Origin of the sequence: Devosia oryziradicis (assembly GCF_016698645.1) — a bacterium.
Lineage (GTDB): Bacteria > Pseudomonadota > Alphaproteobacteria > Rhizobiales > Devosiaceae > Devosia > Devosia oryziradicis.
This window is the reverse complement of the sequence record NZ_CP068047.1, coordinates 115344-960000: the sequence shown is the minus strand read 5'-3', so window position 1 is coordinate 960000 and position 844657 is coordinate 115344. Positions and strand designations below refer to the sequence as shown.

Here is an 844657-nt window from a genome sequence, read left to right as displayed (position 1 = left end):
TCGCGCCTCCGCCCGATCACGGCCACGCGCTCCGACCTCCAGGTCATCGAAGCCTCGATCCGCGAAACGGTCGATGGTCGGGACATGATCCGCAACCAGCCTTTCCTGCGCATAAGCGCCACGCTTGCCACCGCGCCGACATCGCTGTCCGAGGGAATCCCCGACTACGATCCGGTGGCCATCCTCAATGCCACCCAGCCAATTGCCGCGACGGCGGGTATGGATATCAATACCGATGTCTATGGCGCCGAGGTCGAGGGCGAAGTAGCGGTGAAGCTCGCCGAAATGCCGATGACCTTCGTGCCGCCGCGCGCCATTTCCGATCAGTCGGCCGCCGAATATGTGCGCAGCGTAGTCGAGGCCACCTTCTTCAGCGATGATCCGGCCGCTCCCACCCTGGCCTATGCGGCGCTGGCGCCGTCCGTGGGAGACCTGGGACTGTTGCCCGGTTCGGGGACGCTGGGCGGTATCGTCGAAAACGTCACCGTCATGCCTCAGACCACCCAGGCTGCCGATGCGGCGCTTGGCCGGTCCGAACGCATCCTCACCATCAGGGAGCGGACCCCGCTGGAAGACATTATGCGGCGCAACGGTTTCACCGGGCCGATGATCGAAGCCATCGAGGACACCCTGGCCAATGTCTTCCCCTCGACCGAGCTACCTGCGCGCGCCCGCCTGCGCATCCTGTTCGGCCCGTCGCGCACCTCCAATACGCTTATTCCCTATCGGCTGAGCATCTACTTCCACGATGACGGCAGCAATCTCGATGTCCATCGCGCCACCGTCGCCCTGACCGACAAGGGTCAGTACGTGCTCGGCCTGGCGCCGGCGGAAATCACCTTCCCCGACGAGGACACCGAGGAAGTCAACGTCGCCAACCTCCCCAGCATTTATCGCTCCATCTGGGAGACGGGCCGCAAGCATGACCTGGACGATGCCACCATCGAGCGCATCATCGGCATGTTCGCCTACGACGTGGACATGACCAAGAAGATCGCTGCCGGCGATTCGATCGAAATCCTCGAGACGGCACCCGATGCCGAGGGTCGCACCGAACTGCTCTATGTTGGCCTCACTCTGGGGACGACCAAGCGCCAGCTTTACCGCTTCGCGACGGCCGATGGGGTGGTGGATTTCTACGACCCCGACGGCGAAACCGGCAAACGCTTCCTGACCCGCCGCCCGCTGGAAGGCGGCGGCACGCTGCGCTCGCGCTTCGGCTACCGCATCCACCCCATCTTCCACACCCGCAAGCTCCACACCGGCGTCGACCTGGCGGCCCGCTCGGGAACGCCGATCTATGCGGCCGGCGATGGCATCATCAAGTACTACAAGTGGCAGTCCGGCTACGGCAACAAGGTGGAGATCGAGCACGTCAACGGCTACGAAACCGCCTATGGCCACATGTCGCGGTATGTCGATGGACTGGGGGTCGGCAGCCATGTGCGCCAGGGCCAGATCATCGGCTATGTCGGCTCGACCGGCCAGTCCACCGGCCCGCACCTGCATTTCGAGATCAAGATCAACGGCAACCTGGTCGATCCGCTCAGCGTCAAGCTCCCCAAGGACAACGTGCTGCCCCAGCAATATGAGGCGCAGTTCGAGCAGACCATGGCCCAGATCAACGATCTGATGGCGCGCGAGCCCGCGCCCGTCACGGTCGCCCAGGCCAACCCCTAGCGCGACTTGCGTTCGAGGGTCAGCCAGGCAATGGCGGCCGAGACCAGGCTCAATGCCGCCGTGACATAGGCCACGGTAGCAAAGGCGGCATCTGTCGCGGCCAGGCGCAATGCCTCTTCCTGCGCGCTCAGCCCTTCCGCCGCCATGCCGAAGAAAATCGGCAGTTCGGCCGCCGGTCCCAGCGCTGCGTCGAACACCGGGGCAACGATGGCACCCAGCAGGGCGACAGCGACCAGCCCAGCCACTCGCGCCACCGCATTGTTGACGCCCGAAGCCACGCCGGTATCGCCGTCTTCCACCGAGGTCATCACCGCCGTCGAAAGCGGAGAAACCACCAGGCCCATGCCCAGCCCGAGCAGGACCATGCATGGTAATACGGCCAGCCACACCGAGTGCATCGGCGCGGTGAGGCCCAGGCCGGCAAAGGCACCGGCCACGATCAGCGAACCCAGCGCGATCAGCGGTCCCGGTCCGAACCGGTCCGCCCACTTGCCGCTGAACGAGGAGAGTGCCGTCAGCGCCAGGCCCAATGGCAGCAGTGCGATCGATACGGTCGCCGGCGACACGCCCCAGCCACCAATCATCGTCATGGGCAGGAAGAATATGGTGCCGCCCAAGGCAAAATAGAGGGCGAAGGTCAGCCCGTTGGCGCCGGAAAAACCGAGATTGCCGAAAAGCCTGAGGGGTAGCATCGGGGCCGCAATCCGGGCCTCCCAGATGAGGAAGGCCACGGCCGATACGAGCCCGGCGCCGCACCAGACGATTGAGTGCGACGGCGGCGGGGCCCCTTCGCTGCCATCGCCGGTCAGGCCGTAGGCGATCAGCATCAAGGCCAGCGTGGCCAAAATCGCACCCACCACATCGAGCCGCCGCCCGGCTTCCGGACGATCCGGCGCCACGCGGAACCACAACAATGCCAGTGCCACGAGGCCCAGCGGCAGGTTGATGGCAAAGACCAGCCGCCAACTCCACTCACCCAGAGCCGTCAACATGAAGCCGCCAATAATCGGCCCACCGATTGTGGTGAGCGAGGAAGCGGCGGCCCAGATGCCGATCGCCCGACCCCGCTCTTCGCGCGGATAGGCCTTGGCAATGATGGCGAGACTCCCCGGCACCATGAAAGCGGCGCCGGCCCCCTGCACGGCCCGCGCGATGATCAGGACCAGCGGGGTTGGCGCCATTGCGCAGATGAGCGAGGCCGCGACGAACACGGCGATGCCCAGACCAAAGGTGTTGCGCAGGCCGAACCTGTCCCCCGCCGCGCCGCCCAGCAGGATCAGCGAGGACAGGAACAGCAGATAGCCATTGCTGACCCACTGCGCGTCGGGCAGCGTCGCCCCCAGATTGGCGCGGATGGCAGGAATGGCGATCGAAATCACCGAGCCGTCGATGAAACCCATGCTCGATGCCAGGATAGCCGCGACCAATACGAAACGGCGGCTCTGCGGCGCGGCGATATCCTGGCTCATGATACGTCCGGTGCTGATTCCTGCCCGAGCCTATTCGGTGGCGATGTAGACCGCCATCTCGTTGCCGCCCGGCTCGCGGAAATGGAAGCGCCGTCCGCCGGGAAAGTCGAACTGCGGACGGGTGATCAGGCCGCCGGCAGCGATCACCCGCCGCTCCGCGGCGTCGAGATCGTCGGTCCGTACCACGGCCATGGTCGAGGACACCTTTTCCGCTGCCTGGTCGATGCCGCCATCGATGCCGGCATTGTTGATGCCATCATAGTCTGGACCATAGCTGGTGATGCCCCAGCCGAAGGCGGCCTGGAAAAAGGCGCTGGTCACGGCGCGGTTGCTGGAAGGGAACTCGATATAGTCGATTTGGTCTGCCACTGGACTGCTCCGTAGTTCTCTTTTTGTTCTACATTGTTACGGTTGCCGAGGCAATGAAAAAGGCCGGTCCTGCGACCGGCCTCGTCCGTCTTGTTTATGCGGCAGCGTCGGCTGCGCCGGCCCCGCCGGGCAGCAGGACAATGCCATCGTCATTGGCATCGACCACTACGCGCGAGCCATCGCTGACCCTGCCACCCAGGATTTCCTCGGCCAGTCCATCCTGCACCGCGCGCTGGATGACACGCTTGAGCGGTCGCGCTCCATAGGCGGGGTCATAGCCCTCATTGGCCAGCCACTCGCGGGCCCGCGGCGTCAGCTCGAGACTGATGTCACGATCCTTCAGCAGCGACAGCAGGCGGCCGAACTGGATGTCGACGATCGACCCCATATGCTCGCGCCCGAGGCGGTGGAACAGCAGGATCTCGTCGATGCGGTTGAGGAATTCCGGCCGGAAGGCCGCCTTGACCATATCGAGCACCTTGCCCCGTACCAGTTCCACCGAATCCCCGTCCTTGAGGTCGACGAGATATTCGGCGCCCAAGTTGGAGGTGAGGATGATCACCGTGTTGCGGAAATCCACCGTCCGACCCTGCCCGTCGGTCAGCCGCCCGTCATCGAGCACCTGGAGGAGCACGTTGAACACATCGGGATGGGCCTTCTCGATCTCGTCGAACAGCACCACCTGATAGGGCCGGCGCCGCACGGCTTCGGTGAGGACGCCGCCCTCGTCATAGCCGACATAGCCCGGAGGCGCGCCGATCAGTCGGGCCACCGAGTGCTTTTCCATGAACTCGCTCATGTCGAGGCGCACCATGGCGGTCTCGTCATCGAACAGGAACTGGGCCAGCGACTTGGTCAGCTCGGTCTTGCCCACCCCGGTTGGCCCCAGGAACATGAACGAGCCGATCGGCCGGTTCGGATCCTGCAGACCGGCGCGCGAGCGGCGCACCGCCTTGGCGACAGCCGCAACCGCTTCGGCCTGCCCGATGACGCGGGCACCGAGCGAGGCCTCCATATGCAGGAGCTTCTCGCGCTCGCCTTCCATCATCCGGTCGACCGGGATACCGGTCCAGCGGCTGACCACCTGGGCGATGTCGCTTGACGTGACCACTTCGGCGGCCATGACCGGGTCGGCCTTGCCGTCGCCATCGGCGTCCTCGGCTGCCCTGATCTTCTTCTCCAGCTCGGGAATGACGCCATAGGCCAGCTCACCCGCCTTGGCCAAGTCACCCTGGCGCTGGGCGATTTCGAGCTGCGACCGTGCCGCATCGAGCTCCTCCTTGAGCTTCTGTGACCCCTGCAACCGCTCCTTCTCAGCCAGCCACTTGGCCGAAAGGCCCTGTGCCTGTTCCTCGAGATCGGCCAGCTCGGTTTCGAGCCGCAGCAGGCGCGTCTTGGAGCCCTCGTCGTCTTCCTTCTTGAGCGCCTCACGCTCGATCTTGAGCTGCATGATGCGGCGATCGAGTTCGTCCAGCGCCTCGGGCTTGGAATCAACGGCCATGCGCAATCGCGCCGCCGCCTCGTCCATCAGGTCGATGGCCTTGTCGGGCAGGAAGCGGTCGGTGATGTAGCGGTTGCTGAGGGTCGCCGCGCTCACCAGCGCCGAATCCGAAATCCGGATGCCGTGATGCAGCTCGTACTTTTCCTTGAGCCCGCGCAGGATCGAGATCGTGTCTTCCACGGTCGGCTCGTCGATAAAGACAGGTTGGAAACGACGGGCCAGCGCCGGGTCCTTCTCCACATGCTTGCGGTATTCGTCCAGCGTCGTCGCACCTACGCAGTGGAGTTCACCCCGCGCCAAAGCGGGCTTCAGCAGATTGGACGCATCCATCGCGCCATCGGCCTTGCCGGCGCCGACCAGGGTATGCATCTCGTCGATGAACAGGATGATCTGCCCGTCCGAAGAGGTCACCTCGCTCAGCACGGACTTGAGGCGCTCCTCGAATTCGCCGCGATACTTCGCGCCGGCAATCAGCGCACCCATGTCGAGCGACAGCAGGCTCTTGTTCTTGAGCGATTCGGGCACATCGCCATTGACGATGCGGATGGCGAGGCCCTCGGCGATGGCGGTCTTGCCGACGCCGGGTTCACCGATCAGCACCGGATTGTTCTTGGTGCGGCGGCTCAGCACCTGGATGGTGCGGCGGATTTCCTCGTCGCGACCGATCACCGGGTCGAGCTTGCCCTCGCGCACATCAGCCGTGAGGTCGCGCGCATATTTCTTGAGTGCGTCATAGCTGTTCTCGGCGGTGGCCGAGTCGGCATTGCGGCCCTTGCGGATTTCGTTGATCGCCTCGTTCAGCGTCTGCGGGGTGAGGCCTGCCGTGGCAAGGATCTTGCCCGCATCGGTGTCCTTTTCCACCACCAGGGCCAGCAGCAGACGCTCGACGGTGACGTAGGAGTCGCCCGCCTTTTGCGCCGCGCTTTCGGCGGTGTCGAATACGCGCGCCAGTTCGCGCCCGAGATAGAGCTGGCCGGCATCGCCGGATACGGTGGGGATCTTGGCAATGGCCGCTTCCACGCCCGCCCGCGCCGCCTTGGGGTCACCCCCGGCGCGCTCGATCAGCCCATTGGCCATGCCCTGGTCGTCATCGAGCAGGACCTTGAGCAGGTGGATTGGCGCAAACTGCTGGTGGCCCTTGCCCAGCGCCAGCGCCTGGGCGCTCTGGATGAAGCCACGGGCCCGCTCGGTATATTTCTCGATATTCAAAGCAACTCTCCTTGTCTCGCCCGCTGCCCGGCCCCGGAGGCACCTGAACACGCGGCGGAAGCGTCGTCTGATGAAACGCCCGACATTCGGCACTGCTCCATCACGGGATCATATATGGGGAGCGTTTGGCGAGGGAAAAGAGGGCGAGCGCACGTGCCGCCTGGATCGCGGTTGTCGAATAGATGGCGAGCCGTATGCCAGGATGGCAACGGGCGAACCCCGAGACGGCTTTCGCCTCGTAGGGATAAAAAAGTGAGACGGAAGCCGCCTCGGGGTGCCGGTTTTTGGAGCAGCACCGGGCCGGTCGCGCACACGCTTCCGTCCGGGCTCGAACCTGTGGGAGAGGCAAAACCCCCACCCGGCCCGCCCCGCCACTGTTCGCCTGCAGGCCGCCCATGCGGGGTGATGGAGGGAGGATACCGGAGGTTTTCGGGAGGGGGATAAGTCCGGCAGGAAGGAAGAGTATCCCCTCCTAGCCTCCCCCTGAAGAGGGGGAGGAATACGCCCGGTGGTTGTCGGAGATAGCGCCTTAAACTCGATCGGTCCCTCCCCCTATCAGGGGGAAGTTAGGAGGGGTACCGCTCCTTTCCGAGAATGCCCAGCAAACGAAAAGGCCGGGCGTTTGGCCCGGCCTTTCAATCTTACTCGGCGGCTCCGCCGCCTGCCGTGAGGAATGCCGGCAGTTCACCGACATCGGGCTGCTCGGCCCCGGCCAGATCATCGCCACCGGCGGGACGGCGGCGGCGCGGACGGCGCTCCCGCGGCTTGCGCCCCTCGCCTTCGGCTTCCGCCGGCTGCTCTGCTGCCGGGGCCGCTGCCACTTCAGTGGTCGCAGGCTGGGCCGACTCGCCAATGGGCATAGACTGCTGCACTTCGCCTTCGGGGCGGAACCGGTCACGATTGCGGTTGCGGTCACGACGGTCGCCGCGCGACTGGCGCTCACCATCCTGGCCGTCACGCTGCTGGCGCTGCTCGCCCTGGTGCTGGCGCGGCTGCTCGCCTTCGCCGGGCTGCTCGTCGCCATCCTGCTGCACATATTGCTGCTGCGGCGGCTGCTGCGGCTGGGGCGAGGCGAAACGCGAATTCATGTCGGGCATGTCATCGTCGTAATCGTCGTCCTGCCCTTCGGGGCGCTGACCGTTCTGCGCCTGCTGGGCGCTCGAAACGATGCGGAAATAGTGCTCGGCGTGCTGCAGGTAGTTCTCCGCCATTACCGAGTCGCCTGACGACTGCGCGTCACGCGCCAGCTGCAGGTACTTCTCGGCGATATGGGAGGCGTTGCCGCGCACCTTCACGTCCGGACCATTGCTCTCGAAATTGCGGGACAATGGATTGACGTGCTTGCGTCCGCCGTTCCGGCTCCGCTGCCGGTTCTTGTTCTGATTGTTGGGTCTCATCTGGTCGCTTTATCTAACTCTAGAAAAATAAGCGTCACACTACTGGCGGACCGGCTTCGTGCCTGGTCTGGCCAACCCGGAAGAAGCCCGCTGGCTTCAGTATCCGGCTCTTGTCTGGCTTCATGAAGACCTAAAACCGTCGGACGGCGCTCCGAACCTATCCTGCGTCGTTCCAGCCTCTGCCGGAACCGCGCTGCGCTCGCCGCAGCCAATGGATTTGTCGGGTGGCTAGTCGCCGTGGCGCTCATGATGCGCCGTTGACAGCGAGGTCAAACTATATCGTTCGCCACCGCTTTTCCAGCACTAATTGCTGAACACACGGCTCCGTGCTGTTGCTTGACCTAGATGTGGTGCGCGCCGACCACGCGATCAACCCCGTTGAGATCGGTGTGCACCGTCACATCCTCAAAGCCCGCTTCGAGAAACAGCGCACTGACGGCGGCGCCCTGGTCATGCCCGATCTCGACCAGCACCCAGCCGCCAGGCTTGAGCCAACCCGCCGCCTCCGCGGCAATGACCCGATAGGGCGCAAGGCCGTCCGGCCCGCCATCCAGCGCCAGGCGGGGATCGAATTCCTTGACCTCGGGGGCGAGCGTCTCGACGACGGCTGACGCGATATAGGGCGGGTTGGAGACGATGAGGTCGAATTTGCCTTCACCTCTCCCGCCGGAGGAGGTGAGGAACGGTTCAAACCAGCTCCCCTGCCGGAACTCAATCCGCCCGCTTACCCCATGCCGCGCCGCATTCTCCCGCGCCGCTTCCAGCGCCAGCGCGCTCAGGTCCACGGCCACGGCACTGGCATCGGGCTGGTTGGCCAGCACGGCAATGGGAATGCATCCCGTCCCCGTCCCCAGGTCGAGCAGAAGCCCACCTGCCGGCAATGCCCCCAGCGCCAGGTCGACCAGCAATTCGGTATCGGGCCGCGGCTCCAATGTCGCGGTATTGAGCGTGAAGGCCAGGCCATAGAATTCCCGCTCGCCGATGATGCGGGCCACCGACTCGCCGGTCATCCGCCGCCGCACCAGCTCGGCCAGAACAGTGGCGGCGTCTTCGCCTGCAAGATCGTTCTCGCGCGTCGCCAGTTGCAGGGCGTCGAGCCCCAGCGCATGCTGGGCCAGTAGCTTGGCGTCGAGCGCCGCCGTCTCGAAACCCATCCGGCCCAGCACGTCGCGCCAGCCGCGCCACAATGCGCCGATGGTCGGCGCTGCACTCAGTTCGCCGTCTCCAGCGCTGCCAACTGCTCGGCCTGCGACGTGGTGATCAGCGCCTCGATCACCTCCCCCAGCGCTTCGCCGGTAATGACCTTGTCGAGCTTATAGAGCGTCAGGCCGATGCGGTGGTCGGTCACCCGGTTTTCGGGGAAGTTGTAGGTGCGGATGCGCTCGGAGCGATCGCCCGATCCCACCTGCCCCTTGCGCTCGGCAGACCGCGCAGAATCCCGTTCCTCGCGCTGCATCTCGTAAAGCCGCGAGCGCAGCACGATCATGGCCTGGGCTCGGTTCTGGTGCTGTGACTTCATCGCCGAGGTCACCACCAGGCCCGTGGGCAGGTGGGTAATGCGCACGGCCGAGTCGGTGGTGTTGACGTGCTGCCCGCCGGCGCCCGAGGCGCGCATGGTATCGATGCGGATGTCCTCGTTGCGGATTTCGATGTCGATGTCTTCCACTTCGGGCAGCACCGCGACGGTGGCGGCCGAGGTATGGATGCGGCCCTGCCGTTCGGTCGCCGGCACGCGCTGCACGCGGTGCACGCCCGATTCGAACTTCATCAGCGCATAGACGCCCTTGCCGTTCACATTGGCGATGATTTCCTTGAAGCCCCCCATTTCGCCCGGGCTCTCTTCCATGACCGTCACCTTCCAGCCGCGGCCGGAAGCGTAGCGCTCATACATGCGGAACAGGTCGCCGGCGAACAGGGCCGCCTCGTCGCCGCCGGTGCCGCCGCGAATTTCGAGGATGATCGACTTTTCATCGGCCTCGTCCTTGGGCAGCAGCAGGATGCGGATCGCCTGGAACAGCGTCTCGATCTTCTCGTCGAGCTCGGCGATCTCCGCCTCGGCCATTTCGGCCATGTCCTTGTCGCCGCCCTTGAGCAGCTCCTCGGCCTCGGCGCGGTCGCTCAGGGCCTTCTTGTAGGCGCGGATTTCTTCCACGATCGGCGCCAGCTCGGCGTGCTCGCGCGAAAACTTGACGAACTCATCCGGCCCCGCGCCGCCCGAAAGCGCCGCCTCGACATACTGGAACCGCGTCTCGAGCGCGTCGAGCTTGTCCTGGGGAAGAGAGGCCATCGGGGAATGCTTTCAAGTCTGGAACAGCCACGCTTTAGGGACAACGCAGCGGGATCGCAAGGGTTGGGCACCATTTGCCCCACCCACCGCGCGTCACCCTCGGGCTTGACCCGAGGGCTCTATACTTGCTGAGCGTTCGTCAAGTGCAGTGCCCTCGGGTCGAGCCCGAGGGTGACGATCGAGCATGAGGCAACGACTGCCAAAGAGCCCCTAAACAGGCAGGTTCTGCTTTTCGATCCATTCCTGCAGCAGCGCGCGGATGGTCACGCCATCGGCGCCGTCGCTCAGCGCCGCCCCCACCGCCATCTGGATCGGCTTGAGATCGAGGTTGAGCACCAGCTCCTTGATTGGCCCGATCGACGCGGGGCCCATGGAAAGCCGCGTCATGCCTACGGCCATCAGCGCCAGTGCCTCGAGCGGCTTGCCCGCCAGCTCGCCGCACATGGTGATGGGAATATTGTAGCGCCGCGCGGCATCGACCACCATGCGAATGGCCCGCAGGCGCGGCATGCCGATCGGGTCATAGTTCTTGGCCACGCGCGGATTGGCCCGGTCCGAAGCGGTCAGGAACTGCACCAGGTCGTTGCTGCCGATGGAAACGAAGTCGGCCTCGGGCAGCAGCTGGTCGAGCTCGAACAGCAGGCTTGGCACCTCCACCATCACGCCCAGCTCGAGCCGGCTCGGAATCGCCTTGCCCTGGCGCCGCAGCCGGTCGATTTCCTTTTGCACCACCAGCTTGGTCTGGGTGAATTCGAAGGTCTCGGTGACCATCGGCACCAGGATCTTGAGCGGACGCCCGTCGGCGGCCAGCAGCAGGGCCCTGATCTGGGTGCGCAGCAGGCCCGGCCGCTCCAGCCCCAGCCGGATCGAGCGGAAGCCCATTGCCGGGTTTTCCTCGGCCATCGAGCGCTGATAGGGCAGCACCTTGTCGCCGCCGATATCGAGCAGGCGGAACACCACCGGGCGTTCCCCGGCAATGGCCATGGCCTCGGCATAAAGCTCCTGCTGCTCATGCAGCCGGGGCAGCTTGGACGCGATCATGAACTGCAATTCGGTGCGGAACAGGCCGACACCCGCGGCCCCGGTATCGTCGAGCATGGGCAAGTCGGCCACCAGGCCCGAATTGTGCAGCAGGGTGATATGCGTCCCGTCCCTGGTGACGCTCGGCTTGTCCCGGAGGGCCGCATAGTGCGCCCGCCGCTTGGCCGAAACCCGCACCTTGTCGATATAGGCCTGCTCGATATCGGGCGTCGGGCGCAGGTGGACGATCCCGGCCGGACCATCGAGGATGATGTCGTCGCCCGTCTCGCACATCGAAACGATCGACTGTGCCTGCCCCACCGCCACGATGCCCAGCGAACGCGCGACAATGGCCACATGCGCCGTGGCGCCGCCCTCTTCGAGCACCACGCCGCGCAGCTTCTTGCGGTCATATTCGAGCAGCTCGGCCGGCCCCATATTGCGGGCCACCAGGATCGCATTGTCGGGCAGTTCCTTGCGGCCCAGCGTCAGGCCATCGCCGGTGAGGACCCGTAGCAGGCGGTTGGCCAGGTCGTCCAGGTCATGCAGCCGATCGCGGATATAGGGATCGGTCTGGCGCAGCATGCGCGCGCGGGTATCGTTCTGCACCCGCTCGACCGCCGCTTCTGCCGAAAGCCCATTTTCGATCGCCTCGGTCAGCCGCTGCACCCAGCCCCGGTCATTGGCGAACATGCGATAGGTTTCGAGGATCTCGCGATGGTCGGTGGCGCCGACCATGTCGCCATGGTCGAGCATGGCATCGATCGAGACGCGCATCTTCTCGAGCGCCGTCTCCAGCCGCACCTTTTCGGCATCCGTGTCTTCGGCGATAAAATTGGAGACCACGACGCGCGGATCGTGCAGCACCACGGTGCCCAGCGCGATGCCGTCGGTAAAGCTCACGCCCGAATACATGCGTGGCCGCCGCAGGTCGATATCGGAACCCGGCTTGATGAGATTGTCGAAATCGGAGGTCGCGATCATCTCGGCGAGGATCGTGGCCGTGGTCAGCATCGCCTCGGTTTCGTCCTCGCCATAGTGGCGCCGCTCGGCATTCTGCACCACCAGCACGCCCAGCGTCTGTCCGGCGCGCAGGACCGGCACGCCAAGGAAGGCGTTGTACCGCTCCTCGCCGGTTTCGGGCCGATAGGCAAAGGACGGATGGCTGGGGGCGTCGTCGAGGCTGAGCGGCTCGGCTTCGGCGGCGATCAGGCCCACCAGCCCTTCTCCGAGGCGCAGCGTTGTCAGGTGAACCGATTCGGCGGCCAGGCCTTTGGTGGCGAACAGCTCGAGCGCGCCGTCGTCGCGCAGGACGTAGAACGAGCAGACGTCGGCCCGCATGTTGTCGGCGATCAGGCCCACGATCTTGTCGAGGCGCTCCTGGGAAGCCAGGGGCTCCGCCATCGTCTCGCGCAATTGCCGCAGCAGCACCCTCGGGCCGCCGATGGTCGTGACCATAACCCCTTTAGACGGCCCGCAAAGCCGCCCCCCTATCGGACGCGGCTCGCTCCCTCCGACGGAGCTTATGCGTCCTTCTTATCCAACCCGTAATAAGTATGGAGCGCGCGAACCGCAAGCTCGGCATACTGCTCGTCGATCAGAACCGATGTCTTGATTTCCGAGGTGGTGATCAGCTGGATATTGATGCCCTTGTCGGCCAGCGCCTTGAACATCGAGGATGCAACGCCTGCATGGCTGCGCATGCCCACCCCCACGACCGAGACCTTTGCCCCGCCCTTGGAGCCGGAAAGACGGCCATATTCGATCTTGTCGCCGGCATTCTGCAGCGTCTTGATGGCCTTGTCATATTCGCTGTCGGGCACCGTGAAGGTGATGTCGGTGGTCGCACCGTCATCGGCGATGTTCTGCACGATCATGTCGACGATAATGCCCTGGTCGGCCAGCGTGCCGAAGATGGCCGCGGCCACGCCCGGATTGTCCTTGACGTCGCGCAGGGTGATCTTGGCTTCCGCCTTGGCGAGCGTCACGCCCGAAACGATCTGCTTTTCCATGATCTCATCCTCATCGCAAACGAGCGTGCCGGGAACGCCCGGCGTACCATCGGGCGCCAGCTGGGGCGCATCCGGGTCGTCAAAAGTAGAGCGTACGAGCAGGCGCACCTTATGCGCCATGGCCATCTCGACCGAGCGGATCATCAGCACCTTGGCGCCGAGCGAAGCCATTTCCAGCATTTCCTCGAAGGAAATCTTGGTGAGCCTCTGCGCCTTGGGCACGATGCGCGGATCGGTGGTATAGACGCCATCGACGTCGGTGTAGATGTCGCAGCGATCGGCCTTGACCGCCGCCGCTACCGCCACCGCCGAGGTGTCCGAGCCGCCACGGCCCAGCGTGGTGATGCGGCCATGCGATGATACGCCCTGGAAGCCGGTGATCACGGGTACCCAGCCATCCGTCATCCGCCGGTCGAGCTCGGTCGGGTCGATCTCGGTGATGCGGGCCGCGCCATGGGCGTCGTCGGTCCTGATCGGCACCTGCCAGCCGGCGAACGAGCGCGACTGGATGCCCATTTCCGAGAGCACGATGGCCATCAGCCCCGCGGTCACCTGTTCGCCCGAAGCCACGACGGCATCATATTCGCGGGCGTCATGCAGCGGGCTGGCTTCGTTGACCCAGCCGACCAGTTCATTGGTCTTGCCGCTCATGGCCGAAACCACGACGGCCACTTCATGGCCGGCATCGACCTCGCGCTTCACGTGGCGCGCGGCCTGGCGGATACGTTCGACACTGGCCACCGAAGTGCCACCGAACTTGACGACGATACGGGCCAATTGATTCCCCGAAACCCCGCCGAACCCGGCGGTACGCTAGTGTTGGCGCGGACATACGACAAAGCGGGGTGTGGATCAACGGTGATGATCGCGCGGCGCACGCGCACTCACGCGCCGGTCGACCTACAGACAGGCCCCGGCAAAACTGGTAGCTTGTCCGTCTGGAGCCCCAATGAACAACGCGCCCATTCAAGAATACGAGGTGGAGTCTTACAACACCGACCCGGAGGGGCGGCCGCAGCAATCTGACGTCTGCATGGTGTTTGCCCACAGCGCCAAGGCAGCGGCCATGAAGGTGCTCAATGAGGATCTGCACGAAATCGGCAATGTTCGCCGGCTTCGCGCCCGGGTTACCGCAGTGGATGGCGTGGGCCGCAAGCGAGTGACCAAGCTTTATAGCCAGCTTTGACGCCAGACCTCCTGCCGGATCGCCTCTCGCACCTCGACAAGGCGATTGCAGCACCTGCATGGCCCAAGCGCCGCCTAGATCGCACAATCGAGCTGCGCCGCGACCATCTCAGGCTCGCAATTGGGAAATTGCCGCCTCACGCCATGTCCCGAGACAAGCCCGCAGCTATTCGGCCGGCGGGGTGCTGTCCTGGTCACTGAACTCATGATCGAAGGCCTGGCGGTGTAGCTGTTGGCGGTGACGCCGCAGCAGCACGCCGAGGACGAACACCACCGCCAGGCCGCTGCACAGCAGGACGGGAAAGGCAAAGACCTCCAGCCCGTAGAACATGCCGATGACCACAATCGTCAGGATCGCCAGAACCACTGCGATCACCCCGTAAGTGAATGCCGATCCTTCCGGGCGAGGTGCGTACTTGTTGGCGGCGGCCGTCGCTTTGGCGCGTCGATGATGCTCGGGCACTCGCAGTCTCCATGAGATACAGTTCGGTGCGCGCGGGGGGCTTGGTGGTGGATCACGCGTTGCGACCGACCCTAGTCCCGGTCAGGAAAGACCTGTGCGGGCGGAAAGTTGGCGATCGGCCAGGAGCGCAGTTTCGACATCGGCCATCGTAACGGGAAGCGCACTTGTGGTGCCGCCATCGACCAGCATCAACCTGCAGGAGGTGCGATAGGCTTCCCACGTAACGTCCAGTGGGATTTCTTCGACCACCAGATCAAACGTACCTGGCGCGTGGGACATGCCGGAGAGCGCAAAGGCATGAACGAAGGTGACGCGGCGCGTAGTGGTCCTGGTTGTCATGCTGTCTTGCCCCTGAGGGCCTGACCGCCGTCGACGAAGGCGCGGCGCAGAGGATAGTCCTCGGAAAAGTAGAGGCTGCGGATCTGGTCACCGCCATAGCGGACCTCGTCGACCTCGATCAGGGAACTGGCCTGCAGGCGGACCGGCAGCTCTTCCACCGCATACTGGATCGCCTCGGCCAACGAAGGAAAGCGCTGATAGCGTGAACCGCGGGCCGAACCGTGCTGGCGGCCAGGATAGAGTTCAGCTGGAGAATTGTAGTTTATCATTGATACGGTCCTTGAAAATGCGCGAGGTCGAGCGCCGCGGGGCACAACGTTCACGATCCAAGGGTGCGGCAGGGAGCCGGAGGCCGAAGGGATATGAGCCGCATACCCCAATGTGGTGTGGAATAGCCGCTTTTGTAAGGCGTCGGCGACCGGAAGCTAATGCGAGGGTGCTTTGAGCCTCGCGAGCCCCGCATTCGGCATAGCCAGGCACATCCCAAACGTGACCGCCTGACTTACATTCCACGCAACAATTTATGGACAATTCGGGCTGCTTGGACCACAGTTGGTGGCCACACGCTTTTTTGGCATGAGTTCAAGTGCAATGCCCATCAGCGCTCGTGTTTTCGTCCGGTCCCAGCTCGCCTTCCTCGCCATCGGCCTGCTTGCCCTTGCCGCGATCGTTTCGGTCGCGTTCTGGCTGGGCGAACGCTCCGAGGAGATCGCCAACGAAATCCTGGCCGCGCGCGATTTCAAGACTGCCGCGGTCACCCTGGGCGCATCGGTCGGGCAGGCGGAGTCGAGCCAGCGCGGGTTCCTCTACACCGGCAACGAGGTGTATCTCGCCCCCTACGACATCGCCAAGGCTGCGGCCCTGCGCGGCATCGAGGGCCTGCCCGCGCGCCTGGTCACCTATCCCGAAATGGCACCTGCCGCCGAGCGCCTGACGCAGGTGCTGACGGACAAGTTCGCCGAGATGGACCAGACCATCGCCGCCATCCGCGCCCGCGACCCGCAGGCCGCCCTCGAGCTGACGCTCACCAATCGCGGCAAGCAGTTGATGGACGAAGCCAACGTCTTCATTACCGGCCTGGCCCTGGCGGCCGACGACCGCCTGGCCAACCTGGCCACCGAGCAGAACGAGAACGCCCTCTGGCAGCGCCTGATCTCGATCGTGGGCGCCCTGGTCGCCGTGGCCGCGGCGGTGGCCGCACTGATCACCATCATGCGCTATGCCGGCGAGGTGGCGCAGGCGCGCGACCAGCTGGCCCGGGCCAATGCCGATCTCGAAATCAAGGTCGCCGCCCGTACGGCAGACCTGGCACGCAGCAACGAGGAAATGCGGGCTGCGCGCGACCGGGCCGAGATGCTGGTGCACGAAGTCAACCATCGCGTGGCCAACAGCCTGTCGATGGTATCTTCCCTTGTGGGGCTCCAGGCCAAGGCAGGCGACGCAGCGGTCAAGGCCGCGCTGGCCGAAACCCAGTCGCGCATCCAGGCCATCGCGCTGGTCCATCAGCGGCTCTACAGCTCCGGCGACGTCGCCGAAGTTGCGCTCGACCAGTATCTGCGCAGCCTGCTCGACCAGTTCCAATCCACGGTGGGCGGCGCCGAGCGTATCAGGCTGAGCTATGAGCTCGAACCGATTTCGCTGCGGACAGACGCCAGCATCAACCTGGGCGTCATTGCCGCCGAATGGGTGATGAACGCCACCAAATATGCCTATCCCGATGGCGTGGGGGCCGTCCGGGTCGCACTCAACCGGCAGGTCGATGGCCACGCCGTGCTGACCGTGGAGGATGACGGGGTCGGCCGAGGCAGCGGCCCCAGCAAGGGCACGGGCCTGGGTACGCGCATCGTCAAGGCCATGGCCACCTCGCTGCGCGGCACGGTCGACTATATCGATCGCCAGCCCGGCCTCTCGGCGCGGCTGGCATTTCCCTTGCTCGCAGCATGAAGTGATTGGCATTCCGGCCGCTCGCCGCTATCACTCCATGGACTGGGAGTGACGGCGCTGAACACGAGATCGATTATCACTGCCGGCATGATGGCGATGGGGCTGCTCGGCGCCGGCGCGAGCCTGGCCCAGGATGCCGTTCCGCCCGGGCTGACCGACCCCGTGCAATTGCCGCCCTTCGTCGAGAACAGCAAGGCCTGCGCTCCGCCGGAGGGGCGTGAGGCAAGCCTCACTTTCGTGCAGGACAATCGCCGGGACTTCATGGAGGGCGTCGGTTTCGGCCTCGCCCGGGCCGCCGCGGATCGGGGCCTGGCCTATGCCAATGTGCTTGCCGACAACGATGGAGCCAGGATGATCGAGCAGGTCGACGCATTGCGCGCCCAGGCCGCGGGTGCCATCGTGGTAGCGCCGGTCGACCCGCGTTCGCTCGCGCCCAGCCTCCAGGCGCTGATTGCCGATGGCAGCTATGTCGGCGCCGTGGTGCCGCCGCCCGCCGTCACAATTCTCAACGCGCCGCAATATCTCACCGGCCAGGTGCTGGCCGAGGAAGCGGCACGCTATATCGAAGAGGAACTCGACGGCCGGGCCAAGGTGGTGCTGCTGACGCATGACAGCCTGCAGTTCCTGGCGCCGCGCTTTCGGGCCATGCGGGACGTGCTGAGCCGGCTGCCCGGCGTCAGTATCGTGGCCGACATCTCGCCCAGCCCGGTCAGCGAGGAAGGTGGCTATGCCACCATGAAGACCATCCTGCTTGCCCAGCCCGACATCGACGTCGTGCTCGGCGCCGATACGGTCGTCCTGGGCGCCTTGCGCGCGCTGGAGGAAACCGGGCGCGCCGACCCCCGCCAGTTCCTGGGCGGCATCGACGGAGAACCCGAGGCCGTAGCGGCGATCGTCGCCAGCGACGGCCCCTACAAGGCCACCGTCAGCCTTGCCTCGCCCATCTTCGGCTATGCGCTGGGCCAGTATGCCGCCGATTGGCTCAAGGGCAAGGTGGTGCCGCAGGCCATGGACGTGCTGCCATCCCTGCTGACCCCCGACCTGATCGACCAGTATCGCATCGATCTCGCCGATCCCGGGGCAGTCTGGCGGGACCAGAAGCGTCGCGACGGCTACCTGCGCATGTATGGCGGCATCTGCGCCCAGACCCGGGAAAACTACCTCAACTTTCCATGGTCGTCGGAGAACCAGCCGGACTGACCACGGTGTCGCCTGCGACCACCCGCGCCTTGCCTCCGCCATGCGGGCGGCGTCATATGCCGCAAACGGAGCCGCACCATGACCGACACCACCATCAACGACGCCGAGATCGCCAAATTCACCGCGATGGCCGAGGAGTGGTGGGACCCCAAGGGCAAGTTCAAGCCCCTGCACAAGTTCAACCCGGTGCGCCTGACCTATATCCGCGAGCATCTGCTGAGCCATTTCGGCCGGGATGGGACGGCCATGCGCCCCTTCGAGGGCCTCAGCATCCTCGATGTCGGCTGTGGCGGCGGACTGCTCTGCGAACCGCTTGCCCGGCTGGGCGCCACGGTCACCGGCATCGACGCCGCCGAGCGCAATATCGCCATCGCCCGCCTCCATGCCGAGAAATCCGGCCTGGGCATCGACTATCGCGCGACCACCAGCGAGGCACTGGCAGCCGAGGGTGCCCGCTATGACATGGTGCTCAACATGGAGGTGGTCGAGCATGTCGACAACGTGCCGCTCTACATGAAGAGCTGCGCCGACCTGGTAAAGCCGGGCGGCCTGACGCTGACCGCCACGCTCAACCGGACGCTGCGGGCCCGCGCCCTGGCCGTGTTCGCCGCCGAAAACATCCTGCGCTGGCTGCCGCGGGGTACGCATGACTGGAACAAGTTCCTCACGCCCGACGAGATCAGGACCCTGCTGACCCGCAATGGCCTACGGGTCATCGCAGAGACCGGCGTGGTGTTTCATCCGCTGGCCGATGAGTGGCGCAAGTCGCCTGACATGGCCATCAACTATATGATCATGGCGGAGCGTCCGGCCGGCTGATTTCCCGATACGGAATACTGCCGATGCGCTAGACTTGGCCCAGTCAATCCTGGAGCCGCCATGCGCCTGACCGTTCTTGCTGCCGCCTTTGTCCTGACCCTGGCCGCCGTCCCGGCCTTTGCCCAGAGCGAGGAGGACGTCATGGCGCAGATCGAGAACATCCATGGCGACTCGGTCGGCTTCGGCGAAGCCTTCGGCCGGCTGCAGGATGCGTTCCTGTTCGGCGACCCGACGACCATTGCCGATCTGGGCGCCTATCCGCTGACCGTCAACGCCAATGGCGAAGTCTATGACATTCTCGAACCGCAGGATCTGGTCGACAACTTCGACGCCCTGCTGACGCAGGAAACCCAGGACGCACTGGGCAGCCAGGATTTCGCCGACCTGATCGTCACCAGCGAAGGCGTCGGCTTCGCCAATGGCGCGCTGTGGATGAGCAACATCTGCTACGACGACGGCTGCAACAAGACCGCCTGGGCGATCATCAGCATCAACAACTAGCCGGCGGGACCATTTCCCCGCCATTGCGGGCCGTTTGGTGCGATTGCGATCCCAAGTCTAGGGAACGATTAATCTGCCTGTGACAATAACATGGAGGGGCGAGAGTTCTTCCATGTTTGCTGCCGATAACAAAAGCGCGATCTTTGAGGACTTTGTCGCCGCCAGCGAAGCGTCGCGCCTCAAGGGCGATTATCATGAAGGCGTGCAATGGGCGCGCCGCGCCATCGACCATGCCAGGCTGAATGGAGAGGCCGGGCAGGAAGCCGAAGCGCTGCGCCTGCTTGCCAACCAGTTGCTGCGCACCGGCGACATGGAAGAAGCCGCCGAAGCCTGCGGCCGCGCCGCCGCGCTCGATGAAGCAACAGGCAACGAAGCCGGTCGCGCGCAGGCCCTGACCCTGCAGGCCCTGGCCTACCTCAATCTGGGCCTGCAGGAGGAAGCCCTGCAGGTGCTCGCGGTCAGCCTGGAGATTGCCCAGCGCCTGCGAGATCCCAACCTGCTGTTCTGGGCCTATAACCGCATCGGTGGCGCCCATGACAATATGGGCAATCACCTCGAGTCACGCGCCTTCATGCAGCGCGCCCTGCCGCTCGCGACGGGCCTTGGTGCCGAAGCCAAGTTCTGCATTCTCAACAACCTCGCCGCCAATGGCGTCGACCTCGCAGGCGATGCCCTGGAAAAGGGTGACGCGGCCCTCGCCGCCGAAGCCGTGGCGACGGGGCTGGGCCATGCCCGGGACGCCATCGAGCTGGCCCGCGCTGCCGACCACCCCTATCGCGAGGCCATCGGCCTGGGCAATTACGGCATGCTGCTCGCCTTCAGCGGCGACGAGCAGGCTGCCAGCCAGGCCACGACCCGCTCACATGCCATTGCCAGCCAGAAGGGCTATGTTTCGCTCCAGCTCGATGCCAGCTTCAACCTGGCGCGCATCGCCATGCATTTCGACCAGCCCGAGACGGCGATCACCCGCTTCGAGGCGGTGCTGCCGCCCCTGATCGAGCATGACGAGAAGCCCATGGTCCTGCGGGCCCATCGCCTGCTTTCGGATCTCTACCAGCGCGTCGGCCGGACACCCGAAGCCTTCGACCACTACAAGCGCTACCACGCCATCGAAAGCGCCATTCGCAGTTCGGTGGCCGATACAAGAGCGCGCATGGTCACCGGCATGGCCGAACTCAGTGCCGCCCTGCTCGATGTCGAACGCGCCAAACTGGAAACACGGCTGCACCAGCTCCGCCTGGCTGAGCTCGAGACCGAGCGTCGCGACCTGCTCACCCGCACCCAGGATCTCGATCGCCAGGCCCACGAGGATGACCTGACCGGTCTCAAGAACCGGCGCTACGCCCTGAGCGCGCTGGGCGAACGGCTGGCCGACTGCCCGCCCGACGCGGCCATCCCGGTCGCCATCGTCGATGCCGACCATTTCAAGAAGGTCAATGACGGCTACGGCCATTCGACGGGCGATGCAGTGCTGCGCCGCCTTGCGGCGCTCCTGTCATCCGGCATGGAAGGCCACGGCTTTGTCGCCCGGCTCGGCGGCGAAGAGTTTCTGCTGGTGTTCGACGCCCGCGCCGTCGTCGCCGCCCTCGCCGATTGCCAGCGCATCCGTATGCTCGTCGAGGCCGAGCCCTGGAGCAACCTGGCGCCAGAACTGGCCATGACCGTAAGCATCGGCATCACCAGCGCGGGACGCGGCGAGGACGTCGCCAAGGTGTTGTCCCGCGCCGATGCGGCGCTCTACCGCTCCAAGAGCGGCGGCCGCAACCGCGTCACCGCCAACCTCCTGGATTAACAATCCCTATTGTGCCACCGGCACCCAGAGCTCAATCTTGACATTGCGTTGCGCCGGCGAGAAGCCCGGCGGAAACACCAGGAGGTCAGGCGCATCCGCGGCGACAAGGCCGGCATGGGTCAGTTTCACCTGGTAGATCAGCGCGTGTGCGGCGCTGATATCGGTAGCCTGGCCGGTCAGTGTGAAAACGGCATAGCTGTTGGCCGTCAGGTCGATCGTCGCGAACGCTTCGGGCAGGTTTTCCGCCGGCCCGCCCAGCACCTGTCCGGCAAAATAGTCGAAGCCGCCTGCGCCACCGTTGAAGCAAACTCCGGTGCGATTGTCGGATTCCGCGTTGACGATCCACTGGTTGCGCTGCTCGAACCGGGTCCACAGCACGTCGATCTGCCTGTCCGTCGTCTCCGCCGATATCGGCTCCTCGAGCCCGGCCAGCAGCAGCGGCCCGCGTTGTTCGAGGCGCGGAGCGGAAAGCGCAAAGCCCGGGTTCGCCGGGACCGGGTCGGCCTCATAGATGCTGGCGCAACCCGTCAATTCCTCCGCCAAGGCTGGCGCCACCATCAGGCCCAGCAGTCCGACCACCAGATACTGTTTCATGCGATCACTCCCGTTGTCCGGATACAGTAGCCCAAACCGTGGCACCGACTTGATCCGTCTTGCCAACGTACCGTACGGTACGGTACGCATTTGTGTTGCTGCCTGCCTGGAATGGGTCTAAACAGGAACCCCAAGAACGCGGCCCGTTCGCCGCCAGACCTGTTCGTCGAGGACCTGCCATGCCAGCCTATCGTTCCCGCACCACCACCCATGGCCGCAACATGGCCGGCGCGCGTGGCCTCTGGCGCGCCACCGGCATGAAGGACTCCGATTTCGGCAAACCCATCATCGCGGTTGTGAACTCCTTCACCCAGTTCGTACCGGGGCACGTTCACCTCAAGGATCTCGGCCAGCTGGTGGCCCGGGAGATCGAGGCTGCCGGCGGCGTGGCCAAGGAATTCAATACCATCGCGGTCGATGACGGCATCGCCATGGGCCACGACGGCATGCTTTATTCGCTGCCCTCGCGCGACATCATCGCCGACAGCGTCGAATACATGGTCAACGCCCATACTGCCGACGCCATGGTCTGCATCTCCAATTGCGACAAGATCACGCCCGGCATGCTGAACGCCGCCATGCGGCTCAACATCCCCGTCGTCTTCGTCTCCGGCGGCCCTATGGAAGCCGGCAAGGCGCTGGTCAAGGGCAAGCTGCAGGCGCTCGACCTGGTCGACGCCATGGTGATGGCAGCCGACGACCACTATACCGATGCCGAAGTGCAGGCCGTCGAAGAGGCCGCCTGCCCCACCTGCGGCTCATGCTCGGGCATGTTCACCGCCAATTCGATGAACTGCCTGACCGAAGCGCTTGGCCTGAGCCTGCCCGGCAACGGCTCGACGCTGGCCACCCACTCCGACCGCAAGCGCCTGTTCCAGGAAGCCGGCCACCTGATCGTCGACCTCGCCCGCCGCTGGTACGAGCAGGAAGACGCATCCGTGCTGCCGCGCTCGATTGCCACCAAGGCTGCCTTCGAAAACGCCATGAGCCTCGACATCGCCATGGGCGGCTCGACCAACACGGTGCTCCACATCCTTGCCGCCGCACATGAAGGCGGAGTGGATTTCACCATGGACGATATCGACCGCCTGTCGCGCAAGGTGCCGGTGCTGAGCAAGGTCGCGCCTGCCAAGGCCGACGTTCACATGGAAGACGTCCATCGCGCTGGCGGCATCTTCGCCATCCTTGGCCAGATGGATCGCGCTGGCCTCATCAACCGCGCCGAGCCGACCGTGCATGCCGCCACCATGGGCGACGCCATCGACAAGTGGGACATTTCCCGCACCAATTCGGAATCGGTGCGCAATTTCTACATGGCCGCCCCCGGCGGGGTGCGCACCACACAAGCCTTTTCGCAGTCCAACCGCTGGGCCGAACTCGACCTCGACCGACAGAATGGCGTGATCCGCTCGGCGGAAACGCCGTTCAGCAAGGATGGCGGGCTGGCCGTACTCAAGGGCAATATCGCCATCGATGGCTGCATCGTTAAGACGGCAGGCGTCGACGAGTCGATCCTCAAATTCACCGGGCCCGCCCGCGTGTTCGAGTCGCAGGAGGATACCGTCAAGGCGATCCTCTCCAACCAGATCAAGGAAGGCGACGTCCTCGTGATTCGCTACGAAGGCCCACGTGGCGGCCCGGGCATGCAGGAAATGCTCTACCCGACGAGCTACCTCAAGTCCAAGGGCCTGGGCAAAGCCTGCGCCCTCCTCACCGACGGCCGCTTCTCCGGCGGCACCTCAGGCCTCTCCATCGGCCACGTCTCGCCAGAGGCGGCCGAAGGCGGCACGATCGGGCTGGTGCGCGAGGGCGACACGATCGAGATCGACATCCCCAACCGCACCATCACCCTGCTGGTGAGCGATGACGAACTGACCCAGCGCCGCCACGACCAGGACAAGCTCGGCTGGAAGCCGGCCCATCCGCGCAAGCGCAACGTGACGACTGCACTCAAGGCCTATGCCGCCTTCGCGACATCAGCCGCCCGCGGCGCCGTGCGTGACACGCAGGCGATCGACAAGCTCTGGAATTGACCCCCGCCGACGCCTCAACCACAAGGCGTCACCCTCGGGCTTGACCCGAGGGCTCTGCACTGACCGGATGCTCTGAAAGTGTAACGTCCTCGGGTCAAGCCCGAGGATGACGCGCAGTGGTTGGGCGCATCGCCGCCATTCACGACAATCGCGTGACAACCACCGCGCGCGGTGCTAGACCCCCGCCCAGCCACCCAGCGGTCTGCCAAGACAGCTGGACTGGTCAGGTTCGATAGCGGGGATTCCACCCTCCCTATCGAACCGACCCTGATCCCTTCAGCACGGATTGAGCAGGAACACCCGGTCATCGCTTTCGGCGAGATTGGGTGAGAAGTCCCTATCGCCTTCGACGGCGAGGAAGTCGCCCACGCTCATCCTGATCTGCGGACCCGTTCGCCGCAGCGTGAACGATCCGCCATCCCCCTCGATGCCGCATCGGTCATCGCGCGTGCAGGAGGCCAGTGCACTGTAATGCGTGCCCTGCCGGGTCGTGAATTCGAGATCGAGGATGACATGCTCGCGATCCAGCTGGGTGCGCGAGGTCTCAAGCGAGATCTGCGTCACGACCTGATCCGGGTGGGCCCGCAGATGCGCTGGGTCATACTTGCGCACGAAGCACCCGCCCTCGATCTCGAACATGCCCTCGACCACGCCGGCACTGGCCGGCAGGACGGTAGCGGCAAGTAAGACAGCAACTCCGGCTAGCCTGCGCATAAAAGCCTCCCTCCGAACGGAGGGAGGCTGGCATGGCTTCCAATGCTATTCAAGCGTCGGCGTTCAGGCCTTGCGCCCGATTCGATCGAGCGTCGTGAACTCGTCGTCGCTGAGCTGGATTGCAGCCGCGGCCACGTTTTCTTCCAGGTGCTTGACCTTGCCGGTGCCCGGAATGGGCAGCATGACCGGCGAGCGCTTCAGCATCCAGGCCAAAGCCAGCTGGCTGGCGGATGCCCCGTGCTTGTCCATGATGGCCTTGAACTCGGCGCTCGTGGATTCGAGATTCCCGCCGTCGATCGGCCGCCACGGAATGAAGCCGATGCCATTGGCTTCGCAATAGTCCAGCACATCCTCGGCATTGCGGCTGACTAGGTTGTACATGTTCTGGACGGTCGTCACCTTGAAGTATTGGCTGGCTTCCTTGATGTCGGCGACGCTGACTTCGCTCAGGCCCACATGGCGGATGATCCCGTCCTTCTGCAGCTGGGCAATGGCACCGAACTGATCGGCCCGCGGCGTGCCGCTTTCGATGCGATGCAGCTGCCAGAGGTCGATCACCTCGACCTTGAGCCGGCGCAGCGACTGGATAGCACCCTGGCGCAGGAATTCCGGGCGACCCAGCTGATGCCACTGGTCCGGGCCGGTGCGGGTAAGGCCGCTCTTGGTGGCGACGATCGTGCCCCTGCTATAAGGCGCCAGTACCTCGCCGATCAGTTCTTCGCTGATATAGGGACCATAGCTTTCCGCCGTGTCCACGAAGTTGACGTTGAGGTCGGGCAGGCGGCGCAGCGTCGCCTTGGCCTCTTCTGGGTCTTCGGGCGGACCCCAAATGCCCCGCCCGGTAATGCGCATGGCGCCGAAACCGAGGCGATTGACCGTCAGGTCGCCGCCAATGGCAAACGTGCCCGAAAGGGCTGCGTCCAGTGTCGTCATCGTGATGTCTCCGTATCATTGCGCCGGGAGTGGCGCCGGAACTTGGGCCAGTAGACCCCATCGCCGCAGGACGAGGTCGTGGCAATGTCGGTATGGCGGCCTCGTGGTTTGCCAAGGCTCACCCTGAGGTCTATCGGAAAATCGCGTCGTCTAGTTGTCGTCGGCGATGTCGGGCAGCGGGAGGAAGTCGACGCCATCCTCGATCAGCCCGGCGACCTCGTCGCGGGTCGCTTCGCCATAGATGCCGCGGGCTTCCGCTTCCTCGAAATGGATCTTGCGGGCTTCGTCGGCGAAGCGGTCGCCGACATAGTCGGCTTCGCTCATTACCTTCTGCCGATAGGCGCGCAGCAAATCTCGGAACTTCGGCGCATCCGGATGCGCCGCACTCAGCGACACCTTCTGGTTGTCGGTTCGCGCCACCGCCGGCGCCATCGGGGCTTTGGCGATCGCGCCATCGCCGCAGACTGCGCAGGTCACGATACCCCGCGCCTGCTGTTCATCGAATGCCGCGGCATTCTTGAACCAGGCGTCGTAGTGATGACCTTTGGAGCAGTGAAGCGAGTATTGGATCAAGGCGGTCGTCTCGTGAGCCGATGCGGCCCGGTTGCTTGCAGGAAGATATAGGCCGGCGCCTTAGGGCTGCAACGCCTCGGGAAGAGCAAAGTTTCGCGCATTGGCCAGAGCCGGGATACGGCCGCGTGCGTCGGCAACCGCCTCCGGAGCAATCTCTGCCAACAGCACACCGGGCTCGTCGTGATCGAGCTCGGCAATGACCCGGCCCCATGGATCGATCACCAGCGAATGGCCATAGGTAGCGCGGCCATTGTCATGCGTGCCGCCCTGTGCCGCCGCAATGACATAGGACCCCGTCTCGATGGCCCGCGCCCGCAGCAGCACGTGCCAATGCGCCTGACCGGTGGGCACGGTAAAGGCGGCGGGCACGGCTATCAGCGTCGCGCCGGCATTGGCCAGCGCGTTGTAGAGCTTGGGGAAGCGCATATCGTAGCAGATGCTCATGCCCAGGGTGAATTCGCCCAGGTCAGCCGTCACCGCGCGTTCGCCGCCCGCATAGGTCGCGCTTTCGCGATAGGCATTGAGGCCGGCAATGTCGGCGTCGAACAGGTGGATCTTGTCATAGGTCGCCACCTGCCGGCCATCGGGTCCGAACAGCACCGAGCGGTTGGCAAACCGGCCATCGGGCAACGGCACGGCCAGCGAACCGATCTGGATATACATCCCGTGCTGCTGGGCCAGCTCGCCGATGCGGAGCAGTTGCGGATGCCCCTCGAACGGCGCTGCCACGCTCCGCAGCTGGTCCCGGTTCTCCGGGAAGATCATGGTGACCTCGGGCGTCAGCGCATAGCGCGCGCCGGCGGCCGCCGCCTCGGCCAGCATGGGTTCGAGCGCGGCGAGGTTGGCCTGGGGATCGAGCCCCGACCGCATTTGGATGGCGGCGATCTTCATAAGGTAGCCTCGGTCGGTCGTTTACGCCTGCAGCAGCGGATCGAGCCCACCGCGGCGGTCGAGCGCCGCCATGTCGTCATAGCCCCCGACATGGGTGTCATCGATGAAAATCTGCGGCACGGTGCGGCGGCCATGCGCACGTTCGGTCATGGCTTCGCGCAATGCAGGATCGAGCACCGTGATTTCGGTGTATTGTGCGCCCTTGTCGGCCAGCAGCGCCTTGGCGGCATGACAATAGGGGCAGGTCGGGGTGGTGTAGATTTCGATCTTGGCCATCAGGCTTTCTCCAATGGAGCAAGGGGTTTGTTTCTTATATGGGCAAGTCCGCGCCAATGACAACGCGGGCGAAGGTCACGACGTCGACAGTGTCGATCCCTGCCTTGCGCAAGCTGCGCGTGACCGCCTTGACCGTCGCGCCGGTGGTATAGACATCATCGACCAGCACCACCCGACGGCTCCGCACCCGCATCAGCGCATCGGGGTGTACGGCAAAGGCGCCCGAGACGTTGCGCTGCCGCCCATCGCTGCTGAGGCCCACCTGCTGGCGCGTCTTGCGGATGCGTTGCACCAGGTCGGCGTCGACCGCGAGCCCAGTCAGCCGGCCGATCGCCCGCGCCAGTTCCGCCGACTGGTTGTAGCGCCGCTCGCGCTGCCGCGCCCGATGCAGCGGCACCGGCACCAGCAACGGCGCATCGGCCCATAACTGGTGCCCGGCCCCAGCCATCAGCCGCGCACAGAAGCGCGCCAGCTCAGGCCGATCGCCATATTTGAGGCGCGAAACGATGGTGGAGGCCACTTCGCCATAGATCACGGCCGCCCGGGCCCGCCCGAAGGGTGGCGGGTCGGCCAGCGCTTCGGCAGACAGGGCGTCGGGGCCCAGTGAGACGCTGAAAGGCAGGCCAAGCACCGGGCAGAGCGGCGCCGTGATCGGGCGCAGGGCGGTAAAGCATTTGGGGCAGAGCGTATCGGCGTTGGCGGTCGGCGCATCGCAGTTGAGGCACACCGGGGGATAGGCCAGGTCGAGCAATCGACCGCCGGCCAGCCGCGCGGCCCGCGCCATGGCATGGCCCCATCCGGTTTTGACAAGCCCTGCTCCACTCTTCATAAGGCCATACTGCCACGTCGCCGCCAGGCCGCAAGACCATCATGACCCAGCCACCCGCCATTTTCGATACTGCGCTGATTGCCCGCCACCTGGCGCGCCGGCCGCAGCCCAGTGATTTCGTCACCGACCTGGTGCTGGCCGACCTCGAAGACCGCTTGGGCGCGCTGATCCGCGACTTTCCCCGGGCCGCCATCATCGGCCCCGATCTCGAGCGGCTCCCGGCATCCGGCCAGACGGCGAGCAGCCGCTTCACCTTCGAACGCCACGCGGCCTTCGCCGGAGCGGACGAGGTGCCCCAATTGACGGGCGAGGACTACAATCTCATCGTCTCCGTGCTGCACCTGCAGGCCGTCAATGACGTGCCCGGCTACCTCGCCCGGCTGCGGGCCCGGCTGTTGCCGGACGGCCTGCTGATGATTGCCGCGCTGGGCGGCGAGACCCTGACCGAACTGCGCGAAGCCTTCCTCGCCGCTGACGCCCTGGTATTGGGCGGCGCATCCGCCCGCGTGGCGCCGATGATCCAGGTGCGTGATGGCGGCGCTCTGCTACAGCGCGCCGGCCTTGCCTTGCCGGTGGCCGACGTCGAGACCCATATCGTGCGCTATCCGACCCCCTTCGCGCTGATGGCCGAACTCAAGGCGCTGGGCGCCGCCAATCCGCTGGTCGATCGGCCGCGTCATCCGGCCAGCCCGGCGCTGCTGGCCGCTGCGGCCAATGCCTACCAGGCCCGGGATGCCGATCCGGACGGACGGATCCGCGCCACGCTCGAAATCGTCTGGCTGTCGGGCTGGGTGCCGCATGAAAGCCAGCAGAAGCCGCTCAAGCCGGGCAGCGCTACCACGCGTCTCGGCGATATCCTGGGGAAGGCGTGACATGCTGGACGAGCTTGCCGGCCACGTCATCATCCTCTCGGGCTCGCCCGGCTCGGGCAAGACCACCACGGCCGAAATGCTGGCCCGCCTGCCGGGCTGTCCCAAGGTGCATCTCCATAGCGACGACTTCTGGGGCTATATCAAGCACGGCCATATCGACCCCTGGCTGCCGGAATCCCACGCCCAGAACACCATGATCAGCCAGATCGCGGCCAGCGTGGCCGGCCAATATGCCCGCCACGGCTACCTGGTGGCGCTTGATGGCGTCGTGCGGCCCTGGTGGCTGCCGGCCTTCGCAAATCTTGGCGTCCCGGTGCACTACCTGGTGCTGAGAACCTCGGTCGAGGAGGCAGTTGCGCGCTGCCAGGCGCGCGGCGGCGACAGCCTGACCGACCCGGCGGTGGTGGCCGAACTCCATGCCCAGTTTGCCGATCTCGGCGACCATGAGAAGCACGTCATTTCGGTCGACGGCCTGGGCCGCGACGCGACCCTCGCGGCGGTGGTCGCAGGCCTCCCGACCCATGCCTACCGCCTCGGCTGAGCTATTCCGCTGGCCCGTTCCTGCGCTAAGGTGCCCAGAACATTTGGAGGCGGAAATTGGCTCAGTGCAGGGTGATCCGGGGGGGGGCGGCTTTTCACGGCAAGCAGGGCATGGATTATTTCGCCGGCGTTTCGGCGGAGAGCACGGGCGCGACCGGCATCTGCATGCACATGCTGGTGCTGCCGCCCGGCGGCAAGGCCAAGCCGCATTTTCACGAGAGCCACGAAACCGCGATCTTCCAGCTCGAGGGCTCGACCTCGTTCTACCATGGGCCCAACCTCGAATTTCTCGACCATGTGGAACAGGGCGACTACGTCTATATTCCCGCCGGCGTGCCGCATCAGCCGTTCAACCCCACCGACAAGACCGCCCGCGCCCTCATCGCCCGCACCGACCCCAATGAACAGGAAAGCGTCGTCCTGCTGCCTGAGAGCATGGGGCGGGCCTAAGCTGCGGCCGGGCCTTGGGCATGGCCCTGGTCAACCCACCAGCCGTCACCCTCGGGCTTGACCCGAGGGCTCTGTACTTGGCCATAATTCCGCAAGTGTAGTGCCCTCGGGTCGGGCCCGAGGGTGACGATCGACGTTGTGGCTTACTTCGCCGCCCCCCACAAACAAGAAGGGCCGGTGGTTTCCCACCGGCCCCTTCAATTCACAAAGCCAACCGGCCTTAAGCGGCAGCTTCCTCGTCGCTTTCGGCGGCGTCGGCCTTGCTGCGCTTGGGCGACTTGGCCAGGTTCTTTTCGATCAGCTGCACTGCTTCGGTCAGGGTCAGCTTGTTGACCGCGCCGATTTCACGGCTCATGCGATCCATCGCCTGCTCGAACAGCTGGCGTTCCGAATAGGACTGCTCGGGCTGCTCTTCGGAGCGGTAGAGGTCGCGCACGACTTCCGAGATGGCGATCAGGTCGCCCGAATTGATCTTGGCTTCATATTCCTGGGCACGACGCGACCACATGGTGCGCTTGACGCGGGCGCGGCCAGTCACGGTGGTCAGCGCCTGGGCGACCATGTCTTCCTCAGCCAGCTTGCGCATGCCCACGGACTTGATCTTGGCCACCGGCACACGAAGGGTCAGCTTGTCCTGTTCGAAGCTGATGACGAACAACTCAAGGGTCAGGCCGGCGACTTCTTGTTCCTCGATCGAGACGATCATGCCGACGCCATGCGCCGGATAGACGACATGCTCGCCGGTCTTGAACCCAAGCCGTGTCTGTACCTTCTTGGCTACCATATTCATGGAACTCCTTGTTGACGCCCCAAATGGACAGTTCCCTGCGGGAAGGACCGTCCACTCCTACTCTTACCCTGGCGTCCAAACGGGACGCCGCGCGCAGAAAATACCCCATGGGCTTCCGGGTCCGCTTTCCCCGGAGCACATGCATCCAACGATGTTGTCAAAAAAATCGTGCCTTAAGGCACGGGCTGGGTGACGGGCTCAACTGCATTAGTTGGGACCATAGCACAAAAAATCAGCAAAATCAAAAACTACGAATCAGGCGTGGATTCGCGCTCGCCGCAATGGGGCGAGGGTGTGACTGGCGGCCTTGTCACAGCTTGCGCACAAGCTATTCCACAGCCCCCGCGGGACCGTCAGTCTCCTTCGCCGGGGGCTTCCGAGAAATACTTGGCCAGCTTGCCCTCTTCGCCATCCTTCTCCTTGGCCTCGGGCAGCGGATCGCGGCGTTCGGTCAAGTTGGGCCAGATCGAGGCGAACTTGGTATTGAGCGCCAGCCACTCGTCCAGCCCGCTTTCGGTATCGGGCTTGATGGCTTCGGCGGGACATTCGGGCTCGCACACGCCGCAGTCGATACATTCGTCGGGGTGGATCACCAGCATGTTCTCGCCTTCGTAGAAACAATCCACGGGGCAGACTTCCACGCAGTCGGTGTATTTGCAGGCGATGCAGTTATCGGTGACGATATAGGTCATATCGGGCGGCAGTCCGGCAGGGTCTCAACGGGTCCGGTGCTAAACCGTTTTCGGCGGCGGGGCAAGGCTGGGGAGGCGCACCTTTTGGCGCAGTCAGGACCGGTCACGAAACCTTTTGCCGCACGATGCCGTCCGGCACGGAACGCTATCGCCTGCCGGGGGGTTGGGTCTGCCTAAGCAAAAGGAGACCTGTCATGGATCATTCCAATCACGTTCGCCTCTCGCCGACCGAATTGACCCCATCGCTGCTGGAAGGGGCGACCATCTTCGGCGCCGATGACCATAAGGTGGGCCATGTGTCCCACGTGCATGGCTCGGGCGCTGCGAGCCAGATCGTCGTCGATGTCGGCGGTTTCCTGGGCCTGGGCGCAAAGCCCGTTGCAGTGCCCGCCTCCGACCTCGAATTCATGCGCGACGAGGACGGCGACGTCCATGCCGTGACCAGCTGGACCAAGGATCAGCTCGAGCGCATGCCCGAGCACAAGCACCACTGACGCAAGTGGGGCCCGGCGCCAGCCGGGCCCCCTCTAGACATGCACCTGGTCGCCGCCCCGGTCCTTACCGCGTAGCGACGCCACGGCAAGGGCGGCGAAGAATAGCACCACAAGCCCCAGCACCAGCCACCCCGGAACAGGGCCGATGGCGGCATGGGCAACCGCCAGTTCAATTGGCCGGCCGGGATCGAGCGCGGCTCCGTCTTGCAGGTCGGGCGACATGATTTTCAGCATCCAGGCCAGCCCCAGGATAAGGAACATCCATATATAGTTGCGGCGCAGCCGCCGGCGCAGCGCGCGCTGGAACGTGATGCGAAAACGCGGATGCCGCAGGTCCTGGGCCAACATCAGCAGCCACGGCTCGACGCCGCCCTGCGTCTCCGGACCGAACAACTGGCCGAAATAATGCCGTTCGAACTGGCGGACCCGCATGCGATAGACGTCGTAGAACCGGTAGCGGCGCGCCTCGACGCACAGGAGCAGCAGCACGATCAGCATGGCAAAGAGGACCAGGCCGTGATGGGCGGCCGGCGTCGACAGCGATACCGACAGCAGCGCGGCCACCACGGTGATCGCCCAGTTGCTGGTCAGGTCCAGCCGGCCTCGCCAAGAGTTCATCCGGCCCATCTCGGCGCGGTAATAGTGGATCATGGCATTGGTCGCCTCGGCCGAATTGCTCGGCAGGGCGGCTGTCGCGATGGGCGGGGGCAGCGGTTCAGGTGCTGGGGCAGTCACAGGCATACTCCTCGGGTCCTTGCAAAACCCTCGACATGCCAACCCGGTTGCCCCGGCTGAGCCGACGCCCGCCTAATGCCGATGGCGGAACACCAGGTCTTCGGGATCCTGACGCGGCGCGTCGGGGTCCAGCACCGCCCCAAGCTTTTGGGCAACCGCGATCGAACGCACATTGGCCGCGTCGCAATAGCTGACCAGTGTCGGCAGCTTGCGGTCTTTGAAGGCCCAGTCACGCAGGGCCCCGGCCGCCTCGGTGGCGTAACCCTGCCCTTCATGACCGGCATAGAGCAGCCAGCCCAGCTCCTTTTCCTGGAACAGCGGGCCATCGTTGATCCCCACCTGGCCAACGCATTCGCCGTTGGACTTGAGCTCAATCATCAGCGCGCCATGGCCGAACAAGTGCCAGAGCGCTATGTCGTGGCAGAACCAGCCCCAGGCGCGCGTCCGCTCATGCGGCCCGCCCATATAGGCCGAGCGCGGCGACGCCCACAGCGCCGCATAAGCTTCGAAATCGGCATAGACCGGAGGCCGGAGGACCAGCCGGGCCGTCGTGAGCGTGGGGATGGTCATGCAGCACTCCGCCTGCCAAGCGAAAGGCACGTCCGGAGTTCATTCATCATCCCCGCCCCGCAGCTTGTCCGTCTCCCGCCGCTCTTTCTTGGTCGGCCGCCCGGCCCCTTCCGCGCGCGGTGCGATGGCCGCCTGGTAGGGCGACAGATCCGCTTTGGGCAAAGCGGGCGGCGACAGATCTTCGTAGAGTGACTGCGCTTCGGTCGCAGGGCCGCGCCGGGTCCCACAGTCGCGGATCCGCCAGACCACGATCCGGCCATGGAGGCTCATGGTGAGCACGTCGCCCGCCCCCACCTTGTGGTCGGAGCGCTCGGTGCGTTCGGAATTGACGCGGATGGCGCCGGTCTCGATGACCTTTTGCGCCAGCGTGCGCGACTTGAGGGCGCGCGAAAAGAACAGGAACTTGTCGAGCCGCTCCTTGCGGACGGGTTCGACCGTTCCTGCCAATTACTGGCCCTTCGGCGCCTTGAGCGCCATCAGCTTGGCGAAGGGGCTGTCCGGATCGAACGCCTTTTCGCGCTTGTCCTCGCGGGCGGGCTGCTGGAACTTGGCGCGCTCGCCCTTCTGGTCATCGGGGCGGCGGTTGTCATTGCGCGGCCGGCCTTCCGGCTTGGGCTGCAGATGGCGCGCCTTGCTCAGGTCCTGCACTTCGCCCTCGGGACGGCGCGGACCAGGCGTACGGTGGCGCTCCGGCCGCTTGTGCTGCACCTCGCCTTCGGGACGACGGCGATTTTCGTGCCGCTTGTTGTCCGGGCGCTTGCCGGCAGGCGACCAGATCTCGTCGAATTCGGGTTCGCTCGACACGGCGGGGGCCGCCTGGGCGCTTTCGGCAGCAGCTTCGACAACGGTGGTTGCCGGAATATCAGCATCCAGCGCGGGCGCGACATCGGCAGGCACGGCCTCGACCGGGGCTTCGGCCACGGCATCGGTGCTGACGGGATTTTCGGACAGCACTTCCTCCAGCGCGGGCGCTTCGGCCGTCGCTTCGGAGGCCGCGGCGGGCGCCGGCACCTTGGGGATGCGCTTTACGCGATAGCCCAGCGAGTTGAGGATGGATGCAAAATCCTCGCCCGAGCAACCCAGCAGCGACGTCATTTCCACCGTAACGCGGAAGCCGTTGCCTTCGGCAGCACCGGCCGGCAACTCGCCGGCATAAGGCCGGCTGGCATCCAGCGCGATCAGCGGGCGGATGATATCGGCGAGGCGCTCAAGGATGTCGACACGCACGGCGCGCCGACCGGCCACCTTGAAACCGGCAATCTCGTAGAGCCGCGTATCGACTTCCGGATCGACCACGAAGCTGGTGCGGCCGCTGAGCACGATGTGCGGAATATCCGTCACGCCGGGCTGGCGCACGCCGCCATGCTTGAGCGCGAACAGGATCAGCGCCAGTTCGCGCGGCGCGGGCTTGAGCGAGAGCGGCAGGTAGATGTGATAGGCACCGAACTTGATGCCCAGCTTGCGCATCTTGCCGCGCACGTCCTGGTCCAGGTTTTTGACGTCGTCGGCGACCTGGCTGCGCGGAATGAGCCCCAGGTGTTCGAACAGCTGGTAGGCGATACCGCGGGCCGTGCCTTCCAGATCGGCCGGCGCTTCCAGCGACATGACGCTTTCGAGCACGGTGTTGATGTGGTGGCGCAGCCAGAGGCTGAGGCGCTCCTGCACGCGTTCGAGATCGGTGCCGGTGAGCGTTTCGTCGGCCAGCATCAGGATACGGGGGCGATAGAGCGCGTCGCCCTCGATCAGTTCGGCGACGATATCGCCCTTCCAGCGCAGGCGGCCATCGGTGGCCAGCACGAATTCTTCGTTCGGCGCCCCGGCCAGGCGGTCGGCGCGATTGTGAATTTCGGGCGCCACCACCTGATCGGCTGCCGCGCGCAACCCCTTGATGTCAGCGTCGCCGTCATTGCGCGCCAGGGTGAAGCGGAAGCCTTCGAGCGTGCCGATGAGATGGCCTTCCAGCCGCACTTCGCCACGTTCATTGATCTCGGGAGATGCCATACGTTTGTCTTTCAGATGACGCAGCAAGACGCTGGTGCGCCGGTCGACGAACCGCTGGGTTAGGCGCTCGTGCAGCGCATCGCTCAGCCGATCTTCAATATCCCGGGTCTTTTCGCGCCAATGTGATGGGTCTGCAAGCCAGTTTTTGCGATTGGCGACAAAGGTCCAGGTCCTGACCTGCTTGATCCGGTTACTAAGCGTATCGATATCGCCGCTCACATTGTCGCAAAAGCGCACCTGCTCGGCAATCCAGTCCGCATTGACCTTGCCGCGCTTGACTAAGTCCGAGTAAATCCGGGTGACGATTTCGCCGTGATTGGCCGGAGAAATCCCCTGATAATCAGGGATTTGGCAGCAATCCCACAGCAGCCGCGCTCCATCGAGACCGCGCGCCAGTTGCCCCGCCTCGTTGCGCGACACGAATTCGAGCGCCTGCTGGTCCTTGGCCATGGGCACGCGCGTGAGGCTGCGGTGTTCGGGCACGGCATCAAGGCTGTTTTGCAGCGCCGCGATGGAGCTGAAATCGAGCTGGCTGTTGCGCCATTGCAGCACTTTGACGGGATCGAAGTCGTGCGTTTCGAGCTGAACGACCAGTTCTTCGTCAAATGCCTCGGTGCCGCCGGTCACGCCAAAAGTGCCGTTGCGCGCATGGCGGCCGGCGCGCCCGGCTATCTGGCCGATTTCGGCTGGCGTGAGGTCGCGGGTGATCTTGCCGTCGAACTTGCTGTCATCGGCAAAAGCCACATGGTGAATATCAAGGTTGAGCCCCATGCCGATGGCATCGGTGGCGACCAGGAAGTCGACATCGCCGTTCTGGTAGAGTTCGACCTGGGCATTGCGCGTGCGCGGGCTGAGCGCCCCCATCACCACCGCCGCGCCGCCGCGCTCGCGCCGGATCAATTCGGCGATGGCATAAACCTGCCGCGCCGAGAAGGCTACGATCGCCGAGCGCGCCGGCTGGCGTGAGATCTTCTTGGACCCGGCATAGGTCAATTGGGAGAAGCGCGGCCGGTCGATGATATCGGCATGCGGCAGCAGCTTCCTGATGATCGGGGCCATGGTGGCCGAGCCGAGCAGCAGCGTTTCCATGCTGCCGCGGGCGTTGAGGATGCGGTCGGTAAACACATGGCCGCGGTCGAAATCCACCGCCACCTGGATTTCGTCTATGGCCACGCAATCGACACGGATATCCATGGGCATGGCTTCGACCGTGCACACCCAGAAGCGCGGCTTGGGCGGAACGATCCGTTCCTCGCCCGTCACCAGAGCCACCGCCCCCTCGCCCACCCGCTCGACGCAGCGATGGTAGACCTCACGCGCCAGCAGCCGCAGCGGCAGGCCGATCATCCCGGTGGGATGGGCCAGCATGCGCTCGATGGCAAAGTAGGTCTTGCCGGTATTGGTAGGGCCAAGAATCGCCTTGACCGACTGGGGGGGCGCGAAAGTCATTGCCGGCAATGTAGGGGTTCGGAGCGCAGGTTGCGAGGGTCACAACGCCGGTGTCCCGGGAAAGGACGCATTGTGGCGGTTTTGCCATCCAGCTTAACACATGGAACAGGATGGGAACGAAACGGCACCGAATCGGCGCGACTCAGCAAATCCCGCTTCGTTCACCACTATGGCTGGTGGTGCATTCGCGGAAAGAACACCAGCCTGGCGCCGAACCACTTGCCGGGACGAGCTTTCGGCCTCAACTCCGTTCAACTTCCTTGCCATTCCGTGAATTCCGCTGGGAATCAGCGACATGTAAACGGGTGGTAAAGGCGCCCAAGACCCGATTTTTCGTGCGGTTTACGGGCCACCGGGCGGCTCGCCGGAGATTGGCGCCGGTCGGTTGACGAAGTTTGCCATTGACCGTTCCAGAATGAAACGCCCGCTCGGGCGATAGCGGACTTCTGTTCCGGCCTCTATTCCCCGTTCGCATGACACGCCATTGCCCCAGGACGTCCTGATGGCACGCGCGGTGGCTGACAGCGGTTGCTGTCCAGTTTTGGTGCAGTTTCAGTGCGTCGCTACCTTGGGCGTTAAGCCAGGGATCAAAACCGGAACGAACCGGGTAGGAATCGGGCGACCCTGCCGATTGTGGCTTTGTTCACCGCTGCATCTGGTGGCCACACCCAGCTGGACCTACAAGGCCTCTTGATCCGAATGTCTTCCCGGCACGGATTGGGCAAATCCGGTTCATCTTGGTTGGCAACGCGTAAACTTGATCGCGATTCCAGCGATTGTGACCGGAGCCTTGCGTGAAATTTATGCGGGCCTTGGCACCCGTTAACACCTAGCTACCCGCCAGTTGCGGCTTTGCCCGGACGACGTTGGCAAAAAACCCGTTGACCGTGCCATCACGGCACAGTGCCGGAACTTTGCCACGCCGCCGCCATTGCCCGACGACGGAGACACCCATGCAACAGCCCGAAGTCCTGACCGCGCCCGAGCCCCGAAAGGGCATGCCCGATCCCACCCTCGCCAAAGATGAGTTCAAGGCCCGCTTCCTCAGCCAGTATGTCGACCCGGCCTTTGCCGGACTCGCCGGCGAACTCGACCGCATTGCCGAGGTCGCTTGGGACGCCTATGACAATTCCCGCAAGGCCCCGCTCACACAAAAGGCCGGCCCCGGCTACGCCGATCCCGACTATGACCTGGCCGAGGACTGGATCGCGGCCAAGGCCGCCATCGACCGCGCCCAGGCCGATTACGAGAGCGGCGACCGGCCGCAGCGCGTCCTGCTGGTCAACGGTTCCTCGCGCAGCGAGCACACCTGCCCGGGTGAGATGAGCAAGTCATATCGCCTGATCCAGATGGCGTCGGAGGTGCTCGAGGAAGGTGGTCTCGACACCGAGATCCTCGACCTCAGCCGCACCACGTCCGAATATGGCCGCAACATCCATCCCTGCAAGTCCTGCTTCTCGACGGCGGCCCCGCTCTGCCACTGGCCGTGCTCCTGCTATCCCAACTATTCGCTCGGCCAGACCCAGGACTGGATGAACGACATCTACCCCATGTGGGTGCGGGCGGACGCCGTGATGATCATCAGCCCGGTCAACTGGTACCAGGTCGCCTCCCCGCTCAAGGCGATGATGGACCGGCTGGTCTGCGCCGATGGCGGCAATCCCGACCCCACCCTCACCCAGGGCAAGAAAGCCGCACTCGCCAAGCAGGTCGAGCTCGATGGCTGGGACTATCCACGCCATCTCAAGGGAAGGTTGTTCTCCGTGGTCGTCCACGGCGATGTCGAAGGCACCAAGGACGTTCGCCGTTCGATTTCGGACTGGCTCAAGTTCATGGAACTGGCGCCGGCCGGCCCGCTGGCCGAACTCGATCGCTACATAGGATATTGGGAGCCCTACGCCACCAGCCATCAGGCCTTGGACAAGGACCTGGCCATGCAGGGGGAGGTGCGCAATGCGGCCAAGACGCTGCTCGATGCCGTGCTGTCGCATCGTGACAAAGCGCAGATTCCAGGCAGTGAACTGCACCCGCCGCGGCAGAAATAGGCCTAGAAGTCCATCTTGGTCAGCACCATGCTGAGGTCACCCATATTGGTGCCCAGCAGGACGCGATAGGGGATGAAATAGCCGGTCTCGCCCAAGGGCGCATACCAGATGACGATGCGGTCGCTGTCGGCAAGGTAGTTGGTGATCTCGGAGCTGGTGAAATGCCCCGAGACGGGGTCGTAGTCGACCGTGCACAGCACCACCGGCCCCTGGTAGCCGGTGCGCGCCGAGGTCGCTTCGTCGTCGCCGGCATAGCTCATGGCGATGTTGAAGCGCTCGACCCCGGTGAAGATCTTGGCCTGGCGCTGGCAAAGGCTCTTGTCGAGCCCGTTGCCCTTGAGCACGAAGGCCGAGAGGAAGTCGCCCACTCCCGTCAGGTGGCGGCGCTCGATTGGCACGCGATCGTAGTTGTCGATGATCGGCGGATCGACCTTGAAGGCCGACACATCCCGCCCCGCAAAGGAGACGTCGACCGTAAAGGTCTCGCCATTGGCCCGGGTGGTGAGGTCGAACTCGTCGGCAACCAATGCCGTGCCCGACGAGCGCCCCACTGAGCTGGCCTTGGCGGTGCCGCTCGCCACCAGTGAGCCGAGCCCGGCGACATTGGCGGAAAGATCGAGCGCGTAGCGGCTGCCGGTATCGCTCAGGTCAACCGTCATGGCCGCAACATTGATGCCGCCCAGCGTCAGGACATAGCTGGCCGAGGCGTCCACCTCGGCGGCGCCTGCGGGGTGGCTCAGGAACAGGGCCAGCGCGGCCAGGGGAGCAAGACGGAACGGGGTCAAGACGACAGCTTCTCTGCATGATGCGAATCAACGCTTGGCTCGAAATTGCCTGCGCGACAGGGCCCATGCAAGGCGCTCGCGGGCGTTTGAGTCCCGCTTGCCTTGACGCGGACGCCCATTTTCTCTAAAGACGCGCCAGATTTCACAACAATCGAGGCCCGTCGCGGACTTCTCCGCCACGCAGGACCTTTACACAAAGTAGGATATCTCAAGATGGCACGTCGCTGCGAACTCACCGGTAAGGGTGTGATGATGGGCAACAATGTTTCCCACGCCCTCAACCGTACCCGTCGCCGGTTCCTTCCGAACCTGGTCAACGTCACCCTGATTTCGGATGCCCTGAACCGCCCGGTCAAGCTGCGCATCACCGCTGCCGCCTTGCGTTCGGTCGAGCACCGTGGTGGCCTGGACGCTTTCCTGCTCAAGCAGGACGATGCCGATCTGTCGCCGCTGGCGCAGGGCATCAAGAAGGAAATTCGCGCCGCTCTGGCCGCGTAATTCCCGACTGAATTCGATAGTGAACCGCGTGGAGTACGCTCCGCGCGGTTTTGTTTTTTGGGGGGGCGATTTCTCACCCACCCACCGGCCGTCACCCTCGGGCTTGACCCGAGGGGGTTACACTTGCCAGGGCCGGTAAGTGCAGAGCCCTCGGGTCGAGCCCGAGGGTGACGATCGAGTCGGTGGCACTTCCGCTGCCAACTCTCTAGATGCTAGCGCCCCGGTCTCATGCCGGACCGCGCATACATTGAGGTGCATTCTGATGCTTGCTCGTCTCCTGGCGGCAATTGCCGCCATGGTCGTGGTCGTTGCCGCGTCCAATATTCTGGTCCTCTACCCCTTCCAGTTCCAGCTTGGCGGCGTCAATCTCGCCGACCTGCTGACCTGGGGCGCCTTCACCTTCCCCTTCGCTTTCCTGATCACCGATCTCACCAACCGCTATGACGGCGCCCGCAACGCCCGTCTCGTTGTGCTGGTGGGCTTCCTGGTTGGCCTGGGCTGCTCATTCTACCTCAGCTACAATCCTCTGCCCTGGAATGCCGGTGGCGCCGCCGCCACCACGCAACGCATCGCACTGGCTTCCGCCACTGCATTCGCCGTCGGCCAATTGCTCGATATCGCGGTCTTCTCCCGCCTGCGGGCCAGCTCGGCCTGGTTCCTGCCGCCGCTGGCCGGCTCGCTATTCGGCTCCATCATCGACACGACGATCTTCTTCACCATCGCCTTTGCCCCGGCTCTGGCAGGCATCGATGCCCTGTTCGGCATGAGCGACAATTCGCTCGGCTTCCCAGCCCCCTGGCTGGGCGTTGGCCCCGAAGTCCCGCTCTGGATTTCGCTCGCTTCGGGCGATTTCCTGGTCAAGTTCCTCGCCGCCCTGGTGCTCCTGGCACCCTACCGCGCGCTGATGGGCAAGCTGATGCCGCTGCCGCCCGTCGGCGTGCGGGCCTAGCCCCAATCTTACCCATCCACTGCGTTCCCTCGGGCTTGACCCGAGGGCCACTCGCCGCTTGTACCGGATTGACCGCGTTGCCCTCGGTTAAGCCGAAGGAACTCGCCTCACAGCGCTGGAAGTGCAAATTCCAGCAGCAGCGTCCGCTGCCAGTCGTTGAAGTTGTTGTCCGAGCCGATCAGGATCCGCAGCTCGCCATCGGGCGTGGTGTGCACCGCCAGCGATTCCATGTTGTCGATGGTTCCACCGGCAGCCGACAGCAGCAATTCGCCGACCATCAGGTGGTCGGGGCGCACCTCGGCGGCCGGCACCCGGCGCAGGTTCATCACGAAGTTCAGCATGGAAACGCCGCGCTCGAGCACCAGCAGGTCGCCATTGGGCAGGAAGGCGCAGTCGGTCGGGCTGACCACCGGGCTGTCCTGGTAGGACATCGGGCCCTTGTCGTTCTGCCCCAGCAGCCAGCCACGATGATTGCCCGCCTCGTCCAGCGCTTCCTCCGCCAGCAGCAGGGTCGATCCGGCCACCGGCGAGGCGGCCGGCGCAATGCACAGCGCTTCGAGCGATTCGTTGGTCCTGAGGTCGCTGAGCCAATCCGGGATCGTCACCTCGCGCGCCGCGCCCCCGGGCACGGCGTCGGTCAGCGCGAAATCGGCGACCCGCGTCAGGTGCTCGAAGCCGACCCGCACCGCCGCCGGTACGCCGTCGCGATAGACGGTATCGACGGCTTCCGCATCCTTGGCATATTGGCGCGGCAGCACGTCGCCCTTGGAATTGCGCATCGGCTCGACCCGCGTCCCGATAAAGCCGAACAGGCGCCCCGCATCGTCATAGGCCAGCCGGCCGCTGACGAAATTGCCGCGGTCGCTGACAAACACAGCCTGCTGGTCCGGTCCGGTCATGGTGAGGCTCGATAGCCCGCCGAACGTGTCGTCCTGGCTGACCAGCGCGATGCCGCCGCGAAAAATCAGGCTGCCGGCCGGCTCGTCGATATGGCTGTCGCCGAACTGGGTGATCGGGCTGGCGCTGACCGTCACCTCGACGGCGGCGGCGGCGGCGGGGAGGCTCCCTGCCAGTGCCGCCACGACGATGGCAGCCCGGCTCCAGTTCATCCGCGGCTCCGCCTGCGGGACTGGGCCGGCATTTCCTCGTCGAACAGCGCCGCCAGCTCGTCGGTCAGCGCCCCGGCCAGTTCCTCGGCATCGAGCAGCGTCACGGCGCGGCGGTAATAGCGCGTCACGTCGTGGCCGATGCCGACCGCAACCAGCTGGATGGGCGAGCGCGTTTCGATGTCCTCGATCACCTGCCGGAGATGGGCCTCGAGATAGTTGCCGGCATTGACCGACTGCGTCGAGTCATCCACCGGCGCGCCATCGGAAATCACCATCAGGATGCGGCGGGCCTCGGGGCGGGCCATCAGGCGCTTGCGTGCCCATTCCAGCGCCTCGCCGTCGATATTCTCCTTGAGCAGGCCTTCGCGCATCATCAGGCCCAGGTTGCGCCGCGCATGGCGCCATGGCTCGTCGGCCGCCTTGTAGATGATGTGGCGGATGTCGTTGACGCGACCAGGATTGGGCGGACGGTTGGCTTCAAGCCAGGCTTCACGCGACTTGCCGCCCTTCCAGGCGCGGGTGGTGAAGCCCAGGATCTCTACCTTGACGCCGCAGCGCTCCAGCGTGCGGGCGAGAATATCGCCGCAGATGGCCGCAATGGTGATCGGTCTGCCCCGCATCGAGCCCGAATTGTCGATCAGCAGCGTCACCACGGTGTCGCGGAAGTCGGTGTCGTTCTCGACCTTGAAGCTCAGCGCCTGCATCGGGTCGGTGACCACGCGGGTGAGGCGCGCCGTGTCCAGCAGGCCCTCTTCGAGATCGAACTGCCAGCTGCGATTCTGCTTGGCCATGAGGCGCCGCTGCAGCTTGTTGGCCAGCCGTGCCACGGCGCCGGCCAGGTTTTCCAGCTGCTTGTCGAGCAGGCTTCTCAGCTGGTCGAGTTCGTCGGGCGGGCACAGCTCCGCCGCCTTGACGATCTCGTCGAACTTGGTGGTGAACACCTTGTAGTTGAACTGGTTGGTCAGCTGGGTGCCGCCATCCTTGGCCGGCGGCGGCATGGGCGCGTCTTCGCCGGCTTCGGCGGCCGCATCCTCGTCGGTATCGGCCATGTCCGATTCGAGGCCCTCGACATCGCCGGTTTCCTCCGACTCGCCGGCCTGTTCGTCCTGCTCGCTGTCCTGGCTGTCGTTCTCGCCTTCGCCCTGCTCGGGCGCCTGGTCGGAGCTGTCGCCCTGTTCGGGCTCCTGGTCCTCGCCCTCTTCCTGGTCGGACGAGTCGGGGTCATCGAGCTCGCTTTCCGGCACGAGGTTGAGATCGCGCAGCAGCATCTTGGCGGCGCGCGAGAACTCCTCCTGGTTCTCGTAGCGGGTCAAAAGCTCATCGAGCGATTTGCCGCCCTTGTCCTCGATTTCCTTGCGCCACAGGTCGACCAGGGCGTGTCCCGAAGGGGGCACCGGGACGCCCGCCAGCTTCTCGCGGAGCAACAGGCCCAGGGCCTCGGCAATAGGCGCATCGGTCTTGTTGTCGACCTCGGCGAAATTGGCGCGAAACAGCCTGTCTTCCAGCATCTCGCCGATATTGCCGACCATGCCGGGCATGCGGACGCAGCCAAGGGCCTCGACCCGCGCCTGTTCCAGCGCATCGAAGGCCGCGCGGGCCACCGGATCCATGGGCGAGCGCTTGCGATGGGTTTCGGGGTCGTGGCTGGCCAGCCGCATCGCCATGGCGTCGCCCTGCCCGCGGGCAATGGCGATGTCGCGCCGCGTCGGCAGCCGCGGCAGGTTGGCCAACCGCGCCTTGTCGCTGGTGAGCAGCGGCCGGTCGGAGGTGAAGGTCACCTCCAGGTCAGCCTTGGCGCCGATCGCGCGCACCGTCGCGCCCATGGCGGATTTGAACACCTGGGTCTGGTCGGGCTTGTTGGCTTTGCTGCGCGGTGGTTGTGCCATGCTGAATGCTCGTCGGTTGGGGGAAGGCCCCCTCACCCGCCGCTGCGCGGCGACCTCTCCCCCAAGGGAGAGGTGAGAAACGCCGAACCCCCTGCACCTCGCCCTTGGGGGAGAGGTCGGCCCAAAGGGCCGGGTGAGGGGGCCTTTAACTTACGCCGTGACCGCCAAGTTCGCGGACGACTCCGGCAGGTCTTCGCCGAACACGCGCTGGTAGAATTCGGCCACCACGGGGCGTTCGAGCTCGTCGCACTTGTTGAGGAAGGTCAGGCGGAACGCAAAGCCGACATCGCCGCCGAAGATCTGGGCGTTTTCGGCCCAGGTGATCACCGCGCGCGGCGACATGACGGTCGAAAGATCGCCATTGATGAAGGCCGAACGCGTCAAGTCTGCCAGCCGCACCATGTTGGCGATGAGCTTCTTGCCCTTTTCGGTCTCGCCATAGGCTTTGTTCTTGGCGAGCACGATGCCCACTTCCTTGTCATGCGGCAGGTAGTTGAGCGTGGTCACCAGGCTCCAGCGGTCCATCTGACCCTGGTTGATCTGCTGGGTGCCATGATAGAGGCCCGACGTATCGCCCAGGCCGATGGTGTTGGTGGTCGAGAACAGGCGGAAGGCCGGGTGGGGCGTGATCACGCGGTTCTGGTCGAGCAGCGTCAGACGACCGGCCACCTCGAGCACGCGCTGGATCACGAACATCACGTCCGGCCGGCCGGCGTCGTATTCGTCGAACACCAGCGCCACATTGTTCTGCACGGCCCAGGGCAGGATGCCGTCGCGGAATTCGGTGACCTGCTTGCCATCCTTGAGCACGATCGCGTCCTTGCCGACCAGGTCGATACGCGACACATGCGAATCGAGGTTGACGCGGACCAGCGGCCAGTTGAGGCGCGCCGCAACCTGCTCGATATGGGTGGACTTGCCGGTGCCATGGTAGCCCTGGACCATGACGCGGCGGTTGAAGGCAAAGCCTGCCAGGATCGCCAGCGTGGTATTGCGGTCGAACAGGTAATCCGGATCGACCGGCGGCACGTGGCTATTGGCTTCCTTGTAGCCCATCACCTTCATGTCCGTGTCGATACCGAACAGCTCCCGGGCCGAGTATTCGGTGTCGGGCAGATTGGTGTACTCAGTCATGGCATGGCTCTTGGCGGAAATATCGAGGCGGGAGGGCAGTAAAGTCGCGGGCTCTATAGCAGCATTGTGGCGGTCGGGGTAGCGGGCGCGGCGCATAAGTCTCCTACGAGCCCCTTGCGGGAGAAGGTCAGCGCAACAGCCGCCAAATCCACCGGCCGTCATCCTCGGGCTTGACCCGAGGACACTACACTTGCCGAGCGCCCTGGAAGTATAGTGCTCTCGGGTCAAGCCCGAGGGTGACGATCGCTCATGGGCAATTGCGGAGGCTGCAAAGCGCACGCTATTTCGTCACGAAACCCGTTTTCTTGAGATGGCTATAGGCCGCGATGATGGTGCGCAGCCGCTCTTCGGAGGCCTTGTCGCCGCCATTGGCGTCGGGGTGGTGGATTTTGACCAGGGTCTTGTAGGCCCGCTTGATATCCTCGGATTTGGCGTGGCCGATCAGCCCCAGCGTTTCGAGCGCCCGCCGGTCCTGTTCATGCAGCGGCTTGACGCGTTCGGCGGCCGGCTTCTGCGACTGGCGGTGACGGTAGCGCGCGAAGACGCCGAACGGGTCGCCGAATTTATCGCCCGGCCGCAGGTTTTCCCGCGCCACGCGGGCGCCGCGCATGTTGGGGTTGCCGGTGGCAAAGCTTGAACGCGACTCCGCCTTGGGCGAGGCATGCAGCGCTTCCTCCAGCTCGTCCTTGTCCATGCCGGCAAAGAAGTTGAACGCGGTATTGTAGTGGCGAACATGCTCGAGGCAGAAATGGTGATACTGGCCCTCGCTGCGATGACCTTTGGGGGCCCGATATTCACCGGCCAGCTCGCAGCCTTCCCAGTCACAGCCGTGCTCGACCGGCGCCGGCTTTTCTTCCCGGCGCGGCTTGACGCGAATGGAGTCAAATATCTTGGAATGCAAATTCATTGCGCCTAGTTACATGCCTCGAACCACGGAGAACTCGACGCGATGAGTGTAAAAGACACCTTAACCGCCAAGCTCACCAGCAATTTTGCGCCCGCTTTCCTCGATGTGATCGATGAATCCAACAAGCATCATGGGCATGCCGGATGGCGGGAGGGTGGTGAAACCCATTTTCGTGTCAGAATCGCGACCCCGCATTTTGACGGGATGAGCCGCGTGGCGCAACACCGCGCCGTCATGAACGTTCTCGATGCCCAACTGAAGGACCGCGTCCATGCCTTGGCTATCGAGGTCCTGCCCTCATCGGGCCCTTTCGAAGGGTGACGCGAACGTGATGTCTTGCATCCTCGTCCGATCCATCTGATCCTCCCTGCGATCGCAGAGGAGACACCCATGTATCCAACGTCCGCCCGTATGCTGGTGCTTTTGCTGACCGGCCTCTCCGCCACGGCTGCACTGGCACAGGAGCACACGCTCTCAATTGGTGTTGCCGGCGAAAAGTTCAAGCTTGATCCAGCGTTTACCGTTTCCATCGACGACAAGGTCATTGGCGAGGGCACCGTGGCCAACGCCCTGGATACCGCCGCCGGCGAGCGGCTGAAGGGGCATCCCGACCCAGCCTCCCTGGTCAGTGTCAGCACATTCGAAGTGCCCGACGGGTTGCTGACGCCGGCATCGCAGATCACCGTCCGCTTTTCCGCCGGCGACAGCTATGACGCCGCCTTGGGTGCCGATACCAACTTCTATATCGCGAGCCTGGCCATCGACGACGCGGCGATCGCGCTCGACAGCGCCACGATCAGCGATCCTGCCAACCCCGCGGGCACCGTTAATCTGGAGGCTGGCCTGCTGGGCCTCTACGCCACCGGCGCCACCGCCAGCTTTGCCGTTCCATCGATGGAGGCAGCAACCAACGAACCGGCCGCCGCCGAGCCCGCCGCAGAACAAGCACCCGATGAGCCGAAGGTAGCCGCCGCCCCTGAGCCGGCGCCGGCGCCAGAGCCGGTTTGCAACGCCGCGGCCACGCTCGAGGTCACCGGCTTTGGCAACAATGGGCTCACGCTTGCTGCCGATGCCAAGGCCGATCTCGACGCCCTGGCTGCCACTTTGACCGGACAGGACTGCGCCATCACGGTGGTGGGCTATGCCAGCACGTCGGGCAGCGAGGCCGCCAACCAGCGCATCTCTCTGGCACGGGCCGAGCTGGTCCGCGATCAACTGGTGGCAGCCGGCGTCAACGGCGGAGCCATCACCACAACCGGCGCCGGGGAAACCAACCAGTTCGGCGACAGCCAGGAGAGCAATCGCCGCGTCGTCGTTACGGTCGCTGCGACTCGATAAAGCCGGCCACCGCCTGGGCATCGACATTGCGTTCGATGAACGCCTTGCCGATGCCGCGTGTCAGGATGAAGGTCAGCGCCCCGCGGGATACCTTCTTGTCCTGCGCGATGGCGGCCATCAGCGTCTCGGTCGACCCCAATATGCCCGGAATATCGGCCATTGTCGTGGGCAGGCCCGATGCCTTGAGATGCGCGGCGATCCGCCCGGTATCCTGGCTGGGTGCCAGCCCCAGCCGCGCCGAAAAACCATGCGCCAGCACCATGCCGATGGCGACGCCCTCGCCATGCAGCAGGCGGTCGGAATAGCCGGTATCTTTTTCCAGCGCATGCCCGAAGGTGTGGCCCAGGTTGAGCAGGGCCCGGACCCCGAGCTCCTTCTCGTCTTCGATCACCACGCGCGCCTTGTGCGCGCAGCAGCGGGCAATGGCCTCGCCACGGGCCGGCCCACCGGCAAAGATTTCCGCCCGGTTCTCCTCGAGCCAGAAAAAAAAGTCCTCGTCATCGATGAGGCCGTATTTGACCACCTCGGCATAGCCGGCGGCGAACTGGCGCGGGCTGAGCGTATCGAGCGTGCTGAGGTCGGCCATCACCAGCCTGGGCTGATGGAAGGCGCCGATGAGATTCTTGCCGTGCGGGGAATTGATGCCGGTTTTGCCGCCGACCGAGCTATCGACCTGCGCCAGCAGCGAGGTCGGCATCTGCACGAAATCCATGCCGCGCCGGGCGATCGAGGCCGCAAAGCCCGCCAGGTCGCCGATGACCCCGCCACCCAGCGCAATTACCAGGTCCCCCCGTTCCAGCCGCGCCGCGAGGATCCCCTCCACGGCCTGACCCAGATAGCTCCACGACTTGGTCGCCTCACCGGCCGGCAGCACGATCTCGGTGTGGCCGAGCCCGGCGGCATCGAGCGACGCCACCAGCCGCGGCAGCTGCGCCTTGGCCACGGTTTCGTCGGTGATGATGCCGTAGCGCCGGCCGGCAAACCGCTCGGCCAGGATGGTACCGGCCTCGTCGAGCAGTCGGGGTCCGATCAGGATGTCATAGGCACGCTCGCCCAGGGCGACATGAACGGTGTGGTCGATTTCGGGCATGTCGGGATCAGTCCTGGCGCTTGAGATAGCCGAGCACGGCATCGATCACATGGCCCGCCACCACGTCCTGCGGAACATCGCGCGAGATTACGGTGACGTCCGCCTCGGCATAGATCGGGTAGCGCTCCTCGATCAGTTTTTCGAGCGTGGCGCGCGGGTTGGCCGTCTTGAGCAGGGGGCGGTTGCTGCGCCGCGAAACCCGCTCGAACAGGATGTCGGCTTCCGCCTTGAGCCAGACCGAAACCGCCTCGGCCTTGACCAGCGCGCGCGTCTCGCCATTGACGAAGGCCCCGCCACCGGTCGCCAGCACCACGCCTTGTTCCTTGAGCACCCGGGCAATCACCCGTGTTTCCCCGGCGCGGAATTCGGGCTCGCCGCGCTGCTCGAAAATCTCCGGGATAGTCATCTGCGCCGCTTTTTCGATTTCCTCGTCGCTGTCGAGAAAGTGCCGGCTGAGGCGGGCGGCGAGCCTTCGGCCGACGGTGGTCTTGCCGGCGCCCATCATGCCGACCAGCACCAGCGGCCGACCAGCGAGCCGCTCGGAAAGTTCTTCGGCGCGGGCCTGTCGCGATGCCGGGTCCGGTCGGTTCAAGAGGCGCTCCCCAGGCGTTTTCGGGCGAAGTGGACACCGCCTGGTCAGCCCCGAAACGCGACAAACCATGCTGCCGCTATCAAGCCGCCCACACCTCGCCTGTCAAGAACTTGCAGACAACGGCGCGACACCCCGCTATGCCTACGGAAACGAAACCTTTTGCTGGCAAATTGCGCGCAAACTGCAAGCAAACTGCCAGCAGGACTGCTGCATGCCCACTCTGATCCGCCTCATCATTACGCTGCTTTTCCTGGCTGGCCTGGTCTATGCCGGCATGTTTGCCCTGGTCGCCTTCGTTGAGCCGACGCAGAAGGAACAGACCATTCGCATCCCGCAGCGCGACCTGCTTGCGGGCGGCCAACCGGCGCTGCCGGGGTCTCAGCCGGCGGCCGAAGCGCCCGAAACCGAGGCCGAACCACAGCCCGCGCCGGCACCGGAGCCCGCGGGCGAGCCGGCCACCGCGCCGGAGCCGTTGACAGATTGAGCGGCGCTCACCTGATCGGCGCCTTCCTTGAAATGATGAGCGCCGAGCGCGGTGCCGCCAGGAACACCATCGAGGCCTATCGCCGCGACCTCTCCGACTATGCGGGCTTTGTCGCCGGGCGGAAGTCGAGCCTGCTCACCGTCGACCGCGACATCGTCAACGCCTATCTCGACCAGCTCAAGCGCGATGGTCTTTCGGCCTCGTCATCGGCCCGGCGGCTCTCGGCGATCCGCCAGTTCCACAAATTCCTCTGTGCCGACGGGATGCGCGGCGACGACCCTACCCGCATTGTCGCCAGCCCCAAAAGCCGCCGGGCACTGCCCAAGGTTCTGTCGGTCGCCGAAGTCGATCTCCTGCTGTCCACCGCGGAAGCGGAGGCCAATGCCGATGCCTCCCCGCAGAAACAAGCCTCGGCCCTCCGCCTCTATGTGCTGCTCGAGCTGCTCTATGCGACGGGCCTGCGCGTCAGCGAGTTGGTGAGCCTGCGCCGCTCGGCGGTAATGCGCGATGCCAGCTTTCTGACCGTCGTCGGCAAGGGCAACAAGGAACGCGTCGTGCCGGTCAACGACCGGGCCCGCGATGCCATCAAGGCCTATCTGGCGACCCTGGAGCCCGGGCTTTACCTGTTTCCCGCCGCCGGGGCCGAGGGCTATCTCAGCCGCCAGGTCTTCGCACGCGATCTCAAGGGCCTGGCGGGGCGCGCCGGCATCAGTTCGGCCCGTGTCGCACCCCACGTGCTGCGGCACGCCTTTGCCAGCCACCTGCTGGCCGGTGGCGCCGACCTGCGCGTCGTGCAGATGCTGCTCGGTCATGCCGACATCTCGACCACGCAGATCTATACCCACGTCCTGGACGAGAAGCTGCGTACCCTCGTCGAGACCCATCACCCGCTGGCCGAGCAGTAACAAGCCTTGACTTGCCATTGCACCATCGCCACTTTCCGGCCACTTTAGGGCGCAAGAGCAGCGGCCCATATTCCAGGGTCTACAGATAGACCCACAACGGGCAGGTGGAATGCAGTCCTATCTCGATTTCGAAAAGCCGGTTGCCGATCTCGAGGGCAAGATCGCCGAACTCAAGGCCATGGCCGCGACCGACCAGGCGGTAAGCATTGACGAAGAGGTCAATCGGCTCAGCGCCCGGGCCGACGAGGCCCTGGTCGAGATCTATCGACGCCTCACCCCCTGGCAGAAGACGCAGGTAGCGCGCCACCCGCAGCGGCCGCACTTTTCCGACTATGTCGGCAAGCTCATCACCGAATGGACGCCCCTGGCCGGGGACCGCAAATACCGCGAAGACGCCGCCCTGCAGGCCGGGTTCGGCCGCTTCAACGGCCAGTCGGTCGCCATTCTCGGCCAGGAAAAGGGCAATTCCACCGAGACGCGCCTCAAGCACAATTTCGGCATGGCCAGCCCCGAAGGCTATCGCAAGGCCGTGCGCATCATGGAAATGGCGGATCGCTTCAACATTCCGCTGATTTCCTTCGTCGATACCGCCGGCGCCTATCCCGGCATCGGCGCGGAGGAGCGCGGCCAGGCCGAGGCCATTGCCCGCTCCACTGAGAAATGCCTTGAGCTGGGCGTGCCCAATATCGCCATCGTCATCGGCGAGGGCGGTTCGGGCGGTGCCATCGCCATCGCCGTGGCCAACCGCGTGCTGATGCTCGAAAATGCCATCTATTCGGTGATTTCCCCCGAAGCCGGCGCCTCGATCCTGTTCCGCGACGCCGCCAAGGCGCAGGACATGGCCACCGCCCAGAAGATCACCGCGCAGGACCTGCTCGGTTTCGGCGTCATCGACGGCATCATTCCCGAGCCCGCTGGCGGGGCCCATCGCCACCACGAAGCGATCATGGACTCCACGCGCAGCGCCATAGCCGCCTTCCTGGGGGATTTCGCCGGCCGCGGGCGCCTCGAAACCCGCGAGCATCGCCGCGAAAAGTTCCTGGCCATTGGGTCGGCGCTCTAGCGCCGTCACTTCGCCATGGGCGAGGTGACGTTCCACACGCTTGCGTGAACTGGTCCCGCTTCCCGGCAAATTTGCCGCGTGCTAACGCTTCGTTCACCAGCAAAACTCATGCTGCGGTAACCAACGGCCCCCTAAGGGTCATCGCTCCATTTTCGACCACCGGGCCGCCGACGTGACCGCCACTGTTTTTCGCAAACTCTCCTCGGTGCTGATTTTGCTGTGGGTCGCCTTCGGGCTGGTCGCCTGTGGCGGCTTCCTGCCCAAGTCCAGTGACAACCGGCACAACCAGCCCCTGTCGAGCAGCATCCAGTCCGGCTTGCGCAATATGGGCTCCTCGCCCGGCGAAGCCATGGTTATCCGCATCTTCAAGGAGGAGAAGGTCCTCGAGGTCTGGAAGCGGACGACCAGCGGCCAGTTCAAGATGTTCAAGACCTACGAGATCTGCGCCTTTTCCGGCGAGCTCGGCCCCAAGATCAAGGAAGGCGATCGCCAGAGCCCCGAAGGCTTCTATACGATCACCCCTGGCCTGATGAATCCGCGGTCCAATTATTACCTCGCCTTCAATACCGGCTTCCCCAACAAGTTCGACCGGGCCTGGGGCCGCACTGGCAGCGACCTGATGGTGCATGGCGATTGTTCGTCGCGCGGCTGCTACGCCATGACCGACGACGGCATTGCCGAAATCTATGCCCTGGCCCGCGAGACCTTCAAGGGTGGAAATCCCAGTTTCCAGCTGCAGATCTTCCCGTTCCGGATGACCGCCGCCAAGCTTGCGCAGAAGGCATCCAGCCCGCATATCGGCTTCTGGCGTGACATCAAGGAAGGCTATGACCTGTTCGAACTAACCAAGGCCCCACCGGCCTGGGACGTCTGCGAGCGGCAGTATATCTTCAACGCCGCGGGAGGCGGTGCCCTCAACCCCATGGGCCCCTGCCCGGCCGTGGTGCAGAATGCTGCGCTGACCGCAAAGCAGCAGGCCGACGAGATCGCCTTCGCCGCCGCCGTCGAGAGCGAGGCGCAGAAAGCGGCGCGCGAAGCCGCCGAGGCAGAGCGTCAGGCCGCCGAGGAAGCGGCCGCCCGGGCGCGCGGCGAGGCCATTGGCGGCTTCTTCAGCGGCATCGGCAACATGTTTGGCGGTGGCAATGCCGGCCAGGATCCAAACGTGGTGCCGGTCATGTCGGGCAAGCCGGCGCCCAAGCCGATGCCCCGCTTGCAGCGCTAGCCACCCGCCACCATATCAGGGCCGCAATCGGGGCCGATCTGAACGCGGCAGCCAGCGCCGGAGACATTCGCTTTGGAAGAGACGGTATCAGTCAGTGTCCAGGGCGAAGACCGTGCGGCGACGGGGCAACCGGCCCGCCCCCGCATCGCTGTTGCCAACATCCTCAGTTTCGTGGTCGGCCTGGTCGGCATTGCCTCGCTGGGCGCCAGCGCCTGGGTCTATGGCGACACGCAGCGCGAGATCGTCCGGCTGTCCACCGACATCGCCCAGTTGCGCCTCAGCATGGAGCTGTTCGGCCGCCAGCAGGGCACCCCCACCAATACCGACAACGCCGCGCTGACCGATCTTGGCAACCGCCTCGCCATACTGGAACAAAGCTGGCGCAGCGGTGCCCCGTCGACGCCCGCAGCCACCCTCCCAGCCATCACCAACACCCCGTCCGCCGCACCTGCCGCGGCCACGGGCGCAGCCGACGACTGCCTTCCGTCGGGCACCCGATTCATGGTGGCTGCCGGCGACCGCTATGCCGTGTGCGGCACCGGCGCCGTGGTCGAGATCGGTTCGGTCGACGACGGCTACATCTCGCTGTCCGACGGCACCGTCATTGCCCAGGGCGGCAATATCGCTCTGCCCAACAGCGCCTGCATGATCGGCGTCGTGCCTTCCGACGGCGCCGCCATCAGCGGCTATGCCGAGATCAAGGTCACCTGCTGACTTCCCCCGGGTGGACGTAAGGCTTCGGCCGTCTCTCGAAACAAAAAGGCCCGGATCGCTCCGGGCCTTTTCCATTTAATACGCACCGTGGCAGTGCTTGAACTTCTTTCCCGACCCGCACGGGCATGGCGCATTGCGCGACACGCCTTCAAGCAGCTTGGGGTCGATTGGCTTGAGCGAGGGATCGCTGCCGGTCGCGCCCAGGGCACCGGCAATGGTGTCCGAGCCCTCTTCCGCGTCGTTTTCTCCCGTCAGCGGGTCGATATGCGTCTCGCGCAACTGGCTGAGATCGGGCGCCGGCGGCGCCACCGGACGCGGCTGCAGCTCGACATGGCTGAGTTGGGTCGTCACCAGTTCGCGCAGGTTCGCCAGCAGCGACTGGAACAGCTCATAGGCTTCCTGCTTGTATTCGTTGAGCGGATCGCGCTGGGCGATACCGCGCCACCCCACGACCTTGCTGAGATGATCGAGCGTCACCAGGTGCTCGCGCCACAGGCCATCGATGGACTGCAGCAGGATCGACTTTTCCACCTGGCGCATGATGGTTGGGTTGGGTGAGCCGGCCGCCGCCATGTTGGCGATGGTGCGCTCTTCCTTGGCCGCGGCATGGGCGTCGGCCGCCGCGATCAGCCGCTCAGTGATGACCTCGGCGTCGATGCCTTCCTCGGCCGCCCATTCCTTCACCGGAACGTCGATATTGAGATAGGTCTTGGCGGCCGCCTCAAGCTGCTCGACATTCCACTGTTCGGGATAGGAGCGCGGCGGGATGGCCTTGGCGACGATGTTGTCGACCACGTCATGCCGCATCTCGATGACGGTCTCGCTGACATCCTCGGCATCCATCAGTTCGATACGCTGTTCGAAGATCACCTTGCGCTGATCGTTCATCACGTCGTCGTATTTGAGGATGTTCTTGCGGATGTCGAAGTTGCGCGCCTCGACCTTGCCTTGCGCCCGCTCGATGGCCTTGCTGACCCAGGGATGGGTGATGCTCTCGCCCTGTTCCAGGCCCAGCTTGCCCAGCATGGAATCCATGCTGTCCACCGGGAAGATGCGCATCAGGTCGTCCTGAAGGCTGAGGAAGAAGGCCGAGTGACCAGGATCGCCCTGGCGGCCGGAACGGCCACGCAGCTGGTTGTCGATACGGCGCGATTCATGGCGCTCGGTGCCGATGACCATCAGGCCACCCGCCGCCAGCGCCTTGGCCTTGTCGGCGGCAATGTTCTGCTTGATCTCGGCGATCTTGGCTTCGCGTTCGGCACCCTCGAGGCCCTCGGCCTCCTTCTGGATGCGCATTTCGAGATTGCCGCCCAGCTGGATGTCCGTACCGCGACCAGCCATGTTGGTGGCGATAGTGATGGCGCCGGGCAGGCCGGCATCGGCGACGATGAAGGCTTCCTGCTCGTGATGGCGGGCATTGAGCACATTCATGCTGCCCACATTCTTCTTGCGCAGTAGGTCGGCGAGCATTTCCGACTTTTCGATCGAAGTCGTGCCGACCAGCACCGGTTGCCCGCGCTCCTGGCATTCCTTGATCAATTGGGCAATGGCCTCGAACTTTTCGGCGGCCGTGCGGAAGATGGCGTCTTCGTCGTCCTTGCGCTGCACCGGCAGATTGGTCGGTACGGTAACGACATCGAGCTTGTAGATGTCGGCGAATTCCTCGGCTTCCGTCGCCGCCGTACCGGTCATGCCGGCCAGCTTCTTGTAGAGACGGAAATAGTTCTGGAAGGTAATCGAGGCCAGCGTCTGGTTTTCCGGCTGGATCTTGACGCGTTCCTTGGCTTCCAGCGCCTGGTGCAGGCCTTCCGAGTAGCGGCGGCCCGGCATCATGCGGCCAGAGAACTCGTCGATGATCACCACTTCGTCGTTGCGGACGATGTAGTCCTTGTCCTTGCGGAACAGCTTGTGGGCGCGCAGCGCCGAATTGGCGTGGTGCACCAGCGCGACGTTTTCCACGTCATAGAGCGAACCGGACTTGAGCAGGCCGTCCTCGGACAGCCGGGCCTCGAGCTTTTCGATGCCCTGGTCGGTGAAGGTGGCGGCGCGATGCTTCTCGTCGAGTTCGAAGTCGCCCTCTTCGATGATCGGCATCACCGAGTCGATCTTGATATAGAGGTCGCTCCGGTCATCGGACGGACCTGAAATGATCAGCGGCGTACGCGCCTCGTCGATCAGGATGGAGTCCACTTCGTCCACGATCGCGAATTCATGGCCGCGCTGCACCATCTGGGCGCGCGTGTATTTCATGTTGTCGCGGAGGTAGTCGAAGCCCAGCTCGTTATTGGTGCCGTAGGTGATGTCGGCGGCGTAGGCGGCCTTGCGCTCGGCGTCGCTCATGCCATGGACGATGATGCCGGTGGTGAGGCCCAGGAAATTGTAGATCTGGCCCATCCAGGCCGCGTCGCGCTTGACCAGGTAGTCATTGACCGTAACCAGGTGCGCGCCCTTGCCGGGCAGGGCATTGAGATACATCGGCAGCGTCGCCACCAGCGTCTTGCCTTCACCGGTGCGCATTTCGGCAATGCTGTGCTCGTTCATCGCCATGCCGCCGATGAGCTGCACGTCGAAGTGGCGCATGCCCAGCACGCGCTTGGAGGCCTCGCGCACGGTGGCAAAGGCGGGGACGATCAAATCATTGAGATCGGCGCCCTGCTCGAGCTGCGCGCGGAACTCGGCGGTCTTGCCGCGCAGCTCGTCGTCGGTGAGCTTCTCGAACTGGGCTTCGAGCGCATTGATCTGCGCCACCTTGCCCTGGAACCGCTTGACGTGCCTGTCGGACGGAGACCCGAAGATCCGCCGGGCGAGCGCAGCAAGTGCCATATGTCAGGTCCTTTTATGACTCATCGGGGCGGGCTGGGGAGGTGCGGGATAGGACCGTTCGGCCGCGTCAACGCGATGAGAAAGCCTTTCCGGCTTTGAATTTCTGGTATCCGCCACGTGGCGGAAAAGCGGGTGAGATGTAAGAGCGGCCCCCTGTCTTGTCAACGCTGCCGAAATGGGCGACACCTGCTTGCCTCTGCCGGAAAGGCCCCGCAAGAACGGGATTTTGGCACCTGGTTGCTCACAAGGCGCGGCGCGGCACATTTTGGCCCTGTTGACGTGTGAGGGGCAGACCCAGGACCCGACATGAACGAGCCAGCCGCATGATACATGCCGGCAAGGAGACCGACCTGATGATTTTTTCCCCCTCCCGCCTCGCCCGCACCGCGAGTGTTCTGGCGCTGATGCTTGCTGCCGGCACGCTGGCCCCTGCCTTGGCGCAGGACGCTGCTGCACCGGCCGCCGAAGCGCCGGCGGAAGCCGCGCCGACGGCCCCAGCCGCGCCGGTCTCGCCTGACACGGTCGTGGCCACGGTGGGCGGCGAGCCGATTACCGAGGCCGACCTCAGCTTCGCTGCCGAGGACCTGACGCAGGAACTCAGCCAGATGCCGGCCGAGCAGCGCAAGCCGTTCCTGCTGCGCGTGCTGATCGACATGAAGGTCATGGCCAAGGCCGGTCAGGATGCCGGCATGGCCGATACGCCGCTTTTCCAGCAGCGTCTCAATTATCTCAAGGAGCGCGCCCTGCGCCGCGCCTTCTTCGCCGAAACCATCGCCAATGCGGTGACCGAGGACGCCGTGCGCGCGCAATACGACAAGTTCGTCGCCGACTTCGTGCCGGCCGAAGAGATCCGCGCCAGCCATATCCTGGTCGCCGATGAGGCCGAAGCCAATGCCATCAAGGCAGAACTCGATGGCGGCGCCGATTTCGCCACCATCGCCAAGGAGAAGTCGATCGATCCTGGTGCAGCCAATGGCGGCGACCTCGGCTTTTTCGGCAAGGGCATGATGGTCGCGCCCTTCGAGGCCGCCGCATTCGCGCTGACCGATATTGGCCAGATCTCGGCTCCGGTGAAGTCCCAGTTCGGCTGGCACATCATCAAGCTCGAGGAAAAGCGCCAGTCGACGCCGCCCGCCTTCGAGCAGGTCGCCGGCCAGCTCCAGCAGCAGCTGCTGATGCAGACCTTCGACGACACCGTCGCCCGGCTGATGGATGGCGTCACCATCGACATTCCCGACGCCGCCCTCAAGGCTGCCGTCGACGCCCAGAGCGAAACGCAGCCTGCCGAGGAAGCACCGGCCCAGTAGGGTCTGTGGGGGTATCCCACACCCACAGAGCGTCACCCCCGGGCTTGACCCGAGGGTGACGGTCGAGTTTGCTTGGATGCCTGATCTAAGCCAGCAGCCCGCGCACCATCTGCCGCGCCGTCTGGCGCAGTTGCGCGGGGTCACGCTCGATCCGTCCCGTCAGCAGGCGCTGCCAGATGAAGCCCGCCAGCATGTCGGCACACAGCCCCACATTGACATCTGCAGCCAGCTCGCCGCGATCGATACCGCGCTGGAAAATCTGTCCGCTCTGTAGCCGTCGCTCGGCCGAATAGGCCCGCAGCGATTCCGCGGCTGCCTCGTCGCGCTGCGCCTCGGCCACCACGAAGCGAAACACCTGCCCCGCGCCGGTATCGCCCCAATGGGCAAACACGCCGGTGAGAAATGCGAACACGTCCCCCTCGACCGTGCCGGTATCCATATGCACCGATGCCGGTTTTTGCCGATGATAGACATCGAGCAGCAGCTTGGTCTTGTCCGGCCACCATTTGTAGATGGTGGGCTTGCCGGCCCGGGCGCGTTTGGCCACCGCCTCGATGGAGAAGCGGGCGATACCCTCTTCGGCCATGATGGCTTCGGCCGCGTCCAAAATCGCCCGCTCGGTGTCGGGGTTCCGGCGGGCGCCGATGGACCGGCGGCGATCGTCGACATCGTCTGCTGCTTGCTCGCTCATGCCGACAATATGGTTCAAAAAGATTCCGAAGCAAAGCACTTGAACGAAACGTGTCGTTCAGTTACGTAACGAAACGTACCGTTTCATAGGAGATTGCAGATGCAACCCTCACTCGCCGCCCGCCTGCGCATGACCCTGATCATGACCGTCTTCGTTTATCCCGTCGTGACCGTCTATCTCTACATCCTGATGCCGCTTACGGTGGGTTGGGAAATGTGGCAGCGCAGTTTCCTGCTCGTGCCGATGATGGCGACTACCATCGTCATGCTCATCGTGCCCTTCATCACCAAGCGCTTCGGCGCCTTCATCGCCGGCAAGAAGCCGATCGGCGCCGCTGCCTGACGGCCGGCATCGCATCACCAAATGATGGGTGAGCCCGGCGAGCCGGGCCACCGCCGCCCCAGATCTTCACGCCTTCGCGATCGTTCATCATTTTTTGCCGCATTTGGGTGCATGGTGAATGAAATCTTTCTGGGGCACTCCTTGTTCAAGACCAGTCTCGTCCATCTCGCCACGCTGGCGGCGCTCAACACCGTCACGGTGGCCGCGCTTGCCTGCGAGCAGTTGCGCATGGAGCCGGGCGGGATCGTGACCTCGGTCACCGATGGCGACACGGTGATCCTCGACGATGGCCGTGTCGTCCGGATGATCGGCACCCAGGCGCCAAAGCTGCCGCTCGATCGCCCCGACTTCCCCACCTGGCCATTGGCGCCCGAGGCCAAGGCGGCGCTCGAAGCCATCGCCCTCAACCAGCCCGTACGGCTCGGCTTTGGCGGCGAAACCATGGACCGCTATGGCCGGGTGCTGGCCCATGTCTTCGTCGAAGCACCGGACGGGGAAATCTGGGCGCAGCAGGCCATGATCGCCAGGGGCCTGGCGCGGGTTTATTCCTTTCCCGACAATCGTGCCTGTCTCGACCTTCTCTTTGCGGCGGAAGGGCGCGCGCGTCTGGCCGGGCTTGGCATCTGGGCCGATCCCTATTACAGCACTCGTGCGGCAAACGCGCCGGGCGACCTCCTCGCCCGGGCCGGCCACTATGAACTTGTCGAAGGCAGGGTCCTTCTCGCCGAACAAAGCGGTGGGCGGGTCTATCTCAATTTCGGCCGGTTCTGGAAAGAGGACTTCACCGCCGTGATCGAGGCACCGGCCCTGCGGCTGTTCGCCGAAGACGGCCTGGATCCGCTGGTGCTGGAAAATGCGTTGGTGCGTATTCGCGGATGGGTGGATGACCGGGATGGTCCACGCATCGAAGTGACCCATCCCGAGCAGATCGAGGTTCTGGCGACACGATGATCGGGTTGGGGCATATCGCCAAGGGTTTGCAGACCGGGACACGCAATGGCCTGCTGGCCGTATCGCTGCTGGCGCTGAGCGCCTGCACCACGCTGACCGGCGCCAATAACGTGGCCGTCACCCAGACTGGCGACAATCCTGCGCCTACCGTAGTGCCGGAGGGGACCGAGCCAGATGACGTCGTCATCGGCCGCCGCGAGCATCCCCGCATCATCGCTGCCTATGGTGGCGTCTATTCCGACCGCCCTGCCGAAATCATGGTGGCGCGCATCGTCGGCCGCCTGCTCGCCGCCGCCAACCAGCCCAATGCCCAGTTCCAGGTGACCATCCTCGACAGTTCCGAGGTCAATGCCTTTGCCTTGCCGGGCGGCTATATCTATGTGACGCGCGGCATCCTGGCCCTGGCCAGCGACACCAGCGAATTGGCTGCCGTACTGGCGCACGAAATCGCCCACGTCACCCTGCGCCACGCCCGCGCACGCACCGACCGCACCCGCACCACCGAAATTGTCGACCGCGTCATTACCGGTGTCTTCGGCGGAGACACCTCGACCGACGCCACGGCCAATCGCACGCGCCAGTCCATGGCCGCCTTCGGCCAGAACCAGGAACTCGAGGCGGACCGTGAGGGCATCAAGTTCGCCGGCAAGGCCGGCTATGACCCCCAGGCCGCGGCCCGGTTCCTCGGCGTCATGAGCCGCTTTGCCAGCTTCTCGGCCGGCGAGGACGGCGGCGCCGGCTTCCTGTCGTCCCACCCATCGACGCCAGCCCGCATCGAGAAGGCCATGGAAACCGCCCGGACCATGTTCGGCCAGAGCGGCATGGGCGAGGTCGACCGCGACGGCTACCTGGCCTCCATTACCGGCCTCACCTTTGGCGACAGCCCGGCCCAGGGCTCCATCGTCGGCCGGCGGTTTATCCATACCGCCTCCAAATTCACCTTCACCGTGCCCGAAGGCTATACCCTGCAGAATTCGCAGAGCGCCGTGGTTGGCGTCGCGGGTGATGGCGAGGCGGTGCGCTTCGACAGCGCCGATGTCCAGGCCAATGTGCCGCTAGCCGACTACCTGCGCTCGGGCTGGATTGCTGGGCTCAAGGCCGACAGCGTGACTACCCAGACCCTGAACGGCATCGAGATGGCGTCGGGCCTCGCCCAGACCGACCAGTGGTTCTTCCGCGTTTCGGTCATGCGCCTCGACGGCCAGGTCTACCGCTTCATCTTCGCCGCCAAGGCCGACAGCGCCCGCTTTGCGCAGGGCGCCGAGGCGACGCTCAAGAGCTTCCGGCGGGCCGAGAGTTCCGACCTCAACCAGGTCCGCAAGGTGGCGGTGCGCATCGTGACGGCCAAGGCCGGCGACAGCGCCGACTCGCTGGCCCGCCAGATGGCCGGCCTCAGCCGCGGCACGGAACTGTTCTACATCATCAACGACCTCTATCCCGGCGACCCGGTGGTGCCCGGCGAGAAGTACAAGGTCGTGGTGTTGCAGTAGGCCCTGCGGGCTAGTCCATCTTGTCGGTCTGGGCGCCGATGACGTCGGAAGCACTGCCGGTGCCGGCACTCATCAGATTGACCAGCGAATTGCCCAGAATCGCGAAGCTGGCCAGCAGGGCAACCGCGATCAGGGCGGCGATCAGGCCATATTCGATGGCCGTGGCGCCGTTTTCGTCCTTGCGGAACCTGTTGATCATCTCAGCCCACATACTTGCCCCTGACCCGCGCTTAGAGCAGATCGCACAGCGCTGCGATCAGCGGTTCGTCCGCTGGTGGCATGGGATAATCCCGCAACTGCTGCGGGCGAACCCATTTGAGGGCGACATGCTCCCGCGGCTCGGGCGTTCCCTGCCACTTCCGACAGGCATAGAGTGGCATCAACAGGTGAAAATTATCGTAAGAGTGGCTGGCGAACGATAGGGGCGCAAGACAGGCCGTCTTGGTGGAAATGCCCAATTCTTCCTCCAGTTCGCGGATGAGCGCCGCCTCTGGCGTCTCCCCCGGCTCGACCTTGCCGCCGGGAAATTCCCACAGGCTTGCCATGGCCTTGCCCGGCGGGCGCTGGGCGATGAGCACGCGCCGGTCGGCATCCACCAGCGCCACCGCCACGACGAGGAGCAGCGACTGGCTCATGCCTGCCCTCGCACGCGATAGGTGTAGTCATACTGATGGGTATAGCCCAGGCTGCCATAGAGCGCCTGCCCGGCCGCATTGTCAGCCTGCACGTTGAGGGCGGCTGTCGTGGCGCCCTGCGCCTTGGCCCAGGCCAGCCCCGTGCGCATCATGGCCGAGCCCAGCCCCTGCCGGCGCCGGTTGCGGTCGGCGATGACGCTGGTTGCCACCGCGATGCCATCGGCGATCGCCATCAACCCCGAGGCGACGGCGGCGCCGTCCCGCTCGACGACGATCCCCATGGCGGGGACCGCCAAGACCGCCAGCACGTTCCGCATTTGGTCGACCTTGGCGTCCGAATAACCCTGCAATGCCTGCTGTGCCGCGAGGAACCGGGGGTCGAGCGGCTCGACCAGTTGGCCCTGCGCATCGGCTTCGTGCTCGGCCAGCGGCATGGCGAAGAGATAGCTCCGATCGATGGTCGCCCAACCGGCCTCGTCGAGAACGGCATTGAGTCTGTGGCTGGCCAAGGGCGTCGTGCGCACCACCGGGGGAAGGCCCCGCGCCGTGAACCAGTCGACGCCGGCCGCCAGGCGATCCTCGGCATTATCGCCATCATCGGGATCGAAACACTGCAGGGAATTGGCGCGCTTGGTAAAGCCGCCCGCCGCCCGCCGCACCCAGGAGCCGTCCCATTCCACCTCGATGCCCGGCCAGGTCTTGAGGCACGCCCGCTCCATGGTCAGCGTATCGGGCAGCGCCATGTCAGCTCCGATAGTCGCCATTGATGGTGATGTAGCCATGCGTGAGGTCGCAGGTATAGACCGTGGCGCGCCCCTCGCCGAGCCCCAGGCTCACGGTCAGCTCCAGTTCCTCGCCCTTCATATAGGCCGAGGTCGCGGCCTCGTCATAGCCAGGGGCACGCTCGCCATCCTTGGCCACCAGCAGGTCGCCGAAGCGGATAGCCAGCTTGTCGCGATCGGCCGGCTCGCCCGCCTTGCCCACGGCCATGACCACGCGGCCCCAATTGGCATCCTCGCCGGCAATGGCGGTCTTGACCAGCGGCGAGTCGGCAATCGACTTGGCGATGCGGAACGCGCTGGCGTCCGAGGTTGCACCCTCGACATGCACCGAAACCTGCTTGGTCGCGCCTTCGCCGTCGCGCACCACCTGGATGGCGAGGTCAAGCAGCACGTCGCGCAGCGCTTCGCCGAAGGTCTCGGCGCGTGGATCGTCCACGCTCTGGATCGGCTCGACACCCGCCTTGCCGGTGGCAAAGGCCAGCAGCGTATCTGATGTCGAGGTGTCGCTGTCGACGGTAATGGCGTTGAAGCTGGTATCGACATGGCGGGCCAGCAGCGCCTGCAAAACTGGCGCGGCAATAGGCATGTCGGTGACCACGAAGCTCAGCATCGTGGCCATGTCGGGGGCGATCATGCCCGACCCCTTGGCGATGCCGTTGATCTTGACCTCAACCCCGTCGATCTCGAGGATCGCCCCCGAAAGCTTGGGGAAGGTATCGGTGGTCATGATGGCCTTGGCCGGCTCGATCCATGGCGTTTCCGCCATGCGCGTCGCGGCCTCATCCAGCACGCCGGCAAACTTGTCTGCCGACAGCGGCTCGCCGATGACCCCTGTCGAGGCGAGAAAGACTTCGCTGGGGCTGCAGCCCAGCGCCTTGGCGGCGTAGTCGGCCGTCATGGCCACGCTCTGCTTGCCCTTGGCGCCGGTAAAGGCATTGGCATTGCCCGAATTGACCACCAGGCCCCGCGCGACCCCACCGGGCAGGTTGGCCCGGCACCAGTCCACCGCCGCGGACGAGCATTTCGAACGCGTCAGCACGCCGGCCGCCGTGGTGCCCTCGTCGAAGGCCATCAGCAGCACATCGGTGCGGTTCTTGTACTTGATGCCGGCTTCGGCCGTGGCAAAGCGCACGCCCGCAATTTCCGGCAGGTCCGGATAGGATTTGGGAGCGAGCGGGGAAACCGGGTGGGCAGCCATGGCAAAATCCTCATGCGAAGTGGGCATGGGTTTGCCCGAAACATGCGGCAACCGCAAGACATGCGGAAGCGCCGCCTGGGCCCGGAGGCGTCGCGGGGTCGGAGCGCAAGAGCGCCCGAGGACACGGTGCGAAGCGGCTTTCGCCCCGACGGCTTGCGCCGCCTGTTTGGTAGTTGAAGAGGCGAAAGCCGCTTCACACGAATGGGGTTTTGGGCAGGTTCGGGCCAGGTACGCTGTGTCGCAAGCGCAGCTGCCGGGTTTCCCCTGCCTGGACCAGGCGACCCCGGTCCACCCATCTCCCCGCCCGATGCTTCGTCGGCACCGCGTGAGCGGCGGGAACGGGAGCATGATGCCAGAGGAAAAATGGGCGGGGATAAGTTATTTTTACGAGGATCGTGGTCGTGGCCCACCCCCTCCTACCTCCCCCATCAAGGGGGAGGTTTTCGCTCCACTCACGTGCACGATCCAGTCACGAATACCGAACGGCACCTCCCCCTTGATGAGGGAGGCTGGAAGGGGTGTGTTTGGCACCGGCACTCGGGCTCTCCTCCCTACTCTGCCTTCGCAGCAAACGGGGTTTCGCCGTTCCTCCGCATTTGCTATCCACCCTATCGTGGTCTCGTAGCTCAGCAGGATAGAGCACCGGATTCCTAATCCGGGGGTCATGGGTTCGAATCCCGTCGAGATCACCACCCCATCTTGCCCCTATGCATCGTCCTGCCAGCCGCTAAGCTATGGCTGTTTGGAGGACATCAATGGCAAGACGACCGCTCCTGGTGATCGACGGCGATTCCTTCGCCCATCGCGCCTATCACGGCCTGCCCAAGACCATCCGCCGCAAGGGCGATCGGGCGGGTGGCGCCATTGTCGGCTTTGCCAATTACCTATTGCGCCTCTGGCAGGAGGAGCAGCCGCGCGCCGTTGTGGTGGGCTGGGATACCCTGGCCGAGCCCAACTGGCGGGCGCTGGAATTTCCGGACTATCAGGGTGGCCGCGAATATGACGACGATATCGTCGATCAGCTCGATATCCTGCCCGAATTCGTCGCCGCCTGCGGTTTTCTCAGCGGCAAGTCGGCGCGGTTCGAGGCCGATGACTTCCTGGCCACCGCGGCCGCGATGGAGGTCAAGGCCGGCGGCACCGCGCTGGTCGCCAGCGGCGATCGCGACGCGTTCCAACTCGCCTCCGACAAGGTGACCATCCTCCACCCGGTCAAGATGGGTGAGATTGCCCGCATCGGACCCGCGCAGGTGCGCGAGCGCTATGATGTGGAACCTGCACAGGTGCCCGATTTCATCGCCCTGCGCGGCGATCCGTCCGACAAGATCCCCGGGGCCCGCGGCATCGGCGAGAAGACCGCGGCCAGCCTGCTCAAGCGCTATCCGGACCTTGAAGCCATGCTCGCCGATGGCAAGTTCGAGGCGCAGGCCGATGACCTGCATCTCTATCGGCGGCTGGCGACGATGGTCACCGATGCGCCGCTGCCTGAAATACCCGACATGGTGCCGAGCTGGGACAAGGCCGCGGCGCTGGCGCGCGATTGGGAACTCAAGGCGCTGTCGGAGCGCCTCGAGCAGTTGGCGGCGGGCTGACGCTTACCGCGCCGCCCAGTTGATGCCGCGGCGCAGGATGGTTGCCATTTCCGGCACCTGGAACTCCGAGGAGACATGGCCCAGCGCCGAGTAGAACACCCTTCCCTTGCCGTGCTTGCGCTTCCACACCACGGGCATGGTGACGCCATCGATCCAGCTGGCGTGATCGCCATTGAAGGTGGTGGTGGCGAGGACCTCGTTGGAGGGGTCCACATGCATGTAATACTGCTCGGAATGGTAGGGGAAACTCTTGACCCCGGCCATGATCGGATCGTCCGGCCGGGTCACGTCGACGCGATAGTCGATGATATTGCCCGGATGGGCCACCCACTGGCCGCCCACCATGAACTGGTAGTCGACCGCCTCGCGGAAGGCATCGCCCATGCCGCCATGATGGCCGGCCAGGCCAACGCCCGACTCCACCGCGGCGGTGAGGTTGGAGAGCTCCTCCTTCTCGATCTTGCTCATGGTGAAGATCGGGATGATGAGGCTCAGGTCATGGATCGAGGGGTCGGCGAAAGCCTCGGTGGTGTCCTCGACATAGACCTTGAAGCCATCCTGCTCGAGCCAGTCCTTGTAGATCCTGGCGCATTGCTCGGGCTCGTGGCCGCTCCAGCCACCCCAGACGATCAGTGCTTCCCGCATTCTCTTCTCCTCACGCGATAAAATGGGCCGGCGCCATGAGGGCGGCCGGCATGAACTATTGCAGGGCGTGGCGGGCCGGTCCGGTCGTACCCCAGGGCGAACCGTAGAGCTCGCCCAGAGCCACCGCGGCGGCACCGCGCGCCCAGAATTCGTCGCCGGCATCGTCGATGACGATTTCGGCCAGGTCGGTCAGCGACGCCGGAATGGCGTTGGCAAAGGCGACCCGCAACGGCTCCAGCAGATGCTGGCCCAGCGCCAGCGTGGTGCCCACCAGGATCACCCGTGGCGGGGCGAACAGGGCCACCAGGTTGGCGATGGCGATGCCCAGGGCCGCCCCGGCCCGCGCCGCCGCATCGCGCAATCCGGGGTCACCCGCCGCCAAGAGGCCTTCGACCTGTGCCATGCCCTGCCCCAGGCGCACCGCTTCGCTCATGCGCTGGTCGGGCTGGCCAAGGGCCAGGATCGCGCCCTCGCTGGCGAGATCCGCCAGCCGCACGGCGTTGTCGCCGCCCGCGCCCATGACCATGTCGCCCAGCGTCAGGCTGAGCCCATGCGCGCCGCGGAACAGCTGCCCGCCATGCATGACGCCCAGTCCGAGCGTGTCCTCGATGGCGACCAGCACGAAATCGTCGCGGTCGCGCGCCTGGCCGAACCAGTGCTGCGCCATGGTGATGGCATTGGCATCGCTCTCGATGATGGTGTCGATGCCCAGCCGGGCCGCGATGGCCTGATGCAGCGATACGTCGAGATCGCTGAGCACGCTCGAGGCCAGCACCTTGCCGGTGCCATGCTCGATGATACCGGGGAGGCTGAGCGCAATGGTCTTGATCTGGTTGAGCCCGAGGCCCGCATCGCGCACGCAGCGCCGCACGCCGTCTTCGACCAGGTCGGCAATGACAGGGGTGGGGATGCGGTCGACGCGCACCGGCAGGACCAGGCTCGCCAGCACGTCGCCCTGGAAATTGGTGGCGACGAAGACAATGCGGTTGGCGGCGAGCTTCGCCCCCACGACCCAGGCTGCGTCCGGGTTGAGCGCCAGCATGACGCGCGGCCGGCCGCGCAGGGTCTGGCTGCGGATATCGCCCTCGTGCCGCACGGTGATCAGCCCGTCATCGAGCAGAGAGGCGGTGATGGCCGAGACCGTGGTCGCCGACAGGTCCGTGCGCTCGCCGATCTCGACACGGGCAATGGCGCCATGCCGGCGGATCGTGTCGAGCACATGGAAGCGGTTGATGGCCCGCATCAATTCGGGATCGGCGGTCTTCATGAAGGCGCGGCTCGCTGCGGGCTCCCGATTTAAATCGGGATGCAAATTAACTGGCAGGTGTTGTAGTCGGCTGCCATACAAGTGCGCAAGGCCAAATCGGCTGGCGTTAAGCGGATGGCAGGGCTCTGCGGCTATGACGGCTAAAACCATCATTTGGCCTTGCTGCCCGCCTAAGCGGGCCGTCGATCATTTCAGCCCGGGATTTTCCATGACCGCCTTGCGCCGCCTCAAGCTTGCCATCCTGCCCGTCGCCGCCATCGTTGCCGGTGCTGCCATCGCCGCCTGCAGCATGGGCGGGGGTACCGGCGCCGGCATTGCGCTGGCTCCGGGCCTGTCGGCGCGCATGGACCAGCCCGGCGCCAACCTTGACCGGGCCCAGGCCATTTCGATGATCAACGCCTACCGCGCCACCAACGGCCTGCCCGCGCTCACGCCCGATCCGGCCCTCGACGGCACCGCCCAGGCGCTGGCGGCCCAATATGCGCAGACGGGCACACCACCCCGGGCGCCGCAGGATCTGACGGTGATGAAGCTCAGCGCCGGCTACGCTACCTTTGCCGAAACCTTCTCGGGCTGGCGCAACAGCCCGTCCGATGCCGTGGCCCTCAAGGCGACCGCCACCAGGGCCGGCGTCGCTGCCGTGTTCAATGCCGCCTCCACCTATGGCGTCCATTGGGTCCTGGTCCTTGACGACTGACCCGGAAACCATCGACGCCCGCGGCCTCAAATGCCCGCTGCCCGTGCTCAAGATGGAAAAGCGCCTGGTGTCCCTGCCCGCCGGCGCGCAGCTGATCGTGCTGGCCACCGACCCGATGGCGAAGGTGGATATTCCGCTTTACTGCCGCCAGCACGGGCATGACTGCGCCGCCGATACGCAGAATGGCGTCCTGCGCTTCGTGATCACAAGGGCTTAGAGCCCTATTCGGCCGCCGCAGGCGATGAAGCGGTCGCCGCCGCCTCGCTCCGGCGCCGCATCCAGCGCGCCGCGAGGAACATGATCGTGGGCCAGAACATGGTGTTGACGACGTCCTTGGGGCTGTCGCCCAGGTCGACGCCGATACCGTTGCCGTTCCAGTAGAGAATATCCATCGCCTCGTTGGCGAGCTCGAACGCCAACAGCGCCAGCCAGGGCAGCCAGCTGGCCAGCGAGCGCCGGAACACCAGGGCCACGCCCACGAAGATCGCCAGCCCGATATGGACATGCAGGGCGTCCTTGGTGATGTCGAGCGTCTCGGACAGCAGCGTCTTGATGGCGTCGTACATGGCAGGTCCCGCGTTCACCGCAAGGTGTCAGCCAATCCTTAACGATTGACTGCGGGGACGACGCGAATGGATGAAGTTGGTGCCCCCCGCCGGACTCGAACCGGCACGTCTTGCGACGGAGGATTTTGAGTCCTCTGCGTCTACCATTCCGCCAGAGGGGCACGGGCATGGTCTCTAACCCAGCTCGGGTTAGCCGACAAGCCACAACCGGGCGAAGTAGACCACGATGACGCCCGCGGCCATGGCGGCGAAGAGATTGCGGGTGACGAAATAGACCAGCGTGGTGGCCGCGGCGGCGATCACCTCGGCAGGGCTTCCCGTCACCAGGGCCGGAGCGACCAGCGCAGCCAGCACGGCGCCCGGGATATGCTTGAGCCAGCTAGCGGCAAAACCATCGCGCGGCAGGCGGTTGGCCAGCAGCAGGCCGCCGGCCTTCACCGCGAAGGTGACCAGCGCCATGCCGATGATGGCGATGAGGGCTTCCGGGCTAGTGAGCATGGCGTAGTCTGTCGAAGAGGGCGCCGGCAAAGCTGCCGACCAGGCCGCCGATCAGGATATACCAGCTGCCGGGCACCAGGCGCGCAGAGACAATGGCGGCCAATGCGCCCACGATCCAGGGCACGAGGTCCGCCCTGCCCTTCCACATGCCGAGCAGGAGGGCGAGGAACGTCGCGGTGAAGGCGAAGTCGAGCCCGTACTTCGTCGGGTCGTCGATGGCCGAACCCAGCACGTGGCCGGTGACGGTGCTGGCCATCCAGACCGAATAGGCCACGATGCCGGCGCCGACCAGGAAGCCCACCGTGCCGCGCTTGCCCCTGTTCATTTCGCCCACGGTCAGCGCCCAGGTTTCGTCCGAAACCATGAACATGGTCAGGGCGCCGCGCAGCTGCTGGCCGGGGCCGAAGAGCGGGCGCAGCGTGGCGGTCAGCAGCAGGTAGCGCAGGTTGATGACCAGTGCGGCGACGATCAGCGGCCCGATGGGCCGGCTCGATGGCGTCACGGTCCAGAGATCGAGCGCCACGAACTGGGCCGACCCCGCAAAGACCAGCCCGCTCATCAGCACGACTTCGAGCAGGCTCAGCCCGGCTCCGCGCGCCAGCACGCCCCAGACGACGCCATAGGCCGCGATGGAAATGGCCACCGGCACGAAGGTGCGGGCGCCGACAAAGACATGCTCGGCAAAGGAGTGGTGGCTCGGGGCAGCGACGGACATGCCGTTGTGTAGCTGGCGGCCACGGGCGACGCACGGAGAAATCGTCATTGGCACGATGACAAGTGATGATGGCCGCCATTTGCGCCGGTTATGCCGCATACCCTAGACCTGCCACATTGACGCACCCTGACCTCAGGCGTACACAACCCGCCGTGTCATTTCCAAGCCTCCAGCGCCCGTCCAGCCGGCGCCCCGTCTTCGGGGCGTGAATAGGTCCCCGCAACGGCCCTGAACATTTCTTAGGCCTGCCGCTGCCTTCGGGGCCGTGACGTGACGCTGCGTTTTTTCGAGGTTCAGGAGCGTTCAGATGAACTCCCATTCCAGGCCGCTTTGGCAGCGGTTTGCTTTCTTTCTCGTGCCGTTGATGGCGTCCAATATCCTGCAGGCGCTGTCGGGCACCATCAACTCGATCTATATCGGCCAACTGATCGGCGTTGAGGCCCTGGCGGCCACGGCCACGTTCTTTCCCATCATGTTTTTTCTGATGAGCTTCATCATCGGCCTTTCGGCCGGTTCGACGATCCTGATCGGGCAGGCCTGGGGCGCCCGCAATGTCGACAAGGTCAAGCAGGTGGCCGGCACCACGCTGGCGGCGACGCTGGTGCTCGGCGTGCTTGTCGCCATTGCCGGCGGCATCTGGACCGAACAGATCATGACCGTGCTCGGCGCGCCGGAGAACATCCGCGCGATCTCGGTGGGCTATGCCCGCATCGTCCTTATCGGCATGCCCGGCTTCTTCCTCTTCCTCGTGGTTACCTCGGTGCTGCGCGGGGTAGGTGACACCATCACGCCGCTCTTCTCGCTGATCCTGTCGATGGTGGTGTCCATGCTGGTGACGCCGGCGCTGATCCTAGGCTGGTTCGGCCTGCCGCAACTGGGCGTCAACGCGGCGGCCTGGGCCTTTATTGCCGGCTTCCTGACCGTGCTGAGCTTCCTGTTCTTCTACATGCGCGCCCGCAGGATGCCGCTGGCACCAGACAGCGTGCTGCTTGGCGCCATGCTCAGGCCGGACTTCAGGCTGCTTGGCCTGATCCTCAAGCTGGGTGTGCCGGCGGGCCTGCAGATGGTGATCTCTTCAATTGCCGGCATCGTGGTGGTCGGCCTGGTCAATCGCTTCGGTTCCGATGCCACTGCAGCCTATGGCGCGCTCGGCCAGGTGATGAGCTATGTCCAGTTTCCTGCCATGTCGATCGGCATCGCCGCCTCGATCTTTGCTGCCCAGGCCATCGGCGCCAGGCAGTTGGAGCAACTGGGGGCCATCACCCGCACGGCACTGCTGCTCAACCTGGTGATAACAGGAGGCCTGGTCGGCCTGGCCTATCTCTTCAGCCAGCATCTGGTCGCGCTGTTCATCACCGACCCCGCGGTGATCGATCTCACCGAGACGCTGCTGCATGTGGTGCTGTGGAGCATCCTCTGCTTTGGCTGGAGCGTGGTGTTCTCTGGAATCATGCGCGCCAGCGGCACGGTCTATGCGCCCATGCTGCTGTCGCTGGCCTGCATCCTGTGCATCGAGCTGCCGGGCGCCATCGTGCTCAGCCAGACCAGCCTGGGCCTGACGGGCATCTGGGTTGCCTATGCGACCAGCTTCACCATGATGCTGGTGCTGCAGGCGAGCTGGTACCAGTTCGTCTGGAAGAAAAAGCAGATCGTGGCTTTGGTCTAGGACCAGCACAAACCGTGTCATTCCGGCGTCGGCCGGGATGACACGAGGTTGCGGTCAACTGCGCACGTAGGCGACCTTGCGCGGTTCTTCGGCCGCAACCGCGCTTTCGCGCGCATCATAGACGGCACGCGCCTCGATGATCGCGCCATGGTGTTCCGCCGACCAGTCCCAGAGCTTGCTGATCGGCACTTCGAGCGTCTTGCCCATTTCGGTCAGGCCATATTCCACCCGTGGCGGCACTTCGGGATAGATGGTGCGCGTGACCAGGCCATCGCGCTCGAGGTTGCGCAGCGTCAGGGTCAGCATGCGCTGGCTGACGCCATTGATCATGCGCTTGAGTTCGTTGAAGCGCAGCGTGCCATTGCGGCCCAACATGCCCACGACCATGACGCTCCACTTGTCGCCAATGCGGTTCAGCACATCGGACATGGCCGTGCAATTGGCGGATTTGGAGGTGTCGTGCAGTGACATCGCTATGCCTTCTCGTGTGTAACTCAGGCACAAATATAGATGTAGTTCTCTTCTGTGCCTAGGGCGCAGATGTCGCATGAGCCCGGGTAAGGGACGCCGCCGCCGCGCTGACCTTTCGACCGATCATGATGTCCAAGTGAATTGACAGCTTCGGCGCCGGCGCTGTCTTTGTCTGCCCACACAACCACGTGCCGAGGAGACCACCATGGCCGACCGCATCGCCGAGCTTGCCGATCAGATGACCCTGGATGAAAAGGTCTCGATCCTGTCCGGGGAGGATTTCTGGTCGGTCCCCGCAGTCCCCCGTCTCGGCATCGGCAAGCTGCGGGTGACCGACGGTCCCAATGGCGCACGCGGCGGCGGTTCGCTGATCGGAGGCGTCAAATCGGCCAGCTTCCCGGTCGGCATCGCCCTGGGCGCCACCTGGAATGTCGACCTGGTCAAGGAAATCGGCGCGGCCCTGGCCGACGAGGTCAAGTCCAAGGGCGCGCATATGCTGCTGGCGCCAACGGTCAACATCCACCGCTCGGTGACCAATGGCCGCAACTTCGAATGCTATTCGGAAGACCCGATTCTGTCCGGCGAGCTGGCCGTGGCCTATATCGTGGGTCTTCAGGGCCAGGGCATCGGCGCCACCGTCAAGCATTTCGTCGGCAATGAATCCGAGATCGAACGCACCACCATTTCGAGCGAGATCGACGAACGATCCCTGCGCGAAATCTACCTCATCCCCTTCGAATGGGCGGTCAAGAAGGCCGATACCTGGGGCGTCATGAGCTCCTACAACCGCCTCAACGGCACCTTTACGTCCGAGCATAATTGGCTGCTGACCTCAGTGCTGCGCCAGGAATGGGGCTATGACGGCATCGTCATGTCCGACTGGTTCGGGTCGCACTCGACAGCCGAGACAGTCAACGCCGGGCTCGACCTCGAAATGCCCGGGCCCCCGCGCGATCGCGGCCAGAAGCTGATCGATGCCGTCAATTCCGGCGCCGTCAGTCAAGACACCCTGCACGAGCGGGTGATCAACATGCTGCGGTTGATGGAGCGCGTCGGTTCGCTCGATGATCACAGCGAGTGGCAGGAAAGGGCTCATGACCGCCCTGAACACAGCGCGCTGATCCGCCGGGCCGGCGCCGAAGCGGCCGTGCTGCTCAAGAACAACGGCGCCCTGCCGCTGAACGGTGATGGCAGCATTGCGGTCATCGGACCCAATGCCAAAATCGCTCAGATCATGGGTGGCGGCAGCGCCCAGCTCAACGCGCATTACCGCATCTCGCCCTGGCAGGGCCTGGTTTCAGCGCTCGGCGAGGACCGGCTGCGCTATGCGCCTGGCTGCACCAACCACCGCTTCGAGCCGGTGCTGCGCGGACAGTTCAAGGTCGAGTATTTCGCCAACGAGACGCTGGCCGGCGAGCCGGCGCACGTCGCCAGCCAGGACGAAGCACAGGCGTTCTGGATCGGCCACATCGCCGACGGCAAGGTCGATCCGCTGCATTTCTCCGCCCGCCTTACGGGCAGCTATACGCCGGAAACATCGGGCACCCACCGCGTCGGCATCTATTCGGCCGGCTTTGCCAAGGTCTTTGTCGACGGCAAGCTGATCGCCGATGCCTGGACCAACTGGCAGAAGGGCCGCACCTTTTTCGAGGAAGGCTGCGACGAGGTGGTCGGCACGGTCGAGCTCCAAGCCGGTCGTGCCCATGAGGTGGTGATCGAATTCGCCACCAAGGCTTTTGCCACGCTGGGTCTGGCGGCTTTTGCCGCCGGCATCGGCAAGCCTTTGGGCGACGACGCCATTGCCGAGGCCGTGCGTGTTGCGCGCAATGCCGACACCGCCATCGTCTTCATCGGCCGCAATGGCGAATGGGACACCGAGGGCTCCGACTTGCCCTCCATCGACCTGCCGGGGCGGCAGAACGAACTGGTGGCCGCCATCGCCAATGCCAATCCCAATACGATTGTGGTCCTGCAGACCGGTGGCCCGGTGGAAATGCCATGGATCGGATCCGTCGCGGCGCTCATCCAGGCGTGGTATCCGGGCCAGGAGGCGGGCAATGCCATTGCCGACGTCCTGACCGGCGTCGCCGAACCGTCCGGCCGCCTGCCGCAGACCTTCCCGGTGCGCTGGGCCGACAACCCCGCCCATTCGCAGGACCGCGAAGTCTATCCCGGTGTCGAGGGCAAGGTGCGCTACGAGGAAGGCATCTTTGTCGGCTATCGCCACTATGACCGGCTCGGCATGACGCCGCTGTTTCCGTTCGGCTTCGGACTGGGCTATGCCCGCTTCGCCGTCAGCGATCTCACGGTCGACGATACCGAATTCGAAGCCGAAGGCAGCGTCATGGTGGGCCTGTCGGTGACCAATACGTCCGATCGGGACGGCGCCGCCGTGGTGCAGCTTTATGTATCCGACGATATTGCGTCCGATCCACGCCCGGCCAAGGAGCTCAAGGCCTTCCGCAAGGTGCAGCTCAAGGCCGGCGAGAGCCGGCAGATAACTATGACCCTCGATGCCCGCGCCTTCGCTTTCTATCGGGTGCAGGCCAAGCATTGGCTGGTGGAAGACGGCCGCTTTACCCTGCGGGTTGGCCTCTCCTCAGTCGACCTGCCGCTCACCGCCACGGTCGAACGCAAAACCACACTGATGCTGCCGGTCTAGTTCCGGCAACGAAACAGTCTCGCGGCGCAAGCCGCGAGAACCGCACAGCCTCTAGATTGGGTCAGACAAGCCGGTCGACGACCGCGCCTGAATCGATCAGAACGGGCTCGGCCTGTCCGGTCGGGCTCAGTAGGGCCGCCTTGGCCTGCTCGGCATCGGCCGCAGCCATCAGGTCGGCGCGCAATTTGGCGACCTTGGCCAGGTGGGGAGTCGAGGTGTCGCCTTCACGCAGGACGATGCGATTGACCATGACGGAAGGGCTGATACCAAGGCCGCTCATCGCGCACTCCTTGTACTAGGCCGTCTTGTCGACCCGAATGCCCTGTCCGGGCGGCGGGGCCGACTGGGAAACCTGGATCAACGTATTGACCAGGTCCTGCTGCATTTCATGCGCCTTCTTGAACACAGCAATCTGCACGCTGTTCTGCAGCTTGTTGCTGTTCATCTGCATGATCTGGGTCGAGAGGTCGGTATTCATGACGGACCTCCTTTGCTGATGATCCAGCCTCGACTCTAGGGTTGGGGCGTAAACAAAACCTTGGGCAATCGTGGCGATTTAGTGAAACTTGCGCCGGCCTCAGCGTCCGCCCAGCAACGCCACTTCATGTCGCCTGAAGCCGGCGGCCAGGATGAGCCCGGCTGCAAAGCCACCCAGATGCGCCCACCAGGCGACGGGCTCGTCCGAGCCGATCACCACATAGAACAGCTGCGTCGCCACCCAGAAGCCGAGCATCCAGAAGGCCGGTACCGGCAAGGGTATGAGCACCACCAGCCGCGCCAGTACGAAGACCCGCGCATGCGGATAGAGCAGGATATAGGCCCCCATCACCCCCGCTACCGCACCCGAGGCGCCGATCAGCGGACCGTTGTCGGCCATGTTGAAGACCAGATGCGCGAGCGCCGCGCACACCGCACAGGCGAGGTAAAACACCAGGTATTTGAGGTGCCCCATGGCATCCTCGATATTGTCCCCGAACACCCAGAGGAACAGCATGTTGCTCAGCAGATGCAGCCAGTCTGCATGCAGGAAGGCATAGGTGAACAGGGTGCCCCAATCGGGCAGCCACGGCACAGGCTGCGGATAGACGTTGCGCACCACGATCGGGATCATGCCGAAGTCGATGGTCGCCTGGTCGAACGCCGCCTGCGGCAATACCGACTGCACCAGGAAGCACAGGATGGTGACGCCGATCAGCCCGTAATTGACGTAAGGAAAGCTGATATGGCGGATGCGATTGGCATCATGCAGCGGCAGGAACACGGTCAGCCCCTTCTTGTTTCCACTGTCCCCTGAGGAGTGACGGCGGTTATCCGCCCTTGCTCACGTCGCCATAATTGCCCGGCACCCACAGCACGTCCTTGCTGCCATTGTTGTTGGCGACGCGGGCGAGGACGAACAGCAGGTCCGACAGCCGGTTGAGGTAGCGCACGGCTTCCGGGCTGGTATCGGTTTCGGTCGCTGCCAGTTCGACCGTGATGCGCTCGGCCCGCCGCGTCACGGTGCGCGCAATGTGCAATGCCGCCGCCAGCGGCGAGCCGCCGGGCAGGATGAAGCTCTTGAGCGGCTCGATATCGCGATTGTAGTGGTCGATCTGCTTTTCGAGGAACGCGGTCTGCACCGGCCGGATGCGCAGGGTGGGATATTCCGCCGCCGGGTCATCGGCGCCGGGCGTCGCCAGGTCCGAACCGACATCGAACAGGTCATTCTGGATGCGCGCCAGCAGCATGTCGATCTTGGGCATGGAACTGGTATGGAGCCGGGCCATGCCGACGCTGGCATTGGCTTCGTCCACCGTGCCATAGGCCTCGACGCGCAGGTCATACTTGGCCCGGCGCGGACCACGCACCAGGCCCGTCGTGCCGTCGTCGCCGGTCTTGGTATAGATGCGGTTGAGCTTGACCATGAACTAGCCGCGCCCGCCAAACAGGAACAGGGCGCCCAGCAGCAGGACAAGTGCCACGGCCTGGCCGATGACGCGCAGGCGCATCAACCGCTGGCTGGTATTGCCCGGCCCGCCCTTGAGCATGTTCCACAGCCCCATGCCGAGCACGATGACGACGAAAAGCAGCGCGAGGGCAATGGCGATGTTGAGAGCGGTCTGCATGGTATCCTGCCGAAAGAGTTGCTAGGCACTGATATAGGTGATGAGACCCTCGGCCAGCGCGTCATAGATGGCACGAATCCGATGCGACGTGAACAATTCCCTGTGTGTGGTCAGCCACACTTGAAGGGGCGGGATGGCAAGGTGGAGCGGCAGGGCGACCATGCCGGGCGTCGACTGCACCAGGCTTGCCTGGGCAAAGCCGATGCCCAAGCCGGCCTTGAGCAATTCCCACATCTGCGTCTGGTCATCCGTACGCACGACAAACTGCTCGCGCGTCAGCGGCACTCCGATCGAGCGGGCATGGGCGATGATCAGGTCCGAGCGGTCCAGCCCGATCATGTCGTGCCCATACAACTCGGCAATGCTGCCCGGCATGCCGCGCCGGCGGAGATAGTTCTCATGCGCGGCAGGAATGATCGGCAGATTGCCCAGATGCCGCGTGACCAGTTCAAGCTGGGTCGGACGGAACATGCGAATGGCGATATCGGCCTCCCGCAACAGCAGGTTTTCGGCTGAGTCGGACGGCACGGTCTCGATGGCTATGCGCGGATAGAGCTGGCGGATCGGCCCCAGCAAGGCCGGGAGAACGTAGTTGGACATGACCGCACTGGCGGTGATGCGCACGGTGCCGCCCAGATCGTCCTGCGCACCTTCGGCCATGATCGCCGCTTCGGCCAGCGACGCCTGCGCCTGCGCCACCGGCTCATAGATGCGCAGGGCAGTGACGTTGGGTTTGAGGCCGGTGAGGCTCCGTTCGAACAGTGTCAGACCCAGATCCGCTTCCAGCGTCTCGATATGTCGGCCCACTGTCGGCTGGCTGATGCCCAATTCGCGCGCCGCCGCCGATAGCGAGCCATTGGCCACTACGGCGGAAAAGCTGCGCCACAGCGCCCAGTCCGGCTCCCTATTCATAATTGAATGCGCAACCCACACAAACAGCCGATGTCAGAACGATATTGAATGGGCCACCTTGTGTCCATCGACAACGGAGTTTTTTCGATGAGCAAGGGCAAGGTCACCATCCTGGGTATCAACGGCCATATTGGCCATCACGCCGCCAAGGCCTTTCACGCCGCGGGCTTCGCCGTCACCGGCTTCGGCCGCGCCAACCGGCACCCCATCGCAGGCGTCGACTTCATCAAGGGCGATGCCGGAAGCCTGGCCGACCTCAGGGCCGCCATCGCCAATGCCGACATCGTCGTCAACGCCCTCAACCTGCCCTACGACAGGTGGGACAAGGGTCGCGCCGAAGCACAACTGGCCACCGTGATCACCGCGATGGGTGATAGTGGCAAGACCCTGATGTTCCCCGGCAATGTCTACAACTATGCCGCCAGCGACCGCCGCATGAGCCCGCCGACGCCCCAGCGCCCCCAGACGCCACGCGGCGCCATCCGGGTGCGGCAGGAGGAAATGCTCGCCGCCGCCAGCAAGGCGGGCAAGTTCCGGACCATCATTGTCAGGGCCGGCGATTTCTACGCGCCGGGCAATACCGGGGACTGGTATGACCAGGCCATGCTAATGGAAGTGAGGAAGGGCAAGATCTACCATATGGCAGATCGCAAGCTGGGCCATGCCTGGGCCTACCTGCCCGATCTGGGCCGTGCCTTTGCCGTGCTGGGCGAGAAACGCGCAGAGTTCGGCGCCTTCGAGAATTTCCACTTCGCCGGCCACTATGTGACCCACGGCGCTTTGATGGATGCTATCGTCAAGGCCGCGCCGGTCCCGCTCAAGGTCGCTCCGCTGCCCTGGATCATTCTCCAGGCCATGGGGCTGGCCAATGGCGTGATCCGCGAAGTGGTCAAGATGCGCTATCTGTGGAACAACCCGATGGAACTTGTCGACCCGCGGCTCGAGGCCATACTCGGGCCAGATTTCAATACGCCGTTCGAGGTGGCCGTGGCCGAGACGGTGAAGCCGTTTTTCGCGCAGCAGGCGGCCGCGTGATGGGCGAGTTCATCCTCTGGCAGCGCGCCGAGGCGGTCCTGGTTTTTCTCGCAGGCCTGCTGCTGTTCTGGCAGGCCGACAGCGGGCTGACCTGGTGGCTGGCGGCGATCCTGTTCTTTGCCCCCGATCTCGGCTTCGCGGCCTATTTGGCGGGCAATCGCATCGGCGCGGTCATCTACAACCTGGTCCACCTCTATGCCTTCGGCCTTGGGCTCTTCGCGATCGGCATCGTCCTGGCCATGCCAGTGGTCGCTGCGCTTGGCGCCCTATGGCTGGCGCATGCGGGTTTCGACCGGCTGTTCGGCTATGGCCTCAAATCCACCCGCGGCTTCGACATCACGCATCTGGGGATGATCGGCAAGCATGGAACCGACCCCTCGGCCTAAAGCCCTACCGCCCGGCGCACATCTGCGGGTGTCCATCCGATGGCTCGCAAATCCGCCAGGCTCTGCGAGCCTTTTGATTTGCTCAGCTTCTTGCCCTCGTCATCCAGGATCAGCCGATGGAAGTGGTAGATCGGCGACGGCAGTCCCAGCAGCATCTGCAGCAGCACATGGATATCGGTTGCCGCCTCCATGTCCCTGCCGCGCGTCACATGCGTCACGCCCTGCGCCGCATCGTCGACCACGACGCTGAGGTGGTAGCTGGTGGGCGTGCCCTTGCGCTGCAGCACCACGTCGCCCCAGCGCTCCGGCCGCGCATAGCGGACCTGCGGGCGATCCGTCACCAGAGGCCCGACCGCGGTAAAGGTCAGCATGCCGGTGCGGGCCGTCGCGGCTTCGGCATCGAGGCGAAACTGCACCGGATCGCCCCGTTCGAGCCGCTCGATCTGCGTGCCACGATCCAGGTGGCGGCAGGTCCCGGGATAGAGCGGCGCGCCATCCGGGTCGGTTGCCATGGCCGCTGCCGCGATCTCGCTGCGCGAGCAGAAGCAGGGATAGAGCAGCCCCTGGGCGCGTAAATGGTTGCCGGCATCGGCATAGACTGCCATGCGGTGCGACTGCTGCATCACGGGCTCGGGCCAGTCGAGGCCCAGCCAGGTCAAATCCTCTGCAATAGCTGTGACAAATTCGGGTTTACTGCGTTCCGCATCAATGTCTTCGATCCGCAGCAGCGCGGTGCCGCCCAGCAGGCGGGCGGCGTTCCAGGTAACGAGCGCGGAATAGGCATGGCCAAGATGCAGCCGCCCGTTGGGGCTGGGGGCGAAGCGAAGGACAGGACTGGATGACGGCTTTGACACCGGGGTTTTCTACATGAGCGCCTTGCCGCCGTCACCGCGTCTCGACAGTGCCGAGGCGGTTGCTGCCCATATCGAGATGCTCGTGGCCATCGATCCGCGCTTGGCGGCGGTGCGCGACTTTGCCGGCCCGGTGCAGCCGCGCATCTCGCCGCCGGGCTTTCCCGGCATTGCCAAGGTCATCACTGGCCAGCAGGTTTCGGTGGCCAGCGCCGGCGCCATCTGGAGCCGGTTCGCGCAACTGCCCGGCGCGCTCGACCCGGTGACCTACCTGAGCTTGAGCGAAGAGCAGGTGCGCGGCGCTGGCTTTTCCGGCAGCAAGTACCGGACGGTGCTGGCGATCGCCGAGGCCATGGTGGCCGGTACGCTCGATTTCGACCATCTCGAGACCCTGCCCGCCGACGAAGCCGTCCGCTACCTGGTTGCCCACAAGGGCATCGGTCCATGGACCGCCGAAGTCTATCTCATGTTCTGCGCCCAGCACCCCGACGTCTTCCCCGCTGGCGACCTGGCCCTGCTCAAGGCGGTGAAGCAGGGGCTCGGGCTTGACGCTCGGCCCACCATCAAGGACATGATCGGCATCGCCGCGGGCTGGACCCCGCATCGTTCGGCCGCCGCCCTGCTGTTCTGGCGCTATTTCGCGGTCATGCGCGACCGGGAAGGAATTCTTCTGTGACCAAGCTCTCCGGCCCCATGCTGCCCCCAGCCTCCGGCGGCGCTCCAAAACAGGCCGTTGTGCTGCTGCATGGCTATGGCAGCGACGGCAATGACCTGATCGGCCTGGCGCCGCATTGGCAAGGCGTATTACCCGACGCCGTCTTCATCTCGCCCAATGCGCCCGAACCCTGCCGGCAGTTCGCCTTCGGCTTCCAGTGGTTCGACGTCAGCTTCGACGGTGACCGCCTGGCCAGGCGGCAGGAAGGCGTCGTCCGCGCGCGGCCGGTGCTGCTCGAATTCTTGAACGATCTCTGGAGCCAGTCGGGCATCGGTCCGGAAAACACCATCCTGGCCGGCTTCAGCCAGGGTGCGATGATGGCGCTGCATACCGGCCTGTCCCTGGAGGGGCCGCTGATGGGGATCATCGCCTTCTCCGGCGCTTTCCTGCCGCCTGACGGTTTCGGCGATGCGTCCCGGGCCAAAACGCCGGTATGCCTTGTCCATGGCGATGCCGACGATGTCGTCGATCCCGAGCACAGTGCCGATGCCGACGTGGCCCTCAGGCTGGCTGGGTACGACGTGAGCTACCATGTGAGCCCTGGCGCCGCCCATGGCATCGCCCCCGATGGCCTGGCCTTTGCCACGGACTTCATCTCCCGCCTGTCGACAAAATAAAGCGCGCCTGCCCCGCTTCACAGCCCTGACACAAACGGCTTAGTATAAGGGGGCTATGGACTTACTCGATTCCCGTTTCGGGAGACTCAAGTGACCATCCACGTGTCGCCTGAGGCCTGTCCCGCTCTGGTGTTGAACGCCGATTTCCGGCCGCTCAGCTATTATCCACTTTCGCTCTGGTCGTGGCAGGATGCCATCAAGGCGGTGTGCCTGGATCGGGTCAATATCGTTTCGCACTACGATACCGTCATCCATTCGCCCAGCTTCGAGATGCGACTGCCCAGCGTGGTTTCGCTGCGCGACTACGTCAAGCCGGCGCGCCATCCGGCCTTCACCCGCTTCAACGTCTTCCTGCGCGATCGCTTCCAGTGCCAATATTGTGGCAGCAAGGACGACCTGACCTTCGATCACGTCATTCCCCGCTCCAAGGGCGGCCAGACCACCTGGGAAAATGTCGTTGCCGCCTGCGCGCCGTGCAACCTGCGCAAGGCCAACCGCATGCCCAGCGAAATCCACATGTTCCCGCACCAGAAGCCGTATCATCCTACGGTGCACGACCTGCACAATAACGGCCGCGCCTTCCCGCCCAACCATCTGCACCAGAGCTGGCTGGACTACCTGTACTGGGATATCGAGCTCGAGCCGTAGCCGCCAATCTCTTGCCGGCGGGTTCGCCAATAACTATTATTGGTTCGATCCGGCATGGAGATCTGACGATGGCGATCAGCGCTGAACTGGGCGAGACCCTCGAAAAGGTGGTGGCGGACCTAGTCGAAAACGGTCGCTACAACTCCAAGAGCGAAGTGCTGCGCGAAGGCGTGCGGCTGGTGCAGGAGCGCGAGGTGCGGCTGCGCGAACTTGATGCTAAAATCCAGGCTGGCATGGCTGATATAGCGGCGGGGCGCGTGACGCCCGCCGACGAGGTATTCGCGGAGCTCTATGAGCATATTGACCGGATTGCGCGCAAGGTGTCGTGATGAGGATCGTCTTTTCAGACGAGTCCAGGCGCGATTTGCGCGGCATAACCGGTTTCATTGCTGCCGACAGCCGTTCGCGTGCGCGTAGCTATGTGGCGGAACTCGCCAGCGCCTGCACGTCGCTCGCAGATCAGCCGCTGCGCTATCCACTCATACCGAACTATGAATCGCTAGCTCTGCGTCGCCGGCCGTATGGCAACTAAGAGATCATCTATTTCGCCGAAGGCGACGTGGTAACCATCGTGCGTGTGCTACACGCAGCCATGGACCTTTCGTCGGCACTCGGCGACTAGCCCCGCTTGCTGCGGCGGGCCTGGGCCCACATCGAGACGCCCAGTAGCGCCACGATCGCCAGCGAAATCAGCGCGTTGTACCCGGCCAGCGAAATGCCCAGGAAACGGAACTGCACCACGTCGCAGCCGATGACGGGGGTGAGGTTGTTGAGCGCGTCGAAATCCATCGGCCCGCCCACGCCCGTGCAGGCAGTCGGACCCGGCCAGAAACCCCATTCGACACCGGCATGAAAGGCGCCCATATAGGCGCCCCAGATGAAGATGGCGGTGACCACCGCCATGGCGACATACCAAACCGCCAGCGGCAGCCGGTTCCAGGTGATCAGCACCGCCAACAGGATCGGCAGGCCGTAGTAATAGGCCATGCGCTGTTCTAGGCAGAGCTCGCAGGGCTGCAAGCCGCCGATCAGCTGCGATCCCCAGGCGGCGAGGATAGTCACCAGCCCCAGGACAAAGGCTAGGCCCGCCGATTTCTTGTCGAGCGGGTGGATAATCGATGCGGCCATGCTGCGGGATCTCTTGGGGTGACGCTTGTGGCGGTTGGATAGACCGCTATTGCGGCGAATTCCAGCCGGAAACGGGCTTGTGATGGTCTCGGACTCAATCGCCATCCAGGCGGATCCCGGCCGCCTGGCGCAGGGCGATGGCGTTGGCCGGGGCGTGGAGCTTGTCCTCGTGGACGAAATAGGCGAACACGTCTTTGCCCACTGCGGCCCATGCCTTCGCAGTCGCTGCCCATTCCGCGATGTCGGCTGCCTGATAGCCATTGCCGCGCGGCGGCCCCTGCAACCGGCAATAGGCGAAGTCGGCGGTCAGCTCGCGCGATGGATTTTCCGCCGTGTCGGCGATGACGCGAGCGACATTGTATTGGCCCAGCAGGGCATCGACCTCGGGCACCGTGAAACTGGCATTGCGCATCTCGATGGCATGCCGGATCGGGCCGACGCCTTCGGTGGCAAGAAAGGGCGTTGACTTGAGCCGATCATCGGCCTTGCCGGCGAGGGCCACGTAGTCGCTCGTCGTGCGGGGCAGCAATTGGAGGAAGGTTTCCAGCACCTCCCTACTGTAAGTGATATTGGGCGGCAGCTGCCACACGAACGGTCCCAGTTTGGACCCCAATGCCAGGGGCCCCGAGGCAAAGAAATTGGCCAGCTCCTGCTCGCAGTTCTTGAGCCGCTTGATGTGGGTCACCAGCTGCGGCCCCTTGATCGAGAAGATGAAGCCGTCACGCGCCTCGCCAGCCCATTTGGCAAAGCTCTCCGGCTTCTGGTTGGCGCGGAACGTGGCGTTGATCTCGATCGTGCCGAGCCGGGAGCTGGCATAGGCGAGCTCCTTTTTCTGCACCAGACCTTCGGGAAAAAACGTGCCGCGCCAGGGTTCGAACACCCAGCCAGCCGTTCCTGTGCGTATCGCGCCAGTCGTCATGCTTGATCCTTTCCAGCCGGATGATGCAAACCATCGTGCCCGCATCGAAATAAGCCCGACCTGTCGCAGCGGGCAAGGCTCATGCGTCATTGACACGAACCGGCATCGACAGGGCGGTTCAAGTCATGACATGAGCAAGGCACTTGGAGGCCGCATCCAGATGAGCCAACCCGCCCGCCTGCCGTTTGGCCAATCGCAAAGGACGGCCCTGCTGCTGGCTGCCAGCAGTGCCATTGCCGGATCGGTCGGTCCGATCGCCATCGGCTCGGGGGGCCTGGCGGGCGCCTCGGTCCTGCCGGCCGATGCACTGAGCCTCTCCACCATGCCGGTCACCACCTTCGTGATCGGCTCGGCCATCGCAGCCATCCCGGCGGCCCTGCTGATGCGGCGCGTCGGCCGGCGCGCCGGCTTCATCACCGGCGCCCTGGTCGGCGCCAGCGGGGCGGGCCTCGCCAGCCTGGCGCTGGGCCTGGGCTCGTTCTGGTTGTTTGCCATGGGCATGATGGTGCTGGGCGGGGCCGCCGCCTTTCTCCAGCAATATCGGTTCGCCGCGGCGGACGCATCCGAGCCCGCCTTCAAGGATCAGGCGATCGCCTGGGTCATGGCCGGTGGGATCGTCTCGGGCATAGCAGGCCCGCAACTGGCCATCCACGGCCGCAGCATCTGGCCGGATGCCCCCTATGCCGGCCCGTTCTTCCTGCTGGCGCTGCTGTTCCTCTGCGCCGTTCCGCTGCTGGCACGGCTTCGCGTCCCCATGCCCAAGCAACTTGCCACCGGGCAAAATGGCCGGCCGCTCAGCCGGATCATCAGCCAGCCCCGCTACCTCTTGGCCATGCTGATCACTGTTTCGGCCTATGCGATGATGAGCCTGATCATGACGGCAACGCCGCTGGCCATGGTCAAGCTGTGCGGGCATTCGGTCTCCGACGCGCAGATCGGCATCATCTTCCATGTCCTGGCCATGTTCGGTCCGAGCTTCTTTACCGGCCGTCTCATCGCCCGCTTTGGCCGCTCGACCATCGCCGCTGCCGGTTTCCTCCTGATCGCTGCCGCCGCCGGCGTAGCGCTGACCGGCACCAGCGTCGCCCAGTTCTGGCTGTTGCTGACCCTGCTCGGTGTCGGTTGGAATTTCGGCTTTATCGCCGGCACCGCCATGATCACCGATCTCTATCGTCCTGAGGAAGCCGCCAAGACCCAGGCCTTCAGCGAATTTGCCCTGTTCTCCATCATCGCGCTGGTAACCTTTGCCTCGGGCGGACTGATCGCCGCCGTCGGCTGGTGGGTACTTAACCTGCTGGTTTTTCCGCTCGTGGTCCTGGGCATTGCCCTGATCGTGGTCGAGGAGCTTGCCGACCGGCGTCGTGCCGCCGTCTAATCGAACGGCGCATGCCGGACAAGCAGATGCCGGCGACAGAACTGCCGCCGGCATCGGCCGACTTTGGAGGAGGATATCGAGAGCTGGCTAGAACTTGTAGTTGAGGCCCGCACGCACCACGCTGAAGCGCTGCGTCGCGTCGATATTGCCGACCGGCAGCCCGCTATAGCTCTGGGTACCCAGGTCGACGTAGAGGTATTCCGCCTTGATCGAGATATTCTGCGTCGCCTGCGCTTCAAGGCCGACGCCGGCGGTCCAGCCCGTGTGGGTGGCCGACTGCGAGGTGGTGACCCCGCCCGGATTGGTCAGGCTCGCCGAACCGCGGCCCGCCGCCACACCGCCGGTGACATAGGGCATCACCTGGCCGAAGGCCATGCCCGCACGACCGCGCAGCGTGCCATAGAAGTCGATGCCGGTCTTGAATGAGCCGACGCCGGCAATATCCTCGGTATAGCCGATATTGGACCATTGCAGGTCTGCTTCCGCACCCAGGATGAAGCCGCCCATATCCACGTTATAGCCAGCCTGGCCGCCCAGGTTCCAGCCGCCGGTGCTGTTGGTGGCCTGCGCCCCGGGGGCTGGCGACACGGTTGCCGTGCCGAAGCCATAGCCGCCGCTGACGCCGGCATAGAAGCCGGACCAGCCTGTGGCCGGGGTGGGTGAATAGATCGGGCTGGCGCCGCTGTTCCAGCCCAGATCGGCGGCCTGGCTGGCGGAAGTCAGCAGAAGGATCGCGGAAAGCATGATGCCAAGGCGCTTCATGGATGTCCTCGTTCTCAGAAAAAGGGAGTGGCTTTCCGCAAAATGCGACGGAAAAAATTAACACCCCGGTAAGGAACAAGGTTAACGCCATGCGGGAGCGCCATGGCTGGGCGCGGCATTTTGCGCCCGGCGCATGGAACCGGCGCTAGGACCTAGAAATTCGGGCGGGGCCGAGGAAACGGCACGGCATCCGAAGCGGTGGCCGGCATCCCAGGACGCAGCGCGCCATCGAGCGAGGCTTCTGCGGTCGGCGTGGTGAAGACCGGCAGGTGCACCGGGCGCGGGCGTGGCAAGTTGACCCCAACCGCGATGCGCCCGAGATCGGTCGCCACATAGGAGGTTGCCGCCACCGTGTCGGTCAGAAAGCTCGGCTGGCCCTTCAGACCCATGGGAAAGGCCGCTTCCTGGGCCGCGACATAGGTCTTGGCATCCTTGCCGCAGATCAGCGGACGCATGTCGACTGGTGCGGCGCCCGGATTGTTGCCCAGTGTCAGCACCGTCTGTCCATTGGGCTGGGCCGAACCCGATAGGCCACGCAGGATCAGTTCGGCGGCATGCTCGTTGCGGTCGCGGGCCGATGAACCGCCCAGGATCACCGCCAGCAGCCGCCGTCCGTTTCGATCAACCGTCGCCACCATGTTGAGACCCGAGGCGCAGACGAAGCCGGTCTTCATGCCGGTGGTGCCGGCAAAGCTCTGCAGCAGCTTGTTTTCCGATTCCAGCGTCTTGCCGTTGAGCACGACATTGGCGGTGCCGAAGATGGGCATATATTGCGGAAAGCTCTGGCGGATATAGAGCGACAGCACCGCCAGGTCGCGCGCCGAGGTCATCTGCGCGGGGTCATGCAGCCCGTTGGGGTTGGTGTAGTGGGTTGCCGTCAGCCCCATGCGCCGGGCTGCATCGTTCATCAGCGCCACATAGCCGGCCTCGTCGCCGGCAAGGGTTTCGGCAATGGCCATGGCCACGTCATTGGCCGACTTGACCAGCATGACGTAGAGCGCGTCCTGGAGCGTCAGGGCGCTCCCCACGGCCAGGCCGGACTTGGATGGCGCCTGGTTGAAGGCCTTCTTGGAAATCACCACGGGCGTATCGAGCGTGGCCTTGCCCAGCGCAATCTGCTCGAAGGCGACATAGGCCGTCATCAGCTTGGTCAACGATGCCGGATGCCAGGGCTGGCCGGCCTCCTGGGCGTAGAGCACGTCAAACGTATCCATATCCACCAGCAGCATCGGATTGGCACGGGCAGGCATCAGGCTGAGCAGGGCCAGCATGAGGACAAGGACAAGGCGACGGGCAAACAGCACGGTAAAACGGCTCCGGAACGGCGGAAGACCGGCCCCTCTTAGCAGCGCGGGCGGCTCACCTCAATGCGACCCGCCAACGCTGACGGGCTTTTGGACCTGCTGACACGCTCTGTCGCATGGGCGGACCAGTTTTGGCGCCATCAACAGGGAGAAGCCAGATGACCTCTATCGTGACCATTCTGACCGACGGCTACGCCGACTGGGAAACCGCCCTGCTCAACGCGGCGGCCCGATCCTATTTCCAGATCGACACCCGCTTCGCTACACCGGGCGGCAAGCCGGTGACGTCGTCGGGCGGCCTCAAGGTGACACCCGATCTGGCGGTGGAGGATATCGACGTCGACGCCATCGATGCACTGGTGGTCAATGGCGGCACGGCCTGGAGCCAGCCCGATGCGCCCGATATCGCCAAGGTGCTGCTGGCCGCGCGCGACGCCGGCAAGACGGTGGCGGCCATTTGCGACGCGACGCTGGCCATGGCCAGGGCTGGATTGCTCGACACGGTCGAACACACGTCCAACTCGACCGACAATCTCAGGCCGACTGGCTACAAGGGTGCGGCCCACTACCGGGATCAGCCCGACGCGGTCGTATCAGGCAAGATCGTCACCGCTCCCGGCACGGCGCCTGTGAGCTTCATGGGTGGGGTCCTGCAGACCCTGGGCCTGCGCGACGACAACCTCGACTACTACCTCGGCATGTATGCCGCCGAGCACAAGGCGGCGTAAGCCGAAGGCTCGCATCGGGCGCCGGCTGACCTCCTCAGGCGCCCAATGCGAGCAGCCTTTCGATCACCGCTTCGCCATCGGGCGTGTCCCAATGCGCGGGCCCCTGCAGCACCGCCAGCTCGCACCCATTCTCGTCGAGCACCAGCGTCGCCGGCAGGCCGACGGCGACCGCCTGCTGCTTGAGCCGCTCGAAAGCCGCGAAACTGTTGTCGGCAAAAAGTGGCAGGTTGGCGAAGCCATTCTCCTCGAGAAAGGCCTTGGCCTTGTCGAGCCCGCCTTCGCCGATATCGAGATTGATGGGCAGCACCATGAACGCGTCCGAATTGTACTTGGTCGCCAGCGCATCAAGGGCCGGCATTTCCTCGCGGCACGGTACGCACCAGCTGGCCCAGAAATTGACCAGCAGGGCCTTGCCCTTGAAGTCGGCGATGGTCATGTCGGCGCCATCGGCGTCCTTGAAGGCCATGGTGGCGTAGCCGCGTCCTTCGCCCGTGCCATTGAGCGCCGCCAGTTCCCCCACTGCAGCATCGCCAATGGCCGCCGCCTCCTCGGCCTGAACCGGGCATTCCTTTGCCCCGGCGGCATTGCCGAGCCAGAACCACGCCGCTATAGCTACGGCCAATCCCGCCAAGCCCAGGACGACCCACAGCCGGACCCGGCTCGTTGCTCCCGGGCGAGGCGCTTGCGTGTCGGTCATAGAGGTCTCCGGAAATGAGCAACAAGATGTGGGGCGGACGGTTTGCCACCGGCCCCGACGCCATCATGGAGGAAATCAACGCCTCGATCGGCTTCGACCAGCGCCTGTTCCGCCAGGATATTGCCGGATCGATCGCCCACGCGACAATGCTCGCCGAGACGGGCATTCTGACGCAGGAAGACCGCGACGCCATCATTGCCGGTCTAAACGAGGTGCTGGCTGAAATCGAGGGCGGCTCTTTCACGTTCTCGCGGGCGCTCGAAGACATTCACATGAATGTCGAAAGCAAGCTGCGCGAAAAAATCGGCGACGCCGCCGGCCGGCTGCACACCGCCCGCTCGCGCAACGACCAGGTGGCGACCGATTTCAAGCTCTATGTCCGCGACACCATCGACACGCTGGTAGTGCAGGTCCACACCCTGCAGCTGGCTCTCGTCACCCGCGCCGAGGAAGAAGCCGAGACCATCATGCCCGGCTTCACCCACCTGCAGAGCGCCCAGCCGGTGACCTTCGGCCATCACCTGCTCGCCTATGTCGAAATGCTCGGCCGCGACGCCGGCCGCCTGCTCGACGCACGCAAGCGCCTCAACGAGTCGCCCCTCGGCTCAGCGGCTTTGGCCGGCACGCCCTACCCGATCGACCGGCACATGACGGCCGAAAAGCTCGGCTTCGACCGCCCCACCGCCAATTCGCTCGATGCCGTCTCGGACCGCGATTTCATCCTCGAGACCCTGGCCGCGGCCTCGATCTGCGCCATGCACCTGTCCCGCTTCGCCGAGGAAATGGTGATCTGGAGCTCGGCCCAGTTCGGCTTCGTCCGGCTCAGCGACAAGTTCACCACCGGCTCATCCATTATGCCGCAAAAGCGCAATCCGGATGCCGCCGAACTGGTGCGCGCCAAGATCGGCCGCATCCTTGGCGCGCTCACATCGCTGCTCGTCGTGATGAAGGGCCTGCCGCTCGCCTATTCCAAGGACATGCAGGAAGACAAGGAAGTCGCCTTCGACGCCCTGGATTCGCTGTCGCTGTCGCTGGCCGCCATGACCGGCATGGTCGGCGACATGACGGCCAATCGCGAGCGCATGCGCGCTTCCGCGTCCGCCGGTTTTTCGACCGCCACCGACATTGCCGACTGGCTGGTGCGCCAGCTCAACATCCCCTTCCGCGATGCCCATCACATTACCGGGCAGATCGTCGCCCTGGCCGAGCAGAAGAATTGCGGCCTCGAGGGCCTCACCATCGAGGACTTCAAGTTCATCGACCAGCGCATCGACAGCCGCATCCACAAGGTGCTGACCGTCGAAGCCTCGGTCGCCGCGCGCCAGAGCTATGGCGGCACGGCACCGGCCAATGTGCTGATCCAGGCGGCACGCTGGAAGACCGAACTCACCGGCGTGGCCCATGAGCCACGCCCGCTGGGCAAGAAAAAGCATGGCGGCGGCGGTGATGGCGGGGTTGAATAGGACGGCAAATCCCACGATCCTGTTCCATCACGATGTCAGTGGGAAATGGAGCGCCGAGTGCCTAAACTTCCCCGGCAGATGCGGCTCACCGAGCGCCATGTCGGCTACCTCACGCCCGAGGCTCCGTCCGAGGACATGCCGCCGCCGCCATCAGGCATGCGCGCGGCAACGCCGGACGACCACCAGCGCACCATCGCCGAGTTGCTCGGGCCGCGCCCCGAGCATGACGAGGTCTGGATCTTCGCCTATGGCTCGCTGATCTGGAAGCCGGCCTGCGACTTCGTCGAAATGCGCACCGGGCTGGTGCGGGGCTGGCACCGCGCCTTTTGTCTGGGCTGGAACAACCGCTTCCGCGGCTCGGACAAGACGCCCGGCCTGATGCTGGCGCTGGATCGCGGTGGCGCCTGCAAGGGCGTACTCTACCGCCTGCCTCCGGGGCAGATCGACGATTGCATGACCAAGCTGCTCGAACGCGAGATGGGCTGGCTGCCCTCGCCCTTTCCGCCGCGCTGGGTCAATGTCCGCAGCGGCGATCGCACCATCCGGGCCATCACCTTCTGCATCGACCGCAACTCGGGCCGCTATGTCTCGGGCCTCTCCGTCGATGCCATTGCCGATGTCCTGGCCACCGCGGTTGGCACGCGCGGCTCGATGGCCGAGTATCTCTTTGCTACGGTGCAGCACCTCGAGGAAATCGGCATCCACGACCCCCATCTCTGGCAGCTGCAGTCGATGGTCGCCGATCGCATCGAAACCGCTTATGAGCCGGATCGCTAAGTCTTGCTTTCGTTTTCGGTGGCGGTGAACTAGGGATTGCCGCGAAACATTTGACACTCGATGTCATTCCGGCGAAGGCCGGAATCCATGTCCGGAACGACCCGCACGTCGGATGTGTGGGGATGAATGCGGACCTGGACCCCGGCCTGCGCCGGGGTGACCTGGTGTTTGCACAACGATCGGGGCAAGCATGGTCCACCACTTCAACCACCGCGACGACACCCTCTATGCCGAGGACGTCAATCTCAACGATCTCGCTGTCAAGGTAGGAACGCCTTTCTACGTTTATTCGAGCGCCACGCTGCGGCGCCACGTCCGGGTGGTGAAGGCCGCCTTTGAGGGCATTCCGACGCTCATGGCCTATGCCATGAAGGCCAATTCCAATCAGGCCGTGCTCAAGCTCATGGCCTCCGAAGGCGCGGGCGCCGACGTGGTCTCGCTGGGCGAGCTCGAGCGCGCCCTGGCCGCCGGCATCAAGCCGGAGATGATCGTCTTTTCCGGCGTGGCCAAGACCGTGGGCGAAATGCGCCGCGGCCTCGAGGCCGGCATCAAGTGCTTCAACGTCGAGAGCGAGCCCGAGCTCGAGCGCCTGTCGATGATCGCCGCCGACATGGGCCCCACCGCGCGCGTGTCCGTCCGCGTCAACCCCGACGTCGATGCCCGCACCCACGCCAAGATCTCGACCGGCAAGGCGGAGAACAAGTTCGGCATTCCCTATGCCCGCGCCCGCGATGTCTATCGCCGCATCGCCGAGCTGCCCAATGTCGAGGCCGTCGGCGTCGACATGCATATCGGCAGCCAGCTGACCGATCTCGAACCCTTCGGCACCGCCTTTGGCCTGATGGCCGAACTGGTCAAGGCCCTGCGCGCCGATGGCCACGATATCAAGCATGTCGATGTCGGCGGCGGCCTGGGCATTCCCTACAATGTCGACGAGACCGCCCCGCCGCTCCCCAGCGCCTACGCCGCCGTCGTGCGCGACAAGATCGGTCAGCTCGGCTGCACCCTGGTCATCGAGCCGGGGCGCCTGCTGGTCGGCAATGCCGGTATCCTGGTGACCAAGGTCGAATATGTGAAGGAAGGCGGCACCAATTTCGTCATCGTCGATGCGGCGATGAACGACCTGATCCGCCCCACGCTCTACGAAGCTCACCACGACATCGTGCCGGTCAACCATTCCAACCTGGCGCCCATTACCGCCGACATCGTCGGCCCGGTCTGCGAGACCGGCGACTACCTCGCCAAGGCCCGCACCATGCCCGGCGTCAAGGAAGGCGACCTCCTGGCCGTGATGAGCGCCGGCGCCTATGGCGCCGTCATGGCCTCGACCTACAATTCCCGCGCCCTGATCCCCGAAGTGCTGGTCGATGGCGACCGCTGGCACGTCATCCGTCCGCGCAAGAGCCTGGACGAACTGATCGCGCTCGATAGCGTCCCGGACTGGGTTTGAACTTACTCCCACCCACCGGACGTCACCCTCGGGCTTGACCCGAGGGGGCTGCACTTACTGAGATATCGTCAGTGAAGAGCCCTCGGCTCAAGGCCGAGGGTGACGATTGAGGGGGTGGAAGGCTTGGCGGGCATCAGACCCACTGCTGTCACCCCTTGTCAGCGCCACTGCCGCATAGTCTCCTATCCCGAGGAGACCGCCATGCCGCAGACGCTGACCGATCGCCAGCTCAACCGCGCCACGCTGGCGCGCCAGTGGATGCTCGAACGCGCCGATGTCGCCATCCCCGACGCCATCGCCTTCCTGCTCGGGCTCCAGGCCCAGACCAGCGGCGGTCCCTACCAGGGCCTGTGGAACCGGCTGCGCGACTTTCGCCACGCGGACCTGACGACGCTTATCCACGACAAGTCGGTATTGCGTGCCACCACCATGCGCACGACGCTTCATCTGCACACCGCCGACGACATGCGGTCCATCCGGCCCGTCATGCAGCCGGTGCTCGACCGCACCTGGCAATCGACCTTCCGCAAGCGGGTCGGCAGTGCCGAACGTGCCGCGGTGCACCAGCGCGGTGTCGAACTGCTCGACCAGTCGCCCCTGACCAGCGGCGATCTGGGCAAGCGCCTGGCCGAAAGCTGGCCCGATGCTGAGCCGTTGGCGCTGGCGCAGGTGCTGCATTGCAGCGAGACGCTGATCCAGGTCCCGCCGACCCGTGTCTGGGGCCATGGCGGCCCGCCCCTGCTGAGCCGCATCGAGAACTGGGCCGGCGCGCCCGTGGGGCCCGCCATGGCCCTTCCCGACCTGGTGCGCCGCTATCTGGCCGCCTATGGCCCGGCCAGCATCATGGACATGCAGAGCTGGTCCGGCCTCACCAAGCTGGCCCCGGCCTTCGAGGCGCTGCGGGGTGAACTGGTCGAGTTCACCGGCGAGGACGGCCGCACGCTCTACGACATTCCCGACGGGTTGTTGCCCGATCCGGACACCCCGGCTCCGGTGCGCTTCATGCCCGAATACGACAATGTCTGGCTCGGCTTTGCCGACCGCTATCGCATCCAGCCCGAGCTGGCGCGCAATCGCATGGTACTGGTGAACGGCTATATCGCCGCCTACACGGTCGATGGCTTCATATCAGGCAATTGGACGCTCAAGCGCAGCAAGGACGACATCGCCATCACCATTCTCCCCTTCCGTGAGTTGACCAAGGCGGAGACAGCCGATGTCGAGGCAGAGGCGCACGCCCATGGGGCGTTCCTGGCCGATGGCAAGGGCGTGGTGACGGTCGCTTGGGAGAAGGTGGTGGCGTGACCAGCGCCTATTCCCGTTGCGCTTGACGACCGAGCGACACCACTTCCACCGGCTTGCCGGCCAGCGCGTCGTCGACCTTCTGCAGCAGGTCCGCCAGGGTGAACGGCTTGGTGATGACGTCGTAGATCAGCGCCTCGAGCCCATGCGCCCGCTCGCGCTGGTCGGCAAAGCCGGTCATCAGCACAATGATCACATCGGGAAACTTGGCGGCAACATGCAGGGCCAGCCCGATGCCATCCATGATCGGCATCTTGATATCCGAGAGCAGCAGGTCGAAGCGGCCATTCTCGGCATCGACGGTCTCCGCGGCGAGCCCGCCATCTTCCTCGGCGACGACTTCGTGCCCCTTCATGGTGAGGGCGCTGACCACGAAGGCGCGCACCGATGGATCGTCTTCGGCAACCAGGATGCGGGCCATCAGTGATGCTCCGGAGTAGGCGTGTGTTCGGGTGCGGCGGGAGCCGCATGATCGGTTTGGGCTGGCGCGGCATGGCCGGCATCGTGATCTGGACCGGCATGTCCGGCGGCCGTTTCCTGCGGCTCGGCCGAGTCGCCTGCCTGCGCCTCGTCCATGCCGGCATGGGCCTCGGCGGAAATGATGGGCATGCCCTGCCCGCCGGCAAAGGTAAGGCGCACGCGCTCCGCCTCGCCAGGCGGCAAGGTCAGTTGCGTGTTGAAGGTCGCGCGCTCCCCGGCCATCAGGTCGCGCACCCCCGGCGTGACGCTCCATTCGTAGATGGCGTGCCCGTGCACGTCGATCAGGGTGACCACGACATCTGGCACCGCGGCCGGCTCAGGCTCGAGCCCCACGATCTGCGCCGAGACCATCAGCACATCCTTGCCGTCGCGCGTCGTCCTCAGGCTCGACATATCGGAGAAGTCCAGCCCCACCACGTTGACGCCCAGGCCGACCGCCTCATAGACGCCGGCCATCGCTGGAAACCGCTCCACCACCTGCAGGCGACCGAAATAGGCCGTGGCTGCAGTGGCGGCCAGCAGCACTAAACCCGCCACGCGCACCGAGCGGCGCAGCCGGGCCAGCGGCAGTTCGGCCGCAATCGCCGTCTGCCGACGCGTGAAGGCCTTCTGTCGCTTTCGCACCAAGGCGGGGTCGACCTTGCCGGCTGCCGCGCGGCTTTCGACTTCGAGCCGCGCCGCCACCTCGGCGGCAACCTCGCGCTCTTCGGCCTGCATGGCCTCATCGAGGCTATCCTCGGCAATCGCCTCGAAGGCCTGCTTCTGCTCGTCGGTGTCGTCATCCTTGGTCAGCGGCCGCTGTTGCCAGGCCTGCTGGCAATGGGCGCACTGTACCTTGCGCCCGGCCGACCCGATGGCCTCATAGGTCACCTGGTACTTGGTCTGGCAATGTGGACAGGTGATGATCATCGCGCCAGACGGTGGAGAGGACGAAATATGCCACGTCCGACCCTAGAGGCTGGGGGTTAAAACTCCCCAAACCATTCAAACAGCAGCAGCAATCCACCACATTCGTGCCGCTTTCGTGCCGCCAAGGACACGACCATGCGCATCGGCTCCGCTGGGCTGTTATGATGCGCTCGACACCTGATTCGCGTTGGCGCGGACCATTCGGGGAGCCGCCGTTCTTGATCGAGTTTTCCAATGTCGGGCTGCGTTACGGCAACGGGCCGGAAATCCTGCGCGATCTGACCTTTTCGGTCGAGCCGGGCTCGTTCCATTTCCTGACCGGCCCCTCAGGCGCCGGCAAGACCAGCCTCCTCCGCTTGCTGCTGCTCTCGCTCAAGCCCTCGCGCGGCCGCGTCACCATGTTTGGCGAGGATGTGAGCAATCTCAGCCAGGATCGCCTGCTGCAGATGCGGCGCCATATCGGCATCGTGTTCCAAGAATTCCGCCTGCTCGACCACCTGACCACGTTCGAGAACGTCGCGCTGCCACTGCGCGTCCTGGGACAGGCCGAGAGCGAATACCGCCCCAACGTTACCGAACTGCTCGAATGGGTGGGTCTGGGCGAACGCATGAACGCCCTGCCCTCGCTGCTTTCGGGCGGTGAGAAACAGCGCGCTGCCATTGCCCGCGCCGTCATTGCCCGGCCCAAGATCCTGCTGGCCGACGAGCCGACCGGCAATGTCGACCCTGATCTCTCCAGCCGCCTCGTGCACCTGTTCGCCGAACTCAACCGCACCCTGGGCATGACCATCATCCTGGCCACGCATGAATTGCCGCTGCTCGACAAGTTCAATTACCCGCGCATGCTGCTCAGTAAGGGCGAGTTGGTGATCCATGATTGAGCGCGTCCTGGGCCTCCTGCCTTCTCGCAAGGGCGCTGCCCCCATCGTTCCCGAAAAAAGCGTTGCCGGCCGCACCCTGCTGCTGCTGATCACCATCATGAGCTTTCTCTCCGCGGTGACGCTGGGCGGGGTGGTGCTGGTGCAGAAGTCGGCCATCGCCTGGTCGGCCGATGTGGGTCGCGAGGTCACGATCCAGCTCCGCCCGGTCGAGGGCGAGGTGATGGACAGCAATTTGCGCACCGCCGTGTCGTTGGCCGAGGCCACCCCGGGCGTCGCTTCGGCACGGGCCCTCACCATCGAGGAAAGCCAGCAGTTGCTCGAGCCTTGGCTGGGCACCGGCCTGGATCTCACCGCCATTGAAATTCCGCGCCTGGTCGTCGTCCAGTTGGCCGATCCGGTCGAGGCCGATATCGAGGGCCTCGGGCGCAACCTTGCTGCCGTCAAGGGTGCCAGCCTGGACACGCACGCCGCCTGGCGCCAGCAGCTCAACACCATGGCCGGAACCATCGTCCTGTCGGGCCTGCTCGTCCTGGTGCTGATCGGGGCCGCCACGGTTCTGGCCATCGTCTTTGCCACCCGCGGCGCCATGGCGACCAATCGCGAGATTGTTGACGTCCTGCACTATATCGGCGCGTCCAACCGCTTCATTGCCGGCGAATTCCAGGGCCGGTTCCTCTCCATCGGCCTCCAGGGCGGGCTGCTCGGCACGGTCGCGTCGCTGCTCTTCTTCACCCTCATCGGCACCGCCGCCGGCAACATGCTCTCGAGCGAGGCGGGGGCGCAGGTCGGCGTCCTCTTCGGCCGCTTTGCCCTGGGGATCGATGGCATCGTCGGCATCCTGGCCGTCGTTCCCGTCATCGCCGCCCTCACGGCCATAACCTCGCGCGTCACCGTCCGGCGCTTTCTCAACGAGACCTCCTAGCCCGGAGTGTCGGGGCTCGCGTCAAGGCGAGCCGAGAAGGGCGGGGCTTCCAGAACCGGAGCGGAGCGTACAGGGGTACGTGAGCACCTCCATTCCGGGGAACGCCCTCGCCAAGCCGGCGTTAGCCCGCTATGACGCTTCAAAACGGTGGCAGGCCGTGGGAGAGGTTCATGGCAATCGTCCAGGCAGTGCGCACCGCACTGTTTTATCTGGTCTTCATCGGGCAGACGGCCGTGGTGGCGATCATCGTCGGCATCATTGCCATGATCGCCGGTCGCACCCCGGCAAGCTGGGCCCTCGCCAAATTCTGGTGCCGGTCCAACCTGGTCTACCTGCGCGTCCTGGCGGGCGTCAAAACCGACGTGACCGGCGAGGAGAACATCCCCGCGGGCGGCTGCATCATCGCGGCCAAGCACCAGAGCGACTGGGACGTCTTCGCCATTTTCCCCCATACCGGTCGCCCCGCCTATATCGTCAAGAAGGAGCTGATGGACATCCCCTTCTTCGGCCCGGCGGCACGGTCGCTGGACTGCATCGAGGTCGACCGCAAGAAGGGCGCCGAGGCGATCCCGCTGCTGATGGAGCAGGCGCACGCCGCCATCGATCGCGGCTGCCGCATCGTCATCTTCCCCGAGGGCACCCGCAAGGCGCCCTTGGCCCCAGCCGACTACCGCCAGGGCATTGCGCGGCTTTATCTTGAGCTCAACGTCCCCGTCGTGCCGGTCGCGCTCAATTCCGGCCTGTTCTGGGGCCGCAACAGCCTGATCATCTGGCCCGGCACGGCGCAGGCCAGGTTCCTCGCCCCCATCGAAGCCGGTCTTCCCGCCGACGTATTCATGGAGCGACTCAAAAAAGCCATCGAATCGGAGTCCGATGCCCTCATTCTCCAAGCTGAGGATCATGGTCTTTCGCGCCCCGTCGATACCAAGCTGCGCGCCCGCCTCGACGCTCTCCGTCAGGCACGGAATAGTGCTTGAATACTATATATTGACCCAAAGCGCGAAAAGGCCCATACATCTAGAGGTCAGGCAGGGGACGGCTTGACGCCTTCTGCATTTTGTTCTATTTTTGTTCTTGTTTGACGAACGCTATGGGGATGGCGCGATGGCTGGCATTACCGAGAACAAGATCCTGACGCATGGCTTCGGCCGGATCAGCAAATGGCTCGGACGCTCCGGACAGGCCTATGGCCTGGTCAGCGAAAGCCTCGAGCGCTTCGCCATGGCCGACGCCGATCTCTACCTCATTGCCAAGGGCAACCACGTGCTCTGGGTTGGCTCGACCGGTGAGCTGGTTGGGGATGCCATGAGCCGCAGCCGGTTCCGCCTGGCGCTTGATTGCGCCGACCGCGTCTTCCGCCTGCTCACCCCCAGCGCCGCCGCCGAACGCCTCACCACTATCTGGGATCTTGAAGGCGCCGAACCGGCCCAGTCCATGCAGGCGGCTTAGGGACTGCCGTTTGCGGCATATGTAGCCCCATACACCGGACGTCACCCTCGGGCTTGACCCGAAGGCTCTTCACTTGCCGGATCAAGAAGGTGCAACACCCTGGGGTCGAGCCCGAGGGTGACGTCAAGTGAGAGGACCACCGATTGTGGGCGAGGCGGCACTTGCGCTTGTCGACTCCGCGCACAACCCCCTTCACAACCCCGCGCTCTTCCTCTATAGAGCCCACCAATCCCTTCAGAGATGAAGTCTCTGGGCCGCTCTGGCGGCGCAACGATATTGAATTCGGAGTACCGACCATGGCAGTGCCAAAACGAAAGACCTCGCCGATGAAGCGCGGCTTCCGCCGCTCGGCCGACGCTCTTGCCAGCGCATCCTATGTTGAAGACAAGGATTCGGGCGAGCTGCGCCGCCCGCATCACGTCGACCTCAAGACCGGCATGTATCGCGGTCGCCAGGTTCTCGACGTCAAGAAATAAGCCGAAAGGCTGTTTGGCGCGCCTGCGTCGATCTGATATTGGACGGCCGGTCTCGCTTGGGACCGGCCGTTTTGTTTTGTTCGCCGCGGCAGCGGCGCCGCACCGGAGAATGCAATGAGCACGCGCGTCGAATCGGACACCATGGGCACCATCGAGGTCCCCTCCGACAAGTATTACGGCGCGCAGACGGCCCGCAGCCTGATGAATTTCGATATCGGCGGCGAGAAGATGCCGACCGAGATCGTCACCGCCTTCGGCGTCCTCAAGAAGGCCGCGGCTTTGGCCAATCACAAGCTGGGCCTGCTCGACGAAACGACCCGCGACCTGATCGTCGCCGCGGCTGACGAGGTGATCTCGGGCAAGCTGGCCGATCACTTCCCTCTCGTGGTCTGGCAGACCGGCTCGGGCACCCAGTCCAACATGAATGTCAACGAGGTCATCTCCAACCGGGCCATCGAGATGGCGGGCGGCACCATGGGCTCCAAGAAACCCGTGCATCCCAATGACCACGTCAATATGAGCCAGTCGTCCAACGACACCTATCCCACGGCCATGCATATCGCCGCCGTCGAGGCGCTGGAGAACTACCTCTTCCCGCGCGTCCAGCTGCTGCGCGATACGCTCAACGCCAAGGCCGAGGAATTCATGGATGTGGTCAAGATCGGCCGCACCCACCTGCAGGACGCCACGCCGCTGACCCTGGGCCAGGAAATGAGCGGCTGGGTCGCCCAGATCGATTTGGCGGTCAAGGCCATCAAGGCCACCCTGCCCCAGCTCAAGGAACTGGCGCTGGGCGGCACGGCCGTCGGCACGGGCCTCAATGCCCACCCTGATTATGCCGTGGCCGTGGCCAAGGAGATCGCCACCCTCAGCGGCCACGACTTCGTCACCGCCCCCAACAAATATGCCGTCATGGCTGGCCACGACGCCTTTGTGGGCACCTCGGGCGCGCTGAAGCAACTCGCCGCCGCCTTCATGAAGATCGCCAACGACGTGCGCTGGCTGGCCTCGGGCCCCCGCTCGGGCCTTGGCGAAATCACCATTCCGGAAAACGAGCCCGGCTCCTCGATCATGCCGGGCAAGGTCAACCCGACCCAGTCCGAAGCCATGACCATGGTGGTCGCCCATGTCATGGGCAATGACGCCGCCATCGGCTTTGCCGCATCGCAGGGCAATTTCGAGCTCAACGTCTTCAAGCCCGTCATCGCCTACAACTTCCTGCAGTCGGTGCGGCTCCTCGCGGACAGCGCCAAGAGCTTCAACGACAACTGCGCGGTCGGTATCGAGCCCGATCGCAAGCGCATCAAGCAGCTGGTCGACCAGTCGCTGATGCTGGTCACCGCGCTCAACCGCAAGATCGGCTATGACAACGCCGCCAAGATCGCCAAGACCGCCCACAAGAACGGCTCGACGCTGCGCGAAACCGCCATCGAACTGGGGCTTCTCACCGGCGAGGAATTCGACGCCGAGGTGAAACCCGAACAGATGGTCGGTCCGCTCAAGCTCAAGAAGTAGTCTTTCCGTCGACACCATCCCCGCAGTCTGCGCCCCTCGCCCCTCTGGGGAGAGGGGTAGCGCCGCCGGGAGCGCAGCGACCTGGCAAAGCTAGGGTGAGGGGTGCGATGCTCGGGCATTCTCCCCGTTGTTGGACCGCACCCCTCACCCGGCTGCGCGCCGACCTCTCCCCGGAGGGGCGAGGTAAGAACGCCGCTCAGCCCCTGTTCATCCGGACGCGCCTAGACCTTTGCGCCGCCGCGCCAATCTGGCATGGTCCACGCATCAGGGAACAGGAGAGCTCACCTTGGTCGAACACGTCTATGTGCCACCCGTCGGGGCCACGCCGCGCCGCAGCGGGCCGTTCATTCCGCCGCTGCTGATCATCCCGTTCCTGATCTACAACGTGGTGGTTTTCCTGTTCCTGGGCGGCAACCCGGCCGGCTGGAACAATACCGTGCTCAACATCGCCATGGTGTCGGGCGTGCCATGGGCCGTCTCGGTGGGCGACCTCTTGATCATCGGCTCGCTCATCCTGCTGTTCTTCGAACTGCTGAAGTCGACCCGCATCGGCTCGGTTTCGATCGTCGAGCACATGCTCTCGATGATCGTCTTCGTGGTGATCCTGGTGGAATTCCTGCTGCTCGGCGCTGCCTCGAGCACGGTGTTCTTCATCCTCTTGGTCATGGCGCTGATCGACGTGGTCGCCGGCTTCACCATGTCCATCACCTCAGCCACCCGCGATATGACTGCGGGCCACTAGCGGCTAGGCCTCGATACTGGTGCGATAACCGGCCGGCATGCGTTTGACCGCAACCCTGGCGCCATCGGCATAAGCCCCGATGGCGCCTTCTGCACTGCCGCGCCGGCGGGCGCGCTGCGGCGCCAGGTTGTGGCGCTCGGCCAGCAACTGGCTGACGAAAGCCGCGGCGGTCGGATTGCGCAACAGCGAAGGACGCGGACGCGGCGTCCCGACCAGGACGGGCAGACCTGCGGAGGGTGTTTCAGAACTGGCCAATTGCGCCTCGCTTGTCTCGAAGCGGGCCAGTCTGTCTCGAAATGAGACAACCCATCTGGCCCTATGCCCCATTAGGGGCAATCCGTGTGCCAGATGCTAACGTTTTGTTAACGCTTTCCGCTCCCAAAGCGGGTGATGGTTAAAGTGCCAGGTGCATGATGTGCCGCCGCGTGCCTTCGCGGCCCGCCGGTGTGAAGCCTTCGCGCTTGAAGGCGGGCACGAATCCCATATGGCGGTAACTGGGAGAATCGGGATCCACGGGATAGGCTTCAAGGATCTCGGCCTTGTGCTTTTTGGCGTGTCTGGCGGCGGCCGCGATCAGCTGCGCGGTCAGGCCCTGTTTTCGGTGATCGCGATCGATGTACAGGCAGGTCAGCGACCACACCTTGCCATTATCCTCGATCCCGCCCAGGCCTTTCTGGAACGTCTCCTTGGGTGCCACCGACACCCAGGCCACGGGCGTGCCGCTACTATAGCCGATCAGGCCCACCGGCACGCCACCGTTGATCCGGTCCAGCATCTGCTGCTTGCGGGCCGGGCCCTTGGCGTCCTTGAGTTCTGCCGATGTAGCGCGAAATGCCATGCACCAGCACCAGTTGGGGCCGCCCCTGGCCCCGAACAGGTCTTCGAAATCGCCGACAGTTTTCGCCGTTACCGGTTTGAATGTCAGCTTTTTGGACATGGTTAGAAGTTGTCCTTGCCCTTCCGGATGGCCGCGAAGACTTCGGCCGGGTCGGCGCCCTCGAGCCCATAATGCCGCGCCAGGCCCGGATCGTCGGCCCGCAGGAACGGATTGGCCGCCTTGTCCTCGCCCAGCAGGAACGGGATCGTCGGCCGCCCGGCCTCGCGCAGGGCCGTCACCTCGGCCGACCGCTTCTGCAACGCGGCATTGTCGGGGTCGATGGATAGCGCGAACCTGGCATTGCTCTGGGTATATTCGTGCCCGCAATAGACCAGCGTATCATCAGGCAGCGCGCGCAGCGCCTTGACCCCCTCCCACATCGGGCCTGGCGTACCCTCGAACATGCGGCCCACGCCCAGGGAGAACAGCGCATCGGCGGTGAACAGGTGCTTGCCTGCGCGGTCGTGGAAGACGATGTGGCCCAGCGTATGGCCCGGCGCGTCATAGACGTCGAATGTGGTCTCACCCAGGCTCACCGTGTCGCCACCGGCCACCAGCTCGTCGAGATCGGCGATCTTGTCGGCCTCGCCGCGCGGCCCGACCACCCGCGCGCCAAACTCGGCCTTGAGCTCGGGAATGGCCTCCACATGGTCGATATGATGGTGGGTGATGAAAATATCGGTCAGGGTCCAGCCACGGTGCACCAGGGCATTTTTGATCGCGGCCGTCTCGGGCGCGTCGATGGCGGCCGTGCGCCCCGTGGCGGTGTCATGCACCAGGTAGCCGAAATTATCGCTCCGGGCGGGAAACACATCGACGATCAGACTCACGAGCGGCACTCCTTTGACAACTGCGCTTGAAAGCTAGGCATGCCCGTTCCACATGACAACCGGCTGTTGGACAAGTCCTTGGGAAAGCGGCAAAGTTGCGCACATGACCGCCGATGTCACCCGCCTGATTGCCTATTACAAGTCGCCGCTCGGCCGCATTTCGCGCGCTTTGGTGCGCGAACAGGTCATTGGCCTGGCCGAAGACGTGACGGGCAAGCGCGTGCTGGGCCTCGGCTTCGCCACCCCCTATCTGCGCTTCACGCTCGACAAGGCCGAGCGGGTGCTGGCTTTCATGCCGGCCCGACAGGGCGCCTCGGCCTGGCCGCGCGAGGGTCCGTCGCACACGGTGTTGTGCGACCCGCTCGAAATGCCGCTGACCGACGCCGCCATCGACCTCACCATCGCCATCCACGCCATCGAGCATGTCGCCGATGCCGAGGAGCTGATGCGCGAACTCTGGCGCGTCACCGCCCCCAATGGCCAGCTGATCCTGGTCGTGCCCCGCCGCCGGGGCATCTGGGCCCAGCGCGACAATACCCCCTTCGGCTCGGGCAACCCCTATTCGGGCGGCCAGCTCGACAAGCTGCTGCGCGACCACAGCTTCGTCCCCGAAGCCTGGCGCGACGGCCTGTTCCTGCCGCCCTTCCAGAGCTCGCTTGTGCTCAAATCGACCCGCCTCTTCGAGCGGGTCGGCCGCCTCTTCGGACCCGCCATGAGCGGCGTCATCTGCGTGCGTGCCCGCAAGGAAACCTTCCCTGCCGTGCCCCGCCGCAAGCGCGAGGAGCGCTTCGTCCGCGTTCCGGGCCTGAGCACGGCGACGGCCCGGCAGGGCTGAAGCACTCAACTCCCTTTGCCTTCCGCCCCCGCTTTGACTATGGTCCGCGCGGTTTTTCCGCCCTGGCGTCCCTTCATGTCCGACGACGATCTCCGCCCCGTTCCGCAGCCCGGCATTCTCGACATCGCGCCCTACCTGCCCGGCAAGTCCGGTGCCCCGGGCAGCAATGCGGTCAAGCTCTCGGCCAATGAAAGCCCGCTTGGCGCCAGCCCCAAGGCCATGGAAGCCTTCCGCGCCGCTGCCGATCATCTCGAAATCTATCCCGAAGGGTCCTCCAAGCTCCTGCGCACCGCTTTGGGCGATGTGCATGGCATCGACCCTGACGCTATCGTCTGCGGCAACGGCTCGGACGACCTGCTGCACCTGCTGGCTCAGGTCTATCTGGGCGAGGGCGACGAGGCGGTGATGAACCGCTATGGCTTTTCGGTCTATCCGATCATCACCAAGGCGGCCGGCGCCAGGATCGTCATGGTCGAGGAAACCGACTACACCGCCGATGTCGACCTGCTGCTGGCGGCGGTGACCGATCGGACCAAGGTGGTCTGGCTCGCCAATCCAAACAATCCAACCGGCACTTATCTGAGCGATGCCGAAGTGCGGCGCCTCCATGCCGGCTTGCGGCCCGATATCCTGCTGGTCATCGACAGCGCCTATGCCGAATATGTCACCGCCGCCGATTATTCGGTCGGGCTCGACCTCGTTCGCGAGGCGCAGAACGTCGTCATGGTCCGTACCTTCTCCAAGATGGGCCTCGCCGCGGCGCGCATCGGCTGGATGGTGGGCCCGCCCCATGTGGTCGACGCCATCAATCGCATCCGCGGCCCGTTCAATGTCAACCTGCCGGCCCAGCTGGCCGGCGCCGCCGCGACCCGAGATGTCGAGTTCACGGCGCGGCTGCGCGAGCACAATGCCAAATGGCGCGACTGGCTCACAGCCGAACTCCAGTCCAACTACATGCGCGTCGTGCCCAGCCAGGCCAATTTCGTCATGGTGCTGTTTGCCGACGCAGCCTCGGCCGCCATGGCTTTCGAGACACTGCGCGAGCGCGGTCTCATCGTCCGCGAAATCGGCGCCTCCTATGGTATCGACAACGGACTGCGCATTTCCATCGGATCCGAACAGGCCATGGTCGGCGTCGCCGGCATCCTCAAAGCATTGAGCAAGATTTCATGAGCGTCCACTTCCGCAAGCTTGCCCTGATCGGCATCGGTCTCATCGGCTCGTCCATCGCCCTCGCCGCGCGGCGGCAGGGCCTGGTCGAGGTCATCTCCATCGCTACCCGCAAGCAGGAGACTCTGGACCAGGCCCGCGACCTCGAACTGGGCGACATCTATACGCTCGATGCCGCCGAAGCCGTGCGCGGTGCCGATCTCGTCATCCTCTGCGCGCCGGTCGGCGCCTACGAGGAGATTGCCAAGGCCATTGCCCCCGCTTTGTCGCCCGGCGCCATCGTCTCCGATGTCGGCTCGGTCAAGGCGCATGTGGTCAAGGTCGTGGCGCCGCACCTGCCCGACACGGTCAGCTTCATCCCCGGCCACCCCATTGCCGGCACCGAGCATTCCGGCCCCGCCGCCGGTTTTGCCGAACTCTTTGCCGGCCGCTGGTGCATCCTGACGCCGCAGCCCGGCGCCTCGACCGCCGACGCCGAAAAACTCGCGGCCTTCTGGGAAGGCATGGGCAGCAATGTGGAAATCATGGAGGCGGCGCACCATGACATGGTGCTCGCCATCACCAGCCACATCCCGCACCTCATCGCCTACAATATCGTGGGCACCGCCGATGACCTGGAATCGGTCACCAAGTCGGAAGTGATCAAGTTCTCCGCCGGCGGCTTCCGCGACTTTACCCGCATCGCCGCCTCCGACCCTGTGATGTGGCGCGACGTGTTCCTCACCAATCGCGATGCCGTCCTTGAAATGCTGGGACGATTCCTGGGCGATCTCTCGGTGCTGCAGAAGGCTGTCGAAACCGGCGATGGACCGGCGCTCGAATCGATCTTCACCCGCACCCGCGCCATCCGCCGTTCGATCATCTCGGCCGGCCAGGAAACCGCCGCTGCCGACTTCGGCCGCCCGCACGAAGCCCCGCCCGCGCCCGCCATTCCCTTCGTGCGCGAACATGGCGGCGGAGACGACGCCTAGAACAGCGGCGGTACCGCCGCAATCGGCACCAGGCCCGAAAACACCCCGCCCGCGCGGAAATTGAGCTGGTTGGCATGGGCGCCATCGGCCGTCGGCGTACCCAGCACCAGCGTGCGCCACGGCTCTTCGAGCAGCGGCCCGATCCGCTCGGCAACCCCGGTCGAGGTGATGCCGATCGAGCCATCCAGCAGACCTTGCGCATCCAGCTGCAACTGGCCCTGCGCATCCAGCGTCGAAGCCGCATCGGTGCCGTGTACGGCAACCACCTTCAGCGTCCCGCCCGACTGCTGCAGGTTGCGCAGCAGCGCCGGGTCGCCCCAGTTCCGGACGTCATCGGGCAGGCCCGTCAACTCGAGCTGGATCTCGGCATTGGTGTCGGTCAGCGTCAGCCCTGGCCAGGCCAGGCTCTTGATCGGTGCGTAGAGCGCCAGCGCCGCCAGATGCCGCTCCGGGTCGTGCTGCTCGGGAATATCGAGCAGGTGCAGTTCGATCTGCGGGCTCTGCGCGATGACGGCATTGCCGAACAGCGTGTCGCTCCACACCAGGTCATTGCCCACCACCGAGGCGCGCGCAATGCGCCAGTTGTCGAGCCGCACGCTGGCTTCCAGCCCCGACCAGGCCACCGCATTGCGCGTGCCGGTAAAGTTGTCGCTCAGCTGCAGCGGACCCAGCGCCGAAAGGCGGAGCTGGAACGGCCGGTAGACCAGCACGCTGGCACGGATACCGGGAACATCGACCACGATATCGCCGCTGACGATGCGCGCCGCCTCGCAATCGACGTCGAAGCGGAACGGGAAGCCGCCTACGTTGAGCGTTTCGCATGCCACATTCGGCGTCGTGACACCATCGGCGGTGGCCAGCGCCGCAATGTTCTGCTTGATCACGCCCGACAGGGCCAGCCAGGCGGCGCTCCACAGCACGATGACCGCCACCACCACACCGCCAAGAATAATGATTCGCTTTGTCATGGTCGGCACTCTTACCTGCGACGGCGCGCCGGCGCCATCGCCGCCACCCGTCGGCTCCTCCGGCAAATCCGGGTCGCCTGAAACGCGCATGGCCGGTATCGACACGGCGGCAATTGCCTTGGCCGGCAAGCTTGCCTAGGTTTCTGTTCAGGTTATGGCGATGACTGATTTGGCGAATACCGCGACGCACTGGGTCTTTGGCTACGGGTCCCTCATCTGGAATCCGGGCTTTCCGCATGTCTCGGCACAACAGGGACTGCTGCGCGGCGCCCACCGCAGCCTCTCCATCGTTTCCCACCACCATCGCGGCACGGTGGAGCGGCCCGGCCTGGTCTTCGGCCTGACGCGCGGCGGCTCCTGCCGCGGCATGGTGTTCGAAGTCGCCGCTGCCGAATGGCCCGCCGTTTACGCCTATCTGCAGGAGCGCGAGCAGGTCACTTCGGTCTATCGCGATGTCATGCGCCCGGTACGGCTGGCTGACGGGCGGACGGTCAGCGCCCTGGCATTCCTCGTCGATGAACGGCACGAGCAGTTCGCCGGCCATCTCGAGCTCGACCAGCAGCTGGCCATGGTGCGCGCAGGCGTGGGCCTTTCGGGCCGCAATGTCGACTATGTGCTCAACACCGCCAGGCACCTGCACGAGCTGGGGATTCGCGACCGCCAGCTGATGGCGCTGGCCGCCTTGCTGGCCGACGACGACGCGGCCGCCGCCTAGAGCGACAAGCTGCCACCCTCGCCGACGCAACTGGCCCGCTCGCCATATTCTGCCACGCGATCCCTCAGGATGGCGGCGATGCGCAGCATGCCGTCCGAGGGCCTTCCCGGCTGGCGCAGCATGGGGTTGGGCAAGGCGGTGACCAGCAATGTCGCGGTAGACCAGTCGAGATTGTCCGGCACGATGCCGAAGGCACGCCGCGCTCCGGCATCGACGCCGAACTGCCCTTCCGGGCCCCATTCGGCGATATTGAGATAGATCTCCATGATCCGCCGCTTGGGCAGCACCAGGTCGATATAGAGCGCCAGCGGCACTTCGAGTGCCTTGCGGACAAGGCTCTGGCCGTTCCACAGGAAGAGGTTCCGCGCCACCTGCATGGTGATGGTGGACGCGCCGCGCGCCTCCTTGCCATCGATGAAATTCTGCGCCTCCTCGCGCAACGCGCCGAAGTCGACGCCCCAGTGCCGGCAGAACTGACCGTCCTCCGACAGGATCACCGCCGCCTTCAGCCGATCGGAAATATCGCCGATGTCACGCCATGTGCGATCCACCGGCCGCCCGGTGAGATAGCGCTCCAGCATCGGCACGGAAACGGGATCGACGAACAGATAGACCGGCGTCAGCAGCACGGGAATGGCGACGAGGACGGCAAGGGCAAAGGCGATGGGCCGGAGAATCCGCCAGATGCCCTTTGTTTTGCGCCGTCGTGCCATGTGCCTTCATTATCCACCGCGTCATGCCCGCGAAAGCATGAAACTTCATCGGGGTTAAGTGCCACGGTGCCGCATCACCCACCGCGGCGTCACGCATGCCCTTGCCCGTGCTCCATCAAACCGGCTAGCAACGTCGCATGTACGATTTCTCCACCGACATCGCCGATTGCGCCGCGGCCGTCGAAGCGGCGCTGGCGCAGCAGCTTGACAGCAACACGCTTTCCGGCCCCGGTCCGTCGCCGTCACGCCTGGTCGACGCCATGCGCCATGGGAGCCTCGCCGGCGGAAAGCGGCTGCGGCCCCTGCTGGTCCGCCAGGCGGCAGCGATCTTCGGCATACCGGCGCCGCAAGCCCTGGCGGCCGGGCTCGCGGTCGAGATGGTCCACTGTTATTCGCTGGTGCATGACGACCTGCCCGCCATGGATGACGACGACCTGCGCCGCGGCCGCCCCACCGTGCACAAGGCCTATGACGAGGCCACCGCGATTCTAGCCGGTGATGCGCTTCTGACCCATGCCTTTGCCCTCCTGGCCGACCCCGCCTGCCATCCCGATCCATCAGTGCGCATCCGCTTGGTGAGCGAGCTCGCCGCCGGCTCGGGCGCCGGCGGCATGGTGGGCGGGCAGATGCGGGACATCGAGGGCGAACAGGCGGGCCTATCCCCCGAAGATATCTCGACCATGCAGGCCATGAAGACCGGCGCCCTGATCCGCGCCAGTGTGCGCCTTGGCGCCATTCTCGGTGGTGCCGATGCCAGGGCCCTGTCGGTGCTGACCCACTATGCCGAAGCGGCCGGCCGCGCGTTCCAGCTTGCCGATGACATCCTCGATGTAACCGCAACCTCGGAGGCGATGGGCAAGGCGACCGGCAAGGACGCCGCCCATGGCAAGCAGACGCTGGTGGCCACACTTGGTCTCGAAGGCGCCCGTGCCCGCCTGGCCCAGACCGTCAACGACGCGCTCTCGTCCCTGCGCACCTTTGGCCCCAAGGCCGATGGCCTGCGCGCCACGGTGCGCTACTTTGCCAGCCGGGAGCACTGACCATGGCTCGCCTGCTCAGCGTCAATCTCGGCACGGCCCAGCATATAGCCGGCTACAAGCCGCTGACCGGCATCGTCAAGACGCCGGTGGACAGCGCCCGGATCGACCGGCTCGGCATGGCGGGCGACGCCATCTGCGATCGCAAGCATCACGGCGGCGCCGACCAGGCGATCTACCTCTACTTCGCCGACGACTACCTGTGGTGGGCCACCGAGCTTAGCCGCGCCATCGAACCGGGCACCTTCGGCGAGAACCTGACCATATCGGGCGTCGAAGGCCGCAATATCGCCATCGGCGATCGGTTCGAACTTGGCGAGACGGTTCTCGAAGTCACCTATCACCGCACGCCCTGCATGACCTTTGCCGCCCGCATGGGCGATCCGATGTGGGTGCGCAAATTCCACCGCGCCAACCGCCCGGGCGCCTATTGCCGCGTGCTGACACCCGGCACCGTCCAGGCCGGTATGGACGTGGACTATCGACCCTATGAGGGCGAACGCGTCACCGTTAGTGACCTGATGGCGCTCGACGGGGTCAAGGATATCGACCCGGCCTTCATGCGCCGGGCCCTGACCACGCCCATCCGTGAAAAGACTCGCTTCAAATACGAAACCCGCCTCGCCGATCTGTTCTGAGAGCCCGATGAGCCTTCAATCCGTGCAAGCCGACCTTGCTGCCCGCGCCCCTGATCTGCTGGTGGAAGTCACCCAAGCCTCGACCGCCACCGTCCAACTCGCCGCTGCCGTCCACGGGGTCGAACCGGGCCAGATCGCCAAGACGCTGTGCATTCGCGTGCGCGACGAGGAATTCCTGCTGGTGACGCGTGGCGATGCCCGGCTCGACAACCAGAAATCCAAGATCGCCTTCGGCGGCCGCCCGCGCATGCTGGGCGCCGAGGACGTCCTGCGCCTGACCAGCCACCCGGTGGGCGGCGTCTGCCCCTTCGGCCTGCCGGCGCCGTTACCGATCTTTCTCGATGTATCCATCAAGGTCTATGACGTGATGATACCGGCCGGTGGGGACACCCATGCTTCGGTGCGCCTGCCGGTCGACCGCCTGGCCCAGCTCTGCGGCAACAAATGGGTCGACGCCTGCCTGCCGCCTGGAGACGCCGGGTAAGCCTTGCCCCTGCCGCCCGCCTGGCCTATATCCAGCCCGCGAGGACGGCCTCCCCCATATCGGGCATCGTTCGGGACGGCCCGGTGAGTATGGGGATTTCCATGCGCAAGACCGCCGACCGCATTCGCCACGCCATCAGCTTTGAACTCATCGGTATCATGCTGGCGACGCCGCTGGGTGCCTTCGTGTTTCATCTGCAAGCCGGCGACAGCGCCGTCATCGTCATCGGCAGTGCCACCGTCGCCATGGCCTGGAACTACGTGTTCAACCTGGGCTTCGACCATGCCATGACGCGACTGTCAGGCACGACGCTGAAGTCGCTGCCGCTGCGCATTGCCCATGCCGTGCTGTTCGAGCTGGGCCTGTTGGCCATGCTGATGCCACTGATCGCCCTCTATCTGGGCATTTCGCTGTGGCAGGCGTTCCTGATGGATATCGCCTTTGCCCTTTTCTACATGGGCTATGCACTGGTCTTCAACTGGGCCTATGACCGTGTCTTTCCATTGCCCGAATGGAAGGCTAGCAAAGCCTGATACGGCACGATTCGCCGCAATAAATCAGGAGCTGACATGCTGAAAGCGCTCACAGTCACCGCGATCACTCTGGCCGGCATCGGGGGTGCCATGGCCTCCTCCGGCGATGCATGGGAGGAGTTTGCGGCCGAAGTCGAGCAGGGCTGCCTTGCCGCAACCGAGGGTGTCTTCACCGAGCCATCGGCGGTGGTCGATCCGTTCGGCAGCGAGAGCTTCGGCCTTGCCATCGTCTCGGGTGAATTTCCCAGCGGCGGCCAAGGCAGCATCATCTGCGTGTTCAACAAGCAGACCGGCGCGGTCGAGGTGGGCGGTGAACTCCCGGTCGCCGTGACGCCGGCCGAATAAACCTATTCGGCGGCGGTCTTCTGGCCGCTGCCGAACTTGCGCTCGATGTAGTCTGCCACCATGACCTTGAACTGGTCGGCCACGTCGGCGCCGCGCAGGGTCGCTACCTTCTCGCCATCGACGAATACCGGCGCGGCGGGGGTTTCGCCCGTGCCGGGCAAGGATATGCCGATATTGGCGTGCTTGCTTTCGCCAGGCCCGTTGACGATGCAGCCCATCACCGCCACCGACAGGGTCTCGACCCCGGGATAGCGCTCGCGCCATTCCGGCATGGAGGTCGAAAGGTGATCCTGGATTTCCTTGGCCAGCGTCTGGAACGTGGTCGAGGTGGTGCGCCCGCAGCCCGGGCAGGCCGCCACGACCGGCAGGAACTGGCGGAAGCCCATGGTCTGCAGCAGCTCCTGCGCCACCTTGACCTCGGTGGTGCGATCCCCGCCCGGTTCCGGCGTCAGCGAGATGCGGATCGTGTCGCCGATGCCCTGCTGCAAGAGGATGCCGAGCGCCGCCGAGGAGGCGACCACGCCCTTGGTGCCCATGCCCGCCTCGGTCAGCCCCAGATGCAGCGCATAATCGCAGCGCGCGGCCAGATCCTGGTAGACGGCGATCAGGTGCTGGACGTCGCTCACCTTGGTGGAAAGGATGATCTTGTCCCGGTTCATGCCGAGCTCTTCGGCGCGGCGCGCCGATAGCAGGGCCGACTGGATGATGGCCTCGCGCTGCACGGCCGCGGCCGAGATCGGTTCGGCGGACGCCGCATTCTCGTCCATCAGCCGGGTCAGCAATTCTTCGTCGAGCGATCCCCAGTTCACCCCGATCCGCACCGGCTTGTCATAGCGGTTGGCAATGTCGATCAGCGTCGAAAACTGCGTGTCGCGCTTGGCCTTGAAACCCACATTGCCCGGATTGATGCGATACTTGGCCAGCGCCTCGGCACAGGCCGGGTGATCGGTGAGCAGCTTGTGGCCGATATAGTGGAAGTCCCCCACCAGCGGCACGTCATAGCCCATGAAGGCCAGCCGGTCGCGGATGATGGGCACGGCCGCCGCGCTCTCGTCGCGGTCGACCGTGATGCGCACGATTTCCGACCCGGCCCGCGCCAGCTGCATCACCTGCTTGACCGTGGCGTCGATATCGGCCGTATCGGTATTGGTCATCGATTGCACGACGACCGGGGCGCCACCGCCCACCATGACGCCGCCGACATTCACACCAACCGATTGCCTGCGCATTGCCGGGCCAGCCATCAACAAATCCTCTGGTTCTGAGGGAGAAATAAGCCTGCTATCCTAGCGACGCAATGTTTCTCGATTGTGTCGAACCGACGCGGCGTGGCTCGTCGTCTGGGCGACATCACCAGGAGCCGTACCAATTGTCCTTCCAGGCCTATCTCGACAACATCGAAAAGCAGACTGGCGTCACGCCTGACGGCTTCATCAAGCTCGCCACCGAGAAGGGGTTCACCAAGCCCGGCACCAAGGCCACGCCGATCACCGACTGGCTCAAGGCCGAATATGGTCTGGGCCATGGTCACGCCATGGCAATCGTCAAACTGCTGCGCGACCGGGGCGTGCTCACGTGATGCCCATGTGATCGCCACGGCCTTGAACCAGGCCGCGTGAGGACCATGTATCACGCATGATGAAAATGCTCCTCCCTCGCCTCGTCCTCTTCCGCAAGGAAGTCGTCCAGCTCTGGAAGGCTTTCTTCGCGCCCGAGACCCCGCTTTACCTCAAGGCCGCGACCCTGTTCGTCGCCTTCTATCTGGTCAATCCGATCGATATCATCCCCGACCTCATCCCGTTTGCGGGTTGGGTTGATGACATCGTCCTGGTGCCCATGATGGTCAGCTGGATCGTCAGCCGCCTGCCGGTGCCGGCCCGTGCCTATGCCGGCAAGTATGGCAAGACCGTCGACGGCAAGGCGCGGCGGCTCTAGCGCCCCGCCCGGACGCTGATCCAGACCAGATACGCTTCGACGCCGCCGAATATCGCCAGTGGCGTGATCGCGCCTGCCGGTCCCGCCAGGTCGTAGCCGAAGCGTGCCACGCCGATGGCAAGCACCATCATGGCCAGCGCCGCGCCGATCAGTCCCGGCGTGCGCAGTTCGGGCGCCCGATGGTAGCCGATCCAGAACACCATCCTCAGGGCAATCCAGACGACCGCCGTTGCCGTCACGGCGCGGAGTTCGGTCCCGTCGCTCGCCTGCCACGCCTGCAGCAGCAGCGCCGGAACGAAGACGGCCAGTTGCTCGAGCGTATTCTGCAGGTAGCGCAGATTGATCCGCATGCGCGGGGATTCCTGGCCGGCCAGGGGATTGATCGCTGGGGTGAACAGCCGCTCATGCGCCACCGCCTCTACACCCAGCACCAGGGTCAGCAGGGTCGCCATGCCGATCCAACCGAGCGCAAAACCCAGTCGGTCGATTGGCTGTTCCGCGCCCGGCACGGCGGGCGTCAGGGCATAGAGTGCGTACCAGGCGAGCCCGGCCACCGGCACGACGGCTGCGGCGGTCAGCAGCATGCGACGGCGGGTGGCGGCTACGTCGATGCTGTCACCCTCCCCCGCCATGACGCCCCTATTCCAGCCGGACCAGCAGATCCTTGGCGTCGATCTGGTCGCCGGGCTTGATCAGCAGTTCCGCCACCACGCCGTCGATTTCGGCGTGAATGGCGGTTTCCATCTTCATCGCCTCGATCGAACAGAGCACGTCGCCGGCCGTTACCTGCTGGCCGACCTTGACCGCAAGCGTCGAAATCACGCCCGGCATCGGCGCGCCGACCTGCTTGGCATCGCCGGGCGCCGCCTTGGCACGCACCTTGACCTCGCCGGCTTTGAGCCGGTCGGGCACGGTAATGGTGCGCGGCTGGCCGTTGAGGTCGAAGAACACCCGTACTTCGCCCTTCTCGTTGGTCGGGGCACGGCCGAGATAGTTGACGACCAGCGTCTTGCCCTTCTCGATATCGACCAGCAGTTCTTCGCCTTCTTCCAGGCCATAGAAATAGACCGGCGTCGGCAGCGCCTCGGTCGGGCCGTAGCGATCCTGGGTCTTTTCGAAGTCGGAATAGACCTTTGGATACATCAGGTAGGACGCGAGGCGGAAATCGTCGATCGGATGCCCGACCTCATCGGCGATCTTCTTGCGCTCGGCTTCGAGATCAACGGGCTTGAGATAGGACCCGGGCCGATCGGTCAGCGCCGGCTTGCCCTTGAGCACCTTCTTCTGCAGCGCCTGCGGGAAGCCGCCGGGCGGCTGGCCCAGGTCACCGGCAAAGAAGCCGACCACCGAATCGGGGAAGGCGATGTCGCGCTTGGGGTCTTCCACGTCGGCGCGGGTCAGCCCGGCCGACACCATGGCCAAAGCCATGTCGCCCACCACCTTGGACGATGGCGTGACCTTGACGATATCGCCGAACATCTGGTTGACGTCTGCATAGGTCTGGGCGACCTCATGCCAGCGCGTTTCAAGGCCCAACGAACGCGCCTGCTCCTTGAGATTGGTGAACTGGCCACCCGGCATTTCATGCAGGTAGACTTCCGAAGCGCCGCCCTTGAGATCACTCTCGAAGGCGCGGTACTGCGTGCGCACCGCTTCCCAATAGAACGAAATCTGCCGGATCGCCTTGGCGTCGAGCCCGGGATCACGTTCGCCACCGGCCAGGGCCGCGACGATCGAACCCAGCGTCGGCTGGCTCGTGGTACCCGAAAGGGCATCCATGGCGGCGTCGACCGCATCGACGCCCGCGTCCACCGCCGCCAGAACGGTGGCCGCCGCTGCGCCCGACGTGTCGTGGGTATGGAGGTGGATGGGCAGGTTGGTCTCGTTGCGCAGCGTCGCGATCAGCGTCTTGGCCGCGGCAGGCTTGAGCAACCCGGCCATGTCCTTCAGGCCCAGCACATGCGCGCCGGCCTTTTCCAGCTCCTGTGCCAGCCCGACATAGTATTTTAGGTCATACTTGGCCCTGTTGGGGTCGAGCACGTCGCCGGTATAGCAGATGACGCCCTCGGCGACCTTGCCCTCCTCGATGACGGCATCGAGCGACACGCGCATATTCTCGACCCAGTTGAGGCAATCGAACACGCGGAAGATGTCCACCCCGCCGGCCGCCGCCTGCTTGACGAAGAACCTGACCACATTGTCGGCATAGTTGGTGTAGCCCACGCCATTGCTGCCGCGCAGCAGCATCTGCGTCAGGATGTTAGGGGCACCCTCGCGCACCTTGGCCAGCCGCTCCCACGGATCCTCGTTGAGGAAGCGCATGGCAACGTCGAAGGTCGCGCCGCCCCAGCATTCGAGCGAGAAAAGCCCCGGCATGCCGCGAGAATATGCTTGGGCGATGCGGGTAATGTCGAACGAGCGCATGCGCGTGGCGAGGAGGCTCTGATGCGCGTCGCGCATCGTGGTGTCGGTGAAGAGCACCCGGCTCTGCTGCTTCATCCACCGGGCCAGGGCCGCCGGGCCTTCGCGATCCAGTATCTGCCGGCTGCCCTCGACCACGGCAAGCGCCGGGAATTCGGGCACGACGGGCGCCGCCGCCTCTGCCGGCGGCCGCGGCCGGTCGCGCACCTCGGGATGGCCATTGACCGTCACGTCGGCAATGTAGCTCAGGAGCTTGGTCGCGCGATCCTTGCGCGGCTTGAAGTTGAACAGCTCGGGCGTCGTATCGATGAAGCGCGTCGTATAGCGGTTCTCGACGAAATCAGGGTGCGTGATGATGTTTTCGAGGAAGGCCAGGTTGGTCGAGACGCCGCGAATGCGGAACTCGCGCAGGGCGCGGTGCATGCGCGCAATGGCTTCCTCGGCCGAGGGCGCCCAGCAAGTGACCTTTTCGAGCAGCGGATCGTAGTAGCGGGTGATGACCGCGCCAGAATACGCCGTGCCGCCGTCAAGCCGCACGCCGAAGCCGGTGGCACCGCGATAGGCGGTGATGCGGCCATAGTCGGGAATGAAGTTCTGTTCGGGGTCTTCCGTCGTCACGCGGCACTGGATGGCATTGCCGTTGAGCCGGATATCGGCCTGTAGCGGCACACCCGATTCCGGCGTCCCGATCACGGCGCCGTCGAGCAGGTGGATCTGCGCCTTGACGATGTCGATGCCGGTCACTTCCTCGGTGACGGTATGCTCCACCTGGATGCGCGGGTTCACCTCGATGAAGTAGAACTTGTCGGTATCGGCATCCATCAGGAATTCAACGGTGCCGGCGCCGCGATAGTTGGCAGCATTGCCCAGCCGCACGGCGGCATCGGTCAGTTCCTTGCGCACGGCGTCGCTGAGATAGGGCGCGGGCGCCCGCTCCACCACCTTCTGGTTGCGGCGCTGCACCGAACAATCGCGCTCGAACAGATGCACCAGGTTGCCGTGGTCGTCGCCGATCAGCTGCACTTCGACGTGGCGGGCGCGCTCGATCAGCTTTTCGAGATACATCTCGTCCTTGCCGAAGGCCGCCTTGGCCTCGCGCTTGCCCTCCGACACCTCGCTGAGCAGCGTCTTCTCGTCCATGATGCGGCGCATGCCGCGGCCACCTCCGCCCCATGATGCCTTGAGCATCAGCGGGTAGCCGATCTCGGCGGCCAGGCGCTTGATCTCTTCTGGGTCGTCGGGCAGCGCCTCGGTTGCAGGCACCACCGGGACGTTGGAGGCGATCGCCATGTTGCGCGCGGCGACCTTGTTGCCGAGGTCGCGCATGGTCTGGGCGCGCGGGCCGATAAAGGTGATGCCGGCATCCTCGCAGGCATCGACGAATTCCGGCGATTCCGACAGCAGGCCATAGCCGGGATGGATGGCATCGGCGCCCGAGATGCGGGCAATGCGGATATATTCGTCGATCTGCAGGTAAGCTTCGACCGGGCCCTTGCCCCTGCCGATCAGGTAGGCCTCGTCGGCCTTGAAGCGGTGCAGCGCCAGCTTGTCCTCTTCGGCATAGGCCGCCACCGTCTTGAGCCCGAGCTCATTGGCGGCGCGGAACACGCGGATGGCGATTTCGCTTCTGTTGGCGACGAGGATTTTCTTGATGGGCATGGATGTCCGTCCGAGCAGGAGGGGTTTGGGACCTCGGAAGGTCCGGCTCAGGTATTGGACGGTAGAGACGGTTGCCCGTCCAACCGTCGGAAGCAGATCTAGTCGCGGCTGAGATGGCCGGCGAGGTGGCTCATGTCGTAGCCGGCCTCGGCCGCCTCACGAATGATCTCGCCAGCGTCCATTTCTCCCGCCTGGCTCAGCGCCCACAGCGTGGTCGAGCGCGTTCCCGAACGGCAGAAGCAGAAGACCGGACCCGCGCTCCCCTCGAGCACGGATTTGGTCTTTTCGACCATGTCGGGTGAAACCCCTTCACGGCCCAGGGGAATGGCATAATAGGCAAGGCCTGCTGCCTTGGCTGCCGCTTCGATCTCGGCGCCGGCGGGCTGGTCGGGCGATTCCCCATCGGGGCGATTGTTGACGATGGCGACGAAACCGGCGGCTTTGAGCGCTGCGACGTCCTCGGGCTGAATCTGTCCCGAAACGCTGACCTGATCGTTGATCCGCTTCAAATCCAAGTCACTACTCCCGCTGCCAAGCCAGCTTTCCCCGCCTCCTTATATCCGCGCGTTTGCTCGGGATGCAACAAGACGAAGGGCCGAGCTGTCATGCAGCTGTCGTAGATCAGGCGGCTACCGCATTCCCCGGCTTGCCCAGCGGCTGCGGCCGGCCAAGCAGATATCCCTGAAAGCCGCTGCATCCCGCCAGCCGCAACTGGTTGAACTGCTCCTGCGTTTCGATGCCCTCAGCCACCACCTCCACCGGCAGGGCGCGGGCAATTTCGCACACGGCCGAAACGATCATCCCATCGATGCGGCTCGATCCCATATTGGCGACATAGCTCCGGTCAATCTTGATGATGTCGAAGGCAAAGCCGCGCAGATATTGCAGGCTCGCATGGCCCGCGCCGAAATCGTCGATGGCGATCCGGACACCCAGCCTGCGCAAGGCGGCCAGGTTGGCCATCGCGATCTCCCCGGCATCGAGCGGCACCGTTTCGGTCACCTCCACGATGATGGCGCGCGGATCGGTGCCCGTATCCTGGAGGATCGCGGCGAAGCTGCGGGCGAAATCGGCCTGCCGCAACTGCACTGGCGAAACGTTGACCGCCACCGGAAGGCCGCCCAGTTCCGCCAGGTCCCCGCAGGCCCGGCGCAGCACCCATTCACCCAGCTTGACGATGAGGTCACTCTCTTCGGCGATCGGAATGAACTGCGCCGGTGGGATCATGCCACGCACCTGGTGTCGCCAACGAACCAGTGCTTCATGCGAGCGAATGGCCATGTCGGTACCCAGGACCGGCTGGTAATGCAGCTCGAGCTCTTCCATGAGGAGCGCAGCGCGCAATTCGCGTTCGATGAAGCGCCGGTGCCGTTCATCGCCCAGCATGTCGGGGTCAAAGGCCACCACGGCATGGCGCCCGCCCTTCTTGGCCTTGTAGAGTGCAAGATCGGCCTTGCTGACGAGGTCGGTCACATCAACCGCGTCCTGCGGCGCGAGCGCCACGCCGATCGATGCGGAGAGACGCACTGCCCGGCCTGAAATGTTGACCGGGCGCTCGAGCGCGCGCAGCAGCGCTTCGCCAACACGGCGCAACGCCGCCTTGTTGTCGTGACCGGCTATCATGATGCCGAATTCGTCGCCGCCCAATCGCCCCACCAGTGCACCGGGGACCACCTGGTCGATCACGCGGCTCAGATGCACCAGAGCCGCGTCGCCGGCGGCATGGCCGGCGCTGTCGTTGAGGATCTTCAGATTATCCATGTCCAGCTGCAGGTAGCCCACCGCCGTCTGCGAGCCGTGAAAAACATGGGCCCCCAGCGCCTCGAGAAAATAGGCTCGCGTGAAGACCCCTGTCAGCGCATCGCGATTGGTCCGCGCCTGGGCCTCATGCACCTGCCGCTGGATGCCGCCCAGCCGGCGCGACAGCCAGCGATAACCATAGCCGAGGATGGCCAGGAGCAGCAGTGCGGCCAGAAGGCCCGCACCAGGCAGGGCATTGACGAAGGTCGGCCCGGCCAGTCCGAAGAATACCGCGATGCGTGCCGTGACGATGCCCACGACAACCACGGCGGCTGCAAGGGCAATACGGCGGTAGCCAGCGAGGATGACGGAGAAATCAGGGTTCATGGCAACGATGGTCCAGCAGGGCTGCCCATCTAACGGCAGTAAATCTGAACGCCAGGTTAAATCCCTGAAAACCTCTATATGGTTCAATTGGTTAGATAAAAGCCAAGCTCCGGATGCGCGCTACCGCACCCGCTATGGCGCCGGGGTTCCCACCCAGCCCTGCCACAGGTCCTGCCGCTCGGCCACGAAACGATCGGCAACGCCTTCCACCGTCGCACCCGGCTCGTTCAGCTGCGCCAGCAGCGTGTTCATTTCGGCAAGGTCGAGGCTCGAGCGCTGGAAGTAGCCGGCAATGGCCGGAATATCGGTAAACACCCACTCGGCCAGCGCCACCACCACCGTCTCGGCGGCAAAGGCGCTGGGCACCGGGTTGGGGCAGGCCGCGCGCGCCAGGCACTTGGCCGCCTCTTCGTCATAGACACCCATGTCGAGCGGCACGAAATTGAACTGGCTGAGCACCGCATTGGGCTGCCAGTAGTAAAACAGGATCGGCTCGCTGCGGCTCACCGCTTCGGCGATCAGGGTATCCATTTCGAAGCGGGTGGCAGGCTCGACCACCTCCAACAGGCCCGTCAGGCCAAGGGCCTTGACCAGGTTGCGGTTAATCAGCGCACAGGCCCAGTCGGGCGGGCAGGAGATGAAGCGCACCGGCGCGCCTGCGTTCCAGGTCGGCAACGCCGCGGCCAACCCGGCAGCGGCGGTCAGATCGGGATGGGCCAGTGCCACATAGTCGGGCAGGTACCACCCCTCGAACTGCGTTGCCTCATAGGTCGGCGCAGCGGGCCGCAACATCTGTGCCTCGACCCCCGCATTCCACACGTCGGCGACGCGCGTCACCCACATTTCTGGCGCCACCGCGGGCTGGCCGGTCGAGCCCATTGACGAGGCCGTGGCACCCAGATCGCCTGGCGCGACCTGGACCGTACAGTCGAAAGCGCGCTGAAGCACCCGGGCATGGATTTCCGCCAGCAGTTCGGCCGATGGCCAGGTCATGCGGGCAATGCTCACCGGTTGCATGCCACAGGGCGGTGGCGGGGCCGCGGGTTCGGCAGTCTCGGGCGCCGCCTGGGCATCCTGGGCCTGGTCGAGCACGGTGATCTGCGCCAAGGCCGGTTGAACGGCGAGCGCCGCCACCAGCATCAGCACTGCCTGCAATAGCCTCGCCTTCATGCCAGCCACAGCCTCCTCAGGGGCCTCACTCTATGCAAAAACCACCCCCGTTAAGCAACAGTGGCGGCATGTAGATTTCCCCATCAATACCCGGTGACTCCGGCTTAGCAAATGTGCAACAGTCCCTGCCAGCGGGGCGCGGGTTGCGCCCCCTTTATCGCGTCGTTCCGCACGCAAGGACTGGCTCGAGCAAGAGCCTCCCGGCGGATCGACCCAGCAGAGGGACGTACATGCTCAATCTCAAGAACACCCTGACTTTGGCCGTTGCCGCATCGACGCTTGCAGTCGCCGCGCCCGCCATCGCCCAGGATACCGGCGCAACCATCGGCTTCATCGGTGGCTTCACCGGCCCGATCGAATCCCTGACCCCGCCGATCTTTGCCGGCGCCGAGCTGGTCGTGAAGGAAGTCAACGAACAGGGCGGCATCCTGGGTGGCGAGCTCAAGCTCATCTCGGCCGACGGCGCCTGCGATGCGACCGCTGCTGCCGCTGCCGCCGACAAGGTGATCAACACCGACAACGTGACCGCCGTGGTGGGCGCACTGTGCACCGGTGAAACCATCGGCGCCTTCAACGGCTCGGGCCTGTCGGGCAACGTGGTTTTCATCTCCCCCGCGTCCTCGGCTCCGGCCCTGACCACGCTGGAAGACAACGACCTCGTCTACCGCACCACCCCGTCCGATGCCCTGCAGGGCGTCAAGATGGCCGAACTCCTCCTCGCCAAGGGCGTCAAGGACATCGCCATCACCTACGTGAACAATGACTACGGCAAGGGCTTTGCGGACTCGCTGAGCGCCGCCTACACCGCCGGTGGCGGCACCGTGGCAGCCAATGTCGCCCACGAAGAAGGCAAGGCCGACTACCGCGCCGAGCTGGGCAACCTGGTCGCTTCGCAGAACCTGGTGATCCTCGCCTACGCCAACGCCTCGGGCAACACCATCCTGCGCCAGGCCGTCGAGTCGGGCAACTTCACGCTCTATGTCGGCGGTGACGGCATGGTCGGTGACGACCTGCTCTCGGGCATCGACGCCGCTGCCGTCGAAGGCCTGATCGCCACCCGCGCCGGTGCCCCGGCCGGCACCGCGACCACCACCTATAACGACCTGGCCACCGCGGCCGGCATCGAAGCCAACGCGACCTATGCGCCGCAGGCCTACGACGCCGCGTTCCTCCTGGCCCTGGCCATCGAGAAGAACGGCTCGGCTTCGCGTGACGGTCTCTCGGCCGCCCTGCGCGAGGTTGCCTCGGCTCCCGGCGAGAAGATCCTGCCCGGCGAGTGGAAGAAGGCCGTCGAGCTGATCAAGGCCGGTACCGACATCGACTATGACGGCGCCGGCGGTGCTCTCGACTTCGACGAAGCCGGCGACGTTGACGGCATTATCGTCGAACTCGCCGTCGAAGGCGGCGCGTTCGTGGAAAAAGGCGAGATCCAGTAATCCTGGTCCGCCCGAACGTCCAAGGCCCGGGAGCGATCCCGGGCCTTTTTCATTGGAGCCCCGATGCCCGATTCAGAAACGCTCAAATTCTATGCCGACAATGCCGCCGCCTATGTCGAACACGCCAAGGCACCGACGCCGCAACTGGAGGCCTTCATGGCCCGGTTGCCTCCCGGCGGCAGCGTGCTCGAGCTGGGCATCGGCAATGGTCGGGACGCCGCAGCCATGCTGGCCGCCGGCCTTGTGGTCACGCCTTCGGACGCATCGCCAGAATTGGCGGCCGAGGCCCAGGCGCGGCTGGGTGTGCCAGTGCGCCTCATGGCATTCCACGAGCTCGACGACGTCGCCGTCTATGACGGCGTCTGGGCCTGCGCCTGCCTCCTGCACGCGCCGCGCGATGAATTGACCGACGATCTCGCGCGCATCCACCGCGCCCTGCGCCCCGGCGGTTTGTTTGTCGCAAGCTTCAAGGCGGGCAGTGGGGAAGGTCGCGATGGCCTGGGTCGCTACTACAATTACCCGGATCGGAACGGGCTGCTTGCCCACTACGCGGCCGCCGCCGATTGGAGCGCAATGTCGGTCACCGAGCAGGATGGCACCGGCTACGACAATGCCCCAACCCGCTGGCTCTGGGCGGAAGCCAGAAAGCCCGGCTGACAAGCTTGACAAAAGACCGTCGTTCTCCTAATTAGAGACCATTGGTTTCTTATTGAGGACGCATGCGATGGCCTATTCCGAACGCGACATCCCTGATCTCACCGGCAAGACGGCCGTCGTAACCGGCGCCACCGGCGGCCTGGGCTACGAAACGGCCCGGATGCTGGCCGAGCACGGTGCCCATGTCATCCTCGCCGGCCGCAATGCCGGCAAGGGTGCCGATGCACTTGCTGCCATCAGGGCGAGCGCACCCGGAGCCAGGATAGCTTTCGAACAGGTCGATCTGGGGAGCCTTGCTTCGGTTGCCGCCTTCGCCGGCCGCCTCCATGCCGCCGGCACGCCGCTCGACATTCTCGTCAACAATGCCGGCGTCATGACCCCTCCGAGGCGCCAAACCACCAGCGATGGTTTCGAGTTGCAGTTCGGCACCAACTACCTCAGCCATTTCGCCCTGACCGCGCGCCTGATGCCGCTGCTGACGGCGGCCCCCGCCGCCCGCGTCGTCTCGCTGTCCAGCGTCGCGGCGCGTCAGGGACGGATCGACTTGTCCGACCTGCAGTCGGAAACCTATCGGCCCATGGTGGCCTATAGCCAGAGCAAGCTGGCCTGCCTGATGTTCGCCTTCGAGCTGCAGCGGCGCAGCGAGGCCCATGGCTGGGGGATTGCGAGCACGGCCGCCCATCCGGGCATTGCGCGCACCGACCTCATCGTCAACGGCATGGGCGAGCGGAGCCCCGCCGCCTTCGTGCGCCGCTATCTTTCGTTCGTCTTCGCGCCCGTGCCGCAGGCGGCCCTGCCAACGCTGTTCGCGGCGACCGCTCCCCAAGCGGTCCCGGGTGGCTATTATGGACCCAAGGGTTTCCAGGAAATTCGCGGCCGGGTCGGGGTGGCGGCTACGCCGCCAGCGGCCCTCGATACCGACATGGCGCGACGGCTTTGGGATATCTCCGAGGAACTGACCGGCATCCGCTTTCCCGTTGCCGCCGTCCCGGCATAGAATGGCTTCATGACCGCCGCCCAATCATTCCAGCGCGCCCGCAAGCCCCAAGAAATCAGCCAGCGCCGCGAGCAACTGCTCGCGGCCGCGGCGGAACTGTTTGACGAGCAGGGCCCGCAGGGGGCCGGCCTCAATGCCATCGCGGCCAAAGCCGGCTTCACCAAGTCCAACGTCTACCGCTATTTCGAGAGCCGCGAGCAGGTGCTGCTCGAACTCTTCCACGACGAGTTCACGGACTTGATCGATGCGGCGATCGAGGCAATGCAGTCGGTTCCCCTCGGCGATATCGAGGCGCTGGCCGACGCCATCACCCACTGTTTCCTGGCGCGCCCGCGCTGTTGCGCGTTGATTTCCATTCTCGCCAGCACGCTTGAGCAGAACGTGTCGGAAGCCACCATTGCCGAGACCAAGACGCATATGGGGACGCAGAATGCCCGCATCGTCGCGGCGCTGTCGGCGCGCCTGCCCACCGCCAGCCCCGCGGACTGCGCCTGGGCCATCGCCATGATCGGTTCGCTGGTGGCCGGCATGTGGCCTGGGGCACATCCGCCACCCGCCGGGGTAGCGGTGCTGGCTCGACCCGAATTTGCCCATATGCGCATCGATGTCGGCCGCGACCTCCGGCGCGCAGCGGCGGCATTGCTGACCAGTATCGTCTAGTCCGCCGACGCGGCCACTCGAATAGGACGTTGCCCACTGGCACACGTTTGCTATCGTCTCGCCCAGCTCGGACGCTGGGGACAAACCAATGGCGCGACTACAGTATTCTATCAACGTGACGCTGGATGGCTGCTGCGACCATCAGGCCATTGTGCCTTATCCCGAAATGCACCAGTTCTGGGCGGACGTGGTGGCCAATGCCAGTGTGCTGCTTTATGGCCGCATCACCTACCAGATGATGGAGCCGGCGTGGCGGCCGATTGCCGAGACAGGTGTGGTGCCGGAAGGCACGGCGGACTGGGTCGTCCCTTTCGCTCAATCCATCCACCGGGCGCGCAAGGTCGTGGCATCGACCACGCTGGCCCATGTCGACTGGAATGCCCAATTGCTGCAAGGCGACCTCAAGGGCGCCATCGAGCGGCTCAAGCGGGAACAACACGGAATCATTTCGCTGGGCGGTGTCAACCTCGCCAGGGCAATCGCAGCCCTGGGCCTGATCGACGAGTTCGTCTTCCTCGTTCACCCACGCATTGCCGGCCACGGCCCGACGCTGTTTTCCGGCCTGCCCTTCCCGCTCGACCTGAAGCTGACAAACCAGCAGACCTTCGCCTCTGGCGCCATCGCCCTGACCTATGAGGCCAGGCGCTAGGCGTCCCGGCGGACCGCTTCGGGGATCAGCCCCTTGGGGGCATAGCGCAGCGCGATGGTGATCACCAGGCCCAGCACGAAAACGCGCATCTGTGCCGAGCGTGACTCGATTTCCGGAATGGCACCCCAACCGAGATTGGTCGACCAGTAGCTGACATTGTCGAAGATGACCTTGGCCAGCGGCTCGCTGACGACCCACACCAGCCAGATCAGCACCGCGCCGAACACCGCGCCCCAATTGTTGCCGGCGCCGCCCACGATGATCATCACCCAGATCAGGAAGGTGTGGTTGATCGGCTGGTAGCTCGACGGGTCGAAAATCTGGGTGAAGCTGACCAGCATGGCGCCGCCAATACCCATCAGTACCGAGCCGAAGACGAATATCTCGAGCTGCCGCGCCGTCACGTTCTTGCCCATCGAGGCCGCAGCGATGTGGTTGTCGCGGATGGCGCGCATCATGCGGCCCCAAGGGCCGGAATAAGCGCGCGAGATCAGCCAGATGGCAATCCCGACAACCACAAGCGCCAGCAACAGGAAGCCGCCGCGGGCCATCAGCAGCGACGAATAGGTGTCGCTGCCCCCGGCCTGGTAGTCTTGCGGCAGCGGCGTCGGCCACGGGATCGGCGACACGGTCAGCGTGCCGCGCGTCAGCCAGTCCATGTTCTTGATCAGCGCGCGGATGATCTCGGAAATGCCGATGGTTGCAATGGCCAGGTAGTCGGTTCTGAGGCCCAGCGCGATCTTGCCGACGATAAAGGCAATGACCGCCGCCAGCACGCCACCAAACAGCCAGCCCAGCACCGGATGGGCGCCCAGGCCACCCACGAAGCCCGCATTGGCCTCGATATAGGCCGCAGCCGGATCGATCTGGCTGCGATAGATGCAATAGGCCACGAACCACGCCACCACCGTGACAAAGGTTTTCCAGCTGCCCTTGATTCCCAGGCGATCGCTCTTGCGCGCGCCATAGACGAGCAGCGCACCCGCCGCGAAGGCGATCAGGGCCCGTCCAAGCATCCACGGACCGTCAGACCCCCAGAACTGGGGATTGACAGGGTATGAGATGAAGGTGACGGCAAAGCCGCCCAGCATCAGGAAGCCCATGATGCCGAAATTGAACAGCCCGCCATAACCCCACTGGATGTTGAGACCCAGCGCTATCAGCGAATAGGCGGTCGCCTCGACCAGGCGTGACGAGGTGAAGGGCAGGCCCATCGCCCAGCCGATCACCAGGATCAGCACGAACAGGCCGGCAAACAGGGTCAGCGAGCGCCGGATCATGACGATGCTCCCTTGAAAATACCCGTCGGTCGCACGAGCAGCACCACGACCAGGATGACGAAAGCCACGGTCAGCTTGTATTCGGTCGGCACCAGCGCCAGCGTCGCAGGCAACTGCGCCCATTCGGGCAAGACGGCATTGAGAGGCCTCAGCACCATCGTCCAGTTGAACACGGCCAGCGATTCCGCCATGCCGATGAGGAGGCCACCCGCAATCGCGCCATAGGCCTGGCCGAGACCGCCCACGATGGCGGCCGCGAAGATCGGGATGATGATGTTGAAGGCCAGGTCCGGCTTCAGGGTCACGTCCAGCGCCAGCATGGTGCCGGCCATGCAGGCCAGCGCCCCAGCCACCACCCAGGTGACCCGCACCACCAGCGCCGTATTGATGCCCGACACCTGCGCCAGGTCGGCATTGTCCGCCATGGCGCGCATCGCCTTGCCCAGCCGCGATCGGGTGAGGAAGAAGTGCAGCGCCAGCACCGAGACAACGGTCACCACGATCATCAGCAGCTGCGGCTCGGTGATGACCAGCGGCCGGGTCGAGCCCAGGAAGGCGGTATCGATACGGAACACGTCCTTGGTTTCGGTCTCGAAGAACGAGTAGGAGCCCGCGCCGAAAAACAGGCGGATCAACCCCTGCACCATCAGCGTCACGCCGATCGAGGCGATCAGCAGGATCACCGGCTTGGCCCCGCGCTTGCGCAGCGGGGCGTAAAAGCCCTTGTCGATGCCCAGCGCGAAAATGGCGGACAACACCATGGCGATGGGCAGCACCACGAACCCGGTCGGGATTGGCGTGGTGATACCCCAGCTCGCAAACAGCATGGCCAGCAGGAACGCGAAGAAGGCGCCCGACGTCATCAGTTCGGAATGGGCGAAATGGGCAAACCGCAGGATGCCGAAGATCAGCGTGATGCCCACGGCGCCCAGCGCATAGATGCAGCCCAGCACGGCGCCGGCAATGACCACCTGGTTGATGAAGAAAATCAGTTCGGTCACGGCTCAGCCCCCGAGAAAACTTTTGGCGACTTCGGGATCGGCGATGAGCTCGGGCCCCGTACCGGTGAAGCGGTTCTGACCGCCGGCGAGGACGAAGCCCTTGGAGGCGAACGCCAGGGCCTGGCGGGCATTCTGCTCGACCATGAGGATGCCGACGCCTTCCTTGTTGACGCGCACGATGGTCTCGAAGATCTCGATCACATAGCGGGGTGAGAGGCCCGCCGAGGGTTCGTCCAGCATCAACAGCTTGGGCTTGCTCATCAGCGCGCGGCCCATGGCCACCATCTGGCGTTGTCCGCCGGACAGTTCGCCGGCCGGTTGGCGGCGCTTTTCGGCCAGCACCGGGAACATCTGGTAGACCCAGTCCATGGTCGGCTTGAAATCGTCGCGCCGGGTGAAGGCGCCCATTTCAAGGTTTTCCTCGACACTCATCGAGGTGAAGACGTTCTTTTCCTGCGGCACGAAACTGAGGCCCATCGGGACCAGCGCATCGGGCAGTGAATTGGCGACATTCCTGCCGCCGAACTCGATCGTGCCGCCGGTGACCTTGAGCAGGCCGAAAATGGCCTTGAGCGTCGTCGACTTGCCGGCCCCGTTCGGGCCGACGATGACACCGATGTCGGATTGCTCGATGGCCATATTGACGCCATTGAGGATGGGTGCGCCGCCATAGCCGCCAACGACGTTCCTCAGTTCGATCAAAGCCATCACGCCACCTCGACCGGAGTGCCGAAATAGGCTTCGACGATCTGGGGATTGGCGCGGATTTCGGCCATCGGGCCCTCGGCGATCTTCTCGCCCTGCGCCATGACGATGACCGGGTCGCACAGCCGCCCGATCAGGTCCATGTCATGCTCGATGACGAAGAAGGTATAGCCCAGCTCGCGGTTCATGCGCTCGATATTGCCGGCCAGGTCGTTGAGCAGCGTCTTGTTGACGCCCGCCGCCACCTCGTCGAGCAGCACCACCTTGGCATCCACCATCATGGTGCGGCCCAACTCAAGCAGCTTTTTCTGCCCGCCGCTGAGATTGCCGGCCAGCTCGTTGCGCACATGGCCAAGCTTGAGGAAATCGATGACGTCGAGCGCTTTCTTCCGCACTTCGGTCTCGCGCGACTTGCTGAGGCCGGGGCGGAACCAGGCATTGCCCAGATACTCGCCCGGCTGGTCGCCCGGCACCATCATCAGGTTTTCCAGCGCCGTCATGTTGGAGAATTCATGCGCGATCTGGAAGGTCCGCAGCATTCCGGTGCGAAACAGCTGGTGCGGCTTGAGGCCGGTGACATCGGCGCCGTCAAAGATCACCGAGCCTTCATCGGGCACGATATTGCCGGCCACGATGTTGAACAGCGTGGATTTGCCCGCCCCATTGGGCCCGATCAGGCCCGTCACCGAACCACGCCGAACCGAGAGCGAGCAGTTGTTGACGGCCTTGAGGCCGCCAAAACGTTTGCTGACGTTGCGCACGTCAATAACTAGATCAGTGGACACCCAGACCGTCCGATTCCCAAAGCCGAAGGCGCCCGGTTAATCCGGGCGATTTTGCGGCATCTGCTCATAAGGTGACGCAAGGGTCAACCTTGACCCTTCGATCCGGCGTGAAAACGCAAAACCGCTCCAGTGGAGCGGTTTTAGGTGAGAAGGCCATGAGAGCTGCGCTCGAATGGCAGTCAAAGGTAGGCGAGCACCGCGTCAGCTGTGGATTTGTTGTTGGCGCAGGGCACGTCGTAGAGCGTGGCGAGCCGCGTCAGCGCCTTCACGTCGACATCATGCGGCTGCGCCGACAGCGGATCGATGAAGAAGATCAGCACGTCCAGCTTTCCCTCCGCGATCATGGCGCCGAGCTGCTGGTCCCCACCCAGCGGACCGGATTTGAGCAGGGTCACCTGGAGACCCGTCGCCGCCATCACTCTGCTGCCCGTGGTGCCGGTGCCCCACAGCTCGTGCTCGCCAAGTTTATGCTTGTGATGCTCGGCCCAGACGCACAGGTCGTCCTTCTTGTCGTCATGTGCCACCAGGCCAATGCGCGCCATGCTGCCCTCCGGATGCAAGATTTCTTCAAGCATGCTTCAGGCGAAAAGAGCAATGGCCTCGCTAAGCAGGATGCCGATGCGGTCCACCGGAATGTCGTCGCCGGGCACGAGCCGCAGGTACCGTCCTTTCTTGAGCCCGTCGCCCGCCAGGAGGCCCTCGCCATGCTCGAGCAGCCGCCCATGCTCGAAATAGAGTGACACACGGTCCACCTGCGGAAAGACCGAACAGACATGGCCGGCCCCGGCATGGCGGAAATTGACCGACTTCCAGCCATTCATCACCTTGCCGGTGAGCCCCGGATGCGCCGCCACCAGCGCGACCAGTCGCGCCGTCAATTCGGCTACCGGCGCCGGCAATGGCGCGATCAAGGTTGCGAAATCGCGGGAATAGACAGGATCGATCGCAGAAGTGAGCATGGCTGGCTCCGGGTTGACGCCCGGTGCTTGTGCCATTGGCTGCTGACAACGCGAGTCAGCAGCCCCTTGCTAGAACTCGTTCCAGTCCTGAGCGACCGCCGTGTTGCCCGCGCTGCGCAGCGCCGGCGCCCGGCGCGGCGGCTTGCGTACGAGCCGGGTCGCCCGCGCGCCATCGTCCACCTTGAACACCTCGACGATACGGTCGAGCTCGCTGGCCTGGGCCTCGGTCTGCTCAATGGCCGCATTGGTCTGTTCGACCAGCGCGGCGTTGTGCTGGGTCATCTCGTCCATCTGCCGCACGGCGACCGCAACCTCGTCCAGCGCACCGGCCTGCTGGCCATTGGCCTGGGCGATGGAGTCGATCAGCGCCGAACTCTCCCTGGCACCCTCGAGGATGTCCAGCAGCTTCTCGGCGGCCTGGCCCACCAGCCGCGAGCCATTCTTGACCTCTCCGGCACTCGCCTCGATCAATTGCTTGATCTCGGCCGATGCCCCAGCCGCCGACTGCGCGAGCCGCCGCACTTCCACCGCCACCACGGCAAAGCCCTTGCCGGCATCGCCGGCGCGCGCCGCCTCGACCGAGGCGTTGAGCGCCAGGAGGTTGGTCTGGAAGGCGATGTCGTCGATGAGGCCGATGATGTTGGAAATCTTGCCCGAGCTGACCTCGATGGCGGCCATGGCGGCGTTGGCGTCGTTCATCACCACGCCACCCTCGGTCGCGCCGGCCGAAACGGCCTTGGCCTTCTGGCTGGCCGTGGCGGCGCGTGTGGCATTCTCCTGCACCGCGTTGGAAAGCTGCTCGACAGAGGCCGAAGTCTCTTCGATCGTCGCGGCCTGCCGGGTGGTGCGCTCGCTGAGGTCATTGGCGCCGGTAAGGATTTCGCTGGTCGCCGTCTTGAGCGAGCGCGACGTCTGCTGCAGCCCGTCCACGATGTCCAGCAGCCGGCCCAGCGACTGGTTGAACGACAGGCGCAACTGCTCGTACTGGCCGGTAAACTGGGTATCGATGTGACCGGTCAGGTCGCCCTCGGCCATCTTGGCAAGGCTCGTCGTGAGATGATCGATGATGCCCTCGGCCCGCTTTCGCTCGGTAATGTCGGTGGCGAACTTGACCACCTTGACCGGCTTGCCATTGGCATCGAGGACCGGGTTGTAGGATGCCTGAATCCAGATTTCCTTGCCGCCCTTGCCGAAACGCTGGAATTCGGCGGCGACATATTCGCCTGCCCGCAGGCGCTCCCAGAACCTGGTATAGTCGGCGCTGTTGGCATAGGCCGGGTCGCAGAACATGCGGTGATGCCTGCCCACGATTTCGTCCTTGTCATAGCCGACAGTGGCCAGGAAATTGTCGTTGGCATCGCGCACCGTGCCATCGAGGTTGAACTCTATCACGGCCTGTACCCGCGAAATGGCGGCAATCTGTGCCTCGTGATCGGCCGCCTGGTTCTTCTGGTCGGTGATATCGGTGGCGAACTTGATGACCTTAGTGGGCTTGCCTGCTTTGTCCAAGACCGGGTTGTAGGTCGCCTGGATCCAGATTTCGCGGCCATCCTTGGCGATGCGCCGATAGGCCGCCGACTGGAACTTGCCCAGAGCGAGGTCAGCCCAGAACTGCTTGTATTCAGCCGAGTTGGCGTCAACCGGATCGACGAACAGACGGTGATGCTTGCCGACGATTTCATGCAGCTCGTAGCCTAGCGCCTTGAGGAAATTCTCATTGGCATCCAGGATCGTGCCGTCCAGCTTGAACTCGATCACCGCCTGGCTGCGCATAATGGCGTCGACCTTGGCGCGGTCATCGTTCCTGCCGCCGAAAAAACCAGTCATTGGAAATAGGCCCCCAGCCTGCCCGCGCAAATTCTTGGCGTCCGCGAGAAGAGTAAAAAAGCAATGGCTAAGCGGGGCTTGCGACGCGCATTGCGGGTTCTGCGTACCAGCAGGTGTCCCACGGCGATACCATGCCATCGCCCGCCGGCCACCAGGCCGGTCGTCGGTGGTCTTCGCAATGAAAAATATCTGGGCATGGTCGATCGTTTGCGTGTCACGGCGATCCCCACCACCGTGTCTAAACATGATCTGCGTCCGACCATGAAGCTACCCGCCCATGGTTAAATGAGCGTGAAGAAGCGTCTCGTAACTGGGCAGGAACAGCGAAGTAACCGGCGCCTGACGCCAGTTACCCGGTACAGCGCCTCAGACGCGCTCTCCGGCGGCAACCTTCGGTCTTGGCGCATTCCAGTCCTGCGCCGCCAGCGTGAACACCCCGATCACGCGATCCAGTTCATGGGCCTGGGCTTCGGTCTGCTCGATGGCGGCATTGGTCTCCTCCACCAAAGCGGCATTGTGCTGGGTCATTTCGTCGAGCTGGCGCACCGCCACATTGACCTCGTCGATGGCGCCGGCCTGCTCGCGGCTGGCCCTGGCAATGCCATCGAGCAGCGCCGCATTGGCACGAATGGCGTCCTGCACCATGGTCAGCCGCTCGGCGGCGCTGGCCACAAGGCGGGTCCCGCCCTGCACCTCGGCAGCAGACTGCTCGATCAGCGCCTTGACATCGGCCGACGCACTGGCGGCAGATTGAGCCAGGCGCCGCACCTCCACCGCCACCACCGCAAAGCCTTTGCCGGCATCACCGGCGCGCGCCGCCTCGACCGACGCATTAAGGGCCAGGAGATTGGTCTGGAACGCGATGTCGTCGATCAGCCCGATGATGTTGGAAATTTTGCCCGAAGAGGCGGTGATGCGTTCCATGGCGCCAGTAGCCTGTCCCATCACCTCGCCGCTGGCCTCGGCCTGGTCGGACACAGCCCGTACTTCGCGACTGGCCTGCTCGGCCTGCGCGGCATTGTCGACCACGGTGCGGCTGAGCTGCTCGATGGCGGCGCTGGTTTCCTCGATCGTCGCCGCCTGCCGCGTGGTGCGCTCACTGAGGTCATTGGCGCCAGTGAGGATTTCTCCTGTCGCCGTCTTGAGCGAACCCGACGTGCTGCGCAGCTGGGTGATGATGTCGCCCAGTTGCTCGGCCACGCCGTTGGTATCGGACTTGAGACGGGCAAAGGCGCCCCTGTAGTCGCCATTCATGCGGCGGGTCAGATCGGCGCGCGCCAGCGCTGCCAGCACACTCCCCGTCTCGGCCAGCCCGCGATCGACAGTCGCCAGCAGGTCGTTGACATCGAGCGCCAGCTGCCGCAATTCCGGATCCTGCTGATCGGTGCCGACGCGGCGCGAGAAATCGCCATCGATAGCCGCGCCAACGACCGCGCTGATCTCCTGTTGCAAACCCTGGATGACGCTGACCTGGGCGGCCCGTTCGTCGCTCATGTCGAGTTCGGCGGCCCGCAGGTCGCGCATCTTGAGCCCGTTGCTGCGGAAGACTTCCACCGCTTCGGCCATTGCCCCCAGTTCGTCGGCGCGGTCCAGCCCCGGCACCGCGATGTCCAGCCTGTCGCCGGCTATGCCGGCCATGGCACCGGTCAGACGCGAAATGGGCCGGGTAATCGTGCGGGCGATCGCCAGGCTGCTGGCAGCAGCCAGGGCCAGCAGCACCAGGCCGATGATCAGCAGTGAATTGCGCAGCCCTGTCGATGGCGCGGCGATGTCGGCCTGGCTTTCCAGTGCCACGACGGCCCAGTCCACGCCACCAAAGGTCAACGGCTCGCTGGCCGCCACAAAGGCTGCCCCATCGTGATGAATCAAGGTGCCGAGGCCGGATTCCCCAGCCAGCGCCGCCGTGACGGCATCGCCCTGCAGCGCCAGCGTCATCACGTCATTGCCCTCGGTCTTGGCGGAGTCGTTGCGGACCAGTCCGTCCTGGCCCACCAGATAGGTCTCACCACTGGCGCCCAGGCCCTGGGTGCGCACCAGCACGTCGCCGATCAGTGCCGTGGGCATCTGGAAGGCAAGCACGCCGATCAGGAATCCCTGGTCGAAGACCGGAGTGGCGATGAAACTGGCGGGCGCGCCGGCGCTGGGTCCATAGGGGGCGAAGTCGCTGAGGAAAACCTGCCCTTCCTCGCCCGCCATTGCCGACCGCACGACCTTGCCCAGGTCCGTATCGGCCCAGGGCCCGCCGCCTTCGGCGAAATTGGTGGCGAAATCGGCCTCCTTGAAGACCGTATAGACGTTGTTGAAGTCGGTATCGAACAGGAAGATGTCGTAGTAGCCGCGCTTTTCCAGCAGGTCGCGGAAATCGGCATGGAGCGCGCGGTGATGCAGATCATAGACCGGTAGCTTGTCGGACGTGTCCAGCAGCAACTTCTGGCCGGCCGGGTTCGGATTTTGCGTGATATAGGCGTCCTGCAGTAGTTCGGTGGGATCGCCCTGCCCGGCTAGCGATCGCATCGCACCCGAGAACAGGTCGATGTCGGCGGCGATTTCCGCCCGGCCGGCAAACAGCGTCAGGTCCTCGGCAACCTCGTTCAGATAGGCCTCGAGCATCGAGCGCGCATTGGCGGCGGCGGCGCTCAGCCGCTGTTCGGCCTGGATGGTGACGATGGCGTTGCTGGTGAAGTACCCCGCCAAGGCCAGACTGGCGCCGGTGACCAGGGCAATGGCCACAACCATCGCCGGCAGCTTGAAGGCAAGTTTGAGCTGCGCGCTCATGTGTAGGTACTTCCGGAGCTATGGGAACTGCATGCCCGCGGCCGCCCTTGGCAGCCACGGGACAAATAGATCATATCCCTCATATGGTTAAGGAAGCACTCCAGCCGCCAGGCAATGAGTGCCGGCTCCCGCGCCATGCAGTCGGGAGCCGGCTTTTTTCCCTTAGAACTCGTTCCAGTCCGCGGAGATAGCGGCGTTTCCCTGGCTGAGATAGGTCTGCGCCGCCTTGCGGACATTGGCTGGCCTGGACGGCGCCTCGGCGGATCGTGCCTTGGTCGCTACCGGCTGACCGCCCGTGTTGAATACCGCCACGATGGCATCGAGCGCCGTGGCCTGGGACTCGGTCTGCTCGATGGCAGCATTGGTCTGTTCCACCAGGGCTGCATTGTGCTGGGTCATCTCGTCCATGGTGCGGACGGCGATGTTGACCTCCTCGATCGCTGAAGCCTGTTCCCGGCTTTCCCGCGCAATGCCTTCCATGAGCTGGTTGTTGGCGCGAGCCGCATCCAGCATCGCCGACAGGCGCGCCGCAGCATCCGAAACCAGGCGCGAGCCCATGCTCACCTCGCCGGCCGACTGCTCGATCAGCACCTTGACGTCGGCCGAGGCACTGGCCGCCGACTGCGCCAGGCGCCGCACTTCCACCGCCACCACGGCAAAGCCCTTGCCGGCATCGCCGGCGCGCGCCGCCTCGACCGAGGCGTTGAGGGCCAGGAGATTGGTCTGGAAGGCGATGTCGTCGATCAATCCGATGATGTTGGAAATCTTGCCCGAACTGGCCTCGATGGCGCTCATCGCCTCGTTGGCCTGCTGCATGACCTTTCCGCCCTCTTCGGCGGTGCGGGTAACCTCGCCGGCATTGACGCTGGCTTCCCTGGCGCGCTCGGCATTGTGCAGCACTGTCGCGGCCAGTTGTTCCATCGCTGCGGACGTCTCTTCGATGGTCGCGGCCTGCTTGGTGGTCCGTTCGCTCAGGTCGTTGGCGCCCGAGAGAATTTCCCCTGTTGCGGTCTTGAGCGTGCTGGAGGTCGCGCGCAACTGCGTCACCACCTCGCTGAGGCGGTCCGCCACGGCATTGGTGTTGGTCTTGAGCACCGCGAAAGCGCCGTGGTAATCGCCCTCCATGCGATGCGTGAGGTCGGTATTGGCCAGCGCGGTCAGCACCCGCCCGGTTTCGTCCAGCCCACGATCCACCGTGGTCACCAGCGAGTTGACGCTGCCGGCAAGTCCATTGAGCTCCGGGTCGGGGAATTCGGTGTCGACCCGCTTGCTGAAATCACCGGCAATCGCGGAATCCACCACCTGCCCGAAGGCCGCCTGCAGGTCGGCCATCATGGCGCGCCGGCTCTGCTCCTCGGCAATGATGCGCGCTGCTTCCGCCTCGGTCATCTGGCTGACCTTGAGGCCATTCTCGCGGAATACGGCAACCGCGCGCGCCATGTCGCCGATCTCGTCGCTGCGATCCTGGCCGTCCAGCGCCACGTCGAAATCATTGTTGGCGAGGCGCACCATGTCGGTCGTCAAGGCCGCGATCGGCCGGCGAATGGCCCGTGCGATCAAGGCGCCCAAGGCCAGAACCACTGCCATCACGCCCAGCGTAATGGCCGCGCTGGTGATCGCGGCCTGCCAGAATATAGCCTGCACGGTTGTCATCAGGACGCCGCTGGCAATGGTCCAGCCCCATGGCTGGAAGGCCTGCGCATAGGTAACCTTGTCCTTGGAGAGCCCGTCCTTGTCCTTGAAGGCATAGGAAACGAAGTAGGAGCCATTGGCCTTTGCGCCGTCGATCATCTCGGCCATGTAAAGCTTGCCATTGGCGTCCTTGGTCTCGCGACGGTTGGTGCCTTCCTTTTCCGGCTGGTAGGTGTGAAGCACGTTCACATAGTCGAAATTGTCGACAAACAGATATTCTTCGCCCTGGTAGCGCATGGCGCGCAGGGTATCGAGCGCCGCGGTCTGCGCCGCTTCCGTCGTCAAGGTGCCCGCTTCTGTCAGGTCGTAGTAATGCTGCACGACACCCACAGCGGCCTGCACGACGCTCTGGATTTCGGTGCGCTTGAAGGCATCCAGGTTTTGCCGCAGGGCATAGAGCTGGTAGGCTACGACGCCGGCAAAACCCAGGGCAAAGACGAACAGCAGGCTATAGAGGCGCCGGGCGATGCTGCCGGCAAACAAGCGGGACAATTGAAGGACTCCTGAAGGGGCGCGACTGCGATCCGCGCGATTGGGATTGGCAAGCCAAAGTTAAGTGCGTCCGCGGAAGAAATTGGCAGATGCGCGTTAAGGGGCGGTAAACCATACGTTCCACGAGGCGAAAAAATGGAATGGGCGCCCCGCGGCGCCCATTTGTCGACCTCACGCCTTCAGCCCTCAGAACTCGGCCCAGTCCTTGGCAAGGGCGGCATTTCCGTCGCTGAGATAGACTTGCGCAGCCGAACGGACCCGGTCCGCCGACCCGCGCTCGGGTGGAGCCTGGACCCGCCTGGGTGCCACTGCTCGACCCTCCTCAATGGTGAAGATGTCCACCACACGATCCAGTTCGGTCGCCTGCGCTTCGGTCTGCTCGATGGCGGCATTGGTTTCTTCCACCAGCGCCGCATTGTGCTGGGTCATCTCGTCCATGGTGCGGACGGCCACCGAAACTTCGTCGATCGCGGCAGCCTGCTCGCGGCTGGCGCGGGCGATCGACTGCATGAGCCTGGCATTGGCATCGACGGCCTCGAGCATCGCCATCAGCTGTTCGGAGGCGGTGGAGACAAGCTTGCTGCCGCCTCTCACCTCATTGGCGCTCTGCTCGATCAGCGACTTCACGTCGGCCGAGGCGCTGGCAGCCGACTGCGCCAGACGTCGCACTTCGACCGCCACCACGGCAAAACCCTTGCCCGCATCGCCCGCCCTGGCTGCCTCCACCGAGGCATTGAGCGCCAGCAGGTTTGTCTGGAAGGCGATGTCGTCGATCAGCCCGATGATGTTGGATATCTTGGCCGAGGAAGCGGTGATGCGCTCCATGGCCTGGTTGGCCTCGCTCATGGTCGCGCCGCTATGGGCGGCACTGTCGGACACCGACTGTGCCTTGCCGCTGGCATCTTCCGCCATGCGCGCATTTTCGGCGACGGTGCCGGCCAGCTTTTCCATCGCTGCCGAAGTCTGCTCGATGGTTGCGGCCTGCTTGGTGGTGCGCTCGGACAGGTCATTGGCGCCGCTGAGGATTTCACCGGTGGCGGTCTTGAGCGTGCGCGAGGTCGAACGGAGCTGGGTCACCACCTCGGTCAGTTTGTCGGCCACCGCATTGGTGTCGCCCTTGAGCTTGGCGAACGACCCCTGGTAGTCGCCCTCCATCCGCTTGGTGAGGTTGGTATCGGCCAGCGCGGCCAGGACCTGGCCGGTTTCGGCAATGCCACGGTCCACCGTCTCGACCAGGTTGTTGATGCTGCCAGCCAGCGAGTTGAGCTCCGGGTCGGCGAACTGCACATGCACGCGCTTGGAAAAGTCGCCGGCTATGGCGGCATCCACCACTTCGCCGAAGGCCGCCTGCAGGGCCACCATCATGTCGGTGCGCTCCACCCGGCGACGCACCGAGGCGGCACGCTCTTCCTCGGTCATCTGGCTCATGGTGAGCCCGTTCTCGCGGAACACTTCGACCGCGCGAGCCATCTCGCCCACTTCGTTGCCCCGGTCGACATAGGGAACTTCGGCCTGGTAGTTGCCTTCGGCCACCGTCTTCATGGTCTGCGCCAGGCGCGGCACCGGTCCCATCATCATCCGCGACAGGAGGTAGCCCAGGCTGCCCAGCACGGCCAGTGTCACCAGGCCGACCACCAGCAGCATCTTGAGCGCATCATAGACGACGGTCTCGATAGCCGCCTTGTCGATGCCCACAAAGACGATGCCGACAGGCTTGTTGGTCTGGTCGAAAATGGGCTGGTAGGCCGTGTAATACGGCTTGCCCGCGATATTGGCCTCGCCGAAATAAGGTTGGCCTTCCAGGATCCGGGCGTAGGCGGGGCTGGTCTGGCCCAGCGGCGTACCCACGATGCGCTCGCCGTCTTCCCCCACAATGGTGGTGGTCATGCGCACGAAGTCCTGGCTGGCCTCGTCCCATCCGAAGATGGTGGCCGCCTCGCCGGTGATGCGGGCGATCGAATCGACGATGTCGTGGTTGAGAAACTGGCGTGGCATGGCCCAGGTGCGAATCTCGGCAATGTCGCCGGTTTCGCTCCAGGTCACCTCGGCGCCGGGCAGGCTGCCCTGCACGATAGTCGCCGCCGTCTTCAGATTGGTGTTCTGTTCGCTGAACGCGGTGGCCCGGGTAGACGCACTCAGATTGAGATAGATCGCGGCCGTCACCACCAGAACCGAGACGATGATTGCCGAGATCACCAACATGGCGATCATTGTCGTCAGCTTGATATTGCCGACAAAGTGGCCAGCGCGCTTGAACATGCCAGTCTGCCCCAAAAACTATGCGCGCCCGAGACCCGGTTGCACCGACCCGATAAATATCAGCACAGGCTTAAGCGAGTGTTTATTGCCGGGAATCCGGGCCTTTCGGGCCACTTTCCGCCCAGAGCCGAGACACACCCACAAAACAAAACCGCGCGGGCTGAGCCGCGCGGTTTGACGTGGGTGGCAGATGCCCTGGACTAGAATTCGTTCCAGTCCGGCGCCACGGCGGCGTTGCCGTGGGTCATGAGGTTGCTCGAAGCCGCGGCCAGCCGCTGCTGCAGGTCGCGGGCGCCGCTCGCCGCGGGCGCGGCCGGACGACGTTCGCTGCGACTTGCGGGGTTCTCGTGGTCGTCGATGCGGAACACGTCCACGATCCGGTCGAGTTCGGTCGCCTGCGCCTCGGTCTGCTCGATGGCCGCATTGGTCTGTTCCACCAGCGCCGCATTGTGCTGGGTCATCTCGTCCATGGTGCGGACGGCCGTCGTCACCTCGTCAATGGCCGAAGCCTGTTCGCGGCTGTCATTGGCGATCGATTCGAGCAGGCCGTTGTTGCCGCGTGCCGCATCCAGCATGGCCTTCAGCTTGCCGGCGGCATCGCCGACCAGCTTGGAACCCGCATTGACCTCGCCGGCCGACTGCTCGATCAGCACCTTGACCTCGCTGGATGCCTGCGCTGCCGACTGCGCCAGACGGCGCACTTCCACAGCCACCACGGCAAAGCCCTTGCCGGCATCGCCAGCGCGGGCGGCTTCCACCGACGCGTTCAGCGCCAGGAGATTGGTCTGGAAGGCAATATCGTCGATCATGCCGATGATGTTGGAGATCTTGGCCGAGGACTGGGTGATCCGCTCCATGGCCGCGGTCGCCGCATCCATCACCTGGCCGCCTTCTTCGGCGGTGCGGGTGACCTGCGCGGCATTGGCGCTCGCATCCTTGGCGCGCTGTGCATTCTTGAGCACGGTGCCGGCCAGCTGCTCCATCGCCGCCGAAGTCTCTTCGATCGTCGCCGCCTGCTTGGTAGTCCGTTCGCTGAGATCGTTGGCGCCGCTGAGGATTTCGCCTGTCGCGGTCTTGAGCGAGCCCGAGGTATGGCGCAGCTGGCCCACCACTTCGGTCAGCTTGTCGGCGACCGCGTTGATGTCGCTCTTGAGCGTGGCGAAGGCGCCTTCATAGTCGCCTTCCATGCGCTGGGTAAGGTCCGTATCGGCCATGGCGCCCAGCACCTGGCCCATCTCGCTGACGCCGCGGTTGAAGGTTCGAACCAGATTGTTGACGCCCGCGGCCAGCGCATTGAGCTCGGGATCAGGAAATTCCGCTGCCACCTGGCGCGAGAAATCGCCCGCCACCGCGGCATCGACGACTTCGCCGAAGGCGGACTGAAGCTCGCTCATCATCTTCTGCCGGTTTTCCTGGTCGGCGATGATGCGCGCGGCCTCGGCTTCGGTCATCTGGCTGACGCGCAACCCGTTCTGGCGGAACACCTCGACGGCGCGAGCCATGGCGCCCACCTCGTTGCCCTGCTGCGTATAGGGCACGTCGGCCTCGTAATTGCCCTCGGCAATGGCTTCCATGGAGGCGGCAAGCTTGGGAATGGGCTTGGTGATCAGGCGCGACAGCAGCAGCCCGAGCAGGCCCAGGCCCACGGTCACCAGGCCACCCACCATCAGGATTAGACCCAGAACGCCGGTGGCCGCTGCTTCGACATTGGTCATCGGCGTACCAACAAAGATGGCGCCCATGACTTCGCCGCCCATCTTCTCGATGGGCTGGAGGGCCGCAAAATAGCTGACGCCGTTGACCGGCAGCTCGCCCACATAGGCCTCGCCCGCGGTGACGGCGGCATAGGCCGGGCTCGTCGGTTCCAGCACGAGGTCGGCGACGCGCGTACCGTCGGCGGCGGCCAGGCTGGTCGTCTTGCCGACCAGGTTCTGGGTGTCGCCGTCCAGCACGTAGATGGTGGCATCCTGCCGGGTGACGCGGGTGACCGAGTCGATGATCTCGGTGTCATAGAATGGGGGGATGGCCCAGCTCTGGAAAGCATCCATCGTCCCTTCGTCGGTCCAGTTCAGCACCGAGCCGGAAATGCGGCGCTCCAGGATGGTCGCGGCCACTGCCAGATTGGCTTCCTGCTGCGCCTTGCTGTTGGTGATCGATTGGGCGTGCAGGCTCATGTAGATCGCGCCCGACACGGCGGCGATCGAGCCGATAATCGACACCAGTACCAGCGCCGCGATGGCCGTGGTCATCCTGATGTTGCCAAAGACCCCAAAGAACTTGCGCATGTTCGTTTCCCCCCGAACGCCTGCGCGAGCGAATTCATCGCGCGCCAGCTGATCCATTGATGGAGAAAATTACGGGACAGCGGTTAATTGAAAGTTGTCCAAGCCGGGGCCGGTATCGTTTTCGATGACGATTTGATCAAACCCGGTTCGATTTATTTGTCACCGGCAGCTAACTGCGCCCCGCGACCAAAGAAAACGGGGCCAAGCTGGCCCCGCTTCATCGATCCAGACCTCGGCGCGCCTAGCGCCTAGAATTCGTTCCAGTCCTTGTCCACGGCGGCATTGCCATGGCTGAGATAGGACTTGGCGACGGTCTTGAGCTTGTCCTGCAACTCGCGGGCGCCGTGGGCCAGTGCCTTGACCGGGGAGGCCGGCATCGGCGCGGCGCGACGGTGCGCCGCGGCGCTGTCATTGATGGCAAAGATATCCACGATGCGGTCGAGCTCGGTAGCCTGCGCCTCCGTCTGCTCGATGGCGGCATTGATCTCTTCCACCAGCGCCGCATTGTGCTGGGTCATCTCGTCCATGGTGCGGACGGCCGAATTGACTTCTTCGATGGCGCCGGCCTGTTCGCGGCTTTCCTTGGCAATGCCGCTCATCAACTCGTTCGACGAGCGTGCTGCGGCCACCATGGCCTCGAGCTTGGCGGCGGCATCGAGCACCAGGCGCGAACCGCCCTTCACCTCCCCGGCCGACTGTTCGATCAGCACCTTGACCTCGCTCGACGCATTGGCGGCCGACTGGGCCAGGCGCCGCACTTCCACGGCCACGACGGCAAAGCCCTTGCCGGCATCACCGGCGCGCGCCGCTTCGACCGAGGCATTGAGCGCCAGAAGGTTGGTCTGGAAGGCAATGTCGTCGATCAGCCCGATGATGTTGGAAATCTTGCCCGAGGAAGCGGTGATGCGCTCCATGGCTTCGGTCGCCTGGTGCATCACCTGCCCGCCTTCTTCGGCTGTGCGGGTCACCGTCGAGGCGACCGAGCTGGCCTCCTTGGCGCGGTCGGCATTTTGCAGCACCGTTGCCGCCAGCTGCTCCATGGCCGCCGAGGTTTCTTCGATCGTCGCCGCCTGCTTGGTGGTGCGCTCGCTCAGGTCATTGGCGCCGCTGAGGATTTCGCCCGTCGCATTCTTGAGGGTGCGCGAGGTGTCCTTGAGCTGTCCGACAATATCGGTGAGCTTCTCGGCCACCGCATTGGTATCGGCCTTGAGGCGGGCAAAGGCGCCCTGATAGTCGCCCTGCATGCGCTGGGTGAGATCGGTATGGGCGAGCGAAGCCAGCACGGTGCCGGTTTCGCTCAACCCGCGATCGACCGTCGCCACGAGGTTGTTGACCGAACGGGCCAGCGTATTGAGCTCGTCGTCGGGGAATTCGGCATCGACGCGTTTGGTGAAGTCCCCTGCGATCGCGGCGTCGACCACCGCGCCGAAGGCGCGCTGCAGATCCTGCATCATCGCCGCACGTTCCGCCTGGCTCCGGATGATCTGGGCGGCCTCCGCCTCGGTCATCTGCGCCATCTTGAGCCCGTTTTCGCGGAACACTTCGACCGCACGGGCCATGGCGCCCAGTTCGTCCCGGCCGTCGGCGCCGCGCACCTCGACATCGAGGTCGCCATCGGCCAGGGCCTCCATAGTCGTGGTGAGGCGGCTGATCGGACGGCTGACCGAGCGGGCAAAGAAGTAGCCGGCGATCGCCGCGATGGCGAGCAGTCCGCCGCCAATGGCCAGCATCATGTTGCGCATGTCGGTGATCGGGGCATAGGCCTCGTCCTCACCAACGGCGGTCACCACGGCCCAGTTCGCCCCGCCAAATCTCAGCGGCTGCGCGGTCAGGATCATGTCCATGCCGCGATAATCCGAGGAAATGCCGACCGCTTCGGTGCCGGCCAGGGCCGCTTCGACGACCGGGTTGCGGAACGTGGTCGTCAGGGAGTCGTCGCCCTCCGAGAATCGCGAATCCGACCGCATCAGGAAATCCGGCCCGACAAAGAAGCTCTCGCCGGTCTCGCCCAGGCCTTCGCTGCTGCTCATGATGGCGTTGATCGGCGCGGTCGAGATCGCGGCAGCCAGCACACCCACCAGCTTCTGGCGGTTGTCGAAGACCGGCGTCGCCATGAAACCTTCCGGCATTCCGCCTGCTGGGGCATAGGCGGTGAAGTCCTGGAACGCCACCTGTCCGCCCTCGGTCATTGCGGCAGCAGCCTGGAAGGCTTTGCCCAGGCCAGTTTCGGCGCCGGGGCCACCGGCGGCAAAATTTGTCGCCAGGTCGTCGCGCTTCTTGACCGAATAGACCAGGTCGCCGGTCGGATTGAACACGATCAGGTCTGCATAGCCGCGCGCCTGCAACTGCCGGCGGAAGGCCGGGTGGATTTTGGAATGGGTGAAATCGTAGTTGGTGCGCTTGTCGGCGGTCGAAACGTCGAGCAGCTCACGATTGGCCGGATCGGGATTGTTGGTAATATAGGCCGTCTGCAGCGCAGCGACCGGGTCCGTCGCCAGCGAACCGGTCTGGAACTGGCCCCAGTTGATGTTGAGATCGCGCAGAACGGTTTGGGTGGATTCTGTTGCCGCCGTGATCGTCAGGTCCTTGGCAATGCCGTCGAGATACGAACCAAGTTCGGCCGAGGTCTGCGTGGCGATCGTTTCGATCTGCCGCCGTGACAATTGATCCACGGTTGCCGAGCCGATCAGGTAGCTGGCAATGCCCACGCCCGCGCTCACCAGCAGCGCCGATCCGACCAGCGCCAATGGCAGCTTCTGGGCGATCTTGAGTTGCGGCAAAAATCCCATCGAATGCTCCAGCTTTCCTACCGGACTGCCCCGCCATCGCGCCAAGGCGATAAACCAGCGCCCTTCTTGGCCCGGTTTGCGTGGAAGTCGTCCCCCTCGTCATTGGCTTGGTGCCAATCTGTGCAAACGATACACACGACGAATTAATCACTTGTTACGGATAAATACGGTCGGGCCAGCGACTTGGCTTTTGTCGATCAGCGTTTGCAATTGCTCCGGGTAGGGCGGCGACCAAAACGACAAAGGCCACCCTATGGGTGGCCCGTCCTAGAGGAGCGTGCTGCGTGCTCGGTCAGCTCAGCGCGCCGATTACCGCCTCGATGCGCTTCTTCATGGTCGAAGCGTCAAACGGCTTGATGATGTAGTTGTTGACGCCAAAGGAAATGGCTTCCTTGACCTGCTCCTTGTCGGAGCGGCCGGTCGCCATGATGAATGGCATGCCCTGGGTGCGCGGATGCTTGCGGATGACCTTGAGCAGGGTCAGCCCGTCAATGTCTTCCATGTTCCAGTCCGAGATGATCAGGTCGACATTGGATTTTTCGAGCTTGCCCAGGGCATCGCGACCGCTCTTGGCTTCGATGATGTCCTTGAAGCCGAGCTGGGTGAGGATGTACTTGCAGATACCGCGCATGGACTGCTGGTCGTCGACGATGAGGACGCTGACTGCGCTGGCTTTAGGCATGGTCGTATTTCACCTTCTGGCGCGTGGGGCCGCAAACCCCAATTCTTCTGCCGAAACACTAGGCAAGAAGCGTTACAAATCTCTCAATCCGGGTGTTGGCATTGTGCCCGACGCCACTCAGGCGGCCGACTTCAGCCGCACCAGAGCATTGGCCAGGCGGGCCGCGATCGCCTCGACCGGCGCCTGCTCGACAACCGCGCCTTCCTCGAAGGCGACGCGCGGCATGCCATAGACCAGGGCCGACGCCTGGCTCTGGCCCACGGTATAGGCGCCCGCGTCGCGCATCAATTTGAGGCCCCGCGCGCCATCGCGGCCCATCCCGGTCAGGATGGCGCCGACCGCCATCGGCCCCACCGTCTTGGCCACAGATTCGAACAGCACATCGACGCTCGGGCGGTGCCCGCTTTCGAGGTTGTCCTGGGTAAGCCGCGCCTTGAGCTGGCCCGAGGACCGTTCCACCCGCAGGTGATAGTCGCCTCGCGCCACATAAGCGTGGCCCGCCAGCAGCGGCATGCGGTCTTCGGCCTCCACCACCTTGAGGTCGCAGATTTCGTCGAGGCGTGCGGCAAACCGGCTGGTAAAGCCTGCCGGCATGTGCTGGGCGATGACGATGGGCGGGCAGTCGACAGGCATATGGGCGAGAACAGCACGGATCGCCTCGACGCCGCCGGTGGACGCCCCGATGGCGATCAAGGCGCCCGACGGCGCCGCGGCGGTCTTGATCGCCACCTTGGGCGCTTCGGCCCGGCCGCTGGAACGTCCGCGCACGTCGGACTTGGCGGCCGCGCGGATCTTGTCGCGCAGGTTGGCGCCAAAGGCTTCGATCCCGCCCTCGGCTTCGGCGCTCGGCTTGGCCACGAAATCGACCGCACCCAGTTCGAGGGCCAAGAGCGTTTCGCTGGCCCCCTTCTTGGTCAGCGTCGAAACCATCACCACCGGCGTTGGCCGCAGGCGCATCAGCTTGTCGAGGAATTGCAACCCGTTCATGCCGGGCATTTCGATGTCGAGCGTCACCACGTCGGGGTTGAACTGCTTGATCTTCTCGCGCGCGTCGTTCGGATCGACCGCCGTGCCGACCACATTGATGTCGCCGTCGCGCGTCAGCATGCGGGCCAGCACTTCGCGGATCAGCGCCGAATCGTCGACGACCAGGACCTTGATGCTCATGCTGCTTCTCGTTTGCTCTGTTTCAACTTGGATTGGTAGATGGTCTTGCCGACCAGGCGGAAGCCTTCGCCGCCCGATCCCAGATTTTCGGAATGGCCGATATAGAGGAAACCTTCGGGCGCCAGCAGCTTGCCCAGCCGGCCGAAGACTTCACCCTGCGTTGGCTTGTCGAAATAGATCGCCACGTTGCGACAGAAGATGGCGTCGAACGGCCCCTTCATCGGCCAGTTCGGCCCGATCAGGTTGAGCGGCTTGAACGAGACGAGCTCGCGTACCGCCGAAGGTATCCGGATCTGTCCATCGCCGGTTTTCTCGAACAGCCGAGCCCGTTCGGCGCTGAGCCCATTGAGTTCGTTCTCGGGGTAAACGCCGCGGGCCGCCTTGGCGATGACGGCCGTGTCGATGTCGGTGGCCAGAATCTTGAAGTCCCAGCGCTTGAGTTCGGGGTAGGCCGCCAACAGGTCCATGCCCAGCGTATAGGGCTCCTGCCCCGTCGAGCAGCCGGCCGACCACAGCCGCAGGCGCGACCCGCGCGGCTTGTCCGCGATCAGCCCCCCCACATAGGAGCGCAGATGTTCGAAGTGGTGGTCCTCGCGATAGAACCGCGTGAGGTTGGTGGTCAGCGCGTTGACGAAATCCTGCCCATCCTGGGCTGACCCGCTGCGCTCGAGATAGTCGACATAGGCGTCGAAGCCCGCCAGGCCCAACGCCCGCACGATCTTGCTCAAACGCGAGATGACCAGCGTTCGCTTGGCATCGCTGAGCGAAATGCCGGCGACCTGATAGACCCGGCTCTTGATGCGCGAAAACTCGCGATCGCTGAGGGAGATTTCTCCCTGTTCCATGCGGCATACCCCAATTGCCAACCGGCTCGTCGGCCCGGTTTCAGGCCGTCGCCCGCCGCGTTGGAGGTACCGCGCTGGTCTCCCCGGTCTCGCCGAACGACGCCATCCGCCCGGTGAGGCGCCTGAGCGCCGCGTCACCTTCGTCCAGTGTCGCAGCGACCATATCGGTTTCATTGCTTAGATTGCGTAAATGCAAATCGAGCGCAGCGATCATTTTTTGCAGCGCCTGCGCCTCGTTCACGCCAGTCTCGGACTGCTCCCGACCGCGCTTGACCACCCCGCGGATGTCGCGAGCCGAGCGGTTCGTCAGTTGCGCAAGCTGGCGGACCTCGTCGGCCACCACGGCAAAGCCCGCCCCCTTTTCGCCGGCACGCGCCGCTTCTACCGCAGCATTGAGTGCCAGCAGGTTGGTGCGGAACGAAACATCCTCGATGGCCTGCACCATCTTGTCGATATCGGAGGTCATCTGGTCGATTTCCCCGACCAGGGTATGGGTGCGCCGCGCCGCGAGTTCGGCCTGGCCCACCAGGTCCTGTGCCTCACGACCAATCGTCAGCGCCTGGCGCAGCCGTCCGCCACCCGCGGTCAGCGCCTTGCCCGTCTCTCCCACATCGTCGCGGCCGGCAGCGGCCAGCGCATCGTATTGGGCGGCTTTCCGTTCGAAGCCATCAAGCAATTTTGCGACGGCAGCCAGCCGCTGTTCGAGCCGGTTCCGCGCATCCCGCTCTTCGACAAGCTGTTCCGCCATTGCGTTCGAGAAATCGTGCAGCCGCGTCGCCAGCGAGCCAAGCGGACCGTCCAGAGCGTCCGGCATTTCCTGCTGGCCGGCGGCAAGCCCTTCGAGTTGGCGCAGCCCGGTATCGAGGCGAGCCAGCCCGCTGTTGAGCGCCGCCAGGGCGGTATGCGGCTTGGCCTCGAAGCGGAAGCCGGTCTGCCCGCTCGCCAGCGCCGCCGCAAACGCGTCCAGGTCATCATCCTCGATATAGCTCCCGGCCGGAACCAGTTCGAGCAGGTAGCGGCCGTTGGCGATCGGCAGCCGCCGGACCGTGAAGCGACCATCGCCCAGCGCCACCATGGTTTCCTCGGGCGCCCCGCCGCCCGCGGCGAGGTAACCCGCGCCGAACAGCGAATCGAGCGTTGCCCCTTCTACAGTGCCCTTGACCAAGCCAGACGCACCCGCGCTGGCGGCAAGGATGACCCCATTGTCGTCCACCACCACCACGGGTTGGTGCAGTGCAGCTATGGCGCTCTTGAAATGATAGGCGCGCTCCAGCCGCTTGCCCAACCGGCCCACGATGCCGGCAATGCTGAGCGGCTCACCCGGCTTGTCGCTGAGTCCCGCCGCCAGGGCCACGGAGGCCAGCATGGCGCTTTCGCGCTGGTCCAGTCGGGTCGCGACCAGCAGGGTTGCGGCAAAGGCGACCAGGACCAGTCCGGCGATGGAGCCTTGCCCCGTCAGGCCACCGCCCGCAACAGCCAGGACCAGGCCGCTCAGCACCATGGTGCCCAGCCACAATGCGGCGATGGTCAGCGACAGGCGTAGATTGGCCATGGCGCGTCCGATCGACAAATCAGCAGAGGCAATTCCCACATGGCCGGACTTTACCCAGCAATGGTTAATCAACTCTATAAGCTGTTGCCGCCGCGTAAGACTTCGGTAAGTCTGATTGTCACGCGATGAATACCTGTGCCACTTCGGGACGAGCCAGAACGGCAGGATCCGAAAAGCTGGCGGCGTCGGCCGCAGGCGCATACTGGCTCGTTGGCCGGCAGCATGCTTTGCTTAGAACAGTTCGATATCGTCCACCGGCGCAGGCACCACCACCCGGCGCTTGGCGATCGCGATTTCTTCGCGCGCCACGTTGTCGCCGGCGTCACTGTCGAGCCGCTTGACAAAGGCACGTCCCGAATGCGGCTTGAATAGGACCCGCCGCGCGTAGTTGCCGCCCAAATCCTCGCTCATGGCGACATAGCCTTCATCGGCAAGGAACTGGCGGATGAACTCGATATTCTTCTTGCCGACATCGTCGAGCGAGGAGTTGATCTTGCCGCCGCCGAACACCTTGATCTCGAGGTTGGATTTCTTGCCGGTGCCCTTGGTCAGCACCTTGTTGATCAGCTGTTCCATGGCAAAGGCGCCGTAGCGGGCCGAGGCACCATAGCGATCCTTGGCCGAACCTGATTGTTCTGCCAGCAGAAAATGGTTCATGCCGCCCACATTGGCGACCCGATCCCGGACACAGGCCGAAATGCAGGAGCCCAGGACCGTCGAATAGGTCAGGTCCGCGGCATCGGACACATGGCAGTCACCTTGATGCACGGTCGTCACTACACCACGGTCGAATTCGGGTGGAAGAGAATTCGGCAGAGCCATTTGTCGTCAAGTTACCCTAGAATGCCAGTATCGCGATCCTAACGGGAAACTCGTTAGCCAATCGCTAACCACGCCGACACAGTGTCCTGGCCACCCCGATATCGGCAAGAAGAGCTTTAGAAATACTGGGATAGGGTGCGATGAACGGGGCTAGGATCTATCTTTATGTCACTGCAGAAACTCGCGAGAGAACTCGATGAGACGGCGCGCCAGACGGCGTCGATGCTAGAAGGCATCACTGAAGCGCTCGAACTGCTCGCCGACAAGAACCTGGCCAAGGATGCATCAATCCGCGAGGCCATGCAGATGATTGTCACGGCCCTGCAGGGTCAGGACCGTATCGAGCAGCGCTGCCACAACATGGCCCTGGCCGTCCGCCAGTTTGCACTCCTGCCTGCCAACGCCCCCGACAGCGTCTACGACGAAATCTGGTCCAGCCTCACCCTCGACGAGCTGCGGGTCCCCGCGCTCAGTGGTATTGCCGCTCACCAGAGCCACGGCGACGCCGAGCTGTTCTGATCGCCCGATTTCCGGGGAGATGGTCGGCCGCATCGTCGCAGCCCGGAACGCCGTTGGGACATGTACGTTGCTCCGCGCGAGGAGTGATCCATGTTACAGCGCCTGACCGAGACCCTTCATCCCCGCAACGTCGTCTCCTTCGTCGTCAAGGAGGCGCCATTGCTCGTGGTTCTGGCCATCATCAGCGGGTTGACGCTCGGGTTCCTGCAACTGGCCGACGAGATGGTCGAGGGCGAGATGGAAGCCTTCGACCGCAGTATCCTTATGCTGTTCCGCGACCCCGCCAACCCGGACACGGTAATCGGCCCGTCATGGGTGCATGAAATGGTGCGCGACATTACGGCCCTGGGCAGTTTCTCCCTGCTCGGCCTGCTTGTCCTGGGTGTTTGCGCCTACCTCTACCTTTCCCGGCTGCACTCGGCTGCCGTTTTTGTGCTTGTCTCGGTACTTGGCGGCACCCTGCTCAGCACGGTGCTCAAGATGGGTTACAACCGGCCCCGCCCCGACCTCACCACCATGTCCGAGCAGTTCACCGCCAGCTTTCCGAGCGGCCACGCCATGCTGTCCGCCGTCACCTTTCTGACGCTCGGCGCGCTGCTGGCCCGCTTCGCCCCGACGCGTCCCCTGCAGATTCTCAGCCTTGTCGGCGCCCTGCTGCTCACGCTGCTCGTTGGATTCAGCCGGCTCTACATGGGCGTGCATTATCCCAGCGATATCCTGGCCGGATGGTGCCTGGGCTCGGCCTGGGCCCTGCTCTGCAGCAGCGTCGCCTTCATCCTGCAGCGCCGGGGCACCGTGGATCAGCCCACGGGACAGAACGAACAGGGCACCAGCACCACGCCCTGACGCCTGGAACGGACGGCAATGCCCGGCGTTGCCGTGCTCCAGGAGACACTATTCATGCAGCACAACCGCTTCGAGAACCTCGCCCGCGCGGGCTACGCCGCGCGCGGCATCGTCTATCTTCTGCTCGGCGCCTTCTCCCTGACATCGGCCCTGTGGGGCGGCAACTCCGAGGACACCTCGGGCGCTCTTTCGGGCTTGCTCGGTCTGCCTTTTGGTCGGGTGTTGGTCGGCCTGATTGCCGTTGGCCTTCTGGGCTACGTCCTTTGGAAGCTGGCCCAGGGCCTGCTCAATGCCGACGACGTGGACGACGACGCCAAGGGCTTCCTTAGCCGCGCCGGCCAGTTGGTCAGCGCCGCCGTCAATCTTTTCCTGATGCTCACCGCCGCCAGGCTGGCCCTTGGCGCTGGCGGGTCGGGTGGCGACGGCGGCGAGGAAACCGCGTCTGCCTGGCTGCTGCAGCAGCCATTTGGGCCGTTTCTGCTTGGTCTTGCCGCCTGCGGCGTGCTCGCTGCGGCCGGCGTGCAGATCTGGTACGGCGCATCGGGCGGCTATCGCAAGCGGCTTTCCCTGCCGGCGCAGCATAAGGCTTGGATGGATCAGGTTTGCCGATTTGGCCTGATCGCCCGCGGTATCGTGCTGCTGGTTATTGGCGGCTTCCTGTTCTACGCCGCCCTGACGGTCTCGCCCGAACAGGCTGCAGGCACCGCGGAAGCGCTCGACTATGTCCATAGTCTGCCGTTCGGACGCTGGCTCTATGGCCTGATTGCCCTGGGACTCGTTGCCTTCGGCGCCTATGGTCTGATCGAGGCGCGCTACCGCTCCATCGACGCGACGAAGGTGGCCGACGCCACGCCATAGCAGGGAGGGGCGCCCGAGGGCGCCCCTTGTCTACGCGCCGAAGCGATCAATCACCTCGGCCAGTGGCACCTGCCCCAGCATAGCGCCTGATCCGGCAGGCGTGTCGCCGTTTTCGATGGCCGTGGCAAAGATGACGGCCGGCTCCGCCTCGATGCGCCGTCGCACCGCTTCAAGTTTCGGCCAGCGCTTTGGTTCGGCCACTTGGTGATAATCCAGCCAGCGGGCAATGCCGATCAAAATGCCATCGGCCAGGCTCGGCCGGTTGCCGACCAGAAAAGGCGTGTCGCCGATCATTGCCTCGAGCTTGTCGTGTCGCTCGATGACCCGCTCCCGGCCCCATTGGCGCAAGGCTTGCTGGAGTGTCGTATCCGGCGTCTCCATTTCGAGCGCCGCCCAAAGGGGCGAGAACGCGCCGGTGAAGCCGCTATTGATGAAGCCCATCAGCTGGTGCATCCGGTCCGCTTCGGCCGACATGGGCGCAAAACTGACTCGACGCTCGGCATCCCGCGCCTCGATCCAGGCGGCGATCGCCATCGTCTCGGTCAGGGTCCTGCCGTCCTCGGTAATGAATGCTGGTGTCTCATGCCGAGCATTGATGCGGGCATAGGAGGGGTCGCGCATGTCGCCCAGCATGTCGACGCGACACAGGCGATAGGGCTGCCCCAGCCATTCCAGGGCAGCGACAAGACCCATCGAGCTTCCCGCCGGGAAGCCATAAACAAGGATCGGTTCCATTTCAGTCTCCGTGATTCAAGGGATCACGCCGCGCAGCGAGACTGGAACTTAGGTGCTCTCGTCCCTAAGTAAATTACGCATGTTTTTGTAACCACGATGGAGCGGCGCCATGAAACACCTGGTCTCGCGGTGTCCGATCGAAGAGGTGATGCAGGTGCTCAGCGGCCGCTGGCCCACCCTGTTGCTCTACTATCTCAAGGATGGCACCAAGCGCTTCAGCGACCTGCAGCGGGATAATCCAACCGTCTCCCACCGCATGCTGACCTTCGAGCTGCGCAAGCTGGAAACCGCCGGCATCGTGCGACGGACCGCGTTTGCCGGCTATCCATTGCGGGTCGAGTATGACCTCACCGAAACCGGCCTCAAGCTGCTTCCGCTGATCGACGCGCTGGGCGACGTCTGGGCGCAAAGCAATCCGGAAAAACAAAAGGGCGCCGAAGCGCCCTTGAGAGCCAGCGAAACGACGCTGTCCTAGCCGTCCATCTTGGCGCCGCTGACCACGGCATGCAGGTCGATCAGCCCGACCATGCGGCTCTCGTGGGTCACGATGCCATTGAGCAGCTCGGTGTCGATGGAATTGCCTTCCGGCACATTGTGGATGTCGTCGCGCGAGACGGTGAGAATGTCGCTGACCGCGTCCACCAGGATGCCGACCCACTTGTCGCCCACGCTCATCACCACCACGACGTGATTCTTGGTGGGCGAGGTCTGGCCATCGCCGAACCGGGCGCGCAGGTCGAAGATCGGCACGATCGTACCGCGCAGGTTGATCACCCCACGGACGAATTCGCGCGTATTGGGGAGCGGCGTCGCACCGTTCCAGGCGCGGATTTCGCGCACCGTGGTGATCTCCACGCCATAGGTCTGTTCGCCGATGGAAAAGGCGATCAGCTGGAGCGAGTTGGCACCGGCAACGCCGGCCTTTTCGCCCATGTCGTCACGCAAACCGAGCGCTTCCATTTCTATCTGCCTTTCTGCCGACCTTCTGGCCGGCTACGCAAAACTACAGGCCGCCAGGCGGCATTCTCTTGACGCCGCCTCAAGCGGCGTTCTTATGGACAATCGAGGTTTTGAGGCCCTGGACGTCCACGATCAGCGCGACATTGCCGTCGCCCAGGATCGTGCCGCCGGCAATGCCGTCCACCCGTTCGAAATTTTCTTCCAGCGATTTGATCACGACCTGCTGCTGGCCGATGATGTCATCGACGATCAGCGCCACCTTGGCCGAGCCTTCGGCCTCGCAGAGCACCACGAAGCGGTTTTCCGGATCGGTCTCGGTGACCATGTCGAAGCGCTTGGCCAGGTCGATGACCTGCACGTATTCGCCGCGCACCTGCAGCACCTGGCCGCCCGATGGCACACGCTCGAAGCTGGCGCGAGAGCACTGAATGGTTTCAACGATCGAGCTCAGCGGCACCACATAGGGGCTCTCGCCGACCTTGACCAGCATCACGTCGAGCACGGCCAGCGTCAGCGGCAGGCGCAGCGTCATTCGGCAACCCTTGCCGGTCCAGCTGCGCACATGCACCGAGCCGCCGATCTTCTTGATGTTGCTCAGCACCACGTCCATGCCGACGCCACGGCCGGAAATGTCGCTGACTTCCGAAGCGGTCGAGAAGCCCGGCGCGAAGATAAGCTGGTCGATCTGCTCGTCCGTCGGCTGCACATCGGCGGCAACGATGCCCTTGTCCCGCGCCACCTGCAGCACGCGCTCGCGGTTGATTCCGCCGCCATCGTCCTCGACGACGATCAGGATATTGCCGCCGGCCTGTTCGGCCGAGAGGCGGATCGTGCCGGTTTCGCTCTTGCCGCGGCCAGTGCGCTTGTCCGGCGTCTCGATGCCATGGTCGGCCGAGTTGCGGATCATATGCGTCAGCGGGTCGCTCAGCTGCTCGATGACGGTCTTGTCGATTTCGGTGTTCTCGCCGATCGTCTCGAGCTTGATCTTCTTGCCGGTCTTGGTCGCCAGTTCGCGCACCAGGCGCGGCATCCTGGAGAAGACCGACTTCACCGGCTGGGCGCGGATCGCCATCACCGAATCCTGCAGGCCGCGCGTCGTCTGCGCCAGCACCTCGAGCCCGCGCACCAGTTCGGTGTAGCGCGCCCGCAGCGTCTCATCCATCTGCTGGGTGAGCATGGACTGGGTAATCACCAGCTCGCCCACCATGTTGACCACGCGGTCGACCTTGTCGAGATCGACGCGGATCGACTGCACGCCGACGCTGCGATTGCCGCCATTGCCCTCTTCGCTCTCGCCCGATGCCGCCGGGGCGGACGACGCTGGCGGGACCGGCGTGGCACTCGCCCGCGCCGGTGCAGGCGCCGGGGCCGATGGCCGCGCCACCGGGCTGGGTTCGATGCTGGCGGCCAGTTCGGCAAAGCTCAGGCCCGGCGCTTCCTCGAAGCTGTCCTGGGCGGTGACCGGCGCCGGTGCGGGCTCGGGCACAAATGTCGGCTCGGGCGCTGCAACCGCCGTGGCAGCGGTTGGCGCGGTGGCGTCGAAATCTAGCAGGCTTGCCACTTCGTCGTCGGCCAGCGCCAGCAGGTCGGCCGGATCGGGCTCCTGGTTGATTTCGAGCAAGGCCTTCTTGGCCTGTTTGGCTTCGACCGGCTCCGGCGCCGCCGCAGGCGTCACGGCCGCCGGGGCAGAGCCGCCCACCTGCGCCACGCTGATGTCGCAGTCCCCCTCGACGAACTCGAAGACCTCGCGGATCATGGCCTCGGTGAGGTCCGGGGAGATCATGGTGATCTCCCACGAGCAGTAAACCGCAAACGGCTCGAAGTCGCTGAGCGGCGGGATTTCGCTGACGATCGCCCGGACATGCATTTCGCCCAGCGCCGACAGTTCGCGGAACAGCAGCAGCGGATCGTTGGCGCGGGCATAAAGCGCCCGGTGCGGCGTGAAGCGCACTTCCCAATGGCCCGCCTCGGTCTGCATCGGAGCGGCGTCGAACGCGTCGTCCAGGGCCGCTTCGTCATCCACCAGGGCAGCAGGCGCCGCCGGAGCATCCAGGTTCACCATGACCGGGGTGAAGTCGATATCGAATTCTTCCAGCGGCTCGCCGCCCTCGTCGTCCTCGCCGGGCGCTGCGTCGCCGCGCGCCAGGGCGTCGAAACGTTCCTTCTCGTCCATGCCGTAATCGGCCGGCAGGGCGTCGCCGGTCTGCGCCGCCTTGACGTGATCGGCCACGATGTCATTTGCCCGGATGCACAGAGCCACGACGTCGTCGCTCATCTCGATACGGCCATCGCGCACATAATCGAGCAGCGTTTCATAGGCATGGGCAAAGCCGACCAGCGCCGAAAAACCGAAAGCTCCGGCGCCGCCCTTGATCGAGTGGATGGCACGGAACACCGCGTTGAGCCGGTCCGCGTCGCGCTCGCCCGCCTCGATCGCCGCGAACTGTTCCTCGAGCTCGGTCAGGAGCTCGGAACACTCGTCGAAATATGTGGCCTTGAAATCGTCGAGATCGCTCATGCGAACACGTCCAACCCTTCTGGGTGAAGTCTAGTGCACGACCCGGTGGATGACCGAGATCAGCTTCTCGGGGTCGAACGGCTTGACGATCCAGCCCGTGCCGCCCGCCGCCTTGCCCTGGTCGCGCTTGTCCTGGCTCGTTTCGGTGGTGAGGATCAGGATCGGCAGGCTCTGGTGGTTGCCCGTCGCCCGCACGTTCTTGATGAACTCGATGCCATCCATGACGGGCATGTTGATGTCGGTAATGACCACATCCACCGTCTCGTTCTTGAGCACGTCCAGGCCCTGCTTGCCATCCTCGGCCTGCAGCACCTCGAAGCCGGCATTGGAGAGGGTGTGGTGCAGCATGGCGAGGATCGTCCTCGAATCGTCCACTGTCAGTACCCGCAAAGTCGTCATCCTCTCATCATCCCTGAAAACTGGGCGCCCAGGCCCAGGCGCTCGATCGCGGTCACCAGGGCCGCGCTTGGCTGCTCAATAGCAAAGTCGAAATGGTTTCTCCGGGCGGCCTCTGCCGCGCTGATGAGCATGAACAAGGCATTGGTCGATACGCGCTCGACTGCGGCGGCGGTAACCGTGACCGGCCCCTCCTCGATCGCGTCAATCAGGCCGTCACGAATGTCATCCAGCGAGTCAAGGTCGATGACTGCTGGCAACGCGACGGATTTCTTGGCCTGGCTGACCATGGCGAATGCATGCCCCCCGGAGTTCTCTCCACGCCCCACTTTCCATGGGAACGGTTTAAGAAGCCTAAACGGCGCCCGGGTCGGCAGGGCTAAATCACACCAGTGGCGCAACTGTGCATTGCTCGCGGGCCACGGCCCTGCCCCCCCGCATGGGAGCTTCGCTGCAACTGCCGCACTTTCGCTTGCCTGCCGGTGGGCAGGGCGGTAACCCAAGCGCGCCTATTCGCGTTGGACCTGACATGACCACCAAGATTGCCCTGACCGGACTTGCCCGCGACCTTGCCGACCGCGCCGAAACGGGCCGGCCCATTCGCGTTGGCGTGATCGGCTCGGGCGAAATGGGCACCGACCTGGTGACCCAGATGAGCCTGATGCAGGGCATCGAGATGGCGGCCATTGCCACCCGCCGGCCGCATACGGCCCTGGATGCCATGACCATTGCCTATGGCGATGACAGCAAGGGCAGGGTTGCCGATAGTCCGGCCCAGGCCCTCGCGACCATCGAGGCTGGCAAGATCGCCATTACCTCGGCCGAGACGCTGGTCACCACGGACAATATCGACGTGGTCATCGATGCCACCGGCAAGCCTGGTGTGGCAGCCGACTACGACCTGATGGCCATGGAGCACGGCAAGCATCTGGTGATGATGAATGTCGAGGCAGACGTCACCATAGGCCCCTACCTCAAGGCCCAGGCGGACAAGCTGGGGGTCGTCTATTCTGTCGGCGCCGGGGATGAGCCCAGCTCCTGCATGGAACTGATCGAATTCGTCTCGGCGCTGGGCCTGCCCATCGTCGCGGCCGGCAAGGGCAAGAACAATCCGCTCCGCCACGACGCCGTGCCCGACGACTATCGGGAGGAAGCCACCCGCCGCAACATGAACCCCCGCATGCTGGTTGAGTTCGTCGATGGCAGCAAGACAATGGTGGAAATGTGTGCCATCGCCAATGCCACGGGCCTGGTGCCTGATGTGCCCGGCATGCATGGACCCAAGGCCGATCGCGATGACATGGCCAGGGTGCTGATCCCCAAGGCAGACGGCGGCATCCTCAACACGACGGGGGTCGTCGATTTCACCATCGGCAAGGGCGTCGCACCGGGCGTCTTCGTCATCGTCAAGGCCGAGCATCCGCGCATCATCGAGCGGATGGACGACCTCCATATCGGCCACGGCCCCTATTACAGCTTCTTCCGGCCCTATCACCTAACGAGCCTGGAAGTCCCGCTGACCTGCGCGCGCATCATGCTGTCGGGCAAGCCCGACATGGTGCCGCTGCCCAATCCGGTCGCCGAAGTCTGCGCCGTCGCCAAGCGCGATCTCAAACCGGGCGAAACCTTCGATGCCATCGGCGAGACCTGCTATCGCAGCTACACCATGACCATAGGAGACAGCCGCGCCGCCCAGGCTGTACCGGTCGGTCTGCTCGAAGGCGGCAAGGTGGTTGCGCCCGTGAAAAAGGGCGAGTTGCTGACCTCGGCCAACAGCCAGCCCGATACCTCGACGCGCCTGTGGGCGCTGCGCCGGGAGCAGGACAGGATGCTGGGCCTGCTCTAGCCTTCGGCGCGTCGACCAGGACTGCCCCCAAGCACTCAGCCGCGCAGCGCGACCTTGCCCTTGCGGCCAGGTTCGGCGCTTGCCTTGGCGGCCTGGGCTGCCTGATCGAGGCCATAGACGGCCTCGACGGGGAGTTTGAGCGCGCCGCTTGACGCGGCCGTCACCAATTCCCCGATCATGCGGGCAATATCGGCGGGCTTGGTGTTGGTACGCGCGCCCCAGAAACCCCGCACGGTGGCCTGCTTGAACAGCAGCATGTCCGACGACAACTCGATCTTGCGCCCGCTCAGATTACCGAACGAAATGATCTGGGCGCGCTCCGCCGCAACGCTGAGCAAGGCTTCGGGGCCATCGCCCCCTATCGAATCCAGGCCGCGCACGATGGGTGCGCCGCCGGTCAAGCTCGTCACCTGTTCGCGCCAGTCCGCCGCCTCGGTGGAAACCGTGTTGCCGATCCCCAATGCGGCAAGCTCGGCCACACCGGCATTGCGCCGCACGAGGTTGATCACCTTTACCCCAGCGTCGCCGGCGAACTGATTGAGCAGCTTGCCCACCGCACCATTGGCGGCATTCTGGATAATCCAGTCACCCGCTGTTACGTCCAGGTCGGCCAGCAGCATCTTGGCACTGAGCGGCATGGAAATCAGTTGGCCCGCCGTCGCGTCGTCGACGCTGTCGGGAACCGGGATGGCCCGGGCCGCATCGGCCAGATAGAATTCCGCCCAGGCCTGGCTGACGCCCCCCATCACGCGCTGGCCGACGCGCAAATTACCGACCCCCTCCCCCAGTGCATCCACCACGCCGACCGCCTCTGTGCCGGGCACGGCGGGCAGGGGCGGCTTTACGCCGTATACCCCCGCAATTGTCGCCAGGTCGTGATTATGGATTGGGGACAGCAGTAGCCGAACGCGGACCTGGCCCGGTCCGGGCTGCGGCGTGTCACGCTCCACCAGCCGAAGAACCTGGGCTGGATCGCCGAATTGGGCGTAGCTGACACTGCGCATTGAATTCACCTGAACGTTGTTGAAGGCAGCATGTGGGGACTGCCCAGACAGTTTCAACCGGTCTCGTCCAGCCGCGTGCATCGCCCGCATCTTCCATACTAGCCAAGCGCGGCCCGCGCCGCTAAAGCTTGCCCACCATTTGGGGGGACCAGACAATGAGCGACAAGAAGGTACGCTGGGGCATCCTGTCCACGGCCAATATCGGCATGCAGAAAGTCACGCCGGCGATTCAGAAATCGGCCCACTCCGAAGTGGTGGCCATTGCCTCCCGCGACTTGGCCAAGGCACAGGCCGCAGCAGCCGAGCTGGGTATTGCCAAGGCCTATGGTTCCTACGAAGACCTGTTTGCAGACCCCGACATCGACGCCATCTACAACCCGCTGCCCAACCACCTCCATGTTCCCATGACGGTGGCCGCCGCCAAGGCCGGCAAGCATGTGCTCTGCGAAAAGCCGATCGCGCTCAACGCCGCCGAAGCGGAAACTCTGCGCCAGTGTCCGCCCGATCGTATCGTGCTCGAAGCCTTCATGGTCCGCTTCCACCCGCAGTGGCAGCGTACACGCGAGATCATCCGCTCGGGCGAACTGGGCGAGGTCCGCGCCATCAATGCGGTTTTCACTTATTTCAACGCCGACCCCGCCAATGTCCGCAACCAGGCCGATATTGGCGGCGGCGGCATCATGGATATCGGCTGCTATCCGATCACCGCCGCCCGCTACCTGTTCAACAGCGAACCCAAGCGCGTGGTCTCGCTGGTCGATCGCGACGAAAGCTTCGGCACCGACCGCCTCGCCAGCGTCATTGCCGATTTTGGCGGTGGGAAGCAGCTCAATTTCATCTGCTCCACCCAGGCCGCCGGCCACCAGCGCGTTCAGGTCCTGGGCAGCAAGGCCAAGCTCGAGATCATCATTCCCTTCAACGCCCCGGCCGACGAGCGCACCGCCATCACCATCGACACAGGTGCCCCCTTTGACGGCTCGCTGGCCCGTCGGGAAATCCTGCCTTCCGTCGATCAGTATACCGAACAGGCGGAAGCCTTCGCGCTGGCCGTCCTGGGCAAGGCGCCCCTGCCCTGGGGCATCGAAGATGCCATCGCTTCCATGAAGGTCATCGACGCGGTTTTCGCCAGCGAAAAATCCGGCGGGTGGGCCAAGGTCTAGCCAGGTCAGCGTCGCCAACCGCCTTGGCGGCGGCCTGGATTGGGTTCGACCGCCACGGCGGGGCTTGTCGTCCACGCGCTGGTCTGCCCCGCTGCGGCGGCCTAATTCCCCTTGCCCCCAAGCGGAATTTTGTCCATATCAACACCCGTCGGAACGGGGCTGTAGCTCAGTTGGGAGAGCGCGTCGTTCGCAATGACGAGGTCAGCGGTTCGATCCCGCTCAGCTCCACCATTCCGACCACCCGGCCATTGTCTGCAGGCGAGACTGCCGTTCCGGCATCCGCAAAGGCCCCAATATTCAAGCGATGCGCGCCGGCCATAGAGTCGCCTCCGGGTAAATGACCCGGGGGGGGCAGGCGAAATTGACAATGCGGTTCGGCGACACGGGTCCTGGCGTTTCCAAGCTCGGACGCGACCTCAAGCAACTGGGATATTTCCCCGGCAGTCCGGCCAGCACTTTCGACGACGCGCTGCGCCGGGCGGTCAGGGCCTTCCAGATGCAGAACGTGGACAGCCAGGGGCGACCACTGGTTGTCGATGGCGTCGTGGGACCGGTGACCGAGTGGGCCATCACCAACCGGCTGGGGCAGACAACGACACCTGCCTCCGCCGCCGCATCGGCGCCCAATGTACCCGCCGGTGGCTCGGCAACGGCCAGGGCTGCGCTTGCCGTGGCGATCGCTGAAATGAATGCCGGCCATGGGGAAGTTGGCGGCAACAATATGGGTCCGCACGTCACGCGCTATCTCAACGGTATCGTCGGCACGCCCAACGACTGGTGCGCCGGTTTCGTCAGCTTCTGCTTTTCGACGTCCGGCCAGCCCATGCCGTTCAAGTACTCGGTCGGCGCCCGCGATATTCTCGATCAGCTCAAGGCCAAGGGCTGGGCAGTCAAGCCAGACAATACCCATCCACCGCTTCCCGGGGACATCATTGTCTGGTGGCGGCAGGCACCCTCGAGCTGGAAGGGCCATATCGGCATCGTCCACAGCTACGACAACGGCATCGTCCGCACCATCGAGGGCAACAAGACCTCCAAGGTCGGCTCGTTCGTCTACACGCTGGGCGCCATCGACAAGCTGCTCGGCTTTGCCCGCGTGCCCTGACGGCAGCAATTCAATCCAGGTGATTTCCCATGCTCAGCACCGATCTGCTCGCCCAGCTCTATCCTTCGGCCAGCCAGCAAAGCATCGACGCGTTTGCCGCGCAGGCGCCCGCACTCCTGGCGGCTTTCGAGATATCCAAGACGCAGAACCGCCTGCACTTCTTCCTGGCGCAGATCGGCCATGAATCGGGCGGCCTCAAGATCCGGGAGGAGAACCTCAACTATACCGGCCCACGCATGATGGTGGTCTGGCCGTCGCGGTTCAAGAAACTGTCCGACACCAATGGCTTGGCCGGCAATCCCCGCGCGCTGGCCAACAATGTCTATGGCGGGCGCATGGGCAATACCAAGCCGGACGATGGCTGGACCTACCGGGGACGCGGCTACATCCAGATCACCGGGCGTGACGGCTATCGGCAGGTAGGCGCCATTGCTCAGCTGCCGCTCGAAACCCAGCCTGACCTGGCGCTGGATCCCGAGCATGCCTTGCGGGTGGCCTGCGCGTTCTGGACCTGGAAGAAGCTTAATCCCAAATGCGATGCCGGGGACTTCACCGGCGTGACCAAGGGCATCAATGGCGGCACGACGGGGTTGCAGGATCGCTTCAACTGGCTGGCCAAGGTACAGAGCCTCGTCGCATGGCCGCTTTCGGCTGCCGATGCTGCGACCGCGCCAATGTCGCTTTCCATCGCCCGCCTCAAGTCCGTTCAGATCAAGCTGGCGGGCCTTGGCTATTACGCTGGCTCGATCAACGGGATTTTCGGCAGTAAAAGTCGCGCGGCGTTGAAGGCCTACCAGGCCGATAACGGTCTGCCGCCCAACGGGCAGTTTACAGCGGCGACCTTGCAGCATCTCGGCGCATAGCAGGCCCGCAGATCAGGTCTCGACCGGGTCGTTCAGCGCCATACGGCCGGCGGCGCGACCAAAGCCCTCGGTGATGACCGCCTTCATGGCGACCCGGGCTTCGTCGGCATCGCCCGCCATGATCGCTTCGGCGATACGGCCATGGGCGCGTACGGTGGCCCGCATGGCCGCTTCGTCCTCGACGGGCGAACTGATGGTGAAGGCTGCGGTGAGTGCGAGTTCCACGAGCGCGCTGATCGAGGCCATGAAGGGGTTTCCCGAAGCTTCGGCCACCGTGCGATGGAATTGCAGGTCGGTGCGGGCAAATTCCTCAGCCGTCTTGGCTTCGCCCATGCGGTCGGCGCAGGCGAGCAGCGCCGCAGCCTGTTCCTCGTTGCGGCGGACGGCGGCCAGCGCGGCCGATTCCACTTCGACCCCGATGCGGATTTCAGCAAGGCTGCGCAGCAGCGCCACGTCGGGCCCGGCCTCGAAATGCCAGGACAGCACATCGGAATCAAACAGGTTCCAGCGCTGACGTGGCAGGACCCGGGTGCCGATGCGGGCCCGCGCCTCGATCATACCTTTGGCGGCCAGGGTCTTGAGCGCCTCGCGCAACACGGTGCGCGATACCGAAAAGCGCGCCAGCAGGTCGGAATCGGATGGAAGGATGGCCCCCTCCGGATAGTCGCCGCGCACGATGGCAACGCCAAGCTGCCATAGCACTTGCGAGTGGAGGTTGCGCATCGGCACGCGGCCGGCGATGGAGGCGATCAGATCGCCCGTCGTCCTTTCCGGCACCTCGCGTGTAACCATCAGCGGCCCCCCTGCCGTTCGGCGTGACCGGTTCCCCGCGCCTCATTAGTGTTACTATATGAAGTATCCGACCCGGAGCCGCACGGCAACCGGTGCTGGACAGGGGGACGCACGGCGGCGAGTGTAGCGGCAAACAGGGAATCAGCCGCATGACCACGACCACCAGCCAACTCGATGCCGTCCTTGCCAGCGTGGATGCCGGGCTCGACCAGAGCCTCGAGCGCCTCTACGAGCTGCTGCGCATCAAGTCCATTTCGACCGACCCGGCCTATGCCGCCGAATGCCGGCGCGCCGCCGACTGGATAGCCACCGAACTGACCGGTCTGGGCTTCGACGCGGCAGCGCGCCCGACGCCGGGCCACCCGGTCGTTGTGGCGCACGGCCCCGATCAGGCCGGCCCGCACGTGCTGTTCTATGCCCACTACGACGTGCAGCCGGTCGACCCGATCGAACTCTGGCATTCCGATCCGTTCGAGCCCGAACTCAAGACCGACGCCAATGGTCGCAAGATCATCGTGGCGCGTGGCGCCTCCGACGACAAAGGCCAGATGCTGACCTTTATCGAGGCGTGCCGCGCCTGGAAGACGGTGACAGGCGGCCTGCCGGTCAAGGTATCCCTGATGCTGGAGGGTGAGGAGGAGAGCGGTGGCAAGAACCTGCCGCCCTTCATGGAAGCCAATCGCGAAGAATTGGCCGCCGCCGATATTGCCCTGGTCTGCGACACCGACATGTGGGACCGCCAGACCCCGTCCATCACCACCATGCTGAGGGGCCTGGTGGCCGAGGAAATCACCATCACCTGCGCCAACAAGGACCTCCATTCCGGCATGTTCGGCAATGCGGCGCGCAACCCCAACCAGGTGCTGGCAGAGGTCATCGCCAGCTTGCGGGCACCCGACGGCTCGGTGACGCTGCCCGGCTTCTACGACGACGTTGCCGAAATCAGCCCCGAGCTCAAGGCGCAATGGGCGGGGCTGGGTTTCGACCAGGCGGCATTCCTGGGCGAAGCCGGGCTCTCCATCCCTGCCGGCGAACAGTCCCGCTCGGTGCTCGAAATGCTGTGGGCGCGGCCGACCTGCGAAATCAACGGCATGACCGGCGGCTATACCGGCGACGGCTTCAAGACGGTGATCCCGGCCAAGGCCAGCGCCAAAATCAGCTTCCGCCTCGTCTCGGGCATGCAGCCCGACAAGATCCGCGCCGCCTTCCGCCAGCACGTCGAGGCCATGATCCCCGCCGACTGCTCGGTGAGCTTCCACGCTCATGGTGGCTCACCGGCCATCACCGTGCCATCGGATGGCGTGCACCTGCGCCAGGCGCTGGCGGGGCTGTCGGGCGAATGGGGCAAGCAGGCGGTCATCACCGGTTCGGGCGGTTCGATCCCGGTCGCCGGCGATTTCAAGCGCATCCTCGGCCTCGACACGCTGCTGATCGGCTTCGCCCATGTCGATGACCAGATTCACTCGCCCAACGAGAAGTACGATCTCGACAGCTTCCACCGCGGCATCCGCTCCTGGGTACGGGTGCTCGCGAGCCTGGCGGGCTAGGGCGCAGCCTTCCCCACACTCGATCGTCACCCTCGGGCTTGACCCGAGGGCACTGCACTTACCGAACTCGACGAAAGTAAAGAGCCCTTGGGTCAAGCCCGAGGGTGACGCGCGGTGGTGGATTGAAATGTCCAGCCCTACAGATACATCACCGCCAGCATGGCGATGACCGCCGGGACGGTCTGGATGAGGATGATCTTCCGGCTGGCCGTCGCTGCCCCATAAATGCCGGCCACCGCCACGCAGGCGAGGAAGAACATGGCGATCTGCCAGGCGAATTCGGGTTGCGGATGCACCAGCGACCAGATCAGCCCTGCCGCCAGGAAGCCGTTATAGAGCCCCTGATTGGCCGCCAGTGCCTTGGTCTGCTCGGCCAATTCGGGCGTCAGCCCGAAGGCCTTGCGGCCCTGTGGCGCCGTCCACAGGAACATCTCGAGCACGAGGATGTAGATGTGCAGCAGCGCCACGAGGGCGACGATGACGATGGCGACGACGCTCATTTTGTCTTGGTCTTTCCTGGTGAGAGGGCCATGGCATCCCACCCCAGCTGGCGGGCCTGCTCGGCCTGGTAGGCGGCTTCCTGGTCTGGCAGCGCTTCACGCGAGCCACCCAGCGCGACCAGCTTGTCGATAACCGGTTGCACTTGCGGCCCGTGCTTGTCGCAGGCGCCCGGCTCGTCCAGCGTCTCGAATGCCGGATCGTAGAACAGGTTGTCGAAGTCGTTGACGCCGATCCCCAGCTGTCCGTGGGCGAGGATATCGGCCGAGTCGGTCAGCAGCGACCATTCCTCGTCGGTAACGGCAAAATCGGCGCAGTTGGACGAAATGACATTGGCCAGCACCACCTCGCTCAGGAATGTCTCGGCCTCTTCACCGCTGAAGCCGCTGAGATCGGGCAGTTGCACATAGATCTTGCCATCGGCCGATGCGGTGGCGGTCAAGGCAAGGCTGGTGGCGAAAATGGCAAGCAGGCGCTTCATGTCGTGTCTCCGCGATTATGGTGTGCCACGCCGTGGCTAGGGCGGGCAAGCTGGCTGGCGTATGGGTTGGAATTGCGGCGGCGTGCGCAAGGGATACTCCGATGTCGGCGCTTCACCTGCCGCTCGATCAGCTCGGCTGGCCGCCAATCGATTGCACGGCTTTCGCCCCGGCCGCGATGCCCCTGGCCAAGGCCGTCGCTTCGTCATCCCCGGCCAGATGGGCGGCGATGAAGCCGGCGGCGAAGGCATCGCCGGCGCCTGTGGAATCGAGGACCGTTACCGATGGTGCCGGCAGCAGCACACGAACGCCCTCGCGACCCCCCAGGGCCGCGCCAAGCCTTCCGCGCTTGATAAGCACGGTGCCGAAACGTTCGCCCAGGGCCCGCGTCTGCGCCTCGTAGCCGACGGCGCCGGTCAATGCCTCGGCTTCGCTCTCATTGGCGAAAATCCAGTCGGCACCCGCGGTCCAGTCGAGGAACTGCGCGACGCCCACTTCGACCAGGAACCCGACCGACGCCGGATCGACCGCGACGGCAATGCCGCGCGCCCGGGCCGCGGCAAAGAGGGCCTGCACCGCTGCCCGCGGGCCGGGAGCGAAGAAGCTGTAGCCCGAGACCATGACCATGCCGATATCGTCCAGCCGGCTCGAGGGCAGGTCATCGGGCGACAGATTGAGATTGGCGCCGCGATCGGTGAGAAAGCTGCGCTCGCCATCCGGATCGACGATGGTCACCAGGACGCCTGAGGGCTGTTCCCGGTCGCCGGCCAGCACGGGCACCACGCCCAGGCCGCGGAAGTAGTTCTCGTACATGGCCTTGTCGGCGTGGCCGACCCGCGCCGCGAACACCACATCGGCGCCCATGGCGCCCAGCCACACCGCCTGGTTGGCACCCGAGCCGCCCGGCCGGCTTCGCACCGTCGCACGACGATCGCTGCCTTTGACGATGGGACCTTCGGGGACGACGATGACATCGGTCATCACGTCGCCAACGACGAGGACTTTGCCGCTCATGCGCGGCGGACGGCCGGCTTGGGCGTGGCGCGGGCTGCCATGGCCACGGCAATCTGCGCGGCGACCTTGGCATTGTTCTCGACCAGCGCAATGTTGGACACCAGCGACTTGCCGTCGGTCAGCTCGAAGATGCGCTTGAGCAGGAACGGCGTCAGGTCCTTGCGCGAGACCCCTTCCTGTTCGGCGCCCCGGATCGCTTCGGCGATGCGCGCCTCGATGGCATCAGGGTCGAGTGCGTCAGCCTCAGGGATCGGATTGGCGATCAGGACGCCGCCCAGCCCCAGGTCGATCTGCATGGCCACGACCTTGGCGATGTCGGCGACGTCGTCGAAGCGGTGATCGACCTTGTGGCCGCTCTGGCGCGCCCAGAAGGCCGGGAAGTCCTCGGTGCCATAGCCCAGCACAGGCACTCCATTGGTCTCGAGCACTTCGAGCGTCTTGCCGATATCGAGGATCGACTTGGCGCCGGCGCAAACCACCGCCACGGGCGTGCGGCCCAGTTCCTCGAGGTCGGCCGAGATATCGAAGGTCTCCTCGGCGCCGCGATGCACCCCGCCAATGCCGCCGGTGGCAAAGACGTGGATACCGGCTAACGCCGCGATCTGCATGGTGGTGGCGACCGTGGTGCCGGCGATGGCGCCCTTGACCAGCAAGGCGCTGACGTCCCGGCGCGAGGCCTTGGCCGCCTTGCCGCCCTCGAGCGCCAGCCGCTCCAGGTCCTCACCCGCAACACCCACGCAGAAGCGACCATCCATCATGGCGATCGTGGCCGGCACGGCACCATGCTTGCGGATCACAGCCTCGACATTGTTGGCCATCTCCAGGTTCTGCGGATAGGGCATGCCATGGGTGATGATGGTCGATTCCAGCGCCACGACCGGCTTGCCGTCGGCCAGGGCCTTCTTCACTTCGGGACTGACGGAAAGATAGGCCTTGGCACTCATCGGATCACTCGCTGGTCTTGTGTCTGTCATGGGCCGCGTGGCCCTGCTGGCGCGGGTTTTGCGCCTTGTTGGCAGATGGCGTCAATAGCTGCGAAAACTTCGCTGCTCGGCGCTTGTCGCCCCTGCTTTTTGGTTCTAGGTTGCCCTCATAAACGCCAGCGTGGAAAGGGCACTTCGCTGCAGACCGCCATTGTTGATCGCGCCTGCGGCGCCGATCGATACGCGCCCGGCTCCGGGCCCAGTCCAGCCGATAGGCCCAGCGCTTCCGAGCGCTCTTTTTCCGTACCAGCAGACAAGGCCGGATCGACCAATCCGGGCACTCCGAGATAAGCGCCCGAGGCTGATCTCGCGCCCCGGCGCCCCAATCGGCCGCCACCGTGGCCGCAACGACAAAAACCAGAACCGCGAACAGGAGCTCAATCCAGATGAACAAGTCGCTCGCACTTGCCCTTGGCGCCCTCATGGTGGCCAGCCCGGCGCTGGCCCAGGAAGAGGCCGTGCTCAATGTCTATAACTGGTCCGACTATATTGCCGAGGACACCATCGCCAATTTCGAGGCGGAGACCGGCATCAAGGTCAACTACGACGTCTATGACAACAACGAGATCGTCGACGCCAAGCTCCTGGCCGGCAATTCCGGCTACGACATCGTTGTGCCCTCGGGCAATTTCCTCGAACGGCAGATCCAGGCCGGCCTCATCCTGCCGCTCGACAAGTCCAAGCTGACCAACCTGGGCAATCTCGACCCGGCCGTGATGGCGACTGCCGCCGCGCAGGACCCCGACAATGCCCATGCCGTGCCCTACATGATCAACACCATCGGCTTCGGCTATAATGTCGCCAAGGTCACCGAGGCGCTCGGCGCCGACGTGCCGGTCGATAGCTGGGACCTGATCTTCAAGCCCGAACTGGCCGCCAAGGTCGCCGATTGCGGCATCAGCCTGCTCGACAGCCCGTCCGAAGTCACCGGCATCGCGCTCAACTATCTGGGTCTAGACCCCAATTCGGAGAGCGAGGAAGACCTTGCCAAGGCCGAAGCCCTGCTCAACTCGGTCAAGCCCTATATCCGCTACTTCAATTCGAGCCAGTATATCGACGACCTGGGTAACGGCGAGATCTGCGTCGCCCTGGGCTATTCGGGCGACATCTTCATCGCCGCCGATGCCGGCGCCGCCGCCGCTACTCCGGTCGAGATCAAGTATGTGATCCCCAAGGAAGGCGCTGCGACCCTGTTCGATTTCCTCGCCATTCCGGTGGATGCGCCCCATCCGGACAACGCCCACAAGTTCATCAACTACATCCTCGAGCCCCAGGTCGTGGCCGCGATCACCAACTACGTGTTCTATGCCAACCCCAACCTGCCGGCCCTGGAATTCGTGGACGAGGAAGTCAAGTCCAACCCCGGCATCTACCCGCCGGCCGAGACCATCGCCAAGGCCTTCGTCATGAAGGCGCATGACCCGGCCTTCGAAGAGGTCTTGACCCGCACCTGGACCCGCATCAAAACCGGCCAGTAAGACGATCACTCAAGGGGCGGCACCCCACGCGTTTCCAGGAAAAGTGGATACCGGTTTTCCGGTTCGGAAACGCGACAGAAGTGCCGCCCCTTCAGCCTTTCAAGAGTCCGCCAATGGCCAAGAAGCCGCAGCTCGCATTCGAAACCCGTCCGTGGCGCGACCCGAAGGCAAAGCCGTTCGTGCGCATCAAGAACGTCACCAAGAAATTCGGTGACGTTTCGGCCGTGCATGACGTGTCGCTCGATATCTACAAGTCCGAGCTGTTCTGCCTGCTCGGCGGCTCGGGTTCGGGCAAGTCCACCCTGCTGCGCATGCTGGCCGGCTTCGAGCAGCCAACCTCGGGCACCATCGAGATCGATGGCCAGGACATGACGCATGTGGCGCCCTATAACCGCCCCGTCAACATGATGTTCCAGAGCTATGCCCTGTTCCCCCACATGAATGTGGAGCAGAACATCGCCTATGGCCTGAAACGCGACCACATGCCCAAGGGTGAGATATCGGACCGCGTCGCCGAGCTCTTGAGCCTGGTCAAGCTGCAGGATTATGGCAAGCGCAAACCGAACCAGCTGTCAGGCGGCCAGCGCCAGCGTGTGGCCCTGGCCCGTGCCCTGGCCAAGCGCCCCAAGCTGCTGCTGCTGGACGAGCCGCTGGGCGCGCTCGACAAGAAGCTGCGCGAGGAAACCCAGTTCGAGCTGGTCAAGATCCAGGAATCGCTCGGCGTCACCTTCATCGTGGTCACGCACGACCAGGAAGAGGCCATGACCCTGGCCACCCGCATCGGGGTGATGAACCAGGGCGAGATCGCCATGATCGGCGAGCCGACCGACATCTACGAATTCCCCAATTCCAAGTTCGTTGCCGGCTTCATCGGCTCGGTCAATATGGTCGAGGGCGTGGTCACCGAGGACGAGCCCGATCACGTCCGCATACGCTCGGTCGAACTGGGCTGCGACATCTATGTCGGACACGGCGTCGACTGCGCCCCCGACCAGATCCTGTGGTGGGCCATCCGCCCCGAAAAGATGCATGTGAGCCGGGACAAGCCCGAGGGCCAGTTCGGCGCCAATGTCACCACCGGCATGGTCGAAGACATTGCCTATCTGGGCGACATGAGCCTCTACCAGATCGTGCTGCCGAGCGGCAAACGCCTGCGCGTCAGCCAGACCAATTCGGTGCGCGGCAATCCCGACGCCATCACCTGGGACGAGACGGTGTATGTATCCTGGGCGCCCGATGCCGGCTCGGTGCTGACGGTATGACCACGACGCACGAACCCACCATTCCGCCTCCTCGCCGCCTGCGTCCCTGGAATGCCGTGGAGCGACGGCTTGCCCGGGTCGGCATTACCGGCCGCATGCTGGTGCTGGCCGCGCCGGTGCTGTGGCTGCTGGTCTTTTTCCTTATTCCGCTGGCCGTGGTGTTCGGTATATCGCTGGCCACCAAGCAGTTCGGCCGCCCGCCCTATTCGGCACTGCTCTCGACCGAGGAAGGCACCGTGCAGTTGACGCTGCACCTGTCCAATTACATCCGGCTCTTCACCGACAATCTCTATGTCGCGGCCTATCTGAGCTCGATCCGCATCGCCGCCATCGCCACTGTCATCACGCTCTTCATCGGCTACCCCATGGCCTATGCCATCGCGCGCGCGCCCGATCGCTGGCGCAACATCATGCTGATGCTAGTGGTGCTGCCTTTCTTCACCTCGTTCCTGCTGCGCGTCTATGCGCTGACCGGGTTCATGCGCGGCAATGGCGTGATCAACCAGTTCCTGGGCCTGTTCGGCATCGAGCCGCTGGTGATGATGCAGACCGACTTCGCCGTCTATGTCGGCATCGTCTATACCTACCTGCCCTTCATGATCCTGCCGCTCTATACGACGCTGGTGAAGCTCGACGTCTCGCTGTTCGAGGCCTCGGCCGACCTTGGCGCCCGCCCGCTGCGCACCTTCCTCTCGGTGACCCTGCCGCTTTCCATGCCCGGCATCATCGCCGGCTCCATGCTGGTCTTCATCCCGGCCATCGGCGAATTCGTCATCCCCTCGCTGCTGGGCGGGCCAGGCACGCTGATGATCGGTCGCGTGCTGTGGGACGAATTCTTCACCAATACCAACTGGCCGCGCGCGGCCGCCGTGGCCATGGCCATGCTGGTGGTGGTCGTCGTCCCCATCATGCTGCTGCAACGCGCCCAGAGCGCCGTGGTGGAGAAGTAACATGCGCAAAGGCTGGTTCCTGCCTATTGCCGCCGCGCTCGGCTTCTCGTTCCTCTACGCGCCCATCGTCTCGCTGGTCATCTTCTCGTTCAACGAGAGCCAGCTGGTGACCGTCTGGTCGGGCTTTTCCACCAAGTGGTACGGTGCCCTGTTCAGCGACCCGCAACTGCTGGGCGCGGCCTGGCTCAGCCTCCAGATCGCGGCGCTGAGCGCCTCGATCGCCCTGGTGCTGGGCACGCTGGCTGCCGTGGCCCTGGTCCGCTTCCGCCGCTTCAAAGGTCGCACCCTTTTTTCCGGCATGGTTTCGGCCCCGCTGGTCATGCCCGACGTCATCACGGGCCTGGCGCTGCTGCTGCTGTTCGTGGCCATGGAATCCACGCTCGGCTGGCCGCGCGGCCGCGGCATGCTGACCATCGTCATCGCCCACGCGACCTTCTGCACTGCCTATGTCTGCGTCGTCGTGCAGTCGCGGCTTTCCGATTTCGATCGCAGCCTCGAAGAAGCGGCCATGGATCTGGGCGCAACGCCGCTGCGCACCTTCTTCGACATCACCCTGCCCATCATCGCCCCGGCCCTGGTCTCGGGCTGGCTGCTCGGCTTTACCCTCTCGCTCGACGACCTGGTGATCGCCAGCTTCGTCTCGGGCCCGGGCTCGTCGACCCTTCCCATGGTGATCTTCAGCAAGGTCAAGCTGGGCGTCTCGCCCGATGTCAACGCGCTCGCCACCATCATCATCGGCATCGTGGCATTGGGCGTGCTGGCCGCCACCATCCTGCAGCTGCGCAGCAAGCCGAAAAAGGCCCGGGCCTAGGCCCGGTCCCAGATTTCGGCGAGCGGAGACGGCAAGACCGAGCGGATTGCCGCTGCGTCGAAGGGCTCGCTCTCAGTCTTGATCAGCCAGAGCACATCGGCGGCGATGCCCTCCGGCATATGCACATGGGGCAGCAGGCGGGCCGCGAGCGCTGCTTCGAATGTCGCCAAGTCCGGCGTCGGCAGCAGCGCGTCGGGCGTCCAGTCCTGGTAGAACACACCGCGTTGCACCGCCGGCAGGTGGTTGCCCACCGTGGCGATCGCTGCCAGGGGGAGCCGGGCGCGCAATTCATGCAGGAAGCCCCGCAGGCAGGCAAAGGTGATGTTGTTGGTTTCCAGCATCGCCCGCTGCTTGAGCGCATCCTGCCAGCGGGCAATGCTCTCATTGGCATATTTGACGTCGCGCGGATTGGTCACGGCAATGAACTCCCCGAGGTGCCGACCCGTTAGGCATTCGCCAGGGTCACGCTTAGAACACTTTCGGCTACAAGACTTTCGCGTCACAGCAGGAGACAGCCCGATGAGCGACACGCCTTCCGACTATATCCGCACCAACCAGCTTGGGCGCAAATACGGCGCTGGCCTGGTGATCCTGGCCTTGTTCGCCTTGAGCAGTGTGCTCAATGGCGGCGGAGCGGCGCTGGTGACGCTCAAGGTGCTGTCCGCAATTCCCTTTGCCGTGGCCTGGATCTGCCTGCCACACCTGTTCGACCCGGTTCGCTCGCGTACCCCGCTGACGCCCAGCTTCCTGGAGCGGCGGGGGCTCGAGGGTGTGCTGCTGTCGTCAGCACTCGCCGTTGCCGGCTGGCAGCCGGACAGCAATCCCCTCGCCCTGGCATCGATCGTGGCCATCGCGACCGTCGTCTATGTCGCTGCCATGGCTATCCTATACCGCACTCTGGTACGGCAGCGCTGAACTGCATCGTGACTGGACATCTCCGAAAAACCTGTCATCCTGACGTCATGTTCAACCAACGTGAAGGAGGTGATCCAGTGTCTTATGAGATTTTGGCGCTCGAAGAAGGTCTTGGATTTCGTGTGCTGATCGGGAGTGATCTCGGCTAACACACGCCTCCTCGGCTTTCGAGGCCGATAGACTCAGGAAGGGCCGTCCCCCCAGGGGCGGCCCTTTTTATTGCCACTCCCCCGGGGCGGCCTTTGCACCGCCGCTCCCCAGGGGGCCCTTTTTATTGCCGCTTGACGGATGCGGCCAAGCCATTGATACCGCTGGACGGAATTCCTGGAGACACTGACCTTGTCGGCCAATTTCGTCCTGACCCTGTCCTGCGCCGATCGTCCCGGCATTGTCGCCGCCATCACTACCGAACTGGCGGCATTGGGCGCCAATATCGCCGAATCCAACCAGTTCTGGGATCGCGAGACCGATCGCTTCTTCATGCGCCTGGCCTTTACCGCGCCCGATGGCATTGGCCGCGAGGTCATCGAGCGCGCGCTCAAATCGCCGATCGAACGCTTTTCGATGAAGACGGCGCTGAGCGACGAGAGCCGACGCAAGCGCATCGTCATCATGGTGAGCAAGTTCGACCATACGTTGCTGCATTTGCTCTACCAGATCCGTGTCGGCTGGCTGGATGCCGAGGTCGCCGCCATTATCTCCAACCACGACGATGCGAGAAAGATCGCCGAAGATGCCGGCATCCCCTTCCATCTCCTGCCGGTGACCAAGGACAGCAAGGCCGCCCAGGAGGAACAGGTGCTGGCACTGGTCAAGCAGAGCGGCGCCGACCTGGTTGTGCTGGCTCGCTACATGCAGGTGCTGTCAGATAACCTCTCGACCCGCCTCTTCGGGCAGGTCATCAACATCCACCACTCGTTTTTGCCCAGTTTCAAGGGGGCCAAGCCCTATCACCAGGCCCATGAGCGGGGCGTCAAGATCATCGGCGCCACCGCCCATTACGTGACGCCCGACCTCGACGAAGGCCCGATCATCGAGCAGGAAACCGCCCGCGTCACCCATGCCATGAGCGCCGACGACCTGGTCGCCGCCGGCCGCGACATCGAAAGCCGCGTCCTGGCAAGAGCGGTAAAGCTGCACCTCGAAAACCGGGTGATGCTGAACGGCAAGAAGACGGTGGTTTTCGGGTAGCTCTTCACCTTCCCAAAAGGGAGAGGTAAGGTATCCTGCCCGTGGCGCATCTGGGCCATTCGGGCATACCCCTCATGGCCTTCTCACCTAAAATCGCTCCACCGGAGCTATTTTGCCCTGTGGGCCGGTTCTCAGACCGGCAGATCTTCCAGCCGCAGGGAGTCCGCCAGCGTGGTCTTGTCGAGCACTTCGCGGGTGGCCAGCGTGACGCGTTCGAAGACGTGGCGGATTTCGCAGCTCGCCTCTTCGCGGCAGTCTTCGCAGCGGCGATAGGCAATCTTGCTCAGGCAGGGGAGCGGCGCGATGGGGCCGTCGATCAGGCGCAGCACTTCGCCGAACATGATCTGCTCGGGCGCGCGCAAGAGCTCATAGCCACCCGAGCGGCCGCGCCGGCTGGCAACCAGGCCGGCCCGCTTGAGCTCGAGCAGAATTTGCTCGAGGAACTTCTTGGGGATCGCCTGCTCCTTGGAGATTTCGCCGATCATCATGGTCTGGCCGCGGCCCGCCCGGGCCAGGGAAACCAGGGCACGCAAGGCATACTTGGCTTTTTGCGAGATCATCGGCCCAACTTACTCCCGACGCGCCCATCGGGCGCGCCGCACGCGATCGGGGCGGCCCAGCCGCCCTCAAACTCTATGCGCCAGCGCCCAAGCCTTTGACAAGGGCCTAGCTTTTTGGCTCCGGCACGACCGGCGGGACAACAGTCCGGTCGATGCCTTCGTCTTCGCCCTCCGGCGGCGCAATGCCGCCTTCGTTGGTCTCGGCCTCGGCTTCCGCCTCGGTCTGCGCCTCGACATCTGCTTCTGGGTCAGGCAGTGCCGGTGCCGCTTCTTCGGCCCCGGCGGGCGCGGCAGTTTCCTCGGGCGGCGGTGCAGCCGCCGCTTCCGGCTCGGCTGCCGACTGCGTCTCGGCCGGTTGCGCCACCACCTCGTCGATCGCAGCCGGGGCTTCCCCGACGGTGGGGGTAGCCGCCACCGATTCCAGTTCGGCGGCCGGCGGCTCTTCATCGGGGCCCGGCAGGGCAATTACGCTTTCGGTATCGGCGGCTTCGACCGCATCGAGAACGACGGGGTCATCTATGGCGACCTCCAACGTCGGCTCCGGCGTCACTGGTTCGCCGGCATCCGCAGCCTCGACCGCCGGACCGGGCAGTTCGATCACGGTGTCCGCCGCGACGGTTGCAGCACCCTCCGCTGGCACGTCGGCAGCGGATTCCTCGGGAGCGGCTTGGGCAGCCGTCGGGGGCTCGGCTGGCGCGGCAGCGTCGACCGCCGGGACGACTGCCACGGGCACCACCGCCGCCGCCTTTTCGAGGAGATTTTCGGCCACCGGCAGCTTGGGCTCTTCCGGCACCGGCACCGCCACGCTGCCGTCGCCGCGCAGGAAGGCGAGGATGCCCTTGCCGATTTCGCGTTCGCCGCGGATGACCGTGGTGGCGCCCAGCCCGCGCAGGAACGTCTCTTCCTCTTCCGAATAGGCGCGCGCGATGATGGAAATACCCGGATTGAGCTTGCGCCCGGACTCGCAGACCGAGCCCGCCTCGAAGCCATTGGAGATGGCGACCAGGAGGTTCCGCGCCTGGGGCAGATTGGCCAGCCTGAGCACGTCCGCGCTCGCCGCATTGCCAAAGACGACTTCCAGGTTCTCCGCGCGGGCCGCAGCCACGTCATGATCGGAATCCTCGATCACCACGAGCCCGCCGCCATCCGCCTTGATGCCGGCTGCGACGATACGGCCGACCTGGCCATAGCCCACCAGCACCGTGTGACCGACCTGGTGCGACGGTTCGCCGGTATCGTCGTCGGCGCCTGGGGCGCCACGATCGACGGCGCCCTCGCTGGGCGCATCCGTCGTGATCGGGCCTTCGGCGGCCCTGCTGGTTTCGGTGGGTTCGATGCGCACGCCCTCGCGTTCGGACTTCTCCGCCTTGCGCTGCGCCACCCTGGCTTCAAAGCGCGGCTTGAGCAGGTCGAGCACCCAGAACACGACCGGGTTGAGCACGATCGAAATCAGCGCGCCGGCCAGGATCAGGTCCTGCCCCTCGGGCGGCAGGATGGCGAGGCTCACGCCCATGCTGGCCAGGATGAACGAGAATTCGCCGATCTGCGCCAGCGACGCGGAAATGGTCAGCGCCGTCGCCACCGGCCGGCGGAACAGCAGCACGATCGCAAACGCCGCCAGCGACTTGCCGATGATGATGATGAACACCGTGGCAATGACCGGAAGCGGATTGGTGATGATGATGCTGGGGTCGAACAGCATGCCCACCGACACGAAGAACAGCACGGCAAAGGCGTCGCGCAGCGGCAGCGTTTCCTGCGCGGCGCGATGGGACAGCTCGCTTTCCGAAAGGATCATGCCGGCAAAGAAGGCACCCAGCGCCAGCGACACGCCGAACAGCACGGCCGAGCCCAAGGCCACGCCGAGGGCGATGGCCAGCACCGCCAGCCGGAACAGTTCGCGCGAGCCGGTGTGGGCCGTGCCGTGCAGAGCCCACGGGATGACGCGGCGGCCGACGACCAGCATGAAGCCGACAAAGGCGGCGACCTTGACGATGGTGAGGCCCAATACGCCCCAGATGCCCACCGAGCCGCCCATGATGCGCTCGACGAAGGACACGAAGGGATCGTGCACGCCGGTATCGGCGCCATTTAGGCCGGCAATGGCGGGGATCAGCACCAAGGCCAACACCATTGCCAGGTCTTCCACGATCAACCAGCCCACCGCGATGCGGCCACGCTCGGATTCGATCAGGCGCCTGTCCTGCAGAGCCTTGAGCAGCACCACGGTGGATGCGACGGACAGGGCGAGGCCGAACAGCAGGCCGGCGCCGATGTCCCAGCCGAGCAGCAGCGCCAGGCCAAGGCCGAGCAGCGTGGCAAAGCCGATCTGCACGATGGCGCCCGGAATGGCGAGCGCCCGCACGCTCATTAGGTCCTTGAGCGAGAAATGCAGCCCGACGCCGAACATGAGGAGGATGACGCCCAGCTCCGCCAGTTCCGCCCCCAGCGCCTGGTCGGCGACGAAGCCGGGGGTATAGGGGCCCGCCAGAATGCCGGCAAACAGGTAGCCCACCAAAGGCGGCATTTTCAGCCGATTGGCGATCATCCCGAAGATATAGGCAAGCACCAGACCCGCGACGATCGTTGTGATCAGGGGGGTATCGTGCTGCATATTGCCTCCGTGGCGGGTTATCGACCTGATGCTGTCCGGAAATCTCTACGGCCAAGATGGGGTATTGGCCCGCGATCCGCAAGCAGAGCCGACACAAGAAGTGTCAGCAATTTGGCCTACTTGGCGAGAATGCTCCCACCGACTCATGCAGAGGCGCAAGTTTGGCATTGTTATGACGCCGGCCTGAACGGAACCTCCCGGCGGGCGACACGGTTGAGGGGCAACACGACACGGGGGCTTGCGGTGCGCTTTTCGGTGGGATGCGAGATTGGCTACGACGTCGCCGAGAGCGCGACGCTGATCTTCAATATCGAGGCCATGCATGGCGGCCGTCAGCGCGTCCTGAGCGAGACGCTCACCATCACCCCCAAAATCGCCGCCGACGAGAAGACCTCGGAGGAAAGCGGCAATCGCTACCTGCGGCTGACGGCGCCCAAGGGACTGGTCCAGCTGCGCTATGCCGCAGAAATCGAGCTCGACCCGCTGCACCAGGCGCCGGCCAAGCTCGACGAGGTGCCCATTGCCACCCTGCCGCTCGAAACGCTGCCCTTCCTCAATCCCTCGCGCTATTGCCCCTCCGACCAGTTGGCCCGCTTTGCCACTCGTCAGTTCGGCAGCATCGAGCCGGGCTTCGGCCGGGTGGTCGAAATCTGCAACTGGATCAATGCCGAGGTCGATTATCTCTCGGGCACCAGCGACACGACGACAACGGCCGCCGATACCTTTTCCCTGCGCGCCGGTGTCTGCCGTGACTTCGCCCATCTGGGCATCACCTTCTGCCGCGCCCTCGGCATTCCGGCGCGCTTTGTCTCCTGCTACGCCTGGCAACTGGAACCGCAGGATTTCCACGCCGTGTTCGAAGCCTATCTGGGCGATCGATGGTACCTGTTCGATCCCACCCGCATGGCCGCGCTTGATGGCATGGTGCGCATCGGCTGCGGCCGCGACGCCGCCGACACGGCCTTCGCCACAATCTACGGCCAGGTGCTGCCCCAACCCATCAAGGTGTGGAGCGAGGCGATCGATGGCGACAAGAACGAGGAATGGACGACGGATGCGGTCAGCGTGGTGCGGGAATAGTAGAGTGGAGTTTCGCCCTACCCCATGCCGTCCTGCAGACTGGTGACCCGCTCGACGACCACCTCGACCTCCATGCCGAGATAATCCTCCTTGCTGCCCATGAAGGTGCCGGCAATGGGAATGGCCTGGCGCGGTTCGCGGGCGACACCGACGCGGATCAGGTCGCGGGTACCGATAATGCCATTGGTGGGGTCGAACTCGACCCAGCCGGCGCCGGGCAGGTAGACCTGGCACCAGGCATGGGTGGCGCCGCCGCCGCGATGGTTGCCGTCGCGCGCCGGCGAATAGAGGTAGCCGGTGACGAAGCGTGCCGCCAGGCCCAGGGAGCGCACGGCCTCGATCATCAGGAGGGCAAAGTCCCGGCAGGTACCCTGACGCGTTGCCAGGGTCTTCGACGGTCGCTGCGTGCCCGGATCGTAGCGGCGCAGGTAGCGGAAGCTCTCCTTGATGCCCATGGTGATATTGGCCAGCAGATGCCCCGTATTGGTGACGCCGCGCGGGTCGAGGAAACGCCGCGCCCAGGCATCGACCTCGGTCTCCTCGGGGAACTGCCGGCGCAGGTTCGGCGACAGGTCGATGGCGTCGACGTCCCCATAGTCGAACGGATAGCTCTTGGCGCGCTGGTCGATCTCGAAGGCCGGGGTCAGCTCCGGCTTATGCTCGAGCACCATGGTGGCGACGATGCGCAGCTCCTCGGCCGGCTCGTCGAAACCGACAATGGCAATGCCGTTGCCGAACACGTCGTGGATCCAGCGCAGCGTGGCCGGCTTAGGGCGGATGGCGAGGCCGAAGCTTTCCAGCGTCTGCTCCATGCTGTCGCGCGGCCGCAGCAGCATGCGATGCTCGCCGAAGCGCACGGGTCGCCCATAGCGATAGACGGTCTCATGCCGCACCTGGAGCAGGGTCACGAGACGACCGTGATCTTTTCGGCGGCGCGGGTGATGCCTGTATAGAGCCAGCGCGCCCGCTCCTCGCGGAACACGAAGCTCTCGTCGAACAGGTAGACATTGTCCCACTGGCTGCCCTGCGCCTTGTGGACAGTCAGGCAGTAGCCGAAGGTGAATTCGTCGAACTGGCGCCGCTCCGGCCAGCTCATGGCATCCTCCTCGCCCGAGAAGAACGCCTTGTGGGTCAGGACGCGGGCCTCGCCCTTGCCCTCGTCGGCCCCCAGCAACAGGCTCCACTTGCCGTTGCTGCGCTTGGTGGTTTCCGTGACGATCCAGATCTGCCCGTTGAGCAGCTTCTTGCGCGGATTGTTCCTCAGGCACACCATGCGATCGCCCTCGACCGGCTCGTGGAAGGGCAGCCCCTTCAGCTCGCGCAGGCGGTCATTGTATTGTAGGCGGGTCTTGTTGCGGCCCACCAGCACCTGGTCGGCCTCCAGCACCGCGTTGCGATCGACATTGTCGCGCCCGACCACGATGGAATCCCCATACGAGCCGCGCTCCAGGTAGCCGCCCTCGCGCACCTGCATGGACAGGTGGATGATCGGATTGTCGGCCGCCTGGCGATGGATTTCGGTCAGCATGACATCAGGCTCGTCGGCGGTGAAGAAGCCAGCGCCCTGCACCGGCGGCAGCTGGAACGGGTCGCCCAGCACCAGCACCTTCACGCCGAAACTCAGGAGGTCCTTGCCCAGTTGCTCATCCACCATCGACACTTCATCGATGACGATGAGATCGGCGTCGGCGGCCGGGCTCTCGTCGTCCAGCACGAAGCGCGGCTCGCCCTCCTTCTCGCTTACCAGCGTATAGATGAGGCTGTGGATGGTCTGCGCCCCCTTGCAGCCGCGCTTGCGCATCACCAAAGCGGCCTTGCCGGTGAAGGCGGCATACTTGACGTTGCGCACATCCTGCGCCAGGTGCACCGCCAGCGTCGACTTGCCCGTGCCGGCCCAGCCGAACAGCCGGAACACCTGCGGCCCGTTCTTGTCCTTGAGCCAATTGGACACCGCAACCAGTGCGGCGTCCTGCTGGGGTGACCAGACCGGCATCAGCTAATCCTGGTCCTGACCGTGCCGACGCCTTCGATGCTGCCCTCGAGCACATCCCCCCGCACCACCGCGCCCACGCCGGCCGGCGTCCCGGTCATGACGATATCGCCGGCCTTGAGCGTCACGAAACGGCTGAGAAAGGCAATGGTATCGCTCACATTCCAGATCTGGTCGCCCAGGTCGCCGCGCTGGCGCTCGACGCCGTTGACCGCAAGCGTGATCGCCCCCTTGGCGGGATGGCCTATGGCACTGGCCGGCTCGATCGTGCCGATCGGCGCGGAATAGTCGAACCCCTTGGCCATGTCCCAGGGCCGCCCCGCCTTCTTGGCCACCGCCTGCAGGTCGCGCCGCGTCATGTCGAGCCCGGCGGCATAGCCATAGACATGGTCCAGTGCATCGGCGGCAGCGATATCGGCGCCATCCTTGCCGATGGCGACCACCAGTTCGATCTCGTGGTGCAGGTCACTGGTCTGCGGCGGATAGGGGATAGCCGCACCGCCAACCACGATGGCGTCAGCCGGCTTGCCGAAGAAGAACGGCGGCTCGCGCGTGTCATTGCCCATCTCGAGGATGTGCTCGGCATAGTTGCGCCCGACGCAATAGACCCGGCGCACCGCGAACAGGCCGCCCCGCGCGATCGGGATGGTCACGGGCGCATGGGGCTCGAACAGGACATCAGCCACGCTTGAATTCCTCGGCATAGGGGCCGATCAGGTCGAGGTCGATCCTGCCCAGCCGATCCTGCGCCGTGAAGCTCTGGTGCCAATAGGGATAGAGCAGTGGCGGCTGGCTGACCGCATCGAGCCGAGCCCGCTCCTCGGCGCCCAGCTTGAGCTCGGCGGCGAGCAGGTTGTCCTGGAACTGCTCCTCGCTGCGCCCGCCAATGATCACCGAGGTTACCCCGGGCCGGCCCAGCAGCCAGGCCAGCGCGACCTGCGCGCCGGAAACGCCACGTTCCTCGGCCACCGCAACCAGCACGTCGATGATGTCGTAGAGCTTGTCCCAGTCATAGACCGGCGGCTCGCGGAAACCGCCGACATGCCGGCCCGACTTCGGCCCGCCGTCGCGGCGATACTTGCCGCTCAGCAGCCCGCCAGCCAGCGGCGACCAGATCAGGATGCCAAGCCCCTGGTCCTGCGAAATCGGCACCAGCTCATACTCGGCTTCGCGCGAATGGAGGGTGTAGTGGATCTGCTGGGAGATAAAGCGCTCGCCCTGCCGCGCTCCGGCTGCGGCCAGAGCCTTGCTGATATGCCAGCCCGAATAGTTCGAGCACCCGATGTAACGCACATGGCCATGGCGTACGAGCGTGTCGAGCGCCTCCATCGTTTCCTCGATCGGTGTGATGCCGTCCCATTCGTGCACCTGGTAGAGGTCAATGACATCGGTCTTGAGGCGCTTGAGGCTGGCCTTGCACTGCTCGATGATGTGGTGGCGGGAGAGACCGATCTGGTTGGGACCGTCGCCCATCTTGAACCGCACCTTGGTCGCGACCAGCGTCCTTTCCCTGCGCCCGTTCTCGCTGAGCGCATGGCCGATCATCTCCTCGGAGACGCCGGCATTATAGACATTGGCGGTGTCGAGCAGGTTGATCCCGGCATCCAGGCACAGGTCGATCTGGCGCGTAGCATCGTCCTGCTCGGTATGGCCGACCTTCTCGGACCCGCCGAAGGTCATGGTGCCCATGGTAAGGGTCGACACCTTGAGGCCGGACCGGCCGAGATAACGGTATTCCATCGCCATTCCTCGTTTGTTCTACCGCGGTAGCGGTAAGGGGTGACGAGAGTCTGGTCAATGGCGCTGCCGCATGCTCTCGCAGAATCGAAAGATTTGCGGCAGTTTCGCGCCATCGGGAGAGGGAAAACCATGCGTCACAGTATCTTGCTCGCCGTGCTGCTGCTGGTGTCGATCCAGGCCGGGTTCGCGCAGGACAGCACGAAGCGCTACGCCGGCCAATGGCAGGCCACGTCGGGCGATGGCGGCACCGGCATGTGCCGCATCGACCTTGCCACCAATAGCGGCACCTTTGGTCTCTGGGCGACCAGCCTCGGATGCCTGGGTCCGCTGGCCATGGTCAATGGCTGGAAAAGCGATGCGGGCAATGTCCACCTGCTCGGCTTTGACGGCAATGTCGTCGCCACCTTCTCCCCCGATGGCCGCGCCCTCGATGGGCGCTTTGCCGACGGCGCGCCGGTCGTCCTGGCGCCGCTGAACGGCCAGAATGTCGCCAGCCTCGACAGCCCCGCCGCGCAGAACTGCATCCGCCTGCCCGATAGCGGCTATTGTGCATCGGGCAGCGACATTGCCGTGCCGACGGCCTTCCCGCTTTGGGTCAAGGGCCTGCATCCGCTGGTCATCCGGGCCCGGCCCAGCATGGCCAGCGACAAGCTTGGCGAAACCACGGCCGGCCAATGCTTCATGATCGATTCCTGCCAGGACACGCCGGAGGGCACGCGCTGCCACATCGCGCCGGGCCAGAACAGCCCGGCCGGCTACGTGCTCAAGCACTTCACCGACGACAAGGGCACATTCGTCGGTTTTCGGAACTTCTGCTGAAGCCATCGGTGACGGAGCCGGCGCGGCCTGCTAGGAGGGCCGCATCCATTCGAAAGCCTTCCCTTGCGGCCGCAATCCGTCGTCTTTTCCGTCGCCCTGGTAGCGCTTGGCATGGTCTTCACCCAGACCGGTGCCTCCTTTGCCAAGGGCCTGTTCCCCTTTGTCGGCGCCGCCGGCGCCACGACGCTGCGGCTGACGCTGGCGGCGACGGTGTTGCTGCTGGTCTTCCGGCCATGGCGCCAGAAAATCACCGCGCAGCAGTGGCGCGCCGTACTGCTCTATGGCGCCGTCATGGGCGCCATGAACCTCTTCTTCTACGCCGCATTGCAGACCATTCCCCTGGGCGTCGCGGTCGCCCTCGAATTCACCGGCCCACTGGCCGTTGCCCTGGCCGGCTCGCGCAAACCGCTCGACTTCGGCTGGATCGTGCTGGCCGTGGCGGGCCTCCTGGCCCTGCTGCCCCTGGGCCAGGGGTCCGGTGACATTGGCCTTGCCGGCGTGGGGCTGGCCCTTGCGGCGGGTGCCTGCTGGGCCGGCTACATCATCTTCGGCCAGCGCGCCGGCACCGGCGGCGGGCCGCACGTTACCGCGCTGGGCGTAACGGTGGCCGCGGTTATCGCATTGCCCTTCGGCATCGGCACGGCAGGCCCGGCTCTGCTTGATCCCGCCATCCTGCCCATCGCCCTTGGCGTGGCGCTGCTCTCGAGCGCCATCCCCTATGCCCTGGACATGGTGGCGCTGCCCCACATGCCCACGCGCCTGTTCGGCATTCTGATGAGCGGGCAGCCGGCGCTCGGCGCCCTGTCAGGCTTCGTCATCCTGCATGAAGCGCTGAGCCCGCTCCAGCTGGCGGGTATCGCCGCTGTCATCATAGCCTCGCTGGGGGCGACGCTGACGATTGCCAGGGATTCGCCGCCACCCGTGGCTTAGGTGGAGTCGGCGCGAGGCACGAAAACCTCTTCACCCGCTGTCTGTTTTGGGCATAGTCGCTCGTCATGTTTCAGACGAGGGATCCTCGAAATGCTCTACGCCGTGCTTTGCTACAATGACGAGAATGCCGTCGGCGCCTGGTCCAAGGAAGAAGACGACGCCGTGATGGCGCGCCTGGCCAAGGTCGAGGAGTCCATGAAGGCCAAGGGCAAGCTCGGCCCGGTCGCGCGGCTGCTGCCGACCACCTCCGCCACCACCCTGCGCAAGAATTCGGGCGAGCCGCTGATCATCGACGGACCCTTTGCCGAGACTAAGGAGCAGTTTTTGGGCTTCTACACGGTCGATTGCGACACGCTCGAGGAAGCCATCCAGTTCGCCAAGGATCTGGCGGTGGCCAATCCAGGCCTGGGCTCCTACGAAATCCGTCCGGTCGCGGTATTCCACCCCAGTGAGATTGGCTGATGGTCGACAATGCCTGGATAGCCGCGGCCCTGATGGCCGCCCGACCCCAGGCGTTGAGCGCCCTGCTGCGCTATTTCCGCAATCTCGACACGGCCGAGGAGGCCTTCCAGGAGGCAAGCCTCCGCGCCGTCAGGACCTGGCCGGACAAGGGCCCGCCGCGCGACACCGTGGCCTGGCTGGTGTTTGTCGGCCGCAATTGCGGCATCGATGCCGTCCGCAAGACCAGGAACAATGTCGCGCTGCCGCCGGAGGAGCGGCTGTCCGACCTCGAGGATGCCGAGACCGATATCGCCGCTCGGCTCGATGGCGCCCACTATCGCGATGATATCCTGCGGCTGCTGTTCATCTGCTGCCATCCCGACCTGCCGTCCAACCAGCAGATTGCCCTGGCGCTTCGGATCGTCGCCGGGCTGCCCCTGCGCCAGATCGCCCGGGCCTTCCTCATCAGCGAAGCCGCCATGGAGCAGCGCATCACCCGCGCCAAGGCCCGCATCGCGGCCAATCCGGTATCCTTCGATCCGCCCGATGCAGAAGACCGGCTGCAGCGGCTCGGCATTGTCGCCATGATGCTCTATCTGGTGTTCAACGAAGGCTATTCGCGCGGCCATTCCGACCCCGACGCGGCCCAGCTCTGCGACGAAGCCATCCGGCTGGCCCGCCTGCTGCTGCGCCTCTTCCCGTCCGAGCCCGAGGTCATGGGCCTGCTGGCCCTGATGCTGCTGCAGCATGCCCGCAATGGCGCACGGGTCGATGCTGCCGGGCAGATCGTGCTGCTCGAGGATCAGGATCGTGGGCTCTGGAATGCGGAGATGCTGACCGAAGGCCGTGCCCTGGTGGAAAAGGCACTGCGCCACCAGGAGCCCGGCATCTACCAGGTCCAGGCGGCCATTGCCGCCCAGCATGCCCGCGCCAGGCACGCGGCCGATACCGATTGGGGCGCCATCGACCGGCTCTACCAGACGCTTGAAGTTCTGCAGCCTTCGCCGGTGGTGACACTCAATCGCGCTGTGGCGGTGAACAAGGTGCGCGGTCCCGCGGCCGCCCTGGCACTGGTGACCCCGCTGGAGGAAAAGCTCGGGGGCTATTTCTACTACCACGGCGTGCGCGGCGGCCTGCTGCTGCAACTGGGCGACAAGGCTGGCGCCCGCGAAGCCTTCAAACGGGCCATCGCCCTGGCTAACTCGCCCGCCGAAGCCGCCCATATCCGGCTCCATCTCGACCGGCTCGGGACCCCACCGGCGCTGCCGCCCGCGCTATCGGCAAAATAGTCGCGAGGCTGTCGAATTGCCGCCACGGCACTCGTCGTGCTTGCATGAACCAACCAAGGGAGAGCTAACCAATGTCTGATTTTCGTCCCAAGGGCGGCGTTACGCCCTATCTGAACGTCGATGGCGCCCGCAAGGCGCTCGAATTCTACAAGGCCGCCTTCGGCGGCATCGAGCGCGAAACCATACCTGCCGAAAACAGCGACAAGCTGATGCACAGCCAGATCGACATCAATGGCAGCCCGGTCTTCGTCTGCGACTTCTTTCCCGACTATGGCTTTGCCCCCGTCGCCCCGCAGGGCTTCAACATGCACATTCATGTCGACGACGCCCAGAAGTGGTGGGACCGCGCCGTCGCCGCCGGCTGCGAAATCACCTCGCCGCTCAAGACCGAATTCTGGGGCGACATCTACGGCCAGGTGCGTGATCCATTCGGCGTGACCTGGGCCATCGGGCAGAGCGTGAAGCAGGGCTAGGGACACGGCCGTTCTTCTCAAACATGGTGTCATCCCGACCTTGAGCCGGGATCCATCTTGAGATCCCAGGATGAGCCCGGGCTTTCGCCGGGGTGACATCGCGTTTGAGGCAGCAGGTGTGCGCCGCCCTAAGCCCTCATTCACCCCTTCGCGCTATCCTGCCCGCCATGGCCGACAAGCTCAGCACCTACCGCGCCAAGCGCGACTTTGCCCGCACCAGTGAACCGGCAGGCGCCATTGGCAGCGGCAGCAATCGCTTCGTCATCCACAAGCATCACGCCACGGCCGACCATTACGACCTGCGCCTCGAGCTCGATGGCGTGCTCAAGAGCTGGGCCGTGCCCAAGGGGCCCTCGCTCAATCCGGCCGACAAGCGCTTCGCCGCTCGCACGGAAGACCATCCTATCGAATATATCGACTTCGAGGCCGTGATCCCCGAGGGCGAATATGGCGGCGGACCGATGATCGTCTGGGACACCGGCACCTGGGCGCCGATGGAAGACCCGCATGAAGGCCTCGCCAAGGGCGCTTTCAAGTTTCGCCTGGTCGGGGAAAAACTCCGCGGCGGCTGGATGCTCGCCCGCCTCAAGGGCAAGCCGGAGGATAAAGGCAAGGAGAGCTGGATCCTGTTCAAGGAACGGGACACGTTCATGTCGACCACCGAGGATATCCTCCAGACCCGGCCCGAAAGCGTCAAGACCGGCCGGCTGATCGAGGAGCTGGTCGCCCCACCGCCACCACCGACCGCGCCGCTCAAGAAGACGACGAAGCCCCAGCCGGCCAAGCTGGCCGGCGCGATCAAGGCACCATTGCCCGCAACCGCGGAGCTGCAGCTCGCCTCGCCAGCCGACAAGGTGCCGCGTGCCGATGGCGGCTATCTGCACGAGATCAAGTTCGACGGCTATCGCACACTGGCCTTCGTTGAGGGCACAACGACCCGCCTGATCACCCGCGGCGGGCTCGACTGGACCAGGCGCTACGGCGACCTGCCGGAGGCCTTCGCGGCGCTCGGGGTCAAGGATGCCATTATCGACGGCGAGATCGTCGTGCTCGACAACAAGGGCATCAGCCGCTTCGGCATGCTCCAGGACGCGCTATCATCAGGCGCTGGCAACAGGCTGGTCTTCTATGCCTTCGACCTGCTCCATCTCGACGGCTGGGATCTTCGCGCCGCGCCGCTGGTCAAGCGCAAGGCCCTGCTGGCGCAACTGTTGTCCGGCCACGTAACACCTCGCTCGGCCATTCAGTATTCCGACCATGTCGAAGGCGACGGCCAGCCGCTCCTCGACATGGCGTCCGAGCAGGGTCTCGAGGGCATTGTCAGCAAGCGCAGCGATGCCCGGTATAGCGCCGGCCGTTCCTCCACCTGGCTCAAGGTCAAGGCGCTCAAGCTCGGCGATTTCGTCATCGCCGGTTATAGCGAGAGCGCGGCCAACGGCGGCATCGGCGCCCTGGCCATGGGCGAATGGGTCGAGGGCGAGCTGGTCTACCGCGGCAAGGTCGGCACCGGCTTTGATGCAGCGACGATGAAGTCCATGGTCGACCGCCTCGCCCAGTTGCGCATCGATGACAAGCTCGAAGGCGCACCCAAGGAAATCATCGCGGTACGGCCCATCCTCACCGGCCGCGTGCAGTATGCCACCATGACGTCAGACGGCATGCTGCGCCACGCCGTATTCAAGGGCCTGCGCCAGGCCGAGCTGACGACGCCGATTTCAGCACCGGTCAAGCGCATCATTTCCGATGCCGACCTGGCCGGCATCTGGGTCACCAACCCGACCCGCCGGCTGTTCGGCAAGTCCGGCCCGACCAAGCTCGATATCGCGGTCTATTACGCCGCGGTGGGCGACTACATGCTGCCGCACCTGTTCAACCGGCCGGTCTCGCTGTTCCGCTGCCCCACCGGCAAGCCGGGTGACTGCTTCTTCCAGCGCCACCCCTTTACCGGCATGCCGACGACCCTCAAGAGCTTCGAGACGCAGAATTCGGAAGGCGAAAGCCAGGTCTATATCTCGGTCGAAGACGCTAAGGGTTATCTGGCGCTGGCCCAGTTCGGTGTCATCGAATTCCACGCCTGGGGCACCCATGCCAGCCATATCGACAAGCCGGACCGGGTGATCTTCGACCTCGATCCGGGCGAGGGCATCGCCTGGCGCGACGTGGTCAACGCGGCCGTGCACCTGCGTGGCGAACTCGAGGGCATGGGGCTCAAGCCTTTCGTCAAGACGTCGGGCGGCAAGGGCGTCCACATCGTCGTGCCGACCACGAAAAAGCTGACCTGGAAGCAGGCCCACGCCGCCTGTGCGACGATCGCGGTGGCCTTGGCCAAGACGGGCAAGGACACCTTCACCACCACGATGGGCGAACAGAACCGCAAGGGCCGCATCTTCATCGACTATCACCGCAATGCCAGGAGCGCGACCGCCGTCGCCGCCTATTCGTTGCGGGCCCGGCCGCACTTGCCGGCATCGACCCCAATAGACTGGCGCGATCTGGAGTCCATCGACTCTCCGGAGGACCTGAATTACTCTACTCTTCCGGGTTTATTAACCACGGCAGGTGACCCCTGGGCCGACATTAACGAGTCAGCACGGGATCTGGCGCCATGAGTATTTGTTTTTCGTCGATAGTATTTGCGTAGGAGGCGACAATGGCACCAAGGGCAAGTTGGAAAGGCCATATTCGACTGAGCCTGGTCAGCTGCGCGGTCAAGATGTTCCCGGCGACATCGACGTCCGAGCGCATCAGCTTCAACCAGCTGCACAAGGACACCCATAATCGCATCAACATGAAGCCGGTCGACCCCGAACTGGGCCTGGTCGAGCGATCCGACCTGGTGCGTGGCTACGAATACGAAGACAAGCAATACATCATCATCGAGGACTCCGACCTCGACGCCGTCCGCATCGAATCCAACCACACGCTCAACATCGAGGCCTTTGTCGACGAGAGCGAAGTGGACGTGATCTACCAGGACGCCCCCTATTACCTGGCCCCTGACGGCGCCATGGCCGAGGAAACCTTCGTGGTGTTGCGCGAAGCCATGCGCAAGGCCGGCAAGGTCGCCATTGCCCGCCTGGTGCTGTCGAGCCGCGAACGCGTCGTCACCATCGGCGCCCGCGAAAACGGCATGTTCGTCACCACCCTGCGCAACCCCAATGAGGTGCGCGGCACGGCCGAATATTTCGGCAATGTCCCAGTGGGCAAGCCGGATCCCGAAATGCTCGACCTGGCGCAGAAGCTGATCGAGCAGAAGGTCACCCACTTCGATCCCAAGGCCTATGAGGACCGCTATGAAGTGGCGCTGATGGCCATGATCAAGGAAAAGCTCAAGGGTCACAAACCAATCATTGCAGCGGCGCCCGAACGCGGCAATGTTATCAACCTGATGGATGCGCTCAAGGCCAGCCTCGGCGAAGCCAAGCCGGCGGCTCCCAGCAAGGCCAAGGCCCCGGCTGCACCCAAGGAATCGGCCGCAAAGGCATCGCTCAAGGCCGCCCTCGAGGCATCCAAGGCCGCAGCACCAAAGGCGGCATCGAAGAAGAAGGCCTAAACCATGCGAGCAAGCGGGGAGAGCTACGGCGTTATCGGCGCCCTGCAGGCCTTCCCGCTCCGCCTTGCCACCCGCCGTGTCCAGGCGCTGGGCGGACGTCTCCACCGCAACATCACCCGCGGCACCACCGCGGCGGTGCTGGGTCGCAAGCTGCTGGCCAGCAAGACGCAGGCAAACATCGAGCAAGCAGTCAGCAATGCGCGAGAAAAAGCCGTGCCATTGCTGAGCGAAAACGGCTTCCTGCGCCTGCTGCGCAGCCTGTCGCCCGTCCCGACGGCGAACATTACCCGCCAGTCCATGCTCGACCAGTCCCGCCTCGATGGCGATACGCTGGACCTGCTGGCCCTGTTCGACGCCTTCGAACATCACGCCGAGCCCTTTTCGTTTCGCGACGTGATCCTCGCCAAGAAATATGCCGGGCTGGTCGCGTCGGGCGCCAGCTGGAGCGCCATTGCCCGCTCGGTGCACCAGATCGGCCCGGTCGGTTCACTGACCGCGTTGACGCTCCAGGCTGATGGTCCGGCCCGCATCGTGACCAAGGATGCCCATTCCCTCGCCGAGCTTGATGGCCAGCGCCTCCTGCCGCTGCCCGAAGTGGACGAGGATGCCGAGGACTATTTCGGCGCTGCCGAAGCCGCGGAGGCCGCACAGCTTTTCGCTGAGGCCGCCACGCTTTACCAACATTGCGCCACCATGGACCCGACCGACGCGGTGGCTGCATTCAATTTCGGCAACTGCCTGCGCGCGCTGGGTCATCTGCCCGAAGCCGCCACGGCCTATATTACCGCCATCAAGCGCGACCCCGAATTCGTCGAGGCCTGGTTCAACCATGGCGGCGTGCTGCGCGACATGGGCCGCATCCAGGCCGCCCGCGAGCATCTGGGGCGGGCCGTCGCCATCGATCCCAGCTATGCCGACGCCATCTACAACCTGGCGGCGCTTGAATATGACGCACATGACCTCGGCGCTGCGCGGCAATGGTGGCTTCGGTACCTGGAACTGGATGGCACCAGCGACTGGGCCCGGCGCGCGCGGGCAGGCGTGGGGCTCGCCAACCGGATGCTGAACAAGGCGGGCTGATGCTTGAACGTCGCCTCAAGCCCGAGGGTGACGACCGGTAAGTCGGCGGCTAGAGTGGGCAAAACCACGGACTCTTTCATGCCCACCAACTTCCTCTTCGACGGCCCCGAAGACGCGCGGGTGACGATCCTCCTCGCGCATGGCGCCGGGGCACCGATGGATTCGGCGTCCATGAACGCCACGACCAAGGCCCTGGCGGCGCAAGGTTTCCGCGTGGCGCGCTTCGAGTTCGGCTACATGGCCGGCCGCCGCACCGAAATTGGCAAAAAGCCGCCGCCGCGGGCCGACAAGGTCATGCCCGAATTCATCGCCGCGGTGGATGATCTGGGGCCTACGAACGGCCCCCTGGTGATCGGCGGCAAATCCATGGGCGGCCGCGTCGCCAGCATGGTGGCCGATGCACTGTTCGATGCAGGCCGCATCGCGGGCCTTGTTTGCCTGGGCTATCCGTTCCATCCACCGGGCAAGCCGGAAACCCTGCGCACCGCCCATCTGGCGGCGCTCAGGACTCCAACCATGATCTTCCATGGCACCCGCGACGAATTCGGCTCACCTGAGGAAATCGCCAGCTACACCCTGTCGCCGGCGATCACGGTGCAGTTCCTCGAAGACGGCGACCATGATCTCAAGCCGCGCAAGGCGTTGAGCGGCTTCTCCACCGGCGACCATCTCAAGACCATCGCCCAGTCGATCGACGACTGGATGCAGCGTCCCGCCAAGTGAATTGAAGCGACGTGAAGATCGCCACCTACAATATCAACGGCATCAACAAGCGCCTGCCCAACCTGATGGCCTGGCTGGCCGATGCAGCGCCGGACGTAGTGTGCCTGCAGGAACTCAAGGCTACCGACCGGCAGTTTCCGGCCACGGCATTGGCCGATGCCGGCTATGGCGCGGTGTGGCGCGGGGAATCGAGCTGGAATGGCGTTGCCATCCTCGCCAAGGGCAGCGAGCCGGTGCTGACGCAGGCCGAATTGCCTGGCGACCCGGACGACAAACAGGCCCGCTACATCGAGGCAGCGGTCAATGGCGTACTCGTCGCCTGCCTCTATGCCCCCAATGGCAATCCGCAGCCCGGGCCAAAATTCGCCTATAAGCTGAGCTGGATGGAGCGCTTTCTCGACCATGCCCAAGGGCTGTGGGACACCGGACTGCCCGTCGTCCTGGCGGGAGACTACAATATCGTGCCAACCCAGGCCGACATGTACGAAACCACATCCTACCGCGACAATGCGCTCGTCCAGCCGGAGAGCCGCGCGCTCTATACGCGGCTGTTGGCACAGGGCTGGACCGATGCGATCCGCAAGAAGCATCCCGACGAAACCGTCTACACATTCTGGGACTACATGCGGAACCGCTGGCCCCGCAATGCCGGCCTCCGTCTCGACCACCTGCTGCTCAGCAAGGCACTGGCGCGCAAGCTGACTGCCGCCGGGGTCGATCGCGATGTGCGGGGCGAGGAAGGGGCCAGCGATCACGCGCCCGCCTGGATCACGCTGCGCGGATAGCAGGCCGCAAGGACAAAAGCCCGGCACGCGCCGGGCTTCTGCGAATTCTGGCAGCGGCCCTTACGGGGCCATCTGGAAATCCTTGGGGCCATCGAAGTTCGGCTTCGGATCGGGGTTGTTATCGGGCGCCATCTGGAAATCCTTCGGGCCGTCGAAGTTCGGCTTGGGGTCATTGGGCGCGTCCTGGATATCCTTGGGGCCGTCGAAGTTTGGCTTCGGATCAGGATTGTTGTTCGGGGCATCCTTGATGTCCTTGGGACCCTGCAGGCCACCGCCGCCATTGCCACCACCATTGCCGCCGCCATTGCCGGAATTGCCGCTGCTGGAGGGCTCATAGCCGGCCTGCAGGGTGCCGATGACGCGGATCACGTCGATCTGGCGCTCGATGCCGGGCCACTGGCAAACGGCTTGGCGGTCGTCGAAATATTCGCAGGCCACCGGCACGCTCGGGGTCTGGCAGCTGACAACCGCACCCTCCAGCGCGAAGGCGCCGCCATGGTTCTCGCAGCGATACTGGAAGCCTTCGAGCGAGCTGCTCATCAGGCGGGTTGCAGCCTGGCTCGGTGCGGTCGATGCGGCGATCGACAGCAGGGCGGCGGCAAGCGAAATGGTCAGTGAAACAGTCTTGGTCATAATCATTTTCCTCTTCTGGCATCCGTTGGGGACGCGCTGGTTCTTGATGAGGCGGTAATAGCCAGCCCGGTTTCACGCTGGCGTGAACCCCGCGTTTAGGTCGCGTTCATCTCGCCTGCGCCACCGGGCCAGCTGACACGACGCTGACAGGCAACGTTATCCCTTTGACATATAATGAAAAAATCGCGACGAACGGGAACGAGCTAGGCGGCCGATCATTTTGGTCTCACCCATTCGACATGGAGAAATCAAAAATGAAAAAACTGCTGATTTGTGTTTCCGCCCTGGCTCTGCTGGGCACGCCCGCCATCTCTTATGCCCAGTCGACCAATGCTGACGCCGATGCCGGCGCCGTTGTCGGCGGCACCGCCGGCGGCGCGACTGGCGCAGTGGTTGGTGGACTGATCTTCGGGCCGATCGGCGCGGTGATCGGTGGCTTTACCGGCGCCACGATCGGCGCTTCGGCAGGCGTCGAGGCGTCCTCGGTCGAGTATGTCCGGCTCAATCCCACCACTCCGGTGGTGATCGATGGTGACATCGACGTCGGCTACGTAGTCCCCGCCGAGATCGAACTCCATGCCATCGAGGGCGATGCGACCTACGGTTACTTCTACACCAATGATCGCGTGTATTTCGTCAACCTGAGCGACCGCACGGTCGTCTATTCGCCCGGTATCGTGGTGGCTGCCACCAACTGATCCGCCAGCGGCCGCCCTCCGGGGCGGCCGTTTCTATTGCGGGGGCGCGCCAGAAACGAGGAATGTCATGCTAAAATCCCGCCTTCTCGCCGGCGTGGCGCTTGCCACGCTCTGCCTGCCCATTGCCGCCCTGTCACCCGGCCTGCCCCTGGGCAGCGTCGCGGCCCAGGCCCAATCCGCCAGTGTCAGCTTCAACCTGTTCTTCGATCAGTTGGAGCCGCATGGCGTATGGGTGCGGCATGCCCGCTACAATTATGTGTTCTGCCCCACCGGCGTCGACGCCAGCTGGCGCCCTTACAGTCACGGCCGCTGGCTCTACCTGCAGGATCGCGGCTGGTATTTCGCTTCCGATGAACCCTTTGCGTGGGCGACCTATCACTATGGCCGCTGGTTTGCCGACCGCACCCTGGGCTGGTGCTGGGTCCCTGGTACCAAGTGGGCTCCGGCCTGGGTCAGCTGGCGCCGCAGCGACTCGGTGATCGGCTGGGCGCCGCTGCCGCCAGAAAACGATGGCTACGCCATTTCGATCGAGGTTTCGCGCCGCGACCTACCCGAAGGCTACTGGGTCTTCGTACCGACCGAGCGTTTTGTCGAGCCGGACCTGTCGGTCAACATCGTCATCGGCAGCCAGCAGCCCGACTATTTCGCCCAGACCCAGTTCCTGGGTCCGGTCGTCGTCCAGGGTGACCTCGTCATCAACAACGTGATCGAGGTCAATTATATCGAGCAGGCCACGGGCCAGCAGGTCATCGCCTACCAGCCCGAAGCCGCAGATGCCCCCGGAGCGCAGGCCGTCGATGTCGATGCCCAGGCCATCGTGGTTTTCGACCAGGACCTGGCCGAACCGACCGACGAAGTTGCACCACCTGAAGCCGTGGAAGAGGCGGACGCCGCCGCAACCATCGAGTCCGAGGGCGGCACTGCCGGCGCGACGGCCGAATTGCCGGCCGAGACCGATGCATCTGTAGAAGCCCCGCCGGCCGAGGCGACTCCGACCAGCGACGCTTCGGCAGAGCAGCCGGCAGCCGGTTCTGATGCCCCTGCCGCAGGGGAAGAGGCCGCTCCCGCCACGCCTGCCGAGCCGGAGGCTGAAGATGCCGAGACACCGGACAGCGCAGAACCGGCGACCGAGGCAGAACCCGCCGATGCGGAGGCGACGCCCGCCGAGGACGACCTGCTTTGCGCTCCCGAAGTCATGGTGGACGGCAAGTGCCCGCCGCTTGCCGAGGATGAGGCGACGCAGCCCGAGGCAGCACCTGCCCAGCCCGAAGAGGCAGCGCCTGCCGAGCAGCCCGAGGCAGCTCCAGCACCTGAAGCTGAGGCACCCGCCGAACCAGCCGCTGAACCGGCTGCCGAGCCTGCACCCGCCGCCGAGCCTGAAGCGGCGCCTGAGCCTGAGCCGGAGGCCGCCCCCGCGGCCGAGCCTGCCCCCGAAGCGGAAGCAGCCCCTGCCGAACCCGAGGCCGCTCCCGGCAAGAAACCACCCTGCCCACCCGAGGTGATGGTGGACGGCCAGTGCCCGCCGCTCCCCGACGCGCAACCCGCACAGCAGTAAGCCAGAAGGGGCGGCCCCAGAGCCGCCCCTTTCATTGCCCGTCTATTCCCGACCCAAGCTTACGGTTCGATAACAACTCGCAACGGCAGATTTTAACTTTAAATTTCAAAGCCTTACGCAACCCAACTGCGGCAAATGGCGTTGTTTGGGCAAAGCAAATACGGAGGCACAAATGCCAGTCGAACGCGAAACAATCATCGAACGTAGCCCCAGCGAAACCGTCGTTGTCGGCGGCGGCAATCCCTTCGGCATCATCGGGGCCATCGTGGCAGCCGTGATTGCTGTGTTGCTGATCCTCTGGCTGGCCAATGGCGGCATCTCCAGCAATGGCGACAACGTCAATGTCGACCTGCCCAACGTTACCGTGACCCAGTAGGCCACGGCTTCCCCCTAACGATCGCGTGGCCCGCCGGGTGCGCATTGAGGTCAGAGAAAATGATTACGCTCATCATGTTCGCCATCTCAATTTCGGCTTGCTGCGCCGCCGCCGCCGGGCTTATCGCCAGCGCGCAAAACCAGGCCGAAGACATCCGGTCGATGGCCGGCCTGGATACCCAGCAGCCCCAGGGCTAGCTGCCCTGGGCGGGTGGCGATTGGTAAGCCAATGGCAGGCGCAACGTCACGATCAACCCGCCGATCTGGGCGCGGCTAAAGCTCATGCTGCCGTGGTTGATGTCGAGAATTTCCCCCGCAATAGCTAGGCCAAGCCCGGAGCCGGGCAGTGTCTCGTCAAGACGCCGCCCCCGCACCCCCAGCAGTTGCAACTGCTCCTGGGGTATGCCCGGGCCATCATCGCAGATTTCGATCACGGCCTCGCCGGCCTCACGCGCGGTCCGCACCGTTACCCGGCTGGAGGCCCACTTTGCAGCATTCTCGAGAGTGACGCCCACCAGTTCCATCAGGTCCTGCCGGTGGATATCGACCCAGCAATCGTCGGCAAGTTCGGCGATCCAGTGCAGGCCCTCCCCCCGACCGGTTTTCTTGAGGACCGTCAGCGTTCGGATCACCGCCGTGTTGAGCGAGGACCGCGCGGCATGCGCCGACGTGCGTACCCGCAGGGCCGCCAGCCGCAGCTGATAGTCGATGCGCTCGGACATTTCCAAGGTGAGGTCCTGCAGCAGGTCCGCATCGGCATCGCCGCCTTTTTCCCGCAACCTGTCGGCAATGCCGTCGACCGCCGCCAGCGGCGTCTTGAGGCCATGCGCCAGATCGGCCGCGCGGGCCCGCGCCCGTTCCATCATGGTGTCGCGGGCCTCCAGCAGGCCGTTTACCTCCTGCACGAGCGGATCGAGCTCGGACGCAAACCGCCCCTCGAGCCGGCCGGTATCACCGCGCCTGACCGATTCGATGGCTGTCCGGACGCCCCGGATCGGCGCCAGGCCCAGCTTGATCTGCAGCCACGCGGCCAGGATGATGAGGCCACCCAACAACAGCAATACGCGTGACAGATCGCGGCCGAACCGCAGCGTCGTCTCGTGCAGGGGGCCGTGGTCCTGCCCGACCGTCACCAGGTAGGCGCGTTTTCCTTCATTGCCCTGGATTTCGAGCCGGCGCGAAAGCAAGAGAAGATGCTGGCCATCGGGGCCATTTTCATAGTGCACGCTGGACTCACTGGGCTTGGCATCCAGCACCACGTCCCACAGGGATCGCGAACGGGCGATCTCGCCATTATCGAGGGCCTCGATCTGCCAGTAGCGCCCGCCGAAGGGGGTCGCATAACGCGGATCGGGCAGCGGCACGCTGACGCTCGGCACCGGCGTTTCCGGCACGATGACCGCGGCGAGCCTGGACATGGCAGCTTCCATGTCCTCCCGGCTCATCCGCTCGATATTGACGCTGAACAGATACTGCAAGGCCAGGCCGGCTGCGATCAGGGAGGCCACCACCCAGACGACGGCCAGCGCCATCATGCGCAGGCGCAACGAGCGGAGTTTCAAAATCCGTCACCCAGCGCATAGCCAAAGCCACGGCGGGTCTTGATGACATCGGCCCCGAGGCGCTTGCGGACGCGCGCCACCAGCACTTCGACCGCATTGGAATCGCGCTCATAGTCCTGGTTGTAGATGTGCTCGGTAATCTCGAGCTGCGACACCACCTGTCCCCGCCGATGCACCAGGTAGGAGATCAGCTTGAACTCCTGGGGCGTGAGGTCCATCGGAACACCATCCTCGGTAACCTCCATGGTGCGCAGGTCGAGCAGATATTTGCCGAAGGGGATCCTTGAGGTGGCCAGGCCATTGGCCCGCCGCACCAGCGCCCGCAGCCGCGCCACGATTTCCTGCACGTGGAAGGGTTTGACGACATAGTCGTCGGCCCCCGCTTCGATGCCGTCGACGCGCTCTTCCCACTGCCCCCGCGCGGTCAGGATCAGCACCGGGGTGGTTCGTCCGGCACTGCGCCAGCGCTTGAGGATTGTTAGGCCGTCGATCTGCGGCAGGCCCAGATCGAGCACGATGGCGTCAAAGGGTTCGGTATCGCCGCGAAACCAGGCGATCTCCCCATCCCGTTCGCGCTCCACGCCAAAGCCGGCCTTGCTGAGCGAGGTCTCGAGAGTCTCGGCAATCCGGTTGTCGTCTTCGGCAATCAGCACCCGCATCGCGCGCCTTGCTCCATGTGAGGCTATCGGGACGCCATGTGGCTCGGCGAGCCATCAAGCGAGCATTCTCTCCTGCCTCAATAGTCTCCCCTCGCTTACAGAACGCTGACGGGACCCGTCACGGTTCCCTCACCCCATGGCTGTTAATGGTAGGCGCGTTGACGTCCGTGATCCCATGCCGTTCCCGACCGTCACAGCCCCGTGTGCCCGGCATCGGCAGCCACCGCCCCCCGCGTTGCCGATGCCGGCATAACGCCATCCCGACCAAGGTCAGGCTGGCGGCAGCTGATATCCCGGGGTCGACATCGACAAGGCCAATTCCTCCGCATCCATATCGGCTTGGATGGCTTCGAACAGCGGCGTCGTCATGTAGCGCTCGCCGGTATCGGGCAGCATGCAGAGGATAACCGAGCCCGGCGCGGCGCGCTCGGCTACCTGCTGCGCCACCGCAAAGGTCGATCCACCCGAAATGCCGGTGAGAATGCCTTCCTTCTGCGCCAGGCGCCTGGCCCATTCCATCCCATCCGGCCCGGCGACCGGAATCAGTTCGTCATATCCGCCGCCGTCGACAGCTTCCTGCAGCACCAGGGGAATGAAGTCCGGCGTCCAGCCCTGGATCGGGTGTGGCGTGAAAGCCGGATGGCTGGCCGTCGGCGTACCCTCGGCGCTGCGTTCCTGCGCCTGGCCGCTGCCCAGCAGTTGCGCATTGGCCGGCTCGCTGAGAATGATCCTGGTTTCCGGACGCTCCCGGCGCAGTACGCGCGACAGGCCCGTCACCGTGCCGCCCGTGCCATAGCCGGTCACGACATAGTCGAGCCGCGACCCGGCAAAGTCGTTGATGATCTCGCGCGCCGTGGTGGCCTCATGAATATCGGCATTGGCACTGGTCTCGAACTGGCGCGCCAGGAACCAGCCATTGGCCTCAGCCAATTCGACAGCCTTGTTATACATGCCCAGGCCCTTTTGCGCCCGCGGGGTCAGCACCACCTTGGCGCCCAGCATGCGCATCAGCTTGCGCCGCTCGATGGAAAAGCTGTCGGCCATGGTCACGACGAGCGGATAGCCCTTCTGCGCACACACCATGGCCAGGCCAATGCCGGTATTGCCGCTGGTGGCCTCCACCACGGTCTGTCCCGGCTTGAGCGCGCCGCTGCGCTCGGCCGCCTCGATGATATTGAGCGCCAGCCGGTCCTTGACCGAACTCGCCGGGTTGAAGAACTCTGCCTTCACATAGATCGTGACACCCGGCACGCTCAGATTGTTGATGCGGATCGTCGGCGTATCGCCCACCGTCTCGACGATGCTCTCGTAAAGCCGTCCCCGTCCCTTGGTCGTTCTTGTCTCTGACGCCATCTTGCCTCTCCCTTGCAACTGGAAACCCATCCTACATCCAACCGACCCAGGCGGAAGTACGTAAACGCGACGGCGATGCAGCATCCACATCTACCCAAGTCCGCGGTTGCTCACCGCGAGGACGCGAACTTCGTGCTTTTTGCCGTCGCGGTCCGTCCACGTCATCGACTGACCGGCACGGAGGCCCAGAAGCAAGATTCCGGGTGGAGAGAGGATGGAGAGGCCATTGGGTCCGACGTCGTCCGGATATGATAGCGAGACGTATCGGACGTCTCCGCCGTCGATGCGCGCGACCACTTCGGAGCCCATGCGCACCACATCGGTCGGCAAGGCGTCGTCGGGCACTACCGCGGCGCGACCCAGCTCGTAGAGCAGGTCGTCCGCCTGGTCCGCGGTGTGGCCGATGCCACCCAAGGCAAGGACCACCAGCGCATGGCGGTCCGCTTCTCCTACCATGATGGGCGGGAGAACTGGTCCGAACAATCCCATTTCAACCTCCAACTAGGCCGCGCTTGGCCCCGGGTCATCGTCATCGCCGAAGCGGGACGCAGTGCCCACGAAGGCGGCGGATGCAACGACCTGTGGCCGATGGACCCACTCCTGGAGCGACACGATCTTGAGCCCGCCTGCGGCGCGCGGTCGTCCCGCCTGGTACGGCACGGCGTCGATCACGATGAGTTCGGACGAGCCGTCAGGACGAAGAGCCCGCACAGCTTGCCCGACCGCAGCACCGATCAGGGCCACGCCCCTGGGGGACGCCAAGGTCAGGGTCATGCCGTAGACGGCCTCGCTCGGGCCTCCGACGATCGTTCGTTCTTCCGCCAGTCCGGTCCCCACGCGAAAGCGGACGCGGCTATGGAGCGCCACCACTCCTGCTGGCAGGTCCTCGGGGAACACCACCGTCGCATCGGCGAGCTTGCGCCTTATCTGCTCGTAGCCACCCGGAAACGGCTCCCCCCAATCGTGGACGAGGCTCTCGAGCAGGGTGAGATCTCGAGCTGTGAGTATGACGGCATTGCCATCGGTCATGATGATCTCCGAAACAGAAGGTAAGGGCTGGCTACCCCTGGTCCGGATGCTTGTGCTTAGCGGACCAGGGGCGCCGACCGGTATTGGCGGAGCCTGCTTTGACTGTGCGGCATCGCTATTGGACCTCGACCGGTGCCTGATGAGGCTGGTGGACTGCCAGGACCGTGAGCGCGTGCCGTCGCCCGTCGCGGGCCTCCCAGGTGATGGACTGACCGGTCCGCAAGCCGATCAGGGCAGCGCCGACGGGTGTCAGCACCGAGATCCTGCCCTCGGAAATGTCGGCAGCAACCGGAAACACCAGCGTCACCTCGATTTCGTCATCCCTTTCGGTTCGGTACCGGACCCTGGAGCCCATCCGCACGACGTCGCCAGGAACCTTGACGTCGGCCACCACATGGGCGCGATCCATTTCGGCCCACAGGCTTTCCGCCGCGCTTCCGTTACCGGAAACGGCCAGCGCAAGAAGCTGCTGGTGCTCGGACCGGCCAACCGTGATCCGGGGTCTAAGCGTGTGAGTGCGCATGGTCTGCCTCCGCATGTACTGGCGCGGGCGAGCCGATGAAGCCCGCCTGATGGTGGTGATGATGTGATGTGGAATGATCCCTAACCCTAAGCCTGGCGTGCGATTACGCACGCAAGCCTAGGGGCAACTATCCTTCGACCGGTGTCGCCCGGCGAGCAATCGCGTGGAGGATGTTGAAAAACGGGTTCATGCGCTCAAGATAGGCGGGGAAAAAATTAAGTCAAGCAGACGTGCCGCGGAGCAAGCCAGCCGGTCCTTGTCCGTAAGAGATTTCAGGTATCGAATTTCCCTTCGTAGAACATTTCGCTTGCTTGGTTCGAAATGAAATGCCGTGCGCGGGCGAAGCGATCTATACTTCAGACTACAGTCTGAGCCGCGACATTACTTGCCAATCTAGCAAAACGCCTGCCGGTAGGCACGGACGGCCGCCATGACGAAAGTGCGTTCGCGCAACTTGCGGGGCGTCACATCGACGCCTTGTCTAGCGCAGTCGCGTGTTCCAGAGTGCCATTTTCCCAAAAGAGGAACGATCGCTGCTGTCCGTTGCTATCCCCCTGGCCCTGTCCGCGCTGTGCTTGCTGCCGATCTTGTCGTGCGTGGTGGTCATTGCGCTGCCGCGGGCAGATACGAATATCTCGGCCTGGATCGCGGGCAGCGTGGCAGCGGTCCTTGCCATCGTTACGATCGCCCTGTTTCCCCAGGTCGCGGGTGGTGGCGCGGTGGTGCACCGCATCGAATGGATCCCCCAGCTGGGCCTCAACCTGACGCTGCGCATGGATGGCCTGGCATGGCTGTTCTCCATCCTCATCACGGTGATCGGCCTGCTGGTCGTGGCCTATGCCCGCTACTACATGTCGCCCAAGGATCCGATCGCCCGGTTCTTCTCGCTACTGCTGGCCTTCATGGGTGCCATGCTTGGGTTGGTCCTGTCGGGCAATATCATCCAGCTGGCCATCTATTGGGAGCTGACCAGCCTCGTCTCGTTCCTGCTCATCGGCTACTGGTACCACCGCAGCGACGCCCGCGACGGCGCTCGCATGGCGCTGATCCTGACCGGGGCAGGCGGACTGGCGCTGCTGGTGGCCATGATGCTGATTGGCCACATAGTGGGTAGCTACGAACTGGATGTCGTGTTGGCATCGGGCGACCGCATCGTCGAGAGTCCGCTCTATCCGCTGACACTGATGCTGTTCCTGTTCGCGGCTTTCACCAAGAGCGCGCAGTTTCCGTTCCAGTTCTGGCTGCCCAATGCCATGGCGGCCCCGACCCCGGTGTCCGCCTACCTCCATTCGGCCACCATGGTGAAGGCCGGCGTTTTCCTGATGACCCGTTTCTGGCCCGTCATGTCCGATTCGGACCTTTGGTTCTGGGTCGTGACCTATACGGGGCTGGTGACCCTCATCTTCGGTGCCTATAGCGCGTTGTTCCAACGCGACCTCAAGGGACTGCTGGCCTATTCGACCATCTCCCATCTGGGATTGATCACGACGCTGCTGGGCATGGGAACGCCCCTGGCGGCCGTAGCCGCCATCTTCCACATCGCCAACCACGCTACATTCAAGGCCTCGCTGTTCATGGCCGTCGGCATCATCGACCATGAGGCCGGCACCCGCGACATTCGTAAGCTCAGCGGCTTGCGCAAATACCTGCCGTTCACGGGAGCCCTCGCCATTATCGCCAGCGGCGCCATGGCGGGCGTTCCGTTGCTCAACGGGTTCCTCTCCAAGGAGATGTTCTTCACCGAGACGGCCGAGTTCGACCCCAACGGCTTCGTCAACCTTTCGCTGCCCATCGGCGCCACCATCGCCGGCATGCTGGCCGTCGCTTATTCCATCAAGTTCGTGCATGGCGTGTTCTTCGGCCCGCCGCCCACCGAACTCGACCGGGTACCGCACGAGCCCCCTGCCCTGATGCGCCGGCCCATCGAGATTTTGGTGCTGGCATGCCTTGCGGTCGGCATGATCCCGGGTCTGACGATCGGTCCCTATCTGGCGGCAGCGGTCCAATCGGTGCTGGGCGAGGAAACGCCCTATTACAGTCTCGCCGTGTGGCATGGGTTTAACCTGCCGCTCGTGATGAGCGTGGTCGCCCTGGTGGGCGGCGCGGTCATCTACGTCCCTTATTTTCGGCGGCTGAGAGACATCGAGGGGGTGCCGTTTTTCCGTCGGTTGAAGGGCCAGCGCGTCTTCGAGCGATTGCTGGTGACCGCAACGGGACGATGGGCCGCCAAGGTCGTGAAGGTGTTCGGGACCGCAAGGCTCCAGCCCCAGATCCTGATCGTGATCCTGGTGGCCCTGGCGGCCGGCGTCGGTGCCGGCTGGGCGCGCCTGGGCAGCCTGCCGCTGCCGGACAGTCTCGATCCGGTACTGGGCCTGGTCTGGCTGCTGGGCGGCCTCAGCGCAATCGGGGCGGCTCACCAGGCCAAGTTTCACCGGCTTGCTGCCATGATCCTGATGGGGGGAGCGGGCCTGGCGACATGCTTGACCTTCGCGTGGTTCTCCGCGCCGGACCTGGCCCTGACACAGTTGCTGGTCGAGATCGCGACCACCGTCCTTATCCTGCTCGGCCTGCGCTGGCTGCCAAAGCGACTGCCCAAGGCCGAGGATGCCGGCTGGCGCATTCGTCTCCGCCGGGTGCGGGACGTCGGCCTTGCACTGCTCGCCGGCACCGGCGCTGCAATAGCCAGCTACGCGATCATGACCCGCCCCGCGCCCTCTGGCATCTCGGATTTCTTTGTGGCCAATGCCTATAGCCAGGGGGGTGGCACCAATGTCGTCAACGTGATGCTCGTCGACTTTCGCGGTTTCGATACCATGGGCGAAATCACGGTGCTGGGGGTCGTGGCGCTGACCGTGTTCGGGCTGCTGCGCCGCTTCCGGCCGGCGGTCGACAGCGCCGAGCCACCCGAGCAGCAGCGCGCGCTGGATGAGCGTCCCGACCGACATGCGGTCGATGATTTCCTCAGGATCCCTGCCGTCATCATGAACTGGATTTTCCCGGCCGTGGTGGTCATGGCCATCTACATGTTCCTGCGCGGCCATGACCTGCCGGGGGGTGGCTTCATCGCGGGCATCATCATGTCGCTCGCCTTCGTGATGCAATACATGGCCGGCGGCACGCGTTGGGTGGAGGACCGTCTGCGGGTGCGGCCGCTGGCGTGGATCGCTCTGGGCCTGTCGCTGGCCATGCTGACGGGAATGGGCGCCATGTTGTTCGGTGCCCCCTTCCTGACCTCGGCTTTCGCCTATGCCGACATCCCCCTCATCGGCAAGGTGCCGATGGCCAGCGCCCTGCTGTTTGACCTGGGCGTATTTGCGCTGGTGGTGGGCGCCACCGTCCTGATGTTGATCGCCCTGGCACACCAATCCATCCGCAAGCCCAAGCCGGCCGCCAAAGTCCGGCCGCTGGTCCGCGAGGGGGCAGGCAAATGGAGTTGACCCTGTCCCTCGCCATCGGGGTGCTCATGGCTTCGGGCGTTTACCTGATCCTGCGTCCACGAACGTTCCAGGTCATCATCGGCCTGTCCATGATGTCCTATGCGGTCAATCTGTTCCTGCTCGCCATGGGCCGGCTCCGCATGGACGCCGCTCCGATCCTCACCACGCCGGCTGGCGCGGTGACCGACTATGCCGATCCGGTGCCGCAGGCCCTTGTGCTTACCGCAATCGTCATCGGTTTTGCCATGACCGCCCTTTTCCTGGTGGTGCTCCTGGCGGCGCGCGGTCTCAGCGGCAGCGACCATGTCGACGGCCGGGAGAATTGACATGGATGGGGTAAACCACCTGCCAATCCTGCCCATCCTGATCAGCCTGGCCGGCGTGATCGTCAACCTGGTGCTGGGCGACCATCGTCGCGGGCGCCATACATTTGCGGTCAACCTCGTCATCAGCTCGCTGGGCCTTTGCGCCGCCATCGTTCTGTTCTCGGCGCTGGCCCGGGGTGGCGCCATCGCAGCCTGGAGCTATCCGCTGGGCGCCTGGCCGGTGCCCTTCGGCATCGTCCTGGTGGCCGATCGGCTGGCTGCGACAATGGTGCTGACCACCGCCATCCTCTCACTGGCCGCGCTGCTTTATGCATCGGCACGCTGGCACAGCCGCGGTAGCCACTTCTTCACGCTCTTTCACGCGCTCACCATGGGGCTCAACGGGGCATTCCTGACCGGCGACCTGTTCAACCTGTTCGTCTTCTTCGAATTGCTCTTGGCGGCGTCCTACGGACTGGCGCTCTACGGCGCCGGACGCAATCGCGTTCGTGCGGCGATGCACTATATCGTGGTCAACCTGGTGGCTTCCTCGCTTTTCCTGATCGGCATGGCGCTGATTTACGGCACTATCGGCACGCTGAACATGGCCGACATTGCCAGGGCGGTGCCCCTGATGCGGGAAGGCGATCGAGGCCTGTTCGAGGCCGGGGCGGCAGTGCTCGGCGTGGCTTTTCTCATCAAGGCCGGGTCCTGGCCGCTCCATTTCTGGCTACCCAACACCTATTCCTCGGCGGCTCCGCCAGTGGCGGCCCTGTTCGCCATCATGACCAAGGTCGGCTTCTACGCCATTCTCAGGCTGTGGACCCTTGTATTCGGCCAAGGCGCCGCCGAGGGCGCCGTGTTTGGGCAAGACGTGATGATGGCGCTGGGGGTGGCGACGATTGCCTATGGCAGTATCGGCGCACTGTCCTGCAAGGCGCTTGATCGCCTGGCCAGCTATCTCATCATCGTGTCGGCCGGCACCCTGCTGTTGGCCGTGGCCTATAACGAGCCGGCCGTAACGGCGGGGGCGCTGCTCTATGTGGTCGTGGCGACCCTGGCGGCCGGCGCGCTGTTCCTGCTGAAGGACGTCATCGACCAAATGCTGCCCTCGGAGGCACAGGTGCTCGCCGTCTCGCTCGAACTCTATGGCGATGAAGAGGAGGAGGCAGACGACGACCAGGAAGTGGGCCCGACCATCCCGGCCGGGACGGCCATTGTGGGCTGGTGCTTCGCTATTGCCGCCATCGTTATGGCCGGCCTGCCGCCGTTGCCCGGCTTCATTGCCAAGTTCGCCATGATATCGGGCGCCTTCCAGGCCACCCCGGCGCCTACCGCAATGACGTGGTGGTTCACCGGGGCCCTGATGCTGTCGGGTCTTTTGGTGCTCGTGGCAATGGTGCGCAACGGCATCAACATATTCTGGGCCTCCTTGCCTGACGGCGAGGTGGTGCAACTGCGTCGGCAGGAACTGGCGCCCATCATTGGCCTGCTGGCCCTGTGCGTGGTCATCAGCCTCCTGGCGGGGCCCCTGATGGGGTTCTTCCTTGACGCGGTCAATGTCATCCATGGCCCCGGCGTCTATGCAGGCGCCATATTGCCGGGGGAAGCCCAACCGTGAGACGCCTGCTCCCCCATCCCTTCGTCGCTGCACTGCTTCTGGCTTTCTGGCTGGGCATGCAGCAGTCGGCCGGCCTCGGGCATATCCTGCTGGGCGGGGCAATTGCCATAGCGGCATCGCATCTGGTGAGCCTGGTGGCCACCGATCGCGTCAAGATCCGCAATCCGCATCGCCTCGTTCAGTTGGTGGCCGTGGCGGGACTGGATATCGTCCGATCCAACCTTGCCGTGCTGCTCGTCCTGCTCACCCCCCGCCCCAGTCCCAAGGCGGGCTTCGTCAGGATGAAGCTCGAGCTCACCAGTCCGACCGGGCTGGCGGTTCTGGCCTGCATCATCACGGCCACGCCGGGCAGCGCCTGGCTCGAATATGACAGGGTGTACAATACCGTACTCATCCACGTCTTTGATCTCGTCGATGAGACCGAATGGGTCGAGACGATCCGGGCACGCTACGAAAACCTGCTGCTGGAGATATTCCAATGAGCGTTGCCATCCTGCAATGGAGCCTGCTCGCGGCCCAGACCATGCTGGCCATCGGCATGCTTTGCACGCTATTCCGCATGATCGTGGGGCCACGGGCGCAGGATCGAATCCTGGCGCTCGATGCGCTCTATGTGGTTGCCCTGCTGCTCCTGGTGACCCTGGGCATCCGCACCAATTCCCAGGTCTATTTCGAGCTGGCCTTGCTGATGGGACTGCTCGGCTTCGTCGGCACTGTTGCACTGGCCAAATTCCTGATGCGAGGCGAGGTGATCGAATGATCGACGACCTTCCACTGTGGCTCTCCATCCTGGTGTCGCTGCTGGTCGTTCTGGGCAGCCTGGTGACGATGATGGGTTGCCTCGGCCTTGTTCGACTCGACAGCTTCTATTTGCGCATCCACGCGCCGACCATGGGCACCAGCATGGGTGGGGGATTGGTCCTGCTCGCCTCGGCACTCTATTTCAGCCTCACCCGCGAACGCCTTGTTGTCCACGAACTGGCCATTTTCGCCTTCGTCTCGGTCACCACGCCCGTGACCCTCATGCTGCTGGCAAGAGCCACCCTGTTCCGGGACCGCGTCGAAGGCAACGATGTGCCCGGCCACGGCGACTGATCGCGCTGCGCAAATGGGCGAGGCAGCGTTGGTTCAGGCCGGTGTTTTGCCCGCGGCAAGGGCGTCGCGCAGGGGGAGGTTGGCGGTGGCCCGGAGGTCCAGATCGGCTTCGATGTGGTCGATGTGGACCAATAGCAGTCGGGCTGCTTGTTCGCCGTCCCCCCGCTCCAACGCCGCAAGAATTTCGGCGTGGTCGCCGTGGCCGCAGCTGGACGCGCCCGAGCGCCCGTAGAGGGCAATGACCAGTGATGAGCGCGCCACCAGCTCTTCCATGAACCGCAGCAGGATGGCGTTGCCAGCGACCTCGGCCATGAGCAGGTGGAAATCGCCGGACGCATGAATTTCGGCACGCCGCGCGGTGGGACCACGCTGGTGCAGCAGGCCGCTTTCTATTTCCAGGCGCTCCCGGAACGACGCGATTTCGTTTGGCGTGATGCGCTCTGCTGCTGCCAAGGCCAATCCTGGCTCGATCAACCGGCGTGAGGCGAAAACCTGACGGGCTTCTTCCGGCGTCGGATTGGCGACGAAGGCACCACGGTTGCGCTCCGTCTTGACCAGGCCCTCGAAAGCGAGCGCCTGGAGAGCCGCGCGAACAACCGTGCGGCTCACGTCGAAGAGGGACCCGACTTCTGCTTCATTAAGCTTGGTGCCCGGTGACAGCCGGCGATCGACGATGGCGTCGCGCAGCTGGTCGCGCACCATGGTGGCGCGATCCTCGACATCGGTGGGCACGTCAAACGGGGTGGATATGCGGGACATGTGCCAGTCATAGAAAATATCGCGACCCCGCGATAGCCAGAACTCGCATACACTAAACCGAATGATTGCATACAATCTTGGCAAGTTTCCCAGCCACTGCCTACAATGAAGGCATTTTGTAAACATGCTTACAAATCGACCATCTGCTTAGTGGAGAAAATTCTTAGCCCAAACAATGCGTTACTTGTTTTCGGACGAATTGGCACGAGCGATGCATAGACAACCCCGACGAACGGGGGACGCGGGATGTCAAAAGCTGCCGAAATCGACATCGCATCGGTGTCCAAGATTTATGGCAAGACCACCGCCGTTGATTCCATCAGCTTGAAGATCCCCGCTGGGAGCTATTGCTGCCTGCTTGGACCGTCCGGCTGCGGCAAGACCTCGACGCTGCGCATGATCGCCGGGCACGAAAGCGTGTCCGTGGGCGACATCGTCCTGGGCAAGAGCGTCGTCACGCATCTGCCGCCGGCCAGGCGTGGCACGGCCATGATGTTTCAGTCCTATGCGCTCTTTCCCCATCTCGACCTGGTCGACAACGTGGCCTTCAGCCTCAAGATGGCGGGTATCGAGAAGGCGGAGCGACGGGCGCGGGCGCTCGACATGCTCAAGCTGATGCAGATGGAAGCCTATGCCACGCGCAAGCCCGCGCAACTGTCGGGCGGCCAGCAGCAGCGCGTTGCCCTGGCCCGTGCGCTGATCACGGACCCCGAGGCCCTGCTGCTCGACGAACCCCTGTCGGCGCTCGATCCCTTTCTCAAGATCCGGATGCGCGCCGAGCTCAAGAAGCTCCACAAGCAGTTGGGCATCACCTTCGTGCATGTGACCCATAGCCAGGAAGAGGCCATGGCGCTGGCCGATATCATCGTGGTGATGAGCAATGGCCGCATCGAGCAGGCGGCCAGCCCGCGCGATGTGTTCGAGCGTCCGGCCACGGCTTTCGTCGCGCGCTTCATGGGCGACCACAACGTCATTTCGGGCAAGGTCGTGGGCTGCCCGGACGGGCTGGTCACGTTCGATGTTGTCGGCGGGGGAACCTTCTCGGCCTCGGGCGCTTCGCGGCCGGTCGGTGCCGATATCGATGCCGCCATTCGCACAGACCACGTCCGGATCGGCGAGAGCCCGGTCAAGGGGCTCGGCTTTACCGGGATCGTCTCCAATCTCGAATATCGCGGCGCCACCGTGAAGCTCACCATCGAAGGCGCCGGCATAACCGAATTCACCGCCATCATCACCGATACCGCCTTCTACGCGACCCCGGTCGCGGTCGGCGATGCGGTGCCCCTCCATTGGGATGCCCAGGACGCCATCATCCTGGGCACGCCCAATTCATGATCAAGCCAGCAAACAGGGACATCAGGCTATGACAGAGACGACCAAGAAATCCGGCATTTCCCGCCGTAATGTACTCAAGGGCGGAGTCGCGGCAGCCGCCGGCGCCGCGATCGGCTCGGGCGCCATCACCGGCTTCCCGACCATCTGGGCCCAGAACCCCATCACCCTGCGCCAGTTCGGTACGGGCGTCAGCAACCTCAACGCCATTGCCGAAAAGTGCAAAGAAGACCTCGGCATTACCCTCGAGATGACGGCCACGGACTCCGACGCCGCCGCCCAGCGCGCGGTCACCCAGCCCGACAGCTACGACATTGCCGATATTGAATACTGGATCCTCAAGAAGGTCTTTCCCACCGGCGTGATCCAGCCCATGGATACGTCCAAGCTCACCTACTACGACAAGATCGTGCCGCTGTTCAAAACCGGCAAGCTCTTGCCAGACAGCGTGATTGCCCAGGGCACCGCGCCGCACACCGTTGGCTTTGTCGACTCGCCCGACAGCAAGGAATTCGCCAAGGGCGAAACCGGCTGGTTCACCATGGTGCCCACCATCTACAACGCCGATACCCTGGGCATTCGCCCCGACCTGGTCGGCCGCGAGATCTCGACCTGGGCCGATATCATGGACCCGGCCTTCAAGGGCAAGACCGCCATCATCAACGTGCCGTCCATCGGCATCATGGATGCTGCCATGATCATGGAAGCCATGGGCAACATCACCTATGGCGACAAGGGCAACATGACCACCGAGGAGATCGACAAGACCATCGATTTCCTGATCAAGGCCAAGCAGGACGGACAATTCCGCGCCTTCTGGAAGAGCTTCGACGAGTCGGTGAACCTGATGAGTTCGGGCGAAGTGGTGATCCAGTCGATGTGGTCGCCCGCCGTCGCCGCCGTGCGCTCCAAGGGCATCGAATGCAAGTACCAGCCGCTCAAGGAAGGCTACCGCTCCTGGGGCGGTGGCCTCGGGCTGGCGGCGCACCTGTCGGGCGCCCAGCTCGACGCGGCCTACGAATACATCAACTGGTACACATCCGGCTGGGTCGGCGGCTACCTCAACCGCCAGGGCTACTATTCCGCCGCCATGGAAACGGCCAAGCAGTACATGTCCGAAGACGAATGGGGCTTCTGGATCGAGGGCAAGCCGGCCCAGGGCGACATCGTTGCGCCGGATGGCACCGTAATGGAAAAGGCCGGCGCCGTACGTGACGGCGGCTCGTTCGAAGAGCGCATGGGCAAGGTCGCCTGCTGGAACTCGGTGATGGACGAAGACCGCTACATGGTCCGCCGCTGGAACGAGTTCATCGCGGCCTAAACCCAGCGGGTGGGTGGGCTCAGAGCGAGCGCCACCCACCCGCGATGCTTCCGATGCCCGGGATATTGCCATGAACAACCTCATCGCCCGCGCCACGCCCTACATCCAGGCCACGCCGCTGCTGCTCGTTCTGGGCTTCTTCCTGGCCATTCCCATCCTGATGCTGCTGGTCGTCAGCTTCTGGGACTACGACTTTGCGGGGATGTATCCCGATTTCGTCACCTTCAACTACGGCGAGACGCTGGGCAGCTGGGTTACCTGGAAGACCTATGGCAACACGCTGAAGTTTGCCGTCATCGTCTGGGCGATCACCGCCTTTGTCGGCTTCTGGGTGGCCTATTTCCTGGCCTTCCACGTCCGCAGCGCCACCACGCAGATGATCCTGTTTCTCGTCTGCACCGTGCCGTTCCTGACGTCCAACATCATTCGCATGATCAGCTGGATCCCGGTGCTCGGCCGTAATGGCCTCATCAATTCGAGCCTGGTGGGTGCCGGCGTGATCGACCAGCCCATTGAATGGCTGCTCTATTCCGATTTCGCGGTGATCCTGGCTATGGTGCATCTCTACACCCTGTTCATGGTGACCCCGATCTTCAACACCATGATGCGCATCGACAAATCGCTGGTCGAGGCGGCGCGCGACGCCGGTGCCAGGGACTGGCAGATCATCTGGAACGTCATCCTGCCGCTGAGCAAGCCGGGCATCGCCATCGGCACCATCTTCGTGGTGACGCTGGTGATGGCCGATTTCTCGACCGTACAGGTGATGAGTGGAGGGCAATCCGCGTCGGTGGCGCTGATGATGCGCAACCAGATGTCGCTGCTGCAGTATCCGGCTGCCGCGGCCAACGCCATTGTCCTCCTGGCACTGGTGCTGCTGATGGTCGCGGGAATTCTCCGACTCGTCGATATCCGCAAGGAGCTTTGATATGACCGAGGGAAAACGCAGCCCAGGCTTCTACATCCTGGCCGCCTTCTTCGTGGTCTTTGTCCTGTTTCTCTACGGTCCGCTCTCGGCGGTGTTCATCCTGAGCTTCCAGGGGCCGCAGGGCGGATTGACCTTTCCGCTCAATGGCGTCTCCATCCGCTGGTTCCAGAACCTGTTCGAGACCCAGGCCGTGGGCAATTTCGGCGCCAGCTTTGGCCGCTCGCTTGCGCTGGGACTGATGGTGATGGCGGCGACGGTGCTGGTGTCGCTGCTGGCAGGCCTGGCTTTCCGCCGCCGGTTCGTCGGCGCCTCGCCGCTCTTCTACCTCACCGTGGCCAGCCTGGTCGTACCCTCGATCATCGTCTCGCTCGGCATCGGCGTGCTGTTCCAGCAGATCGGAGTCCAGCCCAACTGGTTCAGTTCCGGCTTCGGTGCGCACCTGACCTGGACATTGCCCTTCGGCGTGCTGATCATGTTCGCGGTGTTCAACCGCTTCTCGCCCGCCTATGAGGAGGCCGCCCGCGATCTGGGCGCCAGTTCATGGCAGACCTTCTACCATGTGCTGCTCCCCATGATCGCCCCCAGCCTGATCGGGGTAGGCCTGTTCGGCTTCTCGCTGAGCTATGACGAATTCGCCCGGACGCTGATGACCTCGGGCAGTTCCAACACACTGCCGCTCGAAATTTACGGCATGACCACCAATGTCACGACGCCCGTTCTCTATGCCCTGGGCACGGTTACGACGGTCTTCTCGTTCCTGGTCATTCTCGTGACGCTAGGCGCCATCCTCTGGGTCAATCGCCGCAGGGCCAATGCATGACCCGCATCGCCGTCATCAATCCCAATACGACACCGAGCATGACTGCCACCATCGCCCACGCGGCGCGGCTGGTGGCGGCGCCGACCACCGAGATCGTCGCGGTGACATCGAGCATGGGGCCGGTATCCATCGAGGGCTATTACGACGAAGCCTTTGCCCTGCCCGGCCTGCTGCGCGAAATCGGCCATGCGGAACGCGAGGGCGCAGCGGCGGCGGTGATCGCCTGTTTCGATGATACCGGGCTGGACGCCGCCCGGGCCATGGTGCGTATGCCGGTTGTCGGCATCTGCGAGGCCGCCCTTGCGACAGCCGCCTTCATTGCCAAGCGGTTCACCGTCGTCACGACCATGGAACGCTCGCGGGTGCCGATCGAAGAACTGGCGCAGCGCTATGGCATGGCCGGACGCGCCCGCATCCGGGCGGCGGATATTGCCGTACTGTCGCTGGAGGATCCCAATTCCGGCGCCCGTGACCGGCTGCGCAGCCAGATCGTTGCCGCCATCGCCCAGGACAATGCCGAGGCGATTGTCCTCGGCTGTGCCGGCATGGCCGACCTCGCCCACACGCTTCAGGCCGAGTTCGGCATGCCGGTCATCGATGGCGTGGGCGCAGCGGTGAAGCAGGCGGAGGCTTTGGTGTCGCTTGGGCTGAAGACCAGCAAGCGCGGCGCTTATGCCGCCCCACTGGCCAAGCGGTACCACGGTGCGCTATCCGAGTTCGCGCCAGCATGAACCGAATTATCCGAAGGCTGCAACTGTCAGAGATCCAGGAACTGCTCAATTGGGCGGCCACCGAAGGGTGGAATCCGGGCCTTGATGACGCTGTTGCTTTCCAGGCGGCCGATCCGAACGGCTTCATCGGCGCATTCGTCGACGACGTCATGGTCGCCGGCATATCTGCTGTGGCCTACGATGCACATTTCGGCTTCATCGGGCTCTACATCTGCCATCCGCGCTGGCGGGGACAGGGACACGCCAGGGCGGTATGGGACGCGGCCATGGCCTATCTTGGCGACCGCACCATCGGTCTTGATGGCGTTCCCCAACAGCAGGCCAACTACGCCAGAATGGGTTTTGCCGGTGCCTACCGGACAATTCGCATGAGCGGGATGCTGACCACGCCAGATCGCCCGTTGCCTTCCGTGCAGCTCGAGGAGATTGGTGCGGTCGACCGGCAATGCTTTCCAGCACGCCGGGACGAATTTCTGCGTCGCTGGGTTGCCGCGCCGCGAATGTGCAGCAGCCGCCGAACGGATGGTGTCTTGGATGGCTATGCCGTGTCCAGAGCCTGCCAGGAAGGTCACAAGATCGGTCCGCTGTTTGCACAGAGCGTCGAGGCGGCGCTCGAACTGCTCGCGATCCGCTCGGGGCCCATCCATATCGACGTTCCCGCCTACCAGACCGGCTGGATCAGGGAATTGTCGCGCCTTGGCCTCGAGCGGGGCTTCGAGACGCAAAGGATGTACCGCGGTCGCGCCCCATCCATCCGCGCCGACAGCGTGTTCGGCGTTTCGACCTTGGAGCTGGGCTGACGGAGCCGGAGCTCAATTGCCGGTGGGGACGAGACGGAAATCATTGCCTTCGGGCAGAAGCTGGCCGCCATCCACGACGATCGTCGTGCCGGTGATGTAGCTTGCCTCGTCGGAGGCGAGGAACAGGAAGGCATTGGCCACGTCGCGCACGCTGCCCAGCCGCCCGAGGGGAATCGCTGCCAGCATCGAGGCGATGTGGGCGTCTCCGCGCCCTTCCTGGATACCCTCGGTCATGATGTTTCCCGGCTCGACGCCGTTGACGGTGATGCCGAAGCTGGAAAATTCCAAGGCCGCAGACCGAATGAAGCCGTTGATGCCGGCTTTGGTGGCCCCATAGTGACCATGACCCGGGCTGGTCACGTACGGACCGGTGATCGAAGACGTGAACAGGATGCGGCCCGACCTCTGCGCTTTCATGACCTTGAAGGCGGCCTTGGCAGCATGGAAGCTGCCGCGCAGGTTGACCCCCATGACGCGGTCCCAGTCGGCGGACGACGTGTCCTCGATCAGTTGCCAGGGATAGATGCCGGCATTCTGCACGATGATATCGAGGCGACCGAATTTGGAGACCGCAAGGGCCACCGCAGCCTCGGCGTCCGCATATTTGGATATGTCGGTTTGGATGAATGTGGCGCCGATTTCGTCGGCCGTCGCCTGACCGGCTTCAGGCTCCCAGTCGGCGAGAACGACATTGGCGCCTTCTTCGATGAAGCGGATCGCCGTACCTTTGCCGATGCCGCGCGACGCGCCGACGACGATTGCGGTCTTGCCTGCCAGCCGTCCGGTCATGCCAGTTTCTTTCTGATCGTCTGCTTAAGCGTATCGAGCAGCACGGCGGCAAGCACCAGCAGGCCATGGATGACCTGGGTATAATGCGCCGGCAGGCCCATGAGGTTGATCGCGGTGTTGATCGAACTGAGCAAGAGCACGCCCGCATAGACCCCGGGCAAGGCACCAAGGCCACCCTTGAGGCTGACGCCGCCGATCACCACTGCCGCAAAGGCATTGAACAGCATGCCGGCGCCCAGGTTCGCCGTTGCGCCGGAAGTCCGGATGGCCAGCAGCCAGCCGGCCAGGGCCGCGATGGTGCCCGACAGGATGAAGGCAATCATCAGCACCTTGTCGACCTTGATGCCGGCACGAAAGGCTGCCGCCTCGTTGCCGCCGATCATGATCAGGTGCCGGCCGAAACGCGTCTTGGCCATCATGAAGGAGAAGCCGATGAAACAGGCAATGGCGATATAGGCGGTGAGCGGAATGCCGAGGAACCGCTGAATGGCGAGCCAGCGCAACTCATCCGCCAGGTTCTGCGCCGAGCGCCCGCCGGATGCCGCAACGACGAGCCCGCGTACCCAGATGAAGCTCGACAGCGTCACGATGAAGGCATTCATCTTGACCTTGATGACGAGAAAGCCATTGAGGGCCCCGACAACCGCGCCAACGCCCAGCCCCACCAGCAGCGAGGCCGGAACGACCAGCCAGCCGGGCGTAAACGTGATGCCCATGCCAATGCCGGAGGAGGCAAAGAGGATGCCCGCCGCCATGGCGCTAAGCGCTGCCACCGACTCCACCGACAGGTCCATGTGCCCGGCAATGATGACCAGGGCCAGGCCGATCGACATCACCCCCAGCACAGAGGATTGCTCGATGATGTTGGCGAAGATGCCGAGCTGGAAATAGTTGGGCACGGTCGCCGAGAAGATGGCGAGAACGGCGAGCAGCATGAACCAGACGAGATTGTCGAGCACGAATTCAAGGCTGCGGCGTTGGCTGGGCTGCATCGCGATCTCTCGGGATATTATGGGTGCCGGGGAGGCTCCTCCCGCGGGGCGGAAGGAGCCGTTGCGGATTACTCGACCGACGTCACCGGTGCGGCCGGCGGCTTGAGATTGCCCCAAAAGGACGGGTCGTCGACATTCTCGGGCGTAATCGCGGCGCCCGGAATCTTGATCGTCGGTCCCCAGGCTTCGTCCGTTACCACCGAGGGCAGGCCGAGCACGTCATATTCGCCGGGTTCGATCGGCTCCTTGGCGACCAGCTTGTCCATGAACATGGCGACGGCAGCCGCCTGGGCATAGAGCGGCTGTTCGACTTCGACCTGCATCCAGCCATCGCGGATCATCTGCAGGGCCACCGGCGCGCCGTTCGAGCTCATGACATAGACGTCGCCCGGCTGCTTGCCGGCCGCTTCAAGCGAGGCGACCGCCGCAACCGAGAGATGGGCGGCATGGCTGAAGACGATGTCGATGTCGGGATTGGCCAGAAGCTGGTCGGACACGATCGTGCCGGCATTGCTGGCTTCCCACATCATCGCGGGCTGGCTGATGATGGTGACTTCCGGGAAGGCCGCCATGCGCTCCTCGAAGCCCTTCTGGATGTCCAGGGTATAGGGGTCGCCGGGGTCGCCCAGCACTTGGAGCACCTTGCCCTTGACCGAGCCGTTCTTCTCGGTGAGCAGGCGTTCGACCTGCTCGGCGGCGACATAGCCGATCTCGACCGTGCCGGCGACGGAGGTGAAGTCCGAGACGGTGGACGAAATCTGGCGGTCGAACTCGATCACCGGAATGCCGGCGGCGCGGGCGGCATCGACCGATGGGGCCAGGGCGTTGAAGTCGACGGCGGCAAGGATGATCGCCTTTGGCGCCAAGGCGATGACGTCGTTCATCTGCGATTGCTGCAGGTCGGTCTTGTTGTCGGCGTTGAGCGTGGTGAGGTCATAGCCGACCTGCTCGAGGAACATTTCGAGCGCGCTGACCGAGCCGGTCTGGAACTCATCGAGCAGGGTGGGGACCATGTAATAGACCATGCCCTTGTCCTGGGCGTAGGCGGGGTGCAGCAAGGCGGCCGTACCGGCCAGAAGAACCATGCCGTGTTTCAACAACTGCTTCATTCGTCGCTCCCTGTAGCCGGATGGCTATTCCCCCGCGCCCGCGACCGGTCCGGCACCGGCCAGGGTTTCGCCGGTGATCATGCCGATCACTGCGTCCGCGTTTGTCTGCTTGGTCGGCACGTCGCCTGCGACCACGCCCTGGCGAATGACCACCATCCGGTCGGCGACCTGGAAGGCCTGCTGCATGATGTGGGTGATGATGACCACGCCAATGCCCTGTGCTGCCACCTGGCGGATCATTTCGAGCCCGCGCTTGGTCTGCTCCACCCCCAGCGCCGCGAAGGGCTCGTCGAGCAGCACCAGCTTGCCGCCCCAATGGACAAAGCGATTGAGTTCGATCGCCTGCCGCTGCCCGCCCGAGAGGTGTTCCACCTTGGTGCGAAGCGAGGGGATACGCGTGCCCGCACTCGCCAGGGCCTTGGCCACCTGTTCTTCCATGCGCGCCTCGTCGAGCACCTTGATGCCCATGACCGGGCGGGTCAGCTCGCGGCCCATGAAGAAATTGGCGACAACATCGACGTTGGTGCAGAGCGACAGGTCCTGGTAGACGGTCTCGATACCCGCCGCCTTGGCTTCGGACGGTGATTTGGGACGGAAGTCCCGACCCTCGAAGCGCATGCTGCCGGAGCTGGCCTCCAGACCTCCCGAGATGATCTTGACCAGCGTCGACTTGCCGGCACCATTGTCGCCGAGCAGGGCGATGACCTCGCCCTTGGCAATGGAAAACGAAACGCCCCGCAGGGCCTGTACGGCGCCGTAGCTCTTGGTGATGTTGTCGAGCGTGAGCAGTTCTTCGGTCATGCGGCCATTCCGTTCGAGAACGGATCGCGCTTGCGGGCGCGACCGGGTGAAGACGTGGGTTCCTGGCGTGGCGACAGCACTCCGGAAACAGCGAGGGCAGCAGCGCCCCGCAGCACTGACTGGTTGGCCAACGAGGCAATGACCCGGGGCGTGGTCCGATCGTAGCGACTGGAAATGGACGTCTGCAGCTGCTCTGTCGTCGCCACCAGGGCAGCAATCAGCTCGCTATGTGCGATCCCGCCCAACACAATCGTCTGGGGGTCGAAGAGGTTTTCGATAGTGCGGATGGCGCTGTGAAAGATCGGCGTCACCTCTTTCACCCAATCGGCTTCGCTCTGGCCCTGCCGACGGTTGCTGAAGCTGTCAAGCGAGAGGTAGCGCTCGAGGCATCCCGTATTGCCACAAGGACAGGGCAGTCCGCCGGGAATGGCCTGGATGTGCCCGATCTCACCGGCATTGCCCCAGGCGCCGCGCAGCGGCACGCCGTCCTGCATCATGGTGCCACCCAGTCCGGCGCCCAGATGGAGATAATAGAACTGGCGCACCGAGGCACCCTCTCCGTAGAGGCGAACGCCCAGTGCAGCCGCTACCGTATCGACCGCAATGAAGGTGGGGAGTTTTGTCACTTCCTCGAGCCGCGCCCGTACCGGCACCCCCGCCCAGCCGTCCAGCGTCGTGGGACCCACAAAGCTCATGGCCTGCACGTCGAACGGACCAGGCATGGCGAACCCGACGCCCAGGATGCGGCCCGCTGGCCGAAAGGCACGAACCTCGGCCACCAATTCCTCGATCAATTCAAACGCCTGCTTGGGCGTGGGATGCGGGCAAGCACGACCTGCGCTTCCCAGCAGGTCCCCGGCCAGGTTCATCAGCGCCGCCTCGACCCCGAGCGGGGTGACGGTCAGGCCAATGGCGTAGCCGCCATCTGGATTGATGTTGAGAATGGTTGCAGGCAGGCCGCGGCCTTTCGGAGCGCGGCGGGAGGACAGCAAATAGCCCTGCTCTTCCAGTTCGCGGACGATGGTGGAAACCGTCTGCACGGTCAGGCCCACGCGCTCGGCAATCTCACCACGCGTCTGCGGCCCGTCATTGCGGATGCACTCGAGCACGATGCGCCGGTTGTAAGGCCGCGCCTGCTCCTGATTTGTCCCCCGCAACACCATGGCGTCACCCTTCACCCAGCGCTCACACTGACACCGAGGATTTATTATGTCAAATGGAGTTCAAAAATCGATGGGGCGTCGACCGTGATGTCGAAAGGAGGAGATTGGATTGTCGGATCGCTCAGTCCATGCCCGTTCGTCCCGGCCCCATTCCTGCAAGCCGGGGATCCCAGTCGCGCTAGGCGGTGTTACTGGAGCAGGTTCACAACGGTCTCCTGCAATGATCCAGCCGTGAATGGCTTAGTCAGCACTCGGGTACGCACATCCAGATCACCGTGCCCCAGGACAGCCTTTTCCGCGTAGCCGGTGATAAACAGGACAGGCAGCGTCGGCGCCCAGGCGCGCAGGGCATCGGCAAGCTGCCTGCCGTTGATGCCGTTGGGCAAGCCCACATCGGTCACCAGCAACCCGATATTGGCGCCACCTTCGAAAATGCGTAGCGCCGAGGGGCCGTCCGGCGCCTCCAGCACCGCAAAACCGAGCTCGCGCAACTGTTCGGCCACGGCCATGCGAATAAGGTTTTCGTCATCAACCAACAGCACTGTCGTGTCGGTCTTGCGCGTCTCGACCGTTGCGCCCGGTGACTCTGGCCTGGGCGTCTCCAATTCTCCGGCAAAGCGCGGCAGGTAAAGCGTGATCCTTGTACCAGCGCCGAGATCGGTCTCGATTTCCACGTTGCCGCCGGACTGTCCTGCAAAACCGTAGACCATGCTGAGGCCCAGACCTGTGCCACGGCCGATCGGCTTGGTCGTAAAGAACGGATCGAAGGCGCGCGCCACGACTTCCGGCGTCATTCCGGTCCCGGTATCTGCGACGGTCAGGCAAACATAGTCGCCCTCCGGCAAGCCCAGTTTGCTGGCCTTGGCGCCATGCGCGTGCATGTTCTCGCCGCTGATGGTGAGCGAGCCGCCCTCTGGCATGGCGTCGCGCGCATTGATGCAGAGGTTGAGGAGGGCGTTTTCCAGCTGGCTGACATCCACAAAGGTGGGCCAGAGCCGCTCATCCATTTCGGTGGAAACGGCAACCGCTGGCCCCACGCTTCGGGTGATCAGTTCAATCATGCCCTCGACCAATGTGGCTACATTGGTGGGGGTCGGATCGAGCGTCTGACGGCGAGAGAAAGCCAGCATGCGCTGGGTGATCGCCGCTGCGCGTTTTATCGCCTCAGAAGCCCCGGTAATGTAGCGCCCGATTTCCGCGATGCGCCCCTGTTCCAGGCGACGGGCCATAATATCGAGGCTGCCGCCCACGCCGGCCAGGATATTGTTGAAATCGTGGGCCAGGCCGCCTGTGAGTTGCCCCACCGCTTCCATCTTCTGGGATTGGCGAAGGGTTGCCTCTGCCGCCATGAGATCAGCCGTCCGTTCGGCCACCATGGCCTCCAGATCGCGGTTGATCTCGGCCAGTTTCGCGATCACGCCAACCCGTTCGATATGCGACCAGGAACGCTCGGTCACTGCCAGCAGCAGCGTCAGCTCGCGGTCGGTCCAGCGTCGGGGGAGTCGGTCATGGATGGCCATCAACGCGGTCAGCTTGCCGTTTTTGACAAGCGGCATGCAGATGGTTGCGCGGATGCCGATGGCCTGAAAGGTCGCGGCTTCGTGGGGCGCGATGTCGACTTCATTGTCGTTGATGATCAGGGGCTGTCCCGCCCCCAAGCGTTCCACCGCCAGTTCGCCGAAATCGGCGAGGCGATAGTGACCCACGATGGTTGAACCATTGTCCGACCAATCACCACGAATGGTAAACCCGTCGCTATCCTGATCCATGTCTGCATAGGCGCAACTGGTGACCCCCAGATGTTCCCCGACCAGCTTGGTGGTGATCGCCAGGACTTCGTTGGCGTCGGTGAGCGCGATCGTCGCCTGACCAAGCTCATCGAGAAACCGGAGCCTCTCCTCGCTGCTGCGCAGCAATAGCTCGGCGCGAGCGCGTTCCACCGCGTCCCAGGTCCGCATCAGCGTTTCCTCGGCGAGGGCTATGTCTTCTGCCGACCACTGGCGCGGGGAATGATGATGAATGAAGAGCATGGCGCGGAACGAGCCGAAGCGATGGAGTGGCACCGCCATGACCGAGCGCGTTGAAATGGCGGCGAAGGCTTGAGCACCCTCGTTGACCCTGGGATCGATGTTGACGTCATCGACGGTCATGGTCTGGTTGGCCCGCAATTCAGCGATAATGGCCGGCCCGAAGGCCTCCATCCGGTGAGCCCCAGCCACAGTTGGGATCGTGCCATCAGTCCAGTCGCGCTCGACCAGGACAAATTCGCCTGATGCGTCTATGTCGCCGTAGCCCACGCGGGCCGCACCCAACCTCGATCCGAGCAGCTCGGAAGCCCGAAACATCGCCTCGGCAGGGTCCGCCGCCCTTCTGAGTTCGCTATCGAGAGCCAGGCGGAAATCGGCAAGCCGCTGCGCTAGCACTTCAGCTGTGGTTTCGATGCAGGAACAGACCATTCCCCCGATGGCGCCGGTGTCGTCAAAGAGGGGCGAATAGGAGAAAGTGTACCAGGTGTTTTCCGGCGCGCCGTGCCGCTCCATCACCAGGTGCATGTTTTCCATCCAGGTGGCCTGGCCGGACAGGGCCTTTTCAATCAGGGGCCAGATTTCGTGCCAGATCTCTGGCCACACATCCTTGAACGGCCTGCCCATCGCCTTGGGATGACGGCCGCCAAGTATGGGCGCATAGCCGTCATTGTAGATAAAATTGAGCTCGGGCCCCCAGGCGACGAACATGGGTTGGCTGGAATTCAACATGAGGTTGATTGCTGCGGTCAGCGACTGGGGCCACGCGGCAATAGCGCCGAGGGAGTTTCCGGACCAATCCAGCGATCGGACCAAAGCGCCGCATTGGCCACCCTCGATCAGTCGGCTCATGCCTGCATGTCCCCCAGAATCAAGCAACTAGACCTCCAAACCAGATTACCCGTCCAATTGCATTGTTGACTACGCCGAGGGCGACCATCCCGTTCGACGACCGTTCCAGGCCCGAACTCGCTCGTTGCACGGAGGTCGAAGTCCACCATTGCGACTTTTTCTCCCGGCGCGCGGAGATCAAGATTGGAAACGAGGAGGGTGGGGTTGAAAGTTCCCGACATGGGGGGTGTTGCTCTGCAATAATTGTCCCTGCCTCCGAGCCCAGTTCTGGCAAGGCTCAGCCGGATCTTGGGTGGAGATACCGAAGCGACCGCCTCTGTTGGTTGTCCAAACGACTGGTCGGGCGCCGGTTGCGGGGAAATGTCTGGCGGGACGCAGGAACGCTTCTTGCGCCTGCCCATTCTGCGCGTGCGAGCAGGACACGCAGGTGAATGGATGGACAAGCTCAATCGCTTCTTTCGGGACAACGGGCTGACGCTAGCCTTAATGGCAATCTTCTGCCTGTGCATTTTGGGCATGGTGTGGTCCGGATGGCTTGAGGAAAACGCCACGCTTGCCGAGCACGGAAGGCCGGCGATTGATGTGCTCGACTATTTCTTGAGCGCTTCCTTTCAGTCGGCGCTGTTCGAGAACTGGGAGAGCGAGTTTCTGCAGATGTCGGCCTACGTCATCATGACAGCCATGCTTTTCCAGCGCGGCTCCGCTGAATCCAAGGACCCGGACAAGGTCAATCCGGAAGATGCTGACCCGCAACAAAAGCGCCGCAACAAGCATGCGCCATGGCCGATCAAAGCCGGCGGACTTTGGTCCGCGCTCTACTCATATTCGCTGGGGATCGCCTTGCTGGCTCTTTTCGCGGCGTCGTTCATCCTGCACTGGCTGCAGAGCGCGGCAGCTGCGAACGAGGAAGCGTTGCTGCATGGCCAGCCCGCGCATTCCGCCATCGAGCACCTCGCCGACCCGCTTCTATGGTTTGAATCATTTCAGAACTGGCAGTCGGAGTTCCTCTCTACCGCCGTTCTGGTCGTGCTGTCGGTGATCCTGCGATACCGAGGCTCGCCGGAATCCAAACCGGTGGCGGAGCCTCACTCAAAAACGGGCCACTAGAGATATCGTAAATTGTCTGGAGCCGAAGACGGCCGCATAGCCACAGGACACTAACGAAGCCGACCGCCCGGCGCCTGCGGATGCCAGCCGCTTTGCGAGCCATAGCCGTGCCATTGCCGACGACAGGGCGACTCCGTCGTGACGGTATTCTGCGTTTTTCTGTGGTGGAAGCGGCTGTACCGTCAAAACAGGGAAATAACCGGGAACTCCCCAAAGTGTTTCTTTCTAAGCGGCACCTAGATTGAGGTTAAGGTGGCTGTTGCGTTGAGAAGGGCTGAAGACCAATTCACCATCATTTGCGGACATCAAACGTTCTCGAATACTTCCCGATAACTGCCGCAGACTATTGTGATAAGGTGTCATGCATGAGCACGATAGTACCAAAGCAGTCGGACGCGCCCAGATTCGAGCGTATCGTCACGCGCGAGGATGAGAGCTTCCTGTGGCGGCGCGACGATTATCCTTGGGAACGCAATGTCTGGAACTATCATCCGGAGGTGGAGATCCACCTCATCAATGATGCCAGTGGGATCGCGTTTGTCGGCGACCACATCGGCGAATTCGGGCCAGGGCATCTGACTGTCGTCGGTGGCGGCCTGCCGCATGACTGGGTCACGACGCTCAATCCCGGCCAGCGCATCGAGGGGCGCGACACCATCCTGCAATTCGACGCCGGCCGCATTCTTCGCTTTCGGGAGCAGATTCCCGAGCTCGCCGAGTTGGACGGCTTCATGCAGCGCATCCAGCGCGGGGTTGCCTTCACCGGACCGACGGCGCGCGATGGCGCTGCGCTGCTGACGCACATCGGCGAGTTGACCGGCCTGCAGCGGCTGGTGGCGTTTCTCGAGCTGTTGCAGATGATGGCCAGCGCTCAGGACTATGTGCTGCTGTCATCGGCCCATTTCATGCCCGACCAGGATGGCGAGACGCTGGCCCTGCTGCAGCGGGCGCTGATCTACATTTCGGAGAATTTCACCAATGAACTGCCGCTGGGCGAAGTGGCCGATTTCATGGACATGACCGAGAGCGGCTTCTCGCGCTTCTTCAAGAAAAATACCGGCAACACCTTCACCGACTACCTGACAGCGATGCGCCTGCACAAGGCATGCAGCCTATTGGCCGAAGACCAGCACTCGATCACCGACATCTGCTTTCTGGCCGGCTATACCAATATTTCCAACTTCAATCGCCGGTTCCGGGAACGCTACGGCATGACGCCGCGAGACTATCGCAACCGGTCGGAGGAACGGCGGCGACTAGAGGGCGCGCGCCAGACGGAGCTGGCCGTGCGGCACTGACGCCGCACGCAGTTCGCCTACTGGTAAATCTGATGCACCTGGGCTGGTTCGGTGCCTGGGGCCACGTCCTCAATGCGCAGCGAACGCTCACTGGTCACGTCGAACAGGTGTAAGTGGTCGCTGGCGATCGCGAAGCGGACCATGTCCCCTTGGGTAACCCGCTGCTGCGACGGGATTAGTGCGGCTATCCCCTGACCCTGGAAATTCATCGACACCAGCGTATCGTGGCCGTGATATTCGATCAGCCCGGCGGTCGCACCGAACGTGCCGCGCGTATCCTTCTCGCCGGCTGTGAGCGTGACATCGCCTGGACGGAAGCCAAGCACCACCTCCTGCTTGTCGGCCACGGCAAAGCGGCCAGCCTGAAGTGGGATAACGTCACTGCCGACCGCAACCACTGCTCCCAACCCATTCAGATGCACGGTTCCCTTGAGGAAATTCATGTTGGGCGTGCCGATGAAGCCCGCCACGAAGAGGCTGCGTGGGTTCTCGTAGATTTCCTGGGGCGTGCCGACCTGTTCGATGTTGCCCGCCCGCATCAGCACGATGCGATCGGCCAGGGTCATGGCCTCGAGCTGGTCATGGGTGACATACACGGTGGTGGTCTTGAGCGTCTGGTGCAGTCGAGCGATTTCGACGCGCATATGATGCCTAAGCTTGGCGTCGAGATTGGACAGCGGCTCGTCAAACAGGAAAACCTTGGGCGTCTTGATCATGGCGCGGGCGATGGCCACGCGCTGCTGCTGGCCGCCGGACAAAGCCGCCGGCTTGCGCTCGAGGAAGGGTTCGAGCCCCAGCACGCCGGCGACGGCCTCGACACGCTGCTTGATTTCATGGGCCGGCACGCGCTGCCGGCGCAGGCCGAAGGCGATGTTCTCGAATATGCTCATATGTGGATAGAGCGCATAGTTCTGGAACACCATGGCGACGCCGCGGTCGCGTGGCGGCAGCTCGTTGACCACCGCCTCGCCGATCGCAACCGTGCCGCCGCTGATATCTTCGAGCCCCGCAAGCATGCGCAGCAGGGTGGACTTGCCGCATCCCGAGGGACCCAGGAACACCACGAATTCATGGTCCGATATGGCCAGGTTGAAGTCCCGGATAACGGGAACGTCGCCATAGGACTTGCTGACATTGGTGCAGACGATGGTGGACATTGCTGCGCTCCCTAAAGGGTAATCTGGAGTTTGACGTCGCTGGGCAGGCCCTGCGCGGCGCGCTCGAAGGCCTCGATGCTCCGTGCAAAGGGGAAAGTCGCCGAAATCAGCGGCTTGAGATCGACCTTGCCCGAAGCGATGAGTGCCAAGGCGCGGTCGAACACATTGGCGTAGCGGAACACCGTCTCGATGCGGATTTCCTTGCCGATCGCCGCATTGACGTTGATCTGCACGTCGTCCACCGGCAGCCCAACCAGTACGATGGCGCCACCGGGCCGCACTACGTCGGTCAGCTGCGGGAAGGCCCTGGCGCTGCCACTGGCCTCGAACACGATATCTGCGCCCCAGCTCCGCGTGTCGCGCTCAATCGTGTCGGCCAGTGTCGTCGTGTTGAGATCGACCGGAACGATGCCGTCATAGCCGCCGGCGATGGCCAGCTTGCCGGCAGAGAAATCCGAGACATATACCCGGGAGCAACCGCCCGCGAGAGCGGCCAGCGCGATCATGATGCCAATCGTTCCCGAGCCAATCACGGCCGCCACATCGCCGGGCTTGATCCGTGCCTTTACGGCGGCTTGCATACCGACCGCGAAGGGCTCCACCATCGCGGCTTCGGCAAACGAGACGTTGTCAGGCAGCCGGTAGGTGAATGCCGCCGGATGGACGACTTCGGGTCGCAGTACGCCGTCGACGGGCGGCGTCGCCCAGAAGCGCACGGCGGGATCGACATTGTACATGCCCTCGCGCACGGCGCGGGAATTGAGGTCGGGGATGCCGGGCTCCATGCAGACCCTGTCCCCGACCGTGAGGTGACGCACCGCTTCGCCCACCTCGATGACCGTGCCGGACGCCTCATGGCCGAGCACCATGGGCGCCTTGACGACGAAGGGACCGATAGCCCCATGCGTGTAATAGTGCACGTCGCTGCCGCACACGCCCACGGTGTGGATGGCGATGCGGACATCACTGGGTCCGAGCGTTTCGGTGATGGTGACGTCGCGGAGCGAAAGCTCGCCCTTGCGTTCGAGCACCAGTGCTTGCATCGGCTTGGTCATGTCAGGTCCGTCGGGTAAAAGCTGAACTCAGGAAGCCGCTGAGTACGCCCAGGAACAGCAGGGGCGGCAGCGACAGCAGGACCACCGAGGCATTGAGGATGCCCCAGGGCACGTTCATGCCCTGCTGCGACAACTCGGAAGCCACGATGGGAAGGGTCTTGGCATTGGTGCTCGACAGCATCAGTGCCATCAGGAACTCGTTCCAGATCAGCACGAAGCTGAAGGCGATGGCCCCGACCAGCGAGCGCAGCGCAACCGGCAGGGCGACTTTCCAGAACACCGCATAGGCGCCATAGCCGTCGACGAATCCGGCCTCCTCGACCTCCTTGGGCACGCGCTGGAAGGCCGGGATGGACAGCCAGACGGTGACCGAGATGGTGATCAGGGAATAGGTGACGATCAGGGCGACAAGGCTGTCATAGAGCCCGATCTGCAACCAGATCACCATCAGCGGGATGGCCACGGCCACCGGTGGGAGGAAGCGGATGGAAAGGACGAAGAACTGGATGTCCGCCGACCATTTGTTCGGATAACGGGCGATGGCATAGGCCAGCGGCAGGCCAAGCACGACACCGACAAGCACGGATGTGCCACAGGCGATGATGGAATTGGTCAGTCCCGCCATGACGCTGTGGCGGCCCAGCACGTAAGTGACGTTCTCCAGGGTCGGGGTGAAGAAGAACTTGGGCACCTTGGAGATGATATCGACATTCTTCTTGAAGGCGTTGAGCGCCGTCCAGACCAGGGGGAACAGGGCGATGAAGCCGAAAATGGCGAGCACGAGATTGCCCAGGATGCGATCGAGTTTCATGACTGCACCCGCTTCCACAGAATGGTGAAAATGACCACGGTGGCGACCATCATCAGCACCGCCATGGAACTGGCATAGGAAACCTTGCCGGCTTCGATGAAGCCCTGCGAGAAGGCGTACATGTCGAGCGTTTCTGTGGCGACGCCGGGGCCGCCGCGGGTCATTACGTAGATGAGGTCGAAGGAGCGTAGTGACTCGATCATCTTGACGAAGGTCAAGCTGATCAGCGGCGCGCGCAGCATGGGCAGCGTGATGAAATAGTGGATCTGCCAGCCCTTGGCATGGTCGAGCTGCGCGGCTTCCAGCGGCTGCGGCGGCAGCGTTTCGAGCAGCTTGAGCACGATGACCGCGAACAGCAGGCCCCATTGCCAGACGTCGACCGTGGCCACGACGTAGAGTGCGGCATTGGCGTTGCCCAGGAGGTCCACCGGTTTGCCGGTGATGGCGCGGATCGGATAGGTCACGATGCCGTAGAGCGGATGGAAGGCGAATTTCCAAACGAAGGCCGCCGATACGCGCGGCAGCAGCACCGGCACGATGAACAGCAGGCAGTAGAAATTGCGCATGCGCGGGGACGCGTATTGGAACATCAGCACGCCCAGCACGATGGCCACCGTCATTGTCGCGATAACGGTGACGAACTCCCACTTTACCGACACCCAGACCGCATTGAGAAAGCGCCGATCGGAAAACAGGTCGATGAAGTTGCTCAGCCAGACAAAGTCCATCTCGGGCTGGCCGAGGACCCGGTTCTGCAGCGCGATAATCACCGCAAAGATCGTGGGCACCATCGACAGCACGAGCAATATGCCCATGGTCGGGATGGTGAACACCTTGGGCAGGCTGGTCTTGCTCAGCATGGCGGGCTCCTCCAATGCGATGGCGCCCGTCCGCTCCCGTCGGGAGATCGGAACGGGCGGGCGCTTGATCGCGAGCGTTACTGGGTCAGCAGCTCGTTCGCGTAGGCTTCGAGTTCGTCCAGGCTCGCCTTGACGTCGGTGCGGGTGCCGTTGATCAGCTCTTCGAGAATGATGCCCCAACGGTCGCCCAGGTCAGGCCAGCGGGCGTCTTGCCAGAAGTTCACCGCGGTGACCTTGCCGGTATCGGCCAGCGCCTGGCCTAGAGCCGGCCCGTAGATGTCGCTGAACATCTGGCTGGTGATGACGCTGGTGCGGTTCAGCTCGCCGAACTGGTAGGCCTCCAGGCGCCGCTGTTCCTGTTCCTTGGACGTTGCCCAGGCGATGAACAGGCCCGCACATTGCTTGGCGGTCTCGTCGGCATTGGCCTTGGTCGCGATGGCGAGGCCGTGGCCATAACCCCCGCCGGGCAGTGGCGCAGGCGGCGGCAGGAAGCCGACGTTTTCGACGACGAGTGAATTGTTGGGATCCACCGCCATGCCCGAGAGCGGTGTGGATTCCACCAGAAGAGCCACCTGGCCAGAAAGGAAAGAACCGACCGACTCGTCCCAGCTGCCGGTTTGGGTGCCGGGCGGAGAGTATTTGAACAGCTCGAGATAGGTCTCGGTCGCCTTGACGGCGGCATCGGAGTTGAAGGCTGGCTTGCCGTCGACAAACCACTCGCCCCCATTGGCCTTGAAGTAGGGCATCCAGCGCCAGACATTGGCGCCCGAACCACGGGCACCTCGTAGGGCGATGCCATAGATGCCGGCATCGGTATCGGTCAGCGCCGGCACGGCGGCGAGCAGTTCCTCCAGGGTCGTGGGCGGCGCCACGCCAGCCGCCTCGAGCAGGTCCTTGCGGTACACCATCAGGTCGCCGCCGCCGGTCAGCGGAGCAAACCACACCTTGCCATCATAGGTCGCCACCTTCTGGCGGCCGGGATCGAAGTCGGCATAGTCGTATTCGGCCGGAAAGTAGTCGGCCAGCGGTACGATCCAGTCCGACGAGGCGAACAGAGCCACGTTGGCTTCGTCCACATAGTACACATTGTAGTTGCCGACCGTCGAAGCGTCAGCGCGCGATTTGGCGCGGCGATCGTTCTCATTGAGATAGTCGATCTGAAATGTGGTGCCGCTCAGCGCCTTGAATTCGTCCTGGTATGTCTCCAGCAAAGTCAAACCATCACGCGGCTGGGCCAGCACCTTGATGGGCTGGGTACAGGTCAATCCCTGAGCAAACGCCATCGTCAAATGGCTGGTAGACAGCAGGCAAGTCAGAGCAAGGCCCGAAGCGAGCCCGAAAGTCTTGATCATGATTTCCTCCCATTAGGACAACCTGACAGCGACGTCAGTCGCGCCTTTGCCACCAGGCTACCGGGACGGCATGTGCGCGTCCTTGGTGGGAGGATATTGTCGGGTTGGCTTTGCCATCACTAGAGGTGTGCATGCGAAGAAATGATACTTTCTTGCGCGCAGCGGAATGAGTGCCTCAGTGCGATGTCTCACGAAACGTGGCTTCGCTCGAGGGTCTAACAAGCTTGCGACCTGGCAACCCTATCCACTAGCCTACTTTTCCAGTTGGCCATCGCCAATTTTGCACGGCACGGTCGGACCAAACCAGACATGGGCGTGTCGGAACAGGCTTTGCTCTAGCTATCGCTGCCCCCCGGGGTTAGCCTTGTCGGCGGGGAAGAGACAGATGGTCGAAACCAGGGATCGGCGGCAGCGCGGAATCAGAGGACGGCTACGGCGTGCGCTGACAATTATCACGTCGCTCACCGTGATGGCGGCTGTCCTGGCATGGATTGGGCTTACCATCGCGGAATCGCGGCTCGAGCGCCATCAGGCGCAGAGCCTGTCTGACCTGGGGCAGATCACATCGCTAGTGGGCCGCAGTGTCTCGCTGGCGGCAGATTCGGCCAGGATCAGCTATTTCGAGACGTTGCCCGAATTGGAGGCAGCGCGTGCCGCACTCGCCGTCCAGATGACCGAGTTCAAGGCACTTGCCGAAGCGCTGCCCAGCCCCGCCTCGACAGATATTTTCGATTTGTCCGAAGTGCCTTCGATCGTCCGGCTGGTGCGACGCCTGGACGCGACGACGCAGAGCCTGTTTTCGATCACCGCGGAAGCGATCGCCTTACGCGAGAGCCCAGACCCCGGTGACAAGGGGCTTGCCCAGCTGAAGCAATCGGCGATCGAACAGCGCACAGCCGCAACCGCGGCGATGGTGGAGACCTCGTTCGCACAACTGACCAAATTGATAGAAGGCCTATCGGTACTGGTCCAAAAGGCAGCCCTCGATCGTGGCAACGAGTTGCTGGGGCTTATCGGCATGTTCAAGACTGCGTTGATCGCAGGCGCGTTGGCCAGTCTGGTCGCAGGCCTGCTGATCTCTGCGTTTCTCACGCGCGCTATCGTTCGCAGCCTGGTCGGCGCCACCCACGCCATCAGCCGTCTTGCGGAGGGGGACAGCTCTGCCGAACTACCCGGCGACGACCGCGACGACGAAATCGGTGACCTTGCCAGGGCCTACAAGGTCTTCAAGGCAAACGCGCTGGAGCGGGACCACCTGGAAAGACGCCTGCGTCATGTCCAGCAGATGGAAGCCTTGGGGCAACTGACCGGCGGCATCGCACATGACTTCAACAACCTGCTTGCGGCAGTCAGCAGCAACCTGCAATTGATCCAGGACCAGTCGAGCGCCGGGTCGCCAACGCATAGGCGCGTGGACCGTGCGCTCGGAGCAGTAGAGAGCGGCAGTGCCATGATTCAGCGGCTGCTGCTGTTCGCACGTCGGCAAGCATTGCAACCGGAAGTGGTTGATCTCAATCAACTGGTGACGGGACTGGTCGATCTTATCGAACTGAGTATCGACCCTGCCATTACCCTCAAGACTGAGTTAGCCCGTGAGCTACCCGCAGTGACGGTCGATCCGGGTCAGATGGAAAGCGCCGTCCTTAACCTCGTCTTCAACGCCCGCGATGCCATTGCCGGACCTGGTACAATCACGCTGGCCACCAGGGTGATCGGCGCCGATCGGGTCGAGCTTTCAGTGCGGGATACAGGTGTCGGCATGCCGCCAGAGGTTCTGGCGCAGGCCTTCGATCCCTTCTTCACGACCAAGCCCTTCGGGGCCGGGAGCGGACTTGGTCTGTCCACGGTGTTCGGCTTCATCCAGCAATCGGAGGGCAACGTGACCATCGACAGCGACGAAGGTCGCGGGACGATCGTGCGGCTGGAACTCCCCGGCACGATCGGCCGCAAGAAGCCAAGGGCGCGACGCCGCATGCCCGGGCGTCCGTTGCCATCGGGCAATGCTGGCAAGCGTGTACTGCTCGTCGAAGACGACGAAATCCTCCGGGCGACAACGGCCGACATGCTGGAAAGCCTGGGTTATGTCGCTGTCCCGGTAGCGTCGGCTGAGGCGGCACTGCGACAACTTCGTAAGCACCCCTTCGATATTCTGTTCTCTGATATCGTGTTGACCGGGGGAGAGGACGGCTGGTCCCTCGCGAAAAAGGCGCGCCAAGTACAGCCCGATCTCGCCCTACTGCTCTCCACCGGCTACGGCAACCAGACGGATGGTCCGTCAGAGATCGATGTGCTCACCAAGCCGTATTCTCGTACCGACCTAGCCCATCGTCTGAATGCGGCGCTCGTCGAGGCGAGGCAGGCTCAACCGGAAACTGCTTCGACGTCGCCCGCAAATATGTAGCCCAGGCCGCGCTCGGTGCGGATGAAGCGTGGTTGACTGGGCACCGGCTCGATCTTGCGACGCAGACGCAGGATCAACACGTCGATGGTGCGATCAAAAACGTCGGCTTCGGTGTGATGGGTCATGTCCAGCAGCTGATCTCTGCTCAGCACGCGGCCGCGGGAGCGGAGAAGCGCGTGCAGGAGGTCGAATTCGGCCACCGTCAGTTGCACCGATGACCCATCTGGCGCATCCAGCCTGCGGGCCTGCAGGTCAAGAAAAAAGCCTTCGAAGCGGAAGCCTTCTCGCCGCTGCACCGCTGCTTGCACCGCCTTGGATCGCCGCAGGATGGCTTTGACCCGGGCCAGGAGCTCCAGGTTACTGAACGGCTTGACCACATAATCGTCCGCCCCGATTTCGAGGCCAACGATACGGTCAATCTCACCCGATCGTCCGGTCAGCATGATGATGGGAACATTGCTGGTCGTCCGGATACTCGTCGCCAGGGCAATACCGTCCTGATCGGGCAGCTGCAGATCGAGCAAGATGAGATCGGGCGGCCTGCCTGACCGCATCAACGCGAGCAGCGCTTCCGCGGTGTGGCAGGCGATGGCGGTGAATCCCGCCGTCTGCAAAATATCGACGACCGTCGAGCTGACGATCTGATCGTCCTCGACGACAGCTATGCGGAACTGCACGGCCGGCCTCCTCCGAAGTCGGTCATTCCCGCCACGTCCGAGTTCGTTGCCGACCGAAGCGGAATGCACACGGACTATAACGCGTCAGCCCTCCGGCATTGTGAACAATGTTACAAGCGCCCGGTTAAGCGTGAAATCACCGGTTCACAACGCCCCGGCACACTACCTCCATCAAGATCGGCAAGACCTGAATACAGGCGCCGATCCGGGGGAGCAGGCGTCGCCGGCCGGACCGGCCATCGCACATTCGTATTCCCTGATCGATGCAGATTTCTGTCCACACTGGGAGGTGTGGCCAGCAAGCCAGTGGACTTCTAACATCATCCCGGGAGGATTGAATGCGACTACTCAATGCACTGACGGCCATGACCATGCTCGGCGTTGCCGCGACGCCTGCCATGGCGCTGGAAGGCAACCTCAACGTCTATTGCTCGGTTCAAGTCGAATGGTGCGAGGCCATCGCCACCGAATTCCAGAAGGCCACCGGCGTCAACGTCAACATGACCCAGAAGGGCTCGGGTGAAGTACTGGCCCAGATCATCGCCGAAGGCGAGAACCCGAAGGGCGACGTCTGGTTCGGCGGCACCGGCGACCCCCACCTTATCGCTGCGGCCAGCGAGCTGACGGAAATCTATGAGTCGCCCAACCTGGCCAACCTGCACGAATGGGCCCACCAGCAATACGGCGCCGCCAGCGGACGCTCGGTGGGCATCTATTCGGGAGCGATCGGCTTCGGGTACAATACCGAACTGCTGGCAGACAAGGGCGTTGAGCCGCCCCAGTGCTGGGCTGACCTGCTTAAGCCGGAATATGCCGGCGAAATCCAGATGGCGAACCCCAATTCTTCCGGTACCGCCTATGTCGTCATCGCCACGCTCGTGCAGTTGATGGGCGAGGAAGAAGCCTTCGCCTATCTCAAGGCGCTGCACAGCAGCATCAACACCTACCAGCGGTCGGGCACGGGCCCGATCAAGGCGGTCGGTCGCGGCGAGACCTCGGTATCGATCTCGTTCGTGCATGACGCGGTCACGGAGGCCAACGCCGGCTTCCCGGTCGGTTACTCCATCCCCTGCGAAGGGACGGGCTATGAAGTGGGCTCGATGTCGATCATTTCAGGCGCACCCAATGAAGAAAATGCCCGCGCCTTCTACGACTATGCCCTGACCGCCGAGGCGCAACGCCTGGGCTACGAAGTGGCCAAGCAGTTGCAGATGCCGTCCAACAAGGATGCGCCGCTGCCGCCCAACGCGCCCGATCTCAGCAAGATCACCCTGATCGACTACGACTTCCGCACCTTCGGCGCAGAAGCCGCGCGGACCCACCTGATTTCCCGCTGGGACAGTGAAATCGGCGCCATGCCGCAGTAGGCGTCCTCCCTGCGAGACGGGGCGGCGATATCGGCCGTCCCGTCTCGATTTCCCGGTTCAAGCACGGACAATCCAACATGACCCGCCTCGACCTGACACCTCTGTGGTGGCTGCTGATCCTGCTTGGCGTCGCCGTCCTGCCCTGGCATGCCCAGGGCCACGGCTTCGCGGCCTCGGATCTGCTGGCCCTGTTCAGCACCGATGTCGCGAACGGCTCGGCGCTCAACCAGGCGCTGATGCATCACCGCTGGTGGCTCTGGCCGGTGCTGGTGGCAGCTATGCTGCCGGCCCTGGGCCTGGCCCGGCAAAACTGGCTGGGCTATGCCGGTGTCGTGGGGCTCGCCGCGATCGTACTCCAGGCCGCCACGATAGGACTGAGGGGCTGGACCATGCCCTGGCTCAACGCGCTGTTCGGCGAGCTTGCCGATCGCCAGCCTGGGATCGGACTTGGCGCGGTCGCAACCTTCATCGGCTTTCTGTTCTTGTTCACCGGCGACCTGGCGCGACGTGGCCTTTTCGGCGGCGACCGCTTCATCGCCGGGACAGTCGGGTTCCTGGCCACCTCCATTGCCCTGTTCACCGCGTGGCCCGTGCTGACCCTGCTCGGTCGAGGCTTTGCGGCACCGCGGGACGGCAGCCTGGTCGATGCCATCCTCGTTCGCATGTTTGCTCCCAAGATATGGAGCCTGGCCTGCGTCACCGGCGGTGGCAATTGCGGCGTGGCCTGGAATTCGATCCTGCTCGCGGTCGCCACCGCCAGTGCCTGTACGCTGCTCGGCCTCGCCTTTGCGCTGATCGTCACCCGCACCGGCTTCCGCTATCGCAAGGCGCTTCGCCTGCTGACGATCCTCCCCATCATCACGCCGTCCTTTGTCGTCGGCCTGGGACTGATCCTGATCTTCGGCCGTTCCGGCGTCATCAACCAGGCGCTGGAATTCCTGTTCGGCATTGAACCCGGGCGCTGGATCTACGGCTTCAACGGCGTCTGGCTGGCGCAGACCTTCAGCTTCACGCCAACGGCGTTCCTCGTGCTGATCGGCGTGGTCGCCGGGGTGTCGCCCAGCATGGAAGAGGCGTCCGAGACCCTGCGCGCTGCGCCGATGCGGACCTTCCTCAAAGTGTCGCTGCCGCTGATGCTGCCGGGCATCGTCAACGCTTTCCTCGTGACCTTCATCGAGAGCCTGGCCGATTTCGGCAATCCGATCCTCCTGGCAGGCTCCTTCGGCGTGCTCTCGACGGAAATCTTCTTCGCCGTGGTCGGTGCTCAGGCTGATTTCGGCCGCGCGGCTTCTCTGGCACTGATCCTCCTGGTTTTCGCCGTCGCTGTCTTCCTGCTGCAACGTGCAGTCGTGGGTCGCAAATCCTATGTGTCGATGACCGGCAAGGGCGATTCCGGCCGTCCTGCAGCACTGCCCCGGCCTATGCTGTGGCTCGCCTCTGCCGTCGTGGGCATCTGGGCGACGTTGACCATCGCTATTTATCTACTGGCTCTTGCGGGCGGCTTCGTCACCATCTGGGGACGGGACTGGACCTTCACACTGGGCCACTTCGCCAAGGCCTTCGCCATCGACTGGGGCATTAACGGACAGTTGATCTGGTCGGGCGGCGCCTGGGATTCGCTTTTCACGACGGTGACCTTGGCTGCGATCGCAGCGCCCCTGACCGCCGCGATTGGTATCCTGGCGGCCTGGGTGGTCTCCCGGCAGCGCTTTGTCGGGCGCCAATTGCTCGAATTTGCCCTCATGCTCAGCTTTTGCGTGCCGGGCACGGTGATCGGCGTCGCCTATATCCTCACCTTCAACGTGCCACCGCTCGAAGTGACCGGGACGGCGATTATCCTCATCCTTTGCTTCGTGTTCCGTAACCTGCCGGTAGGCGTGCGGGCAGGCATTGCCGCGCTCAGCCAGGTCGACAAGAGCCTCGACGAGGCCTCCTCGACACTGCGTGCTTCCACTGGCCGCACCATGTTCCGCGTCGTGCTGCCGCTGATCCGCCCCGCCATTTTCACCGCCCTGGTCTACTCGTTCGTGCGGGCCATCACCACGGTCAGCGCCGTCATCTTCCTGGTCTCCGCCGAGCACGAACTGGCGACGGTCTACATCATCAATCGCGCCATCAACGGCGATTACGGCCTGGCCATCGCCTACTGCACCGTCCTGGTTGCGGTAATGATGACGGCCGTCGGCTGCATCCACCTGCTGGTCGGCGAACGCAAGCTGGGACGCCGCGACCAGCCCCAACCAATCCTCACACCATCCATGGAAAAGCTCGCATGAATACCTCACGCCCATCCGGTGGTGCAGCGCTCAACCTCAGCGGCGTTTGCAAGAACTACGGTCAAGTCAGCGCAGTGAAGCCGCTCGACCTGGATATTGCACCCGGTTCACTTGTCACCCTGCTCGGCCCCTCGGGTTGTGGCAAGACAACCCTGCTGCGCATGATCGCCGGCCTGGAGCGGGTCTCCGGCGGCCGCATTACTATCGGCGGGCGAGACGTTACCCAGGCCTCGGCCGGTGAACGCAACGTCACCATGGTGTTCCAGTCCTACGCGCTGTTTCCTCATATGTCGGTGCTCGACAACGTTTCCTACGGCTTGATCTCGAGCGGCGTCCGCAAGGCCGATGCATATCGCCAGGCCGAAGCGGCGCTCGAAACGGTCGGCCTCAAAGGCTTTGGCGGACGCCTGCCGTCGGAGATGTCGGGTGGCCAGCAGCAGCGCGTGGCGGTGGCCCGCGCGCTCGTACTCAATCCGGACGTGCTGCTGTTCGACGAGCCACTCTCTAACCTGGATGCCAAGCTGCGGCGCAACATGCGCGAGGAAATCCGGGCATTGCAGCAGCGGCTGGGCGTCACGGTGGTCTATGTCACCCACGACCAGAGCGAAGCGCTGGCCGTATCGGATCAGATCGTGGTGATGCGCAATGCAGAAATCGCCCAGCTCGGCACGCCGCGTGAACTCTATAAGCATCCGGAGAGCGTCTTTGTCGCCACCTTCATGGGCGACGCCAATCATGTGCGCGGCACACTGAGCAATAAAGCCGGCGACAGCGCAACAGTCGAACTCGGAACCATCGCCTTGAGCCTACCGCACCGCGACCTGCCGGAGGGGCCGGTGGACGTCATCATCCGCCCCGAATGCATCAGGTTCAGTGTCGGCGTGGACCAAGCCACGCTGGAAGCCACCGTGCTGACAGCGACCTATATGGGGTCGCACGCCGAATATAATCTTGAGACCCCCATAGGCAGGCTATTCGTCGTCGATCAGGAAGGACCATCCCGGTTGCATGCCATCGGTGAGCGGGTACGGGTCTCTCTCGCCGAGCACGGTGTGCTCGTGGTACGTCCCTAAGCGCAAGCTGAGCGATTGGCGCGACAGCTACGCGCCCCATTTTAGTCTGGCCAAAGTCGACGGCGCCAGAAAGCCGACATGCGCCTTCGCTGCGGGCTACTTGCTGCATATTCAGACCACCGACTCGATGTCCGCGAGTTTCGTCTGTCGAGCTGTATCCTCCAAAAGCGCAAAGCCGGTTTCCGTGAGCGTTGCCTCGCGCGCAGATTGTGCGGCCTGGGCCAGAGCCTGGTAGCCCAAGGTGTAGGCGGCGCCCTTGAGCGTATGTAGGATATCGTCCACTTTTCGGTCGTCATTGACGTTGCGGGCATGTCGGATCTGGTCGAACTGGGCATGAGCGTCCAACCAGAATCCTGCCTTGAGCGTGCTCATGGTATCGACCCCGAGTTCTGCTTCGAGCGAACGCTGCTGAAGCAAGTCGATCAGGTCCGGGGTGTCGCCTTCCTCGGGCTTCGGCAATGCATCAGCGGGTTCCGACGCCAGCCACTTCACGAGCATGGTGTGAAGTTTATCCCGATTGACCGGTTTCGTCATGAAGTCGTTCATGCCGGCGGCAAGACAGGCTTCCCGGTCGGACACGAAGGCGTTGGCGGTGAGGCCGACGATGGGAACGGCACACCCGGCCGAGCGCAACTGTCGGGTTGCGGCCAAGCCGTCCATCACCGGCATCTGCATGTCCATGAGCACAAGGTCGAACCCACCGCCTGGAACCATCTCGACCGCTTGCTGGCCGTTCTCAGCCAGTTCCACGACGACGCCAAGCTTGGCTAGCAAACCGGTTGCGACCTGACGATTGACCGCGTTGTCCTCGACCAGGAGTACCTTGCGGCCAGGCTCGAGGCGAGCTGCGGCAGGAGGGATGTCCTCGGCTTGAACCGCAGCGGAGCCTGCGGCGTATGGCAGAGTGATACTGAAGGTGCTGCCAACGCCGAGTGTGCTCGTCACTTCGATGGCACCACCCATCGCTTCCACCAGGCGACCGCAGATCGCAAGACCCAGCCCGCTGCCTCCGAAACGCCTGTTGATGGACGAGTCTACCTGGCTGAATTCCTTGAACAGCCGAATGCGGGCCTCGTCAGCTATGCCGATTCCGGTGTCGGTCACGCTGAAATGCAGTTCTCCGGTCTCATGGTCCAGCGTGCATGACACAACAACGGAACCGACTTCCGTGAACTTCACGGCGTTGCCGACCAGGTTCAGCAGGACCTGGCGCAGTCTTGCCTGGTCGCCGCGCAGCGTGAGGTCCGGATAGCGGAAATCCAAAGCGACCATCTTGTTGGCTGCCCGCGATCCAATGACTGACCTGACGGACGACATGACGTCCTCCAGGCGGTAGTCGACGGTTTCAAGTTCCACGTCGCCTGCCTCGAGCTTGGAAAAGTCGAGCACGTCGTTGATGATCTCGAGCAGCACGTCTCCGGACTGCCGGATGATTCCGAGCTTGGACAGCTTTGCCGCGCTGGCTTCCTCGTCGACGAGCAAATCCACCATCCCGATGATGCCGTTGAGCGGAGTTCGGATCTCATGGCTCATGGTGGCAAGGAATGTCGATTTCGTGCGATTGCCCGCCTCTGCCTGGGCAGCAGCCAGTGCATGCTGCTGGCTGAGCTTCTCGAACTGGCGGCAAGGGCGGCAGGCAGTTCGGTCACCTCATCGCTTCGTTGCACGCGATGGAGCAGCACCTGATGGCGAACAAGCAGGCAGTGCTCGATGAGGCGGTATAGTCGGTCTTTCGGTGACGAGGTCACCGTCTAGATCAGCGATGCCAGAGCCTGCTTGTCGTCGTCTCCCAACATTACGGACAAGATCCTTCTTGGTCCGCGTTGTCATTCTAGGCGCCGGCAATCTGAGGTCCGCTCTTGGCGAACTGAAAGCTGCCGGTCCGATGTTGGCCCTAGAGCCGCTGTATGCAGCGAAGCAGGCTCAACTAAGTGGGCGAAGACCAGAGATCGTCGGCGTCAATTGCGACAAATGAAGTATTTATGTGGAGGAAGCTGGCGGAGAGAGAGGGATTCGAACCCCCGATAGAGTTGCCCCTATGCCGCATTTCGAGTGCGGTGCATTCAACCACTCTGCCATCTCTCCGCGAGATCGATTGGGACACCCGGGCGGGTGCCGGCTGGTCGACACGGCCGGGCTTATGACATAGCAATAACCGGCTCGCAACACCCCTTATGGCCTTTCTCCAGCTTGGAGGCGTTTGGCATGCTCTTCGTCTATGGCACGCTGCAGGATGCCGACATCCTGGGTGCCGTGCTTGGCCGTGCGGTTGATACGACCCGCCTGCGTCCGGCCATGGCGCCCGGCTATCGGGCCGTGACCTATCCCGGCCGGGTCTATCCGGCCCTGGTGATATCGGCCCCGGATCACGCACCCGGCCTGCTGCTCGAAGGTCTTTCCCGGGACGACCTCGCCATGCTCGACGCTTTCGAGGGCCTGGAATATCGACGCCAAAGCATTGCGGTAACCTTTTGGGAGGAACGGCACCAGGCCGACGCCTATTTGCCAGTCGCGGCCATACCATTAGGCGCTCCCGCCTGGTCGCTGGCTGATTGGACATCCCTGCACAAGCCAGCTGTTCTGGGGGAGGAGCGGGCCACGGCCGTCGCCTTGCGACAGCGCCTGTCGTCGCGTCCGCCATCGTGACGGCCGCCACTTGCTGAACCAATACGCCGGCCCGGCGTTCGGGAGACACAGCCTGAAGGGAGAACCGAGATGCTGAGGCGCCGTGAAGTAATAGCCGGCATGGCAACGCTGCCACTGGCGACGCTGGCAGGTGGAAGCCTGGCCTGGGCCCAGGCCAATGTGAAGCTCGAGGGCGACATCGTGGCGACTGATGACGGTGACATCACCGTTCATCCGGTTGAACATGCCAGCCTGGTGCTCGGCTTTGGCGGTGAAGCCATCTATGTCGACCCGGTGGGAGGCGCTTCACGCTATGCCGGACTGCCGTCCCCGACCGCCATCCTGGTGACCCATGGTCATGGCGATCATTTCGACATTCCCACGCTTGAGGCGATCGCCGGAGCAGCCCCCATCCTGACCAGCCAGGAAGTCTTCGATCAACTGCCCGAGGCGCTCAGGGCCAATGCCAGCGCCATCGCCAATGGCGACGACGTCAGCCTCAACGGCATGATCGTTCGGGCCGTGCCGGCGCACAACATGACGGCGGATCGGATGCGTTACCATCCGGTGGGGGTGGGCAACGGCTATGTCGTCACGCTGGGCCAGAAGCTGGTCTATATAGCGGGTGACACCGAGCCGACCGACGCCATGCTCGCCCTGCGTGGCATCGACATTGCCTTCCTGCCCATGAACCTGCCCTATACCATGTCACCCGACCAGGCCGTCGAGGCGCTCAACGTCTTCAAGCCGCGCATTGCCTATCCCTACCATTACGGCGACAGCGACCTCTCGATCCTCGAAAAGCGCCTTGGGCCAGATACCGAACTGCGCCTGCTCGACTGGTATCCAGGCGGCTCCCAATCCTAGCGAAAGTCTTGACTCCGGCGGCATTTGCCGCGATAAGCCCGACCGGAAACGTGCGCCGGGCCTCCTGGCGCGCTTTTCTTTGTTTGAAAACGCTGTTCGAGGCTGCCCGCCGGATTGATATCAGGCGCATGCAAGAAGACCGCAGGATATGGGCATTGTGCCTGCGGCGCCACAGAGCGCGACACAATGGGACCGGGCGTTTGACGCTCCCGGTTAAGCAATGACTTTCGCCGTGATCAAGACCGGTGGCAAGCAGTACAAGGTTGCCGCCAACGACGTTCTCAAGATTGAAAAGCTCGATGCCGAAGCTGGCACCATCGTCACCTTCGACCAGGTACTGATGGTTGGTGACACCGTCGGTGCTCCGCTCGTCGAAGGCGCGCTTGTCGCTGCCGAACTGCTCGACACCAAGAAGCAGAAGACGGTCATCATTCTCAAGAAGAACCGTCGCCACAATTACCGCCGCCGCAATGGCCACCGCCAGCTGCTGTCGACCGTACGCATCACCGAGATCCTGACCGGCGGCGCCAAGCCGACGATCAAGGCTGCCGGCGTTGCCGCCTCGACCGAGAGCGTGAGCGAAGCCGCGCCCAAGGCCAAGAAGGCTGCTGCCCCCAAGGCTGAAGCCGCCACCGAAGCCAAGGCTCCGGCAAAGAAGGCCGCGCCCAAGAAGGCTGAAACCAAGGCCGCTGCCGAAACCACCGAAGACACCGCTGCTGAAAAGCCGGCGAAGAAGGCCCCCGCTGCCAAGAAGGCCGCGCCCAAGGCCGACAAGGAATAAGGAGCCCTAGAGATGGCACACAAAAAAGCAGGCGGTTCATCCCGCAACGGTCGTGATACCGCTGGCCGTCGTCTCGGCGTCAAGAAGTTCGGTGGCGAAGCTGTCGTTGGCGGCAACATCATCATCCGCCAGCGCGGCACCAAGTGGCATCCCGGTACCGGCGTCGGCCTGGGCAAGGATCACACCATCTATGCACTGATCGACGGCACCGTCGCGTTCCGAACCCGTGCGAATTCGCAGGTGTTCGTTTCCGTCGTCCCGGCAGAGGCCGCCGAATAACCCGGCAGGTCAAGAACCCAGCCGGTGACCAGTTCCCCGGCTCGTGTTCATGCAATGCGAGAATTGTAAAGGGGAACCGGTCTGCCGGTTCCCCTTTTCGCATTCTCGGCAGAGCTCAAAATGGACAGCATCAAGGATCGCCTCCCGGCCTCGATCACGACGGACCGCCTGGTGCTGACTACCCCCACCCTGGCGCATGTGCCCGACATCGCCCGCCTCGCCAACAACCAGCGCATCTACGAGGTCATGGCGCGGCTGCCCTTCCCCTATACGGAGGCCGACGCGCGGTTCTTCGTCGAGGAGATCGTCCCCAGCCAGGACGAGACCTGCTACGCCATCACGCGCGACGGCGTCTTCATGGGCATTGTCGGGCTGACCTATCACGGCGACAGCGCGCCCCAGCTGGGCTACTGGCTGGGCGAGGAATATTGGGGCCGTGGCTTTGCCACGGAGGCGGCATGCGCTGTGGTCGCGGCAGCGAAAGCCGCGGGCGTTCCAGCACTGCGTTCACGGGCGCTGGTCGGCAATGCCGGGTCGCGCAATGTGCTTCGCAAGACCGGCTTCGCAGAAATCGCCCACGAGACTGAAACCATCAATAACCTGGCCGGCCGGCAACTAGTGCTGATGCATCTGGAGCTGGACAGATGATATCCATTCGTACCGAACGGCTGATCCTGCGCCAACCCTGCCTGGACGATGCCCCCTGTTATGCCCTCGGCATCGGCGAGTATGAAGTGGCGCGGTTCCTCACGCCCGTGCCCTATCCCTATTCGCTGGCCATGGCGGTCGACTGGCTTCGCCAAGCGCGTCCGGCCACACCGCAGCAGTCGACCCTGATCATCGACTTGCCCGGCAAGGGCGTTATCGGCTGCGTCTCGCTGCTATCTGAACTCGGCTTCTGGATCGCCCGGCCGCACTGGAACAAGGGCTATGTGACCGAAGCAGCCACGGCCTTGCTCGACTGGCACTTTGCCGGCTGCGACCGGGACGTGGTCATGTCCAGCGCCCATCACGATAATCTGGCCTCCCTGGCGGTGCAGAAGAAGCTCGGCTTCGTGCCGGCGCGCCGCGAAATACGGTTCAGCCAGACGCTGCAACACAATGTCGACCATGTCGTTACCACCCTGTCGCGGCAGGATTGGCAATTGCGGAGGCGCGCATGAATGTCACTTTGCGGACACCCCGCTTCATGCTGCGCCCCGCCCAAGTTGGCGACGCCGAGCCGATCGCCCGCTACCTCAACAATATCGCCGTGTCGGGCAACCTGGCGCGGGTGCCCTTTCCCTATCACCTGAGCGACGCCAAGGCATGGCTCAAGACGCGGCTGCCCAACCTGCCGGCCGAGGCGACCAACTTCGCCATCGACCTGCCGGGCGAGGGGCTGGTTGGCCAGGTCGGTTTCCATCGCGGACCGGCCGGGCCGATCATCGGCTATTGGCTGGGCCAGCCCTATTGGGGTCGTGGCATCATGACCGAAGCGGTGATCGCCAGCCTCGACTGGCTTTTTTCGGTCTCCGATGAACCGGCGGTCTATTCCGGCGTGTTCCATTTCAATGCCGCCTCGCTGGCGATCCAGACCAAGCTCGGATTCACCCAAACCGGACGCTCAACCCTGCTCTGCCTTGCGCGGGGCGCCGAGGTGGAGCATATCGACACAATCATGACGCGTAGCGTCTGGAAGGCCCGAAACAAATGAAGTTCCTCGACCAGGCCAAGGTCTATATCCGCTCCGGCGACGGCGGGGCCGGCGCGGTCTCGTTCCTGCGCGAAAAGTTCGTCGAATTCGGCGGACCCAACGGCGGCAATGGCGGCCGTGGTGGCGACATCGTGCTCGAATGCGTTGATGGCCTCAACACGCTGATCGACTATCGCTACCAGCAACATTTCAAGGCCAAGACCGGCACCCATGGCATGGGCAAGCAGCGCACCGGTGCCGATGGTGCCGACGTGGTACTGCGTGTTCCCGTGGGTACGCAGGTCTTCGAGGACGACAACGAGACGCTGATCGCCGACATGACCGAGGTTGGCCAGCGCGTGGTGCTGCTCTCGGGCGGCAATGGCGGCTTTGGCAATGCCCATTTCAAGACCAGCTCCAACCAGGCCCCGCGCCACGCCAATCCCGGCCAGCAGGGCGTCGAGAAGTGGGTCTGGCTGCGGCTCAAGCTGATCGCCGACGCAGGCCTGGTTGGCCTTCCCAATGCCGGCAAATCGACCTTCCTGGCCGCCGTTTCGGCCGCCAAGCCCAAGATCGCCGACTATCCCTTCACCACGCTCCACCCCAATCTGGGCGTGGTGTCGATCGGCGAGCGCGATTTCGTCCTGGCCGATATTCCGGGCCTGATCGAAGGCGCCAGCGAAGGCGCCGGCATCGGTGACCGGTTCTTGGGCCATATCGAGCGCTGCGGCGTTTTGATCCACCTGATCGATGGTACGCAGGACGACGTGAAGCAGGCCTACCAGACCATTCGTTCCGAACTTGCCGCCTATGACGAGCGGCTGGCCGAAAAGCCCGAAATCGTGGTGCTCAACAAGGTCGACGCCATCGAGCCGGACGACCTCAAGGAAAAGCTCAAGGTGCTCAAGAAGGTCAGCAAGCAGGATGTGCTGCTGGTTTCGGGCGTGACGGGCAAGGGTGTCGAGCAGGTACTCTACGACGTGATCGGCGTGCTTGACGAAGAGAAGGCCGCCAAGGCCGAAGCCGAACGCCGGAAGGCAGAGCCGAACTGGGCCCCCTGATGAGCGCCAATGCCCTCGCGCCTTATAGGCGCCTGACCATCAAGATCGGCTCCGCCCTGCTTGTCGACAAGGCCGGCAAGCTACGCGGCCAATGGCTGGCTGACCTGGCTTCCGATATCGCGGCGATCAAGTCCGCCGGCAGCGACGTGGTCATCGTCTCCTCGGGCGCGATTGCGCTCGGTCGGGGCCTGCTCGGGCTATCGGCTGTGACACTGACCCTGGAGCAAAGCCAGGCTGCCGCCAGCGCCGGGCAGATTGCCCTGAGCCAGGCCTGGGCAGAGGCCCTTGGGCGGCACCAGATCGTCACCGGACAGATCCTGATCACCCCCAACATCACCGAGGAACGGCGCTACTATCTCAATGCCCGCACCACGATCCAGACGCTGCTGGGCCTGGGCGCCATTCCCATCATCAACGAGAATGACAGCGTCGCCACCGCCGAAATCCGTTATGGCGACAATGACCGGCTGTCGGCCCGCGTCGCCACCATGATCGAGGCCGATTGCCTGGTGCTGCTCTCCGATGTCGATGGGCTCTATACCGCTCCCCCGGCCAAGGATCCCGACGCCGAGCACCTGCCGGTCGTCAAGGCCATCACCGCCGGCATCGAGGCCATGGCAGGCGGCGCGGCCAGCCACCTGTCGCGCGGCGGCATGACCACCAAGGTCGAGGCCGGCAAGATCGCGACCCTGGCCGGCACCGCCATGATCATCGCCAAGGGCACCGAGGCCCATCCCCTCAGGTCGCTGACCGAAGGTGGGCGGCATACCTTGTTCCTCCCCGCGCAGAGCCGCGCCCAGGCGCGCAAGCGCTGGATCATGGGCACCCTGGCCGTAGCGGGCACCATCCAGGTCGATGCCGGTGCGGCGCGCGCGCTGCTGACGGGCAAGTCGCTCCTGCCCATTGGGGTCACCAAGGTGACCGGTGACTTCGAACGCGGCGACGCCATTGCGGTCGTCAACCCGGATGGGGTCGAGATCGCCCGGGCCCTGGTGGGCCTCGACAGCGACGAGGCGCGCCTCGTGATGGGCAAGCGCAGCGACGCCGTGATCGAATTGCTTGGTACCGGCAACCGCGCAGCCCTGGTGCATCGCGACAACATGGTGCTGGTTGGAGCCAAGGAGGACGCAAATGAGCTTAGCTGAGGCCAGCCTGCCCTCGATTGCCACTGTCATGGCCGAGATCGGCCGCAACGCACGCCTGGGGGCCAAGGCCCTGGCCATTGCGACCCCTGAGCAGAAGCGTCGCGCGCTGACCGTGGCCGCCGGCGCCATCAACGCCCATCGCAAGGCCATCCTGGCCGCCAATGCCCAGGACATGGCGGCGGCCGAAGCCAAGGGCATTTCCAAGGCTTTCCTTGACCGCCTGTTGCTGACAGATGCGCGCATCGACGGCATCGTCGAGGCCGTCAGGACCATTGCCGAACTGCCCGACCCCGTCGGCGCCACGATTGACGAATGGGATCGGCCCAATGGCCTGCATATCGAGCGCGTACGCACGCCGCTCGGGGTCATCGGCGTCATCTTCGAGTCGCGGCCCAATGTCACCGCCGATGCCGGCGCGCTCTGCATCAAGTCGGGCAATGCCGTCATCCTGCGCGGCGGCAGCGACAGCTTCCATTCGAGCAAGGCCATCGTCGAATGCATGCTCGACGGCCTGCATGCTGCCGGATTGCCGGTAGAATGCTTGCAGCTTGTTCCCACGACGGATCGGGCTGCAGTCGGCGAGATGCTCAAGGGGCTCGACGGCAATATCGACGTCATCGTCCCCCGTGGCGGCAAGACCCTGGTGGCTCGCGTCCAGAACGAGGCACGCGTACCGGTCTTCGCCCATCTCGAAGGCCTGGTGCACGTCTATATCGACAAATCGGCAGACCTCGCCAAAGCCGTCAGCGTCACGCTCAACGCCAAGATGCGCCGCACCGGCGTCTGCGGCGCCGCCGAGACGCTGCTGGTGCACAAGGATGTCGTCGCCACCCATCTCAAGCCCATCATCGAGGCGTTGATCGCAAAGGGCTGCGAAATCCGCGGCGATGCGCAGGTCATGGCGCTTATCCCCACCGCCAAGCCGGCAACGGAAGAAGATTGGCGCACCGAATACGAGGACGCCATCATCTCGGTGAAGGTGGTCGATAGCCTCGAAGCGGCGATTGCCCATATCGAGCACTATTCCAGCCACCACACCGAGGCGATCATCTCGGAAGACCCCGCTTCGGTCGAAAAATTCTTCAACGAGATCGACTCGGCCATCCTGCTGCACAATGCCTCGACCCAGTTCGCCGATGGCGGCGAATTCGGTTTTGGCGGCGAGATCGGCATCGCCACCGGCAAGATGCATGCGCGCGGGCCGGTCGGCGTCGAGCAGCTGACCAGCTTCAAATACCGCATCCGCGGCAACGGCCAGACGAGGCCCTGACCGCCTTTGACCCTGCGCCATCCCTTTCGCATCCCGGGCATAACCGAGCTGCCGCCCTCCGGGCGCGGCATGCGCATCGGCCTGTTTGGCGGCAGCTTCAATCCCATCCATGACGGCCACCGCCTCGTCGTCGAAGAGACGCTGCGCCGGCTCGAACTGGATGCACTCTGGGTTCTGGTGACGCCGGGTAACCCTCTCAAGAGCCACAAGGAGCTGGCCCCGCTCGCCGACCGGGTCATTGCGGCGCGACACCTGCTCGACGACCCCCGGGTCAAGGTGACCGGCTTCGAAGCCGCGCACGGCTTCACCTATTCGTGGCAGACCGTGCGCTTCCTCACCCAGGCCATGCCCGACCGGCGGTTCGTCTGGATCATGGGCGCCGACAATCTGGTGGATTTCCAGCGCTGGGAGCGCTGGCGCGACATAGCCGCCATGGTGCCGATGGCCGTCTATGTCCGGCCCGGCTCGAGCCGGCGCGCGCCAGTCTCGATGGCCGCCAGCTACCTGGCCCGCTGGCGGGTCGACGAGGACGATGCGCCCCGGCTGGCCAGTCTGAGAGCGCCGGCCTGGGTCTATCTGCACGGCCGGCAATCAACATTGTCGTCTTCGGCAATAAGGGCAGGGCGGCAACAGGTTAAGCCAAAATGAAGGCCCAATCTTGCGAAACTGTCATCGAACGCGCATATTGTCGGCGTGTGATACGTCACCGGAACAGGAACTGACTGCTTGCCGTTTGCAAAGACGCCTGCACATTCCGATCAACAACCAAGGATGCTGACCCCACGCATGACCCATGCACTGGCATGGGCGGAAGGCCGTTGCTGATGGCCCCGCTGCCCGAGAATACCATCACCCAGTCCGAAGTGCCCGTAGCGGCCCCGGAACGCCCCATGATCGATGTGATCCTCGATTGCCTTGACGATGCCAAGGCCGAGGAGATCGTTGCCGTGGACATCACCGGCAAGTCGTCGCTCGCCGACCATATGGTCGTGGCGTCCGGCCGCTCGCAGCGCCATGTCGGCGCCGTGGCCGATCAGATGATCTCGGCCCTGCGCGACGCCGGCTATGGCAAGCCACGGGTCGAGGGCCTGCCGCATTGCGACTGGGTCCTGGTCGATGCCGGCGATGTCATCGTCCACATCTTCCGCCCCGAAGTGCGCGAATTCTACAATATCGAAAAGATGTGGCAGGCCGACTTCGCGGCCGACGCACACTGACAGGGACACGACCTCGTCCTTCGACAAGCTCAGGATGAGGTCTACTGTTCGCGCGGTGTCTAGAGTAGACCTCATGGTGAGCCTGTCGAACCACGAGGTCGTGGCACTATGCGCATAGCCATTGCAGCCGTCGGCCGCATGAAGGCCGGGCCCGAGCGGGAACTGGTCGCCCGCTATCTCGATCGCGCCGCCGGTGGCGGCAAGCCGCTGGCGCTTGTTGGATTCGACGTCATCGAGCTCGGCGAATCCCGTGCCTCCTCCGCGGCGAGCCGCAAGACTGACGAGGCCAAGGCGCTGCGGGCAGCCTTGCCGGACGGCATCGTGGTCGCGCTCGACGAACGCGGCAAATCCATCGGTTCCCAGGCCTTTGCCAACCAGGTTGCGCGCTGGCGCGACGATGGCCGGCCCGCCACCAGCTTCATCATCGGCGGCGCCGACGGCATCGACCCTGACCTGGTCAAATCCGCCGACCTAGTGCTGAGCTTTTCGCCCATGGTCTGGCCGCACCAGCTGGTGCGCATCATGCTCGCCGAGCAGCTTTACCGGACCACGACGATCCTGAGCGGGCATCCCTATCACCGCGGCGATTGATCGCTGGGCAATCGCTTTATGGTTAAGCAACGTTAACCTGCGGTTTTCCGGCTGTTTGCTATGGTGCCGGCATTGATTCGGGCGCCAGGCGCCCTTGCGGGAGATTTTATGGCGCTCGGGCCGGTCAGGAGATTGGGACTGCTGCTCGCCGGCACGCTGCTGGCCGGCGCCGCGTCCCTGCCTCTCCACGCCCAGACCGACACCGTCGCGCCGCCGGCGGTGACCCCTGCCCCAGCCGCAGAACCGCCTGCTGCGACGACACCAGCCGCCGAGAGCGCGACGCCGTCGGCGGCCACACCAGTTGCCGAGCCACCGGTCGATGGAGTGCTGAGAGGCACGATCACCGACGCGGAAGCGCCAGCCGCGGAACCAGCGCCCACTGCTGCCGACCTCGAGGCGGTCGAAGCATCGATCACGCTCAGCCAGGAGCGGATCGACGCGCTCAAGGCCGAGATCGCCGAGATGGAAGGCGATCGCACGCGGCAGAACGCGGCGCTGATCGCCGCCGCACAGCGGGTCAAGCTGGCCGAGATCGAGGTCGCCGATGTCGAGGACCGGTTGAGCGACCTGATCGTCCGCGAACTGGATGTGCGCGGCCGGCTCGACGGCTCCAATGCCGAAATCGCCAACGTGCTGGCGGCGCTCGAACGCATCACGCTCAATCCCCCGCCCGCGCTGATCGTCGACCCGGACGACGCGCTGGGTTCGGCGCGCAGCGCCATCCTCATCTCGGCCATAGTGCCGCAATTGCGCGCCAAGGCCGATGCCGTCACGGCCGACCTCAAGACGCTCACCGAAATCAAGGCTCAGGCGCTGGCGGAAGAGGCCACGCTCAAGGCCAACTATGCCGTGCTCGAAGAGGAGCGCCTGCGCATCGCCACGCTGATCGCCGCGCGAAAGCAGGGCATCGCCGTACGGAGCGAGGAACTGGCGGCCGAGGAGGCCGAAGCGGTGGCCCTGGCGGCCCGCGCCACCACGCTGCAGGAGCTGATCGGCAACCTGTCCGAACGCGCCAATTCCGTCTCAACGGCGCAGGACGCAAGCAGCAGCGCCGACGATCCCGACGCACCGGCGCTCACGCGCGAGCAGATTCAGGTGGCCCTGGCCAACAGTGCCCGAACCGAACCTGCGATCCCCTTCGGCGCTGCCAAGGGTTACCTGACCATGCCCACCAATGGCGTCAATGTGGTCGACTATGGCGCCGGCGACGGCTTTGGCGGCATCAGCCAGGGAATATCGGTTGTGACCCGTGCCGAGGCGCAGGTGGTAGCGCCTGCCGATGGCTGGGTGCTCTACAAGGGTCCCTACCTCAATTACGGCCAAATCGTCATTCTCAATACCGGGCAGAACTACACCGTGCTGCTCGCCGGCCTTGAAACCGTGACCGTGGATATCGGGCAGTTCGTGCAGATGGGCATGCCCGTCGGCACCATGGGATCACGCACAATTGGGCGCTCCGTAACCACCAATGCTGGCGCGACCCAGCCGACCCTCTATATTGAACTCCGACAAAACAACGAGCCCGTCGATCCGACCGGATGGTGGGCAAACCCGACACAGAGTGGATAGAACCCTCATGCGCCTCACTCCCCTTCGCGTTGCCGCCATCGTCATGGCGCTGTCGCTGCCTGCCGGCCACCTGGTTGCCCAGGAACCTGCCCCGGCGCCGGTCGAAGAGCCCGCGCCGCCCGCCGACGATCAGGCGCCGCCCGCCGAGCCCGCCCCCAGTGGCGAAGAGCCCGAACCGACGGCCGCGGAGAATGCCGCCGCGCCACGCGATCCACTTGAAATCTACGCCGACCTCAACTTGTTCGGCGAAATCTTCGACCGCATCCGCGCCGAATATGTCGATCCACCCGATGAGCAGGAGCTGATCCGCGCCGCCATCCAGGGCATGCTGACCTCGCTCGATCCCCATTCGGGCTACCTGCCCCCGGCCGACTATGACGACATGCGCGAGGATACCTCGGGTGAGTTCGGCGGCCTGGGCATCGAAGTCACCATGGAAGAGGGTGTCATCAAGGTGGTGTCGCCCATCGATGACACGCCGGCCGCCAAGGCCGGCATCATGGCCAATGACTTCATCATCGAGCTCGATGGCATGCAGGTGCAGGGGATGACCCTGGACGAGGCCGTCGCCAAGATGCGCGGACCGATCGGCACCTCGATCAAGGTCACCGTGTTCCGCGAAGGGGTCGAAAAACCGCTCGACTTCGAATTGACCCGCGCCGTCATCGCCATGCGCGCCGTGCGCTGGACCATGGAAGGCGGCGAGGCCGAGGGCGAAGGCGACGTCGCCGTGCTGCGTTTGAGCCGCTTCTCCGAACAGGCCTTTGTCGGTATCGAAAAGGCGCTGCAGGACATCTTCGCCCAGCGCGACGGTGTCGCGCCCAAGGGTATCATCCTGGATCTGCGCAACAATCCGGGTGGCCTGGTCGACCAGTCCGTCTATGTCGCCGATGCCTTCCTCAAGCAGGGCGCCGTGGTGCTGACCCGCGGCCGTATCCCCGAGGAAAGCGCCCGCTACGACGCCCAGCCCGATGCACTCGACGCGATGATCGCAGACGTGCCACTGGTAGTGCTGATCAATGGCGGCTCCGCCTCGGCTTCCGAAATCGTGGCCGGCGCCTTGCAGGACCACAAGCGCGCCACCGTGGTGGGCACGCGCTCCTTCGGCAAGGGCTCGGTGCAGTCGATCATCTCGCTTGGACCGGACGGCGCGATGCGCCTCACCACGGCGCGCTACTACACGCCCAACAACCGCTCGATCCAGGCGCTGGGCATCAGCCCCGACATCGAGATCAAGCAGGTCGTGCCCGAGGAGTTCCAGGGCCGGGACGAGATCATCGGCGAAGCCGGCCTCGCCGGTCACATCACCATCGAGGGGCAGGAAGAAACCAGTGTCGGCTCGTCGGTCTATGTGCCCGCCGACAAGGCGGAGGATACGCAGCTGCAGTATGCCATCCGTCTGGTCGACGGCAAGGAGACCAACGCCGCCTTCCCGCCCAAGGCCGAATAACGGCGGCGGCGCCGCTGTGTTATCAAGCCATATGGGGCGAGGCCGCTGATTCGCTGCCTCGCCCCATCGTCTTTGCATCGTGCGGAACTGATCAACGATGGCCAATGACCTGACGACCCCCCTGACAGGGCGCAAGCGCAAGGCCGGCGGCCCCCGTCCGCAATTGCCGATCGCCCGAACCCTGTTTGTGGTGCTGGCGCTGATTGCCGTTGCTTTCGTGCTGCGTCTGGTCCTGACCGACGATCCCAATGGTGGCCGCCCCAGCCAGGAAGTGGCCATCACCTCGACGCAAAACAGCAACGCGCTGGCCAACGAGGTCAGCACCGGCGCCGCAACGATCACGGCAGATCCCCAGCAGTTCCCCGCCGGCGGTTCGATCACGCCGGTGCCCACGGGCACGGCCAATGGCAATTCGATCGCCGGCATTCCCGACATTTTCGGCGCTCTGCCCGATCTCAGCGAGGAAACGTCCGACGGGCCGATCCCCCGCATTTCGGCCACGGGGCAAACCCCATTTGCCACCTATGCCCGTCCGGTCGACCCAGCCGCAGCCGCCGGCCTGCCCCGGATCGCCATTGTCGTGACCGGGCTGGGTATCAACGAGCAGGGTTCGCTCGACGCCATCGATGCCTTGCCCGATGAGACGACGCTGGCCTTTGCGCCCTATGGCAAGACCCTCACCACCACGGTGGCCGCCGCACGCGCCGCCGGCCACGAAGTGCTGCTCGAAATTCCCCTCGAGCCTTTCGACTTCCCGCAGAATGACCCCGGCCCGCAGACTCTTTTGACCGGCGAGCCACCGCGGTCGAACCTGGACAAGCTGTTCTGGCTGATGGCACGCTTCGGTGGCTATGTCGGCGTCATCAACAATATGGGCGCCCGCTTCACCGCCTCGGCCGTCGACTTTTCGCCTGTAATGGAGGAATTGGGCACGCGGGGCCTGGGCTATTTGGACGACGGTTCGTCCAATCGCTCCCTCGCCCAGCAGCTGGCCGAGGGCAACAAAGTGCCCTTCTCCCGCGCCGACCTCACCATCGATGCCAACCCCTCGCGCCAATCCATTCTTGCAGCGCTTGCCAGCCTTGAAGCCAAGGCGCTGGAGAATGGCCAGGCAATCGGTATTGTCAGCGCCCTGCCCATCTCGGTCGCCGCCATTGCCGAATGGGCCCGCGAACTGGAGACCAAGGGCATCATGCTGGTGCCTGCCAGCGCGCTGATGAAATAGGTTTTGCCATGTCCGCCCGTCCTGACCGTGAATCCCTGCCCTACCGCGACTGCGTGGGCGTTGCCGTGTTCAACCAGGAAGGCAATGTCTTCATCGGCCGGCGCAAGCCCGACGAGGGTACCGAGGACCGCACCGAAGTCGAGGCGCCCTGGCAGATGCCGCAGGGCGGTATCGATAAGGGCGAGGACCCCCTGCGCGCCGCGCTGCGCGAACTCTACGAGGAAACCAATATTTCGGCGGTGAGCCTCCTGGCCGAGGCGCCCGAGTGGATCTATTACGACCTGCCCGACGAGGCGCTCGGCATCGCGCTCAAGGGCAAGTATCGGGGCCAGCGCCAGCGCTGGTTCGCCTTTGCCTTTACCGGCGGGGACAGCGAGATCGATGTGCTCTCCCCGGGCGGTGGCAAGCATCCCCCCGAATTCGATGCCTGGCGCTGGGAACGCCTGACCCGCACGCCCGGCCTCATCGTGCCGTTCAAGAAGCAGGCCTATGAAAAGGTCGTCGAGGCCTTCGCCGACATCCCGCAGCGCTTCACCCATGTTTAGCCGATGAAAACCATCGGCCTGATCGGCGGCATGAGCTGGGAATCAACCGCCCACTACTACCGCGTCATCAACCAGGAAACGGCGGCACGGCGCGGCGGCCTCCATTCGGCGCCGCTGATCGTCCATTCCGTGGATTTTGCGCCCATAGCCGCCATGCAGTCGTCCGGCGACTGGGACGGTGCAGGCCGGCAGCTGGCGGCGATCGCGCGCGACCTCGAGGTGGCCGGCGCCGGCGTGATCGGCCTTGCCACCAACACCATGCATGTCGTCGCCGAACAGATCGTCAGCGCCATCAATGTCCCCTTTGTTCATATCGCCGATCCGACCAGCGACGCGCTGCTGGCGGATGGGTTCGAAACGGTGGGACTGCTGGGCACGCGCTTCACCATGGAAATGAGCTTCTACCGCGACCGCCTGGCCAGCCGCGGCCTGCAATCGCTGATTCCCGAAGTGGGTCGCACCAACCTCAACGGCATCATCTATGAGGAACTGTGCCTTGGTATCGTGCGCGACGAGTCACGACGCGTCTATGTCGACGCGATCAACCAGCTCAAGGCGCGCGGCGCCGAGGCGGTGATCCTCGGCTGCACCGAAATCACCATGCTGATCGACGATTCCAGCAGTCCGCTGCCGGTCTATGACACGACCGACCTTCATGCCAAGGCGCTGGTCGCGGCGGCACTGGGCTAAGCGTCACGGCGGGATGCCACGCCGCGATCATCCCCAGGCCGAAGCATGCTCAGGCCGCGCGGCGCGAAGCCGGGCTCGCACCGCTTTCCTCAAGCGTGAAGACGTCGATGATGCGGTCAAGCTCGCTGGCTTGCGCCTCGGTCTGTTCTATGGCGGCATTGGTTTCTTCCACCAGCGCCGCATTGTGCTGCGTCATCTCGTCGAGCTGCCGCACGGCGATGTTGACCTCCTCGATGGCCGACGCCTGCTGGCGGCTGGCCTGGGCAATGCCCTCGAGCAGCGCGGTGTTTTCCCGCACCGCCTCGCGTACGCCTGACAGACGCTCGGCAGCCTGCTCGACCAGGCGCGACCCCTGCGCAACCTCGCCGACCGACCGGTCGATCAGTTGCTTGATCTCGGCCGAGGCGCCCGCCGCCGACTGGGCGAGCCGCCGCACTTCAACGGCCACCACGGCAAAGCCCTTGCCGGCATCACCGGCGCGCGCCGCTTCCACCGAAGCGTTCAGTGCCAGGAGGTTGGTCTGGAAGGCGATATCGTCGATCAGCCCGATGATGCTGGAAATCTTGCCCGACGACTCGGTAATGCGGGTCATGGCCTCGGTGGCCTCGGCCATGACGACGCTGCCATCCTCGGCCGAGCGGGACACGGCATCGGCCTTGCTGCTGGCTTCGGCGGCGTGGGTCGCATTCTGCCCCACCGTATCGGCCAGCTGTTCGACGGCAGCCGAGGTTTCCTCGATGGTAGCGGCCTGCCGGGTGGTGCGCTGGCTGAGATCGTTGGCGCCGGCGAGAATTTCACCGGTCGCCACCTTGAGCGAGCGCGACGTGTGCCGCAGCTGGCCAACGATGCGCGTCAGCTGCTCGCCCACCTGGTTTGTGCTGTCGCGCAAGGCACCGAACGCGCCGCGATAATCGCCCGTCATGCGCACGGCAAGATTGGTATCGGCAAGCGCCGCCAGCACCCGCTGGGTTTCGCTCAACCCATTGTCGACCGTGGTCACCAGGTTGTTGACGCTGTTGGCGAGCTGGTTGAGCTCCTCATCGGGAAAATTGGCATCGACGCGGCGGCTGAAGTCGCCGGCCACGGCGGCGTCGACCACCTGGCCGAAGGCAGCACGCAGTGATTCCATCATGGCCGTGCGCTCGCGCTGTGCCCGGGCCCGCTGCGCGGCCTCGTCAGCGCTCATCGCACCAACCTTGACGCCATTGTCGCGGAACACGGCAATGGCGCGGGCCATCTCGCCCAGTTCGTCCGAGCGGGCGGTGCCGGCAACCGTATCGACGGCGTTGGGATCCTCGGCGATGCGGCTTGCCGTGCGCACCAGGCCCAGGAGCGGACCCGTCACCGACCGCCGGATGAAGAACGACAGGGCCGCGATCAGCACCGCGATTACCCCGACCCCGGCCAATGCAGCCATCACGATGGTCTGGCTCTGGCGGGCTAGACTATCGGTCATGTCCCAGGCAAAGGCGGCGGTGCCGACCACGGCCTTGTCCGGCCCGAACCGGGCCGGTACCGCCACATAGGCGATTGCTCCCTGCGCGCTGCTTTCCACGGCGCCGCTGGCCAGCGACCGGGCTGCAACCTCGGCCAGGGCGGCCGAATTGTCCTCGGCCTCGGCAGTGCTGGCAATGAGCTTGCCCTGGAGATCGAAGCTGGCTCCGGCGGCAAACTGATTGCCAAGCGACGCCTTGAGTCCTTCATAGGCGGTCAGCACGGCGTCGGCCTTGCCGAAGCGGATGCCGCCCGCCAGTTGCTCGGTGCTGGCTGTCGAGACGGTTGTATTGGCGCGCTCAAGCTCGCTGCGCAACAGGGCCGCATTCTGGCCGATGCCGACATAGCTGATGGCGGAAGCACCTGCTATCAGGGCTAGCAGCACCAGGCCAACGATCTTGCGGGTAAGGGTGAGCTTGAACATGGAAGTCTTCTCGCCAGAAGGAAACGGCCGCCTGGGTGGCGACCGTGAGGAAATCAGAGCATCGAAACGTCGACACCGACGGTAATGGCGCCGATGACATCGCCGGTCGCCGGATCGGTGATCGGCACCGATACCTGGCTCTGGAAAACCTGCGTGCTTTCGTCCTGCTCGATGTCGCCGATATGGACAGCGCCGGCGCCCGCACCATAGCTCATGGTGAACTTGTCCTCGTCGCCCTGCCAGTAGTCGGAAGTCAGCGTGCTCTGGGCCACGTTGAGACCCTTGGCATCCATGGCGAAGATTTCGGTGTACTTGCCGGCGGACGCCTCCTGCACGCCGGCCAGATACTGCGAGGCGGCATTGCCCAGGGTGGCATCGATCAGCGGCTTGCTGGCGGCGCCCACTTCGGCGCGCCATTGGGTGTCCAATGCATCGATCTTGGCCTGGTCGTAGCCGGCCGTCACCGCGTTCTGCGCCTGGATGGCGCTGATCAGCACGGGATCGCTGGCAAAGGCGGCAATTTCGCCCTTGCCCAGTTCGGTGAGCGGGGCGGTGAATTCATCCTGCGCCTGTGGCGATGCCGCAAGCAGGGCGGATGCGCCGATGACCAGCGCGGCTAGACCGGTACGAAGCATGGTAACACGCATGACAAGCATCTCCTTGACGGCAGCAGCCGGGTTGGAGCCAAGCATGGACATGCATGGTAAAGACTCGGTGAATTCCCCTACTGCTACGCCGCTTGGGCCCGCGCCTCCGCCGGTCTTGCCGCCTGCAAGCCCTCCCCGAGCACGAAGATGTCCACGATCTGGTCGAGCGCCTGGGCCTGCGCTTCGGTCTGCTCGAGCGCCGCATTGGTTTCTTCCACCAGGGCGGCGTTGTGCTGGGTCATCTCGTCCAGCGTACGCACGGCCATGTTAACTTCGTCGATGGCAACGGCCTGGTCGCCGCTGGCCCGGGCTATGGCTTCGACCAGCGCACTGTTCTGCCGCACCGCCTCGAGCATGTCGGCAAGCCGCGTCGCCGCATCGGAGACCAGCTGGGAACCGCCCTTGACCTCGTCGGCCGATTGCTCGACCAGCGCCTTGACGTCCGCCGAGGCACTGGCCGCCGACTGGGCGAGGCGCCGCACTTCGACCGCCACCACGGCAAAGCCCTTGCCGGCGTCGCCCGCCCGGGCAGCTTCGACCGACGCGTTGAGGGCCAGCAGGTTGGTCTGGAAGGCGATATCGTCAATCATGCCGATAATGTTGGAGATCTTGGCCGACGACGCGGTGATGCGTTCCATGGCCTGGTTCGCCCGGGCCATGACACTGCCGCTTTCGGCGGCGGCATGTGACACCGCACCGGCCTTGCCGGCCGCGTCCCGTGCCATTTTGGCATTGGTGGCAACCGTGCCTGCCAAGGCTTCCATGGCGGCGCTGGTTTCCTCGATCGTTGCCGCCTGGCGCGTCGTGCGCTGGCTGAGATCGTTGGCGCCGGAGAGAATTTCCCCGGTGGCCGACTTGATCGACCGCGACGTGGTACGCAGGCGCCCTACCACTTCGGCAAAGCGCGTCACCGTGCCATTGAGCGCATGGCGGAGATCCTCGAATTGCGGCTCGAAGGGCGTGTCGACAGTGCCGGTCAGGTCCCCGCCGGCCAGTTGCTTGAGACCGGCACCCACCGCGGCCACCGCCTGCTTGCGCGCGGTCACGTCGATGGCGAACTGCACGACCTTATAGGGCACCCCATCCAACCCCAGGATGGGATTGAACGTGCTTTGAATCCAGACTTCCTGCCCGTCGCGGGTGCGGCGACGATATTCCCCGCTCTTGAACTGCCCGGCGGCCAGGTCGAGCCAGAACTGGCGGTAGCTCAGGGACGCCGGATCGGCATCAGACAGAAAGGCCGCGTTTGGCCGGCCCAGCACCTCGGCGCGGTCATAACCGAGCAAATGGAGGAAGTTGTCGTTGGCGCTGAGGACCTCGCCGGTCGTACTAAACTCGACAACGATCTGCGACATGGAAATGGCGGCGAGCTGGCCCGTGTGGTCGGCGGCCACCAGCAGATGCCGGTTAGTCTCTTCACCCAGTTGCGCCACGCGTTCGGCATTGGCGCGGAAGACTTCCACCGCGCGGGCCATGGCGCCGATTTCGTTGCGGCGCTCGGTATAGGGTACGGCAATGCCTAGGTCGCCCCCAGCGACCGCACTCATGACGTCGGAGAGCCGCGGAATGGGGCGGGTCAGAAGCCGCGAGAGCAGCAATGCCATCACCCCGATCAGCAGCAGGGCCGCGCCGCCCACCGCCAGCAGCATGGTAAGATTCTGTCCCACCACCGCCTCGATCGGGCCCCGCGCCACCGCGACCAACAAGGCGCCGATAACGGTGCCATCAGCCATAGCGATGGGCAGATAACGGGTGAAATAGCCGGTGCCGTTGATGATTTCCTCAGCTTGAACCGGCTGATTGGCCAGCATGGCGTCAAAGAGCGGCGTTCCCGCCACGATCGGCGCGTCAAGCAGCCGCTCGCCGTCTGGCTTGAGCAGGCTTGAGGTCCCCACCACCATGTCTGGGCCAACCTCGGAGTCGTAGACATAGATTGCGGCATTCTCGCCCGCCACCAGAGCGATGGTGTCGATCACGTCATGGGTGCGGAAGCGCGGCATGGAGCGCATGGTGAGCGCTGCGACATTGCCGGCGTGGTCCCAGCCGATCTCCAGGTTCGGCAGGTTGACCTGCAGGATCTCGGCGGTGATGCGCGTGGCGCTGGCCACTTCGTGCCGCGCGTCGTTGCTGGCTGTGTTGGAAAGGCTGACGAACAGGCCCAGCAAGACGGCGCCGATGGCGACGGCGATCGAACAGATCGCCATGGCCGCAATGGCAAAGGTGAGGCGGATATTGCCCAGCAGCGAACCCATTCAATTCTCCAGCATCTGCGCATCCTTCTGGACGCGGCACGAAACCTCTTCCCCGCTGGCGAGACTGACGCTGTTTGATTAAGCGAATGTTGATGTCATGCAACTTTCATAGACAAATCAATAGCATGCCTATTATTTGTGCACATGAGGGCCATGTCGTTCACGGTCCAAAACAAAACGCCCGCGGGGCGACCCGCGGGCGTTGGAAAAGGTAAGCCGACGATCCTTAGTGGACGTGACCACCATTGATCTGCCCAGCCTCGATGGCCAGGTTCAGCAGGGCCGAGACGATTTCCTGGGCGTAGGACTTGTCTTCCGGCGTGGCGGCCGCGGCCAGCTCGGTCTCTGCGGCCTTGATCTGGGCCTGGAGGTCGGCGTGGTCGAATTCGCTGAACGGCGCCGAGCGCTCGGCCAGGATCGTGAGGCCTTCCGGAGAAACGTCCGCAAAGCCGCCCTTGACGAAATAGATGGCGTCCTGGCCGTTGAGACCATTGACGGTGATGAAGCCGGGACGCAGCGTCGTCATGAACGGCGCGTGGTCGTGCATCACGGTGAAATAGCCTTCACTGCCCGGAACGGTGACCGAAGTCACGACTTCCGACAGCACCAGCCGCTCGGGCGACACGATCTCGATCTTGAGGCCTTCAGCCATTGTTTTGGTCCCTTAGCGGAAAGAGGGGCACGCCGCGTGCGGCGCGCCCAACAAGCAATTAGGCAGCCTGTGCGGCCAGCTTCTGCGCCTTCTTGACGGCGTCGTCGATGGTGCCGACCATGTAGAAGGCAGCTTCGGGCAGGTGGTCGTATTCGCCGTTCACCAGGCCCTTGAAGCCCTTGATGGTGTCTTCGAGCTGCACGAACACGCCGGGCGAACCGGTGAAAACTTCGGCCACGTCGAACGGCTGGCTCATGAAGCGCTCGATCTTGCGCGCGCGCGCCACGGTCAGCTTGTCTTCTTCGCTGAGCTCGTCCATGCCCAGGATGGCGATGATGTCCTGCAGCGCCTTGTACTTCTGCAGCACTTCCTGGACCTTACGGGCGGTGTCGTAGTGTTCCTGGCCAACGACGTTGGCATCCAGGATGCGCGAGTTGGATGCCAGCGGATCCACGGCCGGGTAGATGCCCTTTTCCGAGATCGAGCGGTTGAGCACGGTCGTCGCGTCAAGGTGGGCGAACGAGGTGGCCGGGGCCGGGTCGGTCAAGTCGTCGGCGGGCACGTAAACGGCCTGCACCGAGGTGATCGAACCCTTGTTGGTGGTGGTGATGCGTTCCTGCATCGCGCCCATGTCGGTCGCCAGCGTCGGCTGGTAACCCACGGCGGACGGGATACGACCCAGCAGAGCCGACATTTCGGCGCCGGCCTGGGTGAAGCGGAAGATGTTGTCCACGAAAAACAGCACGTCCTGGCCCTGGTCGCGGAAGTTCTCGGCGACGGTGAGGCCGGTCAGGGCAACGCGGGCACGGGCACCAGGGGGCTCGTTCATCTGGCCGAACACCAGGGCGCACTTGGAGCCGGCGGCGGAGCCACCGTTCTCGTGCGGGTCCTTGTTCACGCCCGACTCGATCATTTCGTGGTAGAGGTCGTTACCTTCGCGGGTGCGTTCACCGACGCCCGCGAACACCGAATAACCACCATGGGCCTTGGCGACGTTGTTGATCAGTTCCTGGATCAGCACGGTCTTGCCCACGCCGGCGCCGCCGAACAGGCCAATCTTGCCGCCGCGGGCATAGGGGGCGATCAGGTCCACCACCTTGATGCCGGTGACCAGAACCTGGCTTTCCGGGGACTGCTCGACGAAGGCCGGAGCGTCCTGGTGGATTTCGCGCTTGGCGGTCTCGCCGATCGGGCCGGCTTCGTCGATCGGCTCGCCGATGACGTTCATGATGCGGCCCAGGGTGGCGTCGCCGACCGGCACGGCGATAGCAGCGCCGGTATCGACAACTTCAGCACCGCGAACCAGGCCTTCGGTCGTATCCATGGCGATGGTGCGCACGGCGTTCTCGCCCAGGTGCTGCGCCACTTCCAGGACCAGACGCTGGCCATTGTTGGTGGTTTCAAGCGCGTTCAGGATCGCGGGCAGGTGGCCGTCGAACGTGACGTCCACGACGGCGCCGATGATCTGCGATACGCGACCGGCCTTTTTGTCTGCCATTTGTTTGGTCCTTCGCTGAGAGGCTTAGAGCGCTTCCGCGCCCGAAATGATTTCGATGAGTTCTTTGGTGATCTGGGCCTGGCGCTGGCGGTTGTAGCTCAGCTGCAGCTTGCCGATCATTTCGCCGGCATTGCGGGTGGCATTGTCCATCGCGGACATCTGCGCACCGTAGAACGAGGCGGAGTTTTCGAGCAACGCGCGCAGGATCTGCACTGCGATATTGCGCGGCAGCAGGTCTTCCACGATCGCTTCTTCGCTCGGCTCATATTCGTAGGGCACGGCCGATGCTTCGGCGACGCCTTCGCCGGCGGGCTTTTCGAGCTTGGCCGGAATGATCTGCTGGGCGGTCGGCACCTGGCTGATCACCGAACCGAACTTGGCAAAGAACAGGGTAGCCACGTCGAATTCGCCGGCGTTAAACATGGCCAGCACCTTCTCGGCGACCTGGCTGGCCTGGGTGAACCCGACCTGCTTGACGTCACGGAAGTTGAAGGTGTCGACGATCAGGTCCGGATACTGGCGGCGCAGGATGTCGTGGCCCTTGCGGCCCACGGTCAGGATCTTGACCGTCTTGCCCTGACTGATCAGCTTGGCGGCATGCTCGCGCGCCAGACGGGCGATCGAGGAGTTGAAACCGCCGGCCAGGCCACGCTCGCCAGTGGCGACCACCAGCAGATGCACCTGGTCCTTGCCCGTGCCGCCCAGCAGCACGGGTGCATTTTCCTGGCCATCATAGACGGCGCCAAGTGCAGCCAGCACCTTGCCCATGCGTTCGGCATAGGGACGGGCAGCTTCGGCAGCTTCCTGGGCGCGACGGAGCTTTGCCGCCGCCACCATCTGCATGGCCTTGGTGATCTTCTGGGTCGATTTGACCGAGTCGATCCGGTTCTTCAGGTCCTTTAGCGACGGCATAGTGCTGTGCGCTCCTTATTGGGCCTTAGGCCTTAAGCCGCGTAGGTCTTCTTGATCTCGTCCAGAGCCGACTTCAGCTTGGCGCGGGTGTCGTCGCTGAGCTGCTTTTCGGTGGCGATGGTCTTGAGCAGATCGGCAAACTTGCCACGCAGGGCCGAGAGCACGGTCTTTTCGAAGTCGCCGACCTTGGAAACCGGGATCGAGTCCAGGTAGCCATTGGCGCCGGCAAAGATCACCGCAACCTGTTCTTCCGTCTTGAGCGGGGAGAACTGGGGCTGCTTGAGCAGTTCGGTCAGGCGGGCACCACGGTTCAGCAGGCGCTGGGTCGAGGCGTCGAGATCCGAACCGAACTGGGCGAAGGCGGCCATTTCGCGATACTGGCTGAGTTCGCCCTTGAGCGAGCCGGCAACCTGCTTCATCGCCTTGATCTGGGCCGAACCACCCACGCGCGACACCGAGAGACCCACGTTCACGGCCGGGCGAATACCCTGGAAGAACAGGTTGGTCTCGAGGAAGATCTGGCCGTCGGTGATCGAGATCACGTTGGTCGGAATATAGGCCGACACGTCGTTGGCTTGGGTTTCGATAACCGGCAGCGCGGTCAGCGAACCAAGACCGTGGTCTTCGTTCAGCTTGGCGGCGCGCTCGAGCAGGCGGCTGTGCAGGTAGAACACGTCGCCCGGATAAGCTTCGCGGCCCGGCGGACGACGCAGCAGCAGCGACATCTGGCGGTAGGCAACGGCCTGCTTGGTCAGATCGTCATAGGCGATAACGGCATGCTGGCCGTTGTCACGGAACCACTCGCCGATGGCGCAGCCGGTGAACGGCGCGATGTACTGCAGCGGAGCCGGGTCCGAAGCAGTCGCAGCGATGACGATCGAGTACGGCAGAGCGCCCGATTCTTCGAGCTGCTTGACGAACTGGGCAACGGTCGAGCGCTTCTGACCGACGGCCACGTAGATGCAGTAGAGCTTGTCGGTATCCGACGCGCCTGCGTCGTGGGCGGGCTTCTGGTTGAGGAAGGTGTCGAGAATGATGGCGGACTTCCCGGTCTGGCGGTCGCCAATGATCAGCTCGCGCTGGCCACGGCCGATCGGGATCAGCGCATCGATGGCCTTGAGTCCGGTCGACATCGGCTCATGCACCGACTTGCGCGGCAGGATGCCGGGGGCCTTGACGTCGACGCGGCGGCGTTCGGTGTGCTCGATCGGGCCCTTGCCGTCGATCGGGTTGCCCAGGCCATCGACCACGCGGCCGAGCAGGCCACGGCCAACCGGGGTGTCCACGATGGCGCCGGTGCGCTTGACGACGTCGCCTTCCTTGATGGCGCGGTCGTTGCCGAAGATCACGACGCCGACATTGTCGGATTCGAGATTGAGGGCCATGCCCTTGACGCCGCCCGGGAACTCGACGAGCTCACCGGCCTGCACGTTGTCCAGGCCATAGACGCGGGCAATGCCGTCACCGACGCTCAGCACCTGGCCGACTTCGGAAACCTGGGCTTCCTGGCCGAAATTCTTGATCTGGTCCTTGAGGATCGCAGAGATTTCCGCGGCTTTGATGTCCATTTATCCGACCTCTTTCATGGCGATCTTCATCGCGGCGAGTTTTGTCTTGAGGGAAGAGTCGATCATCTGGCTGCCGACCTTAACCTGAAGGCCGCCAATGAGCGATGCATCGACGAATTGATTGAGCGTCACGGTCTTGCCGAGCTTGGCCTTGAGCGTCTCGCTGAGTGCCTTGACCTGATCGGCGCTGAGCGGCGCGGCCGAAGTCACATCGGCAGTTACCTCGCCGCGGGCCTTGGCGGCCAGTTCGCGGAAGGTCGCGATGATGGCGTCCAGCGCGAAGAGACGACCGTTCTTGGCGATCAGCTTGAGGAAGTTGGCGACCAGTGCATTGGTCTTGCCCTTGGCGAGCAGGGCGTCGAGCGCCTGGGCCTTGCTATCGGCAGTGATGACCGGCGAACGCAGGAAACGCGAGAAGTCAGCGCTTTCCCCGATGAGGCGGGAGACGTCGGACAGCGACGTCTCGACCGATGCCAACTGGTTCTCGCTGGAAGCGAGATCGAACAGAGCCGACGCATATGGCCGGGCGATCTGGGTAAGCACTGAATTCTGCGCTGCCAATGCCGCTACACCCTCTTGGTTGCCTGCCCGCTTGCCACCATGATTTCTCTGGGAAACCCGGGCGGTTGCCGAAGCTTGTTCTTGTCTGGAAAAGGGGACGTCCGGAGACCCCTTCAAAGTCGGGCCCGCTCTAGCACAAGGCCCGCGCGGCTTGCAAGGCTTGGGCGGGCGATTCAAATGCGGCGAAAGTGTCGCAGGCTCAGCAGCGGCCGCATCGCGGCAAAATCCTTCCGGGGGAAGGATTTTAGCTGCTGAGGCCATGAGAGCTACGCTCGAATGGCCGGCAGGGTCAAAGACGGTACTGCACCTTACATGAAACTCATCGGGTCGATGTCGACCTGCACGCGCAGGTTGCCGGTGACCTTCTCGGCCTGGCCCAGCCAGAACCGAACATAGCCGGAGAGATCGAAGTCCTTGCCCGACTGCGCCAGCAGCCTTACGCGGTGGCGACCGCGCACCATGGCAATGGGCGCATCGGCCGGCCCGAACAGCTTGACCCCATCGGCCATCGGGGCGGCCGAGAGGAGCTTTTTGGCAAAGCCCATCGCCACATCATGCTCGTTGGCCGAAACGATGAGCGCCGCCAGCCGGCCGAAAGGGGGCAGGCCGCCCGCCTCTCGTGCCAGCAATTCGTGGGCATAGAAGGCTTCGCGGTCGCCGGTCACCATGGCCCGCATCACCGCATGGTCAGGATGATAGGTCTGGAGAAAGGCCTTGCCGGTCCGTGATGCCCGGCCGGCGCGGCCCGCAACCTGGGTGAGAATCTGGAAGGTCTTTTCCGCGGCGCGCGGATCGCCATGCGCGAGGCCCAGATCGGCATCGAGCACGCCCACCACCGAGAGCTTTTCGAAGTGGTGGCCCTTGCTCACCAGCTGCGTGCCGATGATGAGGTCGAACTCGCCGCGCTCGATTTCGGCAAAGCGTTCGCGCAACTGGGCGTTGCTGCCCATGTCGGAAGAGAGAATGACCCGCCGTGCGTCGGGGAAGCGCGCCGCGGCTTCCTCCGCAACGCGCTCGATGCCGGGACCGACCGCCGTCAGGCTTTCGGTATCGCCGCAGGCGCCACAGACCTTGGGCGTGCGCACCTCATGCCCGCAATGATGGCACATGAGGACGCCGCGGAACCGATGCTCGACCATCCAGGCCGAGCAATCGGGACATTGATATTGGTGACCGCAGGAGCGGCACAGCGTCAACGGGGCATAGCCGCGCCGATTGAGGAACAGCAAGGCCTGCTCGCCGCGATCGAGCGCCGCGAAAACCTCCCGCGCCAGGAGCGGGGCGATCCACTGACCCTTTTCCGGACCATCCACGCGCATGTCGATGGCCGTGATATTGGGCAGCGCGGCCTCGGCGAAGCGCGAGGTCAACAAGACATGGGCGTAGCGCCCTGCATTGGCATTGTTGCGCGTTTCGACCGATGGCGTCGCCGAGGAGAGAATGACGCGGGCATTGGCCAGGTGCGCCCGCACCACCGCCATGTCGCGGGCATGGTAGGTGATGCCGTCAGCCTGCTTGTAGGCGCCGTCATGCTCCTCATCGAGCACCAGCATGCCCAGTTCGCGAAACGGCAGGAACAGGGCCGAGCGGGCGCCGACCACGGCGCGGACCGTGCCATCGAGCACCCCGCGCCACACCCGCGCCCGCTGCGCCGGTGTCATGTCCGAATGCCATTCGGCGGGCCGGGTGCCGAAGCGCTTGGTGAAGCGGGCGATAAAGGTGTTGGTGAGCGCAATTTCGGGCAAGAGGATCAACGCCTGCCGCCCGGCGCGCAACGTATCGGCTACCGCCTCGAAGAAAACTTCGGTTTTGCCGCCGCCGGTCACGCCGTCGAGCAGCGCGACGCCGAACTGGTGCGGGTCGAGTGCGGTGATCTCGGCCAGTGCCTGTTGCTGGGCCGTGGACAGCGACGCGACGGCACCATCCGGGTCGGGTGGCAGCACGACCGGCGGAGGCGGCATTTCGAGCCGTTCGACCGCCCCGGCCCGCTCCAGTCCCTCGATCACCGAGGCCGAGACCCCCGTAGCGCCGACCAGCGCGGCCTTCGGCCAGGCCATGTCATCCATCAACGTGTCGAGCACGCGCAGGCGGGCCGGCGTCAGCTTTTCCGGCTCGTGGCCGGTGCGGCGAAAGGCAATCACAGGCTTGGGCGTATCGAGCGCCTCGGTGGAGCGCAAAACGGCGCGCAGCACCTGGCCGGGCGCCGCCAGCGTATAGCGCGCCACCCAGTCCACCAGCTTGAGCAATTCCTCGCTGAGCGGCGGAATATCGTAGGCCTGGGCGATGTCCCGCAGCCGATTATGCGCCACCATATCCTTGGGCGGTCCCCAGACCACGCCCAGGGTGAGCCGGGGCCCCAGCGGCACGGCCACGATCGAGCCACGCGTCACCACCATGCCTGGCGGGATACGGTAGCTGTAGGGTCCCTCGACGGCGACCCCCACCATAACGGCGACGATGTCTGGATGGTCTTCCATTTGTGCCCGTTCTGTTCGCATCGGAACATAGGGAGCGCAAGTGATTCTGCCAAAGGCGGCGGCTGCTGACAGACCCTGTCAGCGGGCAGGCGCAGGGTGTTTCTCCAAGCTCAGGAGGACAACATGACCCAGATGATCGACCAATCGCCCGCCAGCCGTTCCCTGCTCGACATGGTGGAACGCGCGAGCCTCTTCGCGCTGCTGCAGCAGGCGCTCGACCATCAGAAGCGGCCGCAGGAATTGCCGAGCCGACTCTACGCCGATCTGGGCCTGGCGCCGAGCCAGCAACCCAATTTCCTCCCGCATGGCCGCTGATCGGAGGGGGTCAGAACGAGCCCTTGAGCGCGGCTGTGAGTTCGGCGCTCCTCAGCGCGCCTGCCGCCGCGTTCGTGGCGCCGCCGATCTGCACACCGGTGGGGATATCGTAGTAGCGCGTGTCGCCCCGCTGCTCGAAGATGTGGTCATAGCGGGCGGCGAGGATGAACTCGGCATTGCGCCCGATATCAAAGCCGATATCCACGCCCGCCGTGAAGGTCGGCGCCATATAGAGGCTATCGACGAAGCGCAGGTTGCGCAGCCAGTGGTCGTCGGTAGCGGTGGAGAAAAACGTGACGCCACCGCGCAGCAGGCCGCCAACACGGAAGCTGCCGTAATCCTCCTCGCCATCGAAGCCGAGAAACAGTTCCGGCAATTGCTGGCGATAGGTAATGCCCGGCACGCCGTCGGCAAAACTGCCCGTCGTGTCGCGGAAGCCAAGGCCCGAATAGACGAAGGTGCCGCCATGGGCGGTCCACTTGACGTCGGTATATTTGAAACCGCCATGGACGCGGACCACGGCATTGTCGTGGTTGACCAGCTCATATCCCAGGGCCGCCGCGCCGGTGAAATAGTGGTTGAGCCGGGTGTCGGGATGCTGGCTGCGATCCGACCAGTTGTCGAAGGCGTAGTTGCCGCGCAGCCAGTCATAGTCTTCCATGTAGCTGGTGCCGAACCCCGCCGTGCTGCCTTCAAGGCTGGCGCTGAGCCCGCCGCCGAAATCGACCGCAATGCTGCCGCGCAGGACCGGCGTCTTGGTCTGCCAGATCAGGTGGCTGATCGTGTTGTTGCCGCTGACGACTTTCTCGTCGCCCTGCAGGTACATGGCGCCGATGCCCGCCTGGATGCGCACCGTGTCATCGGGCGCATAGCTGACTGCATTCTGGCCGACGAAAAAGCCATCGGGAGCCCAATAGTCGGCAGCCTGGGCAGAACCCGGGGCGCCGAGCGCCATCACCACCGTGACCAGACCGTACGAAACCATTGAAACACGCATGGCTTTGACTCCCTTGCGCAAAACCATGGCCGGTGTGGGTTAAGGATGGGTTTACCACGTCCGTTGACACTGTGTTCATGGTCGATTCCGCCTTTGCCACCGACGAATTCGTGCGCGGCCAGCTCGCCGCCTGGCAGCGCGAGCTGGGCTCGGTGCGCCGCCTTGCCGGCGCTACCCTCGCCGCCTATGAGCGCGACGTCGGCCAGTTCCTGAGTTTTCTCGCCGGCCATGCCGGGGGGCCGGTGACGCTGGCGACGCTGCGGGAACTCCGTGGCGCCGATATCCGCGCCTTCATGGCGCAGCGGCGCAGCGAGAGCCTGGGTTCGCGCTCGCTGGCGCGGGTCTTGTCGGCGCTCAAGAGCTTCTTCCGCTATCTCGAGCGCGAGGGCGTTGTGGCGACCGAGGCCCTCAACGTCATCCGCACGCCCAAGCTGCCCAAGAGCCTGCCCAAGGCACTGACCATGGTCGAGGCACGCCAGGCCATTGCCACGACCAACGAGATGGAGGAGCGCCCCTGGGTCGCCGCCCGCGATATGGCCGTGCTGTCCCTCTGCTACGGCGCGGGCCTGCGCATCTCCGAGGCCCTGGCGCTGACGGCGGGGGACCTCGAAAGCCAGGTCCTTCGGGTCACCGGCAAGGGCGGCAAGGTTCGGCTTGTGCCCCTGATCGAAGCGGTGCGCAAATCCATCGACCTCTATCTCGAGCTATGCCCGTTCAAGTCCTGGCCGGAGGAGCCGCTCTTCCGCGGCGTCAAGGGCGGCGTGCTGTCGCCACGCCTGATCCAGCTGCGCATGGCGCAGCTGCGCGGCGCGCTGGGCCTGCCGCCCTCGGCGACACCCCATGCCCTGCGCCATTCCTTTGCCACCCATCTCCTGGGCCGGGGCGGCGATCTGCGCGCTATCCAGGAGCTGCTGGGCCATGCCAGCCTCTCGACGACGCAGATCTATACCGCGGTCGATACCGACCGGCTGCTGGAGAGCTATCGCAAGGCCCATCCGCGCGGCTGACGTCGTGGCGCGGCGAGCCCAACCATGATTGCTTGATCACCGAACGGATTTCGGCGAACTGGCCTTGTCAGGGCGGGCCGCCCGGCAGTACCAAACCGGCATGTTCGCGCCCGCCACGATTCTCCGTTCGATTTGGCTTTCTGGCTCCCCAAGGGACCGGAACGAGCGCTGACGTCCAGCCTTTCGTCTCACCGGCCCGCCATCTGGCGCTCCGGTGACTGGCATGGCGGGTTCCTCAGGATCCGCCCATGACCCCGACCTCGCAAACCCCCGCGCCTTCCAGCAACGATCCCGTCGGCTATGCCTATGCCGTCGGCGGGGCGATCCTGTTTTCCACCAAGGGCATTTTCATCAAGCTCGCCTATGGGATGGGTGCCTCTGCCGAAATGCTGCTCAGCCTGCGCATGCTGGTGGCCCTGCCGGTCTATCTGGTGATCCTGGCCACCATCATCCGGCGCGGGGACAAGTCGGTGGCGGCGCTGAGCGGCAAGGTGGTCCTGGCCAGCATGGCCGTTGGCATCCTGGGCTATTATGTCTCGAGCTATCTCGATTTCCTGGGCCTCGGCTTCGTCAGCGCGCAATATGAGCGGCTGGTGCTCTTTACCTATCCCTTCTTCGTCCTGTTGCTCGGCATAGCCTTTTTCGGCGACCGCATGGTGTGGGGCGTCGTGCCCTCCATGCTGGTGAGCTATGCCGGTCTGCTGGTGATTTTCGGCTGGAACCTGGCGGTCAATCCCGACGGGCTGGTCGTGGGCACCCTGCTGGTACTCGGCTCGGCCATCACCTTCGCCCTCTACCAGCACCTGGCCAAGCGGCAGATGGTGGTCATCGGCGCGGGCCTTTTCACCTGCATCGCCATGTCGACGGCGGCCGTCTGCGCCATCACGCAGAACCTGGTGTTGTCGGGCCCGGCGAGCTACCTCGCATTGCCACCCCCGATCTGGGCCTGCGGCCTGGCGCTGGGTGTGCTGGGTACCGTGCTGCCCAGCTTCCTGATGAATGCCGGCATGGCGCGTATCGGGGCGCGGGCAACGTCGTCCACTGCCGCCTTCGGGCCGGTCGTGACCATCGTCATAGCCGTCATCGTGTTGGGCGAGGCCTTCACGATCTGGCATGCCATCGGCACCGGGTTGGTCCTCTTGGGCTCGATATTCTTTACCCAGGCTGAACGGCGCGCTCGGAATGCATTCAAATGATTCCCTCTAAATCGCTTTTGAGTGCCGCAAACCCGCTATAATGTCGGGCGATGACTTGCGGCTTGCATCTGGGAAGGGACAACCGATGAACGCATTCCATAAGCTTCTGGGAGGGGCCGTCCTGGCCCTGGTGCTGGGCGGAGGGCTTGCCGCGCCGGCCATGGCGCAGAAGCTCGACAACAGCAAGAACGGACCAGCCACCACGGTCAGCACCGCCACCGACATCGACTTCGGTGACGACAGCAGTGAATGGGCCAAGGATGGCGAGTGCGACGATCCGCGCTTCACCGGTACAGGCTCAGCAGCCGAGACGCTCGACGCCGATATCCGCAAGGACGCCACCGACTGCAAGGCCGCCTTCGAGGCGGGCACCGTGACCCTTAAGGACGCTGGCTCGACCACCACAACCGCGACGACCACGACCACGACCACAACCGCGGCCATCGACTTCGGCGACGACAGCAGTGAATGGGCCAAGGACGGCGAATGCGACGACCCGCGCTTCATCGGTACCGGTTCGGCCGCCGAGACGCTCGATGCCGATATCCGCAAGGACGCCACAGACTGCAAGGCCGCTTTCGATGCGGGTACCGTAACCCTCAAGGACGCTGGTGCGGCCACCCCCACCGCGACCACCACGACCACGACTGCCGCCATCGACTTCGGTGACGACAGCAGCGAATGGGCCAAGGACGGCGAATGCGACGATCCGCGCTTCACCGGCACCGGTTCGGCCGCCGAACTGCTCGATGCCGACATTGGCAAGGATGCCACCGACTGCAAGGCTGCCTATGACGCTGGAACCGTCACCTTCGCCGGTGACGACGCGCCGGCCGTGGCCACTGCCGAGATCGACTTTGGCGACAATTCCAGCGAATGGGCCAATGATGGCGAGTGCGACGACCCGCGCTTCTCAGGCACCGGTTCGGCCAGCGAGACCTTCGACGTCGATATCCGCAAGGATGCCGCCGACTGCAAGGCCGCCTATGACGCCGGCACGGTCACCTTCAATGGTGGTACCAGCGTGGCCGATATCGACTATGGCGACGACACCAGCCAGTGGGCCAAGGACGGCGAATGCGACGATCCGCGCTTCTCGGGTACCGGCGTTGCCGACGAACTGCTCGATGTCGATACGGCTCATGACGCGACCGATTGCCGTGCCGCCGTCGCAGCGGGCACCGCAACCTTCAATGGCAGCGCTTCGACCACCCCGGTTGCCGCCTTCGACTATGGCTCGGACTGGAGCAAGTGGGCCAATGACGGCGAATGCGACGACCTGCGCTTCACCGGCGAAGGCACCGACAAGAAGCTGCTGACCGACGATCTCTATGGCGATGCCACCGACTGCAAGACGCTGGAGGCCGCGGGCAAGGTGACGATCCGCAAGGTCTACACGCCCGAATATGTCGCTGGCGCGCCCTATGACAGCAGCCATATCGACTTCGGCGACAACACGTCCGACTATGCCAATGACGAGCGCTGCGACGACCCGCGCTTCGAAGGCCCGGCCGCCGCATCGGTGCTGCTGGAAAGCGACGAAATGCACGACAGCGCCGACTGCAAGGCCGCCTACGAGGCCGGCACGCTGATCCTCAGCAGCGAAAGCTGAGTAATTCGTCGGCATTCGCGAATTCAGCGGCGGGGCGAAAGTTCCGCCGTCTTTGTTTTGAACGTGAGTAACCCCCGCAAACTCGATCGTCACCCTCGGGCTTGACCCGAGGGCTCTGCACTTGCGGAGCGTATGGTAAGTATAGCGCCCTCGGGTCAAGCCCGAGGGTGACGCGCGGTGGGTTTGGGGAAATCTGGTGCCCCCAAAACTCAAGCCGCCTTGCGTTCCACCATCATCTTCTTGATTTCGGCGATGGCCTTGGCCGGGTTCAGGCCCTTGGGGCAGACCTTGGCGCAGTTCATGATGGTGTGGCAGCGATAAAGCTTGAACGGGTCTTCGAGGTCGTCGAGGCGTTCCTGCGTGGTCTCGTCGCGCGAGTCGATCAGCCAGCGATAGGCCTGCAACAAGGCCGCCGGCCCCAGATACTTCTCGCCATTCCACCAATAGCTCGGGCACGAGGTCGAGCAGCAGGCGCACAGGATGCATTCATAGAGCCCGTCGAGCTTGGCACGCTCAGGCACCGACTGTGTCCACTCCTTGGCCGGGGTCGGCGACGTCGTCTTGAGCCAGGGCTCGATGGCGCGGTGCTGGGCATAGAAGGTGGTGAGATCGGGCACCAGATCCTTGACTACGGGCATGTGCGGCAGCGGGTAGATCTTGATCGGACCCGTCGAGTCATCCATGCCCTTGGTGCAGGCCAGGGTATTGAGCCCGTTGATATTCATCGAGCACGAGCCGCAAATGCCCTCGCGGCAGGAGCGGCGCAGCGTCAGGGTGGGGTCGACCTTGTTCTTGATCCAGAGCAGGCCATCCAGGATCATCGGACCGCAATCGTCCAGATCGACGAAATAGGTGTCGATGCGCGGATTGGCGCTCTGGTCGGGGTCATAGCGATAGATGTGATACTCGCGCAGCCGCTTGGCGCCGGCGGGCTTGGGCCAGGTCTTGCCCTTGGTCGGCCGATCGGCCTTGGGGAGCATCAGTTCGACCATTGGTCGGTTCCTTCTCAACGCAGGCCGGTTAGGCCTAAAGTATCAACATCCACCGGGTCATTCCGGCGCAGGCCGGAATCCATGTCCGGCACAATCCGCTAGCGCTGTATTCCGGGAAATCTCAGCGCATGGATCCCGGCCTTCGCCGGGATGACATCGCGAGTGTGGGAAGGGCAGCGCAGCATCAATAGTTCGGCTTGCAGATCTGGTTGGATTTGGCGACGTAGGCATTGTAGGCCGAGTACTCGTCCTGCGGCACCGAGCCGCCCTGCATGGCCGAAATCACCATGGCCATGAAATCCGCATCGATCAGCGTCATCGCCGCGTCGGCCTTGCACGAGCACAGCGTCTCGTCTTGGGCGATACCCATGCAGACCGCGTAGAACTCGGCCTTCTGCTCGGTCGTGGGGGCCCCGAGCGCGGGTAGCGTCAGCAGGCCGAAAGCAGCGGCAATGGCGAATATTCTCATCTCAGCTCCTTGCGGATGACCAGCTTGAGGCCCGACCAGGTTTCATCGACGGCGCAAACCTTCACGTCCACCAGTCCGATGGGCAGCACCACGTCGCGAATGACATCCTCGGTAATATCGGTGGCGACCTTCGCCGCCTTCTTGGGCCAGCTGACCCAGATCATTCCGTCACGCGCAATGAGGTTCATCAGCGGCTGGGCGAGGGATTCGAGCACGGACCGGGCGGCGGTGACGAGGTGGATGAAGTGATAGCCCGGCACAGCATTGCCGAGCTGGGCGACGGTGATGCAGCTCGACTCGACGAACCGCCGCGATGCCGCGAGTTCGGCCAGCGATGCGGGCAGGTCGATGAACAGCGCCCGCTGCCCATCTTTCAGCCCCAGCTTCTGCGCCAGGGGCGTGCCCGAATATCCGGCCGGATCGCTCATCAATAGACGCGTGCCTTGGGCGCGATTTTCTTGAGGTTGATGCCGCCTTCGCTTTCGGGCGTCAGCGGGTCGATATGCACAGGCCTGTAGCCCAGGCGCACGGCGCCCGTATCGGTGTCGATCCAGCTCAGCGTGTGCTTGCGCCAGTTTTCGTCGTCGCGGCTGGGATAATCTTCATGCGCATGGGCGCCGCGCGACTCGTGGCGGGCTTCCGCCGAGACCACGGTCATCATGGCATTGGCCATGAGGTTTTCGAGCTCGAGTGTCTCGACCAGGTCCGAATTCCAGATCAGGCTCCGGTCGGTGACAGCCACATCCTTGAGCCGCCCATAGATCTCGCTCATGCCCTTGACGCCGTTCTTGAGCGATTCCGACGTGCGGAACACTGCGGCATCGGCCTGCATGGTGCGCTGCATCTCGTCGCGCAGCTTGGCGGTGGGCTGGCTGCCGGCCGCATTGCGCAGGCGGTCGAAGCGGGCGAGGATTTTCGCGTCCTGCGCCGCATTGATCCCGGGGATCGGCGCCGACTTGTCGATGACTTGTCCGGCCCGGATGGCGGCAGCGCGGCCGAACACCACCAGGTCCGTAAGCGAATTGGAGCCCAGCCGGTTGGCGCCATGCACTGAGGCGCAGGCGGCTTCGCCCACGGCCATCAGGCCCGGCACGACGCGATCGGGATTGTCCGGCGTGGGGTCCAGCACTTCGCCATGGTAGTTCGCGGGAATGCCGCCCATATTGTAGTGCACCGTCGGCAGCACCGGGATCGGCTCACGGGTCAGGTCGACGCCCGCAAAGATCTTCGCCGATTCGGTGATACCCGGCAGGCGCTCATGCAGCACCTTGGGGTCGAGATGATCTAGGTGGAGATAGATGTGGTCCTTCTTGGGACCCACGCCCCTGCCCTCGCGGATTTCGAGCGTCATGCAGCGCGAAACAACGTCGCGCGATGCCAGGTCCTTGGCGTTCGGGGCATAGCGCTCCATGAAGCGCTCGCCCTCCGAATTGGTGAGGTACCCGCCCTCGCCGCGCGCGCCCTCGGTGATGAGGACGCCGGCGCCATAGATGCCGGTGGGATGGAACTGGACGAATTCCATATCTTGCAGCGGCAGGCCGGCGCGCGCCACCATGCCATTGCCGTCACCGGTGCAGGTATGGGCCGACGTCGCCGAGAAATAGGAGCGGCCATAGCCGCCGGTCGCCAGCACCACCAGCTTGGCGCGGAACCGGTGCAGCGTGCCGTCGTCGAGCTTCCAGGCAATGACGCCCTGGCAGGCGCCGTCATCGCCCATGATCAGGTCGAGCGCAAAATATTCGATATAGAACTGCGCATTGTTGCGCAGCGACTGGCCGTAGAGCGTGTGCAAAATGGCGTGGCCGGTGCGGTCGGCCGCTGCGCAGGTGCGCTGCACCGGTGGGCCTTCGCCGAATTCGGTCATGTGGCCGCCGAACGGTCGCTGGTAGATCTTGCCATCCTGCGTGCGCGAGAAGGGCACGCCGTAATGCTCGAGCTCGTAGATGGCGGCCGGCGCTTCGCGCGCCAGATATTCCATGGCGTCGTTGTCGCCCAGCCAGTCCGACCCCTTGACGGTGTCGTACATGTGCCACTGCCAGCTGTCGGGACCCATATTCTGCAGCGAAGCCGCAATGCCACCCTGTGCCGCCACGGTATGCGAGCGGGTGGGGAAGACCTTGGTGATGCAGGCGGTGTTGAAGCCTTGCTCGGCCATGCCCAGCGTCGCGCGCAGGCCCGCGCCACCGGCGCCAACCACCACCACGTCGAATTCGTGGTCGATGAGTTCGTAAGTGGCCATGGCGGTTAACCCCAGAAGACGAGCTTGAGCAGCGCGGCAACCCCGGTCGCCGCGATGAGAATGCAGAACAGCGTGTTGAGAAGCATGAGCAGGCGATAGAGCTCGCCGTGGAAATAGTCTTCCAGCGTATCGCGCATGCCGTTGCGCATATGGATGGCGACGATCACCAGCAGGGCCGCCAGCGGCAGGCCCACCAGGGCATTGCCCAGCACGGCCACCATGTCGGGCCTGTCCTGCCCGGCCAGTCGCAGCACGACGAACAGCAGGAAGCCCAGGAAGACGATATTGCTCGCCCCAGTCAGCCGCTGGGTGAGGAAATGCCGGGTCGAAGCCTTGGCCCGGCCATACTTGGTCTTGGGATTGGCGATCATGTCGCGGGTAATTGGTGTTTCGCGCATCATGCCATCCAGACGAAAACGGTCCAGACCAGGAGGGTCAGGACGATGGAAGCCACCAGGTTTGCCCAGGCCAGCGCCTCGCGCTGCCCCGGCTCCATGCCCAGGATGAAATCCCAGACGAAATGGCGGAGGCCGCCCAGCATGTGGTGGATCAGGCTCCAGGTGAACCCGAACAGCACGAGCTGCCCGAACCAGCTGCCATAGATTTCGTTGACCACATTGAGCGGCCCCTGTCCCCAGGCGGCGGCCGCCAGCCAGATGACCAGCAGGACCGTCCCGGCATAGTTGGCAATGCCGGTGGCGCGATGGGCGATCGACATGGCCATGGTAATGGTCCAGCGGTAGATCTGCAGATGTGGAGAAAGCGGGCGGGAGCGAACCGTCATGAAGCCTCGCTGGTGCACGGCTGAGCGTACGCAGTTTGGAATGGTTCGAGACTTCTAGCTGGCAAAAGTTACAAAATCAAAGCGGGACGTTTGGGATTTTGGCGCATTCCGCACTTTGTTCGTACACCGCACGCCGTGTGCGAGGGGCGCAGTGCTGTACCCACGTGGCGCGGAACCGCAAGATCGGTCGAGCAAACCATGCGTGGGGTCGGCTAGATGGCGTCACCACCAGGGCAGGGAAGATGACGGCGGCAGCAGCGGAAAATTATCGAGGCCGGATGCAGCGGGTGCTCGATCATATCGATCAGCATCTGGATGGCGATCTCGACCTAGAAACGACAAGCCGGGTCGCCGCCTTTTCCAAGTTCCATTTCCACCGGCAGTTCGCGGCGACGTTCGAGCTCTCCCTGCATCGCTATGTCCAATTGGCGCGCCTCAAGCGGGCCGCCGGCCGACTGACCGCGACAGCGGGCATGAGCGTCACCGACATAGCCATGGAGGCTGGCTACGACGCACCCGATGCCTTTGCCCGCGCCTTTCGGCAGCGGGTCGGGCAGTCGCCGTCGGCCTTCCGGAAGTCGCCCGATTGGGCGGGGTGGCTCGTGGCCTTCGGGCCGCTCGATAAAGCCAAGAGCAGGTTGATGCAGATTATTTTTGAGCCCAGTGACGTGACCATATGCGAGGTATCGCCCACCCCGGTGGCGATGATCGAACATCGCGGCGAGCGCGCCACGATTCCCGATACAAGGCAGCGTTTCATGGCCTGGCGCCAGGCCGCCGGCCAGGGACCTGAAACTGCCCCCAGCTACATGGTCTTCCGGTCGGAAAGGGAACCCGCCATCGCCGCCGACTATGCGATGGATCTCTGCGTGGAGGCGCCCCATCCGGTGGTGCCAAACCCGCAGCAGGTCGTCGCCGGCATGATACCCGGCGGCCGCTGCGCGGTGCTGCGCTATCCTGGCAATACCAATAACCTGGAGCCCGCCGGTCTGTACCTTTATCGCGACTGGCTGCCGGCCAGCGGCGAAGAGGCGCGCGACTTCCCGCTCTATTGCCGCCGCCGTCTCGCGCCCATTCCCGGCCTGGCGGCCCATGAGGTGGTCGTTGAGCTCTTTCTGCCGCTCAAATAGGGCACAGCTGGGCCGGTCGCCATGGATGCAATTTGCGCCGACGCATCGCCGCCTAGCTGGCATTCGCTTTTGCCAGTGGCTGCCGGCGCGGCTTTGGGGCAGAAGACGGGCTCGACAAGGAGCCGAGATGAGCGACCCCGTTTCCGTCAAGACATCGACCCCGCTGGCCCGCTTCTGGGGCCGGCTAGACCGCTACGAGGTCGAGCATATCAGGCGGGACGGCGCGCGGCAGACCGTGACCCGCGAGGTCTATGACCATGGCGGCGCCGCCGCGGTGCTCATGTTCACACCCGCCCAGCGCACCGTCATCCTGACCCGGCAGTTCCGCTTGCCGCCCCACCTCAATGGCGACCCCGCCTGGCTCGTCGAGGCACCAGCCGGGCTGCTCGATGCCGGTGAAGCACCCGAAGTTGCGGCGCGGCGCGAGGCGCTGGAGGAAACCGGCTATGCGCCCGAGGCGATGGAACTGCTGTTCAATGCCTATATGAGCCCGGGTTCGCTGACCGAGAAATGCGCATGCTTCCTTGGTCGCTATACCCCGGGCCGGCAGCAGGGCGCAGGCGGCGGCCTCCACCATGAGGGCGAGGACATCGAGGTGTTCGAGCTGGGCTTCGACGAAGCCATGGCCATGGTGGCAGGAGGCGCCATCGTCGACGCCAAGACCATCCTGATGTTGCAGGCCCTGGCGCTGAAGCTGGCCAGCGGCGAAGCGGCCTAGAAGTCTACCAGCTTCTTGTTCGGATCATAGGGCTGGTCGCGGGCGACGCGGGTCACCGCCTGGCCGCATTTCATCTTCTTGGCCACCGCATCATAGGCATAGGTAGGCGAACCATGCAGTTGCCACCCCTCGCTGAGGGCCTTGGTGACCTTGTGACAAAAGCTGGCATCGTCCTCGCCGGTGAGGAAGCGGTAGATAAGCATGCATAGCCCCAATGCGCGGCCCGTGTGCAGCCGCAGTTGATCTTGGCGCAGCTTACCGCTAATCGAATGCCCATGCATCGGTTTCCTGACCATCTGCTGAAAGGCCACGCCAATTTCATGGCCGGCCGCTATGCCCGCGAGAAGGACCGGATTCGGGACCTCGCCAGCGAGGGCCAGAAGCCCTCCACCATGATCATCGCCTGCTGCGACAGCCGTGCTGCGCCCGAAATGATCTTCGATGCCGGCCCGGGCGAACTGTTCGTGCTGCGCAACGTCGCCAACCTTGTCCCCACCTATCAGCCCGATGCCGGCCAGCACGGCACCTCGGCAGCCATCGAATTTGCCGTCAAGGCGCTGGGCATAGCCAATATCGTGGTGATGGGCCATGGCCGCTGCGGTGGCATCAAGGCAGCGCTGGACGCGAAATTCTCGCCGCTCGACGAAGGTGACTTCATCGGCAAGTGGATGAGCATGCTGGGCGACCTGCCCGAACAGCTCGGCCAGAACACCCTGCTGACCGATGGCGAGCGGCAACGGGCCATGGAACGCATCTCGATTCGCAACTCCATCCGCAACCTGCGCACCTTCCCCTATGTCGCCGAGCTAGAGGCGGCCGGAAACCTGCAGGTGCATGGCGCCTGGTTCGACATTTCCACGGGGGAGCTGTGGGTCATGGACAGCGACAGCGGCGATTTCGTCCGTCCCGAAATCTGATCTTCGCCATTGCTAGACTTGCGATAACGCTGCCGTGAAGTGCTCGTAACGCCGATCACGACCGCGTTACCCCTAAATCATCACCCAATATTCTGCGTTTTTGGCCACCGCGCACCAAGTGTCGCAGGGCGCATAAGTTGTCGAACGGAACAATTCTTTGTGCTTTGCAAAAGGACGCCAATAAATCTTGACGGATACATTGACTTAGGGCGGCAGACATACTGCCCGGATTTCGCCCAATAATTTCCCATCGCGCGCCGATTTTCGGGCCCGGACGAGACACATTGGCAAACCATTGTCCTTCTCACGGGCCGCAGGAGAGTGGCTCGTCGGAGGCCGGCAAACCGGTCACCGCTTTTCTCCCCAACATTGGAGCTAACCTCCCATGAAGAAGATGATCCTGTCGTCCCTCGTCGTTCTCGGCCTTTCGACCGCTGCGTTCGCCCAGGCTGCTGCACCAGATTTCGCGACCGTCGATGCCGACGCCAGCGGCGGTGTTTCGCTGGCTGAAGCACAGGTCGTGCTGCCTGATCTGACCGAAGAGGCGTTCACGGCTGCGGATATCGACGCCAATGGCGAGCTGTCGGCTGAAGAATTCGCGACGCTGGCCGTGCCTGCGCCCGCCATGTAAGCCCGAGGCCCTCAGCATGGCCACCTGGCCATCCCGGGGTGGCCATCTGGCCATCCCTGACCCGGGCGTTCAAGAAGCCACCCCATACCTCCTGGGGTGGCTTTTCTGTTCCAGGCCGCACGGTGCGGCCCCCATCTTTCCGGAGTATCCGATGCATAAACTTGCCTTTAGCCTGGCCGTCCTTGGCCTGTCGGCCACCGCCGCCTTCGCCCAGTCGCCCACCAGCTTCGCCGATGTCGATACCGACGGAAATGGCGAACTCAGCTTTGCCGAACTGCAACTGGTCTGGCCCGACCTGCAACAGGCCGAATTCGATGGTGCCGACGCCGATGGCAGCGGCGGGCTCAGCGCAGACGAACTCAACACGCTCCAGCCCGCGGCCGTACCGACAACGCCCGAAGCGCCGGCACAGTAGCCGATTTCAGTGGATGGCCGGTTCGGCCGGCCGTCCGCGCCACACGGTGACCAGCAACCCCGAAATGACCAGCACCGCGCCGCCGATTTCGATCGGCGTGATGGTCTCGCCCAGCACCAGATAGCCCGAGAGCAGGCCCGTGATCGGCACCAGCAGCGTGAACGGCGCCACGGTCGAGGCCGGATGCCGGCCGAGCAGCCAGCTCCAGATGCCACCGCCCAGCAGGGTCGCCGGATAGGCCAGGAAAGCAATGAGCCCGGCATCGCGCCAGCCGAACCCGGCCAGCGCGTCCAGGACCACATCGGGCCCCTCCACCAGCAGCGACAGTGCGATCAGCGGCACGGGCGCCGCCAGCGAGCCCCAGACGGTGAAAGCAAGGGCATTGACGCGGCCTGCCATCTTGGTCAGCACATTGGCCAGCCCCCAGCTGAGGGCCGCCATCAGCGTCATGCCGAGCGGCAGCAGCGCCGTCGCGGCAAGGCGCTCGATGGCAATGACGCCGATGCCGGCAAAGGCCACCAGCGCGCCCACGACCTGGAAGCGGCTCGGCCGCTCGCCCAGGAGCATGAAGGCCAGCGCCATGGTGAAGAAGGCCTGGGTCTGCAGCACCAGCGAGCTCAATCCCGCCGACATGCCCCAGGCCAGCGCCAGGTTGAGGAAGCCATAGAGCGCAAAACCCAGGCTGAGTCCAAAACCGACAACCAGCCACCATGGCGCCTTGGGCGGCCGAATGAAGAACACCGCCGGCAGCGCCGCCGCCACGAAGCGCAAACCCGCCGCCAGGATCGGCGGCAGCGCTTCGACGCTGAGCTTGATGATCACGAAGTTGAAGCCCCAGATGGCAACCACCAGCAAGGCGAGCAGAATGTGGCGGACCGGCATCAGGCGGATCGCATCTGCGTCAGGAGGCGTGGTCCGAACACGTTGAGGACAAGGCCGGCAAAGATCAGCAGGCTCCCTGCGATCTCAAGGCCACTGACCTGCTCGCCCAGGAAGACAAAGGCGGCGGCAAAGCCCACCACCGGCACCAGCAGCGAAAACGGGGCGATCAGGCTCGCCGGATGCCGGCCCAGCAGGACAGCCCAGGCGCCATAGCCCACCAGCGTCGACCCATAGGCGATGAAAAGCACGGAGAATATCGCCTGCGCGCTGATCCCGGGCAGGCTCATCAGCGCCTGCGGCCCATCGACCAGCAGCGATAGCGCCAGCATCGGCAGCGGCGGCACGAGGCTCCCCCACACCACGAAGGCCAGCATGTCGATCTTGCCGGCGCGCTTGGTGACGATATTGGAAATCGCCCAGAAAAACGCCGCCACCAGCGTCAGCAGCAGCGGCACCAGCACGGCGCCACCCACATGCTCGGCCCCGATCGTGCCGAGCCCGGCCAGGGCAATGGCCGCTCCGACCAGCTGCAGTGGCGTCGGGCGATCGCCCAGCAGGATCACGGCCAGCGCCATGGTGAAGAACACCTGCATCTGCATGACCAGGCTCGCCAGCCCTGCCGGCATGCCGAGCCGCATGGCGGTGAACAGGAAACTGAACTGCAGCACGCCGACAGTGAAGCCATAGGCGATCAGGATCTGCCAGCCGACATCGGGCTTGCGGATGAAGAATACGGCCGGCAGGGCGCAGCCCAGATAGCGCAGGGCCGTCAGCAGGAAGGGCGATATTTCGTCGACGCCCCATTTGATGGCGACGAAATTGAGCCCCCAGATGAGGACGACGCCGAGGGCCAGGGCTATGTCGCGGAGGGGCATGGGGTGGTCCGGTTGGGGCGAAGCTCCTTCACCTCTCCCTTCGGGGGAGAGGTCGGCGACGAAGTCGACGGGTGAGGGGGCCTTTTCTGGATCGGATGCGGGAAAGGCCCCCTCACCCGACCCAAGAGGGTCGACCTCTCCCCCGAAAGGAGAGGTGAGAAGAGAATTAAGCCGCCTTGCGCGACTCCAGGCCGCGTTCGATCAGCGCTTCGGCGATCTGGATGGTGTTGAGCGCGGCGCCCTTGCGCAGATTGTCCGAGACCACCCAGATATTGAGGCCGTTCTCGACCGTCGCATCCTCGCGGATGCGGCTGACAAAGGTGTCGTACTCGCCCACGCTCTCGACCGGTGTCGCGTAGCCGCCCGCTTCGCGCTTGTCGATCACCGCCACGCCCGGCGCCTCGCGCAGGACGTCGCGAGCCTCGTCTGCCGTGATCGGACTCTCGAATTCGAGATTGACAGCTTCCGAATGGCCCACGAACACCGGCACGCGGACGGCGGTGCAGGTGACCTTGATCTTGGGATCGAGGATCTTCTTGGTCTCGGCCATCACCTTCCACTCTTCCTTGGTCGAGCCGTCTTCCATGAAGACGTCGATATGGGGGATGACGTTGAAGGCGATCTGCTTGGTGAACTTGCCGGGGGTCGCCGTGTCGTTGACGAAAATGCCCTTGGTCTGGTTCCACAGCTCGTCGACGCCTTCCTTGCCGGCGCCGGAAACCGACTGGTAGGTGGCAACGACGACGCGCTTGATCTTGGCGAAGTCATGCAGCGGCTTGAGCGCCACGACCAGCTGGGCCGTCGAGCAATTGGGATTGGCGATGATGTTGAGCCGGTTCGGATTGGCCAGCCAGCCATCGAGCACGTGGCCGTTCACTTCCGGAACGATCAACGGCACGTTGCTGTCATAGCGCCAGGCACTCGAATTATCGATGACGATGCAGCCGCTGGCAGCGATGCGCGGCGCCCATTCCTTGGAGATGGACCCGCCGGCCGACATGATGGCGAAGTCGACGCCCTTGAAGTCGAAATCGTCGAGGTTCTTGGCCTTGAGGATCTTGTCGCCATAGGAGATTTCGCGGCCGATCGAGCGCGAGGAGGCAAGCGCGATCACCTCGTCGGCGGGGAACTTGCGCTCCGCCAGAATATTGAGAACTTCACGGCCCACATTGCCCGTGGCACCCACGACTGCGACGCGATAACCCATAATTTGGAACTCCAGTCCCTTACCAGTTTCCGCCCCCGCGCGATGGTATCCATCGCGGCCAGTGCTTTGAGCCTCTCCCCGTCGGGAGACGACCCGGGGAAAAGCGTCAGGCGGTTTTGGTGGTTTTGGTCATCGACGCAGCGACGCCAGCGGCCTTGAGTCGGCTGGTTGCGCGGTCCGCAATGTCGAAAAAGCTGCACATCGGATGACTGCTTGATTGAAAGCAGGCGAAGTCATACTCCCAAATAGGAAATAGTCAATGAAATTGCCGCGCTCCCCGCTCAGTGATGCACCGCTGCAACAAGGGACTATGTTAAGACGCCATTAACGGTCTAAATTAGCGCGCCGTGAACGCCTCGCGCGCGCAATGGCAGATGGGCTCGGGGGACTTGTTATGCGCAATTGGGCGGGAGCGGGAGTGGTGCTGGCGGCAGCACTGGGCGTGACGGGCGCCAGCGCCCAGGACAACGCGCTTTATTTCAGCCCGGACCTGGTTGCCGAATTCACCGCGCCCAGTGCCTTCGAAGGCCTCTATGCCGGCGTGCTGATCGGCCCCATCTCGGCCCGCAAGAACAACTTCAACACGGTTGGCGCCGATATCCGCGGTGAACTGGGCGGCGTTGTCGGCTGGAACCAGCCGATTGCGCCGGGGGTCATCATCGGCGGCGAATTGCAGGGCACCGTCGCGACGGACTTCTCCTCGGCCTATCTCCGCCTGATGGCGCTGGCGCGCCTGGGCTTTGCGGCCGGCGACAATACGCTGGTCTACCTGCTCGGCGGCGCCGGGCGCATGGGTGAAAGCTGGGCCTTCGAGGCCGGTATCGGCACCGAGGTCATGGTGACGCCGAACATGGCCCTGCGGCTCGAGGCGGCCGGTATCGGCCAGCTTGGTCCTGTGCCCAATGGCAACAATATTCCCGCCGTTTCGGCCATGCGCATCACCTCGGGCGCCATCTGGCAGTTCGATGGTGCCCCCGCCGCCACCAGTTTCAACACCGGCCCCGTCACTGACTTCACTGGCTTCCATGCCGGCATCAATATTGGCGGGCTGACCGACCCGCAGTTCAACTTCTTCGACGATTACGGCTGGGGCTGGCACCTCAGCCGCTTCGAGATGGGCGGCTTTGCCGGCTACGATCATGCGCTCAACAACATGTTCCGCGCCGGGGTCGAAGTCCAGCTCGGGGTCAACTATGACACGTCAGGCGATGCGGGCTTCGACGTCCTGGCCCTGGGCCGCCTCGGCGTGGTGCCCACGCAGGGCGTGCATGCCTATGCCGCGGGCGGGCTGGGGCTGGTGGAAGGCCAGGGCGCCTATGCCTTTGGCGGCGGCGTCGAATATGCGCTCTGGGGCAATGCGTCGGTACGCGGCGAGGCCCTGATTCTGGGTCGCCTCGACGGCGCGCCGGGCCTGACTGGGGTCACTGGCCCCAGCACGTCCAAGGTCACCATTGGCACGGTGTGGCACTTCGACTAAGAGGCGGGCTCCAGCCAAGGAGCCAGCATGCCCCATTATGATGTCGTAGTACTGGGCGCTGGTGCCGCCGGCATGATGGCGGCCATCGAGGCCGGCAAGCGCGGGCGGCAGGTGCTGGTGGTCGACCACGCCAAATATGCCGGCGAGAAGATCCGCATCTCCGGTGGCGGCCGTTGCAACTTCACCAATATCAATGCGACGGCGGACAAGGGCCGCGACAGGTTCCTCAGCCAGAATCCGCGCTTCGCGCTCTCCGCCCTGTCCCGCTATACGCCCGACATGTTCATCGCGCTGGTCGAGGCGCATGGCATCGCCTACCACGAAAAGACGCTGGGCCAGCTGTTCTGCGACGGGCCGGCCACGCAGATCAACACCATGCTGCTAGACGAAATGCGACGGGCCGGCGTGACCCTGGTGCTCGAAACCGGGGTGGAGGCGGTGGGTCGCGACGAGAGCGGCGACGGTTTTGAACTGCGGCTGACGACGAGTTCGATCACCTGCGACAGCCTGGTCGTCGCCACCGGCGGCAAGTCCATCCCCAAGATGGGCGCCACCGGCCTGGGCTACCAGCTCGCCACCCAGTTCGGCCTGCGGCTCACCGAAACCCGGCCGGGCCTCGTGCCGCTGACCTTTGAGACCGGCGCACTCGAAAGGCTCAAGGACCTCAGCGGCATCGCCACCGATGCCATTGTCAGCCACGGCAGGACGGCATTCGAGGAGGCGCTGCTCTTCACCCATCGCGGCCTCAGCGGTCCGGCCATCCTGCAGATTTCATCCTATTGGCGCGAAGGCGACCCCATTGCGGTCGACCTGCTGCCGCACCAGGACGCCGGCGAGGCGATCCGCGCAGTCCGCAAGGCCAATCCCAAGCTGCAGCTGCAGACGGTGCTGGGCGGCCTGCTGCCCAAGAAACTGGCGCAGCTGTTGGCCGACGAGCTCGCCCTTCCGGGCATGATCGGCGATTTTTCCGACAAGAAGCTGGCGGCCGTGGAGGCGATGCTCAAGGCCTGGACGCTCAAGCCCGTCGGTTCGGAGGGCTACCGCACCGCCGAAGTCACGTTGGGGGGCGTCGACACCCGCGACCTCGATGCCAAGACCCTGGCCGCACGCAATGTGCCCGGCCTGTTCTTTGTCGGTGAAGTGGTCGACGTCACCGGCTGGCTGGGCGGCTACAATTTCCAGTGGGCCTGGGCCAGCGGCTGGGCGGCAGGTCAGGCGGCTTAGCTTTCGTGCCCCCCTTCGGCGAGAGATGAAGAACTAGAATCGCCACCCCAGCCGCAGCCCCACATTCGTGTTCGCCCTTGCCACGCCACAGGTGCCGAAATCGGGCAGGTGCTCGACGGTTGCCATGAGCGTGGTCGCGAGCGGCAGGTTGACGCCCACGCTGCCCGCGAGCCTGAGGCCGACGCCGCAACCGAAATTGCGCGCCGGCGCATTCTGCGGGGCGCTGAACATGGACGAGCGGACCACGCCGCCTGCACTGGCCTCGACGAATACCGGCAGCACCGGCGCCTGGAAGGTCCAGCTCAGCCCCGCATAGCCGTAGCTATCCTGGCCGCGGAAGCTCATGGTGGCCCCCAGATGCGGCCGCAGCTCGCCGATGACGGTCCAGGCATTGAGGTCGGGCACGGCAAACAGCAGTTCGACATTGGCATCGCCGATCCTGTTGGGATCGAGCAGGTTGCCCCCCGCCTCGATGCCGCGGACACCCACCCCCGCACGGACTTCGGGCAGGAGGTTGAACTGCGCCTGCGCCGGGGCAGCGAGCAGCAGCAGGGCCAGAACGAGAGCGAGGCGTGAAAGAATGCTGCGCATGGGACTGCTCCTGGCCATCAATCTCCGATTGAGCGGTCAGGACGCCTGATCGGCAAGATTTAGCTAAAATTGCAATGAACGAGTTGCTAACGAGGGCACGGGACGTCTCGCTTTCATCGCAATTTGCCGATAGAAGGCGGCAATTGCAAAGCAACGCTGTGATTGCCAAACAAGGACTTTGCCCATGGCCGCTCCCTTCGCCCTGTCGCTGCAGGATCTTGCCCCCATTGCCGAGGGCACCAGTACGGCTGAGGCCATGGCCGAAACCATCCGCCTGGCGCAGGAGGCCGACCGGCTGGGCTATACGCGCCTTTGGTATGCCGAGCATCACGGCATGCCCTCGATCGCCTCGTCGGTGCCCGAAATCCTCATCGGCAGTGCCGCGGCGCACACCAAGTCCATCCGCGTCGGCTCGGGCGGCGTCATGCTGCTCAACCATGCGCCACTGCGCATCGCGGAAGCCTATCGCACGCTCGAGGGCCTGTTTCCGGGTCGTATCGACCTGGGCATCGGCCGCGCACCGGGTGGCGACGGCTATGCCATGCGCGCATTGCGCAGCGGCGGCGGCGAGGAGTTTTCGACCTATCTCGCCGAGCTGATGGCCTTCGACGAGGACAGCTTCCCACCAGACCACCCGTTTTCGCGCGTCCCGGTTTCGCCCGGCGGCATCCGCTTGCCGCCGATGTGGCTGCTCGGCTCATCGGGCGCCAGCGCCCAGGCGGCCGGCCAACTGGGCATCGGCTATGCCTTTGCCGCCCATTTCAGCCACACGCCCCCTGCCCCGGCCTTCGAGGCCTACCGCTATGCCTTCCGGGCGACCGAAGCCTTCAGCAAGCCACGCACCATGCTCTGCGTCTCCGCCATCTGCGCCCCGACGGACGAGGAGGCCCAATACCTCTCGCGCTCGCAGGCGGTCAGCTGGGCCCTCTTCACCACGGGAGAGCAGCGCAAGCTCATGGCGCCCGAAGACGCCCATGCCCGCATACTGACCGCGCAGCAGCAGAGCGTCATCGACCACCAATCGACTCTGTGGATCGTCGGCTCGCCGCAGACGGTGCGCGACGCCACCGCCGAAAAAGCCGAGAGCTGTGGCGCCGACGAGGTGATGATCACCACCACAGTACACAGCTACGCGCTGCGGCGGCGTAGTTACGCGCTGATCGCCCAGGCGTTTGACGTCGAGCCGCGCGGGTGACACGCAGGACGGCGAGCACGTCGATGGCCGCACAAACTTCGCATCCGGTTAACCTCTCGTTCTGCCCCTGTCGCTATCATTCGCGGAATTGACGTTTCGGATCGTGCCATGAGCGCTGCCGCCTTCGTTCTGGCAATCAACCTGTTCATTGCGTTCATTTTCGCCACCTCCTTTGGCGTGGTGGCGGCCTATGCCCGCTCAGCCCTGGGCGCCCGCTGGTTGGCCATGGCCTATGGCGTCGGCCTGCTCAATCCGGCCCTGGAATTCGTGCTGCCATCGCAGGCCGAGCCGCGGCCCGTGCAGGTCGCGATTTTCGCAGCGGTCCTGCTGGCCCTGGCCTTGTGCGTGATCGGCCTGGCCCGGCATTACCGCATCAACCCGCCTTGGCGCACGCTGGCCGCCGTCCTGGTCGCCTCGCTCGTGGTCAACATCCTTATCCTGGACATGCCGCGCGCGTCGCTGCTGCGCAACGTGCTCTACCAGGCGCCCTATGCCCTGGTGCAGGCAGTCGGGGTGGCAACCATCCTGCGCTACCGCCACCGCAAGTCGCTGGACCTGGCGCTATTGCTGCTGTTTGCCGCCAGCAGTTTCTATTTCCTGCTCAAGCCGTTCCTCGCCACCATGCTGGGGTCAGGTGCTACGCCACAAGCCTATATGGGCTCGACCTACGCCGCCATTTCCCAGAGCGCCGGCGCCATGCTGCTGATGGCCAATGGCCTGGTGATGCTGCTGATCATCGTGCGCGACGCCATGGCCGAAATGTCGGCGCGTTCCGAGACCGACAAGCTGTCCGGTCTGCTCAACCGACGCGGCTTCGAGGAACGGGCGGGCAAACTGCTGACCACGACGCTGCGGGCCGGCGTGCCCGGCACCATGGTGGTGGCCGACCTCGATCATTTCAAGGTCATCAACGACACCTATGGTCACGCCGCGGGCGACCAGGTGATCATGGCCTTTGCGACCGTTCTGAGCGCGACCGCCAGCGAGCGTGCCGTGGTCGGCCGGCTCGGCGGCGAGGAGTTCGGCGTGTTCATTCCCGGCGCCAACCTGTCCGCCGCCCGGCTCTATGCCGAGGGCGTGCGCGCCGGCTTTTCTGGACTATCCATCGCCAGCCTCGGGCCGGACCTGCGCGTCAGCGCCAGTTTCGGTGTTGCGCAGTTGCAGGAGGGCGATAGCCTCTCGGACCTGCTGCGCCGCAGCGACGCAGCACTGTACGAGGCCAAGAAAGGCGGGCGGGACCGCGTCTGCGTCGCCAGCCCGGATCTGCTCACCCGGCGCGAGGCGGAGCCGACAGTCAGCCAGCGCCGTCGCGGTTCGCGTCGTACCGGCTGATCAGGAACTGGCCGCGCCGATCCGGGCGGTGACTTCGATCTCGATCTTCATGCCCGGCTCGATCATCTGCACGATGAGCATCGAGGCAGCCGGGCGGATGTCCTTGAACACGGGACCGACCGCCTTGACCACGGCATCGACATCGTTGCGGTCGCCCACATAATAGACCACGCGCACCGTGTCCTGGATCGACGAGCCGGCTTCCTTGAGCGCCTTGTCGATGGTCGCCAGTGCATTGGCCGCCTGCTGGCCGACATCATCGGGCATGGTCATGGTGGCATAGTCGTAGCCCGTCGTCCCCGAAACATAGACGGTGTCCTGGTGCCGGACCGCACGGGAATAGCCGAAGGTGGCCTCGAAGGGGGAGCCGGTGGAGACGCGCTGGACCATGGTCAACTCAATCGCTTGGAGAGAAAGAACCGGCTCGCGCCGGGGGGATAATCGGGGATTTCGCCGAACACGGCATAGCCCAGCTTCCGGTAGAAGCCCGGCGCCTGAAAGGTGAAGGTATCGAGCCAGATGCCAGCGCAGCCATGCTCGCGCGCAACGGCTTCGGCCCGCTCCATCAACTGCCGGCCAACCCCCTGCCCGCGCAGTCGCTCGGGCACGAAGAGCAGCTCGACAAACAGCCAGCCGAAGCTGATCCGGCCGGTGAGGCCGCCATCGGCCTCCCCGGTTTCCGGATGCTTGAGCAAGAGCCCGATATTGGCAAACGGACCCGCAAACCCCGGCGTCTGGGCGCGATTGAACGCCACCAGACCGTCGACCACGGCCTGGCGGCTTTCGGGCTTCAGCTCAGGCTCATAGACGATCTCGACCATTCGGCTCAGAGCCAGGGGCGGTCAGCCGCCATCTTGCTTTCGAAGCTGGTGATCGAGGGGTCGGACTTGAGCGTGCCGGCGATGTCGTCGAGGCCTTCGAGCAGGATCTGCTTGCGGGCGGGGTCGATGTCGAAATGCAGCGTGCCGCCATCGGGGCCCTTGATGGTCTGCGATTCCAGGTCCACCGTCAGCGTCGCATTGGAGCCGCGCTCGGCATCGTCGAGCAGCAGCTTGAGCTGCTCGGGGCTCACCACCACGGGCAGGATGCCGTTCTTGAAGCAGTTATTGTAGAAGATATCGGCAAAGCTGGTTGAGATGACGCAGCGGATGCCGAAATCGAGCAGCGCCCACGGCGCGTGTTCGCGCGACGAGCCACAGCCGAAATTGTCGCCCGCCACGATGATGCTGGCCTGGCGGTAACCCGGCTTGTTGAGGACGAAATCCGGGTTCTCGCTGCCATCCTCGTTGTAGCGCATCTCGCTGAACAGAGCGGTGCCCAGGCCGGTCCGCTTGATGGTCTTGAGATACTGCTTAGGGATGATCATGTCGGTGTCGATATTGATGATCGGCAGGGGCGCCGCGACACCGGTCAGGCTGATGAACTTGTCCATGAGGAAACCTCGCTTTGCCAACGGTCTTTGCGCAAAGCGAGGTTCGGGTCAAGTCGGAACCGTACTCTTGGGTACGGTAAGGTCACAAATTCTCTCTCACGTGCGGCCTGAGCGCCTGGGCGGTCTTAAGCCGCCAGGCTTTCGCGGGCACTGACGCCCAGCATCAGGTTGAGATTCTGCACCGCGGCGCCCGAGGCGCCCTTGCCCAGATTGTCGTAGACCGCCACCAGCACGGCCTGGGCGCGCGCGTCATTGGCAAAGACATGCAGGGTCATGGTGTTGGTATCGTTATGCACCTGCGGGTCGAGCACCGGGGTCTTGGCGATCTCCTGGTAGGGCGCGACCGTGACGAAGCTGTCCTTGATACCGGCATAGTGGTCGGCAATGGCCGCATGGAGCTCCTTGCCTGAGGGCACCTTGCCGAGCTGACCGAGCTGCAGCGGCACGAAAGTGGTCATGCCCTGGGCAAAGTCGCCCACGCTGGGAACAAAGAGCGGCGCACTGTCCAGCTTGGTGTAGCGCGTCATTTCCGGCACGTGCTTGTGCTGGAAGGTGAGGCCATAGGGCATGAAATGGCTGGCGCCCTCGCTCGCTGCCTCATACTCAGCGATCATCTGCTTGCCACCGCCGGTATAGCCGGAAATGCCGTTATAGCTCACCGGATGGCTGGTCGGCAGGATGCCGGCATCGATCAGCGGCCGCACCGTGCCGATCAGGCCCTGCGGCCAGCAGCCCGGATTGGCGACGAACCGCGCATTGGCGATGGCATCGGACTGGCCCTTGTCCATTTCGGCAAAGCCATAGACCCAGTTCGGATCGACCCGGAAGGCCGTCGACGCGTCGATGACGCGCGTGCTGTCGTTCTCGATCAGCGACACGCTTTGCTTTGCCGCATCGTCGGGCAGGCAGAGGATCGCCACGTCGGCAGCGTTGAGCAGCCGCTTGCGCTCGTCCTGGTCCTTGCGCTTGTCAGCTGCAATCGAGAGCACTTCGAGGTCGCGACGGCCGGCCAAGCGCTCGCGGATCTGCAGACCCGTGGTTCCGGCTTCTCCGTCGATGAAAATCTTGGCGACCATGGCATTTCTCCAGTGCGGCAGCGTAAATGGACCTCAGATATGTCGAGGTCAAGACGTTGCACCGCTCATGGTTGCAGTGCGCGCCGCGCAATGGCATTGGTTTGACCAATCGGACAAAATTTCAAGGACCAGACCATGACCCCTCACAACCATGCCAAGGCCGGCGATTATGCCGAGGCCGTGCTGCTGCCGGGCGATCCGCTTCGCGCCAAGTGGATTGCCGAAAACTTCCTCGAGGATGCGCGGCTGGTCAATTCGGTGCGCAACTGCCTGGGTTTTACGGGCACCTGGAAGGGCAAGCCCGTTTCGGTGCAGGCCACGGGCATGGGCCAGCCCTCGCTCGCCATCTATGTGCATGAGCTGATCAACGTTTATGGCCTAAAGACCCTGATCCGCGTCGGCACCTGCGGCGGCCTCAACACCAAGGTCAGGGTACGCGACCTGGTGCTGGCGCAGGCCGCCTCGACCGACAGCGCCATCGTGCGCGACCGCTTCGGCGCCTATAATTTCGCGCCCATCGCCGATTTCGGCCTGCTGCGATCAGCCGCCGAAAAGGCCGAAGCGGCCGGGATGCGCTTTCACGCCGGCAATATGCTGAGCTCGGACATCTTCTATCATGCCGATGGCTTTGCCGGTTACGACAAGCTGCCCGACCACGGCGTCATCGGCGTCGAGATGGAGGCCGCCGCCCTCTATACCCTGGCCGCCCGTTTCGGTGTTCGCGCGCTGACCATCTGCACCATGACCGATTGTCTCATCACCAAGGAAGAGATCGACGCCAACGAGCGCCAGACCTCGCTCCGCGAAATGGTGAGCCTGGCGCTTGACGTGGCGGTGGAGACTTGAGCCTGCCAAAAACTCCAGTAGACCTCATCCTGAGCTTGTCGAAGGACGAGGTCGTGGCAATATGAGTGGGCCCGACCTTGTGGTTCGACGGGCTCACCATGAGGTCTCACCCAGAGGCCACCAATGACCGTTCTCGACAAGCTCGCCGGCGCACTCGACCGGCGGGACGAACAGCCCAATGTCGACCTGGCGGAAGACATTGCGGCGCGCAACGATCTTGCCGCGGTCAACGAGCTTGCCAATGCCGTGCGCTCGGGCCCGACGCGGCAGGCCAATGACGCGATCAAGGTGCTCTACGAGATCGGCGCCCGCCGGCCCGAGTTGATTGCCGAGCAATGCCCCGTTTTCGTGGAAGCCCTGCGCAGCGGCAACAATCGCAAGGTCTGGGGCGCCATGACGGCGATCGACACGGTGGCCGAGCGCCGCGCCGCCAACCTGGTGGCCGAACTGCCGGCCATCATCGCGGCGGCAGACAGGGGCTCGGTCATCGCCAAGGATCACTGCAACTCCATCCTGGTGAAGCTGGCGCGAGCGGGTTATGGCGACCTGGCCGTGCCCATCCTGGTCGAGCGCCTGCGCACCGCCGCCCCCAACCAGTTTCCCACCTATGCCGAAGCCATCGCCCCCGTCCTGACGCCGGAGTCCCGGCCAGGCTTCCTTGCCGTGCTCAGGGAACGCGTCGGCTCCATGCTGCAGGAGAGCAAGCGCAGGCGGGTCGAGAAGGTCATGGCCAAGCTCAACGGCTGAGGCTGCCTCACGCGACCGTCATCGTTCCCGCCGAACGCGCCAACATTCCGCCGCCATCGCTGTGTTAACGTCTTGCTGACATCGGGGCCCGACACATGCAGCTCAAGCCGAACGCCTACCGCCTCAACGAGACCGTCAAGGGCGTCGAGACGATGACCCGCTTTGCCCTGGCCGTGCTGGCTTTGGCCTCGGGTGTCTATACCTATCTGGGCGTGCGCGGCATCCTCGATGGCTCGGCCACTTTCGTGTTCTTCGCCGCCATCATCTATTCGGCGGCCGTGTCGGTCGCCATCTACGCCTTCTGGAGCTTCATGCTCCGTTTCGTGCCGCTGGTGACATCGGGTGTGCAGCGCATGGCCCTGTTCGCCACCATGGCCATCGGCTGCGCCATGATCATGGCCATGAGCTCCTGGCTCAATGCCGCGGCCCTGGCCGGTTCGGCCGCCACCGAACAGCATATGGCCGTGACCCTCCAGGGCTATGCCGAGGATCTCGACCAGGCCCATGCCAACGCCCTGGCCAGCCAGAGCCTCCTGCCGGACGTGCAGCGCGCCGCCGAGCGCTTTACCGGCCTTGCCAACGACGAGCGGGAATCGGGCGCCCTGACCGGCACCACCGGCTCGGGCAGCGTGGTGCAGCTGCTCACCCAGATGGGCACGCAGATGAACCAGCTGGCCACGACCATTACCGGCAGCCGTGAAGAGGTCGCCCTGCTCTTCGACCAGGGCTCGGCGCGCCTCGCCACCATGCGCGAACTGGTCTCGACCCCCGGCGCCATCGAACCGCGCGCCGATAGCTTCCAGGCCGAGGCCGTACAGCTCTCCGCGGTGATCGCGGCCCTGCAACAGACCGGCGTCGCCGCCTCCGTCAAGCGCGCTTCCGCCGATCTCAGCGCCGGTTTCATCGCGCCGGTTGCCGATGGCGGCTCGGCCGATCTGGCGAACCGCCAGGATCGCGTCATGGAAACCGTGCGCGCCTCGGTGGCGGCACAATCGGCCGCGCTGACCGCCGCGGCCGACGAGATCCTCGCAACCCCTGCCGTGGAGCAGCGCCGCTATGTGCCCCTGTCGAGCGCCGAGGCCGTACTGCGCTACTGGCAGGATTTCATTCCCAGCTGGGCCGGCGCCATTTCCATCGACCTGCTGCCCGTCGTGCTGGTGCTGGTGCTGATGATCGTCAACGACGCCATGCGCCGCGATTCCGAGTCGCTCGAAGAAGCCGAAAACATCACCGCCGCCGAAATGCTGCGCGCCATGGCGCTCTACCGCCAGATGGAAGCCGCGGGCATCGACGTCGCGAGCGGCAAGCCACTCGCTGCGCCCGCCGCACCCGAACCAGCCGAAGCGCCGCCCGATGTCGAGACCGCGGCAGAGGACGCCACCGTGACACCGATCGACGCCGCGCAGCGCAAGCGCACCGACGGTCCGCGTCCGGCATGAAGACTGAAGCCAATGCCCGCGCCGATACCAGGGACGGGCCGTTTTATCGCGGCTGGATCGAGCGCATTGCCGCCTTGGAGGATGGCAACATCCTGCGCGTCGCCTTCTTCGCTTTGCTGATCGGCACCGCCTCGGTGCTCTATGTCGATTTTCGCGAGCTGACCGCCAATGAAGGCGCCGCACTGGCGACGCCCATGCGACCTATCCTGCCGCCCTTCGACCCGGAAGGACCGGCAGACGGCACCGCGCCAAATGTAACGACCAGCCCGCAAATACTTGAACAGCCGCTCGAAATCACCCTCGGGACCGGTGGACAACTGCTGCTCGAAGGCTCCATCGACCTCGGCTCCGCCGACCGTTTTGCCGCCGAGATTGAAGCACGGGGCGAATATGTGGACACTGTAGTCCTCGATTCGCCCGGAGGATCGGTCGTGGATGCACTCGCCATCGGCAGTCTGATCCATGAAAAGGGCCTTGCCACCAAGGTCGCTGCCGGTTCGCTATGCGCCTCGTCCTGCCCGATCGTCTTCGCCTCCGGCGCCGAGCGCATCGCCAGTCCGGAAGCGGCCATCGGGGTACACCAGATCTACGCCGCCGCTCTTTCGGGCGATCCGCAGAACGCCTTGCGCGTTGCCGGGACGGCCATGAGCGACGCTCAATCCACCACTGCCGAGATCATCGGCCACCTGACAAAAGTGGGCGTAGACCCAGCATTGTGGCTGCATGCGCTCCAGACCCCGCCGGACCGGCTCTATTACTTCAGTCCAGAGGAGATGACGCGTCTCAAGCTTGTTACGCAGTTAGCCGACAATTGATCGCTGGACGGGGAACCCGGTGGAGGACCGGACCGTTCACGGAGGTTAGAAAAAACATAAACTTGGAGGGGAGGCCACATGACCCAGCTACACACCTTGACGCGCCATCGCGATATCCAGAATTGGGTAAGCGACCGGCATGGCATTCCGGCCATAGCGCGGGTGCGAAACCAGTTCGGCGAGGAACGCGCCCAGCTCAAGCTCAGCTTTCAGAAGCGCAAGAAGCACATCGAAAGCCAGGATGACGGCATGAGCCCATGCTCGTGGACGGCCTGGCTGGCCGAGCTCGATCGCCAGCAGCTCGCCCTCAAGGTCGATCCGGCGGCGGACGATTTCGAATTGGTCGAGCGGCGCGACGCCAACTGACACCACTGCCTCGCGCGGCGCCGCGATGCGAAATAATCCCCGGCGTCCTAGCGACACCGGGGATTTTCCTATGCTAGGCCTATTGGCATCTGCAACCCATAGGTACTCCGCGCCATGCTGAGCCGGCCCCAGACCCTTCTCGTCGCTCATGCCCTGGCGCTGATCGCCATCCTGTTCTGGCTGGTTCCATACCTGACCGGCACCTATGGCACCAACGGCTACCTTTTCACCTTCGTGTTCTACTGGCTGGCCTTCTGCGTCCCGGTCACGCTGATCCATGTACTGCCCAACCGCGGCCCGCGCCTCTTTTCCGAAAAGCTCGAGCGCCGCGACTGGTTCGTGCCGCTGCTCGTGCTGGCGCAGGTGCTGCTGATCGCGGTAGCCGCCCTGGCGCCCACAACCGAGATCTTGACGACGCAAGGCGCCATGCTGGCGTTAGTCTTCGCCGTCATCAACGGACCGCTCGAGGAAATAGCCTGGCGCGGCGGCTTCATGACCCGGTTCGCCGACCGGCCCCGGCTCGGCTTCTGGCTGGGCTGGCTGCTGTTCAGCGCCTGGCACATCCCGTTGAGCCTCAGCCAAGGCGTGCTTTTCGACGGCGGCAGTGTTGGTCTCGTCGCCAGCGCGGCGGTGCTGGGCCTATTCTGGAACTGGATCGCCTGGCGCACCGGCTCGGTCTTCTGGGTGGCTTTGGCGCATGCCCTGACCAACCTTGCCGCCTTCTGGGCCCTGTTCGAGCGCAGCGGCTTCATCTAACCGCGGTCTGCCGGTCATTGGCTCTACCCCCGGCCTTGCGTGGCAGGCCGAAATGACGCTATGTGCCGGCCGAGCGTAACCATCAGTACGGCGAGGACCTCCATGGCCACCCATTCCCTATTCCTGCTGCCGGGCGACGGCATCGGCACCGAGATCATGGTCGAGGTGGAAAAGCTGATCGCCTGGACCAACAGCGAGCAGCTCACCGATTTCTCGACCGATACGGGTCTGGCTGGCGGGTCGGCTTATGACAGGCATCAGGTGGCCATCACCGACGAGGACGTCGCCAAGGCCAAGGCATCCGATGCGGTGATCTTTGGCGCCGTGGGTGGTCCCAAGTGGGACAATGTGCCCTATGAGCACCGTCCCGAAGCGGCCCTGCTGCGCCTGCGCAAGGAAATGGCGGTCTTTGCCAACCTGCGCCCCGCCATCTGCTACCCAGCTCTGGCCGACGCCTCCTCGCTCAAGCGCGAACTGGTCGAGGGCCTGGACATCCTGATCGTGCGCGAATTGACCGGCGGCGTCTATTTTGGCGAGCCCAAGACCATCACCGATCTCGAAAACGGCCAGAAGCGCGCCATCGATACCCAGGTCTACGAAACCTACGAGATCGACCGCATTGCCCGCGTCGCCTTCGACCTCGCCCGCACCCGCAACAACAAGGTGCATTCCGCCGACAAGAAGAACGTCATGAAGTCGGGCGTCCTGTGGGACGAAGTGGTCAAGGGCGTCGGTAAGGACTTTTCGGACGTCGAGCTGCACCACATCCTGGCCGACAACGCCGCCATGCAGCTGGTTCGCAATCCCAAGCAGTTCGACGTGATGGTCACCGACAACCTCTTCGGTGACATTCTCTCGGACGTCGCCGCCATGCTGACCGGCTCGCTCGGCATGCTGCCCTCGGCTTCGCTGGGCGCGCCCGATCCGGTGACTGGCAAGCGCAAGGCCTTCTACGAGCCCGTGCACGGCTCGGCCCCTGATATTGCCGGCAAGGGCATTGCCAACCCCATCGCCATGATTGCCTCGGTCGCCATGGCCCTGCGCTACAGCTTCGGCATGATCGAACTGGCTACCCGGATCGAGAATGCCATCTCGGCCGTGCTCAGCGATGGCCTGCGCACGGGCGACATTGCCCAGGACAACCGCAAGACGGTCGGCACCGAGGAGATGGGCGCGGCGATCCTGAGCAAGCTCAAGGCCTGAGTTAGCGCCTGGGGCGAGAGAAAATATTGACGATGGCCCCGTCGGGATCGCGCAGCAGCATGGAGTCATTGCCCCAGGGCATCGCGGTTGGCGGTTGCACGATCTCGGCCAGGGCGCCATCGGCCACTCTTGCCCGCACCGCCTCCACGTCATCGACTTCCAGCTCGATCATCGCCGAGCGGTTTGAGCGTGGCACGATCGCGCCGCCATTGAGCTTGTTGATGATGTCCTCGCTCGAAATGGCAAGCGTACAGCCATCGAGGCGGATTTCGGCGAAGCCGGGCGCCAGGTCGGTAGGCTCAACGCCGGTCAATGCGGCATAGAAGACCTTGAGTGCGGTGACGTCGCCGGTGACGACGCGGATCGATACGAATTTCATTGCTGTGCCTCGGTTTTTGGGTCGCGGCACACCTAGAATTGCCCACTGCCAGAACGTGGCAGCAGCCAAGACAAAGCCCCGGTCTTTCGACCGGGGCTTTCTCATTCCAAAAACCGCACCGATTACTCGGCAGCAGCTTCTTCCTTGGGCGCGTTCTTGGCTTCTTCGATGGCGGCAGCCTTGGCAGCGCGATCTTCAGCGCGCTGGGTGGCCTTCTCGCCCGGCTTGGCCTTGTTGGGGTTGTTGCGCGCATCGCGCTTCACCAGGCCCGCGGCGTCGAGGAAACGCAGCACGCGGTCGGTCGGCTGGGCGCCAACCGAAACCCAGTGCTTGGCGCGTTCGGTGTCGAGCACGACGCGGTTCTCGGCATCCTTGGCCAGCAGCGGGTTGAAGGTGCCCAGCTTCTCGATGAAGCGGCCATCGCGCGGCGAACGGGCATCGGCAACGACGATATGGTAGAACGGGCGCTTCTTGGTGCCAGCGCGGGCGAGACGGAGCTTGAGGGCCATTTTGGTATCCTAGAGGTTGGTTGAAACGACTATTTCTTCTTGCCCAGGCCGGGAAGGCCGGGGAAACGGGGGGCGCCACCGCCGCCCAGGCCGGGCAGCAGCGGTGAACCGGAACTTTTGAGCAGCGCGCCGACATCGGACGGCAGCGCCTTGGGCGCGGGCAGGTCGGCCGAGGGCAGGCCCTTGAGCGCGGATGGATCGATGCCCGCCTGGCGTGCCATCTGTTCGAGCTGAGCCGGATCCATCTTGGAAAGGTCGGGCATGCCACCCAGCATATTGCCCATCTTGCCGCCGAACATGCCACCAAGGGCACCCATGCCACCCTTGCCGACCTTCTTCATCATGTCGGCCATCTGGCGGTGTTGCTTGGCCAGCTTATTGATCTCGCTGACCTCGACACCTGCGCCGGCGGCAATGCGCTTGCGGCGCGATGCATTGAGCAGGTCCGGATTGGCCCGCTCCTTCTTGGTCATCGAATTGATGATGGCGATCTGCCGATCGAACACCTTCTCGTCGACATTGGCCCCGGCCATCGCCTTCTTCAGCTGGCCGACACCGGGCATCATCGCCATCAGCCCGCCCATGCCGCCCATCTTCTTCATCTGGATGAGCTGGGCGCGCAGGTCTTCGAGGTCGAAGGAGCCCTTCTTGAGCTTCTTGGCCATCTTCTGCGCGTCTTCGGCAGAGACGTGCTCGGCGGCCTTCTCGACGAGCGAAACGATGTCGCCCATGCCCAGGATACGGTCGGCAATGCGGCTGGGATGGAAATCCTCGAGCGCATCCATCTTTTCACCGACGCCGATCAGCTTGATCGGCTTGCCGGTCGCGGCGCGCATGGACAGCGCGGCGCCGCCACGGCCATCGCCATCGACGCGGGTCATCACGATGCCGGTGACATCGAGGCGACTGTCGAAGCTGCGGGCGACATTGATTGCGTCCTGGCCGGTCAGTGCATCGACCACCAGGAGGATTTCATGCGGATTGGCGATCGACTTGATCTCGGCCGTTTCGGCCATCAGCTCTTCGTCGATATGGGTACGGCCGGCCGTATCCAGGATCAGCACGTCATAGCCGCCCAGGCGCCCCTCGCGCTCGGCGCGGCGCGCGATCTGGACCGGATTTTCCGAGGCGACAATCGGCAGGGTATCGACGCCAACCTGCTCGCCCAGCACCCGCAACTGCTCCATGGCCGCCGGACGGCGGGTATCGAGCGAGGCCAGCAGAACCTTTTTCTTCTGCCGGTCCTTGAGCCGTTTGGCGATCTTGGCGGTAGTTGTCGTCTTGCCCGAACCCTGCAGGCCCACCATCAGGAGGGTCACGGGCGCCTTGGCATTGAGGTCGATCGGCGAGGCCGTATCGCCGAGAACGGCAACCAGCTCGTCATGGACGATCTTGACCACCTGCTGGCCAGGCGTCACCGAGCGGGTGACCTCGGCGCCGACGGCGCGCTCCTTGACCTGCTCGACAAAGGCCCGAACCACTTCGAGCGACACGTCGGCTTCGATCAGCGCGCGGCGAATTTCGCGCATCGCTGCATCGACGTCGGCCGCATTGAGCGCGCCGCGACCGCGGAGTCCGTCGAAGATTTTGCCAAGCCGGTCTGAAAGGCTCTCGAACATTTCTGGTCCTTCTCTGCGGGAAATCCCACGAGACATAGGATCCATCAGTCCAAACGCCAAACCCACCCGCGGGCGCAACGCGCTGGCGGATGGTGGCCTCCGGGATCGGTTTATACCACGAGGGGTCCCGGTCGGCTGGTCAGGAACAAGGCCTGATGAATGCGCGCGGTGTATGGGAAACCGTCGATGGAGTCAAGGAAAGCTGGGCTGATCGTCCAGGCGATCAGGCAGGGGGGACAAGACTGCCCCGGATCAGCGTCACCCTGCCATGCGCCGGCAGGAGGTCGGCGTGAAACCCTGCTGCCTTGAGCCGATCCAGTGATTTGCCCAGGAAGGCATGCCCCTTGCTGGTGTCGGGCGGTGGGTCGAAGGCGAGCACAATGCGGCCACCGGGCTTGAGCAGCGCCTTGAGCATGGCCGGCCAGCGGGTCCCGAGGCGCAGGTTGAGATCGAGGTTGATGGCAAAGATGGCGTCGAAGGTCTCGCCGGCGAAATCGGCATCTTCCAGGGCCTCGGCGCGCAACCGCAACCTGCCCTGGGCCAAGGCGTCGGGAGCGGCAGCGGCGACCATGCCGACCATCTTGTGCGAGCGGTCGAGCGCGGTGATCGTGCCCGTCGTCAGCTCGTCGAGCACCAGCCGTACCGCCACGCCGTGGCCGCAGCCGATTTCCAGCACGGATTCGTCGCCCTTGAGGGCGAGGGCCGAGACGGCCGCTTTATGTCTTGGGGCAATCGCCATCATTGACCTCATGGCAGCCAGCGCGACCCGCTACTGGCAATTTTGCGTCACTTCCGCCATATAGAGCCCGACACCACCCAATGGGCGAGGCGGATTGTGAGCGGCGTGCCGTTTCTCAAGATGAACGGGCTGGGCAACCAGATCATCGTGGCCGATATGCGCGGCCGCGCCGACCGCGTCACACCCGCGGCGGCCATTGCCATCAACGCCACCGATGGCACCAAGTTCGACCAGATCATGGCCATCCATGACAGCCGCACGCCCGGCACCGCCAACTATATCGAGATCATCAACTCCGATGGCTCGCTGGCGCAGGCCTGCGGCAATGGCATGCGCTGCGTCGTCCAGGTGCTGACCTCGGAGCAGGGACGGCAGGCTTTCACCTTCGAAACCATGGCCGGGATTCTCTTCGGCGAGCAGCGCGACGATGGCCTCTTCACCGTCGACATGGGCACGCCCAAATTCGCCTGGTATGACATTCCTCTCGCCGAGGAATTTGCCGATACGCGCAAGATCGAGCTGCAGATCGGGCCGATCGACGCACCGGTGCTGCATTCGCCTTCGGTTGCTTCGATGGGCAATCCGCACGCGACCTTCTGGGTCAACCAGGACGTGTGGTCCTATGCGCTCGATCGCTTCGGACCGATGCTGGAAAACCACCCGATTTTCCCCGAGCGCGCCAACATCTCGATCGCCCAGGTCGTGGCGCAAGACAAGATCATCCTGCGCACCTGGGAGCGGGGCGCCGGCCTCACCGAGGCCTGCGGCACTGCCGCCTGCGCTGCCGTGGTCAATGGCGCGCGCACGCGCCGCACCGCCCGGGCCGCGACCGTCACCCTGCCGGGCGGCGATCTCTTCGTCCAATGGCGCGACGACGACCACGTGGTCATGACCGGTCCGGCCGAACTCGAATGGACCGGTACGCTGGATCCCGCCACCGGCGCCTGGACCCGCGCCGAGGCCGCGGCCTGATGGCCGTCCAGACGCTGACATTCGGCTGCCGGCTCAACGCCTATGAAGCCGAGGTGATGAAGTCGGAGGCCCAACGGGCCGGGCTCGACAATGCCGTCATCATCAACACCTGCGCGGTGACATCAGAGGCTGTGCGACAGGGCAAGCGCGCCATCCGCAAAGCCCGCCGCGACAACCCGGCCGCCCGCATCATCGTCACCGGTTGCGCCGCCCAGACCGAACCGCGCAGCTTTGGCGACATGGCGGAAGTCGACCTCGTCATCGGCAATGCCGACAAGATGAAGGCATCGAGCTACGCGCCCATGGCCTTCGGCCTGCCCCTCAACGACAAGGTGCAGGTCAACGACATCATGAGCGTGCGGGAAACTGCCGGCCACCTGATCGACGGGATGGATGGGCATACCCGCGCTTTCGTGCAGGTGCAGAATGGCTGCGACCACCGCTGCACATTCTGCATCATCCCTTTCGGCCGTGGCCCGTCGCGCTCGGTGCCGATGGGAACTGTGGTCGAGCAGATCAAGCGGCTCGTCGGCAGTGGCTGCCGCGAGGTGGTGCTGACCGGCGTCGATATCACCTCCTACGGGCCCGATCTGCCGGGCAGCCCAACCTTGGGCAAGCTGGTCCAGTCCATCCTGCGCCATGTGCCCGACCTGCCGCGATTGCGCATTTCGTCGATCGACTCGATCGAAGCCGACGAGGCGCTCTATGACGCCATCGGGTCGGACAACAGGCTGATGCCGCACCTGCATCTGTCCCTGCAATCGGGCGATGACCTGATTTTGAAGCGCATGAAGCGCCGGCATTCCCGCGACGATGCCCTGGCCATCGTGGCCAAGCTCCGCCGCCTGCGCCCCGACATCGTCCTGGGCGCCGATATCATCGCCGGCTTCCCCACCGAGGACGATGCGATGTTCGAGAACACCCTCGCCATCGTGACCGAGGCGGACCTCACCTACCTGCACGTCTTTCCCTATTCGCCGCGCCAGGGCACCCCTGCCGCCCGCATGCCGCAGGTGAGCAAGCAAGCAGCAAGAAAGCGGGCAGAAATCTTGCGGCATGCTGGCGATATGCAGGTCCAAAGGCTCATGGCCAGTCGCGTCGGCAGAATCGAAAACGTGCTCACCGAGCGCAACGGCATCGCTCGCACCGAACAGTTCCTGCCGGTCGCCATGCCGGGATCGGAACCGGGCAAACTGCTTGCCGTTCACATCACCGGCGTCGCCGCCGACGGCCTGGTGGGCGAAACAGTCCGCGAAGCGGCCTAAACGAAAGCTCCTCATGACCGACAAGAAGCCGGGATTTTTCAAGCGCCTGTTTGGTGGCGAGCAGCCGGTCCAACCGCCCGCGCCGCCCGAGACGCAGCCCGTTTCCGCGCCCGTCCCCCAGCCGGTCGGGCCCACCCCGGCGCCGCCCCCGGACATCGTTCCCGAGCCTGAACCGGCGCCGCTGCCCGGCCCGCCGGAAACCACCCCCGATTATGTCGAGGACATCGAGGCGCAACGGGCCGTGCCGGAGCCCGAGGCGACCGCCTTTGTCCCGCTCGATCCGCCTGCCGTGGTCGAAGTGCCGGTCGAAACGCCGCGCCAGGGCTGGTTCGCGCGCCTGGCCACCGGCCTCAAGCGATCGTCCGACCAGCTCACCGGGTCGATCACCTCGGTCTTCACCAAGCGCAAGCTCGACGCGGCCACGCTCGACGAGCTGGAAGACGTCCTGATCCAGGCCGACCTGGGTCTGGAAACCGCCACCGCCATCACCGAAACGCTGCGCCGCGACCGTTTTGATCGCGACGTATCGGGCGAAGACGTGCGCGCCGTCCTGGCCAGCGAGGTCGAAAAGGTGCTTGGACCGGTAGCGCGGCCGCTGGTCATCGACAGCACGCGAAAGCCCTTTGTCATCCTGATGATCGGGGTCAACGGTTCGGGCAAGACCACCACGATCGGCAAGCTGGCGCAGAAGTTCGCCGCCGAGGGCAAGTCCGTGATGCTGGCGGCCGGCGATACCTTCCGCGCGGCCGCGATCGAACAGCTGCAGGTCTGGGGCCAGCGCACCAATGCCCCGGTCATCAGCCGCCCTGCGGGCGCCGACGCCTCGGGCCTTGCCTTCGACGCGGTGACCGAGGCCCGCGCCCAGGGTCGCGATGTCTTGATCATCGACACGGCCGGCCGTCTGCAAAACCGCGACGAGCTGATGAACGAGCTCGAAAAGGTCATCCGCGTCATCAAGAAGGTCGAGCCGTCCGCGCCCCATGCCACCCTGCTGACGCTCGACGCCACGACCGGGCAGAACGCATTGCGCCAGGTGGAGATCTTCGGCCAGCGCGCCGGCGTGACGGGCCTGGTGATGACCAAGCTCGACGGCACGGCGCGCGGCGGCATTCTCGTCGCCATTGCCCGGCGCTTTGGCCTGCCGGTACATTTCATCGGCGTCGGCGAAGGCGTGGGCGATCTCGAACCGTTTACCGCCAGCGACTTTGCCCGGGCCATCGCCGGCACCGACTAGCCCCAATCTGACCATGGTTGCGGCCTATCTCGGCCTTGCATGCCGGGGCGCTTGCGCTCACATTGCCCTCACTGCGTTCGAGATTTGCCGATGACCCAAAAAGCCGAAGCCGAGATCAACTGGGATGAACTGCGCCCGCAGCTGATCAAGATGGCGCTCGAACTGGGTCCGCTGGTGGTCTTCTTCATCGCCAATGCGCGGGCGGACATCTTCGTGGCGACAGCCTGGTTCATGGGCGCCATGACGCTCTCGCTGGCCTTGTCCTGGCTGATCTTGCGCAAGATCGCCATCATGCCGCTGGTTACGGGCGTGGTGGTGCTGGTGTTTGGCGGCCTGACCCTGTGGCTGCAGGACGATACCTTCATCAAGATCAAGCCCACCATCACCAACACGCTTTTCGCCTCGGTGCTGCTGGGCGGCCTGCTGTTTGGCCACTCGCTGCTCAAATACGTGTTCGGCGACGTCTACAAGCTCCGGCCCGAGGGGTGGAGCAAGCTCACGCTCAACTGGGGCCTGTTCTTCGTCGCGCTCGCCATCATCAACGAAGTGCTTTGGCGCAATTTCTCGACCGATATCTGGGTCGCGTTCAAGGTCTGGGGCGTCATGCCGCTGACGGTGATCTTCTCGATCAGCCAGGTCAGCCTGCTCAACAAATATGCCCCCGCCGCCGAGCCCCACCACGTGCCGCCCATCGTGGTGGAGAGCTGAGTGTCGCCTCTCCCTCCGCGGGGAGAGGCAAACAAGATCACGCTGACGGTACGGCGCCGCCGCCGAACAGGCCGATGACCACGCCCTGGACCACCAGTACGCCCAGCAGGTGCAGGCCATCGATGATGGTCAGCGACCACTTCATCCCCTCGTAGCGGTGGTTCATGATCAGGCTGGTGACGACGAAGCCCAGCCACATATGCGCGCCGACGATTGCGCCCCCCGCCACGGTGACCTCACCCATCAGTGCCGGCGTCAGCAGCGCCAGGAAATAGGCCATGACCAGTTCGACCAAGACCGACCAGATGAACGGCGTATAGCCAACGTTGAGTTGCTCGCGGGTCTTGCCCAGCGCGTTCAGCCACTGCCTGGATAGGCCCATATACCAGGCCGCCCCGAAGGCGAAGCTGGCGACCGTGGCCAGCACGACGGCCAGCCAGTTTACGGCGAAATGCGAAATCATGATGTGTCCCCCGCGCGACTGCGCCAGGGCAGATTAGCTGTGCCTGGCTCGGCCGGGAAGGTGCCAAAACGCGGTATGGATTGGCCAGGAACGGGCCGTCAGAGGCCGCCCATCTTGCAGATGAGGTCCCATTCTGCCGGGCTGACCTTGGAGACCGACAGCCGCGAATATTTGACCAGCTCGAGTTCGGCCAGCTCCGGCGTCGCCTTGACGGTGGCCAGGGTCACCGGCTTGGGCAAGGGCCTGACCGCTTCGACATCGACGCATTGCCAGATGATCTTGCCATTTTCATTGGGCTCGGCGGTGGTATCGGGATGGGCCAGGGCCACCACCTTCATGATGCCCACGATCTCCTTGCCGATATTGGAATGGTAGAAGAAGGCCAGGTCTCCCAGCTGCATGGCCACCATGTTGTTGCGCGCCGTGTAGTTGCGCACGCCGTGCCATTGCTCGACTTCGCCACGCTTGTTCTTGGCCACCAGATCGTCGAACGAGAAAACGTCCGGTTCCGATTTCATCAGCCAATAGGCCATGGATCAGAACTCCCGGCTGGTGTGGTTGAAGGCGACCCGCCAGGGCTTCACCTCCACCGAGCCGAAAATGCCCGCCGCGATGAAGGGATCTGCCAGCAGCGTCGCCTTGGCCGCATCGATATTTTCCGCCTCGAGCACCAGCAGCGACCCCTCGGGATTGCCGTCTTCACCCATCAGGGCGCCGGCCAGCACGAGTTTGTCGCCCATGGCCTTGAGATGCTCCAGATGCACCGGCCGGGTCGCGGTACGCTGTTCGCCGGTGCCCGGCTTGTCCTTGGCGATCATCACAAAGAGCGGCATTGGTCTAGTCCTCCCGTTTCAGCGGGCGGGACATCAGGCCCGCAACCACTGTGGTAATATCGGCTTGGCCGCTGAGCACGGCCTGCACGGCAGCGATCAGCGGCGCCTCGACGTCGAGGCTTTTGGCCAGCGCGTCCGCGACCGGCGTGGTGGCCACACCTTCGGCCAGTTTGGCGCCGCCCGAAATGATCGCCTCGACCGACTGGCCGCGGCCCAGCGCCATGCCGAACTGGTAGTTGCGCGATTGCACCGACGTGCAGGTGAGCGTCAGGTCGCCCAGCCCGGCCAGGCCGGTCAGCGTCGCCGCCGAGCCGCCCATGGCCGAGACCATACGGGCCATTTCGGCAAAGGCCCGGGCGATCAGCGCCGAGCGCGCCGAGGCGCCCAGCCCCGCGCCCTCCACCGCGCCGCAGGCCAGCGCATAGACGTTCTTGAGCGCCCCGGCGATCTCGACACCGATACGGTCATCAGCGGCATAGGGGCGGAAGCTGGGTCCGGCCAGCGCCGCGGCCAGGAGGGAAGTCTGGCTGGCATCGTCGCCGGCCAGTGTCACCGCCGTCGGCCGGCCAGCCGCCACGTCCGCGGCAAAGCTCGGCCCCGACAGCACGAAGGGAATGGCATCGGGCGCCATGTCGAGCAGGATTTCGCTCTGCCGGTCCAGCGTGCCGGTTTCGAGGCCCTTGGCCGACAGCACCACGGGCTTACTCGCCAGCAGGTCAGGATCGAGCGCCGCCAGGGCCGCGCGGCTCGACTGGGCAGGCACGGCCAGGATGACGATATCGGCAGGCGCCGCCACGGTCGTGGCCGAGATGGCCCCGTGCAGCGGCTGCGTTCCAAGGGCGCGGCTGTTGGTGTGGTTCGAATTGATCTCGTCGACCTGCGCCGCATCGCGCGTCACCAGCGAGACGGCGCGGCCGGCCATGGCGCAGGCCTGCGCCAGGGCCGTGCCCCAGGCGCCGCCGCCGATGACACTGACGCTGTCAAGCCGCATCGGACCTGACCTTCATGTCGTCCAGGTCCAGCGGCCAGCGCGGGCGGGCGACGAATTCCAGTCCGTCATGCACGCCCAGCGCGAAGCGCTCGGCTCCCGCCCAGGCCACCATGGCGCCATTGTCGGTACAAAGCGCGATGGGCGGTACGATGAGCGTAGCTCCGGCCTCGGCACAGACCGCACGCAGCGCTGTGCCGATCGTCTGGTTGGCCGCGACGCCGCCGGCAACCACCAGCCGCATGTCCTGCCCCGGAAACCGGCTGGCAAACTGCTCCAGCGCCTGGCGCGAGCGCGTGGCGACGATCTCGGCCACGGCGGTCTGGAAGCTCGCGGCAATATCGGCGACGTCCTGATCGGCCAGCGGCGCCAGCGCCTCGGCCTGCAGCCGAACCGCCGTCTTGAGGCCGGAAAATGAAAAATCCATCCGCGCCTCGCGCAGCAGCGGACGTGGGAACTTGAAGCGATGGGAATCACCGGCCTTGGCAATCCGCTCGACCGCCGGCCCGCCCGGATGACCCAGGCTCAGGAGCTTGGCCACCTTGTCGAAGGCCTCGCCCAGCGCATCGTCGATCGTGGTGCCCCAGCGCTCGTAGTCGCCGACGCCGCGCACGAGCACGAACTGCGAATGTCCTCCGCTGACCAGCAGCATCAGGTAGGGAAACGGCACTCCGTCGGTCAGCCGCGCCGTCAGCGCGTGGGCTTCGAGGTGATTGATCCCGAGCAGCGGCTTGTCGAGCGCTGCAGCCAGGGCCTTGGCCGTGGTCAGTCCCACCAGCACGCCCCCGATCAGTCCAGGGCCAGCGGTGGCTGCAATGGCGTCGACTTGCGCAAGCGGAATGCCCGCTTCGCGGCAGGCCTGGGCGATGATGTGGTCGAGATAGGTCACATGCGCCCGCGCCGCCAGCTCCGGTACCACGCCGCCGAATGCCGCATGTTCGTCGAGCTGGCTGCGCACCACATTGGAACGAATAGTGCCCCTGCCGAATTCGTCGCGCACGACCAAAGCTGCCGCGGTTTCGTCGCAGCTGGTCTCTATGCCCAGGATGGTGGCTGGCGCTTGCCCGGTCACGACGAACTGGTTACTCCACGGTGGTAGCCCGCACTGCCTACTATAGGACGAAAACAGATTGCAATCGCCGACACCCTTCGCCCGGATCGGAACACGCGGCAGCCCGCTGGCCCTGGCCCAGGCGCGACTGGTGCGGCGCCTGTTGGCCCAGGCGCATGGGGTCGGCGAAGATGATATTGCCATCGAGGTGATCTCGACCGGCGGCGACCGTTCGCAGGCCAGCAATGCCAGCCTGGTCGAGTTAGGCGGCAAGGGTCTGTTCACCAAGGAAATCGACGAGGCCATGTTGGCGGGCCGGGTCGATATCGGCGTCCATTCGAGCAAGGACGTGGCCACCCGCCTGCCCGACGGCATCACGCTGGTGGCCTTTCTCGAACGCGAGGACGTGCGCGACGCCTTCATGTCGGTCAAGGTGCAGAGCCTTGATCACCTGGCCGAGGGCGCCAAGTTCGGCACCTCCTCGATCCGCCGCGCCGCGCAGGTCCTGCGGGTCCGGCCGGACCTCCAGATCGTCCCCTTCCGCGGCAATGTCGGCACGAGGCTGCAGAAGCTGCTCGACGGCGTTGCCGACGCCACCATGCTGGCCGTGGCCGGGCTCAACCGGCTGGGTGAGGGCCACCGCGCCACCGCCCTGCTCGACCCCGAAATCTTCATGCCCGCGCCGGCCCAGGGTGCCATAGGCATTGCCGTACGCAGCGACGACAGCCGCATGGCCGGGATCGTCGCAGCTCTCGACCACGCCCCGACCCACCGGGCGATAACCGCCGAGCGCGCCATGCTCGCGGTGCTCGACGGCTCCTGCCGCACGCCAGTGGGCGCGCTGACACGCCTGGATGGTCAGGCCCTTGTGCTCAAGGGGCAAATCCTCAGCCTGGATGGCAAGACCGCCTTTGATGCCGCGGCATCCGGCACCGATCCGGTATCCCTTGGCCGCCAGGTGGGCGAGGACCTGATCGCCCAGGCCGGCACGGAGTGGCTGGCCCAATGGGCGGCCGCGTCGTGAAGATGCTGGTGACACGTCCCGAGCCGGACGCCCAGGCGACGCTGGCACGGCTCGACGCGCTCGGCATCGCCGCGACGGCTGCCCCGCTCATGGTGCGCCAGACGCTCGATGCCAGCCTCCCACCCCCAGATGGCTTTACCGCCATGGTGCTGACATCGGCCAATGCCGTCCGCTCGCTGCTCGATCGCGGTGTCCTCGATCACTATCGGCACCTGCCGGTCTTCGCCGTGGGCGATCGCACGGCGCGAGAGGCCAGCGAGGCCGGGTTCGAGCGGGTCAGCAGTGCCGCCGGGGCATTCCAGGACCTGGTCAATGCCATGACCATTGCCCGCGTCCCGGGCCCGATCTTTTATCCCACCGGCAGGCACCAAAGTGCCGATCTTGCCAAGGCCCTGGCGCCGCTGGGCGTGATGGTCGTGACGGCCAAGATCTACGATATGGTCGCCGCCGATGCACTGCCCGAAGCCATTCTCGATGAGCTCGGTGACTCCATCGGAGCGGTGCTGGCCTATTCGCGCCGTTCCGCAGAAATCTTTGCCCATCTGGCCGCGAGCCTATCTCCAACGAAGCGGCGCAGCCTGGCCATGCTCTGCCTGTCCGAAGCCGTTGCCGAGCCCCTGCTGGAGGCGCGTTTCAGCCGCATAAGCCTGGCGGACCGGCCGGACGAAGACGCCATGATGACCCTCGCGCTGGCTTTTGCCCGCGAGCAAACTGGGCCATGATCGGCACCCAATAAGAGGACACCTTGCAATGGCGGATACCAAGGGCAACGATTCCAAGCCGAACGAGACCAGGACCGGCCCCGTAAAGCCGCCAGTGCTCGATCTCAAGGCCCGCGAGTCGGCCACCGACAAACCCGAGACCAAGGGTGATGCCAAGGCCGAACCCAAGCCGGAACCCAAGCCGGCTTCGGTCAAGGACGCGCCCGCGCGGACCAAGCCGCCCGAACCGGCGGCGGGTGGCTTCGGCTTTGGCGCGGCCTTGCTCGGTGGCGTACTGGGCCTGGCCGCCGCCTATGGCCTGGCCTGGTTTGGCCTCTGGCCTGCCGCGCCGGCCCCGGCACCCGCCGCCGATCCACGCGTCGCGCAATTGGCCACGGCTGTACCCGAACTCGAAACCGTGACCCAGACCACCCAGGCGGAGCTGGCGACGCTGAACCAGCGCATCGGCGCCCTCGAGACTGCGACACCAGCCGCTCCGGCAGCTGCCGCACCGGCTGCCGCCCCGGCTGATCTCAGCGGCGTCGAAACCGACCTTGCCGCACTGGCCGCGCGTGTCGATACCCTCGCCGCCACCCCTGCGCCGGCCGCCGATACCGGCGCCACCGATGCCCTGCGCACCGAGCTTGCCGCCCTCGCCACGCGACTCGACGAGGTTGCGGCGCGCCTGGGCACCGCCGAGGCTGGCCTGCGGACGCTGGACACCACCGTGAGCGAAACGACGGCGACCCTGGCCGACCAGCCCAGCGATATCGGTGCCGTGCTGCAACTGCCGCTGATCCTGTCCGGGTTTGAAACCGCCTTCGCCACCGGCCGCCCCTATGCCACCGAGCTTGGCGCCCTGCGCGCCGCCGCGCCTGACGCTTCGATCCCCACGGCCATCGCCAACAAGGCGGAAACCGGCCTCACCCGGCCCGATCTGATTGCCAGCCGCTTCGCCGCGGTGCTGCCGGCCATGCTTGCCGGCCGACCGGTGGCCGAGGATGCGTCCTGGCAGGATGGCGCCCTCGACTGGTTCCGCTCGGCCATCGCCCTGCGCCCGACCGGGGAGATCGAGGGCGACACGCCAGAAGCCGTCATGTCGCGACTCGAAGGCGCCATTGCGCGGCGAGACTTCCTGACCGCCGAGACCTTGTTGGCAAGCCTGCCCGCGCCCATGCTTGCGGCCGGCGAAGATGTGCCCGCGCTGGTTGCCGAGCAGGCCGAGGCCGCCCGCTTCCTCGATGAGTTGCGCGCCAGCGCCCTCTCCGGCGAGGTCGCGCAATGATCCGCCTCGCCTCCTGGATCACCGGCAGCCTCGTCATCGCCGCGCTTGCCGCCTGGCTGATCTCGCTGCCCGGTACGCTCAAGCTCACGGTCGCCAACTACACCATGGAGCCGCGGCTTGGCGCTGCGGTCTTCTTGTTCATCCTGGTCGCCATCGTCGTCATCGCCCTCTGGGCCATCGTCCGGCGCATTCTTTCGGCGCCGCGCAACATGGCGCGGCGCAGCCGGGAGCGCCGTCGCGAACAGGGCGTTGAAGCGCTGTCCGATGCCATCGTGGCGCTGCAGGCCGGCGATCCGGCCCGCGCCCGCCTGCTGGCGCGCGAAGCCCAGGCCCGGCTGCCATCAAATGCCGCGGCCCGCCTGCTGGAGGCCCGTGCCGACCTCGCCCTGGGCGACATGCCGGCCGCCCGCGAGCACTACCGCGCCCTCATCGCCAGCGAAAAGACCGCCGTCGCAGCGCTGACCGGGCTCTATGACCAGGCGCGCGCCCAACACCGGCCCGAAGCCGCCCTCACCTTTGCGCGCAAGGCGCTGGCGCTGGCGCCCCAAAGCGGCTGGGCCGCCGACGCCGTGTTCGACGACCTGACGCGACGCGGGCAGTGGGCCGAGGCTGTGGCCATGGTCAATGCCGAGCAGGCCAATAGCCGCGAGGAACGGGCCCGCAAGCGGCGCCGCCAGGCGGTGATCGAGACCGCCCGGGCCCGCGAGGCCGAAACCAGCGATCCGCTGGCCGCACTCGACCACGCCACCACCGCGCTCAAGCTCCTCCCCGACTTCGTACCCGCCGCGCTGATCGCGGCTCGCATCCACATCAACCGTGGCGAAGCCCGCAAGGCCATGAGCCTGTTGCGTCGCATCTGGCGCGCCACGGGCCACCCCGATATCGCCGCGCTTTATGCGCATGCCCAGCCCGGCGCCTCGGCCATAGAGCGGCTGAAGCGGATGGGCGAAATCATCGAAACGCCGCCGCCGCATCGGGCCGCCGGGATGGCCCTGGCGCGATCGGCCATCGACGCCTATGACTGGCCGCTGGCGCGCAGCGCGCTGGCGCCCTTTGCCGGCCCCGATGCGACCCAGGGCGTCGCCAGCCTGATGGCCGAAATCGAGGAAGGCCAGAGCGGGGACCAGGGCAAGGCCCGCGAATGGCTGGCCCGTGCCGTGCGCGCGCCGCGCGACCCGGCCTGGACCGCCGATGGCCTGGTCAGCGACGAATGGGAACCGATGTCGCCGGTATCAGGCAAACTCGATGCCTTCGAGTGGAAAGTGCCGGTCACCATAGCGGCGCGCAGCCAGGCCGAACCGACCGTCCCGCAATTGCCGGCGGAAGCCCCCTTGCCTCTTGCACCGGCCGCCAACCCAACGTAAAAGGCCACCCGTTGCCGCTTTAGCTCAGTTGGTAGAGCACATCATTCGTAATGATGGGGTCACGTGTTCGAGTCACGTAAGCGGCACCATTCCCCCTTTATCGTCACTCCCTTCGGGCGCGCGGGTCACATCTTGTAGCGCTTGGGCGGTATGACCGTGTCGTGGTTGAGATGCACGATCAGTTCGGGGATGTCGCGCGCCGGCAGCGGACGGCTGAACAGGTAGCCCTGCACCTGCTGGATCTGCGTCTTGGCCAGCAGCAGGTCGAACTGTCCTGAGGTCTCAACGCCTTCCGCCACCACCGTCAGGTCCAGGTCCCGACCCAGGCTCGCCACATTGGTCAGCAGGCGCAGCGAACGCTCGTTGGCTTCGATATCCTGCACGAAGGAACGGTCGATCTTGAGCTTGGAGAACGGCAGGGCCGAGAGATAGCTGAGCGAGGAATAGCCGGTGCCGAAATCGTCCAGGGCGATTTCAACCCCTTTTGCCGCGAGCGCCTCCAGCACCGACTTGGCAATCTCGGGCTCTTCGATCAATGCCGTTTCGGTCACTTCGATCTCAAGCCTGGTCGGTGGCAGGCCGGCGGCGCTCAAGGCGGCATCCACCACCTTTTCGACATCCATGCCGCGGAAGTCGCGCGTCGAGACATTGACCGCGACGCCGACCTCGCCCGGCCAGCTGCGGCATTGGCTGATGGCTTCGGCGATCACCCATGCGGTGATGTCGGATATGAGGCCCGTTTCTTCGGCCAGCGGGATAAAGACGGAGGGCGCGATCATCCCCAGTTCGGGATGGTTCCAGCGCGCCAGGGCCTCGCAGGCCACCACCTTGCGCGTGGCCACGTCCAGCAGCGGCTGGAAGGCCAGGGTCAGCCCGCCCTCCTGAATTGCCAGCCGCAGGTCGGCCTTGAGGCGCTGCTTATAGTGATAGTCGATGTCCATCTGGGCATGAAAGACGTGGCTTTTGGCCTTGCCGTCGCCCTTGGCCGAGTAGAGCGCCAGATCCGCCTTGGTCATCAGGTCATCCACCAGATCAATGGGGTTGGCGCTGATGACCAGACCGATGCTGACATTGACCTGGAGATTGAGTCCTTCGAGCAGGAACGGCGCCTGGAACGCCTCGAGCAGCGGCTGGGCATCCGCTTCGGCGGCGAAGCGATCGACATTGCGCCGATAGGCCACAAATTCATCGCCACCCAGGCGGGCGAGAACGGCATCCTCGGGCAGCGCCTTGCGCAGCCGGCGCGCCACCTGCATCAGCAACTCGTCGCCCACCAGGTGTCCAAAGCTGTCATTGACGTGCTTGAAGTCGTCGACGTCGATGATCATCAACGATACGACACGCCCACCGTCGCTCCGCTCGGCACGCCGCTGATCGAGATCCTCGCTGGTCAGTTCGCCGAAATAGGTCCTGTTGGGCAGGCCGGTCAGCACGTCATGGCGCGCCATGTAGCTGATGCGCTCCTCGGTGGCGACGCGGTCGCTGATATCCTCGAACAGCAGGACGCTGCGGCCCTGCCGTGTACTGACGGTGACCTCGAAGTAGCGGGCATTGGCCAGGCACAGCAGCACCTTGCCCGACTGGCCCTGCCCGACGATATTGAGCAAGCGGCCGGTCGCGGTGCGCGGTACGCCCCGCTGCGCCATGGTTTCGAGTACGCCCTGCAACGGCAAGCCGACGAGCGGCCCAACGCCGATCGCCGCGAACAGCCGCTCGGCGCGATCATTGACCACCGAAATCGTGCCATGCTCGTCGAGCAGGCACAGACCATGTTCGAGCGTCGCCATGGCCATGTCGAGTTCGGCCGCCAGCCGCGAGGCCTCCACCCGGCCATGCACGGCACTGAGCAGGATGGTGCGCACATTGGCGGCGAGCCGGCGGAAACTGGTGAGAATGAGTCCCACCAGCGCCGCCAGGATCACGTGATAGACATCGCCATGCAGGGCAACGCCGACCGATAGCGGCACGATGATCAGCAGCATCTGGATCGCCACCAGCCTGTCGAGGCCGAAATTGCGCGCGACCACGCCCACCATGATGGCAATCGAGATCGACACGCTGGCCAGCTCGGCAAAGGAGTCCTTGACCACCGCCATGGAAATCAGGCACCAGGCGCCATAGGTCGCCGCCAGAAAGCCGCCATGGATCAGGGCGCGCGTTTCCCACACCTCGGCGGGCGCGGCGTTTTCGTCCTGCCCCGTCGCGCGCCAGAATGCCCGCATGTTGGCATAGCGCGCCAGGCCGATGACGACAAAGGCCAATGTCACCAGATAGAGCGCAAGCGAGCCTGTCCTGTAGGCCGTCAGCCAGGCTGCAGCGGCGCTTGCCACCGAGCCGGCCAGCGACGTGCGGGGGTCGCCATAGACCGAGCGGAGCACGGACGCATAGTCATGCGATGGCATGGTTTTTCGCGCTGAGGTAAACACGGATTCTCTCTGGTTGGCCGATACACAAGCCACCCAAAGGCCTTAAGAACGCCTTGCCACTTCTCCTCCCGTCAGGAAAATTGCGGAGCGCAGGGTGAATGTCTCTTTAATGGATTGATAGGCATTGTCGGCGGTGTGCCCGCTAGAGCGCGACCTGCGCCACCTTGAGCGCGGCAATGGCATCGGCCGGCGTCATCGCCGCATCGTTCCAGAAGGCATTGGCGACCGCCCACACCGCGGCGATCCAGGCCGGGGAGGCGGTCAGGTGCGGTGTCGGCAGTGCGAAATCGGCCCGCTCCAGGGCGCCCAACGCCATTTTCGAACAGCTGTCGATTTCGCCGCGCGCGTCGAGCCGGACCGGGGTCGACCCCTTGGCGGCAGCAAAGCGGGCTTGCACGACCGGATCGAGCACCACATCGGCAAAGGCGCGCTCCGCCGATTCCATGTCCGGCGACGTCCCGCCCAGCAGACCCCAGCTATCGACCGTGACCGGAACATGGACGGCGCCGGGCACGAAGCGGCAGCCGAAGTCATCGATGTCGTTCTTGCCGGCGGCCCGCCATTCGCCTTTCATCCAGTCGCCCTGTAGCTGCAGCAGCGCCTGGCCGTTGATCACCATATTGGTGGCCATGTTCCAGTCGCGGTTCACCGCCTCGGCATCGGCTTCCTGCTGGAAGCGCCGCAGCCAGTCAAACACCTCCAGCAGACTGGCATCGTAAAGCACCTGCGGATCGGGGGTTTGCCCATAGAGCCCCTCATAGACCCCTGGCGCGCCCAGGCTGGCCACCAGGGCATGGGTCAGGTAGCCCACCTGCCAGGGCTGCGCACCCACGGCAATGGGTTGAAAGCCGGCGGCACGCACCGCGGCGAAATCGGCCCACATATCCTCGAGCGAGTTCCAGCGCTCCGGGTCGATGCCCGCGGCCTGGGCGACGCGGCGATTGTAGTAGAGCATGGCATCGGTGTGGATGGTCGCCGGAATCTTGACGATGGCGCCATCGATGGTGATGGCGTCGCGTACCACCTGCGGCAGCTGGGCCAGCACGCCATTGCCGGCGAACTGATCCTCCAGATGCAGGACCTTTCCCTCCCGCTCGAGCGCCCGGTAGATTTCCGGCTGCATCTGCAGGAATGCATTGGGCGAGGTGCCGCCTTCGATCAGCTGCACCACGTCGAAATTGCCATTGGCATCGTGCGGGATGGCCAACGGCATCCAGCGGTGTCCATGCGCCTCCAGCTCGTCGCGCAGCACGTTGAGCGCGGAGAGTTCAGCCGGCGACGCCCAGTTGTGATAGATCACGAGATCGGCCGCCCGGGCGGGGACGCTCAGAGCAATGGCGCAGGCTAGCCCAGTCAGCCGTCGGATCCAAACCACGCGCATGCCTCTCCCGCTCGCGAACCGATGGGGCAGGTGGCCGTTCCGGCCTTGTTTGCCATAGCAATTCGAGCCTGTTGAAGGCTGCGACCAAACTGCTTGCAAAGGCGTTAAGATCGGCCGTGACGCTGTATTGCGGTGTCACCGGCCAGGGCGCGAAAGGTGAACCATGGTTGAAAAGCTGAGCGACGGCCAACGCGAGACGGCGCTGCGCGGTCTGGATGGCTGGGTTTATGACGCCACGAGCGGCGCCATTGCCCGGGCCTTCAAGTTCAAGGATTTTTCCGAAGCCTTTGCTTTCATGACCCGGGTTGCGCTGGCGGCCGAGAAGGCTGGCCATCATCCCGATTGGTCCAACACCTACAACAGCGTGACCATAAGCCTGTCCACCCACGACGCCGGCGGACTCAGCGCCAGGGACATCGCACTGGCCCAGGCGATCGACAAGCTACTCGCCTAGTGGAAATTGCGCCCGCCCGGCAGCGCCGCATAAGCCTGCCGCCGCGCACGTTCGATTTCGCGAAGGGCGTCGCGATTGCGGCTGTCACTGGCGGGTGGTCCCGACTTGCCTTCGTCGGCCCGCGCAACAACGCTGTCGCCAATATCCAGGCCATGCGACAGATCAAGCAGATGTGGCGTCAGATCGACCATGTCTTCGGCAATGACGTGGATGACCAGGCCCTCCCGCTGCACTTTGCCCCGCACGGCGAGCATGCGGCTCGACAGAAGCGTCTTGCGCAACTGGTCATTCTCGAAAAGCTTCGGCCAGACCACAAGATTGGCAACCCCGGTCTCATCTTCGAGTGTCACGAAGATCACCCCGCTTGCCGTTCCGGGCCGCTGGCGCACCAGTACCAGTCCGGCGACTTCGATACGCACATCTGGTGGCACCATGGCGAGATTTACCGCTCGCGTGGTGCCCCGCTCATCCAGCATCGGTCGCAGGAACTGCACAGGGTGGCCCTTGAGCGATAGCGACAGCGTGGCATAGTCGTGGATAACCTCCTCTCCCGGAGACATCAGCGGCAGGTTGGCTGGCTGGTCCATTTGCGTTTCCACCGCACCGGAGGCCCGAAACAGCGGCAAAGTATCGGCTCCATAGGTGCCAACCAGCCCGCGCACCGCCCAGAGAGCTTCTCGTCTGTTGAGCTTGAAGCACTCTAAAAAGGCATCCGCCCGGGCCAGCTTTTCAAGGCTGGCGATGGGCACGCCAGTCCGGAGCCAGACATCGCGAATAGACTCGAAGCGTCCCTTGATACGTTCTTCGACGATGCGATCAATATCCTTGCTTGCAAGGCCTTCAACCTGTCGCAGTCCGAGGCGGATGGCCTTCGTGGAGCGGATGTCTGCCTTCATCATGCTATGACGCGACCAGATATGTTCCACGACTGCCCACCCGTCTTCCTCAAGGGAAGAATCGTTGTTGGAGGTGTTGATATCGGGCGGGCGGACTTCGACGCCGTGCTCGATTGCGTCCCGCACAAGCTGGCTGGGCGCATAAAAGCCCATGGGCTGCGAATTGAGCAAGGCGCAAAGGAAAACATCCGGATAATGGCATTTCAGCCAGCACGAGGCATAGACCAGCAAGGCAAATGACGCGGCATGGCTTTCTGGAAAACCATATTCGGCAAATCCTTCGATCTGTGAGAAGCAGCGCCTTGCAAATTCCTCGCTATATTGCCTGTCGGGATTGTTCATCATCCCTTGGATGAACTTGTCCTTGAAGATGCCGATCTTGCCCGTGCGGCGCCAGGCGGCCATGGCACGACGCAGTTGATCGGCCTCCCCAGCCGTGAAACCCGCCCCCTTGATGGCCATCTGCATCGCTTGCTCCTGGAACAGGGGGATACCGAGGGTCTTTTTGAGGACCTGATCCAGTGGATCTGCGGGATCCGGTGTCCAGACCTCCTTACCCTCGCGCCGCTTGAGATAGGGATGAACCATGCCCCCCTGGATCGGCCCCGGGCGCACGATGGCCACTTCGATGACCAGATCATAAAACTCCTTTGGCTTGAGGCGTGGCAGCATGGTCATCTGCGCCCGGCTTTCGATCTGAAACACGCCGATCGTATCCGCCCTGTGGGTCATTTCATAAACGGGCACCGCACGTTGCGGGTGCCGGTATTCCTCGTTCTGCAGCTCGGCCAGCTCGACCTTTCGACCGTAGTGCTTTTCAAGCAGGCCGAAAGCGCGCTGCAGGCAGGTCAGCATGCCCAGCGCCAAGATATCAACCTTGAGAATCTTCAAGGCGTCGATGTCATCCTTGTTCCATTCGATGATGGTACGGCTGTCCATGGCCGACTTGCTGATCGGCACCAGGCTTTCAAGACTATCGCGCGTGATGACAAAGCCACCCACATGCTGGGACAGGTGGCGCGGAAAGCCGCGCAACACCTTCACCACTTCGAACATTTGCGCCAGCACGGCATCATCGGGGTTCAGGCCCAGGGTCTTGACCTTGGCCAGATCGAGTTTCGACCCCCAGCCCCAATGCAGCTGGTTGAAGGCAGCGACCGTGTCATCCGAGACACCGAAGACCTTGGCTGCTTCCCTTATGGCGCTTTTCGATCGATAGGAAATGACATTGGCCGTCAGGCCAGTGCGCTTGCCACCATATTTCTTGTAGACGTACTGCATCACCTCCTCGCGCCGCTCGTGCTCGAAATCCACGTCTATGTCGGGAGGCTCGTCCCGTTCGGTAGAGATGAAGCGGCCAAAGACGAGCGTCGCCTTCCGAGGATCGACTTCGGTTATTTCCAGGCAATAGCAGACCGTGGAATTGGCGGCCGAACCGCGCCCCTGGCAGAGAATGCCAAGGTCGTATCTGGCGTAGCGCACGATATCCTGAACCGTCAGAAAATAGGCGGCATAGCCTTTTTTATCGATGAGCCTGAGTTCGTTGTGGATCTGCTCTTCCGTGCCGGGGGGCAAGCCTTCGGGAAAGCGCTTTCTGGCGCCGTCCCAAGTCAATCGTTCCAGCGTTTGCTGGGCCGTTTCGCCATTGCCTATGGTTTCTTCTGGGTAGTTGTATTCAAGGTCGCTGAGTGCGAACCCGATCTGCCCGATGAACCTCTGCGTCTCCAGAATGGCCTGAGGGTGATCGGAGAAAAGGCGAGCCATTTCCTCGGGCAGCTTTAGGTGCCGCTCCGCATTGGCCGACAGCAGCCAACCGGCCTCATCGAGCGTCTTATGCTCACGGATGCAGGTCACGACGTCAGCAATGATGCGCCGATCAGGCTCGTGATAGAGCACGTCATTGCTGGCAATCATGCTGGCCTGATATTGCCTCGAGAGCGCTGCTACACGATTGAGCCTGGCGCGATCATCGCCATCAAAACGCGGCGTACCGGCAACCCAGACCCGCTTTGGCGCTGCCTGGCTCAACTGCGCCAATGTCCTTTCGGTCAGCGCCCAGTCGGTTTCATCCGGCAACAGAATGAACAATTGGCCCTGGGCAAAATTCTCCTGCGGGCCCTGCTCCTCGGGAGCCGGATTGCCTGATCCGAACAGGTCGGCGAACAGGAGAACTGGTTTGCCCTTTTCACCGCGCTGATTGCCAACGGTCAGCAGCTTGCACAAGCGCCCATAGGCGAGCCGATCACGGGGATAGGCAATTATATCAGGCGTCCCGTCGGCAAAGCAAAGCCGTACGCCGACCAGATAGCGAAAATGCTCCGGACGATCATCGTGGTCACGCGCAGCCACATAGCCGCGAACCACGCCGGCAAAACTGTTGCGGTCGCAAAGCCCGAAAGCGGTCATGCCCAGATAGATGGCAGCCGAAACGAGCTCCTCCGGATGAGAAGCGCCGCGCAGGAAAGAAAAATTGCTGGTTCCGATCAGCTCTGCATAGGCGGGTACCGATTTGGGTGGAGCCAGCCTGGCCGGGCTCCTGGGCAGTTCGACCACATTGCTCATGCAAAAAAGCCCTGCAGATACCAGGTTGGCATGCGAGGACCGCCGTAAAATCCCAGGCGGAAGACCCAAAAACGGCGTCCTTCCTCGTCTTCAACCCGGTAATAGTCTCGGGTCTGCGCCTCGGCTTCGTGAACGGGCAAGTCAGGCATATAGGGGGCAATGCCGGGCTTTTCGGCTTGTGAGGGATCCTCGGGTTCTGATGGAGGCACAAGCAGAAGCCGTTCTTCCTTTCGCCACCATTCTGCACCCAGCCGCTCCGGACCGGCGCCCCTCACCAGCCGGTAGGATTGACGACGCCAGATCATGGACGCCGGTAGGCCATCGGGAACTTCGGCACTGATCAATACCGGTTCGGGCGCCGGCAGGAGACGCAGTGGCCGGTTGAGGCCTGGCTGGGGTAACGTAGCGATTTCGGCCATTGCCTGGCTGGGCACCAGCCTGGCTGCTCGTTCGGGGAGGTGACTGGCTATCAACTGTGTGCGCAACACAGCCATCGCACCCAGGCGACTCGCCATGCGATCATTGAGCTGGGCGAGGTCCTCGGTTCCGTCTTCCGCACTGAATACGCCGAGCTGGTTCGGCTCGAGTGTGTCCAGAGAACTGGCGGCCAACCGGATCATGTCGATGCCGAAACCGGCGTCGTATTCTCCCTGGAGCCGCTCTGACCTGTGCTCGAATAGCTGGCAAATATGCTGCGGGTTTCGCGTAACGCGGGCGGAATTGACCGAGAGCGTCATAACCTTGTGGTCGACACGATACAGAAACAGGTGAAAGGCTTGTGCCCCCTGCCCTGTGGCTTCCAGTTGATGAGCAAGCCTGATGGCAAGATCGTGGGCACAGGCCAGCACATCGTCCATCAACCCGATCGGCTCGGCGAAGCGCCGCTCGACATGCTGCTCGGCGAGCGGCAAACGAGGCGTCATTCGTTCTTCGATTAAGCCATAGGCCTGATCGATCCGGGTCAGTAGGGATTGGCCAAACCTGGCCTGTAACGGCTTGCGCGGGCGCTGTCGTAATTGCCCTATTGTTGTAAGGCCCATCTGCGTGAGTGACGCAATCTGAGCCTCACTCAGCCGCAATGCCGCAACTGGCAAGGCATCGACAAGCCCGGCCAGGGCCTCGTCCTCGACCACCTGGCTTCGAGCAAAATGGCTGATGCCCCAGGCCGCCCCTATGGTGGGAGCGATAGCACCCGCCACCGTATAACCCAGCATGCGCAATCTTGTGAGCAACTCGCGCAGCATGGCACGCTCGTCACCAAACAGATGGGCAACCCCGGTAATGTCGAGCACCAGGTCACCGAAGCGGCTGATATCCTCCATGACGGCGACAAGGGGACTGGCATTGGAATGCCAGTCCGCGAAATCGGCAAAGCCGGCTTCCAGCAGCGGGCGGTTCATTTCCTGCACGACCAGACTGGGCACCAATGCTCGCGCATCGGCTACGCTTTGTCCCATCCTAATGCCAGCCCGTCCGGCTTCGCTGTCGAGGGCCGAAATTCTCAGCCCGCCTTTGATTCTTTCGTAAAGCGCCAATGGCGAAGCTAGACCGCGATCAACCCGCTTGAGGTAGTCGGTCGGCCAGGTTGGAAGAAACAGCACCAGAAAGCGTCGTCGACTGGCGGGGGTGATCGTCGTTGCGAGGAGTGAAGCTTGAAATTCCATTTTCGGTCCATCCCAACACCCATTCGGCGTGCTGTCTGACGAGAGATCCCCGCTCGAGCCGGACATGCCAGCGCAGCCCGCCAGGCGCCCTTTCGTCATATTTCTTCCGCTCGCTTCGACTCGGCAGCAGATGCCATCGCAAATGCGCTGCACTTGCCTCTCGCCATTGCCCGTAGCGCAGGAGAAACATCGAGCTCCCCGCTTCTGCCGCCCGCAGGCTGAGACGCCGGCTCGACGTGAAATCGAGCAGCTTCTGCCGGCTGGAAATATCGGCAACAACGCCTGCCACCGCCCGGCAGGCCAACGCCTCTTCTGCCGCCCAGAGCAGTTCGGCAGCGCTCCCCGGACGCACCATGACCAGTGCAGCAGGATCAAGGCCGAAGTGGATCAGCCCGGGACCATAGGGCATGCCAAGTTTCTGGGCCTCGGCAGCCAACTGGATATAGACGATGGCAACGCGCCGCGAAGTCAGCAATCCCCGAGCCTGCGCCAAGGCAAAACCAAGGCTTGCCCCCGCATTGCGAAGATCATCGGTGAACACTTCCTGCAACAATCCGCCCGCCAGATTGGGGAACTGCCCTTCCTGGGTTTCAACCCGGGCCCGCGCCTCGGCCAGAGCCGGCTTGCGTTCGATATCGGCAATGGTCTCCCGCAGCGCGCGGAGGCGCTGTTGCTGGTCGGGCGAAGACATCGCGCCAATCCCCAAGTGAACAAAACAGGAACATTTAGACTCCGAATCTTTCCAGAGTCGAGTCCCTTTTCATCACCCAATCGGATCGAGTGTGGCCCTGCCGCATCAAGCCTGCCCAAGAGCGCCTGGCAGCCGAACTGACCCATTGAGGAAATCTACCGGACTGTTAACTCTGGTTTGCCTGCCTCCCGGCGTGCAAACCCTTTTCGCTGATCCTGCCACTCCCCGGAGGCTTGCCGCCATGTTCGAGGCCATTACCCGCCTGTTCAACAAGCCGGAAACGGCGCTGGCCAGCAACGACCCCAAGCTGTCCGTCGCAGTCCTGCTCGTGCATCTGGCCGCTGTCGACGGGCAGATGAAGGACGAGGAGCGCAGCGCCATCAAGGGCGCCCTGATCGATCACTATGACATGGACGAAGCGTCCGTGGACAAGCTGATCAAGGAGGCCGCCCTGCGCGATGCCGAAGCGGTCGACTTCTTCCGCTTTACCCAATCCATCACCCAGCTCGACATGGAAGACCGCATCGAGATCATCCGCATGATGTGGATGGTGGTCTTTGCCGACAAGAAGAACCACGAGCTGGAAGACAACATGGTTTGGCGCATCGCCGAGCTGATCGGCGTCTCCTCGCGCGACCGCACGATCCTCCGCAACCAAGTCAGCAAGGCCGAAAAGGCTTGAGAACGCCTGATCAATAGGCCTCGAACTTGCCGATGATCTCCACCTCGTCGCTGGCGCAGTCGAAGTCACCCGACGCATCGGCCGCCTGGCGCGCCAGTTCATTGGCATCCTTGTTGGCCAGCGCATCGATATAAGCGACGTGGCAGCTATTGCCTTCGACGAGCTGCGTCACGACCAGCACCTGCCCTTTGTCCTCACCGGTTTCGGGATCGGCCGTAAAGTAGCGCACGATGGTGGCGATGGGCATCCAGCGTCCCGAATCGTTGCTGAGACGCCATTCGAGCTTCCCACCCAGATGGTTGAACGGCGGCAGCGTCTGGCCATCGGCCATCTTGGCCCCGAAGCCATAGATCAGCGAAAAGCGCAGGTCGCCCTCGGTCACCATCAGCGGATAGCCCTTATAGCCCGGGCAGGACCAGCTGGCGCCGAAATCGTCGGCCTCGAGCACCAGGCATTCGTCGAGGTCGATATCGGTATAGGCGCTGTTGAAGCCGGCATAGGCGGGGCCGGCCAGCGCGGCAACGGCAAGAGTGGCGGCGAGGAGCTGTTTCATCGGAGTCCTTTTGGGCAACGGGACGGGCAGGTTTGCGCCAAACTGGCTTGCCTTTGCGGCCTGTGTTGGGCACAACCCAGCCACTTTGTCGCCTCCCCGATGAACCAGAGCTGAAGCCAAAATGAACATCGACGCCATCCCGACCGGCAAGAATCCCCCCGACGACCTCAACGTCATCATCGAAGTGCCCATGGGCGGCGAGCCGATCAAGTACGAAATCGACAAGGCCAGCGGTGCCCTGTTCGTCGATCGCTTCCTCTATACGCCGATGCGTTACCCGGGCAATTACGGCTTCGTGCCTCATACCCTGTGCGGCGATGGCGACCCGCTCGACGTCATCGTGATGAATTCGCGCCCCCTGGTGCCCGGCGCCGTCGTGCGCTGCCGCCCGATCGGCGTGCTGTTCATGGAAGACGATGGCGGCCAGGACGAGAAAATCCTCGCCGTGCCCGTGCAGAAGCTCACCCGCATGTATGACGCCATCAAGGATATCGGCGACATGCAGGAAATCCAGGTCGAGCGCGTGAAGCACTTCTTCACCCACTACAAGGATCTCGAGCCCGGCAAGTGGGCCAAGATCAGCCATGTCGGCGGCTACGAGGACGCCAGGAAGGTGATCCTGGATTCCATCGAAATGGCCAGGAACGCCAAGTAGTCCTACCCATCCCATGCCGGACGCTCAGGGGTATCCGGCATGGGGCACGCTGACGCGGGTGGAAAAGACCCGGCCGGTGGGCCTGGTCACGTCCACCGAACCGGTCCATTCGTTGACGACCATGTAAAGCGTCCGCCCATCTGCGCCGCCGAGCATCACCGCAAAACACATGCGGTCGAGCTCGAATTTCTCCACCACCTCGCCGCCATCGCGCATGCGCAATACCGTTGGGCCGGTGGACGTCCAGATGGCGCCTTCGGCATCGGCGCAGATGCCGTCATTGCCATATTCGCCCACATTGCCCCAGAGCCGCCGGCCCGAGAGGCTGCCATCCGCGGCAATGTCGAAGGCCGTCAGATTGCCGGTAAAGCTCTCGGCGCAGACCAGGGTCCTGCCATCGGCCAGGATCGCCATCCCATTGGGGAAGGAAAGGCCGTCGGCCACCTTGCGGGCGCTGCCATCGGGCCCCACCAAGGCGATGAAGCCGGGCTGGAACGTGCCGCCGGGAAACTCGAAATTGATGTTGTTGACATAGATATGCCCGGCCGGATGCACCGTGATTTCGTTGCAGCCAAAAGGCGAGAGAGCTGACAGATCGGCGAAGCGGGTGAAGCTGCCATCGGGCTGCCGGACCTTGAGGTCATTGTCGGCGGCGTGGACCAGCAGCATGCGGCCATCGGGCAGCCAGTCGAAAGAAAAGGGCAGCGAGGCGATAGAGGCTTCCACTGCAGGATGGCCTTGGGCGTCGATGGTATGCAGTTTCTGGCCCACCCAGTCGGCGAACCACAGCTTCCCGTCGTGCCAGCGCGGGCATTCGCCAAGCAGGATGCCATCCATCAGCTGGGTTATTTCGGTCATTGTCTTGCTCCATCCTGGGTTCACGACAATGTCGCGGCAGATCGGCCGATTTCGACATCGGCAGCAAAAAAGGAGCCGCCATGACCGGCCGCATCGTCATTCTCAACGGCGCGCCGCGCTCGGGCAAATCGTCGATCGCCGCCGCGATGCAGCAGAGCCTGCCCGGCCGCTGGATCAACCTGGGCGTCGATGCGCAGAACCGCATGCTGCCGCCGTCCCTGTTGCCGGGGATCGGCCTGCGGCCCGGCGGCGAGCGGCCCGACCTCGAGCCCTCGGTCGTGGCGCTCTTTTCGGCCCTCTATGATTCCATCGCCGCCCATGCCGACCAGGGCTTCGATGTGGTGGCAGACCTGGGTCACCACGACGTCTATTCGACGCCGCTGGGCATCCTGCCCGCCTGCGCCCGGCGCATGACGGGTTATGGCGTGCTGTTTGTCGGCGTCCACTGCCCCATAGAGGTCATCATGGCGCGCCGCAATGCCGATCCGCAGGGCCTCTATCTAGGCGGCGACACTGTCCCCGAACCGGTGCGGCGCTGGCAGGAAGCGGTGCATGCGCACGCAGATTACGACATCACGGTCGATACGGGGACAAGTTCACCCCAGGACTGCGTCCACACCATCGCGGCGGAGCTGGCCGACCCGCCCCGCCCCAGCGCCTTCCAGCGGCTGGCTATGATCCCGCCCCCATCCGCGCCAGCAGCCGGTCGCGCTTGATGAACTGGTGCCACAGGGCGGCCCCGATATGGCCGACCAGCAGCACCATCAGCAGGCGGGCGAGAAGGCCATGCACGGTGAAGGGCGGCACCGCGGCAAAATCGGGCAGCGGCAGGGCGGCCGCCCCGGTCAGTTGCGCCGCTGCGCCGCTGAGCACAACCGTGCCGATACCGCTCGACACCATCACCAGAATGACCGCGTAGAGGCCGTAATGCACGATATGGGCGGCCCTCGCCTGGCCGCGCGACAGGCCCGCGGCATCAGCCGGCCTGCGGTCGAGGAACAGCCACCAGATGATGCGCAGCAGCGTCAGTATACCCACCAGCGTGCCCATGATGGCATGCGCCCGCAGCAGGTTGAACTCGATGGCGGCATCGGCCGTGTTGGCGGCGCCCAGGCCGCTGACCAGCATCAGCAGGATGGCAAGGGCGGTCAGCCAATGGATGGTTATGGCGACTGCGCCGTAGCGGGTTGGACTGCTCTTGAGCGCCATGGCCGGCTCCTTGCCTCACATCCGTTTCAGGCTTATACATAGCATACTATATATTTACATAGCAAGCTATATAAATGACGCTGATTCGCGAGACCTCAGCCGGCTACATGACCAACTGGGCTGCCCGCCTGTTTGCCCGCGAGCTGGAGCGGCAGCTGGCGCCCACGGGCATCGCCCCCGCCTATATGCCCGTGCTGTTCGCCCTGGCCGATGGCAGCACGCTGACACAAAAGGAACTCGCTCGCCGCGCCGCCGTCGAGCAGCCCACCATGGCGGCCACGCTCAACCGCATGGAACGCGACGCCATGATAGACCGCCATCCCGACCCCGGGGATAAGCGCAGCGCCCTGGTCTCCTTGACCCCGCTGGCTTTGGGCAAGGTGGAAACGGTGGAGCGGGTGGTGAGCGCCATCAACACGCTGGCGCTCGAGCAGCTGACGCCGGCCGAACGCAGCCAGTTTCTCAGCCTCCTGGCACGCATCATCGGCGTGCTCGAAGCCCAGGATGCGACGCTGGGCGATTGAGTGGTCGCGTCGATATTTCGGCAGAGGTGTTTCCCAACTGGCCTTGGCCGGACGGCCGCCGGGCCTCCGGTTTGGACTGCTCGGATGGCGAGGCCATTGCCCCGGTGCGGGTAGTCCGCAAACAAATGAGGCAAAGGCCTCGCCATCGCGCCGGGATTTGAGACGGGTTCGGGCCAGGTACGCTGTGTCGCAAGCGCAGCTGCCGGGTTTCCCCCGCCGGGCCGGACGACTCCAACCCCACCGACATCCCGCACACGACCGTTCGTCGCGACCGCGCAGTTTATGTGCGGGAATGGGATGAGTATGCGGGCGGGTGGAGCGAGGGGGATAAGTTATTTTGGGGACCACCTAAGCCCACGCACGGCGACAAAGTCCTCGCCCCATCGGTGAGAGGGCGGGGTGAGGGGGCTGCCCCGGCCTAGCGCGGGGTGCGAGATTCCCCCTCACCCGGCGCTGCGCGCCGACCTCTCCCCGATGGGGCGAGGTAAAAGGCCTCACACCTCGTCGAGAAACGCCAGCACGCGGCTCATCACCAAAGCCGCCTGTTCGGCGTCGTAATCGGCGACCGAATTGTCGGTGAAGAGGTGCCCATTGCCGGGATAGAGGAACAGGTCGCCATTGTCGGACTGGCCGACCAGTTCCATGGCCGCATCGGTATCGCCGCTATCGACGAATTCCGGATCGGCATCCATGGCATGGACCTGCACCGGCACCTGCTTTGGCCAAACTGGCGAAAACTCGGTCACATCAACCGCACCATGCAGCAGCACCACCCCGCACACATCACCCCGCGTCTGCGCAATCGCCTGCGCCGGCAACACGCCGAGCGACATGCCGATGACCACGATCGGGCCAGCCACCGCGTCCGCCGCCGCCTTGCCGCGCGCGATAACCTCGCCAAAGCCGATGGTCTTCACATAGGCGATGCCCTCGGGGATGGAGCCGAAGGTCTTGCCATCGAGCAGGTCGGGAACATGGACCGTGTGGCCAGCGGCACGGAACGTGTCGGCAATGGCGGCTACGCCAGGGGTGAGGCCTTGCACGTGGTGGAAGAGGAGGATGGTGGTCATTTGGTGGCTCCGGGAGCATGCCCACTCCAATGCCCATCAAGCGCAGCAAGAGTGGGCTCCGCATTGCAAACAAGGTATTGTAGAGACGGAATATTTCGGGGGTGGCTAAATGGGTGAAAAATTAGATGAAGCTAAGGCTGCTGCGACAACGCAGATAGCCAAAACAGCAGAGAAAGGCTTAGATCTACTGAGTGGTGCCGGAAAATTCTTCGATCAAGTATTGGGTGAGGGCCTCCGACATGTAGGAGGAAGTTTCACAGATTGGGCCGCAGTGTTTCGGTATGAGAATGCTTTCAAACTTGCTGACAAGATTGAAGCCATTCACGCCGCGCGCGGAATAACGTCAGCGAAGCGATCAATTGAACCACGCTTAGCAATACCCCTCATCCAGGCGTCCACTATGGAGAGCGACGAGGAGCTGCAAACGCTGTGGGCGGGTATGATTGCAAATGCCACTGACCCAAACCTCACAACTAATGCCAGACGCGATTTTGTCACACTCCTTTCGGCTCTCGAGCCTATAGACCTGAGGTGTCTGCTGGCAATTAGCGAACACATGACCACCACGGCAGGTAAGAGTGTTGTCCAAACCTGGTCGGCCGTTCCAAATGAAAGTGAGCGGCCCAAGAGAAACATAACCTGGCTTTGCTCAGTGCTGGGTAAAGACCCTGATCTCATCAAGATCAGCGTCGAAAGTCTTGAACGGCAAGGGTTAATAGTAGATCGAACTGACGATCCCGATGATGATTTTGCCGGGCAAATAATCGTTCCGGTTACCCACAAAGAGGCCGACTTGTGGCTATCTTATACAGGCGAGGCATTGCTTAGCGCCTGCAAGGCGTAGCAGAAAGGCCCGGGGTCACCCCCGGGCCTTCTTCATTCCAGTCCAGACTGCGTCTGGCGCCTCACCCCAGATGCGCCAGCACCGCGAGCAGCAATAGCGCCACGATATTCGTGATCTTGATCATCGGGTTGACGGCCGGGCCGGCCGTGTCCTTGTAGGGGTCGCCGACGGTGTCGCCGGTGACGGAGGCCTTGTGCGCGTCGCCGCCCTTGTGGTGGGTGACGCCGTGGCTATCGGTGAAGCCGTCTTCAAAGCTCTTCTTGGCATTGTCCCAGGCGCCGCCGCCGGCGGTCATGGAAATGGCGACAAAGAGGCCGGTGACGATGACGCCCATGAGCATGGCGCCCAGGGCCGAGAAGCCGGCAGCGGGGCCCGCGATCCAGTTGATCACGAAGAACACCACGATCGGCGACAGCACGGGGAGCAAGCTCGGCACGATCATTTCGCGGATCGCCGCCTTGGTCAGCATGTCGACGGCCTTGGCATAGTCAGGCTTGGACGTGCCGGCCATGATGCCCGGATCGGCCTTGAACTGGCGGCGCACTTCCACCACCACCGACTGGGCGGCGCGGCCCACGGCAGTCATGCTCATGCCGCCGAAGAGGAAGGGCAGGAGGCCACCGAACAGGAGCCCGACCACCACATAGGGGTCGGCCAGCGAGAAGGTGAGCTGGCCCATGCCCTGGAAGATGGCAGGGGCGTCGGGCAGCGAGGCGAAGTAGTTCAGGTCCTGCGTATAGGCGGCAAAGAGCACCAGGGCACCCAAGCCCGCCGAGCCGATGGCATAGCCCTTGGTCACGGCCTTGGTCGTATTGCCCACCGCGTCGAGCGCATCGGTATTGTGGCGCACTTCCTTGTCGAGGCCGGCCATCTCAGCGATACCGCCGGCATTGTCCGTCACCGGGCCGAAGGCGTCGAGGGCCACCACGATGCCGGCCAGGGCCAGCATGGTCGCGGCGGCAAAGGCGATGCCGAACAGGCCCGCCAGCTTGAAGGTGATGATGATGCCGGCGATGATGACGAGAGCCGGCAGCGCCGTCGATTCCAGCGAGACCGCGAGGCCCTGGATGACGTTGGTGCCGTGGCCGGTGACCGAGGCCTCGGCGATCGAGTTCACCGGGCGGCGGCCCGTGCCGGTATAATATTCGGTGATGACAATGATCAGCGCCGTGATGACCAGGCCCACCACGCCGCACCAGAACAGCGACATGGGGGTGAAGCCGCCCAGATCGGCGCCCATGTCGCCGTTGAAGACGAAGGCCAGCACCGGATAGAGCACGATCAGCGACAGTACGCCTGTGGCGATGATGCCCTTGTAGAGCGCGCCCATGATGTTGTTGCTGGCGCCCAGCTTGACGAAATAGGTGCCCGCGATCGAGGTGATGACGCAGGCGCCGCCGATGGCCAGCGGCAGGACCATGCCAGCCAGCTTGAAGGCATCGGGCAGCACGATGGCGGCCAGCACCATGGTGGCCACGATGGTCACCACATAGGTTTCGAACAGGTCCGCGGCCATGCCGGCGCAGTCGCCGACATTGTCACCCACATTGTCGGCAATGGTGGCCGGGTTGCGCGGATCGTCTTCGGGAATGCCCGCCTCGACCTTGCCCACCATGTCGCCGCCCACGTCGGCACCCTTGGTGAAGATGCCCCCGCCCAGACGGGCGAAGATGGAGATCAGCGACGCGCCGAACGAGAGTGCAACCAGCGCATCGATGACGGTGCGGCTGGTGGCCTCGAAACCGGCGCTGGTGAGGAACATGAAATAGAGGGTGACGCCGAGGAGGCCGAGGCCCGCCACCAGCATGCCGGTCACGGCGCCGGACTTGAAGGCCAGGTCGAGACCCTTGGCCAGCGAGCCGACCGCCGCCTGGGCCACGCGCACATTGGCGCGCACGGAGACGTTCATGCCGATGAAGCCGGCCACGCCGCTCAGCACGGCGCCGATCAGGAAGCCGATGGCGGCATAGATGCCGAGCAGGAAGTAGGCCGCGATCAGGATGACCACGCCCACGATGGCGATGGTGGTATATTGCCGCTTGAGATAGGCCGATGCACCTTCCCGGACGGCTGCCGAGATTTCCTGCATGCGGGCGCTGCCACTATCGGCGGCGAGCAATTGCTGCGTGGTGATCACGCCATAGACGATGGACAGAGCGCCACACAGGACGATCAGCCAGAGTGCCAAAGTCATCGAAACAGTCCCTCTAGATTTACCTCCGGGGACTCAACGCAATGGCAGTGCCGGTCCTCCAACCCGCACGCCCTGCCCTCCTAGAGCCCCTTCCGCAGGCGAGATTAGCCGGATTGAGGGGTTAAGCAATGGAAAATGCGTTGATTTGTCGCGGTGGGGGAATGGCCTGGAGGGTATTGGCTCTATCGCCTCCCTCCCCCTTGAGGGGAGGGATTGAGGGTGGGGGTCGTTTGGATGACCCCTGAAGGACCCCCTCCCCGGCCCTCCCCTCAAGGGGGAGGGAGGGCAAGAGCCGTGAGCTTCTCAATCAGCGCCGCGCCATCCCCTGCCACATCAAGCGTCTTCATCCGCGCCGTCTCTCCACTCACGACGCTCACCGCCGATTTCGGCACACCGAGCGCCCGGGCCAGCGACGCCACGACGGCTGCATTGGCCTTGCCCTTGTCGGGCACCGCGCTGACCCGGACCCGCAGCACGGCCGTGCCATCATCCCTGGTCTCGACGCCCTCGATTGCGTCGCGCCCGCCATTGGGGGTGACACGAACGAAAAGGCTCAGCCCGCCTGGGCTGAGCCGATAGCATTTGGGCGGCTGCGACAGGGCTAGATGCCGGCGCGGATGACGGCCGGATAGACGTAGTAGAAGATGATCTGCTGGATGAAGAAGATCGCGATGAAGGCGATGATCGGGCTGATATCGAGGCCCGAGAAATTCGGCATCACCCGGCGGATGGGGCGCAGCACCGGCTCGGTCAGCTGATTGAGCACCCGCCACACGCCGTCGACGAAGGCATTGCGCGTGTTGATCACGTTGAACGAGATCAACCAGCTCATGATGATCATGGCGATCAGCACCCAGCGATAAAGATCGAGGAGCACGAGAATGACATCGAGCACGGCGCGCATGGGCGTCTCCGGAAAACAGGTCTGGGATTATCTAGTGGGTGAAAGACCTTGCGGCAAGGGCGGGCGCCAAAGCATGAGCCTCGCTCCGGTCGCACGGAACGAGGCTCGATGACTTTGGATCCGGTACGCAGAACTACACTCTCCGGACAGCCGCTCCATTGCACGAAGCGTGCCAACACCTGCCCTGCGGCGAACCGGCGGGCAGAGATTAAGGGGTCGTGAACAATCGCATTCTGCGACAGGCAGCTGCCTTGCAGAATGCAAGGCGGATCGCAAATTGCGATCAGGCGCGCGAGACGCTCGGCTTCCAGGTGGCGACCTTGAACAGGTAGAGCAGCACCACCAGGCCGAGCACCAGGTAGCTCAGCGGATCGAGCACCACCTCGATGCTCTCATAGTGCTCGTGCAGGATATAGCCGGCCAGTGTCAGGAAGGTGTTCCAAATCAGCGCCCCGGCGGTCGAGGCCAGCAGGAACACCGGCAGGCTCATGCGGGCGAGGCCGGCCGGAATGGAAATCAGCGTGCGGATGATCGGCATCAGCCTGCCGAACAGCACGATGATGGGCCCGAAGCGGTTGAACCAGCTTACCGCAGTGTCGATCTCGTCGGCGTTGAAGGCCATCAGCCGCCCGAAGCGGTCGGCCAGCCAGCGCACGCGATCGAGGCCGAACAGCCGCCCGGCAAAATACCAGGGCAGCATGCCCACCACGGCGCCAAAGGTTGCCGTGGCGATGACGCCATAGAGGTTGAGATCGCCATTGGCGGCGGCAAAGCCGGCAAAGGGGATGATCAGTTCAGACGGGATGGGCGGAAAGATCGATTCCGCCAGCATGACGAGGAAAATGCCGAGATAGCCCAGATCGGAAATGGTCTGGATGATCCAGTCGGTCATGCCTTGCGTCCTCATGGTCTCGTCGTCGTCACCACCGGACCTGTCCCGGTGGTCCATGGCTGCCAAGAAATGGATTGCCCGGACAAAGCCGGGCAATGACGTGGTGTAAACTAGGTGCGAGAGCCCAACAGGCGGCTAAGCCGACTTGGCGGCGCGGCTCATGCGCTTGCGGTCGTTGGGGTCGAGCCAGATCTTGCGCAGGCGGATCGACTTGGGGGTCACTTCCACATACTCGTCTTCGGCAATGTAGCCGAGCGACTGTTCCAGCGTCAGCTTCTTGGGCGTGGTCAGGCGCACCGCTTCGTCCTTGGACGTGGTGCGGATATTGGTCAGCTGCTTGCCCTTGAGCGGGTTCACTTCGAGATCGTTGTCCCTGCTGTGCTCGCCGATGATCATGCCTTCATAGACGTCGACGCCGGCGTCGATCATCATCGGGCCACGCTCTTCGAGGTTCCACAGGGCGAAGGCCACGGACTGTCCGGTGGCGTTCGAGATCAGCACGCCCGTGCGACGGCCCGGCAGGTCGCCCTTGAACGGCACGAAGGAGTGGAACAGGCGGTTGAAGATGGCGGTGCCGCGGGTGTCGGAGAGCAGCTCCGGCTGGTAGCCGATCAGCGAGCGGGTGGGCACCAGCAGCTGGATGCGGGTGCGGCCGACGCCGGAGGGACGCATGTCGGTGAGCTCGCCCTTGCGCTCGGTGAGCTTCTGCACGACCGTGCCGGTGAATTCGTCATCGACGTCGATGATGACTTCCTCGACCGGCTCGAGCTTTTGGCCGTTCTCTTCCTTGAACAGCACCTTGGGGCGGCCGATGGTGAGCTCGAAGCCTTCGCGGCGCATGTTTTCGATCAAGACGGCGAGCTGGAGTTCGCCGCGGCCGGCCACGTCGTAGGAGTCGTTGTCATCGCCGGGGGTGACGCGAATGGCCACATTGCCTTCGGCTTCGCGGAACAGGCGCTCGCGGATGACGCGCGACTGCACCTTGTCGCCTTCGCGACCGGCCAGCGGGCCGTCATTGATGCGGAAGGTCACCGACAGCGTCGGCGGATCGATCGGCTTGGATTCGATGGCCTTGGTGACCGAGGTGGCGCAGAGCGTATCGGCCACGGTCGAGGTCACAAGACCGGCAATGGCGACGATGTCGCCGGCCTGGCCGACTTCGATCGGGGTGCGCTCGAGGCCACGGAAAGCCAGGACCTTGGAGACGCGGCCCTTCTCGACTTCCTTGCCTTCACGGTTGAGCGTGTGGATGGCGTCGTTGGCCTTGACCGAACCGGAGGTGATGCGACCGGTGAGGATACGGCCCAGGAACGGGTTGCGCTCGATGGTGGTGACCAGCATGCGGAAGGCGCCTTCTTCCACGGCCGGCTCCGGCACGTGTTCGATGACCTTGTCGAGCAGCGGGCCCAGGTCGTTCTTGGGACCCTCGGGTTCCATGGCCATCCAGCCCTGCTTGGCCGAGCCATAGAGCACCGGGAAGTCGAGCTGCTCGGGGGTTGCATCGAGGGCGATGAAGAGGTCGAAGATCTCCTCGAGCACTTCGAGGTGCCGCTCGTCGGCCTTGTCGATCTTGTTGATGGCGACGATCGGCCGGAGGCCCTGCTTGAGCGCCTTGCCCAGCACGAACTTGGTCTGCGGCATCGGGCCTTCGGCGGCGTCCACCAGGATGACCACGCCATCGACCATGGAGAGGATGCGCTCGACTTCGCCGCCGAAGTCGGCGTGGCCGGGCGTGTCCACGATATTGATGCGGGTGTCCTTCCAGAGGAGGGACGTCACCTTGGCCAGGATGGTGATGCCGCGCTCGCGCTCGATGTCGTTGCTGTCCATGGCGCGTTCTTCGACGCGCTCGTTTTCGCGGAATGAGCCGGACTGCTTGAGCAGCACGTCGATCAGCGTGGTCTTGCCGTGGTCAACGTGGGCGATGATGGCGATGTTGCGCAGCGACATATGGGATCAGCCTCTTTGGCATGATCCCAAAACCTTGGGCCGCGAAGGGGCGGCGGCAAACGGCTGGACCATGCAGGAATTACAGGGCGCCCACCCCGCAAGAACACGAGAACCGGCGCATTTGGCGCTGCCTTACAGGAAGAAGGGGTTTTCCACAAGCGCAGGCCGCGCAGAGGTGGGTTGCGGCGCCTCGAAACCCGTCCGCAGGGTAAATCGGGCCGGCCAAATGAAAGAGCGGCAACCCTTTCGGATTGCCGCTCTCAAGATGACGACGCTGAGGTTTGACTACGGTCGCGCGGTCATCTCCCGTTGATGACGTCCATAGAAGCGGTGAGTGCCCCCAGCTCCCGACATCTACAACGTATGCGAGATTAGAAGTGGTAGCTGACGCCGACGGTTGCCTTGGCGCCGTCGAAGAAGTTGTTGTTGCCGTCGTTGTAGAAGCCAACGCCAACCAGCTGGCCACGAACCGAGATCGAGTCGGTCACGGCAAATTCCACGCCACCACCGAGCTGGTAGGTGCCGAAGGTGTTGCCTGCATTGTTGACTTCAACACCCGTACCGGCCAGCGCGTAGATCAGCACTTCGTCGGTGACGACAGCGCCCAGGCGGCCATTGATGAAGAATTCGCCGAAGCTGGCAGTGTTGTTGAAGATCCACTCAGCCGAACCTTCGAGGCCGATCAGCACGGGATCGGCAACGATGAAGTTCACGCCGACATGGGCGCCCAGCAGGCCATAGGTCGTGCCCGGGTAGAACTGGCCACCGCCCTGGACGCCGGCATAGAGGCCGTCCCAGGAGAAACCAGCCGATTCCATGATAGGCTCGGGCGAGGTCGGGATGATCAGGTCGGCAGCATAAGCAGCGGTGGTGGAGAGCAGAGCGACGGCGGCAACGGCCAACGAACGGATGATCATAAAGTTGTTCCCATAAAGAAGTTCGCTGTTATCTGCACTGCTAAGCCCATGGCCGCAACACAAAAAAGTCATCTTGCCGCCACGAAATGGCTGGTGCCATTTGGTTGTGGCAGAAAAGCCTCACCCCCCACAGGCCACATCGTGGCGCTACGACGCCTTCTTGCGTTCCGGCTGCTGCTTGGCGGCCTCGGTATGAAGCAGGCTGGCGAGCGCGGCGGGCGGCAGAGGGGGCGAGAAGAGGAAGCCCTGAACTTCCGAGGCTCCCAGTGCGCGCACCATTTCGAGCTGTTCCTCGGTTTCCACCCCCTCGGCGGCAGTCGACATGCCCAGCGACTGCCCCAGCCCGATCACCGCCCGGATAATGGCCTGGCTGTCGCTGCGGCTGGTGAGGTCGCGCATGAAGGAGCGGTCGATCTTGATCTTGTCGAAGGGGAAGCTGCGCAGGTAGCTCAATGAAGAATAGCCGGTGCCGAAATCGTCCATCGAGATCCGCACGCCCATGGCGCGCAGGTCGTGCAGCACCTTGAGGTTGGTGTCGTTCTCCGCCAGCAGCAGCGACTCGGTGATTTCGAGCTCGAGCCGGGTGGCGGGGATGCGCGCTTCCTGGAGCGCCGACTTGACGATGCTCAAGAGGTCCCGGCTCTTGAACTGCACCGGCGAGAGATTGACCGCAACGCGCACGTCCCCCGGCCAGGTCGCCGCGATCTTGCATGCTTCGCGCAGTACCCATTCGCCGATCGGCGCGATGAGGCCGGTTTCCTCGGCAATGGGGATGAACTCCACCGGCGAGATGGTTCGCCCCTCGTGATCCCAGCGCAGCAGCGCCTCGACGCAGGTGACCCGGTTCTCCCCCAGCCCGAGCAGGGGCTGGAACACCAGGCGCAGTTCGGCCCGCTGCAAGGCCAGGCGCAGGCCGGCTTCGATGGAGCGCCGCGACTGGAGGTCCGCATCCATGCCGGCCTCGAAGAAGTGATAGGTCGAACGGCCCTCACTCTTGGCCTTGTAGAGCGCAAGGTCGGCATTCTTGACCAGAGTGTCGGTCTTGACCCCGTCGCCCGGACCCACCGCAATGCCCACGCTGGCGCCGATCTCCACCTGCTGGCCGCCGATCAGCATGGGCTGGCCGATGGCCTTGATGATGCGGTCGGCCACCTTGGCGGCATCGGCCGCGCTATCGATGGGGCGCATCAGCAGGGCAAATTCGTCGCCACCCAGGCGCGCCAGAACATCGGTTTCGCGCGTCGTGCCCCAGAGCCGCGCCGAGGCCTGCTTGATGACTTCGTCGCCCACTGCGTGTCCCAGCGTATCGTTGACCGCCTTGAAGTGATCGAGATCGATATAGAGGACGGCCGCCATTTCGCCGCGGCTGAGGCCGGCCTCGGTCTTGGCCATCTGTTCGAGGAATTCGATGCGGTTGGGCAGGTCGGTCAGCGCGTCATGGCGCGCCAGGTGGCGGATGCGCGCCTCGTTCTGCCGCTGCTCGGTAATATCCTCGTGGGTCGACACCCAGCCGCCATCCTTCATCGGATGATGCTGCATCATGATGGTGCGGCCATTGAGCTCGTGGATGTTCTTGCCATATTCGCGACGGGCGATCACCTCGCGCCGCCAGGCGATATATTCCTCGCGCGTGCTGCCCGCCTCCATGCCCGTATCGAACAGGTGGCTGAGAATGTCCTCGAGCATGGTGCCCGGCTTGATCAGGTTCGGCGGCAGATTGTAGATGCGCGCATAGGGCTCGTTGCAGATGACCAGACGCCCCTTGGCGTCCATCATGCACAGGCCCTGCGAGATGTTGTTGACGGCGGCGTCCAGGCGGATGTTCTGCCGCTCGAGCTCCAGCTTGCGCTTGGCGACCACTTCGGTGCGGGCGAGCTCGTCGGTGATGTCCTCATGCGTCACCACCCAGCCCAGGGCCGGCGAATAGATATGGGCCGTCTCGATGGTGCGGCCCCCATGCACGACTTCCTGGCTCTTGGTGCGCGCCCCGCTCCTGTTGGCCAGCAGTTCGGCGGTATAGGCCTCGTAGAAGTCATCGGGACGCTGGTCGGGATGGTTGCCCAGCTGGCCGCTGAGCTGGACCACTTCCTCCAGCGTCATGCCGCGATAAAGGGCATCCGCGGAAAAACCATAGATGTCGCGATAGTTCTTGTTCCACATCACCAGCCGGAACTGGGGGGACCAGACGCAGAAGCCATAGGGGATGTTCTCGAGCGCGGCGTCGAGCAGCAAAGCCTCAGCCATTTCGCTCAAGCTGCCAGCGTCTTCTGCTCGCACCCGCCGACCCCCCGTCTCAATGCTTCTGCACGACGCTGGAAGGGAAGCTAGTTTGATCTCGTTAACGATGGTTTAAGCCGGCGCCTGGGCCCGGACGCATTGGGGCGCAATCCGGGCCATTCATGAGTGCCGGCGATCAGCCGCGCGCCTTCTTGTTGCGAGCCGCATAGGTTTTGAGCCGCAATCCGTTGAGGCGGATGAAACCGGCCGCATCCTTGTGATCATAGGCCACGGCACCCTCTTCGAAGGTCACCAGGTCCATCGAATAGAGCGAATGCGGCGAGGTGCGGGCGATAACCGTTGCCGAGCCCTTGTAGAGCTTCACCGTGACTTCGCCGGTCACATAATGCTGGCTCTTGTCGATCAGGGCCTGCAGCATCTCGCGCTCGGGGGCGAACCAGAAGCCGTTATAGATCAGCTCGGCATATTTGGGCATCAGCTCGTCCTTGAGGTGAGCCTCGCCACGGTCGAGCGTGATCGATTCAATGCCGCGATGCGCCACCAGCATGATGGTGCCGCCGGGGGTTTCGTAGAGCCCGCGCGACTTCATGCCGACGAAGCGGTTTTCGACCAGGTCCAGCCGGCCCACGCCATGCTTGCCGCCCAGCTCGTTGAGCTTGGTGAGCAGGGCCGCCGGCGAGAGGCGCACGCCATTGACCGAGACCGGGTCACCCTTCTCATATCCGATGGTGATGATCTCGGCCTGGTCGGGCGCCTGTTCCGGATCGACGGTGCGCTGGGCCACATAGTCGGGCGCCGGGATCGCCGGATCTTCCAGCACCATGCCTTCGGACGAGGTGTGAAGCAGGTTGGCATCGACCGAGAACGGGGCTTCGCCGCGCTTGTCCTTGGCGATCGGGATCTGGTTGCGCTCGGCATAGTCAAGCAGCTGGGTGCGGCTCCTGAGGTCCCATTCGCGCCAGGGGGCGATCACCTTGATCGAGGGATCGAGCGCATTGGCAGTCAGTTCGAACCGCACCTGGTCATTGCCCTTGCCGGTGGCACCATGGGAAATGGCGTCGGCCCCGGTTTCCTGGGCGATCTCGACCAGCCGCTTGGCGATCAGCGGGCGGGCGATCGAGGTACCCAGCAGATAGACGCCCTCATAGACCGCATTGGCGCGGAACATGGGGAAAACGAAGTCACGGACAAATTCCTCGCGCAGGTCCTCGATGCGGATATCCCTGATGCCGAACATCTCGGCCTTCTTGCGCGCCGGCTCGAGCTCTTCGCCCTGGCCGAGGTCGGCGGTGAAGGTCACCACCTCGCACTGGTAGGTCTCCTGCAACCACTTGAGGATGATGGAGGTGTCCAGGCCCCCCGAATAGGCCAGCACGACCTTTTTGATGTCTTTCGCCATTGGCAACCGCTCCTGTTCAGATTGGCGACACAATAGTCCAGCTCTTGCGCAATGAACTTGCGATTATCGCAGCCTTGGCACATAAATTGGCATAATCTGCCATGAAATCACATGCAGGACGCACGACATGCCAGAAACGCTGGACGCCATCGATCGCCGCATCCTCCGAGCATTGCAGCGCAACGCCCGCATGTCCAATGTCGAACTGGCCAACGAAGTGGGTCTTTCCCCCTCCCCCTGCCTGCGCCGGGTCAAGCTGCTCGAGGACCGCGGCATCATCGACCAGTATACCGCCGTGCTCAACGGCCCCGCCATCGGGCTGGGCCTCACCGTCTTTGCCCGCATCTGGTTCAAGACCCAGGATGCCGAGACCACCAACCAGTTTGCCGAGACGGTACGCAAATTCCCCGAAGTCGCCGAATGCTACCTGACGACGGGCGAATGCGACGCCATCATGCGCATCGTGACGGCGGACCTCCATGCTTATTGGCGCTTCCAGTCCGATTATCTGATGCGTATTCCGTCCGTGCAGTCGGTCAAGACCGATGTGCCCATGGAGACCATCAAGCGGAGTTATGAACTGCCGCTGGGTTGATGTTGGCTCGATACGCGACCACGCCAATGTCTTTCCGGCGAAGGCCGGAATTCATGCAGTGAGTTCTCCCGTCGCTGGATCTGTCGGCGCGCCACGGATATGGATCCCGGCCTCCGCCGGGATGACGCGGTGGTTGTGGCCGCACGGCGATCGAACGCGTCGCTCAAAGAGTGGATTCCCGCTTTCGCGGCAATGACCCGGTGATAGAAGGGAGCATCCGCATCGGAGCCAGCCATGCCCAGCTTCATTCCCGATCTCTCCGTCATCCTTGCATTCGCACTGGCCGGCTTCGTGCTGGCGGTGACGCCCGGACCGGACATGGCGCTCTTCGTGTCGCGTACCATCAACTGGGGCCGCAGCCATGGCTTTGCCACCGTGCTCGGCGCCACGACGGGCATCGCCGTTCATACCATGCTGGTCGCCTTCGGTATTTCGGTGCTGATCGTCACCGCGCCGGCCGCCTTCTGGGCGCTCAAGATCGTAGGCGCCGTCTACCTCATCTGGCTGGCCATCCAGGCGGTGCGGTCGGGTGGTGGTATTCTGGTCGTGCGACAGGCCGGCAGGCAGCCCAACTGGTGGCAAAGCTACATGACGGGGCTCGGCATCAACCTCACCAACCCCAAGGTGGCCCTGTTCTTCGTGACCTTCCTGCCGCAATTCGTCTCGGCCGAGGACCCCGCCGCCGTCGGCAAGCTCCTGTTCCTGGGCGTCGAATTCGTCGTGGTGTCGCTGCCCGTCGTCATCGCCATCGTGCTGTTTGCCGAATGGCTGACCAAGACGCTGCGCGAAAAGCAATGGGTCGGCAAGGCCCTCAACTGGAGCTTTGCCGCCGTTTTCATGGCCTTCGCCGCGACGATCCTGCTGGCTGAAGGCCGGAAATGAACTATCGCCACGCCTTCCATGCCGGCAATTTTGCCGATGTGGTCAAGCACGTCATCCTCGTGCGCATCGTCGAATATCTCAAGCGCAAAGACGCCGCCTTCCGCGTGCTCGATACCCATGCCGGGATTGGGCTCTATGATCTCGAAGGTAACGAAGCCGGGCGGACCGGCGAATGGGTCGAGGGCATCGGCAAGCTGGTCGAACAGGGTATGTCCGGGCCTACCGCCGAGCTGGCGGCGCCCTATCTCGCGGCAGTCAGGGCACAAAACCCCGATGGCGGCCTGCGCTTCTATCCCGGCTCGCCGCTGATCGTCCGCCATCTGCTGCGTGAGCAGGATCGCCTCTTCGCCCTCGAATTGCACCCCGACGACGCCGAAAAGCTGCGCGAGAATTTTGCCGGCGACATCCAGGTGCGCGCCACCCATCTCGATGGCTGGGCGGCCATGGGCACCCACCTCCCGCCTAAGGAGAAGCGCGGCCTGGTGCTCGTTGATCCGCCCTTCGAGCAGAAGGGCGAATTCGACCGTATGGTCGCCGCACTGGTCAAGGCGCACCAGCGTTGGCCCGGCGGCATCTACGCCTTCTGGTACCCGATCAAGGACCCGCACGAGATCGCCGAGTTCGTCGACGGCCTCGAACACACCGGCATTCGCAAGATCCTGCGCATCGAACTCAACATCCGCCCCTTCACCAACCCGCCGCGCCTGCACGGGACCGGCATGATCGTGGTCAACCCGCCATACGCGCTGGAAGCCGAGCTGAAGGTGGTGCTGCCGGAACTGGCAAAGCTTCTGGCGGAGGACGGCAAGGGTCGGGTGCGGATGGAATGGGTGGCGGGGGAGTAGCGCTCAGCGCTCCCGCTTCGCCTCTCGCCTGTCCCGCGTCATCCGCGTCGGCGCATGAAAGGCCGGTGGCTTGGTCTTTACCCAAGCCACAAACGCCGCAATCTCGGGGTCGGCGCGGAGCGCCTCCACATCCGCCAGCTTGGTCGCCAACTCCGTCTCGCTGAACCGCGCATGGATGGCGCTGTGGCAGATCTGGTGCAGCCGCACGGTGCCCAGGTGCGTCCCGCCCTTGAGGCGGGGCGTCAGGTGATGGCGGCTTGACTTGGCATCGGGCGGGATGGGCCGATCGCAGAGCGGGCAGATGGCAGGCGCGCGATGGGCAGCGGCGGTTTCTGACGCCGCTATGGCCGCCTCGATCCGCCGCGCCGAAGGCTTTATACCCCGGCCAGCGCCTCGCGGTCCTTCTTGCTCAGGCGTTCGCTTTCGCTCTTGAGCTGGCCGCAGGCGGCGAAGATATCGCGGCCGCGCGGCGTGCGGACGGGGCTGGCATAGCCGGCCTTGTTGACGATGTCGGCGAAGCGCTCGATGCGCGACGAGGGCGAGGTGCCGTAGTTGGCGCCCGGCCAAGGGTTGAACGGGATGAGGTTGATCTTGGCCGGAATGCCGGCCAGCAGCCGCACCAGTTCGCGGGCTTCGGCGTCGCTGTCATTGATGCCGTCGAGCATCACATATTCGAAGGTGATGCGGCGGGCATTGGACAGGCCCGGATAGTTGCGGCAGGCCTCGAGCAGTTCCTCGAGCGGCCACTTCTTGTTGATCGGCACCAGCACGTCGCGCAGGTCGTTGTTGGTGGCATGGAGCGAAATCGCCAGTTGCACGTCGATCTCGCGCCCGGTCGGCTCGATGAACGGCACGACACCAGAGGTCGAGAGCGTGATGCGGCGCTTGGAAATGCTCATGCCATCACCGGCCGAGGCGATCAGCAATGCCTGCTTGACGTTGTCGTAATTGTAGAGGGGCTCGCCCATGCCCATCATCACGATATTGGTGATGGCGCGGGTCTCGCCCGAGGGCACCAGGCCCCCATCGTCGGGGCGCGAACCGCCCGGGAAATCGCCCAGGCGCTCGCGCGCCATCAGGATCTGGCCGAGGATTTCGCCCGCCGTCAGGTTGCGCACCAGCTTCTGCGTGCCGGTATGGCAGAACGAACAGGTCAGCGTGCAGCCCACCTGTGAAGAGACGCACAGCGTCCCGCGATCCTGCTCGGGGATGTAGACGGTTTCCACTTCCACCGGCGGGAAGTTCGGATTGGCCGGGTCGCGGAAGCGGAACAGCCACTTGCGGGTGCCGTCGGTCGAAACCTGCTCGGTGACGATTTCGGGGCGATCGAGCAGGAAGCTGTCGGCCAGCTTCTGCCGTACGGGCTTGGCCACATTGGTCATGCGGTCGAAATCGGTCACGCCGTTGACATAGAGCCAGTTCCACAACTGGCTGGCGCGCATGCGCGCTTCCTTGTCGGACGCGATACCCGATGTGGTCAGTGCCTCGGCCAGCTGCGGTTTGCTGAGACCGATCAGCGACGGCCTGCTGGTGGCAGCAGGGCGCACGGCAGTCGAATGGTCAAGGTTCAGCGCGATGCTCATGGCGTGGCGAAAGGTCCGGAAGATGCGGGATTGGCGCGGCCAATAGCATATGGGGACGGATTTCGCAAAGTCACCGTGGTGCGAGGGAGGATTGCATTGAGCGCTCCCGCATCTGCGATCGTCACCCTCGGGCCTGACCCGAGGGCTCTACACTTGCTGAACCAGCGTTAAGTGCAGTGTCCTCGTGTCAAGCCCGAGGATGACGCGCCGTGGTTGCGGCTGGCCTCAGGAGCAGTTCCCGATCGATTGCTGGGCGGCTGTCGCGCCGCTCAGCGAATAGTTCTGCGTCACCTTGATGCCGGCGGCGGTGGTGCCTTCCACCGTCATGGAGGAGCCGGCGCGGATGGCGCTCGCCAGTGCACTCGACTGGCCGGCATCGTCGAGCCAGGCGGCGTCGTTCTGGGTGAAAAGGTTGAAGACCTGGCCGCTGACATCGACCGTGGCCTTGCTGTCGGGCTGGAAAGCGAAGCCCGCGACCAGGTTAAACTCGGTCACGACATTCTCGGCAGGGCGATTGGTGATGTAGATATAGGCTTGGCTGTAACCATCGGGCGTCGGCGTCACCCGTTCGGGCTTGGTCATGGCGAAACAGACCGGACCCGTCGCATCATTGGCGGCATAGCTCGACCAGGCGCGATGTTCGCCCAGCAGCCTTACCTGCTGGGCGCTGGCAGTGGCCGTGAGGATCAGGCTGGCGCTCAGGGCAAGCGCCACGGCGGACTTGGACATCAGGACCTCGCGGAAGCAAAACGGGCGACGGGCCGGACCAGCCCACCGCCCAGATAGGGTTGATTGCCCTTGTGGGGCAACTCAAAAATCATGCGCAGGCAGCGTCGATCGCGTTCATCGCCGCGGTCGCGCCCGACAGCGAATAGGTATCGACGGTATTGGTGCCACGCTGGCTGGTCCCCTTGACCACCAGGTTGCTGCCGGCCTTGAACGCCTGCACGAACCCACCTTCGTCACCCGTCGAGGCGAGCCAGGCTGCCGAGCCTTCCGTCACCATGGGATAGGACTTGCCATCGACGCTGGCGCTGGCCTTGGCGTCGGAGGTGTTGAACGGGTAGCCGATAATGGTCTGGACCTCGTTCTTGGTCCCCATGCCCTTGCGGTGGATGATCATGAAGTGGATCGGATCGCGGTTGGCGCCGGCCGGCTCGCTCTTTTGCGGGGTGGCCGAAACGTAGCAGATCACCCCGGACGCGTCGGTTGCCTGCCAGGCCGTCCAGGCATTGAAAGTGCCGAGCTCGGTCGCCTGCTGCGCCTGCGCGGCAGGAACCAGAGCCATGATCGCGCCGACCGCGAGCCCCATGACCAGGCCACCGGTTTTCGTCGTCATCGCCAATTCATCCTTTGTCTCGAAGGTCCCATGCTGGGAGCAATGCCCGCGAACTGTCGCCCAACATGGTTACCAAGGTGTCAAACGCCGCCACGTTTGCGCGTATTTGCTTCAACTGCGAGTCAATCGCGGCGGCATTTTGGCGGGCCGCGCCCGCCCATGCCGGTTTGCGCCGCGCCGGTTAACAATGTGTTGATGCCCGAGCAGCAGCGGCCCTAGGCGGCCAGGGTGTAGCTCTGTTCGACGACATAGGGGCCACCGCCCACCGAATCCTTGCTGGAAAACAGGACGAAGCGGCCGACCGGAAAGCTCAGCGGCTCGAAGCGCCCCGCTTCCGCCATGAACCGCGCCAGTTCCCCCGCACTGGTGCCGCGCAGCCGCGCCAGGGACACATGGGGCACGAATTTGCGGCCATCGGGCGGCAGGCCGGCCCGCTGCAGCACGCGTTCCTGGGCGGCCTGCAGACGGTTCAGCGACTCGCTGGGCTCGACCCCGGCATAAAGCGCCCGCGGCTTGTCACCACCAAACGACCCCAGATGGGTGAGCCGCACCGAAAAGCGCAGCGAATTGACCAGCCGGTCCAGGCTGTCGGCCACCTCGTTGGCCGTCTGGTGGTCGACGTCACCGATGAATCTCAAGGTAATGTGATAGTTTTCTGCGTCGATCCAGCGGGCGCCCGTCAATCCGCCCCGCTTGAGAGAAAGCGCAAATCCAACATCGGCCGGAATTTCAAGGCCGGTAAAGAGCCGGGGCATGGGGCCCTCCTCTTCATAAGGACACGCGATTCGACCCCGACCGTAGCACAGAGCGACCGTCGGGCCAGTCGATTCGTCGCAGCAGGCCAAGATCACTTGTAAACAACTGGGGTCACATCCATATTGTTTCATCAAGTGGCAAACCAATGCCCACCGGCGGTGCAAGAGACCGCGACAATTGGGAAAGGAAACCGACTATGGCTGAATATGACCGTCAGACCCTCGGTGCGCGGGCCGGCTCGGCCTTGGCCATCGACGAGGGCCTGCGCAGCTACATGCTGCGCGTCTACAATTACATGGGTATCGGGCTTGTCGTGACCGGGCTCGCCGCCTGGTTCGCCGCCGCCGCCGCCATCACCACCGATCCGAACGCCGCCGTGGGCCAGCTGGCCAACGGCCAGCTCGTCACCCAGTGGGGCTATCTGCTCTATGCCAGCCCGCTGCAGTGGGTCGTGATGCTGGCTCCCCTGGCCTTCGTGCTGGTGCTGAGCTTCGGCATCAACAAGCTGTCCGTGCCGGCTGCACAGGCCACCTTCTGGGCCTTCGCCGCCATCATGGGCGTGTCGCTGAGCTCGATCTTCCTGGTCTATACCGACGCCTCGATCGCCAAGGTGTTCTTCATCACCGCCGCGACCTTCGGTGCCATGAGCCTTTACGGCTACACCACCAAGCGTGATCTGACCCAGATGGGCAGCTTCCTGATGATGGGCCTGATCGGCCTGATCATCGCCTCGGTGGTCAACATCTTCATGCAGTCGTCCATGCTCGAATTCGCCATCTCGGCGGTCGGCGTGCTGATCTTCGTGGGCCTGACCGCCTACGACACGCAGAAGATCAAGGAAGGCTACTCGGAGTCCTATGGCGCCGACGTGCTGGCCAAGGGTGCCATCATGGGCGCGCTGAACCTCTACCTCGACTTCATCAACCTGTTCCTGATGCTGCTCCGCCTGTTCGGCAACCGCGAGTAAGCAACAGGTGGCTTGATCGACCGATCAAGCAATTTGGTTGGACTGACATCGGGACCGCATCCTACAAGGGATGCGGTCCCTTTGTTTTGCCGAGCCGACGCCGTGTCCGACTTCATCCTGCGCCCGTTTTCCTGGTCCGACGTCCCGGCCATCACGGCCATCTACAGCCACTATGTCCGCAACACCGCCATCACCTTCGACACCGAGGTGCCCGGGGAAGAGGCCATTGCCGAGAAATATGCGGGCCTCAAGCGCCTGGGACATCCGCTGATCGTGGCCGAGGGAGACGCCAAGGTGCTGGGCTATGCCTATGCCAGCTTCTACCGCCCGCGCGCCGCCTATCGCTTCACCTGCGAGGACTCGATCTATCTCGATCCCGCGGCAACCGGGCGCGGCCTGGGCAAGGCGCTGCTGACCGAGCTCCTGGCCCAGTCCAGCGCCTTCGGCTTCAAGCAGATGCTGGCCGTGATCACCGCCAACACCGCCAACTCCATCGCCATCCACGAGAAATTCGGCTTCGAGCGCGTCGGCTACTACAAATCGGTCGGCTACAAGTTCGACCGCTGGCACGACATCGTGCACCTGCAAAAGGCGCTCTAACCCAATCGCTTTCGCATGCGGTGACCTTCGCCGCCCATGCAGGCGACTGGTGTCGCGTCCTCGCTCCAGCCCGCCGCGTGATAGAAGGCGCGGGCCGTGGTCGTGCTGGTGAGCTGGGCCTCGACCACGCCGTGGACGCGCAACTCGGCTTCGAGCGCCGAAAGAAGTGCCTTGCTGACGCCGCGAAACCGGGCGGCGGGGTCGACATAGTTGAGCGATACCTCGCCCTTATCGGGCACCACCGCGCCAACGGCCGCCACCTGACCATCCAGCTCCGCCACCAGCATGCGCAGCCCCGGACTGGCCAGCATATGGGCCACGCCCTCGGGCGTTTTGTTCGCCGTCCAGGTCACCAGCCGCTCGGGCGCGCCGCCATGGTCGGGACCACAGAGTTCGGTTATGGAAGCGATAAGCACCCGGCTCATCGCCGGAACGTCGGCTGCGGTCGCAGGGCGAACCGCGATCATCCCACGATGGCCAGTTGCGGATCGAGCACGCGCAGCACCAAAGCCAGGTCATGCCCGCGCTTGAGGATGCGGCCCTGCTGGTTGGTGACGGCATATTGTCCCTGCCGGTTGCGCAGGCGGGGCGTCTTTTCGATGATGAACAGCGGTCGCTCCGAAACCCGGGCATAGACCGAGAACACGGCCCTGTCGCGCAGGAAGTCCATGGCGTAGTCGCGCCATTCCCCCTGCCCTACCTTGCGACCATAGACATTGAGGATGAGCTGGAGTTCCTTGCGATCGAAGGCGGTGACGCCAGGAAGCCTGCTGGAAACCGGACGCGCTGGAGCCTCGCCTGCGGCATGGACCAGCGACAGGCTGACCGTCTTGTCCTGTGGTGGGCTACCCTGCGCCAGTGGATCGACTCCGGGACATTTCAATCGTCAACGCGCTGTCATGATTGCGGCATTCGCCTTCGGATGCAAGGGGCCAGCTACGCGGGCGAAATACCCCATTTTGGTCACAGTTTGTCCCTGCCCCCGCCCGAAAGGGGGATCAGCCTACAACCATTGCCTCCAGTGGCTGGCATCCGGGCCGACCGAGCCCCCAAACCCAGACGCCCGGGTGTCAGCCGCCCCTATTTTGAGTTGACCAGTCAGAACCTTGCCCATCCCTGCCCCCAGGGATGGGTTTTTCTTTAGCACTCAGGGCTCGTAGGTCGCAGCCCCCAGGATCGGGCCAGGCAGGCCGCCCTTTTCCTGCTGCACGATGACGGCAATGCCGCTGCTGCCCTGGCCGAGAATTTCGGGGAGCGGCAGCTTGAGGCTGGCGCCCGTCGCCCCTTCCCACATGCCCAACACCTGCCGGTCGGTCACCACCTGGGTATAGACCATGGCCTTGCCGGCATTCTCGCCCTTGTCGATCGCCACATCAGCCCGATCAAGATAGGTCACCATCCAGACCACGGCATCATCCAGGCTGGTATTGGGCGGAATGGTCACGTCGAGCGTATCGCCATCGCGCGCGAGTTCCACGCCCAGCGGCAGTGCGGCACCATCGAGCGCGCCATGCACCTCGCCCCGCCGCGAGCCAACGACGCCCTTGGCGCCATTGACCACCATCTGCGGCGTATAGATGCGCGACGAGCCCCAGCTCTTGGCATAGGCGCGCTGGCGATCGGAAAATTCCGGACTGCCGAACGTGTCTTCCCAGCCCACATAGTCCCAGTAGTCGACATGGTAGGCCAGCGCCACGACGTCGCCTTCTTCGGCCAGGCCGGTGAGCAGCGCATCGGCCGGCGGGCACTGGGCGCAGCCCTGGCTGGTGAAGAGTTCCACCACCGCCTTGGGACGCGTGCGCGTGCTTTCCGCGCTGGTCGATTGAACCAGGGCAAGCAGCGTCACGATGCTGAGGGCAGCGCCAAGGATGGGTCTTGCAATCATGGGCAAGGTTGTAAGCCGGGCCCGCCAGACCTCGCCAGTCAAAAGAGGGTGAGAGGGGGAGAATCTACCTACACGGTGCGATCTCGAGATGAGCTAAAACAAAATGGCGGCCCTGAGGCCGCCATTTGCATTCCAGTTGGCAAGGCCGCTTACGCGGCGACGAGGCTGCGCAGCACGTAGTGCAGGATGCCGCCATTTTTGTAGTAGTCGAGCTCGTTTGCCGTATCGATGCGGCAACGGGTTTCGACATTGACCACGCTTCCATCGGCACGAGTGATCTTGACGGTGACCATGGCGCGCGGCGCGATCGAGGTGACGCCTTCGATGTCGATGGTTTCGCTACCGTCGAGGCCCAGCGTCTGCCAGCTCTCGCCGTCCTTGAACTGCAGCGGGATGACGCCCATGCCGACCAGGTTGGAGCGGTGGATACGCTCGAAGGACTGGGCGATCACGGCGCGCACGCCGAGGAGGTTCGTGCCCTTGGCGGCCCAGTCACGCGACGAGCCGGTGCCATATTCCTTGCCGGCAAAGATCACCAGCGGCGTGCCCTGGGCCTGGTAGGCCATGGCAGCATCGTAGATCGCCATCTGCGAGCCATCCGGACCCTTGGTGTAGCCACCCTCGACGCCCGAGAGCATCTGGTTCTTGATGCGGATATTGGCGAAGGTGCCACGCATCATCACTTCGTGGTTGCCGCGGCGGGCGCCGTAGGAATTGAAGTCCCGCGGCGCCACCTGGCGTTCCTCGAGATACTTGCCGGCGGGCGTCGTCGCCTTGAACGAACCGGCCGGAGAGATATGGTCGGTGGTGATGGAGTCGAGGAACAGCGCCAGCACCTTGGCGCCGGTGACATTGGTGACCGGCTTGGGCTCCATGGTCAGGCCCTCGAAATAGGGCGGGTTCTGCACATAGGTCGAGCTGGAGTTCCAGCCATAGGTCTCGCCGCCCTCGATCTGAATGCCCTGCCAGTTGGTGTCGCCCTTGAAGACGTCCGAATAGCGGCCCTGGAACATCTCCTTGGTCACGTGCTTGCGCACGATCTCGGCGACCTCGTGGTTGGAGGGCCAGATATCCCTCAGGTAAACCGGCTTGCCGTCCTTGGAGGTGCCGATGGCATCCTTGGTGATGTCGATCTTCATCGAGCCGGCCAGCGCATAGGCCACCACCAGCGGCGGCGAGGCGAGGAAGTTCGCCTTGACGTCCGGGTTCACGCGGCCTTCGAAATTGCGATTGCCTGACAGCACCGAGGCAGCGACCAGGTCGCCCGCCTGCACGGCCTTTGAAATCTCCACAGGCAGCGGACCGGAATTGCCGATGCAGGTGGTGCAGCCGTACCCGACCAGGTTGAAGCCGATGGCATCCAGATCGTCCTGGAGGCCCGCCGAGGTCAGGTAGTCGGTGACCACCTGCGAGCCGGGCGCCAGCGAGGTCTTGACCCAGGGCTTGCTGTTGAGGCCGAGTTCACGCGCCTTGCGGGCGACGAGGCCGGCAGCCACCAGCACGGATGGGTTGGACGTATTTGTGCAGGAGGTGATGGCGGCGATGACGACGTCGCCATGGCCGATCGAGAAATCCTTGCCTTCGACCGGGATGGCCGGATCGTCCGTCTTGCCGAATTCCTTAGGCAGGGCGGCGGCGAAGGCCGACTTGGCATTGTCCAGCGCGATACGGTCCTGCGGGCGCTTGGGGCCGGAGATGGATGGCACGACGGTGGAAAGGTCGAGTTCCAGCGTCGAGGTGAAGACCGGGTCGGGCGAGTTGGTCTCGTGGAACATGCCCTGGGCGCGCGAATAGGCTTCCACCAGCGCCACGCGCTGCGGATCGCGACCCGAGGTGGTCAGGTATTTGAGCGTATCGGCATCGACAGGGAAATAGCCGCAGGTGGCGCCGTATTCAGGAGCCATGTTGGCGATGGTCGCCTGGTCTTCGAGGCTCAGGTAATCGAGGCCCGGGCCGTAGAATTCGACGAACTTGCCGACCACGCCCTTCTTGCGCAGCATTTCGGTAACGGTCAGCACGAGGTCCGTGGCGGTGATGCCTTCATTGATCTTGCCGGTCAGCTTGAAGCCGACGACTTCGGGGATCAGCATGGTGATGGGCTGGCCAAGCATGGCAGCCTCGGCCTCGATGCCGCCGACGCCCCAGCCGAGCACGGCCATGCCGTTGACCATGGTGGTGTGCGAGTCGGTGCCGACAAGCGTATCCGGGTAGGCGACGGTCTCGCCATTCTCGTCCTTGGTCCACACGGTCTGGGCCAGGTATTCGAGGTTCACCTGGTGGCAGATGCCGGTGCCCGGGGGGACGACGCGGAAATTGTCGAAGGCCGACTGGCCCCAGCGCAGGAATTCGTAGCGCTCGCCATTGCGCTCATATTCGAGTTCGACATTCTGCTCGAAGGCCAGCGGGGTACCGAAGCTGTCGACCATCACCGAGTGATCGATGACAAGGTCGACGGGGACCAGCGGATTGATCTTCTGCGGATCGGCGCCGAGCTTGGCGGTGGCGTCGCGCATCGCGGCCAGGTCCACCACGGCGGGGACGCCGGTAAAGTCCTGCATCAGCACGCGGGCCGGGCGGTAGGAAATCTCGTGCTCACTGGTGCGGGAAACGAGCCAGGTCGCGACGGCCTCGATATCAGCCTTGGTCACCGTGCGGTTGTCTTCGAAGCGCAGCAGGTTTTCCAGCACCACCTTCATCGAATGCGGCAGGGCCGACACGCCCTTGAGCCCGTTCTTCTCGGCTTCGGTGATGGAATAATAGGTGTAGGTCTTGCCGCCGACCGTGAGGGTCGATTTCGACTTGAAGCTGTTTACCGAGGTCATGGTTTCCGCCCTAATCTTGTCTTTGCGGCAGGCACGCCGGTCCGGGCGAAAAGGCCTCGGAAACCGCTCAACAGCGCCGCCTTTGCTGGAATGACTCCAAACTATAGGGGCTTATAGAGAATTGCGATTGCCCTTGCCAGTGTCGGCTTGGCTCCAATACGAGAAGGGGTCATGACGCAAAGGCAAGTCTTTCCCCCGCTGACCCTTGTTGCCACCGGCCTGGTCTGCGGGCGGGGTGGCATCGGATTGACCGCTGCGCTGAGCTTTTCGGTCGGGCCGGGACAGTGCCTGCTGTTGCGCGGCCCCAATGGCTCGGGCAAGACGACACTGCTGCTGACGCTGGCCAACACGGTGGCGCCACTGGCCGGCGCTTTCGCCCTGGAGGGACAAGACCCCGACGCCGGGCCGCAGCTCCATCATTGCGGCCATCGCAACGCCATCAAGCCGCGGCTGAGCGTGCTGGAAAATCTCGATTTCTGGCGCGCGGTCAATGGCGCAACCGGTATTGCCACGAGGGCCGCGCTGGACGAAGTGGGGCTCGGCCCCTTGGCCGATCTCGATGCCGGCTACCTGTCGGCCGGGCAATCGCGCCGGCTGGCGCTGGCCCGGTTGCTGGTCAGCCACCGCTCCCTCTGGCTGCTCGACGAGCCGACCGCGGCGCTCGATCTCGATGGCCACGCCCTGCTGACCCGCCTGATCGACCGGCACCTGGACATGGGCGGCCTGGCCATTGCCGCGACGCATGACCCGATCACCCTGCCCGATCCGGCGCGCATGGAAACCCTGGTCCTGGGGGCACGACCATGACGGCTTTCTGGGCGATGCTGGCACGCGAACTGCGCCTGGCCCTGCGCGGCGGGGGCGACATGCTGACGCTGATCCTGTTCTTCGTCATCGTGGGGGCCATCGTCCCGTTTGCCGTCGGCCCCGATCGCGTGTTGCTGGCCCGCATCGCCCCCGGCATGGTGTGGATCGCGGCCTTCCTGGCCATGCTGCTCGGGCTCGACCGCCTGTTTCGTCCTGATCATGAGGACGGCTCGCTGATCCTGCTCCGGCAGGCCGATTTGCCGCTGAGCGGGGTCGTCGCGGCAAAGCTGGCCGCACACTGGCTGGTCTCGGCCCTGCCGCTGATCGTGGCGTCGCCATTCCTGGCCCTGTTGCTCGCCATGGAACTCGATACGTTCTGGCGCGTGCTGCTCTCGTTGCTGCTGGGCACCCCCGCCTTGGCCGCCTTTGGCGCCGTGGGTGCGGCCGTCACCGTGTCGATCCGGCGGGGCGGGCTGATCGCGCCCATCCTCATCGCGCCACTGTCGATCCCCGTGCTGATCTTCGGCACCGGCAGCATCACCGCCAGTCAATCAGGCGCGGCAATGCTGTTTCTTGCGGCATTGAGCCTCATGGCCGTGGCGCTGGCTCCCTTTGCCGCCGCCCTTGCGATAAGTTCGGGCGAGGACTAGAGCCCATGAGCATGGAAACCACACCCAAGCAGAGCTGGTGGAATCGGATTGCCCATCCGGGGCAGTTCGTCGCCTGGACGCGGCCATTGCTCTGGCCATTGACCATCCTGACGGCTGTGCTGTTCGTGGCCGGACTCTGGTTTGCCTTTTTCAATTCGCCCGAGGACTACCAGATGGGCGATACCGTGCGCATCATGTATGTCCACGTCCCCAATGCCTGGCTGTCGCAGTTCGTCTATGGCGTGATGACGGTCTCGGCGCTGGGCACCCTGGTCTGGCGCCACCCCATGGCCGATGTCTCGATGAAAGCCGCGGCGCCACTGGGTGCCCTCTTCACCGCCTTGGCCCTGTTCACCGGCGCGCTCTGGGGGCGCCCGACCTGGGGGACCTTCTGGGAATGGGATGGGCGCATGACCTCGACGCTCGTGCTGCTCTTCATCTATCTGGGCATCATCGCGCTGTGGCGCGCCTTCGACGATCAGCTGCGCGCCGCCCGGGTCATTGCCGTCTTCACCCTGGTCGGGGCGGTCAATATCCCCATCATCAAGTTCTCGGTGGATTGGTGGAGCACGCTGCACCAGCCCGCATCGGTGTTCCGCGCCGATGGCCCGCGCATGCCCGGCTCGATCCTGACCCCGCTCTTCGTGATGTTTTTCGCGTTTACATTCCTGTTCCTGACGCTGCACCTCAAGGCCATGCATACCGAGGTCAAGCGCCGGCGGGTGATGACGTTGCAGCGCAAGGCCGCGCAGGGAGCCGGCGCATGATCGACCTGGGACCGCATGCCGTCTTCATCGTCTGGGCCTATATTGGCGTTGCCCTGGGCGTCGCGGGGCTGATCGGCTGGACGCTTGTCGATGCCCGGGCCACGGCAAAAAGGCTCGCCGCTCTGGAAACGCGCCGCTGATGCGCTACCTGCTCTTCGGCTTGCCGCTCATCGCCCTCGTTGCCCTGGTGGCCGTGTTTGCCGCCTCGATCAACCGCGATCCGGGTCTCGTGCGATCGGTGCTGATCGACAAGCCGGCGCCGGCCTTTGCCCTTGCCGCAGTCCCCGAGCTGGGCGTGCCGGGCTTTGATACCGCGGCGCTCAAGGGCGAGGTGACCGTCGTCAACGTCTTTGCCTCCTGGTGCATTCCCTGCCGCGACGAGCATCCGCTGCTGATGGCCCTGCGCGACGTGGAGGGCCTGCGCCTTTTCGGCATCAACCAGGCAGACGCGACGGAAAATGCCCGGGCCTTCCTGGCAGAACTGGGCAATCCCTACGACGCCGTCGGCGCCGACCGCGATCGCCGCGTCTCCATCGACTGGGGCGTCTATGGCGTGCCGGAGACCTTCGTGGTTGATGCCCAGGGCATCATCACCTTCAAGCATGTCGGACCGCTGACCCCGGAATCAATCGAGACCGAGCTGTTGCCGGCCATCGAGAAGGCGCGGAGCTAGGCCTGGCGCCGTGCGTTCTCCTCCCTGGAGGACAAAATGAGCCGCACCGACACCGCCTTCCGCAATATCCGCGCCACCCCGTCCGCGCTTTATCAGGCGCTGGTGACCGCCAGGGCGCTCGAGCAATGGCTGCCACCATCCGGGATGACCGGCGAAATGGTAGAATTCGACCCTCGGCCAGGCGGCCGCTACCGCATGATCCTGCGCTATGACGACGCTGCCATAGCGGGCAAGAGCGGCAGCAACGAGGATATTGCCGAGGCGCGCTTCATTGAGTTGGTGCCCGACCAGCGCATCGTGCAGGAAGTCGACTTCGTCAGCGACGACCCAGCCTTTCAGGGCACCATGCGCATGTCAACGCTGCTCACATCACTGGGCGACGAAACCGAAGTGCGCTTCGTCGCGGAGAATGTGCCCGAAGGGATATCGGCGGCAGACCATGCCGAAGGCATGAATTCATCGCTGGTGAATCTGGCCAAGTTCGTGGGGGGCACGCTGTAGCCCACGGCGTCATTCCGGCAAAGGCCGGAAAGACATGGAGGGTGGGGGGCCAGTGCCAAGCCTCAAAAATCGCTAGTGAGCCCCTTGATCTCCCAGTCACCATACCGCCCGGGCTCCAACCCGCCGCGACCGCCCTGCTCCTTGGGTGCGAAGGCACCCTTGGCGTCGATCGCGGCGCGGCGCGCCTTGGCTTCATCAAGCGCCCGCTTGGCTGCTTCGCTCAGCGGGGCGCGGGGCGCCTCTTCGGATGTTTCTTCGTCGCTCATGGCACAAGTCCGCATTACGATTTGGTCATGCCGCTTGCATGGAACCACTGGCTACCCAACATAATTGCCCAGAGAACAGAACCCAAGGGCTCACTGATGTTCAATGCGTTTCGTACCACCGTCCTGCTGGCCGCGCTGACGGCCTTGTTCATGGTCGTGGGTTACTTCATCGGCGGCGCTTCGGGCATGATGATCGCCTTCGCCTTCGCGCTGGTGACAAACCTCTTCGGCTACTGGAATTCCGACAAGCTGGTGCTGCGCATGCAGAATGCCGTGCCGGTGGAGCGCAGCCGCGTGCCCGAGCTCTACAACATGGTCGATATCCTGTCGCGCAAGGCCGGCATCCCGACCCCGAAGGTCTATGTCATCCAGTCCGAGCAGCCCAACGCCTTTGCTACTGGCCGCAATCCGCAAAACGCCGCGGTTGCCGTCTCGGCGGGGCTGCTGAAGCACCTCGAAACCCGCGAAGTCGCCGCCGTCGTCGCCCACGAGCTGGCCCATATCCGCAGCCGCGATACCCTGACCATGACCATTACGGCCACCTTTGCCGGCGCCATTTCGGCCCTGGCCCAGTTCGGCCTGTTCTTTGGCGGCGGCAATAATCGCGACAACCCGCTGGGCGGCATCGGCACGCTGTTGATGGTGTTTCTCGCGCCCGTTGCTGCCATGCTGGTGCAGATGGCGGTGAGCCGCACCCGCGAATACGAGGCCGACCGCGATGGCGCAGAGATCTCGGGTGACCCGCTGGCCTTGGCCTCTGCCCTGCAGAAGATCGCCACCCTGGCCGGTCGCCAGGTCAACGTTGCCGCCGAGCGCAACCCGGCCATGGCCCATATGTACATCATCAATCCCCTCTCCGGGCAGCGCATGGACAATCTCTTTGCCACGCACCCCGATACCGGCAATCGCATCGAGGCCCTGCGCAGGCTTGCGGCGGAGATGCGTGTGGACGATAAGGGCCGCAGGCCTCAGCCTCGCCCCGCGCCGGTTTCGACCGGTCGCGATATCGGCGGCGGCTGGCGCGTGCCGACCGTCGGACGGACCGACGAGGACGGCGGACAACGCGGTCCCTGGGGATAAAGAACAAGCGTGGCGCAGAACAAACCTGATCCGGCGGGGCTCAAGCTCCGCCTCGTTGCCGCTCAACGGCTGAAATCCGTGCTGGGAGGCGACAATTTCTCGCCACTGACTGCGGCCGATCTGGCCGATGGGCGCGACCGCGCGCTGGCCAACCGGCTGATCACCACCGCTTTGCGCCGGCAGGGTCAGCTCAATTTCATTATCCATGCCCTGCTCGAAAAGGGCATGCCGGGCAAGTCCGGGACCTTCGAAGCCGTGCTGCGCCTCAGCCTGGCGCAGCTGGTTTTCCTGCCCGATCTCGGCGCCCATTCGGCCCTGTTCCTCGCCGTCGAAGCCACCAAGCGCGATCCCAAAGCGCGGCACCTGAGCGGCCTGATGAATGCCGTGCTCCGCAATGCCCAGGCCAATTCGGCCAAGTTCGGCATGCTCGATGATGACCTGGTGATCCCCGACACCTTCGGCGATACCTGGCTCGAGGCTTATGGAGAAGAGGCCATCGACGCCTTCTCGTCAGCCCTGCTGGCAGGCGCGCCACTCGACCTCACGCTCAAAACCGAAGACCCCGACCTGATCGACCAGCTCGGCGCTGAGCCGGTGATGGTAGATACCGTGCGCATCGATCAGCGCGACCGGCCCGTCGAAGCCCTGCCCGGCTATGCCGAGGGCCAGTGGTGGGTGCAGGATGCCGCCTCGGCCATTCCCGCCCGCATGCTCGGGGCGAAGGCCGGTGGCCGCGTCCTCGATCTGTGCGCCGCCCCCGGCGGCAAGACCGCCCAGCTGATCAAGGCCGGGTACCGCGTCACCGCACTCGACAGCGATGCGACCCGGATGGAACGGCTCAAGCAGAACCTCACCCGGCTCGATTATACCGCCGAAACCGTGGTCGCCGATGCCGGCACCTATGCGCCGGCCTCGCTGTTCGATGGCGTGCTGCTTGATGCGCCCTGTTCGGCCACCGGCACGTTCCGCCGCCACCCCGAAGTGATCTGGCATCGCTCGGTGGGTGACGTCGCCGGCCGCGTGCGGCTGCAGCGCGCCCTGCTCACCAATGCTTTCCGTTGCCTTGATGCGGGCGGCGTGCTCGTCTATTGCGTCTGCTCGCTGGAGCCCGACGAAGGCGAGCGCCAGGTCGATTGGGCGCTCGATGCCCTGCCGGGGCTCGAGTTGTGGCCGGTGACGGCAGCCGAACTGCCGGGGCTTGCAGGCGCCGTGACCGAACGTGGTCTGGTGCGCACGCATCCGGGGATGGACCCCGGTGGCCGCGCGGGCGGCATGGACGGGTTTTTCGTGGCGCGTTTCCGCCGCCGCTGAAAAAACAAGGTTATGGTGCCGTTGGGGAAGGGCGCCGAACGAGGATTGGGTCGTTGACGGGCAGTATCGGGACCACGCTGGCGGATGACGCATGGCGGGAGCGGGCGCATTGATGGCGCCATCGCTGCCCCATTCGCTGCGCCGTGCCGCTTTCGGCTTTGCCGATACGGTGGTCACGCTGCCGATCCTGCGCTGGACCTGGCGCGGGCTGGCCGACGACGCCTTTGCCGGCGAATTGCCCGAATTCCGCCCAGCCGACCGCGATGCGGTGCGCGACATGATGGCCGGGCGCTACCTGCTGGCGTCCAAGCTGGTCGAGACCGGCGGCGCCTCGCCCTTCAGCCTCGATGTCGACCATCTCGACTGGTGGCTCAACCTGCATGGCTTTTCCTGGCTGCGCCATTTCCACGACGTCCGGGACCCCGGCGAACGACGCTTTGCCCGCATGCTGGTGCTCGACTGGATCGGTCGCGAGGGCAATTTCCAGCACGATACCTGGGCCCCCTCCCTGACCGCGCAGCGGGTGCTCAACTGGCTGCGCCACCTGCCGCTGCTGCTTGATGGGGCGACGGCGGCAGAGGCCACCACGGTCCAGCGCGTGCTGGGCGCGCAGATCCAGAGCCTCAAGGTGCGCGGGCCGCTGTCGAGCGATCCGGCCGACGCGCTCTTTGCAGCCATAGCCCTGTTGGGCGCCGAATATTGCGAGCAGGGCGACAAGACCGACGTGCCCGGAAAGGTCGAAAGGCTCAACGCCATCCTCGCCAGCCAGCTTGACGCCGAGGGCCTGCACAAATCGCGCAATGCCCGGCTGCAGCTGCAACTGCTGGTCGACCTGGTGAGCATTCGCCGCATCGCCGCCGGGGTGAAGTCGGAGGCCGGCAATGAACTGGGCGCCCAGATCGACCGCATGCACGAGGCCCTCGACGCGCTGACGCTGTCGAGCGGCGAACCGGCCTATTTCAACGGCTGCGGACATCTGCCGCATGACGTGCTTATCGCCATCCAAGCCAACGGACCAGGGCGAAAGCGGCGCTCCATGCTGCTAGGTGGCTATGGCATCCTGCGCGATGGGGACGCCGTGGTGATCGCCGATTCCGGGCTCCTCCCGCCTGCCGGCCTCGACGGGGACCTGCATGCCAGCACCCTCGCCTTCGAATTTTCCCATGGCAGCGAGCTGATCCTGGGCTCCTGCGGTCCGGCCCCGGCCGATCTGCCGGACAGCAAGGGGCTGTTTCGCCAGGGCGTGGCCCATTCGGGCCCCACCATCGACGCCGAGGACCTGGTCGGCAGCGGCAATCCCAGCCTCGTGCTCGATACCGCCGACCACTCGCTGACCCTGGCCTCCGATGGTTATGCCAAGCGCTTCGGGGTGACCCTGGAGCGTCACATGACGCTGCTCTCGGGGGGTACGACGCTGGTCGGCCAGGACCGCATGGTAGCCAAGGGCAATCCCTCGGGGCTCCTGGCCATCCGGTTCCACCTGGCGCCTGGGGTCATGGTGCGCCGCAACAAGGGCGAGGGCATCGTGCGCCTCGTACTGCCCAATGGCGCGGTCTGGAGCTTCCTCTGGGAAGGCGCGCATTTCCGCGAGGAGGAAAGCGTCCGCCAATCGGCCTATGTCGGCTTCCACAAGACGCGCCAACTTGTGCTCGAAGCCGACGTGGCCGCCGATGCGGAAGTGGCCTGGATCTTCACCCTCGAGCAGGGGTGAGTGAACCACCGCGAGTGACCTTGCGCCTCCCTCCCCCCTTGAGGGGAGGGACCGAGGGTGGGGGTGCTGCGGCTTCCACTAATGCCCAGATCGCGAAACGCGCAGCACCCCCACCCCTACCCCTCCCCTCAAGGGGGAGGGGACGGCACCGCAGCGGTCCGCAATCAGCGATTGGCACCATCCCCGCTTCGTGCTAGCGAGCGCCCGAAATCACATCACAGGCGAAAAAATCCTCATGGGCAAGACGGTCAAGGTCGGGCGGGCGCTGCTTTCGGTATTCGACAAAACAGGCATGGCCGAATTTGCCAGGGGATTGTCGGCCGCGGGTGTCGAGCTCGTGTCGACCGGCGGCACGCATAAGCTGATCAAGGATGCCGGCCTTCCCGTCCGCGAGATCGCCGACCTCACCGGCTTCCCCGAAATGATGGATGGCCGGGTCAAGACCCTCCATCCCAAGGTCCATGGTGGGCTGCTTGCCGTGCGCGACAAGGCCGACCACGCCGCCTCCATGTCCGAGCACGAGATCGGCGCCATCGACCTGGTGGCGGTCAACCTCTACCCCTTCGAAAAGACCGTTGCCTCCGGCGCCGGCTATGACGACATCATAGAGAATATCGACATCGGCGGCCCGGCCATGGTCCGCTCCGCCGCCAAGAACCACGCCTATGTGACGGTTGTCGTCGACCCAGCCGACTATCCCGCCATCCTGACGGCGATCGCCGAGACCGGCGGTGTGCCCTTCGAGCTGCGCCAGCGCCTGGCCGCCAAGGCCTATGCCCGCACCGCGGCCTATGACAGCGCCATCTCCAGCTGGTTCGCCAAGGCGATCGACTATCCCGAAATCCGCTATCGCGGCTTCGCCGGCACCCTGCGCGAAGTCATGCGCTATGGCGAAAACCCGCATCAGTGGGCAGGCTTCTACGCCAATGGCGAGGACCGCCCCGGCGTCGCGACGGCAAGCCAGGTGCAGGGCAAGACCCTCTCCTACAACAACATCAACGATACCGACGCCGCCTTCGAACTGGTCAGCGAATTCGATCCGGCGGAAGTCGCTGCCGTTGCCATCATCAAGCATGCCAATCCCTGCGGCGTTGCCGTGGCCGGCGATCTCGTCACCGCCTACAAGGACGCGCTGCGCACCGATCCCGTCTCGGCCTTTGGCGGCATCGTCGCCACCAACCGCGAGATCGATGCCCAGACGGCGACCGAGATCGTCAAGGTCTTCACCGAGGTGATCGTGGCCCCCTCCGCGACCCAGGAAGCCCAGGACATCATCGCCGCCAAGAAGAACCTGCGCCTGCTGCTGACCGGCGGCATTGCCGACCCGAAGGCCGATGGCCTGGTCGTCAAGTCGGTCGCCGGCGGCCTGCTGGTCCAGTCGCGCGACAACCGCAATGTTGATGATTGCGACCTCAAGGTCGTCACCAAGCGCCAGCCTACTGCGGCCGAAATGGCCGACCTGCGCCTCGCGGCCAAGGTGGCCAAGCACGTCAAGTCCAACGCCATCGTCTACGTGAAATCAGGCGCGACTGTCGGCATCGGCGCCGGCCAGATGTCGCGCGTCGACTCGGCCCTGACGGGCCACCGCAAGTCGATGGATGCTGCCAAGGCCGCGGGTCTTGACGGCGCCTTGACGCAGGGTTCGGTCGTCGCCTCGGATGCCTTCTTTCCCTTTGCCGATGGCCTTGAAGCCCTCGTCGCCGCGGGTGCCACCGCGGTGATCCAGCCGGGCGGCTCCATGCGCGACGACGAAGTCATCGCCGCGGCCGACGCCGCCGGCATCGCCATGGTGATGACCGGGATGCGTCACTTCCGGCACTGAGGTCTCACATCTCCCCGACGGGGAGAGGCGGAGTGCCCTGGTCTCACCATTCGGTGATCCCGCTGGGTAAGAGCTTCCTAAGACTGGCATGGCAGATTGCCGGCGTCGTGGTGGTGCAGCCACGATCCGAGGCCCATCCATGCGTCTAGCCATTCCCGCCGATCTCAGCGCCCTGCTTCGGACCGGCCTCTGGCGCTCGGTCGGATCGCTCGGCATCAAGGTGGCGACGGCGGGCCTCACCTACCTCACCTATGTCGTGCTCTCGCGCACGATGAGCCCGAGCGAATATGGCCGCTTCGCCTTTGGCCTGGCTCTGGCCACCGTGCTGGCCATCGGTGCCGGCATCGGCCAGCCGCTGGCCATCCTGCGCCTGTGGTCGCAGGAGACGGTCGCCGGCAAGCCCGATGCCGCCAAGCTGGCGGTCCGCGCCGGCTCGACCCTGACCATCGGCGCCAGCATCGTCACTGCCCTGCTGCTCTGCGTCGTCGCCTTTGCCACCGTTCAGGTCATCAGTTTCGATCAAACGGCCAACCACGTCTATGGTGCGGCCTTCCTGGTCCTGCCCATGGCACTGGCGGAATACAATTCCTCCGCATTGCGCGCCCAGGGCTCGCTGTGGACGGCGCTGGTGCCGCGCGACATCTTCTGGCGCCTGGCCTTGCCGGCCGTGGTGCTCGGCCTCTTTGCCTTGGGCGTGGTGCTCAGCGGCGCCGATGCGCTGGTGCTGTCAGCGGCGCTGCTGGCCGGCATGCTCGCCCTGCAGTTCTGGCAGGCGCGGCGCACCGGCTATGTGCTGGCGCCCACCCGGGAGGGCGTCAGCGGCTACTGGACGAGCTGGGGCGGCATCAGCCGCTGGCTGATGCTGGGCGCGCTGATCGAGACCTTCGCGCTCAATGCGGACGTGATCCTGGTCGGCCTGATGCTCGATCTTGAAAGCTCGGGCCTCTACTTCAACGCTTTCCGCACCGCGGGCCTCATGACGCTCTTCACCTTCGCCATCGAACTGGTCATCGCACCCATGGTGGCGCGCCATTTCCATGCCGGCGAAATGCGCCAGGCCCAGGCCATCACTGCCCTGGGAGCGGGCGCCGGCTTCGCCTTCTCGCTGGTGGTCTTTGCCGCCTTTGTCCTCGGTGGCGAGTGGATCCTCAGCCTCTTCGGCCCGGCCTATGCCGAGGCGACGCTGGTGCTGGTGCTGCTCTCGCTGGGCCTCCTGTTCGACGCTGCCACCGGCCCGTCCAAGATCGTCATGATGATGACCGGCCACGAGCGCGCCTATGTCGCTATTTTCGGCGTCATCATGGGCCTGGGCTTCCTGGTGCAGATCGCGGTTATCCCGGTCTTCGGCATTGTCGGCGCCGCGGCCGCCAATATGGGCGCGCGCATCCTGGCCCAGGTGGCCATCGCGCTCTGGTGCCGCTTCCGCATCGGTCTTGACACCAGCTTGCTGGGCATTTTTGCCATTCGCCGCGCCGGTTAAACGAACCGTACCCGTGAGTACGGTTCTGCTTGACCGCCACGCCCTTCCCGGCTTAGAACCACTCCAAACTTTCCCTGCCGGAATAGAGCTATGACCAAGGCCCGCACGCTTTACGACAAGATCTGGGACGACCATCTGGTCCAGAACAACGAGGACGGCACCTCGCTGCTCTATATCGACCGGCACCTGGTGCATGAAGTCACCAGCCCCCAGGCCTTCGAAGGCCTCCGCATGAACAACCGCAAGGTGCGCCACCCCGAGCGCACCCTGGCCGTTGTCGACCACAACGTGCCCACCACCGATCGGTCGCTGCCCAATCCCGATCCGGAAAGCGCCATCCAGATCGCGGCTCTCGCCGAGAATACCCGCGATTTCGGCATCGAATATTTCGACCCCTTCGACAAGCGCCAGGGCATCGTCCACATCGTCGGCCCCGAGCAGGGCTTCACCCTCCCCGGCATGACCATTGTCTGCGGCGACTCGCATACCTCGACCCATGGCGCCTTCGGCGCGCTGGCCCACGGCATTGGCACCTCGGAAGTCGAGCATGTGCTGGCCACCCAGACGCTGATCCAGCAGAAGGCCAAGAATATGCTGGTGCGCGTGGACGGCAAGCTGCCGCCGCATGTCACCGCCAAGGACATCATCCTTGCCATCATCGGCGAGATCGGCACCGCCGGCGGCAACGGCCACGTCATCGAATTTGCTGGCGAAGCCATCGAGTCGCTGTCCATGGAAGGCCGCATGACGGTCTGCAACATGACCATCGAGGGCGGCGCCCGCGCTGGCCTGATCGCCCCGGACGAAAAGACCTTCGAATACGTGAAGGGCCGCAACCGCGCGCCCAAGGGCAAGGCCTGGGACATGGCGCTCGACTATTGGAAGACGCTGAAGTCCGACGAAGGCGCCCATTACGACAAGGTCGTCATCCTCGACGCCGCCAAGCTCCCGCCCATCGTCTCCTGGGGCTCCTCGCCCGAGGACGTGATCTCGGTCACCGGCGTCGTGCCCAACCCCGATGACATACAGGACGAGAACAAGCGCGCCTCCAAGTGGCGGGCCCTCGACTATATGGGCCTCAAGCCCGGCACCAAGATCACCGATATCCCGGTCGAGCGCATCTTCATCGGCTCCTGCACCAATGGCCGCATCGAAGACCTGCGCGCTGCCGCGGCCGTCATCGGCGACCGCAAGGTGGCCTCGGGCGTCAACGCCATGGTCGTGCCGGGCTCGGGCCTGGTCAAGGATCAGGCCGAAGCCGAGGGGCTCCATACCGTGTTCATCAATGCCGGCTTTGAATGGCGTGAGCCGGGCTGCTCGATGTGCCTGGCCATGAACCCGGACAAGCTCAAGCCGCAGGAACGCTGCGCCTCGACCTCCAACCGCAATTTCGAGGGCCGCCAGGGCTTCAAGGGCCGCACCCACCTGGTGTCGCCCGCCATGGCCGCCGCCGCCGCGATTGCCGGCCACTTCGTCGATATCCGCGAGTGGCAGTAAGTCACGCCGACTGGGGGGCGCGCTTCGCGCCCACCCTCGATGACATCGAAGCTCTCGCGAGCCAAGCCTTGCGCGAGCTGCCCGAACCCTTCAAGTCGCTCGCGGCGGAGGTGACCTGCTCGGTCGCCGAATTCGCCGAGGATGACGTGCTTGAGGGCTTCGGCATGGAGAGCCCGTTCGAGCTGATGGGCCTGTTTTCCGGCATCGGCATGACCGAGGACGGCGCCATGCCGCAAACCGGCCAACTGCCCAATACCGTCTACCTCTACCGCCGCGCCATTCTCGACTACTGGGCCGAGAACGACGACAACACCTTGGGCGAAGTCGTCACCCACGTGCTGATCCACGAGCTGGGCCACCATTTCGGCTTCTCCGACGAGGATATGGAAGCCATCGAAGCGGCCGCCGACGCGGAATAGCGGGCGCTATGCGCGGCCCTCCGATCAGCCGCGCGGCACGAATTCGAACTCGGCCTCGTTGCCACCCGCCGGATCATCCGAGACGCGCAAGGCCAGGTTGGCCTCGTCGAGCGCGTCAAACCATTCTTCCCAGCTCACCAGGTGGAAGCCCCCGATCCGGTCGGGTCCCTCATTGCCATCGGTATTGATGGCGTGCTGGCCAAAGGTCAGCTGCAGCAGGGTATGGGTGCCGGTCCCGTCTGGCGTGTCCATCAGCATCGGATTGCCGCCCCTGGCCTCGGCCCACTGGCGGATATCGTCGCGATTGGTGAGTGTCTTGGCCATGGGGCGTTGCTCCTGCTGATCTTGATCCACAAATGCCGCCTGCCACGCTTGGTTCCCGCGACATTCCCAACATGCCCGGCGCCTGCTAAGACGCTGTCAAAGCTGGCGGAGCGAGCATGAACGACAAACCCAACAAGATTTTCCTGGGCCAGATCGGCGCCGCCCATGGCATCAAGGGCCAGGTGCGCATCGCCACCCATACTCAGGATCCCGAGGCGATCGGCAGCTATGGTCCGCTCGACACCGACCGACCGGGCCTCACGGTCACCCTGACCTCGGTGCGCCTGCAGAAAAATGTGGTCATCGCTCACATCAAGGGCGTTTCCGACCGCAATGCCGCCGAACAGCTCAATGGCGTCAGCCTGTTCGTTGACCGCCATAAGCTGCCCGAGACCGAGGACGAGGACGACTTCTACCATGCCGACCTGATCGGGCTCGAGGCGCGGCTCGAAAGCGGGGTGGTGATCGGCAAGGTATCGGCCGTCCCCAATTTTGGCGCTGGCGACCTTATTGAAATTCGCGATCCGCAAAGCGGTGACACCTACCTCTATCCCTTCACCAAGGCCGTGGTGCCGCATGTCAGCGTCGCCGATGGCTTTTTGACCATTGTGGTGCCGCTCGATGCCGAAGAGGGTGAGGAAGAGCCCGATTGAGCTTTTCGGCCGCCATTATCACCCTCTTTCCCGAGCTTTTTCCCGGTACGCTCGGCGCCTCGGTCCTCGGGCGCGGGCTGGCCGAAGGCCTGTGGTCGCTCCAGGTCACTCAGCTGCGCGACTTCGCCACCGACCGCCACCGCACGGTTGACGATACGCCCTCGGGCGGCGGCGCCGGCATGGTGCTCAAGCCCGATATCCTGGCCAGGGCCATCGACACCGTCTCACCCCTGGGCGACGCGCGGCCCCGCATCCTGATGTCGCCGCGCGGCACGACGCTGACCCAGGCGCGTGCCCGCGAACTGGCCCTGGGACCGGGGGCCGTCATCATTTGCGGGCGCTTCGAAGGCATCGACCAGCGCGTCATCGATACCCGCGGGCTCGAGGAAATCTCCATCGGCGACTATGTGTTGGCGGGCGGCGAAGTGGCCGCCATGGTGCTGCTGGAAGCGGTGGTGCGATTGATCCCGGGCGTCCTGGGCAAGGCGGAGAGCCATGCCGACGAGAGCTTCGAAAACGGGCTCCTGGAATATCCGCAATATACCCGCCCGCAGAGCTTTGAGGGCGTCGACATCCCCGGTGTGCTGACCTCGGGTGACCACGGCAGGATCGCCAGCTGGCGCCAGGAGCAGAGCCAGGCGCTGACCGCGGCGCGACGGCCGGACCTGCTCAAGAAGTAGCGGCAAAACCCTAGACTCTGGGGCAAAATTCCCCTATAGCCGCGCCACTATCCGCGTCGCCGGGCTAATCGGACCCGCTTCGCATCAATAAAAAGACGACCAACCTCCGTTACCAACCAAGACCGGGCGACGAGCCGAGAGGCCCGATAAACGCTCCTTCGAAAAGATTCAGAACGGAATCGACATGTCCAATATCATCCAGCAGATCGAGGCCGAGCAGGTTGCCGCCCTCGCCGCCAAGCGCGAACTCCCCGAATTCACCCATGGCGACACCATCAAGGTGTGGGTCAAGATCCGTGAAGGCGACAAGGAACGCCTGCAGGCCTATGAAGGCGTCGTGATCGCCGTCACCGGCGGTGGCATCACCTCTTCGTTCACCGTCCGCAAGATTTCGTACGGCGAAGGCGTGGAACGCGTATTCCCGCTCTATTCCCCGAACGTGGCGTCCATCGAAGTCCTCAAGCGCGGTAAGGTCCGTCGCGCCAAGCTCTACTACCTGCGCGATCGTCGCGGTAAGTCGGCGCGTATTTTCGAATCGACCAATTCGCGCACCAAGAAGATCGAGGCAGGCGAACGCGAAGCGGCCCAAGCTGCTCGCGAAGCCCGTGAAGCCGAGAAGATCGCTGCTGCCGAGGCTTTTGCCGCCGAGCAGGCCGCCAAGGATGCGGAAGCCGCAGCCGCTGCTGCCGCCGCCGAGCAGGCTGCCGCTGCAGAAGAAGCCCCCAAGGCAGAATAATCCCGGGTTCCATACCCGCCCTTGCCTGAAGCAAATTCAGAGCCCGGCCCCGCAAGGTGGCCGGGCTTTTTCGTTGGAGGAGACCGATGGATTCACGTGAAACTTCGAGCTGGCCGAAGGACAAATCGCTCCACTGGAGCGATTTGAAGCGAGAAGGCCATGAGGGCTACGCCCGAATGGCAGATCAGTTGCGCCAGCGCGCCGAAACGATCCTGGCGGCAACAGGCTGGCGCGAGCTGTTCTCCGGGCGCTTCGGCACCTGTGCGCTGACCGGCAGCGCCCGCTATGACCTGATGGTCTGGCCTGATATCGACATCCACATGCCGGTGGACCCGGGCTATCGTATCGAATGGGCCGCCATGCTGGCGGACCTCAATGCCGGGCTCGAACGCGCTGGCCTCCGCCTCCACAAGGCGCAGATGTGGGACGACTATGTCGACCCTCATCCGCTGGGCGCCGGGCTCTACTGGGGCATCCAGTTCGTCGAACCCGACGGCACGGCCTGGAAATCCGACATCTGGGGTTGGGAGCCGAAGGACTACGGCATCCGCCAGACCAAGGACGCCGCGCTGATCGCCCAGCTTGCCAGGGCCGATCGGGGCGTGATCCTTCGTCTCAAGGCCCAGGCCTTAGCCCGGCCGGACTACTATGGACCGCTGGTTGGCAGCTGGCACATTTATCAGGCCGTACTGGCGGGCGCGACGAGCCTTGATGAGGTGGAACGATGGAAGGCGGAAAACCCGCAGTGGTGAAGGCGCCTTGTCGGCACGTGGCTGCCCTGCCACGGGACTGACTCAGATCCTTACGCCATTTCCGGCTTGTCCGACTCCGCCCGCTTGGCGATAAGGAGGCCCCGCTCGCCGAGACTGAAAATGCCCGTTTCCATCGTCACCTGGAACATCAACTCGATCCGCCTGCGCCTGCCCATGGTGCTTGATTTCATCGCCCGGCACGCGCCCGACGTGATCATGTTCCAGGAGATCAAGTGCCTGGATGACCAGTTCCCGCGCAATGCCTTCCGCGATGCGGGTTACCCGCACATGGCCGTCCACGGCCAGAAGGGCTACCACGGCGTGGCGATCGTCTCGAAGTTCCCGCTGACCGACGTCTCCAGCCGCATGTTCTGCGACATCCCCGAATCGCGCCACATCTCGGCGCTGACCGACTTCGGCCACGGCCCGGTGACGCTGCATGATTTCTACATACCCGCCGGCGGCGACGAGCCCGACCCCGAGATCAACCCCAAGTTCAGGCACAAGCTGGGTTTCCTGAGCGAACTGACGAGCTGGTTCACCGAACCGATCTTCCAGCGCGGCCATCTCATCGCCGGCGACTTCAACATCGCGCCGCACGAAAACGACGTCTGGAGCCACAAGCAGCTGCTCAAGATCGTCAGCCACACCCCCGTCGAGACCGAGGCGCTTAACGCCATCCTCAATGGCGGCCATGGCTGGATCGACCTGGTGCGCAAGCATGTTCCCTATGACCAGAAGCTCTATTCGTGGTGGAGCTATCGCAGCGCCAACTGGGAGCTGGCCAACAAGGGCCGTCGCCTCGACCATATCTGGGCGACATCGGACGTGGCCGAACACTGCATCGGCACCGAAATCGTCAAGGCCTACCGCGGCTACGCCCCCCAGCCCAGCGACCACGTGCCCGTCATTGCGCGGTTTTCAGGGGTTTAGGGATACTTCTCCTTTCCTCTCGGGGGAGAGGTGACGAGGGCTCTGGTCCTACTCCCCGCTCTTCATCTTGCGGCGAACGGGCTCCAGCGCCCCCAGATAGTTGCCCAGGTCGCGCTCGACCCGGGCCACGGCGCGCTGCGCCAGGTCGGGGGATTGCTGCACCAGCTTGAGGAAGGCGTTGCGCGGCACGAAGAGCGCCTGGCTGTCGGTGACGGCGGTAATGGTCACGGGACGCGGTTTGCTCAGGATCAGCGCCATGGCCGAGACCACGCTGCCCGGCTCGGAAATGGCGTAGGGCTTGCCCGCGCCATCGCCTTCCGGCTTGGCCTTGAGTGTCCCCTCGATCAGGATGAAGGCGCCCATCGGCACGTCGCCGGCCTGGTAAAGCACCGCGTCGGGATCGAAATGCCTGATGTCGCCGGCAAAGGCCAGCATGCGCCGCTGCTCGTCGTCGCAGATATCGAAGAATTCGGCCTGGGCCAGCGCCTCGGCCGCATCGTCCCTGATCATGAACCCATCCGGATGCGCCAACGGCCCCGCCACGGCGGGGCCGCCTCATCCTATAGGGCATTTTAACCGGCTTTGTACTCGATTTTGTGGTGGTCCACGAGTTTACGGCACCAGCCGGTAACCGCCTTCTTCGGTCACCAGCAACCGGGCGTGGGAGGGGTCCCGCTCGATCTTCTGTCGGAGGCGGTAGATGTGGGTTTCCAGCGTATGCGTGGTGACCCGGTTGTTGTAGCCCCAGACTTCCTTGAGCAGCACGTCGCGCGTGATGGTCTTGGGGCCCTGGCGATAGAGGTATTTGAGGATCGAGGTTTCCTTGTCGGTGAGCCGCACCTTGTTGCCGTCATTGGCTTCCAGCAGCTTGGCCGACGGCTGGAAGCTGTAGGGCCCGATCGTGAACACCACGTCTTCGCTCTGGTCATGCTGCCGCAAGGCTGCGTTGATGCGCGCCAGCAGCACGGGGAAGCGGAAGGGTTTGGTGAGGTAATCATTGGCGCCCGAATCGAGGCCACGGATCTGGTCGGCATCGGTATCGTGGCCGGTCAGCATCAGGATCGGGCTCTTGTAGCCCTCGCTGCGCAGCACCTTGACCGCCTCGCGCCCGTCCATGTCGGGAAGGCCGACATCCAGGATCATCAGGTCGACATTGCTTTCGCGCGTTGCCTTCAGCGCATCATTGGCGGTACCGGCCTGCATGATCTCGAATTCGCGATGCGTCTCGAGTTGCTCGACCAGGGTTTGGCGTAGATCAGCGTCGTCGTCCACCAGCAGGATGCGTCGCTTGTTCATTGTTTTCTCCGGATTTTTTATCTCGGACCCGCCACAGCTCACAATATTGCGACGGGTTTTCGGCCAGCCAATCACATCGGCGTTACAGTCAGAAGCAACGGGCGATAGGCTGAGAAGTTGCAGGTCGCGCCGAACGACATTGCCGATGTTTGCGCGGAGGACGCCTAGACTATCGCCGGCCGGTGGCCGAACAGGGCCGAACCAACCCGGACATGGGTAGCCCCCATGGCGATGCCGACTTCGAAATCGCCGCTCATGCCCATGGAAAGCTGCGCGACATCGGCGGCCCGGGCAAGTTCCGCCATCTGGGCAAAATAGGGCCCCGGTGGCACGCCCTCGGGCGGAATGCACATGAGGCCGACGATATCGAGCCCGTGTTCGGTGCGGCAGCGCTGGACGAAGGCGATCGTCTCGGCCGGCGCAATGCCGGCCTTCTGCTCCTCAAGCCCGATATTGACCTGCACGAAACAGGGCAGCTTGCGCCCGGCACGCTGCATTTCTGCTGCAAGAATGCTTGCCAGTTTCTCGCGATCGACCGTTTCGATAACGTCGAACAAGGCTACGGCTTCGCGCACCTTGTTGGTCTGCAGCGGTCCGATCAGATGCAGTTCGACATCGGGATAGGCCTGACGCAAAGCCGGCCACTTGTCCTTGGCCTCCTGCACGCGGTTTTCGCCAAAAACCCGCTGCCCGGCCTCCAGGAACGGCTCGATCGCTTCGGCCGCAAAGGTCTTGGACACCGCAACCAGCGTGACACTCTCGGCCGGCGGGCCGAAGCGGTCATGCGCCCTGGCAATCCGCTCATTGATGGCGGCGAGACGGCTGGCGGCACCCGAGTCCATGCTTTCGCCCTGTTGCTGTTGACCTTGATGGGGATTTCTGGTGATGGTCCGGTAGCCAAAATCCCCCATAAACGCAAGCTGCGCCGGACTTTCCCAGCGCTTTGCGGCAAATCACCCAAGGACGACAGAAGTGAGCGGCGAACGCTACAATCCGCGCGAAATGGAACCCCGCTGGCAGAAGGTGTGGGACGACGCCAAGAGCTTCGTCAGCTCCAATGACGATCCGCGCGAGCCCTATTACGTCCTCGAGATGTTCCCCTATCCGTCGGGCCGCATCCATATGGGCCACGTGCGCAACTATTCCATGGGCGACGTGGTAGCGCGCTACTACCGCGCCAAGGGCCGGAACGTGCTGCATCCCATGGGCTGGGACGCCTTCGGCCTGCCGGCGGAAAATGCCGCCATCGAGCGCAAGACCCATCCCGGCACGTGGACGCGGCAGAATATCGGCGCGATGAAGGCGCAACTGAAGTCGATGGGCCTGGCCATCGACTGGACGCGCGAAATCGCCACCTGCGAACCCGAATACTACAAGCACCAGCAGGCCATGTTCATCGACATGATGGCGGCGGGCCTGGTCACCCGCAAGCAATCCAAGGTCAACTGGGATCCGGTTGACATGACCGTGCTGGCCAATGAACAGGTCATCGACGGGCGCGGCTGGCGTTCGGGTGCCGTGGTCGAGCAGCGCGAGCTGACCCAGTGGTTCTTCAAGATTTCCGACATGGCCGAGGAGCTGCTGGAAGCCCTGGACGGCCTGACCGAGTGGCCCGAGAAGGTGCGCATCATGCAGCGCAACTGGATCGGCAAGTCCGAGGGCCTGCGCCTGCTGTTCGAGCGGACCGATGGCGGCGCCATTGAGGTCTTCACCACCCGCCCCGATACCATCTTCGGCGCCTCCTTCATTGCCCTGTCGCCCGATCATCCGCTGACCACCCGGCTGGCTGCCGACAATTCTGCGCTGACCGAGTTCGTGGCCGAATGCCACCGCCAGGGCACGGCCACCGAAACGCTGGAAAAGGCCGAGAAGAAGGGCGTTTTCACCGGGCTTCACGTGAAGCACCCGGTCATCGACGGCGCCACCTTGCCTGTCTATGTCGCCAATTTCGTGCTGATGGACTATGGCACCGGCGCCATTTTCGGCTGCCCGGCGCATGACCAGCGCGACCTCGACTTCGCCCGCAAGTACGACCTGCCGGTCGTGCCGGTCGTGCTGCCGCCCGATGCCGACGCCGCCAGTTTTGCGGTGGCCGAAGTCGCCTATACCGATGCCGGCACCATCTTCAATTCCGGTTTCCTAGACGGCAAGTCGATCGAGGAGGCCAAAAAGGCCGCCGCCGAGCACTTCGCGGCGCGTGTCGTCGATGGCCGTCCCCAGGGCACGGTGGAGGTCAACTACCGCCTGCGCGACTGGGGCGTATCGCGCCAGCGCTATTGGGGCTGCCCGATCCCGGTGATCCATTGCGAGGTCTGTGGCACCCTGCCCGTGCCCAAGAAGGACCTGCCGGTCGTCCTGCCCGAGGACGTGACCTTCGACAAGCCGGGCAATGCGCTGGACCATCACCCGACCTGGAAGCACGTCAACTGTCCGCAATGCGGTGCGTCGGCGCGACGCGAAACCGATACGATGGATACCTTCGTCGACTCGTCCTGGTATTTCGCCCGCTTCACGGCGCCCGACGCAGAGACGCCGACCATTCCCGCCGTCGCCAATCGCTGGCTGCCGGTCGACCAGTATATCGGCGGCGTCGAGCACGCGATCCTGCACCTGCTCTATTCGCGCTATTTTACCCGCGCCATGAAGGCCACCGGCCATGTCGGGCTGGACGAGCCGTTCAAGGGCCTGTTCACCCAAGGCATGGTGACGCACGAAACCTACAAATCCCCCACGGGTGAGTGGGTAGCACCGGTCGATGTCGTGCTCGAGACCTTCGGCGAAGGGCGCCGCGCCAAGCATTTGCAGTCCGGCGAACCCATCTCGATCGGCTCGATAGAAAAGATGAGCAAGTCCAAGAAGAACGTCATCGACCCCGACGAGATCGTCGCCACCTATGGGGCCGATACGGCGCGCTGGTTCATGCTGTCGGACTCCCCGCCCGAGCGCGACGTGCAGTGGACCGAAGCCGGCGTCGAAGGCGCCAGCCGCTTCCAGCAGCGGGTCTGGCGTCTGGTCGGCGAAACGATCGAGCTCATCAAACAGTCTTCCGACATTGTTGTCACTTCTGACGACAGTGAAGCGCTGTCCTTGCGCAAGATTGTCCATCGTGCCGTCCACAATGTGGGTAGCGATATTGAAGGACTGCGCTTCAACCGCGCAGTGGCGCAGATCTATGAACTCACCAACGCCCTGGTCCGCTCGGCTGGACTGGTTTCGGCGGCTCCCGCAGCCCGTATGGGCGCCTTGCGCGAAGGGGTGGAGCGCTTGGTGCAACTGCTGGCGCCGATGATGCCCCACCTGGCCGAAACCTGTTGGGAAGCCCTGGGCAAGACTGGCCTGGTGGCCGATGCGCCATGGCCTGCGGTCGATGCGGCCTTGCTGGTCGATGACACCGTGACCATGCCTATCCAGGTCAATGGCAAGCGCCGCGGCGAAATTACCGTCGCCAAGGGGACACCGGCCGCCGAAGTGGAGCGGCTGGTCTTGTCATTGGACGAGATTGTCCGCATTCTGGACGGCAAGGCACCCAAGAAGATCGTTATCGTCCCGGACAGGATCGTCAATGTCGTGGTCTGAAGCCGCATGCAAGCTGGCGCGTAGCTTCGCCCTCGCGGGTTTCCTGGCCGCCGCCGCGGCCTTGGCGGGTTGCAGCTTCTCGCCCGTCTATAGCGGCACCCTCGCCAGCCAGCCCATGCTGAACCTGGCTTTCGCCAAGCCGAACTCCCGGTTGGAACAGGTGGTCTACCAGGAACTGGCCCTTCGTTTTGGCTCGTCCGAAGCTGCCACCGCGCCGCTGGTTACGGTCAGCATAGCCTCGACATCGTCGGCAGTTGCCATGTCGGTGACCGATAACCCCAATAAGCTGCAACGCAGTGTGGTCAACGCGACGCTGACGCTGACCTATCGCGATGGCAGCGCCGCCAAGCCGCAGAGCTTTACCCGCCAGGCTACCGCCGAATATACGACCAGCGGCCAGGTACTGGCCGACACCGCAGCCGCAAACGAGGCGGCGGAGCGTGCCGCCAAGGCCGCCGCCGAATCGCTGAGGCTGGCATTGCTGGCATCGCTCAGCCGCTGATGACCGCACTCAAGGCCCACGAGGTCGCCCGTTTCCTGGCGAGACCCGACCTGAGCGAGGGCATTTTCCTGGCCTATGGCCCTGACGCCGGCCTGGTGCGCGAGACGGCGCAACGCCTGATTCGACAACTGAGCGGCAATGATCCGGAATCGGCGAGTGTGGTGACGCTCGATGGCGCCGAAGTCGATGCCGACCCGTCCATCCTCGCGGTAGAAGCCCGCACCATGTCCCTGTTCGGCGGCAAGCGCATCGTGCGGGTGCGGGGCGCCGGCAAGTCCCTGGTGATGACACTCACCGAATTGCGCGACGACCCCGCTGGCGCTGCGATCGTGCTGGAAGCCGGCAATCTGGCACCCAAGGATGCCTTGCGCGCGCTGGTGGAAGCCGCCAGGCTCGGCCGTGCCCTGCCCTGCTACCCCGACAGCGACGAAACCCTGCAGGCCTTGATACGGGAAACCTTCAACCAGCATGGGATCCGCATCGACGCCGATGTCGTCGCCACATTGCGCGAAATTCTGGGGAACGACCGCGAGATCACCCGGCGCGAGCTGGAAAAGCTGTGTCTTTATGCGGCGGACAGCAAGAGCCTGACGCGTGAGGACGTGCTGCTCCTTTGCGCCGACAATGGCATGCTGGTGATCGACGCCATTCTGGATGCCGCTGGTGGCGGTCATGCCGAGAAGCTGGAACTGGCGCTCAACCGGGCGCTGTCATCGGCCGTCGACCCACAGCGGCTGCTGGTCATGTGCACGCAGCACTTCGCCAACCTGCGGCGTTGGCGTACCGAGGTCGACGCTGGCAAGTCGCCGCGCATGGTGCTGGAGAACCTGCGGCCCAAGCCGCATTTTTCGCGCATTGGCGCGCTCGAGCAGCAACTCCGGCTATGGTCCGATAGCGCCCTCGCCACGGCAACGGATCGTATCCTTCAGGCTACGGCGGACAGTCGGCGCCGCCCGGCCCTGGCCGAAGCCAGCCTACGCCGCGCCTTGCTCGCCATTTGCATGATGGCGGCCGCGCACTAGCGGCGGCGTTTCACGTGAAACTAGTTCGTATTAGCCGGTCAGTTTGAGGCAGATGCCGTCGAGCTGCTCCAGCGTCTTGTAGCGGATCTCGAGCTTGCCCCCGCGCTCGCTATGCGCCAGGGAAACCGAAAGACCCAGGGCGTCGGATAGGCGGCGCTCCAGCGCCACGGTATCGGCGTCGCGCTCCGGCGGTTCGCCCGATTTTTTCTTTCCGGCGACATCACGCTGCTGGCTCAGGGCCTCGGCTTCACGTACCGACAGACCGCCGGCCACAATCTGGCGGGCGAGCGTCGCAGGGTCTTCGGCAGTGATCAGCGTGCGCGCATGGCCAGCGGTCAACGTGCCTGAAGCCACCATGCCACGCACATCCTCGGGCAGGCGCAACAGCCGCAACGTGTTGGCCACATGGGACCGGCTCTTGCCGATCACCTGCGCAAGATCCTGCTGGGTATAATCGAACTGCTCGATGAGTTGCCCGTAACCCATTGCTTCTTCGAGCGGATTGAGATCGGCGCGTTGCACGTTCTCGATGATCGCCAGCTCGAGCGCTTCCTTGTCACCGACCTCGCGGACGATGACCGGGACCTCGTGCAATCCCGCCTTCTGGGCGGCGCGCCAGCGGCGCTCGCCGGCGATGATCTCGAAGATATGCGGATCGTCACTCGGCCGCACGAGCAGAGGCTGCATCACGCCCTTCTCGCGAATCGAGTTGGTCAACTCTTCGAGCTGCTCGCTATCGAAGGTACGGCGTGGATTGGCGCGGTTGGCGATAATGAATTCGACCGGCAGCTTCTTGACGCCGCCCGATTCGGTAACGCGCGCGCCTTCCACGGTGGCCATATCGCCGATCAGTGCCGCGAGCCCGCGACCAAGACGAGTGGGTTTGTCGTTCATCGTGGGCTCCTATGCCGCGTTGAGCTGCCGCTCGCGGCGGATCACTTCGGTGGCCAGCCGCAGATAGGCCTGGCTGCCGGCACATTTTAGGTCGTAGAGGAGAGCGGGCTTGCCATAGGACGGCGCCTCGCTGAGCCGGACATTGCGGGGAATGACGGTATCATAGACCAAGTCGCCCATTTCCTGGCGCACATCCTGCAACACCTGTTCGCTGAGGTTGTTGCGCTTGTCGAACATGGTCATGACTACGCCCTGAATCGACAGGCGCGGATTGAGCGTCGACCGAATTTGCTCAATGGTTTGAAGGAGTTGGCTGAGGCCCTCCAGCGCGAAGAACTCGCATTGCAGCGGCACCAGTACTGCATCGGCCGCGACTAGCGAATTGACCGTCAGCAGATTGAGGGACGGTGGGCAATCGATGAGAATGTAGCTCACCGGCTTGTCGTTGATGGTGAGTTCACCCAGCTGCTTGAAGGCGTTGCGCAGCTTGAACGCGCGATCGGCTTGGCCGGCAATGGTGAGTTCGACGCCCAGCAGGTCCATGGTCGAGGGCACGATGGCTACATTGGGCACCGTGGTCATGATCGCGGCCTGGGCGACCGTCGCTTCCCCCACCAGCAGGTCGTAGGAGGAAACCTCACGATCGGTGCGCGAAATCCCGAGCCCGGTGGATGCGTTGCCCTGGGGATCGAGGTCGATGATCAGCACGCGTTCGCCAACGGCAGCCAAGGCCGTGGCGAGATTGATGGCGGTCGTAGTCTTGCCGACGCCGCCTTTTTGGTTTGCCAGTGTCAGGATACGGGGCGCCACAACAGGCCTCCAGCTCGTTCGCCGCTAACTAACTGATTTAACACGCAAATTTGACAGCGTGAGCATGACGCCGCTTTGATCGATGTCACTGGCACTTACTACCACGTCGAAGTCCCAATGCGTAGCGGCATCCGTCAGTTCTTCACCATGTTCCCGTCCTTTGTGCAGGATAGCGCGCGTCGAAGGGGCGAAGAAGGGCGCCATCCAGCCGCACAGCGTGGGCAAAGCCGCCAAGGCGCGGGATGTTAGGATATCGGGCGCAGGTGTTTCACGTGAATCAACCTGGTCGCTGCGCCGGCCTTCCACGGTAACGACCAACCCCAACTCACGCGCAACCGTGCGCAGGAAGCTGACCTTTCGGCCATTTGGTTCGATCAGGGTGAAATGGTGATTCGGGCTCTTGAGCGCAATGGCCAGGGGCAGTGCCGGCAAGCCACCGCCGCTGCCGAAGTCGAGGAAGGCGTGATCACCGGCCTTGAGGAGTTTTAGAACCTGCAAGCTGTCCGCAAAGTGACGCGACCAGATATCAGGTAGTGTTTCACGTGAAACAAGATTCTGTACCGACTGCCACTTGACCATCAGTTGAGCATAGGATTCCAGATCGTCTGCGACCTCACGGAAGGGCCGCGTGAAGTAAGGTTCGTATGGCCTGATATCCTCGGGGCCGGCCATCAACCCGCCTTGCGGAATTCACCGCGCCGGATGACCGCCAGAAGCAGTGTGACGGCAGCCGGCGTCATGCCATCCATGGCTTGTGCCTGTGCGATGGTCTGCGGCCGGAACTGCTGCAGTTTCTGCCGGATCTCCATCGAAAGACCGGGAATGGCTGTAAAGTCCATATCTTCCGGAATGGGTTTTTGCTCGTCCCGCCGCACGGCGTCGATATCGTCGCGCTGGCGATCGAGATAGACGGCATACTGGGCGTCGACGACGAGTTGTTCGATAATATCAGGGGCTATCGCGGCAATCTCCGGCCATAGCCGTATCGCGTCGTCGGGCATGACATCCGGATAGGACAGCAAATCGAAGGCCGAGCGCAGCTTGCCATCCTCATTGACCGGTATGCCGGCTTTACGCGCGACATTCGGCGTGGCGGTCAGCGTCGTCAGCAACGAGCGTCCCTTCGACAAGGCGTCGATCTTGGTGGAGAAGAGGTCACGACGTTGTTCGCCCACCAGGCCGCGGGCCGTACCAAGCGGGGTCAGGCGCTGGTCGGCATTATCGGCCCGCAGATGCAGCCGGAATTCGGCGCGCGAGGTGAACATCCTATAGGGCTCGGAGACGCCGCGCGTGACCAGGTCATCAACCATCACGCCAAGATAGCTCTCGGTGCGCGACAGGATCATGGGCTCTTGGCCGGATGCTGCCAGCGCCGCATTTGCGCCGGCCAGCAAGCCCTGGGCGCCGGCCTCTTCGTAGCCGGTTGTTCCGTTGATCTGCCCGGCAAGATAGAGGCCAGGCTGCCGCTTGACTTCGAGCGTGGACCTCAGTTCCCGCGGATCGACATAGTCATATTCGATGGCGTAGCCCGGCCGGACGATGCGGACGTTTTCGAGGCCGGGCATGGAGCGCAGGAAAGCTTCCTGGACATCCGCCGGCAGAGACGTGGAGAGCCCGTTGGGATAGACGGTGGGATCGTCAAGTCCTTCTGGTTCCAGGAAAATCTGGTGGCTATCGCGATCGGCAAAGCGCACCACCTTATCCTCTATGGAGGGGCAATAGCGCGGTCCGCGGCTCTGGATTCGGCCGGAATACATCGCCGAGCGATGCAGGTTTTCCGAGATGATGCGATGGGTCTCTGCCGTGGTGCGCGTAATATGGCATGAGATCTGTGGGATAGTGATAGCCCGGGTGAGCGCGGAGAAGGCCTCCGGCGGATTATCAGCCGGCTGCTCCTCGAGCCCGGAATAGTCGATGCTGGTGGCGTCGAGGCGCGCGGGCGTACCGGTCTTAAGCCGGCCCAATTGCAGCCCCAGGGCTTCGAGCCGGGTCGATAGGCCCAGCACCGGTCGTTCACCCAGACGGCCGGCAGGCGTCGTCTCCTCACCCCGATGAATGAGACCACGCAGGAACGTGCCCGTGGTCAGGACTACGGCCTTGGCACCCAGGCGACGACCGTCCAGCAGCACGACTCCGCTCACCGCGCCATCGCTCATTTCGATGTCGTCGACTTCGCCCTCGATGACATCGAGATTGGGCTGAGCCGTTATGGCCGCCTGCATCGCCTGCCGATAGAGCTTGCGATCGGCCTGCGCGCGCGGTCCACGCACGGCGGGCCCCTTGCGACGGTTCAGTACGCGGAACTGGATACCGGCCTGGTCGGCCACGCGGCCCATCAGACCATCCAGCGCATCGATCTCACGCACCAGGTGACCCTTGCCCAGCCCGCCAATGGCCGGGTTGCAGCTCATTTCGCCGATGGTGGCGAACTTGTGCGTCACCAGCGCCGTGGGAACGCCCAGGCGAGCAGAGGCGGCCGCAGCTTCGCAGCCGGCGTGACCCCCTCCAACGATGATGACGGCATAGTCTGTCATGGCGTAACTCCGAGGCTCGCCTCAATAGGCCAATGTTTCACGTGAATCAATTCACAGGATCGCTGCTGCTGCCCACCAATGTTTCACGTGAATCATTTGCCGATACAGAAGCTGGCAAAGAGCCTGTCCAGCACCCGCTCTGCATCAAGTCGCCCGACCAGGCGCTCCAGCGCCTGAGAGGCTTGTCGCAGACTTTCGGCCGCCAATTCGGGCATGGGCAATTGTCGCATCGCCGCTTGCAGTGCTTCGACTGCACCGGCCAGCGCCAACCGATCGCGTTCGCGACTGAGCAAGGACGGTTCCCCGGTCGCCAGAGTCTGCCCCATCCTTTCGATGCAAATCAGCAGTTCCGCTAGACCGTCGCCGCTCCGGGCAGACACGGAAATGTCTGCGCCGGGCACCTCGCCCAGATCGCGCTTAGTTGCCACGCGAAGGTGGCGCGGATCATGGTTTGGGGAAGTGTCGGCAGGGAGATCGGGGGCACTCAGCCATAGCACGATGTCGGCTTGGTCGATGGCCAACCGCGCCCGGCGTACGCCCTCGGCCTCAGCCTTGCTGTCGGTCTCGCGCAGGCCAGCCAGGTCGAGCAAGATGTAGAGTTGGCCATTGATATCAAGCGGCACTTCGCGCACGTCGCGCGTCGTGCCGGCCTCGTCCGTTACGATGGCAATATCGGATTTGGCCAAGGCATTGAGCAGGCTGGATTTCCCGGCATTTGGCGGACCGGCAAGTGCGACGCGGATACCCTCGCGCACGATGCGCCCATGCTCGACCGAGGCCAGCGCTCCGCCAATATCGTCCTGCAAGGTCGCGATGCTGGCGCCGAAATTCGCAGGCAGGTCGGAGACGTCGCCTTCGTCGGAGAAATCCAGCCGCGCTTCGATCTCGGCGCGTAGATCGAGCAACTGGTCGCGCCAGGCATCAATGCGCTGTGACAGGCCGCCTTCGAACCGCGCCAGGGCCTGCCGCCGCTGCTTCTCGGTTTCGGCCTCCAGCAGATCGCCAAGCCCCTCGATCTCCACCAGGTCCAGCTTGCCGTTCTCGAAAGCCCGGCGGGTGAATTCGCCGGCTTCGGCCAAGCGCGCACCCTTGCTGGTGACGAGTTTGAGAATAGCGCGGACGCCGGCGGGCGAGCCATGCACCTGAAGTTCGGCGCAGTCCTCGCCGGTAAAGCTGTGGGGCGCAGGAAACCAGGCGACGAGGCCGCGATCGAGCAGCGAGTCTTGCCCGATCGGCCGCAGGGTCAGTCGCCGCGGCGCCGGCACGCTGCCCGCTACGGCCTCGACAATTGCGTGCGTGGCCGGTCCCGAAAGACGGATGACCGCCACGCCGGAGGGCGTTGCTCCGGACGACAGCGCAACAATGGTATCGCCAGCTCTCATTGCAGCGTCCCTAAAGCAAGAAGCGACACGCTAAATGCATGTCGCTCCAAGAAGTCAGCGATCGCTAGGGCGATCAGGTATTCATCGAGTCGAAGAAGTCGGAATTGGTCTTGGTCTGGCGGACCTTGTCGACCAGGAATTCCATCGCGTCGATCGTTCCCATCGGGTTGAGGATACGGCGGAGCACATACATCTTCTTGAGGATGTCGCCTTCGACCAGCAGCTCTTCCTTGCGGGTACCGGACTTGGTGATGTCGAGTGCCGGGAAGATACGCTTGTCGGCGACCTTGCGGTCAAGGATGATTTCCGAGTTACCGGTGCCCTTGAACTCTTCGAAGATCACCTCGTCCATGCGCGAACCGGTATCGATCAGCGCAGTCGAGATAATGGTCAGCGACCCGCCGTCTTCGATGTTGCGGGCGGCGCCGAAGAAGCGCTTGGGGCGCTGCAGGGCATTGGCGTCCACACCACCGGTCAGGACCTTGCCCGAGCTCGGCACGACGGTGTTATAGGCGCGGCCCAGGCGGGTGATGGAATCGAGCAGGATGACCACATCGCGCTTGTGTTCGACCAGGCGCTTGGCCTTTTCGATCACCATTTCGGCGACCTGGACGTGGCGCGAAGCCGGCTCGTCGAAGGTCGAGGAAATGACTTCGCCGCGCACCGAACGCTGCATGTCGGTCACTTCTTCCGGACGCTCGTCGATCAGCAGCACGATCAGATAGCATTCGGGATGATTGGTGGCGATTGACTGTGCGATATTCTGCAACAGTACGGTTTTACCGGTACGCGGCGGAGCAACAATCAGCGCACGTTGCCCCTTGCCAAGTGGCGCAACCAGATCGAGCAGGCGGGCCGAACGATCCTTCACCGTCGGGTCGGGCAGCTCCATGCGAAGGCGTTCTTCGGGATAGAGCGGGGTAAGGTTGTCGAAGTTGACCTTGTGGCGAACCGCCTCGGGGTCTTCGAAATTGATGGTATTGACCTTGAGCAGCGCGAAATAGCGCTCGCCATCCTTGGGAGACCGGATCTGGCCTTCGACCGTGTCGCCGGTCCGCAGACCAAAGCGGCGAATCTGGGATGGGCTGACATAGATGTCATCGGGGCCCGGAAGATAGTTGGCGTCCGGGGAACGCAGGAAACCGAAACCGTCAGGCAGGACTTCGACGACGCCTTCGCCGGTAATGTCGACTTCCTGGGCCGCCAGTTCCTTGAGGATGGCAAACATCAATTCCTGTTTGCGCATGGTCGAGGCGTTCTCGACCTCGTGTTCTTCAGCGAACACCAGGAGTTCGGCCGGAGATTTGGCCTTGAGCTCGCTGAGCTTCATATTCTGCATGTAGCGGGAGACCCTATTGGGAAGCGTGATCGTCGTGTCGGCGATATTGGGAGGGTGTAGGCACCGCGCAGCGACCGGAGCCGGTCAGCTATGATTTGGGATGCGTTGGATAGGCATGTAGCGCGATCCGGGCCCGGTTTCAAGGTTGAAACCGCCGCGGCGGAACCGATTCACGTGAAACAGCCAGCGGCAGGGCATGTCCCGTCAAAACGGCTTCACGATGACGGCGATGACGATGACGATGGCCAGGACAAAGGGAATTTCGTTGATCGCGCGATAGAAGGTATGCGGCCTGGTGTTCTGATCGTTCTGGAACCTGCGCAGCAACCCGCCATACCAGCCATGAACGCCCGACAGCGCCAGCACCATCGCCGCCTTGAGCCACATCCAGCCCATGGAGAAATCGACGATGCCAAAGCCGAAAGCGAGCCACAGCCCGAAGATCCAGGTCGCGATCATCGCCGGGGTAATGATGCCACGATAAAGCTTGCGCTCCATGACCTTGAAAGTCTCGGACTTCTCCGACCCGGCGGCAGATTCGGCGTGATAAACAAAGAGGCGCGGCAGATACATCATCCCGGCCATCCAGGCGATCACCGAGATCACATGCAGCGCCTTGACCCATTCATACATGCCCCACTCCTCTAGAATTCGCGTCGATCAGCCGTTCTTGACCCGGTCGACCAGGCGCTCCACATGCTTGATCGGGGTTTCCGGCACGATGCCATGACCCAGGTTGAAGATATGCGGCCGATCGGCAAAGGCGGCGATAATGGCGTCAACCCGCTGGTCAAGCTGCTCGCCACCGGCCACCAGCCGCAACGGGTCCAGGTTGCCCTGCACCGGCAGCGAAGGGGGTAAGGTCCGTGCAAAATCGAGCGGCGTGGCGTAGTCGAGCCCCAGCGCATTGACACCGGTCTCTGCGGCGTACCGCGCCAGGTTGCCCGCAGCGCCCCGGGGAAAACCGATGATCGGCGCATTGGGCACGCGGGCCCGCACACCAGCCACGACGCGCCGGTTGGGTTCGATCACATGGCTGGCAAAGGCCGCGTCATCCAGATTGAGCGCCCAGCTTTCGAACAGCTGCACGACGTTGGCGCCGGCCTCGAACTGCGCCACCAGATAATCAATGCTGGTTTCGACCAGGACATTGAGCAGTGTGGCAAAGGCTTGCGGGTAGCGCAGGGCAAATAGCCTTGCTGCGGCTTGGTCGGACGAGCCCTTGCCACCGATCATATAGGTCGCCACCGTCCAGGGAGAGCCACAGAAGCCAATCAAGGTCTTTTCCGGGGCGATAGCAGCGCGCAGGCGCCGCAAGGTCTCCAGGACCGGCGCCAGATGGTCCAGCGGATTCTTTTCCTTCCCCAGCCTGTCGATGCCGGCAACATCCACCGGATCAAGGACAGGACCTTCTCCGGCTTCGAAGCGCACCGACTGACCGAGCGCATCGGGGATGACCAGAATGTCCGAGAACAGGATCGCTGCATCGAGGTCGAACCGCCGCAAGGGCTGCAGCGTGACCTCGGTGGCGAGGTCGGGCGAATAGCAGAGCTCGAGGAAGTTCTTGGCCCTGGTCCGGATCTCCCGATATTCGGGCAGATAGCGGCCCGCCTGGCGCATGATCCAGATCGGTGGCCGTTCCTGGCGCTGGCCGAGCACGGTGGCGAGGAGAGGCTTGTGGGTCACGCCTTGCTTCCCTTCCAAACCCCTAAAGAGTCTTTCTGTCTTCGTATCAGTATTATCATGGCCGTGTTTTGAGCCAATTCAGCGCCATCCACAATCGCCCTCATGGCGGCACAACGGCGCAGCCCATGGTAAACCGACCGTTAACAGCGGCTGTGAATCATTGGCAGCGCCAGCCGCGCCAAAATGATTAACGACGTCTTAACGAGGCGCCTGCCGAGTCAATGATTCGAATCGGCATGTGCAAAACCGCTGGATCACGCGTGTTGACCGGAGCGGACTTTTCCCCAGACCTATCCCACCGGCTCTGACAGGGCGCGGCCGAGTCCAATTGTTAATCCTTTGGTAACCAAGTCGAACAAATCGCCGCCTCTGGCAAAACCATGAGTCATTGTCACAGGCCGGGTCTTGAGCTGGGGATGACAGTGTGGAAAACATCGGTGCATGCTGATCCTCGCCTCCCAGAGCGCTGCCCGAAAAACCCTGCTGCAACAGGCTGGTTTGGCCTTTTCGACGATGCCCGCCAGTATCGACGAACGATCGCTGGAAGCCTCGGTTTTGGCGGCGGGCGGGGATGGTCGCGACGTGGCTTTGCGCCTCGCTGAAGGCAAGGCCGCATCGGTCGCCGCCGCCCATCCGGGTGCCATTGTCATTGGCGCCGACCAGACCTTGAGCCTGGGCACGGAACTTTTGCACAAGCCGGCTAACCGCGCCCAAGCGGCCGACCAGCTGGATTACCTGCGCGGCAAGACCCATCGCCTCAACGCAGCGGTTGCCCTGGTCCGCGATGGCATCCTGTTGTGGTCGGGGGTTGAAACCGCCGAACTGACGCTGCGCGAATTCTCGCAAGCCGAACGCGATGACGTGCTCGAGCGCGAAGGCGACGCTATCCTCGCCTCGGTGGGCGGCTACCGGCTCGAAGGTCCTTCCATCCGCCTGTTCGAGACGGTGAACGGCGACTATTTCACCATTCTGGGCCTGCCGCTGCTGCCGCTCTTGGCCGCTTTGCGGGCCGTTGCTCCCGAGACCCTCACGTGACCACCAAAGCTTTCGTCATCGGCCACCCCATCAACCATTCCCGCTCGCCGCTGATCCATGGGACCTGGCTGGAAGAGCGCGGGATCGATGGCAGTTACCAAGCCATCGATGTCACGCCCGAAGCGCTGCCAGCTTTCTTCGAGCGCCTGCGTCGCGGCGAATTTGCCGGCGGCAATGTCACCATTCCGCACAAGGAAGCCGTGTTCGCCCTGTGCGACAGCGTCGACCCGCTGGCGACCCGCATTGGGGCGGTCAACACGTTGGTGGTGCGGGACGGAAAGGTGCACGGCACCAACACCGACTATCTCGGCTTTCTGGGCAATCTCGATGCCGGTGCGCCAGGCTGGTCGGATGGGTTGGAGAGCGCCATCGTGCTGGGCGCCGGCGGCGCGGCCAGGGCAATCCTGGTGGCTCTGCAAAGCCGTGGCATCGGAACGATCCACCTCCTCAACCGGACCTTGGCAACTGCCGAGGCCTTGAGCCGGGAATTGGGGCCAGGCATCGCGCCCCATCCGCTGGATTGGTTCAACCAGGGCGCGCCCGGGGTGGGCCTGGTGGTCAACACCACAGCGATCGGCATGCATGGCAGCCGCTTCGACAACCTCGATCTGTCGTTGCTGCCGCATCGGTCGCTGGTCACCGACATCGTCTATGTGCCGCTCGAGACGCCGCTCCTGGCCGAGGCCCGGACCCGCGGCCTGAAGACGGTGGATGGCCTGGGCATGCTGTTGCACCAGGCCGTGCCCGGCTTTGAGGCCTGGTTCGGCACGCGGCCGGCGGTGACGCCACAGCTGCGTGGCCGTATCGAAGCGACGCTGGGTCACTGACCATGTGGCGCATCGGCATGACGGGGTCGATCGCCACGGGCAAGTCCACCGTGCTCAAGGCCTTCGCCGATCTGGGCGTGCCGGTCTTTTCCGCCGACGAGGCTGTGGCCGAGCTCTATAGGGGCGAAGCGGTGGCGCCGGTCGAGGCGCTTTTCCCCGGAGTTACCACTAAGGGGCGCATCGACAAAGCTCTGCTGTCGCAACGGCTTGCTGCCGATCCTGATGGCTTCAAGCGCCTGGAGGCCGTCGTGCATCCACTGGTCCGCGCCCGCATAGCGCGGTTCATGGACGAGGCGGAGGCCGCAGGGCATGCGCTGGCCGTCGTGGAAGTGCCCCTGCTGTTCGAAAGCGGCTATGACTATGGCTTCGACGCCGTCGGGGTAACCTGGGTCGATCCCGCCATTCAGCGTCAGCGCGCGCTGGCCCGTCCCGGAATGAGCGGGGAAAAGCTCGACACCATCCTTGCCCGCCAGCTGCCGCAGGACGAAAAGAAAGCGCGGGCAACCTATCTGTTCGATACCGGCATGCCGATCGACAAGACGGTGGAAATGGTCGCCGCGCTGGTGGCCAGCATCCGAGCCCAAGGGCCAAGAAAATGAATCGCGAGATCGTCCTCGATACCGAAACCACCGGCCTTTCGCCCGCCATGGGCGACCGGCTGGTCGAAATCGGCTGCGTCGAGCTGATCAACCACATTCCCTCGGGCCGGCACTACCACGTCTATATCAACCCGCAGCGCCCGATGCCGGAAGAGGCATTCCGCGTGCACGGGCTGGGTGACGAATTCCTCGCCGACAAGCCGCTGTTCAAGGCCGTCGTCGGCGACTTCCTCGACTTCATCGGCGACGCCAAGCTGATCATCCACAACGCCGCGTTCGATATCGGCTTTCTCAATGCCGAACTGGAACGCGCTGGTCACCGCCCGCTGGCCAATGAAGTGATCGATACGGTCATGCTGGCTCGCGACAAGCATCCCGGCGCCAGGGTCAGCCTGGATGCGCTGTGCAAGCATTACGGCATCGACAATTCCCGCCGTACCCTGCATGGCGCGCTGCTCGACAGCGAGATCCTGGCGGAGGTCTATCTCGAGCTGATCGGCGGCAAGCAGGTCAGCCTGGCGCTGATCGCCGAAACCCGGATTTCAGGCGCCGATGCCATTGCCACCCGCATCGTTGCAGCCCGGCGGCCGGTCCCGCTTCCCCCGCGCCTGTTGGCCGATGAATTCGCCGCCCATGAAAAATTGGTGGCCTCGCTCGGTCCTGATTCCATCTGGGCCAAGTATGCCGACATGGCCGGCGGTGGCGACAACGTCGCTGCAGAATGAAAAAGCCCCGCTCTTGGCGGGGCTTTGATGCATTCAATCCTGAGGCCTCAGTTGGGCTTGTCGGTCTCTGCCGCAGACGCGGTCAGGGGCGCCGCGCCCTGCTGGGCAGCCAGCTTGGCCAGGTTCTGCCGATAGATGGCGGCGAAATCGACCGGTTCCATCATCAGCGGCGGGAAACCGCCCTGCTGGGTGACGCTGGCCAGCACCTGCCGCGCAAATGGGAAGATCAGCCGCGGGCATTCGATCATCAACAGCTGGCTGAGCTGGTTTTCCGGTACGTTGCGCAGGCGGAACACGCCGCCATAGACGAGTTCGACATTGAACAGCACCACGGCTTCTCTGTTAGCCTTGGCATTGAGCGTGAGCTCGACGGCATACATGTCGTCGGCCTGCTTCTTGACGCCGACCGAGATCGAGACGTTGAAGGCCGGGTTACCGCCACCCGCCATGATCGAGCCGGGCGCACCCGGATTCTCGAAGCTGAGATCGCGGATATACTGGCCCACCAGGTTCATCGAGGGCAGGTTTGCGGGGTTCTGGGCCGCGCCGCCCTGGGTATCGTCAGCCATGTGCTGCTAGTCCTTCACGAGGAATATTGTTGGCCGGGTGGCTATCATCTTTGCCGCCAAGCGACAAGGCTCGCCGGTCAGCGGGGCCGATAGTCGTCTTCGTCGAGATCTATCGTGCCCTCGCGGCCCAGCCGTGAACCATCGCGGCCGGGCGCATGGCGGAAGCCCGCGCTGTCGACCACGGTGACGCGGCTGGCCAAGGCTCCGTAGATCCAGCCGCGCACCGGCGGCAGCAACAGCGCCAGGGCAACGACATCGCTGAGAAAACCCGGCAGGACCAGAAACAGCGCGGCCACCCCGATCATCATGGCATCGGCAATGGTCCGGCCCGGCATCTGCCCCCGACCGACATTGTTGCGCAGCTGCCCGAGGACCGACAGGCCCTGCTGGCGCAGCAGGAGCCCGCCCAGCAAGGCCGCGCCGATGACCAGCGCCAGGGTGGGCAGCAGCCCGATCGTCTGGCCCACCTTGATGAAAATGGCGATCTCGACGATGGGGAGGAGAATAAGGCCAAGGGCGAAATATCGGGCCAAGGGCTGGGTTTCCTTCTCTGCGCGGGTGCGGCAAAACGCATTCTCGCCCCAGTGTGAACTGGTTTTGGGGTGAGGCATTGCTATATATAGGCAAAATCTTGCGCTCAACGAGCGCTGACGCGTCGATTTTCTCGGGCGCGACCAGGTAAGGTGCATTGCTCCATGGATGAATTCTTCGACCTGCCCACGCTTATCGTGATTGCCGTGGCGGTCTTCGTGCTGTTCCGGCTGCGCTCGGTTCTGGGCACCAGGACCGGCAATGAACGTCCGCCGGTGGAGCGCCGCAAGCCGGCATCGGCCGAAGTGTCCGAGGAAACCGTGGTGCCCCTCCGTCCGCGCGGCACGGGCACGCCCGACCTCGACGACGAGCGCCGCGCCCGCAAGACCGAGGCCGAGATCGAGCAGTTCTCGCGCGGCAATGCCGAGCTGGCTGCCGGTTTCCGCGCCGTGGTCGAAGCCGATCCGACCTTTACGCCCAAGAGCTTCCTCGATGGCGCCAAGCAGGCCTACGAGATGATCGTCACCGCCTATGCTGCGGGCGATCGCCAGACGCTCAAGAACCTTCTCGAAAAGGACGTGTTCGAAGGCTTCCAGCGCGCCATTGCCGAGCGGGAAGCGGCTGGCCAGACCGTCGATTTCACCTTCGTCGGCCTGCCCAAGGTCGAGATCTCCGAAGCCGAATACGACCGCAAGAATGTCCTGATCACCGTGCGTTTCCACGCCGAGGTGGTTTCGGCCACCCGCGACAAGGATGGCAACCTGGTCGAGGGCAATGCCGACCAGGTGCAGACCATTGCCGACGAATGGACCTTCGCGCGCAATCCCAAGTCGCGCGACCCCAATTGGAAGGTCGTGACGACCAGCCAGCTGGACTGATCCCCGAAGGCGGCCGGGCGGCACAGTCCAACCATGTCCAAGCGTGATCCCAGGCGCCTGCCGCACGACTTCCACCTGTGGACAGCGGTAGCTGCAACGGTCGATCCCCTGCGCCGCAAGGGTCTGCTGAAATTCAACGCCGCACCACTCCCCCTTCCGCCGGAGGAACCGGCGCCCGTCGCGGTTGCCAAGGCACCCCCGACCCGGCAGCAGCCTCGCAAGCCCTTCCTGCCTCCCTACCAGGCGCCGCTTCCGCCAACGTCCTTGCCCGACAAGGCGGTCGATCCGTCCATTCGCCGGAAAGTCAGCCGCGGCCGCATCGACATTGACGGGCGCATCGACCTCCACGGCATGACCCAGAACGAGGCGCGCGCGGCGCTGCATGGCTTCATCCATGCCCGCTTCAACCGTGGCGACCGCACGGTGCTGGTCATTACCGGCAAGGGCGCCAAGACCGACAATGACTATATCGCTGCCATGACCGAGCGCGGCGTGTTGCGCACCATGCTGCCGATCTGGCTCAATGAACCGAGCCTTTCGCCCATGGTTTCGGGCTGGAGCGTGGCGGCGCGCGGTCATGGGGGGGAGGGGGCGTGGTATGTGCGCCTGCGCCGCGCATGACCCCGTTGGGCGCCAGGATGAGGCAGTTGCGCGAGGAGCGTGGCATTTCCCTCAAGGACATGGCGGCGGCGCTCAACGTCTCGAGCGCCTATCTCTCGGCGCTCGAGCATGGCCGCCGGGGCCGTCCCACGGGGTTCCTGCTGCATCGCATCATTGCCTTCTTCAACGTGATATGGGACGAGGCGGAAGAGCTCCAGCGCCTCGCCGAGATGAGCGATCCCAAGGTCACGATCGATACGGGTGGCCTCGTGCCCGAGGCGACCGAGCTGACCAACCGGCTCGCAGCCGATATCGGCAAGCTCGAGGCCGAGGATCTGAGATTCCTCAGGGATGAGTTGATCCGGCGGTCGGGGAAGAAACGATAGGTCAGCCGCCCACGATGTCATCCCGGCCTTGAGCCGGGATCCATCTTGAGATTGAGCCACGGCCGCAAGGTGTTTGATCTGCATCCGATCGCCGCGCATATCAAGATGGACCCCGGCTCAAGGCCGGGGTGACACAGAGTATGTTGAAGCGGCAGTGTCCTACAGCACGAACTTGCTCAAATCCTGATCGGCTGCCAGCACGCCCACCTTGTCGGCGACGAAGGTGGCGTCGATGGTGATGGTCTGGCCCTGCTTGTCGGGGGCTTCGAAGCTGATGTCTTCCACCAGCCGCTCCATCACCGTCTGCAAGCGCCGCGCGCCGATATTTTCGACCGAGTTGTTGACCTTGACCGCCGCGTCGGCAATCGCCTCGATGGCAGTGTCGGTGAAGTCGAGCACCACACCTTCGGTGCCCATCAGCGCCACATACTGCTTGATCAGGCTATTGTCGGTATCGCTGAGGATGCGGATGAAATCCTGGCGCGTCAGCGCCTTGAGCTCTACCCGGATCGGCAGGCGGCCCTGCAGTTCCGGAAGCAGGTCGCTCGGCTTGCTGACATGGAAGGCACCCGAGGCGATGAACAGGATATGGTCGGTATTAACGGGGCCGTACTTGGTCGAAACCGTCGTGCCCTCGATCAGCGGCAACAAATCGCGCTGCACGCCCTCGCGCGACGGACCGCCGGTAACGCCGCCTTCGCGGGCCGCCACCTTGTCGATCTCGTCGATGAAGACGATGCCGTGGTTTTCCACCAGCTCGATGGCTTCGCTCTTGAGCTGTTCCTGATCGAGCAGCTTGTCGGCTTCCTCGGCGATCAGCGGCTCATAGGCGTCTTTCACCTTGATCTTGCGCTTCACCCCGCGGCCGCCCATGGCCGACTTGAACATGTCACTGAGATTGATCATGCCGATGCCGCCATTTGGCATGCCGGGAATCTCGAACCCCCCGGTATTGGGCGAGGGCTGCATCTCGATCTCGATCTCGTTGTCGTCGAGCTCATTGTTGCGCAGCTTCTTGCGGAAGGAATCGCGGGTCGAGGGCGCGGCCGAACTGCCGACCAGCGCGTCAAGCACGCGGTTTTCGGCATTGGCATGGGCCTGCGCCTGCACATCGGCGCGGCGCTTGTCGCGCAAAACCGCGATGCCGGCTTCCACCAGGTCGCGCACGATCTGCTCGACATCGCGGCCGACATAGCCCACCTCGGTGAACTTGGTGGCCTCGACCTTGATGAAGGGCGCTTGAGCCAAACGCGCCAGCCTACGGCTGATCTCGGTCTTGCCGACGCCGGTCGGCCCGATCATCAGGATATTCTTGGGCGTCACCTCGCGGCGCAGCTCGGGGCTGAGCTGCTGCCGGCGCCAGCGATTGCGCAGGGCGACGGCCACGGCGCGCTTGGCATCGTTCTGGCCGACGATATTGCGATCGAGTTCGCTGACGATCTCGCGCGGGGAAAAATTGGTTTCACTCATTTGTCGTCGTCTTTCCTGGCGCCTTCGTCGAGGAAGCGCACCATCATGTGTTCGTCGATATAGCGACCGTTCACTTGGAGGCAGCGGGGGTCGGTGCCGTAAATGGCAAACCCCGCCTTCTGGTAGAGCCGGATGGCCGGCGCATTATGCGTCCCGACCATCAGGTGCAGCTGGATGACTTCGGTCCGCGCATGCGCAACCGCAGCTTCGATCATCGCCAGCGATGCGCCGCTGCCGCGCAGCTCAGGCCTGGTATAGACCTGGAGCAACCAGCCGCGATGCGTCTCGCGCTCGCCGTCGTCGCGGGCATAGGCGACAATGCCGGAGAGCTCGCCCGCTGCATTGAAGGCGCCGAAAAAGGCCATCTGCGCCAGCTGTGTGCGAAGCGATTCCACCGTGCGCCGGCTGAAGCTCTCAGCCGAGGTGCCGTAGGACTCCGGCGAAACGGTCAGCGCTTCAAGCCGGATGGCCCGATAGGCTTCGACATCGTCGGCGGTCAGCTGGCGGATCGAAAAGCTCACGCGTCGAGCTCGATGGTTTCGAGCGTGACGTTGCCATTGGTATAGACGCAGATCTCCTCGGCGATCTTCATAGCACTGCGGGCGATGGCCTCGGCATCCATTTCGGTATTCTGGTGCAGGGCCAGCGCGGCGCTGAGCGCATAATTGCCGCCCGAGCCGATGGCGGTGACGCCATGGTCCGGCGTCAGCACATCGCCCGTGCCGGTCAAGACCAGGGTTTCGCGCTTGTCGGCCACGATCATCATGGCTTCGAGCTTGCGCAGGTAGCGATCGGTGCGCCAATCCTTGGCCAGTTCGACCGCGGCGCGCATCAGCTGGTCAGGATATTGCTCGAGCCGCGCCTCGAGGCGCTCGAACAGAGTAAAGGCATCGGCGGTGGAGCCGGCAAAGCCGCCGATCACCTTGCCGCCGGCCAGGCGCCGGACCTTCCTGGCGCCATGCTTCATCACGGTCTGGCCCATGGACACCTGGCCATCGCCAGCCACCACGACCTTGCTGCCCTTGCGCACGGAGACGATCGTCGTCCCATGCCACCCGGGGAAATTGCTGTCACTCATTTGGGGAGATACTCCGAACTGTTGAGTGATATTTAGGAGGCTCGGACGGGAATGCAATGCGTGCCAAGGCACCGGACTGCCTGCCGGCCTCCGGATGTCCTGCAGTGATGGCGAGACTTTGCCCCGAGCGGGTAGTCCGCAGATAAAAGAGGCAAAGCCTCGCCGTCACGCCGGGGTTTGAGACGGGTCCGGGCCAGGCACGCTGTGTCGCAAGCGTAGCTGCCGATTTTCCTCCGCCGGGCCGAACGACTCCGGCCCCACCGGCATCCCCACACACGACCGTTCGTCGCGACCGCGCAGTTCTTGTGCGGGAACCGGATCAGTATGCGGGGGCCACAAGGGGCGGGGATAAGTTGAGCTTCAACCCGATCTTCACGCATCCGTGGCTATCTGCTAGTGAGCCGCCGTATCCCCGGAGACCGCCATGCGCAAAGCCACCGTCGCCCGCAAGACCAACGAGACCGAGATCAATGTCTCGGTGAACCTCGATGGTACGGGCGCGCATCGCATGGCCACCGGCATCGGCTTTCTCGACCATATGCTGGACCAGCTCAGCCGCCACTCGCTGATCGACATGGACGTGTCCTGCAAGGGTGACCTGCACATCGATTTCCACCACACGGCGGAAGATGTCGGCATTGCGCTGGGCCAGGCCATATCGAAGGCGCTCGGCGACAAGAAGGGTATCCGTCGCTATGCCTCGGCCGACCTGCCGATGGATGGCACGCTGACCCGCGCGGCGCTCGACGTGTCGGGCCGGCCCTTCCTGGTGTTCCGGGCCGAGTTCTCGCGCGACAAGGTCGGCGAGATGGATACCGAGCTGTTCCGCGAATTCTTCCAGGCCTTCGCCATGAATGCCGGCATCACGCTCCATATCGAGAACTTCTATACCGACAACAACCACCATCTGGCCGAGTCGATGTTCAAGGCGGTGGCGCGCGCCCTGCGTGAGGCGGTGGAGATCGATCCGCGCGTCGGTGACCGGGTGCCGAGCACCAAGGGTACGCTCTAGGCTTTACCTCGCCCCTCCGGGGAGAGGTCGGCGCGCAGCGCCTGGTGAGGGGTCTCTCCTCCCCGCGGCACCCAGTAAAGGCCCCTCACCCCACCCCTCTCCCCAAAGGGGCGAGGGAGCCCGTCTGGTGCTCGACCCTTCCACCGGCGTCAAATTTCATCTAAGTGCAGCCCATCCACGGTGTCACCCCGGCCCTGAGCCAGGGTCCATCCTGCGATCTCGAGATGGATCCCGGCTCAAGGCCGGGATGACATCGGGATATTGGAGAGAGTTGTGACCCTCTACGCCATTTTCGACCCCAGACCCGGCAGGCCCGACCTTCCGGCCGTCGTGCCGGAGACATTCTCCTGGCTCGCCGCCATCCTGCCGCCGGTTTTCCTAGCTGCGCATGGGCTCTGGCTCGAGCTGGTTGCCTTTATACTGGGCGCTGTTGCGCTGGCTGCCCTGGCCGCAATCATCGGTGGCGACGCGGCGTTTCTGCTTTATCTGCTCGGCGCCGCGTGGCTCGGCTTTGCTGCCCCGGGCCTGCGCCGGCACGCCCTGCTCCGGCGCGGCTGGCGCCAACGCGGCGAACGCGTGGCCCTCAATGCCGAACTGGCACAACTGGAGGCCCTGCGGTGAGCCTTGTTACCATCATCGATTATGGCGCCGGCAACCTCCACTCGGCGGCCAAGGCCTTCGAGCGCATGGCGACCCCGCTTGGCATCACCGTGCAAGTAACCGCCGATCCCGACCGTGTCCGCGCGGCTGACCGCATCATGCTGCCGGGCGTCGGCGCCTTTGCCGATTGCAAGGCCGGGCTCGATGCTGTCCAGGGCATGGTCGATGTGCTCGAGGAGCGCGTCATCCGCCGTGGAGTGCCGTTCCTGGGCGTCTGCGTCGGCATGCAGCTGATGGCCTCCGAAGGCCGCGAAAAGGTGGTGACGCCGGGTCTGGGCTGGATCCCGGGCGCGGTGCAGAAGATCACGCCATCCGACCCCTCGCTCAAGATCCCGCATATGGGCTGGAACACCATTTCCATCCAGCAGCAGCATCCGCTCTTTGCCGGCATCCCCGACGGTCCCGATGGGCTGCACGCCTATTTCGTGCACTCCTACCACCTGGTCACCGAAAGCCCGGCGAGCCTGATGGCGACCACCGACTATGGCGGTGCCGTTACCGCCTGTGTCGGCCGCGACAACATGTTCGGCACCCAGTTCCACCCGGAAAAATCGCAGGCGCTGGGATTGCAGCTGATCGAGAATTTCCTGAGGTGGACGCCGTGATCCTTTTCCCCGCCATCGACCTCAAGGACGGCCAGTGCGTGCGCCTCAAGCTGGGCGACATGGACCAGGCCACCGTGTTCAACGACGACCCGGCCGCGCAGGCCAAGTCATTCGAGGACCAGGGGTTTGAGTACCTCCACGTCGTCGACCTCAACGGCGCCTTTGCCGGCGAGAGCGTCAATGGGGCGGCGGTGGAAGCCATTCTCAAGACGGTGAAGTTTCCGGTGCAGCTGGGCGGCGGCATCCGTACGCTGGCCCATATCGAAAGCTGGCTCGACAAGGGGCTGAGCCGGGTGATCCTCGGCACCGTCGCCGTGCGCGATCCCGAGCTGGTCAAGGAAGCGGCAAAAAAGTGGCCGGGCCAGGTCGCCGTCGGCACCGATGCCAAGGGCGGTATGGTTGCGGTGGAAGGCTGGGCCGAGACGTCGGAGCTGTCCATCATCGAGCTGGCCAAGCGTTTCGAAGGCGTCGGCGTGGCGGCCATCATCTATACCGATATCGACCGCGACGGCATCCTCGCCGGCATCAACTGGCCCTCGACGCTGGAGCTGGCGCGTTCGACCTCGATCCCGGTCATCGCTTCGGGCGGGCTGGCCTCGATGGATGACATCGAGCGCATGACGCGGCCCGAATATCAGATCCTCGAGGGCGCCATTTCCGGCCGCGCGCTCTACGATGGGCGGATTGATTCACGTGAAGCACTGGCTTTGCTCAAGGCGGCTGCATGAAAGCCGCGCCGCGCCATGTGATGATCGAGCGGGTGAACTGGTGGTGGTATCTCGCCCCCATCATCCCCATCTTGGCCGTCGGTTATGCCGCACTGATGAGCTGGCTGCCCTCGTGGGCGCTGCTGATCGCTCTCTTCGCCTTCTTCATGTGGCTGATGTCGCTGGTCTTCACCCTGTTCCGAACCGTGATGCAGCGGTTCAAGACGTCCAAGGAACCTCGTCAATGACGCTCAAGACCCGTCTCATTCCCTGTCTCGACGTGATGGGCGGCCGCGTGGTCAAGGGTGTCAACTTCGTCGACCTGCGCGATGCCGGCGATCCGGTGGAAGCCGCCATGGCCTATGACGCGGCAGGCGCGGACGAACTGACCTTCCTTGACATCACCGCCAGCCATGAAGGCCGCGACACGATTTTCGACGTGGTGGCCCGCACCGCCGAACACTGCTTCATGCCGGTGACGGTTGGCGGCGGCGTGCGGACGATCGAGGATATCCGCAAGCTCCTCCTGGCCGGTGCCGACAAGGTGGCGATCAACTCGGCGGCGGTGAATGACCCTGATTTCATCGCCCGCGCCGCCGACAAGTTCGGCAATCAATGCATCGTCGTCTCGGTCGATGCCAAGCAGCGGCTGAGCGAGCGGGTCGGTGGCGATAACAGAAGCGAGTGGGAAATTTTCACCCATGGCGGCCGCAAGCCATCGGGCCTCGATGCGGTGGAGTTTGCCGCCCGCATGGTCGAACGCGGCGCCGGCGAACTGCTGGTGACCTCGATGGACCGCGACGGCACCAAATCGGGTTTCGACCTCAAGCTGACACGCGCCATTGCCGACGAAGTGGAAGTGCCGGTGATCGCCTCGGGTGGGGTCGGTTCGCTGCAGGACCTGGTCGATGGCGTGGTCGAGGGCCATGCCAGCGCGGTGCTTGCCGCCTCGATCTTCCACTTCGGCACGTTCACCATCCCCCAGGCCAAGCAGTATCTGCGCGACCACGGCGTGGCGGTGCGGATGGACTTGCCTGCGACCGATAGGGCAAATCGCTCCAGTGGAGCGATTTGAGCAGGCAAGGCCATGAGAGCTACGCTCGAATGGCGGTGAGCTTAGGTCGTAGTGACGGCGGGGCAAAAGTTTGCTTTAAGCCATCAAAATCCACCATGTCACCCCGGCGAAGGCCGGGGTCCATGTCCGTAGCCGTGGACGCCGGCGGCGTTGCAGGTTCGGCGCATGGATTCCGGCCTTCGCCGGAATGACTCCCGCAACGATCGGGAGATCGCAGCATGACCCTCGATGACCTCCAAGCCCGTATTGCGACACGGGCCGCCGCTTCGCCCGATGAAAGCTACACGGCCAAGCTGATCGGCCGCGGCATGGAAAAATGCGCGCAGAAGCTGGGCGAGGAAGCCACCGAAGCCGTCATCGCGGCTGTCACCGGCAACCGCGTTGAACTGGTCAAGGAAAGCGCTGATGTCCTTTACCACCTGCTGGTGGTGCTGAAGGCAGCCAATATTCCGCTGGCCGAGGTGATGGCCGAACTCGATGCCCGCACGGCCCAGTCGGGCCTCGCCGAGAAAGCGTCGCGAGGTCCGCAATAATGGCAAAGCGTCCGCCGGTCCTGGCGCCCTATCATCACTTCACCAAGGCCCAGTGGAGCGCCCTGCGCGCCGACGAGCCGATGACGCTGACGCGCGAGGACATCCAGCGGCTGCGTACGCTGAGCGATCCGATCTCGCTCGAAGAGGCCGAAGAGGTCTACCTGCCCCTGACGCGCCTCCTGAGTTTCTACGTCGAGGCCGTACAGAGCCTGCACAATGTCTCGACCCGCTTCCTCGAAACGCCCGACCAGAAGGTGCCCTTCATCATCGGCGTCGCCGGTTCGGTGGCGGTGGGCAAGTCGACCACCGCGCGTATCCTCCAGGCGCTGCTGCAGCGCTGGAAGTCGAGCCCCAAGGTCGACCTGGTCACCACCGACGGGTTCCTGCAGCCCAATAAGGTCTTGGCCGAGCGCGGCATCATGGAGCGCAAGGGCTTCCCCGAAAGCTACGACCGCACCCGCTTCGTGCAGTTCCTCAGCGATATCAAGTCCGGCAAGGCCAATGTGAAGGCGCCGGTCTATTCGCACCTGGTCTATGACGTGATCGAGGGCAGCGAGATCACCGTCGATCGGCCCGATATCCTCATCGTCGAAGGGCTTAACATCCTCCAGCCGGGCGAACTCCCCAAGGATGGCAAGCCCATCCTATTCGCTTCCGACTTCATCGACTTCTCGGTCTATATCGACGCGGACAATGATGATCTCGAAGCCTGGTTCATGGAGCGCTTCTTCCGGTTGCGCGAAACCGCGTTCAAGGATCCGACCTCGTTCTTCCGTCGCTTCGCCGAGATGAGCGAGGCCGAGGCCGGGGAGTTCGGCCGCATGGTCTGGCGCACCATCAACCTGCCCAACCTGGTCGAGAACGTGCTGCCCACCCGCGGACGCGCCGACCTGGTGCTCAAGAAGGGCAAGAGCCATCTGATCGAGACGGTGCAGTTGCGAAGGGTTTGAAGGGGCGCTAGCGCAGGACCGTTGCTCTTGCGGCTGATCTTGCAGCCGACACCCTCCCCCTTGTGGGGAGGGATCAAGGGTGGGGGTGGGCCACAACCACCGAGTCTGCGGAGGGCATACCCCCACCCTGCTCGATTTAACGGACGTAGCCTAAGCTAAGTCTATCTCGCTTCCCTCCCCACAAGGGGGAGGGTGACCGACTGACAGTTCGCGGCTGGTCGACCTCAATACGTCCCCGGCTGCGGCTGGCTGAGAACGATCTGGTTGCCATCGGGGTCGCGAAACTTGGCCGTCTTGAAGAAGCCGCCGATCGCCTTGGAGGCAGGTGTCAGCCCCTGCAGGGACAATCGCCCCAATTCCTCGCTGAGGTCGTCGACGACCAAGGTCAATGTCGAGGCCCCGGCCCGGTCGGCATCGGTATGCACCTGGACCCAGGCGCCGCCGGGCAGTTTCCACTCGGCCTGGTCGTTCATCGGTCTGGCATCGGCCTCCCGTCCGAACAGGCGTTCGTAGAAGTCGAGGGCTTCGGCAATGTCCTCCACCGCGATACCGGCCAGCGCGTTGGTGATGGTCAAATCAGCGTCCTTGGTTTTGCTTCAAGCTCAACTCTAGCATGGTGACCACATTGGGGCACCGCTGTTGGCGTTTTCCCAAGGCGCTGCTATAGCCGGGACCGGATTTGTGGAGGGCGCGATGGCGGAACTCAAGGTCGTGGTGGCGGGTGCCGGCGGACGCATGGGCGCGGCCAATATCCGCGCTGTTGCCGCGCTCGGGGGACTGGACCTGCATGGTGCAGTGGCCCGGCTGCATGGCGCCGTCGATCGCCCCGGCACGCCGGCCATCGGCCAGGATGCGGGGCTCTATGCCGGAATTGGCGCCCTTGGGGTGACCATCACCGACGATATCGACGCGGCCCTGGTGGGCGCCGACGCCATCATCGATTTCACGGCGCCGAGCGCCAGCGTTGCCCTGGCCGGCAAGGCGGCCGAGCGGGGTCTGATCCACGTCATCGGCACGACCGGCTGCTCGGAGGCCGACGACGCGGCTATTGCCCAGGCGGCGCAGCATGGCGCGCGCATCGTCAAATCCGGGAATTTCTCGCTCGGCGTCAACGTGCTGGCGAGCCTGGTGCGCAAGGCCGCGTCCATGCTTGCCGATTACGACATCGAAATCCTCGAAATGCACCATAACCGAAAGGTCGATGCGCCCTCGGGCACGGCCCTGCTGCTCGGCGAGGCTGCGGCCAGGGGGCGGGACATTGCGTTGAAGGATCATTCCGTCCGGGTTCGTGACGGCCATACCGGCCCGCGCGAGACCGGCACGATCGGCTTTGCCACCCTGCGCGGCGGCACCGTGGTCGGGGACCATTCCGTCATCATGGCGGGCCCTGCCGAGCGGATCGAACTCAACCATCGCGCCGAGGATCGTTCCATGTTCGCCGGCGGCGCCGCGCGCGCCGCGCTCTGGGCGGCCAGCCAACCGCCCGGCCTTTATTCCATGGCCGACGTACTCGGCCTCGACTGACACACCTCGACAACAGGACAAGCAAATGACCGGTACCCTGATCCTCGTGCGCCATGGCGAAAGCGAGTGGAACCTCCAGAACCTTTTCACCGGCTGGCGCAATCCCAACCTGACTGAAAAGGGCATCGGCGAAGCCCGCGCCACCGGCAAGGCGCTCAAGGCCAAGGGCATCGTTCCCGATCTCTTCTACACCTCCGCGCTGCGGCGGGCCCAGCACACCCTGGACCTGATGCTCGAGGAGATGGGCATCCTCAACGTCACCATTACCAGGAATACCGCGCTCAACGAGCGCGACTATGGCGATCTCTCCGGCCTCAACAAGGATGATGCCCGCGCCAAGTGGGGCGAGGAACAGGTGCTGATCTGGCGCCGCTCCTATGACGTGCCCCCGCCGGGCGGCGAAAGCCTCAAGGACACCGCGGCCCGCACCCTGCCCTATTACGATGCCGAGATCGTGCCCCAGCTGAAGGCCGGCAAGACCGTGCTGGTCGCCGCCCATGGCAATTCGCTGCGCGCCATGGTCATGGCTATCGAGGGCTTGACCCCCGAACAGATCCTCAAGCGGGAAATCGCCACCGGGCAGCCCACGGTGTACAAGATCGGGCCGGACGGGAAGCTGGTGGAGCGGGTAGAGATCTAGGGGTCTGATCCACAAAGAGCGCCCCAAACTCGATCGTCACCCTCGGGCCTGACCCGAGGGCGCTGTACTTGCCGGACGCTCATTTAAGTGAAGAGCCCTCGGGTCAAGCCCGAGGGTGACGGCCGGTGGGTGGTGGAGTGTGTGCTCCATCGCGATTCACGTGAAACGGCGCGCGCTAATGCGCCCCGGAGATGACCCCGGCTTCCCAGCCCAGTATGGCGCGCTTGCGCGGCACGCCCCAGTGATAGCCGGTCAGCGCCCCTGACGTGCCGACCACGCGGTGGCAGGGCACGACGAAGCTGATCGGGTTCTTGCCCACGGCGGCGCCAACGGCCCGTGCGGCGGTGGGCCGGCCGATATGGTTGGCGACGCTTTGATACGTCGTTGCCCTGCCGCAGGGTATCTTGAGCAGCGTCTCCCACACCTTGACCTCGAAATCGGTGCCGATCAGCACGATGCGCACCGGATGATCCGGCGACCAGCGTGCCGGATCGAACGCCAGGGCGATCATCGGCGCCACCTTGGCATCGTCGCGGGTAAAGCGGGCATTGGGCCAGCGATTGGCCAGGTCCTCGAAGGCCTGCTGGATGCTGGTATCGGCGTCGGCGAAGCCCAGCCCCGACATGCCATAGTCGGTGGCCGTGGCAACCGCCATGCCGAAGGGTGATGGCGCCGCGCCCCACACCATGTCCATCCCCTCCCCGCCGGCGCGGAAAATGCCGGGCGGCATGGCTTCATAGGCAACGAACAGGTCGTGCAGTCGCGAGGTCGAGCTCAGGCCCACTTGGTAGGTGGTGTCGAGCACGCTCTGGTTGGCGCGCAGCAGGCTCTTGGCATGATCGAGCGCCACCGCCTGCGAAAAGCTCTTGGGCGACAGGCCGCACCAGCGGCGGAAGAGGTCCGTCAGCTGCCGCTCGGAGAGGCCGAGCGTCGCGGCAAAGCGCGGAAGGTCGGCGACATCGGGGCCGTTCTCGCTGAGATAGCGGATGGCGGCGCGAATGGTGTCGTAATCCGACGCGGGGGTCATGTGTGTGATCTGGTTCATGCTGGCACCCGTTGGCTATATCGGGTGTCTATCTAGGCATCGCGGCTAGGCGACGCGACCCGTTTTTGACCGCTCAGCTCGCCTGCCGAGCCCGGCGCAGCGCGGTGCCGAAGGCCTTGGCGAGGCTCGACCGGTCTTCCGGCTTGAGGAAGGCCCCCAACTCGAACTCGTCCTTGCCCGAGCGCAGGCGCATCCGCACGGCCTTCTCATTGTCGTCGCGGTCGAGCACCAGCCGCACCGTCTTGGGATCGAAGCGGCGCAGCAGCCGCGCCCCCTGCGCATCGATGGTGACGACTTCGAGCTGGTCGGCCCATAGCGTCACCTGCTGGGCGACCCGGCGCTGCCGCGAGGCGCGCACCGAAAGCGCCGTCAGGCTGGCGCCGCCAATGGCAAAGGCCGCCGCTGCGGGCACCAGCACTTCGGCGACCAGGATGGCGAGCGGTGCGGTGGCGATCCCGGCCAGGGCGAACGCGACCCAGCCGCCCATCAGGCGCGGCGAGCGGTCCGGCTTGAGCGCCGCTGCGAAAAGCGGCGTGGTGGTTGTGGCTTGCATTGGCATGGCGAACTCTTCGACACTGACTATAGGCGCAGAATCAGGGGCGAGAGAATGGCCGCTACGAAAAAAGTGAAGAGCCTGCCCAAGGCCGATGTCGAGGCTATCTTTGCGCGATTCAGTGAAATCGAACCGGAGCCCAAGGGGGAGCTCGACTACGTCAACGCCTTTACCCTGCTGGTTGCAGTGGTGCTGTCGGCCCAGGCAACCGACGTCGGGGTGAACAAGGCCACCAAGCGGCTGTTCGAACTGGCGCCCACGCCATCAGCCATGGTGGCGCTTGGGGTCGACCAGATCACCGAATTGGTCAAGACCATCGGCCTTTACCGCGGCAAGGCCAAGAATGTGTTTGCCCTTAGTCAGCTGCTGATCGAACGGCATGGCGGCGAAGTGCCGGCTGACCGCGAGGCGCTCGAGGCGCTGCCCGGGGTCGGTCGCAAGACCGCTAATGTGGTGCTCAACATCTTCTTCAAGCAGCCCACCATTGCGGTGGACACCCACCTGTTCCGCGTCAGCAACCGCACGGGCTTGGCGCCCGCTGCCACCCCGCTTGCCGTGGAGTTGCAACTGCTCAAGGTCATCCCGCCGCAATACCTGCTGCATGCCCATCACTGGCTGATCCTGCACGGCCGCTACGTCTGCAAGGCGCGCAAGCCCGAATGCTGGCGCTGCGCCATCCGCGAATGGTGCCGCTTCGAGCCCAAGACGCCGGCGCCGAAGGGCGCCTAGGCGACGCCGTAGCCCCGCGCCATGGCGGCGGCAAAGATCGGAATAAGCACTGCCACGCCCACCTGCAGGTGGATATAGCGCCGGCTGGCGGCGATCTCGGCGGGCGGAATGGCATAGCTGGCATCGCCCTGGCTCGCCTTGAGCCAGCGGCGGATAGCCAGTGTCGGCTGGATGGTAAGGAGGCCCATCACCAAGAACGCCACCATCTTGGCCCAGAAGGCATAGTTGGCGACGTAATATTCCCAGCCACTGGAACCGAAAATGACGCGCAACACGCCCACCACAATCACTAGCGCGGCCACTGCGCCGTAGGCGGCGTCGATGCGCGCCAGCTGGCCGATACCAGCACCGTTGAGGCCCGGCCGCAGCAGGGCGAATTCGGCGGCGAGAATAGCCACGAGCAGGAACACCACCAGGTGATGGCTGATTGCGAGAAGCAGATCGATATCCATTTGCGGGGCCTCGGCGGGTTATGTTATCGCTGCTTACATATATCCGCGACGAAGTAATCAATGTCAACATCCCGCCAGAATGCCCCCTATCACCATGGCGACCTGCGCAACGCCTTGCTCGAAGCGGCGCTGATCATCCTGGAGCGCGACGGCGAGGCAGGACTCGGCCTGCGTGACCTGGCGCGGGCGGTGGGCGTGTCGCCGGCGGCACCCTACCGGCATTTCGACGGCCGGGCGGCCCTGCTCGAGGCGCTGGCCGTCACCGGCTTCCAGCGCTTCACCCGCGCCATGGACGACGTTGCGGCAACCGAACCCGCCGACCTGCTCGCCGCCATGGGCAAGACCTATGTGCTCTTTGCCCTCCACAATGCCGCTTTGTTTCGCCTGATGTTCTCGCCCCAACTGCGCCGGGATAACCGGCCGGGCCTGCGCATGGCGGCCGATGCCGCCTTTGCCACCCTGCGTCGCATCAGTGGTGGCGACACGCGGGCCGGCCGGGTGGCAGCACTGGCTGCCTGGGCGCGGGTGCATGGTCTGGCCGTTCTGCTGCTCGACGGCCAGATCGCCATCGAGGCAGGCGAGGAGATCGAAGCGCTGATCAGCGCCATCATCGACCGGCACTGAGGTTGCCGAGCCAGCCGTCATCCTCTAAACCGGCTGACGGCTTTTCCTTGCGCCGGAACCTCCGATGACCCAGACCCGCTTCGACGTCCTCACCATCGGCAATGCGATCGTCGACATCATCGCACCGGTCGAGCCCGGCTTCCTCGAGCGGGAGGGCATGAAAGAGGGCATAATGCACCTGATCGACACCGATCGGGCCGAAGACCTCTATGGCAAGATGCCGCTGACCCGGCAGCAGATTTCGGGCGGCAGCGCCGCCAATACCGCGGCCGGTGTCGCGTCGCTGGGCGGCCGAGCCGCCTTTGTCGGCAAGGTGGCGGACGATCCGCTCGGTGATGTTTTCGAGGCAGACCTCGACGCCATCGGCGTCCACTACAGCACCAGCCGCCTTAAGAACGGCGCCCTGACCGCCCGCTCGATGATCTTCCTCAGCGAGGATGGCGAGCGCACCATGAATACCTATCTGGGTGCCTGCCATCAGCTGACCGAGCAGGACATCAAGCCCGACGAGATCGGCGGCGCCGCCATCACCTATATGGAGGGCTTTCTGTGGGATCCGGTGGAGGCCAAGAAGGCTTTCGTCCTGGCCGCCCACTATGCCCACAAGAACGAGCGCGCCGCCGCCTTCACGCTCAGCGATCCCTTCTGCGTCGACCGCTATCGCGCCGAATTCCTCGACCTGATCCGCAGCAAGACCATCGACTACGTCTTTGCCAATGTGCACGAGCTCAAGTCGCTCTATCAGACCGACGACCTGGGCGTGGCCGTGCGCGAGATCGCCAAGGATGCCGAACTGGCCGCCATCACCATGGGCGCCGATGGCGCCATGGCGGTCCACAATGGCGAAGTGACCTCGGTCCCCGCCTTCCACATCGACAAGGTGGTCGATGCCACCGGCGCCGGCGACCTCTTCGCCTCGGGCTTCCTGCTCGGCATGGCCCGCGGCCAGACCCTGGAATCGGCGCTCAAGACCGGGTGTCTCGCCGCATCCGAAGTGATCAGCCACATCGGCGCCCGGCCACAGCTGGACCTGCAGGATCTGAGCAAGCAGCACGGGCTGGCGGGCTAGCTGCCACCGTCGGACAGGTCCCACTTATCCCCATCGCATCACACTATGAGACCTTTCCCCGGACGAAATCCGGGGCAAGGCATGGGCCGTTCTGAACATAAGCAGCAATTGATCACCCTGGCTCGTCGTCGGGCCTTCGAAACCTATCTTCGCTTCGGTCATATGCCGCGTGAGGACGAGCCTCCGACCGAGCGCAAGGCCATCAATCCGGCGATCCCTCTTCCCATCGCCCTGCCGCGCCGCGCCACCAGGTTCTATGTATGGCGCTCCAATGGGGACAACCGCGTTCGCCAAAGCCATGCCGCCCGACATGGCGAGGTCTTCGCGTGGGACACGCCACCATCCGGCGGCCATCCCGGCACCGAACCCAATTGCCGCTGCTGGCCGGATCCGTATTACGGCGACCCAACCGTGCCGGACGCCCTGGAACCGCTGGCTCACCACCAGCAGGTCAGCACTGATCCTACCACCGATTGGGCCAGCATCGAGACCCTCACTCGGTCGGACGGTAGCATGGCGCAGAGCCTCGTCGTTATGGGTGATGGCACCACGATACGATCACGCTTCCAGACAACGAGCGTTCTGCGGGAAGTGACGCTTGCCGACGGGCAGGTGGTTCGCGTCGATACGGAATCGGGCCTGCAGAGCATCTATCTCGGCGACGACAGCGTGCCACAGTTCCAGTCGCGCTGGACTCCTGACGGACCGGAGGTCGTCCGTGCGCGTCGGCACACGGCGTTTTTGCTGACTGGAGACCCGTTCAATGACACGCCGGTCAGGCGACCGGAGCATATCCTTACCGGACCCGGTGGTGGGGGTGGCGACATCGGCCTCAGAGCGATTGCGTTCGCTCTTGTTTCGATCTTCAGGACGCAGAATGCCTCACCCGCTAGCCAAGGCCTCGGCGAACGCGACGAGCCGGTCCTTGCGGTCAAAAGTTGGACCGCCGACCCACAAGCGCGACCGGCCCCCATCCTGGTAGGCAGTCTTACCGAAGAACAACAGCGCAACGCCTGTCGGTTTCTGCCCGACGTCCAGAAGTGGACGGACGAAGCCGCCGCGCTGCTGGCTGAGCAAAAGCCGATCCTTCCGGCGCGAACGTGGGGATCTTTGGTTCATGGGACAATCAAACGGTCAATAGACGCGCTGAAGGCGTCGATGCCGTTCGTCTACGATAATCTGAGGGCAGAAATTTCTTTCGCGCCTGACGCACCGGGAGAGGTATCCTACGGTCAAAAGGGCAGTACGCGCCTCGATGTCGTCGAGGACCGTCGCAAAGATATGAGCGCTGTCTGCAATTACGACGTGAAAACTGGCCGAAATGGGCTAACTCTCAAGAGGCTGCGTGAAATTGCTGAACGCCTCGCAGGCAACTATCCTGGCGCGGTTATCTACATCATAGAGGTTCGGCCAAGGCTATGACGACTGTCGCGGAAGTCAAGAAATGGACACGGGCAATTCTAGCCGAACACCCGGATCTCGCTCTAAAGCCACGCAAGTTATACCTGCGCCCCGTTCGCCACATCTATCGGTATATCCATTTCTTGGGATCATCGGACCGCACCCATTCCAAACCCACAGCTGGATTCATGATCATGTTTGGCCCACCTACGGGCCGCTTGAGCGACAATTGGAGTCGAGAACTCATTGTTGGGTGGTCCACCGATGTCGACTTTCACGAAAGGTTGGCCATACACATCAGGCAGACCTTGGCCTATCCCTTTCGCCCTCTGGCGGAAATCGAAGATCTCTACTGCCTAATGCAGGAAGGTAGGCTGCACTGGCAGCACGAAGAGTTGCTGCCTCTGTCAAGCGATGCGTTCCTGCACGCCTCTGTCCTCGCCGCCCTAGGGCGTCTCGCCGAGGTTTGTGTCGTCGCGCAGGCCTATATCGACAAGGAAGAAGCGCGATACTTGGCAATCAAGGCAAGCGGCGAAGCGCTGCTGGACACGCCCAGAAAGCGGTCCGAGGGAGTATCGCGTATCCAATTGGCCAATCAATTCCTGAAGCCGATGAACGATATGCGGGAGCTGATTGCGCTCGCCAATGCCGATGACAGGCGTGGCGTCGCCGCTGTTCTCCATCGCTGGGAAGAAACCAATGCGCAACGTCTCGGGATAGAGGACGCCTGGGAACCGACATGCTTCCCGCTTGAGAGGGACCTCTAGCGGGCGTCCAGCCTTGCCCAGGTCTGTTTCAATGCGTCCGTCGTGCTGCCGGTGGGCCTGAACTCCATGCCGACAAATCCGTCGTAGCCCGCTTGTTCAAGCCAATCGAGTTGTGCCTTGAGGTCGAGCCTGCCCGTGCCCGGCTGGTTGCGGCCGGGGTGGTCGGCGATGTGGACGTGGACGATGCGGTCGAGATGGCCGCCCGCCACGGCCTGCGGGTCTTCGTCCATGACCATGGAATGGTAGAGGTCGTAGGTGACGCCGATTTCTGGGCGGTTGACCGCATCGACAACGGCGAACGCTTCCTCCGAGCTGGTGAGGTAATAGCCGGGGTGATCGACCCGGTCATTGAGCGGCTCGAGACCGAGGCGCACGCCTGAGCCCGCCAGGACACCGGCCGAGCGGGCCATGGCGGTGGTCAACGCGTCGTGCTGGCGGCTGCGATCGATGCCGGCGAGCAGCGGGCCGGACTGGCAGATCAGCACCGGCGCACCCAGGCGCATGGCGACGTCGCGGCTTTTCTCGAGCCCGGCGAGGAAGCGGTCGTGATCGGTCTCACGCGTCAGCTCGGCAAAAGGCTCGGCGACGATGCCGGCCAGGGTGACACCGGTCTCGTCCAGCGCCCGTTCGATGGCGTCGAGGTCCTTGTTGGACCAGAGCCAGAATTCCACAGCGTCCAGACCGGCCGCTTTGGCCAGGTGGATACGCTGCGCCGGATCCGCCGTCTCGGGCACGAACAGCATTTCGATGCAGGCGGAAAATCGGGTCATGCGAACCTCGTGCCGGTGTTCATTTCGCTCAGGATCGCCTTCGCTGCCGCAGCAGGGTTGGCGGCCTCGATGATCGGCCGCGCCACCACCAGATGGCTGGCGCCGGCGGCCAGGGCATCGGCGGGGCCCATGACGCGTTTCTGGTCGCCCGTAGCGCTGCCGGCGGGCCGGATGCCCGGGGTCACGATCGCCATATGCGAGCCGATGATGGTACGCACCATCTCCGCCTCATGCGGCGAACTCACCAGCCCGCCAATCCCGGCATCACGCGCCTGTTGCGCGCGCAGGGCGACCAGGCCCGCCGTATCGCGCGCAAAGCCGGCTTCGGCGACGTCGGCATCGTCCATCGAGGTCAATACGGAGACGCCCAGCACGCAAAGATCGGAGCCCGCCGCGCCGCGTACCGCGGCACGCATGCATTGTGGATAGGCATGGACGGTCAGCATGGTGGCGCCGGTCTCGGCAATGGCAGCGACACCCTTTTCGACGGTGTTGTCGATATCGAGCAGCTTGAGGTCGAAGAACACCTTCTTGCCGGCCCTGAGGAGGTCTTTGCCCAGCGCAAAGCCATCGGCGCCGTAGAAGCATTGGTAGCCGATCTTGAAGAAGTCCACCTGTCCATCGAGCAGCGCCACGATCTCTTCGGCGCGAGCGCGTGACGAAACGTCGAGGCCCACGATCAACTGGCCAGCCATGAGTCTTCCTCCGATGTCGATGATTTGGGGTGGGGTAGAGCAAATCGGTAAGGGGTGCAAGCAAAGGGAGCAATCAGACCCACCAGCCGTCACCCTCGGGCTTGACCCGAGGGCACTGTACTTGCGGTCGCGTGGTCAAGTGAAGAGCCCTCGGGTCAAGCCCGAGGGTGACGATCCGTGCTCGTGGGCTCTCCCTATCCAAACCACCCCGGTGCGAAATTTTCCATGGCGGTCCATTCGCAACCCAGTTGCATGGCGCCCAGATCGAAGCTGAAGCAGTTGCCGCCACCCGGGTCGGCAAGTCCGCGCTGGTCCTCGCTGCGGGCGATCGGACGGCGCCGACATGGCATTTGAGCAGCGTACCCACCGCGCCATGGCCGCAAAAGACGGCGGGTATGCCTGGGGGCACACTGGCCAGCGCGGTTGCCACGGTGTCGACGATGCGCCGCTGCGCGTCGGTGGCGCGCTCCCAGCCGTCGATGCTGGTTTCCGGCTCGGCAAAGAAGCGGTCGGCCGTCTGCTCGAACAGCGCGGGCGGCAGGAAGCCGGTGGCGCTGCGATCATTTTCGCCCATCAGGTGATCGCCCAGCACCAGTGCGCCCAGCGGCGCGGCGAGGATTTCGGCCAGCTCCATCGCCTTGGTTTCGCGGCTCGAAAAGATCATGGCGTCGGCCGGAACGACGCCGCGCGCCGCAAAAGCCCGGGCGCGTTCCCGCCCGAGCGGCGACAGGCCCCAGAGCGGCACCGGCACATTGGCATCCATCGTAACCTGCGGGTGGGTGACGTAGAGCGCCCGCATTCCCGCTTACCCGCGCTTGATATTGATCAGGTCTTGCACCAGCGTGTCGACCTTGCGGACAATGGCTGGCTCGACCGGGTTGCCGCTGGCGTCGAAGGCCGCTTCGTCCGGCCCGATACCCAGCAGGCCCGGCGCGACCAGGCCGCCTACCTTGCTCAGGCTGTCACGCAGGTGGCTGAGCGCCCAGATGGTGCCATACTTTCCCGAGCTTACCCCGCCGATGCCGAAGACGGCGTGGCGGAAAGGGCTCGGCTTTTGCCGGCTGAGCCAGGCCAGTGTGTTGACCAGCAGCGGCGTCAGCCCGCCATTATATTCGGGCGTGGCGATGAAGATGATGTCGTGGCTGCGCCAGAGTTCAGCCAGCCTCCCCGCCGCTTCGGGCACATGGTCGGGCTCCAGGTCCTCGTTGAAGATGGGCATCTCGAAATCGCCCAGGTCGATGGCGTTGACCGTGACCCCGGCTGCCTCGAGCTTGCGGCCGACATGGGCCTGCAGCATGCGATTGACGGAACCCTTGCGAATGGAGCCGGACAGGGTAAGGGCGGTGGTCATGGGCGGAACGTCCTGATTTGGTTGGGCCGACTGTGCGACGGCGCTTCGTCCCGCGCAAGTTGCAACCCTGGCGGGTTGATCGCTCCATGCAGGCCGCCTAGCTTGGTCGAAGGGGAGAATGACCATGCCAACCAGACTGATCGTTACCCATCTCAGCCATGACCTGCAGGCCAGGAAGTCCTTCGTGTCCTTCGTCTGGTCGGACGATCCGGGCAAGCGCCTGGGTCTGGAAGTTCCCTACGGCACGGCCCTCGAGCAGGTCGAAGCAGAGGCACGCAAGGCGGTCACGGCCCTCGCGCGTGAACTCGATGGGTGCGAGCTGGCTTTGTCCTGAGGCGCGGCCGAAGGCGACAGGCGGCGAGGCCTGGCACGCTCTCAGGCGTCGAACATCTTCTTGAGTTTGTCGAAGAAGCCGCCCGAGGTGGGGCTGGTTTCCTCGGTTTCGAGCCGGGCGAATTCCTCGAGCAGTTCGCGCTGCCGCCGGCTCAGGGCCTGCGGCGTTTCGATATCGAGCTGCACATAGAGGTCGCCGACATCCTTGCTGCGCAGCACCGGCATGCCCTTGCCCTTGAGGCGCACGCGCTGGCCGGGCTGCGTGCCGGCCGCCACCTTGATCTTGGCCCGGGCATTGTCGAGCGTCGGCACCTCGAATTCGCCGCCCAAAGCGGCCGTCGTCATGGCAATGGGTACGCGGGCGAAGAGGTCGGCGCCATCGCGCTGGAACAGGTCATGCGGCCGGATGGAGATGAAGATATAGAGATCGCCCGGCGGGCCACCGCGCAAGCCGGCTTCGCCCTCATTGGCCAGGCGGATGCGCGTGCCGTCCTCGATGCCCTTGGGGATATCGACTGAAAGCTTGCGGTTTTCCTGGCGGCGACCTTGGCCACCGCAATCGGTGCAGGGCTGGTCCATCATCTGGCCGCGACCCTGGCAGACCGGGCAGGTGCGCTCGATGGTGAAGAAGCCCTGGGCGGCGCGGACCTTGCCATGGCCGTTGCACTGCCGGCAGGTATGGGTGCCGGTGCCCGGCTTGGCACCCGAGCCGTCGCAGGTGGTGCAGCCCACCAGCGTCGGCACGTCGATCTCAACCGTGCGGCCTTCGAAGCTTTCTTCAAGGCTGATCTCGAGATTGTAGCGCAGGTCGCTGCCGCGCAGCTTGGCTGCACCGCCGCCACCACGGCCGCGCCCGCCCATGAAGTCGCCGAAAATGTCGTCGAAGATGTCGGACATGGAGGAGGTGAATTCTGGGCCGAACCCGCCGGCGCCGGGGCGGCCGCCGCCATTCTCGAACGCGGCATGGCCAAACCGGTCATAGGCCGCCCGCTTCTGGCCGTCCTTGAGTGTGTCGTAGGCCTCGTTGATTTCCTTGAACTTGCCTTCCGCCTCGGCATTGCCGGGGTTCCGATCGGGGTGGAACTGCATGGCAAGCTTGCGATAGGCACTCTTGAGTGCCGCTTCGTCGGCGCCTTTCTGTACGCCGAGTACCTCGTAGAAATCCCGTTTGGCCAAAAAACCGTTCTCCATATGGCCGGTCGCGACACGCGCGCCCCACCTGAAACCTAGCCCCTAGATGGCAATCGACCCCACGCCCCGCAAGGGGCCGGGGTCGCGATAGCCGCATTGGAGGCAAAACCCGTTGGCCGCTCCTGTAGCAAGAGCGGCCGTGAGCTTCAATGATGGTGATTCGGCCGTTCTAGCTGCGGCGACCCGGCGCGAAGGCCTTGCCCAGCGCGTCTGCTGCATCGGACTGGGCGAACAGCGCCTTGGTGACGACCAGGCCCAGTCCGAAAAAGCCCTGGGTCACGCCCTCATAGGTCCAGCAATTGACGGGAACGCCAGCCTGGTCGAGCGCCTCGGCCAGGGCCTCGCCTTCCGAGCGCAGCGGGTCGATTCCAGCCAGGATGACGGTTGCCGGCGCCACGCCTGCCAGATCCTCGCGCGTCGCCAGGTCGATGCGCATATCCTGTGCGGCGGCCTCCTCGGCGAATGCGTGGCGGAAGCGCCAGCGCATCGCCGGCAGTCCGATCGGCTGCGCGCGCAGCGTTTCGCCATAGGAAGCCGTTTCCATGTCGTGTCCGGCAACGGGATGGACCAACACCTGGTGTACCGGCCGGATCGCACCTTCGTCGCGGGCCCGCAGGGCGATGTGGGCGGCCAGGTTCGCCCCGGCATCCTCGCCGGCTACAGCCAGTCGCCGCGGATCGCCGGCAAGGTCCCGGACCTTGCCGGTCAGCCAGCGCCAGGCGGCCAAGGCGTCGTCATGCGCCGCCGGGAAGGGATGCTCCGGCGCCAATCGATAGGCAACGGAAACCACGATCGCGCCTGTGCGCCGTGCCAAGGCCCGGGCCGAGGCGTCATGGCTGTCGAGATCGCCGGTTACGAAGCCGCCGCCATGGAAATAGAGCACCATAGGATTGAGCCGGCTGAGGAGGCCGATCGGGCGGTAAATCCGTCCCGGCAGCTCGCCCTCGGCGCCGTCCACGGCGATGTCCTCGACCTCGACTCCATCTTCGGGGCGTTCGCGGCCCTGCCGGCCCAGCACGGCGCTGATGGCTTCGGCCGGCCGCGGCTGGCGTCGTGCCATCTCGGGCGTCAGCAGTTCGAGTGGCCGGGCACCCAGCTCGGCAAGCCGGTCCAGCACATGTTTCATGTCGGCATCGAGCCGGGTCATCGGGTCCCCGGCGATCAGCTCGGCCAACCGGCCGATTGAATCGCTGGATGGACCCTGCTCGGCGGTGGCGCGGGAATCGGTCATGGCTGCCTCGCGGATCGTGAACCACCCTTGGACCGCGAAAAGCGGGAGGCAGTTGGGCGCGAATGAGCCCATTTCGGGGCAGCGATTCACGTGAAACGTCGGCCAAAACAAAAGGGCCCGGCTCGCGCCGGACCCTGATTGAATAGGCCGTAAGGGCTTAGGCAGACTTCTTGTCGTCGTCGTCCTTGACCTCTTCGAAGTCGGCGTCGACCACGTCGTCGTCGCCTTCATCGGCCGTGCCATTGGCCTTGGCTTCGGCTTCGGCCTGCGATGCCTTATACATGGCCTCGCCCAGCTTCATGGAGGCCTGCGCCAAGGCGTCGGTCTTTTCCTTGATGGCTTCGCCATCTTCGCCATCGATCACGCCCTTGAGGTCCGAGATCGCGGTTTCGATGGCCGCCTTGTCCTCGGCCGAAACCTTGTCGCCATATTCCTTGAGCGACTTCTCGGTCGAGTGGATCAGCGATTCCCCCTGGTTCTTGGCTTCGACGGCTTCGCGCTTGCGCTTGTCGGCTTCAGCGTTCTGCTCGGCTTCCTTGACCATCTTCTCGATGTCGGCGTCGCTCAGACCACCCGAGGCCTGGATGCGGATCTGCTGCTCCTTGCCGGTGCCCTTGTCCTTGGCCGAAACCTGCACGATGCCGTTGGCGTCGATGTCGAAGGTCACCTCGATCTGCGGCACGCCGCGCGGGGCGGGCGGAATGCCGGCCAGGTCAAAATTGCCCAGGAGCTTGTTGTTGGCAGCCATTTCGCGCTCGCCCTGGAACACGCGGATGGTCACCGCGCTCTGGTTGTCCTCGGCGGTCGAGAAGGTCTGCGACTTCTTGGTCGGGATGGTCGTGTTGCGGTCGATCAGGCGGGTGAAGACGCCGCCCAGCGTCTCGATGCCCAGCGACAGCGGGGTCACGTCGAGCAGCAGCACGTCCTTGACGTCGCCCTGCAGCACGCCGGCCTGAATGGCCGCGCCCAGCGCCACGACTTCGTCCGGGTTGACGCCCTTGTGCGGCTCCTTGCCGAAGAGCTGCTTGACCACTTCCTGGACCTTGGGCATGCGGCTCATGCCGCCGACCAGCACCACTTCGTCGATCTGGGCGGCCGTCACGCCGGCATCCTTCATCGCCAGCTTGCACGGGTCGATGGTCTTCTGGATCAGGTCATCGACCAGCGATTCCAGCTTGGAGCGGCTGAGCTTGAGTGTCAGGTGCTTGGGGCCCGAGGCGTCGGCGGTGATGAAGGGCAGGTTGATCTCGGTCTGGGTCGAGCTCGAGAGTTCGATCTTGGCCTTTTCGGCAGCTTCCTTGAGGCGCTGCAGAGCCAGCTTGTCGTTGCGCAGGTCGATGCCCTGCTCCTTCTTGAACTCGTCTGCCAAGTAGTCGACCAGGCGCATGTCGAAGTCTTCGCCGCCCAGGAAGGTGTCGCCATTGGTCGACTTCACCTCGAAGACGCCGTCGCCGATTTCCAGGATCGACACGTCGAAGGTACCGCCGCCAAGGTCATAGACCGCGATGGTGCCGCTGTTCTTCTTGTCCAGGCCATAGGCCAGCGCAGCCGCGGTCGGCTCGTTGATGATGCGCAGCACTTCCAGGCCCGCAATCTTGCCGGCATCCTTGGTGGCCTGGCGCTGCGAGTCGTTGAAGTAGGCCGGAACGGTGATGACGGCCTGCGTGACGTTCTCGCCGAGATAGGATTCGGCGGTTTCCTTCATCTTCTGCAGGACCATGGCCGAGACCTGGCTCGGCGAATACTTGTCGCCCGAAGCTTCGACCCAGGCGTCGCCATTGTCCGCCTTGACGATCTTGAAGGGCACAAGGTTCTTGTCCTTGGCCACCACGGCGTCGTCGAAGCGGCGTCCGATCAGGCGCTTGACGGCAAACAGGGTATTTTCGGGATTGGTGACCGCCTGGCGCTTGGCCGGCTGGCCGACGAGACGTTCGCCATCCTTGGAGAAGGCGACCATCGAGGGGGTGGTACGCGCACCCTCAGCGTTTTCGATGACCTTGGGATTGGAGCCGTCCATAACCGCGACGCAGCTATTGGTGGTGCCCAGGTCGATACCGATGACTTTAGCCATTACTCTAGCCTCTCTTTCAGCAAACCCATGATGAAACCCCTCTCGCGAGGCAGTCCCGTGGCCGCTTGGGCCGGGTTCCTTGCAACTGGAATGCGCCCATTGCTGGGCTTGAGGGCTATATAGGGGGGTGGCCCCGGCGCTTCAAGCACTCACGGGGCGGTTTTGAGGCCGATTTGGCACTGCGGGAAGACCGGCGCCGGGCCGGGCTTCCCGGGTTGGGGTCAGTCGGTCAGCGTATAGCTGTCGAGCGAGCAGATATCGACCTCGGGCACTTCGAGCAGGGCGCCTTCGCCGGTCTCGAAGCGGAAGTCGTAGAGGCACTGGTCGGAGCCGTCGCCGATCGTCACGGTGCCTTGGTAACCCGATTCCAGCGTGCCATCGGGGCCTAGCAGGTCCTCGCCCCAGCTGTTTTCATTGCTGGGCGTGGTGTAGAAGTAATGCAGCGACTGCGAGCTGTTGTTGATCAGCGTGAATTCGACGGTCTGCGCGGCAGCAGGCAGGACGCCGGCCAGCAGCGCCAGGGCGACCAGGCCGCCCTTAACGGTGAAGCTCATGAAAATTCTCCCAAACCGGCGACCCATCGTCGCCAGCCGGAAGTTTTCTTACCACGCCGAGACTTAATCAGCGATGACTTTGAGCGCCGTCAGTCGTAGATCGTGTAGCTACCCAGTTCGCAGATATTGATCTCTTCGACGACCGTCTCGCTTCGGTCGCCCATAACGAACTTGAAGTCGTAATAGCATTCGGTCGAGCCGTCGGCGATCGTCACCGTGCCGTTGTAGCCGGCGCTGAGCGTGTGCCCGCCGCGCAGGAGGTCGGGTCCCCAGTTCGATGACACGGAGGGGCTCGCATAGAAATAATGCAGCGAGCGGCTGCTCTCGTTGTAAAGCGTGAAATAGATGTCTTCGGCCAGAGCCGGCGCGGTGCTGCCCAGCAGCACGAGGGCGGCCATGCCGCACTTGATCGAATTCATGATGCGTCCCCAGATGATCGGCCATGCCTCCTCGGCCGACGCGCGAAATCTGACTCCGGGCGCGCCGCGCTCCAACCCCTGTTCATGGGGGCAAAACCCGGTGACGCCAGCCGCGAAAAGCAATAGAAGGCGCGCCATGTTTGCTTCCGGCACAGTGCTGCTGCACGACACGCTCGATCCGGGCGGCGAGAACCTGCTGTTCTCCGCGCCGCGCGAGGTGCTGGTTGCCCATGACGAAGCCGGCGCCCGTGCCGCGCTGGCACGGCTCGATGCCTTGGTGGCTGAGGGCCTGCACGCGGCGGGATTTCTGGCCTATGAACTGGGCTTCGTCTTCGAGGAACGCCTGCGTGATCGCCTGCCCCCGCCCGGCCCGACGCCGCTGCTCTGGCTCGGCCTCTACGAGGCGCCGGAGCGCCTGACGGCCCTCGAGGTCGACCGGCGGCTGGCTGCCATAGCGGACGGCCGCACCGGCAAGGCGATCGACATCGCGCCCCGCGTCGACGCGGCCAGCTATGGTCGCGCCTTCGACACCGTCAAAAAGCTGATCGCTGCTGGCGACACCTACCAAGTCAACCTGACCTTCAAGGCCGGTTTCCGTCTCGAGGGCGACCCGGTGGCGCTCTACCGCGAACTGGTGCGCAAGCAACCCGTCGCCTATGGCGCGCTCATCAATACCGGCACCCAATGGATCCTCTCGCGCTCGCCCGAACTGTTCGTGTCGAGCCGGGACGACATGCTGACCGCCCGGCCGATGAAGGGCACGCTCAAGCGTGGCCGCACCCAGACGGAGGACGACGCTGGCCGCGCCGCCCTGGCGGCCGACGAAAAGAACCGCGCCGAAAACCTGATGATTGTTGACCTCTTGCGCAACGATCTCGGCCGCATTGCGGAGATCGGCTCGGTCAAGGTCACCGACCTCTTCACCGTCGAAACCTATTCGACCCTCCACACCATGACCTCCGGCATCGTGGCCCGCCGGAGGCCTGGCGTCGGCACTACCAAGCTGCTGGAAAACCTCTTCCCTTGTGGCTCGATCACCGGCGCGCCCAAGCTGCGTGCCATGGAAATCATTCACCAGGTCGAAGCCGGGCCGCGCGGCCTCTATACCGGTTCGATCGGCCATTTCGCGCCCAACGGCGACCTGACCCTCAATGTCGCCATCCGAACCGCGGTGATCGGCGCCGACGGCACCGGTGAAATCGGCATTGGCGGCGGCATCGTGGCCGACAGCGTGGCCGAGGACGAATATCGTGAGGCTCTGCTCAAGATGGCGTTTTTCACCGATCCGGCCCGGCCGGTCACCCTGATCGAAACCATGCTCTGGGAGCGGACCGAAGGGTTCGCCCTGCTTGAGCGGCATCTGGATCGCCTGGCAGCTTCAGCTGGCTATTTTGGCCTGCCCTTCGATCGGGCCGCCATCGTGACCCAGCTCCACACCCAGTCCTTCCCTGCTGAGCGCATGCGCGTGCGGCTGACGCTCGACGCATCGGGGCCGGCGGTGGCGGCGGTGGAGCTGCCGCCCAATCCCGCGGTGTTCCGCTTCGCCATCGCGCCGGAGCGGCTCGATTCGCAGAGCCTGTGGCTGATGCACAAGACGACCAATCGGGCCTTCTACGACGAGCCGCGGATTTCCGCCCACGCGGCCCATGGCGTTGACGAGGTGGTCTTTATCAACGAGCGCTCTGAGCTGACCGAAGGGTCGATCACCAATCTCTTCATCGAGCGTGGCGGTATACTGCTCACCCCGCCTTTATCCTCGGGCCTGCTGCCCGGCACCCTGCGCGCCGAGCTGATTGCATCAGGCAAGGCTGTCGAGCAGGTTTTGCGGCTGGACGATCTCGCAACCGCCGAGGCAATCTGGCTGGGCAATTCCGTACGCGGCCTCATGCGCGCCCAATGGATACACATTCCAGGAGAACCAGCATGACGATCGAGATCAAACCCACCGACGTGCTGGTCATCGTGGACGTGCAATACGATTTCCTGCCCGGTGGCAGCCTTGCGGTAGCGGGCGGTGATGAAATCGTGCCGCTGATCAACACGTTGGCGCGCAAGTTCACCAATGTGGTCTTCACCCAGGACTGGCATCCCGCCGATCACATCTCCTTTGCCAGCCAGCACTACGGCAAGGAGCCATTCGAGACGGTGGAACTGCCCTATGGCACGCAGGTGCTGTGGCCGGACCACTGCGTGTGGAATACACGCGGCGCAGAACTTTCGCACGATCTCGACGTGCCGCACGGCCAGCTGATCATTCGCAAGGGCTACAACCGGCTGATCGACAGCTACTCCGGCTTCCAGGAAGCCGATCGGCAGACGCTGACCGGGCTCGCCGGCTATCTCAACGAACGCGATGTCGACCGGCTCTACATCGTCGGTCTCGCCACCGATTTCTGCGTCGGCTGGACGGCCATCGATGCGGCGGCGGGTGGCTTCGACGTGACAGTGATCGAGGACGCGACACGGGCGATCGACAATGCGGGCAGCCTCGCCAAGGCATGGGCCGATATGGCCGAGGCCGGGGTCGAGCGGGTAATGAGTAAGGATATTTTGGGCTGACCTGCAAGGGACGTGCAGTCGGTTACCCCCCCAACCACCGCGTCACCCTCGGGCTTGACCCGAGGGGTCTTCACTTGCCGGGCGCTGGTTAAGTGCAATGCCCTCGGGTCAAGCCCGAGGGTGACGATCCAGTTTGGGGATCCACCGACGACCCAAAACAAAAATCCCCGCTCGCGCGGGGATTCACGTGAAACTTCGAGCCGTGTCGTAGGTAAAATCGCTCCGGTGGAGCGATTTTAGGCGAGGCGGAAGCCCTAGGCGCTCTTGTCCACCGCTTCATCGGCCGGAGCATGGCTCGGGCCGCCCTTGGCGACGCCGACCATGGCGGGACGCAGCACTCGGTCGCCGATGGCAAAGCCGGCCTGCACCACCTGCACCACAGTGCCTTCCGGCTTGCTGGGATCGGGCACTTCGAACATGGCCTGGTGCTTGTGCGGGTCGAACTTCTGGCCCTCGGCTTCGATGGGCTTGACGCCATGCTTGGCCAGAAGCCGCTGCATTTCGCGCTCGGTCATCTCGATGCCTTCGATCAGGCTCTTGGTGGTGGCGTCGCCATTCTCGCGTGCTTCGGCCGGCAGCACCATGAGCGCGCGGCTCAGCGCATCGGTGGCCGAGAGCATGTCGCGGGCAAAGCCGGCAATGGCATAGCTGCGCGTGTCGTTTACATCGCGCTCGGTACGCTTCCTGAGGTTTTCCATCTCAGCAATGGTCCGCAGCAGCCGATCCTTGAGCTCGCTGTTTTCCGCACGGAGTGCCTCTACCGGGTCGACGGCATTCTCGACCGGGGTTTCGACTTCAGGCGTCTCGCCTGAGGCGGCGTTCTCGTCGCTCATCATTGTTCTGTTCCGCAAGTTTCGATTTTGTCCCGCATATCGGCCAAACGGGGTGGGTTTTCAAGTGTTCCTTGAGCAGTCCCTCCCGCCCGACATGCCTAGCGCTTCCGTGCCATCATCGCGCTGATCACGTTCGCGGTATAATCGACGACGGGCACGATGCGGGCATAGTTGAGGCGCGTAGGCCCGATCACGCCCAATACGCCCACCACCTTGTCATTGGCATCCTTGTAGGGCGAGAGGATGACCGAGGAGCCCGAGAGCGAGAAGAGCTTGTTTTCCGAGCCGATGAAGATGCGCACGCCCTGCGCCTTCTCGGCGTCGCCGAGCAATTCGAGCAGCCCGTCCTTGCTTTCGAGCTCGTCGAACAGCTGCCGCATGCGCAGCAACTCGTCGCTGGCCATGGCGTCGTTGATGAGGTTGGCGCGTCCGCGCACGATGACGGTCGGCTGGCTGGTGGGCGACGATTGCGTCAGGGTCGCGATGCCGGCATCGACCAGCTTCTGCGTCAGTTCGTCGAGCTCCGCCCGCTGCTCGGCCCGCAATTCGGCAAGCGCCTTGCGCGCCTCGGGGATGGTGCGGCCCACCACATGGTGAGCGAGGTAATTGCCGGCCTGGGTCAATGCCGACGCGGTCAGGCCCGGCGGAATATCCATGATGCGGTTTTCCACCTGCCCGTCCTGCCCCACCAGGATGGCCATGGCGCGTGTCGCATCGAGCCGCACGAATTCGATATGGCGCAGCACGATGTCCGACTTGGTGGCAATCACGACGCCGGCGCCCTGGCTGAGACCACTCAGCAACTGGCTGGCTTCGGTGAGCACATCCTCGACCTGGCCACGATGCTGGCCCTCGATCTGCTTGGCGATCTGGCTGCGCTCGCGCTCGTCGACGGCGCCCACTTCGAGCATGGCATCAACGAAAAAGCGCAGACCCTCCTGCGTCGGCGCTCGCCCTGCCGAGGTATGCGGCGCTGCAATCAGTCCGAGATCTTCGAGGTCGGCCATCACATTGCGCACCGAGGCGGGCGACAGGCCCACCTGCAGCATGCGCGACAGGTCGCGCGAGCCGACGGGGGAACCGGTATCGAGATAGCGCTCGACGATCTTGCGGAAAATGTCCTGGCTGCGGGCGTTGAGCACGCTGAGGAAGTCTTCGGGTGGTCTGACCATTCGTGTTCGATAAAATCGTCCGCTTTAACCCTGCCCCCTCATTTAAGCGCATTGCTGCCATCAGCCAAGCGCCCGCCGCTTGTGAGCGGGGCGCTCTAGGGTTAAGAGGCGGTTAACAGCAATTTCTGACGGATGCCCGATGCGCCCTTCCGGACGTGAGCCCAACCAGATGCGCGCGGTGACGATCGAGCGCAACGTCTCCCAGAAGGCGGAGGGCTCTTGCCTCGTTTCCTTCGGCAATACCAAGGTCCTGGTGACGGCTTCGGTTGAAACCAGCCTGCCCGGCTGGCTGCGCGGCAAGGGCCAGGGCTGGGTCACCGCCGAATATGGCATGCTGCCCCGGGCCACTGGTTCGCGCACCCGCCGCGAGGCGACGGCCGGCAAGCAGTCCGGCCGCACCCAGGAAATCCAGCGCCTCATCGGCCGCTCGCTGCGTGCTGTGGTCGATATGCAGCTGCTTGGTGAAGCGCAGATCACGCTCGATTGCGACGTACTCGAAGCCGATGGCGGCACCCGCACCGCCTCGATCACGGGCGCCTATGTGGCCTTGGCCGATGCCATCGCCTGGATGGACGAGCGCAAGCTCACCAAGGGCAAGGCCCTGCGCGATTCGGTTGCTGCCGTGTCCTGCGGCATCTACCGCGGTACGCCGGTGCTCGATCTCGACTATCTCGAGGACGTCGAAGCCCATACCGACGCCAATTTCGTCATGACCGGTTCGGGCAAGTTCGTCGAAATCCAGGGTACCGCCGAACAGGCGCCCTTCTCGCGCGATGAACTCGATGCGCTGATGGGGCTGGCGGAACAAGGCATCGGCGAACTCACTCTGCTGCAGCAGGCGGCGCTCGCATGATCGGCTGGCTGCTCAAGAAGGTTGCGAACATCAATCCCAAGCCGGTGGAAACGCCGCGCCAGGCGTCACCGGAAAACTGTGCTTTGTGGCACGACGTGGCACGGGCGCTCGATGCCAAGCCCAAGGGCGCGGTCAAATGAGCCCGATTCCTAGGCTCCGCGAAGGCGATCGCCTGGTGCTGGCCACGCATAATGCGGGCAAGCTCAGGGAATTTCAGGAGCTGTTCGAGCCCTTCGGCCTCGAACTGGTCTCGGCTGGCGAACTGGGCCTGCCCGAGCCGGAAGAAACCGGCACCACCTTCGCCGAAAATGCCCGCCTCAAGGCGCATGCCGCGGCGCAGGCGTCCGGCATGCTGGCACTGAGCGACGATTCAGGCCTCTGCGTCGACGCCCTCAATGGCGATCCCGGCGTCTATACCGCCGACTGGGCCGGCGTGCCGCGCGATTTCAATCGCGCCATGAAACGGGTCGAGGATGCCCTGCAGGCCGCCAATGCCACCTCGCCCGGCCAGCGCCGGGGCTCGTTCAACGCCACGCTCTGCCTGGCCCACCCAGATGGTCGCGATGTCATCTATCACGGCCAGTGCTTCGGCACCCTGGTCTGGCCGCCTCGCGGCGACTACGGCCATGGCTATGATCCGGTCTTCATGCCCGATGGCTATGACATCACCTTCGGCCAGATGCTGCCCGAGGTGAAGCACTCCTGGTCTCCCGGCCAGCAGGGCCTGAGCCACCGCGCCCGCTCCTTCGCCAAGTTCGTGGAGAACCAGATTGAGCAATAAGCCGAACGACATGTTTGGCGTCTACGTGCATTGGCCGTTCTGCGCGTCCAAGTGCCCCTATTGCGATTTCAATTCCCACGTTCATCGCGGTCCGTTCGACGAGATCGACTATGTCGCCGCCTATGAGCGCGAGATCGCCACGGCTGCCCAGCTGGCGCCGGGCCGCGTCGTGCAGTCGGTATTCTTTGGCGGCGGCACGCCATCGCTGATGAACCCGCAATCGACCGGCCGCATTCTCGATGCCATCGCCAGGCACTGGACGGTAGATGCCCAGGCCGAGATCACCCTCGAAGCCAACCCGACCAGCGTCGAGGTCGATCGCTTCAAGGGCTATCGCTCCGCCGGCGTCAATCGCGTCTCGCTCGGTGTCCAGTCGCTGCGCGAGGGCCCGCTTGCCGAGCTTGGCCGCCGACACACGGTGGACGAGGCCATCGCGGCGGTCCGCATCGCGCAATCGGTCTTCGAGCGCTCGAGCTTCGACCTCATCTATGGCCGCCCCAAGCAGACGCTCGAGGACTGGGAGGATGAGCTCAAGGAGGGCCTGTGGCTCGCCCGGGGCCATATCAGCCTCTACATGCTGACCATCGAGCAGGGCACGCGCTATTTCGATCTGCACCAGGCCGGCAAGCTCCAGATGCCCAACGAGGACCTTGCTGCCGATTTCTACGAACTGACGCAGGAATTGACCGCGGCGGCCGGCCTGCCCGCCTACGAGATTTCCAACCATGCCCGGCCCGGCCAGGAATCGCGCCACAACATGCTCTATTGGCGCTATGGCGAATATGCCGGCATCGGGCCCGGCGCGCATGGCCGGCTGATGATCAACAACCAGCGCCACGCCACCGCCGCCGAGAAACTGCCCTTCGATTGGCAGAAGAAGGTCAAGGCACAGGGCCATGGCTGGGTGGTGGACGATGTGCTGACCTGGGAAGAGCAGGGCGACGAATTCCTCGTCATGGGCCTGCGGCTCAAGGAAGGCATTTCCCCGGCCCGCTTCACCGCCATATCCGGCCGGCAGATTTCGCGCACCCAGATCGACGCTCTCAAGGGCTATGGCTTCCTCGAAACCCTGCCCAACGGCAATCTGCGTGTGACCGACAAGGGCTTCCCGGTGCTGGACGCAGTGGTGGCGGACCTGGCGGCTTAATCTTTCTCACCTCTCCCTTTGGGGGAGAGGTCGACCCGTCTTCGGGTCGGGTGAGGGGGCCTTTCTTGATACGGTGCTGGGGCAAGGCCCCCTCACCCGTCGGCTTCGCCGCCGACCTCTCCCCCAGAGGGAGAGGTGTCTAGGCTAAAGCCCCGCGGGCTCGACGATTTGCGTTCCGCCCGGCGCTACCTTCTTGATGACCAGCGCATATTCCGCCTTGCCGTTGCCAAGGAACCGGAACACGCCGTCGCGCCCGTTGAAGCCCTGTGCCGAGGTCAGCAGCACCGGACTATAGGGCGGGTTGGCCATCGACAGCGTGTTCACATTGGCCAGGATCGTCGCCGTATAGGCGATTGTCGCCAGTGCGTGTGGCGGTCCGCCGAACTGGCGCTGGTAGTCAGCCGAGATCGCGGCCATGCCCGCCGGATCGACAGCGGGGTAGACGGCCCCGGCCAGCTGCGCCGATGCCGCAATGGTCGGGTCACCCTCCCAGTCTGCAGAACCCACGATCTGAACCGTGCCGGGCGTCGCGCCGGCCTGCGCCAGAAGGGCACCGAAGCTGGGGGCCGTTGGGCGATCGGGCAGATAGAGCGTATCGATAGCGCCCTTCCTGATCTGGTCCATCGCCTGGTTGACGATCTGCTGCGCCTCCCCGGCCGAAGAGAAAGTATAGACGGCGACGGGCGAGAAGCCGGCCAGAGTTGCCTGCTGGCGGAACGCGGTTTCCTGCGCCTGGCCATAGGGCGTGGCAGGAAAGGCCCCGGCAATCCCACGCCGCCCCTGCGCCTTGATCCAGTTGAGCGAACGCTTCATCTCCATGTCGGGCAGCACGCTCAGCAGATAAACCCCCGGTCCGGCCGCGCTGGGATTGTTGGAAAACCCGATCACCGGAATGCCGCTCGATCGGCCCACCGCGCCCACGGCGGTGACCTCCTCGGCCTTGAGCGGGCCCAGGATCAGCTTGGCGCCACCGGTAATGGCCGCGCTCGCCGCAGCCGTTGCCCCGGCCACCGTTCCCCCGGTATCGCGCAGGGTGATGGTGATATTCTCGGCAATATTGGGATTGGCCTCGATGAAGCCGATGGCGAGCCGGCTGGCATTGGCCAGTGATTGGCCCACTCCGGCCATGCCGGGGTCGCCCGTCAGCGGCAGCAGCAGTGCCACCGGCACCGGGCCGCTCCCGAAGCTCTGGCTGGGTCCGCTGGGTAAAACAGGTGCAGTCTGGCTTGGAAAGGTTGGTGCAGTCTGGCCGCCGCCATCGCCGAAATCGAGGGTGCGCGAGCCGATCTGGATGGGGGAGCAGGCGGCCAGGGCGAGCATGGCCATGGCCAGCAGACCCCGACCTATGCCATGACATGACAGTCGCCGCATCGTCACATCCCGCCCCGCATTGCTGGCAGAGTGTTAACACTTTGGACGCCATTTCTTAACCAAGTCTCAACCGGCCGGACCCCGCATGACCGAACCCCATCCAGGCTATTTCATCGCCGGGACCGCTTTTGAAGCCCCGCCCCTGGCGCCGGGCCTTTATGTCGTGGCCACCCCGATCGGCAACCTGCGCGACATCACCCTGCGCGCGCTCGAAACGCTGGCTGCGGCCGCGGTGATCCTGTGCGAGGACACCCGCATGTCGGCCCGCCTGCTCGACCACTACGGCATCAAGGGTCGGCGCATTGCACTGCACGAACACAATGAGCGGGCGAAGGCCGATGACATCGTCCGCCGCGTCACCGCCGGCGAAGCCATCGCGCTGATTTCCGATGCCGGCACGCCGCTCTTGTCCGATCCGGGCTTTCCCCTGATCCGGGCTATGGCCGAAGCGGGGCAGCCGGTCTATCCCATTCCCGGCGCGTCGGCACTTCTGTCGGCCCTGGTCGTTGCCGGGCTGCCGACCGATGCCTTTGCCTTCCATGGCTTCCTGCCGCCCAAGGCCGGTGCACGCGCCAATGCGCTCAGGGCGCTGAACGATTCACGTGAAACGGTGGTCTTCTACGAGAGCCCGCGCCGGCTCGACGATACGCTGGCCGCCATGGCCGAAATCTGGGGCGAGCGTCAGGCAACAGTGGCCCTGGAGTTGACCAAGCGTTTCGAGCGGGTGCACCGCGGCACCCTGCCCGCGCTTGCGGCGGAATTTGCCGGGGCCGAGACCAAGGGCGAGGCGGTGATTGTCGTGGCCGGCGCGGCCGAGGCCTCGGCACCGGATGAGGCCGGCTGGCAAGCCGAACTTGTGGCAGCCATGGCAGACAAGCCGCTGCGCGCCGCCGTCGATGCGGTGACCGAAAAATTCGGCCTCAAGCGCAAGGAGGTCTATGATGCCGCCCTCGCCCTCAAAGCCGAAAAGTAAGGCCCGCATTGCCGCCTATCACGGTGGCCATCGCGGCGAGGCACTGGCGGCCCTGTTCCTTCGCTGCAAGCTCTACCGCATCGTCCAGCGCCGCTACAAAACGCCCGTTGGCGAGATCGACCTCATCGCCGAGCGCTTCGGGACCACGGTGTTTGTCGAGGTGAAGGCGCGCCGCAAGGCGGCGAGCGAGGCCGAGACACTGGAAAGCGTCAACCAGGCGCGCATCATCCGCGCCGCGCAATATTGGCTGGCGCGTCACCCGGCCAAGGCGGAGACGCCGCTGCGCTTCGACATCATTTTCGTGACGCCCGGCCGCTTGCCGCATCACCTTGTCAACGCCTTCGGCCTTTAACGCCTTTCTCCAGAGCGGCCATGGGAAACCCCCTTGCGTCCCGGCCTCTGCCGCGCCATGTCATGATGCCTTCGAAGGCGGCCATGAGGCCAACTAAAGCAGTCGGGTGAAGCCAGCATGAAACTCAAGGTCGCGGTCCAGATGGACCATGTCGCATCCATCAATCCGCGCGGCGATTCCACCTTCGCCATGATGCTTGAGGCGCAGGCCCGCGGCCATGAGCTGCTGCATTACACGCCCGACACGCTGGCTCTGCGCGGCCACGTGGTCTCGGCCCTGGCCCAGCCCATCGAGGTGTTCGACAAGCCCAAGGGCGAGCATTTCGCGCTGGGCGAAGCGCGCCGGGTCGATCTGTCGACCCAGGACGTGATCCACATGCGCCAGGATCCGCCCTTTGACATGAACTACATCACGCTGACGCATCTGCTCGAAAAGCTGCATCCCAAGACCCTGGTGGTGAACCCGCCCGCCGCCGTCCGCAATGCGCCCGAAAAAATCCTCGTCACCGATTTCCCCGAGCTGATGCCGCCCACTCTGGTGACGCGCGACCGCACCATGATCCAGGAGTTCCGCAAGGAGCATGGCAACATCATCGTCAAGCCGCTCTACGGCAATGGCGGCGCTGGCGTCTTCTTCATCCAGGAAGGCGACCATAACCTGGCGAGCCTGCTCGAGCTGTTCGAGAGCAACTATCGCGAACCGTTCATGATCCAGAAATACCTGCCGGATGTGCGCAAGGGCGACAAGCGGATCATCATCATCGACGGCGAGCCGGTGGCCGGCCTCAATCGCATTCCCGCCGATGGCGAAGCGCGTAGCAACATGCATGTCGGCGGCCGCCCGGAACTGAGCGAACTCACCGCCCGCGAGCGTGAAATCTGCGCCACCATCGCCCCGGCGCTGAAGGAACGCGGCATGATCTTCGTGGGCATCGACGTCATCGGCGACTACCTCACCGAGATCAACGTCACCTCGCCCACCGGCATCCGCGAGATCAAGCGCTTCGGCGGCCCGGACATCGCCGTGATGATCTGGGACGCCATCGAGAAGCGCCGCGGCTGATGTTTCTGCTCGTCGCGCTGGTTCTGGCCGGCATCGGCTATTTCGTCTTTCGCCGCTGGCGCCGGAACCGGCCTGTCGACCCGCGACTGACCGCCGTCTACTGGCGCAATTCTGCCCTCGTGCTGGGCGCCTACCTGCTCTCGATCCTGCTCGGCGCCGGCATTACCCGTATCATGGTCGGCTTCAACCGCTCCGGCTACGCTGACCTGGTCATGGTGGCCTTCTTCATCGTCTGGATACTCTATGGGGCGGTGTGGCTGCTGCGCTTCCTGCCAACCGACCGGCCTCGCTCACATTGGCTGACGCGCAGCCGCGGCTGGATCGACGGCGCCGCCTTGCTGTTGCTGGCTGGCCTCGCCACCGGCGCACGCATGCTCTAGCCCTTGCGCCCAAACAGCGCCGGCAGGTCGGCAACGCTGTCGACGATGACATGGGCGCGGTTAGACAGTTCGGCACGCGTACTGTTGCCGGAGAGCACGCCGATGGCGAGGCCCGCCCCGGCGGCATGGGCCATGTCGAGGTCGTGGTTGTTGTCGCCGACCATGGCAATGGCGCTGGGCGCAAGGCCGGTCCGCTGGGCGAACAGGTGCAACTGGTCCGGCCACGGCTTGGGCTGCGCCACTGAATCGTAACCTATAATGCTGTGAAACTGGTCGCCCAGGCCTAGGGCAGTGGCCGTAGCGCGGGCGCCCGCCTCGGAATCATTGGTGGCAATGCCCAGCAGCATACCCCCGGAGGACAATTGCCTGATGGCCGCGGCAAGCCCGTTGATCGCCACCGCGCGCCTCGCGCCTTCCTGGGTGGTGATGGCATTGAAGGCTGCAATCTTGGCTTCTCGCTCCTCGCCCGCAAGCTCCGGATGAAACAGGTCGACAATGTCGGCGTTTGTCCCGGCTGCCACGGCCGAGCCGCTGCGAAAGCGCTGCTCCGTCCAATCATAGCCACCCCGTTCGACCAGGGCGCGGGCCTCATCTTCATCGCCGGACCGGGCCTCCCTGGCCAGCGCCATCACCACGGGGAACCAGGTCCGATTGAAATCGACCAGCGTGCCATCCTTGTCGAACAGGACGCCGCGAATAGCGGAAAAATCTGGCATGCGGCGCGCTCCTGGCTGGCACCGCGACCCTAGGGGGCGCCTGCGGCGCTGGCAAGGTTGGCCTCAGGCGGCAAATGCCGTAATGCTGGGCGCAACGGAGCCCGCAGCCATGCCCACCACGACCTTTCTCGTCGCCTTCGCGACCCTCTTCGCCACGGTGGGCGTGGCCGACATCGCCTTCATCTTCGCGGCGCTGACCAAGCACAATACCGCCAAGCAGCGCTTCGCCTTTGCCACCCGCGGCGTCATCATCGCCGGGGTGATCCTGCTGCTCTTTGCCGTCCTGGGTAACCCGATCCTCGAAGTGTTCGGCATCACCATTCCCGCCCTGCGTACGGCCGGCGGCCTGCTGCTGTTCCTGATCGCCATCGACATGGTTTTCGCCCGCCATTCCGGCGGCACCGACATTACCGATCAGGAAGAGGTGGAGGCCCGTTCGCGCGAGGATATTGCGGTGTTTCCGCTTGCCATGCCGCTGCTGGCCGGACCGGGCGCCATCAGCGCGGTGATCCTCCTCACCACGGGCACGCATAACCCCGCCGAGTTCTGGGCGGTGCTGGTCGCCATCGTGGTGATCCTGTTCCTGGCCTGGCTGACTTTGCTGGTCGCCATTCCCATCCAGCGCCTGCTGGGCGTGACCGGCCTTGCCGTGGTGTCGCGCGTGGTGGGCATTCTCCTGGCCGCGCTAGCGGTGCAGTTCGTCTTCGACGGCGTCAAGGCCAGTGGCCTGCTGGCCGGCGCCGCAGCCTAGCCTAAAGCAAAGCGGCCGGCTTGCGCCGACCGCTCGCATAGTTGAACTGGCCCGAAGCTTACTTCTTGGCGGTGTTGCCAGCGCTGCCGGCACCCAGGCCGGTGACCGGCTTGGCGGCCGCCAGCTTGTCCTTTTTCGGCTTCTTGGCTTCCTTGTTGCTGCGCATCTGACCTTTGGCCATGCCGGTTCTCCTCGCTCACGGGCCCGCGGCCCGGTTCAATTATGGGGCAAGGCTAGACCCGCGCCGAATCGGTGACAAGTCCCCGGATTTGCTTGGCGATTGGCTATTTCGCCGATTGGCAGCGGCCGCTCGGCCCCAGCGAGGCGATGGCGCGCGGATCGCAGCCGGTCAGCAGGAACTGGATCCACTCATTCTGGCCGCCATAGAAGGCGTTGCGGTCGACCTCGCCACGCACGCCGCGCACGACACCCGTCTGCGTCCACTGCCAGAACGTCCAGGTGCGGTTGCCATAGCGCTCACGCGGTTCTGCGGCAGTCGAGCGCAGCCAGAAGGCGTTGGGGAAATACTCGCCCTCGAGCACGTCGCGATGGAAGTTCATGTCGGTATAGATGATGGGAAGCTTGCCGGTATGGCGCTCCATGGCGTCGAGCATGTAGCGCACCTTTTCGAGCGCATCGGCACGGCTTGGCTTGGTCTTGCAGCTCGAATGGTTGTTCCATTCCAGATCCAGCACCGGCGGCAGCGCATCGGGATCGTTGGGCACCTGGCTGATGAACCAGGCCGCCTGTTCCGAGGCCAGCGAACACCAGGTCATGAAGTGATAGGCGCCGCGCGGCATGCCCGCATCCCGCGCCCGCACCCAGTTGGTGCGGAAGTTAGGATCGAGATAGTCCTTGCCCTCGGTCGCCTTCATGAAGACGAAATGCATGCCCGAGGCGAAGGCCTGGCGGAAGTCGATGTTTTCCTGGTAGCGCGCCACGTCGATGCCCTGGATGGGCATGTTGCGCGCGCGGTCGACGCCGGAATGGGGACGGTTGTCGCCCTGGATCGGGCCATAGAGCCCGCCGCCGGACGAGCAGGCGACCAGCAAAGCGGCCAGCATGGCTGCGACGGTGCCCTTGGCGAAAGCGGACATCGAGGGAAGCGGCCAGCTGGCGATCATCGGGCAGAACTCTACGCAGTACAAACTAAGCCTTTGATTCAACATGCGGCGGTTAACGCCGGATTAGGTTTACCTTTGTGGCAAGCGGCGTGGTTAACGAGCCGTAATTTGTTCGCTTTACGTTCTTGTTCCTCTGCAACTGCTTTGCTAGATTGCCCCGCAATTGGGGCGTTTGAGCGATGGTTACCCGCGTAGCGACAGTGGCGTTTCAGGGCATCGAGGCGGTGCCTGTTGATGTTCAGGTGCAGATCGCGCCGGGCATGGCGCAATTCATCCTGGTCGGGCTACCCGACAAGGCTGTCAAGGAATCCGGGGAGCGCGTGCGCGCTGCCTTGGTGGCATCCGGTCTCGGCCTGCCGCCCAAGCGCATCACGGTCAACCTGGCGCCGGCCGACCTGCCCAAGGAGGGCAGCCACTACGACCTGCCCATCGCGCTGGGCATCATGGCCGCTATCGGCGCCATTCCACAGGATGCGCTCGATGGCTATCTGGCGCTGGGCGAGCTGGGGCTCGACGGGCGCCTTGCCCATGTCGGCGGCATCCTGCCTGCCGCCATTGCTGCCCAGGGGCGCGACCTTGGCCTCATCTGCGCCGAACCTTCGGGCCCTGAAGCCGCCTGGGCCGGAGATGGACTCGACATCGTCGCAGCCGAGAGCCTGCTCGCGCTGGCCAATCACCTGACCGGCCATCAGCTGGCCGCCCGCCCCGTGCCACGCAAATATCTGCCACAGGGCGCCCTGCCCGACCTCGGCGATGTGCGCGGCCAGCAGGTGGCCCGGCGGGCCCTGGAAGTGGCGGCGGCTGGCGGCCACAACATGCTGATGGTGGGGCCGCCAGGCGCGGGCAAGTCGATGCTCGCGGCGCGGCTGCCCTCCATCCTGCCGCCGCTCGATCCGCGTGAACTGCTCGATATCTCGATGATCCAGTCCATTGCCGGCGAACTGGCGGGCGGGGCGATTTCCGACCGCCGGCCGTTCCGCGCGCCACACCACTCCGCGTCCATGGCAGCCCTGGTCGGTGGCGGCCTGCGGGTGCGTCCGGGCGAGGTGAGCCTGGCGCATAACGGCGTGCTGTTTCTCGACGAACTGCCCGAATTTGCCCCCAGCGTGCTCGACAGCCTGCGCCAGCCGCTGGAATTGGGCGAAACCGTCATTGCCCGGGCCAATGCCCGCGTCAGCTATCCCAGCCGGGTGCAGCTGATCGCGGCGATGAATCCCTGCAAATGCGGCATGGCGGGCACGCCCGGCCATACCTGCCGCCGCGGCAAGGCCTGCGCCGACGACTACCAGAGCCGGGTCTCGGGGCCCTTCCTCGACCGCATCGACATCCGCATCGACGTGCCGGCGGTAACCGCCGCCGACATGATTGCTCCCGCCAGCGCTGCGGAGAGCTCGGCTACCGTGGCGGAACGGGTAGCGCGCGCCCGGGCGCGGCAGCGCCAGCGCTTCGCCGAGCATGGTGCGCCGGACGTCTTTACCAATGCCGGCGCCAGTGCGACTTTGATCGAGGCGGTGGTCAACCCCGACAAGGAGAGCCAGACCCTCCTGCTTCAGGCCGCCGAACGCTTCAACCTCTCGGCGCGCGCCTATCACCGCGTGCTCAAGGTGGCGCGGACCCTGGCCGATCTGGCCGGCGTGGACAAGGTGGATCGCCCGCACATCGCCGAGGCGCTAAGCTACCGCCTCAACCTCGGAGCGGCCTGACCATGATCCACCGTATTTCCTGTGGCGCGCTGGTAGTGCGCGATGGAAAGATTCTGCTCGTTCGCCACCAGCAGCCCGGCCTGCACGATTTCTGGGTGGCGCCGGGCGGGGGCGTCGAGGGCACTGAGGAACTGGCCCGCGCCGCCGAACGCGAGACCTTGGAGGAAGCAGGTATTCACGTCGTGGCGACCCGGCTTGCCTATATCGACGAGGGTTGGAACGAAGCGCAGCGCATTCTCAAATTCTGGTTCCTCGCCGACTACGTCTCGGGCGAACTCGACACGTCAGCCAACCCGGGTGAAGGCGAATTCATCACCGAGGCTGGTTGGTTCCCGCTCGATGCCCTGCCGGAAGGGCATGTGTTTCCCGAACCGCTGCGGACGCGCTTTCCGCGCGATCTGGCCGCCGGTTTCCCCGGCGCGATCAAGCTGCCGCTGCGCAAGCTGCTGTTCTAGCCAGGTGCGCTGTGCATAAGCCTGTGGATAAGTGTTTCACGTGAATCCGCCTCAACGGATGCTTGAATAGCCCCCAGCGACGCCCTCGGGTGAGAGCACCACTTGCCAGAGGCTGATATTGCGGGCGCGGAACAGCGCGGCAAAGCTGCTGAGATAGTAGCGCCACATGCGCCTGAACCGCTCGTCGTACTTTTCGCCCGCCAACCGCGGCCAGGCAGCATCGAAATTGTCTCGCCAGGCCATCAGGGTGCGGTCGTAATCGGCGCCGAAATTGTGCCAGTCCTCCATGACGAACAGCCCCTCGATGGCCCTGCCGATCTGGGCGATGGAGGGCAGCATGCCGTTTGGGAAGATGTACTTTTCGCTCCACGGATCGCCATGCGTGGTCGAGGTGTGGCCGCCGATCGTGTGCAGCAGGAACAGCCCGCCTGGAGCCAGCAAGCTGGCCGCTTTCTCGAAATAGCTGCGATAATTCTTGTAGCCGACATGCTCGAACATGCCGATCGAAACGATGCGGTCGAACTGTCCCTCGAGCGCCTGGTAGTCGAGCAGCCGCGTTTCGACCGGCAGCCCCGCATTGCGCTCATTGGCCAGTGCCGCCTGCTCTTTGCTGACGGTGACCCCAATGCCCGATATCCCGTAGCGCTCGGCGGCGAATTTGAGGAACCCGCCCCAGCCCGAGCCGATGTCGAGAACGTGCATGCCGGGCTTGAGCCCAAGCTTGCGGCAGACCAGGTCGAGCTTGGCCTCTTGCGCCTCATCCAGCGTCCGGGCATCCTTCCAGTAGCCACAGGGATAGATCAGCCGCTGGTCCAGCATGGCGGCGTAGAGATCGTTGCCGATATCGTAATGCTTCTCGCCCACCTCGGTAACGCGCAGACGTTGCAGGTTGAGCAGCCGCCCGCGCGCCACGCTCCACATCTCGGCAAGGTCGCGGGGAAAGGCATCCTGGATATGGCTGCTCACCAGTCGAAACAGGAACTGGTCAAGCCCGGCTGCGTCCCACCAGCCATCCATGTAGCTCTCGCCCAGGCCCAGTGTTCCGTCGCGCAACAGACGAGCCCACAGGCGCTCATCATGCACCTGCGGATCCCATGCAGCGGGGCCATTGAGCGCAACGCCGCTGCGCTCCAGTTGGCGGAGGACAAAACGCTTGGCAGATTCAGACATGGCGGCAGCAATGATCTGTTCGGCAACCCATGGAGCCTAATCCATCGGCAATTGCCGATCAATCACCCGTTGGCCACGCCGTCATTCCCCGTTAACCGGCGCCTCATATTTGTCATGGTGCGCTGTCAGCGGATGAACGATGCGGCACTCGGGCGAACTGATCCAGTGGAACAACAAGGGCGGCTACGGCTTCGTGCGCGACGACACGGGCCGGGATTACTACGTCCACATTTCCAATATCACGGGTGGTCGTCCGCATCTGGGTGACCGGCTCGCCTTCGACACGGCCCTGGGCCGCAAGGGACGACCCTCGGCGGTGGCCGTCACCATAACCGACACCACGCCCGCGCCACGTCCGGCCACCCTGCGCGAGATCAAGCAACCCGCCCCCGGGGTCTCGCGCTACAAGCTCGGCTTGCGCACCGCAGCGGCAACCTTGATGACGCTGCTGATCCTGTGGGCCATCGCCAGCGACCGCGCGCCGCAATGGCTTGGCCTGCTCTATGCTGGCATGGGCGCCGGCTCGGCCCTGCTCTACCGCTTCGACAAGCTCTATGCGCTGACCGGCAAGTACCGCGTCAGCGAAACCAACCTGCATGTCGTCGATCTCAGCTTCGGTATCATCGGTGGACTGGCGGCGCAGGAAGTCTATCGCCACAAGACGGTCAAGCCGCGCTTCGTCGCCACCACCTGGGGCATTGCCCTGCTGCATACGCTGGGCCTGGCTGCCCTGGCATTTGGCTGGCTGGCTGCCTTCGCCGGACAATTGGGCTGGTAGGATCAGGCCTGGGCCTGGTCGCCGCCCTGCCAGCGCGGATCCTGCTGCCAGCTGTCGCGCCACTCACGTTCAAGCACTGCGCGGCGCTTGCCGTAGCGCTCCTCGGTCACTTCGAGTTCAACGATGCGATCGGTGCGGAAATTGCGGAAAGCCGCGCGCAGGCAGCACCAGGCGGCGATCACCTGCTTGCCCTCGTAATAAGCCAGCTGGACCGGCCAGATAACGCGTTCGGACGGGTTGCCGCCTTCGTCCTCGTAGGCGATCCGCAGGGCCTTTTCCGTACGCATGGCCTGGCGCACCTGGCCCAGTATGGGCATGGGCCGGCGAGAATCGGCGCTCCACACCGCCACCGGCCAGAGCCCGGTGTCGTTGATGCGGTCACGCAGGTCTTCGGGCGAGGCCGTGGCAATCTTGGCCAGCGCGTTCCGTGCAGCCGCACCCAGTCCGTCATCGGGCTGCGCCCCCACCCAGCGGGCACCCAGCACCAGGGCCTCGAGTTCCTCGGGCGTGAACATCAGGGGCGGCATGAAGAAGCCTGGCTTAAGCATGTAGCCGACCCCGGCTTCACCATCGATAGGCGCGCCCAGCCCGATAAGGGTTTGCACGTCGCGATACATGGTGCGCACCGAGACGCCCTGCTCTTCGGCCATGGCTGCTGCCGTGACGGGCCGGCGATGGCGGCGCAGTGCGTCCATGACGGCAAAGAGACGCTCGGTCTTGTCCATGCTTTGTTCTCCCGCGGGAGCACTTGATGCCAGATTCTGCAAGCCGAGCCAAGCACCGGAAGATGGCCTTCGTGCCCCTCAATGGGGCGGCTCGGATAGGCGAGTGTCACGAAATCTGGCCATGGAAAGCCCGGATGTCATGCGCCATCGCCTCGGGGATTTCGAGCGCCGGGAAATGCCCGCCTTCGCGAGGTTCGGTCCAGCGCACGATATTCCACAGATTGCGCTCCCCCCAGGCGCGCGGCGCTGGATTGTCATTCGGCGGTAGCAGGACGGCGTGCGGGACGGCATGGCGTGACGGCTTGCGGATGAGGTCAGGGTCGGCAAAGGCTTCCTTGTAGAGCCGTACCGAGGAGCCGATGGTCTGGGTAAACCAATAGACCGACAGGATCGTCGCCAGATCCTCCAGCTCGAAGGCATGCAGGATGTCACCGCCCGTATCGCCCCACTTCCAGTATTTCTCGAGGATCCAGCTGGCCAGCCCCGCCGGGGAATCGTTGAGCCCGACCGCCAGCGTCGCCGGCTTGGTGCCCTGGATCATGGCATAGGCGCCTTCGGTGAACCCCCATTGGTCCACGATCTTGAAATAGGCCTCTTCCTCGGGAGTTGGATCGTCCGGCCGCGGGAAGCCATAGTAGACACCGACATAATGGGCGCCGATCACCCGCTCGGGGAAATCCCGCACCAGGCCCATCTCGATCCCGGCGCCCATATCGGAGCCCGAGATCATGAACCGCTCGTAGCCCAGCCGCGTCATCAGCTTCGCCCAGAGCGGTGCCACGGCACTCAGATGCATGCCGGGCCGGGTCGGCTGGCTCGAGAAGCCATAGCCGGGCAGCGAGGGGATGACGACATCGAAGGCCACCCCATCCACCGCCCTGGTCAGCAGCGGCACCAGCGGCAGCAATTCGACGAAGTTGGACGGCCAGCCATTGGTCAGCAGGATCGGCACATTGGTCTGACCCTCGCCGCGCACATGCACGAAATGGATCGTCTCGCCGTCCACCACCTCGGTGAACTGGGCAAAGCCATTGAGCTGCGCCTCGGCGGCACGCCAGTCATACTGGTTGGCCCAGTAGTCGACGAAACGGCGCAGGAAGGCGCCTTCGGTGCCATAGTCCCACCCCACCCCCTCAAGCGTCTTGGGGAAGCGGGTGGCGGTCAGGCGGGCCTTGAGGTCGGCGACATCGGCCTCGGGAACCGCAATGGTAAAGGGCGTGGCCATGGGTCTCTCCAATGTGCATTGGAAAGACAATGCGCCAATGCCCTGACAGGTCGCGTCAGGAGGCTGGCTTCAGGCGATCTCGAATTCACACCAGTGGCTGTAGGGCCGCTCGGGGGAATGGATCACGTTGGGGAAATGCGGATTGTGCACCGCATCGGCAAAGGCCTGGTCTTCCAGGCAGAAGCCGGCATGCTTCTTGTAGCTCTTGCCGTTGAGACCGGGCACCGGAATGTCGGTCCAGACGCCATTATAGACCTGGACGCCCGGCCGGTCGCTCCAGAGCTTGAGCGTCAGCGCCCTGTCGGGCCCGGCCACCGTGGCGATCGGGTCGGCATGGCTGCGGCCGGTATCGAGCGCCACGCCGATGTCGTAGTCGACCGGCTGCCCGGCAGCGTCCCGCATCGTCCGCGGCTGACGCAGGTCGTAGATCGTGCCCGCCGAGGGCAGGATGGCGCCGGTCGGCGCCAGGTCGGCGCCGAGCTCGGTATAGGCGGAGGAATTGACCTGGATCGTGTGGTCCAGGACGTCATCCGTGGTGCCCAGGTTGAAATACTGATGCTGCACCAGGCTGATCGGGGTTGGCTGGTCGGTCGTGGCGGTCAATTCCAGCCGCAGGCGATTGCCGCGCAGCGTATAGGTCGCGGCGAAGTTGACATTGCCGGGATAGCCCATGGCGCCGTCGGGCGAGAAGTGGGTGAAGCGCACCGCATTGTTGGCCTCGTCAACCTGTCCATCCCAGACCTGGCGGCCCAGGCCCTCGTCACCGCCATGCAGCTGCAGGTCGCCTGCATTGGCTGATAGCTTGTAGGTCTTGCCATTGAGGTCGAACGAAGCGCCCTTGATGCGGTTCGCCACGCGCCCGGCCAGCGACCCGAAATGCGGGCTGTGCAGCGGATAGGGTTCGAATGTGTCAAAGCCCAGCACCACCGAGCGCTCGCCGCCGGCCACCGGCACGCGCCAGTCGCGCACCGCCACGCCATAGGAAATCAGATCGACCGTGACCCCGGTGTCGCTGACCAGCCGGAACTGATCGACCCGCTTGTCTCCAAAGGTCCCGAACGTCGAAACTGCAATGGCCATGCTCGCCCCCGTAATCTTGCGGGGAACGTGTAGCCTGCTTCGTCGCCTGCCCGCAACGATGCACTTGACCTTTCGGCGGGGCCTGCCAAAGCTCTGCGCAAACGCGCGGGGAGACAGTGTGAACGAAATCGGTCTGAGACGCCGGGCCACGGTGCATGATGTGGCGCGGGCCGCCGGCGTGTCGCTGGCCACGGTCGATCGCGTGCTCAACGGCCGCCCGGGCGTGCGCGCCGCCACGGCCGAAAGGGTCGAGGCCGCCATTGCCGAGATCGGTTTCCAGCGCGATCTGGGCGCATCGCTGCTGGCGCGGGCCCGCGACCTGCGGCTCGTCTTCGTCATCCCGGGTGGCACCAACGAATTCATGGCCAGCCTCGCCGACGCCATCGAGCGTCGCAGTGGCCCGGCCCTGGCCGATCGCATGCATATCGAGACGCGCCGCATCCGCGCGCTCGATGCCGATGCGCTGGCCGAGAGCCTGGATGCCCTCGACGCCCGCCAATGCGACTGCGCCATCATCGTGGCCAGCCAGGAGCCCTCGGTACAGGCCGCGGTCGACAGCGCCACGCGCCGCGGCATTGCGATCATGACCCTGGTCTCGGACCTGCCGGGTACGCTGCGCCGCCACTTCATCGGCATCGACAATGTCGCCGCCGGCCGCACCGCCGCTTCGCTGATGGGGCGCTTCCTGCCCCAGGGCGGCAAGGTGGCCGTCATTGCCGGCTCCCTGCACCTGCGTGACCATTCCGACCGCCTGGCCGGATTTCGCACCACCCTTGAAGCCGATTTTCCCGCTGTCGAAATCATCGGCCCCATCGAGGGCCACGATGAGCGCAGCGAGACTGAAGCCATCGTCGCCGATCTGCTGGCGCGGCATGGCGATCTCGCCGGGCTCTACAATCTGGGCGCCGGCAATGCCGGTCTCGTGGTGGCGCTCGAGGGTTCACGGCGCGCTGGCGCCATCCGGGTCATCGCCCATGAACTGACCGATTCGACCCGTCGCGGGCTGAAATCGGGCGCCATCGATGTGGTGCTGGACCAAAATCCCGATGGCGAAATCCGCGAGGCGATCGCGGCGGCGCGCAGCCTGGCGCTGGGGAGCAATGGCAGCGTTACCACCGACCCCATTGAAATCGGGATTTTCCTGCGCGACAATCTGCGCTAAGAAGCCGACCAATCACTAAACCGGCGGGCCCCAAACCGGGCTGGGAGGACGTTCAGATGTTGTTGTTTTTCGCTCATGAGGTACGTGCCTCATGACTTATCTGGGCATTGATATCGGCACGTCCGGCGTCAAGGCGTTGCTGATCGACGAGCGTGGCCGCGCCTTGGGCGAAGCCTCGGCCGCCGCCGTCGAGCCGGTCCGGCCCCATCCCGGCTGGTCCGAGCAGAACCCCTCCGACTGGTGGACTGCAACCCTGGCTGCTGTCGACAAGCTTAGGGCATCGCACCCATCCGAACTGGCTTCGGTGCGCGGCATCGGCCTTTCCGGCCATATGCACGGCGCGACCTTGCTGGGGAAGAATGACGAGGTTTTGCGCCCGGCTATTCTGTGGAACGACGGCCGTTCGGCCGCCGAATGCAAGGAAATGGAAGCCGCGCTCCCCAATCTGCGCCAGCTGGCCGGCAATATTGCCATGCCCGGCTTTACCGCTCCCAAGATCGCCTGGGTGTGCAAGCATGAGCCCGTCATCTTCGACAAGATCGAGAAGGTCCTGCTGCCCAAGGCCTATGTGCGCCTGCTGCTGACCGGCGACTATGTCGAGGACATGTCCGACGCTGCCGGCACCCTCTGGCTCGATGTCGCCAAGCGCGACTGGTCGGACGAACTGCTGGCCGTCACCGGCCTCAACCGCTCGCATATGCCGCGCCTCGTCGAGGGCTCGGCGCCATCGGGCTCGCTCAGGCGCGAGCTGGCGCAGCGCTGGGGCATGGATGCCAATGTCGTGGTGGCCGGTGGTGCCGGCGACAATGCCGCTTCCGCCGCCGGCATCGGCGCGATCCGTCCGGGCGAAGGCTTCGTCTCGCTCGGTACCTCGGGCGTGCTCTTTGTCTCCAACGAGCGCTTCAGCCCCAATACCGAGGGCGCGGTGCATGCCTTCTGCCATGCCATCCCCGATACCTGGCACCAGATGGGCGTGATCCTTTCGGCCACCGATTCGCTCAACTGGCTGAGCAGGATCACCGGCCAGAAGCAGGCCGAGCTCTCGGGCGTCGCCGAGGCGCAGTTCACCGGGCCGGGCGAGGAAATCTTCCTGCCCTATCTCTCCGGCGAGCGCACACCGCACAACAATGCCGGCGCCCGTGGATCCTTCGTCGGCCTCTCCCACTCCACCGACACCGCCAAGCTGGCCCAGGCCGTCATGGAGGGCGTCACCTTCGCCTTCCGCGACAGCCAGCGCGTGCTCAGCGATGCCGGCACCAAAATCGACCGGCTGCTGGCCGTCGGCGGCGGGTCCAAGTCTGCCCTGTGGCTCAAGCTGATCGCCACCAATCTCGACATGGAAATCGCCCTTCCGGAGGACGGCGATTTCGGCGGTGCGCTTGGCGCCGCCCGGCTGGGCCTGTGTGCCGCCGAGGGCGCTTCGCCCCAGACGGTCATGACCATGCCGCCCATCAAAACCGTCATCGCGCCCGACAGGAGCCTGTCGGCCGCCTATTCCGACCAATATGCGCGCTATCGCGCGCTCTACCCCGCCATCGAGGAGGCACGTTCGTGAGTGATTTTTTCAAGGGCCTGAGCAAGGTCAAGTTTGAGGGTCCGCAGAGCAAGAACGCTCTGGCCTATCGGCACTACAACAAAGACGAAATCGTCCTGGGCAAGCGGATGGAAGACCATATCCGCCCGGCCATCGCCTATTGGCACACCTTTGCCCAGGAAGGCGGCGACCCCTTTGGCGGGCGCACCTTCGACCGTCCCTGGTTCGACAAGGGCATCGAGGGCGCCAAGCTCAAGACCGAAGTGGCCTTCGAATTCTTCGACCTGATCGACGTGCCCTTCTTCGCCTTCCACGACGTTGACGTGGCGCCCGAAGGCGCGACGCTGGCCGAAAGCAACAAGAACCTGCGCATCATCGGCGATCTCATCGGCCAGAAGATGCAGCAGAGCGGCAAGAAGCTGCTCTGGGGCACGGCCAACCTGTTCTCCAACCGCCGTTACATGGCCGGCGCCGCCACCAATCCCGATCCGGAAATCTTTGCCTATGCCGCCGGGCAGGTGAAGGCCGTGCTGGAGCTGACCAATGAACTGGGCGGCGCCAACTACGTGCTCTGGGGCGGCCGCGAAGGCTACGAAACCCTGCTCAACACCAAGATCGGCCAGGAACAGGACCAGATGGCCCGCTTCCTGACGCTGGTCATCGAGCATGCCGAAAAGATCGGCTTCAAGGGCCAGATCCTGATCGAGCCCAAGCCGCAGGAGCCCAGCAAGCACCAGTACGACTTCGACGTCGCGACCGTTTATGGCTTCCTGCAGAAATACGGCCTTGAAAAGAAGGTGAAGTGCAACATCGAGGTGGGCCATGCCTTCCTCGCCGGTCACTCCTTCGAGCACGAACTGGCCGTCGCCTCCTCGCTGGGCATGCTCGGCTCGGTCGACGCCAACCGCAATGACCTGCAGTCCGGCTGGGATACCGACCACTTCCCCAACAATGCCGGGGAAATGGCGCTGGCCTTCTACTACATCCTCAAGCAGGGCGGCCTGGGCAATGGCGGCTTCAACTTCGACGCCAAGGTGCGCCGGCAGTCGCTCGATGCAGCCGACCTGCTGCATGGCCACGTCCTGGGGCTCGACACGCTGGCCCGCGGCCTCAAAGGCGCTGCCGCGCTCATTGAGGATGGCGAGTTCGACAAGCTGCTCGACGATCGCTATGCCGGCTGGCATTCCGGCCTGGGCAAGGACATTCTCGGCGGCAAGCTGAGCCTGGCTCAGATCGCCGACAAGGTCGCGGCCGATGGCATCAATCCGCAGCCGCGTTCGGGCCGCCAGGAATATCTCGAAAACCTGGTCAACCGGTTCGTGTGATCGCCATGGTGACGGTTGCACTCCACCACGTCGCCGTCATCGTCACCGATCTCGATCGTTCGGCGCGCTTCTACCAGGACCTGTTCGGTCTGGCGCCGATCGAGCGTCCGCCCTTCACCATCCCGGGCCTTTGGCTCGGGGTGGGATCCCTCCAGGTGCACCTGACGGTCTATGCCGCCGGCAATTTCCGCCAGGGGCCGGTGGATAATGACGACATCCACTTTGCTTTTCGCACCGATGACTTTGAGGCCTTCGTGGCGAGGGCCGAAGCCATGGGCTTCCGCGCCGATGCGGCACAGGACGACCCCAAGCGTATGATTCTGAAGCGACAGGGCATGGCGGGCTTCCCCCAGCTCTACCTGATGGATCCCGACCGCAATGTCATCGAGGTCAACGGTGCAGCCTGATCATCTCTGGGGAATCCCCTGATGCCCCCAGCGATCAGACCCCTTGTCACTGGCGACAGGCAGGCTTGGGCCGACTTATGGCGCGCATACCTGGCCTTCTACGAGACCGTGTTGCCCGACGAGGTCTATGTCTCGACCTGGTCGCGCCTGCTCGACGTCGATGAACCGACCTGGGGTGCCCTGGCCCTGCGGGACGGCCAGCCCGTAGGATTGGTCCACTGGATCTATCACCGCACCAACTGGGCGATAGCCGACACCTGCTACCTGCAGGACCTGTTCGTCGCTCCGGATGGTCGCAGCCAGGGCCATGGCCGGGCACTGATCGAGCATGTTGCCGCCCATGCCAGGGCGCATGGCTCGGCCAGGGTCTATTGGACCACCCACCGAACCAACTACGCCGCGATGCAGCTTTATGACCGTTTGGCCAGCGAATCCGGTTTCCTGCAATACCGCATGCCGCTGACACCTTAGGATTTTGCCATGCCCCAGATTACCAATCCCATCCTGCCCGGCTTCAATCCGGATCCCTCGATCCTGCGGGTCGGCGAGGATTACTACATCGCCACCTCGACCTTCGAATGGTTCCCCGGCGTGCAGATCCACCACTCCAAGGATCTCGCCAACTGGGACCTGATAACCCGGCCGCTCAGCCGCAAGAGCCAGCTCGACATGCGTGGCGACCCCGACAGCTGCGGCGTCTGGGCCCCCTGCCTCAGCCATGACGGCGAAAAGTTCTGGCTGGTCTATACCGACGTCAAGCGCAAGGACGGCTCGTTCAAGGACGCGCACAACTACATCGTCTGGGCCGACAAGATCGAGGGGCCGTGGTCCGACCCGATCTACGTCAATTCCTCGGGCTTCGATCCCAGCCTTTTCCACGATGACGACGGCCGCAAATGGTTCGTCAACATGATGTGGGACCATCGCCGCCGGCCACTGCTGTTTGCCGGCATCGCGCTGCAGGAGTTCGATCCCGTCGCTGGCAAGCTGGTCGGCCCGCGCACCAATATCTACCAGGGCACCGACCTCAAGCTCGTCGAGGGCCCGCATCTCTATAAGCGGAACGGCTGGTACTATCTGCTGACCGCCGAAGGCGGCACGGCCTACGACCATGCCTGTACCTTTGCCCGCTCGCGCACCATCGACGGGCAATATGAGACCCATCCCGACAAGCACATCCTCACCTCCAAGGACGCGCCGTTTGCCGCCATCCAGCGGGGCGGTCACGGCGACCTGGTCGAGACGCCTGACGGCAAGACCTATCTGGTGCATCTGGGCGGTCGCCCGACGACGCAGGAGCGTCGCTGCGTGCTGGGCCGCGAAACCTCGATCCAGGAAGCCTATTGGGGCGACGACGACTGGCTCTATGTCAAGAACGGCCCGGTGCCCTCGCTGCATGTCGAGGTGCCCGGCAGCCGCAATGACAACGCCTATTGGACCGAGCAGCGCTATACGTTCGAACGCGGCCTGCCCATCGACTTCCAGTGGCTGCGCACGCCCGAAACCGAACGCATCTTTTCCACCGATGGCGGCAAGCTGCGGCTCTTCGGCCGCGAATCGATCGGCTCGTGGTTCGAGCAGGCGCTGGTGGCGCGGCGGCAGACGCATTTCTCCTATGACGCCGAGACGGTGATCGATTTCGCGCCCACCGACGAGCGCCAGTTTGCCGGCCTCACCGCCTATTACAGCCGCTACAACTTCTTCTACCTCACCGTCACCGCCCATGCCGATGGCCAGCGCGAACTGTTGCTGATGAGCTCGGAAATCAGCTGGCCCGATGGCAACCTCAAATTCCCGGCGGCCCCGGTGACCATTCCCAACCAGGGCAAGGTCAAGCTGGCGCTGGAAATCCGCGGACCCAAGCTGCAGTTCTTCTATGCGCTCGAGGGCCAGGACCGCCAGCCGATCGGGCCGGTGCTTGACGCATCAATCCTCTCGGACGAATGCGGTGGACACCAGGCCCATGGCAGCTTCACCGGTGCCTTCGTCGGCGTGGCCGCCAGCGATCTCAACGGCACGGCCCTGCCGGCCGATTTCGATTATTTCGTCTACCGGCCAGTGCGGCACGAGACGGATCGCTACGAGATCTGAGGGGCTCGCCCACTCCATACGCGATCGTCATCCTCGGACTCGACCCGAGGGTGACGGCTGCCCGCAGCGTTGGCGACCACCACCGCGCCTAGCGACAATCCGCCGCATCCATGCTATGGTCTCTCCGTTACGGTCGCGAAATTCGCGCCGAACGCCTGGGGCAGCGCTCGCTCGGACTTCGGGACCTCCTGCAACGGAGACCCAGGGCCATGTCCAATTTTCACGTCATCGCGGGCGCCGGCAGCAAGCTCGATATGCCCATCATCCGCACCATCCGCGTGTCGGACCTGTTTGACGCCTTGCGCCAGGGCGCCGCCGACTTCTGGGAGAAGCCCAGTCACTACGTCATGCTGGTGCTGATCTATCCCATTGTCGGCATCGTGCTGACGGTATGGATGAACGGCTATCACACCTGGCCCCTGCTCTATCCGCTGGTGGGCGGCTTTGCGCTGGTGGGGCCGTTCGCCGCCCTGGGCCTCTATGAAATCTCGCGCCGGCGCGAACAGGGGCTCGATACCTCCTGGTCGCATGCCTTCGAGGTCCTGCGTTCCCCCGCTATTGGGTCGATTGCGGCGCTGGGGGTGATGCTGCTGGCCCTGTTCACGCTCTGGCTCACGGCCGCTCAGACGCTTTATGAAAGCCTCTTCGGCTCGTCCACCCCCCAGACCCTGGACGGGCTCTTGAGCCAGGTCTTCAACGAACCGGGCGGCATGACGCTGCTGATCGTGGGCACGATGCTGGGCGCCCTGTTCGCCCTGGTGACGCTGTGCAGCACGGTCATCGCCTTCCCGCTGCTGCTCGATCGCGACGTGGGCGCCTTCGTCGCCGTCGAAACGTCGTTTCGGGCGGTGATGGCCAATCCGGCGCCCATGTTGGCATGGGGCATCATCGTCGGCCTCGGTCTGTTCCTGGCCTCGCTGCCGCTGTTTGTCGGCCTCGCCGTGGTCATTCCCATCTTGGGCCACGCGACCTGGCACCTTTATCGCAAGGTGGTGGAGCCGGCTTCGACGATCCGGGGCATGTAGCTCCGCAACGGCCATCCCACCCACCGCGCGTCACCCTCGGGCCTGACCCGAGGGCCCTTCACTTGCTGAGCATCCATTAGGTACAGAGCCCTCGGGTCAAGCCCGAGGGTGACGATCTGTGAATGTCGCCGCATCGTGGTCCGCAGCGGTTGGAATCGCCGGCCAAACGCCCTAAACTTGCGGCTTTCCCGACGAGATCCAGCCGCCTCATGGACCAGACGCCGATCCAGCCTCAGCTGACGCCGATGATGGCGCAGTATTTCGAGATCAAGGCGGCCAATCCGGGCTACCTGCTGTTCTATCGCATGGGCGACTTCTACGAGCTGTTCTTCGAGGATGCCGAGATCGCCAGCGCGGCCCTGGGCATCGTGCTGACCAAGCGCGGCAAGCATCTGGGACAGGATATCGGCATGTGCGGCGTGCCCATCCACGCTGCCAACGACTATCTCAACAAGCTGATCCGCCAGGGGCACCGCGTCGCCATCTGCGAGCAGGTCGAAGACCCCAAGGAAGCCAAGAAGCGCGGCGCCAAATCAGTGGTGAAGCGCGACGTGGTGCGTCTCATCACATCAGGCACGCTGACCGAGGATGATCACCTCGATGCGCGCGCCAGCAATTTCCTGGCGGCGCTGGCGATGGTCCGGCATGGCGACACCGATTTCGCGCTAGCTTGGGCCGATGTCTCGACCGGCGAAACCTTTACCGCCGACCTCACCGCCGAACAGCTGCAGGACGAACTGGCCCGCATCGATCCGGCCGAACTGCTGCTGACCGAGCCGACGCGCACGCACCTGCTCGAGCACCGCCTGCTGCCGCCGGCCTGGGCCGCCATTGCCCACCTTGCTCCAGCCGAGAGCTTCGACAGCGAAGCGGCGACATCAAGCCTGCGCGCCGCATTGCCCGGCGGGGCCTTCGACCCGACCGCGCTCTCCCGTGCCGCCCGTGCCGCCCTGGGCGCGGTGTTTGGCTATGTCCGTGAGTCTCAGAAGGGCGTTGGGGTTGCCCTGCGTGCCCCGGTCGCCGATGGCGCCATCCGGCACATGGCCATCGACCAGGCCACCCGCGCCAGCCTTGAACTGCACCAGACCCAACGCGGCCAGACCAGGGGGTCGCTGCGTCAGGTGATCGACCTGACGGTCACCGCATCCGGCTCCCGCCTGCTCTCGGCGCGCCTCGCTGCGCCCCTCGCCGATGCCCCGGCAATCAACCAGCGCCTCGACGCGGTTGGCCATCTCGCCAACGACACCCTGCTGACCTCGAGGCTGCGCGCCGATCTCAAGGCCGTGCCGGATCTGGCCCGCGCCCTGACCCGCTTGGCGCTCGATCGTGGCGGCCCGCGCGACCTGGCCGCCATTGGCAAGGCCGTAGGTGCTGCCGCCGCCCTTGCCCGGCATTTAGAGCAGCGCGAAGAGGTGCCCGATGTGCTGGCGCGCATCGCGCGTATCCTGTCCGCGGCACCCTTGCCGCTGGCCTCCGAGCTCGCCTTGGCGCTCGATGACGAACTCCCACTGCTTGCCCGCGACGGCGGCTTCGTGCGCAAGGGCTACGATCGGGCGCTGGACGACGAAAGGGCGCTGGCCAGCGAAACCCGCGCCGTGGTTGCTGCCCTGCAGGCGCGGCTGATCGAGGAAACCGACGTCCGCTCGCTCAAGATCCGGCACAATGGCGTGCTCGGCTATTTCGTCGAAGTGCCGGCGGGGCATGGCACCAAGCTGCTCGAGGAGCCACACCGGCAGACCTTCATCCACCGCATGACCATGGCCAATGCCATGCGCTTCACCACGACGGAGCTGGCCGATCTGGAAGGCCGCATCGCCCGGGCGCATGAGGCGGCGCTCGAGATCGAGCTCAAGACCTTTGCCAGCCTGCGCTACGACGTCCTCAGCCGTACTGACGCCCTGCGCGAACTGGCCGATGCGCTGGCGGAACTCGACGTCACCTCGGCCCTGGCCCATTTGGCGGCAACGCGCGGCTATACCAGGCCCGACATCGACGATTCCCTTGCCTTCAGGATCGAAGGCGGGCGGCACCCTGTCGTCGAAGACATGGTGATGGCCCAGGGCCAGAGCTTTGTCGCCAACGATGCCGACCTCAGCGGCGACGATGCCGTTGGCGGCGGCCGGCTCTGGCTGGTCACCGGTCCCAATATGGGTGGCAAATCGACCTTCCTCCGCCAGAACGCGCTGATAGCCATCCTGGCGCAGATGGGCAGCTTCGTGCCGGCCACATCGGCCCATATCGGCGTCGTCGACCGGCTCTTCTCCCGCGTCGGGGCCAGCGACGACATCGCCCATGGCCGCTCCACCTTCATGGTCGAAATGGTCGAGACCTCGGCCATCCTCAATCGCGCCACGCGCCGCAGCCTGGTCGTGCTCGACGAGATCGGCCGCGGCACGGCAACGTTCGATGGCCTCTCCATCGCCTGGGCGGCGGTCGAGGCGCTGCACGACACCACCGGATGCCGGGCGCTGTTCGCCACCCATTTCCACGAGCTCACCAGCCTCGCCAAGACCCTGACCCGGGTTAGCAACGTCACCATGAAGGTGCGCGAGTGGGAGGGCGAGGTGGTCTTCCTGCATGAAGTGGGTCCGGGCGCTGCCGACCGCTCCTATGGCATCCAGGTGGCGCGGCTGGCTGGCCTGCCCGAACCGGTACTGGCGCGCGCTCGCCAGGTTTTGACCGTGCTCGAACAGCGTTCGGCCGGAACCGCCTCTTCCAGCCAGAAAGCCAGCGTGCTAGACGATCTGCCACTTTTCGCCCATCAACCGGCTTCACGCCCCGTTGAGAAAGACCCGGTACATATTGCGCTCGACGCCGCCAGACCGGACGAAATGACCCCCAAGCAAGCGATCGACCTGCTCTACGAGTTGAAGAAAATCCGCGATGATGCTCGCCGAAGCTGAGGCAAAGCCGCGAAAATCGCTGTTCACGCTCAAGTCCGCCGAAACCATTTTCGGTGAACTCGAAGCGGTGATCGGCGAGGACGCGCCCAAATCCTCCACGGCGCGCGCGGCCGTGTTGGCGCATATCCGCAAGACCCTGGCCGAGGCACGCCAGCAGGCCGAAGCTGAATTGCTCGCCACCGGCAAGGGCACGCGCTGCGCCCAGAACCTGAGCGCGGCGCAGGACGAGATCATCGCCGCCCTCCATATGTTCGCGACCCGTCGCGTCTATCCGGTGGACAATCCCAGTGGCGCCGAAGCCATCGCGCTCTCCGCTGTCGGCGGCTATGGGCGGGGCACCCTGGCACCGGGTTCCGACATCGACCTGCTGTTCATCCTGCCCTACAAGCAGACCCCCTGGGGTGAGCAGGTCACCGAATATATCCTCTACATGCTCTGGGACCTCGGCCAGAAGGTTGGTCACGCCGTCCGCTCGGTCGATGAATGCCTGCGCATGGCCCGCGCCGACATGACCGTGCGCACCGCCACGCTCGAAGCCCGCTTCGTCACTGGCGACCGCACGCTGTTCGACAACCTCGTCTCGCGTTTCGAGACCGAGATCATGCCCAAGACAGGCCCCGAATTCATCGCCGCCAAGATGGCCGAGCGCGACGAGCGCCACAAGCAGATGGGCAATACCCGCTATGTGGTCGAACCCAACATCAAGGACGGCAAGGGCGGGTTGCGCGACCTCAACACGTTGTTCTGGATCGGCAAATACTTCTACCAGGTCAAGACGTCGCACGAACTGGTCGGCAAGGGCGTGCTGTCTGCCGCCGAATACCGGCTGTTCTACCGCGCCGAGGATTTCCTCTGGGCCGTGCGCTGCCACCTCCATTTCGTCACCGGCCGGGCCGAGGAAAAGCTGACCTTCGACGTGCAGCCCGAACTGGCGCAGCGCATGGGCTATGCCCAGCGTATCGGCATGCTGGGCGTCGAGCGCTTCATGAAGCGCTACTTTCTCGTCGCCAAGGATGTGGGCGATCTCACCCGCATCATCTGCGCCAGCCTCGAATTCAACCATGCCAAGGACATGGACCTGGTCGGCCGCGTGCTGGCGCCGTTCCGCTCGGGCAAATCCAGGATCAAGGGCGAAACCGATTTCGTGCTCGATACCGGCCGGCTCAACATCGCCAGCCCGGATGTGTTCGAAAAGGAACCGCGCAACCTGATCAAGATGTTCCTGGTCGCCGGGCGTGAGGAACTGCTGTTCCACCCTGATGCCATCAAGCATATCGCCCGCTCGCTGCGCCTGATCGACAATCGGCTGCGGCACGATCCCCAAGCCAACGACTATTTCCTGACCATCCTAACGGCGCCGCAATCGGTCGAGCGCATCCTGCGGCAGATGAACGAAAGCGGCGTGCTCGGGCGCTTCGTGCCCGATTTCGGCAAGATCGTCGCGCTGATGCAGTTCAACATGTACCACCACTACACGGTGGACGAGCACCTGATCCGCTCGGTCGGCGTCATGGCCGATATTGCCAATGGCGGTCTGCGGGACCAGTTGCCGCTGACCCATGAGTTGCTGCCGCAACTCAACGATACCCGCCTGCTCTATGTCGCGCTGTTCCTGCATGACATTGCCAAGGGCCGGCCCGAGGACCACTCCATTGCCGGCGCCCGCATCGCCCGCAAGCTCTGCCCGCGCTTTGGCCTCTCCCCCGCCGAAACCGACACGGTCTCCTGGCTCATCGAATATCACCTGCTGATGAGCGAGATCGCCCAGGCCCGCGACATCCAGGACCCCGAGACCGCCCGCGCCTTTGCCGATGTGGTGCAATCGCCCCAGCGCCTGGCGCTGCTGATGATCCTGACCGCCTGCGATATCCGCGCGGTTGGCCCGGGCGTCTGGACCGGCTGGAAGGGGAGCCTCTTGCGCGCCCTCTACTACGCCACCGAGCCGCTGCTGTCGGGTGGCCACTCGCAGGTCACCCAGTCCGACCGCATCAATCACGCCCGCCATCAGCTTGCCCAGTCGCTCGAGGCCTGGCCTTCAGCCGATGTCGACGCCTATGTGGCGCGCCACTACGACCATTACTGGCTGCGGGCCGAGCCCGAACTGCAGCTCGAACACGCCCGCATGATCCGCCAGGCCGACATGGCCGGTGACGGCTTCGCCGGCTCGATCCGCATCAAGGCCTTCGAGGGTATCACCGAGGTTTCGTTCTACACGCCCGACCACCCGCGCCTGCTGTCGCTGATCGCCGGAGCCTGCACCATGCAGGATGCGTCCATCATAGGCGCTCAAATCTTCTCGACCCGCGACGGCCACGCCATCGATACCTTCCGGCTGCGCCGCTCCTTCACCTCCGACGAGGACGAGAAGGTCCGTGCCACCCGCATCATCGATACGGTCAAGCAACTGCTCCAGGGCAAGCGGCAGATCCTGATCGATCTGGGCAAGGAATCGCGCCACAACAAGCGCCTCAAGCCCTTCGCCCTGCCGGCGCAGGTTTCGGTCAGCAACGCGCTGTCGGAAAAGTTCACCGTCATCGAGGTTTCCGGCCTCGACCGCATGGGGCTGCTCCATTCGCTGACCCACGAGATTTCCGACCTCAACCTTACCATCGGTTCGGCCCATATCGGCACCTATGGCGAAAAGGCCGTCGACGTCTTCTACGTCACCGACCTGACCGGCCAGAAGATCATGGCCAAGCCGCGCCAGCGCAAAATCCACGACGCGCTGATGGGGGTGTTCCACCCGCGCGAGAAGGTGGCGCATGGATAGCGTGGCTGCCCGGCCATGAGCCTCTACCGCAATTTTCTCTCCGTCGGCGGCCTCACCCTGGTCTCCCGCGTTGCCGGCTTTGCGCGCGATGCGCTGATGGCAGCGGTATTGGGCACCGGGCCGGCGGCCGACGCCTTTTTTGCCGCTTTCCGCTTTCCCAACCTGTTCCGGCGCTTGTTCGCCGAGGGCGCCTTCAACACCGCCTTCGTGCCCATGTTCTCCGGCGCGCTCGAACGCAACGGGCCCGATGCGGCGCTCGACCTGGCCGCCCGCATCATGGCCTGGCTGGTCGCCGCGCTGGTGGTGGTGACCATCCTCGCCGAAATCTTCATGCCGCAGCTGATGGTTGCCTTTGTCCCCGGCTTCGTCGACGACCGGGAGAAGTTCGACCTGACGGTGCTGCTCACTCGCATCATGTTCCCCTACCTCGCCTGCATGTCGCTGATGGCGGCCTATGGGGCGATCCTCAATTCCCTGGGCCGCTTCTTCGCGGCGGCGTTTGCCCCCGTGATCCTCAACATCGTCAATATCGCCGCGATGATCCCGCTGGTAACCTTCTGGGTGCAGGATCCGGCCGGCTCGGCTATCTGGGTGGGCGTGGCGACCATGGCCGGCGGCATCGCCCAGCTCTGGCTGGTCTGGTCGGCGATCCGCCGCGCCGATTTCGTGCCCGAATTCCGCCTGCCCCGACTCGATCCGGAGGTGCGCCGCTTCTGGGTGCTCGCCATTCCCGCCATCCTCACCGGCGGCATTACCCAGATCAACATCTTCGTGGGCACCATCATCGCCTCGGGCGCCGATAACGCCATTTCCATCCTCAACTATGCCGATCGCCTCTATCAGCTGCCGCTCGGCATCATCGGCATCGCCATCGGCACCGTGCTGCTGCCTGAGCTCAGCCGGCACCTCAAGGGCGGGCGCGATGCCGAGGCGCGCCAGACACAGGACCAGTCGCTGCTCGCCGCCATGCTGCTATCCATGCCCGCCGCCACCGCACTGATCGCCCTGGCCGAACCCATCGTACGCGTGCTGTTCGAGCGCGGTGCCTTCGACGGCCTAGCGACCGTCCAGACGGCTGAGGCACTGATCGCCTTTTCCACCGGCCTGCCCGCCTATGTGCTGATCCGCGTGCTGCAGCCGGGCTATTTCGCCCGCGAGGATACGGTCACGCCAACCGTCTTTGCCGGCATTTCCGTGGTCGCCAATATCGGCCTATCGCTGTTGCTTTTTCCCAGCCTCGTCCATGTCGGCATCGCCATCGCCACCTCAGTCTCGGCCTGGCTGAATGCCGCCCTGCTGGCCGTGTTTTTGGCGCGGCGCGGCCATTTCCAGCTCAGCGCCGCCGAATGGGGCCGGCACGGGCTGATCCTTTTGGTCAGCACCATCATGGGCGGTGCGCTCTACATCCTGGCCCAGCGCGGTGCCCCCTATTTCGCCGCCGGCGCCCCGCTCTGGCATCAGGCCGGCCTGCTTGCCGTGCTGGTCGGCTTCGGCATGGTCACCTATTTTACCCTGGTGCATGTCTCGGGCGCGCAGAAGCTGGGCCTGTTGTTGCGCCGCTTGCGGCGGCGAGGCTGAAACGCGATCGCTGCCACACCCACGATGTCACCCCGGCCTTGAGATGCTTCGCCCAACCATCTCAGGATGGATCCCGGCTCAGGGCCGGGATGACAGTGTGGATGGGAGACGGCCAGTTCCCAATATGCCCTCACGCATATAGAACGGGGCAACCCACACTCATAAGTTCGTATCCATGACCTTCACTCCCCGCGTCTTTTCCGGCATCAAGCCTTCCGGCGATCTGCATCTGGGCAATTATCTGGGCGCCATCCGGCGCTTCGTGCCGCTGCAGGACACGCATGAGACCATCTATTGCGTGGTCGACATGCATGCCATCACCGTGTGGCAGGAGCCCGAAGACCTCAAGCGCTGGACCTATGAGATCGCCGCGGCCTATATCGCCGCCGGTGTCGATCCCAAGCGCTCGATCATCTTCAACCAGTCCCAGGTCATGGAACACGCGGAGCTGAGCTGGATCTTCAACTGCGTGGCGCGCATGGGCTGGATGGCCCGCATGACCCAGTTCAAGGACAAGGCCGGCGAGAACAGCGAAAATGTCTCGCTGGGTCTGTTCGCCTATCCTAGCCTGATGGCCGCCGATATCCTGCTCTACAAGGCCACCGGCGTGCCCGTAGGCGAGGACCAGAAGCAACATCTGGAGCTGACGCGCGACATCGCCAAGAAATTCAACCACGATTTCAAGAAGCAGATCAAAGCGCTCGGCCACAAGGGCGACTTCTTCCCCATCACCGAAACCCTGGCGACCGGCCCGGCCATGCGGGTCAAGTCGCTCAAGGATGGCAGCAAGAAGATGAGCAAGTCCGATGCCTCGGACCTTTCGACCATCTACATGATGGACGATGCTGACCTGATCGCCAAAAAGATCAAGCGCGCCACGACAGACGCCGACGCGCTGCCCAGCGAAGCCGCCGGCCTCGCGGGGCGCCTCGAGGCAGAAAACCTGGTTGGCATCTACGCGGCTCTTTCCAATCGCTCGGTCGATGACGTGCTGGGCGAATTCGGCGGCCAGGGCTGGGGAAAGTTCAAGCCGGCGCTGGGCGATCTCGCCGTTGCCGTGCTGTCGCCCATCGCCGAAGAGATGAAGCGGCTGGTGGCTGATCGCGGCGAGATGGATGCCATCCTGCGCGGCGGCGCCGAGCGGGCGCGGGCCATCGCCCAGCCCATCATGGCCGATATCCGCAATATCGTCGGGTTCATCCGCTAACAAGACCAGGGGGCGGTCGTGGTTTCTCAGACCGAATACAAGCGCAAATTCCTCGTCGTCATCGACGAGACGCCCGAATGCGAGCGGGCACTGACCTTTGCCGCCTATCGCGTGAAGCGAACCGGCGGCACGGTGGTGTTGATGAGTGTCATCCAGAAGCCCGAATTCATCGGCCTGGGCGTCGAGGACGTACTGCGCGCCGAAGCCGTCGAGGAAGCCGAGCGCAACCTCGATACCCGCCTCGCGCGCCTCCGCGACATCGGGGACGTCAAGGTGGAGTCGGTGGTTCGCGAAGGCGAGGCCGCGGAAGAAATCGAACGCGTGATCGACCTGGATCGCGATATCGCCATCCTGGTGCTGGCAGCGTCGACTTCCGGCGAGGGACCCGGTCCGCTCGTCATGCACTTCGCCAACCGTGCCAACGCCCTGCCCATTCCCCTGACCATCGTGCCAGGCAGAATGAGCGACGAAGAGATTATTGCTATCTGCTGACGCCTAGTGAGACCTCATAGTGAGCTTGTCGAACCACGAGGTCGGGCACATCCATCCCGCCACGACCTCGTCCTTCGACAGGCTCAGGATGAGGTCTACTGGAGATGCGGCATGCATACCTGCCCCCGCACCAAGCCCCTTGCATCCTGACTGCAAAAGTCTATTTTAGAAGCGTTCTAATCGCAAATCGCAGGCGTCCCGATGTTCATCCAGACCGAAGCCACGCCCAATCCGGCGACCCTGAAGTTCCTGCCGGGTCGTGAGGTGCTGGTTGGCGAGCCGCGCGATTTCCGTAGCGCCGAGGCGACGGCCAATTCGCCCCTGGCGCAGGGCCTGTTCGGCATTTCCGGCGTTACCGGCGTGTTCCTCGGTTCCGACTTCATCTCGGTGACCAAGGACGACACCAACTGGGCCCATATCAAGCCGGCCATTCTCGGCGTCATCATGGACCACTTCCTGTCGGGCAAGCCCGTCATCGTCGAGGGCGGCGTCGACGTTGCCAATTTCGACGAGGTCGATGAATTCTTCGAAGAAGAAGACAGCGAGACCGTGGAAGTCATCAAGGAATTGTTGGCGACCCGCGTACGCCCGGCCGTGGCCATGGATGGCGGCGACATCACCTTCAAGGGCTTCAAGGAGGGCACCGTATTCCTCCACATGCAGGGCGCCTGCTCGGGTTGCCCGTCCTCGACCGCCACGCTCAAGAGCGGCATCGAAAACCTGCTCCGCCACTTCGTGCCCGGCGTTGAAGCCGTGCAGCAGGTTTGAGAGCGGCCATAGGCAAAATCGCTCCAGTGGAGCCATTTTAGCGAGCAAAGCCATGAGGGCTATGCCCGAATGGCCGGTGAGCTTCCAGTTTAGCAGCAAGCCAGAGGCCCGGAGCGATCCGGGCCTTTCGTTATCTGGGGAGCCACTTCTTGTCGATCTTGCAGACCATCGTATAGGCGGGGTCGAAGACGTTGCCCACTTCGTAACGCACAACCTGACCCATCAGGTGGCTCGCGGCCACGGCGGAAAGCCCATAGCCTGAGGTCAGCCAGTCGAGCATTTCGGTGGTGGCATGCTGCAAGGCCTGGTCCAGTGGACGGGCATTGCCGACCGTGAAGATGGCGTCGCCGGTTTCCCCGCGCGGCCAGGTCTGGTGCCGGCGCTTGACCACCGAAAGCCGCACTTCGACTTCCATGGCCGTTTCGACGCCGGTGCCGACGATTTCGCCATCGCCCTGGATGGCATGGCAGTCGCCCAGGAAGAACAGCGCGCCTGGAACCGAAACGGGAAACCACACGCGGCAGCCCGGGCCGAAGCCGCGATAGTCCATGTTGCCGCCATTTTCGGCGCTGGTCGCGGTCGAAAAGGCCTGGCCGAGCGCCGGCGCCACGCCGAAGCAGCCGATCATCGGCTCGAGTGGCAGGACCAGATGCTCCAGTCCCGGCACGGGCTCCCGGAGCCGCACGGTGCCGGCTTTGCCATCGATTACCCAGTCCGTCCGCTCGCGGGGTGGCAGGTCGCGGACACGCTCGGGGTCGACGACGTTGCCGGCAAGGGCTGCGCGCGTCCAGCCGCGCTCGCGGATCGGGGTCATCCTGACGATGTCGACCTGCAGGGCATCGCCCGGCTCGGCGCCCGCCACGAAGATTGGCCCGTTCGTCGGATTGGGCCCTGGCCAGCGCTGCACCTCGTCCTTGTCGATGCCGGCGGCGTCGATGGTTTGCGTCACCACGCTGTCGCCATCGGCAATGTTCAGAACCGGTGGCACCGTGCCCAGCACATTGTGCCAGGTCGTCGCAATGAGGGTATGGGTGGCCATGTTTATTCCGCCGCGGCCGCCTTTTCTTCCGGCGAGCGCTGGTCGGTGATGGCCAGCGGCTCGACTTCTTCGCGCTTGCGGCGAATGCGAAGGCGCTTGATGCGGCGGCTGTCGGCGGCCAGGATCTCGAATTCGAAGCCATCGAGCTTGGTGACCCGCTCTCCGCGCTTGGGCACGTGTCCGGCCAGGTCGAACACCAGCCCGCCGATGGTCTCGACATCCTCGGCATAGTCGCCCGGATCGAAATCGGGTCCGATCAGCTTCTGCACGTCGCTGAGCTCGGCACGGGCATCGGCAATGAAGGTATCCGCACCGACCTTGCGGATCAGCGAGGCGGCCATTTCGTCATGCTCGTCCTCGATGTCCCCGACCACGGCCTCCAGCAGGTCTTCGATGGTCACAAGACCATCGGTGCCGCCATACTCGTCGATGACGATGGCCATGTGCACGCGCGAGGCGCGCATCGATTGCAGCAGGTCTCCAACCGGCATGAAGGTGGGGACGAACATCGCGTCGCGCATCAGGTCGAGCCGGATGATCTTCTGCTTGAGCACCGTGGACACGAGCTTGACCGGCACGTCCTTGCTCGGGTCGGTCACCGGGTCGGTGATCTTGGATAGGGCATCCTTGACGTGGATGAAGCCCAGGATGTTGTCCAGATTGTCGTCGAAGACCGGCAGGCGCGAATGGCGCACCTGGCGGAACTTGGCAATCAGCGTGCCCAGGTTCACATCGGCCTCGATGGCCTGGATGTCGGAGCGTTCCACCATCACGTCGGCGACCGAGACGTTGGACAGCTTGAGCACGTTCTGCAGGATCGTGCGCTCGCTCTCGGAGAAGTCGGCCGCTTCGGCGCTGCCCTGCTCGTCAAGCGCCACCTGCAGGTCGTCGCGCAAGGAAACAGTCCCGCGGGCCAGCATGGCCTTGATGCGGTTCCAGATCGTGGGCCCCCGTGCGGACACGAGGGCGGGACTAGAAGGAGGCTGCTCGGGATTGGTGGGCGCCTGAGGGCCCGGACTGTCGCTATCGTTCATGGTCTCTCGCCGCCAAAGACGCGGCTTATCTGTCCTCAAATGGAAATGACGCGCGGACTATAGGGGTTCCGGCCTCGTCAGGCATAGGGGTCTTCTACCCCCAATGTCGCCAATATCTGGGTCTCCAGGCTCTCCATTTGAAGAGCCTCGGCGTCATCGAGGTGATCATAGCCTAAAATGTGCAGAAAGCCATGCACCACGAGATGGGTGAAGTGGTCGGCAAAGCTGACGCCCTGCTCGTCGGCCTCGCGAACCAAGGTTTCGCGCGCCAAGGTGATGTCGCCGAGGATTCCCACGACCGGCCCGAATGGCTCGATCTGCGGAAAGCTGAGAACGTTGGTCGAGCTGTCCTTGCTGCGCCATTGCCGGTTGAGCTCGTGCTGTTCTTCGTCATTGGTGAGCAGGATCGAGAGCTCCGCCGCGCCCTTCACCTTCGGCTTGGCAAGCTTGATCGCGGCGAGAACCGCTTGCTCGGCCCGCGCCTCCAGGTTGTCGGGCCAGGCGTCATCGTTGACGATGACGGCGATATCGAGCGGTGGGAGGATTTTGGGCATATCACTTGCTGTCGGTCAGGTTGGCGTTGGCTTTAAGCCGTCCCACCCGCAATGTCATCCCGGCCTCGAGCCGGGATCCATCTTGAGATCTCAGGATGGGCCCCGGCCTTCGCCGGGGTGACTTCGAGGCGTTGCGGACCTACGGGGTCAAGCCCGCGGTGGCGCCACACCCAGTGTGCGGGCAAGTCCTTCGGTATCGCCGGCCTTTTCGGCCAGGCGCCGCTGCGCATCGGCCTCATAGGCGCGGACGATGCGGCCCACAAGCGCGTGGCGGACCACATCCTTGTCGTTGAACCGGGAAATATGGACCCCCTCGACGCCATCGAGCAGGTTCACCGCCTCGACCAGCCCCGATTTCTCGCCGCGCGGCAGGTCGACCTGGGTCGGATCGCCCGTGACGATCATCTTGGAGTTCTCGCCCAGGCGGGTGAGGAACATCTTCATCTGCATCGAGGTGGTGTTCTGCGCTTCGTCGAGGATGACCACGGCGTTGGCCAGCGTCCGGCCGCGCATGAAGGCGAGCGGGGCCACTTCGATGATGCCCGAGGTGATGCAGCGCTCGACATTTTCCGGCTTCATCATGTCGTAGAGCGCGTCGTAGAGCGGGCGGAGATAGGGATCGACCTTCTCCTTCATGTCGCCGGGCAGGAAGCCCAGGCGCTCGCCCGCCTCCACGGCAGGGCGGGAGAGGATGATGCGGTTGATGTCCCCGCGTTCGAGCAGGCTCGCGGCATGCGCCACCGCCAGGTAGGTCTTGCCGGTACCGGCCGGGCCGACGCCGAACACCAGTTCGCTGCGCTCCATGGCGCGCATATAGGCGTCCTGCGCCGGGGTGCGGGCGACGATGGTGGATTTGCGCGTGGCGATCTGGGCCATGCGCACCTTGCCCTTCTTTTCCAGCGTCGGCAGGATCAGCTGGCTGTCCTCGGTTTCGATCATGCGGATGACGCCATCGACATCGGAAATGTCGATCGTGCGCCCCTCTTCGAGCGAGCCATAGAGCGATTCCAGCACGCGCCGGGCCTGGTCGACCGAAGAGGCTGCGCCTTTGAGCAGGACATGATTGCCGCGGGGAGTGGCCGAAACCTTGAGCCGCTGTTCGATCAGCGCCAGGTTCTGGTCGAAATCGCCATAAAGCTGGGCAGCGAGGCGATTGTCTTCAAAAGCGAGTTCGAGTTGCGATGCGAGTGCGTTGTCTGCGGTCGGTGACAAATGCCTGCTCAAACTGGTGTGGCTCCCGGAGGGGACGGCGCGGGCTTGCGCCTGTCGCTGGACAACGAGGCTAGGATGATTTGGGTGCCTTGTCTCTAGCAATATTGTGGCGGACCACAGGGGCGACAAGGTCGCAGGCGATTGTCTCCGGCGCCACTCCGAATTGCAATGTCTACGGAAATCCCGTATATACCGATCATGCCGAGCCGGTTCGACCCAGCCAAGGATGCCATCAACATCCAGAAGCACAAGCTGCCTCTGGCCTTTGGCGATCGGATATTCGAGGACCGCGCCCACCTCATCATTCCCTCCATCAGGGAGATGGATGGCGAAGAGAGGTTCAAGGTGGTCGGCCTGGTTGAAGACAAGTTGTTCACTGGCGTTTTCGTATGGCGGGAAGACCTGCCGCGTTTCATGTCGGTGCGAAGGAGCAACAGAAATGAAGAAAGAGAATATGGTGATTCCCGCTGATCCGTCCGACGCCGAAGACTTCGACGTCACGGCGGAAGCCCTCGATCGCGGCCAGCGCGCGCGATTGATCCGAATGACACGGACCGGTCTTGGCCTGTCACAGGCCGAGTTTGCCAGTCGTTTCCAGGTTCCGGTCGGTACGCTGCGCGACTGGGAGCAGGCAAGGGTGACTGCGCCCGACTTTGCCGTCGCCTATGTGCGAGTAATCGGCCAGCATCCCGACCTCGTGGCAAAGGCCGTAGCTTAGGCCGCCACAGCCACCTTGAGCCGGCCCACCAGCGAATTGACGCTGGTGCCGATAATCTCCACCTGGTGGATCGCGCCGATCAGGTCGGTGCTGCCCTCCAGATGCACGGCCTGCAGATAGGGCGACCGCCCACCCACCTGGCCAACCTGTCGGCCTGGCCGTTCGATCAGCACGGGCAGGGTCCTGCCGACACAGCTTTGGTGGAACGCGGTGGTCTGGGCGTTGACCAGTTCCTGCAGCCGGTAGAGCCGCTCGGTCTTGACCTCCTCGGCCACCTGGTCGGGCAGGTTCGCGCCGGGCGTACCGGGGCGGGTGGAGTATTTGAACGAATAGGCCGAGGCATAGCCGACATCGGCGATGATCTTGAGCGTGTCCTCGAAATCCAGGTCGGTCTCGCCGGGGAAGCCGACGATGAAATCGCCCGACAGCGCCATGTCCGGCCGCGCCGCCTTGATGCGGTCGATCACGGCCATGTATTCCGCCGCGGTGTGGCGCCGGTTCATGGCCTTGAGGATGCGGTCGCTGCCCGATTGCACCGGCAGGTGCAGGTAAGGCATCAGGATATCGAGGTCGCGGTGGGCGGCCATCAGGCTGTCGTCCATGTCGCGCGGATGGCTGGTCGTATAGCGAAGGCGCTCGAGGCCCGGAATTTCGGCCAGCAGATAAGCCAATTCCCCCAGCCCAACGGGGCGGCCCGTGGCGTCGAGCCCGTGATAGGCGTTCACGTTCTGGCCGAGCAGGGTGAGTTCCTTGACGCCGGCGTCCACCAGCCCGCGCGCCTCGGCGATGACCTGCGCCACCGGGCGGCTGACTTCGGCGCCCCGGGTATAGGGCACCACGCAGAAGCTGCAGAACTTGTCGCAGCCTTCCTGCACGGTAAGAAAGGCGGTGAGCCCCCGCTTGATGGTCACTTCCTTCCTGGCCGCCGGCAGGTGCTCGAACTTGTCTTCTTCGGGGAAGTCGGTGTCGACGACCGCTTTCTTGAGGCTGGGATGCAGGTGGCGCTGGCTTTCGGCCTGCGCCAGCATGTCGGGCAGCTTGTGATAGGCCTGCGGCCCGAACACCATGTCGACCACCGGCGCGCGGCGGGCGATTTCCTCGCCCTCGGCCTGCGCCACGCAACCGGCAACCCCGATCATCATGTCGCCGCCCATCGCCCGGCGCTCGTTCTGCAGTTCCTTGAGCCGGCCCAGTTCGGAAAACACCTTTTCCGAAGCCTTCTCGCGGATGTGGCAGGTATTGAGCAGCACCAAGTCCGCCTGGGCAGGGTCCAGCGTGGTCTCATAGCCGTGCGGCGCCAGCGCATCCATCATGCGGTCGCTGTCATAGACGTTCATCTGGCACCCATAGGTCTTGATGAACAGCTTCTTGGTATTGGCGCGCGTCTCGGTCATGCCGGCTCTTTACCAGCTAACGCGGCAAGACTCAAAACCAGACTCGAAGCCCCTGCAACCTTGCGCGGTCATAAGGGGTTTGTCTGCTGAAGGGAGTTTCAGATGACCCAAGCTCAGACCAGCAAAACCGACACTGCCGCCGCAATGAAGGACGGCAAGAAGCCCGGCCCCAAGGATTCTCCGGTCCAGGTGCGTCCGGCCGGCAAGGATGCGCATGCCGACAAGCCCAAGGACTGGGACAAGCATGACGAAGCCGTCGACGAGAGCTTCCCGGCCAGCGACGCCAGCGCCAAATACTGACCGTGGCATTTGTGCAAGCCCGCAAATGATCTGAAGGCACAAGCACATCAGTCACCCTTGCCATGCCGCGCTCCGACGCTAAGGTCGGGTCGCGGCCATCGGTATTGCGTCAGATTCGGCCGCGGGAAAGTGCGGTATGGGGGTCGAGCGCGAGGCCGAAATCGATAGTCCGCCACGGATCGAGCGGCGCTCCTGGGCGCGCTCGCAGTCCGTCGTCGTCTATCTTTTTGCGCTTGTGCTGGTCATCCTCATCCCGGCGCTGGTCGTGTCGCTGGTCCTGCTCAACCGCAACAATCGCGCGCAGGAAGATGTCGTCCGGGCCCTCACCAATGCCACTGTCCAGGCCATGGGGCAGTCCGTCGAGCGCGAAATCGAGGGCATGATCACCACGCTCAAGGTGCTCTCGACCAGCAGTGCCCTGCGCGATGGTGACTTTGAACAGTTTCACGCCCGGGCTTCGATCGCGCTCAAAGGCAGCGGGTCTTACCTGCTGGCCATCGATCGCGATCTCAACCAGTTGCTCAATACCAGGGTCGCCTTCGGCACCGCGCTGGGGCCGACATCGGATCCCAACACGGCCCGGGCCGCGCTCGAAAGCGGCACGACGCTGGTCTCGGGGCTGTTCTTTGGCCGCACGGCGCAGCGCTGGGTCTTCAACGTCATGCTGCCGCTCAGCGACAACCCCACCACGGCGCTTCTGGCCCTCACGCAGGATGCGGCCAATCTGACCCGAGCCCTGCAGTCGCGCCAACTGCCCGGCGGGTGGCATGCCGCCCTGGTGGATACCGACAACCTGGTCATTGCCGCCACGCCCGACGCGGCGCTCGAAGCGGGCACCGTGCTGCCCATGCGGCAGGCCCAACAGCAAAGCCCCGACGAATGGCAGCGTGAAAGGTTCGGCAGCGACATCGTCGTCACCTCCGAATGGCGCTCACGTCTTTCGGGCTGGCGGGTGATCGCCTGGGCCACTGTCGATACCGTGGAGCGTCCGCTGGGCGATTCCCTGCTCTGGCTGGCCGCCTGGGGCGTCATCATTGCCGGGGTTGCGGGCGGGCTGGCTCTCGTCCTCGCCCAGCGCGTCGGGCGTTCGGTGCGCGGGCTTCGCCGCGATGCGCAGCGGCTGGGCTTGGGTGACCCGGTACGGGCCAAGGCCTATCCGGTCGCCGAAATCGCCGAAGTGTCCCGCGCCCTGGCCGACGCCTCGGCCTTGCGCCAAAAGGCCGAACGCGAAGTGCACTTTCTCATGCGCGAGCTGGCGCATCGCTCGAAGAACCAGATGACGGTCATTGCCGCCATGGCCAAGCAGACCGCGCGCGGCGCCACCAGCGTCGAGGCCTATGTGGAGGCGTTCGAGCGCCGCATCCATGGGCTGTCGCGCTCAACCGACCTGCTGTTGGTTCATGGCCGGGCGGGCGTCTTGCTCGACGAGCTGTTCGATAGCCATATCGCGCCTTTCAGCCCGCCCGATCCCGAACGCGTCAGCCTGATGGGCCCGACGGTGCGCCTCAATGTGCAGGCCGCGCAGATCCTGGGCATGGCCGCCCACGAGCTCTCCACCAATGCCGTCAAATACGGCGCCTTTGCCGGTGACAGCGGCAGCCTCGTCGTGCGCTGGAGCATCGTCGACGACCGGCTAGACCTGGTCTGGCGGGAAACCGTGCCCGCTGGCATCGCGACCTCGGAGCGCGTGGGTTTCGGCACGACGGTATTGCAGAACATGGTGGCGCGAACATTGGGCGCACAGGTGGAGCGCCTCTGCCGGGCCGACGGCATCGAGTGGCACTTCGTCATTCCGCTGGCCGCCATTGACCCATCCCACTCGCCCGGCCCGGCCGCCGAGCCTTCGCCGGAATAAATTCTGGCATTGCGGCCCTCTTTGCACTATAGGGACGCCAGTCTTGGGCCTTTGGGCCCGGGCATCAGCGGCCCCGCCTGGACGACATCCCGGCCGGGGCGACCCAATCCTCCTACCTAAAGGATATGTCCGATGTCGATTACTGCAGAACGCAAGAGCGAGCTGATCCAGGAATACGCAACCAAGCCGAACGACACCGGTTCGCCGGAAGTCCAGGTCGCGATCCTGTCGGAACGCATTGCCAACCTGACCGAGCACTTCAAGGACCACAGCAAGGATAACCATTCCCGCCGTGGCCTGCTGAAGCTGGTTTCGACCCGCCGTCGCCTGCTCGACTACGTCAAGACCGTCGACGACGCGCGTTACAAGGCGCTGATCGAAAAGCTCGGCCTGCGCCGCTAACAGGCGCAAGAAAATTGCGGATGCGGGGCTGAGCTCCGCCTCCGCTTTCGCTGCCCGTTGGCGGCGAAAAGCGTAGACCGGCATTGCCGGAGCATGGCAGGATTATTGGCCGCTCCCTTCGCCTCACGCTCGCAAAATCAGCTCTTGGTTTTGGTCTCGTGAGGCGCCCGACTATTCGGGAGCTGCTTGTTGTCTTGCCCATGTTTCGTCTCTGCCAAGGACGTGAACCGCGCCTGATTTTGAGCTTGGCCTGCACATGGGGTGCAGTCGCAAGTGCGGGCGCACCGGATGAGTTCGTGGGGAGCTACGCCCCCGCGTTCCCGCTCAGCCGGCACAAATGGAAAGACCAGACACATGACGATCAATTTTGATCACCACAAGGTCGAGCTCAACTGGGGCGGCCAGCCGCTGACCCTGGAAACCGGCAAGATCGCCCGCCAGGCCGATGGCGCCGTGCTCGCCACCCTGGGCGAGACCGTGCTGCTCGCCACCGTCGTCAGCGCCAAGTCCGCCAAGCCCGGCCAGGACTTCTTCCCGCTGACCGTCAACTACCAGGAAAAGTACTTCGCCGCCGGCAAGATCCCGGGTGGCTACTTCAAGCGCGAAGGTCGCCCGACCGAGAACGAGACCCTGGTGTCGCGCCTCATCGACCGTCCGATCCGCCCGCTCTTCCCCGAAGGCTACAAGAACGAGACCCAGGTGGTCGTCACCGTTCTGCAGCACGACATGGAAAACAACCCCGACGTGCTCGCCATGGTCGCGGCTTCCGCCGCCCTGACCATTTCGGGCGTGCCCTTCATGGGCCCGATCGGCGCGGCCCGCGTCGGCTATGTCGATGGTCAGTATGTGCTGAACCTGGCCGTCGATCGTCGTAGCGAATCCAAGCTGGACCTCGTCATGGCCGGCACCGAAGACGCCGTCCTGATGGTGGAATCGGAAGCCAAGGAGCTGAGCGAAGAAATCATGCTCGGCGCCGTGATGTTCGGCCATGCCGAGTCGCGCAAGGTCATCCAGGCCATCATCAAGCTGGCCGAGCTGGCGGCCAAGGAGCCGCGCGATTTCGTCGCCCCGGACTATTCCGCCCTCGAAGCCGAAGTGCTCAAGGTCGCCGAGGCCGACCTGCGCGCCGCTTACAAGATCACCAAGAAGGAAGATCGCTACGCTGCGGTCGACGCCGTCAAGAAGTCGGTCAAGGAAGCCTTTGCCGCCAAGGTCGAAGCAGGCGAAGTCTCCGCCGAAGACCTGGGCGAGGTCATCCACAACCTCCAGGCCAAGATCGTTCGCTGGAACGTGCTCGATACCGGCCTGCGCATCGACGGCCGCGATCTCAAGACCGTCCGCCCGATCGTTGCCGAAGTCGGCGTCCTGCCCCGCACCCACGGTTCGGCGCTGTTCACCCGCGGTGAAACCCAGGCGCTGGTTGTTGCCACGCTCGGCACCGGCGAAGACGAGCAGTTCATCGACTCGCTCGAAGGCACCCAGAAGCAGAACTTCCTGCTGCACTACAACTTCCCTCCCTATTCGGTGGGTGAAGCTGGCCGCATGGGCTCCCCGGGCCGTCGCGAAATCGGCCATGGCAAGCTGGCCTGGCGCGCCGTCAACCCGATCCGTCCGTCGGTCGAAGAGTTCCCCTATACGATCCGCATCGTGTCCGAGATCACCGAATCAAACGGCTCGTCCTCGATGGCGACCGTCTGCGGCACCTCCCTGGCCCTGATGGATGCCGGCGTGCCTCTGGCGCGTCCGGTTGCGGGCATCGCCATGGGCCTGATCCTGGAAGGCGAAAAGTTCGCCGTGCTCTCCGATATCCTGGGTGACGAAGACCACCTGGGCGACATGGACTTCAAGGTGGCCGGTACCGAAGCTGGCGTCACCTCGCTGCAGATGGACATCAAGATTGCCGGCATCACCGAGGAGATCATGAAGATCGCCCTCGAGCAGGCCAAGGGCGGTCGTATCCACATCCTGGGCGAGATGGCCAAGGCGATCTCGGCTTCGCGCGGCGAAGTCGGCGAATTCGCGCCGCGCATCGAAACCATGAAGATCCCGACCGACAAGATCCGTGAAGTGATCGGTACCGGCGGCAAGGTGATCCGCGAGATCGTCGAGAAGACCGGCGCCAAGATCAACATCGAGGATGACGGCACCATCAAGATCGCCTCCTCCGACGGTTCGCAGATCGAAGCCGCCATCAAGTGGATCCGCTCGATCACTGACGAAGCCGAAGTGGGCGCCATCTACCAGGGCACCGTCGTCAAGACCGCCGATTTCGGCGCCTTCGTGAACTTCTTCGGCGCCAAGGATGGCCTGGTGCACATCTCCCAGCTGGCCGAGCAGCGCGTTGCCAAGACCACCGACGTGGTCAAGGAAGGCGACAAGGTCTGGGTCAAGCTCCTGGGCTTTGACGAGCGCGGCAAGGTCCGCCTGTCCATGAAGGTCGTCGACCAGGCGACCGGCAAGGAAATCGTCAAGGGCGAGGAAGCCGCCGAGTAATCGGCCCGCCCCGTGAAAAAACCGAAGGCCCGGAGCGATCCGGGCCTTTTTACATTGTAGCGCGAGTGGAGGGTTCGCCATGGTCAACATCCTGTTCATTCAGGGCGCCGGTACTGGCGCAAGCGATGCGCTTGTTGCCGACATGCGCCGACACCTGGCGCAAGGTGACACGCTGGACGCGCCCGAAATGGCCTTGGCAGACGATCCGACGGCGGAGCGCTGGCTCCCTGCAATCGGCGTGGCACTTGCGCGTCAGACTGCCCCGTTTGTGGCGGTGGGACACTCGCTGGGCGGTTCGACCTTGCTGCAATGGCTGGGCACCAATCCCCGTCCCCAAGGCCTCCGAGCCGTGGTCACGGCAGCAGCGCCGTTCTGGGGCGAGGGTGGCTGGAACATGGCCGACTTCGCCTTGCCACCAGGTGCAGCGGCGAGCCTGGCGGAAACACCCTGCCTTCTTCTCAATGGCGACGCGGACGACACTGTTGAGGTGGAACACCTTTCGCTTTATTCGCGCGCCTTGCCCGGGATCGAGACCCGCATCGTTGCGGGTATGGATCACCAATGGGCAAACGGCGGTGCCATCCTTCTCGATGCCGTCCGCCGGTTCGCCTGAACCAGGCCCGCTACTCGATCAGCATCGCGCCCAGCACCATAAGCACCAGGAACACCGCGATGGCGACATGCACCCAGCGCCGGTTGAAGACGATGCCACCCACCAGGACGCCCACGACGACCAGGTTCATCACGATATAGGAGGGATCCAGGAAGATGTCGTCCCAGCCGGTCTTGACCAGTTCATTCCCGATCCCGAGCAGGTAGCTCAGGATCAGCGAGCCGTAGAACCAGGCGCGCCGGCCCACCAGATAGTCGTAATGCGTCTCGTAGCCGTCGATGGTGTCCGGCAGCAGCATCGCCGCCATGAACAGGAACGTGGCGCAATAGGCGGTCTGGAACAGGTACAGTGGGAAGGTCCATTCCACATTGGCGAAGGTCAGCCCCTCCTGCCACCAGAAGATCAGGATGGCGCCCAGGATGAAGACGATCCACAGCCCGTGCAGGATATTGAACTGGTGCGTCTTGGGCTGCTGGATGAACTTGGCCGCGCCGCCCAGCACATTGGCCAGCGCCACGCCCAGGATCGTACCGGAGATCAGCTGCACATAGATCGGGATTTCGTTGGTCTGTTCCATGGTGCCTCGGGGTTGCCCCACCGTTACGGCACCGGCCACGGGCTTTGTCGATAACCCCGAATGCGCACTGCCGATCAATCCACGGCTTTCTTCATGTGCCGTTCATGCAACAGGCTATAAACATCACTTCTATGCGAGGAACCCGCCAGTTAACCGCCCGTTTGGCGAGTGAGGCTTTCCTGCACTAGCGAAGCTTTCTGCCACGCCTTACCCACTGCCTACCTCAACAGATCCGCGTCACCGATTACCCTAGGAATTGCCTTGCTCTCCCGTCGCTTGTTCCTGATCGGCGTTTCCGCCGTCGCGCTTTCCGCCTGCTCCTCCACCCGCACGCCGGTGGTGCAGGAGCCTGTCATCGATCCCTATTACCAGCGGATGTATGGCGAGGTGATCGGCGAGCCCTATCGTGTCGCCGCCATGGACCTGCGCCGCGTCGATCCGAAATGGTGGCGCCAGGAAGTGCCCTACAGCACCACGGAGCGCCCTGGCACGCTGGTCGTCGATACCCCGCAGCGTTTCCTATACCTCGTCCTCGAAGGCGGCCGCGCCCTGCGCTATGGCGTTGGCGTGGGCAAGACCGAAGCCCTGGTGTTCCGCGGCAATGCCACGATCGGACGCAAGGCCGAATGGCCGCGCTGGACGCCGACCAAGGCGATGATCGCCCGTGAACCGGACCGCTACGGCCCCTATGCCAACGGCCTGCCCGGCGGCGAGACCAACCCGCTTGGCCCGCGCGCGCTCTACCTCTACAAGAACGGCGCCGACACCCTGTTCCGCCTGCATGGCACCACCGAGCCCTACACGATCGGCACCAATGTCTCGTCGGGCTGCATCCGCCTGATGAACCAGGACATCATCGATCTCTATGCCCGCGTGCCTGTTGGCGCCAAGGTCGTGGTGATCAACTAGTATTCTGGTCGCTACCCCGGGTCGCTGCCGCGGCAGCGGGACGCCTTGTTTCGGAATCCGTAGTCACCGAAGCAAAGTTTTCCGCTGCCGCGACAAAGGCCCGGGGCATCGCCAGGAAACAAAAGCCCGTTCAGTGAACGGGCTTTTTGTTTGGGCGTTGTAGCTGCACTCAAGTGTGGAGCCCCATCGTGACCCAGCCTGAAATGCGCCTGTTATGGTCCGATGAGTTCGACCAGCCGTCCGGCACGCCGCCGGACCCGCGCTGGTGGTCATACGAGGTCGGTGGCGGCGGCTGGGGCAATGGCGAGCTTCAGGTCTATTCGGATGCGATTGCCAATGCCTGTCATGACGGGCAGGGAAATCTGGTGATCCGGGCGCTTGCCGGGGACGCAGGCTACTCGTCCGCCCGCCTGATCACCAAGGGTCTTGTGGCGTTCCAATACGGCCGGCTCGAAGCCAGGATACTGCTGCCGCGCGGCGCGGGGCTGTGGCCGGCGCTTTGGTTGCTCGGCAGCACGATCGATACCCAGCCCTGGCCGGCCTGTGGCGAGATCGACGTCATGGAGTATGTGGGCAGCGAACCGCGCCGCGTCTTCGGCACCGTGCATTGCCCGCAGCATTCTGGGCGGGACGGGATCAGCGGAGCCCTGGTCGCAACCGAGGACCTGGCGGATCGCTACCACGTCTTTGCGGTCGATTGGAGCGCCCGCCGCATCACCTGGAGCATGGACGGGGTCGACTACTTCTCCCTCTCGCCAGACGAGCTCGGCAAGTCATGGGTCTTCGACCACCCCTTCTACATCCTCCTCAATCTGGCTGTCGGCGGCTGGCTGGGGGGCGAAGTGCCGGCAGCCACACACGTTCCGGCAGAACTCAAGGTCGACTACGTCAGGATATTCGCCCCGCCGGCCTGACCCTCGTCTGACAGTGCCGCGCCGTTTGCCGGGAAGGCAAACAAAAAAGGGCGCAACCTCGCGGCTGCGCCCTTCGATTGCAGGGAATTGCTCCTACAGCGTGCGCTGCACCGTCTCGACGCGGAAGCATTCGATGACGTCGCCGGGGCGCATGTCTTCGTAGTTTTCGAAGGCCATGCCGCATTCCTGGCCCATCTGCACTTCCTTGACCTCGTCCTTGAAACGCTTGAGCGTCTTGAGCTTGCCTTCGTGGATAACGACGTTGTCGCGGATGAGGCGCACGCCCGAACCACGCTCGACCATGCCTTCGGTGATGCGGCAGCCGGCGACCTTGCCGACCTTGGTGATCGAGAAGACTTCCAGGATTTCCGCATTGCCGATGAAGGTTTCGCGACGCTCCGGCTTGAGCAGGCCGCTCATGGCGTTCTTCACGTCATCCACCAGGTCGTAGATGATGTTGTAGTAGCGGATTTCGATGCCGTCGCGCGTGGCCAGGTCCGTCGCCTGCTTGTTGGCGCGGACGTTGAAGCCGATGACGATGGCGTTCGAAGCCGAAGCTAGGGTGACGTCCGACTCGGTGATGCCGCCCACTGCGCTCATCAGGATCTGCGCCGACACTTCGTCGGTCGACAGCTTGTTGAGCGAAGCCACGATGGCTTCCACCGAACCCTGCACGTCGCCCTTGATGATCAGCGGGAACTTGGCGATGCCCGCCACCTTGAGCTGGTTCATCATCTGCTCGAGGCTGGTAGCGCCGCCGCCGGCCGTCTTTTCGCGGATGGCGCGCTGGCGGTACTCGGTCACTTCGCGGGCACGAGCTTCGGTCTCGACCACCGAGAAGCGGTCGCCGGCATCGGGCACGCCGGTAAAGCCCAGCACTTCCACCGGAATGGAGGGACCGGCTTCCTTGACCTGCTCGCCCTTGTCGTTGATCAGGGCGCGCACGCGGGCAAACTCGGTGCCGGCAACCAGGATGTCGCCAACCCGCAGCGTACCGCGCTGCACCAGCACGGTCGCCACCGCGCCGCGGCCGCGATCGAGCTTGGCTTCGATGACCAGGCCCTCGGCGCGGCCGTCGCGGGCCACCTTGAGCTCGAGCACTTCGGCCTGCAGCAGGATGGTCTCGAGCAGCTTGTCGAGGCCCTTCTGCGTCTTGGCTGACACTTCAACGTCGAGCACTTCGCCGCCCATCGACTCCACGAACACTTCGTGCTGCAGCAGCTCGGTGCGGACGCGGGTCGGGTTGGCTTCCGGCTTGTCCATCTTGTTGATGGCCACGATGATCGGAACACCGGCCGCCTTGGCGTGCTTGATGGATTCGATCGTCTGCGGCATCACGCCATCATCGGCCGCCACCACCAGAACGGCGATGTCGGTCGCCTGGGCGCCGCGGGCACGCATGGCGGTGAACGCCTCGTGGCCCGGGGTGTCGAGGAAGGTAATCTTGCTGCCGTTCTTTTCGACCTGATAGGCGCCGATATGCTGGGTAATGCCACCGGCTTCACCGGAAACCACATTGGCTTCGCGGATCGCGTCGAGCAGCGAGGTCTTGCCGTGGTCGACGTGGCCCATGATGGTCACCACGGGTGCACGATCGGTCAGGTCCTCGGCCTTGTCGTCCGAAGCAATGTCGAACAGGCCCTCTTCGACGTCCGCCTCCGACACGCGCTTGACCGTGTGTCCAAGCTCGCTGGCGATCAGCTCGGCCGTATCGGCGTCGAGCACGTCGTTGATGGTGGCCATCTGGCCCTGCTGCATCAGCATCTTGATGACGGTGACCGAGCGCTCGGCCATGCGGTTGGCCAGTTCCTGCACCGTGATGGCTTCCGGAATGGTCACTTCGCGGCTGAGCTTTGGCGCATCCTGCTGGTTGCGGCCCATCTTCTTGTCGCGACGGCGGCGCATGGCGGCCAGGGACGGACCCCGGTCGCGATCGCTTTCGGTCGTGGCGCTGGCCACGGTCAGCCGGCCGCGGGCGCCTGAGTCATCGCCGCGGCGGGTCGGCCGCTCCGGCGTGGCGCGCGAAGCACGACGCGCATTTTCGAGTTCGGCTTCACTGGTCGGCCGCGTCTGCGGTGCGCCGGTACGGACCTTGCGGCCGTCGGCTTCGCTGGGCGGGGCGGGCGGCACGTTGCCGATCGGCGCCATGCCCGAACCAGGCGGACGACGTTCACCGGCCGGGCGGCCGGCCGTGCCCGAGGGACGGGCGCCGGGCGCGCCGGGGCGAGCGCCAGCAGTGCCCGGACGAATCAGGGCATTGGCGCCGCGTTCGTTTTCCGGACGCGTATTGCCGCTTGGACGCGATTCCCCCGCCGGGCGCACCGGACGTGGGGGCTGGCCGGGACGGCCGGCAACCACGCGCACGCTGGACGGGCCAGGATTGCGCTGTGATGCAGGTGTATAAGGCGCGCGCGGTTCCTCGCGCGGGGCCGGTGCGGCTTCGGCGGCCGCCGGCGCTTCGCTCTGGGCAGGCGCCGCAGCGGGGGCCTCGGCTACGCCGGCTTCATCGGCACGACGGGCAGCTTCGGCGCGCTCGGCTTCCTCGCGGATCTGGCGACGGCGCACATCTTCTTCCACGCGCCGGGCTTCTTCTGCGGCAAAGCGTTCGCGGTCCTCGGCCTGGCGGGCACCGGCCAGCGCCAGCGCCTGACGGCGGGCCTCCGCTTCGGCGGCGCTCAGGCCCAGGGGAGCGCGCGGCGCTGCTGCCGGACGACCGGCTGGCGGGCGCTGGCTCTGCGACGGTGCGCCAGCAGCCGGAGCCGGCCGATGCGGAGCACTCGGAGCATTGGGCTTGGGCACCAGTCGCGTGCGCTTTTCGACGACAACCGTCGAGCGCGAAGGACCACGCGACATCCCCGGACGGTTGCCCAGGCTTGGGCCGCCCTTGAGTGTCAGCGTCTTCTTGGCGCCAGAGTCGTCGGTGCGCTTGTCGTCGTTATCAGCCATGTATCTCGCGTCTTTCGTCGGTGGCCTCGGGCAAAAGGTCACCGTCAACCGCAAGGCTGCCGGTGTCCGTTTCCGTCGGTTTGGCGATGTAAAGGGCCAGTCTACGGGCCTTTTCCACCGCCGCTTGGGCTGCTGCCCCTCTCGTGAGGGCAGCATGTATCACATTTTCCAGCCCGAGTGCCAAACCCATTTGCTCTGAGGAGAGCAATTCGAAATGGGGCACTTCGAACCCGTCGATTTCTTCTTCTGCCGCTGCGTAATGCAGGGCCTTGAGCGGTCCGACCATCTTGCTGCGCCCGTCCTGGGCAGCATCGGTCGCGGTGATCAGCGCGATCAGCTCTCCCGCCCGGATCAGGCCCTGCACCTTGGTGGCACCGAACGTCAGCTGGCCGGCCTTGCGCGCCATGCCAAGCGCGTTGAGATAACGCTGCTCGAGCCTGGTCTGGGTCAGGCCCGGCAGGTCGTCCGGCAGCTTGACCTCGGTCTTGAGGCTGCGCGCGAAGACCTTCTTGCGGACCGCTTCGGCCACCGCCTCGCGGCTCAGGCTGATCCAGACGCCGCGGCCTACGGCCTTGGCTTCCGTATCGGGCACCAGCACCCCGTCCGGTCCGAGCACGAAGCGAATGAGCTCGGCCACGGGTTTTTCAACCCGTGTCAGAGCGCACATCCGCGTCGTTTCTTCGCGCCGGGCCATGTCCTGGTCCCCCGCCGGCCTTCGGCCCTTAGGCCGATGCCTCTTCGCTGGCGGCTTCCTCATCGGTGGCCGCTACGTCTGCCTCGTCGATCCAGCCGGCCTTGATGCGCGCCTGCATGATCATGTCTTCAGCCTCTTCCCGCGAAATCGGGAAGTCCTTGAACGTGCCTTCGAACCGCTTGGTCTCGCCGTCCTTGCGCTCGCTCCAGCCGATCAGGTCGTCCGCGGCGCAGCCGGCAAAGTCTTCGACGGTCTTGACGCCGTCCTTGCCCAGGGCCACCAGCATGGCGGCGTTGAGCCCGGCGATCTCGTAGAGGTCGTCATCCACGCCGAGCTTCTTGCGCTCTTCGTCGTGGGCCCGATCGATCGCCGCTAGGTATTCGGTGGCTCGGTTCTGGATTTCGCCGGCGGTTTCTTCGTCGAAGCCATCGATCGAGGCGATTTCGTTGGCGTCGATATAGGCCAGTTCCTCGACCGAGGAGAAGCCTTCCGAAGCCAATAGCTGGGCAACCATCTCGTCGACGTCAAGGGCTGCCATGAACAGGCTCGAGCGTTCGGTGAATTCCTTCTGGCGGCGCTCGCTCTCTTCCTGCTCGGTCAGGATGTCGATATCCCAGCCGATCAGCTGCGATGCCAGGCGCACATTCTGGCCGCGGCGGCCGATGGCAAGCGAGAGCTGCTCGTCGGGGACCACAACTTCGATGCGCTCTGCCTGCTCGTCGAGCACCACCTTGGCGACATCGGCCGGCTGCAGCGCCGAAACCACCAGGTCGGCAATCGTGTCGGTCCAGGGGATGATGTCGATCTTTTCGCCCTGCAGTTCGGCAACCACGGCCTGGACGCGCGAACCGCGCATACCCACGCACGCGCCCACCGGGTCGATCGACGAATCCGAGGAGGTCACGGCGATCTTGGCACGCGAACCCGGATCGCGCGCGATCGAGCGGATCGTGATGACGCCGTCGTAGATCTCGGGCACTTCCTGCATGAAGAGCTTGGCCATGAACTGCGGATGCGTGCGGCTGAGGAAGATCTGCGGGCCGCGCTGTTCGCGGCGCACGTCATAGACATAGGCGCGGACGCGGTCGCCATAGCGGAACATTTCGCGCGGGATCAGCTCGTCGCGGCGGATGATGGCTTCGCCACGACCCAGGTCGACGATCACGTTGCCGTATTCGACGCGCTTGACGGTGCCGTTGACGATCTCGCCGATGCGGTTGAAGTACTCGTCATACATGCGCTCGCGCTCGGCATCGCGCACCTTCTGCACGATGACCTGCTTGGCAGACTGGGCGGCGATGCGGCCGAATTCCATGGGCGGCAGCGGTTCGGTGAGGAAATCGCCGATCTTGGCTTCCGGCGACTTGGCCTGGGCGCGCTTGAGGTCGATCTGGCGGCTGGGCTCCTCGACATCCTCGACGATCTCGAGCAGGCGCCACATGCGGGTTTCGCCCGAGCGCGGGTTGATCTCGACCTTGATCTCGGTCTCGGCGCCGTAGCGGCCCTTGGCCGCCTTTTCCATGGCGTCCTGCATCGCCTCGATCACGACCATGCGGTCGATCGACTTTTCGCGGGCAACGGCATCTGCGATCTGCAGCAGCTCGAGACGGTTCGCGCTAACGGCCATTTAGTGGATCTCCTGGGAGTCTTCGTCGTCATTGTCATTGTCGGCAAACTCGACCGTTTCGGTCTCGTCGTCGTCGATGGGGTGGGCTTCCTGGTCGAGCCGCGCCTTTTCCATCAGGGCATCGGTCATCACCAGCTTGGCTTCGGCAAGCGTGGTGAACAGCAGCCGATGGTCGGGGTCCGTGCCGCCGGGCGCGTCGGGCAGGGTGATGATGACTGCGTCATCGTCGACCGCCTTGATGAAGCCGCGAAAGCGCTTGCGGCCATTGATCATGTCGCTGAGCTCGATCTTGGCCTCGTGCCCCACATAGGCGGCGAAATCGCGCCGGCGCACCAGCGGCCGGTCGATGCCGGGCGAGGAAACTTCGAGGTGATACTCGCGGTCGATCGGGTCTTCCACGTCGAGCACCGGCGAGAGGTCTTTGCTCAGCGTCTCGCAGTTGACGATGGTGAAGCGAGCATTCTCGTCTTCGGCCATGATCTGCAGCGTCATGCCGTTTTCCTGGGTGATCTTCACCCGAACCAGGGAAAAGCCCAGGCCGTTGGCGACCGGCTCGACGATCCGGGCGATACGGGCTTCCAGGCCCGTTTCCTTGATGTAGCGCTTTTCGGTGAGATCGAAGCTCATCGGTCCCTTCGGAGGTAATAAAAAAGAGCGGGGCCGGGCGGCTCCCACTCTGCAAACTTGCTGAGATGTTGGCGTCTATATAGCGCTGTTGCCGCCGAGCCGCAAGATGTCGGTCGTGGTCGCGGCGGCCGCTACCTTTCCCAGGTGACAGCCGACACGTCCGCGCCAAGTTCTTCCAGCGCGCCGCGCAGGTCCGCGACCATCGCATCGGGGCCGCAGAGATAGAAGTTATGCTTGAAATCCCCGACGTGCTGGCGGAGGAAGTCGGCGTCGATCCGCTCCTGCAGGAGGTTTGACTTCGGATCCCCCGTGACCGTCCACAGCGTTTCGAGTCCATCCATCGCTTCGAACTCGTCGCGCAGGATGATGTCCCGCTCGGTCTGGTTGGAAACGATCAGCCGATTGCCCTCGAGGCCTCCCTTGGCCTGGAGATGGCGGAGAATGGCGATGAACGGCGTGACCCCGGCGCCACCGGCGATGAAGGTGCCCGGCCCCTTGTATTGAATGGTGCCCCACACGTCGCGCAACAAGAGGTAGTCGCCCGCCTCGCAACCCCAGAGCGCATTGGTGACGCCGGGATGATCGCGATAGCTCTTGATGGTGAATTCGAGATCGGGCTCGTCCTGTCGCGACGTAAAGGTGAACGGCCGCTTCTGGTCGGCCCAATCGGGCTTGTCGATGCTGACTTCCGTGGCCTGTCCGGGCCCAAAATGAAAATTCTTCGGTTTTTCGACGCGATAGTGACGGACATTGTGGGTGACCATTTCGGTCTTCAGAATCTGGACGCGGGTGGGCATTTGGGGGCTCCTTTCTAGCTTAGACGCGCCCGCGGGCGGAACGTTCCCCAGCCGCAGGCACCTGCCCTGCCTGAGGGTCGCCTGGAGGTCACCCAGTGTCATCAGCGAAACCAGGGCACCCGAGAACCCCTTGATTTCCTTGATAAAACTCTAGCAACGATGCGCCGGACTTCAAGGGATGGAATCTGCAAAATGTGGTCTTGAGGGTCAGGCGGGCCACGATCATTTCCAGGGTGTTCAAACGAAAGGAACACTTCAAATGATCAAGAACACCATTATCGCCCTCGTCGCCACCGCCGCTTTTGCCGGCGCTGCCGCCCCTGCCTTTGCCGACGTGTTCGGTGACAATGTCACGAGCGAGATGCGCGACTTTACCGCCAACTCGATCCTGGCCCAGCTGCAGCAGAAGGGCGTCAACGCCACCGCCGTCGAAGACTGGAGCGGCCTGATCCGCGCCTATGTCACCCTCGAAGACGGTTCCCAGACCATGCAGTTCTTCACGCCTGGTTCGCTTGAGCAGGTTACCCTTTAACCAGCCTGCCCACGGCGCCGCCGGTATGCCGGCGGCGCCCGTGCCTCACAGCGAGTGCACCAGCTTGATGACAGGCTCGCCGCCGCTGGCATCGAACCGCGCCCGGGCCTCCTGGATCAAGGCGCCATTGCGGTCGGCAAAGCTCTTCAGGCTGTCCGCCAATTCCAGCAATTCACGGCCGAGCGCCGTCAGTTCGTAATCCACCCGCGGTGGAATCGTCGCGAACATGGTGCGGGTGACGAAGCCGTCGCGCTCCAGTTCGCGCAAGGTCAGCGTCAGCGTCTTCTGCGAAATCCCACCGGCGCGCTTCAGGTCGTTGAAGCGCCGCGGCTCGACCCGCAGCATGGTGATGATGGTCAGCGTCCACTTGCCCGGTCTCGACATCAACACGTCGTTGTCGTGTGGATTGGTCGTGGACTGACGCGACATGGCGAACCTCGATGAACTGGTCGAGGTCCGGATATGGTTCGCGTTTGCGTGACTACCAGAGCCCCCGCACATTAAACTTTGACATATCTGATATCACAGGGGCAGCGAAGCTGCTCCCGCCGCTGGAGGCTAAACCCGCGTGAAGCTGAAATAAAAGCTGACCAGCCGCCCTTCGCGCCGGGCCTTCTGTTCGTAGCGCGTGGCTTCCCAGCCCGGATAGGGCTGGTGCCAGCTGCCAGGGCTCTTTGGCGCGAAGCTGAATTGTGGCGCCCTGACGATATGGGCCAGCGTCCAGTTGGCATAGTCCTCGATATCGGTGGCGAAGTGGAACGCGCCACCCGGCCGGATGACCCGCGCCAGTTCGGCCAGCGTGGTCGGCGAAACGAACCGGCGCTTGTGGTGGCGCGTCTTGGGCCAGGGATCGGGATAGAGCAGGTAGACCTCGTCGACCGAGGCGTCGGGCAGCTGTACCAGGAGCTTGAACGCGTCGTCGGTGAAAAGTCTTATATTGCCCAGCCCCTGGGCCGCGATGGTCTGCACCATCTTGCCGATGCCGCCAGTAAAGACCTCGCAACCGATATAGCCCGTATCGGGGTTTCGTCCGGCCTCCAGGGCCAGGTGCTCGCCCCCGCCATAGCCGATCTCGATGATGATGCGCCCGGCATCGGGAAAAAGGCTGCGCGGGTCGAGCTGGCCCTCCAGCTTGATCTCCAGCGCGGGCAGGGTGGCATCGAACACGGCCTGCTGGCCGTCATGCAGCCGCTTGCCCGAGCGCCGTCCAAAGAAGGCGCGCGGCTCGCCAGAACGGGTCTTGGGCAGCTGGTGGTCTGGCTTGGTCATGATGGCTTAAAAATAAGAATGAGGAGCAGACCAATAATCGCCAGTCCAACGACAATGCCCACGACGTCCCAGTTGAGAGACCGTCGCGGAGCAGGCGATTCCGTCTGCCCAAGCATATTGAGTATTGTCTCTGGATCGCCCCACTTCAGGCGACGAAACTTGTAGATATTGTCCGGCATCGAAATCTCCGGTGCACCGAACCGAAGATACTGGAAACCCGGCATGGGAAGCCCCGCTCGGGCTGAGCATGCTGAACAAGGCGTTACTTCACCGCGGCCTTCAGCGCACCGACGAGATCGGTCTTTTCCCAGCTGAAGCTGCCGTCGCGACCGGGCTTGCGGCCGAAATGGCCATAGGCCGACGTACGGGCATAGATGGGCTTGTTAAGATCGAGATGCGTGCGGATGCCCCGTGGCGTCAGGTCCATCACCTTGGCCAGGGCGGTCTCGACCACCGATTCCTCGACCTTGCCCGTGCCGTGCAGGTCAACATAGATCGAGAGCGGCTGCGCAACGCCGATGGCGTAGCTGAGCTGGATGGTGGCGCGATCGGCAAGGCCAGCCGCAACCACGTTCTTGGCCAGATATCGTGCGGCATAGGCCGCCGAACGGTCGACCTTGGTCGGGTCCTTGCCCGAGAACGCGCCGCCGCCATGCGGCGCGGCGCCGCCATATGTGTCGACGATGATCTTGCGGCCCGTCAGCCCCGCGTCGCCGTCGGGGCCGCCGACCACGAACTTGCCGGTCGGATTGACGTGCCAGACCGTATCCTTGCCGATCCAGCCCTCGGGCAGCGCTTCGCGGATATAGGGCTCGACGATGCGGCGGACATCGGCCGAGGTGAGGCTCTCGTCCAGGTGCTGGGTCGAGAGCACGATCTGGGTGACGCCGACCGGCTTGCCCTCCTCGTAGCGCACGGTGACCTGGCTCTTGGCATCGGGCCCCAGCTTGCCGGCCGGGCCGTTATTGGCCTTGCGCGCCGTCGTCAGCGTATCGAGGATCTTGTGGGCGTAATAGATCGGCGCCGGCAGCAGCTCGGGCGTCTCGCGGCTGGCATAGCCGAACATGATGCCCTGGTCGCCCGCGCCGACATCCTTGTTGCCGGTCGCATCCACACCCTGGGCGATATCGGCCGACTGGCCATGCAGCAGCACGTCGATCTTGACGGTCTTCCAGTGGAAGCCGGCCTGCTCATAGCCGATGGCGCGGATGGCCTTGCGGGCGGTGGACTTGAACTTGGACGGATTGACCACCGGGTGGCCGGCGGCATCGAGCAGCACCTTGCCGTCCTTGCCCTTCTTGAGCAGGGATTCGGGAACACGCACCTCCCCCGCAATCACGACGCGGTTAGTGGTCGCCAGCGTCTCGCAGGCAATGCGGACCTGGGAGGGGTCCATGCCGGTCTTCTTGGCTTCGCGGAATACCAGGTCGACGATTTCGTCCGAAATCCGGTCGCAAACCTTGTCCGGATGCCCTTCGGAGACGGATTCGGAGGTGAAAAGATAGGAAGACCGTGCCAACCAAAATCCCCTTAACATGCCGAAAATCGCTCAAATCGAGCAATTCTGCGAGGTTTGTGGCATTGGCTCGGGTCGGGGTCAAGCCGGATATAAAGAAAGCTTTATGCCTGCCGGGCGATTCCGGAGCATGGATTGGTGGATGGCGCTCGGGTCCTGCAAAGCGGCAAAGAAAAACCCCGGTCGCGACATCAGTCACGACCGGGGTCAAACTTGGTGCCCAGAAAAGGACTCGAACCTTCACACCTTGCGGTACACGGACCTGAACCGTGCGCGTCTACCAATTCCGCCATCTGGGCAAGCGGTGGTGTAACTAGGGGCAGCGCCTGAGGATGTCAACCGACATTCTTGCCGTCATTACCAGTTAGCCCCATCCCAGTGTTTGATGGCGTTGCGATCGACCTGCATGGGTGGCTCGAGGCAGTTGACGTTGATCATCACCATCTCGTTGCCCTTGCCATCGCTGCCGCGGGAAAACGACTCGATGCCGCAGGTCTTGCAGAACAGGTGATCGATCGTCTCGGTGCTGAAGTGGTAGACGCTCAGATTGTCCTCGCCGCTTTCGAGCGTGAAGTCGGCCGCCGGCAGCGATTGCATCACCCAGCCCAGGCGCCGGCAGCGCGAGCAGTTGCAGTCGCCCAGCGTGCTCATGTCGGTGGTCGCGGTATAGCGTACGGCGCCGCAATGGCATTGGCCGCGATAGGTTTGCTTGTCAGCCATCGGCTCTCTCCTTGCTTGATGGAACATAACAAGAACAAAGCCGGGTGAGAGTCAAGCGTCAAACCCGGACTCGCTGCCCTCGACAGCGGCGGCGGCTATGCGCTAGAAGCGGGAAGAAACCAAAGCCTTTGCCGGAGCCCACGATGGACACGATCGCCCCCAAACTCGTCACGATTTTCGGCGGTTCGGGCTTTGTCGGCACCCAGATCGTCCAGCTTCTGGCCAAGCGCGGCCACCGCATTCGCGTCGCGGTGCGCCGCCCCGATCTGGCTGGACACACCAGGATGTTCGGCAGCGTCGGCCAGATCGTGCCGATCCAGGCCAATGTGCGCAACGTCGCCTCCGTGCGTCGCGCCATTGCCGGCGCCGATATCGTGATCAACCTCGCTGGCGTCGGCCATTCGCGCGGCGCCCAGACCTTCCAGGCCGTGCATGTCGATGGAGCCGGTAATATCGCCACCGCCGCCAAGGCCGCGGGCGTTTCGACCCTGTTGCATATGTCCGCGCTCGGCGTCGACCAGGCCGCCGAGGTCAGCCAATACGCCAAGAGCAAGCTCCTGGGCGAGGAAGCCGTGCTCAAGGCGTTCCCCAATGCCATCATCATGCGCCCCTCGCTCCTGTTCGGCCAGGGCGACGGCTTCTTCAACCTGATGGGCGCCCTCTCGCGCATGCTGCCCGTGATGCCCCTGATCGGTGGCGCCACCCGCTTCCAGCCTGCATTCGTTGGCGATGTCGCCGAGGCATTTGCCAAGGCCGCCGAGGGCCAGGTCAAGCCGGGCCGCATCTATGAACTGGGTGGTCCGCAGATCGAGACCCATAAGGACCTGCTGGCCCGCATCCAGCGCGAAGCGGGCCGCAACCGGCTGATGCTGCCCCTGCCATCGGGCATCGCCAAGCTCCTGGCGCTGCCCTTTGCCATCCTGCCCATGCCGCCGCTGCTGACCGGCGACCAGGTCGAGCTGCTGGGTGTCGACAATGTCGTTTCCGATGCCGCCATCAAGGACAAGCGGACCTTCGCGGCCTTCGGCATCACGCCGACCGCCATGGATGCCATCCTGCCCACCTATATGTATCGCTACCGCAAGCACGGCCAGTTCGACCGCGATAACGCGCCGTCGCCCGTTCTCTAGGCGGCGCGCCTTCAGCGACAAGACCAATCCCCGTCCGGCCCAGCCGGGCGGGATTTTTGTTTTTCGGGACCGGGTAATCTATCCCGGATCGTCACCCTCGGGCTTGACCCGAGGGCTCTTCACTTGCGGAAGCGCACAGTGGCTACGCCAAACGGCACTGCAAAACAATCGTAAGATATATCTTGAAAACGCCATGAACCGCGCCAATCTTCTGCGTCAGTGCAACGCAAGATATATCGGAGACCCATCATGAGTGGATATTGGAGGAATGGCGAACCCAATTGGCGCCGCATGGAGGCCATGGCACGTCGCGGCTGGGGGCGGTTTGCTTCCGGCATCGAGAGCGGCGAAGGCTGGGGCAATATGGGCGGCAATTTCCGCATCGGCCGCATGCTTGCCTCCGGCGACCTGCGCCTCGTCGCCCTCTATCTGATCGAGCAGCAGCCGCGGCACGGCTATGACCTGATCAAGGCCATCGAGGAGAAATCGGCCGGCTTCTATACGCCCAGCCCCGGCATCGTCTATCCGGCGCTCACCTTCCTTGAAGAGGCCGGCTATGTCACGTCGCAGGCCGATGGCAACAAGAAGCTCTATACCATCACCGATGAGGGCAGGGCGCACCTCAGCGACAACCGCGAGGCCATCGAGTCGACCCTGGCCTTCCTGGCCAAGGCTGGCGAGCAGATGAACCGCTTCCGCGAATTCGCCAAGGCCGACTGGCCGTTTGGCCGCGGCGAGGACGGGCAGGGGCCCGATTTCGGCAATCGCCCGCCCCATCGCGGCCATGGTCCGGGCTGGGGTCCTGGTCCGGACGCCGATCGCGATCTCAAGGATGTCGTGCCCGAACTCAACGACGCCCGCCGCGAGCTCAAGGCCGCCATCAAGAAGGCGCGCCGTGCTTCCGAGGACCAGCAGCGCCACGCCGCCGAAATCCTCAAGCGCGCCGCCGCCGAGATCGAGGCGCTTGGCGAGGACGACATCGATATCTGACCTTCGGGGCGGCGGGATACCGCCGCCCTGCTCCCCTGGACAGGGGTCTTCGCAGGTGAGGGCTGACATGTTAGCTCTTGCCTATGCAGCAAGCCACCATCGATCCCAAGACCACCCAGCCGCCGGCCCCTGACCGGCAAGCGGCGGGCGAACGCGTTGCGAACAGGCTCAAGGGCAAGCTGCGCGGCCGCATCCACACCGATCCGCTGATGACCTATGCCTGGAGCGGCGATGCCAGCTCCTACCGGTTGGTTCCCGCCGTAGTAGTCTTCATCAACTCGGAGGACGAGGTCCGCGCCGTCATGGCCGCCGCCCGCGCCGAGGGACTGCCCATCACCTTCCGCGCGGCGGGAACGTCGCTCTCCGGCCAGGCCGTGACCGATGGCGTGCTGGCCGTATTGGGCGATGGCTGGCGCAAGCTCGATATCCATCCGGGTGCCGAGCAGATCACGCTGGGGCCGGCCATCATCGTGGCCAATGCCAACAAGGCGCTCAAGCCCTTCAACCGGAAGATCGGGCCCGATCCGGCGTCGCAGGCCACCTGCAAGATCGGCGGGGTGGTCAACAACAACTCATCCGGCATGTGCTGCGGCGTTGCGCAGAACACCTACCATACGATGGCGCGGCTGAGGATCGTGCTGACCGACGGCACCGTGCTCGATTCCGGCGACCCGGCAAGTTGCGAGCAATTTCGCCAGCATCATGCCGGCATGCTTGCGGCAATTGCCGGTCTGCACGCCGAGGTCATGGCCGATGCCGAACTCGTTGCCCTGATCCGCCGGAAGTACCGGATCAAGAACACCGTCGGCTATTCACTCAATGCTCTGGTCGACTACCACGACCCGCTCGATATCCTTATCCACCTCATGGTGGGTTCGGAGGGCACGCTCGGCTTCGTGTCCGAGGTGACCTACAACACCGTGCCCGAGCATCCCTTCAAGGCCACCGCGCTCGTGCCTTTCCCCGATCCGCAATCGGCCGGCCGGGCCATCATCGAGATGGCCAATGGCGGCGTACAGGTGACGACCGGGGTCACCGCCGCCGAATATATCGAGCGCCGGGCGCTGGCGACGGTCGAGCACCTGGCCCCCATGGCGCCGCTGCTGCCCTGGCTGACCGGCAATTCGCCCGCCGTGCTGATCGACGTGACCGCGCCTGACGCGACGACGCTGGCGGCCGAAACGGCCAAGGCGGTGGACCTGCTGGCCCGACATGGCGCGGCCCATGTCGACTTTTCCACCGACGAAGCCCGCAGCCATGCGCTGTGGGATATTCGCAAGGGCTTTTTCGCCTCCGGCGGCGCGGCGCGGCCCAAGGGTACCTCGATGCTCACCGAGGACGTGGCGGCCCCGATCGAACGGCTGGCCGAATTCGTCACCGACATGCGCCAACTGCTCGACCATCACGGCTACGAGGACGCCATCATTTTCGGCCACGCGCTGGCGGGCAACCTCCATTTCCAGATGAGCGACGACTTCTCCCAGCCCGGTTCGGCGGAGAAGTTCGATACCTTTTCCAAGGCGCTGAGCGACCTGGTTTCGGTGCAGTATGGCGGCTCGCTCAAGGCCGAGCACGGTACCGGCCGCGCCATCGCACCGTTCGTCGAGGCCGAGTGGGGCAGCAAGGCCTATGAATTGATGTGGCGCATCAAGGACCTCTTTGATCCCGAAGGCCTGCTCAATCCCGGCGTGCTGCTCAACGCCGACGACAAGATCCACATCAAGCATCTCAAGGTCATGCCGCTGGCCGACGAGCTGGTCGATCTGTGCATCGAATGCGGCTTCTGCGAGCCGGCCTGCCCCAGCCACCAAATGACGCTGTCACCGCGCCAGCGCATCGCCGTAACCAGGGAGCGCGAACGGCTGCGCCGCAGCGGGGAGGACCCGGCGCGGCTCAGGAAGCTGGACGATGACTTCCAATATGCCGGCCTCGACACCTGCGCGGCCTGCAACCTCTGCTCGCTGCGTTGCCCCGTCGGCATCGAGACCGGCACGATGATTATCGGCCAGCGCGCCCAACGCCGCGGCGCTACGGCCCGTTCGGTTGCCGGTTTCGCCGCCGATCACCGCGGTGCCGTTGAAACAATGATGCGCGGTGGCGTGGCGCTGGCCGATGCCGCGCGAACGGTCATCCCCGCGCCCGCGATCGAAGCGATCACCGACACGGCCCGCCGGCTGACCGGCGAGCGGGTGCCGCGGGTGTCGCGCGCCCTCCGTCACGGGCCGGGCGCGCCCAAATCCGCGCCGACCGCCCGGGCAGGGCGACCGTCCATCGTCTATTTCCCCAGCTGCGCCACCCGCATGTTCGGCGCACCCAAGACCGAGCACGGCCTGCTTGATGTGCCCGATGCCATGCTGGCTTTGCTCGAGCGGGCCGGCTTCGACGTTGTTATGCCGGACCATCTGGCCGGCCGGTGCTGCGGCCAGCCGTTCCAGTCCAAGGGCTTCCCCGAACAGGCAGCGACCGTCGGTGGCGAGCTCAAGCGCGAGCTCTCGGCCCTATCCGATGCCGGACGCCTCAGCGTCGTCACCGACGCCTCCACCTGCGCCAAGCACCTGCGCGAATTTCCCGGTGACGCTCCCGTTCTCGATTCCAGCCAGTTCCTGATGGCCCAGTTGCTGCCGCGGCTGACCATTACGCGCAAACTGCCCGTCGTCGCGGTGCATCACAACTGCTCGGCCCAGCGCCTCGCCGAACAGCCGATGACCGAGACAATCGCCCGCGCCTGCGCCGACCAGGTCGCCGTGCTGAGCTCTGTGACCTGCTGCGGCTATGCCGGCGACAAGGGCCTGTTCTTCCCCGAGCTCAATGCCCACGCGACCCGCTTTGCCAAGGGGGACATTCCGGGGGGCTGCACGCTGGGCGTATCGACCGTCTCGACCTGTGCCTCAGGCCTGTCGGAACATGCCGGCATTCCCTTTGTCGGATTGGCGAGTTTGCTGGAATGGGCGAGCCGGCCTTAGCTCCCCAACCACCAGCCGTCACCCCCGGGCTTGACCCGAGGGCTCTTCACTTGTTGAGTGTTGGGTAAGTGCAGGGCCCTCGGGTCGAGCCCGAGGGTGACGATCGGGGATGGGGTGACCTTTCAGTGCAAACCGGCTACTGAACCCCCAGCAAGCCTCGGATATCAATGCCAACCACCACCACCATCACCAGCCTCGGCCACAAGGGCGAGGGCGTTGCCGAGATCGATGGCCGCAAGGTCTTCGTGCCCCTGGCGCTGCCGGGCGAGGTCGTGGAAATCGAGGCCGATGGCGAGCGCGGCACGCTTTTGCGGGTCATCAACCCGGCGCCCGGTCGCATCGCGCCCTTCTGTCCCCATTTTGGCGCCTGCGGCGGCTGCCAGTTGCAGCACATGGATCGGGCCAGCTACGAGGCCTTCAAGATCGGTCTGGTGGAAACGCCATTGCGTTTTGCCGGCATCGAACAGCGGGTGACACGCTTCATCGATGCCGCCGGCGATGGCCGCCGTCGCGCCACCCTCCATGCGCGCCATGAGGGCGCCGGTTACATGCGGCTGCGCAGCCACCAGGTGCACGATATCGATGCCTGCCCCATTCTGGTACCCGGTCTCGCCCGGGCGCCCGACATCGCCCGATCGCTCATGCAGGCGATCGGGGAAGCCGATGTGAGCTTTACTGCGACCCTGACCGGTCTCGATGTCGCCGTGCGCACCGAAAAGAAGCAGGCGCGCGCTGACCGCCTGGCGCCACTGGCCGGTCGGTTCAAGCTGGCGCGACTGGCCCTCAACGGCGAAATGGTGCTGCAGGCCCAGGCGCCCGTCATCGAAATGGGCCGCGCCCGGGTGGAATTGCCGATCGGCAGCTTTCTCCAGGCCACCGAAGCAGCCGAGGCGGCGCTGGCCGATTATGTTCTGGGCGCGGTGGGCAAGGCCAGGACGGTTGCCGATCTCTTCTGCGGCATCGGCCCCTTCGCGCTCCGGCTGGCCGAGCAAAGGCCTGTCATCGCCTTCGACAGCGATAAACCGGCGGTTGCGGCCCTCGACAAGGCATGGCGCTTCGCCAAGGGCATCCGCGAGGTGACGGCGAGGCCCCGCGACCTCTTCCGCGATCCGCTGACGCAATTCGAACTCAATTACGAGGCCGTGGTGCTCGATCCGCCGCGCGCCGGGGCCGAGGCGCAGGTCCGCGAACTGGCCAAATCCAAGGTCAAGACCATCGTCATGGTCGCCTGCGACGCACGCACTTTCGCCCGCGATGCGGCCATCCTGGTGGCGGGTGGTTATGGCGTGGGCGAAATTGTCGCAGTCGATCAATTCACCCAATCTGCCCATGTCGAAATTGCTGCCACATTTCGCCGGTAGATTGTGAACTCATAAGCGCGCAACCGTAGTCGTGGTGCAGCGTTAGCTATCCATCAACCCAATTTTGACGGCGACTGCGTGGGGCGGCGTTGTCGCATGGAGAAACAACCATGCATATGATCAAGAAGACTTTTGCCATTGGTGCACTTTGCGCGGCGGCCATCGTTCCGAGCCTGGCTCAGGACGCCTCGACTCTTCCGAGCGGCACCTATGTCGACAAGTACGGCACCTCGTTTGAATTCACGCCTTGCGGCGAGGACAAGACCGACCTTTGCGGCGTGCTGACTAATCTGGAAGGCAAGTCCGCAACCCCGGAAAACCTTGCCTTTGTCGGCAAGCAGGTGATGCGCGCCGAGCGCGTTGCACCCAATGCCTGGAAGGGCTCGCTTTCGGCTGGCGGCATCAGCGCTGAAGCCACCGTGACCCAAGTGAGTTCTGATACCATCGAGATCCAGGGTTGCCGTGGCGGCATCCTCTGCCAGACGCTGGAATATAGCCGCGCCTGATCGGCACTCCCAGCCGAACAAAACCCCCGGAGCCCTGCTTCGGGGGTTTTGCTTTATCTAGCACACGCTGGCGACCCGTTCCTTGATAACGGCGAGCACGTCGTCGCCGGGGCGCTTCCACCAGTTATCCTGGCTGAAGATCTCAACTTCCTGCGGGCCATTATATCCCGCAGCCTCGATCATCCCGCGGATGGACTTGAGGTCGATGACCCCGTCACCCATCATGCCGCGATCCAGCAACATATCCTTGGTGGGGACCAGCCAGTCACAGATGTGATGGGCGAAGATGCGCTTCATCCGGCCGGCGCGCGCAATGGCGCGGGCAAGGTAGGGGTCCCACCACACATGATAGACGTCGACGGCGACGCCCACCGTCTCGCCCAGCGACTCGCAGATATCGAGCGCCTGGTCGATCGTGTTCACGCAGGCGCGATCGGCCGCATACATGGGATGCAGCGGCTCGATGGCGATGCGCACGCCCGAGGCCTTGGCATGGGGCAACATGGCGGCAATGCCATCGCTGACCATCTGGCGGGCACCCACGATGTCCTTGCTTGAACCGGGCAAGCCGCCCACCACCAGCACCAGGCAATCGGCATTGAGCGCCGCCGCTTCATCGATGGCGCGCAGGTTGTCGTCGATATTGGCCTGTCTTCCGGCCGCGGTTTCGGCGGGGAACATGCCGCCGCGGCAAACGCCGGTCACCCGGATATTGTTGGCCTTGACGATCCGCGCCGCCTCATCGAGCCCAATGGCCGCGATCTGGTCGCGCCAGGGCGAAATGGCGGTGATGCCGGCGCGCAGACACCCATCCACCGCCTCGGCAAAGCCCCAGACCTGGCGGGTGGTGGCGAGATTGAGCGAGATGCTATTGGTCATTTTCAGGTGCCTCAGTCTGGGCTCCCCTCCCCCTTGAGGGGAGGGGTTGGGGGTGGGGGTCCGTCAGTTGACCACCGGTCGACCCCCTCCCTCGGTCCCTCCCCTCAAGGGGGAGGGAGGCGCTGACGGCTGCGTCCGTGGCCGTGGTCATCGCGCAGCTACCCCATTCACCGCCAGCACGGCCTGCATGCGCTTCGCTGCCAATTCCGGATCGGCCAGCACGCGCGCCTTGTCGGCAAGGCGGAACAGTTCGGTCAGATGCTGCACTGAACGGGTCGATTGCTGCCCCCCGATCATAGCGAAATGGTCCTGCAATCCGTTGAGATAGGCGAGGAACACAACCCCGGTCTTGTAGAACCGCGTCGGCGCCGCAAAGATATGGCGGCTGAGCGGTACCGTCGGTTCGAGCAGGTCAAAGAACTCGTTATTGTTGCCCTTGCCCAGCGCCGCGAGACCCGCCGAAGCGGCCGGCGCGATGGCGTCGAAGATGCCGAGCAGCGCATGCGAATAGCCCTGGTCGTCGCCAGCAATGAGTTCGGCATAGTTGAAGTCGTCGCCGGTATACATCTTGACCGAGGCTGGTAGCCGCCGGCGCATGGCGATTTCCTTCTCGGCCGACAGCAGCGAAATCTTGATGCCGTCAACGTTCTTCGCATTGGCGGCGATGACGTCGAGGCAGACATCCATCGCCCTGTCGTGGTCGACATCAGCCCAGTAACCCTGCAAGGCCGGGTCGAACATCTCCCCCAGCCAATGCATGATGACCGGTTGCTTCACCTGGCTGAGGATGCGGCCATAGACGCGGGCATAGTCATCGGGCGATTTGGCGGCCGCGGCCAGCGCGCGAGAAGCCATCAGGATCACGCGGCCGCCCTGGCCCTCGACAAACCCCACCTGTTCTTCATAGGCGGCGATGATCTGGTCGATGGTGACGTCGGGGCCGGGCATCAGGTGATCCGTACCGGCGCCATAGGCGATGAGGCTGTCATCGCGCGTCCGCGCCTCGGCCTGGGCGCGGCGGATCAGCTCCTGCGCATCGGTCCAGGTCAGGCCCATGCCGCGCTGCGCCGTGTCCATGGCTTCGGCGACACCGAGGCCGAGATCCCACAGGCGATGGCGGAACTTGAGCGTCGTGTCCCAGTCGATGGCAGGGGTAAGCCAGGGATCATTATTGGCCAGCGGGTCGGCCACCACATGAGCCGCAGCATAGGCGATACGCGAAAAGTCCGTCGCCTTGTGACGCACGAAGGGAATGGGCGTGCCTGTGAGGGTATAGGGGGAAATGGAGCGGTCGGCATTGGGCAGGTTGAGGGTGGGCATGGCGAACTCCGAAAGGCCCCCTCACCCGGCGCTGCGCGCCGACCTCTCCCCCAGAGGGAGAGGTGAAGAGGGCACTGTGGCTGGTCTTGCGACACCTCTCCCTTTGGGGGAGAGGTCGGCCCAACGGGCCGGGTGAGGGGGCCTTCGCCCGCGACTAGAATTCCAGCTTCGGCACGTCCAGCCAGCGGCGTTCGGCCCAGCTCTTGAGGCCGAGTTCGGCGAGCTGAACGCCCTTGGCGCCGGCTTCGAGCCCGTATTGCCACGGCGCATCCTCGGCGACATGCTTGAGGAACATTTCCCACTGCGCCTTGAAGCCGTTCTGCGCCGGCCAGTTGTCCGGCACTTCCTCCCAGTCGGCAAAGAAGTTCATGGTCTGCGGCTGGTCCGGGTTCCACACCGGCTTGGGCGTATTGACGCGATGCTGGCTCCAGCACTTGTGCAGCCCCGCCACGGCCGAGCCATGCGTACCGTCGACATGGAAGGTGACGAGGTCGTCGCGGCGCACGCGCGTGGTCCAGCTCGAATTGATCTGGGCGACCACGCCGCCTTCGAGTTCGAACGTGGCATAGGCCGCGTCGTCCGTATCTGCCTTGAAGCGGTTGCCCTTCTCGTCGACGCGTTCCGGAATATGGGTGGCGCCCAGGCACGACACCGCCTGCACTTCGCCGAACAGGTTATCGAGCACATAGCGCCAGTGGCACAGCATATCCAGGATAATGCCGCCGCCATCGGCCTTGCGGTAATTCCAGCTCGGCCGTTGCGCCGGCTGCCAGTCACCCTCGAACACCCAGTAACCGAACTCGCCGCGCACCGACAGGATCTTGCCGAAAAAGCCGCTGTCGCGCAGCATCTTGAGCTTCATCAGGCCCGGCAGGAACAGCTTGTCCTGCACCACGCCATGCTTGAGCCCGGAGGCACGCGCGGTCTTGGCGAGGTTGACGGCGACATCGAGGGAATCGCTGGTCGGCTTTTCGCAATAGACATGCTTGCCCGCGGCGAGCGCCTTCTCGATCAGCGAGGCGCGCATCAGCGTGGTGCCGGCGTCGAAAAACACCGTGTCGTCGGGGTTGGCAAGCGCGGCATCGAGGTCGCTGCCCCAGCGCTTGATGTCGTGCTTTTTCGCCAGGCGTTCGATCTTGTCGGCATCGCGGCCCACGATGATCGGGTCCACCACCAGGCGGTCGCCGTTGCTAAGGGCAATGCCGCCCTGGTCGCGGATCGCCAGGATCGAGCGCACCAGATGCTGGTTATACCCCATGCGCCCGGTAACCCCGTGCATGATCAGTCCGAGCCGTCTGTCTGCCATCCAATCCTCCCTGCCGCCTGCGCGTGTAACTGATTAGTTACTTAGCTACACGCGACACTGGGGATCGTCAAGCTGGTCGTTGCACTCGGTCCGCCGCGTGCTTTACCGCTGGTGCCGGCGCTGTTACTGGAGTGACATGCGCGGCAATGGCCGGTTCGCAGGGGAGCGGATATGGACGAGCGGCTCGCGGCAAGGGCAGCGCCGGCAAAGCGCGAGAGAAATTCGGAAAAGACCAAGGCGGCGATCCTGGTCGCGGCGCGAGCCGAATTTGCCGAGCGCGGTTTCGAGGGCGCGCGCGTCGACGCCATCGCAGCCCTGGCGGGGGCCAACAAGCGACTGCTCTACCACTATTTCGGCAACAAGGAAGATCTCTACCGGGCCGTGCTGCTCGATGCCTACGGGGAGATCCGACGCGGCGAACGGGCCTTGTCGCTCGACCAGTTCGGGCCGGTCGATGCCATGGACCGCCTGGTGCGCTTCACCTTCCGCCACTTCCTCGCCAATCCATGGTTTCCGCGTCTGCTGGGCACGGAGAACATCGAGAATGCGCGGTTCCTCAAGACGCTTCCCGATATCCAGGCGCTGCATTCCCCGCTGGTGGGTCAGATCAGGACCATCGTCGAACGCGGTGCGGAACTGGGCATCTTCCGGCGCGACGTCGATCCGGTGCAGCTCTACATCTCCATTGCCGCCCTCGGCTTTTTCTATGTCTCCAACATGGCAACGCTGTCGGTGATCTTTTCTCGAGACCTCAGCGCCATCGACATGGTGCAGGAGCGCGAAGCCCAGGCGGTGCAGATGGTGCTCGACTACCTCAGGACCAAGCCGGCTTAGCGGGTGCTCATTCCAGCGGCGGCAGCACAGCCGTTGCCGCCGCCTTGAAGCGATCGATGAGTTCGGCCACGCGCGGCTCGGTGGCCCGCTCCTGCAGCACATAGATGCCGATCAGGTCCTTGGGCGTGGCTTCGGTGATCTCGATGCGGCGCAAACCCCGTCTGATGAACTCGTCGGCCATCACCTCGGTATGGCTGATAACCGCGTCGCTGCGCTCGACATAGTCGAGGCAGGCAGCGAGCGAATTGGAGGCAAAAACATATTTGCCCTGGTCGAACGGCACGCTGGACGCGGTGGTCCGGCTCCATGCCTCGAAGAACCGCTGGTGCCGGACTTCGGGCATCGAACTGGTCACCGCCGGATAGGCCTCGATTTCGGCGATGGTGCGCGGCCGGCTGAGGAGGGCGTGGCCCTCGCGGACGAAAAAGCCCTGTCCAACCCGAGTGAGCGGAATGAGGCGCGCCCCGGTGCTGCGGCTCAGACCCTCGATTTCATGGGCCACGAACAGCGAAATGTCGCCGCTCAGCAGTTGGTCCATGCAGCGCAGTTGGTTGCCCAGGCTCACATGGATGCGGGCATTGGGAAAGCTGCGGGAATAGTCGACCACCAGGTCGCGCACGAAAAGGGTCCACCATGAATAGCCGGTGCCGATGCGCAAACCCTGCTCGGTGCGGCCCCGCTGGTGGGCGATGGCGCTGAGCGTGTTGTCGTAGAGCCGCCGCATCAGCCGCCCATTCTGGTACAGCGTCTCGCCATATTCGGTCAGCTCCACCCCGCGCGGCGTGCGGATGAGGAGGGGCACGCCCATGGTCTCTTCGAGCTTGCGCATGTTGAAGGTCAGGGTCGGCTGGGTGACGAACAACGCCGTCGCAGCCGCGCTGATGGTCCCCGCCTCGGCCACTGCCAGGAACTGATTGAGCAGCTTGTCCATCGCCGATCCTCATAGAAGAAATCTATATCGGGCAGGATATTTCGTATTTTTCTTTTGGTCGAGACTGCGCCAGTGTGAGCTCAACAAAACGAGAAGGGCCAGCTCAATCGCCCTCGACCGCTGCGGCTTCGGCCGTCCTGGACAAGCAAAGGCAGGCAGCATGCCGGGCGCATGCTTGTGGTTTGCATGAGGTTGATTGTCGCCCTGCATCTTCCATACAAGCGATTGCCTTGCCGCAAAGCTGTGTGCTATGCCAAGGCGAAGTAACCGATCAGTGATTTAGCGGCGGGAGGCCGCGACATTGCTCAGTTCCTGGAAATTGGAACAACCAGACTTCAAAGGGAGGAAAGCATATGACTATTCGTATCGACCGCCGTCAGTTCCTGATGGGCAGCTCCGCGCTCGTCGCGGCTGGCGCCGCCGGGGTCATGCCGGCATGGGCCCAGGCCGACAGCCTGCGCCTGACATTCTGGGGTGGCCAGGCCCGTGCCGACCGCACCTATGCCGTGACCGACCTCTACAAGGCCGCCAAGGGCACCGATATCGAGGGTGAATTCCTCGCCTGGAACGACTACTGGCCCAAGCTGGCCACGCAGACCGCCGGCGGCAATGCCCCCGACATCATCCAGATGGATTATCGCTACATCGTCGAATACGCCAAGCGTAACGCCATCGCTCCGCTCGACGAATTCGTCGGCGGCGTGCTCGATCTGTCCAGCTTCGACGAAGATCAGCTCGAAGGCGGCAAGGTCGACGGCAAGCTTTACGGTATCTCGCTGGGCGCCAATTCGGTGGCAACGCTGGTCAACGTCTCTGCCTTCGAAGAGGCAGGCGTCGAAGTGCCGACCAACGACTGGACGCTGGATGACCTGATGGCCATCGGCGAGGCGTTCAAGTCGGCCAATATTCGCGGCGGCATGAAAGCGATCCAGGACGGCTCCTATTCCGAGCCCATGCTCGACAACTGGCTGCGCCAGCGCGGCAAGGCGCTCTATACGGCCGAGGGCAAGCTGGGCTTTGACGAAGCCGACGCGGTTGAATGGTACCAGCTGTGGGCCAAGCTCCGTGAAGCCGGTGTCTGCGTCTCGGCCGAAGACCAGGCCCTCGATACCGGGCCGCTGGAATCCACCATGCTGGTTCTGGGCAAGGCGGCGCTGATGCCCTCCAACTCCAACCAGCTGGTCGCCTTCCAGGCCATCGTCCAGGACAAGCTGGGCATGGTCGGCTATCCCCGCATCGCCCCCGGCGTTGGCGGCGGTCACTATCGCAAGCCCTCGATGTTCTTCTCGGTCGGCGGCTCGTCCGCCAACAAGGAAGCCGCTGCCGATTTCCTCAACTTCTTCATCTCCGATGCGGAAGCGGTCAAGGCACTGGGCGTCGAGCGCGGCATTCCCTGTGTGGCCGCGTCGCGCGACATCGTCGCCCCGACTCTGGACGAACAGAGCCAGATCGCGCTCAACTTCGTGTCCAACCTGGGTGACCTGCTCGGGCCGCTGCCGCCGCCACCCCCGGCCGCTGCCGGTGAAGTGGATTCCTCGCTGATCCGCACGCTGGGCCAGGAAGTCGGCTTCGGCGCCAAGACGCCGGAACAGGCTGGTGCCGAACTCGTGACCGGCGCCACCGAAATCCTCAACCGGGCCGTCTAAAGCATGACCGCGCGCTCCCTTGAATCGGTCGCTCCGGCAAAGGAGCGCGCGGCCACCGGCCTCTGGTCACGGCTTTGGCAGAACGATGCCCCCGGCTACCTGTTTCTGCTGCCCTGGCTGGTCGGCTTTTTCGGGCTGACGATCGGGCCGATCGTCACTTCGTTCTATCTCAGCTTCACCGACTTCGACCTGTTGACCTCCCCCGAATGGGTCGGCGCCAGCAACTATATCCGCATGTTCACCGCCGACCCCAAATTCTGGGCCTCGATGCGCGTGACCATGGTCTTCGTCATCTTCTCGGTGCCGCTCAAGCTCGCCTTCGCGTTGGCCGTGGCCATGCTGCTCAACCGCGGCATGCGCGGCCTGCCCCTCTATCGCGCCCTGTTCTACCTGCCCAGCCTGCTCGGCGCCTCCGTCGCCATCGCCATCCTGTGGCGGCAAATCTTCGCCCGCGACGGGCTGGTCAACGATTTCCTCTCCCTGTTCGGCATTGTCGGGCCGAGCTGGATTTCGAGCCCGCAATATTCGCTCTGGACCATCATCATCCTGGCCGTCTGGCAGTTCGGCTCGCCGATGATCATTTTCCTTGCCGGCCTCAGGCAGATCCCGACCGACATGTACGAGGCGGCGAGCCTGGATGGCGCCAGCAAGTGGCGGCAATTCGTCAAGATCACCCTGCCGCTGCTGACCCCGGTGGTGTTCTTCAACGCCATCATCCAGACCATCGAGGCCTTCAAGAGCTTCACGCCCGCCTTTATCATCTCGGGCGGTACGGGCAATCCGATCAATTCGACACTGTTTTATACCCTCTACCTTTATCAGGAGGCGTTCGGCTTCTTCCGCATGGGCTATGCCTCGGCGCTGGCCTGGATCCTGCTTGCCCTGGTGGGCCTGTTCACCGCCTTCTCGTTCCTGACCAGCAAATACTGGGTGCATTACGATGAGTGACACCACTGCCAAGCTCACCGTCGTCGGCGCCCGCAAGCTGACCCCTACCCAGCGCAAGATCGTCTCGGTGCTGACCCATGCGGCGCTGCTCGCCGTCTCGGTGCTGATGCTCTATCCGCTGCTGTGGCTGCTGGCTGCATCCTTCCGTCCGGAGAACGAGATCTTCACCTCGGCCAGCATCTGGCCCTCGTCCTGGAGCCTGGATGCCTATATCCGGGGCTGGAACGGCCTGCGGACCAGCTTTTCGACCTTCTACCTCAACAGCTTCATCATTTCGGGCCTGTCGGTCATCGGCAATGTCATGGCCTGCTCGATGGCGGCCTTCGCCTTTGCCCGGCTGAACTTCAAGTTCAAGAACTTCTGGTTCGCCATGATGCTGATGACGCTCATGCTGCCCTACCAGGTGACGTTGATCCCGCAATATGTGCTGTTCCGCCAGCTCGGCTGGGTGAACACCTTCCTGCCCCTGGTGGTGCCCAAGTTCCTGGCCGCCGACGGCTTCTTCATCTTCCTCATGGTCCAGTTCTTCCGGGGTCTCCCCAAGGAGCTCGACGAGGCGGCGCAGATGGACGGCTGCTCCCCTTGGCGCATCTATTGGAAGATCATCCTGCCGCTCTCCATGCCGGTGCTGGCGACCGCCGCCATCTTCACCTTCATCTGGACGTGGGACGATTTCTTCGGACCGCTGATCTACCTGAGCGAAATGAAGACCTACACCGTCATGCTGGGCCTGCGCACCTTCACCGACTCCACCGGCGAAAGCGACTATGGCGGGCTGTTTGCCATGAGCGTGTTGTCCATCGTGCCCATCTTCCTGTTCTTCCTGTTCTTCCAGCGGCTGCTCATCGAGGGCATCGCGACCACCGGTATGAAGCGTTAAATCTATGACTGACATCAAATTCGCCGCCATCGGGATCAACCACGCCCATATCTACGGCCAGGTTGACTGTCTGCTCGATGCCGGCGCGCAGTTCACGGCCTTCCATGCCATCGAGGATGACCTTGCGGCCGCCTTCGGCGCCAAGTATCCGCAGGCCCGGCGCGTCACCGATCCGCGCGCCATCCTCGAGGATCCCGCGATATCGGTGGTGCTGACCTCGGCCATTCCGGCCGATCGCGCCGCCATCTCCATCGCCGCCATGCAGCATGGCAAGGATGTGCTGACCGACAAGCCGGGCATGACTACCTTTGCCCAGCTCGACGAGATCAAGCGCGTGCAGAAGGAGACGGGCCGCATCTACAGCGTGCTTTATTCCGAGCATTTCGAGGTGCGTGCGACCGTGGAGGCCGGCAACCTGATCCGGCAGGGCGCCATCGGCAAGGTGATCAACACGGTCGGCCTTGGCCCTCACGCCATCCGCAACAACCAACGGCCGGACTGGTTCTTCGATCGCCAGCGCTATGGCGGCATTCTGTGCGACATCGGCAGCCACCAGTTCGAGCAGTTCCTGTTCTTCTCGGACGCGATGGATGCCGAAGTGGTTTCCGCCACCGTGGCCAACCGCAACAATCCGGCGAGGCCTGGCCTGCAGGATGTGGGCGACGTGCACCTGCGGACGGCCAACACGTCGGGCTATATCCGGGTGGACTGGTTCACGCCCGATGGGTTGCCGACCTGGGGGGACGGGCGCCTGACCATCCTGGGCACCGAAGGCTATATCGAGCTGCGCAAATATATCGACATTGCCGGCCGCCCCGGCGAAAATCACCTGTTCCTGGTCAACAAGCAGGGTCCGCGCCATATCGACTGTTCACAGGTCGAGCGGCCCTTCGGCAGGCAGTTCCTCGATGACGTCAGAAACCGCACCGAGACATCAATGCCGCAGGAGCGGTGCTTCAACGCCATGAAGCTGGCCCTGACGGCCCAGCAGCTGGCCGAACGCGGGACGGAGTGGGCGCAATGAGCAGGATTTTCAACGTCGGCGTCGTCGGTTGCGGCATCGGTCGCAGCCATATCGTGGAGGGCTATGTGCCCAATGCGGCCAAGTTCAAGGTCCTGGCCCTGTGCGACCTCAACGCCGAGCGCCTGAACGCGGTCGCCGATGAATTCGGCGTCGAGCGCCGCATTGCCAGCTTCGACGATCTCCTGGCCATGGACGATATCGACGTCATCGACATCTGCACCCCGCCGGGGCTGCATTTCTCCATGGTCATGGCCGCGCTCAAGGCGGGCAAGCACGTCATCTGCGAAAAGCCACTGGTGGGTTCGCTCGCCCAGGTCGACGCCGTCATGGAAGAGGAGAAGCGCTCCACGGGCATGCTGATGCCGGTCTTCCAGTACCGCTTCGGCAATGGCATCGAACAGGCCAAGGCCATCATCGATGCCGGCATTTCCGGCAAGCCCTTCATGGGCACGGTCGAGACGCTCTGGCGGCGCGACGCGCCCTATTATGCGGTGCCCTGGCGCGGCAAGTGGGCCACCGAGCTCGGTGGCGTCCTGATGGGCCACGCCATCCACCCGCATGACCTCTTCACCTACCTGATGGGCGATATCGAGCGCGTCTTCGGCCGCGTGGCCACCCGCGTCAATCCCATCGAGGTGGAAGACACCATTTCGGCCTCGCTGGTGATGAAGAATGGCGCCCTGGCCAGCCTCACCGCTACGCTCGGCTCGGCCGACGACACCACGCGCATTCGCCTCGCCTTCGAGAACGTCACGTTCGAGAGCGATCACGCCGCCTACAATCCGGGCGAAAAACCCTGGAAGATCCAGCCACGCAATCCCGAAACGGCCGCCAGGATCGAGGCGCTGCTCAAGGACTGGAAGCACGTGCCCTCGCGCTTCGAGACGCAGATGGCGCGCTTCCACGACGCCCTGGTCGGCGCCGGCCCCCTGCCGGTCACCTCGGCCGACTCGCGCCGCTCGCTTGAATTGGTCACCGCTTTCTACCATTCCTCGGCCACCAACGAGGATGTGGTTCTCCCCATCGGCCCCGGCCATCCGCTTTACGAGAGCTGGGTCCCGGCCCAGTTCCGCGCGGCCTAGGAGATACGCATGTCGACACCCATTCAGCTGCGCAAACTGGTCAAGGCCTATGGCGATGTCGAGGTCGTCCACGGCATTGACCTCGACATCGATCCGGGCGAGTTCACGGTCTTTGTCGGCCCATCCGGCTGCGGCAAGTCGACCCTGCTGCGCATGATCGCCGGCCTTGAGCCGATTACCGGTGGCGACCTGCTGATCGATGGCGAGCGGATGAATGACGTGCCGGCATCCCGTCGCGGCATCGCCATGGTGTTCCAGTCCTATGCGCTCTATCCGCATATGAACGTCTACCAGAACCTCGCCTTTGGCCTGGAAACCGCCAAGACGCCCAAGGACGAGATCAAGGCCCGCGTGCAGCGCGCTGCCGAGATTTTGCAAATCGTGCCGCTGCTCAACCGCAAGCCCAAGCAGCTCTCGGGCGGCCAGCGCCAGCGCGTCGCCATCGGCCGGGCCATCGTGCGCGAGCCGCGCATCTTCCTGTTCGACGAGCCGCTCTCGAACCTCGATGCCGAGCTGCGCGTGCAGATGCGCGTCGAGATCGCCAAGCTGCACAATGATCTGGGGAACACCATGATCTACGTGACCCACGACCAGGTCGAGGCCATGACCATGGCCGACAAGATCGTGGTGCTGCGCTCGGGCGTCATCGAGCAGGCCGGCGCGCCGCTCGAGCTCTACAACAACCCGCGGAACCTGTTCGTCGCCGGCTTCATCGGCTCGCCCAAGATGAACTTCCTCCAGGCCAGTGCCGAAGGTGCCGGCATCAAGGTGGCCGGCAACAGCCTGGCGCTGTCGCGGTCGGTCGCCGGCGCCACCACGCTGGGTGTCCGGCCCGAGCACATCACCATCGCCGATGGCAGCGGCATCAAGCTGGCCGACATCACCGTCGACCTGGTGGAAAATCTGGGCGGCCAGACGGTGGTCTATGCCACCACGTCCGATGGCCAGCCGCTCAATATCGTGCTTGAGGGCCAGCGCAAGGTAGAGCTGGGCGCGCAGGTCAGCGCCTATATCGATCCGGCGCGGCTGCACCTGTTCAACGCCGAAGGCAACGCCATCTAGCGGGCCCCCGCCGGTCGTCGCCGACGCGCTTGCCAAATTCATACCTGTTCGGCTATATGTCAATCCATAGCCAACGAGGCATGAATTATGGCGACCAGCACAGACATGCTCTTCAAAACGCTTGCCGATCCGACGCGGCGCGCCCTCTATGAGCGCCTTTGCCGGGAGGGCGAAACGACGGTGGGTGCGCTGACCGACGGCTCGGGCGTGTCCCAACCGGTGGTTTCACGCCACCTGGCCATGCTCAAGCAGGCCGGCCTGGTGCAGGATCGCCCCGCGGGACGGCAAACCCACTATCGGGCCCTGCCGGGTGCCCTTACGCCATTGACCGATTGGACCAGCGAAATGGCCAGCTTCTGGGACGCGCGCTTCAACGACCTCGAAAACCTGCTCGGGAGGATGGATCAGTGATCGACATGCCCGAGGTCCGTACCGTCGTCATCGAGCGGACGCTGGCCCATCCGCCCGAGAAAATCTGGCGGGCCCTGACCCAGCCGCACCTGATCGGGGAGTGGCTGATGCAGACCGATTTCCAGCCGGTCAAGGGCCAGACATTCACCCTGCGCCGGCAGCCAAGGCCAGACGTCAATGTCGTGGTCGATTGCCGGGTACTCGAGCTCGAGCCGAACCGTTCCCTGTCCTACACCTGGGATGCCTTCGGGCTCCAAAGCATCGTCACCTTCACCCTCGAACCATCTGCGGCCGGAACCGTGCTGCGCATGGAGCAGAGTGGTTTCCGGCCCGATCAGGACGCCGCCTATAAGGGCGCCCGAGCCTCGTGGCCCCAATTCATCGCGGCGCTCGACAAGCTCGTGGCCACGCTCGACTGACCAATGGAGAACAGGATGGCCACCAAGAAGACCTTTTCCGATGCCGAACTGGAGGCGATGCAGGATGCCAAGGTCGAGCGCAAGAAGGGCAAGAAGGCCGACGGCCTGGGCGACCTGCTTGCCAAGATCGCCGAGCTCAATCCGAGCGACAAGGCCATTGCCGAGACCATCCACCGGCTGGTGACGGAGAACGCCCCTAGCCTCGCCGCCAAGACCTGGTACGGCATGCCGGCCTGGGCCAATGCCGATGGCAAGGTGGTCTGCTTCCTCACGCCGGCCGGCAAGTTCGACTCGCGCTATGCCAGCTTCGGCTTCAACGACGCCGCGCGGCTCGATGACGGCACGGTGTGGCCGACCGCCTTTGCCCTGACCAAGCTCACCAAGGCGGACGAGGACATGCTTGCCGCGCTGATCCGAAAAGCCGCTGGCTAGGCACCCAAATTCGGGCTGTCTGTCGAATCCGGGCTTGCTGACGCGTCATGTCAGCAGGCTTCATGATATTTGCCTCATGGCCAGCAGATGAGGGAGCGTCAATTGCAGCACGAGATCTATGGTTCGATCACCATCCGCGGCGCCCGCGAGAACAATCTCAAGAATGTCTCGCTCGACATTCCCAAGCGCCAGATCACCGTGTTCACCGGCGTGTCGGGCTCGGGCAAGTCGTCACTGGTCTTCGGCACCATCGCAGCGGAATCGCAGCGGCTGATCAACGAGACCTATCCCGCTTTCGTGCAGCAATTCATGCCGCGCTACGGCCAGCCCGATGCCGACCAGCTCGAGAATATCTCGGCCGCCATCATCGTCGACCAGCAAAGGCTTGGCGGCAATTCGCGCTCGACGGTGGCAACGGTGACCGACGCCGCGCAGATGCTGCGCGTGCTGTTCAGCCGGCTGGCCGAGCCCCGGCTGGGGCCGCCCAGCCTTTATTCCTACAACGATCCGCGCGGCATGTGCCCGGACTGCGAAGGCATCGGCCAGGTGGCGGCGATGGACATGTCGGCGGTGGTCGATGAGTCCAAGTCGCTCAACCAGGGCGCCCTGCTGCCCAAGGACTTTGCCGTCGACACCTGGTGGTGGGAAATCTTCAAGAATTCGGGCCTCTTCGACATGGACAAGCCCATCAAGGACTATTCCGAGGAGGAACGCCACAACCTCTTCCACCTCAACGACGGCCGCAAGATCAAGGTGGGCAAGATCGGCCTCACCTATGAGGGTGTCGTCTCCAAGCTCAAGAGCGGCCTGGGCTCTAAGGATCCCGAAAGCCTGCAGCCGCATGTGCTGCGCGAATACGAGAAGATCTTCACCCGGGCGACCTGCCCGGCCTGCCACGGCGCCCGGCTCAACCAGGCGGCCCTGGCGAGCAAGGTGGATGGCCACAACATCGCCGAGTTCTCGGCCATGCAGGTGAGCGAGCTGGCCGAAAAGGTGCGCAAGATCAAGGCGCCGCAGGTGGGCCCCATGCTCGAGGCCCTGGCGCTGCGGCTCGAAAATCTGGTGACGATCGGCCTGGGTTATCTCAGCCTCGACCGCGAAAGCTCGACCCTGTCGGGTGGCGAGAGCCAGCGCGTCAAGATGGTGCGCCACCTCGGCTCGTCACTGACAGACATCACCTATGTGTTCGATGAGCCCTCGGTCGGCCTCCACCCCCACGATGTCGGGCGTCTGGCCGGCCTGATGCAGCAGTTGCGCGACAAGGGCAACACGGTACTGATCGTGGAGCACAAGCCCGACATGATTGCCATCGCCGACCATGTCGTCGACATGGGGCCCCTGGCGGGCAGCAGAGGCGGCGAGGTGGTCTACCAGGGCGACTATGCCGGCCTGCTGCGCTCGGGCACGCTGACCGGCAACCACATCAGCAAGCACCAGCCGATCAAGGACAAGGTGCGCAAGCCGACCGGGGAGCTGAAGATTGCCCATGCCCGGCTGAACAATCTCAAAGACGTGTCGGTGACCATTCCCAAAGGCGTGCTGACCGCCGTGTCGGGCGTCGCCGGTTCGGGAAAATCCAGTCTCATCCAGGGCTGCCTGCCCCAGGCTTATCCCGACACCATCATCATCGACCAGAACCTGGCGCGCGGATCGCGGCGGTCCAACACGGCCACCTATACCGGCATCCTCGACAGCGTGCGAAAAGCCTTCGCCAAGGCCAATGGCGTCGACGCCGCCTTGTTCTCGGCCAATTCCAAGGGCGCCTGCCCCGATTGCAACGGCCTGGGTGTCATCTATACCGATCTCGCCCATCTCGATCCGATGGTCACCACTTGCGAGACCTGCGAAGGCAAGCGCTTCCTGCCCGAAGTGCTCGAGCATCAGCTGCGCGGCAAGTCGATCAGCGACGTCTACCTGATGAGCATTGCCGAAGCGGTCGAGTTCTTCACCGAGCCGGCCATAGCGCGCATCCTCAAGGGGCTCGACGATGTGGGCCTTGGCTACCTGACGCTGGGCCAGCCGCTTTCGACCCTGTCCGGCGGCGAGCGCCAACGGCTCAAGCTGGCGGCCGAACTGGGCAAGGAGGGCAATATCTACGTGCTGGACGAACCCACCACCGGGCTCCACATGAACGACGTCGATACGCTGATCGGGCTCTTCGACCGCCTGGTCGATGCCGGCTCATCAGTCATCGTCATCGAGCACAACCTGGATGTGATCTCGCGGGCCGACTGGGTCATCGACCTCGGGCCCGGCGCGGGGCAGGGCGGTGGCACGGTGCAGTTCGAAGGCGTGCCAGCCGATCTTGCCAAGGCCAAGGGTTCCTTGACCGGGCAGCATCTGGCTTCAAGAGCGTAAGGCCCGCTCACCTCTCCCCCAAAAGGGAGAGGTTTAGGCCCTAGTCCTTCAGCTCATCCTCGACTTCGGTCTCAGGCCGGTCGCCGCCATCGGCCTGCTCCTCGTGCCATTGGCCCTTGCTGTCCTGGTAGAGGATGGCTTCGTCGGCCCCCTCCAGCTGTTGCCGCTGCGCGGCAGCAACCGCGGCATCATGCGCTGCCTGGTGGGTCGGAAAGGTTTCGGAAAACACGTCGCCGACCTTGTAGGCGAAGCCGCCGTCATGCTCGACGATGTCGTAGGTAACATGTGCCATATCTGATCTCCTGACGCAGACAACCCGCGCGGTGGCTGGAGGTTGCCGATGCAGATTCGCCATCCTACATGGGTTGGGTTGTTTCGGGGGCCAGACGTGCCGGACCAGGATCAGAGCGCCCGGGTGGCCCTCAAGCTCAATATCGTCGTCATCGGGGCCGGCCAGGCCGGGCTGAGTTCGGCCTATCATCTCAAGCAGCTTGGGCTCGAGCCCGGGCGCGACTTCCTGGTGCTCGACCGCGCGCCGCAACCGGGTGGCGCCTGGCAATATCGCTGGCCGTCGCTCACCCTTTCCACGGTCAACCGCGTGCATGACCTGCCCGGCATGAGCTTTGCCGACAGTGCTGGCGGCGATGACAGCGTACGCGCCTCGGTGGCCGTGCCGCATTACTTCGCCGCCTATGAGGAGCGGTTCGGCCTCAACGTCTTGCGGCCCGCCAGTGTCAGCGTGGTCTGCGATCGGGGCGAGCGCCTGCGCGTCGAGACTGATCGGGGCCTGTTCTCGGCCCGCGGCATCATCAACGCCACCGGGACCTGGGAAAAGCCCTTCATCCCCGACTATCCCGGGCGCGACAGCTTTCGCGGCCGGCAATTGCACACCCAGCAGTTCCACGCGGCAGAGGATTTTGCCGGCCAGCATGTCCTGGTGGTGGGCGGCGGCATTTCGGCCATCCAACTGCTCGACCAGATTTCGCAGGTGACGCGCACCAGCTGGGTCACGCGCACGCCACCCCGTTTCCGCGAGGGTCCCTTCGACCAGGAGGCCGGGCGCGCGGCCGTCAAGCTGGTAGAGGATCGGGTACGCGCCGGCCTCCCGCCCAATTCCGTGGTCTCGGTCACCGGCCTGCCGCTCTCGCCGGCCATCCTTGCCATGCGCGAACGCGGCGTCTTGGAGCGGCAGGAGATGTTTACCGAGATCACCCCGTCGGGGGTGCGCTGGGCCGATGGCCGGACGCTCGATGTCGACGTGATTCTGTGGTGCACCGGCTTCCGTTCCGCGCTCGACCACCTGGCGCCGCTGCAACTGCGTGAGGAAGGCGGAGGCATCACCATGACCGGGCGGCTCGCGACGCAGGTTGGTCGCGATCCCCGCGTGCACCTGGTGGGTTACGGCCCTTCCGCCTCGACCATTGGCGCCAACCGGGCGGGAGCCGCCGCGGCCAGGGAACTCAGCACCTTCCTCGGGCTCACGACGAAATAAATGCCGCCGCACCGACAGCCCGGCGGCGTTGGGCGCTACGGCTGGGCTGCCGGATCGACCAGGCCATGCGGATGCTCGGCATTGGGGACATGGGTCAGCAGCTCGCCCTGGGCATCGACCACTGCCGGCGGATGCGCCGCTTCGTCGTAGAACAGGCCATGCAGGCCCCAATAGGCCCCGCCGATCACCACCAGGGCAGCCAGCAAGCCGGCCGGCACGCTGCCCATCCTTGGCACAAAGCCCCCCAGCTTCAGCCCCGACGGCGAGGGATCGGCGGCGATCAGGAACAGCGTTCCCATGATCATGGCGTGCCCGACCAGGTCGATGCGACCGAACGGATAGACCGCGGCGGTGAAGATGACGATGAGGGCGATCGCCGACAGCCGCCGGATGAGCGGCGTCCACAGCAGGCCGAAGCCCATGGTGAATTCGGCCACGCCCGCCATGGGAATGAAGGTGTCGCGCGGCATGCCGAACGTTAGGAAGGGACGTTCCTCGACCAGCGGGTAGAACCATTCGGCATAGGCGAACTTTTCAAGGCTCGACCACATCAGTGCAATGGCGACGCCCCAGCGCAACACGGCAAAGCGTTGCCCGTAGAACCGGCCATTGGGATTGGCGGCCAGCACCAGGTAGCCGGCCACACCAACGCCCAGCGCCAGATAATCCAGCAGGTGGAAGAAGTCATAGTCGCGCAGCGCGATGACCCAGAGGCCGATAATGCCGGCGGCCGCCAGCGGCATGGTGCGCCGCGAGAACACCAGCATGGCGATGAGCAGCTGCAGCCACGATACCCACTCGTTGGGTGTCTGCAGATCGGGCGTGAGATAGACCCCGCCCACGGCGAAGATCGCGACGAAAAAGCCGCCGATGACCACCCGCATGAAGTCGTCTGCCCGGTTCCACAGCGGTAGGCTGATGCGGTCGAGCGCGGCGCTTGCGCCTTGGCCGACCGGACCTTTTTCGAGCACCACCGTGGCCACGAAGAAGGCCAGCACCAGCACGATGCCCAGCCAGAACCAGCCATTGGCCAACGTCTGGGTTATGGGGGCCGGCGCCGAACCCACGACATAAGGTGCGAACCATTTCACATGCGCATAGGCGGGCGTCCCCAGGGTCAGCAGGAGGCCCAGGGCCGACCCCGCTGCGACCGCGGTACGCCCCAAAGCGGCGGGGGGAAAACTCCCGACAGGTTTCAACATTTCAAAAACTCCAGGCAGCATTGCTTTGTCCCGCCATCCATAGCGCGACACGCGCCGCCATTATTGACGTGGGTCAATCGATCGGTGTGTGTGCCGCTCGCCGTGGTGCGGCCGCCCCATATTTGGCGGCGCCAGTGGCGCAAGCAGCCGCTATTGTTGGCGGCAAGATTCGCCCGCGAGACCCAAGTCCATGAAGACCTATACGCTCCCCCATGCCGGCCGCACCGTATCGAGCGTCGTGCTCGGCCTGATGCGCATTCCCAAAATGAGCAATGCCGAAATCGCGACCCTGGTGGGTACGGCGCGTGACGCCGGCATCAATGTCTTCGACCATGCCGACATCTATGGCGGCGAACGCCACCTCTGCGAGAAGCGCTTCGGCGAAGCGGTGACGCTGACCGCGGCCGAGCGCGAGGCGGTGGTGATCCAGTCCAAGGTCGGCATCCGCAAGGGCTATTTCGATTTCTCCAAGGAGCACATCCTGGCGACCGTCGATGGCTCGCTGGCGGCGCTCAAAACCGATTATCTCGATCTGCTGCTGCTGCACCGCCCCGATACCCTGGTGGAGCCCGAGGAGATGGCCGAGGCCTTCGAACAGCTCGTCGCAGCAGGCAAGGTGCGCCATTTCGGCGTCTCCAACCATACGCCCGGGCAGATCGAACTGCTCAAGAGCGCGGTCAAGCAACCGCTGGTCGCCAACCAGGTGCAGCTCTCGATCACCCATGCGCCGCTTATCGCGCAGGGCATCGCCGCCAACATGGCCGGGCTCGATCAGTCGATTTCGCGCGATATCGGCCTGCTCGACTATTCCCGGCTCAAGGGCATGATGCTGCAGGCCTGGTCGCCGTTCCAGAAGGGCTTTTTCGACGGCATCTTCCTCGGCGACCAGGCCTATCCCGAACTCAACGCCGCCATCGACGAACTGGCCGCCAAATATGGCGTGACGCCCACCGGCATCGCCGTGGCCTGGATCGTGAGGCACCCCGCCAATATCCAGGTCGTGCTCGGCACCACCAATCCGGGCCGCGTCAAGGAATCGGCGGCCGGTTCGGATGTGCAGCTGACCCGCGAGGAATGGTACCGCCTGTTCCGCACCGCCGGCCACACCTTGCCCTGAGGCGAAAAAACGAAAGGCCGGACGCTAGGTCCGGCCTTTTGATCGTTTCTTCCTTTGGGAAGATTGGAGCGGGCGATGGGATTCGAACCCACGACCCTAACCTTGGCAAGGTTATGCTCTACCCCTGAGCTACACCCGCGCTCCGTTGTCTCCGGCTTGCCTTGGCAGTCCGGCGACGCGCGCCTATATGCCCAATCACTTGTCCGATTGCAACCCACAATTTGGCGCCGCCGTCATCTTGTCGTCGTCTTGTGGATTGAGGGGCTTGTCACATCACCATTTGCGGGCGCAAGAAGGTCCGCGAATATCCCAGTTTGCCAGTGTCTGAAGGGCCTTGTTTCCGTCATGTCCACTCCGTTCAACGGCGTCGCCGCTGCCCCCCAGTCCACCATCCCGGCCGGAGCGCTGATCAAGGATTCGAGCGATCAGGCCTTCAAGGCCGATGTGATCGACGCGTCCCTCGAGCAGCCCGTGCTGGTCGATTTCTGGGCGCCCTGGTGCGGCCCCTGCCGCCAGCTGACGCCGTCGCTGGAAAAGGTCGTCAACGAGAAGGCCGGGGCGATCAAGCTGATCAAGATCAATATCGACGAGCATCCCCAGATTGCCGGGCAGCTCGGCGTCCAGTCGATCCCGGCCGTGTTCGCCTTTGCCGGCGGCCGGCCCGTGGATGGCTTCATGGGCGCCATGCCCGAGGGCGAAGTGCGCCGCTTTGCCGAGCGCGTCATCTCGGGCGCCCCGGCCCCCCAGCCTGCCGAAGGCTCGATGGAAGCCCAGATCGCCGAAGCCGTCGCCGCCGCCGAGGAATCGCTGAAGGCCGGCGATCTTGCCCGCGCCGCGCAGATCTTCGGCATGGTGCTGCAGCACCAGCCCGACCATGCCGCTTCGCTGATTGGCCTCGCGCGCGTCTATATGGCGGCCGGCGAGGCCGAGCAGGCCCAGGCGACACTCGACATGCTTCCGGAAGCCGAGCGCAAGGGCGAGGCCTATACGGCTTTGGTCAATTCGATTCGCCTCCTGGGTGAGGCCGCCAACCTCAGCGAGACCGCGGCGCTCGAAGCTGCCGTGGCCGCCAACCCCGATGACCATCAGGCGCGCTACGACCTGGCGCTGGCGCTCAATGCCGAAGGCAAGCGGGTCGAGGCCGCCGAGGCGCTGGTCGCCATCTTCAAGCGCGACCGCACCTGGAACGAGGACGGCGCCCGCAAGAAGCTGCTCGAATTCTTCGACGCCTGGGGCCCGCGCGACCCGGCCACGGCAAAAGGCCGCCGCCTGCTCTCGGCCGCCCTGTTCTCCTGAGGCGACCATGCTCAAGCGACCCGCATCCCCGGCCGATCTGCCCAAATCGGTGCCGATCTTTCCGCTGAGCGGGGCCTTGCTGCTGCCCTTCTCGCACCGGCCGCTCAATATCTTCGAGCCGCGCTACATCGAAATGGTCGACGCCGCCCTGCGCGGCGACCGGCTGATCGGGCTGATCCAGCCCGAGGATACGTCCGAGGAAAGCCCCAAGGGCCGCTCCCCGCTCCAGTCCGTCGGCTGCCTGGGACGCCTGACCCATTTCGAGGAAAGTGGCGAAGGACGCTATTTCATTATTCTGGAAGGCGTTGCCCGCTTCCGCCTGGTGAACGAGCTGACCGTCATGACGCCCTATCGCCAGGGCGTGATCGCCGCGGACGATTTCGCGACCGATTTCACCCGCGATTTCGGCGAAGAGGCGGTCGACCGGGAACGCTTCGTCAAGATGATGCGCGACTATGCCGAATTCGCCAGCATCGAACTCAACTGGGAAGAGATCGAGCGGACCGGCACCGCGGACCTCGTCAATTTCTGCTGCATGGTCGGACCCTACGGTCCGGCCGAAAAGCAGGTGCTGCTGGAAGCGCAAACCCTCGAACAGCGCGCCGAAACCCTGATCGCCATGACCGAATATGAAATCGCCCGCGGCGGCAGCGGTGGCGCCGCGCCGCTCAACTGACCATGAGCCAGACGCCAGCCATCAACCCGCGGCATGTGCTCGACGTCAAGACGCTCGAAATGCTGGTCTGCCCGCTGACCAAGACGCGTCTCACGCTTTCGGCGGATCGGGCCGAGCTGATTTCGGTTGCGGCCCGCCTGGCCTTTCCCATCGTCAACGGCGTACCGCTGCTCAGCCTGGAAGAGGCCCGCACGGTCGAGCCCGAGGCCATCAGGCAACTGCCCGAACTTGGGGACGGCGACCGCTAGGGCGGGGGAATGACCTCGTAGCGGTCGCGGATATGGGCGGCAAAATACCGGCCCGGCGAGTCGGCGGAGCATAGGCCGTCGAACACGTCCTCGGACACGTCCCGATAGCCGTAGGGCCTGTCGTCACCGGTAAACCAGATGCGCAGGCAGCGCTCGTCCGCGTCATACTCCGCCCGCCACATGGCGCTGGAGTCCAGGAGAACCATGGCTCAGATCGGCAATCCGCTGAGCAGCCGCGGACCACTGGCTGAGACGCCGGAGGCCGTGCGGATCAGCGCCGACTTGATCGGGCCGGCCCGATCGACCAGGCCCAGGCCGAAATCGCGCAAGGCCCGCACCGGCGCGACGTCGTTGGAAAAGAGCCGGTTGAGGCCGTCGGTCATTGCAGCCATGCTTGCCGTGTCGAGACGCCGCCAGCGCTGGTAGCGCTCCAGCACGTCCTGGCTGCCATGGTCGAGGCCCAGGCGCACGGCCTCGATAACCACCTCGGCCAGCGCCGCCACATCCTTGAGCCCGAGATTGAGGCCCTGCCCGGCAATGGGATGCACCACATGGGCCGCATCGCCCACCAGCGCCAGTCGTGGGGCAATGAAGTCGTGCGCAATCTGCAGCTTGAGCGGGAAACCCATCAGCTGTTCTTCCACCGTCACCGAACCCAGCGTCGAACCCATCGCTGCCTCGATTTCGCCCGCCAGTTCGGCCGGCTCCATGGCGAGGAAGCGTGGCGCGGTCTCGCGGCGCTCGGTCCAGACCAGCGAAGATCGATTGCCCGGCAGCGGCAGGCTGGCAAAGGGTCCGGCTGGGCGGAAATGTTCATAGGCCACCCCGTCATGCGGCAGTTCATGGCCGATGGTGGTGACCAGGCCCACCTGGCCATAGTCATGCCCGATGACGCCGATGCCGGCCATGCCGCGCAGGGCCGACTGGCCGCCATCGGCCGCGACCAGCAGCGGCGCACTGAGCACCCGGCCATCCTCCAGCGCCAGTCGGGCGGCGCCACCCTCGACGCTGTAGCCGGTGACCACGGCAGGGGCGACGACGGAAATCTGGTCGGCCACGGCATTGAGCAGCACCCGCCCACTGACGCCGTTGGGCACCATATGGGCAAAGGCCTCGCCCGGCGCGATATCGCCGTCGAACGTCAGGAACAGCGGCCGGGCAATATCACCCTGGCCCGAATCGGTGATGCGCATGCTGGTGATGGGCTGCGACGCCGCAGCCATTTCCGGCCACACGCCGAGCGCCTCGAACACGCGTCGTACACCGGCAGCAATGGCCGATGCCCGCGCGTCGCGCGGCACCGAAAGTGGCCGTCGGTCGACCAGGCCGACGCGAATGCCCCTGGCCGATTGCACCAGCGCCAGGGCGAGCGTGAGCCCCACCGGGCCGCCGCCTACGATCAGGACGTCATAAGTTTGCTGGCTCATCTGCGTCTCCTTGGAGCCATTGTGGACCTGCAGTTATTTTGCGCAAGCGCGCGGATCGCCGCGGCCTGCTGCAAATTTGTTCAATCCCGTCCAGAAATGCCCAACGATTGTGCAGTTTGTCTGGCTCGCCCAACGCTTATTGCCTGCCAAATCGTTAACTCTTTGAATTCATGTGCATTTTCGCGCCATGGCACAATTGGCACGGCGCTTGAGTCTATCTGGCCATTCCAGACAAGCGCCAAGCGCAAAGGGGCTCACATGAAACTGGTGATCGCAATTATCAAGCCATCACGCCTCGAAGAGGTTCGCCAGGCTCTCAACTCCCTCGATGTCCACGGCATGACCGTGACCGAGGTGAAGGGTTATGGCCGCCAGAAGGGGCATTCGGAAATTTACCGCGGCACGGAATATGCCGTGCACTTCCTGCCCAAGCTCAAGATCGAGATCGCCGTCGACGACGCGCTCGCCGATGCCGTGAGCACCGCCATCCGCGACAGCGCCCAGACTGGCCGCATCGGCGATGGCAAGATTTTCGTGCTCGATCTGCTCGCCGTCACCCGTATCCGCACCGGTGAAACCGGCGCGGCTGCCCTCTAAGCGTCCTCGGGAGAAAACAGATGAAGACGTCAAAGATTTTGGGGAGCGCCGCACTGGCTTCCCTCCTGCTGGCCCTGCCGGCATTTGCGCAGGACGCTGCTGCGCCTGTGGTTGAAGAAGCCGCCGCGGTCGTCGACAAGGGCGACGTGGCCTGGATGCTGGTTTCCACCATGGTCGTGATCGTCATGACCATCCCGGGCCTGGCTCTGTTCTATGGCGGCCTGGTTCGCTCCAAGAACATCCTGTCGGTTCTCACCCAGGTGTTCCTCGGCTTCTCCATGATTGCCATTCTCTGGGTCGCATACGGCTATTCGCTGGCCTTTGCCGGCCCGACCGAGGGCGGCCTCTCCGCCTTTGTGGGTGACTTCTCCAAGTTCTTCCTCAGCGGCGTCACGCTCGACAGCCGCGCTGCCACCTTCTCGGCCGGCTTCGAACTGCCTGAAATGGTCTTCGTGGTCTTCCAGCTGACTTTCGCCTGTATCACCTCGACCCTCATCGTCGGCGGCATTGCCGAGCGCATGAAGTTCGGCGCGCTGATGGCATTCCTGGCCATCTGGTTCACCTTCTCCTACATCCCCATGGCCCACATGGTCTGGTCGGGTCCGGGCCTGCTGTTCGGCCTGGGTGCCTATGACTTTGCCGGTGGTACCGTGGTTCACATCAATTCGGGTGTGGCCGCTCTCGTCGCCGCCATCGTGCTTGGCCCGCGTCTGGGCTACATGAAGGAGCCCATTGCCCCGCACAACCTGGTCTGGACCTATGTCGGTGCGGGCCTGCTGTGGTTCGGCTGGTTTGGCTTCAACGCCGGCTCCAACCTCGAAGCCAACGCGCTCACCGCCGTTGCCCTGATCAACACCGTGCTGGCTCCGGCCGCCGCGGCGCTGGCCTGGGCCCTCGGTGAAAAGATCACCCGGGGTCACGCTTCGGCACTGGGCGCAGTCTCGGGCGCCGTTGCCGGCCTGGTTGCCATCACCCCGGCTGCCGGCTTTGCCGGTGTGGGCGGCGCTATCGTGCTGGGTGCCATTGCCGGCATCGTCTGCCTCTGGGCCGTCGTCAACCTCAAGCCCATGCTCAAGTATGACGACTCGCTCGACGTGTTCGGCATCCACGGTATCGGCGGCATCGTCGGCGCGCTGGGTACGGCCATCGTCGCCAGCCCGGGCCTGGGCGGCTATCCGCTGGGCGTGGCCGAGGAATATTCGGTCACCGGCCAGTTCATGATCCAGCTGACCGGCGTGGCCATCGCCATCGTCTGGTCGGGTGTGGTTGCCCTGGTTGCCATGCTGATCGTCAAGGCCATCTTCGGCGGTGCCCGTGTCGCCGAATCGAGCGAAAGCGACGGCCTCGACCTCTCGAGCCATGGCGAGCGCGCCTACAACTAAGTCCGACTTCCCGGGCGGCGTTCGCGCCGCCCGGTCTCGCCATTCGAGCATAGCTCTCATGGCCTTCTCGTCTCAAATCGCTTCACGGAAGCGATTTGTCCTTCGGAACGCCTCGAAGTTGATCGTGGCGTGCGGCTCGTGTCCCTCTTGGCCCGCCACAGAGGCTTCCCACTCGCAAAACTGCACGGGCCGCACTCCACGATCAACCCGCTTACCCTGGCCCGCCCTCCCTCGCGCTGCCAGTGGTCCTCTGGCCCGCTTCCCCGAAGCGGGCCATTTTCTTTGGTCGGGGAGTTTCAGTCGTCTCCCTCCCATCGAGGGGGGAGGCCAATCGAGTTCGCGTCGCCAACAGCGCCCTGACGTCCCCATGGTTAGCCTTGGGTTAACCCGATCGATCTAGCATGGCGGCATATTGGGCCCGGTCAGTTCCGGGCAGTATTGAGTTCGCCCATGCCCAGTTCTCCCTCGCCCGTGCTTGACGAAATCCGGTCCGTGCCGCAGCGCTCGCGCGCCGGTACCTCGAGGAGCGCGCCCGTGCCGCCCCCGGCCCTGGCGATTCGCATTCCGGTGCGGGTGGTCGGCCTGGTGCTCCTGGGGCTCGTGGCCGTGTGCCTGGCGGCGCTGACCTCCTGGTCGGTGGATGATCCGAGCTTTTCCTATGCCACGGCGAAGGCGCCGGCCAATTGGCTGGGGTTTCCCGGCGCCGCCATAGCCGATGTGCTGTTCCAGGTGTTCGGGCTTGCCGCCCTGGCCCTGCTGGTGCCGCCCGCTCTCTGGGGCTGGGCTTTCGCCCGCCGCCGCATGCCTAGCCATATGGGCCTGCGCTTGCTCGCCTGGATTGCCGCGACCTTGCTGCTGGCCGGCACCCTGGCCTTTGTTGCCATGCCCGCCAGTTGGCCGCTGCCCACCGGCCTGGGTGGCCTGGTCGGTTCGGGCTCCGTCGCCCTCGCGGCCCTGGTGACCGGCGAAGCGCCCCAGGCGATAACCTCGGCATTGTTCGCCATCCTCATCGCCATTCCCGCGCTGGTCGCGTTCTGGATCGCCATGGGCCTGGGCACGTCCGTGCCATCCGGTCCGCGCAAGGCCGCCCCGGCCGCGGCAGGACGCAAGGGCGTGGCCGCCGACCCGGTCGAGACCGACGACCCCGAAACCAATCCCATCCTCGATATCGTCCTGGGCGCGATGGTTCATACCGGCTATTCGCTTCGCACCGCCTTCCGCCGTGCCCGGGCCAGCCATGCCGAGCGCCGGGCCGCCGAAGCCGCCACCTGGCGCGATGACGAACTCGAACCGAGCCTTGATGGGCATGCCCCCGTTGCCGAGCGGCGCGAGCCCTCGGTCGCCCCCGCCCAGCCGCGCCGCATCCATGCGCCAGGGGTGCGCGGCGCCGGCCATGAGCCCGCCTTCGACGACGAACCCGCTTTCGACGCCGAGCCGGAAATGTCGCCGCGCATCAATGCGCGCCCCAGCTATGACGATACCGAGCTCGACTACCCCGACGAGGCCGAGGACGACATGCCCTTCGTGCCTGACGTCCCGGCGGCGGCGCCGGTCAATCATCACCAGCGCGGCGATTCGCGTTTCCATCCGGTCGACCCGGCCAAGCCGCGTGTCACCGCGCCGGCACCGCGACCGGCCCAGGGCCAGCGCGTCATGCGCGAGGCGCAGGCTTCGTTCCTCGACGAGCCCGGTGGCTTCGAACTGCCGCCGCTGAGCCTGCTCTCCGAACCCAGACATAACGGGCCTTCGCCCGAGCACGCGCCCGAACGGCTCGAAGCCATGGCGCGCCGCCTCGAGGAAGTGCTGAGCGACTTCGGCGTCAAGGGCGACATCATCAATGTCCGCCCCGGCCCGGTCGTGACCCTGTTCGAACTCGAACCGGCCCCCGGCATCAAATCGAGCCGCGTCATTTCGCTGGCGGACGATATCGCTCGCTCGATGTCGGCGATCTCCGCCCGCGTCGCCGTGGTACCCGGTCGCAATGCCATCGGCATCGAGCTGCCCAACCAGAACCGCGAAACCGTCTATTTCCGCGAGATGCTGGCCAGCTCCGATTTCGAGAAGATGAAGGGCAAGCTCCCCATCTGCCTGGGCAAGACCATCGGTGGCGAACCCGTCATCGCCGACCTGGCGCGCATGCCGCACCTGCTCATCGCCGGCACCACCGGCTCGGGCAAGTCGGTGGGTATCAATACCTTCATCCTCAGCCTGCTCTACCAGATGACGCCAGAGCAGTGCCGCATGATCATGATCGATCCCAAGATGCTCGAACTCAGCATCTATGACGGCATCCCCCATCTGCTCACCCCGGTCGTCACCGACCCGCAAAAGGCGGTGGTGGCGCTCAAATGGGCGGTGCGCGAGATGGAAGATCGCTATCGCAAGATGAGCAAGATCGGCGTCCGCAATATCGACGGCTTCAACCAGCGCGTCAGCGAATCCAAGGCCAAGGGCGAGATCATCACCCGCACGGTGCAGACCGGCTTCGACCGCGAAACCGGCGAGGCGATCTTCGAGAGCGAGGAATTCGACCTCGAGCCATTGCCCTATATCGTAGTCATCGTCGACGAAATGGCCGACCTGATGATGGTGGCCGGCAAGGATATCGAAGGCGCCATCCAGCGCCTGGCGCAGATGGCCCGCGCCGCCGGCATCCACATCATCACCGCCACCCAGCGCCCCTCGGTCGACGTCATCACCGGCACGATCAAGGCCAACTTCCCCACGCGCATCTCGTTCATGGTCACGTCCAAGATCGACTCCCGCACCATTTTGGGCGAGCAGGGCGCCGAACAGCTGCTGGGCAATGGCGACATGCTCTACATGGCCTCGGGCGGCCGCACCAAGCGCCTGCACGGCCCCTTCGTGGCCGACAGCGAAGTCGAGGCCGTGGTCAACCATCTCAAGGCACAGGGCGCCCCCGATTACCTCGATTCCATCACCGAGGAAGAGGACGAGGGCGGCAGCTTCGGCGAGGACAGCTTTGGCGAGACCTCCAATGGCGGTTCGGGCGACGAGCTCTACGACAAGGCCGTCCATATCGTGCTGACCGACAAGAAGGCTTCGACCTCCTATGTGCAGCGCCGTCTCGGCGTCGGCTACAACAAGGCGGCGACGCTGATCGAACGCATGGAGCGCGAAGGCGTCATCAGCCAGGCCAACCATGCCGGCAAGCGCGAAATCCTGGTCGGCAACAACGCAGACGGCTACTGAGCCGTACAAGAACGCCTTAGAAGCCCCGGCCCGTTGCCGGGGCTTTTTGTTGGCGGGACGATGGACTCTATTTCAGTCTGAGCTTATATAAGCCACAACCGAAAAAGGAGCGAACCGATGACCTTCGATATCGCGGCCCATCTGGGTGCCATGACCCGCGAGGTGCGCAATCTGGAGAAAGACGGCCAGCCGGCCAAGGCGGTGATTGCCTCCCGCGTCTATGACACCACGCCCGCCGATCTCTGGGACGCCCTGACCCGGCCCGAACGGCTCAAGCGCTGGTTCGCACCCGTCACCGGCGATCTCACCTTGTCAGGTCGCTATCAGGTCGAAGGCAATGCCGGCGGCACGGTGCTTGAATGCGTGCCCGAGCGAAAACTGGCGCTCACCTGGGAATTTGCCGGCACGGTCAGCTGGGTCAACCTTGTCCTGACGAAGGAGGGTGGGGGGACCAGGCTCGAGCTCGAGCATATCGCGCCACTCAGTCCGCATTGGGACACTTATGGGCCGGGCGCCGTCGGCGTCGGCTGGGACCTGAGCTTTCTCGGCCTCTCCGCCCATTTCGAGCGCCCCAACGACGACGTGCGGGCCGAGGGGACGGGCGGCTGGGAAACGTCCGACGAAGCCAAGGCGCTGGTGCGTGCGGCCAGCGGTGACTGGGGCCAGGCCGCCATCAGGGCGGGCGAGGCTCAAGACCATGCCCTCAAGGCCGCCGAGGCGACCCGGCGCTTCTATTCGGGCGAACCACCGCTGGAGGGATGATGCACGCCTTTGACGTCCTGGGCGACCCGGTGCGGCGGCGCATCCTCGAGCTGCTCTCCGAGCGCGAGCATGCGGCAGGCGAGGTGACCGAGGTGATTGCCGCCGAATTCGGCATCTCCCAGGCCGGCGTCAGCCAGCATCTGAAAGTCCTGCGCGACAATGGCTTCGCCCGGGTGCGACCCGAGGGGACGCGTCGGGTCTATGCGCTCGACGCGTCCCCGCTGCGGGATATCGATGACTGGCTTGAGCGCTTCCGCGCCTTCTGGCCCCACAAGCTCGAAGCGTTGGCCACTGAAATCGCCCGTGGCAAGAAGCAGCGCGACCGACGCTGAGCGCCTAGTCGCAGACCATGGGCCCCGATTCCACGGCGAACTGCCGCGGACCGACCATCGGCTCGGCGCCTGCAGCCGGTGGCACATCGACGATCACCACCTCCATGCGGCATGGGCCGCTGATGACGTCGTAGAAGTCGGTGCCCTTCATCACGATGGAATCGATCGGGTGATCAATGCCGAATTCCTCGACCACGTGCGCGAGTATCGCTTCCAGTTCATGCTGCCGCTGGTAATGCGGCGGCAGCGCCGCCAGGGCCGGCGCGGTACCCGCCAGCATGGTCAAACCAACCCATTTCCACCGCGCCATAAGTGTCTCCATCTCTGGCTTTGCTGTACGGCAGCTGAACGGCGGGAACCACCTGTTGCCGCAATTGCTTTCTAGGCTAGCCTATAACCAACCAATAGTCGGGGACCATCCTCCATGATTCGCCGCGATGCCTTGTTGCTCGGTCTTTCCGCCGCCTTCGCGCTCAGCGTGCCCGCCTGGGCGCTCGACCGGGCGCTGACGCCCGAGGAGCAGCAGCTCATCGCCGATATCGGCGCGCACAATTCGGCCATCCGCACCATGGTCGGCCGGTTCCTGCAGATCGACACCAATGGCGGGCGCACCGAAGGCACGTTCTTCCTCGAGCGCCCCGACAAGATCGCCTTCCGCTACGCGCCACCCAGCCGCGAGGAAATCGTCTCGGTCGGTCGCGGCTTCTACGTGCTCAACCGGCGCGACGAGACCTATTACGCCTATCCGCAGGACTCGATCCCGCTGCGCCAGTTCCTGGGCGACAAGATCGACCTGCTCAACGCTAACGTGGTCGATGTCACCAACTCGGATGGCTACATGGCCATTACGGTCATCGACGAGACGGTGGCGGGCACCGTCCAGGTTTCGCTGATTTTCGATACCGATACCAAGGAACTGGCGCAGTGGAGCCTGGTCGAGCCCAGTGGGGCCGAGTTGACCTTTTCGCTCTATGACGTGGAGAAGGACGTACAGATTCCGCGCGCCTTCTTCTCCATTCCCGCGACCTACAAGCCGCTCGAGCAGTAGCTACCGGATGACCACCAGGGCGATGAGCCCTGCGCCGCCCACCACGATCCGCCACCAGGCGAAGGGCGCGAACCCGTACTTGCTGACAAAGCCCAGCAGGTACCGCACCACCAGGGCACCCACGATGAAGGCCGCGGCAAAGCCGATGCCCACATTGAGCGCGATCGAGCCGTCGATCAGGTCGCGGCTCTTGTAGAGGTCGTAGCCGAAGGCGCCCACCATGATGGGCAGCGCGATAAAGAAGGTGAATTCGGCCGCCGCGCGCTTGGTCGCGCCGAACAGCATGCCGGCGACCACGGTCGATCCCGAGCGGGACACGCCGGGCACCAGGCTCACCATCTGGAACAGGCCGACAATGAGCGCCAGGTGCCAGGGAAACTCGTAGATGTCGTCATATATCTCCCGCTTGGGCATGCGATCGACCAGCAGCAGGATGATGCCTCCGACCACCAGGCTGATGCAGATGACCATGGGCGATTCCCATAGCGCGCCCTGGATGAAGTCGCGCAGCAACACACCCGCCACCACCGCCGGCAGACAGGCCAGGATCACCGAAAGCGCAAAGCGCCAGGCATAGGCCTTGCCAGTCAGCGCGTCGCGGATCAATACCGCCAGTTTGGTGAAATAGACCGTGATGACCGCCAGGATCGCTCCGAGCTGGATAAGCACGATGAAGGTGTCGGGCTGGGTGAGGCCAAAGAAGTGGCCGGCCAGCAGCAGGTGTCCGGTGGAACTGACGGGCAGGAATTCGGTAAGGCCTTCGAGAATTCCGAGGATAAGCGGCACAAAAAGACCTTGATCGGCGTTCATTTGATCCCCTAATTCAGTCCCATTGGGTCATCGAGCGGGCAAGCTCTAGCGCTGTTCGTTCCGAGCGCCAAGCAACCGCAACGCGGCGGCCGAAAATAGAGACGAGCGTCCACATGCCCAGCCTGCTGCACCATCCCCTCGATCCGTCCTCGCGTCTCATCCGGCTGATGTGTGCGGAATACGGTGTGCCGCTCGACATGGAGGAGATCAAACCCTGGCTGCGCACGCCGGAATTGCTCGAAATCAACCCCGCCGCCACGCTGCCGATCTTCCTGGGTGACGACGACCAGCCGATCGTTGGCTTGCTGGCCAACATCCACACCATCGAAGATCTCTATACGCCCAGCGTCGTCATGGGCCTCATTCCCGCCGAACCGGCGCCGCGTGCCGAAATGTGGCGCATGATCGAATGGGTGATCTTCAAGCTCAATGACGAAGTCACCCGCTATGTGCTCGAAGAAAAGATCGTCAAGCGCGACCAGCGCGGCGCGACGCCCGAGCCGTCGGTGCTGCGCGTGGCCAAGACCAATCTCAACGAGCATATGCTCTATTTCAACTGGCTCTTCGCCAACCGCTCCTGGCTGGCCGGCGATACGCTGACCCTGGCCGACTTCGCCCTGGCGGCGCATCTGTCGACCCTGGACTATCTGGGTGACATCGACTGGGGCAAGGCGGGGGAAACCCGCGACTGGTATTCCCGCATCAAGTCGCGCCCGGCCTTCCGCACCCTGCTTAATGACCGCGTCGTGGCCATGCCGCCGCAAAAGGGCTATGCGGATCTGGATTTTTGAGCGGCTGATGGCGTTTTACCCACCAGCCGTCACCCTCGGGCTTGACCCGAGGGCTCTGCACTTTGCCGCGCGTCTGGTAAGTACAAAGCCCTTGGGTCTAGCCCGAGGGTGACACGTAGTGGGTGGGACTAGTCCCGTGGCCAATTCTGGTAGTCTCGAAGCCGAAAAACTCGTCGCCGAATTGCGCAGTCGCGCCCTGGCGCTGGGCTTCGACAGCTTCGGCATCGCGCCCGCCGATGCGCGACCCGACCTGCCCGAAAAGCTCCATGCCGCCCTGGCCGCAGGCTGGCATGGCGACATGGAGTGGATGGCGGAAACGTCCGACCGCCGGGCCAGTCCACGGGGCATGTGGCCCGAGGCGAAGTCGGTGATCGTCCTTGGCATCAACTATGGTCCCGAGACCGACCCGCTCGCCATCCTCGGCGAGCCATCGCTGGGCACCATCTCGGTCTATGCCCGCAATCGCGACTATCACGAGATCATCAAGGGCAAGCTCAAGGAACTGGCAGGCCTGCTGGCGCGGCGCTCGGGCGCCGAGGTCAAGGTCTTCGTCGATACGGCGCCACTGATGGAAAAGCCGCTGGCCGAGGCGGCGGGGCTGGGTTGGCAGGGCAAGCATACCGTGCTGGTCAGTCGCGACTTCGGCTCCTGGCTGTTCCTGGGCGCCATTCTGACCTCGGCCGAATTGCCCGGGGATATCCAGCATGAGGAGAGCTGCGGCAGCTGTACGCGCTGCCTCGATATTTGCCCCACCAATGCCTTCCCCGCCCCGTTCCAGCTCGATGCCCGCCGGTGCCTGGCTTACTTGACCGTCGAGCATAAGGGGCCGATTCCATTGGAGTTCCGGGCGCCCATGGGCAACCGCATCTATGGTTGCGACGACTGCCTGGCGGTCTGCCCTTGGAACAAGTTCGCCTCGGTCAGCCGCGAGGCAAGGCTGCGGGCGCGGCCCGAGCTGGAGCGGCCCGCCCTGGCCGATCTGGTGCAACTCGATGATGCCGGATTCCGGGCATTGTTTGCCGGCTCGCCCATCAAGCGCATCGGGCTGGCGCGGTTCCTGCGCAACGTGTTGATTGCCATTGGCAATTCGGGCGACCCGGGCTTCACGCCGCTGGTCGAAGCGCGGCTTGGCGCCGACGATCCCTTGGTGCGCGGGGCCGCGATCTGGGCGCTGCGGCGATTGGCGCCCGCGCGCGCCCGTGAGCTCAGCCTTGCCTATCTGCCCCGGGAAAGCGATAGCTCGGTGGCGGCCGAGTGGACCGGGGATATCTGATGCGTGCCTTCTTCTTCGGGCTGGGATTTTCATCGACTTATGCTGCCGATGCGCTGCGGAAACAGCGACCGACTGTTGACCTTTTTGGCACGGTTCGGACACCGGACAAGGCCGAAACGCTGCGAGCCGGTGGCATAAAGGCGCATGTTTTCAACGGCACGGCCCCAGGCCCTACCCTGGGCCCGGACATGCGCTCGTCCAGCCATGTGATCTTTTCCATCGCGCCCGGCGCCGATGGCGATCCGGCGCTCATCCACCACCGCGCCGATCTCGATGCGGCGACCGACCTGCAATGGCTCTGCTATTATTCCACCGTCGGCGTCTATGGGGATTTCGCCGGCGCCTGGATCGACGAGACCGCGCCGCTGGTGCCGCGCAACGAGCGGAGCGACCGGCGCGTGCTGGCCGAGCAGGTCTGGCGGGACTATGCCGCACAGCGCGGGGTGCCGCTCACCATCCTGCGGCTGGCCGGCATCTATGGGCCGGGCCGCTCGACCTTCGACAAACTGCGCGACGGCACGTCGCGCCGCGTCGTCAAGCCTGGGCAAGTTTTCAACCGCATCCATGTCGAGGATATCGGCCGGGTAACGGCCCTGGCGGCGGAAAATCGGCTGGACGGCACCTTCAACCTGGGCGATGACGAGCCGGCGCCGCCCCAGGAGGTGATTGCCCATGCGGCTGCCATGCTGGGCATCGAGCCGCCGCCGGAACTGCCCTATGAAACGGCCCCGATGACGCCGATGCAGCGCAGCTTCTACGCCGACAACAAGCGCGTCTCGAACGCCGCCATCAAGCAGGCGCTGGGTATCCAACTACTCTACCCGACCTATCGGGAAGGACTGGCCTCGATTTTGGACAAGGAACAAGCATGAGCGCCCCGCAACCCGCCAAATCCGCCCCCGAGCGCATCGTCCTTGAGGGCCGCTACGTCCGCCTCGAACCCCTGGCACCCCAGCATGCCGCCGACCTTTTCGCGGTCTCGACCATGCCCGGTGGCGTCGAGCGCTATCGCTGGCTGTCCCAGCATGCGCCAGGCAGCGTGGCCGAAATGGAAGCGCGGATCGAGCATGCCATGACGCAGACCGATCCGCTCTATGTCGCCGTGGTCGACCAGGCGAGCGGCAGGGCGGTCGGCCAGCAGGGCTGGATGCGTATCCGACCCGAACATGGCTCGATCGAGATCGGCGGCATCCATTGGGGCCTGCCCATGGCGCGTTCGCGCCTGGCGACCGAGGCGCTCTACCTCTTCGCGCGGCATGCCTTCGACGATCTGGGCTATCGGCGTTTCGAATGGAAATGCAATGACCGCAACGCATCCAGCAAGGCGGCGGCGACGCGCTTCGGTTTCCAGTTCGAGGGCCTGTTCCGGCAGGACATGATCATCAAGGGTATCAGCCGCGACACGGCCTGGTTCTCGATCATCGATGGCGAATGGCCGGCAATGCGGGCGGAGTATGAGCGCTGGCTCTCGCCGGAGAACTTTGACGCGGACGGCGTGCAGTGGACGAAGCTCAGGACGCGGTAAGTCCCACCGGGCCACGCCTTACCTCGCCCCTCGGGGGCAAGGTAAGAGGAGCGTTTAGCCCTCCACCAGCCGCATCAACGTCTCCCGCAGCCGCTGCAGATCCTCTTCCCGGCTCAAGCGATGGTCGCCGTCCGGGATCAGCGTCAGTGTCACCGGGTCATGGAGGATATGCGTCACCAGCTTGATGGCATGGGACGGCGGCACGTCGGGGTCCTGCCCACCCTGGAGGATGGTGACCGGGCAGCCGGTCTCGATGACGCTGCCAAACAGCCGGTGTTGTGCCCCATCTTCGATCAACACCCGCGTGATGCGATAGGGCGTGTCCGAATATTGGCTGGGCTGGTCTACATAGCCGTTGTTCTGCAGCGATTCATGCTCTTGCGGCGTGAAGTCGGGCAGCATCAGCTCATGCGTCATATCGGGGGCAGGGGCGATCAGCACCAGGCCATGGGCAGGGTTGCCCCGGCGCAGCAGCGCGCGGGCGAGCAGCAAGGCCAGCCAGCCGCCCATGGATGAGCCCACGATGATCTGGGGTCCGCCGGTGGTAGCAAGGACCGCCTCGGCCTCCTCGAGCCAGCGGCTTATCGTCCCCTGCTCGAAATCGCCCCCGGAAATGCCATGGCCGGAATAGTCGAAGCGCGTGACCGCCAGCCCCTGCTCGGCTCCGAGCATATCGAGCGCCATTGCCTTGCTGCCGGACATGTCCGAGCGGAAGCCGCCCAGCCAGAAGATGCCCGGCGACTTGCCGGCCCTCTGCGCCACCGCGATGTCGCGTGCCGCCGCTCCGCTGCCCACGGTGATCCGAAAGCTCTGCAACGGCGATTGTGTCATGGCACTTTCCCTTTCGTGAATACCAAGCGTTAGCTACACCCGCAGGGCCCGGCAATCACGGCGTTTCCAAGGCGCAACAGGCCGGATTTTCTGGCGCTTTGCCTGTTGACTTATGGTCCCGGTAACACGATTTTATGCGCGATTTCACCACCCGGCTTAACAACGCAAGGATCGTTTGCCATTCGTCGTCCCATGAGACCCGTCGCGCCCCAGAAAGATGGGCCGCCCTCTAACGAAGATATCACCAGCCCCGATGTGCAACTCATCGACGCTGAAGGCGAGAATCGTGGCGTGGTCCGCACGCGCGAAGCTCTCGCAGAAGCCCAGGAACAGGGGCTCGACCTTGTTCTGATCTCTCCCAACGCCGTGCCGCCGGTCGCCAAGATGCTGGACCTCGGCCGCTTCAAATACGCCGCGCAGAAAAAAGCTGCCGAGGCGCGCAAGAAGCAGAAGGTGATCGAGGTCAAGGAAGTCCAGCTGCGTCCCAACATCGATACGCATGACTATGACACCAAGATGAAGGCGGTGCAGCGCTTCCTCGACGATGGCGACCGGGTCAAGGTCACCATGCGCTTCCGTGGTCGCGAAATGGCGCACCAGGAACTGGGCATGCAGCTGCTAGTCAAGGTGCGCGAACAGATGGAGCCCGTGGCCAAGGTCGAGAGCCAGCCGCGCTCGGAAGGCCGGCAGATGGTCATGGTCCTGGCGCCCAAGTAGGGGCGACGGCACTGGAATGAAGAAGGCCCGCGCGAGCGGGCCTTTGTTTTGGCAGGTCGCAGCCAGCGGGAGATCTCTCATGCCAGCCATTGTGCGCATCGACGTCGTCCTGGCGCTTAGCTTCCTCCTGGCACTGCCAGCTGAGGCGGCCTGCGACGTGGCCCTGTCGCCGGCCGATATCGACCGGGCGATCGCCATCTCCATTGGTGCCGAATACGGCGATGCGCGGGCCGCGGTGGCCCGCTGGCACCGCGATGTTACTGTCGGCGTGGCCGGCGACGCACGGCCCGAGGACCGCGCCACGCTGGCCGCAGTGGTTGCCGAGCTGGGCACATTGATCGCCCCCACGCGCATTCGGCTGGTCGAGGGTGGTGCGGACATGCTGGTGCAGTTCGCCCCGGTGGACGAGTTTTCCCAGCTCAACCCGAACTATCAGCCCGACAATTACGGGTTCTTCTGGATGCACTGGGACGGCGCGGGGATCACCGATTCCGATGTGCTGATTTCCACCACCGGCCTGACCCGGGCCGAAACCGATCACCTGATCCGCGAGGAGGTCACGCAGGCGCTGGGCATGGCGAACGACCTGGGCGACGAGGCCGACAGTATCTTCTATGCGCCCTGGACCGATACGCAGGCCTATTCACCCTCCGACACACGGGTGATCCGCGCCCTCTACTGCGCCGACGTGCGGCACGGCATGGCGGTCGACGATTTCAGGGACGTCCTGGCAACGCAGGCCAAGCTACTGGATCCGGCCGAGATCGCCGCGCTGCAGCGCGCGCTGGTCGCCCGCGGCCACCCGATCTCGGACGCCGGCGGTATCGTGGGTGACGATACGCGCCAGGCCATCCGCGCCGAGCAGGGGGCACTCGGTCTCTACGCCGACGGCGAACCCAATCGGGGGCTCATAGCCAGGCTCAAGGTGAAGTTGTAGCCGGCTGCAAGCAGACACCCTCCCGCGGGGGAGGGTTTGCCCTGACGCCACTGGATGGTTACGCGTCCAGCTTGGCCCAGGCCGGGGCGATGTCGGTGCCGTGGCCCAGGCCGTAGCCGAGGCGGATGTTGAGCATGCCCAGGGGTTCGAGCAGGCGGGCGGCTTCGATGCCTCCGGTCTTTTCGACGGCAAAGCCCGAGAGCTTGACCAGGTCTTCGACGGCAGCGATGGCAGCCTGATCGTTGCCGGCAAGGAAGACCGGAATGCCCGCTGTTTCCGCCGCCGGGCGATCGAACAGGCTGGCGAAGATGGTGTTGAAGCCCTTGACCACGCGGGCCTGCGGCGCGGCCTCCTGCAGGTTTTCCGCGGCCGAAGTGTCGAAGCCGAAGAGGAGACCGGAGAAATCCGGCGTGATCGGGTTGGTCATATCAAGCACAACCTTGCCCGACAGCGCCTGATTGGCGGCGACGTCGAGCGCCGTGGCATAGGGCAGGGCCAGCACGACGATGTCGGCCTTCGCGATGGCGTCAGCCTGATCGAGCACCGTGACGCCCGCGGGGAGGGTGGCCGCGAAAACCGTGACCGCGGCCTGGTCGCGCGAGCTCAGCACCAGATCGGCCTTGCCGGCCAGACGCTTGGCCAGGCCCTTGCCCATATTGCCCAGGCCGATGATGGCGATGGTGGTCATTGGAAGTCTCCGTCCAGTTCGATTGCGATGCCCTCTAGATGCACTCGCCTCATTGAAAAGAGAATTGCTTGTGTTCTAGCAACATAATTGCATAGAAGTATCGAATGGCCGAACTCGACGAATTGCGCACTTTCATTGCAGCGGCCCGCATTGGCAGCTTCGCCAAGGCGGCCCGCCAGCTGAACCTGTCGCCCGCCATGGTTGGTCGGCGCATCCAGGGACTGGAGCAGCGCTATGGCGCTGCACTGATCGAACGGACCACGCGTAGCCAGCGGCTGACCGAGGCGGGCCAGGAATTTCTCGGCCGCGCCGAGGCGGTGATCGCGGCAACCGAGGCGCTCGCCGACGTCTCGACCTCGGGGCCGCTGAGCGGTCGCATCCGGTTGACGGCGCCCACTACGGTCGGCATCCGGCGCCTGCCGGCGGTGATCGCGCGGTTTACCGCTGCCCATCCGGGCATAATCTTTGAGATGAGCCTCACCGACCGGCGCGTTGATCTGATCGCGGAAGGCTTCGATCTGGCGGTGCGCATCGGAGTGTTGCCGGCATCCTCGATGCTGGCGCGGCGCGTCGGCACCTACCGCTTCGCCTGCTGCGCCTCCCCCGATTTCCTCGCCCGACATGGAACGCCGCGCCATCCCGCCGATCTGGAGCGGGCGCGCTGCATCCTCAATCTCAACCTCATCCCGCGTAGTCGCTGGACCTTCCATGATGCGCAAGGCGAACCGCTGACGGTGGAAGTGGGCGGGGGCATCGAGATCGACAATGGCGAGGCGCAGCGCGCCATGGCCATCGACGGGGCCGGCATCGTCTACCTGCCGCTCGACCTGGTCGCCGACGACCTGGCCGACGGCGCGCTGGTGCAGATTTTGGGCGACTGGTCACTGCCCACGCTGCCCATCCACACCCTCCATCCGTCGCGGCATCTAGTGCCGCGCCGGGTCACGGCGTTTATCAACGCGGTTGCCGAGGGGTTTCGGGAGAGGTGACGGTCCTACCGCATCGCCTGCTCGACCTCTTCCGCGCGGGGGATGGCCGGTTGGGCCCCGGGCTTGAGGCAGGCGAGGCTGGCGGCGACGGCGGCGCGGCGCATGGCGGCTTCGAGGTCAAGCCCGGCATCGAGGCCGGCCGCCAGATAGCCGCAGAAGGTGTCGCCGGCGCCGACCGTATCGACCGGCTTGATCGGCAACGCGGCAACGCTGATGCGTTGGCCCTGGGCCGTCACGGCGCGGGCGCCGTCGCCGCCCAGCGTCACGATGACGGTCTGCTTGTGCTTGCTGGCCCAGTCGGCCATGGCGGAATCGAGTTCGGCGATGCCGCGTCCCGTGAGGAGGGCAAATTCGGTTTCGTTGGCGATCAGGATAGCCGCTTTGGGCGCCAGGGCCGCCGTGCTATCGAGGAATGGCGCGGTGTTGAGAATGGCCGTGATGCCCTGCGCGCGCGCCAGGTCGAGCGCCCGCTCGGTCGCCGCCTGGGGAATTTCCTGCTGCACCAGCATGACCCCGCCGCTGACCCCTGCCAGCGCCTTGTCGGCATCATCTGATGTCATGGCGCCATTGGCGCCCGGCAGAATGGCGATGACATTCTCGCCATGGCTATCGACGAAGATCATGGCAATGCCGGTGGCGCCGTCCACCACCTTCATGGCGGAGAGATCGACACCGTCGGCCTTGAGCAGCGCCAGCGCCAGATCGGCGAAGGCGTCGCTGCCGACGCCCGAGACATGACGCACGCTGGCACCCGCCCGCCGCGCGGCCAGCGCCTGATTGGCCCCCTTGCCACCCGCTGCCATCGAAAAGGTGCCGCCGGCGACGGTCTCGCCCGGCTTGGGCAAGCGGCTGACCGTGCCGATCTGGTCGAGATTGGTCGAACCGAAGACGGTGATCATGACAGTGCTCCAGTCCGCTCTATTCGGCGGCTTTTACCACGGTGTTGAAGTTGCGCGAGGTCCACAGACGCTTCTTGCCGAAATGCTTCCAGATCTGCTCCATGCCCTCGCCGTAGCGGCCATGGGGCAGGCGATGGGCGACGATGAACACCTCGCCATCGGTGAGGTGGACGACCTCGAAATCGCCATCGACCGCGCAGGGCATCGGCAGGGTGCGCGCGTTGCGGTCCTCGACAAAGGTGACATAGAGCTTGGTATTGTCATCCTCCCGGCGCCCGCCGAAGGGGTCGGCTGCCGCCAGGGCGCGGATTTCCGCCTGCGTCCGCAGCACCGTGCCGATATCGAAGCCGAAGCGGGCCTCGAGCGCGTCTTCGATGGCCTTGCGCTCCACATCGGCCGGTGGGGCATCGAAGAGCACGTTGCCGCTGGCGAGCAGCGTTTTGACATTGGCAAAGCCCATGGCTTCGAAGGCCGCCTTGAGGTCAGCGCTCTTGACCTGCCGCTTGCCCAGATTGACCCCGCGCAGCAGGGCGACATGCCGTGTCATTCCGCCTTGGCCTTTTGCGGATAGATGGTCTCGCCCTTTTCCAGCATCTCGACAAAACCGGCAATCTTGCGGGCGCGCGCGGCGGGCGTCTTGAGATTGATGACGCGAAAGATCAGCGCGAAGCGGTTCTGCGAAGTCAGCGTAAGGTAGAATTCATGGGCCTTGGGACTGGCCTCGATGGCGGCCAGCAGGTCCGGGGGCGGGTCCATCGTCGTGCGATAGGAGGCGTCCCAGCGGCCATCCGCCTTGGCGAGCTCGACATGCCTCAGGCCATGCTCGGTCATCTTGCCCTCGTCGACCAGGCGGGCGACATTGGCCTTGTTGACGTCGCTCCAGGCACTTTTCCTCCCGCGATGGGTATAGCGCTGGACGAAGCTCACCTCGTCCCAGCCCTTGCGGATGGCGTCGATCCAGCCCCAGCACAGCACCACGTCGATCGCCTCGACGGCGTCGATGCTCTGGATGCCGCTGCCCTTCTTGAAGATGCGGATCCAGACTTCATCTTCCTTGTCGTGGTTGGCCTTGAGCCAATCGTAGAAGGCGTCCTTGCTGGTAAACTCTCGGACCTTGGCCGGATCGACATGCACGGGCGGCATCGGTCTAGACCTCGGTCACGCCGGCATTGGCGAGGATCGCCTCGAGCGCCGGGTCCAGCAATTCGGCCGGCGGCAGCTGGATGCCGAACGATCCCGACAGCGCCTCGCGCAATTCCGCCACGCTGGTGAGCAGCCGCACGTCGGACGGCTCGCCGCCCGTATGGATGGAGAGCCGGTGGTTGCGCAGCGCCAGCCGCTTGCCGGATGGCGACAGGGCGACGCGCAGCTCCTTGCGGAAGGGCGAGGCGGGGTCGGTCGAGAGCCACTGGTTGGGGTCCTCGTAGAAGTCGGCGCTGTGCTCGATGGTGTCGAACACGTAGAGCGCCCGCCATTCGCCCTCGATGCGGGCCTCGAGCGTCCAATCCGGGTCCCCGCCCGAAAGGCGAAAGGTTTCATGCGGCGTGGGTTGTTCCACGTCCGATTTGAGCTTGAGCGGTGCTGTCAGCGTCAGGCCGCCAAAGCCGACATCGGCGATGTAGCTCGCCCCGCCGATATCGACCGCCAGCAGCATGTGGGTCGGCGGCCGGTCGACTGCCGCCGGATCGGTCCACACCACCCGCGCCGCCAGGCCGCGCACCGTGAAGTCGAGTTCGCGCAGGACGGTCATCAGCAGCAGGTTATGTTCGAAGCAGTAGCCGCCCCGCCGCTCGGAGAGCAACTTACGCTCGATGCTGGGCAGATCGAGATTGACCGGCAGGCCCAGCAGCGGATTGAGGTTTTCGAAGGGGATCGCCGCCGGATGCAGCGCATGGATGAGTTCGAGTGTCGCCAAGGTCGGGGCGATCGATCCGGCAAAGCCGATTCGCTCGAAATAGGCGTTGAGATTGACCTTTTGGCTCATTGGCCACCCTTGCGGCAGTTTCCGTTCGGCCCGCAATATGGGCGATGAGGCCGTCGCTGTCACCGGCACGGTTGGCGATTTCGCTCATGGGAGGGGCTGGACATGGGACTTCTCGATTGGATCACCGGCAGCAAATCAGCGCCGTCAGGGGTTGCCAGGCAGCCCGTATCGGCTTTGCGGGAAGCCATGCTGGCCAGCAATCGCGACACCGCACCGTTCATCATCCGCGACGGTTCGCCCGAAGGCGTGGACCTGGTGGCCGAGTGGAGGATCGTCGATGCGCGTTGGTACGAGATTTTCGTCAAGGCCAGCCTGACCAAGGTCTTCAAAATACTCATGAAGTTCGATGAGGCCAGGGGCGAGGTCCGCTCCCTGGATCAGGAATGGACCGTAGAATGGCGCGCCGGCGTGCCCAGCCTCTCGCTCAGCGCCGAAGCCTTCCGCGGCCAGAAGGTCGAAATGAGCTTCGGCACTGCCTATGCCTTCAAGGAGGATCTGAGCGGCTGGGGCAAGGTCTATGAATATCGCTTCAAGACCCAAGAGATCAAAGACCCGCTGATCGAGATCGCCCAGCAGCACGGCTGGGGCTGGAAGGGCGTGGCCTTCGGCAAGCTCTAGCGCAGGCCGTTCACGCTAAAGCGTCAGCCGTGCTAGGATGGCGGTCGAGCAGGAGACAATCATGGCCAATACCACAGCGCGTCGCCTTAATCCCCGCATGGTCGGCTGGAGCCTGGTGGCCGCATTGCTGGCCGCGCCGCTCCTGGCCATGCAGTTCACCAGCGAGGTCAATTGGGGCGGGGAGGACTTCATCGCCGCCGCGCTGCTGCTGGGTGGCGCCGGCCTGGCGCTCGAAGCGACGATGCGTTTTGTACGTGGTTCGGCGACCCGCATCGTGCTTGGTCTGACGATCCTGATCGCGCTGGCGTTGATCTGGGCCGAGCTGGCCGTCGGTATCCTCTGATAGCGGGCAAGGCCCCGGGACGTCATGGATTCCATCCTCAATGCCGCGGCGCAGGCGCTGGCCACCGGCGATGTGCTGGGCGCCCTCAACCGCGTTGCGCTGCGGGATGATCCCGGGGCCCTGGCCTTGCGCGGCACGGCCATGGCGCAACTGGGCGACCTCCCACGTGCCCGACAACTGCTGGCGCAGGCGGCGCGTGGCTTTGGCAGGCACGAAACCGTCGCACGCGCCCGCTGCGTGCTGGCCGAGGCGGAAATTGCGCTGGTGTCGCGCGACCTCACCTGGCCGGAGGGGCGGCTCGAAGCGGCCAGGCAGGTGCTGTCCCAGCGGGGCGACGCCGCCAATGCCGCCCATGCCGGCATCATCGCGGCGCGGCGAGACCTGCTGCTTGGCCACCTCGATGGCGCCAGCCAATATCTGGCCGCGCTGTCTCCGCGGGCGCTGCCGCCCCCCTTGCTCGCCGGCTACTGGCTGGTAAGCGCCGGCATCGACATCCGGCGGGTAAGGGTCGCATCGGCGCGCCGCGCCCTGCAGCAGGCGGAAGAGGCGGCGCGGCAATCGGGCCAGCCGGGTCTGCTGGCCGAGACCGAGGCCGCGCGCCGGTCGCTCGATGGTCCCGCCGCGCGCCTGCGCCGGCAAGGTGTCGAAACCGCGGTTTCGCTTGACGCGGTAGAGGCCCTGTTCGGGTCCGAGACCGTGGTCTGCGATGCCACGAGCAATGCGCTGCGGCAGGCAGGATTGGCGGTGTCCCTGTCGCGGCGACCGGTCCTGTTTGCCCTGCTGCGCGTCCTTGCCGAGGCCTGGCCCGGCGACGCCTCGCGCGAACACCTGCTCGCCCGCGCCTTCCATGCCCGGCAGGCCGACGAATCCCATCGCGCCCGGCTGCGGGTCGAGATGACGCGGCTGCGCCAGCTCATCGGGTCCATTGCCGATGTATCGGCGACGCCATCTGGCTTCCGCCTCGTCCCCAGGGCCGGCGATGTGGCCGTGCTGGCGCTCCCCCTGGACGACCAGCATGCTGCCGTCATGGCCCTGCTGGCCGATGGTGAATTGTGGTCGAGTTCGGCCCTGGCCATGGTGCTCGACAGCAGCCCGCGCTCGATCCAGCGGGCGCTGCGGGCCTTGCAGGAGGCCGGCAAGGCGCAGGCCGTGGGGCGCGGGCGCGCACAGCGCTGGGCCTTGCTCACCCTTCCCGGTTTCCCCACGACGCTGCTTTTGCCCAATGCCGGGCGGGTCTAGCCGCGGCGGACGATGCGGACGGCGCCGCTATTGCCCCCGCCGCAGAACAGCCGCTCGCCACCATCCCATTCGACGCCCGACACGGCCATGCCGGGCATATCGAGCGTATCCAGCACGTTGCCATTGGCCGGGTCGATGCGGGCAAGGCCGCCATCGCCATCGGCGGAATAGCCGTGCCATAGCTCACCCTCGACCCAGGTAACCCCGGTGACGAAGCGGTTGGTCTGGATGACGCGTCGCACCGCGCCGGTATCGGGATCGATCTCGACGATCTGCCGGTCGCGATACTGGCCGACCCAGAGCGACCCATCCGCCCAGGCGAGCCCCGAATCCTTGCCGCCACCCGGCGCCGGTATGGTGGCGACCACCGTGCCGGTCTGCGGATCGACCTTCTGGATGATCGCGTCGGCGATCTGGAACAGGTGGGTGCCATCAAAGGCCGTGCCCGCATGGGCCGGCACGCCCAGCGATGTCACCTCCTTGCCGGTCTGGGGGTCGAAGGCCCGCATCGCCTCGCCCGTCGCGGCCCAGACATGCCGTCCGTCGAAGCTGACGCCATGCACCGGGCCGGCAGCGTTGGCGGTGAATTCACCCAGGATTTCTGCGCGCTTGGTCATGGCTGTCCATCCCTGGCCCGCTCCGCTACGAACAGTTCGATACTGTCGCGGAAGGTGCCGATATCGGTCAACCTGCGGTCATCGAAAGAATGCAGCACGCGGATGGCCTGGCGCTCGAGGCGCCGGCGCTTGTAGCGCGCAATCCAGCTGTGGAACATGATCGTCTCCTCTGCTTGGGGCCAATTGGCCGGTAACAGAGGTCTAGCAACGCCAGGCGCCGGGGTGAGAGTTACAGCTGTGACGGCTTTTGCCGGCGCTAGCCCTGCGCCTTGCGAACGCGGATGACGACGTCGACGTGGCTCACCTTCATGCCCTTGGGGGCTTCGGGCAGGCTCAGGAACTCGACAGAGGAGGCGGGGATGTCGATCATCCGCTGCTCGTCTTCCACGTAGAAGTGATGGTGATCGGACGTGTCGGTATCGAAATAGGACCGCGACGCATCGACCGCCACTTCGCGCAACAGACCCGCTTCATGGAACTGGTGCAGCGTGTTGTAGATGGTGGCCAGCGATACATTGACCCGGGCCTGGCTGGCCTCGCCATGCAACTGCTCGGCGCTCACATGCCGATGCGGCCCGCCGAACAACAGTTCGGCCAGGGCCACGCGCTGCCGGGTCGGGCGGAGACCGGCCATGCGCAGCACCGCGGTGAGGCAGGGCTTGCGCGACGGCAAGGAACGGGCGGTCTGGCTGCGATCGGTCATTGGGTCCTTGTCGAGGAAAGGCCTGATAATGCGGGGTTCCTTATAGCCATGGTCGAAAAATCGCACAAGCGGCAGTGCCGCCGCGGCCCTGTTTGTGGCCGCAATGGTCAACGAGGGGCTGACTTGACCCCTCTGGTATGCGCCTATACGAGACGAATGAAGGTTCTCAGAGGTATCAGGCATGGCCGAACGGCAGAGCGCATTTGGGTATGAAGAACTGCTGGCCCACGGCCGGGGCGAACTGCCTGGCCAGGGCGATGCCCGTTTGCCGGCCCCGCCCATGCTGATGTTCGACCGCATCACTTCCATTTCGGAAACCGGCGGCGCCCATGGCAAGGGCGAGGTCCGGGCCGAGCTAGACGTCAACCCGGACCTCTGGTTCTTCAAGTGCCATTTCATCGGCGACCCCGTAATGCCCGGCTGCCTGGGTCTGGACGCGGTGTGGCAGATGACGGGCTTCTTCCTCAGCTGGATCGGCCAGCCCGGCCGCGGCCGGGCCTTGGGCGGCGAAATCAAGTTCACCGGCCAGGTGACCGACGACGTCAAGCTGGTCGAATATGGCATCGACCTCAAGCGCGTGATGAAGGGCCGGCTGACGCTGGGTATCGCCGATGGCTGGGTCAAGGCTGACGGAAAGGTGATCTACGAAGCGGCCAATCTGCGCGTTGGCCTGTTTACCGAAGCCCAGATGAAGGCCGAGCAGGTTGCCTGAGCGGCCTTAACGGCCCGACCGACCGTGACCATATAAGAGGCGCCGACCCAATGGCGCCCGAGCAAGACTAGAGCGAGGCAAGGATGAGACGAGTTGTCGTCACCGGCATGGGTATCATTTCCTCGATCGGCAATTCGCTGGACGAGGTCACGGCGAGCCTGCGCGCAGCCAAGCCGGGCATCATCGCCGCCCCCGATTATGCCGAACTCGGCTTCCGCTCGCAGGTCAAGGGCGACCCGCAGCTCGATCCATTCGAGATTCTCGACCGGCGCGTCACCCGCTTCATGGGCAAGGGCGCGGCCTGGAACTACCTCGCCATGCAGCAGGCCATTGCCGATGCGGGCCTGGAGGAAAGCGACATTTCCAACCCCATGACCGGCATCGTCATGGGTTCGGGCGGCGCCTCGACCCGCACCATCGTCGAAGCCGCCGACATCACCCGCAAGAATACCAGCCCCAAGCGCATCGGGCCGCTGGCCGTGCCCAAGGCCATGGGCTCGACCGCCTCGGCGACGCTTGCCACGCCCTTCGGCATCAAGGGCATCAACTATACCATCACCGCCGCCTGCGCGACCTCCAAGCATTGCATCGGCAATGCCATGGAACAGATCATGCTGGGCAAGCAGGATATCGTCTTTGCCGGCGGTCACGAGGACCTCGACTGGACCCTTTCGGACCTGTTCGACGCCATGGGCGCCATGAGCTCGGACTTCAACGGCACGCCCGAAAAGGCCAGCCGCTGCTACGATGCGGCGCGCGACGGTTTCGTCATTTCCGGTGGCGCGGGCGTGCTTGTGCTCGAGGAATACGAACATGCCAAGGCGCGCGGCGCCAGGATCTGGGCCGAACTGATCGGCTATGGCGCCACCTCCGACGGGCTCGACATGGTCGCGCCATCAGGGGAAGGCGCCGAGCGCTGCATGCGCATGGCGCTCAAGAACGTGCGGCAGAAGGTCGATTACATCAACCCGCATGCCACCTCGACACCGGTGGGCGACGCCAAGGAAATCGAGGCGATCCGCGCGCTGTTCGGCAACGAGGACAAGTGCCCGCCCATTTCGGCCACCAAGTCGCTGACCGGGCACAGCCAGGGCGCCACGGGCGTCCATGAATCGATCTATTCGATCCTCATGATGAAGCACCGCTTCATCGCCGAAAGCGCCAATATCGAGGTGCTCGATCCCGCCTTCGAGGACATGCCCATCCTCCGCCAGCGCCGCGACGATGTCGACCTGGGCGTCGTGCTCTCCAACTCCTTCGGCTTCGGGGGCACCAACGCGGCCTTGGTGTTCAAGCATCCGGACGCTTGATTGCCACCCCTCTCTCCGGTGGGATCGGGGCGGCTCGCCAAACTCGATCGTCATCCTCGGGCTTGACCCGAGGACACTGCACTTTGCCGATGCTTCTGAAAGTGAAGAGCCCTCGGGTCAAGCCCGAGGGTGACGGCTGGTGGGTGGGAGAATTTGGGAGGGAAGCCCAGTCCCTTCGTACGAAAACTCGCTGAACCTTCCGCCCTTGCCGTCATAAGTCAGCACCCGGCCGATCAACGGCTCGCCGATCCCTGTGATGAGCTTGATCGCTTCCATCGCCATCAGCGTACCGATGACGCCCGTCAATGGCCCCAAAATGCCGGTGGCCTCGCAACTGGGCAGGTCGGCATCATCGGCTTCGTCGGGATAGAGATCGGCAAAGTGCGGGCCGCCGGGAGCAAATACGGTCACCTGGCCGTCGAACATCGAGACCGCGCCCGACACCAGGGGTAGGCCCAGGGTCTGGCAACTGGCGGCCACGATGCGGCGCGTGGCGAGGTTGTCTGTGCCATCGAGCACCAGGTCGTACCGGCCCACCAGTTCGGCGACATTGCCGGCCTCGAGCCGGAGGGCATGAACGACGGTCTCGACATGCGGGTTGAGCGCGTGGGCGAAGCGCCCAGCGCTGGCGGCCTTGCTGGCGCCGATCTCGGTATGGATCACCTGCCGCTGCAGGTTGGAAAGCGACACCGTGTCATGGTCGACAATGCCCAGCCTGCCCACGCCCGCGCCGGCGAGATAGGCCACGACCGGGCTGCCCAACCCGCCTGCGCCGACCACCAGCATCCGCGCCCGCTTGAGCGCCTGCTGGCCGGCGCCACCCATGCCCTTGAGCACCAGGTGGCGGGCATAGCGGCGGGTCTCCTCGGGCGAGAGCGGGTCAGAGGCCAAGCGGCACCGCGATGAAGCGGCGATTGGGTCCTTCAAAACCGCCGGGATAGACCGAGATCAACGCGACCGCATCGCTCGCCGAGCCCGCATTGAAAGGCAGCGTCACGCCGTAGAGCCGGTAAGTGACGGGACAGCCGCGCGAGCGGGGCAGGGCGCCATCGCGATGGATGAGACGCTCGCTGTCCCCGTCCGCCACGACCAACTGGTAGCCCTTGGGGTCGACCGAGAACCATTCGGCGCAGGGCGCTGCTGCCGTCGTGGCAAAGGTGGTGAGCCGCAATTCGTAATCGCCTGACACGTTGCCGGGTTCGTAGCCGGGCGAGCCGAAGCGCAGCGCCTGCCCGTCCGTGCCGGGCGCGCCATCCCCGATCAGCGCCGCATATTCGGCCGGCACGTCGATGCCGAAACCCGCCAGGTCTGGCGCTGCCTGTAGCTGCACTTCCGCCCGGATCTGGCTCAGCGACACGCCCTCGTCATCGGCCTGTTCGCGGAACGGCGAGCCCACGACCCAGGAGTCGGTGTGCAGGTCGATGATGTAGATGCTCGAATAGGCAAAGCCCGACCCGTCCTGGACGCCGAACTCCTCGAAGGCGAAATACTGCCCGCTTTCCGAATAGCCGATGATGTCGATCAGCGCGCGGTCGCCCGCCAGCGCCGGGCTTGCCAGCGCCAGGATCGCCAGCGCGCTAGCGCCCAGTCGAGCCATGCCCGCCCATGCCGCGTTCGGTTTCATCAAGCCCCTCCACTTCCTCGAACACCACCTGGCTGACCGGCGCCACCACCATTTGCGCAATGCGCTCGCCACGGCGCACCGCAAAGGGCGCAGACCCATGGTTGATCAGCATGACCTTGACCTCGCCCCGATAGTCCGGATCCACGGTGCCGGGCGAATTGAGCACGGTAACGCCGTGCCTGGCCGCCAGCCCCGATCGCGGGCGGATCTGCGCCTCGTAGCCCAGTGGCAATGCGATGGCAAAACCGGTGGGGATCATGGCAACGCCGCCTGGGGTGATCTCGATCACCTCATCGGGGCCCAGGGCCGCCATCAGGTCAAGTCCGGCCGAGCCCGGAGTCTGCTGCCGGGGCAGGGCCAGGCCCTCGCCATGGGCGAGCCAGACCAGCTTTATGGCTATGCTACCGACCATGGAACGGACGCCTCCGTCGCTTGTCGCCAAGCTCAAGGCCATGCCGCAGGCGAGGCCGTTGCGCCGCAATCTATGGCTAAGCCATTGAAACGGCAAGCGGCTCCTTACCAGGAGGGCATCGTCAGCAGGCGATAGAGCAAGGTCAGCATGGTCAGGCCGGTAACGCCGATCAGCCCAAGAAGTGCCCAGCGCATCAGCCGATCCCGGCGCGGCCGCATCTTGCCGGCATGGTAGTCGGACAGCGCCAGCTCGGCCTGTGCGACGATCACCGGCAGGCGTCCGGCGGCTTCCGCCGCAACCTTGAAATGGTCCTTGAGGTCATCGATTCGGCCCATCGGCCCGGCCTCCTTGCGCAGCCAGTCGGCCACCACGGGTTCCGCCACGGTCCAGATGTCGAGGTCCGGATCGAGCGCGCGGGCAACGCCCTCGACCAACACCATGGACTTCTGCAGCAGCACCAGTTCGGGTCGCGTCTGCATGGAGAAGAGGTCGGTAATGGCGAACAGCTGCCCGAGCACCTTGGCCATGGAAATATCGGCCGCCGTCCGGCCATGCAGCGGCTCGCCGATGGAGCGGATTGCCAGGGCGAAATCGTCCACCGACTGGTCCTTGGGCACATAGCCGATATCGAAATGGCGCTCGGCCACCAGCCGGTAGTTGCGGGTGATGAAGCCGTAGAGGATGTCGGCCAGGAAGCGCCGCTCCTTGCGGTTGATGCGGCCCATGATGCCGAAATCCACCGCCACGACGTCCCCGGTTTTCGGATCGGCGAACAGGTTGCCCGGATGCATGTCGGCATGGAAGAAGCCGTCGCGGATGGCGTGCCGGAGGAAACTCTGCAGCAGCTTGGCTGCCAGCGCCCGGCGATCGACCCCGGCCGCATCCAGCGCCGCATGGTCGCGGATGGGAATGCCATCGACCCAACTGGTGGTCAGCACATTCTGCGCCACATGGTCCCAGCTGACCGTGGGGATGATGAAGCCGGTATCATCCTTGATGTTCTCGGCCATCTCGGAAATCGACGCCGCCTCGAGCCGCAGGTCCAGCTCCAGCCTTGCCGAGCGATCGAGGGTCTCGACGACCTCGGTCGGACGCAGCCGGCGCGTCGAGCGCACCAGCCCCTCGGCCAGCCGCGCCGCAGCATAGAAGCTCTCGATATCGGAGCGGAAGCGCGTCTCGACGCCGGGCCGCAGCACTTTGACCGCGACCGTGCGCGGCAGGCCGGTTGCCGGCCTCAGGCGCGCCTTGTGCACCTGGGCGATCGATGCTGCCGCCACCGGCGGCGAAAGCTCGGTCAGCTCGCTCGCCTTGCCGCCCAGCGCCGCGGCGAGAATGCCGGGCACCAAAGCCGGGTCGAACGGCTCCATCTTGTCCTGAAGGCCCGCCAAGTCATTGGCGATCTGTGCCCCTACCACGTCGGGGCGCGTCGCCAGCGTCTGGCCGAACTTGACATAGGTGGGCCCGAGCCGGTTGAGCGCCTTGTTGAGGCGTTCGACATGGCCCGTCCGACGCACGCTCGGCCGCTCCACCAGCCGCCCCAGCCAGATGCCCAGGCGCAGCGGTGCTAGCGCCGGCGGCAGTTCCCCCGGGATCGACAACGCCCCCTCGCGGGCCAGCACATAGCCGGCCCGGATCAGGCGGAAATAGGCGGAGAGGGTCATCGGGCTAAATCTTCCACCCGGAGAACAGCGTGGCGATATTGCCCGTCATGCTGGTGTGCTTGACGCGCTTGAAGCCGGCCTGGCCCAGCATGCCCTCGAAAGCGGGGGGCGCCGGGAATTTGCGGATCGACTCGATGAAATACTGGTAGGGCTGCGCATCGCCCGTCACCAGCTTGCCCATCGGTGGAATGACGCGGTCCGAATAGAGCTTGTAGACGGCGTCGAAGCCCGGCACGTCGACCTGCGAAAATTCCAGCACCAGGATGCGGCCGCCGCGCTTGAGCACGCGATGGGCTTCGTTGAGCGCCTTCTGGATGCGCGGCACGTTGCGGATGCCGAAGGCGATCGTATAGGCGTCGAAGCTGTTGTCGGGGAAGGGCAGCTCTTCGGCATTGGCCTCGACGAAACTGGCCTGAGCCGGATAGCGCCAGCGCTTGGACCGGTCGGCCCCCACCCGCAGCATGTCCGAATTGATGTCCGAGACCACGACTTCGGCATAGCCCACCGAGGCATTGATGATCCGCTCGGCGATATCGCCGGTGCCCCCGGCCATGTCGAGCACCCGATAGGGCCGCGCGCCGGATTTGGGCGGCGCCAGTTCCTGGACCATGGCGTCCTTCCAGAGGCGATGCACGCCGGCGCTCATCAGGTCGTTCATCAGGTCATAGCGGTCGGCGACGCCATGGAACACGGCATTGACCATGTCCTGCTTGGCATCCATGGCCACGATTTTCTCGCCGAAATGCGTGGTCTCTTGCGCGTCGGTCATGGCGGTGGCCCTGTCCATTTTGTATGGATGCGATCGGTTTTGCATCGCGCGCACCATATTCAACCCAATCCGGCTTTGCCATGGCACAAAGCCGCGCAGGTAAAGAGGCGACAACCATGCCCGAACTGCCCGAGGTCGAAACCGTCCGCCGCGGCCTCGAGCCCTGGCTGGTCGGTGCGCGTATCGACAAGGTGACGCTCAACCGCCAGGATCTCCGCTTCCCTTTTCCGGAGGGGCTCAAGCCGGCGCTGGAAGGGCAGACCATTGTCTCGGTCGGCCGCCGCGCCAAGTACCTGCTGATCCTGCTCTCGAGCGGCAAGACCCTGCTTAGCCACCTGGGCATGACCGGCTCTTGGCGCTTCGCCGAACACGGCATCGACAAGCCGCCCCGCTATTACGAGCCGGGTACCGAGCCCAAGCATGATCACATGGTGTGGGACATTTCCCATCCCGAGCACGGCAAGAGCCACCTGATCTATGCCGATCCGCGTCGCTTCGGCTTCATCGACCTCTATGCCGATGTGGCCCAGAGCCCCTATCTTGCCGGTCTCGGTCCCGAGCCGCTGGGCAATGACTTCAATGCCGAGGAAATGGCCGCTGCCTTCAAGGGCAAGAAGGCGCCGATCAAGGCTGCCCTCCTCGACCAGCGCGTCGTCGCGGGTCTGGGCAATATCTATGTCGCCGAGGCGCTGCATCGCAGCCATATCCTCCCCACGGTCCTGTCAGGCACGCTGGTAACGGCGAGGGGAAAGCCCAAGGCGGCGCTGGAAGACCTGGCCCACGCGGTGCGGCAGGTGCTGGTCGAAGCCATCGAGGTGGGCGGCTCCACCCTGCGCGACTTCCGCAACGCAGAAGGCGGCTCGGGCTATTTCCAGCACCGTTTTGCCGTCTATGACCGGGAAGGCGAGCCCTGCCCGACGCCGCTGTGCAAGGGGACGGTAGAGAGGATCGTGCAGTCGGGGCGGTCGACGTTTTTCTGCCCGGTGTGCCAGAAGGCGCCTTGAATTTGCAGTCGACACCCTCCCCCTTGCGGGGAGGGATCAAGGGTTGGGGGTTTGGCCCCGATATTCGGGCTCTCGACACCCCCTCCCAACCTCCCCCGTCGAGGAGGAGGTGCCGCGCGGAGGTTGCGGCGGCTGCGTGCCCACCCCCCCCTGAATCCAGTTGACGCTCCCCCTGACTTCCCCTATAGACCGCGCAACTTGGCGGCTGTCGTTTGCCGCCGATTTCATTTCATCCCGGACGCCTGCTGCGCGACACGCGTGCAAACGGCCGGTTGGACGCCAAGAGGACCGTTATGGCCAATACGCCGTCAGCCAAGAAGGCTACCCGCAAGATCGCTGCCCGTACCGCGGTCAACAAGTCGCGTCGTTCGCGCGTGCGCACCTTCATCCGCAAGGTCGAGGAAGCCATCGTTGCCGGCGATCACGCTGTTGCCATGGCTGCCCTCAAGGCTGCCGAGCCCGAGATCAACCGCGCTGCGACCAAGGGCATCGTCCATGCCAACCTGGCCGCCCGCAAGGTCAGCCGCCTGAACAGCCGCGTCAAGGCGCTAAGCGTCTGATCGCTGCCCGGCGCCCCGTCTGCAAGGACGACGCCAGAACGATGAATACGGGCTCCCGCGGGAGCCCTTTTTCTTTTTATGGTAGTTGGGCATTGTTTTCCGCGATGACGGCTTCGTGTCTTCGCGGTGACGCTTCGGTGACAGGTGAGTCCGCATCCTCGATATTGGGTTTTTCTCTTTGCCGCCAGTGTGTTGGCAGCAAGGGTGCGGTTCTTCCCTTTGCGGCATTACGGACTTTTTCGGGAAAGTCCGGGCGCCGTGGAAATAAAATTTTTACCCCGTTGTAGAGGTTAAGGATTCGAATCTGCGTTGAGTCACAGGCGCTTGCTTTGAGGGACTTTGGCGGGGCTGGGAAGGCGAAAATGACATCCTCGGAGTCAAGCCCCCATTTTACAGATTCCACGGTTGCGGGGCCAAAATCGTCCCTCTAAAGTAATCTCGTCAGCCGGGAAAATGGACACCAGAAACGAGTGTTCAGGCGCGGTCGACGGGGTCAAATTCGGGGCTTGGGTTTCAGCTTTTCGGCACAAGGCCGGGGAAGTTTTATTCGGTAGAGGTTGTGTTGGCAGCAAGGTTAGCGGCCGGTCCGATCGAGACCGTCGCGGTTCATCAAAGCCCTTCGGCATAGCCGGGGCGGGTTCACGACAAGACTAGGTTTTCAAGCCGGTGGCAAGCACCGGATCGAGAAAGTGCGTCCGCTCGAACGGGCGCCGGCGGCGAAGCCATGGCCGGGGGATCTCCCTCCATCGACCAGGCGACATCAGGGCAGACAAACGCCGTCCGAGCTTTGCGGGCCGGGCGGATCGAACAGAAATGGGGCAATTCACGATGATGCGACAGGTAACCGCAGGAAGGGACGATTGGAGCCAGACCAATCCCTCTTCCTCACTCCCGATGATCAAAGGCGAAAAACCTGTCATGATTTCCTCCGACGCTTCCGAAGGCCAGCGCGAACTCTGGACCAGGGTGCGCGCCCGTCTCAAGGCCGCGGTCGGCGAGGATGTGTTTGCCTCCTGGTTTGCCCGCCTCGAGCTCGAGGAGATCGTCGAGGACGTGGTGCATCTGAGCGCCCCCACCCGCTTCCTCTGTTCATGGGTGCAGTCCAACTATGCCGACCGGATCCTGGAAGCCTTCCGCCAGGATGCCGAGGAGGTGTCGCGCATCCAGGTGACGCTGCGCGTCAACGGCCAGGCCCGTCCGCGTCTGACCCCGGTGGCCGCCGAGCCGGTCGCCCCCAGCGAAGCGGCCAGCCCCATCGTCGCTCCGGTTGCCCAGCAGGTCTCCCAGCCGCGCCTGGTGCGCGACAATTCCGCCGCCAAGGGCGATGCCCTGGCCGGCAGCGCCATCGATCCGCGCATGACCTTCGACAGCTTCGTCCCCGGCGACGCCAATGAAATGGCGCTGGGCGTGGCCAAGCAGATCGCCCAGGCGGTCACCAACAACACCGTGACCTTCAATCCGGTCTATATCCATTCCACCGTCGGGCTGGGCAAGTCGCACCTGCTCAATGCCATCGCGCACCAGGTGCAGCAGGCCGATCCGACCAAGAACATCGTCTATCTGACGGCCGACCACTTCATGTACCATTTCATTGCCGCCGTGCAGCGCCAGTCCGCGCTCGGCTTCAAGGATTGGCTTCGCCGCGTCGACCTCCTGCTGATCGACGACATGCAGTTCCTGCAGGGCAAGTCGGCCACCGAATTCGGACACACGCTGGGGACGCTCCTGACCGGCGCCAAGCAGGTGGTCGTGGCCGGCGATGCGCCGCCCCGCGATCTCGAAATGCTCGACGAGCGCATTCGCTCGCGGCTTTCGGGGGGTCTGGTGGTCCCGATCTCGGGCTTCGATCTCGATCTGCGCAAGGCCATCGTGCAGCGTCGCGCCGAGCAGTCGGCCGCCCGCTACGGCATGCACTTCCCCGCCCCCGTCATCGACTATGTCGCCCGCGCCGTGGTGAGCCATGGCCGCGACCTCGATGGCGCGGTCAACCGCCTGGTCGCCGCCAACCAGCTGACCGGTGAACTGATCACCGTGCCGCTGGCCGAAAAGACCCTGGGTGACCTGATCCGGTCGCGCGAGGCCCGTCGCGTCCGCATCGAGGACATCCTCAAGATCGTCTCGCGCCACTACAAGGTGCCGCGCAACGAACTGCTCTCGGCGCGCCGGTCGCGCGACGTGGTGCGCCCGCGCCAGATCGCCATGTTCCTGGCCAAGGCGCTGACCTCGCGCTCGCTGCCCGAAATCGGCCGGCGCTTCGGCGGCCGCGACCACACCACCGTGCTCCATTCGGTGCGCAAGGTGGAGCAGATGATCAAGGACGATGTCGAACTGGCGCAGGAGATCGAACTGCTCAAGCGCATGCTCGAAGAATAGGGAATAACGGGCGGCAGATTGCCGCCCGCCCTTGCTAATCCGTTCACAAATTGTAAATGTCCAACCCCGGCTTGCCGGGGTTTTTTGCTGCCCAAGCGCAGCCGCGTAGTGCCAGGGAAGTTGCCGCATGAAAGTCACGCTCGAACGCAATCATCTGCTCAAGTCGCTGAGCCATGTGCACCGGGTGGTCGAGCGGCGGAACACCTATCCCATCCTGGCCAATGTGCTGTTCAAGGCCGGCGACGACAAGGTGGAGCTCCGGGCGACCGACCTCGATATCGAAGTGACCGAAGCCGTTCCGGCCATGGTCTCGACCTCGGGCACGACGACGGTGCCCGCCCACACGCTCTACGAAATCGTCCGCAAGCTCGCCGATGGCGCCGAAGTGCGCCTCGAGACCGATGGCGGCGAGAACATGGTCCTCACCTCCGGGCGCTCGCGCTTCAACCTGGCCTGCCTCAGCCCCGACAGCTTCCCCGACCTGAAATCGGGTTCGTTCGGCCATGAATTCACCATGCCGGCCGCCGCGCTGCGCGAGCTGATCGAGCGCACCCAATTCGCCATCTCCAACGAGGAGACGCGCTACTATCTCAACGGCATCTACTTCCACACCGTCGAGGTTTCCAATGTCGGCACGGTGCTGCGCGCCGTGGCCACAGACGGCCACCGCATGGCCCGCGCGGAGATCGAGGCGCCCACCGGCGCAAAGGGCATGCCCGGCATCATCGTGCCCAAGAAGACCGTGGGCGAGGTCCAGAAGCTGCTCGACGGCGCCGAAGGCGACGTGACGGTGGAAGTCAGCGACACCAAGATCCGCTTCACCGTCGGTTCGGTCGTGCTGCTGAGCAAGCTCATCGAGGGCACCTTCCCCGATTACGACCGGGTGACCCCCAAGAACAACGACAAGCAGATGAATGTCGACCGGGCGAGCTTTGCCACGGCCGTCGACCGCGTCTCGACCATCGCGTCCGACCGCGGTGGCAAGGCCGTCAAGCTCCAGGCCCGCGATGGCCTGCTCGAGCTTTCGGTGACCAATCCGGACCACGGTACTGCCAGTGAAGAACTGGCGGTGGAGTTCGATACCGACGGCTTCGAGATCGGCTTCAACGCCCGCTACCTGCTCGACATTATCGGCCAGATCCGCAGCGACAACGCCGTCTTCATGTTCAACGACGCCGGTTCGCCGACGCTGGTCAAGGACGACGGCGAGACGCGCGCGCTCTATGTGCTGATGCCGATGCGGGTGTAAGGGCGACATTGCTCGACCTGAACTCGATCGTCACCCTCGGGCTTGACCCGAGGGCTCTTCACTTGACCAAGGTCAGCAAGTGCAACGCCCTCGGGTCAAGCCCGAGCGTGACGGACCGTGGTTGGGGAGGCGTGGTGGACAGATCGACATGACCCGCCACCTCTCCCGCATCCGGCTCACCGCCTTCCGCAATTACAATGCCGCGGCGCTTGACCTCGATGCCCGCCATGTCGTCCTCACCGGCCCCAATGGCTCGGGCAAGACCAACCTGCTGGAAGCCATTTCGGTACTGTCGCCTGGCCGTGGCTTGCGCGGCGCCAGCTTCGAGACGCTGCAGGCCCATGGCTCGGACATCGGCTGGGCGGTGGCGGCCACGGTGGACACCGACGACGGCCCCGCCGATATCGGCACCGGCGCCGCGCCTGAGGGCGGCCGGCGTGTGCGTATCAACGGCGCCAATGCCCGCTCCATCGAGGCCATGAGCGACTATCTGCGCGTGCTCTGGCTGACGCCTGCGATGGATGGCCTGTTCTCTGGACCTGCTGGCGACCGCCGACGCTTCCTCGACCGGCTGGTGACGACGCTGATCCCCTCCCATTCGGCCTCGGTGGGCGATTACGAAAAGGCCATGCGCCAGCGCAATCGCCTGCTCGAGGACAATGGCGACCCGGCCTGGCTCAATGCCATCGAGGCGCAGATGGCCGAGCTTGGCGCCTCGATCCACCTGGCGCGCACGGACAGCCTCCACCACTTGCAGGCGCTGATCGAGCAGAGCCTGGATGACGAGAGCTTTCCTTCCGCCCATCTGGCGCTGACGCCGCTTTTCGAGCATGGCGGAGAGCCGGCCTCCTCGGCGGCGCTCGAAGCGGCGCTGATCGAGGCGTGGCGCGGCTCGCGCGGGGTTGATCGGGCCGCCGGACGCACCATATCAGGACCACACCGCGTCGATCTCGAAGTCACCTACGCGCAGAAGGCCATGCCGGCCGCGCTGGGGTCGACCGGCGAACAGAAAGCCCTCCTCATCGGCCTGATCCTGGCGCATGCACGCCTGGTGCGGCTACGGACCACGATCACGCCCTTCCTGCTGCTCGACGAAATCGCGGCCCATCTCGATCCCGACCGCCGGCGCGCCCTGTTTGCGGCTCTCGACGGACTGGGCACGCAGTGCTTCCTCACCGGTACGGACAGGCTGCTGTTCGAGGCGCTGGGTGAGCGCGCGCAGATGATAACGGTGCGCGAAGGGCGGCTCGCCAGGGACTAGCGTCAATCCCCCGCAAACGCCCATCAAACGGCCATTTTGCTTGGGGATAGACCCCCGTTCCGCTAGAACAAAACCATTCGAAAAATCATTGATTCGGACCCCATGACCGATAGCGAAAATCCCGTCCCGAACGAATATGGCGCCGACAGCATCAAGGTGCTCAAGGGGCTCGATGCGGTGCGCAAGCGCCCGGGCATGTATATCGGCGACACCGATGACGGGTCGGGCCTGCATCACATGGTCTACGAGGTTGTCGACAATGCCATCGACGAGGCGCTGGCCGGCCATGCCGACCTGGTGACCGTGACGCTCAATGCCGATGGCTCCTGCTCGGTCATCGACAATGGCCGCGGCATTCCCACCGGCATCCATGCCGAGGAGGGGGTCTCGGCGGCCGAGGTCATCATGACCCAGCTGCATGCCGGCGGTAAGTTCGACCAGAACAGCTACAAGGTTTCCGGCGGCCTGCATGGCGTGGGCGTTTCGGTGGTCAATGCGCTCTCGGTCTGGCTCAGGCTGCGCATCAACCGCGACGGCGAAATCCACGAAATGGAATTTGCCCATGGCGATGCCGTCGCGCCGCTCAAGCAGGTCGGCACCTACGAACAGAACAAGCAGCCTGGAACCTACCAGGGGCGCTCGGGCACCGAGGTCACCTTCCTGCCCTCGACCGAAACCTTCACCATGGTCGAGTTCGACTACAAGACGCTCGAGCATCGCCTGCGCGAACTGGCCTTCCTCAATTCGGGCGTGCGCATCATCCTGCGCGACCTGCGCCATCCCGAAGTGGTGGAAACCGAACTGTTCTACGAGGGTGGGCTCGAGGCCTTCGTGCAGTACCTGGACAAGTCCAAGGTCTCGGTGGTCGACAAGCCGATCACGATGATTTCGGAAAAGGACGGCATCACCGTCGAAGTGGCGCTGCAATGGAACGACAGCTACCACGAAAACGTGCTCTGCTTCACCAACAACATCCCCCAGCGCGACGGTGGCACGCACCTTGCCGGCCTGCGCGGTGCGCTGACGCGCCAGGTGGTGGGCTATGCCGAAAGTTCTGGCATTGCCAAGAAGGAGAAGGTGACGCTGACCGGTGACGACACGCGCGAAGGCCTGACCTGCGTACTCTCGGTCAAGGTGCCCGACCCCAAGTTCAGCTCGCAGACCAAGGACAAGCTGGTTTCGTCCGAAGTCCGGCCCGTGGTCGAGAACATCGTCAACGACAAGCTCGGCCAGTGGTTCGAGGAGCATCCCAACGAGGCCAGGATCATCGTGGGCAAGGTGGCCGAAGCCGCCGCCGCGCGCGAGGCTGCGCGCAAGGCGCGCGAACTGACCCGCCGCAAGGGGGCGCTCGAAATCTCGTCCCTGCCCGGTAAGCTTGCCGATTGCCAGGAGCGCGATCCGGCCAAGTCCGAAATCTTCATCGTCGAGGGCGACTCGGCCGGTGGTTCGGCCAAGCAGGGACGCGATCGCTCCAACCAGGCCGTGCTGCCGCTGCGTGGCAAGATCCTCAATGTCGAGCGCGCCCGCTTCGATCGCATGATCAGCTCCGAGCAGGTCGGCACGTTGATTACGGCCCTGGGTACGGGCATCGGCCGCGAGGAGTTCAACGCCGACAAGCTGCGCTACCACAAGATCATCATCATGACCGACGCCGACGTGGACGGCGCCCATATCCGCACGCTGCTGCTCACCTTCTTCTACCGGCAGACGCCCGAGCTGATCGAGCGCGGCCATATCTACATCGCCCAGCCGCCGCTCTACAAAGCCATGCGCGGCAAGTCCGAGCAGTATCTCAAGGATGAGGACGCGCTTAACGACTACCTGATCGATGCCGGGCTCGAGGACGCCGTCTTCACGACGCGTGATGGCCGCCAGCATGCCGGGGCGGACCTGCAGGGCATCGTGCAGCAGGCGCGCAGCATCGTCGCCGCTATCGACAATCTCAATACGCGCTACAACCGCAACCTGGTCGAACAGGCCGCCATTGTCGGCGGGCTCGACCCTGATGGTCTGGCTGATGCTGACAAGATGGGCGAGGTGCTCACACGCGTTGGCAATCGGCTCGACCGTATTTCCGACGAGTGGGAACAGGGATGGAGCGGCGAGATCACCGATGCCGATGAGTTGGCTTTCTCGCGCACCGTGCGCGGCGTGACCGAGCGCCACCTGCTCGACAAGGCCCTGTTGCAGAGCGCCGACGCCCGCAAGCTGCGGCAGCTGGCCGATCGGCTCGACGAAATCTATGGCGGCGTGCCCACGCTGACCCGCAAGGGCGAGATCATCAACATCTACGGCCCCTCGAGCCTGTTCAAGGCAGTGACCGATGCTGGCCGCAAGGGCGTCTCGCTGCAGCGCTACAAGGGCCTGGGCGAAATGAATGCTTCCCAGCTCTGGGAAACCACGCTCGATCCCAATGCCCGCACCCTGCTCAAGGTCGAGATCGACCAGACCGACGAGGCCGACCAGATCTTTACCTCGCTGATGGGCGACCTGGTCGAACCCCGCCGCGACTTCATCCAGGACAATGCGCTGAGCGTGAGCAATCTGGACGTCTGACGGCGCGCAGTCCTGGGCGGTGTCGTCCGCAGCAAGGCGTCGGAGGAGCTATGGACCGCGACGAGGTTGAACTGGTGGGCGGACAGGTCAATCGCGTCGTGCGCATCGGCGACACGGTGCGGCGGACCATGGCGTGGGACCGGCGGCTAAGTCATTCGGTCCTGCAGCACCTCGAATCGGTGGGCTTCTATGCGGCACTGCGGTTTCTCGGGCTCGATGACGAAGGGCGCGAAACCCTGTCGTTCCTTCCCAGTGACCTGCCGCACGACGCGTCCGGGTTCACGGACGATCAGTTGATCGCGGCGGCGCGGCTCCTGCGCCGTTTCCATGACGCTACTGAGGGCATGGCCGTCGTGCGGGGGGCCGGCGCCGAGGTGATCTGCCTGGACGCCTGCCAATACGGCGTTCCGCGATGCGATGCCCTATGCATTGATCGACTTTGACACGGTGACGCCGGGCAGCCGGCTTTGGGATCTGTCCTACAGCGCCTGGGCCTGGCTCGATCTGGCCGATCCCGATTTCTCGGCGGAGCAGCAGCGGCATCGGCTGGCAGTGTTCTGCAGCGCCTATGGTCATGCTTCCTGTACGCTGGGACTGGTCGCGGCCGTCCTGCCGAGCCGGCAGGCCGGACGAGCGCGTTGGGCAAAGGCGCGCGGCAAGCACGAGGGCGAGGCCTGGGCGCTCGCCGCCTTGGACTGGACACTCGAGCACGTGACCGAAGTCATTCACCCCACCGGCTTGCCGCGCGCGGACTGAGCTCAGATCACCACGAGCGTGGAGCCGCTGCGGACCGCGTCATGCAGGTGGATCACATCCTGGGGAAGCATGCGCACGCAGCCGCTCGATACGGCTTGGCCGATGGTGCGTTCGTCCGGATTGCGTGGATGCGGTAGAGCGTGTCGGTATTGCCCTGGTGGATATAGAGCGCGCGCGGACCCATCGGATTGTCCGGACCCGGCTCCATGCCGTGGCGATAGCGCTCCAGCTCCGGGTGGCGGGCGATCATGTCGGATGGCGGCGTCCAGGTTGGCCATGCGCGCTTATAGGCGATGTGGGCCCGGCCCGACCACTCGAACCCTGCTGCGCCGATGCCCACGCCATAACGTGTCGCGGTGCCGTTTGCATGCACGTGATAGAGCATCCGGTCATGGGTGCTGATCACGACAGTGCCTGGCGCTTCGCCGGTCGGATCGGCAACCTCCTGCCGCCAGAACTGGGGCGGTACCAGGGCGATGCGGGAGGCGCGAATGGGAAAGCGGTCGTCTTCGATGGCCCCATACATGGCCGCCACATGCGCTGGCACCGAAGCCGTGTCATTGTCGGCAGCCGCGCTCCCACCCACGGTGTGGCGCGGCGCCGCGGTGGAGGCGCAACCTGCCAGGGCCAGGGCCAGGATGCTGGCACCCCCAACGAGGACCTGGCGGCGGGCGAGCTGATGATCTGGCATGGCAATTCCTTTCTCATGGGCAGACTCCGCGCCTGCTCGAAAGGTCAATAATGCTGACGCAAATGGGACTGAAGTCGCCTGACCGGTTCGTGATCGCTTAAAGGACCGTACAGACTGTTCAGCCAAACCGAACCAAGGTCCCGGTTGCGAGTGCGGTACACGGCGACTAAGTCTTGTCGGTGGCATTCGGCCACCTCCAGTTTCAGAGCAGCATCATGAAAAAGATCGGCTTTCTTTCCTTCGGCCACTGGTCGCCTTCGCCGCAGTCGGGCACGCGCAGCGCCGGCGATGCGCTGCTGCAGTCCATAGACCTGGCGGTTGCAGCCGAAGAACTGGGGGCCGATGGCGCCTATTTCCGCGTGCATCACTTTGCGCGCCAGCTGGCTTCGCCCTTCCCGCTGCTATCAGCCATCGGCGCCAAGACGCAAAAGATCGAGATCGGCACCGCCGTCATCGACATGCGCTATGAAAACCCGCTCTACATGGCCGAGGATGCCGGCGCTGCCGATCTGATTGCGGGCGGCCGCCTGCAACTGGGCATCAGCCGCGGCTCGCCCGAGCAGGTCATCGATGGCTATCGCTATTTCGGCTACGCCCCGGCGGATGGCAAGACCGATGCGGACATGGCGCGCGAGCAGACCGAAGTGCTGCTTGAAGTGCTCAAGGGCCACGGCTTCGCGCAGCCCAATCCACGTCCCATGTTCCCCAATCCGCCCGGCCTGTTGCGGCTCGAACCACACTCACCAGGGCTGCGCGAGCGCATCTGGTGGGGTGCCGCCACCGATGCGACGGCAGTCTGGGCGGCCAAGCTGGGCATGAACCTGCAGAGCTCGACCCTCAAATTCGACGAGAGCGGCAAGCCGTTCCACATCCAGCAGGCCGAACAGATCCGCGCCTATCGCGCCGCCTGGAAGGAGGCCGGCCACACCAGGGAGCCCCGCGTCTCGGTCAGCCGCTCGATCTTCGCCTTGGTCAATGACATGGATCGCGCCTATTTCGGTGGCGGCGGCCGCGAGGAGGACAGTTTCGGCTATATCGAGCCGGAAAAGCGCGCCGTGTTCGGCCGCGGCTATGCCGCCGAGCCCGAAACCCTGATCAAGGAACTGGCCGCCGACGAGGCCATCGCCGAAGCCGATACCTTGCTGCTGACCGTGCCCAACCAGCTCGGCGTCGCCTACAACGCCCATGTGATCGAAAGCATTTTGAAGCTGGTGGCGCCGGCCTTGGGCTGGCGCTAGCTTTACCTTGCACGCGAGGGCGATGCCTCAACCGGGCAGGCGAAACGCCGACTCCTCGCATCCATTGGCGGACCAGTAGGCCCCGACCGGCGTGAACCGCCCATCCGCGGCCTGCTGGACCCGCGCGGCAAACGCCATGGCCCGGCATTCATCGCCGCCGGCGACCACATGCACCATTTCGTGCAGCACCGTCAGCTCGCGCAGCGCGTCGGCGCCGTCGGCGAAAAACTGCGGGCAGAGGACCAGGCTCACGCTGCCATTCTCGGGCGGGATGCGCACGAAAGCCGCAAAGCGGCCGCATGAACCGGTGGCGCCGTCGCGGATGACGGTTGCGACGCTTACCGTCCCGCCCCAATGGCCCGATGAGAACCGGCCAAGCGTCAGGGCGTCGCGATAGGCGGCGACATCGACCCCGAACTCACTGGTATCAAGATGCGGCAGGGCCGCTTCAAATGTCGCGATGGCAGCAGCCAGTGCGCGCTCCAACGTGGCCTTGTCGTCGGCAAGGGCGGGCGCCGGGAGCAGCAGGCCGGCGACCAGGGCGGCCTTCATCGCCCATTCAGCTGGTTTGTTGTTCATTGCTTCTCATAAGCTGGCCGCCATCGGCCGCACAAACCATTTCGAGGAGGCCAGTTGATGACACGCGCCCTTGCCCTTGCTGTCGCCTTGACGCTGGTGTCACCGGCTCTTGCCCAGGAGGATGGCGTAACGCCGCTTCTCCGCGTCTATATCGATGCGCCCTATTTCTATGACATCGTGGCCAATGTCGGCGACGCCTCCGACCCGCGCGCTCATGCCCTGACGCTGACGCTGGCGGGCAAGGAAGTCGGCGAGATGCGGATCGTCTACGACTGCGAGACCGGCGACTATACCGAAGAGGTGGTGATCCCGTGGACCGGGCGCTCCGAGCTCTTCCTGGGGTCGGCCCTCATGGCCTATCACGAGCTCTACTGCTGATCGGCATGTGACGCCGCCGCAACACCACGTGAGCACCTCAAAATCCCACATAAACCGGCCACAATTGCCTTTGAGAAGCGTAGCTGTGATCGCGTGGGAAGCGCCCGGGCAGCCATGCCCCGCTGGCAGCCAGCCCATGAGACGGTCTGATCAGCCTTAACCGTTCGCTAACCTCTTGTTTCCCATCCGGGCCGAACAGGGTAGAAGCGCGACAGGCAAGAGAGTTCAGGGTCCGCTTGATGGATTTTCGCATTACCGCCGATGACCGCGTTGGCAATCAGCCAGGCAAGGGCAGCAAGCTCCAGCCTGCGGCCCGTGGCGGCAAGGGACAGCGCGTGGAGCCCACCCTGGGACAGTCCATGCCTTTCTCGGTGAGCGATGAACGCGTCGGTAGCGGCGGTTCGGGCGGTGGCGGCAAGCCGCCCAAGGCCCCGCGTCGCGGCAAGGCCAAGCCGGTCCGCAAGAAACGCTCGCGCAGCGGTGGCTTCCTCATGGGCCTGCTATGGTGGAGCTTCGTCGCCTGCCTCTGGGGCGGCATCGCGGTGATCGGCGTCATCGTCTACTACGGCGCCCAGCTCCCCTCGTCCAACACCTGGGCCATTCCGGATCGCCCGCCAAATATCCGCATCCTGGCGGCCGATGGCAGCCTGATCTCCAACCGCGGCGCCACGGGCGGCGAGGCCATTACCTATCGCGAATTGCCCTATTATGTGCCGGCCGCCATCATCGCCAGCGAAGACCGCCGCTTCATGCAGCATTTCGGCGTCGATCCGCTCGGCCTGATTTCTGTGGCCATAGAGTCGGTGCAGGCGCGCGGCGTGACCCGCGGCGCCTCGACCATCACCCAGCAGGTGGCCAAGAACCTGTTCCTCACGCCCGACCAGACCCTGGGCCGCAAGGTGCAGGAGGCCATTCTCGCGGTGTGGCTGGAGCAGAACTACACCAAGGAAGAAATCCTCGAACTCTATATGAACCGCGTCTATTTCGGCGCCGGTGCAACGGGTATCGAGGCGGCGGCGCAGACCTATTTCGGCGTTTCGGCCCGCAACCTGTCGCTGGGCCAGGCGGCCATGCTGGCCGGCATCCTGCCCGCGCCCTCCGCCTACAATCCCAAGACCAACCCGGAACGCGCCATCGAGCGCCAGCGCCTGTCGCTGGCTGCCATGGCCCGCGATGGCTTCATTACCGAGGAAGAGGCCGCGGCGGCCCAGATCGATCCCAGCCAGACCGTGCGCACTCGCGTGGCCGGCTCGGAAGACTATGTCGCCGATTGGGTGGAAAGCCTGATGACGGCCTATATCGGCGAGATCGAGGACGACGTGGTGGTCCAGACCACCATCGACTTCAAGATGCAGAAGGATGCCGAGTTCATCGTCAAGGAACTGGTCGCCTCCGAAGGCCCCAAGCGTGGTTTCAGCCAGGGCGCCCTGGTTGCCATGGATGTCGATGGCACGGTTCGCGCCATGGTCGGCGGCGTCGACTACCAGGCCAGCCAATATAATCGTGCCGTCACGGCCAAGCGGCAGCCCGGCTCCACCTTCAAGCCCTTCGTCTACATGGCCGCCATGGAAAAGGGCTATACGCCCGATACCCTGGCCGAGGATGCCCAGTTTACCTATAACGGCTGGAGCCCGCGCAATGCCTCGGGCAAGTATGCCGGCACCGTGACCCTGCGCCAGGGCCTGGCCTATTCGCTCAACACCATTGCCGCACGCCTGGCCATCGACGTCACGCCAGAGGCGGTGATCGAAGTGGCGACCCGCATGGGTATTTCCTCGCCGCTCACCCCCGTGCCCTCCATCGCCCTGGGCACGCAGGAAGTGAACCTGCTCGAGCTGACCAGCGCCTATGCGCCCTTTGCCAATGGCGGTTTCGGCGTCATCCCCAATGTGATTACCTCGATCACGTCAAAGGATGGCACCTCGCTCTACCAGGCCTCCGATGCGGGCCCCGGCCGCGTTGTCGCTCCCAATATCCTGGCCGAGATGAACGACATGCTCGAAACCGCCGTCGAGGTGGGTACGGGCAAGGGCGCCAATCTGGGGGGCTGGGAATTCGGCGGCAAGACGGGCACGTCCCAGAGCGCGCGCGACGCCCTGTTTGTCGGCTACACCGCCGCCATGGTCACCGGCGTCTGGCTGGGCAATGACGATGATACCAAGACCACGCTGTCGGGCGGCAACGTGCCGGCAGCCATCTGGTCCGAATTCATGACCAAGGCCCATGCCGGCAAGCAGGTCGCCCAGATCCCGGGCGGCAGCTATGATGGCCAGCTCGTGGCCCAGCCGGTCGTCGACCCCGCCACCGGGCAGGCCGTCATCGATCCGGCCACCGGCCAGCCGATGACCCAGTATGTCGATGCCGGTACGGGCGCCCCCGTCCAGACCATGACCGATCCGGCGACCGGCCAACTCATGCAGCTCGATCCGGCCACCGGCCAGTATGTCCCGGCCACGGCCGCCCAGTCCGCCCAGCAGCCCATCCAGACTGGCCAGATGATCGATCCGGCGACCGGCGCCGTCGTCGGCGCGCAGCTCGATCCGGCCACCGGCATGCCGGTCAACAATACCGGCGGCATGCTGGTCGATGCCAATGGCGTCCAGATCGACCCGGCTACCGGCATGCCGGTCGGGCAGGTCGTCGGGACGCAGCCGCAGGCGATCGACCCGGTGACGGGCTTCCCGCTGCAGCAGCAGACCAATGGCGTCGGCCAGGCGCCGATCGACCCCAATACCGGCCTGCCCATGGTCCTGGTGGTCGATCCGGCCACCGGCCAGCAGGTCTGGGTGCCCAGCGCCCCAGCCCAGCCGCAGCCGCCGGCCGCTGTCGGCCAGCAGCAGGTCTACCAGGAGCCGGAACGCCAGCGTACGCTGATGGACCTGATCTTCGGCGACCAGCAGAACTGACGTCTTCACCTCTCCCCATGGAGGGGGAGGTGAAGGCTATCCCCCATGCGCCATCAGCTGCCGGCCATGCGCCTTGAGCCAGGCGCGGCCTCTTTCCATGTCGGGCAGTGTCCGCTTGACTGTCGCCCAGAAGGCCGCCGAATGGTTCATTTCGACCAGGTGCGCCACCTCGTGGGCCGCCACATAGTCGAGCACGAAAGGCGGCGCCAGGATGAGCCGCCAGTTGTAGTTGATATTGCCCGATGACGAGCACGAGCCCCAGCGGCTCGACTGGCTGCGCATCTTGACCGACTTGACGGTGACGCCCAGCCGGGCGGCGTGGATGGCGGTGCGGGCGCTGAGATCGGCCTGCGCCTCGTCCTTGAGCCAGTCGGTGAGCCGCCGCGCCTGGTGCGCCGGATCGCCCGGCACCAGCAGGACTGCCTCCCCGCCATCGTCGGCCACTTCCACCCGGCCGCGCAGCTTGCCCGTTCCGATGATGCGGTGGTCGACGCCGCGCAGCGGCACGACGCCGCCATCGCCGAAATGGCCAGCCTCGGGCGCCCGCTTGATCCGGGCGGCCAGCCAGTTGCGGTGGCGCACCAGGAAGGCTTCGGCCTCGGCCCACTTGCCATGCGGCGGCAGCGTCAGCAGCGGCCCGCCGCTATGGGGGAGCGACAGCCTGTAGCTGCGGGCCCGCGCATTGACGCGGACGACGATGGTCACCGGAGCGCCATCAATCTCGATGACGGTGCTAGCGGGAATTTTCGGCCTGGCGCGGAAGAAGAGGTTCATGAGGTCCCGGGGAATCGCGGAATGATAATAGCCTGATTTGACCATGATGACTCCCACCCCAGGGATCGTTCCGGCCTTCGCGGGAATGACACCGCGAGTAGCAAGCCCCGAACAAAAATGGCGCCCCTTGCGGGGCGCCAGGTGGGTCGTTGGGAAACGACCGGCTTCAGGAGGGGAGGAGGTCCTGGCGAACGACGCGCGGTTCGCGCATCCCGCCGGGCTGGGTCGGCTTAGCCGTTATTGCCCCAGCCATTGTTGTTCTGGTCGCCATTGTCGGGCTTGGGCTCGGTATAGCCCTGGCGCGAACCGCGGCGCTCGTTCATGAAGCGATCGAACTCTTCGCGATCCTTGGCCTTGTTCAGGTTGGCCATGTATTCGTGGAAGGCGTCGATCTCGGCGTCGAGGCGGGCGCGCTCTTCGTCGAGGCGCTTGAGCTGTTCGGCGCGGTATTCGTCAAAGGCTGCATTGCCGCTCGAGTTCATGCCATAGCTCCGATTGTGGTTGTTCCAGCTGTGGTGGCGGTGCTTGTTGGAGGTGCACCAGGCCTTGCCCTTGTCCCAGTAGGCGCCGGCCTTCTCTGCCGAGCCGCCGAACTTCTCACCCCAGATGATGTAGGCGAGCATGATGAAGCCCAAAGGCGGGAAGACGATGAAGCCCAAAACCATGAGGGCGATGGTCAGCGGGGACCATTGAGGTTTGATGATTGCTGTGGTCATTTTCGTTTCACTTTCCCAGTCACGATGACCCTTAGGTGGCCCGCCCCGGGGTGGGATCAATGCTGTGCCTGTCGATATTTGATCTTGAAATCCCGTTTTTGCCTCACTATGGCGCGACCGCTCCATGCCCCCGAAAGGCCCTGACATGACCATGACCCAGGCCGATGGCCTGCCATTGCCCTCCACCTGGCGGCCCTTGCGGCTACAAACCCTGGTGCTGCTGCGCTGGCTGGCGGTGGGTGGACAGGCCATCGGCGTGCTGTTCGTGGCGTTCGGGCTCGGTTTCCCGCTGCCGCTGCTGGAATGCTTCGCCCTCATCGCCGCCTCGGCCGCGCTCAACCTGGGCCTGATCCTGCGTTTGGGCGGCTCGCACCGCCCTTCCTCGCTCTCGGCGGCCAGCCAGGTCGCCTTCGACCTCCTGCAACTGGGGGGTCTCCTGGCGCTCACGGGAGGGCTGCAAAATCCGTTTTCGCTGCTGTTGCTGGCGCCGGTTTCGGTCTCGGCGACCACCCTGCCACAGCGGGCGACCTTCTTCATCGCGCTCCTGGCGGCCGTCATTGCCTCGTCCCTGTCGGTCTGGCACCTGCCGCTGCCCTGGGCGCCCAACGAGCAGATCGTCTTCAACCGCATCTATGTCATCGGCATCTGGGTCTCGATCGTCTGCGGCGTGGTCTTCATCTCGGCCTATACCAATCGCGTCGCCCACGACGCACGCCAGATCGCCGACGCGTTGGCGGCCACCGAACTGGCCCTGTCGCGCAAGGAGCAGCTCTCGGCGCTCGATGGCCTCGCCGCCGCCGCCGCGCATGAATTGGGCACGCCGCTATCGACCATCGCCCTGGCCGCCAAGGAAATGCGCGCCGAAGCCGAACCGGGCAGCGACCTGGCCGACGACGTCGAGCTCATCATCGAGCAGGCGGCGCGTTGCCGTGCGATCCTGGCCAAACTGCGCAACCTGGGTGCCGAGGACAATGACCCCTTTGCCGCCGTGCCGCTGACCGACCTTCTGGCCGAAGTCGCCCGCCCGCATGAGGGGCGCGGTAAGGCGATCCTGTTCTACAACGAGAAGGCCGCCGGCCCACCGCCGGTCTTCCAGCGCAGCGTGGGCCTGCTCTATGGGCTGGGCAACCTCATCGAAAACGCTACCGATTTCGCCCGCAGCAACGTGCGGGTCGAGGCCTCATGGGACCTCGAAGCCGTTTCGGTCTCGATCACCGACGACGGCCCCGGCTTTGCGCCCGAGCTGATCGCCCGGCTGGGCGAGCCCTACCTCACCAGCCGTCCGCGCGATCCACAGGGCCCCGATGCCAGCAAGCCGGGCGGCCTGGGCCTGGGCGTCTTCATCGCCAAGACCCTGCTCGAGCGCACCGGGGGCCGCCTGGCCTTCGAAAACATCGCCGCCAACGGCCATGCCCGGGTGCGGATTGTCTGGCCGCGGAGTGCCGTTGAGGCGGGGAGCATTTGAACCGCAGATTTTGACCTTTCCGCACCAAAGCCTTATGTGAAGGGCCATGAGCACGATCGAAGATCTCCTGGCCACCGACCCCAGCCTGCTGCTTGTCGATGACGACGCGGCTTTCCTCCAGCGCCTTGAGCGCGCCATGGCGCGCCGCGGCTTCGATGTCCGCATTGCCGGCTCGGTTGCCGAGGGCCTGGCGGCAGTGGCCGACAAGCCGCCGGCCTATGCGGTGGTCGACCTGCGGCTCGAGGACGGCAACGGGCTCGAAGTGGTTTCCGCCCTCCACACCAAGCGCCCCGATGCGCGTGCCGTCGTGCTGACCGGCTACGGCAATATCGCCACCGCCGTCACCGCGGTGAAACTGGGCGCCATCGACTATCTCAGCAAGCCCGCCGATGCCGACGACGTCATCAATGCGCTGCTGGCCACCGGCGAGGACAAGCCCGAGCCGCCGGAAAACCCGATGTCGGCCGATCGGGTGCGCTGGGAACATATCCAGCGCGTCTATGAGCTGTGCGACCGCAACGTCTCCGAGACGGCGCGCCGGCTCAACATGCACCGCCGCACCCTGCAGCGCATCCTGGCCAAGCGCGCGCCGCGTTAGGCCACGAACAGCGTTTCGAACCCGCCATAGATCATGCGGGCGCCATCGAAGGGCATCTTCATGGCCTGCATGCGCGGGTCGTTCATCATCTTCTGTCCGGCGGCGTCGCGCGTCGCCTTGTCGGGAAATTCGATCCACGAAAAGACGATGGCCTCATCGGGTTTGGCCTGGACCGCCTTCATGAAATCGGTCTGCTTGCCTTCGGGGACGTCGTCCGACCAGGTTTCGACGATGCGGGTGGCGCCCCACTCCTTGAACAGCACGGCAGCCTCGCGCGCATGCTCGACATAGGCCTGCTTGTTGGCCTTGGGGACGGCGGCAACGAATCCATCGACATAGGGCATTTGCTGGTCTCCTTTTGCTGGTAACGCAACGCGAGCCTGCTGGCGGCGTTGCAACGCTCCTCGACAAGGACGTATTGCTGGGGTCAACTGCGACCAACACAGCAAAAAAAATCAGGAGAGCCGCCATGACCGTCACCCTTCACTTCCATGGCGCGGCGGGTACGGTCACCGGATCCTGCTATCGCGTGCAGCATGCGCAGGGCCAGTTCCTGGTCGATTGCGGGCTGTTCCAGGGCAACAAGAGCGTGCGCGACCTCAATCTCAAGCCGACGCCCTTTGACCCCAAGGCGATCGATTTCCTGTTGCTGACCCACGCGCACATCGACCATGCCGGGCTCCTGCCCAAGCTTTACCGCGAGGGTTGGCGGGGCCCCATGTGGATGACCGAGCCAACCTCGGGCCTCCTCGAATATCTCCTGCCCGACAGCGCCGGCATCCAGGAAAGCGAGGCCGAGCGCGAGACCAAGAAGCACAACCGCCGCGGCGACGAACCGGCCAAGCCGCTCTACACTATGGAGGATGCCGAAGAGGCGCTCCAGCACCGCAAGACCTGCCAATATGGCGAATGGATCGAGCCCGGTCCGGGCGTGCGCGCCCGTTACTGGAATGCCGGCCATATCATCGGCTCGGCCTCCATCGAGGTCGAGGTCAAGGATGGCGACAAGACCATCCGCCTGATGTTCTCGGGCGACATCGGGCCGGACGAGAAGGTGTTCTACAACGAGCCCGAGGGCCCCGCAGGCTTCGACTACATTCTGAGCGAGAGCACCTATGGCGGGCGCGAGCGCGAGGACTATACCCTTGTTCAGCGCCGCGCCGCGCTCAAGGAAGAGATCAACGCCGCCATGGCGCGTGGTGGCAACCTGGTCATCCCCGCCTTTGCCGTCGAGCGCAGCCAGGAGCTGCTGCACGATATCGGCTATCTCATCAAAGCAGGCGAGATCGACCCCAAGCTGGTGTTTCTCGATAGTCCGCTGGCCTCCAAGGTCACCGGCGTCTATCGTAAATATGCGCGAATGTTCGACGATGTCGAACTGGGCGCCGATGAGCTGTTCAACGATCCTCGCTTCCGCATCGTCGAGGGCGTGGAGGAATCCAAGGCCATCAATTCCATCCGCGGCGGCGCCATCATCATGAGCGCCTCGGGCATGGCCGATGCCGGGCGCATCAAGCACCATCTGCGCAACAACCTGATCCGCGCGAACGCCACCGTACTCTTCGTGGGCTATCAGGCGCCCGGTACGCTGGGTCACGTGATCCTCAGCGGCGCCAGGGAAGCCCGCATCCATTCCACCCTGGTGCCCATCCGCGCCACCATCCGCTCGATGGGCAATTACTCCGCCCATGCCGACCATTCCGAGCTCATGGCCTGGATCAAGGCCCGCCTGCCGGCTCACGGTGCGATCTTCCTCACCCATGGCGAGGACGAAGAGCGCGCCGCGCTTCGCGCGGCGCTGATGGCCACCGGGGTTGCCGGCGACCAGGTGCTCTTGCCGCTCCTCGACGACTATTTCGAACTAACCGCTGCGGGCATTGCCGGCAAGGCCCAGGCGCCCACGCCGCGCATCGATCCGCTGCAGGTGCATTCGGACTGGCACAATGCCTTCTCCGATTTCACCATCCGCCTCAGCCAGCGGCTGCAATCGGGCTCGGATGCCGAAAAGCTCGCCGTCATGCGCGCCCTGCAAAAGGAGCTCGACGTCCTGGGTGCTACCCCCACCCCACCCCCGATCGCGACGCCGATCACGCCGGTGGAAAGCCAGAGCTTTGATGAGTAGCTAGGCGGTAGTCTGCGCCTTCGGTGCCAGCTTGCCGGCCATGGCCCAGGTCAGCACCAGCAGCGGCAGGAGCATGGCGAAGGCCATGCGGATGCCCAATCCTTCCGCGACCGCGCCGATCAGTACCGGCGCGCCCAGGTTGACCAGCTGGAAGATCAGCGTTGTCGCGGCAACGTTCTGGCTCGCCGGCCGGTCGCCCAGCCGCGCCGCTGCCGACAGCATGAGTGGGTAGAGCACGCAGATGCCGATACCCACCAGGGCGAAGCCGGCCAGCGCCAGGCCGGCATTGGGCGAAACCACCAGCAACACCATGCCGCCGACGGCGATGCTGGCCAGCACCCGCGCCACCCGCACGGGGCCGAAACGATCGATGAAGCGGTCGGCCGCCAGTCGCCCCAGGGCCATGGTGGCCAGCAGCGCCGGCAGGGCGAGCGACTCGATCCAGGCCGCGACGTCGAAATTGTCGCGCAGGTAGATGATGGACCAGGCGCGCGATGCGCCTTCGGTCAGCCCGGCACCCAGGCCAAAGGCGACGAGCCCCATCGTGGCCAGCGTCGGCCAGGCCAGGCGCCGCTTGTTGTCCCCGGCATGGGCGCGGGGCGGCGTCACCGGCATCGGCAGCACGATCAGCAGCATCATGCCGATTACCACAGGGGCCAGCAGCCACAGATGCAGCGCCGGGCTGACATCGAGGCCACGCAGTGCCGCGCCAAGCAGCGAGGTCAGGAGAAAGCCGATGCTCCAGGCGCCGTGGCAGGTGTTCATGATCCGGCTGTCCGAGGCGGCCTCGATGCGGTCGGCTTCGACATTGATGGCGATATTGGTCAGCGAGAAACTGACGCCGTTGAAAGCCAGCAGCACGAACATGACCCATGGATTGAGCATGATCGTCACCATCGCCGCGCTGACCGCCGCCAACGGCAACAGGATGAGGATCACCTGCCGCGGCCCGAACCGCTCGATGATCCGGCTCGAAAACAGGAACATCGACAAAGCCCCGAGCGGCTGCCCCATCAGCACCAGACCGAGCTGGGCTTCGCTGAGGCCGATCTGCAGCTGCACGTCCGGGATACGGGTATGGATGGCCCCGATGGTCAGGGCATGCACGAAGAACAGCGCCACGATGCGCCAGCGGACGATGGGCATGGAACTCACTTGGGACCGGGATCCATCAGCACGTGTATGCGGTCTGCTCCGAGTCGCGCCAGCTTGAGCATCAGCGTCTTGCGCCGGGCGGGCGCCAGCGGCGTGTCCGGGCTATCGCGCAGGATGGCGCCATCATGCCCGTCTGCCACGATCAGCCCCTCGCTTTCGGGAAAGATCCCGGCGTCCAGCTCCGGGGGCTTGGCAAAGAAGAACTTGTCGGAAAATTCCCGGTATTCCGGCCATTTGCGATCGACCTGGAAATCGATGAGGCTCGACTTGATCTCGATGATCCAGATTTCCCCCCTGGGCCCCACGGCGAGCACGTCGGCGCGACGGCCGTTGGCCAGCGGCACTTCGGCATAGCAGGCCATGTCGTGCCGCTCGCGCAGCATTCGCATCACGCCGCGCTGCACGCGCAAGGCTGTGGCGGACTGGCGCAGGTCGACGATGGGCGGAAGATCAGCCATGCTGCGATACCGGCTTCCCCTGCGCCCGTGATGCCGGCAGCGCCTTGACCACCAGCAGCGCCGCCACCAGCGTGGGTACCACGACCCAATAGGACATGCGGATGCCGAAGCGTTCCGCCACGAAACCCAGCAGCGGCGGCCCCAGGAAAAACACGACAAACGTCATCTGCCCCAGCGAGGCGACATTGACCGGGGCCGGCCGATCGGTGCGCTGCGCCGCCGCCGATACGGCCAGCGGATAGACCGCGCTGCAGCCGATGCCGGTCAGCGCAAAGCCGACCAGCGCCACATATTCGTGCGGCGCCAGCGCCACCAGCACGAGCCCGGCAATGGCGATCAGCAGCAGGGCGGTCGCCACTGCGCGCGGCGAGAAGCGATCGACCACACCATCCATGGTGAGGCGGGCAATCGCCATGAACAGCGAGAAAATGGTGATGCTGAGCCCCCCGACGAAGGGCTCGACGCTGAAGACGTCGCGCATGTAGATGGCCGACCAGTCCACGCCCGCGCCTTCGGCGAGCAACGGCGCCGCGCCGATGATGCAGAGCGCGGCAAGGCCCGGCGTCGGGAAGGCAATCAGCGGGGTCTTGCCCTCATGCGTGTCGGGCCGCGGCGGGGCATTCTCGATGCCGCGGAACACGATCGACCCCGCGACGATCACCACCAGCAGGGCCACGCCCAGGTGAATATGGATGGGCACCCCGGCCTGGCGCACACCGGCACTGACAAGCGCCGTGACGAAGAAGCCCAGGCTCCACATGCCATGGGTGCGGCTCATGATGCGGTAGCCGAGTTGGGCCTCGAGCCTGTCCGCCTCGAGGTTGACGATGACTTCCACCGCTCCGGCGAAGAGGCCTGCCACGAAGAAGAGCGGTGCCACCAGCAGCGCCGAAGGCATGAACGGCACCAGCGCATAGAGCACCGATGCCCCGAATATAGTGATGAAGACGCCTCTGCGGGCCGAAGTCCGGGCAATCAGCGGACCCGAAAAGGTCAGCGCCACCAGGGCGCCGCAGGACATGGCGATCAGCGTAAGGCCCAACTGGCCCTCGGTCAGGCCCAGCTGGCGCTGCAGGTCCGGCAGGCGCGAGAGCAGGGCTCCCATCGAAAGCGCGAAGATGAAGAACACGCCATAGATTCGGTGATGCGGGCGCATGCGGTTTCCTTGCCGATCGGTGCCGGACGCTCGGCCTTGTGGGTTCGATATGCCGGCCAGAGTTCTGGCGCAACCGGGCGCCAGAACGTGTCAGCAGGAGGGGTGCCGCTCAGCCCTGCGGGCTGGGTTCCGGCGGCACGCCATGGGGCATATCCACCTCGCGGTTGCCGAGCGCAAAGCTCGACGCCCACAGCCCCGCCAGCAGCAGCGGCAGGCAGACGAGGTAGGAATTGCGGATGCCCAGATATTCGGCGACAAAGCCGAGCAGCGGCGGGGCGAGGAAGAAGACGACGAAGCTCACCTGTCCGAGTGCGGCGACATTGACCGCCGCGGGCCGGTCGGTGCGCTGCGCCGCTGCGGAGACCGCCAGCGGATAGACCGCCGAACAGCCGATGCCCATCAGCGCGAAGCCCGCCAGCGCCATTTCCGGTATTGGCGCATAGCCAACCATCAACACGCCCACGCTGGCAATGCTGAGCAGGACCATGGCGACCAGCCGGGGTCCGAAGCGGGCCACGATCGGGTCGGCCCCAAGGCGCATCGCCGCCATGAAGCCGGCAAACAGCGTCAGCCCCATGCCGCCCACGAAGGGCTCGGCGGCGAACACGTCGCGCATATAGATGGCCGACCAGTCGATGCCCGCGCCCTCCACGAGGAATGCGGCAAAACCGATGAGGCAGAGCGGCAGCAGCCCCCAATGCGGGAAGGCAATGCGGTGGGTGTTCTCCGATTGCGTCCGCAGCGGCGCCGGCGCCGGCACGATGCCCCAGATCATGTTGCCGCCCACTAGGACGACGAAGGCGGCAATCAGCCCCAGATGCGCCTCGACCGAAAGGCCGGACTGGCGGATGCCGGCACCCACCAGGGCGGTGATGAAAAAGCCGACACTCCAGAAACCATGCGCCCGGTTCATGAACCGCCCGCCCGTATGCATCTCAAGCCGGTCGATTTCGACATTGAGATTGATCTCGAGCGCCCCGGACAAGAGCCCGGTGGCGAACAGGACCGCGAACACCGCCGGCGCCACCCCCAGCCACGGGATGGTGGCAAACAGTAGCGCCGGTCCGAGCACGGTAAAGAAGGCAGTGGTGCGCACGCCGAACTTTTCGATGACCGAAGCGCCGAAGGTCAGGGAAATCAGCGAGCCGATCGACATGCCGATCATGGTCAGGCCCAGCTGGCTCTCGCTGACGCCCAGGTGGCGCTGGATATCGGGTAGGCGCGCCATCAGCGCGCCCGTCGTCACCGCGAACAGAAAGAAGCAGGCATAGATCCGGTGCTGCGGAGCGATCTTCATTCGGCGGCCACCTGCTTGCCGGCCTTGCGCGGCTCAAGCACCTGCGCCGTCACCAGGCCCAGCACCACCAGCGGCAGGCCGACGCCATAGATCCAGACAAGGCCGAAATGCTCGCCGATATAGCCCAGGAGGGGTGGCCCGAGCAGGAATGCCGTAAACGAGAACTGCGCCAGCGCGGCCACATTGACGGCAGCCGACCGGTCGGTCTGTTGCGCCGCCGCCGACATGGCCAGCGGAAATAGCGCGCTCGAGCCGATGCCGATCATGGCAAAGCCCAGATAGGCCACCCAGCCAGCCGGCGCGAAAAACACCAGCAGGATGCCGACACCCATAATGCCCAGCAGCGTGCGCGCCACCACCACGGGGCTGTAGCGATCGACAAAGCCGTCGGCGAAGAAGCGGGCAAGGGCCTGCGAGCCGGCGACCGTCGCCACGGCAATGCCGGCCCAGAACGGGGTCGCGGCAAACATGTCGCGCATATAGATGGCGGACCAGTCGATCCCGGCGCCTTCCATGAGCATGGCAGAAAGGCACACCGCCACCAGCATCATGATGGGCAGGGTCGGACGGGCGAAGTGCGGTGTCTCGTCGGTGCTTGACCCGGCGCGGTGCGGCGCCGCCTCGAAGCGGCCGAGCACCACCAGCGTCGCCAGCACGATGACCGGGATCATGAATAACAGGTGCAGTTGAACCGGCAGTCCCGTCTGCGCCACAAACGAGCCCACCATGCCGGCCGAGAAGAAGCCCAGGCTCCAGAAGGCGTGGGCGCGGCTCATGATGCGCCGGCCGATGGCATATTCGACGCGGTCGGCTTCGATATTGAGGATGATCTCGATGCAGCCGATGGTGAGGCCGACCGGCAGCAGCAGCAGGAAGAACATCAGCGGCCCCTGCGCCCATACGGCCAGCGCGTACCAGGCTGACAGCAGCGGCAAGGCAACCAGCACGACGCGGCGATAGCCGATGGTTTCAAGGAAGCGTCCGGCAAAAGTCAGCGAGATCAGCGTGCCGACGGCCGAGCCGATCAGCGCCAGTCCCAGTTGGCCCTCGCCCACGCCCATTGCGGTCTGGATGTCCGGCAGGCGCGGGAACATGCTGCCCATGCAGAACGAATAAATGAAAAACGCCCCGAACACCTTGAACTGGGGCGGCAGGTCGATGCCGAATCTCATGGCAGAAACTACTCGCGGAAGAACGCCGGCGAGACTATGCGAAAACCATGACCCGGGAAATAGCGGGCGGAAACGTTTTCCGAACTCTTGTGCAACGTTGCAATTGTGTCGCAGGCGACACTCTAGCCAGCGGGGGCGGCGTAGAAGTCGTCGCGCACCACATTGACCCCCGTCAGGAGGTTGCGCACGATTTCGAGCCGCCGGAACTGCCCTCCCAACCGGGTTTCGGCTGCCCGCGTGGGCGCGGTAACGCGGTCGCGGCGGTCGGGGCCGAAATAGCCCGGCGTCTCGTAGTAGATATGGCTCTGGCCGATTTGCCGGTCGATCCGCTCGACGATCCGCGCCCGGGTGAAGGGCATGGTGATGACGTCGTCGAAACCCATGTTGATGCAGCGGCTGATCGTGTCGACCGACGGGCTCTCCGAAAAGTAGATCAGCGGCGAAAAGCGCACCCGCCGGCTGGGGCAGAAGCGGATTGCCTCGGCAACGCTGCGCAGCTCCGCCACATCGGGCACGGCGGCAAACAGAAAGAAGCAGACCGGGGTGCGAATAGTCTGCTGCTCGGCCCGCGCGACCCCGGCATAGGGCAGCACGGCCGAAAAACTCAGCCTCCGCGCAAGATCCATCAATGCGGCGCCCGGCCCGTCCAAAGGCCCGACGACAAAGGCGGCGGCTTTCATCCCGGCTCCTGCATTCCCGGCGCGAATGATAAGGCCCGAATGCTAAGGGACGGCTAACGAGTGGGCGCGCCCACTTTGCAGCTTCCGGAATGGCAACGTTTCAGATTGGCGAGGCCGGCTCAGGCCTCACCCCCGCCGCATCTCGCCGCGAAACAATGCTCCATGGCGTTTCATCAGCGCGGCGATACGGTCGGCCACAGCATGCACGGCCGGCTCGTGCCGTTCCTCGTGATGGCTCACCAGCCATTGGTCGGTTTCGAGTTCGGCAATGGGCGGGGCGACCCGGACCAGCCGGGGGTCGCTGTCGCCGGCAAAGCAGGGAAAGACCGACAGCCCCGCTCCACTGGCCACCAGTTCGCGCACGCTCATCGTATCATTCCCGCGCACCGCGATGCGGTCGCCATGCCGCGCCTCGATCCAGCGGGCCGAATGGGTCTGCCCGGCTTCTCCGGCAATGCCGACAAAATAGCCGGCCTTGATGCCATTGATCAGGTTGACGCCGGAATAGATCGCATAGGCCACCCGTCCGAGCAGCCGTCCCGCCAGCCACTGTTCGGTCGGCCGCTGGTTGCGGATGCCCAGGTCTGCATTGCGCCGACCGATATCGACCTTGAGATTGGCGGTCACCAATTCGAGGCCGAAGCGATCCTCGACCGTCCAGATATCGCCGATATGGCTGGCAACGAAGGCCGATGTCCACGAACCAGCCGAGAGACGCACGACCCGTTCGCCCAGCGCGCCTTCCTTCCAGCGCTTGAGCGACAGCATGGCCGCTTCCACGTCCTCGGCCCGCTCCAGCAGGTCCTCGCCCGCCTGGGTCAGGCGGTAGCCCGCCTGGCTGCGATGAAACAGCGGCTCGCCCACCTGCCTTTCCAGCGCCGTGACGCGCCGGCCCAGCGTCGCGGCGCTGAGCCGCGTCGTCTCCGTCGCGGCACTCAGTCCGCCCAGCCGCGCCACATCGAGAAACAGCCTCAGGTCATCCCAACTGAAGTCCATTTTTCATTTCTGCAAAGTTCCTTGCACTCTCGACTATAGCGAAGCCCCCGCAGAATAAGCAATGTTTGTTCCAGCGGCGCTCCGAAACGCCGTCATGCCAACCGATACCGCCAAACCTGCAAATCCGGAACCGACGGGTTTCGGCAAGGCATGCTTTGGCCGCTCGCTAGGAGATACGAAATGTTCGAACCCCTGACCCGGAAATTCACCGACTGGCGCCTGCGCCGCATTGCCATCCGCAAGCTGCACACGCTGGACGATCGCCTGCTGAACGATGTCGGCACCAGCCGCGACGACATCGCCTGCTTCGTCGCCGCCGCCGCCGATTGCTGAGGAAGCGCAACATGGACCGCACCACACTGGGCCCGCTTTCGGTTTCGAGCCTCTCGCTCGGCGCCATGCTGTTCGGCACCACCACCGAGGAGGCGACCTCGCACCGCCTGCTCGATGGCTTCGTTGCCGAAGGTGGCAACTTCATCGACACCTCCAACAACTATGCCTTCTGGCCCGCCAACGGGCGGTCGGGCGCCAGCGAGGAATTGCTCGGCCGCTGGCTGAAAGATCGGGGCCGGCGCGACGATCTCGTGATCGCCACCAAGACCGGCGCCTTGCCGAGCCGCCCCGGTGCCGGACTCGAGGACATCCAGGGCCTGGGCAAGGAGACGATTATTCGGGACATCGAGGATTCCCTGCGCCGCCTTGGCACCGATTATGTCGATCTCTACTATGCCCATATCGACGACCGCACCACGCCACTGGAGGAAACCCTGGCCGGGTTCGATGCCGTCGTCCGGTCGGGAAAGGTGCGGGCAATCGCCTGTTCCAACCATACCGTCTGGCGCATCGAGCGGGCGCGGCAGCTCAGCCGCCAGCTGGGCTTCCCTGAATATGTCGGGCTGCAGCAGCACTTCAGTTACTTCCGCCCGCGTCCGGACTCCGACCTCAAGCGTAACGCGACCATGGGCCTGCGCGGCGGCTGGGGCACCGAGGGCGGGTTGCGCGGCCAGCATCTCGACTATATTCGCTTCAACCCCGAATTCCGCGTCATCGCCTATTCGCCCCTGCTGCGCGGCGCCTATCACCACCCTGAGAAAATGGGCGCCGAAATCCGCACCGAGGATAATGCGAGGCGGCGCGTCGCTCTGGACGCGGTGGCGGCAGAACTGGGCGCCACCGCCGGCCAGGTTGTCCTTGCCTGGATGATGTGTTCCACACCGGCCATCATCCCCCTGATGGCGGTTTCCAACCAGGAGCAGCTTGCCGAGAATCTCGGCGCCGCCGCACTCAAACTGACACCCGAGCAGATGCATCGGCTCGACACCGCAGCCTGAACCGGAGAACCAGCATGCAAAGCAACACACTCGGCGCTTTCGGACCGGTGAGCCGCCTGACCCTGGGCGGCGGCGGCATCGGCCAGGTCTGGGGCCCAACTTCGGAGGACGATGCCGTGGCAACCCTGCGGCACGCCGTCGACAACGGCATTGATCTCATCGACGCCGCGCCGGGATACAAGATCTGCGAGGCCAGGATCGGCCGCGCCTTCGAAGGCAAGCTGCCCAGGGGCGTTCGCGTTACCACCAAGTACAGCCTGGGCACGGTTCCCGAGGACGAGGTCTATCCGCGGCTGCGCCGTTCACTGGAATCCAGCCTGAAGGACATGCGGCTCGAGCGCGTCGACATCATGCTGCTGCATAGCGAAATCCGGCCCGATGACTTCCACTACCCAGCCGGCCAGCCGCCACGCGACGAACGCTCCACCGCCCTGTCGCTCTATCGCTCTGCCGTGCGACCGGCTTTCGCACGGCTGGTGGAGGACGGGCTGATCGGCCACTGGGGCATCACCGGCATCAATCACGCCGCCGCCACCATCGACGCGATGTCATCCGGTCTGCTGCCGGTGGCCGTACAGGCCATTGCCAACCTGCTTGACAGCCCCGGGGAGATGAACGGCACTGGCCTCGCCCCGCGCCCGCGCGATGTTATCGCCGCGGCCAAGGCCGCCGGCGTCGGCGTCATGGGTGTGCGCGCCGTGCAGGCCGGTGCCCTGACCTCGGGCCTCGACCGGGCGGATAATTCGCCGACCTCGGCCGACTTCCACCGCGCTGCCCCCTTCCGGGAGCTGTGCGCGCAATGGGGCGAGGACCCCGCCATCGTCGCGCATCGCTATGCCCTGGGGATCGAGGGCGTCGATACGCTGGTGCTGGGCGTCAAGAATGTCGCCGAGCTCGACCAGGCCCTGGTGGCCGAACGGCAGGGTGTGCTCGATCCCGACCAGGTGGCCGCCATCGAGGCGCTTGGCCTGCGTTGACAAGCGAAAGGGCCGCCCCGGTGGGACGGCCCTGTTCGTCTGGCGTTGGATTTCGTTCGGAAATCAGAGCGCGCTGATGCAGACCGATGTCGTGCCGCGATTGCGGAAGCCCAGCTCGGTGGCTGCCGCCTTGCTCAGATCGATGATCCGGCTGCCGTGAAACGGTCCACGGTCATTGATGGTCACCTGGATTTCCCGGCCGGTCCGCTGGTCGGTAACGGTGACCTTGGTGCCGAAGGGGAGGGAACGATGCGCCGCCGTCATGGCGTTCTCGTTGAAGATTTCTCCCGACGCTGCCCGCTTCCCGTTGAAACCGGGACCGTACCAGGAGGCGCCGCCGCATTGGGCAAAGGCTGCAGTGGAAAGGGTGAGAAAAGTTGCAGCAACTGCGACGACGGAAACGGCTTTTCTAATCAAACTAGGCACTCACTTCAGTTAAGGTGAGGTGCTGACTAATGGGCGCAGCGGGCCACAATGTGCCCATATTGGGCAGAACTGGCCGCAGAGCCCTGCCTGTTGCGTGATTGCCGCACCAAATGCGGCTCTACTGCTTCACTGCAAGCGACCGAGCAGCGTGCATTGGAGAAAATGAATCTCCGATTTCGGCGTTCTGACGCCTGATGACAAAACAATTGGTGTCTTGAGAGAACCAGCTTGCGCAGTGTGGCGATGCGGTCACGGTTGCATTCACAATGTCCCGAACTGGCACATTTTTGAGGTTCCGCGACCGAATTCGATCAATTCGGGGCGGCCGATACGCGATATATGGCGTGATTGCGGCAGCCGCTCACCCCGTTCCCGGACCGGCGATAACACTTTGCCAATCTGTGGCGGTGCACACTGGCCCGGCTTAGGACGCAGGCATGTTTACGCAATCTTTCGATCGGCCCGGCACCCCGACCGCAACCGCGGCAGGGCATCGGGACGAACATCATGGCATGAGGACCATCGGCCGGCTGGTGCTGCTTTGCGCCATTGGGCTGGTCGTGGCCGCCGCGCTCTTGGTGATAACGGCATTCCAGGTCGCGCGGAACCTTGACGAGACCAGCCTGGCCGCCGAGCGGCTGCGGGCCGCCAATGCCATCGACGCGCTGTCTGCCAAAGGCGCCCTATCCGACGACGACGTCGCCCTGATCGGCCAGGTCGGCGGCCTTGAAGGGGCTCACCTCAGCTACGAGCTGATTGCCGATGCGCGGCTGCAGCAGATTCCACTTCTGGCCGGGCAGGGACCATCCGGCAGCTACCTCACCTGGACGCGGGCCAACACGGCCGAGCAGGTCCTGCTGCGCTTTGCGCCAATCCGCCTGCCTATAATCGGGGGCATGCTGCTGCTGGTGCTGACCGTGCTTATCCAGCTGCGCCGGGTGGTAGGCGATATCGAGCGCCAGCGCCGTCTGGCGCACCGGCAGTCGCGCAGCGATGCCCTGACCGGCCTCGCCAATCGGCTGGCCTTTGATACGGTCCTGGCCGACATGGCTGCCGCCGAGGAGCCTTTTGCCCTTGTATTGTTCGATCTCGACCGCTTCAAGCAGGTGAACGACGTCCATGGCCACGCGGCTGGCGACGACGTGCTGCGCACCGTCGGTTCCCGGCTGTCGTCGCTGGTCGAGGGAGCAGACCTGCTGGCCCGGTTGGGAGGCGACGAGTTTGCCTTGCTCAGTACCACCAGGGTCGACAGGGACACCCTGACGGCACTGGCCCGTCGTTGCATTGCCGCTATCGAGCAGCCCATCCTGATCACAGGCGAAAGCGTCCGCGTCGGCGTGAGTCTGGGCATCGTGCCCTCCGGCGATCTGGGCCTGCCGCCCGCGACCTTGATGGGCGCCGCCGATGCCGCCCTCTACCGCGCCAAGTCCCGCCCCGGCAGCCGCTACCACTTTGCCGGTGACGAGCCGGCCCGTGCGGCGGGCCTGTTGCCCTTGTCTCTATTGCCAGCCTGACCGCGTCAGTCCGCCTTGCTGACCCGATAGTCCATGTGGGTGGCGAACCGGGTGGCGCGCGCCCCGATCGGTTCCAGCTTTGCCGTCAATCCGTCCCAGAGACGCTCACCCCGGCCCAGCACCACCGGCGCAATCTGCAGGTGCACGAAGTCGACATCCCCGCGGTTGAGATAGTGGCGCAGCGTGCTGACCCCGCCGGCAACCACGAGGTTGCGTTGGCCTGCCGCGGCGCGGGCTTTGGACAGCGCCACTTCGGGCCCCTCGGTGACGAAGTGAAACACCGTGCCGCCCTCCATTTCGATGGGCGGGCGCTGGTGGTGGGTCAGCACGAAAACCGGTGCGTGGTAGGGCGGATTGGGGCCCCACCAGCCTTTCCATTCCGGCTCCCACGCGTCGGGGCCGGGCGCAGCGAACATGTTCCGGCCCATGATGAAGGCGCCATAGTCGCAGATGGCGTCGATTTCGGCCCGGTTATTGTCGCCATCCTCGAACATCCAGCGATGCAGCGGCTCCCCCTCCATCCCGTCGCCAAATGGCTTTTCACGGCTCTGGTTCACGCCGGTGCCGATGCCATCGAGCGACAGGCTCATATGCGCATGGACGTGCTGGGTCATCTGCGGCCTCGCATTACTTAATCTTGTGCTTAAGTAATATACGGGCACGCGGGGATTGTCAACCGATCGCTAAACTATCGCCGTCGCTGCGGTGTCAGGCCGTACAGGAACAGTTGCTCGAGATAGCGTGCGGCATCCTCGAAGCGGCCCTCTCCACCCCGGTCCTTGCCCAGCACCGCACGCACCTGCACGTCGAAATCGGCGTAATGCTGCGTCGTCGCCCAGATCGAGAAGATCAGGTGATAGGGGTCGGTGCGCGCCAGCTTGCCCTCGTCCATCCAACCCAGCAGGACCTTGGCCTTTTCGTCGACCAGGTTCTTGAGATCGATCTCGATCATCTCGCTGATGCGTGGCGCACCTTGCAGCATCTCGTTGGCAAAGAGCCGACTTTCGCGAGGATAGTCGCGCGCCATTTCCAGCTTGCGCCGGATATAGGAGCGGATTTCGGGAAACGGATCGCCATCGGCGTTCATTTCCTGTAGCGGCGCCAGCCAGGTTTCGAGCAGGGCCGCCATCAGCCGGCGGTGGATCTCTTCTTTGCGCGGAAAATAGTAGAGCAGGTTGGGTTTGCTCATCCCGGCCACTTCGGCGATCTGGTCGATCGTCGCGCCGCGAAAGCCATGCACCGAAAACACCTCCAGCGCCGCCTCCAGGATCACGTCCTGCTTTTCCCGCTGGATGCGGGTCAGCGGGCGCGGCTTTGGATGGGTATGCGCTGCAGCCGCCTTGGCGTCGGCCTTGTGCTGCCGCTTGGGCGCGGCTGATGGATCGGCACTTTTCAGCTTTGAGGGCGGCATTTTCGCCTTGCGGGAAAGTTTGGGAGTGCTAACATTTTTCCAACTGGTCAAAATTTCTGGACTTAACGGCCTCCCGTCAAGTGCCAAATGACAGGCCGGACCAGAATCAACGGGAGCGAGACTTCGTGTCCAATTCTAATGCCGTGGTGCCGAACGACCTGAGCGCCTTCTGGATGCCGTTTACCGCCAATCGGCAGTTCAAGAAATCCCCGCGCATGTTCGTCGCCGCCAAGGACATGCACTACACCACTTCCGATGGCCGCCAGGTGCTCGATGGCACGGCGGGCCTGTGGTGCGTCAATGCCGGCCATGCCCGACCCAAGATCGTCGAGGCTATTGCGAGCCAGGCTGCGGAGCTCGACTACGCGCCGGCATTCCAGATGGGCCATCCCAAGGCCTTCGAGCTCGCCAACCGCATCGTCGACATCGCCCCCAAGGGGCTCGACCACGTCCTGTTCACCAATTCGGGCTCTGAATCGGTCGAGACTGCGCTGAAGGTCGCGCTGGCCTATCACCGCGTAAAGGGCGACGGCAGCCGGTTCCGGCTGATCGGCCGCGAACGCGGCTATCACGGCGTCAATTTCGGCGGCATTTCGGTGGGCGGCATCGTCACCAACCGCAAGATGTTTGGCAGCCTGCTGACCGGCGTCGACCACATGCCGCACACGCATAACCTGACCAAGAACGCCTTCTCGAAGGGCCTGCCCGAACATGGCGTCGATCTCGCCGATGAGCTCGAGCGTATTGTTACCCTGCATGATGCTTCGACCATCGCCGCGGTCATCGTCGAGCCCGTCGCCGGTTCGACCGGCGTCTTGATCCCTCCCGCCGGCTATCTCAAGCGCCTGCGCGAGATCACCAAGAAGCACGGCATCCTCTTGATCTTCGACGAGGTCATCACCGGCTTCGGGCGCCTGGGCACCCCCTTCGGCGCCGACTATTTCGGCGTAACGCCCGACATCATGGTCACTGCCAAGGGCCTGACCAATGGCGTCATCCCCATGGGCGCGGTGCTCGTTTCGGCCGAAATCCACGACGCCTTCATGCAGGGCCCGGAACACGTCATCGAGTTCTTCCACGGCTACACCTATTCGGGTAACCCGATCGCATCGGCCGCAGGCCTTGCCACCCTCGAAACCTACAAGGACGAGGGTCTCCTGACCCGCGGCGCCGAGCTGGCTCCGGTCTGGCAGGACGCTTTGCATTCGCTCAAGGGCGAGCCGCATGTCATCGACATCAGGAATATCGGCCTTGTCGGCGCCATCGAGCTCGAACCCATCGCCGGCTCGCCCACCAAACGCGCCTTCTCCGCCTTCCTCAAATGCTTCGAGGACGGCTACCTGATCCGCACCACCGGCGACATCATCGCCATGTCCCCGCCGCTGATCGTCTCGGAAGCCCAGATCGGCGAATTGATCGACGGCGTGCGCACCGCGCTGAGGAGCATCGACTGATGAACGTCATCGAGAACGCCGTTGCCGGCAAGCGTTACGTCTCATCGGGCCGCCGCGTCCCGGTCTTCAATCCGGCCACCGGCGAGCAATCGGCCGAGCTGCCGCTGTCGACGCTGAGTGAACTCAACGACGCGGTCGCCTCGGCCAAGAAGGCACAGGTCTCCTGGGGCAACACACCGCCCATGAAGCGCGCCCGCATCATGTTCAAGTTCAAGGCCCTGCTCGACCAGCATGCCGACGACCTGGCCCGCGAGATCAGCAAGGAACATGGCAAGGTGCATGACGATGCGCTGGGCGAAGTTGCCCGCGGCATCGACTGTGTCGATTTCGCCTGCGGCATCCCGCAACTGCTCAAGGGCGAATTCAGCCGCAATGTCGGCCCCAGTATCGACAGCTATTCGGACCGGCAGCCGCTCGGCGTCGTCGCCGGTATCACCCCGTTCAACTTCCCGGCCATGGTGCCGATGTGGATGTATCCGGCGGCCATAGCCTGCGGCAACGCCTTCATCCTCAAGCCCTCCGAGCGCGATCCCAGCGCCTCCATGCTGGCCTGGAACCTGTTCATGGAAGCCGGACTCCCCGAGGGCATCCTCAACATCGTCCATGGCGACAAGGAGATGGTCGACGGCATCCTCGACCATCCCGACATCAAGGCGGTGAGCTTCGTCGGCTCGACCCCGATTGCCGAATATGTCTACCAGCGTGGCACCAAGGCCGGTAAGCGCGTCCAGGCCCTGGGCGGCGCCAAGAACCACATGGTCATCCTGCCCGATGCCGACCTCGACCAGGCGGCCGACGCGCTGATGGGCGCCGGCTACGGCTCGGCCGGCGAGCGCTGCATGGCCATCTCGGTCGCCGTTCCTGTCGGCAAGGACACCGCCGACGCGCTGGTCGCCAAGCTCAAGCCGCGCGTCGAATCGCTCAAGATCGGCCCGGCCACCGACAAGGACGCCGAGATGGGTCCCGTCGTCACCAAGATGCACCGCGACAAGATCGTCGGCTACATCGACTCGGGCGTCGAACAGGGCGCTTCGCTGGTCGTCGATGGCCGCGGCTTCAAGCTCCAGGGCTATGAAGGCGGCTACTATGTTGGCGGCACGCTGTTCGACAACGTCACGCCAGACATGACCATCTACAAGGAAGAGATTTTCGGCCCGGTGCTCTCGGTGGTTCGCGCCGACGACTACAATTCAGCGGTCAAGCTCATCAACGACCACGAATATGGCAACGGCACCGCCATTTTCACTCGCGACGGCGACGCCGCCCGCGAATTCGCCGATAAGATCGAAGTGGGCATGGTCGGCATCAACGTGCCGATCCCGGTGCCGGTCGCCTACCATTCCTTCGGCGGCTGGAAGCGCTCGCTCTTTGGCGACCATTCCATCTACGGCCCCGAAGGCGTACATTTCTACACCCGCCTCAAGACCGTCACCACCCGCTGGCCCGCCGGCATCAAGGGCGGCGCCGAATTCTCGTTCCCGAGCGTCAAGTAGGATCTGGTCCATATGTCCGCCCCAGGAGAAAACCTTCGTATCAATGGTGATCGGCTCTGGGACAGCCTCATGGATATGGCCAGGATCGGTCCCGGCATCGCTGGCGGCAACAACCGCCAGACGCTGACCGACGACGACAAGAAGGGCCGCGAACTGTTCCAGGCCTGGTGCGACGACGCCGGCCTCAGCATGGCCGTCGACCAGATGGGCACCATGTTCATGACCCGCCCGGGCACCGATCCCGATGCCCTGCCGGTCTATATCGGCAGCCACCTCGATACCCAGCCCACCGGCGGCAAATATGATGGCGTGCTGGGCGTGCTGGCTGGGCTCGAAGTGGTCCGCTCGATGAACGACCTCGGCATCAAGACCAAGCACCCCATCGTCGTCACCAACTGGACCAACGAGGAAGGCGCCCGCTTTGCCCCGGCCATGCTGGCCTCGGGCGTCTTTGCCGGCATCCACACCCTCGATTGGGCCTATGGCCGCAAGGACATGGACGGCAAGAGCTTCGGCGATGAACTCCAGCGCATCGGCTGGGTCGGCGAGGAGCCGGTCGGCGCTCGCAAGATGCATGCCTATTTCGAGTACCACATCGAGCAGGGCCCGATCCTCGAAGCCGAGAAGAGGCAGATCGGCGTCGTCACCCACGGCCAGGGCCTGTGGTGGCTCGAATTCACTTTGACCGGCAAGGAGGCCCATACGGGCTCGACGCCCATGCTGATGCGCGTCAATGCCGGGCTCGCGATGGCCCGCATCATGGAGGCGGTGCAGGCGATCGCCATGGCCCACCAGCCCGGCGCCGTCGGCGGTGTGGGGCAGGTCAAGTTCTCCCCCAATTCGCGCAACGTGCTGCCGGGTACGGTGGTGTTCACGGTCGACATTCGCTCGCCCGAACTGGGCAAGCTGACTTCGATGCGATCACAGATCGAAGAAAAGGCCCAGGCCATCTGTGCCGAGCTCGGGGTCGGCTATGCGATGGAGGCCGTCGGCCATTTCGACCCCGTCGCCTTCGACCCGACCCTGGTGCAGCGCGTCCGTTCGGCCGCCGAAAAGCTTGGCTACAGCCACATGGACATCATTTCGGGCGCCGGCCACGACGCCTGCTGGACCAACCGGGTGGCACCGAGCACGATGATCATGTGCCCGTGTGTCGGCGGGTTGAGCCACAATGAGGCCGAAGACATCTCCAAGGATTGGGCGTCGGCAGGTGCCGATGTGTTGTTCCACGCGGTGGTGGAAACGGCGGAGATCGTGGAGTGAGCGGCTCCGCCAAAGCCTTGGCTTTCCTCTCCCCATCGGGGAGAGGTCGCCGCGCAGCGGCGGGTGAGGGGGCGCGTCGGTGAGCCAAAGACCCCGTCAGCTTCGCCAGAACGCCACGGATGCGGAGAGCCATCTGTGGTCGGCGCTACGCAATCGTGGATTGGCTCAACGCAAGTTCGTTCGTCAACTGCAGGTCGGTTCGTACATTGCCGACTTCGCCTGCCGCGAGCTTGGCTTGATCATTGAGGTTGACGGCGGCCAACACGCCGAAACTGCCAGCGATGAAGTCCGCACGGCCTACTTGAACGCACAGGGCTACTCAGTCCTCCGCTTCTGGAATAACGAAGTGCTCGAAAATCTCGACGGGGTCGCTTCCGCCATTCTGAGCGCGATCGAGGGCTCCCCCCTCACCCGACCTCCGCTTCGCTCCGGCCACCCTCTCCCCGATGGGGAGAGGAATAGGCGGCATCCGCGCCGCAGCGTCTTCACATCGCCAAGCACTGGCTCGATCCATTCCTCTCCCCATTGGGGAGAGGTCGCCGCGTAGCGGCGGGTGAGGGGAAGGCCCGTGCAAACCCAAGATTTCGAATGGGGTAGACCATGACCAAAGTCATCAAAAACGGCACCGTCGTCACCGCCGATCTCACCTACAAAGCCGACGTCCTCATCGACGGCGAAACCATCGTCGAGATCGGGCAGAACCTGTCCGGCGACGAGACCCTCGACGCCACGGGCTGCTACATCATGCCCGGCGGCATCGACCCCCATACCCATCTCGAAATGCCCTTCATGGGCACTTACTCCGCCGATGATTTCGAATCCGGCACTCGGGCCGGCCTCTCCGGCGGCACCACGATGGTGGTCGATTTCTGCCTGCCCAATCCCAACCAGTCGCTGCTCGAAGCCCTGCAGATGTGGGACAACAAGACCGGCAAGGCGTCGGCGGATTATTCCTTCCACATGGCTATCACCTGGTGGGGCGAGCAGGTGTTCAATGAAATGGCCGATGTCGTCGATCGCGGCATCACCAGCTTCAAGCATTTCATGGCCTATAAGGGCGCGCTAATGGTCAATGACGACGAGATGTTCTCGTCCTTCCAGCGCTGCGCCGACCTGGGTGCCCTGCCGCTCGTCCATGCCGAAAACGGCGACGTGGTCGCGGCCATGACGGCCAAGCTGCTCGCCGAGGGCAATAACGGACCCGAGGCGCATGCCTATTCGCGGCCGCCGGAGGTCGAAGGCGAAGCCACCAACCGCGCCATCATGATCGCCGACATGGCCGGCGTCCCGCTCTATGTCGTCCATGTCAGCTCCGAGCAGGCGCATGAAGCCATCCGCCGCGCCCGCCAGAAGGGTATGCGCGTCTATGGCGAGCCGCTGGTGCAGCATCTGACGCTGGACGAAAGCGAGTATTTCAACCAGGACTGGGACCATGCCGCCCGTCGCGTCATGTCGCCGCCCTTCCGCAACAAGCTGCACCAGGATTCGCTGTGGGCCGGCCTGCAGTCCGGTTCCCTCTCCTGCGTCGCGACGGACCACTGCGCCTTCACCACCGAACAGAAGCGCAACGGCATCGGCAATTTCTCCAAGATTCCCAATGGTACGGGCGGTCTGGAAGACCGCCTGCCGGTGCTGTGGACGTCAGGCGTCAATACCGGCCGATTGACGATGAACGAATTCGTGGCCGTGACCTCGACCAATATCGCCAAGATCCTGGGGCTCTACCCCAAGAAAGGTGCCGTGCTGGTCGGGGCCGATGCGGACCTGGTGGTCTGGGACCCCAAGCGCAGCAAGACTATTTCGGCTGCCAACCAGCAGTCGGTCATCGACTACAACGTGTTCGAGGGTTTCGAAGTCACCGGCCTGCCGCGGTTCGTCCTGACGCGCGGCAAGGTCTCGATCGTCGAGAGCGAGGTCAGGACCGAGCCCGGCCATGGCAAATTCGTGGGCCGGGAAGCGAAGAACCCTGTGCACCGGGCGCTGAGCCAGTGGAAAGAAATCGTCGCACCGCGCAAGGTGGAACGGTCGGGTATTCCGGCGACGGGGGTTTGATTGCTGCTGCGCATCCTCACCTTGGCTTCGCTGCTCGCGCTTGCTGCTCCTGCGGCCGGCGCGCAGCTGGCCATTGAGGGTGACTGGGGCGACGCCAGCGGTTGCGGCTGGATGACCGGCGATGGCGACTATGACATCGACAACATGATCATGCTCCGTCCCGACTGGATCAGTGGGTATATCTTCAGCTGCGAGATCGCCGATATCGCCACGGCTGGCAGCGGTGCGCAGCTTGTTTCGGGCATCTGCCATCAGGAAGGCACGCTCGACAATCTCGACGTCAGGCAGTTCGTCCTGCGCCAGTCCACCAGCGACAAGATCGAAATCTTCTTCGGCGACGGCACAAAGTGGGGCGAGGTCGCGCCATGCTGAACCCAGCCCTCATGGTCAGGCCGCTCCGCATTCCATCCAAAGGCAGAACTCCTTGTCCGTGACGACGTCTTCCCCCACCAGCGCCGACAGGACCGAGGCCGTCGTTTCCGCGACCGATCTCGGCCTGACCTTCAAGACCAATGACGGCGACGTCGTCGCGCTCAGCAACGTCAACCTCACCATCAACAAGGGCGAGTTCGTCTCCTTCATCGGCCCGTCCGGCTGCGGCAAGACCACCTTCCTGCGCACCATTGCCGATCTGGAACAGCCAACCTCGGGCACCCTGACCATCAATGGCCAGACCCCTGAAAATGCGCGCAAGGATCGCTCCTACGGCTACGTGTTCCAGGCACCGGCGCTCTATCCCTGGCGCACCATCGAAAAGAACATCGCGCTGCCGCTCGAAATCATGGGCTATGGCGCCAGCCAGCAAGCCGAGCGCATTAAGCGCACCATGGACCTGGTCAACCTCTCGGGGTTCGAGAAGAAATATCCCTGGCAATTGTCGGGCGGCATGCAGCAGCGTGCCTCTATTGCCCGCGCCCTGGCCTTCGATGCCGACCTGCTGCTGATGGACGAACCCTTCGGCGCGCTCGATGAAATCGTACGCGACCATCTCAATTCCGAGCTGCTCAAGCTCTGGGACCGTACGCAGAAAACCATCTGCTTTGTCACCCATTCCATTCCGGAGGCGGTGTACCTGTCGACCAAGATCGTGGTCATGTCGCCGCGGCCGGGGCGCGTAACCGACGTGATCGAATCCAACCTGCCGCGCGAGCGCCCCCTCGATATCCGCGAGACGCCGGAGTTTCTGGCCATTGCCGCGCGGGTGCGCGATGGACTCAGGGCAGGGCACTCCTACGAGGAGACGGTGTAATGACCCGCGCGGGTCCCATCATCGTCGTCCTGCTCGCCATCGTCGCCATCTGGTATGCGGCGGCCATCGGGCTCAATGCGCCTTGGCAGAACGACGTCTATCGCCGCGGTGACATGGTAGATGTGCCGTTCACCCAGTTTGTCCAGGATACCTGGAACCAGGAAAAGCCCGTTCTTCCAACGGCACACCAGGTGTTCGGCGAGCTGTGGAACTCCACTGCACTTGTCGCGCCCAACAAGCCGCGGAGCCTGATCTTCCACGCCTGGGTTACCTTTTCGGCCACGGCGCTGGGCTTCGTCATGGGTTCGTTGCTAGGCGTCGGGCTCGCGGTGCTCATCGTCCACAACGAGGCGATGAACCGCTCGCTGATGCCGTGGATCGTCGCCAGCCAGACCATCCCGATCCTGGCGCTCGCGCCGCTGATCGTAGTCATCGGCTTCAACATCTTCACCGGCACCATGGGCATCCCCACTGACCCAGCGCGACTGATGTCGAAGGCCATAATCTCAGCCTATCTCAGCTTCTTCCCGGTGGCGGTCGGCATGGTCAAAGGGTTGCGCTCGCCCGAGGCGATCCAGCTCGACCTCATGCACACCTACAATGCTTCGCCCAGCCAGACCTTTTGGAAGCTGCGCTGGCCCGCCGCCATGCCCTTCCTTTTTGCCTCGCTCAAGGTCGGCGTCGCTGCCTCGCTGGTTGGCGCCATTGTTGGTGAGTTGCCGACCGGCGCCGTGGCCGGCCTCGGCGCCCGCCTGCTGGCTGGCTCCTACTACAGCCAGACGGTGCAAATCTGGGCCGCGCTTTTCGCGGCCTCCATCCTCGCAGCTTTGCTGGTCATTGCGGTCGGCGTTGTCGAGCGGTTGGTAAATCGCTCCATGGGGGCGCGACCCGCATGAGCCAGCTCCAGTTCTTCCTTGCGCTTGTTGCCGGCGGCCTTTCCGCCGCCGCCTTCGCGCTGAGCGTCGTAACGCCTTTTGAGACTGCTCTCCTGCTCAAGGCCTTCCTTGCGCTTGGCTTCCTGTCGCTGATCCGCTTCTTCGTACCGCTCGGCCTCTGGGCCGATGGCGCCTTTGCCGTACTGGGCGCCGTGGCTGTGCTGACCACCATCGGCGCCTTCGCGCCCACGCCGCCCTTCTTCTGGATGGCGCTGATCGCAGCCTGGCTGTTCGCCTGGCTCTTCGTCGAACGCCTCAGCAAGACCCTGGCACCGGGCCTCGGCGACAATGCCGGTCTCGGGCTCCTTATCCCCATTGCCTTCGGGGTCACCATTCTCGTGGTCTGGGAGGTCGTCACCCGCGCCGGCAATGTGCCGCAGGTCATCCTGCCGCCGCCCTCGATGATCTGGGCGCGCATCACCGCCTCGGTGCCGACCCTGCTGGCCGATTTCCAGCAGACGTTCCTCAAGGCGGTGCTGATCGGCTACGCGCTCGGCTGTGGCCTCGGCTTCGTCGTCGCCATCCTGATCGATCGCTCGCCCTTCCTTAAGTCGGGCCTCCTGCCGCTGGGCAATTTCGTCTCGGCTTTGCCCATTGTCGGCGTCGCCCCCATCATGGTCATGTGGTTCGGCTTCGACTGGCCCAGCAAGGCTGCGGTCGTCGTCATCATGACCTTCTTCCCCATGCTGGTGAATACCGTGGCCGGCCTCAACGCATCTTCAGCCATCGAGCGCGACCTGATGCGCACCTATGCGGCCGGCTATTGGCAAACCCTTATGAAGTTACGGCTTCCCGCTGCGGGCCCCTTCATATTCAACGCCCTCAAGATCAACTCGACTTTGGCCTTGATCGGCGCAATCGTAGCGGAATTCTTCGGGACGCCCATTGTGGGAATGGGCTTCCGGATTTCTACCGAAGTCGGCCGGATGAATGTCGACATGGTATGGGCCGAAATCGCGGTGGCGGCAGTCGCGGGCTCGGTCTTCTACGGGGTGATTGTCCTGATCGAACGGGGCGTCACCTTCTGGCATCCGTCTGTGCGTGGTGCATAAGGCAATGCCAAACTCAGGGAAAACGGCAATGAAGAAACTTCTGATCGGCGCCCTTGCAGGCGCAATGACGATGGCGGCAGTAGGCGGCGCCTGGGCCCAGGATACCGTGACGCTGCAGCTCAAGTGGGTCACCCAGGCCCAGTTCGCCGGCTACTATGTCGCCCAGGCCAAGGGCTTCTACGAAGAAGAAGGCCTCACCGTAGAAATCAAGCCGGGCGGCCCCGATATTGCGCCTGAGCAGGTGATCGCCGGCGGCGGTGCCGATGTCATTACCACCTGGATGGCTGCTGGCCTTGCCGCTCGCGAGCGTGGCGTGCCGCTGGTCAATATCGCCCAGCCGTTCAAGAATTCGGGCCTGCTGCTGACCTGCCTCAAGGAAGCCGGTGTCGAGACCACCGCTGATTTCCCGGGCAAGACACTGGGCGTCTGGTTCTTCGGCAATGAGTATCCGTTCTACGCCTGGATGGCCAAGCTGGGCTATTCGACCGAAGGGGGCGCCGATGGCGTGGAAGTGCTCAAGCAGGCCTTCAACGTCGACCCGCTGATCCAGAAGCAGGCCGCCTGCATCTCCACTATGACCTATAACGAATATGGCCAGGTGCTGAAGGCCGGCATCACGCCCGAAGAGCTGACGGTGTTCAACTACCGCGACGAAGGCGTCGGCATGCTCGAGGATGGCCTCTATGTGCTGGAAGAAAACCTCGCCGATCCGGCCTTCGTCGAGAAGATGACCAAGTTCGTCCGCGCCTCGATGAAGGGCTGGGAATATGCCCGCGCCAACGCCGAGGAAGCCGCCCAGATCGTGCTGGACAATGACTCGACTGGCGCCATGACGCTGGAAGACCAGCTCTATCAGATGACCGAGGTCAATAAGCTGACCGAAGGCTCGACCGGCGCGCTCGACGAAGCCGATTACCAGCAGACGGTCGATACGCTGCTGTCGGCCGTTTCCCCCGATAATCCGGCCATCACCAAGGCGCCGGAGGGTGCCTTCACCCATGCGGTGACCGATGGCCTCTAAGTGAAAATGACGAAAGCATAACGCCCCGTTTTCAGGGGTTGTCAGCGTGATAGGCGGGGAGCGATCCCCGCCTTTTTCATTGCCGCACAAGTGCTCACGCGCACGTGCACAAAATTGATGCAACCTCGGAACGATTCACGTTTGCAGCGGTTGACTGCGCACTGCGTCAACAAAAAAGAAGGCATCAATCCCATGAACTCGATCATCTATATCGTCGGCCTCATCGTCATCGTCATGGCCATCCTGTCGTTCATCGGCCTTGCCTGACCCTGGGTCGTGGCAAGCACCCACCCCTAAACTTCAGGAGATCCTTCCATGACCATTGATGCGCCTGCGGGCGTTGTCGTCACCAATTCAGCCGCCGCCGGTCGTGACCAGTCTTCCTATGTGGATTGGCCTGCGATTATCGCCGGCATCGTCCTGGCTTCAGCCATCAGCCTGGTCCTGATCAGCTTTGGCTCCGCCGTTGGACTCAACTTCCTCGATTTCGGCTATGGCGATTCTCCCAATCCGATCTTTGTCGGCATCGCGGCCGCGACCTGGTTCCTCTGGGTGCAGATTTCGAGCTTCATGGCCGGCGGTTACCTGACCGGTCGCCTGCGTCGCCGCTATTTCGACGCCAATGAAGACGAGAGCGACCTGCGCGACGGGGCCCATGGCCTGCTGGTCTGGGCCGGCGCTGCCATCCTGGGCACCGTGATCGCCGTGGGTGGTATCGGCGCTGCCGCCAATGCGGTCGGCGCGGCGGCCTCCACCGCCACCGTGGCAGCATCCAATGTGGCTGAAGGCGCCGCCGATGCGGTCGATCCCAATGCCTACTTCGTCGATACCATGTTCCGCTCGGCCCAGCCGGCTGCGGACAGCGAAGTGGCGCGCGGCGAAGCCAGCCGCATCTTTGCCCAGGCTGCCCTGGGTGACGGCACGGTACCCGAGGAAGACCGCACCTATCTCGCCAGTGTGGTGGCCGCCAATACCGGCCTTGCTCCGGAAGAGGCCCAGGCGCGTGTCGACCAGACGATTGCGAATGTCGAGGCTGCCCGCCAGCAGGCTCTGGTAGCGGCCCGCATCGCCCGCAACACCGCCATCATCGGCGCATTCCTCCTGGCAGCCTCGCTGCTGGTCTCGGCCATCGGCGCCTATTGGGCGGCCCAGAAGGGCGGCAACCACCGCGACGAAAACACCGTCTTTGCCGGCGTCTTCAAGCGCTTCTAACCGGTCAGAAAGGAAACAACCATGCTACGCGGTCTTGGACTTTGGCTTCTCGGCGTGCCGATCTGGCTTATCATCATCATCGTGCTCTTCCTCCGCTGAGGAAGACCAAGGCGGGGAGCAATCCCCGCCTTTTGCTTGCCCCGCTTACGCGGTGTGCGTCTCAAGCCACTTGATCAGCTGAACGCGTGACTGCCCGGCGCCGACGCGCAGGTCCACCGGCTCGCCATTCTTGAACACCATCAGCGTGGGCATGGAGCGGACATTGTACTGCACGGTAATGCCCGGATTGCTGTCCACGTCGAGCTTGACGATCTTGACGCTGTCGGCCAGCGTTTCGGCCAGCTCGTTTATCGCCGGTTCCATCGCCTTGCAGGGCGGGCACCACTCGGCCCAGAAATCCACCAGCACTGGCTTGTCAGACGCCAGCACCTCGGTTGCAAAATTGGCGTCGGTTACATGCAGGGCCATTGCCCACCTCCATCGGCATTAGACGATGAATGCTAGCCAGAGTCGGTGTGCTTGGGAAGGCATACAAGATGTTGTGGGTGGCCAGAATTGAGTTTGCTTTTTCGGCTCAGGCGCTGCGCGTAGGCTCCCTCTCCCCTGAGGGGAGAGGGCGGGGTGAGGGGTTCACCCTCACGGCACGAGCCGAGGCATCGCACCCCTCACCCGCCGCTACGCGGCGACCTCTCCCCTGAGGGGCGAGGTAGAAGACCCCAAAACAAAAACACCGCCGGATCGCTCCGGCGGTGTTTCGGAAATTCGTTGTCCGGTCTCAGGCGGCGTGGCCTTCGAGCCACTTGGTGAGGCCCGCCTTGGGGGTGCCGGCACCGATCTTCATGTCGGCGGCTTCGCCGCCCTTAAACAGGATCATGGTCGGAATGGAGCGGACACCATACTTGCTGGCCGTGCTCGGATTGTCATCGACGTTGAGCTTGACGATCTTGACCTTGCCGGCCAGTTCGGTGCTCAACTCGTCGAGCAGGGGTGCGATCGCGCGGCAGGGCCCGCACCACTCCGCCCAGAAATCCACGAGGACGGGCTCTTTGGAGTTAAGGACTTCCTCGCCAAAATTGGCGTCGGAAACGTGAGTAGTCATGGGTTATTGCCTTCTGGGTTAAAGCGGCGGTCTCTGTGCGCCTAAAGCTGGGTAGAGTCCAGCCTGGGGGCAAGTACACTCACCGCATGGTGAAGCCCCTTGTGCCCGCCGCCAGGACATCCGGCGGCAGAAACATCAATGATTCCAGTCGTGTCCACAAAATTGCCGCACGCACGGTTCGTCCGGGGAAAAGCTGACCTGCAACCAACGCATATAATCCGAGCTGGGTAAGATAGTTCCCCGGCACATCGCCCGGCCCCCCGGGCACCGATGCGTCGGACTTGTAGTCCACCACCAACACCCCCGAGTCGTCAATGACCAGCCGGTCGATACGGCCCGCCAGGCGAATATCTTCCCCATCCCTGATCATGTCGACCAGGAACGGCACCTCGGCCCGGCTGTCGGGGCCGAACAGGGTCGTCAGCTCGTCACGGGACAGGATGGAGACGGCCCTGGCCGCAATGCCGGCATGGCCCGCTGCGTCCTCGGGCAGCAGCACCGTGAGCGCCGCCCTGGCCGTTTCCATCCGGGCCGCCGCGGGGAAACGCGGCAGATGCTGCAACAAGGCATGGAGCGCGATCCCCTCGCGCCGGGCCGCATCGGCATCGCGCAACTGCTCCGCCGCCGTGTCGAGCGCTCCGTGGCGCCGGCCATGCGTGCCGACGGTCGATGGGGTCAGGATGGCGGGGCGGATCGGCGCGGGCACGGAACCGAGCACCAATGGAGACGGGCGCATGGCCGCCGATGGCGTCAGCTTCCCTACCGGCTGCGGCTGTGGCCGCTCGGCCGGATAGATGAGCTCGATTTCCTCGCCGGCCTCGCTGGCGACCCGCTCGGCCTGTGGACGCAGGGCCATGTCGATCTTTTCGTACCAGGTGCCGTCGATCTTGCCGATCTGGGTCAGCGCGCCGGTGACATAAAGCTCGTCCTCGGCACGGGTCATGGCGACATAGAGCTTGCGCCAATATTCCTGCAGCAACGCGGCCTCCACCGCGTCGCGGACCGGCACGCTATCTGGCGTATGCTGCGACCGGCCCGAGGCATGCACCAGCAGGGGTCCGGGCGCGCGGTCGAGCACATAGACGGGTTTATTGACCAGCCGTCCCTGCGGCTTGCTGGCGGCGTCGGCAAGAATGACGATGGGCGCTTCCAGCCCCTTGGCGCCATGCACCGTCATCACCCGCACGCCGTTGCCGGTCTCGCTCAGCTCGCGCTTGATCGAGATTTCGGTCTGCCGCATGGCGGCGACGAAGCCCTGCAACGAGGGCTGTTCGCTCTGTTCGTGCTTGAGCGCCAGCTCCATCAACTCGGCCAGCACGTCGTCGACTTCCTCGCCGAGCCGGCCATGGAAGCGGCGCAGCCCGCCATCGGCATAGAGCACCTGGCTGAGGAATTCGAAGGGACGCTCGAAATCGAGCTCCTTGCGCCAGCGCGCCAGCCGGGCGTGGGCGTCGCGCCCCTGCGGCAGCGCGGTTTCTTTCAGCGCATCCCATAGCGTCTGGTACTGGCCGCGCGGCTGGGCCAGCGCGTAGAGATCGTTCTCGCTGATATCGAACAAGGGCGAGCGCAGCAAAGCCGCCAGTTGCAGGTCATCGGCCGGATTAAGCAGCACATCGCACAGCGCCAAGAGGTCGAGCACCGCAATATGAGTGGCGACATCGAGCCGGTCGGCGCCGGGCGTCGGCAGGTTCTCCCTGCGCAGGGCGCGGATGACTTCCTGGAACACCGCGCCGCGCGATTGCACCAGCACCATGACGTCTTTCGGCTCGATGGTGCGGCCACGGCTGGCCAGCGGCCGCTTACCGTCGATCCAGCCGCGGATTTCGCGCGCAATCCTCCCCGCCACCTGGCGGGCCGCTGTCTGCTCGACGCCGCCCGAGGCCGGTTCGGTTGGCCAGGCGCCGAGACCGGTGGGGGCCGCAGCCTGTTGGATCGGCGGCCATAGCGTGACCTTGCCGCCAACCTGCAAGCGGGCTGCCTCGTGGATCACAGGCTCGGTTTCCAGCAAGGCCGCCGGCATGTCCGGCAGGCCCGCCACCAGGTCCACCGCGGCCAGGATTTCGGGCAGGGTGCGGAAGCTGGTATGCAGCGGCACGCGCTCGAACGGCATGCCGGCCGCCTGGGCGGCCTTGGCAAAGGCGCGGCCGGTCTCATCGAACAGAATGGGTTCGGCGCCCTGGAAGGAATAGATCGACTGCTTCTGGTCGCCCACCGCGAACAGCGAGCGCGGCCGGGTGGCGCCGGCTGCATTGGCAAAGAACTCGTCGCCGATGGCCCGCACCACCCGCCATTGTTCCGGGTTGGTGTCCTGGCTTTCATCGACCAGGATATGGTCGATGCCCGAATCGAGCTTGTAGCGCACCCAGGCGCCGGCCTCGGGTCGTTCGAACAGCGTACCCAGTCGCTCGACCAGATCGTCGAAGTCGAGCCGTGAACGAGCCCGCTTGCCGGCCTCGTAGCGCCCCACAATGGCAGCCACCACGTCGAGCAGCGCGTCGCTGCGCTCCACCAATTCGGCCCGGCCGATGGCATCGATAATGGCGACGATGCGGTCCTGTTCGGCTTCGAGCAGGACCTGCAGGTCTGGCCGCTGCCCTTTCTGCGTGGCGTTGAGCAGGGCGCGCGGCTTGCCCTCATTGGTGACGAAGGCCGTGCGCAGCTGTTGGCCACCCATGCGGCTCGGGTCGATCTTGGCGAGGAGGTCAACGAAGCGCCGCCCGCCCGGCACGCCGCCAAAGATGCGGACGATCTCTCGCAGCAGGTCCGCCGATAGCCGGCTGTCGCTCGACAGCTGCCGGCGCAAGGTGGCGGAATCGGTGTTGCCGACCCCGACCAGCGCCCGCAGCCGCGCCTTGGCGGCGCTGGTGTCCGATAGCACCGCCTTGAGGCGGCGGGTGTCGCTGAGGGCGATATCGATCGCTTCCTCGATCTGGAAATTGCTCAGCCGGTCGAACAGCGTCTCGACCGCCGACGCCCCGGCAGCGCCGCGCAGGCCTTCGGCCAGCACCGCCTCGCGGGCCGCCCGGATGAGCGTGGCGCGCTCGTCATCCTCGATCACCTCGAAGTCGAACGGCACGCCGGCTTCGAGCGGAAAGCGGTGCAACACCGACTCGCAGAAGGCGTGGATCGTGACGATCTTGAGCCCGCCGGGGGTTTCGAGCGCCCGGGCAAACAGTGTGCGCGCTCGCTCGACCAGCGCGTCGTCGACGCGGCTGCCTTCGATCTCCCGCAGGGTCTTGGCCAGCTCGACCTGCGGCATCACCGCCCATTCTGCGAGGCTCTTTGCAACACGGGCCCGCATCTCTGCGGCGGCCGCCTTGGTATAGGTCAGGCAGAGGATCGACTGCGGATTGACCCCGGTCAGCAGCAGGCGCAGCACGCGCTGGGTCAGCACGAAGGTCTTGCCCGAGCCGGCATTGGCGCCCACCCAAATCGAGCGGCGCGGATCGGCCGCCGTCGCCTGGTAGCGCCGGGTGGTCGAGGGGATGACGAGCTTGCCGCGATCGCTCACCACAGGTCCTCCTCGTCGTCGTCGACTGCCGTCCACTCGGCCATGCGCGAGAGGTGGTCGTACGGACCGGGAAACCGCTGCGTCTTGAGCGGCAGGAGGCGCGCCGGCATCGGCGTGTCGCGGAACAGGAAGAAATCGACGTGGCTTTGCATGCGGCGTTCGATTTCGTGCGCGGCGCTCATGACGTCGTGCTCGCTGGCGAGGCTGAACGGCTTGGGCTGGAAGGCATCGGGGCCGAGGCCGATCTTGACATAGGTGAGGGCCGAAGCGTCCGCCGGCACGACGCCTGCCATGGCGCCGGCTTTGGCCATGGCCGCCTCGAGCAGCAGTTGCGGCGCTTCGAATGCCTTCATAGTGGCGGGTTGGGGCACCGAGCCGGTCTTGAAATCCATGATCTCGAGCGTGCCATCGACCATTTCGTCCACCCGGTCGGCCCGGCCGGTCAGGGTAAAGCCCATCGGCAATTCCCACTTGCCCTTGATTTCGGCATGGCGCTTGCGCACGCCGGCATTGCGGTCCTGCTCGAAATCGAGGAACTGCCGCGCCGCCGTTTCGAAGCGTCGCAGCCAGATGGCGCGCAGCTCGGCACTGACATGGAGCTTGCCGAATTCCTCGACGGCCAGCCGCTGCAGCACGTCCATGGCGTCGGGCGCCATCACGTCATGGCCCTCCTCGACGAAGCGACCGAGCACTTCATGGACGGTATTGCCGCGCTCGCGCGCATCGGCGGTTTCGCCCAGTGGATCGATGCGACTGAGCCGCAGCACTTCCTTGGCGTAGATGTCATAAGGCGAGCGCATCAGCGTCTCGATCTGCGTCACCGACAGTTTCCGCGGCCGGACGTCGGAAGGCGGATTGGGTGCGGGGCGCGGCGCCGGCTGCGTGGCGTCAACGGCATCGAGGCGCCGGGCGAGGCTCACCCAGTCTTCGCCGCGCTTGCGCCAGTTCGCCGCCAGTCCCTGGCCGGCATAGGCTTCGAGCCGCTGCAACAGCCGCGACGGTTGGGCCGGGCTGGTCCCGACGCGACCGGCATAGGCGACGATGACCTGCTCATTGCCCAAAGTCTGGGCGAAATCATGCGCCGCCTGGCCCTGGCGCCGCTCGGGCGGCTCAAGCCCCGCCGCCAGCCGCATGCCGCGGCTGAGCCAGGGGCCCGGATCGGCCACTTCTGGCCACACATCTTCGTTCAACCCGGCCAGGATCAAGAGGTCCGGATTCTGCAGGCGCGCTTCGAGCTGGCCCCAGATGGCAATGTCCTGCCGCCGATCCTCGCGGGTGCGCACCGAAAAGCCGGTCATCAGCGCCGCCAGCACCGTCTCAAGGCTGCGCGGCGGGAAGTGGTGGCCCTGGCCGGCGAGTGCCGTCATCTGCTCGCCCCAGGCAGCCAGCTCGCGCCGGCCCGCCAGGTCCACATCATCGGTCACCGCCTCCAGCGTCGCGCAGATGGCTTTGGCAAGGTCGCTCGAAGCGAGCAGCGGCTGGTCCAGCAGGTCGTGCAGCGGCTTGAGTGCTGTGGCGAGGCGATCCAGCAAATCCTCGATTTCGGGCACATGCCGCTCGCGCAGGCTGCGCGCCGGATATTTGGTATAGCCAGAGACATTGTCGGCCAGCAGCTTGCGCAAGCCGTCGAGCCCTGGCGCCGCGCGCTGGCCGCGCAGCAGGCCCAACTCGATATCATCGGCCAGGTGTCCCACCTTCCAGCGTTCGAGCCCGAAGCTGACGGCGCGATTGCGCAAGAGGGCAATGATGTCGACCGCGGCGCAGCCTCCCGCTGCCACGGCCAGCACCTGCCGCGCCAGCCGCCCGGCCGCCGACTGGAACAGCGGCGTACCGGCCGCATCGTCGACGAGAATGTCGAAGCGCTTGAGTTCGGCAGCGATGCGACGGGCGAGGTTCCGGTCGGGCGTAACGATGCCGACGGTTCGCTTGTTCTCAAGGCTTGCCCGCGCTGCAATGGCGATGGCGCGGGCTTCCTCATCTTCGTTGCGGGCTTCGAGGATGGCCAGGCCCTCGGTCGCCGTTCCCAAGCCATATTCCAGCTCCTGCGCCCGCAATTGCGGCCAGCGTGCCGTGTCGTCGGGCAGGGCAAGCGCGGTCAGCACCAGCCGCGTTCGGCTGTCGTCGCCCTCCCTCGCCAGTTCGGTCACATCGCTGACAGCAGCACCGAGCCGCCGCAACAGTCGGGCCAGGCCATATTGAGGATGGCCATGCGGCGCCTGGTCGGTCGCCAGCAGCGCCTCGTGCTGGGCCGGCGTCAGGCTGCAATCGAGCCCCGGCAGCACGACCGCGCCGCGCGGCAGGGCGTTGATCGCCCCCAGCAGCCGCGCGGTGGCGGGGATCGAGCCGGTCGAACCGGCCACGATCACCGGGCGGTCGCCAAAGGTCTGGCTGGCCGAACCGGCCTGTCGGTCGAGGCGTTGTCCGCGCAGGCGGCTGGCATCGTCCTTGCCGATCTGCGCCAGCTTGGCCGGCCAGTAGGTCAGCGCGATATCGAGGAATTTGAGCGTCTGCTGCCAGTATTCACCGAGGTTGGCTTCGATATCGGGGGCGATGGCGCGCAGGTCCGCATCGCTGCGTTCCTCGGTGACGAGGTCGTCGATCAGTTCACCCAGCGAGCCGGCCATGGCGAGGATTTCGGCGGCGGTGGGCGGGCTCGAAAAGGCCCGGCGCCCATCCGGGCTCGCGGCCCAGCCCGCCACCAGGTCCGACAGGCCCAGCCGCCGCTCGAGGCCGGAGGCTGCGGGCAACGGCGCCGGCGTTTCGCTGACGAGGAACGGTTCTTCGCCGTCCACATCGCTGCCCAACGTCCGCAGATCCGGCAACAGGCCAACGCCGCGCCGGGCCAACTGGTCGGCCAGCGCCAACCGGGCGCGTGCGGTCGGCAGAATGATGGTGACATCGCTGAGCCAGAACGGCCCGCTGCGGTCCCAGTCGCCCAGCAGCGTCCCGTCGATAATGCGGTCGGCCAGCGTGGCGAGGAACGGTGCGTGCGGTGCGATGGAATAGAGCGTCATGGCCCGAGCTGGCGCTCCGCTTCCGCCAGCGCCTGCGGATCCCCGACATGGAACCAGGGCGCATCGAGCACCACGCCATATAGAGTCTCGCGCTCCAGCGCCGCTTCGAACAGGGCGTTGAGCGAAAACGCGCCATCCGGCGTGCCGTCGAACAGCTTTTTGCCTAATAGCGCCACGCCGGCATAGATCACCGGCGCGCCATAGTCGCGCGTCACCTCGCCCTGTGGTGACAGGCAGAAATCGTGGCTGCGACCGAAGCCGGTGGCGTTGCGGGGATGCACGCAGAGCAGGACGATATCGTCCGGCCCGCCATAGCGTGCCAGCATGCGCGCGATCGGCGCGTCCGACCCAGCCGGCCAGAATGCGTCGGTATTCATCACCAGGATCGGGTCGGAATGCAGCATAGGCAGCGCGCGCTTTACCCCGCCGCCGGTGCCCAAAAGCTCATCCTCGCGGCTAACCTTAAGCAACCCGCCGAAATGGGCCAGGATCTGGTCGGCGCGATAATGCGCATTGGCGACGAACCGCTTTGCCCCCTCGGCCCGCGCATTGCCCATGATGCGCTCGATCAGCGGCACCCCGGCCACCGGCACCAGCGGCTTTGGGATCGCCTCGGTGATCGGCCGCAACCGCGTGCCCAGGCCTGCGGCCAGCAGCATCACATCGGGGAATCGGGCGTCTGTCATGAGGGGATAAGACGGGGCGAAGGTGGCGTTGTCCAGAGGCGTGCATATGGACGCATCAACAGCTCAGAGCTGCCCGATCGCCTTGCGCATCCGCCCCACAAAGCGCTCAACCTGCCGCTTGTCCGCCGTTTCCGCCGCAGGGAACGACAGCATGTCGAACCGCGCCTGGGGCGCGCAGGCAAAGACCAGCCCCAGCTTGAGCACGCGCTTGACCGGCTGACGCATCACGATCCGGTCGATCCACCAAGGCGACCCCAGCGTCGTGACCACGAGGCACGACTTGAGCCCGGTCAGCAACGGCCTGATCGGCGTGCCATGCTCGAAGGCGAATTTGGGCGCCCAGACCCGATCGAACCATCCCTTGAGGATCGCCGGCATGGAAAACCACCAGGTGGGAAAGACCAGCACCAGCGTATCGGCATTGGCCAGCCGCTGTTGCAAGGCGACGATTTCGGGGCCGGGCTCGGGCGTCGCGTAATGCAGGCGGCGCTCGGCGGCGGTCAGCGCCGGCTGGAAGTCCTCGGCATAGAGGTCGAGCACGTCGACCCTGGCGCCGCGGGCGCGGAGCGCGTCGATGGCTTCACGCGCCAGGTGGGCGCAGAGGCTGTCACCCAGGGGATGGGCAAGAACGACAAGGGCCTGCATGGATGCTCCGACAACAAGAAACCGCCGCATCCGGGGATGCGGCGGCGACAGTGGCCTGGAGGTCAGCCAAAGGTCAATTGTCGTTGCTGCGCCGGCGATATTCGCTGGCCAGGTAGATCACCGCCACGGCGAATACTGCGCCAATGCCAACCTGCGTCCAATCGAGGAGGGCGATCAGGTCGGACGCATAGGCAAGCCCGGCCGATACATCCACGGTCATCGGGTTGCCCTGCATCCAGTGGTCGACCATCCGCGATTCAGGAACGGTCATGCGGTAGGTCAGATAATTCCATGTGCGGGTGGCAAAGGGATGTGTGCCGCCCAGCGTCACCCATTCCAGCGTCGACGCCAAGGCCGGGAGCAGGAGAGCGCCGGGGATCGCCCAGCGACCGACCACAGTGGCCATGGCGCCAACCAGGGCCATGAAGGGCAGGTACCACAGCAGGGACGCCGCCAGTTGCACCAGTTCGATCAGTGCCACGTTCCAGAACACCTGCCAGAGGCCGGCAAAGCCAAAGCCCATCGGAAGGCCGCTGAACAGCATGGTGATCTGTGCCGTACCCAGCATGAGCGCCATGCTCAAAAGCACCACCGCAAAAACTGCGCCTGGAAGAATGGTGACCGCAGCCACCAGCTTGGCGAGCAGGATGCGGAAATCGCTGACCGGCATCGACTTCCAGAACAGCAGGGCATTGTTGCGCTTGTCGGCGGCGAACCCGTCGGCGCAGTAGAAGAACAGGGTCGCCAGCAGGTAGAGACCCCAGGCGACGCCGAGGAAGAGCGAGCCGAAAAACGGGATCGCGATGGTCGACACATTCAGCATGTCGCCCGAAAACCGGGTGTCGATGCGGCCGACGGTAAAAGCCAGTATCGTGACCCCAAGAATGATCCCCACCAGCAGCAGCGGCCCGATCAGAAAGGCCCCGCGATGCTCGATGAGCTCACGGTGGACCAGGGCGATGAAAGCCTTCATCGAGCGCTCTCCGGGTTGGCGGTCGGCCGCTGCATCAAGGCCACGAACAGGTCGCTGAGCGTAGGTGTTGACAGCCGGCCATAGGGTTCGAGCAGTGCGCGATCGACGCCATCGAAGATCATCACGGTCTGGCCGAAGCGGGTTTCCTCATAGACCGGGTTGTGCTGGCGCGCAGCGGCCTGCTGCTCGGGATCGTTGACGACAAGCTGGGTGAACTTGTCGTTCACGGTCTCCATCTGCATATGCAGGATCAGCTCGCCGTCGCGGATGAACATGATGTCGGAGAGCATGAACTCTATCTCGTCCACCTGGTGGGTGGTGATGAGCAGGGTGCGCTCCTCGGTCATGTAGTCTTCCAGCAGCCGCCGGTAGAAGCGCTTGCGATAGGTAATGTCGAGCCCAAGCGTGGGCTCGTCGAGCACCAGGAGCTTGGCATCGATCGCCATCACCACGGCCAGGTGCAACTGGGCGATCATGCCCTTGCTCAGGTGCTTGATCTTCATCTCGGGCTTGATGTCGGTGCCTTCGAGGAAGCTGCGCGCCTTGTCCTGACTGAAATTGGGATGGATGTTGGACAGCAGCGCAAACAGCTCCCGCACCCGCAGGAACCGCGGCAGGCTGGCCACGTCGGAAATGAAGGCGACGTTGTTCATCAGCTTGGCGCGCTTGGCGAAGGGGTCTTCTCCCAGCACCCGAATGGTGCCTTCGCAATTGGTCAGGCCCAGCATGGCGTTGAGCGTCGTCGTCTTGCCGGCGCCGTTATGGCCGATCAGGCCATAGATGCGGCCGGGCGGAATATCGAAGTCGAGCCCGTGCAGGATTTCCTTGCGGCCGAATGTCTTGCGCAGTCCGCGCGCCGAGACGATCGGCTCGACGGTTTCGGGCCCGGTGGCGAGGGAAAGCTCATTCATGGTTTTGCCCCTTGGCATCGGTTGATGTGTCCAGAAGTGTCTTGAGATCGAGATCGAGCGCCCTGATCTGGGTGGCGATGCGCGGCCAGTCTTCCCGCAGAAACTTCTCCCGCTCATGCGCGAGCAATTGGGCGCGCGCCCCGGCTTTGACGAACATCCCAAGTCCCCTTCGTTTTTCCACCACGCCCACATCGACCAGCGCTTCGAATGCCTTGGTGACCGTCAGTGGATTGACCGACAGATCCGCCGCGATGGTGCGGACCGAGGGCAGTGCATCGCCCTCGCCCACAGCGCCGCGCAGGATCATTTCGGTCAGCCGCTGCCGGATCTGGACGAAGATCGGCTGGCTTGTGTGAAAGTCATCCATGTGTTGTGCCTATCTAGTGTGCTAGATATGTAGCACACTAAGACGACGAGTCAACACCCTTCGTAGCATTACGGATAGCGACCGCCTGGGCGGGTGGCTAACCTACCGGGAATGGGGGGATTTTCATGAGCAAGACGATGGTTGCCAGCGCCGCGCTGGCCCTGATGCTGGCTGGCTGCGCCACGCCGCCCAAGGACATTGCGCCGGCCTATGTTTCGACGGGTCTCTACGAGAACCTTTCCTGCGGACAGTTGCGTGCCGAGGCGGAAAGTGTTTCGGCCCGCGCATCGGCTGCCTTCGGGCGGCAGGACCAGAATCGCGGTCGCGATGCGGCCATGACAACGGTGTCGTTGGTGCTGTTCTGGCCCGCCGCCTTCTTCCTCAAGGGTGACGGCGCCGACGCGGCAGAAGTGGCACGGCTCAAGGGCGAGATGCAGGCCATCGAGCAGGTAAACCGGGTCAAGAACTGCGGGATCAGCTTCGCCGCCACCTAGGCGCAGTGCCGGGGCTTGCCGCCTGCGCGCATTCGCACTATCCAATTGAATACCAATTGGAGACCACTGATGGCCAGTCACCCGTTCAAGATCGAAATCTGCGTCGAAGGCATCGACGGCCTGGTGGCGGCGCAGACGGCGGGGGCGGACCGGGTCGAACTCTGCGCCAGCCTGCTCGAGGGCGGGTTGACCCCGAGCCTTGGTGTCGTGCGCGAGGCGTTGCGGGTGGCGACCATTCCCTTCCATGTCATTATCCGGCCGCGCGGTGGGGACTTCCTCTATTCCGAGCTCGAATTCGCCACCATGCTCGACGACGTCAAGGCCATGCGCGAACTGGGCGTGGCTGGCGTCGTCATCGGCTGCCTGACCGCGGATGGCCGCATCGACGAGGCCAGGACCAAGGCGCTCGTCGACGCCGCCCGGCCACTCAAGGTCACCTGCCACCGCGCCTTCGACATGACGGCCGACTACCGCGAAGCTCTGGAGGCCCTCGTGCGTTGCGGCGTCGACCGGGTGCTGACCAGCGGCCAGCGCGACACCGCCATCGAGGGCATCGATATTCTGAGGGACACGCAGGCCCGCGCCGATGGCCGCATCGTCATCATGGCCTGCGGCGCCCTCGACGCCAACAATATCGCCCGGGTACGGCAGGCTACAGGTGTCGACGAAATGCACTTCGCAGCCCTCCACACGGTCAAATCGGCCATGTACTTCCGCAATCCCCATGTCGGCATGGGCGGCACCGCCATCGAGCGCGAATACGAGATCACCCTGACCGACGTGGATGCGGTGCGCGCCACGATTGCCGCGGCCAAGGCGGCGGCCTGAGGCTTTTCTCGTGGCAGTGGGGGCGCTAGAAGGGCGGCCATGGCTCGCTCCTTCCTTTTTGCCCAAGATACCGGCGACGCCGCCACGACGCGGTTGATCGCGACGGCGGCGCAACTCACCGGCTTCATGAAGGGCGAACCCGGCCCGACGCGTCCGGGCTGGTATCAACCCGGCGCCGACAATTCCGCCATGCTGGCCGAGCTGCATGCCGCCCTGGCTGCCACCTATCCCCAGGCCGGACCGGCCTTCCACGCGGTCCGCCTCTGGACCAACCTGATCTGGCAACCCGCCTACCTGGCCGTGATCGCCGCCCACATCCATGGGGCGATGCCGGATTTGTCCGGCCTCGCCCAGCAGCGGCGCGGCGTCTATGTCGATGGCTATCGCCTGCTGCCGGGCGCGCAGGCCCAAGGAACCGTCGAGCAATTGATCGACAATGCGGCGGGGCAATTGACCGCCATGGCCGCGACCATGCTGGATGAAGTCAACAGGCAGGCCAGGCTCCGGCCCCTTCCGGCGCGGCGCCTGCTGGCCGACCGGATGCTCAGCCTGATGCTCTGGCTCGGCCAGCGCCGGCGCGACCTGTCGACCGAGACGATCGAGACCTATGCGGCCCGCTGGCTCGAGGGTCTGGGCCTGAGCGGGCAGGGCACGCTGGAGCCGGTCAAGGCCGGCGGCCATCGCCTGCTGATCGTCAGGCGCAAGGGCTGTTGCCTCGACTATCGCATCGACCCCGGCCGCTACTGCGCTACCTGTCCCAAGCAGGATGATGCGGTGCGCGTCGCGCGCCAGACGGCCAATGCCCTGGCGGAACTGGGCTAGTCGAACACTTCGTCCGGATAGACACCCCAGAGCTCTTCCTGGTGCAGGTATCCCGTATAGGTGCTGCCGCGCTGTGCCGCGTCCTGCCCGGCGGCGCTGACCTGGCACCACGCACCATCGCATTCGGTAATGGTGACCTTGAGCCCCGGTCCCAGCCGGGCGCGCACACCGGCTTCGTCCGATTTGCCGGCCCGCAGGGCGATTTCGCCATTGGCGATCAGCGGCGTCACATAGCCGGCGCGGGTGCCGGCTAGCAGGTTCTGGTGGATCCATCCCTCTGTGCCATCCACATCGCGAATCTTGCGCCAGGTATCGAATTCCTGGACGATCTCCACCGGAATGCCCGATTTGAGGTAGGTCCAGGCAATGTCGTATTTCTGGCCCGGGCCGACGCGGACATTGATCGGTTCGGATCGCGTCGTGGCAAAGCGCGGCAGGGGCAAGCCGCTCGGATTGGCCGACTGTGCGGAGGCCGCCGGCGCCAGCAGGGCGAGCGCCAGCATGATCCAGGGCAGGCGGCGGCAAAGGGCGATGAACATGCGGCCGAGGGCGCCGCGCAGGGTCTCGTCAAACATGACTTTGCGTAACAAATGAATTGCCCTATCACTAGCCAATGATCCTTAATGGGCACTGAAGGGTGGGTTTTCCACACCCCGTAGCGCCCCCGCCTGCGGAACATATGACCAGCCAGAAACCCAATATTCTCGTGACGCGGCGCCTGCCCGAGACCATCGAGGCGCGCATGGCGACGCTGTTCGAGACTCACGTCAACGAAGGCGATGTCATGTTGACCTCGGACGACATCATCGCCGGGCTCGAGGGCCAGGATGTGCTGGTCTCGTCCATCACCGACCGCATCGATGCCGACCTTATCGCCCGCCTGCCCAAGAGCGTGCGGCTGATCGCCCAGTTCGGCAATGGCGTCGACAATATCGACATCGAGGCCGCCTGGGCCGCTGGCCTGACCGTGACCAACACGCCATCGGTGCTCACCGAGGACACGGCCGACATGGCCATGGTGCTGATGCTGGCTCTGCCCCGCCGACTTGTCGAGGGCACTCAGATGCTGGTGCGCGACGGGGTCTGGGCCGGCTGGTCGCCCACCTCAATGCTCGGCCATCGGCTGCGTGGCAAGGCGCTGGGCATTGTCGGCATGGGTCGCATCGGCACGGCCGTCGCCCAGCGCGCCAAGGCCTTCGGCCTCAACATCCACTATTTCTCGCGCAATCGCCGCCCGCCGGGCCTCGAAAATCCGCTCGAGGCCACCTATTGGCACGATCTCGACGCCATGGTGGAAGCCGTCGATATCGTCTCCTTGCACACGCCTCACACCCGCGAAACCTTCCATATCCTTTCCGCCGAGCGGCTCGCGCGGATGCGGCCGGGGAGTTTCGTGGTCAATGTGTCCAGGCCCGAACTGGTCGACGAAGCGGCTCTGATCGCGGCCATCGAAAGCGGACACCTGAGCGGCGCAGCACTCGATGTGTTTGAAAACAAACGTGGAATCGACCCGCGCCTGCTGGCCTTGGCCGAAGCCAATAAGGTGGTGCTGACCGCCCACATGGCCTCGGCAACGCTGGAGGCCCGCATCGAGATGGGCGAGACCGTCATCGTCAATATCCGGGCCTTCATGGATGGCCACCAGCCGCCTCACCGGGTGCTGCCCGAAGGTGGCCGCGGCGGGCTGCGCAGCTGAGCGCGTTTACCGCAATCGATATAATTTGACTTGCCCAGCCTCCGCCTCCCCCATAAGGCTCGACGGCATAGGCAAGACATGGGGCTGAGGAGACCCAAGCAAACATGACTTTTGCTCGCAGCATGCTGGCAGTTTTCCTGCTTCTTGCCGGCCCGGCCCCGGCCTTTGCCCAGGTGGTCACCGAGGCCCCTCTCGTCGAGGAAGGCAATGCCCTGGTCCTGACCTCGGTCGGGCACAAGTTCACCCTGCCGCTGCCCGACTGGCTGACCCCGGCTGAGCGCCTCTCTGGCAATGTCCAGCCGCTGGTCGAAACCAGCTTCCGCTCCGACCCCACCCAGGCCCTGCTCGAAATCTATCCCAAGGGTGAGACACCCGAGCAGTGGACCACGCTCTATGGCGCGCGCATAACGCTCGAAGCCAGCCGGCCGCTGACCGACTATCGCAGCGCGGTGATGTATGGCTACAGCCAGACCTGCAATCCCAAGCTCAGCGGCTTCTTCCAGTTCGGTGAGGACAATGGCGACGACCTGGCCGCGCTCGGCTATGTCTGCGGTGCCTATCTGGATCGCCTGGAGGGCTACCAGGGCCAGGGCGAGGTCATGGTCATGGCCTTTTCCAAGACCGAAAAGGGCGTTGCCATCGCCTACCAGGAATGGCGCGGGCCCCTGTTCGACCCGTCCAATCCGGAAACCTGGCCTGTCAGCACCGATGTGCTCAAGGCGCGGGCGGAGCAGCTGCAGGCCGAAGCCAGCCTGGCCCTCGCCGATTGACGGCGGCGCGGGGAAGGCCTAATCCCGCCCAATGAGCAAAGACAACAGACCAACCGGCCCAAGCCAGCGCATGCTGCGCGTCGGCGAACTGGTGCGCCACGCGCTGGCCGCCATGTTCGCCCGGGGCGAGATCGAGGACGACGCCCTGCGCGGCGCGGTCATTACCGTGCCCGAAGTGCGCATGACCCCCGACCTCAAGATCGCCAATGCCTACATCATGCCGCTGGGCGGCATGCATGCCGAGGAGATCGTGGCGGCCCTCAACCGGCACCGCAAGTTCGTGCGCGGCCGTGTGGCGCCGCAGATCAACATGAAGTTTGCGCCCGAAGTGCGCTTCTATGTCGACGACACGTTCGAGGAGGCCAGCCGCATCGACAGCCTGCTGCGCTCCGACAAGGTGCAGCGCGACCTGAGCGACGAAGACGGCGAGACCGAGTGAGCCACCCCAAGCGGACCAAGCGCGCCATTTCCGGTTGGGTGGTGCTCGACAAGCCCTATGACATGACCTCTACCCAGGCGGTGGGCAAGGTGCGCTGGCTGTTTGGCGCCGCCAAGGCCGGCCATGCCGGCACGCTCGACCCGCTGGCCACCGGCATCCTGCCGATCGCGTTGGGCGAGGCCACCAAGGCCGTGCCCCAGGTGCAGGAAGGGACCAAGGTCTATCGCTTCGCCATCAAGTGGGGCAGCGCCACCACGACCGATGATGCCGAAGGCAGCGTCGTGGCGACATCCGATATCCGGCCCAGCCAGGCGGCGCTGGAAGCCGTGCTGCCGCAATTCACCGGCACCATCTGGCAGCGCCCGCCGATCTATTCGGCGCTCAAGGTCGATGGCGAACGCGCCTACGACCTGGCGCGGGCGGGCGAAGCGGTGGACCTTCCGCCGCGACAGATCGACGTCGATGCCATAGCGCTCATCGAGCATGGCAACGAAAAGTCGGTGCTCGAAGTCACCTGCGGCAAGGGCACCTATGTGCGCTCGCTGGCGCGCGATATCGCCGAAGCCCTCGATACGCGCGGCCATGTCGGCATGCTGCATCGCGCCGCGGTGGGGCCGTTCCACGACGCTGACGCCCTCACCATCGACCAGCTCGAGGCCCTGCCGCCCGAAGCGCGCGATGCGCTGCTCAAGCCGGTTGCGGCGGGCTTTGCCGACCTGCCCGAGATCCGCCTGGACCCGCAGCAGGCGACCGCCGTCCGCCATGGCAATCCAGTGCTGCTGACCGGCGCAGGCGCCCCGGTTTCGCTGGACGAATGCTGGGTGAGCTTCCGGGGCCAGGTCCTCGCCACCGGCTGGGTCGAATTCGGCCAGTTCAAGTGCCGCCGGGTGTTCAACTAGGCCGGGCCATCGCCGTCATCGCGCCCGCCATCCACCCCCTCCCAACCTCCCCCGTCAAGGGGAGGTGCCGATCTGTGGCTGGCCGCGATTGTGCCTCCGAGTGGAGAGAAACCTCCCCTTCTGATGGGGGAGGTAGGAGGGGGTGGGGCCGCGGGCTCGATTCCGAGCCTCGACTGCCGTTTCATTCCCCGTCATGACTTTGCCGCCTTGATCCTTTGAGTGCTAGAAGCAGACAAAACAGAGGATGTACCCTTGGCCCCGATCGACCTTTCCGCCGCCCCGTTCAATCTTGATGACGAGGCCATGGCCTGGGTCGCGGCGACGCGCGATGCCTTTACGCCACGGGACAAGCTGTCCCAGCTCTTCGTGCTGCTCGAGCGAGGTTCCCCGGCGGAAGCGGCGGAAAGTGTCCGGAGCTTCCGGCCCGGCGGTATCACCCGCATCTATAGCGACGACCTCCATGCCGAAATCGAGCTGGCGCGCGACCTGGGCACGCTGAGCGCCGTGCCCTTGCTGGTCAGTGCCGATCTCGAAGGCAGCCGCATGAGCCTGCCCCTGGGCACGCCGGTGCCCAATCCGCTCGGGCTGGCGGCGGTCGATGACGTCGAAGCCACCACAGCCATCTCGACGATCATGGCGCGCGAGGCCCATGCGGTCGGGCTTAACTGGAGCTTTACCCCGGTCATCGATATCAACGCCGCCTGGCGCAGCGCCATTGTCGGTACCCGTTCCTATGGCAGCGACATCGACAAGGTCGAGCGCCACGCACTGGCGCAGATCGCCGCCTTCCAGGCCAACGGCGTGGCGGCGACCGTCAAGCACTGGCCCGGCGAGGGTTATGACGACCGCGACCAGCATCTGGTGACCACGGTCAATCCGCTTTCGATGCCCGAATGGGAAGCCAGCTTCGGCCGGCTCTATCGCAAGGCCATCCAAGCCGGCGTAATGAGCGTCATGTCCGCCCATATTGCCCTGCCGGCTTTCGCACGTGCCATCGATCCCGATGCCGGCGCCGAAGCCTACCGCCCCGCGTCGCTAAGCAAGCTGCTGAACCAGGACCTGCTGCGCCGCGAGCTGGGGTTCAACGGCCTCATCGTCTCCGACGCCACTCCGATGGCAGGCATGGGTGACTGGGGCCCGCGTGACGAGGTGCTGCCCGAGGTCATCATCTCGGGCTGCGATGTGATCCTCTTCTCGGACGATCCCAATGGCGACCTGATGCGGCTGGTCAAGGCCGTCGCCGATGGCCGGCTGAGCCAGGAGCGGGTCGACGAGGCGGTGACGCGCGTCCTGGCGCTCAAGGCAGCCCTGGGTCTCCACAAAGCCGATCGCCCTGAACCCAATCTCGATGCGGCGCGCCGCGTCGTGGCCACCGAGGAGAACCGGCTGATCGCCCAAGGCGTCACCGCACGGGTCCCCACGCTGGTCAAGGACATCAGGAACCTGCTGCCGCTGTCACCGGCCAAGACCAAGCGCGTACTGGTCTATTCGGGTGGCGTCATCCTGCCCTTCGTGCCCCACCCACTGCCCCTGAGCTTGCCAAAGCGGCTCGAAGAGGAGGGCTTCGAGGTGACGGTCTATGAAGCCGGCATGGAGGTGAGCCCCCGCAACTTCGACCTGGTGCTCTATCTTTTCGCCGAAGAAACCGTCCTCACCCGCAGCCGCATCTTCCTGGACTGGACCCGGCTGACCGGCTCGGTCTTCGGCGCCATGAGCCGCCATTGGCATGACATTCCCACGGTGATGGTCTCGTTCGGCTATCCCTACTACCTCTACGACGCCCCGCGCGTGCCCACCTATGTCAACGTCTATGGCTCGAGCGAAGCGCTGCAGGCCGCTGCCCTGGAATGCCTCATGGGCCGCCAGGCCTTTGCCGGCACCAGCCCGGTGGATCCGTTCGTGGGCAGCGAGCAGGGGAGGTATTGAGGGCCTCCCTTTGTGGCTCTCGTCACCCCACCCTCATTCCCTCCCCATCAAGGGGAGGGAGGCGCCAGCTCCGATGCCTAAGTTCATCGTCTCCCTCCCCCTTGTGGGGAGGGATCAAGGGTGGGGGTGAGTCAGGAACCCCGAGCTTGGGGCCCTCGGGAACCCGTCAAACTCAATCCGGCGGCGTCCCATTCCGTGCCAGCACATCGCCGGCCAGGTAGAGCGAGCCGCAGATCAGGACGCGGGCATTGGGGACGTCGGCTGCGGCCCGGAGGGCCGTCACCACCGAGCGCATCCGGCGGGCCTTGAAACCGGCCTTGCGGGCCTCTTGGGCAATGTAGTCCGCCTTGTGGGCATTGGTCTCGCCCGGAATGGTGAGCGTCAGCACCTCCTTGGCCATGCCGGCGAACGGCGCCAGCACGGCGGCCGGCTCACGGGTGTTCATCAATCCCATGATCAGCACCAGCGGCGCGGGACGGGCCTTGTCGAGGTCTCGCAATGCGGTGGCCACGGCCGCCGCGCCATGCGCATTGTGGATGCCGTCGAGCCAGAGTTCGGCGCCCGGGCCCAAAAGGTTGCGCAGCGGTCCGGTCTGGAGCGGCGTCATGCGCGCCGGCCAGCTCGCCTGACGCAGTCCGCGGGCAAAACCGTCCTCGCTGACCGGCAGCCCGAAATGCCGCGCCGCGGCGATGGCGAGAGCGGCATTGTCGAACTGATGCGCCCCCAGCAAGGCGGGAGGGGGCAGGTCGAGCAGCCCCTGTTCATCCTGGTAGACCAGCCGTCCATCCTGCTGCGAACCGTGAAAGTCCTCGCCCTGGAACAGCGGCACAATGCCCAGCCGCCGTGCTGCCCGGTCGAGCACGGCCCGGCCCTCGTCCTGCTGGATGCCGATCACGGCCTTGCTGCCGCGCTTGAAGATGCCCGCCTTTTCGCCGGCAATCTTGGCGATCGTATTGCCCAGGAATGCCTGGTGGTCGAGATCGACCGGCGTGATGATGACGCCCAGCGGCCGGCGCACCACATTGGTGGTGTCATAGGTGCCGCCCATGCCGGTTTCGAGCAGCAGGTAATCGGCTTCGGTCTCGGCAAAAAGCATGAAGGCCGCCGCGGTCGTGATCTCGAAAAAGGTCATCGGCCGCTGCGCGTTGACGGCCTCGACCTTTTCGAGCGAAGCATTGAGCCGCCGTGTGCCGACCAGCTTGCCGGCCAGCCGGATACGCTCGTTGAAACGCACCAGATGCGGCGAATTATAGACATGCACCCGCTTGCCGGACGCTTCCAGAAACGCCCTGAGATAGGCGATCGTGGATCCCTTGGCATTGGTGCCGGCCACATGGATCACCGGCGGCAGGCGCTCATGGGGGTCACCCAGGGCTGCCAGCAGCGGCAGGATGCGATCGAGGCTGAGGTCGATCAGCTTGGGATGCAGCGCCGACAGGCGCTTGAGAATGGCATCGGTGCGGGACATGGAGAACTCATCAGCGGTGGGCTGATGAGGTAGCGCCGATATCGGTGGGCTGCAACACCCACCAATTGTCACCCCCGGGCCTGACCCGAGGGTGATTCACTGTCGACGTTCGGCGATCAGAACTCGTTCCAGTCCTGGTCGACGGCGGCATTGCCGCGACTGAGATAGGACTTGGCCACGGTCTTGAGCTTTTCCTGCATGCCGCGGATGCCACCGGGGGCGGCAGCGGCCGGAGCCGGCGCCGCTGGCCGGGCGGGGGCGACCGAGCGTGCCTGGTTTTCGTCGATGGTGAACACGTCCACGATGTGGTCGAGCTCGGTGGCCTGCGCTTCGGTCTGCTCGATGGCAGCATTGGTTTCTTCGACCAGCGCCGCATTGTGCTGGGTCATCTCGTCCATGGTGCGGACGGCGACATTGACCTCGTCGATTGCGCTGGCCTGGCTGCGGCTGTCGCGCGAAATGGCCTCCAGCGCCGCGGTGTTGTCGCGGATGGCGCCCAGCATGCCCGAGAGCTTGGCGGCCGCGTCGGCCACCAGGCGCGAGCCGCCCTTGACCTCGTTGGCGCTCTGCTCGATCAGCACCTTGACGTCGGCCGAGGCGCTGGCCGCCGACTGCGCCAGGCGCCGCACTTCCACGGCCACCACGGCAAAGCCCTTGCCGGCATCGCCGGCGCGCGCCGCTTCCACCGAGGCGTTGAGGGCCAGCAGGTTGGTCTGGAAGGCGATGTCGTCGATCAGCCCGATGATGTTGGAAATCTTGCCAGACGAGGCCGTGATCCGGTCCATGGCGTCGGTCGCCTCGGTCATCACCCGGCCGCCTTCCTCGGCGGTTTCGGAAACGGCCTGGGCCTGCTTGCTGGCCGCCTCGGCCTTGGCCGCGTTCTCCAGCACCGTAGCTGCCAGCTGCTCCATGGTCGCCGAGGTTTCTTCGATCGTGGCGGCCTGGCGGGTGGTGCGTTCGCTCAGGTCGTTGGCGCCAGAGAGAATTTCCCCCGTCGCGGTCTTGAGCGCGCTCGAGGTCTGGCGCAGCTGGCCGACGATCTGGCCCAGCTTCTCGGCCACCGCATTGGTATCGGCCTTGAGGCGGGCAAAGGCGCCCTCATAGTCGCCGCGCACCCGGCGCGTGAGGTTGGTATCGGCCAGCGCCGACAGCACTTCGCCGGTTTCGCCCAGGCCGCGATCGACCGTCTCGACCAGCGAGTTGACCGAGCGGGCGAGCGTATTGAGCTCGGCATCGGGGAATTCGGCCTCGACGCGCTTGCTGAAGTCGCCGGCAATGGCGGCATCCACCACGTCGCCGAAGGCGCGCTGCAGGCTCTGCATCATGCGGGCGCGTTCGGCCTGGTTGGCCAGCACCTGGGCGGCTTCCGCCTCGGTCAGCTGCGCCACCTTCTGGCCGTTCTCGCGGAACACTTCGACGGCGCGCGCCATGGCGCCCAGTTCGTCGGTGCGGTCTGCGCCGCGCACTTCGACTTCGAGGTCGCCCTTGGCCAGGGCATCCATCGTATCGGTGAGGCGCGTAATCGGCTTGGTGATGGTGCGCGAGAAGAGCAGGCCCAGCGCCGCGACCACGACCAACAGGCCCGCGCCGATGGCCAGCATCATGTTGCGCATGTTGGCCACCGGGGCCAGCACCTCGTCGGTCGCCATCACGGCGACAGCTGCCCAGGGCTGGCCGCGCGTCGCGATCGGCGCGGCGGCAACCAGCATGTCGGTGGCGCGGTAGGTATCGGTTTCGCCATTGTTGGCCTTGCCTGCCAGCGCGGTGTCGAGCACCGGGCCGGCAAACGGGGTCACCATCGCGTCATTGCCTTCGGTGAAGCTGGAATCGCTGCGCAACAGCCCATCCGGACCGACCACCAGCACTTCGCCGGTTTCGCCCAGGCCCGTGCGGTCGCCGATCACGGCATCGAGGCGTTCCGATGGCAGTTGGATGGCCAGCACACCCACCTTGCGGCCCTGGGCATTGAACACGGGCTTGGCAAAGAAGCTTGCCGGCAGGCCGCCGGCGGCCTGGTAGGGCGCGAAATCGGCAAAGACCAGCTCATCGGGGTTTTCGATGGCCACGGCCTGCTGGAACACCTTCCCCAGGCTCGAATTGGCCAGCGGGCCGCCCTCGGCAAAGCTGGTGCCGAAATCCTCGGCCTTGTTGACCGAATAGACCATGAAGCCCTTCGGATCGAACAGATAAAGATCGCGATAGCCGCGCGCGGCGATCTGGCGGCGGAAAATGGGGTGGAAGCGGGTATGCGTCACGTCGTAGGTGCCCGTCGTCCCCAGCGTTTCGAGCGCCGCCAGGTCTTCCTTGTTCGGGTTGTCATCCACGAAGAGCTTGCGGACTTCGGCGGTCGGATCGACCTTGAAGCCTAGCCAGGCACCGCCGAAATCGCGCAGGGCCTGGATGCTGGCTTCCGAGCGCGAGGTGGCGACCAGATCGTCTTCTACCGACTTGAGATAGGTCGAGACGGCCGCGGCGCGCTCGCTGGCCAGCGTCGTCAGGTTGGTTTCCGCCGAAGTGCGCAGCGCCTGGCTGCCGATCAGGTAACTGGCCGTGCCCACGCCAAGGCTGACCAGCAGGGCAGACCCCAGGAGGGCCAGCGGCAGCTTGCGGGCGATCGGCAGAGAAAATTTGAACATTCGGACTCACCTGGCGGAAAGGCGGCCGGATGGTTCGGCCTGCCCATAATTTCCGCAAACTCTAGCGAGTCGTCCTTAAGTGCGGGTAAAGGCCTACTCGGCGTGAGCGGCGCTGACCGGCGGCAGATCGCCATCATCGGCTTCCGCCGCCACCGCCGCATCGCGCAGGCTGGTGCGGGCAACAGCGGGCGCCGTGCTGGTCAGGGCACCCGAGGCTTCCACCTTGGTCAGGATCGCCGACAGCGAACCGATGGTCGAGCGCAGGTTGTGGCGGTGCACCACCATGTCGACCATGCCGTGCTCATAGAGATATTCAGAACGCTGGAAGCCCTTGGGCAGCTTTTCGCGGATGGTCTGCTCGATCACGCGGGCGCCGGCAAAGCCGATCTGCGCGCCCGGCTCGGCCAGGTGCACGTCGCCCAGCATGGCATAGGAGGCGGTGACGCCGCCGGTGGTGGGATTGGTCAGCACCACGAAAAAGGGCAGGCCCGCTTCGCGCAGGCGCAGCACGGCAACCGTGGTGCGCGGCATCTGCATGAGGCTCAGCACGCCTTCCTGCATGCGCGCGCCGCCCGAGGCTACAAAGAGCACGAAGGCGGTCTTGCGGGCAACGGCGGTTTCAAGCCCGGTGATGATGCCCTGGCCGGCGGCCATGCCGAGCGAGCCGCCCATGAAGTCGAAATCCTGGATCGCGACCGTGATGTCGCGCTCGAACAGCTTGCCCGTCGCCACGATCACCGAGTCGTCGAACCCGGTCTTGGCCCGGTTTTCCTTGAGGCGATCGGGATAGCGCTTCTGGTCGCGGAACTTGAGCGGATCGACCGGCACCGCCGGGACCGGCACCAGTTCATAGGCGCCATTGTCGAGGAAGGTCTTGAGCCGGTCGGCCGGCTTGATCTTCATGTGATAACCCGAATTGGGCACCACCCACTGGTTGGCTTCCAGATCGCGATAGAACACCATCTCGCCCGATTCCGGATCCTTGACCCAGAGGTTTTCGGCAATGGTCGGCTTGGCGCCGAGCATCGAGCGGATTTTCGGACGGACGAAGTTATCGATCCAGTTCATGGCGAGCCTCGCAAAGGGACTGGGATGTCACCTAGGGGTAAATTGTGGCGAATCTTATCAGGGCCGAGCGGCGAGGTTAAGGCGGGGCCGGGGGTTATGCCCTTGCCCGTTTGACCCCACCGGCAATGTCGGCGACCAGGTCGCGCACCGCGGCGACCGTCTTGTCGGTTGCCTTGCAATCGAGCAGCGACTTGCCCACCGCGTCCACCAGCACGGTGCCCACGACGATGCCGTCGGCATGCTTGCCGATCTCTTCGGCGTCCTCGGCCGTCTTGATGCCGAAGCCGACGGCCACCGGCAGGTCGGTATGACCCTTGATGCGGGCCACCGCCTCGCCCACCGCGCCACGCGACTTGATGGCGCCGCCGGTAATGCCGGTCATGGATACGTAGTAGACGAAGCCCGAGGTGTTCTTGAGCACCGCCGGCAGCCGCTTGTCGTCGGTCGTCGGCGTGGTGAGGCGAATGAAGTTAAGCCCGGCCTTGAGCGCGGGAATGCAGAGTTCGTCGTCCTCTTCCGGCGGCAGGTCGACGATAATCAGGCCATCGACGCCGGCATCCTTGGCCGCGGCCAGGAACTTGTCGACGCCGAAGATGTAGATCGGGTTGTAGTAGCCCATCAACACGATGGGCGTGGTCTCGTCCTTGCGGCGGAAATCTTCCACCATGCCGAGCACGCCACGCAGCGTCATGCCGCCGGCCAGCGAACGCTGCCCGGCCAGCTGGATGGCGACGCCATCGGCCATCGGGTCGGAAAAGGGCATGCCGAACTCGATGATATCGGATCCGGCCTGGGGCAGGGCCTCCATGATCGCCTGGCTGGTGGCGAGGTCAGGGTCGCCGGCCATCACATAGGTGACCAAAGCCGGCCGGTTGGCTGCCTTGGCTTCGGCGAAACGCTTCTCGATACGCGACATGACTACAGCAGCCCCAGATATTTGCCGACGCTCTCGACGTCCTTGTCGCCGCGCCCCGAAAGGCACAGCACGATCGACTGATCCTTGCCCATGGATGGCGCGACCTTCATCAGCTGCGCCAGCCCATGCGCCGATTCCAGCGCTGGGATGATGCCTTCGAGCCGCGTGCACAGCTGAAAGGCCTCGAGCGCCTCGTTGTCCGTGATGGGCGCATAGGTGACGCGCTTGCTGTCATGGAGGAAGGCGTGTTCCGGACCGACGCCGGGATAGTCGAGGCCGGCGGAGATGGAATGGCCCTCGAGGATCTGCCCGTCCTTGTCCTGCAGCAGGTAGGTACGGTTGCCATGCAGCACGCCCGGCCGGCCGCCGGTCATCGAGGCGGCATGGCCGTTCTCGGTGTCGATGCCATGCCCGCCCGCTTCGGCGCCATAGAGCCTGACCTCGGGATCATCGAGGAAGGCATAGAAGCTGCCAATGGCATTGGAGCCGCCGCCGACACAGGCCACGACCGCGTCGGGCAGCTTGCCCTCGGATGCCCTGAACTGCTCCTTGAGCTCGGTGCCGATGACGCTCTGGAAGTCGCGCACCATTTCCGGATAGGGATGCGGGCCTGCCGCCGTGCCGATCAGGTAATAGGTGGTGTCCACATTGGTCACCCAGTCGCGCAACGCCTCGTTCATGGCGTCCTTGAGCGTGCCGGCGCCGGCCGTGACGGGCCGCACTTCCGCACCCAGCATCTTCATGCGCAACACGTTGGGCATCTGCCGCTCGACGTCGGTCGCGCCCATGAAGATGGTACAGGGCAGGTCGAACTTGGCGCATACCGTCGCCGTCGCCACGCCATGCTGGCCGGCGCCGGTCTCGGCGATCACCCGCGTCTTGCCCATGCGCTTGGCAAGCAGGATCTGCCCCAGGCAATTGTTGATCTTGTGGCTGCCGGTATGGTTGAGCTCCTCGCGCTTGAACCAGACCTTGGCGCCACCCAGATGCTCGGTCAGCCGCTTGGCGAAGTAGAGCGGGCTCGGCCGCCCGGCATAATGCACGCTGAGGTCGGACAGTTCGGCCTTGAAGGCGGGGTCGGTCTTGGCCGCGCGGTACTGGCCTTCCAGGTCCAGGATCAGCGGCATCAGGGTCTCGGCGACAAAGCGGCCGCCATAGAGCCCGAAGCGGCCATCCTCGTCGGGACCGTTGCGCAGGGAGTTGATGCCGTCCATTGCGTCCTCTCGATGCCCCGAGAGAACCTCATCCTGAGCTTGTCGAAGGACGAGGTTCGGTGCGCCCGACCTCGCGGTTCGACAGGCTCACCGTGAGGTCTGTCAGTGCTTACTTACTGTGCCGCTCGCGCGTTCCGGATGAACGCCTCGACCAGCCGCTTGTCCTTGACGCCAGGCGCGCTTTCGACACCCGATGACACGTCGACCCCGTAGGGGCGGATGCTTCTGACGGCGTCGGCCACGGTCTGCGGCGTCAGCCCTCCCGAAAGCATGAAGGGGATGGATGGGTCAAGCGCCTTGAGCAGGCTCCAGTCGAAGGTCTCACCCAGCCCGCCCGGCCGATCGGCCCCCTTGGGGGGCTTGGCATCGAGCAGGATGCCGTCGGCCACATCGACGAAATCGGCGACATGCGCCACATCCTCGGCCGTGCCGATGGGCAGCGCCTTCATGATCTCGACACCGGCCTCGGCGCGGATGGCTTCGACGCGGTGCGGTGTTTCCGGGCCGTGCAGCTGGATCCAATCCGGCCCGAGGGCGGCGACTTCGGCGACGCAGCTATTGTCCGGATTGACCAGTACGACGCAGGTCTGGATGCGCCCGCGTGCCTCCGAGATCAGCGTGGCGATCTCTTCGATGGTTACATGACGCGGCGAGCGCGAAAAATGCATGAAGCCGACCATGTCGGCCCCGGCGTCGATGGCCGTCTCGAGGATTTCGGGGGTCTTGATACCGCAAATCTTGATGATCAGGGGGTCGGCCATCGCGCTCAGCGCAGCTCCAGGAGGTCATCGACTTCAGCCAGCGGGCCCGAACTGGCCTGGCCGTGATGGCGGCGCAGCTTTTCCAGCTCGCCATTGAGCATATGGGCTTCGCGCCGCCAGTGTTTTTCGCGCCGGCGATGGCTGGCCTGGGCAAACCAGGTGGCGATGCCGCCCAGCAGCACCCCCACCAGAAGCACCACATAGAGCACCACGAACATCGGCACGCCGTAGCCAGGCGCCACCGCACCATCGACGGGTGCAAACGGATTGAAATTGACCGCGACGAAGTGTCGGTTGGCCAGGGCGAAGACAATCAGCCCCAGGCATAGCGGGACGAGCACCACCCAACCGACGATTCTGTTGACCATGCGTCTGGTAACCTATGGAGCCCTGGCCCCGTTGAAAGAGCGTTCTGCGCGCTTCCGAACCGGAAAAGTGGGGCCACTTTTCCTGGAAACGCTAGCTGCGGTTGAGCCGCTCGCGGATTTCCTTGCCGGCCTTGAACTGCGGCACGTACTTTTCGCCCACATCAACCTGCTCACCGGTCCGCGGGTTCCGGCCCACGCGCGCCGGCCGGTTCTTGACCGAGAAGGCACCGAAGCCGCGCAGTTCGACCCGGTCGCCCCGCGCCATGGCGTCTCCGATCTCGTCGAGGATGGCATTGACGATGTTTTCGATATCACGCTGGAACAGATGCGGATTTTCCGCCGCGAGTTTCTCGACCAGTTCCGACTTGATCATCAAAGGCTCCGCATCTGAACGTCTACCCTATGGCTCAGAGGGCTGAACCAACCTGCCAAAGCGAAACCAGCCCGTCAAGCGTGATGGGGCCCTCGGGCAGACCCAGCACGGCCCGGGCCTGGCCGCCCAGGAAGGTGCCGAGGAGGTCAAATCCCTGCTGCGGCTCCGGCCAGACGGTGGCGACGGCGAGGTCCGCTGCCAGGCCGTGTTCGGCCTCGAGCCAGTCGATGGCTTCCAGTTCGCCGCCGATCGCGTCGATCAGCCCGGCCTCCAAGGCAACGCGGCCAGTGACGATGCGTCCGTCCGCCAGCGCCAGCGTCGCATCGCGGCTGAGGCCGCGCCGCTCGGCAACCACGTCGACGAACCACTGGAAGCTGTCATCGACCAGCGCGGCGATCGAGGCGCGCGGCGCCCCTTCCATCGGCTCGTCGAAATCGGGTTCCGCCTTGAGCGGCCCGGAGGCGACCTTGTCGAGGTCGACACCGATCGTTTCCATCAGCTTGCCGGCATTGACATGCTGGAACAGCACGCCGATCGAGCCCACGATGGACAGGCGGCGCGCAAAGATGCGGTCGCTGGCAATGGCGGTCATATAGGCCGCCGACGCCCCCAATTCGCCGATGACGGCAACGGTGGGCTTGGCGGCGCGCAACTGCCCCAGCGCCTCGTAGAGTTCCTCGCCGCCCGCCGTGGTGCCGCCCGGCGAGTTGATGGCAACGATGACCGCCTTGACCGAGGAGTCCTCGGCCAGGTCCGAGATGACCGCCAGCCGCGCCCGATCGGTGGTGATGGTGCCGTCGATGACCAGGCGCGCAATGTGATCGCTGGCCGGGCCCTGCGGCAGGGCGAACCGCCCCAGGCCGACAAGCACCGCGATCGCCAGCGCGATGAAGGCCAGCACCCGCCAGCGCCCGCGCGACTTGCGATAGGTATAGGCCGCGATGGTGGCGTGCGCGTCGGAGGGGGGCTGGTCGGTCATCGTGGCCTCGTGGCTGAACGGCCTCGACCGGTAGAGCCGACCAGGCCGTTTGACAAGTCAGAAGCGCTTGACCATGTAGCGCGCCGCCGCCTCGTAGCTGCCCAGCTTCGCCTCGAGCTCGGGCGCCTTGAGCGCCCGGAAGCCGTGCTTGTACCAGAAGGGCAGCGAGCCGTTTACAGCGACCAGACTGGCGCTGGGCAGCCCGTTGGCGCGGGCGTGGCGCAGCATGTCGCCCACGATCATGGCGGCGGCGCCGGTCCCACGCGCCCGTGGCAACAGGGCCAGATCATGCAGGTAAAAGGTGTCGGCATCTTCGGGAATCGCGCCCAGGAGCGCATTGAGCGCCGGCAGGGCGCCCAAGTGCCAGGGATGGCTCAGCACGTAGCCGGCCGGGACGCCGTCCAGCTCGAGGAGGCGCGCGCCGTCGGGATAAAGCCGCTGCCGTTCGGCGAACACCACCATGTCCTCGGGGAAATCGGGATGCACCTGGGCGGCGATGGCTTCCACCTCGGGCAGGTCGAGTGCGGTCAGTCCGCGCCAGTGCATAGCGTTTCTCATGGCGTTGTTAAAAAGCAAAAGGCCCGCGCTGTGAAGCGCGGGCCCGATGGGTGGCGGAAGAGAATTACTTCTCTTCGCGGCCCTTGAGCGCGGCGCCCAGGATGTCGCCGAGCGAAGCGCCCGAATCCGACGAACCGTAATTGGCGACGGCTTCCTTTTCCTCGGCGATCTCAAGTGCCTTGATCGACAGCTGGATGCGCGAGGTCTTGCGGTCGTACTGGGTAACGCGCGCGTCGACCTTTTCGCCCTTGGAGAAACGCTCCGGACGCTGGTCGTTGCGATCGCGGCTGAGGTCCGCACGACGGATGAAGGCGGTCATGTCGGTGCCCTCGATGCGGACTTCGATGCCCCCATCGTTGACTTCGATCACGGTGCCGGTGACGACGGCATTCTTGCGCAGGCCGCCAGCTTCGCCAGCAGCATCAGCGCCGGCAGCCGACGAAGTCTCGCCGGTGGCGAGCTGCTTGATGCCCAGGCTGATGCGTTCCTTTTCGACGTCAACGTCGAGGACCTTGGCCGAAACCATGTCGCCGCGGTTGTAGTCTTCCAGGGCCACTTCGCCCGACTTCTGCCAGTCGAGGTCGGAGAGATGGACCATGCCGTCCACATCGCCGTCGAGGCCGATAAACAGGCCGAATTCGGTCTTGTTCTTGACTTCGCCTTCGATGACCGAACCGACGGGGAACTTCTCGGCGAAGCTTTCCCACGGATTGGCCAGGGTCTGCTTGAGACCGAGCGAAATGCGGCGCTTGTCCGGATCGACTTCCAGCACGACGACTTCGACTTCCTGGGAGGTCGAGACGATCTTGCCGGGGTGGACGTTCTTCTTGGTCCAGCTCATTTCCGAGACGTGGATCAGGCCTTCGATGCCCGGCTCCAGTTCCACGAACGCACCGTAGTCGGTGATGTTGGTGACGCGGCCGGTGAACTTGGCGTTGATCGGGTACTTGGCTTCGATGCCATCCCACGGATCGGCCTGCAGCTGCTTCATGCCGAGCGAGATGCGGTGCGATTCATGGTTGATGCGAACGATCTGGACCTTGATGGTCTCGCCGATCGTCAGCACTTCGGACGGATGGTTCACGCGACGCCATGCGATGTCGGTGACATGGAGCAGGCCATCAATGCCGCCCAGGTCGACGAACGCACCGTAATCGGTGATGTTCTTGACCACGCCGTCGACAACCTGGCCCTCTTCGAGCTGCTGCACGATTTCCGAACGCTGTTCGGCGCGCGATTCTTCGAGAATGGCGCGGCGCGACACGACGATATTGCCGCGACGCTTGTCCATCTTGAGGATCTGGAACGGCTGCGGCACGTTCATGAGCGGCGCGATGTCGCGGATCGGACGGATGTCCACCTGCGAGCGCGGCAGGAAGGCGATGGCGCCTTCGAGGTCGACGGTGAAACCACCCTTGACCTGGTTGAAGATGGTGCCTTCAACGCGCTCGTTGTTGTTGTACATCTCTTCGAGCTTGACCCAGCTCTCCTCGCGGCGAGCCTTCTCGCGCGACAGCACGGCTTCACCGGCGGCGTTTTCGACGCGGTCGACATAGACCTCGACGATCGAGCCGACCTTGATGGTGCCGTCACGGCCGGCCTGGCCGAATTCCTTGAGCGCGATGCGGCCTTCGGTCTTGAGACCGACGTCGATGATCGCCAGGTCCTTTTCGATCGCAACGACGGTGCCCTTGACGACGGCGCCCTCTAGCGGCTCGTTGTCGATGAACGAGTCCATCAGCAGCGATTCAAAATCTTCCTTAGTCACAGTTTGCTGTGCCAAATATCTTCTCCGTTGCACCGGTGGTTGAGGTGAAGACCGGGGCCCGCCATCTCGCGAAACGAGAATGCCGGCGCGCGAGCGCCCGATCGAAACGTTGATTTCAGATTATTCCCGCGCGCTTCGTTGGTGATGGCCGGGAACCAGGAACACCCAAGGTTGGATTAAGGTCTGTTGGACCCTGCCTTGGACGCCATGGCCCCATCGACGATCGCGATGGCTGCGCGGAGTGCGGCTTCTATATCGAGAAGCGTGGTATCGAGCAAGTGCGCGTCGGCGGCTTTGTAGAAGCCCCCATTGGGGTTGGCCATGTCGCGCGCGTCCCGCTCCTCTATCTGGTGATAGAGGGCGTAGCGGTCAACCTCCTGGCCGCGGGCTTCGAGCTGCCGCGCCCGGCGCTCCATGCGGGCCTTGCTGTCGGCCTGGATGAACAGCTTGGCATCGGCCTCGGGGGCAATGACCGTGCCGATGTCGCGGCCATCGAGCACCGCGCCGCCATCCTGGGTCGCGAACTGCCGCTGGTAGTCGAAAAGGGCATGCCGAACCGCGCCGATCACGGCCACCTTGGAAGCCAGAGTCCCCACCTTGGCCGAAAGCAGGAATTCTGGCTCGAGGTCGTTCTCGTCCAGCGTCTGGGCGGCCGCGATGGCGCGCTGCTCGAATTCGGGCGAATTCTCATACTGTTCCACTGCCCGCCCAACGGCCCGGTAGAGCAGGCCGGTATCGAGGTACGGCAGGCCATAATGCTTGGCCAGGCCCGAGGCCAGCGTGCCCTTGCCCGACGCGGCGGGTCCATCGACGGCAATGATCATCCCAGGCGTCCTTTCACCGGTTCGAACCGCGCACCCGCCGCGGTCATGGCGGCCACGAAGCCCGGAAAGCTCGTGGCAATGCCGCTGGTATCATCCAGCGTAACACGCTTGTGGCTGGCTAGGCCCAGCACAAGGAAACTCATGGCGACGGCGCCATCGCCGCGGCTCGCCACCATGCCACCGCCCTCGACCTTGCCGATACCGCCAATGGTGAGGCTGTCCTCGCCCTCGGTCACCGTCACCTTTGACGTGGCCAGGCCCGCGGCGGTCGCGGCCAGTCGATCTCCGCCCACGGCACGCAACGGTGCCAGTCCCTCGATCACCGTCTCGCCCTGCGCGTAGGCGGCCGCAACCGCCAGGGCCGGGATATCGTCCAGCATGGCGGCGGCATGGCCGGCACCCACATGAATGCCCTTGAGGCGCGACGAGCGGACCCTGAGGTCGGCGACATGCTCGCCCTGGCTCTCATGCTGGTTGAGAAACTGAATATCGCCACCCATTTCGAGCAGCGTGTCGATCAGGCCCGTTCGCGCCGGATTGACCAGCACCTTCTCGATTGTCAGGTCCGAGCCCGGCACGACAAGTGCCGCCACCAGCGCATAGGCCGCGGCCGATGGATCGCCTGGCACCAGCACCCGGCGCGGCTGCAATTCGGCAAGCCCGGTCACGCCGATGCTGGCGCCGCCCGCCTCGTCGCTGTGAACGGCGATGGTGGCACCAAAGTCGGCCAGCAGCTTTTCGGTATGATCGCTCGTCGCCACGGGCTCGACAATGGTGGTCCGTCCCGCCATCTGCGCTCCGGCCAGCAAGAGCGCGGATTTGACCGTCGCGGAAGCGGCCGCCATTTCGTGCCGCAAGGGCAGCGGCATGATCGGGCCGTGTAGTGTCACCGTCAGCCCGCCGCCCTGCGTCACTGTCGTGCCGATGCGCGCCAGGGCGTCCAGCAGCGGCTGGCTCGTCAGCGCCGGGCCGCCCGAACAGCGCGTGGAGAATGGGTAGGGGGCCAGCAGCCCCAGCAGCAGCGGCCCGCCCTCGCCGGCCAAGCCCAGTTCAAGCGGTCCCTGCGGCTCGAGCAGCCCGCCGACGCCCAGGCCGTATACGTGCCAGGCACCGTCCCGCGCCTCCAGGCGCACCCCCAGTTGTCGCAGGGCCGCCGCCGTCGCCAGCACCTCGGCGCTGTCGGGCAGGCCCTCGATCGTGCTGTGTCCGACCGCCAGTGCCGACACGATCAGCGCCCGATGGGCAATGGCTCGGTCGCCCGGCGTGGCAAACCGCCCCGAAAGCGGGTTGGCCCCGTGGCTCGCGAGCGGGCCGCTATCGGCTGGAATCGGATGGGCGGTTTGGATCATGGGCGAGCCGGCTGTAGCATGCCCCGGCGCGGCAAGGCCACTACCCCCGGACGGCGGGAACCAGCTCTCCACATTTTCGGTTTGACAGGGGCGGTGTTTGTCCATAACCGGACTGACCGAACCGGGGCCAGAAGCCCCGCAAAACCTTACGAGGAACATCGATGGCCAGTTCCGAACGCGGCACCAAGCGCACCGATCCTGAAACGGGCAAGAAGTTCTACGATCTCAATATGGACCCGATCGTCTCGCCCTATACCGGCAAGAGCTATCCCCGCTCCTATTTCGAGCAGGTGCTCGCCGGCAAGCCCTCCCCCGCTTCCGCCCGCAAGGTGGATGACGAGGACGATGAGGAGATCGAAGAAGAGGCCGAGGACGCGGCAGCGCCCGAAATCGTCTCGCTCGAGGATGCCGATGCCGAGGAATCCGGCGACGAGGAAATCCCCGAGACCGATGACGTCGAAGTCGACGAGGAGCTTGGCGACGATGATGCCGACGTCTTCCTCGAGGAAGACGAAGACGAGGACGACGAACTTGGCTTTGAAGTTGGTGGCGACGAAGATCGTTGATTTGACTTGAGTTTTTGGCCGGCTGCGACATTCAGCCGGCCAAGCAAAAAAGTGTCATTTAGGCACTTGCACGGGGGCGGATCATCCAATAGGTTCCGCCTCGCTTCGGACGGGCGAGCCGCCCTCCAAGACCCAAAGGAATGGGGCCATAGCTCAGCTGGGAGAGCGCTTGCATGGCATGCAAGAGGTCAGCGGTTCGATCCCGCTTGGCTCCACCAATTCCTTCCTCTCAAAGGCCCAGCATATCGAACAACGTGTGTGGCGCATTGGCGGTGCACTCTTCGCACACGCCGTCCCGGAACTCAGCTACGGGCCTCGCCCAAGACACTTGTCGCATGCCCTCATTGCAATTGCGGCTTCTGCAGGAATGCGTCCCGATCCGCTGTCTTGATGCGGACCCAGCTTTCGCGTCCGTCGCGCAGGATGCGCATGGAGAATTCGCTGCCCGCCGGCGCCCGGCGCCATAGTTTGCGGTAGAAGTCGGCCAGGCCCTCCACTTCGTCGCCATCGAGTTCGCTGATGACGTCGCCGCTACGGATGCCCGCCTGTTCGGCGGGGCCGCCGCCAGCCACGCTCATCACCACCACTTCATTGCTCTGCTCGGCCGAGAACACGCCCAGCCAGGGCCGGGATTCGCGCTTGGGCCGCCCGGCGGCGATCAGGTCGCCGAGAATGGGCTTGAGCAGGTCGATCGGCACCAGCATGGTGATGTCGGTGGTCTTGCCCATTTGCAGCATCTGCAGCCGCAGCGAACCGATGCCGATCAACCGGTTGTCGGCATCCACCACGGCGGCGCCACCCCAGGAGGGGTGGAACGGCGCGGCGAAGAGGGCTTCGTCGAGCAGATATTCCCAATAGCCGGCAAATTCCTGCCGCGCGACGATCGCGGTCGGCACGTCGAGGCCCTGGCCATCGATGATGGTCGCCCGGTCGCCGACCCTGGTGTCCTTCGAATTGCCCAGTTCCAGCGCCGGCAGGTCGAGCTTGCCCAGCGCCTGCACTAGGCCGAACCCGGTCTGCTGGTCGTAGCCCACCACATGCGCGGGCAGGACGCGCTCGTCATAGGTGGTGAGCCAGACCTCCTCGGCCTCGGTGATCAGGTAGCCGATGGTTACGATCAGGCCATCCTCGCCGATCACCACGCCGCTGCCTTCGCGCACGGTGCCAAGCGTCGAGGCCGTGAAGGCCGTGTCCGGCACCTGCGCCCTGAGGGATACGATCGATTTGCGCATGGAATGGGTCATGTTCGCCACCTGCCTTTCGCCTTCCCTCTAGATAGGCCGAAGGGGAATTCCCGCAAGAGCGCGCGGCTCCGCCGCTACAGCATCACGCTGGTCCGCTTGCCGGCGTGGCTTGCGATCGGCGCAGAGGCCCGGCGCGGCGTGACGATGCGCAGCGCCAGCGCTGCCTGGCTCGCCAGGGCAATGAAGGCGAGCGTCCAGTCCTCGGCGGCCGTGCCTTCGCCTACGTCGCCCTGGATAAAAGGCAGGCTGGCGAAATCATAAGGGTGCTGGCGCCCATCGAAGAACGGCAGGCGCAGCTGGACGCGCGTGCCCGGGATGTCGAGTGCGGTAAACCAGGGCTGCCTGGCCTCGATCTCGCTGGGTGCGGGATGGCGCAGCGCGCCAGGCGCCGATGGCGCGATCCAGCGACCGACGACGTCGCCAGCCGTATTTCGGGCCACGATGGCGCCGTCAGTACGGGTCAGCGATCCCATGGCCACGCCATCGATCGACACGGTCCAGCGCCGGGGCCTCAGTCCCCATTGCGGCAGCAGTTCGAGATAGTTCGTGGCGGCGAGGTCGACTTCGTGCCCGGAGGTCTCGAGCCGCGTGGAAGCCTCCAGTACCCAGGGGCCAATGGCCCGGACGGTGTGGGAGAAGCGAGCAGCCTTTGGCATGGATCGCGTCTCGCCGGCGCGACCCGACGGCGCATAGAGCAGGCATTCCATCCGGCGGGAGAACGGTCCGGCGCTGGTGGTCCAGCGGCCGTCCATCTGCAGGCGCCCGAGGAAGACGGCGCGCCACGGCGCCAGCGTCGGCACGCCGGCGGGGCCGCTTTGGCGCAACGTAACCGCTACAATCCACACTCCCGTGCCCACGATGAGCAGGCAGAATAGGGCCAGGAAGGCGGGGGCAAGAGCGGCCGGGATCGGAATCATGACAGTGCCATCAGACAGCGATGATGCGGGAATGCGCGCGGACCGTTAGGGTCGCTCGATTGAACGGCCGGTGATGGCGGCATTCAGTTTCCATTCAGGCCCAAGCCGTCCCGCCCTCCTGCCATCAATTGACGCTGCGCGGGGGCTTGGTTCTTCTGGTCCTGTTCAAGATTCGGATGCACCCGTGGCCAAAGCCCCACTTGCCCTCAGCCAGATTGCTGCCCGCCATATCTGGATCGCGGCGCAGCGCCTCGACACCGCGGCGCCCTTTGGCGACGGTCCGGCCGCGACCCGGGCTGCCATTGCCCATCTGGGCTATGTGCAGATCGATACCATCAATGTCATCGAGCGTTGCCATCACCACATCCTCTGGTCACGCATTCCGGGCTACCGGCGCGGCGACCTGGCGCAGAACCAGTCCGTCGACAAATCGGTGTTCGAATACTGGACCCATGCCCTGAGCTACGTGCCCACGGAGGACCTGCCGTTTTTCGTGCCGGCCATGAAGGCCTATCGCCACAAGCCGAGCGCCTGGTTCGGCAGCGTCACGCCCGACGAGGTGCGCAAGATGACGCGGCGCCTCAAGACGGAAGGGCCGCTGTCGATCCGGGACATCGACGATGACGAGCTGGTCGACAAAGACCATCCCTGGGCCAGCCGCAAGCCGAGTAAGCGGGTACTGCAGCTGATGTTCTACCAGGGCCTGGTGGCCATCGCCGCCCGACAGGGCATGGTCAAGACCTATGATCTGATCGGCCGCCATTTCGGCTGGACCGGCCAGCCCAAGGCGGCCACCGAGCGGCAGATCGTGGCCTACAAGCTCGATCGCGCCTTGCGCAGCCAGGGGGTCGTCAGCCTCGATTCGATCTGCCACCTCGATGCACCGGCCAAAAAGGCAGTGCGGGAGCTGATCGAGAGCCGCGTGCGGCGCAGGCTACTCGTTCCGGTCGCGATCGAGGGTGCCGAAAAGGTGGCGCACTGGGCCGAGCCCGCGACGCTCGAAGCCCTGACCGGCGAGCAGCCCAACCTGGTCCACATTCTCTCGCCCTTCGATCCGCTGATCATCCAGCGCAAGCGGCTCAAGCTCTTCTTCGGCTACGACCATCTCTTCGAGGCCTACATACCCGCCGCAAAGCGCAAGCTGGGCTATTTCGCACTGCCCGTGCTCATGGGCGACCGCATCGTCGCCGCGCTCGACCTCAAGACCGACCGAACTGCCGGGACCGTCTTGATCCAGAAGCGCACCGATTTTGCCGACGTCGGCGCCGAGGGCGAGCACGCGATCGAGGAAGCGCTAGGACGATTCCAGCGCTTCCAACTGGGCGACTAGCGCGGATCGTCAGGTCGCTTCGGCCCCGACTGCGCGAGGCTGGTCTGCAGATAGTCCATCGCCCTGGTCCATTGCGGATCACTCCAACGACGCATCATCTCGTCCTGGCTCACATCCTCGACGCGCTGTTGCAGCCACCAGATATTGCCGAACGGGTCGCGCACCCGACCCACCTTGTCGCCGAATGCGAGCATCGTGGGTTCGGTCACCACTTCGGCACCCGCCCGCACTGCCGCATCGAACGCCGACTGGGCATCCGGCATAAAGAGGCGAATGAATGCCGGCGTCGGCGCCCAGCCTTCGGGCGCGTCGAACATCATCACAACGCCCGATCCGATACGCATCTCGGCATGGCCGATCCGGCCGCCTACCTCCATCCGGCCCAGATCCTCCGCGCCAAAGGCGCGGGCCAGAAAATCCATCAGGCCAGCAGTATTCTGACCGATAATCCAGGGCGTGATCGTGGTATAACCATTGGGCACAGCGTTCATGGTCTAGCTCCGTCTTGATCTACGGCATCATGAACGCCCGGCCTGACAAACGGTGTCAGTATTGCTCGGTGAATTAGGAACTATGAGCCAGCCGGGTTTCGAGCGGATGATCCGGCTCGGCGACTAACGTCGCTATTGCGCGGTCCAGCCGCCATCCACCATCAGCACGGCGCCATTGACCAGGCCGCCAGCGGGCGAGGCAAGGTAGATCACCGCGCCCGCCACGTCGCCGATCGTGCCGACGCGCCCGATCGGCAGCCGGTCGAGCACGCCCTTGAGATAGTCGGGCTGGTCGAGCCGCTCGGCGGTGCCCGGCGTATAGATGAAGGTGGGCGCCACCGCGTTGACCGTGACGCCGCGATGGCCCCATTCGAGGGCCAGCACGCGGGTGAACTGGTCGACGCCCCCCTTGGTGGCGCAATAGACCGCATGGTCGCGGATGCCGACGCTGCCGGCCTGCGAACTGATATTGACGATGCGGCCCGCACCCTGCGCCAGCATGATGCGCCCAGCGGCCTGGGCGACGAAGAAGCTGCCCTTGAGGTTGACCGCCATCATGCCGTCCCAATCGGCCTCGGTCACGTCCTCGGCCGGGTGGTTGTCCCCGAGCCCCGCATTGTTGACCAGGATATCGACCGCGCCGAAATGCGCCCGGATCGCCGCAAAAGTGGGACCGATCGAATTCACATTGCGCACATCGAGGGTAAAGGCTGCCGCTTCGCCGCCTTCGGCCTGGATTTCACTGACCAGCCGGTCGAGCTTTTCCTTGTCGCGCGATGCCACGGCGACGCGCGCCCCGGCCGCCGCGACCGCCTTGGCCAGGCCATGGCCGATGCCCATGCTGGCGCCGGTCACCACGGCAACCTTGCCGGAAAGGCTGAAATCGGGATGGCTCATGGCGTCCTCGCATTCGGAATCGGTTGTTCAGGCTACCCCGAAACCAGCATTCCCAAAACGGGCAAGCGGCCGCCATCCGGGCCTAGCCTCATGGCCTTCCCTCCTGGGGGGCGATTTTGCCTTCGGCCGGTTCGAAGCTTTCATTCATCGGCGCGTCACGCTAAAAGCCGTGGCTGACAGTGGGGACCACCATGGCGACTTATACTGACATTGCCCGGCGGGTATACAACCACACCTGGAAGCTCGACCCCATCGTTCGCAGCCTCCTCGACACCGATTTCTACAAGCTGCTGATGTTGCAGATGATCTGGGGTCTCTACCCCAAGGTCTCGGCCACCTTCTCGCTGATCAACCGCACCAAGTCGGTGCGGCTGGCCGACGAGATCGACATCGAGGAACTGCGGGCCCAACTCGATCACGTGCGCACGTTGCGCTTCACCAAGAAGGAAATGATCTGGCTGGCCGGTAACAGCTTTTACGGCAGCAAGCAGATCTTCGAGCCGGCCTTCCTCAAGTGGCTGGAGGATTTCCGCCTGCCCGAATATCGGCTGGAAAAGCGCGACGGCCAGTTCGTGCTGGATTTTCCCGGCCTGTGGCTCGAAACCTCGATGTGGGAAATCCCCGCGCTCGCCATCATCAACGAGCTGCGCTCCCGCGCCGCCATGAAGCTTTATGGCCCGTTCACGCTCGACGTCCTCTATGCGCGCGCCAAGGCCAAGATGTGGGAAAAGGTGGAGCGGCTGCAGAAGCTCCCCGATTTGCGCATTTCCGATTTCGGTACCCGCCGCCGCCACTCCTTCCTGTGGCAGCGCTGGTGTGTCGAGGCGCTCAAGGAGGGGATCGGCGAGGCCTTTACCGGCACGTCCAACGTCAAGCTGGCCATGGACAATGATCTGGAAGCGCTCGGCACCAATGCGCATGAACTGCCCATGGTGCTGGCTGCCCTGGCCAAGACCGACGAGGCCCTGATGGCCGCGCCCTACCAGGTGCTGCAGGATTGGGAGAGCTACTATGGCGGCAATCTCAAGATCGTGCTGCCCGATGCCTTCGGCACCGACAGCTTCCTGCGCAATGCGCCCGACTGGGTCGCCGACTGGACCGGCTTCCGCCCGGACAGCGCCCCGGCCATCGAGGGCGGCGAACGCATCATTGCCTGGTGGAAGGAACGCGGCCGCGACCCGCGCGAGAAGCTGCTGATCTTCTCCGATGGCCTGGACGTCGACATGATCGAAGAAGCCTACCTGCATTTCGACGGCAAGGTGCGCATGGCCTTCGGCTGGGGCACCAACCTCACCAACGATTTCGAGGACTGCGCCCCCGAGCCCAATCCGGGGCTGATGCCCATTTCGATCGTGGCCAAGGTCAGCGATGCCAATGGCAGGCCGGCGGTGAAGCTGAGCGACAACCCGGCCAAGGCCACTGGCAATCCCGACGAAATCGCCCGCTATCTCCGCATTTTCGGCGATGCCGGCAGGGTCAACCACCCCGTAAAGGTCTAGTGGAACCGATTGCAACCGGCGGCATTACCGGTTGTGGAGAAAGCCCCGGCGTCCCGGCGGCGTTTACGCCTTGGGAACCATGCCGCACTAGCCTTCTGGCGGGGGCTCCATCAGGGGCCGAATGGAATTGCAGCTTATCGATATCAACGTGCGCGACAAGCAGGCGCATCCGCGCCTTGCCGGACGCATGACCGGTCACGTCCGAGCCGTGCTGCAGGAAACTGTCGGCGGCAAGGACCAGACCCACGAATTGACCATTCCTGTCTGGGCCGACCTGCCCGAGGGGACCAGCGACGCCGATATCGACATGGCCCTCATGGTCAAGGCCGCCGACATCATCGGCCGGCTCAAGGCCAACCTCACCCCTACGCCGTCCCCTTAGGTCAGGCCCTGATCGCCGGCAGGTTCCGCCCGCGATTGAGCGCCACCAGCATGGCCCGTACATCGTCCTCGGCCGCCTTGGTCACCTGCTTGCGGTTGTCCGTATCGCGTAACGGCCGCGGCGCACCGAAGGCCACCGTGACCTCCTTGGTCGGCCCCCCCAGGATTTCGCGAATGTTGCGGCCCGCCGACTTGGACTTGATCCAGGCGATCAACGACCGCTCGGTGCGGCCCACCGGCAGTCCCTGCAGCTTGGTATAGGCGATGGTCAGCGGCTGGATCATGACGTCCTGGGCGCCCGCCGCCAGCATGGCATGCTGGGCCGCTCCGACCAGCGCCGAGCGGAACGGCAGCACGTGGGTACCGATATCGGACTGGCCCTCGGCAAACAGCAGCACCGCATTTCCGCCCGCCATGTGCGCACCCATTTCCGAGGCGGTGCGGCCGGTATCGCTGCGCCGCGTGCGATCGACGAAGATGGTCTTCTGCAGCCGCGCCATCATGCCCACGAAAAACCAGTCGGCGACCTCGCGCTTGGCGACGAAGGTGACATCGGCCACCGAGCCGACGGCGACGATGTCGGTCCAGGAAATGTGGTTGGAAACCAAGAGGGTCGGCCGTCCGGTCGCCGGCTTGCCCACCACGTTGACCCGCAGGCCCAGGAAGATGCAGCCGATCCGATGAAAGAAGCGCGGCAGCACGTTCCAGAACGGCAGCTTGAGCGCGTTGATCACCGCCTGGGCCGGTATGACCACAATCATCACCGGCACGAGCACGAAGAGGAAGAACAGGACGCGGAAGATCATTTTTTGCTTTTGTCGGCGCTTTCGATCGGAACGGCATAGAGTTCGAGCCGATGGTCGACCAGGCGATAGCCCAGCCGCTTGGCGATGACCTCCTGGATGGCCTCGATTTCCTCGTTGCGGAACTCGATGACCATGCCGCTGCGGATATCGATCAGGTGATCGTGGTGTTCGTCCGGGATCAGCTCGAACCTCGCCCGGCCATCCTTGAAGTCATGCTTGGTGACGAGCCCGGCTTCCTCGAACAGGTTGACGGTCCGGTAGACGGTCGAGAGCGAGATGCGGTCGTCCACCGCGGAGGCGCGCCGGTAGAGTTCTTCGACATCAGGGTGGTCCGAGGCCGCCTCGATCACCCGCGCGATGACGCGCCGCTGGTCGGTCATGCGCATGCCCTTGGAGACGCAGGCCTCTTCAAGCGTCGGGTCAGTCTGGCTTCTGCTCACGCTCGCGCTCCCAACCGGTCCATGTCCGACCGGGTTACCCAAGATCACGCGCCATGACAAGCGCGGTGGCCTGCGACCCATCGGCCTTGGGATAATAGCCCTTGCGCGTGGAAATGGTGGCAAAACCCTCACGCTGGTAGAGCTTGATGGCAGGCGCATTTTCCTCGCTCACTTCGAGGAACATCTTGCGCGCCGGCGACAGCAGCAGGTCGTCGAACACCGCCTTCATCAGGGCCTGGCCGATGCGTTTGCCGCGCCATTTGGGATCCACGGCAATGGTGAGGAGTTCCGCCTCGTCCTCGACCACGCGGATCAGCGCGAAGCCGGCGATGCGACGCCTGGGGTCGCAGGCCACGTAAACCGGCGTATCGGCATCGCCCAGGAAGCTTTCGAACTCGCCCGCCGGCCAGCCGCGGTAGAAGCCCAGCGCATGGATGCGCGCCAGTTCCTTGGCATCGCTCATCCTGCCGGGCTCGATATGCAGGCCACCTGGGGCCATCCACAGCTTGATCATGCGCCCCGCCTTTCGATCCGCGCCGCCGTCTGCGGCTTGGCATCGGCATCGCGGATATAGTTCGGTTCGGGCGGATTGCCAGCCGGGTCGAGGGTCGCGCCGTAGCGTGCGAGGGCGGCGATATCGACGAAGGGCGTGGTGATCAGCGTCGTGCCCGGCACGATCGCCGCCTGGGCGATGACCATGGGCACCAGCTCGCCCGCCGTCATGGGCTGCCCCGGCCCGGCAAAGGTCTGGAAATAGGCTTCGCCCCGCCGCGCATCGAGCAACACCATCGCCGGTCCATCGGCGGCCAGCGACAGGGCCACCAGGCTTGATACGCCGATCACCGGTATCCCCCGTGCCAGGCCGATGCCGCGCGCGGCGCTGAGGCCGATCCGCAAGCCCGTGAACGAACCCGGCCCCGTCGTCGTGACCACCCGCTCCAGGTCGGCATAGCCCACCCCGTTGCGGCCAAGCAGCGCGGCGATCCGGCCGAAGATCAGCTCGGCATGGCCGGTGGCGATCTCGTCGATCGCCATGTCGGTGTGACCATCGTCGAGCAGCAGGCCCAATTGCAGTCGCGGCGCGGCGGTGTCGATGGCTAGCGTAATGGTCATGCATCCGCTCTAGCGCCGTGTGCTTGATGTGTCGAGCCACCAACCCCGCCTTGACGCCCCACCCCGTCGCGGCGACCTTGCGGCATGCTTCCTGATTCGCCGAGCACCACCCGATGACCTGGCTGGCCGAGAATGCCATGCTGAGCCATGGCTGGCGGCGCTTCCTGCTGCTGGTGCTGGCGGGAGCCATTGCCGGCCTTTCGGTACCGCCGCTCTTTGTTGTGCCGGCTTTGTTTGTCGCCTTCCCGGTCTGGGTCTGGTGCCTCGATGGGGCCGAGCGCGTCCGGGGCTGGCGTCGTCTCGTCGGTCCGGCCTTTACCATCGGCTTTGCTTTCGGCTGGGGCTATTTCACCGTCGCCTTCCATTGGCTGGGTGCCGCCTTCTTCGTCGATGGCGGGATCATGCTGGTCGTCATGCCCTTTGCCATCCTGGCGCTGGCAGCCATGATCGCCTTTTTCTGGGGCGTGGCTTCGGCGCTGGCGCACCTGTTTTGGTCGCATGGCGCCTGGCGCATCGTCACGCTGGCGACCTTCCTCACCATTGCCGAATGGGCTCGTGGCCATGTGCTGACCGGCTTTCCCTTCGACCTGCTCGGTTATGCCCTGACGCCCACCGACGAGATGATGCAGATCACCTCGGTCATCGGCATCTATGGCCTCACCTACCTCGCCGCGCTCCTCGCCATGACGCCGGCACTGATCTGGCCGGCCGACGATCGCAGCCTTTCCCGCCGGCTCCTCCCGCTGTTCCTGGCGCTCCTCGTCATCGCCGGCCAGCTCGCCTATGGCTACAACCGCCTCGTCGGCACCACGGCCACCGAGCGGTCCGACATTTCCCTGCGCCTGGTGCAGCCGCTGGTCTATGAGCATGCCGATTTCGGCAATGTCGACCCGGTAGCGCTGATCGACCGCCTGCTGATGCTCTCGGACATGCGCATGGATCCTTCGGACCAGGGCCTGGCCGACATCACCCATCTGGTCTGGCCCGAATCGAGCCTCCCCTTCTTCCTCGCCACCTATCCCGAGGCACTGGCCCGCATTGCCCGCCTGCTGCCCGAGGATGCGACGCTGCTGACCGGCGCGCCGCGCCAGCAATATGAACCCGGCGCCACGGAGGCATCCGGTCCGCCGTACAATTCGCTCCTGGCCATCGACACCAATGGCGAGGTGATCGCCAGCTATGACAAATCCCATCTGGTGCCCTTCGGCGAATTCCTGCCCTTTGGCGAGTTCTTCGCCCGGCTGGGCATCAAGCAATTCGTGCCCGGCGCCGAAGGCTGGGCCCATGGTGACGGGCGCCGGCGCCTGATGAGCCTGCCGGCCACGCCGCCCTTCCTCGCGCTGATCTGCTACGAAATCCTGTTTTCGGGCGATCTCGGCGACACTTCGGGCGCTCAGTTCCTGCTCAATATCACCAATGACGCCTGGTTCGATGGCTCCATCGGTCCCGCCCAGCATGCCCATCACGCCCGCATCCGCGCCGTCGAAGAGGGCATGAGCCTGGTGCGCTCCGCCAATACCGGCCTTACCTTCGCCACCGATCCGCTGGGGCGTATCACGGCCGAGATCGCGCCCCAGGAAATGGCCGCGCTCGATGTCCGCCCGCATGAACGGCTCGCCACCACAGTCTTTGCGCAGGTCCGCCATTGGCCCCTGCTGATCGCGATCCTGGCGGGCCTGCTCATCTCCCTGGCCGCGGCGCGCGCCGATCGCCGCCGCCCGCTCTAGCTGCGCCTTTGCCTTTCCATCGCCCCCTTGCTGTGTCATCACGGGGATACATCCAATTGCGAGTAAGCCATGACCATCCGACTGCATCGCGGCGATCTGCCTGACCTTGGCCGCTTTGGCCGCGAGGTCGCTGTTGATACCGAGACCATGGGGCTCGACCCGCATCGCGACCGGCTCTGCGTGGTCCAGCTCTCGGCAGGCGATGGCAGCGCCGATATCGTGCAGCTTCCCCAGGACGCGACCGAGGCGCCCAACCTGGTCCGCTTGCTCGCCGATCCCGGCGTCACCAAGATTTTCCACTATGCCCGGTTCGATGTGGCCGCGCTCAAGCAGCGCTTCGGCGTGGTCACCGGCCCGCTCTACTGCACCAAGATCGCCTCACGCCTCGTGCGCACCTATACCGATCGCCACGGACTAAAAGACCTGGTGCGCGAACTGCTCAACATCGACCTCTCCAAGCAGCAGCAGAGCTCGGACTGGGGTGCAGACAAGCTGACCGAGGCGCAGCTCGATTATGCCGCCTCCGACGTGCTCTACCTGCACGATCTCAAGCGCCATCTCGATCGCATGCTCAAGCGCGAGAACCGCATGGAACTGGCGCAGCAATGCTTCGACTTTCTCCCCACCCGCTGCGAGCTCGATCTGCTGGGCTGGCAGGAAACCGATATCTTCGCCCATAGCTAGAGGCGCCTGCCCATGACCCTGCATGCCGATGCAGCCCAGCGCCTGGCGATCTACCGGGGCCTCGAAGCCCGCAACCGGCTCGTGGCGATCCTGCGCGTCGGCGTGCCGGCCCTGGGGGCAGTCGCCCTTTCGGCGCTGCTGCTGCAGATCTACATGTCCAGCCAGACCGCGCGCTTCGGCATTAGCCAGATCGTGGTTTCGCCCGACAGCATCAGCGTGGAGACCCCCGAATATTCCGGCGTGCTGGATGACGGGACCGCCTATCGCGTTTCGGCCAGCTCGGCCCGCGCCGCCGTCGAGGCGACCGATCGCATCGGGCTTTCCGATGCCTCGCTAACCATGGTCAAGCCCGACGGCGTGACCATCCAGGTCGATACGCCTGCCGCCGTTCTCGATACGACCGGGCAGATCGTCGAGATCGAAGGCATGGCAGAGGTCAGCAACTCGCTGGGCACGTCGGGCGTTCTGCGCAACACCGTGTTCGACTATGTCGCCCAGCGCCTCACTGGCACCGGCAAGGTCGACATCGACTATGCCGACGGCACCAAGCTTCTGGCCGAAGGCCTCACCTATGACGCGGCGGCGATGGTCTGGACATTCACGCGTGCCACCGTCACCTTGCCCGATACGCCCGGAGCCAACCAACCCGCCATGCCCACACCATGATCAAGCGCTTCTTGCTGGCCGCCATCCTGCTCCTGCTGGCGCTGCCCGCCTTTGCCCAGCAGCCGGTGCAGATCACGTCAGATCTGTTCACCGTCGATGAGAAGACCAAGGAAGCCGTGTTCACCGGCAACGTCGTGGTGGTCCATCCCACGGTAAAGGTCTGGGCCGACAAGGTCGTCGCCGTCTATGGCCAGGAGGGCCCCAGCGATATCGAGAGCTTCATCGCCTCGGGCAAGGTGAAGCTCGAGACCGACGAGCAGACCGCGACCGGCGACCAGGCCGTGTTTACCCCCGGTGACCAGTTGCTGCGCCTCACCGGCAATGTGGTGGTCATCAATGCCAGCGGCACCATCCAGGCGGGCGAACTGGTGGTGAACATGGAAACCAATGTTTCCACCTTCACCAGCTCGGGCAGCAGCGGGCGCGTCACCGGCGTGTTCACCAGCCAATGACGGACGCTCCGGCCAAGCCGCGTATCGACCAGACCGGGTGGCTCGTCGCCCATAGCCTGGCCAAGAGCTTCGGCAAGCGCGTGGTCGTGCGTGACGTCTCCATCGCCGTGCGCCGCGGCGAGGCTGTTGGCCTGCTCGGGCCCAACGGCGCCGGCAAGACGACGGTCTTCACCATGATCATGGGGCTGGTCAAACCCGATGGCGGCTCGATCAGCCTGGATGGTCGCGAAATCACCCGCCTGCCCCTGTTCCAGCGCGGCCAGCTCGGCATCGGCTACCTGCCGCAGGAGCCCTCGATCTTCCGCGGCCTCAGCGTGCGCGGCAACATCATGGCGGTGCTGGAAAACCATGTGAAGGGCAGGGGGGAACGCCAGGCCCGGCTCGAGGCACTGCTCGACGAATTCTCCATCCGCCACCTCGCCAGGTCCAATGCCCTGGCGCTTTCGGGCGGCGAGCGCCGGCGCGTCGAGATCGCCCGCGCCCTCGCCGCCGATCCGGTCTTCATGCTGCTCGACGAACCTTTTGCCGGCGTCGATCCCATCGCCGTCAACGAGGTCAAGGGCCTGGTGCGGCAGCTGACGCGCCGCGGCATCGGCGTGCTGATCACCGACCATGCCGTGCGCGAGACGCTGGGCCTGGTCGATCGGGCCTACGTCATCCATGGCGGCAAGGTGATGATTCAGGGCCGCCCCGAAACCATCAGCGCCGACCCCGACGCAAGGCGGGTGTATCTGGGCGAAGGGTTCGAGCTCTAGGCTGCGACCCATTGGGCAAATCGCTCCAGTGGAGCGATTTGAGCAGACTAGGCCATGAGAGCTACGCTCGAATGGCCCAGATGTCCCGGACCTTCAATCTCCCTCCGACGCGCTATGACACTGTAAGGTCAAGACCTAGGCCATGACTTGGCACAGAACTTGCCCTCAGCCTCAAATTGAGTCATGGTCCGGCCGAAAACGCCACTCAAGGGTCTCGATTTAATGGCACTTTCGCCGCGTCTGGAATTTCGTCAGGCCCAGAGCCTGACACTGACGCCGCAACTGATGCAGTCGATCCGGCTGCTGCAGCTGAGCCACCTTGAGCTCAATGATTTCGTCGACGCCGAGCTGCTGCGCAATCCGCTGCTCGAACGCGAGGATGGCGGCGAACCCGGCGAGGCCGAGCCAGCCGAAATCCCCGAGCGTTCCACCGAGATCAGCGCTTACGAAGATACTGTCGAGCGCGGCGAGCGCATCCAGGACGCGGCCTCCATCGCCGATGGCTATGACACCTCGGTCGACAACGTCTTCCCCGACCAGAGCGCGCAGGATCAGCTCAATCCGCAGAGCCGGCTCGACCGCAATGGTTCCAGCGAGGCCGGCGAGGCGCCCGACATCGACCAGTTCGTCGCCAGCCGCCCGCTGCTGAGCGAGCACCTGGAAGCGCAGGCCAACATGCTCCTGCGCACCCCGGCCGATCGGCTGATCGCCCGGCACCTTATCGACGGTCTCAACGAAGCCGGCTATCTCACCGCCGATCTCGATGCCCTCTCGGAGCAGCTCGGCGCCGAACGTGCGGACATCGATGCCGTGCTCGAGGCGCTCCAGGGCTGTGACCCCATCGGGGTCTTCGCCCGCTCGGTGCCGGAATGCCTTGCCATCCAATTGCGCGACCGCGACCGCCTCGATCCGATGATGCTGGCCTTGCTCGACAATATCGGCATGCTGGCCGAGCACAACATGGCCGGCCTGATGAAGGCCGTGGGTTGTGACCGCGAGGATCTCGCCGACATGCTGGCCGAAATCCGCCAGCTCGACCCCAAGCCGGGCCTCGCCTTTGATAGTGGCCCGGTCGAGGCGGTGGTGCCCGATGTCTTTGTCCGCCGCGGCCCCGATGGCGCCTGGCAAATCGAGCTCAACACCGAGACCCTGCCGCGCGTGCTGGTGAACCGGGTCTACTACGCCACGGTGACCAAGAAGACCCGTGACCCGGCCGAAAAGGCGTTCCTCTCCGATTGCCTGGCCACTGCCAACTGGCTGACCAAGAGCCTCGACCAACGGGCGCAGACCATCCTCAAGGTGGCCGCCGAAATCGTGCGCCAGCAGGATGGCTTCCTCACCCACGGCATCGCCCACCTCAAGCCCATGACGCTCAAGATGGTGGCCGAAACCATCGACATGCATGAATCGACGGTGAGCCGCGTCACCTCCAACAAATACATGGCGACCCCACGCGGCCTCTACGAGATGAAGTATTTCTTCACCACTGCCATCGCCTCCAGCGACGGTGGCGGCGACCACTCGGCGGAAGCGGTGCGTCACCGCATCAAGCAGCTCATCGATGCCGAAGCCATCAGCGATATCCTCAGCGACGACACCATCGCCGAAGTGCTGAAAAAAGAGCAGGGCATCGACGTGGCCCGCCGCACGGTGGCGAAATACCGCGAGGGCATGAATATCCCCTCGTCGGTGATCCGGCGCCGGCAGAAGAAAAATCTGGAGAAGGCTTGAGGGCCTTTGGCCAGTGCGGGCCTACTCACCCACCGGCCGTCACCCTCGGGCTTGACCCGAGGGCGTTGCACTTGCGGAGCGTCGGTAAGTGAAGAGCCCTCGGGTCAAGCCCGAGGGTGACGATCTGCGAAGGATAGAGCTTTGAGCAGGGCTCGGCGCGGCAAATCACCACGCCCGCTTTAACCGCCCGCGAAGGCTAAGGCCATTGTGTGGCGATGTCCAAGACATAAACGAACCCGAGGGGGGTCTTGCGCATTGCGTCCCGGGCGCGGGCGGGTCTAGCATCGGCCATGCTGGCTTCCCACATGGATTGGGTAGGCAGCAGACGTGATCCCGAAAACCGGGAACCGGCTTTCGAGATCCTCGCGTCGAACCAGAACGACAAAAGGAAGAGGAAGCCATGACTTTACGCGTTTCGGGAAAGAACATGGATGTCGGCGATGCCCTGCGTGGCAAGGCCGAGGATCATTTCGCCACCGTGGTCGGCAAGTATTTCGACGGCGGCTATGACGGACATCTCACTCTCACCCCCGATGGCATCGGTTTTCGGGCCGATTGCGTAGTCCACCTCGATTCCGGCGCTACTCTGCAGGCCAGTGCCCAAGGCGGCGACGCCACCAGCGCCTATGAAGGCATGGCCCTCAATATCGAAAAGCGCCTGCGGCGCTATAACCGCAAGCTCAAGCAGCGCCCCCGCGGTGTGAACGGCTCGGCCGATGGCCTGACGGCCCAGTATACCGTGTTCGGCGCCAGCGATGACCTGGATGAGCTGGACGAAGACTATGCGCCGCCCGTGATCGCCGAGACCACCAAGAACCTGCGCGAGCTGAGCGTGGAGGAGGCGGTGATGGAGCTCGACCTGACCGGTAGCCAGGTCGTGATGTTCCGCCATGCTGGACATGGCGGGCTGAATGTGGTCTATCGCCGCTCCGACGGCAATATAGGCTGGATCGATCCGGCTCTCGGGACCAATTAAGCCACTTCCCGCGCCAAACATCAGCAGAGTTTATTCTAAGGCAGACTTAATGGAATTGGCCGATATCCTGGCTAAGCGTGCCGTGCTGTGTTGCACGGGCACCAAGACGAAACGCCAGTTATTTGAAGAGCTTGCCGAGCGGGCAGCGGAAATCACCGGACACGACGCGGCCGAAATCCGCGAGGCGATCACCGGCCGGGAGGAGCTCGGCTCCACCGGTCTGGGCAATGGCATCGCCATTCCCCATGGCAAGCTTGCCGGCCTCAAGGGCGTTACCGCGCTGCTGGCCCGGCTGGACCAGCCGATCGACTACGATTCGGTCGACGACCAGCCTGTCGATATCGTGGTGATGCTGCTGGCGCCCACGGGCGCCGGCGCCGATCATCTCAAGGCCCTGTCGCGCGTAGCCCGTCTGCTGCGCACGGAAACCGTGGTCGAGGAGCTCCGCTCTGCCAGCGATGCCGACCAGCTCTACGCCATCTTCACCGCTCCGGTTGCGACACATTACGCGGCCTGAGCGCACACGGCCAAAACAAAAAGGCCCGCGTATGAGACGCGGGCCTTTTTGTTTTTTCGGCGGGCCTGGTCGCTAGTGCAGCGTCGCCAGACCCAGATTCTTGTCGCCCAGCCATTCGATCACGGCATCTTCCGTATCGGTCACCAGCAGCGGCGTGCCATCGGCGGACATGACCAACTGGTAATCGGTCGCCGCGTCGAATTCGGCGTCATGGATCATCAGCGAGAGGATCGCCCCGCGAACCGGGCGGACATAGACCACCGCGTCGCCACCCAAGGCGGCGAATTGCGCGCGTGTCAGGTCCTTGAGGGGATGGTTCAGCGCTTCGGCTGCGGCCATTTCGTTGCGTTTTTCAAACATTTGTCGGCCCTTTCCTCACAATGAGCGAATGTCGATACGTCGGGCGATCTTCTGCGTTTTGGGACGCTCTAGAGCAACAACGAGCATACCATGCCCTAAAGTTGCATCCTTCACGATCATGCCATCGGCAAGAAGGAAGCTCCGCTGGAACTGCCGCGCCGCGATTCCGCGGTGCAGGAACTCCCGTCCGGGCTCGTCCTTCTGCTTGCCGCGGACCACGATCTGGTTGTCCTCGGCCAGCACTTCGAGTTCGCTGGCGCCAAAGCCGGCGACGGCAATGGAAACCAGGAACCGCTCCGTGCCATCAGGCTCGACGGTGCGCTCGATATTGTAGGGCGGATAGCCATCAGCGGACTTTGCCAGCCGATCGACGCGTTCCTCGAAGCTGTCGAAGCCGAGGAGAAAGGGAGCCGAAAACACTGAAATACGCGACATCCAAGCCGTCCTTGATTATCAAGCAACGTATCGGCGCGGACCCAACAATCCTGGCATCGCGCGCCTGACCAGAGATATGGGACAGACCAGGGTCCCGTTCAAGTGCGCCCGGGGAAGCTGCCTATGGACCAGACCGTCGCTGTCATCACACCTGCATGGAAGGCGCAGGACACCATCGTCACCACGGTACAGAGCGTCCTCACCCAGACCCATGCGGACTGGGAACTCTGGCTCATCGCCGATGACGGTTTCGACTACGGAGCGTTCCTGGCCGAGGCTGGCCTTGCCGATCCCCGCTTCCGCTTTCTCTCCAGCGGTGGCACCGGCCGCGGCGCTTCCAACACGCGCAATGTGGCCCTCGAGCAGATATCGGCGCCCTATGCCGCCATCCTCGACGCCGACGACCGGCTGAAGCCGCAAAAGCTCGAAAGGGCCGTCGCCGCACTTGAACATCATGGCATCGTCTCGACCGCGCTCGACGTGATGACCGACGACTTCCGCCACCTTCGCTATGTCGGAGACGGGCCCGATCGCGAACTCTCGCCCGGCACGCACAAGTGGGTCAGCCTCTCGATGGATTCCATGATTGTGTGGGACCGGCGCCGCGCCGACGGTCGCTATGACCCCACCATGAGCAACATGACCGATCTTGAATTCCTGCTGCAGCTCTACCGCACGGTGCCCGCCTCCATGCATCTGGGCACCCCGCTGCACGACTACGTCAAGCGCAGTTCCTCCATGAGCAACGGCAAGAATGTCGCCGAGGGCATGATCCGCTCCAAGACCGAAATCCTGCGCCGCCTGCAGACCGGCCATTATGGCCTGCCGCAGGCCGAAGTCGACGGCGTCGCCGCCTTCCTCACCATCTCGCTGGAAGCAGAGGCAAAGTATGAGGCTGCGCTGGCCGCAACGCCGGGCCTGCTGTTCGAGGATCACCTCGAACCGATGCTGGCGGCGGTCCGATAGGCTCGGCTCGCGGACAGCGCCCCGCTGCCCCCTTGCCATCGCCCCGCTTTCCCCCTATAGACGCGGCTTCTCCGGACCGCCCGGCCAAAAGGCATGCCGTGGCGGTTCTTGAATGCGATGGGCCCAAATCCATCCGACTACTCTTAAAGGACCCGCAAAATGCCCAAGATGAAGACGAAGTCTGGCGCCAAAAAGCGCTTCAGCTTCACAGCGACCGGTCGTGTCAAGGCAGGCGTCGCCGGCAAGCGCCACCGCCTGATCAACCACAACGCCAAGTACATCCGCACCAACCGCGGCACCAAGATCCTGTCCAAGGGCGACGAGGGTCTGGTCAAGTGGTACATGCCGTACAACCGCTAACGCTGAAGGGAAGCTGACACATGTCACGCGTTAAAAGAGGCGTTACCAACCACGCCCGTCACAAGAAGGTCTTGAAGGCTGCCGAGGGCTATTACGGCCGCCGCAAGTCGACGATCCGCATCGCCAAGCAGGCCGTCGAAAAGGCCGGCCAGTACGCCTACCGCGATCGTCGCGTCAAGAAGCGCAATTTCCGCGCCCTGTGGATCCAGCGTATCAACGCTGCCGTGCGCGACCACGGACTGACCTATGGCCGATTTATCGACGGCCTCAGCAAGGCTGAGGTTGCCGTTGACCGCAAGGTGCTGAGCGATCTGGCGATCACCCAGCCCGAAGCGTTTGGCGTGCTGGTCGCAAAGGCCAAGGCTGCTCTGGCATATCTCGAAGGCGTCGAAAAGACGACCCACGAGCGCGTCACCGCCTAATCTACCCAGCTTCGCTGAGGTCAAATAGCGCCTTGCGCCGCCCCATAAAGGCTGGCGCAGGGCGTTTTGTTTTGTGCTGGTTAGGAAACGTGGGCTCCCCTCCCCCTTGAGGGGAGGGGCGGGGGTGGGGGTCCATCAGCGCTTCACCCAACCACCCCCTCCCTCGATCCCTCCCCTCAAGGGGGAGGGAAGGCCGACTTCAGGATCGGGGCCGCAAGACACGAATTTTCCCCCTGACTCCGCCCGCCCAAAATGCTCTAACCGCCGCAATCGTCCGAGTTGAGAAATACCATGTCCCTCGATAGCCAGATCGCCACTCTCCGCGCCGATCTCTCCGCCGCCATTTCGGCCGCTGCCGACGAAGCCGCGCTGGACGCAGTGCGCGTCGCCGCCCTGGGCAAGAAGGGCAGCGTCTCGGCGCTCCTCGCCTCGCTCGGCGCGATGCCCCCCGAGGAGCGCAAGAGCGCCGGCCCCGCCATCAACGGCCTCAAGGGCGAGGTATCCGCCCTGATCGAGACCAAGAGCGCTGCGCTCAAATCCGCCGCGCTCGATGCCCGGCTCAAGGCCGAGACCGTTGACATTACCCTGCCTTTGCAGGCCGCTCCCACGGCCAGGGGCCGCATTCACCCCATCAGCCAGACCATCGACGAGATCACCGCCATCTTCTCGGACATGGGTTTCTCGATCGCCGAAGGCCCCGATATCGAGACCGACTATTTCAACTTCACCGCCCTGAATTTCCCCGAAGGCCACCCGGCCCGCGAGATGCACGACACGTTCTTCATGAAGCCCGGCGCTGACGGCGTGAAAAAGGTGCTGCGCACCCATACCTCGCCGGTGCAGGTCCGCGTCATGCAGAAGACCAACGAGAAGCCGGCGGCCGGCTACATGACGCCGGCCATGGACCCACCCATCCGCGTGGTGATTCCCGGCCGCACCTATCGCAATGACAGCGACCAGACCCATACGCCGATGTTCCATCAGGTCGAGGGGCTCGTCATCGACAAGTCCAGCCATATCGGCCAGCTGCGCTGGGTGCTGGAGGAATTCCTCAAGGCCTATTTCGAGGTGCCCAACGTCACCCTGCGCTTCCGTCCCAGCTTCTTCCCGTTCACCGAGCCGTCCATGGAAGTGGACGTGCAATGCGATCGCTCTGGCGCCGAGGTCAAGATCGGCGAGGGCAGCGACTGGCTCGAAATCCTCGGTTGCGGCATGGTCCATCCCAATGTCATCCGCAATGCCGGCCTCGACCCTGATGTCTACCAGGGCTTCGCCTGGGGCATGGGCATCGACCGCATTGCCATGCTGAAATACGGCATGCCGGACCTGCGCGCCTTCTTTGATGGTGACCAGCGCTGGCTGGATCACTACGGCTTCCGCCCGCTGGATTTGCCCACCCTCTTCGGTGGGCTGAGCAGCTAGGATGCGCTGGGCCTGGTCAACCTTGCTGGCGCTGTTGCTCTCGAGTGCCCCCGCTTTTGCCGAGGTACTCGAATGCAAGCCTAATAGCTTCGGCTATTGGTCGGGGGGCGAGGCGCAGGCGACGATTCTGACTGACGACGAGCAGCAAGCCGCCGGCTTCACTATCGACCTCCAGTCCGGCGCTTACCACCAGAACTGGAACGATGGCGTCGACCCGGTCGATGTCACCTATGAAGTCATCTATGGCGGTGCCTATGGGGACGAGGCCGATTTTATCGGCTGGCATGAGGCGACGCGCTCGCTGATCCGCATCCGCACCAACAATGAAGAATTCCAGTTCGTGCACGATCACGATCGCAGCCTGGATGTTGGCACCTGCAGCTTTATCTCGCGCGAGGGTCAGTATGACTGAAACGCTGCGCAATGTACCGGCTCTCGCCGCATTGACCGCTCGCGTCCAACGTGAGGCGCCGCCGCAATGACCCTCCCGCCGCAATATGCCAATTCCATCCAGTTCAGCTTTGGCGACTCGCCCGAGCTGGCCGAACAGTTGCTGGCCCTGGTTCTTTCCGGCAAGAAAACCGCCACCTGCGGCGCCCTGCGCGACTATGGCCCGGGCAAGGAGCCGCTGCCGCAGGTCGGCCGCCGCGATATCGTGCGCAACGGCGCCGGCGAACCCGCCTGCGTCATCGAAACCCGCGGCGTCGAGATCAAGCGCTTCGATGACATCCAGCCCGGTTTCACCGACCGCGAAGGGGAGGGCGACTACGCCGCCTGGCGCGCGGGACACGAGGCCTATTTCGCCCGCAATGGCGGTTTCTCGCCCGATATGGAAGTGGTCTGCGAGACCTTCCGACTGCTCGAGGTGCTGCCGGCCGGCCGCGATCTCTACAATCAGGTCGCTTCGCCCATCTTTATCGTCACCGATATCGAGAGCGATGGCCCCACGCCGCTGCACAATTCCATGCTGAGCTTCGCCTCGGTCGCCATCGAGGCCGATGGCACCCTGCATGGCGAGTTCGAAGCCCAGCTCCATCAGCGGCCCGATCGGACGCCCAACGAAACCACCATGGCCTGGTGGGATACCCAGCCCGAGGCCTGGGCCGCCACCACCACCGATCCCGAAGAACCCTCGGTGGTCATGCCGCGCTATGCGGACTGGGTCGAGAGCTTTCCCGGCCACAAGGTCTTCGTTGCCGCGCCGATGATCTTCGATGGTTTGTGGATGGACCACTATCTGGACGAATTTGCCGGCACCCGCGTACTGTCCGGCCCGTTCAAGGGCCGGCAGATCTTCCGCGGCGGCGGCATCTGCCTTTACACCATGGCCGGAACCCTGCGCGGCGCGCCATATCTCGATTGGGGCATGAGCAAGCTGCCGGCCGAATTCTACGGCCACATCGCCCACACCCACAAAGCCATCGACGATGCCCGCGGCTTCGCCAATGTGCTTGTCGAACTGATCAAGCTTTCCCGTGCCTTGCCGCCCATATCCGGCAGCAAGTCCGACTTCCGATAAGGTGCCACAGCAATGAAATTCACCCTCGACTGGCTCAAGGAGCACCTTGATACCGATGCCTCGCCGGCTGAAATCGGCGAGACGCTGACCAAGGTCGGCCTCGAACTCGAAGGCATGGAAGACCAGGGCGAGGCGCTCTCGGCTTTCGTCACCGCCCACATCGTCTCGGCCGAGCAGCATCCCAATGCCGACAAGCTGCGCGTCTGCAAGGTCGATGCCGGCACTGGTGAGCTGATCGACGTGGTCTGCGGCGCCCCCAATGCCCGCACTGGTCTCAAGTCGGTCTTCGCCTTCCCCGGCACCTATATTCCGGGCAAGGACATGACCATCGGCAAGGGCAATATCCGCGGCCAGGTCTCCAACGGCATGCTCTGCTCCAATGCCGAGCTGGAGCTCAGCAACGATCATGATGGCATCATCGAGCTGCCGTCAGATGCGCCAGTCGGCATCAAATATGTCGACTATGCCGGCATCAATGGCGTCGTCTTCGATATCTCCATCACGCCCAACCGCGGCGACGCCACCGGCGTCTATGGCGTGGCACGCGACCTGGCGGCCTTCGGGCTGGGCACGCTCAAGGCCACCGACATGTCGCCCGTGCCTTCCAGCGGCCCGAGCCCGATCGCCCCGTTGCCGCACCAGTTCGGTCCCGACGAGCCCAAGGCGATCCGCAAATTCGCCGGCCGCTATCTCAAGGGCATCAAGAACGGTCCGTCCCCGGCCTGGCTGCAGCAGCGCCTGCGCGCCGTGGGCCTCAGGCCCATCAATACCATCGTCGACATCACCAACCTGGTGTCGCTCGGCTGGGGCCGACCGCTCCATGCCTATGATGCCGACAAGCTCAATGGCCAGCCGGTTTTGCGCAATGCCCGCAACGAGGCCTTCGATGCGCTCGACAACAAGATCTACACCCTCGACGAGACCATGACCGTCATCGCCGACGATACCGGCCCCCTATGCCTGGGCGGCATCATGGGCGGCATCCGCTCCGGCGTCACCGACGAAACCGTCAACGTCTTCATGGAATGCGCCAGCTGGGACCCCGAGCTCATCGCCCGCACCGGCCGTAAGACCGGCATCGTCAGCGACGCTCGCTACCGCCTCGAGCGCAATGTCGATCCGGCTTTGACCGAGCCCGGCCTCCAGCTCGCCACCCGCCTCGTGCTCGAACTCTGCGGTGGCGAGGCGATGGAGCCGGCCATTTCCGGCGGCGACATCTTCCCCAATACGGTGGTCGAGTTCCCGCTGAGCGAGATCCGCCGCCTCACCGGCCTTGATGTCGAGCCCATGATCGTCACCGCAATCCTCTCCCGCCTCGGCTTCGAGATCGCAGGCAAGGGCGATGTCTTGACCGTCACTGTTCCCTCCTGGCGCCCAGACGTGACGCAGAAGGCGGACCTCGTCGAAGAGGTCATGCGCATGGTCGGCGTGGACAATGTCCCGGTCGAGCCGCTGCCGCGCCTCAGCCACGTCGCGCCGCGCATGCTGACCAATATCCAGAACCGCCGCCGCATCGCCCGCCGCGCGCTGGCCGCCCGCGGCCTCGACGAGGCGGTCACCTGGAGCTTCATCAGCCACGATGAAGCCGCCCGCTTCGGCGGCGGGCAGGAGAGCCTCCAGCTCGCCAACGCCATCGCTTCCGACATGACCGACATGCGCCCGTCCCTGTTGCCGGGCCTGCTCGCCGCAGCCCGTCGCAATGCCAACAGGGGCACCTCCGACCTGGCCCTGTTCGAGGTCGGCCAGGTCTTCCTCAGCGATGCGCCCGAAGGCCAGCATACCTATGCATCCGGCATCCGCACCGGTACGGCCCGGTTGGTCGGTTCGGGCCGCCACTGGTCCGGCAAGGCCCAGCCCGTCGGCGTCTTCGATGCCAAGGCCGATCTGGGAGCCGTCCTCGATGCGCTCGGCTATGACATCGACAAGGTCCAGCTCTTTGCCGAGCCGGCGCCCTGGAGCCATCCCGGTCGCGGTGGCCGGGTCGCCCAGGGGCCCAAGACCCTGGGCTGGTTCGGCGAACTTCACCCCGCCTGGGCGGCCGAGCTCGATATCGACTTCCCGGTCGCCGCCTTCGAACTCGATCTAGATGCCTTGCCCGAGCCGCGCAAGAAACCGACCAAAACCAAGCCGGCGCTCGACCTCTCGGCGCTGATGCCGCTCACCCGCGACTTCGCCTTCGTCGTCGACAAGACGGTGACGGCAGGCGCCATCCTCAAGGCCGCGCGCGGGGCGGACAAGGCGCTGATCAAGGACGTCAATGTGTTCGACGTCTTCGAGGGCAGCCATGTCGGCGAGGGCAAGAAGTCGGTCGCCATCGAGGTGACGCTGCAGCCAGCGGATAAGACCCTGACCGACGAGGAAATCGACAAGGTCTCCGCCGCCATCATTGCCGCCGTCACCAAAACCTCCGGCGGCGTGCTGCGGGCCTAGTTCCTAGGCCCTCCGGGTCACCGCGCTGATCGGATGGAACGGCCCGGCGCCGGACACCTGCCGTCCGGCCAGCGCCGTTTCCGCGGCGATGATGGTCACCACCAGGCCATCGGGCGCATAGTCGAAATTGACCGTCGCCCCCAGGTCGGCCGCCAGGGCCCGCTCGATCATGCGCGAGCCGAAACCTTTCCTGGTGGGCACGTCCACGGCCGGTCCACCGCTTTCGCGCCACGTGATCACCAGCTGCCGTCCATCGGTCAGGGCCCAGCCGATGGCCACGCGCCCGGCTTCGTTGCGCAATGCGCCGTATTTGGCAGCATTGGTGCACAGCTCGTGCAGCGCCATGGCCAGTGACAGCGCCGCCTTGGCATGAAGGTCCAGCTCCGGTCCCGCCAGGGTGAAACGCGGCCGCTCCGCCTCGCTGAAGGGCCCGATGGCGGTATCGATCACGGCCTTGATGTCGGCGCTCTCGCTGCTCTGTGCCGTCAGCAGCTTATGGGCGTCGGCCATCACGGCAAGGCGGTTGTAGAAGCTTTGCAGCGGTGCATCTGGAACATTGGCTTCCTTGAGACTCTGCCGCGCCAGCGCCTGTACCGTCGCCAACAGGTTTTTCACCCGGTGATCGAGTTCGCGCGCCAGGAGATCGCGGTGCTGTTCCGCCTCGGCCTGCGCGGCCTGGCGTTCGCCCAGCTCGTCCAGCAGATCATCGATCGCCTGCCCGATCTGGTGGAATTCCGCCCGGCCCCGCGGCATGCCGGTGCGGGCCGCGTGGTCTCCTGCGCGCCAGGCGCGAATGGTGCCAAGCAGGCGCAGCACCGGCCGCCGGATGAACTGCCGCCCGAAGCTGAGCGCCAGCAGCAGCGCCACCACCCCGCCGATTCCGGCCAGCAGCAAACTGCGCACGCTCGCTTCGTTGATCGGCGCCATGCTCTCGCCCAGCGGCAGGCCGGCGCTGATATAGAGCCCCAGCGCTTCGCTGGCCGGCTGGTAGCCGACGATCCGTTCGCTGCCATCGGCACTCACCACCTGCAGCGTGCCCGGTTCGCGTCCCTGCAGTCTCGGCATGAAGCTTTCGGAAATCTTGGTGCCGACATACCGCTCCGGCTGCGGTTCGCGCGCCAGATAGGTGCCGTTGCGGTCGGCGATGGTCATGGCGCCGCCGCCCAGGTCGGGCCGGTCCTTCAGCACCGCGCCCAGATAGTCCAGCCCCACCGCCGCCAGCACATAGCCCAGTACCGAGCCATCAGGCGCCGTGCGCCGCGTGCCCAGCAGCAGGCCTGGCCCGCGCGAGGTCTCGACATATTCGCCCACCCGGAAGAAGTCCGTCTCCAGCGCCTTGCGCACGCCTGCGCTTTCAGCCGGCCGCAGGTCGTCCGGGTCGTGGCTGTTCGAGCAGACGCTGTTGCCCTCACGATCGGTAATGTTGATGACCATTACCTGCGGCAGCAGCGCTCCCAGCCGATCCATGTATCCCTGGCATTCCGGTCCGCCCGCCAGCACCACCGGCGCATTGGCCGCGGCCACCATCAAGGCGCCCGCGCCGGTCAGGATGCGCTGCATCTCCAGCGCTGCCAGCTCACTCATGCGCAGGGCATAGGCATGCACTTCGGCCTCGCGCGTCTTGCGCAGGCTGAACTCGTTGAAGCCAAGAATGGCCAGCGCCGGCAACAAGGCGACCGCCGTGAGCAGCAGCAATCTCTGGCTGAGCGTCAGGCTTGGCGCTTTCATGCCCCCTCCGACATGGAGGCGAACCGGCCGCTCGCCCTGCGTCCAAAGTTATCCGGATTGCGCCGGCTGACGCCAGTGCAAATGTGCACGGACGGCGCCATGCCCGTTCCGCTCAAACGATGGCAAATGCACCAAATTGGCGCGGTGCGCTTAACCGGCCATTCTCCGTCGCTTTCCATGATCGCCAGGGGGAGGGTTGTGGATGCACCATGACCTCATTGCCGGACCACCGCTACGAAGCCGCTCGCGATCATCTGCTGCAAGCTCTGGCCATTATCCCGCCCGAGGGCGCCGACGTCATTCGCCTGTTGGTCGAAGAGGCCGCGCGCCGCTGTGAAGCCAAGGCCTATGAACAGGTGCATGACCTGTTGCCCCTGAGTCCCGTACCTCCGCTTGGCCAGCACTAGAGCAGTTCGGGCTCGCGCTTGAGCGCAATGGCAAAGCGCTGCTGCACCGTTTCGACCACATGCTCGGCCAGCGCCATCAGGTCGGTGCGCGTGGCTCCGCCATAGTTGACCAGCACCAGCGCGTGGCGCTCTGACACCCCCACTGGTCCGCTGCGATAGCCCTTGAGCCCGGCCTGTTCGATCAGCCACCCTGCCGAAAGCTTGATCGTGCCATCGGCCTGCGCATAAGCCGGTGCCGTCGGGTTGGCTACGCCAAAGGCGCGGCCGACCGTCGCCGAAACGATGGGATTGTGAAAGAACGAACCGGCATTGCCCAGTACGCGCCAGTCCGGCAGCTTGGACGTGCGGAGCGCGATCACCGCATCCATTACCCGCGCCGGGTGATCTACCGATCCCAGCCCCGACAACTCGCGATAGCTCAGTTCCGGCTCGCCATTGCGCTTCAGCTGCAGCCGCACCGTGGTCACGACGTATCGCCCGGGCTGCTCCTTGAACACGCTATGCCTATAGGCGAAGCGGCAGTCGGCCGCCCCGAGGGTTACCACGCTGCCGGTCGTCCGGTCATAGGCATCGAGCGAGTGGAAGCGATCGCATAGTTCCACCCCATAGGCACCGATATTCTGGATCGGCGCCGCCCCCACCGTGCCGGGGATCAGTGCCAGGTTTTCCAGCCCCCACAGGCCCTGCGCCACCGTCCAGGTCACCAGGTCATGCCAGGTTTCGCCCGCCTGTGCCTCGAGCAGTACCGCCCCATCGGCGCCTTCGCTCAGCGACTTGCCCCTGGTCGCCATGAGCGCGGTAATGCCCTCATAGTGTTCACCAAGGATCACGTTGCTGCCGCCCCCGAGCAGTCGCACCGGCAGGCCGTCGCGTTCCGCCTGCGCGAACAATTCGGGCAGCTCGCTCGCATCCTCGATCCGGCGCGCATAATGCGTGCTGGCCCGCAGCCCCAGCGTATTGTGGCCGGTCAGGTCGAAATTCAGCGGCATCGGAGAAGTCATCGGCGCTCGGCGGGCAGGGAACGTTGTTGCACTTAGCGCTGTTGCGCCATGCGCCGCAAGCGTGCGCGCCATGGCCGTGGCCGCCATGGCCGGATCACAGTCACCCTCATCAGATTTGCTATTGCGAATGATTTGCAATTGCACTACTGATCTCGTGTTCTGATTTGGAGTGATCGATGCATCGCCATGCCTTTGCCGCTCTTGCCTTCTCGGCAGCCCTCGTGGCCAGCCTGCCCGTCGCCGCTCAGGATCGTCTAAAGGCCGTCACCACCTTCACCATCATCGCCGACATGGCGGCCAACGTGGCCGGCGATGCCGCCGATGTAGTCTCCATCACTAAGCCCGGCGCCGAGATCCACAATTACCAGCCCACCCCGGGCGACCTCATTGCGGCGCAGGATGCCGACCTCATCCTGTGGAACGGGCTCAATCTGGAGCAGTGGTTCGAACAGTTCCTCGCCAATCTGGGCGACGTGCCGTCCGTCGTGGTCACCGAGGGTATCGAACCCATGGGCATCGGCGAGGGCCCCTATCAGGGCAAGCCCAATCCCCATGCCTGGATGTCGCCATCGGATGCGCTGATCTATGTGGAGAATATCCGCAAGGCCTTCGTCGCCGCCGATCCGGCCAATGAAGCGACCTACAATGCCAATGCCGCCGCCTATTCGGCCAGCATCACCGCTACCGTGGCCCCCATCCGCGCGGCGCTCGACGCCATCCCGGAGGACCGGCGCTGGCTGGCGACCTCCGAGGGCGCCTTCAGCTACCTGGCCCGCGATTTCCGCCTCAAGGAGCTCTATCTCTGGCCCATCAATGCCGATCAGCAGGGCACCCCGCAGCAGGTGCGCCATGTCATCGACGCCGTGCGCGCCAACGCCGTACCCGCCATCTTCTCGGAATCGACCATTTCCCCTAAGCCGGCCGAACAGGTCGCGCGCGAAACCGGCATCAAGTATGGCGGCGTGCTCTATGTGGACTCCTTGTCGGAACCCGATGGTCCGGTGCCGACTTATCTCGACCTGCTCTCGGTCACATCAAGCACCATCGTACAAGGCCTCACCCCATGAACGATCTGAGCACCGCCGCGCTGCAGCAGACAACTGCGCCCGGCCTTGATGTGCGCGATATCACGGTCGCCTATCGCAACGGCACCACTGCCATCAAGCATGCCAGTTTCACCATTCCGCGTGGTTCGATCACCGCCCTGGTGGGCGTCAACGGCTCAGGCAAGTCCACCCTGTTCAAGGCCATCATGGGCTTCGTGCCGCTGGCATCGGGCGCGGTGGATATCCTGGGCGTTCCCGGCAGGCAGGCGCTCAAGCGCAACCTCGTCGCCTATGTGCCCCAGTCCGAGGATGTCGACTGGAATTTCCCCGTGCTGGTCGAGGATGTGGTGATGATGGGCCGCTATGGCCATATGGGGATGCTGCGCCGCCCGCGGCCGGTCGACCACCAGATGGTCACCGCGGCGCTGGAGCGCGTCAACATGCTCGAGTTTCGCCATCGCCAGATCGGCGAGCTCTCGGGTGGGCAGAAGAAGCGCGTCTTCCTCGCCCGTGCCCTGGCGCAGGAAGGGCAGGTGATCCTGCTCGACGAGCCCTTTACCGGCGTCGATGTCAAGACCGAGGATGCCATTGTCGCCCTGCTGCGCGCCCTGCGCGACGAGGGCAAGGTCATGCTGGTCTCGACCCACAATCTCGGTTCGGTCCCCGAATTCTGCGACCGGACCGTGCTGGTCAAGGGTACCGTCCTTGCCTCCGGTCCGACCTCGGAAATCTTCACCCGCGAATGGCTGGAAATCACCTTCGGCGGTGCCCTGCGCCACTTCGTCCTCGCCGGTGCGGGCCTGCATGACGACGACGATCCGCGCCACATCTCGGTGCTGACCGACGATGAGCGCCCGCTCGTCATGTATGGCGAAAAGGGCAAGATGACCCACAAGCAGTCCGATCCGGTGGACGGTCAATGATCGAGACGCTGCTGCTGCCCTTCTCCTACGGCTACATGATCAATGCCATCTGGGTCTCGGCCCTGGTGGGCGGCGTCTGTGCTTTTCTCTCGGCCTACCTCATGCTCAAGGGCTGGTCGCTGATCGGCGACGCCCTCAGCCACTCCATCGTCCCCGGCGTCGCCGGCGCCTATATGCTGGGCCTGCCCTTTTCCATCGGCGCCTTCTTCTCGGGCGGGCTTGCCGCCGGCGCCATGCTCTTCCTCACCCAGCGCACCAAGCTCAAGGAAGACGCGGTCATCGGGCTCATCTTCACCGCCTTTTTCGGCCTGGGCCTGTTCATGATCTCGCTGTCGCCCACCGCGGTGAACATCCAGACCATCGTCATGGGCAATATCCTGGCCGTCACGCCCGAGGACACGCTGCAACTGGTCATCATTTCAGTGGTGACGCTGGTGGTGATGTTCTTCATCTGGAAGGACCTCATGGTCACCTTCTTCGACGAAAGCCACGCCCGCTCCATCGGCCTCAACCCGCCGCTGCTCCGGGTGATCTTCTTTACCCTGCTCGCGGCCTGCACGGTCGCGGCCATGCAGACCGTCGGCGCCTTCCTCGTCATCGCCATGGTGGTCACGCCCGGTGCCACCGCCTACCTGCTGACCGACCGCTTCCCCCGGTTGATCCTCATCGCCATCGCCGTCGGGGCGCTTTCGAGCCTGGTTGGCGCCTACATTTCCTTCTTCCTCGATGGCGCCACCGGCGGCGTCATCGTCGTGCTGCAGACGCTGGTCTTCCTCCTCGCCTTCGTTTTCGCCCCCAAGCACGGATTGCTGGCCGCCCGGCGTAAGGCGGCAGCGGAGATCGCCTCGTGAGCGAGTTCCTCACCTACGCCCTCTGGCCGTTCCAGTTCCCCTTCATGACCTCGGCCATGCTGATCGCGGTGATGGTCGCCATCCCCACGGCGCTCCTCAGCTGCTTCCTCGTCCTCAAGGGCTGGTCGCTGATGGGCGATGCCATTTCCCACGCGGTGCTGCCCGGCGTGGTCCTGGCCTATATCGTCGGCCTGCCCCTCGGCATCGGCGCCTTCGCCGCCGGTATGGGCTGTGCCCTCTCGGTGGGCTATCTCAAGGAGAACAGCCGCATCAAGGAAGATACGGTCATGGGCGTGGTCTTCGCCGGCCTCTTTGGCCTGGGCATCGTGCTCTACACCTCCATCCAGACCGATGTGCATCTCGACCATATCCTGTTCGGCGACATCCTGGGCGTCTCGCCCGCCGACCTCCTCCAGACCGGCATAATCGCCCTGGTCGTCTCGCTGATCGTCCTCGCCAAGTGGCGCGATCTGCTGCTCTTCACCTTCGATGCGCAACAGGCCGGCGCCATTGGCCTGCCCGTGCGCGTGCTGCACTATGGCCTGCTGGCGCTGCTGTCGCTCACCATTGTCGCCGCTCTCACCGCAGTCGGCATCGTGCTGGTCATTGCCCTGCTCGTCGCGCCCGGCGCCATCGCCTATCTCATCTCCAAACGCTTCGCCCCCATGATGCTGATCGCCGTGACCGTTTCGGTTGTGAGCTCCCTGGTCGGCATCTATCTCAGCTTCTTCATCGACAGCGCGCCGGCGCCCACGATTGTGCTGCTGATGAGCGCCACCTTCATCGTCACCTTCATCCTCACGACGCTGCGACGGCCCCCAGCAGTGGTCGCCTAGCCCCTGTTCCGTCCTTCCGCATCGCAATCCCCGATGCTAAGCTCGAAATCTGCAACGGATTTCCCAGCGTCATAAGCCAAACCGATGGACCTCGATCAGCTTCGCACCTTTGACCGCATCGTGCGCGAGCAAAGCTTCACCCGGGCCGCGGCCTATCTGAACATCACCCAGGCCACGGCCTCGATGCGTATTCGGGCGCTCGAGAGCCTCTTGGGCGTTACCCTCTTCCAGCGCGGCCGCACCGTGACCTTGACCGATCAGGGCATGACCTTCCTGCCCTTTGCCCGCCGCATCATCGGCACGGTGCAGGAGGGGCGCGAGGCCCTGCGCCGCGTCGAGCGCGGCCGCATCGCCATCGCTTCGCTGCGCAGTCTCGTCTCGCCGCTCATCACCGAGCCGCTTCTGCGCTTCCAGGAGAAATATCCCGGCGTCGATGTGGTCGTGAACGAAGGCCGGCAAGCCCAGATCGCCGCCATGCTGCATGAGCGCGACGTGGAGATGGGCATCCTCTGCTGGCCCAATATCGATCCGCTGGTCGTCGACCTGGTTCCACTGCTGATCATGCGCGAGCGCGTGCCGCTGGTGGTGGCGCCCGAAATCGCCGCCCGCCTGCCCGCCCAGCCCACCATCGAGGACGTGCTGGCGCTGGTGCCGCGGGTCATCTCGCTGCGCTGGTGGCAGGCCGAGCCGGAGACCGCCGCGGCCTTGGTGCGCATGGCCCAGACCAGCGTCGAACTGCCCACCGGCCCGGCCCGGCGGCTGGCCATCAAGGGACAGGGGCTGGGCTTCTTCGTCAATTCGGCGGTGGCCGACGACGTCAAGGCCGGCCGGCTGGTCGAGATCGCGCACACCAATTTCGAGCCCCTGCATCGCGACACCGCGATGGTCGTGCGTTCGGTCGCGGCCCTCGAGCGCGACATGCTGGCCGATTTCGTGCGCGAAATCGCCCTCGAATGCGGAAGTGTCGGAGCTATCATCGACAACCGGCTCGATGCGCTGGCCGGCGCCGCCTGATCAGGTCAGGAGTCCGGCCGCCCTTGCATCGGCCAGATAGCTGCGGCTGATCGGCACGATGGCGCCATTTTCCAGTTCCAGCACCGGCTTGCCCGCCTGCCGCGTGGCGCGGCGAACGGCCGACAGCGCCACCCAATGCGAGCGATGCACCTGCAGGCCAGGCACCGGCTCGGTTTCGCGAATGGCATCGGACAGCCGCAGCAGCAGCAGCGCCCTCCCCCTGTCGGTGGTGACTTCGACATAGTGGTCGGCCACTGCCAGATGCAGCAGGCGGCCCCGCTGCGGCAGTGGCAGCCGCTCGAGCAGCGCTGGCGTTCCGTCCGCAGTCGCACCGGCCGGTTGGGTCCGCCCGAAAATGGCGCCAAGCACGGTTACGGCCGCCGAGATCGCCACGCAGTAAACCATCAGCGTCACCGCATCGATGGGTGGGAACCACATGCCATAGGCAGCGACATTGATCAGCATGACCACCAGCGCGATCGGCACGCCGGCGATGCCGCCCGCAATGGCAGCTGCCACCAGCCGGTGCAGACGGGTCGCCAGCATACGCTCGGTTGCGCCGGCAATCAGCGTGCCCGTCACCGACGTGCCCAGCACGACCGCCAGCCAATAGGCCACGCGCGCCAGCGGCGGCATCTCGAATGTGCCGAATGGCCCGACCAGTCCCACCACCAGGCCCAACAGACCCAGCGCGGCCCAGATCCGCAGATCGCGCGCCATGGCATGCATTTCACGAAGCGTGGATTGCAGGGTGGTGAAGTTCACGTAGCAGAGCCGCCATTGGCGTAGGGAACGTTGCGGCGCGGACTGTAGCCGATCATCGAAGGCTGGCAATCCCCAGCCAGGTCCTTTCCAATGTCGCTCGAACCTCTTCTGCAAGCCCCCCTCGCCATCCAGATTCACGCCTTCTCGGCCGTGGCAGCCTTTCCCCTCGGCGCCTTCGTGCTGTGGCGGAAAAAGGGAACGCGCCTCCATAAGCTGCTGGGCCGCATCTGGGTCGTGCTCATGCTGGCCGTGGCGACGAGTGCGCTGTTCATCCATGAGATGCGGTTGATCGGCCCTTTCAGCCCGATCCACATCTTCTCGATCGTGACCTATGTCACCCTCTATAGGGCGCTTCGGGCGATCATCGTGGACAAGAATGTCGCGGCGCATCGCGCGGGCATGCAGGGCGCCTATCTCTGGACGCTCATGCTGGCCGGTGCCTTCACCTTCCTGCCAGGGCGGCGCATGCATATGGTGCTGTTCGGGCCCGATGCCGGCTGGACGCCCTCACTGATCGTCATCGGCGCGGCCATGCTCGGCGCCTGGCTGCTAGCGCGGCGCCTGCGCCCCCGGCCGGCCGCGGCCTAGGCGCTGCCGATCAGGATCCCCGCGGCAAAGACCAGCGAGCCGCCGAGCACCACCTGCAACACGGCCCGCCAGAACGGGGTCTGCATATAGCGGTTCTGGATGAAGGCGATAGCCCACAGCTCGATGAGAACCACGGCGATGGCAACGGTGGTGGCAATGGTGAAATCGTGGATCAGGTAGGGCAGGGCATGTCCGAGCCCACCTACGGCTGTCATGATGCCGGCCGCCAGCCCACGCTTGATCGGCGAGCCGCGTCCGGTGAGCTTGCCATCATCCGATGCCGCTTCGGTAAACCCCATCGAAATGCCCGCGCCGATCGCCGCTGCCAGGCCCACCAGAAATGTCTGGTGCGTATCGCCAGTGGCAAAGGCCGCCGCAAACACCGGCGCCAGCGTCGAGACCGAGCCATCCATCAGGCCCGCCAGCCCCGGCTGCACATAGGTCAGGACGAACTGGCGATGGGCCTCGCTCGATTCGCTGTCGCGGCCTTCGGCGCCCAGCACGTCCGCATCGATGCGGTCGGCCGCGTCGGCATGCTTGCGCTCCTGCGCCGCAAGGTCGCCCAGGAGCTTGCGGATGCCGGCATCCTGGGTCTGCTTGGCCGCCTCCATATAGAAGCGGTAGGCGCCTTCCTCCATCTCCCAGACCTGCAGGCGCACTGCCTCCAGGGTCAACGATTTCATCAGCCAGAGCGGCTTGCGGGCCACGAAGCCCCGCACATGCTCACGCCGGATCGGCACCAGCCGCGCGCCGAAGCGCTCGACATAAAGGTCGAGCAGCCGGCGGCGATGCTCATCCTCCTCCGCCGCCATGGCCTCGAACAGGGCCGCCGAGCCCGGATAGGTCTCGGCCAGCCGCGTGGCGAATTCGGAATAGATGCGGCCATCCTCCTCCTCGGCCGCCACTGCAAGCGACAGGATCTCCCGCTCCGAAAGGGAGGAGAAGGCACGACGGGTGTCAGGGAGGAGAGAAAACATGGCGGCCACAGTTTGGAATGGTTCTAAACATTGATTAGAACCATTCTAAGGTTGTGGCAAGCGGGTGAGACTGGAATCGGCCCAGGACGCGGAGCCTACGCGTCCTCTACCCTGCGGGAAAGGATAGCCTTTCCCCGTCTAAACCAGCATCGACTGCTGCGCGAAGATGCCAGCCATCGCGCCATGCGACGACGCCAGCGTCACCGACGCCATCGGATTGGCCAGATCCCCTGCCGCATAGATGCCAGGCATGGTGGTCTCCCGGCGATCATCAACCTTGAGCGCGACGCCGACCGGGGTATCCACGGTCTCGAGGCCCAGCGCTTCATGCAGGCGTGCCGATGGCCGGTTGCGCGGATGGGCGAACAGCACATCAACCGCGACATTGCGACCGGTATCGAGATCCACCGTGGCGATCCTGCCATGGTCATGGGCGATCGCGATGATCTTGCCGTCGATCACGGGCACGTTGCGGCGCGCCATATCGGCGCGTACCTCTGCGCTGATCTCGTGGCCATCGGCAAACAGTGTCAGCCGGTCGGTCCAGTCGTGGAACAGCATGACCGCATGCGGGCTTTGCGGGCCTGAATAGACCAGGCCCCAATGCTGGCCCGCCACTTCGAAGCCGTCGCAATAGGGGCAGGGCACGATCGACTTGCCCCAGCTCTCGGCAAACCCGGAAATATCGGGCATCTGGTCGGCCACCCCATAGCTGAGGATCAGGCGACGGGCCTTGAGGGCTTCTCCGTCCTGCGTGAGCACGGAAAAATCGTCGATGGCGCCCGAAACACTGTCGGCGCGTGCATTGACCAGCTTGACCGTCGGATAGCGGGCCAACTGCTGGCGGGCCTGCGCCAGAATTCCGAGAGGCGGCTTGTGATCATGCCCAAGCAGCCCATGCGAATGGCCGGCGAAGCGATTGCGCGGCAGTCCGGTATCGAGCACCGTGACCTTGCGCCGGGCGCGGCCAAGCTGCAACGCGGCGGCGAGGCCGGCAAAGCTGCCGCCCACGATGATGACGTCATCCATGATTGATGGCTCCGTGTGGATGGAGAGGATTGGGAATGGCCTGGCGCGCAATGTCGTCGAGCAACACGCGCTCGAGCCGCGCCGCCAGCAGCGCCTCGGCATCGGCGAGGAAATCGCCCATGACGGAATTGACCGTCCGGACGATGCCGCATTGGATATCGCCCGGATCGCTTTCGGTGCGGATGAGGAGGCTTTCACCCATCGCGGCATAGACCTGGCGCAGGCTGATTTCGGCTGCCGGGCGCACCAGGCGCCAGCCGCCGTCATGCCCCTTGCTGGCGGTCACGATTCCCGCCTCGCGCAATTCACCCAGCACCCGGCGGACGACCACCGGATTGGTCATCAGGCACTGCGCCAGCGTGGTCGAGGTAATGGCTTCGTCGGGCTGCTTGTGCAGGTGGACAAGCGCATGGAGGGCAAGCGAGAGGCGGCTGGAGCGTTTCATGTAACTTACATTGTTACATTATGCGCGCCTGTCAACCCTTCTGCGTCATTGTGCTTTCGCCGCAATGGCACAATGCTATGCTCGGCGGTCTGCGGAGACCGGAGAGACATTGCAATGAAGATGCTGCTTGCCGCCCTGGCGATCACGCTGACCACGGGCTCGGCCCTGGCCTTCGACGCCGAAACACAGTCCGTCATCGACCGCCACAAGGCCAACAAACCCGTATCGATGACCGACGTCGCCACGCTCATGCAATCGAGCGAACAGTGGTGCTACAACAACCAGGACCATAGCTGTGCCTGGACCGACATATACCTCGAAGTCACCAACCTGGGCGCCACTTTCGAGATCGGCAATGCCTGGGACGCCGATACAGACATCGCCTTTACCGACAAGGGCATCTTCCGCGATGACCGCTACATCTGCGAGACCGGGGCCGACTGGGTCCCCACGGTACGGGCAACCCGCCGCAGCGACGGCAGCGTGATCACGGGTCGGCAGCTCTGGGAGATCAAACAGGCCGTCTACGCCACGCGTGCTGACGATACGCAGGATTGCTTCGACTACCTCTACCTGCGTTCCAACGCCGACCAGCAGACCATCACGCTGCTGCAGCGGCAATATACCGACGATGTGCATGTCGAGGGTAACGACGTCGAGGTCTCTCTGCACTTCAATGCCGAAGACGCCGCCGGCCTCACCTGGCGTTGGTGAAGAAGCCGGATATCCGGACCAAGCCACCCCACCCTCATTCCCTCCCCACAAGGGGGAGGGAAGCCTGGTCGGAGAGTGCGGTGACATAGAGATAAACCCTTGCGGGTTGATCTGGCGCCTCCCTCCCCTTGATGGGGAGGGATTGAGGGTGGGGTGACGGAGAGCCGCCGAGGTCAGGCTGTCTGGCTGCTCGGCGCAACCAGCAAACCCTAGATCCGTCCACCCTTGAGCGAAGTCGCCAGCGGCTCCGGCCGCTCGACCGGGGTCTTGATATCCACCGTGCGCCCTTCGGCCGACGCGGTGGCAAAGGCTTCCATTACCTCGAGCACATGCAGCGCCAGGTCGCCATTGGCGCGGTGCGGGCGGTTGTCCAGAATGCCCTGCGCCATGTCGGCAACGCCCAGCGAGCGGTAATTGCCATCAGCATAGGGCTGGGTCACCTCGACCTTGGTCCAGGCCTCGTCGCGCCCGCGCTTGCGGATTTCGACGTCCCCCCCGAAGAAGTTCGGATCGGGCACGATCAGGCTCGCCTCGGTGCCATAGAGCTCGAGTGGCACATGCTTGTGCGCCGCCACGTCGAAGCTGAGGCCCACCTGGACGATCGCGCCATTGGCAAAGCCGAGCGAAGCGGTGGCATGGGTGTCCACCTTGACGTCCATGATCTGGCCCTTCTTGGGCTCGGACAGGACCGGGCGCTGGCTGCGCAGCTGCGACGCCATGGCCGATACGCGGGCCACGGGCCCGAGCAGGTTCACCAGGTCGGTGATGTAATAGGGGCCCATGTCGAGCACCGGCCCGCCGCCGATATCGTAGTAGAAGGCCGGATCGGGGTGCCAGGCCTCGTGCCCGGGGCACATGAAAAACCCGGTGCCGCCCACCATCTGGCCCAGCGCGCCGCTATCGACCACCGCACGCGCCTGCTGGTGCGAGCCGCCCAGGAACGTGTCCGGGGCCGAGCCGATGCGCAGCCCGGCTTTGTTGGCGGCGTCGAGCAGCTTGCGGCCTTCGGCATAATTGATGCCCAGCGGCTTTTCCGAATAGACATGCTTGCCGGCGGCCAGCGCGCGCAGTCCCACATCGACATGGGCGCGCGGAATGGTGAGGTTGACGATCAGCTGGATCTCGGAACTGCCAAGCATCTCGTCGATGCTCATCGACTTGAGACCGAACTCGGCGGCGCGCGCTTCCGACGCCTCCGGACGCATGTCGGCCAGCCCCTTGATATCGAGCACGGGGAAGCCTGCCATATTCTCGTGGCCGGTAATGGCCCGCAGGTAAGCCGATGAAATATTGCCAGTGCCGATAAAGCCGACGCCGAGGCGCTTGCTGGTCATGGGCGCGATCCTCCCTGAAATGTTAGCGGCAAACTAACGGGGAGAATCGCGCTGCGCCAGCCGGTTCGGCTAATTTATTTGGATCACGGAGAATTTGCCGCAAGCCACGCCGGATCGGGCTCGATCGGGGTGATGACGTCGATCAGAATGCCGTTGGGATCGGCGGCAATGAAGTGCCGCTGCCCAAAGATTTCGTCGCGCAGGGCCTGCACGACGTCGACGCCTGCCGCCACCAGCCGCCTCTCCTCTGCTGCGGCGTCATCGACATAAAAGCTCAGGATGACGTTGCGGCTTGGCCCCTGTGCGGCCAGCGGGATGGAGTCGTGATCCTGCCCGATGATGGCTATTTCGAACGGGTGTTCGGACGCCGCGCGCATCTGCACATACCAGTCCGTGGCGAATGTGCGGACAAAGCCAAGGTTTGTCTCATAGAACTGCGCGGTGCGCTCGACGTCCGACACCTGCAAAAGCGGGTAAAAGCTGCTGGTTCGCATGAAAGTCTCCTTGCTCAACATCCAATTTAAATACATACTGCCTGTATGAATGAGTAACATACAGGATGCATGTATGCAAGTGCGCCAAACGCAGGAACAGCGACGGTCGCAAACCCGGCGCGCACTGGTGTCTGCCGCCCGAACGCTCTTTGCCGAAAAGGGCTATGCTGGTACGAGCACCCCCGAAATCGTGGCGGCAGCAGGGGTTACACGCGGTGCGCTCTACCACCACTTCGCCGACAAGGAGGCGCTGTTCGCCGCTGTGGTCGAGGAAGAGCACCTGCTCATGGCCATGACCATCAATGCGGCCGGCGAGGGCGACGAGGGGCCGGGACCGATCAAGGCCCTCATTGCCGGCTGCGATATTTTCCTCGATGCCATGCAGGATCCGGGGCGCCGGCAGATCCTGCTGATCGATGCACCCGCCGTGCTGGGCCGTGCCGCGGTTGATGCGATCGATGCGCGCCACGGTTTGGAGACGCTGATCTGCGGCCTGCGTGACGCCATGGATGCCGGCGCGATGAAGAAACTGCCGGTCGAGGTCCTGGCGCGCCTCTTCAGTGCCGTGTTCGACCGCGCCGCGCTGGCGGCTCCGGAGGAGCTCGACGACTATCGCAAAACCATCAAGGCCCTGATCCGAGGCCTCAAGGCCTAGGGCGCCATCGCCGCTAATCAGCTAGGGATGTCAGGAATCGGTATCCTGCTTCTCCAGCGCCGAGACCCGTCCCGCGAGTTCCTGCACCGCCCGGATCAACGGCGCGATGAAGCCATCGTAGCGCAGGCCCTGTTCGCTCTCGGGGTCATCGGGGTCGGCCAGCACATGTCCGGCAAAATCCCGTCCCTCCAGCGCGGTCAGCACTTCCTGCGCCAGGAGCCCATAATGCGTCCGCCGCCCCGGCCTTGCTTCACCCGCCTCATTGCCGCCTACCGTCCAGCGATAGCGCACCGGATTGAGGGCCAGGATGAATTCGAGCCCGAGATCGCTTGGCGCGATGTCGGTCTTGCCGCGGGCATCCGAAGTCTGGATCGTCCCCGTCGCCGCCCATACGGCCGACCAGCGCGCGCCCGAACCGCCCAGCGTCACCGCATTGTCGGTAGCCGGGCGGAACGTCGCGGCAACGGTGGCGGCGCCAGTCGTGGCATTCACTGTCAGCGCATTGACCCATGCAGAGCCATCCGGGCTCACCTTGAGCCTCCATTGGTCGTCGCCGCTGAGGCCCATCTCGGCGCGACCCGACCAGTTGGTCTGGTAGAGCAGGCTGGCCGTATCGCCCGCCGCATTCTTGTTGAGCTTGAGCTGGTGGCCGCCACCGGCATGGGTGAACAGCGTCGCTGCGCCGGACACGGCCAGGCGGTTGGTCGTATCCGCGCTGGTATTGATGCCCAGGCGTGGCAGCGCCGAACCGAGCGAGGCCAGCGGCGTCCAGGCGCCGGCATCGAACACCAGTTGCGTCTTGTCCGAGCGGTCGAAGACCTGCCAGCCGGCGGCGGGGTCGAAGAACTGCCACGCACCCGACTGGAAGGCTGCAATTTCCCCGCCATGTCCGGCCCAGGCGCCGGTCGCTCCCGCCGGCACGATCCACGCCTCGCCGGCCAGTGGCGTCCCTGGCGGTGTCGCCAGTACCCGGCTTTCCACCACCGGCTGCACCAGCGCGTCGAGCGCCTCGATGGCCTCGTTGTGAGTGATGTGCTTCTGCGCCTGGCTGGGCATGATGAAGGGCAGGGCGAGGCGGGCGGTGTGGTCCATGGCAGTCTCCTTTGCCGGAGACTCTAGTTCCGCAGCAACGCGCGGGGATAAGTCAGGCCTTGTTGCGTGCCCGCGAAGCCTCGGCCAGCGCCCGCTTGGCGGCCTTGCGCTCGGCCGCGACCGTGGCCGCCGCATCGCCCAGATGCGCCACGCCATGCTTGCGGCCCAGTTCCATCTGCCGCTGCCGCTCGGCCGCGGCGGCATGCTTGCCGGCCTCATCAGCGCAATGCGGGCAGCTCACGCCCTCGATATAGTCCGCATGCGCCCGGTCCAGGATGGTCAGCGGGTGCCGGCAGGCCCGGCACAGCGTCGCCTCGCCCTCCACCAGCCCATGTCCCACCGATACGCGTTCGTCGAAGACGAAGCATTCCCCGCTGAACCGGCTCTCGCTCTCGGGCACCATCTCGAGATATCTCAGGATCCCGCCCTTGAGGTGGAACACCTCCTCGAAGCCCTGGCTCAAGAGGTAACTCGACGCCTTCTCGCAGCGGATGCCGCCGGTGCAGAACATCGCCACCTTCTTGTCCCGCTTCGGATCGAGGTGCTCGGCCACGTAGTCCTTGAACTCGGTGAAGCTCTTGGTCGCCGGGTCCAGCGCCCGCTGGAACGTCCCCAGCCCCACCTCGTAGTCGTTGCGCGTATCGACCAGCACCACGTCGTTGCGCTCGATCAGACTATTCCAGTCTTCCGGCTCGACATAGGTGCCCACTTGCCGTGCCGGATTGGCCTCGGGCGCCCGCAGCGTCACGATCTCCGGCTTGAGCCGCACCTTCATGCGCAGGAACGGCATCGCGCTCGCCTTCGAGTACTTGACTTCGGCGCCCTCGAGCCGCCTCGCAAACACGGGCCCGGCAAACAGCCAGTCGGCCAGCGCGTCGATCGCCTCCGTCGTTCCCGCCACCGTGCCGTTGATCCCCTCCGGCGCCAGGATCAGCGTACCCTTGATCCCGCGACTGCAGCAGAACGCCGCCAGCACGGGCTGGATCGCCTCGGCATCGGGAAGGTCGGCGAATTTGTAGATCGCCATCACCTTGTATGGTTGTTGGCTCTGGGGCAGACTGACGTTCATCTTGCGTTGCCGTTCGTTCATCGGCCCGCTCATACCACCGCCCGCCCACCGGGCCAAATCGAGAAATCGTTGGAGACTCGCCATGACTTATCGGGCCGATACGGCGCGCTATGACACCATGCAATACCGTCGCTCCGGCCGCTCCGGCCTCAAGCTGCCGGTGATCAGCCTGGGCCTCTGGCAGAATTTCGGCGGCACGCGCGACTATCCCAGTGCCATGGAAATCCTGGGCTATGCCTTCGATCAGGGCATCACCCATTTCGACCTCGCCAACAATTACGGCCCGCCCGCCGGCGCGTCCGAAGAACTGTTCGGCCAGGTCATGGCCCGCGATTTCCGCCCCTATCGCGATGAGCTGATCATCTCCACCAAGGCGGGCTACACCATGTGGCCTGGCCCCTATGGCGACTTCGGCTCGCGCAAATATCTCCTGGCCAGCCTCGATCAGTCGCTCAAGCGCATGGGGCTCGACTATGTCGATATCTTCTATTCCCACCGCTACGACCCCGAGACCCCACTCGAGGAAACCATGGGTGCGCTGGCTCAGGCCGTCCGCTCCGGCAAGGCGCTCTATGTCGGCATTTCCTCCTATCCGGAAAAGGAAACGCGGCAGGCGCATGCCATCCTCAAGGATATGGGCATTGCCACGACCATCCATCAGCCCAGCTATTCCATGATCAATCGCTGGATCGAGAACGACCACACCATCGACGCCTGCGGCGAACTGGGCATCGGCATCATCGCCTTCTCGCCGCTGGCGCAGGGCGTCCTCTCGGGCAAATACAATGCCGGTGGCACCGAGGGCACCCGCGGCGGCAATCCCAATGGCACGCTGCGGGCCAGCCATATCGAGCCGCGTGTGCTCGACGCGGTCGGCAAGGTCGCCGAAATCGCTCGCTCGCGCGGCCAGTCCATGGTGCAGCTGGCTCTGTCCTGGGCCCTGCGTCGCCCGGAAATGACCTCGGCGCTGATCGGGGTGCGCAACCTCGATCAGCTCAAGGACAACCTGGGCGTGCTCAACAATCTCAGCCTCTCCGCCGACGAGGTCGAGGCCATCGATGCGGCTACCAAAGACGGCCAGATGGAGCTCCATCCGCGCCCCAGCGGCTGGCTGCGCTGATAATGCGCGCAGGGGCGGCATCGGCCCGTCCCTGCCTGCACTTGCCACAATTGCGGTAAACAGGCGTTAACCGCAGCGTGGACTGTGTTGAAACCACGCCCGCCCAAATCTGCGTTGGCCCTCCAGCTTTTTCATGGAGCGGACAAATGCAAACCAAGAGTTACATCTCGGCCGCCGCACTCGCAGCGGCACTGCTTGTTACCCCCACCACCCAGGCCCAGTTGCTCGGCGTCGATGTCGACCTTGATGTCCCGGGCATTGAGGCTGATGCCGACGTCGATGTCGGAGGCGACAGCCTGCTCGATGCCGATGTCGATGTGGATACCGGCCAAGATGCCGGCCTGGCTGTCGACGCCGATGTCAATGTCGGCGGCAGCAACGACAGCAACGACGGCGATGACACCGGCTCCGGTGGCAACCTGGTTGATGTCGATGTCAACCTCGGGCAGGGCACTGGCAGCGGACAGGGTAGCACGGGCCCGCATGGCGGCAAGCTGATCGATCTTGATATCGGCGGCTCGAACAATGCCGTTCTGGACGCCGATATCGACGTGCTCGAGAGCCCCGCGCCGTCGGGTTCCAGCCTTGTCACCGGCGATATCCGGATTGCCGGACTGGACGAAACGGCCCGCAAGGGTGCCCTGCTTGACCTGATCGGCCAGCCGCACCTGGCTGGACTGGACCTCGACAGCGCGATCGACGATCGTCGCGTCGCCATCGTCGCCGTGCTGGATCTGCTGGGCCAGGACAGTCTGGCCGACATCCGCGCCGCCATCGACCTGGGCGGCCCGGGGCGCGACGAGTTGCTCGACGCCATCTCGGCCAGCGTCGAACTCGGCGCCATCCTCGACCAGCAGGGCATCGACCCCACTGACGTGCTGGCCGTGCAGATCGCCGAAAACGGCGCCACCGAGGTCATCGTGCTCGATGGCCTGGTTGACGTGGCGCTCCTGGGCGACGGGGATGCCACTACGGCACCCACTGCCGGCGAATTGGCGACGCTCGACATCGACGCGCTCACCCGCGACGAGCTGGCCGAGATCGACCTCGACCTGCTGCCCGACGATCTGCGCACCACCGCGCAGCTTCGCCTCCTGGGCAGCGATAGCGAAGACGCCGACCTGACCCCGGCCGAACTGGCCGCTATCGACCTCGACCTGCTGTCGCCCGATGAACTGGCCGAGCTGGATGTCGCGCTTCTGCCCGAGCCGCTTGGCGCCGCGGTCGAGCTGCGGCTGCTCGGCAACGATGGCGACCTGGCCGACCGCAGCGTCGACGAGCTCGCCAGCATCGACCTGACGCTGCTACCAGGTCGTGATCCTGATGGCACCGACACATCCGGCGGCCCCGGCGGGGATGATACCGGAACCGATGGCGACACCGGCACGGGCACACCCGGCGATGACGACAACGATGGTGGCCCGACCACCCCCACCACCGGCGGCCCTTCGCCCCGCGATACCGATACCACCACTACGGGCAGCACCTCGGGTGGCGACAAGGGCAGCCCTGGCAACCCGCCGCCCCTGCCGGCACCTGTCCAGGGCCCGGCTCCGGTCATCGGTGTCACCCCGCCCGCCTTTGTCGGTGCGGGCTTCGATATCGCCGCGCTCGATTGCGATATCGGCGTGCTGGCGCTGGCATCTGGTGCCGCGGCGACGCCACAGGCCATTGCCGGTGCCGATACGCTCGAACTGGTCCGCATCGATGGCTGCGAGCGCAGCCTGGTCGATAGCGACGTCGATGCCATCCGCGCCGCCATCGAGGGTAATCCGGCCATATCGGGCGTGTTGGACGATGCCCAGATCCCCCTCGATCAGGTGGTTGGCGCCACCATTCAGGACGATACGCTGACCCTGTTCATCGAACCGACCCTGTCTTGAACCAACCATCGGACCCCGGCCACTGGCCGGGGCCCTGCCTCAGGCGGCCTTGGCCGTGAAGCGGGCCACCAGCCTGTCGATCGTCATGGCCATGCCTGGCTCGAGCCCCTTGTCGAGCCAGTCCTGCACCTCCGCGGCACTCAGCTGGTCGGGCAGGTGCAGCGCCACCACCATTCGCGTGCGCTCGCCTTCGGGCGTCAGTTCCACGGTCACCTGAGGCCCATCCCCCGCATCGGTATCCGGCCAGCCGCCACTGGCGCCCCAGGCAAATACCAGCCGCCGATGCGGCACGATCTCCTTGTAGATGCCGCCGGTCACATACTGCCGGCTCTCGCTTTCCACCATATGCTGGCGCCACGCCCCGCCGACCCGCAGGTCGACGCTGGTTGGCAGGTAGGTCCGCGTTCCCGGATTGAAGAACCAGTCGAGGTATTTGGGCTGCGTCCAGGCCTGCCACACCACTTCGGGCGGCGCATCCAGCATCCGGGTCAGCACGAAGCCGCGTTCCTCTCGGTAGGTCGGTGCCATCATCCTTCTCCTTGCTTGGGATTGTCCTTTGCCCGCTCGGCCATCATGGCCTTGATCTGCTCTTCCAGCCGGTCAAAGCGCTCGCTGAAGAATTGCCGGTATTCGGCCAGCCAGCTGTCGGCCGCCTCCAGCGGCAGGGTTTCCAGCCGGCATGAGCGGAACTGCGCCTCCCGCGCCTTCGACACCAGGCCTGCCTCCTCCAGCACTTTCACATGCCGCGATACCGAAGGCAGGGTCATGTCGAACGGCTCGGCCAGCTCGTTGATCGTCGCCGGCCCATGCGTCAGCCGCGCCAGGATAGCCCGTCGCGTCGGGTCCGCCAGTGCGGCGAAGGTAATGCTCAGCAGATCGGCCATATTTGCGTACTTTGCTAATTACGTAATTAGCTAAATACTGGCGATGGGATGTCTTGTCAACCCAGGGCTGCGACCTACCGCCCCAGGAAGCGCTCCATGCCGAATGGCTTCACGTCGATCGCCGGCTGCTCGCCGGTCATCGTCTGGGCTAGCAGTTCCCCCGTTGCAGGACCCAGCGTGAAGCCGTGATGGGCGTGACCAATGCCCACGAACAGCCCCTCATGCCGTGGCGCCTTGCCGATGATGGGCATCATGTCGGGGGTGCAGGGGCGCGCCCCCTTCCACGGCTCGGGGTCGAGCCTTTCGCCCAGCGGGAACAGCTCCTTGGCGGCACGCTCCGCCCGCCCGAGCTGGATCGGCGTCGGCGCCGCGTCGCGCAGCGCAAATTCCGCTCCCGTGGTGAGCCGGATGCCGCGCGCCATGGGCGCCAGCACATAGCCCACCTCCGCATCGAGGATCAGCTGGTTGAGCTTTGCTCCGTCTTCTGATCCATAGTGCATGTGATAGCCGCGCTTGACGAAAAGCGGCAGCCGATAGCCCAGCTTGTCGAGCACTTCGGGCGCCCATGGCCCCAGCGCGATCACCGCCTGCCTGCCGCTGTGGCGCACGCCGCCCACCTCGGTCGACCACACCCCGCCATCCTGGCTCAGCCCGCTAGCCGCCCCCGACACGAACGTGCCGCCCAGCCGTTGGAACAGCTTGAAATACTCGCCCACCAGCGCGCCGGGGTCGCGCACGGTCCACGGGTCGGTCCACAGGATCGCCCCGGCCAGCCCGCCCTTGAGGCTTGGCTCCATTGCCTTGAGCTCGGGCCAGTCCACGACCCTGTGCGCAATGCCGAACTGGGTCGCATCCTCGCGGGCCTTTTCCGCCTCGTGTCGCAAGCCCCTGTCGCTGCGAAATGCCAACAGCCACCCGCTCTTGCTGACCAGGGCTTCGGCATGCGGCCCCGCCTGCGCCATCAGGTCCGCATGGGTCACGATCGAGCGGCCGATCAGCGGCGCATAGCTCTGCACCACCCGCTTGTAGCTCTCGGGCGACGAAGCCCACCAGTATTTGAGCAGGGCTGGCGCCAGCCGCGGCAGGGCCAGCGGCTCATAGCGCGCGGCCGTACTCAGATGCAGGCCCACCTGCATCAGCATGGCGAGGTCGCGCGGGAATGGATGCGGCCGCACCCCTTCGCGCTGGATGATGCCGGCATTGCCGAAGCTGGTTTCCCGTCCTGGCTGGTTCTTGTCGATCAGGGTGACGCTGCGTCCGCGTCGCAGCAGGTGAATGCCCGTCGCCACCCCGACAATGCCCGCTCCCAGAATGATGACGTCGTCCATCTCAGCCTCGCAGCAATGATCGGGATAAATCCTAGCATAGCGCGCTTGGGACTTTCCTGCATTTGTCACGCCACGGCGACCCACGGCGCAATTTCATTCGGAAAAGGCCCTCATGGGCGCAACATCGTTGCAATCGGGTCTCGCAATCCGGTTCTTGCGCGCCGGTCACTACGCGCCTCTCGACGCGGGGATGACGACCTCGCCATCTTCCTTGGTGAACGGTCCGATATCGGGGTTGTCAAGGATCTCGAGCACAACTTCGCTGGGCCGGCACAGCCGCACGCCCAGCGGCGTCACGACGAAAGGCCGGTTCAAGAGGATAGGATGGGCCTCGATCGCGTCGAGCAGGGCATCGTCGTCCATCCCGGCATCATCAAGGCCCAGCGCCGCGTAGGGGGTATCCTTTTGCCGCAGGGCCTGCCGCAGCGTCAGTTCCGCCGCCGCGACCAGTCGCACGATCTGCTCCCGGTCGGGTGGCGTTTGCAGATATTCGATGATACGCGGCTCGACCCCGCTTGCCCGGATCATGGCCAGCGTGTTGCGCGAGGTGCCGCAATCGGGGTTGTGGTAAATGGTGACGCTCATGCCGCTTGCCGTGGTTTGCCGGTGAACCCTCGCCCCCACGCTACATCAGTCCGTTCGCCCGCTCCACCATGGTGACGGGCTACGAACCATCGGTCCATCAGCGCAAAGTTCTGCTGGCCCAAGACAGTGCGGACTACGGGGCGAAGCGGCCCGGTAGCGGCAGGGAGCCTATTGCCCAGGTCAGGAACACCAGGAACCCCGCAGCACCGAGCGCTACCGCAAGGCGAGGCGCCTTGCTCGACGCCCACGGCCGCAGGGCACGGACCAGCAGCAGGCCAATGGCGATGTTCGACAAACCCCACAGCACATTGACCATAGGGCTCGAAAGCGTGCCCGGACCACCTGAGAAAGGCGTCGGCAGGCGCAGGATCAGGGGGCCGGCCAGCATATGGGGAAGCCCATTGGCCAGGAACATCCCGGCCAGTGTGGAGAGAGGCATGACATACCAGGGACGGATATGCGTTTCGACGGTCGACACTTTACTTGCCCCTCCAGAAATTAGACAATTCGGTTGTCGAATTAGACAACAAAGGTGTCTTTGTCAATGATCCACCCGGACTCCCCGTTCGAACTCGTTCAAGCCCTGGCGCAAATTGGACGGACGGCTCTGTTGGCCCGCCTGGCGGACCGAGGCCATCCCGAGATCGGGATGCCCGACGTCAAGCTGCTTTGGTGTCTGGGCGACGAGCCGATCTCCGTTCAGCGCGCCGCCGAGATGATCGGAACTACAAAGCAGTTTGCCGCCAAGACGGTGGCCAAGCTGCAAAAGGCCGGGCTGCTCCAGGTCGCGACCGCCACCGGCGACAGACGAGCCCTGGCAATCTCGGCGACCAGGAAGGGACTCGATTTGGTGGATGTGGTGACGCGCGAGCGAGACGCCATCGAGCAGGAGTGGAGGGACAAGATCGGGCAGGTGACGTTGGGACAGCTCACGGCCGGCATGGCTGGCCTGTTGCGATAAACACCGCCCGGCATCGCCTGCCGCCCGTCGTCGATATTTTCAAGTAATATGAATAATTAGGACGGTAATAAATATTTATCTTTAAACGCGGATGTTGCCTTGGACTGCCGATTTGGGGGAACGGATGCGTATCGGACTTGGTGGCCTTTCTATTGCCCAGAAACTGCCTGCCGCAATCGTCGGCTCGGCCCTGCTCGTCAGTGCCGCAGTGGGCCTGGCGGGATACCTGATCGGTGCCTCGGCAGTCGCGAGCCTCACCCAGGAGCGGCAGGAGGCCGTCGCGATCGAGCGCGCTCAAAAGGTGCAGCTCTATCTTGATGGGCTCGCCGAAGACGTGATCCAGCTCAGCACGACGGCCGCGGCCCAGGAAACCGTGCGGCTGATGGAGATCAACTGGAGCCAGACCGAAAACCCCACCGAGACGCTGCGCAAGGCTTACGTCACCGACAATCCCAACCCGCCAGGGGAGCGCTGGAAGCTCAATATCGCCAATACCGAAATCAAGCTGAACTACAATTTCAGCCACAACGGCCAGCATCCGCAATTGCGCGCCGTGACCCAGGCGCGGGGCTATGTCGATCTCTACGTCTTCGACCTCAAGGGCAACCTGCTCTACACCGTCAACAAGAACGATGAATACGCCACCAATCTGGCCGAAGGCGGCGGTCCCTATGCCGATACCGCGCTCGGTCGCGCCTTCCGCGAGGCCGCCGCATTCACCGAGCCGGGCCAGGTGGCTTTCGCCGATGACGTCGCCTATGCCCCTTCGGGCGGCGCCCAGGCGGGGTTCGTCGCGACCACCATCTTCACCAAGGAAGGCGCCCCGGCCGGCGTACTCGCCGTGCAGCTCCCGCTCGACCAGGTCAATCTCACCATGGCATCGCGGAACGGCATGGGCGAAAGCGGCGAAACCTTTATCGTGGGTAGCGACCGGCTCATGCGCTCAGATTCCGCGTTCACCGCATCGAACGACTACCTTACCACCCCGTTCGACTCCCCTGTGATCGAGGCGGCCCTCGGCGGCGCCACGGCGCAGGGCACCTATTCGACCTACCGCGACGTGCCCACGATCACCACCGCGGTGCCGATCAATTTCCTGGGCCAGCACTGGGCCCTGGTCAGCGTCATCGACGAAGGGGAAGCGATGGCGCCCATCGCCCACATCCGCAACCTGATGCTGGTCACCGGGGCGGGCCTGCTGGTTGGCGTCGCGGCGCTGGGCCTGTTGTTCGCGCGCTCGGTTACCAAGCCCATGACAAGGTTGACCCGAACCATGGAAGCCCTGTCGGGCGGTGACCTCAGCGCCGAAGTCAGAGGCACCGAACGCGGTGATGAACTGGGCGCCATGGCCAAGGCTGTCGAGGTGTTCAAGGAAAACGCCATCAGGATGGGCGATCTGACCGAGGGAGAGCGGGCTGCATCTGCCCAGCGCCGCATCGACCGTGCCAGCATGATGCAACAGCTTCAGGCGTCGTTCGGCGAGGTGGTCAATGCCGCGATCGCCGGCGATTTCTCGAGGCGCGTCGAGACCGCCTTCCCCGATCCCGAACTCAATGAGCTGGCCGGCAGCGTAAATGGCCTGGTCGAAACCGTTGATCGGGGTCTCAGCGAAACCGGCGCCGTGCTGGCTTCGCTGGCCAATACCGATCTCACCCGGCGCGTCACCGGGCAGTATCGCGGCGCCTTCGAACGGCTCAAGACCGATACCAATGCCGTGGCAGAACGGCTGGCCGAGATCGTCGGCCAGCTTCGCCAGACTTCGCAGTCGCTCAAGGCGGCGACAGGGGAACTGTTGTCGGGCGCCAACGACCTCAGCCAGCGCACGACACGCCAAGCCGCGACCATCGAAGAAACCTCGGCCACGATCGAGCAGTTGGCCACCACTGTGCAGGCCAATGCCAAGCGCGCCCAGGAGGCCAGTGCGGCCGCCAGCAGTGTCGCGACCACGGCCGATGAAGGGGCGGTCGTCATGGCCCAGGCCAACCAGGCCATGGAGCGCATAACCCACTCCTCCGGCAAGATATCGAGCATCATCGGCCTTATCGACGACATCGCCTTCCAGACCAACCTCCTGGCGCTCAATGCCTCGGTGGAAGCGGCGCGGGCGGGCGAAGCGGGCAAGGGCTTTGCCGTGGTCGCGGTGGAAGTGCGGCGGCTGGCCCAGTCGGCCGCCGAAGCGTCGGCGGAGGTCAAGACCTTGATCGAACAGTCGGGGACCGAGGTCAGTGGCGGGTCGCGCCTCGTGGCCGAGGCGGCGGCAAAGCTGGGGATGATGCTCAGCGCGGCGCGCGCCAGCAACGAGCTCATGGAGGAAATCGCCCACCAGAGCCAGCATCAGGCTACCTCCATCGATGAGGTCAACGTTGCCGTGCGAACCCTTGATGAGATGACCCAGCACAATGCGGCGCTCGTCGAGCAAAGCAATGCGGCGATCGAGCAAACCGAGTCGCAGGCAAGCGAACTCGACCATATCGTGGATGTGTTCGTGCTCAAGGAGCGCTCGGAAGACCCGCGCCACCTGGCGGCGTGAGCTGTTCAAACACCGGAAATACGCCGGCTCGGCAAATGTGATCGGCACGATTGCAACTTTACTTAAGTTGACCAATTTCCCTGCCGATTGGCGGGGAAACACATGACCTACGAACGACTGCAAACTGGCGCGCGGACGCCGTTGGACGCCGTGGTCGTCGAGGTGAAGCAGATCTTCGGCCGCAGCGTTGCCGACGTATCCTCGGTGGACGAGATTGCGGGGCTGCCGGTCCCGGTCCGCCAGGCGCTGCTGGAGGCCGAAAGACTGCGCCTGGAGCGCAAGCTCAACCGCATCGTGGTCCGCATTGCCGACGAAAAGCTGTGGAATCCCGCATGGGGGCGCCTCGTCGAAATCGCCTGAGGCCCTCACGACCGAGCAGGTGAGGCCCACCCCTCCACGAGCCTCATCCATTCGCCTTCCACTCATTCATCCCATTACCCAGTGCCATTCAGCCATTGGGTTGGCGGCCATCGTGCGGGAATCATGATGTTCATATGAATGTCATATTACGCCGGGAAGGGCGTCATTTCGCCGGCAAACCGGCGGAAAACGCCACCTTGCGGCATCCCATCCCGGCTCTCGTTGTCATCTGATTTTCATATGAACAAAATAGGTTGCAAATGCGCCCCCGGCTGATAGCGTTTCAGTCGGGAAGAGGACCGGTTCTAACGGGTCAATATGAAGGGAGTAAGCATGTTCAAGAAAGCACTTTGCCTGTCAGTTGGTTTGGCTGCGCTGGCGGCCAGCGCGCCCGCTTTCGCGCAGACCGAGATTGCCTGGTGGCACGCCATGGACGCCGAGCTCGGCAAGAAGCTCGAGGAAATCGCGACCGGCTTCAACGAGAGCCAGGATGAGTTCAAGGTCGTGCCGACCTACAAGGGCAGCTATGCCGAAACCCTGACGGCGGCGATTGCTGCATTCCGTGCCAATGAGCAGCCGGCCATCGTGCAGGTGTTCGAAGTGGGCACCGGCACCATGATGTCGGCCAAGGGCGCGGTCTACCCGGTCTACCAGCTCATGCAGGACAATGGCGAGCCCTGGGATCCCAGCGGCTTCCTGGCCCCGGTCACGGGCTACTACTCCGACACCGACGGCAACATCCTCTCCATGCCGTTCAATTCCTCCACGCCCATCATGTACTACAACAAGGACGTGTTCGAAAAAGCCGGCCTTGATCCGGAAACGCCGCCCAAGACCTGGGCCGAACTCGAAACCATGGGTCGGCAGATCGTGGAGTCGGGCGCCGCACCCTGTGCCCTGAGCAGCGCCTGGATCACCTGGATCCAGACCGAAAACCTGTCGGCCTTGCACGACAAGCCGTTCGGTACGCTCGAAAACGGCTTTGGCGGCCTCGCCACCGAATTCGTCTTCAACGACGAACTGCAGGTCCGGCATTGGGACAATCTCAAGAAATGGTCCGATGAAGGCCTGTTCCAGTATGGCGGCCCCGCGGGCGGCGCGGATGCCGGCCCCAAATTCTACGCCCAGGAATGCGCGATCTTCATGAATTCCTCGGCAGGCCGCGCTGGCGTCATCAACAATGCCAAGGACTTCGAAGTCGGCTTCGCACCCTTGCCCTATTACGACGACGTCATCGACGAGCCCAAGAACTCGATCATCGGCGGCGCCACCTTGTGGACGCTGAACGGGAAGGACCCCGAGGTCTATCGTGGCGTGGCCAAGTTCTTCACCTATCTCAGCCAGCCCGAAGTGCAGGCCGAATGGCACCAGTTCACTGGCTACCTGCCGATCACCAACGCGGCCTACGAGCTGGGACAGCAGCAGGATTACTACGCCCAGAATCCGGGCTCGGACATCGCGATCCAGCAGATCACCCGCGGAACGCCGACGGCAAACTCCAAGGGCGTGCGGTTCGGCAACCTGACCCAGGTCCGCGCCATCGTCGATGAGGAGTTCGAGGCGCTTCTGGCCGGGTCCAAGACCGCCCAGGAGGCCCTGGACGCTGCCGTTGAGCGCGGCAACCAGATCCTGCGCGACTTCGAAGCTGCCAACCAGTAACCGCCTGATCTGAAGCGTGCTCCACCCGCAAGCGGGTGGAGCAACAGCATCATTGCGCTCGAGCGCTGGCAAGAACGAGGCGGAGCATGCAGGCCAAGCGGACTGTTTTTCCCAACAAGATCCTACCCTATTTCCTGCTGCTGCCGCAGCTTGCCGTCACGCTGCTGTTTTTCATCTGGCCCGCGCTGCAGGCGGTGAAATCATCCTTCGAGCGCGAGGATCCCTTCGGGTTCCGCACCACCTTCGTCTGGTTCGAAAATTACCGCCGGCTGTTTATCGATCCGCTCTACCTGAGCTCAGTCGGCAAGACGGCCATCTTTGCCGTCAGCGTCACGGCGCTGTCGATGTCCCTGTCGCTCATTCTCGCGGTGGCGGTGAACCGGGTGCTGCGCACCAATCGCCTTTATACCACGCTCCTGGTCTGGCCCTATGCAGTCGCTCCCGTGGTCGTGGGCATCCTGTGGTGGTTCATGTTCAACCCCAATATCGGGATTGCGCCCTATCTGCTGCGCGGGCTGGGCATCAGCTGGAACCACCGGGTGGACGGCGTCGACGCCATGATCCTGGTGATCATCGCAGCCAGCTGGAAGCAGATATCGTACAATTTCCTGTTCTTCGTGGCTGGCCTGCAGTCGGTTCCCCATTCGCTGATCGAAGCGGCCGCCATCGATGGCGCCGGCCCGTTCAAGCGCTTCTGGACCATCGTTTTTCCGCTGCTTGCCCCGACGACGTTCTTTCTGCTGATCGTCAACATCAACTATGCCATGTTCGACACCTTCGGCATCATCGACGCGACCACGCAGGGCGGCCCCGCCCAGGCGACCAACACGCTCGTCTACAAGGTCTATTCCGATGGCTTCATCGGTCTCAACATCGGCTCGTCGTCGGCCCAGTCCGTGGTGCTGATGATTATCGTGATCGCCCTGACCGCCATCCAGTTCCGCTATGTCGAGCGGCGGATCCAGTATTGAGGAGCGAGACGATGATCGAAAACCGGCCCATTCTCGCCTTTCTCACCCACCTGGTTCTGATCGTCGGCGTGGTCGTCGTGGCCTTCCCGGTCTACCTGGCCTTCATTGCCTCCACCCATGGCAGCGGCGACTTCATGCGCGGGCTCGTGCCGCTGCTGCCGGGCCCGCACATGCTCGAGAATTACAGCTATATGTTCAATGTCGGTCTATCGACCGCTGGCGCCCCGCCGCTTTCGATCATGCTGCTCAATTCGCTGGTCATGGCCATCTCGATTGCCGTGGGCAAGATCATCATCTCGATCCTGTCGGCTTACGCCATCGTCTACTTCAAGTTTCCGTTCCGGCTGCTGGCGTTCTGGATGATCTTCATTACGCTCATGCTGCCGGTCGAGGTGCGCATCATTCCCACCTTCAAGGTGGTGTCCGACCTGGGCATGCTCAATTCCTACCCCGGCCTCATCATCCCTCTGATCGCCTCGGCCACGGCCACCTTCCTGTTCCGGCAGTTCTTCCTCACCGTGCCCGATGAACTCATGGAGGCGGCGCGCGTCGACGGGGCCGGGCCGCTCAAATTCTTCCGCGATATCCTGCTGCCGCTGAGCCGCACCAATATTGCTGCGCTCTTCGTCATCCTCTTCATCTACGGATGGGTCCAGTATCTCTGGCCGCTGCTCGTCACGACCGACAGCAAATACTACACGGTCGTCATGGGCATCAAACGGCTGGCCGCGACGGCCGATGCCGAGCCGCAATGGAACTTCGTCATGGCCGCCGTGATGCTGGCCATGCTTCCCCCCGTCCTCGTCGTAATCCTGATGCAGCGCCTTTTCGTCAAGGGCCTGGTCGAAACAGAGAAGTAGGCAGATGGCAAGCATCGACATCAAGGGCGTCAAGAAGGTCTATGGCGGCAACGTCACCGCGATTCACAATCTCGACCTCTCCATACCCGACGGCCAACTGGTGGTGCTGGTGGGTCCGTCGGGCTGCGGGAAGTCGACGCTGCTGCGCATGATCGCCGGGCTGGAATCGATCACGGAAGGCACCATTGCCATCGATGGCGCGGTGGTCAACGCCAAGGAACCCGCCGAGCGGGACATCGCCATGGTGTTCCAGAACTATGCCCTCTATCCGCACATGACGGTGCGCGGAAACCTCGAATACGGGCTCAAGAACCGCGGTACGCCCCGGGACGAGATCGACCGGCGGGTGGCAGAGGCCGCGCGCATTCTGGAGATCGAGCCCTTTCTCGATCGCCGGCCGCGCCAGCTCTCGGGCGGGCAGCGCCAGCGTGTCGCCATGGGGCGGGCAATCGTGCGGCAGCCAAAGGCGTTTCTGTTCGACGAGCCGCTGTCCAACCTCGATGCCAAGCTGCGCGGACAGATGCGGATCGAGATCAAGCGCCTGCAGCGCAACCTCGCCACCACAAGCGTCTATGTCACCCACGACCAGCTCGAGGCGATGACCCTCGCCGACCAGCTCGTCGTCATGAATGGTGGGCGCATCGAACAGGTGGGCGCGCCCATCTCGATCTACGAACGACCCGAAACCCTGTTCGTGGCGGGCTTCATCGGCTCGCCACCGATGAATCTTGTTTCGTTGGATGGCCCCCTGGGTGCCGGGGCCTTTGCAGGCCTCGACCTGCCGGCTGGGACCGACGTCGTCGGCATCCGCCCCGACAGTCTGGTCGTTGCGCCGCCGCAGACGCCGGCAGCCTCGTTCTCCGGCACTGTCGAGCTGGTTGAGCCGGTCGGGGGCGAAAGCCACGTGCATATGAAGCGCGCCGGTTCGTCCGACATTCTGATCGTCAGCGTGCCTGGCCGGACCGACATTGCGGAAGGCGCGTCGATGACGGTCTACGCCAAGCCGGCCGACCTCCACCCTTTCAATCGTCAAAGCGGCAGCCGGACCGATATGCCGGTTGCGCGTCCCTAGCGCCGCAGACCTGCCATCGGCAACCCGAACGGAAGAAGCGTCATGACCAACAATTACCATATCGGCCCCTCCCGCGATGAAGTGCAGGCGCACCGGGGTGCCTCGGCCATAGCGCCCGAGAATACGCTTGCCGCCTTCCGCGCCGCGGCAGAGCAGGGCGCGCGCTGGGTGGAGCTCGACGTTGCGCTCCTCGGCGATGACACGCTGGTCGTCATCCATGACGACAGCGTGGATCGCACGACCTCGGGACGGGGTTCCCTCGGCGAGCTGACCGCTGCCGACATCGCTTCCCTGGATGCGGGGACATGGTTCGACCCGAAATTTTCCGGCGAGCGCCTGCCCACGCTCAGCCAGGTGATTGCGCTGCTCGGCGAGCTTGGCCTGAGCGCCAATGTGGAGATCAAGCAGCACAAGCACCACAAATCGCTCGACCATCTGGTCCATGCGGTTCAGGCCGCTATCGCCGGGCGGAGTGCCGATACCGGCATCATGATCTCGAGCTTCGATCCCCAGGCGCTCGCGGCCATGCACGCCCTCGAGCCCGACCTGGAGATGGCCATGCTCTGGTGGAGCCCGCCCGCGGATTGGCAGGACGTGCTCAAGGCCATTCCCTCCAGGACCATCCACATGAACTACAAGGCGCTCAGCATCGCCCTGCTCGAAGAAACCTCGCGCAACGGCGTCAAGGTCAGGGCCTGGACGAGCAATAATCCTGTTGAACTTGTCTCCTTCTGGGGCGCGGGTCTGACGGGGGTGATAACCGACAATCCCAGCCTGTTCCTGGGCTAACGGAGACCGCGGCCGAAATGCTTTCGGATCGACAGCGCGACATCCTCAGTCTGATCGAGACGGAGGGCGCTCAATATATCGAGCAGCTGGCCGCGCGCTACGCCGTCACGACCCAGACCATCCGGCGCGACACCAACGCCCTGTGCGACCTCGGCTATGCCAAGCGCTTCCACGGTGGCGTGGAGAAGCCGGTGGGGGCCCGCAACATCTCGGTCAACGCCCGCGCCGCCCTCAACCGGGCCGCCAAGCAGCGCATCGCGGCCGCCATCGCGGCTGCCATCCCCGCTGGCTCCACCGTCTTCATGGGCATCGGCAGCACGGTGCAGGTGATTGCCGCCGCCCTGGTCGATCACCCGGACCTGCGCGTGGTCACCAACAATATCCATGTGGCGCTGACCCTGGCCGAGGCACCCCAGGTGGAAGTCCACATGACCGGTGGCCTGCTCCGCCACAACGACCTGGACGTGGTGGGGCCCGACGCCCTCAATTTCTTCGAGAAGTTCTACGCCTCCCACGCCATCATCGGAGCGGGCGCCCTGCACCCCGCGCACGGCATTCTCGATTTCAGCTATAGCGAGGCCCAGCTGACCGCGCGGCTGCTGAGCAATGCCCGCCACAGGTTTCTGGCTGCCGATGCCAGCAAATGGTCCAGGGACGCCTCGGTTCGCGTCGCGGCCTTCTCCGAGGTCACGCATCTGTTCACCGATAGCTTGCCTGAGCAGGGCGGGGCCCGCGCCGCCCTTGCCCAGTCGGGGATCGAGGTCATCGTCTGCGGGGAAGCGTCTTGACGTTCATCGGGCAAGGGCCATCACCCCAGGATCTGTCGGCCATCCGCTACGTGCTGACCGACATCGACGACACCCTGACCACCGACGGCAAGCTGTTGCCCCAAACCTATCAGGCCATGTGGGACCTGCGGGATGCCGGCATTGAACTGGTGACGGTGACCGGCGGCTCGGCGGGCTGGTGCGAACACATCGCGCGCGCCTGGCCCGTGGCGGCCGCGATCGGGGAAAGCGGCGCCTTTGTCATGTCCGCGGAGCGCAATCGGGTCGCGGTTGAATATTGGGAAGGCGAGGCCATCCAGGCCGAGCGCCAGGCAACTCACGTCGCCGCGCTGCGGCCCTTGCTCGCGGATCGCTTCCGGTTCGCCCATGACCAGCGCTTCCGGCTGGCCGACGTCGCGGTGGACATCGTGGGCCACGACCGCGCGGAAGTGGACCAGCTCGCCGCGCGCATCCGCGCCCTGGGCGGCTCGGCCGCAATCAGTTCGGTCCACCTCAACACCTGGATCGGCCGCTACGACAAGCAGACGATGAGCGAGCGGCTCCTGCGCCGGCTGGGCCTGGGTGACGTCGAACTCGCCGAGCAGGTCTGCTTTGTCGGCGACTCCCGCAACGATTCGCCCATGTTTGCCCATTTCCCGAAGTCCTTCGGCGTCGCCAACATCCTCCCCGTCATCGACGATCTGCCAAAAAAACCCCGCTGGATTACCCAGGCTCCCGCCGGAAAAGGCTTCGCCGCCATCGCCCAGGCCATTTTGGGCCGATAGGCCGTTCGCGAACATTGCTGAAGCTCGAGCGCCAACGGCGGTCAGCTCCGTACCGCCACGCTGGCCTTACCGCCGAAGCGTTGCGCGAGCTCGAAAGCGCCTTCGAGACGGTGCAGGCCCTGGCCCGCCCCAATCCCTTGGTGGCAAGACCATCCCGACCTTTGCCTCCTACTGGCTTCTGGAAGCCGCGCCAGATGCCCATTTTGCAGACACCGAGGCCATCGCCTTCATGCTTGCCACGATCATTGGCGGTTCGGTGCGCATGGTGCTCGACACCGGCGCGTCGGGCACATTCGACGACTGCGCCAGCAATTACCTTTGGCGTGCAAAGCGTACCTGGCCGCGGCAAGCTAAGGCCGTGTCGCGTACTGTGCTATTGAAGCCACCTGGTCATGGCTTCGAGCCAGCCGACGTCCCCGAGCCCTCACTCGACCGCCAGGAAGGCGGCGGCCGCCTGCGCGAAGCGTGGATCCGTGTTGATAGTGTAGTGGGTGGCGCTGGGGATGACGGCGAAGCGGTTGGGCGTCACGCCTTCGCCGGCCCAACCGCCATCGGATTGAGCACCTCCAAGCAGTTCGAAGAAGCTGGTGGCGTGACCGATGCGGACGGCGCCGTAGTCGGCCACGACGGCCAGGGTCGGTGCCTTGATCTGGCTCACCCGCGGCTCTGGTGCACGTACCCTCGGGCGCTGGCCGGCACTTCCTGTTTCAGCCAGTCTCGGAACGCGCGGAGCTTCCGCGTCTCGCGACGGCCTTGGGCCGTAACCAGCCAATAGCCCTGCGGCCCCTCCAGGGAATGTCCGAAGGGCCGCACCAGGCGGCCGTCGCTCACGGCGTCAGCGCTCATCATGTCGGCAGCCATCAACACGCCCTGCTCCGAGATCGCGGCGTCGAAGGCCAGCGACGCATCCGAATAGGTGGGGCCGCTCAGCTTGATCTCGGGGTCCATGCCCACTTCGGCGCGCCAGGCGTCCCAGCTGAGCATCGTGGTCTGGTCACGGATGACCGGGACCTTGGCCAGGTCTTCCGGGCGCTGGAGCACTTTGGCGATAGGTGGCGCGCAGACCGGCTGGTAGGCGCCGCCACCCACCAGCTCCGCATGGACGCCCGGCCACTGGCCCTGTCCGTAGCGGATGCCGCAATCGATGTCCGGCCGGCTAATATCGAGCACGGCCCCCGTTACGTTGAGCCGCACCTCGATTTCTGGGTGGAGCGTGGTGAACTTGTTGATGCGCCAGATCAGCCAGCGGGACGCGAACACGCTGCCCACCGTCAGGTTGAGCACGCCCTCGTCGCTGCCCTTGAGGCTTGCCAGTCCGTCCTGCAAGGCAGCAAAGCCTGAAGTCAGCTGCGGCAAGGCGGCCTTGAGCGCCGGCGTGGGCCTCAGGCCGGCCGGGGTGCGCTCGAACAGCGCCATGCCCAGCCGTTCCTCAGCCCGCCGCAAATGCTGGCTCACCGCGCCGATGGTGACGCCCAATTCCTCGGCGGCGGGCGCCAGGGCCCCTCTGCGCGCCACGATTTCAATGGCGCGCAGCGCATTGAGCGGAATGGGGAAGGGATTGACCATATAGTTTTTCTACAACGGTCGCGCGACCTTGTCCATTGTCCGATCCGCTGGAAGGGCGCAAAACTAGGGCCATAGCAAGCAACCGACCGGAACGGAGGTCACAAAATGTCCAACGTCATCACCCTGCTGGGCCGCCTTCTCAATGCGCTGTTCGCCGCAGAAACGGCGCCGGTCGAGCCCGACGGCATGAGCCTGCATGATTGGGCCGATCTGCCTTCCCATCACCCATCGGCTTGATCGCGCCGTGCTGACGCCATAATCGGGCCTTTGAAGGGTAGCCAAACCAGCCCTTCAAGGAGTTCCCGATGATCCGCCCCTTCGCCGCGCTCGCCGTCTTCGCTCTCATATCCGGCGCTTCGGTCGCGCAGGAGGCAGCCCCGGCCCCGGCCGCGGCGCCCGACATCGTGGTCGATCCTGCCGCGCCCATCGACAACACCCCCAAGCAGGCAAACATGCTGACCGGCTTCTATGCCACCCAGGCGGTGATCGAGCTGTGTTCTGTCCAGATTGAACCGGGTATCATCGAGGGCATGGCGGCCGATCGCGCACGCCTCGAACGCGCTCTGAGCATGGATGCGCCCACGGCCGCGGCGGCCTATGCCAAGGTCAAGGCCGATGTCGAAAAGACCACGCCCGACTGCGCCGATGGCAGCCCGGATCGCGCCGGCGTCGATGCGGTCACCGCCATCTACGCGTCCCTGCCGCCCCCCGCCGCGCCCGCGGCCCCGGCAGCGCCCCAGCCGGGCACGGTGACCGCACCGGCCGCACCTGCCCCGGCTCCGGAAGCACTACCCGCTCAGTAGTCGCCAGCAGTTTCCCCTCTCCCCTGGGGAGGGGGTTGCCTCATTCGCAGATCCGCGCCGTGCAGGTCTGCCCGTGGCAGCCTAGGTCCAGGTGCAGGTGATCCTTGTGCTCGGCATTGGCCTCGGGCCCCAGTACCGTGGTAAAGCCGCCGCAGGCCGCGTCATGCGCCAGCCGCAGCAGCCGGCCTTCGGGCGCCGGGCCCGGCAGCCACTGCCCCTCGACGCCGATGCTGCGTCCGTCCTCGAGCGTGAAGCCGGTCACATCCACCGCATTGGCAAAGCCGTGCTCGGAGGTGAAGCCGTCGCTGGCATTGTTCCGGTTCCGGCACATATAGCTGGTGCCGGTATCGACCTGCGCCAGCCGGCTGCCCAGCATCGCCTCGGCATAGCCATCCACATCGGCGACCCAGCCGGGCAGGGCGCTGGCCATCTGGCAATTGGTCGTCACCGGGCTCGAGAGCGGCACCATCCGCCCCCGGCTCAGCACCGCCGTCACGGTGAGCGGCGACTGTTCCCCGCATATCCCCTCGCTCAGCGGCGGCGCCATCTCGGCCTCCACCAGCCCCTGGAGCACCGCCGGACACGCCGCCTGATACATCCGCTCCGGCTCGGCTGCGGTCTCCGGCTCAACCGCTGGCGCCGCCTCGACCTCAGCCTCCGCCTCTGGCGTCACCGCTGGCGCTGCCGGCTGCACCACATCAGGGCTGTCAGGCAGATCCGGCGGTCGCGGCCGCGGAATGGGGGCCACTTCCGCCGGCTTGGGCGCGGCGGCTTGCGGACGCTGCGGCGCTGGCGCCGGGCGGGTGATCTGGTCGACCAGGTCCTCCAGCGGCCCCAGCAGATCCTGCGCCCCTACAGGGATCGGCAATAGCAGCGGCAGGACGATGGCGAGTGCGGTGAGCTTGTGCATCTCCCCCTAACGCATCAGCCATGCAAAAGGCACCGCGCTCGCGCTGTTAACCGGCGCTAAACCATCTTTCTCCCCCACCCCGCTTCTGCTATCAGCGCCCCTATGACAACGCCGCTTTCCCGCATCCGCAATTTCTCCATCGTCGCCCATATCGACCATGGCAAATCCACCCTGGCCGACCGGCTCATCCAGATGACCGGCGGGCTGGAGGCCCGCGAGATGAAGGAGCAGGTGCTCGACTCCATGGATATCGAGCGCGAGCGCGGCATCACCATCAAGGCGCAGACGGTGCGCCTCAGCTACAAGGCGCAGGACGGCGAGACCTATATCCTCAACCTCATCGACACGCCCGGCCACGTCGACTTCGCCTACGAAGTCTCCCGCTCCATGGCCGCCGTCGAGGGCTCGCTGCTGGTCGTCGACGCCTCCCAGGGCGTCGAGGCGCAGACCCTGGCCAATGTCTACCACGCGCTCGACGCCAACCACGAAATCGTCCCCGTCCTCAACAAGGTCGATCTGCCCGCCGCCGATATCCCGCGGGTGAAATCCCAGATCGAGGACGTGATCGGCATCGATGCCTCCGACGCGCTCGAAATCTCGGCCAAATCCGGCTTCGGCATCGACACCGTGCTCGAAGCCATCGTCACCCGCCTGCCCGCCCCCAAGGGCGATATCGATGCCCCGCTCAAGGCGCTGCTGGTCGATTCCTGGTACGACACCTATCTCGGCGTCGTCGTCCTCGTCCGCATCATCGATGGGGTGATGAAGAAGGGCCAGAAGATCCGCATGATGGCCTCGGGCGCCGTCTACGAGCTCGATCGCGTTGCCGTGCAGACCCCCAAGCTGGTCGAGGTCAAGGAACTCACCCCCGGCGAGCTGGGCGTCTTCACCGCCTCGATCAAGGAAGTCGCCGATACCAATGTCGGCGATACCATCACCGATGATCGCAAGCCCACGTCAACGGCGCTGCCCGATTTCCGCCCGGCCCAGCCGGTGGTGTTCTGCGGCCTCTTCCCGGTCGATGCCTCCGATTTCGACGAGCTGCGCGCCGCCATGGGCAAGCTCCGTCTCAACGATGCCAGCTTCTCCTTCGAGATGGAAACGTCAGCCGCCCTCGGCTTCGGCTTCCGCTGCGGTTTCCTGGGGCTGCTGCATCTCGAAATCATCCAGGAGCGGCTCTCCCGCGAGTTCGATCTCGACCTCATCGCCACCGCCCCCTCGGTGGTCTACGAGGTGGCGCTGACCAATGGCGAGACCATGCACCTGCATAATCCCGCCGATCTGCCCGATGTGATGAAGATCGCGGAAATCCGCGAGCCCTGGATCAAGGCGACCATCCTCACCCCCGACGAATATCTGGGCGCCATCCTCAAGCTCTGCCAGGATCGCCGCGGCATCCAGCGGAACCTCAGCTATGTCGGCAACCGCGCCATGGTGGAATACGATCTGCCGCTCAACGAAGTGGTGTTCGATTTCTACGATCGGCTGAAGTCCATCTCCAAGGGCTATGCCAGCTTCGATTATACCCTGTCCGATCACCGCGTCGGAGACCTGGTCAAGCTCAGCATCCTGGTCAATGCCGAACCCGTCGACGCCCTCTCGATGCTCGTGCACCGCACCGTCGCCGAGTCGCGCGGCCGCATCATGTGCGAAAAGCTCAAGGAGCTGATCCCGCCCCATCTGTTCGTGATCCCGATCCAGGCCGCCATCGGCGGCAAGATCATCGCCCGCGAAACCGTCCGCGCCATGCGCAAGGACGTGACGGCCAAATGCTACGGCGGCGACGCGACCCGTAAGCGCAAACTGCTGGAAAAGCAGAAGGCGGGCAAGAAGCGCATGCGGCAGTTCGGGTCGGTGGAGATTCCCCAGGAGGCGTTCATCAAGGCGCTGAAGATGGGGGATGACTAGAGGCTCCAACTTGTCTCTAGGTTGGACAAGGAAGCGATGGCACTCTGGTCTCTGGATCGCCTCGGCCGGGCAGCACTCTAGCAAAGATTGCGTGGCGGAGGTGTACCATGAGAATTTCGTTCTTCAGGGTCGAAGGCTTTCAGGGATTTTCGAACTCTGGGACCGTGGAGCTTACCAAGGGCATCAACTTGGTGGTCGGTCAGAACAATTCCGGTAAGAGCGCATTACTCCGCTCGCTGCATAGTCTTTCTGACGATCGACACAAGAACGCATCGGCGTACGAAGATCATTTTCTAGCGTCGCCGAAATTGACACTGGCAATTGTGCTCACGGGGTTTGAGCTTCGTGATGCTCTTCTTCGTGCTGGCAGCCAATTCCACATCCCAGTTCCGCAAACCTATCACGGCCGGGCTGGCGAGTATGCCGATAAATTGCTAAATTCAGCGGAAGTATTAATTGCCCTACAGCGTTACGCGGGCAACGCGAACTTCCAGCCAGTTGGATACCCAAGTCACACTGACGACGAATTTACAAATGCACGGGCGAAAGTGTCTGTGTTGATGCAAGGCACCGGCGGTCATCTCCAGGCAATTGAACAAACTAGCAGCGCCGACGGTCTGCCTGACTTGGCGTCCCAAGTTTGGAACCGCAAGCTGTTCCATTTCGATGCCGAAAGAATGAATGTCGGCCGATATGCCTCCGAAAACCACAAGCGTCTTGGTCCAAGTGCCGCAAACTTACCTGCGGTTCTGGCCACGCTTCGATTCGAGCGGCCAGCGCTATTCGACCGGCTTGTAAGCCACTTAAGGGATGTTTTGCCAACCGTTGGCGGCCTAAGCGTTGGGCCTGCACAGAACCAAGGCAATACGCTCGAGATACGCGTCTGGCCGACGGACAACCAAGAACGAGTTGAACTGAGCTTTCCGCTCAGTTCAAGCGGTACGGGCGTGTCTCAGGTGCTAGCCATCCTTACCGCGGTAATGACTGTTGACGACGCGACAATCGTAATTGACGAGATAAATAGCTTTCTCCACCCGGCGGCGGTAAAGGCGCTGCTGCGCATATTGCAGACCGACTTTGCTCAACACCAATACATAATCTCTACCCACTCCGCCGATGTTATCGGAGCTAGTGGGGCAACTACACTTCATTTGGTGCGCCGCGAGGGGTACCAGTCTGTGGTTACGCCGCTAAACATTTCCAAAATTGATGAACTGCGAGACCTCACGGGCCATTTGGGTGTTTCTCTCTCTGACGTACTCGCGGCAGAGCGCATACTGTGGGTGGAGGGGCCGACCGAGGAACTGTGCTTTCCAAGGCTCTATGAGCTGGCAACAAGCCATTCAAAGCCGCGCGGCACGGTGATATCTGCGGTCGCGACAACTGGCGACCTAACCCGCAAGCGGGACCAAGAACTGGTCTCGGAGATCTATCAAAAGGTCAGCGAGGCCGCCCTCGTTGTCGCGGCAGCTACTTGTCTTGACCGCGAGCAGCATTCTGCGGACGAGCAAGCGGACATGAACCGAAAAGCGAGGGGCAGACTATTCTTCCTGCCACGCCGGCATATTGAGTGCTACCTTGTCGATCCCGAAGCAATTGCGGCCTTCATCAATGCGCGGGACATCTATGAAGGCACGACTGTCGATGCTTCCGCAGTGGCACAGGAGTTGGCCCGGCTCGCCTCCACTGCCAAACACAAAGTCGATCAGTGGAAGGACGATCTCACCGACGAGTCATGGCTAACGGAAGTCGACGCCGCAAACCTTATAGCAGCGACTTGTACGTCAATGAGTGAGGCAAGGGTGGCGTTCAATAAGAAAAAGGACAGCGAGTTCCTAATGCTGCACATGTTGGAGCACTCACCAGCTCGACTAGAAAAATTGGCCAGATTTGTGCGTGAGACCGTCGATACGCTCCAAACCCTTCCACCGCTTACGGCGCCAACTTAGGACGTCGGAGGAAGGCGCGATGAATTCGGACGATAGAAATCGGAAGATGCGGGTGTTGCTGGAGACTTACGCGACCGACAACATTCACAATGATCTATCAAACACCGCCAACTACTTTCGTCAGCGCATTGAGAGCCGCGTCAATAAGGGAGAACACGATGGGCTCTTCCTTGAAATGACCGCTGCCATAACGATGATTGCATTTAGCCTAGAGGCGAATGTTAATTTTGTCGGTCACTACAAGAAGGTGCCCGGCTTTAAGAAGCTGCAGAGCTTAGACGAGAAGCTTGCGGCGCTGATCACTCACCTTAAGATCGAGGCTGATTTCGAGGCCCGCCCATTCTCCACAGTCGCCCCGCTGAAGAAAATCCGCAACGCGTTGGCCCACGGTAAGCCGCGAACGCCACCGCCGCAAAAACAGGAGGTGGTAGGAACCTATGACGAAATCTACGCGAAGCAACGGATGCAGACCGAGTGGGAGAAGGCGATTAACCCAGAGTTTGTCGTGGTCGCTGATGACGACGTCGGCTCGATCTGGAAATTACTTCTAGAGAAGGCCGAAATCGAGATTTGGGACACGCTCAGCACGAGCGGGGGCGGCATGACATTCATCGAGTTTGTGGAGGAGGACGGCACAGGCGAATGAGCCCACCCGAGCGGGGGTTGCACGTTCTGACAAACTAATCCCCACCCCTCCACCCCGCCTTACCCTCTCCTGTCCGGCATCCCGCCGGGACAGGAGAAACCATGACCACACAAACCAGCCGCCCGCCTTTCGCGCCCGGCGCTCAAGGCCAGCCTGCCGGGCAGGCTGCGCCCCGTCCGCCAGCCATCGCGAAAAAACTTATCCCCGCCCGCCAGTGCCGCCCGCATACTCACCCCATTCCCGCACATCTACTGCGCGGTCGCGACGAACGGTCGTGTGCGGGATGTCGGTGGGGTCGGAGTCGTCCGGCCCGGCGGGGGAAACCCGGCAGCTGCGCTTGCGATACAGCGTACCTGGCCCGAACCCGTCTCAAATCCCGGCGTGATGGCGAGGCCCTTGCCTCATTTGTTTGCGGAATACCCGCACCGAGGCGATGGCCTCGCCATCCGAGCAGTTCCAGCCGGCGGCCCTGGCCGACCGGGGCTTTGGCGCGGCCTTTTACCTTTCGCTAACCTGCCCGCTTCCCGCCGGTGCCGATCTCGATTAAATCTGGAGCTGGCCGCTGGGCCGGGGGAGAAATCATCAGATGCGCATCATCCTGTCGTCCGTCGGCCTCGTCGCCGCTCTTGGCCTTGCTGGCTTGGCCACCGTGCAGCCCGCCTTCGCCCAGGCGCAGCCCATCGACGGCTATTGCGCGCAGATTTCCGACAATGACAAATATGCCTCCGACGGCTTTCCGCTGACCGATGCCGGCTCGATCCTGCGGCAGGACCGCGCCAACTTCCATCGCTACGGCACGCCCGATGCCGATGACTATGGCGACAACACTTTCGACACGGTCTCGGCCCGCGAGCGCATTCCTGCTATGTTCGACAATGGCAATATCGAGCCGGGCCTCGCCCGCAAGATCGTGCGCGGCTATCCCTATATCTGCGTCGACATCTACCGCAATTCGCTTTCGGTCTATACCGGCGGCTGATTAATCCCCGCCGGGCCGTGTTTGGTGTATAACGGGCGTGCCAGGGCCGGATTTCCTAGTCCTCAGCGGAACGGAGCCAGCCCAATGCATAAATACAAGATCGGCCAGACCCTCGACCTGCTGCCCAATCGCGGCAGCAGCACGCGCAAGGCGGGACAGTGCGAGATCATGGCCCTGCTGCCCTATGAGGGCCATACCGTGCAATATCGCGTCCAGGCCAAGGCCGAGAGCCACCTGCGCATCGTCGCCGAATCCGATCTGCGTCCGCTCACCAACTAGTCCAGTGTCCATGACCAGTCTTGCCGATTTCACCCTGCCGCGCCTCGATGGCACGCCCCAGCCGCTCTCGGCCTATGCCGGCAAAGTCGTGCTGGTGGTCAACACCGCCAGCCAGTGCGGCCACACCCCGCAATATCAGGGGCTCGAGGCGCTGTGGCGCCAATATGGGGACCGGGGCCTGGTCGTCCTGGGCTTTCCCTGCAACCAGTTCGGCGCCCAGGAGCCCGGCGCGGCCGACGAGATCGCCCAATTCTGCGAGGTCAACTTCGGCGTGAGCTTTCCTCTTTTCGGCAAGCTTGAGGTCAACGGTCCGGGCGAAAGCCCGCTCTATGGCTGGCTCAAGCAAGCCGAGCCGGGCGACGTCGAATGGAACTTCGCCAAGTTCCTCGTCGGTCGCGACGGGCAGGTCGTCGCCCGCTTCAGCCCCGATACCCAGCCGGCCGATCTGGCGCGGGACATCACGGCGGCGCTCTAGCGCTCGCCAGGCGCTGCTGTAGCCCATCGGCCACACCGGCGGGCGGCACTTGTCCCCATCCGGAACGAACCATCCAGACTGCCGTTGTCAGCGCACGGGGCGGAACTGGCGCGTCGCTTCTTCCGGGGCGCGCGCACCGCAAAGAGTGGTTTCGGCCACTTCGTGAAAGGACAACAAAAATGAAGAAGATTCTCCTGGCCTCCGTGGCCGCGCTTTCGCTCGCCGCTGCAGTCCCGGCCTTTGCCCAGGACAAGGTCGTGGGCGTTGAATCGGGCAATACCGAAGCTGGTGCCGTCATCGGCGCCACCGGCGGCGCCACCACCGGCGCCGTTGTCGGTGGCCTGCTCGGTGGCCCCATCGGCGCCGTGATCGGCGGCTTTGCCGGCGCCACCATCGGCGCCGAGGCGGGCATCGAAACCGCGAGCGTCGACTATGTCGTCGCCAACCCGGTCGAGCCCATCTATATCCAGGGCAATGCCGAGGTCGGCTTCGTCGTCCCCGCCGACGTCAACATCTACCCCATCCAGACCGACCCGGCCCACGGCTATATCTATGCCAATGACCGCGTCTGGATCGTCGACCTGCAGACCCGCACCCTGGTCTATTCGCCGGGCTACCTGGTGCCCCAGACCGCCGCCGACTATGCCGTCGCCAATCCGGTGACCTCGTTCGAGGCGCAGGGCGATGTGGTGGTGGGCTATGTGCTCCCCGATGGCACCGAAATCTCGACCATCCCGGATTCGCACTATGGTTATGTCTACCTCAACGACCGCCCGGCCCTGGTCGATGCCAACAGCCGCACCGTGATCTGGATCAACTGATCCAGCGCGCCGCCCGGATCATCCGGGCGGCTTTGCATTGATCGGCCATGTGGTTATACAGTCTCCCCGCAGGCGGAGGTGCACATGGCCGACATTCTTGATTATTGCCAGGGTCTCAAGCAGGTGACCTTCAAGGCGGGCGCCGTCATGCTGCCCGAGGGCGAGCGGATGGGAAAGCTCCTGGTGCTGGTCGAGGGCCAGGTGGAAGTCATCCGCGAACGTACCCAGGTCACCCATGTCGATGAACCGGGTTCGATCTTCGGCGAAATGGCCGTGCTGCTCGACATGCCCCATTCGGCCACGGTCAAGGCGCTCTCCGCCGTCACCGCCTACGAGATCCCCGATGCGCTGACCTTCCTCGACAGCCGACCGGAATTCTCGCTCCATATTGCCACCATGCTGGCCCGCCGGCTCTATTACACCACCTCCTACCTGGTCGACCTGCAGCAGCAGGCCGCTGGCAAGCGGCAGGATCTCGATCTGGTCGACCAGATTCTCGCCAGCCTGGTCGATCCGGCCGACGTCAGCAAGAAGCGCAAGAAGGCCTGATCGGTGGCCGAGACCAAGCCGAGCCTCACCATCACCTATTGCACCCAGTGCAACTGGCTGCTGCGCTCGGCCTGGATGGCGCAGGAAGTGCTCTCCACCTTCAGCTTCGAAATGGGCGAAGTTATCCTCCGTCCCGGTACCGGTGGCATATTCGAGATCTGGCTCGATGGTGACCTGATCTGGGAGCGTAAGCGGGATGGTGGCTTTCCTGACGTCAAGCAGCTCAAGCAGATGGTGCGCGATCGCATCGATCCCGATCGCAACCTGGGCCATATCGATGGCCACAAGGCCGCCATCTGATCGGGGCTTTTCTTCTGTCGTCACAAAGCTAAGCTGTTTCTCGCAAAGCGGCCTTCCGCGGCCGCTCCTGAGGAGGGCTTCTGCGTCATGCCACATCGCTTCAAGATCAGCGCCGCCAAGAACGGCGAGTTCGTCGCCAAGTTCGTCTACAATGCCGAAACCATGGTCTGGTCCGAGAACTACAAGTCCAAAGCCAGCGCCACCAACTGCATCGAGTCCATCAAGAAAAACGCGCCTGGCGCCGCCGTGGTCGATCTCACCAAGGGCGAGGAGGGCAAGGGTTATCGCTTCGAGCTGGTCGCCAGCAAGGACGGACAGACCTTCGTCCGTTTCGTCGCCGCCAATGGCGAGCCCATGGTGCGGTCCGAGACCTACAAGTCCCGCTCCAGCGCCAAGAACTGCATCAAGTCGCTCAAGGAACGCGCCGCCAAGGCCGAGACGCTCGACGAGGCATAAAGCCCATTCCCAAGTCTTGATGGCTTGGTCTAGTCTCCCGGCAAACCAAGCACCGGGAGATTGCCGCCTCATGCCTTCGTTCATCAAGTCGCTTGCCGTTGCCGCGGCGGTTTCCAGCCTCGGCCTTGGCGCCACCCAGGCCCAGGATGCCCTGCCCGATCTGGCGGGCCGCACCATCGTTGCCGTCACGGAAAACGCCTATGTGCCGCTCAATTTCGCCGATCCGGCAACCGGGGAGGGCATCGGGCTCGAATACGATCTCTTCAACGAGATCGCCAAGCGCCTCAATGCCAAGGTCGATTGGCAGCTCTCGAGCTGGGACGTGATGATCCAGGCGGTGCGCGACGGCCAGTTCGAGGTCGGCATGGACGGCATCACCATCAATGACGAACGCAGGAGCCAGGTCGATTTCTCCGACAGTTACCTGACCAGCCAGCAGCTCATGCTGGTCCGCGCCGACGAAACCCGCTTCACCGACGCGGCGACTTTCGCCGCCGATGCCAGCTTCCTGGTGGGCGCCCAGGCCGGCACCACCAATTTCTACGTCGCTGTTTACAATGTGCTCGATGGCGATGAAGCCAATCCGCGCATCAAGCTGTTCGATACCTTCGGCACCTCGGTCGCTGCCCTCCAGGCCGGCGACGTCGACACGGTCCTGATGGACCAGACCTCGGCTGATGGCTATATCGGCGCCAATCCGGGGGCGTTCAAAGTCATCGGCGAACCGCTCGGCACCGAGGATTTCGGCTTCATCTTCACCCCGGGTTCCGATCTGGTCGCACCGGTCAATGCCGCGCTGGCCCAGATCAAGGCCGACGGCACCATGGAGAAGCTGCAGCAGAAGTGGTTCTACGAGTACAACGCCGCGCAGTAGAAGCGGCCCTGCCAGTCGACACCCTCCCAATCACCGGCTCCACCCTCCCCTGGTGGGAAGGAAGCGAGATAGCACTTAGCGAAGCTAAATCCGTCTCCTCAAGCCTGATGCGTGGACACCCCACCCTTGATCCCTCCCCACAAGGGGGAGGGAGACGACTGCAACTTTGCGGGTACCACAAACCCAACAATGACCTACCGTCCCCGCCAGCCCTCCATCTTCTCCCGCACCCCCTGGTGGCTGCTCGCTATCGGGCTGCTCTTTGTCCTGGGCCTCTGGGCCATCACCAACGACACTGGCTACAGCCAGATCTTCCGCGCCCTCAGCGGCGGCGTCCTCACCACCATCTGGGTCACGCTGGTCGCCTTCTGCGCTGCAACCTTGATCGGCCTGCTGGTCGCCCTGGCGCGCACATCGGGCAATCGCATTCTCCGGGAAGTCGCGACCTTCTACGTCGAGATCATCCGCGGCATTCCGGTGCTGGTCTTCCTATTCTATGTCGCCTTCGTCGGCGCTCCTGCCATGGTCGGGGCGGTCAATTGGCTGCTGCAGCCCTTCGATACCACCATCACCGTGCGACAGTTCGATCTGGTGTGGCGTGCCATCGTCGCGCTCACCATCTGCTACTCTGCCTTTATCGCCGAGATTTTCCGCGCGGGGATAGAATCGGTCGACCGGGGTCAGCTCGAGGCCGCTCGCTCGCTGGGCCTTTCGCGTTGGAAGTGCTTTCGCCTCGTCACCTTCCCCCAGGCCCTGCGCACCATCCTGCCGCCGCTGGCCAACGATTTCGTCTCGATGATCAAGGATTCCGCGCTCGTCTCGGCCCTGGGCGTCCAGGACATTACCCAGCTGGGCAAGGTCTATTCCTCGGGCACGTTCCTATTCTTCGAGACCTATAACGTGGTGGCCTTCCTCTACCTCACCATGACGATATCGCTGTCCCTGCTGGTCCGCCTGCTCGAGCGTTACCTGCGCGACAATGCGCGGTGATTTCTCGACCGTTCCTCACGCACCGCGCGTCACCCTCGGGCTTGACCCGAGGGCTCTGCACTTCCGGCATTGGCAAGTATAGCCCCCTCGGGTCGAGCCCGAGGGTGACGACCGAGTTTGGATCGCTTTTTGCCCTTGGCCATTGCGCCCGCTGCCAAACATCCCATCTATTCCCGAACCGGAGGACACCCGCATGAACCGTCTCGCCACCCTCGCCATGGCTGCCGTCGCCGCCGTCACGCTCGCCGCCTGCGGCGACAGCCGCGAAGTAGGCAATGTGGGGGTGGACTGGACCGGTAACGACATCTCCATCGACGCCGTGGCCGATCCAGAGGTCGATGGCGTGGTCTGCCACCTCGCTTATTTCAACCGCTCCTTCATCGATCGCATCAGCCAGGGCAACTGGTTCGAGGATCCATCCTATTCCGCGCTCGATTGTTCAGTCACCGGCCCCATCATGATCGGCGATATTTCCACCCGCCCGGGCGGCGAGGAGATCTTCAAGGAAGGCCGCTCGCTGATCTGGAAGTCGCTGCGCGTCACCCGGGTCTATGACGCGGCCAACAATTCGCTCCTCTACCTCGCCCATGCCCGCGAGATTCAGCAGGGCTCGGGCAAGATGAGCCTCTCGGTCATTCCCCTGGCCGGCGAGCAGGTCACCTGGACCAATGGCGCACCGACGGCGACGCCCTAACGGCCGATTGCTGCTTTGCTGCGCTGCCGCGCCCACGTGGAAAGCCATGGCGCATTAACCGGCCAGAACATAAAAGCATTTCGCTCTCCGCGGCTGCCTTTGGCGGCGGGGAGGGCGATATTCTTAGCCAGACGATAGGGCCTGACAGGCCCGACAAGGAACAGGCAAAAATGGCAATTCTGATTGGCGATACCGCCCCCGATTTCACCGTCGACAGCACCGAGGGTCCGATCCATTTCCATGACTATATCGATGGTCACTGGGCCGTGCTGTTCAGCCACCCCAAGAATTTCACCCCTGTCTGCACCACCGAGCTCGGCTATACCGCCAAGCTGAAGCCCGAATTCGACAAGCGCGATGTCAAGGTGCTGGGTCTGTCCGTGGACAAGCTCGAGGACCATGGTGGCTGGGCCAAGGATATCGAGGAAACCCAGGGTGCTGCCCTCAATTTCCCGCTGCTGGCCGATACCGACCGCAAGGTCGCGACCCTTTACGAGATGATCCATCCCAATGCCGACAATTCGCTGACCGTTCGCTCGGTCTTCGTCATCGGTCCGGACAAGAAGGTGAAGCTCAAGATCGAATACCCGGCTTCGACGGGCCGCAATTTCGATGAGATTCTGCGCGTCATCGACAGCCTGCAGCTCACCGCCAAGCACTCGGTTGCTACCCCGGTCAACTGGAAGAACGGCGAGGATGTCATCATCGCCAGCTCCGTCTCGGCTGAGGCTGCCAAGGAGAAGTTCCCCAATGGCTGGAAGGAACCCAAGCCCTACCTTCGCATTGTTCCCCAACCCCGCGGCTGACGCGCCGCATCCGTTTTCTCCCTGACAGACTGGGCGGTGGTTGATCCACCGCCCTTTTTCTTTCACCTCTCCTCCAAAGGGAGAGGTGAAGCTCACCCCGCCGCAAAGCTCGAACTGGCATCCTGCGGCCGCACCATCCCTACCATGCGCCAGGCTGCGGCAAGGGCCAGGGCCGCCATCGCCACGCCGAGCATGTAGACCGGGATGATTGCCAGCTTCATTTCGGCCATGCCAACCGCCGTAGCCATGCCGGCCGAATTGGCCGCGACCCCCGCCAGTGCCGCGCCGATCGCGTTGCCGGCCGATTGGGTCGTCGGCATCAGCGCCGAGGTACGGTCGCGCTCGGCATCGCTGGCTGCTTCCATCATGGTGAGGTTGAGATACCCGTTTGAAATGCCGAAACCGCCCCCGATCGTCAGCTGTCCGACCACCACGATGGCTACCTGGTCCAATTGCAGCCCGATCAGCACCAGCAGCAGGCCCGTGCCGATCATGGCCGGCCCCAGCCGGATCAGCGTCTTGCGGGTCTCCTTGCTGCGCACATTGGCGACCGTGATGGCGGAGAAGCTCCAGGCCACCGCGAGCACCGCGGCGATGGCGCCCGCCACGGTGGGGCCATAGCCCCACATTTCCTGCACCACCAGCACCAGGTACACCGCCGATCCTGCCCCCGCGACGTTGATCAGCAGCACCATCCAGAGCCCGGTACCCACCACCGAGATGGGCCGGAATGCATCCGGCGGCATCAGTCGATCGCGGCTGCGGCCATCAAGCCAGACGGCGCCAACCAGCAGCACGGCCGCGGCGACCAGCAGGCCCGCTGCGGGCAGAGGGGCGGCCAGCCCGGCCAGCGCCACCAGCATGATGGCGGCGCCGATCACCAGGAGGCGCAGCCCGGGAAAGCTAACGACCTTGCGATCCTCCGGCGAATGCGCCGGCACCTTGACGGCCACCATGGCGGCAAACAGCAGCACCAGCGGCACATTGACCAGGAAGGCGGCACGCCAGGAAACCAGCTCGGTCAACAGACCCGCGGCGGCCGGCCCGCCAAAGGCGGCGATGGCCCAGATCATGGCCTGCAATCCGAACACCTTGGGCACAAGGCGCGACGGAAACAGTTCCGGAATCAGCGCAAAGCAGATGGCCGAGACCACACCCTCGCCCAGTCCCTGCAGGGCTCGCCCGACCAGCACCATTTCCATCGAGCTCGCGGTCGCGGCCACAACCGTGCCGGCCAGGAACACACCCGCCGAAACCAGCAGTGCCGTGCGCGCGCCCAGCCTCTGCTTGAGCAAAGCCGCGCCCGATCCGCCCACGATGGCAAACACCAGGAACAGCGTCAGCGCCCAGGAGATCAGCGCTACACCGCCCATTTCCTGCACCGCCGTCGGCAGCGAGATCGAAGCCAGAAACGCATTGAATGCCAGCAGCGCCACGCCCAAGCAGAGGATCAGCGTGACCGTGGCATAGCGCGGCGTGAAAATCTCGGCCCACCGGCCCTCGACAGTATCGGACATCATGAACTCGCAAATAAACAAGGACATTCTTGTTATATTGGCTGTGTGAGGATGGCAATTGCTTATTTGCCTCGCCCTCGCCGCCGCCTCCACCCCATCTTAACCGCGCCCGGTCCATGCTGAACGCCGTCCCAGCGCAGGATATTTTGTTGACCGACCAGCCTTCCACCCGGCTCGGCCCCGACCGCCGTCTCGTGCTGCTCGTCTTCGCGGCGGCCGCGGCGATTCTGGTGCTGCGCAGCCTGATCGGGCGTGCAGGCATGCCGTTCTTCGCCGATACCGACGACGCCATGCGCATGGTCATGGTCCGCGACTTCCTGGCCGGGCAGTCCTGGTACGATCTGACGGCCCATCGTCTCAACACGCCTTTCGGCGCCGAGCTGCACTGGTCCCGCCTGATCGACCTGCCGCTGGCGCTGCTGCTGGGACTGTTCGGAGCGGTGATCGGCCCCGACCAGGCGCTTGTCGCCGCGGGTTATGTCTGGCCGCTGCTCCTCCTGGGCCTGCTGCTCTGGCTCTCCGCCATCCTGGCACATCGGCTCGTCGGTCCTGAGGGTGTCCTCCCGGCTTTGGTATTGCCCCTGCTCAGCCCGGCCATCGTCGCCGAATTCACCCCCGGTCGCGTCGATCACCACAACGTCGTCATCCTGCTGACGTTGGCGGTGGTCTGGACCGGCGTCGAAGCCATCGCCCGTCCGCGCTTTGCGATTGCCTGCGGGCTCCTTGCGGCGACGGCCCTGGCCATCGCCACCGAATCCCTGCCCACGATCGCCGCGGCCATCCTGGTCATGGGCCTCGCCTTCACCGCCGACCCTATCCATGCGCGCAGCATGCGATGGTTCGGCCTGTCCTTTCTGGGCGGTGCCATGGTGCACCTGGCCATCTTCCGCCCACCGGTACGTTGGCTGGAGGCGGCCTGCGACGTGCTCTCCCCGGTCTATGTCGCGGTGGCCACGGTGGTCGCGGTCACCTTCACCCTGGCCAGCCTTCTGCCCTTGCGGACCGCCTGGCAGCGGCTCCTGGTTCTCGCCGGTCTCGGCGCCGCGGGTATGGCCGGCGTGGCGCTGGCCTATCCGCAATGCCTGGGCGGCCCCTATGGCGAACTTGACCCCTGGCTGCAGGCCAACTGGATCGCCAGCATCGTGGAGGCGCGACCCTGGTTCATCACCATCACCGAACTGCCCGCCTATGCAATATCGGTCGGCCTGCCCGCGCTGCTGGCCACGGCCATTGTCGTCGTCAGGCTCTGGCGCATGCCGCAGCAAAGGCCGCAATGGGCGGCCCTCCTGGTCTTCCTGGTCTGCACGGCGTTGGTCATGCTGGCGCAGATTCGCGGCGCCCGCCTGGCGGTCATGCCAGCCATGCCGGCGGCCGCCTGGCTCATCGTCGTGGCGCGCCAGCGCTACCTTGCCAGCCCGCGCCTGGGCACCATTGCCGGGCTGGTCGCCAGTTGGTTGGCTTTTGCCGGCATCGTCCTCTCCCTCCTGATCACCTCGGTGGTCAACGGCGTGCCCGGCCGCCCGCAGCAGATGGCCGAGGCGCGCGCGGGCAAGGAGCCCTGCCTGCTCCCGGAGGCTTTCGCCGACCTCCGTGCCTTGCCGCCGGAGCGCATCATGACGCCCATCGACCTGGGCGCCCATCTGCTGCTTTATACGCCGCACGAGGTGGTGGCCGCCCCCTACCACCGCAACCAGCACGGCGTCCGCGACGCCTACCGCTTCTTCAACGACCCGATCGCCACGGCCCGTTCCATCCTGCACGATCGCGGCATTGGCCTGGTCGTCCTCTGCCCGGCAATGGCCGAGGTCAGGGGGCTGCCCAGCCGCGCCGAAGACAGCTTCGCCAACCTTTACACCGCGGGCAAACTTCCCGACTGGCTGTCGGATGTCAGCCTCCCCGGCGCGACATTGCAGGTATTCGCGGTGCTGCCCGACTAGGCAAGGCCCAGCTCGGCGCGCACCTTGCGGCTCAGCTTGCTGGCCACGAGCCGGTGCGCCTCGGCAATATAGGCCTCCACCTCATCGCCGCGGAGCGGGCTGGCGGCAGATATGGCGACCCATCCGGCACGCGCGAAATAGGGCGCCGGCCGGATGCCATCCAGTTCGGTCAACAGCTCATAGGCCATGTCGGAAACCTTGAGCCAGACTTCGCCCGGGTCGCGATCGAGCAGCGCGAAGATCTTCCCGCCGATCTTGGCCACCGAATCGTCGCGCCACTGACGCACCAGCGTCGCCCTGGGCAGCGTCAGGATGAAGGCCTCGAAGCCGGGTCTCGTCATGATGGCGGGGTGAAGTGTGGTCATGGACGCGATCCTCGGCAAAAATAACGCCGGCCCGTTCCCGGACCGGCGCGCATCATGCGTTATTTCAAGTTCAGGATCGACCTATTCGGCCGCGACGCCCAGCCCGATCGGGCAACTGACGCCGGTCCCCTGCAACCCGCAATAGCCGCGCGGATTCTTCGCCAGATACTGCTGGTGATAGGTCTCGGCGTAGAAGAACTCGCCCGCCTGCGCGATCTCGGTGGTGATCCGGCCCAATCCCTGCTGGCTCAACGCCTGCTGGTAGGCATCCCGGCTCTTGCCGACCGCCTCGGCCTGCTCCGGCGTGGTGGTGTAGATGGCCGAGCGATACTGGGTGCCCACATCGTTGCCCTGGCGCATGCCCTGCGTGGGGTCATGCTCTTCCCAGAACGTCTTGAGCAGAGCCTCGAGGCTGATCTTGCTGGGGTCGTAGACCACCTTGACCGCCTCGGTATGGCCCGTCCGGCCGGAGCAGACTTCCTCGTAGCTCGGATTGGGCGTCGAACCGCCCTGGTAACCGACCGCCGTGACGATGACGCCCGGCAACTGCCAGAACAGACGCTCGGCGCCCCAGAAGCAACCCAGACCGAAATAGATGGTCTGGGCGCCCTCGGGGTAGGGCCCCTTGAGGGACTGGCCGTTGACGAAATGCTCGGTGGCAATCGGCATGGCCATGTCGCGGCCCGGCAGGGCCTGGCTGGCATCGGGAATGGTGGTGGGCTTGGATTTGAAGAACATGTCGTATCTTCCTTTCACCGCTTTATTCGCTGCACGCCCCGTCGAAGTTACAGCCGGGGCTAAATCTGGTCCGCGCGCAGGTAACGCTCGCGGCGCGGCTTTCGTCCCGCCAGGGCCAGCACGATTCCTGCCACCCCGAATACGGCAAAGGCGGGGTATTCCAGCACGGCCTTGAGCGCCGCATCGAGCAGGTCGGCGAAGAACCGGCTCTCGAAGAAGGCCTCGACCGCCAACAGGCTTGGCGGGTGCACCTGCGTCCACAGCTTTGCCAGGCTGGTATAGACCAGCGCATTGGCGCCAAGCGACTTGGTGCCGTCGACCACAAGCAGCACCAGCGCCAGGCCGATCAGCCAGGTGCCGGCAATTCGCAGAACAAGCCGCATTCATATTCCCTGTGCTTACGGGGATAAGCGGCCGCTGGCCCTATCCGTTCCGCCCCACGCACGGCTGTTTGTGCCATGCAGGGCGGTCTGCTCACAAGGTGGCAAGCGCCTGCGGCAAAAACAATCGTCATCGAGGCGTCGTGATCCCTTGCGCCTCGGACGTTGATAAGTATATTGCGCCTCGCTCGCGCCGGCCAACCAGCCGGCCCCCTGGCGTTTCCAGCCCAGGACAAGGCGATGCGGAGAGATGGCCGAGTGGTCGAAGGCGCACGCCTGGAAAGTGTGTAGGCGGGTAACCGTCTCAAGGGTTCGAATCCCTTTCTCTCCGCCATGCCTGTCTGTCGATGCAGGTGCTTGAAAGGTGGCACCAGGACCTATGCAGGCCAAGTCAGCGCACGTCTGCCACCAAATTGATTCCGAAGCATAAGTCCCAAGACCACCGCACAAGCTTTGGCAGGTGGGCCGGGCCCCGCACCATGGTGTACGGATCAGCGCGGCACGTTCGGAAAGTTCACCGTGACCACCGTTCCCGGCCGGCCGGCATGGTATGACAGCGTTCCGGCCAGGCTCTGGGCCATGGCCCTCACGATCCGGCTGCCCAGGCCGGTGCCTTGCGTTGGTCCGGAGCCGTCATAGCCCACGCCATCGTCCTCGACGCGCAGCACCGCATTGTCGTCCACTATCTCGGCAATGACGCGGATTTCGCCCTCGACATGGGCCGGATAGGCGTATTTCAAGGCATTGGTGACCAACTCGGTCACGACCACGCCGACCGAAGCCGCCTTTTCTGTGGGGATCGTCATCTGCTCGGCGCGCACCTTCAACCTGGTATTGGTGCCTGCAACCAGGTGGGTCGTTTCGAGCTCGCTGACTAGCGCGTTCAGATAGTCGTCGATCCGCACGAAGCGCACGTCTTCGCTGGTATAGAGGTGGCGATGCACCCCTGCGATCGCCTGAATTCTCGCCTGCGTTTCCGCCAGCGCCAGTTTGGCCTCTTCGTTGGCGATCGCATTGGCCTGTAGGCCGACCAGGGCGGCGACCATTCCCAGGCTATTGGCAACGCGATGATTGACCTCGCCCAGCAGGATCTCGGCGCGCTCGCGGGCGTCGCGCATCTCCCTTTCGGCGAGCGTCTTTGCCCGGCTCAGCTGCAGCACGCTCACGGCCTGTTCGACCGCGGCCGCAAGCAATTCCATGAAGTCGTGGTCGACCGATTTGAGCACATAGTCGCTGGCGCCGGCCTTGAGCGCGGCGATGGCAACGGCGGTTTCGGCCGTCGCGGTCAGGTACACCACGGCGGGTCGCTCGGGCAGCTGGCCGAGGGCCTGCAAGACGTCAAGTCCGGTCCCCGAAGGCAGGTAGTGGTCCAGTACCACCACGTCGATCCCACCGGCCGTGATACGGGCGAGGCCCTCGTCCCCGCTCGTCACATGCTCGAAGTGGAAGCCGCGCCGCTCCATGGCACGCTGCACCAGCCGCGCCAGGCCCGGATCGTCATCGATGTAGAGCACATGGGCCGTGCTGTGGGGCATGCCTCAGTCCGCTTCTGGAACCTGCATCACCGACACGAACAGGCCGAGCTGGCGGATGGCATTGGCAAAGCCGTCATAGTCGACCGGCTTGGTGATGTAGACGTTGGCGCCCAGATCATAGCAGCGCTGGATTTCGCGCTGGTCGTCCGTCGTGGTGAGGACCACCACCGGCGAGCGGCGCGTATGCTCGTTGGTCTTGACCTTTTCGAGGATGTCCACGCCGGTCATATCAGGCAGGTTGAGATCGAGCAGCACCAGCAACTGGCGTCCCTTGTTGACGGCACCGGTGCCGTCAGCGCCCATCAGGAATTCCAGGGCGGACGTACCGTTGACGAACGGAATGATCTCATTGGCGACTCCGGCGCGACGAATGTTCTTCTCGATAAGGCGAGCGTGGCCCTCGTCGTCCTCGATCATGATGATGGTGACCGGCTTGCCTTCGTTGTTCATGCGCTTTGACTCCCAGAATTGGCACGCAGCTCGCGCGGCAATGTGATGATGAACGTGGTTCCCGCCCCAAGCGTCGAACGCAGGGTTATGTCGCCGCCCAGGCTGCGGACCATCGTGCGGACATGGGCCAGACCTATGCCTTCGCCAGGCGAGTTCTGGACGCCGGCGCGACGGAACAGTTCGAAGACTCGTTCATGGTCGGACGGAGCAATGCCACGCCCATTGTCCTCGACCTCGATCTCGATCCGGTTGCCCGCCAGGTGTCGGGCCCGGATCGCCACGGCCAAGGGCCGATCGGGTTGACGATATTTGACGGCATTGTCGAGGAGGTTGCCCAGGACCTGCTCCAGGGACAGGCGGTCCGAAACAAGGCGTGGCACCTCGATATTGGAGGTGATGGTGCCGCCGCTGTCGACGACTTGGTGCTGCACTGCCGCTGCGCTGTTGTCGATCAGCTCCTGCAGGTTGAGCTGTTCCGGCTTGAGCTGCCGGCGCCCTTCGCGCGAAATCTTGAGGATGGCGTTGATCAGCCCGTCCATCTTGCGGGTGGCGGCGCGGATAAAGGTGATCGCCTCCGGAAGGTCCTCGGTCGCCGCGGTGCGCGCCTCGACGAAAGCCGGGTCGGGGTTGTCGGTGACCTTGGCCATGTAAGTTGACAACGTCCCCACGCTGCTTTCGAGTTCGCTGGTGAACCCCATGATGTTGACCAGGGGCGCGCGCAGGTCGTGCGTGACGATATAGGCGAAGCGCTGGATTTCCTCATTGGCCCGGCCCAGGTCTGAGGTGCGTTCGGTGACCCTGGCCTCGAGGGTGAGATTGGCGAGTTCGGTCTCGCGGCGGGCGGCTGCGATTTCTCGTGTATAGACGAGCACCGCCCAGGCTGCCCCGCCGACAACGGCAAAGATGATGAAGGCACCGATGATGGTGACCCAGCGCAGGGCCGTCGTGCCGTTGCGCTGATTTTCCAGTCCCTCGATGGTGCGTGCATCTGCGGCGTCGATGATCCCCGAGAAAATGGCGCGCGCTTCATCCATTGCCGCCTTGCCGCGGTCGGACCGAACGATTTCGATTGCTTGTTCGTAATCGCCCGCCTGCCCCAGCGCGATGGTGCGGGCCATTTCCTCGAGCTTGGTACTGATGCTGGCGCTCAGCTTTGCGGCAACGCCCTCGGCTTCCGGATAGGCGGACAGCACCTCGTCAAGCCGCTGGAGGAAGCCCGGTATTTCCGGCAGGGCGGCGTTATACGGCGCAAGGTAGCTTTCTTCGTGCGTCAGCAAATAGCCGCGCTGGCCTGTTTCCGCATCCTGCACGGCGTTGCGCAGGTTGACCGTTGCCGAACGCGCGACCCGCGAATTGGTCGTTTCATTGAACCAGTAGTTGTTTTGCTCGACCAGCCAGATCGTGGTTCCGACAATGCCTGCCAGGGCCAGGAAGCCAACGAGCAGCATCAAAACCGTCGATCGAACGAAGGCGCTAGCGGAAATGGGCAAACTGGAACTCCGACACCACAACCCGTCATGGCCGAAAGTCAAAGCTTGGGCAATCCTCTACCTGCCTATCGCGCAAATAGATTGTTGGCGGCGGTAAAGATCGTGGGAATTCCGAGTGACGGGGGCGGGCGGAGGGACGGTGTTCCCTGCCTCACGAACAGGTCGTGGCCTGGTTTGCGCAGAGATCGGTAATCCAGCCGCGTTTGGTCTGGCCGGTCGGATTGATCACCGTCACCTCCAGGAACGGGCCCCCGCAGGCATGCACCGTCTGCAGGCGAATGTCGGCCAGGTTCCAGGCATTGCCCGGGTCGTAGAGGCTGTTCATGTCGAGCACAGTCGCCGCATCCAGGGAGGGCCCGTCACGCAGCAGCGGATCCTCGATGTCGAACAGGACCAGCTTGGACGAAACCCAGCCCGGGCCGGTAAAGACCTTGTCGGGCGGCACATCGCCATAATCCTCTATGCGGGCGTCTCCGATCTGGAACCAGCCATCCTTGAACGCCAGCACAGGGAATTCGGGCGACCAGCCATAGTCCGAGCCGTCATCCACCGCCTTGAGCACCCCGATGATCTCATGGTCCGTGCCCGGGCCGCTGCGCACATTGGTGCCGGCGGGATCCTTGTCGTCCGAGTAGCCCCGAAAGTCGCAAATGTTACTGGCCGACACGGCAGGCAGGGCGGTTGCGACGAGGAGCAGGGCGGCCAGAGCCTGGGTCAGCAAAGGGAAGCGCATGGTCAAGATGTCAATCCGGTGGGCGACGCGGCTCCATCGCCCATGCTCGCTGAACCGGGGCTGAACGCTGGGCGAAATAATGACGAATGATGATTTAGTAATATCACTGATAATTTTCTTGCCGCCCCCAATCCCGTGCTTTATGGATAAAAGACAGCAGCAGGGAGCGACATTGTCGGCAGCAGGTGATCGGGCAGGACAACACACTGGCAAAGCCATCTGCCGAGCCGGCGGCAGCGCTGGCGATCTGGCTTAAGCTCCTCAGCGCCGGCCCCATTGCCATCCTCCTGGCGCTGATCGTCGTACTCTCTATCGCGGCGCCCAATTTCCTCACCCCGCGCAACATCTCCAACATCCTGGCCCAGACCGCAGTGATTGCAGTCGTCGCCATGGGGCAGCACCTGGTGATCCTGACCCGCGGCATCGACCTGTCCGTGGGGTCCAACCTGGCGCTCGCAACCGTGCTGGGTGCGCTGACCTGGCACACCACGGGGTCGGACATCCTGACCGTTCTTGCCATGCTGGCCAGCGGCGCCGGGGTGGGCGCCATCAACGGCATGTTCTATACCTTCGGCCGGCTGCCACACCCCTTCATCATCACCCTGGCCACGCTCAGCATCGCCAAGGGCACCGCCCTGCAGCTGGCCGACGGCCGGGCCATTCCCGGCATGCCCGATGCCATCAAGTTTCTCGGCGGCGGCTCGGTCCTGGGCGTCCCGGCCTCGTTTTTCGTCGTGCTGGGCGTGGCAGGGCTTATCCTGCTCATGGCACGCCGCATGGTCTGGGGGCGCTGGATCTACGCCGTGGGTGGCAAGCCCGAGGCTGCCCTGCGCATGGGCATCCCGGTCCGCGGCGTGTTGATCTCCACCTATGTCATGGCAGGACTTTGTGCCGGCGTCGGCGCCGTGCTCCTGGCAGGCCGCACCGACGCGGGCTCGCCCCTCTTCGGCAACCTGCTCGAACTCGACACCATCGCGGCGGTCATTATCGGCGGGGCCAGCTTCCTGGGTGGTCGCGGCCATATCGGCCATGCCCTGGTGGGCGCGGTGATGATCGGCGTCATCCGCAACGCCCTCAATTTGCTCAATGTCGACATCTTCTTCCAGCTCATCGCCATCGGCGTCGTGATCGTGCTGGCCGTCGAGGCCGACGTGCTGCGGACCTATCTCGAGGGGCGCGTCCGCACCCTGCGCGCGGCGAGGCTGCAATGACCAATCCCGTTATCCTCAGCGTCCGCAACGCCACCAAGCGCTTCGGCCCGGTCCTGGCGCTCAACGAGGTGAGCCTGGAAGCCCGTGCCGGCGAGGTCCTGGCGCTGCTGGGCGACAATGGCGCGGGCAAGTCGACGCTGATCAAATGCATCAGCGGCGTGCACCAGATCGACAGCGGCGATATCGCCATCGATGGTGTCGCCACCGCCATCCGCTCGCCAGCCGATGCCCGCTCGGCCGGCATCGAGACGGTCTATCAAGACCTCGCCTTGTTCGACAACCTGACCCCGGCGCAGAATTTCTATGCTGGCCGCGAACTGGCGGGACCGTCCTGGCTGCCCCTGGGGCTGCGCTTCCTCAAATCCCGGCAGATGGAAGAGCAAACCAGCCGCGTGCTGGATCGGCTCAAGGTCATCCTGCCCAAGCAGGATGCCACCGTGGCCCTGATGTCGGGCGGGCAGCGCCAGGCCGTGGCGGTGGCGCGTGCCAGCGTCTTTGCGCGCAAGGTGGTGATCCTGGACGAGCCGACCGCGGCCCTGGGCTTGCGCGAGTCGCGCAAGGTGCTCGATCTGGTGGCGCAGCTGCGCGACGAGGGCAATGCGGTGATCCTGATCACCCACAATATGGAGCATGTCACCGAACTCGCCAGCCGCGCCGTCGTGCTGCGGCAGGGTCGCAAGGTCGGCGAGATCGTCCCCACCAAGACAAACCAGCAGGAGCTCGTGGCGATGATCGTCGGAGCCTGATGCTGCACGCCATCGGCGCTCCGGGAGGGGCGCTGATAATCCCCGGTTGCCTGTGCAGCCGGTTCCCAGGGAGGAAACCCATGAAACTAAGGCATATCATCACGGGAGGGCTGGCGCTGATATTGGCCGGCGCCTCCCCGGTCCTGGCCGCGGACCCGGTCAAGATCGGCTTCATCACCAAGTTCCCGGTGGAGTTTTATTCCACCATGGAAGATGCGGCCAAGGCCTATGCGGCAGCACATCCCGATGTCGAGATCGTCTACGGCCAGGGCGCCTCGGGCGCCGATATCGAAGGCCAGATCGCCCTCATCGAATCGATGATCACCCAAGGCGTGCAGGGCATTGCCATCACGCCGGTCGATCCCACGGTTGCGGCCTCGCTCGACAAGGCCGTCGAAGCTGGCATCAAGGTCGTCCTGATGGACAACGACATTCCCGACTGGCTTGGCAAGACCGCCCTGGCCACGACCGACAACTACAGTGCCGGTCGCATTGCCGGTGAATATCTTAAGAGCGTGCTCAAGGACGGCGATACGCTGGGCATTCTCGAGGGCGTCCCCGGCGTTCCGGCCCTCGATGATCGCGTTACCGGCATGCTCAAGGGCCTGGCCGGCGGACTCGACATCCAGATCGTGGGCAAGAACAGCACCAACTGCGCCCAGGAAATGGGCCTGTCGGCTGCCGAAGACCTGCTGACCGCCAATCCCGATCTCAAGGCGATCTACGCGGCTTGCGGCCCGCCGGCCGTCGGTGCCGCACAGGCCATCGAAAATGCCGGCATTGCCGATGACGCCATCGTCCTGGTTGGCTTTGACGCTTGCTGCGGCGAGCTCGACCTGGTCGTCTCCGGCAAGGAAGATGCCACCGTTGCCCAGTTCCCCGCCAAGATGGGCGAACTAGGGGTGGAGACCCTGGTCAAGGCGATCCGCGGTGAAGAAGTGACCCTGCTCGTCGATACCGGCGCGGGCCTGGTCACCAAGGAAAACGTCGGCGACTTCCAGTAAGTCCCCGGCTGGGGCGGAGGGCGGGGTTTCCCTTTGCCTGCCCTCCGCACGTCCATGCCGCACGCAAGACCGGATTGATCAAAGCCAGTGGCGCGATAGATTGAGCTGTCCGATTCACAGCGGCGGCTTTGCTGCCGGGCGGCACATCGTCACCGCCCAGGGGAGAGCATGAAAAGCGACGCAGTCTTCAAAGCGGCCTTCAACGATGCCCTGGGCATTGTCGCTGCCGCCGGCGAAGGCGCGCCGGTTCCGGCCGAGAACGAGCTGAGCCAGCGCCTGGGCGTGAGCCGCACCACCGTCCGCAAGGTGCTGTCGGCCATGGCCGAGCGCGGCTATCTGGTGGGGGAGGGCCGTAATCGGGTGGTTGCCCGGGCCGTCGCCGCCGACGCGGGCTTTCCGGTCGAAGAAACCATGGCCGCTTCCGCGCAGGTCGAGCGCCAGTTCATGGAATGGATGCTCCGCGGCGACACCAAACCGGGCACCCTGATCAACGAGCTCGAACTGGCGCGCATCTTCGGTGTGGGCACGACCGGTATCCGCGAATTTCTCAATCGATTCAGCCGCTTCGGCCTCATCGAGAAACGCCCCAATGCCGGATGGCTGTTCAAGGGCTTCACCGCCGCTTTTGCCTCCGAGCTCTTCGAAATCCGGGAGATGTTCGAACAGCGGTCGGCCAAGGCTCTGCTGTCACTGCCGCCCACCGCCCCCATCTGGGGCCGCCTGCGCGCCATCCAACGCGAGCATGAGGAACTGCTCGGCCAGATCGACGGGCGCTTCCACGATTTCTCCGATCTCGACAACCGCTTCCACCGGCTGATCAATTCGGCGGTCCCCAACCGCTTCATCGATGACTTCTACGACATCATCACGCTGATTTTTCACTATCACTATCAGTGGAACAAGCGGGACGAACGGCATCGCAACGAGATCGCGATCGGCGAACATCTCGATTACATCGCGGCCTTTCTCGCGCGCGATCCGGTTGCCGTGCGGCAGGCCTGCACGCGGCACCTGGCGTCGGCGCGAAGGACGATGATGGATTCGCTCAACCCCGCCGACGACTAGGCGTCTAGCTGGCGAGGGGCTCTGGAACGGCCGCCTGCTCGGTCCGGGTCGATGCCCGCTCCACCAGCTTGCACTCCACCTTGATCCCGGTCGCCGACGAATGGAGGCCCCCTGCGTCATCCAGGATCAGCTCGACCGCCACGCGCCCCATTTCATAGAGCGGCAGCACCAGGCTGCTGAGCGGCGGGTGCATGTACTGCGCCACATCGCGGTCGTCGAAGCCGATCACAGCCACATCGCCGGGCACGTTCTTGCCCAGCTCCCGCAGGGCGTCGTAGCAGCCCAGAGCCATCATGTCGTTGGCGCAGAAAATCGCATCCGGCGGATCGCTCATCGCCATCAGTTCGTGGGTCATTTCGTAGCCGGCCGAAGGTTCCCAGTTGCCGGGTTTCACCAATGCCGGATCGAACGGAATATCATTGCTGGCCAGGGCCTGCCGATAGCCCTTGAGCCGGTCACGCGCGGCATCCACGCCCTGTTGGCCATTGATGAAGCCAATGCGCCTGCGTCCCGCCTTGAGCAGGTGGTCGGTGGCCGCGCGGCCGCCCAGCACGTCCCCCGGCAGCACCGAATGGTGGACCCGTCCTTCGTCATAGCAGTTGAGCAGCACCAGCCGCCGATTGGCAAATGCCGGCGCGACCTGAACCTGACGCGCCAGGATGGTCCCATAGACAACGCCCAGCACCGGCGCCTTGTCGAAGCCGGCAAGAATATTGGTTTCGACATCGGGGTCGCCATGGCTCACGCCCAGCAGCACGTTGATGCCCATCTCGAGCGCCTTGTCGCGCGCGCCGTCGAAGGCGAGCGACATCCAGGGGTCGGTGCTGATCTCGTCGGCCATGAATATGATGGTGCCCTGGCCGCTGGCGTCAACGCGTGTGCCGCGACGCACGAACTTGTAGCCGAGGTCCTGCGCCGCCTGCAGCACGCGCCGGCGGGTCTCGTCGGTCAGCTTGGCGCCCTTGCTGTTGCTCAATACCAGCGACACCGTCGCCTGGGATACGCCCGCTGCGGCGGCCACGGCCATCATGGTGGGACGCCCGCGCGGGGCCCGTCGCTTCTGCCCGGTCATGCGCTGGTGCCCACGGGGCGGGCCATCGTCGGCAGGCCGGCTCGGCCGGATAGTCTCGATATCATTCGCAATTCGCCTCGGCGTCGACGCACTCTCAACTGCAAGAGCGGGATGATCCGGAGCAGGCAGCAAGAAAAGTTTGGCCAATCATAGCCGTATCGCGACGGGAGGCAAAGAGGTCGCTTCTGCGACGGTCAGCCACGCCGCGCGGCTGGGCAGGCCGAGGAAAGGGCCGCCTAGGCGGCGACCCCATCGACGATGACATGGTTGAATTGCCGCGAGCATTTTTCGATGCGCGCGTCCACGCCATAGACCTGTCGCAACATGCCGGGGTTGATCACGTCCAGCGGGTCGCCGCAGGCACGCATCTTGCCAGCCGCGATCAGCAGCACCTTGTCGGCAAAGCGCAGCGCCTGATTGAGGTCGTGGATGGCGATGAGCACGATCATCCCCTTTTTGCGGGCCTGTGCCTGCATGAAGCTGAGCACCTCGACCTGCCGGTGCAGGTCGAGCGCGCTGGTCGGCTCATCCATCAGCATGATGTCGGGTTCGCGGACCAGGGTCTGGGCCACCGAGACCAGTTGCCGCTGGCCGCCGCTCAAGGCCCCCAGGTCGCGAAAGGCGATCGGACCGATATTGAGCGCCTCCATCACCTGGTCGATCAGCTGCAGGTCATCGTCCGCCACCGACCAGGCGCTGCCCTGCTTGCGGGCCAGCAGGATGGATTCGTAAACCGTCAGCACCGCATTGGCCGAGGTGTCTTGCGGCATATAGCTGATCGCCCCCTTGCCCTTGCGGGATTGGCTGAGGCGTACCTCTCCGGGGCCGCTGAGCAAGCCGGCAATGCGCTTGAACAGCGTCGATTTGCCCGCGGCGTTCGGTCCGATGACAGCGACTACCTCCCCCGCCGTGAGCGAGGGGGTCGATACCTCCGATACTGCCAGGCGCTTGCCATAAAGTGCGCCGACGCCGTCCAGCTGCAGAGCTACCATGACCGCCTCACATTGGAGAGAATGAGCGAAATGAAAAAGGGCACGCCCACCAGCGCGGTGATGATGCCGATGGGAAAGACGACGCCCGGGATGATCGACTTGGAGACGATCGAGGTCACCGACAGCAGCAAGGCGCCTGACAGCACCGAGCCGGGCAGGAAGAAGCGCTGGTCCTCCCCCAGGATCATGCGGGCGATATGCGGTCCCACCAGCCCGACAAAGCCGATCGTCCCGACGAAGCTCACCGGCACCGAGGCCAGCAGGGAGATGACCAGCATCGTCTCGAGCCGGATATAGCGCACATTGACGCCGAAGCTGGCCGCCTTGTCCTCGCCCAGCCGGATCGCCGTCAGCGCCCAGGCATTGCGGGCGAACAGCGGCAGCGCGACCAGCAGCACGACCAGGGTAATCCAGATCTTGGGCCAGGTGGCCTTGGTGAGGCTCCCCATGGTCCAGAACACCACCTGCGACAGCGCCTGTTCGGAAGCCAGGTATTGCACGAAGGCCAGCAGCGCGTTGAAAGTGAAGACCAGCGCAATGCCCAGCAGCACCACTGTTTGCACCGTCACGCCACGGGCCTGCGACACGAAATGGATGAACATCGTTGCTGCCAGCGCCATCACGAAGGCATTGACCGGCACGATCAGCCCGGCCGCCACTGGCAGCAGCGGCACCGTGGTAACGATGCCCAGCGCGGCGCCGAAGCTGGCCGCAGCTGAAATGCCAAGGGTAAAGGGGCTCGCCAGCGGGTTGGCGAGAATGGTCTGCATCTGCGCGCCGGCCACCGACAGGGCTGCGCCCACCACGATGGCCATCACGGCCACCGGCATGCGGATATCCCAGACCACGGTGCGCACCTGCGCCGAAACCGCATCCGGACTGAACAGCGCCAGCACGACCTGGTCGAGCCCATAGCGGGCCGGGCCCCAGGCCAGGTCGACTGCAAACGACAGGCAGAGCGCCAGGCTCAGCCCGATCAGGATCGCAAGCTTGCGGCGTGCGCGGGCGCGGTATTCACCGCGCCCTTGAACCGCCGCTTCCGTCAAATCGGTGATGTCAGCGACGGCCATGGTTTATTCGTCCGCCTTGAGCGACAGCCAGGCCCCCGGCTCGTATTCGATGGGCAGGAAGCGGTCGTAGAATTCCTTGAAGGTTGCCTCCGGATCCACGTCCGCAAACAGCTCCGGGTGGAACCACTTGGCCATCTCTTGGATCGCCACGAACTGGTAGGGGCTGGTGTAGAACTGGTGCCAGATGGCATGCACATTGCCCTCGGCGACGGCGGTCGAGCCGGTAAAGGCAGGTGCGTCCACCAGCTTGGCCAGCATGGCGCGGCTGGCTTCGGCGCCATCGGCGGTGCCGGGACCAACGCTGACGAAATCCTTGGCGTCGGGCGAGTTGGTCCAGTCCGAACCGGTCACCACGATCACATCGGGGTTGGAGGCGATGACCTGCTCTGGGTTGATCGAGCCGGTATAGCCCGGCAGGAAGTCCGAACCCAGATTATGGCCGCCGGCCAGCTCGACCATCAGGCCGAAATTGTCCGGGCCGAAGGTACCGCAGCATTCCACCAGGCCTGCCGCCCGATACATGAACACGTCGGGGCGCTCGATGTCGTTCGCGGCGATGACCTTGGCGATCTCGTCCATCTTGGACTGCCAGAAATCGGCCACCTCGGCGGCACGTTGCGGCTTGCCGAACAGCTGCCCAAGGATGTGCAGGCTGGGCACCGTATTGTCGAGGATGTGCTCGCGGAAGTCGATATAGACGATCTTGACGCCGACATCGGCGAGCGTCTCTTCGAGCTTGACCTCTTCGGCCGCCGTCTTGTCGCCGATGGACAGCAGCAGCACGTCCGGGTCGAGCGTCACCACGGTTTCGACCTGCAGCGTGCCATCGGTCAGCCGGCCCAGGAAGGGCAGCTCCGCTGCTTCGGGGAACTTGGCCACATAGGCGTCGAACGACTTGACGTCGGTGGTCCACAGGTCGTTGCGCCAGCCCACGACATGCTCGAACGGGTTGTCCGTCTCGATGGCCGCCAGCGAATAGATCATGCGCCCTTCACCCAGGATGACGCGCTCGATCGGGCCGTCGAACGAAACCTCGCGGCCGGCGACGTCCGTGATGGTGAAGGCCTGCGCGAATGCGGGCAGGGAGAAGGCGGCGAATGCGGCAACAGCCGGCACCAGCATCAGGTGCGATATTTTCATTTTGCGTCTCGCAGGAAACTTGATACGTCTCCCGCCTATAAAACATGATATCGAATATCAAGTTTTATCTTTTAGAGCAATTCCAATGTGTTAGGTCGAACGATGAGCGACGTCAGCTCAAACTATTCAATCCGCGACGAAATTCGCGAATTCTGGTCCGAACGCGCCGCGACCTTCGACGAGAGCGTGGGGCACGAAATTTTCTCGGAAGCTGAACGGGCCGGCTGGCACGGGCTGATCCGCAAACATCTGGGTGAGGGGCAGGGCCGTGCGGCGCTCGATCTGGCCAGCGGTACCGGGGTGATTTCCCACCTGATGAACGACATGGGCTACCGCGTCACCGGCGCCGACTGGTCCGAGGCCATGCTCGAACAGGCGAGGGCCAAGGCCAGGAAGCGCCAGGCCGATATCCGCTTCATCATGCGCGATGCGGAAAACACCGCCGAGCCGCGGCAGAGCTACGACGTCATCACCAACCGTCACCTGGTCTGGACGCTGGTCGATGCGCCAGCCGCCTTCCGCGAGTGGTTCGAGCTGCTCAAGCCAGGCGGCAAGCTGCTCATCGTCGATGGCAATATGGGCCGCAAGGGCTGGGCCACCCGCCTCCGCCTGCTGTTCGGCGGCAAGCCCGGCAACCACCGGCTGGCACCCGGCATGGCCGAACGGCTGGAGCGCATTCGCGAGCAGGTTTATTTCTCGGGGCAGATGCCGGCCGAAGACGTGGTCGCGGCCCTGCTCGCCGTCGGTTTCGTCAATCCCGTGATCGATCGCCGCCTGGGTGCCATCCATTGGGCACAGGCGCGCAAGATGCCGTTCTGGCGGGCCCTCGAGCGCCTGACTCAGGATCGCTTCGCCATCTGCGTCACCAAGCCCTGATGGCCGGGCGCGGCCGGGTCGGAAACCTGGTCGCGCCGGTCAGCTGCGCCAATGCGGCTGCGGTTCGGCCAGGGTTTGCAGCGTCTCGACCTCGGCCCCCTCGATGCGCCTGATCAGTAGGCGCGTCAGTTCGCCGCCGGCCGCGAACACGTCCTCGCGGATGCTGTCGAGATGGGGAAACAGCGTCGGCAGGATGCCCGAAGTCTGCTTGTAGACCAGCTGCAGGTCGCGCCCCAGCGTCAGCCCGCCCTCCTGCAGGCCGCCCACCAGCGCAATGGTCCGCATTTCGCTGTCGCTGATAATGCCGTCCGGCCGCTTACCGTCGGCAGCCAGCGCCATCCCCATCTTGCGCATCTCGGCCGGGCTGATCCCCCTGGTGCCTTCGAGGATCCGCGCCTCGACCCCCATGCGCGCCGCCGCCTTGTGAAAGGCCGTGACGATATTGTGGTAATTGGTCGTGCTGTCATCGCCGATGACCAGCATCACCTGACGGCAGCCCTTGCTGGCCAGCCGCTCCACCGCCATGGTGGCAAACACTTCCGAATGGAAGTCATGATAGGGATGCGGCGTGTAGAATTCCGTCCGGCCGTGGCTGACGAACGGAAAATCGGCGTCGATCATCATCTGCACGCGTTTGTCGCGCGGCCCGGTATGGGTAATGACGACGCCGTCGGCCGTGCGGTTGTCCAGGATATAGCGGATCGTGTCGGCCGAGTTATGCCGCTCGAATTCGGGAATGACGGTCAGGTGATAGCGTGTGCCCTTGATGGCATTGCCGATCCCCTGGATCATCTGGCGGGCGAAGTCGATCGAGTCCTCCGCTCCATCCAGCACCAGCGCAAGGACATTGGTCTTGCCGGTGCGCAGGCGCACGCCCGCCCGGTCAGGAATATAGCCCAGCGCCTTGGCCGCCTCGGCGACCTTGTCGCGCGTTTCCTGCTTCAGCGTGGTACCGCCGCGCAGCGACAGCGATACCGTGGACAGGCTCAGGCCCGTCATGTCGGCAATGGTGCGCAGGGTGACGCGCTGGTTCCCCGGCGCCCGCCCTTTGCCCGCTGTGCTCAACTTGCTGCTCATGCCATCTGCTTTCCCCAGACGCTTTTACACCGGCTGCGGCGGAAACCAAACAGGACAAATTTTGCAACGATCTAGAAGACGATCGCAACAATCTGAAACGATTGCAGGACGTTACCATTTTGAAATATAAAGACAAAATGCAATGAACGTCAGGAAGGCTGTCACATCGCGATTCAGAATTGCAACGTTGCATCAAGTGTGTTTACCTCTGGCCGCGCCCGGATGAGGGTTCCGGCGCGAGGCCGCCCAATCAGAGGCGGCTCAAGCAGCAGAGGAGGACTTGATGCTCAAACGAGGTTTTCTGACCACGGTGGCCGCCATGTCACTGATGGCCGCCGCGGCTTTCCCGGCCCAGGCGGAAGTGACGATCATGTATCCCGAATGGATCGCCTCGCTGGTCGAGCCGGGCATCGAGGCCTACAAGACCGAGACGGGCGATACCGTCAACGCCATCAAACTGCCCGGCCAGGGTTATGACCAGCGCATCGCGCTCGATCTCAGTGCCGGCACCGCCGCCGACGTCAACGTGATCGACAGTTTCATGGTCTCCGAACTCGCCGCGGCCGGATACCTCACGCCGCTCAACGACATGGCCTCCGCCTGGGACCAGTACCAGTATTATCTGCCCGGCCTGCTCGAAGTCGCGTCCTACCAGGGCAATGTCTATGCCCTGCCCACCGACACCGACGTGCGCATGCTGTGGTACGACAAGTCCAATTTCGAAAAGGCCGGCATTGCCATGCCGTGGGAGCCCAAGAGCTGGACCGACATTCTCGACGCCGCCCAGAAGCTCAAGGATGCGGGCGTCCAGTATCCGTTCCAGCTTCCGGCCGGCATCAAGCAGGGTGAAGCCACCACCATGCAGGGCGTCTACATGGCCCTGCTCGGCGCCGACGTCCCCGAAGGCGACCGCAACCGCCTGCTCAACCGCGAGACCAACCAGTGGATCGGCGACAGCCCGGCCCTCCGCCGCGTTTTTGACCTCTACCACCAGGTCTATGTCGAGCGTGAACTGAACCCGGCCGACCTCAACTACGCCACCGATATCGGTGCCGCCGTCCGTGCCGCCCTTGCCGACGACAAGCTGGGCATTCTGGCATCCGGCTCCTGGGAAGATGCGTGCCTGTGGGATTGCAATGCCCCGCCGTCCCGCGAAGAACGCGATGCCCTGGTCGGCTGGACTCCATGGCCAGGCTCGGGCGAACCCGGCACCAAGACCACCACCAACATTTCGGGTGGCTGGGCCATCGGCATCAATGCCAAGGCCGCCGACGCCGAGGCATCGTGGAAGCTGGTGACCTCGATCTTCGACGAAGCCAACTTCAAGGCCTGGACCTTGGCCAACCACCGCATGGCCGTGCGCACGGACATTTCGGAATCGGCCGAATATACCGCTGACCCCTTCCTGGCTGAAGCGACCGCCCTGGCTGCCGATACCACGGGCCGCGACACCATCCCGGGCTACCAGACCGTTTCCGCACTCATCCAGCAGGCGACGTCCGACCTGCTCGATGGGGCCAGCGTCGACGAAGTCATCCAGAGCTACCACGACGCTCTGGTCGACGAATTCGGCGAAGAGAAGGTCATCACTTACGAATAATCGACACCTCCCGACGCGGCGGCGCCTTGATTGTCCTCCGGGTGCCGCCGTGACGGGTGTTTGGTCGCTGCTATCACCGCAGGCGCGGTGTCACCCCGGTCTTGAGCCGGGGCCCATCTTGAGATCTCAGGATGGATCCCGGCTCAAGGCCGGGATGACACCCAGTTTGTTTGCCGGCTCCGCGCAAGCGAGAATGTGCCCATGAAAAACCAGGCCAATCCCTGGCTCACCAGCAACCTCTTCGTCCTCGCCCTGGGCATGCTGCCGGCGGCGATCATGATCGGCGCGCTGCTCTACTTCACCGCCTGGGCCTTTGCTTTCAGCTTCACCGACCTGGCTTTGGTGGGCAGGAAATCGGTAGAGTGGTCCTGGGTTGGCCTGCAGAATTTCGAACGGCTCTTCACCCGGCGCGGCTTCCTTGAATCGCTCTGGACCACCGTTATCTTCGTGTTCTTCTCGGCCATTGTCGGCCAATCGGTGCTCGGCTTCCTGCTCGCGGCTTTGCTGCGCGGCACCCAGTCGACCATCCGCAGCGTGGTCGAAGTCTGCATCATGCTGGGCTGGCTGCTGCCCGACATCGTGGCGGCTTTCCTGTGGTCGGCCACGACATCGCAGACCGGTCTCATCAACCAGCTCTTCGTCACCCCCTTCGGCCTGCCGCCGATCAACTTTATCAACGAATACGCGCTGCCGGTCGTCACCATCGCCAATATCTGGAAGGGTACCGCCTGGAGCTACCTGCTGTTCTCGGCGGCCTTGGATTCGGTCAGTCGTGAAGTGGTCGAGGCCGCCAAGGTCGATGGCGCCACCGGCTTCCAGCGCATCTGGCTGGTCATGCTGCCCATCATCCGGCCACATATCGCTACTAACATGCTCTTCATCACCATCTGGACCTTCACCTATTTCCCGCTGATCTTCGCCATGACCGGGGGCGGGCCGGGCACCGCCACCCAGACTTTGGCCGTTTTCCTCTACAACCAGAGCTTTTCGCGCGGCAATCTGGGCTTCGGCAGCGCCATTTCGGTCGCCATGCTGGCGATCGTCGGGCTGTTGTCGCTGGTCTATCTGCGCATGCTGCGGGAGCCCAAATAGATGGAATCCACCGGCACCTCGCGCATCACGGCCATTGCGCTGGCCTTCATGGCCGTCATCTGGGTCAGCCCCTTCTCTTGGCTGTTCCTCAACGCCTTCAACCCGCTCTCCACCGGACAGCTAGAAATCCCGCGCGCTGTCGGCCTCGACAACTTTGCCCTCGCCGTCAGCGGCAATGCCGGCAAGCAGTTCCTCAATTCCATGCTGATCGCGGCGGGCACCGCGACGCTCAGCGTCATCATCGGCATCTCCGCGGCCTATCCGCTATCGCGGCTGCGCATCCCGGGCCGCAATGCGTTCCTATGGACCCTGGTCCTGCTACGCATGCTGCCGTCGGCCGGCGTGCTGGTGCCGCTCTATTTTGCCGCCCAGCGGGGCGGCCTGCTCAACCAGTTCGGCGTCATCGTCGCGCTGACCATCCTCAACCTGCCCTTCACGCTGCTGCTGCTGAAGAACTTCTTCGACACCGTGCCGATCGAGCTCGAAGAAGCGGCCTATGTCGAAGGCGCGTCACTTCTGCAGATCGTCACCAAGATCGTGCTGCCCATGTCGCGCGCCGGCATTGCCGTGGTCTGGTTCTATTCATTCACCGGCGCCTGGAACGAGTTCCTGTTGCCGCTGATCTTTGCCCGCGTGCAGGATGCCTTCCCCATGTCGGTGGGACTCTACGCGGCCTTCGGTCAGCAGGGCGCCATCAACTACGGCTTTCTCACGGCCTTTTCCATCATCTACGCAGCGCCGGCGGTCGGCGTCTATTTCTTGTTGCGGCGAAACATGAACACAGGATTCGCCGGTGTCGGAGTTAAAGGATGACCTATTCCAATCCCATGTCGACCAAGCTCGGTTTGCTGGACGACGATCTCAAGATGGAAGGAAAGCTCATTCGGCTCTGTGCCGACCTTGAGCGCAAGATCCTGACCCCCGTCGCCGACGTCCCCTGGCAGTGGCACGTCCAGCGCGCCGATATCTCGGCAGAAGAGGCGCTCAAATCCGACTGGCGCAAGTGGGAACAGTTCGGCCCCCATTCGGTCTGGGCCAGGAAGCAAGGCCACACCTGGTTCGCCGCCGAGGTGACCGTGCCCGAGGGCGCCCGTGGCAAGACCTTCGTGCTCAAATTCACGTCGCAGTGGCAGGACCGTCCCGGCTCCACCGATCCGCAATGCCTGGCCTATATCGACGGCAAGATCGCCCAGGCGCTCGATGGCAACCACACCGAGCTGGTCATCGAACGCAATGCCAAGCCGGGTAGCAAGCACACCCTCCTGGTCAACGCCTTCACCTTCTTCGAGCGTCCGCTGGTCGGTTTCACCGTCGATTTCTACACCCGCAGCGAGCGCGCCGAAAAACTCTACTGGGATCTCCAGACGCCGCTCGACGTCGCCGTGCGCCTCTATCAGAACGACCCGCGCCGCCAAGCCATCCTCAACATCATCGACCGCGCCCTGCGCGCCCTCGATCGCCGTGATGGCTTCACGCCCGAATTCGAGGCTTCGCTCGGTGCGGCCGAGAGGATCGCCGCCGAAATCTACAAGCTCGTCGATACCGAAACCCAGCCGCAGATCACCGCTGTTGGTTCGACCCATCTCGATGTGGGCTGGCTCTGGCGCGTCATGCATACCCGCGACAAGACCGGCCGGTCCTTTGCCACGGTGCTCAACCTGATGGAGGAATATCCCGAATTCATCTTCATGTATAACCAGTCGGTGCTCTTCGACTTCCTCAAGCAGGACTATCCCGAGCTGTGGCAGCGCCTGCTCAAGAAGGTCAAGTCCGGCCATTTCGAGATCGAAGGCGCCATGTGGGTGGAGCCCGACGTCAATATCGTCTCGGGCGAGTCGCTGGTCCGCCAGATCATGCGCGGCCGCCGTTTCCACCTCGATCATTTCGGCGTCGACCCCAAGACCGTCTGGCTGCCCGATACCTTCGGCTATTCCGCCAACCTGCCCCAGGTAATGGACAAGTCGGGGCTCAAATACTTCGTCACGTCCAAGCTCAGCTGGAACGACACCGACCGCCATCCCTATGACAGTTTCCACTGGCGCGGCATCGACGGCACGGTCACCAAGGCCCAACTGATCACCGCTCAGAAGTATGATAGCGAGCAGATTTTCACGACCTACAATGGCGATCTGTCGGTCAGCGAAACCATGGGCGCCTGGAAGCGCTACGAGCCTAAGGCTGTGCACAACGAAGTCGTCATGTCCTATGGCTATGGCGATGGTGGCGGCGGCCCGACCCGCGGCATGATCGAGCGCGGCATCCGCCTCGAACGCGGTATTCCCGGCGCCCCCCGCGTCAAGCTCGAAGGCATCGTCCCCTTCCTCGAGCGTCTCGGCGCCAAGATGGATGCTCCGGGCAACAAGTTCCCGGTCTGGAATGGCGAGCTTTACCTGCAATACCACCGCGGCACGCTGACCTCGGTCGCCAAGAACAAGGCCAACAATCGTAAGGCCGAGCGCCTGCTGCGCGAGCTCGAATTCCTCGGCGTCATGGCGCTCACCCAGACCGGCGCCGCTTACCCGAGCGACACGCTGGCCGAGTTCTGGGAGCTGGTCCTGATCAACCAGTTCCACGACATCCTGCCGGGCACCTCCATCCCCGAGGTCTATGTCGATAGCGACAACGAATACGGTCAGATCTTCTCGACCCTGGGGTCGCAGAACGGTCCATGGCATTCGGCGGCCCAGGCATTCGCCAAGCCGGGCTCCAACCAGCTTCGCCTCTTCAACTTCACCGGACAGTCGCGCTCGGGTCTCGTCTCGCTTGGCGATGACGCCAAGCTGGACGGCGCCGAGCTGGCGACCCTTGGCGGCACCTATCCCCTCCAAAAGATTTTTGCGGCCGATGGCTCGGCATCCTTCGCCGCGCCGGTCAGCAATATTAGCCCGCTCGGCTGGACAGGGGGACAAGTTGTCGCCGGCAACGGCACGGCCGCATCTGCAGTCTCGGTTTCCGAGAAGCATCTCGAGAATGATCTGCTCAAGGTCACCTTCGACAAATCGGGCGAGATCACCTCGGTCTATGACAAGACCCGCAAGCGCGAGACGCTCGAACCGGGCAAGACGGCCAACCGCCTAATCGCCTATGAAGACAAGCCCATGGAATGGGACGCCTGGGATATCGACCGCTATTTCGAGGAGCAGTTCTGGCCCCTGGCCGACGGTAAAGCCTCGATCTCGGTCGTCGAAACCGGTCCGCACCGCGCCGCCATCCGGGTCGAGCGGACCTATCAGAAGTCCAAGGTCGTCCAGGTCATTTCGCTCGCCGCTGGCGAACGTCAGGTCGAGTTCGACACCTTCATCGACTGGCAGGAGCGGGCCCAGGTCATCAAGGCCCAGTTCCCCTTCGATCTCAACACCTCCGAAATCCGCTCCGAAATCCAGTTCGGTCACGTCAAGCGCCCGACCCATCGCAACACCACCTGGGATCGGGCCCGCTTCGAAGCCTCGATGCACCGCTGGGTCGACCTGAGCGAAGCCGATTTCGGCATCGCCCTGCTCAACGACAGCAAGTATGCCTATGATTGCCTGGAGCAGTCGGTACGCCTGACTCTCGTGCGCGGCTCGACCTTCCCCAGCCCCGATGCCGACATCGGTGAACACCGCATCCGCTACGCCATGTTCGTGCATGATGGCGTGGCCGACCTGGCCGATGTCCACCGTGCCGCCGAACGCTTCAATAACCCGGTTTCCGTCATCGGATCGCGCGTTCCGAGCAACAGTCCGCCGTCGGAGTTGTCGCAGTTCAGCTTCGCCAGTGTCGACCAATCCAACGTCACGCTCGAGACCGTCAAGAAGGCCGAAAAGTCCGATGCCGTCGTGCTGCGCCTCTTCGAGCATGCCAATATCCGGGCCGAGGCGACCATCACCTTCGGCATCCCCGTCAAGTCCGTACGCACGGTCAACCTGATGGAGGAGGATGCCGGCAAGCCCCTGGAAATCAAGGACAATGGCGTGACCCTGTCGCTCCGGCCCTTCGAAATCGCCACGCTCCTGATCGAAACCTGAGGAGGCTTCCATGTCCGACGTATCGTTGCGCGGCGTCCGCAAATCCTATGGATCGCTCGAAGTGGTCCATGGGGTGGACCTCGACATCAAATCCGGCGAGTTCGTGGTGTTCGTCGGCCCCTCGGGCTGCGGCAAGTCCACCCTGCTGCGCATGATCGCCGGCCTGGAGCCGATCAGCGGCGGCGACATCGCCATCGATGGCAAGGTGGTCAACGACGTGCCATCGCCCCAGCGCGGCATCGCCATGGTGTTCCAGTCCTATGCGCTCTATCCGCATATGACGGTCTACGAGAACATGGCCTTCGGTCTCAAGCTGGCCAAGACGCCGAAGGCCGAGATCGACCAGCGGGTCAGGGAGGCCGCGCGGATCCTGCAGATCGAGGATTACCTCGAACGCATGCCCAAGGCCCTGTCCGGTGGCCAGCGCCAGCGCGTCGCCATCGGCCGCGCCATCGTGCGCAATCCCAAGGTGTTCCTGTTCGACGAGCCGCTCTCCAATCTGGACGCCTCGCTGCGCGCCCAGACCCGCATCGAGATCGCCAAGCTGCACGACCAGCTCGATGCCACCATGATCTACGTGACCCACGACCAGGTCGAGGCCATGACCCTGGCCGACCGCATCGTCGTGCTGAATGCCGGGGTGATCGAGCAGGTGGGCTCGCCCCTCGAACTCTATTCCAATCCGGTCAACACATTCGTGGCGGGCTTCATCGCCAGCCAGCGCATGAACTTCCTTGCCGTGTCGCCGCAGGCAGGCGGCCTGCTGCTGCCGGGCAACAAGGTCCTGGCGCTGGCCCACCCGCAATTGGCCAGGGCGCGCACCCTGGGCGTGCGGCCGGAACATCTGGAACTCGCCAGCCCCGACAGCGCCCACTTTACCGGCACCTTGTCGGTGATCGAGCAGTTCGGCGAATATGCCCTGGCCTATGTCGAACTGCCCACCGGCGACCTCATCACCGTCAAACTCGATGGCGCGCCGGACCTGCAATTGCACCAGACCATCCATATCGGCGTCCCGGTCGCGAATGTGCATCTGTTCGACGAAGCCGGGCGGGCGCTGCGCTAGGGCCTGCCGGGATACGCGCTCTAGGCCGGCTCGCCGACCCGGGCGGGTGAGGCCGAACCGGCCCGATCGAGCGCTTCGCGCAGTTGTGCGCTGGGGGTGAAGACCACCGTTTGCCGTGGCGCAATGCGGTGCTCGGTGCCCGTGCGGGGATTGCGGCCCAGTCGTTCGGCGCGCGATCGCACCTGCAATGAGCCAAACGCGGTGAGCTTGACGTTTTCGCCCGCCATCAACGCTTCGCCCATGAGGGCGAACATGGCCTCACCGATCGCTGCCGTGTCGGCTCTGTTCAATCCGGTGCGTCGGGCCGCTGCATCACTCAGCATCGCGCGCGTAATCGTGGTCACTTTGCTCGTCTCCGTATTTAAATTCATACGGGGAATTTAAGCTGGTGTCCAGCGATCCGAATGCCTCTCAAACTTGAACGGTTGCATCAGGTTAAGTTGACATATTTTAGAATGGTTATAAGGTTGAGCCTGTTCTGAGCCGCGAAAATGGAATCAGAACTGGGCTCCGAGGGCTGCCGAAGGGCCCGGCATTCCGCCAGAACGAGGTTCCAATTGAGACTCACGCGCCAATCCAACTATGCGATCCGTACCCTCGTTTATTGCGCGGTCAACGAGCCTGGCCTGAGCCGCGTCGCTGACATCGCCAAGGCCTACAACATCTCCGAACTGTTCCTGTTCAAGCTGATCAAGCCACTGGTCGAAAATGGCCTCCTGGCGACGGTGCGTGGCCGCCATGGCGGCATCAGGCTGGGCCGCAAGGCCGAAGACATCACGCTGCTCGATACGATCAGGCTGACCGAAGAGAATTTCGCGCTGGCCGAATGCTTCGAGGACGGCGCCGATTGTCCGCTGATCGGGGAATGCGATCTCAACGGCGCCTTGCGGGAAGCCTTGGGTGCTTTTTTCGAAGTGCTGGCCAGCCACACCATCGCCGACCTGGCCAGCAAGAAGCGTTCGATCCGCGATCGCCTCGGGCTATCGACCCTGGAAGCGGTCATGGAGCCGGCGCACTGATCCTGGGGTCATTCCTGGCCTTTCTCCAGGCAGGCGCAAGCGCCGCCTGTGATGCAGTTATCCATGGATAAGCGGACCCCGAGACGGGTTTCGCCCCTGAGCAAATAAAAACATGAGACGGAAGCCGTCCGGGGTGCCGGTTTTTGGAGCAGCACCGGGCCGGTCGCGCACACGCTTCCGTCCGGGCTCGAACCTGTGGGAGAGGCAAAACCCCCACCCGGCCCACCCCAACCACTGTTCGCCTGCAGGCCGCCGCGTGGAGTGATGCGTGATTGTGCCACGCGCTTTGTAGAGGGGGATAAGTCCGGGCGGAGTTGTCGGAGATAGGGCATCAAACTCGGACCGGCCCTTCGCGACCATTATTATGAGTTTGACAATCATAATATCCTGTGCTTTTATCCCGTCATCGCGCGGCGATGGGCTGGTCCGAGGGGATGGCTCCGCAGCGCTGCCGACATGACGGGGCTTGCTGCTACCGTCTCCCCGGGCCGGTCAGGATCCTCAACGTCCCGACCGGCCTTTTCTTTGCCCCTTGCCTATGCTCTATCCGCGCCATGGCCGCAGCACCGCTTCTTTCGCTTCAGAACATCCATTTGACCTTCGGCGGCACCACGCTGCTCGAAAGCGCCGAGCTTATCGTCTCGCCCGGCCAGCGTATTGCGCTGGTGGGGCGCAACGGCTCGGGCAAGTCCACCCTGCTCAAGATCGCGGCCGGCGATGTGGCCCATGATGGCGGCGTGCGCTTCATGGAACCAAGCGCGACGGTGCGCTACCTGCCCCAGGAGCCCGACCTCTCCGCCTATGCGACGACGCTGGAATATGTCGAGGCGGGCCTGGGGCCGGGCGATGACGAATATCGCGCGCAGTACCTGCTGACCTCGCTGGGACTGACGGGCGCCGAAAATCCGAAGCATCTTTCGGGTGGCGAAGGCCGCCGCGCTGCTTTGGCCCGCGTGCTGGCGCCCAAGCCCGATGTGCTGCTGCTGGACGAACCGACCAACCATCTCGACCTTCCCGCCATCGAATGGCTGCAGGCCGAACTGGACAGCCTGCGCTCGGCCATGGTGCTGATCAGCCACGACAGGCGCTTCCTCAGTGACCTCACCCGCGTCACCGTCTGGCTCGACCGCGGCGTGACCCGGCGGCTCGACAAGGGATTTTCCGCCTTCGAGGGCTGGCGCGACCAGGTGCTGGAAGAGGAGGAGCGCGATCGGCACAAGCTCGACCGCCAGATCGTGCGCGAGGAACACTGGCTGCGCTATGGCGTGACCGCGCGGCGCAAGCGCAATGTGGGGCGCCTCGAGCGGCTGGCCGGGCTGCGGCAGGATCGGCGCGAGCAGCGCCGCGTCACCGGCTCCGTCAACATGCAGGTGTCGGAGGGCCGCACCTCGGGTGCGCTGGTAGTGGAAGCCGAGAACATCACCAAGGCCTATGGCGACCGCGTCATCGTGGGGGATTTTTCGACGCGCGTGCTGCGTGGCGATCGCATCGGCATTGTCGGCCCCAATGGCGCCGGCAAGACCACTCTGATCAAGCTGCTGACGGGGCTCGACCAGCCCGATAGCGGCAAGGTCAAGCTGGGTTCGGCGCTGGAACTGGCCATGCTCGACCAGGGTCGCGCCAAGCTGCATCCCGATACCAGGCTCAAGGAAGCGCTGACCGGCGGCGGCTCGGACACGCTGCAGATCAACGGTCAGCCCAAGCATGTCGTGGGCTACATGAAGGACTTCCTGTTCGGGCCCGAACAGGCCAATACGCCGATCGGCAAACTGTCCGGCGGCGAGCGCGCCCGCGTGGCTCTGGCCCGTGCGCTGTCGCTGCCCTCCAACTTCCTGGTGCTCGACGAGCCGACCAACGATCTTGACCTCGAAACACTCGACCTGCTCGAGGAGATGGTCAGCGACTATGCCGGCACCGTCATCGTGGTCAGTCACGATCGCGATTTCCTCGACCGGGTGGCGACATCGGTCATTATTGCCGAGGGCAATGGCGTCTGGACCGAATATGCCGGCGGCTATTCCGACATGGTAATCCAACGCGGCGAGGGCGTCACGGCGCGCGAGCCGGCGATCAAAGTTCACAAGCCTGGCAAGACCACGTTGGTCCAGACGACTGCGGCAGTATCGGCCGCCCCCAAGCGCAAGCTCAGCTTCAAGGAAAAGCACGCGCTCGAAACGCTGCCCAAGACCATCAATGGGCTGGAAGACGAGATCAGGGCCATCAACGCTGTCCTGGCTGACCCCAATTTCTATGCCCGCGACCCATCCGGCTTCGCCGCCAAGTCCAAGGCGCTGATGGACGCCGAGGCCAAGCTCGCTGCCGCCGAGGAGCAGTGGCTGGAAATGGAACTGCTCAGGGAAGAGCTCGAAGGGTGAGGATGCCGAACGCCCGGAGCGCTATGCGCGCGCAGGGCCGGCTGTTGCCACACACTCGATCGTCACCCTCGGGCCTGACCCGAGGGCTCTCCACTTACCGAGTCCAGAAAGTGTAACGCCCTCGGGTCAAGCCCGAGGGTGACGGCCGGTGGCAGGGCAATGCTGTGCAACTGCCCTCAATCCTTCCAGTCAACCCCAGGCTTGGCCAGATAGTGCAGTTCCTCCGGCGCTTCGCCGGCAATGCGGCGCAGCAGCAGGGCGCCCAGGTGGCGGCCGGCGTCGACGAAGTCCTCGTGCACGGTTTCGGCGCCCGGCTGGAACTGGGCGAACATCTCCGAGGACTGCTTGGACACCACATGCACGTCCTTGCCCACGGTCTTGCCGCTCTCGTTGAGGGCGCCGATCACGGCCAGGGCCGAGACTTCCGAGGCGCAGACCCACCCATCGGGCCCATCGGGGCGTCTGGAGCGCTTGCTGACATAGTTGCGGATGGCATCGGTCTGGCTGTGCAGCGTTACATCAGTGGCAAATTCATGCGCTATGCCCGCTTCGCGGGCCGCGCGGGCGACGCCGGCCTTGAGATGGTCGGTATAGGTCAGGGCACTTTCGGGCAGCACGATCGACACCGACTTGCAGCCCTTTTGCGCGAGGCGTTTGGTGGCCAGATAGGCGTAGGTCTCATTGTCGAAATCGACCCAGGGATGCGCCTCGGGCCACTTGGTGCGGCCGTGGCTGGCAAAGGGAAAGTCATTGTCGATCAGGAAGCGGATGCGCTCGTCGAAGCTCTCGGCCTTCGAGAAGATGACGCCATCGGCCATGCGATTGCGCACGATATGCCTGATCGGCTCGATTGGCTGCACATTGCGGAACAGTGGCGTGATGACGATGTGATAGGCCGTGTCCCGCACCGCCTCGGTGAGGCCGGTGACGATGGAGGAGCCGAAGCCGTAGATCTGCTCGTCCGGCTCGAGCACCAGGGCGATGACGTTGGTGCGGCCCGTCTTGAGGCGCAGGGCCGCCCGATCGGGCAGGTACCCGATTTCGGCGGCGATCTTCTGTACCCGGTCGCGGGTTTCCTGCGCCAGCTCCGGGGCATTGTTGAGCGCGCGCGAAATCGTGGTGACGGCAAAGCCGGTCATCTGCGCGATGGTTTTGAGCGTGGGCTTGCCGGATGGCTTGACGCCACGCTTGCCCTTGGTGGTGGCCTGCGGCAGGTCGTCTTCGGACACTTTGGTACACCCCTCCGCCGCGGTTCGCTTCCGCAGTGACGCTTGTTGAAGGCGGACAACACCAGATTGTCCGAGCCAGTTCAAGCGTCGCCGTCACACACGGAGCGGATCGGCCCGCAGCGGAAAAATATGAGCGTAAGCATCCGAATTTTCGCTCTAGGCCGAAAGTCGAGCCGTCTTTTTCCGAGAATCTGCATTTTGTGGTCGGTGGGGCTCTGGCAATTGCCACCGAACGCCCCTATCTTGCCCTCACCTATCGGCACTTGCCGATATTGCGTCGTTCAACCCGCAGGAAAGGACTGAAGATGACCCCATCGACGACCTTCACCATCCATGCAGGTTGCAATCTCGTACGCACCGGCCTGCATGCGTCCAAACGCTGGCAAGGGATCTGTCAGTCGAAACGAATGTGACCCGCTGTCACGCCTTCGTCTCAGTCTTCCGATAGAACCCCAGCGTTGCCGGACAGGATGGTGCAAGCTTCCTTGCTCACCAGATTCCTGACCTGTGCAATGCGCAAGTGGAGCATCCACCCATGCAGGAACGCAGTCTCGACCGGGCCCAGGCCCACAAGCCGATCGTCATAGAAGTTGCCGGGGAACCGCTCGGCGTCGTTGTGCCACATGCCGACGGCTACCGCTTCCTTGCGGTCAAACTGCCGGCATTCGCCATAGACGGCCAGCAGTTCGAAACCGTCGAAAAGGCCCACTTTGCCGTGTCGCAAGCCGTCCGCAAGGGCGACGCCGCAATCTGACTGGTAGTCGCGCCATAGCGCGGCTACCCGCTGGCCGCGACGCCGGTTACGCCAGGCTTTGCAACCAGCCGACCAGCGCCTGCCACAGCGCCGGATTCTGCCACAGCACGAACCCGGCCGCCGCAAGGGCCGCCAGGATCACCAGGCCAACCAGCTTCTTCAGAACCGAAAAGACCAGCCACAGGACGACGATGGCGCCCACGCCAAGGCCGATGAGCGCATAGGTGTCAGTGGGGATTTTGCTGTCCTCGGTCAGTCGTCATTGGTGGCATTGAGTTCGTCTGGACGCTTGCCCTCGGCGGCCGGTGGGGGCGGATCGAGCGTTTCCTCGACGGCATTGGCCAGCGCTTCGACATCGACACGCGCCGCACCCGATTGGGCCTGCCGCTCGAGCTCGGCCGCAATGGCTGCGGCAATGGCCTGCCGGCGGTCGGTTTGGTCAGCCATTTCCATCGATCGATACTCCCTGTTCGTCGATGCGCACCTCGAGGCCGGGGCGCGCCTGCTGCTGTTGATAGGTATAAATGCCAAAGCCGACGATCGCGACCAGCAGGATGGCGATCACGGCATATAGTCCATTGCGGCTCATGAGAACTCCTGACGCTTGCTGCAGACAGCAACGCGCCAGTCGGCTCCGGGTTCAGTGGCCGCGCCTATTCCTGTGCCGCGATCGTCCGCAGCGCCATCACGAAGGCGGTGACCCCGATGGCCAGCAGGCCGGAATTGTCGATGATGATGGGGGTAATGCCCGAGGGGACGGGGGCACTTTCCCGCGCCAGCCGGGCCGTGATCTGGTCGGGGCTCTCGCGGCCGCGCCGAATCAGCCGCTCCGCCCGGCAGGAGATTTCCGCCGTGATGAGCACGACCACCGAGGTGGGATAGCGCTTGATCGCCTCGGGGACGATATGGCGGGAGACATTGGCGACCACGGTCTTGCCGAGCGCCAGGTCGGTGTCGACGCTCAGGGGGAGGGCGTAGCGCAGGTTATGCGCGTCCCAGGACAGCGCAAACCGCCCGGCCTCCTCCATGTCCCGAAACGTTTCCCGATCGAGACTGTCATGATCCTCGATCTCGGCGTCGCTCGGCCGGGTCACCAGACGCCGGACAAAGACGAAGCGCTTGTCGTTTTCCAGAGCATGGCGCGCGCCGGAGATGAGCGTGTCCTTGCCCACGCCCGAGGGGCCGACAACCAGGACCAGCGATCCGAGCGGGCGGGCCATGGCTCAGCTGACCCTGATGCCCTGGCGCCAGACGCCGCGCACGACCGGCAGCCCGCCCACCAGCTTGATCCGCACCAGGTCGGCACGTTTGCCGATGGCAATCTCGCCGCGGTCATCGAGCCCGACGGCGCGCGCCGGATTGCGGGTGACGGTGGCGAGCGCCGTGGGCAGCGCCACATTGTCCACCCGCTGCGGCAGCGCGAAGGCCGCCTGCAACGGCGCAAACGGCACATAGTCTGAACTCAGGATATCCAACAGGCCTGCCCGCACCAGATCGGTTGCCGAGATATTGCCTGAATGCGACTTGCCGCGCACCACATTTGGCGCGCCCATCAGAATGGCAAGCCCGGCATCATGGGCCGCCGCCGCGGCCTCCAGCGTGGTTGGGAATTCGGCAATGGCGACGCCGTCCTCCACCGCCTGCTCGACATGGGCCAGGGTTGCATCGTCATGGCTGGCCATGGCCAGGTGCAGCGCCCGCGCCCGTTGCACCAGGTGGCGGCGGTTGGGCGCAGCGTGACGCTCATGCTGGGCCAGAGCCTCGGCAAGGTAGCGCTCGACCTCCTCCTGCGTCACCCCCAGCTGCTTCTTGTAAAACAGCTTGTAGGTTTCGAGCGAGGTGAACTGGCGCTGCCCCGGCGTATGGTCCATCAGCGAGATGAGGCGCGTTTCGGGAAACTCGACAAAGCTCTCGTAATGGTCGATCACGTCGGCACTGGGCAATTCGCAGCGCAGGTGGACCAGGTGCTCGGCCCGCAGCCAACCCTGTTGCCGCGCCGCCCTGATCGCATCGATCAGCATGCCGGCATGCTCGCGCATCTGCGGCATATCCCGATCGGACCCGATGCGCACGGCGTCGAACACGGTGGTGATGCCCGAGCCCGCGATCTGCACGTCATGGGCATGCAGCGAAGCCATGGCATCCCAGAACACACCCGGGCGCGGACGGTAGTGGTTTTCCAGATGATCGGTGTGGAGCTCGACCAGGCCCGGGATCAGGTAGTCGCCCTCGAAATCTTCGCCGACCTGGCTGATACCCCGGTCCAGGCCGGCAATCCGATCGCCATCCACCGCCACGCTGCCATCGACGATCTCATCGGCGAGCACGATCCGGGCATTGCGGAAGGCCGCCGCGCCCATCAGATAACGCCTTCCAGCTTGAAATCGCCGGCGCGGCGGAACGGCTTGCCCGCTTCGGTCTCGACAAACAGCGAAAGCCGGTCGAGCACCACCGGCTCTTCGAGCGCCGGGCCGAACCAGGTTGCCGCGGCCGCCGCGATCTCCGCCGCATCGTCGTCGCTCAGACGATCGGTCAGGGTCATGTGGAAGCGGAACTCTTCGAACACATAGGGATAGCCATAGGCATCGAGCAGCTCGAGCTGGCGTTCGCTAAGGCCCCTGGCCCGGGCGGCGCGGTCCTTGACCGTCATCGGTGCGCGGAAGGGATCGAAATCCTCCACCACATGGGCGGCGAAATCCTGAAGTGCTTCGTTGTCGCCATCGAGCACAAGCGCAAGAAAGCCGTGCAGCGACGCGAGCTTGAGCCGACCCAGCGCGATGGGACGGTGGCGGGCGGCGAAATTGGTGAGCGCCGCGCGCAACAGGGCTTCGTCGCTGTCCTCGGCCAGGGCCATGGGCGCCTTGAGCGTGGCGTGAAACCCGTAGCGATTCGCCGACTGGGTGAGGTTGAGCAGGCGGTCTCGGTCGATGCCGGCCACGGGGCCATCGAACAGGTCGCCATCGGCGGCGTCGCGGCCAAGCCAGGTCGCAGCCCGCTCCCAGAGGTTGCTGGTGGCGGCGGGGGCAAAATAGATCGCGAATCGTTCGGTCATCGGAGCTCCTGGCCTCAGCCGCTAAGCGCAGTCTGTGTCGGCTGTTTGACAACTGTCCAGCAGGCCCATTGGTGGCTACCCTTGCCCGCAGCGAATCGCAAGCCGGGAGAGATTGTTGGATCGCGCACTGCTCGAACAGATGTTTCGCCAGGCCGTGGCCCAGGCCCAGCCGGCGCTGGCCGTGCGTCGCCACCTGCCCGATCCGCCCACGGGGCGTACCGTCGTCATTGGCGCCGGCAAGGCTTCGGCGCAGATGGCGCGCGCCTTCGAGCAGGCCTGGCCCGGTCCGCTGAAGGGCCTGGTGGTGACACGCTATGGCTATGCCGAGGCCTGCGAGCGCATCGAGATCGTCGAGGCGGCCCATCCCGTACCGGACGAGGCCGGCTACCTCGCGGCGCGGCGGATATTGGAAACCGTGTCGGGCCTGGGCCCCAATGACCTCGTGGTCGCGCTGATTTCGGGCGGCGGCTCGGCGCTGCTGCCGGCGCCAGCGCCGGGTCTGACGCTCGATGACGAACAGGCCATCAACCGCGCACTCCTGGCCTCCGGCGCGCCGATCTCGGTTATGAACCTGATCCGCAATCAGTTTTCGACCATCAAGGGCGGCCGGCTGGCGGCCCATTGCGCGCCGGCCCGCGTGGCAACGCTGGTCGTGTCCGACGTTCCGGGCGACGATCCGGCCCTGGTTGCGTCGGGCCCCACCATTCCCCTCTCCGGCTCGCGTGCGCTGGCGCGTAAATATGCGAGCCTCTATCGACTGGACCTGCCGCCCCATGCCCAGGCGCTGCTGGCCGGTGACGACAATCTGGCGCCCGAGCCCGGCAATCCGGTCTTCGCCCGCAACAGCGTGCGCACCATCGCCTCGGCCGCCCTGTCGCTCGAGGCCGCGGCCGAGCTGGCGCGCCGGCAGGGCGTCGAAGCCGCAATCCTCTCCGATTCAATCGAAGGCGAGTCGCGCGACGTGGCGCTGGTCCATGCGGCCATGGCGCGCGAGATTGCCCAGCGCAACCGACCGTTCAAGAAGTCCGTCGTGCTGCTGTCGGGTGGCGAGACCACCGTCACCCTGCGGGGCACGGGTGGCCGTGGCGGCCGCAATGCCGAATTCCTGCTGGCCCTGGCCATCGCCATTGACGGGGTCGACCATATCTCCGCGCTCGCTGCCGATACTGACGGCATCGATGGCTCGCAGGACAATGCCGGTGCCTTTGCCGACGGCACCACGGCAACGCGGATGCGCAAGGCCGGCATCGACCCGCTGGCTGCCCTGGCCGGCAATGATGCCTGGGGCGCCTTCAACGCGGTCGGCGACCTGCTGGTAACCGGACCCACCGGCACCAACGTCAATGACTTCCGGGCGATATTGGTGCGGTAGCCTCCCTCCAGCCGCGCTAAAATAATCATACAATTCCCCTTGGCAGGGAGGGGGTGGCTCTGTTTTATACGCCCGACTTTTCCGGAGGAGCCATTCCATGGCCAAACGCAGGATCGCCGTCATCGGCGTGGGCAAGATCGCACAGGACCAGCACCTGCCGGTCATCGACGCATCCGATGATTTCGAACTGGCGGCGACCGTTTCGACGCGGGGCCTGAGCCACAATGGCCTGCCCGCCTTCCGCACGCCGGGCGAGCTCTATGCGGCCATGCCCGATGTCTCGCTGGTCTCGATCTGCACCCCGCCGGGCATCCGCCACCAATATGTCCGCGAGGCGCTCGACGCCGGCAAGGACGTGATGATGGAAAAGCCGCCCACCACCACCATCTCGGAGCTCGATGACCTGGTGGACCACGCCCGCCGGCTCGACCGGGTGCTCTACCAGACCTGGCACAGCCAGTGGAACCCGGCCGTCGACCGTACCAAGGCCATCCTGGCCCAGGATGGGGTGAAGTCGGTGCGCATCGACTGGCGCGAAAGCGTGCGCAAGTGGCACCCCGGCCAGGACTGGGTGTGGGAGCCCGGCGGCTTCGGCGTGTGCGACCCCGGCATCAATGCCTTTTCCATCTTCACCAAGATCATGCCCTTCCCGGTCTTCGTGGAAAGCGCCAGGCTGACCTTCCCGGCCAACCGGCAGACGCCTGTTGACGTCGAGATGGTGTTCAAATCCGGCCAGTTGCATCAGCCCAAGCTCTCCGGCGGCTTCAACTGGCTCGAGGAGAGCGGCGAAATCTGGACCTTTGCCATCGAAACCGGCACGGGCGATGTCATCAAGCTCGAAAGCGGCGGTCGCTCGCTGACCGTCAACGGCGAGTTGGTGCTGCAGCACGGCGATGGCGAGTATGCTGCCATGTACGAGCATTTCGCCGGCCTTTTGGACCGCCACCAAAGCGATGTCGACGCGGCGCCGCTGCGGCTGATGAGCGACGTGTTCCTGATGGGTGCGCGCGATAACGGGCCGGAGTTCGAGTGGTAGGCTGACTGCCGCGCCAATCGATCGTCACCCTCGGGCTTGACCCGAGGGCACTATACTGACGATCTGCTTTTTGACTTGGCGTCGCTTAGTGCAGAGCCCTCGGGTCAAGCCCGAGGGTGACGCGCGGTGGTAGGCAGGCTCACTCTTACTTCCCCGCTTCCGTCAGCGCCTGCAGATCTTCGTCACTGAGCTTGAGCCGCACGCCCTTGGCGAGGCTCTTGACCTGTTCCACCGACGTTGCCGAGGCAATCGGGGCGGTGACGCCGGGTTGTGCCACCAGCCAGGCCAGCGAAACCTCGGCGGGCGTCGCGTCATTGGCAGCAGCAACCTTGTCCAGTGCCGCAAGAATGCTGGTGCCTTTCTTGTCCAGATAGCTCTCGACGCCGCCGCCGCGCGGTGACTTGCCGAAATCGGCCTTGGAGCGGTACTTGCCGGTGAGGAAGCCGGACGCAAGGCTGTAATAGACGACCGTGCCCATCTCCTGTTCGGCCACCGTGTCGCGCAGGGCGTCGAACTCGGCGCGGTCATAGAGGTTGTAGCGCGGCTGCAGCACTTCATATCGCGGTAGCGACTTGATGACCGCGGTTTCCTGCGCGGCCTTGACCATGTCGGCCGTGTAGTTGGACGCGCCCAGCACCCGCACCTTGCCGGCCCGCACCATCGGTTCATAGGCGCCCAGCGTTTCCTCGTGGCTGGTCTCGGGGTCCGGCCAGTGGCTGAAATAGACGTCGACATAGTCGGTCTGGAGCCGCTTGAGCGAGGCATCGAAACCGGCCGCGACCTTGTCTGCCGCCAGACCGCCGGGCTTGTTGGCCGAATTGACCTTGGTCAGGATGTGAACGGCCTCGCGATTGCCGCGCGCCTTCATCCATTTGCCGATAATGGTTTCGCTCATGCCGGGCGGATTGCCGGGCACCCAGTTGGGATAGCCCTCGGCGGTATCGATCGCCGAGAAACCCTCTTCGACAAAGGCATCGAGAATGGCAAAGCCGGTCTTCTCGTCCACTGTCCAGCCAAAGACATTACCACCCAGCACCAGGGGTTCGATGACGATCTCACTGCGTCCGAGCGGGCGACGGTCCATTGTGCTTCTCCATGTTGGCTTGTTGCCTAAACGCCCGGCTCGGCCTTCGGTTCGACCGGAACGCGCGGGGCGCAGAATGCCAGCGCCGCATTGATCGCATAAAGCGAGCCATCAAGGGCAATGTGATTGGCAGGCATGCCCGAGCCCGCCTCTGGTTCGAGATAGGCGACGGCCCCGTTGACGAGCCCGTCCAGCACCCACGAAAAGTCGCCCACCAGCCGGGCGCCATAGGGTTGGGAGGGCTGCGCATCGAACGAGCGTGTCTCCTTGTCGATGGTGATGGCCCACCGCCCCGCATCGCCTTCAGGCCGGCTGGTATGGATGTGGATGCCGGTCGAATAGTCGTCCTCGCAGCGGACGGCGATGCAGGCATAGGTTTGGGGTGTCGAATTGAGCGCGCAGCCGAGCGTGGCACGATCGCCTTCGCCGGGCAGGGGCGAATAATGCCACCCCGCTTCCTGAGCGGTGGCCGGCAAGGCGAGCAGGGCCAGGATCAGGCCTTGGGCTGGATGAGGTCCCATTTGTTTCCGTAAAGATCTTCGAACACCGCCACCGAGCCATAGGCCTCGTGGCGCGGCGCCTCGAGGAACCGGACGCCGCGCGCCGTCATGGCCGCGTGGTCGCGGGCGAAATCACTGGTTTGAAGAAAGAACATGACGCGCCCGCCGCCCTGGTTGCCGATGGCGGCGCGCTGCGCTTCGCCGTCGGCCCTGGCCAGGAGCAACTGCGCGCCGCTGCCGCCCGGCGGCGCCACCACGACCCAGCGCTTGCCGCCACCCATGTCGGTATCGGCGACCAGCGCGAAGCCGAGGCGCTCGCAGTAAAAAGCGATCGCCTCGTCATAGTCGGCGACGACGAGGCTGACCGTGGCAATCGATAAACTCATGGTGACCATGGATTCCCTACCAGCGGGGCCCGGTCAAGCCGCTAAGGAGCGCCGAACGCTTCATTCCAAAAGCGTCCAATCCTGTGGAATGGTGTTTTGGGCGTCATCGAATTGACCAAATGGTCAAACTGTCTGCTTGCGCTCCCTTGGATTCTAGGCTTTGTTGGCGCCCAAGCTCCGGTTGGCAAGCCGGATGCGCATAAATATCGGGAGACAACAATCATGAAATTGATGAAAAGCCTGCTGGCGGCAACCGCCATCCTGGCGCTCGCCGCTGGCGCCGCGCAGGCCAAGCAGCTCGTATTCTGCTCGGAAGCCTCGCCTGCCCATTTCGATCCCGGTCCGACCACCGGCGGTAACGACTTCGACGCGTCCGCGCACACCATGTATGATGGTCTGGCCGCGTTCGTTCCTGGCACCACCGACGTGGAGCCGGGCCTGGCCGAGAGCTGGGAAGTGTCGGAAGACGGTCTCGAGATCACCTTCAAGCTGCGTTCGGGCGTCAAGTTCCACACCCAGCCCTATTTCACGCCCACGCGCGATTTCAACGCCGACGACGTGATCTTCTCGTTTGAACGCCAGTTCAAGGAAGACAACCCGTATTTCGCCTACCTGGCCAACCTGACCTGGGACTACTACCAGGGCATGGACATGCCGCGCTACGTCAAGGAAATCGTCAAGGTCGACGACCTGACCGTCAAGTTCGTGCTGAGCGAACCCAATGCGCCCATGATCGCCAACCTGGCGATGCCGTTCGCTTCCATCGTGTCCAAGGAATATGCCGACAAGCTGCTCGAAGCCGGCACGCCTGAACTGCTCTCGACCCAGCCGATCGGCACGGGCCCGTTCAAGTTCGTCGACTACCAGCTGGACTCGGTTATCCGCTACGCCAAGAACGAAGAATATTTCGGCGAGAAGGCCAAGATCGACGACCTGATCTTCGCCATCACGCCCGACCAATCGGTGCGTGCGCAGAAGCTGATCGCCGGCGAATGCGACATCATCCCATACCCGGCTCCCGCCGACGTCGAGATGCTCAAGGCCAACGAGAACATCACCGTTCTCGAGCAGGAAGGCCTCAATATCGGCTACATGTCCTACAACGTCACCGAGCCGCCGTTCGATAACGTCAAGGTCCGCAAGGCCCTCTCGATGGCCATCGACAAGCAGGCCATCGTCGACGCCGTCTACCAGGGTGCCGGCCAGGTCGCCAAGAACCTGATCCCGCCCACCATGTGGTCGTACAACAACGAAGTGGCCGACGACACCTATGACGTCGAAGGCGCCAAGGCGCTGCTGGCCGAAGCCGGTGTCACCGAACTGACCACCGACCTCTGGGCCATGCCCGTGTCGCGTCCGTACAACCCCAACGCCCAGCGCGTTGCCGAAATGATCCAGGCTGACTGGGCCGCGATCGGCGTCACCGCCAACATCGTGACCTACGAATGGACCGAATATCGCGAGCGCGGCAAGGCCGAAGGTCGCAAGGGTCCGTTCCAGATCGGCTGGACCGGCGACAATGGTGATCCGGACAACTTCTTTGCCACCCTGTTCTCCTGCTCGGCTATTGGCGTGTCGAACTACTCGTTCTGGTGCAACGAGGAATTCGAAGACCTGATCCAGAAGGCCAAGGTCACCACCGATCCGGCAGAGCGCACCGCGCTCTACGAGCAGGCCCAGGTGATCTTCAAGGCTGAAGAGCCGGCCCTGACCCTGGCCCACTCCAAGGTCTTCGTGCCGATGAACAAGCGCGTCACTGGCTTCGTCCAGAGCCCGCTGGGTGACCACGTCTTCGACAATGTCGACGTCACCGAATAACTAGATCGGGAGGCGCCGGGCCCTTGGTCCGGCGTCTCCACTCAAGAAGAAGCTCATGATCTCCTACATTTTCCGCAGGCTGCTGCTGATCGTGCCGACCGTGATCGGCATTTCGATCTGCGCCTTTGCCTTTGTCCGGCTGCTGCCCGGCGACCCCATCCTCGCCATGGCTGGCGAGCACGGCGTGACGCCCGAGCGCTACGAAGTCCTCAAGGAAGCCTTCGGCTACAACCTGCCCATGTGGCAGCAATATCTCAATTATCTCGGCTCGGTGCTGACCGGCGATTTCGGCGTGTCCCTGGGCACCAAGCGGCCCGTTCTCAACGAATTCCTGGTCCTGTTCCCGGCCACGGTCGAATTGGCCCTTTGCGCCATCATCCTGGCCACCGTCGTCGGCGTGCCGGCCGGCGTGCTGGCCGCAGTCAAGCGCGGCTCCTGGCTCGACCAGGCCACCATGGGCGTGGCGCTGACCGGCTATTCGATGCCCATCTTCTGGTGGGGCCTGCTGCTGATCATGTTCTTTTCCAGCTATCTCGGCTGGACCCCGGTTTCGGGCCGCATCGCGCTCAACTTCTTCCTGCGCCCGATCACCGGCTTCATGACCATCGACAGCCTGCTCTATGGCAACTGGCCGGCCTTCGTGTCGGCGCTGCGGCACCTGATCCTGCCGACGGTGGTGCTGGCGACCATTCCGCTGGCGGTCATCGCGCGGCAGACCCGTTCGGCCATGCTTGAAGTGCTTGGCGACGACTATGTGCGCACGGCGCGCGCCAAGGGCCTTTCGCCCCGCCGCGTCATCAACGTCCACGCCCTGCGCAATGCGCTGATCCCGGTCGTGACCACCATCGGCCTCCAAGTCGGTGCGCTGATGGCCGGCGCCATCCTCACCGAAACGATCTTCTCCTGGCCGGGCATCGGCAAGTGGATGATCGAATCCATCCTCAAGCGCGACTATCCGGTGGTCCAGAGCGGCCTGCTGCTGATCGCGCTCATCATCATGGCGGTTAACCTGATCGTCGACGTTCTCTACGCGGTCATCAACCCGCGCATTCGGGTGCGATGATGACAGACATCTCCAAACCAGTCGCCACCAAGAGCGCCCGCGGCGCTGCTCTTGCCGAGTTCTGGCACTATTTCTCGATGAATCGCGGGGCCGTCATCGGCCTTGCCATCGTCGCGATCTTCATTGTGCTGGCGCTGTTCGCGCCCTGGATCGCGCCCTATGCTCCCGAGCAGCAGTTCCGCGGCTTCGCGCGGCTACCGCCGCCCTGGCTGGGTGGTGCCGATCCCCGGTTCCTCCTGGGCACCGACGAGGTCGGCCGCGATATCCTGTCCCGCCTCATCCACGGCGCACGCTACTCGTTGACGATCGGCCTTGTCGTGGTGAGCATCGCCGCCACGGTCGGCATCATTCTGGGACTGCTGGCCGGCTATTTCCGCGGCTGGGTCGATGTCGCCATCATGCGGGTGATGGACATCATCCTCGCCTTCCCCTCGCTGCTGTTGGCCCTGGTGCTGGTGGCGATCCTGGGGCCGGGCCTGCTCAACGCCATGCTGGCCATTGCCCTGGTGCTGCAGCCGCACTTTGCCCGCCTGGTGCGTGCCTCGGTCATGGCCGAAAAGAACCGCGAATATGTCACCTCTGCCAGGATGGCCGGCGCCGGCCATTTCCGGCTGATGGGCATCACCATCCTGCCCAACTGCCTGGGTCCGCTGATCGTCCAGGCGACGCTGTCCTTCTCCAACGCCATCCTCGACGCGGCGGCCCTGGGCTTCCTGGGCATGGGCGCGCAGCCGCCGACGCCGGAATGGGGCACCATGCTGGCCAAAGGCCGCGAATTCATCAGCAGCGCCCCCTGGATCGTGACCTTTCCGGGTCTGGCCATCCTGATCACCGTGCTGGCCATCAACCTGATCGGCGACGGCTTGCGCGACGCGCTCGACCCCAAGCTCAAGAGGAGCTGAGACCATGGCTCTGCTTGAAATCAAGAATCTCACCGTCGCCTTCGACACGTCCGTCGGTCTCTTCAAGGCCGTCGACGGCATCGATGTGTCGGTCGAGGCCCGCGAAGTGCTGGCCATTGTCGGCGAATCCGGCTCGGGAAAATCGGTCGCCATGCTGGCCGTGATGGGCCTATTGCCACGCACCGCCACGGTCACCGCCGACAAGATGGAGTTTGAGGGCCTCGACCTGCTCACAATGACGGCGCAGGAGAAGCGTCGTATCATCGGCAAGGACATTGCCATGATCTTCCAGGAGCCGGTGGCGAGCCTCAATCCCTGCTTCACGGTCGGCTTCCAGATCGAGGAAGTGCTCGAGCGGCATATGGGCCTGCGCGGCCGCGCTGCGCGCGACCGGGCCATCGAACTGCTGGCTCTGGTCGGCATCAAGGATGGCGCCGACCGGCTGGGCGCCTATCCGCACCAGATGAGCGGCGGCCAGTGCCAGCGCGTCATGATCGCCATGGCCATTGCCTGCAACCCAAAACTCCTGATCGCCGACGAGCCGACCACCGCGCTCGACGTGACCATCCAGAAGCAGATCCTTGACCTGCTCGTACGCCTCCAGGCCGAGACCGGCATGGGGCTGATCATGATCACCCACGACATGGGCGTGGTGGCCGAGACGGCTGACCGGGTCATCGTGCAGTACAAGGGGCACAAGATGGAGGAGGCCGACGTGCTCTCCCTGTTCGAGAACCCCAAATCCAACTACACGCGGGCGCTGCTCTCGGCGCTGCCGGAAAATGCGGTGGGCGACCGCCTGCCAACGGTGTCCGATTTCGTCTTCGAACCGGCGCCGGGGGTCTGACCATGACGACCCCGGTTCTCCAGGTGCGCAACCTCAAGCGTGATTATGTCTCTTCCGGCGGCTTTCTCAGGCCCGCCAAGATGGTGCATGCCGTCAAAGGCGTGAACTTCACCCTCGAAAAGGGCAAGACGCTGGCCGTGGTCGGCGAGAGCGGCTGCGGCAAGTCCACCCTGGCCCGCATGATCACCCTGATCGACAAGCCCACGTCGGGCGAGATCCTGATCGACGGCATTCCCGCCAGCGCTGCCCATGTCACCCGCGAACTGCGCCAGAAGGTGCAGATCGTGTTCCAGAACCCCTATGGCTCGCTCAATCCGCGCCAGAAGATCGGCGACGTGCTGGCCGAGCCGCTGCTGCTCAACACGTCCATGTCGGCGGCAGAGCGGCGCGACAAGGCGATGGCCATGCTGCTCAAGGTTGGCCTGGGCGCCGAGCATTTCAACCGCTACCCGCACATGTTTTCCGGCGGCCAGCGCCAGCGCATCGCCATCGCGCGGGCGCTGATGCTCAATCCGAGCTTCCTCGTGCTCGACGAGCCGGTGTCGGCGCTCGACCTGTCCGTCCAGGCGCAGATCCTCAACCTGCTCAAGGATTTGCAGGACGAATTCGGCCTTACCTACGTCTTCATCAGCCATGACCTCAGCGTCGTGCGCTACATCGCCGACGAGGTGATGGCGATGTATTTCGGCGATGTGGTTGAGCATGGTAGCCGCGACGAAGTGTTCGGCAACCCGCAACACGCCTATACCCGCACGCTGTTCGCCGCGACGCCGAAATCGGACGTCGAGAGCATCCGCGCAAGGGTGGAAAAGAAGAAGGCACTGGCGGGGTAGGGGACGCGCAAATCGAGCGCGTAGCCCCACCCCCTCCTACCTCCCCCATCAAGGGGGAGGTTTCTATCCACTCGGGGGCGAGAGGTTGCCACAACCACAAGACGGCACCTCCCCCTTGATGGGGAGGTTGGGAGGGGGTGAGGGGAGCCACCGGCCTCAGAAAACAACCACTCGCTTCCCCTCCCGCGCCGAGGCCATCATCGCATCGATCAGCCGGTGCACCCGCAGGGCGGTGTGTCCATTGCTGAGCGGTTGGCGGCTGTGGCGCACGGCATCGACGAAGTCGGCGATCTGGGCGGCATGCCATTCGAAGGGGAAGGCCATCGGATCGGCGCCGCCGCCACCCTGGCTGGCTTCGCCCTCCGTGATGGTTTCGCCGTCCATGGTCCGCACCGTCAGGTTGCCGGCGGTCAGGGTTGCGCTGGCGCGGGCGAAGTTGAGGGTCAGGCTTTCCGGGCCGCCGGGGAAGCTCGCCGTGGTCGCCATGACCGCGCCGACGGCGCCGTTGCTGAATTCGAGTCCGGCCGAGACGAAGTCTTCGGTTTCCATCTGGTGGAACCGCGTGGTTTTGGCCATGGCGGTCACCGCATTGACGTCGCCGCAGAGGCTGAGCATCAGATCAAGCGAATGGATGGCCTGGGTAATGAGCACGCCGCCGCCGTCCTGTTCCAGGGTGCCGCGGCCAGGCTGGTCGTAATAGCCGGCCTGCGGTCGCCACCACGGCACCACCAGATGCACGGCTTCGAGGCGACCATAACGATCTTCCGCCACCGCTTCGGCCAGGTAGCGCGAGGCGCGGCGGAAGCGATGCTGGAAAATGATGCCGAGCGTGACGCCAGCCTCGTCGCAAGTCTGAACAATCCGCTCGGCGGCCGCGAGCGTGCGCTCGACCGGCTTTTCCATCAGCACATGCTTGCCTGCCCTGGCGGCCGCCGCCACCAGCTCCTCGCGGGCATTGGGTGTGGTCAGCAGGAGGATGGCTTCGACCTCAGGATCGGCGAGGAGCGCCTCGTAGCTCTCGGCAGCGGGGAAGCCATAGGTCTGGCAGAAGGTGTCGAGCTCGGCCCGGTTGCGGCGATAGACGCCGCGGACGTCGATGCTTCCCGCCAGCGACTGCAGCGCCAAAGCATGCGGCTTGGCGCCCATGCCGGCCCCCACCACGCCCAGTCCGAACCGCTTCTGGCCGTCGCCCATGTGCATCTCCCATACAAGTTGGGCGGATCAATGCATCATGGGGCAGGCTTTGAGAAGAGCTGATCGCACCGGTGGTGCCGTCTGATGCACCAACTGGCGCTCAGGACGCCTTGCGCCAGGCCTGGCTCCTGAGCAGCGCCTCAAGATCTGCCGCGCTGAGCGGACGCGAGAAGGCATAACCCTGGAGGATATCGCAGCCCAGGTCGCGCAGGATCGCGGCATGTTCCATGGTCTCGACCCCCTCGGCGACCACCTCGATGTTCATCGACTTGCCGATATCCACGATCGAGGCAAGCAACTGCCGCTGGCCGGGATCGACCACGATCGGGCTGACCAGTTGCCGATCGATCTTGAGACGGGTGGGGCGCAGCTTCTGCAGCGACACGATCGAAGCATAGCCGGTGCCGAAATCGTCGATTTCGACATCAATGCCCAGCTCCTTGATGCGGTCGATGTTCCAGCCGACCACGGCGTCGCCCTCATCCAGATAGATGGATTCCACCAGCTCGAACGAGAGCCGGCCCGGCGCGATATCGAGCTGCTTGAGGCCGTCGATGAGTTCTTCGTCGTTGAGGCGGCGCAGCGATACGTTGACCGAGACGCGAGGCACGGCCAGGCCCATGCTGTCCCAGCGAGCAAGGGCGGCCAGCGACTGTTCGAGGATCAGCCGGTCGACGGTGGCGACCACGTTGAGTTCTTCGGCGATGGGCATGAAGGCGTCCGGCGCCTTGATCCCTTCGGTCGGATGCTGCCATCGCGCCAGGGCCTCCACCCCCACCACATCGAGCGTGCGCGCATCGAACTGCGGCTGGAACCAGGCGACGAACTCGTCGCGCTCGAGGCCATTGAGGATTTCGTCGGCCACCCGCTTGGTCTTGACCACCTCGGCCTGCAGCGCCTCGGAGAAGAACTCGAAGCGGTTGCGACCGCGCGCCTTGGCACGATAGAGCGCGATATCGGCATTGATGAGCAGGCGGCGGGCATCGAGCGGCGCCACGCGGTCGGCGGCTATGCCGATGCTCACACCGAAGCGGCATTCATGCCCCTCATAGGTCACCGGCCGGCGCATCTGCGCCACGATCCGTTCCGCCAGCGCGCCCAGTGCAAGATCGCCGCCACTGGCCGAGGTCAGCACCACGAATTCGTCGCCCCCGATACGGGCGACAAAATCCTCGCTGCTGCAATTGTCGCGCAGCACCGTGCTGGCATGGACCAGCATGGCGTCGCCTGCCGCGTGGCCCATCGTGTCGTTGATCTGCTTGAAGCGATCGAGGTCGATATGGAGCAGCGCCATGCTGCCGCTGCCGCCATAGCCGGCGTCGGCATGGCGCGTGAGCATGTCGTCGAGATAGCGCCGGTTGGGCAGGCCCGTGAGGCTGTCATGCAGCGCATTGTGCTCGATGCGCACCCGAGCCAGTTCAAGCTCGAGGTTTCGCGCCTCGGTCAACTGCGTGGCCCGCCGCAGGTCCTCATTGAGCGTCACGTCCGCAGTGATGTCCCAATTGACGCCAACGATCCTCTCGGGCGTACCCGGCTCGTTGTAGAGCGCCCCAATGGAGCGCACATGGCGCACCGTGCCATCCTTGAGCAATACGCGGTAGTTGGCCTCAAAGCGCCCGGTCGCGGCAAGCATGCGCCGGAATTCTTCCTCGACGCGCTGGCGGTCGTCGGGATGCACCGTGTCCATCCAGTCTTGGTGATAACGCGGTGCGTTATCCGCCGGCCAGCCCAGCAGTTCATTGGTATTGTCGTCCCAGGTCTCGAGGCCGCTTTCCAGGTCAACCTCCCAGACGCCGACCTTGGACACGTCAAGCGCCAGGCCCAGCCGGCGCGACAGCCGTTCGAGTTCGTACTCGCGGGTTTGCAGCTCACCGAAATGCTGCTGGCGCTCGCCGAGCAGGCGTCCGGTGATGCCGATGGGAAGCAGGATCAATGCCCCCGCGATCACCATGAGCGCGCGCATCAGCCAGTTATTGCCGGCGGCGGTTGCCCAGCCGCCCTTGGGAATGGCAGCGATTTCCCAGGTGCCGGACGGCAGGACCACCTCTGATGTCAGTGGGTCGGCATAACTGAGATCGGGTCCGAAGAAGGGTGCGCCGTGGCCGCCCGTTCCATCCCGGCCGCGGATCGATACCAGAATGCCCAGATTGTCGTCGGTCAAACCGCTATCGGCGTAGAGCCGGTCAGCATCGACCACCGCGGAGATGACGCCCCAGAAGATGCGGCCCGCCGGCGAGTCGGTATAGACCGGGAAGCGTCCAACGAAGCCCCGTCCGCCCTGGACCAGCAGCACCGGCCCCGCCAGCACCAGCTTGCCGGTATCGCGGGCGCGAAGCGCGGCCTCGCGTTGGGCATCGTTGAGCCGGTAGTCGAGGCCGATCACTTTTTCATTGCCGGCCAGCGGGTGGGTCATGGTGACCACCAGGTCCGGTGCAGCGGCGACCGAGCGTAGCTGGGTCCGTTCCTCGAAGAGGTTGGAAACAAGCGCGGAGAAACGCGCCTCGTTCATGTAGGGGTCGGTCGCCATGACCGACACCAGGCCGCGCACCAGCTGGATATTGCCGCTCAGATTGCCTTCTAGCTTGGCGCGGATCAGCGACATCTCCGCCTGAACCTGTGCCCGCGCCCGTTCATGATTGAGCACGCTGCTCTGGCGATCCAGATAGACCCCGCCCGCGATCAGCAAGGCAACCGCCACCAGGCCCGGCAGCAAGGCAGGCCGAAGCCAGCTCAGGCGATGCTCCCGCTTATGTCTCGCGTTTACGTCCAAGGCACATCATCCGCCGCCGGCCTTCTGGCCAGCCAAGTGGACAATATGCGCTCCGCGAGTTTATGGGGGATTACGGTACCGGGGGAACCGGGCGCGTGGTTAGCAGGTCGCTAAAACGCTGCGGTCAGTTCCCGATCAAACCTCTTCGAGTTCGATCAGCGTGCCATCGAAGTCTTTCGGGTGCAGGAACAGCACCGGCTTGCCGTGAGCGCCGATCCTTGGTGTGCCATCGCCGAGCACTCTGGCGCCCACCTCGACCAGCCTCGCCGCGGCCACCAGGATATCGGGCACCTCGAAGCAGATGTGGTGCATGCCGCCGGATGGATTTTTGTCGAGGAACGCCGCTATGGGCGACGCCTCCCCCAAGGGCTCGAGCAGTTCCACCTTACTATTGCCGGTGTCGATGAAGACGACGGTGACGCCATGCTCGGGCAGGGCCTGGGGCTGGCCCACATGGGCACCGAGCAGATCGCGATATTTCGCGGCAGCAGCGGTGAGGTCAGGCACGGCGATGGCGATGTGATTGAGGCGGCCGATCATCGATTGCTGAGCCTTCCCTCGATCTGGCTCAACACGGAGAACGCGGCCGACAGCACATTGGTGCCGGGGCCGAAGATGGCAGCCACGCCGCAATCGAACAGGAAGTCATAGTCCTGCTCGGGGATGACACCGCCGACGATGACGGTGACCTCGCCCAGCTCGCGATCCCGCAAAGCCGCGATCAGTTCGGGCACCAGCGTCTTGTGCCCGGCGGCGAGCGAAGAGACACCCACTGCGTCGACCTTGAGCTCGTCGACATGGGCTGCGACTTCGGGCGCGGTCTCGAACAGGTCGCCCATATGGACGGTGAAGCCCAGATCGGCAAAGGCCGAGGCGATGATCTTGGCGCCGCGATCGTGCCCATCCTGGCCCATCTTGGCGATGAAGATGGACGGGGCGCGACCACGGGCGGCCTTGAAGGCTTCAATCCGGCCGGCAATGGCCGAGAACTCCGGGTCGTCGCCATAGCCCTCGGCATAGACGCCCGAGATGACCCGGGTGACGGCCGAGTGGCGGCCGAACACGTCTTCCATGGCCTGGCTGATCTCGCCGAGGGTCGCGCGGGCCCGCGCCGCCTCGATGGCCGCTTCGAGGAGATTCCCCTCATCCTTGGCGGCGTATTCGCGCAAAGCCGAGAGCATGGATTGGCAGCGAGCTTCGTCGCGTGTGGCGCGCACCTTACCCAGCAGCGCCACCTGTTCGGCGCGCACTTTGGCATTGTCGATCTGGCGCACCTCGATGACGTCCTCGACATCGAGCCGATAGCGGTTGACGCCGACAATGACGTCTTCGCCCCGGTCCACCCTCGCCTGCCGCAAGGCGGCGGCCTTCTCGATTTCGAGCTTGGGCTGACCCGATTGCACAGCCTGCGTCATGCCGCCAATGGCCTCGGCTTCGCCTATGAGGATCTTGGCGCCCTTGACCAGCTCCGCCGTCAGCGCCTCGACATAGTAGGAGCCGCCGAGCGGATCGACCACGTCAGTGATGCGGCTTTCATGCTGCAGGATAAGCTGGGTATTGCGAGCGATGCGGCTGGAGAATTCGGTGGGCAGCGCGATGGCTTCATCGAAGCTGTTGGTGTGGAGCGACTGCGTGCCGCCCAAGGTCGCGGCCAGCGCCTCGATGGTGGTGCGCACGATATTGTTGTGCGGATCCTGCTCGGTGAGCGACACGCCCGAGGTCTGGCAATGGGTGCGCAGCATCTTGGAGCGCGGGTCCTTGGCGCCCAGCCCGGTCATGATCTCGCTCCACAGCTGGCGCGCGGCGCGCAGCTTGGCGACTTCGAGAAAGAAGTTCATGCCGATGCCGAAGAAGAACGAGAGCCGGCCGGCAAAGGCATCGATATCCAGGCCGCGCGCCTGCGCGGCGCGGACATATTCCATGCCGTCGGCCAGCGTATAGGCCAGCTCCTGCACCGCCGTCGCCCCGGCCTCGTGCATGTGATAGCCCGAGATGGAGATCGAGTTGAACTTGGGCATGTGGCGCGCCGTGTGGGCGATGATGTCGCCGACGATCCGCATGCTGGGCTCGGGCGGGTAGATATAGGTATTGCGGACCATGAACTCCTTGAGGATGTCGTTCTGGATGGTCCCGTCGAGCTGGGCCTGCGATACGCCCTGTTCCTCGGCTGCCACGATGAACATGGCGAGGACAGGAATGACGGCCCCGTTCATGGTCATCGACACGCTCATCTGGTCGAGCGGAATGCCGTCGAACAGGATCTTCATGTCCTCGACGGAATCGATGGCAACCCCAGCCTTGCCGACATCGCCGATCACCCGCGGATGGTCGCTGTCATAACCGCGATGGGTGGCCAGATCGAAGGCGACCGACAGGCCCTTCTGCCCCTTTTCCAGGGCCTGCCGGTAGAAGGCATTGGACTCCCGCGCCGTGGAGAAGCCGGCATATTGGCGGATGGTCCAGGGCCGGTTGGCATACATGGTTGCCCGCACGCCGCGGGTGAACGGCTCCTGGCCGGGGATTTCCGAACCTTCGCCGAAATAGACGGGCTTGACGGGGATGCCGCCATAGTCGCGATCGAGGGAGGCGAGCGGCGTGTCGCGGAGTTCCTTTTGCGCGAGGGTAGCCCAGTAGGCGAAGTCAGCGGACATTGGCACCTCGAACAAACTTCCCGGTTGGGGCCGCCCTCCCCCTTGAGGGGAGGGTAGCGCCGCTCGGCCCATAGGGCCGTAGCAGAGCTGGGGAGGGGGTGGCTGTGTGGCCTAACGAAGGCCCCCCACCCTCAATCCCTCCCCTCAAGGGGGAGGGAGGCGAAGGAACCGAAGGCCCCGTGCTGCTCCAGTCAGCGCCCATCACACCGCCTCGAACTCAAGGATCACCTGATCCACCGCCAGCACGGCGCCGGGCGTGGCATGGACCTTGCTGACCCGGGCGCGCTTTTCCGCCTTGAGCACGTTTTCCATCTTCATGGCCTCGACAATGGCCAGCGTCTGGCCATCCTCGACGATATCGCCTTCGCTGACATCGATGCGCACGATCTGCCCCGGCATCGGGCAGAGCAGATACTTGCTCATGTCGGGCGGGACCTTGACCGGCATGTGCTTGAGCAGCGCCGCAATGTGGGGACGCAGGACCATCACCTTGAGGTCGGCGCCGCGATAGCGGATGCGGAAGCCCGACGTGGCCGGGGTCACCTTGAGCGTGGCTTTGTGGCCGTCGGACCAGTCGAGCCGCGCAACCTTGTCGCCAGGCTGCCAATGCAGATGCGCCGCCTGGCTGCGCCAGCCCACATCTACCTGCAGTTCGAGCCCCTGCTGATGCAGCGTCACCGGCGTTGCGCTATCGTCGACCTGCACGTGCCAGTGCGACTCGGCGACCGCCCCGGTGCGACGCTGCTCGCGCCTTGCCATCATGCCAGCCGCGGCGGCGGTGACATCGAACAGGTGCTGCTCGCTGAGTTCCGCGCCATGGAATCCCTCGGGGAATTCCTCGGCAATGTAACCCGTCGTCAACCGGCCCTCACGGAACCGCTCCTGGTCCATGACTGTCGAGAGAAACGGCAGGTTGTTGCCGACGCCCTCGACCTCGAAACTATCCAGCGACACCGCCATGGCGTCGATCGCTTCCAGCCGCGTCGGGCCCCAGGTGCAGAGCTTGGCGATCATCGGATCGTAGAAGGTGGAAATCTCGCCGCCTTCGAACACGCCGGTATCGTTGCGCACGGCCAGGGTATCATTCGCGCTCTCCGCCGGTGGCCGATAGCGCGTCAGCCGGCCCGTCGAGGGCAGGAAATTGCGATAGGGGTCCTCGGCATAGAGCCGGCTCTCGATGGCCCAGCCATTGCGCTGAACCTGGTCCTGCGTCAGCGGCAGCTTTTCGCCATTGGCGACGCGGATCATCAGTTCGACCAGATCGAGCCCGGTGATCAGCTCGGTCACCGGATGCTCCACCTGCAGGCGGGTATTCATCTCGAGGAAGTAGAAGTTCCTGTTGCCGTCGACGATGAACTCCACCGTCCCTGCGCTGGTATAGCCAACGGCCTTGGCGAGGGCGACCGACTGCTCGCCCATGGCCTTGCGGGTCGCCTCATCGAGGAAAGGCGACGGCGCCTCCTCGATCACCTTCTGGTTGCGCCGCTGAATGGAGCATTCGCGCTCGTTGAGATAGAGCACGTTGCCGTGTTGGTCGCCGATGAGTTGGATTTCGATATGCCGCGGCTCGGTGACGAATTTCTCGATGAAGATGCGATCATCGCCAAACGACGAGGCCGCCTCGGATTTGCTCCGCTCGAAGCCCTCGCGGGCTTCGGCATCGTTCCAGGCGATACGCATGCCCTTGCCGCCACCACCCGCCGAGGCCTTGATCATCACCGGGTAGCCGATCGACTTGCTGATCGTCACCGCCTCGTCGGCATCGGCAATCAGCGCCATATGGCCAGGCACGGTGGAGACACCCGCCGCCGCGGCGAGTTTCTTGGAGGTGATCTTGTCCCCCATGGCCTCGATGGCTTTGACCGGCGGTCCAACGAAAATGATCCCCGCCGCGTCCAGTGCCTCGGCAAACTTCGGGTTTTCCGACAGGAAGCCATAGCCCGGATGCACCGCCTGCGCGCCGGTCTGCTTGCAGGCCGCGATGATCTTGTCGATCTGGAGATAGCTGTCCTTGGCCGGTGATGCGCCGATATGGACGGCCTCGTCGGCCATCCGCACATGCAGCGCCTCGCGGTCGGCGTCCGAATAGACCGCGACCGTGGCAATGCCCATCTTGCGCGCGGTCTTGATGACCCGGCAGGCGATTTCGCCTCTGTTGGCGATGAGGAGTTTGGTGATCATTGCGGCACCGCATTGCCGGCAAGGCGCCGGATATTGGAGAAGACATAGGCCTGGATGGCGAGGTGGGCGCCAATGGCAATGCCGGCCGCGACCAGATGCTGCGTCGGTGTCACTGGTCCGGCGCCGATCACCTGCATTGCGCCGAAGATCCCTAGTGGCAGGAATAGCACGACGGCGGTTACGAGGCCCGGATTGTAGCGCCGCGTGGCCACCGCCTGGGCGATGTGCACCCCGGCATTGGCGATCAGCGTGTAGAGCCCGATAAGCCCCCAGCCGATATCGTTGGTCGCCGCCACGAAGCTCGCAGCATTGACGCCCCAGACCACCGGAATGTTGATGACGAAGATCGCCGGCGAGGGCAGCACGTCGCGGCCCTTGCCCAGAAGCTGGTTGATCGCCCGGTGAAACCGGTCGGCATCATGCTCTTCATACTGGTGCAGCATGTAGATCGGCAGCACGAGGAACACCAAGCTCACCGCCAGCGACCAGTCCCGCGCCAGCACCGGCGTAAGCGCCAGCAGCAGGAGCCCGGCGAGGAAGCCGCCATAGACCCAGTTGTCGATCAGCCGACGCAGCATGGTGGTCCTCACAGCGGAATATTGTCGTGCTTTTTCTTGGGCATGCTGTGCGTCTTGTGGCGCAGCGTCGAGAACGCCCGGATCACGCGGCGGCGCGTGCCATGCGGCATGATCACGTCGTCGATAAAGCCGCGTTCGGCGGCAACGAAGGGGTTGGCGAAGCGCGCTTCGTAATCCGCCGTTCGCTGGGCGATCTTGTCCTTGTCGCCCAGCTCGGAGCGATAGAGGATTTCCGTCGCGCCCTTGGCGCCCATGACGGCGATTTCGGCCGAAGGCCAGGCATAGTTGACGTCGGCCTTGATGTGCTTGGATGCCATCACGTCATAGGCGCCGCCATAGGCCTTGCGGGTGATGACGGTGACCAGCGGCACGGTGGCTTCGGCATAGGCGAAGAGCAGCTTGGCACCATGCTTGATGATGCCGCCATATTCCTGCGCCACGCCGGGCAGGAAGCCGGGCACGTCGACAAAGGTCAGGATGGGGATTTCGAAACTGTCACAGAAGCGGATGAAGCGCGCCGCTTTCTTGGATGCATTGATATCGAGGCACCCGGCCAGCACCAGCGGCTGGTTGGCGACGACGCCGACGGTATGCCCGTCGAGCCGGATGAAGCCGCACAGGATATTGCCGGCGTGATCCTTCTGGATTTCGAGGAAATCGCCCTCGTCGGCGACCTTCTCGATCACCTCGCGCATGTCATAGGGCTTGTTGGCGCTGTCGGGTATGATGGTATCGAGACTGGCGTCGCCCCGGTCGATCGGATCATGCGTCGGCAGGCGCGGCGGCTTCTGCCCGGCCGCCAGCGGCAGGTAGGCGAAGAGGCGCCGGACTTCGAGCAGCGTCTCGATGTCGTTGTCGAAGGCGGCATCGGCCACCGAGGAGATTTTGGTATGCGTCGAGGCGCCGCCCAGTTCCTCCTGGGTCACCGTTTCGTTGGTGACGGTTTTCACCACGTCCGGCCCGGTCACGAACATGTAGCTGGTGTCCTTGACCATGTAGATGAAGTCGGTCATGGCCGGCGAATAGACCGCACCACCGGCGCAGGGACCCATGATGACCGAAATCTGCGGCACCGCGCCCGAGGCCTGTACATTGCGCCAGAACACGTCGGCATAGCCACCCAGCGAGGCGACGCCCTCCTGGATGCGGGCGCCGCCGGAGTCATTGAGTCCGATGACTGGCGCACCGTTTTGCAGCGCCAGGTCCATGATCTTGCAGATCTTCTTGGCGTGGGTCTCGCTGAGCGAACCGCCAAACACCGTAAAGTCCTGGCTGAACACATAGACCAGTCGTCCCTCGATGGTGCCCCAGCCGGTGACCACGCCATCGCCCGGAATAATGGTGTCGGCCATGCCGAAGTCGGTCGCCCGGTGGGTGACGAACATGTCGTATTCTTCGAAACTATCCGGGTCGAGCAGCACGTCGAGCCGCTCGCGCGCGGTCAACTTGCCCTTGCCGTGCTGGACCTCGATGCGCTTCTGGCCACCACCCAAACGGGCCTGGGCGCGCTTAGCTTCGAGTTCGGCGATGATCTTCTGCATGGGCTCCCGCTGCCTCTCGTTTTTGACCGGACAGTCAAAACGAGATTGGCGGGGGGCACCGCAAAAAGCAAATGCGAACTTGTCTCAGGATGGCTCAAAGTCACCGGGTCGGGCGGTGACGTCGACGAGGCCCGCGGCGAAACGGCGGGCATTTTTCACGTAGCGGTCCGCCGAAGCGGCTAGCGCCTGGATACCAGCTTCGTCGATCTGGCGGATGACCCTGCCCGGTGCGCCGACCACCATGGAGTTGTCGGGAATTTCCTTGCCCTCGGTGATCAGCGCATTGGCGCCGATCAGGCAGTTTTTCCCGATCCGGGCGCCGTTGAGCACCGTGGCGCCCATGCCGATCAACGTATTGTCGCCGATGCTGCAGCCATGGACAATCGCGCCATGGCCGATGGTGCAGTTGGCGCCGATGACGAGCGGAAAGCCGGTATCGGTGTGGAGCACGCAGTTTTCCTGCACATTGGTGCGGGCGCCGATGGTGATGGTTTCGATATCGCCACGCGCCACCACGCCGAACCAGATGCCGGCCTCGGGCCCGACCACGATATCGCCGATGAGGACGGCTGAAGGTGCGATCCAGCCGATATCGGGGTCGATGCTGGGCGCGACGCCGTCAAGAGCATAGATGGGCATGGCGGTCTCCTCAGGGTACAATGCCATAGGCTTGGCGCATCTCGGCGATTTCCGAAAGTGTCGACTGGAACAGGCTCCAGTCGTCGCGCTCGGCAATCGGCGCCCAGATGGCTTCCATCTCGTCGATCAGAATGGTGCGCGGCGCCGTCCGGGCAAAATAGGGGTGATCCAGTTTCACCGTGTTGGCTGGCAGGTAGTCTTCCAACCCGTCCGCAATCGGGCGGAAGCCCTCGCTCGCATAGAATGCGGCCGATGGACTGCGCGCGGCCCGCTCGGCGCTGAGGGCGCCCCCATACCAGTCGAAGAAGAATTGCTCATAGGGCGCCTGGCTGGACGAAAGGAAGCCGAACAAAGTGGTGACGAAGGCCCCGTCGCTCTCCGTGTCGATGGGTGTCAGCCCCAGGCGGCGCAGCATCTGCCGCGGCAACTCGCTGCGGAAAATCGGCCAGACCGTGTTGAGAGCCGGCTCGAGCGCTTCGATGCTGGATAGCGGCAACAGGCATTCGGCCAGACGCGTCAGGTTCCAGGCCAGCGTGTCGGGCTGGCGGCCGAAGGCATAGAGGCCGGTTTCGTCGAAATAGGCGGCGGTGAAATTGGGGTCGTAGGTAGGAATGAACCGCCAGGGGCCATAGTCGAAACTCTCGCCGGTAATGTTGATATTGTCCGTGTTGAGCACCCCATGCACAAAGCCGGCGGCGATCCACTGCGCGCCCAGTTTTGCCACCTTGGCGACGACAGCTTCGAGGAAGGCGGCGGGACGATCGGTCGCTTGGGCAAGCTCGGGATAGTAAGTGGCGATGGCGTAGTCGAGCAATTGCGCCAGGCCTGCGCTGTCCTCCAGATAGGCGAGGCGCTGGAAGGTGCCGATGCGGATATGGCTGTGGCTAAGCCGCGTCAGCACCGACGAGCGGGTCGGCGAAGGCTCGTCGCCGCGATAGAGCGCCTCGCCGGTCTCGACCAGCGAGAAGCTCTTGGAGGTATAGACGCCCAGTGCTTCCAGCATTTCGGTGGCCAGCACTTCGCGCACCCCGCCCTTGAGCGTGAGCCTGCCGTCGCCGCCACGCGACCACGGCGTATTGCCCGAGCCCTTGGTGCCGAAATCGAGCAGCCGGTGGTCGGCAAGGTCGTAGCCCTGCGCGAAAAGAAAGCCGCGGCCATCGCCCAGGTCGGGATTATAGGAGCGGAACTGGTGGCCGTGATAGCGCAGGGCCAGGGGTTGCGGCAGCGAGCCGGGCAGGGGCTCGAAGCGGCCGAAATGGGCAAGCCACTGCGCCTCGTTCAAATCCTCCAGCCCCATGCGGGCGGCCCAGCGCTGGTCGCGGTGACGCAGGATGGTTTGCGGGAAATCGGCCGGCTCGACGCGGTCGAAGAAGGCGTCGCCGAGGGTTTCGTGATTGCGGGCGGGCTGGAAGCGGGTCATGTCGCCCAACGTTAGCATGCGCCCGGCGTTGCGTAAGCACGCCCATGAAGAACGTCCGGTTCGCCACTGCGCAACGCTGCCTTTCGTGCCGCCGCCTAGCGCGCGGGGCCAAATCGCCCTATATCGAGCCCGATGAAACCCCAAAGCGACATCCTGCGCCTCGCGCCGTTCCAAGCCGCCATCTTCGATATGGACGGAACGCTGCTCGACACCGAGGCGGTGTTCAAGTCCATCGTTTTCGAAGTCTGCACCGAACTGGGCTTCGAGATGACCGACGCGGTCCATATGTCCATGGTGGGCGGCAGCCACGAGCATACCAACCGGCTGCTCATCGAGTCCTACGGCGTGACCTTTCCCTATACCCTGTTCGACGAACGGTGCCGGGTGATCATGCGCGAGCGCAGCCATGCCGGCGTGCCGGTCAAGCCCGGCGCCCGGGAGCTGATCGGGGAATTGCGCGAACGCGGTATCCCCACCGCCGTTGCGACCTCCTCGCGCAATCCCCACGCCCAGCATCACCTCGGCGCGGCCGGCCTGCTCGACCTGTTCGAGACGGTGGTGACGCGCGATGATGTGGTCAATCCCAAGCCGCATCCGGAACCCTATCTCACCGCCGCTCGCCGGCTTGGCGTCGACCCGCTGCATTGCCTGGCGCTCGAAGACAGCCATTCGGGCGTCCGCGCCGCCCATGCCGCGGGCATGCAGACGGTGATGGTGCCCGACCTGGTCCATCCCAGCGACGAAATCAGGGCGCTGGGCATCGCCGTGATGGAAAGCCTGGATCACGTGCGGCTGGCGGCCTTCGACCGGGGCTGAGACGGCTTGCTTGTCTGACTGCCCCTGGTGGCGTCTCAGTCTGCGCCTCCCTCCCCTTGATGGGGTGGGACCGAGGGTGGGGTAGGGCTGCGTCCATAGCCCTCTGGTTTGGGCGATTGTCACCTCGCCGCGACATCTCCCCAGCAATCGACATTTACCTCCCGCTCTTCCGTAAACTTTTATCCTTCAGAGAAACCCGCCTTTCACCACGCGGCAAGGCCTTCATTTTATTGGGTTTTCAATCGTCTTCGCCTCGATTAACCCTACCTTAAGAAGCTAACGGGCATAGTTAATCAGCCGTAAATTTCGACTTCCATCGACCGGAAACCTTGGATAGGGTGCCGGCCGGGAAGTGACCTCGGACCGCAACGACGGACCGGGAACAAGCGAAGGCCCACCGGATATGGCCGGATGGGCTCAGGGGTAAGGACGGGGCATTGGGGCAGAGCTGGCAGACGATTGCTGTGCGTGCGGTATCGCATGTGCTCGCTTTGGGCGCTCTGGCGCTCGTCCTGTTCGTTACGCTCGTGCCCGCGCATGCCCAGACCGTTCGTGTTGCCGATGTTACGCCGCTCCCCGTCCCTGCCGATCTGATGGCGGTTCGCGCCCAGCCTGCCATTGGCCCCACCGCTGTGCCCCTGGCACCCGGCCAGCAGCCGCTGACCGCGGCGCTGCTCTCCAACTACGTGGAGCGCCAGAAGGCGTTGCGCGCGGTGAACGTGCTTGGCGAGGAAACCGGCGGTGAACTGACCGAAGACGTGCTGATGGGTTACATTGCCCGCGGTTCGATGGGCAGCAACAGCGCTGTGTCGGCCATTGCCAGCTTCACCAGCCCCGCCGCCAAGCCAGCCCCTTCCGTCGATGCCGACGCCCTGGCCGCCTATGTCGAGAATGGCTACAAGCCGCTGGCCGAGCGCGTGGAGCATGCCAATGCCGAACGTGACTGCCTGGCCCAGGCCATTTACCACGAGGCCCGTGGCGAAAGCGAAGTGGGCCAGCTCGCGGTGGCCAATGTCATCGTCAACCGCGCCCGTTCGGGCAAGTTCCCCTCGACGCTGTGCGGCGTGATCTACCAGAACGCCGAAAAGGGCTATCACCGCTGCCAGTTCACCTTCGCCTGCGATGGCCGCAGCGATGCGCCGGGTGAACGCCGCGCCTGGGCCCGCTCGGCCGCCTTGGCCCAGGACGTTTATGCTGAATTCGCCCTCGGCGATGCCGTCGGCGCCATTCCGGGCTCGGCGCTTTACTACCACACCACCAATGTGCGCCCGAACTGGGCCAATACCTACAGCGCCGTCGCCCGCATCGGCTCGCACATCTTCTACTCGCCCAACTGAGGGATCCCTGACATCGTCAGTGCGGAAGCGCCGGTGCATCCAACGGGGGGCTCGGCCCCGTTTTTGCCACCAAGCGCAGCCTGAAATGCACGGGTTGATTCCCTGGAGGACAAGATGAAGAAATTTGCACCCGCGGCGCTGGTCGTCGTTGCCGCGCTGTCCTTGACCGCCTGCACCACAACCCAGCGCACCGTGACCGGAGCGGCCGTTGGCGGCGCGGCCGGCGCCGTGGTTGGCGGTGCCCTCGGTGGTTATGGCGGCGCCGTTGTCGGCGCAGCGGCCGGCGGCGCCGGTGGAGCGCTTATCGCCAACCAGTAAGTAAAAATGGGGCGCTCCTTGGAGCGCCCCTTGTCTAAGGAGGAGCTTGCTACTCGGCCGCCTGCATCAGCCGGGGACCCGGCGCGGCATTGGCGGCGTCGCCGAACTTTTCGAAGTTCCGGCGGAACAGACCGGCCAAGTGCAGGGCCTGGCGGTCATAGGCGTCGGTGTCGGCCCAGGTGAGGCGCGGGGTCAGCAGGCGGCTTTCGACCCCCGGCACTGCCAGCGGTACCGCAAAACCGAATATCTCGTCGATCCGCATCTCGACACCATCGAGCGACCCATCCAGCGCCGCCGTCAGCAGCCGGCGCGTCGAGCCGATGTCGATGCGCTTGCCGACGCCATAACCGCCCCCGGTCCAGCCGGTATTGAGCAGCCAGGTTGCCGCCCCGCTGGCGCGGAGCTTTTCGGCCAGCATGTCGCCATAAACCGTGGGGTGCAGTGGCATGAACGGTGCGCCGAAGCAGGCAGAGAAGGTGGCCTGCGGCTCGGTCACGCCACGCTCGGTGCCGGCCACCTTGGCGGTATAGCCCGAAAGGAAATGGTAGACTGCCTGCTCGGGGGTAAGCCGGGCGATCGGCGGCAAGACGCCGAAGGCGTCGGCGGTGAGGAACACCACCGTCTTGGGCGTGTCGCCCACGCTGCCCCTGGCAATAGCCGGCAACACCTGGATGGGGTAGGCCGCGCGAGTATTCTCGGTCAGCGACACGTCGTCGAATTCCGGCACCTTGCGGTCGTCGAGCACGACATTTTCCAGTACCGTGCCGAAGCGCTTGGTCGCCGCGAAGATTTCCGGCTCGGCCGTCGGGCTGAGCTTGATGGTCTTGGCGTAGCAACCCCCTTCGAGGTTGAAGACGCCGGTTTCGCTCCAGCCATGCTCGTCATCGCCAATTAGGGGACGATCAGGATCGTTGCTGAGCGTGGTCTTGCCGGTGCCGCTGAGGCCGAAGAACAGGGCCGCCTCGCCATCGGGGCCAAGGTTGGCCGAGCAATGCATGGGCAGCACGCCCTGGCGCGGGGCATGGAAGTTGAACAGCGAGAAGACGCTCTTCTTGATCTCGCCGGCATAGGACGTGCCTGCGATCACCACCAGGTTTCGGCTCATGTCGAGGGCAATCACCGTCTCGGTGCGGCTGCCATGGCGGGCCGGATCGGCGCGGAAATGCGGCACATGGATGATCGTCACCGGCGTTGCACTGCCGCCAGCCTCCACCATTTCGCCGGGACGGATCAGCAGGTTGCGGATGAACAGGGCATGCCATGCGCTCGGCGTCATGACGGTAACGGCATATTGGTGGCGCGGATCGGCGCCGGCCAGCAGATCCTGCCTGAACAGCGCCTGCCCATCCAGGGCGGCGACAGCGTCGCCCAGCAGCAGGTCGAATTGCTGGGGCGTAAGGGCGCCCGAATTGTCCCACCACACGCTGGTATCGGTAAGCCCGTCGCGCACGATGAACTTGTCCTTCGGCGAACGGCCGGTAAAGGCTCCGGTGCGGACCGACACCGCGCCATCGGCGGTGAGCTCGGATTCTCCGGCGCTGAGCGAGCGCGCAACCAGCACGGGGGCGATGTCGTTTGCGGACAGCGAGCCGGCGCGGGCGCTGATCTGGCTCCTGAGGGTCTCATGATCGAACAGGGTCATCTGGCAAGTGCTCCGTCGCTCGGGGCAGGACGCCACCGCTACGGAACCGAAAATACGGGCGGGACTTGTTGTACAACCATCCCGAAATCGGTCTTAAGACGGAAGTTGCATCGGGTCCAAAGGTCGCATCCCCTGATGTACTGCCCTTGGCCGCGCCATATTTAACGCGTAATTGTCGCCTGCAAGCAGGGTTCACGGCCTTTGAGCCGCATGTCTGCAAGCGTCTGAACCAGAAAGGCAGCCCATGCCCAAGATCGCCCTCGTCGATGACGACCGCAATATCCTGACCTCCGTGTCGTTGACGCTGGAGGCCGAGGGATATCAGGTGGCCACCTATACCGACGGAGCCTCGGGTCTCGAAGGCCTCACCACCGACAAGCCCGACCTCGCCATCCTCGACATCAAGATGCCGCGCATGGATGGCATGGAACTGCTGCGCCGCCTGCGCCAGAAGTCCGACGTGCCGGTGATCTTCCTCACCTCCAAGGACGAGGAAATCGATGAACTGTTCGGCCTCAAGATGGGCGCGGACGATTTCATCACCAAGCCATTCAGCCAGCGCCTGCTGGTCGAGCGCGTCAAGGCGATCCTGCGCCGTTCCGCGCCGCGCGACCCTTCGGCCCCATCGGGTACCGCCGGCGAACCGGGCCCAAGCAAGGCGCTGATCGAGCGCGGCTCGCTGGTTATGGACGAGGAGCGGCACACCTGCACCTGGAAGGGCCAGCGGGTCACGCTGACCGTCACCGAATTCCTGATCCTCCAGGCGCTGGCCTTGCGCCCCGGCGTCGTCAAGTCGCGCAATGCGCTGATGGATGCCGCCTATGACGACCAGGTCTATGTCGACGACCGCACCATCGACAGCCACATCAAGCGGCTGCGCAAGAAGTTCAAGGCGACCGACGACGACTTCGAGATGATCGAGACGCTTTATGGCGTCGGCTATCGCTTCAAGGAGCAATAAGCACAGCAAGTGGCGATCCTGGATCCGGAACTGGAGCCCAATCCCAAGGCAAACGTGCAAGGACGCGGGCCGGGGCCGGATGAGCGCGCCGGTAGGCCTCCCGGCCGCACTGCTGCCAATCGCTGGCGCCTGGTGGTCACGCCCTTTGCCAAGGTGGTCAGCGCCGTCAGCCGCTTCCTCGATTTCACGATCTTTTCGAGCCTCACCCGCCGCATCATCGTGCTCAACCTGGCTGGGCTCCTGGTGCTCGTGGTGGGCATCCTCTACCTCAACCAGTGGCGCGCCGGCCTGATCGATGCGCGCGTGCAATCGCTGCGCGTCCAGGGTGAAATCATCGCCGCCGCCATCGCCGCCTCGGCTACGGTCGATAGCGACGTGATCTCGATCAATCCCGACCGGCTGCTCGAATTGCAGGGCGATGGCACGGTGTCCTCGCTCAGCTATTTCGATCCCTCGCTGGAATTCCCCATCAACCCAGAACGGGTCGCGCCGTTGCTGCGCAACCTCATCACCCCCACCCGGACACGCGCCCGCATCTATGACCAGGGTGGGCTGATGATCCTGGACAGCGACAACATCTATGCCCGGGGCGAGGTGATGCGGCAGATCATCGACACCAAGCAGGGGGGCGGTTTCTTCCTCCTCGACTGGTGGAATGCCCTGCTCAGCTGGGTGCCTGGCGACAATTTCCCGGTCTACCAGGAATATGGCGTCGACGAGGGCAGCCGCTATCCCGAGGTGGCCTCGGCGCTGCAGGGCGCGCCCGCCGACTTCGTGCGCGTCGATGCGCAGAACCAGCTCGTGGTTTCGGTGGCCGTGCCGGTGCAGCGGCTGCGCGCCGTGGTCGGTGCCATCCTGCTCTCGACCGCACCCGGCGACATCGACTCCATCGTGGCGCAGGAGCGCTGGGGCATCCTGCGCATCGCCATGATCGCGGCCGCCGTGCAGATCGCGCTGTCGCTGGCCCTGGCCGGCACCATTGCGGGGCCCATGCGGCGCCTGTCCGCGGCGGCAGAGCGGGTACAGACGGCGGGCGACGCACGCGCCGAGATCCCGGATTTTTCCGACCGCCGCGACGAAATCGGCCACCTCGGCGGCGCGCTGCGCCGGATGACCGACGCGCTCTACAACCGCATCGAGGCCATCGAGCGTTTCGCCGCCGACGTCGCCCACGAACTCAAGAACCCGCTGACCTCGCTGCGCTCCGCCGTCGAGACGCTGCCGCTGGCCAAGCGGCAGGAGGACAAGGACCGGCTCAACGCCATCATCCAGCATGACGTCAAGCGCCTCGACCGCCTGATCACGGACATTTCCAGCGCCAGCCGGCTCGATGCGGAACTGGCGCGCGAGAGCGCCGAACGGGTCGACGTGGAAAAGCTGGCCGAAGCCATGGTCTCGATCCAGAAGGATGTCGCCGCCGGCCGCGGCGTGAGCGTCGAAATGGTCAAGCGCTCCGGCAGCGGCCGAGGCGCGGCCATCGTCAACGGCCATGAGAGCCGGCTGGCCCAGGTCTTAGCCAATCTGATCGACAATGCCGTGTCGTTCTCGCCCGAGGGTGGCGTGGTGCGCGTGGCGCTCACCGCCGATCCCGAGCAGATCACCGTTACCGTCACGGACGAGGGGCGCGGCATAACCGGGGATGTCGGCAAGATATTCCAGCGCTTCTATACCGACCGCCCGGATACCGAACGCTTCGGCGACCATTCCGGCCTGGGCCTGTCGATCTCCAAGCAGATCGTGGAGGCGCATAAAGGCACCATTCGTGCGGGCAATCGCGAGGATCGTTCGGGCGCCGTGTTCACGGTTGTCTTGCCTCGTGCCCGCAAATAGATTGGCGCCATGAGCAAACCAAAGAACGTGCACGGCACAGGTCTATTGCTGGGATCGACAGGTGTCTTGCTGCGCGGGGCGTCCGGTGCAGGAAAGTCGGTCCTTGCCCTGTCGCTGCTGGACCGTTGGGAGGGCCGTGGCCTGCCGGCTTTCCTGGTCTCCGACGACCGCGTCGACCTGGTGCAGACCGGACGCGACCTCAGCATGCGGGCGCCGGAGACCCTGGCAGGGCTGATCGAACTGCGCGGACGCGGCATCGTTCAGCGACCGCACAAGAGCCTGGTCACGCTGCATCTGGTCATCGACCTGGTCCCCGAACTGGTGCGGATGCTGGAGGAAGATGCCATGGTCACCGAGATAGCCGGTGTCCGGCTGGCTCGTGCACCGGTGCCGACGGCGGACCTGATCAGCGTCGGCCACCAGATGCTCCTGGTCATCGAGGCCATGGCTGCGCTGGGCGGCGAGCCGACCACGTGACAAAAAACCACTTGAATCGCCGCCCATCCGGGCCGAAAGTGACGGCTGCTCGTCCTTCTTGGCCGGGTTCGCGCCAGCATCTCCGCCATCCAGGCAGCGATGCGGGCAGGGGGCAGGAATTACTGGAATGCCGTGCGCGCCGCTTTGCGGGCGCGGCCCGGCAGGCTGGGGACGTTGCATGATTGGTCTGGTTCTGGTGACGCACGGCGCGCTTGCCAATGAATTCAAGTCGGCTCTCGAACACGTCGTGGGGCCGCAGGACTTCTGCGAGACGATCGCCATCGGCCCCGATGACAACATGGAAAGTCGCCGCAACGACATCCTCGCCGCGGTGGACAAGGCCGATGACGGCGACGGCGTCATCATCCTCACCGACATGTTCGGCGGCACGCCTTCCAACCTCGCCATATCGGTGATGCAGAACCGCAAGGTCGAAGTCATTGCCGGCGTCAACCTGCCCATGCTGGTCAAGCTCGGTCGCGTCCGCGCCGACATGGCCATCAAGGATGCGGTAAACCTGGCGCAGGAGGCCGGCCGGAAATATATCACCGTCGCCAATTCGATCCTCGGCGGGCAATAGTGGACGGCGCGGCAGGGGGCGGCCGGGCCGTCGCGCAGCAACTGACCATCGTCAACCGCAAGGGACTGCACGCCCGCGCCTCGGCCCGCTTCGTGCGCACCGCCGAATGCTTCGATGCTACGGTCAACGTCATCAAGGACGGCACCTCGGTCAACGGCAACTCGATCATGGGGCTGATGATGCTCGGCGCCGGCCCGGGCAGCACGATCCTCGTGCAGGCCAGCGGCAAGCAGGCCCGCGAGGCGCTCGAGGCGATCGTCGAGCTGGTCAACAATGGCTTTGACGAAGACGTGGAAGGAACCGCGGGTTGAGCGGCGATGCCATCGTCCTGGTGGCATCCGATCCCGCCTGGCCCACTGCCTTCGCTGCGGCGCGTGACGAATTCCTGACCATCCTGCCCGATCCCCTCCTGATCGAGCATATCGGCTCGACTGCCGTGCCCGGACTGTCCGCCAAGCCGGTCATCGACATCATCGTGCTGGTCGACGACATGGCGCGCGCGCATGCGGCGCTGCCGCAACTGGCAGGGCTGGGCTATCAATATCGCCCCGACGTTTCCAACCCCGCGCGGCTGTTCCTGCGTCGCATCGGCGCCGATGGCATCCGTACCCATCACCTGCATATTCACACCGACCAGGACGATGTGCGCCGGCACATCCTGTTCCGCGACGAGTTGCGCGCCGATGCGGCTACCCGCGAGGCCTATCAGGCACTCAAGCAGGGTTTAGCCCGCCGTCATGGAGACGATCGGGAGGCCTATGCCAAGGGCAAGGACGCTTTCATCGATGCCGTCGTGCGCGCAGCGGGCGGTCCCGAGCGGCGTCCGTTCTGGAACTCGTAAAAGTGGTCAGTTCGCCTGGCGAGACTGCGACTTGAGCGCTGCGACAAAGCGATCGATCACTTCCGGATCGACCTGTTGCTGCGGCGTTGGCCTTGGCGCAGGCGCGGCTATTGGCGCCCAGGCATGGTTGCCCTGGACCTTGCGTTCTACCCGCCGGGGTGCCGGACCCTTCTCGCCGGTGGCGAGGTAGGCTCCAAGGGCGATCACACTGATGAGCAGGCACGCGATTGTCAGCCAATCCATTGAGCTATCCTCCTGACAGGGCAGGAAAATAGGCGCAATGCCTTGTCGGAACCACGGTAAGGTCTTGTTAAGCCTAACCCGTAAAATGCAACGGATTGTCCGCCGCGGGACGGGCACGCATAGCCCGTTGCGGAACGCTGCTTCTTTTCCCACATTGATGGGTGCAAGCGGAGGATGCGCATGCGACGCATGATTGCCGGAATTGGCGGGATCGGGCTGGCCATGGTGCTGAGCCAGTTTCCCGAATATGCCCAGCAATATACCCAGCGCCTGGGTGGCGCGGTGGACGAGCTGCGCATCATCACCGAGGATTTCGACCGCGCCGCCCTGGCAGGCGGTCTAGATCGCGCAGCGGCGTTGGAGCGCTACAATGCCTCCAATGACGATTTTCTCGCGGGACGCGGCACCTCGATGACCGCGACCTTCCAGCGCTACGAGCAGCTCAATATCACTCTGGCGCGTATCGAGAATGCCGGACCCATCGAGCGCTTCCAGTCGCTGCCGGCCTATCTGGACAGCGATATCGGCCAGCGAACGCTCGAGAACTACGAGCCGGCGATACCCGTGACCATGGAGGGTATTCTCTATGCCGGCGGTGGCTTCATCCTGGGCTATCTGGTGCTGTCCGGACTCTGGCGCTTCGCCAGCCTGCCGTTCAAGCGCAGGCGCTATGCCGCCTACCGCTAAGCAGATATAAACATTTCTTTATGTCCCTGGTTGATCGGGATGGCCTGCTTGCGTATAGCTGGGGCAACAAGACCCCATTCACGACGCCGGAGCTTTCCATGAGCAATTCGACCGACTACGCGGTCAAGGACATTTCCCTGGCCGCCTTCGGCCGCAAGGAAATCGAGATCGCCCAGATCGAAATGCCCGGCCTGATGGCCATCCGCGAGGAATATGCCGCGGCCCAGCCGCTCAAGGGCGCCCGCATTGCCGGCTCGCTGCACATGACCATCCAGACCGCCGTGCTGATAGAGACGCTGGTGGCGCTCGGCGCCCAGGTGCGCTGGGTCAGTTGCAATATCTTCTCCACCCAGGACCATGCCGCCGCCGCCATCGCCGCCGCCGGCATCCCCGTCTTCGCCCACAAGGGCGAGACGCTGGAGGAATACTGGGACTTCACCGACCGCATGATGGACTGGGGCAATGGCCTCACCCCCAACATGATCCTTGATGACGGTGGCGACGCCACCATGTACATCCTCAACGGCGCCAAAGCCGAGAAGGACGTCGCCCTGCTCGGTACGCCCGGCAACGAGGAAGAGGAAATCTTCCACGCAACCATCAAGCGCCGCCTGGCCAAGACTCCCGGCTTCTTCACCGCCATCAAGAACGCGATCCGCGGCGTGTCCGAAGAAACCACCACGGGCGTGATGCGCCTCTACCAGCTGCATGCCAAGGGAGAGCTGCCGTTCCCGGCCATCAACGTCAACGACTCCGTCACCAAGTCCAAGTTCGACAATAAGTACGGCACGCGTGAATCGCTGGTCGACGCCATCCGCCGCGGCACCGACGTGATGCTCGCCGGCAAGGTCGCCGTGGTCTGCGGCTATGGCGACGTGGGCAAGGGCTCGGCGGAGTCGCTGCGCGGCGCCGGCGCCCGCGTGCTGGTGACCGAAGTCGACCCGATCTGTGCCCTGCAGGCCGCCATGGAAGGATTCGAGGTGGTGACGCTGGAAGACGCCGCCCCGCGCGCCGACATCGTCGTCACCGCCACCGGCAACCGCGACGTGCTGACGCTCGACGACATGCGCAACCTCAAGGACATGGCGATCGTCTGCAATATCGGCCACTTCGACAACGAGATCCAGGTTGCCGCCCTGCGCAACTTCAAGTGGACCAATGTGAAGCCGCAGGTCGACCTGGTCGAAAAGCCCGATGGCAAGCGCCTGATCCTGCTGTCCGAAGGGCGCCTGGTAAATCTGGGCAATGCCACCGGTCACCCCAGCTTCGTGATGTCTGCCTCGTTCTCGAACCAGACCCTGGCGCAGATCGAACTCTGGACCAATGGCGACAAGCTCGAGAAGAAGGTCCATGTGCTGCCCAAGCACCTGGACGAGAAGGTCGCCGAACTGCACCTGGCCAAGCTGGGCGCCAAGCTGACCAAGCTCACCAAGGACCAGGCCGATTATATCGGCGTCAGCCAGAACGGGCCGTTCAAGTCGGGCGAGTACCGGTACTGATTGACCAGTTCAGATCACAGCGCCCGCGACCGTGTCGCGGGCGCTTTATTTTGGGATAGCCTCATCCTGGGCGTGCACGCCAGTTGCTGCTTCGTTCACGGTCAATCCCCGATATCGATGCTTTGCCCATAATGCACAGCCATTAAGACTCTTTTAGGCGATTCACCGGGCCGGTATGGTCATGGTGATTCGGTTGCTGGGGGACACGCAGCCGAACCGGAGATGGCCGGATTCCCTAGGGACTCCGCGTTTGGCCACTTCGCTTTCGAGTTGGGCGTACCGGCTGCCTGGTGGCCGGGCTGGCAACAATGATTTTGACCTAGAGGGCGGCTTATGGCGCCGGATCACTTCCGGAAGCATTGGGGATTCGCAACGATTGCGGCGGCCCCCGTTACCCTGATGATGGCGGTCCCCGCCCTTGCCCAGGGTATCAATTCGGCAAATTTCGTGGGTGCGGCACCCCTGGCGATCACGGTGGGGGCGGGTGCTTTCGCGTTGCTGGCCATGGCGGTGGTGCGAACCATGCTCAAGGACGGCAAGGCCGCCCGGCAGCGGGCCGCCAGCCAGATTGCCGGCCTGCGGGCCATGGTGGACGAATACGAAGCGCTGCTGAGTGGCACGCGCGAAGTGACCGTGCTGTGGACCGAGAACAGCAGCGGCGCTCCGCGCCTGCTCGGCCAGGCCGGTTCGGTATTGCCGCCAGGGCGACAGCCCGAAAGCGTACTCAATTTTCCCAGTTGGCTCTTGGCTGGCGATGCCGACAAGCTGGCCCGCCTGCTTGAGGACCTGCGCGTCAATGGCCATGCCTTTGCCGTCAGCCTCAATGCACTGGACGGAAGGCAGATCCGGGCCAATGGCTGGGTGCTCGGCGGCGGCGCTGCCTTGCGCCTGCGGCCCGCCTTCCTCCAGGCCCAGTCCGAACCCGCATTGGTCGCATCGGCTGCCTCGGGCGACTTGGCCAGCGTGCGTGCTGTCCTTTCGGCCCTGCCCGAACCGGCCTTTGCCCGCAACGCCGACCAGCGGCTCACCTTTGCCAACCCCGCCTATCTGCAACTGGCCAAGGCCCTGGGCAAGTCGGGGACCGAGTCGGCACCGCCCGAACTGCTCGATACCGCCCAACTCAGGCAGCACCAGATCGATTGCGCCAAGGGTGACGGCCGCGGCACTATCACCGTGACATGGCCCGGCCAGGGCGCGTTCGATCTCGTGGAATTTCCCGTCACGGGCGGCCGCGCCGGCTATCTGCGCCGCGCCCAGGAGGCGAGCCCGACGGCCGAAGCCGGGTTGGCCCATATCGGCGGCATCATCGGGGCGCTGACCACACCCATCGCCATCTTCAATGCCAAGCGCGAACTGGTGCAGTACAACGCCGCCTTCGCCAACCTGTGGAACCTGAGCCGCGCGTTCCTCGTGCCCGGGCTCGACGAGCGTGCCATCCTCGACAAGCTCCGCACCGACGGCATGCTGCCCAACCAGGTCGACTACCAGACCTGGCGCAGCCAGCACCTGCAGAGCTACACTCGCAAGACCCCCCACGAAAACGAACCCTGGCACCTGCCCGATGGTCGCACCATCAAGGTGATCTCGGCGCCGGCCGGCGCTGCCGGCGGGGTCATCTATGTTTATGAGGACATCACCGAACGGCTGAAGCTGGAATCGACCAACAAGGCCTTTTCCAACGTGCAGCGCGAAACCATCAATGCCCTGAGCGAAGCCGTGGCGGTGTTCGGTACCAACGGCCGGCTGACGCTTTCCAATCCGCGGCTGTCGGCGCTGTGGAAGCTGCCGATGAACGAACTGGGGCAGAATCCCCATATCGACCAGATCGCCGAGGCCAGTGGCCGCGCCATCCCCGAAGATGGCGCCAGCATCTGGCGCGACCTCAAGCGCGGCATCATCGACCTCAATCCGACGCGCTCCGACCAGACCGGGCGGCTCAACCGCTCCGATGGGCGCCTCCTCGATTATGCCATCACCCGCCTGCCCGACGGGCAGACCATGATGACCTTCCTCGACGTCACCGAAAGCGCCAGCTATTCCAAGGTGCTCAAGGAACGCAACGACGCGCTGGTCGCCGCCGACCTGCTCAAGGACGCCTTCGTCGAGAACGTCTCCTATGAACTGCGCTCGCCGTTGACCAATATCATCGGCTTTGCCGACCTGCTGGCCGGCAGCGAGGGCGGCAGCCTCAACGAGCGCCAGCGCGCCTATATCGACTATATCCGCGCCAGCTCGGTCACGCTGGGCGTGCTCATCGACAACATCCTCGACCTGGCCTCGGTCGATGCCGGCATTGCCGAATTGCGGCCCGAACTGCTCGATGTGCCCACCCTGGTCGACAAGGCCCGCGCCGGCCTTTCCGCGACCTTCCCCGAAATCTCGGGCGAGAAGCCGATCAACCTGGTGGTCGATATCGAGGACGGCATGCCGCCCTTCATCGCCGACGGCACCCGCATCGTGCAGGTGCTCTATAACCTGCTGAGCAACGCCGCCCGCTTCTCGCCACCCGGTGGCGAGATCAGGCTGTCCGTCAGCCACCGGGCCAACCGCATGCTCTTCGTCATCGAGGACGAGGGGCCGGGCGTGACCGACGAAATGCGCGCCGCCATCCAGACCCGCATCGATACCCCCAGCGGCCGCCAGCGCGGGGCTGGCCTGGGCCTCGCCATCGTCAAGACCTTCGTCAATCTCCATGGCGGCACCATTTCGGCCGAAAAGCGCGAACCGCGCGGCTCGCGCATCATCGTCAACCTGCCGCGCGACAGCGCCATGGCGGGGGTGGCGGAATAGGGTTCGCCGCTCCGTCGCCCCCTGCCCCTTGAGGGGAGGGCCGGGGAGGGGGTAGTGCTGGTCCACCGATGGACCCTCATCCCTCCCCTCACGGGGGGAGGGAGGCGAAAGAGCCGATGCCAGATTTCCTCCCCGACGACGCCGCCACTGCCGAACTGGGTGCCACTATCGCACGAGAGCTGCAACCCGGGGATATCGTGCTGCTCGAGGGCGATCTGGGTGCCGGCAAGACCGCGCTTGCCCGCGCCATCATCCGCAGCCTGGCAGCCGATCCCGCGCTCGACGTGCCCTCGCCCACCTTTGCGCTGGTGCAGCCCTATGACACGCCGCGGGCACCCGTGCTCCATGCCGACCTCTACCGGCTTGGCGATCCCCGTGAGGTCGACGAACTGGGGTTGCTCGACAATCCCGCCGCGATCGTCCTGGTGGAATGGGCGGAGCGGGCGCCCGAACTGGTCGCGGCCGCTACCATGACCATTCAGCTCGACATTCCGCCCGGCGGCGACGGCCGCCTCGCCCACATCAGCCGGGCCTAGAGCAGGTCCAGCGTCGCGCCGTCTTCCCGATTCCGGAAAAAGGCGCGCAGGGCACGGTCGAACAGCGGCTCGTCTGGGTCGGCACGGTGGAACAGCGTCATCGACGAATGGAACTTGAGGTCGTCGGGCGTGCCGAAAATCTGCGTCAGGCCGCGCGGCGCAGGACCGCCAGGGGCATGCAGCAGCACGGCTTGCGTACATTCGCGCAGCCGTCCGCCCAGGATCGGATGGGCAAGGTAAGCTTCGGCCTCGTCGATGTCGGCAATGGCGAAATGGCGCGAAATGGCGGTGCGGCCGAGCCCGGCAATCTGCGGAAAGATGAACCACATCCAGTGCGTACGCTTCTGCCCGGCGCGCAATTCGTGCAGCACCTGCGGGTAGACCGCATTCTGCGCCTCGAGAAACCTGCCCACGAAACTGCCGCCCCCGAAGCTGCGCCGCGGCGACAGCGGATTTGGCTGGAGAAAGGATTGCTGCGTCATGGTTCTCCTCCTGATTGACGAGTTCCAACGGCTGGCGCGGTGAGCGGTTTCCCATTGTGATCGGCAAGCGCCGCGCGCGGTAACCTCTTGGCAATAGGTTGCGGCCCAATTTGGGAGCACCTATGCCCATGGAGCCTCGCATGTCGGCTGTCGCTTCGATCGACCGGGACGACTGGGAGCGTGATCGCCTCGCCGCCCTGCAACGCTTCGATATCCTCGATTCCCCGCGCGAGGAACCGTTCGACCGCATTACCCGGCTGATCCGCTCGATTTTCGGGGTCAGCACCGGCATCGTCTCGATGATCGACGGCCATCGCCAGTGGTACAAATCCGCCGACGGTTCGGACCGCAGCGAAGTACCGGTCCAGGACACCTTCTGCCGCTTCCCGCTCGCATCCGGCGAGTCCCTGGTGGTGCCCGACGCCAAAGCCGATATGCGCTTTGCCGACAACCCCAATGTCACCAGCGGCGGCGTGGGCTTTTATGCCGGCGTACCGCTGCGCACCACCGACGGCCATGTCATCGGCACCGTCTGTGCCATCGATCCCCAGCCGCGCGATTTCTCGGCCCGCGAACTGAAGATCCTCGAGGATCTGGCCCTCATCACCATGAACGAGCTCGATCTGCGGCAGCGGGCGACGGTCGACGTCTTGACCGGCGCCCTGTCGCGCCGGGCCTTCAAGGAGGAGGGCGCCCGCGCCGTGGCCCTCGCCAGCCGGCATCATCACGCCCTGGCCTGCCTGGTGCTCGACCTCGATCACTTCAAGTCGGTCAATGACGGCTTCGGCCACGCCGCAGGCGACAAGGTGCTGGCCGACGTCATCAAGAGCTGCGTCGCCCTCTTGCGGCAGAGCGATCTGATCGGCCGGCTGGGCGGCGAGGAATTCGCCGTGCTGTTGCCGCTGACCGACCGTACCCAAGCCATCGAGGTGGCCGAAAAGCTGCGCCAGGCCATTGCCGATCTGGTCTTCAATTTCGATGGCCAGAACTTGCCGGTAACCTGCAGCTTCGGCGTCGCCGTGCTCGATGGCGCCACGCCCGACATCGAGAGCCTGCTCGAACGCGCCGACGCCGCGCTCTATGCCGCCAAGCAGGCCGGCCGCAACCGGGTGGTGGCAGCGGAGCCCGCGCCCGAGGCCATCCGCACCAATGCGCGCCGCGTGCTCAAGGCCGGCCGCATCATCTTCAACAACCGCGCTTCGCTGGTGAACTGCACCGTGCGCTGGATGTCCGACGAAGGCGCCGGCATGGACGTGACCGGCAGCTTCGGCATTCCCAGCCGCTTCACCCTTGCCATCCGCTCGGACGGCTTCGAATGCCCCTGCGAGGTGGTGGCCTCCACCGACCGGCATATCGAGGTGCGGTTTACCTGACGCGCGCCGAAGCGCCGCCCGGCCTTGCGGCGTCGCGGTTTCACGGCATGAAGCGGCTTTCGCCCCGGACGGCTTGCGCCGCCTGACTGGTTATTGAAGAGGCGAAAGCCGCTTCACACGACTGGGGTTTTAGGCAGGTTGGCCAGGTACGCTGTGTCGCAAGCGCAGCTGCTCGATTTCCCCTTGCCTGGACCAGGCGACCCCGATCCACCCATCTCCCGCCCGATGCTTCGTCGGCACCGCGTGAGCGGCGGGAATGGGTGAAGTATGCGGGAGGTGATTGGGGACGGGGATAAGTTTTTTCGGAGAGCGGGGAGGGACCTGGGCCCCGATACAGTCTCACCCACCGGGTCATTCCGGCGCAGGCCGGAATCCATGCGGTGAACGCCCCCAGGGCCGGATGCTCGGGGCAAGCCACGGACATGGATTCCGGCCTTCGCCGGAATGACGCCGTGGGTGTTGATGGTGTTGCGGTCCCATGCTTGTCTCGTGCTCATGGGGAAGGTCTTCATTGTCTACATCATGGCGAGCATGAAGGGCGGCACGGTCTATACCGGCGTCACCGGCAACCCGGCCGGCCGCATCTGGCAGCACAAGAACCATGTCGATCCCAAAAGCTTCACCGCCCGCCACAAGGTGACGCGGCTGGTCTGGTACGAGGTGCACGAAACCGCCATCTCCGCCATCACCCGCGAAAAGCGCATCAAGGACTGGCAGCGGGAATGGAAGGACCGGCTGGTCGAGGAGCGCAATCCGACCTGGCGGGACTTGCGCCGACCACAAGGCCCTCAAACAAGAACCGCCTCCAACGCTCGCATGTTCCTCCCCATCCACGCCGCACTCCGCGCCCGCCAGGCCATCGCCCATAGCGCCTCCACCGGGCCGTCGCTGTCTGGCGTGAGCTTGGCCTCCACCGCTTCATTGGCCGCATCCGCTATCGCCAGTTCGATCATGGTCGTCACCAGCCGCGCGCGGTCGGCTGACGCCAGCCCGTAGCCGTCGACAATGTAGCGCATCTTCTTGGCGCGGCTGGCCAAAGGTGGCAGGCCGATGCGGAGTTCGAGGTCGTCGTCGAAGAGGTGGGCGTTGAGCCAGCACAGTTGGGCGAGGTCGACCAACGGGTCGACGGGGCCGGCCTGTTCCCAATCGATGAAGCCGACGGGCTGGTGGTTGTGGGCGATGATGTTCCAGTCGCCCAGGTCACAGTGGCCGATGAGACGCTCGCCGGAGCCGAGGTCGCGGCCGAACCAGGGGCGCCATTGGGCGTCGGCGGGTGGCGTAAAGGTCCTGCTGGCGAGGTGGAAGTCGGCAAGCATGCGGCCCAGGTTGAACATGGCTTCGTCGGGCCAGGGGCCGGGATGGAGCGAGACGCCGTGGATGAAGCTCAGGATCTCGCGGCCTTCGCTGTTGAAGCCGGAACCGACGACGCGTGGCGCGCCGCTGAAGCCCTCGGCCTCGAGATGGCGGAGCAGGGCATGGACGGAGCGGGCCCAGGGGCCGGTCTGGCGGTGGACCACGTCGCCGATGCGGGTGACGGCATTGCGGCCGCCGCCGGTGAGGGGGATTTCGGGTGCGTCGTTCATGCCCGAGTTCAGCAAGTATAGGGCCCTCGGGTCAAGCCCGAGGGTGACGGCTGGTGGGTCGAAGGCGACGGCCGGTGGGTGGGGAGGGGTGTGCTCCTCCCCTAGTGCGCTTCGTCCCAGTTGTGGGCCGCGTGGGCGTCGACCTGGATGGGGACGTTGAGACGCACGGCGGGTTCGGCCGCGCCTTCCATGACGCGCTTGATGACCGGCATGGCGTCGTTTTCGGTACCCTGTGGCACTTCGAAGATCAGCTCGTCATGCACCTGCAGCAGCATGTCGGCTTCGATGCCGGCCTTTTGCAGTTCGGGCTCCATGCGGATCATGGCGCGGCGGATGATGTCGGCGGCAGTGCCCTGGATGGGGGCATTGATCGAGGCGCGTTCGACGAAGCTGCGTTCGGCGGCGTGGGACGAGTTGGCATTGGGGAAATTGATCTTGCGGCCGAACAGCGTCATCACATAGCCGTCGATTTTCACCCGCCGGCGCTGCTCGTCCATATAGTCCTTGATGCCGGGGAAGCGCTCGAAATAGGTCTTGATATAGTCGCCCGCCACCGAGCGCTCGATGCCCAGCTGGTTGGCCAGGCCGAAGGCGGAAATGCCGTAGATGATGCCGAAATTGATCGCCTTGGCGCGGCGGCGGACATCGGAGGGCATGCCCTCGACCGGGACGCCGAACATTTCGCTGGCTGTCATGGCATGGATGTCGAGACCTTCCTCGAACGCGTCCTTGAGCGCCTGGATATCGGCGATATGGGCGAGGACGCGCAGTTCGATCTGCGAATAGTCGGCCGAGATCAGGATCTTGCCCGGGGCGGCGACGAAGGCGGTGCGGATCTTGCGGCCATCTTCGGTGCGGACGGGGATGTTCTGGAGGTTCGGATCGTTGGAGGAGAGGCGCCCGGTCAGCACGGAGTGCTGGGAATAGGTGGTGTGCACGCGGCCGGTCCGGGCATTCATGTATTCGGGCAAGGCGTTGGTGTAGGTGCCCATCAGCTTGGTAAGCTGGCGCCAGTCGACGATGGTGCGGGCGAGCGGAACGCCCTTGGCCGCGAGGTCCTCCAGCACATCGGCGCCGGTCGACCAGGCGCCGGTCTTGGTCTTGGTGCCGCCTTCGAGCCCCATGCGGTCGAACAGGATTTCGCCCAGCTGCTTGGGGGAGCCGAGGTTGAAATTGGACCCGGCCAGCTCATAGGCTTCTGCCTCGAGGGCGGCGGCACGCTGGGAGAAATCTCCCGACAATCTCGCCAGAATCTGCCGGTCGACGGAGATGCCGCGACCTTCCATGCGGGCCAGCACCGGCGCCAGGGGGCGCTCGATGGTTTCGTAGAGCGTGGTCATGCCCTCGGCGGCGAGGCGCGGCTTGAGGATGCGCCAGAGGCGCAGGGTCATGTCGCTGTCTTCGGCGGCATAGCGCGCGGCGGCCGGGATATCGACCTGGGCGAAGGTCTTTTGGCCCTTGCCCGTGCCGATCAGGTCCTTGATCGACTGGCCGGGGACGCCGAGCCAGTGATCGGCCAGCTCGCTCATGGTGTTGAATTGCGGGCCATCGAGCGAATAGCTCAGCAGCAGCGTGTCGTCGTAGGAGTTCACCGCGACGTCGTAGCGGGCGAGCAGGCCCAGGTCGTATTTGGCATTGTGGAAGATCTTGAGGATCGAGCGGTCGGCAAACAGCGGCCGCAGCATGTCCAGGGCCTGGCGCGTGTCCATCTGGCCCTCGGCCTTGCCGCCACCGAAGATATCGCCTTCGCCCTGGGTGTGGCCGAGGGGGAGATAGGCGCCATTGCCCGGCTGGGTGGCAAAGCTGATGCCGACCAAGTCGGCGGTCTGGTTGTCGAGGCCGGTCGATTCCGCGTCGGTGGCGACGAGGCCTTCGCGATAGGCCATGTCGATCCAGCGCTGCAGGTGCGCGGCGTCGCGGATGATCTCGTAGTTTTCGGGCGTCCACGGAATGGCCTTGGTGGCCTCGTGCATGGCGGCGGCATGGAGCACGACGGGCGAGCCGGCGCGGCCCTCGGCCTCCTGGCGCGCGGCGCGGGCTTCGGCACGGGCCTCGTTGTTGAACCCGACCGGCGATGCCGGCGCGGCGGCCAGGGCCGGGTCGGCCTCCCAGGCCTCGGGATCGGCATTGAGCAACCCGCCCAGGCGCTTGGAGATGGTGACGAATTCCATCGCCTTGAGGAAGGGGAAGAGCTTGCCCGGCTCCACCGGCTGGCGGGCGAGGGCGGAGAGTTCGAGCTCGACGGGCACCTTCTGCTCGAGCGTCACCAGGCGCTTGGAAATGCGCGCCAATTCGGCATTGGCGATCAGCTTCTCGCGCCGGGCATTCTGCTTGATCTCGCCGGCCCGCTCGAGCAGGGTTTCGAGATTGCCATAGGTATTGATCAGCTCGGCCGCCGTCTTGACGCCGATCCCGGGGACACCGGGCACGTTGTCGACGCTGTCGCCGCAGAGCGCCTGCACGTCGATGACCTTGTCGGGCGTTACACCGAACTTGTTAAGCACTTCCTCGACGCCGATCCAGCGCAGGGGCGGCTGGCCGGGGCGGGGGATGGTATCGAGGAGGCGGATCGAGCCATCAGGCTCGACGAGTTGCATCAGGTCCTTGTCGGACGAGACGATGGTCACCTTGCCGCCGGCGGCGCGGGCCTGGCAGGCATAGGTGGCGATGATGTCGTCGGCCTCCCAGCCCTCCATTTCGATGGACTCGATATTGTAGGCGCGGGTGGCGGCTCGGGTCAGCGGGAATTGCGGCACCAGCTCGGGCGGCGCGGGGGGGCGATGTGCCTTGTACTCGGCATAGAAATCGTCGCGGAAGGTCTTGCCCTTGGCATCGAAGATGACGGCCATATGGGTCGGCTCGTCCTCGCCCTTTAGGTCCTCCATCAGCTTCCACAGCATGTTGCAGAAGCCCTGGACGCAGCCGACCGGCAGCCCATCGGACTTGCGGTTGAGCGGGGGCAGGGCGTGAAAGGCGCGGAAAATATAGCCCGAGCCGTCGACGAGCAGCAGATGCATGAAACCGATTCCATTGGATGCGAGGCGCGACTTTAGGGGAGTTTGCCGCCCGCAAAAAGGGTCCCGGCAGAAGGGAACCGGCATAAGGTTTTGATCGTTTTCGAAAATTGGGGCAGAAAGGCTCTGTTAGAGAGTATCGGGTAGAAAGCGTCATGTCCGGCATTGCAGAACACAATAAAGCCAGGCTCGGCGTGGCCGGCCTGGACAATATTCTCGTGGGCGGCCTGGCCCGTGGACATCTCTATCTGCTAGAGGGAAGCCCGGGCACCGGCAAGACCACCGTGGCCCTGCAATTTCTCCTCGAAGGAGCCGAACGGGGCGAAAAGGGCCTCTATGTGACCCTCTCGGAAACCGAGGATGAACTTCGGCTCACCGCCCGGTCGCATGGCTGGGAGATTGACGACAGGTTTGAAATCTTCGAACTGGTGCCGCCCGAAAGCCTGCTCGACAGCGAGCAGCAGCAGAGCCTGATTTACTCGTCCGACCTTGAGCTGGGGGAAGCCACCAAGGCCATGTTCGAGGCGGTGGAGCGTGCCAAGCCGGACCGCATCGTCCTCGACAGCCTTTCGGAAATTCGGCTTCTTGCTCAGAGTTCCCTCAGGTATCGCCGGCAGATCCTGCTGCTCAAGCACTATTTTGCCCGCAACGGGGCGACAGTGCTCATGCTGGACGACTTGACCAGCGACGCCAACGACAAGACAGTGCATTCTGTAGCCCATGGCGTGATCCGGCTCGAGGAACTGGCGCCCACCTATGGGGCAGATCGACGCCGGCTCCGGGTGCTCAAATATCGCGGCCAAGCTTATCGCGGCGGCTACCATGACTTTACCATCAAGCATGGGGGGGTGGTAGTCTTCCCACGGCTGGTCGCCTCCGAGCACCGGACGGATTTCGACCGCTCGCCGCTGACCAGCGAAATTCCCGAACTCGATGCGCTGCTGGGCGGTGGCATACAACGCGGATCGAGCATGCTGCTGCTTGGCCCTGCTGGCTCGGGCAAGTCATTGCTGGCGCTGCATTTTGCGCGAGCCGCGGTGGCGCGCGGTGAAAAGGCCGCCCTCTTCGTATTTGACGAGGAACTGGGTCTGCTGTTCCAGCGTGCCAAGGCGATGGGCGTAGATCTGGAGGCCATGCGCGACAGTGGCGACCTCTTGGTCGACCAGGTGGATGCGGCGGAGTTGTCCCCCGGCGAATTCGCCCACCGGGTGCGCCGGCACGTCGACACTGCGCAGGTCAAGACCGTGATAATCGACAGCCTCAATGGCTACCAGGCAGCAATGCCCGAAGAGAATTCACTGCTGCTGCATATGCACGAACTGCTGCAATATCTTAACCGCCAGGGCACCACGACCTTCGTGACGGTGGCCCAGCACGGCCTTGTCGGCGACAGCATGCAGTCGCCCGTCGATATCACCTACCTGGCCGATAGCGTCATGCTCCTGCGCTACTTCGAGGCGGCAGGGCGCGTGCGGCGGGCCATGTCGGTGATCAAGAAACGCACCGGCATGCACGAGGACACCATTCGCGAGTACCGCATCGGTCGCACCGGCATCGCCATAGGGGCTCCCCTGCGGGACTTCCATGGCGTGCTGCGGGGCATCCCGACCTATACGGGCGACAGCGGTCCATTGCTTGAAAGCGAAGAAGGGGCGCGTTCTGACATTCAGGGAGAACGCGGCGGGTGATAAATTCCGAGCGGGCCCTCATCCTTGCGCCGCGCGGACGCGATGGCGCAGTAGCCGCGACGCTGCTGGTCAATGCCGGTCGTGCGGCTGAGACACGCGACACCATCGGCGGCCTGGTCGAGGGTATCGCCGAAGGCGCGGGCCTTGCCATCATTACCGTCGAAGCGCTGCAATATGCCGACCTGAGCCCCCTCACCAGCTGGATCGAACAGCAGCCGTCGTGGTCGGACTTTCCCTTCGTTATCCTGGGGCAGCGCGGCGGCGGCGCCGAACAGGCCTCGTTGGTCGCCCAGTTGCAGGGCGCACTGGGCAATGTCATCGTGCTGGAGCGGCCGTTTCATCCATCGGCTCTGCTCAATGTGGTGGACAACGCGCTGCGTGGCCGCCGCCGCCAATATCAGTCGCGCCGCTATCTTGCCGAGGTGCGCGAGGGTGAACAGCGCCTGCAGACGGCCCTGCTGGCCGGCCGCATGGGTTCATGGGAACTCGATGTCGTCGAACTGACGCTCACCGGCTCGGACCAATTCAAGGCCTGCTTCGGGCGCGGCCCCGACGACCAGCTACTGTTTGCCGACATTATCGAAGCCGTCGCGCTGGTCGACCAGCGCCGGGTGCAGCGGGCCTTCGACGACGCCATGGGCGGGGCCGACCTCGTGCTGGAATATCGCGTGCGCTGGCCCGATGGCAGCGAGCACTGGATCGATATCCGCGCCCGCGTCCTGACCGACCGCTATGACCGGCCGAAAACCCTGGTGGGCGTCGCCTCCGATATCACCGCGCGCAAGGCGGCCGACGCCGAACGCGAAAAGCTGCTGGAGGCCGTGGCGGCCGAACGTGAACGCACGCAGCAGGCGCTGCGGGGCGAGCGCGCCCTGTCGGGCCTGCTGCTGACCAGCGTGCCGGCCGGCATCGTCGCCTATGACACCGATTTGCGGGTGACCATCTGGAACCCCACCATGGAGCGCATTTTCGGGCTGCCGGCTCCCGCCGTGCTCGGACGTTCGCTGGCGCGGGTCATCGGCGATGGCCAGCGCGATGTCATCGAGCAGCGCCTGCACGACGCCCTTGCGGGCATCTCCGGGCCGATCGAGGAAATCGAGCTTACCACGGTGGCCGGTGGCCAGGTGGTGCTGGAAAGCCAGCATGCGCCCCTGCGCGGCGGCGATGGCCAGATCGTGGGCGGCGCCGCCTTCTTCCGCGAGATGACCGAGCGCCGCCGGGCCGAGGAACAGTTGCGGCAGGCCCAGAAGATGGAAACCATCGGCCAGCTGACTGGCGGCGTGGCGCATGACTTCAACAACCTGCTGGCCGCCATCCAGGGCAATCTGGAGCTGCTGCGCAAGCGCCTGCCTGACGATCCGCAGCTGCGCCGCTTCATCGATGGGGCGCTACAGGGCGCACAGCGCGGCGCCTCGTTGACCTCGCGCCTCCTCGCCTTTGCCCGACGGCAGGATCTCAAGCCCGAAGCCACCGATCTCAGCCAGTTGCTGGATGGCATGCGTGCCCTGATGGAGCGTTCGCTGGGCCCGCTGATCTCGATCGACTTCAGCATCGAGCCCGACCTGCCACCGGCCCGCGTGGATGCCAACCAGCTCGAACTGGCCATCCTCAACCTGGCGGTCAATGCGCGCGACGCCATGCCTGATGGTGGAAGGCTCACCATTGACCTGCGGGCGGCCGATGGCGATGGCGGTTTGGGCCTTTCCGGCGCCTATCTGCGCCTGTCTGTCAGCGACACCGGCACTGGCATGGACGAAAAAACGCTCAAGAGCGCAATTGAGCCATTTTTCTCGACTAAGGAGCTTGGCAAGGGCACGGGGCTGGGCCTTTCCATGGTGCATGGATTGGCGGTTCAGCTTGGTGGCGCCCTGCATCTCAAGAGTCAGTTGGGCGAGGGTACGACAGCCGAGTTGTGGCTGCCAGTCGCCGTTTCCCCCGTCAAGGAGGTTGAGAACGTGCCGTCCGAACAGCCCCTGACGCCGCCCCCGGCGTCCGTGATCCTGGTGGTCGACGACGACGCCCTGATCAACATGAGCACGGTCGACATGGTGCAGGACCTCGGTCACACCGTGCTCGAAGCCTATTCGGGCAAGGAAGCGCTGCAGATCCTGGGCAGCGGCCAGCGCATCGACGCCTTGATAACCGACTATGCCATGCCCGGCATGACCGGCGTCGAACTGGCCGACCGGGCGCGGGAACTCCACCCCGACTTGCCGATTCTGCTGGCCACCGGCTATGCCGACCTGCCCAGCGGCACCACCACCGACCTGCCGCGTCTCGCCAAGCCCTACCAGCAAGCCGAACTGGAAACCCAGATTTCCCGCCTCCTGGCCACCCGCGACACCGCCGGGGCCTGACGCGCGCGCCGGGTTCGACAGTTTCCCGCGGTCGGGTTATGCTTGGCCCCGAACGGTGGACCGCGCGGGGGGCAAGATGCGGGTTACTGGACCAGGCACGGCCGCTCTTCTGCTGGCCACGTTCCTCTCGAGCGCAGTAGCCGCGCAGGACGCGCCGGGCCTGGGTGGCGCGTCACGCATCGATTTCGGCGACGGTATCGAGGTGATCAATGCCAGCAGCATCACCGACCCGGGCAAGGACAGCGGCCACAGCTATGCGCTGACCAACTTCCTGGCCCTCAGCGACATGCGCCGCTTTCTCAATGGCGAGGCCGCGGCAGACCGCTGCCTCGAGCCCATCAATGGCACCGGACCCGGATGGTGGCTGCCCGAATGTGACTAGCGCAGGCCCGCGGCGGAGCCTAACGCAGGCCCGCGGCGTCCAGCAGGCCGGCGCGCTTGGCATCGTAGTAGAAGCCGCGCGCGTAGAAACGCACCGCCTGGTCGGGGTTGCCCTTGGCGGTCACATAGGCACCGGCAAGGTAGCGCACCGCATAACGCAGGTTGGTCTCGGCATCGAGCAGACCCGCCGGCGAACCGCGATAGCCCATGCCGGTGGCGGTGGCGTGGCTGATCTGCATAAGGCCGTAATAGGGACCATTGCGAGCGGCGGCATTGTAGCCGCTTTCGCGCACGATGACCCGGCGAACCAGGGATTCGGGCACGTTGTACTGCTGCGCATAATGGGCGATCAGCCCGTCATAGGCGCTGCCCGAATAAGCCAGCGCCGCCGGCGCGGGCGGCACGGCGGCGGCATCGGGCACATGGCCGGCGGGTGTGGCGGTGGGCGCGGCAAACGACGCCAGGGCGGCGGTCGCCGGCCCGGCCGCCGGCTTGAACGAACTCATCGAACAGCCCGAGACCACAAGCGCCAGCAGGGTCGCCGCGCCGATCATTCCCATGCCGTTGCCGATTCTGGTTCGTGCCATCCCATCATCCTAGCCGATTTATCTGTGTGGCGCGATACGAGCCAATCGCGGCAGCCTGATGGCAATTTATGGGCATGGCCTGTGCAAGGACGCAAATCTTCGTTGCCTTTACCGCGCACCGCCCTATTCACTTTTCGTTAAGGGCCGGAAAGACGGCCGGGGGACCTGCCTATGAGCAAGCGCAACAGTCTGGGCGCACGGCTGCGCTATGCCTTCGATACATCCATGTCGGCCGGACCGATCGCGCTGATCGGCTGGTTGGCCGTGCTTTCGCTCGTGGTCATCGTGGTGGCCGGCGCCATCATCGCCTTGCTGGGCATCGCGCCCGAAGGCGGCGAGACGCTGGGCTTCGTCGAGGCCATGTGGGCCTCCCTGATGCGCACGCTCGATGCCGGAACCATGGGCGGCGATACTGGCTGGCTGTTCCGCATCGTCATGCTGGCGGTGACCATTGGCGGCATCTTCATCGTCTCGACCCTGATCGGCGTCCTGTCCTCGGGCATCGAGGGCAAGCTCGACCAGTTGCGCAAGGGCCGCAGCCAGGTGCTCGAGGAGGATCACACCATTATCCTCAACTGGAGCCCCTCCATCTTCGACATCGTCGCCGAGCTCGTCGTCGCCAACAAGAGCCGCCGCAAGCCGCGCATCGTCATCATGGCCGATCGCGACAAGGTGGAGATGGAAGACGAGATTGCGGCCAAGGTGCCCGACCTAGGCAATACCCGCGTCATCTGCCGCAGCGGCACGCCCACCGATCTCTACGACCTTGGCCTGGTTTCGCCGCAGCAGGCCCGCTCCATCATCGTGCTGTCGCCCGAAGGTGCCGACGATGCCGATAGCCAGGTGATCAAGACCATCCTGGCGCTGGTCAACGACCCGCGCCGGCGCGAAGCGCCATACCGCATCGCCGCCGAAATTCGCGAGGCCGCCAATGCCGACGTCGCCCGCGTGGTCGGTGGCACCGAGGCGCAACTGGTGCTGGCCGATGATCTCATCGCCCGCATCGTCGCCCATTCCAGCCGCCAGGCGGGGCTCTCCGCCGTCTATTCCGAGCTGCTCGACTTCGACGGCTGCGAAATCTACACGATTGCCCAGCCTGGCCTGGTCGGCAACAGCTTCGGCGACGCGCTGATGGCCTACGAGGCATCAACCTTGATCGGTCTGGTGACCCCCGATGGCGAGGTGAGCCTCAATCCGCCGATGGAAACGATCATTCCCGAGGGCGCCCGCGCCATCATCATCGCCGAAGACGACGCGGCGATTGCCATTTCCACCGCCGCGATCGCCATCGATCCGGCCGTCATCCGCCACCAGGGTAAACCGGCCGAGGCCCCCGAACGGGTGTTGCTGCTGGGCTGGAACCGGCGTGCCCCCATCATCATCTTCGAACTCAGCCGCTATGTGGCGCCGGGCTCGACGCTGACCATCGCTGCCGACACGCCCGACCTCGACGAGGTCGTGGCGAACCTGTCGATCGCCAGCGCCAACCTTTCGGTCGAATACGGCCATGTCGACACCACCAGCCGCAGTGCGCTCGAGGCGCTCGGCATCGCCGGCTACGACCATGTGCTGGTGCTGGGCTATTCCGACCTGCTGGCGCCGCAGCCCACCGATACCTCGACCTTGGTGACGCTGCTGCACCTGCGCAAGATCGCCGATGCCGCCGGGGTGCATATCAACGTCGTCTCCGAAATGGTCGATGTCCGCAATCGTGAACTGGCCGAGGTGACCCGGGCCGACGATTTCGTGGTCAGCAACAAGCTGGTCAGCCTGATGCTGGCCCAGGCCTCCGAAAACGACATGCTGGGCGCCATCTTCGACGAGCTGCTCGACGAAGAGGGGTCGGAAATCTACATGCGGCCGGTCGAATTCTACGTGGCCACCGGCACCCCGGTGAATTTCTACACCGTGGCCGAAGCGGCCCGGCAGCGCGGCGAGGTGGCCATCGGCTACCATTGCCCGCGCCCAGGCGCCAAGGCCAACGGCATCGTCGTCAACCCCGGCAAGGCGGCGACAGTGACCTACCAAGAGGGCGACCGCCTGGTGGTGCTGGCGCGGGACTAGGCGCCGCGCGAAAAGGCAAAGAGGGCTGGCGGCAGGACCGGCGTCGGCCACGGTCGGTGCTGGCCTTTCTCGGACACTGCCCCGGCGCAAAGCCAAAAACCCCCGTTGCGCGGATCGCCCGCTTTGGTTAGGTTGCGCCCGTTCAGCCGGGGCATCGCCCCGCGTGACGGATGCACCCGTAGCTCAGCTGGATAGAGCGCTGCCCTCCGAAGGCAGAGGTCACAGATTCGAATTCTGTCGGGTGCGCCAATTTTTCCTGATCGCGCAGTATTACCACGGTAAGCTCACCGGCATTGTATAGGCCTGCAGCCGGGATACCTGAGACGAGTGGCGGTATTGCTACCCTTGGTTCGACATCGTCAGAAAAACAAAAATAGAGTGCCCTTATTGGCGGGCACGGGAAATATTCGTGGATCAACACTACTTGTTGGCCGCGTGTGCTCGCGCTATCATCGCGCTGCGAGTCCCGAATTAGCAATGTATTAACCGGCTGGGGTAAGGGTGCTCGCGACTTGGGAGACATCGTTGGCCGCCATTACCGCCGTTACCTCTTCGACCGATCAATATACCAATGCCCTTTTGGGGAACTACAAGTGGGCGTCGGTCGGTCTGACCTATAGCTTCACGAGAAGCGCTGCGGACTATGACTGGCCCAGCTACTCATATAATCAAGGCGAACCCGACAGCTTTGCTGCGCTGAATTTGACGCAGCAGAATGCCACTAAAGCGGCGTTTGCCAACTATGCGGCCGTCTCGAACCTCACGTTCACCGAAAAGACGGGAGCCGACATTCCGAGTGCCACCCTCCGGTTGGCCATGTCGGACGTGCCGCCCACCGCCCATGCCTATTATCCGAACACGTCGCCCGAGGGGGGTGATGCCTGGTTCAACAAGGATGACTACAACAACCCCATCAAGGGCAACTACGCCTACGCAACGTTTCTGCACGAGATCGGCCATTCACTTGGCCTGAAGCATCCACACTCGACCCCGAACGCGATGCCCCTCGACCGTGATTCGATGGAATTCTCGGTCATGAGCTATCGCTCGTATATCGGCGGCTCGAACACGTCGGGTTATACCAACGAGCAGTGGGGATTTGCGCAGTCGCTGATGATGTATGACATCGCCGCCGTACAGCACATGTATGGCGCGAATTTCTCGACCAATAACGGCAATACCGTTTATTCCTGGAGTCCCACCACCGGCGAGATGATGATCAACGGCGTCGGGCAGGGTGCTGCCGGCGGCAACAAGATATTCCAGACCGTGTGGGATGGCGGCGGCACCGACACCTACGACTTCTCTAATTATTCGACCAACCTCACCGTCAACCTGCAGCCTGGCCAGTGGACGACGACCTCCACCACGCAATTGGCAAAACTGCATTACAATGGCAGTCAGGTCGCTAATGGAAATATTGCCAACGCCCTCCAGTACAACGGAGACGTGCGCTCACTTATTGAAAACGCCATCGGTGGCAGCGGGCACGATCTGATCATCGGCAACGCTGCCAATAACTGGCTCCGCGGCGGCGCGGGCAACGACACCCTTCAAGGCGGCAATGGCGATGACATCCTCCAGGGCGGCCTAGGAAACGATGCGCTCGTGGGTGGCGCTGGTTTTGACTATGCGGACTACACGGACGCGACGACCGCCCTGCGTATCCTCCTTTACGCACCGTCTCACAACACGGGGGCAGCCGCCGGCGACACCTACGACAGTATCGAAGGTCTGCTGTTGGGCTCGGGCAATGACTCTGCTTACGGTGGCGTAGGCAACAACAGGATTTACGGCAACGGCGGACACGATAACCTGTATGGCGGGCTGGGCGCAGACTACCTGGATGGCGGTGCTGGCTTCGACTATGCGCGATTTGACGACGCCAGTTATGCCGGCCTGACGGCGTCGTTGCTGGACAGCTCGATCAACACCGGTGCCGCCGCCGGCGACATCTACCTCAACATCGAGGGTCTCATCCTCACCGGGAACAACGATACGGGCCACGGTGACAATAAGGCGAACTACCTCTATGGCCTGGCGGGGAATGACACCCTCTATGGCCACGGCGACAACGACAACCTGTTTGGCGGCCTCGGCAATGACACGCTGTATGGCGGGCTTGGCAGCGATTCCCTCTTCGGCGATGTCGGCAACGATTACCTGTCCGGGGACGCTGGCAATGACACCTATACCGGTGGAGGCGGCGCAGATTGCTTCGTATTTACCTCCGGTCATGACGTCATTACCGACTTTCAGGGAGGGTCTGGCGTGTTCGACCAGATCGACCTGACCGGGATGTTCTCGTCCTTTGCTCAGTGTCTTGCCGCGAGCCAGCAAGTGGGCGCTGATCTGTTGTTTGTGTTTAACAACAACTCATCCCTACTCATCGAAAACTTCTATCGTGGTAACCTGGCTGCGGACGATATCCTGATCTGATCGGCTGTACTCTTGAAAAGCCGGGTCAACGGAGCCATCCGTTGGCCCGGCTTTCAGTTAAGACAGAGGGCAACCAGCCGCTCCATGGCGCTTCCATCAATGATCCCCCAGAGCGAAGCGCCATCGCGAGCCGCCACCGTCAGCCGTTCGCGGGCACCGGGATCCTGCCAGAGCGCCAATGCCTCCTGGAGTTCTGCCATACTGGAGACGGAGAGAACCTGCTGCAGATCGCGGTAGTCACCATATCCGTACCGGTAGCAGTCGAAGTCGATTACCGGGATCCCCAGAGCCAACGCCCATTTGATGGTTGAGGAAACCGACGCCAGATACAGGTCGGCCAGGGGAAGCAGCTCGGCGACCGAAGTCCGCTCTACGTGGGCGCCCGCCGCTTCCATTGCCGCGATCTGGGTCTCTGAGAGGCTGGGGTGAGGGCTGACCACGACGTTGACGTCAACTGTGTTTGCTGGAACCCTGTAGAAAGCGGCCGCGAGGTCGGCGAAGCTGGCGAACTCCGAGGAGCGGGTTGAGAACTGGTCCGGAGGGACGGCGGATACGAGCAGTGGCTTGTTTGGGTCAAGTCCATGGCGTTCGGCTAGAATGGTCCGGCGTTCTGTCTTCCGGTCCCGCCCCGCGGCCAACTTGTCATGCAAGGGATGGCCGGCTGCTTTCAGGCTCTCCGGTTTGAAGCCCAAGGCGAGATAGCTCTCTTCCATCGCCCTGCTTTCCAATGCGATGACATCGGAGCGGCCCGTGTTGACAAGCCAGGGGTTGAAGGGCGTTTCTCCGATCAACTCGCGGCCGAGAACCTCACGCCATGGCAGGCGGGTGATCGCGTAGTCGGGATCTTCGGCCAGCCACTTGGGCAAGTATCGCCGGAACAGGGCGAGGTATGGCTCAGCCACGGCGTGACTACCACTATGTTTATATGCGTTTTCCGCTTCCGTGGGCGACAGTGCGCCATAGGTGGAAACGACCGTCCTGATCGCCCGTCTCCGCGCCGCCGCGAGCCAGGCAAAACTGTCTCGTTCGACATTGTCCTCGGGAAATACGACAGCGTCCACTCCAAGGCGCACCAGCCAATCCTCGCAGAACGCTATTCGACGAAGGTTCCTGTCGGCGGACCGCAGGATCGCCTGGCGCTCCATCTCATCGACTTTGCCGAGCATGTCTCGCGCCGATCGCTGGGCCTTCCAGGCGGACCACCGCCAACCAAGCCCGGACTCCGACACAGGCAGACGCTCGGGCTTGCCGCTAAGCCAACTGGACAATGTGCCGTGAATATCTGCCAAGCCGCCGTCGAGCGTATATTCCTCGACATAGACCGAGTGGGCTAGCAACGCCTCCTCTTTGAACTGGCGACCCGCTGGAAGCGCGTAGGGCGACCAGAGCACAACATCGAATTCTCCGGTAGCGCGTCCCTGTTCGGCGAGCAAACGTCCCAGCTGGAAATTGCCTTGCTCATATACAATGTAGAGAATGCGCTTCTTCAATCTTGTCTGCCTGAGCGTCTAGTTCGACTTTACCGGAACGAATTCCCTATTTGCACCCTGACACATTTCGCCCCGTGCGGCGCGTTCGTTTTGGTGCATGAGCGGCAGAGTTTGTTGATGTGAGAGCGCGGCGCCAGCATCCATGCTGTTCACCGACACCGCTGTGTAATCTGCTGGCGTTGACGTCGCACCGCTTCCTAAGGGGTGGATGCCATCATGCCACGGTGCACAACATCGGTCGGCCATGTCGACATCTGGCCGTCGCCTCAAAGTTTTGGGATGACGATCAGCACCCATCTAGGGTACTGGCAAGCTGCAATTCGGGATCATCGGCTTGACCAAAGAGACAGCTATTCCAAACCCCTCTCGTTCCGCGCTCTCGGAAGCTCTGAGGGACCTGACCCGCGGTTCGCGTGCGGCCCCGTTCCAATCCCTGGTGCCCGCCCATCGACTGTTGCTGGAGGAGTTGTTTGGGGCTCGACAAGACCCTGGCGCCCTGTCCCGGGCTCTTGGCGGACGGGAATTCGACCTTGCTGGCATGCTTAAATCGTCGCCCAAGGGCGACAAGCAAGCAATAGAGCGATCGGGTGGATTGGACGTTGAAGTCAACCCTGGGGAGCGCACCAGGTTGCTGTTGACGGGCGAACAGGAGGGCACTTGGTTCCACATCCTGTTGCGCGCGGACTTTTCGTTGACCAGCCAGCCGGTCGTGGCATTGCGTTACTTCGCTGGGACTGGCCCTGAACGGGTCATTGCGCGGTTCCGTCAGACAGCCCTGGTACTCGATCGAAGGATCGAACTTGGGCACTACACCTTTGAACATCCCAGCTTGTACAGCTTCAGGGTAGACCAGGGTCGCCTGTCGCTCGCCATAAACGGTGTGCTGGTGCTCGATCGGAAGAGCGACGAGCACGCGGCCACAGGGTACATACTTGATGTGATCGGCGGTGACGGACCCGCATCGATACGGGTTGATGGTATCTGGGTTTCTCCTCCGGCAGCCCACCTGAACTGGATGAGTGCCGACGATCAGGCGAACTATGCAAGCGCTCAGATTGCCGGCTCCGCCGACATCGGAACGGCAGAACTGGGTCGCATGCTCGAGGCGCTCCACCAAACGCCCGACGGTTTTTCCGTCGAGGAACTTGGTAACCTGATCGACAGCAACCGAGGCAAGGACCGAGCATACGCTGACCACGTCGACGCGAAACTGCTGGAGCGGCTGGAAGCCAAGGGCGCATCGCCGCACTCCCCTCTGCCGGCCCCTCCTCCATTGCTGAAAGTCAGCGATGTCACGATCAAATTGCTCGCCAACCCCTCCGACAAAAACCTGCGCTCGGTTTTCCGGCGAAATAAGCCGGTAGCCACTACCATCCTGGACGACCTGACCTTCAGCGCCTATTCGGGGGACATTGTCGGGATTATTGGCAAGAACGGCGCTGGAAAATCCACTTTCCTCAAAGCACTCGTCGGCGCGATCCCGATCGCATCGGGAAGAATAGAAAGCGTGACCAAGCCAATACTTCTGCGTCCAGGCGCCGGCATGGTTGGCGAACTCAGCGGACGCCAGAACATATACAAGACCGGTTTGTATATGGACATGTCGATGAAGGAGATCGACGACCTGATCGACGACGTAATCGACTTTGCCGAGCTGCGCGAGCACATCGACAGGCCTTTCCGATATTACTCCGACGGCATGCGCGCCAGACTGATTTTCGCGCTGGCGACGGCAGTGCCCCGGGACATTCTGCTCCTGGACGAACTGCTCAGTGCAGGCGACGCCAGTTTCCAGCGCAAGGCGGTGAACCGCCTGGAGGCCTTCATGTCCCGGGCCAAGCTGGTTCTGGTCGTCCAGCACACATTCGACTTCGTGCTAAGCCGCTGCACCAAATGCCTGCTGCTCGAACGTGGGGTCCCGGTCTATTTCGGCGATCCAGGGGTGGCAACTGAACTCTACAAAGAGAGCCTTTGACCATGAGCGCAGACTACGAATACACGATTACGCCCCGGGGCGTCCGAGCCGTGCGTTCAAAGAACGCCCTGGCCGCTATTGCTCACAATACCAGTAAGACCATCAATCTGGTCCGGCTGGAGCTCAAGCAGTTAAGCTTCGGACTTTATTTCGGCAACCTGTGGTTGGTGCTTGAGCCTCTGCTGCAAGCCGCGACGTACTATTTTCTGCTGACTGTGGTTTTTCGCATCGTCGGCGCCGATACCAGCTTTGCTTTTTTCTTCGTTCCCGTAACGTTTTGGCGTAGCCACGCCATGCTCGTCTCGTCCGCGCCCTATTTCATGTCGAGCAAGGGCCACCCCTATGTCGAACAGGGTTTCGGGCTCCTGACTGCCTATCTGGAAGTGACGGCCAACGAGCTGATTTTGATGGGCATCCGCGTCGGCGTACTTTGCGCTTTCCTGCTGATCGCTGGCTACTCGCCGCAGTGGACCTGGTTGCTCGTTCCAGTGATTGCGGGTGTGCAAATGCTGTTCACCATGGCCCTTCATGTGTGGTTATCGATGTTCGGCGTGGCTTTTAAAGATTACGGAAAGCTGGTCAGCCATTTTGTGTGGCTATGGTGGTACATGTCCCCGGGACTTTACAGTATAGGCCGAATTCCGGATTGGGCTCAGGCAATTTACTACTCCAACCCGTTTGCACACATTATTCCCGCGTATCACGCGGCGATGCTGGATGGTAACTTCCCGGCGCATCTTGTGCTGGCGAACGCGGTAATCGCCATAGGATCTATCATCGTCATATGGCTGGGCGCGCGACGCCTGAGGATGTTCGGATATCAAATGGCGCAGTTCCTATGACCCAGAATGCCGAGACGGGAACCGCCCTGTATGTGGTTTCGGAATATGGCGAGTTTTCCAGTTTGCTGGCCCTCGCGAAGGTGGTCCGGGCCCAATTGGGTCTTCATCCCGCCTTCCTTTTCAAGCACGACTATGGTGCCCTCAACGTCCACACCCAGCAACTGGACGTGTTGGGATACTCTTGGGTATCGGCCAGGCGCGCGGGCCTGCACACCAAGCATGCGGCCTCTGGTGGCGAAGACGATTATGTGCCGAGCTATGTTCGGTCAACGAGGGAGCCCAAGCCCGGACGCAGCCGGTCGCGCACTGCAGCAACCCTGACCTGGCTGGCAAGCATCGGTGCGGTTGCGACCGCGCCTATTCTGCCCGTGGCAGCGCTGGCTGCACTGGTGTTCAGGCGAGCGCGTGGGAGTGCTTTGCTGGCGGTGTTCAAGCGCTTCGCGCGGCGGCACCCCGGGGTTGTTCGCTGGCAGTATCAGAAGCTGATAGACGAGATGCGGAAGGTCTTTGAGATCTTCCGTCCATCCATCGTCATTGCGGGTCAGGACTATCCTCTTTCAACGACGTCCATGGCCAGCCTGGTCGCCGAGGAAAGGGGTCTCCGCACCGCGATCGTTCCCTTCTCGATGACACCAACAACCAAAGAGATCGCCGAGTCCTTTGCCGGCAGCAGGTTCAATCTGCTGCGCGGAAAACTCAAGAGCAGGTTGATCAAGGAAGCGTTTCCACAATGGGTCAATCACTATCGCGGCCGAGACTACACCCGGCTTTCCCTGCCTGAGATACTTGTTGCAGAAGAACTTCGTTTGACTGGACCGATTCCGTGGGTGCCCAACAGCGGTCGGGGCATACTTCTGCTGCCCGGTCAGCAATCCATGGAATATTGCGCCAGCGCAGGTATTTCGGGGGATCAGCTGCGCATTACGGGCGCACTGTGGAGCGATCAGATTTGGCGTAAATCGTCGTCCAAAGGCCAGCGACGGGACGACCTGATCTATGACATCGACTCGTTTTCAAGCTCATACCGCACGACCAATCTGCTGCCTCCAGTGAATTACCCTGAAGGAACCAAGCTCCTGCTTGTATCCTGGCCTCCGGATCAGGCCCCGCGGACACCGACTGGCTTGGCCGATTTCAGTGAGCTAAGTGACGCTTTAGGGGAACTCCTCTCTCGCATTCACTACAGCGGTATGGCCAGGGTGGCGATAAGTCTGCACCCCACGCTCATGGGCAGGTCGTTACAGATGGACCTGAGAGAGCGCGGGCTTTACCTGGTCGACCAGCAGCTAGTCGACGTTATCGATAGCGCAGACATTTTTCTGGCGACTGTGTCGTCAACGCTGCTTTGGTCGCTGCAATTGGAAGTACCCAGCGTCAATTTGGACATCTACCGGTACGGATATCGCGAGTTCTCAGATGCTGGAATATTGGACGTGACCTCGATGGCCGACCTGCGAACGACGCTTCTCGCGCTCCTCCGAAGGCCGGGCTATTACGATGAGGTCCGTGGAAAGCTTGCTGGCACCCGTGGCCATTGGGGCTTGTTTGATGGGCACAGCACAGAGCGAATTATCACCGAACTATCGCGCCTTATGTAGCCGCCAGCGTCGCGGCGCGCCACACCGCAAAATGGATTGTCTGGCGGTGCGTTGATCGATAGGCGAGTACATGTCATCAGGTAGCTCATGATCAAGTCTCTCGGCATCATCGCTGCTGGCATCGTCCTTCTTGTCGGGGCTGCATGGGCTGCCTGGGTCGGATTACATGCCCTCCAAGCCATCCAGAACCTCAGGTCCGACATCCGGACCGTACGCCTGGAGGCGGGGACCCTGGCCTCCGCGCTTGAAAAAACGATAGTCGACAGCCAGGAACGACGTTGCGACTATTACATAACGGCGCTACCTGCCACGATATCAGCGCCGGGGATGCATTGCCTCACGTCCGATCTGACGGCAGCGCAAATTGATCAGGATGCCATATCCATTCAGGCTGACGGCGTGACGCTGGATGGATTTGGGCACCAGATTACCGGCAAAGTCGCCCCGGACGCACGCTATCGCGGGATCATTGGTATCGACAGAAACCGCGTGACCGTGCAGCACCTCAACATCGTCGGGTTCAGGCAAGGCATCGTCTTTGGCTCAAGCGCGCCTGGATCCTCTAGCCGGATAGTTGTTCGTGACGTTTCGGTCGACAGAGCTGCTTTCCAGGGGGTCCGGGTCGCCGCCGAGTCCTTCTCGGTAATCGACGCATTAATCACCAACACCGGCCCAAGCGATCTCGTCCCAAACACTTTTACGACGGCAATCGACACCCGCGGCAACAATTGCATTATCTCCGGCAATCGAGTGGCAGGCACCATGGCGTCGGGCACCGGGGAGGCGATTGGGATTTCGCTCTATCGTGGTGCTGGCTGTATTGTGGAAGACAACATCATAACGGCAGCCGCTGCGTCAGGCGAGTTTTCAAGAAACTTCGGAATTTGGACCAACGCAGAAACCGGCCCCGGCCCCAAGGTGGAGAACAATACGGTAATAGGCGCACACTACGCGTTTGGGCCGCATGGGATGTTTTCGCAGAATACTGCCGCGAACCCAGTCTGTGGGCTTTTTGCAAAGCGGGAACTCGACTTGAGCACTCGCGACGACCTGGGCGGAAATACCTCGATAGGGTCGGGCGGTGCGGATCTTGTTCACCCTCGCGCATGTCTTACTGTCGCAACAGCCATTGACCGATATCGGGCGCAACCTCAAGCCAACGCTGCATATGCCGTTGCGCTTCAATACTCCGAAGAAAGCCCCGAGAAGATGGTCGAGACTCTGGCTTGGTTGCTTGTTGCGGCGCATCTTGGCCATCCCGACGCGGAAGCAGTGGCGCAGAATCCTGAAGCGGTCGGGTACACGATGCAGCAGGCACAAAGCGCTCGGGAATTGGCGGAAAGCCTCGCCGCCGGACATTAGCAACAAAGCTCGCCCCCTTGGCCGGTGGCACGCCGGGAGCGATGTCGGATCATGGAACTGCTTCGGCTGCGCCAGCCCGTAGCGCATCAGCCGGCGGGGCGAGTGTGGGAGGATCGGGCAAGGAGGGTCGCAAACAGGGCTGGTGCCAGCACTGTCAGGAGGCCTGAAACCCACAGGCAATCAATCAGCCAGAGGTCTGTCAGTACCCGGCTGCCTGCCGCCGCCTGGAGGATGGCCAGTGGAGCGAAGAGGCTGGGTGAATAGCGCAGGCGCAACCCGGCCACCGCGGGCAGGATCACCAGGGCATGGCCCATGACCATCGAGAGCGTGAAGCCGATCGTGACGGCATGGATCAGCGCATCGCGCGCGGTGTCAGGTACCAAGAGGCCCACGCCGCCCGCGACGGCAAGCCAGGCATGACCACACAGGATCGACGCCGCCATGAAGCGCGCTTGCCCCCGGCTTCGGACGGTGCGCAGCGCGATGTCGTGCCGCCAGAGCCACGCGGAAAGCAAGGCCAGGCCCAGAGCAAAGAGCCGGCTGCCCCATGCGCCATCGAAGCCGACTGCGCATCCGGCCAGAAGCGTGGCCGTTGCGGCAAAGAAAGTCGCAATGCTAGCGCGGCCGTGCCCGATGAAGCGGCTGAGCTCGAGCCGCTCTGCGGCGACGGTCAGGACCAGGAAGCCCAGCCACCACGGGAGAGCGTCGCCGACATCGCCGGCAATGGCCATGATGGCGCCGACCAGGAGGCAGCCGGCGCCCAGCAGCAGGGCGAGGGTGAAGGCCGCCGGCTGCAACCCCACCACCTGGAGCGACATGGCACAAAAGAGCGTCGCCGCCAGCACATAGGCGAGCATGGGGGCGGCCGAGGGCAGGCCGGCCAGCAGGCCCGCGGTCGCGAGAACCGAGAGGGTTGGCGCGACCAGCCAGACCGGCCGGCGCAGGGCGACGGCTCGTTCCAGTGGCACCAGGATGCCGAACACCCCCTGTATCATGATCAGGCCATGCAGTTGGGCCGGCGCCGGGGCGTAGGGCAGGGGCACGCCCACGCGAACCAGCCCGCCATAGAGGCCCGCCACCGCCAGGACGGCGGTGGCGGCCAGCAACCATCGGGAGAAGAGGTTGGTCGGCGACATGATCAGGCGGCAGTGCGGCTGACCCTCACCTGCCAGACCTCGGGCCCCTGCTGCTCATAGACCCAGTCGAAGGTGCCCGGATATTCGGCGGCAAACTGGTAGTGCAGTGGCTTGGGGTCGTGGTCGTTCACGATGACAAACGCCTCGCCGGCACTGAGATTTTCGAAGGCGTTGAAGATCATCGGGTGCCGCAGGCGCGGCGCGATCTTTCGGACGTCGATGATGGTGTCACCGGATTGGCAATCGCTGCACATTGGAGTTTCCTTCAGGCGTTCAGCCGCAGCGCCCGGCGCCCGGCCTCGTTGATGAAATCCGGGTTCCAGACCGGATCCCAGACGAGCTTGACGTTCACCATCGCGGCCTGCGGGAAGCCCGACGCTATGCGGTCGCGGACCTCCTGGAGGACCAGCTGGCCCATCGGGCAGGCGCGGCTGGTCAACGTCATCTCGACATCGACCTGCCGACCCTGCGCCCGCGCGAGATAGACCAGCCCCAGGTCGACGATGTTGATGCCGACCTCCGGATCGAGCACCTGCTCGAGGCAGGCTCGCAGGTCGGGGGAGATGCTGGGTTCAAAACGCATGGAGCCTCTCAGGTGAACGGGGGATTGTTAGGCCATGGCGGCCGGCCGCTCTTTGTGCCAGCACAAGGATGGCTCGCCGCTAGATCGCGGGCAGGCCGATGATGGTTTCGTGCAGCAGGGCTGCCACCACCGCGACAGCAAGCCCGGTTGCGGCAAGTCGGCTCTCGCGTGCGGACGGCCAGCGCAGTGCGCCCGGCCGGCTGAACGGCACCAGCGGGCGATCGGCTGAAAGCGCGGCCCATCGGTCCGGGCCCAGGCGCCGCCTGGCGCGCCGGTCCATTGCCACCATGCCCACCAGGCAAAGGGCGAGCAGGCCGCCGAACAGCGTGAGACGAGCCAGGTCGCCATTGGGCACGATATGGGCGGCCGCCCACAGTGCCAGGGCCCAGAGGACCGGATGGCGCGTTATCGCCAGGATCGTTCCATCTTGGTCCGTCCCGCCCCGTCGCGCCGAGAGCGAGAGCGGGTTGGCGGTAAAAAGGCCGACTGTCCCCAGGGCCATGGACAGGGGGACGACGAACTGGGGAACCAGACGCTGCCAATCCAGCGCCGGCCAGAGTTCGACATAGGGCGCCTCAGTTGCGGAGCGGAACACCCAGCCCAGCAGGAGGAGCGACATGATCGAATAGAGCGCGGTGTAGGCGCGCTCGCCCAGGATGCCGACGAGCCGGCGTCTGATCGGCGGCCGCGCCGGAATGGCATGGGCGAGGAGGAAGGCGGTCAAGGACGCCGCGAACGGCATCCATGACAGCGTGTCCTGGTTCATCGTCCCCTCCGGAGCTGCGGGATGGCCTCCGGCCGCGCCGTCACAGCCCTGCTGCGGCAAGCGCGGCGTCGAAGCGTTCCTTGGCCTTGCCGGGGAGCTTGGCGGCCTTGGCGGCATCGATGTTGACCGGTTCGCCCACGACGATGGCGGCGACCATGCCCATGCCCAGGTGGGGCGCGCACTTGACGCCATAGACGCCGGGGACGGTGAAGGTCACCACGACCTCCTTGCCCATCGCGCCCTTGAAGGTCTCCGCACCCTCGGGAAGGATATCCTTGATGGTTTCCGCGTTGTGGCCCTTGTCGGTGGGGATGAAGGTCACCGTGTCGCCCGCGGCAACCTGGGTCAATGCCGGCTCGAACACCATGCCCGCGCCCTCGGCGCCCTTGTTGAGCATGTGGACTTCGAAATTGGCGGCAAAGGCTGGCGCAGCAGCCACAGTCAGCATCAGCGTGGCCAGCGTTGCCTTGATGAGCGTGTGCATTTTCTTCTCCTGGATCGAGATGCGATCCATTCGCGTCTCATGGCCTCCTTGTCGTGCCAGGGCGGCCCGCCTTCTTTGACCCGGGTCAAATTTGCTGAAATGTCGCAGCGCCCGCCGCAAGATAAATCGTCGTCGCAATTTGAGCCGCGTCAAAGAATGTGAGCGCGCCCGGCACTATTCCAGCATCGAGCCCAGCCGATAAGGCGGGAATGTTGGAGAGCTGAAATGCAAGACCATGACGACATCAACCTGGGACGCCGCAGCCTGATGGCCGGCGTTGCCTTTGCCGGCGTTTTCGGCGCGGTGCTTGCGTCGGTTCCCGCAGTCGCGGAAGACGCGGGCGTGGTAACCGGTCCGGCTCCCGAGCTGGGCACACTGCCACGCGTGAAAGTGGACCTCGTCACCCCTCCGGGCGTGCACGAGCACGAGCAGATCGCCACCGGCGGTCCCAAGGTCGTGGAGTTCACGCTGGAGATCGAGGAAAAGGCGCTGGTCCTCGACGACCTGGGCACCACGGTCCAGGCCATGACCTTCAACGGCTCGGTCCCGGGCCCGCTGATGGTGGTGCACGAGGGCGATTATGTCGAGCTGACCCTGGTCAATCCCGACACCAACATGATGCAGCACAATATCGACTTCCACGCAGCGACCGGCGCCTTGGGCGGTGGAGGCCTGACCCTGATCAATCCCGGCGAGCAGGTGAAGCTGCGCTTCAAGGCCACGCGCCAGGGGGTCTTCGTCTATCACTGTGCGCCCGGGGGCCCGATGATCCCCTGGCATGTGGTGTCGGGGATGAATGGCGCCATCATGGTCCTGCCGCGCGACGGTCTCAAGGACGGACAGGGCAAGCCGCTGAGCTATGATCGCATCTTCTATATCGGCGAGCAGGACTTCTACGTTCCGCGGGACGCCGACGGCAACTTCAAGACCTATGAATCGGCCGGCGACGGCTATTCGGACATGCTGGAGGTCATGAAGACGCTGACCCCCACCCATGAGGTGTTCAATGGCGCCGTCGGTGCCCTGACCGGCGAGAATGCCATGACCGCCAATGTGGGAGACACCGTGCTGATCATCCACAGCCAGGCCAACCGCGACACCCGTCCCCATCTGATCGGCGGGCACGGCGACTATGTCTGGAACACCGGCAAGTTCCGCAATGCACCCCAGGTCGATCTCGAGACCTGGCACATTCCGGGCGGCTGCGCCGGTGCTGCGCTCTATACGTTCCTGCAGCCGGGAATCTACGCTTACGTCAACCACAACCTCATCGAGGCCGTCGAACTGGGGGCCACCGCACACTTCAAAGTCGAAGGCGAGTGGAATGACGACCTCATGACGCAGGTCCAGGCTCCTAGCCCGATCGCCTGACCGCGTCGGCGGCCCGTCATATCCCTGGCGGGCCGCCCCTCAATCCGGGAGGTGCCCTCCAAATGCGTGCCCACGCCATCAAGCAAGTGACTTTCGCCGATCTGCTGCTGCCGACGGCCCTGCTGGCCGGGCTCAGCACTGTCGTGCTGGTGCAGACCGGCATGATCGCGATCAATCCGGGAGGCCCAGCCGTTGCCGGTCCGCAAACGGTGACGGTCGAGGCTCGGGCCTTCGACCATCGCATGCCGGGCGACTTCCAGCTGGACGGCGCCCCCGTCAATGGCACGATGCTGCACACCACCATGGGGCCGATCGAGGTGATGCGCTACCAGGTAACGCTGACCGAGTACCGGCAATGCGTTGCCGACGGCGCCTGCGACAAGCCCGAGCCCGCCCTCCATGCGGAGCGGGACGATGTGCCCGTAACCGGCGTCAGCTACAGCGATGCGGTTGCGTATGCCGAATGGCTGTCGGACCGCACCGGCGACCGGTGGCGTCTGCCGACGGTGGACGAATGGATATTCATCGCCGGAGACCGCGCTGTCGACCATGCGGTCGAACAGCCGACAGACGCGACCAATCCGGCGGCGCGCTGGCTCGCCGCCTACGAACAGGAGGCCGGTCGCGCCGTTTCGACCACTGCCGTTCCCCAGCCGACCGGCGCGTTCGGCGCCAATGACCTGGGTGTGATGGACCTGGGCGGCAATGTCTGGGAATGGACGGCAACCTGCGTCAACCGGACGACCCTGGACCCCGAGGGCGGCATTGCCAGCGTGGTGGAGAGCTGCGGCGTGCACTATCTCGAGGGACGACACCTGACGCCGATGAGTGTCTTCGTCCGTGATGCACGCGGCGGCGGTTGCTCGGTCGGCGCCCCACCCGACAATCTGGGCTTCAGGCTTGTCCGCGAGCCGGGCTTTGCCTGGCCGATACCCTTCCTGCATTAGCGGCTAGAGCGAACCGCGTGGGGCCAGCAGGTCCTTGCGCTTGCGCAGCAGGACCGGGCCGTATTCGACGACGTAAAGGGTAAAGGCCAGGATCCATGCCGCCCCGGCCAGTTCGATGATCTCGACCCTGACCTCCGGCAGCACGGCCGTCAGCGGCCGGATCGCGCCGGCCACCAGCACCGCCGCATAGCTGAGCCTGGTCAGGCCCGAGGCACGCAATTCCAGCCCGGTATGGCCCCGCGTGGCGCGGGTCATGACCGCCAGCGTCATCGCGCCGATGCTTCCAGCGGTCGCCACATGCAACGCCGCAACCGGCTCGAGCTGGCCGAACGCCGCCGCGGCCAGGGCGGCAAAGCTCAGCACGACGAAGCCATAGGCCAGATGGAGGATCAGGACCAGGCTCTCCGGGGCCGTCGTCCAGCCGCGCCAGCGCAGGAGCCGGATGCCATGCAGCCCCGCGGCAGCCAGGCAGGCGACGCCCGTCAGCGCATGGTCGGGACTCATGGTCCATGCCAGTAAGGCCACCAGGGCAACGAGCAGCGCCGCTGTGTCGAACCGGCCATAGGGAGAAGGCAAGTGCGCGACCCCGCGTTTCTTGAGCCAGTTGCCGGTGAAACTGGGCAATATCCGGCCACCGATGATCATGATCAGCATCATGTAGGCGCCGACGGCCAGCCGAGAGGGCAGGGCGACATCGCCCAGGACGAAATTGGCGTAGTGGAAATAACCATTGGCCGATGCCAGCGCCAGCAGTGCCGCCAGCACCTTGAGGTCTTTCCATTTGCGCCCGGCAACGATCTCGCGGGCGCAGATCAGGAAAAGCACGGGCAGGAAGGCGGCGTCGATCGCCACGGCCGTAAGTTCCCCCACCAACGCAGGCCAAAGGAGCACCAGGCGCCCCGCAGCCCAGAGCGAGACGAGCCCCAGCAGGGGTTTGCCGGAGACGGGCAGGCGGCCCGTCCAGTTGGGGATGGCGGTCAGCAGGAAGCCGGCCAGGGCTGCGGAGCTGTAGCCGAAGAGCATTTCATGGGCATGCCAGGCGCTACCTCCCAGGCTGCCGCCCAACCCAATGCCGAAGGAAACTTCGATGATCCAGAGCGCCATGGCTGTCGCGCTCCAAATCCCGGCCCCCAGGAAGAAGGGGCGGAAGCCATAGGACAGGATGACGGGCCCGGTCCGAGCCAGCCCGCGCGGCACCGGTTCGCGCTTGGTCTTGTCCGCCATGGTCATGTCGCGATGCCTCCGCACTATCTGGGCGACACGTGATCCTCCATTGCGGCCAGGCCGTCTTTGCGCCAGCCCAATAACCCGCCGCAGTTGCAGGGAGCGTCCGTGGCCTCAGCCGCGCAGGTATTCGAGCTCTCCGCGGTCCACCAATTCGATCTGCTTGACATGCGGAATGCGGATAGTGCCGGCGCATTTGAGCTTGGTCAGGATGCGGCTGACCGTCTCGAAGGACAGGCCGAGATAATCGGCAATGTCGCACCGCTGCATCGACAGTTCGACCAAGCGGTCGGCGCCCTGCCGGTCGGCGACATCGAGCAGGAAGGCGGCCACTTTCTCGGTGCCGTTCTGGCGGCCGAGCACCATCAGGTGTTCCTGGGCGCGGGTCAGGCCCTTGAGGGCGACCTGGAACATGGACTGGTTGAACTTGTCGCCCTGGCTCGGCCGCAGCACGCGGATGCCGGCGCTGTCGACGCTCTCGGCGTAGAAGTGCCGCTGCTGGTCGGCCTCGAGGCCGAAAATCTCGCCGGCAAAATAGAAGGCACTGATCTGGCGCCGGCCATCGGCGGACACGCGGCACAACCGGACGGTGCCGAACTCGACCATGTAGAGCTGGCCGGTCGGATCACCCTGGCCGTAGATCGTGGTGCCCGCCTCGTAAAGCGTCACCGCGCTGGGCTGCGCAAAGGCAAGGATGCCGTCATTGTCCGCGAAGCGGGCCGAAGAATTGCGGAATTTGGTCTGGATCAGCATGTCGATGCCCCGTTGTTCACGGGTATCAATCTGCCATCGCCGGGGCGGGGCCGAAATTCCGGCTGGTCTCTTAGGGACTCTACTTAGCGTTCTGCCGTACCCCCGACAGGGCGGCCGCCACGGCCTGTGGCACGGCCTCGCCCTTGAGCGGCATGGCGATCACGCTGGTGACCGAGGCGTTGGCGAGACCCTCCTGTGAATAAGCCAGCAACAGCACGGGGCAATGGGGAGAAAGCAGAGCCGGTGTCATCGACTTCGGTAACGCGTGCTCGTCGAGCACGATGCAGTCGAAAGCGCTCGCCTCTTCGCCTTGCGGCAGGTTTGCCCTGGGCGTGACCGCATGGCCGTAAGCCGCCAGCGCAAAGGTCAGTGAGCGGCGCAGGTCCTCGTCCCGCGCGACCACCAATATGCGGCCCCAATGCATCGGCGCGTCTCCAGGCGAGATCGCCAATCTTTCTCGCCGGGCCGTTTTAGCGCGACAGCGAGGGGACAGAATTGAGCTAGATCAACTTTGCCCGGGCTGGGCCGGCTGCCAGTTGACGCTGAGCACCATTCGCACCAGTTCGGAAAGGCTGCCGGCATTCATCTTACCCATCAGCCCCGCGCGATAGACCTCGACCGTGCGTGGGCTCAGTCCGAGCTCATAGGCAATGACCTTGTTGGGCAGTCCCGCGACCACGCCTTTGAGGACCTGCGTCTCCCGTTCACTAAGCGAGGCCAGGCGGGACGTGATCTCCCGGGTCGCGGCATCGTCGCGGTTGGAAGTCTCGGCCTGCTGCACGGCCCGTTCGATCGCGGCGATCATCACGTCGTCGCTGAACGGCTTCTCGATGAAATCCATGGCGCCATTCTTCATGGCCTCGACCGCCATCTGCACATCCCCATGGCCGGATATGACGATTGCCGGGAGCATGGCATCGCGCTCCCTGAGCCGCCGCAGCAGTTCGACGCCGTCGATGTCCGGCATGCGCAGGTCGGTGATCAGGCAGCCATTCCGGATACCGGGTGCCATCTCCAGGAAGGCTGACGCCGATTCGTGGATGCGCGTGGCAAAGCCACTGGTGCCCAGCAGGAAAGCCAGCGAATTGCGGACCGCCTCTTCGTCATCCACGATATGCACCACAATATCAGGGCTGGTCATCCAGATCCTCCATCACCAGGGGGAGCGTAAAGACAAAGCGGGCACCGCCCGCCGGACTGCGGTCGAGCTTTAGCTCACCGCCGTGTGATTCGATGATGCGCTTGGAGATCGACAGGCCAATGCCCATGCCGCCAGGCTTGCTGGTCACGAAGGGCTGGAACAGCCTGGGACGAATCTCCTCGGCTATGCCCGGACCGGTATCGGACACCGCCAGCGATACCCGGTCGGCCCCCTCCCTGGCCACGCGCACCTCCAGTTCCCGCACCGGGCTGTCGCGCATGGCTTCCATCGCGTTGCGCAGCAGATTGATCAGCACCTGCTGGATCTGCACCCGGGCGGCGAGCACCGGTCCCACGTCCTCCTCGTAGATGAAGGTCGTCTTGATGCCGCGTTCGCGGGACCCCACCAGCGCCAGTGCGCCGGCTTCCTCCACCAGCTTCTTGACATCATGGGGATGCTTTTCGGTGTCGCCCCGGGTGACGAATTCGCGCAGGTGGCGAATGATGTCGCCAGCGCGCAAGGCCTGGCGGGCCGTTTCGTCGAGCGCGTCGCGCATCTGGGCCGCATAACGGTCTTCCAGCTTGAGCAGCAATCGCTTGCAGCCCTGCACATAGTTGGCAATCGCCGAGAGGGGCTGGTTGAGTTCGTGGGCCAGCGTGCTCGCCATTTCGCCCAGTTCGTTGAGCCGCGCCAGGCGCGCCAGCTCGGTCTGGGCAATCTGCAGCTGCGCGGCATGCTCCTCGCGTTCCGTCAGGTCGCGGATGAAGCCGGTGAAATAGCGGCGCTCGCCGGTCTTGGTCTCGCCCACGGCCAGCTTCATGGGGAAGGTGGAGCCATCCTTCCTCAGGCCCACCACCACCCGGTCGACGCCGATGATGCGCTTCTCGCCGGTACCCAGGTAGCGATGGAGGTACCCGTCATGCTGCTCGCGATAGGGGGAGGGCATCAGCATGCTGATATTGCGGCCCAGCACTTCGGCCGGCTGATAGCCGAATTGCCGGACCGCCGCGACGTTGAAGGATTCGATCAGGCCATGCGTGTCGATGACGATGGTGGCGTCCGGCACCGTATCGAGGATCGATTGCAGATGCGCCTGCTGTTGAACGATCGTCCGGCCGCTGGCCTGCGAACGGGCACGCTCCCGGCGCCAGGCGCCGCCCAGCCAGGAGAACATGGCCCCGACCAGGAACAGCAGGGCAAGGTTGGTCGCTGCCGCCAGGCTCGACTGGTTCTGCTGGGCGAAATACCAGGCAAGCGGCAGCGATGCCAACGTCGTCACCAGTCCCGGAACAAGCCCGCCGAGGACCACCGCCGCCACGATGGCGGGCATGAACAGCAGGCCCGCCGCCGAAGCGCCGAGCAGGTCGTTGAGCAGCAATCTGAGGGCGAATCCGGCGGCCAGCGCGCAGGCGGCGATCGCCAGCGCGACCATATGGCTAGGGTATCGGAAGGTCATCGGGCCGCAACTGCATTGGCGAACGGGAAACGAAACGGATAGTATTGCAGCTGAAAAGATTTGGCGACCGGACGCAAGCCCGGCGGACAGCGGAGTGCCCATGGCCAGCGGCATCGACCGGACGACGATCCGGGCCTTCGACATCTTCGCGGCTCTTTCCGATACCCAGTTCGAAGACGTGCTCGCCGCGGCAACGCCGAAGCATGCCGCCGCCGGAGAGGCCGTATTCGAGCAGGGCGAGGAGGCGCGCTGGTTCTTCGTGCTCGTTTCCGGGCGCCTGCGCGTGACCCAGGTGACCGCCGAAGGGCAGCAGGTGATCGTTCGCATCGTGATTCCCGGCGATCTGTTCGGCATCGCCAAGGCGCTGCAGCGCACCGACTATCCGGGCACGGCGACCGCCTTGTCCGACAGCGTGGTCCTGGCTTGGCCAACAACGCGATGGTCCGGGTTCATGTCGGCCTATCCCTCGATGGCCGTGGGCGCCATGCAGACAATGGGCGATCGGCTGCAGGAAGCCCATTCCCGGCTGCGGGAAATGGCGACCGAGGAAGTCGAGCGGCGCGTGGCCCACACCGTTCTCAGGCTGGGCAATCAGTCAGGTCGCAAAGAAGCGGGCGGGGTGCGAATCGACTTCCCCGTGAGCAAGCAGGACATCGCCGAACTGTCGGGCACCACCCTCCATACGGTTTCCCGCATCCTGACCGCCTGGGAGGCGGCGGGTCTGGTCGAAGGCGGCCGGCAGAAGCTGCTGCTCAAGAATCCGCACCGCATCCTGCTTATCGGCGATGGCCTGGTGCCCGGCCTGCTGTGATCTGATCGTGGATCGCCGCTTCCAGCGCGTCCGCGTCGAGCCGGTGTTCGGCGGCGGCGTCGGCGAGCGTGTGGAATGGTCCGATCGGACAGCCCACGCAATGCATCCGCCGGGATATGAAGACCGAGGCCGTCTGCGGCCATCGGTCCATGATCTCCTTTACCGTCAGGTCTTCCAGTCGCGTGCGTCGGTGCATCGGTCTCTCTCCCCGATGCCCAGACTGGGCCGCCGATGGTCCATCCGTCTTTGTCGGCGGGCAAAGAGGCTGCGCTACCGTCACGCCGTGATGCAGAGGGGGCTGCCGGGAACGGTAAGCAGCAAGGCGGCGCATCCCGCGGCGATCATCAGGGCACCCGCGACCTCTCGACCGGGCCGGCCGGCCATCGAGCGGGCCTTGACCAGGGCCAGGGTGGACAGCATGACGGCCGGAATGGTGCCCAGGCCGAAGGCCAGCATGAGCAGGAGCCCGCCGCCGGGGCTCCCCGCCAGCAACGAGTTGAAGAGGGCCGCATAGACCATTGCGCAGGGCGTGATGCCCCACAGGAGGCCGGCGACCAGGCTCAGTTCGGCGCCGCCTCCCGATAGCTTGGCCCGCAGGTCGGCTACGCCGCGGGCGAGGGGCGCGCCCAGCCGATCCACCACGGCGAGGGAAGGCACCATGCCTGCCGTCGCCAGCCCCAGCCAGACCACCGCGGCGCCAGCGGCCCATTGCATTGCCAGATGCAGGGCGGCGGTATCGAACCGGGCCTGCAGCCCCGCGCCGAAGATGCCGAACAGCGCACCCAGGACCACGTATGAGGCGATCCTGCCCAGTTGCATGGCGGCAAGACGGCCCAGCAGCGCGCTGGCAGACCGCTCTTGGCCTCCCATCAGCAGCAGCGAACAACCCAGGGGCCCGCACATGCCCGAACAGTGCAGGCTCGAACCCAGTCCGAGCAATAGGCCCCAGATGACGGGCGAGGCGATCATGGCGCGGGCGCGGCCATGGCCGTGAGGATTTCGCGCTCCAGGGCAATGCGCCGCCGCCGGGATTCGAAGAAGCCGCGCAGCATGTAGCCGATCGCATCGGCCGAGACGCTGCGGCGGCCGTCCCCCAACTCCCTCAGCGTCTCCTGCAGCTCTTCGGCATAGCAAAGGTCTTCGGCATTCTCGCGCAGCAGCCGCTCGATGGTGGCCGAAAGATCAAGGACACGCGCCGGTCCGCGCTGGGCCAGATCATCGGTCAGCGCTTTTTCTTCCACCGCGACGATGCGGGTCATTACCCGGTGGATGGCGCCGGCAGCCGACCGGCACAGGGCAGGATCGATGTTATCGGGCAGGGCGTCCGCGATCAGCTCGAGCGTCTTGCACAGACCGATCTGCTCGCGGTGGCCGGCGACGATCTCGCGCAGCGCAGACCCGCTCATGGCGTCCAGCATTTTCCCGTCTCCTCCCATCTGGGGTAGCCGGCCCAGGCTTATTCACCTCCCCGCGTTCCACATTGACAAATGTCAAAGTGCCCCCTGCCGACAAACGCTATTGGCGAAATGCCGGCATCCCATGCGTCGGCCGAACCTGAAGGGGGCGACGTGAGATATACGGGTTGGATCATTGGACTGGGCGCGGGCACGCTCGCGGCCGTGGCGCTTTCCGGGCTGGCGGTCGACGACGCCTTCCGCGTCCACATGGGCATTCTGAGCCTGGTCCTGGGCCTGGCGACCATCGTGGCCATGCGGCTGCCGCAACCGGCAGCGGTGGAGGCCGCTTCCGGCTACATGGATGGCCCGGTGCGCCTGGGCAGCATCCTGACAGTGTTCTGGGGTGTGGTCGGTTTCCTGGTCGGTGTGGTGGTTGCCACCCAATTGGCCTTCCCCGACGTCAACTTCGGACCCTGGTTCAACTTCGGGCGCCTGCGTCCGCTCCATACCAGCGCGGTGGTCTTCGCCTTTGGCGGCACGGCCCTGATGACCACCAGTTTCTATGTCGTGCAGCGCACGACGCGCGCCCGCCTCTTTGGCGGGGACCTGGCCTGGTTCGTCTTCTGGGGCTACCAGCTCTTCATCCTCATGGCCGCAACCGGCTACCTGCTGGGCATCACCCAAAGCCGCGAATATGCCGAGCCCGAGTGGTATGTCGACCTATGGCTGACCGTTGTGTGGGTCGCCTATCTGGTGGTGTTCCTGGGTACCCTGCTTAAGCGCAAGGAGCCCCATATCTATGTCGCCAACTGGTTCTATTTGGCGTTCATCGTCACCATTGCGCTGCTGCACGTGGTCAACAACCTGGCAGTCCCGGTGTCGCCGTTCGGCGCGCGCAGCTACTCGCTGTTCTCGGGCGTCCAGGATGCGCTGACCCAGTGGTGGTATGGCCACAACGCCGTCGGCTTCTTCCTGACGGCCGGCTTCCTGGGAATGATGTACTACTACCTGCCCAAGCAGGCCGAGCGCCCGGTCTATTCGTACCGGCTTTCGATCATCCACTTCTGGGCCCTCATCTTCCTCTATATCTGGGCCGGTCCGCACCACCTGCATTACACGGCACTGCCCGATTGGGCGCAGACCCTGGGCATGGTGTTCTCGGTGGTGCTCTGGATGCCCAGCTGGGGCGGCATGATCAATGGCCTGCTCACCCTGCGAGGCGCGTGGGACAAGATGCGGACCGATCCCATCATCCGCATGATGGTCATTGCCATTGCCTTTTATGGCATGTCGACCTTCGAAGGGCCGGTCATGTCCATCAAGTCGGTCAACGGGCTCAGCCACTATACGGACTGGACCATCGGCCACGTCCATTCGGGCGCCCTGGGCTGGGTCGGAATGATCACCTTCGGTGCCGTCTATTTCATGGTGCCCAGGCTGTGGGGGCGTGCGCGTCTCTATTCGCTGCGCATGGTCAACTGGCACTTCTGGCTCGCGACCCTGGGCATCGTCGTCTACGCCGCCGTGATGTGGGTCTCGGGTGTGATGCAGGGGCTGATGTGGCGCGAATACGATAGCCAGGGCTTCCTGGTCTATTCCTTCGCCGAGACCGTGGCGGCACTCCACCCCTACTACGTCATGCGCGCGCTCGGCGGACTTCTCTACCTGGCCGGCGCGCTGATCATGGCCTTCAACATCGCCATGACGATTGCCGGCAAGGTTCGCGACGAAGAGCCGATGCCCGTGTCCACCCAGCTTCAACCTGCCGAGTAAGGAGCCCCTGCCTTGTCCATTCTCGACAAACACGGCGTCATCGAACGCAATGCCTCGCTCCTGCTGGTGGGCTCCCTGGTCGTGGTCTGCATTGGCGGCATCGTGGAAATCACGCCCCTGTTCTACTTCCAGAACACGATCGAAAAGGTGGAGGGCATGCGCCCCTACTCGCCGCTGGAGCTGGCGGGTCGCGACATCTATGTGCGGGAAGGCTGCTATGTCTGCCATAGCCAGATGATCCGGCCGTTCCGCGACGAGGTGGAGCGCTACGGGCACTATTCGCTGGCCGCCGAGTCCATGTACGACCACCCCTTCCAGTGGGGCTCCAAGCGGACCGGGCCCGACCTGGCTCGCGTGGGCGGCCGCTATTCCAACGAATGGCAGGTGCAGCACCTGACCGATCCGCGATCGGTGGTGCCTGAATCCATCATGCCCAGTTATTCGTTCCTCGCCAAGGCGACACTGGACTACGACACGATCGAGGGGATGCTCCAGGCCAATGCGCGCGTCGGGGTTCCCTATACGCCCGAGATGATCGAGGGCGCTGCCTCCGACCTCGTGGCCCAGGCGACGCCCGACGCCGACACCACCACCGTCCTGGCCAGATATCCCAAAGCGGTCACCGGCGATTTCGACGGGGACCCGATGCGCATCACCGAGATGGATGCCCTTGTGGCCTATCTGCAGATGCTGGGCACCCTGGTCGATTTCAACACCTACGACCCAGCCGCAAACGCCCGCTAGGAGGAACCATGCACTACGACACCCTCCGCCACTTCGCCGACTCCTGGGGCCTGGTCTACCTCTTCGCGATCTTCCTGGCGGTTGCCGCCCTCATGCTGCGGCCTGGCGCCAGAGACCGGGCCCGGGACGCTGCACTCATTCCTCTCAAGAACGACGAAGGGAACGCGCCATGAGCGGCCAGGACAATTCCCCCGGCGGGCACGACCGGGATATCGACCATCTCAGCGGGGTCGAGACCACCGGCCACGAATGGGACGGCATCAAGGAACTGAACAATCCACTGCCGCGCTGGTGGCTTTGGACGTTCTATGCCTGCATCATCTGGGCCATCGGTTACACGGTCCTCTATCCCGCCTGGCCCCTGGTTTCATCGGCGACGTCGGGCCTGCTGGGCTATTCCAGCCGCGTCGAACTCGAGCAGACCATGGCAGCCGTGGAAACGGCCAACGGCGCCGTCGTGGCGCGCATTGCCGAGGCACCGCTCGAGGACATCCTGGCCGATCCCGAACTGGCGCGATTTGCCACCTCGGCCGGCGCGTCCGCCTTCCGCGTCAACTGCTCCCAGTGTCACGGTACGGGCGCCGCGGGCGGTCCGGGCTATCCCAACCTCAATGACGATTCCTGGATCTGGGGCGGCACGATCGAACAGATCTACCTCACCATCGCCCATGGGGTCAGGTCGCCAACCGATCCCGATACCCGCTACAACCTGATGCCCAATTTCGGCGCCGACGGCATGCTCGATCGCGAGGCGATCAAGGAGGTTGCCGCCTATGTCGCCAGTCTTTCCGACATCGGCGGCGCCGCGACCCCGGAGGGCGAGCAACTGTTCGCCGACAACTGCGCCGGATGCCACGGCGAACGCGGGGCCGGGATGAGCGATGTCGGCGGGCCCGATCTCACCGACAAGATCTGGCTTTATGAGGGTTCGCTCGAGGCGATCACCGCCCAGATCGAACGGCCACGGCACGGCATGATGCAGGCCTGGTCCGAAAAGCTGGACGACGCCACCATCAAGGAGCTGGCGATCTACGTCCACGGGCTCGGCGGCGGCCAGTAAGCATAGTCCGGGACCGGCATGCAAAAGCGGTCCCGGACCGAGAGGGGAGCGTCGTGGCGCTCCCTTTTTCATCCGGTTTTGACGCAGATCAAGGGGCGGGGACCCGGCGGGTCCCAAACTGCACGCATGATCATCATCGACAATACCAGGCTGCCCGAATCCCATGACGACGTAGAAGCGGTCAATTCGTCAGCCAAGCGGCAACCGCTCTATGCCGCTCGCCGCAAGATCTTTCCCAAGCGCGTGCAGGGCTGGTTCCGCCGCTTCAAGTGGCTCGTCATGCTGGTCACCCTGTCGATCTACTACGTGACGCCCTGGCTCCGCTGGGACCGCGGCCCCTACGCGCCCGACCAGGCCGTTCTGCTCGACCTGAACAACCGCCGGTTCTATTTCCTCTTCATCGAAATCTGGCCGCACGAATTCTACTATGTCGCCGGGCTGCTGGTGATGGCGGGCGTGGGCCTGTTCCTCATTACCTCCACGGTTGGACGGGCCTGGTGCGGCTACGCCTGTCCGCAGACGGTGTGGGTGGACCTGTTCATCGCCGTCGAGCAGTTCGTCGAGGGCGATCGCAATGCCCGGATCAAGCTCGATGCGGCGCCATGGACCCCGGCAAAGGTTGGGCGGCGCGGGCTCAAGCATGGCATCTGGTTGCTGATCGGCGTGGCCACGGGCGGAGCGTGGATCTTCTATTTTGCCGATGCACCGACCTTGGCGGCCGATCTCTTCAGCCTACAAGCGCCGCCGGTCGCCTATTTCACCATCGCCATTCTCACGGCCACGACCTACACCTTCGGCGGCCTGATGCGCGAGCAGGTCTGCACCTATATGTGCCCCTGGCCGCGAATCCAGGGTGCCATGCTCGACGAGCATTCCCTCACGGTCACCTACAATGACTGGCGCGGCGAACCGCGCGGCAAGCCTGCCAAGCATCCCTCGCCCGCCGGCAAGCCCGTGGGGGACTGCGTCGATTGCAAGGCCTGCGTTGCAGTATGCCCGATGGGCATCGACATTCGCGACGGCCAGCAGCTCGAATGCATCACCTGTGCGCTGTGCATCGATGCCTGCGACGCCGTCATGGACAAGCTGGGTCGCGAGCGCGGGCTGATTTCCTACGCAACACTCAACGACTACAGCGCCAATATGCGGATCGCGCGGCAGGACGATGTCGTCATCCAGCCCGCCCGCGTTCGCAATGCCACGGGTGGCTTCGCCCCGGGTATTCGCCGGACCAATTGGCGCTCGGTACTGCGGCCCAGGACGCTGGTCTATTTCCTCGGCTGGTCGGCCATCGGCATGGCCATGCTGGTGGCTTTGTCGCTGCGCCCGGCCATCGGGCTCAACGTATTGCACGACCGCAACCCGCTCTTCGTCATGCTGTCCGACGGCTCGATCCAGAACGGCTATGACATCAAGATCCTGAACATGACCCAACAGCCGCAAGAGCTCGTCCTCTCGATCGAGGGCCTGGATGGAGCGACGTTGGCCGGGCCGTCCCTGACCGACGCGGCAGCGCGCCAACTGCGTGTGACGGTCGAACCCGACCTCGTGCTGCCGCTTCGGCTCTATGTGCGCTCCACCGCCCGGAACCTGCCCTCGCAGTCGGATTTCACCATGGTCGTCACCAGCCAGGATGGCGCCATGAGTGCCTCCACGCCCGTCCGCTTCGAAGCCCCCGACCAGGAGGAATGACCATGGCCAGCACCAGCGAATTCACCGGCAGGCACATGTTGCTGGTCACCGGCGCCTTCTTCGGCGTCGTCATCGGGGTCAATGCGCTCATGGCGGTCTCGGCTTCCCGCACCTGGACGGGGCTGGTTGTCGACAACAGCTATGTTGCGAGCCAGGAGTTCCAGGTGAAGGCCGACGCGGCGCACCGGCAGGATGCTGCAGGCTGGACCATGGACATTGCCTATCGCGACGGCCGGTTGATCGTCCGGATCGCTGAAGACGGCGAGCCGCTCGACCTCCAGGAGGTCCAGGCCTTCGTGCGCCGGCCGGTCGGCGGCCATGACGATATCACCGTGCCTCTCTCGCCCGGCCCTTCCGGGTATGAAGGCGCCGTAACGCTGGCATCAGGTGTCTGGGACATCACGGTAACCACCGCGCCAACGGCCCTGGGTGCTATCGAGCGCGAGACGCGGATAACGGTCCGCTAAGCCCATGAGCGCCCGGGCGGACGTACTGGAATTCATCGAACCTGGCCCCGACGGCGCCAGCAGGGTCAGCCTGTCCGTACCGGACGCCTACTGTGCCACCTGCATCCAGACGATCGAGAAAGCCCTCCTGGTGCTCCCCGGCGTCCGGGGCGCCCGGGTCAATCTAGACCGGCGGCAGGTGCAGATCGATTTCGACCCCGCCTCCGATCCGTCTGGCTTTGAGGACGCGGTGACCCGCAGCGGCTACCGCAATCATCCCATCGATCCCCAGGCGATGGAGGGCAGGGACCCAGCGCTCCGCGAACTCGTCTCGGCGCTCGTGGTGGCCGGCTTCGCCTCGGCCCACACCATGTTCTTCTCGGAGGCCGTGTGGTCTGGGGTCGAGGGCGATGCGCGGACCCTCTTCTATTGGCTGTCGGCATTGGTGGCCGTGCCGGCGGTGGCCTTTGCCGGTCGCCCTTTTTTTCGATCCGCCTATGCCGCCCTGCGCGCCGGCAAGGCGAACATGGACGTCCCCATTGCCATCGCCCTGATCGCGACCACGGCAATAAGCCTGCTCGAGACCCGGCTGGCGGGGCAGCACGCCTATTTCGACGCGTCCACCATGCTGCTGTTTTTCCTGCTGGTGGGCCGCACGCTCGATCACGTGATGCGGGCCCAGGCGCGGGCGGCGGTTTCGAGCCTGGCGCGCCTGGCGCCGCGCGGGGCGCAGCGCTTTTTCGATGATGGCTCCGTGGCTTTCGTCAGGCTGGCGGAAATCGTGCCGGGCATGCGGCTGCTGCTGCGCGCCGGCGATCGTGTGCCTGTCGATTGTGCTGCCGTCGATTCCGGCGCGGTCGATATGTCCGTGGTCAACGGGGAGGCCATGCCGCTGCCTGTGGTGGCCGGTGACGCGCTGCCGGCAGGCGCCCTGGTGGTGGACCGTCCCATCGCAGTCACCGCAACCAGGCCGGCCATCGATTCCTTTGTCGCCCGCACCGCCGCCCTGATGGAGTCTGCCGAATCCGCGCGGACCCGCTATCGCCGCATCGCCGATCGGGCCGCCGATCTTTATGCCCCGCTCGTCCACCTCGCTGCGGCCCTGACCTTTCTGTTCTGGATAGCTGCCGGGGCAGGGTGGCATACCGCCCTGCTCAATGCCGTGGCCGTGCTGATCGTCACCTGTCCCTGCGCCCTGGCCCTGGCCGTGCCCATCGCGCATGTCGTTGCCGCCGGCCGGCTGTTTGCGCAGGGTGTACTGATGAAAGACGGTGCCGCGCTGGAGCGCCTGGCCACCGTAAGGCATGTCGCGTTCGACAAGACGGGAACGCTGACCTCGGGCCGGCCGGTTTATGCCGGCGAGGTCTTTGGCAGCCAGGAGAGCCTCTCGATGGCTCGCGCCATGGCGGCGGCCAGCAATCATCCGCTGTCGCTGGCGCTGGCATCGGGCGGCGTGACCGGTCCCCTGCCGCCAGACTGCCGAGAAGTCCCGGGGGGTGGTGTCGAAGCCCGGATCGAAGGGCAGCGCTGGCGCCTGGGCAGCGCCAGCTTCTGCGGTGCCGCCGATGACGGCGCGGGCGAACGCAGCCGTGTCTGGCTGTCGAACGGCGACACGGTCGTCGCCTGCTTTGAGTTCGAAGACATCCTGCGACCCGACGCGGCTTCGACGCTGTGCGACCTGCAACAGGCCAGCCTGGAGGTCAGCATCGTATCGGGAGACCGAAGCGCCAGTGTGCGGCGCGTCGCATCCGCCCTGGGAATTGAGCGCGCGGCATATGCGCTGACGCCCTCGGGCAAGCTGGAGACCATCGAGGCGCTGCGCCGAGGCGGTCCGGTCGCCATGGTCGGCGACGGCATCAATGACGCCGTCGCGCTGCGCGGCGCCGACGTCTCGTTTGCCCCCGCCAGCGCCGCCGATGTCGGCCGGGCCGCTGCCGACTTCGTGCTGACCAGCGACCGGCTGGCCGGTGTACCCTTCGCGCTGTGGCTGGCACGGATGACGGACACCATCGTGCGGCAGAACCTTGCCATCTCGATGGCCTACAATCTGGTGGTGCTGCCAATGGCTGCGGCAGGACTGGTGACCCCGCTCGTCGCGGCCATCGCCATGTCCTCATCCTCCATGATCGTGGTTCTCAATGCGCTGCGCCTCCGCTTCACCCAACCTCCCAGGAGTGACATCAAATGAGCGGTCTGATCGTGCTGGTAGCATCGGCCATGGGGCTTGGCGCCCTGGCGCTCGCGAGCTTCTTCTGGGCGCTGCGCAACGGCCAGTATGACGACATCGAGGGCTCAGCGCAGCGCGTGCTGCTCGACGACGACATGCCCTGACGGCAATCGCGATTGACGGGGATCAAAGTGGCCCCGCCTTGTTCGGGCTAAAGCGGGGCGACCTGATGCGGAGCCTCCAATGACCGAAGACCTGGCGACCAAGCTCTCCCGACCCGTGCCGCGCTACACCAGCTATCCAACCGCGCCCCATTTCCACCCCGGAATCGATCAGGCCCAGTATGCAAGCTGGCTGGAGGCGCTGCCGGCGTCCGCCCAGCTGTCGCTCTATCTGCATCTGCCATTCTGCGATCGCCTGTGCTGGTTCTGCGGATGCCACACCAAGCAGGTCAACCGTTACAGCCCGATCACCGCCTATCTCGAGGCGCTGGCGGCTGAAATCGGGCAGGTTGGCTGCATGGTCGGCACGCGGCCCGTCACTGCCGTCCACTGGGGTGGGGGGTCACCGTCCCTGCTTGAGCCCGATGACATTGCGGCCACCTCCAGCTTGCTGCGCGAGGCATTCCATTTTGCGGACGTCGTGGAGTTCAGCGTCGAGCTTGACCCCAACGACATGGCACCCGAGAAATACGGAGCCTGGGCCGCCGCCGGCCTGACCCGCGCCAGCATCGGCGTGCAGGATTTCGATCCACGCGTCCAGGCGGCGATCAACCGGATCCAGACTTACGAACAGACCCGCCACGTCGTCGAGTCCGTGCGGGCGGTCGGCGTGCGCTCGCTCAATATCGACATGCTCTATGGCCTGCCGCATCAGACCGTTGCCGGTGCTGCCCAGACGGCGCGTCAGGTGGCGTCGCTGCGTCCCGAACGCGTCGCGCTTTTCGGCTATGCCCATGTTCCCTGGATGAAGAAACACCAGGCCATGATCGACGAGCAGGCCTTGCCCGACACTACCGAACGCTTCCGGCAAAGCCAGGCTGCAGCGGCCGAACTACTTGCCAACGGCTATGAGCGCATCGGCTTTGACCATTTCGCCCTGCCGCATGACCGGCTGGCCCTGGCCAGCCATGCCGGCCGCTTGCGCCGGAACTTCCAGGGTTACACCGCCGACCAGCACGACGCCCTGATCGGGCTGGGGGCGTCGGCGATCGGTCGGTTGCCGCAGGGTTACGTGCAGAATGTGGTATCCACGCACGAATACCAGCGCCGGGCGATGAGCGGTGCAGGCGCCATCGAGCGCGGCGTTACCCTCACCCGCGACGACCAGGTGCGCGGCCACGCCATCGAGCGCCTGCTCTGCGATTTCAGCCTGGACCTGGCGGCTTTGCGCGCGACCTTCGGCCCGGATGCCGATCCGGTTGTCGAAGATGCTGCTGCGATCGCCATGACCGACGAGCATGGCCTGGTCCAGCTTTTGCCGGGAAAGCTCGAGGTCACCGAGCGCGGCAGACCATTCGTGCGCACCATCGCTGCCGGCCTGGACGCCTATCTGCAGGTCGGCAATGCGCGCTATTCCAAGGCAGTCTAGCCCGCGCGCAGGCGCAGCCGTTCGGTATCGGGAATGGTCACGTGCCGCTTGTTGCGGATGACCACGATTTCCAGCCGCCGCAATTGGGTGAGCTGCCGCGAAACGGTCTCGATCGAGAGGCCCAGAAAGTCCGCCATGTCGCCCCTTGTCAGGGGCAGATCATATTCCACTTCGGTGGCCACAAGGGCCAGCTCGGGGCGGACATGCAGCGCAATCAGGTAGAGGAAGCTGGCGACGCGCTCGCCAGCCGATTTCCGGCCCAGGGTGACCATCCATTCCCGCGCCTCGTCCAACTCCCGCAGCGTTTCCTGCATGAGCTTCTGTTCGAGCGGCCGGTTGTCTTCCAGCATTGCTTCGAGGATCGCGCGGGGGACTTGGCACAGCTCCACATCTGACGCCGCTTCCGCGGAGAGCGTGTTCGACGTGGCGTGGACCCGGCCGATGAAGTCGTTGGCGAACTTGAGCCCCACCACCTGCTGGCGGCCATCTTCCAGCACCTTCATCAGCTTGATCACACCGCTCACCACATTGGCGTAGCTGGTAATGCTGGTTTCCTCACCGAACAGTTCGGAGCCGGCCTGGTGGCGGCTCGCCCGGGTATGCCGCGCCAGGTCATGCAACTGCGCAGCATCGAGGACGCTGCAAATGCCGCTGTAGCGGACATTGCAGGACCGGCATGCACGAGGCTCTTGGGCAGTGAGAGGGACGCTCGACATCGATGCTTCTTGCTGGGCGACAAGTCACAGGCTTGGCGCGGGACCATCCTAGGAGCGTGGGCCGGCCAGGAATTGACATTTGTCGTGCCACGGCCGGTTTCCTGCGAGCTTACTGCAGCCCCGCCAGTTCCAGCCCTCGCATATACTGGTCCAACAGGCCAGGATGCATGAAGCGCAGGCTGTCGCGGATGGACGTGATGTTGAGGTCTGGTCGCCCGGCGCCGAATTTGGCCAGCGCGGCCTGGGCTGCCTGGAGGTCGCCGGCATGGGCGTGGTAGGTCGCAAGGTCACGATAGGGCCAGGTGAGGCCCGGGCGCTCCGCCAAGGCCCGGCTGGCAAATTCGATGGCCTGCTTCGGACGCCCCGCGGAGAAATGCGCCAGCCCCATGCCAAGGCTCATGTTGAAGGCAAACGGATCGAGCGGGCTGAGGCGCAGCGACGCTTCGAAGGCAGCCAGGCCCTCCTCGGGGAAGCCCAGATACACCCGGCCGAAGCCGCGCCGCAGCCAGGCCCAGGCATGATTGGGGTCGAGGGCCAGGGCACGCTCCGCCAGAGCCGTCGCCTGCGCCACGTCGCCACCCGTCTGCATGATGGCCGAAGCCAGCGCCGTCATGGCGGTCGGGTTGCCTGCCGTGGTGCTCGATGCCAGCTCGATCAGGCGATTGGCATGGGCGCGTTCGCCCGCCGCGTCCTGCGTCCAATTATAGGCAATCTGCTGGCCATGCGCCCAGGCAGCCAGCGCGGCAGCCAGGCCATAGCCCGGCTCAAGCTTGAGGGCTTGGTCGAGCAGATCGATGGCCTGGCGGTTCTCGTGCGGCTGATGCGCCCACAGGTGGGGCATGGCGCGCATCACCAGGTCGTAGGCGGCCAGCGTATCAGGGCGCTTGAGCACTGCGCGGTCGATCTCGGCCTGCCTGATGCTGGGCTGGATCGCGCTGGCCACCAGCGCCGCCATGCTGTCCTGCAGGTCGAACAGTTCATGCACCGTGCCATTGACCTTGTCGGACCACACATGGTTGCCCGTTTCGGTCTCGACGAGCTGCGCGGTGATGCGGACGCGTTCGCCGACCCGGCGCACGCTGCCCTCGACGACATAGCGCACGCCCAGTTCGCGCCCCACCTGCCGCACGTCGATCGCGCGGCCCTTGTAGGCAAAGGCCGAATTGCGGGCGATAACGAAGAAATCCTTGATCCGGGCCAGGGTCGCGGTGATTTCCTCCACCACGGCATCGGCGAAATAGGCCTGGTCGGCCTCGCCCGACATGTTGTCGAAGGGCAGGACCACGACCGAGGGCCTGGTCGAGGGCGGCACCAGCGCCGCCGGCTCGTCAGGCTTGGCGGCCGGTGCCACCGCCCCACTCGGATGCCAGACGAAGATGCGCACCGTCTTGGGAATGTTCTTAAGGATCGAGGGGCCCAGGTCGGTGAATTCGAGGTCGGACTGGCCCCCCAGATATTCGTACATCCATTTGGTGATGGCCATGCCGCCCGGCGGCGACAGGTTCTGCACCCGCACCGCCAGGTTGACGCCATTCCCGAACAGGTCGTCGCCATGCACCAAGACGTCGGCCATCACGATGCCGGCGCGCACCTGGAGGATTTCCCCGCCGGGGGCACGGAGCTGCCGGCTATGCAGCTCCTTCTGGATGCGTGCCACCCATTCGACCGCCGCGATGACGCTGGTGAATTCGGCCAGAAGGCCATCGCCCATGGTCTTGAACACGGCGCCGCCGCGCTCGCCGATCCGGTTGACGAAGTGCGCATAGGCCCGGCGCACCAGACGCACCGTCTGCCGCTCATTATGTTGCACGAGCCGGGAGAAACCGACCACGTCTATCGACACGATCGGAACCAGCCGGCGCTCAGATTTGGCCATGACGAAACGAAAACCCCAGATACGGGCGCATCAATATCATTTTGCTGCTGCCAAGACGAGATGATCCCATTGCACTTGTGAGCATTTTCGCGCTGATTGCAGGCGAAACCACGCGCAGCCGCGGGAACTGTGACGAGGCATGGGGATGGGGCCGTACATACTCGTAATCGACCAGGGTACGACCACCAGCCGTGCCATCATTTTTGACGCCGATCAGACCATTGTCGGCATGGGCCGCATGGACTTTACCCAGCACCATCCGGCCAATGGCTGGGTCGAACACATCCCGGAGGAAATCTGGGCCACATGCCTGTGGGCCTGCAAGACGGCCTTGCGCAAGGCCGGCATCACGGCAGCGGATCTGGCGGCTATCGGCATTTCCAACCAGCGCGAAACCACCATCGTGTGGGACCGCCAGACCGGCAAGGCCATCTACAACGCCATCGTCTGGCAGGACCGGCGCACTGCCGCCACCTGCGCCAAGCTGCGCGCCGCCGGGCATGAACGGCTGGTGCGCAAACGCAGCGGGCTGATGCTCGATTCCTATTTTTCGGCCACCAAGGTCAAGTGGATCCTCGACAATGTCAAAGGTGCCCGCAAGCGCGCCAAGCGAGGCGAACTGGCCTTCGGTACCATCGACAGCTTCCTGATCTGGCGGCTAACAGGTGGCAAGGTGCATGCCACCGACGCCAGCAATGCCAGCCGCACCTCGCTCTACAATCTCAAGACCGGTGCCTGGGACCCGCAACTGCTGGCGCTGTTCGAAATTCCGGCCGCTATCCTGCCCGAGGTCAAGGACAGCGCCGATGACTATGGCACCATGGACCCCGCTGTGCTGGGCGCGGCCGTTCCCATCCACGGCGTCGTCGGCGATCAGCAGGCGGCACTGATCGGCCAGGCCTGCTTCACGCCTGGCATGGTCAAATCCACCTATGGCACCAGCTGCTTTGCGCTGCTCAATACCGGCGCCGACCTGGTCCATTCGCGCAATCACCTGCTGACCACGGTGGCGTACCGGCTCGACGGCAAGACCACCTACGCGCTCGAAGGCGCCATCTTCATGGTGGGCGGTGCGCTGCAGTGGCTGCGCGACGATATCGGCATCCTCGACCAGTGGAAGGAGGCCGAAACCCTTGCCAACGCCGCCGACCCGGACCAGCCTGTCTACATGGTCCCCGCCTTCCTGGGCCTGGGTGCGCCGTGGTGGGACAGCGATGCCCGTGGCGCCATCTATGGACTGACCCGCAGTACCCGTCGCCCCGAACTGGTCCGCGCCGCCCTCGAGGCGGTCGGCTACCAGTCCAGCGACCTGGTCGAGGCCATGCGCAAGGATTGGCGCAGCGCCCATGACATCGTGCTGCGGGTGGATGGCGGCATGGTCGCCTCATCCTGGACCATGCAGTTCCTCGCCGACATTCTCGATTGCCGGGTCGATTGCTCGAGGACCGAAGAGACCACGGCCCTGGGCGCGGCCTGGCTGGCGGGTTGGAAAGCCGGCGTCTGGCCCGACGCTGCGGGGTTCGCCGCGCGTCGGCACGAGGAGCGCGAGTTCCGACCGCGCATGAGCGCCGCCACGCGGCGGAGCAAGCTGCGTGGCTGGCACGAGGCGATACGGCGGACCCTTTCGGCCAAGGTCAGCCGCTAGTGTCGTCGTCGAGCGTATAGGCGAGGACATAGTCGCCCGGCTTGGTGCCGATCGAGCCATGCCCGCCGGCGACGATGACCACATATTGCTTGCCATCCACGCTGTAGGTCATGGGGGTCGATTGACCGCCCGCCGGCAGTCGCGTCTCCCAGAGCTGGTTGCCGGTCGTCAGGTCATAGGCGCGCAGGAAATTGTCCACGGCAGCGCCCAGGAACACCACGCCACCCCGGGTGATCATCGGGCCGCCAATGCCGGGCACGCCCACCTTGAAGGGCAGGGGCAGCGGGGTCATGTCCCGCACTGTGCCATTGCGATGCTTGTAGGCGATTTCGCCGGTGCGTAGATCGGCTCCAGCCACGAAGCCCCAGCCGGGCGCCTGGCAGGGTATGCCGAGCGGACCGAGGAACGGACCCATGAACACGCCATAGGGCGCGCCGTCATTGCGGTTGAGGCCCTGTTCGCTCCCTTTTTCACCCTGTCCCTTGGGCGGAATTTCCGCCGCCGGCACCAGGCGCGAGGTGAAGGCGAGATAGGTGGGCATTCCGAACATCACCTGCCGCTCCGGATCGACCGCGACCGAGCCCCAGTTGAAGGTTCCGAAATTGCCCGGATAGACAATCGAGCCCTGGAGCGACGGCGGGGTGTAGCGGCCCTCGTAGCGATGCTGGTGCAGGGCGATGCGGCACATCAGCTGGTCGAAAAGGGTGATGCCCCACATGTCCTTTTCCTCCAGCGGCTCAGGCTTGAAGCTGAGGGCCGAGGTTGGTTGGGTCGCTGCGGTGAAGTCGCCCTCGATGGCCCCCTGTGGGGCGGGCTCCTCCGTCATGGCCAGAAGTGGAGCACCCGTGCGCCGATCGAGCACATAGATGTCGCCCTGTTTGGTGGGGCCGACCAGCGCAGGGACGGGTGCGCCATCGGGCCCGTTAATGTCGAGCAGGACGGGTTGGGCCGGCACGTCCATGTCCCACAGGTCGTGGTGGACGAATTGCTGCACCCACACATCGCGGCCGCTGGCGATATCAAGCGCGACGATGGAGGACGAGTATTTCTCGACATTGGCGCTGCGGCCGATGCCGATCTGGTCGGGCACCTGGTTGCCGAGCGGCACATAGACCAGGCCCAGTGCGGCATCGACCGCGAATACCGACCAGCTATTGGGTGAATTGGTGGTGTAGGTCTCGCCGCCGGCGATATCGATCGGCGTCGTATCCTGCGGATTGCCCGAATCCCAGTTCCAGACCAGTTCCCCGGTCAGCGCATCGAAGGCGCGGATCACCCCCGACTGTTCCTGGGTGGAATAGTTGTCGTTGACGGCTCCGCCGATGATCAGCTTGCCGTCGACCGCCACTGGCGGCGAGGTCGAGTAATAGTATCCCGCCGGCGAGTACTTCATGCCCGCTTCCAGGTGCAGGGTGCCGGCATCGGCAAAGCTTGCGCAGACCTGGCCGGTGGTGGCATCGAGCGCGATCAGCCGGGCATCGGCCGTGGGCAGATAGACCCGGGTTGCACAGGCGGACCCGGCTGCAGCGGCGGGGTCCGCCCAGTAGGTGACGCCCCGGCAGGTCTGGTGCTGCCGATCGGGGTTGAGTCCGGAATTGGCGTCGAACCGCCATTTTTCCGTACCGGTGCGCGCATCGAGCGCAATCGCCAGGTTGTGCGGCGTGCAGATATAGAGCGTGTCGTCGATCTTGATCGGGGTGACCTGGTAGGTCGTCTCGCCGACATCCTCGGGCAGCTTCACGTCACCGGTCTGGTAGGTCCATGCCGGTGCCAGGTTCGCGACATTTTCCGTGGTGATCTGGTCGAGTGGAGAATAGCGCTGGCCGTAGGGCGTCCTGCCATATTGCTGCCAGTCGCCATCGTCGAAATCGGCCCCCAGATTCGGCGTGGCCGCGACGACATCGGTATTGAGCGAGCCGGCAATATCCTGCGGGTCCTGGAACATGGAATAGACGGCGACGATAATCGCCAGCACATTGGCAACCGCCAGAATGACGCCGCCGCCAAGCCGTCCCTGGCCTAGCCTGTTGCGGATCCACGGCATCCACAACCAGATGCCGAGCAGCACGATGACGCCGCCACGGGCGCCAAGCTGCCACCAGTCAAAGCCGACTTCCCACACGGCCCAGAGGATGGAACCGACAAGGATTGCGGAATAGAGCCAGAGCGCTTCGGCCCGGCGGCGCAGCAGCAGCCAGGCCGTGCCAAGGAAGGCAAGGCCGACGATGAGGTAGTACCAACTGCCACCCAGCGTCACGAGCCACCCGCCCAGTCCCCCCAACGTCAATCCGATGGCGGCAAGGACGAGCGAGGTCAGCAAGATCAGCATGACGATTCTTTCGGAGATGGAGGCCAAGCGCAACAATCCACTCGCGCGATGCGCGAATGGATGCCCGGGCAGAACGCCTCGGGGGCCATCCGGTTGCCGAGGGACGCCGGGAATCAGGCAGGCGCCTGCCGGGCCTGCGCGCAGAGCCAGTCGCAGAACCCACGGGGGCATGGCCGCCCGTCGCCTTCGCGCACCAGCGCAAAGTACCAGTCGGGACCCTTGAGCACGGTGGCGAGCGGGGCCATCAACTGCCCGGATTCCAGCAGCGGCCGGAACAGCGTGGGCGACAGCAGGGCCACGCCCAAGCCACTCACCGCCGCGCTGGCGATCAACTCGAAGATGGAATAGTCGACGCCGGCAAAGCGCAGATTGTCGGGCATCGGCCGCTCGGCCCGGGCAAACCACTTTCCCCAGTCTGGATGCGGCAGCAGGTCGAATGCGGCAAGATCCTCCGGCCGGGCCAGCGTCCTGTTGCCCAGCAGGGAAGGCGCCAGCATCGGGGTGACGTCTACCGGCATCAGCGGATACTCGTCGAGTCCGTCCCAGCCGCCGCGGCCGGTGCGTATGGCCACGTCGAAGGCCGTCGGATCGCGGATATCGGAGGAAATGTCGAGTTCGATGGCGGCATTGCCAGGGGCGCGATACTGCGCCAGGCGCGGCGCCAGCCAGCGGCCGGCAAAGGTCGGCGGCGCGGTGACGCGCAGCGGCGTGGTAGCGGCCTGAAAGGCATCGAGCGCCTCGGTGATGCCATCCAGAGCCTGCTTGACCCGACCGGCCAGCGCCATGGCACCTGGGGTCGGCACCACCCGGCGACCAACACGAGTGAAGAGCTTCTGGCCCAGTTCGGTCTCAAGCGAGCGAATGCGCAGGCTGACGGCGGCCGGGGTCAGCGCAAGTCGGTCGGCGGCGCCGGCAAAGCTGCCCGTGCTGACGCACATCTCGAGAATGCGGAGGGATTCAAGCGATGGACGAATGATTAGTTTCCCTTGTCATACGGGCAAGGAATGCGCGTTTTACGGCCCAGGCGCCGTGAGGCACTCTCGTTCTCGTCAGCAGGATAGGAGTTATGCCATGTCCCCGCAATCGAGCACTGCAAGCCTGGTCGCCGGCCTCATCGATGTCTTCGCGGACACGGCGCTGAGCGGCAGTCCCCTGGCGGTGGTGGAGGGCGCCGACACGCTGTCCGACGCGCAGATGCGGCGTATCTCGGGCGAGTTCAATCAGGCTGAAACCACATTCATCATGCGCAGCGATCGCGCCGATCTCAAGCTCCGCTCCTTTACGGCATCAGGAGCCGAAGTCGGCGGCGCCGGCCACAATGCGCTCGGGGCGTGGCTCTGGCTGGCCGAGGATGGCAAGCTCGGTCCCATCGAGGTGCCTCGCCAGTTCCGCCAGGAGATTGGGGGTGAAGTGCTGCCGATCGAGTTGCGCCGGACCGACGGACGCACTTTCGGGCGCATGAAGCAATCGACCCTCAAGCTGGGGCCTGCCCTCGCCGACGTGGCGCCTTTGACGGCGGCCCTCGGCCTTGCGCCGGAGGACGTCCTTTCCGACCCGCCACCGCGCGTCGGCGATACCGGCGTCGCGCATCTGCTGGTTCGCCTGCGCGACATTGCCACGGTGGACCGTGCCGAACCCTCCGCCAAGGGGCTGCTCAAGGTCCTCCACGCGGCTTCCGCCGAGGGATGCTACGTCTACGCCTTCGACGAGGCTGCACCCGAACGCGCCTATGCCCGGTTCTTCAACCCCACGGTGGGTTTGTGGGAAGACGCCGCGACCGGCACCGCGGCCGGCCCGCTTGCCGCCTACCTGGCCGACCAGGGCCTGATAAACGGACCTATCGAGATCGAGCAGGGCACCAAGATGGGTCGGCGCAGCATCCTGCGCCTCGGCCTCGCGCCCGAGCCCGAAATATCGGGCGCCGGCGTCATCGTCATGCGCGGCCGGCTATCGCTCTAGCACTCACGACGACCGTATCTCTTCGCTTCTCTCGTCCGGCCTTTGGCCCGGGCGCCATCACCTGCGTCGAAAGGAATGCCATGACCATCACCCGCCGCACCTTCAACCGAGGCGCCCTCTCGCTCCTCGCCACCGCCGTCACCAGCAAGCCTGCAATCGCCCAAACCCAGGAGGAAGGCCCAATGCTCTCCATCGAACCGTTCACGATCCAGATTCCCGATGCCGCCATCGCCGACCTCAATGACCGTCTTGCCAAGGCGCGCTTTCCCCATGCCATCACCGACGACTGGTCGCGCGGCCAGCCGCTCAAGTTGGTCAAGGCGCTGACCGAGCAGTGGCGCGACACCTACGACTGGCGCGCGCATGAAGCCGAGCTCAACCGCTTCCCGCACTTCATGACCGAGATCGACGGGCAGCCGATCCACTTCATGCACATCAAGTCACCGGTGCCGGATGCCCTGCCGCTGATCCTCAGCCATGGCTGGCCCGGCAGCTTCGTCGAATTCCTTGACGTCATCGGGCCACTGACCGACCCCAAGGCGCATGGCCTGGACGAATCGATCGCCTTCCACCTGGTCATTCCCTCGCTGCCCGGCTTCGGCTTTTCGAGCCCCATGACATCAACGGGCTGGGACAGCGCCAGGACCGCCCAGACCTGGGACAAGCTCATGAAAGGCCTCGGCTATGAGCGCTATGGCGCCCATGGCGGCGATGCCGGCGCGCTGGCCACCCGCGAACTGGGCATCCTGGCCCCCGAAGGTCTGGTCGGCGTCCATATGCTGCAGATCTTTGCCTTCCCGTCAGGTGCGCCGGACGAGATGAGCAAGCTCTCTCCCTTCGAGATGGAGGGCATGGCCAACCTCGCCAATTTCGAGAAATATGGCGGCTACCAGGCCATCCAGTCCAAGCGTCCCGGTACGCTGGCCTTTGGCCTGGTCGATTCGCCGGTCGGCCAGCTGGCCTGGAATGCCGAACTGTGGTTCGGCTTCGAAGGCACCGGCGTCGATCACGTGGATCGGGAGCGCTACCTCACCACCAATGCCATCTACTGGTTCACTGGTACCAGCGGCTCCGCCGCCAACGTCTACTACGAAGACACCCAGACGGGAGCCGGCTATCGCGAGATCAACAATCCGACGCCGACTGGCGTCGCGGTCTTCCCCGAAGACTTCCGTTCGGTCCGCAGTTTTGCCGAGCGCTCCAACAATATCGTGCACTGGACGGAAATGCCGCGCGGCGGCCACTTCGCTGCATCGGAAACCCCCGATCTGCTGATCGAGGATATCCGCACCTTCTTCGGCGGGCTGGTCGGCTGAGGCGACCCCGGGCGAGGCCACGGCCTCGCCCCCACACGTGCTATGGTTGGGGCGCTACGGGCAGGGCGCGCTTATGCGCCGAGCCTGCATAGGTCTGCAGGATCCGCGCCTGTGCGGTGCCGTCGATCTGCCGTCCCTCGAGGAAATCGTCGATCTGCTCGTAGGTCACGCCATAGGCGTCTTCGTCGGGGCGGAGCGGCACCAGGTTTTCAAGGTCGGCGGTGGGCACCTTGCCCACCAGTTCGGCCGGTGCCCCCAGATGGGCCGCCACGGCGCGCACGCGACGCTTGTTGAGGCCCGACAAGGGTAAAATATCGGCGGCACCGTCGCCGAACTTGGTGAAAAATCCCATCAGCGCTTCGGCGGCGTGATCGGTGCCTATCACCAGGCCGCGGCTCGCGCCGGCAATGGCAAACTGGGCGATCATGCGCTGCCGCGCCTTGATATTGCCCAGGATGAAATCCTCGCGGCCGGCATCTCCCAGAGCCAGCTTGCCCTGTTTGAGCGCGGCGAGCATGGCGTCGGCGGCCGGCTTGATGTCGACGGTCAGCACTTCGTCGGCGCCGATGGTCTTCAGCGCGCGTTGCGCGTCGCTTTCGTCGGCCTGCACGCCATAGGGCAAGCGCACGGCGATGAACTTGGCCTCGTAGCCAGACTGGCGCAGTTCGCCGACCGCCCGCTGGGCCAGCATGGCCGCCGTCAGCGAGTCGACGCCGCCGCTGATGCCCAGCACATAGCTCGAGAGACCGGACGCTCGAAGATAGGTCGCCAGAAATGCGATCCGTCGCCGTGCTTCGGCCGCCGCGTCAAAGTCAGGGCGCACGCCCAGCGCCTCGATGATGTCCTGCTGTTCCGTCACGGTCGACCTCGTCATCCTGTGTGCACCGCCGCTGCAACGATGACGCCCGGCGAGCGGGTTCCAATGCGGCATCGCACCATAGCGTGGGTTGGAAGCTAGCGGGCGGCCGAAAGGGTCTGGCTGCCATTCATGAAATAGCGCTCGAACAGGGGGCTTGTGGCTGCGCCGATGGCGCGGGCATTGCCGCCGACGGCGCCGGCCTCGATGCGCGGGGCAATCAGGCCACGCATGTCCTGGTTGACCAGGTAGCGCCGGGTCCGCTCGACCAGCGCCTGTTTGACCGGCTCGGGGAAGGCGCCATCGATGAGGATGGCCTCGAAATCGATGACGGCGCAGACCGAAAGGCTCGCCTTGGCCAGTTCCTGCGCGGTCTGGCCCAGCCATGGCTCGACGAAGCGGCTGAGCCGGCTCCAGTCCTGTGGCTGGCTCCACAATTCCTGCGGATCGATGCCGAATTCGGTGAGGCGCGTTTCCAGCAGGTGGATCGAGGCAGTGTCGATAAGCTGCTGGCTTTCGCCATGCGGGCCGAAGCTGCGCAGCGATCCCAGCGCGCCGGCATTGCCTTGGTGGCCTTGATAGACCGAGTGGTTGAGCACCACGCCGCCGCCAATGAAGGCGCCGACGAAGAAATAGGCATAGTCGCGGAATTCCTTGCCACGGCCATAGATGTGCTCGGCCTGGCAGCCGGCGGTGGCATCATTGACGACGCTGACCGGCAGGTCGGTGAAGCGCGCCAGTTCGGCGCGGAAATCCACATCCTTCCAGGAGATGAAATCTTCCATGCTCGCGCCGACGAGGTCGTTCCATTTCCAAAGCTCGAACGGGGTAGCGATGCCCACGCCACAAATGCGGTCGATCTCCGCGGGCGTACAGCGAGCCAGAATCGACGCCATACCCTCTTCGACGAAGCGGAGAATCGGCTCGGGCATGGGGTATTTGTAGTGGAGCTGCAGCTGGTCGCGGACCGTGCCGCGGAAATCGGTGAGCAGCAGCACGGTGCTGCGCCGGCCGATTTTGCAGCCAAAGGATAAAACGCCCCCTTCGGCCAGGCTCATCGGCACCGAGGGCTTGCCGACCTTGCCTTTGATTGGAGCCCCGCGCGCAAGCAAGCCTTCCGATTCCATCTCGCGCAGGATGATCGACACCGTCTGTGGGGACAGATTTGCCATGCGGGCCAGGTCGCTGCCGGCCGTCGGGCCGTTGCGCTGCAGCAGGGTCAGGAGCAGGCGTTCGTTATAGTCTCGAACACCGCTCTGGTTCACACCGCTGCTGAGGGATCGGATGATTGTTTGGCCCATGGCGGCACCATAGTGGCAGGTTTTCAAAGGCGAAAGGCGGATAAATAAATAAAGTAGATTTATATATTGACGGGGCGGTTTGAACTGGCCACGATAGGGGCGTCCAATCAGCGATAGGCCGGCGACGGAACAGGGAGGAGCCCAGTTCGGCGCCGGTCAAAGGGAGAGAAAATGAACAAGCTGCTTCTGAGCACGGCAATGTGCCTTGCCGTCCTGTCGGCCCCGGCAATGGCGCAGGAGGTTTCGGCCTGCCTGATCACCAAGACCGACACCAACCCCTTCTTCGTCAAGATGCGCGAAGGCGCCGAGGCCAAGGCCGCCGAGCTGGGCGTGTCGCTCAAGTCCTTCGCCGGCAAGGTGGACGGCGACCATGAAACCCAGGTCGCCGCCATCGAAACCTGCATCGCCGACGGCGCCAAGGGCATCCTGATCACAGCCTCGGACACCTCGGCCATCGTCAAGTCCGTGCAGCAGGCACGCGATGCCGGCCTTTTGGTGATCGCACTCGACACGCCGCTGACCCCCGGCGACGCGGCCGACGCCACTTTCGCCACCGACAATTTCATTGCCGGTGAACTGATCGGCAAGTGGGCTGCCGGCACGCTTGGTGCCGAAGCCGCCAATGCCAAGATCGCCATGCTCGACCTCGCCGTCAGCCAGCCTACGGTCGACGTCCTCCGCGACCAGGGCTTCCTCCAGGGCTTCGGCATCGAGCTTGGCGATCCCAATAAGTGGGGCGATGAAACCGACCCGCGCATCGTCGGCCACGATGTTACCGCCGGCAACGAGGAAGGTGGCCGCAAGGCCATGGAAAACCTGCTCGCCAAGGATCCGATGATCAACGTCGTCTACACGATCAACGAGCCTTCCGCTGCCGGCGCCTATGAGGCGCTCAAGTCGATCGGCCGCGAGAAGGACGTGCTGATCGTCTCGGTCGACGGTGGCTGCCCCGGCGTCACCAATGTCAAGGACGGCGTGATCGGCGCCACTTCCCAGCAATACCCGCTCGACATGGCGGCCCTGGGCGTCGAGGCCATCAAGACTTGGGCCGACAATGGCAGCAAGCCTAGCCCGACCGAAGGCAAGGATTTCTTCGACACCGGCGTCAAGCTCGTGACCGACGCGCCGGTCGATGGCGTGGAATCCATTGACACCACCAAGGGTGCGGAGCTCTGCTGGGGCTAAGGTCCGGCTTGTCTGACACACACGAGGGGCGGACCGTGCGTCCGCCCCTTGCTTAGCAACTGGGAGGAGAACCCATGTCCAGCGATTCCGATCTGGACGCGGCCAGCGTCGCGCGCACAGAAACCGTCGCCACTTTCGACCATGAGCCGACAGGCCTGCTGTCCCGGCTGCAGCATGCGCTGCATAGTTCGCCATCGCTGGTGCCGCTGATCGTCCTGGTGCTGTCGGTCGCCATCTTCGGCGCGCTGCTTGGCGGCAAGTTCTTTTCCACCTTCGCGCTGACGCTGATCCTGCAACAGGTGGCCATTGTCGGTATTGTGGGCGCCGCGCAATCGCTGGTGATCCTGACCGCCGGCATTGACCTCTCGGTCGGCGCCATCATGGTGCTGAGCTCGGTGGTCATGGGCCAGTTCACCTTCCGCTACGGCCTGCCGCCCGTTGCCTCCATTGCCATCGGCCTGGCCCTGGGCACCCTTGTCGGCTTCATCAATGGCTGGCTCATCGCCCGCATCAAGCTGCCGCCCTTCATCGTGACGCTGGGCGTCTGGCAGATCGCGCTGGCGGCCAACTTCCTTTATTCGGGCAACGAGACCATCCGCGCCCAGGAAATCGAGACCAACGCGCCGCTCCTGCAGTTCTTCGGCCAGACCATCAATATCGGTGGTGCGGTCTTCACCTATGGCGTGATCTTCTTCGTACTATTGGTACTGCTGCTGGCCTATGTACTCCGCCACACCGCCTGGGGCCGGCATGTCTATGCCGTGGGTGACGATCCCGATGCGGCGGAACTCTCCGGCGTCAACACCCGCAAGGTGCTGATCTCGGTCTATATGCTGTCCGGCCTCATCTGCGCTTTTGCCGGCTGGGCCCTGATCGGCCGCATCGGCTCGGTCTCCCCCACCTCGGGCCAGTCGGCCAATATCGAAAGCATCACCGCCGTGGTGATCGGCGGCATCTCGCTGTTCGGGGGCCGCGGCTCGATCCTGGGCATGCTGTTCGGCGCGTTGATCGTGGGCGTGTTCTCGCTCGGCCTGCGCCTGCTCGGTGCCGACGCGCAGTGGACCTACCTGCTCATCGGCGCCCTCATCATTGCCGCCGTGGCGGTGGACCAGTGGATCAGGAAGGTATCGGTCTGATGGAACCCATTCTCAAGGCCCGTGGCCTCTCCAAGCGCTATGGCAAGGTCACCGCGCTCGACAACTGCGACTTCGACCTGATGCCCGGCGAAATCCTGGCTGTCATCGGCGACAATGGCGCCGGCAAGTCGTCGCTGATCAAGGCCCTGTCGGGGGCCATCACTCCCGATAGCGGCGAAATCTTCCTCGACGGGCAGCAGGTGAGCTTCAATTCGCCCATCGCCGCCCGCCTCGCCGGAGTGGAAACCGTCTACCAGACCCTCGCCATGTCGCCGGCTTTGTCGATCGCCGACAACATGTTCATGGGGCGCGAATTGCGCAAACCGGGCATCATGGGGAGCCTGTTCCGCCAGCTCGACCGGCCAGCCATGGAACGGATCGCGCGCGAAAAGCTGAGCGAACTGGGCCTGATGACCATCCAGAACATCAACCAGGCGGTTGAAACCCTGTCGGGCGGCCAGCGCCAGGGCGTTGCGGTGGCCCGCGCGGCTGCCTTCGGTAGCAAGGTCATCATCCTCGATGAACCGACGGCCGCGCTGGGGGTCAAGGAGTCGCGCCGGGTGCTCGACCTGATCCAGGATGTGCGGGCGCGCGGCATCCCCATCATCCTGATCAGCCACAACATGCCGCACGTCTTCGAGGTCGCCGACCGCATCCACGTGCATCGGCTGGGCAAGCGCCTCTGCGTCATCGACCCCAAGGACTATACCATGTCCGACGCGGTGGCCTTCATGACCGGCGCCAAGGCCGCCCCGGGTCTGGCTCTGGCCTAAATGCTGACCGCCTCGCCATCGCGCGAGGCGGACAGCTTGATCGCGTCCCACAGCCGGGCAAAGCGCAGGCCATTGGCCACCGTGGACGGGTTGGCGAGCCGCCCGTCCCGCACGGCCTGGAAGGTCTGCATTGGCGTATCGCGGGTCTCCCCTTCCTCGCGCGGCTCGGCGACGCCGCCAACGCTGATTTCCCGCCACTTCCCCCAGGCATCGATGCGGACGATGGCGTTGGTGTAAAAGAAGGTGATTGCCGAAGCGCAGCCCGGCGGGCCATCGCCAGCGGCATTCAGCGTCACCACGGCACCATTGGCCAGGCGGGCCGCCACGGCAGTGGCCAGGTCGACGGCAATGCCGCGATTGTTGGCATAGGCCGAAAGCCGGGCGAACTCGGCGTCGGCCAGCACGCAGACCGTATTCATCATGTGCGCGCCGGTATCGAACATGAACCCGCCGCCCGATATGGCCGGGTTCTGCTTCCACTGGCCGGCATAGTTGGTCTTCCAGCCCTCCCAGATCGAGGCGCTGACGCTGACCAGGTCGCCGAATTCACCCCGCCGCGCCCGGTCGCGCGTGTCGTGGACCAGCGGCGACAATCCCCCCTGGAAGGCGATGACCACGGTCCGGCCGGTGCGCTTCTCGGCTTCGACGAGGGCGAGAGCCTCCTCGACCGTCGTCACCATCGGCTTTTCCAGCAGCAGGTCATAGCCCGCTTCGATCACCGCCAGGGCATTGGCGCCGTGGAACACATGCGGGGTCGACACATAGACGGCATCCATCTGGCCCTGGAGCGCGGCCAGCATGATTTCGGCGTCGTCATATTCGGCTGGCCGCAATGCGCCCGCTGCTTCGCAGGTGTCGCCGAAACGCTGACGCGACATCGCGCTGACTTCGGCCGTGGCGACGATGCGCACATCGTCCATCGCCGCCCAGCCGCGGGCATAGTCCGCCGCCTTCAAACCTGCCCCGATAACACCCAGCCGCAGCACCATGACCGTCTCCCGCACTCAATCGGCGGGCAGGCGTACACGCCTCTGCGGCGTTCGCCTAGAGGCGTTGGCCCGCCGCGTCGAAGGCGAGGCAAGCAGCTGGGTCGATACCGACATTGACCTGCGCGCCGGCCGGGATAGCCGAATGGCCCTTCTGCTGTACGGTGATCTTGGCCCCGTTGCGACCCGTGGCATAGACATAGGAGACGCCACCGAGCTGCTCGACCACCTGGGCAGTCGCGGTCAGTACCGTGCCGCCCGCATCGAGGAAGTGCTCGGGCCGGATCCCCATGGTCACTGTATCGCCGACCTTGGCAGTGGTGCCACGCGTGCGCACGACAACCGGGCTGCCATCGAAATCGACCGGCTGCAGCGTCACCGTCTGTCCATCGCTGGCGACGACGTTGGCCGCCAGGAAATTCATGCGCGGCGAGCCGATGAACCCGGCCACGAAGATATTGTCGGGATTGTCATAGAGCTCGATCGGCGAACCCTGCTGTTCGATGCGGCCAGCGCGCAGCACCACGATCTTGTCGGCCAGCGTCATGGCCTCGACCTGGTCATGCGTCACATAGACCATGGTCGCGCCCAGCTCCTGGTGCAGCTTGGCGATCTCGATGCGCATCTGCACGCGCAGCTCGGCGTCGAGGTTGGAAAGCGGCTCGTCGAACAGGAAGGCCTTGGGCTGGCGCACGATGGCGCGGCCGATTGCGACACGCTGGCGCTGCCCGCCGGAAAGCTGGCGCGGCTTGCGGTCGAGGAGATCGTTGAGCTCGAGCGTGCGGGCCGCTTCCGCCACGCGAACGGCCACCTGCTCGCGCGGCATGCCGCCCATCCGCAGGCCAAAGCCGAGATTCTGCTCCACGGTCATGTGCGGATAGAGCGCATAGCTTTGGAACACCATGGCCACCCCGCGCTCGGACGGGTCGAATTCGGTGACGTCCTCGCCCCCGATCAGCACCTGGCCGGCGCTGGGTTCCTCGAGGCCCGAAATGGTGCGCAGCAGGGTGGACTTGCCGCAGCCCGACGGGCCGACAAACACCACGAACTCGCCGTCGGCAATGTCCAGGTTAATGCCATGCAGCACCGGCACGCTGCCGAAGCTCTTGTTGATCCCGCGCAGTTTCAGCTCGGCCATAATGCGTTTCCTCCCATTCGCCGGTGTCGATGGTCTGGGCCATCTGGCACCGCGGCGGACCTTGCCTGTCCGCATCGGCATTTAGTGAGTCATCAAAACTAAAAGGCAAGGCGTATTTGCCTTTCATATTCACGCCAGATGCGCCCATCCCTGGTCAAATATCTGGCACAGAAGAAAAAAATCCATCCTTGAATTCGGACAGTGTTCCTGACCTAGCATTGAGGGACGTACCTCTTGCCTATCTTTTACGGAATGCGTAGAAAGTATCAAGCGGGGATTGTGCGGAGGATGCGCGGCCCTGTTTGCAGCCAGGAAGGTCCGCAAGAGCACCCCCGAGCTGTCGTGAGGACATGAGGAGAAACCAATGAAGCGTTTTGCGCTCGCCGCAATGCTGGGACTGGCCTTGGCCATGCCTGTCCAGGCCCAGACCGTGGTGAAACATCTGCACATCACCACCATTCCCGCCGAAGTGGAGCTGATGAATTCCATCGCCGCCGACTTCATGGCGCAGAATCCCGACATCAAGGTCGAACTGCCCTTCCTTGAAAACGAGGCATTCAAGGCCAAGCTGACCACGCTGCTGCAGTCGGCCGATGCGCCGGACGTGTTCCACTCGTGGGGTGGCGGCGTGTTCTACGAGCAGGCTGCTGCCGGCGTGCTGCGCCCGATCGAGGACGTACTGAGCGATGAAGCCAAGGCCAATGTCGGCACAGCCGGCGTGTCCGCCTTCACCGCTCCCGACGGCCACCTCTATGGCGTCGCCCGCGACGTCAGCGAAGTCGTGCTCTGGTACAACAAGACCCTGTTCGAGAAGGCCGGCGTCGATCCGGCCAGCATGTCGACCTGGGATGGTTTCCTGGCCGGCGTGCAGAAATTCAAGGATGCGGGTATCACCCCGATCGCCATCGGCGCCAAGGACAAGTGGCCGGCGCACTTCTGGTGGTCCAAGCTCGTTGTCCGCCTGGCTGGCCAGGAAGGCTTCGAAGCCGCGGCCCGTGGTGAAGGCGACGGCTTTGCCGGCGAGGATTTCGTCAAGGCCGGCGAATATTTCCTGCAGCTTGCTGCGCTCGATCCCTGGCAGGAAGGCTTCCTTGCCGCCACCTATGGCGACGCTTCCGGCTATTTCGGCGATGGCCAGGCCGCCATGCACCTGATGGGCGACTGGGACTACGGCGCCATGAAGGACAACTCGGCCAACAAGGCCGGTATCCCGGACGAAGAACTGGGCATCCTGCCCTTCCCGACCATCGAAGGCGGCAAGGGCGACCCCACCGACACCCTGGGCGGCCTGGGCGGCGTGCTGTTCTCCAAGAACGCCTCCGATGCGGCCATCAAGTGGATCGAGTTCTTCAACAGCCCGGAGAACCAGGCCAAGTATGCCAAGGAAGCCTACTATATCCCGATCGCCAAGGGTGCGGCCGACGGCATGACCAACCCGTTCAAGGCGCAGATCGCCCAGAACATCGGCAACGCCCACTGGCACGCCAACTTCTTCGATCAGGCCCTGGGCCCCAATGTCGGCGGCGTCGTCAACGACGTCTCGGCTGAGCTGGCCGGCAATGCCATGAGCGCTGAAGAAGCTGCCGAGCTGATCAAGGAAGCCGTCGACGACTCGCTCTGAGTTCGACACGGAGCGCACCGGCGGACGGTATTCCCTTTCCGTCCGCCGGGCGCCAGTTCTACACTGCCCCAGGGCAGCAATGCCCGCCTCCGGCAGGCTGAATGGTTGGGGAGGACCACGATATGGCAAGCGTTGCCACTGGCGCAGACATGGTGACCGCGGTCATCCCGCGCCGCCGCCGCTACATGGAGCGCAAGAGCCTGCTGCCGCTGCTGCTCTTCCTGCCGCCGGCGCTGATTCTGTTCACGGTCTTCGTCGTCCTGCCCATGGTCGATGCCGCCACCTTCTCGTTCTTTGACTGGAACGGCTATGGCCCCATCACCGATTTCGTCGGTTTCGAAAACTATGCCGACGTGGTGACCCACCGCAATTTCGGCACGGCGGTGCGCAACAGCCTGATCGTCGTTGCAGTTTCGCTGTTGATCCAGCTGCCCCTGGCCATGTGGTGCGCCATCGCGCTAGCCGAGCGCGGGGTCCATATCAATGTGCTGCGCGTGCTGTTCTTCCTGCCCTATATGCTGGCTGAGGTGGCGGCCGGCCTGATCTGGAAATTCGTGTACGACGGCAATTACGGCCTGCTGCCGGCCATCGGCAGCGCCATTGGCGTCGATATGCCCTTCGTGCTGGGCGACAAGCTCTGGGTGATCCCCGCCATCATGCTGGTCATCACCTGGAAGTATTTTGGCTTCCACATGATGATCTTCATTGCCGGCCTTCAATCCATCCCCAACGAAGTCATCGAGGCGGCCCGGCTCGACGGCGTCAAGAAGTGGCAGATCGTCCGCCACATCAAGATCCCGATGATCCGCTCGGCCATCGTCATCTCGGTCTTTTTCGCCATAACCGGCGCGCTGCAGCTGTTCGACCTGATCATTCCGCTCAGCAATGGTGGCCCGTCCCATTCGAGCCACACCATCGTGACCTTCCTCTACCAGTTCGGCATCCTGCGCATGAAGCTTGGCTTTGGTGGTGCGGTCAGCGTGATCCTGTTTATCGCCTGCGTGATCGTGGCGCTGGCCTATCGTCGCATTCTCTTCAGGGTGGAGCAGAACTGATGGCCGACATCTCCCGCAAGCGCCAGTCGGTCATCTCGCCCCTGCAGTGGCTGAGCCTGGTTATCGTGGCGCTCTTCGTCATCGTGCCATTCTACACCACCGCCCTGGGCGGCTTCAAAGAGATCGGCGAACTGCGCGTCAATCCGTTCGGGCTGCCGGCCAGCTGGGACCCGGTCCGCTTCGTCGAAATCCTGGGCGGGCCGCGCTATTTCTCCTCGCTGGGCAACTCCCTGCTGATCGCCGTGGGCACGGTGGTCCTGTCCACCCTGGTCGCCTCCATGACGGCCTTTGCCCTGGCCCATATCAAGTTCTTTGGCAGCAAGTTCATTCTGGGCTATCTGATGCTGGGCCTGCTCTTTCCCACGGCCACCGGCATCCTGCCGCTCTTCATCAAGATGCGTGACCTAGGGATGCTCGACAGCCACTGGGGCATCATCATTGTCCAGGTGGCGTTCAGCGTGTCCTTCTCGGTGCTGCTGTTCCACAATTTCTTCAAGGAACTGCCCAAGGAACTGGTTGATGCCGCACGCATGGACAATTGCGGCTACATCAAAATCTACTGGTATGTGACCCTGCCGCTGAGCCTGCCGATCATTGCCACCGTCGGTGTGTTCAATTTCGTCGGCAGCTGGAACAGTTTCCTGCTGCCGCTGATCGTGCTTAACAGCGAGGCGAAATATACCTGGCCGCTCGGCATCATGCAGTTCCAGGGCCAGTACGGGTCCGACTGGCCGCGCATCCTGGCCTTCCTGACGCTTTCCATCATGCCGGCCATCGCCTTCTTCCTCCTGGCTCAGCGCTACATCATCTCGGGCCTCACGGGCGGCGCGGTAAAGGGCTAGGGAACCGCATCGGGCGCCAACGCACAGGCAGGTGCCTTGGCGTCCCAGACGATCTCGACGGTCGCGTGACTAATGCCGTAGTCGGCGCGCAGGGCCGCCTTGGTAGCCTGGGTGACCGCCCCGGCATCGGCGCCCGGCGCCAGCGCGATTTCGAGCGTTGCCACCGGCCGGCCCGAAGTGATGGACCACACATGCACATGCCGCACCGCGACAAGTCCGGGCACCTTGGCGACCAGCGCCCGGCTCAAATCCTCGATCACCACGTTACCCGGCGTGCCTTCCATCAGGATATGCAGCGAGCCGCGGAACAGGGTCCAGCCGCTACGCAGGATGAGCAGGCTCACGATCACCGAAAGGATGGGGTCTATGGGCATCCAGCCGGTGAGCCATATGATCACGGCTGCCGCGATGGCGCCGACTGAGCCGAGAAGGTCACCCAGCACATGCACCATGGCGCCGCGGATATTGACGTGGCTCTTGTCGCCGCGTGAGAGCACCAGAAACACGACCACGTTGATGACCAGGCCCAGGCAGGCCACCAGCAGCATCGGGCCTGCCAGCACCTCATGCGGATCGAGCAGGCGCTGCACCGATTCCCACAGGATCCATCCGGTCAGCGCGAACAGCGTTACCGCATTGATCAGCCCGGCCACGACCTCGAGCCGCATATAGCCAAAGGTGCGCTTGCCATCTGAAGCCCGGCGGCCGAAGCGAAACGCGGCCCAGGCAAGCAGCAGCGCAGCCGCATCGGTCAGCATGTGCCCGGCATCGGCAATCAGCGCCAGCGAGCCCGAGAGCAACCCCGCCACGACCTCGGCCACCATGAAGCCGGCCGTGAGCAGGAAGCCGATCAGCACCACGCGCTCATTGCCCGCGCTGACCGTGGGGGCATGGCTGTGGGCGTGCCCGGCATGGTCATGCGACCCGTGATTGTCGTGGGCGTGATCGTGACCGTTGTAATCGTGGTCATGAGCATGGTCGTTCTCATGGCCCGCATGGTCGTGCTCATGGCCGGCATGGTCATGCCCATGCCCCATCGGCCCCTGTTCCTTGCTGCCCTTCGCCATCGATCACTCCTCGATTCATCATATGAATACATGTTCATATGTGTAGATCAAGGCAATTGTCGCCGGAGGCCTGCGGTCAGCTGTCGCTGTCTTCGCCGTAGTCTTCCATCGCATGCTCGACCATGTCGGCCAGCATGCGCGCGATATGCTGGTCGGCTGTCTCGTAGAACACCTGTTTATTGCGTCGCGTTCCGCGCACCAGCCGCGCCGCCCGCAACAGCCGCAAATGGTGACTGACCAGCGACGGCGAAGCATTGACCGTCTTGGCGATGTCGCCCACCGCAATCGGCGCGGCGAGACACGCAAGCAGCACGCGCAGCCGTGTCGGATCGCCCAGCAGGCGATAGGTTTCAGCAATGACGGAAATCTGGGCGTCGCTGGGTGAGTTCAAGGGGCTGACTCGATGGGCTTGCTGCCCAAGAGGTACGGCGCTTCGGCGCGCGGCGCCAGAGGGATGGACCAGACCATCCGGGGTGGCCCCATCGGGCGCATCATGCCAAGCTGGCGAAAAACCGAGAAGGGAGTCGTCCATGAGCTACCGCGCGCTGGTCACCGACAGGGATGCCGACGGCAAGGTGACATCGTCGGTACAGATCATCGACAATACGCGCCTGCCCGACGGCGACGTAACCGTGGACATCGATTGGGCTGGCCTCAACTACAAGGACGGCCTGTGCCTCACCGGCGGAGGTGGGCTGGTGCGCAACTACCCCCATATCGGCGGCATCGATTTTGCCGGCACGGTGCGCAACAGCAGCGACCCCCGCTACAAGGTAGACGATGCCGTGCTCCTCACGGGCTGGCGCGTCGGCGAAACCCACTGGGGTGGCTATGCCGAGCGGGCCCGTGTGCATGCCGACTGGCTGGTCCCGCTGCCGCACGGCATGAGCACGCGCGACGTCATGATTGTCGGCACCGCGGGCCTTACCGCCATGCTGGCCATCGACCGGCTAGAAGCTGGGGGACTGACGCCCGAAGCCGGCGAGGTGCTGGTGACGGGCGCTGCGGGTGGCGTCGGGACGATCGCCACGAGCCTGCTGACCCGGTTGGGCTATCACGTCACCGCTCTTTCGGGCCGGCCGCAGCACGCCGACGCCCTTCGCGCCCTTGGCGCAGCGACGGTCATCGATCGTACAGAATTCCTGGGCCAGCCAGACAAGCCCCTGGAATCGGCGCGGTTCGCCGCTGCCATCGACAGCGTCGGCGGCCGGGTATTGAGCAAGCTGCTCAGGCAGGTCAAGTATGGTGGCCAGGTGGCCAGCGTCGGCAATGCCGGAGGCATCGAACTCTCGACCAACGTCCTGCCGTTCATCTTGCGCGGGGTCAGCCTGCTGGGCATCGACAGCGTCATGCAACCCTATGCAACCCGCGTAAAGGCCTGGCGCCGCATCGCCCTGACGCTCGATCTGGCTGCCTATGCCGGCCTGGTGCGGGAGATCGGGCTGGAGGATCTGCCGGCCGCGGCGGAACACATCCTAGCCGGCGAGATCAAGGGCCGGGTGCTGGTGCGCCCGCGCTAGCGATAACCGGCAGCCTGCAGCTCGAACAGCTCGGCGTAGCGTCCGCGCTTTGCCAGGAGCTCGTCGTGGCTGCCCGCCTCCTCGATGGCACCATTTTCCAGCACGAGAATCCGATCGGCCATGCGCACGGTCGAGAAGCGGTGCGAGATGATGACTGCGGTCTTGCCCGCGGCGAGGCTCTTGAACCGGCTGAACACTTCGGCCTCTGCCTTGGCGTCGAGCGCCGCGGTCGGTTCGTCCAGGATGATCAGGTCCGCGTCGCGCATATAGGCCCGGGCGATGGCGACCTTCTGCCATTCGCCACCACTGAGATCGCGCCCCTTCTTGAACAGGCGTCCCAGCTGCTGGTCATAGCCCTCGGGCAGCTTGGCGATGACGGCATCGGCCAGGCTTCGCTCGGCGGCATCCTCGATGCGCTCCTGATTGCCTTGCTCCTCGATGCGGCCCACGCCGATATTCTCGCGAGCGCTGAGGCTGTAGCGAATGAAGTCCTGGAAGATCACCCCGATATGGGCATGGATGTCGGCAACGGCGAAATCCCTCAGGTCAATGCCATCGACCGTGATGCGACCCTCGTCGGGATCGTAGAGCCGGGTAAGGAGCTTGACGATGGTGGTCTTGCCCGCCCCGTTCTCGCCCACCAATGCCAGCGTCTCGCCGGCCTTGAGGGTAAAGCTCAGGTGCCGGATGGCCCAGCCATCGGTATCGGGATAGCGGAAGCCGACATTTTCGAAGGCAATGCCCTGGCGGATCGGCGCCGGAAACGGTTGGGGACTGGCCGGCGACAGGACGGTCGGTTCGATCTCGAAGAAGCTGAACAGGTCATCCAGATACATCGACTGGCCGGCAATGCTGGTGAAGCCGAGCAGGATCTTCTGGAACAGCCCGTTGAGGCGCAGGAACGATCCGGAGAGAAAGGCCAGGTCGCCGATGGAAAACTCCCCGCTGATCGTGCGCCAGACGATGAAGCCATAAGCGCCGTAGTAGGTAAGCGTCGAAATGGCCGAAAACAGCGCGCCCCACAGTGCCCGCTGCGTCGAAAGCGTGCGGTTCTCGAGATAGATCGTGTGGGCCAGCTGCTTGAAGCGGCTGATAAGGAAATCGCCAAGTCCGAAGAGCTTGAGCTCCTTGGCCGTCTCGGCGCTGGCGCCGATATAGCGGATATATTCGAGTTCGCGCCGCTCCGGCGTGCGCCAGCGGCTCATGAAATAGGCCAGGGTGTTGAAGCGCGTCTCGCCCCAGATGGCCGGCACGAAGCTCAGTGGCAGCAGCAGGATCAGCCAAGGGGCGTAGATGAAGAGGCCCGCGCCCAGCGTCACCACGGTGATCATGTCCTGCGCCTGGCCGAACATCTGGCTGAGGAGCGCATTGCGGCCCGCTGCCTGGCGTCGCGCGCGCTCGAGCCGGTCCTGGTATTCGGCCGATTCGAAATGCATGAGGTCGAGCCGCGCCGCATGCGCCATCAGCTCGACGCTGACTTGGTTGGAATGGAGTTCCGACAGCACCGAATCCACCAGCCCCGTGGCTCGCGCGAGCAGGTCCGAACCGATCACCAGTGCCAGTTCGACGGCCAGCAGCACCAGCACGGTCGATAGCGCGCCTGCGCTCCACCAATCGACAAAGTCGGACCCGGGTGGGGTGATAGTGGTGAGGCGGACCACTTCGTCGATGATCAGCTTGCCCACATAGAGCATGGCCACCGGCTGTACCGACGAGATCAGCCTGAGACCGATGCTGGCGGCGGTGAGCACCCGGCTGGTGCGCCAGATCTGAGCAACGAGCCGTCCGAGATGGCGGAGATTCTCGATGCGCTGGCGGAAAGTGGGGGCTTGCTCGGGCGTGGGCGGCGGGCGGCGCCCGGGAAGGTCGGTCATATCAGGATGATAGCGGCGGGCTAAGCAGGGGCAAACTAAATTTGCGGCAATCTACCCCACCCACCGCGCGGCACCTCCCCCTCGACGGGGGAGGTTGGGAGGGGGTGTTGGGTGGCACGATCTGCATCGTGGCCAACCGCCCCCACCCTTGACCCTCCCCGCTAGGGGGGAGGGTGTCGACGAGATTTCAGCCGATCAATACCGTTCGAATGCCTTGGGCTTGTTGCCCATGATGGTTTCGATCTTCTCGATCACGTCTGCAGTGAGCTTGGCCTTGGACTTCAGCGCCGAAAGGTTGTCCGCCAGTTGCGCCTTCTTGGAAGCGCCCAGGATCACCGTCGAGACATGCGGGTTGTGGAGGCACCAGAGCAGCGCCAGATGATGCACCGGCAGGCCGATCTCCTTGGCGAGGCCAGCCAGCTGCTTGATCTTCTCCAGCTTCCGTTTGCCTTCTTCGCTGGTCCATTCCTTCTTGAGCCATTCATAGCCGGGCAGGTTCATGCGGCTGTCAGCCGGGATCCCGTCATTATACTTGCCGGTGAGCGCGCCCGAAGCGAGCGGCGACCAGATCGTGGTGCCCAGGCCCATCAGGTCATACAGCGGCAGATAGTCATGCTCGACCTTTTCGCGGACGAAGAGATTGTATTGCGGCTGCTCCATCTGCGGGCCGATGAGGTTGTTTGCCCGCGCAAAGGCCCAGGCTTCGGTGAGCTGCTGCGCGTTCCATTCCGAGGTGCCCCAATAGAGCACCTTGCCCTGGGTGATGAGGTTGTGCATCGCCCACACGGTTTCCTCGATCGGCGTGTCGATGTCGGGGCGGTGGCAGAAATAGAGGTCGAGATAGTCGACGCGCAGGCGCTTGAGTGCGGCATGGGCCGCTTCTGTCACATGCTTGCGGGAGAGGCCCTTCTGCGTCGGCTTGCTGCCGCCCCAGAACACCTTGGACGAGACGGCATAGCTGTCCCGGCTCCAGCCCAGCTTGCTGAGCGCAGCGCCCATCAGCGCTTCCGATTCACCGGCCTCGTACCCTTCTGCATTGTCGAAGAAGTTGACGCCTTCGTCATAGGCCAGGCCCATCAGAGATAGGGCCTCCTTCTCGTCAACCTGCTTGCTGAAGGTGACCCAGCTGCCGAGAGACAGTTCGCTGACCTTGAGGCCAGATTTGCCCAAGCGACGATATTCCATGACACTGTTCCTGCTGGTTTCGCGGCTCCCGGCCGCTCTGTAAATTCATCGGCATTCGCCGATGTAGTAGCGCTAATACTGTCTGGCGGGCTGTCTGTAAAGCGCCGTGCCGAACGTCATTGAACTATGACGGACGCCGTCGCGTTCGATGTGAACGGAAAGGATCGAGCCATGCTGAAAGACAAGAATTCATCGGCAATCGTTGCCGTCAAGGATATCGCCGCCGCCCGCGGATTCTATGTGGACACGCTCGGCCTCGAGCCACTGCAGGACAGCGACGACATGCTGGTCCTCAACACCGGCTCGACCCAGCTGGTCGTCTATGTCTCCGACTATGCCGGCACCAACAAGGCCAATGCGGTGGCCTGGGGCGTGGGCGAAGAGATCGAGGCCATCGTCTCGGCCCTGTTGGGCAAGGGCGTGAGCTTCGAGCACTACCCGGAAATGCCTGGCGAGTATTCCGGCGGCATCCATTCGAGCGGCGACTTCAAGGCCGCGTGGTTCAAGGACCCCGACGGCAATATTCTGCACCTGAACAATATGTAGGGGTAGCCTAGGGCCGCTCGCGCAGGAACTTGGCCAGGTTGTCGGTGATGTGATGCACATGCGGGCCGATCGCTCGTCCGAGCTCCCAGGCCTCGACCTGTTCGTGTGCGAAATCCTCGCCGGCCACCACCTGCACCGTTGCCATGCCCACTTCATGGGGCACGACCAGGTTCTTTTCGAGGTCGTCGAACATCACCGCCGTGGTGGGATCGATGCCATGCAGCGTGAGGAACCCCTCATAGGCCGCCTTGTGCGGCTTGGGCAGATAGGTCATGGCGCGGATATCGTGCACATGCTCGAAAATGTCGTCGCAGCCCAGGCGGCGCAACACCGATCGCGCGTGGCCGGTATCGCCATTGGTGAGAATGAACTTGCGGCCGGGCAGGGCGCGGATCGCCTCGACCAGGTCGGGATGGGCATCGACCGGCGAATAGTCGATGGCATGTACGGTGCTGAGGAAGTGATCGGGGTCGATCTCGTGCCGCAGCATCAGCCCGTTCAGCGTCGTGCCATAATCCCGGTAGTAGCTCTTCTGCAGGTCGCGGGCCGCCTCGAAATCGAGCTTGGTCACGTCCATCACATAACTGGTGATGCGCGTGTCGATCTGGGCAAACAGGTTGCAGCTGCGGGGGTAGAGGGTGTTGTCGAGGTCGAACACCCAGTCGGTAATGTGGCTGAGACTGCGCGGCACAGGGGGCGTCATGTCGTTCATGGTCGACAGATACTACGTCACAATCCTGAAGGTTTCATCTAACGAGTATGTGCCCATCAAAAGACGAAGCCGCGCCCGAGGGGGCGCGGCTCCAGCATAGGTGTTGTAGCCGATTAGTCCGCGGCGGGCGCTGCGGTGTTGGCTTCGACGGCCAGACCCAGTGCACTGATCAGGCCGGCAGGGTTGGCGGCGGCGGCCATCAGGACCAGCAGCGAAGTCGGGGAGGGCGGCGCGATCTTGACTTCGAGGCTCTTGGGGTCGTCGAGGAAGGCCGAGACCGGCGGGACGATGACGTCGTTGAGGGCCGGAATGCCGGTCTCTGCAATCATGCCCGGCAACATGGCCTTGATGCCTTCAACGAACGTGGCGCGGTCGGCACCCGACGAGGAGGCGAAGAAGTCCAGCAGCTTGGGCGCCAGGCCGGCATCGTCATAGCGCACCGAAGCGCCGATGATCGACACGCCCTGCATGATCGCCATGCCCTGCATCATCTGGGCCTGCGACTGCTCCTCGGTCATTTCGCCGCCGGCAGTCATGGCGCCCTGCATGGCGTAGATCTGGTCCAGCACGGCGGGGGTGAAGCCCGAAATATCGGTGGTGATGTTGAGCGCGCCCACATCGGCAAAGTCGAGCAGGAATTCGTGCACGGTCATGTGGCCGTCGGCCATCGACCAGCTCAGGTCGCCCGTGATGTTGCCGGTGATGGAGGTCAGTCCCAGGGCCTCGATGACGGCGCCGGCGGACGGATCTTCCTCGCTGACAGTGCTGAGGTCGGCGGTGATGTTGTTGACGGCAAAATTGGAGGTGAGGTCGGTCAGCTCGGTCGCGCCATGCTGCGGATTGAAGGTGGAGCCGGCCTGGATCGAGTCGATGGAGATGACCTCTTCGCCATCGCGGGTAATCGACAGCGCGCCAGTAGAGAAGTTTTCATAAAGCTGCATCAGTCCGATTGCCGGCACGGGATTGCCGGCGGGCAGGTAGAAGCCGTCGACGCGGATGTCTACAAGGCTGAGGTGACCGGCAGGCTCTTCGGCGAAATCGGTGTCGATGTCAGGGATGGTCAGCGATTCAGCCATGTAGCTGCCATCGGCATTTTCGACAACACCCGAGAAGGTGAGCTCGGTGTCGAAGGTCATGGTTTCCATCGGCGCCTCGGGGGTCGAGACGACGGTGATGCTGCCCCCGTCGATGGTGATGGTATCGCCATCGAGGGTGGCTTCGCCCAGGGTCACATCGTAGCCGATGGTCTTGTAGACTTCGATGATGCGGTCGGCAAAAGCCTGCGCTTCGAGCGCATTGGCCTGGCCCATCATCACGGCGGTGGCAACGCCACCGAGCAGCATCGTGGCGGCAATTTTAGTGATCTTCATCGTCTTCTCCGGCTTTGTTTGCTTTGGTTTTTGTCGGGGCAGGCGCTGAACAGTAGTGTTGGGCCCATCTCCCCCGCAGATGGTCCCTTGTCCGATGATTTGCAATAGAAACCGCCGCCGATGCGGCGCAAGATTTCTATTCGCGGTTTATTGCGGCATAACGATGTACCGCAGATGAACGTCCCGTTCAGCCGCGTTCACGATCGAGAAACTGCCGATAAGCCGGGTTGTCGGTCTCGTTCCAATAGGGAAATCCGATGGCGTCGATATGGGCGATGAAGTCGTCCCTTGTCGCCGCGGGCACCTGCACGCCCACCAGCACGCGTCCATAGTCGGCGCCGTGGTTGCGATAGTGGAACAGCGAGATATTCCACCCGTCGTTGAGCCCCTCGAGAAACTTGAGCAAGGCACCCGGCCTTTCCGGAAACTGGAAGCGATAGACGGCTTCGTCATCGAGGTCGCTGACCCGCCCGCCCACCATGTGGCGGACATGGAGCTTGGCCACCTCGTTGTCCGTCATGTCGATGACCCCAAGCCCGTGGCCCTCGAGCAGGGCGATGATCTCCTGCTTTTCGGCATCACCCCGCGTCAGCTTGATGCCCACGAAGATCTTGGCCGTGGCGCCATGGGCGAAGCGATAGTTGAATTCAGTGATCGACCGCTGCCCCAACAGGCGGATGAAGGCGCGGTAGCTGCCGGCGCGTTCGGGAATCTCGACGCTGAACAGGGCCTCGGCCCGCTCGCCGATTTCGGCGCGCTCGGCTACGTAGCGCAGGCGGTCGAAATTGACATTGGCGCCTGAATTGATGGCGATCAGCGCCCCCGCGGGAGCTTCGCCCTGTTCGACCTGGCGCCGCAAGCCGGCCAATGCCAACGCGCCGGCCGGTTCGGCAATGGCCCGCATATCGTCGAAAATATCCTTGATGGCCGCGCAGATTTCGTCCGCCGTGACGGTAACAATGTCGTCGAGCAGCTCGCGGCACATGCGGAACGTTTCGGTGCCGACCTGCCGCACCGCCACGCCATCGGCGAACAGGCCCACCTGATCCAGCGCCACCGGATGGCCCGCGGCAATGGCGGCCTTCATGCTGGCAGCCTCCTCGGGCTCGACCCCGATCACCCGAATTTCAGGACGCAGGAATTTGACGAAGGCCGCAATGCCGGCGGCGAGACCGCCCCCGCCCACCGGCACATAGATGGCGCCGATATCGCCCGGATGCTGGCGCAGCAGCTCCATGCCCACAGTGCCCTGGCCGGCTATGACATCGGGATCGTCGAACGGATGCACCACGACATAGCCGTGCTTTGCCGCCAAGTCGGCGGCATGGGCTCGCGCGGCGTCGAACCCGTCGCCGAACAAGACCACTTCCCCGCCCAGCCGGCGCACGGCACCGACCTTGATGACGGGAGTCGTCGTCGGCATCACCACGATGGCGCGGATGCCAAGCCGCGTGGCCGACAGCGCCACCCCCTGCGCATGGTTGCCGGCCGAGGCGCAGATCACCCCGCGCGCCCGCTCGTCGGCAGTCAATTGCGCGATGCGATTATGGGCGCCGCGGATCTTGAACGAAAAGACCGGCTGCATGTCCTCCCGCTTGAGCAGCACTTGCGTCCCCAGCCGCGCCGACAGCAGGTTCATGGTCTCCAGCGGCGTCTGCTCGGCCACTTCATAGACCGAGGAGGTAAGGATGCGGCGGACATAATCCTGCATTGCGGGCGCTCCGGTGTTGGAGGGGGAGGGACGCCGCGGCGCGGAATTTGTCAACTGCCCGGCGGCACCCTCGGTCCGGCCTTGACCCGGCCTCCCCATGGGTGGAATGATCGGCAATCAGCGATGGAACCTGAAGGATTTGAGCATGAACGACTTCAACGCACAGGTCATTGCCGACTTCAAACAGCACGGCGGCAAGCCGGGCGGCTATTTCAAGAATGCCCCGGTGCTGCTGCTCTATACCACCGGCGCCAAATCCGGCGCTGAACGCCTGTCGCCTCTGATGTATCTGCAGCAGGACGACGATGGCCCCATCTACGTCTTCGCCTCCTATGGCGGCGCGCCCAAGGACCCGGCCTGGTTCCACAATCTGGTGGCCCATCCCGACGCTGAAATCGAGATTGGCGACGGCACAAGCATCGAGCGCATTCCGGTGCGCGCCCGCGTGCTGGAGGGCGACGAGCGTGATTCCATCTATGCCGAGCAGGCAAGGCGGTTCCCCCAATTTGCCGAATACGAGCAGAAGACCACACGTGAGGTGATCCCCGTCGTGGCGCTCACGCGGCGCTGACGCTTGCTTTCGGTTCTCTGTTTGTTCTAGTCTGCCCGGCGAGTCTTCCGGGGGTGCAGAATGCACAAGCGTCAAACAGCCCAACAGCCAGCCGAATCCAAGCTCAAGACCTTGGTGGTTCTCAGCGCCTTCGTGCGGGACGAGGAGGGCGAATTGCGACCGGCCTTTGAGCCGCGCGAACTTCCATCCGCCGACAAAGCCAAGATGGATGCGCGCCGCATGGCGGCCCAGGGCACCTATGCCGGCGTGATCAGCTGGTCGCGCACGGCCGATCTGGTCAATGGCGAGTTCGGTGATCCGGTGGTGCTGTTCCAGCACGGTGAAGTCCCGGACATGGAGTGAGCCGAGCCGTCCGGCTCAGTGTTCTTCGGTCTTGGCGTAAAGGCGAACCATGGTCAGGGGCTGGTCGAGAGGCTGCCAATAGACCTTGGCCACCAGATCGCGCTTGGCGCCGCTGCGCACCACCTTGATGCCAAGGGCGTCTCGCACGGCCGCTTCGGGGGATTGCACGCCGTCTACGACGATATCGGTATCGACCAGCGCCGCATCCTGGCGCAAGTCGACCACGCGGAAGCTTTTTGTCATCAGCTGAGTGTACGCCTCCCGACCGGCAATGACCACCCCATTAGCCGAGGCCATTCCGGAATGGCATGGCTGACCTGTCTCAATCAAATGATTGATTGAGTCTGCGGGCTCGTGTAGAACCGCCCGCGCCTTCATCTCAGATCCCGGCCGATGACCACCGACCCCTCCAGTGCCAGCAAACGCGAACGCGGCGACGACCGACGGGCCGCCATTGCAGAGGCCGCACGTCAGATCATCATCGAAAAGGGGCTCGAGGGGCTGCGCACCCGTGATATCGCCGCCCGCGTCGGCATCAATATCGCCACGCTGCACTATCACGTGCCGTCCAAGGAGGCGCTGATCGCCCTGGTGGCGGATTCGCTGCGCCAGGACTTCCGCGCCCAGGCCCAGCGCCATCCGCGTGACGGCAAGAACGCGCTGGAGCGCCTGCATCTTGAGTTCGACGACTTTCGCGAAACCGTGCGCGATATGCCCGAACTCATCATCATACTGACAGAACTTGGCGAGCGGGCGCGCAGAGATAGCGCCATCGCAGCGATCGTCACCCCGATGCACCAGTTCTGGCGCAACCAGTTCATCGAAATCTACCGCCTCGGCATCGCCGATGGCTCGTTCCGGCCAGACCTCGACCCCGAGGCGGCCGGCCTGATCACCACCGGCGCCATGTCCGACTGCTGGCGCCAGTCCACCGTCTCGCGCAGCGACCGGCTCGAAATCGTGCTGGCCGAACTTGAGCACTCCTTTATCCGCAAATCCTGATCCCGAGGGCTAACCATGTCTGACACCCACAACCCCGGAGCGGCAGCTGCTGCCCCCGACTCGCGCCGTTGGCTGGCGCTGTTCATCCTGCTCATCGCCAATTTCATGAACCTGATCGACGTGACCATCGTCAACGTCGCCCTGCCATCCATGCGCGAGGGCCTGGGCGCCACCGATTCGCAGATCGAGTGGGTGATTGCCGCCTATATCCTGGCCTTTGCCCTGGGCCTGCTGCCCTTCGGCCGCCTCGGCGACATCCTGGGCCGCACCACGCTGTTCCTATGGGGCGTTGCCGGTTTCACGGCCGCTTCGGCCCTTTGCGGCCTGGCCCCCAATATCGAGTTCCTCATCATCGCCCGCATCATCCAGGGCCTGGCCGGCGCCATGATGACGCCACAGGTGCTGGCCATCGCGACGGTGACGTTTCCGCCGCATGAGCGAGGCCAGGCCTTCTCGCTCTTCGGCCTATCGGCGGGTCTTGCCTCCGTCTGCGGGCCCATCCTGGGTGGCGTGCTGATCTCCGCCAATCTCTTCGGACTGTCCTGGCAGCCGATCTTTCTGGTCAACGTCCCGATCGGGATCGCGGCCGTTATTGCCGGCTGGTACCTGATCCCGCGCCTGCCGGGCCATGCGGGCATGAGCAATGACTATGTCGGCATCGGGCTGTTCGGCTTGGGCATCCTCGCGGTCGTCTTTCCCATCGTGGAAGGACGCGCCTATGGCTGGCCGCTCTGGGCCTTTGCGATGATCGCCGCCGGCGTGGTCCTTCTCGCCGTCTTCCTGCTGTGGACACGCCGCCGCGCCGCCGCGGGTCAGCCGCAACTGTTGAACTACGACCTCATCAGCAACAGGCAATTCGCGTTCGGTGCCTTCGTGGTGACCGTGTTCGCCTCCGGCATTCCGGGCATGTTCATGGTGATCTCGCTGCTCCTGCAGGGCGGCTTCAACTTCACCCCGCTTGAATCGGGCCTCACCAACACACCTTTCTCCGTGGGCGTCCTGATCGCCTCGGTGATTGCCGGTCGCTTCGGCGCTCGTTATCTGCGCGCTCGCCTGGCATTGGCCGGTGCCCTGTTGTCCTTCGGCATCGCCTGGCTGCATTTCTATATTGCCGGAGTCACCGATAGCATCGACCACTGGGCTTTCCTGCCGCCGCTGCTGATTGCCGGTATCGGTTTGGGCCTGGGCTTCTCCTCGCTGTTCCAGCTTGTGCTGGCGAATGTGCCGCCGCGCGACGCCGGGGCCGGCTCGGGCGCCCTGCAGGCCTTCCAGCAGGTGGGCGGTGCATTGGGCGTGGCCATCATCGGGGAAATCTTCTTCACCAACCTGGGCAACAGCTTTGCCGCCGGGGGAACCCCGCATGCCGCTTTTGCCAGCGCCTCGAGCCTGGCGCTCTGGTACGTGGTGGGCAGCTTCGCCCTGGTTCTGCTGCTGTCGCCGCTGTTCAAGGGGCCTAAGGCCGGCCCCGGGCGCGGCGGCGTGCCGGTCCAGCCGGCGCTGGTCGAAGCCTGATCGGAAAGGGCGCCCTCGGGCGCCCTTTTTCATTGTGCCGGTTGCGCCAGCGGCGTCAGGTCGACCCGGAACGCATAGAGCTTTTCCTGCATCCGCGCGCCCAGCGGCATGAACAGTGGCAGCATGAGGTCGCGCAGGCGCAGCGCCAGCCAGGATTGCGCCTGCTTCTGCGATCCCATGGCCCGGCCGATGCTGATGGCCTTTTGCAGGCGATCCCGCCGCAGCCCCTCGAACCGCCGGAAGGCGGTTGCGTAGTCCTGGCCCGCCGCGAGACACGTCGCGAGCACGATGCCATCTTCTATCGCCAGCGACGCGCCTTGCCCCGAATGGGGCGCCACGGCGTGCGCGGCATCCCCCAGCAGCAACACCCGGCCTGCCGACCAATGCGGCAACTCGGGCATGTCGTAGATGGGGTAGTGCCGGTCGACCCGAGGCGTGGCCGCGAGAATGGCCATCGTGTCCAGGGGGTCGCCGTCATGCATCGCCCCAAGCTGGCGGGCAAAGGCGGCCCCATCGCTCACCGGGCCGGCCTGACTCTCCGGCGCCGGGAAGGAGTTGAACCAGTAAACTGGCCCCGACCCCTCTGTGATATAGCCGAAGAAACCGCGGTGGCCGAACACCATGTTCATGATCCCGTCCGTGTCAGCCACCCCCGGCGCATCGGCGAAGCCGCCCGTTCCGATCAGGCCGGAATAGCGTGGCTGCGGCAGGTCCGGAAATACCAGCCGTCGCACAGTGGAGCGCAACCCGTCGCAGGCCAGCGCCAGGGCAAAGCGCTGCCTCTCGCCATTCGCCTCGAGCACTACGCCTTCTTCGTCCTGGTGTATGTCGGCAATGGGCGCGCCATGGTGGATGACAATGCCGGCAGCCTGAGCCGCGTCGAGCAACACGCCCGCCAGCGCGCCGCGCCGCAGGGTGATCGATCTAGCACCGTATTTTTCACCCTGGCTGCCATAATCCACCAGCGTCAGCCGCTTGCCCGCTTCGTTGAATACGGCAATGCCGCGCGTCGGCAGGCCTGCCGCCATCACCTGATCCAGAAGACCCAGGGCGCGCAGGCCATTGCAGCCATTGGGCGCCAAAGTCAGGAACAAGCCTTCCTCGCGCAACTGCTGCGGCGCGTGCCGCTCGAAGACCTCGGGCGCAAAGCCGGCCCGCTTGAGCGCCAGGGCTGTCGCCAGCCCACCGATACCGCCGCCACATATGGCAATGGTGGATGACCGTGAAAGCGGACTTGCATCGGGAACGGTGAGAACAGACATTGTACGAGCACCTAATTATTAGATGGTCGAACCATTAGATGATCGAACAATAATGTCAAGCCCGAGCAAGGATGACCTGATTTCGCAGCTGGGTGGGCTGGTGATGCGCTGGCAGGATGCCAACCAGCGCTATGACGAAGCCGTGGGCGCGCGCTGGGGCCTCAACGCCTCCGAGCGGCTTTGCCTGAGCTTTCTGATGCACGGCCCGCAGACCGCCAGTGCCATCGCCGCCGAGACACGGCTGACGCCGGCAGCAGTGACGGCACTGGTGGACCGGCTGGCGGAACGCGGCTTCGTGCGACGCCGCCCCGATGCCAACGATCGACGCAAGGTCATGGTCGAAGCCGCCGACGCGGCCCATGCCCTGGCGGCTCAGGCCTATGGTCCGCCGCAACAGGCGGGCGCGGCCATGCTGGCCCGCTACAGCGCCGCCGAACTGGACGCCTTCATCCGCATTCTCGAGGACTCGGTGGCACTGCAAAGGCGCTTGACCGAGGCGCTGATCGCCGAGGACGCGCAAAGCAAAGGGCCGCCCAGTGGGCGGCCCGAGCGAAAAGGCAGGACCGGCGGCTAGAACTTCCAGGCAAGACCGGCGCGAACCACCTGGTTGCTCGGCTCGCTCGTGCCGCCGCCCGGCACATTGTTGACGCCATAATGGGTCCAGGTGGCGTTGAGGCGCGCAATGATGTTCTGCGTGACCATCATGTCCACGCCCAATCCGAGCTGGAAGCCACCGGCGGTGAATTCGGTCGTGACGCCGCGGCTGGGGCTGAGGTCGAACCTGCCCCAGGAGTACCCAACCGTGCCATAGGCCAGCACGTTAGGGGCCACCGGGTAGCCCAGAGTGGCGCGCACCGCGGCATCCCACTTGAGCGCGCCATAGTTGAGGCCGCTATATTCGAACTGGGTGGCGACATTGTTCACTTCGGCATCGACGCCCAGCACGAACCAGTCGGTCAGCTGATAGCGATAGCCGGCGAACACGCCCGCGCTGCCGCCGATATCGCCCAGCAGCTGCTCGGGTGGTGGCAGGATGCCGGGCGCGCTTTCATGGCTCTTCATGCCGATGAGGCTCCCCTGGGCACCCAGGTAGAATCCGTCCCAGGCCGAGGACGTGGGCTGGTACATGTTGCTGGTGACCATGGGCGCCACCATGGACTGGGCCTGGGCCGTCGCAACCGGACCCAAAACGGCCAACGCCGCTACTGCCGCCAACTTGATCAATGAACGCATAACAAAGCCCCCGCACCTGATGGCTAAAATTTGCCATGAGTTTTCCGGACCGGGCTAGGGCAGTTGTGCCACACCCCGGTCAAATCGACCGAGCTGTGGCAAATGGTTAGCAAAGCGTCAATGCGACCAAGACGCTATCGAACGATCAGCGTGCCGGCGCCGAATTCGGTGAACAGCTCCACCAGCACGACATGGGGCATCTTGCCATTGAGGATGACCACGCCCTCGACGCCATTGTCGAGCGCTTCAAGGCACGTTTCGACCTTGGGGATCATGCCGCCCGAAATGGTGCCGTCGGCGATCAGCGCCTTGGCGTCGGCGACGCTGAGTTCGGGGATCAGCTTGCCGTCCTTGTCGAGCACGCCGGGCACGTCGGTGAGGAACAGCAGGCGTTTGGCCCCGAGCGAACCGGCAATGGCACCCGCAAAGGTGTCGGCATTGATGTTGTAGGTGTTGCCGTCGCGGCCGGGCGCCACCGGGGCGATGACCGGGATCATCTCCGAGCGTGCCAACAGGTCGAGCAGCGTGCGGTCGACCTCTACGGGCTCGCCGACAAAGCCCAGATCGAGCACCTTTTCGATATTGGACGTCGGGTCCGTCATGGTCTTGTGCGCCTTCTTGGCGAAGACCATGTTGCCGTCCTTGCCGCAAAGACCGATCGCCCACTCGCCCTCGGCGTTGATGAGCGCGACAATTTCCTTGTTGATCGAGCCGGCCAGCACCATTTCGACGATTTCCATCGTCCGCGCATCGGTCACGCGCAGGCCGCCCTCGAACTTGGATTCGATGCCCAGATTCTTCAGCATCGAAGCGATCTGCGGACCGCCGCCATGCACGACGATCGGGTTGACCTTGCTCTGCTTGAGCAGGGCGATGTCACGCGCAAAAGCCTGGCCCAGCTTGAGGTCGCCCATGGCATGGCCGCCATATTTCACCACGACGGTCTTGCCCTCGTAGCGCTGCATATAGGGCAGCGCCTGCGCCAGAATACCGGCGTCGTGGCTGAACCGGTCGTTCGAAGTCTGATCTGTCATGGACGGACCCAATCTGTTGGCAAAGCGGCGCAAAAAAGACCGCAAAGGGTCTAGAACAACAATAAGCAAAGGAAAAGGCGATTATGCCGCATTTGCGCATTGATCCAATATGCGCTCTGATTGCACCCTTGAGACCGCTCGGT

The 844657-nt window shown here is 64.4% G+C and carries 858 protein-coding genes, 10 tRNA genes and 7 pseudogenes (1 of these 875 running past the window's edge); 466 read left to right on the top strand and 409 right to left on the bottom strand.

What is annotated here, in order from left to right; translation table 11 throughout:
* Positions 1-1680 carry the 3' portion of a M23 family metallopeptidase gene (locus JI749_RS04850; RefSeq protein WP_201660021.1) on the top strand. Its footprint begins 294 nt before the window's first position, so 1680 of the gene's 1974 nt are visible here — the last part of the coding sequence; the start codon falls outside the window, past its left edge; it ends in the stop codon at positions 1678-1680.
* On the opposite strand, the gene JI749_RS04845 is transcribed toward JI749_RS04850, so the two are convergent.
* The 8 genes from JI749_RS04845 to JI749_RS04810 all read right to left on the bottom strand — a co-directional run bounded on the left by JI749_RS04845 (position 1677) and on the right by JI749_RS04810 (position 13721).
* Positions 1677-3149: an MFS transporter gene (locus JI749_RS04845; RefSeq protein ID WP_201660017.1), complete on the bottom strand. Its 1473-nt coding sequence runs from the start codon at positions 3147-3149 to the stop codon at positions 1677-1679. The genes JI749_RS04850 and JI749_RS04845 overlap by 4 nt on opposite strands.
* Positions 3150-3179: 30 nt before the next feature.
* The gene (locus JI749_RS04840; protein ID WP_201660013.1) at positions 3180-3518 is read right to left on the bottom strand and encodes a VOC family protein; all 339 of its coding nucleotides are present in this window, start codon (positions 3516-3518) and stop codon (positions 3180-3182) included.
* 94 nt (positions 3519-3612) lie between these two features.
* On the bottom strand, positions 3613-6228 hold the full coding sequence (clpB, locus tag JI749_RS04835) for an ATP-dependent chaperone ClpB (RefSeq protein ID WP_201660010.1): 2616 nt from the start codon (positions 6226-6228) through the stop codon (positions 3613-3615).
* Between the two features lie 641 nt (positions 6229-6869).
* Entirely contained in the window at positions 6870-7625 is a 756-nt protein-coding gene (locus JI749_RS04830) for a DUF4167 domain-containing protein (RefSeq protein ID WP_201660007.1), read from the bottom strand.
* 341 nt (positions 7626-7966) lie between these two features.
* Positions 7967-8812: a peptide chain release factor N(5)-glutamine methyltransferase gene (gene prmC / locus JI749_RS04825; protein WP_325166758.1), complete on the bottom strand. Its 846-nt coding sequence runs from the start codon at positions 8810-8812 to the stop codon at positions 7967-7969.
* A 23-nt stretch (positions 8813-8835) separates the two neighbouring features.
* Complete coding sequence (gene prfA, locus JI749_RS04820; RefSeq protein WP_201660004.1) at positions 8836-9912, bottom strand: peptide chain release factor 1; 1077 nt, start codon at positions 9910-9912, stop codon at positions 8836-8838.
* A 210-nt stretch (positions 9913-10122) separates the two neighbouring features.
* Positions 10123-12390, bottom strand: a complete 2268-nt coding sequence (ptsP, locus tag JI749_RS04815) for a phosphoenolpyruvate--protein phosphotransferase (protein ID WP_201660001.1) — start codon at positions 12388-12390, stop codon at positions 10123-10125.
* Between the two features lie 65 nt (positions 12391-12455).
* A complete protein-coding gene (locus JI749_RS04810) occupies positions 12456-13721 on the bottom strand; it encodes an aspartate kinase (protein ID WP_201659998.1) in 1266 nt (421 codons plus the stop codon).
* Positions 13722-13893: 172 nt separating this feature from the next.
* Between JI749_RS04810 and JI749_RS04805 the strand changes: the two genes are divergently transcribed.
* On the top strand, positions 13894-14130 hold the full coding sequence (locus JI749_RS04805; protein ID WP_201659995.1) for a hypothetical protein: 237 nt from the start codon (positions 13894-13896) through the stop codon (positions 14128-14130).
* 165 nt (positions 14131-14295) lie between these two features.
* Here JI749_RS04805 and JI749_RS04800 read toward each other — a convergent pair whose 3' ends face one another.
* From JI749_RS04800 to JI749_RS04790, 3 genes are all read right to left on the bottom strand, one after another.
* Entirely contained in the window at positions 14296-14592 is a 297-nt protein-coding gene (locus tag JI749_RS04800) for a hypothetical protein (protein ID WP_201659992.1), read from the bottom strand.
* Between the two features lie 81 nt (positions 14593-14673).
* Positions 14674-14931 carry a hypothetical protein gene (locus JI749_RS04795; RefSeq protein WP_201659989.1) on the bottom strand — a complete coding sequence of 86 codons (258 nt, stop codon included), beginning with the start codon at positions 14929-14931 and terminating at the stop codon, positions 14674-14676.
* Positions 14928-15200: a hypothetical protein gene (locus JI749_RS04790; RefSeq protein WP_201659986.1), complete on the bottom strand. Its 273-nt coding sequence runs from the start codon at positions 15198-15200 to the stop codon at positions 14928-14930. The genes JI749_RS04795 and JI749_RS04790 overlap by 4 nt, the downstream gene beginning before the upstream one ends.
* Before the next feature lie 322 nt (positions 15201-15522).
* On the opposite strand from JI749_RS04790, the gene JI749_RS04785 reads away from it, so the two are divergent.
* From JI749_RS04785 to JI749_RS04765, 5 genes are all read left to right on the top strand, one after another.
* A complete protein-coding gene (locus JI749_RS04785) occupies positions 15523-16875 on the top strand; it encodes a sensor histidine kinase (RefSeq protein ID WP_201659982.1) in 1353 nt (450 codons plus the stop codon).
* Between the two features lie 48 nt (positions 16876-16923).
* Entirely contained in the window at positions 16924-18075 is a 1152-nt protein-coding gene (locus JI749_RS04780; protein WP_233280866.1) for a sugar ABC transporter substrate-binding protein, read from the top strand.
* A gap of 78 nt (positions 18076-18153) precedes the next feature.
* Positions 18154-18894, top strand: a complete 741-nt coding sequence (gene ubiG / locus JI749_RS04775; protein WP_201659979.1) for a bifunctional 2-polyprenyl-6-hydroxyphenol methylase/3-demethylubiquinol 3-O-methyltransferase UbiG — start codon at positions 18154-18156, stop codon at positions 18892-18894.
* Between the two features lie 60 nt (positions 18895-18954).
* Positions 18955-19395, top strand: coding sequence for a hypothetical protein (locus JI749_RS04770; protein ID WP_201659974.1), 441 nt, complete (start codon positions 18955-18957; stop codon positions 19393-19395).
* 112 nt (positions 19396-19507) lie between these two features.
* Positions 19508-21187, top strand: coding sequence for a GGDEF domain-containing protein (locus tag JI749_RS04765; RefSeq protein ID WP_201659971.1), 1680 nt, complete (start codon positions 19508-19510; stop codon positions 21185-21187).
* A gap of 6 nt (positions 21188-21193) precedes the next feature.
* Here the strand turns inward: JI749_RS04765 and JI749_RS04760 are convergent, their stop codons facing one another.
* On the bottom strand, positions 21194-21781 hold the full coding sequence (locus JI749_RS04760; protein ID WP_201659953.1) for a GyrI-like domain-containing protein: 588 nt from the start codon (positions 21779-21781) through the stop codon (positions 21194-21196).
* Positions 21782-21960: 179 nt separating this feature from the next.
* Here JI749_RS04760 and ilvD point away from each other — a divergent pair, with 179 nt between their 5' ends.
* On the top strand, positions 21961-23814 hold the full coding sequence (gene ilvD / locus JI749_RS04755) for a dihydroxy-acid dehydratase (protein WP_201659949.1): 1854 nt from the start codon (positions 21961-21963) through the stop codon (positions 23812-23814).
* Positions 23815-24090: 276 nt separating this feature from the next.
* Here the strand turns inward: ilvD and JI749_RS04750 are convergent, their stop codons facing one another.
* The 6 genes from JI749_RS04750 to JI749_RS04725 all read right to left on the bottom strand — a co-directional run bounded on the left by JI749_RS04750 (position 24091) and on the right by JI749_RS04725 (position 27985).
* Entirely contained in the window at positions 24091-24528 is a 438-nt protein-coding gene (locus JI749_RS04750; RefSeq protein WP_201659946.1) for a hypothetical protein, read from the bottom strand.
* 63 nt (positions 24529-24591) lie between these two features.
* Positions 24592-25461: an aldo/keto reductase gene (locus JI749_RS04745; RefSeq protein ID WP_201659943.1), complete on the bottom strand. Its 870-nt coding sequence runs from the start codon at positions 25459-25461 to the stop codon at positions 24592-24594.
* Positions 25462-25611: 150 nt separating this feature from the next.
* Positions 25612-26034, bottom strand: coding sequence for a DUF1178 family protein (locus JI749_RS04740; RefSeq protein ID WP_201659940.1), 423 nt, complete (start codon positions 26032-26034; stop codon positions 25612-25614).
* A 60-nt stretch (positions 26035-26094) separates the two neighbouring features.
* Entirely contained in the window at positions 26095-26925 is an 831-nt protein-coding gene (locus tag JI749_RS04735) for a carbon-nitrogen hydrolase family protein (RefSeq protein WP_201659937.1), read from the bottom strand.
* Positions 26926-26946: 21 nt separating this feature from the next.
* Positions 26947-27201, bottom strand: a complete 255-nt coding sequence (gene grxC, locus JI749_RS04730; protein WP_201659933.1) for a glutaredoxin 3 — start codon at positions 27199-27201, stop codon at positions 26947-26949.
* A gap of 34 nt (positions 27202-27235) precedes the next feature.
* Complete coding sequence (locus tag JI749_RS04725) at positions 27236-27985, bottom strand: ComF family protein (RefSeq protein ID WP_201659930.1); 750 nt, start codon at positions 27983-27985, stop codon at positions 27236-27238.
* 86 nt (positions 27986-28071) lie between these two features.
* Here JI749_RS04725 and JI749_RS04720 point away from each other — a divergent pair, with 86 nt between their 5' ends.
* The 3 genes from JI749_RS04720 to JI749_RS04710 all read left to right on the top strand — a co-directional run bounded on the left by JI749_RS04720 (position 28072) and on the right by JI749_RS04710 (position 29892).
* Positions 28072-28902: an SAM-dependent methyltransferase gene (locus JI749_RS04720; RefSeq protein WP_201659926.1), complete on the top strand. Its 831-nt coding sequence runs from the start codon at positions 28072-28074 to the stop codon at positions 28900-28902.
* 1 nt (position 28903) lies between these two features.
* Positions 28904-29443 (top strand): AAA family ATPase, encoded by a 540-nt coding sequence (locus tag JI749_RS04715; protein WP_201659923.1) that lies wholly within the window; start codon positions 28904-28906, stop codon positions 29441-29443.
* A gap of 110 nt (positions 29444-29553) precedes the next feature.
* Positions 29554-29892 carry a cupin domain-containing protein gene (locus JI749_RS04710; RefSeq protein ID WP_201659918.1) on the top strand — a complete coding sequence of 113 codons (339 nt, stop codon included), beginning with the start codon at positions 29554-29556 and terminating at the stop codon, positions 29890-29892.
* 220 nt (positions 29893-30112) lie between these two features.
* Here the strand turns inward: JI749_RS04710 and JI749_RS04705 are convergent, their stop codons facing one another.
* Together JI749_RS04705 and fdxA are read right to left on the bottom strand one after the other, a co-directional pair.
* Entirely contained in the window at positions 30113-30682 is a 570-nt protein-coding gene (locus tag JI749_RS04705; RefSeq protein WP_201659915.1) for a CarD family transcriptional regulator, read from the bottom strand.
* 353 nt (positions 30683-31035) lie between these two features.
* Positions 31036-31374 carry a ferredoxin FdxA gene (gene fdxA, locus JI749_RS04700; RefSeq protein WP_201659912.1) on the bottom strand — a complete coding sequence of 113 codons (339 nt, stop codon included), beginning with the start codon at positions 31372-31374 and terminating at the stop codon, positions 31036-31038.
* 194 nt (positions 31375-31568) lie between these two features.
* Here fdxA and JI749_RS04695 point away from each other — a divergent pair, with 194 nt between their 5' ends.
* Positions 31569-31868 (top strand): PRC-barrel domain-containing protein, encoded by a 300-nt coding sequence (locus JI749_RS04695; protein WP_201659909.1) that lies wholly within the window; start codon positions 31569-31571, stop codon positions 31866-31868.
* Positions 31869-31901: 33 nt separating this feature from the next.
* Here the strand turns inward: JI749_RS04695 and JI749_RS04690 are convergent, their stop codons facing one another.
* From JI749_RS04690 to JI749_RS04675, 4 genes are all read right to left on the bottom strand, one after another.
* Complete coding sequence (locus JI749_RS04690; RefSeq protein WP_201659905.1) at positions 31902-32609, bottom strand: DUF2270 domain-containing protein; 708 nt, start codon at positions 32607-32609, stop codon at positions 31902-31904.
* A 66-nt stretch (positions 32610-32675) separates the two neighbouring features.
* Complete coding sequence (locus JI749_RS04685; protein ID WP_201659901.1) at positions 32676-33173, bottom strand: GNAT family N-acetyltransferase; 498 nt, start codon at positions 33171-33173, stop codon at positions 32676-32678.
* Between the two features lie 39 nt (positions 33174-33212).
* Positions 33213-33620 (bottom strand): RNA-binding S4 domain-containing protein, encoded by a 408-nt coding sequence (locus JI749_RS04680; protein WP_201659898.1) that lies wholly within the window; start codon positions 33618-33620, stop codon positions 33213-33215.
* A complete protein-coding gene (locus tag JI749_RS04675; RefSeq protein WP_201659895.1) occupies positions 33621-36623 on the bottom strand; it encodes a helicase-related protein in 3003 nt (1000 codons plus the stop codon). It lies immediately after the preceding gene.
* A gap of 953 nt (positions 36624-37576) precedes the next feature.
* On the opposite strand from JI749_RS04675, the gene JI749_RS04670 reads away from it, so the two are divergent.
* Positions 37577-38668, top strand: a complete 1092-nt coding sequence (locus tag JI749_RS04670) for a flavodoxin family protein (RefSeq protein ID WP_233280864.1) — start codon at positions 37577-37579, stop codon at positions 38666-38668.
* Positions 38669-38670: 2 nt separating this feature from the next.
* On the opposite strand, the gene JI749_RS04665 is transcribed toward JI749_RS04670, so the two are convergent.
* Entirely contained in the window at positions 38671-39453 is a 783-nt protein-coding gene (locus JI749_RS04665; protein WP_201659892.1) for a DUF3108 domain-containing protein, read from the bottom strand.
* 213 nt (positions 39454-39666) lie between these two features.
* Here JI749_RS04665 and rpmB point away from each other — a divergent pair, with 213 nt between their 5' ends.
* Positions 39667-39951 carry a 50S ribosomal protein L28 gene (gene rpmB / locus JI749_RS04660; protein WP_201659889.1) on the top strand — a complete coding sequence of 95 codons (285 nt, stop codon included), beginning with the start codon at positions 39667-39669 and terminating at the stop codon, positions 39949-39951.
* Between the two features lie 262 nt (positions 39952-40213).
* Complete coding sequence (locus JI749_RS04655; protein ID WP_201659886.1) at positions 40214-40900, top strand: queuosine precursor transporter; 687 nt, start codon at positions 40214-40216, stop codon at positions 40898-40900.
* 107 nt (positions 40901-41007) lie between these two features.
* Here JI749_RS04655 and JI749_RS04650 read toward each other — a convergent pair whose 3' ends face one another.
* The 4 genes from JI749_RS04650 to JI749_RS04635 form a co-directional block, all read right to left on the bottom strand.
* Positions 41008-42009 carry an esterase-like activity of phytase family protein gene (locus JI749_RS04650; RefSeq protein WP_201659883.1) on the bottom strand — a complete coding sequence of 334 codons (1002 nt, stop codon included), beginning with the start codon at positions 42007-42009 and terminating at the stop codon, positions 41008-41010.
* Positions 42006-43895, bottom strand: a complete 1890-nt coding sequence (gene cobT, locus JI749_RS04645) for a cobaltochelatase subunit CobT (protein ID WP_201659880.1) — start codon at positions 43893-43895, stop codon at positions 42006-42008. The genes JI749_RS04650 and cobT overlap by 4 nt, the downstream gene beginning before the upstream one ends.
* A 150-nt stretch (positions 43896-44045) precedes the next feature.
* A complete protein-coding gene (cobS, locus tag JI749_RS04640; RefSeq protein ID WP_201659861.1) occupies positions 44046-45029 on the bottom strand; it encodes a cobaltochelatase subunit CobS in 984 nt (327 codons plus the stop codon).
* 280 nt (positions 45030-45309) lie between these two features.
* Positions 45310-45936, bottom strand: coding sequence for a J domain-containing protein (locus JI749_RS04635; RefSeq protein WP_201659844.1), 627 nt, complete (start codon positions 45934-45936; stop codon positions 45310-45312).
* A gap of 42 nt (positions 45937-45978) precedes the next feature.
* On the opposite strand from JI749_RS04635, the gene JI749_RS04630 reads away from it, so the two are divergent.
* Positions 45979-46257 (top strand): BolA family protein, encoded by a 279-nt coding sequence (locus tag JI749_RS04630; protein ID WP_201659841.1) that lies wholly within the window; start codon positions 45979-45981, stop codon positions 46255-46257.
* Positions 46258-46326: 69 nt separating this feature from the next.
* Positions 46327-47274 carry an OmpA family protein gene (locus tag JI749_RS04625; protein ID WP_201659838.1) on the top strand — a complete coding sequence of 316 codons (948 nt, stop codon included), beginning with the start codon at positions 46327-46329 and terminating at the stop codon, positions 47272-47274.
* Here JI749_RS04625 and aroB read toward each other — a convergent pair.
* A complete protein-coding gene (gene aroB / locus JI749_RS04620; RefSeq protein ID WP_201659835.1) occupies positions 47252-48364 on the bottom strand; it encodes a 3-dehydroquinate synthase in 1113 nt (370 codons plus the stop codon). The genes JI749_RS04625 and aroB overlap by 23 nt on opposite strands.
* A 7-nt stretch (positions 48365-48371) precedes the next feature.
* Positions 48372-48956 carry a shikimate kinase gene (locus tag JI749_RS04615; protein ID WP_233280863.1) on the bottom strand — a complete coding sequence of 195 codons (585 nt, stop codon included), beginning with the start codon at positions 48954-48956 and terminating at the stop codon, positions 48372-48374.
* A gap of 211 nt (positions 48957-49167) precedes the next feature.
* Between JI749_RS04615 and JI749_RS17635 the strand changes: the two genes are divergently transcribed.
* The 5 genes from JI749_RS17635 to JI749_RS04590 all read left to right on the top strand — a co-directional run bounded on the left by JI749_RS17635 (position 49168) and on the right by JI749_RS04590 (position 53344).
* Positions 49168-49440 (top strand): hypothetical protein, encoded by a 273-nt coding sequence (locus tag JI749_RS17635; protein ID WP_407644898.1) that lies wholly within the window; start codon positions 49168-49170, stop codon positions 49438-49440.
* Positions 49437-50345 carry a site-specific tyrosine recombinase XerD gene (xerD, locus tag JI749_RS04605; protein WP_267911661.1) on the top strand — a complete coding sequence of 303 codons (909 nt, stop codon included), beginning with the start codon at positions 49437-49439 and terminating at the stop codon, positions 50343-50345. The genes JI749_RS17635 and xerD overlap by 4 nt, the downstream gene beginning before the upstream one ends.
* Before the next feature lie 109 nt (positions 50346-50454).
* Complete coding sequence (locus tag JI749_RS04600) at positions 50455-51408, top strand: acetyl-CoA carboxylase carboxyltransferase subunit alpha (RefSeq protein ID WP_201659829.1); 954 nt, start codon at positions 50455-50457, stop codon at positions 51406-51408.
* Between the two features lie 172 nt (positions 51409-51580).
* Positions 51581-52630 carry a L,D-transpeptidase family protein gene (locus tag JI749_RS04595; protein ID WP_201659826.1) on the top strand — a complete coding sequence of 350 codons (1050 nt, stop codon included), beginning with the start codon at positions 51581-51583 and terminating at the stop codon, positions 52628-52630.
* 72 nt (positions 52631-52702) lie between these two features.
* Positions 52703-53344, top strand: a complete 642-nt coding sequence (locus tag JI749_RS04590; RefSeq protein WP_201659823.1) for a hypothetical protein — start codon at positions 52703-52705, stop codon at positions 53342-53344.
* Positions 53345-53419: 75 nt separating this feature from the next.
* On the opposite strand, the gene secA is transcribed toward JI749_RS04590, so the two are convergent.
* Positions 53420-56167 (bottom strand): preprotein translocase subunit SecA, encoded by a 2748-nt coding sequence (secA, locus tag JI749_RS04585; RefSeq protein WP_201659820.1) that lies wholly within the window; start codon positions 56165-56167, stop codon positions 53420-53422.
* Positions 56168-56520: 353 nt separating this feature from the next.
* Here secA and JI749_RS04580 point away from each other — a divergent pair, with 353 nt between their 5' ends.
* Complete coding sequence (locus JI749_RS04580) at positions 56521-57474, top strand: peptidylprolyl isomerase (protein WP_233280862.1); 954 nt, start codon at positions 56521-56523, stop codon at positions 57472-57474.
* 85 nt (positions 57475-57559) lie between these two features.
* On the opposite strand, the gene JI749_RS04575 is transcribed toward JI749_RS04580, so the two are convergent.
* Positions 57560-58183, bottom strand: coding sequence for a TetR/AcrR family transcriptional regulator (locus tag JI749_RS04575; RefSeq protein WP_233280861.1), 624 nt, complete (start codon positions 58181-58183; stop codon positions 57560-57562).
* 81 nt (positions 58184-58264) lie between these two features.
* On the opposite strand from JI749_RS04575, the gene JI749_RS04570 reads away from it, so the two are divergent.
* The 3 genes from JI749_RS04570 (at position 58265) to JI749_RS04560 (ending at position 60948) form a co-directional block, all read left to right on the top strand.
* Positions 58265-58507, top strand: a complete 243-nt coding sequence (locus tag JI749_RS04570) for a hypothetical protein (RefSeq protein ID WP_201659803.1) — start codon at positions 58265-58267, stop codon at positions 58505-58507.
* Positions 58508-58648: 141 nt separating this feature from the next.
* Positions 58649-59458, top strand: a complete 810-nt coding sequence (locus JI749_RS04565) for a thermonuclease family protein (protein ID WP_233280860.1) — start codon at positions 58649-58651, stop codon at positions 59456-59458.
* Positions 59455-60948 carry a M48 family metalloprotease gene (locus tag JI749_RS04560; protein WP_201659796.1) on the top strand — a complete coding sequence of 498 codons (1494 nt, stop codon included), beginning with the start codon at positions 59455-59457 and terminating at the stop codon, positions 60946-60948. Before JI749_RS04565 ends, JI749_RS04560 begins: the two co-directional genes overlap by 4 nt.
* Positions 60949-60958: 10 nt before the next feature.
* Here the strand turns inward: JI749_RS04560 and JI749_RS04555 are convergent, their stop codons facing one another.
* The 4 genes from JI749_RS04555 to argJ are packed head-to-tail and all read right to left on the bottom strand — an operon-like array spanning position 60959 to position 63563.
* The gene (locus tag JI749_RS04555) at positions 60959-61147 is read right to left on the bottom strand and encodes a Flp family type IVb pilin (protein WP_233280859.1); all 189 of its coding nucleotides are present in this window, start codon (positions 61145-61147) and stop codon (positions 60959-60961) included.
* 31 nt (positions 61148-61178) lie between these two features.
* Positions 61179-61583, bottom strand: a complete 405-nt coding sequence (locus JI749_RS04550) for a (deoxy)nucleoside triphosphate pyrophosphohydrolase (RefSeq protein ID WP_201659790.1) — start codon at positions 61581-61583, stop codon at positions 61179-61181.
* Positions 61580-62326, bottom strand: coding sequence for a GNAT family N-acetyltransferase (locus tag JI749_RS04545; protein WP_201659787.1), 747 nt, complete (start codon positions 62324-62326; stop codon positions 61580-61582). Before JI749_RS04545 ends, JI749_RS04550 begins: the two co-directional genes overlap by 4 nt.
* A gap of 1 nt (position 62327) precedes the next feature.
* A complete protein-coding gene (gene argJ, locus JI749_RS04540; RefSeq protein ID WP_201662537.1) occupies positions 62328-63563 on the bottom strand; it encodes a bifunctional glutamate N-acetyltransferase/amino-acid acetyltransferase ArgJ in 1236 nt (411 codons plus the stop codon).
* 615 nt (positions 63564-64178) lie between these two features.
* Between argJ and JI749_RS04535 the strand changes: the two genes are divergently transcribed.
* Together JI749_RS04535 and JI749_RS04530 are read left to right on the top strand one after the other, a co-directional pair.
* Positions 64179-64255 (top strand) — tRNA-Arg (locus tag JI749_RS04535).
* A 63-nt stretch (positions 64256-64318) separates the two neighbouring features.
* Positions 64319-65155 (top strand): 5'-3' exonuclease, encoded by an 837-nt coding sequence (locus JI749_RS04530; RefSeq protein WP_201659784.1) that lies wholly within the window; start codon positions 64319-64321, stop codon positions 65153-65155.
* A 3-nt stretch (positions 65156-65158) separates the two neighbouring features.
* On the opposite strand, the gene JI749_RS04525 is transcribed toward JI749_RS04530, so the two are convergent.
* Both JI749_RS04525 and JI749_RS04520 read right to left on the bottom strand, forming a co-directional pair.
* A complete protein-coding gene (locus JI749_RS04525; protein ID WP_201659780.1) occupies positions 65159-65800 on the bottom strand; it encodes a ThuA domain-containing protein in 642 nt (213 codons plus the stop codon).
* 55 nt (positions 65801-65855) lie between these two features.
* Entirely contained in the window at positions 65856-67067 is a 1212-nt protein-coding gene (locus tag JI749_RS04520) for an ROK family transcriptional regulator (RefSeq protein WP_201659777.1), read from the bottom strand.
* Between the two features lie 208 nt (positions 67068-67275).
* Between JI749_RS04520 and JI749_RS04515 the strand changes: the two genes are divergently transcribed.
* Positions 67276-67764, top strand: coding sequence for a CAP domain-containing protein (locus tag JI749_RS04515; protein WP_201659774.1), 489 nt, complete (start codon positions 67276-67278; stop codon positions 67762-67764).
* Positions 67754-67981, top strand: coding sequence for a sulfurtransferase TusA family protein (locus JI749_RS04510; protein ID WP_233280858.1), 228 nt, complete (start codon positions 67754-67756; stop codon positions 67979-67981). The genes JI749_RS04515 and JI749_RS04510 overlap by 11 nt, the downstream gene beginning before the upstream one ends.
* Positions 67982-67985: 4 nt before the next feature.
* On the opposite strand, the gene JI749_RS04505 is transcribed toward JI749_RS04510, so the two are convergent.
* From JI749_RS04505 to JI749_RS04490, 4 genes are all read right to left on the bottom strand, one after another.
* Positions 67986-68330: a hypothetical protein gene (locus JI749_RS04505; RefSeq protein ID WP_201659768.1), complete on the bottom strand. Its 345-nt coding sequence runs from the start codon at positions 68328-68330 to the stop codon at positions 67986-67988.
* Between the two features lie 77 nt (positions 68331-68407).
* Positions 68408-68491: transfer RNA gene (locus JI749_RS04500), tRNA-Leu, on the bottom strand.
* Between the two features lie 28 nt (positions 68492-68519).
* Positions 68520-68828 carry an AzlD family protein gene (locus JI749_RS04495; RefSeq protein WP_201659765.1) on the bottom strand — a complete coding sequence of 103 codons (309 nt, stop codon included), beginning with the start codon at positions 68826-68828 and terminating at the stop codon, positions 68520-68522.
* Positions 68818-69543: an AzlC family ABC transporter permease gene (locus tag JI749_RS04490; protein ID WP_201659761.1), complete on the bottom strand. Its 726-nt coding sequence runs from the start codon at positions 69541-69543 to the stop codon at positions 68818-68820. The genes JI749_RS04495 and JI749_RS04490 overlap by 11 nt, the downstream gene beginning before the upstream one ends.
* Before the next feature lie 307 nt (positions 69544-69850).
* On the opposite strand from JI749_RS04490, the gene JI749_RS04485 reads away from it, so the two are divergent.
* Entirely contained in the window at positions 69851-71209 is a 1359-nt protein-coding gene (locus JI749_RS04485) for an MATE family efflux transporter (RefSeq protein WP_201659758.1), read from the top strand.
* A gap of 54 nt (positions 71210-71263) precedes the next feature.
* On the opposite strand, the gene JI749_RS04480 is transcribed toward JI749_RS04485, so the two are convergent.
* Entirely contained in the window at positions 71264-71680 is a 417-nt protein-coding gene (locus JI749_RS04480) for a winged helix-turn-helix transcriptional regulator (RefSeq protein WP_201659755.1), read from the bottom strand.
* A 205-nt stretch (positions 71681-71885) separates the two neighbouring features.
* Here JI749_RS04480 and JI749_RS04475 point away from each other — a divergent pair, with 205 nt between their 5' ends.
* Positions 71886-74342, top strand: a complete 2457-nt coding sequence (locus JI749_RS04475; RefSeq protein ID WP_201659751.1) for a beta-glucosidase — start codon at positions 71886-71888, stop codon at positions 74340-74342.
* A 61-nt stretch (positions 74343-74403) separates the two neighbouring features.
* On the opposite strand, the gene JI749_RS04470 is transcribed toward JI749_RS04475, so the two are convergent.
* The 6 genes from JI749_RS04470 to JI749_RS04445 all read right to left on the bottom strand — a co-directional run bounded on the left by JI749_RS04470 (position 74404) and on the right by JI749_RS04445 (position 77359).
* Entirely contained in the window at positions 74404-74622 is a 219-nt protein-coding gene (locus tag JI749_RS04470) for a hypothetical protein (protein ID WP_201659747.1), read from the bottom strand.
* Between the two features lie 15 nt (positions 74623-74637).
* Entirely contained in the window at positions 74638-74820 is a 183-nt protein-coding gene (locus JI749_RS04465) for a YjfB family protein (protein WP_201659744.1), read from the bottom strand.
* Positions 74821-74919: 99 nt separating this feature from the next.
* Positions 74920-75603 carry a rhomboid family intramembrane serine protease gene (locus tag JI749_RS04460; RefSeq protein WP_201659741.1) on the bottom strand — a complete coding sequence of 228 codons (684 nt, stop codon included), beginning with the start codon at positions 75601-75603 and terminating at the stop codon, positions 74920-74922.
* Positions 75604-75649: 46 nt separating this feature from the next.
* Positions 75650-76246, bottom strand: coding sequence for a cob(I)yrinic acid a,c-diamide adenosyltransferase (locus JI749_RS04455; protein ID WP_201659739.1), 597 nt, complete (start codon positions 76244-76246; stop codon positions 75650-75652).
* Positions 76247-76249: 3 nt separating this feature from the next.
* Positions 76250-76447 (bottom strand): twin transmembrane helix small protein, encoded by a 198-nt coding sequence (locus JI749_RS04450; RefSeq protein ID WP_201659735.1) that lies wholly within the window; start codon positions 76445-76447, stop codon positions 76250-76252.
* Between the two features lie 21 nt (positions 76448-76468).
* Entirely contained in the window at positions 76469-77359 is an 891-nt protein-coding gene (locus JI749_RS04445) for a LysR family transcriptional regulator (protein ID WP_201659732.1), read from the bottom strand.
* A gap of 87 nt (positions 77360-77446) precedes the next feature.
* On the opposite strand from JI749_RS04445, the gene JI749_RS04440 reads away from it, so the two are divergent.
* Both JI749_RS04440 and JI749_RS04435 read left to right on the top strand, forming a co-directional pair.
* Entirely contained in the window at positions 77447-78394 is a 948-nt protein-coding gene (locus JI749_RS04440; RefSeq protein ID WP_201659729.1) for an NAD-dependent epimerase/dehydratase family protein, read from the top strand.
* Entirely contained in the window at positions 78394-78780 is a 387-nt protein-coding gene (locus JI749_RS04435; protein WP_201659726.1) for a DUF4260 domain-containing protein, read from the top strand. The genes JI749_RS04440 and JI749_RS04435 overlap by 1 nt, the downstream gene beginning before the upstream one ends.
* Here JI749_RS04435 and gluQRS read toward each other — a convergent pair.
* Positions 78777-79634, bottom strand: coding sequence for a tRNA glutamyl-Q(34) synthetase GluQRS (gene gluQRS / locus JI749_RS04430; protein ID WP_201659723.1), 858 nt, complete (start codon positions 79632-79634; stop codon positions 78777-78779). The genes JI749_RS04435 and gluQRS overlap by 4 nt on opposite strands.
* Before the next feature lie 13 nt (positions 79635-79647).
* Here gluQRS and JI749_RS04425 point away from each other — a divergent pair, with 13 nt between their 5' ends.
* From JI749_RS04425 to JI749_RS17630, 5 genes are all read left to right on the top strand, one after another.
* The gene (locus tag JI749_RS04425; protein ID WP_201659720.1) at positions 79648-80307 is read left to right on the top strand and encodes a DNA-3-methyladenine glycosylase family protein; all 660 of its coding nucleotides are present in this window, start codon (positions 79648-79650) and stop codon (positions 80305-80307) included.
* A complete protein-coding gene (locus JI749_RS04420) occupies positions 80304-80963 on the top strand; it encodes an alpha/beta hydrolase (RefSeq protein WP_201659717.1) in 660 nt (219 codons plus the stop codon). Before JI749_RS04425 ends, JI749_RS04420 begins: the two co-directional genes overlap by 4 nt.
* A gap of 90 nt (positions 80964-81053) precedes the next feature.
* A complete protein-coding gene (locus JI749_RS04415) occupies positions 81054-81611 on the top strand; it encodes an HNH endonuclease (protein ID WP_201659714.1) in 558 nt (185 codons plus the stop codon).
* Between the two features lie 68 nt (positions 81612-81679).
* A complete protein-coding gene (locus JI749_RS04410; protein ID WP_201659711.1) occupies positions 81680-81940 on the top strand; it encodes a type II toxin-antitoxin system ParD family antitoxin in 261 nt (86 codons plus the stop codon).
* Complete coding sequence (locus JI749_RS17630) at positions 81940-82143, top strand: type II toxin-antitoxin system RelE/ParE family toxin (RefSeq protein ID WP_201659706.1); 204 nt, start codon at positions 81940-81942, stop codon at positions 82141-82143. The genes JI749_RS04410 and JI749_RS17630 overlap by 1 nt, the downstream gene beginning before the upstream one ends.
* 86 nt (positions 82144-82229) lie before the next feature.
* On the opposite strand, the gene JI749_RS04400 is transcribed toward JI749_RS17630, so the two are convergent.
* Both JI749_RS04400 and JI749_RS04395 read right to left on the bottom strand, forming a co-directional pair.
* Positions 82230-82739, bottom strand: a complete 510-nt coding sequence (locus JI749_RS04400; protein ID WP_201659703.1) for a disulfide bond formation protein B — start codon at positions 82737-82739, stop codon at positions 82230-82232.
* A gap of 94 nt (positions 82740-82833) precedes the next feature.
* Positions 82834-83658 carry a DUF72 domain-containing protein gene (locus tag JI749_RS04395; RefSeq protein ID WP_201659700.1) on the bottom strand — a complete coding sequence of 275 codons (825 nt, stop codon included), beginning with the start codon at positions 83656-83658 and terminating at the stop codon, positions 82834-82836.
* Positions 83659-83818: 160 nt separating this feature from the next.
* On the opposite strand from JI749_RS04395, the gene JI749_RS04390 reads away from it, so the two are divergent.
* Positions 83819-85033, top strand: coding sequence for an MFS transporter (locus tag JI749_RS04390; protein WP_201659697.1), 1215 nt, complete (start codon positions 83819-83821; stop codon positions 85031-85033).
* A gap of 87 nt (positions 85034-85120) precedes the next feature.
* Here JI749_RS04390 and JI749_RS04385 read toward each other — a convergent pair whose 3' ends face one another.
* Together JI749_RS04385 and JI749_RS04380 are read right to left on the bottom strand one after the other, a co-directional pair.
* On the bottom strand, positions 85121-85795 hold the full coding sequence (locus tag JI749_RS04385) for an outer membrane protein (protein WP_201659693.1): 675 nt from the start codon (positions 85793-85795) through the stop codon (positions 85121-85123).
* 152 nt (positions 85796-85947) lie between these two features.
* Positions 85948-87099 carry a D-alanyl-D-alanine carboxypeptidase family protein gene (locus JI749_RS04380; protein ID WP_201659690.1) on the bottom strand — a complete coding sequence of 384 codons (1152 nt, stop codon included), beginning with the start codon at positions 87097-87099 and terminating at the stop codon, positions 85948-85950.
* Positions 87100-87257: 158 nt separating this feature from the next.
* On the opposite strand from JI749_RS04380, the gene JI749_RS04375 reads away from it, so the two are divergent.
* Entirely contained in the window at positions 87258-87827 is a 570-nt protein-coding gene (locus JI749_RS04375) for a type 1 glutamine amidotransferase family protein (protein WP_201659687.1), read from the top strand.
* Between the two features lie 34 nt (positions 87828-87861).
* Here JI749_RS04375 and JI749_RS04370 read toward each other — a convergent pair whose 3' ends face one another.
* The gene (locus JI749_RS04370; RefSeq protein ID WP_233280857.1) at positions 87862-88524 is read right to left on the bottom strand and encodes a redoxin family protein; all 663 of its coding nucleotides are present in this window, start codon (positions 88522-88524) and stop codon (positions 87862-87864) included.
* 14 nt (positions 88525-88538) lie between these two features.
* Between JI749_RS04370 and argH the strand changes: the two genes are divergently transcribed.
* The 4 genes from argH to JI749_RS04350 all read left to right on the top strand — a co-directional run bounded on the left by argH (position 88539) and on the right by JI749_RS04350 (position 93519).
* Positions 88539-89987, top strand: coding sequence for an argininosuccinate lyase (gene argH, locus JI749_RS04365; protein ID WP_201659684.1), 1449 nt, complete (start codon positions 88539-88541; stop codon positions 89985-89987).
* A 57-nt stretch (positions 89988-90044) separates the two neighbouring features.
* On the top strand, positions 90045-90764 hold the full coding sequence (locus JI749_RS04360; RefSeq protein WP_201659681.1) for a gamma-glutamylcyclotransferase: 720 nt from the start codon (positions 90045-90047) through the stop codon (positions 90762-90764).
* Positions 90765-90954: 190 nt separating this feature from the next.
* Positions 90955-92214, top strand: a complete 1260-nt coding sequence (gene lysA, locus JI749_RS04355) for a diaminopimelate decarboxylase (protein ID WP_201659678.1) — start codon at positions 90955-90957, stop codon at positions 92212-92214.
* 201 nt (positions 92215-92415) lie between these two features.
* Positions 92416-93519 carry a winged helix DNA-binding domain-containing protein gene (locus JI749_RS04350; protein WP_201659675.1) on the top strand — a complete coding sequence of 368 codons (1104 nt, stop codon included), beginning with the start codon at positions 92416-92418 and terminating at the stop codon, positions 93517-93519.
* Between the two features lie 7 nt (positions 93520-93526).
* On the opposite strand, the gene JI749_RS04345 is transcribed toward JI749_RS04350, so the two are convergent.
* Positions 93527-93937, bottom strand: coding sequence for a response regulator (locus JI749_RS04345; RefSeq protein ID WP_201659672.1), 411 nt, complete (start codon positions 93935-93937; stop codon positions 93527-93529).
* Positions 93937-94905, bottom strand: coding sequence for a zinc-ribbon domain-containing protein (locus JI749_RS04340; RefSeq protein WP_201659670.1), 969 nt, complete (start codon positions 94903-94905; stop codon positions 93937-93939). Before JI749_RS04340 ends, JI749_RS04345 begins: the two co-directional genes overlap by 1 nt.
* A 218-nt stretch (positions 94906-95123) precedes the next feature.
* On the opposite strand from JI749_RS04340, the gene ftsE reads away from it, so the two are divergent.
* The 7 genes from ftsE (at position 95124) to JI749_RS04305 (ending at position 100890) form a co-directional block, all read left to right on the top strand.
* Positions 95124-95786: a cell division ATP-binding protein FtsE gene (gene ftsE, locus JI749_RS04335; RefSeq protein WP_201659667.1), complete on the top strand. Its 663-nt coding sequence runs from the start codon at positions 95124-95126 to the stop codon at positions 95784-95786.
* Complete coding sequence (locus JI749_RS04330; protein ID WP_201659664.1) at positions 95779-96708, top strand: cell division protein FtsX; 930 nt, start codon at positions 95779-95781, stop codon at positions 96706-96708. The genes ftsE and JI749_RS04330 overlap by 8 nt, the downstream gene beginning before the upstream one ends.
* A gap of 170 nt (positions 96709-96878) precedes the next feature.
* Positions 96879-97685 (top strand): lysophospholipid acyltransferase family protein, encoded by an 807-nt coding sequence (locus JI749_RS04325; protein ID WP_201659660.1) that lies wholly within the window; start codon positions 96879-96881, stop codon positions 97683-97685.
* Positions 97686-97812: 127 nt separating this feature from the next.
* Positions 97813-98157 carry a hypothetical protein gene (locus JI749_RS04320; protein ID WP_201659658.1) on the top strand — a complete coding sequence of 115 codons (345 nt, stop codon included), beginning with the start codon at positions 97813-97815 and terminating at the stop codon, positions 98155-98157.
* Positions 98158-98453: 296 nt separating this feature from the next.
* On the top strand, positions 98454-98633 hold the full coding sequence (rpmF, locus tag JI749_RS04315; RefSeq protein ID WP_201659655.1) for a 50S ribosomal protein L32: 180 nt from the start codon (positions 98454-98456) through the stop codon (positions 98631-98633).
* A gap of 114 nt (positions 98634-98747) precedes the next feature.
* A complete protein-coding gene (gene fumC, locus JI749_RS04310; protein WP_201659652.1) occupies positions 98748-100148 on the top strand; it encodes a class II fumarate hydratase in 1401 nt (466 codons plus the stop codon).
* 286 nt (positions 100149-100434) lie between these two features.
* Positions 100435-100890: a hypothetical protein gene (locus tag JI749_RS04305; RefSeq protein ID WP_233280856.1), complete on the top strand. Its 456-nt coding sequence runs from the start codon at positions 100435-100437 to the stop codon at positions 100888-100890.
* Between the two features lie 3 nt (positions 100891-100893).
* Here the strand turns inward: JI749_RS04305 and JI749_RS04300 are convergent, their stop codons facing one another.
* The 3 genes from JI749_RS04300 to gloB all read right to left on the bottom strand — a co-directional run bounded on the left by JI749_RS04300 (position 100894) and on the right by gloB (position 102597).
* Positions 100894-101145 (bottom strand): hypothetical protein, encoded by a 252-nt coding sequence (locus tag JI749_RS04300; RefSeq protein ID WP_201659649.1) that lies wholly within the window; start codon positions 101143-101145, stop codon positions 100894-100896.
* Positions 101146-101284: 139 nt separating this feature from the next.
* Complete coding sequence (locus tag JI749_RS04295; protein WP_201659646.1) at positions 101285-101827, bottom strand: GNAT family N-acetyltransferase; 543 nt, start codon at positions 101825-101827, stop codon at positions 101285-101287.
* Between the two features lie 2 nt (positions 101828-101829).
* The gene (gloB, locus tag JI749_RS04290; RefSeq protein ID WP_201659643.1) at positions 101830-102597 is read right to left on the bottom strand and encodes a hydroxyacylglutathione hydrolase; all 768 of its coding nucleotides are present in this window, start codon (positions 102595-102597) and stop codon (positions 101830-101832) included.
* A 103-nt stretch (positions 102598-102700) separates the two neighbouring features.
* Here gloB and JI749_RS04285 point away from each other — a divergent pair, with 103 nt between their 5' ends.
* The 3 genes from JI749_RS04285 (at position 102701) to JI749_RS04275 (ending at position 105573) form a co-directional block, all read left to right on the top strand.
* The gene (locus JI749_RS04285) at positions 102701-103432 is read left to right on the top strand and encodes a class I SAM-dependent methyltransferase (RefSeq protein ID WP_201659640.1); all 732 of its coding nucleotides are present in this window, start codon (positions 102701-102703) and stop codon (positions 103430-103432) included.
* Between the two features lie 75 nt (positions 103433-103507).
* Positions 103508-104605 (top strand): histidinol-phosphate transaminase, encoded by a 1098-nt coding sequence (gene hisC, locus JI749_RS04280; protein WP_201659637.1) that lies wholly within the window; start codon positions 103508-103510, stop codon positions 104603-104605.
* On the top strand, positions 104602-105573 hold the full coding sequence (locus JI749_RS04275) for a prephenate/arogenate dehydrogenase family protein (protein ID WP_201659632.1): 972 nt from the start codon (positions 104602-104604) through the stop codon (positions 105571-105573). Before hisC ends, JI749_RS04275 begins: the two co-directional genes overlap by 4 nt.
* Here the strand turns inward: JI749_RS04275 and JI749_RS04270 are convergent.
* Positions 105570-106541, bottom strand: a complete 972-nt coding sequence (locus JI749_RS04270) for a DUF2125 domain-containing protein (RefSeq protein WP_201659629.1) — start codon at positions 106539-106541, stop codon at positions 105570-105572. The two genes, JI749_RS04275 and JI749_RS04270, sit on opposite strands and share 4 nt — an antisense overlap.
* On the opposite strand from JI749_RS04270, the gene JI749_RS04265 reads away from it, so the two are divergent.
* Both JI749_RS04265 and JI749_RS04260 read left to right on the top strand, forming a co-directional pair.
* Positions 106540-106680 carry a hypothetical protein gene (locus JI749_RS04265; protein ID WP_201659626.1) on the top strand — a complete coding sequence of 47 codons (141 nt, stop codon included), beginning with the start codon at positions 106540-106542 and terminating at the stop codon, positions 106678-106680. The genes JI749_RS04270 and JI749_RS04265 overlap by 2 nt on opposite strands.
* A 21-nt stretch (positions 106681-106701) precedes the next feature.
* Positions 106702-107256 carry a gamma-glutamylcyclotransferase gene (locus JI749_RS04260; RefSeq protein WP_325166757.1) on the top strand — a complete coding sequence of 185 codons (555 nt, stop codon included), beginning with the start codon at positions 106702-106704 and terminating at the stop codon, positions 107254-107256.
* Here JI749_RS04260 and JI749_RS04255 read toward each other — a convergent pair.
* A complete protein-coding gene (locus JI749_RS04255) occupies positions 107253-107969 on the bottom strand; it encodes a transglycosylase domain-containing protein (RefSeq protein ID WP_201659620.1) in 717 nt (238 codons plus the stop codon). The genes JI749_RS04260 and JI749_RS04255 overlap by 4 nt on opposite strands.
* Positions 107970-108106: 137 nt before the next feature.
* On the opposite strand from JI749_RS04255, the gene JI749_RS04250 reads away from it, so the two are divergent.
* The 5 genes from JI749_RS04250 to JI749_RS04230 all read left to right on the top strand — a co-directional run bounded on the left by JI749_RS04250 (position 108107) and on the right by JI749_RS04230 (position 111006).
* Positions 108107-109009, top strand: a complete 903-nt coding sequence (locus JI749_RS04250; RefSeq protein WP_201659617.1) for a polyprenyl synthetase family protein — start codon at positions 108107-108109, stop codon at positions 109007-109009.
* A gap of 2 nt (positions 109010-109011) precedes the next feature.
* A complete protein-coding gene (locus JI749_RS04245; protein WP_201659613.1) occupies positions 109012-109644 on the top strand; it encodes an MOSC domain-containing protein in 633 nt (210 codons plus the stop codon).
* A gap of 7 nt (positions 109645-109651) precedes the next feature.
* On the top strand, positions 109652-110128 hold the full coding sequence (locus JI749_RS04240; RefSeq protein ID WP_201659610.1) for a YbaK/EbsC family protein: 477 nt from the start codon (positions 109652-109654) through the stop codon (positions 110126-110128).
* 101 nt (positions 110129-110229) lie between these two features.
* Positions 110230-110661, top strand: a complete 432-nt coding sequence (locus JI749_RS04235) for a PACE efflux transporter (protein WP_201659607.1) — start codon at positions 110230-110232, stop codon at positions 110659-110661.
* 36 nt (positions 110662-110697) lie between these two features.
* Positions 110698-111006, top strand: a complete 309-nt coding sequence (locus JI749_RS04230; protein WP_201659603.1) for a hypothetical protein — start codon at positions 110698-110700, stop codon at positions 111004-111006.
* A gap of 2 nt (positions 111007-111008) precedes the next feature.
* Here JI749_RS04230 and ispG read toward each other — a convergent pair whose 3' ends face one another.
* Positions 111009-112250, bottom strand: coding sequence for a flavodoxin-dependent (E)-4-hydroxy-3-methylbut-2-enyl-diphosphate synthase (ispG, locus tag JI749_RS04225; RefSeq protein WP_201659600.1), 1242 nt, complete (start codon positions 112248-112250; stop codon positions 111009-111011).
* Positions 112251-112375: 125 nt separating this feature from the next.
* Here ispG and JI749_RS04220 point away from each other — a divergent pair, with 125 nt between their 5' ends.
* Positions 112376-112585, top strand: a complete 210-nt coding sequence (locus JI749_RS04220) for a DUF4287 domain-containing protein (RefSeq protein ID WP_201659597.1) — start codon at positions 112376-112378, stop codon at positions 112583-112585.
* 56 nt (positions 112586-112641) lie between these two features.
* A complete protein-coding gene (locus JI749_RS04215; protein WP_201659594.1) occupies positions 112642-112941 on the top strand; it encodes a YkvA family protein in 300 nt (99 codons plus the stop codon).
* Here the strand turns inward: JI749_RS04215 and JI749_RS04210 are convergent.
* The 5 genes from JI749_RS04210 to JI749_RS04190 all read right to left on the bottom strand — a co-directional run bounded on the left by JI749_RS04210 (position 112938) and on the right by JI749_RS04190 (position 120318).
* Positions 112938-113573, bottom strand: coding sequence for an MAPEG family protein (locus JI749_RS04210; RefSeq protein WP_201659591.1), 636 nt, complete (start codon positions 113571-113573; stop codon positions 112938-112940). The two genes, JI749_RS04215 and JI749_RS04210, sit on opposite strands and share 4 nt — an antisense overlap.
* Positions 113574-113580: 7 nt before the next feature.
* On the bottom strand, positions 113581-117021 hold the full coding sequence (gene pyc, locus JI749_RS04205) for a pyruvate carboxylase (RefSeq protein ID WP_201659588.1): 3441 nt from the start codon (positions 117019-117021) through the stop codon (positions 113581-113583).
* A 98-nt stretch (positions 117022-117119) separates the two neighbouring features.
* On the bottom strand, positions 117120-117536 hold the full coding sequence (locus tag JI749_RS04200; RefSeq protein ID WP_201659583.1) for a TIGR01244 family sulfur transferase: 417 nt from the start codon (positions 117534-117536) through the stop codon (positions 117120-117122).
* 106 nt (positions 117537-117642) lie between these two features.
* The gene (locus tag JI749_RS04195) at positions 117643-119148 is read right to left on the bottom strand and encodes a putative bifunctional diguanylate cyclase/phosphodiesterase (RefSeq protein WP_201659580.1); all 1506 of its coding nucleotides are present in this window, start codon (positions 119146-119148) and stop codon (positions 117643-117645) included.
* A gap of 132 nt (positions 119149-119280) precedes the next feature.
* Entirely contained in the window at positions 119281-120318 is a 1038-nt protein-coding gene (locus JI749_RS04190) for a glycine betaine ABC transporter substrate-binding protein (RefSeq protein ID WP_201659577.1), read from the bottom strand.
* A gap of 230 nt (positions 120319-120548) precedes the next feature.
* Here JI749_RS04190 and JI749_RS04185 point away from each other — a divergent pair, with 230 nt between their 5' ends.
* The 5 genes from JI749_RS04185 (at position 120549) to JI749_RS04165 (ending at position 124717) form a co-directional block, all read left to right on the top strand.
* Positions 120549-121754, top strand: a complete 1206-nt coding sequence (locus tag JI749_RS04185; protein WP_201659573.1) for an ABC transporter substrate-binding protein — start codon at positions 120549-120551, stop codon at positions 121752-121754.
* 63 nt (positions 121755-121817) lie between these two features.
* A complete protein-coding gene (locus JI749_RS04180) occupies positions 121818-122411 on the top strand; it encodes a class I SAM-dependent methyltransferase (RefSeq protein WP_201659570.1) in 594 nt (197 codons plus the stop codon).
* A 67-nt stretch (positions 122412-122478) separates the two neighbouring features.
* On the top strand, positions 122479-123408 hold the full coding sequence (locus JI749_RS04175) for an SDR family oxidoreductase (protein WP_201659565.1): 930 nt from the start codon (positions 122479-122481) through the stop codon (positions 123406-123408).
* A 9-nt stretch (positions 123409-123417) separates the two neighbouring features.
* Positions 123418-124068, top strand: coding sequence for a TetR/AcrR family transcriptional regulator (locus tag JI749_RS04170; protein WP_201659562.1), 651 nt, complete (start codon positions 123418-123420; stop codon positions 124066-124068).
* Positions 124069-124156: 88 nt separating this feature from the next.
* Positions 124157-124717, top strand: coding sequence for a dihydrofolate reductase family protein (locus JI749_RS04165; protein ID WP_201659559.1), 561 nt, complete (start codon positions 124157-124159; stop codon positions 124715-124717).
* On the opposite strand, the gene JI749_RS04160 is transcribed toward JI749_RS04165, so the two are convergent.
* The 17 genes from JI749_RS04160 to JI749_RS04080 form a co-directional block, all read right to left on the bottom strand.
* The gene (locus JI749_RS04160) at positions 124714-125997 is read right to left on the bottom strand and encodes a branched-chain amino acid ABC transporter permease (RefSeq protein WP_201659556.1); all 1284 of its coding nucleotides are present in this window, start codon (positions 125995-125997) and stop codon (positions 124714-124716) included. The two genes, JI749_RS04165 and JI749_RS04160, sit on opposite strands and share 4 nt — an antisense overlap.
* Positions 125994-126998, bottom strand: coding sequence for a branched-chain amino acid ABC transporter permease (locus tag JI749_RS04155; protein WP_201659553.1), 1005 nt, complete (start codon positions 126996-126998; stop codon positions 125994-125996). The genes JI749_RS04160 and JI749_RS04155 overlap by 4 nt, the downstream gene beginning before the upstream one ends.
* A gap of 3 nt (positions 126999-127001) precedes the next feature.
* Positions 127002-127706 (bottom strand): ABC transporter ATP-binding protein, encoded by a 705-nt coding sequence (locus JI749_RS04150; protein WP_201659549.1) that lies wholly within the window; start codon positions 127704-127706, stop codon positions 127002-127004.
* The gene (locus JI749_RS04145) at positions 127706-128488 is read right to left on the bottom strand and encodes an ABC transporter ATP-binding protein (RefSeq protein ID WP_201659546.1); all 783 of its coding nucleotides are present in this window, start codon (positions 128486-128488) and stop codon (positions 127706-127708) included. Before JI749_RS04145 ends, JI749_RS04150 begins: the two co-directional genes overlap by 1 nt.
* A gap of 179 nt (positions 128489-128667) precedes the next feature.
* Positions 128668-129030: a methylglyoxal synthase gene (locus JI749_RS04140; protein ID WP_201659543.1), complete on the bottom strand. Its 363-nt coding sequence runs from the start codon at positions 129028-129030 to the stop codon at positions 128668-128670.
* A gap of 36 nt (positions 129031-129066) precedes the next feature.
* The gene (locus JI749_RS04135; RefSeq protein WP_201659540.1) at positions 129067-129447 is read right to left on the bottom strand and encodes a DUF1801 domain-containing protein; all 381 of its coding nucleotides are present in this window, start codon (positions 129445-129447) and stop codon (positions 129067-129069) included.
* Positions 129448-129516: 69 nt separating this feature from the next.
* Positions 129517-131274 carry a methyl-accepting chemotaxis protein gene (locus JI749_RS04130; protein ID WP_201659537.1) on the bottom strand — a complete coding sequence of 586 codons (1758 nt, stop codon included), beginning with the start codon at positions 131272-131274 and terminating at the stop codon, positions 129517-129519.
* A gap of 366 nt (positions 131275-131640) precedes the next feature.
* The gene (locus JI749_RS17420) at positions 131641-134049 is read right to left on the bottom strand and encodes a methyl-accepting chemotaxis protein (RefSeq protein ID WP_233280854.1); all 2409 of its coding nucleotides are present in this window, start codon (positions 134047-134049) and stop codon (positions 131641-131643) included.
* A 162-nt stretch (positions 134050-134211) separates the two neighbouring features.
* Positions 134212-136233: a methyl-accepting chemotaxis protein gene (locus JI749_RS04120; RefSeq protein WP_201659533.1), complete on the bottom strand. Its 2022-nt coding sequence runs from the start codon at positions 136231-136233 to the stop codon at positions 134212-134214.
* A 186-nt stretch (positions 136234-136419) separates the two neighbouring features.
* Complete coding sequence (locus JI749_RS04115) at positions 136420-138492, bottom strand: methyl-accepting chemotaxis protein (protein WP_201659530.1); 2073 nt, start codon at positions 138490-138492, stop codon at positions 136420-136422.
* A gap of 200 nt (positions 138493-138692) precedes the next feature.
* The gene (locus JI749_RS04110) at positions 138693-140777 is read right to left on the bottom strand and encodes a methyl-accepting chemotaxis protein (RefSeq protein WP_233280853.1); all 2085 of its coding nucleotides are present in this window, start codon (positions 140775-140777) and stop codon (positions 138693-138695) included.
* Between the two features lie 248 nt (positions 140778-141025).
* Entirely contained in the window at positions 141026-143566 is a 2541-nt protein-coding gene (locus JI749_RS17415; RefSeq protein ID WP_233280852.1) for a methyl-accepting chemotaxis protein, read from the bottom strand.
* 292 nt (positions 143567-143858) lie between these two features.
* The gene (locus JI749_RS04100; protein WP_201659527.1) at positions 143859-144248 is read right to left on the bottom strand and encodes a response regulator; all 390 of its coding nucleotides are present in this window, start codon (positions 144246-144248) and stop codon (positions 143859-143861) included.
* Between the two features lie 117 nt (positions 144249-144365).
* Complete coding sequence (locus JI749_RS04095) at positions 144366-145415, bottom strand: protein-glutamate methylesterase/protein-glutamine glutaminase (RefSeq protein WP_201659523.1); 1050 nt, start codon at positions 145413-145415, stop codon at positions 144366-144368.
* Complete coding sequence (locus JI749_RS04090) at positions 145412-146260, bottom strand: CheR family methyltransferase (protein ID WP_201659520.1); 849 nt, start codon at positions 146258-146260, stop codon at positions 145412-145414. Before JI749_RS04090 ends, JI749_RS04095 begins: the two co-directional genes overlap by 4 nt.
* 40 nt (positions 146261-146300) lie before the next feature.
* The gene (locus JI749_RS04085) at positions 146301-147812 is read right to left on the bottom strand and encodes a methyl-accepting chemotaxis protein (RefSeq protein WP_201659517.1); all 1512 of its coding nucleotides are present in this window, start codon (positions 147810-147812) and stop codon (positions 146301-146303) included.
* A gap of 231 nt (positions 147813-148043) precedes the next feature.
* Complete coding sequence (locus tag JI749_RS04080; RefSeq protein ID WP_201659514.1) at positions 148044-148559, bottom strand: chemotaxis protein CheD; 516 nt, start codon at positions 148557-148559, stop codon at positions 148044-148046.
* A gap of 240 nt (positions 148560-148799) precedes the next feature.
* Here JI749_RS04080 and JI749_RS04075 point away from each other — a divergent pair, with 240 nt between their 5' ends.
* The 3 genes from JI749_RS04075 to JI749_RS04065 all read left to right on the top strand — a co-directional run bounded on the left by JI749_RS04075 (position 148800) and on the right by JI749_RS04065 (position 150857).
* A complete protein-coding gene (locus JI749_RS04075) occupies positions 148800-149153 on the top strand; it encodes a hypothetical protein (RefSeq protein ID WP_201659511.1) in 354 nt (117 codons plus the stop codon).
* A 90-nt stretch (positions 149154-149243) separates the two neighbouring features.
* On the top strand, positions 149244-149999 hold the full coding sequence (locus JI749_RS04070) for a phosphatase PAP2 family protein (RefSeq protein ID WP_201659508.1): 756 nt from the start codon (positions 149244-149246) through the stop codon (positions 149997-149999).
* A gap of 54 nt (positions 150000-150053) precedes the next feature.
* Positions 150054-150857, top strand: a complete 804-nt coding sequence (locus JI749_RS04065) for a DUF1206 domain-containing protein (RefSeq protein WP_201659505.1) — start codon at positions 150054-150056, stop codon at positions 150855-150857.
* 30 nt (positions 150858-150887) lie between these two features.
* Here the strand turns inward: JI749_RS04065 and JI749_RS04060 are convergent, their stop codons facing one another.
* The gene (locus JI749_RS04060; RefSeq protein WP_201659502.1) at positions 150888-151592 is read right to left on the bottom strand and encodes a glutathione S-transferase family protein; all 705 of its coding nucleotides are present in this window, start codon (positions 151590-151592) and stop codon (positions 150888-150890) included.
* Between the two features lie 109 nt (positions 151593-151701).
* On the opposite strand from JI749_RS04060, the gene JI749_RS04055 reads away from it, so the two are divergent.
* On the top strand, positions 151702-152067 hold the full coding sequence (locus JI749_RS04055; RefSeq protein ID WP_201659499.1) for a winged helix-turn-helix transcriptional regulator: 366 nt from the start codon (positions 151702-151704) through the stop codon (positions 152065-152067).
* Here JI749_RS04055 and JI749_RS04050 read toward each other — a convergent pair.
* From JI749_RS04050 to JI749_RS04035, 4 genes are all read right to left on the bottom strand, one after another.
* A complete protein-coding gene (locus JI749_RS04050; protein WP_201659496.1) occupies positions 152064-152552 on the bottom strand; it encodes a chemotaxis protein CheW in 489 nt (162 codons plus the stop codon). The two genes, JI749_RS04055 and JI749_RS04050, sit on opposite strands and share 4 nt — an antisense overlap.
* A gap of 79 nt (positions 152553-152631) precedes the next feature.
* Positions 152632-155070 carry a chemotaxis protein CheA gene (locus JI749_RS04045; protein ID WP_201659492.1) on the bottom strand — a complete coding sequence of 813 codons (2439 nt, stop codon included), beginning with the start codon at positions 155068-155070 and terminating at the stop codon, positions 152632-152634.
* A 30-nt stretch (positions 155071-155100) separates the two neighbouring features.
* A complete protein-coding gene (locus JI749_RS04040; protein ID WP_201659489.1) occupies positions 155101-155469 on the bottom strand; it encodes a response regulator in 369 nt (122 codons plus the stop codon).
* Positions 155466-155756: an STAS domain-containing protein gene (locus JI749_RS04035; RefSeq protein WP_201659486.1), complete on the bottom strand. Its 291-nt coding sequence runs from the start codon at positions 155754-155756 to the stop codon at positions 155466-155468. The genes JI749_RS04040 and JI749_RS04035 overlap by 4 nt, the downstream gene beginning before the upstream one ends.
* A gap of 239 nt (positions 155757-155995) precedes the next feature.
* On the opposite strand from JI749_RS04035, the gene JI749_RS04030 reads away from it, so the two are divergent.
* Entirely contained in the window at positions 155996-157312 is a 1317-nt protein-coding gene (locus JI749_RS04030; protein ID WP_201659483.1) for an NAD(P)H-dependent oxidoreductase, read from the top strand.
* A gap of 35 nt (positions 157313-157347) precedes the next feature.
* Here JI749_RS04030 and JI749_RS04025 read toward each other — a convergent pair whose 3' ends face one another.
* Positions 157348-158316 (bottom strand): zinc-binding dehydrogenase, encoded by a 969-nt coding sequence (locus JI749_RS04025; protein WP_201659479.1) that lies wholly within the window; start codon positions 158314-158316, stop codon positions 157348-157350.
* Positions 158317-158471: 155 nt separating this feature from the next.
* On the opposite strand from JI749_RS04025, the gene JI749_RS04020 reads away from it, so the two are divergent.
* From JI749_RS04020 to JI749_RS04005, 4 genes are all read left to right on the top strand, one after another.
* Positions 158472-159476, top strand: coding sequence for a Gfo/Idh/MocA family protein (locus JI749_RS04020; protein WP_201659476.1), 1005 nt, complete (start codon positions 158472-158474; stop codon positions 159474-159476).
* Positions 159477-159631: 155 nt separating this feature from the next.
* Positions 159632-159707: transfer RNA gene (locus JI749_RS04015), tRNA-Ala, on the top strand.
* Positions 159708-159843: 136 nt separating this feature from the next.
* Positions 159844-160581 carry a CHAP domain-containing protein gene (locus tag JI749_RS04010; protein WP_201659473.1) on the top strand — a complete coding sequence of 246 codons (738 nt, stop codon included), beginning with the start codon at positions 159844-159846 and terminating at the stop codon, positions 160579-160581.
* 29 nt (positions 160582-160610) lie between these two features.
* Complete coding sequence (locus JI749_RS04005) at positions 160611-161444, top strand: peptidoglycan-binding protein (RefSeq protein WP_201659458.1); 834 nt, start codon at positions 160611-160613, stop codon at positions 161442-161444.
* Positions 161445-161456: 12 nt separating this feature from the next.
* On the opposite strand, the gene JI749_RS04000 is transcribed toward JI749_RS04005, so the two are convergent.
* A complete protein-coding gene (locus tag JI749_RS04000) occupies positions 161457-162236 on the bottom strand; it encodes a FadR/GntR family transcriptional regulator (RefSeq protein WP_201659441.1) in 780 nt (259 codons plus the stop codon).
* Between the two features lie 149 nt (positions 162237-162385).
* Here JI749_RS04000 and JI749_RS03995 point away from each other — a divergent pair, with 149 nt between their 5' ends.
* On the top strand, positions 162386-163783 hold the full coding sequence (locus JI749_RS03995; protein WP_201659438.1) for a M20/M25/M40 family metallo-hydrolase: 1398 nt from the start codon (positions 162386-162388) through the stop codon (positions 163781-163783).
* 137 nt (positions 163784-163920) lie between these two features.
* Here the strand turns inward: JI749_RS03995 and JI749_RS03990 are convergent, their stop codons facing one another.
* The 4 genes from JI749_RS03990 to JI749_RS03975 form a co-directional block, all read right to left on the bottom strand.
* Positions 163921-164283: a DUF1304 domain-containing protein gene (locus JI749_RS03990; RefSeq protein WP_201659435.1), complete on the bottom strand. Its 363-nt coding sequence runs from the start codon at positions 164281-164283 to the stop codon at positions 163921-163923.
* Positions 164280-164762 carry a hypothetical protein gene (locus tag JI749_RS03985; protein ID WP_201659432.1) on the bottom strand — a complete coding sequence of 161 codons (483 nt, stop codon included), beginning with the start codon at positions 164760-164762 and terminating at the stop codon, positions 164280-164282. The genes JI749_RS03990 and JI749_RS03985 overlap by 4 nt, the downstream gene beginning before the upstream one ends.
* A gap of 127 nt (positions 164763-164889) precedes the next feature.
* Positions 164890-165774, bottom strand: a complete 885-nt coding sequence (locus tag JI749_RS03980; protein WP_201659428.1) for a carbohydrate kinase family protein — start codon at positions 165772-165774, stop codon at positions 164890-164892.
* Complete coding sequence (locus JI749_RS03975) at positions 165771-166718, bottom strand: pseudouridine-5'-phosphate glycosidase (protein WP_201659424.1); 948 nt, start codon at positions 166716-166718, stop codon at positions 165771-165773. The genes JI749_RS03980 and JI749_RS03975 overlap by 4 nt, the downstream gene beginning before the upstream one ends.
* Before the next feature lie 425 nt (positions 166719-167143).
* Here JI749_RS03975 and JI749_RS03970 point away from each other — a divergent pair, with 425 nt between their 5' ends.
* The 4 genes from JI749_RS03970 (at position 167144) to JI749_RS03955 (ending at position 171258) form a co-directional block, all read left to right on the top strand.
* Positions 167144-168235: a polyamine ABC transporter substrate-binding protein gene (locus JI749_RS03970; RefSeq protein WP_201659421.1), complete on the top strand. Its 1092-nt coding sequence runs from the start codon at positions 167144-167146 to the stop codon at positions 168233-168235.
* 113 nt (positions 168236-168348) lie between these two features.
* Positions 168349-169497: an ABC transporter ATP-binding protein gene (locus JI749_RS03965; RefSeq protein ID WP_201659418.1), complete on the top strand. Its 1149-nt coding sequence runs from the start codon at positions 168349-168351 to the stop codon at positions 169495-169497.
* Positions 169494-170447 (top strand): ABC transporter permease subunit, encoded by a 954-nt coding sequence (locus JI749_RS03960; RefSeq protein ID WP_201659415.1) that lies wholly within the window; start codon positions 169494-169496, stop codon positions 170445-170447. The genes JI749_RS03965 and JI749_RS03960 overlap by 4 nt, the downstream gene beginning before the upstream one ends.
* 1 nt (position 170448) lies before the next feature.
* Positions 170449-171258: an ABC transporter permease subunit gene (locus JI749_RS03955; protein WP_201659412.1), complete on the top strand. Its 810-nt coding sequence runs from the start codon at positions 170449-170451 to the stop codon at positions 171256-171258.
* On the opposite strand, the gene JI749_RS03950 is transcribed toward JI749_RS03955, so the two are convergent.
* Positions 171255-171674 carry a DUF2267 domain-containing protein gene (locus tag JI749_RS03950; RefSeq protein ID WP_201659409.1) on the bottom strand — a complete coding sequence of 140 codons (420 nt, stop codon included), beginning with the start codon at positions 171672-171674 and terminating at the stop codon, positions 171255-171257. The two genes, JI749_RS03955 and JI749_RS03950, sit on opposite strands and share 4 nt — an antisense overlap.
* A gap of 103 nt (positions 171675-171777) precedes the next feature.
* Between JI749_RS03950 and JI749_RS03945 the strand changes: the two genes are divergently transcribed.
* A complete protein-coding gene (locus JI749_RS03945) occupies positions 171778-172173 on the top strand; it encodes a hypothetical protein (protein ID WP_201659406.1) in 396 nt (131 codons plus the stop codon).
* Positions 172174-172512: 339 nt separating this feature from the next.
* A complete protein-coding gene (gene purU / locus JI749_RS03940) occupies positions 172513-173364 on the top strand; it encodes a formyltetrahydrofolate deformylase (RefSeq protein WP_201659403.1) in 852 nt (283 codons plus the stop codon).
* A 131-nt stretch (positions 173365-173495) separates the two neighbouring features.
* Here the strand turns inward: purU and JI749_RS03935 are convergent, their stop codons facing one another.
* The gene (locus JI749_RS03935; RefSeq protein ID WP_201659399.1) at positions 173496-173924 is read right to left on the bottom strand and encodes an RrF2 family transcriptional regulator; all 429 of its coding nucleotides are present in this window, start codon (positions 173922-173924) and stop codon (positions 173496-173498) included.
* 829 nt (positions 173925-174753) lie between these two features.
* Positions 174754-176538, bottom strand: a pseudogene (locus JI749_RS03930) (cation:proton antiporter domain-containing protein); the annotation flags it as partial.
* Positions 176539-176781: 243 nt separating this feature from the next.
* Here JI749_RS03930 and JI749_RS03925 point away from each other — a divergent pair.
* Positions 176782-177618: a transglutaminase-like domain-containing protein gene (locus JI749_RS03925; RefSeq protein ID WP_201659393.1), complete on the top strand. Its 837-nt coding sequence runs from the start codon at positions 176782-176784 to the stop codon at positions 177616-177618.
* A 17-nt stretch (positions 177619-177635) separates the two neighbouring features.
* On the opposite strand, the gene JI749_RS03920 is transcribed toward JI749_RS03925, so the two are convergent.
* The 4 genes from JI749_RS03920 to JI749_RS03905 are packed head-to-tail and all read right to left on the bottom strand — an operon-like array spanning position 177636 to position 181348.
* Positions 177636-178526, bottom strand: a complete 891-nt coding sequence (locus JI749_RS03920; RefSeq protein ID WP_201659390.1) for a transglutaminase family protein — start codon at positions 178524-178526, stop codon at positions 177636-177638.
* The gene (locus JI749_RS03915) at positions 178523-179611 is read right to left on the bottom strand and encodes an ATP-dependent DNA helicase (protein ID WP_201659387.1); all 1089 of its coding nucleotides are present in this window, start codon (positions 179609-179611) and stop codon (positions 178523-178525) included. Before JI749_RS03915 ends, JI749_RS03920 begins: the two co-directional genes overlap by 4 nt.
* The gene (locus JI749_RS03910; RefSeq protein WP_233280851.1) at positions 179611-180294 is read right to left on the bottom strand and encodes a fumarylacetoacetate hydrolase family protein; all 684 of its coding nucleotides are present in this window, start codon (positions 180292-180294) and stop codon (positions 179611-179613) included. Before JI749_RS03910 ends, JI749_RS03915 begins: the two co-directional genes overlap by 1 nt.
* Positions 180287-181348, bottom strand: coding sequence for an aldo/keto reductase (locus JI749_RS03905; protein WP_201659381.1), 1062 nt, complete (start codon positions 181346-181348; stop codon positions 180287-180289). Before JI749_RS03905 ends, JI749_RS03910 begins: the two co-directional genes overlap by 8 nt.
* A gap of 129 nt (positions 181349-181477) precedes the next feature.
* On the opposite strand from JI749_RS03905, the gene JI749_RS03900 reads away from it, so the two are divergent.
* The 10 genes from JI749_RS03900 to JI749_RS03855 all read left to right on the top strand — a co-directional run bounded on the left by JI749_RS03900 (position 181478) and on the right by JI749_RS03855 (position 191441).
* Complete coding sequence (locus JI749_RS03900; protein ID WP_201659377.1) at positions 181478-182167, top strand: AprI/Inh family metalloprotease inhibitor; 690 nt, start codon at positions 181478-181480, stop codon at positions 182165-182167.
* A gap of 63 nt (positions 182168-182230) precedes the next feature.
* Entirely contained in the window at positions 182231-183097 is an 867-nt protein-coding gene (locus JI749_RS03895) for an EamA family transporter (protein ID WP_233280850.1), read from the top strand.
* A gap of 90 nt (positions 183098-183187) precedes the next feature.
* Entirely contained in the window at positions 183188-183559 is a 372-nt protein-coding gene (locus tag JI749_RS03890; RefSeq protein ID WP_201659375.1) for a YciI family protein, read from the top strand.
* On the top strand, positions 183559-184827 hold the full coding sequence (locus JI749_RS03885; RefSeq protein ID WP_201659372.1) for an RNA polymerase sigma factor: 1269 nt from the start codon (positions 183559-183561) through the stop codon (positions 184825-184827). The genes JI749_RS03890 and JI749_RS03885 overlap by 1 nt, the downstream gene beginning before the upstream one ends.
* A gap of 71 nt (positions 184828-184898) precedes the next feature.
* Positions 184899-185300, top strand: a complete 402-nt coding sequence (locus JI749_RS03880; RefSeq protein ID WP_201659369.1) for a VOC family protein — start codon at positions 184899-184901, stop codon at positions 185298-185300.
* Between the two features lie 167 nt (positions 185301-185467).
* Positions 185468-187909, top strand: coding sequence for a DNA ligase D (gene ligD, locus JI749_RS03875; protein ID WP_201659366.1), 2442 nt, complete (start codon positions 185468-185470; stop codon positions 187907-187909).
* 41 nt (positions 187910-187950) lie between these two features.
* Positions 187951-188853 carry a non-homologous end joining protein Ku gene (gene ku / locus JI749_RS03870; protein WP_201659363.1) on the top strand — a complete coding sequence of 301 codons (903 nt, stop codon included), beginning with the start codon at positions 187951-187953 and terminating at the stop codon, positions 188851-188853.
* A gap of 3 nt (positions 188854-188856) precedes the next feature.
* Positions 188857-189933 (top strand): tetratricopeptide repeat protein, encoded by a 1077-nt coding sequence (locus JI749_RS03865; protein ID WP_201659347.1) that lies wholly within the window; start codon positions 188857-188859, stop codon positions 189931-189933.
* A 78-nt stretch (positions 189934-190011) separates the two neighbouring features.
* Positions 190012-190656, top strand: a complete 645-nt coding sequence (locus JI749_RS03860) for an alpha/beta hydrolase family protein (RefSeq protein ID WP_201659344.1) — start codon at positions 190012-190014, stop codon at positions 190654-190656.
* 11 nt (positions 190657-190667) lie between these two features.
* Entirely contained in the window at positions 190668-191441 is a 774-nt protein-coding gene (locus JI749_RS03855) for an exodeoxyribonuclease III (RefSeq protein WP_201659341.1), read from the top strand.
* Between the two features lie 60 nt (positions 191442-191501).
* Here JI749_RS03855 and JI749_RS03850 read toward each other — a convergent pair whose 3' ends face one another.
* Positions 191502-192074, bottom strand: a complete 573-nt coding sequence (locus JI749_RS03850; protein WP_201659338.1) for a hypothetical protein — start codon at positions 192072-192074, stop codon at positions 191502-191504.
* Between the two features lie 254 nt (positions 192075-192328).
* On the opposite strand from JI749_RS03850, the gene JI749_RS03845 reads away from it, so the two are divergent.
* The 4 genes from JI749_RS03845 (at position 192329) to JI749_RS03830 (ending at position 194900) form a co-directional block, all read left to right on the top strand.
* Positions 192329-192772 (top strand): DUF1236 domain-containing protein, encoded by a 444-nt coding sequence (locus tag JI749_RS03845; protein WP_201659334.1) that lies wholly within the window; start codon positions 192329-192331, stop codon positions 192770-192772.
* A 67-nt stretch (positions 192773-192839) separates the two neighbouring features.
* Entirely contained in the window at positions 192840-194327 is a 1488-nt protein-coding gene (locus JI749_RS03840; RefSeq protein ID WP_201659331.1) for a DUF6600 domain-containing protein, read from the top strand.
* 172 nt (positions 194328-194499) lie between these two features.
* Positions 194500-194703, top strand: a complete 204-nt coding sequence (locus tag JI749_RS03835) for a hypothetical protein (protein WP_201659330.1) — start codon at positions 194500-194502, stop codon at positions 194701-194703.
* A gap of 59 nt (positions 194704-194762) precedes the next feature.
* Positions 194763-194900 (top strand): hypothetical protein, encoded by a 138-nt coding sequence (locus tag JI749_RS03830; RefSeq protein WP_201659327.1) that lies wholly within the window; start codon positions 194763-194765, stop codon positions 194898-194900.
* Here JI749_RS03830 and JI749_RS03825 read toward each other — a convergent pair.
* From JI749_RS03825 to rnk, 6 genes are all read right to left on the bottom strand, one after another.
* Positions 194897-196264 (bottom strand): sensor histidine kinase, encoded by a 1368-nt coding sequence (locus JI749_RS03825; RefSeq protein ID WP_201659324.1) that lies wholly within the window; start codon positions 196262-196264, stop codon positions 194897-194899. The genes JI749_RS03830 and JI749_RS03825 overlap by 4 nt on opposite strands.
* The gene (locus JI749_RS03820; RefSeq protein ID WP_201659321.1) at positions 196261-196923 is read right to left on the bottom strand and encodes a response regulator transcription factor; all 663 of its coding nucleotides are present in this window, start codon (positions 196921-196923) and stop codon (positions 196261-196263) included. Before JI749_RS03820 ends, JI749_RS03825 begins: the two co-directional genes overlap by 4 nt.
* 270 nt (positions 196924-197193) lie before the next feature.
* Positions 197194-198276 (bottom strand): PLP-dependent cysteine synthase family protein, encoded by a 1083-nt coding sequence (locus tag JI749_RS03815; protein ID WP_201659318.1) that lies wholly within the window; start codon positions 198274-198276, stop codon positions 197194-197196.
* A 90-nt stretch (positions 198277-198366) separates the two neighbouring features.
* Entirely contained in the window at positions 198367-198765 is a 399-nt protein-coding gene (locus JI749_RS03810; RefSeq protein ID WP_201659302.1) for a GreA/GreB family elongation factor, read from the bottom strand.
* Positions 198766-198777: 12 nt separating this feature from the next.
* The gene (locus JI749_RS03805) at positions 198778-199305 is read right to left on the bottom strand and encodes a GreA/GreB family elongation factor (RefSeq protein ID WP_201659298.1); all 528 of its coding nucleotides are present in this window, start codon (positions 199303-199305) and stop codon (positions 198778-198780) included.
* 115 nt (positions 199306-199420) lie between these two features.
* Entirely contained in the window at positions 199421-199828 is a 408-nt protein-coding gene (gene rnk / locus JI749_RS03800; RefSeq protein WP_201659295.1) for a nucleoside diphosphate kinase regulator, read from the bottom strand.
* 548 nt (positions 199829-200376) lie between these two features.
* Between rnk and JI749_RS03795 the strand changes: the two genes are divergently transcribed.
* From JI749_RS03795 to mnhG, 6 genes are read left to right on the top strand one after another with little or no spacing between them, the layout of a single operon-like run.
* Positions 200377-203265 (top strand): monovalent cation/H+ antiporter subunit A, encoded by a 2889-nt coding sequence (locus JI749_RS03795; RefSeq protein WP_407644921.1) that lies wholly within the window; start codon positions 200377-200379, stop codon positions 203263-203265.
* A complete protein-coding gene (locus JI749_RS03790) occupies positions 203256-203591 on the top strand; it encodes a Na+/H+ antiporter subunit C (RefSeq protein ID WP_201659289.1) in 336 nt (111 codons plus the stop codon). Before JI749_RS03795 ends, JI749_RS03790 begins: the two co-directional genes overlap by 10 nt.
* Before the next feature lies 1 nt (position 203592).
* Positions 203593-205191 (top strand): monovalent cation/H+ antiporter subunit D, encoded by a 1599-nt coding sequence (locus JI749_RS03785; RefSeq protein WP_201659286.1) that lies wholly within the window; start codon positions 203593-203595, stop codon positions 205189-205191.
* The gene (locus JI749_RS03780) at positions 205188-205673 is read left to right on the top strand and encodes a Na+/H+ antiporter subunit E (protein ID WP_201659283.1); all 486 of its coding nucleotides are present in this window, start codon (positions 205188-205190) and stop codon (positions 205671-205673) included. The genes JI749_RS03785 and JI749_RS03780 overlap by 4 nt, the downstream gene beginning before the upstream one ends.
* Positions 205670-205951, top strand: a complete 282-nt coding sequence (locus JI749_RS03775) for a K+/H+ antiporter subunit F (protein ID WP_201659280.1) — start codon at positions 205670-205672, stop codon at positions 205949-205951. Before JI749_RS03780 ends, JI749_RS03775 begins: the two co-directional genes overlap by 4 nt.
* On the top strand, positions 205948-206286 hold the full coding sequence (gene mnhG, locus JI749_RS03770; RefSeq protein WP_201659277.1) for a monovalent cation/H(+) antiporter subunit G: 339 nt from the start codon (positions 205948-205950) through the stop codon (positions 206284-206286). Before JI749_RS03775 ends, mnhG begins: the two co-directional genes overlap by 4 nt.
* Positions 206287-206319: 33 nt before the next feature.
* On the opposite strand, the gene JI749_RS03765 is transcribed toward mnhG, so the two are convergent.
* Positions 206320-207045 carry a GntR family transcriptional regulator gene (locus JI749_RS03765; RefSeq protein ID WP_201659274.1) on the bottom strand — a complete coding sequence of 242 codons (726 nt, stop codon included), beginning with the start codon at positions 207043-207045 and terminating at the stop codon, positions 206320-206322.
* A 246-nt stretch (positions 207046-207291) separates the two neighbouring features.
* Here JI749_RS03765 and JI749_RS03760 point away from each other — a divergent pair, with 246 nt between their 5' ends.
* The 6 genes from JI749_RS03760 (at position 207292) to JI749_RS03735 (ending at position 212977) form a co-directional block, all read left to right on the top strand.
* Positions 207292-208380, top strand: coding sequence for an ABC transporter ATP-binding protein (locus JI749_RS03760; protein WP_201659271.1), 1089 nt, complete (start codon positions 207292-207294; stop codon positions 208378-208380).
* 28 nt (positions 208381-208408) lie between these two features.
* Positions 208409-209698, top strand: coding sequence for an ABC transporter substrate-binding protein (locus JI749_RS03755; protein ID WP_201659268.1), 1290 nt, complete (start codon positions 208409-208411; stop codon positions 209696-209698).
* Between the two features lie 70 nt (positions 209699-209768).
* Positions 209769-210626, top strand: coding sequence for an ABC transporter permease (locus JI749_RS03750; RefSeq protein WP_201659265.1), 858 nt, complete (start codon positions 209769-209771; stop codon positions 210624-210626).
* A 1-nt stretch (position 210627) separates the two neighbouring features.
* A complete protein-coding gene (locus tag JI749_RS03745) occupies positions 210628-211446 on the top strand; it encodes an ABC transporter permease (RefSeq protein ID WP_201659262.1) in 819 nt (272 codons plus the stop codon).
* Entirely contained in the window at positions 211443-212177 is a 735-nt protein-coding gene (locus tag JI749_RS03740; protein ID WP_201659259.1) for an aspartate/glutamate racemase family protein, read from the top strand. Before JI749_RS03745 ends, JI749_RS03740 begins: the two co-directional genes overlap by 4 nt.
* Positions 212174-212977 carry a GNAT family N-acetyltransferase gene (locus JI749_RS03735; RefSeq protein WP_201659256.1) on the top strand — a complete coding sequence of 268 codons (804 nt, stop codon included), beginning with the start codon at positions 212174-212176 and terminating at the stop codon, positions 212975-212977. Before JI749_RS03740 ends, JI749_RS03735 begins: the two co-directional genes overlap by 4 nt.
* 12 nt (positions 212978-212989) lie before the next feature.
* Here the strand turns inward: JI749_RS03735 and JI749_RS03730 are convergent, their stop codons facing one another.
* From JI749_RS03730 to JI749_RS03705, 6 genes are all read right to left on the bottom strand, one after another.
* The gene (locus tag JI749_RS03730) at positions 212990-213766 is read right to left on the bottom strand and encodes an SDR family NAD(P)-dependent oxidoreductase (protein ID WP_201659252.1); all 777 of its coding nucleotides are present in this window, start codon (positions 213764-213766) and stop codon (positions 212990-212992) included.
* Positions 213763-214758, bottom strand: coding sequence for an ABC transporter permease (locus JI749_RS03725; protein ID WP_201659249.1), 996 nt, complete (start codon positions 214756-214758; stop codon positions 213763-213765). The genes JI749_RS03730 and JI749_RS03725 overlap by 4 nt, the downstream gene beginning before the upstream one ends.
* A 68-nt stretch (positions 214759-214826) precedes the next feature.
* Positions 214827-215867: a sugar ABC transporter substrate-binding protein gene (locus JI749_RS03720; protein WP_201659246.1), complete on the bottom strand. Its 1041-nt coding sequence runs from the start codon at positions 215865-215867 to the stop codon at positions 214827-214829.
* 24 nt (positions 215868-215891) lie between these two features.
* The gene (locus JI749_RS03715; protein ID WP_201659243.1) at positions 215892-216668 is read right to left on the bottom strand and encodes an ATP-binding cassette domain-containing protein; all 777 of its coding nucleotides are present in this window, start codon (positions 216666-216668) and stop codon (positions 215892-215894) included.
* Complete coding sequence (locus JI749_RS03710) at positions 216665-217831, bottom strand: ROK family transcriptional regulator (protein ID WP_201662515.1); 1167 nt, start codon at positions 217829-217831, stop codon at positions 216665-216667. The genes JI749_RS03715 and JI749_RS03710 overlap by 4 nt, the downstream gene beginning before the upstream one ends.
* Before the next feature lie 188 nt (positions 217832-218019).
* Entirely contained in the window at positions 218020-220707 is a 2688-nt protein-coding gene (locus JI749_RS03705) for a GAF domain-containing protein (protein ID WP_201659240.1), read from the bottom strand.
* A gap of 435 nt (positions 220708-221142) precedes the next feature.
* On the opposite strand from JI749_RS03705, the gene JI749_RS03700 reads away from it, so the two are divergent.
* Complete coding sequence (locus tag JI749_RS03700; protein ID WP_201662512.1) at positions 221143-221814, top strand: DUF6766 family protein; 672 nt, start codon at positions 221143-221145, stop codon at positions 221812-221814.
* A gap of 365 nt (positions 221815-222179) precedes the next feature.
* Entirely contained in the window at positions 222180-223112 is a 933-nt protein-coding gene (locus tag JI749_RS03695; protein ID WP_201659225.1) for an AraC family transcriptional regulator, read from the top strand.
* Positions 223113-223129: 17 nt separating this feature from the next.
* Here the strand turns inward: JI749_RS03695 and JI749_RS03690 are convergent, their stop codons facing one another.
* The 5 genes from JI749_RS03690 to JI749_RS03670 all read right to left on the bottom strand — a co-directional run bounded on the left by JI749_RS03690 (position 223130) and on the right by JI749_RS03670 (position 228278).
* Positions 223130-224269 (bottom strand): ABC transporter ATP-binding protein, encoded by a 1140-nt coding sequence (locus tag JI749_RS03690; RefSeq protein WP_201659222.1) that lies wholly within the window; start codon positions 224267-224269, stop codon positions 223130-223132.
* Between the two features lie 11 nt (positions 224270-224280).
* The gene (locus JI749_RS03685) at positions 224281-225312 is read right to left on the bottom strand and encodes an NAD(P)-dependent alcohol dehydrogenase (RefSeq protein ID WP_201662509.1); all 1032 of its coding nucleotides are present in this window, start codon (positions 225310-225312) and stop codon (positions 224281-224283) included.
* Positions 225313-225325: 13 nt separating this feature from the next.
* Positions 225326-226135 (bottom strand): carbohydrate ABC transporter permease, encoded by an 810-nt coding sequence (locus JI749_RS03680; protein WP_201659218.1) that lies wholly within the window; start codon positions 226133-226135, stop codon positions 225326-225328.
* Entirely contained in the window at positions 226132-226995 is an 864-nt protein-coding gene (locus JI749_RS03675) for a carbohydrate ABC transporter permease (protein ID WP_201659215.1), read from the bottom strand. The genes JI749_RS03680 and JI749_RS03675 overlap by 4 nt, the downstream gene beginning before the upstream one ends.
* A gap of 77 nt (positions 226996-227072) precedes the next feature.
* Positions 227073-228278: an ABC transporter substrate-binding protein gene (locus tag JI749_RS03670; RefSeq protein WP_233280973.1), complete on the bottom strand. Its 1206-nt coding sequence runs from the start codon at positions 228276-228278 to the stop codon at positions 227073-227075.
* 454 nt (positions 228279-228732) lie between these two features.
* On the opposite strand from JI749_RS03670, the gene JI749_RS03665 reads away from it, so the two are divergent.
* The gene (locus tag JI749_RS03665) at positions 228733-230748 is read left to right on the top strand and encodes an ATP-binding protein (RefSeq protein WP_201659194.1); all 2016 of its coding nucleotides are present in this window, start codon (positions 228733-228735) and stop codon (positions 230746-230748) included.
* Here JI749_RS03665 and JI749_RS03660 read toward each other — a convergent pair.
* Positions 230709-231425, bottom strand: coding sequence for a response regulator transcription factor (locus JI749_RS03660; protein ID WP_201659191.1), 717 nt, complete (start codon positions 231423-231425; stop codon positions 230709-230711). The two genes, JI749_RS03665 and JI749_RS03660, sit on opposite strands and share 40 nt — an antisense overlap.
* A gap of 338 nt (positions 231426-231763) precedes the next feature.
* On the opposite strand from JI749_RS03660, the gene JI749_RS03655 reads away from it, so the two are divergent.
* The 3 genes from JI749_RS03655 to JI749_RS03645 all read left to right on the top strand — a co-directional run bounded on the left by JI749_RS03655 (position 231764) and on the right by JI749_RS03645 (position 236141).
* Positions 231764-232792, top strand: a complete 1029-nt coding sequence (locus tag JI749_RS03655; RefSeq protein ID WP_201659187.1) for an ABC transporter substrate-binding protein — start codon at positions 231764-231766, stop codon at positions 232790-232792.
* Between the two features lie 77 nt (positions 232793-232869).
* On the top strand, positions 232870-235068 hold the full coding sequence (locus JI749_RS03650) for an ABC transporter permease (protein ID WP_201659183.1): 2199 nt from the start codon (positions 232870-232872) through the stop codon (positions 235066-235068).
* Complete coding sequence (locus JI749_RS03645; RefSeq protein WP_201659179.1) at positions 235065-236141, top strand: ABC transporter ATP-binding protein; 1077 nt, start codon at positions 235065-235067, stop codon at positions 236139-236141. Before JI749_RS03650 ends, JI749_RS03645 begins: the two co-directional genes overlap by 4 nt.
* A 111-nt stretch (positions 236142-236252) precedes the next feature.
* Here the strand turns inward: JI749_RS03645 and JI749_RS03640 are convergent, their stop codons facing one another.
* Together JI749_RS03640 and JI749_RS03635 are read right to left on the bottom strand one after the other, a co-directional pair.
* Positions 236253-237731, bottom strand: coding sequence for an ATP-binding protein (locus tag JI749_RS03640; RefSeq protein WP_267911672.1), 1479 nt, complete (start codon positions 237729-237731; stop codon positions 236253-236255).
* A gap of 405 nt (positions 237732-238136) precedes the next feature.
* Positions 238137-238226: transfer RNA gene (locus tag JI749_RS03635), tRNA-Ser, on the bottom strand.
* A 120-nt stretch (positions 238227-238346) separates the two neighbouring features.
* Between JI749_RS03635 and JI749_RS03630 the strand changes: the two genes are divergently transcribed.
* The 18 genes from JI749_RS03630 (at position 238347) to JI749_RS03545 (ending at position 253131) form a co-directional block, all read left to right on the top strand.
* Positions 238347-238787, top strand: a complete 441-nt coding sequence (locus JI749_RS03630; RefSeq protein ID WP_201659174.1) for a gamma-glutamylcyclotransferase family protein — start codon at positions 238347-238349, stop codon at positions 238785-238787.
* Between the two features lie 69 nt (positions 238788-238856).
* Positions 238857-239633, top strand: coding sequence for an MBL fold metallo-hydrolase (locus JI749_RS03625; protein ID WP_201659171.1), 777 nt, complete (start codon positions 238857-238859; stop codon positions 239631-239633).
* A gap of 220 nt (positions 239634-239853) precedes the next feature.
* Entirely contained in the window at positions 239854-240414 is a 561-nt protein-coding gene (gene rplU, locus JI749_RS03620) for a 50S ribosomal protein L21 (protein WP_201659168.1), read from the top strand.
* 12 nt (positions 240415-240426) lie between these two features.
* Entirely contained in the window at positions 240427-240693 is a 267-nt protein-coding gene (gene rpmA / locus JI749_RS03615; protein WP_201659165.1) for a 50S ribosomal protein L27, read from the top strand.
* A 120-nt stretch (positions 240694-240813) separates the two neighbouring features.
* Complete coding sequence (locus JI749_RS03610) at positions 240814-241341, top strand: GNAT family N-acetyltransferase (protein WP_201659162.1); 528 nt, start codon at positions 240814-240816, stop codon at positions 241339-241341.
* Positions 241338-241856 carry a GNAT family N-acetyltransferase gene (locus tag JI749_RS03605; protein WP_201659159.1) on the top strand — a complete coding sequence of 173 codons (519 nt, stop codon included), beginning with the start codon at positions 241338-241340 and terminating at the stop codon, positions 241854-241856. Before JI749_RS03610 ends, JI749_RS03605 begins: the two co-directional genes overlap by 4 nt.
* Positions 241853-242389 carry a GNAT family N-acetyltransferase gene (locus JI749_RS03600; RefSeq protein ID WP_201659156.1) on the top strand — a complete coding sequence of 179 codons (537 nt, stop codon included), beginning with the start codon at positions 241853-241855 and terminating at the stop codon, positions 242387-242389. The genes JI749_RS03605 and JI749_RS03600 overlap by 4 nt, the downstream gene beginning before the upstream one ends.
* Positions 242386-243429 (top strand): GTPase ObgE, encoded by a 1044-nt coding sequence (obgE, locus tag JI749_RS03595; protein WP_201659153.1) that lies wholly within the window; start codon positions 242386-242388, stop codon positions 243427-243429. Before JI749_RS03600 ends, obgE begins: the two co-directional genes overlap by 4 nt.
* Positions 243429-244574, top strand: a complete 1146-nt coding sequence (proB, locus tag JI749_RS03590; protein ID WP_201659150.1) for a glutamate 5-kinase — start codon at positions 243429-243431, stop codon at positions 244572-244574. Before obgE ends, proB begins: the two co-directional genes overlap by 1 nt.
* Positions 244561-245844 (top strand): glutamate-5-semialdehyde dehydrogenase, encoded by a 1284-nt coding sequence (locus JI749_RS03585; RefSeq protein ID WP_201659147.1) that lies wholly within the window; start codon positions 244561-244563, stop codon positions 245842-245844. The genes proB and JI749_RS03585 overlap by 14 nt, the downstream gene beginning before the upstream one ends.
* Before the next feature lie 6 nt (positions 245845-245850).
* Entirely contained in the window at positions 245851-246492 is a 642-nt protein-coding gene (locus tag JI749_RS03580) for a nicotinate-nucleotide adenylyltransferase (RefSeq protein WP_233280849.1), read from the top strand.
* Between the two features lie 176 nt (positions 246493-246668).
* Positions 246669-247061, top strand: a complete 393-nt coding sequence (gene rsfS / locus JI749_RS03575) for a ribosome silencing factor (protein WP_201659143.1) — start codon at positions 246669-246671, stop codon at positions 247059-247061.
* A 108-nt stretch (positions 247062-247169) separates the two neighbouring features.
* Positions 247170-247652, top strand: coding sequence for a 23S rRNA (pseudouridine(1915)-N(3))-methyltransferase RlmH (gene rlmH, locus JI749_RS03570; protein ID WP_201659128.1), 483 nt, complete (start codon positions 247170-247172; stop codon positions 247650-247652).
* Positions 247653-247760: 108 nt separating this feature from the next.
* Positions 247761-249221: a murein hydrolase activator EnvC family protein gene (locus JI749_RS03565; RefSeq protein WP_201659125.1), complete on the top strand. Its 1461-nt coding sequence runs from the start codon at positions 247761-247763 to the stop codon at positions 249219-249221.
* Between the two features lie 7 nt (positions 249222-249228).
* Positions 249229-250671, top strand: a complete 1443-nt coding sequence (locus tag JI749_RS03560; protein ID WP_233280848.1) for a S41 family peptidase — start codon at positions 249229-249231, stop codon at positions 250669-250671.
* Positions 250672-250768: 97 nt separating this feature from the next.
* Positions 250769-251896, top strand: a complete 1128-nt coding sequence (locus JI749_RS03555; protein WP_201659120.1) for a divergent polysaccharide deacetylase family protein — start codon at positions 250769-250771, stop codon at positions 251894-251896.
* Between the two features lie 8 nt (positions 251897-251904).
* Positions 251905-252441: an RNA pyrophosphohydrolase gene (locus JI749_RS03550; RefSeq protein ID WP_201659117.1), complete on the top strand. Its 537-nt coding sequence runs from the start codon at positions 251905-251907 to the stop codon at positions 252439-252441.
* A gap of 3 nt (positions 252442-252444) precedes the next feature.
* Entirely contained in the window at positions 252445-253131 is a 687-nt protein-coding gene (locus tag JI749_RS03545; RefSeq protein ID WP_201659114.1) for an aspartate/glutamate racemase family protein, read from the top strand.
* A gap of 49 nt (positions 253132-253180) precedes the next feature.
* Here JI749_RS03545 and JI749_RS03540 read toward each other — a convergent pair whose 3' ends face one another.
* The 9 genes from JI749_RS03540 to JI749_RS03500 all read right to left on the bottom strand — a co-directional run bounded on the left by JI749_RS03540 (position 253181) and on the right by JI749_RS03500 (position 265616).
* The gene (locus tag JI749_RS03540) at positions 253181-255049 is read right to left on the bottom strand and encodes a methyl-accepting chemotaxis protein (protein ID WP_201659111.1); all 1869 of its coding nucleotides are present in this window, start codon (positions 255047-255049) and stop codon (positions 253181-253183) included.
* A 53-nt stretch (positions 255050-255102) separates the two neighbouring features.
* A complete protein-coding gene (locus JI749_RS03535) occupies positions 255103-255696 on the bottom strand; it encodes a hypothetical protein (protein WP_201659108.1) in 594 nt (197 codons plus the stop codon).
* 83 nt (positions 255697-255779) lie between these two features.
* The gene (locus JI749_RS03530; RefSeq protein WP_201659105.1) at positions 255780-257948 is read right to left on the bottom strand and encodes a methyl-accepting chemotaxis protein; all 2169 of its coding nucleotides are present in this window, start codon (positions 257946-257948) and stop codon (positions 255780-255782) included.
* Positions 257949-258174: 226 nt separating this feature from the next.
* Entirely contained in the window at positions 258175-258600 is a 426-nt protein-coding gene (locus tag JI749_RS03525; RefSeq protein WP_201659102.1) for a F0F1 ATP synthase subunit epsilon, read from the bottom strand.
* Between the two features lie 58 nt (positions 258601-258658).
* Positions 258659-260098 (bottom strand): F0F1 ATP synthase subunit beta, encoded by a 1440-nt coding sequence (atpD, locus tag JI749_RS03520; protein ID WP_201659099.1) that lies wholly within the window; start codon positions 260096-260098, stop codon positions 258659-258661.
* A 24-nt stretch (positions 260099-260122) separates the two neighbouring features.
* On the bottom strand, positions 260123-261010 hold the full coding sequence (locus JI749_RS03515; RefSeq protein ID WP_201659096.1) for a F0F1 ATP synthase subunit gamma: 888 nt from the start codon (positions 261008-261010) through the stop codon (positions 260123-260125).
* 32 nt (positions 261011-261042) lie between these two features.
* A complete protein-coding gene (gene atpA, locus JI749_RS03510; protein ID WP_201659093.1) occupies positions 261043-262578 on the bottom strand; it encodes a F0F1 ATP synthase subunit alpha in 1536 nt (511 codons plus the stop codon).
* Positions 262579-263139 (bottom strand): F0F1 ATP synthase subunit delta, encoded by a 561-nt coding sequence (locus JI749_RS03505; RefSeq protein WP_267911660.1) that lies wholly within the window; start codon positions 263137-263139, stop codon positions 262579-262581. It abuts the gene before it with no gap.
* 308 nt (positions 263140-263447) lie between these two features.
* Positions 263448-265616, bottom strand: a complete 2169-nt coding sequence (locus JI749_RS03500) for a primosomal protein N' (protein ID WP_201659087.1) — start codon at positions 265614-265616, stop codon at positions 263448-263450.
* A 123-nt stretch (positions 265617-265739) separates the two neighbouring features.
* Between JI749_RS03500 and JI749_RS03495 the strand changes: the two genes are divergently transcribed.
* On the top strand, positions 265740-265931 hold the full coding sequence (locus JI749_RS03495; RefSeq protein WP_201659084.1) for a hypothetical protein: 192 nt from the start codon (positions 265740-265742) through the stop codon (positions 265929-265931).
* A gap of 10 nt (positions 265932-265941) precedes the next feature.
* On the opposite strand, the gene JI749_RS03490 is transcribed toward JI749_RS03495, so the two are convergent.
* Positions 265942-266928: an omptin family outer membrane protease gene (locus tag JI749_RS03490; RefSeq protein ID WP_201659082.1), complete on the bottom strand. Its 987-nt coding sequence runs from the start codon at positions 266926-266928 to the stop codon at positions 265942-265944.
* Positions 266929-267005: 77 nt separating this feature from the next.
* Between JI749_RS03490 and JI749_RS03485 the strand changes: the two genes are divergently transcribed.
* From JI749_RS03485 to JI749_RS03475, 3 genes are all read left to right on the top strand, one after another.
* Positions 267006-267935 carry a tyrosine recombinase XerC gene (locus JI749_RS03485; protein ID WP_201659079.1) on the top strand — a complete coding sequence of 310 codons (930 nt, stop codon included), beginning with the start codon at positions 267006-267008 and terminating at the stop codon, positions 267933-267935.
* A 248-nt stretch (positions 267936-268183) separates the two neighbouring features.
* Complete coding sequence (locus tag JI749_RS03480; RefSeq protein WP_201659076.1) at positions 268184-269131, top strand: DMT family transporter; 948 nt, start codon at positions 268184-268186, stop codon at positions 269129-269131.
* An 85-nt stretch (positions 269132-269216) separates the two neighbouring features.
* Entirely contained in the window at positions 269217-270743 is a 1527-nt protein-coding gene (locus JI749_RS03475) for a hypothetical protein (protein ID WP_201659073.1), read from the top strand.
* Between the two features lie 209 nt (positions 270744-270952).
* Here JI749_RS03475 and JI749_RS03470 read toward each other — a convergent pair whose 3' ends face one another.
* The 6 genes from JI749_RS03470 to sdhC form a co-directional block, all read right to left on the bottom strand.
* Positions 270953-271735: a succinate dehydrogenase iron-sulfur subunit gene (locus JI749_RS03470; RefSeq protein WP_201659070.1), complete on the bottom strand. Its 783-nt coding sequence runs from the start codon at positions 271733-271735 to the stop codon at positions 270953-270955.
* A 184-nt stretch (positions 271736-271919) separates the two neighbouring features.
* Entirely contained in the window at positions 271920-272204 is a 285-nt protein-coding gene (locus tag JI749_RS03465; RefSeq protein WP_201659067.1) for a hypothetical protein, read from the bottom strand.
* Positions 272201-272632, bottom strand: a complete 432-nt coding sequence (locus JI749_RS03460) for a DUF3052 domain-containing protein (protein WP_201659064.1) — start codon at positions 272630-272632, stop codon at positions 272201-272203. The genes JI749_RS03465 and JI749_RS03460 overlap by 4 nt, the downstream gene beginning before the upstream one ends.
* Positions 272632-274443: a succinate dehydrogenase flavoprotein subunit gene (gene sdhA / locus JI749_RS03455; RefSeq protein WP_201659061.1), complete on the bottom strand. Its 1812-nt coding sequence runs from the start codon at positions 274441-274443 to the stop codon at positions 272632-272634. The genes JI749_RS03460 and sdhA overlap by 1 nt, the downstream gene beginning before the upstream one ends.
* A gap of 5 nt (positions 274444-274448) precedes the next feature.
* The gene (gene sdhD / locus JI749_RS03450; protein ID WP_201659058.1) at positions 274449-274841 is read right to left on the bottom strand and encodes a succinate dehydrogenase, hydrophobic membrane anchor protein; all 393 of its coding nucleotides are present in this window, start codon (positions 274839-274841) and stop codon (positions 274449-274451) included.
* Positions 274841-275227, bottom strand: coding sequence for a succinate dehydrogenase, cytochrome b556 subunit (gene sdhC / locus JI749_RS03445; protein WP_201659055.1), 387 nt, complete (start codon positions 275225-275227; stop codon positions 274841-274843). The genes sdhD and sdhC overlap by 1 nt, the downstream gene beginning before the upstream one ends.
* A 242-nt stretch (positions 275228-275469) precedes the next feature.
* On the opposite strand from sdhC, the gene JI749_RS03440 reads away from it, so the two are divergent.
* Both JI749_RS03440 and JI749_RS03435 read left to right on the top strand, forming a co-directional pair.
* A complete protein-coding gene (locus JI749_RS03440) occupies positions 275470-276357 on the top strand; it encodes an AraC family transcriptional regulator (RefSeq protein ID WP_233280972.1) in 888 nt (295 codons plus the stop codon).
* A 127-nt stretch (positions 276358-276484) separates the two neighbouring features.
* Entirely contained in the window at positions 276485-277075 is a 591-nt protein-coding gene (locus tag JI749_RS03435) for an NUDIX domain-containing protein (RefSeq protein ID WP_201659052.1), read from the top strand.
* Here the strand turns inward: JI749_RS03435 and JI749_RS03430 are convergent.
* On the bottom strand, positions 277072-277278 hold the full coding sequence (locus JI749_RS03430; protein WP_201659049.1) for a DUF1737 domain-containing protein: 207 nt from the start codon (positions 277276-277278) through the stop codon (positions 277072-277074). The two genes, JI749_RS03435 and JI749_RS03430, sit on opposite strands and share 4 nt — an antisense overlap.
* 66 nt (positions 277279-277344) lie before the next feature.
* Here JI749_RS03430 and JI749_RS03425 point away from each other — a divergent pair, with 66 nt between their 5' ends.
* From JI749_RS03425 to JI749_RS03415, 3 genes are all read left to right on the top strand, one after another.
* The gene (locus JI749_RS03425) at positions 277345-277992 is read left to right on the top strand and encodes a carbonic anhydrase (RefSeq protein ID WP_201659045.1); all 648 of its coding nucleotides are present in this window, start codon (positions 277345-277347) and stop codon (positions 277990-277992) included.
* 385 nt (positions 277993-278377) lie between these two features.
* A complete protein-coding gene (locus JI749_RS03420) occupies positions 278378-278623 on the top strand; it encodes an EF-hand domain-containing protein (protein ID WP_201659042.1) in 246 nt (81 codons plus the stop codon).
* Between the two features lie 151 nt (positions 278624-278774).
* Positions 278775-279038 carry an EF-hand domain-containing protein gene (locus tag JI749_RS03415; RefSeq protein ID WP_201659039.1) on the top strand — a complete coding sequence of 88 codons (264 nt, stop codon included), beginning with the start codon at positions 278775-278777 and terminating at the stop codon, positions 279036-279038.
* A 6-nt stretch (positions 279039-279044) separates the two neighbouring features.
* Here JI749_RS03415 and JI749_RS03410 read toward each other — a convergent pair whose 3' ends face one another.
* The 3 genes from JI749_RS03410 to JI749_RS03400 form a co-directional block, all read right to left on the bottom strand.
* Complete coding sequence (locus JI749_RS03410) at positions 279045-279920, bottom strand: EamA family transporter (protein WP_201659036.1); 876 nt, start codon at positions 279918-279920, stop codon at positions 279045-279047.
* Positions 279920-280795 carry an EamA family transporter gene (locus JI749_RS03405; protein ID WP_201659033.1) on the bottom strand — a complete coding sequence of 292 codons (876 nt, stop codon included), beginning with the start codon at positions 280793-280795 and terminating at the stop codon, positions 279920-279922. The genes JI749_RS03410 and JI749_RS03405 overlap by 1 nt, the downstream gene beginning before the upstream one ends.
* 166 nt (positions 280796-280961) lie before the next feature.
* A complete protein-coding gene (locus JI749_RS03400; protein WP_201659030.1) occupies positions 280962-282002 on the bottom strand; it encodes an aspartate-semialdehyde dehydrogenase in 1041 nt (346 codons plus the stop codon).
* A gap of 394 nt (positions 282003-282396) precedes the next feature.
* Between JI749_RS03400 and JI749_RS03395 the strand changes: the two genes are divergently transcribed.
* The gene (locus JI749_RS03395) at positions 282397-283479 is read left to right on the top strand and encodes an outer membrane protein (protein ID WP_201659012.1); all 1083 of its coding nucleotides are present in this window, start codon (positions 282397-282399) and stop codon (positions 283477-283479) included.
* 27 nt (positions 283480-283506) lie between these two features.
* Entirely contained in the window at positions 283507-284703 is a 1197-nt protein-coding gene (locus tag JI749_RS03390) for a BaiN/RdsA family NAD(P)/FAD-dependent oxidoreductase (protein WP_201659009.1), read from the top strand.
* A gap of 33 nt (positions 284704-284736) precedes the next feature.
* Here JI749_RS03390 and JI749_RS03385 read toward each other — a convergent pair whose 3' ends face one another.
* On the bottom strand, positions 284737-285294 hold the full coding sequence (locus JI749_RS03385) for a hypothetical protein (protein WP_201659006.1): 558 nt from the start codon (positions 285292-285294) through the stop codon (positions 284737-284739).
* A 184-nt stretch (positions 285295-285478) separates the two neighbouring features.
* Between JI749_RS03385 and JI749_RS03380 the strand changes: the two genes are divergently transcribed.
* Both JI749_RS03380 and JI749_RS03375 read left to right on the top strand, forming a co-directional pair.
* Complete coding sequence (locus JI749_RS03380) at positions 285479-286489, top strand: LLM class flavin-dependent oxidoreductase (protein ID WP_201659003.1); 1011 nt, start codon at positions 285479-285481, stop codon at positions 286487-286489.
* A 108-nt stretch (positions 286490-286597) separates the two neighbouring features.
* The gene (locus JI749_RS03375; protein ID WP_201659000.1) at positions 286598-287821 is read left to right on the top strand and encodes a GGDEF domain-containing protein; all 1224 of its coding nucleotides are present in this window, start codon (positions 286598-286600) and stop codon (positions 287819-287821) included.
* On the opposite strand, the gene JI749_RS03370 is transcribed toward JI749_RS03375, so the two are convergent.
* The 4 genes from JI749_RS03370 to argC form a co-directional block, all read right to left on the bottom strand.
* Positions 287822-288211, bottom strand: coding sequence for a RidA family protein (locus JI749_RS03370; protein WP_201658997.1), 390 nt, complete (start codon positions 288209-288211; stop codon positions 287822-287824).
* Between the two features lie 2 nt (positions 288212-288213).
* On the bottom strand, positions 288214-288642 hold the full coding sequence (locus tag JI749_RS03365; RefSeq protein WP_201658994.1) for a GNAT family N-acetyltransferase: 429 nt from the start codon (positions 288640-288642) through the stop codon (positions 288214-288216).
* Between the two features lie 5 nt (positions 288643-288647).
* Positions 288648-289253 (bottom strand): 3-isopropylmalate dehydratase small subunit, encoded by a 606-nt coding sequence (gene leuD, locus JI749_RS03360; RefSeq protein ID WP_201658991.1) that lies wholly within the window; start codon positions 289251-289253, stop codon positions 288648-288650.
* A 125-nt stretch (positions 289254-289378) separates the two neighbouring features.
* Positions 289379-290329, bottom strand: a complete 951-nt coding sequence (argC, locus tag JI749_RS03355) for an N-acetyl-gamma-glutamyl-phosphate reductase (RefSeq protein WP_201658986.1) — start codon at positions 290327-290329, stop codon at positions 289379-289381.
* Between the two features lie 135 nt (positions 290330-290464).
* Between argC and deoD the strand changes: the two genes are divergently transcribed.
* The 7 genes from deoD to leuB all read left to right on the top strand — a co-directional run bounded on the left by deoD (position 290465) and on the right by leuB (position 296501).
* Positions 290465-291175: a purine-nucleoside phosphorylase gene (gene deoD / locus JI749_RS03350; RefSeq protein ID WP_201658983.1), complete on the top strand. Its 711-nt coding sequence runs from the start codon at positions 290465-290467 to the stop codon at positions 291173-291175.
* 123 nt (positions 291176-291298) lie between these two features.
* Positions 291299-291922, top strand: coding sequence for a hypothetical protein (locus tag JI749_RS03345; RefSeq protein WP_201658981.1), 624 nt, complete (start codon positions 291299-291301; stop codon positions 291920-291922).
* A gap of 95 nt (positions 291923-292017) precedes the next feature.
* Complete coding sequence (locus JI749_RS03340) at positions 292018-293361, top strand: hypothetical protein (protein ID WP_201658978.1); 1344 nt, start codon at positions 292018-292020, stop codon at positions 293359-293361.
* A complete protein-coding gene (locus JI749_RS03335; RefSeq protein WP_233280846.1) occupies positions 293358-294176 on the top strand; it encodes a COG3904 family protein in 819 nt (272 codons plus the stop codon). The genes JI749_RS03340 and JI749_RS03335 overlap by 4 nt, the downstream gene beginning before the upstream one ends.
* 78 nt (positions 294177-294254) lie before the next feature.
* Positions 294255-294542 carry a hypothetical protein gene (locus JI749_RS03330; RefSeq protein ID WP_201658975.1) on the top strand — a complete coding sequence of 96 codons (288 nt, stop codon included), beginning with the start codon at positions 294255-294257 and terminating at the stop codon, positions 294540-294542.
* Positions 294543-294656: 114 nt separating this feature from the next.
* Positions 294657-295298 (top strand): CPBP family intramembrane glutamic endopeptidase, encoded by a 642-nt coding sequence (locus JI749_RS03325; RefSeq protein WP_201658972.1) that lies wholly within the window; start codon positions 294657-294659, stop codon positions 295296-295298.
* Positions 295299-295400: 102 nt separating this feature from the next.
* Complete coding sequence (leuB, locus tag JI749_RS03320; RefSeq protein ID WP_201658970.1) at positions 295401-296501, top strand: 3-isopropylmalate dehydrogenase; 1101 nt, start codon at positions 295401-295403, stop codon at positions 296499-296501.
* Position 296502: 1 nt separating this feature from the next.
* Here the strand turns inward: leuB and JI749_RS03315 are convergent, their stop codons facing one another.
* The 4 genes from JI749_RS03315 to JI749_RS03300 form a co-directional block, all read right to left on the bottom strand.
* Positions 296503-296880: a VOC family protein gene (locus JI749_RS03315; protein ID WP_201658966.1), complete on the bottom strand. Its 378-nt coding sequence runs from the start codon at positions 296878-296880 to the stop codon at positions 296503-296505.
* 122 nt (positions 296881-297002) lie between these two features.
* Complete coding sequence (gene rpsP, locus JI749_RS03310; RefSeq protein WP_201658962.1) at positions 297003-297389, bottom strand: 30S ribosomal protein S16; 387 nt, start codon at positions 297387-297389, stop codon at positions 297003-297005.
* Positions 297390-297418: 29 nt separating this feature from the next.
* On the bottom strand, positions 297419-299008 hold the full coding sequence (gene ffh, locus JI749_RS03305; protein ID WP_201658959.1) for a signal recognition particle protein: 1590 nt from the start codon (positions 299006-299008) through the stop codon (positions 297419-297421).
* A 223-nt stretch (positions 299009-299231) separates the two neighbouring features.
* Positions 299232-299747: a class I SAM-dependent methyltransferase gene (locus JI749_RS03300; RefSeq protein WP_201658956.1), complete on the bottom strand. Its 516-nt coding sequence runs from the start codon at positions 299745-299747 to the stop codon at positions 299232-299234.
* A 120-nt stretch (positions 299748-299867) separates the two neighbouring features.
* Between JI749_RS03300 and dapF the strand changes: the two genes are divergently transcribed.
* The 4 genes from dapF to JI749_RS03280 all read left to right on the top strand — a co-directional run bounded on the left by dapF (position 299868) and on the right by JI749_RS03280 (position 303926).
* Positions 299868-300719, top strand: a complete 852-nt coding sequence (gene dapF, locus JI749_RS03295) for a diaminopimelate epimerase (protein WP_201662494.1) — start codon at positions 299868-299870, stop codon at positions 300717-300719.
* Positions 300719-301984 carry a tRNA (N(6)-L-threonylcarbamoyladenosine(37)-C(2))-methylthiotransferase MtaB gene (gene mtaB, locus JI749_RS03290; RefSeq protein ID WP_201658953.1) on the top strand — a complete coding sequence of 422 codons (1266 nt, stop codon included), beginning with the start codon at positions 300719-300721 and terminating at the stop codon, positions 301982-301984. The genes dapF and mtaB overlap by 1 nt, the downstream gene beginning before the upstream one ends.
* A gap of 13 nt (positions 301985-301997) precedes the next feature.
* Positions 301998-303218 (top strand): signal recognition particle-docking protein FtsY, encoded by a 1221-nt coding sequence (gene ftsY / locus JI749_RS03285; protein WP_201658950.1) that lies wholly within the window; start codon positions 301998-302000, stop codon positions 303216-303218.
* A gap of 90 nt (positions 303219-303308) precedes the next feature.
* Positions 303309-303926 carry a septation protein A gene (locus JI749_RS03280; protein WP_233280845.1) on the top strand — a complete coding sequence of 206 codons (618 nt, stop codon included), beginning with the start codon at positions 303309-303311 and terminating at the stop codon, positions 303924-303926.
* A 37-nt stretch (positions 303927-303963) separates the two neighbouring features.
* Here the strand turns inward: JI749_RS03280 and JI749_RS03275 are convergent, their stop codons facing one another.
* From JI749_RS03275 to tsaD, 5 genes are all read right to left on the bottom strand, one after another.
* Positions 303964-304389 (bottom strand): DUF1761 domain-containing protein, encoded by a 426-nt coding sequence (locus tag JI749_RS03275; protein ID WP_233280844.1) that lies wholly within the window; start codon positions 304387-304389, stop codon positions 303964-303966.
* Between the two features lie 98 nt (positions 304390-304487).
* Complete coding sequence (locus tag JI749_RS03270) at positions 304488-304922, bottom strand: EVE domain-containing protein (protein WP_201658944.1); 435 nt, start codon at positions 304920-304922, stop codon at positions 304488-304490.
* A 3-nt stretch (positions 304923-304925) separates the two neighbouring features.
* Positions 304926-305222, bottom strand: coding sequence for a YciI family protein (locus tag JI749_RS03265; protein ID WP_201658925.1), 297 nt, complete (start codon positions 305220-305222; stop codon positions 304926-304928).
* Positions 305223-305226: 4 nt separating this feature from the next.
* Positions 305227-306213, bottom strand: coding sequence for an NAD(P)H-dependent glycerol-3-phosphate dehydrogenase (locus tag JI749_RS03260; RefSeq protein WP_201658922.1), 987 nt, complete (start codon positions 306211-306213; stop codon positions 305227-305229).
* On the bottom strand, positions 306203-307258 hold the full coding sequence (tsaD, locus tag JI749_RS03255; RefSeq protein WP_233280971.1) for a tRNA (adenosine(37)-N6)-threonylcarbamoyltransferase complex transferase subunit TsaD: 1056 nt from the start codon (positions 307256-307258) through the stop codon (positions 306203-306205). The genes JI749_RS03260 and tsaD overlap by 11 nt, the downstream gene beginning before the upstream one ends.
* Before the next feature lie 82 nt (positions 307259-307340).
* On the opposite strand from tsaD, the gene hemC reads away from it, so the two are divergent.
* The 5 genes from hemC (at position 307341) to JI749_RS03230 (ending at position 311724) form a co-directional block, all read left to right on the top strand.
* Entirely contained in the window at positions 307341-308285 is a 945-nt protein-coding gene (gene hemC / locus JI749_RS03250) for a hydroxymethylbilane synthase (protein ID WP_201658919.1), read from the top strand.
* Positions 308267-309007 (top strand): uroporphyrinogen-III synthase, encoded by a 741-nt coding sequence (locus JI749_RS03245; RefSeq protein ID WP_201658916.1) that lies wholly within the window; start codon positions 308267-308269, stop codon positions 309005-309007. Before hemC ends, JI749_RS03245 begins: the two co-directional genes overlap by 19 nt.
* A gap of 28 nt (positions 309008-309035) precedes the next feature.
* Positions 309036-310271, top strand: coding sequence for a COG4223 family protein (locus JI749_RS03240; protein WP_201658913.1), 1236 nt, complete (start codon positions 309036-309038; stop codon positions 310269-310271).
* A complete protein-coding gene (locus JI749_RS03235; RefSeq protein ID WP_201658910.1) occupies positions 310268-311635 on the top strand; it encodes a heme biosynthesis protein HemY in 1368 nt (455 codons plus the stop codon). Before JI749_RS03240 ends, JI749_RS03235 begins: the two co-directional genes overlap by 4 nt.
* Positions 311636-311648: 13 nt before the next feature.
* Positions 311649-311724 (top strand) — tRNA-Thr (locus JI749_RS03230).
* Between the two features lie 36 nt (positions 311725-311760).
* On the opposite strand, the gene JI749_RS03225 is transcribed toward JI749_RS03230, so the two are convergent.
* Positions 311761-314037, bottom strand: coding sequence for a putative bifunctional diguanylate cyclase/phosphodiesterase (locus JI749_RS03225; protein ID WP_201658907.1), 2277 nt, complete (start codon positions 314035-314037; stop codon positions 311761-311763).
* Between the two features lie 166 nt (positions 314038-314203).
* The gene (locus tag JI749_RS03220) at positions 314204-315436 is read right to left on the bottom strand and encodes an ABC transporter substrate-binding protein (protein ID WP_201658905.1); all 1233 of its coding nucleotides are present in this window, start codon (positions 315434-315436) and stop codon (positions 314204-314206) included.
* A gap of 169 nt (positions 315437-315605) precedes the next feature.
* On the opposite strand from JI749_RS03220, the gene JI749_RS03215 reads away from it, so the two are divergent.
* On the top strand, positions 315606-315896 hold the full coding sequence (locus tag JI749_RS03215; protein WP_201658902.1) for a 4a-hydroxytetrahydrobiopterin dehydratase: 291 nt from the start codon (positions 315606-315608) through the stop codon (positions 315894-315896).
* On the opposite strand, the gene JI749_RS03210 is transcribed toward JI749_RS03215, so the two are convergent.
* From JI749_RS03210 to JI749_RS03200, 3 genes are read right to left on the bottom strand one after another with little or no spacing between them, the layout of a single operon-like run.
* Positions 315893-319354: an error-prone DNA polymerase gene (locus JI749_RS03210; RefSeq protein WP_201658899.1), complete on the bottom strand. Its 3462-nt coding sequence runs from the start codon at positions 319352-319354 to the stop codon at positions 315893-315895. The two genes, JI749_RS03215 and JI749_RS03210, sit on opposite strands and share 4 nt — an antisense overlap.
* Positions 319351-321018 carry a Y-family DNA polymerase gene (locus JI749_RS03205; RefSeq protein WP_201658895.1) on the bottom strand — a complete coding sequence of 556 codons (1668 nt, stop codon included), beginning with the start codon at positions 321016-321018 and terminating at the stop codon, positions 319351-319353. The genes JI749_RS03210 and JI749_RS03205 overlap by 4 nt, the downstream gene beginning before the upstream one ends.
* Complete coding sequence (locus JI749_RS03200; RefSeq protein ID WP_201658892.1) at positions 320909-321724, bottom strand: ImuA family protein; 816 nt, start codon at positions 321722-321724, stop codon at positions 320909-320911. The genes JI749_RS03205 and JI749_RS03200 overlap by 110 nt, the downstream gene beginning before the upstream one ends.
* 226 nt (positions 321725-321950) lie before the next feature.
* Here JI749_RS03200 and JI749_RS03195 point away from each other — a divergent pair, with 226 nt between their 5' ends.
* Complete coding sequence (locus tag JI749_RS03195) at positions 321951-322391, top strand: tellurite resistance TerB family protein (protein WP_201658889.1); 441 nt, start codon at positions 321951-321953, stop codon at positions 322389-322391.
* Positions 322392-322401: 10 nt separating this feature from the next.
* On the opposite strand, the gene JI749_RS03190 is transcribed toward JI749_RS03195, so the two are convergent.
* Entirely contained in the window at positions 322402-322944 is a 543-nt protein-coding gene (locus JI749_RS03190; RefSeq protein WP_201658886.1) for a hypothetical protein, read from the bottom strand.
* Between the two features lie 121 nt (positions 322945-323065).
* Here JI749_RS03190 and ppa point away from each other — a divergent pair, with 121 nt between their 5' ends.
* Positions 323066-323599: an inorganic diphosphatase gene (ppa, locus tag JI749_RS03185; RefSeq protein ID WP_201658883.1), complete on the top strand. Its 534-nt coding sequence runs from the start codon at positions 323066-323068 to the stop codon at positions 323597-323599.
* A gap of 24 nt (positions 323600-323623) precedes the next feature.
* On the opposite strand, the gene JI749_RS03180 is transcribed toward ppa, so the two are convergent.
* On the bottom strand, positions 323624-324457 hold the full coding sequence (locus tag JI749_RS03180) for an SMP-30/gluconolactonase/LRE family protein (protein WP_201658880.1): 834 nt from the start codon (positions 324455-324457) through the stop codon (positions 323624-323626).
* An 80-nt stretch (positions 324458-324537) separates the two neighbouring features.
* On the opposite strand from JI749_RS03180, the gene JI749_RS03175 reads away from it, so the two are divergent.
* The gene (locus JI749_RS03175; protein WP_201658877.1) at positions 324538-325173 is read left to right on the top strand and encodes a chloramphenicol phosphotransferase CPT family protein; all 636 of its coding nucleotides are present in this window, start codon (positions 324538-324540) and stop codon (positions 325171-325173) included.
* Here the strand turns inward: JI749_RS03175 and JI749_RS03170 are convergent.
* The gene (locus tag JI749_RS03170; RefSeq protein ID WP_201658874.1) at positions 325130-325666 is read right to left on the bottom strand and encodes a cytochrome b; all 537 of its coding nucleotides are present in this window, start codon (positions 325664-325666) and stop codon (positions 325130-325132) included. The two genes, JI749_RS03175 and JI749_RS03170, sit on opposite strands and share 44 nt — an antisense overlap.
* A gap of 74 nt (positions 325667-325740) precedes the next feature.
* On the opposite strand from JI749_RS03170, the gene JI749_RS03165 reads away from it, so the two are divergent.
* Positions 325741-326190 carry a MarR family winged helix-turn-helix transcriptional regulator gene (locus JI749_RS03165; RefSeq protein WP_201658871.1) on the top strand — a complete coding sequence of 150 codons (450 nt, stop codon included), beginning with the start codon at positions 325741-325743 and terminating at the stop codon, positions 326188-326190.
* 494 nt (positions 326191-326684) lie between these two features.
* Here the strand turns inward: JI749_RS03165 and JI749_RS03160 are convergent, their stop codons facing one another.
* Positions 326685-327260: a dienelactone hydrolase family protein gene (locus tag JI749_RS03160; protein WP_201658868.1), complete on the bottom strand. Its 576-nt coding sequence runs from the start codon at positions 327258-327260 to the stop codon at positions 326685-326687.
* A gap of 109 nt (positions 327261-327369) precedes the next feature.
* On the opposite strand from JI749_RS03160, the gene JI749_RS03155 reads away from it, so the two are divergent.
* Positions 327370-328104 carry an Abi-alpha family protein gene (locus tag JI749_RS03155; protein ID WP_201658865.1) on the top strand — a complete coding sequence of 245 codons (735 nt, stop codon included), beginning with the start codon at positions 327370-327372 and terminating at the stop codon, positions 328102-328104.
* Between the two features lie 61 nt (positions 328105-328165).
* Here the strand turns inward: JI749_RS03155 and JI749_RS03150 are convergent, their stop codons facing one another.
* The 8 genes from JI749_RS03150 to JI749_RS03115 form a co-directional block, all read right to left on the bottom strand.
* Complete coding sequence (locus tag JI749_RS03150) at positions 328166-330298, bottom strand: sodium-translocating pyrophosphatase (protein ID WP_201658862.1); 2133 nt, start codon at positions 330296-330298, stop codon at positions 328166-328168.
* A 269-nt stretch (positions 330299-330567) separates the two neighbouring features.
* Positions 330568-330897: a DUF167 family protein gene (locus JI749_RS03145; protein ID WP_201662489.1), complete on the bottom strand. Its 330-nt coding sequence runs from the start codon at positions 330895-330897 to the stop codon at positions 330568-330570.
* 2 nt (positions 330898-330899) lie between these two features.
* Positions 330900-331202, bottom strand: a complete 303-nt coding sequence (locus tag JI749_RS03140) for a YggT family protein (RefSeq protein WP_201658859.1) — start codon at positions 331200-331202, stop codon at positions 330900-330902.
* Between the two features lie 283 nt (positions 331203-331485).
* On the bottom strand, positions 331486-332094 hold the full coding sequence (locus JI749_RS03135) for a DedA family protein (RefSeq protein ID WP_201658856.1): 609 nt from the start codon (positions 332092-332094) through the stop codon (positions 331486-331488).
* Between the two features lie 135 nt (positions 332095-332229).
* A complete protein-coding gene (gene typA / locus JI749_RS03130; RefSeq protein WP_201658853.1) occupies positions 332230-334044 on the bottom strand; it encodes a translational GTPase TypA in 1815 nt (604 codons plus the stop codon).
* A gap of 371 nt (positions 334045-334415) precedes the next feature.
* Positions 334416-334961 (bottom strand): outer membrane protein, encoded by a 546-nt coding sequence (locus JI749_RS03125; protein WP_201658850.1) that lies wholly within the window; start codon positions 334959-334961, stop codon positions 334416-334418.
* A 147-nt stretch (positions 334962-335108) separates the two neighbouring features.
* Entirely contained in the window at positions 335109-337205 is a 2097-nt protein-coding gene (locus JI749_RS03120) for a putative bifunctional diguanylate cyclase/phosphodiesterase (protein WP_233280969.1), read from the bottom strand.
* 169 nt (positions 337206-337374) lie between these two features.
* The gene (locus JI749_RS03115) at positions 337375-338598 is read right to left on the bottom strand and encodes an argininosuccinate synthase (protein ID WP_201658843.1); all 1224 of its coding nucleotides are present in this window, start codon (positions 338596-338598) and stop codon (positions 337375-337377) included.
* A gap of 127 nt (positions 338599-338725) precedes the next feature.
* On the opposite strand from JI749_RS03115, the gene JI749_RS03110 reads away from it, so the two are divergent.
* From JI749_RS03110 to JI749_RS03100, 3 genes are all read left to right on the top strand, one after another.
* Complete coding sequence (locus JI749_RS03110; RefSeq protein ID WP_201658840.1) at positions 338726-339193, top strand: Lrp/AsnC family transcriptional regulator; 468 nt, start codon at positions 338726-338728, stop codon at positions 339191-339193.
* A gap of 234 nt (positions 339194-339427) precedes the next feature.
* Complete coding sequence (locus tag JI749_RS03105; protein ID WP_201658836.1) at positions 339428-340075, top strand: LysE family translocator; 648 nt, start codon at positions 339428-339430, stop codon at positions 340073-340075.
* Entirely contained in the window at positions 340072-340920 is an 849-nt protein-coding gene (locus JI749_RS03100) for a 23S rRNA (adenine(2030)-N(6))-methyltransferase RlmJ (RefSeq protein WP_201658833.1), read from the top strand. Before JI749_RS03105 ends, JI749_RS03100 begins: the two co-directional genes overlap by 4 nt.
* 3 nt (positions 340921-340923) lie before the next feature.
* Here the strand turns inward: JI749_RS03100 and JI749_RS17410 are convergent, their stop codons facing one another.
* The 5 genes from JI749_RS17410 to thpR form a co-directional block, all read right to left on the bottom strand.
* Positions 340924-341277, bottom strand: a complete 354-nt coding sequence (locus JI749_RS17410) for an HNH endonuclease (RefSeq protein WP_233280968.1) — start codon at positions 341275-341277, stop codon at positions 340924-340926.
* 17 nt (positions 341278-341294) lie between these two features.
* Entirely contained in the window at positions 341295-342503 is a 1209-nt protein-coding gene (gene rlmN / locus JI749_RS03095) for a 23S rRNA (adenine(2503)-C(2))-methyltransferase RlmN (RefSeq protein ID WP_201658830.1), read from the bottom strand.
* A 225-nt stretch (positions 342504-342728) separates the two neighbouring features.
* Positions 342729-343232, bottom strand: a complete 504-nt coding sequence (locus JI749_RS03090; RefSeq protein WP_201658827.1) for an invasion associated locus B family protein — start codon at positions 343230-343232, stop codon at positions 342729-342731.
* Between the two features lie 88 nt (positions 343233-343320).
* A complete protein-coding gene (locus JI749_RS03085; protein ID WP_201658824.1) occupies positions 343321-343842 on the bottom strand; it encodes an invasion associated locus B family protein in 522 nt (173 codons plus the stop codon).
* A 215-nt stretch (positions 343843-344057) separates the two neighbouring features.
* On the bottom strand, positions 344058-344597 hold the full coding sequence (gene thpR / locus JI749_RS03080) for an RNA 2',3'-cyclic phosphodiesterase (protein WP_201658821.1): 540 nt from the start codon (positions 344595-344597) through the stop codon (positions 344058-344060).
* A gap of 197 nt (positions 344598-344794) precedes the next feature.
* On the opposite strand from thpR, the gene JI749_RS03075 reads away from it, so the two are divergent.
* Positions 344795-345565, top strand: a complete 771-nt coding sequence (locus tag JI749_RS03075) for a Bax inhibitor-1/YccA family protein (RefSeq protein WP_201658819.1) — start codon at positions 344795-344797, stop codon at positions 345563-345565.
* Positions 345566-345667: 102 nt separating this feature from the next.
* A complete protein-coding gene (locus JI749_RS03070; RefSeq protein ID WP_201658816.1) occupies positions 345668-346165 on the top strand; it encodes a GNAT family N-acetyltransferase in 498 nt (165 codons plus the stop codon).
* Here the strand turns inward: JI749_RS03070 and JI749_RS03065 are convergent.
* From JI749_RS03065 to acnA, 4 genes are all read right to left on the bottom strand, one after another.
* Complete coding sequence (locus JI749_RS03065; protein ID WP_201658813.1) at positions 346162-346632, bottom strand: GNAT family N-acetyltransferase; 471 nt, start codon at positions 346630-346632, stop codon at positions 346162-346164. The genes JI749_RS03070 and JI749_RS03065 overlap by 4 nt on opposite strands.
* Positions 346629-346979 carry a DUF2794 domain-containing protein gene (locus JI749_RS03060; protein WP_233280967.1) on the bottom strand — a complete coding sequence of 117 codons (351 nt, stop codon included), beginning with the start codon at positions 346977-346979 and terminating at the stop codon, positions 346629-346631. Before JI749_RS03060 ends, JI749_RS03065 begins: the two co-directional genes overlap by 4 nt.
* 333 nt (positions 346980-347312) lie before the next feature.
* The gene (locus JI749_RS03055; protein WP_201658810.1) at positions 347313-348050 is read right to left on the bottom strand and encodes a DUF1223 domain-containing protein; all 738 of its coding nucleotides are present in this window, start codon (positions 348048-348050) and stop codon (positions 347313-347315) included.
* 149 nt (positions 348051-348199) lie between these two features.
* Positions 348200-350872, bottom strand: a complete 2673-nt coding sequence (acnA, locus tag JI749_RS03050; protein ID WP_201658807.1) for an aconitate hydratase AcnA — start codon at positions 350870-350872, stop codon at positions 348200-348202.
* A 171-nt stretch (positions 350873-351043) separates the two neighbouring features.
* Here acnA and ccmA point away from each other — a divergent pair, with 171 nt between their 5' ends.
* Genes ccmA through JI749_RS03020 form a run of 6 tightly spaced genes read left to right on the top strand, consistent with a single transcriptional unit; the run spans position 351044 to position 354270 of the window.
* The gene (ccmA, locus tag JI749_RS03045; protein WP_201658804.1) at positions 351044-351679 is read left to right on the top strand and encodes a heme ABC exporter ATP-binding protein CcmA; all 636 of its coding nucleotides are present in this window, start codon (positions 351044-351046) and stop codon (positions 351677-351679) included.
* The gene (gene ccmB, locus JI749_RS03040; RefSeq protein WP_201658801.1) at positions 351676-352329 is read left to right on the top strand and encodes a heme exporter protein CcmB; all 654 of its coding nucleotides are present in this window, start codon (positions 351676-351678) and stop codon (positions 352327-352329) included. The genes ccmA and ccmB overlap by 4 nt, the downstream gene beginning before the upstream one ends.
* Positions 352330-352334: 5 nt before the next feature.
* Positions 352335-353096 carry a heme ABC transporter permease gene (locus tag JI749_RS03035; RefSeq protein WP_407644897.1) on the top strand — a complete coding sequence of 254 codons (762 nt, stop codon included), beginning with the start codon at positions 352335-352337 and terminating at the stop codon, positions 353094-353096.
* Positions 353093-353236 carry a heme exporter protein CcmD gene (ccmD, locus tag JI749_RS03030; RefSeq protein WP_201658798.1) on the top strand — a complete coding sequence of 48 codons (144 nt, stop codon included), beginning with the start codon at positions 353093-353095 and terminating at the stop codon, positions 353234-353236. The genes JI749_RS03035 and ccmD overlap by 4 nt, the downstream gene beginning before the upstream one ends.
* On the top strand, positions 353236-353769 hold the full coding sequence (locus tag JI749_RS03025; protein WP_201658795.1) for a DsbE family thiol:disulfide interchange protein: 534 nt from the start codon (positions 353236-353238) through the stop codon (positions 353767-353769). The genes ccmD and JI749_RS03025 overlap by 1 nt, the downstream gene beginning before the upstream one ends.
* 36 nt (positions 353770-353805) lie before the next feature.
* A complete protein-coding gene (locus tag JI749_RS03020; RefSeq protein ID WP_201658792.1) occupies positions 353806-354270 on the top strand; it encodes an SRPBCC domain-containing protein in 465 nt (154 codons plus the stop codon).
* Positions 354271-354332: 62 nt separating this feature from the next.
* Here JI749_RS03020 and JI749_RS03015 read toward each other — a convergent pair whose 3' ends face one another.
* Complete coding sequence (locus JI749_RS03015; RefSeq protein ID WP_201658788.1) at positions 354333-354536, bottom strand: DUF1674 domain-containing protein; 204 nt, start codon at positions 354534-354536, stop codon at positions 354333-354335.
* 96 nt (positions 354537-354632) lie between these two features.
* Here JI749_RS03015 and htpX point away from each other — a divergent pair, with 96 nt between their 5' ends.
* The 7 genes from htpX (at position 354633) to JI749_RS02980 (ending at position 363856) form a co-directional block, all read left to right on the top strand.
* Positions 354633-355616 carry a zinc metalloprotease HtpX gene (gene htpX / locus JI749_RS03010; RefSeq protein ID WP_201658785.1) on the top strand — a complete coding sequence of 328 codons (984 nt, stop codon included), beginning with the start codon at positions 354633-354635 and terminating at the stop codon, positions 355614-355616.
* Between the two features lie 9 nt (positions 355617-355625).
* Positions 355626-356927 (top strand): RsmB/NOP family class I SAM-dependent RNA methyltransferase, encoded by a 1302-nt coding sequence (locus JI749_RS03005; RefSeq protein WP_201658782.1) that lies wholly within the window; start codon positions 355626-355628, stop codon positions 356925-356927.
* 112 nt (positions 356928-357039) lie between these two features.
* Positions 357040-358638, top strand: coding sequence for a heparinase II/III family protein (locus JI749_RS03000; RefSeq protein WP_201658778.1), 1599 nt, complete (start codon positions 357040-357042; stop codon positions 358636-358638).
* Between the two features lie 235 nt (positions 358639-358873).
* Positions 358874-360460 (top strand): bifunctional phosphoribosylaminoimidazolecarboxamide formyltransferase/IMP cyclohydrolase, encoded by a 1587-nt coding sequence (gene purH / locus JI749_RS02995; protein WP_201658775.1) that lies wholly within the window; start codon positions 358874-358876, stop codon positions 360458-360460.
* Between the two features lie 139 nt (positions 360461-360599).
* Positions 360600-361940, top strand: a complete 1341-nt coding sequence (locus JI749_RS02990) for a lipopolysaccharide biosynthesis protein (RefSeq protein WP_201658772.1) — start codon at positions 360600-360602, stop codon at positions 361938-361940.
* Positions 361941-362030: 90 nt separating this feature from the next.
* Entirely contained in the window at positions 362031-363437 is a 1407-nt protein-coding gene (leuC, locus tag JI749_RS02985; RefSeq protein ID WP_201658769.1) for a 3-isopropylmalate dehydratase large subunit, read from the top strand.
* On the top strand, positions 363428-363856 hold the full coding sequence (locus JI749_RS02980) for a metallopeptidase family protein (protein WP_201658766.1): 429 nt from the start codon (positions 363428-363430) through the stop codon (positions 363854-363856). Before leuC ends, JI749_RS02980 begins: the two co-directional genes overlap by 10 nt.
* A 24-nt stretch (positions 363857-363880) precedes the next feature.
* On the opposite strand, the gene JI749_RS02975 is transcribed toward JI749_RS02980, so the two are convergent.
* Positions 363881-364180 (bottom strand): hypothetical protein, encoded by a 300-nt coding sequence (locus JI749_RS02975; RefSeq protein ID WP_201658763.1) that lies wholly within the window; start codon positions 364178-364180, stop codon positions 363881-363883.
* A gap of 116 nt (positions 364181-364296) precedes the next feature.
* Between JI749_RS02975 and rimM the strand changes: the two genes are divergently transcribed.
* The 5 genes from rimM (at position 364297) to JI749_RS02950 (ending at position 367934) form a co-directional block, all read left to right on the top strand.
* Positions 364297-364833: a ribosome maturation factor RimM gene (gene rimM / locus JI749_RS02970; RefSeq protein ID WP_201658760.1), complete on the top strand. Its 537-nt coding sequence runs from the start codon at positions 364297-364299 to the stop codon at positions 364831-364833.
* Positions 364830-365513, top strand: a complete 684-nt coding sequence (gene trmD / locus JI749_RS02965) for a tRNA (guanosine(37)-N1)-methyltransferase TrmD (protein WP_201658757.1) — start codon at positions 364830-364832, stop codon at positions 365511-365513. The genes rimM and trmD overlap by 4 nt, the downstream gene beginning before the upstream one ends.
* Positions 365514-365697: 184 nt before the next feature.
* Positions 365698-366249 (top strand): 50S ribosomal protein L19, encoded by a 552-nt coding sequence (rplS, locus tag JI749_RS02960; protein ID WP_201658754.1) that lies wholly within the window; start codon positions 365698-365700, stop codon positions 366247-366249.
* A gap of 86 nt (positions 366250-366335) precedes the next feature.
* Positions 366336-367001 carry a hypothetical protein gene (locus tag JI749_RS02955; RefSeq protein WP_201658751.1) on the top strand — a complete coding sequence of 222 codons (666 nt, stop codon included), beginning with the start codon at positions 366336-366338 and terminating at the stop codon, positions 366999-367001.
* A 120-nt stretch (positions 367002-367121) separates the two neighbouring features.
* Positions 367122-367934 carry an exodeoxyribonuclease III gene (locus JI749_RS02950; protein WP_201658748.1) on the top strand — a complete coding sequence of 271 codons (813 nt, stop codon included), beginning with the start codon at positions 367122-367124 and terminating at the stop codon, positions 367932-367934.
* Positions 367935-367982: 48 nt separating this feature from the next.
* Here JI749_RS02950 and JI749_RS02945 read toward each other — a convergent pair whose 3' ends face one another.
* The 3 genes from JI749_RS02945 to JI749_RS02935 all read right to left on the bottom strand — a co-directional run bounded on the left by JI749_RS02945 (position 367983) and on the right by JI749_RS02935 (position 370072).
* Positions 367983-368444, bottom strand: a complete 462-nt coding sequence (locus tag JI749_RS02945) for a Crp/Fnr family transcriptional regulator (RefSeq protein WP_201658745.1) — start codon at positions 368442-368444, stop codon at positions 367983-367985.
* A gap of 102 nt (positions 368445-368546) precedes the next feature.
* Positions 368547-369230: a response regulator transcription factor gene (locus tag JI749_RS02940; protein ID WP_201658742.1), complete on the bottom strand. Its 684-nt coding sequence runs from the start codon at positions 369228-369230 to the stop codon at positions 368547-368549.
* A 164-nt stretch (positions 369231-369394) separates the two neighbouring features.
* On the bottom strand, positions 369395-370072 hold the full coding sequence (locus JI749_RS02935) for a YggS family pyridoxal phosphate-dependent enzyme (protein ID WP_201658738.1): 678 nt from the start codon (positions 370070-370072) through the stop codon (positions 369395-369397).
* A gap of 130 nt (positions 370073-370202) precedes the next feature.
* Here JI749_RS02935 and leuS point away from each other — a divergent pair, with 130 nt between their 5' ends.
* Genes leuS through holA form a run of 3 tightly spaced genes read left to right on the top strand, consistent with a single transcriptional unit; the run spans position 370203 to position 374330 of the window.
* The gene (leuS, locus tag JI749_RS02930) at positions 370203-372806 is read left to right on the top strand and encodes a leucine--tRNA ligase (protein WP_201658735.1); all 2604 of its coding nucleotides are present in this window, start codon (positions 370203-370205) and stop codon (positions 372804-372806) included.
* On the top strand, positions 372793-373308 hold the full coding sequence (locus JI749_RS02925) for a hypothetical protein (protein WP_201658732.1): 516 nt from the start codon (positions 372793-372795) through the stop codon (positions 373306-373308). The genes leuS and JI749_RS02925 overlap by 14 nt, the downstream gene beginning before the upstream one ends.
* Entirely contained in the window at positions 373308-374330 is a 1023-nt protein-coding gene (holA, locus tag JI749_RS02920; protein WP_201658729.1) for a DNA polymerase III subunit delta, read from the top strand. Before JI749_RS02925 ends, holA begins: the two co-directional genes overlap by 1 nt.
* A gap of 30 nt (positions 374331-374360) precedes the next feature.
* On the opposite strand, the gene JI749_RS02915 is transcribed toward holA, so the two are convergent.
* The 8 genes from JI749_RS02915 to hemE form a co-directional block, all read right to left on the bottom strand.
* Positions 374361-375224 carry a ParB/RepB/Spo0J family partition protein gene (locus JI749_RS02915; protein ID WP_201658726.1) on the bottom strand — a complete coding sequence of 288 codons (864 nt, stop codon included), beginning with the start codon at positions 375222-375224 and terminating at the stop codon, positions 374361-374363.
* Positions 375225-375233: 9 nt separating this feature from the next.
* Positions 375234-376034 carry a ParA family protein gene (locus JI749_RS02910; protein WP_201658723.1) on the bottom strand — a complete coding sequence of 267 codons (801 nt, stop codon included), beginning with the start codon at positions 376032-376034 and terminating at the stop codon, positions 375234-375236.
* A gap of 24 nt (positions 376035-376058) precedes the next feature.
* The gene (rsmG, locus tag JI749_RS02905) at positions 376059-376706 is read right to left on the bottom strand and encodes a 16S rRNA (guanine(527)-N(7))-methyltransferase RsmG (protein ID WP_201658720.1); all 648 of its coding nucleotides are present in this window, start codon (positions 376704-376706) and stop codon (positions 376059-376061) included.
* Complete coding sequence (gene mnmG / locus JI749_RS02900; RefSeq protein ID WP_201658717.1) at positions 376706-378568, bottom strand: tRNA uridine-5-carboxymethylaminomethyl(34) synthesis enzyme MnmG; 1863 nt, start codon at positions 378566-378568, stop codon at positions 376706-376708. Before mnmG ends, rsmG begins: the two co-directional genes overlap by 1 nt.
* Before the next feature lie 92 nt (positions 378569-378660).
* A complete protein-coding gene (gene mnmE / locus JI749_RS02895; RefSeq protein ID WP_201658714.1) occupies positions 378661-379950 on the bottom strand; it encodes a tRNA uridine-5-carboxymethylaminomethyl(34) synthesis GTPase MnmE in 1290 nt (429 codons plus the stop codon).
* A gap of 73 nt (positions 379951-380023) precedes the next feature.
* On the bottom strand, positions 380024-381289 hold the full coding sequence (gene rho, locus JI749_RS02890) for a transcription termination factor Rho (protein WP_092183383.1): 1266 nt from the start codon (positions 381287-381289) through the stop codon (positions 380024-380026).
* A gap of 204 nt (positions 381290-381493) precedes the next feature.
* On the bottom strand, positions 381494-381922 hold the full coding sequence (gene hemJ / locus JI749_RS02885) for a protoporphyrinogen oxidase HemJ (protein ID WP_201658711.1): 429 nt from the start codon (positions 381920-381922) through the stop codon (positions 381494-381496).
* A gap of 27 nt (positions 381923-381949) precedes the next feature.
* On the bottom strand, positions 381950-382975 hold the full coding sequence (gene hemE, locus JI749_RS02880; protein ID WP_201658708.1) for a uroporphyrinogen decarboxylase: 1026 nt from the start codon (positions 382973-382975) through the stop codon (positions 381950-381952).
* A 441-nt stretch (positions 382976-383416) separates the two neighbouring features.
* Here hemE and JI749_RS02875 point away from each other — a divergent pair, with 441 nt between their 5' ends.
* Genes JI749_RS02875 through dnaQ form a run of 4 tightly spaced genes read left to right on the top strand, consistent with a single transcriptional unit; the run spans position 383417 to position 386161 of the window.
* Complete coding sequence (locus JI749_RS02875; protein WP_201658705.1) at positions 383417-384010, top strand: Maf family protein; 594 nt, start codon at positions 383417-383419, stop codon at positions 384008-384010.
* Positions 384007-384837 carry a shikimate dehydrogenase gene (locus tag JI749_RS02870; protein ID WP_201658700.1) on the top strand — a complete coding sequence of 277 codons (831 nt, stop codon included), beginning with the start codon at positions 384007-384009 and terminating at the stop codon, positions 384835-384837. The genes JI749_RS02875 and JI749_RS02870 overlap by 4 nt, the downstream gene beginning before the upstream one ends.
* Positions 384838-384839: 2 nt before the next feature.
* Complete coding sequence (gene coaE / locus JI749_RS02865) at positions 384840-385436, top strand: dephospho-CoA kinase (protein WP_201658697.1); 597 nt, start codon at positions 384840-384842, stop codon at positions 385434-385436.
* Entirely contained in the window at positions 385433-386161 is a 729-nt protein-coding gene (dnaQ, locus tag JI749_RS02860; RefSeq protein WP_201658695.1) for a DNA polymerase III subunit epsilon, read from the top strand. Before coaE ends, dnaQ begins: the two co-directional genes overlap by 4 nt.
* 47 nt (positions 386162-386208) lie before the next feature.
* On the opposite strand, the gene secB is transcribed toward dnaQ, so the two are convergent.
* The gene (gene secB, locus JI749_RS02855; protein ID WP_201658692.1) at positions 386209-386730 is read right to left on the bottom strand and encodes a protein-export chaperone SecB; all 522 of its coding nucleotides are present in this window, start codon (positions 386728-386730) and stop codon (positions 386209-386211) included.
* Between the two features lie 77 nt (positions 386731-386807).
* Positions 386808-387263 (bottom strand): FxsA family protein, encoded by a 456-nt coding sequence (locus JI749_RS02850; protein WP_201658689.1) that lies wholly within the window; start codon positions 387261-387263, stop codon positions 386808-386810.
* A gap of 162 nt (positions 387264-387425) precedes the next feature.
* On the opposite strand from JI749_RS02850, the gene JI749_RS02845 reads away from it, so the two are divergent.
* From JI749_RS02845 to JI749_RS02835, 3 genes are read left to right on the top strand one after another with little or no spacing between them, the layout of a single operon-like run.
* Positions 387426-388139, top strand: a complete 714-nt coding sequence (locus JI749_RS02845) for a Tim44/TimA family putative adaptor protein (protein ID WP_201658685.1) — start codon at positions 387426-387428, stop codon at positions 388137-388139.
* A 33-nt stretch (positions 388140-388172) separates the two neighbouring features.
* Entirely contained in the window at positions 388173-388760 is a 588-nt protein-coding gene (locus JI749_RS02840) for a Smr/MutS family protein (RefSeq protein WP_201658682.1), read from the top strand.
* The gene (locus tag JI749_RS02835) at positions 388757-389125 is read left to right on the top strand and encodes a helix-turn-helix domain-containing protein (protein WP_201658679.1); all 369 of its coding nucleotides are present in this window, start codon (positions 388757-388759) and stop codon (positions 389123-389125) included. Before JI749_RS02840 ends, JI749_RS02835 begins: the two co-directional genes overlap by 4 nt.
* Before the next feature lie 159 nt (positions 389126-389284).
* Here JI749_RS02835 and hslU read toward each other — a convergent pair whose 3' ends face one another.
* Genes hslU through hslV form a run of 3 tightly spaced genes read right to left on the bottom strand, consistent with a single transcriptional unit; the run spans position 389285 to position 391673 of the window.
* Positions 389285-390595, bottom strand: a complete 1311-nt coding sequence (gene hslU / locus JI749_RS02830; protein ID WP_201658676.1) for an ATP-dependent protease ATPase subunit HslU — start codon at positions 390593-390595, stop codon at positions 389285-389287.
* A complete protein-coding gene (locus tag JI749_RS02825; protein WP_201658673.1) occupies positions 390592-391116 on the bottom strand; it encodes a GNAT family N-acetyltransferase in 525 nt (174 codons plus the stop codon). Before JI749_RS02825 ends, hslU begins: the two co-directional genes overlap by 4 nt.
* Positions 391113-391673 (bottom strand): ATP-dependent protease subunit HslV, encoded by a 561-nt coding sequence (hslV, locus tag JI749_RS02820; RefSeq protein ID WP_201658670.1) that lies wholly within the window; start codon positions 391671-391673, stop codon positions 391113-391115. The genes JI749_RS02825 and hslV overlap by 4 nt, the downstream gene beginning before the upstream one ends.
* Positions 391674-392097: 424 nt before the next feature.
* Between hslV and hisB the strand changes: the two genes are divergently transcribed.
* The 8 genes from hisB (at position 392098) to coaA (ending at position 397215) form a co-directional block, all read left to right on the top strand.
* Positions 392098-392685 carry an imidazoleglycerol-phosphate dehydratase HisB gene (gene hisB, locus JI749_RS02815; RefSeq protein WP_201658667.1) on the top strand — a complete coding sequence of 196 codons (588 nt, stop codon included), beginning with the start codon at positions 392098-392100 and terminating at the stop codon, positions 392683-392685.
* Positions 392686-392958: 273 nt separating this feature from the next.
* Positions 392959-393306: a DUF2628 domain-containing protein gene (locus JI749_RS02810; RefSeq protein WP_201658664.1), complete on the top strand. Its 348-nt coding sequence runs from the start codon at positions 392959-392961 to the stop codon at positions 393304-393306.
* Complete coding sequence (gene hisH, locus JI749_RS02805) at positions 393303-393950, top strand: imidazole glycerol phosphate synthase subunit HisH (RefSeq protein ID WP_201658661.1); 648 nt, start codon at positions 393303-393305, stop codon at positions 393948-393950. Before JI749_RS02810 ends, hisH begins: the two co-directional genes overlap by 4 nt.
* The gene (hisA, locus tag JI749_RS02800; RefSeq protein WP_201658658.1) at positions 393947-394678 is read left to right on the top strand and encodes a 1-(5-phosphoribosyl)-5-[(5-phosphoribosylamino)methylideneamino]imidazole-4-carboxamide isomerase; all 732 of its coding nucleotides are present in this window, start codon (positions 393947-393949) and stop codon (positions 394676-394678) included. Before hisH ends, hisA begins: the two co-directional genes overlap by 4 nt.
* The gene (locus JI749_RS02795; RefSeq protein ID WP_201658655.1) at positions 394675-394905 is read left to right on the top strand and encodes a hypothetical protein; all 231 of its coding nucleotides are present in this window, start codon (positions 394675-394677) and stop codon (positions 394903-394905) included. The genes hisA and JI749_RS02795 overlap by 4 nt, the downstream gene beginning before the upstream one ends.
* Positions 394902-395732, top strand: a complete 831-nt coding sequence (gene hisF, locus JI749_RS02790; protein WP_201658653.1) for an imidazole glycerol phosphate synthase subunit HisF — start codon at positions 394902-394904, stop codon at positions 395730-395732. Before JI749_RS02795 ends, hisF begins: the two co-directional genes overlap by 4 nt.
* A gap of 218 nt (positions 395733-395950) precedes the next feature.
* Positions 395951-396265, top strand: coding sequence for a phosphoribosyl-ATP diphosphatase (locus JI749_RS02785; protein ID WP_201658650.1), 315 nt, complete (start codon positions 395951-395953; stop codon positions 396263-396265).
* Positions 396265-397215, top strand: coding sequence for a type I pantothenate kinase (gene coaA / locus JI749_RS02780; protein WP_201658647.1), 951 nt, complete (start codon positions 396265-396267; stop codon positions 397213-397215). The genes JI749_RS02785 and coaA overlap by 1 nt, the downstream gene beginning before the upstream one ends.
* Positions 397216-397439: 224 nt before the next feature.
* Here the strand turns inward: coaA and JI749_RS02775 are convergent, their stop codons facing one another.
* A complete protein-coding gene (locus JI749_RS02775) occupies positions 397440-397790 on the bottom strand; it encodes a VOC family protein (RefSeq protein WP_201658644.1) in 351 nt (116 codons plus the stop codon).
* A 118-nt stretch (positions 397791-397908) separates the two neighbouring features.
* Here JI749_RS02775 and dapB point away from each other — a divergent pair, with 118 nt between their 5' ends.
* A complete protein-coding gene (gene dapB, locus JI749_RS02770; RefSeq protein WP_201658641.1) occupies positions 397909-398739 on the top strand; it encodes a 4-hydroxy-tetrahydrodipicolinate reductase in 831 nt (276 codons plus the stop codon).
* Between the two features lie 25 nt (positions 398740-398764).
* Positions 398765-399379, top strand: coding sequence for a 2,3-bisphosphoglycerate-dependent phosphoglycerate mutase (locus tag JI749_RS02765; protein ID WP_201658636.1), 615 nt, complete (start codon positions 398765-398767; stop codon positions 399377-399379).
* A 175-nt stretch (positions 399380-399554) separates the two neighbouring features.
* Here the strand turns inward: JI749_RS02765 and JI749_RS02760 are convergent, their stop codons facing one another.
* Together JI749_RS02760 and JI749_RS02755 are read right to left on the bottom strand one after the other, a co-directional pair.
* Positions 399555-400424, bottom strand: coding sequence for a bifunctional helix-turn-helix domain-containing protein/methylated-DNA--[protein]-cysteine S-methyltransferase (locus tag JI749_RS02760; protein WP_201658634.1), 870 nt, complete (start codon positions 400422-400424; stop codon positions 399555-399557).
* A 73-nt stretch (positions 400425-400497) separates the two neighbouring features.
* On the bottom strand, positions 400498-400983 hold the full coding sequence (locus JI749_RS02755; protein ID WP_201658630.1) for a DUF2244 domain-containing protein: 486 nt from the start codon (positions 400981-400983) through the stop codon (positions 400498-400500).
* A gap of 48 nt (positions 400984-401031) precedes the next feature.
* Here JI749_RS02755 and nth point away from each other — a divergent pair, with 48 nt between their 5' ends.
* Positions 401032-401706, top strand: a complete 675-nt coding sequence (gene nth, locus JI749_RS02750; RefSeq protein ID WP_201658627.1) for an endonuclease III — start codon at positions 401032-401034, stop codon at positions 401704-401706.
* Here nth and JI749_RS02745 read toward each other — a convergent pair.
* Positions 401703-402158, bottom strand: coding sequence for a DUF2214 family protein (locus JI749_RS02745; RefSeq protein WP_201658624.1), 456 nt, complete (start codon positions 402156-402158; stop codon positions 401703-401705). The two genes, nth and JI749_RS02745, sit on opposite strands and share 4 nt — an antisense overlap.
* 60 nt (positions 402159-402218) lie before the next feature.
* Here JI749_RS02745 and JI749_RS02740 point away from each other — a divergent pair, with 60 nt between their 5' ends.
* The 4 genes from JI749_RS02740 (at position 402219) to JI749_RS02725 (ending at position 406019) form a co-directional block, all read left to right on the top strand.
* Complete coding sequence (locus tag JI749_RS02740) at positions 402219-402782, top strand: TetR/AcrR family transcriptional regulator (RefSeq protein ID WP_201658621.1); 564 nt, start codon at positions 402219-402221, stop codon at positions 402780-402782.
* Between the two features lie 64 nt (positions 402783-402846).
* Entirely contained in the window at positions 402847-403851 is a 1005-nt protein-coding gene (locus tag JI749_RS02735) for an adenosine kinase (RefSeq protein ID WP_201658617.1), read from the top strand.
* A gap of 81 nt (positions 403852-403932) precedes the next feature.
* Complete coding sequence (locus tag JI749_RS02730) at positions 403933-405273, top strand: minor capsid protein (protein WP_201658614.1); 1341 nt, start codon at positions 403933-403935, stop codon at positions 405271-405273.
* Positions 405270-406019, top strand: coding sequence for a hypothetical protein (locus JI749_RS02725; RefSeq protein ID WP_201658611.1), 750 nt, complete (start codon positions 405270-405272; stop codon positions 406017-406019). Before JI749_RS02730 ends, JI749_RS02725 begins: the two co-directional genes overlap by 4 nt.
* On the opposite strand, the gene JI749_RS02720 is transcribed toward JI749_RS02725, so the two are convergent.
* From JI749_RS02720 to JI749_RS02705, 4 genes and pseudogenes are all read right to left on the bottom strand, one after another.
* Positions 406016-406789, bottom strand: a complete 774-nt coding sequence (locus JI749_RS02720) for a hydroxypyruvate isomerase family protein (RefSeq protein WP_201658608.1) — start codon at positions 406787-406789, stop codon at positions 406016-406018. The two genes, JI749_RS02725 and JI749_RS02720, sit on opposite strands and share 4 nt — an antisense overlap.
* Positions 406786-407484 (bottom strand): orotidine-5'-phosphate decarboxylase, encoded by a 699-nt coding sequence (gene pyrF, locus JI749_RS02715; protein WP_201658605.1) that lies wholly within the window; start codon positions 407482-407484, stop codon positions 406786-406788. The genes JI749_RS02720 and pyrF overlap by 4 nt, the downstream gene beginning before the upstream one ends.
* Before the next feature lie 194 nt (positions 407485-407678).
* Positions 407679-408283 (bottom strand): annotated as a pseudogene (locus JI749_RS02710) (histidine phosphatase family protein).
* A 6-nt stretch (positions 408284-408289) separates the two neighbouring features.
* Entirely contained in the window at positions 408290-408835 is a 546-nt protein-coding gene (locus JI749_RS02705) for an NADPH-dependent FMN reductase (protein WP_201658602.1), read from the bottom strand.
* A 124-nt stretch (positions 408836-408959) separates the two neighbouring features.
* Between JI749_RS02705 and JI749_RS02700 the strand changes: the two genes are divergently transcribed.
* A complete protein-coding gene (locus JI749_RS02700; RefSeq protein WP_201658599.1) occupies positions 408960-409169 on the top strand; it encodes a hypothetical protein in 210 nt (69 codons plus the stop codon).
* Between the two features lie 41 nt (positions 409170-409210).
* On the opposite strand, the gene dnaJ is transcribed toward JI749_RS02700, so the two are convergent.
* The 5 genes from dnaJ to JI749_RS02675 all read right to left on the bottom strand — a co-directional run bounded on the left by dnaJ (position 409211) and on the right by JI749_RS02675 (position 414634).
* On the bottom strand, positions 409211-410344 hold the full coding sequence (gene dnaJ / locus JI749_RS02695; RefSeq protein WP_233280843.1) for a molecular chaperone DnaJ: 1134 nt from the start codon (positions 410342-410344) through the stop codon (positions 409211-409213).
* A 184-nt stretch (positions 410345-410528) separates the two neighbouring features.
* The gene (locus JI749_RS02690; protein WP_201658593.1) at positions 410529-411590 is read right to left on the bottom strand and encodes an alpha/beta hydrolase; all 1062 of its coding nucleotides are present in this window, start codon (positions 411588-411590) and stop codon (positions 410529-410531) included.
* A gap of 157 nt (positions 411591-411747) precedes the next feature.
* The gene (gene dnaK, locus JI749_RS02685; protein ID WP_201658590.1) at positions 411748-413661 is read right to left on the bottom strand and encodes a molecular chaperone DnaK; all 1914 of its coding nucleotides are present in this window, start codon (positions 413659-413661) and stop codon (positions 411748-411750) included.
* A 221-nt stretch (positions 413662-413882) separates the two neighbouring features.
* Positions 413883-414215: a hypothetical protein gene (locus JI749_RS02680; protein ID WP_201658570.1), complete on the bottom strand. Its 333-nt coding sequence runs from the start codon at positions 414213-414215 to the stop codon at positions 413883-413885.
* 89 nt (positions 414216-414304) lie between these two features.
* The gene (locus JI749_RS02675; RefSeq protein ID WP_201658567.1) at positions 414305-414634 is read right to left on the bottom strand and encodes a hypothetical protein; all 330 of its coding nucleotides are present in this window, start codon (positions 414632-414634) and stop codon (positions 414305-414307) included.
* A gap of 136 nt (positions 414635-414770) precedes the next feature.
* Here JI749_RS02675 and pabB point away from each other — a divergent pair, with 136 nt between their 5' ends.
* Complete coding sequence (gene pabB, locus JI749_RS02670) at positions 414771-416561, top strand: aminodeoxychorismate synthase component I (RefSeq protein WP_201658564.1); 1791 nt, start codon at positions 414771-414773, stop codon at positions 416559-416561.
* Entirely contained in the window at positions 416558-417193 is a 636-nt protein-coding gene (pncA, locus tag JI749_RS02665) for a bifunctional nicotinamidase/pyrazinamidase (protein ID WP_233280842.1), read from the top strand. Before pabB ends, pncA begins: the two co-directional genes overlap by 4 nt.
* A gap of 254 nt (positions 417194-417447) precedes the next feature.
* Here the strand turns inward: pncA and grpE are convergent, their stop codons facing one another.
* Together grpE and hrcA are read right to left on the bottom strand one after the other, a co-directional pair.
* Entirely contained in the window at positions 417448-418026 is a 579-nt protein-coding gene (gene grpE / locus JI749_RS02660) for a nucleotide exchange factor GrpE (protein WP_211200659.1), read from the bottom strand.
* A 98-nt stretch (positions 418027-418124) separates the two neighbouring features.
* Positions 418125-419198 carry a heat-inducible transcriptional repressor HrcA gene (hrcA, locus tag JI749_RS02655; RefSeq protein WP_201658554.1) on the bottom strand — a complete coding sequence of 358 codons (1074 nt, stop codon included), beginning with the start codon at positions 419196-419198 and terminating at the stop codon, positions 418125-418127.
* A gap of 139 nt (positions 419199-419337) precedes the next feature.
* Between hrcA and rph the strand changes: the two genes are divergently transcribed.
* The 4 genes from rph to hemW are packed head-to-tail and all read left to right on the top strand — an operon-like array spanning position 419338 to position 421979.
* Positions 419338-420051: a ribonuclease PH gene (rph, locus tag JI749_RS02650; protein WP_201658551.1), complete on the top strand. Its 714-nt coding sequence runs from the start codon at positions 419338-419340 to the stop codon at positions 420049-420051.
* The gene (locus JI749_RS02645) at positions 420048-420191 is read left to right on the top strand and encodes a hypothetical protein (protein WP_201658548.1); all 144 of its coding nucleotides are present in this window, start codon (positions 420048-420050) and stop codon (positions 420189-420191) included. The genes rph and JI749_RS02645 overlap by 4 nt, the downstream gene beginning before the upstream one ends.
* Positions 420188-420832: a non-canonical purine NTP pyrophosphatase gene (locus tag JI749_RS02640; protein WP_201658545.1), complete on the top strand. Its 645-nt coding sequence runs from the start codon at positions 420188-420190 to the stop codon at positions 420830-420832. Before JI749_RS02645 ends, JI749_RS02640 begins: the two co-directional genes overlap by 4 nt.
* Positions 420822-421979 (top strand): radical SAM family heme chaperone HemW, encoded by a 1158-nt coding sequence (gene hemW / locus JI749_RS02635; RefSeq protein ID WP_407644896.1) that lies wholly within the window; start codon positions 420822-420824, stop codon positions 421977-421979. Before JI749_RS02640 ends, hemW begins: the two co-directional genes overlap by 11 nt.
* A 144-nt stretch (positions 421980-422123) precedes the next feature.
* Here the strand turns inward: hemW and JI749_RS02630 are convergent, their stop codons facing one another.
* Positions 422124-423305, bottom strand: coding sequence for a penicillin-binding protein activator (locus JI749_RS02630; RefSeq protein WP_201658542.1), 1182 nt, complete (start codon positions 423303-423305; stop codon positions 422124-422126).
* 130 nt (positions 423306-423435) lie between these two features.
* On the opposite strand from JI749_RS02630, the gene rsmI reads away from it, so the two are divergent.
* From rsmI to JI749_RS02610, 4 genes are all read left to right on the top strand, one after another.
* On the top strand, positions 423436-424323 hold the full coding sequence (gene rsmI / locus JI749_RS02625; protein WP_201658539.1) for a 16S rRNA (cytidine(1402)-2'-O)-methyltransferase: 888 nt from the start codon (positions 423436-423438) through the stop codon (positions 424321-424323).
* Positions 424292-424675, top strand: a complete 384-nt coding sequence (locus JI749_RS02620; protein ID WP_201658536.1) for a YraN family protein — start codon at positions 424292-424294, stop codon at positions 424673-424675. Before rsmI ends, JI749_RS02620 begins: the two co-directional genes overlap by 32 nt.
* 117 nt (positions 424676-424792) lie before the next feature.
* A complete protein-coding gene (gene gshB, locus JI749_RS02615) occupies positions 424793-425737 on the top strand; it encodes a glutathione synthase (protein ID WP_201658533.1) in 945 nt (314 codons plus the stop codon).
* Complete coding sequence (locus JI749_RS02610; RefSeq protein ID WP_201658530.1) at positions 425737-426117, top strand: hypothetical protein; 381 nt, start codon at positions 425737-425739, stop codon at positions 426115-426117. The genes gshB and JI749_RS02610 overlap by 1 nt, the downstream gene beginning before the upstream one ends.
* Here JI749_RS02610 and JI749_RS02605 read toward each other — a convergent pair.
* Entirely contained in the window at positions 426114-426833 is a 720-nt protein-coding gene (locus JI749_RS02605) for an HAD family hydrolase (RefSeq protein ID WP_201658527.1), read from the bottom strand. The genes JI749_RS02610 and JI749_RS02605 overlap by 4 nt on opposite strands.
* Before the next feature lie 109 nt (positions 426834-426942).
* Here JI749_RS02605 and JI749_RS02600 point away from each other — a divergent pair, with 109 nt between their 5' ends.
* On the top strand, positions 426943-427584 hold the full coding sequence (locus JI749_RS02600; RefSeq protein WP_201658524.1) for a MarC family protein: 642 nt from the start codon (positions 426943-426945) through the stop codon (positions 427582-427584).
* A gap of 58 nt (positions 427585-427642) precedes the next feature.
* Here the strand turns inward: JI749_RS02600 and JI749_RS17515 are convergent, their stop codons facing one another.
* On the bottom strand, positions 427643-427765 hold the full coding sequence (locus tag JI749_RS17515) for a hypothetical protein (RefSeq protein WP_267911659.1): 123 nt from the start codon (positions 427763-427765) through the stop codon (positions 427643-427645).
* Positions 427766-427868: 103 nt separating this feature from the next.
* Positions 427869-428708: a glycoside hydrolase family 25 protein gene (locus tag JI749_RS02595; RefSeq protein ID WP_233280841.1), complete on the bottom strand. Its 840-nt coding sequence runs from the start codon at positions 428706-428708 to the stop codon at positions 427869-427871.
* A gap of 179 nt (positions 428709-428887) precedes the next feature.
* On the opposite strand from JI749_RS02595, the gene JI749_RS02590 reads away from it, so the two are divergent.
* Positions 428888-430411, top strand: a complete 1524-nt coding sequence (locus JI749_RS02590) for a YifB family Mg chelatase-like AAA ATPase (protein WP_201658521.1) — start codon at positions 428888-428890, stop codon at positions 430409-430411.
* A gap of 2 nt (positions 430412-430413) precedes the next feature.
* Complete coding sequence (locus tag JI749_RS02585) at positions 430414-430866, top strand: NUDIX domain-containing protein (RefSeq protein WP_201658518.1); 453 nt, start codon at positions 430414-430416, stop codon at positions 430864-430866.
* Between the two features lie 51 nt (positions 430867-430917).
* Here JI749_RS02585 and cfa read toward each other — a convergent pair whose 3' ends face one another.
* On the bottom strand, positions 430918-432036 hold the full coding sequence (cfa, locus tag JI749_RS02580; protein WP_201658515.1) for a cyclopropane fatty acyl phospholipid synthase: 1119 nt from the start codon (positions 432034-432036) through the stop codon (positions 430918-430920).
* A 139-nt stretch (positions 432037-432175) separates the two neighbouring features.
* Between cfa and JI749_RS02575 the strand changes: the two genes are divergently transcribed.
* Positions 432176-432814, top strand: a complete 639-nt coding sequence (locus JI749_RS02575; RefSeq protein ID WP_201658512.1) for a DUF1294 domain-containing protein — start codon at positions 432176-432178, stop codon at positions 432812-432814.
* A gap of 2 nt (positions 432815-432816) precedes the next feature.
* Here JI749_RS02575 and JI749_RS02570 read toward each other — a convergent pair whose 3' ends face one another.
* From JI749_RS02570 to JI749_RS02560, 3 genes are all read right to left on the bottom strand, one after another.
* Complete coding sequence (locus JI749_RS02570) at positions 432817-433539, bottom strand: helix-turn-helix transcriptional regulator (RefSeq protein ID WP_201658510.1); 723 nt, start codon at positions 433537-433539, stop codon at positions 432817-432819.
* 106 nt (positions 433540-433645) lie between these two features.
* Positions 433646-434764, bottom strand: a complete 1119-nt coding sequence (locus tag JI749_RS02565) for an epoxide hydrolase family protein (protein ID WP_201658507.1) — start codon at positions 434762-434764, stop codon at positions 433646-433648.
* A 69-nt stretch (positions 434765-434833) separates the two neighbouring features.
* Positions 434834-435844, bottom strand: a complete 1011-nt coding sequence (locus JI749_RS02560; RefSeq protein ID WP_201658504.1) for an aldose epimerase family protein — start codon at positions 435842-435844, stop codon at positions 434834-434836.
* 118 nt (positions 435845-435962) lie between these two features.
* On the opposite strand from JI749_RS02560, the gene JI749_RS02555 reads away from it, so the two are divergent.
* From JI749_RS02555 to JI749_RS02495, 13 genes are all read left to right on the top strand, one after another.
* The gene (locus JI749_RS02555; protein ID WP_201658501.1) at positions 435963-437006 is read left to right on the top strand and encodes a LacI family DNA-binding transcriptional regulator; all 1044 of its coding nucleotides are present in this window, start codon (positions 435963-435965) and stop codon (positions 437004-437006) included.
* Between the two features lie 91 nt (positions 437007-437097).
* Positions 437098-438561: a xylulokinase gene (gene xylB / locus JI749_RS02550; protein WP_201658498.1), complete on the top strand. Its 1464-nt coding sequence runs from the start codon at positions 437098-437100 to the stop codon at positions 438559-438561.
* Positions 438558-439865 carry a xylose isomerase gene (gene xylA / locus JI749_RS02545; protein ID WP_201658494.1) on the top strand — a complete coding sequence of 436 codons (1308 nt, stop codon included), beginning with the start codon at positions 438558-438560 and terminating at the stop codon, positions 439863-439865. The genes xylB and xylA overlap by 4 nt, the downstream gene beginning before the upstream one ends.
* 5 nt (positions 439866-439870) lie before the next feature.
* Positions 439871-440272, top strand: coding sequence for a VOC family protein (locus JI749_RS02540; protein ID WP_201658491.1), 402 nt, complete (start codon positions 439871-439873; stop codon positions 440270-440272).
* 21 nt (positions 440273-440293) lie between these two features.
* Positions 440294-440743: a GNAT family N-acetyltransferase gene (locus tag JI749_RS02535; protein ID WP_201658488.1), complete on the top strand. Its 450-nt coding sequence runs from the start codon at positions 440294-440296 to the stop codon at positions 440741-440743.
* 9 nt (positions 440744-440752) lie between these two features.
* Entirely contained in the window at positions 440753-442363 is a 1611-nt protein-coding gene (locus tag JI749_RS02530; RefSeq protein ID WP_201658485.1) for a glycoside hydrolase family 43 protein, read from the top strand.
* Between the two features lie 209 nt (positions 442364-442572).
* A complete protein-coding gene (locus JI749_RS02525; RefSeq protein ID WP_201658482.1) occupies positions 442573-443388 on the top strand; it encodes a DUF2189 domain-containing protein in 816 nt (271 codons plus the stop codon).
* Positions 443389-443597: 209 nt separating this feature from the next.
* The gene (gene mutS, locus JI749_RS02520) at positions 443598-446291 is read left to right on the top strand and encodes a DNA mismatch repair protein MutS (protein ID WP_233280840.1); all 2694 of its coding nucleotides are present in this window, start codon (positions 443598-443600) and stop codon (positions 446289-446291) included.
* Positions 446272-449061, top strand: a complete 2790-nt coding sequence (locus tag JI749_RS02515; protein ID WP_233280839.1) for a [protein-PII] uridylyltransferase — start codon at positions 446272-446274, stop codon at positions 449059-449061. The genes mutS and JI749_RS02515 overlap by 20 nt, the downstream gene beginning before the upstream one ends.
* A 15-nt stretch (positions 449062-449076) precedes the next feature.
* Positions 449077-450639, top strand: a complete 1563-nt coding sequence (gene murJ, locus JI749_RS02510; protein ID WP_201658479.1) for a murein biosynthesis integral membrane protein MurJ — start codon at positions 449077-449079, stop codon at positions 450637-450639.
* 175 nt (positions 450640-450814) lie between these two features.
* Positions 450815-451846: a tryptophan--tRNA ligase gene (gene trpS / locus JI749_RS02505; protein WP_201658476.1), complete on the top strand. Its 1032-nt coding sequence runs from the start codon at positions 450815-450817 to the stop codon at positions 451844-451846.
* An 18-nt stretch (positions 451847-451864) separates the two neighbouring features.
* Positions 451865-452338: a universal stress protein gene (locus JI749_RS02500; protein WP_201658473.1), complete on the top strand. Its 474-nt coding sequence runs from the start codon at positions 451865-451867 to the stop codon at positions 452336-452338.
* Positions 452339-452539: 201 nt separating this feature from the next.
* The gene (locus tag JI749_RS02495) at positions 452540-453106 is read left to right on the top strand and encodes a NifU family protein (protein ID WP_201658470.1); all 567 of its coding nucleotides are present in this window, start codon (positions 452540-452542) and stop codon (positions 453104-453106) included.
* Between the two features lie 130 nt (positions 453107-453236).
* Here JI749_RS02495 and JI749_RS02490 read toward each other — a convergent pair whose 3' ends face one another.
* From JI749_RS02490 to JI749_RS02475, 4 genes are all read right to left on the bottom strand, one after another.
* Positions 453237-454145 carry an acetamidase/formamidase family protein gene (locus JI749_RS02490; protein ID WP_201658467.1) on the bottom strand — a complete coding sequence of 303 codons (909 nt, stop codon included), beginning with the start codon at positions 454143-454145 and terminating at the stop codon, positions 453237-453239.
* Positions 454146-454147: 2 nt separating this feature from the next.
* A complete protein-coding gene (locus JI749_RS02485; RefSeq protein WP_233280838.1) occupies positions 454148-455179 on the bottom strand; it encodes a hemolysin family protein in 1032 nt (343 codons plus the stop codon).
* A gap of 77 nt (positions 455180-455256) precedes the next feature.
* On the bottom strand, positions 455257-455733 hold the full coding sequence (gene ybeY / locus JI749_RS02480; protein ID WP_201658464.1) for an rRNA maturation RNase YbeY: 477 nt from the start codon (positions 455731-455733) through the stop codon (positions 455257-455259).
* Between the two features lie 147 nt (positions 455734-455880).
* Positions 455881-456945, bottom strand: coding sequence for a PhoH family protein (locus tag JI749_RS02475; protein ID WP_233280837.1), 1065 nt, complete (start codon positions 456943-456945; stop codon positions 455881-455883).
* Positions 456946-457113: 168 nt separating this feature from the next.
* Between JI749_RS02475 and JI749_RS02470 the strand changes: the two genes are divergently transcribed.
* Both JI749_RS02470 and JI749_RS02465 read left to right on the top strand, forming a co-directional pair.
* Positions 457114-457416 (top strand): BrnT family toxin, encoded by a 303-nt coding sequence (locus JI749_RS02470; RefSeq protein WP_233280836.1) that lies wholly within the window; start codon positions 457114-457116, stop codon positions 457414-457416.
* Entirely contained in the window at positions 457385-457663 is a 279-nt protein-coding gene (locus JI749_RS02465; protein ID WP_201658446.1) for a helix-turn-helix domain-containing protein, read from the top strand. Before JI749_RS02470 ends, JI749_RS02465 begins: the two co-directional genes overlap by 32 nt.
* Here JI749_RS02465 and miaB read toward each other — a convergent pair.
* Positions 457660-459057, bottom strand: coding sequence for a tRNA (N6-isopentenyl adenosine(37)-C2)-methylthiotransferase MiaB (miaB, locus tag JI749_RS02460; RefSeq protein ID WP_201658442.1), 1398 nt, complete (start codon positions 459055-459057; stop codon positions 457660-457662). The genes JI749_RS02465 and miaB overlap by 4 nt on opposite strands.
* A gap of 102 nt (positions 459058-459159) precedes the next feature.
* On the opposite strand from miaB, the gene JI749_RS02455 reads away from it, so the two are divergent.
* From JI749_RS02455 to JI749_RS02435, 5 genes are all read left to right on the top strand, one after another.
* Positions 459160-459357, top strand: coding sequence for a hypothetical protein (locus JI749_RS02455; RefSeq protein ID WP_201658439.1), 198 nt, complete (start codon positions 459160-459162; stop codon positions 459355-459357).
* Positions 459358-459493: 136 nt separating this feature from the next.
* A complete protein-coding gene (locus JI749_RS02450; protein WP_201658437.1) occupies positions 459494-461212 on the top strand; it encodes a sensor histidine kinase in 1719 nt (572 codons plus the stop codon).
* Between the two features lie 132 nt (positions 461213-461344).
* Positions 461345-461614 (top strand): 30S ribosomal protein S15, encoded by a 270-nt coding sequence (gene rpsO / locus JI749_RS02445; RefSeq protein WP_201658434.1) that lies wholly within the window; start codon positions 461345-461347, stop codon positions 461612-461614.
* Positions 461615-461968: 354 nt separating this feature from the next.
* Complete coding sequence (gene pnp, locus JI749_RS02440; RefSeq protein ID WP_201658418.1) at positions 461969-464107, top strand: polyribonucleotide nucleotidyltransferase; 2139 nt, start codon at positions 461969-461971, stop codon at positions 464105-464107.
* 79 nt (positions 464108-464186) lie between these two features.
* Positions 464187-464720: an alpha/beta hydrolase gene (locus JI749_RS02435; RefSeq protein WP_201658415.1), complete on the top strand. Its 534-nt coding sequence runs from the start codon at positions 464187-464189 to the stop codon at positions 464718-464720.
* A gap of 10 nt (positions 464721-464730) precedes the next feature.
* Here JI749_RS02435 and JI749_RS02430 read toward each other — a convergent pair whose 3' ends face one another.
* Positions 464731-465297 carry a hypothetical protein gene (locus JI749_RS02430; protein ID WP_201658399.1) on the bottom strand — a complete coding sequence of 189 codons (567 nt, stop codon included), beginning with the start codon at positions 465295-465297 and terminating at the stop codon, positions 464731-464733.
* Positions 465298-465558: 261 nt separating this feature from the next.
* Here JI749_RS02430 and JI749_RS02425 point away from each other — a divergent pair, with 261 nt between their 5' ends.
* Positions 465559-466206: a L,D-transpeptidase gene (locus tag JI749_RS02425; RefSeq protein WP_201658394.1), complete on the top strand. Its 648-nt coding sequence runs from the start codon at positions 465559-465561 to the stop codon at positions 466204-466206.
* Positions 466207-466394: 188 nt separating this feature from the next.
* A complete protein-coding gene (locus tag JI749_RS02420; protein WP_201658391.1) occupies positions 466395-467120 on the top strand; it encodes a glycoside hydrolase family 16 protein in 726 nt (241 codons plus the stop codon).
* Positions 467121-467213: 93 nt separating this feature from the next.
* Here the strand turns inward: JI749_RS02420 and infB are convergent, their stop codons facing one another.
* The 5 genes from infB to JI749_RS02395 form a co-directional block, all read right to left on the bottom strand.
* Entirely contained in the window at positions 467214-470066 is a 2853-nt protein-coding gene (gene infB / locus JI749_RS02415) for a translation initiation factor IF-2 (RefSeq protein ID WP_201658388.1), read from the bottom strand.
* Entirely contained in the window at positions 470059-470760 is a 702-nt protein-coding gene (locus JI749_RS02410) for an RNA-binding protein (protein WP_201658385.1), read from the bottom strand. The genes infB and JI749_RS02410 overlap by 8 nt, the downstream gene beginning before the upstream one ends.
* A 28-nt stretch (positions 470761-470788) precedes the next feature.
* On the bottom strand, positions 470789-472387 hold the full coding sequence (gene nusA / locus JI749_RS02405) for a transcription termination factor NusA (RefSeq protein ID WP_201658384.1): 1599 nt from the start codon (positions 472385-472387) through the stop codon (positions 470789-470791).
* Entirely contained in the window at positions 472388-473014 is a 627-nt protein-coding gene (gene rimP / locus JI749_RS02400; protein WP_201658381.1) for a ribosome maturation factor RimP, read from the bottom strand.
* Between the two features lie 131 nt (positions 473015-473145).
* Entirely contained in the window at positions 473146-473811 is a 666-nt protein-coding gene (locus JI749_RS02395; RefSeq protein WP_201658378.1) for an FAD-binding oxidoreductase, read from the bottom strand.
* Positions 473812-474070: 259 nt separating this feature from the next.
* Here JI749_RS02395 and JI749_RS02390 point away from each other — a divergent pair, with 259 nt between their 5' ends.
* Positions 474071-474343, top strand: a complete 273-nt coding sequence (locus JI749_RS02390; protein ID WP_201658375.1) for a hypothetical protein — start codon at positions 474071-474073, stop codon at positions 474341-474343.
* A gap of 45 nt (positions 474344-474388) precedes the next feature.
* On the opposite strand, the gene JI749_RS02385 is transcribed toward JI749_RS02390, so the two are convergent.
* The 6 genes from JI749_RS02385 to JI749_RS02360 all read right to left on the bottom strand — a co-directional run bounded on the left by JI749_RS02385 (position 474389) and on the right by JI749_RS02360 (position 477848).
* Positions 474389-474772 carry a winged helix-turn-helix transcriptional regulator gene (locus JI749_RS02385; RefSeq protein WP_201658373.1) on the bottom strand — a complete coding sequence of 128 codons (384 nt, stop codon included), beginning with the start codon at positions 474770-474772 and terminating at the stop codon, positions 474389-474391.
* Between the two features lie 129 nt (positions 474773-474901).
* Entirely contained in the window at positions 474902-475612 is a 711-nt protein-coding gene (trmB, locus tag JI749_RS02380) for a tRNA (guanosine(46)-N7)-methyltransferase TrmB (protein WP_201658370.1), read from the bottom strand.
* A complete protein-coding gene (locus JI749_RS02375) occupies positions 475609-475791 on the bottom strand; it encodes a hypothetical protein (RefSeq protein WP_201658367.1) in 183 nt (60 codons plus the stop codon). The genes trmB and JI749_RS02375 overlap by 4 nt, the downstream gene beginning before the upstream one ends.
* An 83-nt stretch (positions 475792-475874) precedes the next feature.
* On the bottom strand, positions 475875-477131 hold the full coding sequence (gene metK, locus JI749_RS02370; RefSeq protein ID WP_201658364.1) for a methionine adenosyltransferase: 1257 nt from the start codon (positions 477129-477131) through the stop codon (positions 475875-475877).
* A gap of 211 nt (positions 477132-477342) precedes the next feature.
* Positions 477343-477427, bottom strand: a tRNA-Leu gene (locus JI749_RS02365).
* Between the two features lie 58 nt (positions 477428-477485).
* Positions 477486-477848 (bottom strand): GFA family protein, encoded by a 363-nt coding sequence (locus JI749_RS02360; protein WP_201658361.1) that lies wholly within the window; start codon positions 477846-477848, stop codon positions 477486-477488.
* Positions 477849-477991: 143 nt separating this feature from the next.
* Between JI749_RS02360 and JI749_RS02355 the strand changes: the two genes are divergently transcribed.
* The 5 genes from JI749_RS02355 to JI749_RS02335 all read left to right on the top strand — a co-directional run bounded on the left by JI749_RS02355 (position 477992) and on the right by JI749_RS02335 (position 484798).
* On the top strand, positions 477992-478978 hold the full coding sequence (locus tag JI749_RS02355; RefSeq protein WP_201658358.1) for a complex I NDUFA9 subunit family protein: 987 nt from the start codon (positions 477992-477994) through the stop codon (positions 478976-478978).
* A gap of 249 nt (positions 478979-479227) precedes the next feature.
* Positions 479228-479968 (top strand): PadR family transcriptional regulator, encoded by a 741-nt coding sequence (locus JI749_RS02350; protein WP_233280835.1) that lies wholly within the window; start codon positions 479228-479230, stop codon positions 479966-479968.
* Positions 479969-480051: 83 nt separating this feature from the next.
* A complete protein-coding gene (locus JI749_RS02345) occupies positions 480052-482931 on the top strand; it encodes an FAD-binding and (Fe-S)-binding domain-containing protein (RefSeq protein WP_201658355.1) in 2880 nt (959 codons plus the stop codon).
* A 167-nt stretch (positions 482932-483098) separates the two neighbouring features.
* On the top strand, positions 483099-484292 hold the full coding sequence (locus JI749_RS02340; protein WP_201658352.1) for a class I SAM-dependent RNA methyltransferase: 1194 nt from the start codon (positions 483099-483101) through the stop codon (positions 484290-484292).
* 110 nt (positions 484293-484402) lie between these two features.
* Positions 484403-484798: a hypothetical protein gene (locus JI749_RS02335; RefSeq protein ID WP_201658349.1), complete on the top strand. Its 396-nt coding sequence runs from the start codon at positions 484403-484405 to the stop codon at positions 484796-484798.
* A 57-nt stretch (positions 484799-484855) separates the two neighbouring features.
* On the opposite strand, the gene JI749_RS02330 is transcribed toward JI749_RS02335, so the two are convergent.
* From JI749_RS02330 to JI749_RS02320, 3 genes are all read right to left on the bottom strand, one after another.
* Positions 484856-485677 carry a sugar phosphate isomerase/epimerase family protein gene (locus tag JI749_RS02330; RefSeq protein ID WP_201658346.1) on the bottom strand — a complete coding sequence of 274 codons (822 nt, stop codon included), beginning with the start codon at positions 485675-485677 and terminating at the stop codon, positions 484856-484858.
* A gap of 147 nt (positions 485678-485824) precedes the next feature.
* Complete coding sequence (locus JI749_RS02325; protein WP_201658343.1) at positions 485825-486997, bottom strand: dihydrodipicolinate synthase family protein; 1173 nt, start codon at positions 486995-486997, stop codon at positions 485825-485827.
* Positions 486998-487151: 154 nt separating this feature from the next.
* Positions 487152-488303: a Gfo/Idh/MocA family protein gene (locus tag JI749_RS02320; protein WP_201658340.1), complete on the bottom strand. Its 1152-nt coding sequence runs from the start codon at positions 488301-488303 to the stop codon at positions 487152-487154.
* Between the two features lie 171 nt (positions 488304-488474).
* On the opposite strand from JI749_RS02320, the gene JI749_RS02315 reads away from it, so the two are divergent.
* Positions 488475-489137 (top strand): TetR/AcrR family transcriptional regulator, encoded by a 663-nt coding sequence (locus JI749_RS02315; protein WP_201658337.1) that lies wholly within the window; start codon positions 488475-488477, stop codon positions 489135-489137.
* Positions 489138-489144: 7 nt separating this feature from the next.
* On the opposite strand, the gene JI749_RS02310 is transcribed toward JI749_RS02315, so the two are convergent.
* The gene (locus JI749_RS02310; protein WP_201658334.1) at positions 489145-490068 is read right to left on the bottom strand and encodes a LysR family transcriptional regulator; all 924 of its coding nucleotides are present in this window, start codon (positions 490066-490068) and stop codon (positions 489145-489147) included.
* 353 nt (positions 490069-490421) lie between these two features.
* On the opposite strand from JI749_RS02310, the gene JI749_RS02305 reads away from it, so the two are divergent.
* The 10 genes from JI749_RS02305 to JI749_RS02260 all read left to right on the top strand — a co-directional run bounded on the left by JI749_RS02305 (position 490422) and on the right by JI749_RS02260 (position 500330).
* Positions 490422-491714 carry an ABC transporter substrate-binding protein gene (locus JI749_RS02305; RefSeq protein WP_201658332.1) on the top strand — a complete coding sequence of 431 codons (1293 nt, stop codon included), beginning with the start codon at positions 490422-490424 and terminating at the stop codon, positions 491712-491714.
* A 3-nt stretch (positions 491715-491717) separates the two neighbouring features.
* Entirely contained in the window at positions 491718-492662 is a 945-nt protein-coding gene (locus JI749_RS02300; protein ID WP_201658330.1) for a carbohydrate ABC transporter permease, read from the top strand.
* Positions 492663-492768: 106 nt separating this feature from the next.
* Positions 492769-493542: a carbohydrate ABC transporter permease gene (locus tag JI749_RS02295; protein ID WP_407644920.1), complete on the top strand. Its 774-nt coding sequence runs from the start codon at positions 492769-492771 to the stop codon at positions 493540-493542.
* A 4-nt stretch (positions 493543-493546) separates the two neighbouring features.
* Entirely contained in the window at positions 493547-494566 is a 1020-nt protein-coding gene (locus tag JI749_RS02290; RefSeq protein WP_201658326.1) for a Gfo/Idh/MocA family protein, read from the top strand.
* Positions 494563-495648: a Gfo/Idh/MocA family protein gene (locus JI749_RS02285; protein WP_201658324.1), complete on the top strand. Its 1086-nt coding sequence runs from the start codon at positions 494563-494565 to the stop codon at positions 495646-495648. Before JI749_RS02290 ends, JI749_RS02285 begins: the two co-directional genes overlap by 4 nt.
* Before the next feature lie 9 nt (positions 495649-495657).
* A complete protein-coding gene (locus tag JI749_RS02280; RefSeq protein ID WP_201658322.1) occupies positions 495658-496710 on the top strand; it encodes an ABC transporter ATP-binding protein in 1053 nt (350 codons plus the stop codon).
* An 87-nt stretch (positions 496711-496797) separates the two neighbouring features.
* Positions 496798-497121: an ArsR/SmtB family transcription factor gene (locus JI749_RS02275; RefSeq protein WP_201658319.1), complete on the top strand. Its 324-nt coding sequence runs from the start codon at positions 496798-496800 to the stop codon at positions 497119-497121.
* A gap of 5 nt (positions 497122-497126) precedes the next feature.
* Entirely contained in the window at positions 497127-497540 is a 414-nt protein-coding gene (locus JI749_RS02270) for an SRPBCC family protein (protein WP_201662463.1), read from the top strand.
* Between the two features lie 15 nt (positions 497541-497555).
* On the top strand, positions 497556-497972 hold the full coding sequence (locus JI749_RS02265) for an iron chaperone (protein WP_201658316.1): 417 nt from the start codon (positions 497556-497558) through the stop codon (positions 497970-497972).
* A gap of 102 nt (positions 497973-498074) precedes the next feature.
* Entirely contained in the window at positions 498075-500330 is a 2256-nt protein-coding gene (locus tag JI749_RS02260; protein ID WP_233280834.1) for an ATP-binding cassette domain-containing protein, read from the top strand.
* A gap of 40 nt (positions 500331-500370) precedes the next feature.
* Here JI749_RS02260 and JI749_RS02255 read toward each other — a convergent pair whose 3' ends face one another.
* A complete protein-coding gene (locus JI749_RS02255; protein WP_201658310.1) occupies positions 500371-500622 on the bottom strand; it encodes a DUF2188 domain-containing protein in 252 nt (83 codons plus the stop codon).
* A 96-nt stretch (positions 500623-500718) separates the two neighbouring features.
* On the opposite strand from JI749_RS02255, the gene JI749_RS02250 reads away from it, so the two are divergent.
* On the top strand, positions 500719-501822 hold the full coding sequence (locus JI749_RS02250; protein WP_233280833.1) for an NAD(P)-binding domain-containing protein: 1104 nt from the start codon (positions 500719-500721) through the stop codon (positions 501820-501822).
* A 35-nt stretch (positions 501823-501857) separates the two neighbouring features.
* Here the strand turns inward: JI749_RS02250 and JI749_RS02245 are convergent, their stop codons facing one another.
* The gene (locus JI749_RS02245; protein WP_233280832.1) at positions 501858-503024 is read right to left on the bottom strand and encodes a hypothetical protein; all 1167 of its coding nucleotides are present in this window, start codon (positions 503022-503024) and stop codon (positions 501858-501860) included.
* A 190-nt stretch (positions 503025-503214) separates the two neighbouring features.
* On the opposite strand from JI749_RS02245, the gene JI749_RS02240 reads away from it, so the two are divergent.
* On the top strand, positions 503215-504141 hold the full coding sequence (locus JI749_RS02240; protein ID WP_201658304.1) for an aldo/keto reductase: 927 nt from the start codon (positions 503215-503217) through the stop codon (positions 504139-504141).
* A 64-nt stretch (positions 504142-504205) separates the two neighbouring features.
* On the opposite strand, the gene JI749_RS02235 is transcribed toward JI749_RS02240, so the two are convergent.
* Positions 504206-504280, bottom strand: a tRNA-Gly gene (locus JI749_RS02235).
* Positions 504281-504486: 206 nt separating this feature from the next.
* Between JI749_RS02235 and JI749_RS02230 the strand changes: the two genes are divergently transcribed.
* From JI749_RS02230 to JI749_RS02220, 3 genes are read left to right on the top strand one after another with little or no spacing between them, the layout of a single operon-like run.
* Positions 504487-505437, top strand: a complete 951-nt coding sequence (locus JI749_RS02230; protein WP_201658301.1) for a thioredoxin family protein — start codon at positions 504487-504489, stop codon at positions 505435-505437.
* A 7-nt stretch (positions 505438-505444) separates the two neighbouring features.
* Complete coding sequence (locus tag JI749_RS02225; RefSeq protein WP_201658298.1) at positions 505445-506113, top strand: LON peptidase substrate-binding domain-containing protein; 669 nt, start codon at positions 505445-505447, stop codon at positions 506111-506113.
* Between the two features lie 2 nt (positions 506114-506115).
* Positions 506116-506361, top strand: coding sequence for a Trm112 family protein (locus JI749_RS02220; RefSeq protein WP_201658283.1), 246 nt, complete (start codon positions 506116-506118; stop codon positions 506359-506361).
* Here JI749_RS02220 and JI749_RS02215 read toward each other — a convergent pair.
* Both JI749_RS02215 and JI749_RS02210 read right to left on the bottom strand, forming a co-directional pair.
* Positions 506358-506567 (bottom strand): KTSC domain-containing protein, encoded by a 210-nt coding sequence (locus JI749_RS02215; protein ID WP_201658280.1) that lies wholly within the window; start codon positions 506565-506567, stop codon positions 506358-506360. The genes JI749_RS02220 and JI749_RS02215 overlap by 4 nt on opposite strands.
* A 3-nt stretch (positions 506568-506570) precedes the next feature.
* Positions 506571-507788, bottom strand: a complete 1218-nt coding sequence (locus JI749_RS02210) for an FAD-dependent monooxygenase (protein WP_201658277.1) — start codon at positions 507786-507788, stop codon at positions 506571-506573.
* Between the two features lie 258 nt (positions 507789-508046).
* On the opposite strand from JI749_RS02210, the gene JI749_RS02205 reads away from it, so the two are divergent.
* The 5 genes from JI749_RS02205 (at position 508047) to JI749_RS02185 (ending at position 514074) form a co-directional block, all read left to right on the top strand.
* A complete protein-coding gene (locus JI749_RS02205) occupies positions 508047-508385 on the top strand; it encodes a P-II family nitrogen regulator (protein WP_201658274.1) in 339 nt (112 codons plus the stop codon).
* Between the two features lie 20 nt (positions 508386-508405).
* Complete coding sequence (locus JI749_RS02200; RefSeq protein WP_201658271.1) at positions 508406-509767, top strand: ammonium transporter; 1362 nt, start codon at positions 508406-508408, stop codon at positions 509765-509767.
* Between the two features lie 450 nt (positions 509768-510217).
* A complete protein-coding gene (locus JI749_RS02195; RefSeq protein ID WP_201658268.1) occupies positions 510218-512980 on the top strand; it encodes an FtsK/SpoIIIE family DNA translocase in 2763 nt (920 codons plus the stop codon).
* Positions 512981-513097: 117 nt separating this feature from the next.
* Complete coding sequence (locus JI749_RS02190; RefSeq protein WP_201658265.1) at positions 513098-513742, top strand: SRPBCC family protein; 645 nt, start codon at positions 513098-513100, stop codon at positions 513740-513742.
* Complete coding sequence (locus tag JI749_RS02185) at positions 513742-514074, top strand: ArsR/SmtB family transcription factor (protein ID WP_201658262.1); 333 nt, start codon at positions 513742-513744, stop codon at positions 514072-514074. Before JI749_RS02190 ends, JI749_RS02185 begins: the two co-directional genes overlap by 1 nt.
* A gap of 4 nt (positions 514075-514078) precedes the next feature.
* Here JI749_RS02185 and JI749_RS02180 read toward each other — a convergent pair whose 3' ends face one another.
* A complete protein-coding gene (locus JI749_RS02180) occupies positions 514079-514384 on the bottom strand; it encodes a hypothetical protein (RefSeq protein ID WP_201658259.1) in 306 nt (101 codons plus the stop codon).
* Positions 514385-514498: 114 nt separating this feature from the next.
* Between JI749_RS02180 and JI749_RS02175 the strand changes: the two genes are divergently transcribed.
* Entirely contained in the window at positions 514499-515122 is a 624-nt protein-coding gene (locus JI749_RS02175; protein WP_201658256.1) for a LolA family protein, read from the top strand.
* On the opposite strand, the gene JI749_RS02170 is transcribed toward JI749_RS02175, so the two are convergent.
* A complete protein-coding gene (locus JI749_RS02170; RefSeq protein ID WP_201658253.1) occupies positions 515123-515932 on the bottom strand; it encodes an undecaprenyl-diphosphate phosphatase in 810 nt (269 codons plus the stop codon).
* Between the two features lie 113 nt (positions 515933-516045).
* Here JI749_RS02170 and JI749_RS02165 point away from each other — a divergent pair, with 113 nt between their 5' ends.
* The 4 genes from JI749_RS02165 (at position 516046) to JI749_RS02150 (ending at position 519521) form a co-directional block, all read left to right on the top strand.
* Complete coding sequence (locus tag JI749_RS02165; protein ID WP_201658250.1) at positions 516046-516723, top strand: glutathione S-transferase family protein; 678 nt, start codon at positions 516046-516048, stop codon at positions 516721-516723.
* 136 nt (positions 516724-516859) lie between these two features.
* The gene (queG, locus tag JI749_RS02160; protein ID WP_407644895.1) at positions 516860-517996 is read left to right on the top strand and encodes a tRNA epoxyqueuosine(34) reductase QueG; all 1137 of its coding nucleotides are present in this window, start codon (positions 516860-516862) and stop codon (positions 517994-517996) included.
* Entirely contained in the window at positions 517996-518868 is an 873-nt protein-coding gene (locus JI749_RS02155) for an NAD-dependent epimerase/dehydratase family protein (RefSeq protein WP_201658246.1), read from the top strand. The genes queG and JI749_RS02155 overlap by 1 nt, the downstream gene beginning before the upstream one ends.
* Positions 518865-519521, top strand: a complete 657-nt coding sequence (locus tag JI749_RS02150) for a GNAT family N-acetyltransferase (RefSeq protein WP_201658244.1) — start codon at positions 518865-518867, stop codon at positions 519519-519521. Before JI749_RS02155 ends, JI749_RS02150 begins: the two co-directional genes overlap by 4 nt.
* Before the next feature lie 54 nt (positions 519522-519575).
* Here the strand turns inward: JI749_RS02150 and JI749_RS02145 are convergent, their stop codons facing one another.
* Positions 519576-520352: an alpha/beta hydrolase gene (locus JI749_RS02145; protein WP_201658242.1), complete on the bottom strand. Its 777-nt coding sequence runs from the start codon at positions 520350-520352 to the stop codon at positions 519576-519578.
* A 180-nt stretch (positions 520353-520532) separates the two neighbouring features.
* Here JI749_RS02145 and infC point away from each other — a divergent pair, with 180 nt between their 5' ends.
* Positions 520533-521069, top strand: a complete 537-nt coding sequence (infC, locus tag JI749_RS02140) for a translation initiation factor IF-3 (RefSeq protein WP_201662457.1) — start codon at positions 520533-520535, stop codon at positions 521067-521069.
* A 79-nt stretch (positions 521070-521148) separates the two neighbouring features.
* Entirely contained in the window at positions 521149-522006 is an 858-nt protein-coding gene (locus tag JI749_RS02135; protein ID WP_201658240.1) for a DUF2927 domain-containing protein, read from the top strand.
* A gap of 58 nt (positions 522007-522064) precedes the next feature.
* Here JI749_RS02135 and JI749_RS02130 read toward each other — a convergent pair.
* Positions 522065-522715: pseudogene (locus JI749_RS02130) on the bottom strand (NADPH-dependent F420 reductase); the annotation flags it as partial.
* An 83-nt stretch (positions 522716-522798) separates the two neighbouring features.
* Here JI749_RS02130 and JI749_RS02125 point away from each other — a divergent pair.
* Positions 522799-523683, top strand: coding sequence for a LysR family transcriptional regulator (locus JI749_RS02125; RefSeq protein ID WP_201658235.1), 885 nt, complete (start codon positions 522799-522801; stop codon positions 523681-523683).
* A gap of 5 nt (positions 523684-523688) precedes the next feature.
* Here JI749_RS02125 and JI749_RS02120 read toward each other — a convergent pair whose 3' ends face one another.
* Genes JI749_RS02120 through JI749_RS02105 form a run of 4 tightly spaced genes read right to left on the bottom strand, consistent with a single transcriptional unit; the run spans position 523689 to position 526566 of the window.
* Positions 523689-524582 carry a ribokinase gene (locus JI749_RS02120; protein WP_201658232.1) on the bottom strand — a complete coding sequence of 298 codons (894 nt, stop codon included), beginning with the start codon at positions 524580-524582 and terminating at the stop codon, positions 523689-523691.
* Between the two features lie 19 nt (positions 524583-524601).
* Positions 524602-525129 (bottom strand): DUF1697 domain-containing protein, encoded by a 528-nt coding sequence (locus tag JI749_RS02115; protein ID WP_201658215.1) that lies wholly within the window; start codon positions 525127-525129, stop codon positions 524602-524604.
* Positions 525126-525725, bottom strand: coding sequence for a YdeI/OmpD-associated family protein (locus tag JI749_RS02110; protein WP_201658211.1), 600 nt, complete (start codon positions 525723-525725; stop codon positions 525126-525128). The genes JI749_RS02115 and JI749_RS02110 overlap by 4 nt, the downstream gene beginning before the upstream one ends.
* A gap of 4 nt (positions 525726-525729) precedes the next feature.
* Positions 525730-526566 carry an arylamine N-acetyltransferase family protein gene (locus JI749_RS02105; protein WP_201658196.1) on the bottom strand — a complete coding sequence of 279 codons (837 nt, stop codon included), beginning with the start codon at positions 526564-526566 and terminating at the stop codon, positions 525730-525732.
* A 102-nt stretch (positions 526567-526668) separates the two neighbouring features.
* Here JI749_RS02105 and JI749_RS02100 point away from each other — a divergent pair, with 102 nt between their 5' ends.
* The 3 genes from JI749_RS02100 (at position 526669) to JI749_RS02090 (ending at position 528766) form a co-directional block, all read left to right on the top strand.
* Entirely contained in the window at positions 526669-527184 is a 516-nt protein-coding gene (locus tag JI749_RS02100; RefSeq protein WP_201658193.1) for a hypothetical protein, read from the top strand.
* 61 nt (positions 527185-527245) lie between these two features.
* The gene (locus JI749_RS02095) at positions 527246-527527 is read left to right on the top strand and encodes a hypothetical protein (RefSeq protein ID WP_201658190.1); all 282 of its coding nucleotides are present in this window, start codon (positions 527246-527248) and stop codon (positions 527525-527527) included.
* Between the two features lie 24 nt (positions 527528-527551).
* On the top strand, positions 527552-528766 hold the full coding sequence (locus JI749_RS02090; RefSeq protein WP_201658187.1) for a helix-turn-helix domain-containing protein: 1215 nt from the start codon (positions 527552-527554) through the stop codon (positions 528764-528766).
* Here JI749_RS02090 and JI749_RS02085 read toward each other — a convergent pair.
* From JI749_RS02085 to irrA, 3 genes are all read right to left on the bottom strand, one after another.
* Entirely contained in the window at positions 528763-529383 is a 621-nt protein-coding gene (locus tag JI749_RS02085; RefSeq protein ID WP_201658184.1) for an NHL repeat-containing protein, read from the bottom strand. The two genes, JI749_RS02090 and JI749_RS02085, sit on opposite strands and share 4 nt — an antisense overlap.
* The gene (locus tag JI749_RS02080) at positions 529380-529541 is read right to left on the bottom strand and encodes a hypothetical protein (protein WP_201658181.1); all 162 of its coding nucleotides are present in this window, start codon (positions 529539-529541) and stop codon (positions 529380-529382) included. Before JI749_RS02080 ends, JI749_RS02085 begins: the two co-directional genes overlap by 4 nt.
* Before the next feature lie 98 nt (positions 529542-529639).
* On the bottom strand, positions 529640-530086 hold the full coding sequence (gene irrA / locus JI749_RS02075; RefSeq protein WP_201658178.1) for an iron response transcriptional regulator IrrA: 447 nt from the start codon (positions 530084-530086) through the stop codon (positions 529640-529642).
* 181 nt (positions 530087-530267) lie between these two features.
* Here irrA and fabA point away from each other — a divergent pair, with 181 nt between their 5' ends.
* Both fabA and fabB read left to right on the top strand, forming a co-directional pair.
* Positions 530268-530798: a 3-hydroxyacyl-[acyl-carrier-protein] dehydratase FabA gene (fabA, locus tag JI749_RS02070; protein WP_201658175.1), complete on the top strand. Its 531-nt coding sequence runs from the start codon at positions 530268-530270 to the stop codon at positions 530796-530798.
* 83 nt (positions 530799-530881) lie between these two features.
* Complete coding sequence (fabB, locus tag JI749_RS02065; protein ID WP_201658158.1) at positions 530882-532108, top strand: beta-ketoacyl-ACP synthase I; 1227 nt, start codon at positions 530882-530884, stop codon at positions 532106-532108.
* 117 nt (positions 532109-532225) lie between these two features.
* On the opposite strand, the gene JI749_RS02060 is transcribed toward fabB, so the two are convergent.
* The 5 genes from JI749_RS02060 to ubiE form a co-directional block, all read right to left on the bottom strand.
* Positions 532226-532999, bottom strand: coding sequence for a HesA/MoeB/ThiF family protein (locus JI749_RS02060; protein WP_201658155.1), 774 nt, complete (start codon positions 532997-532999; stop codon positions 532226-532228).
* A complete protein-coding gene (locus JI749_RS02055; protein WP_201658152.1) occupies positions 532989-533732 on the bottom strand; it encodes a DUF2259 domain-containing protein in 744 nt (247 codons plus the stop codon). The genes JI749_RS02060 and JI749_RS02055 overlap by 11 nt, the downstream gene beginning before the upstream one ends.
* Positions 533686-534144 (bottom strand): dUTP diphosphatase, encoded by a 459-nt coding sequence (gene dut, locus JI749_RS02050; RefSeq protein WP_201658149.1) that lies wholly within the window; start codon positions 534142-534144, stop codon positions 533686-533688. Before dut ends, JI749_RS02055 begins: the two co-directional genes overlap by 47 nt.
* Before the next feature lie 104 nt (positions 534145-534248).
* The gene (ubiB, locus tag JI749_RS02045; protein ID WP_201658146.1) at positions 534249-535805 is read right to left on the bottom strand and encodes a 2-polyprenylphenol 6-hydroxylase; all 1557 of its coding nucleotides are present in this window, start codon (positions 535803-535805) and stop codon (positions 534249-534251) included.
* Positions 535806-535809: 4 nt separating this feature from the next.
* Complete coding sequence (ubiE, locus tag JI749_RS02040; protein ID WP_201658142.1) at positions 535810-536574, bottom strand: bifunctional demethylmenaquinone methyltransferase/2-methoxy-6-polyprenyl-1,4-benzoquinol methylase UbiE; 765 nt, start codon at positions 536572-536574, stop codon at positions 535810-535812.
* Between the two features lie 116 nt (positions 536575-536690).
* On the opposite strand from ubiE, the gene mutM reads away from it, so the two are divergent.
* The 8 genes from mutM to JI749_RS02000 all read left to right on the top strand — a co-directional run bounded on the left by mutM (position 536691) and on the right by JI749_RS02000 (position 546333).
* Positions 536691-537578 (top strand): bifunctional DNA-formamidopyrimidine glycosylase/DNA-(apurinic or apyrimidinic site) lyase, encoded by an 888-nt coding sequence (gene mutM / locus JI749_RS02035; RefSeq protein ID WP_201658139.1) that lies wholly within the window; start codon positions 536691-536693, stop codon positions 537576-537578.
* Between the two features lie 293 nt (positions 537579-537871).
* Complete coding sequence (gene rpsT / locus JI749_RS02030) at positions 537872-538138, top strand: 30S ribosomal protein S20 (RefSeq protein WP_201658136.1); 267 nt, start codon at positions 537872-537874, stop codon at positions 538136-538138.
* Between the two features lie 918 nt (positions 538139-539056).
* Entirely contained in the window at positions 539057-540511 is a 1455-nt protein-coding gene (gene dnaA, locus JI749_RS02025) for a chromosomal replication initiator protein DnaA (protein ID WP_201658133.1), read from the top strand.
* Between the two features lie 127 nt (positions 540512-540638).
* Positions 540639-541760, top strand: coding sequence for a DNA polymerase III subunit beta (dnaN, locus tag JI749_RS02020; protein WP_201658130.1), 1122 nt, complete (start codon positions 540639-540641; stop codon positions 541758-541760).
* Between the two features lie 148 nt (positions 541761-541908).
* The gene (gene recF / locus JI749_RS02015) at positions 541909-543021 is read left to right on the top strand and encodes a DNA replication/repair protein RecF (protein WP_201658127.1); all 1113 of its coding nucleotides are present in this window, start codon (positions 541909-541911) and stop codon (positions 543019-543021) included.
* Positions 543022-543123: 102 nt separating this feature from the next.
* A complete protein-coding gene (gyrB, locus tag JI749_RS02010) occupies positions 543124-545577 on the top strand; it encodes a DNA topoisomerase (ATP-hydrolyzing) subunit B (RefSeq protein WP_201658124.1) in 2454 nt (817 codons plus the stop codon).
* A 50-nt stretch (positions 545578-545627) separates the two neighbouring features.
* Positions 545628-546020, top strand: a complete 393-nt coding sequence (locus JI749_RS02005) for a hypothetical protein (protein ID WP_201658120.1) — start codon at positions 545628-545630, stop codon at positions 546018-546020.
* Positions 546007-546333, top strand: a complete 327-nt coding sequence (locus JI749_RS02000; protein WP_201658117.1) for a hypothetical protein — start codon at positions 546007-546009, stop codon at positions 546331-546333. The genes JI749_RS02005 and JI749_RS02000 overlap by 14 nt, the downstream gene beginning before the upstream one ends.
* A 2-nt stretch (positions 546334-546335) precedes the next feature.
* Here JI749_RS02000 and JI749_RS17625 read toward each other — a convergent pair whose 3' ends face one another.
* Both JI749_RS17625 and JI749_RS17620 read right to left on the bottom strand, forming a co-directional pair.
* Positions 546336-546611 carry a L,D-transpeptidase gene (locus tag JI749_RS17625; RefSeq protein WP_407644919.1) on the bottom strand — a complete coding sequence of 92 codons (276 nt, stop codon included), beginning with the start codon at positions 546609-546611 and terminating at the stop codon, positions 546336-546338.
* Positions 546584-546718, bottom strand: a pseudogene (locus JI749_RS17620) (L,D-transpeptidase); the annotation flags it as partial. The gene JI749_RS17625 and the pseudogene JI749_RS17620, both read right to left, overlap by 28 nt.
* Positions 546719-547239: 521 nt before the next feature.
* Here JI749_RS17620 and JI749_RS01990 point away from each other — a divergent pair.
* Positions 547240-548262, top strand: a complete 1023-nt coding sequence (locus tag JI749_RS01990; RefSeq protein ID WP_201658114.1) for an LLM class flavin-dependent oxidoreductase — start codon at positions 547240-547242, stop codon at positions 548260-548262.
* A 27-nt stretch (positions 548263-548289) separates the two neighbouring features.
* On the opposite strand, the gene JI749_RS01985 is transcribed toward JI749_RS01990, so the two are convergent.
* Positions 548290-548841 carry a hypothetical protein gene (locus JI749_RS01985; RefSeq protein WP_201658111.1) on the bottom strand — a complete coding sequence of 184 codons (552 nt, stop codon included), beginning with the start codon at positions 548839-548841 and terminating at the stop codon, positions 548290-548292.
* A 57-nt stretch (positions 548842-548898) separates the two neighbouring features.
* Between JI749_RS01985 and JI749_RS01980 the strand changes: the two genes are divergently transcribed.
* Positions 548899-549219 carry a hypothetical protein gene (locus JI749_RS01980; protein ID WP_201658107.1) on the top strand — a complete coding sequence of 107 codons (321 nt, stop codon included), beginning with the start codon at positions 548899-548901 and terminating at the stop codon, positions 549217-549219.
* A 239-nt stretch (positions 549220-549458) separates the two neighbouring features.
* Positions 549459-552125, top strand: coding sequence for a transglycosylase domain-containing protein (locus tag JI749_RS01975; RefSeq protein ID WP_201658104.1), 2667 nt, complete (start codon positions 549459-549461; stop codon positions 552123-552125).
* A gap of 36 nt (positions 552126-552161) precedes the next feature.
* On the opposite strand, the gene JI749_RS01970 is transcribed toward JI749_RS01975, so the two are convergent.
* The gene (locus JI749_RS01970; RefSeq protein WP_233280831.1) at positions 552162-552944 is read right to left on the bottom strand and encodes a M48 family metallopeptidase; all 783 of its coding nucleotides are present in this window, start codon (positions 552942-552944) and stop codon (positions 552162-552164) included.
* A 185-nt stretch (positions 552945-553129) separates the two neighbouring features.
* Positions 553130-553615, bottom strand: a complete 486-nt coding sequence (locus JI749_RS01965; RefSeq protein ID WP_201658101.1) for a DUF2852 domain-containing protein — start codon at positions 553613-553615, stop codon at positions 553130-553132.
* A gap of 145 nt (positions 553616-553760) precedes the next feature.
* Between JI749_RS01965 and JI749_RS01960 the strand changes: the two genes are divergently transcribed.
* Both JI749_RS01960 and JI749_RS01955 read left to right on the top strand, forming a co-directional pair.
* Complete coding sequence (locus tag JI749_RS01960) at positions 553761-555080, top strand: ActS/PrrB/RegB family redox-sensitive histidine kinase (protein WP_233280830.1); 1320 nt, start codon at positions 553761-553763, stop codon at positions 555078-555080.
* A gap of 46 nt (positions 555081-555126) precedes the next feature.
* Complete coding sequence (locus JI749_RS01955) at positions 555127-555678, top strand: ActR/PrrA/RegA family redox response regulator transcription factor (protein WP_201658098.1); 552 nt, start codon at positions 555127-555129, stop codon at positions 555676-555678.
* On the opposite strand, the gene JI749_RS01950 is transcribed toward JI749_RS01955, so the two are convergent.
* Positions 555675-556022, bottom strand: a complete 348-nt coding sequence (locus tag JI749_RS01950) for a DUF1428 domain-containing protein (RefSeq protein WP_201658095.1) — start codon at positions 556020-556022, stop codon at positions 555675-555677. The genes JI749_RS01955 and JI749_RS01950 overlap by 4 nt on opposite strands.
* Positions 556023-556147: 125 nt before the next feature.
* Here JI749_RS01950 and JI749_RS01945 point away from each other — a divergent pair, with 125 nt between their 5' ends.
* The gene (locus tag JI749_RS01945; protein WP_201658092.1) at positions 556148-557800 is read left to right on the top strand and encodes an MBL fold metallo-hydrolase RNA specificity domain-containing protein; all 1653 of its coding nucleotides are present in this window, start codon (positions 556148-556150) and stop codon (positions 557798-557800) included.
* Here JI749_RS01945 and JI749_RS01940 read toward each other — a convergent pair whose 3' ends face one another.
* The 7 genes from JI749_RS01940 to JI749_RS01910 all read right to left on the bottom strand — a co-directional run bounded on the left by JI749_RS01940 (position 557801) and on the right by JI749_RS01910 (position 564714).
* Positions 557801-558946, bottom strand: a complete 1146-nt coding sequence (locus tag JI749_RS01940) for an MFS transporter (protein ID WP_201658089.1) — start codon at positions 558944-558946, stop codon at positions 557801-557803.
* Between the two features lie 5 nt (positions 558947-558951).
* On the bottom strand, positions 558952-559413 hold the full coding sequence (locus JI749_RS01935; protein ID WP_201658086.1) for an MmcB family DNA repair protein: 462 nt from the start codon (positions 559411-559413) through the stop codon (positions 558952-558954).
* A complete protein-coding gene (locus JI749_RS01930; protein ID WP_201658083.1) occupies positions 559406-560569 on the bottom strand; it encodes an MFS transporter in 1164 nt (387 codons plus the stop codon). Before JI749_RS01930 ends, JI749_RS01935 begins: the two co-directional genes overlap by 8 nt.
* A 109-nt stretch (positions 560570-560678) precedes the next feature.
* Positions 560679-561866 carry an MFS transporter gene (locus JI749_RS01925; protein WP_201658080.1) on the bottom strand — a complete coding sequence of 396 codons (1188 nt, stop codon included), beginning with the start codon at positions 561864-561866 and terminating at the stop codon, positions 560679-560681.
* A complete protein-coding gene (locus JI749_RS01920) occupies positions 561863-563038 on the bottom strand; it encodes an MFS transporter (protein WP_201658077.1) in 1176 nt (391 codons plus the stop codon). Before JI749_RS01920 ends, JI749_RS01925 begins: the two co-directional genes overlap by 4 nt.
* Positions 563039-563160: 122 nt before the next feature.
* Positions 563161-563718: a response regulator gene (locus JI749_RS01915; RefSeq protein ID WP_201658074.1), complete on the bottom strand. Its 558-nt coding sequence runs from the start codon at positions 563716-563718 to the stop codon at positions 563161-563163.
* A 126-nt stretch (positions 563719-563844) separates the two neighbouring features.
* A complete protein-coding gene (locus JI749_RS01910) occupies positions 563845-564714 on the bottom strand; it encodes a LysR family transcriptional regulator (RefSeq protein WP_201658071.1) in 870 nt (289 codons plus the stop codon).
* A 180-nt stretch (positions 564715-564894) separates the two neighbouring features.
* On the opposite strand from JI749_RS01910, the gene JI749_RS01905 reads away from it, so the two are divergent.
* From JI749_RS01905 to JI749_RS01895, 3 genes are read left to right on the top strand one after another with little or no spacing between them, the layout of a single operon-like run.
* The gene (locus JI749_RS01905; RefSeq protein ID WP_201658068.1) at positions 564895-565047 is read left to right on the top strand and encodes a DUF1127 domain-containing protein; all 153 of its coding nucleotides are present in this window, start codon (positions 564895-564897) and stop codon (positions 565045-565047) included.
* Positions 565048-565058: 11 nt separating this feature from the next.
* On the top strand, positions 565059-566045 hold the full coding sequence (locus JI749_RS01900; protein ID WP_201658051.1) for an aldo/keto reductase: 987 nt from the start codon (positions 565059-565061) through the stop codon (positions 566043-566045).
* A gap of 14 nt (positions 566046-566059) precedes the next feature.
* Positions 566060-567022, top strand: a complete 963-nt coding sequence (locus JI749_RS01895) for an aldo/keto reductase (protein WP_201658048.1) — start codon at positions 566060-566062, stop codon at positions 567020-567022.
* A 63-nt stretch (positions 567023-567085) separates the two neighbouring features.
* Here JI749_RS01895 and JI749_RS01890 read toward each other — a convergent pair whose 3' ends face one another.
* Positions 567086-567448 carry a septal ring lytic transglycosylase RlpA family protein gene (locus tag JI749_RS01890; RefSeq protein ID WP_407644894.1) on the bottom strand — a complete coding sequence of 121 codons (363 nt, stop codon included), beginning with the start codon at positions 567446-567448 and terminating at the stop codon, positions 567086-567088.
* A 437-nt stretch (positions 567449-567885) separates the two neighbouring features.
* Between JI749_RS01890 and JI749_RS01885 the strand changes: the two genes are divergently transcribed.
* Positions 567886-568962 (top strand): GGDEF domain-containing protein, encoded by a 1077-nt coding sequence (locus JI749_RS01885; RefSeq protein ID WP_201658042.1) that lies wholly within the window; start codon positions 567886-567888, stop codon positions 568960-568962.
* A gap of 5 nt (positions 568963-568967) precedes the next feature.
* Here the strand turns inward: JI749_RS01885 and JI749_RS01880 are convergent, their stop codons facing one another.
* Together JI749_RS01880 and JI749_RS01875 are read right to left on the bottom strand one after the other, a co-directional pair.
* Positions 568968-569576, bottom strand: coding sequence for a dihydrofolate reductase family protein (locus tag JI749_RS01880; RefSeq protein WP_201658039.1), 609 nt, complete (start codon positions 569574-569576; stop codon positions 568968-568970).
* Between the two features lie 74 nt (positions 569577-569650).
* Positions 569651-570373, bottom strand: coding sequence for a TetR family transcriptional regulator C-terminal domain-containing protein (locus JI749_RS01875; protein ID WP_201658036.1), 723 nt, complete (start codon positions 570371-570373; stop codon positions 569651-569653).
* A 173-nt stretch (positions 570374-570546) separates the two neighbouring features.
* On the opposite strand from JI749_RS01875, the gene JI749_RS01870 reads away from it, so the two are divergent.
* The 12 genes from JI749_RS01870 to JI749_RS01820 all read left to right on the top strand — a co-directional run bounded on the left by JI749_RS01870 (position 570547) and on the right by JI749_RS01820 (position 582104).
* On the top strand, positions 570547-571827 hold the full coding sequence (locus JI749_RS01870; protein ID WP_201662439.1) for an aspartate aminotransferase family protein: 1281 nt from the start codon (positions 570547-570549) through the stop codon (positions 571825-571827).
* Positions 571827-573320 carry a CoA-acylating methylmalonate-semialdehyde dehydrogenase gene (locus JI749_RS01865; RefSeq protein ID WP_201658033.1) on the top strand — a complete coding sequence of 498 codons (1494 nt, stop codon included), beginning with the start codon at positions 571827-571829 and terminating at the stop codon, positions 573318-573320. The genes JI749_RS01870 and JI749_RS01865 overlap by 1 nt, the downstream gene beginning before the upstream one ends.
* A gap of 12 nt (positions 573321-573332) precedes the next feature.
* Complete coding sequence (locus tag JI749_RS01860; RefSeq protein ID WP_201658030.1) at positions 573333-574583, top strand: Zn-dependent hydrolase; 1251 nt, start codon at positions 573333-573335, stop codon at positions 574581-574583.
* Between the two features lie 79 nt (positions 574584-574662).
* Positions 574663-575130 carry an endonuclease domain-containing protein gene (locus tag JI749_RS01855; protein ID WP_201658027.1) on the top strand — a complete coding sequence of 156 codons (468 nt, stop codon included), beginning with the start codon at positions 574663-574665 and terminating at the stop codon, positions 575128-575130.
* A gap of 53 nt (positions 575131-575183) precedes the next feature.
* Positions 575184-576635 (top strand): dihydropyrimidinase, encoded by a 1452-nt coding sequence (gene hydA / locus JI749_RS01850; protein ID WP_201658024.1) that lies wholly within the window; start codon positions 575184-575186, stop codon positions 576633-576635.
* Positions 576636-577007, top strand: a complete 372-nt coding sequence (locus tag JI749_RS01845; RefSeq protein WP_201658021.1) for a hypothetical protein — start codon at positions 576636-576638, stop codon at positions 577005-577007.
* Positions 577008-577065: 58 nt separating this feature from the next.
* Positions 577066-577884: an ABC transporter ATP-binding protein gene (locus JI749_RS01840; protein WP_201658018.1), complete on the top strand. Its 819-nt coding sequence runs from the start codon at positions 577066-577068 to the stop codon at positions 577882-577884.
* Positions 577884-578780, top strand: coding sequence for an ABC transporter permease (locus JI749_RS01835; RefSeq protein WP_201658015.1), 897 nt, complete (start codon positions 577884-577886; stop codon positions 578778-578780). The genes JI749_RS01840 and JI749_RS01835 overlap by 1 nt, the downstream gene beginning before the upstream one ends.
* Positions 578781-579025: 245 nt before the next feature.
* Positions 579026-579871, top strand: a complete 846-nt coding sequence (locus JI749_RS01830) for an ABC transporter permease (protein ID WP_201662436.1) — start codon at positions 579026-579028, stop codon at positions 579869-579871.
* Positions 579872-579899: 28 nt separating this feature from the next.
* Positions 579900-580892 (top strand): ABC transporter substrate-binding protein, encoded by a 993-nt coding sequence (locus JI749_RS01825; RefSeq protein WP_201658012.1) that lies wholly within the window; start codon positions 579900-579902, stop codon positions 580890-580892.
* 141 nt (positions 580893-581033) lie between these two features.
* Entirely contained in the window at positions 581034-581159 is a 126-nt protein-coding gene (locus JI749_RS17510) for a hypothetical protein (RefSeq protein WP_267911658.1), read from the top strand.
* 48 nt (positions 581160-581207) lie between these two features.
* Positions 581208-582104 carry a 6TM ABC transporter family protein gene (locus JI749_RS01820; protein WP_201658009.1) on the top strand — a complete coding sequence of 299 codons (897 nt, stop codon included), beginning with the start codon at positions 581208-581210 and terminating at the stop codon, positions 582102-582104.
* A gap of 144 nt (positions 582105-582248) precedes the next feature.
* Here JI749_RS01820 and trxA (JI749_RS01815) read toward each other — a convergent pair whose 3' ends face one another.
* From trxA (JI749_RS01815) to JI749_RS01775, 9 genes are all read right to left on the bottom strand, one after another.
* Positions 582249-582572, bottom strand: coding sequence for a thioredoxin (gene trxA, locus JI749_RS01815; protein WP_201658006.1), 324 nt, complete (start codon positions 582570-582572; stop codon positions 582249-582251).
* A 307-nt stretch (positions 582573-582879) separates the two neighbouring features.
* Positions 582880-583203, bottom strand: coding sequence for a thioredoxin (gene trxA / locus JI749_RS01810; protein WP_201658003.1), 324 nt, complete (start codon positions 583201-583203; stop codon positions 582880-582882).
* 79 nt (positions 583204-583282) lie between these two features.
* On the bottom strand, positions 583283-586714 hold the full coding sequence (gene addA / locus JI749_RS01805) for a double-strand break repair helicase AddA (protein ID WP_201658000.1): 3432 nt from the start codon (positions 586712-586714) through the stop codon (positions 583283-583285).
* Entirely contained in the window at positions 586711-589728 is a 3018-nt protein-coding gene (addB, locus tag JI749_RS01800; RefSeq protein ID WP_201657997.1) for a double-strand break repair protein AddB, read from the bottom strand. Before addB ends, addA begins: the two co-directional genes overlap by 4 nt.
* The gene (locus tag JI749_RS01795; RefSeq protein WP_201657994.1) at positions 589725-590414 is read right to left on the bottom strand and encodes a nucleotidyltransferase family protein; all 690 of its coding nucleotides are present in this window, start codon (positions 590412-590414) and stop codon (positions 589725-589727) included. Before JI749_RS01795 ends, addB begins: the two co-directional genes overlap by 4 nt.
* 63 nt (positions 590415-590477) lie before the next feature.
* Positions 590478-591059, bottom strand: a complete 582-nt coding sequence (locus JI749_RS01790; protein WP_201657991.1) for an NAD(P)H-dependent oxidoreductase — start codon at positions 591057-591059, stop codon at positions 590478-590480.
* Between the two features lie 73 nt (positions 591060-591132).
* Positions 591133-592032, bottom strand: coding sequence for a hypothetical protein (locus tag JI749_RS01785; protein WP_201657987.1), 900 nt, complete (start codon positions 592030-592032; stop codon positions 591133-591135).
* Entirely contained in the window at positions 592029-592943 is a 915-nt protein-coding gene (locus tag JI749_RS01780) for an ABC transporter ATP-binding protein (RefSeq protein WP_201657983.1), read from the bottom strand. The genes JI749_RS01785 and JI749_RS01780 overlap by 4 nt, the downstream gene beginning before the upstream one ends.
* Positions 592936-593310 carry a GntR family transcriptional regulator gene (locus JI749_RS01775; protein WP_201657980.1) on the bottom strand — a complete coding sequence of 125 codons (375 nt, stop codon included), beginning with the start codon at positions 593308-593310 and terminating at the stop codon, positions 592936-592938. Before JI749_RS01775 ends, JI749_RS01780 begins: the two co-directional genes overlap by 8 nt.
* A 125-nt stretch (positions 593311-593435) precedes the next feature.
* On the opposite strand from JI749_RS01775, the gene JI749_RS01770 reads away from it, so the two are divergent.
* The 3 genes from JI749_RS01770 to JI749_RS01760 all read left to right on the top strand — a co-directional run bounded on the left by JI749_RS01770 (position 593436) and on the right by JI749_RS01760 (position 595454).
* A complete protein-coding gene (locus tag JI749_RS01770) occupies positions 593436-593804 on the top strand; it encodes a hypothetical protein (protein WP_201657977.1) in 369 nt (122 codons plus the stop codon).
* 69 nt (positions 593805-593873) lie between these two features.
* A complete protein-coding gene (locus JI749_RS01765; RefSeq protein WP_201657974.1) occupies positions 593874-594632 on the top strand; it encodes a copper homeostasis protein CutC in 759 nt (252 codons plus the stop codon).
* Between the two features lie 39 nt (positions 594633-594671).
* Positions 594672-595454, top strand: coding sequence for a siderophore ferric iron reductase (locus tag JI749_RS01760; protein WP_201657971.1), 783 nt, complete (start codon positions 594672-594674; stop codon positions 595452-595454).
* Here the strand turns inward: JI749_RS01760 and JI749_RS01755 are convergent.
* On the bottom strand, positions 595451-596029 hold the full coding sequence (locus tag JI749_RS01755; protein ID WP_201657968.1) for an SH3 domain-containing protein: 579 nt from the start codon (positions 596027-596029) through the stop codon (positions 595451-595453). The two genes, JI749_RS01760 and JI749_RS01755, sit on opposite strands and share 4 nt — an antisense overlap.
* Positions 596030-596133: 104 nt before the next feature.
* Between JI749_RS01755 and JI749_RS01750 the strand changes: the two genes are divergently transcribed.
* From JI749_RS01750 to JI749_RS01730, 5 genes are all read left to right on the top strand, one after another.
* On the top strand, positions 596134-597150 hold the full coding sequence (locus tag JI749_RS01750) for a 2-hydroxyacid dehydrogenase (RefSeq protein ID WP_201657965.1): 1017 nt from the start codon (positions 596134-596136) through the stop codon (positions 597148-597150).
* 104 nt (positions 597151-597254) lie between these two features.
* Positions 597255-597920: a hypothetical protein gene (locus tag JI749_RS01745; protein ID WP_201657963.1), complete on the top strand. Its 666-nt coding sequence runs from the start codon at positions 597255-597257 to the stop codon at positions 597918-597920.
* 31 nt (positions 597921-597951) lie between these two features.
* Complete coding sequence (gene rbfA, locus JI749_RS01740; RefSeq protein ID WP_201657960.1) at positions 597952-598359, top strand: 30S ribosome-binding factor RbfA; 408 nt, start codon at positions 597952-597954, stop codon at positions 598357-598359.
* Positions 598356-599258 (top strand): tRNA pseudouridine(55) synthase TruB, encoded by a 903-nt coding sequence (gene truB / locus JI749_RS01735; protein ID WP_201657957.1) that lies wholly within the window; start codon positions 598356-598358, stop codon positions 599256-599258. The genes rbfA and truB overlap by 4 nt, the downstream gene beginning before the upstream one ends.
* 303 nt (positions 599259-599561) lie before the next feature.
* A complete protein-coding gene (locus JI749_RS01730) occupies positions 599562-601184 on the top strand; it encodes a glycoside hydrolase family 3 protein (protein ID WP_201662432.1) in 1623 nt (540 codons plus the stop codon).
* Between the two features lie 172 nt (positions 601185-601356).
* On the opposite strand, the gene JI749_RS01725 is transcribed toward JI749_RS01730, so the two are convergent.
* The 13 genes from JI749_RS01725 to JI749_RS01665 form a co-directional block, all read right to left on the bottom strand.
* Complete coding sequence (locus tag JI749_RS01725; RefSeq protein WP_201657954.1) at positions 601357-602652, bottom strand: bifunctional folylpolyglutamate synthase/dihydrofolate synthase; 1296 nt, start codon at positions 602650-602652, stop codon at positions 601357-601359.
* 116 nt (positions 602653-602768) lie between these two features.
* The gene (locus tag JI749_RS17405) at positions 602769-605288 is read right to left on the bottom strand and encodes a methyl-accepting chemotaxis protein (protein ID WP_233280829.1); all 2520 of its coding nucleotides are present in this window, start codon (positions 605286-605288) and stop codon (positions 602769-602771) included.
* 93 nt (positions 605289-605381) lie between these two features.
* Positions 605382-606356 (bottom strand): acetyl-CoA carboxylase, carboxyltransferase subunit beta, encoded by a 975-nt coding sequence (accD, locus tag JI749_RS01715; protein ID WP_201657951.1) that lies wholly within the window; start codon positions 606354-606356, stop codon positions 605382-605384.
* A gap of 94 nt (positions 606357-606450) precedes the next feature.
* Positions 606451-607272, bottom strand: a complete 822-nt coding sequence (trpA, locus tag JI749_RS01710) for a tryptophan synthase subunit alpha (protein ID WP_201657948.1) — start codon at positions 607270-607272, stop codon at positions 606451-606453.
* Between the two features lie 2 nt (positions 607273-607274).
* Complete coding sequence (gene trpB, locus JI749_RS01705; RefSeq protein ID WP_201657945.1) at positions 607275-608486, bottom strand: tryptophan synthase subunit beta; 1212 nt, start codon at positions 608484-608486, stop codon at positions 607275-607277.
* 113 nt (positions 608487-608599) lie between these two features.
* A complete protein-coding gene (locus JI749_RS01700) occupies positions 608600-609247 on the bottom strand; it encodes a phosphoribosylanthranilate isomerase (protein WP_201657942.1) in 648 nt (215 codons plus the stop codon).
* Between the two features lie 5 nt (positions 609248-609252).
* Entirely contained in the window at positions 609253-609615 is a 363-nt protein-coding gene (locus JI749_RS01695; RefSeq protein WP_201657939.1) for a lipopolysaccharide assembly protein LapA domain-containing protein, read from the bottom strand.
* A gap of 91 nt (positions 609616-609706) precedes the next feature.
* Positions 609707-609988, bottom strand: coding sequence for an integration host factor subunit beta (locus JI749_RS01690; RefSeq protein WP_035099264.1), 282 nt, complete (start codon positions 609986-609988; stop codon positions 609707-609709).
* 34 nt (positions 609989-610022) lie between these two features.
* Positions 610023-610967 carry a signal peptide peptidase SppA gene (gene sppA, locus JI749_RS01685; protein ID WP_201657936.1) on the bottom strand — a complete coding sequence of 315 codons (945 nt, stop codon included), beginning with the start codon at positions 610965-610967 and terminating at the stop codon, positions 610023-610025.
* Between the two features lie 57 nt (positions 610968-611024).
* The gene (locus tag JI749_RS01680) at positions 611025-611513 is read right to left on the bottom strand and encodes a GNAT family N-acetyltransferase (RefSeq protein ID WP_233280828.1); all 489 of its coding nucleotides are present in this window, start codon (positions 611511-611513) and stop codon (positions 611025-611027) included.
* Between the two features lie 76 nt (positions 611514-611589).
* A complete protein-coding gene (gene rpsA / locus JI749_RS01675) occupies positions 611590-613308 on the bottom strand; it encodes a 30S ribosomal protein S1 (protein ID WP_201657930.1) in 1719 nt (572 codons plus the stop codon).
* A gap of 161 nt (positions 613309-613469) precedes the next feature.
* Complete coding sequence (locus JI749_RS01670) at positions 613470-614117, bottom strand: (d)CMP kinase (RefSeq protein ID WP_201657927.1); 648 nt, start codon at positions 614115-614117, stop codon at positions 613470-613472.
* A complete protein-coding gene (locus tag JI749_RS01665) occupies positions 614114-615466 on the bottom strand; it encodes a 3-phosphoshikimate 1-carboxyvinyltransferase (protein ID WP_201657924.1) in 1353 nt (450 codons plus the stop codon). The genes JI749_RS01670 and JI749_RS01665 overlap by 4 nt, the downstream gene beginning before the upstream one ends.
* 161 nt (positions 615467-615627) lie before the next feature.
* On the opposite strand from JI749_RS01665, the gene JI749_RS01660 reads away from it, so the two are divergent.
* A complete protein-coding gene (locus tag JI749_RS01660) occupies positions 615628-616032 on the top strand; it encodes a TIGR02300 family protein (RefSeq protein ID WP_201657921.1) in 405 nt (134 codons plus the stop codon).
* A gap of 142 nt (positions 616033-616174) precedes the next feature.
* Positions 616175-616250: transfer RNA gene (locus tag JI749_RS01655), tRNA-Ala, on the top strand.
* Positions 616251-616373: 123 nt separating this feature from the next.
* Here JI749_RS01655 and JI749_RS01650 read toward each other — a convergent pair.
* On the bottom strand, positions 616374-617276 hold the full coding sequence (locus JI749_RS01650; RefSeq protein WP_201657918.1) for a S1C family serine protease: 903 nt from the start codon (positions 617274-617276) through the stop codon (positions 616374-616376).
* A gap of 74 nt (positions 617277-617350) precedes the next feature.
* Positions 617351-618193 (bottom strand): hypothetical protein, encoded by an 843-nt coding sequence (locus tag JI749_RS01645; protein WP_201657915.1) that lies wholly within the window; start codon positions 618191-618193, stop codon positions 617351-617353.
* Positions 618194-618377: 184 nt separating this feature from the next.
* Between JI749_RS01645 and JI749_RS01640 the strand changes: the two genes are divergently transcribed.
* A complete protein-coding gene (locus JI749_RS01640; RefSeq protein ID WP_233280827.1) occupies positions 618378-619523 on the top strand; it encodes a winged helix-turn-helix domain-containing protein in 1146 nt (381 codons plus the stop codon).
* On the opposite strand, the gene JI749_RS01635 is transcribed toward JI749_RS01640, so the two are convergent.
* Both JI749_RS01635 and JI749_RS01630 read right to left on the bottom strand, forming a co-directional pair.
* Positions 619520-620014: a VOC family protein gene (locus JI749_RS01635; RefSeq protein ID WP_201657909.1), complete on the bottom strand. Its 495-nt coding sequence runs from the start codon at positions 620012-620014 to the stop codon at positions 619520-619522. The genes JI749_RS01640 and JI749_RS01635 overlap by 4 nt on opposite strands.
* A 132-nt stretch (positions 620015-620146) precedes the next feature.
* Positions 620147-620911: an SDR family NAD(P)-dependent oxidoreductase gene (locus tag JI749_RS01630; RefSeq protein ID WP_201657906.1), complete on the bottom strand. Its 765-nt coding sequence runs from the start codon at positions 620909-620911 to the stop codon at positions 620147-620149.
* Between the two features lie 191 nt (positions 620912-621102).
* Here JI749_RS01630 and pncB point away from each other — a divergent pair, with 191 nt between their 5' ends.
* Both pncB and JI749_RS01620 read left to right on the top strand, forming a co-directional pair.
* Positions 621103-622410, top strand: a complete 1308-nt coding sequence (gene pncB, locus JI749_RS01625) for a nicotinate phosphoribosyltransferase (RefSeq protein WP_201657903.1) — start codon at positions 621103-621105, stop codon at positions 622408-622410.
* 121 nt (positions 622411-622531) lie between these two features.
* Entirely contained in the window at positions 622532-622792 is a 261-nt protein-coding gene (locus tag JI749_RS01620; protein WP_201657900.1) for a hypothetical protein, read from the top strand.
* Between the two features lies 1 nt (position 622793).
* Here the strand turns inward: JI749_RS01620 and JI749_RS01615 are convergent, their stop codons facing one another.
* From JI749_RS01615 to tsaB, 4 genes are all read right to left on the bottom strand, one after another.
* Positions 622794-623597, bottom strand: coding sequence for a lysophospholipid acyltransferase family protein (locus JI749_RS01615; RefSeq protein ID WP_201657897.1), 804 nt, complete (start codon positions 623595-623597; stop codon positions 622794-622796).
* Positions 623594-623983 carry a Fur family transcriptional regulator gene (locus tag JI749_RS01610; RefSeq protein ID WP_233280962.1) on the bottom strand — a complete coding sequence of 130 codons (390 nt, stop codon included), beginning with the start codon at positions 623981-623983 and terminating at the stop codon, positions 623594-623596. The genes JI749_RS01615 and JI749_RS01610 overlap by 4 nt, the downstream gene beginning before the upstream one ends.
* An 88-nt stretch (positions 623984-624071) precedes the next feature.
* On the bottom strand, positions 624072-624551 hold the full coding sequence (rimI, locus tag JI749_RS01605; RefSeq protein ID WP_201657891.1) for a ribosomal protein S18-alanine N-acetyltransferase: 480 nt from the start codon (positions 624549-624551) through the stop codon (positions 624072-624074).
* Positions 624548-625150, bottom strand: a complete 603-nt coding sequence (gene tsaB / locus JI749_RS01600; RefSeq protein WP_201657887.1) for a tRNA (adenosine(37)-N6)-threonylcarbamoyltransferase complex dimerization subunit type 1 TsaB — start codon at positions 625148-625150, stop codon at positions 624548-624550. Before tsaB ends, rimI begins: the two co-directional genes overlap by 4 nt.
* Positions 625151-625263: 113 nt before the next feature.
* On the opposite strand from tsaB, the gene lnt reads away from it, so the two are divergent.
* From lnt to JI749_RS01560, 8 genes and pseudogenes are all read left to right on the top strand, one after another.
* Positions 625264-626877 carry an apolipoprotein N-acyltransferase gene (lnt, locus tag JI749_RS01595; protein WP_201657884.1) on the top strand — a complete coding sequence of 538 codons (1614 nt, stop codon included), beginning with the start codon at positions 625264-625266 and terminating at the stop codon, positions 626875-626877.
* Positions 626878-626946: 69 nt separating this feature from the next.
* Entirely contained in the window at positions 626947-627561 is a 615-nt protein-coding gene (locus JI749_RS01590) for a ribonuclease D (protein WP_201657881.1), read from the top strand.
* A 12-nt stretch (positions 627562-627573) separates the two neighbouring features.
* Entirely contained in the window at positions 627574-628227 is a 654-nt protein-coding gene (locus JI749_RS01585; RefSeq protein WP_201657878.1) for a hypothetical protein, read from the top strand.
* Positions 628224-628679, top strand: a complete 456-nt coding sequence (lptA, locus tag JI749_RS01580; RefSeq protein WP_201657874.1) for a lipopolysaccharide transport periplasmic protein LptA — start codon at positions 628224-628226, stop codon at positions 628677-628679. Before JI749_RS01585 ends, lptA begins: the two co-directional genes overlap by 4 nt.
* Positions 628640-629434: pseudogene (gene lptB / locus JI749_RS01575) on the top strand (LPS export ABC transporter ATP-binding protein); the annotation flags it as partial. The gene lptA and the pseudogene lptB, both read left to right, overlap by 40 nt.
* Positions 629435-629656: 222 nt before the next feature.
* The gene (gene rpoN / locus JI749_RS01570; RefSeq protein WP_201657868.1) at positions 629657-631165 is read left to right on the top strand and encodes an RNA polymerase factor sigma-54; all 1509 of its coding nucleotides are present in this window, start codon (positions 629657-629659) and stop codon (positions 631163-631165) included.
* A gap of 400 nt (positions 631166-631565) precedes the next feature.
* Complete coding sequence (locus JI749_RS01565) at positions 631566-632141, top strand: ribosome hibernation promotion factor (RefSeq protein ID WP_201657850.1); 576 nt, start codon at positions 631566-631568, stop codon at positions 632139-632141.
* 49 nt (positions 632142-632190) lie between these two features.
* Entirely contained in the window at positions 632191-632658 is a 468-nt protein-coding gene (locus JI749_RS01560) for a PTS sugar transporter subunit IIA (protein ID WP_201657847.1), read from the top strand.
* Between the two features lie 72 nt (positions 632659-632730).
* On the opposite strand, the gene JI749_RS01555 is transcribed toward JI749_RS01560, so the two are convergent.
* A complete protein-coding gene (locus tag JI749_RS01555) occupies positions 632731-633018 on the bottom strand; it encodes a DUF1150 family protein (RefSeq protein ID WP_201657844.1) in 288 nt (95 codons plus the stop codon).
* A 15-nt stretch (positions 633019-633033) separates the two neighbouring features.
* Positions 633034-633453, bottom strand: coding sequence for an Hsp20 family protein (locus tag JI749_RS01550; protein WP_201657841.1), 420 nt, complete (start codon positions 633451-633453; stop codon positions 633034-633036).
* A 123-nt stretch (positions 633454-633576) separates the two neighbouring features.
* Here JI749_RS01550 and JI749_RS01545 point away from each other — a divergent pair, with 123 nt between their 5' ends.
* From JI749_RS01545 to pheT, 7 genes are all read left to right on the top strand, one after another.
* The gene (locus tag JI749_RS01545; protein ID WP_201657838.1) at positions 633577-634419 is read left to right on the top strand and encodes a glycosyltransferase family 2 protein; all 843 of its coding nucleotides are present in this window, start codon (positions 633577-633579) and stop codon (positions 634417-634419) included.
* Between the two features lie 159 nt (positions 634420-634578).
* Positions 634579-634779 carry a 50S ribosomal protein L35 gene (rpmI, locus tag JI749_RS01540; protein ID WP_035099236.1) on the top strand — a complete coding sequence of 67 codons (201 nt, stop codon included), beginning with the start codon at positions 634579-634581 and terminating at the stop codon, positions 634777-634779.
* A gap of 20 nt (positions 634780-634799) precedes the next feature.
* Complete coding sequence (gene rplT, locus JI749_RS01535) at positions 634800-635201, top strand: 50S ribosomal protein L20 (RefSeq protein ID WP_201657835.1); 402 nt, start codon at positions 634800-634802, stop codon at positions 635199-635201.
* A 291-nt stretch (positions 635202-635492) separates the two neighbouring features.
* Entirely contained in the window at positions 635493-636623 is a 1131-nt protein-coding gene (gene pheS / locus JI749_RS01530; RefSeq protein ID WP_201657832.1) for a phenylalanine--tRNA ligase subunit alpha, read from the top strand.
* A gap of 1 nt (position 636624) precedes the next feature.
* The gene (locus JI749_RS01525) at positions 636625-637035 is read left to right on the top strand and encodes a hypothetical protein (protein ID WP_201657829.1); all 411 of its coding nucleotides are present in this window, start codon (positions 636625-636627) and stop codon (positions 637033-637035) included.
* A gap of 66 nt (positions 637036-637101) precedes the next feature.
* Entirely contained in the window at positions 637102-638142 is a 1041-nt protein-coding gene (locus tag JI749_RS17570) for an ASCH domain-containing protein (RefSeq protein WP_201657826.1), read from the top strand.
* A 12-nt stretch (positions 638143-638154) separates the two neighbouring features.
* Positions 638155-640572 (top strand): phenylalanine--tRNA ligase subunit beta, encoded by a 2418-nt coding sequence (pheT, locus tag JI749_RS01515; protein ID WP_201657823.1) that lies wholly within the window; start codon positions 638155-638157, stop codon positions 640570-640572.
* 3 nt (positions 640573-640575) lie between these two features.
* Here the strand turns inward: pheT and JI749_RS01510 are convergent, their stop codons facing one another.
* Positions 640576-642300 carry a sensor histidine kinase gene (locus JI749_RS01510; RefSeq protein ID WP_201657820.1) on the bottom strand — a complete coding sequence of 575 codons (1725 nt, stop codon included), beginning with the start codon at positions 642298-642300 and terminating at the stop codon, positions 640576-640578.
* A 209-nt stretch (positions 642301-642509) separates the two neighbouring features.
* Between JI749_RS01510 and JI749_RS01505 the strand changes: the two genes are divergently transcribed.
* Entirely contained in the window at positions 642510-642707 is a 198-nt protein-coding gene (locus tag JI749_RS01505; RefSeq protein ID WP_201657817.1) for a hypothetical protein, read from the top strand.
* Here the strand turns inward: JI749_RS01505 and murB are convergent.
* Complete coding sequence (murB, locus tag JI749_RS01500) at positions 642704-643708, bottom strand: UDP-N-acetylmuramate dehydrogenase (RefSeq protein ID WP_201657812.1); 1005 nt, start codon at positions 643706-643708, stop codon at positions 642704-642706. The two genes, JI749_RS01505 and murB, sit on opposite strands and share 4 nt — an antisense overlap.
* Before the next feature lie 176 nt (positions 643709-643884).
* Between murB and JI749_RS01495 the strand changes: the two genes are divergently transcribed.
* The 5 genes from JI749_RS01495 to JI749_RS01475 all read left to right on the top strand — a co-directional run bounded on the left by JI749_RS01495 (position 643885) and on the right by JI749_RS01475 (position 648378).
* Positions 643885-644775: a metal ABC transporter substrate-binding protein gene (locus tag JI749_RS01495; protein ID WP_201657809.1), complete on the top strand. Its 891-nt coding sequence runs from the start codon at positions 643885-643887 to the stop codon at positions 644773-644775.
* Positions 644772-645677: a manganese/iron ABC transporter ATP-binding protein gene (locus JI749_RS01490; RefSeq protein WP_201657805.1), complete on the top strand. Its 906-nt coding sequence runs from the start codon at positions 644772-644774 to the stop codon at positions 645675-645677. The genes JI749_RS01495 and JI749_RS01490 overlap by 4 nt, the downstream gene beginning before the upstream one ends.
* A complete protein-coding gene (locus tag JI749_RS01485; protein ID WP_201657802.1) occupies positions 645674-646528 on the top strand; it encodes a metal ABC transporter permease in 855 nt (284 codons plus the stop codon). Before JI749_RS01490 ends, JI749_RS01485 begins: the two co-directional genes overlap by 4 nt.
* Positions 646525-647364, top strand: coding sequence for a metal ABC transporter permease (locus JI749_RS01480; RefSeq protein ID WP_325166755.1), 840 nt, complete (start codon positions 646525-646527; stop codon positions 647362-647364). The genes JI749_RS01485 and JI749_RS01480 overlap by 4 nt, the downstream gene beginning before the upstream one ends.
* 84 nt (positions 647365-647448) lie before the next feature.
* A complete protein-coding gene (locus tag JI749_RS01475; protein WP_201657799.1) occupies positions 647449-648378 on the top strand; it encodes a LysR family transcriptional regulator in 930 nt (309 codons plus the stop codon).
* Here JI749_RS01475 and JI749_RS01470 read toward each other — a convergent pair whose 3' ends face one another.
* Positions 648379-649143, bottom strand: a complete 765-nt coding sequence (locus JI749_RS01470) for a LytTR family DNA-binding domain-containing protein (RefSeq protein ID WP_201657796.1) — start codon at positions 649141-649143, stop codon at positions 648379-648381. It lies immediately after the preceding gene.
* 90 nt (positions 649144-649233) lie between these two features.
* Here JI749_RS01470 and JI749_RS01465 point away from each other — a divergent pair, with 90 nt between their 5' ends.
* A complete protein-coding gene (locus tag JI749_RS01465) occupies positions 649234-649731 on the top strand; it encodes a DUF2306 domain-containing protein (RefSeq protein WP_201657793.1) in 498 nt (165 codons plus the stop codon).
* On the opposite strand, the gene mbfA is transcribed toward JI749_RS01465, so the two are convergent.
* The 3 genes from mbfA to JI749_RS01450 all read right to left on the bottom strand — a co-directional run bounded on the left by mbfA (position 649728) and on the right by JI749_RS01450 (position 652182).
* Positions 649728-650708 (bottom strand): iron exporter MbfA, encoded by a 981-nt coding sequence (mbfA, locus tag JI749_RS01460; protein ID WP_201657790.1) that lies wholly within the window; start codon positions 650706-650708, stop codon positions 649728-649730. The two genes, JI749_RS01465 and mbfA, sit on opposite strands and share 4 nt — an antisense overlap.
* Before the next feature lie 138 nt (positions 650709-650846).
* A complete protein-coding gene (locus tag JI749_RS01455; RefSeq protein WP_201657787.1) occupies positions 650847-651737 on the bottom strand; it encodes an NAD(P)/FAD-dependent oxidoreductase in 891 nt (296 codons plus the stop codon).
* Positions 651730-652182, bottom strand: a complete 453-nt coding sequence (locus tag JI749_RS01450; RefSeq protein ID WP_201657783.1) for an RrF2 family transcriptional regulator — start codon at positions 652180-652182, stop codon at positions 651730-651732. The genes JI749_RS01455 and JI749_RS01450 overlap by 8 nt, the downstream gene beginning before the upstream one ends.
* Positions 652183-652296: 114 nt before the next feature.
* Here JI749_RS01450 and JI749_RS01445 point away from each other — a divergent pair, with 114 nt between their 5' ends.
* On the top strand, positions 652297-652896 hold the full coding sequence (locus JI749_RS01445) for a hypothetical protein (protein ID WP_201657780.1): 600 nt from the start codon (positions 652297-652299) through the stop codon (positions 652894-652896).
* Between the two features lie 209 nt (positions 652897-653105).
* On the opposite strand, the gene JI749_RS01440 is transcribed toward JI749_RS01445, so the two are convergent.
* Both JI749_RS01440 and JI749_RS01435 read right to left on the bottom strand, forming a co-directional pair.
* Positions 653106-654230 (bottom strand): Gfo/Idh/MocA family protein, encoded by a 1125-nt coding sequence (locus JI749_RS01440; RefSeq protein ID WP_201657776.1) that lies wholly within the window; start codon positions 654228-654230, stop codon positions 653106-653108.
* An 83-nt stretch (positions 654231-654313) separates the two neighbouring features.
* Positions 654314-654724 (bottom strand): VOC family protein, encoded by a 411-nt coding sequence (locus JI749_RS01435; RefSeq protein WP_201657773.1) that lies wholly within the window; start codon positions 654722-654724, stop codon positions 654314-654316.
* A 73-nt stretch (positions 654725-654797) separates the two neighbouring features.
* Between JI749_RS01435 and JI749_RS01430 the strand changes: the two genes are divergently transcribed.
* Positions 654798-655379 (top strand): TetR/AcrR family transcriptional regulator, encoded by a 582-nt coding sequence (locus tag JI749_RS01430; protein ID WP_201657769.1) that lies wholly within the window; start codon positions 654798-654800, stop codon positions 655377-655379.
* Positions 655380-655409: 30 nt separating this feature from the next.
* Here the strand turns inward: JI749_RS01430 and JI749_RS01425 are convergent, their stop codons facing one another.
* Positions 655410-656471 (bottom strand): DUF2793 domain-containing protein, encoded by a 1062-nt coding sequence (locus JI749_RS01425; protein ID WP_201657766.1) that lies wholly within the window; start codon positions 656469-656471, stop codon positions 655410-655412.
* A 52-nt stretch (positions 656472-656523) separates the two neighbouring features.
* Positions 656524-657540, bottom strand: a complete 1017-nt coding sequence (gene trhO / locus JI749_RS01420; protein ID WP_201662423.1) for an oxygen-dependent tRNA uridine(34) hydroxylase TrhO — start codon at positions 657538-657540, stop codon at positions 656524-656526.
* A gap of 82 nt (positions 657541-657622) precedes the next feature.
* Here trhO and JI749_RS01415 point away from each other — a divergent pair, with 82 nt between their 5' ends.
* Positions 657623-658660: an aldo/keto reductase gene (locus JI749_RS01415; protein WP_201657763.1), complete on the top strand. Its 1038-nt coding sequence runs from the start codon at positions 657623-657625 to the stop codon at positions 658658-658660.
* A gap of 146 nt (positions 658661-658806) precedes the next feature.
* Positions 658807-660543, top strand: coding sequence for a hypothetical protein (locus JI749_RS01410; protein WP_201657760.1), 1737 nt, complete (start codon positions 658807-658809; stop codon positions 660541-660543).
* A gap of 39 nt (positions 660544-660582) precedes the next feature.
* On the opposite strand, the gene JI749_RS01405 is transcribed toward JI749_RS01410, so the two are convergent.
* From JI749_RS01405 to JI749_RS01385, 5 genes are all read right to left on the bottom strand, one after another.
* A complete protein-coding gene (locus JI749_RS01405) occupies positions 660583-661071 on the bottom strand; it encodes an SRPBCC family protein (protein WP_201657757.1) in 489 nt (162 codons plus the stop codon).
* Positions 661071-661427, bottom strand: coding sequence for an ArsR/SmtB family transcription factor (locus JI749_RS01400; RefSeq protein ID WP_201657754.1), 357 nt, complete (start codon positions 661425-661427; stop codon positions 661071-661073). Before JI749_RS01400 ends, JI749_RS01405 begins: the two co-directional genes overlap by 1 nt.
* Positions 661428-661501: 74 nt before the next feature.
* On the bottom strand, positions 661502-662755 hold the full coding sequence (locus JI749_RS01395) for an NAD(P)/FAD-dependent oxidoreductase (RefSeq protein WP_201657751.1): 1254 nt from the start codon (positions 662753-662755) through the stop codon (positions 661502-661504).
* Positions 662756-662923: 168 nt separating this feature from the next.
* On the bottom strand, positions 662924-663340 hold the full coding sequence (arsC, locus tag JI749_RS01390) for an arsenate reductase (glutaredoxin) (protein ID WP_201657748.1): 417 nt from the start codon (positions 663338-663340) through the stop codon (positions 662924-662926).
* 133 nt (positions 663341-663473) lie between these two features.
* Positions 663474-663818 (bottom strand): hypothetical protein, encoded by a 345-nt coding sequence (locus JI749_RS01385; RefSeq protein WP_201657746.1) that lies wholly within the window; start codon positions 663816-663818, stop codon positions 663474-663476.
* A gap of 171 nt (positions 663819-663989) precedes the next feature.
* On the opposite strand from JI749_RS01385, the gene JI749_RS01380 reads away from it, so the two are divergent.
* The 10 genes from JI749_RS01380 to JI749_RS01335 all read left to right on the top strand — a co-directional run bounded on the left by JI749_RS01380 (position 663990) and on the right by JI749_RS01335 (position 674094).
* The gene (locus JI749_RS01380; protein ID WP_201657744.1) at positions 663990-664301 is read left to right on the top strand and encodes a MarR family winged helix-turn-helix transcriptional regulator; all 312 of its coding nucleotides are present in this window, start codon (positions 663990-663992) and stop codon (positions 664299-664301) included.
* A 124-nt stretch (positions 664302-664425) separates the two neighbouring features.
* Positions 664426-666831, top strand: a complete 2406-nt coding sequence (locus tag JI749_RS01375; protein WP_201657742.1) for a methyl-accepting chemotaxis protein — start codon at positions 664426-664428, stop codon at positions 666829-666831.
* Between the two features lie 102 nt (positions 666832-666933).
* A complete protein-coding gene (locus JI749_RS01370) occupies positions 666934-667191 on the top strand; it encodes a hypothetical protein (protein ID WP_201657740.1) in 258 nt (85 codons plus the stop codon).
* Positions 667192-667524: 333 nt separating this feature from the next.
* The gene (gene ugpB, locus JI749_RS01365) at positions 667525-668850 is read left to right on the top strand and encodes a sn-glycerol-3-phosphate ABC transporter substrate-binding protein UgpB (protein ID WP_201657738.1); all 1326 of its coding nucleotides are present in this window, start codon (positions 667525-667527) and stop codon (positions 668848-668850) included.
* 86 nt (positions 668851-668936) lie between these two features.
* Positions 668937-669821: a sn-glycerol-3-phosphate ABC transporter permease UgpA gene (gene ugpA, locus JI749_RS01360; protein ID WP_201657737.1), complete on the top strand. Its 885-nt coding sequence runs from the start codon at positions 668937-668939 to the stop codon at positions 669819-669821.
* An 11-nt stretch (positions 669822-669832) separates the two neighbouring features.
* Entirely contained in the window at positions 669833-670681 is an 849-nt protein-coding gene (gene ugpE / locus JI749_RS01355) for a sn-glycerol-3-phosphate ABC transporter permease UgpE (RefSeq protein WP_201657734.1), read from the top strand.
* Between the two features lie 4 nt (positions 670682-670685).
* Positions 670686-671753, top strand: coding sequence for a sn-glycerol-3-phosphate import ATP-binding protein UgpC (locus JI749_RS01350; protein ID WP_201657731.1), 1068 nt, complete (start codon positions 670686-670688; stop codon positions 671751-671753).
* Positions 671754-671795: 42 nt separating this feature from the next.
* Complete coding sequence (locus JI749_RS01345) at positions 671796-672542, top strand: glycerophosphodiester phosphodiesterase family protein (RefSeq protein WP_201657728.1); 747 nt, start codon at positions 671796-671798, stop codon at positions 672540-672542.
* Between the two features lie 17 nt (positions 672543-672559).
* Complete coding sequence (locus tag JI749_RS01340; protein WP_201657725.1) at positions 672560-673330, top strand: DeoR/GlpR family DNA-binding transcription regulator; 771 nt, start codon at positions 672560-672562, stop codon at positions 673328-673330.
* Positions 673327-674094, top strand: a complete 768-nt coding sequence (locus tag JI749_RS01335; RefSeq protein WP_201657722.1) for an HAD-IIB family hydrolase — start codon at positions 673327-673329, stop codon at positions 674092-674094. Before JI749_RS01340 ends, JI749_RS01335 begins: the two co-directional genes overlap by 4 nt.
* 424 nt (positions 674095-674518) lie before the next feature.
* On the opposite strand, the gene JI749_RS01330 is transcribed toward JI749_RS01335, so the two are convergent.
* Together JI749_RS01330 and JI749_RS01325 are read right to left on the bottom strand one after the other, a co-directional pair.
* Complete coding sequence (locus tag JI749_RS01330) at positions 674519-674752, bottom strand: hypothetical protein (protein WP_201657719.1); 234 nt, start codon at positions 674750-674752, stop codon at positions 674519-674521.
* Positions 674749-675660 carry a LysR substrate-binding domain-containing protein gene (locus JI749_RS01325; protein ID WP_201657716.1) on the bottom strand — a complete coding sequence of 304 codons (912 nt, stop codon included), beginning with the start codon at positions 675658-675660 and terminating at the stop codon, positions 674749-674751. The genes JI749_RS01330 and JI749_RS01325 overlap by 4 nt, the downstream gene beginning before the upstream one ends.
* Positions 675661-675765: 105 nt before the next feature.
* On the opposite strand from JI749_RS01325, the gene JI749_RS17505 reads away from it, so the two are divergent.
* A complete protein-coding gene (locus JI749_RS17505) occupies positions 675766-675897 on the top strand; it encodes a hypothetical protein (RefSeq protein WP_267911657.1) in 132 nt (43 codons plus the stop codon).
* Positions 675898-675965: 68 nt separating this feature from the next.
* On the top strand, positions 675966-676463 hold the full coding sequence (locus JI749_RS01320; protein ID WP_201657713.1) for a hypothetical protein: 498 nt from the start codon (positions 675966-675968) through the stop codon (positions 676461-676463).
* 40 nt (positions 676464-676503) lie between these two features.
* On the opposite strand, the gene JI749_RS01315 is transcribed toward JI749_RS01320, so the two are convergent.
* Positions 676504-677373 carry an extensin-like domain-containing protein gene (locus JI749_RS01315; RefSeq protein ID WP_201657710.1) on the bottom strand — a complete coding sequence of 290 codons (870 nt, stop codon included), beginning with the start codon at positions 677371-677373 and terminating at the stop codon, positions 676504-676506.
* A gap of 102 nt (positions 677374-677475) precedes the next feature.
* Here JI749_RS01315 and lepA point away from each other — a divergent pair, with 102 nt between their 5' ends.
* The 14 genes from lepA (at position 677476) to JI749_RS01245 (ending at position 689099) form a co-directional block, all read left to right on the top strand.
* A complete protein-coding gene (lepA, locus tag JI749_RS01310) occupies positions 677476-679281 on the top strand; it encodes a translation elongation factor 4 (RefSeq protein WP_201657707.1) in 1806 nt (601 codons plus the stop codon).
* A gap of 107 nt (positions 679282-679388) precedes the next feature.
* Positions 679389-681230 (top strand): ATP-dependent nuclease, encoded by a 1842-nt coding sequence (locus JI749_RS01305; RefSeq protein ID WP_201657668.1) that lies wholly within the window; start codon positions 679389-679391, stop codon positions 681228-681230.
* A gap of 19 nt (positions 681231-681249) precedes the next feature.
* Positions 681250-681876 carry a hypothetical protein gene (locus tag JI749_RS01300; RefSeq protein ID WP_201657664.1) on the top strand — a complete coding sequence of 209 codons (627 nt, stop codon included), beginning with the start codon at positions 681250-681252 and terminating at the stop codon, positions 681874-681876.
* Positions 681877-682462: 586 nt separating this feature from the next.
* Positions 682463-682855 carry a hypothetical protein gene (locus tag JI749_RS01295; protein WP_201657661.1) on the top strand — a complete coding sequence of 131 codons (393 nt, stop codon included), beginning with the start codon at positions 682463-682465 and terminating at the stop codon, positions 682853-682855.
* Between the two features lie 84 nt (positions 682856-682939).
* Positions 682940-683134 carry a hypothetical protein gene (locus JI749_RS01290; protein ID WP_201657658.1) on the top strand — a complete coding sequence of 65 codons (195 nt, stop codon included), beginning with the start codon at positions 682940-682942 and terminating at the stop codon, positions 683132-683134.
* A 10-nt stretch (positions 683135-683144) separates the two neighbouring features.
* Positions 683145-683609: a glutathione peroxidase gene (locus tag JI749_RS01285; RefSeq protein WP_201657655.1), complete on the top strand. Its 465-nt coding sequence runs from the start codon at positions 683145-683147 to the stop codon at positions 683607-683609.
* A gap of 179 nt (positions 683610-683788) precedes the next feature.
* A complete protein-coding gene (locus JI749_RS01280) occupies positions 683789-684430 on the top strand; it encodes a DUF1236 domain-containing protein (RefSeq protein WP_201657652.1) in 642 nt (213 codons plus the stop codon).
* A gap of 84 nt (positions 684431-684514) precedes the next feature.
* A complete protein-coding gene (locus tag JI749_RS01275; RefSeq protein WP_201657649.1) occupies positions 684515-684979 on the top strand; it encodes a Crp/Fnr family transcriptional regulator in 465 nt (154 codons plus the stop codon).
* A 3-nt stretch (positions 684980-684982) separates the two neighbouring features.
* Positions 684983-685279, top strand: coding sequence for a SelT/SelW/SelH family protein (locus JI749_RS01270; RefSeq protein ID WP_201657646.1), 297 nt, complete (start codon positions 684983-684985; stop codon positions 685277-685279).
* An 87-nt stretch (positions 685280-685366) separates the two neighbouring features.
* Entirely contained in the window at positions 685367-685735 is a 369-nt protein-coding gene (locus JI749_RS17615; RefSeq protein WP_201657642.1) for a YegP family protein, read from the top strand.
* 70 nt (positions 685736-685805) lie between these two features.
* Positions 685806-686609, top strand: coding sequence for a transporter substrate-binding domain-containing protein (locus tag JI749_RS01260; protein WP_201657639.1), 804 nt, complete (start codon positions 685806-685808; stop codon positions 686607-686609).
* A gap of 189 nt (positions 686610-686798) precedes the next feature.
* Positions 686799-687599, top strand: a complete 801-nt coding sequence (locus tag JI749_RS01255) for an amino acid ABC transporter permease (RefSeq protein ID WP_201657636.1) — start codon at positions 686799-686801, stop codon at positions 687597-687599.
* Between the two features lie 193 nt (positions 687600-687792).
* Complete coding sequence (locus tag JI749_RS01250; protein ID WP_201657633.1) at positions 687793-688293, top strand: CreA family protein; 501 nt, start codon at positions 687793-687795, stop codon at positions 688291-688293.
* Positions 688294-688463: 170 nt separating this feature from the next.
* Positions 688464-689099, top strand: coding sequence for a peroxiredoxin (locus JI749_RS01245; protein WP_201657630.1), 636 nt, complete (start codon positions 688464-688466; stop codon positions 689097-689099).
* A gap of 92 nt (positions 689100-689191) precedes the next feature.
* On the opposite strand, the gene JI749_RS01240 is transcribed toward JI749_RS01245, so the two are convergent.
* Positions 689192-690616: an MFS transporter gene (locus JI749_RS01240; RefSeq protein WP_233280825.1), complete on the bottom strand. Its 1425-nt coding sequence runs from the start codon at positions 690614-690616 to the stop codon at positions 689192-689194.
* Between the two features lie 149 nt (positions 690617-690765).
* Here JI749_RS01240 and JI749_RS01235 point away from each other — a divergent pair, with 149 nt between their 5' ends.
* A complete protein-coding gene (locus JI749_RS01235) occupies positions 690766-692553 on the top strand; it encodes a hypothetical protein (RefSeq protein WP_201657624.1) in 1788 nt (595 codons plus the stop codon).
* On the opposite strand, the gene JI749_RS01230 is transcribed toward JI749_RS01235, so the two are convergent.
* The 3 genes from JI749_RS01230 to JI749_RS01220 all read right to left on the bottom strand — a co-directional run bounded on the left by JI749_RS01230 (position 692550) and on the right by JI749_RS01220 (position 694039).
* Positions 692550-692918 carry an MmcQ/YjbR family DNA-binding protein gene (locus JI749_RS01230; RefSeq protein ID WP_233280824.1) on the bottom strand — a complete coding sequence of 123 codons (369 nt, stop codon included), beginning with the start codon at positions 692916-692918 and terminating at the stop codon, positions 692550-692552. The two genes, JI749_RS01235 and JI749_RS01230, sit on opposite strands and share 4 nt — an antisense overlap.
* A gap of 81 nt (positions 692919-692999) precedes the next feature.
* Complete coding sequence (gene msrA / locus JI749_RS01225) at positions 693000-693656, bottom strand: peptide-methionine (S)-S-oxide reductase MsrA (protein WP_201657621.1); 657 nt, start codon at positions 693654-693656, stop codon at positions 693000-693002.
* 59 nt (positions 693657-693715) lie between these two features.
* Complete coding sequence (locus JI749_RS01220) at positions 693716-694039, bottom strand: hypothetical protein (RefSeq protein WP_201657618.1); 324 nt, start codon at positions 694037-694039, stop codon at positions 693716-693718.
* Between the two features lie 241 nt (positions 694040-694280).
* On the opposite strand from JI749_RS01220, the gene JI749_RS01215 reads away from it, so the two are divergent.
* Positions 694281-694370 (top strand) — tRNA-Ser (locus JI749_RS01215).
* Positions 694371-694527: 157 nt separating this feature from the next.
* Here JI749_RS01215 and JI749_RS01210 read toward each other — a convergent pair.
* The 4 genes from JI749_RS01210 to JI749_RS01195 form a co-directional block, all read right to left on the bottom strand.
* Positions 694528-695571 carry a sensor histidine kinase gene (locus JI749_RS01210; RefSeq protein ID WP_201657615.1) on the bottom strand — a complete coding sequence of 348 codons (1044 nt, stop codon included), beginning with the start codon at positions 695569-695571 and terminating at the stop codon, positions 694528-694530.
* 3 nt (positions 695572-695574) lie between these two features.
* The gene (locus tag JI749_RS01205; RefSeq protein ID WP_201657612.1) at positions 695575-696021 is read right to left on the bottom strand and encodes a response regulator; all 447 of its coding nucleotides are present in this window, start codon (positions 696019-696021) and stop codon (positions 695575-695577) included.
* Positions 696018-697511 (bottom strand): sensor histidine kinase, encoded by a 1494-nt coding sequence (locus JI749_RS01200; protein ID WP_201657609.1) that lies wholly within the window; start codon positions 697509-697511, stop codon positions 696018-696020. Before JI749_RS01200 ends, JI749_RS01205 begins: the two co-directional genes overlap by 4 nt.
* Before the next feature lie 151 nt (positions 697512-697662).
* A complete protein-coding gene (locus JI749_RS01195; protein ID WP_201657606.1) occupies positions 697663-698250 on the bottom strand; it encodes an SH3 domain-containing protein in 588 nt (195 codons plus the stop codon).
* 239 nt (positions 698251-698489) lie between these two features.
* Here JI749_RS01195 and JI749_RS01190 point away from each other — a divergent pair, with 239 nt between their 5' ends.
* The 4 genes from JI749_RS01190 (at position 698490) to JI749_RS01175 (ending at position 702270) form a co-directional block, all read left to right on the top strand.
* The gene (locus JI749_RS01190; RefSeq protein WP_407644918.1) at positions 698490-699455 is read left to right on the top strand and encodes an ABC transporter permease; all 966 of its coding nucleotides are present in this window, start codon (positions 698490-698492) and stop codon (positions 699453-699455) included.
* A complete protein-coding gene (locus JI749_RS01185; protein WP_201657600.1) occupies positions 699452-700201 on the top strand; it encodes an ATP-binding cassette domain-containing protein in 750 nt (249 codons plus the stop codon). The genes JI749_RS01190 and JI749_RS01185 overlap by 4 nt, the downstream gene beginning before the upstream one ends.
* An 80-nt stretch (positions 700202-700281) precedes the next feature.
* A complete protein-coding gene (locus tag JI749_RS01180; RefSeq protein WP_201657597.1) occupies positions 700282-701205 on the top strand; it encodes a sugar ABC transporter substrate-binding protein in 924 nt (307 codons plus the stop codon).
* A gap of 168 nt (positions 701206-701373) precedes the next feature.
* On the top strand, positions 701374-702270 hold the full coding sequence (locus JI749_RS01175; protein ID WP_201657595.1) for a GntR family transcriptional regulator: 897 nt from the start codon (positions 701374-701376) through the stop codon (positions 702268-702270).
* A gap of 4 nt (positions 702271-702274) precedes the next feature.
* Here JI749_RS01175 and JI749_RS01170 read toward each other — a convergent pair whose 3' ends face one another.
* The 4 genes from JI749_RS01170 to JI749_RS01155 form a co-directional block, all read right to left on the bottom strand.
* Positions 702275-703342 (bottom strand): LacI family DNA-binding transcriptional regulator, encoded by a 1068-nt coding sequence (locus tag JI749_RS01170; RefSeq protein WP_233280823.1) that lies wholly within the window; start codon positions 703340-703342, stop codon positions 702275-702277.
* A gap of 236 nt (positions 703343-703578) precedes the next feature.
* Positions 703579-704334, bottom strand: coding sequence for an ABC transporter ATP-binding protein (locus JI749_RS01165; RefSeq protein ID WP_201657592.1), 756 nt, complete (start codon positions 704332-704334; stop codon positions 703579-703581).
* On the bottom strand, positions 704328-705404 hold the full coding sequence (locus JI749_RS01160) for a FecCD family ABC transporter permease (RefSeq protein ID WP_201657589.1): 1077 nt from the start codon (positions 705402-705404) through the stop codon (positions 704328-704330). The genes JI749_RS01165 and JI749_RS01160 overlap by 7 nt, the downstream gene beginning before the upstream one ends.
* A 3-nt stretch (positions 705405-705407) precedes the next feature.
* Positions 705408-706544, bottom strand: coding sequence for an ABC transporter substrate-binding protein (locus JI749_RS01155; RefSeq protein WP_201657586.1), 1137 nt, complete (start codon positions 706542-706544; stop codon positions 705408-705410).
* 102 nt (positions 706545-706646) lie between these two features.
* On the opposite strand from JI749_RS01155, the gene JI749_RS01150 reads away from it, so the two are divergent.
* Positions 706647-707420: a class I SAM-dependent methyltransferase gene (locus tag JI749_RS01150; RefSeq protein ID WP_201657583.1), complete on the top strand. Its 774-nt coding sequence runs from the start codon at positions 706647-706649 to the stop codon at positions 707418-707420.
* A 39-nt stretch (positions 707421-707459) separates the two neighbouring features.
* Here the strand turns inward: JI749_RS01150 and JI749_RS01145 are convergent, their stop codons facing one another.
* On the bottom strand, positions 707460-708497 hold the full coding sequence (locus JI749_RS01145) for a LacI family transcriptional regulator (protein WP_201657580.1): 1038 nt from the start codon (positions 708495-708497) through the stop codon (positions 707460-707462).
* A gap of 283 nt (positions 708498-708780) precedes the next feature.
* Here JI749_RS01145 and JI749_RS01140 point away from each other — a divergent pair, with 283 nt between their 5' ends.
* From JI749_RS01140 to JI749_RS01120, 5 genes are all read left to right on the top strand, one after another.
* On the top strand, positions 708781-710097 hold the full coding sequence (locus JI749_RS01140; protein ID WP_201657577.1) for an extracellular solute-binding protein: 1317 nt from the start codon (positions 708781-708783) through the stop codon (positions 710095-710097).
* A 201-nt stretch (positions 710098-710298) separates the two neighbouring features.
* A complete protein-coding gene (locus JI749_RS01135; RefSeq protein ID WP_201657573.1) occupies positions 710299-711189 on the top strand; it encodes a carbohydrate ABC transporter permease in 891 nt (296 codons plus the stop codon).
* Complete coding sequence (locus tag JI749_RS01130; protein ID WP_201657570.1) at positions 711190-712002, top strand: carbohydrate ABC transporter permease; 813 nt, start codon at positions 711190-711192, stop codon at positions 712000-712002. It abuts the gene before it with no gap.
* Complete coding sequence (locus JI749_RS01125; protein WP_201657567.1) at positions 711999-715196, top strand: alpha-mannosidase; 3198 nt, start codon at positions 711999-712001, stop codon at positions 715194-715196. Before JI749_RS01130 ends, JI749_RS01125 begins: the two co-directional genes overlap by 4 nt.
* Before the next feature lie 10 nt (positions 715197-715206).
* Positions 715207-716262, top strand: a complete 1056-nt coding sequence (locus JI749_RS01120) for an ABC transporter ATP-binding protein (RefSeq protein ID WP_201657564.1) — start codon at positions 715207-715209, stop codon at positions 716260-716262.
* A 20-nt stretch (positions 716263-716282) separates the two neighbouring features.
* Here the strand turns inward: JI749_RS01120 and JI749_RS01115 are convergent, their stop codons facing one another.
* The gene (locus JI749_RS01115) at positions 716283-716606 is read right to left on the bottom strand and encodes an HU family DNA-binding protein (protein ID WP_201657559.1); all 324 of its coding nucleotides are present in this window, start codon (positions 716604-716606) and stop codon (positions 716283-716285) included.
* A gap of 213 nt (positions 716607-716819) precedes the next feature.
* On the opposite strand from JI749_RS01115, the gene rirA reads away from it, so the two are divergent.
* Positions 716820-717281: an iron-responsive transcriptional regulator RirA gene (rirA, locus tag JI749_RS01110; protein ID WP_201657556.1), complete on the top strand. Its 462-nt coding sequence runs from the start codon at positions 716820-716822 to the stop codon at positions 717279-717281.
* A gap of 554 nt (positions 717282-717835) precedes the next feature.
* Complete coding sequence (locus JI749_RS01105; protein WP_201657553.1) at positions 717836-719656, top strand: ABC-F family ATP-binding cassette domain-containing protein; 1821 nt, start codon at positions 717836-717838, stop codon at positions 719654-719656.
* A 176-nt stretch (positions 719657-719832) separates the two neighbouring features.
* On the opposite strand, the gene JI749_RS01100 is transcribed toward JI749_RS01105, so the two are convergent.
* Positions 719833-720885, bottom strand: a complete 1053-nt coding sequence (locus JI749_RS01100) for a LacI family transcriptional regulator (protein ID WP_233280822.1) — start codon at positions 720883-720885, stop codon at positions 719833-719835.
* Between the two features lie 535 nt (positions 720886-721420).
* On the opposite strand from JI749_RS01100, the gene JI749_RS01095 reads away from it, so the two are divergent.
* Positions 721421-721639 (top strand): hypothetical protein, encoded by a 219-nt coding sequence (locus JI749_RS01095; RefSeq protein WP_201657550.1) that lies wholly within the window; start codon positions 721421-721423, stop codon positions 721637-721639.
* A gap of 46 nt (positions 721640-721685) precedes the next feature.
* Here the strand turns inward: JI749_RS01095 and JI749_RS01090 are convergent, their stop codons facing one another.
* The 6 genes from JI749_RS01090 to JI749_RS01065 all read right to left on the bottom strand — a co-directional run bounded on the left by JI749_RS01090 (position 721686) and on the right by JI749_RS01065 (position 724691).
* Entirely contained in the window at positions 721686-721841 is a 156-nt protein-coding gene (locus tag JI749_RS01090) for a hypothetical protein (RefSeq protein WP_201657547.1), read from the bottom strand.
* A gap of 50 nt (positions 721842-721891) precedes the next feature.
* On the bottom strand, positions 721892-722086 hold the full coding sequence (locus JI749_RS01085; protein ID WP_201657544.1) for a hypothetical protein: 195 nt from the start codon (positions 722084-722086) through the stop codon (positions 721892-721894).
* The gene (locus tag JI749_RS01080) at positions 722079-722228 is read right to left on the bottom strand and encodes a hypothetical protein (RefSeq protein WP_201657540.1); all 150 of its coding nucleotides are present in this window, start codon (positions 722226-722228) and stop codon (positions 722079-722081) included. Before JI749_RS01080 ends, JI749_RS01085 begins: the two co-directional genes overlap by 8 nt.
* 64 nt (positions 722229-722292) lie before the next feature.
* Complete coding sequence (gene phnN / locus JI749_RS01075; RefSeq protein ID WP_201657537.1) at positions 722293-722859, bottom strand: phosphonate metabolism protein/1,5-bisphosphokinase (PRPP-forming) PhnN; 567 nt, start codon at positions 722857-722859, stop codon at positions 722293-722295.
* Between the two features lie 3 nt (positions 722860-722862).
* Positions 722863-723999 carry an alpha-D-ribose 1-methylphosphonate 5-triphosphate diphosphatase gene (locus tag JI749_RS01070; protein ID WP_201657534.1) on the bottom strand — a complete coding sequence of 379 codons (1137 nt, stop codon included), beginning with the start codon at positions 723997-723999 and terminating at the stop codon, positions 722863-722865.
* Positions 723999-724691: a DUF1045 domain-containing protein gene (locus JI749_RS01065; protein ID WP_201657531.1), complete on the bottom strand. Its 693-nt coding sequence runs from the start codon at positions 724689-724691 to the stop codon at positions 723999-724001. Before JI749_RS01065 ends, JI749_RS01070 begins: the two co-directional genes overlap by 1 nt.
* A 139-nt stretch (positions 724692-724830) precedes the next feature.
* Here JI749_RS01065 and JI749_RS01060 point away from each other — a divergent pair, with 139 nt between their 5' ends.
* Together JI749_RS01060 and JI749_RS01055 are read left to right on the top strand one after the other, a co-directional pair.
* Entirely contained in the window at positions 724831-726063 is a 1233-nt protein-coding gene (locus tag JI749_RS01060; RefSeq protein WP_201662411.1) for a glycerate kinase type-2 family protein, read from the top strand.
* 97 nt (positions 726064-726160) lie between these two features.
* A complete protein-coding gene (locus JI749_RS01055) occupies positions 726161-727099 on the top strand; it encodes a Gfo/Idh/MocA family protein (RefSeq protein WP_201657529.1) in 939 nt (312 codons plus the stop codon).
* 145 nt (positions 727100-727244) lie between these two features.
* On the opposite strand, the gene JI749_RS01050 is transcribed toward JI749_RS01055, so the two are convergent.
* Genes JI749_RS01050 through JI749_RS01040 form a run of 3 tightly spaced genes read right to left on the bottom strand, consistent with a single transcriptional unit; the run spans position 727245 to position 729069 of the window.
* A complete protein-coding gene (locus JI749_RS01050) occupies positions 727245-728183 on the bottom strand; it encodes an aldo/keto reductase (protein WP_201657526.1) in 939 nt (312 codons plus the stop codon).
* Between the two features lie 26 nt (positions 728184-728209).
* Complete coding sequence (locus JI749_RS01045; protein WP_201657523.1) at positions 728210-728704, bottom strand: hypothetical protein; 495 nt, start codon at positions 728702-728704, stop codon at positions 728210-728212.
* Entirely contained in the window at positions 728677-729069 is a 393-nt protein-coding gene (locus JI749_RS01040) for a VOC family protein (protein WP_201657520.1), read from the bottom strand. Before JI749_RS01040 ends, JI749_RS01045 begins: the two co-directional genes overlap by 28 nt.
* Positions 729070-729291: 222 nt before the next feature.
* On the opposite strand from JI749_RS01040, the gene JI749_RS01035 reads away from it, so the two are divergent.
* The 5 genes from JI749_RS01035 to JI749_RS01015 are packed head-to-tail and all read left to right on the top strand — an operon-like array spanning position 729292 to position 734532.
* Positions 729292-730887: an ABC transporter substrate-binding protein gene (locus tag JI749_RS01035; RefSeq protein ID WP_201657517.1), complete on the top strand. Its 1596-nt coding sequence runs from the start codon at positions 729292-729294 to the stop codon at positions 730885-730887.
* A 55-nt stretch (positions 730888-730942) separates the two neighbouring features.
* Positions 730943-731950 carry an ABC transporter permease subunit gene (locus tag JI749_RS01030; protein WP_201657514.1) on the top strand — a complete coding sequence of 336 codons (1008 nt, stop codon included), beginning with the start codon at positions 730943-730945 and terminating at the stop codon, positions 731948-731950.
* On the top strand, positions 731950-732852 hold the full coding sequence (locus JI749_RS01025) for an ABC transporter permease subunit (RefSeq protein WP_201657511.1): 903 nt from the start codon (positions 731950-731952) through the stop codon (positions 732850-732852). Before JI749_RS01030 ends, JI749_RS01025 begins: the two co-directional genes overlap by 1 nt.
* A 4-nt stretch (positions 732853-732856) precedes the next feature.
* On the top strand, positions 732857-733699 hold the full coding sequence (locus tag JI749_RS01020; protein ID WP_201657508.1) for an ABC transporter ATP-binding protein: 843 nt from the start codon (positions 732857-732859) through the stop codon (positions 733697-733699).
* Positions 733700-733701: 2 nt separating this feature from the next.
* Entirely contained in the window at positions 733702-734532 is an 831-nt protein-coding gene (locus JI749_RS01015; RefSeq protein ID WP_201657505.1) for an ABC transporter ATP-binding protein, read from the top strand.
* Between the two features lie 156 nt (positions 734533-734688).
* Here JI749_RS01015 and JI749_RS01010 read toward each other — a convergent pair whose 3' ends face one another.
* The 10 genes and pseudogenes from JI749_RS01010 to JI749_RS00970 form a co-directional block, all read right to left on the bottom strand.
* A complete protein-coding gene (locus tag JI749_RS01010; RefSeq protein ID WP_201657502.1) occupies positions 734689-735726 on the bottom strand; it encodes a Gfo/Idh/MocA family protein in 1038 nt (345 codons plus the stop codon).
* Between the two features lie 100 nt (positions 735727-735826).
* Complete coding sequence (locus JI749_RS01005) at positions 735827-738496, bottom strand: bifunctional diguanylate cyclase/phosphodiesterase (RefSeq protein WP_233280821.1); 2670 nt, start codon at positions 738494-738496, stop codon at positions 735827-735829.
* Positions 738497-738631: 135 nt separating this feature from the next.
* Entirely contained in the window at positions 738632-739036 is a 405-nt protein-coding gene (mce, locus tag JI749_RS01000) for a methylmalonyl-CoA epimerase (protein WP_201657499.1), read from the bottom strand.
* Positions 739033-741147 (bottom strand): methylmalonyl-CoA mutase, encoded by a 2115-nt coding sequence (gene scpA, locus JI749_RS00995; protein ID WP_201657496.1) that lies wholly within the window; start codon positions 741145-741147, stop codon positions 739033-739035. The genes mce and scpA overlap by 4 nt, the downstream gene beginning before the upstream one ends.
* 201 nt (positions 741148-741348) lie before the next feature.
* Positions 741349-741906, bottom strand: a complete 558-nt coding sequence (locus JI749_RS17610; RefSeq protein ID WP_407644917.1) for a biotin/lipoyl-containing protein — start codon at positions 741904-741906, stop codon at positions 741349-741351.
* A 38-nt stretch (positions 741907-741944) separates the two neighbouring features.
* Positions 741945-743328, bottom strand: a pseudogene (locus JI749_RS00990) (acetyl-CoA carboxylase biotin carboxylase subunit); the annotation flags it as partial.
* Entirely contained in the window at positions 743325-743906 is a 582-nt protein-coding gene (locus JI749_RS00985) for an HXXEE domain-containing protein (protein WP_201657490.1), read from the bottom strand. The pseudogene JI749_RS00990 and the gene JI749_RS00985, both read right to left, overlap by 4 nt.
* Before the next feature lie 8 nt (positions 743907-743914).
* Positions 743915-745447, bottom strand: a complete 1533-nt coding sequence (locus JI749_RS00980; protein WP_201657487.1) for an acyl-CoA carboxylase subunit beta — start codon at positions 745445-745447, stop codon at positions 743915-743917.
* An 84-nt stretch (positions 745448-745531) separates the two neighbouring features.
* The gene (locus tag JI749_RS00975; protein WP_201657484.1) at positions 745532-746086 is read right to left on the bottom strand and encodes a gamma carbonic anhydrase family protein; all 555 of its coding nucleotides are present in this window, start codon (positions 746084-746086) and stop codon (positions 745532-745534) included.
* A 10-nt stretch (positions 746087-746096) separates the two neighbouring features.
* Complete coding sequence (locus JI749_RS00970) at positions 746097-747524, bottom strand: protein adenylyltransferase SelO (protein WP_201657481.1); 1428 nt, start codon at positions 747522-747524, stop codon at positions 746097-746099.
* A gap of 114 nt (positions 747525-747638) precedes the next feature.
* On the opposite strand from JI749_RS00970, the gene JI749_RS00965 reads away from it, so the two are divergent.
* From JI749_RS00965 to JI749_RS00955, 3 genes are all read left to right on the top strand, one after another.
* Positions 747639-748322, top strand: coding sequence for an HAD family hydrolase (locus JI749_RS00965; RefSeq protein ID WP_201657478.1), 684 nt, complete (start codon positions 747639-747641; stop codon positions 748320-748322).
* A gap of 437 nt (positions 748323-748759) precedes the next feature.
* Positions 748760-749659 (top strand): cell wall hydrolase, encoded by a 900-nt coding sequence (locus tag JI749_RS00960; protein WP_201657475.1) that lies wholly within the window; start codon positions 748760-748762, stop codon positions 749657-749659.
* Between the two features lie 114 nt (positions 749660-749773).
* Positions 749774-749977 carry a hypothetical protein gene (locus JI749_RS00955; protein WP_201657472.1) on the top strand — a complete coding sequence of 68 codons (204 nt, stop codon included), beginning with the start codon at positions 749774-749776 and terminating at the stop codon, positions 749975-749977.
* 49 nt (positions 749978-750026) lie between these two features.
* Here the strand turns inward: JI749_RS00955 and pckA are convergent, their stop codons facing one another.
* Positions 750027-751619 (bottom strand): phosphoenolpyruvate carboxykinase (ATP), encoded by a 1593-nt coding sequence (gene pckA, locus JI749_RS00950; RefSeq protein ID WP_201657469.1) that lies wholly within the window; start codon positions 751617-751619, stop codon positions 750027-750029.
* Positions 751620-751863: 244 nt separating this feature from the next.
* Here pckA and JI749_RS00945 point away from each other — a divergent pair, with 244 nt between their 5' ends.
* The 6 genes from JI749_RS00945 to JI749_RS00920 all read left to right on the top strand — a co-directional run bounded on the left by JI749_RS00945 (position 751864) and on the right by JI749_RS00920 (position 756308).
* On the top strand, positions 751864-752580 hold the full coding sequence (locus tag JI749_RS00945) for a response regulator transcription factor (protein ID WP_201657466.1): 717 nt from the start codon (positions 751864-751866) through the stop codon (positions 752578-752580).
* A 9-nt stretch (positions 752581-752589) separates the two neighbouring features.
* Positions 752590-754410, top strand: a complete 1821-nt coding sequence (locus JI749_RS00940) for a sensor histidine kinase (RefSeq protein ID WP_233280820.1) — start codon at positions 752590-752592, stop codon at positions 754408-754410.
* Positions 754411-754419: 9 nt separating this feature from the next.
* On the top strand, positions 754420-754887 hold the full coding sequence (locus JI749_RS00935) for an HPr kinase/phosphorylase (protein ID WP_201657462.1): 468 nt from the start codon (positions 754420-754422) through the stop codon (positions 754885-754887).
* 178 nt (positions 754888-755065) lie between these two features.
* Complete coding sequence (locus JI749_RS00930; protein ID WP_201657459.1) at positions 755066-755467, top strand: PTS sugar transporter subunit IIA; 402 nt, start codon at positions 755066-755068, stop codon at positions 755465-755467.
* Positions 755467-755778, top strand: a complete 312-nt coding sequence (locus JI749_RS00925) for an HPr family phosphocarrier protein (RefSeq protein WP_201657456.1) — start codon at positions 755467-755469, stop codon at positions 755776-755778. Before JI749_RS00930 ends, JI749_RS00925 begins: the two co-directional genes overlap by 1 nt.
* The gene (locus JI749_RS00920; RefSeq protein ID WP_233280819.1) at positions 755775-756308 is read left to right on the top strand and encodes a GrpB family protein; all 534 of its coding nucleotides are present in this window, start codon (positions 755775-755777) and stop codon (positions 756306-756308) included. Before JI749_RS00925 ends, JI749_RS00920 begins: the two co-directional genes overlap by 4 nt.
* Before the next feature lie 6 nt (positions 756309-756314).
* Here the strand turns inward: JI749_RS00920 and JI749_RS00915 are convergent, their stop codons facing one another.
* Positions 756315-756551: a hypothetical protein gene (locus tag JI749_RS00915; RefSeq protein ID WP_201657453.1), complete on the bottom strand. Its 237-nt coding sequence runs from the start codon at positions 756549-756551 to the stop codon at positions 756315-756317.
* 180 nt (positions 756552-756731) lie between these two features.
* Here JI749_RS00915 and JI749_RS00910 point away from each other — a divergent pair, with 180 nt between their 5' ends.
* From JI749_RS00910 to tsaE, 4 genes are all read left to right on the top strand, one after another.
* Positions 756732-757238, top strand: coding sequence for a DUF2937 family protein (locus tag JI749_RS00910; RefSeq protein WP_201657449.1), 507 nt, complete (start codon positions 756732-756734; stop codon positions 757236-757238).
* Between the two features lie 98 nt (positions 757239-757336).
* On the top strand, positions 757337-758737 hold the full coding sequence (gene ahcY, locus JI749_RS00905; RefSeq protein WP_201657446.1) for an adenosylhomocysteinase: 1401 nt from the start codon (positions 757337-757339) through the stop codon (positions 758735-758737).
* Between the two features lie 399 nt (positions 758738-759136).
* Positions 759137-761527 carry a sensor histidine kinase gene (locus JI749_RS00900; RefSeq protein WP_201657443.1) on the top strand — a complete coding sequence of 797 codons (2391 nt, stop codon included), beginning with the start codon at positions 759137-759139 and terminating at the stop codon, positions 761525-761527.
* 116 nt (positions 761528-761643) lie between these two features.
* Entirely contained in the window at positions 761644-762063 is a 420-nt protein-coding gene (gene tsaE, locus JI749_RS00895; protein WP_233280818.1) for a tRNA (adenosine(37)-N6)-threonylcarbamoyltransferase complex ATPase subunit type 1 TsaE, read from the top strand.
* Here tsaE and JI749_RS00890 read toward each other — a convergent pair.
* Positions 762060-762545 carry a DUF1810 domain-containing protein gene (locus tag JI749_RS00890; RefSeq protein ID WP_201657408.1) on the bottom strand — a complete coding sequence of 162 codons (486 nt, stop codon included), beginning with the start codon at positions 762543-762545 and terminating at the stop codon, positions 762060-762062. The genes tsaE and JI749_RS00890 overlap by 4 nt on opposite strands.
* A gap of 140 nt (positions 762546-762685) precedes the next feature.
* Between JI749_RS00890 and JI749_RS00885 the strand changes: the two genes are divergently transcribed.
* Together JI749_RS00885 and JI749_RS17380 are read left to right on the top strand one after the other, a co-directional pair.
* Complete coding sequence (locus tag JI749_RS00885) at positions 762686-763918, top strand: sensor domain-containing diguanylate cyclase (protein ID WP_233280817.1); 1233 nt, start codon at positions 762686-762688, stop codon at positions 763916-763918.
* 444 nt (positions 763919-764362) lie between these two features.
* A pseudogene (locus JI749_RS17380) lies at positions 764363-764632 on the top strand (GIY-YIG nuclease family protein); the annotation flags it as partial.
* Positions 764633-764706: 74 nt separating this feature from the next.
* Here the strand turns inward: JI749_RS17380 and JI749_RS00875 are convergent.
* A complete protein-coding gene (locus JI749_RS00875; protein ID WP_201657405.1) occupies positions 764707-765501 on the bottom strand; it encodes an aminoglycoside phosphotransferase family protein in 795 nt (264 codons plus the stop codon).
* Positions 765502-765602: 101 nt separating this feature from the next.
* Complete coding sequence (gene polA / locus JI749_RS00870) at positions 765603-768518, bottom strand: DNA polymerase I (RefSeq protein WP_201657401.1); 2916 nt, start codon at positions 768516-768518, stop codon at positions 765603-765605.
* A 152-nt stretch (positions 768519-768670) separates the two neighbouring features.
* Here polA and JI749_RS00865 point away from each other — a divergent pair, with 152 nt between their 5' ends.
* The 3 genes from JI749_RS00865 (at position 768671) to JI749_RS17605 (ending at position 772942) form a co-directional block, all read left to right on the top strand.
* The gene (locus JI749_RS00865; protein ID WP_201657398.1) at positions 768671-770203 is read left to right on the top strand and encodes an ATPase domain-containing protein; all 1533 of its coding nucleotides are present in this window, start codon (positions 768671-768673) and stop codon (positions 770201-770203) included.
* On the top strand, positions 770200-772560 hold the full coding sequence (locus JI749_RS00860; protein ID WP_201657395.1) for a hybrid sensor histidine kinase/response regulator: 2361 nt from the start codon (positions 770200-770202) through the stop codon (positions 772558-772560). Before JI749_RS00865 ends, JI749_RS00860 begins: the two co-directional genes overlap by 4 nt.
* Positions 772561-772636: 76 nt before the next feature.
* On the top strand, positions 772637-772942 hold the full coding sequence (locus JI749_RS17605) for a hypothetical protein (protein ID WP_201657392.1): 306 nt from the start codon (positions 772637-772639) through the stop codon (positions 772940-772942).
* A gap of 19 nt (positions 772943-772961) precedes the next feature.
* Here JI749_RS17605 and JI749_RS17600 read toward each other — a convergent pair whose 3' ends face one another.
* Positions 772962-773528 carry a lytic transglycosylase domain-containing protein gene (locus JI749_RS17600; RefSeq protein ID WP_201657389.1) on the bottom strand — a complete coding sequence of 189 codons (567 nt, stop codon included), beginning with the start codon at positions 773526-773528 and terminating at the stop codon, positions 772962-772964.
* Positions 773529-773699: 171 nt separating this feature from the next.
* Here JI749_RS17600 and JI749_RS00845 point away from each other — a divergent pair, with 171 nt between their 5' ends.
* The 3 genes from JI749_RS00845 to JI749_RS17370 all read left to right on the top strand — a co-directional run bounded on the left by JI749_RS00845 (position 773700) and on the right by JI749_RS17370 (position 778031).
* On the top strand, positions 773700-775592 hold the full coding sequence (locus tag JI749_RS00845; protein WP_201657386.1) for a CASTOR/POLLUX-related putative ion channel: 1893 nt from the start codon (positions 773700-773702) through the stop codon (positions 775590-775592).
* 172 nt (positions 775593-775764) lie between these two features.
* Positions 775765-775841, top strand: a tRNA-Arg gene (locus tag JI749_RS00840).
* A gap of 276 nt (positions 775842-776117) precedes the next feature.
* Positions 776118-778031 carry a M10 family metallopeptidase gene (locus JI749_RS17370; protein ID WP_233280816.1) on the top strand — a complete coding sequence of 638 codons (1914 nt, stop codon included), beginning with the start codon at positions 776118-776120 and terminating at the stop codon, positions 778029-778031.
* A gap of 53 nt (positions 778032-778084) precedes the next feature.
* On the opposite strand, the gene JI749_RS00825 is transcribed toward JI749_RS17370, so the two are convergent.
* Positions 778085-779521 (bottom strand): hypothetical protein, encoded by a 1437-nt coding sequence (locus JI749_RS00825; protein WP_201657383.1) that lies wholly within the window; start codon positions 779519-779521, stop codon positions 778085-778087.
* Between the two features lie 334 nt (positions 779522-779855).
* On the opposite strand from JI749_RS00825, the gene JI749_RS00820 reads away from it, so the two are divergent.
* The 4 genes from JI749_RS00820 (at position 779856) to JI749_RS00805 (ending at position 785298) form a co-directional block, all read left to right on the top strand.
* Positions 779856-781496 carry an ABC transporter ATP-binding protein gene (locus JI749_RS00820; protein ID WP_201657379.1) on the top strand — a complete coding sequence of 547 codons (1641 nt, stop codon included), beginning with the start codon at positions 779856-779858 and terminating at the stop codon, positions 781494-781496.
* A 2-nt stretch (positions 781497-781498) separates the two neighbouring features.
* Positions 781499-782338, top strand: coding sequence for an ABC transporter permease (locus JI749_RS00815; protein ID WP_201657376.1), 840 nt, complete (start codon positions 781499-781501; stop codon positions 782336-782338).
* Positions 782335-783936: a hypothetical protein gene (locus JI749_RS00810; protein ID WP_201657374.1), complete on the top strand. Its 1602-nt coding sequence runs from the start codon at positions 782335-782337 to the stop codon at positions 783934-783936. The genes JI749_RS00815 and JI749_RS00810 overlap by 4 nt, the downstream gene beginning before the upstream one ends.
* Before the next feature lie 87 nt (positions 783937-784023).
* Positions 784024-785298: a right-handed parallel beta-helix repeat-containing protein gene (locus JI749_RS00805; RefSeq protein ID WP_201657371.1), complete on the top strand. Its 1275-nt coding sequence runs from the start codon at positions 784024-784026 to the stop codon at positions 785296-785298.
* 86 nt (positions 785299-785384) lie between these two features.
* Here JI749_RS00805 and JI749_RS00800 read toward each other — a convergent pair whose 3' ends face one another.
* The 5 genes from JI749_RS00800 to JI749_RS00780 all read right to left on the bottom strand — a co-directional run bounded on the left by JI749_RS00800 (position 785385) and on the right by JI749_RS00780 (position 788267).
* The gene (locus JI749_RS00800) at positions 785385-786434 is read right to left on the bottom strand and encodes a hypothetical protein (protein ID WP_201657368.1); all 1050 of its coding nucleotides are present in this window, start codon (positions 786432-786434) and stop codon (positions 785385-785387) included.
* Between the two features lie 2 nt (positions 786435-786436).
* Positions 786437-786688 (bottom strand): DUF2249 domain-containing protein, encoded by a 252-nt coding sequence (locus JI749_RS00795; protein ID WP_201657365.1) that lies wholly within the window; start codon positions 786686-786688, stop codon positions 786437-786439.
* Positions 786689-786699: 11 nt separating this feature from the next.
* Complete coding sequence (locus JI749_RS00790) at positions 786700-787017, bottom strand: metal-sulfur cluster assembly factor (protein WP_201657362.1); 318 nt, start codon at positions 787015-787017, stop codon at positions 786700-786702.
* Positions 787018-787096: 79 nt separating this feature from the next.
* A complete protein-coding gene (locus JI749_RS00785) occupies positions 787097-787783 on the bottom strand; it encodes an NnrU family protein (protein ID WP_201657357.1) in 687 nt (228 codons plus the stop codon).
* Positions 787784-787823: 40 nt separating this feature from the next.
* On the bottom strand, positions 787824-788267 hold the full coding sequence (locus tag JI749_RS00780) for a pseudoazurin (protein WP_201657354.1): 444 nt from the start codon (positions 788265-788267) through the stop codon (positions 787824-787826).
* A gap of 225 nt (positions 788268-788492) precedes the next feature.
* Here JI749_RS00780 and nirK point away from each other — a divergent pair, with 225 nt between their 5' ends.
* Together nirK and JI749_RS00770 are read left to right on the top strand one after the other, a co-directional pair.
* Complete coding sequence (nirK, locus tag JI749_RS00775; RefSeq protein ID WP_201657351.1) at positions 788493-789638, top strand: copper-containing nitrite reductase; 1146 nt, start codon at positions 788493-788495, stop codon at positions 789636-789638.
* Between the two features lie 62 nt (positions 789639-789700).
* Positions 789701-790585, top strand: a complete 885-nt coding sequence (locus JI749_RS00770) for an SUMF1/EgtB/PvdO family nonheme iron enzyme (protein WP_201657349.1) — start codon at positions 789701-789703, stop codon at positions 790583-790585.
* Between the two features lie 3 nt (positions 790586-790588).
* Here JI749_RS00770 and JI749_RS00765 read toward each other — a convergent pair whose 3' ends face one another.
* The 5 genes from JI749_RS00765 to JI749_RS00745 all read right to left on the bottom strand — a co-directional run bounded on the left by JI749_RS00765 (position 790589) and on the right by JI749_RS00745 (position 795159).
* Positions 790589-791815, bottom strand: coding sequence for an NnrS family protein (locus JI749_RS00765; RefSeq protein WP_201657335.1), 1227 nt, complete (start codon positions 791813-791815; stop codon positions 790589-790591).
* A gap of 108 nt (positions 791816-791923) precedes the next feature.
* Entirely contained in the window at positions 791924-792562 is a 639-nt protein-coding gene (locus JI749_RS00760) for a helix-turn-helix domain-containing protein (protein WP_201657333.1), read from the bottom strand.
* Positions 792563-792641: 79 nt separating this feature from the next.
* A complete protein-coding gene (locus tag JI749_RS00755; protein WP_201657331.1) occupies positions 792642-792986 on the bottom strand; it encodes a DNA-binding transcriptional response regulator in 345 nt (114 codons plus the stop codon).
* Positions 792987-793067: 81 nt separating this feature from the next.
* Positions 793068-793703 carry a response regulator FixJ gene (fixJ, locus tag JI749_RS00750; protein WP_201657328.1) on the bottom strand — a complete coding sequence of 212 codons (636 nt, stop codon included), beginning with the start codon at positions 793701-793703 and terminating at the stop codon, positions 793068-793070.
* The gene (locus JI749_RS00745; RefSeq protein WP_201657325.1) at positions 793690-795159 is read right to left on the bottom strand and encodes a PAS domain S-box protein; all 1470 of its coding nucleotides are present in this window, start codon (positions 795157-795159) and stop codon (positions 793690-793692) included. The genes fixJ and JI749_RS00745 overlap by 14 nt, the downstream gene beginning before the upstream one ends.
* A 100-nt stretch (positions 795160-795259) precedes the next feature.
* On the opposite strand from JI749_RS00745, the gene JI749_RS00740 reads away from it, so the two are divergent.
* Positions 795260-795970 carry a Crp/Fnr family transcriptional regulator gene (locus JI749_RS00740; protein WP_201657321.1) on the top strand — a complete coding sequence of 237 codons (711 nt, stop codon included), beginning with the start codon at positions 795260-795262 and terminating at the stop codon, positions 795968-795970.
* Here the strand turns inward: JI749_RS00740 and JI749_RS00735 are convergent.
* From JI749_RS00735 to JI749_RS00725, 3 genes are all read right to left on the bottom strand, one after another.
* On the bottom strand, positions 795936-796166 hold the full coding sequence (locus JI749_RS00735; protein ID WP_201657316.1) for a DUF1858 domain-containing protein: 231 nt from the start codon (positions 796164-796166) through the stop codon (positions 795936-795938). The two genes, JI749_RS00740 and JI749_RS00735, sit on opposite strands and share 35 nt — an antisense overlap.
* A gap of 80 nt (positions 796167-796246) precedes the next feature.
* Positions 796247-796939, bottom strand: a complete 693-nt coding sequence (locus JI749_RS00730; protein ID WP_201657315.1) for a sulfite exporter TauE/SafE family protein — start codon at positions 796937-796939, stop codon at positions 796247-796249.
* On the bottom strand, positions 796936-797388 hold the full coding sequence (locus JI749_RS00725) for a hemerythrin domain-containing protein (RefSeq protein ID WP_201657314.1): 453 nt from the start codon (positions 797386-797388) through the stop codon (positions 796936-796938). Before JI749_RS00725 ends, JI749_RS00730 begins: the two co-directional genes overlap by 4 nt.
* Positions 797389-797565: 177 nt before the next feature.
* On the opposite strand from JI749_RS00725, the gene ccoN reads away from it, so the two are divergent.
* From ccoN to hemN, 9 genes are all read left to right on the top strand, one after another.
* Positions 797566-799140, top strand: coding sequence for a cytochrome-c oxidase, cbb3-type subunit I (gene ccoN / locus JI749_RS00720; protein ID WP_407644916.1), 1575 nt, complete (start codon positions 797566-797568; stop codon positions 799138-799140).
* Positions 799141-799152: 12 nt separating this feature from the next.
* Positions 799153-799884: a cytochrome-c oxidase, cbb3-type subunit II gene (gene ccoO / locus JI749_RS00715; protein WP_201657309.1), complete on the top strand. Its 732-nt coding sequence runs from the start codon at positions 799153-799155 to the stop codon at positions 799882-799884.
* Positions 799885-799892: 8 nt separating this feature from the next.
* Positions 799893-800057, top strand: coding sequence for a cbb3-type cytochrome oxidase subunit 3 (locus JI749_RS00710; RefSeq protein ID WP_201657306.1), 165 nt, complete (start codon positions 799893-799895; stop codon positions 800055-800057).
* A complete protein-coding gene (ccoP, locus tag JI749_RS00705; RefSeq protein WP_201657303.1) occupies positions 800054-800944 on the top strand; it encodes a cytochrome-c oxidase, cbb3-type subunit III in 891 nt (296 codons plus the stop codon). The genes JI749_RS00710 and ccoP overlap by 4 nt, the downstream gene beginning before the upstream one ends.
* Positions 800945-801070: 126 nt before the next feature.
* The gene (gene ccoG, locus JI749_RS00700; protein ID WP_201657302.1) at positions 801071-802636 is read left to right on the top strand and encodes a cytochrome c oxidase accessory protein CcoG; all 1566 of its coding nucleotides are present in this window, start codon (positions 801071-801073) and stop codon (positions 802634-802636) included.
* A gap of 2 nt (positions 802637-802638) precedes the next feature.
* Positions 802639-803103 (top strand): FixH family protein, encoded by a 465-nt coding sequence (locus tag JI749_RS00695; RefSeq protein WP_201657300.1) that lies wholly within the window; start codon positions 802639-802641, stop codon positions 803101-803103.
* 4 nt (positions 803104-803107) lie between these two features.
* On the top strand, positions 803108-805270 hold the full coding sequence (locus JI749_RS00690; RefSeq protein ID WP_201657295.1) for a heavy metal translocating P-type ATPase: 2163 nt from the start codon (positions 803108-803110) through the stop codon (positions 805268-805270).
* Positions 805267-805413 (top strand): cbb3-type cytochrome oxidase assembly protein CcoS, encoded by a 147-nt coding sequence (gene ccoS, locus JI749_RS00685; protein WP_201657293.1) that lies wholly within the window; start codon positions 805267-805269, stop codon positions 805411-805413. The genes JI749_RS00690 and ccoS overlap by 4 nt, the downstream gene beginning before the upstream one ends.
* Before the next feature lie 79 nt (positions 805414-805492).
* Positions 805493-806839: an oxygen-independent coproporphyrinogen III oxidase gene (hemN, locus tag JI749_RS00680; RefSeq protein ID WP_201657290.1), complete on the top strand. Its 1347-nt coding sequence runs from the start codon at positions 805493-805495 to the stop codon at positions 806837-806839.
* Here the strand turns inward: hemN and JI749_RS00675 are convergent.
* Both JI749_RS00675 and JI749_RS00670 read right to left on the bottom strand, forming a co-directional pair.
* Positions 806836-807555 (bottom strand): Crp/Fnr family transcriptional regulator, encoded by a 720-nt coding sequence (locus JI749_RS00675; RefSeq protein WP_201657287.1) that lies wholly within the window; start codon positions 807553-807555, stop codon positions 806836-806838. The two genes, hemN and JI749_RS00675, sit on opposite strands and share 4 nt — an antisense overlap.
* Before the next feature lie 109 nt (positions 807556-807664).
* Positions 807665-809431, bottom strand: coding sequence for an adenylate/guanylate cyclase domain-containing protein (locus JI749_RS00670; RefSeq protein WP_201657284.1), 1767 nt, complete (start codon positions 809429-809431; stop codon positions 807665-807667).
* A 145-nt stretch (positions 809432-809576) separates the two neighbouring features.
* Between JI749_RS00670 and glpK the strand changes: the two genes are divergently transcribed.
* Positions 809577-811076 carry a glycerol kinase GlpK gene (glpK, locus tag JI749_RS00665; RefSeq protein WP_201657281.1) on the top strand — a complete coding sequence of 500 codons (1500 nt, stop codon included), beginning with the start codon at positions 809577-809579 and terminating at the stop codon, positions 811074-811076.
* Here the strand turns inward: glpK and JI749_RS00660 are convergent.
* Both JI749_RS00660 and JI749_RS00655 read right to left on the bottom strand, forming a co-directional pair.
* Positions 811066-813405 (bottom strand): glucose/quinate/shikimate family membrane-bound PQQ-dependent dehydrogenase, encoded by a 2340-nt coding sequence (locus JI749_RS00660; RefSeq protein ID WP_201657278.1) that lies wholly within the window; start codon positions 813403-813405, stop codon positions 811066-811068. The genes glpK and JI749_RS00660 overlap by 11 nt on opposite strands.
* Before the next feature lie 113 nt (positions 813406-813518).
* Positions 813519-814379 carry a LysR substrate-binding domain-containing protein gene (locus JI749_RS00655; protein ID WP_201662394.1) on the bottom strand — a complete coding sequence of 287 codons (861 nt, stop codon included), beginning with the start codon at positions 814377-814379 and terminating at the stop codon, positions 813519-813521.
* 97 nt (positions 814380-814476) lie between these two features.
* Here JI749_RS00655 and JI749_RS00650 point away from each other — a divergent pair, with 97 nt between their 5' ends.
* Both JI749_RS00650 and JI749_RS00645 read left to right on the top strand, forming a co-directional pair.
* On the top strand, positions 814477-815364 hold the full coding sequence (locus JI749_RS00650) for a PhzF family phenazine biosynthesis protein (protein WP_201657275.1): 888 nt from the start codon (positions 814477-814479) through the stop codon (positions 815362-815364).
* A gap of 80 nt (positions 815365-815444) precedes the next feature.
* Positions 815445-816680 (top strand): epoxide hydrolase family protein, encoded by a 1236-nt coding sequence (locus JI749_RS00645; RefSeq protein ID WP_201657272.1) that lies wholly within the window; start codon positions 815445-815447, stop codon positions 816678-816680.
* 40 nt (positions 816681-816720) lie between these two features.
* Here the strand turns inward: JI749_RS00645 and nadE are convergent, their stop codons facing one another.
* Positions 816721-817539 (bottom strand): ammonia-dependent NAD(+) synthetase, encoded by an 819-nt coding sequence (gene nadE, locus JI749_RS00640; RefSeq protein WP_233280814.1) that lies wholly within the window; start codon positions 817537-817539, stop codon positions 816721-816723.
* 95 nt (positions 817540-817634) lie between these two features.
* Positions 817635-818837 carry an ROK family transcriptional regulator gene (locus tag JI749_RS00635; protein WP_201657266.1) on the bottom strand — a complete coding sequence of 401 codons (1203 nt, stop codon included), beginning with the start codon at positions 818835-818837 and terminating at the stop codon, positions 817635-817637.
* A 171-nt stretch (positions 818838-819008) separates the two neighbouring features.
* On the opposite strand from JI749_RS00635, the gene JI749_RS00630 reads away from it, so the two are divergent.
* From JI749_RS00630 to JI749_RS00620, 3 genes are all read left to right on the top strand, one after another.
* Complete coding sequence (locus JI749_RS00630) at positions 819009-820022, top strand: sugar ABC transporter substrate-binding protein (RefSeq protein ID WP_201657263.1); 1014 nt, start codon at positions 819009-819011, stop codon at positions 820020-820022.
* Positions 820023-820096: 74 nt separating this feature from the next.
* A complete protein-coding gene (locus JI749_RS00625) occupies positions 820097-821158 on the top strand; it encodes an ABC transporter permease (RefSeq protein WP_201657260.1) in 1062 nt (353 codons plus the stop codon).
* Complete coding sequence (locus tag JI749_RS00620; protein WP_201657257.1) at positions 821158-821931, top strand: ATP-binding cassette domain-containing protein; 774 nt, start codon at positions 821158-821160, stop codon at positions 821929-821931. Before JI749_RS00625 ends, JI749_RS00620 begins: the two co-directional genes overlap by 1 nt.
* Here the strand turns inward: JI749_RS00620 and JI749_RS00615 are convergent.
* Together JI749_RS00615 and JI749_RS00610 are read right to left on the bottom strand one after the other, a co-directional pair.
* Positions 821928-822920 (bottom strand): Gfo/Idh/MocA family protein, encoded by a 993-nt coding sequence (locus JI749_RS00615; RefSeq protein WP_201657254.1) that lies wholly within the window; start codon positions 822918-822920, stop codon positions 821928-821930. The genes JI749_RS00620 and JI749_RS00615 overlap by 4 nt on opposite strands.
* Before the next feature lie 55 nt (positions 822921-822975).
* Positions 822976-824055: an ABC transporter ATP-binding protein gene (locus JI749_RS00610; protein ID WP_201657251.1), complete on the bottom strand. Its 1080-nt coding sequence runs from the start codon at positions 824053-824055 to the stop codon at positions 822976-822978.
* Positions 824056-824419: 364 nt separating this feature from the next.
* Between JI749_RS00610 and JI749_RS00605 the strand changes: the two genes are divergently transcribed.
* The 3 genes from JI749_RS00605 (at position 824420) to JI749_RS00595 (ending at position 827573) form a co-directional block, all read left to right on the top strand.
* Positions 824420-825676 carry an extracellular solute-binding protein gene (locus tag JI749_RS00605; protein ID WP_201657249.1) on the top strand — a complete coding sequence of 419 codons (1257 nt, stop codon included), beginning with the start codon at positions 824420-824422 and terminating at the stop codon, positions 825674-825676.
* Between the two features lie 122 nt (positions 825677-825798).
* Positions 825799-826731 carry a carbohydrate ABC transporter permease gene (locus JI749_RS00600; RefSeq protein ID WP_233280813.1) on the top strand — a complete coding sequence of 311 codons (933 nt, stop codon included), beginning with the start codon at positions 825799-825801 and terminating at the stop codon, positions 826729-826731.
* The gene (locus tag JI749_RS00595; protein ID WP_201657246.1) at positions 826731-827573 is read left to right on the top strand and encodes a carbohydrate ABC transporter permease; all 843 of its coding nucleotides are present in this window, start codon (positions 826731-826733) and stop codon (positions 827571-827573) included. The genes JI749_RS00600 and JI749_RS00595 overlap by 1 nt, the downstream gene beginning before the upstream one ends.
* On the opposite strand, the gene JI749_RS00590 is transcribed toward JI749_RS00595, so the two are convergent.
* Positions 827570-828640 carry a cation diffusion facilitator family transporter gene (locus tag JI749_RS00590; protein ID WP_267911654.1) on the bottom strand — a complete coding sequence of 357 codons (1071 nt, stop codon included), beginning with the start codon at positions 828638-828640 and terminating at the stop codon, positions 827570-827572. The two genes, JI749_RS00595 and JI749_RS00590, sit on opposite strands and share 4 nt — an antisense overlap.
* A gap of 76 nt (positions 828641-828716) precedes the next feature.
* Positions 828717-829031 carry an ArsR/SmtB family transcription factor gene (locus tag JI749_RS00585; RefSeq protein ID WP_233280812.1) on the bottom strand — a complete coding sequence of 105 codons (315 nt, stop codon included), beginning with the start codon at positions 829029-829031 and terminating at the stop codon, positions 828717-828719.
* A 139-nt stretch (positions 829032-829170) separates the two neighbouring features.
* Between JI749_RS00585 and JI749_RS00580 the strand changes: the two genes are divergently transcribed.
* Positions 829171-830160, top strand: a complete 990-nt coding sequence (locus JI749_RS00580) for an acrylyl-CoA reductase family protein (RefSeq protein ID WP_201657240.1) — start codon at positions 829171-829173, stop codon at positions 830158-830160.
* On the opposite strand, the gene JI749_RS00575 is transcribed toward JI749_RS00580, so the two are convergent.
* Together JI749_RS00575 and JI749_RS00570 are read right to left on the bottom strand one after the other, a co-directional pair.
* Positions 830157-832034, bottom strand: coding sequence for an ABC transporter ATP-binding protein (locus JI749_RS00575; RefSeq protein ID WP_201657237.1), 1878 nt, complete (start codon positions 832032-832034; stop codon positions 830157-830159). The two genes, JI749_RS00580 and JI749_RS00575, sit on opposite strands and share 4 nt — an antisense overlap.
* 195 nt (positions 832035-832229) lie before the next feature.
* Complete coding sequence (locus JI749_RS00570; protein WP_201657234.1) at positions 832230-833219, bottom strand: potassium channel beta subunit family protein; 990 nt, start codon at positions 833217-833219, stop codon at positions 832230-832232.
* A 171-nt stretch (positions 833220-833390) separates the two neighbouring features.
* Between JI749_RS00570 and JI749_RS00565 the strand changes: the two genes are divergently transcribed.
* Positions 833391-833765 carry a VOC family protein gene (locus tag JI749_RS00565; RefSeq protein WP_201657230.1) on the top strand — a complete coding sequence of 125 codons (375 nt, stop codon included), beginning with the start codon at positions 833391-833393 and terminating at the stop codon, positions 833763-833765.
* A gap of 7 nt (positions 833766-833772) precedes the next feature.
* On the opposite strand, the gene JI749_RS00560 is transcribed toward JI749_RS00565, so the two are convergent.
* The 3 genes from JI749_RS00560 to ilvA form a co-directional block, all read right to left on the bottom strand.
* Positions 833773-834477 (bottom strand): pyrimidine 5'-nucleotidase, encoded by a 705-nt coding sequence (locus JI749_RS00560; RefSeq protein WP_201657226.1) that lies wholly within the window; start codon positions 834475-834477, stop codon positions 833773-833775.
* Positions 834478-834590: 113 nt separating this feature from the next.
* Complete coding sequence (locus JI749_RS00555) at positions 834591-835847, bottom strand: hypothetical protein (protein WP_201657223.1); 1257 nt, start codon at positions 835845-835847, stop codon at positions 834591-834593.
* A gap of 187 nt (positions 835848-836034) precedes the next feature.
* The gene (ilvA, locus tag JI749_RS00550; RefSeq protein WP_201657220.1) at positions 836035-837558 is read right to left on the bottom strand and encodes a threonine ammonia-lyase, biosynthetic; all 1524 of its coding nucleotides are present in this window, start codon (positions 837556-837558) and stop codon (positions 836035-836037) included.
* A 145-nt stretch (positions 837559-837703) separates the two neighbouring features.
* Between ilvA and JI749_RS00545 the strand changes: the two genes are divergently transcribed.
* Together JI749_RS00545 and JI749_RS00540 are read left to right on the top strand one after the other, a co-directional pair.
* On the top strand, positions 837704-838129 hold the full coding sequence (locus tag JI749_RS00545) for a nitroreductase/quinone reductase family protein (protein ID WP_201657217.1): 426 nt from the start codon (positions 837704-837706) through the stop codon (positions 838127-838129).
* Between the two features lie 60 nt (positions 838130-838189).
* On the top strand, positions 838190-838471 hold the full coding sequence (locus JI749_RS00540) for a hypothetical protein (RefSeq protein ID WP_201657214.1): 282 nt from the start codon (positions 838190-838192) through the stop codon (positions 838469-838471).
* Between the two features lie 15 nt (positions 838472-838486).
* On the opposite strand, the gene JI749_RS00535 is transcribed toward JI749_RS00540, so the two are convergent.
* On the bottom strand, positions 838487-838714 hold the full coding sequence (locus JI749_RS00535; RefSeq protein WP_201657211.1) for a hypothetical protein: 228 nt from the start codon (positions 838712-838714) through the stop codon (positions 838487-838489).
* A gap of 150 nt (positions 838715-838864) precedes the next feature.
* Between JI749_RS00535 and JI749_RS00530 the strand changes: the two genes are divergently transcribed.
* On the top strand, positions 838865-839473 hold the full coding sequence (locus JI749_RS00530; RefSeq protein WP_201657208.1) for a TetR/AcrR family transcriptional regulator: 609 nt from the start codon (positions 838865-838867) through the stop codon (positions 839471-839473).
* A 15-nt stretch (positions 839474-839488) separates the two neighbouring features.
* Positions 839489-840985 carry a DHA2 family efflux MFS transporter permease subunit gene (locus JI749_RS00525; protein WP_201657204.1) on the top strand — a complete coding sequence of 499 codons (1497 nt, stop codon included), beginning with the start codon at positions 839489-839491 and terminating at the stop codon, positions 840983-840985.
* A gap of 29 nt (positions 840986-841014) precedes the next feature.
* Here JI749_RS00525 and JI749_RS00520 read toward each other — a convergent pair whose 3' ends face one another.
* Positions 841015-842247: an FAD-dependent oxidoreductase gene (locus JI749_RS00520; protein ID WP_201657200.1), complete on the bottom strand. Its 1233-nt coding sequence runs from the start codon at positions 842245-842247 to the stop codon at positions 841015-841017.
* A 52-nt stretch (positions 842248-842299) separates the two neighbouring features.
* On the opposite strand from JI749_RS00520, the gene JI749_RS00515 reads away from it, so the two are divergent.
* Positions 842300-842821: a MarR family winged helix-turn-helix transcriptional regulator gene (locus JI749_RS00515; protein WP_201657197.1), complete on the top strand. Its 522-nt coding sequence runs from the start codon at positions 842300-842302 to the stop codon at positions 842819-842821.
* On the opposite strand, the gene JI749_RS00510 is transcribed toward JI749_RS00515, so the two are convergent.
* Positions 842818-843480, bottom strand: coding sequence for an outer membrane protein (locus tag JI749_RS00510; RefSeq protein ID WP_201657194.1), 663 nt, complete (start codon positions 843478-843480; stop codon positions 842818-842820). The two genes, JI749_RS00515 and JI749_RS00510, sit on opposite strands and share 4 nt — an antisense overlap.
* A 134-nt stretch (positions 843481-843614) precedes the next feature.
* Positions 843615-844514, bottom strand: coding sequence for an acetylglutamate kinase (gene argB, locus JI749_RS00505; RefSeq protein WP_201657191.1), 900 nt, complete (start codon positions 844512-844514; stop codon positions 843615-843617).
* Positions 844515-844657 lie beyond the last annotated feature (143 nt).

Coding starts and splice junctions, on each gene's coding strand:
- JI749_RS04845 (WP_201660017.1), bottom strand. CDS start 3,149: ATGAGCCAGGATATCGCCGCGCCGCAGAGCCGCCGTTTCGTATTGGTC.
- JI749_RS04830 (WP_201660007.1), bottom strand. CDS start 7,625: ATGAGACCCAACAATCAGAACAAGAACCGGCAGCGGAGCCGGAACGGC.
- prfA (WP_201660004.1), bottom strand. CDS start 9,912: ATGGCCTCTCTTCCCCAGGACAAGCTCGACGCGCTCGAGACGCGGTTC.
- ptsP (WP_201660001.1), bottom strand. CDS start 12,390: ATGGTCACGACCATCGGCGGCCCGAGGGTGCTGCTGCGGCAATTGCGC.
- JI749_RS04805 (WP_201659995.1), top strand. CDS start 13,894: ATGAACAACGCGCCCATTCAAGAATACGAGGTGGAGTCTTACAACACC.
- JI749_RS04795 (WP_201659989.1), bottom strand. CDS start 14,931: ATGACAACCAGGACCACTACGCGCCGCGTCACCTTCGTTCATGCCTTT.
- JI749_RS04790 (WP_201659986.1), bottom strand. CDS start 15,200: ATGATAAACTACAATTCTCCAGCTGAACTCTATCCTGGCCGCCAGCAC.
- JI749_RS04785 (WP_201659982.1), top strand. CDS start 15,523: ATGCCCATCAGCGCTCGTGTTTTCGTCCGGTCCCAGCTCGCCTTCCTC.
- ubiG (WP_201659979.1), top strand. CDS start 18,154: ATGACCGACACCACCATCAACGACGCCGAGATCGCCAAATTCACCGCG.
- JI749_RS04770 (WP_201659974.1), top strand. CDS start 18,955: ATGCGCCTGACCGTTCTTGCTGCCGCCTTTGTCCTGACCCTGGCCGCC.
- JI749_RS04765 (WP_201659971.1), top strand. CDS start 19,508: ATGTTTGCTGCCGATAACAAAAGCGCGATCTTTGAGGACTTTGTCGCC.
- JI749_RS04760 (WP_201659953.1), bottom strand. CDS start 21,781: ATGAAACAGTATCTGGTGGTCGGACTGCTGGGCCTGATGGTGGCGCCA.
- ilvD (WP_201659949.1), top strand. CDS start 21,961: ATGCCAGCCTATCGTTCCCGCACCACCACCCATGGCCGCAACATGGCC.
- JI749_RS04750 (WP_201659946.1), bottom strand. CDS start 24,528: ATGCGCAGGCTAGCCGGAGTTGCTGTCTTACTTGCCGCTACCGTCCTG.
- JI749_RS04745 (WP_201659943.1), bottom strand. CDS start 25,461: ATGACGACACTGGACGCAGCCCTTTCGGGCACGTTTGCCATTGGCGGC.
- JI749_RS04735 (WP_201659937.1), bottom strand. CDS start 26,925: ATGAAGATCGCCGCCATCCAAATGCGGTCGGGGCTCGATCCCCAGGCC.
- grxC (WP_201659933.1), bottom strand. CDS start 27,201: ATGGCCAAGATCGAAATCTACACCACCCCGACCTGCCCCTATTGTCAT.
- JI749_RS04725 (WP_201659930.1), bottom strand. CDS start 27,985: ATGGCGCGGGCCGCGCGGCTGGCCGGCGGTCGATTGCTCGACCTGGCC.
- JI749_RS04720 (WP_201659926.1), top strand. CDS start 28,072: ATGACCCAGCCACCCGCCATTTTCGATACTGCGCTGATTGCCCGCCAC.
- JI749_RS04715 (WP_201659923.1), top strand. CDS start 28,904: ATGCTGGACGAGCTTGCCGGCCACGTCATCATCCTCTCGGGCTCGCCC.
- JI749_RS04710 (WP_201659918.1), top strand. CDS start 29,554: ATGGATTATTTCGCCGGCGTTTCGGCGGAGAGCACGGGCGCGACCGGC.
- JI749_RS04705 (WP_201659915.1), bottom strand. CDS start 30,682: ATGAATATGGTAGCCAAGAAGGTACAGACACGGCTTGGGTTCAAGACC.
- fdxA (WP_201659912.1), bottom strand. CDS start 31,374: ATGACCTATATCGTCACCGATAACTGCATCGCCTGCAAATACACCGAC.
- JI749_RS04695 (WP_201659909.1), top strand. CDS start 31,569: ATGGATCATTCCAATCACGTTCGCCTCTCGCCGACCGAATTGACCCCA.
- JI749_RS04690 (WP_201659905.1), bottom strand. CDS start 32,609: ATGCCTGTGACTGCCCCAGCACCTGAACCGCTGCCCCCGCCCATCGCG.
- JI749_RS04685 (WP_201659901.1), bottom strand. CDS start 33,173: ATGACCATCCCCACGCTCACGACGGCCCGGCTGGTCCTCCGGCCTCCG.
- JI749_RS04675 (WP_201659895.1), bottom strand. CDS start 36,623: ATGACTTTCGCGCCCCCCCAGTCGGTCAAGGCGATTCTTGGCCCTACC.
- JI749_RS04670 (WP_233280864.1), top strand. CDS start 37,577: ATGCAACAGCCCGAAGTCCTGACCGCGCCCGAGCCCCGAAAGGGCATG.
- rpmB (WP_201659889.1), top strand. CDS start 39,667: ATGGCACGTCGCTGCGAACTCACCGGTAAGGGTGTGATGATGGGCAAC.
- JI749_RS04655 (WP_201659886.1), top strand. CDS start 40,214: ATGCTTGCTCGTCTCCTGGCGGCAATTGCCGCCATGGTCGTGGTCGTT.
- JI749_RS04650 (WP_201659883.1), bottom strand. CDS start 42,009: ATGAACTGGAGCCGGGCTGCCATCGTCGTGGCGGCACTGGCAGGGAGC.
- cobT (WP_201659880.1), bottom strand. CDS start 43,895: ATGGCACAACCACCGCGCAGCAAAGCCAACAAGCCCGACCAGACCCAG.
- cobS (WP_201659861.1), bottom strand. CDS start 45,029: ATGACTGAGTACACCAATCTGCCCGACACCGAATACTCGGCCCGGGAG.
- JI749_RS04635 (WP_201659844.1), bottom strand. CDS start 45,936: ATGAATTTGCATTCCAAGATATTTGACTCCATTCGCGTCAAGCCGCGC.
- JI749_RS04630 (WP_201659841.1), top strand. CDS start 45,979: ATGAGTGTAAAAGACACCTTAACCGCCAAGCTCACCAGCAATTTTGCG.
- JI749_RS04625 (WP_201659838.1), top strand. CDS start 46,327: ATGTATCCAACGTCCGCCCGTATGCTGGTGCTTTTGCTGACCGGCCTC.
- aroB (WP_201659835.1), bottom strand. CDS start 48,364: ATGCCCGAAATCGACCACACCGTTCATGTCGCCCTGGGCGAGCGTGCC.
- JI749_RS17635 (WP_407644898.1), top strand. CDS start 49,168: ATGCCCACTCTGATCCGCCTCATCATTACGCTGCTTTTCCTGGCTGGC.
- JI749_RS04600 (WP_201659829.1), top strand. CDS start 50,455: ATGCAGTCCTATCTCGATTTCGAAAAGCCGGTTGCCGATCTCGAGGGC.
- secA (WP_201659820.1), bottom strand. CDS start 56,167: ATGGCACTTGCTGCGCTCGCCCGGCGGATCTTCGGGTCTCCGTCCGAC.
- JI749_RS04580 (WP_233280862.1), top strand. CDS start 56,521: ATGATTTTTTCCCCCTCCCGCCTCGCCCGCACCGCGAGTGTTCTGGCG.
- JI749_RS04570 (WP_201659803.1), top strand. CDS start 58,265: ATGCAACCCTCACTCGCCGCCCGCCTGCGCATGACCCTGATCATGACC.
- JI749_RS04560 (WP_201659796.1), top strand. CDS start 59,455: ATGATCGGGTTGGGGCATATCGCCAAGGGTTTGCAGACCGGGACACGC.
- JI749_RS04555 (WP_233280859.1), bottom strand. CDS start 61,147: ATGATCAACAGGTTCCGCAAGGACGAAAACGGCGCCACGGCCATCGAA.
- JI749_RS04550 (WP_201659790.1), bottom strand. CDS start 61,583: ATGAGCCAGTCGCTGCTCCTCGTCGTGGCGGTGGCGCTGGTGGATGCC.
- JI749_RS04545 (WP_201659787.1), bottom strand. CDS start 62,326: ATGGCGCTGCCCGATACGCTGACCATGGAGCGGGCGTGCCTCAAGACC.
- argJ (WP_201662537.1), bottom strand. CDS start 63,563: ATGGCTGCCCACCCGGTTTCCCCGCTCGCTCCCAAATCCTATCCGGAC.
- JI749_RS04530 (WP_201659784.1), top strand. CDS start 64,319: ATGGCAAGACGACCGCTCCTGGTGATCGACGGCGATTCCTTCGCCCAT.
- JI749_RS04525 (WP_201659780.1), bottom strand. CDS start 65,800: ATGCGGGAAGCACTGATCGTCTGGGGTGGCTGGAGCGGCCACGAGCCC.
- JI749_RS04520 (WP_201659777.1), bottom strand. CDS start 67,067: ATGAAGACCGCCGATCCCGAATTGATGCGGGCCATCAACCGCTTCCAT.
- JI749_RS04515 (WP_201659774.1), top strand. CDS start 67,276: ATGACCGCCTTGCGCCGCCTCAAGCTTGCCATCCTGCCCGTCGCCGCC.
- JI749_RS04505 (WP_201659768.1), bottom strand. CDS start 68,330: ATGTACGACGCCATCAAGACGCTGCTGTCCGAGACGCTCGACATCACC.
- JI749_RS04495 (WP_201659765.1), bottom strand. CDS start 68,828: ATGCTCACTAGCCCGGAAGCCCTCATCGCCATCATCGGCATGGCGCTG.
- JI749_RS04490 (WP_201659761.1), bottom strand. CDS start 69,543: ATGTCCGTCGCTGCCCCGAGCCACCACTCCTTTGCCGAGCATGTCTTT.
- JI749_RS04485 (WP_201659758.1), top strand. CDS start 69,851: ATGAACTCCCATTCCAGGCCGCTTTGGCAGCGGTTTGCTTTCTTTCTC.
- JI749_RS04480 (WP_201659755.1), bottom strand. CDS start 71,680: ATGTCACTGCACGACACCTCCAAATCCGCCAATTGCACGGCCATGTCC.
- JI749_RS04475 (WP_201659751.1), top strand. CDS start 71,886: ATGGCCGACCGCATCGCCGAGCTTGCCGATCAGATGACCCTGGATGAA.
- JI749_RS04470 (WP_201659747.1), bottom strand. CDS start 74,622: ATGAGCGGCCTTGGTATCAGCCCTTCCGTCATGGTCAATCGCATCGTC.
- JI749_RS04465 (WP_201659744.1), bottom strand. CDS start 74,820: ATGAATACCGACCTCTCGACCCAGATCATGCAGATGAACAGCAACAAG.
- JI749_RS04455 (WP_201659739.1), bottom strand. CDS start 76,246: ATGGTCAAGCTCAACCGCATCTATACCAAGACCGGCGACGACGGCACG.
- JI749_RS04450 (WP_201659735.1), bottom strand. CDS start 76,447: ATGCAGACCGCTCTCAACATCGCCATTGCCCTCGCGCTGCTTTTCGTC.
- JI749_RS04445 (WP_201659732.1), bottom strand. CDS start 77,359: ATGAATAGGGAGCCGGACTGGGCGCTGTGGCGCAGCTTTTCCGCCGTA.
- JI749_RS04440 (WP_201659729.1), top strand. CDS start 77,447: ATGAGCAAGGGCAAGGTCACCATCCTGGGTATCAACGGCCATATTGGC.
- JI749_RS04435 (WP_201659726.1), top strand. CDS start 78,394: ATGGGCGAGTTCATCCTCTGGCAGCGCGCCGAGGCGGTCCTGGTTTTT.
- JI749_RS04425 (WP_201659720.1), top strand. CDS start 79,648: ATGAGCGCCTTGCCGCCGTCACCGCGTCTCGACAGTGCCGAGGCGGTT.
- JI749_RS04410 (WP_201659711.1), top strand. CDS start 81,680: ATGGCGATCAGCGCTGAACTGGGCGAGACCCTCGAAAAGGTGGTGGCG.
- JI749_RS17630 (WP_201659706.1), top strand. CDS start 81,940: ATGAGGATCGTCTTTTCAGACGAGTCCAGGCGCGATTTGCGCGGCATA.
- JI749_RS04400 (WP_201659703.1), bottom strand. CDS start 82,739: ATGGCCGCATCGATTATCCACCCGCTCGACAAGAAATCGGCGGGCCTA.
- JI749_RS04395 (WP_201659700.1), bottom strand. CDS start 83,658: ATGACGACTGGCGCGATACGCACAGGAACGGCTGGCTGGGTGTTCGAA.
- JI749_RS04390 (WP_201659697.1), top strand. CDS start 83,819: ATGAGCCAACCCGCCCGCCTGCCGTTTGGCCAATCGCAAAGGACGGCC.
- JI749_RS04385 (WP_201659693.1), bottom strand. CDS start 85,795: ATGAAGCGCCTTGGCATCATGCTTTCCGCGATCCTTCTGCTGACTTCC.
- JI749_RS04375 (WP_201659687.1), top strand. CDS start 87,258: ATGACCTCTATCGTGACCATTCTGACCGACGGCTACGCCGACTGGGAA.
- JI749_RS04370 (WP_233280857.1), bottom strand. CDS start 88,524: ATGACCGACACGCAAGCGCCTCGCCCGGGAGCAACGAGCCGGGTCCGG.
- argH (WP_201659684.1), top strand. CDS start 88,539: ATGAGCAACAAGATGTGGGGCGGACGGTTTGCCACCGGCCCCGACGCC.
- lysA (WP_201659678.1), top strand. CDS start 90,955: ATGGTCCACCACTTCAACCACCGCGACGACACCCTCTATGCCGAGGAC.
- JI749_RS04350 (WP_201659675.1), top strand. CDS start 92,416: ATGCCGCAGACGCTGACCGATCGCCAGCTCAACCGCGCCACGCTGGCG.
- JI749_RS04345 (WP_201659672.1), bottom strand. CDS start 93,937: ATGGCCCGCATCCTGGTTGCCGAAGACGATCCATCGGTGCGCGCCTTC.
- JI749_RS04340 (WP_201659670.1), bottom strand. CDS start 94,905: ATGATCATCACCTGTCCACATTGCCAGACCAAGTACCAGGTGACCTAT.
- JI749_RS04330 (WP_201659664.1), top strand. CDS start 95,779: ATGATTGAGCGCGTCCTGGGCCTCCTGCCTTCTCGCAAGGGCGCTGCC.
- JI749_RS04325 (WP_201659660.1), top strand. CDS start 96,879: ATGGCAATCGTCCAGGCAGTGCGCACCGCACTGTTTTATCTGGTCTTC.
- JI749_RS04320 (WP_201659658.1), top strand. CDS start 97,813: ATGGCTGGCATTACCGAGAACAAGATCCTGACGCATGGCTTCGGCCGG.
- rpmF (WP_201659655.1), top strand. CDS start 98,454: ATGGCAGTGCCAAAACGAAAGACCTCGCCGATGAAGCGCGGCTTCCGC.
- fumC (WP_201659652.1), top strand. CDS start 98,748: ATGAGCACGCGCGTCGAATCGGACACCATGGGCACCATCGAGGTCCCC.
- JI749_RS04295 (WP_201659646.1), bottom strand. CDS start 101,827: ATGTCCAAAAAGCTGACATTCAAACCGGTAACGGCGAAAACTGTCGGC.
- JI749_RS04285 (WP_201659640.1), top strand. CDS start 102,701: ATGACCGCCGATGTCACCCGCCTGATTGCCTATTACAAGTCGCCGCTC.
- hisC (WP_201659637.1), top strand. CDS start 103,508: ATGTCCGACGACGATCTCCGCCCCGTTCCGCAGCCCGGCATTCTCGAC.
- JI749_RS04275 (WP_201659632.1), top strand. CDS start 104,602: ATGAGCGTCCACTTCCGCAAGCTTGCCCTGATCGGCATCGGTCTCATC.
- JI749_RS04265 (WP_201659626.1), top strand. CDS start 106,540: ATGGTCGGCACTCTTACCTGCGACGGCGCGCCGGCGCCATCGCCGCCA.
- JI749_RS04270 (WP_201659629.1), bottom strand. CDS start 106,541: ATGACAAAGCGAATCATTATTCTTGGCGGTGTGGTGGTGGCGGTCATC.
- JI749_RS04260 (WP_325166757.1), top strand. CDS start 106,702: ATGACTGATTTGGCGAATACCGCGACGCACTGGGTCTTTGGCTACGGG.
- JI749_RS04255 (WP_201659620.1), bottom strand. CDS start 107,969: ATGGCACGACGGCGCAAAACAAAGGGCATCTGGCGGATTCTCCGGCCC.
- JI749_RS04250 (WP_201659617.1), top strand. CDS start 108,107: ATGTACGATTTCTCCACCGACATCGCCGATTGCGCCGCGGCCGTCGAA.
- JI749_RS04245 (WP_201659613.1), top strand. CDS start 109,012: ATGGCTCGCCTGCTCAGCGTCAATCTCGGCACGGCCCAGCATATAGCC.
- JI749_RS04240 (WP_201659610.1), top strand. CDS start 109,652: ATGAGCCTTCAATCCGTGCAAGCCGACCTTGCTGCCCGCGCCCCTGAT.
- JI749_RS04235 (WP_201659607.1), top strand. CDS start 110,230: ATGCGCAAGACCGCCGACCGCATTCGCCACGCCATCAGCTTTGAACTC.
- JI749_RS04230 (WP_201659603.1), top strand. CDS start 110,698: ATGCTGAAAGCGCTCACAGTCACCGCGATCACTCTGGCCGGCATCGGG.
- ispG (WP_201659600.1), bottom strand. CDS start 112,250: ATGGCTGGCCCGGCAATGCGCAGGCAATCGGTTGGTGTGAATGTCGGC.
- JI749_RS04215 (WP_201659594.1), top strand. CDS start 112,642: ATGATGAAAATGCTCCTCCCTCGCCTCGTCCTCTTCCGCAAGGAAGTC.
- JI749_RS04210 (WP_201659591.1), bottom strand. CDS start 113,573: ATGGCGGGGGAGGGTGACAGCATCGACGTAGCCGCCACCCGCCGTCGC.
- pyc (WP_201659588.1), bottom strand. CDS start 117,021: ATGCCCATCAAGAAAATCCTCGTCGCCAACAGAAGCGAAATCGCCATC.
- JI749_RS04195 (WP_201659580.1), bottom strand. CDS start 119,148: ATGAACCCTGATTTCTCCGTCATCCTCGCTGGCTACCGCCGTATTGCC.
- JI749_RS04190 (WP_201659577.1), bottom strand. CDS start 120,318: ATGAAGGCGAGGCTATTGCAGGCAGTGCTGATGCTGGTGGCGGCGCTC.
- JI749_RS04185 (WP_201659573.1), top strand. CDS start 120,549: ATGCTCAATCTCAAGAACACCCTGACTTTGGCCGTTGCCGCATCGACG.
- JI749_RS04180 (WP_201659570.1), top strand. CDS start 121,818: ATGCCCGATTCAGAAACGCTCAAATTCTATGCCGACAATGCCGCCGCC.
- JI749_RS04175 (WP_201659565.1), top strand. CDS start 122,479: ATGGCCTATTCCGAACGCGACATCCCTGATCTCACCGGCAAGACGGCC.
- JI749_RS04170 (WP_201659562.1), top strand. CDS start 123,418: ATGACCGCCGCCCAATCATTCCAGCGCGCCCGCAAGCCCCAAGAAATC.
- JI749_RS04165 (WP_201659559.1), top strand. CDS start 124,157: ATGGCGCGACTACAGTATTCTATCAACGTGACGCTGGATGGCTGCTGC.
- JI749_RS04160 (WP_201659556.1), bottom strand. CDS start 125,997: ATGATCCGGCGCTCGCTGACCCTGTTTGCCGGCCTGTTCGTGCTGATC.
- JI749_RS04150 (WP_201659549.1), bottom strand. CDS start 127,706: ATGGCTTTGATCGAACTGAGGAACGTCGTTGGCGGCTATGGCGGCGCA.
- JI749_RS04140 (WP_201659543.1), bottom strand. CDS start 129,030: ATGGCGCGCATTGGCCTGGTGGCACATGACGACAAGAAGGACGACCTG.
- JI749_RS04135 (WP_201659540.1), bottom strand. CDS start 129,447: ATGCTCACTTCTGCGATCGATCCTGTCTATTCCCGCGATTTCGCAACC.
- JI749_RS04130 (WP_201659537.1), bottom strand. CDS start 131,274: ATGACTGGTTTTTTCGGCGGCAGGAACGATGACCGCGCCAAGGTCGAC.
- JI749_RS17420 (WP_233280854.1), bottom strand. CDS start 134,049: ATGAGCGCGCAGCTCAAACTTGCCTTCAAGCTGCCGGCGATGGTTGTG.
- JI749_RS04115 (WP_201659530.1), bottom strand. CDS start 138,492: ATGTTCAAGCGCGCTGGCCACTTTGTCGGCAATATCAAGCTGACGACA.
- JI749_RS04110 (WP_233280853.1), bottom strand. CDS start 140,777: ATGCGCAAGTTCTTTGGGGTCTTTGGCAACATCAGGATGACCACGGCC.
- JI749_RS17415 (WP_233280852.1), bottom strand. CDS start 143,566: ATGGGATTTTTGCCGCAACTCAAGATCGCCCAGAAGCTGCCATTGGCG.
- JI749_RS04100 (WP_201659527.1), bottom strand. CDS start 144,248: ATGCCTAAAGCCAGCGCAGTCAGCGTCCTCATCGTCGACGACCAGCAG.
- JI749_RS04095 (WP_201659523.1), bottom strand. CDS start 145,415: ATGAGCATCAAGGTCCTGGTCGTCGACGATTCGGCGCTGATCCGCGAA.
- JI749_RS04090 (WP_201659520.1), bottom strand. CDS start 146,260: ATGGAACAGGGAGAAATCTCCCTCAGCGATCGCGAGTTTTCGCGCATC.
- JI749_RS04085 (WP_201659517.1), bottom strand. CDS start 147,812: ATGGCCAATCTACGCCTGTCGCTGACCATCGCCGCATTGTGGCTGGGC.
- JI749_RS04075 (WP_201659511.1), top strand. CDS start 148,800: ATGTCACTGCAGAAACTCGCGAGAGAACTCGATGAGACGGCGCGCCAG.
- JI749_RS04070 (WP_201659508.1), top strand. CDS start 149,244: ATGTTACAGCGCCTGACCGAGACCCTTCATCCCCGCAACGTCGTCTCC.
- JI749_RS04065 (WP_201659505.1), top strand. CDS start 150,054: ATGCAGCACAACCGCTTCGAGAACCTCGCCCGCGCGGGCTACGCCGCG.
- JI749_RS04060 (WP_201659502.1), bottom strand. CDS start 151,592: ATGGAACCGATCCTTGTTTATGGCTTCCCGGCGGGAAGCTCGATGGGT.
- JI749_RS04055 (WP_201659499.1), top strand. CDS start 151,702: ATGAAACACCTGGTCTCGCGGTGTCCGATCGAAGAGGTGATGCAGGTG.
- JI749_RS04050 (WP_201659496.1), bottom strand. CDS start 152,552: ATGGAAGCGCTCGGTTTGCGTGACGACATGGGCGAAAAGGCCGGCGTT.
- JI749_RS04045 (WP_201659492.1), bottom strand. CDS start 155,070: ATGAGCGATCTCGACGATTTCAAGGCCACATATTTCGACGAGTGTTCC.
- JI749_RS04040 (WP_201659489.1), bottom strand. CDS start 155,469: ATGACGACTTTGCGGGTACTGACAGTGGACGATTCGAGGACGATCCTC.
- JI749_RS04035 (WP_201659486.1), bottom strand. CDS start 155,756: ATGGTCAGCCAGGCCAAGAAATCCGTCGCGTTGCCAGCAGTCATCGAC.
- JI749_RS04030 (WP_201659483.1), top strand. CDS start 155,996: ATGACCACCAAGATTGCCCTGACCGGACTTGCCCGCGACCTTGCCGAC.
- JI749_RS04025 (WP_201659479.1), bottom strand. CDS start 158,316: ATGCGCAGTGTCAGCTACGCCCAATTCGGCGATCCAGCCCAGGTTCTT.
- JI749_RS04020 (WP_201659476.1), top strand. CDS start 158,472: ATGAGCGACAAGAAGGTACGCTGGGGCATCCTGTCCACGGCCAATATC.
- JI749_RS04010 (WP_201659473.1), top strand. CDS start 159,844: ATGCGGTTCGGCGACACGGGTCCTGGCGTTTCCAAGCTCGGACGCGAC.
- JI749_RS04005 (WP_201659458.1), top strand. CDS start 160,611: ATGCTCAGCACCGATCTGCTCGCCCAGCTCTATCCTTCGGCCAGCCAG.
- JI749_RS04000 (WP_201659441.1), bottom strand. CDS start 162,236: ATGGTTACACGCGAGGTGCCGGAAAGGACGACGGGCGATCTGATCGCC.
- JI749_RS03995 (WP_201659438.1), top strand. CDS start 162,386: ATGACCACGACCACCAGCCAACTCGATGCCGTCCTTGCCAGCGTGGAT.
- JI749_RS03990 (WP_201659435.1), bottom strand. CDS start 164,283: ATGAGCGTCGTCGCCATCGTCATCGTCGCCCTCGTGGCGCTGCTGCAC.
- JI749_RS03985 (WP_201659432.1), bottom strand. CDS start 164,762: ATGAAGCGCCTGCTTGCCATTTTCGCCACCAGCCTTGCCTTGACCGCC.
- JI749_RS03980 (WP_201659428.1), bottom strand. CDS start 165,774: ATGAGCGGCAAAGTCCTCGTCGTTGGCGACGTGATGACCGATGTCATC.
- JI749_RS03975 (WP_201659424.1), bottom strand. CDS start 166,718: ATGAGTGCCAAGGCCTATCTTTCCGTCAGTCCCGAAGTGAAGAAGGCC.
- JI749_RS03970 (WP_201659421.1), top strand. CDS start 167,144: ATGAACAAGTCGCTCGCACTTGCCCTTGGCGCCCTCATGGTGGCCAGC.
- JI749_RS03965 (WP_201659418.1), top strand. CDS start 168,349: ATGGCCAAGAAGCCGCAGCTCGCATTCGAAACCCGTCCGTGGCGCGAC.
- JI749_RS03960 (WP_201659415.1), top strand. CDS start 169,494: ATGACCACGACGCACGAACCCACCATTCCGCCTCCTCGCCGCCTGCGT.
- JI749_RS03955 (WP_201659412.1), top strand. CDS start 170,449: ATGCGCAAAGGCTGGTTCCTGCCTATTGCCGCCGCGCTCGGCTTCTCG.
- JI749_RS03945 (WP_201659406.1), top strand. CDS start 171,778: ATGAGCGACACGCCTTCCGACTATATCCGCACCAACCAGCTTGGGCGC.
- JI749_RS03935 (WP_201659399.1), bottom strand. CDS start 173,924: ATGATCTCGCAAAAAGCCAAGTATGCCTTGCGTGCCCTGGTTTCCCTG.
- JI749_RS03915 (WP_201659387.1), bottom strand. CDS start 179,611: ATGCCGGTCTGGTCACCCCAGCAGGACGCCGCACTGGTTGCGGTGTCC.
- JI749_RS03905 (WP_201659381.1), bottom strand. CDS start 181,348: ATGGAATACCGTTATCTCGGCCGGTCCGGCCTCAAGGTGTCGACCCTT.
- JI749_RS03900 (WP_201659377.1), top strand. CDS start 181,478: ATGCGTCACAGTATCTTGCTCGCCGTGCTGCTGCTGGTGTCGATCCAG.
- JI749_RS03890 (WP_201659375.1), top strand. CDS start 183,188: ATGCTCTACGCCGTGCTTTGCTACAATGACGAGAATGCCGTCGGCGCC.
- JI749_RS03885 (WP_201659372.1), top strand. CDS start 183,559: ATGGTCGACAATGCCTGGATAGCCGCGGCCCTGATGGCCGCCCGACCC.
- JI749_RS03880 (WP_201659369.1), top strand. CDS start 184,899: ATGTCTGATTTTCGTCCCAAGGGCGGCGTTACGCCCTATCTGAACGTC.
- ligD (WP_201659366.1), top strand. CDS start 185,468: ATGGCCGACAAGCTCAGCACCTACCGCGCCAAGCGCGACTTTGCCCGC.
- ku (WP_201659363.1), top strand. CDS start 187,951: ATGGCACCAAGGGCAAGTTGGAAAGGCCATATTCGACTGAGCCTGGTC.
- JI749_RS03865 (WP_201659347.1), top strand. CDS start 188,857: ATGCGAGCAAGCGGGGAGAGCTACGGCGTTATCGGCGCCCTGCAGGCC.
- JI749_RS03860 (WP_201659344.1), top strand. CDS start 190,012: ATGCCCACCAACTTCCTCTTCGACGGCCCCGAAGACGCGCGGGTGACG.
- JI749_RS03850 (WP_201659338.1), bottom strand. CDS start 192,074: ATGACCAAGACTGTTTCACTGACCATTTCGCTTGCCGCCGCCCTGCTG.
- JI749_RS03845 (WP_201659334.1), top strand. CDS start 192,329: ATGAAAAAACTGCTGATTTGTGTTTCCGCCCTGGCTCTGCTGGGCACG.
- JI749_RS03840 (WP_201659331.1), top strand. CDS start 192,840: ATGCTAAAATCCCGCCTTCTCGCCGGCGTGGCGCTTGCCACGCTCTGC.
- JI749_RS03835 (WP_201659330.1), top strand. CDS start 194,500: ATGCCAGTCGAACGCGAAACAATCATCGAACGTAGCCCCAGCGAAACC.
- JI749_RS03830 (WP_201659327.1), top strand. CDS start 194,763: ATGATTACGCTCATCATGTTCGCCATCTCAATTTCGGCTTGCTGCGCC.
- JI749_RS03820 (WP_201659321.1), bottom strand. CDS start 196,923: ATGCGGGTGCTGATTGCCGAAGACGACAACCGGATTGCCGAGACTCTC.
- JI749_RS03815 (WP_201659318.1), bottom strand. CDS start 198,276: ATGGCGTCAGAGACAAGAACGACCAAGGGACGGGGACGGCTTTACGAG.
- JI749_RS03810 (WP_201659302.1), bottom strand. CDS start 198,765: ATGGGATTGTTCGGACCAGTTCTCCCGCCCATCATGGTAGGAGAAGCG.
- JI749_RS03805 (WP_201659298.1), bottom strand. CDS start 199,305: ATGACCGATGGCAATGCCGTCATACTCACAGCTCGAGATCTCACCCTG.
- rnk (WP_201659295.1), bottom strand. CDS start 199,828: ATGCGCACTCACACGCTTAGACCCCGGATCACGGTTGGCCGGTCCGAG.
- JI749_RS03790 (WP_201659289.1), top strand. CDS start 203,256: ATGGAGTTGACCCTGTCCCTCGCCATCGGGGTGCTCATGGCTTCGGGC.
- JI749_RS03785 (WP_201659286.1), top strand. CDS start 203,593: ATGGATGGGGTAAACCACCTGCCAATCCTGCCCATCCTGATCAGCCTG.
- JI749_RS03775 (WP_201659280.1), top strand. CDS start 205,670: ATGAGCGTTGCCATCCTGCAATGGAGCCTGCTCGCGGCCCAGACCATG.
- mnhG (WP_201659277.1), top strand. CDS start 205,948: ATGATCGACGACCTTCCACTGTGGCTCTCCATCCTGGTGTCGCTGCTG.
- JI749_RS03765 (WP_201659274.1), bottom strand. CDS start 207,045: ATGTCCCGCATATCCACCCCGTTTGACGTGCCCACCGATGTCGAGGAT.
- JI749_RS03760 (WP_201659271.1), top strand. CDS start 207,292: ATGTCAAAAGCTGCCGAAATCGACATCGCATCGGTGTCCAAGATTTAT.
- JI749_RS03755 (WP_201659268.1), top strand. CDS start 208,409: ATGACAGAGACGACCAAGAAATCCGGCATTTCCCGCCGTAATGTACTC.
- JI749_RS03750 (WP_201659265.1), top strand. CDS start 209,769: ATGAACAACCTCATCGCCCGCGCCACGCCCTACATCCAGGCCACGCCG.
- JI749_RS03745 (WP_201659262.1), top strand. CDS start 210,628: ATGACCGAGGGAAAACGCAGCCCAGGCTTCTACATCCTGGCCGCCTTC.
- JI749_RS03740 (WP_201659259.1), top strand. CDS start 211,443: ATGACCCGCATCGCCGTCATCAATCCCAATACGACACCGAGCATGACT.
- JI749_RS03735 (WP_201659256.1), top strand. CDS start 212,174: ATGAACCGAATTATCCGAAGGCTGCAACTGTCAGAGATCCAGGAACTG.
- JI749_RS03730 (WP_201659252.1), bottom strand. CDS start 213,766: ATGACCGGACGGCTGGCAGGCAAGACCGCAATCGTCGTCGGCGCGTCG.
- JI749_RS03725 (WP_201659249.1), bottom strand. CDS start 214,758: ATGCAGCCCAGCCAACGCCGCAGCCTTGAATTCGTGCTCGACAATCTC.
- JI749_RS03720 (WP_201659246.1), bottom strand. CDS start 215,867: ATGAAGCAGTTGTTGAAACACGGCATGGTTCTTCTGGCCGGTACGGCC.
- JI749_RS03715 (WP_201659243.1), bottom strand. CDS start 216,668: ATGACCGAAGAACTGCTCACGCTCGACAACATCACCAAGAGCTACGGC.
- JI749_RS03710 (WP_201662515.1), bottom strand. CDS start 217,831: ATGGTGTTGCGGGGGACAAATCAGGAGCAGGCGCGGCCTTACAACCGG.
- JI749_RS03705 (WP_201659240.1), bottom strand. CDS start 220,707: ATGAGCCGACTGATCGAGGGTGGCCAATGCGGCGCTTTGGTCCGATCG.
- JI749_RS03700 (WP_201662512.1), top strand. CDS start 221,143: ATGGACAAGCTCAATCGCTTCTTTCGGGACAACGGGCTGACGCTAGCC.
- JI749_RS03695 (WP_201659225.1), top strand. CDS start 222,180: ATGAGCACGATAGTACCAAAGCAGTCGGACGCGCCCAGATTCGAGCGT.
- JI749_RS03690 (WP_201659222.1), bottom strand. CDS start 224,269: ATGTCCACCATCGTCTGCACCAATGTCAGCAAGTCCTATGGCGACGTT.
- JI749_RS03685 (WP_201662509.1), bottom strand. CDS start 225,312: ATGCAAGCACTGGTGCTCGAACGCAAGGGCGAGCTTTCGCTCCGCGAC.
- JI749_RS03680 (WP_201659218.1), bottom strand. CDS start 226,135: ATGAAACTCGATCGCATCCTGGGCAATCTCGTGCTCGCCATTTTCGGC.
- JI749_RS03675 (WP_201659215.1), bottom strand. CDS start 226,995: ATGCTGAGCAAGACCAGCCTGCCCAAGGTGTTCACCATCCCGACCATG.
- JI749_RS03670 (WP_233280973.1), bottom strand. CDS start 228,278: ATGGCGTTTGCTCAGGGATTGACCTGTACCCAGCCCATCAAGGTGCTG.
- JI749_RS03665 (WP_201659194.1), top strand. CDS start 228,733: ATGGTCGAAACCAGGGATCGGCGGCAGCGCGGAATCAGAGGACGGCTA.
- JI749_RS03655 (WP_201659187.1), top strand. CDS start 231,764: ATGCGACTACTCAATGCACTGACGGCCATGACCATGCTCGGCGTTGCC.
- JI749_RS03650 (WP_201659183.1), top strand. CDS start 232,870: ATGACCCGCCTCGACCTGACACCTCTGTGGTGGCTGCTGATCCTGCTT.
- JI749_RS03645 (WP_201659179.1), top strand. CDS start 235,065: ATGAATACCTCACGCCCATCCGGTGGTGCAGCGCTCAACCTCAGCGGC.
- JI749_RS03630 (WP_201659174.1), top strand. CDS start 238,347: ATGCTCTTCGTCTATGGCACGCTGCAGGATGCCGACATCCTGGGTGCC.
- JI749_RS03625 (WP_201659171.1), top strand. CDS start 238,857: ATGCTGAGGCGCCGTGAAGTAATAGCCGGCATGGCAACGCTGCCACTG.
- rplU (WP_201659168.1), top strand. CDS start 239,854: ATGACTTTCGCCGTGATCAAGACCGGTGGCAAGCAGTACAAGGTTGCC.
- rpmA (WP_201659165.1), top strand. CDS start 240,427: ATGGCACACAAAAAAGCAGGCGGTTCATCCCGCAACGGTCGTGATACC.
- JI749_RS03610 (WP_201659162.1), top strand. CDS start 240,814: ATGGACAGCATCAAGGATCGCCTCCCGGCCTCGATCACGACGGACCGC.
- JI749_RS03605 (WP_201659159.1), top strand. CDS start 241,338: ATGATATCCATTCGTACCGAACGGCTGATCCTGCGCCAACCCTGCCTG.
- JI749_RS03600 (WP_201659156.1), top strand. CDS start 241,853: ATGAATGTCACTTTGCGGACACCCCGCTTCATGCTGCGCCCCGCCCAA.
- obgE (WP_201659153.1), top strand. CDS start 242,386: ATGAAGTTCCTCGACCAGGCCAAGGTCTATATCCGCTCCGGCGACGGC.
- proB (WP_201659150.1), top strand. CDS start 243,429: ATGAGCGCCAATGCCCTCGCGCCTTATAGGCGCCTGACCATCAAGATC.
- JI749_RS03585 (WP_201659147.1), top strand. CDS start 244,561: ATGAGCTTAGCTGAGGCCAGCCTGCCCTCGATTGCCACTGTCATGGCC.
- rsfS (WP_201659143.1), top strand. CDS start 246,669: ATGGCCCCGCTGCCCGAGAATACCATCACCCAGTCCGAAGTGCCCGTA.
- rlmH (WP_201659128.1), top strand. CDS start 247,170: ATGCGCATAGCCATTGCAGCCGTCGGCCGCATGAAGGCCGGGCCCGAG.
- JI749_RS03565 (WP_201659125.1), top strand. CDS start 247,761: ATGGCGCTCGGGCCGGTCAGGAGATTGGGACTGCTGCTCGCCGGCACG.
- JI749_RS03560 (WP_233280848.1), top strand. CDS start 249,229: ATGCGCCTCACTCCCCTTCGCGTTGCCGCCATCGTCATGGCGCTGTCG.
- JI749_RS03555 (WP_201659120.1), top strand. CDS start 250,769: ATGGCCAATGACCTGACGACCCCCCTGACAGGGCGCAAGCGCAAGGCC.
- JI749_RS03550 (WP_201659117.1), top strand. CDS start 251,905: ATGTCCGCCCGTCCTGACCGTGAATCCCTGCCCTACCGCGACTGCGTG.
- JI749_RS03545 (WP_201659114.1), top strand. CDS start 252,445: ATGAAAACCATCGGCCTGATCGGCGGCATGAGCTGGGAATCAACCGCC.
- JI749_RS03540 (WP_201659111.1), bottom strand. CDS start 255,049: ATGTTCAAGCTCACCCTTACCCGCAAGATCGTTGGCCTGGTGCTGCTA.
- JI749_RS03535 (WP_201659108.1), bottom strand. CDS start 255,696: ATGCGTGTTACCATGCTTCGTACCGGTCTAGCCGCGCTGGTCATCGGC.
- JI749_RS03530 (WP_201659105.1), bottom strand. CDS start 257,948: ATGGGTTCGCTGCTGGGCAATATCCGCCTCACCTTTGCCATTGCGGCC.
- JI749_RS03525 (WP_201659102.1), bottom strand. CDS start 258,600: ATGGCTGAAGGCCTCAAGATCGAGATCGTGTCGCCCGAGCGGCTGGTG.
- atpD (WP_201659099.1), bottom strand. CDS start 260,098: ATGGCAGACAAAAAGGCCGGTCGCGTATCGCAGATCATCGGCGCCGTC.
- JI749_RS03515 (WP_201659096.1), bottom strand. CDS start 261,010: ATGCCGTCGCTAAAGGACCTGAAGAACCGGATCGACTCGGTCAAATCG.
- atpA (WP_201659093.1), bottom strand. CDS start 262,578: ATGGACATCAAAGCCGCGGAAATCTCTGCGATCCTCAAGGACCAGATC.
- JI749_RS03500 (WP_201659087.1), bottom strand. CDS start 265,616: ATGGAAGACCATCCAGACATCGTCGCCGTTATGGTGGGGGTCGCCGTC.
- JI749_RS03495 (WP_201659084.1), top strand. CDS start 265,740: ATGACCCAGATGATCGACCAATCGCCCGCCAGCCGTTCCCTGCTCGAC.
- JI749_RS03490 (WP_201659082.1), bottom strand. CDS start 266,928: ATGCGTGTTTCAATGGTTTCGTACGGTCTGGTCACGGTGGTGATGGCG.
- JI749_RS03485 (WP_201659079.1), top strand. CDS start 267,006: ATGGTCGATTCCGCCTTTGCCACCGACGAATTCGTGCGCGGCCAGCTC.
- JI749_RS03480 (WP_201659076.1), top strand. CDS start 268,184: ATGACCCCGACCTCGCAAACCCCCGCGCCTTCCAGCAACGATCCCGTC.
- JI749_RS03475 (WP_201659073.1), top strand. CDS start 269,217: ATGAACGCATTCCATAAGCTTCTGGGAGGGGCCGTCCTGGCCCTGGTG.
- JI749_RS03470 (WP_201659070.1), bottom strand. CDS start 271,735: ATGGTCGAACTGATGCTCCCCAAGGCCGATCGGCCGACCAAGGGCAAG.
- JI749_RS03465 (WP_201659067.1), bottom strand. CDS start 272,204: ATGAGAATATTCGCCATTGCCGCTGCTTTCGGCCTGCTGACGCTACCC.
- JI749_RS03460 (WP_201659064.1), bottom strand. CDS start 272,632: ATGAGCGATCCGGCCGGATATTCGGGCACGCCCCTGGCGCAGAAGCTG.
- sdhA (WP_201659061.1), bottom strand. CDS start 274,443: ATGGCCACTTACGAACTCATCGACCACGAATTCGACGTGGTGGTGGTT.
- sdhD (WP_201659058.1), bottom strand. CDS start 274,841: ATGCGCGAAACACCAATTACCCGCGACATGATCGCCAATCCCAAGACC.
- sdhC (WP_201659055.1), bottom strand. CDS start 275,227: ATGACGGTTCGCTCCCGCCCGCTTTCTCCACATCTGCAGATCTACCGC.
- JI749_RS03440 (WP_233280972.1), top strand. CDS start 275,470: ATGACGGCGGCAGCAGCGGAAAATTATCGAGGCCGGATGCAGCGGGTG.
- JI749_RS03435 (WP_201659052.1), top strand. CDS start 276,485: ATGAGCGACCCCGTTTCCGTCAAGACATCGACCCCGCTGGCCCGCTTC.
- JI749_RS03430 (WP_201659049.1), bottom strand. CDS start 277,278: ATGCTTATCTACCGCTTCCTCACCGGCGAGGACGATGCCAGCTTTTGT.
- JI749_RS03425 (WP_201659045.1), top strand. CDS start 277,345: ATGCCCATGCATCGGTTTCCTGACCATCTGCTGAAAGGCCACGCCAAT.
- JI749_RS03420 (WP_201659042.1), top strand. CDS start 278,378: ATGAAGAAGATGATCCTGTCGTCCCTCGTCGTTCTCGGCCTTTCGACC.
- JI749_RS03415 (WP_201659039.1), top strand. CDS start 278,775: ATGCATAAACTTGCCTTTAGCCTGGCCGTCCTTGGCCTGTCGGCCACC.
- JI749_RS03410 (WP_201659036.1), bottom strand. CDS start 279,920: ATGCCGGTCCGCCACATTCTGCTCGCCTTGCTGGTGGTTGCCATCTGG.
- JI749_RS03405 (WP_201659033.1), bottom strand. CDS start 280,795: ATGCCCCTCCGCGACATAGCCCTGGCCCTCGGCGTCGTCCTCATCTGG.
- JI749_RS03400 (WP_201659030.1), bottom strand. CDS start 282,002: ATGGGTTATCGCGTCGCAGTCGTGGGTGCCACGGGCAATGTGGGCCGT.
- JI749_RS03395 (WP_201659012.1), top strand. CDS start 282,397: ATGCGCAATTGGGCGGGAGCGGGAGTGGTGCTGGCGGCAGCACTGGGC.
- JI749_RS03390 (WP_201659009.1), top strand. CDS start 283,507: ATGCCCCATTATGATGTCGTAGTACTGGGCGCTGGTGCCGCCGGCATG.
- JI749_RS03385 (WP_201659006.1), bottom strand. CDS start 285,294: ATGCGCAGCATTCTTTCACGCCTCGCTCTCGTTCTGGCCCTGCTGCTG.
- JI749_RS03380 (WP_201659003.1), top strand. CDS start 285,479: ATGGCCGCTCCCTTCGCCCTGTCGCTGCAGGATCTTGCCCCCATTGCC.
- JI749_RS03375 (WP_201659000.1), top strand. CDS start 286,598: ATGAGCGCTGCCGCCTTCGTTCTGGCAATCAACCTGTTCATTGCGTTC.
- JI749_RS03370 (WP_201658997.1), bottom strand. CDS start 288,211: ATGGTCCAGCGCGTCTCCACCGGCTCCCCCTTCGAGGCCACCTTCGGC.
- JI749_RS03365 (WP_201658994.1), bottom strand. CDS start 288,642: ATGGTCGAGATCGTCTATGAGCCTGAGCTGAAGCCCGAAAGCCGCCAG.
- leuD (WP_201658991.1), bottom strand. CDS start 289,253: ATGGACAAGTTCATCAGCCTGACCGGTGTCGCGGCGCCCCTGCCGATC.
- argC (WP_201658986.1), bottom strand. CDS start 290,329: ATGGTCGCCAAGATTTTCATCGACGGAGAAGCCGGAACCACGGGTCTG.
- deoD (WP_201658983.1), top strand. CDS start 290,465: ATGACCCCTCACAACCATGCCAAGGCCGGCGATTATGCCGAGGCCGTG.
- JI749_RS03345 (WP_201658981.1), top strand. CDS start 291,299: ATGACCGTTCTCGACAAGCTCGCCGGCGCACTCGACCGGCGGGACGAA.
- JI749_RS03340 (WP_201658978.1), top strand. CDS start 292,018: ATGCAGCTCAAGCCGAACGCCTACCGCCTCAACGAGACCGTCAAGGGC.
- JI749_RS03335 (WP_233280846.1), top strand. CDS start 293,358: ATGAAGACTGAAGCCAATGCCCGCGCCGATACCAGGGACGGGCCGTTT.
- JI749_RS03330 (WP_201658975.1), top strand. CDS start 294,255: ATGACCCAGCTACACACCTTGACGCGCCATCGCGATATCCAGAATTGG.
- JI749_RS03325 (WP_201658972.1), top strand. CDS start 294,657: ATGCTGAGCCGGCCCCAGACCCTTCTCGTCGCTCATGCCCTGGCGCTG.
- leuB (WP_201658970.1), top strand. CDS start 295,401: ATGGCCACCCATTCCCTATTCCTGCTGCCGGGCGACGGCATCGGCACC.
- JI749_RS03315 (WP_201658966.1), bottom strand. CDS start 296,880: ATGAAATTCGTATCGATCCGCGTCGTCACCGGCGACGTCACCGCACTC.
- rpsP (WP_201658962.1), bottom strand. CDS start 297,389: ATGGCCCTCAAGCTCCGTCTCGCCCGCGCTGGCACCAAGAAGCGCCCG.
- ffh (WP_201658959.1), bottom strand. CDS start 299,008: ATGTTCGAGAGCCTTTCAGACCGGCTTGGCAAAATCTTCGACGGACTC.
- JI749_RS03300 (WP_201658956.1), bottom strand. CDS start 299,747: ATGGCGATTGCCCCAAGACATAAAGCGGCCGTCTCGGCCCTCGCCCTC.
- dapF (WP_201662494.1), top strand. CDS start 299,868: ATGAACGGGCTGGGCAACCAGATCATCGTGGCCGATATGCGCGGCCGC.
- mtaB (WP_201658953.1), top strand. CDS start 300,719: ATGGCCGTCCAGACGCTGACATTCGGCTGCCGGCTCAACGCCTATGAA.
- ftsY (WP_201658950.1), top strand. CDS start 301,998: ATGACCGACAAGAAGCCGGGATTTTTCAAGCGCCTGTTTGGTGGCGAG.
- JI749_RS03280 (WP_233280845.1), top strand. CDS start 303,309: ATGACCCAAAAAGCCGAAGCCGAGATCAACTGGGATGAACTGCGCCCG.
- JI749_RS03275 (WP_233280844.1), bottom strand. CDS start 304,389: ATGATTTCGCATTTCGCCGTAAACTGGCTGGCCGTCGTGCTGGCCACG.
- JI749_RS03270 (WP_201658944.1), bottom strand. CDS start 304,922: ATGGCCTATTGGCTGATGAAATCGGAACCGGACGTTTTCTCGTTCGAC.
- JI749_RS03265 (WP_201658925.1), bottom strand. CDS start 305,222: ATGCCGCTCTTTGTGATGATCGCCAAGGACAAGCCGGGCACCGGCGAA.
- JI749_RS03260 (WP_201658922.1), bottom strand. CDS start 306,213: ATGCGGCTTGACAGCGTCAGTGTCATCGGCGGCGGCGCCTGGGGCACG.
- JI749_RS03245 (WP_201658916.1), top strand. CDS start 308,267: ATGGGCGGCCGCGTCGTGAAGATGCTGGTGACACGTCCCGAGCCGGAC.
- JI749_RS03240 (WP_201658913.1), top strand. CDS start 309,036: ATGGCGGATACCAAGGGCAACGATTCCAAGCCGAACGAGACCAGGACC.
- JI749_RS03235 (WP_201658910.1), top strand. CDS start 310,268: ATGATCCGCCTCGCCTCCTGGATCACCGGCAGCCTCGTCATCGCCGCG.
- JI749_RS03225 (WP_201658907.1), bottom strand. CDS start 314,037: ATGCCATCGCATGACTATGCGTCCGTGCTCCGCTCGGTCTATGGCGAC.
- JI749_RS03215 (WP_201658902.1), top strand. CDS start 315,606: ATGGTTGAAAAGCTGAGCGACGGCCAACGCGAGACGGCGCTGCGCGGT.
- JI749_RS03210 (WP_201658899.1), bottom strand. CDS start 319,354: ATGAGCAATGTGGTCGAACTGCCCAGGAGCCCGGCCAGGCTGGCTCCA.
- JI749_RS03205 (WP_201658895.1), bottom strand. CDS start 321,018: ATGGAATTTCAAGCTTCACTCCTCGCAACGACGATCACCCCCGCCAGT.
- JI749_RS03195 (WP_201658889.1), top strand. CDS start 321,951: ATGTTCGAGGCCATTACCCGCCTGTTCAACAAGCCGGAAACGGCGCTG.
- JI749_RS03190 (WP_201658886.1), bottom strand. CDS start 322,944: ATGAAACAGCTCCTCGCCGCCACTCTTGCCGTTGCCGCGCTGGCCGGC.
- ppa (WP_201658883.1), top strand. CDS start 323,066: ATGAACATCGACGCCATCCCGACCGGCAAGAATCCCCCCGACGACCTC.
- JI749_RS03180 (WP_201658880.1), bottom strand. CDS start 324,457: ATGACCGAAATAACCCAGCTGATGGATGGCATCCTGCTTGGCGAATGC.
- JI749_RS03175 (WP_201658877.1), top strand. CDS start 324,538: ATGACCGGCCGCATCGTCATTCTCAACGGCGCGCCGCGCTCGGGCAAA.
- JI749_RS03170 (WP_201658874.1), bottom strand. CDS start 325,666: ATGGCGCTCAAGAGCAGTCCAACCCGCTACGGCGCAGTCGCCATAACC.
- JI749_RS03165 (WP_201658871.1), top strand. CDS start 325,741: ATGACGCTGATTCGCGAGACCTCAGCCGGCTACATGACCAACTGGGCT.
- JI749_RS03160 (WP_201658868.1), bottom strand. CDS start 327,260: ATGACCACCATCCTCCTCTTCCACCACGTGCAAGGCCTCACCCCTGGC.
- JI749_RS03155 (WP_201658865.1), top strand. CDS start 327,370: ATGGGTGAAAAATTAGATGAAGCTAAGGCTGCTGCGACAACGCAGATA.
- JI749_RS03150 (WP_201658862.1), bottom strand. CDS start 330,298: ATGACTTTGGCACTCTGGCTGATCGTCCTGTGTGGCGCTCTGTCCATC.
- JI749_RS03140 (WP_201658859.1), bottom strand. CDS start 331,202: ATGCGCGCCGTGCTCGATGTCATTCTCGTGCTCCTCGATCTTTATCGC.
- JI749_RS03135 (WP_201658856.1), bottom strand. CDS start 332,094: ATGACCGACTGGATCATCCAGACCATTTCCGATCTGGGCTATCTCGGC.
- typA (WP_201658853.1), bottom strand. CDS start 334,044: ATGTCGCTGCGCAACATCGCCATCATCGCCCACGTTGACCACGGCAAG.
- JI749_RS03125 (WP_201658850.1), bottom strand. CDS start 334,961: ATGATCATCCGTTCGTTGGCCGTTGCCGCCGTCGCTCTGCTCTCCACC.
- JI749_RS03120 (WP_233280969.1), bottom strand. CDS start 337,205: ATGGCTGAGGCTTTGCTGCTCGACGCCGCGCTCGAGAACATCCCCTAT.
- JI749_RS03115 (WP_201658843.1), bottom strand. CDS start 338,598: ATGGCGAAAGACATCAAAAAGGTCGTGCTGGCCTATTCGGGGGGCCTG.
- JI749_RS03110 (WP_201658840.1), top strand. CDS start 338,726: ATGCCAGAAACGCTGGACGCCATCGATCGCCGCATCCTCCGAGCATTG.
- JI749_RS03105 (WP_201658836.1), top strand. CDS start 339,428: ATGCCCAGCTTCATTCCCGATCTCTCCGTCATCCTTGCATTCGCACTG.
- JI749_RS03100 (WP_201658833.1), top strand. CDS start 340,072: ATGAACTATCGCCACGCCTTCCATGCCGGCAATTTTGCCGATGTGGTC.
- rlmN (WP_201658830.1), bottom strand. CDS start 342,503: ATGAGCATCGCGCTGAACCTTGACCATTCGACTGCCGTGCGCCCTGCT.
- JI749_RS03090 (WP_201658827.1), bottom strand. CDS start 343,232: ATGTCCAAGTCCGCCGTGGCGCTTGCCCTGAGCGCCAGCCTGATCCTC.
- JI749_RS03085 (WP_201658824.1), bottom strand. CDS start 343,842: ATGACGACGAAAACCGGTGGCCTGGTCATGGGGCTCGCGGTCGGCGCG.
- thpR (WP_201658821.1), bottom strand. CDS start 344,597: ATGCCCCGGCTCTTTACCGGCCTTGAAATTCCGGCCGATGTTGGATTT.
- JI749_RS03075 (WP_201658819.1), top strand. CDS start 344,795: ATGGCTGAATATGACCGTCAGACCCTCGGTGCGCGGGCCGGCTCGGCC.
- JI749_RS03065 (WP_201658813.1), bottom strand. CDS start 346,632: ATGATCGCGGTTCGCCCTGCGACCGCAGCCGACGTTCCGGCGATGAGC.
- JI749_RS03055 (WP_201658810.1), bottom strand. CDS start 348,050: ATGATTGCAAGACCCATCCTTGGCGCTGCCCTCAGCATCGTGACGCTG.
- acnA (WP_201658807.1), bottom strand. CDS start 350,872: ATGACCTCGGTAAACAGCTTCAAGTCGAAATCGACCCTCACGGTCGGC.
- ccmA (WP_201658804.1), top strand. CDS start 351,044: ATGACGCAAAGGCAAGTCTTTCCCCCGCTGACCCTTGTTGCCACCGGC.
- ccmB (WP_201658801.1), top strand. CDS start 351,676: ATGACGGCTTTCTGGGCGATGCTGGCACGCGAACTGCGCCTGGCCCTG.
- JI749_RS03035 (WP_407644897.1), top strand. CDS start 352,335: ATGAGCATGGAAACCACACCCAAGCAGAGCTGGTGGAATCGGATTGCC.
- ccmD (WP_201658798.1), top strand. CDS start 353,093: ATGATCGACCTGGGACCGCATGCCGTCTTCATCGTCTGGGCCTATATT.
- JI749_RS03025 (WP_201658795.1), top strand. CDS start 353,236: ATGCGCTACCTGCTCTTCGGCTTGCCGCTCATCGCCCTCGTTGCCCTG.
- JI749_RS03020 (WP_201658792.1), top strand. CDS start 353,806: ATGAGCCGCACCGACACCGCCTTCCGCAATATCCGCGCCACCCCGTCC.
- JI749_RS03015 (WP_201658788.1), bottom strand. CDS start 354,536: ATGAGCGACGAAGAAACATCCGAAGAGGCGCCCCGCGCCCCGCTGAGC.
- htpX (WP_201658785.1), top strand. CDS start 354,633: ATGTTCAATGCGTTTCGTACCACCGTCCTGCTGGCCGCGCTGACGGCC.
- JI749_RS03000 (WP_201658778.1), top strand. CDS start 357,040: ATGGCGCCATCGCTGCCCCATTCGCTGCGCCGTGCCGCTTTCGGCTTT.
- purH (WP_201658775.1), top strand. CDS start 358,874: ATGGGCAAGACGGTCAAGGTCGGGCGGGCGCTGCTTTCGGTATTCGAC.
- JI749_RS02990 (WP_201658772.1), top strand. CDS start 360,600: ATGCGTCTAGCCATTCCCGCCGATCTCAGCGCCCTGCTTCGGACCGGC.
- leuC (WP_201658769.1), top strand. CDS start 362,031: ATGACCAAGGCCCGCACGCTTTACGACAAGATCTGGGACGACCATCTG.
- JI749_RS02975 (WP_201658763.1), bottom strand. CDS start 364,180: ATGGCCAAGACACTCACCAATCGCGACGATATCCGCCAGTGGGCCGAG.
- rimM (WP_201658760.1), top strand. CDS start 364,297: ATGAACGACAAACCCAACAAGATTTTCCTGGGCCAGATCGGCGCCGCC.
- rplS (WP_201658754.1), top strand. CDS start 365,698: ATGTCCAATATCATCCAGCAGATCGAGGCCGAGCAGGTTGCCGCCCTC.
- JI749_RS02955 (WP_201658751.1), top strand. CDS start 366,336: ATGGATTCACGTGAAACTTCGAGCTGGCCGAAGGACAAATCGCTCCAC.
- JI749_RS02950 (WP_201658748.1), top strand. CDS start 367,122: ATGCCCGTTTCCATCGTCACCTGGAACATCAACTCGATCCGCCTGCGC.
- JI749_RS02945 (WP_201658745.1), bottom strand. CDS start 368,444: ATGATCAGGGACGATGCGGCCGAGGCGCTGGCCCAGGCCGAATTCTTC.
- JI749_RS02940 (WP_201658742.1), bottom strand. CDS start 369,230: ATGAACAAGCGACGCATCCTGCTGGTGGACGACGACGCTGATCTACGC.
- JI749_RS02935 (WP_201658738.1), bottom strand. CDS start 370,072: ATGGACTCGGGTGCCGCCAGCCGTCTCGCCGCCATCAATGAGCGGATT.
- JI749_RS02925 (WP_201658732.1), top strand. CDS start 372,793: ATGTCGTGGTCTGAAGCCGCATGCAAGCTGGCGCGTAGCTTCGCCCTC.
- holA (WP_201658729.1), top strand. CDS start 373,308: ATGACCGCACTCAAGGCCCACGAGGTCGCCCGTTTCCTGGCGAGACCC.
- JI749_RS02915 (WP_201658726.1), bottom strand. CDS start 375,224: ATGAACGACAAACCCACTCGTCTTGGTCGCGGGCTCGCGGCACTGATC.
- rsmG (WP_201658720.1), bottom strand. CDS start 376,706: ATGGCCGGCCCCGAGGATATCAGGCCATACGAACCTTACTTCACGCGG.
- mnmG (WP_201658717.1), bottom strand. CDS start 378,568: ATGACAGACTATGCCGTCATCATCGTTGGAGGGGGTCACGCCGGCTGC.
- mnmE (WP_201658714.1), bottom strand. CDS start 379,950: ATGAGAGCTGGCGATACCATTGTTGCGCTGTCGTCCGGAGCAACGCCC.
- rho (WP_092183383.1), bottom strand. CDS start 381,289: ATGCAGAATATGAAGCTCAGCGAGCTCAAGGCCAAATCTCCGGCCGAA.
- hemJ (WP_201658711.1), bottom strand. CDS start 381,922: ATGTATGAATGGGTCAAGGCGCTGCATGTGATCTCGGTGATCGCCTGG.
- JI749_RS02875 (WP_201658705.1), top strand. CDS start 383,417: ATGCTGATCCTCGCCTCCCAGAGCGCTGCCCGAAAAACCCTGCTGCAA.
- coaE (WP_201658697.1), top strand. CDS start 384,840: ATGTGGCGCATCGGCATGACGGGGTCGATCGCCACGGGCAAGTCCACC.
- dnaQ (WP_201658695.1), top strand. CDS start 385,433: ATGAATCGCGAGATCGTCCTCGATACCGAAACCACCGGCCTTTCGCCC.
- secB (WP_201658692.1), bottom strand. CDS start 386,730: ATGGCTGACGATACCCAGGGCGGCGCGGCCCAGAACCCCGCAAACCTG.
- JI749_RS02845 (WP_201658685.1), top strand. CDS start 387,426: ATGGATGAATTCTTCGACCTGCCCACGCTTATCGTGATTGCCGTGGCG.
- JI749_RS02840 (WP_201658682.1), top strand. CDS start 388,173: ATGTCCAAGCGTGATCCCAGGCGCCTGCCGCACGACTTCCACCTGTGG.
- JI749_RS02835 (WP_201658679.1), top strand. CDS start 388,757: ATGACCCCGTTGGGCGCCAGGATGAGGCAGTTGCGCGAGGAGCGTGGC.
- hslU (WP_201658676.1), bottom strand. CDS start 390,595: ATGAGTGAAACCAATTTTTCCCCGCGCGAGATCGTCAGCGAACTCGAT.
- hslV (WP_201658670.1), bottom strand. CDS start 391,673: ATGAGTGACAGCAATTTCCCCGGGTGGCATGGGACGACGATCGTCTCC.
- hisB (WP_201658667.1), top strand. CDS start 392,098: ATGCGCAAAGCCACCGTCGCCCGCAAGACCAACGAGACCGAGATCAAT.
- JI749_RS02795 (WP_201658655.1), top strand. CDS start 394,675: ATGAAAGCCGCGCCGCGCCATGTGATGATCGAGCGGGTGAACTGGTGG.
- hisF (WP_201658653.1), top strand. CDS start 394,902: ATGACGCTCAAGACCCGTCTCATTCCCTGTCTCGACGTGATGGGCGGC.
- JI749_RS02785 (WP_201658650.1), top strand. CDS start 395,951: ATGACCCTCGATGACCTCCAAGCCCGTATTGCGACACGGGCCGCCGCT.
- coaA (WP_201658647.1), top strand. CDS start 396,265: ATGGCAAAGCGTCCGCCGGTCCTGGCGCCCTATCATCACTTCACCAAG.
- dapB (WP_201658641.1), top strand. CDS start 397,909: ATGGCGGAACTCAAGGTCGTGGTGGCGGGTGCCGGCGGACGCATGGGC.
- JI749_RS02765 (WP_201658636.1), top strand. CDS start 398,765: ATGACCGGTACCCTGATCCTCGTGCGCCATGGCGAAAGCGAGTGGAAC.
- JI749_RS02760 (WP_201658634.1), bottom strand. CDS start 400,424: ATGAACCAGATCACACACATGACCCCCGCGTCGGATTACGACACCATT.
- JI749_RS02755 (WP_201658630.1), bottom strand. CDS start 400,983: ATGCCAATGCAAGCCACAACCACCACGCCGCTTTTCGCAGCGGCGCTC.
- nth (WP_201658627.1), top strand. CDS start 401,032: ATGGCCGCTACGAAAAAAGTGAAGAGCCTGCCCAAGGCCGATGTCGAG.
- JI749_RS02745 (WP_201658624.1), bottom strand. CDS start 402,158: ATGGATATCGATCTGCTTCTCGCAATCAGCCATCACCTGGTGGTGTTC.
- JI749_RS02740 (WP_201658621.1), top strand. CDS start 402,219: ATGTCAACATCCCGCCAGAATGCCCCCTATCACCATGGCGACCTGCGC.
- JI749_RS02735 (WP_201658617.1), top strand. CDS start 402,847: ATGACCCAGACCCGCTTCGACGTCCTCACCATCGGCAATGCGATCGTC.
- JI749_RS02730 (WP_201658614.1), top strand. CDS start 403,933: ATGGGCCGTTCTGAACATAAGCAGCAATTGATCACCCTGGCTCGTCGT.
- JI749_RS02725 (WP_201658611.1), top strand. CDS start 405,270: ATGACGACTGTCGCGGAAGTCAAGAAATGGACACGGGCAATTCTAGCC.
- JI749_RS02720 (WP_201658608.1), bottom strand. CDS start 406,789: ATGACCCGATTTTCCGCCTGCATCGAAATGCTGTTCGTGCCCGAGACG.
- pyrF (WP_201658605.1), bottom strand. CDS start 407,484: ATGGCTGGCCAGTTGATCGTGGGCCTCGACGTTTCGTCACGCGCTCGC.
- JI749_RS02705 (WP_201658602.1), bottom strand. CDS start 408,835: ATGACCACCGCCCTTACCCTGTCCGGCTCCATTCGCAAGGGTTCCGTC.
- JI749_RS02700 (WP_201658599.1), top strand. CDS start 408,960: ATGCCAACCAGACTGATCGTTACCCATCTCAGCCATGACCTGCAGGCC.
- JI749_RS02690 (WP_201658593.1), bottom strand. CDS start 411,590: ATGACCGATTCCCGCGCCACCGCCGAGCAGGGTCCATCCAGCGATTCA.
- dnaK (WP_201658590.1), bottom strand. CDS start 413,661: ATGGCTAAAGTCATCGGTATCGACCTGGGCACCACCAATAGCTGCGTC.
- JI749_RS02680 (WP_201658570.1), bottom strand. CDS start 414,215: ATGAGCTTCACCGTTAAGGGCGGCCTGGTCGCCCTGGCGCTGCTGGCC.
- JI749_RS02675 (WP_201658567.1), bottom strand. CDS start 414,634: ATGAATTCGATCAAGTGCGGCATGGCCGCCCTCGTGCTGCTGGGCAGC.
- pabB (WP_201658564.1), top strand. CDS start 414,771: ATGTTTGCTTCCGGCACAGTGCTGCTGCACGACACGCTCGATCCGGGC.
- pncA (WP_233280842.1), top strand. CDS start 416,558: ATGACGATCGAGATCAAACCCACCGACGTGCTGGTCATCGTGGACGTG.
- grpE (WP_211200659.1), bottom strand. CDS start 418,026: ATGAGCGACGAGAACGCCGCCTCAGGCGAGACGCCTGAAGTCGAAACC.
- hrcA (WP_201658554.1), bottom strand. CDS start 419,198: ATGGTCAGACCACCCGAAGACTTCCTCAGCGTGCTCAACGCCCGCAGC.
- rph (WP_201658551.1), top strand. CDS start 419,338: ATGCGCCCTTCCGGACGTGAGCCCAACCAGATGCGCGCGGTGACGATC.
- JI749_RS02645 (WP_201658548.1), top strand. CDS start 420,048: ATGATCGGCTGGCTGCTCAAGAAGGTTGCGAACATCAATCCCAAGCCG.
- JI749_RS02640 (WP_201658545.1), top strand. CDS start 420,188: ATGAGCCCGATTCCTAGGCTCCGCGAAGGCGATCGCCTGGTGCTGGCC.
- JI749_RS02630 (WP_201658542.1), bottom strand. CDS start 423,305: ATGGCCATGCTCGCCCTGGCCGCCTGCTCCCCCATCCAGATCGGCTCG.
- rsmI (WP_201658539.1), top strand. CDS start 423,436: ATGACCGAACCCCATCCAGGCTATTTCATCGCCGGGACCGCTTTTGAA.
- JI749_RS02620 (WP_201658536.1), top strand. CDS start 424,292: ATGCCGCCCTCGCCCTCAAAGCCGAAAAGTAAGGCCCGCATTGCCGCC.
- gshB (WP_201658533.1), top strand. CDS start 424,793: ATGAAACTCAAGGTCGCGGTCCAGATGGACCATGTCGCATCCATCAAT.
- JI749_RS02610 (WP_201658530.1), top strand. CDS start 425,737: ATGTTTCTGCTCGTCGCGCTGGTTCTGGCCGGCATCGGCTATTTCGTC.
- JI749_RS02605 (WP_201658527.1), bottom strand. CDS start 426,833: ATGCCAGATTTTTCCGCTATTCGCGGCGTCCTGTTCGACAAGGATGGC.
- JI749_RS02600 (WP_201658524.1), top strand. CDS start 426,943: ATGCCCACCACGACCTTTCTCGTCGCCTTCGCGACCCTCTTCGCCACG.
- JI749_RS17515 (WP_267911659.1), bottom strand. CDS start 427,765: ATGGCCAAAGGTCAGATGCGCAGCAACAAGGAAGCCAAGAAGCCGAAA.
- JI749_RS02595 (WP_233280841.1), bottom strand. CDS start 428,708: ATGATCGCCAGCTGGCCGCTTCCCTCGATGTCCGCTTTCGCCAAGGGC.
- JI749_RS02590 (WP_201658521.1), top strand. CDS start 428,888: ATGGTTACCCGCGTAGCGACAGTGGCGTTTCAGGGCATCGAGGCGGTG.
- JI749_RS02585 (WP_201658518.1), top strand. CDS start 430,414: ATGATCCACCGTATTTCCTGTGGCGCGCTGGTAGTGCGCGATGGAAAG.
- cfa (WP_201658515.1), bottom strand. CDS start 432,036: ATGTCTGAATCTGCCAAGCGTTTTGTCCTCCGCCAACTGGAGCGCAGC.
- JI749_RS02575 (WP_201658512.1), top strand. CDS start 432,176: ATGCGGCACTCGGGCGAACTGATCCAGTGGAACAACAAGGGCGGCTAC.
- JI749_RS02570 (WP_201658510.1), bottom strand. CDS start 433,539: ATGGACAAGACCGAGCGTCTCTTTGCCGTCATGGACGCACTGCGCCGC.
- JI749_RS02565 (WP_201658507.1), bottom strand. CDS start 434,764: ATGGCCACGCCCTTTACCATTGCGGTTCCCGAGGCCGATGTCGCCGAC.
- JI749_RS02560 (WP_201658504.1), bottom strand. CDS start 435,844: ATGGCCATTGCAGTTTCGACGTTCGGGACCTTTGGAGACAAGCGGGTC.
- xylB (WP_201658498.1), top strand. CDS start 437,098: ATGACTTATCTGGGCATTGATATCGGCACGTCCGGCGTCAAGGCGTTG.
- JI749_RS02540 (WP_201658491.1), top strand. CDS start 439,871: ATGGTGACGGTTGCACTCCACCACGTCGCCGTCATCGTCACCGATCTC.
- JI749_RS02535 (WP_201658488.1), top strand. CDS start 440,294: ATGCCCCCAGCGATCAGACCCCTTGTCACTGGCGACAGGCAGGCTTGG.
- JI749_RS02530 (WP_201658485.1), top strand. CDS start 440,753: ATGCCCCAGATTACCAATCCCATCCTGCCCGGCTTCAATCCGGATCCC.
- JI749_RS02525 (WP_201658482.1), top strand. CDS start 442,573: ATGTCCAATTTTCACGTCATCGCGGGCGCCGGCAGCAAGCTCGATATG.
- mutS (WP_233280840.1), top strand. CDS start 443,598: ATGGACCAGACGCCGATCCAGCCTCAGCTGACGCCGATGATGGCGCAG.
- JI749_RS02515 (WP_233280839.1), top strand. CDS start 446,272: ATGATGCTCGCCGAAGCTGAGGCAAAGCCGCGAAAATCGCTGTTCACG.
- murJ (WP_201658479.1), top strand. CDS start 449,077: ATGAGCCTCTACCGCAATTTTCTCTCCGTCGGCGGCCTCACCCTGGTC.
- trpS (WP_201658476.1), top strand. CDS start 450,815: ATGACCTTCACTCCCCGCGTCTTTTCCGGCATCAAGCCTTCCGGCGAT.
- JI749_RS02495 (WP_201658470.1), top strand. CDS start 452,540: ATGTTCATCCAGACCGAAGCCACGCCCAATCCGGCGACCCTGAAGTTC.
- JI749_RS02490 (WP_201658467.1), bottom strand. CDS start 454,145: ATGGCCACCCATACCCTCATTGCGACGACCTGGCACAATGTGCTGGGC.
- JI749_RS02485 (WP_233280838.1), bottom strand. CDS start 455,179: ATGAACGATAGCGACAGTCCGGGCCCTCAGGCGCCCACCAATCCCGAG.
- ybeY (WP_201658464.1), bottom strand. CDS start 455,733: ATGCCCAAAATCCTCCCACCGCTCGATATCGCCGTCATCGTCAACGAT.
- JI749_RS02470 (WP_233280836.1), top strand. CDS start 457,114: ATGTCTACGGAAATCCCGTATATACCGATCATGCCGAGCCGGTTCGAC.
- JI749_RS02465 (WP_201658446.1), top strand. CDS start 457,385: ATGAAGAAAGAGAATATGGTGATTCCCGCTGATCCGTCCGACGCCGAA.
- miaB (WP_201658442.1), bottom strand. CDS start 459,057: ATGACCGAGACGCGCGCCAATACCAAGAAGCTGTTCATCAAGACCTAT.
- JI749_RS02455 (WP_201658439.1), top strand. CDS start 459,160: ATGACCCAAGCTCAGACCAGCAAAACCGACACTGCCGCCGCAATGAAG.
- JI749_RS02450 (WP_201658437.1), top strand. CDS start 459,494: ATGGGGGTCGAGCGCGAGGCCGAAATCGATAGTCCGCCACGGATCGAG.
- rpsO (WP_201658434.1), top strand. CDS start 461,345: ATGTCGATTACTGCAGAACGCAAGAGCGAGCTGATCCAGGAATACGCA.
- pnp (WP_201658418.1), top strand. CDS start 461,969: ATGACGATCAATTTTGATCACCACAAGGTCGAGCTCAACTGGGGCGGC.
- JI749_RS02435 (WP_201658415.1), top strand. CDS start 464,187: ATGGTCAACATCCTGTTCATTCAGGGCGCCGGTACTGGCGCAAGCGAT.
- JI749_RS02430 (WP_201658399.1), bottom strand. CDS start 465,297: ATGGAACAGACCAACGAAATCCCGATCTATGTGCAGCTGATCTCCGGT.
- infB (WP_201658388.1), bottom strand. CDS start 470,066: ATGGCTGATAACGACGACAAGCGCACCGACGACTCTGGCGCCAAGAAG.
- JI749_RS02410 (WP_201658385.1), bottom strand. CDS start 470,760: ATGGCCCGGCGCGAAGAAACGACGCGGATGTGCGCTCTGACACGGGTT.
- nusA (WP_201658384.1), bottom strand. CDS start 472,387: ATGGCCGTTAGCGCGAACCGTCTCGAGCTGCTGCAGATCGCAGATGCC.
- rimP (WP_201658381.1), bottom strand. CDS start 473,014: ATGAGCTTCGATCTCACCGAAAAGCGCTACATCAAGGAAACGGGCCTG.
- JI749_RS02395 (WP_201658378.1), bottom strand. CDS start 473,811: ATGCCCACCCGCGTCCAGATTCTGAAGACCGAAATGGTCACCCACAAT.
- JI749_RS02390 (WP_201658375.1), top strand. CDS start 474,071: ATGATCAAGAACACCATTATCGCCCTCGTCGCCACCGCCGCTTTTGCC.
- JI749_RS02385 (WP_201658373.1), bottom strand. CDS start 474,772: ATGTCGCGTCAGTCCACGACCAATCCACACGACAACGACGTGTTGATG.
- trmB (WP_201658370.1), bottom strand. CDS start 475,612: ATGACCAAGCCAGACCACCAGCTGCCCAAGACCCGTTCTGGCGAGCCG.
- JI749_RS02375 (WP_201658367.1), bottom strand. CDS start 475,791: ATGCCGGACAATATCTACAAGTTTCGTCGCCTGAAGTGGGGCGATCCA.
- JI749_RS02360 (WP_201658361.1), bottom strand. CDS start 477,848: ATGGCTGACAAGCAAACCTATCGCGGCCAATGCCATTGCGGCGCCGTA.
- JI749_RS02355 (WP_201658358.1), top strand. CDS start 477,992: ATGGACACGATCGCCCCCAAACTCGTCACGATTTTCGGCGGTTCGGGC.
- JI749_RS02350 (WP_233280835.1), top strand. CDS start 479,228: ATGAGTGGATATTGGAGGAATGGCGAACCCAATTGGCGCCGCATGGAG.
- JI749_RS02345 (WP_201658355.1), top strand. CDS start 480,052: ATGCAGCAAGCCACCATCGATCCCAAGACCACCCAGCCGCCGGCCCCT.
- JI749_RS02340 (WP_201658352.1), top strand. CDS start 483,099: ATGCCAACCACCACCACCATCACCAGCCTCGGCCACAAGGGCGAGGGC.
- JI749_RS02335 (WP_201658349.1), top strand. CDS start 484,403: ATGCATATGATCAAGAAGACTTTTGCCATTGGTGCACTTTGCGCGGCG.
- JI749_RS02330 (WP_201658346.1), bottom strand. CDS start 485,677: ATGACCAATAGCATCTCGCTCAATCTCGCCACCACCCGCCAGGTCTGG.
- JI749_RS02325 (WP_201658343.1), bottom strand. CDS start 486,997: ATGCCCACCCTCAACCTGCCCAATGCCGACCGCTCCATTTCCCCCTAT.
- JI749_RS02320 (WP_201658340.1), bottom strand. CDS start 488,303: ATGGCAGACAGACGGCTCGGACTGATCATGCACGGGGTTACCGGGCGC.
- JI749_RS02315 (WP_201658337.1), top strand. CDS start 488,475: ATGGACGAGCGGCTCGCGGCAAGGGCAGCGCCGGCAAAGCGCGAGAGA.
- JI749_RS02310 (WP_201658334.1), bottom strand. CDS start 490,068: ATGGACAAGCTGCTCAATCAGTTCCTGGCAGTGGCCGAGGCGGGGACC.
- JI749_RS02305 (WP_201658332.1), top strand. CDS start 490,422: ATGACTATTCGTATCGACCGCCGTCAGTTCCTGATGGGCAGCTCCGCG.
- JI749_RS02300 (WP_201658330.1), top strand. CDS start 491,718: ATGACCGCGCGCTCCCTTGAATCGGTCGCTCCGGCAAAGGAGCGCGCG.
- JI749_RS02295 (WP_407644920.1), top strand. CDS start 492,769: ATGCTCTATCCGCTGCTGTGGCTGCTGGCTGCATCCTTCCGTCCGGAG.
- JI749_RS02290 (WP_201658326.1), top strand. CDS start 493,547: ATGACTGACATCAAATTCGCCGCCATCGGGATCAACCACGCCCATATC.
- JI749_RS02285 (WP_201658324.1), top strand. CDS start 494,563: ATGAGCAGGATTTTCAACGTCGGCGTCGTCGGTTGCGGCATCGGTCGC.
- JI749_RS02280 (WP_201658322.1), top strand. CDS start 495,658: ATGTCGACACCCATTCAGCTGCGCAAACTGGTCAAGGCCTATGGCGAT.
- JI749_RS02275 (WP_201658319.1), top strand. CDS start 496,798: ATGGCGACCAGCACAGACATGCTCTTCAAAACGCTTGCCGATCCGACG.
- JI749_RS02270 (WP_201662463.1), top strand. CDS start 497,127: ATGCCCGAGGTCCGTACCGTCGTCATCGAGCGGACGCTGGCCCATCCG.
- JI749_RS02265 (WP_201658316.1), top strand. CDS start 497,556: ATGGCCACCAAGAAGACCTTTTCCGATGCCGAACTGGAGGCGATGCAG.
- JI749_RS02255 (WP_201658310.1), bottom strand. CDS start 500,622: ATGGCACATGTTACCTACGACATCGTCGAGCATGACGGCGGCTTCGCC.
- JI749_RS02245 (WP_233280832.1), bottom strand. CDS start 503,024: ATGTTGAAACCTGTCGGGAGTTTTCCCCCCGCCGCTTTGGGGCGTACC.
- JI749_RS02240 (WP_201658304.1), top strand. CDS start 503,215: ATGAAGACCTATACGCTCCCCCATGCCGGCCGCACCGTATCGAGCGTC.
- JI749_RS02230 (WP_201658301.1), top strand. CDS start 504,487: ATGTCCACTCCGTTCAACGGCGTCGCCGCTGCCCCCCAGTCCACCATC.
- JI749_RS02225 (WP_201658298.1), top strand. CDS start 505,445: ATGCTCAAGCGACCCGCATCCCCGGCCGATCTGCCCAAATCGGTGCCG.
- JI749_RS02220 (WP_201658283.1), top strand. CDS start 506,116: ATGAGCCAGACGCCAGCCATCAACCCGCGGCATGTGCTCGACGTCAAG.
- JI749_RS02215 (WP_201658280.1), bottom strand. CDS start 506,567: ATGGTTCTCCTGGACTCCAGCGCCATGTGGCGGGCGGAGTATGACGCG.
- JI749_RS02210 (WP_201658277.1), bottom strand. CDS start 507,788: ATGAGCCAGCAAACTTATGACGTCCTGATCGTAGGCGGCGGCCCGGTG.
- JI749_RS02205 (WP_201658274.1), top strand. CDS start 508,047: ATGAAACTGGTGATCGCAATTATCAAGCCATCACGCCTCGAAGAGGTT.
- JI749_RS02200 (WP_201658271.1), top strand. CDS start 508,406: ATGAAGACGTCAAAGATTTTGGGGAGCGCCGCACTGGCTTCCCTCCTG.
- JI749_RS02195 (WP_201658268.1), top strand. CDS start 510,218: ATGCCCAGTTCTCCCTCGCCCGTGCTTGACGAAATCCGGTCCGTGCCG.
- JI749_RS02190 (WP_201658265.1), top strand. CDS start 513,098: ATGACCTTCGATATCGCGGCCCATCTGGGTGCCATGACCCGCGAGGTG.
- JI749_RS02185 (WP_201658262.1), top strand. CDS start 513,742: ATGCACGCCTTTGACGTCCTGGGCGACCCGGTGCGGCGGCGCATCCTC.
- JI749_RS02180 (WP_201658259.1), bottom strand. CDS start 514,384: ATGGCGCGGTGGAAATGGGTTGGTTTGACCATGCTGGCGGGTACCGCG.
- JI749_RS02175 (WP_201658256.1), top strand. CDS start 514,499: ATGATTCGCCGCGATGCCTTGTTGCTCGGTCTTTCCGCCGCCTTCGCG.
- JI749_RS02170 (WP_201658253.1), bottom strand. CDS start 515,932: ATGAACGCCGATCAAGGTCTTTTTGTGCCGCTTATCCTCGGAATTCTC.
- JI749_RS02165 (WP_201658250.1), top strand. CDS start 516,046: ATGCCCAGCCTGCTGCACCATCCCCTCGATCCGTCCTCGCGTCTCATC.
- JI749_RS02155 (WP_201658246.1), top strand. CDS start 517,996: ATGCGTGCCTTCTTCTTCGGGCTGGGATTTTCATCGACTTATGCTGCC.
- JI749_RS02150 (WP_201658244.1), top strand. CDS start 518,865: ATGAGCGCCCCGCAACCCGCCAAATCCGCCCCCGAGCGCATCGTCCTT.
- JI749_RS02145 (WP_201658242.1), bottom strand. CDS start 520,352: ATGACACAATCGCCGTTGCAGAGCTTTCGGATCACCGTGGGCAGCGGA.
- JI749_RS02135 (WP_201658240.1), top strand. CDS start 521,149: ATGCCAGCCATTGTGCGCATCGACGTCGTCCTGGCGCTTAGCTTCCTC.
- JI749_RS02125 (WP_201658235.1), top strand. CDS start 522,799: ATGGCCGAACTCGACGAATTGCGCACTTTCATTGCAGCGGCCCGCATT.
- JI749_RS02120 (WP_201658232.1), bottom strand. CDS start 524,582: ATGATCACCGTCTTCGGTTCGACCAATCTCGACCAGATCGGCACGGTC.
- JI749_RS02115 (WP_201658215.1), bottom strand. CDS start 525,129: ATGACACGGCATGTCGCCCTGCTGCGCGGGGTCAATCTGGGCAAGCGG.
- JI749_RS02110 (WP_201658211.1), bottom strand. CDS start 525,725: ATGCCGCCCGTGCATGTCGATCCGGCCAAGGTCCGAGAGTTTACCAGC.
- JI749_RS02105 (WP_201658196.1), bottom strand. CDS start 526,566: ATGAGCCAAAAGGTCAATCTCAACGCCTATTTCGAGCGAATCGGCTTT.
- JI749_RS02100 (WP_201658193.1), top strand. CDS start 526,669: ATGGGACTTCTCGATTGGATCACCGGCAGCAAATCAGCGCCGTCAGGG.
- JI749_RS02095 (WP_201658190.1), top strand. CDS start 527,246: ATGGCCAATACCACAGCGCGTCGCCTTAATCCCCGCATGGTCGGCTGG.
- JI749_RS02090 (WP_201658187.1), top strand. CDS start 527,552: ATGGATTCCATCCTCAATGCCGCGGCGCAGGCGCTGGCCACCGGCGAT.
- JI749_RS02085 (WP_201658184.1), bottom strand. CDS start 529,383: ATGACCAAGCGCGCAGAAATCCTGGGTGAATTCACCGCCAACGCTGCC.
- JI749_RS02080 (WP_201658181.1), bottom strand. CDS start 529,541: ATGTTCCACAGCTGGATTGCGCGCTACAAGCGCCGGCGCCTCGAGCGC.
- irrA (WP_201658178.1), bottom strand. CDS start 530,086: ATGACCGATCGCAGCCAGACCGCCCGTTCCTTGCCGTCGCGCAAGCCC.
- fabA (WP_201658175.1), top strand. CDS start 530,268: ATGGCCGAACGGCAGAGCGCATTTGGGTATGAAGAACTGCTGGCCCAC.
- fabB (WP_201658158.1), top strand. CDS start 530,882: ATGAGACGAGTTGTCGTCACCGGCATGGGTATCATTTCCTCGATCGGC.
- JI749_RS02055 (WP_201658152.1), bottom strand. CDS start 533,732: ATGAAACCGAACGCGGCATGGGCGGGCATGGCTCGACTGGGCGCTAGC.
- dut (WP_201658149.1), bottom strand. CDS start 534,144: ATGGTCGGTAGCATAGCCATAAAGCTGGTCTGGCTCGCCCATGGCGAG.
- ubiB (WP_201658146.1), bottom strand. CDS start 535,805: ATGACCCTCTCCGCCTATTTCCGCCTGATCCGGGCCGGCTATGTGCTG.
- ubiE (WP_201658142.1), bottom strand. CDS start 536,574: ATGACCGACGCGCAAGAGACCACGCATTTCGGCGAGAAAATCGTGGCC.
- mutM (WP_201658139.1), top strand. CDS start 536,691: ATGCCCGAACTGCCCGAGGTCGAAACCGTCCGCCGCGGCCTCGAGCCC.
- rpsT (WP_201658136.1), top strand. CDS start 537,872: ATGGCCAATACGCCGTCAGCCAAGAAGGCTACCCGCAAGATCGCTGCC.
- dnaA (WP_201658133.1), top strand. CDS start 539,057: ATGATTTCCTCCGACGCTTCCGAAGGCCAGCGCGAACTCTGGACCAGG.
- dnaN (WP_201658130.1), top strand. CDS start 540,639: ATGAAAGTCACGCTCGAACGCAATCATCTGCTCAAGTCGCTGAGCCAT.
- recF (WP_201658127.1), top strand. CDS start 541,909: ATGACCCGCCACCTCTCCCGCATCCGGCTCACCGCCTTCCGCAATTAC.
- gyrB (WP_201658124.1), top strand. CDS start 543,124: ATGACCGATAGCGAAAATCCCGTCCCGAACGAATATGGCGCCGACAGC.
- JI749_RS02005 (WP_201658120.1), top strand. CDS start 545,628: ATGGACCGCGACGAGGTTGAACTGGTGGGCGGACAGGTCAATCGCGTC.
- JI749_RS17625 (WP_407644919.1), bottom strand. CDS start 546,611: ATGGCCAACCTGGACGCCGCCATCCGACATGATCGCCCGCCACCCGGA.
- JI749_RS01990 (WP_201658114.1), top strand. CDS start 547,240: ATGAAAAAGATCGGCTTTCTTTCCTTCGGCCACTGGTCGCCTTCGCCG.
- JI749_RS01985 (WP_201658111.1), bottom strand. CDS start 548,841: ATGAACAACAAACCAGCTGAATGGGCGATGAAGGCCGCCCTGGTCGCC.
- JI749_RS01980 (WP_201658107.1), top strand. CDS start 548,899: ATGACACGCGCCCTTGCCCTTGCTGTCGCCTTGACGCTGGTGTCACCG.
- JI749_RS01975 (WP_201658104.1), top strand. CDS start 549,459: ATGGATTTTCGCATTACCGCCGATGACCGCGTTGGCAATCAGCCAGGC.
- JI749_RS01970 (WP_233280831.1), bottom strand. CDS start 552,944: ATGGTCAAATCAGGCTATTATCATTCCGCGATTCCCCGGGACCTCATG.
- JI749_RS01965 (WP_201658101.1), bottom strand. CDS start 553,615: ATGACCACAGCAATCATCAAACCTCAATGGTCCCCGCTGACCATCGCC.
- JI749_RS01960 (WP_233280830.1), top strand. CDS start 553,761: ATGACCATGACCCAGGCCGATGGCCTGCCATTGCCCTCCACCTGGCGG.
- JI749_RS01955 (WP_201658098.1), top strand. CDS start 555,127: ATGAGCACGATCGAAGATCTCCTGGCCACCGACCCCAGCCTGCTGCTT.
- JI749_RS01950 (WP_201658095.1), bottom strand. CDS start 556,022: ATGCCCTATGTCGATGGATTCGTTGCCGCCGTCCCCAAGGCCAACAAG.
- JI749_RS01945 (WP_201658092.1), top strand. CDS start 556,148: ATGACCGTCACCCTTCACTTCCATGGCGCGGCGGGTACGGTCACCGGA.
- JI749_RS01940 (WP_201658089.1), bottom strand. CDS start 558,946: ATGCCCATCGTCCGCTGGCGCATCGTGGCGCTGTTCTTCGTGCATGCC.
- JI749_RS01935 (WP_201658086.1), bottom strand. CDS start 559,413: ATGGCTGATCTTCCGCCCATCGTCGACCTGCGCCAGTCCGCCACAGCC.
- JI749_RS01930 (WP_201658083.1), bottom strand. CDS start 560,569: ATGCGCCCGCATCACCGAATCTATGGCGTGTTCTTCATCTTCGCGCTT.
- JI749_RS01925 (WP_201658080.1), bottom strand. CDS start 561,866: ATGAAGATCGCTCCGCAGCACCGGATCTATGCCTGCTTCTTTCTGTTC.
- JI749_RS01920 (WP_201658077.1), bottom strand. CDS start 563,038: ATGAGATTCGGCATCGACCTGCCGCCCCAGTTCAAGGTGTTCGGGGCG.
- JI749_RS01915 (WP_201658074.1), bottom strand. CDS start 563,718: ATGAAAGCCGCCGCCTTTGTCGTCGGGCCTTTGGACGGGCCGGGCGCC.
- JI749_RS01910 (WP_201658071.1), bottom strand. CDS start 564,714: ATGGACTTCAGTTGGGATGACCTGAGGCTGTTTCTCGATGTGGCGCGG.
- JI749_RS01905 (WP_201658068.1), top strand. CDS start 564,895: ATGTTCGAACCCCTGACCCGGAAATTCACCGACTGGCGCCTGCGCCGC.
- JI749_RS01900 (WP_201658051.1), top strand. CDS start 565,059: ATGGACCGCACCACACTGGGCCCGCTTTCGGTTTCGAGCCTCTCGCTC.
- JI749_RS01895 (WP_201658048.1), top strand. CDS start 566,060: ATGCAAAGCAACACACTCGGCGCTTTCGGACCGGTGAGCCGCCTGACC.
- JI749_RS01885 (WP_201658042.1), top strand. CDS start 567,886: ATGTTTACGCAATCTTTCGATCGGCCCGGCACCCCGACCGCAACCGCG.
- JI749_RS01880 (WP_201658039.1), bottom strand. CDS start 569,576: ATGACCCAGCACGTCCATGCGCATATGAGCCTGTCGCTCGATGGCATC.
- JI749_RS01875 (WP_201658036.1), bottom strand. CDS start 570,373: ATGCCGCCCTCAAAGCTGAAAAGTGCCGATCCATCAGCCGCGCCCAAG.
- JI749_RS01870 (WP_201662439.1), top strand. CDS start 570,547: ATGCCGTTTACCGCCAATCGGCAGTTCAAGAAATCCCCGCGCATGTTC.
- JI749_RS01865 (WP_201658033.1), top strand. CDS start 571,827: ATGAACGTCATCGAGAACGCCGTTGCCGGCAAGCGTTACGTCTCATCG.
- JI749_RS01860 (WP_201658030.1), top strand. CDS start 573,333: ATGTCCGCCCCAGGAGAAAACCTTCGTATCAATGGTGATCGGCTCTGG.
- hydA (WP_201658024.1), top strand. CDS start 575,184: ATGACCAAAGTCATCAAAAACGGCACCGTCGTCACCGCCGATCTCACC.
- JI749_RS01835 (WP_201658015.1), top strand. CDS start 577,884: ATGACCCGCGCGGGTCCCATCATCGTCGTCCTGCTCGCCATCGTCGCC.
- JI749_RS01830 (WP_201662436.1), top strand. CDS start 579,026: ATGGCGCTGATCGCAGCCTGGCTGTTCGCCTGGCTCTTCGTCGAACGC.
- JI749_RS01825 (WP_201658012.1), top strand. CDS start 579,900: ATGAAGAAACTTCTGATCGGCGCCCTTGCAGGCGCAATGACGATGGCG.
- JI749_RS01820 (WP_201658009.1), top strand. CDS start 581,208: ATGACCATTGATGCGCCTGCGGGCGTTGTCGTCACCAATTCAGCCGCC.
- trxA (WP_201658006.1), bottom strand. CDS start 582,572: ATGGCCCTGCATGTAACCGACGCCAATTTTGCAACCGAGGTGCTGGCG.
- trxA (WP_201658003.1), bottom strand. CDS start 583,203: ATGACTACTCACGTTTCCGACGCCAATTTTGGCGAGGAAGTCCTTAAC.
- addB (WP_201657997.1), bottom strand. CDS start 589,728: ATGACGCTCTATTCCATCGCACCGCACGCACCGTTCCTCGCCACGCTG.
- JI749_RS01795 (WP_201657994.1), bottom strand. CDS start 590,414: ATGACAGACGCCCGATTCCCCGATGTGATGCTGCTGGCCGCAGGCCTG.
- JI749_RS01790 (WP_201657991.1), bottom strand. CDS start 591,059: ATGCAGGCCCTTGTCGTTCTTGCCCATCCCCTGGGTGACAGCCTCTGC.
- JI749_RS01785 (WP_201657987.1), bottom strand. CDS start 592,032: ATGAAGGCTTTCATCGCCCTGGTCCACCGTGAGCTCATCGAGCATCGC.
- JI749_RS01780 (WP_201657983.1), bottom strand. CDS start 592,943: ATGAATGAGCTTTCCCTCGCCACCGGGCCCGAAACCGTCGAGCCGATC.
- JI749_RS01775 (WP_201657980.1), bottom strand. CDS start 593,310: ATGGATGACTTTCACACAAGCCAGCCGATCTTCGTCCAGATCCGGCAG.
- JI749_RS01770 (WP_201657977.1), top strand. CDS start 593,436: ATGAGCAAGACGATGGTTGCCAGCGCCGCGCTGGCCCTGATGCTGGCT.
- JI749_RS01765 (WP_201657974.1), top strand. CDS start 593,874: ATGGCCAGTCACCCGTTCAAGATCGAAATCTGCGTCGAAGGCATCGAC.
- JI749_RS01760 (WP_201657971.1), top strand. CDS start 594,672: ATGGCTCGCTCCTTCCTTTTTGCCCAAGATACCGGCGACGCCGCCACG.
- JI749_RS01755 (WP_201657968.1), bottom strand. CDS start 596,029: ATGTTTGACGAGACCCTGCGCGGCGCCCTCGGCCGCATGTTCATCGCC.
- JI749_RS01750 (WP_201657965.1), top strand. CDS start 596,134: ATGACCAGCCAGAAACCCAATATTCTCGTGACGCGGCGCCTGCCCGAG.
- JI749_RS01745 (WP_201657963.1), top strand. CDS start 597,255: ATGACTTTTGCTCGCAGCATGCTGGCAGTTTTCCTGCTTCTTGCCGGC.
- rbfA (WP_201657960.1), top strand. CDS start 597,952: ATGAGCAAAGACAACAGACCAACCGGCCCAAGCCAGCGCATGCTGCGC.
- JI749_RS01730 (WP_201662432.1), top strand. CDS start 599,562: ATGGCCTGGGTCGCGGCGACGCGCGATGCCTTTACGCCACGGGACAAG.
- JI749_RS01725 (WP_201657954.1), bottom strand. CDS start 602,652: ATGTCCCGCACCGATGCCATTCTCAAGCGCCTGTCGGCGCTGCATCCC.
- JI749_RS17405 (WP_233280829.1), bottom strand. CDS start 605,288: ATGTTCAAATTTTCTCTGCCGATCGCCCGCAAGCTGCCGCTGGCCCTC.
- accD (WP_201657951.1), bottom strand. CDS start 606,356: ATGAACTGGATCGATAACTTCGTCCGTCCGAAAATCCGCTCGATGCTC.
- trpA (WP_201657948.1), bottom strand. CDS start 607,272: ATGTCGCGTATCGAGAAGCGTTTCGCCGAAGCCAAGGCAGCCAACCGG.
- trpB (WP_201657945.1), bottom strand. CDS start 608,486: ATGGACGGCATCAACTCCCTGCGCAACGGTCCCGACGAGGATGGCCGC.
- JI749_RS01700 (WP_201657942.1), bottom strand. CDS start 609,247: ATGGCCGACCCCCTGATCATCAAGATTTGCGGTATCAAGACCCCCGAA.
- JI749_RS01695 (WP_201657939.1), bottom strand. CDS start 609,615: ATGGTCAACAGAATCGTCGGTTGGGTGGTGCTCGTCCCGCTATGCCTG.
- JI749_RS01690 (WP_035099264.1), bottom strand. CDS start 609,988: ATGATCAAGTCGGAACTGGTCGAGAAACTCGCGGCGGAAAATCCGCAT.
- sppA (WP_201657936.1), bottom strand. CDS start 610,967: ATGACCGACCAGCCCCCCTCCGACGCGCACGCCACCATCGCGGCCTAT.
- JI749_RS01680 (WP_233280828.1), bottom strand. CDS start 611,513: ATGCACTGGCGCGGACTGACCGCACTCGACCTGCCCGAGGTGGAAGCC.
- JI749_RS01670 (WP_201657927.1), bottom strand. CDS start 614,117: ATGATCATTGCCGTCGATGGACCCGCCGCGTCGGGCAAGGGCACGCTG.
- JI749_RS01665 (WP_201657924.1), bottom strand. CDS start 615,466: ATGATCCAAACCGCCCATCCGATTCCAGCCGATAGCGGCCCGCTCGCG.
- JI749_RS01660 (WP_201657921.1), top strand. CDS start 615,628: ATGGCCAGTTCCGAACGCGGCACCAAGCGCACCGATCCTGAAACGGGC.
- JI749_RS01650 (WP_201657918.1), bottom strand. CDS start 617,276: ATGACCCATTCCATGCGCAAATCGATCGTATCCCTCAGGGCGCAGGTG.
- JI749_RS01645 (WP_201657915.1), bottom strand. CDS start 618,193: ATGATTCCGATCCCGGCCGCTCTTGCCCCCGCCTTCCTGGCCCTATTC.
- JI749_RS01635 (WP_201657909.1), bottom strand. CDS start 620,014: ATGAACGCTGTGCCCAATGGTTATACCACGATCACGCCCTGGATTATC.
- JI749_RS01630 (WP_201657906.1), bottom strand. CDS start 620,911: ATGAGCCATCCCGATTTCAGCCTTTCCGGCAAGGTTGCCGTGGTGACC.
- pncB (WP_201657903.1), top strand. CDS start 621,103: ATGGCGACTTATACTGACATTGCCCGGCGGGTATACAACCACACCTGG.
- JI749_RS01620 (WP_201657900.1), top strand. CDS start 622,532: ATGGAATTGCAGCTTATCGATATCAACGTGCGCGACAAGCAGGCGCAT.
- JI749_RS01615 (WP_201657897.1), bottom strand. CDS start 623,597: ATGATCTTCCGCGTCCTGTTCTTCCTCTTCGTGCTCGTGCCGGTGATG.
- JI749_RS01610 (WP_233280962.1), bottom strand. CDS start 623,983: ATGCGCATGACCGACCAGCGGCGCGTCATCGCGCGGGTGATCGAGGCG.
- rimI (WP_201657891.1), bottom strand. CDS start 624,551: ATGATCAAGCTGTGGATGGCCCCAGGTGGCCTGCATATCGAGCCCGGC.
- tsaB (WP_201657887.1), bottom strand. CDS start 625,150: ATGACCATTACGCTAGCCATCGACACCGCCGCGCCGCGACTGCAATTG.
- lnt (WP_201657884.1), top strand. CDS start 625,264: ATGACCTGGCTGGCCGAGAATGCCATGCTGAGCCATGGCTGGCGGCGC.
- JI749_RS01590 (WP_201657881.1), top strand. CDS start 626,947: ATGACCATCCGACTGCATCGCGGCGATCTGCCTGACCTTGGCCGCTTT.
- JI749_RS01585 (WP_201657878.1), top strand. CDS start 627,574: ATGACCCTGCATGCCGATGCAGCCCAGCGCCTGGCGATCTACCGGGGC.
- lptA (WP_201657874.1), top strand. CDS start 628,224: ATGATCAAGCGCTTCTTGCTGGCCGCCATCCTGCTCCTGCTGGCGCTG.
- rpoN (WP_201657868.1), top strand. CDS start 629,657: ATGGCACTTTCGCCGCGTCTGGAATTTCGTCAGGCCCAGAGCCTGACA.
- JI749_RS01565 (WP_201657850.1), top strand. CDS start 631,566: ATGACTTTACGCGTTTCGGGAAAGAACATGGATGTCGGCGATGCCCTG.
- JI749_RS01560 (WP_201657847.1), top strand. CDS start 632,191: ATGGAATTGGCCGATATCCTGGCTAAGCGTGCCGTGCTGTGTTGCACG.
- JI749_RS01555 (WP_201657844.1), bottom strand. CDS start 633,018: ATGTTTGAAAAACGCAACGAAATGGCCGCAGCCGAAGCGCTGAACCAT.
- JI749_RS01550 (WP_201657841.1), bottom strand. CDS start 633,453: ATGTCGCGTATTTCAGTGTTTTCGGCTCCCTTTCTCCTCGGCTTCGAC.
- JI749_RS01545 (WP_201657838.1), top strand. CDS start 633,577: ATGGACCAGACCGTCGCTGTCATCACACCTGCATGGAAGGCGCAGGAC.
- rpmI (WP_035099236.1), top strand. CDS start 634,579: ATGCCCAAGATGAAGACGAAGTCTGGCGCCAAAAAGCGCTTCAGCTTC.
- rplT (WP_201657835.1), top strand. CDS start 634,800: ATGTCACGCGTTAAAAGAGGCGTTACCAACCACGCCCGTCACAAGAAG.
- pheS (WP_201657832.1), top strand. CDS start 635,493: ATGTCCCTCGATAGCCAGATCGCCACTCTCCGCGCCGATCTCTCCGCC.
- JI749_RS01525 (WP_201657829.1), top strand. CDS start 636,625: ATGCGCTGGGCCTGGTCAACCTTGCTGGCGCTGTTGCTCTCGAGTGCC.
- JI749_RS17570 (WP_201657826.1), top strand. CDS start 637,102: ATGACCCTCCCGCCGCAATATGCCAATTCCATCCAGTTCAGCTTTGGC.
- pheT (WP_201657823.1), top strand. CDS start 638,155: ATGAAATTCACCCTCGACTGGCTCAAGGAGCACCTTGATACCGATGCC.
- JI749_RS01510 (WP_201657820.1), bottom strand. CDS start 642,300: ATGAAAGCGCCAAGCCTGACGCTCAGCCAGAGATTGCTGCTGCTCACG.
- JI749_RS01505 (WP_201657817.1), top strand. CDS start 642,510: ATGACCTCATTGCCGGACCACCGCTACGAAGCCGCTCGCGATCATCTG.
- murB (WP_201657812.1), bottom strand. CDS start 643,708: ATGACTTCTCCGATGCCGCTGAATTTCGACCTGACCGGCCACAATACG.
- JI749_RS01495 (WP_201657809.1), top strand. CDS start 643,885: ATGCATCGCCATGCCTTTGCCGCTCTTGCCTTCTCGGCAGCCCTCGTG.
- JI749_RS01490 (WP_201657805.1), top strand. CDS start 644,772: ATGAACGATCTGAGCACCGCCGCGCTGCAGCAGACAACTGCGCCCGGC.
- JI749_RS01485 (WP_201657802.1), top strand. CDS start 645,674: ATGATCGAGACGCTGCTGCTGCCCTTCTCCTACGGCTACATGATCAAT.
- JI749_RS01475 (WP_201657799.1), top strand. CDS start 647,449: ATGGACCTCGATCAGCTTCGCACCTTTGACCGCATCGTGCGCGAGCAA.
- JI749_RS01465 (WP_201657793.1), top strand. CDS start 649,234: ATGTCGCTCGAACCTCTTCTGCAAGCCCCCCTCGCCATCCAGATTCAC.
- mbfA (WP_201657790.1), bottom strand. CDS start 650,708: ATGTTTTCTCTCCTCCCTGACACCCGTCGTGCCTTCTCCTCCCTTTCG.
- JI749_RS01455 (WP_201657787.1), bottom strand. CDS start 651,737: ATGGATGACGTCATCATCGTGGGCGGCAGCTTTGCCGGCCTCGCCGCC.
- JI749_RS01450 (WP_201657783.1), bottom strand. CDS start 652,182: ATGAAACGCTCCAGCCGCCTCTCGCTTGCCCTCCATGCGCTTGTCCAC.
- JI749_RS01445 (WP_201657780.1), top strand. CDS start 652,297: ATGAAGATGCTGCTTGCCGCCCTGGCGATCACGCTGACCACGGGCTCG.
- JI749_RS01440 (WP_201657776.1), bottom strand. CDS start 654,230: ATGACCAGCAAGCGCCTCGGCGTCGGCTTTATCGGCACTGGCAATATT.
- JI749_RS01435 (WP_201657773.1), bottom strand. CDS start 654,724: ATGCGAACCAGCAGCTTTTACCCGCTTTTGCAGGTGTCGGACGTCGAG.
- JI749_RS01430 (WP_201657769.1), top strand. CDS start 654,798: ATGCAAGTGCGCCAAACGCAGGAACAGCGACGGTCGCAAACCCGGCGC.
- JI749_RS01425 (WP_201657766.1), bottom strand. CDS start 656,471: ATGGACCACACCGCCCGCCTCGCCCTGCCCTTCATCATGCCCAGCCAG.
- trhO (WP_201662423.1), bottom strand. CDS start 657,540: ATGAACGTCAGTCTGCCCCAGAGCCAACAACCATACAAGGTGATGGCG.
- JI749_RS01415 (WP_201657763.1), top strand. CDS start 657,623: ATGACTTATCGGGCCGATACGGCGCGCTATGACACCATGCAATACCGT.
- JI749_RS01410 (WP_201657760.1), top strand. CDS start 658,807: ATGCAAACCAAGAGTTACATCTCGGCCGCCGCACTCGCAGCGGCACTG.
- JI749_RS01405 (WP_201657757.1), bottom strand. CDS start 661,071: ATGGCACCGACCTACCGAGAGGAACGCGGCTTCGTGCTGACCCGGATG.
- JI749_RS01400 (WP_201657754.1), bottom strand. CDS start 661,427: ATGGCCGATCTGCTGAGCATTACCTTCGCCGCACTGGCGGACCCGACG.
- JI749_RS01395 (WP_201657751.1), bottom strand. CDS start 662,755: ATGGACGACGTCATCATTCTGGGAGCGGGCATTGTCGGGGTGGCGACG.
- arsC (WP_201657748.1), bottom strand. CDS start 663,340: ATGAGCGTCACCATTTACCACAACCCCGATTGCGGCACCTCGCGCAAC.
- JI749_RS01380 (WP_201657744.1), top strand. CDS start 663,990: ATGCCCGACGTCAAGCTGCTTTGGTGTCTGGGCGACGAGCCGATCTCC.
- JI749_RS01375 (WP_201657742.1), top strand. CDS start 664,426: ATGCGTATCGGACTTGGTGGCCTTTCTATTGCCCAGAAACTGCCTGCC.
- JI749_RS01370 (WP_201657740.1), top strand. CDS start 666,934: ATGACCTACGAACGACTGCAAACTGGCGCGCGGACGCCGTTGGACGCC.
- ugpB (WP_201657738.1), top strand. CDS start 667,525: ATGTTCAAGAAAGCACTTTGCCTGTCAGTTGGTTTGGCTGCGCTGGCG.
- ugpA (WP_201657737.1), top strand. CDS start 668,937: ATGCAGGCCAAGCGGACTGTTTTTCCCAACAAGATCCTACCCTATTTC.
- ugpE (WP_201657734.1), top strand. CDS start 669,833: ATGATCGAAAACCGGCCCATTCTCGCCTTTCTCACCCACCTGGTTCTG.
- JI749_RS01350 (WP_201657731.1), top strand. CDS start 670,686: ATGGCAAGCATCGACATCAAGGGCGTCAAGAAGGTCTATGGCGGCAAC.
- JI749_RS01345 (WP_201657728.1), top strand. CDS start 671,796: ATGACCAACAATTACCATATCGGCCCCTCCCGCGATGAAGTGCAGGCG.
- JI749_RS01340 (WP_201657725.1), top strand. CDS start 672,560: ATGCTTTCGGATCGACAGCGCGACATCCTCAGTCTGATCGAGACGGAG.
- JI749_RS01325 (WP_201657716.1), bottom strand. CDS start 675,660: ATGGTCAATCCCTTCCCCATTCCGCTCAATGCGCTGCGCGCCATTGAA.
- JI749_RS17505 (WP_267911657.1), top strand. CDS start 675,766: ATGTCCAACGTCATCACCCTGCTGGGCCGCCTTCTCAATGCGCTGTTC.
- JI749_RS01320 (WP_201657713.1), top strand. CDS start 675,966: ATGATCCGCCCCTTCGCCGCGCTCGCCGTCTTCGCTCTCATATCCGGC.
- JI749_RS01315 (WP_201657710.1), bottom strand. CDS start 677,373: ATGCACAAGCTCACCGCACTCGCCATCGTCCTGCCGCTGCTATTGCCG.
- lepA (WP_201657707.1), top strand. CDS start 677,476: ATGACAACGCCGCTTTCCCGCATCCGCAATTTCTCCATCGTCGCCCAT.
- JI749_RS01305 (WP_201657668.1), top strand. CDS start 679,389: ATGAGAATTTCGTTCTTCAGGGTCGAAGGCTTTCAGGGATTTTCGAAC.
- JI749_RS01300 (WP_201657664.1), top strand. CDS start 681,250: ATGAATTCGGACGATAGAAATCGGAAGATGCGGGTGTTGCTGGAGACT.
- JI749_RS01295 (WP_201657661.1), top strand. CDS start 682,463: ATGCGCATCATCCTGTCGTCCGTCGGCCTCGTCGCCGCTCTTGGCCTT.
- JI749_RS01290 (WP_201657658.1), top strand. CDS start 682,940: ATGCATAAATACAAGATCGGCCAGACCCTCGACCTGCTGCCCAATCGC.
- JI749_RS01285 (WP_201657655.1), top strand. CDS start 683,145: ATGACCAGTCTTGCCGATTTCACCCTGCCGCGCCTCGATGGCACGCCC.
- JI749_RS01280 (WP_201657652.1), top strand. CDS start 683,789: ATGAAGAAGATTCTCCTGGCCTCCGTGGCCGCGCTTTCGCTCGCCGCT.
- JI749_RS01275 (WP_201657649.1), top strand. CDS start 684,515: ATGGCCGACATTCTTGATTATTGCCAGGGTCTCAAGCAGGTGACCTTC.
- JI749_RS17615 (WP_201657642.1), top strand. CDS start 685,367: ATGCCACATCGCTTCAAGATCAGCGCCGCCAAGAACGGCGAGTTCGTC.
- JI749_RS01260 (WP_201657639.1), top strand. CDS start 685,806: ATGCCTTCGTTCATCAAGTCGCTTGCCGTTGCCGCGGCGGTTTCCAGC.
- JI749_RS01255 (WP_201657636.1), top strand. CDS start 686,799: ATGACCTACCGTCCCCGCCAGCCCTCCATCTTCTCCCGCACCCCCTGG.
- JI749_RS01250 (WP_201657633.1), top strand. CDS start 687,793: ATGAACCGTCTCGCCACCCTCGCCATGGCTGCCGTCGCCGCCGTCACG.
- JI749_RS01245 (WP_201657630.1), top strand. CDS start 688,464: ATGGCAATTCTGATTGGCGATACCGCCCCCGATTTCACCGTCGACAGC.
- JI749_RS01240 (WP_233280825.1), bottom strand. CDS start 690,616: ATGTCCGATACTGTCGAGGGCCGGTGGGCCGAGATTTTCACGCCGCGC.
- JI749_RS01230 (WP_233280824.1), bottom strand. CDS start 692,918: ATGACCACACTTCACCCCGCCATCATGACGAGACCCGGCTTCGAGGCC.
- msrA (WP_201657621.1), bottom strand. CDS start 693,656: ATGTTCTTCAAATCCAAGCCCACCACCATTCCCGATGCCAGCCAGGCC.
- JI749_RS01220 (WP_201657618.1), bottom strand. CDS start 694,039: ATGCGGCTTGTTCTGCGAATTGCCGGCACCTGGCTGATCGGCCTGGCG.
- JI749_RS01210 (WP_201657615.1), bottom strand. CDS start 695,571: ATGCCCCACAGCACGGCCCATGTGCTCTACATCGATGACGATCCGGGC.
- JI749_RS01205 (WP_201657612.1), bottom strand. CDS start 696,021: ATGAACAACGAAGGCAAGCCGGTCACCATCATCATGATCGAGGACGAC.
- JI749_RS01185 (WP_201657600.1), top strand. CDS start 699,452: ATGACCAATCCCGTTATCCTCAGCGTCCGCAACGCCACCAAGCGCTTC.
- JI749_RS01180 (WP_201657597.1), top strand. CDS start 700,282: ATGAAACTAAGGCATATCATCACGGGAGGGCTGGCGCTGATATTGGCC.
- JI749_RS01175 (WP_201657595.1), top strand. CDS start 701,374: ATGAAAAGCGACGCAGTCTTCAAAGCGGCCTTCAACGATGCCCTGGGC.
- JI749_RS01170 (WP_233280823.1), bottom strand. CDS start 703,342: ATGACCGGGCAGAAGCGACGGGCCCCGCGCGGGCGTCCCACCATGATG.
- JI749_RS01165 (WP_201657592.1), bottom strand. CDS start 704,334: ATGGTAGCTCTGCAGCTGGACGGCGTCGGCGCACTTTATGGCAAGCGC.
- JI749_RS01160 (WP_201657589.1), bottom strand. CDS start 705,404: ATGGCCGTCGCTGACATCACCGATTTGACGGAAGCGGCGGTTCAAGGG.
- JI749_RS01155 (WP_201657586.1), bottom strand. CDS start 706,544: ATGAAAATATCGCACCTGATGCTGGTGCCGGCTGTTGCCGCATTCGCC.
- JI749_RS01150 (WP_201657583.1), top strand. CDS start 706,647: ATGAGCGACGTCAGCTCAAACTATTCAATCCGCGACGAAATTCGCGAA.
- JI749_RS01145 (WP_201657580.1), bottom strand. CDS start 708,497: ATGAGCAGCAAGTTGAGCACAGCGGGCAAAGGGCGGGCGCCGGGGAAC.
- JI749_RS01140 (WP_201657577.1), top strand. CDS start 708,781: ATGCTCAAACGAGGTTTTCTGACCACGGTGGCCGCCATGTCACTGATG.
- JI749_RS01135 (WP_201657573.1), top strand. CDS start 710,299: ATGAAAAACCAGGCCAATCCCTGGCTCACCAGCAACCTCTTCGTCCTC.
- JI749_RS01130 (WP_201657570.1), top strand. CDS start 711,190: ATGGAATCCACCGGCACCTCGCGCATCACGGCCATTGCGCTGGCCTTC.
- JI749_RS01125 (WP_201657567.1), top strand. CDS start 711,999: ATGACCTATTCCAATCCCATGTCGACCAAGCTCGGTTTGCTGGACGAC.
- JI749_RS01120 (WP_201657564.1), top strand. CDS start 715,207: ATGTCCGACGTATCGTTGCGCGGCGTCCGCAAATCCTATGGATCGCTC.
- JI749_RS01105 (WP_201657553.1), top strand. CDS start 717,836: ATGGCCGCAGCACCGCTTCTTTCGCTTCAGAACATCCATTTGACCTTC.
- JI749_RS01095 (WP_201657550.1), top strand. CDS start 721,421: ATGCAGGAACGCAGTCTCGACCGGGCCCAGGCCCACAAGCCGATCGTC.
- JI749_RS01085 (WP_201657544.1), bottom strand. CDS start 722,086: ATGGCTGACCAAACCGACCGCCGGCAGGCCATTGCCGCAGCCATTGCG.
- JI749_RS01080 (WP_201657540.1), bottom strand. CDS start 722,228: ATGAGCCGCAATGGACTATATGCCGTGATCGCCATCCTGCTGGTCGCG.
- phnN (WP_201657537.1), bottom strand. CDS start 722,859: ATGGCCCGCCCGCTCGGATCGCTGGTCCTGGTTGTCGGCCCCTCGGGC.
- JI749_RS01070 (WP_201657534.1), bottom strand. CDS start 723,999: ATGGGCGCGGCGGCCTTCCGCAATGCCCGGATCGTGCTCGCCGATGAG.
- JI749_RS01065 (WP_201657531.1), bottom strand. CDS start 724,691: ATGACCGAACGATTCGCGATCTATTTTGCCCCCGCCGCCACCAGCAAC.
- JI749_RS01060 (WP_201662411.1), top strand. CDS start 724,831: ATGTTTCGCCAGGCCGTGGCCCAGGCCCAGCCGGCGCTGGCCGTGCGT.
- JI749_RS01055 (WP_201657529.1), top strand. CDS start 726,161: ATGGCCAAACGCAGGATCGCCGTCATCGGCGTGGGCAAGATCGCACAG.
- JI749_RS01050 (WP_201657526.1), bottom strand. CDS start 728,183: ATGGACCGTCGCCCGCTCGGACGCAGTGAGATCGTCATCGAACCCCTG.
- JI749_RS01045 (WP_201657523.1), bottom strand. CDS start 728,704: ATGGGACCTCATCCAGCCCAAGGCCTGATCCTGGCCCTGCTCGCCTTG.
- JI749_RS01040 (WP_201657520.1), bottom strand. CDS start 729,069: ATGAGTTTATCGATTGCCACGGTCAGCCTCGTCGTCGCCGACTATGAC.
- JI749_RS01035 (WP_201657517.1), top strand. CDS start 729,292: ATGAAATTGATGAAAAGCCTGCTGGCGGCAACCGCCATCCTGGCGCTC.
- JI749_RS01030 (WP_201657514.1), top strand. CDS start 730,943: ATGATCTCCTACATTTTCCGCAGGCTGCTGCTGATCGTGCCGACCGTG.
- JI749_RS01025 (WP_201657511.1), top strand. CDS start 731,950: ATGACAGACATCTCCAAACCAGTCGCCACCAAGAGCGCCCGCGGCGCT.
- JI749_RS01020 (WP_201657508.1), top strand. CDS start 732,857: ATGGCTCTGCTTGAAATCAAGAATCTCACCGTCGCCTTCGACACGTCC.
- JI749_RS01015 (WP_201657505.1), top strand. CDS start 733,702: ATGACGACCCCGGTTCTCCAGGTGCGCAACCTCAAGCGTGATTATGTC.
- JI749_RS01010 (WP_201657502.1), bottom strand. CDS start 735,726: ATGGGCGACGGCCAGAAGCGGTTCGGACTGGGCGTGGTGGGGGCCGGC.
- mce (WP_201657499.1), bottom strand. CDS start 739,036: ATGATCGGCCGCCTCAATCACATCGCCATCGCCGTGCCTGACCTCACC.
- scpA (WP_201657496.1), bottom strand. CDS start 741,147: ATGTCCGCTGACTTCGCCTACTGGGCTACCCTCGCGCAAAAGGAACTC.
- JI749_RS17610 (WP_407644917.1), bottom strand. CDS start 741,906: ATGGCAAGGCGCGAGCAGCGTCGCACCGGGGCGGTCGCCGAGTCGCAC.
- JI749_RS00985 (WP_201657490.1), bottom strand. CDS start 743,906: ATGCTGCGTCGGCTGATCGACAACTGGGTCTATGGCGGCTTCCTCGCC.
- JI749_RS00980 (WP_201657487.1), bottom strand. CDS start 745,447: ATGCAGAAGATCATCGCCGAACTCGAAGCTAAGCGCGCCCAGGCCCGT.
- JI749_RS00975 (WP_201657484.1), bottom strand. CDS start 746,086: ATGCCCATCTATGCTCTTGACGGCGTCGCGCCCAGCATCGACCCCGAT.
- JI749_RS00970 (WP_201657481.1), bottom strand. CDS start 747,524: ATGCTAACGTTGGGCGACATGACCCGCTTCCAGCCCGCCCGCAATCAC.
- JI749_RS00965 (WP_201657478.1), top strand. CDS start 747,639: ATGAAACCCCAAAGCGACATCCTGCGCCTCGCGCCGTTCCAAGCCGCC.
- JI749_RS00955 (WP_201657472.1), top strand. CDS start 749,774: ATGAAGAAATTTGCACCCGCGGCGCTGGTCGTCGTTGCCGCGCTGTCC.
- pckA (WP_201657469.1), bottom strand. CDS start 751,619: ATGACCCTGTTCGATCATGAGACCCTCAGGAGCCAGATCAGCGCCCGC.
- JI749_RS00945 (WP_201657466.1), top strand. CDS start 751,864: ATGCCCAAGATCGCCCTCGTCGATGACGACCGCAATATCCTGACCTCC.
- JI749_RS00935 (WP_201657462.1), top strand. CDS start 754,420: ATGAGCAAACCAAAGAACGTGCACGGCACAGGTCTATTGCTGGGATCG.
- JI749_RS00930 (WP_201657459.1), top strand. CDS start 755,066: ATGATTGGTCTGGTTCTGGTGACGCACGGCGCGCTTGCCAATGAATTC.
- JI749_RS00915 (WP_201657453.1), bottom strand. CDS start 756,551: ATGGATTGGCTGACAATCGCGTGCCTGCTCATCAGTGTGATCGCCCTT.
- JI749_RS00910 (WP_201657449.1), top strand. CDS start 756,732: ATGCGACGCATGATTGCCGGAATTGGCGGGATCGGGCTGGCCATGGTG.
- ahcY (WP_201657446.1), top strand. CDS start 757,337: ATGAGCAATTCGACCGACTACGCGGTCAAGGACATTTCCCTGGCCGCC.
- JI749_RS00900 (WP_201657443.1), top strand. CDS start 759,137: ATGATGGCGGTCCCCGCCCTTGCCCAGGGTATCAATTCGGCAAATTTC.
- tsaE (WP_233280818.1), top strand. CDS start 761,644: ATGCCAGATTTCCTCCCCGACGACGCCGCCACTGCCGAACTGGGTGCC.
- JI749_RS00890 (WP_201657408.1), bottom strand. CDS start 762,545: ATGACGCAGCAATCCTTTCTCCAGCCAAATCCGCTGTCGCCGCGGCGC.
- JI749_RS00885 (WP_233280817.1), top strand. CDS start 762,686: ATGTCGGCTGTCGCTTCGATCGACCGGGACGACTGGGAGCGTGATCGC.
- JI749_RS00875 (WP_201657405.1), bottom strand. CDS start 765,501: ATGAACGACGCACCCGAAATCCCCCTCACCGGCGGCGGCCGCAATGCC.
- polA (WP_201657401.1), bottom strand. CDS start 768,518: ATGCATCTGCTGCTCGTCGACGGCTCGGGCTATATTTTCCGCGCCTTT.
- JI749_RS00865 (WP_201657398.1), top strand. CDS start 768,671: ATGTCCGGCATTGCAGAACACAATAAAGCCAGGCTCGGCGTGGCCGGC.
- JI749_RS17605 (WP_201657392.1), top strand. CDS start 772,637: ATGCGGGTTACTGGACCAGGCACGGCCGCTCTTCTGCTGGCCACGTTC.
- JI749_RS17600 (WP_201657389.1), bottom strand. CDS start 773,528: ATGGCACGAACCAGAATCGGCAACGGCATGGGAATGATCGGCGCGGCG.
- JI749_RS00845 (WP_201657386.1), top strand. CDS start 773,700: ATGAGCAAGCGCAACAGTCTGGGCGCACGGCTGCGCTATGCCTTCGAT.
- JI749_RS00815 (WP_201657376.1), top strand. CDS start 781,499: ATGAGCGCAGACTACGAATACACGATTACGCCCCGGGGCGTCCGAGCC.
- JI749_RS00810 (WP_201657374.1), top strand. CDS start 782,335: ATGACCCAGAATGCCGAGACGGGAACCGCCCTGTATGTGGTTTCGGAA.
- JI749_RS00805 (WP_201657371.1), top strand. CDS start 784,024: ATGATCAAGTCTCTCGGCATCATCGCTGCTGGCATCGTCCTTCTTGTC.
- JI749_RS00800 (WP_201657368.1), bottom strand. CDS start 786,434: ATGTCGCCGACCAACCTCTTCTCCCGATGGTTGCTGGCCGCCACCGCC.
- JI749_RS00795 (WP_201657365.1), bottom strand. CDS start 786,688: ATGTGCAGCGATTGCCAATCCGGTGACACCATCATCGACGTCCGAAAG.
- JI749_RS00790 (WP_201657362.1), bottom strand. CDS start 787,017: ATGCGTTTTGAACCCAGCATCTCCCCCGACCTGCGAGCCTGCCTCGAG.
- JI749_RS00785 (WP_201657357.1), bottom strand. CDS start 787,783: ATGAACCAGGACACGCTGTCATGGATGCCGTTCGCGGCGTCCTTGACC.
- JI749_RS00780 (WP_201657354.1), bottom strand. CDS start 788,267: ATGCACACGCTCATCAAGGCAACGCTGGCCACGCTGATGCTGACTGTG.
- nirK (WP_201657351.1), top strand. CDS start 788,493: ATGCAAGACCATGACGACATCAACCTGGGACGCCGCAGCCTGATGGCC.
- JI749_RS00770 (WP_201657349.1), top strand. CDS start 789,701: ATGCGTGCCCACGCCATCAAGCAAGTGACTTTCGCCGATCTGCTGCTG.
- JI749_RS00765 (WP_201657335.1), bottom strand. CDS start 791,815: ATGACCATGGCGGACAAGACCAAGCGCGAACCGGTGCCGCGCGGGCTG.
- JI749_RS00760 (WP_201657333.1), bottom strand. CDS start 792,562: ATGCTGATCCAGACCAAATTCCGCAATTCTTCGGCCCGCTTCGCGGAC.
- JI749_RS00755 (WP_201657331.1), bottom strand. CDS start 792,986: ATGCATTGGGGCCGCATATTGGTGGTCGCGCGGGACGAGGACCTGCGC.
- fixJ (WP_201657328.1), bottom strand. CDS start 793,703: ATGACCAGCCCTGATATTGTGGTGCATATCGTGGATGACGAAGAGGCG.
- JI749_RS00745 (WP_201657325.1), bottom strand. CDS start 795,159: ATGACCTTCCGATACCCTAGCCATATGGTCGCGCTGGCGATCGCCGCC.
- JI749_RS00740 (WP_201657321.1), top strand. CDS start 795,260: ATGGCCAGCGGCATCGACCGGACGACGATCCGGGCCTTCGACATCTTC.
- JI749_RS00735 (WP_201657316.1), bottom strand. CDS start 796,166: ATGCACCGACGCACGCGACTGGAAGACCTGACGGTAAAGGAGATCATG.
- JI749_RS00730 (WP_201657315.1), bottom strand. CDS start 796,939: ATGATCGCCTCGCCCGTCATCTGGGGCCTATTGCTCGGACTGGGTTCG.
- JI749_RS00725 (WP_201657314.1), bottom strand. CDS start 797,388: ATGCTGGACGCCATGAGCGGGTCTGCGCTGCGCGAGATCGTCGCCGGC.
- JI749_RS00710 (WP_201657306.1), top strand. CDS start 799,893: ATGCACTACGACACCCTCCGCCACTTCGCCGACTCCTGGGGCCTGGTC.
- ccoP (WP_201657303.1), top strand. CDS start 800,054: ATGAGCGGCCAGGACAATTCCCCCGGCGGGCACGACCGGGATATCGAC.
- ccoG (WP_201657302.1), top strand. CDS start 801,071: ATGATCATCATCGACAATACCAGGCTGCCCGAATCCCATGACGACGTA.
- JI749_RS00695 (WP_201657300.1), top strand. CDS start 802,639: ATGGCCAGCACCAGCGAATTCACCGGCAGGCACATGTTGCTGGTCACC.
- JI749_RS00690 (WP_201657295.1), top strand. CDS start 803,108: ATGAGCGCCCGGGCGGACGTACTGGAATTCATCGAACCTGGCCCCGAC.
- ccoS (WP_201657293.1), top strand. CDS start 805,267: ATGAGCGGTCTGATCGTGCTGGTAGCATCGGCCATGGGGCTTGGCGCC.
- hemN (WP_201657290.1), top strand. CDS start 805,493: ATGACCGAAGACCTGGCGACCAAGCTCTCCCGACCCGTGCCGCGCTAC.
- JI749_RS00675 (WP_201657287.1), bottom strand. CDS start 807,555: ATGTCGAGCGTCCCTCTCACTGCCCAAGAGCCTCGTGCATGCCGGTCC.
- JI749_RS00670 (WP_201657284.1), bottom strand. CDS start 809,431: ATGGCCAAATCTGAGCGCCGGCTGGTTCCGATCGTGTCGATAGACGTG.
- glpK (WP_201657281.1), top strand. CDS start 809,577: ATGGGGCCGTACATACTCGTAATCGACCAGGGTACGACCACCAGCCGT.
- JI749_RS00660 (WP_201657278.1), bottom strand. CDS start 813,405: ATGCTGATCTTGCTGACCTCGCTCGTCCTTGCCGCCATCGGATTGACG.
- JI749_RS00650 (WP_201657275.1), top strand. CDS start 814,477: ATGTCCCCGCAATCGAGCACTGCAAGCCTGGTCGCCGGCCTCATCGAT.
- JI749_RS00645 (WP_201657272.1), top strand. CDS start 815,445: ATGACCATCACCCGCCGCACCTTCAACCGAGGCGCCCTCTCGCTCCTC.
- JI749_RS00635 (WP_201657266.1), bottom strand. CDS start 818,837: ATGGGCCAAACAATCATCCGATCCCTCAGCAGCGGTGTGAACCAGAGC.
- JI749_RS00630 (WP_201657263.1), top strand. CDS start 819,009: ATGAACAAGCTGCTTCTGAGCACGGCAATGTGCCTTGCCGTCCTGTCG.
- JI749_RS00625 (WP_201657260.1), top strand. CDS start 820,097: ATGTCCAGCGATTCCGATCTGGACGCGGCCAGCGTCGCGCGCACAGAA.
- JI749_RS00620 (WP_201657257.1), top strand. CDS start 821,158: ATGGAACCCATTCTCAAGGCCCGTGGCCTCTCCAAGCGCTATGGCAAG.
- JI749_RS00615 (WP_201657254.1), bottom strand. CDS start 822,920: ATGGTGCTGCGGCTGGGTGTTATCGGGGCAGGTTTGAAGGCGGCGGAC.
- JI749_RS00610 (WP_201657251.1), bottom strand. CDS start 824,055: ATGGCCGAGCTGAAACTGCGCGGGATCAACAAGAGCTTCGGCAGCGTG.
- JI749_RS00605 (WP_201657249.1), top strand. CDS start 824,420: ATGAAGCGTTTTGCGCTCGCCGCAATGCTGGGACTGGCCTTGGCCATG.
- JI749_RS00600 (WP_233280813.1), top strand. CDS start 825,799: ATGGCAAGCGTTGCCACTGGCGCAGACATGGTGACCGCGGTCATCCCG.
- JI749_RS00595 (WP_201657246.1), top strand. CDS start 826,731: ATGGCCGACATCTCCCGCAAGCGCCAGTCGGTCATCTCGCCCCTGCAG.
- JI749_RS00590 (WP_267911654.1), bottom strand. CDS start 828,640: ATGGCGAAGGGCAGCAAGGAACAGGGGCCGATGGGGCATGGGCATGAC.
- JI749_RS00580 (WP_201657240.1), top strand. CDS start 829,171: ATGAGCTACCGCGCGCTGGTCACCGACAGGGATGCCGACGGCAAGGTG.
- JI749_RS00575 (WP_201657237.1), bottom strand. CDS start 832,034: ATGACCGACCTTCCCGGGCGCCGCCCGCCGCCCACGCCCGAGCAAGCC.
- JI749_RS00570 (WP_201657234.1), bottom strand. CDS start 833,219: ATGGAATATCGTCGCTTGGGCAAATCTGGCCTCAAGGTCAGCGAACTG.
- JI749_RS00565 (WP_201657230.1), top strand. CDS start 833,391: ATGCTGAAAGACAAGAATTCATCGGCAATCGTTGCCGTCAAGGATATC.
- JI749_RS00560 (WP_201657226.1), bottom strand. CDS start 834,477: ATGAACGACATGACGCCCCCTGTGCCGCGCAGTCTCAGCCACATTACC.
- JI749_RS00555 (WP_201657223.1), bottom strand. CDS start 835,847: ATGAAGATCACTAAAATTGCCGCCACGATGCTGCTCGGTGGCGTTGCC.
- ilvA (WP_201657220.1), bottom strand. CDS start 837,558: ATGCAGGATTATGTCCGCCGCATCCTTACCTCCTCGGTCTATGAAGTG.
- JI749_RS00545 (WP_201657217.1), top strand. CDS start 837,704: ATGAACGACTTCAACGCACAGGTCATTGCCGACTTCAAACAGCACGGC.
- JI749_RS00540 (WP_201657214.1), top strand. CDS start 838,190: ATGCACAAGCGTCAAACAGCCCAACAGCCAGCCGAATCCAAGCTCAAG.
- JI749_RS00535 (WP_201657211.1), bottom strand. CDS start 838,714: ATGACAAAAAGCTTCCGCGTGGTCGACTTGCGCCAGGATGCGGCGCTG.
- JI749_RS00530 (WP_201657208.1), top strand. CDS start 838,865: ATGACCACCGACCCCTCCAGTGCCAGCAAACGCGAACGCGGCGACGAC.
- JI749_RS00525 (WP_201657204.1), top strand. CDS start 839,489: ATGTCTGACACCCACAACCCCGGAGCGGCAGCTGCTGCCCCCGACTCG.
- JI749_RS00520 (WP_201657200.1), bottom strand. CDS start 842,247: ATGTCTGTTCTCACCGTTCCCGATGCAAGTCCGCTTTCACGGTCATCC.
- JI749_RS00515 (WP_201657197.1), top strand. CDS start 842,300: ATGTCAAGCCCGAGCAAGGATGACCTGATTTCGCAGCTGGGTGGGCTG.
- JI749_RS00510 (WP_201657194.1), bottom strand. CDS start 843,480: ATGCGTTCATTGATCAAGTTGGCGGCAGTAGCGGCGTTGGCCGTTTTG.
- argB (WP_201657191.1), bottom strand. CDS start 844,514: ATGACAGATCAGACTTCGAACGACCGGTTCAGCCACGACGCCGGTATT.